General features: G+C 49.3%; 722 protein-coding genes, 19 tRNA genes, 8 rRNA genes, 2 pseudogenes and 2 CRISPR repeat arrays (2 of these 753 only partly in view). Of the genes and pseudogenes, 391 read left to right on the top strand and 360 right to left on the bottom strand.

Annotated features, from left to right (window positions below; translation table 11 throughout):
• Positions 1-990: the 3' portion of a glycosyltransferase family 2 protein gene (locus EL633_RS12615; protein WP_126627517.1), read on the top strand. Its footprint begins 222 nt before the window's first position; 990 of the gene's 1,212 nt are visible here — the last part of the coding sequence; its start codon lies beyond the left edge, outside the window; its stop codon occupies positions 988-990.
• Between the two features lie 44 nt (positions 991-1,034).
• Here EL633_RS12615 and EL633_RS12610 read toward each other — a convergent pair whose 3' ends face one another.
• Genes EL633_RS12610 through EL633_RS12600 form a run of 3 tightly spaced genes read right to left on the bottom strand, consistent with a single transcriptional unit; the run spans position 1,035 to position 4,108 of the window.
• On the bottom strand, positions 1,035-1,892 hold the full coding sequence (locus EL633_RS12610) for a carotenoid biosynthesis protein (protein WP_126627516.1): 858 nt from the start codon (positions 1,890-1,892) through the stop codon (positions 1,035-1,037).
• Between the two features lie 9 nt (positions 1,893-1,901).
• Positions 1,902-3,230 (bottom strand): hypothetical protein, encoded by a 1,329-nt coding sequence (locus EL633_RS12605; RefSeq protein ID WP_126627515.1) that lies wholly within the window; start codon positions 3,228-3,230, stop codon positions 1,902-1,904.
• Between the two features lie 56 nt (positions 3,231-3,286).
• On the bottom strand, positions 3,287-4,108 hold the full coding sequence (locus EL633_RS12600) for an alpha/beta hydrolase (protein ID WP_126627514.1): 822 nt from the start codon (positions 4,106-4,108) through the stop codon (positions 3,287-3,289).
• Positions 4,109-4,502: 394 nt separating this feature from the next.
• Here EL633_RS12600 and EL633_RS12595 point away from each other — a divergent pair, with 394 nt between their 5' ends.
• The 4 genes from EL633_RS12595 to rnhB all read left to right on the top strand — a co-directional run bounded on the left by EL633_RS12595 (position 4,503) and on the right by rnhB (position 7,370).
• Positions 4,503-5,690 carry a cystathionine gamma-synthase gene (locus EL633_RS12595; RefSeq protein ID WP_126627513.1) on the top strand — a complete coding sequence of 396 codons (1,188 nt, stop codon included), beginning with the start codon at positions 4,503-4,505 and terminating at the stop codon, positions 5,688-5,690.
• Positions 5,691-5,939: 249 nt separating this feature from the next.
• Positions 5,940-6,209, top strand: a complete 270-nt coding sequence (gene rpsT / locus EL633_RS12590) for a 30S ribosomal protein S20 (protein WP_126627512.1) — start codon at positions 5,940-5,942, stop codon at positions 6,207-6,209.
• A 68-nt stretch (positions 6,210-6,277) separates the two neighbouring features.
• Positions 6,278-6,724, top strand: coding sequence for a 50S ribosomal protein L19 (gene rplS / locus EL633_RS12585; protein WP_126627511.1), 447 nt, complete (start codon positions 6,278-6,280; stop codon positions 6,722-6,724).
• On the top strand, positions 6,711-7,370 hold the full coding sequence (gene rnhB, locus EL633_RS12580) for a ribonuclease HII (RefSeq protein WP_126627510.1): 660 nt from the start codon (positions 6,711-6,713) through the stop codon (positions 7,368-7,370). The genes rplS and rnhB overlap by 14 nt, the downstream gene beginning before the upstream one ends.
• Before the next feature lie 66 nt (positions 7,371-7,436).
• Here the strand turns inward: rnhB and EL633_RS12575 are convergent, their stop codons facing one another.
• Positions 7,437-8,156 (bottom strand): phytanoyl-CoA dioxygenase family protein, encoded by a 720-nt coding sequence (locus EL633_RS12575; RefSeq protein ID WP_161982110.1) that lies wholly within the window; start codon positions 8,154-8,156, stop codon positions 7,437-7,439.
• An 87-nt stretch (positions 8,157-8,243) separates the two neighbouring features.
• A complete protein-coding gene (locus EL633_RS12570; protein ID WP_126627508.1) occupies positions 8,244-9,086 on the bottom strand; it encodes a helix-turn-helix domain-containing protein in 843 nt (280 codons plus the stop codon).
• A gap of 167 nt (positions 9,087-9,253) precedes the next feature.
• Between EL633_RS12570 and EL633_RS12565 the strand changes: the two genes are divergently transcribed.
• Positions 9,254-9,339 (top strand) — tRNA-Ser (locus EL633_RS12565).
• Between the two features lie 10 nt (positions 9,340-9,349).
• Positions 9,350-9,434 (top strand) — tRNA-Ser (locus EL633_RS12560).
• Positions 9,435-9,534: 100 nt separating this feature from the next.
• Here the strand turns inward: EL633_RS12560 and EL633_RS12555 are convergent.
• From EL633_RS12555 to EL633_RS12540, 4 genes are all read right to left on the bottom strand, one after another.
• Positions 9,535-10,194 (bottom strand): hypothetical protein, encoded by a 660-nt coding sequence (locus EL633_RS12555; RefSeq protein ID WP_126627507.1) that lies wholly within the window; start codon positions 10,192-10,194, stop codon positions 9,535-9,537.
• Positions 10,195-10,229: 35 nt separating this feature from the next.
• Positions 10,230-11,282, bottom strand: a complete 1,053-nt coding sequence (locus EL633_RS12550) for a hypothetical protein (protein ID WP_126627506.1) — start codon at positions 11,280-11,282, stop codon at positions 10,230-10,232.
• A 127-nt stretch (positions 11,283-11,409) separates the two neighbouring features.
• Positions 11,410-13,833, bottom strand: coding sequence for a DUF4129 domain-containing transglutaminase family protein (locus EL633_RS12545; RefSeq protein ID WP_126627505.1), 2,424 nt, complete (start codon positions 13,831-13,833; stop codon positions 11,410-11,412).
• 193 nt (positions 13,834-14,026) lie between these two features.
• Positions 14,027-14,686, bottom strand: coding sequence for a histidine phosphatase family protein (locus tag EL633_RS12540; protein ID WP_126627504.1), 660 nt, complete (start codon positions 14,684-14,686; stop codon positions 14,027-14,029).
• A gap of 266 nt (positions 14,687-14,952) precedes the next feature.
• Between EL633_RS12540 and EL633_RS12535 the strand changes: the two genes are divergently transcribed.
• Complete coding sequence (locus EL633_RS12535; protein ID WP_126627503.1) at positions 14,953-15,453, top strand: hypothetical protein; 501 nt, start codon at positions 14,953-14,955, stop codon at positions 15,451-15,453.
• Positions 15,454-15,540: 87 nt separating this feature from the next.
• On the opposite strand, the gene EL633_RS12530 is transcribed toward EL633_RS12535, so the two are convergent.
• A complete protein-coding gene (locus tag EL633_RS12530; protein WP_126627502.1) occupies positions 15,541-16,890 on the bottom strand; it encodes an MFS transporter in 1,350 nt (449 codons plus the stop codon).
• A 657-nt stretch (positions 16,891-17,547) separates the two neighbouring features.
• On the opposite strand from EL633_RS12530, the gene EL633_RS12525 reads away from it, so the two are divergent.
• From EL633_RS12525 to EL633_RS12505, 5 genes are all read left to right on the top strand, one after another.
• Complete coding sequence (locus tag EL633_RS12525) at positions 17,548-18,840, top strand: efflux RND transporter periplasmic adaptor subunit (protein WP_126627501.1); 1,293 nt, start codon at positions 17,548-17,550, stop codon at positions 18,838-18,840.
• Positions 18,837-19,607 carry an ABC transporter ATP-binding protein gene (locus EL633_RS12520; RefSeq protein WP_281275879.1) on the top strand — a complete coding sequence of 257 codons (771 nt, stop codon included), beginning with the start codon at positions 18,837-18,839 and terminating at the stop codon, positions 19,605-19,607. The genes EL633_RS12525 and EL633_RS12520 overlap by 4 nt, the downstream gene beginning before the upstream one ends.
• Entirely contained in the window at positions 19,604-20,911 is a 1,308-nt protein-coding gene (locus EL633_RS12515; protein ID WP_126627500.1) for an ABC transporter permease, read from the top strand. Before EL633_RS12520 ends, EL633_RS12515 begins: the two co-directional genes overlap by 4 nt.
• 256 nt (positions 20,912-21,167) lie before the next feature.
• A complete protein-coding gene (locus EL633_RS12510; RefSeq protein WP_126627499.1) occupies positions 21,168-21,467 on the top strand; it encodes a GlsB/YeaQ/YmgE family stress response membrane protein in 300 nt (99 codons plus the stop codon).
• Between the two features lie 455 nt (positions 21,468-21,922).
• Positions 21,923-22,213, top strand: coding sequence for a Dabb family protein (locus tag EL633_RS12505; RefSeq protein WP_126627498.1), 291 nt, complete (start codon positions 21,923-21,925; stop codon positions 22,211-22,213).
• Positions 22,214-22,269: 56 nt separating this feature from the next.
• Here the strand turns inward: EL633_RS12505 and EL633_RS12500 are convergent, their stop codons facing one another.
• Positions 22,270-23,097, bottom strand: a complete 828-nt coding sequence (locus tag EL633_RS12500) for a hypothetical protein (RefSeq protein WP_126627497.1) — start codon at positions 23,095-23,097, stop codon at positions 22,270-22,272.
• 140 nt (positions 23,098-23,237) lie between these two features.
• Positions 23,238-23,936 carry a sigma-70 RNA polymerase sigma factor region 4 domain-containing protein gene (locus tag EL633_RS12495; protein ID WP_126627496.1) on the bottom strand — a complete coding sequence of 233 codons (699 nt, stop codon included), beginning with the start codon at positions 23,934-23,936 and terminating at the stop codon, positions 23,238-23,240.
• 504 nt (positions 23,937-24,440) lie between these two features.
• Between EL633_RS12495 and EL633_RS12490 the strand changes: the two genes are divergently transcribed.
• Positions 24,441-25,163, top strand: coding sequence for a universal stress protein (locus EL633_RS12490; RefSeq protein ID WP_126627495.1), 723 nt, complete (start codon positions 24,441-24,443; stop codon positions 25,161-25,163).
• A gap of 21 nt (positions 25,164-25,184) precedes the next feature.
• Here EL633_RS12490 and EL633_RS12485 read toward each other — a convergent pair whose 3' ends face one another.
• Positions 25,185-27,311 carry a thioredoxin domain-containing protein gene (locus tag EL633_RS12485; protein ID WP_126627494.1) on the bottom strand — a complete coding sequence of 709 codons (2,127 nt, stop codon included), beginning with the start codon at positions 27,309-27,311 and terminating at the stop codon, positions 25,185-25,187.
• A gap of 242 nt (positions 27,312-27,553) precedes the next feature.
• Between EL633_RS12485 and EL633_RS12480 the strand changes: the two genes are divergently transcribed.
• The 4 genes from EL633_RS12480 (at position 27,554) to EL633_RS12465 (ending at position 31,400) form a co-directional block, all read left to right on the top strand.
• Complete coding sequence (locus EL633_RS12480; protein ID WP_126627493.1) at positions 27,554-28,213, top strand: DNA-3-methyladenine glycosylase family protein; 660 nt, start codon at positions 27,554-27,556, stop codon at positions 28,211-28,213.
• Between the two features lie 294 nt (positions 28,214-28,507).
• Positions 28,508-29,893 (top strand): J domain-containing protein, encoded by a 1,386-nt coding sequence (locus EL633_RS12475; RefSeq protein ID WP_218027476.1) that lies wholly within the window; start codon positions 28,508-28,510, stop codon positions 29,891-29,893.
• A 335-nt stretch (positions 29,894-30,228) separates the two neighbouring features.
• Complete coding sequence (locus EL633_RS12470) at positions 30,229-30,483, top strand: hypothetical protein (protein WP_126627492.1); 255 nt, start codon at positions 30,229-30,231, stop codon at positions 30,481-30,483.
• Between the two features lie 17 nt (positions 30,484-30,500).
• Positions 30,501-31,400 (top strand): hypothetical protein, encoded by a 900-nt coding sequence (locus tag EL633_RS12465; RefSeq protein WP_126627491.1) that lies wholly within the window; start codon positions 30,501-30,503, stop codon positions 31,398-31,400.
• Between the two features lie 263 nt (positions 31,401-31,663).
• Here the strand turns inward: EL633_RS12465 and groL (EL633_RS12460) are convergent, their stop codons facing one another.
• The 3 genes from groL (EL633_RS12460) to EL633_RS12450 form a co-directional block, all read right to left on the bottom strand.
• Positions 31,664-33,289, bottom strand: a complete 1,626-nt coding sequence (gene groL, locus EL633_RS12460; RefSeq protein WP_126627490.1) for a chaperonin GroEL — start codon at positions 33,287-33,289, stop codon at positions 31,664-31,666.
• 89 nt (positions 33,290-33,378) lie between these two features.
• Positions 33,379-33,669 (bottom strand): co-chaperone GroES, encoded by a 291-nt coding sequence (gene groES / locus EL633_RS12455; RefSeq protein WP_126627489.1) that lies wholly within the window; start codon positions 33,667-33,669, stop codon positions 33,379-33,381.
• A gap of 31 nt (positions 33,670-33,700) precedes the next feature.
• The gene (locus EL633_RS12450) at positions 33,701-33,991 is read right to left on the bottom strand and encodes a hypothetical protein (protein WP_126627488.1); all 291 of its coding nucleotides are present in this window, start codon (positions 33,989-33,991) and stop codon (positions 33,701-33,703) included.
• Between the two features lie 326 nt (positions 33,992-34,317).
• Between EL633_RS12450 and EL633_RS37280 the strand changes: the two genes are divergently transcribed.
• From EL633_RS37280 to EL633_RS12430, 4 genes are all read left to right on the top strand, one after another.
• Positions 34,318-34,902 carry an acyl-CoA carboxylase biotin carboxyl carrier protein subunit gene (locus tag EL633_RS37280; RefSeq protein ID WP_218027474.1) on the top strand — a complete coding sequence of 195 codons (585 nt, stop codon included), beginning with the start codon at positions 34,318-34,320 and terminating at the stop codon, positions 34,900-34,902.
• Between the two features lie 59 nt (positions 34,903-34,961).
• Entirely contained in the window at positions 34,962-36,629 is a 1,668-nt protein-coding gene (locus tag EL633_RS12440; protein ID WP_126627487.1) for an acyl-CoA mutase large subunit family protein, read from the top strand.
• A 70-nt stretch (positions 36,630-36,699) separates the two neighbouring features.
• Complete coding sequence (murI, locus tag EL633_RS12435; protein ID WP_161982109.1) at positions 36,700-37,602, top strand: glutamate racemase; 903 nt, start codon at positions 36,700-36,702, stop codon at positions 37,600-37,602.
• 86 nt (positions 37,603-37,688) lie between these two features.
• Positions 37,689-38,321 carry a phosphatase PAP2 family protein gene (locus EL633_RS12430; RefSeq protein WP_161982108.1) on the top strand — a complete coding sequence of 211 codons (633 nt, stop codon included), beginning with the start codon at positions 37,689-37,691 and terminating at the stop codon, positions 38,319-38,321.
• 79 nt (positions 38,322-38,400) lie between these two features.
• Here the strand turns inward: EL633_RS12430 and EL633_RS12425 are convergent, their stop codons facing one another.
• The 11 genes from EL633_RS12425 to hisD all read right to left on the bottom strand — a co-directional run bounded on the left by EL633_RS12425 (position 38,401) and on the right by hisD (position 53,645).
• On the bottom strand, positions 38,401-40,200 hold the full coding sequence (locus EL633_RS12425; protein ID WP_126627484.1) for an ABC transporter ATP-binding protein: 1,800 nt from the start codon (positions 40,198-40,200) through the stop codon (positions 38,401-38,403).
• Positions 40,197-41,945, bottom strand: a complete 1,749-nt coding sequence (locus tag EL633_RS12420) for an ABC transporter ATP-binding protein (RefSeq protein WP_126627483.1) — start codon at positions 41,943-41,945, stop codon at positions 40,197-40,199. Before EL633_RS12420 ends, EL633_RS12425 begins: the two co-directional genes overlap by 4 nt.
• 241 nt (positions 41,946-42,186) lie before the next feature.
• Positions 42,187-42,714: a flavoprotein gene (locus EL633_RS12415; protein WP_126627482.1), complete on the bottom strand. Its 528-nt coding sequence runs from the start codon at positions 42,712-42,714 to the stop codon at positions 42,187-42,189.
• 315 nt (positions 42,715-43,029) lie between these two features.
• Positions 43,030-44,442: a complex I subunit 1/NuoH family protein gene (locus tag EL633_RS12410; protein WP_218027473.1), complete on the bottom strand. Its 1,413-nt coding sequence runs from the start codon at positions 44,440-44,442 to the stop codon at positions 43,030-43,032.
• Positions 44,443-44,521: 79 nt separating this feature from the next.
• A complete protein-coding gene (locus tag EL633_RS12405; RefSeq protein WP_126627481.1) occupies positions 44,522-45,676 on the bottom strand; it encodes an NADH-quinone oxidoreductase subunit D in 1,155 nt (384 codons plus the stop codon).
• A gap of 9 nt (positions 45,677-45,685) precedes the next feature.
• Entirely contained in the window at positions 45,686-45,988 is a 303-nt protein-coding gene (locus EL633_RS12400) for a hypothetical protein (RefSeq protein ID WP_126627480.1), read from the bottom strand.
• Positions 45,989-46,021: 33 nt separating this feature from the next.
• The gene (locus tag EL633_RS12395) at positions 46,022-46,771 is read right to left on the bottom strand and encodes an NADH-quinone oxidoreductase subunit C (RefSeq protein ID WP_126627479.1); all 750 of its coding nucleotides are present in this window, start codon (positions 46,769-46,771) and stop codon (positions 46,022-46,024) included.
• The gene (locus tag EL633_RS12390) at positions 46,762-47,130 is read right to left on the bottom strand and encodes an NADH-quinone oxidoreductase subunit A (protein ID WP_126627478.1); all 369 of its coding nucleotides are present in this window, start codon (positions 47,128-47,130) and stop codon (positions 46,762-46,764) included. The genes EL633_RS12395 and EL633_RS12390 overlap by 10 nt, the downstream gene beginning before the upstream one ends.
• A gap of 94 nt (positions 47,131-47,224) precedes the next feature.
• A complete protein-coding gene (locus EL633_RS12385; protein ID WP_161982107.1) occupies positions 47,225-49,750 on the bottom strand; it encodes a protein phosphatase 2C domain-containing protein in 2,526 nt (841 codons plus the stop codon).
• Positions 49,751-49,849: 99 nt separating this feature from the next.
• Positions 49,850-51,679 (bottom strand): serine/threonine-protein kinase, encoded by a 1,830-nt coding sequence (locus EL633_RS12380; RefSeq protein ID WP_126627476.1) that lies wholly within the window; start codon positions 51,677-51,679, stop codon positions 49,850-49,852.
• A 649-nt stretch (positions 51,680-52,328) separates the two neighbouring features.
• Positions 52,329-53,645 carry a histidinol dehydrogenase gene (gene hisD / locus EL633_RS12375; RefSeq protein ID WP_126627475.1) on the bottom strand — a complete coding sequence of 439 codons (1,317 nt, stop codon included), beginning with the start codon at positions 53,643-53,645 and terminating at the stop codon, positions 52,329-52,331.
• Positions 53,646-53,830: 185 nt separating this feature from the next.
• Here hisD and EL633_RS12370 point away from each other — a divergent pair, with 185 nt between their 5' ends.
• The gene (locus EL633_RS12370; RefSeq protein ID WP_126627474.1) at positions 53,831-54,382 is read left to right on the top strand and encodes a hypothetical protein; all 552 of its coding nucleotides are present in this window, start codon (positions 53,831-53,833) and stop codon (positions 54,380-54,382) included.
• Here EL633_RS12370 and recO read toward each other — a convergent pair.
• The 5 genes from recO to EL633_RS12345 form a co-directional block, all read right to left on the bottom strand.
• Positions 54,379-55,191 carry a DNA repair protein RecO gene (gene recO, locus EL633_RS12365; RefSeq protein ID WP_126627473.1) on the bottom strand — a complete coding sequence of 271 codons (813 nt, stop codon included), beginning with the start codon at positions 55,189-55,191 and terminating at the stop codon, positions 54,379-54,381. The two genes, EL633_RS12370 and recO, sit on opposite strands and share 4 nt — an antisense overlap.
• Before the next feature lie 63 nt (positions 55,192-55,254).
• A tRNA-Cys gene (locus EL633_RS12360) sits at positions 55,255-55,328 on the bottom strand.
• Positions 55,329-55,342: 14 nt separating this feature from the next.
• Positions 55,343-55,414 (bottom strand) — tRNA-Gly (locus EL633_RS12355).
• A 612-nt stretch (positions 55,415-56,026) separates the two neighbouring features.
• Positions 56,027-58,426, bottom strand: coding sequence for a helicase-associated domain-containing protein (locus tag EL633_RS12350; protein ID WP_161982106.1), 2,400 nt, complete (start codon positions 58,424-58,426; stop codon positions 56,027-56,029).
• Entirely contained in the window at positions 58,413-60,839 is a 2,427-nt protein-coding gene (locus tag EL633_RS12345) for a helicase-associated domain-containing protein (protein ID WP_126627471.1), read from the bottom strand. The genes EL633_RS12350 and EL633_RS12345 overlap by 14 nt, the downstream gene beginning before the upstream one ends.
• A 201-nt stretch (positions 60,840-61,040) precedes the next feature.
• Between EL633_RS12345 and prmA the strand changes: the two genes are divergently transcribed.
• Both prmA and EL633_RS12335 read left to right on the top strand, forming a co-directional pair.
• Positions 61,041-61,961 carry a 50S ribosomal protein L11 methyltransferase gene (gene prmA / locus EL633_RS12340; protein ID WP_126627470.1) on the top strand — a complete coding sequence of 307 codons (921 nt, stop codon included), beginning with the start codon at positions 61,041-61,043 and terminating at the stop codon, positions 61,959-61,961.
• Positions 61,962-61,964: 3 nt separating this feature from the next.
• The gene (locus EL633_RS12335) at positions 61,965-62,744 is read left to right on the top strand and encodes a 16S rRNA (uracil(1498)-N(3))-methyltransferase (RefSeq protein ID WP_126627469.1); all 780 of its coding nucleotides are present in this window, start codon (positions 61,965-61,967) and stop codon (positions 62,742-62,744) included.
• An 81-nt stretch (positions 62,745-62,825) separates the two neighbouring features.
• Here the strand turns inward: EL633_RS12335 and EL633_RS12330 are convergent, their stop codons facing one another.
• The 7 genes from EL633_RS12330 to EL633_RS12300 all read right to left on the bottom strand — a co-directional run bounded on the left by EL633_RS12330 (position 62,826) and on the right by EL633_RS12300 (position 70,357).
• Positions 62,826-63,074, bottom strand: coding sequence for a hypothetical protein (locus EL633_RS12330; RefSeq protein ID WP_126627468.1), 249 nt, complete (start codon positions 63,072-63,074; stop codon positions 62,826-62,828).
• Positions 63,075-63,208: 134 nt separating this feature from the next.
• Positions 63,209-64,108, bottom strand: a complete 900-nt coding sequence (locus tag EL633_RS12325) for a GNAT family N-acetyltransferase (protein WP_126627467.1) — start codon at positions 64,106-64,108, stop codon at positions 63,209-63,211.
• Positions 64,109-64,205: 97 nt separating this feature from the next.
• Positions 64,206-65,936, bottom strand: coding sequence for an acyl-CoA mutase large subunit family protein (locus tag EL633_RS12320; protein ID WP_126627466.1), 1,731 nt, complete (start codon positions 65,934-65,936; stop codon positions 64,206-64,208).
• A 34-nt stretch (positions 65,937-65,970) separates the two neighbouring features.
• Positions 65,971-67,155: an acetyl-CoA C-acetyltransferase gene (locus tag EL633_RS12315; RefSeq protein ID WP_126627465.1), complete on the bottom strand. Its 1,185-nt coding sequence runs from the start codon at positions 67,153-67,155 to the stop codon at positions 65,971-65,973.
• Positions 67,156-67,422: 267 nt separating this feature from the next.
• Positions 67,423-68,448, bottom strand: a complete 1,026-nt coding sequence (locus EL633_RS12310; RefSeq protein WP_126627464.1) for an anti-sigma factor family protein — start codon at positions 68,446-68,448, stop codon at positions 67,423-67,425.
• 2 nt (positions 68,449-68,450) lie between these two features.
• Positions 68,451-69,158 carry an RNA polymerase sigma factor gene (locus EL633_RS12305; protein ID WP_126627463.1) on the bottom strand — a complete coding sequence of 236 codons (708 nt, stop codon included), beginning with the start codon at positions 69,156-69,158 and terminating at the stop codon, positions 68,451-68,453.
• A 173-nt stretch (positions 69,159-69,331) separates the two neighbouring features.
• Positions 69,332-70,357, bottom strand: a complete 1,026-nt coding sequence (locus EL633_RS12300; protein WP_126627462.1) for a hypothetical protein — start codon at positions 70,355-70,357, stop codon at positions 69,332-69,334.
• Positions 70,358-70,758: 401 nt separating this feature from the next.
• Between EL633_RS12300 and EL633_RS12295 the strand changes: the two genes are divergently transcribed.
• The 3 genes from EL633_RS12295 (at position 70,759) to EL633_RS12285 (ending at position 75,166) form a co-directional block, all read left to right on the top strand.
• Complete coding sequence (locus EL633_RS12295) at positions 70,759-71,325, top strand: HEPN domain-containing protein (protein ID WP_126627461.1); 567 nt, start codon at positions 70,759-70,761, stop codon at positions 71,323-71,325.
• A 79-nt stretch (positions 71,326-71,404) separates the two neighbouring features.
• Positions 71,405-74,185: a pyruvate, phosphate dikinase gene (ppdK, locus tag EL633_RS12290; RefSeq protein ID WP_126627460.1), complete on the top strand. Its 2,781-nt coding sequence runs from the start codon at positions 71,405-71,407 to the stop codon at positions 74,183-74,185.
• Between the two features lie 402 nt (positions 74,186-74,587).
• Complete coding sequence (locus EL633_RS12285; RefSeq protein WP_126627459.1) at positions 74,588-75,166, top strand: HdeD family acid-resistance protein; 579 nt, start codon at positions 74,588-74,590, stop codon at positions 75,164-75,166.
• Between the two features lie 75 nt (positions 75,167-75,241).
• On the opposite strand, the gene EL633_RS12280 is transcribed toward EL633_RS12285, so the two are convergent.
• Positions 75,242-76,252 carry a DUF4097 family beta strand repeat-containing protein gene (locus EL633_RS12280; protein WP_126627458.1) on the bottom strand — a complete coding sequence of 337 codons (1,011 nt, stop codon included), beginning with the start codon at positions 76,250-76,252 and terminating at the stop codon, positions 75,242-75,244.
• Between the two features lie 317 nt (positions 76,253-76,569).
• Between EL633_RS12280 and EL633_RS12275 the strand changes: the two genes are divergently transcribed.
• Together EL633_RS12275 and nfi are read left to right on the top strand one after the other, a co-directional pair.
• On the top strand, positions 76,570-77,331 hold the full coding sequence (locus EL633_RS12275) for a class I SAM-dependent methyltransferase (RefSeq protein WP_126627457.1): 762 nt from the start codon (positions 76,570-76,572) through the stop codon (positions 77,329-77,331).
• A gap of 214 nt (positions 77,332-77,545) precedes the next feature.
• The gene (gene nfi / locus EL633_RS12270) at positions 77,546-78,265 is read left to right on the top strand and encodes a deoxyribonuclease V (RefSeq protein WP_126627456.1); all 720 of its coding nucleotides are present in this window, start codon (positions 77,546-77,548) and stop codon (positions 78,263-78,265) included.
• Between the two features lie 25 nt (positions 78,266-78,290).
• Here the strand turns inward: nfi and EL633_RS12265 are convergent, their stop codons facing one another.
• From EL633_RS12265 to mnmG, 3 genes are all read right to left on the bottom strand, one after another.
• On the bottom strand, positions 78,291-79,457 hold the full coding sequence (locus EL633_RS12265; protein WP_161982105.1) for a PAS domain-containing sensor histidine kinase: 1,167 nt from the start codon (positions 79,455-79,457) through the stop codon (positions 78,291-78,293).
• A gap of 67 nt (positions 79,458-79,524) precedes the next feature.
• A complete protein-coding gene (locus tag EL633_RS12260; RefSeq protein ID WP_126627454.1) occupies positions 79,525-80,208 on the bottom strand; it encodes a response regulator transcription factor in 684 nt (227 codons plus the stop codon).
• A 284-nt stretch (positions 80,209-80,492) separates the two neighbouring features.
• The gene (gene mnmG, locus EL633_RS12255; RefSeq protein WP_246039123.1) at positions 80,493-82,532 is read right to left on the bottom strand and encodes a tRNA uridine-5-carboxymethylaminomethyl(34) synthesis enzyme MnmG; all 2,040 of its coding nucleotides are present in this window, start codon (positions 82,530-82,532) and stop codon (positions 80,493-80,495) included.
• Positions 82,533-82,860: 328 nt separating this feature from the next.
• On the opposite strand from mnmG, the gene EL633_RS12250 reads away from it, so the two are divergent.
• A tRNA-Leu gene (locus EL633_RS12250) sits at positions 82,861-82,943 on the top strand.
• 179 nt (positions 82,944-83,122) lie between these two features.
• On the opposite strand, the gene EL633_RS12245 is transcribed toward EL633_RS12250, so the two are convergent.
• From EL633_RS12245 to EL633_RS12195, 13 genes are all read right to left on the bottom strand, one after another.
• Positions 83,123-84,109 (bottom strand): tyrosine-type recombinase/integrase, encoded by a 987-nt coding sequence (locus EL633_RS12245; protein ID WP_161982104.1) that lies wholly within the window; start codon positions 84,107-84,109, stop codon positions 83,123-83,125.
• Between the two features lie 12 nt (positions 84,110-84,121).
• Positions 84,122-85,651: a rolling circle replication-associated protein gene (locus tag EL633_RS12240; protein WP_126627451.1), complete on the bottom strand. Its 1,530-nt coding sequence runs from the start codon at positions 85,649-85,651 to the stop codon at positions 84,122-84,124.
• 38 nt (positions 85,652-85,689) lie between these two features.
• Complete coding sequence (locus EL633_RS12235; protein ID WP_126627450.1) at positions 85,690-85,947, bottom strand: hypothetical protein; 258 nt, start codon at positions 85,945-85,947, stop codon at positions 85,690-85,692.
• A 60-nt stretch (positions 85,948-86,007) separates the two neighbouring features.
• Positions 86,008-86,232, bottom strand: a complete 225-nt coding sequence (locus tag EL633_RS12230) for a hypothetical protein (protein WP_126627449.1) — start codon at positions 86,230-86,232, stop codon at positions 86,008-86,010.
• Positions 86,225-86,578 carry a hypothetical protein gene (locus EL633_RS12225; RefSeq protein ID WP_126627448.1) on the bottom strand — a complete coding sequence of 118 codons (354 nt, stop codon included), beginning with the start codon at positions 86,576-86,578 and terminating at the stop codon, positions 86,225-86,227. Before EL633_RS12225 ends, EL633_RS12230 begins: the two co-directional genes overlap by 8 nt.
• Before the next feature lie 4 nt (positions 86,579-86,582).
• Complete coding sequence (locus EL633_RS12220; protein ID WP_126627447.1) at positions 86,583-87,905, bottom strand: CCDC90 family protein; 1,323 nt, start codon at positions 87,903-87,905, stop codon at positions 86,583-86,585.
• Positions 87,906-87,994: 89 nt separating this feature from the next.
• Positions 87,995-88,147 carry a hypothetical protein gene (locus EL633_RS36530; protein WP_161982103.1) on the bottom strand — a complete coding sequence of 51 codons (153 nt, stop codon included), beginning with the start codon at positions 88,145-88,147 and terminating at the stop codon, positions 87,995-87,997.
• Between the two features lie 2 nt (positions 88,148-88,149).
• Entirely contained in the window at positions 88,150-88,854 is a 705-nt protein-coding gene (locus tag EL633_RS12215; protein WP_126627446.1) for a hypothetical protein, read from the bottom strand.
• A gap of 13 nt (positions 88,855-88,867) precedes the next feature.
• Positions 88,868-89,215: a hypothetical protein gene (locus EL633_RS12210; protein ID WP_126627445.1), complete on the bottom strand. Its 348-nt coding sequence runs from the start codon at positions 89,213-89,215 to the stop codon at positions 88,868-88,870.
• Positions 89,216-89,384: 169 nt separating this feature from the next.
• The gene (locus EL633_RS12205; protein WP_126627444.1) at positions 89,385-89,630 is read right to left on the bottom strand and encodes a hypothetical protein; all 246 of its coding nucleotides are present in this window, start codon (positions 89,628-89,630) and stop codon (positions 89,385-89,387) included.
• Between the two features lie 9 nt (positions 89,631-89,639).
• Positions 89,640-89,792, bottom strand: coding sequence for a hypothetical protein (locus EL633_RS36525; protein ID WP_161982102.1), 153 nt, complete (start codon positions 89,790-89,792; stop codon positions 89,640-89,642).
• A 261-nt stretch (positions 89,793-90,053) separates the two neighbouring features.
• Positions 90,054-90,317: a hypothetical protein gene (locus EL633_RS12200; protein WP_126627443.1), complete on the bottom strand. Its 264-nt coding sequence runs from the start codon at positions 90,315-90,317 to the stop codon at positions 90,054-90,056.
• Positions 90,317-90,517, bottom strand: coding sequence for a hypothetical protein (locus EL633_RS12195; RefSeq protein ID WP_126627442.1), 201 nt, complete (start codon positions 90,515-90,517; stop codon positions 90,317-90,319). The genes EL633_RS12200 and EL633_RS12195 overlap by 1 nt, the downstream gene beginning before the upstream one ends.
• A 266-nt stretch (positions 90,518-90,783) precedes the next feature.
• Between EL633_RS12195 and EL633_RS12190 the strand changes: the two genes are divergently transcribed.
• The 8 genes from EL633_RS12190 (at position 90,784) to rlmD (ending at position 100,374) form a co-directional block, all read left to right on the top strand.
• Positions 90,784-91,536, top strand: coding sequence for a creatininase family protein (locus EL633_RS12190; protein ID WP_126627441.1), 753 nt, complete (start codon positions 90,784-90,786; stop codon positions 91,534-91,536).
• A 2-nt stretch (positions 91,537-91,538) separates the two neighbouring features.
• Complete coding sequence (locus EL633_RS12185; RefSeq protein WP_126627440.1) at positions 91,539-92,381, top strand: GntR family transcriptional regulator; 843 nt, start codon at positions 91,539-91,541, stop codon at positions 92,379-92,381.
• A gap of 263 nt (positions 92,382-92,644) precedes the next feature.
• A complete protein-coding gene (locus tag EL633_RS12180) occupies positions 92,645-94,558 on the top strand; it encodes a toll/interleukin-1 receptor domain-containing protein (protein WP_126627439.1) in 1,914 nt (637 codons plus the stop codon).
• A gap of 706 nt (positions 94,559-95,264) precedes the next feature.
• A complete protein-coding gene (locus EL633_RS12175) occupies positions 95,265-95,633 on the top strand; it encodes a hypothetical protein (RefSeq protein ID WP_126627438.1) in 369 nt (122 codons plus the stop codon).
• 800 nt (positions 95,634-96,433) lie between these two features.
• Positions 96,434-97,198 (top strand): RNA polymerase sigma factor, encoded by a 765-nt coding sequence (locus EL633_RS12170; RefSeq protein WP_218027471.1) that lies wholly within the window; start codon positions 96,434-96,436, stop codon positions 97,196-97,198.
• Positions 97,179-97,775 (top strand): zf-HC2 domain-containing protein, encoded by a 597-nt coding sequence (locus tag EL633_RS12165; protein ID WP_161982101.1) that lies wholly within the window; start codon positions 97,179-97,181, stop codon positions 97,773-97,775. Before EL633_RS12170 ends, EL633_RS12165 begins: the two co-directional genes overlap by 20 nt.
• 46 nt (positions 97,776-97,821) lie before the next feature.
• Positions 97,822-98,820, top strand: coding sequence for a DUF8173 domain-containing protein (locus tag EL633_RS12160; RefSeq protein WP_126627436.1), 999 nt, complete (start codon positions 97,822-97,824; stop codon positions 98,818-98,820).
• A 192-nt stretch (positions 98,821-99,012) separates the two neighbouring features.
• Positions 99,013-100,374, top strand: a complete 1,362-nt coding sequence (gene rlmD / locus EL633_RS12155; protein ID WP_126627435.1) for a 23S rRNA (uracil(1939)-C(5))-methyltransferase RlmD — start codon at positions 99,013-99,015, stop codon at positions 100,372-100,374.
• Between the two features lie 407 nt (positions 100,375-100,781).
• On the opposite strand, the gene EL633_RS12150 is transcribed toward rlmD, so the two are convergent.
• The gene (locus tag EL633_RS12150; protein ID WP_126627434.1) at positions 100,782-102,389 is read right to left on the bottom strand and encodes a PH domain-containing protein; all 1,608 of its coding nucleotides are present in this window, start codon (positions 102,387-102,389) and stop codon (positions 100,782-100,784) included.
• Positions 102,390-102,503: 114 nt separating this feature from the next.
• Positions 102,504-103,061, bottom strand: a complete 558-nt coding sequence (locus tag EL633_RS12145; RefSeq protein WP_126627433.1) for a hypothetical protein — start codon at positions 103,059-103,061, stop codon at positions 102,504-102,506.
• 366 nt (positions 103,062-103,427) lie between these two features.
• On the opposite strand from EL633_RS12145, the gene gyrA reads away from it, so the two are divergent.
• Positions 103,428-106,052, top strand: a complete 2,625-nt coding sequence (gene gyrA / locus EL633_RS12140; RefSeq protein WP_126627432.1) for a DNA gyrase subunit A — start codon at positions 103,428-103,430, stop codon at positions 106,050-106,052.
• A gap of 100 nt (positions 106,053-106,152) precedes the next feature.
• On the opposite strand, the gene EL633_RS12135 is transcribed toward gyrA, so the two are convergent.
• The 3 genes from EL633_RS12135 to EL633_RS12125 all read right to left on the bottom strand — a co-directional run bounded on the left by EL633_RS12135 (position 106,153) and on the right by EL633_RS12125 (position 110,263).
• A complete protein-coding gene (locus EL633_RS12135) occupies positions 106,153-107,883 on the bottom strand; it encodes an MptA/MptB family glycosyltransferase (RefSeq protein WP_126627431.1) in 1,731 nt (576 codons plus the stop codon).
• Positions 107,884-107,940: 57 nt separating this feature from the next.
• A complete protein-coding gene (locus EL633_RS12130; RefSeq protein WP_126627430.1) occupies positions 107,941-108,318 on the bottom strand; it encodes a hypothetical protein in 378 nt (125 codons plus the stop codon).
• Between the two features lie 277 nt (positions 108,319-108,595).
• Complete coding sequence (locus tag EL633_RS12125; RefSeq protein WP_126627429.1) at positions 108,596-110,263, bottom strand: glycosyltransferase family 39 protein; 1,668 nt, start codon at positions 110,261-110,263, stop codon at positions 108,596-108,598.
• A gap of 413 nt (positions 110,264-110,676) precedes the next feature.
• Between EL633_RS12125 and hisS the strand changes: the two genes are divergently transcribed.
• Complete coding sequence (gene hisS, locus EL633_RS12120) at positions 110,677-111,981, top strand: histidine--tRNA ligase (RefSeq protein WP_161982100.1); 1,305 nt, start codon at positions 110,677-110,679, stop codon at positions 111,979-111,981.
• Positions 111,982-112,112: 131 nt separating this feature from the next.
• On the opposite strand, the gene EL633_RS12115 is transcribed toward hisS, so the two are convergent.
• Complete coding sequence (locus EL633_RS12115; RefSeq protein WP_126627427.1) at positions 112,113-113,663, bottom strand: hypothetical protein; 1,551 nt, start codon at positions 113,661-113,663, stop codon at positions 112,113-112,115.
• Between the two features lie 188 nt (positions 113,664-113,851).
• Positions 113,852-115,039, bottom strand: coding sequence for a M24 family metallopeptidase (locus tag EL633_RS12110; protein WP_126627426.1), 1,188 nt, complete (start codon positions 115,037-115,039; stop codon positions 113,852-113,854).
• A 160-nt stretch (positions 115,040-115,199) separates the two neighbouring features.
• Between EL633_RS12110 and pgeF the strand changes: the two genes are divergently transcribed.
• Complete coding sequence (gene pgeF, locus EL633_RS12105; protein ID WP_161982099.1) at positions 115,200-116,132, top strand: peptidoglycan editing factor PgeF; 933 nt, start codon at positions 115,200-115,202, stop codon at positions 116,130-116,132.
• Between the two features lie 190 nt (positions 116,133-116,322).
• Here pgeF and EL633_RS12100 read toward each other — a convergent pair whose 3' ends face one another.
• The 6 genes from EL633_RS12100 to EL633_RS12075 all read right to left on the bottom strand — a co-directional run bounded on the left by EL633_RS12100 (position 116,323) and on the right by EL633_RS12075 (position 123,513).
• A complete protein-coding gene (locus EL633_RS12100; RefSeq protein WP_126627424.1) occupies positions 116,323-117,915 on the bottom strand; it encodes an acyl-CoA carboxylase subunit beta in 1,593 nt (530 codons plus the stop codon).
• 347 nt (positions 117,916-118,262) lie between these two features.
• The gene (locus EL633_RS12095) at positions 118,263-118,715 is read right to left on the bottom strand and encodes a hypothetical protein (RefSeq protein ID WP_126627423.1); all 453 of its coding nucleotides are present in this window, start codon (positions 118,713-118,715) and stop codon (positions 118,263-118,265) included.
• Positions 118,716-118,730: 15 nt separating this feature from the next.
• On the bottom strand, positions 118,731-118,970 hold the full coding sequence (locus tag EL633_RS12090) for a hypothetical protein (protein WP_246039214.1): 240 nt from the start codon (positions 118,968-118,970) through the stop codon (positions 118,731-118,733).
• A 210-nt stretch (positions 118,971-119,180) separates the two neighbouring features.
• Positions 119,181-120,827 carry a GAF domain-containing sensor histidine kinase gene (locus tag EL633_RS12085; RefSeq protein WP_126627421.1) on the bottom strand — a complete coding sequence of 549 codons (1,647 nt, stop codon included), beginning with the start codon at positions 120,825-120,827 and terminating at the stop codon, positions 119,181-119,183.
• A 271-nt stretch (positions 120,828-121,098) separates the two neighbouring features.
• Positions 121,099-122,754: a sensor histidine kinase gene (locus tag EL633_RS12080; RefSeq protein ID WP_126627420.1), complete on the bottom strand. Its 1,656-nt coding sequence runs from the start codon at positions 122,752-122,754 to the stop codon at positions 121,099-121,101.
• A gap of 12 nt (positions 122,755-122,766) precedes the next feature.
• A complete protein-coding gene (locus EL633_RS12075) occupies positions 122,767-123,513 on the bottom strand; it encodes a response regulator transcription factor (RefSeq protein WP_126627419.1) in 747 nt (248 codons plus the stop codon).
• Between the two features lie 251 nt (positions 123,514-123,764).
• On the opposite strand from EL633_RS12075, the gene EL633_RS12070 reads away from it, so the two are divergent.
• On the top strand, positions 123,765-124,460 hold the full coding sequence (locus EL633_RS12070; protein WP_126627418.1) for a hypothetical protein: 696 nt from the start codon (positions 123,765-123,767) through the stop codon (positions 124,458-124,460).
• A 249-nt stretch (positions 124,461-124,709) separates the two neighbouring features.
• Positions 124,710-126,101, top strand: a complete 1,392-nt coding sequence (locus EL633_RS12065; protein WP_161982098.1) for a hemolysin family protein — start codon at positions 124,710-124,712, stop codon at positions 126,099-126,101.
• A 74-nt stretch (positions 126,102-126,175) separates the two neighbouring features.
• On the opposite strand, the gene EL633_RS12060 is transcribed toward EL633_RS12065, so the two are convergent.
• Positions 126,176-127,291 (bottom strand): lysylphosphatidylglycerol synthase transmembrane domain-containing protein, encoded by a 1,116-nt coding sequence (locus EL633_RS12060; RefSeq protein ID WP_126627416.1) that lies wholly within the window; start codon positions 127,289-127,291, stop codon positions 126,176-126,178.
• A 1,117-nt stretch (positions 127,292-128,408) separates the two neighbouring features.
• Between EL633_RS12060 and EL633_RS12055 the strand changes: the two genes are divergently transcribed.
• From EL633_RS12055 to EL633_RS12030, 6 genes are all read left to right on the top strand, one after another.
• Complete coding sequence (locus tag EL633_RS12055) at positions 128,409-130,841, top strand: FtsK/SpoIIIE domain-containing protein (protein WP_126627415.1); 2,433 nt, start codon at positions 128,409-128,411, stop codon at positions 130,839-130,841.
• Between the two features lie 3 nt (positions 130,842-130,844).
• On the top strand, positions 130,845-131,966 hold the full coding sequence (locus tag EL633_RS12050) for an FtsK/SpoIIIE domain-containing protein (RefSeq protein WP_126627414.1): 1,122 nt from the start codon (positions 130,845-130,847) through the stop codon (positions 131,964-131,966).
• A 79-nt stretch (positions 131,967-132,045) separates the two neighbouring features.
• Positions 132,046-132,801, top strand: coding sequence for a 2-phosphosulfolactate phosphatase (locus tag EL633_RS12045; protein WP_126627413.1), 756 nt, complete (start codon positions 132,046-132,048; stop codon positions 132,799-132,801).
• Between the two features lie 159 nt (positions 132,802-132,960).
• Entirely contained in the window at positions 132,961-133,776 is an 816-nt protein-coding gene (locus EL633_RS12040) for a hypothetical protein (protein WP_126627412.1), read from the top strand.
• A gap of 309 nt (positions 133,777-134,085) precedes the next feature.
• Complete coding sequence (locus tag EL633_RS12035) at positions 134,086-134,820, top strand: hypothetical protein (RefSeq protein WP_126627411.1); 735 nt, start codon at positions 134,086-134,088, stop codon at positions 134,818-134,820.
• A gap of 69 nt (positions 134,821-134,889) precedes the next feature.
• Positions 134,890-135,426 carry a hypothetical protein gene (locus EL633_RS12030; protein WP_126627410.1) on the top strand — a complete coding sequence of 179 codons (537 nt, stop codon included), beginning with the start codon at positions 134,890-134,892 and terminating at the stop codon, positions 135,424-135,426.
• Positions 135,427-135,917: 491 nt separating this feature from the next.
• Here EL633_RS12030 and EL633_RS12025 read toward each other — a convergent pair whose 3' ends face one another.
• The 4 genes from EL633_RS12025 to EL633_RS12010 all read right to left on the bottom strand — a co-directional run bounded on the left by EL633_RS12025 (position 135,918) and on the right by EL633_RS12010 (position 138,468).
• Positions 135,918-136,898 carry an NAD(P)H-quinone oxidoreductase gene (locus EL633_RS12025; RefSeq protein WP_126627409.1) on the bottom strand — a complete coding sequence of 327 codons (981 nt, stop codon included), beginning with the start codon at positions 136,896-136,898 and terminating at the stop codon, positions 135,918-135,920.
• 170 nt (positions 136,899-137,068) lie between these two features.
• On the bottom strand, positions 137,069-137,593 hold the full coding sequence (locus EL633_RS12020; protein ID WP_126627408.1) for a YceI family protein: 525 nt from the start codon (positions 137,591-137,593) through the stop codon (positions 137,069-137,071).
• Between the two features lie 321 nt (positions 137,594-137,914).
• On the bottom strand, positions 137,915-138,100 hold the full coding sequence (gene rpsU, locus EL633_RS12015) for a 30S ribosomal protein S21 (RefSeq protein WP_126551285.1): 186 nt from the start codon (positions 138,098-138,100) through the stop codon (positions 137,915-137,917).
• 5 nt (positions 138,101-138,105) lie between these two features.
• Positions 138,106-138,468 (bottom strand): zinc-ribbon domain containing protein, encoded by a 363-nt coding sequence (locus tag EL633_RS12010; protein WP_126627407.1) that lies wholly within the window; start codon positions 138,466-138,468, stop codon positions 138,106-138,108.
• A 448-nt stretch (positions 138,469-138,916) separates the two neighbouring features.
• Here EL633_RS12010 and EL633_RS12005 point away from each other — a divergent pair, with 448 nt between their 5' ends.
• The 6 genes from EL633_RS12005 to EL633_RS11980 all read left to right on the top strand — a co-directional run bounded on the left by EL633_RS12005 (position 138,917) and on the right by EL633_RS11980 (position 149,936).
• A complete protein-coding gene (locus EL633_RS12005) occupies positions 138,917-140,344 on the top strand; it encodes a UDP-N-acetylmuramoyl-tripeptide--D-alanyl-D-alanine ligase (RefSeq protein WP_126627406.1) in 1,428 nt (475 codons plus the stop codon).
• A 28-nt stretch (positions 140,345-140,372) separates the two neighbouring features.
• Positions 140,373-141,494 (top strand): D-alanine--D-alanine ligase, encoded by a 1,122-nt coding sequence (locus EL633_RS12000; protein ID WP_126627405.1) that lies wholly within the window; start codon positions 140,373-140,375, stop codon positions 141,492-141,494.
• A 21-nt stretch (positions 141,495-141,515) separates the two neighbouring features.
• On the top strand, positions 141,516-142,589 hold the full coding sequence (locus EL633_RS11995; RefSeq protein WP_126627404.1) for a dipeptide epimerase: 1,074 nt from the start codon (positions 141,516-141,518) through the stop codon (positions 142,587-142,589).
• 228 nt (positions 142,590-142,817) lie between these two features.
• Positions 142,818-143,660: a sulfurtransferase gene (locus EL633_RS11990; protein WP_126627403.1), complete on the top strand. Its 843-nt coding sequence runs from the start codon at positions 142,818-142,820 to the stop codon at positions 143,658-143,660.
• A gap of 654 nt (positions 143,661-144,314) precedes the next feature.
• Positions 144,315-146,996 (top strand): bifunctional serine/threonine-protein kinase/ABC transporter substrate-binding protein, encoded by a 2,682-nt coding sequence (locus tag EL633_RS11985; RefSeq protein ID WP_161982097.1) that lies wholly within the window; start codon positions 144,315-144,317, stop codon positions 146,994-146,996.
• 63 nt (positions 146,997-147,059) lie between these two features.
• Positions 147,060-149,936, top strand: coding sequence for a protein kinase domain-containing protein (locus EL633_RS11980; RefSeq protein WP_126627401.1), 2,877 nt, complete (start codon positions 147,060-147,062; stop codon positions 149,934-149,936).
• 73 nt (positions 149,937-150,009) lie between these two features.
• Here the strand turns inward: EL633_RS11980 and EL633_RS11975 are convergent, their stop codons facing one another.
• From EL633_RS11975 to EL633_RS11950, 6 genes are all read right to left on the bottom strand, one after another.
• Positions 150,010-150,267, bottom strand: a complete 258-nt coding sequence (locus EL633_RS11975) for a DUF167 domain-containing protein (protein WP_126627400.1) — start codon at positions 150,265-150,267, stop codon at positions 150,010-150,012.
• 3 nt (positions 150,268-150,270) lie between these two features.
• Positions 150,271-150,558, bottom strand: coding sequence for a YggT family protein (locus EL633_RS11970; RefSeq protein ID WP_126627399.1), 288 nt, complete (start codon positions 150,556-150,558; stop codon positions 150,271-150,273).
• Between the two features lie 2 nt (positions 150,559-150,560).
• Positions 150,561-151,055 (bottom strand): DUF6391 domain-containing protein, encoded by a 495-nt coding sequence (locus tag EL633_RS11965; protein WP_126627398.1) that lies wholly within the window; start codon positions 151,053-151,055, stop codon positions 150,561-150,563.
• A 78-nt stretch (positions 151,056-151,133) separates the two neighbouring features.
• Entirely contained in the window at positions 151,134-151,871 is a 738-nt protein-coding gene (locus tag EL633_RS11960) for a YggS family pyridoxal phosphate-dependent enzyme (RefSeq protein ID WP_218027470.1), read from the bottom strand.
• 211 nt (positions 151,872-152,082) lie between these two features.
• Positions 152,083-152,493, bottom strand: coding sequence for a methylmalonyl-CoA epimerase (mce, locus tag EL633_RS11955; RefSeq protein ID WP_126627397.1), 411 nt, complete (start codon positions 152,491-152,493; stop codon positions 152,083-152,085).
• A gap of 41 nt (positions 152,494-152,534) precedes the next feature.
• Positions 152,535-153,101: a ribonuclease FAU-1 family protein gene (locus tag EL633_RS11950; protein ID WP_161982096.1), complete on the bottom strand. Its 567-nt coding sequence runs from the start codon at positions 153,099-153,101 to the stop codon at positions 152,535-152,537.
• 467 nt (positions 153,102-153,568) lie between these two features.
• Between EL633_RS11950 and EL633_RS38130 the strand changes: the two are divergent.
• A pseudogene (locus EL633_RS38130) lies at positions 153,569-153,706 on the top strand (zinc-ribbon domain-containing protein); the annotation flags it as partial.
• Between the two features lie 75 nt (positions 153,707-153,781).
• Positions 153,782-157,639 carry an ATP-binding protein gene (locus EL633_RS11945; RefSeq protein WP_246039122.1) on the top strand — a complete coding sequence of 1,286 codons (3,858 nt, stop codon included), beginning with the start codon at positions 153,782-153,784 and terminating at the stop codon, positions 157,637-157,639.
• Between the two features lie 50 nt (positions 157,640-157,689).
• Here EL633_RS11945 and EL633_RS11940 read toward each other — a convergent pair whose 3' ends face one another.
• The 8 genes from EL633_RS11940 to EL633_RS11905 all read right to left on the bottom strand — a co-directional run bounded on the left by EL633_RS11940 (position 157,690) and on the right by EL633_RS11905 (position 169,201).
• The gene (locus EL633_RS11940) at positions 157,690-158,652 is read right to left on the bottom strand and encodes an MBL fold metallo-hydrolase (protein WP_126627394.1); all 963 of its coding nucleotides are present in this window, start codon (positions 158,650-158,652) and stop codon (positions 157,690-157,692) included.
• 45 nt (positions 158,653-158,697) lie between these two features.
• Positions 158,698-159,573 (bottom strand): amidohydrolase family protein, encoded by an 876-nt coding sequence (locus EL633_RS11935; RefSeq protein WP_126627393.1) that lies wholly within the window; start codon positions 159,571-159,573, stop codon positions 158,698-158,700.
• 181 nt (positions 159,574-159,754) lie between these two features.
• Positions 159,755-162,715 (bottom strand): 23S ribosomal RNA (locus EL633_RS11930).
• A gap of 314 nt (positions 162,716-163,029) precedes the next feature.
• Positions 163,030-164,508, bottom strand: a 16S ribosomal RNA gene (locus EL633_RS11925).
• A 765-nt stretch (positions 164,509-165,273) separates the two neighbouring features.
• A complete protein-coding gene (locus EL633_RS11920) occupies positions 165,274-166,521 on the bottom strand; it encodes a hypothetical protein (protein WP_126627392.1) in 1,248 nt (415 codons plus the stop codon).
• 35 nt (positions 166,522-166,556) lie between these two features.
• Positions 166,557-167,984 carry a tRNA uridine-5-carboxymethylaminomethyl(34) synthesis GTPase MnmE gene (mnmE, locus tag EL633_RS11915; RefSeq protein WP_126627391.1) on the bottom strand — a complete coding sequence of 476 codons (1,428 nt, stop codon included), beginning with the start codon at positions 167,982-167,984 and terminating at the stop codon, positions 166,557-166,559.
• 84 nt (positions 167,985-168,068) lie between these two features.
• Complete coding sequence (fdhD, locus tag EL633_RS11910) at positions 168,069-168,935, bottom strand: formate dehydrogenase accessory sulfurtransferase FdhD (RefSeq protein ID WP_218027469.1); 867 nt, start codon at positions 168,933-168,935, stop codon at positions 168,069-168,071.
• A complete protein-coding gene (locus tag EL633_RS11905; RefSeq protein WP_126627390.1) occupies positions 168,932-169,201 on the bottom strand; it encodes a hypothetical protein in 270 nt (89 codons plus the stop codon). The genes fdhD and EL633_RS11905 overlap by 4 nt, the downstream gene beginning before the upstream one ends.
• 392 nt (positions 169,202-169,593) lie before the next feature.
• Between EL633_RS11905 and EL633_RS11900 the strand changes: the two genes are divergently transcribed.
• Positions 169,594-170,058: a Fur family transcriptional regulator gene (locus EL633_RS11900; protein ID WP_161982095.1), complete on the top strand. Its 465-nt coding sequence runs from the start codon at positions 169,594-169,596 to the stop codon at positions 170,056-170,058.
• Between the two features lie 50 nt (positions 170,059-170,108).
• On the opposite strand, the gene EL633_RS11895 is transcribed toward EL633_RS11900, so the two are convergent.
• Positions 170,109-171,746, bottom strand: a complete 1,638-nt coding sequence (locus EL633_RS11895) for a penicillin-binding transpeptidase domain-containing protein (protein ID WP_126627388.1) — start codon at positions 171,744-171,746, stop codon at positions 170,109-170,111.
• 108 nt (positions 171,747-171,854) lie between these two features.
• The gene (gene aroC, locus EL633_RS11890; RefSeq protein ID WP_126627387.1) at positions 171,855-173,015 is read right to left on the bottom strand and encodes a chorismate synthase; all 1,161 of its coding nucleotides are present in this window, start codon (positions 173,013-173,015) and stop codon (positions 171,855-171,857) included.
• A gap of 1,091 nt (positions 173,016-174,106) precedes the next feature.
• Here aroC and EL633_RS11885 point away from each other — a divergent pair.
• Positions 174,107-175,456, top strand: a complete 1,350-nt coding sequence (locus EL633_RS11885) for a helix-turn-helix domain-containing protein (protein ID WP_126627386.1) — start codon at positions 174,107-174,109, stop codon at positions 175,454-175,456.
• Between the two features lie 173 nt (positions 175,457-175,629).
• A complete protein-coding gene (gene moaC / locus EL633_RS11880) occupies positions 175,630-176,145 on the top strand; it encodes a cyclic pyranopterin monophosphate synthase MoaC (protein WP_126627385.1) in 516 nt (171 codons plus the stop codon).
• On the opposite strand, the gene EL633_RS11875 is transcribed toward moaC, so the two are convergent.
• The 3 genes from EL633_RS11875 to EL633_RS11865 form a co-directional block, all read right to left on the bottom strand.
• Positions 176,142-177,182, bottom strand: coding sequence for a hypothetical protein (locus EL633_RS11875; protein ID WP_126627384.1), 1,041 nt, complete (start codon positions 177,180-177,182; stop codon positions 176,142-176,144). The two genes, moaC and EL633_RS11875, sit on opposite strands and share 4 nt — an antisense overlap.
• A gap of 35 nt (positions 177,183-177,217) precedes the next feature.
• A complete protein-coding gene (locus tag EL633_RS11870; RefSeq protein WP_126627383.1) occupies positions 177,218-178,120 on the bottom strand; it encodes a hypothetical protein in 903 nt (300 codons plus the stop codon).
• A gap of 261 nt (positions 178,121-178,381) precedes the next feature.
• Positions 178,382-179,764, bottom strand: a complete 1,383-nt coding sequence (locus tag EL633_RS11865) for a helix-turn-helix domain-containing protein (RefSeq protein ID WP_126627382.1) — start codon at positions 179,762-179,764, stop codon at positions 178,382-178,384.
• Positions 179,765-180,462: 698 nt separating this feature from the next.
• Between EL633_RS11865 and EL633_RS11860 the strand changes: the two genes are divergently transcribed.
• Positions 180,463-182,022, top strand: a complete 1,560-nt coding sequence (locus EL633_RS11860) for an AMP-dependent synthetase/ligase (protein ID WP_161982094.1) — start codon at positions 180,463-180,465, stop codon at positions 182,020-182,022.
• Between the two features lie 45 nt (positions 182,023-182,067).
• Entirely contained in the window at positions 182,068-182,796 is a 729-nt protein-coding gene (gene rsmI / locus EL633_RS11855; RefSeq protein ID WP_126627380.1) for a 16S rRNA (cytidine(1402)-2'-O)-methyltransferase, read from the top strand.
• A gap of 64 nt (positions 182,797-182,860) precedes the next feature.
• On the opposite strand, the gene mdh is transcribed toward rsmI, so the two are convergent.
• Positions 182,861-183,787 (bottom strand): malate dehydrogenase, encoded by a 927-nt coding sequence (gene mdh, locus EL633_RS11850; RefSeq protein WP_126627379.1) that lies wholly within the window; start codon positions 183,785-183,787, stop codon positions 182,861-182,863.
• A 404-nt stretch (positions 183,788-184,191) separates the two neighbouring features.
• Here mdh and EL633_RS11845 point away from each other — a divergent pair.
• The 7 genes from EL633_RS11845 (at position 184,192) to EL633_RS11815 (ending at position 190,967) form a co-directional block, all read left to right on the top strand.
• A tRNA-Gln gene (locus EL633_RS11845) sits at positions 184,192-184,265 on the top strand.
• 360 nt (positions 184,266-184,625) lie between these two features.
• Positions 184,626-185,360 carry an RNA polymerase sigma factor gene (locus EL633_RS11840; protein WP_161982093.1) on the top strand — a complete coding sequence of 245 codons (735 nt, stop codon included), beginning with the start codon at positions 184,626-184,628 and terminating at the stop codon, positions 185,358-185,360.
• Positions 185,361-185,619: 259 nt separating this feature from the next.
• Complete coding sequence (locus tag EL633_RS11835; RefSeq protein WP_126627377.1) at positions 185,620-185,916, top strand: hypothetical protein; 297 nt, start codon at positions 185,620-185,622, stop codon at positions 185,914-185,916.
• A gap of 65 nt (positions 185,917-185,981) precedes the next feature.
• On the top strand, positions 185,982-187,337 hold the full coding sequence (locus tag EL633_RS11830; RefSeq protein WP_126627376.1) for a lipopolysaccharide biosynthesis protein: 1,356 nt from the start codon (positions 185,982-185,984) through the stop codon (positions 187,335-187,337).
• Between the two features lie 17 nt (positions 187,338-187,354).
• Positions 187,355-189,565, top strand: a complete 2,211-nt coding sequence (locus EL633_RS11825; RefSeq protein ID WP_161982092.1) for a glycosyltransferase — start codon at positions 187,355-187,357, stop codon at positions 189,563-189,565.
• A gap of 246 nt (positions 189,566-189,811) precedes the next feature.
• Positions 189,812-190,360 carry a signal peptidase I gene (lepB, locus tag EL633_RS11820; protein ID WP_218027467.1) on the top strand — a complete coding sequence of 183 codons (549 nt, stop codon included), beginning with the start codon at positions 189,812-189,814 and terminating at the stop codon, positions 190,358-190,360.
• A 16-nt stretch (positions 190,361-190,376) separates the two neighbouring features.
• Positions 190,377-190,967 carry a hypothetical protein gene (locus EL633_RS11815; protein ID WP_126627374.1) on the top strand — a complete coding sequence of 197 codons (591 nt, stop codon included), beginning with the start codon at positions 190,377-190,379 and terminating at the stop codon, positions 190,965-190,967.
• Between the two features lie 110 nt (positions 190,968-191,077).
• Here the strand turns inward: EL633_RS11815 and EL633_RS11810 are convergent, their stop codons facing one another.
• The 3 genes from EL633_RS11810 to EL633_RS11800 all read right to left on the bottom strand — a co-directional run bounded on the left by EL633_RS11810 (position 191,078) and on the right by EL633_RS11800 (position 193,359).
• Complete coding sequence (locus EL633_RS11810; RefSeq protein WP_126627373.1) at positions 191,078-191,587, bottom strand: nuclear transport factor 2 family protein; 510 nt, start codon at positions 191,585-191,587, stop codon at positions 191,078-191,080.
• An 82-nt stretch (positions 191,588-191,669) separates the two neighbouring features.
• Entirely contained in the window at positions 191,670-192,182 is a 513-nt protein-coding gene (locus tag EL633_RS11805; RefSeq protein WP_126627372.1) for a peptidylprolyl isomerase, read from the bottom strand.
• A 253-nt stretch (positions 192,183-192,435) separates the two neighbouring features.
• Entirely contained in the window at positions 192,436-193,359 is a 924-nt protein-coding gene (locus tag EL633_RS11800; protein WP_126627371.1) for a peptidylprolyl isomerase, read from the bottom strand.
• Positions 193,360-194,203: 844 nt separating this feature from the next.
• Here EL633_RS11800 and dnaB point away from each other — a divergent pair.
• Genes dnaB through EL633_RS37275 form a run of 3 tightly spaced genes read left to right on the top strand, consistent with a single transcriptional unit; the run spans position 194,204 to position 197,891 of the window.
• On the top strand, positions 194,204-195,538 hold the full coding sequence (gene dnaB / locus EL633_RS11795) for a replicative DNA helicase (RefSeq protein ID WP_126627370.1): 1,335 nt from the start codon (positions 194,204-194,206) through the stop codon (positions 195,536-195,538).
• A gap of 17 nt (positions 195,539-195,555) precedes the next feature.
• Positions 195,556-196,302, top strand: a complete 747-nt coding sequence (locus EL633_RS11790) for a DnaD domain-containing protein (protein WP_126627369.1) — start codon at positions 195,556-195,558, stop codon at positions 196,300-196,302.
• Positions 196,248-197,891: an ATP-binding protein gene (locus EL633_RS37275; protein WP_218027466.1), complete on the top strand. Its 1,644-nt coding sequence runs from the start codon at positions 196,248-196,250 to the stop codon at positions 197,889-197,891. The genes EL633_RS11790 and EL633_RS37275 overlap by 55 nt, the downstream gene beginning before the upstream one ends.
• A gap of 136 nt (positions 197,892-198,027) precedes the next feature.
• Here EL633_RS37275 and EL633_RS11780 read toward each other — a convergent pair whose 3' ends face one another.
• A complete protein-coding gene (locus EL633_RS11780; RefSeq protein WP_126627368.1) occupies positions 198,028-198,945 on the bottom strand; it encodes an MmyB family transcriptional regulator in 918 nt (305 codons plus the stop codon).
• Between the two features lie 209 nt (positions 198,946-199,154).
• On the opposite strand from EL633_RS11780, the gene EL633_RS11775 reads away from it, so the two are divergent.
• The 5 genes from EL633_RS11775 to EL633_RS11755 all read left to right on the top strand — a co-directional run bounded on the left by EL633_RS11775 (position 199,155) and on the right by EL633_RS11755 (position 204,496).
• Complete coding sequence (locus tag EL633_RS11775; RefSeq protein ID WP_126627367.1) at positions 199,155-199,898, top strand: SDR family NAD(P)-dependent oxidoreductase; 744 nt, start codon at positions 199,155-199,157, stop codon at positions 199,896-199,898.
• Positions 199,899-200,203: 305 nt separating this feature from the next.
• Complete coding sequence (locus EL633_RS11770) at positions 200,204-200,854, top strand: ClpP family protease (protein WP_126627366.1); 651 nt, start codon at positions 200,204-200,206, stop codon at positions 200,852-200,854.
• A gap of 214 nt (positions 200,855-201,068) precedes the next feature.
• Complete coding sequence (locus EL633_RS11765) at positions 201,069-201,794, top strand: class I SAM-dependent methyltransferase (protein WP_126627365.1); 726 nt, start codon at positions 201,069-201,071, stop codon at positions 201,792-201,794.
• 71 nt (positions 201,795-201,865) lie between these two features.
• A complete protein-coding gene (locus tag EL633_RS11760) occupies positions 201,866-202,684 on the top strand; it encodes an alpha/beta fold hydrolase (RefSeq protein WP_126627364.1) in 819 nt (272 codons plus the stop codon).
• A gap of 3 nt (positions 202,685-202,687) precedes the next feature.
• Positions 202,688-204,496 carry an NAD(P)/FAD-dependent oxidoreductase gene (locus EL633_RS11755; RefSeq protein ID WP_126627363.1) on the top strand — a complete coding sequence of 603 codons (1,809 nt, stop codon included), beginning with the start codon at positions 202,688-202,690 and terminating at the stop codon, positions 204,494-204,496.
• Between the two features lie 1,497 nt (positions 204,497-205,993).
• Here EL633_RS11755 and EL633_RS11750 read toward each other — a convergent pair.
• Positions 205,994-207,454 (bottom strand): IS4 family transposase, encoded by a 1,461-nt coding sequence (locus EL633_RS11750; RefSeq protein WP_161982015.1) that lies wholly within the window; start codon positions 207,452-207,454, stop codon positions 205,994-205,996.
• 1,096 nt (positions 207,455-208,550) lie between these two features.
• On the opposite strand from EL633_RS11750, the gene ftsH (EL633_RS11745) reads away from it, so the two are divergent.
• Positions 208,551-210,578: an ATP-dependent zinc metalloprotease FtsH gene (gene ftsH / locus EL633_RS11745; protein ID WP_126627361.1), complete on the top strand. Its 2,028-nt coding sequence runs from the start codon at positions 208,551-208,553 to the stop codon at positions 210,576-210,578.
• Between the two features lie 79 nt (positions 210,579-210,657).
• Here the strand turns inward: ftsH (EL633_RS11745) and EL633_RS11740 are convergent, their stop codons facing one another.
• From EL633_RS11740 to EL633_RS11730, 3 genes are all read right to left on the bottom strand, one after another.
• The gene (locus EL633_RS11740; RefSeq protein WP_126627360.1) at positions 210,658-212,610 is read right to left on the bottom strand and encodes an FtsX-like permease family protein; all 1,953 of its coding nucleotides are present in this window, start codon (positions 212,608-212,610) and stop codon (positions 210,658-210,660) included.
• On the bottom strand, positions 212,597-213,418 hold the full coding sequence (locus EL633_RS11735) for an ABC transporter ATP-binding protein (RefSeq protein ID WP_281275877.1): 822 nt from the start codon (positions 213,416-213,418) through the stop codon (positions 212,597-212,599). The genes EL633_RS11740 and EL633_RS11735 overlap by 14 nt, the downstream gene beginning before the upstream one ends.
• A gap of 185 nt (positions 213,419-213,603) precedes the next feature.
• Positions 213,604-214,086 (bottom strand): PaaI family thioesterase, encoded by a 483-nt coding sequence (locus EL633_RS11730; RefSeq protein ID WP_126627359.1) that lies wholly within the window; start codon positions 214,084-214,086, stop codon positions 213,604-213,606.
• A gap of 409 nt (positions 214,087-214,495) precedes the next feature.
• Between EL633_RS11730 and EL633_RS11725 the strand changes: the two genes are divergently transcribed.
• A complete protein-coding gene (locus EL633_RS11725) occupies positions 214,496-215,533 on the top strand; it encodes a prefoldin domain-containing protein (RefSeq protein WP_126627358.1) in 1,038 nt (345 codons plus the stop codon).
• A gap of 64 nt (positions 215,534-215,597) precedes the next feature.
• On the opposite strand, the gene EL633_RS11720 is transcribed toward EL633_RS11725, so the two are convergent.
• Positions 215,598-216,455, bottom strand: a complete 858-nt coding sequence (locus EL633_RS11720; protein ID WP_126627357.1) for a phosphatase PAP2 family protein — start codon at positions 216,453-216,455, stop codon at positions 215,598-215,600.
• Between the two features lie 459 nt (positions 216,456-216,914).
• On the opposite strand from EL633_RS11720, the gene EL633_RS11715 reads away from it, so the two are divergent.
• Positions 216,915-217,799: a GNAT family N-acetyltransferase gene (locus EL633_RS11715; RefSeq protein ID WP_161982091.1), complete on the top strand. Its 885-nt coding sequence runs from the start codon at positions 216,915-216,917 to the stop codon at positions 217,797-217,799.
• A 150-nt stretch (positions 217,800-217,949) separates the two neighbouring features.
• Here the strand turns inward: EL633_RS11715 and EL633_RS11710 are convergent, their stop codons facing one another.
• Both EL633_RS11710 and EL633_RS11705 read right to left on the bottom strand, forming a co-directional pair.
• Positions 217,950-219,197, bottom strand: a complete 1,248-nt coding sequence (locus EL633_RS11710; RefSeq protein ID WP_126627355.1) for a 3-oxoacyl-ACP synthase III family protein — start codon at positions 219,195-219,197, stop codon at positions 217,950-217,952.
• A gap of 173 nt (positions 219,198-219,370) precedes the next feature.
• Positions 219,371-219,778 carry a zinc-ribbon domain containing protein gene (locus tag EL633_RS11705; protein WP_246039121.1) on the bottom strand — a complete coding sequence of 136 codons (408 nt, stop codon included), beginning with the start codon at positions 219,776-219,778 and terminating at the stop codon, positions 219,371-219,373.
• Between the two features lie 317 nt (positions 219,779-220,095).
• Between EL633_RS11705 and EL633_RS11700 the strand changes: the two genes are divergently transcribed.
• Entirely contained in the window at positions 220,096-220,836 is a 741-nt protein-coding gene (locus EL633_RS11700; RefSeq protein ID WP_161982090.1) for an MBL fold metallo-hydrolase, read from the top strand.
• Positions 220,837-220,938: 102 nt separating this feature from the next.
• Here the strand turns inward: EL633_RS11700 and EL633_RS11695 are convergent, their stop codons facing one another.
• A complete protein-coding gene (locus EL633_RS11695; protein ID WP_126627353.1) occupies positions 220,939-222,258 on the bottom strand; it encodes an FHA domain-containing protein in 1,320 nt (439 codons plus the stop codon).
• Positions 222,259-222,592: 334 nt separating this feature from the next.
• Here EL633_RS11695 and EL633_RS11690 point away from each other — a divergent pair, with 334 nt between their 5' ends.
• The gene (locus tag EL633_RS11690) at positions 222,593-222,856 is read left to right on the top strand and encodes a PLDc N-terminal domain-containing protein (RefSeq protein WP_218027465.1); all 264 of its coding nucleotides are present in this window, start codon (positions 222,593-222,595) and stop codon (positions 222,854-222,856) included.
• Positions 222,857-222,950: 94 nt separating this feature from the next.
• On the opposite strand, the gene EL633_RS11685 is transcribed toward EL633_RS11690, so the two are convergent.
• On the bottom strand, positions 222,951-223,766 hold the full coding sequence (locus EL633_RS11685) for a hypothetical protein (protein WP_126627351.1): 816 nt from the start codon (positions 223,764-223,766) through the stop codon (positions 222,951-222,953).
• Positions 223,767-223,950: 184 nt separating this feature from the next.
• Between EL633_RS11685 and EL633_RS11680 the strand changes: the two genes are divergently transcribed.
• Entirely contained in the window at positions 223,951-224,568 is a 618-nt protein-coding gene (locus EL633_RS11680; RefSeq protein WP_126627350.1) for a PadR family transcriptional regulator, read from the top strand.
• Between the two features lie 2 nt (positions 224,569-224,570).
• Here EL633_RS11680 and EL633_RS11675 read toward each other — a convergent pair whose 3' ends face one another.
• On the bottom strand, positions 224,571-225,374 hold the full coding sequence (locus tag EL633_RS11675) for an MmyB family transcriptional regulator (RefSeq protein ID WP_126627349.1): 804 nt from the start codon (positions 225,372-225,374) through the stop codon (positions 224,571-224,573).
• Between the two features lie 192 nt (positions 225,375-225,566).
• Between EL633_RS11675 and EL633_RS11670 the strand changes: the two genes are divergently transcribed.
• The 5 genes from EL633_RS11670 to EL633_RS11650 all read left to right on the top strand — a co-directional run bounded on the left by EL633_RS11670 (position 225,567) and on the right by EL633_RS11650 (position 233,533).
• A complete protein-coding gene (locus EL633_RS11670; RefSeq protein WP_126627348.1) occupies positions 225,567-227,330 on the top strand; it encodes a long-chain-fatty-acid--CoA ligase in 1,764 nt (587 codons plus the stop codon).
• 60 nt (positions 227,331-227,390) lie between these two features.
• A complete protein-coding gene (locus EL633_RS11665) occupies positions 227,391-229,184 on the top strand; it encodes an acyl-CoA dehydrogenase FadE (RefSeq protein ID WP_126627347.1) in 1,794 nt (597 codons plus the stop codon).
• A gap of 167 nt (positions 229,185-229,351) precedes the next feature.
• Entirely contained in the window at positions 229,352-229,750 is a 399-nt protein-coding gene (locus tag EL633_RS11660) for an FAS1-like dehydratase domain-containing protein (protein ID WP_126627346.1), read from the top strand.
• Positions 229,751-229,925: 175 nt separating this feature from the next.
• Positions 229,926-231,134, top strand: a complete 1,209-nt coding sequence (locus EL633_RS11655) for a thiolase family protein (protein ID WP_126627345.1) — start codon at positions 229,926-229,928, stop codon at positions 231,132-231,134.
• A gap of 2 nt (positions 231,135-231,136) precedes the next feature.
• Complete coding sequence (locus EL633_RS11650) at positions 231,137-233,533, top strand: 3-hydroxyacyl-CoA dehydrogenase/enoyl-CoA hydratase family protein (RefSeq protein WP_126627344.1); 2,397 nt, start codon at positions 231,137-231,139, stop codon at positions 233,531-233,533.
• 424 nt (positions 233,534-233,957) lie between these two features.
• Here EL633_RS11650 and EL633_RS11645 read toward each other — a convergent pair whose 3' ends face one another.
• Complete coding sequence (locus EL633_RS11645) at positions 233,958-235,070, bottom strand: ABC transporter ATP-binding protein (protein WP_126627343.1); 1,113 nt, start codon at positions 235,068-235,070, stop codon at positions 233,958-233,960.
• A gap of 1,076 nt (positions 235,071-236,146) precedes the next feature.
• Here EL633_RS11645 and EL633_RS11640 point away from each other — a divergent pair.
• Entirely contained in the window at positions 236,147-236,380 is a 234-nt protein-coding gene (locus tag EL633_RS11640; RefSeq protein ID WP_126627342.1) for a hypothetical protein, read from the top strand.
• Between the two features lie 261 nt (positions 236,381-236,641).
• Here EL633_RS11640 and EL633_RS11635 read toward each other — a convergent pair whose 3' ends face one another.
• On the bottom strand, positions 236,642-237,580 hold the full coding sequence (locus EL633_RS11635) for a methyltransferase domain-containing protein (RefSeq protein WP_161982089.1): 939 nt from the start codon (positions 237,578-237,580) through the stop codon (positions 236,642-236,644).
• 469 nt (positions 237,581-238,049) lie between these two features.
• Here EL633_RS11635 and EL633_RS11630 point away from each other — a divergent pair, with 469 nt between their 5' ends.
• Together EL633_RS11630 and EL633_RS37105 are read left to right on the top strand one after the other, a co-directional pair.
• Positions 238,050-239,255, top strand: a complete 1,206-nt coding sequence (locus EL633_RS11630; protein WP_126627340.1) for a GAF domain-containing protein — start codon at positions 238,050-238,052, stop codon at positions 239,253-239,255.
• A gap of 27 nt (positions 239,256-239,282) precedes the next feature.
• Positions 239,283-240,230, top strand: coding sequence for a hypothetical protein (locus EL633_RS37105; protein ID WP_174845164.1), 948 nt, complete (start codon positions 239,283-239,285; stop codon positions 240,228-240,230).
• A gap of 149 nt (positions 240,231-240,379) precedes the next feature.
• Here EL633_RS37105 and EL633_RS11620 read toward each other — a convergent pair whose 3' ends face one another.
• From EL633_RS11620 to EL633_RS11610, 3 genes are all read right to left on the bottom strand, one after another.
• Positions 240,380-240,595 carry a helix-turn-helix domain-containing protein gene (locus EL633_RS11620; RefSeq protein WP_218027464.1) on the bottom strand — a complete coding sequence of 72 codons (216 nt, stop codon included), beginning with the start codon at positions 240,593-240,595 and terminating at the stop codon, positions 240,380-240,382.
• Between the two features lie 330 nt (positions 240,596-240,925).
• Positions 240,926-241,936, bottom strand: coding sequence for a GspE/PulE/PilB domain-containing protein (locus EL633_RS11615; RefSeq protein WP_161982088.1), 1,011 nt, complete (start codon positions 241,934-241,936; stop codon positions 240,926-240,928).
• 722 nt (positions 241,937-242,658) lie between these two features.
• Positions 242,659-243,348 carry a response regulator transcription factor gene (locus tag EL633_RS11610; protein ID WP_246039212.1) on the bottom strand — a complete coding sequence of 230 codons (690 nt, stop codon included), beginning with the start codon at positions 243,346-243,348 and terminating at the stop codon, positions 242,659-242,661.
• A gap of 416 nt (positions 243,349-243,764) precedes the next feature.
• Here EL633_RS11610 and EL633_RS11605 point away from each other — a divergent pair, with 416 nt between their 5' ends.
• Both EL633_RS11605 and EL633_RS11600 read left to right on the top strand, forming a co-directional pair.
• Entirely contained in the window at positions 243,765-244,151 is a 387-nt protein-coding gene (locus EL633_RS11605; RefSeq protein WP_174845163.1) for a cytidine deaminase, read from the top strand.
• A 323-nt stretch (positions 244,152-244,474) separates the two neighbouring features.
• Positions 244,475-245,608, top strand: a complete 1,134-nt coding sequence (locus EL633_RS11600; protein WP_126627336.1) for a carboxylate-amine ligase — start codon at positions 244,475-244,477, stop codon at positions 245,606-245,608.
• A 126-nt stretch (positions 245,609-245,734) separates the two neighbouring features.
• Here the strand turns inward: EL633_RS11600 and EL633_RS11595 are convergent, their stop codons facing one another.
• From EL633_RS11595 to EL633_RS11575, 5 genes are all read right to left on the bottom strand, one after another.
• A complete protein-coding gene (locus tag EL633_RS11595) occupies positions 245,735-247,204 on the bottom strand; it encodes an acyltransferase family protein (protein WP_246039211.1) in 1,470 nt (489 codons plus the stop codon).
• A 402-nt stretch (positions 247,205-247,606) separates the two neighbouring features.
• Positions 247,607-248,569 carry an aldo/keto reductase family protein gene (locus EL633_RS11590; protein ID WP_126627334.1) on the bottom strand — a complete coding sequence of 321 codons (963 nt, stop codon included), beginning with the start codon at positions 248,567-248,569 and terminating at the stop codon, positions 247,607-247,609.
• Positions 248,570-248,817: 248 nt separating this feature from the next.
• Positions 248,818-249,825, bottom strand: coding sequence for a sigma-70 family RNA polymerase sigma factor (locus tag EL633_RS11585; RefSeq protein ID WP_126627333.1), 1,008 nt, complete (start codon positions 249,823-249,825; stop codon positions 248,818-248,820).
• A 401-nt stretch (positions 249,826-250,226) separates the two neighbouring features.
• Positions 250,227-250,955, bottom strand: a complete 729-nt coding sequence (locus EL633_RS11580; RefSeq protein ID WP_126627332.1) for a hypothetical protein — start codon at positions 250,953-250,955, stop codon at positions 250,227-250,229.
• Positions 250,956-251,200: 245 nt separating this feature from the next.
• Positions 251,201-251,980: a TspO-related membrane protein gene (locus EL633_RS11575; protein ID WP_126627331.1), complete on the bottom strand. Its 780-nt coding sequence runs from the start codon at positions 251,978-251,980 to the stop codon at positions 251,201-251,203.
• 454 nt (positions 251,981-252,434) lie between these two features.
• Here EL633_RS11575 and EL633_RS11570 point away from each other — a divergent pair, with 454 nt between their 5' ends.
• Both EL633_RS11570 and EL633_RS11565 read left to right on the top strand, forming a co-directional pair.
• The gene (locus EL633_RS11570) at positions 252,435-253,022 is read left to right on the top strand and encodes a DUF6585 family protein (RefSeq protein WP_126627330.1); all 588 of its coding nucleotides are present in this window, start codon (positions 252,435-252,437) and stop codon (positions 253,020-253,022) included.
• Between the two features lie 111 nt (positions 253,023-253,133).
• Complete coding sequence (locus EL633_RS11565) at positions 253,134-253,793, top strand: hypothetical protein (protein WP_126627329.1); 660 nt, start codon at positions 253,134-253,136, stop codon at positions 253,791-253,793.
• A 496-nt stretch (positions 253,794-254,289) separates the two neighbouring features.
• Here the strand turns inward: EL633_RS11565 and EL633_RS11560 are convergent, their stop codons facing one another.
• The 6 genes from EL633_RS11560 to EL633_RS11535 all read right to left on the bottom strand — a co-directional run bounded on the left by EL633_RS11560 (position 254,290) and on the right by EL633_RS11535 (position 263,080).
• Positions 254,290-255,279 carry a hypothetical protein gene (locus EL633_RS11560; protein WP_126627328.1) on the bottom strand — a complete coding sequence of 330 codons (990 nt, stop codon included), beginning with the start codon at positions 255,277-255,279 and terminating at the stop codon, positions 254,290-254,292.
• A 237-nt stretch (positions 255,280-255,516) separates the two neighbouring features.
• Positions 255,517-255,936 (bottom strand): NUDIX hydrolase, encoded by a 420-nt coding sequence (locus EL633_RS11555; protein WP_161982087.1) that lies wholly within the window; start codon positions 255,934-255,936, stop codon positions 255,517-255,519.
• 715 nt (positions 255,937-256,651) lie between these two features.
• The gene (locus tag EL633_RS11550; RefSeq protein ID WP_246039120.1) at positions 256,652-259,387 is read right to left on the bottom strand and encodes a valine--tRNA ligase; all 2,736 of its coding nucleotides are present in this window, start codon (positions 259,385-259,387) and stop codon (positions 256,652-256,654) included.
• A gap of 526 nt (positions 259,388-259,913) precedes the next feature.
• Complete coding sequence (locus EL633_RS11545; RefSeq protein ID WP_126627326.1) at positions 259,914-260,324, bottom strand: hypothetical protein; 411 nt, start codon at positions 260,322-260,324, stop codon at positions 259,914-259,916.
• A gap of 230 nt (positions 260,325-260,554) precedes the next feature.
• The gene (locus tag EL633_RS11540) at positions 260,555-262,264 is read right to left on the bottom strand and encodes a double zinc ribbon and FHA domain-containing protein (protein WP_126627325.1); all 1,710 of its coding nucleotides are present in this window, start codon (positions 262,262-262,264) and stop codon (positions 260,555-260,557) included.
• A 372-nt stretch (positions 262,265-262,636) separates the two neighbouring features.
• Positions 262,637-263,080 (bottom strand): hypothetical protein, encoded by a 444-nt coding sequence (locus EL633_RS11535; protein WP_126627324.1) that lies wholly within the window; start codon positions 263,078-263,080, stop codon positions 262,637-262,639.
• Positions 263,081-264,053: 973 nt separating this feature from the next.
• Here EL633_RS11535 and EL633_RS11530 point away from each other — a divergent pair.
• Positions 264,054-265,253, top strand: coding sequence for a WD40/YVTN/BNR-like repeat-containing protein (locus tag EL633_RS11530; RefSeq protein ID WP_126627323.1), 1,200 nt, complete (start codon positions 264,054-264,056; stop codon positions 265,251-265,253).
• Between the two features lie 343 nt (positions 265,254-265,596).
• On the opposite strand, the gene EL633_RS37830 is transcribed toward EL633_RS11530, so the two are convergent.
• Positions 265,597-267,615 carry an ABC transporter ATP-binding protein gene (locus tag EL633_RS37830; RefSeq protein WP_126627322.1) on the bottom strand — a complete coding sequence of 673 codons (2,019 nt, stop codon included), beginning with the start codon at positions 267,613-267,615 and terminating at the stop codon, positions 265,597-265,599.
• A gap of 601 nt (positions 267,616-268,216) precedes the next feature.
• Between EL633_RS37830 and glmS the strand changes: the two genes are divergently transcribed.
• Complete coding sequence (glmS, locus tag EL633_RS11520) at positions 268,217-270,085, top strand: glutamine--fructose-6-phosphate transaminase (isomerizing) (RefSeq protein ID WP_126627321.1); 1,869 nt, start codon at positions 268,217-268,219, stop codon at positions 270,083-270,085.
• 286 nt (positions 270,086-270,371) lie between these two features.
• On the opposite strand, the gene EL633_RS11515 is transcribed toward glmS, so the two are convergent.
• Both EL633_RS11515 and EL633_RS11510 read right to left on the bottom strand, forming a co-directional pair.
• Positions 270,372-271,280 (bottom strand): DUF5996 family protein, encoded by a 909-nt coding sequence (locus EL633_RS11515; protein ID WP_126627320.1) that lies wholly within the window; start codon positions 271,278-271,280, stop codon positions 270,372-270,374.
• Between the two features lie 248 nt (positions 271,281-271,528).
• Entirely contained in the window at positions 271,529-274,021 is a 2,493-nt protein-coding gene (locus tag EL633_RS11510; RefSeq protein WP_126627319.1) for a beta-sandwich domain-containing protein, read from the bottom strand.
• A gap of 661 nt (positions 274,022-274,682) precedes the next feature.
• Here EL633_RS11510 and EL633_RS11505 point away from each other — a divergent pair.
• From EL633_RS11505 to EL633_RS11495, 3 genes are all read left to right on the top strand, one after another.
• On the top strand, positions 274,683-275,798 hold the full coding sequence (locus EL633_RS11505; protein WP_174845162.1) for a carboxylate-amine ligase: 1,116 nt from the start codon (positions 274,683-274,685) through the stop codon (positions 275,796-275,798).
• 787 nt (positions 275,799-276,585) lie between these two features.
• A complete protein-coding gene (locus tag EL633_RS11500) occupies positions 276,586-277,428 on the top strand; it encodes a DUF4397 domain-containing protein (RefSeq protein ID WP_126627317.1) in 843 nt (280 codons plus the stop codon).
• Between the two features lie 94 nt (positions 277,429-277,522).
• Positions 277,523-278,170: a class F sortase gene (locus tag EL633_RS11495; protein ID WP_126627316.1), complete on the top strand. Its 648-nt coding sequence runs from the start codon at positions 277,523-277,525 to the stop codon at positions 278,168-278,170.
• An 83-nt stretch (positions 278,171-278,253) separates the two neighbouring features.
• Here EL633_RS11495 and EL633_RS11490 read toward each other — a convergent pair whose 3' ends face one another.
• The 7 genes from EL633_RS11490 to nagA all read right to left on the bottom strand — a co-directional run bounded on the left by EL633_RS11490 (position 278,254) and on the right by nagA (position 287,403).
• On the bottom strand, positions 278,254-279,330 hold the full coding sequence (locus tag EL633_RS11490; protein WP_126627315.1) for an ABC transporter ATP-binding protein: 1,077 nt from the start codon (positions 279,328-279,330) through the stop codon (positions 278,254-278,256).
• Positions 279,327-280,460 carry an ABC transporter ATP-binding protein gene (locus EL633_RS11485; RefSeq protein ID WP_126627314.1) on the bottom strand — a complete coding sequence of 378 codons (1,134 nt, stop codon included), beginning with the start codon at positions 280,458-280,460 and terminating at the stop codon, positions 279,327-279,329. The genes EL633_RS11490 and EL633_RS11485 overlap by 4 nt, the downstream gene beginning before the upstream one ends.
• The gene (locus EL633_RS11480) at positions 280,460-281,467 is read right to left on the bottom strand and encodes an ABC transporter permease (RefSeq protein ID WP_126627313.1); all 1,008 of its coding nucleotides are present in this window, start codon (positions 281,465-281,467) and stop codon (positions 280,460-280,462) included. Before EL633_RS11480 ends, EL633_RS11485 begins: the two co-directional genes overlap by 1 nt.
• A 5-nt stretch (positions 281,468-281,472) precedes the next feature.
• Positions 281,473-282,468, bottom strand: a complete 996-nt coding sequence (locus EL633_RS11475) for an ABC transporter permease (protein WP_126627312.1) — start codon at positions 282,466-282,468, stop codon at positions 281,473-281,475.
• A 75-nt stretch (positions 282,469-282,543) separates the two neighbouring features.
• The gene (locus EL633_RS11470; protein WP_126627311.1) at positions 282,544-284,229 is read right to left on the bottom strand and encodes an ABC transporter substrate-binding protein; all 1,686 of its coding nucleotides are present in this window, start codon (positions 284,227-284,229) and stop codon (positions 282,544-282,546) included.
• A gap of 685 nt (positions 284,230-284,914) precedes the next feature.
• A complete protein-coding gene (locus tag EL633_RS11465) occupies positions 284,915-286,111 on the bottom strand; it encodes a glycoside hydrolase family 10-like protein (protein WP_218027460.1) in 1,197 nt (398 codons plus the stop codon).
• A gap of 92 nt (positions 286,112-286,203) precedes the next feature.
• Positions 286,204-287,403: an N-acetylglucosamine-6-phosphate deacetylase gene (gene nagA / locus EL633_RS11460; RefSeq protein ID WP_126627310.1), complete on the bottom strand. Its 1,200-nt coding sequence runs from the start codon at positions 287,401-287,403 to the stop codon at positions 286,204-286,206.
• A 573-nt stretch (positions 287,404-287,976) separates the two neighbouring features.
• Here nagA and EL633_RS11455 point away from each other — a divergent pair.
• Genes EL633_RS11455 through EL633_RS11435 form a run of 5 tightly spaced genes read left to right on the top strand, consistent with a single transcriptional unit; the run spans position 287,977 to position 293,280 of the window.
• A complete protein-coding gene (locus EL633_RS11455; protein WP_126627309.1) occupies positions 287,977-288,723 on the top strand; it encodes a GntR family transcriptional regulator in 747 nt (248 codons plus the stop codon).
• Positions 288,724-288,773: 50 nt separating this feature from the next.
• A complete protein-coding gene (gene murQ / locus EL633_RS11450; protein WP_126627308.1) occupies positions 288,774-289,706 on the top strand; it encodes an N-acetylmuramic acid 6-phosphate etherase in 933 nt (310 codons plus the stop codon).
• Entirely contained in the window at positions 289,703-290,647 is a 945-nt protein-coding gene (locus tag EL633_RS11445; RefSeq protein ID WP_126627307.1) for a BadF/BadG/BcrA/BcrD ATPase family protein, read from the top strand. Before murQ ends, EL633_RS11445 begins: the two co-directional genes overlap by 4 nt.
• Positions 290,648-290,666: 19 nt before the next feature.
• Positions 290,667-292,289 (top strand): beta-N-acetylhexosaminidase, encoded by a 1,623-nt coding sequence (gene nagZ, locus EL633_RS11440; protein ID WP_126627306.1) that lies wholly within the window; start codon positions 290,667-290,669, stop codon positions 292,287-292,289.
• Positions 292,290-292,329: 40 nt separating this feature from the next.
• On the top strand, positions 292,330-293,280 hold the full coding sequence (locus EL633_RS11435; protein WP_126627305.1) for a GNAT family N-acetyltransferase: 951 nt from the start codon (positions 292,330-292,332) through the stop codon (positions 293,278-293,280).
• A 98-nt stretch (positions 293,281-293,378) separates the two neighbouring features.
• Here the strand turns inward: EL633_RS11435 and EL633_RS11430 are convergent, their stop codons facing one another.
• Positions 293,379-294,362: an NAD-dependent epimerase/dehydratase family protein gene (locus EL633_RS11430; RefSeq protein WP_126627304.1), complete on the bottom strand. Its 984-nt coding sequence runs from the start codon at positions 294,360-294,362 to the stop codon at positions 293,379-293,381.
• Positions 294,359-295,054, bottom strand: coding sequence for a TetR/AcrR family transcriptional regulator (locus EL633_RS11425; RefSeq protein ID WP_126627303.1), 696 nt, complete (start codon positions 295,052-295,054; stop codon positions 294,359-294,361). Before EL633_RS11425 ends, EL633_RS11430 begins: the two co-directional genes overlap by 4 nt.
• Positions 295,055-295,612: 558 nt before the next feature.
• Between EL633_RS11425 and EL633_RS11420 the strand changes: the two genes are divergently transcribed.
• From EL633_RS11420 to EL633_RS11410, 3 genes are all read left to right on the top strand, one after another.
• Positions 295,613-295,987: a hypothetical protein gene (locus EL633_RS11420; RefSeq protein ID WP_126627302.1), complete on the top strand. Its 375-nt coding sequence runs from the start codon at positions 295,613-295,615 to the stop codon at positions 295,985-295,987.
• Positions 295,988-296,021: 34 nt separating this feature from the next.
• On the top strand, positions 296,022-296,864 hold the full coding sequence (locus tag EL633_RS11415) for a hypothetical protein (protein WP_126627301.1): 843 nt from the start codon (positions 296,022-296,024) through the stop codon (positions 296,862-296,864).
• 82 nt (positions 296,865-296,946) lie between these two features.
• The gene (locus EL633_RS11410) at positions 296,947-297,210 is read left to right on the top strand and encodes a hypothetical protein (protein WP_126627300.1); all 264 of its coding nucleotides are present in this window, start codon (positions 296,947-296,949) and stop codon (positions 297,208-297,210) included.
• 51 nt (positions 297,211-297,261) lie between these two features.
• On the opposite strand, the gene EL633_RS11405 is transcribed toward EL633_RS11410, so the two are convergent.
• From EL633_RS11405 to EL633_RS11390, 4 genes are all read right to left on the bottom strand, one after another.
• A complete protein-coding gene (locus EL633_RS11405) occupies positions 297,262-298,287 on the bottom strand; it encodes an alpha/beta hydrolase (protein ID WP_126627299.1) in 1,026 nt (341 codons plus the stop codon).
• A gap of 153 nt (positions 298,288-298,440) precedes the next feature.
• The gene (locus EL633_RS11400) at positions 298,441-299,979 is read right to left on the bottom strand and encodes a phospholipase C (protein ID WP_161982086.1); all 1,539 of its coding nucleotides are present in this window, start codon (positions 299,977-299,979) and stop codon (positions 298,441-298,443) included.
• 257 nt (positions 299,980-300,236) lie between these two features.
• Positions 300,237-301,511, bottom strand: coding sequence for a nickel-dependent lactate racemase (gene larA, locus EL633_RS11395; protein WP_126627298.1), 1,275 nt, complete (start codon positions 301,509-301,511; stop codon positions 300,237-300,239).
• Between the two features lie 68 nt (positions 301,512-301,579).
• Positions 301,580-302,209, bottom strand: coding sequence for a bifunctional 4-hydroxy-2-oxoglutarate aldolase/2-dehydro-3-deoxy-phosphogluconate aldolase (locus EL633_RS11390; protein WP_126627297.1), 630 nt, complete (start codon positions 302,207-302,209; stop codon positions 301,580-301,582).
• Positions 302,210-302,490: 281 nt separating this feature from the next.
• On the opposite strand from EL633_RS11390, the gene EL633_RS11385 reads away from it, so the two are divergent.
• Entirely contained in the window at positions 302,491-303,489 is a 999-nt protein-coding gene (locus tag EL633_RS11385; protein ID WP_126627296.1) for a sugar kinase, read from the top strand.
• Positions 303,490-303,580: 91 nt separating this feature from the next.
• Here the strand turns inward: EL633_RS11385 and EL633_RS11380 are convergent, their stop codons facing one another.
• Positions 303,581-304,330, bottom strand: a complete 750-nt coding sequence (locus tag EL633_RS11380) for an SDR family NAD(P)-dependent oxidoreductase (protein ID WP_126627295.1) — start codon at positions 304,328-304,330, stop codon at positions 303,581-303,583.
• Positions 304,331-304,528: 198 nt separating this feature from the next.
• Between EL633_RS11380 and EL633_RS11375 the strand changes: the two genes are divergently transcribed.
• The 5 genes from EL633_RS11375 (at position 304,529) to otsB (ending at position 310,658) form a co-directional block, all read left to right on the top strand.
• Positions 304,529-305,311: a HipA family kinase gene (locus EL633_RS11375; protein ID WP_126627294.1), complete on the top strand. Its 783-nt coding sequence runs from the start codon at positions 304,529-304,531 to the stop codon at positions 305,309-305,311.
• Positions 305,289-305,672 carry a DUF3037 domain-containing protein gene (locus EL633_RS11370; RefSeq protein WP_126627293.1) on the top strand — a complete coding sequence of 128 codons (384 nt, stop codon included), beginning with the start codon at positions 305,289-305,291 and terminating at the stop codon, positions 305,670-305,672. Before EL633_RS11375 ends, EL633_RS11370 begins: the two co-directional genes overlap by 23 nt.
• Positions 305,673-305,935: 263 nt before the next feature.
• Positions 305,936-306,925, top strand: coding sequence for an aldo/keto reductase (locus tag EL633_RS11365; protein WP_126627292.1), 990 nt, complete (start codon positions 305,936-305,938; stop codon positions 306,923-306,925).
• 571 nt (positions 306,926-307,496) lie between these two features.
• Positions 307,497-309,671: an amylo-alpha-1,6-glucosidase gene (locus EL633_RS11360; RefSeq protein WP_126627291.1), complete on the top strand. Its 2,175-nt coding sequence runs from the start codon at positions 307,497-307,499 to the stop codon at positions 309,669-309,671.
• Positions 309,672-309,848: 177 nt separating this feature from the next.
• Positions 309,849-310,658 (top strand): trehalose-phosphatase, encoded by an 810-nt coding sequence (otsB, locus tag EL633_RS11355; protein WP_161982085.1) that lies wholly within the window; start codon positions 309,849-309,851, stop codon positions 310,656-310,658.
• 146 nt (positions 310,659-310,804) lie between these two features.
• Here the strand turns inward: otsB and EL633_RS11350 are convergent, their stop codons facing one another.
• Positions 310,805-312,403, bottom strand: a complete 1,599-nt coding sequence (locus tag EL633_RS11350) for an alpha,alpha-trehalose-phosphate synthase (UDP-forming) (RefSeq protein WP_126627289.1) — start codon at positions 312,401-312,403, stop codon at positions 310,805-310,807.
• Between the two features lie 780 nt (positions 312,404-313,183).
• Here EL633_RS11350 and EL633_RS11345 point away from each other — a divergent pair.
• The 3 genes from EL633_RS11345 to eno all read left to right on the top strand — a co-directional run bounded on the left by EL633_RS11345 (position 313,184) and on the right by eno (position 316,981).
• A complete protein-coding gene (locus tag EL633_RS11345) occupies positions 313,184-314,344 on the top strand; it encodes a hypothetical protein (RefSeq protein ID WP_126627288.1) in 1,161 nt (386 codons plus the stop codon).
• An 8-nt stretch (positions 314,345-314,352) separates the two neighbouring features.
• Entirely contained in the window at positions 314,353-315,468 is a 1,116-nt protein-coding gene (hisC, locus tag EL633_RS11340) for a histidinol-phosphate transaminase (RefSeq protein ID WP_126627287.1), read from the top strand.
• A gap of 187 nt (positions 315,469-315,655) precedes the next feature.
• On the top strand, positions 315,656-316,981 hold the full coding sequence (eno, locus tag EL633_RS11335) for a phosphopyruvate hydratase (protein ID WP_126627286.1): 1,326 nt from the start codon (positions 315,656-315,658) through the stop codon (positions 316,979-316,981).
• 128 nt (positions 316,982-317,109) lie between these two features.
• On the opposite strand, the gene EL633_RS11330 is transcribed toward eno, so the two are convergent.
• Entirely contained in the window at positions 317,110-318,897 is a 1,788-nt protein-coding gene (locus tag EL633_RS11330) for a hypothetical protein (RefSeq protein WP_126627285.1), read from the bottom strand.
• A gap of 532 nt (positions 318,898-319,429) precedes the next feature.
• On the opposite strand from EL633_RS11330, the gene EL633_RS11325 reads away from it, so the two are divergent.
• From EL633_RS11325 to EL633_RS11305, 5 genes are all read left to right on the top strand, one after another.
• On the top strand, positions 319,430-320,308 hold the full coding sequence (locus EL633_RS11325; protein ID WP_126627284.1) for an alpha/beta fold hydrolase: 879 nt from the start codon (positions 319,430-319,432) through the stop codon (positions 320,306-320,308).
• 591 nt (positions 320,309-320,899) lie between these two features.
• Positions 320,900-321,484, top strand: a complete 585-nt coding sequence (locus tag EL633_RS11320; protein ID WP_126627283.1) for a hypothetical protein — start codon at positions 320,900-320,902, stop codon at positions 321,482-321,484.
• Between the two features lie 408 nt (positions 321,485-321,892).
• Positions 321,893-322,885, top strand: a complete 993-nt coding sequence (locus EL633_RS11315; protein WP_126627282.1) for an AAA family ATPase — start codon at positions 321,893-321,895, stop codon at positions 322,883-322,885.
• A 6-nt stretch (positions 322,886-322,891) separates the two neighbouring features.
• Positions 322,892-324,316, top strand: coding sequence for a DUF58 domain-containing protein (locus EL633_RS11310; RefSeq protein WP_126627281.1), 1,425 nt, complete (start codon positions 322,892-322,894; stop codon positions 324,314-324,316).
• The gene (locus tag EL633_RS11305) at positions 324,240-325,811 is read left to right on the top strand and encodes a DUF4129 domain-containing protein (RefSeq protein ID WP_126627280.1); all 1,572 of its coding nucleotides are present in this window, start codon (positions 324,240-324,242) and stop codon (positions 325,809-325,811) included. Before EL633_RS11310 ends, EL633_RS11305 begins: the two co-directional genes overlap by 77 nt.
• Before the next feature lie 42 nt (positions 325,812-325,853).
• On the opposite strand, the gene EL633_RS11300 is transcribed toward EL633_RS11305, so the two are convergent.
• Positions 325,854-326,057, bottom strand: a complete 204-nt coding sequence (locus EL633_RS11300) for a hypothetical protein (RefSeq protein ID WP_126627279.1) — start codon at positions 326,055-326,057, stop codon at positions 325,854-325,856.
• Positions 326,058-326,142: 85 nt separating this feature from the next.
• Positions 326,143-326,964, bottom strand: a complete 822-nt coding sequence (locus EL633_RS11295; RefSeq protein WP_126627278.1) for a hypothetical protein — start codon at positions 326,962-326,964, stop codon at positions 326,143-326,145.
• Between the two features lie 556 nt (positions 326,965-327,520).
• Between EL633_RS11295 and EL633_RS11290 the strand changes: the two genes are divergently transcribed.
• From EL633_RS11290 to EL633_RS11280, 3 genes are all read left to right on the top strand, one after another.
• Positions 327,521-328,612 carry a M4 family metallopeptidase gene (locus tag EL633_RS11290; RefSeq protein ID WP_126627277.1) on the top strand — a complete coding sequence of 364 codons (1,092 nt, stop codon included), beginning with the start codon at positions 327,521-327,523 and terminating at the stop codon, positions 328,610-328,612.
• A gap of 1 nt (position 328,613) precedes the next feature.
• Complete coding sequence (locus EL633_RS11285; RefSeq protein ID WP_126627276.1) at positions 328,614-328,922, top strand: protealysin inhibitor emfourin; 309 nt, start codon at positions 328,614-328,616, stop codon at positions 328,920-328,922.
• A 226-nt stretch (positions 328,923-329,148) separates the two neighbouring features.
• Positions 329,149-329,970, top strand: coding sequence for an XdhC family protein (locus EL633_RS11280; protein WP_126627275.1), 822 nt, complete (start codon positions 329,149-329,151; stop codon positions 329,968-329,970).
• A 38-nt stretch (positions 329,971-330,008) separates the two neighbouring features.
• On the opposite strand, the gene EL633_RS11275 is transcribed toward EL633_RS11280, so the two are convergent.
• Positions 330,009-331,529 (bottom strand): MFS transporter, encoded by a 1,521-nt coding sequence (locus EL633_RS11275; RefSeq protein WP_161982083.1) that lies wholly within the window; start codon positions 331,527-331,529, stop codon positions 330,009-330,011.
• Between the two features lie 347 nt (positions 331,530-331,876).
• Between EL633_RS11275 and lgt the strand changes: the two genes are divergently transcribed.
• The 13 genes from lgt (at position 331,877) to EL633_RS11210 (ending at position 346,250) form a co-directional block, all read left to right on the top strand.
• Positions 331,877-333,100, top strand: coding sequence for a prolipoprotein diacylglyceryl transferase (gene lgt, locus EL633_RS11270; RefSeq protein ID WP_126627273.1), 1,224 nt, complete (start codon positions 331,877-331,879; stop codon positions 333,098-333,100).
• A gap of 240 nt (positions 333,101-333,340) precedes the next feature.
• Positions 333,341-336,595: an AAA family ATPase gene (locus tag EL633_RS11265; RefSeq protein WP_126627272.1), complete on the top strand. Its 3,255-nt coding sequence runs from the start codon at positions 333,341-333,343 to the stop codon at positions 336,593-336,595.
• A 15-nt stretch (positions 336,596-336,610) separates the two neighbouring features.
• Entirely contained in the window at positions 336,611-337,879 is a 1,269-nt protein-coding gene (locus tag EL633_RS11260; RefSeq protein WP_126627271.1) for a DNA double-strand break repair nuclease NurA, read from the top strand.
• Positions 337,880-338,351: 472 nt separating this feature from the next.
• The gene (locus EL633_RS11255; protein ID WP_126627270.1) at positions 338,352-339,017 is read left to right on the top strand and encodes a CpXC domain-containing protein; all 666 of its coding nucleotides are present in this window, start codon (positions 338,352-338,354) and stop codon (positions 339,015-339,017) included.
• Between the two features lie 3 nt (positions 339,018-339,020).
• Positions 339,021-339,506 carry a molybdopterin adenylyltransferase gene (gene mog / locus EL633_RS11250; protein WP_126627269.1) on the top strand — a complete coding sequence of 162 codons (486 nt, stop codon included), beginning with the start codon at positions 339,021-339,023 and terminating at the stop codon, positions 339,504-339,506.
• 16 nt (positions 339,507-339,522) lie between these two features.
• Entirely contained in the window at positions 339,523-340,443 is a 921-nt protein-coding gene (locus EL633_RS11245; protein ID WP_126627268.1) for a WD40 repeat domain-containing protein, read from the top strand.
• Positions 340,444-340,617: 174 nt separating this feature from the next.
• Positions 340,618-341,067: a hypothetical protein gene (locus EL633_RS11240; protein WP_126627267.1), complete on the top strand. Its 450-nt coding sequence runs from the start codon at positions 340,618-340,620 to the stop codon at positions 341,065-341,067.
• A gap of 260 nt (positions 341,068-341,327) precedes the next feature.
• Positions 341,328-342,254: a phosphate ABC transporter substrate-binding protein gene (locus EL633_RS11235; RefSeq protein WP_126627266.1), complete on the top strand. Its 927-nt coding sequence runs from the start codon at positions 341,328-341,330 to the stop codon at positions 342,252-342,254.
• Positions 342,255-342,344: 90 nt separating this feature from the next.
• Positions 342,345-343,310: a phosphate ABC transporter permease subunit PstC gene (gene pstC, locus EL633_RS11230; protein WP_161982082.1), complete on the top strand. Its 966-nt coding sequence runs from the start codon at positions 342,345-342,347 to the stop codon at positions 343,308-343,310.
• Positions 343,307-344,239 carry a phosphate ABC transporter permease PstA gene (gene pstA, locus EL633_RS11225; protein ID WP_126627264.1) on the top strand — a complete coding sequence of 311 codons (933 nt, stop codon included), beginning with the start codon at positions 343,307-343,309 and terminating at the stop codon, positions 344,237-344,239. Before pstC ends, pstA begins: the two co-directional genes overlap by 4 nt.
• A 58-nt stretch (positions 344,240-344,297) precedes the next feature.
• Positions 344,298-344,519, top strand: a complete 222-nt coding sequence (locus EL633_RS11220) for a hypothetical protein (RefSeq protein WP_126627263.1) — start codon at positions 344,298-344,300, stop codon at positions 344,517-344,519.
• Between the two features lie 159 nt (positions 344,520-344,678).
• Entirely contained in the window at positions 344,679-345,470 is a 792-nt protein-coding gene (pstB, locus tag EL633_RS11215; RefSeq protein ID WP_126629402.1) for a phosphate ABC transporter ATP-binding protein PstB, read from the top strand.
• A 27-nt stretch (positions 345,471-345,497) separates the two neighbouring features.
• Positions 345,498-346,250, top strand: coding sequence for a response regulator (locus tag EL633_RS11210; RefSeq protein WP_126627262.1), 753 nt, complete (start codon positions 345,498-345,500; stop codon positions 346,248-346,250).
• A 109-nt stretch (positions 346,251-346,359) separates the two neighbouring features.
• Here EL633_RS11210 and EL633_RS11205 read toward each other — a convergent pair whose 3' ends face one another.
• On the bottom strand, positions 346,360-346,854 hold the full coding sequence (locus EL633_RS11205) for an HIT family protein (protein WP_126627261.1): 495 nt from the start codon (positions 346,852-346,854) through the stop codon (positions 346,360-346,362).
• Positions 346,855-346,856: 2 nt separating this feature from the next.
• On the bottom strand, positions 346,857-347,237 hold the full coding sequence (locus EL633_RS11200; RefSeq protein ID WP_126627260.1) for a winged helix-turn-helix transcriptional regulator: 381 nt from the start codon (positions 347,235-347,237) through the stop codon (positions 346,857-346,859).
• 508 nt (positions 347,238-347,745) lie between these two features.
• Here EL633_RS11200 and EL633_RS11195 point away from each other — a divergent pair.
• Complete coding sequence (locus tag EL633_RS11195) at positions 347,746-348,891, top strand: ABC transporter ATP-binding protein (protein WP_126627259.1); 1,146 nt, start codon at positions 347,746-347,748, stop codon at positions 348,889-348,891.
• A 247-nt stretch (positions 348,892-349,138) separates the two neighbouring features.
• On the opposite strand, the gene EL633_RS11190 is transcribed toward EL633_RS11195, so the two are convergent.
• The 3 genes from EL633_RS11190 to EL633_RS11180 all read right to left on the bottom strand — a co-directional run bounded on the left by EL633_RS11190 (position 349,139) and on the right by EL633_RS11180 (position 351,946).
• Positions 349,139-349,651: a hypothetical protein gene (locus EL633_RS11190; RefSeq protein ID WP_126627258.1), complete on the bottom strand. Its 513-nt coding sequence runs from the start codon at positions 349,649-349,651 to the stop codon at positions 349,139-349,141.
• Positions 349,652-349,812: 161 nt separating this feature from the next.
• Positions 349,813-351,084: a transcription termination factor Rho gene (gene rho, locus EL633_RS11185; RefSeq protein ID WP_126627257.1), complete on the bottom strand. Its 1,272-nt coding sequence runs from the start codon at positions 351,082-351,084 to the stop codon at positions 349,813-349,815.
• Positions 351,085-351,448: 364 nt separating this feature from the next.
• Positions 351,449-351,946, bottom strand: coding sequence for a hypothetical protein (locus EL633_RS11180; RefSeq protein WP_126627256.1), 498 nt, complete (start codon positions 351,944-351,946; stop codon positions 351,449-351,451).
• Between the two features lie 573 nt (positions 351,947-352,519).
• On the opposite strand from EL633_RS11180, the gene EL633_RS11175 reads away from it, so the two are divergent.
• From EL633_RS11175 to EL633_RS11165, 3 genes are all read left to right on the top strand, one after another.
• Positions 352,520-352,948: a hypothetical protein gene (locus tag EL633_RS11175; protein WP_126627255.1), complete on the top strand. Its 429-nt coding sequence runs from the start codon at positions 352,520-352,522 to the stop codon at positions 352,946-352,948.
• Between the two features lie 267 nt (positions 352,949-353,215).
• On the top strand, positions 353,216-353,689 hold the full coding sequence (locus EL633_RS11170) for an FtsB family cell division protein (protein WP_126627254.1): 474 nt from the start codon (positions 353,216-353,218) through the stop codon (positions 353,687-353,689).
• A gap of 657 nt (positions 353,690-354,346) precedes the next feature.
• A complete protein-coding gene (locus tag EL633_RS11165) occupies positions 354,347-355,555 on the top strand; it encodes a M20 family metallopeptidase (protein ID WP_126627253.1) in 1,209 nt (402 codons plus the stop codon).
• 81 nt (positions 355,556-355,636) lie between these two features.
• Here the strand turns inward: EL633_RS11165 and EL633_RS11160 are convergent, their stop codons facing one another.
• Positions 355,637-358,300, bottom strand: a complete 2,664-nt coding sequence (locus tag EL633_RS11160) for an NYN domain-containing protein (RefSeq protein WP_126627252.1) — start codon at positions 358,298-358,300, stop codon at positions 355,637-355,639.
• Between the two features lie 818 nt (positions 358,301-359,118).
• Here EL633_RS11160 and EL633_RS11155 point away from each other — a divergent pair.
• Positions 359,119-359,310: a hypothetical protein gene (locus EL633_RS11155; protein WP_126627251.1), complete on the top strand. Its 192-nt coding sequence runs from the start codon at positions 359,119-359,121 to the stop codon at positions 359,308-359,310.
• A 423-nt stretch (positions 359,311-359,733) separates the two neighbouring features.
• On the opposite strand, the gene EL633_RS11150 is transcribed toward EL633_RS11155, so the two are convergent.
• From EL633_RS11150 to EL633_RS11140, 3 genes are all read right to left on the bottom strand, one after another.
• Positions 359,734-360,558, bottom strand: coding sequence for a PHP-associated domain-containing protein (locus EL633_RS11150; protein ID WP_161982081.1), 825 nt, complete (start codon positions 360,556-360,558; stop codon positions 359,734-359,736).
• A 541-nt stretch (positions 360,559-361,099) separates the two neighbouring features.
• A tRNA-Lys gene (locus EL633_RS11145) sits at positions 361,100-361,174 on the bottom strand.
• Positions 361,175-361,261: 87 nt separating this feature from the next.
• Entirely contained in the window at positions 361,262-362,242 is a 981-nt protein-coding gene (locus EL633_RS11140; protein WP_161982080.1) for an AraC family transcriptional regulator, read from the bottom strand.
• 124 nt (positions 362,243-362,366) lie between these two features.
• Here EL633_RS11140 and EL633_RS11135 point away from each other — a divergent pair, with 124 nt between their 5' ends.
• The gene (locus EL633_RS11135; RefSeq protein WP_126627248.1) at positions 362,367-363,179 is read left to right on the top strand and encodes a phytanoyl-CoA dioxygenase family protein; all 813 of its coding nucleotides are present in this window, start codon (positions 362,367-362,369) and stop codon (positions 363,177-363,179) included.
• Between the two features lie 295 nt (positions 363,180-363,474).
• On the opposite strand, the gene EL633_RS11130 is transcribed toward EL633_RS11135, so the two are convergent.
• Positions 363,475-364,794: a hypothetical protein gene (locus tag EL633_RS11130; RefSeq protein ID WP_126627247.1), complete on the bottom strand. Its 1,320-nt coding sequence runs from the start codon at positions 364,792-364,794 to the stop codon at positions 363,475-363,477.
• A 529-nt stretch (positions 364,795-365,323) separates the two neighbouring features.
• On the opposite strand from EL633_RS11130, the gene EL633_RS11125 reads away from it, so the two are divergent.
• From EL633_RS11125 to EL633_RS11105, 5 genes are all read left to right on the top strand, one after another.
• A complete protein-coding gene (locus tag EL633_RS11125; RefSeq protein ID WP_126627246.1) occupies positions 365,324-365,989 on the top strand; it encodes an MBL fold metallo-hydrolase in 666 nt (221 codons plus the stop codon).
• 4 nt (positions 365,990-365,993) lie between these two features.
• Complete coding sequence (locus tag EL633_RS11120) at positions 365,994-367,409, top strand: UDP-glucose dehydrogenase family protein (RefSeq protein ID WP_126627245.1); 1,416 nt, start codon at positions 365,994-365,996, stop codon at positions 367,407-367,409.
• A 20-nt stretch (positions 367,410-367,429) separates the two neighbouring features.
• The gene (acpS, locus tag EL633_RS11115) at positions 367,430-367,987 is read left to right on the top strand and encodes a holo-ACP synthase (RefSeq protein WP_126627244.1); all 558 of its coding nucleotides are present in this window, start codon (positions 367,430-367,432) and stop codon (positions 367,985-367,987) included.
• Positions 367,984-368,436, top strand: a complete 453-nt coding sequence (dtd, locus tag EL633_RS11110; RefSeq protein ID WP_126627243.1) for a D-aminoacyl-tRNA deacylase — start codon at positions 367,984-367,986, stop codon at positions 368,434-368,436. The genes acpS and dtd overlap by 4 nt, the downstream gene beginning before the upstream one ends.
• Positions 368,437-368,609: 173 nt before the next feature.
• Positions 368,610-369,323, top strand: a complete 714-nt coding sequence (locus EL633_RS11105) for a YIP1 family protein (protein ID WP_126627242.1) — start codon at positions 368,610-368,612, stop codon at positions 369,321-369,323.
• A gap of 921 nt (positions 369,324-370,244) precedes the next feature.
• Here EL633_RS11105 and EL633_RS36970 read toward each other — a convergent pair.
• Positions 370,245-370,613, bottom strand: coding sequence for a hypothetical protein (locus EL633_RS36970; RefSeq protein WP_126627241.1), 369 nt, complete (start codon positions 370,611-370,613; stop codon positions 370,245-370,247).
• A gap of 328 nt (positions 370,614-370,941) precedes the next feature.
• On the opposite strand from EL633_RS36970, the gene EL633_RS11095 reads away from it, so the two are divergent.
• From EL633_RS11095 to EL633_RS11075, 5 genes are all read left to right on the top strand, one after another.
• The gene (locus EL633_RS11095) at positions 370,942-372,012 is read left to right on the top strand and encodes an ROK family protein (RefSeq protein ID WP_126627240.1); all 1,071 of its coding nucleotides are present in this window, start codon (positions 370,942-370,944) and stop codon (positions 372,010-372,012) included.
• Between the two features lie 30 nt (positions 372,013-372,042).
• The gene (locus tag EL633_RS11090) at positions 372,043-372,825 is read left to right on the top strand and encodes a TlyA family RNA methyltransferase (RefSeq protein WP_126627239.1); all 783 of its coding nucleotides are present in this window, start codon (positions 372,043-372,045) and stop codon (positions 372,823-372,825) included.
• Positions 372,826-373,099: 274 nt separating this feature from the next.
• Positions 373,100-373,684 carry an NUDIX hydrolase gene (locus tag EL633_RS11085; RefSeq protein ID WP_161982079.1) on the top strand — a complete coding sequence of 195 codons (585 nt, stop codon included), beginning with the start codon at positions 373,100-373,102 and terminating at the stop codon, positions 373,682-373,684.
• Between the two features lie 70 nt (positions 373,685-373,754).
• On the top strand, positions 373,755-374,516 hold the full coding sequence (locus EL633_RS11080; protein ID WP_126627237.1) for a response regulator: 762 nt from the start codon (positions 373,755-373,757) through the stop codon (positions 374,514-374,516).
• A 29-nt stretch (positions 374,517-374,545) separates the two neighbouring features.
• Complete coding sequence (locus EL633_RS11075) at positions 374,546-376,123, top strand: sensor histidine kinase (RefSeq protein WP_126627236.1); 1,578 nt, start codon at positions 374,546-374,548, stop codon at positions 376,121-376,123.
• On the opposite strand, the gene EL633_RS11070 is transcribed toward EL633_RS11075, so the two are convergent.
• The gene (locus tag EL633_RS11070) at positions 376,107-377,021 is read right to left on the bottom strand and encodes a serine/threonine protein kinase (RefSeq protein ID WP_126627235.1); all 915 of its coding nucleotides are present in this window, start codon (positions 377,019-377,021) and stop codon (positions 376,107-376,109) included. The two genes, EL633_RS11075 and EL633_RS11070, sit on opposite strands and share 17 nt — an antisense overlap.
• 395 nt (positions 377,022-377,416) lie before the next feature.
• Here EL633_RS11070 and EL633_RS11065 point away from each other — a divergent pair, with 395 nt between their 5' ends.
• On the top strand, positions 377,417-380,191 hold the full coding sequence (locus EL633_RS11065; protein WP_126627234.1) for a winged helix-turn-helix domain-containing protein: 2,775 nt from the start codon (positions 377,417-377,419) through the stop codon (positions 380,189-380,191).
• Positions 380,192-380,592: 401 nt separating this feature from the next.
• Here the strand turns inward: EL633_RS11065 and EL633_RS11060 are convergent, their stop codons facing one another.
• The gene (locus tag EL633_RS11060) at positions 380,593-383,316 is read right to left on the bottom strand and encodes a winged helix-turn-helix domain-containing protein (protein WP_126627233.1); all 2,724 of its coding nucleotides are present in this window, start codon (positions 383,314-383,316) and stop codon (positions 380,593-380,595) included.
• A 1,239-nt stretch (positions 383,317-384,555) separates the two neighbouring features.
• On the opposite strand from EL633_RS11060, the gene EL633_RS11055 reads away from it, so the two are divergent.
• Entirely contained in the window at positions 384,556-384,753 is a 198-nt protein-coding gene (locus EL633_RS11055) for a helix-turn-helix domain-containing protein (RefSeq protein ID WP_126596251.1), read from the top strand.
• A 96-nt stretch (positions 384,754-384,849) separates the two neighbouring features.
• Here EL633_RS11055 and EL633_RS11050 read toward each other — a convergent pair whose 3' ends face one another.
• Both EL633_RS11050 and EL633_RS11045 read right to left on the bottom strand, forming a co-directional pair.
• Entirely contained in the window at positions 384,850-385,917 is a 1,068-nt protein-coding gene (locus EL633_RS11050) for an ABC transporter ATP-binding protein (RefSeq protein WP_126627232.1), read from the bottom strand.
• A gap of 125 nt (positions 385,918-386,042) precedes the next feature.
• Positions 386,043-386,651, bottom strand: coding sequence for an RNA polymerase sigma factor (locus EL633_RS11045; RefSeq protein ID WP_126627231.1), 609 nt, complete (start codon positions 386,649-386,651; stop codon positions 386,043-386,045).
• 815 nt (positions 386,652-387,466) lie between these two features.
• Between EL633_RS11045 and EL633_RS11040 the strand changes: the two genes are divergently transcribed.
• Positions 387,467-387,655: a helix-turn-helix domain-containing protein gene (locus EL633_RS11040; protein ID WP_126627230.1), complete on the top strand. Its 189-nt coding sequence runs from the start codon at positions 387,467-387,469 to the stop codon at positions 387,653-387,655.
• A gap of 399 nt (positions 387,656-388,054) precedes the next feature.
• Here the strand turns inward: EL633_RS11040 and EL633_RS37825 are convergent, their stop codons facing one another.
• A complete protein-coding gene (locus tag EL633_RS37825; protein ID WP_281275874.1) occupies positions 388,055-388,186 on the bottom strand; it encodes a hypothetical protein in 132 nt (43 codons plus the stop codon).
• Positions 388,187-388,431: 245 nt separating this feature from the next.
• On the opposite strand from EL633_RS37825, the gene EL633_RS11035 reads away from it, so the two are divergent.
• Entirely contained in the window at positions 388,432-388,806 is a 375-nt protein-coding gene (locus tag EL633_RS11035) for a hypothetical protein (RefSeq protein WP_126627229.1), read from the top strand.
• Positions 388,807-388,874: 68 nt separating this feature from the next.
• Here the strand turns inward: EL633_RS11035 and def are convergent, their stop codons facing one another.
• Positions 388,875-389,381 carry a peptide deformylase gene (gene def / locus EL633_RS11030; protein WP_126627228.1) on the bottom strand — a complete coding sequence of 169 codons (507 nt, stop codon included), beginning with the start codon at positions 389,379-389,381 and terminating at the stop codon, positions 388,875-388,877.
• Positions 389,382-389,481: 100 nt separating this feature from the next.
• Between def and tilS the strand changes: the two genes are divergently transcribed.
• Together tilS and hpt are read left to right on the top strand one after the other, a co-directional pair.
• Positions 389,482-390,951, top strand: coding sequence for a tRNA lysidine(34) synthetase TilS (tilS, locus tag EL633_RS11025; protein WP_126627227.1), 1,470 nt, complete (start codon positions 389,482-389,484; stop codon positions 390,949-390,951).
• 21 nt (positions 390,952-390,972) lie between these two features.
• The gene (hpt, locus tag EL633_RS11020) at positions 390,973-391,557 is read left to right on the top strand and encodes a hypoxanthine phosphoribosyltransferase (protein WP_126627226.1); all 585 of its coding nucleotides are present in this window, start codon (positions 390,973-390,975) and stop codon (positions 391,555-391,557) included.
• Between the two features lie 65 nt (positions 391,558-391,622).
• On the opposite strand, the gene EL633_RS11015 is transcribed toward hpt, so the two are convergent.
• From EL633_RS11015 to EL633_RS10995, 5 genes are all read right to left on the bottom strand, one after another.
• A complete protein-coding gene (locus EL633_RS11015; protein WP_126627225.1) occupies positions 391,623-392,585 on the bottom strand; it encodes a sugar ABC transporter permease in 963 nt (320 codons plus the stop codon).
• Positions 392,582-393,502, bottom strand: a complete 921-nt coding sequence (locus EL633_RS11010) for a carbohydrate ABC transporter permease (protein WP_126627224.1) — start codon at positions 393,500-393,502, stop codon at positions 392,582-392,584. The genes EL633_RS11015 and EL633_RS11010 overlap by 4 nt, the downstream gene beginning before the upstream one ends.
• Positions 393,503-393,887: 385 nt before the next feature.
• Positions 393,888-395,144: a sugar ABC transporter substrate-binding protein gene (locus EL633_RS11005; RefSeq protein WP_126627223.1), complete on the bottom strand. Its 1,257-nt coding sequence runs from the start codon at positions 395,142-395,144 to the stop codon at positions 393,888-393,890.
• A 392-nt stretch (positions 395,145-395,536) separates the two neighbouring features.
• A complete protein-coding gene (locus EL633_RS11000) occupies positions 395,537-396,007 on the bottom strand; it encodes a MarR family winged helix-turn-helix transcriptional regulator (protein WP_126627222.1) in 471 nt (156 codons plus the stop codon).
• 99 nt (positions 396,008-396,106) lie between these two features.
• Positions 396,107-398,011, bottom strand: coding sequence for a glycoside hydrolase family 13 protein (locus EL633_RS10995; RefSeq protein WP_126627221.1), 1,905 nt, complete (start codon positions 398,009-398,011; stop codon positions 396,107-396,109).
• 213 nt (positions 398,012-398,224) lie between these two features.
• On the opposite strand from EL633_RS10995, the gene EL633_RS10990 reads away from it, so the two are divergent.
• The 4 genes from EL633_RS10990 (at position 398,225) to EL633_RS10975 (ending at position 401,819) form a co-directional block, all read left to right on the top strand.
• On the top strand, positions 398,225-398,929 hold the full coding sequence (locus tag EL633_RS10990) for an SDR family NAD(P)-dependent oxidoreductase (protein WP_126627220.1): 705 nt from the start codon (positions 398,225-398,227) through the stop codon (positions 398,927-398,929).
• A gap of 147 nt (positions 398,930-399,076) precedes the next feature.
• Complete coding sequence (locus EL633_RS10985; protein WP_371865540.1) at positions 399,077-400,090, top strand: NAD(P)H-dependent glycerol-3-phosphate dehydrogenase; 1,014 nt, start codon at positions 399,077-399,079, stop codon at positions 400,088-400,090.
• 24 nt (positions 400,091-400,114) lie between these two features.
• On the top strand, positions 400,115-400,765 hold the full coding sequence (locus EL633_RS10980; protein ID WP_126627218.1) for a hypothetical protein: 651 nt from the start codon (positions 400,115-400,117) through the stop codon (positions 400,763-400,765).
• 676 nt (positions 400,766-401,441) lie between these two features.
• Complete coding sequence (locus EL633_RS10975; protein WP_126627217.1) at positions 401,442-401,819, top strand: response regulator; 378 nt, start codon at positions 401,442-401,444, stop codon at positions 401,817-401,819.
• A 276-nt stretch (positions 401,820-402,095) separates the two neighbouring features.
• On the opposite strand, the gene gcvPB is transcribed toward EL633_RS10975, so the two are convergent.
• From gcvPB to EL633_RS10830, 29 genes are all read right to left on the bottom strand, one after another.
• Entirely contained in the window at positions 402,096-403,583 is a 1,488-nt protein-coding gene (gene gcvPB / locus EL633_RS10970; RefSeq protein ID WP_126627216.1) for an aminomethyl-transferring glycine dehydrogenase subunit GcvPB, read from the bottom strand.
• Positions 403,580-404,932, bottom strand: a complete 1,353-nt coding sequence (gcvPA, locus tag EL633_RS10965) for an aminomethyl-transferring glycine dehydrogenase subunit GcvPA (RefSeq protein ID WP_126627215.1) — start codon at positions 404,930-404,932, stop codon at positions 403,580-403,582. The genes gcvPB and gcvPA overlap by 4 nt, the downstream gene beginning before the upstream one ends.
• A 663-nt stretch (positions 404,933-405,595) precedes the next feature.
• Entirely contained in the window at positions 405,596-405,991 is a 396-nt protein-coding gene (gcvH, locus tag EL633_RS10960) for a glycine cleavage system protein GcvH (protein ID WP_307720618.1), read from the bottom strand.
• Positions 405,992-406,041: 50 nt separating this feature from the next.
• Positions 406,042-407,160, bottom strand: a complete 1,119-nt coding sequence (gene gcvT, locus EL633_RS10955; RefSeq protein ID WP_126627214.1) for a glycine cleavage system aminomethyltransferase GcvT — start codon at positions 407,158-407,160, stop codon at positions 406,042-406,044.
• A gap of 346 nt (positions 407,161-407,506) precedes the next feature.
• Positions 407,507-408,886: a S53 family peptidase gene (locus EL633_RS10950; protein ID WP_126627213.1), complete on the bottom strand. Its 1,380-nt coding sequence runs from the start codon at positions 408,884-408,886 to the stop codon at positions 407,507-407,509.
• 312 nt (positions 408,887-409,198) lie between these two features.
• On the bottom strand, positions 409,199-410,077 hold the full coding sequence (locus EL633_RS10945) for a PfkB family carbohydrate kinase (RefSeq protein ID WP_126627212.1): 879 nt from the start codon (positions 410,075-410,077) through the stop codon (positions 409,199-409,201).
• Between the two features lie 186 nt (positions 410,078-410,263).
• The gene (gene jag / locus EL633_RS10940; protein WP_126627211.1) at positions 410,264-411,208 is read right to left on the bottom strand and encodes an RNA-binding cell elongation regulator Jag/EloR; all 945 of its coding nucleotides are present in this window, start codon (positions 411,206-411,208) and stop codon (positions 410,264-410,266) included.
• Positions 411,209-411,297: 89 nt separating this feature from the next.
• Positions 411,298-412,371, bottom strand: a complete 1,074-nt coding sequence (locus EL633_RS10935) for a YidC/Oxa1 family membrane protein insertase (protein ID WP_161982078.1) — start codon at positions 412,369-412,371, stop codon at positions 411,298-411,300.
• Between the two features lie 24 nt (positions 412,372-412,395).
• Positions 412,396-412,623 carry a membrane protein insertion efficiency factor YidD gene (yidD, locus tag EL633_RS10930; RefSeq protein ID WP_126627209.1) on the bottom strand — a complete coding sequence of 76 codons (228 nt, stop codon included), beginning with the start codon at positions 412,621-412,623 and terminating at the stop codon, positions 412,396-412,398.
• Positions 412,620-413,024, bottom strand: a complete 405-nt coding sequence (rnpA, locus tag EL633_RS38125; protein ID WP_126627208.1) for a ribonuclease P protein component — start codon at positions 413,022-413,024, stop codon at positions 412,620-412,622. Before rnpA ends, yidD begins: the two co-directional genes overlap by 4 nt.
• Before the next feature lie 17 nt (positions 413,025-413,041).
• Positions 413,042-413,176 carry a 50S ribosomal protein L34 gene (gene rpmH, locus EL633_RS10920; RefSeq protein ID WP_126627207.1) on the bottom strand — a complete coding sequence of 45 codons (135 nt, stop codon included), beginning with the start codon at positions 413,174-413,176 and terminating at the stop codon, positions 413,042-413,044.
• Between the two features lie 264 nt (positions 413,177-413,440).
• The gene (locus EL633_RS10915) at positions 413,441-414,142 is read right to left on the bottom strand and encodes a double zinc ribbon and FHA domain-containing protein (RefSeq protein ID WP_126627206.1); all 702 of its coding nucleotides are present in this window, start codon (positions 414,140-414,142) and stop codon (positions 413,441-413,443) included.
• Between the two features lie 290 nt (positions 414,143-414,432).
• The gene (locus EL633_RS10910; protein ID WP_126627205.1) at positions 414,433-415,671 is read right to left on the bottom strand and encodes a vWA domain-containing protein; all 1,239 of its coding nucleotides are present in this window, start codon (positions 415,669-415,671) and stop codon (positions 414,433-414,435) included.
• 119 nt (positions 415,672-415,790) lie between these two features.
• Positions 415,791-417,827, bottom strand: a complete 2,037-nt coding sequence (locus tag EL633_RS10905) for a protein phosphatase 2C domain-containing protein (RefSeq protein WP_161982077.1) — start codon at positions 417,825-417,827, stop codon at positions 415,791-415,793.
• Positions 417,828-417,840: 13 nt separating this feature from the next.
• The gene (locus tag EL633_RS10900; protein WP_126627203.1) at positions 417,841-419,907 is read right to left on the bottom strand and encodes a protein kinase domain-containing protein; all 2,067 of its coding nucleotides are present in this window, start codon (positions 419,905-419,907) and stop codon (positions 417,841-417,843) included.
• A 32-nt stretch (positions 419,908-419,939) separates the two neighbouring features.
• A complete protein-coding gene (locus EL633_RS10895) occupies positions 419,940-420,824 on the bottom strand; it encodes a PP2C family protein-serine/threonine phosphatase (protein ID WP_126627202.1) in 885 nt (294 codons plus the stop codon).
• Positions 420,825-421,405: 581 nt separating this feature from the next.
• Positions 421,406-422,827, bottom strand: a complete 1,422-nt coding sequence (der, locus tag EL633_RS10890) for a ribosome biogenesis GTPase Der (RefSeq protein ID WP_126627201.1) — start codon at positions 422,825-422,827, stop codon at positions 421,406-421,408.
• Between the two features lie 361 nt (positions 422,828-423,188).
• Positions 423,189-424,190: a ribose-phosphate diphosphokinase gene (locus EL633_RS10885; RefSeq protein ID WP_126627200.1), complete on the bottom strand. Its 1,002-nt coding sequence runs from the start codon at positions 424,188-424,190 to the stop codon at positions 423,189-423,191.
• 45 nt (positions 424,191-424,235) lie between these two features.
• Positions 424,236-425,960, bottom strand: a complete 1,725-nt coding sequence (locus tag EL633_RS10880; protein ID WP_161982076.1) for an N-acetylmuramoyl-L-alanine amidase — start codon at positions 425,958-425,960, stop codon at positions 424,236-424,238.
• Positions 425,961-426,309: 349 nt separating this feature from the next.
• A complete protein-coding gene (locus EL633_RS10875) occupies positions 426,310-426,804 on the bottom strand; it encodes a YggT family protein (RefSeq protein ID WP_126627198.1) in 495 nt (164 codons plus the stop codon).
• A 127-nt stretch (positions 426,805-426,931) separates the two neighbouring features.
• Positions 426,932-428,695 (bottom strand): DUF2079 domain-containing protein, encoded by a 1,764-nt coding sequence (locus tag EL633_RS10870; RefSeq protein WP_161982075.1) that lies wholly within the window; start codon positions 428,693-428,695, stop codon positions 426,932-426,934.
• A gap of 114 nt (positions 428,696-428,809) precedes the next feature.
• Positions 428,810-429,409 (bottom strand): metal-dependent hydrolase, encoded by a 600-nt coding sequence (locus tag EL633_RS10865; protein ID WP_126627196.1) that lies wholly within the window; start codon positions 429,407-429,409, stop codon positions 428,810-428,812.
• 447 nt (positions 429,410-429,856) lie between these two features.
• The gene (locus EL633_RS10860) at positions 429,857-430,183 is read right to left on the bottom strand and encodes a Rieske (2Fe-2S) protein (RefSeq protein WP_126627195.1); all 327 of its coding nucleotides are present in this window, start codon (positions 430,181-430,183) and stop codon (positions 429,857-429,859) included.
• Between the two features lie 19 nt (positions 430,184-430,202).
• On the bottom strand, positions 430,203-430,601 hold the full coding sequence (gene sufU / locus EL633_RS10855) for a Fe-S cluster assembly sulfur transfer protein SufU (protein WP_126627194.1): 399 nt from the start codon (positions 430,599-430,601) through the stop codon (positions 430,203-430,205).
• Positions 430,602-430,633: 32 nt separating this feature from the next.
• Positions 430,634-431,914 (bottom strand): cysteine desulfurase, encoded by a 1,281-nt coding sequence (locus EL633_RS10850; protein WP_126627193.1) that lies wholly within the window; start codon positions 431,912-431,914, stop codon positions 430,634-430,636.
• A gap of 172 nt (positions 431,915-432,086) precedes the next feature.
• On the bottom strand, positions 432,087-433,541 hold the full coding sequence (sufD, locus tag EL633_RS10845; protein WP_126627192.1) for a Fe-S cluster assembly protein SufD: 1,455 nt from the start codon (positions 433,539-433,541) through the stop codon (positions 432,087-432,089).
• Positions 433,534-434,358: a Fe-S cluster assembly ATPase SufC gene (gene sufC, locus EL633_RS10840; RefSeq protein ID WP_126627191.1), complete on the bottom strand. Its 825-nt coding sequence runs from the start codon at positions 434,356-434,358 to the stop codon at positions 433,534-433,536. Before sufC ends, sufD begins: the two co-directional genes overlap by 8 nt.
• A gap of 20 nt (positions 434,359-434,378) precedes the next feature.
• A complete protein-coding gene (locus EL633_RS10835; RefSeq protein ID WP_126627190.1) occupies positions 434,379-434,924 on the bottom strand; it encodes an RrF2 family transcriptional regulator in 546 nt (181 codons plus the stop codon).
• A gap of 255 nt (positions 434,925-435,179) precedes the next feature.
• Entirely contained in the window at positions 435,180-435,992 is an 813-nt protein-coding gene (locus EL633_RS10830) for a class I SAM-dependent methyltransferase (protein ID WP_126627189.1), read from the bottom strand.
• 486 nt (positions 435,993-436,478) lie between these two features.
• Between EL633_RS10830 and EL633_RS10825 the strand changes: the two genes are divergently transcribed.
• The 5 genes from EL633_RS10825 (at position 436,479) to EL633_RS10805 (ending at position 444,706) form a co-directional block, all read left to right on the top strand.
• On the top strand, positions 436,479-436,910 hold the full coding sequence (locus tag EL633_RS10825) for a hypothetical protein (protein WP_126627188.1): 432 nt from the start codon (positions 436,479-436,481) through the stop codon (positions 436,908-436,910).
• 139 nt (positions 436,911-437,049) lie between these two features.
• Entirely contained in the window at positions 437,050-437,934 is an 885-nt protein-coding gene (locus EL633_RS10820) for a 4-hydroxy-3-methylbut-2-enyl diphosphate reductase (RefSeq protein WP_126627187.1), read from the top strand.
• 10 nt (positions 437,935-437,944) lie between these two features.
• Positions 437,945-439,297 (top strand): helicase-associated domain-containing protein, encoded by a 1,353-nt coding sequence (locus EL633_RS10815; RefSeq protein WP_126627186.1) that lies wholly within the window; start codon positions 437,945-437,947, stop codon positions 439,295-439,297.
• A 690-nt stretch (positions 439,298-439,987) separates the two neighbouring features.
• Entirely contained in the window at positions 439,988-440,479 is a 492-nt protein-coding gene (locus EL633_RS10810) for a YajQ family cyclic di-GMP-binding protein (RefSeq protein WP_126627185.1), read from the top strand.
• Between the two features lie 234 nt (positions 440,480-440,713).
• Positions 440,714-444,706, top strand: coding sequence for a tetratricopeptide repeat protein (locus EL633_RS10805; RefSeq protein ID WP_126627184.1), 3,993 nt, complete (start codon positions 440,714-440,716; stop codon positions 444,704-444,706).
• Positions 444,707-444,885: 179 nt separating this feature from the next.
• Here the strand turns inward: EL633_RS10805 and EL633_RS10800 are convergent, their stop codons facing one another.
• The 5 genes from EL633_RS10800 to EL633_RS10780 form a co-directional block, all read right to left on the bottom strand.
• A complete protein-coding gene (locus EL633_RS10800; protein WP_126627183.1) occupies positions 444,886-445,734 on the bottom strand; it encodes an alpha/beta fold hydrolase in 849 nt (282 codons plus the stop codon).
• Between the two features lie 788 nt (positions 445,735-446,522).
• Entirely contained in the window at positions 446,523-447,659 is a 1,137-nt protein-coding gene (locus EL633_RS10795; protein ID WP_126627182.1) for a lipid II:glycine glycyltransferase FemX, read from the bottom strand.
• Between the two features lie 56 nt (positions 447,660-447,715).
• Positions 447,716-448,837 carry a lipid II:glycine glycyltransferase FemX gene (locus EL633_RS10790; RefSeq protein ID WP_126627181.1) on the bottom strand — a complete coding sequence of 374 codons (1,122 nt, stop codon included), beginning with the start codon at positions 448,835-448,837 and terminating at the stop codon, positions 447,716-447,718.
• A 6-nt stretch (positions 448,838-448,843) separates the two neighbouring features.
• Positions 448,844-449,407: a GNAT family N-acetyltransferase gene (locus tag EL633_RS10785; RefSeq protein ID WP_126627180.1), complete on the bottom strand. Its 564-nt coding sequence runs from the start codon at positions 449,405-449,407 to the stop codon at positions 448,844-448,846.
• A 376-nt stretch (positions 449,408-449,783) separates the two neighbouring features.
• Entirely contained in the window at positions 449,784-450,557 is a 774-nt protein-coding gene (locus tag EL633_RS10780) for a hypothetical protein (protein ID WP_246039118.1), read from the bottom strand.
• A 197-nt stretch (positions 450,558-450,754) separates the two neighbouring features.
• Between EL633_RS10780 and EL633_RS10775 the strand changes: the two genes are divergently transcribed.
• Positions 450,755-451,369 (top strand): DUF4291 domain-containing protein, encoded by a 615-nt coding sequence (locus tag EL633_RS10775; protein WP_126627179.1) that lies wholly within the window; start codon positions 450,755-450,757, stop codon positions 451,367-451,369.
• Positions 451,370-451,405: 36 nt separating this feature from the next.
• Here EL633_RS10775 and EL633_RS10770 read toward each other — a convergent pair whose 3' ends face one another.
• The 6 genes from EL633_RS10770 to EL633_RS10745 all read right to left on the bottom strand — a co-directional run bounded on the left by EL633_RS10770 (position 451,406) and on the right by EL633_RS10745 (position 458,108).
• On the bottom strand, positions 451,406-452,917 hold the full coding sequence (locus EL633_RS10770; RefSeq protein ID WP_126627178.1) for a hypothetical protein: 1,512 nt from the start codon (positions 452,915-452,917) through the stop codon (positions 451,406-451,408).
• On the bottom strand, positions 452,914-454,284 hold the full coding sequence (locus EL633_RS37270) for an ABC transporter ATP-binding protein (protein ID WP_218027459.1): 1,371 nt from the start codon (positions 454,282-454,284) through the stop codon (positions 452,914-452,916). The genes EL633_RS10770 and EL633_RS37270 overlap by 4 nt, the downstream gene beginning before the upstream one ends.
• Positions 454,285-454,320: 36 nt before the next feature.
• Entirely contained in the window at positions 454,321-455,136 is an 816-nt protein-coding gene (locus tag EL633_RS10760) for a helix-turn-helix domain-containing protein (protein ID WP_161982074.1), read from the bottom strand.
• A gap of 219 nt (positions 455,137-455,355) precedes the next feature.
• On the bottom strand, positions 455,356-456,108 hold the full coding sequence (locus EL633_RS10755; protein WP_126627176.1) for a cytidylate kinase-like family protein: 753 nt from the start codon (positions 456,106-456,108) through the stop codon (positions 455,356-455,358).
• Between the two features lie 120 nt (positions 456,109-456,228).
• Complete coding sequence (locus tag EL633_RS10750) at positions 456,229-456,978, bottom strand: polysaccharide deacetylase family protein (protein WP_126627175.1); 750 nt, start codon at positions 456,976-456,978, stop codon at positions 456,229-456,231.
• 344 nt (positions 456,979-457,322) lie between these two features.
• Positions 457,323-458,108, bottom strand: a complete 786-nt coding sequence (locus EL633_RS10745) for a polysaccharide deacetylase family protein (RefSeq protein ID WP_126627174.1) — start codon at positions 458,106-458,108, stop codon at positions 457,323-457,325.
• 715 nt (positions 458,109-458,823) lie between these two features.
• Between EL633_RS10745 and EL633_RS10740 the strand changes: the two genes are divergently transcribed.
• On the top strand, positions 458,824-459,549 hold the full coding sequence (locus EL633_RS10740) for a DUF4388 domain-containing protein (RefSeq protein WP_126627173.1): 726 nt from the start codon (positions 458,824-458,826) through the stop codon (positions 459,547-459,549).
• Positions 459,550-459,665: 116 nt separating this feature from the next.
• Here EL633_RS10740 and EL633_RS10735 read toward each other — a convergent pair whose 3' ends face one another.
• Positions 459,666-460,400 (bottom strand): hypothetical protein, encoded by a 735-nt coding sequence (locus EL633_RS10735; protein WP_126627172.1) that lies wholly within the window; start codon positions 460,398-460,400, stop codon positions 459,666-459,668.
• A gap of 49 nt (positions 460,401-460,449) precedes the next feature.
• Entirely contained in the window at positions 460,450-460,785 is a 336-nt protein-coding gene (locus EL633_RS10730) for a hypothetical protein (protein ID WP_126627171.1), read from the bottom strand.
• Positions 460,786-461,174: 389 nt separating this feature from the next.
• On the opposite strand from EL633_RS10730, the gene EL633_RS10725 reads away from it, so the two are divergent.
• Complete coding sequence (locus EL633_RS10725) at positions 461,175-462,608, top strand: vanadium-dependent haloperoxidase (RefSeq protein WP_161982073.1); 1,434 nt, start codon at positions 461,175-461,177, stop codon at positions 462,606-462,608.
• A gap of 56 nt (positions 462,609-462,664) precedes the next feature.
• Here the strand turns inward: EL633_RS10725 and EL633_RS10720 are convergent, their stop codons facing one another.
• The 3 genes from EL633_RS10720 to EL633_RS10710 all read right to left on the bottom strand — a co-directional run bounded on the left by EL633_RS10720 (position 462,665) and on the right by EL633_RS10710 (position 466,618).
• On the bottom strand, positions 462,665-463,660 hold the full coding sequence (locus EL633_RS10720; protein ID WP_126627169.1) for a glycosyltransferase family 2 protein: 996 nt from the start codon (positions 463,658-463,660) through the stop codon (positions 462,665-462,667).
• On the bottom strand, positions 463,660-464,214 hold the full coding sequence (locus EL633_RS10715; RefSeq protein WP_246039210.1) for a GtrA family protein: 555 nt from the start codon (positions 464,212-464,214) through the stop codon (positions 463,660-463,662). The genes EL633_RS10720 and EL633_RS10715 overlap by 1 nt, the downstream gene beginning before the upstream one ends.
• A 139-nt stretch (positions 464,215-464,353) precedes the next feature.
• Positions 464,354-466,618 carry a glycosyltransferase family 39 protein gene (locus EL633_RS10710; protein WP_126627167.1) on the bottom strand — a complete coding sequence of 755 codons (2,265 nt, stop codon included), beginning with the start codon at positions 466,616-466,618 and terminating at the stop codon, positions 464,354-464,356.
• Positions 466,619-467,226: 608 nt separating this feature from the next.
• Here EL633_RS10710 and EL633_RS10705 point away from each other — a divergent pair.
• Both EL633_RS10705 and EL633_RS10700 read left to right on the top strand, forming a co-directional pair.
• Positions 467,227-469,677 carry a sensor histidine kinase gene (locus EL633_RS10705; protein ID WP_126627166.1) on the top strand — a complete coding sequence of 817 codons (2,451 nt, stop codon included), beginning with the start codon at positions 467,227-467,229 and terminating at the stop codon, positions 469,675-469,677.
• Positions 469,674-470,327, top strand: coding sequence for a response regulator (locus EL633_RS10700; protein ID WP_126627165.1), 654 nt, complete (start codon positions 469,674-469,676; stop codon positions 470,325-470,327). The genes EL633_RS10705 and EL633_RS10700 overlap by 4 nt, the downstream gene beginning before the upstream one ends.
• A gap of 21 nt (positions 470,328-470,348) precedes the next feature.
• Here the strand turns inward: EL633_RS10700 and EL633_RS10695 are convergent, their stop codons facing one another.
• Positions 470,349-472,073, bottom strand: coding sequence for a VCBS domain-containing protein (locus EL633_RS10695; RefSeq protein ID WP_126627164.1), 1,725 nt, complete (start codon positions 472,071-472,073; stop codon positions 470,349-470,351).
• Between the two features lie 313 nt (positions 472,074-472,386).
• On the opposite strand from EL633_RS10695, the gene EL633_RS10690 reads away from it, so the two are divergent.
• From EL633_RS10690 to cydC, 6 genes are all read left to right on the top strand, one after another.
• Positions 472,387-473,697 carry an NF041680 family putative transposase gene (locus tag EL633_RS10690; RefSeq protein ID WP_126627163.1) on the top strand — a complete coding sequence of 437 codons (1,311 nt, stop codon included), beginning with the start codon at positions 472,387-472,389 and terminating at the stop codon, positions 473,695-473,697.
• Positions 473,698-474,023: 326 nt separating this feature from the next.
• Positions 474,024-474,518 (top strand): aminoacyl-tRNA deacylase, encoded by a 495-nt coding sequence (locus tag EL633_RS10685; protein ID WP_126627162.1) that lies wholly within the window; start codon positions 474,024-474,026, stop codon positions 474,516-474,518.
• A gap of 641 nt (positions 474,519-475,159) precedes the next feature.
• Positions 475,160-476,545, top strand: coding sequence for a cytochrome ubiquinol oxidase subunit I (locus EL633_RS10680; protein ID WP_126627161.1), 1,386 nt, complete (start codon positions 475,160-475,162; stop codon positions 476,543-476,545).
• Positions 476,546-476,560: 15 nt separating this feature from the next.
• Positions 476,561-477,580, top strand: coding sequence for a cytochrome d ubiquinol oxidase subunit II (cydB, locus tag EL633_RS10675; RefSeq protein WP_126627160.1), 1,020 nt, complete (start codon positions 476,561-476,563; stop codon positions 477,578-477,580).
• Positions 477,581-477,749: 169 nt separating this feature from the next.
• A complete protein-coding gene (cydD, locus tag EL633_RS10670) occupies positions 477,750-479,504 on the top strand; it encodes a thiol reductant ABC exporter subunit CydD (RefSeq protein ID WP_126627159.1) in 1,755 nt (584 codons plus the stop codon).
• Positions 479,501-481,270, top strand: a complete 1,770-nt coding sequence (gene cydC / locus EL633_RS10665) for a thiol reductant ABC exporter subunit CydC (protein ID WP_126627158.1) — start codon at positions 479,501-479,503, stop codon at positions 481,268-481,270. Before cydD ends, cydC begins: the two co-directional genes overlap by 4 nt.
• Before the next feature lie 129 nt (positions 481,271-481,399).
• Here the strand turns inward: cydC and EL633_RS10660 are convergent, their stop codons facing one another.
• Both EL633_RS10660 and EL633_RS10655 read right to left on the bottom strand, forming a co-directional pair.
• Positions 481,400-481,672, bottom strand: a complete 273-nt coding sequence (locus EL633_RS10660; protein ID WP_126627157.1) for a hypothetical protein — start codon at positions 481,670-481,672, stop codon at positions 481,400-481,402.
• Between the two features lie 180 nt (positions 481,673-481,852).
• Positions 481,853-483,160: a serine/threonine protein kinase gene (locus EL633_RS10655; protein WP_126627156.1), complete on the bottom strand. Its 1,308-nt coding sequence runs from the start codon at positions 483,158-483,160 to the stop codon at positions 481,853-481,855.
• A gap of 305 nt (positions 483,161-483,465) precedes the next feature.
• On the opposite strand from EL633_RS10655, the gene EL633_RS10650 reads away from it, so the two are divergent.
• The 5 genes from EL633_RS10650 to EL633_RS10630 all read left to right on the top strand — a co-directional run bounded on the left by EL633_RS10650 (position 483,466) and on the right by EL633_RS10630 (position 489,440).
• Positions 483,466-484,236, top strand: coding sequence for a pentapeptide repeat-containing protein (locus tag EL633_RS10650; RefSeq protein ID WP_126627155.1), 771 nt, complete (start codon positions 483,466-483,468; stop codon positions 484,234-484,236).
• 194 nt (positions 484,237-484,430) lie between these two features.
• A complete protein-coding gene (locus EL633_RS10645) occupies positions 484,431-485,108 on the top strand; it encodes a response regulator (RefSeq protein ID WP_126627154.1) in 678 nt (225 codons plus the stop codon).
• On the top strand, positions 485,105-486,637 hold the full coding sequence (locus EL633_RS10640; RefSeq protein WP_126627153.1) for a sensor histidine kinase: 1,533 nt from the start codon (positions 485,105-485,107) through the stop codon (positions 486,635-486,637). The genes EL633_RS10645 and EL633_RS10640 overlap by 4 nt, the downstream gene beginning before the upstream one ends.
• Before the next feature lie 309 nt (positions 486,638-486,946).
• The gene (locus EL633_RS10635; protein WP_126627152.1) at positions 486,947-488,374 is read left to right on the top strand and encodes an amidase; all 1,428 of its coding nucleotides are present in this window, start codon (positions 486,947-486,949) and stop codon (positions 488,372-488,374) included.
• A 205-nt stretch (positions 488,375-488,579) separates the two neighbouring features.
• A complete protein-coding gene (locus EL633_RS10630) occupies positions 488,580-489,440 on the top strand; it encodes a DUF2785 domain-containing protein (protein ID WP_126627151.1) in 861 nt (286 codons plus the stop codon).
• Positions 489,441-489,528: 88 nt separating this feature from the next.
• Here EL633_RS10630 and EL633_RS10625 read toward each other — a convergent pair whose 3' ends face one another.
• Entirely contained in the window at positions 489,529-489,894 is a 366-nt protein-coding gene (locus EL633_RS10625; RefSeq protein ID WP_246039117.1) for a response regulator, read from the bottom strand.
• Between the two features lie 374 nt (positions 489,895-490,268).
• On the opposite strand from EL633_RS10625, the gene EL633_RS10620 reads away from it, so the two are divergent.
• Positions 490,269-490,340: transfer RNA gene (locus tag EL633_RS10620), tRNA-Thr, on the top strand.
• Positions 490,341-490,445: 105 nt separating this feature from the next.
• Here EL633_RS10620 and EL633_RS10615 read toward each other — a convergent pair.
• On the bottom strand, positions 490,446-491,669 hold the full coding sequence (locus EL633_RS10615) for a sialate O-acetylesterase (protein ID WP_246039116.1): 1,224 nt from the start codon (positions 491,667-491,669) through the stop codon (positions 490,446-490,448).
• Positions 491,670-492,002: 333 nt separating this feature from the next.
• Between EL633_RS10615 and EL633_RS10610 the strand changes: the two genes are divergently transcribed.
• A complete protein-coding gene (locus tag EL633_RS10610) occupies positions 492,003-492,806 on the top strand; it encodes a hypothetical protein (RefSeq protein WP_126627149.1) in 804 nt (267 codons plus the stop codon).
• A 523-nt stretch (positions 492,807-493,329) separates the two neighbouring features.
• The gene (locus tag EL633_RS10605; RefSeq protein WP_126627148.1) at positions 493,330-493,554 is read left to right on the top strand and encodes a hypothetical protein; all 225 of its coding nucleotides are present in this window, start codon (positions 493,330-493,332) and stop codon (positions 493,552-493,554) included.
• Here EL633_RS10605 and EL633_RS10600 read toward each other — a convergent pair.
• Positions 493,551-495,869 (bottom strand): GH92 family glycosyl hydrolase, encoded by a 2,319-nt coding sequence (locus EL633_RS10600; RefSeq protein WP_161982072.1) that lies wholly within the window; start codon positions 495,867-495,869, stop codon positions 493,551-493,553. The two genes, EL633_RS10605 and EL633_RS10600, sit on opposite strands and share 4 nt — an antisense overlap.
• A 437-nt stretch (positions 495,870-496,306) precedes the next feature.
• Here EL633_RS10600 and EL633_RS10595 point away from each other — a divergent pair, with 437 nt between their 5' ends.
• The 8 genes from EL633_RS10595 to EL633_RS10560 all read left to right on the top strand — a co-directional run bounded on the left by EL633_RS10595 (position 496,307) and on the right by EL633_RS10560 (position 505,720).
• Entirely contained in the window at positions 496,307-497,566 is a 1,260-nt protein-coding gene (locus EL633_RS10595; protein WP_126627146.1) for a hypothetical protein, read from the top strand.
• A 2-nt stretch (positions 497,567-497,568) separates the two neighbouring features.
• Positions 497,569-498,885 (top strand): MFS transporter, encoded by a 1,317-nt coding sequence (locus EL633_RS10590; RefSeq protein WP_126627145.1) that lies wholly within the window; start codon positions 497,569-497,571, stop codon positions 498,883-498,885.
• Between the two features lie 38 nt (positions 498,886-498,923).
• A complete protein-coding gene (locus EL633_RS10585) occupies positions 498,924-499,712 on the top strand; it encodes a DUF1838 family protein (protein ID WP_126627144.1) in 789 nt (262 codons plus the stop codon).
• 370 nt (positions 499,713-500,082) lie between these two features.
• Positions 500,083-501,798, top strand: coding sequence for a peptide ABC transporter substrate-binding protein (locus EL633_RS10580; RefSeq protein WP_126627143.1), 1,716 nt, complete (start codon positions 500,083-500,085; stop codon positions 501,796-501,798).
• Between the two features lie 124 nt (positions 501,799-501,922).
• Positions 501,923-502,879: an ABC transporter permease gene (locus EL633_RS10575; protein ID WP_126627142.1), complete on the top strand. Its 957-nt coding sequence runs from the start codon at positions 501,923-501,925 to the stop codon at positions 502,877-502,879.
• Between the two features lie 47 nt (positions 502,880-502,926).
• Positions 502,927-504,126, top strand: a complete 1,200-nt coding sequence (locus tag EL633_RS10570; protein WP_126627141.1) for an ABC transporter permease — start codon at positions 502,927-502,929, stop codon at positions 504,124-504,126.
• A 191-nt stretch (positions 504,127-504,317) separates the two neighbouring features.
• Positions 504,318-504,986 (top strand): SOS response-associated peptidase, encoded by a 669-nt coding sequence (locus EL633_RS10565; RefSeq protein ID WP_126627140.1) that lies wholly within the window; start codon positions 504,318-504,320, stop codon positions 504,984-504,986.
• Between the two features lie 113 nt (positions 504,987-505,099).
• Positions 505,100-505,720 (top strand): biotin transporter BioY, encoded by a 621-nt coding sequence (locus EL633_RS10560; protein ID WP_126627139.1) that lies wholly within the window; start codon positions 505,100-505,102, stop codon positions 505,718-505,720.
• A 62-nt stretch (positions 505,721-505,782) separates the two neighbouring features.
• Here the strand turns inward: EL633_RS10560 and EL633_RS10555 are convergent, their stop codons facing one another.
• Positions 505,783-505,998 carry a hypothetical protein gene (locus EL633_RS10555; protein ID WP_126627138.1) on the bottom strand — a complete coding sequence of 72 codons (216 nt, stop codon included), beginning with the start codon at positions 505,996-505,998 and terminating at the stop codon, positions 505,783-505,785.
• A 220-nt stretch (positions 505,999-506,218) separates the two neighbouring features.
• The gene (locus tag EL633_RS10550; protein ID WP_126627137.1) at positions 506,219-507,637 is read right to left on the bottom strand and encodes a DUF512 domain-containing protein; all 1,419 of its coding nucleotides are present in this window, start codon (positions 507,635-507,637) and stop codon (positions 506,219-506,221) included.
• 568 nt (positions 507,638-508,205) lie between these two features.
• Here EL633_RS10550 and EL633_RS10545 point away from each other — a divergent pair.
• The 5 genes from EL633_RS10545 to EL633_RS10525 all read left to right on the top strand — a co-directional run bounded on the left by EL633_RS10545 (position 508,206) and on the right by EL633_RS10525 (position 517,887).
• Positions 508,206-508,697: a hypothetical protein gene (locus EL633_RS10545; RefSeq protein ID WP_126627136.1), complete on the top strand. Its 492-nt coding sequence runs from the start codon at positions 508,206-508,208 to the stop codon at positions 508,695-508,697.
• Between the two features lie 696 nt (positions 508,698-509,393).
• A complete protein-coding gene (locus EL633_RS10540; RefSeq protein WP_126627135.1) occupies positions 509,394-511,499 on the top strand; it encodes a serine/threonine-protein kinase in 2,106 nt (701 codons plus the stop codon).
• Positions 511,500-512,374: 875 nt separating this feature from the next.
• Positions 512,375-514,168, top strand: coding sequence for an ABC transporter ATP-binding protein (locus EL633_RS10535; RefSeq protein WP_126627134.1), 1,794 nt, complete (start codon positions 512,375-512,377; stop codon positions 514,166-514,168).
• 21 nt (positions 514,169-514,189) lie between these two features.
• Entirely contained in the window at positions 514,190-516,010 is a 1,821-nt protein-coding gene (locus EL633_RS10530; protein ID WP_126627133.1) for an ABC transporter ATP-binding protein, read from the top strand.
• Positions 516,011-516,213: 203 nt separating this feature from the next.
• Positions 516,214-517,887, top strand: a complete 1,674-nt coding sequence (locus EL633_RS10525) for a molybdopterin-dependent oxidoreductase (RefSeq protein WP_126627132.1) — start codon at positions 516,214-516,216, stop codon at positions 517,885-517,887.
• 406 nt (positions 517,888-518,293) lie between these two features.
• Here the strand turns inward: EL633_RS10525 and EL633_RS10520 are convergent, their stop codons facing one another.
• Positions 518,294-518,728: a FixH family protein gene (locus EL633_RS10520; RefSeq protein ID WP_126627131.1), complete on the bottom strand. Its 435-nt coding sequence runs from the start codon at positions 518,726-518,728 to the stop codon at positions 518,294-518,296.
• A 461-nt stretch (positions 518,729-519,189) separates the two neighbouring features.
• Between EL633_RS10520 and sdhC the strand changes: the two genes are divergently transcribed.
• The 6 genes from sdhC to EL633_RS10490 all read left to right on the top strand — a co-directional run bounded on the left by sdhC (position 519,190) and on the right by EL633_RS10490 (position 525,658).
• Positions 519,190-519,576 (top strand): succinate dehydrogenase, cytochrome b556 subunit, encoded by a 387-nt coding sequence (gene sdhC, locus EL633_RS10515; RefSeq protein ID WP_126627130.1) that lies wholly within the window; start codon positions 519,190-519,192, stop codon positions 519,574-519,576.
• A 71-nt stretch (positions 519,577-519,647) separates the two neighbouring features.
• Positions 519,648-520,064: a succinate dehydrogenase hydrophobic membrane anchor subunit gene (locus EL633_RS10510; RefSeq protein ID WP_126627129.1), complete on the top strand. Its 417-nt coding sequence runs from the start codon at positions 519,648-519,650 to the stop codon at positions 520,062-520,064.
• Between the two features lie 11 nt (positions 520,065-520,075).
• Positions 520,076-521,815 carry a succinate dehydrogenase flavoprotein subunit gene (sdhA, locus tag EL633_RS10505; protein ID WP_126627128.1) on the top strand — a complete coding sequence of 580 codons (1,740 nt, stop codon included), beginning with the start codon at positions 520,076-520,078 and terminating at the stop codon, positions 521,813-521,815.
• 34 nt (positions 521,816-521,849) lie between these two features.
• A complete protein-coding gene (locus EL633_RS10500) occupies positions 521,850-522,557 on the top strand; it encodes a succinate dehydrogenase iron-sulfur subunit (protein ID WP_126627127.1) in 708 nt (235 codons plus the stop codon).
• A gap of 232 nt (positions 522,558-522,789) precedes the next feature.
• Positions 522,790-523,677 (top strand): alpha/beta fold hydrolase, encoded by an 888-nt coding sequence (locus tag EL633_RS10495; protein WP_126627126.1) that lies wholly within the window; start codon positions 522,790-522,792, stop codon positions 523,675-523,677.
• A gap of 439 nt (positions 523,678-524,116) precedes the next feature.
• Positions 524,117-525,658: a tetratricopeptide repeat protein gene (locus EL633_RS10490; RefSeq protein WP_126627125.1), complete on the top strand. Its 1,542-nt coding sequence runs from the start codon at positions 524,117-524,119 to the stop codon at positions 525,656-525,658.
• Positions 525,659-525,742: 84 nt separating this feature from the next.
• Here the strand turns inward: EL633_RS10490 and EL633_RS10485 are convergent, their stop codons facing one another.
• Positions 525,743-526,066, bottom strand: a complete 324-nt coding sequence (locus EL633_RS10485; protein ID WP_126627124.1) for a hypothetical protein — start codon at positions 526,064-526,066, stop codon at positions 525,743-525,745.
• Between the two features lie 521 nt (positions 526,067-526,587).
• Here EL633_RS10485 and EL633_RS10480 point away from each other — a divergent pair.
• On the top strand, positions 526,588-527,781 hold the full coding sequence (locus EL633_RS10480) for a LolA family protein (protein ID WP_126627123.1): 1,194 nt from the start codon (positions 526,588-526,590) through the stop codon (positions 527,779-527,781).
• 161 nt (positions 527,782-527,942) lie between these two features.
• Here the strand turns inward: EL633_RS10480 and hemH are convergent, their stop codons facing one another.
• The 4 genes from hemH to EL633_RS10460 all read right to left on the bottom strand — a co-directional run bounded on the left by hemH (position 527,943) and on the right by EL633_RS10460 (position 533,773).
• Positions 527,943-528,881 (bottom strand): ferrochelatase, encoded by a 939-nt coding sequence (gene hemH / locus EL633_RS10475; RefSeq protein ID WP_126627122.1) that lies wholly within the window; start codon positions 528,879-528,881, stop codon positions 527,943-527,945.
• 13 nt (positions 528,882-528,894) lie between these two features.
• Positions 528,895-529,962, bottom strand: coding sequence for a uroporphyrinogen decarboxylase (gene hemE / locus EL633_RS10470; protein WP_126627121.1), 1,068 nt, complete (start codon positions 529,960-529,962; stop codon positions 528,895-528,897).
• Positions 529,963-530,130: 168 nt separating this feature from the next.
• Entirely contained in the window at positions 530,131-531,990 is a 1,860-nt protein-coding gene (locus EL633_RS10465) for a serine/threonine protein kinase (RefSeq protein WP_126627120.1), read from the bottom strand.
• A 445-nt stretch (positions 531,991-532,435) separates the two neighbouring features.
• Complete coding sequence (locus tag EL633_RS10460) at positions 532,436-533,773, bottom strand: serine/threonine protein kinase (protein ID WP_161982071.1); 1,338 nt, start codon at positions 533,771-533,773, stop codon at positions 532,436-532,438.
• A gap of 285 nt (positions 533,774-534,058) precedes the next feature.
• Between EL633_RS10460 and EL633_RS10455 the strand changes: the two genes are divergently transcribed.
• The 16 genes from EL633_RS10455 to EL633_RS10380 all read left to right on the top strand — a co-directional run bounded on the left by EL633_RS10455 (position 534,059) and on the right by EL633_RS10380 (position 555,834).
• On the top strand, positions 534,059-534,415 hold the full coding sequence (locus EL633_RS10455; RefSeq protein WP_126627118.1) for a translation initiation factor Sui1: 357 nt from the start codon (positions 534,059-534,061) through the stop codon (positions 534,413-534,415).
• 356 nt (positions 534,416-534,771) lie between these two features.
• Complete coding sequence (locus tag EL633_RS10450; RefSeq protein ID WP_126627117.1) at positions 534,772-535,245, top strand: hypothetical protein; 474 nt, start codon at positions 534,772-534,774, stop codon at positions 535,243-535,245.
• 348 nt (positions 535,246-535,593) lie between these two features.
• Positions 535,594-536,247, top strand: a complete 654-nt coding sequence (locus EL633_RS10445) for a translin family protein (protein ID WP_126627116.1) — start codon at positions 535,594-535,596, stop codon at positions 536,245-536,247.
• A gap of 312 nt (positions 536,248-536,559) precedes the next feature.
• A complete protein-coding gene (menA, locus tag EL633_RS10440) occupies positions 536,560-537,936 on the top strand; it encodes a 1,4-dihydroxy-2-naphthoate octaprenyltransferase (RefSeq protein ID WP_161982070.1) in 1,377 nt (458 codons plus the stop codon).
• Between the two features lie 316 nt (positions 537,937-538,252).
• Positions 538,253-538,786 (top strand): MOSC domain-containing protein, encoded by a 534-nt coding sequence (locus EL633_RS10435; protein WP_126627114.1) that lies wholly within the window; start codon positions 538,253-538,255, stop codon positions 538,784-538,786.
• 458 nt (positions 538,787-539,244) lie between these two features.
• Complete coding sequence (locus EL633_RS10430) at positions 539,245-539,661, top strand: hypothetical protein (protein ID WP_126627113.1); 417 nt, start codon at positions 539,245-539,247, stop codon at positions 539,659-539,661.
• Positions 539,662-539,875: 214 nt separating this feature from the next.
• Entirely contained in the window at positions 539,876-540,652 is a 777-nt protein-coding gene (locus tag EL633_RS10425; RefSeq protein ID WP_126627112.1) for a TatD family hydrolase, read from the top strand.
• A complete protein-coding gene (gene cysS / locus EL633_RS10420; protein ID WP_126627111.1) occupies positions 540,649-541,833 on the top strand; it encodes a cysteine--tRNA ligase in 1,185 nt (394 codons plus the stop codon). Before EL633_RS10425 ends, cysS begins: the two co-directional genes overlap by 4 nt.
• A gap of 156 nt (positions 541,834-541,989) precedes the next feature.
• On the top strand, positions 541,990-543,990 hold the full coding sequence (locus EL633_RS10415) for an ATP-binding protein (protein WP_126627110.1): 2,001 nt from the start codon (positions 541,990-541,992) through the stop codon (positions 543,988-543,990).
• A 218-nt stretch (positions 543,991-544,208) separates the two neighbouring features.
• Entirely contained in the window at positions 544,209-546,629 is a 2,421-nt protein-coding gene (locus EL633_RS10410) for an MGH1-like glycoside hydrolase domain-containing protein (protein WP_126627109.1), read from the top strand.
• 100 nt (positions 546,630-546,729) lie between these two features.
• On the top strand, positions 546,730-548,109 hold the full coding sequence (locus EL633_RS10405) for an ABC transporter substrate-binding protein (RefSeq protein WP_126627108.1): 1,380 nt from the start codon (positions 546,730-546,732) through the stop codon (positions 548,107-548,109).
• Between the two features lie 117 nt (positions 548,110-548,226).
• Entirely contained in the window at positions 548,227-549,192 is a 966-nt protein-coding gene (locus EL633_RS10400; RefSeq protein ID WP_161982069.1) for a carbohydrate ABC transporter permease, read from the top strand.
• Positions 549,193-549,214: 22 nt separating this feature from the next.
• Complete coding sequence (locus tag EL633_RS10395; RefSeq protein WP_126627106.1) at positions 549,215-550,099, top strand: carbohydrate ABC transporter permease; 885 nt, start codon at positions 549,215-549,217, stop codon at positions 550,097-550,099.
• 149 nt (positions 550,100-550,248) lie between these two features.
• Positions 550,249-551,589, top strand: a complete 1,341-nt coding sequence (locus tag EL633_RS10390; protein ID WP_161982068.1) for an amylo-alpha-1,6-glucosidase — start codon at positions 550,249-550,251, stop codon at positions 551,587-551,589.
• Between the two features lie 573 nt (positions 551,590-552,162).
• Positions 552,163-554,640, top strand: coding sequence for an MFS transporter (locus tag EL633_RS10385; protein WP_161982067.1), 2,478 nt, complete (start codon positions 552,163-552,165; stop codon positions 554,638-554,640).
• Positions 554,641-554,661: 21 nt separating this feature from the next.
• Positions 554,662-555,834, top strand: a complete 1,173-nt coding sequence (locus tag EL633_RS10380; RefSeq protein WP_126627103.1) for a hypothetical protein — start codon at positions 554,662-554,664, stop codon at positions 555,832-555,834.
• Positions 555,835-555,940: 106 nt separating this feature from the next.
• On the opposite strand, the gene EL633_RS10375 is transcribed toward EL633_RS10380, so the two are convergent.
• The 5 genes from EL633_RS10375 to EL633_RS10355 all read right to left on the bottom strand — a co-directional run bounded on the left by EL633_RS10375 (position 555,941) and on the right by EL633_RS10355 (position 563,459).
• The gene (locus EL633_RS10375) at positions 555,941-558,544 is read right to left on the bottom strand and encodes a right-handed parallel beta-helix repeat-containing protein (RefSeq protein ID WP_126627102.1); all 2,604 of its coding nucleotides are present in this window, start codon (positions 558,542-558,544) and stop codon (positions 555,941-555,943) included.
• A 348-nt stretch (positions 558,545-558,892) separates the two neighbouring features.
• Positions 558,893-559,714 (bottom strand): right-handed parallel beta-helix repeat-containing protein, encoded by an 822-nt coding sequence (locus EL633_RS10370; RefSeq protein ID WP_126627101.1) that lies wholly within the window; start codon positions 559,712-559,714, stop codon positions 558,893-558,895.
• A 208-nt stretch (positions 559,715-559,922) separates the two neighbouring features.
• Positions 559,923-560,480 carry a hypothetical protein gene (locus EL633_RS10365; RefSeq protein ID WP_126627100.1) on the bottom strand — a complete coding sequence of 186 codons (558 nt, stop codon included), beginning with the start codon at positions 560,478-560,480 and terminating at the stop codon, positions 559,923-559,925.
• A gap of 539 nt (positions 560,481-561,019) precedes the next feature.
• Complete coding sequence (locus EL633_RS10360) at positions 561,020-562,453, bottom strand: APC family permease (RefSeq protein WP_126627099.1); 1,434 nt, start codon at positions 562,451-562,453, stop codon at positions 561,020-561,022.
• 40 nt (positions 562,454-562,493) lie between these two features.
• Complete coding sequence (locus EL633_RS10355; RefSeq protein ID WP_126627098.1) at positions 562,494-563,459, bottom strand: acetamidase/formamidase family protein; 966 nt, start codon at positions 563,457-563,459, stop codon at positions 562,494-562,496.
• Between the two features lie 216 nt (positions 563,460-563,675).
• On the opposite strand from EL633_RS10355, the gene radC reads away from it, so the two are divergent.
• Entirely contained in the window at positions 563,676-564,458 is a 783-nt protein-coding gene (radC, locus tag EL633_RS10350) for a RadC family protein (RefSeq protein ID WP_246039115.1), read from the top strand.
• A gap of 77 nt (positions 564,459-564,535) precedes the next feature.
• Here radC and lon read toward each other — a convergent pair whose 3' ends face one another.
• Positions 564,536-567,397, bottom strand: coding sequence for an endopeptidase La (gene lon / locus EL633_RS10345; RefSeq protein WP_246039114.1), 2,862 nt, complete (start codon positions 567,395-567,397; stop codon positions 564,536-564,538).
• A gap of 10 nt (positions 567,398-567,407) precedes the next feature.
• A complete protein-coding gene (locus EL633_RS10340) occupies positions 567,408-567,902 on the bottom strand; it encodes an Hsp20/alpha crystallin family protein (RefSeq protein ID WP_126627097.1) in 495 nt (164 codons plus the stop codon).
• A 727-nt stretch (positions 567,903-568,629) separates the two neighbouring features.
• On the opposite strand from EL633_RS10340, the gene EL633_RS10335 reads away from it, so the two are divergent.
• The gene (locus EL633_RS10335; protein WP_126627096.1) at positions 568,630-569,112 is read left to right on the top strand and encodes a hypothetical protein; all 483 of its coding nucleotides are present in this window, start codon (positions 568,630-568,632) and stop codon (positions 569,110-569,112) included.
• Positions 569,113-569,340: 228 nt separating this feature from the next.
• Here the strand turns inward: EL633_RS10335 and EL633_RS10330 are convergent, their stop codons facing one another.
• Both EL633_RS10330 and EL633_RS10325 read right to left on the bottom strand, forming a co-directional pair.
• The gene (locus EL633_RS10330; protein WP_126627095.1) at positions 569,341-570,345 is read right to left on the bottom strand and encodes a hypothetical protein; all 1,005 of its coding nucleotides are present in this window, start codon (positions 570,343-570,345) and stop codon (positions 569,341-569,343) included.
• 426 nt (positions 570,346-570,771) lie between these two features.
• Positions 570,772-571,221 (bottom strand): hypothetical protein, encoded by a 450-nt coding sequence (locus EL633_RS10325; protein WP_126627094.1) that lies wholly within the window; start codon positions 571,219-571,221, stop codon positions 570,772-570,774.
• A gap of 723 nt (positions 571,222-571,944) precedes the next feature.
• Here EL633_RS10325 and EL633_RS10320 point away from each other — a divergent pair.
• Complete coding sequence (locus tag EL633_RS10320; RefSeq protein ID WP_126627093.1) at positions 571,945-572,655, top strand: TetR/AcrR family transcriptional regulator; 711 nt, start codon at positions 571,945-571,947, stop codon at positions 572,653-572,655.
• Positions 572,656-572,741: 86 nt separating this feature from the next.
• Here EL633_RS10320 and EL633_RS10315 read toward each other — a convergent pair whose 3' ends face one another.
• From EL633_RS10315 to EL633_RS10295, 5 genes are all read right to left on the bottom strand, one after another.
• Complete coding sequence (locus EL633_RS10315; RefSeq protein ID WP_126627092.1) at positions 572,742-573,068, bottom strand: hypothetical protein; 327 nt, start codon at positions 573,066-573,068, stop codon at positions 572,742-572,744.
• A gap of 479 nt (positions 573,069-573,547) precedes the next feature.
• Complete coding sequence (locus EL633_RS10310; RefSeq protein WP_126627091.1) at positions 573,548-573,889, bottom strand: hypothetical protein; 342 nt, start codon at positions 573,887-573,889, stop codon at positions 573,548-573,550.
• Between the two features lie 377 nt (positions 573,890-574,266).
• Entirely contained in the window at positions 574,267-577,011 is a 2,745-nt protein-coding gene (locus tag EL633_RS10305; protein ID WP_126627090.1) for an MGH1-like glycoside hydrolase domain-containing protein, read from the bottom strand.
• Between the two features lie 276 nt (positions 577,012-577,287).
• Positions 577,288-577,360 (bottom strand) — tRNA-Met (locus EL633_RS10300).
• Between the two features lie 156 nt (positions 577,361-577,516).
• A complete protein-coding gene (locus EL633_RS10295; RefSeq protein ID WP_126627089.1) occupies positions 577,517-577,741 on the bottom strand; it encodes a hypothetical protein in 225 nt (74 codons plus the stop codon).
• A 159-nt stretch (positions 577,742-577,900) separates the two neighbouring features.
• Here EL633_RS10295 and EL633_RS10290 point away from each other — a divergent pair, with 159 nt between their 5' ends.
• Entirely contained in the window at positions 577,901-579,025 is a 1,125-nt protein-coding gene (locus tag EL633_RS10290; RefSeq protein WP_126627088.1) for a helix-turn-helix domain-containing protein, read from the top strand.
• Positions 579,026-579,090: 65 nt separating this feature from the next.
• Here EL633_RS10290 and EL633_RS10285 read toward each other — a convergent pair.
• The 4 genes from EL633_RS10285 to EL633_RS10270 form a co-directional block, all read right to left on the bottom strand.
• Positions 579,091-579,166, bottom strand: a tRNA-Met gene (locus tag EL633_RS10285).
• 35 nt (positions 579,167-579,201) lie between these two features.
• A tRNA-Met gene (locus EL633_RS10280) sits at positions 579,202-579,274 on the bottom strand.
• Positions 579,275-579,303: 29 nt separating this feature from the next.
• Positions 579,304-579,376 (bottom strand) — tRNA-Met (locus tag EL633_RS10275).
• 44 nt (positions 579,377-579,420) lie between these two features.
• Positions 579,421-579,493: transfer RNA gene (locus tag EL633_RS10270), tRNA-Met, on the bottom strand.
• A 413-nt stretch (positions 579,494-579,906) separates the two neighbouring features.
• On the opposite strand from EL633_RS10270, the gene rsgA reads away from it, so the two are divergent.
• Complete coding sequence (gene rsgA / locus EL633_RS10265) at positions 579,907-580,959, top strand: ribosome small subunit-dependent GTPase A (RefSeq protein WP_126627087.1); 1,053 nt, start codon at positions 579,907-579,909, stop codon at positions 580,957-580,959.
• 66 nt (positions 580,960-581,025) lie between these two features.
• Here rsgA and selA read toward each other — a convergent pair whose 3' ends face one another.
• From selA to EL633_RS10250, 3 genes are read right to left on the bottom strand one after another with little or no spacing between them, the layout of a single operon-like run.
• Positions 581,026-582,411, bottom strand: a complete 1,386-nt coding sequence (selA, locus tag EL633_RS10260) for an L-seryl-tRNA(Sec) selenium transferase (RefSeq protein WP_126627086.1) — start codon at positions 582,409-582,411, stop codon at positions 581,026-581,028.
• A gap of 21 nt (positions 582,412-582,432) precedes the next feature.
• Complete coding sequence (locus tag EL633_RS10255) at positions 582,433-582,864, bottom strand: type II toxin-antitoxin system PemK/MazF family toxin (RefSeq protein WP_126550598.1); 432 nt, start codon at positions 582,862-582,864, stop codon at positions 582,433-582,435.
• Positions 582,865-582,893: 29 nt separating this feature from the next.
• Positions 582,894-583,118: a hypothetical protein gene (locus EL633_RS10250; RefSeq protein ID WP_126627085.1), complete on the bottom strand. Its 225-nt coding sequence runs from the start codon at positions 583,116-583,118 to the stop codon at positions 582,894-582,896.
• Between the two features lie 366 nt (positions 583,119-583,484).
• On the opposite strand from EL633_RS10250, the gene EL633_RS10245 reads away from it, so the two are divergent.
• From EL633_RS10245 to EL633_RS10185, 13 genes are all read left to right on the top strand, one after another.
• A tRNA-Tyr gene (locus EL633_RS10245) sits at positions 583,485-583,568 on the top strand.
• Between the two features lie 30 nt (positions 583,569-583,598).
• Positions 583,599-583,670, top strand: a tRNA-Thr gene (locus EL633_RS10240).
• Positions 583,671-583,925: 255 nt separating this feature from the next.
• A complete protein-coding gene (tuf, locus tag EL633_RS10235) occupies positions 583,926-585,131 on the top strand; it encodes an elongation factor Tu (RefSeq protein ID WP_126626684.1) in 1,206 nt (401 codons plus the stop codon).
• A 102-nt stretch (positions 585,132-585,233) separates the two neighbouring features.
• The gene (rpmG, locus tag EL633_RS10230) at positions 585,234-585,401 is read left to right on the top strand and encodes a 50S ribosomal protein L33 (RefSeq protein WP_126627084.1); all 168 of its coding nucleotides are present in this window, start codon (positions 585,234-585,236) and stop codon (positions 585,399-585,401) included.
• Positions 585,402-585,503: 102 nt separating this feature from the next.
• Positions 585,504-585,875 carry a preprotein translocase subunit SecE gene (gene secE, locus EL633_RS37265; protein ID WP_218027455.1) on the top strand — a complete coding sequence of 124 codons (372 nt, stop codon included), beginning with the start codon at positions 585,504-585,506 and terminating at the stop codon, positions 585,873-585,875.
• Between the two features lie 32 nt (positions 585,876-585,907).
• Positions 585,908-586,477 carry a transcription termination/antitermination protein NusG gene (nusG, locus tag EL633_RS10220; protein WP_126627083.1) on the top strand — a complete coding sequence of 190 codons (570 nt, stop codon included), beginning with the start codon at positions 585,908-585,910 and terminating at the stop codon, positions 586,475-586,477.
• A 44-nt stretch (positions 586,478-586,521) separates the two neighbouring features.
• Complete coding sequence (gene rplK, locus EL633_RS10215) at positions 586,522-586,944, top strand: 50S ribosomal protein L11 (protein ID WP_126627082.1); 423 nt, start codon at positions 586,522-586,524, stop codon at positions 586,942-586,944.
• 52 nt (positions 586,945-586,996) lie between these two features.
• The gene (gene rplA, locus EL633_RS10210; RefSeq protein ID WP_126627081.1) at positions 586,997-587,713 is read left to right on the top strand and encodes a 50S ribosomal protein L1; all 717 of its coding nucleotides are present in this window, start codon (positions 586,997-586,999) and stop codon (positions 587,711-587,713) included.
• Positions 587,714-588,311: 598 nt separating this feature from the next.
• Positions 588,312-588,854 carry a 50S ribosomal protein L10 gene (gene rplJ / locus EL633_RS10205; RefSeq protein WP_126627080.1) on the top strand — a complete coding sequence of 181 codons (543 nt, stop codon included), beginning with the start codon at positions 588,312-588,314 and terminating at the stop codon, positions 588,852-588,854.
• 21 nt (positions 588,855-588,875) lie between these two features.
• On the top strand, positions 588,876-589,253 hold the full coding sequence (rplL, locus tag EL633_RS10200; RefSeq protein WP_126627079.1) for a 50S ribosomal protein L7/L12: 378 nt from the start codon (positions 588,876-588,878) through the stop codon (positions 589,251-589,253).
• Positions 589,254-589,514: 261 nt separating this feature from the next.
• Complete coding sequence (gene rpsO, locus EL633_RS10195) at positions 589,515-589,802, top strand: 30S ribosomal protein S15 (RefSeq protein ID WP_126627078.1); 288 nt, start codon at positions 589,515-589,517, stop codon at positions 589,800-589,802.
• Between the two features lie 423 nt (positions 589,803-590,225).
• Positions 590,226-592,700, top strand: coding sequence for a polyribonucleotide nucleotidyltransferase (locus EL633_RS10190; protein WP_126627077.1), 2,475 nt, complete (start codon positions 590,226-590,228; stop codon positions 592,698-592,700).
• Between the two features lie 103 nt (positions 592,701-592,803).
• Positions 592,804-593,448 (top strand): uracil-DNA glycosylase, encoded by a 645-nt coding sequence (locus EL633_RS10185; protein WP_126629394.1) that lies wholly within the window; start codon positions 592,804-592,806, stop codon positions 593,446-593,448.
• 276 nt (positions 593,449-593,724) lie between these two features.
• Here EL633_RS10185 and EL633_RS10180 read toward each other — a convergent pair whose 3' ends face one another.
• Positions 593,725-594,339 carry a GtrA family protein gene (locus tag EL633_RS10180; RefSeq protein WP_126627076.1) on the bottom strand — a complete coding sequence of 205 codons (615 nt, stop codon included), beginning with the start codon at positions 594,337-594,339 and terminating at the stop codon, positions 593,725-593,727.
• Positions 594,340-594,768: 429 nt separating this feature from the next.
• Between EL633_RS10180 and EL633_RS10175 the strand changes: the two genes are divergently transcribed.
• The gene (locus tag EL633_RS10175; RefSeq protein WP_126627075.1) at positions 594,769-595,560 is read left to right on the top strand and encodes a L,D-transpeptidase family protein; all 792 of its coding nucleotides are present in this window, start codon (positions 594,769-594,771) and stop codon (positions 595,558-595,560) included.
• A gap of 215 nt (positions 595,561-595,775) precedes the next feature.
• Here EL633_RS10175 and EL633_RS10170 read toward each other — a convergent pair whose 3' ends face one another.
• Together EL633_RS10170 and EL633_RS10165 are read right to left on the bottom strand one after the other, a co-directional pair.
• Complete coding sequence (locus tag EL633_RS10170; protein WP_126627074.1) at positions 595,776-596,279, bottom strand: GvpU-like protein; 504 nt, start codon at positions 596,277-596,279, stop codon at positions 595,776-595,778.
• 181 nt (positions 596,280-596,460) lie between these two features.
• Positions 596,461-599,298: a transglycosylase domain-containing protein gene (locus EL633_RS10165; RefSeq protein WP_126627073.1), complete on the bottom strand. Its 2,838-nt coding sequence runs from the start codon at positions 599,296-599,298 to the stop codon at positions 596,461-596,463.
• A gap of 511 nt (positions 599,299-599,809) precedes the next feature.
• Between EL633_RS10165 and EL633_RS10160 the strand changes: the two genes are divergently transcribed.
• The 3 genes from EL633_RS10160 to EL633_RS10150 all read left to right on the top strand — a co-directional run bounded on the left by EL633_RS10160 (position 599,810) and on the right by EL633_RS10150 (position 603,749).
• The gene (locus EL633_RS10160; protein WP_126627072.1) at positions 599,810-600,388 is read left to right on the top strand and encodes a hypothetical protein; all 579 of its coding nucleotides are present in this window, start codon (positions 599,810-599,812) and stop codon (positions 600,386-600,388) included.
• A gap of 84 nt (positions 600,389-600,472) precedes the next feature.
• On the top strand, positions 600,473-601,393 hold the full coding sequence (gene rsmA, locus EL633_RS10155) for a 16S rRNA (adenine(1518)-N(6)/adenine(1519)-N(6))-dimethyltransferase RsmA (protein ID WP_126627071.1): 921 nt from the start codon (positions 600,473-600,475) through the stop codon (positions 601,391-601,393).
• Positions 601,394-601,535: 142 nt separating this feature from the next.
• Positions 601,536-603,749 (top strand): tetratricopeptide repeat protein, encoded by a 2,214-nt coding sequence (locus EL633_RS10150; RefSeq protein ID WP_126627070.1) that lies wholly within the window; start codon positions 601,536-601,538, stop codon positions 603,747-603,749.
• A 66-nt stretch (positions 603,750-603,815) separates the two neighbouring features.
• Here the strand turns inward: EL633_RS10150 and EL633_RS10145 are convergent, their stop codons facing one another.
• A complete protein-coding gene (locus EL633_RS10145; RefSeq protein WP_126627069.1) occupies positions 603,816-604,304 on the bottom strand; it encodes a PRC-barrel domain-containing protein in 489 nt (162 codons plus the stop codon).
• A gap of 276 nt (positions 604,305-604,580) precedes the next feature.
• Between EL633_RS10145 and EL633_RS10140 the strand changes: the two genes are divergently transcribed.
• Complete coding sequence (locus EL633_RS10140; RefSeq protein ID WP_126627068.1) at positions 604,581-605,951, top strand: cytochrome P450; 1,371 nt, start codon at positions 604,581-604,583, stop codon at positions 605,949-605,951.
• 95 nt (positions 605,952-606,046) lie between these two features.
• On the opposite strand, the gene EL633_RS10135 is transcribed toward EL633_RS10140, so the two are convergent.
• The 4 genes from EL633_RS10135 to EL633_RS10120 form a co-directional block, all read right to left on the bottom strand.
• Positions 606,047-606,703, bottom strand: coding sequence for a tryptophan-rich sensory protein (locus EL633_RS10135; RefSeq protein ID WP_126627067.1), 657 nt, complete (start codon positions 606,701-606,703; stop codon positions 606,047-606,049).
• Between the two features lie 514 nt (positions 606,704-607,217).
• Positions 607,218-609,263, bottom strand: a complete 2,046-nt coding sequence (locus tag EL633_RS10130) for a prolyl oligopeptidase family serine peptidase (RefSeq protein WP_126627066.1) — start codon at positions 609,261-609,263, stop codon at positions 607,218-607,220.
• Positions 609,264-609,286: 23 nt separating this feature from the next.
• A complete protein-coding gene (locus EL633_RS10125; RefSeq protein WP_126627065.1) occupies positions 609,287-609,952 on the bottom strand; it encodes an alpha/beta hydrolase in 666 nt (221 codons plus the stop codon).
• Between the two features lie 119 nt (positions 609,953-610,071).
• Entirely contained in the window at positions 610,072-610,446 is a 375-nt protein-coding gene (locus EL633_RS10120; RefSeq protein WP_126627064.1) for a hypothetical protein, read from the bottom strand.
• A gap of 286 nt (positions 610,447-610,732) precedes the next feature.
• Here EL633_RS10120 and EL633_RS10115 point away from each other — a divergent pair, with 286 nt between their 5' ends.
• The 8 genes from EL633_RS10115 to EL633_RS10080 all read left to right on the top strand — a co-directional run bounded on the left by EL633_RS10115 (position 610,733) and on the right by EL633_RS10080 (position 620,046).
• A complete protein-coding gene (locus EL633_RS10115) occupies positions 610,733-611,488 on the top strand; it encodes a dTMP kinase (RefSeq protein WP_126627063.1) in 756 nt (251 codons plus the stop codon).
• Positions 611,485-612,219 (top strand): dTMP kinase, encoded by a 735-nt coding sequence (locus EL633_RS10110; protein WP_126627062.1) that lies wholly within the window; start codon positions 611,485-611,487, stop codon positions 612,217-612,219. The genes EL633_RS10115 and EL633_RS10110 overlap by 4 nt, the downstream gene beginning before the upstream one ends.
• Positions 612,220-612,987: 768 nt before the next feature.
• Entirely contained in the window at positions 612,988-614,928 is a 1,941-nt protein-coding gene (gene mgtE / locus EL633_RS10105) for a magnesium transporter (RefSeq protein WP_126627061.1), read from the top strand.
• Positions 614,929-615,004: 76 nt separating this feature from the next.
• Positions 615,005-615,076 (top strand) — tRNA-Asn (locus tag EL633_RS10100).
• A gap of 113 nt (positions 615,077-615,189) precedes the next feature.
• The gene (locus EL633_RS10095; protein ID WP_126627060.1) at positions 615,190-616,341 is read left to right on the top strand and encodes an ATP-binding protein; all 1,152 of its coding nucleotides are present in this window, start codon (positions 615,190-615,192) and stop codon (positions 616,339-616,341) included.
• A 285-nt stretch (positions 616,342-616,626) separates the two neighbouring features.
• Positions 616,627-617,016 carry a response regulator gene (locus EL633_RS10090; RefSeq protein ID WP_126627059.1) on the top strand — a complete coding sequence of 130 codons (390 nt, stop codon included), beginning with the start codon at positions 616,627-616,629 and terminating at the stop codon, positions 617,014-617,016.
• A 20-nt stretch (positions 617,017-617,036) separates the two neighbouring features.
• Positions 617,037-617,618 (top strand): chemotaxis protein CheW, encoded by a 582-nt coding sequence (locus tag EL633_RS10085; protein ID WP_126627058.1) that lies wholly within the window; start codon positions 617,037-617,039, stop codon positions 617,616-617,618.
• Complete coding sequence (locus EL633_RS10080; RefSeq protein ID WP_126627057.1) at positions 617,611-620,046, top strand: ATP-binding response regulator; 2,436 nt, start codon at positions 617,611-617,613, stop codon at positions 620,044-620,046. The genes EL633_RS10085 and EL633_RS10080 overlap by 8 nt, the downstream gene beginning before the upstream one ends.
• A gap of 81 nt (positions 620,047-620,127) precedes the next feature.
• Here EL633_RS10080 and ftsH (EL633_RS10075) read toward each other — a convergent pair whose 3' ends face one another.
• Positions 620,128-622,179 (bottom strand): ATP-dependent zinc metalloprotease FtsH, encoded by a 2,052-nt coding sequence (ftsH, locus tag EL633_RS10075; RefSeq protein WP_246039113.1) that lies wholly within the window; start codon positions 622,177-622,179, stop codon positions 620,128-620,130.
• Between the two features lie 694 nt (positions 622,180-622,873).
• Complete coding sequence (locus tag EL633_RS10070; RefSeq protein WP_126627056.1) at positions 622,874-623,587, bottom strand: zinc ribbon domain-containing protein; 714 nt, start codon at positions 623,585-623,587, stop codon at positions 622,874-622,876.
• A gap of 465 nt (positions 623,588-624,052) precedes the next feature.
• Between EL633_RS10070 and EL633_RS10065 the strand changes: the two genes are divergently transcribed.
• From EL633_RS10065 to EL633_RS10015, 11 genes are all read left to right on the top strand, one after another.
• Entirely contained in the window at positions 624,053-624,421 is a 369-nt protein-coding gene (locus EL633_RS10065; protein ID WP_126627055.1) for a cupin domain-containing protein, read from the top strand.
• A gap of 306 nt (positions 624,422-624,727) precedes the next feature.
• On the top strand, positions 624,728-626,374 hold the full coding sequence (gene guaA, locus EL633_RS10060) for a glutamine-hydrolyzing GMP synthase (RefSeq protein ID WP_126627054.1): 1,647 nt from the start codon (positions 624,728-624,730) through the stop codon (positions 626,372-626,374).
• 21 nt (positions 626,375-626,395) lie between these two features.
• On the top strand, positions 626,396-627,226 hold the full coding sequence (locus tag EL633_RS10055) for an NUDIX hydrolase (protein WP_126627053.1): 831 nt from the start codon (positions 626,396-626,398) through the stop codon (positions 627,224-627,226).
• 238 nt (positions 627,227-627,464) lie between these two features.
• Positions 627,465-630,416 carry a phosphoribosylformylglycinamidine synthase subunit PurL gene (gene purL / locus EL633_RS10050; RefSeq protein WP_126627052.1) on the top strand — a complete coding sequence of 984 codons (2,952 nt, stop codon included), beginning with the start codon at positions 627,465-627,467 and terminating at the stop codon, positions 630,414-630,416.
• Entirely contained in the window at positions 630,416-632,269 is a 1,854-nt protein-coding gene (gene purM / locus EL633_RS37260) for a phosphoribosylformylglycinamidine cyclo-ligase (protein ID WP_126627051.1), read from the top strand. Before purL ends, purM begins: the two co-directional genes overlap by 1 nt.
• Positions 632,270-632,299: 30 nt before the next feature.
• On the top strand, positions 632,300-633,067 hold the full coding sequence (locus EL633_RS10040) for a phosphoribosylaminoimidazolesuccinocarboxamide synthase (protein WP_126627050.1): 768 nt from the start codon (positions 632,300-632,302) through the stop codon (positions 633,065-633,067).
• Between the two features lie 63 nt (positions 633,068-633,130).
• A complete protein-coding gene (gene purF, locus EL633_RS10035) occupies positions 633,131-634,627 on the top strand; it encodes an amidophosphoribosyltransferase (protein WP_126627049.1) in 1,497 nt (498 codons plus the stop codon).
• A 146-nt stretch (positions 634,628-634,773) separates the two neighbouring features.
• A complete protein-coding gene (gene purD, locus EL633_RS10030) occupies positions 634,774-636,054 on the top strand; it encodes a phosphoribosylamine--glycine ligase (protein ID WP_126627048.1) in 1,281 nt (426 codons plus the stop codon).
• A gap of 29 nt (positions 636,055-636,083) precedes the next feature.
• Positions 636,084-636,749, top strand: coding sequence for a phosphoribosylglycinamide formyltransferase (purN, locus tag EL633_RS10025; RefSeq protein WP_126627047.1), 666 nt, complete (start codon positions 636,084-636,086; stop codon positions 636,747-636,749).
• Positions 636,750-637,279: 530 nt separating this feature from the next.
• Positions 637,280-638,299: a DUF2382 domain-containing protein gene (locus EL633_RS10020; RefSeq protein WP_126627046.1), complete on the top strand. Its 1,020-nt coding sequence runs from the start codon at positions 637,280-637,282 to the stop codon at positions 638,297-638,299.
• Positions 638,300-638,717: 418 nt separating this feature from the next.
• Positions 638,718-639,611 carry a hypothetical protein gene (locus EL633_RS10015; protein ID WP_126627045.1) on the top strand — a complete coding sequence of 298 codons (894 nt, stop codon included), beginning with the start codon at positions 638,718-638,720 and terminating at the stop codon, positions 639,609-639,611.
• Between the two features lie 88 nt (positions 639,612-639,699).
• On the opposite strand, the gene EL633_RS10010 is transcribed toward EL633_RS10015, so the two are convergent.
• The 3 genes from EL633_RS10010 to EL633_RS10000 form a co-directional block, all read right to left on the bottom strand.
• Positions 639,700-640,578: a PHP domain-containing protein gene (locus tag EL633_RS10010; protein ID WP_246039112.1), complete on the bottom strand. Its 879-nt coding sequence runs from the start codon at positions 640,576-640,578 to the stop codon at positions 639,700-639,702.
• Between the two features lie 129 nt (positions 640,579-640,707).
• Positions 640,708-641,451: a DUF554 domain-containing protein gene (locus EL633_RS10005; protein WP_126627044.1), complete on the bottom strand. Its 744-nt coding sequence runs from the start codon at positions 641,449-641,451 to the stop codon at positions 640,708-640,710.
• A 68-nt stretch (positions 641,452-641,519) separates the two neighbouring features.
• On the bottom strand, positions 641,520-642,680 hold the full coding sequence (locus tag EL633_RS10000; protein ID WP_126627043.1) for a M48 family metallopeptidase: 1,161 nt from the start codon (positions 642,678-642,680) through the stop codon (positions 641,520-641,522).
• Positions 642,681-642,957: 277 nt separating this feature from the next.
• On the opposite strand from EL633_RS10000, the gene EL633_RS09995 reads away from it, so the two are divergent.
• The 8 genes from EL633_RS09995 (at position 642,958) to EL633_RS09960 (ending at position 651,725) form a co-directional block, all read left to right on the top strand.
• The gene (locus EL633_RS09995) at positions 642,958-645,384 is read left to right on the top strand and encodes an ATP-dependent helicase (protein ID WP_161982066.1); all 2,427 of its coding nucleotides are present in this window, start codon (positions 642,958-642,960) and stop codon (positions 645,382-645,384) included.
• Between the two features lie 40 nt (positions 645,385-645,424).
• Positions 645,425-646,624 carry a GAF domain-containing sensor histidine kinase gene (locus EL633_RS09990; protein ID WP_126627041.1) on the top strand — a complete coding sequence of 400 codons (1,200 nt, stop codon included), beginning with the start codon at positions 645,425-645,427 and terminating at the stop codon, positions 646,622-646,624.
• Between the two features lie 43 nt (positions 646,625-646,667).
• Positions 646,668-647,336, top strand: coding sequence for a response regulator (locus EL633_RS09985; RefSeq protein ID WP_126627040.1), 669 nt, complete (start codon positions 646,668-646,670; stop codon positions 647,334-647,336).
• Between the two features lie 302 nt (positions 647,337-647,638).
• Complete coding sequence (locus EL633_RS09980) at positions 647,639-647,968, top strand: hypothetical protein (protein ID WP_126627039.1); 330 nt, start codon at positions 647,639-647,641, stop codon at positions 647,966-647,968.
• A 73-nt stretch (positions 647,969-648,041) separates the two neighbouring features.
• Positions 648,042-649,865 carry an NAD(P)/FAD-dependent oxidoreductase gene (locus EL633_RS09975; RefSeq protein ID WP_126627038.1) on the top strand — a complete coding sequence of 608 codons (1,824 nt, stop codon included), beginning with the start codon at positions 648,042-648,044 and terminating at the stop codon, positions 649,863-649,865.
• 24 nt (positions 649,866-649,889) lie between these two features.
• Positions 649,890-650,198, top strand: a complete 309-nt coding sequence (locus EL633_RS09970; protein WP_126627037.1) for a 4Fe-4S dicluster domain-containing protein — start codon at positions 649,890-649,892, stop codon at positions 650,196-650,198.
• A 44-nt stretch (positions 650,199-650,242) separates the two neighbouring features.
• Complete coding sequence (locus tag EL633_RS09965) at positions 650,243-651,202, top strand: hypothetical protein (protein WP_126627036.1); 960 nt, start codon at positions 650,243-650,245, stop codon at positions 651,200-651,202.
• A gap of 133 nt (positions 651,203-651,335) precedes the next feature.
• Positions 651,336-651,725 (top strand): hypothetical protein, encoded by a 390-nt coding sequence (locus EL633_RS09960; protein WP_126627035.1) that lies wholly within the window; start codon positions 651,336-651,338, stop codon positions 651,723-651,725.
• A 306-nt stretch (positions 651,726-652,031) separates the two neighbouring features.
• Here EL633_RS09960 and EL633_RS09955 read toward each other — a convergent pair whose 3' ends face one another.
• Positions 652,032-652,937, bottom strand: a complete 906-nt coding sequence (locus EL633_RS09955; protein WP_126627034.1) for a hypothetical protein — start codon at positions 652,935-652,937, stop codon at positions 652,032-652,034.
• A gap of 431 nt (positions 652,938-653,368) precedes the next feature.
• Here EL633_RS09955 and EL633_RS09950 point away from each other — a divergent pair, with 431 nt between their 5' ends.
• Positions 653,369-654,784 carry a helix-turn-helix transcriptional regulator gene (locus tag EL633_RS09950; RefSeq protein ID WP_126627033.1) on the top strand — a complete coding sequence of 472 codons (1,416 nt, stop codon included), beginning with the start codon at positions 653,369-653,371 and terminating at the stop codon, positions 654,782-654,784.
• 27 nt (positions 654,785-654,811) lie between these two features.
• On the opposite strand, the gene EL633_RS09945 is transcribed toward EL633_RS09950, so the two are convergent.
• The 6 genes from EL633_RS09945 to EL633_RS38115 all read right to left on the bottom strand — a co-directional run bounded on the left by EL633_RS09945 (position 654,812) and on the right by EL633_RS38115 (position 659,262).
• The gene (locus EL633_RS09945; protein WP_218027453.1) at positions 654,812-655,627 is read right to left on the bottom strand and encodes a response regulator; all 816 of its coding nucleotides are present in this window, start codon (positions 655,625-655,627) and stop codon (positions 654,812-654,814) included.
• A gap of 261 nt (positions 655,628-655,888) precedes the next feature.
• Positions 655,889-656,371, bottom strand: a complete 483-nt coding sequence (locus tag EL633_RS09940; protein WP_126627032.1) for a DinB family protein — start codon at positions 656,369-656,371, stop codon at positions 655,889-655,891.
• 25 nt (positions 656,372-656,396) lie between these two features.
• On the bottom strand, positions 656,397-657,392 hold the full coding sequence (locus EL633_RS09935; RefSeq protein WP_126627031.1) for a ParB/RepB/Spo0J family partition protein: 996 nt from the start codon (positions 657,390-657,392) through the stop codon (positions 656,397-656,399).
• The gene (locus EL633_RS09930; protein WP_126627030.1) at positions 657,385-658,155 is read right to left on the bottom strand and encodes a ParA family protein; all 771 of its coding nucleotides are present in this window, start codon (positions 658,153-658,155) and stop codon (positions 657,385-657,387) included. Before EL633_RS09930 ends, EL633_RS09935 begins: the two co-directional genes overlap by 8 nt.
• 290 nt (positions 658,156-658,445) lie before the next feature.
• On the bottom strand, positions 658,446-658,958 hold the full coding sequence (locus tag EL633_RS09925) for a hypothetical protein (protein ID WP_126627029.1): 513 nt from the start codon (positions 658,956-658,958) through the stop codon (positions 658,446-658,448).
• A gap of 73 nt (positions 658,959-659,031) precedes the next feature.
• The gene (locus EL633_RS38115; RefSeq protein WP_126627028.1) at positions 659,032-659,262 is read right to left on the bottom strand and encodes an FmdB family zinc ribbon protein; all 231 of its coding nucleotides are present in this window, start codon (positions 659,260-659,262) and stop codon (positions 659,032-659,034) included.
• Between the two features lie 293 nt (positions 659,263-659,555).
• Here EL633_RS38115 and ychF point away from each other — a divergent pair, with 293 nt between their 5' ends.
• Entirely contained in the window at positions 659,556-660,731 is a 1,176-nt protein-coding gene (gene ychF / locus EL633_RS09915; RefSeq protein ID WP_126627027.1) for a redox-regulated ATPase YchF, read from the top strand.
• 168 nt (positions 660,732-660,899) lie between these two features.
• On the opposite strand, the gene EL633_RS09910 is transcribed toward ychF, so the two are convergent.
• Genes EL633_RS09910 through EL633_RS09900 form a run of 3 tightly spaced genes read right to left on the bottom strand, consistent with a single transcriptional unit; the run spans position 660,900 to position 661,707 of the window.
• Positions 660,900-661,139 carry a hypothetical protein gene (locus EL633_RS09910; RefSeq protein WP_126627026.1) on the bottom strand — a complete coding sequence of 80 codons (240 nt, stop codon included), beginning with the start codon at positions 661,137-661,139 and terminating at the stop codon, positions 660,900-660,902.
• Between the two features lie 40 nt (positions 661,140-661,179).
• Complete coding sequence (locus EL633_RS09905) at positions 661,180-661,467, bottom strand: carboxymuconolactone decarboxylase family protein (protein ID WP_126627025.1); 288 nt, start codon at positions 661,465-661,467, stop codon at positions 661,180-661,182.
• Positions 661,468-661,485: 18 nt separating this feature from the next.
• Positions 661,486-661,707, bottom strand: coding sequence for a carboxymuconolactone decarboxylase family protein (locus tag EL633_RS09900; protein ID WP_126627024.1), 222 nt, complete (start codon positions 661,705-661,707; stop codon positions 661,486-661,488).
• A 177-nt stretch (positions 661,708-661,884) separates the two neighbouring features.
• Here EL633_RS09900 and purK point away from each other — a divergent pair, with 177 nt between their 5' ends.
• The 7 genes from purK (at position 661,885) to EL633_RS09865 (ending at position 669,072) form a co-directional block, all read left to right on the top strand.
• The gene (purK, locus tag EL633_RS09895; protein ID WP_218027452.1) at positions 661,885-663,054 is read left to right on the top strand and encodes a 5-(carboxyamino)imidazole ribonucleotide synthase; all 1,170 of its coding nucleotides are present in this window, start codon (positions 661,885-661,887) and stop codon (positions 663,052-663,054) included.
• Between the two features lie 8 nt (positions 663,055-663,062).
• Positions 663,063-663,668, top strand: coding sequence for a 5-(carboxyamino)imidazole ribonucleotide mutase (locus tag EL633_RS09890; RefSeq protein WP_126627022.1), 606 nt, complete (start codon positions 663,063-663,065; stop codon positions 663,666-663,668).
• A gap of 186 nt (positions 663,669-663,854) precedes the next feature.
• Positions 663,855-664,886 (top strand): Holliday junction branch migration DNA helicase RuvB, encoded by a 1,032-nt coding sequence (gene ruvB / locus EL633_RS09885; protein ID WP_126627021.1) that lies wholly within the window; start codon positions 663,855-663,857, stop codon positions 664,884-664,886.
• Positions 664,871-665,971 carry a tRNA preQ1(34) S-adenosylmethionine ribosyltransferase-isomerase QueA gene (queA, locus tag EL633_RS09880; protein WP_246039111.1) on the top strand — a complete coding sequence of 367 codons (1,101 nt, stop codon included), beginning with the start codon at positions 664,871-664,873 and terminating at the stop codon, positions 665,969-665,971. Before ruvB ends, queA begins: the two co-directional genes overlap by 16 nt.
• 226 nt (positions 665,972-666,197) lie before the next feature.
• The gene (locus tag EL633_RS09875; RefSeq protein WP_126627020.1) at positions 666,198-667,142 is read left to right on the top strand and encodes a ribose-phosphate diphosphokinase; all 945 of its coding nucleotides are present in this window, start codon (positions 666,198-666,200) and stop codon (positions 667,140-667,142) included.
• Positions 667,143-667,691: 549 nt separating this feature from the next.
• Positions 667,692-668,441, top strand: a complete 750-nt coding sequence (locus tag EL633_RS09870; RefSeq protein ID WP_126627019.1) for an RNA polymerase sigma factor — start codon at positions 667,692-667,694, stop codon at positions 668,439-668,441.
• Between the two features lie 40 nt (positions 668,442-668,481).
• On the top strand, positions 668,482-669,072 hold the full coding sequence (locus EL633_RS09865) for a helix-turn-helix domain-containing protein (RefSeq protein ID WP_126627018.1): 591 nt from the start codon (positions 668,482-668,484) through the stop codon (positions 669,070-669,072).
• A gap of 18 nt (positions 669,073-669,090) precedes the next feature.
• Here the strand turns inward: EL633_RS09865 and ubiG are convergent, their stop codons facing one another.
• The gene (ubiG, locus tag EL633_RS09860; protein ID WP_126627017.1) at positions 669,091-669,834 is read right to left on the bottom strand and encodes a bifunctional 2-polyprenyl-6-hydroxyphenol methylase/3-demethylubiquinol 3-O-methyltransferase UbiG; all 744 of its coding nucleotides are present in this window, start codon (positions 669,832-669,834) and stop codon (positions 669,091-669,093) included.
• 152 nt (positions 669,835-669,986) lie between these two features.
• Here ubiG and EL633_RS09855 point away from each other — a divergent pair, with 152 nt between their 5' ends.
• Positions 669,987-672,401, top strand: coding sequence for an FtsK/SpoIIIE domain-containing protein (locus tag EL633_RS09855; protein WP_161982065.1), 2,415 nt, complete (start codon positions 669,987-669,989; stop codon positions 672,399-672,401).
• Between the two features lie 20 nt (positions 672,402-672,421).
• Positions 672,422-673,543: an FtsK/SpoIIIE domain-containing protein gene (locus tag EL633_RS09850; protein ID WP_126627015.1), complete on the top strand. Its 1,122-nt coding sequence runs from the start codon at positions 672,422-672,424 to the stop codon at positions 673,541-673,543.
• A gap of 88 nt (positions 673,544-673,631) precedes the next feature.
• On the opposite strand, the gene EL633_RS09845 is transcribed toward EL633_RS09850, so the two are convergent.
• A complete protein-coding gene (locus EL633_RS09845; RefSeq protein WP_126627014.1) occupies positions 673,632-673,949 on the bottom strand; it encodes a hypothetical protein in 318 nt (105 codons plus the stop codon).
• Between the two features lie 445 nt (positions 673,950-674,394).
• Between EL633_RS09845 and scpB the strand changes: the two genes are divergently transcribed.
• Together scpB and EL633_RS09835 are read left to right on the top strand one after the other, a co-directional pair.
• Positions 674,395-674,982 carry an SMC-Scp complex subunit ScpB gene (gene scpB / locus EL633_RS09840; protein ID WP_218027451.1) on the top strand — a complete coding sequence of 196 codons (588 nt, stop codon included), beginning with the start codon at positions 674,395-674,397 and terminating at the stop codon, positions 674,980-674,982.
• A 27-nt stretch (positions 674,983-675,009) separates the two neighbouring features.
• Positions 675,010-675,882, top strand: coding sequence for a deoxyribonuclease IV (locus EL633_RS09835; RefSeq protein WP_126627013.1), 873 nt, complete (start codon positions 675,010-675,012; stop codon positions 675,880-675,882).
• Here the strand turns inward: EL633_RS09835 and EL633_RS09830 are convergent.
• A complete protein-coding gene (locus EL633_RS09830) occupies positions 675,870-679,658 on the bottom strand; it encodes a BACON domain-containing protein (protein WP_246039209.1) in 3,789 nt (1,262 codons plus the stop codon). The genes EL633_RS09835 and EL633_RS09830 overlap by 13 nt on opposite strands.
• A gap of 460 nt (positions 679,659-680,118) precedes the next feature.
• Between EL633_RS09830 and EL633_RS09825 the strand changes: the two genes are divergently transcribed.
• Positions 680,119-682,572 (top strand): serine/threonine protein kinase, encoded by a 2,454-nt coding sequence (locus tag EL633_RS09825; protein ID WP_126627011.1) that lies wholly within the window; start codon positions 680,119-680,121, stop codon positions 682,570-682,572.
• A gap of 406 nt (positions 682,573-682,978) precedes the next feature.
• Here EL633_RS09825 and EL633_RS09820 read toward each other — a convergent pair whose 3' ends face one another.
• Both EL633_RS09820 and EL633_RS09815 read right to left on the bottom strand, forming a co-directional pair.
• On the bottom strand, positions 682,979-683,623 hold the full coding sequence (locus EL633_RS09820) for an alpha/beta hydrolase (protein ID WP_126627010.1): 645 nt from the start codon (positions 683,621-683,623) through the stop codon (positions 682,979-682,981).
• A 41-nt stretch (positions 683,624-683,664) separates the two neighbouring features.
• Entirely contained in the window at positions 683,665-684,624 is a 960-nt protein-coding gene (locus tag EL633_RS09815) for a ring-cleaving dioxygenase (RefSeq protein ID WP_218027449.1), read from the bottom strand.
• 208 nt (positions 684,625-684,832) lie between these two features.
• Between EL633_RS09815 and EL633_RS09810 the strand changes: the two genes are divergently transcribed.
• Positions 684,833-686,113, top strand: coding sequence for a hypothetical protein (locus EL633_RS09810; protein WP_126627008.1), 1,281 nt, complete (start codon positions 684,833-684,835; stop codon positions 686,111-686,113).
• 286 nt (positions 686,114-686,399) lie between these two features.
• On the opposite strand, the gene EL633_RS09805 is transcribed toward EL633_RS09810, so the two are convergent.
• Positions 686,400-688,337, bottom strand: coding sequence for a S9 family peptidase (locus EL633_RS09805; protein ID WP_126627007.1), 1,938 nt, complete (start codon positions 688,335-688,337; stop codon positions 686,400-686,402).
• Positions 688,338-688,693: 356 nt separating this feature from the next.
• Here EL633_RS09805 and EL633_RS09800 point away from each other — a divergent pair, with 356 nt between their 5' ends.
• Both EL633_RS09800 and EL633_RS09795 read left to right on the top strand, forming a co-directional pair.
• The gene (locus EL633_RS09800) at positions 688,694-689,722 is read left to right on the top strand and encodes an alpha-hydroxy acid oxidase (RefSeq protein ID WP_126627006.1); all 1,029 of its coding nucleotides are present in this window, start codon (positions 688,694-688,696) and stop codon (positions 689,720-689,722) included.
• 29 nt (positions 689,723-689,751) lie between these two features.
• Positions 689,752-690,561, top strand: a complete 810-nt coding sequence (locus tag EL633_RS09795; protein WP_126627005.1) for a GNAT family N-acetyltransferase — start codon at positions 689,752-689,754, stop codon at positions 690,559-690,561.
• A gap of 331 nt (positions 690,562-690,892) precedes the next feature.
• Here EL633_RS09795 and EL633_RS09790 read toward each other — a convergent pair whose 3' ends face one another.
• The 15 genes from EL633_RS09790 to EL633_RS09720 all read right to left on the bottom strand — a co-directional run bounded on the left by EL633_RS09790 (position 690,893) and on the right by EL633_RS09720 (position 707,403).
• Positions 690,893-692,593 carry an NADH-quinone oxidoreductase subunit N gene (locus EL633_RS09790; protein WP_126627004.1) on the bottom strand — a complete coding sequence of 567 codons (1,701 nt, stop codon included), beginning with the start codon at positions 692,591-692,593 and terminating at the stop codon, positions 690,893-690,895.
• 12 nt (positions 692,594-692,605) lie between these two features.
• Positions 692,606-694,150: a complex I subunit 4 family protein gene (locus EL633_RS09785; protein WP_126627003.1), complete on the bottom strand. Its 1,545-nt coding sequence runs from the start codon at positions 694,148-694,150 to the stop codon at positions 692,606-692,608.
• A 5-nt stretch (positions 694,151-694,155) separates the two neighbouring features.
• Positions 694,156-696,138 carry an NADH-quinone oxidoreductase subunit L gene (nuoL, locus tag EL633_RS09780; RefSeq protein ID WP_126627002.1) on the bottom strand — a complete coding sequence of 661 codons (1,983 nt, stop codon included), beginning with the start codon at positions 696,136-696,138 and terminating at the stop codon, positions 694,156-694,158.
• Positions 696,139-696,142: 4 nt separating this feature from the next.
• The gene (gene nuoK, locus EL633_RS09775; RefSeq protein ID WP_126627001.1) at positions 696,143-696,442 is read right to left on the bottom strand and encodes an NADH-quinone oxidoreductase subunit NuoK; all 300 of its coding nucleotides are present in this window, start codon (positions 696,440-696,442) and stop codon (positions 696,143-696,145) included.
• Between the two features lie 189 nt (positions 696,443-696,631).
• Positions 696,632-697,165: an NADH-quinone oxidoreductase subunit J family protein gene (locus EL633_RS09770; protein WP_126627000.1), complete on the bottom strand. Its 534-nt coding sequence runs from the start codon at positions 697,163-697,165 to the stop codon at positions 696,632-696,634.
• A 71-nt stretch (positions 697,166-697,236) separates the two neighbouring features.
• Complete coding sequence (gene nuoI, locus EL633_RS09765) at positions 697,237-697,851, bottom strand: NADH-quinone oxidoreductase subunit NuoI (protein WP_126626999.1); 615 nt, start codon at positions 697,849-697,851, stop codon at positions 697,237-697,239.
• Between the two features lie 12 nt (positions 697,852-697,863).
• Positions 697,864-699,141, bottom strand: a complete 1,278-nt coding sequence (nuoH, locus tag EL633_RS09760) for an NADH-quinone oxidoreductase subunit NuoH (RefSeq protein WP_126626998.1) — start codon at positions 699,139-699,141, stop codon at positions 697,864-697,866.
• Positions 699,134-701,302 carry an NADH-quinone oxidoreductase subunit NuoG gene (nuoG, locus tag EL633_RS09755; protein WP_126626997.1) on the bottom strand — a complete coding sequence of 723 codons (2,169 nt, stop codon included), beginning with the start codon at positions 701,300-701,302 and terminating at the stop codon, positions 699,134-699,136. The genes nuoH and nuoG overlap by 8 nt, the downstream gene beginning before the upstream one ends.
• Positions 701,303-701,320: 18 nt before the next feature.
• Positions 701,321-702,646: an NADH-quinone oxidoreductase subunit NuoF gene (gene nuoF, locus EL633_RS09750; protein WP_126626996.1), complete on the bottom strand. Its 1,326-nt coding sequence runs from the start codon at positions 702,644-702,646 to the stop codon at positions 701,321-701,323.
• A gap of 102 nt (positions 702,647-702,748) precedes the next feature.
• Positions 702,749-703,240, bottom strand: coding sequence for an NADH-quinone oxidoreductase subunit NuoE (gene nuoE, locus EL633_RS09745; RefSeq protein WP_126626995.1), 492 nt, complete (start codon positions 703,238-703,240; stop codon positions 702,749-702,751).
• Entirely contained in the window at positions 703,237-704,397 is a 1,161-nt protein-coding gene (gene nuoD / locus EL633_RS09740) for an NADH dehydrogenase (quinone) subunit D (protein WP_371865557.1), read from the bottom strand. The genes nuoE and nuoD overlap by 4 nt, the downstream gene beginning before the upstream one ends.
• A gap of 84 nt (positions 704,398-704,481) precedes the next feature.
• Positions 704,482-705,171, bottom strand: coding sequence for an NADH-quinone oxidoreductase subunit C (locus EL633_RS09735; RefSeq protein WP_126626993.1), 690 nt, complete (start codon positions 705,169-705,171; stop codon positions 704,482-704,484).
• A 316-nt stretch (positions 705,172-705,487) separates the two neighbouring features.
• Entirely contained in the window at positions 705,488-706,033 is a 546-nt protein-coding gene (locus EL633_RS09730) for an NADH-quinone oxidoreductase subunit B (RefSeq protein ID WP_371865556.1), read from the bottom strand.
• Positions 706,034-706,083: 50 nt separating this feature from the next.
• Entirely contained in the window at positions 706,084-706,437 is a 354-nt protein-coding gene (locus EL633_RS09725) for an NADH-quinone oxidoreductase subunit A (RefSeq protein WP_126626991.1), read from the bottom strand.
• Positions 706,438-706,767: 330 nt separating this feature from the next.
• The gene (locus EL633_RS09720; protein ID WP_174845161.1) at positions 706,768-707,403 is read right to left on the bottom strand and encodes a DUF4389 domain-containing protein; all 636 of its coding nucleotides are present in this window, start codon (positions 707,401-707,403) and stop codon (positions 706,768-706,770) included.
• A 336-nt stretch (positions 707,404-707,739) separates the two neighbouring features.
• On the opposite strand from EL633_RS09720, the gene EL633_RS09715 reads away from it, so the two are divergent.
• The gene (locus EL633_RS09715; RefSeq protein WP_126626990.1) at positions 707,740-708,642 is read left to right on the top strand and encodes a manganese catalase family protein; all 903 of its coding nucleotides are present in this window, start codon (positions 707,740-707,742) and stop codon (positions 708,640-708,642) included.
• Between the two features lie 83 nt (positions 708,643-708,725).
• Here EL633_RS09715 and EL633_RS09710 read toward each other — a convergent pair whose 3' ends face one another.
• From EL633_RS09710 to groES (EL633_RS09700), 3 genes are all read right to left on the bottom strand, one after another.
• Positions 708,726-709,481, bottom strand: coding sequence for a class I SAM-dependent methyltransferase (locus EL633_RS09710; RefSeq protein ID WP_281275909.1), 756 nt, complete (start codon positions 709,479-709,481; stop codon positions 708,726-708,728).
• Positions 709,482-709,863: 382 nt separating this feature from the next.
• Complete coding sequence (groL, locus tag EL633_RS09705) at positions 709,864-711,516, bottom strand: chaperonin GroEL (protein WP_126626988.1); 1,653 nt, start codon at positions 711,514-711,516, stop codon at positions 709,864-709,866.
• A 41-nt stretch (positions 711,517-711,557) separates the two neighbouring features.
• A complete protein-coding gene (groES, locus tag EL633_RS09700) occupies positions 711,558-711,854 on the bottom strand; it encodes a co-chaperone GroES (RefSeq protein ID WP_126626987.1) in 297 nt (98 codons plus the stop codon).
• A gap of 841 nt (positions 711,855-712,695) precedes the next feature.
• On the opposite strand from groES (EL633_RS09700), the gene EL633_RS09695 reads away from it, so the two are divergent.
• Positions 712,696-715,095, top strand: a complete 2,400-nt coding sequence (locus EL633_RS09695) for a serine/threonine protein kinase (protein ID WP_126626986.1) — start codon at positions 712,696-712,698, stop codon at positions 715,093-715,095.
• A 59-nt stretch (positions 715,096-715,154) separates the two neighbouring features.
• On the opposite strand, the gene EL633_RS09690 is transcribed toward EL633_RS09695, so the two are convergent.
• From EL633_RS09690 to EL633_RS09675, 4 genes are all read right to left on the bottom strand, one after another.
• Positions 715,155-715,835, bottom strand: a complete 681-nt coding sequence (locus EL633_RS09690) for a regulatory protein RecX (RefSeq protein WP_126626985.1) — start codon at positions 715,833-715,835, stop codon at positions 715,155-715,157.
• A 664-nt stretch (positions 715,836-716,499) separates the two neighbouring features.
• Positions 716,500-716,928 carry an aspartate 1-decarboxylase gene (gene panD, locus EL633_RS09685; RefSeq protein ID WP_126626984.1) on the bottom strand — a complete coding sequence of 143 codons (429 nt, stop codon included), beginning with the start codon at positions 716,926-716,928 and terminating at the stop codon, positions 716,500-716,502.
• A 198-nt stretch (positions 716,929-717,126) separates the two neighbouring features.
• Positions 717,127-717,399 carry a hypothetical protein gene (locus EL633_RS09680; RefSeq protein WP_126626983.1) on the bottom strand — a complete coding sequence of 91 codons (273 nt, stop codon included), beginning with the start codon at positions 717,397-717,399 and terminating at the stop codon, positions 717,127-717,129.
• A gap of 184 nt (positions 717,400-717,583) precedes the next feature.
• Positions 717,584-721,120 (bottom strand): beta-sandwich domain-containing protein, encoded by a 3,537-nt coding sequence (locus EL633_RS09675; protein ID WP_126626982.1) that lies wholly within the window; start codon positions 721,118-721,120, stop codon positions 717,584-717,586.
• Positions 721,121-721,537: 417 nt separating this feature from the next.
• Between EL633_RS09675 and EL633_RS09670 the strand changes: the two genes are divergently transcribed.
• Positions 721,538-722,008: a hypothetical protein gene (locus EL633_RS09670; RefSeq protein WP_126626981.1), complete on the top strand. Its 471-nt coding sequence runs from the start codon at positions 721,538-721,540 to the stop codon at positions 722,006-722,008.
• An 89-nt stretch (positions 722,009-722,097) separates the two neighbouring features.
• Here the strand turns inward: EL633_RS09670 and EL633_RS09665 are convergent, their stop codons facing one another.
• Complete coding sequence (locus EL633_RS09665; protein ID WP_126626980.1) at positions 722,098-722,658, bottom strand: ribonuclease FAU-1 family protein; 561 nt, start codon at positions 722,656-722,658, stop codon at positions 722,098-722,100.
• 318 nt (positions 722,659-722,976) lie between these two features.
• Here EL633_RS09665 and EL633_RS09660 point away from each other — a divergent pair, with 318 nt between their 5' ends.
• The 3 genes from EL633_RS09660 to EL633_RS09650 all read left to right on the top strand — a co-directional run bounded on the left by EL633_RS09660 (position 722,977) and on the right by EL633_RS09650 (position 725,913).
• Entirely contained in the window at positions 722,977-723,978 is a 1,002-nt protein-coding gene (locus EL633_RS09660) for a TIGR03557 family F420-dependent LLM class oxidoreductase (protein WP_126626979.1), read from the top strand.
• A gap of 300 nt (positions 723,979-724,278) precedes the next feature.
• Positions 724,279-725,700 carry a class II fumarate hydratase gene (locus EL633_RS09655; RefSeq protein WP_126626978.1) on the top strand — a complete coding sequence of 474 codons (1,422 nt, stop codon included), beginning with the start codon at positions 724,279-724,281 and terminating at the stop codon, positions 725,698-725,700.
• A gap of 137 nt (positions 725,701-725,837) precedes the next feature.
• Positions 725,838-725,913 (top strand) — tRNA-Ala (locus EL633_RS09650).
• Positions 725,914-726,032: 119 nt separating this feature from the next.
• Here EL633_RS09650 and aspS read toward each other — a convergent pair.
• From aspS to EL633_RS09640, 3 genes are all read right to left on the bottom strand, one after another.
• Positions 726,033-727,340 (bottom strand): aspartate--tRNA(Asn) ligase, encoded by a 1,308-nt coding sequence (gene aspS / locus EL633_RS09645; protein WP_126626977.1) that lies wholly within the window; start codon positions 727,338-727,340, stop codon positions 726,033-726,035.
• Positions 727,341-728,093: 753 nt separating this feature from the next.
• Positions 728,094-728,228 carry a hypothetical protein gene (locus EL633_RS37820; RefSeq protein WP_281275869.1) on the bottom strand — a complete coding sequence of 45 codons (135 nt, stop codon included), beginning with the start codon at positions 728,226-728,228 and terminating at the stop codon, positions 728,094-728,096.
• 404 nt (positions 728,229-728,632) lie between these two features.
• Positions 728,633-729,538, bottom strand: coding sequence for a LysR family transcriptional regulator (locus tag EL633_RS09640; protein ID WP_281275868.1), 906 nt, complete (start codon positions 729,536-729,538; stop codon positions 728,633-728,635).
• 118 nt (positions 729,539-729,656) lie between these two features.
• Between EL633_RS09640 and EL633_RS38395 the strand changes: the two genes are divergently transcribed.
• The 3 genes from EL633_RS38395 to EL633_RS09620 are packed head-to-tail and all read left to right on the top strand — an operon-like array spanning position 729,657 to position 731,782.
• On the top strand, positions 729,657-730,214 hold the full coding sequence (locus tag EL633_RS38395; protein WP_463674500.1) for a YciW-related (seleno)protein: 558 nt from the start codon (positions 729,657-729,659) through the stop codon (positions 730,212-730,214).
• The gene (locus tag EL633_RS09625; RefSeq protein WP_161982062.1) at positions 730,211-731,410 is read left to right on the top strand and encodes a cytochrome P450; all 1,200 of its coding nucleotides are present in this window, start codon (positions 730,211-730,213) and stop codon (positions 731,408-731,410) included. Before EL633_RS38395 ends, EL633_RS09625 begins: the two co-directional genes overlap by 4 nt.
• Positions 731,411-731,437: 27 nt before the next feature.
• Positions 731,438-731,782 carry an antibiotic biosynthesis monooxygenase family protein gene (locus EL633_RS09620; protein ID WP_126626972.1) on the top strand — a complete coding sequence of 115 codons (345 nt, stop codon included), beginning with the start codon at positions 731,438-731,440 and terminating at the stop codon, positions 731,780-731,782.
• A gap of 126 nt (positions 731,783-731,908) precedes the next feature.
• On the opposite strand, the gene EL633_RS09615 is transcribed toward EL633_RS09620, so the two are convergent.
• The 3 genes from EL633_RS09615 to dnaE all read right to left on the bottom strand — a co-directional run bounded on the left by EL633_RS09615 (position 731,909) and on the right by dnaE (position 739,294).
• The gene (locus EL633_RS09615; protein WP_126626971.1) at positions 731,909-733,183 is read right to left on the bottom strand and encodes an MFS transporter; all 1,275 of its coding nucleotides are present in this window, start codon (positions 733,181-733,183) and stop codon (positions 731,909-731,911) included.
• A gap of 566 nt (positions 733,184-733,749) precedes the next feature.
• Positions 733,750-735,564, bottom strand: coding sequence for a PrsW family glutamic-type intramembrane protease (locus EL633_RS09610; protein ID WP_126626970.1), 1,815 nt, complete (start codon positions 735,562-735,564; stop codon positions 733,750-733,752).
• A 232-nt stretch (positions 735,565-735,796) separates the two neighbouring features.
• Positions 735,797-739,294 (bottom strand): DNA polymerase III subunit alpha, encoded by a 3,498-nt coding sequence (gene dnaE, locus EL633_RS09605; protein WP_126626969.1) that lies wholly within the window; start codon positions 739,292-739,294, stop codon positions 735,797-735,799.
• Positions 739,295-740,153: 859 nt separating this feature from the next.
• On the opposite strand from dnaE, the gene EL633_RS09600 reads away from it, so the two are divergent.
• The 6 genes from EL633_RS09600 to EL633_RS09575 all read left to right on the top strand — a co-directional run bounded on the left by EL633_RS09600 (position 740,154) and on the right by EL633_RS09575 (position 750,459).
• Positions 740,154-742,580 carry an FAD-dependent oxidoreductase gene (locus tag EL633_RS09600; protein ID WP_126626968.1) on the top strand — a complete coding sequence of 809 codons (2,427 nt, stop codon included), beginning with the start codon at positions 740,154-740,156 and terminating at the stop codon, positions 742,578-742,580.
• A gap of 49 nt (positions 742,581-742,629) precedes the next feature.
• A complete protein-coding gene (locus tag EL633_RS09595) occupies positions 742,630-744,570 on the top strand; it encodes a cyclic nucleotide-binding domain-containing protein (protein WP_246039110.1) in 1,941 nt (646 codons plus the stop codon).
• A 45-nt stretch (positions 744,571-744,615) separates the two neighbouring features.
• Positions 744,616-745,509, top strand: a complete 894-nt coding sequence (locus EL633_RS09590) for a hypothetical protein (RefSeq protein ID WP_126626966.1) — start codon at positions 744,616-744,618, stop codon at positions 745,507-745,509.
• 199 nt (positions 745,510-745,708) lie between these two features.
• On the top strand, positions 745,709-747,064 hold the full coding sequence (locus tag EL633_RS09585; RefSeq protein ID WP_126626965.1) for a zinc ribbon domain-containing protein: 1,356 nt from the start codon (positions 745,709-745,711) through the stop codon (positions 747,062-747,064).
• Positions 747,065-747,533: 469 nt separating this feature from the next.
• The gene (locus tag EL633_RS09580) at positions 747,534-748,370 is read left to right on the top strand and encodes a TRM11 family SAM-dependent methyltransferase (RefSeq protein ID WP_161982061.1); all 837 of its coding nucleotides are present in this window, start codon (positions 747,534-747,536) and stop codon (positions 748,368-748,370) included.
• A gap of 112 nt (positions 748,371-748,482) precedes the next feature.
• A complete protein-coding gene (locus EL633_RS09575; RefSeq protein ID WP_174845160.1) occupies positions 748,483-750,459 on the top strand; it encodes a DUF6909 family protein in 1,977 nt (658 codons plus the stop codon).
• Positions 750,460-750,885: 426 nt separating this feature from the next.
• On the opposite strand, the gene EL633_RS09570 is transcribed toward EL633_RS09575, so the two are convergent.
• From EL633_RS09570 to ffh, 3 genes are all read right to left on the bottom strand, one after another.
• Positions 750,886-751,980: a DUF6585 family protein gene (locus tag EL633_RS09570; protein WP_126626963.1), complete on the bottom strand. Its 1,095-nt coding sequence runs from the start codon at positions 751,978-751,980 to the stop codon at positions 750,886-750,888.
• A gap of 333 nt (positions 751,981-752,313) precedes the next feature.
• On the bottom strand, positions 752,314-754,023 hold the full coding sequence (locus EL633_RS09565) for a L,D-transpeptidase (RefSeq protein WP_126626962.1): 1,710 nt from the start codon (positions 754,021-754,023) through the stop codon (positions 752,314-752,316).
• A gap of 4 nt (positions 754,024-754,027) precedes the next feature.
• Positions 754,028-755,515, bottom strand: coding sequence for a signal recognition particle protein (ffh, locus tag EL633_RS09560; RefSeq protein ID WP_126629387.1), 1,488 nt, complete (start codon positions 755,513-755,515; stop codon positions 754,028-754,030).
• Between the two features lie 299 nt (positions 755,516-755,814).
• Between ffh and clpB the strand changes: the two genes are divergently transcribed.
• Both clpB and rbp read left to right on the top strand, forming a co-directional pair.
• A complete protein-coding gene (gene clpB, locus EL633_RS09555; protein ID WP_126626961.1) occupies positions 755,815-758,409 on the top strand; it encodes an ATP-dependent chaperone ClpB in 2,595 nt (864 codons plus the stop codon).
• A gap of 216 nt (positions 758,410-758,625) precedes the next feature.
• Positions 758,626-758,961 (top strand): RNA-binding regulator, encoded by a 336-nt coding sequence (rbp, locus tag EL633_RS09550; protein ID WP_126626960.1) that lies wholly within the window; start codon positions 758,626-758,628, stop codon positions 758,959-758,961.
• A gap of 93 nt (positions 758,962-759,054) precedes the next feature.
• Here rbp and EL633_RS09545 read toward each other — a convergent pair whose 3' ends face one another.
• On the bottom strand, positions 759,055-760,785 hold the full coding sequence (locus EL633_RS09545) for a hypothetical protein (protein ID WP_126626959.1): 1,731 nt from the start codon (positions 760,783-760,785) through the stop codon (positions 759,055-759,057).
• 210 nt (positions 760,786-760,995) lie between these two features.
• Here EL633_RS09545 and EL633_RS09540 point away from each other — a divergent pair, with 210 nt between their 5' ends.
• The 3 genes from EL633_RS09540 (at position 760,996) to EL633_RS09530 (ending at position 767,205) form a co-directional block, all read left to right on the top strand.
• Positions 760,996-763,587, top strand: coding sequence for a metallophosphoesterase family protein (locus EL633_RS09540; RefSeq protein ID WP_126626958.1), 2,592 nt, complete (start codon positions 760,996-760,998; stop codon positions 763,585-763,587).
• Positions 763,588-764,085: 498 nt separating this feature from the next.
• Entirely contained in the window at positions 764,086-765,000 is a 915-nt protein-coding gene (locus tag EL633_RS09535) for an AfsR/SARP family transcriptional regulator (RefSeq protein WP_126626957.1), read from the top strand.
• Between the two features lie 39 nt (positions 765,001-765,039).
• On the top strand, positions 765,040-767,205 hold the full coding sequence (locus tag EL633_RS09530; RefSeq protein ID WP_126626956.1) for a hypothetical protein: 2,166 nt from the start codon (positions 765,040-765,042) through the stop codon (positions 767,203-767,205).
• 162 nt (positions 767,206-767,367) lie between these two features.
• Here the strand turns inward: EL633_RS09530 and EL633_RS09525 are convergent, their stop codons facing one another.
• Positions 767,368-768,654 (bottom strand): serine/threonine-protein kinase, encoded by a 1,287-nt coding sequence (locus tag EL633_RS09525; RefSeq protein ID WP_126626955.1) that lies wholly within the window; start codon positions 768,652-768,654, stop codon positions 767,368-767,370.
• A 78-nt stretch (positions 768,655-768,732) separates the two neighbouring features.
• A complete protein-coding gene (locus EL633_RS09520) occupies positions 768,733-769,029 on the bottom strand; it encodes a hypothetical protein (protein WP_126626954.1) in 297 nt (98 codons plus the stop codon).
• A gap of 767 nt (positions 769,030-769,796) precedes the next feature.
• Between EL633_RS09520 and EL633_RS09515 the strand changes: the two genes are divergently transcribed.
• Positions 769,797-771,041 (top strand): adenosine deaminase family protein, encoded by a 1,245-nt coding sequence (locus tag EL633_RS09515; protein WP_126626953.1) that lies wholly within the window; start codon positions 769,797-769,799, stop codon positions 771,039-771,041.
• A gap of 34 nt (positions 771,042-771,075) precedes the next feature.
• Positions 771,076-774,582 (top strand): WD40 domain-containing protein, encoded by a 3,507-nt coding sequence (locus tag EL633_RS09510; protein ID WP_126626952.1) that lies wholly within the window; start codon positions 771,076-771,078, stop codon positions 774,580-774,582.
• 86 nt (positions 774,583-774,668) lie between these two features.
• Here EL633_RS09510 and gyrB read toward each other — a convergent pair whose 3' ends face one another.
• Both gyrB and EL633_RS09500 read right to left on the bottom strand, forming a co-directional pair.
• A complete protein-coding gene (gene gyrB / locus EL633_RS09505) occupies positions 774,669-776,666 on the bottom strand; it encodes a DNA topoisomerase (ATP-hydrolyzing) subunit B (protein WP_126626951.1) in 1,998 nt (665 codons plus the stop codon).
• Between the two features lie 671 nt (positions 776,667-777,337).
• Positions 777,338-777,928: a zinc ribbon domain-containing protein gene (locus EL633_RS09500; protein WP_126626950.1), complete on the bottom strand. Its 591-nt coding sequence runs from the start codon at positions 777,926-777,928 to the stop codon at positions 777,338-777,340.
• Between the two features lie 683 nt (positions 777,929-778,611).
• On the opposite strand from EL633_RS09500, the gene EL633_RS09495 reads away from it, so the two are divergent.
• Positions 778,612-779,760 carry a glucosaminidase domain-containing protein gene (locus EL633_RS09495; RefSeq protein ID WP_161982060.1) on the top strand — a complete coding sequence of 383 codons (1,149 nt, stop codon included), beginning with the start codon at positions 778,612-778,614 and terminating at the stop codon, positions 779,758-779,760.
• Between the two features lie 322 nt (positions 779,761-780,082).
• On the opposite strand, the gene EL633_RS09490 is transcribed toward EL633_RS09495, so the two are convergent.
• Positions 780,083-781,483: a helix-turn-helix transcriptional regulator gene (locus EL633_RS09490; RefSeq protein ID WP_126626948.1), complete on the bottom strand. Its 1,401-nt coding sequence runs from the start codon at positions 781,481-781,483 to the stop codon at positions 780,083-780,085.
• A 206-nt stretch (positions 781,484-781,689) separates the two neighbouring features.
• Between EL633_RS09490 and EL633_RS09485 the strand changes: the two genes are divergently transcribed.
• Entirely contained in the window at positions 781,690-782,244 is a 555-nt protein-coding gene (locus EL633_RS09485) for a PadR family transcriptional regulator (protein ID WP_126626947.1), read from the top strand.
• Between the two features lie 29 nt (positions 782,245-782,273).
• Here the strand turns inward: EL633_RS09485 and EL633_RS09480 are convergent, their stop codons facing one another.
• Positions 782,274-782,975, bottom strand: a complete 702-nt coding sequence (locus EL633_RS09480; protein WP_126626946.1) for a SprT family zinc-dependent metalloprotease — start codon at positions 782,973-782,975, stop codon at positions 782,274-782,276.
• Between the two features lie 318 nt (positions 782,976-783,293).
• Between EL633_RS09480 and EL633_RS09475 the strand changes: the two genes are divergently transcribed.
• Both EL633_RS09475 and murJ read left to right on the top strand, forming a co-directional pair.
• Positions 783,294-783,779: a hypothetical protein gene (locus EL633_RS09475; protein ID WP_126626945.1), complete on the top strand. Its 486-nt coding sequence runs from the start codon at positions 783,294-783,296 to the stop codon at positions 783,777-783,779.
• A 194-nt stretch (positions 783,780-783,973) separates the two neighbouring features.
• A complete protein-coding gene (gene murJ / locus EL633_RS09470; protein WP_126626944.1) occupies positions 783,974-786,199 on the top strand; it encodes a murein biosynthesis integral membrane protein MurJ in 2,226 nt (741 codons plus the stop codon).
• A 53-nt stretch (positions 786,200-786,252) separates the two neighbouring features.
• Here the strand turns inward: murJ and EL633_RS09465 are convergent, their stop codons facing one another.
• Both EL633_RS09465 and EL633_RS09460 read right to left on the bottom strand, forming a co-directional pair.
• Positions 786,253-790,170 (bottom strand): AAA family ATPase, encoded by a 3,918-nt coding sequence (locus EL633_RS09465; protein WP_126626943.1) that lies wholly within the window; start codon positions 790,168-790,170, stop codon positions 786,253-786,255.
• Between the two features lie 47 nt (positions 790,171-790,217).
• The gene (locus EL633_RS09460) at positions 790,218-791,510 is read right to left on the bottom strand and encodes a metallophosphoesterase family protein (RefSeq protein ID WP_161982059.1); all 1,293 of its coding nucleotides are present in this window, start codon (positions 791,508-791,510) and stop codon (positions 790,218-790,220) included.
• Positions 791,511-791,992: 482 nt separating this feature from the next.
• Between EL633_RS09460 and EL633_RS09455 the strand changes: the two genes are divergently transcribed.
• Positions 791,993-792,613 carry an HD-GYP domain-containing protein gene (locus EL633_RS09455; RefSeq protein ID WP_161982058.1) on the top strand — a complete coding sequence of 207 codons (621 nt, stop codon included), beginning with the start codon at positions 791,993-791,995 and terminating at the stop codon, positions 792,611-792,613.
• 99 nt (positions 792,614-792,712) lie between these two features.
• Here the strand turns inward: EL633_RS09455 and EL633_RS09450 are convergent, their stop codons facing one another.
• Entirely contained in the window at positions 792,713-793,621 is a 909-nt protein-coding gene (locus tag EL633_RS09450) for an ABC transporter substrate-binding protein (RefSeq protein ID WP_126626940.1), read from the bottom strand.
• Between the two features lie 347 nt (positions 793,622-793,968).
• Here EL633_RS09450 and EL633_RS09445 point away from each other — a divergent pair, with 347 nt between their 5' ends.
• The 3 genes from EL633_RS09445 (at position 793,969) to rpoD (ending at position 801,806) form a co-directional block, all read left to right on the top strand.
• The gene (locus EL633_RS09445; RefSeq protein WP_126626939.1) at positions 793,969-796,407 is read left to right on the top strand and encodes an amylo-alpha-1,6-glucosidase; all 2,439 of its coding nucleotides are present in this window, start codon (positions 793,969-793,971) and stop codon (positions 796,405-796,407) included.
• A 1,842-nt stretch (positions 796,408-798,249) separates the two neighbouring features.
• The gene (dnaG, locus tag EL633_RS09440; protein WP_126626938.1) at positions 798,250-800,352 is read left to right on the top strand and encodes a DNA primase; all 2,103 of its coding nucleotides are present in this window, start codon (positions 798,250-798,252) and stop codon (positions 800,350-800,352) included.
• Positions 800,353-800,507: 155 nt separating this feature from the next.
• Positions 800,508-801,806, top strand: a complete 1,299-nt coding sequence (rpoD, locus tag EL633_RS09435) for an RNA polymerase sigma factor RpoD (protein ID WP_126626937.1) — start codon at positions 800,508-800,510, stop codon at positions 801,804-801,806.
• Between the two features lie 617 nt (positions 801,807-802,423).
• Here the strand turns inward: rpoD and tpiA are convergent.
• From tpiA to EL633_RS09415, 4 genes are all read right to left on the bottom strand, one after another.
• Complete coding sequence (tpiA, locus tag EL633_RS09430) at positions 802,424-803,209, bottom strand: triose-phosphate isomerase (RefSeq protein ID WP_126629386.1); 786 nt, start codon at positions 803,207-803,209, stop codon at positions 802,424-802,426.
• A gap of 148 nt (positions 803,210-803,357) precedes the next feature.
• Positions 803,358-804,551, bottom strand: coding sequence for a phosphoglycerate kinase (locus EL633_RS09425; RefSeq protein WP_126626936.1), 1,194 nt, complete (start codon positions 804,549-804,551; stop codon positions 803,358-803,360).
• 106 nt (positions 804,552-804,657) lie between these two features.
• Positions 804,658-805,671, bottom strand: coding sequence for a type I glyceraldehyde-3-phosphate dehydrogenase (gap, locus tag EL633_RS09420; RefSeq protein ID WP_126626935.1), 1,014 nt, complete (start codon positions 805,669-805,671; stop codon positions 804,658-804,660).
• Between the two features lie 761 nt (positions 805,672-806,432).
• The gene (locus EL633_RS09415) at positions 806,433-807,893 is read right to left on the bottom strand and encodes a pyridoxal phosphate-dependent aminotransferase (protein ID WP_161982057.1); all 1,461 of its coding nucleotides are present in this window, start codon (positions 807,891-807,893) and stop codon (positions 806,433-806,435) included.
• Positions 807,894-808,107: 214 nt separating this feature from the next.
• On the opposite strand from EL633_RS09415, the gene EL633_RS09410 reads away from it, so the two are divergent.
• Both EL633_RS09410 and EL633_RS09405 read left to right on the top strand, forming a co-directional pair.
• Positions 808,108-808,854, top strand: a complete 747-nt coding sequence (locus EL633_RS09410; protein WP_126626933.1) for an SDR family NAD(P)-dependent oxidoreductase — start codon at positions 808,108-808,110, stop codon at positions 808,852-808,854.
• Positions 808,855-809,050: 196 nt separating this feature from the next.
• On the top strand, positions 809,051-810,187 hold the full coding sequence (locus tag EL633_RS09405; protein ID WP_126626932.1) for an outer membrane protein assembly factor BamB family protein: 1,137 nt from the start codon (positions 809,051-809,053) through the stop codon (positions 810,185-810,187).
• Between the two features lie 612 nt (positions 810,188-810,799).
• Here EL633_RS09405 and EL633_RS09400 read toward each other — a convergent pair.
• Positions 810,800-811,915 (bottom strand): aminotransferase class I/II-fold pyridoxal phosphate-dependent enzyme, encoded by a 1,116-nt coding sequence (locus EL633_RS09400; protein WP_126626931.1) that lies wholly within the window; start codon positions 811,913-811,915, stop codon positions 810,800-810,802.
• A gap of 276 nt (positions 811,916-812,191) precedes the next feature.
• On the opposite strand from EL633_RS09400, the gene EL633_RS09395 reads away from it, so the two are divergent.
• The 6 genes from EL633_RS09395 (at position 812,192) to curA (ending at position 815,746) form a co-directional block, all read left to right on the top strand.
• The gene (locus tag EL633_RS09395; RefSeq protein ID WP_126626930.1) at positions 812,192-812,449 is read left to right on the top strand and encodes a hypothetical protein; all 258 of its coding nucleotides are present in this window, start codon (positions 812,192-812,194) and stop codon (positions 812,447-812,449) included.
• Positions 812,439-812,792 carry a rhodanese-like domain-containing protein gene (locus tag EL633_RS09390; protein WP_126626929.1) on the top strand — a complete coding sequence of 118 codons (354 nt, stop codon included), beginning with the start codon at positions 812,439-812,441 and terminating at the stop codon, positions 812,790-812,792. The genes EL633_RS09395 and EL633_RS09390 overlap by 11 nt, the downstream gene beginning before the upstream one ends.
• An 83-nt stretch (positions 812,793-812,875) precedes the next feature.
• Positions 812,876-813,646, top strand: a complete 771-nt coding sequence (locus EL633_RS09385; protein ID WP_126626928.1) for an enoyl-ACP reductase FabI — start codon at positions 812,876-812,878, stop codon at positions 813,644-813,646.
• A 114-nt stretch (positions 813,647-813,760) separates the two neighbouring features.
• Positions 813,761-814,147, top strand: coding sequence for a MerR family transcriptional regulator (locus EL633_RS09380; RefSeq protein ID WP_126626927.1), 387 nt, complete (start codon positions 813,761-813,763; stop codon positions 814,145-814,147).
• Positions 814,131-814,514 (top strand): carboxymuconolactone decarboxylase family protein, encoded by a 384-nt coding sequence (locus EL633_RS09375; RefSeq protein ID WP_126626926.1) that lies wholly within the window; start codon positions 814,131-814,133, stop codon positions 814,512-814,514. The genes EL633_RS09380 and EL633_RS09375 overlap by 17 nt, the downstream gene beginning before the upstream one ends.
• 227 nt (positions 814,515-814,741) lie before the next feature.
• A complete protein-coding gene (gene curA, locus EL633_RS09370; RefSeq protein ID WP_126626925.1) occupies positions 814,742-815,746 on the top strand; it encodes an NADPH-dependent curcumin/dihydrocurcumin reductase in 1,005 nt (334 codons plus the stop codon).
• A 114-nt stretch (positions 815,747-815,860) separates the two neighbouring features.
• Here the strand turns inward: curA and EL633_RS09365 are convergent, their stop codons facing one another.
• Positions 815,861-817,477 carry a serine protease gene (locus EL633_RS09365; protein WP_161982056.1) on the bottom strand — a complete coding sequence of 539 codons (1,617 nt, stop codon included), beginning with the start codon at positions 817,475-817,477 and terminating at the stop codon, positions 815,861-815,863.
• A gap of 130 nt (positions 817,478-817,607) precedes the next feature.
• Positions 817,608-818,177 carry a GNAT family N-acetyltransferase gene (locus tag EL633_RS09360; protein ID WP_126626923.1) on the bottom strand — a complete coding sequence of 190 codons (570 nt, stop codon included), beginning with the start codon at positions 818,175-818,177 and terminating at the stop codon, positions 817,608-817,610.
• A gap of 235 nt (positions 818,178-818,412) precedes the next feature.
• Between EL633_RS09360 and EL633_RS09355 the strand changes: the two genes are divergently transcribed.
• From EL633_RS09355 to EL633_RS09345, 3 genes are all read left to right on the top strand, one after another.
• Positions 818,413-819,351 (top strand): LolA-like protein, encoded by a 939-nt coding sequence (locus EL633_RS09355; RefSeq protein WP_126626922.1) that lies wholly within the window; start codon positions 818,413-818,415, stop codon positions 819,349-819,351.
• 373 nt (positions 819,352-819,724) lie between these two features.
• On the top strand, positions 819,725-820,507 hold the full coding sequence (locus EL633_RS09350) for a DUF6585 family protein (protein WP_126626921.1): 783 nt from the start codon (positions 819,725-819,727) through the stop codon (positions 820,505-820,507).
• A 734-nt stretch (positions 820,508-821,241) separates the two neighbouring features.
• Positions 821,242-822,728, top strand: a 16S ribosomal RNA gene (locus EL633_RS09345).
• Here EL633_RS09345 and EL633_RS09340 read toward each other — a convergent pair.
• Positions 822,729-822,908 (bottom strand): hypothetical protein, encoded by a 180-nt coding sequence (locus EL633_RS09340; RefSeq protein WP_126626920.1) that lies wholly within the window; start codon positions 822,906-822,908, stop codon positions 822,729-822,731.
• 130 nt (positions 822,909-823,038) lie between these two features.
• On the opposite strand from EL633_RS09340, the gene EL633_RS09335 reads away from it, so the two are divergent.
• Together EL633_RS09335 and EL633_RS09330 are read left to right on the top strand one after the other, a co-directional pair.
• Positions 823,039-825,999: ribosomal RNA gene (locus EL633_RS09335) — 23S ribosomal RNA — on the top strand.
• A gap of 271 nt (positions 826,000-826,270) precedes the next feature.
• Positions 826,271-827,212 carry a methyltransferase domain-containing protein gene (locus EL633_RS09330; protein ID WP_126626919.1) on the top strand — a complete coding sequence of 314 codons (942 nt, stop codon included), beginning with the start codon at positions 826,271-826,273 and terminating at the stop codon, positions 827,210-827,212.
• Positions 827,213-827,328: 116 nt separating this feature from the next.
• Here EL633_RS09330 and EL633_RS09325 read toward each other — a convergent pair whose 3' ends face one another.
• Positions 827,329-828,738 carry an ATP-binding protein gene (locus EL633_RS09325; RefSeq protein WP_161982055.1) on the bottom strand — a complete coding sequence of 470 codons (1,410 nt, stop codon included), beginning with the start codon at positions 828,736-828,738 and terminating at the stop codon, positions 827,329-827,331.
• 563 nt (positions 828,739-829,301) lie between these two features.
• Between EL633_RS09325 and EL633_RS09320 the strand changes: the two genes are divergently transcribed.
• A complete protein-coding gene (locus EL633_RS09320) occupies positions 829,302-830,924 on the top strand; it encodes a hypothetical protein (RefSeq protein WP_126626917.1) in 1,623 nt (540 codons plus the stop codon).
• A 186-nt stretch (positions 830,925-831,110) separates the two neighbouring features.
• Here EL633_RS09320 and EL633_RS09315 read toward each other — a convergent pair whose 3' ends face one another.
• On the bottom strand, positions 831,111-832,052 hold the full coding sequence (locus tag EL633_RS09315) for a CHAP domain-containing protein (protein ID WP_126626916.1): 942 nt from the start codon (positions 832,050-832,052) through the stop codon (positions 831,111-831,113).
• A gap of 305 nt (positions 832,053-832,357) precedes the next feature.
• On the opposite strand from EL633_RS09315, the gene EL633_RS09310 reads away from it, so the two are divergent.
• Both EL633_RS09310 and EL633_RS09305 read left to right on the top strand, forming a co-directional pair.
• Positions 832,358-833,368: a hypothetical protein gene (locus EL633_RS09310; protein ID WP_126626915.1), complete on the top strand. Its 1,011-nt coding sequence runs from the start codon at positions 832,358-832,360 to the stop codon at positions 833,366-833,368.
• Between the two features lie 179 nt (positions 833,369-833,547).
• Positions 833,548-833,982, top strand: coding sequence for an OsmC family protein (locus EL633_RS09305; RefSeq protein ID WP_126626914.1), 435 nt, complete (start codon positions 833,548-833,550; stop codon positions 833,980-833,982).
• 108 nt (positions 833,983-834,090) lie between these two features.
• Here the strand turns inward: EL633_RS09305 and rrf (EL633_RS09300) are convergent.
• Positions 834,091-834,207: ribosomal RNA gene (rrf, locus tag EL633_RS09300) — 5S ribosomal RNA — on the bottom strand.
• 719 nt (positions 834,208-834,926) lie between these two features.
• Here rrf (EL633_RS09300) and EL633_RS09295 point away from each other — a divergent pair.
• From EL633_RS09295 to EL633_RS09280, 4 genes are all read left to right on the top strand, one after another.
• Positions 834,927-836,413, top strand: a 16S ribosomal RNA gene (locus tag EL633_RS09295).
• A 32-nt stretch (positions 836,414-836,445) separates the two neighbouring features.
• Positions 836,446-836,712 carry a hypothetical protein gene (locus EL633_RS09290; protein WP_126626913.1) on the top strand — a complete coding sequence of 89 codons (267 nt, stop codon included), beginning with the start codon at positions 836,446-836,448 and terminating at the stop codon, positions 836,710-836,712.
• A gap of 11 nt (positions 836,713-836,723) precedes the next feature.
• A 23S ribosomal RNA gene (locus tag EL633_RS09285) occupies positions 836,724-839,684 on the top strand.
• A gap of 542 nt (positions 839,685-840,226) precedes the next feature.
• Entirely contained in the window at positions 840,227-840,631 is a 405-nt protein-coding gene (locus EL633_RS09280) for a hypothetical protein (RefSeq protein ID WP_126626912.1), read from the top strand.
• Positions 840,632-840,779: 148 nt separating this feature from the next.
• On the opposite strand, the gene rrf (EL633_RS09275) is transcribed toward EL633_RS09280, so the two are convergent.
• The 4 genes from rrf (EL633_RS09275) to EL633_RS09260 all read right to left on the bottom strand — a co-directional run bounded on the left by rrf (EL633_RS09275) (position 840,780) and on the right by EL633_RS09260 (position 844,076).
• Positions 840,780-840,896, bottom strand: a 5S ribosomal RNA gene (gene rrf / locus EL633_RS09275).
• Positions 840,897-841,106: 210 nt separating this feature from the next.
• Positions 841,107-841,670 carry an HNH endonuclease gene (locus EL633_RS09270; RefSeq protein ID WP_126626911.1) on the bottom strand — a complete coding sequence of 188 codons (564 nt, stop codon included), beginning with the start codon at positions 841,668-841,670 and terminating at the stop codon, positions 841,107-841,109.
• Positions 841,671-842,085: 415 nt separating this feature from the next.
• Positions 842,086-842,162: transfer RNA gene (locus EL633_RS09265), tRNA-Pro, on the bottom strand.
• A 654-nt stretch (positions 842,163-842,816) separates the two neighbouring features.
• Positions 842,817-844,076 carry an NAD(P)/FAD-dependent oxidoreductase gene (locus EL633_RS09260; RefSeq protein ID WP_126626910.1) on the bottom strand — a complete coding sequence of 420 codons (1,260 nt, stop codon included), beginning with the start codon at positions 844,074-844,076 and terminating at the stop codon, positions 842,817-842,819.
• Positions 844,077-844,509: 433 nt separating this feature from the next.
• On the opposite strand from EL633_RS09260, the gene EL633_RS09255 reads away from it, so the two are divergent.
• Together EL633_RS09255 and EL633_RS09250 are read left to right on the top strand one after the other, a co-directional pair.
• Entirely contained in the window at positions 844,510-845,358 is an 849-nt protein-coding gene (locus EL633_RS09255; RefSeq protein ID WP_126626909.1) for a putative RNA methyltransferase, read from the top strand.
• 22 nt (positions 845,359-845,380) lie between these two features.
• Entirely contained in the window at positions 845,381-846,562 is a 1,182-nt protein-coding gene (locus tag EL633_RS09250; RefSeq protein WP_161982054.1) for a pentapeptide repeat-containing protein, read from the top strand.
• 191 nt (positions 846,563-846,753) lie between these two features.
• Here the strand turns inward: EL633_RS09250 and EL633_RS09245 are convergent, their stop codons facing one another.
• The gene (locus tag EL633_RS09245; RefSeq protein ID WP_126626907.1) at positions 846,754-847,854 is read right to left on the bottom strand and encodes an aminopeptidase; all 1,101 of its coding nucleotides are present in this window, start codon (positions 847,852-847,854) and stop codon (positions 846,754-846,756) included.
• Positions 847,855-848,355: 501 nt separating this feature from the next.
• Here EL633_RS09245 and EL633_RS09240 point away from each other — a divergent pair.
• Positions 848,356-849,423 carry an ROK family protein gene (locus tag EL633_RS09240; RefSeq protein ID WP_161982053.1) on the top strand — a complete coding sequence of 356 codons (1,068 nt, stop codon included), beginning with the start codon at positions 848,356-848,358 and terminating at the stop codon, positions 849,421-849,423.
• A gap of 71 nt (positions 849,424-849,494) precedes the next feature.
• Positions 849,495-850,700, top strand: coding sequence for a protein kinase domain-containing protein (locus EL633_RS09235; protein ID WP_126626905.1), 1,206 nt, complete (start codon positions 849,495-849,497; stop codon positions 850,698-850,700).
• A 207-nt stretch (positions 850,701-850,907) separates the two neighbouring features.
• Here EL633_RS09235 and EL633_RS09230 read toward each other — a convergent pair whose 3' ends face one another.
• Entirely contained in the window at positions 850,908-851,813 is a 906-nt protein-coding gene (locus EL633_RS09230) for an isoaspartyl peptidase/L-asparaginase family protein (RefSeq protein ID WP_126626904.1), read from the bottom strand.
• A 203-nt stretch (positions 851,814-852,016) separates the two neighbouring features.
• Here EL633_RS09230 and EL633_RS09225 point away from each other — a divergent pair, with 203 nt between their 5' ends.
• The 3 genes from EL633_RS09225 (at position 852,017) to EL633_RS09215 (ending at position 855,147) form a co-directional block, all read left to right on the top strand.
• Complete coding sequence (locus tag EL633_RS09225; protein WP_126626903.1) at positions 852,017-853,210, top strand: M20 family metallopeptidase; 1,194 nt, start codon at positions 852,017-852,019, stop codon at positions 853,208-853,210.
• Entirely contained in the window at positions 853,207-854,409 is a 1,203-nt protein-coding gene (locus EL633_RS09220) for a pyridoxal phosphate-dependent aminotransferase (protein WP_161982052.1), read from the top strand. Before EL633_RS09225 ends, EL633_RS09220 begins: the two co-directional genes overlap by 4 nt.
• Before the next feature lie 84 nt (positions 854,410-854,493).
• Positions 854,494-855,147, top strand: coding sequence for a hypothetical protein (locus EL633_RS09215; protein ID WP_126626901.1), 654 nt, complete (start codon positions 854,494-854,496; stop codon positions 855,145-855,147).
• 33 nt (positions 855,148-855,180) lie between these two features.
• Here the strand turns inward: EL633_RS09215 and EL633_RS09210 are convergent, their stop codons facing one another.
• Positions 855,181-856,452, bottom strand: a complete 1,272-nt coding sequence (locus tag EL633_RS09210) for a M16 family metallopeptidase (RefSeq protein ID WP_126626900.1) — start codon at positions 856,450-856,452, stop codon at positions 855,181-855,183.
• 399 nt (positions 856,453-856,851) lie between these two features.
• Between EL633_RS09210 and EL633_RS09205 the strand changes: the two genes are divergently transcribed.
• From EL633_RS09205 to EL633_RS09175, 7 genes are all read left to right on the top strand, one after another.
• Complete coding sequence (locus EL633_RS09205; RefSeq protein WP_126626899.1) at positions 856,852-859,575, top strand: GAF domain-containing sensor histidine kinase; 2,724 nt, start codon at positions 856,852-856,854, stop codon at positions 859,573-859,575.
• 9 nt (positions 859,576-859,584) lie between these two features.
• The gene (locus tag EL633_RS09200; RefSeq protein ID WP_126626898.1) at positions 859,585-859,980 is read left to right on the top strand and encodes a response regulator; all 396 of its coding nucleotides are present in this window, start codon (positions 859,585-859,587) and stop codon (positions 859,978-859,980) included.
• A 134-nt stretch (positions 859,981-860,114) separates the two neighbouring features.
• Positions 860,115-860,513 carry a hypothetical protein gene (locus tag EL633_RS09195; protein ID WP_126626897.1) on the top strand — a complete coding sequence of 133 codons (399 nt, stop codon included), beginning with the start codon at positions 860,115-860,117 and terminating at the stop codon, positions 860,511-860,513.
• 114 nt (positions 860,514-860,627) lie between these two features.
• On the top strand, positions 860,628-861,956 hold the full coding sequence (locus tag EL633_RS09190; RefSeq protein ID WP_126626896.1) for a metallophosphoesterase family protein: 1,329 nt from the start codon (positions 860,628-860,630) through the stop codon (positions 861,954-861,956).
• A 250-nt stretch (positions 861,957-862,206) separates the two neighbouring features.
• A complete protein-coding gene (locus tag EL633_RS09185; RefSeq protein ID WP_126626895.1) occupies positions 862,207-862,722 on the top strand; it encodes a thioredoxin family protein in 516 nt (171 codons plus the stop codon).
• Positions 862,723-863,021: 299 nt separating this feature from the next.
• Positions 863,022-863,909 carry a metallophosphoesterase gene (locus EL633_RS09180; RefSeq protein WP_126626894.1) on the top strand — a complete coding sequence of 296 codons (888 nt, stop codon included), beginning with the start codon at positions 863,022-863,024 and terminating at the stop codon, positions 863,907-863,909.
• 147 nt (positions 863,910-864,056) lie between these two features.
• Positions 864,057-864,755, top strand: coding sequence for a bifunctional DNA primase/polymerase (locus EL633_RS09175; RefSeq protein WP_126626893.1), 699 nt, complete (start codon positions 864,057-864,059; stop codon positions 864,753-864,755).
• Between the two features lie 313 nt (positions 864,756-865,068).
• On the opposite strand, the gene EL633_RS09170 is transcribed toward EL633_RS09175, so the two are convergent.
• From EL633_RS09170 to EL633_RS09160, 3 genes are all read right to left on the bottom strand, one after another.
• Positions 865,069-865,281, bottom strand: coding sequence for a DUF2795 domain-containing protein (locus tag EL633_RS09170; RefSeq protein ID WP_126626892.1), 213 nt, complete (start codon positions 865,279-865,281; stop codon positions 865,069-865,071).
• 163 nt (positions 865,282-865,444) lie between these two features.
• Positions 865,445-865,945: an anthrone oxygenase family protein gene (locus tag EL633_RS09165; protein ID WP_126626891.1), complete on the bottom strand. Its 501-nt coding sequence runs from the start codon at positions 865,943-865,945 to the stop codon at positions 865,445-865,447.
• 38 nt (positions 865,946-865,983) lie between these two features.
• Complete coding sequence (locus EL633_RS09160) at positions 865,984-866,817, bottom strand: MerR family transcriptional regulator (RefSeq protein WP_126626890.1); 834 nt, start codon at positions 866,815-866,817, stop codon at positions 865,984-865,986.
• A 415-nt stretch (positions 866,818-867,232) separates the two neighbouring features.
• Between EL633_RS09160 and EL633_RS09155 the strand changes: the two genes are divergently transcribed.
• Positions 867,233-868,345 (top strand): WD40 repeat domain-containing protein, encoded by a 1,113-nt coding sequence (locus EL633_RS09155; protein ID WP_126626889.1) that lies wholly within the window; start codon positions 867,233-867,235, stop codon positions 868,343-868,345.
• A gap of 288 nt (positions 868,346-868,633) precedes the next feature.
• The gene (locus tag EL633_RS09150; RefSeq protein WP_126626888.1) at positions 868,634-869,434 is read left to right on the top strand and encodes an exonuclease domain-containing protein; all 801 of its coding nucleotides are present in this window, start codon (positions 868,634-868,636) and stop codon (positions 869,432-869,434) included.
• Positions 869,435-869,498: 64 nt separating this feature from the next.
• On the opposite strand, the gene EL633_RS09145 is transcribed toward EL633_RS09150, so the two are convergent.
• The 5 genes from EL633_RS09145 to EL633_RS09125 form a co-directional block, all read right to left on the bottom strand.
• Complete coding sequence (locus EL633_RS09145) at positions 869,499-870,101, bottom strand: GNAT family N-acetyltransferase (RefSeq protein WP_126626887.1); 603 nt, start codon at positions 870,099-870,101, stop codon at positions 869,499-869,501.
• A 149-nt stretch (positions 870,102-870,250) separates the two neighbouring features.
• Positions 870,251-871,474, bottom strand: coding sequence for a sensor histidine kinase (locus tag EL633_RS09140; RefSeq protein ID WP_126626886.1), 1,224 nt, complete (start codon positions 871,472-871,474; stop codon positions 870,251-870,253).
• Positions 871,475-871,639: 165 nt separating this feature from the next.
• A complete protein-coding gene (locus EL633_RS09135; protein WP_126626885.1) occupies positions 871,640-872,296 on the bottom strand; it encodes a YukJ family protein in 657 nt (218 codons plus the stop codon).
• 153 nt (positions 872,297-872,449) lie between these two features.
• A complete protein-coding gene (locus tag EL633_RS09130; RefSeq protein ID WP_126626884.1) occupies positions 872,450-873,994 on the bottom strand; it encodes a WD40/YVTN/BNR-like repeat-containing protein in 1,545 nt (514 codons plus the stop codon).
• Entirely contained in the window at positions 873,994-874,545 is a 552-nt protein-coding gene (locus EL633_RS09125) for an RNA polymerase sigma factor (protein ID WP_126626883.1), read from the bottom strand. The genes EL633_RS09130 and EL633_RS09125 overlap by 1 nt, the downstream gene beginning before the upstream one ends.
• Positions 874,546-874,707: 162 nt before the next feature.
• Here EL633_RS09125 and EL633_RS09120 point away from each other — a divergent pair, with 162 nt between their 5' ends.
• Both EL633_RS09120 and EL633_RS09115 read left to right on the top strand, forming a co-directional pair.
• A complete protein-coding gene (locus EL633_RS09120) occupies positions 874,708-875,397 on the top strand; it encodes a helix-turn-helix domain-containing protein (protein ID WP_161982051.1) in 690 nt (229 codons plus the stop codon).
• A 210-nt stretch (positions 875,398-875,607) separates the two neighbouring features.
• Entirely contained in the window at positions 875,608-875,988 is a 381-nt protein-coding gene (locus tag EL633_RS09115) for a VOC family protein (protein WP_126626881.1), read from the top strand.
• A gap of 204 nt (positions 875,989-876,192) precedes the next feature.
• Here the strand turns inward: EL633_RS09115 and EL633_RS09110 are convergent, their stop codons facing one another.
• Positions 876,193-876,846, bottom strand: a complete 654-nt coding sequence (locus EL633_RS09110; protein WP_126626880.1) for a class I SAM-dependent methyltransferase — start codon at positions 876,844-876,846, stop codon at positions 876,193-876,195.
• A gap of 475 nt (positions 876,847-877,321) precedes the next feature.
• Between EL633_RS09110 and EL633_RS09105 the strand changes: the two genes are divergently transcribed.
• Positions 877,322-879,283: a right-handed parallel beta-helix repeat-containing protein gene (locus tag EL633_RS09105; RefSeq protein ID WP_161982050.1), complete on the top strand. Its 1,962-nt coding sequence runs from the start codon at positions 877,322-877,324 to the stop codon at positions 879,281-879,283.
• 243 nt (positions 879,284-879,526) lie between these two features.
• On the opposite strand, the gene EL633_RS09100 is transcribed toward EL633_RS09105, so the two are convergent.
• The gene (locus EL633_RS09100) at positions 879,527-880,054 is read right to left on the bottom strand and encodes a YceI family protein (RefSeq protein ID WP_126626878.1); all 528 of its coding nucleotides are present in this window, start codon (positions 880,052-880,054) and stop codon (positions 879,527-879,529) included.
• A 1,204-nt stretch (positions 880,055-881,258) separates the two neighbouring features.
• Here EL633_RS09100 and EL633_RS38110 point away from each other — a divergent pair.
• Positions 881,259-881,495 (top strand): annotated as a pseudogene (locus EL633_RS38110) (hypothetical protein); the annotation flags it as partial.
• Here EL633_RS38110 and EL633_RS09090 read toward each other — a convergent pair.
• On the bottom strand, positions 881,480-881,908 hold the full coding sequence (locus tag EL633_RS09090) for a GlcG/HbpS family heme-binding protein (protein WP_126626877.1): 429 nt from the start codon (positions 881,906-881,908) through the stop codon (positions 881,480-881,482). The pseudogene EL633_RS38110 and the gene EL633_RS09090 sit on opposite strands and share 16 nt — an antisense overlap.
• Positions 881,909-882,757: 849 nt before the next feature.
• On the opposite strand from EL633_RS09090, the gene EL633_RS09085 reads away from it, so the two are divergent.
• The 4 genes from EL633_RS09085 (at position 882,758) to EL633_RS09070 (ending at position 887,730) form a co-directional block, all read left to right on the top strand.
• Entirely contained in the window at positions 882,758-883,384 is a 627-nt protein-coding gene (locus tag EL633_RS09085) for a hypothetical protein (protein ID WP_126626876.1), read from the top strand.
• Between the two features lie 104 nt (positions 883,385-883,488).
• On the top strand, positions 883,489-884,244 hold the full coding sequence (locus tag EL633_RS09080; RefSeq protein WP_126626875.1) for a hypothetical protein: 756 nt from the start codon (positions 883,489-883,491) through the stop codon (positions 884,242-884,244).
• 466 nt (positions 884,245-884,710) lie between these two features.
• Positions 884,711-885,705: direct repeats of the CRISPR family, unit length 37 nt; unit sequence CTTACAGTATCCTCGAGCGGATCGTAGCCATTGCAAC.
• A gap of 501 nt (positions 885,706-886,206) precedes the next feature.
• On the top strand, positions 886,207-886,491 hold the full coding sequence (locus EL633_RS09075; protein ID WP_126626874.1) for a hypothetical protein: 285 nt from the start codon (positions 886,207-886,209) through the stop codon (positions 886,489-886,491).
• A gap of 414 nt (positions 886,492-886,905) precedes the next feature.
• Positions 886,906-887,730 (top strand): site-specific integrase, encoded by an 825-nt coding sequence (locus tag EL633_RS09070; protein WP_126626873.1) that lies wholly within the window; start codon positions 886,906-886,908, stop codon positions 887,728-887,730.
• A 390-nt stretch (positions 887,731-888,120) separates the two neighbouring features.
• Positions 888,121-888,598: a CRISPR direct-repeat array (repeat unit 37 nt; unit sequence GGCTGAAAGGCCAAAGCATCTCGTTAGAGATTGAAAC).
• Here the strand turns inward: EL633_RS09070 and EL633_RS09065 are convergent.
• The 4 genes from EL633_RS09065 to EL633_RS09050 form a co-directional block, all read right to left on the bottom strand.
• Positions 888,599-889,927, bottom strand: coding sequence for a transposase (locus tag EL633_RS09065; protein WP_126626872.1), 1,329 nt, complete (start codon positions 889,925-889,927; stop codon positions 888,599-888,601).
• A gap of 592 nt (positions 889,928-890,519) precedes the next feature.
• Positions 890,520-891,077, bottom strand: a complete 558-nt coding sequence (locus EL633_RS09060) for an HD domain-containing protein (RefSeq protein WP_126626871.1) — start codon at positions 891,075-891,077, stop codon at positions 890,520-890,522.
• 1 nt (position 891,078) lies between these two features.
• A complete protein-coding gene (locus EL633_RS09055; RefSeq protein ID WP_126626870.1) occupies positions 891,079-891,630 on the bottom strand; it encodes a 2-C-methyl-D-erythritol 2,4-cyclodiphosphate synthase in 552 nt (183 codons plus the stop codon).
• Positions 891,627-892,412: a GntR family transcriptional regulator gene (locus EL633_RS09050; RefSeq protein ID WP_126626869.1), complete on the bottom strand. Its 786-nt coding sequence runs from the start codon at positions 892,410-892,412 to the stop codon at positions 891,627-891,629. Before EL633_RS09050 ends, EL633_RS09055 begins: the two co-directional genes overlap by 4 nt.
• Positions 892,413-893,006: 594 nt before the next feature.
• Between EL633_RS09050 and EL633_RS09045 the strand changes: the two genes are divergently transcribed.
• From EL633_RS09045 to EL633_RS09025, 5 genes are all read left to right on the top strand, one after another.
• On the top strand, positions 893,007-893,303 hold the full coding sequence (locus tag EL633_RS09045) for a hypothetical protein (RefSeq protein ID WP_126626868.1): 297 nt from the start codon (positions 893,007-893,009) through the stop codon (positions 893,301-893,303).
• 220 nt (positions 893,304-893,523) lie between these two features.
• Positions 893,524-894,543, top strand: a complete 1,020-nt coding sequence (locus EL633_RS09040; RefSeq protein WP_126626867.1) for a hypothetical protein — start codon at positions 893,524-893,526, stop codon at positions 894,541-894,543.
• A gap of 18 nt (positions 894,544-894,561) precedes the next feature.
• Complete coding sequence (locus EL633_RS09035) at positions 894,562-895,059, top strand: hypothetical protein (RefSeq protein ID WP_126626866.1); 498 nt, start codon at positions 894,562-894,564, stop codon at positions 895,057-895,059.
• Positions 895,060-895,120: 61 nt separating this feature from the next.
• Positions 895,121-895,336 carry a hypothetical protein gene (locus tag EL633_RS09030; protein WP_126626865.1) on the top strand — a complete coding sequence of 72 codons (216 nt, stop codon included), beginning with the start codon at positions 895,121-895,123 and terminating at the stop codon, positions 895,334-895,336.
• Between the two features lie 133 nt (positions 895,337-895,469).
• A complete protein-coding gene (locus EL633_RS09025) occupies positions 895,470-896,054 on the top strand; it encodes a glucosaminidase domain-containing protein (protein WP_161982049.1) in 585 nt (194 codons plus the stop codon).
• 41 nt (positions 896,055-896,095) lie between these two features.
• On the opposite strand, the gene EL633_RS09020 is transcribed toward EL633_RS09025, so the two are convergent.
• Positions 896,096-896,464 carry a hypothetical protein gene (locus tag EL633_RS09020; protein ID WP_126626863.1) on the bottom strand — a complete coding sequence of 123 codons (369 nt, stop codon included), beginning with the start codon at positions 896,462-896,464 and terminating at the stop codon, positions 896,096-896,098.
• A 92-nt stretch (positions 896,465-896,556) separates the two neighbouring features.
• Between EL633_RS09020 and EL633_RS09015 the strand changes: the two genes are divergently transcribed.
• From EL633_RS09015 to EL633_RS08985, 8 genes are all read left to right on the top strand, one after another.
• A complete protein-coding gene (locus EL633_RS09015; RefSeq protein WP_126626862.1) occupies positions 896,557-897,363 on the top strand; it encodes a 3'-5' exonuclease in 807 nt (268 codons plus the stop codon).
• Between the two features lie 87 nt (positions 897,364-897,450).
• The gene (locus EL633_RS09010; RefSeq protein ID WP_126626861.1) at positions 897,451-897,813 is read left to right on the top strand and encodes a hypothetical protein; all 363 of its coding nucleotides are present in this window, start codon (positions 897,451-897,453) and stop codon (positions 897,811-897,813) included.
• A gap of 143 nt (positions 897,814-897,956) precedes the next feature.
• Positions 897,957-898,505: a hypothetical protein gene (locus EL633_RS09005; RefSeq protein WP_126626860.1), complete on the top strand. Its 549-nt coding sequence runs from the start codon at positions 897,957-897,959 to the stop codon at positions 898,503-898,505.
• 246 nt (positions 898,506-898,751) lie between these two features.
• Complete coding sequence (locus EL633_RS09000; RefSeq protein WP_126626859.1) at positions 898,752-899,579, top strand: adenine nucleotide alpha hydrolase family protein; 828 nt, start codon at positions 898,752-898,754, stop codon at positions 899,577-899,579.
• Between the two features lie 263 nt (positions 899,580-899,842).
• The gene (locus tag EL633_RS08995) at positions 899,843-900,736 is read left to right on the top strand and encodes a hypothetical protein (RefSeq protein ID WP_126626858.1); all 894 of its coding nucleotides are present in this window, start codon (positions 899,843-899,845) and stop codon (positions 900,734-900,736) included.
• A 673-nt stretch (positions 900,737-901,409) separates the two neighbouring features.
• Entirely contained in the window at positions 901,410-901,544 is a 135-nt protein-coding gene (locus EL633_RS37810; protein ID WP_281275865.1) for a hypothetical protein, read from the top strand.
• Positions 901,541-902,020 carry a DUF488 family protein gene (locus EL633_RS08990; RefSeq protein ID WP_126626857.1) on the top strand — a complete coding sequence of 160 codons (480 nt, stop codon included), beginning with the start codon at positions 901,541-901,543 and terminating at the stop codon, positions 902,018-902,020. The genes EL633_RS37810 and EL633_RS08990 overlap by 4 nt, the downstream gene beginning before the upstream one ends.
• 63 nt (positions 902,021-902,083) lie before the next feature.
• Positions 902,084-903,667 (top strand): hypothetical protein, encoded by a 1,584-nt coding sequence (locus EL633_RS08985; protein ID WP_126626856.1) that lies wholly within the window; start codon positions 902,084-902,086, stop codon positions 903,665-903,667.
• Between the two features lie 31 nt (positions 903,668-903,698).
• On the opposite strand, the gene EL633_RS08980 is transcribed toward EL633_RS08985, so the two are convergent.
• On the bottom strand, positions 903,699-904,838 hold the full coding sequence (locus EL633_RS08980; protein ID WP_126626855.1) for a pentapeptide repeat-containing protein: 1,140 nt from the start codon (positions 904,836-904,838) through the stop codon (positions 903,699-903,701).
• A gap of 376 nt (positions 904,839-905,214) precedes the next feature.
• Between EL633_RS08980 and EL633_RS08975 the strand changes: the two genes are divergently transcribed.
• From EL633_RS08975 to EL633_RS08955, 5 genes are all read left to right on the top strand, one after another.
• Entirely contained in the window at positions 905,215-905,925 is a 711-nt protein-coding gene (locus tag EL633_RS08975; RefSeq protein ID WP_126626854.1) for a DUF5131 family protein, read from the top strand.
• A gap of 12 nt (positions 905,926-905,937) precedes the next feature.
• On the top strand, positions 905,938-906,885 hold the full coding sequence (locus EL633_RS08970; RefSeq protein WP_126626853.1) for a TOTE conflict system archaeo-eukaryotic primase domain-containing protein: 948 nt from the start codon (positions 905,938-905,940) through the stop codon (positions 906,883-906,885).
• Positions 906,886-906,917: 32 nt separating this feature from the next.
• On the top strand, positions 906,918-907,388 hold the full coding sequence (locus EL633_RS08965; RefSeq protein ID WP_126626852.1) for a tyrosine-type recombinase/integrase: 471 nt from the start codon (positions 906,918-906,920) through the stop codon (positions 907,386-907,388).
• A 166-nt stretch (positions 907,389-907,554) separates the two neighbouring features.
• Complete coding sequence (locus tag EL633_RS08960) at positions 907,555-907,755, top strand: helix-turn-helix domain-containing protein (RefSeq protein ID WP_126626851.1); 201 nt, start codon at positions 907,555-907,557, stop codon at positions 907,753-907,755.
• Between the two features lie 69 nt (positions 907,756-907,824).
• Positions 907,825-909,000, top strand: a complete 1,176-nt coding sequence (locus EL633_RS08955) for a tyrosine-type recombinase/integrase (RefSeq protein WP_161982048.1) — start codon at positions 907,825-907,827, stop codon at positions 908,998-909,000.
• A 119-nt stretch (positions 909,001-909,119) separates the two neighbouring features.
• On the opposite strand, the gene EL633_RS08950 is transcribed toward EL633_RS08955, so the two are convergent.
• Positions 909,120-909,192 (bottom strand) — tRNA-Phe (locus tag EL633_RS08950).
• A 411-nt stretch (positions 909,193-909,603) separates the two neighbouring features.
• On the opposite strand from EL633_RS08950, the gene EL633_RS08945 reads away from it, so the two are divergent.
• The 3 genes from EL633_RS08945 (at position 909,604) to EL633_RS08935 (ending at position 912,685) form a co-directional block, all read left to right on the top strand.
• Positions 909,604-910,209: a CHAP domain-containing protein gene (locus tag EL633_RS08945; protein WP_126626849.1), complete on the top strand. Its 606-nt coding sequence runs from the start codon at positions 909,604-909,606 to the stop codon at positions 910,207-910,209.
• Between the two features lie 246 nt (positions 910,210-910,455).
• Positions 910,456-911,202, top strand: coding sequence for a COG3942 and LysM peptidoglycan-binding domain-containing protein (locus EL633_RS08940; protein ID WP_126626848.1), 747 nt, complete (start codon positions 910,456-910,458; stop codon positions 911,200-911,202).
• 766 nt (positions 911,203-911,968) lie between these two features.
• Positions 911,969-912,685: a hypothetical protein gene (locus EL633_RS08935; RefSeq protein ID WP_126626847.1), complete on the top strand. Its 717-nt coding sequence runs from the start codon at positions 911,969-911,971 to the stop codon at positions 912,683-912,685.
• Positions 912,686-912,736: 51 nt separating this feature from the next.
• Here EL633_RS08935 and ada read toward each other — a convergent pair whose 3' ends face one another.
• A complete protein-coding gene (gene ada / locus EL633_RS08930) occupies positions 912,737-913,801 on the bottom strand; it encodes a bifunctional DNA-binding transcriptional regulator/O6-methylguanine-DNA methyltransferase Ada (protein ID WP_126626846.1) in 1,065 nt (354 codons plus the stop codon).
• A gap of 226 nt (positions 913,802-914,027) precedes the next feature.
• Between ada and EL633_RS08925 the strand changes: the two genes are divergently transcribed.
• From EL633_RS08925 to EL633_RS08915, 3 genes are all read left to right on the top strand, one after another.
• Positions 914,028-915,221 (top strand): M20 metallopeptidase family protein, encoded by a 1,194-nt coding sequence (locus EL633_RS08925; protein ID WP_126626845.1) that lies wholly within the window; start codon positions 914,028-914,030, stop codon positions 915,219-915,221.
• A gap of 241 nt (positions 915,222-915,462) precedes the next feature.
• The gene (locus tag EL633_RS08920; protein ID WP_126626844.1) at positions 915,463-916,956 is read left to right on the top strand and encodes an MGH1-like glycoside hydrolase domain-containing protein; all 1,494 of its coding nucleotides are present in this window, start codon (positions 915,463-915,465) and stop codon (positions 916,954-916,956) included.
• A 523-nt stretch (positions 916,957-917,479) separates the two neighbouring features.
• The gene (locus EL633_RS08915; protein WP_126626843.1) at positions 917,480-918,649 is read left to right on the top strand and encodes a hypothetical protein; all 1,170 of its coding nucleotides are present in this window, start codon (positions 917,480-917,482) and stop codon (positions 918,647-918,649) included.
• Positions 918,650-918,863: 214 nt separating this feature from the next.
• Here EL633_RS08915 and galU read toward each other — a convergent pair whose 3' ends face one another.
• The 4 genes from galU to EL633_RS08895 all read right to left on the bottom strand — a co-directional run bounded on the left by galU (position 918,864) and on the right by EL633_RS08895 (position 921,968).
• On the bottom strand, positions 918,864-919,739 hold the full coding sequence (gene galU / locus EL633_RS08910; RefSeq protein WP_126626842.1) for a UTP--glucose-1-phosphate uridylyltransferase GalU: 876 nt from the start codon (positions 919,737-919,739) through the stop codon (positions 918,864-918,866).
• A gap of 442 nt (positions 919,740-920,181) precedes the next feature.
• Positions 920,182-920,688 (bottom strand): DUF1440 domain-containing protein, encoded by a 507-nt coding sequence (locus EL633_RS08905; protein WP_126626841.1) that lies wholly within the window; start codon positions 920,686-920,688, stop codon positions 920,182-920,184.
• Positions 920,689-920,861: 173 nt separating this feature from the next.
• Entirely contained in the window at positions 920,862-921,446 is a 585-nt protein-coding gene (locus EL633_RS08900; RefSeq protein ID WP_126626840.1) for a VIT1/CCC1 transporter family protein, read from the bottom strand.
• A 105-nt stretch (positions 921,447-921,551) separates the two neighbouring features.
• Positions 921,552-921,968, bottom strand: coding sequence for a Fur family transcriptional regulator (locus tag EL633_RS08895; protein ID WP_126626839.1), 417 nt, complete (start codon positions 921,966-921,968; stop codon positions 921,552-921,554).
• A 625-nt stretch (positions 921,969-922,593) separates the two neighbouring features.
• On the opposite strand from EL633_RS08895, the gene EL633_RS08890 reads away from it, so the two are divergent.
• Positions 922,594-922,746 carry the beginning of a DUF11 domain-containing protein gene (locus tag EL633_RS08890; RefSeq protein WP_126626838.1) on the top strand. The gene runs 2,502 nt beyond the window's last position, so the window shows 153 of its 2,655 coding nt (coding positions 1-153); it begins with the start codon at positions 922,594-922,596; its stop codon lies off the right edge, out of view.

Genomic DNA, 922,746 nt, shown 5'->3' with positions numbered 1-922,746 from the left:
ATACGTTCGCTCCTTCAGCAGCAGTATGGAAATCTGGAAATTATTGTCCTGGACGATCAAAGTAGCGACCAGACCGCAGCGATTGTCAAACACCTGATCACTAAATTACCTGATCAACAGTCACCGATTCTGCGTTTAATACAGGGAAAACCACTGCCCGAGGACTGGATCGGCAAAAATTTTGCCTGTCAGCAACTGGCAAAGCAAGCAGGTGGCAAATATATTCTTTTCACTGATGCTGATACCATCCATCAACCCGGCATGGTCAGGGCTATGATTCAGCACATGCAAAAACTACAGGTACAGCTACTTTCGGCCCAACCTGAACAGATTCAGAGGAGCCTGGGCGAACAACTGATTGTACCCCTGCTCAACTTTACAATCCTCACGCTGCTTCCAATCCCCTTGATTCGTTTACGCCGTGAGCCAAGTCTGGCAACCGGTAATGGACAACTCCTCTGCTTTGAGCGGTCTGCCTATCAAGCGATTGGAGGACATAGTACTGTCAAAGGCAAGATTCTAGAGGATGTGTTACTGGCACGGACAATGAAAGCGGCAGGCTATCGCATGGCATATGCCGACGCTTTTGAGTTAACGCAATGCCGTATGTATCACTCATTCGCAGAGGTCTGGTCCGGCTTCTCAAAAAACCTTTTCGCTTTCTACAATTACTCGCTACCCTTTGCGCTGGTCGCGCTCGTGCTCAACCTGCTGCTCTTTGTAGTGCCTCCCTTCTTACTGCTGGCTTGCGCTGTGCACGGCAGCTCAGCAGGAACCATCTTGCCAGTCTTAACGATCACGCTACTTCCCTTAATCATGCGTATGCTGCTGGCGCTCCGCTTCACACGCAGCAACAAAGGATGGGTAGTGATACTTGGCTTACTGCATCCAATCTCTATTATACTGGAATGCGTGATCCTGCTAAACTCGATCCGCTGGCACTACCGCAAAAGTGGCGCGGTATGGAAGGGGCGTTATTATCCTGCTTGAAGCAATGAAGACACATCTGGTAGATTCGTGGGCAAGCCACGAATCTACCAGATGCGCCGCCTTGCGATCAGAGGTTTTGTCAGGATGATGATTACAGCGCAAAGGGCACAGATAGCGCCCCAGTAATAGCCATGGGTAAGATCGACGAGGCCAAACATAAAGAGGCTACAGAGGAAAAGGATACCGGGGACAAGCATTGCCAGTCGTTCTACTTTTCCCATCTGCTGCACGTTCTTCCAAACCACCTGTTCGCGCTGAGAAACCTCTGCTGCATTTCTCTCTCGCTGCAATACCACATATACCAGGCCCAATAGCACGAATGCGACCACAAACCATGCCACAAAATTCATCCAGGGCACCCCGTAGTAGTCCAATGCTCCCTGATCTAACCACTTCCAATAAAACACGACATGAGCCGCTACAGGTTCAATTGCCAGATCCAAGAGGGTCGCAAGTATTGCGCCTAACAATGCTGTCCCTACAATTACACCACGCTTAGCAGACGGCCGACGTTTCACTATGCCATAACTGCCAAATACGACCAGCACCCAGGCAAACATGACGGCCAGGGGTACGCCTCCTGGTAAGCGAGGAAAGAGGACCGGGGTGTAATGATAGAGGCCAAAGGGAAAGCCGGTGTTAGCGCCCAGGGTCTCAACCAGGTAAGAGAGGATAATCACACATGCTCCCGCACAAAGTACACGTACAGGAGCATAGAAGAACATAGCGGCAAGTAACAAGATGGAGCCTTCAAGGAAAAGCAGAAAGCTGCCCGCCCAATCCAGGGAAAAAGGCGGTTTGACATCGAAGGCAACACCAATCACGGCAAAGGGATAACAAAAACAAAACAGGCCTGACAGCGCCAGGAACAGGATACGTAGATAGCTAGCAGTACGGTTCACAAGATCCTCTTATTCTATGACAGCAAAAACATGGGCATACGCGCCTGTATTCGCGACCCGCGCGATGGTATGGTTTTGAAGGTCCAGGGCGTAAAGCGCATTATCGGCATAGAAGGTAATGGTCTGCTTGTCCAGCCAGCTACCAAGTTCCATATAGTGGGCGGTAGAAGTCGCCAGCAATTGCGGTTTGGCGGCGGTTGAGGAGCCTTGCAGATCAGCCGTATAGAGAGCGTACTGACGAGGAAAATGCTTCTGGCTATTCACTGAAAATCCAACGTAGGCCAGTTGCTGTCCATCGGAACTCAACTGTGGCGTTGACACCCAGTTGTAGGCTGCGGCATTCTCTAGATCTCCCTGCTCGGGTAGGATTGTCTGTGCCTTCTCAGACCGTATTTGCGCTCCATCTAGAGACGCCAACGATAGACTATTCGCATAACTCAGAGACGAAATATCTAGTGGCGCGTTCTCCTCTTGCATAGGAACATAGCCTTGAAAGGTAGAGTAGAGTAGTTTGTTATCCTGCTGTGAAAGGGCCAGCGGACCCTGCTGGGCCGCATCACTCAGAATGGATTGGGGCGGTGCCTGCTTTCCCTGACTGAGATCCAGCGTCCAGAGTCCATAATGAGCGCTCCGATGATCACCACGATCGTTGGTGAGTAAGAGTGTACTGGTACTTTTATCTGCAAAAGCAAACGCCCGATAACAGGGACACTTTGTGGCCGGCTGCTGATAAATAAGACTGGTCTGCTCCAGTGTACCAGCATAGAGGCTGATAGATCCCTTGCCATTCTTTGGAGCACTACTCCAGGCCAGCGTTGTCCCGTCGGAGCTGACTACGAGGGATGTAATCACCTGATCATCAGGAATAGAGGCGAGCTGTTTCGCTGATCCACCGGTCAAATTCATACGCCAGATGCCAGTCCCACTATAGATCAGCTCTTTATTGGATGTCACCACAGCGGGCACCGCACGGTTATAGCGATAGCCTGGGGTTTGTAAGGTAGAGATAGCTGAATTGGCACTGGTAAACGCAGAGATATGGTCCGACTGCTCATACAATAAAGTACGGCCGGCCGGCAGTTGGAATGACGAAAATGGACTGCCATCGGGCATTTGCATTGGAAACTGATTTGCTGCTTTCGAGGGCGTTGATCCCACTGAAGATGATGTGGAAGGCCAGGCACGCCAGATCTGGCGCGCACCCACAGCGAGCAGCAGGCAGATGATAAGCAGGAAAAGGATGACGCCAGTCTGCGAGATAGACGTCAGTTGCCACCTGCTGCGTTTCTGTTTGAACTCTGGTTCATCGGATGGCTGATTACTAACTTGCTGTTTCAAGATACTCTATAGCTCCAATATACTATACAGGTATACCAATGAGTAGAAAGGGGGAATCACCTCTCAGTTGGGAGATGCTGCTGAATAAACGCCAGTGTGCGGGCAAACACCTCATCCCGATCGTGATCCTTCATAATGACATGGTATGACCGGTGAAGCGTTACCAGTTGTTTTTCCTGCGAGCCAATCAAGCGATAGATCATTCGACCATCTCGTGCTGGCACCACATGGTCATGAATAGCTGTCATAATCAGAATTGGCGCGGTCACAGATGGTAATTCAGCCCGTAACAACGGTAAGTATTGTAACATACTTTCAACGGGTGCCATAGGTGTATGGCGATAAACTCCCTGCGTATAACGGCGGCGGGCCGTTGGATCGCGTACATCTTCGCGCAAGGTGGGCAGCCAGGGCGTGAAACGCTTGACAATGCGTACCCCGGTCAACATGCCAGGAAACATAGAGATTGGGGCACACATGGTAACCAATCCGGCCACCTGCTCAGAGGCAGCCACATGCAGACACAGGGCACCACCCAGCGAATGACCAATTAAAAAAACCTGCTCACAGCGCTCCTGCAAAGCATGCACGGCCTCTCTAACTGCCTGAGCCCAATCGGGCCAGCCGATCGGCAACATGTCACGCACCTCGGTCCCATGGCCGGGCAGTAACATAAGCTTGGTAGTAAGTCCCTGTTCCTGCAGCAGGCTATTCAACTCGGCCATATCGTTCTTGCCCCCGTTCAATCCATGCACCAGTAAAACGCCGACTGAACCAGGACGCGTCTGTATTTTAGTCATACCATGTGTATAAGAAGCAGAAGAGATCTCCCCGCCTTGCTGACCCTGACTACGCCGAGAAAACGTAAATATATCCATAATGCTCTATCCCTGCATAGTAACGATTCACGCTAGTGGAATCATAGAATTTCTCTACCAATAGGACGAATTTACCGAGAACTGGGTTGCAAGGAATAATTTCTCGTGCTTATCTGTAATCATTAGTAGATACCCGACGTGAGAGTATGGTCGGGTACATTCTTTTGGACTTCAAGCCCATCCACATTACAATAAAAGCAGGTCGGTTTGTTCTATGATTTATTACCTATGTCAATTGTGCTTTCAAAGCATTGATGATATAGTTGATCAAGAAAATCGCGGCGATCCCACATATTATGCCAACCAGCCTGCTTCGCAGCTAGCTAAAGGTGCGATATCGCTGATCGCTTTATGCGGCAATATGTATGAGGGGAGGCTGTTTGGGGAGTAAATTATGAAGTTTTCAACCAAAGCTATTCATGCGGGGCAAGAGCCAGATCCATCTACAGGCGCGATTATGACCCCGATCTTTCAGACATCAACCTATGCACAAACCGGCCTGGGTGGACATAAAGGTTACGAGTACTCGCGATCAGGTAATCCTACCCGTACCGCGCTTGAGGATTGTATCGCGGCGCTGGAAAATGGCGCTTATGGCATGGCCTTTGCATCTGGCCTGGCCGCCGAACAAGCTATTCTGAGTTTGCTCAAGACTGGCGACCATATGGTCTCCTGCGACGATCTTTATGGTGGGACGTATCGCCTCTTTGAGCGTGTCCTCAGTCGTTACCAGATCGAGACCAGCTATGTGTCGGCCTCAACGGTAGAGGATTACGAGAAAGCTATTCGTCCTAATACAAAGCTGATCTGGCTTGAGACGCCAACCAATCCACTGCTGCGTCTGGCCGATATCAGAGCTGTTGCAGAGATTGCTCATCGCCATAACCTTCTGCTCGTGGTAGATAATACCTTTTCCAGTCCGTACTTCCAGCAACCATTGGAACTGGGCGCAGACATCGTCGTGCATAGTACCACCAAATATATCAATGGACATAGCGACGTGGTTGGTGGTGCCGTGGTTGTTAAAGATCAAACAGTATACGAGGCCATCAAATTCTATCAGAACGCAGCCGGTGGCGTACCGGGTCCCTTTGATTCCTGGTTAACCTTGCGCGGCATCAAGACGCTGGCTGTACGTATGAAACAGCATGAAGAAAATGCTTTTGCAGTCGCCAGATTCCTGTCTGCACATCCGCGTGTCGAGAAAGTATATTATCCAGGCCTCGCCTCACATCCAGATCATGAACTGGCCAAACGTCAGATGAAGGGCTTTGGCGGCATGGTCTCATTCACATTCAAAGGCTCACTAGAGGATGTGGACCAAATTGTGCGGCGGCTAAAAGTCATTACTTTCGCGGAAAGCCTGGGCGGCATCGAGTCACTCATCTGCCATCCTGCCAGCATGACCCATGGCTCAATTCCTCGTGAGATCCGCGAAGCACGTGGTGTCGATGATACCTTGCTGCGCCTCTCGGTTGGAATTGAAGATATCGAAGATATCCTCAGCGACCTGGAACAGGCATTGGAAGAGCAACCTGATGGCTCACAGATCACACCAGACAAGCAACTAAGCTTCAAATAACACATGTCACCACCATGGGATTATCCATTCCCCATGGTGGTGATTACGTATTTCTAACCAGCGATCCCCTTTCCACGGCCCGCTAAGACGGCTGGTACTGTATCAGGGGAGGCGCACTTTTATTGTTTGACATATCAAAGATACTTCTGCTATAATCTACGGGCACTCAGTCCGACAAATATATGTCGGAATTTTTATAGTGAGAAGCCCGCGCGAAGGGGCAGATGTTTCGGGGAGGATTGATTCTACATGCCCAATAATGCAGCTGCAGAAAAGCGCATGCGTCAGGAACAGAGACGCCGTGCATTCAATCGCAGCACAAAATCGATTGTAAGAACACAGGTTACCAAAGCTCGTCAGGCGATCACCACCACAGATGAGAATTCAGTAGAGGCAGTACGCCTGGCCGTCAGCGAGTTGGATAAGGCCGCCAAAAAAGGGGTCATCCACAGGAATAATGCGGCCCGCCGCAAATCACGCTTGATGAAACAGCTCAATGCCATTAACGCAGAAAAGTAAATGAAAGTGCCCAATGCTCTGCCACCCATATATTCATGTCGAGCACTGGCGCATAGGAGGTTTTAGGGATGGCTGACAAACAAGTCGTAACAAAGCCAGCAGGGCGGGCGTTACTTACCGCTGTCGAAAGTGCTCAGTTACGGAAAGATATACCTGAACTGAAGTCGGGCGACACTGTCCGCTTGCAGGTCAAAGTTGTTGAAGGAAATCGCGAACGCTTACAGCCGTTCGAAGGCGTAGTAATGCGCCTGCGCGGTAGCAGCGTCAATCGCAATTTTACTGTACGTCGTATCACCAACGGTGTTGGTGTGGAACGTACATTTCTGGTCAATTCTCCTCGTATCGAGAAGATTGAAGTGCTTCGTCACGCTCGTGTACGCCGCAAACAGCTCTACTACCTACGCGGTCTGACCGGTAAAGCTGCTCGCTTAAAAGAGATTCGCCCTCTGAGTGCCAAGCAAGTTGCAGCAAAAGAAGCCGCCAAAGAAGCTGCCAAGAACAATGCAAACGCATAAAAAATATACCCCTACGCTTGCGGAAGAAATGGCCCTGTTTGAACAGGGCTATTCCTTTATCGCCGGACTCGATGAGGCGGGCCGAGGTTGCCTGGCGGGTCCGGTGGTCGCTGGCGCCGTTATCCTCCCTCGTTCGGAAGATACTATGCAACTCTTTGCGGGCGTCAATGACTCCAAGCAGTTGTCAGCCGCCGCCCGTGAGCGTTACTATGAGCACATTATGCAACACGCCCTGACTGTTGGTGTGGGCATTGGCTCGGTTGAAGTTATCGATACACGCAATATTTTACAGGCCACGAAATATGCCATGGAACTGGCTCTCAAACAACTATCCCCTGCTCCTGATGCACTGCTACTAGATGCACTCTATCTACCCAGAGTCAGCCTGCCACAACGCTCTATTATCAAAGGTGACTCACGTAGCCTCTCAATTGCTGCCGCCTCAATCATCGCTAAAGTTACCCGTGACCGTTTGATGGTTGAACTGCACCAGCAACATCCAGAATATGGCTTTGAGCAGCATAAAGGCTATGGTACGCCCGCCCACCTCACCGCACTCCGTACCCATGGCGCAACGCCCCACCATCGCCGCAGTTTCTCTCCCGTCAGTGAACTCTATGGATTGTTCGCGACAACCGACAACTAGCATTAACGATAAAAGGTGAAGCAAAGCCTCTTGTCTATGCATGCCCTGCTCCACCTCTGCTGAAATTTAAGCCAATGCTGCCTGTCCATTACGAGCAATGACTATACGATTGAAAGGCTCACCGCTCACACCATGGCGCGCAGAGGACACCGAATATTGGATCACATAGCCCTTCCGCACAGTATTGCTAATATTGGGTCCACTACGATGAAAGAGTAAAGAACTAAAGGCCACCATCCCCCCCTTCTTCAACGGTACGGGTATCCCCGGCTCAGTCCCAAAGTAACACTGTTTGCCAATCTCTGTATCAGTGTGCTCAATCGCTCCCTGCTTATGGCTACCAGGGATGACCCAGATACAGCCATTATCCAGAGTCGTCTCATCAAGGGCCAGCCAGCAGGTGACGTACTCGGCAGGATCAGTCAGGGTGTAACCTGTATCCTGATGCCAGGGAAAATCACGCTTCGCCTCAGGCTTTTTATAAACCGCTTGATCCCAGTATAGCGAAATGTCATCCTTGAGCAGATCTGAAGTAAGCTGGACAAACTTTTCCTGGGTTACGAATTGCATAATGGCAGGATCATGTGCAGCCAGGTTAAAGGTAAAAGAAATCTCATTGGGTCGGCTAATCCCTTCTTTACCACGTTCCTGTAATTGCTGCTCGTGTTTCGCAGCGAAATGATCGATATGTGCCCGCAAGGCATCTATTTCACCGGCAGGAAAAGCCTGGGGCAAAATAAAAAAACCTTGTTCATTAAATTGCTGCTGTTGCTCTGTGGTAAGCATATTAAAAATACCTCCTTGCATATGCGACTGTAACAATAGAGATAGCACAAATGGTCTGTGCAAAGTGTAGCGACAAATACCCATCAGCTACAATGGACGCAAATAACTTTCCTTTGCATTTTTTGCACTTTCTCGATAGTTACCAGGAGTCCGACCATAGCGCTGGCGAAAAACGCGACTAAAATAGCCCGCCTCACTGAGTCCACATTGCAAGGCGATCGATGCTAAGGATGCATCCGTTGTCTCTAACAAATGTTGTGCCTGTTGCAGACGCAGTTCTCGCAACATTTGCATCGGTGAGAGCTTATAGATACTGCGGAACGCACGATCAAAGTAACCCGGATGTAAGTGGACCAGGGCCGCCAGCTCATCCCGCGATAACTTGCGCTCCAGGTGAGTTGTCATATAACGAATCACATTGATAAAGCGATCAGGAGGGGTCTGGAGGGCCTCAGAACGCTGCACACTACCACACGCCTGCCAGCGCTCTAGAATGAGGCTACATAGCTGTAGTGAGTAGGCGGAGACCTGTATGGAGCGAAACGCCGAGCGAGAATCCAGCCAGATCTGCAATAAGTGTTCAAAGATAGAGGAAAAAGGGCTGGACGGCATGAGCGATACAACTGGTGTGACCGGATACAGTCGAAAAAGATCAATCTGATGGGCGATTGTGGCATCAAATAAAAACCAATGATGCTGGCCTGGCCCTACCGCCTGTTCCGAAAACGGGAGATATGGTGGATGCACCATGACATCTCCTGCATGCGCCATCCATGACTCGCCACATGAACTACTCTTAACCTCACCACAGGCCACATAGCTCGCCACCCAATGGGGATAAACCTGATCGATAATATTTAAAGAACGATATGAGGCTGTTTCAACCATATAGAGAGAGAGCTGAAACTGCTCATGGATAGTCTCTGCCATCTGCGCTGGCCTCCACACGTTGTATGTATGCACTGCTTAAAAGCATAGCGTATCACATCTTCTTATCCTCCAAGACCGGCAACAAATTTTACTGCATCCACAAAAATCCGTGAAAAACACGAAAATAGCTCTTGCCACAACCACAGACATGTGTTATATTAGTCCGCGGAGAGATGTCAGAGTGGTCGAATGTGCCGCTCTCGAAAAGCGGTAGGGTTAATAGCCCTCGAGGGTTCGAATCCCTCTCTCTCCGCTGTTCTTATGGAGGAGTCTCATAGTGGTCTAGTGAGCACGACTGGAAATCGTGTAAGGTGCAAGCCTTCGTGGGTTCAAATCCCACCTCCTCCGCCCCAAACCTATCAACAACATTTAAAGCCCATGTGGGCTTTTTTTGTGTGCAAAAAGAGGAGATTGTAGTACAACTACAACCTCCTCTTTTTGCTAATGATTATGGCAATAATGTATCTGAAATGGTGAGAGCAGGATCTGGAGTAGCCGGAACTGTACTGGTAGAGGTAGGAGATGGCTTTATGTCTGGAAGCGCTGTCCCTGTTGGGGCTGGCTCTGGCACTGGTGTAGGGTTCGTGGTGGGTGTAACTACCTTAGGGGTGGGTACAGGAGCCACACTGGGCGTAATGATTGGTTCTGGCGCTTTGACAACCACTCTGGTGGGTGCCGACATAATATGCAGCGGCCTTCTAGGATAGCCCCAACGAGGACGCAGCTTTATAGCGACGCGCGGAGTGGGATGTGGTGGAATCACAGAGGTTGGTGATAGGATAATGGGCACCGGTATCTGGTCCTGAGATGGAGGAACCATCGTCATCACCGGCGTTGGAACAGATGTTGGCGTTGGCGAGGCCAGCACTGGTGGTGTGACTTTTGATTTAGGGTGTGGTTCGACCACGATCGCATCACTACCACCATCCACATTGGGTACCAATGGCAGATGCTGAGAGATGTTGGCTGAACGCGAAAAGGCGGGTAACCCCACTACACCCAGAATACAGAGAATACCAAGTCCGACAAAGATACAGGTGACAAATGTTTTGGTAAGCTTATACCCACATATTCTATTCCATAAAACCATAAGGGTATCTATAAGCATAACTACTCCTTTTTTCAACTTCACAAGGCACACTACTACTGCGAGACGTGATATTCTACGAGCGATTTTTGTGGCAGCGATGGTTGATCAGCCATCCTTGATGATGAGGCAGATTGAACGCTATTGCGCCATAATATCTGTTCTAGATACATGGCACATTCAAGCGAACGGCGCATGCTAAAACATTGTGGCCTGCTCCAATAGTCCGCGGATATTAACACGGCATCGGGTATGTGTGAGGCTTGCAGTACACGCTCATACTCCAACACAATTTGCCGTTTACGACCAAGATAGATGAGTCGGCGATTGGTAAGGATCAGGGTCCCCTGATCCTTCACCTTGAATTTAGTGCGTTTCCCCCCTGTGAGCGGCTCAGTACAGAGTCTGGCAGAAGTACAATAGTGGGCAATCTCGTCCACAAGGAGCCGTGCAGGCACACGCAACTGAGGGAGAGGTTCATCGCGTAAACGTTGCATGAGCGTCTCTCTATCAAAGCCATAGAGACGCTTCTCACGCTCCGCTTGCAAACGTTGTAAGCGTTGCTTATGTTGCAGATGCCGTTCATCGGTCCAGGGCCATGCGGGAACCGCTTCAAGCGTAATGGCAAACTGGGAGGCTGTAACATCAGTAGACTGCCCGCTAGTCTGCGTCATATCCACAACGGCATCTAGAGGTCCCACCGTTGTCGGTTGATCATTGGCATCATATTCCCAAAAACTTTCCTGACTACTATCAGAAAGGACCAGCGGTCTAGGAGTATATCCAATAGAGGATGGTGATGGCAGTTCAGGGATAGATGATAACTCCTCTACCTTAATGCCAATCGTAACCGCGCTCCAGGTATTAAGATAGGCAATGACCCTCAAAGCCAGAGGAATATCCGCGATACCACGTAGAATAACCGCCCCGGTGGAAAACTGTAAATCAAGTCGCATCGAGGCCACACCCATAATGCGACGATATACAGGCCTGAAGTTTAGCAGGTCATGAAGTTCGTATGACACACCTTCTATGTCCACATGATCGGGATAGAGCCGTAGTACCTGCCCCCATCCATACACACATTCCACAATTGGCTCAGCAAACATCGCGCCCCCATTTTCCCCCAACAACCCAACAAGAACATTCTATCCATTCATAAATAGAAAACGAGAGGCGCTAAATGTCAGTAACGATCATTGATGCATCCGTGGATAGTTATCTATCTTTCTGATTTTATTTTCGTTTACCAGAGAAAAACAAGCGTAGCAGCATAGAGCGTAAAGAGGGCCATGACTGCTCAATCATAGATGTGTCCTGCTCACGAGAAACGTGGTTTGGCGCGCCCCAACGTTCACGGACAAAAAGTTCTGTTAAATGCCAGAGAGCAGGATCTCTGCGCTCTAGATGCTGGCTCAACATAGCAGTATATTCGTAAGGAGTCTGCCAGGACTTTGGTCCTAATCCAGCCCAACCAGCTACACGGCAGGCACGCCAGAAAAAGTTGGAGACGCTGGTTTCAGACTGTCGCTGTCGCTTAATCACAAGGGCTACCAGGAAGAAGATTATTGAACATAACAAGATGGCCAGTGCGATCCAGAGGGGCCACGAAGTTGCCATCTCAGTATGACCATTAGCTGACGATGACTGTGGTTTCTGAGGCGTCGGCTGAACAGCCTTGGTAGGTTGGGCCTTTACTGTAGGCGTCACCTTAACAGCTGTGGTCGGAGAAGGCGTTACATTAGTAGCCTTCGCCGGTGCCTGCGATTGCGTAGAAAAACCGGGCGTAGGATCAAAATCTATCCAGCCATAACCAGGAAAATATGCCTGTACCCAGCTGTGCGCGTCACTACCAGTGACAGACCAGACCTTACGCGCAGGATCATATTTGCCAGAACTAAAACCAGTCACTAAACGCGTTGGGATATTTAAGCTACGGCCCATCACCGCCATCGCGCTGGCATAATATGTACAATAACCCGTATGTGTATCTAATAATACATCAACGACATTTTTATTGGCCGGAATAGGAGCATTATCCACCGAGTAGGTAAAGACACGCGAGTCATTCAAATGAGACTCAATACGCTTGAGAGCATCATAGGCATTGGTAGCGCCATGGGTCCAGGCATTGACGGTGGCTTTAACTTTTGGCGAGATATTCTGTGGTGTCTCCAGATATAATGTTTTGAGCCAATAATTGTAACGGCTAGAATCCCAAAAGTTACTATCATTTTGCGGCAACGGAACATTCGTAATGGCATCCTGAGGGGTCAGGACCGATGTAACACGATAGGTTGCTTTTGCCTCTAAGGGCTGTAGCTGCGTCCAGGCAGTTGTCGTACTGACTCCACTACCACCACTACTATAGATCTGGGTGGGCATATTAAACCGTAGCGGTTGAGCAGGAGCAAACACATAATGCTTTGAACCATTGATAGCTTGGGTCATAGTCACAACAGTATCGACAGCACCATCCACATTCTGATCAATATCCTGAGGCACGTCCTCATTGGCCGGATATAATGTGGGTGAAAAACCATCAGATGAATTGGTCCAGGTATTATCAGTGAAATGATTGAAGGCAATACTCTCAAGATAGTGTGATTTCTTATCTGAACTCACGTAATACAGTACTTCACCATCGGGCAGATGGACACTATTGGAGATGGTCAATTGATTACCAAAATAATTGGTCATCTCCCCATTTGAGTTCGCGATAGAACGTAATGTCTGCCAGTTAAGATTGCCTCCGGCGGCTGCATTCCATGTTGCATTAATGCGATCCCATAACACCTTGCCACTGGTTGGCTGATCCTGAACCGGCAAAAGCCAACCCAGAGGTAGCGCCAGAAGCATAATCAGACAGGCAATCTGCATACAACGCCCGGTAATTTTACGCAACCAGGCACGATCGGTATAAAGTCCCTCACTGGTCCATTGTAACAAACGCGCGGCTAGCTCTGTACGAGCAATCAAGAGTAATAACGCACCCAGCATAATGAGAAGAAAATAATTATATTCACTCTTCACATAATTTAGATTGACCAGCATGATAGCGCAATATACTAATCCCACCAACCAGGGCAAACGTGCCCGATAGATCAGCCAGCTACCAAAGTAGCCCAGGAAGAAACAGAGGAAGGACAGGTAAAAGAAAAACACAATCTCACTGAGTTGTGCGGACTCCTCAGCCATATGGCCACTAAAAGCGGCTCGTAGTCCTTCCAGAACCACGGATGGTGGCACATGAAAGGCATAAGCACTGGTAATCCAGACCGCCAGCACATGGCCCAGGACACAGGCTAGAAGATGAAGCAAGGCCTGTGGCATATAAGGAAGCTTGGCAACCAACAAACCTATACATAGACCAATAATAGGGGAGATATATAGGAAGGTACTAAAATGCACCCACTCCGCGTTGACAATAACAGCGACAACACTATAAAGTGCAATGGACAGGAGAACAATGGCCAGCCACCCTTCCTGTGGTGTGCAGAGTCGGACAGCCGCCATAAAAGCGGAGTCTTTATGACGAGGAGGGTGAAACGCGCTCGATGGCTGTGGCGGTGGACTACCTGGAAATTGGTTCCGTGGATCCTGTTGCCGGTTTGCTTGTTGAGACGGAACACGCTGGCTATCAATAAGGCTGGAATGCATTCAATACTCCTCTATACGACGACAGACCCCATGCATATAGCTACACTAAGTTCTCATTATACCTTGAGTATCGTACAAAAACAGTATCCTATCACATTTCTAGGACCAAATATTCATATATATGCGCATAAATCAATGAATATCTACAATAAGAGAGATATGCCTTTCTCTATTTCAATACGTTTCAATCTGCTCAAAGGGTGCCAATTTGTAACCAGCGTGCTTCTTCCCATCCGGGATGAGCATGGCTATTTACTAAACGCACCAGAGGCTCTTTTTTCCAATCGATGACGCTAATGGTCGCTGGATCTAGAAAAATACGGAAAAGTGTGGTGAGTGGGGACTGTAAGGCATAGCAAAGCAAGACTTTAATCGGGCCTACATGTGAGACCAGAACCAACGTTTGGCCTGGATGTTTTTGCACCAGACGAACAATCTCGGCAACCACCCGCTGCTGAACATGCATAAAGCTCTCACCATCAGGAGGAGCCTGGGTAGGATCCTGTTCCCACGCCTGCAACTGTCGCGCATCCTCCGCGCTACGTGCCAGCACCTCGGCTCTGCTGAGTCCTTCCCAGTTACCAAAGTTACCTTCACGCAAACCATCCAGGTGCTGCACAGTGAGCTGTTGTTGAGCAGCGATCGCCTGCGCCGTCTGAGAGGCTCGCCGCAGAGGACTACTATACACCGCACCGATAGATAATGGCGCCAACGTTTGAGCCAGACGCTGCGCCTGCATCACCCCACGTTCAGATAAAGTATCGTCACGCGTACCAATATAACGAAACTCACGATTTGCCAGAGTCTCACCATGCCGCACCAATAATAAACGCGTAGGAGCAACATTCACCATATTTGCTACACTTCCCTTTCCGTCTACTATGCTTATCTAGAAACACATATATAGTGTACATCTTTCCAATACAATCTAACAAATGGATGGTGCCCTACAGAAGGGCTTTTAAATGTTCACCCTGAGATCACTAGCAAGTGATGAGGGAGGAAAAAAAGCGAGTTGAATCTATAGAAATTAATACATCGTATTTTATACGTAGTTACTTAATAAAAATAGGATCTAACTCAGATGCAAATGAAATATAATTTTTGGGGGAAGATAAAATGAACATGCAAAAGTGGAGTCTGACCAGAAAACTAGGATTTATACTCGGGTCTGTAAGTACTATATCATCAATTGTATTAAACGTTACCTTTAGTGATCTACATATCTTTATCAAGGCGGGAGATATGTCATTTTTTGCCGCCTGCTTCATAGGTGGTATATTAGCGGCACAACAAATAGGTAGAGCTAAAGCAGGAGGAAATGCAGGGCTATGGGCATCATTATACTATCTCCTCTTCACCAGCATATATACGGCAATAGTGGCTCTTTTGCAATTTGTTGTGTTCCACCAAATTCCGGCTATCTTTAAGCAAATAGACTTAAGCGGTCCCGCTACCTTTCTAGACATCATTGTGACACTTACAATAGCTGCAGTTGCATTAATAAGCGTTGTAGGTTTCGCAATCGCAGTCAATGCAGTCATTGGCTGGTGTGTTGGGGCTCTTGGAGGGCTGGTTGGCAAATCTCAGTATCACAAAAAAGTTATCTCTCAATACTAAGACATAGCTGCATAGAGCATGCGTCTTATGACCTCCATACGCCCTGGTAGGTTGTAACCAGGTATATGGGGTCGTTTGCAGACCTTACTATGCTGCGCTCGTCTGCGGAGTGGCTTTCTTACCAAAGAAGATGAGTAAGAGCGTTGGTGCGATCAACAGACAAATACCACCAAAGACAAAGGACATGGTCAGATTGACATTGGTCTGGAGCCAGCCGGCAATCGAAGGACCAAAGCTAAAGCCCAGGCTCCAGGTGACTGAGTAGAAACCGGCCAGAGTGCCGCGTAGTTTGGGGGAGACCTGCTCCATTTCAAAGGCGGCATACACAGGCTCGATCAGGGTCCGCAAAAACGAACGGGTATATTCGCCAGCAATTGCCAGCGGCAAATTTGGTGCCAGTCCGATCAGGACCATCAAAGGGGCACTGATATATTGTACCGAGGTAATGATTCTTAATTTTCCCCAGCGATTGACAAACACAGGAGCCATGAGCGAGAAAACCCCACCCACCAGTCCTGAAATGGTAAAGATAATCCCCAATGGACCTGGCAGGAGGCTAAAACGCAACACAAAGTAGACCTGAATCAAGGCCACTACCGCGCCTTCTCCCATAGTAAAAATAAGATCTGGTAGCAATAGTTTGGCAAATAAAGCCACTGGAATTGGCTCTTTAGTTTTTACAGGTTTTACTTTTTTCACAGCCAGGGCGGTCTCCACATCACTGCCCTCGCTATCGATGAGCTGTGCGCCGGTCTCAGTAGACTGGGCGACTTTAGCTTTCTGCAGGAACCAGAGCGGTAAACCAAAGACAAAGGTGAATAGCGAGGCGCTAAAAACACCCCAGCGTAGTGGCACAGTACTGGCAGCAGATACATGGAGGAGTCCTGCTACAAACTCTGGAATGGAGCCACCAAGCAGATTGCCAAGTGAGCCAATCCCAAGGATCAAAAAGCTATTCAGGGCCAGCACCCCTATACGCTGTCTCTCCGTTGTGCTTTCGGAGAGCAGGGGCAGATTCGTCACCCAGTAAGCACTAGAAACCAATCCCTGGATCAAATTCAGGATAATCAGCCAGGGCGCAGATGTTGCCAGAGCAATCAAAGAGAGGGAGAGAGGAGAAAGGAAAGCAGTTAAGAGGAGCACAGGTTTACGTCCCCAGCGATCGGCGAGCATACCTGAAGGGACGGATCCAATCAACGCTCCAATCGCGGACATCGCACTAAAAAGACCAATAAAATCTGGCTTAAAACCAAGGCTGTGTACATATAAATTCAAAGTGAGATTAGCGATGCTCAGCTGGAATCCCTTACCTAACGTAAAGGTCAGCAAAATATACACATTTCTTGGTAATGGGAAAAAGCTTGAGGTTTCCTTCTGCTTCTTTAGATTATTCTGGTCTGCATCAGAGGGCAGCGAGGGCTCAGTAACCGAGGACATAAAAAACCAACTCCTAAATTAGCTACTAGAGGACTAAGGTCAAGGTCAGCAGATTGTAGATATTTTTCCGGGCAACACAAAAAAAGCTTGAGGTTCTTCTGCTACTTTATGTATGTTTCTGTTCAGTGAGGGATTAGTAACCGGGGACATCAATGCCAATTCCTAATCAACTATTACCAGTCTATCATACCTTTTTATTCGTGACAATGCACAAAAGGACAGGTTTCAATAATGCACCAAAGGACAGGTCCGAGTATTTTTTATAAAATATTTCATACATTTTTTACATTTAGCCACCTCATTTCTTTACAATTTTTACGATTTTTCTTGAGTTATAAATGCTAATATAGCGTTATATCAATACTCATGCATAGTTTTAGGGCGTGTCAGATTCCATCTTCATTAGGGAATGTACCATCAGCCGCACGCGGGCGCTGAAGCGCCCATGCTTCTTTTAACTGTGCTGTGAAATTGTGCGCTTTGCGCATAATTTCACAGCACAGTTAAAGCCCTTGGAGCGCTAAAGGCGCGAAAACAACAATAAGCGGATGACAGATTTCATGGGAATCAGATACGCTCCTAAAAAAATCAAGAAATCCTTGTATTTTATCAACGGAAACAAGCAATGTTATCATTCAAGTGAAGTAAGGAAGAACAATGGCCGAAGACGTAGAGATTCAACCTCATTCGCTCCTCGAAGAGGATGAAGAGGAGAGTAATTTTACTTTCACAGAAGCGCAACAACGTGCCAGGCGCAAGAAGCCTAAAACGTTGTGGATTGTGCTGACAATTCTGGTCATTATAGCGCTGGCCGCAGGTAGTTTTTTCTACTGGCGTTCTAACCAGAAGGAGACGATAAGCTATACACAGGCAACGGTGACAACAGGCACTATTTCTCAGCAAATTTCCGCCACCGGCCCGGTACAGGCCAAAGCTACCTATAATTTAAATTTCACGACCAGCGGCCAGGTAAGCGAGATCAATGTTAAAGTTGGAGATCAGGTCAAGGCCGGTCAGCAACTGGCGAAAATTACTCCAACTAGTACCCAACCTAACAACAATACACCTACAACGTTGACGGCGCCAGCCGCAGCTACAGTCGCAGCCATCAACGGTTATGTTGGCACGGCCGTCGGTTCTGGCAACAACAATAGTAGCAGCGCTAGCAGCAGTGGAACATCCAATGCATTGATAGTGCTAACCGATGTCAGCTCCTTGCAAATTAACGCACAGGTCAATGAATCCGATATCGGCAACGTCAAAACTGGTCAGACCGCGCAGTTCACTGTGGCGGCCTATCCCAACAATACCTTTCAGGCCACCGTTGCATCCATGAGTATCCTTGGACAATCCAGCTCTGGGGTGGTCACCTATCCAGTCACACTCAATGTCACTATGAGTTCGCTGAATAACATTCATCTTTTGCCCAATATGACCGCCACAGCAAATATCATCACAGCCCAGCAGAACAACGTCTTGCGCATTCCAGCGGCCGCACTAACCTTTCCAACCACTGCATTGCAGAATGGCTATATCAGTCGTGCAGCCATGGTGCAAGTGCTACGCGGAAATCGAGGAGGAGGAAACCAGCAGGGGGGTACCGGTAGCACCGCACCTTCATCCAGCACAGGAAAACAAGGTGTTGTACTGGAATTACAAAATGGCGTGCTAACTCCTGTCACCGTCACCACAGGACTGAGCAATGGGCAGTTCACGCAGATCCTCTCAGGCTTGAATGAAGGTGATCAAGTGGTTACCAACGCAACTGGTGGCAGTACACAAACTGGGACCACTACAGGCCAGCAACGTGGAGGCGGTCTCTTTGGTGGTAACGGTGGTTTCGGTGGCGGTAATGGTGGCTTCGGTGGTGGACGCAACGGCGGTGGCGGTGGAGGCAATGGCGGCGGCAATGGTGCTGGAGGCAATGGTGCTGGAGGCAGAGGTCAATGATCACCCCTCAATCACAGGAGAACATGCCGCGTATTCAGATACGCGGCATGGATAAATACTACACGATGGGCTCAAACGTAGTGCCAGCATTGCATGGCATCAATCTGACGATCAAGCATGGAGAATTTGTCGCGATCATGGGTCCGTCTGGCTCGGGTAAATCTACCTTTATGAACATTCTAGGTTGCCTGGATAAGCCCAGTGGTGGCGAATATGTGCTGGATGGGGTCTCGGTTGGTCAGATGAGCAATACCGAACTGGCCGATGTACGTAACCAGAAGATTGGCTTCATCTTCCAGAGCTTTAATCTCTTACGCTGGATGACGGCTCAGGCTAATGTAGAGTTGCCTCTGGTTTACGCGGGTATCTCAAAAGAAGAGCGGGAAGAACGAGCGCAACGCGCGCTGGCCCTGGTAAATCTGACACAGCGTGCCGAGCATCGACCAATGGAACTATCAGGCGGCCAACAGCAGCGCGTCGCCATTGCACGTGCCCTGGTAACCTCCCCATCATTGATCCTGGCCGACGAGCCAACCGGAAATCTGGATTCGCGGACGAGCCAGGAGATCATGCGCATCATGCAGGAACTTAATGCGCGTGGCATGACTGTGGTGCTGGTGACGCATGAACAGGAAATCGCCGACCACTGCAAACGCAAAGTTCTCTTTCGTGATGGCCGAATCGTAGATGATCAGCTCAACACGCAACCATTGAGTGCCCGGGCACAGCTCTCAGCCAACACACGTGCAGAACAGGTGCAGCCATGAGCATATCAGAACAGCAAAGTCAGCAGGAGCATGCTCCAAAATTTCAATCGTTGATGCCACCGATAGCACCAGAGCAACGCAAGAGGGGGCGGGGCAGTTACGCCATCGCTCAGAGCCTGGTCAGTGCGATTGAAGCACTGCGTGCCAATAAACTCCGTTCGCTCCTGACCTCGCTTGGCATTATTATTGGTGTGGCGGCAGTTATTATGATGGTCGCCACCAGTGAGGGGAACGCCGCAACCATCAATGGTCGCCTCTCCACCCTCAATCCTAATCAGTTAAATATCCGTGGTGGCAGTGCCAGTACAGGCGGCGTACGCCAGGGAGCAGGCACCCAGCAGATTCTGACCCAAAGTGACGCCGATCAGCTCGCGACCCAGGTTCCCGGCATTGCTGCGGTCAGCCCGACCGTCAATGTCAATGGGCAGGTTATTTATCAAAACCAGAACTGGTCGACCAGCGTTCAGGGGGTCTATCCCAACTATCAACAAGTTGGTAGCTGGCAATTACAGGAAGGAAACTTCTTTACCAGCGCGGACGAACAAAGCAATGCCTCAGTCGCAGTCCTGGGCCAGACGGTGGTAGATAATTTGTTTACGGCGCAAGGCATTGATCCACTGGGACGGCAGATCCGCATTGGGAGTTCCACCTTTACGGTTGTAGGCGTGCTGGCAACAAAAGGCGCCAATGGAGCCACCAATGCGGATGACACCATTTTCATTCCATTCAGCACGGCCAATAATCGACTGGGGGGTAGTCAACGCGCCCTCGCCATTACAGTGCTGGTTGCGCAGGGACAAAATGTCACCGATGTGCAGGCCAATATTCAGCAATTCTTGCAGGGCCGCCATGATCCTACGGAATTCACCATCCAGAATCAAGGACAACTCTTGCAGACGGTACAAACTGCCTCGCAGTCTCTGACCATTCTATTAATCAGTGTGGCCGCCATCTCACTGATTGTCGGAGGTATCGGCATTATGAATATTATGCTTGTCTCTGTAACTGAGCGCACACGCGAAATCGGCATTAGAATCGCCCTGGGAGCCTATCCACGCGATGTCATGGCTCAGTTTCTGATTGAGGCCCTGATTCTAAGTGCACTGGGAGGCATCGTGGGCATCCTGCTAGGGATACTGGGAGCATTCATTAGTGCTAGCCTCACCAGCCAGCCACTGGTGATTGATCCGTTAGCGATTGTGCTTTCCTTCACCTTTGCGGCCCTGGTAGGCATCATCTTTGGCTTCTATCCAGCCCAACGCGCGGCCCGCATGGATCCAATTAACGCATTACGTACAGAATAACATCTTCAACGTAGCCGGAGAGCGTCCGCTTCGATTTTTCTGCTGGAAAAGCGGAGAAGGTGCTCTCCACTCATCACAACCGAGCCTCCACCTCAAGCATTCATGTAACTCTGATCTTGTTCCCACGTATAAAACACAGATGAGCTCACGGACCACATTTTTTCCGCTGTTTATCTTTTAGCTAGCTCTCATCTTTCTGTTTTTAGCAACGTCGCTTGTGAATAGCATTGCATATGCTGTTGGAGGAAACAAAATAATGAACATTACTATTCATGCTATACGCATTACAGAGATCTTACAGCCAGGAAATCTGATTGCCTGGCTGCTGGTAGGTTTAATTGCAGGGGCCCTGGCTGGCACAGTCGTGCGTGGTAGAGGCTTTGGTTGTATTGGCAATATTATCGTTGGCCTGGTAGGATCCGTCATTGGTAGCATCCTGGCAAGTGCGTTGGACCTGGGTACCTTTCATTTTTGTGGCAGCATCTTCATTTCCTTTATCGGGGCCGCCATCTTTGTCGCCATACTACAACTACTCTCAGGTGGTCGAAGCAGTTAAGCATAGGCGTGAGTTCTACACACTTCAAGATCTTTTATATAACGCCATGTGCAAGTTTTCCACATACTTACTCGCTTGAGGAGGAACATAGTGAGGCGGTCGCGACCGCCTCACTATGTTCCTCCTCAAGAACAAGCGAGCGCTGTAAGCGCGAGGTGTGAGGTGTGAGGTGTGAGGGATAAAATTTGCACCTGGCGTTATATAGATGCTTTCGCGCCGACGGCGCTCAAAAAATGAGAGGATATGGTCACAATGGGCCCAGCCCATTGTGACCATATCCTCTCATTTTTATCAGCAGTGTGCTAGCACGCGAGTATGAGCATAGGCAACAAAAAATTTCAGAGATACGCCAGGATTAATACAAAATCTGGCGTATCTCTTTGTCTAAAAGTATGGACACTCAAACGTGATAACAAAGAACCCAAACACTAATCAGTAAATGGAGGATGATATAAATGGTTACACACGTTGTATTGGTACAGCCTAAGGCCGAAACTACGAAGGAACAGATTGAGACAGTCCTCAAGCAAGCCCAGGCACTCAAAGATATTATTCCTGGTATTCAGGATGCCCATGGTGGAAAAAATCTCTCCCAGCATACACAGGGATATCAATATGGATTGGTTATGCATTTTGATAGCATGCAACATTTGCAGGAATATCTTCCTCATCCCGCCCATCTCATAGTCGCAAAAGAGATTGTGAGCCTGTCAGATAATTTAATTGAGTTCAATCTGGCCCAATAGCCATATACAACTGGAATAGCGGATGCAGGCATCTTTAGCACATGCGTTAAAATCTGCTATTCCAGGTAGCTCCTGGCAATCGTTAGCTTCTCAATGACCATGGCAAGCTCAGGCAGGTAGACGATCATCAGGTACTCACCCATCGGAACTGAAGGCAAGATAATGCAACCTTCCGCATCAACCTGAGCTGACAGGATTGGTTTGTTAAAGTAGTCAGGGATGCGCTCAATACAGACCGCCAGTTCGCTATGCTCTTCCTCCGGAGCCAGAACTGGTTGAAAATTATAGAGCTCTATCCTGGTACCCTCTAACAGAAGCGGCTCTTCGGTATCAGGTAGAGAGGAAAAGATCAGGCGCAGAAGAATATTCTCGTGATCATGATCATCTGGTCTGGCCTGCATGGAGAGTGATACTGTATTGGCTTGATAATAGGAGGGACGAACATATACTGTTCGCTCTTGCTTGACCCCTATTGTAAATGCAGATTGGCAATACTTTACCTCTATATGATCGGAGGCTGGATCATAAAAAGGAGAGATAAGCATTTGATTCAGGAAGTTGGGCTGTGGCATCAAAAATTGACGTGCTTCATCCACATCAGAGGCACATAACGGACAAAGCTTGAGGTGTAATTCAATCTGGGCGTGTTCATATTCAGTCAATAGTCCAAGACAAAACTCGCCTAAGCGCGTTAAGTTCGGACATTGATAACGATAAAGTTGCCCAATAAGAAAACTATTGGCCTCAGTATAGATTGTAAGTCGCTGTTGGCAAATATCACAATCGTTGAGATGATCTTCTGCTACTGCTGGCAACGCCTCCCCATCAAGAGCATAACGTAATAATTCTTCGTCCTTAGGAGCAACTAAGCAAGGACATTCCATGTTTCCCGGTCCTTCATATAAGATTTTTCATTTAATTAGCTTTTTTCAAACAATTTGTTCTTTCACTGTATGAACGTCTGTAACTCTATTTTTTTGACAATAACTTTTCTGCTATATCCCAAAAAAGGAGCATGCCGCCGTTAAGCTGGCACGCTCCCATCCAATTTCCAGCGGATCTTATCGGCGTTGCGCAGTATACGTTCCATAATGTTACGCTTGAGGCGATAGATCTCTTCCTCATTCTGAAATTCACCAGGGCAATAACGAATGATTTCACGTGGTTTCAAATTACAGTGAAAGTGTAAATAGGCTACACGCTGTTCGCGCTCGCCAGGTAGCACGCTTTTGATGGTTTCCCAGAGGTCATTCTCGTGATAACGGTCCTCTACCTGGGGCTCATCTGGATGGCCATAATCGGGCATGCGCTCTACATTTGCGCGCGCGAATGCCCGCAAGGTGTCCATAATAGCGCAATGTAAGCAAAGCCTTAAATAACTTAAGGCGCTGGCAATGGTTGAGAATGACAGCGATTGGTCACTCACCGCTTGCCAGAAACGACGGAAGGCATCATCTATATATGTCTGTTCAGCTTCATAGCGCAGGGCTAATTCGCGATGAGAATGTCCACCCAGCCATAGGCGTACATTATCACTAAACTGCCGTTGTAAGAGAATCCAGGCATTATTATCGCCAAGTTTGACCGCCCGGCGAAAAATCTCCAGGCAATAGCTATCATCACATGGTTCTTTACGACGATACTTACTCATTTCCCGTATGGAGCATTCGGCCAGGACATCCAGAGTCATTTCTTCGAGCGGCTTTTCTGTCTTTACACTCATTGTGCTATCCTATCCCCCATCCAGCATTAATTATTTTACGATACGTCTTTTGTTTTATCGCTATCTTAGTAGACGCGAATTGCTGAACTTTATCAAATGCTAATCTATGCTTGTATGAATTACCTCTTTTTATGTCTAACCAAAAGATAATTCTTTTTTAACAGCCAGGGTACGATATTTTATCAGATGTATAGCCATAAAGATTTCTTCCACATCTTTACGGGTCTACATGTTTAAATATTGTCTGGTGTAGCAAGAAATACCAGTGAAAAAAACCGTTACCCAGCACATCCATACCAGCTGTCGAATTACTTCTTCTATATCAGTCAGTATAGACAACTTTCGAGGTAAGGACAGTATGTCATTTGTCCCATTTCTTGCCACTTTTTTCGAAAACAGGTATAATGAATACATACTTAAGAGTACAGTTAAAGCGCGCTTGATACAATGTAGTACTCAACAGTAAAAAAGTGAACCGTCACACAAAAAGGTGGTGGCGTTGCGATGAACAAGCGCATTTTGCTAGGAATCGATGCCAGTTATGCACCTACGACCCAGCGTGCTATAAACGCGATCTGTGATCTGTTTGAGCACGATCCTACTGCGTTCTCTTTATTCCTCGTCCATGCTATCGCGAATACACATATAATTACAGAATATCCAGGCCATTTTACTGAGCATTATGCTTTTATTCCTCCAACCACAGATCAGCGTAAACAGGCGGAGGACGTTTTGAATAGAGCCTGCGAGGTTCTGCAAGAGCGGGGATTTGACCTCAAGCAGATCGAGCTGATTACACGCGTTGGTTCACCAGCAGAGGAACTGGTCAAAGTGGCCCATGAACGCCACGTCAATTTAATTGTGGTGGGAAGTAGAGGAGAAGGTTGGAAGCAACGTGTACGCCGCATGTTAGTGGGAAGTATCTCGCACCGCATACTACAGCTCACCACCTGTCCAGTGATGATTGTTAATCCATCTCCCCCATTGGTAGATAAAGAACTTGTTTCCTGGTATGAACAAACCATCAAGCAATATTTGAGCCAGCAGGACCACTCCCTTACTGTCCTGACCGTCAGTGAAGTGACGACGCTTTTTCCGCTTCCCCAGAAACGCGCAATCGGTTCCAGGGAACAACAAGCGGCCGCCAGAGCCCTGGACCAATTGGCGAACAAAGGAGTACTCTGTCGCCGTGAAATCCAGGGTGAGGCGCGCTACATCAATGACTAGTGCGCGCCAATCTAACTTTAACTATAGTAGCGCTTCCAGGGCAGCAGGAGTAGTTACCGGCGCCTGGCAGACAAAGTTCTGACAGACATAAGCGGTCGCATGTTGATCTTTAAGCGGGCGATCCGCCAGCAATGCGATGCTTTGACTGGCCTGTGTATCCTCAGCGCGCGCATAGGCCAGCACACTATTGGGCAGATAGCGCGCATTGATACTATCTAGCAATCCCTGCGTTTCAGCCTGCTCGGAGGAGCCTATAATTGCCAGCTCTTTCACCGGCGAGAGCGCGAAATCTGCCGCGCATAATACACGACCAAAGGCCAATGGATGCTGTACCATAATATCGAGCTGAGGAATAATATAGTCATCAGCCCGCTGGCGATAGGTTGCCTCGCCAGTCAAGGCGGCCAGGCGTAAGAGTACCTCCATGGCCACGCTATTTCCAGCCGGAGTCGCATTGTCCATAATATCTTTTGGCCGGCTAATCAAGGCTTCGTGATCACTCCCCGTATCAAAAAAGCCTCCCTGCTCGTCAGCGAATAAAGCAATCGCTTGATCAGTCAAAGCGCGCGCCTGCTCAAACCAGCGTAGCTCAAAGCTGGCCTCATACAGCGCCAGGAGTCCATCGGCAAGAAATGCATAGTCCTCTAAATAACCACGTAATCTGGCCCGACCATCTTTAAAGGTGCGCAGGAGCCGATTATCCTGCCACAAAGTATCCAATAAAAATGCGGCATTTTTTTGCGCCACCTGTAGATAATCCGCGCGTTTAAGATAACGGGCAGCCTCAGCAAAGCTACGCAGCATTAGACCATTCCAGGAGGTCAATATCTTTTCGTCTCGGGCTGGCTTTACACGCTGTTCGCGCAAACGAAAGAGCGTGCGACGGCTACGCTGTAGCAGTTCATGCAGAGCAGGAACACTAAGACCAGCCTTCTGCGCCGCCACTTGATCATCTTGCACACGATTCAAGATGGTTTTGCCTTCAAAATTGCCATGGCGGGTCACACCATAATAAGCCATAAAGACCGCACTATCCTGCGGATCTAAGGCACGCTCAACCTCAGCCTGGGTCCAGAGAAAGAACTTTCCCTCTTCCCCTTCACTATCAGCATCCTGTGTGGAATAAAAACCACCCTCCGGCGAGGTCATCTCACGGACGACATAATCCAGTGTCTCCTCGACCACACGGCGATACAGCTCGTTTCCGGTCACCAGATAGGCATGTAGATAGACCTGACTGAGCAAGGCATTATCATAGAGCATCTTCTCAAAATGCGGTACCAGCCACTTCTCATCGACCGAGTAGCGATGGAAACCGCCACCCAGTTGATCATAAATACCACCCGCAGCCATACGTTGCAGTGAAGTTTCCACTACCTCTAAGGCAGCGGGCTCCGACGGATCCACAGCAACATTTTCAGCCTGTGCTTGAGCATGAAGATGCATACGCAAAAGAAACTCGAGCGCCATCGTATTTGGAAACTTCGGGGCCGCCCCAAATCCACCATAGCGCGGATCAAAATCTTCAATGATACGCTTTTCGGCCGCCAGCAAAACCTCCTGGGCTGGAGGCGTAGTTACGCGCTTGTCCGCTTGCGCCAGCATACCGCTACGCTGCTTCAGATGGTTGGCAACCTGGGTCGATTGCTCCTCTAATTCCGCCCGCTGATGACTAAAAGCGTCCGCGATACTCATCAACACGCGTGGGAAGCCTGGCATAACCTGCTGTCCATAGCGCCGATCCTGGGGAGGAAAATACGTACCACCATAAAATGGTCGTCCATCTGGCATCAAAAACATCGTCATTGGCCAGCCACCCTGACCGGTCATAGCCTGAACCGCCTGCATATAAATAGCATCAATGTCAGGACGTTCTTCGCGATCAACTTTAATCGACACAAAATGCATATTCATCAATGTCGCAATTTGCTCGTTCTCAAAAGACTCGCGCTCCATCACATGGCACCAATGGCAAGCCGAATAGCCCACACTTAATAGCACCGGTTTATCCTCCAGCCGCGCCTTCTCAAAGGCCTCCTCGCCCCATGGATACCAGTCAACAGGATTATGCGCATGCTGTAACAGATATGGACTCGTCTCGTGGATGAGACGGTTGGTATGCTTATTAGACTCTTGACTCTCACTCATAAAATACACTCCTGTGGAATCAAACATAATTGCACCATAGTTCATTGTACGACACTCACTATGGAATGCGAAACGCTGCAACACATTGACACGCATAAGCCTTGATTGTTATTTTTTCCACAGTCACACTACACAGTGCCAGCAAACTCGCCGCTCTATACTGGACAAATGTTCTTATCGTCTTCTATACTACAGGCACAGATAAATGTACGGCCCAAAAGATAGAAAGAATTGTAAGCCGAATGCAAAGCTCATACACTGATGTCATTTCAACAGCTACAGCTTATTTAAGCTCGATCGATCCAATTATGAAAGAGGTTATTGAACGTGTTGGACCATGCACATTACAGCCTGATCCAGATATCTTCAATGCTCTGGTTGATGCGATCATTTCACAACAAATTTCGGTCAAAGCTGCTGATGCGATTATGGCTCGCGTCCGCGCCGCACTGCCCGACGGAAAAGTCACCCCTGAAAATCTTCTTCCGTTTGACTTCGATCGGTTGCGCACCCTGGGCTTATCCACTCCAAAAGCTCGCTATATTCTTAACCTGGTTGAACATGTTTCCAGTGGCAAGCTCCAGTTAGAGACACTTTTTAAGCTTGATGATGAAGAGATCATCCAGCAACTCACAGAAGTCAAAGGCATAGGCCGCTGGACCGCTGAAATGTGTCTGATATTTGTGCTCATGCGGCCCGATGTGTTGCCGGTAGACGATCTAGGTTTTCTAGAGGGTATCCGCTTTGCCTATCAACTTCCCGAGCGTCCAACCAAAAAAGAGGCACTTGAACGTGGTGAACTATGGCGGCCTTATCGCACCTTTGCGACCTGGTATATGTGGGGCATCCGCCGCGTCGCCGTCAAGAACGAGCGCCCTCGTACACGCATCGTCTCACTCTAGCGCGCGGAACGCTGTAAAGTCAGACTTATCGTGTCCTGCCAGGAGCGGAATGTGATAAAATCGGAGGAAGTACAATAGAGTATGCCTGTTACATGATAAGATAAAACAACTTTTGAACATAGCCTCATATAGATCACGGTGGTTCATGGATCAGCTCACACTAAACCAGGCGCACCCTATTTTTTTCCATAAACACATACAAAATTGAGAAGAAACAGACAGATTGTTGGTGCTAGCAAGGTCTACTCCACAAAGAAGAACTGCTGGCCTATTACACTATGATGATGCAATAAAATGATGGATACACCAGAAAACTATTATGCCATCCTGGGTGTGCCCGCGAATGCGGACCTGGATACAATCAAACGCGCCTATCGTCAACTTGCTCGCCGCTTCCATCCCGATCTCGCTGGCCCTGAGGGGGCGGTAGAGATGAAGCGCATCAATCGAGCCTATGCAGTCATTGGCGATCCCGAGAAGCGCGAACAGTACGATACGATCCTGGGTGGTGTGCTCGATGTACGCCGCAGGTTTACCCGCCCACGCGCACAACCCCATACACCCGAAAATCCGGAGGATGTAGAGTTTTCAGGACTGCATACCTTCAGTACACGCGGCCCGCTCCACGCCGGAATGATGCTTAAAACGGACCATGGAGTCACTTCATCACTATCCGCCCAGCGCACTGTACAAGGACTCAAGGTGGCTGCAGGTTCATTTGATGGACAGGGTACGATCTGGCAGGTCACGGCGGACAAGGCCGAAGAGACTGCCCACTTTGTTAGCGACCCCAAACTAACGGTTGAAGCACTACGTGAGCTACGCTTCTCACAGGCAGGCTCACTCCTGGCAGGCTGGAACCGCCTGGGTATGCATATGTGGGATGCCTATACAGGTGATCTGCTCTGGAGCTATCCTTTAATGGAGCGTGCGGTCTCAAATCACTATTCATTGGATGTCAGTCTACAGGTCACGCCTGATAACAAACGCCTTGCGCGCATGGCCTTACCCCATCTACCCGAAGATATACGCGCTCCCCGCTCCTGGGGAGTACGTAGCACCGACATCCTCAGCCATGAAATGAGCGCGCCAGCCACCGCTTTAACTGATCTTATCGTATGTACCGAAGAGAGCTCGGAGAGACGTAACTTCTGGGCCATCCGTGCCCGTGCACTCTCACAGGACGCGCAAACCCTGGTCACGCTCTCATGCGGCCAGATTCCGCATGAGCAAGAACAGATGGCGATTATTCGCCGCTGGAACCTGCATCCCAAAGCACGCCTGGGAAGTCGCGCCGCCCAGATTGAAGCATCAATCTTAATGGGACGCTGTGAAGACTGTGCAGGACCCTATGTCGCGACCCTGGATGTCTCGTTACTGGCTTTTGTCTATAACCGTGATAAGATTCGGATCTGTGACACCCAGAACGGCACCTATAGCGAATTCGCCAGCGGAACCATGGGCAGCAGTGCGCGCATGGCCATCTCGGCCACCGCCCAATGGCTGGCCGTAGCCCGCGAAGACAGCGAAGTCAATGAAGGTGTCATCGACCTGTGGTCCATCACCACCGGCCAGATCGTGCAAAAACTCTATCATCCATGGCAGATCAGCGCCATGACCTTTGCCGACGAACAACTCATTGTCGCCCTTACCGACGGTACAATTCAACTCTGGCTATAAAGCCAATCCCATACCCGCGCCTGGGAGGATAAATCGAGCGCAAGGCCCGAACCGACACCTTGCTTTTCTTTTTGCGGTGCCGATAGCATATCATGTACCCTCTTTACAAACACAAAAGAAAAAAGCTACTGCCGCAAAAAAACATCTGCAGTTTACTGAAAACATCTGCTAAAAAGCGACGTGTAGTATATAGTTGCAAATTATCCCATTCTATTCGATAATTACAGATACAGAGGTTGACAATTAGCTTACGGTTACTAATACTAGTAAGTACACCTCTATTTTTTTCATCTATGCGCCTACCGGGCACTAACAGTTCTAGAGGAGTATAAAACGTGATTCGGGAAGGGACATTGGTCACAAAAGAGCCAGGGCTCCATACGATTTTTCAAGGTGAAGAACATAACTATGTACGCTGCGTCATCGCAGATCTGGTTGATCCTGAGCGGCACTTTGAATGTCGTGTACTGGACGAGACAGATATAGCCATCGGCATTGGAGAGCACATTAAATTAGAAGTACTAAAAGTTGTAACCGAACGCCATAGTGGAGTTGTACGCTTTGATTGTCATCTGATACACACAGAATAATAACAGGGAGCGTGACTATGAAATGTTCTCAGTGCTCAACTGAACTTCCCGCAACCACTACGTCCTGCCCACAATGTGGAAGCAGTACCTCTGCACGCCCAACATCGACATTTTCATATCTACCACCGGATACGCCACCCTGGCCGAGCAGTGTGCCAGCCAGACCTCCTCATCTGGTAGAGTCGATGGCATCTTCACCGGACGCTTCCCTGCCACCACAGAAAACGCGTACAAAGGCTAATCGGCGTGGTCGTAGCATTGTCAGCAGTATCGCGGTACTGGTACTGGTGCCAGTCATCGGTGCGCTGATCACGTTTGCCTCGCTCTATAGCAATGGTCAGTTGAACATGAACGCGCTTGGGGCCAGTCCGGTCAGCAAGAGCATTAAACCCACAGCAACCGCCACGGCTCAGCCTAAAAATAAGCCCCTCCCTGCTCCAACCTCTTTTAAAACCGCCAAAGACAATAATGTCAATGTATCATTGCAGTATCCAGCAGACTGGAGTGCCGGTGCGCCTCAGCAATCCGCAAGTTCTACCTCTCTCTCAATTACGCAACAGGAGATTGGCATCGCCTTCTCGGTTAACCATCTATCAACAACCGTTACGGGGCAGATCACCAGTGTAGAAGAGTTAAATCAGTCGAATGTTCAACAATTGAGTCAGGTGCAAGATTTCCATCAGATTGAAGAGGTGAATAGCACTGAAGCCAAACAAAGCATTGCTGGCGATCAGTGGGCCAAAAAAGAGGCGACGGTTCTCGATGGTCAAAACAACAAGTTGCACTTTACCACCATCGCAGATAAACATAATAAGAACTACTATGTTATTTACTTTATTGTGCCTGATAACATCTATCAGGAGGCACTGAACAAGTACCTTACCCCGATGCTGAAATCAATCAAGTTCCTGTCGTAATCATTGCGATGAAGAGTCACAACGACAACAACATTGTGGTTGCTAACTGACACCATGTGCACGTTTTATCCCTCACGCCTACGGCTCTCGCTTGTTTTGAGGAGGAACATGGCGAGGCGGTCGCAACCGCCTCGCCATGTTCCTCCTCAAAACAAACAGGTATGTGGAAACGTGCACATGGCGTTAACTGAGAACAAAAAACGAGCCTCCCATGCATTGCATGGGAGGCTTTTTATGGATGTGCTCATCGCTTCAGGTCTGGCTTAGTACTCAGGAACTGCTGGTGCAGCAGACTGATTCTTCTCAGGCAGATCTGTGATCAAGGCCTCGGTGGTCAGGATCATAGCAGCGATACTGGCCGCATTCTGCAGGGCAGAACGGGTTACTTTAGCAGGATCTGCGATACCGAATTCGAACATGTCGCCATAGGTATCGGTCAGAACATTGTAACCAATGTGCTTGTTGTTCTGCTCTTTCTGAGCACGGCGAATGCCTTCGACGATTACGGAACCATCACGGCCACCGTTCTCGGCCAGCTGGCGAATGGGCTCCTCAAGTGCGCGGCGCAAAATGCTCACACCAGTTGCGGAGTCACCCTGAAGACCCAGGTTGTCCAGAGCCTCGACAGCGGTCAAGAGAGCAACACCACCACCAGGGACCATGCCCTCTTCAACACCGGCGCGGGTCGCTGACAGAGCGTCCTCAACACGGGTCTGGCGGTATTTCAGCTCAACCTCGGTACCAGCACCAACTTTGATCACAGCAACACCACCGGACAGCTTGGCCAGGCGCTCCTGGAGCTTCTCACGGTCGTAATCGCTGGTGGTCTCGTCGATCTGGGCTTTGATCTGGCGTACGCGAGCCTGAATATCTTCAGCCTGACCGCGACCCTCGATAATGATGGTGTCCTCTTTATGGGAGGTTACCACACGAGCGGTACCAAGATCTTCCAGAGTGGCGCTATCCAGGCGGCGGCCCATCTCTTCGCTGATAACTTCACCACCGGTGAGGGTTGCGATGTCGCGCAGCATCTCTTTGCGGCGATCACCAAAGCCAGGAGCTTTCACAGCCAGGACGTTGAGGATACCACGCAGTTTGTTGACAACCAGGGTTGCCAGAGCCTCACCATCGACATCCTCAGCAATGATGACCATCTCACGGCGACCCTGCTGGACGACTTTCTCGACCACTGGCAGGATATCCTGGATGGCGCTGATCTTCTTGTCGGTGATCAGGATGTAAGGATTCTCAAGGGTGGCTTCCATTTTCTCCGAATTGGTAACGAAATAAGGAGAGATGTAGCCTTTGTCGATCTGCATACCTTCGACATACTCGGTCTCGAAGTTGATGCCACGGGACTCTTCGACGGTGATGACGCCATCTTTACCGACGCGGTCCATGACTTCAGCAATCAGTTCACCGATCTGCTCGTCAGCAGCAGAGATCGAGGCGATCTGGGCAATTTCTTTCTTACCTTCGACTGGTACGGCCAGTTCGCGAATGTAAGAAACAATAGCCTCGGTACCTTTATCAATACCCAGTTTCAGCTGCATTGGATTGGCACCGGCGGCCAGGTTTTTCAGGCCCTCGTTAACAATCGACTGCGCCAGAACCGTGGCGGTGGTGGTACCATCACCAGCAACATCATTGGTCTTGGTGGCAGCTTCTTTAAGGAGCTGGGCACCCATGTTCTCAAATGGATCCTCAAGCTGGATCTCTTTAGCCACGGTGACACCATCATGGGTCACATTAGGAGCACCAAATTTTTTATCCAGTGCAACGTTGCGGCCCTTAGGACCCAGTGTGGTCTTTACAGCGCCAGCAAGGATGTCAATACCGCGTTTAAGCGATCGACGAGCCTCTTCGTCAAATACGAGCTGTTTTGCCATGATTGTACTTTCTCCTACACTATCTCATACATCCATCTGCGCCAACAGAACAAATGCTTCTGCCCGCATCATCAGGATGCCAAGGATGACTAGCCAACAATCGCAAGAATATCGTTCTCTTTAAGAACCAGATACTCTTCACCATCCAGCTTGAACTCTGTACCGCCATATTTAGCGAACAGAACACGGTCACCCTCGTGAATATCTATAGCAGCACGGTCGCCATTATCCAACAAACGACCATTACCAACTGCGATTACAACCCCTTCCTGGGGCTTCTCTTTGGCTGTGTCAGGGATAACGATACCGCTTTTTGTTACTTCTTCTTTGGCCGCAGGTTTTACAACCACGCGATCACCAATAGGACGAATATTAGCCACGGTTTACACTTCCTTTCAACAATGAAGCTTATCAGTCAGAAGACTTTTTAAGTGCCTCTTCGTCTGGACCATAATGGATCACACCCGAGATATTAACCGAGCGATACTGCGAATAGTCACAACAGCATGGACCACCATTTGCACAACCGGTGCAGCAATAGGTCTGCCCACGTATCACCACCGGAGTCCAGAGGATATCAATCTCACAGTTCGCACAGCGTGGCGGCTTCTGCCCATTGTCAGAAACCTCATGAGCGTTGTCGCTCTGTCTGTAATCACTGTCTCTATTATAGGCGTCGATGAAACCCTCTTGTCTCGTCATGGTTATACCTTCGTTGTAGCTCAGCAGAAGTCTTCGCGCAATGGAATGTGCCAGCGCTCAGTAAGGCTGGTACCTGAGACTTCTTCAACCATACAACTCTTCGCAAGCGCACCTTCAGTATCTCAGATGCTGCGCTTTTTCTTTTCTCTGTGTATCAGTATGCCATAGTAAGTGTTAGATCCACATAGGAAAAGTGTTAGAAGAGTGTTAGAAATTATCTGAGATGGCCCGAAATATCTGTGTCTCGCCTCACTCCAACAGACATGATACAATGATCGCGTGCGCATCTGTTAAGAGATGACTTTCAAAGCAGAAGGTAAATCGCTATGTCAAATAGTACAAAGTATACTGCAACCATTAAAAATCAAGAATATGCCTTAACAACACAGAAGCAAGGCAACCAGACCATCGTGACCGTGGACGGCATAGAGCAAACTCCCGATTGGCACCGGATCGCCTCCCTGGCCAGCCATACCAGCGAACAACGTACCGAAGGTGGACGTTACAGCTTGCTACTGAACGGCCAATCCTATGAAGTGTTTGCCAGGAGGATGGTACAACCTGATGAAGGAAGTGGCCAGACCTACGAGATTCAGTTGGCGGGGCAGTACTTTATGGTGACCATCGAAGATGAGCGCATCCGTTTACTCGAAGGTAGTGCCCGAAAGAATGCCCAGAGTAATGCAGCCAGGATTCAAGCACCGATGCCGGGTCTGGTGGTCAATACATTGGTACAGCCTGGTGATACTGTCAATGCCGGCCAAACGGTCGTCGTACTTGAAGCGATGAAGATGGAAAACGACCTGCCCTCACCTATCTCAGGCACCGTAAAAGAGCTGAAAGTCAATACCGGCCAGACCGTTGAACAGGGTCAATTATTGGTACTGATTGAAGCAACACAGCCAGCCTGAGCAAACGCTTATGAGTATGTTATAATTGCCCTGGCATTCATAGGAGGAGCATGGCGTCCATGGATATACATGTTAGTAAAAATGCCGAAGAATGGCGTAAGACGACAGCACGCAAGGTTGCAGATAAAACCGCAGCGCGTAAAGCAACATTTGAGACGAGCTCGAACATCGAAGTTCCTGATCTGGTCAGCGCCGAAGACCTCGCTGACTGGGATGCACAGACACAACTTGGTTATCCCGGAGAATTCCCTTTCACGCGTGGCATTCGCCCGGGCATGTATCGCTCACGACTCTGGACAATGCGCCAGTACGCTGGCTTTGCCACGGCCGAAGAGTCGAATCGCCGTTACCACTACCTCTTATCTCAAGGGACTACTGGACTCTCCGTTGCCTTTGATCTTCCAACTCAGATGGGCTACGACGCGGACCATCCTTTTTCAGAAGGCGAAGTTGGCCGGGTTGGTGTCTCGATCTCAAGCCTGGAAGATATGCAGGTATTGCTACACGGTCTGCCACTTGAGCGTATCAGTACGTCAATGACTATTAATGCCACCGCGAGCATCCTGTTAGCTCTTTATATCGCTGTAGCTAAAAAGCAGGGCACAGACATCAAAAAGCTCTCAGGCACCATCCAGAACGATCTGCTAAAAGAGTATATCGCGCGCGGAACCTATATTTATCCTCCACAGCATTCAATGCGTATCATCACCGATATATTTAGCTACTGTTCAGAACATCTTCCCCAGTGGAATACGATCAGTATCAGTGGCTATCATATCCGCGAAGCCGGTGCTACGGCCGCGCAAGAGATTGCTTTTACCCTGGCCAACGCCATTGCGTATGTTGAGGCTGCGCTGGCCGCTGGACTTGATGTGGACACGTTTGCGGGCCAGCTTTCCTTTTTCTTTAACAGTCATAATAATCTGTTTGAAGAGGTTGCCAAGTTCAGGGCCGCACGGCGGATGTGGGCTCAGATTATGCGCGAACGCTTTCACGCCAAAGATCCGCGCTCGCTGATGCTGCGTTTCCATACACAGACGGCTGGCTCAACGCTGACTGCCCAGCAACCAGATAATAATATTGTGCGCACAGCCTATCAGGCTCTGGCGGCAGTGCTGGGCGGCACACAATCCCTGCATACCAATAGTAAGGATGAAGCACTCTCCCTTCCTACAGAAGAGACTGCTCGGCTGGCACTACGCACCCAACAGGTTCTGGGTTATGAGACAGGCGTCGCCGATGTGGTAGATCCCCTGGCGGGCTCATATTATGTCGAGACCCTCACGAATAAGCTTGAGCAGAGCGCCTGGGAGTATATTCAACAGATCGATGCTCTGGGTGGTAGTGTGCGTGCAATTGAACATGGCTATATGCAGGCTCAAATTGAAGAGGCGGCTTATACCTATCAACTTGCACTGGAGAAGGAACAAAATATTGTCGTTGGTGTCAATCGCTTCAAACAAGCGGAACGTGAACACCTGGAGGCACACGCTATTGATCCTGCGATTGAGGCTCGGCAGGCCCAAAAGCTAGCCGATTTAAGACAACGCCGTGACAATACGCTGGTTGCCCAGAAGTTACAGGCACTGGAGCAGACAGCCCAGGGCACTGGTAACCTGATGCCCGCCATTGTTGAAGCGGTTGAGGCCTATGCGACACTTGGAGAGGTCAGCGATACCATGCGCCGCATCTTTGGTGAACAACAAGAATTTCGTAGTATAGAGTAGTAATTGTAGAGTATAATAAGAATAAATGATGAAAACTAGTAGTTTAGAAAGTGCAGCAGGAGAACATATAGTGCATCCTGCACGCGACGCCGAGCGGAGTGAGCATATATTTTACGATTATCGCAAGAATGATCCACGCAACTTCCAGCAAGGTCAGGATCAAGCAAAAATTCAGCAGGTATCGCTGGCTCCAATAGGTGTCTTTGACTCAGGGGCGGGCGGCCTGACAATTTTAACAGCATTACGTAAACTACTCCCCAGTGAAAATTTCATTTACATTGGCGATACGGCTCACTGCCCCTATGGTACACGTAGCGAAGATGAGATTATCGAGTTGTCACTGCAAGCATGCCGCTTCCTGGTTGAGCAGGGAGTCAAAATGATTGTTGTGGCCTGTAATACGGCATCTCAAGCTGCATTAAGCGTACTACGCTCTACCTATTCCATCCCTTTTATTGGCGTTGTGCCTGCCGTAAAACCGGCGGCCCGCGCCACCCGTCGTGGAAGGATCGGGATCGCGGCCACCAATCAGGCGGTCAAGGCCTCATATCTCCGTCATCTTATTGATGATTTTGCTTCAGATATCCAGGTCTATGCGGTCGGCTGTCCCGAGCTAGTCACGTTAGTAGAACATGGTGAACTCGAAAGTCCGCTGGTTGATGCAACGTTGCAGCAAGCCTTACAACCATTAATTGACAAAGACGTCGATGTTATTGTCCTGGGCTGCACCCATTTTCCTGCCTTACGACCAGCCATCGAACGTCTGGTTGGGAAAAATGTGCAAGTAATTGATAGCGGCGCGGCCATTGCCCGACGCACGCAAGCAATACTGGATACAGAAAGGCTGGCACGGCCCCTTGAGGGTCCTGGCGGGGACATGCAGATCTGGTGTAGCGGAGACGCTCAAGATTTTAGCAGGGTCGCGAGTGCCGTACTTGGATACAGTGTGCAGGCTTGCCAGTCACTACTTTAAGTATGTTCAGGTGCGGAAACATGTTTTGCTGTTTCTGCACACCCATCGTTTGTTTCTGTCAAGGAATGTATAGGAGAAAAACTATAATGTTTGAGAATATGGCTATCCATGAGAGTGATGACACCCCTGCCATATCAAAACCGTTGCATATTCAATTCGCGCGCTTTATTTCGACCATTTTATCGCCCGCTGTTGTCGCCTTACCTTTTATTATTTTGATGGGTCGTTCCTCCAACGATCAAAATGTTTTCCTTTCTGTTATCATCACGATCTTCTTTCTTTGTGTTGGCCCCATGTCCTATATCAGCTTTGGTGTGATCACCGGTAAATTTACCGATGTCGATGTAAGTGTGCGCTCACAGCGCGTGGGACCATTCTTGTTTGGCATTGCCTCAAGCTTGCTTGGTTTCCTGGTCTTGCATCTGACCAAAGGCCAAAAAAATCTGGAGAGTGTGCTGCTACTGGTCTCGATCAGCGGTATCATGATGATGGTAATTACCCTGTGGTGGAAGATCAGCATGCATGCGTCAGCCCTCTCAGCGGCTGTTACGGCCCTGAGCATGGTGTATGGCAATGTGATCCTGCCAGCCTTTCTGCTGGTCATCCTGGTTAGCTGGTCACGTGTCCAGTTGCGCCGCCATACACTGGCTCAGGTGATTGCAGGCTCAATCGTGGGCATCGTTCTATCCTGGATCTTGCTCAAGACGCAGGGCTTCTAAGCTATACAGATACAGCAGCGACACTAATTTGCGCCATCAGCTCGATCGAGCCGATGGCGCAAATTAGTGTCGCTGCTATTTAAATGTTATCCCGCATTTTTTCGGCTGTTTCGGCCCCGATGAGCGCTGGCTCGCCATGCCAGAGTCGCTGCATCTCTTCGCTGTTCGCCAGCACATGGTCCAGTGTTCCCTCGATCTCAATGCGGCCATCCTTCAGCACGATGATATGGTCTGCCTCACGCAGGGTGGCACGGCGATGTGAGACGGCCAGTCGGGTGACATCGGGTGAGAAACGTGACCAGAGTAGCTGCTCAGTCTCTACATCCAGGGCACTGGATAGATCGTCAACAACCAGAAGGTCAGCATTGCGCACAAACATACGCGCGGCCGCTGTACGTTGGATCTGTCCACCAGAAAGCTTGACCCCACGTGGCCCCACAGTTGTCTCTAATTGCTCCTCTAACTCCCCTATATCATTCTCTAATACGGCAGCATGCAAGGCGCCAGCTATATCTACTTGATCCTCTGGTAGACCTAGCAGGATATTCTCTTTTAATGTTAAGCTGAACAAACGTGGAACCTGCGGGGTATAACTACAACGTGGTGGCACAAAAAAGGTGTCAGGCTCTGTAATGCGCTGATCATTCCAGCGTACTTCGCCCTGGTCCGCCGGAAGCAATCCCAGCAATGTCCGTAGCAGCGTTGTCTTCCCTGAACCGACACGCCCGGTAATTACCGTGAAAGAGCCTTTACGCAGGTGCAACTGAATATCCTCAATGCCCCGCTTACTACCCGGATAACGATAGCTCAGGCGCTCAACCTGCAATTCTTGCAGACGATGCTGCGCCTCCTTAGATGTAAAGGGCAACGCCGGCAGTTTTCCATTCAGATATAAAGGACGATGCGCCACCAGATCCTGTTTGGGGCCTTCCTGCAATAAAGTAAAGAGACGATCCAGAGAAACATTGGCCTGGCTGTAGCGCGTAATAAAACCACCAGACATGCGAATAACCTGGGTTAGCCAGGCAAGATAGGAGACAAAGAGGGCCAGGTCGCCAGCACTCAAGCTTTGATCGCGTATGGATTGCGCCGCTATCAACAATACGATGCCGGTTCCGATATCAGCGGCATTACCAGAAAAAGCGTCAATGATCTGGCTTAGCAACGTATCCTTCAGCGTAGCTTTGCGGCGCTCCTCGCCTAGCTTGCGAAAGTGTTCCACGATCGGCTTTTCGGCCCGCGAAACTTTGATCGTCTGTACCGCCCCAAAGACATCTCCCAGTAATCCTGTCACATCGCCAATCGACTCTTGCGTAGCTTTACGATAGAGCTGAATACGGCGTCGAAAGGAATTGACCAGCAATAAAACCAGAATCAAAGGCACAAATACGGCCAGAGTGATCAAGGGTGAGACACGAATTAAAATTACCAGGGCAACAATCATCACCAGAATCTGGCCAACTGGATCAAAAAGCCAGCAGATAAAAGCCCCTACCTCCTCGGCATCGTTGCGCAAGCGGCTGATGGCTTCTCCGGTTGAAGATGGTAGGGCCTGCGCGCCTGGTCGCTGTAAGATCTGTGCGAACAGATTATGCCGTAACAGGGCTTCCATAGTCTGCCCAAGCGTAATCTCACTGAGGATCGCAACCAGGATTATAGCGGTACGGGCCAGCACGCTTCCAATCAGTAAGGCGATCAGCCACCAGAGTAGCGAAGGATTCAAAGTACGGTGGGTCAGCCCGTCCAGGATCGCTTGCGCGACCAGACCTGGTACCAACGGAAACAGGTACCAGATCACGCCATTGGCCAGTCCGCTGCCAATATACAACAGCGGACGATAACGCGCCAGGCGCCAGATATACCAGAGCTTCTGCTTCATGCCAGCACCTCCTCTAAACCAATGCGCAACAATTGCGCAAAGCGCGATGTAGCATCATGGGCAAGATCCTGACGAGATCCATATTCAGCGCACTTGCCATGTTCTAAAATCATAATCGTATCGGCTCGCTGTACCGTTGCCAGACGGTGCGCGATAATGATACCAGTGCGTCCCTCAAGTAAGCGATCAATTGCATGCTCAAGTAAGCGTTCAGTAGCGGGATCCAGCCGTGAGGAGGCTTCGTCCAAAATCACCAGACCCGGATCGCGTAAAAAGACACGCGCAAACGCGATTAATTGAGCCTCGCCAGCGGATAAACCACTACCACCTGGTGCCAGTACCGTATCCAGTCCATCGGCCTGTGAACGATACCAGGGCTCCAATCCCAACAAATCTAGCGCCTCCAGGATCTGTGCATCTGTAATGCAGGCATCAAAGAGCGTCAGGTTATTGCGTATGGTCGTATGCAGAATATGTACATCTTGCGTCACCATGCCGATATGCTCATGGAGGTCATCCAGCGTAAGCATACGAATATCGGTGCCGTTCAAACGCACTACACCCGCAGTAGGATCATAGAGGCGCTCAAGCAATCTGGTCAACGTACTCTTACCGCTGCCAGTGCGGCCCAGCAGTCCCATAATGCTGCCAGGTGCCAGTTGTAATTGGATATGCTCCAGTACTGGTACATCCTCGTTATAGTGAAAAGAAACATCCTCAAAAGCTACTTCGAGTGCACCAGGAGCCAGTGGTGTAGCGCCCTGGCCATCCACAATGGTAAGTTTCGTATTGAGCAGAGTTACAACACGCTCAATGCTACCAGCTGACTGCTGTAATTCTCGTAGCTGGTTGACGATCTGCTCGATCGGCGTGGTTAGGGTTGTAGTATAGAGGAAAAGCAATAACACGGTACCGCTACTCATGGTACCAGCCCAATAGAAATAGCTACCCATTACCAGCGCGATGGCCATGCCGAGGGCATTCACCAGGGTGATTGTTCCCCAGGTTGAAAAATTAACCCCCATAGCTTTACGCAGCTTGCGCAAGCGATTACGCGAATGGACAGATAAGCCTTGCAGCATATACTGCGTGGCCCCGCTTGAGCGCACATCTTCCGTCCCCGACAGCCGTTCCTCCAGAAAACCAAACAGATCCGCACTGGCCTGCCTTTCAGCCTCCCAATACGGTGTTGCCAGACCCCGTAAGCGATTGACAAGCAAGAAAGCCAGGACCGTAAAAACCGATAGCACTCCCCCAACGCGCCAATCAACCAGAAACAACAGGACCAATACTCCGATCAACAAACAGATATTGCCAAAGAGGGCAATTACCAGGCGCGAGAAAAAGGTACTCAGCGAGCTTACATCACCATCAATACGTTCAATCAATTCTCCCGGGGAATGCGTAGTATGAAAGGTGGCATCTAACTGCAAACAATGCAACATCAGATCGGCCCGCAAGGCATTGGTCGCGGTTAGAGAGACATTCGCAGCTACATAGGCCTCAATTACAGTAATAATTTGACGCGCGATTGAAAGTAAAAGAAAGATCAACGCAATGAATAGCAGGCCCCATAATGTTCCTTTAGCACTGGCACTATCGATAAAAGTACGCACAATTTGTGGGTTGATCAGGGCGATACTAATAGAGCTAGCCAGCAGCAAACAGAGCCATAATACACGAACCCATTGGGGCTTGAGATAAGTGATAAGCAGGTCTCGATACGTTTTAGCTGAAAGCTTCATCAAAACATTCCTCTCTATACATGTGAGAGTGACGAAGATGCATATAATGCAAAAAATCATACATGAGCTATCTAAAAACAGGGGCGTAGTGAAGACGGGTAGAAAAGAGTAGATGAGTGTGGAAAATATCTAAAATTAGCTGCGCAGCCGCTTCATGAAGCAAGACCTTTCTAATGTACCATCACACAATTACAAGTGTACATTATCAGCAATTGTTTTGTAAAGTCCCATCCGAATTATTTTACCCATTATGGGCAGAAGCGTTGCGCAATTTTATCAGGATACTGGACCAGGGGATATTATTATTGGGAGGATACTGATCAGGATGGTAGTAAATCTGCACTCCCTGTTGCTCCAACCGGGACAGACTGGGCGCGAACGCTGGATCCTGGGCCAGTTCGGCACTGGCGCGCGGAAAAACGAGGATGGGGAGGTATGCCTGGCGTGTCCAGATTCTAAGTAGGGTGAGTGCATAGGTGTCCTCAATGCCCTGAGCCCACTTCTTAAGGGTATTAAATGTGGCTGGTACAACTACCACAGCGTCAAAGGAGGGGAGTGGAGAGAGTGGTGCTGTCATTGTAACAGGGTGGCCTGTGAGGCGTCTGAGCAAGGGCTCATTGATAAAGTCGCTGGCTTTGGGTGTGGCGATAATCCAGACATCCCATTGATCTTGCTGAACTAAGTGTACAAAGTCTTGGATCTGGCTGGCCGATAGGGCGGCACAGACAACTATAGCCAGTTTTTTTATGCAAACATGCTCTTGTCTCATATATCGTGCTCACATTTGATAAGGTCATAAGATATGGCCGCACTCGGGCACTAAAGTGCCCTTACTTATTTTATTATGGTGGGGTAAATGGGGCGCCCTGCGCCCCATTTACCCCACCATAATAAAATGGTTTTTGACAACTCTAAACGATTTAGTCTGGTATTTGATGAAGCAGTACTTCAGTATTATGCCAAATACCCCGGTCTCAAGATGCTGGGCTTCCTAGGCCGATTATGTGAAAAGCAGGTGGGATACCATCTTTGGTGGTCCCACCTGCTTTTTGCAATGAGTCTGTTTGTATTACCGGCAGTCTGGTTACTTGTTGCCGCCAGCGGGCAAGGCAACACGAGCAGGTACGCCATCACGTAGGACTGGTGTTGGCGTTGCGGGTTTGGCTCGTAGCTGGGCGCGAATAGCCGGAGCTTGCGCACGCCGTGTGCTGGCTGTGGTGACACGTCCAACCAGCCAGATGAAGCCAAAGACACTGGCCCAGTTGATCGCAGCCAGAACTGTCAGGAAGACCCAGGTAGGCAGGCTTTTGGTCAAGAAGTAGACCAGGCCAGTCACCAGGATGTTGGCCAATGTGACAGGCATCAACACCAACCAGGCAAACTGCATGAGCTGGTCAGCACGTAGACGTGGCAGGGTTGCGCGGATCCAGATGAAGACAAAGCACAGGGCATAAATCTTAATAACGAAGTATCCCAGGGCCAGGATGTTACCAACGAAGCCCCAGAGCAGTGAACCCTGAGCCGTCAACCAGGAAACACCAGGGCCAGCGAAGCCACCCAGGAAGAGGTAGGAAGCCACAGCCGAAGCGATGGTCATATTACCATACTCACCCAGGAAGAACATAGCCCAGCGCATACCACTATATTCTGTCATATAACCAGCGACCAGCTCTGACTCTGCTTCTGGCAGGTCGAATGGTGCGCGGTTCGTCTCAGCCAGACCACAGGTGTAGTAGATGATTAACATCAATGGCTGGAAGAGGAAGAACCAGGACCAGGGGGTGAAGCCCTGGAAAATGAAGTCCAGAACAGGAATGCCAGTATTATGCCAGGCAGAATTCTGGAAAAGCATAATCTGATATGGGGCGATCGAGCCAACGCCTAATTGTCCGTAGTTTGGGAAGCCAGGCATGCCTGCCAGTACACTTGTCAGCATGATTACACCAACAAAGGCCAGTACCAGAGGCAATTCGTATGAGATCATCTGGGCCGCGGAACGCAGGCCACCAATCAGAGAATACTTATTGTTTGAACCCCAGCCAGCCATGATCACACCGATAACATCGATTGAGCTCATAGCCACCAGGAAAACCAGTCCAGTGGTTAATGCACCACCGGGCAACTGTACATACGGTGAAAATGGTAACACCGCAAAAGCTGCGATCACGGGCGCCATAAAGACAGCCGGCGAAAGCAAGAACATCAACTTATCCGCGTGCTTAACATGGATGTCTTCTTTAAGTAACAACTTGGCAACATCCGCTACCGTCTGCAAAAGGCCATAGGGACCAGTGTGGAGAGGCCCTTCACGGTCCTGCATCCAGGCCAGGACTTTGCGTTCGGCAAGCACCAGGATTGTCGCGCTGGTTAGAATAAAGCCGAAAATAGTCAGAAAAGCCACGACAAACTGCAGGAAGCTCCAATTGGCGATGCCACTCCACAGATCTGTCGCCCACTGATACCAGGGGGCTGTTTCGGCTACAATCATTGCAAACATATGATAACTCCAGAGGTAAAGGAGCAAACAAGAGGGATAAAACTATCGGGCTTGTCTGCTACTCTACAAAGAAAGATACTTACCGGTCGACCTCGCCAAGCACGATATCAGTACTACCCAGGATGGCAATGGCGTCGCTCATTTTGTGACCACGCATCAGTTCAGGTATGATCTGCAGGTTGACAAACGAGGGTCCACGGAGCTTGGCACGCCATGGATATTCGCTACCATCACTGATCATATACACACCCAGCTCGCCTTTACTGCTTTCCACAGCAAAGTATGTCTCACCACGTGGAGGACGCAGCGCGATAGGAGTACGGGTACTGATGGCTCCACCAGGCATTTTATCGATGGCGACCCGGCAGAGACGAATGCTCTCAGTAATCTCTTGCAAGCGTACATAATAACGAGCGTAGCAGTCGCCTTCCTGCCGTACATAGGTATTGACAGGGACTTCACGATACGCCATATATGGGCGGTTCACACGCAGATCCCAGTTGACGCCACTGGCACGCAACATTGGGCCGGTCAAACCATAGGCCAGAGCCTGTTGAGGATCAATGTAGCCAACGCCCTGTGTACGAGACATAAAGATCTCGTTACCACTCAGAAGGCTATCCATCTCCTTCATATTCTCTTCCAGGGTGTCCAGGAAGGCTTCACACTCTTTGAGCCAGTCCTTGGGGAAGTCGTGCAATACACCGCCAACGCGCATATAGTTGACGTTGAAGCGACTGCCACCCAGGGCCTCAAATAAAGAAAGAATACCTTCACGATCACGGAACGCCCAGAGAACTGGAGTTGACGCACCAAGGTCCAGACCATAGGTACCGATACCTACCAGGTGGCTGGCAATACGCTGCAACTCATTGGTCAGCAAGCGAATATATTGTGCACGTCGGGGTGCTTCAATCCCCATCAATTGCTCAACTGCACCGACATAAGCCGTCTCATTCAACATAGGAGACAGATAGTCAGAATTATCCATATAACGGATACCAGCCATAATAGTGCGGTTTTCCAGAATTTTTTCCAGGCCGCGGTGCAGATAGCCGATCACAGGGGTACATCCCGTGATAGTTTCGCCCTCCAGGGTCATAATCAAACGCAACACCCCATGGGTACTTGGATGTTGTGGGCCCAGGTTGAGCAACATTTCCTGTGTCTTCAGGCCCTCTGCCGAATCTGTTGTCGTCAGGTCTTGAAGATCAGTGTCTTGATTCGTAGCCATAAGCTTCCTCTAATTTTGTCTTCTTTGTTGCCACTTCCGTAAACGAACGCCGAAGCTAATCGACCACATTAACGCTATCAGTGCCATCATACCTGCAAAGAGATAACGATTAGGACTCTCTTGCAAAGTGAAGGTATACGCAAATCCCCAGCATCCCAGAGCTATGATTGCTCCAGATACCAATCCCGTCAATCCACTACTACTATTATTACGCCGTGCAGCCAGCCTTCGCTGATAATTTGTAGCTGGCGGCACAGGTTGCTGTATATTATCAGCTTTGCTGGTCACTTTTCGCTGTTTCGACTTTGGCATGATATTCACTCACGTCCTGGTCGCGCTTCCTTACTACTTATCGTCGGTCGTCGAGTTGCTATCGCGGGTTGACTGGCCAGACTCAGTTGACTCGTGTACGTTCGCATCTCTCTGAGCAGCTTCATTAGCATGCCCAAAGGTCGGAGTACCCGGATGCAGCCGCTCTTCCTGACCCTGACCCAATTTCTTTTGCACCACACGCTCAATATTCTGCTGCTGGAATTGGCCAGAAACAGCCATATTTGGATCAACCTGGGTGGTGGCACGTGGCTTTACCGTCATTGGGACCTGATGGAAATTTTTGAGCAGGGGATGTCCTTCAAAATCATCATCAAGCAACATACGACGGAGATCGGGATGGCCCGAAAAATGAATGCCATACATGTCATATGTTTCGCGCTCAAGCCAGTTGGCTGTGGGCCAGACAGAAACAACGCTATCAATTTCAGGAGCTTCCGAAGAAAGTCGCACCTTCAATTGGAGCAGTTGTGAACGCGTTGTAGAGCGTATATGGTAGACCGATTCCAGATGATCTAGCATATCCACACCTGAAATGCTGCTGAGCAAATCAAAACCTAATTGATCACGCAGAAAGCGGCAGACAGCAACCAGATTTTCGCGCGCCACCTCAAATCCAAGGTAATCACCTTTTTGCAGTTGAGTTACCAGAGGGGCACCAGTAATCTGAGCAAGAGGCGCCAGATCACGAGCCAGCGCAGCATTCTCGTCGCGATATCCAGTAGTAGCACTGGGAATATTTTTTGAACGTGGTACTAGATCCATCGAGCCACTCCCTTACGCCATGCATAGACCAAACCAAGTGCAAGAACGATGATAAAGAACACGATCTCACAAAAACCAAAAATGTCTAATTGTTTAAAGATTACAGCCCAGGAAATGATGAAAACGATATCTACATCAAAGGCCACAAACAATAAAGCAAAGATATAAAACCCTAATGGATATTGGACCCAGGCAGAGCCGATGGGAGTTTCACCAGACTCATACGTTTGCAGTTTTTCTTCAGTATTTTTATGTGGAGCAAGCAGGTTTGCGAGGCCAGTAGCAACTAACACGAACACAAAGCCTGCCGCCAGCAAAATACCTGCATATAAATATCCAATATTAGCTGATGTTGACACGAGCTTTTCCTCCCAATAAATACCTCCGCTATTAAGAGCGGAGGTCAAGAAAATGCTGTCTAGATTATAGCACAGGGAAGAAAGTGCGACAATTTTATGGTAACTGGGGCATTTCTACTGAGTCGGGCTTGGCAACAAGCTGCAACCGGGGCATACCGCTTGTTTCAACTGGCTCAGTTACTTGCACGATAACCACACTGACGTTATCTTCACCGCCACCCTCAAGAGCAGCTTTAATCAAGGCCTCGCCAGTCATGGCAGGATCAGGATCAGGATTTTTGACGACCGCTTCAATTTTTGGGTCGCGCACCATGTCCCATAAGCCATCTGAGCAAAGCACTATTTTATCTCCAGGTTGTAACGCTTCCTTGAAAGAATCGATCTCAATAGCTGGCTTTTCACCCAGACTACGATAGATCTGATTACGTTTTGGATGGGTATAGATATCATCGGGTTTGATGATACCAGCCTCAACCAGGCTAGCGACAACCGAATGGTCTAATGTGACCTTCCGTAAACCGGCGGCGGGCCGATACAGATAGGTTCGACTATCTCCTACATTCACAATATAAGCCATACCATCAACAACCAGCGTCGCAGTAATGGTTGTACCCATATCAGCATTCTTCTGCAGATTATTTTGATGAACAGCCAGATTTGCTTCCTGCACACCATCTATAAGCAGTTTCTCATAAGCATTGCTCTGGCGCAATGCCTGTCCACTGATTTTTGGTAGCATATAATTAACGATGGTTTGAATAGCCAGACGGCTGGCATCTTCTCCATTCGCATGTCCACCCATACCATCCGCAACCACAAACAGGCCAAACAGCGGCGCTTTAGACGCTCCGTTGACCAGGCCTTGCGCAGCAAAAAGACTATCCTCATTTGGTTTATACTTACGTTTAATACCAGGATCAGATTTAGCCCCAACCATTAATCCTAATTGGCGGCCACTTAACTGACGCATCGAATAGGGAACGGTCTTTTCTGGATCCAATTCTTGCGTTGCTGCACTGCTATCTGGTATATCCACGGTCGGTTGCTCTGAGATAGAACGACCCGGGACAACCGTCGGCTGTTCCGCGATAGCACTGGCTGGCACAATCGTTGTCTGATCCGCGATGGAACGAACCGGTGGAGTTGAGGAGCGCACGGCATGGTTTCCAGCGGTAGAGGCTGGTAAGGGAGACCTGCCATACTGCTGCTGGACCTTATTGTCAGCAGGAGCAAGTTGCTGCTGACAACTGGCGCAGAAGTTATCATCCACTGACACAATCTCTCCACAACGTGGACAACGTAACATGGGATTGCCCAACGGACCTGTTGCTACCATTGGTGGTTGGACCGTGGCCAGGGAGCCAGACTGACTCATATTACGCTTTTTTTGCGCCGCCTCTTTTTCAGCCAGCCGAATACGCTGAGCTTCGATGGTCGCACGCTGTTCTGCATCAGCCAATTCATCCTCCAAGACGCGCTGGTGCTTATGCACGCGTACACGCCAGAGTAAGAAAAGGATCAAAACAACCAGCAGGACCACTACGGCTGCCGCGACTGCCAGCTGCCAGTAAGGAATGTGCAGCCCAAAGAGGGTCACACCATTAGCTGGTGCCGGGCTCGGAGCCGCAGCTTTAGCGGTTTCAGTAGCAGTTTGCCCGCTCATAGACTGAAAAAGTTGGGCCGCCTGAAAATTATTGTTGGCAGTAAACGCCTTTTGAAAATTCAGGTGTGCGCTAGCGGCCTTTTGTTGATAATAAGCATCCATGCCGTTTTTCCAATTATCATGTACTGGACTAACAACAGAAGAAGGTGTGATCTCTGGCAAGGTTACATTGAGGAAAGACTGGATCTCATTTAATGCATGTAGCGGAACATTCTTGCCACCATGCATGCCAACCAATTCTCCAACACTATTGACGATCGGAGTACCAATCTCCAATGTCTGGTCTGTTAACGACCGGGTCACCGGCAGACGATACGCTTCCAGTTGCTTCGTGTACCCATCTAAAGTTGCGGACCCTTCCATCGAAGGATGCAATCCAACGAGGGTTTTATCATTTTTCAGCAGCGAAAGCGCATGATCTTGTTGTCCACTGGCAGTAACAGTGGCCAGATCGATAAAAGGCTGTGGCTCCGACGCGCTAGAGTTAAAGCGCAAGAGGGCCGCACTATCAACACATGGGTTCGAGCCGGAAGGACAATGAACAGAAATTTCAGCAGCTTTTCTGTCAAATTTAATAATTTGCTGCGTATTATAGCTACTACTCGTATAAATAGAAATACCAGACAGCTCTGCCCCGGTCCCTGACGACAAACAGGGAGCCTTTTTCTCATTATTTACCAGTGATCCATCGGTCAGTACCCAGTTTTCGTAGTGATCAGTGATACGCTGACTGCGTACCAGCACGCCCAATCCAGTACACATACTGGTAGAACTGGCGCCCCCCTGCGTAGAATCTGTACTCATATATGACAAGATCAAGCGCACAACCGAAACACCAGCACGCGTAACATCTTGCGCCGGCAGTGGCGCTAAAGGCTGCGGCGTAGCAGCAGCAAAGGCAGTGGAGGAAAGCCCCACTTGCAGGGCGATCATGAGCCAAAAGAGTACTATAACCATAGGCAGTCGGAAGCTCCTACGTTTCCTAGAGCTGAGACGATGCGTACTCATTGACACGTTCCCTTCATGCCAGATAGACAGTGCATAAAAGATTGCCTCTTACCGTCCTAAACGATTTTTCAAACTATAGAAAAGTTGCTGAACAGCAGGTGTGTTTCCCATTGGTCCATTAATAACATAGCCACACTCGCGCAATGCGTCATCCAGTTTTCCTTCACGCTCATATACCTGGCTAAGCAGAAAGCGTGCCTGTGAATCAGCGGCATTTAAAATAAGTACCTGCACAAAAGCATGTTCAGCAAGCGACCATTGATTTGTGCGCATGGCTAATTGGCCCAGAGAAAAGTATAACCGCAAACGTAAAATTTCTGGCTGGGCGGGTGCCAATTTTAGCGCCTCTTGATATTCACGGATCGCAGGCTCAATTTGTTGTGTTTTTTCAAAACACTGGCCCAATCGATCATGTGCTTCAAAATCCTGAGCGTTCAGGCGCAAGGATTGGCTATAAGCGGGAATCGCCTGTTGTGGCGATTGACGCAAATAAAACCAGACATCCCCGATCAATTTATGGATCTCAGGGTCAGCAGGATTGATTTGCAGCGAACGATTGTACGCCTGCAGAGCAAGATCAGGTTGGGGTGGCGTGCGACGAGCAAACACCTGTCCAAAGATTTTATGTACAATCGCGTTCTGTGGCTCTAATGAGTGCGCCCACTTGACCGCATCATGCGCCGCTTCAACGCGTGAGGCTGATAAATGTCCCAATGCCGTCGTGATATGCGTTGCCGCGGGACCCGTCATCGAAGATGAAGACGGTCGAACCGGAGTCGCATATGGCGATAAGTTAGCACCGGAGCCACCAGATATCGCCTGTCCAGATCCACTCGCAGCATCTTTCCCCTGGCCCATAGCATTTAGCAGTGGGGGCGCAACGGTCACTGGTGGCAGATTGATCAAAGCCCGTTCCAATTCAGCTGCATTAGACCAGCGCAGATGGAGTTGTGGAGCCAGACACTTCATAACAATCTGATCAAAGGCTGGCGAGATATCTGGACGCAACATGCGCAAAGAAGGAAAATCAAAAGGCCCTGGTTTATTGTTAGCCGGATCATGGCGCGTCAACAGACGATGCATTGTAGCACCCAGAGCATAAATATCGCTACGCGGCTCTGGCATACCATGCAACTGTTCAGGAGGCGCATAGCCTAAGGTCATAATTACCGTGGCCTGACGCTGTGACTGGAAAGTACGGGCAATACCGAAATCGATCAATTTAATTTCATCTCGACCCGTCACCATAATATTAGACGGCTTCAAGTCACGAAAAATAATTGGCGGTGATTGAGAATGGAGATAGCTCAGCACACTACTCACCTGGCGCATCCAACTCCTGGCACGAGCCTCAGTCACGCCGCGAGCACCATTGATACCAACCACATTCCCTTCCAGATCCAGAGCTTCTGCCAGGGTATGGCCATCAATAAAGTCCATTACCAGATAATGCCGACCGCTTTCAGCAAAGAAATCGCGCACACGTGGAATGCAGGGATGATTCAATTCCAGTAGTAATGTAGCCTCACGCGAGAACCATTCCACCGCTTGAGTTCGTTCACTCTCATTATGGAACTCATCCAGCATTTCTTTTACCGCACAGGGGCGATTAAAGCGTGTATCAATTGAGCGATATACCGCACCCATGCCGCCAGATGCAATGAGTTTATCAAGTTTATAACGTCCACCTGAGAGTAACGTACCAGGCGCCAACCTTCGTGGCGGTGAAGAGTTGCCTTCAGTTTCAGGCAAGTTAGCGCTAGAGGGTAGCGGTGTGTGTGCATTCTCTGGCACGTTACTTTTTGGCCCTGGCTGTCCAGGTTGTGAGCTACTCACCGGTAATACATGCTCTGAATCAGACGAAAAGTTATTTGACATACTTTTTTTACACCGCAAAAACTATTTGAATTTCCTCATCAACACAATAAAAAACTGGCTAACTATGGAGCCCAAGAATATATGCTCTCCACATTGCAGATTTAAACTTTTATAGGGGGCATTATAACACATCTTTCTCCGTTGTGAGCAGTATTAAATCCAGAGTCCTAGAGCGGCACTACCACAAATCGCCATCTTTGCTATTTTTATACATATTATTGATTATCATAGCTCAAATCCCTCCGTCATAACAGATGTAGATCCAGGACCATTATCTGCACAAACTTCGCAGGCACACCCATTTCTGCTCATGTTGGGGAACCCGGCAATGAACGGGAGCGACCAGGTCACATTGCTTTAACCATACTAAGTAAACGCGTGTTCAACCTATTTTTACTCGTACGATATAGAATCTCCCCTCCTTTCGCGCCTCCTGCGGCGGCGCGGGAGAAGAAGAGAAACAAGGGGGCATCCCTCGAACCCCGGCATGGAGCTGGCTGCCCCTTGCAACCCCGGTCCTCATATACATTGAGGAGGATTGAACGCCAGCCAGTTCTTCACATTCGGGAGAACTTATGATGCGAAAAAAGATATGGGCACGTCAGCATCCACGTGGGGTAAGGGATCCAACCGCGTTGAACGGAAAGGATCAGTGCCGGGACTCGGGACGATCAGTAACAGCCAGAGCATGGGAAGGAAAACCTTCAAACTCGGCCAATCGGCGCGTGGTCTCGCTCAATTGAGCATAACCTTCACGCGTAACATATCCCAGTCCTGTTCGCTTCAAAAAGTCAAAAACGGAGGTACAGGAGAAGGTATGGGCAAAACCACCAGTCGGCAGAATCGCATTGGTACCCAGGCTATAGTTGCCTAAGGGGGTCGGCGTATTGGCACCAAGCAAAATCTCGCCCGCATTTTTTAGTTCCGCTAGGATCGCAAAGGGCTCTCGCACATGTACTTCTAAATGCTCAGGAGCATATTCATTGGTGAAGGCAATGGCCTCAGCCATATCATTGGTCAGAATCAGACCACCGGTCCCCTTCTCGCTCTCAAAGCCGGTACGACAGAAGGTTTGTCGTGGTTCGGGCAGGGCCGCGATTTTGGCTGGCAACAACTCCTGAACCGCCTCAATTAACGCAAGGCTATCAGTGACCAGCAGACTGGAAGACTCTGGACCATGTTCCGCCTCTACTAACAGGTCTCGCGCCACCAGTTCTGGATCCGCGCTAGCATCCGCCAACAGAATCGACTCACTGGGACCTGCCGGCAGGCCAACGTCCAGCGTACCATATAACAAGCGTTTGGCGGCTGAGACATAAGGATTACCAGGTCCAGTAACTTTACGTACAGGCTCAATCGTCTCTGTACCATAAGCCAGGGCTGCAATTGCCTGGGCGCCACCAATACGATAAATCTCATGCACGCCACACAGGTCCGCCGCCACCAGAGAAGCAGGATCCACATCTCCATTAGGAGCGGGAGGAGTACAGACCACGATGCGCGGCACACCAGCGATACTGGCCGGTGTAGCCAGCATATACATCACGGAAGGAAATGCACCTTTTCCACGCGGCACATACAGGCCCACGCTGGTAATTGGTGTAATCTTCTCACCGGCCATAACACCGGGAGCTATCTGCGCAAACCACTGCTCATGAGGCATCTGGCGCTCATGGAACCTGCGTACATTCTTAATGGCCTGCTCAATCGCCTGATGGACCTCTTTATCGAGTAACGTATGGGCACGCTCAATCTCTTCCTGGCTCACCCTTAGCTGATCTGGCGAGAGTTGCACATGATCAAAGCGCTCCATATATTCGAGTAACGCAGCATCACCGCGATCACGAACTCCGCGTACAATTGGGCGTACATAGTCAAGCAGGTCATCAATCGCGACCTCGGCACGGCGCAGTAAGCGGGCACGCTGCGCTTTATCTAAACTGGCCAATTCATAAAAATGGACCATGATCTCTATTTTATCCTTTCATCTATGCATCATCTACTATCATGATACGCGAATGATAGGAATATTGTCTATGCCCAACCGGGGCAACCCATATGTCGATAAACACCCACTACACAGCTATATTTTCCGTTGAAAACTATGATATGATTGCCAAAACCAATTGCCTAGCGAGGATGAGGTTATTTATGGCACATCAAGATCCCAAACAGGAGATCATAAATCGGCTAACACGTTTACTGGTCTCGCGCACCGACAAGATTCCAGCTGGAAATCTGAACGAGAGTGTACAAGAAACAAAAAACAAAACACTGCAATTTCTGAAAGAGCGTTCTCTACCCGGGCGTAAAGCCTATATTGTTGTTTTTGAGAATGAGCAAGGGCACGAAATTTACTTTACCTGCTATGTGGAGCAGGATGCACAGGAACTCTGGCAATTCCGTGGAGCCGCGGGAGATGGCAGCATGGGCAGCACTCCAGGTCCTGTGATGGAACAGGCATGGGTCAACCTGGGCGGTGGCGGTATGCCGGATCATTTCTATGCTGGCGGTCTGGTCGCCGACCATGATCGGCATGTCGCACGCGTACGCCTGGTTGCAAAAAATGGCACCATTATCGAAGATCAAGTGGAGAATGGCCTGGTCCTCTTTATAAGTGAGCAGCCCATCAACCTGCCAATCCTGGCTGAACTTTATGATGATACGGGCGCGCTTATCTACAGCCATAAGGTGCTTAGTTAGCGTGGTGCGTTAAGCGTCTCAAGGAAACTCCAGGACTTCAGGTCACGCTCCAGGTGGAAACGGATCAGCCCATGTGTGGCGGCTTCGATTTCTGCCTGGAGACGAAGATCCAGGTGCAGATTGGGAACCTTTGCCCATTCGGTCCGTTGCAAGAGGCGTAACACTTTGAGCGCATTCATGGAAAGTGCCTGGGACCAGAGATGGGAGCAATTAGGGCACAGGGCGCCCCCAAGTGCGGGTGTAAAGCCATTTTCTTCAGGCTTGAGTTCCGCGCCACAATGCGCACATTGCCTGAGTACCGGCTCATAACCAATATATGAAAGTAGATAGATTTCGAAATAGCGCAGTAGCAGACGTGAACGATCCTGATCCTTTGGTGAGGGTGCTTCACCTGCCGCGCGCCGCCGCTGTACCTCGGTGGCATCCACGTCTAAAACGCGTAAAGCTGTCAGCAATAGATTATAGACATCGTGCTGCTGCGCGTTCTCCTCAACAAAGCGATCCACGAGCTCGGCCAGATAGAAGCCACACGTCATATACCAGAGATCGGTGCGCAAATGGAAGTAGTTTTCTTTGGCCTGCGCCTGTGTCACAATATCTAGATTTCTGCCCACAGCAAGCTGCAACTGGCTATAACAGAGTATTTCCAGATGCCCGGCTTTTTTACTACCCGGCCGGCGTGATCCTTTAGCCAGAGCACGAATCTTGCCTTTATAAGGAGTAAGCAGCGTCAGTATCCGATCGGCTTCGCCCAGATCGGTGTGTTTTAGAATAATTGCTTCGGTGGGATAACTACGTTGTTCACGCATAGGTGGATTTCCAGATGGTTGCTAAAAAAAAGAGACGTGGTAGTTAGTTTACCACGTCTCACCTGGAGGCGACGAGCGGACTCGAACCGCTGGTGCAGCTTTTGCAGAGCCGTGCCTTACCACTTGGCTACGTCGCCTGAATAAAAGGGGGAGCGGGAGACGGGATTCGAACCCGCGACATCTTCCTTGGCAAGGAAGTGCTCTACCACTGAGCCACTCCCGCAATTGCATTTTGTAATGAATGCATCACGTTTGTAGGGATAAGATATCATATCTCTTATTGTTTGTCAACCGTTTTGCTTATGAGTTTTTTGGGGGTGGTGGCGGTGGCCGGACTCGGGCGCCTGAAGCGCCCGGCCTTTTTAATATTGATGAGGTCAGAGTATGGGCGAAGCCTATACTCTGACCTCATCAATACTGGGCGCACTTCATTTTTTTGCAAGCTCAGACATAAGAAGGAAAACCATTCCCTAGCGATCCTTCCCCTCATCACGACCACGTTCCCGTAGTTACGGCCCTCAGCGGCCGTTTGCCACCCGCCGCAGCGTGGTGGCCCGGTTTCCCGCGATCCTGTTCCTTCCAGGCTGAATCGTTGCCTCACGTGGTGCCCAAAAGGAACGTCCGCCTGAGCGTATCGCAGGGGTCCCCTCTCTAGTCGAGGTGACAACGGTGAGGCAGCCAAACCGGCCGGATACCAGGCCACCACGCTGCGGCGGGTGGCAAGCGACCGCTGAGGGTCGCAGCTACGTTGCATTCCTCGGGGAGAGACTCCTATTGGGCACGTGCTGCTACAAAAAAATGCATGCCACCCATGGATGCTATAAAGGGTGAGGATTTATGCTTCAGTAGTTGGGGGAAAGCCACGTTGCTGTAATATTGAGAGTAGCTGGGCGAGGTTGTCTGTGGAGACGTGGACAAGGCGTTGTCCATCTATGATTTCGGAACCTAGTAATGGGGCGACTTCGCTATCGGACTGGAGGTCTTTGAGGATGTCGGCGGAGAGTCGCAATAATGGGGTTTGCTCAACATAGATGTGTGGCGTATCGGCATAACCACCTCCCCATAACTTTAACTTGATCAGAAAAGCACCGGGAATACCATCATAACAATAGTGCTGTAGGAAACGAATGATCTGCTCCAACGCTATTCCTTGCTGAAGTGCTCTCTGAAGAGATGCGGCGGTCACGCGTAGACCTCCACTCGTGGGATCTTGTTCACAGAACAGGATGGCTTCTGTCAGTATGTAGAAATCTAGTACAGTGTAGACAGCTTCTAACGTGCCGTCCGGCTGTAATGTCCATTGAGGATCATGGGCGGTTAATGGCTGCTCGGAGATAAGGGCGTGCTCGGGGGCCATTGATAGGGCGGGCAAATAATCCTGTTGCCAGAGCAGTTGCTGGACAGTGGTTAACTGAGAGGGTATAACTTCCGCCAGATTTGGGGTCAGGCGACGCCGAAAAAGTGGACGCAAATGACTATCGGCAAAGAAGCAGTCCAGTAAAGAGCTGTCCGCTACTTCAATCAAGGTTGCATCAGGCCAGATCTCGATGCGCCGCGCCTGCCGTTCCCATTCCTCAAGTGAATAGCGCACGTTTTGTGGAATATCGCCTTCCACCGCGCTTTCCAGGGTTTGCAGGATCAGGTCCGCATGGGCACCATGCTGAATAGCGCGTGTCACGCTGGCTTTGGAGAGCCGATATTGCGCAATATGCTCCAGACTGATTCTGTCAGCGAAACGGTCCAATGTAACTAACAGGCCTTCAGAGGCTGGCGCCAGCACCAGTAGATCAAAATTCGGCTGTACAATCAGGCGATTAGCTGGCCGGATTGGTTCGTGTATGGGCAGGCCACGGAGCAGTATGATAGACACGAGCGAAAACTGAAAAGCCAGTTGTTCTTGATTATCCTGTAATAATCCCATCCAGGTTAGTGGTCCGGTCAGCATAGCACGAATAAAACCACCTTCCACCATATGCCAACCCTCACGATGGGTCAGCCAGCCACGCCGCAAGCGGAAATCCCAGCCATATGGATTACATCCCTGCGAATAGCGCTCAGCACGTGGTCCATAATGGCGCGGAAACAGGATATAGGGTACATGCAACCTGGCACGCGCAATAAAGGTCGCCATATCATGCCATTTCTCCGGCTCCTCTACCAGGATACGCTCAAGGACTTGCTGGCGTGCCAGTACAACTTCTTCATGAGCAGGTGTTAAAGGATCAGGGATGGGGCGCACATTGATGTCTGCCAGATAGATCAACTCGTTCCAGAACCGGGTCTCCATATAGATTCGATAACAACGTGACGCACGCTCAATGATCGTGAGCATAAAAAATTCTTCAGCCGGGCGTGCAATCAGTTGATTTTTCCTCACCTCAAGTAAGCCCAGTTGCATAAGCAAAAGGCGAATGAAAAAGAGGCGCGGCTGATCGTTCTCTGAGCGCAACACTTCACCATCGGCAGACACCCCCATATGTTCGGCAAGCTGCCGCAAACCTGTGCGTGCCAGCAAGCCATTATTTACTAATGCCAGATGGCCATGGGCCTGCACAAATGACCAGTAGAGATACAAACTACGCTGAAAAGCATGGAGATGTTCATCCGGCTCGATGCTATCAGGCAAAGCAACACCTGGCTCCATGCGCCAGCGCCGCCGAACCACGTTCATAATTATTTGTGGCACGATCAGCACGCCATCATGGATGCCACTGGTATAATCACGTCCCACAAAATGGGTCTGCTTCCCCCAGAAGACAAATCCTGATAAGAGCAGATGGCGAACCGCTTGCTCAAACAAACCATGAGGATGAGCAGGAGGATACTGTGGATGCTGTAGAGAAGATCCAACAGGAACGATAGTCGCTGATCCCCAGGCAGCCTCGCGCCTGGATCCAGTCGATGCGTCCTTCTTCTCACTCTCAATGAAGCCGGCAATTTGCACATACAATGCCAAATCCCGACTATTGGCCCGCCCCCCACAGGAGATAAGTTCTTTCAAGAGCAGGATTTCTAAATCGCTCAATTCAGCTAGAAAATCTGTAATCGAGGTGGCATCGAAGAGATAGTGGGCCACTTCTAACACAACAGGAGTAGGAACCGTCGCAGTTGAATCAGTTGAGGAGCTAAGTCCATGGAACACATGAGGAGCAACCGTGATATGGCGAGTATTGACCATCGCCTGTAGATGATACAAAGGTAACTTCTGCAACAACTCAAGATCATTCTGGTCCATAAACTTCCTCATCGTGTATCAGTGGAGAGTGATCGCGCCGCTTTAGCTCTTCACTCAGACGCTCATTGGCAGCTTTCTTCAATACCAGCAAGGTGGGATGAATGGGACGAATAATCTGTTCATCCAGAGAAGTTGTTGCCGATAACTCACGCATAACAGCTAGATCCGCAGTCTCCAACATGGTGACGCCGGTATAAAGGCGAATATGTCCATAGCTGGCAAGCCATTGCTCTATCCGCGCCAGTAACTGGCCGCCCGGCTCCCCAGGGGACGGATCAAGATAAATACGTAACATTTCTAATAAACGTGTGGCGCGCTGTCCTTTGCTTAAAGCCTGACTTAAAATTTGTGGCGTAAAGCGGTAACAGAGACGCCCTTCTCGCACGCCAACGGATTCAGCAAACTGCTCTAAAAGCTGAATATTGGGCCAGTTATAGGCTGTGCTGGCCAGCAAGATCTGACCATCCTCTTGCACACTCAGCGCTGCTACCGTAGACTCTTCGCTGTGCACTGGCTGCTCAACGCTGAGCGGCAATCTTTCATGCAGCAACCAGGCGGAGAGATCGGTCAGCCGAAAGGCCAGCAGGCGTCCTTGCGTGGACAAGGCCACATCGCAGAGTCCCCACCAATACAAAGGCCCCTTAAGCAAATGCTCGATATACAGCAATTCGGCCCGCTGCCAATCACCCAACAAAGTAGGTTTCAATGGCTTGCCTCCGTCTGTTTCCAGCCACCAATGTGGTGTAGGCAAGAGTCGTTGGCGCCTCTGCAAGAAGAGTGGATTTAAGCGCGAAACGAAGCGACCAAAGGCGGCGAATTGCATCCACTGTTGTGCGGGCGCCTGCGCCAGCAAGGCCAGCAGAATTTGACGCGCCTCAGTATTCTCTTCAGCTAATTCACCTGCCCGTAAAACTGGCACATTCAATGGAGTCATCCGACACAGGATACGCAGGCCCTCATCTCGCAATGTTGATAACTCGCCCATCGAGGAGGATTGCAACCAGAGCTTAAAAAGATCTTGTAGCACGTTGGCATGTACTGAGCCCAGCAAAAGTTGGGCCGCATCGGGTAGGACGCGCAGGTGCAAATCCTGGCGCTGAGGCTTCTGCAGAAGGCCGGCCAGCAGCAGTACCTGTACAGCAAAATTCAAGAAATGTCGGGTAAAGGGTAATGTTTGCTGCAGAGTTTCTACCAGTGTCTCCGAAGGCAGATCAGGAGGCAACGGTGCCAGTCCTACATGTTCACCTGACGGCAGGGTACCAGTCGTAATAGCGGTTGGCAGATCGGGAGGATGAAGTGGAGACCAGGGATCGGCTGGCTCAATCTTCAAGCCATCTAAAGCCCGGGCGACGAGCAGCAGATTGGAGAGTACTTGATATGGCCAAGCAAACTGAACCTGGGGCAGGCCAGACCGCTCATCGTCCTTTGATACGTCAAAGGCGGTAGTGGGAATAGAGACACGTAACGCGCTGCGTATCTCCGTTGGCACAAACCAACCAATATCCAACAAGGTATTATTGCCAGTCGGACGTGTCCCAATATCTGCTGGAGATGCGTTAACACGGAATAATAATGCCTTCCCCTGTAAAGCCAGCAAGGCTCGTTGCAATTGGGGGGGCTTGCCTAAGGAGAAGCGATCAAACAGGCCTCTAAGCTCATCATCGCTGACCATACCACCGGTCAATGCCAGCGCGGCCAACAATTGGCGCTGTGCTTTCTCTAAAGTAGAGGCAACCCGGCGCACAACCTCAGGCTGCCGCATCGCCTCCACCACCGCCTCCGCCAGTTGCTGCCGGGAAAGGCCATTCGTAACCAATTCATACTCGCGGGCCACACCACGCAATTCCCCCAGACTAATCTGTGCAAGGATCGTGCTAAGGTCCGCACTATAACGCACCACAACATTAGCAGACTGCTCAGAATTGGGAGCCACAGGAATTTTCGCAGCCTTACCATTAGACGGAACAGGTGTCGGAACACGAAGCGGACGAATCTCGGAAGCAGTGGGAGGTGTGGTTGGATCTGCCAGCGACTCAAATACTTGCGGCTGCGCCAACCAACGATACAACAAGGCCGCTCCATGGGCACAAAGCAACGCGCCCTGTCCCCCACAGGAACAGGAACTTCTCCAGGAAGTGGAGTTTGTCAGCTCAACTTCAATCTCATAGGAACGTAAACTTGTTGCAGCAGGTTCTTGCGTGCTCGCTTCATCTTCATCAAAGGCAAGCACCAGAGTATCCGCCCCCTGAGGAAGTTCCACAACACCGCGCAATAGTGCCCCCTGGCGTTGTGTGCCCCGGATTGTACTGGTACGATTATACTCTTGCCCTAATGAAGCCGCGGCTAAACCTGCCATACGAATAATATCGGCAGGACGGAGACGCTGCAAAACACCTGGTACTATATTTTCCATCAATGGCTACTACTCGTAACGCCTATTTTGACCCAACTATATTCGGCTATGATAGCACGAAGTATCTGCTCAGGTCAATCTGAATCAAAACGTTTCCTCAACTGCCCCCTTGTGATATGCTAGAAGGCGCCGAAGACAGTTATGCTGCGAAAATATGGCTGTCATCAGACATATCAGCGCGAAAGGTAGAAAGTTGTTGTCATGCAGTGGTTGGAATTAACCGTACAGACACATCCAGAAGCGGTCGAATCAGTCAGTGAATTATTAAGTGGCTATTCCCGCGATGGTGTAGTAATTGAAGAGCCCTATGAACTCAGCGACGATGGGCAAGAATACCGTATTCTGGTCAATCAGCCTGTTCAGGTACACGCCTATCTTCCCATAGATGGTACTGAAGAGGAAAAGAAACAGGAGATCGCACGCGGACTCTGGCATTTTACCAGCATGGGCGCCCATTTTGTGGGAGAGTTGCATTCCCGTGTGGTCGATGAAGAAGATTGGGCGAACGCATGGAAAGACTATTATCACGTTACCCATATTGGACAGCGACTGGTGATCCGCCCATCCTGGCGCGAATATACACCAAAGGACAATGAGGTTGTCCTCACACTGGATCCTGGCATGGCCTTTGGTACTGGTGTACATCCTACGACTCGTATGTGCCTGGAACGGGTTGAGCAACTGGTACAGCCCGGCATGCGCATCATGGATGTAGGCACCGGCTCGGGTATCCTGGCACTGGCCGCGGCAAAATTAGGCGCAGCCCATATCGACGCCATCGACAATAGTAGCGTTGCCGTTGAGAGCACGCGAGCTAACACCGAGATGAATGATCTACAGGAGCAGATTGATGTGGTCCTGGGGGTATTGGACGAAACTGAAGCTAAAAAGAAGGCCGATCACTATGATCTGGTCTTTGCGAATATCATCGCCCATATCATCGGTTCAATCGCGCCAGAACTGGCCCAGGTTGTCGCACCACACGGCCTACTGGTCGTCAGTGGTATCATCGAAGCCCGACGTCCCGATGCTGAAGGTCCGTTATTAGCGGCCGGCCTGGAACTGGTCGAAGAAACCAGGATCGACGACTGGCTCGCCCTTACCTACCGAAAGCGAGCATAAACCATGCACCGCTTTTTCATTGGAAAGTCTGACCTGCCAGCGATCATAGCCGGAGAAAGCATCGCCTTACCCGACAAGATAGCTCATCAGGTACGCGATGTGCTCCACCTCATGGTAGATGAACAACTGCTTCTCTTCGACAATAGCGGCACCGAATACCTCTGCAGTGTCACACAGAGTAGTCGCACAGGCGTTGAGGTTCAGGTGCTAGAACAGCGCGACGGCCACACAGAAGCAGCGGTGCATATTATCCTCTGTCAGGGCTTACTAAAATCGGCACGCTTTGAATTCATTCTGGAGAAGGGAACTGAGCTTGGCGTGACCACATTTGTGCCAACCCTGTGCCACCGTTCAATCGCAGGACTGGAAGAGGCTGGCCCTAAAAAGCTACAGCGCTGGGAACGTATCATTCAAGAAGCAACCGAACAATGTGGCCGAACGCAAGTACCGGAGCTACAACGCATCCGACCACTCATCCATACACTAACAGATATTCCACCCGGGGCGCTGGCAATTATGCCCTGGGAAGAAGAACACGGGAAAAGTCTCCATGAGGTTCTGCAAGAGGAGCAGCAGGTCTGGTCAGCGAGGCAGGACAAACAGGAGCCACGAACAGTCGTCATCTTTATCGGTCCAGAAGGGGGCCTGACCCCCGATGAGGTCGAACTGGCAAAGCGCCATGGCGTCACAATCGTCACCCTGGGAAAACGCATTCTACGCGCCGAAACCGCCGCACTGGCGACCGTCGCCAATGTCATGTACGAACTGGAAGCCTCAATCTAAACGCTATTTTTAGTAACCGCCAACCAAAAAGCCTGCAGGACATGCCCGATCACTGCTGATCAAAGGATGTCCTGCTTCTATTTAACGATTCTCACCATCAAGTCCATAACCATTAAGCACTGCATGGACATAATCAGCTACATAATGGCGCTCATCGACACCATCAATAATCATACACTCTGCCACTGAAACAATCTGTGGCGCAACCTCATGCAGGACGCTAACAATCGCCCGCTCATTACGATTATCGGCATTAGGGTCCGTAATAAAGCCAAACAACTCATCAGTAAACTTATCTTCTTCTTGAAAAAGGCGAAACACATTAGTCATGATCAGACAAACCTTTCACAGGCATTGTGCCTGGAACTTTCTTCGCTACTTTTCTACAAAGACAGACGCTCATTCATCGTATAACAGTAATATATGAAAGAAAAGACTTACATGTCAAGGTCCAAATCAACCGACTATACAAATGTGTCGAGGACGTAATAATCGTACGTGGTGCGGATGACAAAGCCACAGGATTGATACAGGTTGATGGCGCGCGTATTTTCAACGTCTACTTCGATCATGATGCTTTTCTGGCTGCGCGCATGCAGTACTGCGATGGCTTCCTCTAAGAGTTGGCGGCCATAGCCTCTGCCCTGATAAGCTGGACGTATGCCAAAAGCATAAATACCATCAGCATCCTCTCCACGGTCTAAGCGGAAGCTACCAACCGGTTCACGGCAACCCAGTTCCTCATCACCAAAGACGGCCAGATAATAGGGACGCTCAGGATTTTGCAAACAATTCAAAATACGCTGACGCGTGACATCGATTGGATCTTGAAAGCTTTCAGCCTGGACCAGGCTCAAGCTCTCAATTTCACTACGATCCGCTTTATGTACCTGCAGGCGTTCATCAAAGCCTTTGCGCTGAACATTACGCACCAGAAACATCTCGTGCTCTGATTCGCTGAGTCTGGCGTGCTGCGCCCGCAAAAAGGCCTGACCAGATTGTGATTTGTGCTCACAAACTACAATCATGGCAAGATTCCCTTGCTGGCGGCGCTGCTCGACAGCCTCGGATACTAAGCGGCTAAAAATCCCTTGTCGACGGTAATCTGGATGTACCATGCCTACAAGCTCACTCTGTGAAGCTCCTTGATTATCCAACAACAAATAACCAGCCAGAGTGCCATCCACATAATATAAATAATCACTGACAATCGCACCTGAGCGCTGTGGCAATAGTTCCCATTCGATACGCATGTGTAGCTGCTCATGGCGTTCACAAATCCTGGCCAACTGCCGAATCTGCTTTTGCTCTTCACCGGTCAAAATATACTTCTTGACCAGACCTTGTAATGGTTCGCCTGGCATTTAAGCTCCCTCCATATCCTACACTTGAAAAGAAAAGAGGAGCAGGGTCCTCCTGAAAAGAGAGACCCTACTTTTGGTATGACATAAGCCAGGATGATTAGAAAACGGCTGGTTCCAGATATTCGCCAAAGGCCGCCCGAAATACGTCAGTGATTTCACCCAGTGTAGCATAAGCACGTACCGCATCCAGCAGGGCTGGCATGGTATTGATATGCTGATCACAGGCTGCATGTAAGGCATCCAGCGCACGTTGTACCTCGGACTGATCGCGCTCACGTCGTACGCGCTCCAGGCGTTCCAGGTGACGTTTCTGCCCTTCATAGTCCACATACAAAGTTGGCACCTTCACCTCTTCATCCAACAGATATGAGTTTACACCGACGATCTTGCGTTGCTGGCGATCAACCTCCTGCTGGTAGCGATAAGCTGATTCCGCAATTTCATGCTGGAAAAAGCCATTCTCGATACAGGCCAGAACGCCACCTAACTGCTCAATCCGGTCCAGATAATTCTGGGCCGCCTGCTCGGTCTGGTTGGTCAGAGCCTCAATGGCATAAGAGCCAGCCAGCGGATCGATGGTATTGGTGACCCCGCTCTCATTGGCGATAATCTGCTGGGTACGCAGAGCGATCAGCGCCGCTTTTTCAGTCGGCAGCGCCAGCGCTTCATCTAATGAGTTGGTATGCAGTGAATTAGTGCCACCCAATACGGCCGCCAGAGCCTGAATAGTGGTACGTACAATATTATTCTCCGGCTGCTGGGCCGAGAGCGAAACGCCCGCGGTCTGCGCGTGGCAGCGCATCATCCAGGAGCGTGGATCTTTGGCACCATATTTTTCGCGCATCAGTTTAGCCCAGAGTCGGCGGCCAGCCCGGAATTTAGCGACTTCTTCTAGAAAATCATTGTGGACATCAAAGAAGAAGGAGAGGCGTGGAGCAAACTCATCAATGCTCAAACCACGCGCCAACGTGGCATCCACATAGGCCAGGCCGTCCGCAATGGTAAAGGCCAGTTCCTGTACCGCGGTCGCTCCAGCTTCACGGATATGATAGCCACTGATACTAACAGTATTCCAACGCGGCATATGGCGCGAACCAAATTCGATGGTATCAATAACCAGGCGCAAAGAAGGCTCAGGTGGAAAGAGGTATTCTTTCTGCGCAATATACTCTTTGAGGATATCGTTTTGCAACGTTCCGCCTAATTTCTCCATCGGATAGCCACGCTTCTCAGCATTGACGATATACATGGCCCAGATCACAGCCGCCGGACTATTAATCGTCATCGAGGTGGTAATCTTGTCCAGGGGCAGATCAGCAAAGAGTACTTCCATGTCGGCCAACGATGAGATGGCGACACCACACTTCCCAAACTCGCCTGCGGCCATAGGATGGTCGGTATCATACCCATAAAGCGTAGCCATATCAAAGGCAGTCGAGAGTCCTGTCTGTCCCTGCTGCAAGAGATATTTGAAGCGCTGATTGGTATCTTCAGCCGTACCAAAGCCGGCAAACATCCGCATTGTCCAGGGCTTGGCACGATACATGGTTGGCTGTACGCCACGCGTAAAAGGATACTCGCCCGGCAGGCCAATATCACGCAGGTAGTTCTGACCCGCGATATCCTGGGGCATATATAATCGCTCAATCGGCACACCAGAGGTAGTCTCAAGGTTCTCACGCTCCGGAATACGCCGGACAGATGCCTGAATGCTATTCGTCTCCCAATCACTGCGGGCCGTCTCCAGACGAGCCAGTTCCGCAGGATCAAAAAGTGTCCCTTGTCGCAGATCAGGCGGGGTAGTCTCGCTTATCTTTTGCTCATTCATCGCTCGGTATCGCTCTCCTCACTAGCTATGGACATTAAACTTCGACCGAAAGCGCGACGGCACCACCACCACCCAGACAGAGGGTAGCCAGGCCTCGTCCGCCGCCCCGGCGACGTAACGCATAAATCAGTGTTGTGAGCACACGAGAACCACTGGAACCAATCGGATGACCCAGCGCAATCGCTCCACCATTGACATTGACACGTGACCAATCCCAATCCATTTCTTTGCCATTGGCCAGAGCCTGGGCCGCAAAAGCTTCGTTGACCTCAATCAGATCGAAATCAGAGATCTGCTGACCGGTACGATCAAGCAAACGCTTTACCGCAAGTGGGGGGGCCGCAAAAATGTAGCGTGGTGTAATTGCCGCCGAAGCATAACCAGTGATACGCGCCATCACTTCAAGTCCGCGCTCACTGGCAAAGTTCTGCGCAACAACCACAGTCGCCGAAGCGCCATCACTCAGACCTGGAGCATTGCCGGCCGTAACTGTGCCACCAGCCTGAAAGGCGGGCATCAGTCTGGCCAGCGCATCCATCGAGGAATCGCCACGGATCGGCTCGTCTGTCTCTATCAGAAGCGTGCCTTTCTTCTGCTTGACCTCCACGGGAACAATCTCGTCCTTAAAATAGCCTGCTGCCGTGGCCGCAGCCGCGCGTTGATGGCTCTGCAAGGAAAACTGATCCTGCTCTTCACGCGTAACGCCAAACTTTTCAGCGATAATCTCAGCCTCATTACCCATATGGATATTTTCAAAGGCACACCAGAGGCCATCATGCACAACGCTATCAACAATTTTACCATCACCCATGCGATAGCCTGTACGAGCATTTGGCAGGAGATATGGGGCATTACTCATGCTCTCCATGCCGCCCGCAACAAAAGCCTGGGCATCACCAGCCCGAATAGCCTGGGCCGCCAGCATAACCGCTTTCAGTCCTGAGCCGCACACTTTATTGATGGTAAAGGCAGGAATATCCACAGGCAGATCGGCGTGTAAGGCTGCCTGACGCGCGGGAGATTGGCCTACTCCAGCCGAGACAACATTTCCCATGATGACTTCATCAATGGCCGTGGTCTCGATACCAGAGCGCCGTACCGCCTCTTTTATTGCAAGGGAACCCAGTTGGGGTGCCGTAAAACTGGCAAGAGAGCTTAGAAATTTTCCGGTCGGCGTCCTCGCCGCTCCGACAATAACAGGGATATGATCGGACATCATTTTTCTCCTCTTAATACTTTCACAACGCTGTGAATCAAAAACTGGGGAAAGGCCTGATAGACGAAAAACAATCGTCTCTCTTATTGTACCCCAGAATGGGGATGAAATATCAGTGGGGGTTGTTTGCTATCGCGACTGTGCTTATGTCGAGTAGCCACACTCGTTCCCGGACGGGAACTTACTAGTTTTAGTATATGTGGCAAAAAATGTGCGGTGCACATTTTTTGCCACATATACTAAAACTAGTAGTATGAAGAAGATTATAATTCAGGGATGGCGGGGCAAATGTCCCATGCGAAAATCGGCTGGGACTTGCATATTCCACATTGAGTCGGGCACTTTTGATGGTTGTAACCATTGGATGCTTGCATACATAGGAGCATGATCATCCTCATGGGGCGGCACAACGTTGACTGGCATGTAGTCCATATCCAGGAGAAGTATATGGCCATCGGCATAACGAATGCGATAGACGTCTTTGCCCTGGAATTGATCTTTGCCTAGATAGACGGCACTACCAGTACTAAGATCATGGCGTAAACGGGTCAGATCAAAGTACGTTGAGTCATCTACCCAGGATTGTGCGTCCCACTGAGCAACATGATGCATCATATCGAGCCCGAGGGCCTTCTGCTGATCTTTGACGACCACAACATCCAACTTCCCATCCATCATGGTCTCTACATTGATCACATTTTCTTGCATCTGATGATAGGCGACGACTTTATAATGTTCTCCTTTTGCATTGGTCAGGTTCTGTGTGGAGAGGAGTACATAGCTATTCCAGGATAGGTCTGCAGGCAATGCAAACGCCTGCAAGCGCTGATTCATAAACATGGAGGCCGAAATTACCAGCGCCACAATCACGATGGCGGCCGCAGCCAACCCTCCGATCAGGCCTAAAGGCCGCCGCGTGCGACTTTTTGCCCTACGTGCTGGGAAAGCCGTTAATCCAGGCCTGTTTGCAGTCTGGCTGCGCGCTCGAATGGTTGCCAGAATCGCCTGATCCAACTGCGCTGATGGCTCTGAGGCAGGCAAACTTTGTACCATCTGGGTGGAACGCTGTAAGACACGCAGTTCGTCCTGACACTGTGCGCAGGACTGCACGTGACGGTAGACAACCTGCCTTTGCGCCGAGGGCAGATCATGCCAGACAGCCAGATATAAACGCACAATGGCACAAACCTCAGGTCCCGTGGCACCGATAGGTGGCAAAGGCGGCAGATCCTGGGACCGCGACCGGTCTGAGATACTATTATTTGATATGTTATTTCTATCGTTGGTGTTGCTCATATCTATTTACTGCTCCGTTTGCCAACACCATCTTTACTAATACGTTGATACTGTTTTGCAAACATTTTTTTAGCACGTGAAATACGAGTAGCGGCCGCATTTGGCGAGATACCCACAATTGTTGCAATCTCCTGATATGGTACGCCCTGAGCAGCGCTTAATATCAGCACGGCAGCATATTCTTCGGGCAGGTTTGATAGGGTTTGACGAATCAACTCACGCTCAGCAATCTCAGGAATACCGCCATTATCAGCCAGAAAAAAAGTAAAATCCTCCTGTGAGGCATTATCGCTATAAGGATCATCCTGCCGTGAACGCGTCCCTAACGACCACCAGGATATACGTTTACGCTTGCGCAAGATATCAACGCATAAATTGGTGGCAATGCGATAGAGCCATGCAGAGAGATTGTCCCGTTCGTACAGACCATTCCAGGAAGTGAAGACGCGCATAAATACCTCTTGCGTTACATCATCGGCATCTTCTTGACTTCCTAGCAAACGATAAATATAAGAGTGAATAGGCCGGCGAAACTGTTCATACAATTGTATTAAAGCAGCCTCATCACTTGTGTTGCCGGGCTGTGACTGGTTAACCGATTTTTCCACTGTCATGCCTGGATATACTTTCTCTCGCGCGCGAATATTTTTTGAACTGATATCCACATTTGGTATGAGTAGTATACCAGCAATAACCAGTAAATTGAACATATCGGCCACATTCTCCCTGAAAATAGCGCATAACGATCAGCTTTTTCTCTATTCATATTCCACGTAAGAGTAGCTCAATATTTTCATTCGTACACACTATGTTTATAAAGAAGAGACAAAAACACCTCTCGCGCAAAACGAGAGGTGTTTTTGTCTCTTCTTCTGTATACAGATTAGCGATTGTTGTTATAAGGATCTGTCGTGTAATCTTCTGTTGGCTGACGCTGTGCGGCATATGTGTCGGGAGTATTGGTAAAAGCTGAACGCGCGGGCGCAGGCACAGGACCATATACATCTGGCGCGGTGGTCGCGGTACGAGCGTCTGCGGTTGCTGTTTGTGGACGACGGGCTGCGGGCATAACGACGGTGTCGTCATTCTCAGGATCGGCGTAAGGATCCGAGGCTTGCTGCGTAGAATCGCTACGCTGTTCTTCAGCCAGGCGGCGATTTTCTGCGCGCAGTTCACTAAGATTCTGTTTGGTAGTGGTGACTTCCTCAGGGCTATAAACAGGCTCGTCTAATGAACGACCACTCAGTTCATTGGTGCTGGCCACAGGGGCAACCGGAAAGGCAGCGGCAGGAGGCAGACCTGGATTGATCGTGCCGTCAGGACCACTGATGCCAGCCAGACCCGCAGGATAGACCACTGGTTCGCTGGTAGCAGCGTTATTATCAGCCACATAGGTGTCAGTATCGGGGGCATCGTTGCGTACTTCAGCATCATAGGCACCAGTCTGACGCAGAATGCTCAAGGCCTCTTCATAACGTCCGGGGGCATTAACTGTGATAATTGAACGGCCAGAGTTCAACTGATCCTCATAATAGCGGGCCTCGTGCTCAGGAACGCCAAGATGCATCAATGATCCAGCCAGTCCACCAGCCAGGGCACCAAGAGCAATGCCACCAAGTGTGGTTACAAGAATACCGGTGGCAATTACTGGTCCAATACCTGGAATCAATAGCGAGGTAACAGCCCCAAGAATACCACCAATCACACCGCCACTGACAGCGCCAGTCGCTGCGGATGCGCCTGCGGTACCACTATCATCAGCCATTGCGCCATCACTCTGCGGCGACCGCACAATAAAACCAATCTGCTCATCTGTAAAACCAGCCCTCTGGAGCTGGGACATGGCCTGTTCTGCTAACGCTTGTTCAGAAAAAACGCCAACCGCTGTTGTTCGTTCCACCGGTGTCATATTTATCTCCTTAAGTGTACTCATCTTACTATTTTTATTTTAATTAGATCTTCATCTTGAAATGACGTAAAGCATGTTATCTACATATTTCAGCCAAATACAGCTTTAGTGTTCCTTTTTTACACGTATCAGGTTACAGAATGGATGCAGCAGCCAGCTCCATGCATGCCCGGCTCAATCGCGGTGAGAAGCCGGCCTGGAGAGCATTTAATAGAACAAATTTTAGGTACGTGTTGACTAAATATCAGAGAGGAACAGGAAAGGATAGACAATCTACACATTGCAAAAGCATTGACACGACCCTGCACTTAGGAATACTATGTGCAGGATAGCTGATTAGTGCTAAGCAGTATGCAGCGCATAGACCCATCTTACCAGTCGCGTAAAAGGATCACACCATCATGTCACAAATGCAGGATAACAACCATGGCACGTCAGATGAATACAATGAAGATGATATAGAGCAGCAGCTTTTATATGGTCTCACATTGCAACCCTCGTCTGTAAATAATTCCGATTCCTATGAGGCAATATCCCAAGTAGAACCAGATGAAGCAGAATCCTCCAATCACCTGGGTAGCGATATTCAGGGTGCATTAGGGCTTTTTGCAGAAGGTGCTCAGGATATGGCTACAGCTGCAGTTGAATTAGGTCTGGGACGACACTTTGCCTGCGTGGATTTTTGCAATCAGGCAGCAGAAAAGGCAACACAAGCGGTCAGCTTGCTGCGTTTTGGGCGTCGCACAACCTATGATCATGATTTGCGTGCCCTTGGATCGCACGTTGGCGCTCCTGACGAGATTTTAAGCGAGTTAGAACGCCTGACACCCTTTCATCCGGAAGATTTTTACATGGATACCCCTCCGGAGGAGGCCGATGAGGTCATTAATGCGGAGCAGGCTAGTGGCTATGTGCAAAGCGCTCGTAAAGTCCTACGCTGGGCCCGATCAATTGTGCTCAACGTATAAGCATTATTTCTTCCTGTAACGGCGAAGGATGGACCTTTACGCGTTCGTTACCCCACAACATGAGTCGGAGGAAGTTTACATGACACAGCAGATTACCCATTCAGAGTTGGATGAAGCAGTCAAACGTTCTCCTCGCAAATGGGTTTACCTCTTTAGTGAAGGCAACGCAAGCATGCGCGAATTGCTAGGTGGCAAAGGCGCAGGTGTGGCAGAGATGACCAACGCCGGACTTCCAGTACCCCCCGGGTTTACCATTACGACAGAAGCATGTAACGGTTACTACGATAATAATCAGCAATTCCCTGATGGCGTATGGGAACAGGCAAAGGCGGCCCTGGCCATCGTTGAAAAGCAAACAGGCAAAGGCTTCGGCTCAAAGGAGAATCCCCTCCTCGTCTCCGTTCGTTCCGGAGCAAAGTTTTCTATGCCTGGCATGATGGACACCGTCCTAAATCTGGGTATCAATGATGAGACCGTGCTGGGTTTGGTGAAGTTGACCGGCGATGAGCGCTTTGCTTATGACGCCTACCGGCGCTTTATCCAGATGTTCAGCAAAATTGTGCTCGATACCAATCCTCAGGATTTTGAAGCGGTCCTTGAACGCTACAAAGAAGAAGCTGGCGTCAAGACCGATGCGGAAATTCCTGCCGCCAATCTGAAGCAGCTGGTGACCGAGTTCAAAGCTATCGCCGAGCGTGCCTCTGGTCAACCTTTCCCCACCGATGTCTATCAACAGTTGCACAAAGCTATCGAGGCCGTGTTCTCTTCCTGGAACAATAAGCGCGCCATTGACTACCGTAATTTCAATAAGATCCCCCACACACTTGGTACGGGCGTCAATGTTCAAAGCATGGTATTCGGTAATATGGGTGAGAATAGCGGCACAGGTGTTGCCTTCACCCGTAATCCTGCTACCGGCGAAAAGAAGCTGTATGGTGAATATCTCCTCAATGCCCAGGGAGAAGATGTGGTTGCGGGTATCCGCACACCATCACCGATCAGTAAGCTGGAACAGGACCTGCCAGAGGTGTATCAGCAGTTCCAAGAGATTGCGCAGCGGCTTGAGAAGCATTATCGCGATATGCAGGATCTTGAGTTTACTGTTGAGCAGGGCAAACTCTATATGTTGCAGACCCGTTCGGGTAAACGCAATGCTGGTGCCGCCGTAAAGGTTGCGGTCGATATGGTTGAAGAAGGCTTGATTAGTTCCGAAGAGGCGGTCAAGCGTGTCGAGCCCTCCCAGGTCTATCAGCTATTGCTACCTCGCTTCGATGATTCGGAGAAGAGACGGGCAGAGCAAGAGGGTCGCCTACTGGCTAAAGGCCTGAATGCCTCTCCTGGAGCCGCCTACGGTAAAGCCATCTTTGACGCTACCCGCGCCGAAGCGTTAGGCAAAGCTGGCACACCAGTCGTACTGGTACGCCCAGAGACCAGTCCTGATGATGTTCACGGTATGCTGGTCGCTAAAGGTATCCTGACCGCCCGTGGTGGTGCCACCAGTCATGCTGCCGTGGTTGCGCGTGGTCTGGGACTCCCCTGCGTCGCTGGTTGTGAAGGTATTCGTGTCAGCGAAGAGCAGCATCTCTTCCGAGTGATTGGCTCTGATCTGGTAATTAAAGAAGGTGATGACATCTCAATCGATGGTGCGACCGGTGAAGTTTTCGCAGGTATCATCAAGACCATGGATGCCGACTTCGATAAAGAGACCGATCTTAAGAAGCTGCTGAGTTGGGCTGATGGATTCCGTAAACTGGGTGTGTGGGCCAATGCCGACTATCCTCGTGATGCGAAACGTGCCATCACCTTTGGTGCTGAAGGTATCGGCCTCTGCCGAACCGAGCATATGTTCATGGAGCAGGAGCGCCTACCAATCGTTCAAAAGATGATTCTGGCCAAGTCCAAAGAAGAGCGCCAGACCGCGCTCGATCAACTACTGCCATTCCAGCAGAGCGACTTCAAGGGTATCTTCGAAGCCATGGTTGATCCAGAGAACAACGAGGGCTATCCAGTTGTAATCCGTCTGATCGATCCCCCTTTGCACGAGTTCCTGCCTTCATACGAAGAACTGCTGGTCGATGTAACCCGCCTGGAGACTCAGGGCGGCCATGACGCTGAACTGGCCGAGAAACGCCAGTTGTTAGAGGCCGTTGGCTCCATGCGCGAGATGAATCCAATGCTTGGTCTGCGTGGTTGCCGACTGGGCTTGCTCTTCCCTGAGATCAACGTCATGCAGACACGTGCCATTTTAGGTGCGGCCGCCGAATTGGAGAAAGCCGGCAAGAAACTGCATCCGAAGATCATGATTCCGCTCGTTGGACACGTCAACGAATTAAAAGAAGTACGTCGTCAGTTAGAAAGCGTCGCCAAAGAGATCGCTCAAGAAGCCGGACGACCAATTGATTATAAGTTCGGCACCATGATCGAGCTGCCCCGCGCCGCCCTGACCGCCGACCAGATCGCTCCGGTTGCAGACTTCTTTAGTTTCGGCACCAATGACCTGACACAGACCACCTTCGGCTATAGCCGTGACGACGCCGAAGGCAAATTCCTGCTCAAATACGTCGAAGGTCTGGAAGAGCCTGGCTTGAAGGACAAAGTAAAAATCTTGCCCCTCAATCCATTCCAAACCCTGGACCGTGATGGTGTTGGTCAGTTGGTCGCCATGGCCGTAGAGAAAGGCCGCAAGGCTAATCCCGACATCGAACTGGGCATCTGCGGTGAACATGGTGGAGATCCCGATAGCATTGAGTTCTGTAACCAGGTTGGACTCGATTATGTCAGCTGCTCGCCATTCCGCGTACCTGTGGCACGGCTGGCCGCCGCACAGGCTGCGCTAACACATACAGAGAAAGACCGCTAACACAGCCATTAATGTATGTGGTGTGGTTGCCTGACGTCTGTTGGGCAACCGCACTATTTACAGGTAGACGTAAGCTAACCACGAAAAAAACTTCCACCAAAAGGTCGAGATACATCACACCCATCCACTATGCTCTCCCCTGGTACAATTGCAGGCATCATCTCTATCTACCAGAATAATTCCTCCTCTAGCATCCGCCTTTTGGACGACCCTGATAGAGAGATTTATCACTATGCTTTATGTAGATCACTTTAAGTAGCGCGAAAAAGCATCAAGAGCTAAGTGCTAGCCGTGATATTTCGTAATCCTGAAGTGGTAAAGTTTTTCAATCATAGTCGTCATCATACGTTCATCCGGCGCGATAAGCCTGATAGATCCGCACTGAAACAAGGAGAACGCGACATGGAATCCCAATTTTCGAGCGTCCCCAGAAGCTTTACGGCTGTTCCATGGTGGACAGTCATGATAGAAGGCATCGCCTTGTTCATCGTAGGTCTACTTCTTCTATTCGCACCAGCCACCACCACGATTTTACTGGTACAGATCCTCGGGTGGTTCTGGCTCGTAAGCGGTATTATGGCATTCGTAAGTATGTTTATTGATCGCCATCAGTGGGGATGGAAAGCCGTTACCGGTGTTCTTGGAATACTGGCCGGACTGGCAGTCATCCGCCACCCGCTATGGAGCGCTCTGATGATACCAGCCTTCATCGTTGTGTTTCTGGCGATCCAGGCTCTGATCACAGGTCTCATTGAATTGTTTCAGGGTTTCAAAGGCGGCGGCCTTGGCGTGATAGTATTGGGGATTATCAATGTCATCTTTGGTATCATCCTCCTCTTAGCGCCAATCACAGCAGCCGTGGTCCTGCCATTGGTTCTCGGTGTCTTCGCCGTGATCGCAGGTGTTGCTGCATTTGTCAGCTCGTTCCGCCTGCAGGATTACGAGCAACGAGCAAGAGTGCCCGAGCCTTCAGTTATCTAAGCTGATAGACTCACAGCACAAAGGACCCGTGTACCTTCACTAACCAAAGGGCACGGGTCCTTTATGTTTGAGAAATTAGTCGCCTTTATTAAGGTTAAGCGAGCCACTTACAATGTTAACGGTAATCTGAGCGCGTGGCATACGACCTACCTGCTCACCGCCAAATTCGTTATTTATAGACCCTACATTGATATTGGGATGGAGCTCAAAGGCAGCATTTTCAGGTAAGGTCAGATCAATATCGCCGCTCTGAGTTTCCAATTGATAGCTGCCGCTAGCAGCCATAGAGCCGCTGAAACTGACGGAACCGCTCATTGTTTCCAGAATGGATTGTCCATTTAATACGGCATCACCGGCGACGACATCACCACTCGTGGTCGTGGCCTTGAGCGATCCATGTACATCATCGGCACGAATCGAGCCACTACTCCCCTCCATCGTCATCGCGCCCACGATATGCTTCGCGGTAATATCTCCACTGTCGGTACGGACATTTACTGGACCATGGATATCATCCAGGGCCAGACTTCCGCTGCCAGCATCAATCGCGATAGCGGCAATACCTCTGACGCTGATCGTGCCAGCATCCACCGTAACCTCTGCCTCGGTTGTGGCGGGCACACTAATATCATAATCAATCTCCTTAGAGGCCAGCTCGCTAGAAACGGTAATGTGCTTGCGCCCCTGAGCATCCGTCGCTTGATCATACAGTACACGGACAACCTTTGGATCAGGGGCCTGGTGGGTACCGTGCTTATAAACAGCCACGTTGATGGTACCTGCACTCCCCGCATGCACATTGATATCACCTTTATGTCCTTTAACGGTCAGCACAGGATGAGCACCAACCTGAAATTGTTGACTCGCGGGACCAGAAGGATTATGGGTTGTATTCTGTACAGTGGCGTTAGCTGGCACGGTGGTCACACTGGCATTGGCAGGTACAGAAGGCGTAGTTTTAGCGCTACCGACGAGGCCATTAGACGGCGTAATATAATACAGATAGACCCCTATACCCACGATTACGATAACAACTGACAGGCCAGCTACGGCCATCGCTACTAAGACTTTGATATTAGGTATCATATCCACTCATGATCATCCAACGCATCCACGCTGGCAGACCATTCTCCTCTCTGCTCCTCTATGCCAGGCTTCCTGCACTCAAAACACTCAGAGCACTATACATGTAGCACGTTCTTCCTGAAAAGGACGATGCACAGCAGATAACGATTATATCTTTTACTACTTCTACTTAAAAAGCTGCTTCTGCGTTTGCTATTTATAGTTTACAGAGCTATACTAAGAGATCGCCGGGCGGCGCATTGTCCCTGTCTGGTGGTATGATGAAGGACAATAGGCGCTGGATTGGATAGGCGCGACATAAAGATAGAGTAGAAGCTATGAATCCTGAATATGATCTGATTGCTCCGTTTTATGACATTGAGCATGCGCATTTTGATGAAGATCTGGATATGTATAACAACTTCGCCGAGCTGTGCGGAGGAAAAATATTGGAGCTGGCCTGTGGTAGTGGTCGCGTGATGCTCTCACTGGCTGAACAGGGCTATGAGGTGACAGGGGTAGACAACTCCAGTCAGATGCTAGAACTGGCCCGTGAGGCGCTACAAGAGGCCAGCGTGGCGGCCCGCTGTACACTGGTAGAGCAGGATATCACTCAGCTCCAGTTGTCGCAGAAGTTCCGGATGGCGATCATTGCACTGGGCTCATTTGCGCATATCACCACCCGTAAGGATCAGCAAAAGGTGCTGGCCGCTGTCCGCGCCCACATGAGTACTGGTGGTACCTTTATCGTAGATATCAGCAACGCCGATGCCCGCTATATGGAAGAACTGACTGGCCAGGTCCTCCATCAAGGCACCTGGCAGGACGAGGATGGGACCTATTTCACCCACTTTGTGAGTCCTGCTTCAGCTACGCGCACACATCAACTCGAGCTAACCCACTTTTATGATCGACATAGCCAGGGTGGCACAGTACAGCGCACGGTCGTCAATACCCATCTCTATCTGTTTGAGCGCAGCGAAATGGAGCTCCTGCTCGAGCAGGCCGGCTTTGTCGTCAAAGATGTCTATGGCGATCACGAATTAGGCACTTTCCATTTGGAAAGCCCACGCATGATCTTCGTAGCCGAAGCCAGATAACATCAATATAATCTTTCTACTAACAGGCAAAACAATAATTATCGCCCATTCATGGCATAATTATCGCCCACCTTTATGTGATGCAATCATTGTTACCTTGCGCAGGACGCAAATCTACAAAAAGCAAGCAAGCGCTGCAAACGCGAAGCGTGAGATAATAAGGAAGACCGTCATATTGATGGGAACGGTGAGATGAAGAAAAGGAAATTGGAAAATGTCACGTACCCCTTTACATGAATGGAACCTGAAAACCGAAGAAGCCATTGCATTACAGAATGAACTGGCACAACATATTGTGCTCGAAGATCATATCGGCGAGGTCCATTTTGTGGCTGGTGTTGACATGGCGATAAATGAAGAGCATAACGCAGCACGCGCCGCAGTTGTACTGATGAGTTATCCAGAGCTAGAAATCGTAGAGCGACACGTCTACGAAGAGCCAATTCGTATGCCCTATGTGCCAGGCTTACTCTCGTTTCGGGAAGCACCAAGCGTCATTGGAGCCTTTGAACAACTACGCCAGAAGCCAGACCTGATCATGGTAGATGGCCAGGGCATTGCTCATCCCAGACGCCTGGGCATTGGCGCCCACCTGGGACTCTGGTTAGAGATTCCCACGATCGGCTGTGCGAAATCGCTACTGACAGGCAAGTATGATAAAGAGAAACTTGGCGAAGAGGCTGGCTCATGGGTACCTTTAATCCACCGTAAAGAGACCATCGGGGCAGTTGTCCGCACTCGCACACGTGTCAATCCCATGTTTATCTCGCCTGGTCACCTGATCAGCCTGGAGACAAGCATTCGTTATGTGCTGGCCTGTGGCAAGGGCTATCGCCTGCCAGAGCCAACACGCCAGGCTGACAAGTTGTCGAAAGATAATTCTTGGACCGAGCCAACTGAAGAACAGGAACAACAGTTAAACCTGTGGTCATAATCCATTCTATCTGGAAGTTGCACCCCTATACTTCACAGCGATCATCATATAAAGGTAAAGTAAAGTAAAAGGTGGTACCTTTATTGACCACGGTATCAAAGCCAATGGTGCCGCCATGTTGTTCTACGATTAACCTGGCAATAGACAGACCCAGACCATAGCCACCCATTTTTGATTGCTGGCTATGGTTTGACTGGTAGAAACGCTCAAAAACATGCTGACCATCTTCAGTCGGAATACCATAGCCAGTATCTGACACAGAAATCATTGCGAAGTGCTCATCGTGCTGACTCGCACTTACCGTAACGGTTCCACCTGGAGGAGTAAACTTGATGGCGTTTGCGACCAGATTATTCAAGACCTGCTTGATACGCTGAGGATCAATAAAGAGTGCCGGCCCATTGGCTGTCATATCCAGGCACAACTCAACTTCAGCTTTGATGGCCTGTGGCTGCAAACTGAGCACAACCTGACGAACCAGGCCCAATAGATGAACTTCCTGCTGCTTCACCTCAAACTGTCCCAGATCTGAACGTGACATAAACAGGATATCTTCGACAATTGAGATCAGTTGCTGCACGCCTTCCTGGGTATAGCCCAAATACATACGCTGCTCATCATTCATCTCACCCATGTGTCCCTGGAGCAACAGATCGATAAAACCATGGACCGAGTTGAGGGGGGTGCGTAACTCATGAGAGACCATGGAGACAAAGTTTGAGCGCACACGATTCGCGACTTTTAAGGCGGACATGTCGCGTGCAGTAAAGATGGCGTAGGAGAAATCGTCCTCCACCAGATGGATAGGATTCACACTGGCCGATGCCTCAAATCTGCGCAGGGGATCGGTGCCTAAAATCAGTTCTTCATTGGGCAGAGAAGTCTGTTTTTCCAGTGCCTGCGTCAATGGACAGCTAGAGGTCCCACACAAAAGCATACGATTCAGGTTTTGACAACCTAATAGCTCGGTACAGCTTTTACCTACAGCATCTTGCCTGGCGATGCCAAGCTTGGTTGCCGCAGCAGGATTAAGATACGTGAGCTGAAAATCTTGCCTGATAGCAATAATAGCATCAGAAGTATTGACAATGGCTGCATCGATAGCATGCCGCCGTTTAACGCTCGTATTTTCAATGGTTGCATTCACAGTCTCCTCTAGAGAGGACGACTCGGCTACAACTGGTACTGACACATCGGTCATGTCTTCGATTTGAGTTTGTTTTTGAATACGCTTCCGCAACCTGGCCCCAACCTTTCCCCTACTTTACAACAAACTTATACCCAATACCTCGAACCGATACGATATGCTGCGGACGATCAGGATCTATCTCCAGTTTCATACGCAGACGACGAATATATACATCGACAATGTTACTATTATTTTCGTTGTCATTCCATACATCAGCTAATAAATGGTCCCGATTGACAACCTGGCCGGAACTATTCATCAGGACGCGTAGAACTTGCATCTCCGTTGGAGTTAAAGTAATTGGTGAACGATTTCCAACCACCACTTTAAGTTCAGCTGGAAAAAGTTCGATCTGCCCTCCTCTGATACTTTGATTGCCAACTTTTCCATTCTTTTTAATGCGCCTCATCACAGCCTGGACGCGTGCCACAAGTTCCTGATGATTATATGGCTTACAGATATAGTCATCTGCACCAATATTAAATCCCTGTAACTTGGCCTCAATCGTATCCTGAGCCGTCATAAAAATAAGTGGAATTTCATAGCCTTCCGAGCGCAACTTTGCTGAAAACTCGAACCCACTAATATAAGGCATGGTGACATCAAGGATTAACAGATCCGGTTCCCGCTTCTGGATCATTTGCATGGCCCCACGTGGATTATCGGCTGTTTCGACCTCATAGCCCTCTTTACTGAGAACGAATTGCACCAGCGTGTTCGCAAACCGATCGTCATCAACGACAAGAATGTACACTGTTTTCCCCTCTTCTTGATATCTCAGTTTGCCGCGCACCCCCTGCAGGATGCTCGCTAGACAGGTTGGCGAGCATCAGTACGTACAACCATAGCGAGAACCTACAAGCATCGAGGTAACCCCCGATATGATGGTACCTGCAAAGGCACCTGGATCAAATCATTTACGTGTATGCAAGAACCATTAATGTATATAGGGGGGAAACACACATCGTTGGTTCTATTGCATATTGATATATTATTGATGAGTAATATGTGTATGGTACACGCATTCAGCATGTAGTGTCAAGACGAAGCTCGTAATGCACGTAGTTTTTCCAACTGGATCATCAGGATGGCAACATCCGCTGGTGTCACCCCTTCAACGCGCGAAGCCTGTCCAACGGTTCGAGGTAATGTACGCATCAGCTTCTGGCGGGCCTCTGTGCGCAGATGGGGGATAACCTGATAATCGAGGGTTTCAGGGATGCGCATCTCTTCCAGCCGTTGGGTACGCCGCACCAGTTGTTCCTGCTTACGAATATAATTTTCATATTTAACCTGTAAATCCACCTCCTCAGCCGCCTCATCTTCTAGCATTGGCAATTGTGGGGTTCCGGTCAATGCTGAAGGATCCTCCGCCAGAGCGGCACGCTCATGCTCAACCCGCTGGGCCAGTTGCGCCACCTGCTGATAACGCACATCGGGTCGCCGCAACAACTCACGTCCGGTCATCATCTGTCCAAGTTGCGCGATACCAACCTCCTGAGCACAGGTCTCAACCAGGCGTGAAGAGGTAAACGTCACACCATCAAGATGCGTAAGTGCTCCCTCGATTGCCGCGCGCTTCTGCAGCACCTGGAAGTAACGCTCCTCATCGATCAAGCCCAGTCGATAAGCATGATCACTCAAACGCAGATCCGCGCTATCAGGTCGTAGGAGCAGGCGGTGCTCGGCCCGTGAAGTATGCAGACGATACGGTTCGCTCATCGGACGTGTGACCAGATCATCGATCAACACACCAATGTAAGCCTCATGCCGTCCAAGCACAAAGGCCTCTTCACCACGTGCAGCCAGAGCTGCGTTAATACCCGCCATAATGCCCTGCGCCGCCGCCTCTTCATAGCCCGAAGTACCATTGATTTGTCCGGCCAAAAACAGACCTACAACCGGCTTGGTCTGCATGGTTGGTAGCAATTGCTCCGGTAACACATAATCATATTCCACCGCATAGCCTACCCGCATCATCTCGGCATGCTCCAGGCCAGGAATCGAATGCAGCATATCCAGCTGCACATCCTCCGGCAGACTGGTATTGAGTCCCTGGACATAGATCTCACCGGTACGCCATCCTTCTGGCTCCAAAAAGATCTGGTGTGAAACCTTATCGGCGAAACGCACAATCTTATCCTCAATCGAAGGACAATAACGTGGACCGATACCTTCAATGACACCTGTATAAAGAGGGGAGCGATGCAGATTATCCCGAATTACCTGATGGGTCCGCTCAGTCGTACGTACGAGATAGCAGGGCAACTGGGCACGCCAGCCATGCAGGTCCTCGTCTGTCACAGGATAAATTGGATTTGGCCGTCCGCCGGGTAGCTGGACATCCTCGCGCGCCTCGCGATCACGTGAGAAATAGAGCGGCACACGGCTACCGGGCTGTGGCTCAGTCTTGCTATAATCAACGCTACGCGCATCAATACGCGGAGGTGTACCGGTCTTAAAGCGGCGCATTTCCAGACCAAGGGCGCGCAGCGAATCAGAGATACCCAACGCTGGCCCCTCGCCAGCACGACCACCGGGCTGCGTCTTCTCACCTACCACCAGGCGACCATTAATAAAAGTACCGGTCGTCATAATGATAGAAGGAGCCTCATAGCGCCAGCCATTATTGGTCACCACGCCACTCATTACTGGACGTCCATCGCTACCAGTATAGCTGAGCAATTGTGAAATGGTTGCCTGCTTCAACTCAAGATTAGGCTGGCTCTCCAGCACAAACTTCATTGATAGACGATATGCCTGCTTATCACATTGGGCACGTAGAGCTTGAACAGCCGGACCCTTACTGGTATTTAGCATGCGTATCTGGATAAATGTGCGATCAGTATTACGACCAATCTCACCACCTAACGCATCAATTTCTTTGATTAAATGACCTTTAGCTGGACCACCCATTGAAGGATTACAGGGCATTAACGCCACGCTATCCAGATTCATGGTCAGGAGCAGTGTCTTGCGTCCCATGCGAGCACTGGCTAACGCCGCCTCACAGCCCGCGTGACCCGCCCCCACCACAATAACATCATAGCTGCCCCTCAACAACTGATCCGGGGACATGTTCATACTCTTTGTGCCATCACTCATGATTTTTTACCTGGTTAATTCCCTATATATGAACGATTTTTCACTCCTGCACGGTTCGTATTATGCCTTAGATAGCGGCCTCCGTCAATATTGGATGCAGGAAACTAGTATTTTCTGCTAAAGAAACGAAAGATAAGAAGACATGCTTTAGCTACCCTGGCACAAGCTAAAATGCAACAACACATTGGAACCAGACAAGCACTAAGAAAAAGAGAGAAAATCGCCACCACAACCAAAAATTAGCACCAAAAGTGATTGACGTGCAGCCTGAAGCATGATAGTATCAGTACTACAAATATCCGGGGCGATGGCGGAATGGTAGACGCCGGAGACTTAAAATCTCCTGTCCGCAAGGACGTGAGGGTTCGACTCCCTCTCGCCCCACTCTTCTCTCAAGCCACTTCACAAGCTGGTTTAATCACTCACAGCAACCCAACAATAACTCCGAAGACTTTATTTTTTTGCTGATTTTTATAAAGTCTCCTGACTCAGAAAAACAAAAATAGGTCAGGAGACTTGTAAATCTCCCAACCTAGACATGCTTATTCTGGTCACAATAATTGCTAAGAGTCGGTATCCTTATTCTTATCCCGCTTCTTTTTATTCTTGGAAAACACAATTTCACCGATTGGCGAGTAAGATGTATGTTCTTTGCGAGCTTCAGAACTCCTGTAATCTTTTAAGTACAGTTCAGTGACCTGGACAGTACTATGTCCCATTTCACGAGAAAGTTTAAACACCTCACCACCTCTTTCAAGATAAAACTTAGCAAACGTATGCCGGAATGTGTGTGCAGATACACGTACCCCCTCGACTCCACTGACATCTTTAACTTTCTTTAAAAAGGTCTTAATACCACCATACTGCAAAGCCTCACCATGACGCCCCAGGAAAAGCGCGGTTACTTCAGGGTCTTTGGGCCTACGATATTTATGAATATATCGCCATAGCAGTTTACCTACTTCTGGATGCAATCCAATTTCCCGCTCTTTACGACCCTTACCAAACACTTTTACATAGCGATCATAAACATCCGTCACTTGCAGGCCACATAACTCTGAAACACGCATGCCCGTATCAAGCATAGTTAATAGCAAGACGTAATTTCTAAAACCTTCATTAGTAGTTTGGTCACAGCAAGCTAGCATCTTTTCAATGTGGTCAACAGTAAAGGTGGGAATCAAGTATTCAGGCGCTTTAGGTTGAACCAGCCTGGCTGAAGGATCAGAAGCAATCAGTTCCTCATCAACACACCAGCTAAAAAAAACCTTCAAAGCTCTTACATACCCACGTACAGTGAATGCCGATAGTGGCTTATCCTGCGTAGGCGTTCTAGGATTATTTTCACCTGCCTTATTCCCCATCAGATGCAAGATAAGCTGACGCAGGTGGAAAATCTTTACCTGCTCAAGTTCTGTAATATTTGAAACTTCAGCCAGCTTTCTCGCAATTAAACGTAACTTCTTGCGATACCAACCAATTGTTTGGGTAGTCAAGCCACGTATCTCACAATCAGAAAGAAAATGGTTTATAACCTCATTTAGATCCATAGGCATACCTCCTTATGCTACTTGCCAATCAGTAGACCGCAGTTCACTACGCTGATAGGCCCACACATGAATCACCCGTCTGGATAACTGTTTCCTGTTTTCGCGCACATCTTCCAATACATCTAGAAGCGCCTTCCGTTTGCGCTTTTTGTATTCCTTGAGATCGTTGGTAAACTCATAGCGCTCAACCAAATGCCAAGGAGAACGCACAGGAACCTCTTCCACCACCTCACTCTCCTCCTCATCTTGCTCTAATGGCTTGCCATTATCCACTTCACTCACCGCCTCAACGCCCTCTACAGGCTGTTCCATCGATTCTTCCATACCCTCAAACAATTTCGCCCGCATTGCGGCCACACGCTCGGGGAAAAACTGACGAGAGTAGCGGACCCGATGTGCTTTACTGGTAGCTTGCTCTACAACCACTTCTGTCACATATTCACTATGTCCCTGCTCATCTTGTGCCAGAACTCTACGCTCACGCTCAACTTGTCGTGTCCCCTTCTCACCTGTGGTCAGAGACTTGGTGAGATACTTGGTCACATATCCAATAGCGCGAGGGTTACGAATACGCTCAATGTGCCCAATCTCAGCGACCCCATGCCGGGCAGAGCGCCAAAGCGGCTGAATCACCTCTTTGTATGGAATACTGTCAACGCCCTTGATTAACAGGTGCCAGTGAAAGCCGTTTTCCTCAAAGTTGGAATGCCGTTCCATCACTGCAAAGTACTCAACAGGATAGGCCGGACGAGCCCCGACATGTCCCTTCCCTCGTCCCTTTGACCCACGGCGTAAGGCTTGCATAAAGGTGGTGAGCGCCCTGGCCGCCTCTTCAACCGTCTGCCCTGCTTTCGTCAGCGTGAGAAACAAGACGGGTTCAGATGCTTTTACCAGTTGTCGCCAGAGATCGACTTTCCGAGGACCGCAGTGTAAGCAACTCCAACGATTGCAGCGTGCTCGCACCTCTTCACCCGTCTCATGATTGATAAAGCGGTGACGTACTGCCCAGGGATCACGGCAGTAGAGGAGCGTGTCTAGCCCATAGTCCTCGACTAAATCCGCTTGCTGCTCAATTGGAGGCAGTTCCCAGCGTCTTTTTTCTGCTTTGATGGTGATTGCTTTCCCCATAGACAGCACCTCTACTTTCTGGTGTTTTGCGCTACACTTCTTACTTGTGTGATATATGCTTATAAGGGTCAAGGGAAGGCCCAGGAGGCTTGTACGTCGTTCGGCGGGGCCCCTACCCCACCGCCGCGTACAAGCCAGCCCCCAGGAACGGGCCAGCCGATCAGAACCCGACGCGGTGCGGCTAGCGCCAAAGCCAGCATGCTCGTAGCCGGGTAGCGGGGCGATGCCGCCCATAGACCGCGCGGTGAGCCCTACGGGCCGAGAGTGACCGGGTACTGCATTGGAACGTGTCAGTAGCCGGTCACTCTCGCTCTGCGAGTCTACCACCCGGTCCATGGGTCGGGCCTGGCGGCATCGCTTATTCCCGCTACCCGCCATGTGCAGGCCGAACAGCCTGCCGACGTTATGCCTCAAGCTCCCAAGGATGCTTGGTCGGCTACGCCGCTTGGCCGTCAGGTGAGATCATCGGCGTACTTGAGTTGGTGGCGTGCAGATTGCCGAGCCGACTTCTTTGGAGCACGATGCTTCTGGCGATTCCCCTGGCGAGACTGATTTTCTTGAAACATCTGCCGATACGAAAATTTTCCACCTTCAATCCCATAGGGCTGTAAGTGGTGCGGTTCAAAATCCCCCTCGTTAAGACGCCGTGATATCCGTTGCGCGCTGTAACCTTCGCGAAGATGACGTTCTGTAATGAAGCGATTTCCCATGCTATTCCTCCTCATCATCTTTAATGGCTTGCCATTTAAAAGGACGGGACACATTCATCCCTACCCCCTGGCTTGATCCACCGCAATCACAAGCTGCCAGACCTCTTCATACACGCCCCACTGTTCCTCAACTAATGCAGCCGTAAGTTGTTCACACGTCCATTCAGGATGTCGTGTCCACACATCCATCACCTCACCAAACAGGAAAGCGTAGAGCTCTTCTTGCGTAAACTGGACGGTATGTCCATACACCGTGATATCAATCTCTTGAGAATAGTCACCCATACGCACCTCCCTCAGTCCAATCATCTGACCTGTCCCCCTGGTAGGCTTCGACGCTCAGACGATGACGATACACTTCTAACTCAAGCCAGCGTTGGCGTTCCTGCCAGGAGTAGTCATAGCGACCATGACAGGAAGGGCACAACGCCGCTAATCGTGGTTCCGGGTTCCAGGGATCATGATCCAGGTGAGCTGCTGCAAGATACACTGTGTAGACCACGCCCGTCCGTTCCGACACCGCCAGCTCCCCATGCGCAATCCCACAGTGTTCGCAGCACCACCCGGCACGTTCCTTGCAGTCCCAGGCCAATTCCTCCCAGTTGGCCGGGTACAGATGCCGGTTCTTCATGCAGCTAAGAGCGGCCCTGGAACTGCTTATACGCCTCAATCTGCTCCACATACATGCGCTCAGAGTTGTAGAGCCCATCACCCAATTCCACCGCCTCTTCTGGACCAGGGGCCGGATATTGGTCCACTAAATCCCGATCGCGCTCAAGTTCAAGCCGGATATCGTGCCAGACCCCGCGCAATCGGCCGCTGAAGTCGCCCAGGCGTTGCTCGACATCGACCTGGATGCTTTCATACTCATCCCGAAACGCCTGGATGAGATCCTCATAGCCCCGGATCACCCACTCCCATTGCGTACTGAGTTGCTGCTCAAGCGCCCGCTGCTGCTGCTTAACTCGCTCGGCCAGAGAAACATCATAGTACTGTTCAATATGTTCGGAGAGAATCGCCGTCAGCGCCCCAGGATAGAGCGCTTCCAAGGCGTCCAGTTCTACGGCCCCTTCCCCATGCCGAGCTTCAAAGCCACCACGCCGCCGTTCCGTCTCTTTAATTGGTGTCCGAGGGAGCCCGTAGTGCTGGACTTGCTCCAATGTCAACACCACCGGGAAGACGCGGATATCCAGAGCCAGCCCGAAGCGCCGCACAAAGTACTCAATTTTGCGCGACATCGCCACCGGCATCGACTGACCAGCCGGATCAAAATCCGAGACGTAGAGAATACGCGCCGGTTTATTGGCTTGCTGTAAACGATGGACCAGGGCCAGAGTCGCCGTGATACTCATCTCCCCCATACCAGTCTGTAGGTTCGCGTTATATCGTTCACACAACGGGCCAAGCACATCATTCATGGTGGACTTTTCACACCAGACTTCCAGGTGATAAGCCTGTTCAGGATAATAACCATACACCGAATAGTCTGGCAATTCAGGAAACGGCGGCAGCGTAATACCCGCACGCGAGAGGTAGCCATTCACGGCCACATATGGTTCTGCTTTGCGATCCGTCGCATAGATCATCGTCTCAGGTGTGCGGCGATCATTAAAGGCCCCAGGATCAACCAGTTCCAGGTATCGAGCCGCCTTAGAAGCAGCGTTGAGCGCGTCCCAACATTCTACGGTGTTTTCATATGGCTTGCCATTAGACAGTTTCGCCGTCCCCTGCGACACCAACCAGTAATGGACCCGTCGGATATGCATCCGTTCATCTCCAATATGGTGCCAGAGCTCGGCGAACCACTGACCAGAGGCCACATCCGTCGGCGTCCCAGTATAAAAAGGATCGTTTTGCGGAGCCAGGACAATTAAGTCATTGACGGACACGCCCTGCTGTTTCGCCATTTGTTTGATCCATCCATAATCGATGCGTTGTTCTTCAAAGGTGTAGCTCATAGGCTCCCTCCAATCTGTCAAAAGGCGCGGTTTCGGCCGTCTGCACAGCCTCCACACGCGCCCAGGTCACTCTCAACATATCTGCCAACCTACAAGGATCGAACCTGAAAATGTCGCCACTGGTGCCGATTCGCAAACTGTACATCCTGCCCATCGGCCAACGCTTGCCGAACCATCTCGGCCTCTTCACGTGATAACCGCCGCCCACCGGCCACCAGCAAGGCACCAGTAACCGGGTCCACACTTAGGAGGTCGCTCCCACTGGCTGGGGCTGTGGACGGACCCCCGGAGAAGGGTTGAGCGCACCTCGTTGTGGGGGTGTTCCAGGAGCAACCTGTGGACGTGGTGCGCCCTGTACCGGCCCCTGTGGCTGTGGTCGTGGTGCCGGGACTTGTGGCTGTGGACGCCGTGGTGCAGCACTGGCACCTTGACCAACCACATTCACTTGAGCTTGAGCACCGGGGACTTTTTGCTTATTGCGTTCCAGGTCCATATCAACCACTGCCAGGAAGACCGACGCCAGCGGAATAATCGAGAGCACAATATAGGTCGCGACGATCAACACCCCTTGTTGTCCTTCCGGTGCTGAATGTATCCAGGCCGCATGCTGGATCACGTCCGCCGCTTGCGCATAATTCGCAAAGATTTCGACCAGTTCCACCACCAGACAAATCGGGATATAGGCCCAAAATGGTTCTTTTTTCATCAGGCGATAGGCGAGGCCACGACTGACAAAGTAGCCCAGGATACCAAAGCCCGCCGCCGCAGCCCAGGTCACATAGGGCTGAAGCATATCAGCCCCGGTTGTGGTATCCAGTGGAGAAAAAATCCAACGGATCGCATGTGCAGAGACCACCGAGAACACAAACGACACCATGCGCAAGACCACGTGTTCTGCACCCCGTATCCAGGCTTCTTGCTGCCCTCTGGCCTGTTGCCATAATTTCATAGGCACCTCCTACTTAAACCGCAGCCACTTGCGCAAAACGGCAGACGAGCGTCAAAAACGACCCTTTACCCTTGACCTTGACCACATCAAAATTCAAGGTGGTCATAGTGGTGGGCAGATTCGCACGCAACCGATTGACGACCTCATCACACTGCTCAGGCGTCGCATTGACCTGACGCAACTGCTTCAACTCATCCAGTTCAGGAAACCCACCAGAGAACTGGCATTCATATTTTTCATAGGTATCGGCATCAATGACGGTCAGTTTAACCGAATGGCCTTGACGCGGTGCACCCGTCACCTGATCATAAAAAGTGCTCTCAAGCACGTCAGCATTTAACACAATCGCATTCATATTCATGGGCAACCTCCAATCAGTCATCACATCGACTGCAATTCATCATGTTGTCTAGACGTAAAAATGTGCGTATGTACAGAGCTCAGGCCACCATCCCCACCACACTCTGTTCCTACGCACCCCAACCATCCACCTGCCCCGTCATGTATCCGGCCTGCCAACCAGGAATCATTTATCCAACCGCCTCATCAATCATCCGCTGAAATCGCTGTTCCCACGCACGAACCACATCCCCTGTCGGATCATCCCACCACATCTGCAACCCCTGCCCACACCCAGGACAACACGACACAATCAAACCCGGCTCATCCCTCACCCCATCCCGATAGTTGACCATCACCTTGCCACTAAGCACCGTCTGCACATACGACCACAAGCGATAGCCGCACGTATGCCGCATCCACTTCCCACGATTCATAGCCACCCCCTACGGAATATGGAGATGACCTAACCACACATACGCACACGCCAGAGCAACAACCGTCAGCAGACCAATTCCAACCATACGCAGACGTTCCACACCAAAGGCAAACAAAATGCCGAGCACCAACAGAATGGCAAAAATGTAGACAATATTCATAGGCTGACTCCTTCCCGCCTGCTTCCAGGCGTCACAACAACACCAACACATCCTAATGGCTTGCCGTATACACCACGACACCACATTCACTGACTTCAGACTGTTGCCAACACGTCACACACCGACGACCGCGCAAGACAAAATGGTGATCCTTGTGCAGCTCCACGCCACATTCCACGCACTGAACCGTTCGAGACAAATGATACTCATGAGAGTATTGATTAACGGGTTGACCAAAACGACGACGCATAGGCCACCTCCTCACGCTCCTAACGACCGCTTCACAGGAAAGTCATACGAAATGCCACACTCAGACACAGAAACATCATGTAACCACATCTCATGATCACTGGATCGAACATAGACCACACCAGCCGATGTAATGTCATGACGGACCATCACCGCACGAACCGCCGCACTCACAGAAATTGCTGCTGCTTCTTCCGAGACATCTGGCTCGACGTCCAGAAGTGAGTCAGAGATGAATATATGAACATACAATGGCTGTGCCCGTAAAATCCCCATTAACCCACCACCACATCAGTAACAACACCAACATGCAGAGATGACCAACAGCGACGACACCGGCCACCATACCGATTAATCACAGCTTTGGAATGGATATGCACGCCGCAGTCCTGGCACCCGTTAACATGGAATGAGACGCTCGCATGCTTAGGACGTTTTACATACTCAGTATCCTGGTAGTTTTTTCTGTTATACATAAGCACCTCCCTATCTCTAAAACCTCAATGGCCTAATGGCTTGCCATAAATCGCCGTCCGTTAGCAAAACCATTTAAGCTTTTCAAAATCTGATATTGAATATCACCACACTCGAATTATACACTGCCACGCCATCAAAAGTCAACACTTTCAAAGGCTGATATTGAATATCAGATCAAAGTACTGTTATGATATACTTAATAAAGGAAATAGGAGTTAGATAACCTCATACAAAGAGGGCGTGTGAAAGGAAATGGAGGATTGATATGAATACTGATGTGGCAATAACCGGTGTCTTCACAGATAGAAGAAGGATATTTATTCTTCCAATAGGGAGCTTAGAACAACACGGCCCATATCTGCCTATAGATACTGATCTTAGAATTGCTCAATTACTTGCTCAAAATTTAGCATCTTTATTTAATGGCACTGAAGCATTGTTACTTCCTGCAATCCCTTTTAGTTCCTCCTGGGAGCATAAGGGACCAGGTACAATTGCGTTAAATGTAAGTACTCTATCTGCTATATTGCATGATGTTGCATACAGCCTTGAGGCATGGAAAACGCATAGCTTACTCATTCTTGTAAACTGGCATGGAGGCAACAGCATTCTTGGATCTTTAGCGACAGAAATTACTGCAAGAGAAAACATACCCACAGCAGTTATACCTTCTCCATCTGAAGTAGGACAAATATGGAGAACCAACAATGCCACAACAGTTAGTGATGTTCATGCAGGAGCAATCGAAACATCTGTTATTCAAGCATACTGGCCTAATCTAATTCATCATCCTATACAGGCAAATGACCATTATGAACCGGATATACAGCCAGCCAAGACGCAAGCGGTACTACAATCTATAGGTATTCGTACAGTCAGTAAAACAGGTATATGGGGAGCTCCAGAACAAGCCAATGCAACCAAAGGCAGAGAACTTATTGAAAAGCTTACTGATAGTATGTTTAAGCAAACAAATAAAATTTTACAACTACTAAACCAGTGTGAGGAGGAGAAATAAATATGAGAGGACCATCATCACAAGACATCTTAAACACGCCACCACCAGAGCTGCGGATGGGAGCAAAAGCAACGAAGGCATACTTAGATATGCGTAAGAAAATCCTGGCCGGAGAATATCAGGTAGACCAGCAGCTCATTCCCAAAGAGATCGAAGAGACATACCAGATCAACAATAACAGCACCCAACTGCTTATACTCAGACTGGCAATGGAAGGGCTTATAAAGGTACTACCCATCAAAGAGAGAGCCTGGCCGAACAATGCCGCTATCAATGAATACAGAATAGCCGATATGAACATCAGGCACCGCATACTCTCTAATAGGCAGGGAGGCTTTACCCTCGACATCTCTCAAGGAATACAGCAACCAGCAATCAAAGAAGTAAAAACATTGAAGGTCGAATACGCTGATGAAGAAGTTGCGAACTTACTAGATATAGAGCCAGGAGACAAGGTAGTTTTTTACCGCACACTGCAAAAACTCGATAAAGACACAGTGATTGCAATCAGCGACACATACATACCATTCTGGATTGTAGATGCACTGCCAGAGCTAGAGAAGCCAACAACAAGCCTCTATCAAACCATGCGCCAGCTTGGGAAAAAGCCCACATGGTGTACAGAGACAGTTGATATTGTCCAAGCCAGCAGCCTGGAACGCGTTGAGTTCCGACTATCGCCCGACGATCCATCAGCATTAATCAAGATAGTAAGAAGAGTCTTCAACGACGATGGACAACCACTCAGCGTAGATTTTCTAACCGATCGAGGAGACTTATACAGACTAAAATACTCATTCCCTCTTTATGCAGATAGTATACCAGAGATAATGAGAGGTAGATAAACATAAATAAACATGCTTGGATCTTGTATTCAGGTATATTTATTATGACAAATCCATCTTAGATGTACCGACTATAAAACATTATATTCGTGTTTTATAGTCGAAGGACTAATTAACAAGCTTGATGACTTGAAACGGAAAATGTCAAGGCAGCGTCACTTGACTTGTTGGACAATGTAATATAAGTATTTATAAGTGCAAATGCTTGTGTTATCATATGTTGGGAGTTCTTCAATAATTATAAACAGTAGGAAAGTAAAAATATGGCAATTGAAGACTATAAGCCGCTAAAACTTTTTTATTGCTATGCTCGCGAAGATAAGCAATACCGCAACAAGCTTGATGACCATCTCAGTAATTTAAAACGACTTCATCAAATTAACAGTTGGTCAGACCTTGAGATCATCCCAGGAGTAGATTGGAAAAAGGCTATCGACCAACAACTCAATACAGCTCATATTATTCTCCTCCTCATAAGTGCCAGCTTCATGGCATCCGATTATTGCTATAGTATCGAAATGAAGCGTGCTTTAGAAAGACATGAAACAGGAGATGCTTACGTCATACCTATCATACTACGTCCCGTAGATATGGAAGACGCCCCTTTTAGTAAATTACACGTTCTTCCAGTTGAAGCAAAACCTATCAGCCTCTGGCAGAATCGCGATGAAGCTTTCCGGAATATTGCAATAAACCTTCGTAATATTATCAAAGAACTACAAACTTCAATAGCTATCAAAAAGAAGTTTTTTTTAGATAAAGCTGCTGATTATAATAATAATGCACAATACGAAGATGCCATTGCAGCTTATGACCAAGCAATCAAACTTGATCCGGATGATGACGTTATCTATTATAACAAAGGAGAGACTCTTAGTTTTCTTGAACGAAATGAAGATGCCCTTGCGGCATATGACCAAGCAATCAAATTAAACCCGAAAGATGTAAGTAGTTATTTGAACAAAGGCGCTATACTTATTACGCTTGGAAGAAATGAAGATGCCATTATAGCTTATGATAAGGCAATCGAACTTGATCCATATGACTCTGATCTATATTATATCAAGGCGACAGGACTTAACGAGATAGGAAGATATGAAGAAGCTATTGAGGCTTATGACCAAGGCATCAAACTTGCACCCAACAATGCATGCATCTATGCAGATAAGGGAAGTACACTTAATCACCTTGAACTATATGAAGAAGCCGTTGCGGTTTATGACCAGGCAATCAAACTTTCTCCAAAGAACTCCTCTCTCTATGCAGATAAAGCAAGTGCACTTATAAATCTCAAAAGGTATGAAGAAGCTATTGAAGCTTACAATCAAGCGATTAAACTTGAGCCAGATGAAGATACTAACTATTTTAACAAGGCTCATGCGCTTAATAATCTTAAAAGGCATGAAGAAGCTATTGAAGCTTATGACCAAGTCATCAAATTTGATCCGATTAATTCATCTGCCTATATTAATAAAGGACTTGCATTGAGTAATCTAGCAAGGTACGAAGAAGCTGTTGAAGCTTACGATCAAGCGATTAACCTTGAGCCAGATGAAGGTTTTAATTATTTTAACAAGGCCTATGCGCTTAATGAGCTCAAAAGGTATGAAGAAGCTGTTGAAGCTTACGATCAAGCCATTGAAATCGATCCAATTAATTCATCTGCCTACAATAATAAAGGACTTGCATTGAGTAATCTAGCAAGGTACGAAGAAGCTATTGAAGCTTACGATCAAGCTATCGAAATAGATGGTTACAGTTCTACTGAGTATCATAATAAAGGCTTTGCGCTTTATAATCTCAAAAGATACGAAGAAGCTGTTGCGTTTTATGACCAAGCCATAGAGCTTAATCCTGGCTTTGCAGCCACCCACTACTATAGAGATGATGCATTGAGAGATCGTGAAATATATTGTAAAGCTGTCGCAATGTGTGAAGATGCCATTAAACTTAACCCTAATAATGCAGTCGCCTACTTTAACAAAGGTAATATACTTAAAGATCTTGGATGTTATGAGGAAGCCATTATAGCTTATGATCAAGCTATCGAAATAGATCTGACTTTTATAGAAGCTCACTACAATAAAGGCTATGTTCTTAACAAATTAAAGAGGAGAGGAGAAGCGCAGATTTCATTTGATAATAGTAGGATATTAAAGAAGTATGGTGTGATTTAGCGAACACGTTTGGAAACAAAGAATTAATAAAATGCGATGTTTTCTCTAAAAAAGATGTCTGCTTGTCACGCAGAGTGCGTTGGAGATAATCTGATACCCATTAGTTCCGTGTACAATCCTCAAACACTTAAAGTCCCAGAGTAAAACACCATCAACAAATTGGGGACAGAAACGCTCAACGCAGGTTATTAAGCCTCGATCTATTTAGACAAATTTAATAAGCTAATCCACTTGAGAGGTAGATCGAGGCAAGTGGCAAACCATTTAGAAAACCTCACATTGCAGACTTCAACTCTCCCCACTGCTAGTCCACAAAACATATTCCTAATATCTCCTGACTTAAACGTGCCATTCGCTTTGTGGGTTGGCTTGTAGAGCCAATAGAAGTACAGAGGGGACTTAAAATCTCCTGTCCGCAAGGACGTGAGGGTTCGACTCCCTCTCGCCCCACTCTTCTTTTAAAGACACTTCCAGAGCTACTTCACAGCAAAGCATTTTCCAGAGCAACACACCCAAAAGGCGGCCTTTTGCGTCATTTTTTCTAAAGCTAACTGACATGATCGTTACGTCTGCAAACTTTCCATTTTTACAAGTTCAAGCCTTAAAAATGAACTTTTGCTCATTTATTATAATGAAAATGTATGACCTAACAGAATCATTCATTTGGAATGAGCAAACACAATACGTGACTTTCAAGGAGGTTTACGTGGCTAAAATTTTTGTGCGATTGCTTGTGGTTATAATAAGTAGTGCTTTTATCGTGACATCTGGAGTAGCCTCCGCGCATACTGAGCATTGGCAACCACCTGCCGCTGCAATTATTGTGCAAACGACGACACAAATGATTCCTACCAATGCTGCTGCAGATCTGGCGGCCACCTGCCCAGCTGGCAGGGTCGCGACTGGAGGTGGAGGGGCTATTGGGGCCGGAGGAATCGCCGGGGCAGCAATTACAACCACGGGTCCATTTCCACCAACAACAGTAAATAATCCCACTGCCTGGCACGTTATTGCTGCCAATGCCTCAGGGGTTGCGCAACCTCTCACTGTATGGGTTTTGTGTGCCCGCACTTAAAAAAATATATTGAAGATCACAATAAATAAATGCTGCAGCCATTCATTATATGGTTGCAGCATTTATTATATGGATAAACGGGATATGGTAACTATTCAAGACCCCGGTGAGCTAAAATGCCCCTGCTCTGCTTCGCAGAGCAAATTTTTATTATGTCGTTGCCTACGGCATCGACCGGTCCTGAATGGTTACGGGATATGTTTTGATTAGGACTCGTAGAAATGAAGCGTCCAAAGGCTTCCTATCTGCTTTGATGCACCTGGCACTGCTGGATGATCAGATCTTTATAAACCTTAGCCGTTAGACGATTGCAATAGGGATGCATTTTTTTTTGTTATCATATTTGATAGTAGTAAAATTTATACGTTTGTATCTGTAGGATACAAATTATCGTCAACAAACGGTACAGATTGTAGAGAATGAGCAGCGCAACAAGTTTGTAGTCTTTATGGCGGGAGAACATACAGGTGGATCTTTACAGACCACACTCCTACCAGACACCATAGTCAACCATTTATGCCAGTGAACCCCATGATTAATGAATAAAATTTCATTAAAAAGAGAAGACATCACCATAAATGGCGCTATAGCCCGTTGAGTCGTGAAATAATAGTCATAAAAACGGGAAATTTGGCCATGTGAAGGCAGTTTCCCTCTTGTCACTGGGCTACACTCGTGTTACACTTCAACAAAAGATTACAACTTTTTTTAGCCGCTACTCGTACATGACTAGAGATGACGCGGTATACCGTCCTCTTATGATCTGAATCGAGTTATAAAGAATAAATGAGCGGTGACAAATGCTAGAATCAACTGTAAACGCTTCAAATATGCTGGGTGGGGTAGGTTCCGGATCGCTGAAAAAGCGTAAAACACTTCCTGATCAGAAGAGTGGAACTTTGACAGGTGCAGCGGGTGTACAGGGTATTGCTAATACGACCGTGGCCAATAATAGGATGAAGACGGGAACCATTGTGGAATCGATGAGCGATGCAGCGCTGGTCGAACTGGTACTCGGTGGCGAACAGGATATCTTCGCAACGCTCGTTGAGCGCTATAAAGATGCTGTACAAAATCTCGCGTATCGCATGCTTGGAAATATTACAGAAGCTGAAGATGTAACTCAGGAGACCTTTGTACGAGCTTTTACACAGCTTGTGACCTATAAACCTGCACATAAGTTTAGCACCTGGTTACTTTCGATCGCTTCTCACCTGGCAATTGACCAGCTGCGCCGCAGGCGCTTCCTGGCCTTACCACTTGAGGATGTTCCATTTCTGGAATGGATCGTCGATGTTGGCGTCAGTCCTGAGCAGTCAGCCTTACATGGTGAGCAACAGGACGAGATACAGATGTATCTACAGCGCCTACCCAGTAAATACCGCGCGGTGATTGTCTTGCGTTACTGGTACGATTTCTCATATGAAGAGATCGCCAATGCACTCAAGCTGACACCAGCACTGGTCAAAGCGCGTTTACATCGTGCTCGCGAATTGCTGGCTCGCTATATGCAACAAAAGACTTCCAATGAGGAGGGACCAGTCGATGCGCTGTCGCGACGCTAAAGAATGGCTGAGCGCTGAGCAAGATGGCGAACTTGATCCATCAGATGCTACAGCTCTCCAGGAGCACCTACTGCATTGTGCTTCTTGCCGTACTTTTGCGCAAGAACAGCGACACTTCGACGCTATGCTTGGTTCACTGAAACTGAATAAGCGAGTTACCACAACGCCTGTAACTCCATTGGTACGTCCAGCCAGCATTTCAACCGATCAGATCATGCGGGCAATTCAGCAAAAAAAACAGATTACCAATCAGCTCGAAGATCTTCGTCAGCAGCAACAGTCGCGTGTGGCACGTATGCGCACAGCCGGTGCTGTCAGCGCTGCATTAGGTCTCCTTACATTAAGCAGCATTCCACTTTTGTTTTTAATTGTGGCGATTATTCAAACTGATCTCGCACTAAAAACTCTCGCACTATTTAATGGTGTGATTGATGAAGGTATTGTGCTGGGCAGTTATGTTCAGACCGGGCTCACCCTTGTCACTCGCGATAACTTGCTGCTATCCGGGCTGGCATTCGCGGTGGTCGTCATGATGGGGATGTGGCTTCGCTTAATGCGTGCTCCACAAGAGGCGTAAAAGCGAGGGTCATGGTCATACTCTGACCATGATAGGGAGTTCTAGTATGCAAAAGGTCTCTCGAAGACAACGATTCATGCTCTCGCTGCCGGGACTTGTACTCTTAGCAGCGTTCTTAATAGGCGGTGGGGTTGAGGCATTTACAACTGGCATTCCAACAGCTTCGGCGAAGCAAGCAAGTGGTCAACTGGACACCAGAGGCACGCAAGCCAACGCCGATTGTAATGGCGGACGAAGCAAAACCAGTCTCAGGGATGCCGTGGTGGTGAGCAGAGGTGAAACAATGTGTGGGGATTTGACTTCCTTCTGGGGTAATGTAACTATTCAGGGTGAAGTCAAAGGGGACGTTGTGGTCATTGGTGGAAATGTGGTTATCGATGGTGGGGTCGACGGGAACGTGACCCTCTACGGCGGCAATCTCAGATCTTCTCCTGGCGCACACGTCAATGGGGACATTCATGTTTGTGGAGGTCAACGATCCAAAGACGCAGACTTATTGCTTCATGGTAGCTATTATGGCTGCCCAACTGGCGTGGTTGACATGCTGGGAAGTGACGCGGGGATTCAATTTCGTTTCTGGTATATTGTGACATGGGTCTTGTTGGGGATGTTATTAACCACCTTATTGCCAGAGCATGTCATGATGGTTAGGACAACCGTTAAAAGTAAATTGCGACGCAGCCTCGCCCTGGGGCTATTAAGTATTCTGCTGGCACCAACTATCTTTGCTGTGCTGCTTGCACTGATTATTCCCATTCCGTTGGCAATTTTGGTTGCAGTAGGACTTTTCGCAGCCTGGGCACTGGGCACTGTCTCGATCGGCTGGATTATCGGTGATTGGATCACAAAACGTATTCTTCCGCAACACGATACCCGTCTGGTGCAGGTAGGCATCGGTCTGGCTGTGCTGGCTTTGTTTGGATCACTCCCATACATCGGCTGGCTAATAAATATTGGGATTGGGATTTTGGGGATCGGGGCGGTTTTCTTGAGCCGCTTTGGCACACGGCTCTATGGCCCTCCCAAACAACCACTTTCCTGGTAAAACCTGCCATGAATATGAGAGAGAGTGCTTACACTTGTTGTATATAACAGGCCGGGCATTGTCAATGTCCTTCAACATGCAAGACTCCATTGTTGGGGCTATGTAGTAGTAAGAATTGAAAGATACAAAAAGCTGGAAGGATGGGACGGACATCAACGATTTTTTTTGTCGTCAGATGCCGCCGAGGTGAACATGAGCATTGATGTTGAACTGACAGACCTTGCCTACGGAGGAGACGCCGTAGGTCGCTATGAAGGACGCGTCTTGTTTGTACCGGGGGGAATTCCGGGTGAACGTGTACGCGTAGAGATTGTCGAGGAACGCCGCGGTCATGCCCGTGCAGAACTCTTAGAAATTCTTCGTCCCGCGCCTGAGCGGGTCGAACCAGCCTATCCACAACTGATTGATAGTGGATGCCAATGGCAACATATCTCTTATCCAGCCCAGTTAACCTGGAAGGCGCATATTGTACGCCAGTTGCTGGTACGCATTGGCAAACAGCCAGATGCACTTGTCCATCCCACAATTGGTATGCCGACAAACATTCCCCCCTGGCACTATCGCAACTATGCCGTATTTACTGTGGGTGCCGCCGGAGAAATAGGCTTCAAGTTTACCGAGAGCCACGATGTCCAGGATCTGGAGGAGTGTGGTCTGCTGCATCCCGCTCTGGATCAAGTTTATCAACTTGTACGCAGAAAACTGATCGATTATTTTGGTGATACTCTCGGTCAGATGCTGCAAAGTGTCACTATCCGTGGAGCAATCGGGGCCGTGAGTAATGCGGCAACAGGGATCGCCCCGAATGCGGTTAAAGCGGTACCAACCCTGCTGACCCTGAATGCACGTCCAGGCTCAATGATGGAAAATCCCCATCAACTGGCACAAGAATTGATGACGATTGCTCCAGGTATCGTTGGCGTGATCATCGAGCGTGTTGGCGGTCGCTATGGTCGTGTCTTTGTTGGACAAGAGTTTTTGACAGATGCTGTACTGGGAAGACGTTTCCGTATCTCAGCTGATTCATTCTTCCAGGTCAATCCAATTCAAACATCGGTCCTGGTTGAACGTGCGATGGCCGCCCTTGATCCACAACGCCATGAAATCGTGCTGGACGGATATAGTGGGGTCGGACTATTTTCGACCTTCCTGGCATCGCAGTCCTCGCGCGTCATAGCCGTTGAATCACAACCCAGCGCAGTTATGGATGCACGCGCAGGCTGTGCACTGAATAATCAGAATAATATTACTGCCCTGGAAGGTACCCTTGAACGGGTCCTTAATCAACTACACTATCGCCGTGAGCGTATTGATGTCGCACTGGTCGATCCACCACGGACCGGCTGTCATCCTAAAGCCCTACAGGCCCTACAGACTATGGCTCCGCGAGCTATCTGCTACGTCTCATGCGATCCAAGCACCCTCGCCCGCGATATCGCGACCCTCTGCTCAGGAGGACGCTATCGCCTGGTCTCAGCACAGCCAGTCGATATGTTCCCCCAGACATACCACATCGAAAGCGTAGCCCTACTGGTACGCGTCGGTAAATGGTAAATCCCAGACTCATCTAACAGCGCCCCAAAAGCGCTGTCATACATACAAAATGGCCAATCTTTCAATGAAAGATTGGCCATTTTGTATAAACAAGTGTTTTGATTCCCATAAAATCCATGCCATAGTTTTTGATTCCCATAAAATTCATGCCATAGTTTTTGATTCCCATAAAATCCATGCCATAGTGTTTTGATTCCCATGAAATTCATGTCCCGTTATCGTTTTTTTCGCGCCTTTGGCACTCCAACGATTTTACGTGTGAGGTCAAAAAATGAGCTTTGCTCATTTTTTGACCTCACACGTAAAAGAAGCAAGGGCCCTTCAGGGCCCGAGTGCGGTTGGCTGCACGCTCGCCGATGAGAGTGGGAACCAAACCCTCTCAAAATCTCACACCAACAAGACAAATTTTATATCGAATCAACCAGCGTTGGACGCTTACTCAAAGTAATCTCAATCTGGCTCCCCTTCTCCATCACGGTACCAGGAGGAGGACTCTGCTGAATTACCAGACCAGGCTGAATATGCGGACTATCTACCGCCTCACCACTCACCATCACATCCAGGCCATATTCTTTGGCACAGCCCATCGCATCAAAAAGGTCCAGATTCTTCAGATTAGGCGCACCCACCCGACGATCCGTATCTTCAATTTTAGAGACAACCGTGCCAAACCAGGTGTACAGATTCTTTTTTTCGTCATTTTCGCGCTTCGCAGCATCCGCCTTATCTTTGTGCGACTTAATTCCCAGGATCTCGTCTTGCAAGGTAAAGGGATGATCCACATATGATAGGATCACATCGGGATTACTACCAGGAGTTTCGATATACACATCACCAACGTCAAAGAAGCGGGCAATAATGCCTGGTACTTTCACTCTGATATCGCGAATACTTTTATATTCAACCTCTAGACGCGTCTCAAAGAAAAAACCAAAATGGCGTTCAATATCAATGATACGTCTATTCGTAAGAATATAAACATCATCCACAAAATTGGTGTAGATCAAGAAGATGGTTGCCAGCAAACCTAGAATGACCAATCCCATAAAGATCCACCAATATCCCCAGATAGAATAAGGCACGGCACCTGTCCCAGGAGCGAAAAGGGTAACGGGCGCCAGAATGACCAGCAAGACTACCGGAAGAGCAATGTTGCGCCAGAGCTTATAGGCCGAGCGCTGAATATACATCACCGTATACTCACCCGAGACATACCGCACATCACAGGGTATGCGCAAGATACCACCAAAGGTACGACGCGGCCCCAGATAGCGGCCATTTTCTCCGCGTACAGGCGGCAAATTCTCATCTGCATTGGGCAGTGTAGGAATATCTTTACCTTTGGCAAGGGACTGCAATACCGCCGCCAATTCCGGATCTCTGGGTAGGACCGGATCCTTGGGCTTGGGCTTCTTCGCTTTAACTTCGGTTGAGATACCCTGAATGGCATCACGTACCGCCTTAGGATTTGGCACATTGCGAATATAAAAGTCACCACCAGCCAGATAAACGTGCACCGTACCAAAGTTGAGGAGGAGGCCGGGGATGGTATCCACTCCGATCCCTACCTGCTCAACCTTCTCAATGGGAGTCTGCTGACGTGTTGGCTCAAATAGACCACTCGCATTAATGATGCGTTTATCGGTAATGATATATGTTTCATACCACCAGGCGATCAGACGTTTATAGATAAACCAGACACCAGTGCCTAGCATAGCCAGGATTGCTACAATCTCCATGACAATCCAGAGCGAGTTCAGCGCCGGGTAAGCCACAGCGACAGTGGTCACAATGATGATTGCCAGGACAGACAACAAGAGTGGCCACGCCGGAATGATCAGGAACCACCAGTGTCGGCGCACAACCTTCAATACATGCTCGTCTGGTTGCTGGCCCGGAAATTGCCAGGTATGATTGGATCCACGCCTCAACGGCGACACACTAAAGCGGCTACGCGCCGAAGTCAAAAGTCTGTTTGGAAGCCTGCTCGAAGTTTGTTTGGGTTTCTCGGCCATTCAGTCACCTCAACGGTCAGCAAAAGATAGCAATAGCATGCATGCGATTAAAAAGCAATCGTGAACGCCGCTCAAACAAATGAGCGGTGTGAATCACGATGCGAACAACATGCCTTATTTCTTGGCAGCTTTTCTACGCGATGCAATCACGGCCACGGTAATTGCAATGATCGCAATCAAGAAAATAATTGCCACATAATTCAACGGATCTGGTGATTGGACATCTACAGAGACGGTTGAACGACCGGCCGTGGTTCTAAAGTAATTACTTAGATATCCAAGCACAAAGGCACCCGCAATCACGGCGGGTACAATACCTATAAAACGTTCCTGGGGGGTAAATGGTCGAGGGAATGCTTTATTACCTACATAATAGCCCAGAGCAACCAGGGCTGCAAAGATAATCAAGGACCAGAAGGGACCGCCAAGAAAACCGGTCGCCAGGCTGGTCTGTGGCTGCTGACTGGCACCGGCAGCATAGCCAATCACCGCTGGAAGGCGATTAATAAAAGAACCAACAGCATTACTTGTGTCTTGATGGACAAGGAACGATGCTAACAAAATAAACACTAAAGAAACAAGCTCACGTCGCCACCCACGCTGGAAACCAACGACAACAAAAACCAGGATGGCCACGAAAAAGCACTGTTGTTCCGTGAAAGGTAATGACATATGTCTGAATCTCCCCAATGTCACCAGAATCACCAGGCACTACATAACCTGAAAAAAGCAGCAGCACAGAAAATTTCCCCGTAATTTCCATTCCTGCATTTAATCATACCACAGGTTATTTACAAAACCTAGAGTCTTTGGAGGCAAAATTCTGTCTTTCTTCTCTCTAGTATCTATGATAATACGGGGGCTAAATAACTCAGCAGAAACTACCCGATGGTCAAAAAAATTCGTCAATCGAGGCCAAATGTGCTATAATAATGCAGGTAGGATCAAATTTTCTAGACCCCTCCAGGCAGCTTGTAGCAATGCTTCAACCCGATATCGCCTTCAGGCTATGTCTTACTTTTTGGTGAGGATGTTTTTATGGAACCGGGCAATGTAAAGCCAGTCAATATCGTTACAGAAATGACAGGAGCCTATCTCGACTACTCAATGAGTGTCATTGTGAGCCGCGCGCTCCCAGACGTTCGAGACGGCCTGAAACCTGTTCATCGTCGTGTACTCTATGCTATGGACCAGATGGGTCTACAATCAACAAAAACGTTTCGCAAATGTGCAGGTACCGTTGGCGAGGTGTTGAAGAGTTATCACCCCCATGGCGATGCGTCCGTGTATGACGCCCTCGTACGTATGGCTCAACCGTGGTCAATGCGCTATCCGCTTGTACTTGGCCAGGGTAACTTCGGCTCACAGGATGATGATCCACCGGCCGCGATGCGTTATACTGAGGCCAAAATGGCCGCCATCGCTGATGAGTTATTGAGTGATATCGAGAAGGATACCGTCGATTTCCGTCCGAACTATGATAATCAAGCCATGGAACCTGTCGTTTTTCCAGCACGGTTACCGAATCTGCTACTCAATGGTTCGACAGGTATCGCCGTTGGTATGGCGACCAATATTCCACCACACAACTTGAATGAAGTCTGTGATGGCATTATGTATCTGATCGACAATCCAGAGGCCACAACCGAGGAACTGTCACGTATCATTCGTGGTCCAGACTTCCCAACCGGTGGTATTATCAAGGGTCGCGAAGGTATTCGCAATATGTATGCGAATGGCCGTGGTCGCGTGGTTGTTCGCGCCAAAACCCAGGCCGAAGAGACCGAACGTGGACGCATCAGTATCATTGTGACCGAGCTGCCCTATCAGGTCAATAAAGCCGATCTGGTCAAAAAGATCGCTGAACTGGCCCGTGACAAAAAGATTGATGGCATCTCCGAGGTCCGTGATGAGTCCGATCGCCAGGGTATGCGTATGGTTATCGATCTCAAACGTGATTCCAATATGGAGAGTGTGCTCAACTCGCTCTACAAATATACCGCGATGCAGACAGCCTTCAATGCCAACATGCTGGCACTGGTTGATCAGCAACCACAAACGCTGGCCTTGAAGAAATTCCTGTATCACTATATTCGCCATCGTGAAGTCGTCCTGACACGCCGAACCAGGTTTGAACTGGCCAAGGCTCGCGCCCGCGCCCATATCCTGGAAGGTCTGAAGATCGCCCTGGATAACCTGGATGCCGTGATCAGCATCATTCGTACTTCACGTTCCGCATATGAGGATGGTCTGACCAAACTTCGGGAACAATTTGGCTTATCCGACGAGCAAGGCCGAGCTATCCTGGATATGCGTTTGGCCCGTCTGGCTTCGATGGAACGCCAGAAGATCGAAGAGGAACTAGCAGAGGTTCTCAAACGCATCGATTACTACAACATGCTGTTGAGTGACATCCAGGAGATCCGCAAACTGATTACCGCTGATCTCAAAGAACTGAAAGAGAAATATGGTAATCCACGCCGCACCGAAATTGAAGAAGCCGAGATTGGAGACTTCAAATACGAGGATCTGATCCCGAATGAAGAGGCCGTGGTGACGCTGACAGCGAAGGGCTATATTAAACGCCTGCCCTCTAACACCTATCGCGCACAGCGCCGTGGTGGACGTGGAGTAACCGGCATGGCAACCCGTGAGGACGATACAGTACGCCACTTACTGGTCACCCATACCCACGATAACTTACTCTTCTTCACTGATCGCGGTCGCGTCTTCCAGTTAAAGACCTATGAATTGCCCGATGTCAGTCGAACCGCTAAAGGCGAACATCTCATCAACATGATTGCCATTGAGCAGCGTGAACGCATTACCGCCATCGTCTCAGTGCCAAAGGATGCCATAGGGGATGTCTTGATTGTTGCCACCAAGAAGGGTGAAGTCAAGAAGACCAGAATGAGTGAGTTCGAGGTTGTCCGTCGCCAGGGTCTGATCGCGATGAACCTGGAGGACGACGACGAGCTGATCGGCGCCAAAATGGCCAATAACAAAGATGATGTCCTGCTCATCTCGGCTAAGGGTCAGGCCATTCGCTTCTGTGTGGATGATCTGCGCCTGGCATCCAGAACCAGTGGCGGTGTCCGTGGTCTCCGTCTGAACGACAATGATACGGTGGTCTCGCTCAATCTGGTAAAAGCTGATAGCCATCTGCTGATCGTCACCGAATACGGCTATGGTAAACGTACACCCGTTGAGGAATATCCGCGCCATAACCGTGGCGGTAGTGGTGTTATCACATCCAGGGTCTCCGACAAAACTGGTTCAGTCGCCACCGCCCGTGTGGTAACTGACGAGGATAGTGATCTGATGATCATCTCAGCCAGCGGCGTGGTAATCCGTACCGATGTCAATGCCATCAAAGTAAGCGGACGTGCTACCCAGGGCGTAATCCTGATGCAGGTCAGCAAAAACGACGCCATCGTTGCCGTGGCCACAACTAACGGCAAAAAGTCCTCAGAGCTTGAAGATGATGAGGAAGAAGGAGTCGAGATAATACTTGACGAAGCAGGAATGCCAGCCGTACTTGACGAAACAGGGGCGCCAGTCGCTGTTGCGGTCAGCAGTGACAGCAATGAAGAAGTAGATGACGAGGATGGCGAGTCCCCGGTCATTGCCAGCGAAGAAGTAGTTCCAGAAGACCAGGAGTAATAAAGACCATTCCTGTCATACTACTGGAGAACAGCAAGCTCCCCGTAAAGCCTGGCTTTACGGGGAGCTTGCTGTTCTCTCATATCACAAGCGCTGCTTATTAGGCCTTCACGTCTGAAGGTACAACACCTGCGACAGCTGGCGCTGCAGATACATCACGCCTGACTGGCCAGAACTTCAGGAAAAGAAGAAAGGCGACAATGGGTACCAATAACATGGCCGCATTCTGCCAACCTGACCATGCCAGTTGAGGCGGCTTAAATCCCAGCAGTCTCCAACCAACCATCGTCGTAAAGTAGGCAAAGAAAGCGGTGGCCGAGAAGGTAAGTCCAAATACCATGGTAGCCCGGCTCAAGCGTCCCATTCTCACGTCTGACAAACAGAATGGTACCAATCCAACTAACCAGATCAGATACCAGGAAAAGAACCAGGGGGCGGTCAACAGAAATCCTGTCAATGAGGCCAATGTCACCAATGCAATCGTGCGTGTATTTGGCGCACGCCACAGGTAGATACAGCCCAACGCAATAGGCACCAGCATCGCCAGCACATTGACAATATTCCACAACTTCCGGCTCTTCAAAAACATCAGGCTTGCCGGTAAGGCATGGGCATTATTCATGTACGAGAACGTGGCAAGCACAGAACTGATCGACTGCGCATTTGAGGGTAGCGAGGTAAAACCGTGGATAATCTCAGATGGACTATGGCCAATCCAGAAAGGTCCGTAAAATACCAGCGACATTATCAGGAAAACACAACTGGCAATGATTGCCGAGCGCAAAGCTGGTAACCAGGTCAACTTGCCATTTTTGCTATCAGCTTTAATGGTCGCAAAGAAGAGTGCCAGCACAAATACTGCCAGTACAGGTGCGGCACTAAATTTGACCAGGAATGCAGCGGTAAAGGCCAGGATAGCTGGAATATAGCCGCGCCACTGCAAGAATGTTCCAGCGCGTTCAGCACGTGCGCTCAGATAGAATCCAAGCAACATAAATGTCACCATAAAGACATCGTTGTGCGCACCCAGACCAGCCTCAAGCAACACCAATGGATTCCAGGCATAGAGCAGGGCACCTAACAACACAATATGTGGCGAACGGCGCATAGTGCGTAAACAGGCGATGATCAGGACAATATTGGCGAAATGGCACAGTAAGGCAAAAGAACGGAAGACCAGGATGATGGTCATCTGCGTCGAACTGCCAACCAGCGCTAAGCCGGCGCTGACCAATGTCCAGATTGGTCCATAAATAGAGACCGTTGATTTCCAGTACAGCCACTGATAGGTCACATCATGTGGAAAGGCAGAAGGTGGTACAAAATACGGGTTGGACGAATACAGGGTCAGTAAGCGTCCATAACTGGCATAAGCGTAGACATCTGTGGTAAGGATACCAGGCGTGAATAGAAAGATCGCGCCACCAACCACGGCACCAATCCAGATCAACGTGAGCATATATGTATAGAGGCTGGAATTTTTCTGTCGATAGATAAAAAACGCAGCCAGAGCATAAACCACGAACAGTATAGCCAGTAAGGCCATCATTTCAATAAAGCTTGTGCGATGGATAGATAGATAGCGGTCGTCTGAAGCGTTACGCAGTGCTTGCGTGGGGATCCAGTGTCCTAACCACTTCAGACTTAAACTTAGCCAGAGATTTGTCTTAATACCTGCAACAGTATAAAGGACAGAAACCATCATTAAAAGAGTTAAAAGATACACGCCGGTATAGCACAGCAGAGGCCAGAGAGAAAGCTTCCTCTGCTTTTCAGCTGCTGGACCCGTCATAGAAGGCGTGCGCGCAGTTTTCATAGCGTTTTCTAGCAAGAATTACTAACTCCTACAAAGCAATCGGGCGCAAGTGCTCGGCTGCATGGGCCGAATTTACGGGGTCATTGTGAGCGATTTGGCTCCTCGGCGTATTCGCCTGCCTTGACGCACCTGTTGGGCCGACATACGATCTTTCTGTGCTTCTAGCTTGACCAGTGGGAAAGGACGATTGAACTGCTCGGTAAAAGAATCGGCTTTCTCATCTGTGAGTTCTGCACGCCGTTCGTACGAACGAGCAAGAATATCGCGCTTCATCTCATCTGGTGCTTCTGTGAGGAGGAGATGTGCCAGGGCAAAATCAGGTTTTCCTTGATCAGCATAAGCCTCTGCCACTGACAGTCCATCAACTCCTTGCTCTAATTGCTGTTGCGCTCGTGTGAGAAAAACAGCATTGAGCATATTACTATACAATTCATTGAATGAATTGGGCATTTTCGGCTCCCCGATAATAGCTAAGCTGAAAATTTCTTTCAGTAGCTAGCTAGCTAAGGTATTAAAATGGACATATCTTTAATAGTATCATAGATTCTTTGATCGGGTATAAAACAAGTACTTAGGCGTATCTTGTTGTTGGTCGATGCCTGCGGCATCGACCAGATATTTATGATGCCGTTGCCGAAATTTGACGGCACAGCCGCCAAATTTCGGCAACGGCATCATAAATATGCTAACGATACCAGACCTATGCTAACGATACCAGGAATACCTTTTAGGGGGTGTGAGTTGTATAGAGGCGGACGGTGACTGTTTTTGTGATGATCTGGTCGGTAAAGTGATAATGTTGGTCGAGCCAGCGTTGGGTTTCTTTGACACGGGTGGCGTCTTTCTGGTTAGCGATACGTCCGGTTATCATGAAGATGCGGGGGTGTTTGCTGGCAAATGTTGAGAGCGCGGCTGGCTGTAATGCCAGGGTTGGATCATTTTGAGGCTGAGCTGTACTGAATTTGTCCCATGAGAATGCGCCGGGAGCGTCGGCAGTAAAGTGTGCGCCATTAGGATAGGCATGCAGGTAATATTCTGTGGCAATCTGACATCCCTGGGTGGTTGTGTTGTCATAACAGACCAGACCGTCGCCGGGCTGATAACGATCCAGGACCCAGTGGATTGCGCTGTTCCATTCCTCGACCTGGGCATTTTGATAATAATGGGGCACGACCAGTAATGCGGAACCGATGAGGGCACAGATTATGATGGCCTGCACCAGGCGCCAGCGCCAGACGATTATTCCAAGAATGGTGAGCAGACAAAATGGGGGAACAACAACGACCAGATAACGCGTCGAAAAGAGGCGCAATGAGCCCTGTGAAACGATATAGCTAATGATAATTGGCAAGAGGAACCAGCAAAGCAATATCCAGGCAAATGGCACGAACTTCTGCAATTGATCGTTGTCTTGCAATACTTTCCAGAAAAGCTGCTTTCGTTCTTCAGGACGGCCAATAAATCTGGCTACTATATTGATAGCAAGCACCAGTAATCCAACCAGAATACACAGTCCTACTATCAGTAAATAACGGGGGTTGCTACCACTTATAATAGTGAAGAGTGATAAAAGTTCTTGCAGGCGAGGAATAAATAACCAACCTGTCTTTGAACCTTGCAGGCTGACCAGAAACATCGGTATGCTCAGGATGGCAATGGCGACCAGACTGGCGATAAAGATGCCTGTATGCTGGCGTAGCCGCGAGCGCCATGCGCTGGATACGACAAACAGACCTGCCAGGGCTACGAATTGGGCGAAAAGGATAAAGATACTAAACAGGTGGGTGTAGATGGACAATGCGGCCGTCAGGATATAGAGCAGCCACCAGCGTTTCTCTAAGCTCTCGGATTGTACGGCTACGAGTAAAGCCCACCAGGATAGGCAGATCAGGAGTAGTTGTAAGGCGTAGGCACGCGTCTGCTGAGCATAAATCAGTTGCAGGTAATTGGTGGCATAAAGCAATGCACCAAGCGCCGCACCGATGGTTCCTAAATAACGGCGGGCCAGGAGAAATACGACACCGGTACTCAGGGCTGCGCAGATGGCTGAAGGGAGGCGCACGACCCACTCAACGGGGGCAATCCCCAGCAAGCTGGTAGCTCGTAGCCAGAAATGGAGCAATAGATAGTAAAGTTCCATATTTGGCTCGGTACCAAAGATTGTACGCCAGAGCAAAGGTAATGGTTGGCGGGCCAACTCTACCGAAAAAGCCTCGTCAAACCAGATGCCCGGTCGTCCCAGATAGATCAGGTTCAGTGCCAGTGCCAGTATAATCAATATGGTACATAGCAACCATGGACGTTCAGGAGAGAAGATCGAGTTTTGTATGCACGCTATGATAGAATGATCATGACTGATCGTTACTGCATCTCCATCAGATTGTATATCAGTCATGACAGGCTACCCTTCTGCTTGAATGCATGATTACACATATAAAATATCCTACATCATCTATAATAAAGTACCTTTTTTTTGTGATACCTATAGAAAAAAGATAACGCATCCTCACAGGTAACACAACTCCTGTGACTAATATGGAGATCCAGCCAGAGCTTTTTCATGTTCCTTTTTGGCGCCTGCGGCGCCGGATTGGGGGTGTGGAGTGTGTGCGGTGCGCGGCTGCAGCCGCGCACCGCACACACTCCACACATGAAATAATATGCATCTGATCGCTTACTAGTGATCTCCCTGCGATCTCTGGGCGAACATGAAAAAGCTCTGGGGTCCAGCAAAAATGCTGTTAGCGTTAAGCTCGATCTGTTATAATAGCTGGAACTTGTATGTGCGTGGAGGATAAGGATTACATTATGCCAGAACAATACAGAGCCTTACAAGGCTTTAAAGACATTTTACCAGAAGATCAGCCGTACTGGCGCTTTATTGAAAATACAGCGGCCGAGGTGGCGCGCCTCTACGGTTATCAGCGTATTGAGACGCCTATACTCGAGGATACCGCTGTCTTTCGCCGTACCTCGGGTGAGGCAACAGATATCGTTGAACACGAGATGTATAGCTTTAATGATCGCGCCGATAAAGAGGGCCGCAGTCAGAATATCTCGTTACGCCCGGAAGGGACGGCCGGTGTGATGCGCGCCTATCTGGAACATGGCATGTTTAAGTTGGCTCAGCCAGTCAAGCTGTACTATCTGAGTATGCCGATGTTTCGTCGTGAACGTCCCCAGGCTGGACGTTTACGTGAACATCATCAGTTTGGCTGCGAGGCACTGGGCGAGGCTGATCCAGCCATCGATGCTGAAGTTATCGGCATGCTCTATCAAATCTATGCGCGCCTGGGCCTGCAAAATATTCGTGTGCGCTTAAATAGTATCGGGGATCAGAACTGCCGCCCACAATATATTGAGAAGCTCAAAGCATATTATGAGCCATTGCTGGATGATTGCTGTAACGATTGCCAGGTACGTTTCCATAAAAATCCTTTACGCCTACTGGACTGTAAAAATCCACAGGACCAGAAGAAGATCGCCGATGCACCGCGCATCACGAATAATCTATGTGGTCCCTGTCAGGAACACTTTGATACGGTGCAGCGCCTGCTGAAATTCTATGATGTACCCTTTGAGATCGACATGCTGATCGTGCGTGGCCTCGATTACTATACACGCACCGTCTTTGAGTTCACCTCCACTATCGATAATGTTGCCCTCAATGGTGGTGGTCGTTACGACGGCATGGCTGAAATCTTTGGTGGTCCACACACACCCGGCATCGGCTTTGGCGTAGGTATTGAACGCGTGATCCTGGAAATGAAACGCCAGGGGATCGAGCCGCCGGCTGAAGCTAAACCTGCCGCCTTTGTGGTCTACTTTGGTAAGAGTCAGGAGCTAAGGGATACGGCCGCCAAAATTACGGCAGAACTGCGACGAGCAGGACTCAAGGTATTGATGACGTATGGCGAGCGTAGCACCAAAGCTCAGATGAAGCAGGCCAATACATCAGGCTCCTCATTCTCGATTATTATTGGGGAAGACGAATTAGCAAATGGTACAGCCACCGTCAAAAATATGCAGAGTGGCGCTGAGAGCAACGAGAACAAGCAAGTTCAGGTCAAGCAGTCTGAACTACTATCCTATCTCCAAGAGTACCAGCAGTAAGGTCTCAGGGGTCTAACAGATAGATTTTAAAGAGCAAGCCTGCACTCAGGACTGAAGAAACACCGGTTTCAAAGATTCAGTCTTGAGTGCAGGCTTGTTTTTATATGAGCCTGCCAGATGAGCTAATCGCGTTAGCGACTCGTGGGTGGACGAGGATCGGTTTGATCGTCCTCTTCTTCTGTCACGTTATATGGCGGCACCTCAATAGGCACACGATAACCACCACTATAGCTATTGGGCTGCTGTGAAGCATTAGATTGCTCGCGCTGGTCTAGCTGTACTGGCGCACGCAGATCAGTCGTAATCGCCTTCACCAGACGCTCTACACGATCCCAACGGGCCGGGAAACGATCTGAATAGAACTTTTCATTGCCCTCGGTATCATAGATGTAAAGCACATACTCCTGATCAGAGAAACGATAACGTACCGTCGTATATGGTATCCGTACTAACTCAGCTACTTGCAAAGTTGGACGTGGGAACGACTGTGGATCGAGGCCGGGCTTATCAACGGTTTTACGCTCAGATTCAACCAGTTCAACGGTCGCACGCCAGACATCAGTTGGTACGAGATCGGGTGGTGCATCCATATGCAGCGTTTCGTTAATTTCAGCGCTATAGACCAGATCACCCTCGGCTTTTGTCAGGTACTGGGCAGGAATGACGGTATCGCCAATAAAACGGGTCTGGGAGCGTAGATCAAAGCGACGGTTAATCTCACGATGGCGCACAACTTTGCCGGTTCCAGCACAGTTGGAGCACAGAGACATCTTGGCACCCTGACAGGTCGTGCAGACACGTTTACCATTGCCACAGGAACAGTTGACCTCGCCGTTCACACAATCTGGACAAGGGACGGTAGGTCCTTTACTGGCGGGATCGGTGTCCACTGGATTAGGAATGGGCACACCCTGCTGGCGAATGTTGTCGAAGACATCTGAGAATTTGTTAGTGACACTGCTGGCCACATTGTCTGCCTGCTTTTTGAAGAATGGCTTCTTCTCGCCAGGAGTCCAATCAGACACATAGCCACGGCCACGGCAGGTGGTGCAGCGCTTCTTGGTACGTCCCTTACATTCAGGACAAACAATCCAACCACGCCCATTACAGCCCGAACATAATACATGTCCTGTACTGTTACAAGAGGTACAGGAAACAACTTCATTCATTTCATCCAGGCGCGTCCGTGTGGTTGGGGCCTTCAGGCCGGTTACCTCGGGAAGTTCATAATCCCAGACTGGCAGTAGCGGTCGAGGACGATTAGCAGTGCGGCCGGTATATGGCTCACTAATAATTTCCATTGCCCGCGTCTCCCAACGCGTCTCTAATGAGATCTCCCAGACCTCATCGACACGGGTCGAGAGAATATCCATATATGTGCCGAGATCGCGAGCGACACGCCAATTTTCGTTGCTCCAGGCATTAATTAACTGGCGCAGACGCTGCTCTTCGACATTAGATGGCTGGTTCGGGGACGCTGGCGGAGCCTGTACTTGCTGCCAGTAATCGCCCGCCTTGTCAACCACGCGCTTAATACGTACCTGGGCCTCATTAGCTCCCTGGGTAACCACACGTCGCAGCTCTTTCAACTGCCGATCTATTTCATCCTGACTCGGTCGACTGGTATTATTATTGGTGTTGTTATTATTTATATTTGGATCTTGATCCCATTGATCACCCATGTGATACTACCTCCCTCGTGCTCAAGAATACCGTACAATGAAGAAGAGGTCCTGCACCATTACAAGGCCATCATCAATGATTATTTCACTATTATGTACGTGAAACGAATATGAGAGTTGTAAGAGCTGCGTATATTCCACCAACAAGGAGGCTCTTTGAGCTACAGGTAGCCCAAAGAGTCTTCAACTTAGAGCAGGGGAAAGATCTCTTCCTGGATTGGCACACCGGTTACTTCAGCATCGTCCTCAAGGATCAAAAGATTGACTTCACTACGAATACCAAATTCCGGTAGGTAGATACCTGGTTCAATTGAGTTACAGGTATAGGGGAGCAGGATACGCTCATCCTGGCTCTCAAAATTGTCGATATTTGCACTATTACCGTGCAGTACAGTACCAATACTATGGCCGGTACGATGTACAAAATAGTCGCCATAGCCAGCCTTCACGATAACGTTACGCGTCACATCATCTATCTCTCGTCCCTCAACCGTATGACCAGCCGCCAGACGTTCACGGGCATAGGCAATGCCACTATCACGCGCATTCCGTACTACCTCAAACACCTCGCGCTGACGAGCAGGAATCTCATCACGCGTGCCCGCGAATGCTACCCAGGTATAATCTCCAAAGACTGCATCTGGGCGGGGAAGTTTGGCCCAAAAGTCGAAGAGCACCAGGTCGCCACGCTTGATCAGACTATGTTGCAGGGCCGTGGGCTCGTAGTGAGGATTACCACTATTGGCATTGACAGCGACAATCGGTAATTCATCTTCCGGCAATTCCAGTCCGGCCTGCTCAATCAGGGCCACAAAACGTTGTTGTACATCAAACTCATTCAACTCTTTACCGGCACGCAGATCATCACCTAATTGGGCGAAAAGAATGTCTTTGGCCGCCATCAAAAGACGTCCAGCTTCACGCTGCGTATAAATCTGCTCCTGGGTAAGCTGAGCGATAAAACGCTGAGCCATATTGGCTGAAGAAACAACCTCGACACCAAAGGAACGAAGCAACTCAACGGTTCCGGCATCCACCCGTGAAACATAAGGGATCGCGTTCATCGGCGAGTATTCCATAGCCACGCGGGCCTGAACTGGTAGAGTTTTCCGCAGCAGTGTGTGCATCTCTTGCCAGGTTCTAAATAGTAAACGCTCACCTGGCAGTGAACTCAAAATATGCGGTTCGACCGCGCTAATCAGAGCGGTCGGCGCACCCTGCGCAGGCACATAATAGAACCAGCGGCGCGTATACATAGCGTCCGTCGGCAATTGTAAAATCTGATAGGCAATAGGATTGGATTTCCGAAAATCATAGAACAGCCAGCCAGTCAGTTGTGCTTCTTGCAACGCTTGCTGGATACCTTCAATATTCATCAGACGACCTCCCGACAAAATACATTTCAATGCATATACACTATCACTATATCACCACATCCAAACAACCTGGGATAATCGAAAAGTGGCTTCTATAGTCGTGTCGAAAACTGCTGTGATACAATAGACACAGCATTGCTAACAGTAAAAAGGAGCCATTTTGATCGAGCACCAGTATGAAAATGTTCGCTATCTCCAATTTAGTCACTATCGCCCTTTTTCAGAGCTCCAACACGGAGTCTTTACACGCCTCGGTGGCTTTAGCGAAGCCCCCTATCACAGCTTAAATACTTCCGCTCCTCCAAGAGGTGGTGGTGATACATTCCCCAATGTGGTTCGTAACCGGCAACTGGCATTACAAAGCCTGCAATTGTCTGATCTACCCAGCGCAACCCTCTGGCAGGTGCATGGGGCCGATGTGCTTACGTTAGATCTTGAGCAGTCATGGCGCACAGACTGGGCAAATATGTCCTATTATGAGCAGGCCTGGACACCCGCGACGATTCGGCAGGGGGATGCCATGATCAGCCAGGAGCGTGGGGTGGCAATGGCACTATCGTTCGCCGACTGTGTGCCGATTACGTTCTATGATCCGGTTGCACATGTCATGGGAATTGCCCATGGTGGCTGGCGCGGCACTGCACGAGGTATTGTGATGGCTACGGTTGCAGCTATGCAAAACAGGTTTGGCAGTCAGCCACAAAATATCTATGCCGGTATCGCACCTGCGATCGGCCCTTGCTGCTATGAGGTCTCGCAAGAAGTACAGGACCTTTTCATGGGCAAACAAGAGTTTACTGAAAAGCCAACCGAGGAAGTGTATCGCGAACGCGTCAAAGCCTCGGCGGCCTTCTCCAGCGTTGAGCAGAGCAGTGGGCCCAGCCTGCGCCTGGATCTACAGGAGACAAATCGCCAGCAACTACTTCTGGCCGGGATCAGTTCTGAACATATTGAAGTCATGCGTATCTGTACCGGTTGCCATACCGATCTTTTTTTCTCGCATCGCAAAGAGCATGGTAAGACAGGACGCTTTGTGGTCATTATGGCGTTAAACGATGTATTGACATCGGGCACATTTGCAGAAAAAAACTAGCAAGAAGGTCACGATCCTTGCTAGCAAACTATGATGGGTATTATGGGTATAAGTGGTCCTGATTACATAATACCTACCCAGCAAAATAAGCACATCGATATAATCGGCCCGTAAAAAATCCATGCGATCAGAAACAGCCCGGCATTGCTGCCGGGCTGTTTCTTGTTTACTAGCAGAGTCTTACGGTTTACTAAAGAGGAATATTACCGTGCTTTTTGGGAGGATTGGTGTCGCGTTTATTTTTCAGCATCTCTAAAGCACTGATCAGTTTAATACGTGTATAGCGAGGCTCGATTACCTCATCAACATAACCACGGCTGGCTGCGATATAGGGATTTGCAAACCTGGCATTATACTCGGCGATTAATTCTTTACGGCGCTGCTCAGGATCGGCAGCTTTATCAAGTTCATCTTTAAAGAGAATATTTACGGCACCATCGGCTCCCATGACCGCAATCTCGGCGGTCGGCCAGGCATAATTGATGTCGCCACGAATATGCTTGCTACTCATCACATCATAAGCACCACCATAAGCTTTACGCGTAATCACTGTAATCTTGGGCACGGTGGCTTCGCAGTAGGCATAGAGCAATTTTGCACCATGGCGAATAATTCCGTTATGCTCCTGACCCACACCTGGTAAGAAACCTGGTACGTCCTCCAAGGTGATGATCGGAATATTGAAACAATCACAGAAACGCACAAAGCGCGCCGCTTTATCCGATGCATTGATGTCCAGCACACCGGCCAGCACACGTGGCTGCTGAGCAATAATACCGATCGAGCGGCCATTTAGACGCGCAAAACCAACCAGAATATTCTGCGCAAATAGCTCCTGCACCTCAAAGAAATCTCCATCATCAACAATATGATGAATAACCTCTTTCATATCATAGGGCTTACCTGGATGGTCGGGAATAATCTGATTGAGCTCATCAATCACACGGTCGGGCGTATCTTTAGGCGCATACCTTGGAGGATCATCAACGTTGTTGGAAGGAAGATAGCTGATGAGTCGCCGAATCATACCCAGGCATTCGGGTTCACCAGGACTTGAGAAGTGGGCGACGCCGCTGGTGCTATTGTGTACACGGGCTCCTCCCAGGTCTTCAAAGTTGACATCTTCATGTGTCACCGCTTTTAAGACGTTGGGGCCGGTCACAAACATATAGCTGCTCTCTTCAACCATAAAAATAAAGTCTGTAATGGCCGGAGAGTAGACGGCACCACCGGCACAGGGTCCCATTACGGCAGAGATCTGTGGCACTACGCCAGAGGCCAGGGTGTTGCGCAAGAAAATATCAGCGTAGGCACCCAGGCTCACGACACCCTCTTGAATGCGGGCACCACCGGAATCATTTAATCCAATGACTGGAGCACCGTTGCGGATCGCCAGATCCATGACTTTACAGATCTTTTCGGCGTGTGCTTCTGAGAGTGAGCCGCCAAAGACGGTGAAGTCCTGAGAAAAGACGTAGACGAGGCGGCCGTCAACCTTGCCGTAGCCGGTTACGACGCCATCGCCCGGTATCTTTTGGTCTTCAAGGCCAAAGTCGTTGGTGCGATGGGTTACGAACATGTCTAGTTCGTTGAAGCTGCCTGGATCTAGCAGGAGGTCGAGGCGCTCGCGTGCGGTGAGTTTGCCTTTTTTGTGTTGCGCGGCGATGCGCTTTTCACCTCCTCCGAGCATGGCGCCTTCTTGTAGGGTTTGTAGTTCTGTGATTTTTTCCTGGGTGCTTTTGAGTATGGATGTTTCTTGGGAACTGCGCTCTCCAGTAGTCATTGTTAACATATCTCCATTGATTGTGTGTAAATGGTCAACCGTTTGATTTCCCGCCTGCGGCGGGAAAGGGGGAGAGGGGGATTGGCGGGGGACACCCCCGCGCCCCGGCAGAAGGGCCTCGCCGGCCCTCCTGCACCTCCCAGCTCTTTGGGGGATTTTACTCCCTGCCCCATATTGTGTATGTTTTGTGGCAATAAAGCAAGGTGTCATTATTAGAACGAGGGAGGGGTGAATCTTGAACAAGAAATATGATAGGCCGCACGAGGTAGTGATTGGGACTTCGACCTCGTGCGACCCATATAGTTGTATGCAGTTTGTTTGAACGGTAGGTTATGCATAAGTGGACGCTAAAGATGCTGGCAACGCAAAGAAATTATGCCGGGCGCGAAGTGGTTCGCCTTCTGCAGATACTCTTGTTCATTTGCCTCGATCATCAACTTATGCATGACCACAACATCACCATCTGGTAGCGGTTCAGCCGGCTGTAAGCATAACTCCATCACAGCACAGCCACGTTCGTATACCTTTACCAGACCTCCGCCACCAGGAATCCGATACACCCGGTTATCAATTGTGGGGCTCGACACTTCAAGGTAACCAAACTTGATTAGTTGCTGGTACTGATTCTCAGAGAGCATCTCGCGCATAAGTGCTTTTGCCCGACTCTCGGCTGAGAGGTGCTCGCTCACCGACTCACGTAAACGGCCTACGCTCCCATCAGGGGACTGTGAGAGGTAGTAAATCGCAAGCAGGAGAAACAACAACCAGATACCGAGGAATAAACTTAGCGTCTCCAACATAGCGAATTACACTCCTCACCCACCCACAACTCGAGGTACAAGGACAATTTGCTCGGCGGTACGATCAAATTTGTCAATACGCTCTACAGTTTTACCCGACTCTACCTTGAAGGCAGTGGCTCCCTTTTTACGCTCATCAGTAAAGATGCGCTCAGCTTCTTGAATGGCCGCCACAGCTTCTGGATCCTGGGCTTCTACTTGTTGGGTATTCCAGATAATTCGATCGTCGCCACGGCGGGACATGACTCGTAGCATACCCACAGTCTGTCTCCTTTTTATGTACAAAAGCCTACACATTACCGAGCCGTATTCCTGGCTTCTCAGCAGCAAGGAACATATTGGAATAATTTGAGCATAGCACGCAATCATAAACGCGTCAAGGGCAAAGCATTAAGGAGACATAAATATGGTTGAGTAAACGTAGGGCTCTATGAACATAGAGTAGACGGTACCAGGTGTCTTTTCTTAATTTAACAGGCAAGGTAAAAGACAGGTGAATGTGCTTCCTTGACCTGGCGTACTTTCAATAGTTACAGTGCCATGATGCAGTTCAATGAGCATTTTTACAATCGCCAGACCTAATCCTTGTCCTCCAGCTTGCCTGATACGATCATTGGGGGCCTGGAAGAAGCGTTCAAAAATACGTTGGTGGAATTCGGGGTCAATACCACATCCTGTATCTTTCACCTGTAGTTGTAGCATTGCCTGCGGTTCATCGTCCGCTTCAAGAGAGGTAGCGGACACACTATGTCCAACCTCAGCCCGCTTGGCGGAAATCAAGACACTACCACCAGCAGGCGTAAATTGCAGAGCATTATTAATGAGATTACGCAATACCTGCTGTAAACGCACAGCATCGGCATATAAACGTGGTAGGTCAGGAGCAATATCGATATGCATCTGTATACCATTATCCGCCGCCGTTAATTCTAATTCCTCAGCTGCATTCTCAATCACGTCCGGTAAACGAATCAGCTCTCGATTCAGCCGCATCTGTCCCGAGTCCGCGCGTGAGATCAATAGTAGATCTTCAAGGAGCGCATATAAGTTTTCACTACCAGCCCGCGCTCGTTGGACAAACTCGTGGTGATCGGGGGTTAGCTCACCACCCACACCACTCAGTAGGAGATCCAGATAGCCATTGATGGCATTCAAAGGTGAACGTAGTTCATGCGTGATCATCGATAAGAATTTGGCCTTACCGCGTTCAGCATCCCGCACAGCTGTCATATCGCGTGCAACCACCAGACAAACAGGTGCATTTTTTAACGCCACTGGCGTCACACTGATACCCAGCAAGCGATTAGAGCCAGCGGTGTGAATATCAACTTCTGTGTAGTCCAGGGCTTCTTCATGAGATAATGCGTGCTCAATCATACAGCCGTGATGGCAACACATTGGTTTTGGCTCATTGTGGCAGCCAAAGATATCAGCACAGGTACGATCCACCAGTTGCTCTGACGGCAAGTTAAACATCTGGCCAAAAGCAGGATTGACCTCAATGAAACGCTGCTGATCATTGATCATCGCAATACCATCGGAACTTGCAGCCAGAATCGTACGCAAGTAGTGCTGATCTCGCTCTAGCTGTGCGCCCATCTGCTGCATCGTGCGCAGATGTTGCACATTCCAGATGGCTGGTACAGCCTGATTAGCGAAGGTTGAAATAATATGTCGCGTTTGCTCGGAAAATACAACGGGCATTTCACTGGTAATCGTCAATGCACCAATACAAATATCCTGATAGATCAGTGGAACCGAGAACAAAGCAGCTTCATCCACCAGAGCGAAATCCTGTGTCCACTTATCGGAACTATCATCAGGCAACGCGAGTGCTGTACGCTGTTCTATCACCCATCCCTCCACACTGGAATCTGGCTGAAAAGGGATAGAGAGCAGCTTATCTGTAGTGGCCTGACTGCTGGAATACAGCATCAAGGAAGTAGCGGAAGGGTCTAATAGCGCCACAGTACATTGGATATCTGGAAAAAGGCTACTCACATTGAGAGTAGTGGTGCGCAAGATATGGAGTAAGTCCTGACTGTCCGCATCAAAGGAGGGCACATGATGCAAAAATTTGCGATCATATATAGAAGGTTTGTGTGATGTCATCAACGCTCTCTTTTTACTTCTTTGTTTTTAAAGCAGGAAACAGGTATTGTTGTATAAATCCACCGCCCCCACTACCCTGGCTATTCGAGGTCAACGCACTCTTATACTTTGCAGAATTGAGTGCTGTACGTCAAAGTATACCACGGCAATGCGAGCATTTATAGATCTGCGTTACTAACTTCCGGGCAAGCAATCCGGGTTCTTCCATTTGAAGGCCCACACTAGCAGCTCTTATATACAACACAAAATAAACTATTGACACGTCAACAGCTTATTTCTGAGTTTGCAGTAATGGCTGTGTAAGTGCATGCTGAGCGCCAGTATGCTGGAGGGGTAGCGTAAATGAGATACGGGCTCCACCGTCAGGTGTGTTTTCAGCCCAGACACTACCACCATGAACGGCAACGATGGCTTGTACAATGGCTAGACCAAGTCCACTGCCACCTGTTTTGGATTGGCGAGCATTGTCGGCACGATAAAAACGATCAAAGATGCGTGGTAGGGCCTCTTCAGGAATACCACTACCCGTATCCGTCACCGACACAACGGCCATATTCCCCTGCTGCGTGGCGTCAATGGTGATCATGCCTCCGCTGGGAGTATAATTTAAGGCATTATTACATAAGTTCGCAAAGACGCGGGTCAACATATCAGGATCAACTTCTAAAGCAGGAAAGCTATAAGAAATCGCATTGACTGGTTCAACCTGTTGTCGCTCAAACTCGGTAACCAGGACCGCCAGAATTTCATCGACGAGGACCGCCAGGCGTAGTGGCTTTGGTTTTGGCTGTAGCGCGCCCGCCTCGACCTTAGCCATCACATGCAGATCCTGTACCAGCCGCCGCAGGCGCAACGTCTCACGAACAATAATACGGCCTGTCGCCTCATACTCCTCATGACTCTGATTAATACCATCTACCAGGGCCTCTCCCAGACCTGCAATCGCGGTCAATGGTGTGGCCAGATCATGGGTAATATTCATAATCAATTCGCGACGCCAGACCTCTTGCCGTCGCAATTCATCTACGTCTTTTTTCAGTTGAATTGCCATATCATTGAAGGTATGAGCCAGTTCTCCCAGTTCTCCAGGACCATCCACACTCACACGAGCATCATAATCACCCGAGGCCAGAACACGCGAGGCGGTAGTCAATTTCGCCAGGGGACGTGTAATTGTACGTGAATAAAAGATGGCAACAGCCGCCACCAGGATGGCAATAATGGGCGTCGCCACCAGAACGGCGATCCCAACCGTCACCACAAAACCTGGTATCGCATTGGAGAATGGCGTCACAATCACTGCTCCAATTACCGTAGGTGGAGTGCCAGATTCATGTTCATTCGCAAAGATCGGCGCGACATAAAAAGGCATCGAGGCATCCACTGGTGTCTGATGACCAAAGACACCACCTTCTCCATGACCATGTAAAGCACTAGTAATCGCGACTTTCAGTCTGGCTTGATCGGCATTGGGATGCGTAGGATCTTGTACATTCAAAAATGATTGGATGACGTTAAAGGCATTGCCACGCGTCATTCCTGATGGATAAACAAGCTTGCCCTGAGCATTCAAGAAAAGATAAAGGTGTTCTGAACCTGCATTATTTTGTGTGAAGGCATTCTTTGAAACGGCTCTAATCGAGAGGACCAGCAGGGTTGTCTGATTTGTCAACACCTTTTTTAAGCGGGCCTGTGCAGTATCAGAGGCATTGCCATCCAAGATACTTTTATTATGGTCATACACAAGCCCAACGCTTTGTGCCCGATCAGTGGCCAATGAGCTGATGCGCGACTGCTGATCCACATTATAGTAATAGCCAATAACCAGGATGGCTGTGAGAGCCAGGAGACTTGATGAGAGCAATGCTACAATTACCGAGCCTAAAGCCAGGCGCCAGCGAATATTCTGCCACCAACGTAGACGCATACCTTTTTTCCTCTATGAACTGGCAACCGCACGAGCTTTAGCCTCAAAACGATAGCCGACACGCCAGACGGTCTTAATATAGCGCTGCTGTGGATCTACTTCTATTTTTTTACGTAATGAGCTGATATGTACATCAATAGTGTGTCCATCACCCAGATAATCGTAGCCCCAGATCTTATTCATCAGCACTTCACGCGTAAAAACGCGGTCCGGTGAGCGGGCCAACAGAGCCAACAAGTCAAATTCGGTTGGTGTCAGGGCTACTTCCTGTCCTTGTACCATGACCCGACGAGCCAGTAGATCAACGGTCAGACCTGGAAAAGAGAGGGCCGACTCACTTTCACGTTTAGCTGCGAGCGGCTCTCTGGTGGATTTCACATCGGCCACGTCTTGCGCTCCCACCCGACGTAAAATAGCCCGCACCCGGCTCACCAATTCGCGAGGACTAAATGGCTTGACCAGATAATCGTCAGCACCGATCTCCAGACCAGCGATCCGATCGTCTTCATCACCACGGGCGGTCAGCATCAAGATTGGCGTTTTGGACCAGGAGCGGATCCTGCGGCAAACTTCAAAGCCATCAATCGCCGGCAACATAATATCTAAAATCACCAGATCAGGATGTTCACGGGCATGCAAGGCCAGTCCATCAGCTCCATCTCTGGCCACCACAATATCATAGCCGGCATCTTTTAAATATAAATTGATAAGATGAACAATACCTTCTTCATCTTCAATCAACAAAATTTTCTGGGACATCAATCACACTCCTGAAAAATCTGGCTCATCCTTATGTTCATAGTAGCATATCCAGGGGCGAAAAACAGGATCTTTTGTGATAGCCGACAAATCTTGAGCAATTCTTGAATATTCATAGATGTATCTCGAAGATTTCAACGCTATGATAGAAGCGTACCAATAGCGATGGCACAAAGATAGTTTTAAGAGTTGAAAGCATACATCATATATGCTACATAAAGAAGTGTATACATATAAAAGGAGCCTTCTGAATGAAAAATCTTACTAAAAGAAAATTAGTAATGTTAGCTGGTGCTGCTGGCGCGTTGATCATGCTGGCAGTAATGGCTGGAGCTTTCTTCCTGATGCCAATGATGGCCTCAGCAAACAGTAATGCGGCAACGCCCACGGCGACAGCCACAAATACAAAAAAAGGTGCAGCATACTGTCAACAATTCGAGCAAGATCTGGCCAAGCGCCTCAATATCTCGGTTGATACCCTCCAGCAGGCTCGTAAAGGCGCCTCAAGCGATGTTATCGACCAGATGGTGAAGGATGGCAAGCTGAAACAGGCACAGGCCACAAAGATCAAACAACGCATCGCCAATAGCAAAGGACAGTCCTGTCCCAACCTGGGTAAAGCCAAGGCCTCACCTGCTGCTAAAATATTCAAAAAGTATCATACCGATGCTCTCCAGCAACTGGCACAGGGACTACATTTGAGCAGCGATCAGCTAACAGCCCAGTTGAAGAGTGGCAAGAACCTGACAGCTATCGCGACAGCCCAGCATGTCTCCAGCAACGATCTGAAGACCCTGGTACAAAATACCATTAACAGTGTCTTGAAAAAGGCTGTTAGCGCTGGTGATCTGACACAGAAACGTGCTGATGCGATCACCGCCGCCATCCAGAAACATCCACAGTTTGTAGAGAAGATGCTGAAGCACACAGGTAAAAAACAAGCCTAAATTTTTCAGCCGCTCAATCAAAGTTAATAAAAAGCCATTCATCTCATCTGATGAATGGCTTTTTTTGCGTAGTAATATACTGATCCAAATTCATTTTTCTAGCTTGTTGGTCGTGTTTAAATTGTGTAGTATATATGACAAATTGTTTGCTCAGTCGTATAAATGAGTAAATGCCATGGAACAAGTTCGCTCTGGCATATCTCATCTATGCACTTACTTGTTTTTGAGTGGGGAAAGGGAAATTATTCAGTGGATGTCAGTTCACTCTTAGGTCTGGTTGCCGTTTTTGCTCTGGTTGCTGCGAATGGATTTTTTGTGGCTGGAGAATTCGCCCTGGTAAAAGTTCGTTCAACACGGATCACACAGCTTGTTGATGAAGGAAATGTTACAGCCAAAGTCGTCCAACAGCAAGTTCAGCATCTTGATACCTTTATCGCAGCCACCCAGTTAGGTATTACGCTGGCCAGTCTGGCATTGGGCTGGATCGGTGAACCTTCATTGGCCCATCTGATTGAGCCGTTATTCGCAGGCATCGGTGGGCAAGATGCGGAAACCATCAGCCATACCGTGGCAGTAGTAATCAGCTTCACTATAATCACGGCTTTCCATATTATTCTGGGGGAACTGGTCCCAAAATCTATTGCGCTACAACGCAGCGAGAGTACCGCATTATTTGTGGCTCGACCACTCTACATCTTCTCGCGTATCTTTAATCCTTTTATTTCTGCCATGAATGGCGTCGGTAACTTTGCCGTGCGTTTATTGGGACTACAAGCCGGGGGCGAGCATGCCGCAGTCCATTCGGTTGAAGAACTGGAGATGCTGGTAACTCAAAGTCGCGAAGCGGGCCTTTTAGAGCGTCAGGAAGAAGTACTGCTGCAGCACGTATTTGACTTCAGCGATAAAACGGCACAGCAAGTTATGGTGCCACGCACAGAGGTCATTGGGGTACCCGATACAATATCCCGTGAAGAACTGGCACAAACATTCGCACGCGAAAACTATACGCGCCTTCCAGTATATGAAGAGTCTTTAGATAATATTATTGGATTGGCTCATATTAAAGACGTCTTTCAATCCCAGTCTAATCAGACCAACCATAATTTTGTCCTGCGCAACATGCTACGCCCGGTACTCTATGTGACCGAAATGTCTTCATTAGATGTCATACTATCCCAGATGCGCACCCGGCGTATCCACATGGCTGTGGTCATCAATGAGTATGGCTCAACCGCAGGTATTATTACTCTGGAAGATATCATCGAGGAACTGGTCGGTGAAGTACAGGATGAATTTGATACCAATGATCGTGGGGTACGCCATGAGATTGAGAACCTGCCAGACGGCTCAATCTCTGTCGATGGTCTGATGTCCCTCTCCAGCTTCTCAGATCAATTCGGTAGTAAAGAAGAGAAGACTGATGAAATGCATGCCAATACTCTGGCAGGCTATATCTTTGAAAAGCTAGATCGCCTACCTGCGCTGGGTGATACAGTTCCTTTTGGCGGCTATAAATTGCGCGTCGACGAGATGGACGGATTACGGATCTCACGTGTCAAAGTAATACCAGCCAGAGTCACAGAGTCACATCTCACCCTGGTCAAGGACCAAAAAAATCAAAAAAAAGATCAGAGGTCTTAAATTAAATGTGGTGTGAAATCGCTTGCTTTGCACACGATTTCACACCACATTTAAAAGAAGCATTCAAACACAATCTAAGAAGTTCTGACTGATATGGGAGCATGAATATCTTTTTTATTGCCACCTGAACAGAGATAAATTACGCCTCCAATAATGCCAAAGAGAAGAACCTGGGCATCCATTAAGAGGATCAGCAACATAGCTGTGGGCATTGGCACATGAACTGAGGAAAAAATGATGACAAAGGCTCCCTCACGAAGTCCAAAGCCATTGATCGAAAAGGGTACAAAGGCAACCAGAGAGACAAAGGGGATGGCAAGCAGGTAGAAGGACAGCGGAACATGCACATTAAGCAGGCGACCATACAGATAGAAGTTTAAGGCATAACCGAAATGGTATAACAAGCCATAGAATGTTGCATTCACCATTATACGTGGACGTGCGATACTGTGGCGCAATGTGGTACCAATCGCTAGCAAGGATTGAACCATGCGCTTCTGTAGCCAGGATGGTTGCAGCCAGTGCGGAATATACTTGACGCCCAGAAAGGCTAGTGCCAGAGCAACCAGTAAAGCCAGACAAATCAAGCTATAACTGATGCCTATCTGTCGCGTCAGGAGCGTATGCCAGATAATCAAGGTTGGTAACGAAATCAGAACCATCGCAAAAAAACCACTGATGCGTGTCATCACGACCGCACTGGCCGAGCCGACCGTATTTTTGCCTTCTTTACCAATATAGTAAGCCTTCACCACATCTCCCCCCATACCGGTTGGAAGAAAATGATTAAAGGCAATCCCCACCTGATACAAATTAATTAAGTGCCTGAGATCAATGTGAATCTGTTCAGCCGCCAGTAAACACTGCCATTGGTAGGAACTAATAATCACACCATAGAAACCCAATCCGACCCCGATAAGAAGCACACCACTATCCAGATGTGGCAACTGCTGCCAGAGCTCGGGCCATGAAATCGACTTTAGTAGTACAACGACCAGACTGATACTACAAAAGAGACGAAGCAGAAACTTCACGTGACCCTTGAACCATGCTTTTTGCTTACCCCTACCGCTATCCTTATCTTGATGTAATGGCGACACTGCTTGCGTTAATTTCTCTGTTGAACCAACAACTTCAGAATTTTCCATATCGGGTGATAGAACATTTGGAGGGGATTGATCATTCAGCACGAGGCACCTCTTATTCTCATCCAAACCGTTCAGTAAGTGTGTCCTAAAGACGACATACTTATCATGCAAGGAATCTCATCGGCGCTTATTGATATAGTAGGTCGTCATGAAGATTACTTTTATCTTCAAAATCTATGATCGACAGATGAGAAGAGAAACTAAAGCGCTGTTGAGCTTATTTTATTCTTGTATGGCGTTTTATGGGTGTTCTTAGGCTTACGCCTCGCGCCTACGGCGCTCGCTTACAATAGGTGTGAGGGAGGGTGTGTGGGCGGCCGCGGCCGCCCACACACCCTCCCTCACACCTATTGAATTTTTACGTGTGCTGCCAATCCCTCACACCTATTGAATTTTTACGTGTGCTGCCAATCCCTCACACCTATTGAATTTTTACGTGTGCTGCCAATCCCTCACACCTATTGAATTTTTACGTGTGCTGCCAATCCCTCACACCTATTGAATTTTTACGTGTGCTGCCAATCCCTCACACCTATTGAATTTTTACGTGTGCTGCCAATCCCTCACACCTATTGAATTTTTACGTGTGCTGCCAATCCCTCACACCTATTGAATTTTTACGTGTGCTGCCAATCCCTCACACCTATTGAATTTTTACGTGTGCTGCCAATCCCTCACACCTATTGAATTTTTACGTGTGCTGCCAATCCCTCACACCTATTGAATTTTTACGTGTGCTGCCAATCCCTCACACCTATTGAATTTTTACGTGTGCTGCCAATCCCTCACACCTATTGAATTTTTACGTGTGCTGCCAATCCCTCACACCTATTGAATTTTTACGTGTGCTGCCAAAAAAATGAGCTTTGCTCATTTTTTTTGGCAGCACACGTAAAAGAAGGCTGGGCCCTTCAGGGCCCGCGTGTGGCTAGTGAGAGGTTCCTCAGTAAGCATAGGAAAAGTAAAAGATCATTAAGCACAAGTTACCCAGAACCAGAACATAGACACAGCAAATAAGACAAAATCACTATTATATTTGCTACAGACATTGTTGTATGTTAGGATAATGTAAGCTGTTTAAATCCGCAAAAAATTGGAGATTACTCCAAAAATTGGATGCATTTGCACATGGGAATGGATAAGTTGAGAAGGGGTCGCAATGTCTTACCAACAGCCATCTTCAATCATTACGCGAAAAGCCCGGGTATGGCCTGAAATTTCAGAGGAAACAATCCTCCTACCCACAACACCGGTACTCCTAAATTCGCAATCATCTTCTATCTTGACCTTTATCTTTTTAAGTCTGGTTGGACTGGCTATCTATGGATATATGTTCACGCACTTCAATGCAACAGGTGAAGTCAGAATGTTTCTGCTACCCTGTCTTGCCACGGGTGGCCTGATCGCGCTGGCACTGTTCAGCATATCTCTAGTAAAAACTATCCGTATATTACTGCGTAACCGATTGTTACTACAGCAATATTTGCAGCAATTACAGGAGGTTGAAAATCAATTAAAAGCATGCCATTGGCAAGAGCGGCAGGCCTACATGAACCTGGATCCACCTTTGTCGCGCTATGATTTCAAGTCCGCCATCTATGAGCATTTAGAGATTATACCGCTATTACAAAATACGTATAATGAGCAAAATAGTAGCCTGTGGGCTCGCCAACCAGCGGATCGCGACTTTATGAAAGTTCGTATTGGTCTGCAGGAGCGTCCAGCAACCTATAAGATCTGGACTCCACAGGAACAAGGCCAGATAATCACAAGTCGTCGTCTACAGGTTTACAAGGACTATGCACAGGCGCTGTTAGAAAAATATTCAACGGTACATGTACCATTACAGATAGATCTGCAAAACCAGAGTCCAATAACCATCTATGGACCGGGTACAAAACTCTTTATAGCCAGGGAATTGCTGCACGCGATCCTGAGTCAGCTAGTTTATCATCACTCACCGGAAGATGTGCGCATTATTATCCTTGCACCCCGTTCACAGGAGAGAACCTGGCAATGGGCGGAAATCCTGCCACATACGGTTCGCTATGACGCCAGACATTCCAGTGCGCAAATGGAAGAGGCATTTCAAGCTCATACCTGTGCAATTGGCACAACGGCCATTATGGATCAGTTGCCGCTTATCTCACGCGAACTCCGACGGCGTGAAGTGCTCATTAACGATATGCAACCATTACAAAAAACTGCCCTACACCCACATTTGTTAATCGTGATTGATGATTTTGAGACGGCAGGAGATCTGGATCAATCAGTAGCGGCCCTACCAAATATGGTCATTCCACCTTCACATCCAACCCAATACCGCCGCTCACACTTATCCGTTTCACCGCTACGGCGGCCAGAATTGGCACTGGCCCTTAATCACGGAGCTCAATTGGGGGTGTCCGTCCTTTGTGTCTGCACCAAACAATCCCATTTTCCACAGAACAGTCAATTGCTCATCGATCTACAGCAGGAAGATCCTCCAAAGCTCTTGCTGAACAAAACATCGTTACTACCTCAACATAAAATAAAAACGAAACGGCAGAAAAAGGCAGAGTCAACGGAAACCATGCCACAAGTAAACATACAGGCCAGGATACGCCAGTTGACCCAACCACAGCGACCAACCCAACAGTGTATGCAACTCGACGGGATTGGCTTAGATGATTTACGCTCACTGGCTCTGCGCTTACAATCTCTTCAATCCAGTACCAACCAGCAGTTGGAACTTCGAACACAGGTGGATATCCGCAGCATCCTGGATACACCGATAGAGATCCAGACGTATGATCCGTTCGTACTCTGGAGTGATCCACTTTTCCGCACGCCACAGCCACTTTTGCGTATTCCGATCGGGCTCACCTTTGGCGATGAAGTACAATACCTGGACCTCCTAAGAGATGGTCCCCATGGACTCCTGATCGGTCAAACAGGTTCTGGCAAAAGTGAATTGCTACAAACCATGCTCTTATCGCTAGCCTTCCTTTACAAGCCGACCGAGGTCAACTTTTTGCTGCTCGATCATAAAGTTGGCCTGGCCTTAAAACCCTTTGGCCAGTTGCCCCATACCCTTGGCTTACTCACACAAATGTCGTCGGCAGCGGGCTGGCAACGCTTTACAGCCATGCTGCGCGCTGAAATCAGTAAACGTAAAACCTTCCTTAATGAAGGCCGATCTATTCCACATCTCGTTATTATCATCGATGGTTTCACCGAAATCGTTCGCTACGCCGAAGCTGTACTGGATGAGTTACTCATGATTATGGGCATGGAACCTGAACTTGGCCTGCATCTATTGTTGGCTGCACAGCGACCCGAAGGAATCATCTATAACAATATCCGTGACGCCGTCCAATACCGTATCTGTCTGCGCTGCGCAACGCCTCAGGAAAGCAGGGAAGTGCTACGGCGTACAGATGCAGCCGACCTGCCGGCCAGTATTCCAGGTCGCGCATATCTTCTACATGGGGATAATCAGCTTGATCTGTTTCAGGCGGCCCGTGTCACCACACCCATCTATGAGGATCGTATAGCCGCCGGCCAATCGCGCTTAAACTCGCTATTATCGTTACCATTTAAGGGGAAGTAAGAGATGGTGCAAACACCTATAGTTCCACATACACAACCAACGGTTATGAGCAAACCGCAACCCTTCTTCGAAGCCGCCATTGAGCGTATCTGCTCCGTCTATACGCAAGATAGTGCTCGCAAAGACGGCATCTACTATTGGCCTGAACCGCTCCCAACACCAGATCAGCAGCAACCAGACCCACTGGTACTTTTTTATCCTGAACAATCGTTAACCACTCACACTGGAATGGAGCAACAGGAATGTGAGGCGGTTATTCCAATGACGCGCCGAGAAGTATTGGAGCGCCGTAGCCGTGACAATATCAGGCCCTCGATGCAGATACCACTGGGACTGACCGATAAGCCTGCAGAACAACAGCGCGAGACACTCCTGATAAATCTGCATGGAACTGGCGGAGATGAAACAGGTGGACCATTGTTGATCGCAGGTGCACAACATAGTGGTAAAGCAACTACCTTACAGACCATTTTATTCTGGCTCACCACGCGTTTCCTGCCCGAACAACTCCATTGCGCGATCCTGGATCCATTCGCCGAGCTTACTCATTTCCAGTCCTTACCCCATCTTTATAACTCAAATGGGGACGCTTGCTGGAGTACCGGACATGCAGACGAACAATTACGGCACTTCGCAGAGAGCGTGCAGGCCGAAATTCAGCAGCGGCGCACTACTTTTTCCCAGCAACATGCGCAGACACTGGCACAACTATGGTCACAGGGCATGATCCTGCCACAGATTTTAGTCGTCATCAGTAATTATCAGTTCTTCGCAGAACGTACTGCTACTGCCATGCCATTAAAAAAGTTGGTCCAATCAGTGATAGAGGCCCGCACATTGGGTATCTACCTAGTCATCACAAGCACCGAGACGAATCAACGCTATATTCCTCAGGAAATTATCAACCAATGCAGCACAAAAATTGGACTAAACTTGAAAGATCAGCAGCGCCGTGAACTGTTTGGCAGCACCCTCCTGTCGACAGAAGCCGTGCCTGGACGTGGCTGGATACAGACACCAGAGCGTAGGATACAGGAGATTCAACTGGCCTTGCCGATCAATGGCACAAATGAAAGCTTGCGTGACGTAGAACTCAAGCGAGAACTGCTCCAACCCACATTATGATAAGCACACATTCCTCAAGGATGATAAAATAGCCTGAAGATGCGTCAGGAATTTTATCAGCATAATTGAGGGCGTGAGCGTGAAATTAACAATTCATATGAGCCCGGCAGATGTCCATGCAGCCGGGCCAGCGATCGAAGATGTCTATATTGTGATTGATCTGATCAGAGCGACCACGGCTATCACTACTATCTTTGAGCGGGGAGCACTACGTATACTGGCCACCAATACGGTTGAGCAGGCTCGTAAGGCGGCGCAGTTGGTGCCTGGTCGTCTGTTATGTGGAGAACGCAACGCACAGCCACTACCCGGCTTTGACTATGGGAATTCACCAGCACAATTCTCGCGGGCTGATCTCAGCAAGCGAGAATTAATTTTGACTACAACCAACGGTACCCGGGCCTTTTACGCCTGTCCCCCACAGAGTATATGCCTGGCAGGCTGTTTTTATAATGCCCACGCTGTCACGGCCTATGCACTGGCCTGCGCGCAGCGCCAACAGAGCAATATCGCCATTGTCTGTGCCGCTGAAAACGGCTATTTTGCGCTGGATGATACGGTATGTGCTGGCTATCTCGCACAAGAAATACAGCATCAACGACCAGATATCATCTGTCATGAAAGTGTTACGGCAGCCAGTAGCCTGTATCAACTCTATCCACCCCCTCAACTGGCAAAGTATTGTCATTCAATCCAACAGGTCATCAATAGTGGACTTGGCGAAGATATCAACTTCTGCCTCCAACAAAACGTCAGTTCTACAATAGCGCGTGTGACAGGACAAGAGCAACAAACAGGGCTCCTTATACTAGAGCCTGTCTCAACGCATTCATAGCCCTTTGCTCGACAAGGCGAAATCCATCAACATTTTTTATCCTTCGGAGTAACCATTCATTTCAATCCACCGTGTTATACTTTGGTGTCATAAAGTTTCTTCTAAAGCACAAGACCAGCAGCAGGAATATGCCTCTTCTGAGGCATAGGAGTTTGATGCATGAAGATACAGGATGAACAAAAAATAGAACAGTGCGCATTCGCCAATACAGATATCGCTACTGCTCTGGCAGTAGCAGGGACTCTATGCGCCTACGGCGGCTCAAGTCGAATACGTACAGGTGTCAACCTGATGATAGATGCAACGATTGCGACACAGATCGGACAAGCTTATACGGCCTTGATGCAGGAATTTCCTCAGGAAGATATCTATAATGTTTCCATCACGGAACCAGTCCACCTGCAATTAACCAACGCAGAGGGAGATTTTGATATTATCCTTCAGGATTTTACCAGACATCTGTTGTATCTCTACTCGGCACTACACAATCTGCATCTCTCCTATGCTCGCTATCAAGCAGCAAAAAACACACTTGATGACACCTATCATAATCCAGCACAGAGTGAGGTCTTCCAAGATGCACGAACCTTCGCTACCTTACAACGTCAAGCCATCTGGCGCCACTTGATGCTGTGTAGTCATCTCCATACAGACGTACTTATGAGTGCATCACGTGTAAACCTACTCTGGCATAAATTTAAGCAACAACTTCCCAATCAGAGTATTTTCACCAGCCATGAAGTCAGCGAAGTCGTCACCATGATCTGGCATGATAATGCGCAAGAGATCGCCGAGTATAATCTGGCCGCATTCGGGATCCAGTCCCCTCCAGAAATACTGAATCTACTCAGGAATCAACCGACACTACAACGTCCAATACTCCTACTGGATAACCAGTGGCATAAGTACATGTCACAACTAGAACAATCCTACCAGCAAACACTGGACACATTCTACAATGATGAGGATAAGTAAATAAGCTTATCTTCATCTCTTCTCTAGCTCACCACACACACCTCTTCGATCTACACTCCAATCTATTCTACAAACGCAAAAATACATGCATATGCAATGATTTGACAAATAGAATTCAAAATGTTATAAACTAGACAATATACTGTATAATCGTTTTCATCAAGTAATAATCTGAAAATGTACATCCAGGTCATGAGTCTTTTTCTGGGATGGGGTGCTCTGCATAGAAGAAAATGCTGTAGGTTGGAAGAATAGCCCGCTAGCAGAGCAACGTGGACATAGTGGAGGAATAAGAAAGGGAATGAACAAATGACCATCCATCCATATCATACTACTCAACCATCAATCAATGCCAAGACACATTCAACTACTCAACACACAATTGCACGGAAAGCTATTTTAAATGATATTGCCCGCAATGCGGTCGTAGATGATGAAATTATTGCACCATTGGAACTCAAGATAGAGGTCGATGAGACGGGTACCGTCATTGTCAAAGCGCTAGAAGAGGATCTTAACGCCGGAATCACAGGTCATCATCGACGTGTCATACATGTTCCATTGGAAAAAGCCTATCAACGTATCGTAGATGCCTCCCAACGAAAAACAGGCTTACTCGAAAGGCTCTATACCGAGCGCCAGCAGGAAGCCAACCAATGGTTTAGCCGTAGTTTCCTGACCGCAACCATCGGAGCCTGTATTCTTATACTATCGGTTTTCCTACCTGTCCTTTTATATTTACTTCAACTTAATACACATATTCTTCCCATCATCTGCTTTATCATTACCATAAATATCATGAATGCCAGCATCACTACCTGGCTCTTTCACCAAACGCAACAAGCCAATGAGCAGGTAGATCTTTATCTCAAAGGACTCAATGAGGTACGTAATTTTTCAATGATTACCCAATTTATCGCCCAACTCACAATAGATGATACCCACAAACATCTGCTGCAAAAATTATTAATAGCTAACTCACTAGGGCTTCCAAAGCAGCAGACCAATCTGGAAGCCGAAGCCTCTTATAAAGGGGACGGATAAATTCTCATCACTATCACACAATGAGGATCGCAGATGTCCAGGATGGGCTAGGAGGGGTATGGCAATACAATGGATAAAAATAGGAACGCCGAACCACCATTTTCTCGACGTCTACAAGGGGCATACCTGCCAGACGAAGGTATGGCTCTTGAGCAAATGTACCAGCAGAGCCGCTTTGAGGCTCAATGCTGGTTTTTTACTAGTCTTATTATTGCCATCACTGGTACTGTGTTCATTTTAGGAACAATCTTACTTTTTCTCCTCTATTCTAGCAGTCTATTTGTGAATAATAGTGAAAAGTGGGCTATTACCATCGCAAATATCGTCACTGGCGTCACCCAACAGCTGATCATTTCACAGGCGCGCGCAGCAAACAAACGCGCTGATCACTATGCTAAAGAACTACGGCGAGAAGCCAATGAGCTCAATGTCTATGAAATTATCCGTGTTATCTCATCTTCGTTACCAGAAGGGGAGGAACGCACTAATTTGATTGTGCATACGATTACAGATGCATTAATGCATAAGCCAGCAGAGGTGCAGGTACCGCTCTCAATGCCTGGCATGTCTTATCGGAAAACCGGCTCCAGGCGGTCGAATATATAGAGAAAATAAACTCTCTCCCCCTCAATAAACTATCGATACTTAATAGGCCTCATCAACTTCTTCGTGAGCTTGATGAGGCTTATTCGTTTCCTTGCGTAATGTTTATATCGGCGAGAGTAAAACCAGCCACACTCGGGCGCCTTTGGCGCTCCAGGGGTTTTAAGAGTGATGTCAAAAAGTGTTCGGAGAACACTTTTTGACATCACTCTTAAAAGAAGTATGGGCGATTCAGCGCCCGAGTGCGACTGGTTGTATATTCCCCGATGAGAATGGGAATCAAGCACTGTCTTGGCTCGTGCTTGATTCGTATGAAATCCATGACCTGCTTATCGTTTTTTCGCGCCTTTGGCGCTCCAACGGTTTTACGTGTGGTGTCAAAAAGTGTTCTCCGAACACTTTTTGACACCACACGTAAAAGAAGCATGGGCGCTTTAGCGCCCGAGTGCGACTGGTTGCACGCTTCCCGCTAAGTTTGTGAGGCTGACATTATATTAGTCGTCGATGCGCATAATTAATTTACCAAAATTGCGATTTTCAGCCATTACGCTATGGGCCCGACCAATCTCATGTAGCGGAAAAACCTCCTCTACAATGGGGAAAACAGTACCATTGGCGAGGAGAGGTACAACCTGGGTAGCGAAAAGCCGTGTTAACGTCAACTTCTCCTCTAATGTGCGCGAGCGTAAGGTACAACCACGAATCTGTAGGCGCTTCGCCATCACCATTCCCAGATTTACGTCCGCCTGACTTCCTCCTAGAGTCGCCAAAAACACCAGGCGCCCCCAATTTGCCAACGAGGCAAGATTCTGTTCCATATAACCGCCACCTACAAAATCCAGCACCACATGTACCCCTTCATCATTTGTCAGTTGCTTGATCTCAGTCGCAAAATTCTGATCGGATAAACCAACTTCCAGTCCCAATGGTTTGGCACGCTCCAATTTAGAAGGCGTACGAGAAGTACCATAGACCGTGGCGCCAGCAGCATGGGCCAGTTGGACCGCCGCTGTTCCAACACCACTACCCACTGCATGCACCAGCAAACGCTCACCCATACGCAAGCCCGCCTGAGTGAACAACGCATCATGCGCCGTCATAAAGACTTCAGGAATGGCCGCAGCCTGCACAAAATCCAGATTCTCAGGAATTTCAATGAGCATACCTTCATGGGACAATATATATTCCGCCTGAGCACCACCACCGGCAATTCCCATCACGCGCTGACCTGGTTTCCAACGCGTAACCAGGGATCCGACCGCATCCACCTCACCAGCAAACTCCATACCCGGAATATCTGACGGCGATCCCGGAGGAGCAGGATAAAATCCGGCCCGCTGCGCAAGATCCGCCCGGTTCAGTCCAGCCGCACGCACCCGTACGCGCACCCAATCACCAAAGGGTTCAGGCGTCTCGACTGACTGCACATCTAATACCTCAGGACCACCAGGCCTGGTGATAATAATAGCTCGCATAATATTTATACTCCTTATTGCTTTGCTAGATTTGCGCCATAGTGAACGTATCGTCTCAGTGCTATTGTATGCTATTGAAAAACTATCATGCATATAAAAAAGTCAGGAGTCGGGCCAACTCGTAGCTACGAGTTGGCCCGACTCCTGACTTTTTTGAGAAATCAAAAGAGTTATGCAGGCTGCTGTGTGGCCTCAAACTCCAGATTGATTTTTACTTCGTCGCTAACAACAGCGCCGCCAGCTTCCAATACTGGACCCCAGGTCAGGCCGAAATCTTTGCGGTTAATTTTTGTCTGAGCAGAGAAACCAGCACGATCCAGACCATAAGGATCACGAACAAAACCGGAGTACTCAACGGCAAAGGTTACAGGTTTTGTTACACCATGAATGGTGAGATCGCCAGTAACTTTGTAATCGCCACTGTCGTTCTCAACGTTGGTGCTTTTGAAAGTTATTTTTGGAAACTTCTCAACATCAAAGAAATCAGCAGAGCGCAGGTGACCATCACGGTTGGCATCATGGGTATCGATGCTAGCAGCATCGGCCTCAGCCTCAACCCAGGAAGCGGCAAGATTTGCCTCATCCAGATTCAATGTACCACGAACAGCATTGAACTGTCCACGAACGGTGCTCACTACCATGTGGCGAACTGCGAAACCAATATGCGAATGCGAAGCATCAATTGTCCAAGTCATAATTAAGATAAACCTCCATGTGCTAACTAATTGTTAGCGACTACATTAACGTTAGTAGAAGAGTAACACATACACTTCCCTTTGTCAAGTGACTAATATTTAATTAGCAAAGGTAGAAAACACCGTCTACAAGCAAATAAGCGGAGAAGATTTTCTATTCACGCTTTATCACGTGGCACAATCTGTTAAGGTTACAAGTAAGAAGGGGAGGAAAAGGAGAAGGGGCAAAATAAAAAGCGCACACCATAGACTTTTTCTATGGGCGCGCCTTCTATTGACGTTGTGTTACGTTGATTGCAAAGATTACACGTTTACAAGAATTTAGAAGCGAGAACGACGCTGTTTGCGACGAGCGGCCTCTGCTTTCCTTTTACGACGAGACTGTGGGCTTTCATAGTAACGGCGGCGGCGGGCCTCAGCAAGGATACCCGCGTTCTGCACTTTACGGTTGAATCGTTTCAGCGCAAGTTCAAACGACTCACCGGCTTGAATAACAATTTCGCTCATATGGCTTACCAGCGCGATCGGCGATCACCACCGCGGCTATCACCACCGCGGCTTGCGGTGCGAGGCTGGTAGCAATCGCTGCAATAAACGGGGCGATCTTCACGGGGCTGGAATGGCACCTGGGCTTCGTTACCACAACTTGCGCAAATCGCGGTATACATTTGACGTGGCTCACGATAGCCACCGTCGTTACCACGTGATGAGCGGGAACGATCACCCATGCTGCTCTTACGAGCGGCCCGGCATGATGGGCAACGTGATGGGTTGTTTGTTAGCCCTCGACTAGCGTAAAATTCTTGCTCGCCAGCGGTAAAGGTGAATTCCTGATTACAATCTCGGCAAACCAACGTCTGATCTGTGAATGACATAAATGCTTCTCAATTCTTGGGTCTAAAATCCCATTAAAGGTCTATCTTCTGTAACGCACAGCTTTCACGGATCAGCCATTGAAAGCAACTAAGTGCTATACAGTATCTTGGGATTATACCATACCTTATTTCGAAATACTACGTTTTTGTGAACTTTTTTTAGAAATCTCAAAAATTTCATTCATCTGAAATGTGCCTGGTGCACAGTTCGTGCGTTCTTAAATAACGCCATGTGCAAGTTTTATCCCTCACCCCTCGCGCCTACGGCTCTCGCTTGTTTTGAGGAGGAAGATGGCGAGGCGGTCGCGACCGCCTCGCCATCTTCCTCCTCAAAAGAGTGGGTATGTAGAAAACTTGCACATGGCACTAAATATTTGACAGAGACGCTATTAGCCAGCCATGATATAATCAGCTCAAAGTACAGTAGAATTGCAAAGGATACAACAGCATGTTCACCCTCAATGACATACTGCAAGGTACTGATGGAAAGGCTCTTATAGTTAGCCGTACAGCTCCCGATCCACATCTCGTTTTTCACTCAGCTCACCATGATAATCGTCAAATTACACCCGGAGATCTTTTTATTGCGATCAAAGGGAAACGAGTAGATGGTCATCGCTTTATTTCAGCCGCCGCCAGGGCTGGCGCGATTGGCGCGCTCTGTAGTGAAGAGTCTACAGATGTGCCAGCGAATTTTATCCAGATTGTTGTTCCTGATGTTGTTGAGGCTCTGCATGCGACTGCTCGCGTCAGAACGCAACGTCAGCCGGAAACCACCTATATCGGGATCACCGGTAGCAATGGTAAAACAAGCACAAAAGAGGCGGTAGCAACCGTATTAGAACGCTTAGCTCCCACGCTCAAAACGCTAGCCTCTTATAATACAGAGATTGGTTTTCCCCTGACACTGCTACGCCTGGAGGAACAACATCGTTATGCTGTTCTGGAAATGGGCGCCCAGTGGGTGGGCGAACTGGCCTGGCTCTGCACTATTACCAGGCCAGACTGGTCACTGATCACCAATGTAGGCACCTCTCACCTGGAATTTTTTGGTAGCCAGGAAAATATCGCCCAGGCCAAGAGTGAGTTAGTCCAGGCTCTAACGCCCGATGGTATTGCGATCCTGAATTATGATGATTTCAGGGTACGGGCAATGAGCAATAAGACCCAGGCACGCATCCTCTCTTATGGTACCGCTGAAGATGCACTGGTACGCGCCAGTGATATCAGTGGCGATACCCTACGCGGTCGCGCCTTTACATTAACGTATCAAGGGGCTCAAACCCACGTTCAGTTACACATTCCAGGCGAACATGGCATTACCATTGCCCTGGCTGCCGCTGCGGTCGGTCTGGCGGCCGGCATCTCATTAGAAGACATTGCGGCGGCGCTTGGAGATCTACGGGCCTTTAAACGGCGAGGAGAAATCAAAGCAGGTCCGAATGGAAGTACTCTGATTGATGATAGCTACAACGCCAATCGCCAATCGATCGTAGCGATCGCAAAGTCCATGCATGAAGCACAGATAGATGAGGGCGGAAAACGTTGGGCCATTCTAGGAGATATCTTAGAATTAGGTTCTTATGCCCGCGAGGAACACTATGAGACGGGTAGAGAGCTGGCTGGACAAATTGATTACCTTGTCGCGATTGGCGAGCAGGCACGCTTCTTTGTAGAAGGTGCGCTTGCAGCTGGCATGCCCGAAAACAATGCCTACTATTACTCCGCCCGCTTAGAAAATCCAGCGGAATTAGAGGCAGCCAAACGAGCTGTGGCAGACCTTTTAAAAGAGCAAGTTAAAAGCAGCGACCTGGTATTGCTCAAAGCTTCACTGGGTCTGGGCATGGATACGTTGCTGGCCTTACTACAGCCATAACGATCCATCCAGATAGAAAGGATGAGACATGTCACAAAAAAAGATCCGTGTGGGAGTTATATTTGGAGGTCGCTCTGGAGAACACGAGGTGTCATTGTCCTCGGCTAAAGCGATCATGGATAATCTTAATCCTGAAAAATATGAAGTTGTGCCAATTGGTATTACCAGGATAGGTCAGTGGCTCCTGGGCGCCGAGCCGGCTCAGTTGCTGGCAGCCGGACAAGCGGTGCAAACAGACACCCAGAATAGCAACCTCACCAGCGTCACTTTTACCGGCGATCCAACCATCGGACATCTGATCCCGCTTAAACAAGGAACCACGCTGGACAAAGAGGGAAAACTGGATGTCGTCTTCCCAGTCGTACATGGAACCTATGGTGAAGATGGCACTCTGCAAGGTCTGCTGGAGATGGCCAATGTACCTTATGTTGGTTGTGGCGTACTGGGCGCAGCCGTTGGTATGGATAAAGAGAAGATGAAAATGATCTTCGAGACGGCGCACTTGCCCAATGTGAAATATCTGGTCTACCGCCGTAACCAATGGGAACGTTCACCTGAAGAGATCATGGATGCCATTGAAGCACAGCTTGGCTATCCTAATTTTGTGAAACCAGCCAATCTGGGTTCTAGCGTAGGTATCAATAAGGCCCATGATCGCCTGGAGTTGGAGCACGCTATGCGTGTAGCGGCGGAATATGATCGCAAGATCATCGTCGAGCAAAACATCAATTGCCGCGAGTTAGAGTGTGCCGTATTGGGTAATGATGAGCCTCTAGCCTCAGTAGTCGGAGAGATTGTGGCGAGCAATGCTTTTTATGATTATAAAGCCAAGTATATAGACAATAAATCCACCGTCGTCATTCCCGCCGATATTCCTCAGCAAACAGCCGAAGAGATCCGCCGCTACGCAGTACAAGCCTTCCAGGCCCTGGATCTGAGTGGACTTTCACGCGTAGACTTTTTCATTGATAAAGAGACAGAAAAGGTCTATATTAACGAGGTCAACACATTTCCTGGCTTTACTGAAATCAGTATGTATCCCAAATTATGGAATGCCAGTGGTCTACCTTATCCCGAACTCTTAGATCGCTTGATTGAGTTGGCCCTGGAACGTTTTGACGATCGTCAGAGGAACCGCACAAGTTTTTAGCCTGCAACAAAAGGAGCGAGTATGGCCCGTACCACTATTCGTTCAATGACGGTTGAACCATTAAATATGCCGTTACTTGAGCCGTTTGCCATTGCAACTGGCAGCATCTCAGAGGCACGCAACGTCCTGATCACGCTCACATTACAAGATGGAAGCGTGGGTTATGGTGAGTGCGCCCCATTTCCACCCAGTACTGGAGAATCACAAGAAACGGCACTGGCAGCCGCGCGCGGCTGCATTGATCTTTTGCTGGGCCAGGATGTCGCCCACTGGCGCATGCTAGCAAAATTAGTACGCAGCCTGTATTTCAGTCAGACCACTGTCTGCGCCGGCATCGAGATGGCGATATTGGATGCCCTTACACGTTCATATGGAATGCCTCTCTACGCGTTTTTTGGCGGAGCAAGCTCACAGGTCGAGACTGATATGAGTATTCCTATCGTCTCTGCTGAGCGTGGCTATCAACTGGCGGAAGAGACGGTCAGGCTAGGCATTAACACCATTAAGGTGAAAGTTGGTAGCGACCTGCGTGAGGATGTCAATCGGGTTGAGTCTATTCGTAGTGGAGCGCCTCATCTTGGCATCACCCTGGATGCTAATCAGGGCTATACACCAAATGAAGCCTTGCTCTGCCTGGAAGCGTTGGACGATCGGGACATTCGCCCGCTCTTGTTAGAGCAACCTGTACATAAGGATGATCTGGCAGGTATGCGCTATATTATGCAACATACCAGTGTTCCTATCGCCGCAGACGAGAGCGCCGGCAGTCTGGGTGAGGTCTCACATATCATCAATAGCGCGGCCGCAAATGTCATCAATATCAAATTGATGAAAACAGGTATTGTGGAAGCATTAGATATCGCAGCCCTGTGTCGAGCCGCCCATATGCAACTGATGATTGGTGCCATGATTGAGTCCCGCCTGGCTATCAGTGCCGCAGCCCACTTTGCCGCAGGCCTTGGAGGGTTTCGTTTCATAGATCTGGATACACCAATGCTCCTGGCCGAAGATCCATTTCTCAGTGGTTATGAGCAAAGGGGAGGCATCTATGATCTCTCCAACATCAAAAGTGGCCTGGGAATAATCCTGAAATAGTGCAACAATAGCCACTTATTTATTTCATGCCATTACACAAAAATGCGTACTGCACATTTTTGTGTAATGGCATACATTTTCGAACAGTCAGGAAATCCATAGAAAAGGTCAAAAACTGTACAGTTTTCCCTTGACAGTAACCATGCACAGCTTCTATACTACAGTAGAAGTTTTGAATGTTGATCCACTAAGTCAACAATAAAAGGTGATTACAAGGAGGCCAGACATATGTCTGAGTATGCACATCCCGAAGCGCTCGTCGATACCAGTTGGGTTGCAGACCATTTAAATGATTCCAATGTACGCTTGATTGAAGCCGATGAAGACGTACTGCTGTACGAAGTCGGCCACATCCCTGGAGCGGTCAAACTTGACTGGCATGTCGATGTTCAGAATCCCCTGAGTCGCGACTTTGTTGACCAGGAAGGACTTGAGAAGCTTTTCAGCAAATGGGGAATTACAAACGACACAACCATTGTGCTCTATGGTGATCGCAACAACTGGTATGCGGCTTATTCATACTGGCTATTTACCCAATACGGTCATAAAAACTTGAAGCTCATCAATGGTGGTCGTACAAAGTGGGAAGCCGAGGGCCGCCCATACACTAAAGAGGTTCCTCATTATGAGGCAACTACTTACCATGCACAGCCTGCAGATGAGAGCATTCGTGCCTTCCGTGACCAGGTTCTAGCCGGCTTGAACGACAGCAATGTACGCCTCATCGATGTACGTTCCCCACAGGAATATAGCGGTGAACTGCTCCACATGGTCAACTATCCACAAGAAGGCGCACAGCGTGCTGGTCACATCCCTGGCGCGAAAAACATTCCCTGGGCAGTGACAGCTAATGCAGACGGCACATTTAAATCGGCCGAAGAGCTAAGCGAAATCTACAAAAATAAAGACATCACGCCAGATAAGAATATCGTTTCTTATTGCCGTATTGGCGAGCGCTCAGCACACACCTGGTTTGTATTGACCCGCTTGCTGGGCTTCGAAAATGTCCGCAACTACGACGGTTCCTGGACAGAGTGGGGCAGCCTTGTCCGCTCACCAATCGAACGCTAAATACTTTTTTAGGGATAGTATATTTGTCCCTGGTACTTTTGACCCTGCTAACGACATTGTTCGGGCAGGGTTTTTTTTGTGCTCATCTCCTATTTTAACTTTTCACATAAGATTACGTATGTAATAAGAGTATGTCTATTTTCGCGTTACTACGCTCGACTTCTATCCAGAAACCTAGTATAATTTTTCTACCTATGCATAGAAGAGACTACACTATTAAAAATTGATGAATGCTTGTTTCAATACAAGAAAATCCTGAAATCAGATCTAGAGATGGCAGTACACAACTGTCCATTCGAGGTAATTATTTTTGTCTTAATTTGCGAGAGGTCTTTTTTAGCGTCATTTATAAATGTCAGATGCATCCAATTCCATAGAGCAATTGGAAAGATAAAAAAAAGATCATCATATACGTGTAACACGCCTAAATAAGTATTACCATACGAGACAGGCAATATTTTGCTCATGTCTTAGAAGGCAGGCAGAAAGATGAAATGTCCTTACTGCAGCGCAGAAACACGTGATAACGTGCGCTTTTGCGGAAATTGTGGTAAAAATCTGAGTGCTCCCTTGACGAATAATACACCTTCAAATAGTGGAATTACCGTTTCGAGTTCTTTAAGCTCGGGTTCACGTCTTCAAGGTGGTCGCTATGTGGTAAAAAAGATCCTTGGACAGGGAGGAATGGGAGCAGCGTTGCTCGCCACAGATATTCGCCTGGATGGCAAACTTGTAGTTATTAAAGAGTTGATCTCTGACAACGTGGATCAAGATAGCCGCTTAGAAGATGTACGTAATTTCAAGCGTGAAGTATCTACGCTGGCACATATTGATCATCCACTGGTACCCAACGTCACCGATCATTTTCAAGAAGGCACCCGCTACTTTATGGTGCAGGAATATGTGGATGGTGAAAATCTAGAAGAGCACCTGAATCATCTTCAGCGCCCTATGACAGAGCGTGAGACGCTCATCTGTGGCTCTGAAGTACTCGATATCCTGGATTATCTATCACAACTCATGCCACCAATTGTGCATCGAGATATCAAACCCGCAAATATTATTATTGGCACAAAAGATCGCCGGGCACATCTGGTAGATTTTGGTATTGCGCGCGCCGATGAGATAAAAAACGCACAACGTAAGCAGACTTCAGCATTGGGAACTCCAGGCTATGCTCCACCAGAGCAATATCAGGGAAATGCCGATCCACGCTCTGATCTCTATGCCCTGGCGGCCACACTGCATCATGTCTTAACCAATCGTGACCCTCGTAATTATCCGCCTTTTTATTATGCGGCCGCACGCTCACTCAATGCTCAACTCTCACCAGAAATTGAGGGCATCCTGATCAAAGCGCTTAATAATGATATCAATCAGCGTTTCCAAAGCGCCGCGTCTATGAAGCAAGAGATTGACCTGCTCCTGCGGCAACGCTTTGGCCTTTCAGGCAACATCGATACCTATACCCTGGGCACTTCAGGTAACCTGGGTGCAACACAAGCAAGTACGGCCCAGACCCAGACATCTGGTCCTAATTACCCACCAACACAAGTTGCTGGACCAACACCAATACCTTCGACACCGTTACCAGTTCAACCAACACCAACACCAACACCGCCGCCACCACCACCACATACACCGATCCCGAGCCATTCAGGAGCATCATTAACACCAGTCCAGCCCTTGCCAAACTTTGGCCCTACATCTGGATCAAACTATACCTATCCAATACAACCACCACAAGCGTCCCATATGGTAGTACAGCCCCCACCTTATTTGGTACAGCCACCACCAGCTAAGAAAAAACGGAGAGGCGGACTAATCTTCCTGATCTTGTTATTGGTGATCTTGCTCATAGCAAGCGGTATATTCGTGACCAACTATTACTTTGTAGGCGCCAATAAACCAAAACCGGTTGAAGCACCCGCCATTGGGGTCACCATGATTAATGGCGAGCCCATCGGTATCAGCGATGGTACGGTCGCCCTGGATACAACGCTGGCGGATGGCTCGCTAAAAACACAAGCAGCCCAACAATTCAAATTGCATAAAGACGATACGAATGAAGCCACTTCTCTCCTTAATGAGGCCATAACTAAAAACTCTAACGATGCCGAGGCACTCATCTATAAAGAGAATATTCGCGTCATCAATTCGGGAACCCCCTATGTGACCCTGGTAGTTGCAACAATGATTAGTGGTGATCAGCTCGATACTGGACGAGACGATCTACAGGGAGCTTATGTAGCCCAGAAAGAATTCAATGATTCAGGTAGACTCTCTAATGGTACACTGGTACGCCTGTTAATCGCCAATTCTGGTAGCAAAACAGATAATGTGGTCAAAGTCGCCCAACAAATCGTTCGTCTGCAGAAAACAGATCCTACCTTTGTAGGAGTAATGGGCTGGCCGTATAGTGGACGTACCCTGGCAGCCATCCAGACCTTAAGTAAGAGCCAGATTCCTATGCTTTCCCAGACCGCGTCCAGCGATGGGCTTACTAACGCATCACCATATTTCTTCCGTGTAGCGCCCGCCAATAAGCAACAGGGTATACAGGGAGCGATATATGCCGAGAAGAATCTACACGCCAAAACAACGGCTCTTTTCTATGATCCCAAGGATAGCTATAGCCAGAGCCTGGCACAAGATTTTCGTCAGCAGTTTGAAGGTACCGACAAAAACACGATCATCAACGAGCAATACACCATTGGCAACCAGGGGAGTATTAACAAGGCAATTCAAGATGCATCAACGAAAAATATTGACCTCATCTACTTCTCAGGTTATGCAACCGATGTCAGTACCGTACTCTCTAATCTGCCTCCAGGCAAATTGCCAGTGATGGGTGGAGATGCACTTTATCAATTGGGAGGCTACCAGAGTAGCGCGAAGGCTAACTTCAGTCGCTTACATTTCACCGCTTTTGCCTATCCTGATGAATGGGATGTCTTTAAATACAGCGCGCAAAAGCCAGCCTTCTTCTCTGAATACTCAGCGGCATTCAACCCTGATGGACAACAGGGAGGTGGTAAATATGGCTTTACGCGTGCGGCCAATGATGTTATTCTCTCCTATGATGCAACCATAACCCTGCTTACTGCGTACAATATGGCATTGAATGCAGGAAAGAAACAGCCGACCCCTAAGGATATGCGGGACTACCTGCTGAAAATCAATGGGGCAAATACTATTCAAGGAGTGAGTGGTCAAATTTCTCTTGGTCCCAATGGCGATCCGATAGAAAAGTCGATCCTGGTCCTCTACGTCGATGAAATAGGACGCATTCACATGGAACCGGCAGCGTTGGGCCGCTTCTTGAAACAGAAATAGACATTGTATAATATCATCACAACATTTTTTATAGCTACGAGATTGGAATAATAAGGCACGACTATGAAATGTCCTTTTTGCGGCACGGATAATCCGGCAGATGAAACCTTTTGTGCCAATTGTGGTGGTTATCTGGATCCAACATCTGGTGGCCAAACGATAGTTGGACAAGTACAACAAAATAACCAGCAAACGGTCACGCCAACTCAGGTTACCAGCAATGGTAGCGGGAGGGTTGGTGCCAGAGCAACGGGAGGAGGCCAGGGTGTATCCAGCACCCTGACTCCTAACGCAAAGTTACAGCAGGGCCGTTATGTGGTCGAAAAAGTGCTGGGTCAAGGTGGCATGGGGGCAGCCGTCCTGGCGCGCGACTCACGTGTCTCCAATAAACGTGTGGTCATTAAGGAGCTGATTTCAGACGAGAATGATCCTGAGCAGCGCAAGGAAGATGAACGTAACTTCGAGCGCGAGGTAGATACACTCGCAAGCCTGGATCATCCCCTCATTCCAACCGTGACAGATAGTTTTCAGGAAGGCTCACGCTACTATATGGTGCAGGAATATGCGCCCGGTGAGAATCTTGAAGACTATATGGAACGGACAAATAAGCCCATGCCCGAGCAAGAGGCTCTGACATATATGTCTCAGGTACTTGATATCCTGGAGTATCTGGGTGAACAGAAGCCGGCCATTGTGCATCGCGATATTAAGCCAGCTAACATTATTATCAGTGACAGAGATAAACGGGCACGTCTGGTGGACTTTGGCATTGCGCGCGCCGACGAGGCCAAGCATGCCAAACGCAAACAGACAACGGCGTTAGGTACTCCTGGCTACGCCCCCCCAGAACAATATCAGGGTAATGCCGATCCACGCTCCGATCTCTATGCCCTGGCGGCCACTATTCATCACCTGGTCACCAATCGTGACCCACGTAACTATCCACCGTTCAATTATCCACGGGCGCGCACATTGAATCCACAGGTCTCTGCTGAGCTAGAGAATATTCTCGCACGGGCATTGACTATTGATGTCACTAAACGCTATCAAAATGCGGGCGCAATGAGGCAAGAGGTAGATGACCTGTTGCAACGGCGCTTCCATACGAGTGGTAATACCAGTTCTTATGTACTGGGATCATCACGACCACTGAATAACTCTACACCTCCAGCAGCGGCCAGTTCGTCGGCAGCTAGCGCTGGCTCAGCATACGCCTCAGGCTATAACACGGCCCAGCAACAGCCAGCCAATAGAGCAGGCACACGGTCTCCCTATAACAATCAAGCACAACAACCCAGGCCCCTACGGCCACAACAACAGCAACAGCAGATGGGAGGGATGTACCCGCCAACCCAGGCTCCAGCCAGGAAAGACAACAACTATCTGCTGTGGAGTTTCCTGCTACTCATTATAGTAGTTATCATTATTGGCGCGCTGATCTTTGTCCTTCCAAACCTTGGCAACCCTGTCCCGCCTGGAGGTGGAGCCAGACCTATTGGCAATACCAGCCAGACCGGGGCAAAGGATACTCAAAAACCCAGTAATCCAATCAGTGTCACCACAATCAAGGGCGAAGCTATTGGGTTAAGTGATGGTAGTTATGCTTTTGACACTCAGCGTACCAATGCAGAAGCTAAGGCAAGTGCAATCAAAGCACTGGCACAAGGCAACAAAAGCCAGGCCAATACATACTGGAATAGCGCGATTAGTAGCGACTCAAGCGATGCCGAAGCCCATATCTACCAGGAGAATCTGCGTGTACTCTCTTCTGGCAGCCCTTATGTCACTTATGTAGTAGGCACCATCTTAACTGGCCCCAATGCCGGCGTTGGCCATGATAATCTGCAAGGTGCATATGTGGCGCAACATGAGTGGAATACCCAAAACACGCTCGGCACCGTCAAAGTACGCTTGATTATCGCGAACACTGGCAGCGACTCGGGTAACGCCACCACCGTTGCCAACCAGATAGTCCAGGCCGCAGCCAAGGATCCGACTATTGTAGGTGTGATGGGCTGGTCCTTTAGCTCACACGCTGAAAATGCAGCGGACGTCCTGACACTAAATCATATTCCGATGGTCTCGGCTACCGCCTCCAGTGATAGCTTAAGCGGTCGCTCACCTTACTTCTTCCGTGTATCACCATCCAACCTCACCGAGGCGAGTGTGGCGGCAACCTATGCGAAAGATAAGCTTAAACAGCTAAAGGCAGTCGTCTTCCAGGATGATGCAGACTCATACAGCCAGAGCCTGGGAAGTGATTTCCAGAACGCTTTCACAGCAGCGAATATCGGCGGCCAGGTAACACAGGTAATCAAGTATAAGAAAGATGATAAAGCCTCCATCATTGCTGGAATGCAAAAAATCACAGCAGATCCAGGTCTGATCTATTTTGCTGGCTATTCAAATGACGTGGGCAATTTGCTGACGGATATTCCTAATCATCCTCAACTGGAGAAGACACAGATTATCGGGGGTGATGCGCTTTATGAACTTGGTGGCTATCCTGAGAGCGCACGTAAGAACCTGTATCGCATGCATTTCACTGCCTTTGCCTATCCCGATGAATGGGATGTACTAAAGCAGAGCAATAAAAAGCCTGCTTTCTTTCAGGATTATGCCAGCGCCTATAGAGGTAACGGTTCCAAGGGAGGCTATGGCTATGATCGTCCGAGCAATAACGTCATACTCTCATATGATGCTATGCTGGCTTTACTAACCAGTACCAAACAGGCCCTCAATGGCGAAACAACGCTGAAATCTACTGCACTACAGCAATCTCTGGCAACCCTCAAGGGATTACAGGGTGTCAGTGGACAAATCAGCTTTGGCTCAAATGGGGACCCTACGGACAAAGCCATGCTTATCCTCTACTTTGATGAAATAGGACGCATTCACATGGAAGACAATCTAGGTGCAGGCACCTTCCTGGTCAAATAAAGGTTATTCTGCAACAAACAGGCGGGCTCAACCTCTATCAGGTTGAGCCCGCCTGTTTGTTGCAGAATGGCTATTACTTCTTCGGCAACTTCAGCTCTATATCTGCTTGCGTCAGTTGTTCAATAGCCACCACCTTTTGCCGACTTGTGGTCCCACGCACAATCGTGATTGCCCGCTTCGGAATTGCTAATTGGCTGGCGAGCAGGGCAATCAATGCTTGATTAGCGGCTCCATCAACAGGAGGAGCGGTCAAACGCGCCTTCAAGCCCTCCCCATCCCATTCCAATACATTTTTCCCACTACGGGGTACCACTCGAATCGAGATTAACAATTTTTACCACCCGGCTGGCATGGCCTGCAACAGTAGGGCTTGTATCAGTGTCAGCATGAACCAGGTGATAAAAAATGAGAGATCCAGCACCCCAAGCTGCCCAATGATGCGACGTGCAGGCTCGATGAAGGGATCAGTCAGACGCGCCAGAAAACGAATAAAGGCATTACGCTCGTCCACACGAAACATCATGGCAATGGCACGAACCAGCATTGCCAGGATCAGGAAGCTAATGCCATAGCGGATCAGCAACGAGAAGATGGGGAAAGGCAAAGGTGGTGGCGTATACATGGTTACTCCTGAATAGTACGTACTTCAATAAAGGTAAAGCCAAACAATTTTCGACGTGCGATATTCGTCACACGTACACCGGCAAGGTCAGGTAAGGTCGTAAAGTGCTTCTGCACATATTCACCCAGCGGTCGTGCAGCCATCCAACCAGCAACTGAAGAGGCCGTAGCGGAAGCGACACGGGTGCGATTGTTGCTGGAGGCCATGCCCAACAATGTACCAATAGTGACCATGGAAACGCCAACAGCCAGATTGGTACCACAATTGGGATGGATAGCCAGTTCAGCCTCACCAGCCTTTAAGCGTTCCAGAGCCTCATCTAGAGCTCGTCTCAATAGACCAAGGTCCACATCGCCAAAGATGATAAAGCCATCTGAATTTGAACGAGCACTAGCACTTAAGGAAGGATCCATATTTCCCATGATGGTAAAAGTGGCATGCTCAAGCGCATGATTTTGTCGGGTTCTACGGCTAAACAAGATGTCATCAATTTTCATGCCGATACTCCTTTTTATGCCATCGGTTGTTAACGGCTTTGCGGCCAGACTCAGGGCTTACCGATATGCGCCTGGCTATTATTTGACCCGTTCACCAAAGATCGCACGCCCAACGCGCACAATAGTTGCCCCCTCCTCAATCGCGATAGGATAGTCGTCAGTCATACCCATCGAAAGCTGGTCCCAGGAGTACTCTGGCACTTCCTGACGAAGCTTATCACGCAACTGACGCAACGCTTGAAACACTGGACGCACCTGCTCTTGATCGTCTACAAGGGGCGCAACAGTCATCAATCCCTGCACCTTTAGATGTGATAACGACCGTAACTGACGAGCAATGGCTGGTGTCTCCTCAGGAGTCATGCCTTCCTTACGCGCTTCCCCTGAAATGTTGACCTGCAATAATACTGGTTGTACTACAGCCGTTTCCTCAGCGTGGCTCTTCTTTTCAGCGGCGCGCTGGAGGGACAGAGCAAGATGCAGGCTATCAACGCTATGAATATACGCAAAAGAGCCACAAACCTTATTAGCCTTATTGGTCTGTACATGCCCGATCATATGCCAGCGAAGATCTGGTGGAGAAAATGTAGCCTGTTTTTCCAGAACTTCCTGAACACGATTCTCACCGAAATCTCTTATTCCTAAATTATACGCCACTTTTATAGCTTCAAGCGGCTTTGTTTTAGAAACAGCGACAAGCGTCACTGATTCTGGCCTGCGTTCAGCACGTAGGGCCGCTTCGGCTATCTGTGCATGTACGCGGGCAAGATTGGCGGCAATCATCGCTTCCTGACCTATAGGAGGCTGGTTTATCACAATTATCTCTCTACTGATTACTTTCCGTTAATTTGATGCTATTATATCAATATTGTATAGTGGATACGACTGAGAATAGACAGGTTATGCCCATGCTCTCTTATCTTCAACAATACATGATCGGCACAAACGCCTTTCATACTATATTAGTACGTCTATATACCTGGCTGCGTTGTGTCATGATCACAATTGAACCAGAGAGGGGCTATGCCTACTCGACTTTTTCCAATAATTCTAGCAGAACACCATTGGAACTTTTTGGGTGCAGGAAGATGGCTCGTCCTTCGGCCGCCATGCGAGGCTGCTCATCCAAAACGGCGGCCCCTTTGGCTTTTAGATCGTTCAGGGCACTATCTATATCATCAACTTGCAGACAGAGGTGATGGAGACCTTCGCCGCGCTTCGTTAAGAACTTTGTCAGACTGGCATTAGAGGGAGTCGGCTCGATAAGTTCTAGCTGGCTTCCTTCAGGACCTCCCATAGGAAGAAAGGCGATACGCACCTGCTCGGTTGGCACTTCTTTAATCTCACTGGGAGTAATACCCAACGTGTCGCGATAAAAGGTCAGGGCTTGTTCAAGATTATGTACAATAATGGCTACATGATCGATGCGTCTGGGCATGGTCTTCGTTCCTTCTCTTCATTGAAAATGAGTACAGGCAGTTATGATTGGTTGCAGGCAGTATGTAACTGGTTAAGATTCAAATGATGTGGCACGACTGAAAAGAGGCCAATGCTACGCTGAATAGTACTGGTAATCGTTTGTAATGCCATCAGTGAGCTGATGCGCGTCTGCTCATCATAATGCAAAGTAATCGCCATATGATCGAATTCGGCCTGGGTTAATACTTCATAACTCATATCAGGTTTGACGAGTGTACTTAAATCCAGATCTATATAAGAAAGCTGATCCAACACGATCTGAGCGGGTTGAATAATATTCGCATAGGTATGGATTAAGGTATCTTCATTGTAAAAAGCGCTCAACATATACCAGCGATCAGGCCAGAAAAATTGCAGACAATTATTACGCAACTTACGTGTACCAGATGACCAGTTCATTGGAGTGCCAGCAGGCAACCAGAGCCTGATACAAGCATCATCACGTCCATCAGTAATCTGTTGTCCACCATTCGCCAATTGGAGATCGCTATTTAACCGGTATGCGCGCCACGTCCCACGTAGTAATTTATCGTAACTACGACTCTCTACGAAAAAATCTCGCTCCATAATGCATCTCCCTTCATCAACATCCATAGTACGGAACAAAAATAAAAACGTCAAGTAGAAAGTGTGTAAGCTTTCATCCATATAAAGCCATAGACTATAGCACTTCAATTGTAAAAGGTGCATCGTTGCCAGACAGTTGATCAGATCATACAAGCATATTATAAGCTACTTCATAACATCCATAACTCATAAACCTGCTGAATTACGCTAGCAGGGCTATTTAATTTTCCCTTGCGGCGCCGGGTTGTGAGTGTGGAGTGTGTGTGGGGCGGCCGCAGCCGCCCCACACACACTCCACACATGAGATAGGGTGTAGCTGGTCACTTGCGATTCAGCCTTTTTCGTGAACATTAAAAAGCCCTGTTACGCCAGGCAAAAGTTTTCATTACGACCAGAGGTGTTGTACAATGGAGAATGATATAGTAGAACAATTCATAGCAAAGAAATAACAGAAAAACTGGATTTGTATGCGCTGCCCTAATTGCCAAACCCTTAATCCTATCAATGCCAAATTTTGTCTGGAATGTGGAACTCGCCTACTTGGTTGTCCCAATTGCGGGACCATTAATCCTCCTGGTGCTAAATTTTGCATCGAATGCGGAATTTCTCTCTTAAGTAACCAGAGACCCACAATATCAGCTGAACCGGAACCAATCGTCGATGCGAATGAGACACAGCCGATGCTAGAAGCAATATCAGCACCGGCAAGTTCCTCATTACTCACTTCGTCAGAAGAGAGACGTATAGTTACCGTGATGTTCGCCGATATCACCGGATCAACTCCTCTCGCAGACCGCCTGGATCCAGAGGATATGCGCGCTATCCTGACTGGTTATTTTAATTTGATGACGGCACAGATTCGAAAACATGATGGCACGGTAGAAAAATATATTGGGGATGCCGTAATGGCGGTCTTTGGCACACCTATCACCCACGAGGATGATCCCGATCGCGCGATCCGCGCCGCCCTGGATATGCAGGCCGCGCTCACCGTTTTTAATGAGCAGCGCCTGGAACGTGATCCAGATGCGACACGCCTGCAAATGCGCATTGGCATCAATACCGGTGAAGTGGCAGCCACTGGCTCGACGGCGACACAACACCAGGACTTCCTGATCACGGGGGATGCAGTCAATATCGCGGCCCGGCTGCAACAGATGGCGACACCAGATACTATATTGGTAGGAGAACGCACCTATCATTCAAGCCGTGAAGTTTTTGACTTTAAAGCGATTGCTCCACTTCATCTCAAAGGCAAATCTGAGCCTATCTCAGGTTATGTCGTACAAGGCCTGCGGCAATCAACACCCATCATCACCCAGCATCCAAGGGGCCTGACAGGAGGGAATACACGGCTGGTGGGTCGAGACCTGGAGTTGACCCTGATGCATGCCAGCTATGCCCGTGTTCAAACTGAACGCAGACCACACTTAATCACCATCCTGGGAACTCCAGGCATTGGTAAATCCCGCCTGGTGCGCGAGTTTATTAAGCGCGAACAAGAACTTGTCAAAAGTGCATCTTCTATGGGTGAATTACGACCACCGCTGGTTCTCAAGGGCCGCTGCCCTCCTTATGGAGAAGGTTTAACCTACTGGCCCTTAATTGAGATCCTGCGTACCATTCTAAAGGTGCAGGATGGCGATACGAATGAGATTGTTCAGCAACGCTTTGTGGAATTTCTGCGTGTGACCTTTGCTAAGGCCAAACGTAACGAGTCACCTGAAGAGATTGCTGAGACATTATTACGCCGGATTGGCCGTGGACTTCTGAATAAGGAGAGTTCTGCTGATGAGCCGGACTATAACGAACGCCCAAAGCCTGAAGTACAGACAGCGATGCGCACCGCCACGATCAAACAGAGTGGAGCCCAGGGTGCATTGCTACGGGCCTGGCGTGTTTTATTAGAGGCGCTCGGTGAACTACAACCATTGATTGTGGTGGTCGATGATTTACAGTGGGCGGATGAAGCGCTACTGGACTTGTTTGAATACCTGACGGATCGTATCACATCTGTACCTCTACTCTTCATCTGTCCCGCACGACCTGATTTTCTGGAACATCGTCGCGATTGGGGTGGCGGTCATCGCAATTTTACGACCATCGAGCTAGACGCGCTTAATTGGGAGGAGAGCAGCGATCTGATCGATGCCCTACTCAATACCAGCGAATTGCCAGAAGCCTTGCGCTATACCATCCTGGCTCGTTCTGAGGGCAATCCCTTCTTCGTTGAAGAGATCATACGTATGTTCATCGATCAAGGCATTCTTGTACGTGGAGAGAACCAGGCACGGGGACAAAGGTATTGGCATGTAGAATATCCTAAACACGGCACACTTGGTGAGCTAGGACAACCGGTACAAAGCGTCGCCAATGAAACGCTAGAAGATGGGCTGCTCAATAATCCTTATCTCATCCCGCTTCCCCATGTTCCTGATACCATTCAAGGAGTGCTGGCGGCCCGCGTTGACCTGCTTAATCCCACGGAGAAGTTGATACTCCAGCATAGTTCTATCATTGGACGCACCTTCTGGCTATCTACACTATTAGAATTGGCCCAGGGCTTCCGGCCTGAAGAGGTGGTAGAGGCACTGGTAGCTTTGATACGTCGAGACTTTATCGCAGAGATCAGCATCAAAGCGGCCACACCTGCCAGGATTGATCGGGCATTTATCTTTAAGCATATCTTGATTCGCGATGTGGTTTATAATAATGTGCCACGTCAGCGACGCTCACGCGAACATGCACGGCTTGCGCTCTGGCTCGATGAGCAAACAAGCGATCAGCAAGCAAATTTCGTTGAACTTATCGCTTACCACTATCAACGAGCCCTGGCTACCTGGTCACCTAATGCGGCTATCGATTATATCGAAATATACAATCAACAACAACCAACCGCGAGTCCAGTCCGTCTGACGCGCCAGGACTTACGCGATCGAGCGGTCAAGTACTTAACGCTGACTGGTGATCAAGCCATGGACAGTTATTATGGGCTACGGGCCTTGCAGGCTTATAACGATGCCTTTGAGCTATTAAATGATGAACACGCGGATGCTCTAGACAAAAGCAAGTTGCTGGCGAAGGTAGGCGAGGCACATGCCCAACGGGGCAACCTTGATGAGGCCTGGCTGCAATTACGGCGCTCATTACAATTGGCGACCGATAATGGTGTCATATCTGACAAAAAGCATTTACTCAGGCTCTATGAACAATTGTCATTACTCGCGACACGTTGGCTGGCCCGCTTCGTTACGCTCCCCGATCCCAGGGAGGTGCGCAGATATATCAATGCGGGCTTGAAAATTCTTGAGGGAACACCAACCAGTCGCGAATATATCGCTTTTCTGACCTATCAAGCCTTCTGGTATATTCGCCAGTTGGATAAAGCACCAGGTGACCAGAAACACAAACTGGCGGAGCAAGCCTTGCAGAGTGGACACAAGGCTCTGCATATGGCTGAAGAATTAAATAGCCCACGCACACTCTCGCTGACACTGGATGCAATGGGCTTTATCTACTTTGAGTATCATCGCTACACTAAAGCCATCGAACTTCAGGAACGCCGACTCAAACTTGAACATCTGATTACCGATCGTGAAGAACTCTACGACCTCCATTACTCGCTCGGCATCGCCTACGAGCAGGTGGCTGAGTATGCCACTGCCCTGAATTACTATGGACAGGCCTGGAGTAACGCCCTGACAATGGAGAGTCCTGGCATGGTACTGACAAGCATGGTTGGTCGCATGCGCGTATGGCAGCGTTGGAACCGCTGGAATGATGCTGAGAAGGTGGCACTGGAGATTCTGCAATTCATTGAAAAATATCAGCAAGATGAAAAACGCCAATTATGGGCATTAGAGACACTTTCCACCATCGCTTACCACCATGGAAAACTGGAAGAAGGCGATAAATATGCGCAGCAATATAAGCGCTTATTATCCCAACAAAGTGAGCGGACAAGCCTGGAAGATAGTACGTCAATTGACACGAAAATGCATGCGATCCATCTGGCTCAGGAAGATTGGACCCGGGCCCTGGCAGATTATCATGATAAATTCATCAATAGCGAACCATTTCCAGATCCAGCTATCATGTCGACACTGGTAGAGTTACTGGTGACAACCAACACACTTGATGGCCTGGCAGAACTGCTTGAACGTACGATAAAGCTGTGTACGGACTCAGGATCGCGTAAAAGTCTGGCCGTTGCGTTACGCGCACGTGGGCGCATGTATATGCTTCAAAGACAATTAGCATTAGCCGAGACGGATCTGCGCCTTTCGAATGACTATTGTGAAAAACTGGATATTCCCTGGGAGCGCGCCCACACGTTATATCATTTAGGTTTACTCTATCAACATCGAGCAGCAATGCGGACCAACTTAGAGGAACGCGATAGCGATATCGGGCTGGAACACTACTACCTGGAACAGGCGCTCGGTTTCTATGAGTCGCTGGATGCCAGACCTGCTATTGAACGCATACATCTGGCATTGAGGACTAACGAGCCGTACGCTAACAACGCTATGCGTTAGCAAAGCCATCGTGAACACGGTTCACATGTCTGTTTTTCAATGGCATAACATTACTGCCACAACTGCGTTGAATCCCAGATCTGGCCTAAGGTTGGTGGAAGGGCAACTATTTTGATATAAGCCAGATTGACATGGGCGGCCCGTAGATACAGGCGCATACTTTCCAAGGCAAGGCCTGGAGTATTATTCGTACGACTTAAATGGGCCAGCCAGAGCCAGCGCATACCACGTTCACGCCATATTTTCAACACCGCCTCTCCAGCCTGATCATTAGAAAGGTGACCAGTTGCACTGATAATCCGGTGTTTTAAATGCCAGGGATATGGCCCGCGCCAGAGGCGTTCGCGATCATGGTTTGATTCAAGAATCAAGAGATCCGCATGCTGCATATGTTCCAGCATAGTTGGCGTGACCTCACCGCTATCTGTCACCAGGCACACACGACAACCACCAGCCTGTAAAAGGAAACCACATGGGGCAGTAGCATCATGCGAGATAGCGAAAGAAGTAATCTCAATATCACCAATCTTAAGACGGGATCCAGCGGGCAACTCTTGATGTGGTAGCTTGATAGCAGTGGATGTCTCTGGAGTAACTACGCTTATATCTCCCTCTTCAAGTAGCATGGTAGTGCCTACTATTTCAGTCGTCTGCATAGTAGCGAGTACAGCAGACTCATCTTGAAACTTTGCCCGCACGACTCTACCAGAATCCGTGCGCCATACACCGGTCCTCACGCCCTCTTGAATAGCTTTAAGGGTACGCATATCAGCGATAACTGGCATACGCTGCGATTTGAGGAGAGTAGGAATGCCCTGGACATGATCGCTATGTTCATGGGTCACCAGGATACCCTGAATTTGGGCCAGAGAGACGCCTACGGAAGCCAGACGGGTTGTTAGCATGCGAGTACTTAGTCCAGCATCTAGTAGCAGCTTTGTGCGTCCTTGAGGGCCTGCCTCAACAAGGAAAGCATTACCACTACTGCCGCTACCAAGAGAAACCACACGCATAACAAAAGTACCTCGTCTGAAATAAGTAATAACAAGAAATTCAGATTATGATTGGGAAGATTTGCCGTGTAAGGCAGGGTTATACAAACTTAACAGCTCCTGGGCATTGCGCCCAAGTACCATATCTAGTGCTGCGGCATCCAGACCAGATTGTTGGATATGCTTGATCACACGTTGCTGACTGAGTAGGCCGTAATCGCTAGCAAAAAGAATACGGTCAGCGCCCACCAGACGCGCAACCGTTGGAAAAATCTTTGCCCGATACAAATATGGTGTTGCAGCTGTATCATACCACACATGCGAGGCGATACGCTGGATCTCTGGCATCAGAGTATAAAAGGGCAGGCCTCCACCCCAATGGGCCGCAATAAAACGTACTTCGGGAAAGGCGGTCAGGAAAGTGACAATATCCTGTACAGAAACATTGCCTTTCCCGGGATAGATATGGCCAACTGGCTCACTACAATGTGAAAGAACGAGCAACTGATAGTGGCGAACAATATCTATGATGGGAGTTAACAAAGGAATGTCGCCTAAAGAGTAGCCCTGGCCATGGGGCATCAATTCACCAAGCCCAATCATACCCGCTTGGGCGCAACGTTCTAACTCGTTAAGTGCACGTTTACCAGCTGTTGGCTGCAAAACAGCCATGCCATAGATACGGCCTGGATAGCGATGCATAGCATCAAGAACATAGCTATTAGCTTCCTCAATAAGAGCAGGATCAGTCCAGCCAAAGGAAAAAGTGACGGCAGCATCTACACCAGAGCTATCCATTTCGGCGATCAGATCTTCCGCAGAGGCCAGTCTGGCACGAGGATTAGTATAGAGGGCACTAAACCAGGGATCGCGCTGACAATAACGCTCTCGATGCATACAAACATCTGGAGAAAATATATGTGTATGAAAATCGATGAGCATGGCGCTGCTCCTTATAAATAAAAAGAAAACACAAAAAAAGGATTTGCTTGCTAGCAAACCCCCAAATTGTCACCTTTATAAACAACCACAATACGGTATATCCTCAATTTTGCCGAGTCACTGGTCAGCCATGATTGAAGCTGAGAAGCACTCACGCGAGGTCCACGATGAAGATACTATGTGAAACAAGCCGTACGATCATTAGGGCGACTTCGCTGCGCCTGTTACCAGGTGTCCACGTGTCGTCTATCTACCAGGTCGTCTTCCTGGGATCTTGACTTTCCGAAGAAAGTGGGAAAACTCGTCTTGGGTGCGGCTTCGCGCTTAGATGCTTTCAGCGCTTATCCCTTCTCGACATAGCTATCCAGCTCTGGCCCGGGCGGGCCAACTGGCGCACCAGCGGTCGAGCCATCTCGGTCCTCTCGTACTGGAGATGACGCCCCTCAATTTTCCTACGCCCACGACGGATAGAGACCGAACTGTCTCGCGACGTTCTGAACCCAGCTCGCGTGCCGCTTTCATGGGCGAACAGCCCAACCCTTGGGACCTACTCCAGCCCCAGGATGCGACGAGCCGACATCGAGGTGCCAAACCTTGCCGTCGATGTGAACTCTTGGGCAAGATAAGCCTGTTATCCCCGGGGTAGCTTTTATCCGTTGAGCCACACTCCTTCCACTCGGGAATGTGGGATCACTAAGCCCGACTTTCGTCCCTGCTCGACCTGTCCGTCTTGCAGTCAAGCTCCCTTCTGCCTTTGCACTCTTACGGGTGATGTCCATCCACCCTGAGGGAACCTTTGGGCGCCTCCGTTACTCTTTGGGAGGCGACCGCCCCAGTCAAACTACCCGCCTGATCTTGTCTACGTCCCGGCTCACGGTGACGTATGAGAAACAAACCGCAACGAGAGTGGTATTTCACTGTTGTCTCCCCCTCCCCCAAAGGGAAAGGTTCTCCGACTCCCACCTATGCTACGCACGCTTCAACTCGTTTCCAGGTCAAGGTGTAGTAAAGCTCCACGGGGTCTTTTTGTCCTGTCGTGGGTAACCCGTATCTTCACGGGTACTTCAATTTCGCCGAGTCCTCTGTCGAGACAGCGCTCAACTCGTTACTCCTTTCGTGCGGGTCGGAACTTACCCGACAAGGAATTTCGCTACCTTAGGACCGTTATAGTTACGGCCGCCGTTCACCGGGGCTTAGATTCGCAGCTACGTACACCGCTCCTCGTAACCTTCCGGCACTGGGCAGGAGTCAGCCCCTATACTTCCGCTTTCGCGTTCGCAGAGACCTGTGTTTTTGGTAAACAGTCGGTTGAGCCAATTTCTTGCAACCCCCTCACGCTCCTGCAAGCAGGCTCGCTACTAGGGCACCCCTTCTTCCGAAGGTACGGGGTCAATTTGCCGAGTTCCTTAACAGAGGGTCGCTCGATCACCTGGGGAGATTTCCCCCTGCCTACCAGTGTCGGTTTGCGGTACGGGCGGAGAAGATTCTGGCGAGAGGCTTTTCTCGGCGGCGTAGGGGCCAATGACTTCCGCAGACTTGCGTCCGCTCGCTGCACGTGTCATGCACAGGAAACCGGGATTTTCCTCGGTTTCGCACTTCGCCGTACAGACCCATCCTGTCCAATCGATGGGCTCACCTTCCTTACCGCGTCCCCCCATTGCTCATCACAAATTTCTCCGGTGCAGGAATGTCCAACCTGCTTGCCATCGCCTACGACTATAACGTCCTCGGCTTAGGACCCGACTCACCCTGGGACGATTGACGGTGCCCAGGAACCCTCAGGCATTCGGTGTGTCTGGTTATCACAGACATGACGCTACTCATTCCGGCATTCTCACTTCTGATCGCTCCACCAGTCCTCACGGTCTGGCTTCTCTGCTCCAGAACGCTCCCCTACCAATCCTGCAAAACAGGATTCCATGGCTTCGGTACCTCTCTTAAGCCTCGATACGTTGTCGGTGCCACGACACTCGACCAGTGAGCTATTACGCACTCTTTAAATGGTGGCTGCTTCTAAGCCAACATCCTGGCTGTTTGGGCGTTGTGACCCCCTTTGACACTGAGAAAGGATTTGGAGACCTTAGCCGATGGTCTGGGCTGTTTCCCTTTTGACGACGAAGCTTAGCCCCCGCCGTCTCACTTGCATGCATGCTGTCCTGGCATTCGGAGTTTGGTTGAGTTTGGTAACCAGCACTTGGCCCCTAGCTCATTCAGTGCTCTACCTCCAGGATAGTGTTTCATACAGCTGTACCTCAATACATTTCGGGGAGAACCAGCTATCTCCGTGTTCGATTGGAATTTCTCCCCTATCCACAAGTCATCCCCCAGTTTTGCAACACTGGTGGGTTCGAGCCTCGACGGACTGTCACATCCGCTTCACTCTGCTCATGGATAGCTCACACGGTTTCGGGTCGCATCGCCGCAACATATGCCTTGTTCAGACTCGGTTGCCCTGGGGCTCCCCAGCTTTAACGCTGGTTAACCAGGCTACGACGATGCACTCGCCGGATCATTCTACAAAAGGCACGCCATCAGCCCTTAGTTCCGCAACGGAACAGTGGCCTCTGACTGCTGGTGAGTACGTGGTTTCAGGGTCTGTTTCATCCCCCTCTCGGGGTGCTTTTCACCTTTCCCTCACGGTACTTGTTCGCTATCGGTCGCTAAAGATGTGTAGCCTTGGAGGGTGGTCCCCCCAGCTTCCCACAAGGTTTCACGTGCCTCGTGGTACTCAGGATACCGATCCACGTTAACAAACCGTCCTCTACGGGACTCTCACCCGCTCTGGTCGCGCTTTCCAACGCGTTCAAGTAGTTCGTCATTGCTTGTTATCGGTCCTACAACCCCGACCATCTCGAAAGATGATTGGTTTGGGCTCCTCCCGGTTCGCTCGCCACTACTACGGGAATCTCGGTTGATTTCTTTTCGTCGAGTTACTGAGATGTTTCAGTTCACCCGCTGCCCCCCGTCACTGCCTATGTGTTCAGCAGGCGGTCTCCAGACATCACTCTGGAGGAGTTGCCTCATTCGGAATCTTGGGGTTCATGGCTTGTATGCAGCTCCCCCCAAACGTTTCGCCGGTCTCCGCGTCCTTCTTCGGTCTTTAGCGCCAAGGCATCCACCTCGTACTCTGTGTAGCTTGTTCTCTTCTCTTCATCATGTTTGTTCTGTGAATGCTTGTTTACCGTTCCCTCTCTTGCGAGAAAGAACAGCGATCCTCTGCTTCAACTCTGGCTGACCTATCATGGCTCAGCAAAATTGAAGATATACGGTATTTGGTTGTCAAGGTGCGATGCTGGCAGGTACAACGCCGTAGCGTGGCCCTGTTGACCCCAACATCTGGAGAGTGGAAACCAGCCCAACTGCTGGATGAATACTTTCGTCGTCCTGTTCGACCTGGAAGTGTGATGAGCATAAACGTCTTTCTTTGAAAGAAAGACACCCACCAAAGCTCCCTAGAAAGGAGGTGATCCAGCCGCACCTTCCGGTACGGCTACCTTGTTACGACTTCACCCCAATCACTGACCCCACCCTCGACGCTTGCCCCTCTTGCGAGTTAGCCCAGCGGCTTCAAGTGTTGCCAACTTTCGTGGTGTGACGGGCGGTGTGTACAAGACCCGGGAACGTATTCACCGTAGTGTGCTGACCTACGGTTACTAGCAACTCCAACTTCATGGAGGCGGGTTGCAGCCTCCAATCTGAACTGAGGCCAGGTTTGACGAGATTGGCTCCCTCTCGCGAGTTCGCAACTCTTTGTCCTGACCATTGTAGCGTGTGTGTCGCCCAAAGCGTAAGGGCCGTGCTGACTTGACGTCATCCCCGCCTTCCTCCATTTTAAAATGGCAGTTTCGCTAGAGAAATTCAACTAACGACAGGGGTTGCGCTCGTTGCGGGACTTAACCCAACATCTCACGACACGAGCTGACGACAGCCATGCAGCACCTGTGGATCCGCCCCGAAGGGACAACCAGTTACGGCTGGTGCAAATCCATGTCAAGCCTTGGTAAGGTTCTTCGCGTTGCATCGAATTAAACCACACGCTCCGCTGCTTGTGCGGGTCCCCGTCAATTCCTTTGAGTTTTAATCTTGCGACCGTACTCCCCAGGCGGACCACTTACTGTGTTAACTGCGACACTGAAGGGGTCGATACCCCCAACGTCTAGTGGTCATCGTTTACGGCTAGGACTACCAGGGTATCTAATCCTGTTCGCTCCCCTAGCTTTCGCACCTGAGCGTCAGGTACTTCCCAGGACACTGCCTTCGCCATCGGTGTTCCTCCGGATATCTACGCATTTCACCACTCCACCCGGAATTCCGTGTCCCTCTGAAGCCCTCAAGTCAGACAGTATCCGAAGTACTTCGTCGGTTGAGCCGACGACTGTCACCCCAGACTGATCTGACCGCCTGCGTGCGCTTTACGCCCAATAAATCCGGACAACGCTTGCCCCCTACGTATTACCGCGGCTGCTGGCACGTAGTTAGCCGGGGCTGATTCCTCTGGTACCGTCCGTTCTCGTCCCAGAGAAAAGCAGTTTACGATCCGAAAACCTTCATCCTGCACGCGGCGTTGCTCGTTCAGGGTTGCCCCCATTGACGAAAATTCCTCACTGCTGCCCCCCGTAGGAGTCTGGGCCGTTCTCAATCCCAGTGTGGCTGATCGTCCTCTCAGACCAGCTATCGATCGCAGTCTTGGTAAGCCATTACCTCACCAACAAACTAATCGAGCGCAGGCTCATCCTCAGGCGCCCTTGCGAGCTTTGCTCTTGCGAGCATATGCGGTATTGTCGGCGATTTCTCGCCGGTATTCCTCACCTGATGGTAGATTGCCCACGTGTTACTCACCCGTCCGCCACTCCCTGCTTGCGCAGGGCGTTCGACTTGCATGTGTTAGGCACGCCGCCAGCGTTTATCCTGAGCCAGGATCAAACTCGCCATCCAATTTTATGATTCATTCATCCTCAACGAGGGTGAAGAAATTGCATGAGAATTGCGATCAAGGCCAAGTCTTACAACATTGGCTGTAATTTGTTCGCAGATTATTGTGTGATCACCGAACGCGAACGTCCGGGATCGAATTGACAGGAACGTGAAACCTATTCATGTGTTCCAGTTGCTGTTCTGCTTTCCACTCTTCAGTTGTCAAGGTACTTCGCGATCTTTTTTTAAGTTCGCTTCAGCTTCAGCAGTATCGCATATCTGTAGTTCTTTGTCAAGTACTTTCTTAACGAGATTTCCTTGCCTCATTTTTTCTCTTTCCGACGCTTTGTTCAAATGCTCAACAAAAAAAGACTTGTAGACTTTACATTGAACATTTTCACTGCGGGGAATTTGAATCCCTGAGGGTATCTTTTTGTAGAGATACTAACTTCAAAATGCTTTCTGCGGCAGCCAAAATAATATAACATTTAAAATCAGCTTTGTCAAGGCTTTTTGCTGGATCTTTTTTTTGATCTGGCAAATTTTACAGCCTCTTAAAGTGTAAGGAGGCTGTTTTTGGGTTTGGCTGTGTGACGTGGGTTATTATGCCATGCGGCATTAGCGCTGTCAATGTTTTCTATAGAATAGTATAAAAAGCCCCTCCCGCCTGACGGCGGGAGGGGAAAAGGAGATATTCGGGGACACCCCGAACCCCGGCGAGGCAGGCCTCGCCGGGGTTCGGGGCGTCCCAGCATGATGGTTGCATATCCCTGCACATGGAGTTAGTTAACTGCTCAGTATGTTGATGTAGTTATCGGGTAATGCACAGCCACTATAGAGTCTGGATAATAGTTGTAGTTGATCGGAAACGTTCACGGTCTTATTGCCACAGGTGAGATTGAGTGTACGTGCCTGTGGAGCTAAGTCTTGACGAATAGCCTTAGGGCGGCCTTGTAGATCCAGAATACCAATTGGCCAGACAAGACCCTGGTCCTTAAAGTCTCTTCCGCTAAAGTAAAAGAAGGGTACTTTATATTGCCTTGCAACATTAACATCAGAAATTAAGGTCAATATATGCGATACGGCCAACTCATATGCACTATCAGTATTAATACCACAGCCTTTAAAACAACCTGTGCCTTCAATTACCCATAGGTGATTACCCAATTGCCCTTTATCGAGCTGAAATTGTTGGGACCAGAAATCAAAAAGGCCATTCAGATTATCTGCCCCTGCCCAACCATTATGCCAGCTATCAATCAGGCCAATGATCTGGTTACGCCAGTTCCAGTTTCCCCCTGGATGCACGCTGCTATTCATTGCCGCCTGCATCTGGTCTAAATAGCTGGCTTGATTCACGAGGAGTTGATAATCAGCACCCGCAACATGGGGATCCAGCGAACCGAGAATAACAGGTGTTGATGGCCGGACTTTATGAATTGCACGCTCACAGAGATCATAGAATTTAGCAAATTTATCCGGGGGCACATATAAAAATGAGACTGATGCGTCTTGCTTCATCTGCTCATTACCACACTGCACAGCGTCTGGATAAGCGCTGGCCGCATCGTCAAATTTTGCCGTATCATATAAGCTGGCGCTATTGGATTGGCAAATAGAGAAGAGTATGCGCACACCTTTATGGTGATAATCCTGGATGGTTTTCTTCAATACATTACCACGCAGGTTGCCCCAACCACAGCTTGGATGACTCAAGCGTATCCAAGGAATACTGGCATAGTTGGTTCCTGGCTCACCAGCGATGCCAAGGATTTTGGATCTATCCTGGCCTGGTAGAATAAGTGGCGTTGGCGTTGGCTTGACGTTTACCTTGGTCGGCGTTGCCAGGGTTGGTGTAGGGGTAGGAACAACTTTAGCTGTTGGCGTTACCTCGGCTCTTAATTGTTGCTCGGGTGAGGCACTCACCAGATGGTAAGACAGTGTCGCCAGGACTACACAGATCACGGCAGCTATAGTTATAGTTGCGTTGCGGGGCTGTTTTAAGGTGGCTAAGATATTCTTAAGAATATTCACGTCTACATTTACCTCTATTTTTCTCCAAGACAGGCTTATTTGCCGATACAGAACTCGCTGAAGATTTTGTCTAGCAAGTCTTCGCTGGCCGTTTCGCCGGTAACTTCACCTAATGAGTCATAGGCGGCCCGTAGATCAATGGAAACAAAATCCAGTGGTAGCTGCTGTTCCAGTGAGCTATATGAAGCCTCAAGATGCTCATTGGCTCGCCTCAAAGCTTCCTGATGGCGTGTACTGGTGATGAGCACACTTTCGCTATACAGTTTTCGGCCTGCCAGTACATGCTCGGCCAGTATATTCTCCAGGTGCTGAAGTCCTGCATCAGAAAGGGTAGAGGTGTTAATAAATACTCCCTCTGGCCAGAGCTGTTTTAGTTCAGCGATTTCAAGCTTTTGCTCTAGATCTGACTTATTCAGGACTATCACAACTGGACGTTTGCGGGCGGTTGCTTCTTCATCAGGAGTCTGGACTTTAAACCCCATGGCCTGAACTTCTGCCGATACCAGCCGATCCTGTTCTGTTAATGGTTCAGAAGCGTCAAAGACCAATAGTACAACATCTGCACTTTCGGCCGCTGTCCTGCTTCTCTGGACGCCAATGCGCTCAACAGGATCGTCTGTTGGCGTTATGCCTGCGGTATCAATCAGGTGGAGCGGAATGCCGCGCAAATTTGCAACTTCTTCGACAGTATCGCGGGTGGTGCCTGCAATCGGCGTAACAATAGCGCGCTCAGTGCGTAAAAAAGCATTTAAGAGACTGGACTTTCCAACGTTTGGACGACCAATGATGGCGGTACGCAATCCCTGGCGATAGAGCTTTCCCTGATCCGCGCCGGATAACAAGAGCAAAACTTGCTTCTGCGCATCTGCGATTAATGGACTGAGCTCTTGAGCCTGTGGCGTTGGAATATCGTCTTCAGGAAAATCAATGCTCGCTTCAATACGGGCAATCACACCAAGTATTGTATGGCGCGCCTGCTGTACCTGCTCTGACACACGCCCTTGCAATTGTTGCAGGGCTAAACGCTGTCCAGCTTCAGTTTCAGATTCAATCAGGTCCATGACCGCTTCAGCCTGAGCAAGATCCAGGCGTCCATTCAAAAAGGCGCGCATGGTGAACTCACCGGGATTAGCCATTCGTGCACCCTGCGCCAGGACTGCGCGCAGAATGCGTCGTAAGATCAGTGGGCCACCATGTCCTTGAATTTCAACGACGTGTTCACGGGTATAGGTGTGTGGAGCATGCATAAATGCCACCAGGACTTCATCCAATACTTCCTGGCTTTGTGGATCTATGATATGCCCAAATGTTAATTTATGTGAGGGCGGAAGGGCGGTTGCGCCACCGGGGCGCTTAAAGAGCGGTAATACGGTCTCAAACGCATCACTTCCACTCACTCGTATGACACCAACTCCACCTACACCGGGAGGAGTGGCGATAGCAGCAATTGTATCGTTATGCATAGGCCGAATTATATCTTATATCCTGGGGTACTCACAAGAGCATGCGGAGTCTTGCTCATCAGCACGCTGGCTTATTTTAAAATGCTACCGTGCGACAATGCGCTCAGGATGTGTATAGACATTCATGGAACGATTACGCAAAAATCCTATCAGGGTAATGCCTCCTTTTTCTGCCAGTTCAACGGCCATGCTTGACGGCGCAGAAATCGCAGCCACACAAGGAATACGCGCCAGTAAGGCTTTTTGAATGATCTCAAAGGATGTTCGACCACTTACCATAAGTATGTGTTCGTTATAGGGGAATAATGTATTTGATAAACCATAGCCAATTACCTTGTCTACAGCATTATGACGACCAATATCTTCACGTAATGTCAGCAGTTCTCCTTGAGAGGTAAAAAGACCGGCCGCATGCAATCCACCAGTATGGTGAAAAACCGCTTGCTGGGCATTGAGTTGATCGGCCAAACCATAACAGGTTTCAGCTGAGATTTGTAGCTGGTCGGGCTCTAAAGCAGGAACGGTGAGCATAAGGTCTGCGATGCTATTCTTGCCACATAAGCCACAACTTGCGGATACCGCAAAGTGACGTTCAAAGGTCGCTGGATGAGCCTGCATAGCGGCTTGCTGCGTGGCATGTCGCAAGGTAACATTTACGACATTGGCCAGTGGCAACCCATCTTCATCCTGATCATTCTGGACCGAAAGGATGTCCTCGGCACTTTGAATAATGCCCTCCGTCAATAGAAAGCCTAGTGCCAGTTCTATATCATGTCCAGGTGTGCGCATAATCACAGCCAGACTTTGATGTCCAAGGCGCACCTCGAATGGTTCTTCGACTGTCAAATGCTCATCACAGGATGCCGCGTCTTCATCTTGCCAGCGCACCACATCCATCTCCATTACACGTTGTGGATCTAATGCGGAACGCCAGGAATCAGAAAGTGTCATAAATGCCTGCTTCTTCGTCTTTCATCAATAACTGGATGGGGGGTTGTGACTGGTGCTGGTCTGGCAAAGGAGGGACTTTGCCGCTTGAAGTAATACTTACAAGCACCCGGACGTACTGGATCAGGCGGCTCAATTGCCACCAATCCCCAGCCTTCACTTTCCAACCAGCGCCATGCCTCATACTCTTCATCAAAATCACGGATCACGTTGCCGACAACGGAGAAAACCATTGTGCCCAGCAGATACCGATGTTCCCAGTGTACCATATCTTTACCTTCTATAAATTTGCAGAGTATTTTTATAAGAAATAAACGCCAGGCCAGTCTTTTCTTGCACTTGAAAAGCTATCATTTTCTAACTATCCAGCTTTATAAGTAACGCCATGTGCAAGTTTTCCACATATTCTTCAACCTTGTTCACATATTCACCCTTGTTCACATATTCACCCTTATTGAGGAGGAACATGGTGAGGCGGTCGCGACCGCCTCACCATGTTCCTCCTCAATAACAAGCGAGCGATGTAAGCGCGAGGTGTGAGGGATAAAATTTGCACATGGCGTTAAATCAGCATCGAGAAGGTACGTTGACGGCCACCATTGTGCATGCTAGGATACGTGTACTACACTATATTTAGTACATAGCACCGATGGGAAACTGTATGCAACCTTTTATTCAAGCCAGCAATGCCATATTGCGCCAACATGGATATCGCTTAACACCACAGCGCCATATGATTTTATGTGTCATACAGGAAGCCGGAGGTCATTTAAGTATCGACCAGATTTTGGAGAGGGTCCAACAACAAAATCCATATGTGAGTCTTTCCACTATCTATCGCACAATCGATCTACTCAAAAGTGTTGATCTGATCCATGAGAGCCATCTACCCGGTGAGCAACCTATGTACGAGACGATTGAAGGTCATGCTCATCACCATCTGATTTGCCGCCGCTGCCGCGCTACCATTCATCTGGATCAGGAATTGCTTGGCAACTTAAATGAACAGTTACAAAAGCAATATCAGTTTCATGGCATCTCTCTTGGTCTGGTCGCTGCCGGTTACTGCAATAATTGCTGGACTATTCTGCAACAAGAGCAGAACTCAAATCTCGAACAAGAGTAGCCTGTATACATAATCACCATCTATATCCCTTTTACACGTCCGAAATTCTATCAGGTGCGTAGCTGCCATAAGCCTTGACTGGGACAATATATGTAAGGATTATTCCTGGGCGGTAGGGCTGCTTTGATATAGCCCTGACGAAAAATTTCGCGATACATTTGCCAGATCGCAGGACCAACAGCATAGGCTCCTTCCCCTGCGTTCTCGCGCATAGCCACAATACTCAAAGCGGGCATCTGCTCCGGATCATCCGACCAGAAAGGAGCCTGAGTTATCATCCAACTGTGCGCAGCTCTTCCTCCTCCTACCTCGGCCGTTCCGGTTTTGCCAATGATCGCGTCTGAAGAACTAAAGAGCGAATTAATACGCCAGCCACTACCGCAGGTTGTTACCCCATTCATCGCCTGACGAATCTGGTAAGCAGTCTCTTTACTTACCACCGTATTCAAACTTTGCGGATTAAAGATTTTTACTGGATTCCCGTTTTTATCCATAATTTTCGCGATGACCATTGGGCGCATCAAAATACCATTATTAGCAACGGTATTGTTTACCAGCGACATCTGCAGAGGGGTTACATTATCTACACCTTGTCCAAACGCATTACTGGCCAATTGTAAGATTGATAATGGTTTTTTATCGGCATTTTGCACACTACTATGTGTAACTGGCAGATCGAAGGCAAGTTCCTGATCAATATAGAGCCGTCGCGTATACTCCAGCCAGGTTTCCCTTCCAGTACGCACCCCTAATTGTGCAAAAACAATATTATCCGAGTTTGAATAGGCATATGCCGTTGTGATGGGAAAATGAAAAGTATAAAGTCCATAGCCTAGATTATCTCCCAGAATACGCCTGCCCTCATAAGAGAGAGGGCCCATGGCCTCGCGTTGCGACCAGGGATGGTCCAATGAGGTTATCCCACTATCTAGAGCCGCCATCAAAGTTACCGTCTTAAAAGTGGAACCGGGAGCATAGCGCGCTTTGAGTGGGCGCATCAAGAACGGCTGATCCGGATCTCGATTGATTTTATTAAAATAGGAAAGGTCGCTACGGGAGAGGGTTTGGACCATTAGATTAGGATCATAACCTGGCGCACTAACGATAGCTAGAATCTCTCCACTATGAGGATTAGATACAATGGCTGCACCACGTCTGGAGGGATAAACCATATTTTTGAAGTGGGGATCTCGATAGAATGGGTCGGTTGCGGGCTGATAATGGGTAAAGATGCGGTTGATGCTGCGTTGGATGCGTACATCAATGGTGAGATAAATATCATTCCCAATAAAATGGCGATGCAACGTCTGATTGATTAACTCATCAAGGGGCAAATGATCTTCTTCACCGTTTAAAATTTTGCTGTATTGCTTCTCGATACCATCGATCAAACCATACTCAGGCACATAATAGCCAATCAAGCCAGCCAGGGATGGTTCACTATAATGACGTACATAACCACATAGTGCATTTTTGTCGGGTAGCGATTCAGCCAGCACAATGCCATTACGATCCAGAATTTTACCGCGTACCGGTGCATTCTGCAGCATGCAATGACGCCTGTTATGGACATTAGCGGTCACAGATGGCGCGACGATAACCTGCCAGTAAACTAACCCTCCACTCAACATCAGAAAGAGCAAGACAAACATATAAGCCAGCCTGCGAATACTCACAGTAATGAGCATAGCACCCCTCCCCCTATCTACATCATCAAATTTCCGAGAACATTGTTAGTGCTTACACATTATACGCCCGAAGAGCGTATAATGTGTAAGCACTAACAATGGAGCTTATTATTGCAAATAACCACGATAATTACGTAGCGTCTCCTCAATGCTATCGCCACCAAATTTTTCGAGTACGGCCTCTGTCAGCACAATAGCCATCATCGCCTCTCCCACGACACCTGCCGCTGGTACGACACAGACATCGCTACGCTCATAACGGCTTTGATCAATATTCTCGCCCGTCGCCAGATCTACCGAAGGCAAAGGATGCGCCAGCGTAGGAATAGGCTTTACACCAACACGAACCACAATCGGCTCCCCATTCGAAATGCCACCCTCGATCCCACCAGCATTATTCGTGAGGTGTGACCAGTTACCATTTTCCCCATGACGAAGGACATCGTGAACATGTGAACCAGTCGTGCGCGTTGTTTCAAAACCAGCGCCAATCTCCATGGCCTTTACCGAAGGAATGCTCATCATAGCCATGCCAACACGGGTACTTAGCCGACGATCCCACTGACTAAACGTTCCAAGTCCAATGGGTACGCCAAAAGCTACCACCTCAAATACACCGCCACAGGTATCACCATCTCGCTTGGCCTCAAGGATGCGTGCAATCATTTTTTCGGTCAGGGTAGCATCAGCAGTACGCATGGGAGATTCCTCGACGGCACTCCACATCTCGTCTGGATAGGCCTCCCTGGTCATGGCACGAGGAGTCTCATAACCTACACCAGCGACAGAAAGAACATGGCTGTGAACTTCAATACCAAATTGGGCGAGAAATTGACGGCACAACCCACCTACAGCCACACGCGAAGCCGTTTCGCGTGAACTGGAGCGCTCAATCACATTTCTTACATCATCATGACCATATTTGATCGATCCAGTAAAGTCCGCATGCCCTGGACGTACCCGTGTCACCGGCTCCATCTCTGCCTCTACCGGCTCCGCATTCATACGTTCTTCCCAATTCACCCAATCAAGGTTTTCTACCTGCAATGTAATAGGTGAACCTAACGTCTTACCATGACGTACACCTGAAAGGAAGCGTACTGCATCCTTTTCAATCTTCATACGTCCGCCACGTCCATAACCACCTTGCCTTCTACGCAAGTCAGCATCCACAACCTCTTTCTCCACCGTCAATCCAGCCGGCAAACCTTCCACAATCATCGTCAAGCAGGGTCCATGCGACTCTCCCGCCGTCAAGAAACGAAACATAGCGCGCACTCCTCAAAATACCAGATTTTACACATCCTATAAAACAACATCCAATTGATGGAAAAGGCAACCAGCCCTTTGACTGGAGGATCGAGAGTTGTGCCCCCGATATCTCCCCTATACCAGGTCACTAGTCTCTCAGATATCATTTGATGGAATAGCGGGGATGCAAGGGGCGGCCAGCCCCTTGACTGGGGGCGCGGGGGCTGTGCCCCCGGCTCCCCCCTCCCTCCTCGACCGCGTAGCGGGCGAGCAACCCATCAAGCGAAGTTTGACAAAGTAATAGTACTTTTATACACCCCAGACAGAGCCATTTTTCAGCCAGCCAACTTTACCATAAGCGCCACACTCATACACCTATTTTATAGCTGATTATACAATTAACAGGCAATATCCCAGCCATATGCCAGACAACATTTATTTATCCCAAATTGCTAACATGTTAACAATTTTCTCTCACATAAAGCTAACAATATTGTTAAAAAACATGACATTTCTGTCAACAAAGATGACATTCACATTCCCATCTACACTAAAATTGTTCCGATAAAACCAGCAATTTCAGTCCTTCACTCTATATATAACATGTGCCTGGTCGCTACCTTCTATTACCTACATTCTGGCGCGTTAGCGAATAAATGTAGAAAAATCAAGCTCAACATACGTATAACTTGTGTAAAATAGCAGTTTATTTTAATCGAAAGCATCTACACTATTTCTTATGCTATTTTTACTACAAGGTTGCTATGTGAGCAACCATTGGACTTTTTCTGAGCATCAATTGTAGCAAAAGCAAGCAGTAAAAGTGTAGCTACAAAGAACTGCTAGCATGATAGCTTGAATATGTAGTACTATCATTTTAAGGATTTCATCATTCTCAAGGTCGAAGCATGCACTGATTAAATCTTCATTAAAGGCGTAACTTAATAAATTTACGTGTAACACAAGCTAGCATTTAACAGTATGTTTTGAATGCAGATTGCACTAACATATTGACATTATACATAAGTGTATTTTACAATACATTTGACCAGGATTTTGTGTATTTATTGACTCTCTAATAAAAAAAACTTTGCATTTAGGAGGTCAACATGTCCCCTGAGCAACCATCAAGTAAGATTGGCAAATCAGTAGGGGAAAAATTACGGGCGGCAAGAATAACCCAACATTACACTCAGAGCCAGCTTGCAGCTCCTGATTTCTCAGTTAGTTACATCTCAGCCATAGAACGGGGTCAGATTCACCCCTCACTTCGCGCTTTAGAAATTCTTGCTGCGCGCCTAGGTCTGAGCTCGACTCAACTCCTTCCAAATAAATCTCAGCAAGAAGAACGAACCAGCGCGGCTACAGCTTTAAGTGAACGGGAGGAAGATGAGGTCGAGTTAAGCTTACTCGATGCCCACATTCTAATTATACAAGAAGACGTTACATCTGCAGTCACACTACTCGAACATATCTCAACCCGGCGCTTGAAACGCTCTCATCAATTACAGCAACGCTTTCTAGTGGGTTGGGCTTATTACAAGGCAGCAAAATATCAAGAGAGTGAATATGTACTCTCTGAAGCGATTCAAATTGCGAAGGAGTTGAATGCTCAATATCTACATTTGCGCATTCTTCATCAGTTAGCATTGACTTATGCTGCCATGCGTAACTACGCTCAGGCTTTGTTGGCTCATCAACGCTGCCTGAATCAGTTGGAAGAGAGTGGACTTCAGGATCCTTTCTTTGTGGCGCAAATTTATATTCAGATGGGACAACACTATACGCGCCTCGGAGACTTTGAGGATGCGCTCGAAGTGTTTCATAAAGCTCTCACTATTACTGAAGAATTTACTACCTCAAAAAGTATTCAAGCTACTTACACCAATCTTTGTCAGTATTATGCTTCATTAAAAGATACTGAATTAGCGACGTTGTATGCTTATAAAAGTACTCAGTTGCGTAACCTTGATATGATGAAGCACTTACGCAGTAAGCTTTATCATTACCTGGGTCACGCTATTATACAAAATGATAGTACACGATTACAGGCTTATCTGGATCAAGCATGGGACACGCCGGGAGTTAAGCAGGATATGTTGACGCAAGCGAGCTTGCTATCTCACCGGGCGGCATGGCATTTCATGCAAGATGATCTGGCGACGGCCAAGAAACTGGCTCTGGAAGCTCTTGAACGTGCACAGCCTTTCGCTGATACGCTTATTATGGCTGATACATTGATTGTTCTCGGTCGAATTGGCTATGCCAGCAATAAGTATGATGAGGGCGGCAAACATTTTGTGTCCGGATTGGATATGCTGGAGCGACTTGAGAGCCATGAAGAGTTGGCTAATGAATCAGTACTCTATGCACAATTATTGGAGGAGATCGGTCAGGAACGTGAGGCGTTTACTCATATCAGGCGTGCTTATCAAAGTCGTCTGAAAATGGGCAAGTAGGCAATGTAGCCTGTTAGCAACCTGGTAGATAGCGGAGTGTGGTGTACTTTGATTCTGATGCCTACCCGGTTGCCGATATTCAGCTCAAGAGATTCCACAGCGATCCAATCAGGCATTTGGGCTCACCCGATTGAACGGCATGCTATACTGTGCTCGGAAAGGGGACACAGTTTATGTCAATACAATCTGATGATCAACCTGAAAAATCTACCCACTTAACTCACCTGGATGACCATGGCAATATTCACATGGTAGATGTAACCGACCGTCCGGAGACGGTTCGTGAGGCGATTGCCCATGGACGCGTTCGCATGCAAGCAGCTACACTAAAATTAATTGAAAATAATCAAATTGCGAAGGGAAGTGTGTTGGAGGTGGCTAAAATTGCTGGTATTATGGCTGCTAAGCAAACACCCCAGATTATTCCACTCTGCCATCCTCTGCCAATGACACATATCGATTTACAGTTTACGATTGATAGTGCGGCTGGCTTGATTTTCATTGAGGGGCGCACTCGTACCAATTATAAGACCGGAGTCGATGTTGAAGCACTAACCGCCGTGACGGTGGCGGCATTAACTATCTATGATATGTGCAAGGGTGTAGATACAACTATCACCCTTGAACAAGCATATATTGCAGAGAAAAGTGGTGGTAAGAGTGGAACGGTAAGGTTCCACCCCAACTAACTAATTTTGCGCACTTCAAGCAACATTAACATGGCTTCAAGCAGGTTCCGCTCTTCGATCTGGTTCAGACGCAGCTCTGTTTGTCCAATGGGGGTGATCAAGGTACCTTTCTCATCGACAGGTCCTTCGCTGCGAATTGCATGCGGATTGCCCCCGGTCCAACGAACTGGCTCTAGCAGAGATCCCAGGAAGATTGAGATATGTACATGTTGACCCCGTAGCGATTTGTCCAGATCCTGCAGGTGCAGGATGAGGGTATCTCCTTGCTGTACAACGCTTCCTTCAAGTCCATGCGATTGTAAGTGAATGATGCCGTTATCAGCAGGATTTATGCGCAAGTTGTTTTCAGTACGGGCGATCGTTTTACCTCGACGTACTCCGCTTGTGCTGGCCATGACTGGTGTGTAGGCGTGGGTATCGGCTTGCGGTGAAACCGGACCTCCGAACAGCGTGGCGACACGGACCAGGTCTTTCAGGGCCTGACGACGTAAACTACTCTGGGTGATATGCGCGCTGACGCGCAGGGCAAGTTGTAGTAATGCGCGGGCAGCTTCATCATTATCACTATGCGTACGATGCGCCTGGCGCAGGATGGCTTCTGCCTGGCTGATCAGCGATTGGCACAAATGGCTGAGCATACGGTGGGGAGTAGCTGAAAGAGTTCGCGTTCCCTGGCCAAGTAAAGGACGCGCACCCCGCGGCTGTACAGCAAAACGCATGGCATCATACAGATCGAGGTAAGCATAATGGCATTCCCGACAGCCGGCAAGATGGAAGAGTAAAGGAGCATAATGCACTGCCGCTTCGGCATCGTTATTAAGAAGAGCCATGATGAAATCTGGGAGCTGCTGGTAAAAAGAGATATGGTAGTCGCTGCTAAATTGTAATTCTAGTTGACCATTACTCTCGTCAACTGCTGTTGCGTCTGCATTTATCTGCGACTCGGGTGCTTGCAGAACCTGCTGCAACCATTGCCCCAGTTTGCTGTAATTCCCACGAAGCTCGGAAGCTCCCCCGAAATTTGTCTCGTCAGTCATAAGATTTTTTCTCCTTCAGAGTCGGATACCTGGCTCTACTCTTCTTTATAGAAACGTGATAGACGCTTCAATTGGGCAGAGGTCAGCTGTATTGTTTCCTCGTCATGCCAATCGAGAAGACCTTCGGTGACCAATTCGCTTAAGCCCTTACGCACATCATCCCTGTTGAGATCTTCTTGTGCGAGTGTCTGAATGTCTACCTCGTATATATTCTTTTCTGTAGAATGTTTTGTTGTATACATGGTTAAACGCAAAGCAACGGTAACGGTCAAATTTGAACTTTGCTGCTGGAGACAATGTCGTAGCTTTTTGTGGGCGTGATCTTTATGCTGACTCAGGTGAGGATTTGGGGTGGACGCAAAGGAGAAATCCAGTTCCTCTGCTAACAGATCTACCAGGTCATCGGCCCCTACTTCTTGTAATTCTTGCATCACGGCCTGGAGCTGGTTGGGGGCCGCGCTTAATACGGTAATACAATGCTTTAATATATTGCGCAACTCACGCTGGGAAGCGATATGTACCGTAATGGCTTCAGGCGTAGAGAAGGGCATTTCACCCCATAATGACTCGACCGCGTCATTGAGGGGATTTGTATCGCCCTCCTCATCGTCAGATCCTTCAAGTTCAGCGGTAGAGTTGATCTGCAATCGACGTTTGCGCAGGCGGTCGATGGCTTTGTTGCGTACACTACGACTTAGAAAGGCGTAAAATTGAGCATCCGTGAGCTGATCTAAGGCAGTCATGGGCGTGCGGTCTTCTCCACCAAGTATTCCCAGGCGCACCAGCTGCTCTACAACATGCCCAATAACAGTGTCAACTTCGAAGGCGTCATACTTTAAGGCACCTAGAAAGCGTTGCGCGTTTCGATGCAGATAGGCATAGAGTAATGGATAGCTTTGCTCAGCTTTATATCTGAGGTCATTTGCGGTAAATGGCATTGCAGAATCTTCCTCCGAAGTGCCGTTCCTATAAATTCAATGTATATATCTTCCTCTGTATATGACAGAGATGAATCGATGTATGGACCAGCAAACGCTTTAAATAAAGGTTCGGGTTCACGTTTTCTCGTACATTGTATATTGAAGATGTGCAAGACGCAATAAACGGCGCTCCTCTGAAGGGCTGCTATTATGTGTCTCCCTTCAGAGGAGCGCCGTTTATTACAGGAATAAAAGAAATTTAGCTTGCGCTCTTTTTCTCTATTCGATGTCTCCACGCTTGCCGAGACGCTGGTGCTCATAGGCCTTTTTAATCACGTTCAGGCTACGCTTAACGTCTCCTCGCTCCTCCAATAAATTGGCATAGCGGAAGTAAGCGTCAGCTGCAATCTCATGTGCGTTAGAGGCATCCAGCAACTCAAGTGCCTGGGTGAAGTATTTGTCAGCAGCATCATAGTCTTCAAGCTGATGGCGGATCTGGGCCAGCACAATCAGGGCCTGCCCCTGGGTCTGAGCATCGCTACCAGATTCTGCATACTTCAAAGCTTCCTGAGCTTCTTTTTCAGCTTCCTGGGACTTTCCACGCTTGAGCAAGAGCTCGGCCAGGCCAGTATGACAGACGGAGGCGGAGATCTCATCGTTCAGGTCGCGCTCGATAGCGATGGCCTGACGATATTCCTCTTCAGCACCATCTAAATCTTGCTGCTTCTCCAAGGCTTTACCCAGACGTTGATGGGTCATACCTACCAGACGCTGCTCGTCGCGCATCTCGTAGATTGCCAGACTCTGCATCGCATATTCACGGGCCATCGCCAGTTTACCCACTGTTTTATAGTGCTGGCTGATATCCATGTACTTCTTTGCAAAGCTTTTACTATCGCGATTCATTGCATCCAGGGTTTCAATGGCGCGATGATAATAGGTGATCGCTTTCTCCAGATCTCCTAACCGGAAATAATCATTTGCCAGGTTGCTGAAGACTTCTAAAGAAAAGATGGGATCTGTAATCTGACCGTTTTCAATTGCTACGTAACAACGTTGATGATTTTCGACGGCCAGAGTATAGTTATAGAGGAAAAAGTAGGCCTTGCCTAACAGGTTACGAGCCCGTTCGATGTACTCGCTATCGTTGAGTGCCTCGCCTTGCGCGACAGCTGTACGCAGATCTACCACTGCATCCTGATATTCGTTTTCCCCTAAATGCACCTGTCCCCGCAATAGATACAGACGATACACTTGATCTGTCGTGACACGTTCGGGTTGAATTGGCTGCAAAAGCGCCTGGGCCAGGTGATAATCACCCTGTTGTACCAGAACATTAGCTTGCAGCAGTTCAAGATCTACGCGTTGATCAGGACCTGTATCAGCAGGTGAGTAACCAACTGCGCGCGCCTCGGCAGCGCCAGAGGGGGAACCCTCAAGGAGAAAAGTTAGTGGAACATCCAGGCGGCGAGCGAGGATTGAGAGGGCTTTTAAAGAGGGACGTATTTTGCCGCGCTCTATGGCCGATATGTATGAGATGGAAAATTCTGGGGCGGCCAGTTGAGCTTGAGTCATGCCCAATTTCGTACGAACCTCGCGAATATTCGTACCGACTCTTGCGGCAACAGCCTTCCCTACGTTTGCAGTTTCAAGGGATGGCATGAACTGTTCCTTTCAATTAATAGTATGTGAAACGCTCTCGTTTTGAAGCTTCAATATTGTCAATGGAAATCAGCTACTTTCCCTGAAAATTCATATGCACACTTGCTACTTTCACACTCTTGATACCTCATGTGTAACTCTCAAAAAATAGAGAGTCTTTTAAGTATTCTGAGTGTTACAACAAGAAAAATAGCTAGATGTTATTTCATATTTCGTAGTCTATCATAGACTACGATTACAGTCAACCCATATTGTACTTTTTTCCTCGCTTTATTATATAATCTGTGACAGCAATGAAGCAGAGACTGATTAAATATCGTTTGAATATACAACTCATTTATTGCGAATCAATTTTAGTTTACTTGCATGCTTCCTACACTGAATTGGATGTTATATTGAATCATATCAATGCATGAGATCACATTTTAAAATGAAAGCAAGCAATCTATAAATGCGACAATAGGTCAGCCCATAAAAAACTATAAGAATAAAACATGCTGGTAGCAAACAAAAAAATTCTCTATCTTGTCTATCAATTCCCCGCTGGACACTGGTCAAAAGGCCTGAACTACTCTATAATGCACTATTATTAGAGCATCTGCTGGATGATGCGATTCGGCTACAACAATGCAGATGTTTGCTTACAACGATGTATTACTATTTACTGCTGCCTCCATGAAAGGATGTACAAGATCAACATGAGTACTATTCCGCTTTTATTTATGCGCTCTGCTGATCGTTTCGGCACACAGCCTGCTCTTACTGAACCTGTTGCAGATAATCAAACAGTCACCTTAACTTACCAGGAGCTACGCGAGCAGGTTCAACAGTTTGCCGGTTATCTACAACAACAGAATGTGCAGAAGGGGCAACGCATAATGATCTGGTCTCCCAGTTGCTCTAATTGGTTAGTCGCCTATTTTGGATCATTGCTAGTTGGATTGGTTGTCGTTCCACTTGATGTAAATACCAGGCAAGATTTTCTGCAGCGATTGATAGAAATTACGGAGGCAAAATTTCTTATTACGTCACATAAAAACTACACAAGTCTCCAGTCTCAGTCTCTCCCATTCATCGATATTGATGCTCTACCAATGGCCTCTTTAAATACAGCTCAACTACCAACAATTGAGGAAAATGATCTAGCTGAGCTGGTCTTTACCTCTGGTACCACAGGTCAACCTAAAGGAGTTATGCTCTCTCACCAAAACATCGTTTCGAATGCGATTGCCTCTGTTGAAGCTGTAAAAATTACGTCCAGGGATCGACTTCTTTCTATTTTGCCGCTCTCTCATATGTTCGAGATGACTATTGAGATTGCTCTTCTTTATGCAGGTGCCAGCGTGGTCTATGCTCGCTCGCTTTCTCCTGATACACTGTTCAAGTTACTTTCAACTCAAGCGATCACTTGTATGGTGCTGGTACCTCAGGCTTTGCAGCTATTTATGAATGGCGTTGAGCGTGAGGTGCGCCGTAAGAAGATTGAGAAACAGTGGGCTTTGTTGCATAAAGTAGCTGCACGACTGCCTTTCTCTTTACGCCACTATCTCTTTTCTACTGTCCATAAACGCTTTGGTGGCCATTTCAGTTTCTTTGTGAGTGGCGGGGCGTATCTACCTCCTTCTTTAGGAGAGGCATGGGAGCGCATGGGATTTCGTATCCTTCAAGGTTATGGGACCACTGAGTGCTCGCCGGTTATTTCTGTGACTCCTCGCCATGATCATAATATCGCGTCTGTAGGACAGGCTTTGCCGGGGGTGGAGGTGCGCATAGGAGATGATAATGAGGTTGAGGTGCGTGGCCCGAATGTGGCGCTTGGCTATTGGAATAATCCTGAGGCAACGGCGGCCGCGTTCCGCAATGGTTGGTATGTGACGGGTGATCTGGGCTATCTTGACAAGCAGCATAATCTGTACCTGAAAGGTCGCAAGAAGAATTTGATTGTGCTTGCGAATGGTATGAATGTCTATCCTGAGGATATTGAGAACGTTTTACAGCAGCAGTCGCAGGTCAAGGATGCGGTGGTTCTGGGTCTCAGCGATAAGGATCAAGGGGCGGTGGTGCATGCTGTACTCTCACTTGAGAATGCCAATCAGGCAAAGGCAGCTGTTCAGGCTGCCAATAGAATTCTGGCATCCCATCAGCAGATTAAGGGCTTTACGGTCTGGCCCGATGAAGATTTTCCTCGGACACATACACTAAAGGTGAAGCGCCAGGATGTACAAAAAACATTGTTAGAGTTGCAGGCCAGCAACTAAAAACATACTCACAATCTAAAGGATAGGGAGAAGAGAAAAACATATATGCTCTATTTGGTCGCTACCCCTATTGGGAATCTTAAAGATATTACGCTGCGAGCACTGGAGATTCTACGCTCAGTTGATATTGTGGCCAGTGAGGATACCCGTAAGACGGGTATGTTGCTGAAGCATTTTGATATTCAGAAGCCACAGATGGCATTTCATGAGCATAATGAGCAGCGGGCAGGACAACGTATTGAGGATCTACTGAAACAGGGACAATCGGTAGCGGTGGTGACGGATGCTGGTACTCCTGGTATTTCAGATCCAGGCTTTACTCTGGTTCGTCGGGCGATTCAGGCTGAGGTAGATTTCACCATGATTCCTGGTCCCACGGCTTTCGTGATGGCGCTTGTGCTTTCAGGTCTCCCTGTCCATAGTTTTACTTTTCGGGGCTTTCCTCCTCGTAAAGCGGTTGGTCGCCGCAAGTTTTTTGAGGTAGATCGCGAAGCACCTCACACCCTGATCTATTATGAGAGTCCTTATCGCCTGGATGGCTTTCTAAAGGATGCGCTGGAGGTGTTTGGAGATCGTCCTGCGGCCCTGGCTAATGATCTCACTAAAATGTTTGAAAAGGTTGAACGAGGTACGCTGTCAACGTTACTGGCTTCTCTTCCTCAACAAACAAAATTGAAGGGTGAGTATATTGTGGTCATTGAAGGTGCGGGCAAAGATGCTAAAGGCAAACCTGAGCCCGAACCTGAAGATGAAGATGAAGAGGAGGAAGTATAAAGGCCTGAATATGTCAGTTCTTTATACTTCCTCTCTCCAACTGGCAAATGGGAACTGGTAGTTGTTAGATTCCCAGTACTGCTATCAGTTCTTTAACTGCGTCTGCCGATTTGTGGAGCTGGGTCTGTTCCTGTTCTTGCAGTTCAACTTCAAGCACTTGCTCCAGACCTTTTGCACCTAGCTTGGCTGGTACTCCAACGAAGAGGTCGCGAATACCATACTCTCCTTGCAGGTAGATGGCGCACGGCATAATCATCTTCTTGTCGAGAATGATTGAATCGATCATCTGCAAAGCCGATGCCGATGGAGCGAAATAGGCGCTACCATTGCCCAGCAGTTTCACAATCTCGGCCCCACCATCTCGCGTGCGCTGCACAATCTGCTCAATGCGCTCAGCGGGCAGAAGTTCAGTGATCGGCACACCCGCGACAGTACACAGCCGAGAGAGCGGTACCATGGTATCGCCATGACCACCCAATACATAAGCCTGCACGTCTTTTACCGAGACATTGAGCTCCTGCGCAATAAAGGTGCGGAAACGCGATGTATCCAGCACACCAGCCATACCTAACACCCGCTCACGAGGGAAACCACTCACCTTTAAAGCAACCTGCGCCATCGCATCCAATGGATTGGTAACGACGATCAAAATTGTATTTGGTGAGTATTTCACCACTTGTTCGGTTACCTGTCCCACAATCTCTTGATTCTTCTTCAAAAGATCGTCACGACTCATGCCCGGCTTACGAGGGAATCCTGAGGTAATCACCACAATATCTGAATCCGCCGTATCCGCATAATCGTTGGTTCCAGTAATCAACGTATCATAACCAAGCACAGGACCGGCCTGGAGCATATCGAGAGCCTTACCCTGGGGCATATTGGGAACAATGTCAAACATTACGACATCTGCATAATCTCGTTCTGCAATACGCTGAACCAGCGTGCTCCCAACAAAACCGGCTCCAACTACGGTGATCTTACTCCGCATTGACGTATCCTTTCATCTATTCACATCACATATGTCCACAATCAATATATGATTGCTCAGAAATATATAGACGCCATATCTATCAGCGTTCACCGCTATTGTATGCCCAAAAAGGCCCCAATGGCAATTATTTTTATGCCATGCCATACATATCTTCTCCCTAACCCTCTAAATAGCTCTCTCATCAACCTTCTAGATAGATGGATCATGGTGGGGCGGCTGCAGCCGCCCCACCATGATCCATCTATCTAGAAGCGAGCCCGCAGGCGCGAGCCCTCTCATCAAAGACAATAGATGAATTTTTTTAATCTTTTCACAAAACCCAAAAAAGCTCTTGACATACATCAATGGATGGAGTATTATACCTATGCGATCGAGAGAGAGCAAGAAAACAAAAAAAATATTGGGGTATCGTTCAACGGTAGGACAGCTGATTCTGGATCAGTCAATTGGGGTTCGAATCCCTGTACCCCAGCCAAGAGAGGTAGATAACTACCTCTCTTTTTTTGTACATACTTTCACCCCTTAAAACTCTTCAATTTGTACATACTTTGCACAATCTTTTTAATATCTTTGCCATGCCACTCTACCTCGACTATTACCATTTTTTTCTTTTTACCTCGACCACAAAAAATATGTGACCCGTTCCTCTATCTTCTCCCGACTATCACTTATCCCGAGGGGCTGGCATTGTTCTTCTCCTGCGTTCGTTTGGCGCTTGTCACAAACCATACAGATGCACAAATTCATGAGCGGGCACACCTTGTTCACATGTATACCGTATGTTATATTTCTGTATATAGTTTGTACAGTAATCTCTAGCAGGAGGAGAAATCTCATGGTCACAGCCACAGCCCAAGCTCAAGAGACCATCTTAGTACCGGATGAAAGTGTAGAACTGCCAGATAATATACATGCTGAGATCGAGTCACAGGAACAGGAAATTGATGAGGCAGAGGATAAGCCTGAGTTTTTGGAACAGGAGCTATTGGTGACGCGCGCCATTCAGGGCGATCAGGCCGCATTTGGGGAGATTGTTGATCAATATAGTACTCTCATGTTGCGCACTGCATCGATGATTGTCGGTGACCGTGATATTGCTGAGGATGTGGTTCAGGATGCCCTTATTCAGGCCTGGCACCATCTAGGTGATCTGCGCAAAGCCGGTGCTCTGCGTCCATGGTTGATGCGTATTGTGGTTAATCAGTGCATCAGCTTTAAGCGGCGTCTGGCCCGTACAACTGCCTTTATGCGTCAGGCTTTGTCAGAGCAAGAAACAGATCTTATGGCTCAGGCGGCCGATGATTATAAAGGACGTATGGAACGGGATTGGGACCTGGCTCGGGCGATTGAGAGTCTGCCACTGAAACAACGTGTGGTGATTGTTTTGCATTATTATAATAGCATGACATTACCGGAAATGGCCCAGACGTTACAGACTTCCGAGAATACATTGAAAAAACGTATTCAGGCTGCCCTGACAAATCTTAGACGCATCTTACGCTCTCCTGCAATGGAAGATGAAGAGACTCCAGGCGGGGTGATCGCTGGCCTTGTGCCTTCGGCCGCATAATGACAAAGGTACATTCATGTATAAAGAGATGAGTGGCAGTGAGCATTGCATACCCGTTATTTCTTTTCTGCACGCGATGCTTTTACACTGCCACTTATCTCTTTTTTTGATTTCTTAACAACATTCCTCTGATATTAATGCGTTTACAACCAATCTAGTACTCCTGAACCCGGTTTTTTAACTGTATACTGTGATACAGTATGGTACAATTATGGTTGTACCTGATGGTGAAAGTAGAAGAGGTGGAGGTGTGGTACACATGTACTGTACAATTGATTGGCTGGCTTCTTTAACTCCTGAAATGACGATGGTTCCTGCAGATACTGTCTTCCTGCACAACCAGCAGCAGCGCTCGCTAACTGCTATCTATCCTCATATACCGGGACTCCTTTTCTCTTCTCCTGATACGTTAGTTGATCTGGCGATACGTGTGCTTTCGTTATCGGCCGACCAGGAAACAGTGGCGCAGCATACACAATCTTCTCCTGAGATCAATGCGGTTGAAGCTGATGTGTCAACGCTTGATACAGACTTTGCACTATTTCTTGATGCTTAGAGCACGTTCAATTGAGAAGCTAGATTATAGTGGTGTGCTACGTGTGGTGAGGAGTAAAAAATACTATGGTGGGTGGAAGGGATATGGCGGCGGCACAGTCCTATGCAATCCGTGACAAACATTCAGCTCCGACGAAGCGCAATCATACGCGCATCTGGAAAAATAGTGTCCTGACTGGCTCTATGCTTATTAATGTAAGCATTTACATTCTCATTGCCCGCTCTCTTGGGCCACATGTGTTTGGTAGTTATTTATTTGCTCAATGGCTGGCTTCGGTGACAATTCCAATGCTGGGTACAGGGATGTCGACACTGGCCAGTCGCCAGATTGCTGAGACGCAGAGCCGCGAGTCACCACGTTTAATGGCGGGTATCTTCTATTTTTTGTGGTATCGTCAACATCGCAGTATCCTCTGGTATTGCCTGGCCTACCTGCTGCTCTCTTTTGTCCTGACACATATTTTTCATGATTTCTCTCCAGGACTCCTGCTCCTTTCCTGCCTGGCAACGCTGCCTTTGCTTTTGAGTAGCGTTGCGGGTATTACACTGCGTAGTCTGCGGCGCTCTGATTTGCTGATTATGCTTAACCTGTTTGGACATCTGCTGACGCTGCTCTTTATTCTTATTTCAACTCAGATCAATGAAGAGCCGGTTGAGTCGTTCATCCTGGCCTTTACATTATCACATACGATTACACTTGTACTGGCGGTGATCTGTGTCGTAAGCCTGCTGCCACTGGAGCAGGCCCTGGCTCCGGGAATTTTTCTTAAGGAACGCCTGATCCATAATATGCACCTCTCACGGCTGCATTTTGCGCTTGATGCGATTGTCTGGCAACGTAGTGAGTTATTGTTACTGGCATTCTGGCATAATTCTGAGGTTCTTGGCTTTTATGCCCTGAGTGCGATTATCAGCACCAGGATTATTGGCTTAGCGCCGGCGCTCTTTTCACAGTGGATTTTCCCTCTAGTTATACGTTATCTCCCCCGCCATCGTTACTTGAACCAGTATGATGCCTTTGTCAAAACCTCTTGCTACATTATTTTTCTGGCGGTCCCTATCTGTACGGTGATGATCCTGCTCTGCCCACATATTCTAGCGCTTTTCTTCGGCTCGGCTTATCTTCCAATGGTAAAACCATTACGCATCCTGCTCATTGCGGCTGTCTTTGGCAGTATCGCCACGGTCGGACTTACCCATATGGCCAGCCAGGAACAGCATGATATGCAACATATTCAGCGCATTCAGCAGGAGTTTAATCTTGGCGTGGCCTGCCTGAAGATTGTGCTGGCGCTTCCTCTTGTTCTCCTATGGGGTATGGTTGGAGCCGCTATTGCCAGTACGCTGGCTCAGATTTTTTCGGCTGTCATCTCTATTCTGTTGTGCAAAAAGCTCCTTATGCGACACGAGAAATTGCTTTAAATGGAAGAGGAGAAATTATGAGTATCCGCGATTCGTCTACGCATACCGCTGCTATTTCTATCCGTACAAGATCAACTGGTGCCTTTCGCACTACCGCTAAAACACAATATGAGACCTTTCAGCAGACCCGACCAACCTTTCGCTTTAGCGTAGTTATCTGTACATATAATCGCCGGAATATGGTCCTAGCAACCCTGGCGAGTCTACGCCGCCAGTCTCTTCCGTTCAAGTTTTTTGAGGTAATTGTAGTTGATAATGGCTCTGCTGATGGCACATTTAATGCAATCCAGACCTACCTGAGCGCTAATACTATGTATCAACGTGCGCATGAGGAACAATGGAGTGTACGTTGTTTATTGGAAGAACGCAATGGATTGGCCTATGCACGCAATACCGGGGTTTTATCGGCCTCGGGCGAGATCCTGGTCTTTTTAGATGATGATGTGCTGGTCGATCAGCATTTTCTGGAGCAGCTCCTGGCAACGTATGAGGAGACGCCCGCTGATGCTGTTGGCGGCTCTGTCAATCTCCATTGGGAATCCTATAAGCCTTACTGGCTCACTAGCGATATGCTGGATACCTTTGGTTATTATATGCCGTTCCATTCACGTACGCAATTACCTGATGATTTGAATTTTAGTAATAGTTGTTTTTCGATTCGCCGCCAGGTACTGCAACAGCTTGGCGGCTTCTCTCCTTTTCTGACCAGGCGCTTACATACGCCGCTCAATGTGGAGGCGTTGGATCTCTGTCGCCGCTTGCGGCAACAACGTTATAAGCTCTGGTATGAGCCTGCGGCTCAGGTCTCGCATCGTGTTGCCGCTGCGCGTCTGGCGCGTCCTTTTCTGGTTGGGCGTGCCTACTGGCAGGGGCGCTCAGAGATACTGGCTGAGTATGCCCATATTGGACGTTATCAAGATGTAACTGGTGGCTCTGTGTCGCAGACGGTGCGCTCACTTCTTTCTGAACTGCGAGTGTTGCTGCCAATCATCTTTATTGAACGCTTATTGCTCTCACTGGCACATAGACCTAGCAGCGAACGACTCCTGGCGGCAATGGGACAGGCACATAGTTGGGGCCGTATCCGCCAACTGTTGCTATTGAGTAATCATGCACCCAAGCTGGTGCAGACTCCCTTTGTGCTGATGATTCAGGCTCAGAAACACGATGCGGATGGCCTTGTGCAGGCTTTGCTAAAGCAAGGCGTTTATTGTACAACCAGTATCGCGAACATCCCTTTTTCCTGGATCTGGCGCCATCGAGCTTACAAGGAGGCGGCAATAGGGATTGTGCATTTCTATCGGCCCGGTGCGTTTGAGTTGAATCACTGGCAGCGTCAACAGCTCTTGTTTAAGCTCTGGCTGGCCCAAAAATTGGGACTGGCAGTGGTCAGTACTGATGTCGGTGGCTGGTGGCATAATGTACGCTCGCTACAACATGCTGGTAGACGCGCCTTTGAACGTAGGATTTTTGCTTGCAGCCATATGGTGTATACCTCTACCCGCCTGCCAGAACAGTTTTATCAACAATATTCATGGAGGAAACGCTCGCGCTTTCTAGCATATCCAGGACTACGTGCAACCTTGCCTTCTACTATTAATCGTCTACTAGCATACACACAACTTGGTATCCCCTCTGACAGCGATTATGTTTTTCTCTGCCTGATGCATATGCATACGGAACGCGAGGTACTTCAATGTATTGAGGCCTTTTCAGAAATGCGTACCCAGTTGTTAAGGTCTGCGTCTACGGCACCTCTGGCTCCCCAACTGCTTCTCGTTGGAATGCCACGGGACAAAAAAGGGGTAGCCAATATTGTGAAGCGCGCAGCTTTAAATTCCTCCCTGCATATCTTTTTAGAATATCGGCCCGAAGACCTTGCGCTCTATGTGGCGGCCTGCGATGCGTTAGTCATGCCTTATTGTAAAGTAAAGTCCGCGGGCGAGCCTGATATCGCCATGCTTTTTTACTCTTATGAACGCGTCGTTATTTCTCCCAATTTACCGCGCTTCCATGGCCTGATACCCCAGCATGCAGGCATCCTCTATACGCCCGATAACCATTCCTCCCTGGTACAGGCTTTCTTGTTGGCTCCAAAACGATCATTTAAGCATACAGAAAAAGAGGCGGCTGTCCTTGACTATCATCATAGCTGGCGCAACTACGCATTAATTTTATTGGATAGCTATCAATCACTGCTGAATACCTTAAAAAAGAAAAAATCGTGATAGCTGAACGTTTACTTTTAACAGCCGCCACCATATAAGCTATAATGGTGGCGGCTGTTTTTGGCTCTCTGCTCTTGAGTAGATCACAGTATCCTTATTTCATTTCAGCAAAAGTGGCTATACAGGTTGTGAAAGCCGGGCAGTAATCAGTTATAATAGGAGACAGTAAAAAAAGAGGATCCGCACAGGGTAACCTATGATTGATCCTGTTATGTAATTTCTTCAGAAATTAAGAAAGTTTTTGCGTTGAAACGTTCACAGTTGATCCGTGAGCTTGTCGAGATAATCGCGCTCGCCCTGGTGATCTTTCTGGTTGTACGCTTTGTGGTTCAGAGCTATCGCGTTGATGGGCCGAGTATGCAACCTGGACTTGTCACAAATGAGTTTGTGATGGTCAATAAGCTCTCTTATGTATTTCAGAAACCTGAACGAGGTGATGTGATTGTTTTCCATTACCCAAAGGATGTGAAACAAGATTTTATTAAGCGCATTATTGGCCTGCCTGGAGATACCATTACGACTGATCGCGAACATGTGATGGTTAATGGTAAACTTCTTAAGGAACCTTATATCAGCCTGGCTTACAATTCAGAAGGTAAAAGCTGGCAGGTTCCAGCTGACCAGTATTTTGTCATGGGAGATAATCGACCAGTCAGTTCTGATTCTCGTTTCTGGGGGTATGTGCCAAAGGATTATATTGTTGGCAAGGCCGCAATAACCTTCTGGCCACTGAATACTATCAGGGCAATCGACACCTATTCGGATGTCTATAAGGACATCCCCAAACAAAAATAAGAGGGACCATACCACGATGTCAAACTCGGACAATTATTCTCCAGCTTCACGCCCGGAGTCAGGTCAGTATGCTGATGATCGCGAATTTTTTGAGTCGCTGACTCTACCACCTCATGGACTGGCTCTGGCTCTGGGTATTGGATGCCTGGGAGGCATACTGGCTGCCGTTCTTTCTATCGCGATCAGGTTTGCGAATTCTTCGGTATTCCAGGAAGTCGCACGCCAGGGTGATAAGATTTCATACAATACCGCCTTATATATTACAGGTCTGGGCTGCCTGAGCTATATCATAGGTCTCGTCCTGTCGTTCGTGGCTGGTTTTCTGGTTGGAAAACGTGCAGTACGTCGTCTGTATGGTTTTTATGCCGGGGCTCTTGCTGGAGGTATTTCTTATCTTGTCCCCGCTTTGATCAGTATGCTACCCGGTTTTGCTAATGGCATGAGTAGTACGGCTCCGACTACCTCTAACTTCATACTTGGCATAGTTATCTGGACCTTGATCTGGGCTTTAAGTGGCGCCCTGCTTGGTCTCTGGGGTACATTCACTGCGACAAAGAAGCATCCCTATTATCTGGCGAAGAAGGCCGCTGCGGCTGCCGCTGAGTAGCATTTTCATATTCACAGGGACGGTGTTGGTTGTGCCGCTTAACCGTCCCTATACCAGTAATAATACCGATAGGTACCAATGGGTCTATCGTACATTCCCCCATCAAATGCTTAACCTGCCGTTGCGTCATCGTCTCTCGTACCGGTTCCAGAAAACTCATCATTGATGAGTGGAAGTTCGGAGCCTATTTGCTGCAGCAAGCCTGAAAAGTCTCCACCTGTAACATTTTCAAATGCTAATTTCTTGACGCGACCATCCTCTACCTCATAGGTGACACGAGTCTGTGGTAGGGTCACACTTACACCACTGGCAGGAATGTTCTCAAGGCCCAGCATGGGGAGTGAGAGTGTATCTGTGTGGGTTCCTGTAATGATTGTGCTCGCGGTGACTGTATTGGCTCCCTGCTCGCTACGTGCCACATCGGCCAGTCCGTAAGAAAAATCTGGCATGGCCACCAGTAACGCATCCTGCAAGCTTAAAAATTGCTCTTTACTTAAGGTTTTTGGCAGAAAACCCGCCATAGTAAATGCATCATCGAGTGTGCTGGCCGCGAGCTCGCTATCTCCCGCTTGCAGGGCCGCCATCAATGTCTTCACCGTCTCAACCCTATTTGTACTCATGCAGTTAGCTCCTTGTAGCTCAAAAATATGCTTCCCCCGGTCCAGTGTATGGGCCGGGGGAAGTACAGCAGATACAGCGTGCTTAATTTTCGACAATCTCGATAAAGTGCAGTGTATCGCCAGGGCGACGGTCGCGCATTGGATCACGCTCGCGCAGGGAGCGGAGTACATCCAGTCCCTTGGAGATTTTTCCAAAAACGCCATGTTTACCATTCAAGTGTGGCGTAGAATCATACGTCAGGAAGAACTGGGAACCATTGGTGTTAGGACCAGCATTCGCCATCGACAGGATACCAGGACCCTCGTGTTTGAGGGCTAAGGCGCCTTTCTCATCGTCAAAACGATAGCCTGGGCCACCACGACCAGAACCTTCGGGATCTCCACCCTGTGCCATAAAGCCACCAATGACACGATGGAATGTGGTGTTGTTGTAGAAACCATCACGGGCAAGGAAAACAAAGTTGTTTACGGTCTGAGGGGCCTCAGCCGCGAACAGGTCGACGGTGATGTCGCCTTTGTCGGTATGGAAAATTGCCGTGTATTTCTTGCTCGGATCAATCTGCATTGCTGGTGGAGCACTATATTGCTTTGCCAAGAATATTTCTCCTTCCAATTACGTAAAAACGGTTTCCGTAGACACCGCCTTTACAGGTTAAGGGCCTCCTACACTTATAGGAAGCCCTTAACATTTTATGGTATCCTGTCAAGTTTAGCGAGTGATAGGAAAGTGGGGATGCAAGGGGCGGCCAGCCCCTTGACTGGGAGTTCGGGGGCTGTGCTCCCGGCTCCTCCCCTCCTCTCGCTCGCGTAGCGGGCGCATCACCCATCAAACGAAGTTTGGCAAAATACTATTTGGAAACTGCTTTGACGACAACATAATTCATGACATCAGCTTTACCATTCCCGTTTTCAACGAGATTCAGTTGCTTAGCCACATTTAAACCCTGAACAACATGTCCAAACAGGTTGTATTGCTTGCCAAGTTTGCTGGAGTTGTCCGCAATGTCGATAAAGAACTGGCTACCATTGGTATTAGGACCTGAGTTAGCCATGGCGACGGTACCTTCTGTATATGATCCCTGAACTGGCTCATCGGCGAACTGATAGCCTGGGCCACCATTGCCACTTCCATCGGGATCTCCACCCTGAGCGACGAAATCTTTGACGACGCGGTGGAAGGTCAAACCATCATAAAAGTGCTTCTGGGCCAGGAAGACAAAATTATTGACGGTCTTCGGGGCAAGTTTGGGATCCAATTCAAGTACGATTAAACCACGGTTGGTATTGATACCGGCACAGTAGATTTTGTTATTATCGATGACGTTCTCGGACCCTTTGTATTTGTGGGTAATCTTCTTGACTTGATCAGCGGTCAGGGGCGCATCTTTCTTTGTGACGGCGCTGACGACGTCTTTAGCTGCACAGACAGAGGCTGCATCAGTTACACTGCTAACGGCGGTTGTCGGCGTTGCAGCGGGCGTCGCGGCGGTTGTTGCAGCGGCTTTGGGTGTCGCGGTTGGAGCGACTTTGGCCTGCGCAAACGGTGGATAATGATTGACGTACAGGGCAGCGAAAATACCGGCTACGATCAGGCATAAAATAATTACGGATGCCCAGGGATAGCGAGCAATTCCACGGGCAGGGGCCTTGTAACCGGGAGCATTTCGTCGCTCGCCTGAGTTTCTGGCCTCTAAATCTGGCAGTTGGGTGGAATGTGCCCGGGCAATCTTGGCGGCCCGTCTGGCTTCGGCGCGTTTGGTTGTCTTTGGCATGAGGTGTGTTTTGATGCTCCTTCTTGATTACATGACCGACACAAGCTTGTGTGTTTATTGGTCTATAATAACCTTACTACATTTTATGGTCAAGACCTGTTTGATCCAGGTTCTTTATCGGCTGACTTATGGATCTAGCATCCTCTTCGCCTGACACTCTTTTATTATAGCAGGCAAGCAATCGCCATAAAAAAATAGCCTAGCCCATGATTCCCCCCTCCCTGTTTTAAATGGCATCAGGTTATCCACATATTCAGGCAATTTTGGTGGATAACCCGGTGGATAACTATGTGGATAAATGGGGAAAACTATCTTCTTGCTGTGGATAACGTGAAAAAACATCTCTATGTGCCGCTTTTATTATGTATTACTGGTCAGTAGATGCCTGCTTATCCACATAAAACCTCAATATTCTCGATTTGATTTCAGACAAAATATTCTGTACACTTTGAGAACACATGAGAATTGTCGATGGCTACTCGTCCCTTTTTTTCTGGCCTGTTTTGCCTGCTTATGGTTGTGTTATACACCTGGTTGGAAAATGGCTCGACTTCTCATTCAAGGGAAAAAACCGGAAGTTTATTTATGCGATCAAATGTTCGAGGATATGCTATAATGCTTGTTACTGCCGAACAAATATCCTGACCCATAGACACGGGATGCATAGCTAAAAAACCACGAGCTGCAGACAAGCTTTTACCTGATTTTGCTGAATTTTCTGCCCTTCTCACATGGGAAGGGATAGCTGACGCCAAAAACACAGCAATTTATGCTCGTTCGCTTGCAAATGGCGTAAAATAATAGAAGTACATAACATAAGTAAGTAGATGCTGGAGTCGAAGAAGTGGAAAAACTGTTACCGCAAAATGTAGAGGCCGAGTCTGGAGTCCTCGGTAGTATTATTATCGACCCGGAGGCGATTGTCCAGGTCGCTGATTTTTTGATGGCCGAGGATTTTTATCGCGATGCACACCGGACCATCTATGAGACGATTATCCAGCTTTATGAGCAGCGTGAGGCAGCTGACTTTATTACGATTTGTGATGAGCTTGAGCGCAAAAGCAAGCTTGAAGAGGTGGGGGGCGCGAGCTATATTACGTCCCTGATTAATCAGGTACCGACGAGTGGTAATATTGAGTACTATGGCCGTATCGTTGAGCGTACCGCGATTCTGCGGCGCTTGATTCATGCGGCCGGTGAGATCGCGGCTACGGCTTATGAAGAGGGTGATGCGAGTATCGCTCTGGATAAAGCTGAGAAGCTGATCTTTGGCATTAGCCAGCGTCATGCGCGGGCAGACTTTTCTTCTCTGAGCGAACTGCTGGGCGACTATATGACGAAACTGGATCAGTTGCATGAGCGTCGCGGTACTGTGGTTGGTGTTCCTACTGGCTTTAGCGATCTGGATCGTTTGACGGGTGGTCTACAAAAATCGGACCTGATTATTCTGGCGGCCCGCCCTGCTGTAGGTAAGACCAGTCTTTGCTTGAGTCTGGCCCATAATGCGGCGGTCAAATACAAAAAATCTATTGCGATCTTCAGCCTGGAAATGAGTAAAGAACAGTTGGTCCAACGTTTGCTTTCTATGGATGCCGCGATCGATCAGCAGCGTCTCCGTACAGGTTGGATTGAGGATGACGAGTGGGAGCGGATTGTCTTTGCGATGGGCACGCTGGCCGAAGCGAATATCTGGCTGGATGATACCGCTGGTATTTCAACCATGGAGATGCGCAGTAAGGCCCGCAGGTTACAGGCTGAACATGGTATCGACATGATTATTGTTGACTATCTCCAGCTCATGCAGTCTTCGGCTGGCAAACGCAATGATAACCGTGTACAAGAAATCTCAGAGATCAGCCGGAACCTCAAAGGTCTGGCTCGTGAACTGGATGTTCCTGTTATGGCCCTTGCCCAGCTCTCGCGTGCCGTAGAAAGCCGTCAATCTAAAGTTCCACAACTCTCAGACTTGCGCGAGTCTGGATCAATTGAGCAAGATGCGGATTTAGTTATGTTTATTTATAGAGATGATGTATATAATCCCGATTCTGAACGTAAAAATATTGCCGATATTATTGTTGCTAAACACCGTAATGGACCGGTCGGCGAAGTAAGTCTTTATTTTCAAGCGAACCAGACACGTTTTAGCGATCTGGAAGTCTCACCACCAGCAGACGAATAATTTGGGGGTGACTTGTGATGTCAACTTTTAGTGGCCCGTCCGGGTTCACAGGCTTCCCTACCGGGAAAAATCCTTTTGTGCCTATTCCAGAGGTCTTTTTTACACAACTACTGCCAGAGATCGAAGATAGCGCGGAACTGAAAGTCACGTTGCATATCTTTTATCTGCTGGCCAAACAACGAGGAAATCCTCGCTGCGTTAGTGAACACGAATTATTACATGATCAATTATTGCTGCGTAGCTTGAAACGCCGGGGCGATCCACGACCGTCAGAAGAGCGCTTACGCCTGGGACTGGAACAAGCGGTCGCCAGGGGCACACTTTTGAAAGTACATTTGCATCTGGCAGGTGAAGGCGATGTGGATCTGGTTGGTTGGTTTTTCTTTAATACCGCGCGTAGTCGCAAAGTTGTCGCAGAATTACAGGGAGGTGAAATGATTCCAGCACATCTGCTTACACGCGATGAACAACCTGCTGACGAAAATGAGGTTGCCGTTGCAGCAGGTGTGTATGCTAGTTCTATAGGCTACAATAGCATTCGCCCTATGCACATTGAGGTAGAACGTCCAAATATTTTTGTATTATATGAGCAAAATATTGGCTTATTATCACCAATGATAGCGGATGAATTAAAAGACGCAGCCGATCACTATCCACAGGATTGGATTGAAGCAGCTTTTCGTGAAGCTGTTGAGCAGAATAAACGTAAATGGAGTTATATTCGCGCCATTCTCAGGCGCTGGGAAACGGAAGGCAGGCAGTAATGGAGCGCCTCAATGAAATATTCGATCGAACCGGGCGGCGTCACCCTCTTTCCGAGCAACGAGCACATACACGCACGCCACAATCACAAGGATCTGCCAACCGTCGCTTTGTAGCGGATCCGCAGTCTCGTCCTGCCCAAAAATATCAGCCGGGTGCATCGTCTCCATCTTATCCACAAAGTCCTTATCCATCTTCTCGTGCACCACGCCATTATTCACAGTTTCAGCAGGAGGCAGGCCATACCGAGGGCCGTTCCTATTCTGAACCGGTCTCTCGCACCGATCATGCGACCTATCCCTCGTCGTATCCTCGCCGCACTGGCGTCGATAATGGCTCACCATATCCGGTTCCTTCTCAGCCGCATCATGATCAGCAACATATCCAGCCTTTACAGCCGCGTCCAACCAGCGATTATCATTCTCTACATACGTCCGATGCCTATGCTCCCAGTTCGCGCGCCGATGTGGTGGAGAATTGGGATGATAATGGGATGGGATATGGGGATTGGGAAAAAGATGGCGGCGATTATATCTATGAAGATGAGGAGGAGGAGGTTTATGAAGAGGTTCCCATCAATACCTATCAACCTCCGACGTATCGTTCACGTCCGAATGCGGATTTAGAGCCTCCTTCGCGTGGTACACGCAATAATCTGCATGATACACGTCTGGCTTCGGCGATTGCTAATCAGCAGGCTCGCTCGCAAGAGTTGCCATCGTATCAACGTATTACCCAACCTTTGCATCCACATGCGGTACAGGACATTGGTCGGGAGAGGGAACGGGGTCCGATAACACGTCCAGGACAGACTTCGTCCTCTCGCTATCTGAGGCCGGTGCGTCAGGAGATTGTGCCACCTGGACCACAGGAGATGATGCCGTCCCCTCCGATTATGGATAAAGGGGTCTGCCCCAGGTGCAGGGGCGCTGGCTATCTGCGGGCGGATGTGCCTTTTGGTCATCCCAACTTTGGGAAACCAATTGCTTGCGAGTGTAAAGAGTCTGAGCGTAAAGAGAAGCGTCGCCAGCAGTTACGCGATATGTCAAATATGGATGCTTTCCGCAACCAGAGCTTTCGCTCGTTCAGCATGCATACTCCTGGTGTCGAGGAGGCGTATAAGGCCGCCACGGCCTTCGCGCAGAATCCCAGTGGCTGGCTGGTCCTGGTAGGCCCCAACGGCTGCGGGAAAACACACCTGGCCGCAGCCATCGCGAACTTAAGTCTTGATAGTGGGGCGGTCGTGCTATTTGAAGCTGTTCCAGATTTACTGGATCATCTGAGGGCGGCCTTTGCGCCTACAGCGACCGAGATTTATGATCAGCTCTTCTCTAAGATGCGCGAGGCAGAGTTACTCGTACTCGATGATCTGGGTGCCCAACAAAGCTCTCCCTGGGCCAATGAGAAGCTGTTCCAGTTGCTCAACTATCGCTACAATCTGGCGATGCCAACGGTCATCACGGCTAATCTAAAAGGCTTACAGGCCGTCGATGAACGCATCCGTTCACGCTTAAACGATCGTAGCCTGGTAAACCATATCAGCATGGATCGCGCCCGTGATTTTCGACCACAAAATGTCCGTAAGCGCTAATCCGCGTGACGTTTATGTACAGGCAAATTGATACTGGCAGGTTGTTCTTTGTTATTGATATTATATGCCGCAAAGAACAATCTGCTACTTTTTTGAGAAAAAAAAACCATCAGCGCAAGTCACTACCCACGACAGGCTACAAGCTTACACAGCCCACCGAGGTATATACCGCACGTGCCGCCTCATCAACCGGTAAAAATGCCGAGACCGCCGGATAGATTTTGCTGCTGACAGAGACCAGCATTTGTCGTACACGTATGGAGAGCACCTCGCCAGTGGGCGCCATGCGAGCAAGCATTATCTTTGTCGGCGCGTCCTCCTGCCGGGTTGCTTCTCGCGCCTTTTCCCAGTACTCTTGAAAGTCTGGGAACTCCTCGCACCACTGCTGAACGATCTGCTGATACCAGGCATCGTGCTGAGAGTACACGTTCTGCTGTTGGAAGAGTTGAAGAGCATACATCACGTGTTTTTGCCACAGGGCATGTGCTTCTGCATTGATCATAGGGTTTGCTTGCCTGCATACCTTCGGGTGAAAGAGGAAATATATGGTGTTGCGCTGATGCGCTGGAAGCGTCTCCAGAGGCGGCAATCCCAGGAGGCGCAGAAAGAACGTGTTGGCGGCCTGGACCTGTAGCGTGTGCGTGACTACGATGGCTGGATAGGGCAATGCCTCCATAAGGATTTGCGCCTGCTCCAAGGCTTGCCGCAACTCCTCGCCTTCCAACAGTGGCTGTTCCGGAAGGTAGTGTGCTGCCAGTAATAAATCGTTGCGCTCACGCAGGCTGCATTCCAGATAATCGGCAATCTGCATCAGCAGGGAACTACTCGGCAACCGCTGGGAGCGTCCTCGTAGCCAGTTTTTATAGGTCGGACAGGCTTCGTCAGTGAGTTCTTCTTGCGTAAAACGCTTCAACTGCGGATGACGCTTCTCGCGATAGTCCTCCTGGCGTCTGATCCGCACCGCTTCAATGACTTCCAGCAGCTGATGTAACACACGCGCTTGCTCTTTGGAGGGCGCACGCTCCTCGCTCATCATAGATTGGTGTAATGGCATCTTTCTCTCACCTCCTTCAATCCGCTCTCGATCCGAGACATAAGAGCCGGGGGTCGAAAAGTCAAGTGTATTTTTACACTTGGTACAACAACGGCTTCCTTCTATACTATTCCCACGTCCTGCTTCGCTTGACAACGCAGAAACGCTGGTCAAGCGAAGCATGGAAGCTCGTAACACATATCAATAGAAAAGAAAGAGGTATCTCTCCGATGGGAAAACTTGATGGAAAAGTGGCCGTTATTACTGGCTCGAGTAGTGGAATTGGTCTGGCTACGGCAAAGCTCTTTGTCGCAGAGGGCGCATTTGTCTATCTCACTGGTCGCCGACAAGAGGAACTCGATGCAGCAGTCAACCAGCTTGGTAAGCAAGTGACAGCCGTTCAAGGTGACATTGCCAATCTCGAAGATCTTGATCGTTTATATGCGATAGTGAAACAACGCCATGGCAAAATAGACATTCTTTTTGCCAATGCAGGCGTCAATGGGGAATTCCATCCTTTAGGAATGATCAACGAAGCCCAATTTGACAAAGTCTCCGACGTGAACGTGAAAGGAACCCTCTTTAGCGTCCAAAAAGCACTCCCTTTGTTGCAGGAGGGCGGAGCCATTGTGCTGACCGCATCGTTTGCTGCCTCTGCGGGCATGACCAACATGAGTGTATATAGTGCAACGAAAGCAGCTATACGGTCATTTTCCCGCACCTGGGCAGTTGAACTAAAAGAGCGCAAGATTCGCGTTAATGTGGTCAGTCCCGGTGCTATTCAAACGCCAAGCATGGATACTGTGATGAGCGATGACGTGAAGGAAGCTCTTGCCGCTTCTCTTCCCATTAACAGAGTCGGTCAAGCAGATGAAGTAGCCAGAGCCGTTTTGTTCCTGGCTTCAGATGAGAGTAGTTATATTACCGGCACTGAGTTGCAAGTTGATGGTGGTGTGTCTGTACCTGGACATTAATGTCCCTCACACCATAAAATGGCAGGGCAATCGCATCTCATTTTTAGCACAGCCTGTAGAGTGCGCCTACAGGTTGAGTTTTAAAAAGCCTCATCCTTGTGATGAGGCTTGCCACTTTCACCCGTGAATTTCGATGTGATTATCCTGGCACTTACCCGCACTTTCTTGCACTCGCATCCTGTAAGTGCTATCATAATGTTAAACGTCCCCCATTTGTGGGTTTCCTCTGCACATTCATTTTTTGCCAACGGCTGATTTCCTAATTGGGAAAATCGGTGACCGTTCATAGATAAAAAGGAGCGCACATGACCAAGTTCGATCCGCGCGATCCAAAATGGATCCAGGGCACTCGTGACATTTTGGAGCCACGAGGTATTATTCCAAATGTTATCGAAACCACACCTCGTGGCACCTACGGTTCGGATCTTTTCTCGCGCCTGTTAAAAGAACGTATCGTATTCATTGGTACACCAATCGATGATATGGTTGCCAACAGTGTTGTCGGACAGTTGCTCTATCTACAAAGCGAAGATGCAACTAAAGATATCAATATGTATATTAATTCCCCAGGCGGCAGCATTTATGCCGGTCTGGCTATCTATGACACTATGCAGTGGTTGCGCCCGGATGTCTCGACTGTCTGCATGGGTATGGCGATGAGCATGGGTGCGGTTCTTCTGGCCGGTGGTGCCAAAGATAAGCGCTACTGCTTGCCAAACTCGACCATGCTGATTCACCAGCCTCTCGGTGGTGCTGAAGGTCAGGCTGCCGATATTGAAATCACTGCTCGTGAGATCTTGCGCTTACGCCGTAGCCTGTATGAGATTCTTTCTCATCATACCGGCCAGACAACCGAGCGCATTCTCCAGGACTCCGACCGTAACTATTATCTGACTGCACAGCAGGCAGTTGAGTATGGTCTGGTTGATGATATCCTCTCTTCTACCAAAGAGTAAGAGAAATTCATCTCCTCGAGCTAGATCTTTCTAGCATCACTCTATAAAAGATAGAGATGTAAAAAAGATGAAGAGGGCCAGGTACTTTGCAGTTGTGTTCCTTTAGAACACTCAGAAAACAAAGCTACCTGGCCCTCTTTCTATCACCTGTGGCGCTCGCTTATGTCATGTATTATAGAGAACTATTAGCTATTTTCACAGGGGCGAAGCTTTTATGACACCACATCTCCGTAAATGGCTGTTTGAAACGCTTTACAAAAATCGCTATCTGTATCGCTTTGCCAGTACGGTCCCTTTTGCGGGACAATGGCGCGTCTGGCAGGGTCTGGTGCTGCCACGTATTCATGGACAGGATATTCTGGAACTGGGCTGTGGCCTGGGAGACCTGCTGGCGGATATGCTGGAGGCTGGCTATATGTGCCGGGCGGTTGAGCATTCTCCTCAGATGGTTGAGGCGGCACGTGCCACATTGCGCCGCCGCCATGTGGGTATCGATGCCTGGATAATCCAGGGATCAGCCCAGCATTTGCCTTTCTCAGATCATTCCTTTGATACTGTGGTCAGCACGTTCCCTTCTGAATATATCTATGATCCCGATACGATTTCTGAGATTGAGCGTGTTTTGCGTCCCGGCGGCCGCCTGGTTGTAATTGAGGGTGCTCACCTTGAACAGGTTGGGTATTTTCAACCGGTGCTCCTACTATTTCACCTGCTGGTCTATGGCTCACGCGCCTTTTCTGCCACAAAGCGCCAGCCGATTGATGGCGATGAACATGACGATGGAGCTTTTACCACTGAAGAGTTACCCGGTATCCCTTTTGGAGCCCTCATTCCTTTAGAGCAGTCCGGTTTGCAGCGTCGCTCGCAACGCGTTCGCAGTCGTCGCTGGCAGGTATTTATTACCATGGGTGAAAAAGCGGTGACGAAAGGGACACCATAAAGTCAGCAGAACTATGTCTCTATAGCTTATACTGACAGTATATTTCTTTTCTATAAGGAGACGATACATATATGTCACAATGGTCTGATGGTGAAATCCTGGCGCATGGTGTCAATTTGCACTACTATCGCACGGGCGGCGCGCATCCTCCGGTCCTGCTACTCCATGGTTTTACTGATAGCGGTTTATGCTGGACGCCTGTCGCGCAGGCATTAGCCAGCGATTATGATGTTATTATGTTTGATGCTCGCGGCCATGGTCGTTCAGGTGCGGCCGCAAATGGTTTCACAACTGAATTGCTGGTCGCGGATGCGCTGGCAGTGATTCAGGAACTCAAGCTTGAACAGGTAGCGCTGCTAGGACACTCAATGGGAGCGCATACGGCGGCCCATGTTACAAAAAAACATCCTGAACTGGTGCGTGCTTTATTGCTGGAGGATCCACCATGGCGTGGTACCCAACTTCCTGAGTTAACGCAGGATGATATAAACGGCTTAAAGCAATGGGAAAGCCATCTACGCATAGTTCAGCAGCAGTCGCTGGCTGAGCGTATTGAGGATGCAAGCGAGTATAATCCTCGCTGGTCTCAAGCAGAGATTCAGCCCTGGGCTGAGGCTCAAGGTCAGTTCCGGCTTGAGGTGTTTTCTCAGGGTCTGGCCCGGGTCACTCAGGAGTGGCAGGTGCTGATGCCTCAGTTGTCCAATCCAACCTTATTAATTACAGGTGATCCAGACCGTGGCGCGATTGTAACGTCCGAGATCGCACAACAGGCACTCGCGACCTGGGATAATGGTACACTGGCCCACATTGATGGTGCCGGCCATAGCATTCGCCGTGATCAGTATGAGCCTTTTATTACTGCTGTTCGTCAGTTCTTAAAAGAAAAGTAACTTATGCAAACAACTATTGAGCAACTCGCCAGCCAGTATCCGCATCTGGCTCAGGCTTTTACTACTATTCCACAGGGAGACCTCCATCTGAAACGCTTGCAAAATCTCAATGACAGCTGGCAAAATTTGCTACAGTCGGGTGAGAGGCGCAGCTATGCGGAAGTGGTTGTCACTGAGGAGCGGCCCTTTGTGCCTGCCAGCGACACGTTTGACATCATCTATGCTGGTGGTGGTTTAAACCTCCTGAACGCGGCGGTGATGACGCGTCGCTACGGCTTTCGCGTCCTGGTCTTTGATCGGTTTACAGTTGGTGCGGTACACCGTGAATGGAATATTTCGCGGGAAGAACTTCAGGAGTTGCTCGATAGTGGTCTGTTGACGTCCGCTGAATTAGAATCGGTGATCCAGCGCGAATATCGCGATGGTTTGATCCGCTTCCACGCGGGCCAGATCAAGGTAGCGCCAGCCGAGCTACATTTAAAGGATGTGTTGAATATCGCCATTGATGCGGAAAAGTTGACGGCCCTCTGTGTGCAAAAGATTCAAGAGCACCAGCCGCGTATGGGTGGCTCAAACATGATTCTGCACAACACCAACTTTGTGCGTTGCGCGGTCCAGCCCTCACGCAGCGTGACCGTGGATGTAGAGCATACATCTGGGGCGCCCCACAGCTATCGGGCACGTCTATTGATTGATGGTATGGGCTCGACATCTCCTATCGCCTGCCAGCTTAACTGTGGCCGCCCCTTCTCGCTGGTCTGCCCAACCGTAGGCACCGTCGCGCGTGGCTATAAACAGGGATCAGAGGCCAACGCGATAGATCCCGAGATCGGCGAGGTCTTGGTTTCAACCGAGGATAGCCGCAATGGTCGCCAGCTCATCTGGGAAGCATTTCCTGGTAAAGGAGATCAGGTCGCCATCTACCTATTTTATTATGCCGAATCTGGTAGCCATGTTGATCTGCTAGAACTTTTTGACGATTTCTTTGCGCTCTTACCAGATTATAAAGATACCAGCGCGGTTGAGATCATCAAACCCGTCTATGGCTTCATTCCCGCCGGCTACAACATCTCGCTCCCCTGGGAGCCTGAAGCTAAGACGCTGGCCTATGATCGCGTCCTCTCGCTGGGTGATGCGGCGGCCTTCCAATCGCCATTAACCTTCTGTGGTTTTGGTTCTTATGTGCGCAACTTGCAGCGCATTACCACACTCCTGTCGCTGGCCCTCAACACCAACAGCTTAAGCGCTGAACAACTCAATCGTATTCGTGCCTCTGAAGCTGTGCCGGCCGTAGCCCGAGCGTTCAGCAAATTCATGATCGCCAAACCGGATAGCGTCGAACCAATCTGGCAAGTTAACGAGACGCTGAACGTCTTTTGCCATGTCCTGCAACAACTCGGACCAAAAATCACCAATGACTTCTTCAAGGACCGTGTAAGCTGGTTAGATTATACCCGCGTTATATTAGGCACACCTGGCTACTATCCAGGCATATACGCCCTGACCCTCAAAACCCTCAGCCCAACCGAAATCATTGGCTGGATTACCGCCTGGCTACAACTGGGTCGTCAATCCCTTTCCTATCAATACTACCGCCTGCTCGCTCCCTGGCTCAACGCAACACCGGGCCGCTTGATCCAGCGCAACCTCAATCGCCTCAATCCCTCATTGGGCCTGCGCAACGCCATCTGGCAAGAAAGCATGGCCCAGATCCAAAGGACACGCCAGGAAAGCAAACCCGGGCGAACTCAACCCTACACCAACACCACTTCCTGGTTCTCCCACCTCATACCCAGATGGCCCGCCGGCTAACCACCGGCCGCCAGAACACAAAATGGTCCCCTCTCATTGCGAGAGGGGACCATTTTGTATAACGTCATAGGACAAGCCCCACGTAGCTGTGACCCTCAGCGGTCACTTGCCACCCGCCGCAGCGTGGTGGCCCAATATCCGGCCTGTTCGGCTCCCCCATCGTTATCACCTCGCCCAGAGAGAGGTCCCCCACGATACGCTCAGGGGAAGGTCCCTTTTGGGCACCGCGTAGGGGCAACGAGCCAGACAGAAGGAAGCGGGTCGATAGGAGACTGGGCCACCACGCTGCGGCGGGTGGCAAACGGCCGCTGAGGGCCGTAACTACGGGGACGTGGTCGTGGTGCCGCAAGGGGATTGCCCTACATCTTTCGTTTTTTCTTGTTGCGTGTTTGAAGATGGAATAAACCTTCATGCTTGAAATAGAGAAAAAGTACCTGGGAGTGACTATTGTAGGGCAATCCCCTTGCGGGTTGCCGTCTCCTCGGCTTACGTCAAGGTTCCTGAGCATGATTATGTCGGGCTTCTATATCGCTAGGTGAGCTGTGTTGGGCCTTGCGTGTGGCGCCCACTCCACGTACGAGACACTCACCAGCCACGTCAAACCAATGCACAAAATCATGAATTCCACAACAGACCCTAAGACACATTACAATCAATTTTTAAAGCTTTTATGACACCAACCACTAATTCATCGTTATGCTAACCAGAAGAACTCCTATAGGCCTTAGAATCGCGAATAGCGGCATTATACGTTTCACCACAAAAATATACTCCTGTCAGAGCATCATGGTTCCCTCACAGCATCAGCAGAATCTCACAGCATCTTCAGACCATGCTCTCTCACGTGGTCCGACATGCCTGGATAGTTGTCGTTCTGGCTTTTCACAGCGACTGATGCTCCCTCTTTTTCCGCCCGTCACCAGGATCTGATCTCAGCAACTTAAGACATTTAAGAACTTAGACGCTAGAGACATGTGCAAAAATGTCTTAAGTTGCTGGTTAAACCCTGTTTTTAGCTCGCAACTTAAGACATTTAAGAACTTAGACGCTAGAGACATTGGCAGAAATGTCTTAACATTGCAAAAGTATGGTATGAAAGCGTTTCATTTTCTTTTTATGGGAAAATTATCTTTTTTCTATTTTAATTAATTTATTATAATAACATACATACGTAAGTGTAACGTGGAATGAAGAATATAAATGTCCAAGACAGTCCACCTCATTCTTGCACAGCCTGATTTACGAAAATGACATGTCTCCTCATAACTTAAGACATTTTTGCCAATGTCTCTAGTGTCTAAGTTCTTAAATGTCTTAAGTTGCGAGCTAAAACACCTTTTTACCAACAAATTACGCATGAGCGCACGATATCTCGACGTGAGATAAGCTCTCCGTCTCTTGGGGGAGAACCATCCATGCACGAAAGCAGGTGATGGTCATGGAGACGCGCTCAATGGGAGCAACGTAACGGCAGGGCTTGTCCCCAATACTTTCAACTTAAGCACTTTTTGTGTCCGGGAGAGATGCGTCCTGCGTTCCCATCTCCCGGACATGAATGACAACAAAAGAGAGATAGGTGTCCGTTTTTTCGAAGGGAGCTGGCGCTGGCTTCCCTCGTTTTTTTGGCTTGTGTTTGTTATAGACCTGTTTGATTTCTCTTCGATTGTTCCGCAATATGGGGTCAGGCAAGACATGCGTACTCATCTCTTGTATCATTCGATCGAGGAGCGGTTCGCGATGCTGCTGACTCCATGTTGCGACCCGCTCGACCCGCAGGCGCAACTCCTCTAATGCGTGCTTACAACTCAACCTGCAGGGATCAATGCCTGCCTGCTCCCCCGCTTTGACCATCCAAAATCGCAGATTGTAATGAGCCAGCAGCAGAGCATACACTTCTTGCTTGACCCCGTCGGGCTTTTTCGCACGCAGCACTTTGACCTGCTCATGCAACACACTTTTGAGTTCTCGGATCATGAGCTCCACCTCCCAGCGTTGCTGATAGAGCTCGATGAGCTCATGAGATGGAGACGCTTTCTCATCTAACAACGTGGTGACCAGCCGATAGAGGCGTCCTGGCTTCCCGAGGCGCTCATCGGTGAGGGTGTATTCGATCACTCGCACGGTCTGTTTCTCTGTGGCGCGATACGTGGCTTTGCGATTGGGGTTGAGGATCGCCAGGTAGCTTCCATCAGAAAGCTCGGTATGCCGATGGCGTAAGCTCGTACGGGAAAGCCCACAGAGCACATGCGCATTCTTTTCTCTGGCCTCTTGTGCTAACATCCCACTGAAGATGCCACAATCGCCGAGCACGAGCATCCCTTGCACCACCGATCGCATGACCTCACGCACTCCATGCGCTTCAGCCCAATGGTAACCTCCTAATGCAGCAGCGATGACGGCATGACTGGCACATTCCATGAGCATCACGGCACGCACCTGAGGATAGGCTCCTTTGCCGTATTGGTTGCTTGATCGACCGAAGGCCGCATCATTGGCTGGGGTATCAGCAACATTGAAGAGCGTGCCATCAATGGCCATCACCCGTAATCCCTGGTAAAAGGCGCTCGGGGTTGTGAGGGCATCACCCAGCGGGCGGCAAGCACGCTCCAGCAATTGGCGAAAGGGATCAGATCCTAAGCGTGCACGTTGTGCGGCTAAGGCTTGAGCCGACATATGGTGCTCACGCATGGTGGGATGCAGATCCATCAGCCCATCGACAAGCTTTTTCCAGACCTGTTGCTGGCAAGAGCGACGCCAGTAAGAACAACAACATTGGAAGAGGATGATGCTCAGGCGCGTACACTGACGCACACGCCGAGGTCGACGCTTGGTCTGCTGGTGGGAAGGCACGCCAAAGATATCAGCAATGAGCGTGGCAGGGAAACAGGCCTCGAAAACATTCATATCAATCAAGGCGCAGATCTTGTCATTGGGGCCCACATGGCGTAAGCTAGGCATGAAGAAGTTCCTTTCATCAAAAAACAGGACGTAGATTCTTCTGTCTATGACGAAGTGAGAACTTCTTTTTCTCATCAATCCCTCTTTTTTCTCATGCTTAAGTTGAAAGTATTGGGGCTTGTCCCTGCTCCAGTTCACGTACGACGCGTCCCCGAGACACGTGATCATCGTGAGGCGAGCCTGACGAAACAGATGGACTTGTGCCCAATACATCTCACGTAGGGATTTATAACCTGGACAGGATCATGTTGAAGCGACCAAACCGTGTGGCGAGGAGACGGCCTACGTCAAGGTTCCTGATCATGATTATGTCGGGCTTCTATATCGCTAAGTGAGATGTATTGGGTCTTGCGTGTGGCGCCCCTCCACGTACGACACACTCGCCAGCTACGTCGAAGCTACGCGCAAAAAAGATGAATTTCACAATAGGCTCCAAACGGCGCCAGGATCAATTCATGAGGCTTTTAAAATATATTCACTATATCTACCATATTATCAATATAAATGCCTCATAATGGCATTAAAATAGCAAATAATAGCACTGTATGATTACACATAAAATCATTATGGTAAGAGCGTTATCATTCTCCAACATAGCGGAATCTCTTGCCCCTAATGCATGTTTACGCATTAAACATCCTTAAACAGGTGTTCGTGCTGAGGTTGGCGTGTGCGGGTGCCTCGAGCCTCTTACGTGTTCGTGGTCGTACGTGGTACTGGACGCAGGGACGAGCCCTGCCGCTACTTGCTTTTATACGAATGAGTACTACTCACCCAAATTCTGCAACAGATAAAACGAAACTACGTATAAAAATCAGGACAATTCCAAGTGCAAATTGTCTCCGAAAAATCAATGTAAGACGTCTAATACCATAGTAAGGAAATGCAGACACCAACCTTTCCCATATCCGGTCCACCACAACAGTCAGAGCAAGACTTACAAAAATCCTTGCAAAGAATGACCCTGAGTGATGCATTTCCACTATCAGTGAGATATAATATGGGATGTTACCATAAGAGGCCAATAATATCTTCCGTATGCATTCAAAAAAGTGTGATAATGCATGTCAAGGGCCAAGAAAGCAGGTAATTTGCAATGGAACAAACGCCGGAAAATGTATACTGGCTACAAAACGGCAACGATAGACAGTCACCGCGTCCTGGCCCTACAGGTAGACCTAACGGGCAAACGCCACAGCAACGACCATCGAACAACCTCACAAAATGGCTGCTCGTCATTATTGGGGTTATGCTGGTTTTGTACATAATCAATATCTTCAATAATAACTTTGGCAATGCGGGCAATGCCAACCGTACAGATCTGTCTTACACAAATTTCCTGGAACAGATTAACCACGGCAATGTGAAAGATGTGAACATTATTGGTACGTCTGACATTACTGGCACGCTTAACCAGCCCGTTAATAATCAGAAGCAATTTCATACGTACCAATTGCCAAATGGTGATCCGCAGTTGTCACAGTTGCTCTATAGCCACAATGTGACCTTCAGGTATCAGCCACCACCAGACAATTCGATCTGGCTGAATCTGGCACTCAATATTGTGCCCTGGCTTTTCTTAATCGGTCTCTTTTTCTTCTTTACACGCCGATCATCCCAGGGACAACAGGGCATCTTCAGTTTTGGCAAGAGCCGCGCGAAGTTGATCCTGGAAGATCGTCCAAGTACGACGTTCGCGGACGTTGCTGGTGTGGATGAGTCGAAATATGAGCTGCAAGAAGTTGTAGAGTTCCTGAAGACTCCTGCCAAGTTCCAACGCCTGGGTGGTAAGATTCCTCGCGGTGTCTTGCTCGTAGGCCCTCCGGGAACTGGTAAGACGCTACTGGCCCGTGCCGTGGCCGGTGAGGCAGGTGTGCCGTTCTTCTCTATGTCCGGTTCTGAGTTCGTTGAGGTACTGGTTGGTGTGGGTGCGAGCCGTGTTCGAGATCTATTTGAGCAGGCGAAAAAGACTTCTCCCAGTATTATCTTCATCGATGAAATTGATGCCGTTGGTCGCCAACGTGGCTCCAGTATTAATACAAACGATGAGCGTGAACAGACGTTGAACCAGTTGCTGGTTGAGATGGATGGCTTTGATAATCGTCAGGCTGTGGTGGTTATCGCCGCAACCAACCGACCAGATGGATTGGACCAGGCTCTACTGCGTCCCGGCCGTTTCGATCGCCGTGTGACGGTGGATCGTCCGGACTGGAATGGCCGTCTGGCTATCCTGAAGATCCATTCGCGCAAGGTGCCTCTGGCCAGCGATGTCAATCTGGTTGCGGTAGCTCGTTCTACAACTGGTATGGTTGGTGCTGACCTGGCAAACCTGGTCAATGAGGCCGCTTTGCTAGCTGCGCGCCGTAACCGCGACAATGTAGATCAACGCTGCTTCGATGAGGCCCTGGACAAGATCCTGCTTGGCGCTGAGCGGCCTCTGGTCCTCAGTGATAATGATCTGAATGTCACCGCCTATCACGAAGGCGGACACGCCCTCACTGGCCTGCTGCTCGAGGGCACGGATCCTGTTACCAAGGTTACGATTGTACCACGCGGTCAGGCATTGGGTGTCACCATGTATACGCCTCTAGACGATCGCTATAACTACTCGAAAGAGTATTTATTGACCCGCATCGTAACGGCTCTGGGTGGACGGGCCGCTGAAAAGGTCGTGTTTAACCGTATCACAACCGGTGCTGAAAACGACCTGCAACGTGTCACACAGATCGCCCGGCAGATGGTGACGCGCTGGGGTATGAGCGAGCGCCTGGGTACCGTTTCGTTTAGTGAACGCGAAAATCCCTTCTCCGGCGGTGGTGATACCGGGGCGCCCACGGATTATAGTGAAGAGACAGCTGAACTGATCGATGACGAAGTCAATCGTATCGTTGGTGAAGCCTATCAAGAGGCACTACGCTTGCTCTCAACCTACCGACCAACCCTGGATCGTATCGCACAGGATCTGCGTCGCTATGAGACCATCGATCAAAAACAATTGCATGCCATCATGGAAGAGACTGGCGCTCCTGTTGCGCCTTCACAATTCCATGTAGGACAGCAAGCTGTTACCGCACTGGCTCCTCCTCCCCCAACAGAGCCCGTTGCTCCAACAGAGACACAATAGTAGTAATACAAACAAAGAACGGGGCCGCTCATCTATCACAGGTGAGCGGCCCCGTTCCTGTTTGTGTCGCTGGCGCTAGCTATGCCATACTCAGACGAAGACGACGCAGGTAGTTGATGAGTGCTGCCAGGTAGTAGATACCAAAGCAGCCTGCGTAGATAAGGCTGGTGATACCAAGCGCGGACCAGATGATCGGGATAATGGGTACCGGGACTTTCATCAGGAATAGCAGATCTATGGTAGCCACCGAACTATGCAGAACTGCGACCAGGACCGGTAAGAAGAAGAGGATAAGGAATTCGCTACCAATAATGCGTAGCGCTTCACGTTTACGTAAGCCGACTCTCCCCAGGGCTGCAAACTGGAGCTTATCTTCATCCTGCTGGGTGAAAATCTTGAAGTAGAGGGCGCTGCCAGCCGCAAACAAGAAGAGCAATGACACAAAGCCGCCCGCGAATAATAATGCTGACAATAACTGTAGCACAAAGATTGATCTCTCTACCGCCGCCAGTGAAAGATTATTACGATCATGAAAGGTTTGCTGCAGCGTTGTCACAGCCAGGCTTTTCTGTTGATTATCTGGAAAGAATAAGCCTTGCAAGGTCCATTGCTCTTTAGCAGTAGCATTTTTTTGTATTTCCTGAAACAGTTGATTGTTCACAATCAATACACGTGCGGTCACCGCTAGATTTCCATTGATCACGCGCGCTCCCCCACGCTCAATGGTCAGGGACCACTTGTGGTTGCCACTCTGTACTTGCAGTTGATGATCCCGACCAATGGAAAGGGGCGCCAGCGATTCCGCAAAGTATTGCAATGTCTGCGGCTCCTGAAGGTATCCCTGTGAACCTTGCAGGGCTGGAATCTCTGGCAGGTCACTGGCATACTCTGGATGCACATGCAAGATGGTTGTACGCATGCTTTCAAAACTTGAGCGGGAAATAACCGTGACAGGCACATCCTTTATCTGGCAAGCAACCAGCTCAACTTGAAATTCGCCTTTCATGGTTATATGTTGCGCCACCAGCGCTTGGTGGATTTGCTGCGGGTTGGCAACCAACGGCTGTGACTTATGGTCTTGCAACAACATATCTACCGGATTCACCTGATGGTTGCCATTCTCCAGGATTTGTAAGAAGCCATAGATCGCGCCCATAGCGATCAGCACGGAAGCATTTAAAATGGTGACCACGGCCAGCATGCGCGCATAATCTTTGATGCGGTAAGAAAGGCGCGAAACGATGAGCACGTTGATGCCATGCAGTGGCAACTTTCTCACATACGTCAAAAGCATCACCATAATCTGCCCAAACAATAAAAAAGTACCCAGCATAGCTAACAGGACAATGGGGATGGCATTGAGAAGAAACATACTACTAAATTGGATCGCCATGTCGTACGCGCCACCCAGACACAGTAGTCCCAGCACCACCATAAGCCATGAGGGACGCGGCGGCGTTTGTTGCACACGTGCCCCTAAGATCAACGTCCGTGGTGTACGTCTGGCGACGCGCCAGGAGATAAGACCGGCCTCCAACAAAAAGACCAGACCAAAGAAGATCGCGGTAATAATCAATGCCACCATTGGCAACTCAAAAGGGATCGCATCTGGTAAGCCAAGCACAGCTTGCATGGCCCAGAAAAATGGCTGCGTGCCCAACACGCCCAATGCCATCCCCAGGATAAGAGCCACACTACCAATACAGATACTTTCTAGAAATATCAGCCGCCCAATCTGTCCCGGCGTCATTCCTAATGTCATCAGCAGGCCGAATTCTTTGTTGCGTACCCGTATCAATGAAGCATGAAAGAAAAAGATGAAGAAGATGGCAAAGCAGGCAATAATAAAGATACAAATGACCATCACGACTGCGACCATTTGTAGCGCTGAAAGTGAACCTATGTGTGAATTAAACACGAAAATGAAGAACATGCTGAATACCATCACCGATAACGTACTGGACAATAGATAGCTAAGGTAACGGCGCATATTATGCCAGATGTTCTTTAAGGCCAGGCTATTCCAATCCATTGTTGCCCTCCAATTGCGCCAGCAAGTTTAGAATATGCTGAAAGAAGCGTTGCTGATCACCTGTACGTTGCAGACTCTGGAAGACGACTCCATCTTTAATGCAAACGACACGTTGACTATAACTGGCTGCCAGGGGATCATGGGTGACCATGAGAATTGTGGCCTGCAAATCGCGATTCAGACGCTGGAATAGCGCGAGTAAAGCACGCGCAGAAGCGGAGTCCAGGTTTCCGGTTGGCTCGTCCGCCAGTATCAGGGCGGGACGATGGACGATGGCGCGGGCAACGGCGGCCCGCTGTTGTTGTCCACCAGAAACTTCATAGGGATAGCGCTTGATATACGCTTCGATACCCAGTAGTCGCATTACTTCTTCAACGCGCTGCGTAATAGTATTCCCCTTCATACCATCCAGACTGAGGGGTAGGGCGATATTCTCACCCAGCGTGAGGGTATCTAATAGATTAAAGTCCTGAAAGACAAAACCGAGCTGCCGCCGTCGAAACAGAGCCAGACGGTCAGCGGTCATCTGCGTGATGTCCTGGCCCTGTAGAAACAGTGATCCAGCAGAAGGACGATCCAGTCCAGCCAGCAAATTTAGCAATGTACTCTTACCACTGCCTGAAGGTCCCATAATACTGACAAACTCGCCAGCATGGATATGCAGATCCAGACCATTAAGAGCGGTGGCAGCTACTTTATTGCGCGTATTGCTATAAACTTTTGTCAGACCATGGGCGCTTAGAATATCAATCGCAGGCATACTACCCGCAACCGGAGGTACTTGCTGTGAATTTTGCATAAATTGCATAAACATCTTCCTCTCTGTCAAGCAAATTCATCAATATTATCTGTCCATGAATAAGCTTACAGAGAAGTTGTCACATGTGTATCATGCAGATGTCGCAATTATGTCGCAATCATAGTAGCAGAAAAGATCAGCAGAGGTGGCTGGAGAGACATAAGTATGAGGCGCGATTTCTCTCCAGCTCACAATTAATTTTCTTCGCTCTCAAAAAAGGCTCGCATACCAGGATACTCTTGCATCATGGTATCCAGAAGCTCTGGCGTCAGGGCCATAAAGGTTCCCTGAGCTTCGGCCAGGACCACGCTTTCGTCTTCTGCCAGCGTGAGTTTTCCACTGGCCTGGACCATACGGCCGCGCCTGGAGACTAATGAGGCGCGCACACGCAGCAAAGGACCATAGGGAACATAACGGCGATAGCGAATATCCAACCGTCCAGTCATAGTCCAGGTAGGTTTATCGGCCAGCACTGAAGCGCGATTAAGACCTTCGTCTAACGCCGTAGCAATGATGCCACCATGAATGACGCCAGGAAAGCCCTGGTGCTCTTCTCGGGGTCGAAAATCAGATACAACTGTATTCTCTTCCGTACGGAAAGTCATTTTCAAACTAGAGGGATTGTGCTGACCGCAGGCAAAACAACGTTGGTAATCGGTTGTGTCATTGAGATCCATGAAGAAATTTGTCCTCCTTAAGACATGGGCATTTCCTTGAGTTTATCACACAATACCGCGCACCGCCCCCATAACGTGAATGTGTTCTCTGCTCATCACGAACCATCCCCCGTAGTTACGACCCTGAGCGGTCGTTTGCCACCACGCTGCGGCGGGTGGCAAACGACCGCTCAGGATCGCAGCTACTTATTCTCTATTTGTGGTAAATGTTATATACTATGAATTACACCTATTTTCCAGGACCGGCATCACTCTACATTCTCACCTCTGATCTCTGAGGAATAGAGACCTACGTCCAGAGATAGGAAGAGGGATGAGACGGAACAAAGATAGTGTTCGTGTCATATCAAAGGCATGGAGCATATCTTCTATTGCGGTTTGAGCATCGTAGTTAGATAAGGATAAGATCATGGCCAAGACTATAACGAAGGACCAAAAAGTATCATCCCAGGATGATGTGCTGAAGAAGCGCAAAAAAGATGCCAAAAAAGAAGCGAAAATGATGCTTCAAGTTGAGCAAGCCAAAAAAGATGTGCAAAGAGTTGAGCGCAAAATTCAAAAGGCTCAGGATACCTTAAAGGTTCATACGGACCGTCTTCATGAGTTGGAAGGTGCCCTTAAACAGCTCCAAGTATCGACCCCGGCACCAATAGCAGATGATGCACCTAAAGCTAAAAACAAGAATAAGTCAGCTACCGAATCCAAGAACAAGCCAACCGCCGAAGCTAAAGGTGAGTCCAAAGCTGACGCTAAAAGTGATAAGAAGAAAAAGAAAAAATCAGCCACCGAAGAGGCCCCAGCCTATGAAGGTCAACCTTTAGATCCTGGTGATTCTTATCAGAATAGCGCAAACGTTGAAGCCTTGCATTTATCATCACCAGAACCGGCCGAGGGCAGAACTGATTTAAGCGATAACACAATTTCTGCCTCTGAAATATCCACACAAAAGGATGTGCAGGCGGTCTGGTCGGAACAGTCAGCGACCAATGATACAGCCAGCGCTGAAAAGTCCACCACCAGCACACCGATTGAGGCTATTCCGACAGCGCAACCGGCTGCATCCAATACTGCTGAAATACATGGAAACTTGTCGATTAGCCCGGCGCCCGATGAAGTAAAAATCACCTCTAACCAGAGTAGTATGCCTATCGAGACCAGTGATGTGCATGCATGGCCGCCACCTGCGGTACGTGAAGAGCTAGCCGAGTCGGTCACGACAGAGCCAACCAATGGCGAGACCGCGTCAAAATCGTCTACTGATACTGATGCGGATAAGACTGATGCGGATAAGGCAGAGGCACATGATGGTGAGGATTCCGGTACACATCGTACTCCCCGCCATCGTAACACACGTATAGCAGCAGCACATAAGCACGATCAGCAGAATGGCAATGGCTCCCAGGAACATGCTCCCGCCTCTGAAGAACAGAGCAGCGATAAAGCATAAATAAATCCTTCAAAAATGTGGTGTGAAATCGTGTGCAAAGCACACAATTTCACACCACATTTTTTTACGCATGCTTATCTATAGCATGTTGAGGTTGTTGGCGCTGGGACTGAGGCTTTGGATCCAGCAGATGCTCCTCTGGCTTCTGGAAGCGCGGTGTCATTACTCCCCGGTTCTTCAAGTACATGTAGAGCCACAGTGCTAAACCTAAGAGTAGTCCACCAAACATATAACCACCGATTACATCACTGGCCCAGTGGTCGCCCAGATAGATTCTGGATGGTCCAACCATCACGACAAAGAAGGCGGGAATAATTAGCAAGGCATAGTGCCACCAGCGATCTCGTTTGAATAAGATCAAACCCAGTGAAAAGATTAATCCCCAGAACGCGACATAGGACATCACATGCCCGCTTGGAAAACTCTGGCCGCTTGCACGCTGAAGAACATCGACCAGATTTGCGGTAGGCCGTGGCCGACTGACAACATATTTCAAAAGGATATTAATTGGAGTCGAGACGGCAGATAACCCGATCACAAAGAGGGCTTCGAGCCGTAATCGTACCAACCAGAACGCCAGAGCGGCCAGAATGATCAGGCCAATGGAAAGGATTGGCTGGTTGCCAGGATAACTTACAGCGGCCATCAAGTTATGCAGAAACGGATTCTGATTTTCCTGGAATTCCTGTGTGATGAAGACATCTACCGGCAAAATTGGATTTACATGCACAAACCAGGCCAGACCAGCAAAGGCGACGAAAAGGACCAGATACGTAATAATTAAGAAGCGTACGCGCCTCGACACACGATACCAGGGTTCACGACCACTCGCTACCTCTTCCTGAGCTTTTTCGACAGTTTCCTGCATATTTTCTTGCATACTATCTTTGTTTTTATTATCTATTGGGTCTTGCTGCTTCATCTCTTCGACCTCTCAAAGTTTGAAAACTATTGTATTAAATGATATAAATTCTTATCCCCACGGATAGAAATAGCTAAGATACTAGGATTACGTGCGCTTTAACCAAAAGGTTTCTTGTCTAAAGTGCTGGCTAGCACTTTGTCAAACTTCGTTTGCGGGGTGGTTCGCCCGCTACGCAGGCGGGAGGGGGGAGAGTTGCCGGGGGCACAGCCCCCGAGCCCCCAGTCAAGGGGCTCGCCGCCCCTTGCATCCCCGCTTTTCCAGCAAATGGAAGATGACAAGGACACAGCCCCTGATCCCCCAGTCAGGGGGCTCGCCACCCCTTGCATCCCCGCTTTTCCAGCAAAGGGTGGCTGGCACACTACTAGTTAGCGGGGATGTTGGATGGTGTTAAGGCATGTTATTATGAGTAGGGATGATCATACTATATATAAACTTAACGACTATCGAGGAATATCAATGTCACATATAGAAATTCGGCCAGCACAGCCGGAGGATCGGGCAGCGGTGCTGGCTTTTTGTACTCACACATGGGATTGGGGGGATTATATTGAGCAGGTATGGGATGATTGGCTGGTGAATCCTGCTGGACAACTACTGGTAGCAACACTTGATCAGCAGCCTGCTGGTATTGTGCATATACAGATGCTGAATGAGGCTGAATCATGGTTGGAGGGTCTGAGGGTAAATCCTGACTATCAACGTCAGGGTCTCGGACAGGCGCTGAATGAGGCGGCGATGGTTGAGTCGATGCGCCGTGGCGCAATCACCATCCGCCTGGCGGTCGATTCACGCAACACGGCCTCGATCCGACTCTCTGAACGCTTGCATATGCGTCGGGTCGGTGAGTTCTCGCTGTATATGGCACCTCCCTTTGCATCTCTCCCTAAATCCTCCAGCCAGCAGGCGTTACAATTAGCGACACCAGAGGATCTGGACGTTATTATTGATTATCTAAATGCTTCAAATATTTTCCCTCTGGTTGGAGGCGTCTATTATGCGCAATTCAAGGCGCTACCGATTACAGGGGAGTTACTGACGCAAAAGATAGACGCGCAACAGGTCTATCTCTTGAAGCGCTGGGAGCGCCTGGATGGTCTGGCACTGACTGAAATCCGTGAGGAGAATCAGGAGCAACGTCTTTCAGTAGGCTATCTGGATGGCACGGCCATTGAGGCGATCAGCATAATTGCCTATGAATTGCGCCGCCACGTGACCGAGCTAGAATTAGATCGTGTACGCGTCTACGCGCCACAAACGCTTCTTATGCATGATGCCTTTGATGGCGTGGAGTACGAGGCAAATCCAGCCATTTTCTATACCTACGAGCGTGGCCTGATCTAGCAGTATGTCAGCCATCATTTCATGGGAAAGCGGGGTTGCAAGGGGCGGACAGCCCCTTGACTGGGGGCTCGGGGGCTGTGCCCCCGGCAACTCCCCCCTTATCGCCCGCATAGCGGGCGAACTACCCCGCAAATGAAGTTTGACCAAGTATCAGGCTGGATTTAAAGCGGCCTCTGGATTCTTCAAGCCATTGTAACGTAAAAGCCAGCAGCCATAGTTCAGGCCACCGCCAACGGCTGGTAGGGCCAACCATTGTCCTGCCTCCAGACGGCCTTGCCGTAATAGTTCAACCAGAGCCAGGGCGATACTGGCATTAGACATGTTTCCGTAATAGCGGAAGTTGTCAACCAGTTTATTCATGGTCTCTTCAGGCCAACCAAAGTCGTGAATTAAGAGTTCTCCCATGCGTCGCGTAATGCGCGAATTGGCCTGGTGGGGCACGATATGGGCCAGCTCTTCAGGTTTCAAGCCTGCGTGACGGCAAAGGGCATCGACACACTCAGCCATGGCTCGTGGTGCCTCACGGTAGACCTCTTTACCATTCATCTTGGTATAGCCCACCATATATTGGGAGAGCAATTTGCTCAACTCTTCGCCACGACCCTCGTTATAAAGCTGGCGAATCTTCATGTCTACCTCCGCCATCTCAACGGCGTCTTTACGCAGTGGTGTTTGATAAAGAAGGGCTTGCGCCTGCCTGGCATCCGAACCGTTAATCACATAGGTATCTTCATCACCGCGCTCAATCACAAATGCGGCCGCACCTTCCCCAAATAACGAACTCGTCTTCCAGTCCAAAATATGCATGATGTTGGGGAGGAGCGCTTCGCTAGCAACCAGCAGGACGCGTTTAGCGGTGCTGGCCATCAAAATCTCACTGGCGACCTGGAAGCCTTCAGCCTGACAGGCACAGGCCCCCTTGAGCATCGTTGAACGCAATGGACCCAGTCCCAGGCGATGCGTAACCAGTCCGGCGATCGTCGGGAAGGCATCATTATCAGAAGAGGAGATGCCGACAACGGTATCAATATCGCTGGCTTGTAGACCAGCGCTGGCCAGCGCGCGTTCAGCGGCGATAACCGCCATATCTACCATCGATTCTTCCTGGGGTGCGGCTGGATCTTCAATCAAACCCGGGGCATCGGCTCCGGCCATGGCCCGGCAAAGTTCAAGCGTACTGCTACGCACATGTCGTGTCTCTAATCCAGTTACGCGCTCCAGATCTTCTGCGCGGCGAGGACTACCAAGGCGGGTGGAAATATGGGCAAAAAATTCATTGGTAATCACACCTGCAGGCACATATGCGCCGAGACCAACCAGTCGAACTTTGGCTTGCGTAAAAATATGGGGAATAACATACGAGTAGTTTGGCCACTGGCCAGCATCGGTAACTGTCATTGAATGCAAGACCTCCAGTAGTGAGGATAATAAGAGCGCGTAATTTCTTATTAGTATATCATAAAGCGCTCTTATCAGCCGAAAAAACAGACAAAAAGGGGGTCAGGTGCCGCACCCCCAGGCGCGGAGCCACCTGACCCCTTTACTATTTTCTTAAGGAAATACGCTACACTTTACCAGCGATCCCGTCGGTCCCGACGATCATTGCGGTCGCGGCCACCACCACTGTAGCTATCACCACTATTGCTGTAGCTGCGGAAGTCATCACGGCGCGGCTGTGATGCACGCTGACTCTGGAAACAATCACTGCAATACACTGGACGATCTTCGCGTGGAATAAATGGAACGGTCGTTGCGCGTCCACAGGATGCACAAACGGCCTCGTGCTGCTCACGTGGGGCCCGTGGAGCACTGGATTGCTGGCCGCCTCGTCGTGCTGCGCGGCAGCTTGGGCATCGGGATGGGGAATTGGTTAGACCTTTGCTAGCATAAAATTCCTGTTCTCCGGCTGTAAATGTAAATTCCTGGTTACAATCTCGGCAAACAAGCACTCGATCCCGGTAGCCCTCGTTAAACATCATGGGTGGATTTTCCCCTTCTTAAATTACAGATGTTCCATCTTACTTATACGACTCTTATTACAGTGGTGATCGAAAAGAGGAGCGCTCATCTTTACTGATAGGTTGAAAAATGATATACCTCTCCTGGTGGTTATCAGGCTGTGACTGCTATGCGACCGGAGGACGGAACGAAGCCGGGGCTAGACTTTACATACCAAATGGGATTTTTCCCTAACCACTACTCTCATTGTAACATATTGATTGCCAAAATGCAGTATATCCTTGACCCTAATGCTAGGATATACTTATATTTCTATTGTGATTGCTGGAGGGACACCTTGGGTTCTGACTATATATATCAGTCACAAGATGATGAGCGGCTCCTTCATTTTCGCCAGGTACATACGATTACTGATCGTTTTTCTATGGCGAATACGTATCTCATCAATGATGAGCGCATGATTGTTGTTGATCCTGGCACAGAACTAAATGTCCGCCAACTACAATCTTATCTCGACCATTTTTTGCATCGAACACTGGATCAGATTGATTTGATTGTCCTGACCCATCTCCATCCTGATCATACCTCAGGAGTTGAGGCACTCCGTAAGATTTGTGCTGCACCTGTGGCTGCGTCCGCAGTGGTACATCATCTGCTAGAGGGTACACGACACAATTCATCTTCAATGGCGCATCTGGCTGAACATCTGCTCACAGGCCCCTTACAATATTTCGATCTATTTCCACCTGTCTATGAGCGTCAATATAAACAGGTTGATATCTGGCTTGAGGATGTGGTGGGACTCCCGGGCCATCCCGATTGGCGCGTCATTGCCAGTCCAGGCCATACACCTGAAAGTCTCTGTCTCTATAATCCTTTTACGCAAGAACTTTTGTGTGGAGATACGGTGATTACAATTCAGGGTGGGGCTCCCCTCTTACGGGGAAGCACGAATCGCCAACAACTAGGGGAGACCTTGCGCGTACTGCGTAGCCTGCAGGTCCATTATCTTTATCCAGGCCATGGACGCCCGATCCTGGCTCTCCATCCCCTCACAAATGTCGACGTCGAATGGTGAGCCATGCCATCGTAACGGCAGGGCTTGCCCCTGCGACCTGTTCACGTCTGCTATGCCGCTCAAGACCGAAGCGCGTCCAACCTCGGGCTTGTGCCTGGTCGTTTAGTGTGGCTTGCTGCGGCTGGGTAGTCGCAAGGGGACCGGTCCACTCATGGATTTTGTAACCGGAATCGGCGGCATGGTGGTATTACTTAAACGTGACACCTTGCCGTATCCCAGGCGAATATCACCTACACGGATGATGTCTCCAGGTTTGATTGGACCAGGAGCGGTAATCAGTTGGTCATTGATAAATGTTGTGTTGTGATCGGCCATATCCTGTAGATATACATGTCCGGCATGCTTGATGATACGGGCGTGCAGTGGGGCAACAGAAAGGTCATTCAGCATGATGGTGCATTCAACTCCACGACCAATCGTATTAATTGGACCTTCCAGGGTGATGCGCTCACCCGCACGTTCGCCGCTATTAATTACAAGATAATCGGCGTCCGGATGCATGGTACCCTGTGGAAATAAGTCATCGGCATCTGCCTCAACTGGCTTGCCTTTATCCAACTGCATGGCAGCCGGTAGCGGACCACTGGTATCGGGATCTGCTTGCAGGTCAGCGCTTGAGCGCCAGGTGTGATTGACCAGTGGATCATACTGGTCGGCGAGGATTTCTTTCTGTTCCGCGAGGATAAAGCTGAAGCGCTGATCCCCAATCTCGATGATATCGTTGGAGGAGATCAGGACCGTCCCCTGTACACGCTCCCCGTTCAACTGGACTCCATTGAGGCTACCGCAATCGGTGAGGCAGATCTGGGCATTGTGCCAGGCCAGTTCCGCATGATGGCGGGAGGCCTGCTCATCATCCAACCAGATATCACAATCCTCGTCCCGACCAATGGTGGCGATTGCACGCTTCAAGGCCAGGCGCTGCCCCTGGAAATTGCCATTCTTGTATTCCAACCACCCCCACGGGGTATCTTCGCGAAAGACATATGGTGCCAGACTGCCCGGCTGATAGCGTGGTGGCTGAAGTGTCGTAACCGGCTGCTGATCTGTGATAGGCTGACCACTCTGCGGCTCAGTTGGAATCTGCGACTTACTGGACGTGGAGGCTACAAGCCAATGCATGATGGCTGCGCTTAGAGGTAACAAACAGCCACACAGAAAAATATAGGTCAGGACACCCCAGCTCTCCAACCCCGGTACCTGAGCCTTCGGATCAAGGACACGCAGGCGATACCAGAGGAAGACCGGCACGAGCAAGAGCAAGGCCACAATACAGGCCAGGATCGCGACCAACATATGTGAGTTTTTGCCGCGTTGACGCACTGTCTTTATCCATGCGCTCACCGCGATGGACACGATACAACAGGCCAGGCTGCTATAGCCAAGTGAGGAAACGAGTGAAGAAAATTGCAAAGTGCTCATGGTTAGTTTCCTCCCAGTTTGACTGAGTATTGATATGAATATCTCTTCAGAGAGCGTACTGAAAGGAATGCGCACACTGTCAACATACGAAGTACTGACCTCTGTTAGTTATGCATTTGAAACCCCGACACCTTACCATCACAACAAAAAGGGCCCCCACATCTGGGAAGCGACTTTCGCTGCAATCATATCATCTTGTATCACAACGGGCAAATAAATGGGACTTGTGGGGGAGATTAATTTTGATACTTTCTGCTTTATGACGTCCATTATTATGTGAGAAAGATTTCATAAATCTCTGTAATGATCTCTATAAAAAAAGGATTTGATGGATATGACTACAGTGAATGGTGGCGCTCCAATTTTTGGTTTGATATTCTTTGGCTTTTATTGCATTTTTGGAATTGTGGGTATACTGAGTACCGTTTTTTGGATCTGGATGCTGGTGGATTGTTTGAGGAATGAACCGGCGAATAGCAATGATAAGGTGATCTGGGTGGTGGTGATCGCGGTAACGCATGTGGTGGGTTCAATCATTTACTTTTTCATGCGCCGTCAACCACGTATCCGCCAGGCTCGTCAGGGTAATATACTTTGACGCTTTCCAGTGTGTATAGACAGAAGCGGGTGAGTCGTCAGGACGATTCACCCGCTTCTGTCTATACACAAAGTTTTTCGTATGGAATTAACGTCTAGTGAACATGTACGTCCAGGGCTCCGTGCTCACGAAGGATCTTGATGGCTTCTTCACGACGGGCATTATCCTGAATGGTGATAATGGTGTGACCAGATTTGATGTCTTCGGCGTATTGGCGGGCATGTTCGTGTGGAATCCCCATCTCGGTCAGGGTACCAAGAAAACTACCTGCGACACTCCCGACTGCGCCTCCGCCTAGCGCAGCGGCAACAATACCTCCGGCGACTATTGGTCCAATACCTGGTAGAAATAATGCGGCTGCGGCTGCTCCCAGTGCTCCACCCACAACTCCACCTGTAATAATGCTGGCGCGCTCATCTTGCTGATGTTCACGCTCACTCTCAGCACTTTCAGCACTTTCAGGCACTTCGGTTGAGGTTGAGGTTGCGGGCAACGGTTCGGCCACGCTCTCCCCTGCTACGGTCCCATCTGTTCGTAAGGCATCGTCTGGCCGTTTGACGGGCTGATTATCTTCTTTGGAACCAGGATAGGGCAGGTGATCCAATGCTTCTTCAGTGATTGGCATGACGGTTGCGAAGACGTTTGAGGCATCGGCAGGACCAATGAAAGGCACTAATAGGATATCGGCGGCCCCGATCAGGCCTCCGATGATACCACGGGCAACTGCTTTTGGTCCGTGTCCATGCTGTACATGTTGCCTGGCCTGTTCCGCGTGTTCATCAGGTGTACGGGCAATAAAGCCCAGTTGATTTTCATCAAAGCCGGCCTTAATCAAGGCATCCATGGTACCAACTACCGCTCGGCGGTCCTCGAAAATACCGACTATAACATTCTTTTCAGCTTCGGGCATAATGGCTACATCCCCTCTGTATTTAATTCTCTCTATCATATACGTACTGACGGCGCCAACCATATATACAATACAACATGACTATTAATTCTAGATCAAGGCTCAGGCTAGATGCATCCATACAAAGATAGTGTTATAATAGCCACCAACGATTTCAAGGTGAACCAGATGAGAGAAGTAGTCCATGCGTGAACAACTAGAGAGCTTTATTGAAGGTAATGAAAACGGGGAGAGCCTTTCCCGTAACACGTTACGCTATATTATGCTTGGCCTGCTCTGGGCTCGCCCAATGAGCGGCTATGATATTAAACAGACATTTGAACGGGCCATTGCCAGTTATTGGAATGCGGGCAATAGCCAGATCTATACAACCCTCAAGAATTTGCATCAGGCGGGCTTGATCGACGCTGAGGTGATTGTGCAGACCAGTCGACCGAACCGTAAGGTCTACCGTCTGACCGAGACTGGTCAGGAGGAGTTGTCGCACTGGTTGCAGGAGGGTGTACCCGAACGCTTTACAAAGGATGAGTTTCTGGCCAAGCTTTTCTTTTGTGGCGAGACAACGGATGACGTGGCGCTGGTACACCTGCGCGATCACCGCGAAAGCTTGCTCACACAACTGGCCCATATGGAATGGGCTCGCCGTGAGTATGGCTCCCGCACGGCTCGCCGCCCCCATCTGCTGGAGTATCAGTTGCTGGTCCGTGAATATAAAGAAGCGGTCCTTAAAGCCGGCCTGGAAGTGACTGAAAACGCCATTACGCGCATCGAGAAACGGCTGGGTCCTACTCCAGCAGAGTAGGACTAATCAGGCTGCCAGCCATGGGTGCGATAAATATCCAGCGTCTGCTGATCTCCCGGTACATAGCTGACCATCGAGTAACTTGAGAGGTTGGTGAAGACGGTCGTGGCAGTCCGCAGGGTGATCCGTCCCAGTTCGCTATGCTGGATCTGAAAGACAAATGAGGGAGCGGGCTTGCTGCGCGTGTAGACGGAAGAGGCAATACGCCGATATTCTGGATAGTCCCGTAGCACCTTGACCAAAGCTTTGTATTCGGCCAGATGCGTGGATGTGCGCGTGTTATACATAAAATCAGCCACCAGTCGGCGCGCAAGGTTCTCCCAGCCATGAAAGCGCTTACGCATCTCTGGATCAAAGACCAGGCTCAACAGGTGGATATGCTGGTTGCGGTTCATCATGGCTTGCGTCTCAAATAATTGGATCGCCGCATCGTTCCAGGAATGTAAGAACCACAGATGGTCCAATGAATGGGCTGGATACGAGGTGTTATTGACCAGTAAGCGGGCCAGTTCTCCTAGATCTAATAGTGTGCTCTCTAATTGATCGGCATCCACAAATTGGCCGGTTTGTAGGCGATAGGCTTCAAAAAATTGAATGCGGTCCTCGGTCGAGAGCTCCAGTACACGCGCGATATTCTGCACAACCGGAGGCGAAGGATTCGCACGCTGCCCCGTTTCTAAGTGGTAGACATAGGTGCGCGATAATTTTGTGGCCTGGGCGAGTTGTCCTTGCGAAATGCCTCGCCTCTGACGATATTGAGTGACCAGTCTGGCAAATGTTGAATGTTGTTGTGAGTTGTCAATCATCCCTTATCCTCAACGCTGACGTTCCGTTAGCTACCTGCTCATTATGACGCAAAAATTGTTAGCTGGCAACATGTTCATCTTCTCTTGAGCAACATATAATTGTAAATAGTGGGTTGTTGCTTGTAGGTAGCGACAGAGTTGTCGCCCAGGTATCCAATAGCGGATGCCCCTATGGAGAGGAGCTATTACCGAATGTCTGACCCGTCGTTAATACCCAACACACAGGCAGAACAGCACTCCAACGAACAAGCGTTTGAAGCGTCTTCTTATCCCTGGTTCCAACATTATGATCATGGTGTTCCTGCACACCTTACTATACCTGAGCGACCACTCACATCCCTATTGGATACGGCTGCTAAACGGTATCCCAATCAGGCCGCTTTTGTATATTATGGCACGAAGGTTACCTATGCTCAGTTTTCGCACCAGGCGAACCGCTTTGCGATTGAGCTACAACGCTTAGGAGTGCAAAAAGGGGACCGTGTCGCTATCGCTCTCCCCAATATTCCTCAATTTCCCATCGCTTTCTACGGCGCGCTAAGGGCTGGCGCGGTCGTGGTGCCGACAAATCCTTTGTATACTGAACGCGAGATGCAACATCAACTGGCGGATTCAGGTGCGAAGGTTCTGGTTGTATTGGATATGTATTATCCTATTATACGCAATATTCGCAACCAGACGGCATTGGAACATGTCATTGTGACGAATCCAGCAGATTTTCTTCCACCGGTTCTGCAGATGCTTTATCCTTTGAGTCAAAAACGCTCTAAATTACCGCAGCCTGCGTTGACGAAAAAGGAGTTGGAGGAAGATGCAATTCTGCATGCTATGCAGCCTATTCTCAAGTCACGTGCCAGGGTAGGCATTGAGTTGTTTAACCTGCCCGTTCCTATTGCCAGCGACGATCTGGCGGTGCTGCAATATACCGGTGGCACAACTGGCCTGTCAAAAGGTGCGATGCTCACCCATCGCAATCTCCTGGCAAATGCGATGCAGACACGCTATTGGGTGCCAAAAGCACAGGATGGCAAAGAGATAGCATTATGCGTCGCACCTTTCTTCCATGCGTATGGCTTGAGCGTCGGAATGAATTTATCCATTCTGGCGGCTTCAACGATGATTCTCTTGCCACAATTTAAAGCGAAAGATGTTCTGGATGCCATTCATCGCTATCATCCAACGATGTTTCCAGGCATTCCCACTATGTATGTTGCCATTATGAGAGAGGCAAGTAAGCATCCTGAATATCTGGAATCGGTCAAGTATTGTATTAGCGGTGCGTCCCCACTGCCCGCTAAGGTGCAGTCGGACTTTGAGACGATTACCAAAGGCAAGCTGGTCGAGGGCTATGGCCTGAGCGAGGCTTCACCCGTCACACACTGTAATCCTCTCTCTGAGAAATCACGCAATGGCAGTATTGGCCTGCCTTTACCCGAGGTTGAGTCGGCGATTATTGATGGCACAACCGGTGAACTACTTCCCATCGGCGAGGTGGGAGAGGTAGTGGTTAAGGGTCCAAACATTATGCAGGGCTACTGGAAGCGTGACGAGGAGACACAGAATATCTTTATCAATGGCTGGATGCGTACTGGCGATATCGGCAAGATGGATACGGATGGCTATTTTTATATTGTAGAGCGCGCCAAGGATATGATTATTGCCAGTGGTTTTAATGTGTATCCTCGCGAGATCGAAGAAGTTCTCTATCATCATCCTGCCATCGCTGAGGTAGCGGTGGCCGGCGTTCCTGATACCTATCGTGGCGAGACCGTGGTGGCCTTTATTGTGTTGAAGGATGGCAACCAGCCCTCGGAAACGCTGGAAAAGGACATCGTGGCCTTCTGTAAACAACGCCTGGCCGCTTATAAGGTTCCCAAACGCCTGGTCTTCCGCCCTGATTTGCCCAAAACGCTGGTGGGTAAAGTCTTACGTAGAGAGTTACGCAAACTTTTATAGCGCACTATAGTTTATAATTGCTTCTATGGCATGCGTATAATTCAAAGGAGAAAAGTGATCATGTCCACATCAATCAAGCCTACTGAGTCCGGCACAGCTTTCCTGACCAATTCGGTCGCTGATTCGGCATCCAGGATATTTACACTGGAGGAGCGCGATGATGAGCAGCGCTGGATTGAAGAGTCGGCGCATACGTTTGTGACGCGCGAGGTACAACCAAAAGTAGAGGCAATCGATCGCCAGGAGCCTGGTGTGATGCCAGGACTGGTGAAGCAGGCCGGTGAACAGGGTCTGCTGATGGTCGATATTCCTGAACAATATGGTGGCGCGGAACTGGGTTTGCTGACCAGCGCTCTGGTGGCGTCCCAGTTAAATGAAGCTTCGTTTAGCGTGGCCTTTGGCGCCCATACCACGATTGGTACGCTGCCGATTGTCTATTATGGTACCGAGGAGCAGAAAGAGTTTTATCTACCAAAACTTGCTTCCGGCGAATGGATCTCCGCTTATGCACTGACCGAGCCAGGGGTTGGTTCCGACGCGATGGGCTTAACGACGCGGGCGGCACTTTCAGAGGATGGCGAACATTATATTCTCAATGGTACCAAACAGTGGATCTCGAATGCAGGCTTCGCTGATCTCTTTGTGGTCTTTGCACGCATTGGGGATGAGCGCCCTTCGGCCTTTATTGTTGAGGCCACCTGGGAAGGTGTCTCGACGGGTCCTGAAGAAAATAAGATGGGCATTAAAGGCTCGTCGACCCGTCAGGTTATCCTGGAAGATGTGAAGGTGCCGGTCAAAAATCTCCTCGGCGAGATCCACAAAGGCTATAAAATCGCTTTCAATATTCTGAATATTGGTCGCTTGAAACTGGGCGCCGGTAGCGTTGGTGGCTCCCGTTCAGCGCTGAAACTGGCTGCAACCTATACAGCTGAGCGTAAAGCTTTTGGCAAGTTCTTGCACGAATTTGGCATGATCAAAAAGAAACTGGCTCGTATGGCTGCCGAGACATATGCCGCTGAAAGCGAAGTGTTCCGCACGGCCAGCAATATCGCGCAGGCACAGAAGAGTGCGGGCGCGGATACTGAGACGGTCTTTAAGTCGATTGAAGAATATGCCATTGAGGCCTCGATCGCCAAGGTACATGGTAGTGAAGTGCTGGCCATGGTGGTGGATGAAGGCGTGCAGATCTTTGGTGGCTACGGCTTCATGCATGAGTATCCTATCGAGAAGGCTTATCGGGATGCACGTATCCAGCGTATCTTTGAGGGTACCAACGAGATTAACCGTATAGTCGCGGTCACAACACTGTTCCGCCGTGCCCTGGCCGGAAAGGTCGATCTCATGACCCGCTATGGCGAGGTTGAGGCCCGCATGAAGGCCGAGCAACTCCCCGCTGGTGTGGCCGAAGAGGTTCCCGCTGAACTACGTGACGCGGTGAATACACTTGAGCGCGCGAAAGATGCCACGATCTACGCGACCATGCAGATTGCCCTCAAGTATATGCAAAATCCTCAGGCACTGGCCGAGGAGCAGGAATTTATCGAGTATCTGGCCAACCTGATGATCGATCTCTATGCCTCTGATAGCGCTCTGGCACGGGCGATCAAGGTAACGACTCAGGGTGATGAGAATAGCGCAACCCATATCAAACTGGCCCAACTGGCAACCTGGTCGGCCCTGACACGTATCCGCGGTAACCTGGATCAATTGATCCAGACTTATGTGGATGAGAAGCGGGCGGAAAAGGTACTTGGCCGTGTACGTACCTACGTGGGCGACTATATGCTCAATGGCGTTCAGGTGCAACGTGAGCTTGCCGCACTGGTTGTTGAGAAACAGGGTTACCCATTGTAATCCGTTCTTGCTTGCTCTGACCTCCCGGAGCATTGAAAGCTCAGGCTTGTAGGATTTGTCTTTCTAGCTTTCTTTCTCGTTTGGTCGTAAGCCTTTGCGGCAACCAGCCCACGACTGGCTCGTAAAGGCTTACCCGACTTAGCCATACGTTGATGAGGAGAAGAACGATGCAAGTTGGTGATACACAAAATTGGGAACGGACATTTACTGATGATGATGTACGCCTCTTCGGACTAGTGTCCCGCGATATGGGAGCTCATCATATTCTCCCGGATCAACAGGGACGTGTGATGGTTCATGGCTTATTGACTGCTACCCTGCCAACTAAAATTGGTGGCGATCTCAATTTTATTGCACACGATATGTCGTTTGAGTTTGTTCGACCGGTCTTTGTGGGCGATACCGTGCGCTGCGAGGTCACGATCACCCAGCTTGAGCAGCAGGAGAAACGCACGAAGATGTGTGCAACGGTCTTTTGCCGTAATCAGCAAGGAAAAGTTGTTTTGACCGGCTATACGACCGGCATTATCGCTGAACCTGAACCGCTATCCGTGGGCCTACTTTAATTAAAAATAAAAAAGTCTCACTAGCGATCCTGGATGGGTAACGCTTAGTTTACTGATCCGGATTGCTACTGCGTGTGTATTTTACCCTGAATAATGAAAATATTTTCATACAGCATAGAGAGAAGGGATTGGCTCTTCTGCACTGTATGTTTCTTATGCGAAGGAGCAAATAGTCATGGCTGAAGCCGTTATTGTCAGTGCCGTACGTACACCGATCGGACGTGCACATAAAGGTGTGTTAAAAGATGTGCGTGCCGATGACCTGGCCGCGGTCGCGGTAAGAGCTGCGGTCGAGCGGGTACCACAGTTAGATCGATCGTTAATTGAGGATGTGATCCTGGGTTGTGCTTTTCCTGAGGGTGAGCAGGGTATGAATCTGGCCCGCCTGGTTGGCGCGCTGGCCGGACTGCCTGAGACCGCGGGCGGCGTTACGGTGAATCGTTTTTGTGCTTCAAGCTTACAGGCCGTGAATATGGCGGCCCAGAATATCATGCTAGGACTGGGTGAGGTAGTGATTGCCGGCGGCGTTGAGAGTATGTCGCGTGTCCCGATGGGTGGATTTAATCCTAGTTATAATCCTCGCTTGATCAAGTCTTTACAGGAAAAAGATAACGAGAAGGTCGCCAATTCAGTCTATCCTCCCTGCGAGCTGGAATATGGCTATTCCAGTTATATCCCCATGGGTATGACCGCTGAGAATGTGGCGCGTGAATATGGCATTAGCCGCCAGGATCAGGATGCGTTTGCTTTACGCAGCCATCAGCGTGCTATCGCGGCCACGGATCAGGGCATTTTCCGCCGCGAGATTGTGCCGGTGCCGCTACCCAATGGTCAGACGCTTGAGATCGATGAGGGACCACGGCGCGATACTTCATTGGAGCGCCTGGCGAGCCTGGAGCCAGTCTTTATCAAGGGTGGTAGTGTCACCGCTGGTAACTCCAGTCCCTTAAATGACGGCGCATCTGCTGTTGTGCTGATGTCGGAGGAACGTGCCCGTGCTCTGGGCATTACACCCCTGGCCCGTATCCGCACCATGGCTGTGGCCGGTGTCCGTCCTGATGTAATGGGCATTGGACCTATTCCAGCGGTGCGCAAACTACTTTCACGTGCCCATCTTGAGCTTGGCGATATCGATATTATCGAGTTAAATGAGGCCTTTGCCGCCCAGAGTCTGGCGGTGGCCCGTACCCTCGGCATCGATGAGGACAAACTGAATCCACATGGTGGCGCGATCGCCCTGGGACATCCTCTGGGCAGTAGCGGTGCCCGCTTGATCGCGACCCTGCTCAACGATTTACAGACAAAGGATAAGACTTTGGGAATCGCCACGCTGTGTGTCGGTGGTGGCCAGGGTCTGGCTACCTTGATTGAGAGGATGTCGTAGTTATGCCATATGCTATACGTAAGGCTGCTGTCATTGGCGCTGGTGTGATGGGCGCGGCTATTGCCGCCCATCTGGCCAATGTTGGCATTCCTAGCCTGCTGCTTGATATCGTGCCGGCCGATGCTAAAGATCGCGATATCATTGCACGCACGGGCCTACAAAAAACATTGAAGAGTAAGCCCGCCTCGTTTTATAGCAAACGCGGCGCGCAACTGGTCTCCATCGGCAATATCGAGGATGATCTGGAGAAGCTGGCTGAGGTAGATTGGATCATCGAGGCGGTAATCGAGCGGGCGGATATCAAGCAGTCGCTCTACAACAAGATCGAACAGGTGGCCCGACCCGATGCGATTATCACATCGAACACCTCGGGTCTGCCAGCCCATCTACTGGTCGAGGGACGCTCAGAAAATTTTCGCCGTCACTTCATGATCACGCACTTCTTTAATCCTGTCCGTTATATGCGCCTGCTGGAACTGGTGCCAACCGCCGATACGGATCCCGAACTGCTGCCATTTATGCGCCAGTTTGGCACGGAGGTCCTGGGCAAAGGTATCGTGATCTGTAAGGATACGCCTAACTTCATTGCGAACCGCATTGGTGTCTATGGCTTCCTCTCCACCATCCATCATGCACTGGCCGAAGGCTACACGATCAGCGAGGTCGATACGATTCTGGGAACCAACATGGGCCGCCCTAAATCGGCGGTCTTCCGCACGGCGGACCTCTCAGGACTTGATACGCTGATGCATGTGGCCAATAATCTGTATCAGAATGCACCAGAGGATGAGCAGCGTGAGACGTTCAAGATTCCCGAGGTGGTGCAACAGGTCATCGACCGTGGCTGGCTGGGTGAGAAGAGTAGCCAGGGCTTCTATAAGCGTACGAAAGGTGCTGATGGTGCTTCAACAATCCTTGAGCTGAATTTCAAGACGCTGGACTATGATCCTCAGCCCAAACATCGCTTTGATTCCATCGGCAAGGCCCGTAACCTGGAGACGCCTGAACAGAAGATCAGTACGGTGCTCAATGGCGACGATCGGGCCAGCCATCTGGCCCGTGAGACAACGGCTGATGCCTTGATCTACGCGGCTAATCGAGCTCCAGAGATTGCTGAAACGATCGTGGATGTCGATAATGCCATGCGCTGGGGCTTTAACTTTGATCTGGGCAGCTTTGAGCTATGGGATGTCTTACTCAAGGACCCTGCTCTGCTGGACAAAGTCTTTGCGCGACGTGATCTGCCTGAACTGGTACAGCGTGTCCGCGCACAGGGAGAGGGAACCTTCTATCGTACAACCGCCGGCGAGAAGCAGTACTTTGATTTCCATACCAATAGCTATCAGCCAGTACCCGGTGCCCGTGGCGTCATTTCTCTCGATGCGTTGAAATCAGCTACCGGCAAGTCAGCAGTGGTACGGGACAATGGCTCGGCCTCCCTGATTGATCTGGGAGATGGCGTTGCCTGTCTGGAATTCCATACCAAGATGAACTCGATCGATGAGGGCATCGTTGAGATGATGCGCTATGCGGTCGAGGAGGGCTCAAAGCAGTTCCGAGCCCTGGTCATCGGCAATGAAGCTCCAGATTTCTCTGCTGGCGCCAATCTCTTCCTGGTCCTGATGGGTGCGCGTCAAGGAGCCTGGGATATGCTGGAGGCCGCGATCTCAGGACTACAGCAGGTGCATCAGCTCTTGAAGTTTAGTCCTTTGCCCATTGTATCAGCACCAACAGGCCGTGCGCTGGGTGGGGGTTGTGAGATGATCTTACACACCCATCATACACGCGCCCTGGCAGAGTCCTATATTGGCTTAGTTGAAGTAGGCGTTGGACTAATCCCCGCCGGCGGCGGCTGTAAAGAATACCTGCTTCGTCAGGGAGCCAGCGTGGAAAGCCAGAAATCGGCTAAGTCCAATGGACCATTCACACCCGCGCGCCGTGCCTTTGAGACGATTGCTGTCGCGACCGTCTCTACCAGTGCTACAGAGGCCCAGGAACTCCGCTTCTTACGCAAAACGGACAAGATCACGGTCAACCGTGAGATCCTGTTACGGGATGCTAAAGCTGACGCCATCAAGTTGGCTGAAGCCAAAGAAACTGGCACCTGGCAGCCAGTGCAGCCGCAAATGCTCCTACTACCCGGTGCCGGTGCACGCCTGGTACTTGAACAACAGGTTGAGGGCATGCTCCTGACTGGAAAGATCAGTGAACACGATTCCATCATCGCCAGCCACCTGGCGCGTGTGCTCACAGGAGGCGATTGCTCACCCGTGACACCAGTCACAGAGCAATACGTCCTCGACCTGGAGCGTGAAGCCTTCCTGAGTCTCTGCGGCATGGAGAAGACCCAGGATCGCATGCAATCGATCCTGCAGGCCGGCAAACCACTCCGTAACTAACCCCATCAGTACCCACACCCCCATGGGAGTGTGGGTACTTTCACTATCCTGCAAACCATACAATTCAGAACAAAAATCATCCCCCCTATTTTATTCATCCACACCAAAAATCATCCCCTATTTTATTCGCGCACACCAAAAATCATCCCCTATTTTATTCGCGCACACCAAAAATCATCCCCTATTTTATTATCTATGACAAAAAATGTGTGTAACACATTTTTTGTCATAGATAATAAAATAGGCAAGTCCCCTTCAGGGGACGAGTGCGGGAGCACCACATAATCCCATCAAGGATGGTAATCACATACCCTCTATCTCAACCCATAAAAAAAGCACCAGTGCCAATTATTAAATTAATGGCACTGATGCATCCGAAACATCTCAGTGGTGTTACTCCTCACCCCATAGAGACAAATGTTTCTTAGAAAATGGATTCACCGGTATCGGAGTCAAACAGATGAATCTGATCGCTATCAACGTACAGGCGGATCTTGTTACCAGCTACGACACGAGCACGTGGATCAAGAGTAGCAACGATATTTTTGCCACCAGTTGTCAGATAAACCTGGAGCTCGTTACCAAGATTTTCTACCACATCAACAGAAGCGTCAAGGGATGACTGCACTTCACCATTCTCCCCACCTACCAGAGCGGCATCTTCCAGGTGAACCGGGCGAATACCAAAGGTGAGGTTACGACCAGCAGCAGCACGGGCACGCTCAGTGTAGATAGCAGGAATAGTCACACGGCCAATGCCTTCGAGAACAACAGCGGTATTGCTGCCTTCAGTGTTGACTTTAGCCTCAGGAATGAAGTTCATGGCAGGTGAACCAATGAAGCCAGCGACAAACATATTCGCAGGATGATCATAGAGCTCTTGTGGAGAACCCAGCTGCTGGATAACACCACCATTAAGAACTGCAATGCGATCACCCATCGTCATGGCCTCAACCTGGTCGTGGGTTACATAGATAAAGGTTGTCTGGATACGCTGGTGCAGTTTGATGATCTCAGCACGGGTAGCAACACGCAATTTCGCATCCAGGTTAGAAAGGGGCTCGTCCATCAGGAAGACCTGTGCTTCACGGACGATTGCACGACCCAGAGCAACACGCTGACGTTGACCACCGGAAAGTTCTTTTGGTTTACGTTTGAGCAGCTGCTGCAGACCAAGGATCTCAGCGGCATCTTCTACACGCTTTTTGATCTGATCTTTGGGGAAATGGCGCAACTTCAAACCGAAGGCCATGTTATCGAATACGGTCATATGGGGATACAACGCGTAGTTCTGGAAGACCATTGCGATATCGCGGTCTTTAGGGTCAACACCATTGACGATACGGTCGCCGATGTAAATTTCTCCGTCTGTGGGCTCTTCCAGGCCAGCGATCATACGCAGGCAGGTACTTTTACCACAACCAGAAGGTCCGACCAATACGAGAAATTCTTTGTCTTCGATATCAAGACTAATGTCGTGCACAACTTCAACTTTGTTGAAAGTTTTGTATACGTGATTAAAACGCACTTGTGCCATGAAGGACTACTCCTTTTCGCTTCCGTAGCAGGTCCATTCCTGCTACCCCTCACATTTTGTAGAGAAGCTTTCGCTTGATGCCAACATTGCAACTGATATCATATTCAGCTGGGAGCCAATGTGGCCTCTTAACGTCAATACATTGCGTTAACGAGCTCCGAAGCTCTTGCTTTGTAGACGTTAAACCAGAGTATACCATAAATTCTGTTAAAAGTGAAGTGCATCGATATAAAATACAAAAATGCCGACAGCCACATTAAATTTCAAACAATTATTTATTTGAACGCCATGTGCAAGCTTTATCCCTCACACCTCGCGCCTATGGCTCTCGCTTCTTTTGAGGAGGGAAATGGCGAGGTGGTCGCGACCACCTCGCCATTTCCCTCCTCAAAAGAGTGGGTATGTGGAAAACTTGCACATGGCGTTATCTTAAGTGGTTCTGCCAAAAGTGCGCTATCCCTCCAGGCTTTTTTCTTATCTTGTATGCTGCCAAAATCGCGCTGTGCGCGATTTTGGCAGCATACAAGATTCCTTTTTGCGCGCCGAAGGCGCGGGATATCATAGAAAAATAAAAATTACTACCAAATTTTTTTAAGCATTTGCATAATAGCAGTCTATATACTTATATAGCGTATAAAGAAAATATTAAAATACACCATTTTAAACATAAGATTATCATTAAGGTAATGGCAGCCAGAATCCCATAGCCATATGCTAAAAGTACTAAGCACTATTTAACATTATTCTACATTCGGATTCACAACGAGAAATTTATATGTTGGATTGTTAGTCAAGATGTAATAAGCTTGTCGGTCTTTATAGCATATATCATTCATACAAACATATATATTTAGCTTATAAAGATTGCGTGAAGATATCCATATTTTATGCATTACTCGGCATCTTAACACTAGACAAGGACGTACATCGTCGTGCATACTATGAATGTGCATTGTTAATGTTGTTCTTACAAACGATGTACAATGTATTTACATCGCGCGTGAGTCTGTTGTATGTAGCAGAATATCAAAAAACCAGTCGCCCAAGGGTTCAGGGTCAGGAAGGAATGGGATACCATGCTTGGAGCACACGAACAACGCAGTGAAGTTGCCCGTTTATTATCGCAGATCAGTTCCGAATATGAAGCTGCACAACGAGGCCTCGTGGGTCTATCTTATGGTATGTCACAACATGATTTTATTACGGCTCGCATGGAAAACATGGGGCAGCTACATACGGAATTACAATCAATTGTTGGTGATGTAGCCATCGCTATGATCGCCGATCGTTTAAATACAATTCATTCTTAACAGAGTTTCACAACTGCATCAGCGATGCATACCAAACTCATGCTTGAGATACTGGGAATTATCTATTGGTGCGCTTAAATATCAAGCTCAAAGTATGCAGCACAATAACTATCAATACTCACCTCTCGATTAATTTATGTGCTCAACCCACAGAAGGCACCTGGAAACAGGTGCTTTTTTTTCTTACTACCACTATCTCAATAAAAAAGCGATCCTGCCAGTCATAACAGGATCGCTTTTTTGTACTTTTTCAGATCAAACTTATAGGGCATCATTTGTTAATAAAATTGGCTCTCCATGGGGGGATTCTACATGCATATCTGCGTAAAAACATGGTTTTGTACTACTATCCCACACACCTGAAACGACAAACTCAGTTTCTTCACTTCTGAAATTTTCATGGTCCAGGGCATTGTTTGTCTTATCTGTAAAACATTGTAACCAATGTGTTCGATCATTATGAGAGAGATAAGGGGCTCCTTCACAGACGAACCATTCAGCTATCCCTTCCAGATAAAAACGGAAATCAGCTGGCAGTGGTGCCTCCCTGACAATTTTGTAGGCTCTCTCTTCAACATCTTTGAAACCTGCATCACGGAGGTAGCCTGCTAATTTTGAGCCAACCCAGCTATCTTCATGGGCATAACCATTGGCCACACGCTCCATCTCCCAGCGCTCACGTGCCTGTAAAACCCGTGCCTGCAACATGGGATCAATGCCGTGAAATTTCATAGTGCCAAAATCGATATCTTTAATGACCAGCTGTCCTCCACGCTTGAGATAAGGACCCATCGCCGCAAAGGTCACAGCAGGTTCAGGTAGGTATTGGCTGACATTGGCGCTGAAAATCAGGTCAGCTGACCCATGCTCTATGGGTAATTGCTCTAGCATGGCACGTTTATATTGGACCAGGTGCCGATACCAGGTATTGTTGCTTATCCTTTGGGCTGAGATAAGTGCTTCCGTGGAAATGTCAATCCCAAGTATGCTCCCCTCCAGCCCAATAGCATCCGCCAGGAATGGAGTCCACAAACCAGGTCCACACCCCGCATCTACAACAAAACTTCCTCTTTCTAAACGCAAGTCGCGAATCATTTGTCCGCGTTCTTTAAGTTTACTCTGGTGATGTTTTACCAGCCATTCTATCGCGTTTAGTGGAAGACCACATTCATTGACATGTACAACATTGTTGACCACCATCTTCTGACTTATCCTTCCAGCCATCAAATGTAATTATATCTTATTAATCACTATTCGTGATTGTCATTAATATACATGCTGGATTATAAAAAAGCAATATATTGTTTGACATTGTAGCACTTCCGTTTAAACATTGTAATGTACAAGCTTTTGAGCTTGGAAAAATTAAAAATTATTAATATTAATAGAGGCTACAAATTTGTCATTTTATAGCATCTTATGCGTAGACTGTTTGGATTGAAGAGATAAGGTACGCCTGCTTTATACCTGCTCTGCAACACACATAGCGCTCAGATCTATTTTTGTATACACATTGATTGGCAAATTTACACTTTAAATGTGTTTAAACTGTTAAGAACCCGTAAATTTTTTTGTGATTTTTGTAACATTCCTTGCCTCATCTATGCTATAATAGTAACTGTACAGCTAACTCATTGAGGTTGTACTATGTTTAGATGAGAGATGAATCATGGGTAATGAATCTTTTCCCAATGAACAACAGAAGAAGAAGCGTGGGCGCCCTGTGGGGTCGCATAGCATGAGTTCGGGAACGGCTTCTCAACAAAAAAAGCTATCTGGCAAGAGGCTGCCCGCGCGATCATCCTCAGCTCCAACCAAAGCAACGGTCATTCCTTCATCTACTACTGAAGAGGATGATCTTAGTGCCACGCCTTTTTGTGCTTTTCTTCGTAGCATCATGCAACATGATCGGGCCGAGTTGGCACGGGTGGCGCGCGAACTTTCGGTCGCCGAGAATACAGTGTATCGTTGGATGAATGGGACATCAGAGCCGCGTGCCGGACATTTGAAGAAGTTGCCCGCCGCTATTCCAACGTATAGTACTCAATTGACTGCGGTCATTAATCAGACTTTCGGAGATATTCTAAGCGCATCAGTGGTTAGTGTGCATGAAGTACGCAAAGAGGTCTATCAAAACGTATTAGAAATAGGGGCGAGTAGTCAGGATGATGATACGCGCTTCTGGCATGTTACTGAATGTATTTTTGAGGAGGCGCTACGACAATTAGATAGCGAGCGCCATGGTTTAGCCATCACGTATGCCAGGCTGATGTCAACACATGAAGATGGCATTCATTCTCTACGCGAGGTGCGCATGCGTGGGCATACTCCCTGGGCCGATTCTATGGAGAGTAGAGTGTTCCTGGGTGTTACTTCCATGGTGGGCTCAGCCGCTATCTCGCAACGCATTCAAATATGGAATAATAAAGATGGTGATCGGACTCTGGTCGAGATCGATGAACATGAACATAGTGCCTGTGCCGTTCCTGTCCGTCGTGGTAACTTGTTGGCGGGCGTACTTGTTGTCTCCAGTACACAGTCAGATTTCTTTAAAGATTCCACAACTTGCCAGATAGTTGCAGAATATGCCTTACTGATGGGAGTGGCATTATGCGATCGTGATTTTCATCCTTCTGCCCTCTTGCATCTCAGGCCGATGCCTCCTTTAGGTTGGCAAAGGAAGAAAATTAATCACAGCTATCTTAATCGTATTATTACTTATGCTCGTACACATCAAATGTCACGTCGAGATGCAGAGTTTTGGATTGAACGTGAGATGGAGTTAGAATTTGAGGAGGAGGCCCATCGCCTTTTAGTTTTAAGAGGGCAGGATCAGCCGCTTTCTATAGTATCTAATACGCCATCCGATCATTGATTATTCTTTGGATAGAGTAAAATAATTATGCATACTTCCGATCAATCACCAGAAGAAAATCAGTTGCCGGTACCACAATCTCCTGATCCGTATGCTCAGCGACCAGCATCGGAGGACGATACAATACGTCCCGCCGATCAGGCTGAGCCAGAAACCCGGGAGGATACAATTTCAAAGACGGTTCCCTCTTCCTCTAAGGATGAGGAGACTACCCGTCAGGATCCGGCTTATCCACCAAAGCCTTCTTTTTATGAGCAGGCGCTGGCTGAATCTGGAGTTTCCAGGACACCAGAACCTCCTGTGGTTGGATCAGTTCCTACACCGCCACCAGCTCGTCCGGCGGCGACATCTTATGAGACACCTGTACGGCAGGCAGACGCTGGCAACATACTCAACGCGCCTGCATCTGGCTATCAACAGCCACCTGCAGGTTATATGCCCCCTCCTGGCTATCCTGCGTATCCACAGGGTGGTTACTATCCCGGTATCCAGCCACCACCATTTATGCCAGCACCACCACCGGCTAAGAAATCACGGACCTGGCTCTGGATCCTTATCGCGGCCCTGGTGGTGATTATAGTGGCAAGTTGTGGTTTATGTGCCTGGGTCGGGTATTCTTCCTTTGGGGGCATTTATAAACAGGCATATAGTGCGGTAGTGGATGGAAATCAATTGGTGAATGATTATTATGATTCCGTCCAGAATAAACGCTATTCCCAGGCCTACACCTATCTGAGCAATGGTCAGTCAAATGATGCTTTTATTGCTCAAGCGACAAAACAGGATAATTTATATGGACCTGTTTTGCGCTATACGGTTGGGCAACCACAATCAATCACGTCTAGTAGTGGCGGCACAATCGATAGCTTCTCAATTGTGGTAGATGTGGCACGCCAGAAGAAATCGTATAAAGCAAATTTACAAGTGAAACGTATCAATAATCAGTGGAAAATCGTGAGCTTCGATCAAATTTAAGTAGCTTACAATCTACAAAAATAAGAGGAACAGCCTGTATAGGTTGTTCCTCTTTTTATGATTTCGCTTTTGTACGTTCTTACAAGTTCTCTATGTACGAGATAGGTATGTATTCTGATCTTATAATTTATAAATGGAGAGATAAATAACTAGCTAGCAGAATTTGATACCGTCGTCATAGGAACCTCACGCCCGACACAGGCTCGCAGATCCTCGCGATAAAAACGCCATGTACTCCCAACTTTATGTCCGGTTAGTTGTCCCGACCACATGAGTCGGTAAAGAGTTGAGCGGCTTACACGCAGGTAGCCCATTGCTTCTTTGAACGTCAGCAGAACATCTTCCTGAAGCATCTGTACGACCATGGATTCTCTCCTTGAAAAATAATAACTAATAAATAAGTGCACTTGACACTAACGATGTAGCGCTGAGAGCTTTACGATTCATACTATCATTGTCTCATTGCATGTTATAGTAACCAATGTTGATACGCTTTCATGTTAAGGAACAGTTGCGATCTGGTTAATTTTACTCGTGGCATGGTTTGATCTTCACTACCAACATATCTATAAGACCCATGCGAGATCTGTTATAGCTGTTTATCAAATGATTACAGTAAACTTCTTAACGTTTCATTTTGTCTTACTCTGGCGGCATGGACTTTATATAGCTAACTTTATAGCGTTAAGATTTATTTACCAGGAATTAACTAATAAAGTATGAAGTTTACTTTCTTCACAGGCGACTGGAAAAATTGTGTATCCGGTCAACATGTGGAGACGTGCAATGGCATGACTATTGGTTGGTTCTTGCATGGCAACAGTCAGACAGTGCTGTTCATATCCAACCGGAACACATTTGAGTTCACAGGCAATATGATACGGAATCAGCTGCTTTAAGCGTCCCGGCAGGATCCTGGGAAGTTCCATAAAAGGTGTACGTGCCACCTGTGGGTCACTTTCCTGGTTATCTCTAAATAGAGGCGAGAACGATATCGTGGGTATAGGTTTGACACCATGGAGCTGAGTGGTAATAGCTGGTCGCAGAGTAAGGTGATGTACAGCTTGACCCGCTTGCTGCGCGAACTGCTCATATGAGGCGGCTGGCCGCGGATATGTCGCGATACCCAACGCAATGGTCGTTTCTCGCTTCAATGGCGGAATTATGGTTTCAGCCTGCAACAAACAGATGCTGTCAAAGACGCGCTCTGCGATTTTCTGGATACCAACCTGATCTACATCCACAAAGATAATCGCCACACCAGAAGCATCAAAAATGAACATTTTGTCATCTAACCGCAACACTCGCCGAACATTTGTCAGGACCTGATCCAGGACCTTTGTCGGAGCATGATAACGTTTGCGCTGATAGGAACTGACGGATTGGGATGTCAGCTGATGGGATTCTCTTTGGACGAGATGGAGCAAGAGCATGCTGACCGACTTTTGCATGGGCAAAATTTCGTTGAGGAGTTCACTCACCCTGCGATCCAGGTCTTGCGAAATTGGTACCCTCTGCCCATCATCCCATTCGGTTGCTTGTTCTACTGCATCTTCGGTACCGGCTGGCTCAAAGACGTTACAGCGACAGGGTTCACAGCTTCCAGGTGCTACAATCAAATGCCTGGCTAAGCTGGCTGAAAATTGAGCGATCTGTGCTGCCTGAAGCGCTGAAACTTCTTTCTGTTGCCTGGTTCTACTTCCCACAACGTGGCCCTTCCTGGTATAACCCCTGAGTGTTGCTCTACAATACCTTTGCATCCATAAACACAAATGCAAAGATGCCCATTCCTAGCGGCATCCTGGCTAATTATTTATACATATTGACCTGCCGTAGCCTGAGACCACTAAAGGAGCTTCACTTTGAAGTATACTTGCATTACCACGCCAAAGATGTAGTTAGACTGTTACAGTCTGGTTAAAATGCTCACATTAAGGTTAAGTTATAATCAACGAAGGTTGCTTGCTATCCGCACTCGTCCCCTGACGGGGACATACTTCTTAATTTTATGCTGGTTTGTGAAAAATGTGCTGTGGCACATTTTTCACAAACCAGCATAAAATTAATGAACACCCCTGTGACAATCCGGGAACACTTTGCCACTCTAGAATCAGCATAAAATTAATGAACACCCCCAATTCAAGAACGCTTTGCCACTCTAACAGTTTAAGCATGGTTCAAATCATTATGACACTTTGAACAGTGGTGCCAGGCCATAAAAAAGGTTTTTGAGCCTGATAAGGATGATCTTTGACTTTCCAAACTGTCACATCCTTTCAAGCTCACTCTGAACCATGCCTTTAGTTTTAAATGTGCTATAAAATTGTGCGTAAAGCGCACAATTTTATAGCACATTTAAAACTAAAGTATAGGTGCGCTTTAGCGCCCGAGTGCGGCAGGCAACACGCTCCCTCAATCAAACACTCTCTTATGGCTCAATAGTAATAGGAGCAGAAAAAGTATAACCCACACCAGGTACAGTCGTAATATAACGAGGTGTATTCGGATCAGGCTCAACCTTCTGCCTGATATGGCGGATATGCGTCTTCACCAACCCTGAATCACCGGCCTCATCATAGCCCCAGACGCGCTCAATAATCATATCCGTAGTTAAAACCTGACCTGTATGCGAGATCAAGAGATGAAGCAAACGACTTTCAGTTGGAGTCAGGCGCACCTTAATGCCGTCTCTGGTAACCTCATGTCGCATGGCATCCACCGTCATCGGTCCTACGGTGACGGCAGAAGAATGGGTCAAACCACGTGTATTGGAGGCACGTCGCATCACCGCCTTAATACGTGCCAATAGTTGCCTGGGACTAAATGGTTTGCGCAAATAATCATCCGCCCCCAATTCAAGTCCCCTCACCTCATCATCTTCTCGATCATGTGCTGTCAATATCATCACCATGGAATTGGTTTCCGTGCGCATTTGACGGCACACTTCAAAGCCATCTAGTTTTGGCATCTGAATATCTAAAATTACCAGATCTGGTAATGTTTCACGCCAACGTTTGATGGCTTGTTCTCCATCGAATGCCCGAACAACATCGTAACCATGGCCTTTGAGCCAGTAGCTCAACATGTCTACCATGTCGCGGTCATCATCCGCCACCATGATCTTCAATTCTAGCCTCCTGCCTGTCCTACATTACAATACTAGGATGTACCAATGTTCTGCAAAAAATATAAGTTCTAGATTTGCTTTCGTTTGTAGTAACGCGAGTATAGAAAGCAGAGTAACATCATGATACAAAATGGGCTATCGATGCACAATTTTATTCCTTATCTTCGTCAATAGACTTTAAGGGATTGGAAGATTTTTAACCGCCGACACTTTTTTATTTTAGTGTGTGGTGATACATTATGCACCACACACTAAAACGCAAGGGAAGCGCGCTTCCCTTGCGTTTGTACTGATCGGCTTGACGAAGATGACTAAAAGAGTTAGATTGTAGCAACGCACAATGCCGCATGTGGAGGTGTTGCTCTTGTGGTTATTGGTGGTAAATATTACTTGAAGGATGTTTGGTGATGGAACGAGAAACTTTGCTGGCCCTTGCACGCGAGACAGCTCAACGTGCACATTGTCCCTATTCTCATTTTCGCGTTGGTGCGGCATTGGTGGCCGGCGAACAGGTGTTTGTGGGGGTGAATATTGAAATATCAAGCTATGGTCTGACACTCTGCGCGGAACGCTCGGCACTTTCAGCGGCGGTAACCGCTCAGGCCGCACCAATTACACAGATCGCGATCGCTTGCATTGATGCTCCAAAGGATGCACCTGAATATGAGCGTATGCCCTGTGGTGCCTGTCGTCAGTGGATCGCCGATCTTGCTCCTGATGCGACTGTGTATATAGATGGTAGCCAGCGAGATTTCCAGGTCTCTGATCTGCTGCCATTCGCATTCAAATTATAATCTTTTTGTCATGGCTTACCCCTTGACAGATCTATCGCCCTTGTGTACGCTATAAGTCCCAGTACTTTAACGGCTTAGTGTTACATTCTAGTGCAACCCATGCTTGAAAGGCATTTATCCAGAGGTGCTTATATGCAGGGCTGGTGCAATCGAGCACGATGGCCGTTACAACTATATGTGCTCCTCCCGGCGGGATTGGCCCTTCTTCTTTCCGCCTCACTACGATCCTTCCATTTTTTGATAGGTTCTTTCTCTCCTGTAGGCCAAATTACGTATACTATCTTGATACCTGCAACGCGGATATTACCCAGAAGGAGAAAGCGATGTTACCTCGTTTTACTCTCGGTGTCGAAGAAGAATTCCAAATGGTCGATAGCAATACAGGACAATTAATATCCCATGTCCATAACGTGTTGAACAAAGGGATGCCTGTTTTCGGTGAGTTGATTAAAGCCGAAATGTTGCAATCTATGGTGGAAATTATTACTCCTGTCTGTAACAATATTCAGGATCTACGACAGGATCTTGCGGAGCGGCGCAGGCTGCTGGCTCGCATACTTGAGGAAGACAATATTTCCTTGATCAGTGCCGGTACCCATCCTAACGCGCACTGGCGAGATCAAGCACGGACCCTGAATGCTCGCTATGAGGAACTGGAGGAGGAGTTTCAGGATGTGGGGCGCTCGATTCTAATTTGTGGTTTGCATGTTCATGTCGGAATCGATCCTCATGAAATTGCGGTTCCTCTGATGAATCAACTCCGCACCTGGATTCCTCATCTGTTGGCCCTCTCTTCTAATTCTCCTTTCTGGGTAAACCGCTATACCGGTCTTAAGTCTTATCGCGCAATTGTGTGGCGGCGCTTTCCGCGCTCGGGTATTCCGCCTACGTTCAGCTCGATGATGGAGTTCGATGGCTATGTGGCCGACCTGATGCGCAACGGCTGTATCGATAATGCCAAGAAGATCTGGTGGGATATTCGCCCGCATCCATTTTATCCTACGGTCGAGTTTCGTATCTGCGATATGCCAGCGACCCTCGATGATACGATAGCGATTGCGGCTCTCTGCCAGGCTCTAGTCTGTAAGCTGACATGGCTCCATAAACACAACATGTCTGTATCTGTAATTCCAACTCATTACATCGAAGAAAATAAATGGAAGGCGGCACGCTATGGTCTGGATGCGGTGATTGTGGATTTTCCGCAAAACCGTTGCTTATCTATGCGTGAGTCGCTCCATGAATTGCTGGATTTTATTGAAGATGTCGTAGATGAACTGGGGATTCGCCGCGAGGTGCTGTATTTGCGCACGCTGCTGGATGATCCTACTGGTACCGGAGCGGATCGGCAGATCGCGGTTTATCAAGAGACTCAAAGCATTCAGGCTGTTACAAATTATCTGGTGCAACGTACTCTACAGACTTCAAATTCTGCTTCAACGCTTGCGACTTCCTGATCTTTATGTATCTTGCTTTCATTGTTGGTGTATGAATATAAGATAAATTGAGAGTCTGCTGGCTACTATACACTAACAGAAGACCGCAACGACGCGGTCTTCCTGATTTATGTTCTACACATGTGTTTATGGATTCTCGCCCGTTTCAGGTGGATTTTGTAGGACCGCTACGGCTGCCGTAACTGGCTCTTCTTTTAGTTGTATCTGACGGCCCCGATGCTTTCGACGTTGTTCCAAACGTTGACAGAGCTTTTCTCCCATTTGTATGCCTGGTACTTCGATTAATTTGTAGAGCGCAATTGATAATGGAAATGCGGTCAATAAAATCCATAGCCAGTAAACGAGATATTGGGCTGGTTGGCTCCAGTGCTGAAGCTGAAATTTAGGCAGGAACATGCTCAGGAATAATAAAATAATGGGATAGTGCCACATATATAAGCTATATGAGATCAATCCCACCCAGCGTAAAGGATTCCATTCAAATGGACGTTTAAGCCAGCTCGTTCCATGGCGCAGGGCCAGTATGCATAGACCATAACTGATCGCATATACCAGTGGCTGAAACATATAGCTATAGTTTGTGAGAAAGGCTTGATAAGGATCGAGGAAGTTGAGGGTCTGACCGGGAAAGAGCTGGTAAAAGTGCCAGAGGGTAATGAAACCAAGCAAGCCAAGCCCACCCATAAAAATCACTGGACTACCCTGGCGCATATATCTGACGAATTGTGTGTGCAGGGCTATCTGCTTACCATAACTATAGATGGCAGCGATCAGCATGCCTATCGCGAAGACCTCAAGATATTTACCAGTAGCTCCATAGACATAAGGTCGAAATATGTCTATGACGGTCGATGGTACTATTCCGCTTAAAAAACCATCACCACCATCGCGCATGGATGCTCCCCAGAAACGGGTCCAGACGCCCCAGACTACTATCAGTATTAAGCACAGGATCATTTTGATGAGCCGCCAGTGCGCTGCGCCCCGCCGCACCAGCAATGCCATGCCCCAGGCCAATAGGGGGAGAAGTATATAGTATTGGAATTCCAGGGCCAGGGTCCAGAATGGCCCGTTGACCCTCTGAAAGGTGAGAGGGAAATCCATGCGAAAGGTCAGAAAGAGCCACAGGTCGGGTGAGTGATCGGACTTAAAATATTCAGGGGCGAGAAAGATGAGCATCAAGAAGAGGGCGACATAATAACCAGGCACGATACGGAAAACGCGGCGTATATAGAAACGCGGAACGGATGGCCATGGGCTATCAGACAACATTGATCGCACAAAGGGAAGAAACAATAAGAAACCGGATAAGACAAAAAAGAGGATGACGCCTGACTCACCAAAGAGGGCCACGGCACTGAAAAATGCTCCAATCCCTTGCAGGGGCGGATTCCATATACCCGAGAAACGGGCTAACAAGTTCATGTGAAAGATGATGATTGCCAGACAGGCAACAGCTCGTACACCGTCAAGGACGGCAATAGAATTTTTCTTTTTGCCATCATCTAAAAAATTGCTGATTATCTGGCCCCGCTGGGCCAGGTGCCGATAGAGTCCTGTACAAACAAACTGTAAAGAGCGGCCACGACTTTCCATATCCACATCATCTCATTCCTGTTATAGCACTTTTTGTGCTTTTTCCATCATTATAAGCCGCTCAAGAATTGCAACATCTACACAGTTATATACATAATCACAGCTCTGTCTTTAGCGTGTGTCTGACTCTCACTCTCTTGGGGAAGCATACAGCCAGCAGCACTCGGGCCCTAAAGGGCCCATGCTTCTTTTGCGTGTGTTGTCAAAAAATGTCCGAATAACATTTTTTGACAACACACGCAAAACCCTTGGAGCACCAAAGGCGCGAAAACAACGCTTAGCGGTCCATGGATTTCATGGGAGTCAGACATATTCTTACCTGTTACCAAACTCTCAATAACAAAAGAGACCAGGAGCTATTCCCGGTCTCTTCTTTTCTAGGACTTGTTTATGCGTATAACACTAATAGCGCACAACACCTTCAAGGATAGAATCGATACGCTCTAAATCGCTATCGCTCAATTTAATGTCGGCAGCTTTGACATTTTCTTCAACCTGCTCAGGACTTGAGGCTCCAATAATAGTGGAGCTGATGTTCTTCTGCCGTAAAATCCAGGCCAGTGCGAGCTGGCTGAGTTTGTAGCCACCCTCATTGGCAAACTTCTGCAGTTCCTGAACGGCGCTCAGGGTCTTGTCATCCAGCAGATCCTTCATGAAGTTGTTGATCTTGTTGTTAGCGGCACGAGTATTTGATTCTGGTTGCTGGCCGGGCTTGTATTTACCGGTCAGGACACCCTGTGCTAGTGGCGAGAAGACAACCTGACCAATACCTTCGCGCTCAGATAGAGGTATGATGTCCTTTTCGATGTAGCGATTGAGCATGTTGTAAATTGGCTGATTTGAGACGATCTTGTCAAGATTCAGTTCGCGGGCAGTGTAAACTGCGTCAGCGATATTGGTGACAGACCATTCAGAGACGCCTGCATACAGGATTTTTCCTTGTGTGATCAGGTCGTCAAGGGCGCGTAACACCTCGTCGATTGGGGTCTCGGGATCATAGCGATGGCACTGATAAAGATCAATATAATCGGTACCCAGACGTTTTAAGCTGGCATTACATTGCTCCATAATGTGCTTGCGGGAAAGTCCACGGTCATTGGGACCTTCTCCCATTGGAAAAAAGACTTTGGTGGCCAGCACATATGAATCACGTTTATAATCGCTTAAGGCTCGTCCTACTACTTGCTCAGCCTGCCCACGATTGTAGGCGTTGGCGGTATCGAAGAAGTTGATGCCACTTTCGTAGGCACGGTGAATACAATCGCTGGCGATTTTTTCTTCGGTTGACTCACCATATGTCAACCAGCTACCCAGTGAAATAGTACTGACTTTGACGCCAGCACGTCCTAAATGACGATATTCCATGTGAAAATATCCTTCCGTTGTTTCGCCCGCTGTGGGCTTGCGAAGTCACACAGATATATATTTTCCATGTGGCCTATGTGAATGAATACGATGAGGTTCTATTAGTGTAATTATTACACGGTAAAAAGGCATAATTGGATGCGTTTGTTAACCTGCTCGGTCATAAAAAACGCCTCGCAATATTGTTTGCGAGGCATTTTTATAAGTTTATTTCCAGGGGGGCAAAGGAAATTTTTACAGTATAGACATCAAGCCCGCGCCAGTTCCCGTACGCCTTCGTAGCGCTCTGGATACCGCAGTTTACGCAGAGCTTTGACTTCAATCTGTCGGATGCGTTCACGGGTCAAACGAAATATAGTGCCAACTTCGTCTAATGAGAGGGAATGGCCTTCTTTGAGTCCATAACGCATTTCGATAATGGTACGTTCACGTGGACTCAGCACGACCATGGCTTGTTCGATCTGGGCCTGAAGCATCTGGTTTGCGGTCTGGTCTACCGGGGCGGCATTATTGGTGTTCTCAATGGCGTCGGCAAGATGATACTCTTCATCATCTGCCATCGGGGCGTCCAGGGAGATTGGCTGCTCTGCTGCGTTCAATAATTCTACAATACGTTCACGGGGAAGTCCCATTTCAGCGGCGATCTGTTCGGGGAGGGGTTCGATGCCTTGTTCCTGATACATACGACGGGCGATGCGCTTGATTTTATAAATAAGTTCTACCACGTGCACTGGAATATGAATGCTGCGCGAGTGCTCGGCGATGGCCCGACTGATCGCCTGGCGTATCCACCAGGTCGCATAGGTACTGAAGCGAAAACCACGTTGATAATCAAACTTTTGCGTGGCACGCATCAAACCAATATTGCCTTCCTGAATCAAGTCCAGCAGCGGCAGGCCTTGATTGGAATAACGCTTGGCAATACTTACCACAAGCCGCAAATTTGCCTCAATTAAGTGTTGGCGAGCCCGCAGGTCACCACGAGAGACACGTTCAGCCAGTTGTAATTCTTGCTCCGAGTTCAGCAATGGATACATACCGATTTCTTTTAAATATTGTTTAACGGCATCATCGACTGCCATACGCTGGTCTTCTTCTAAATCCTGTGTGTCTTCCTCACAATCATAGAAGAAATCTTTTTCATCTTCTAAGGGAGCCTCATCAAAGACAACTTCTTTGGTCCGTCGTTTCCTGCCTACATTTTCTGAAACCTGGGACTCTCTCTGCTCTGTTGCTTTGACTGTTTTTGCCACCATACCACCTGACTCCTTCTTCTTATACGTACGCCATGCCCCGGTTTTCCTGGGGCTGGTGCATGCTAAAACTCCAAAGAAAACGTTTCGGCTAAAAGCTTAATACCGGTGTTCTTTCCTAAATACTCTCTCACTATGTGTTATTTGCAAGAAGCGTGCCAAAGAGGACAGTACAGGGGGAGTTCAGGCGTATTCATTATAATTTGATAGCTATGCGGGCGTGTTCTCTACATTACAGCATGAAAAAACACCACAAATAACGTTTGTGGTGAATGATATTTCTATCAAAAAATCGCAAGGCGATTACTGTAAAGCTGAAGATATTTCAAGTAGTGTGGATTTTTACGCAGAAGCACTTCTGAATGTGCTTCTGCGTGGAAATTATTTTAGACCTGGACTTGACCTTAGATAAAAGCGATCACCGTAACCACAAGTCCATACACACACAGTGGAATACCCAGATAGTAGTTCTGCATAGCTTGCTCAACCTTATCAGGATGGTGTTGAGCCATGAGAAGGCTTTCAGAAATAAGTAAGGCAAAAAATTCGAGCACAGTAGCCGTAAGTGTCCAGACAACACGCCAACCACTTTTGAGTCGCGCCTGCTTATAAAGTATAAGTAACAGAAAAAGGACCACCAGTCCAAACAATAATCCACCAAATATGATCAGGCCTACCATACCCTCGTTGAGGCCCGCTGAGAAGGTGCCGAAGAAGCCCATAAGAGCCCACAGCATGCCCCAGATATATAAAATACTACTCAGCACACTTCCACCTACAGTGCGTTTCCGCGATGATGCAGCTACTGTAGGGGGCAGATAGCTTCCAGGCGCATAGTGCTGCTGTGCAGGCCTATCTGATTGATATTCGGAAGGCACATAATAGCTTGCTGGCCCATCTGGCCGATATTCGCCAGCTCCTGGAGGTGAATAGTAGCTATTATTGACACCACTACCATATCCAGCAGGTGTAATTGGAGGCGGTGGTGGTGGTATTTCTTCACCAACGGTACTATATATTGATTGAGGAGCAATAGTATATTCAATCGAATTAGAGTCCAGTAGGAAACCACACCTTTCACAGTGGATGCTGGTCGCTACATTTTCATAATTACAGGATCGGCAACGCTTCATGCATTTCTCCTAGAAATATTTTGCACATAGGTAAAATTTCCGGAAACATGGAGATCAAGTAAACTGTACGTGCTAGATAGAAAAATAAGAGAGATTGAATAGTATTATACACTTTATTCAACGTAGCCATAAGTAGGTTTATCAAATACAAATGATGCCTGGAGCCAGCAGACAGGGGCATACCGTCTGCTGGCTCCAGGCACTTTATTCAAAGCTTTAAATGGACATAAAGAGCTATCATATTGCTATGAGTAGGCTGGCTCTCCAATGCGGCGTAGGATGTTTGGTCTGCGTAGCGCAATGATTACAATCGTAATCAAGGCAATCGCGATCGTGATCGCGGCAGTAATCGTAATCGCGGGCGTGCCACTATTTTTGATCAGGATCGCCGTAAAAGCCCACACAATTACAGCCAGATAGGCCATATCCACATTGCTCAGACCCACATAGACAGCGATCGCGATTCCCACCAGCAGGAGAATCACGGTCCAGATGGTTGGACTGATACCAAAGCCATTCCAGCCCACATTTGCCAGTACAACGGCCACATTCACAATACTGGCGACAGTAATCCATCCCAGATAGATCCCAAAAGGTGCGTTCACACACCAGCTCTCCACAATTGAGCCGCTTTCCCTATTAATATTGGCGCGAATATAAAGCACGAGCAGCGCGATCAGGATGATAGCCATCATCAGAATGCTTAGGTTAATCTGTTCATTCAGCCAGACCGCTTCCCAGGCAACGTTACCAACACAGCTCAACGCATACCAATACCCAATGCGCCGCAAGCGTGGATTACTACGCTGCGAAGGCAGTGCCTGATAGATAGCAAAGGCAATCAGCCCCACATAAATCAGCCCCCAGATCGCAAACGCATAGCCCGCCGGCGTAACAGGCACAGGATGCTTTTGCGAGATCTCGCCGACACTTTTGCCAAAGATATTACTACTAAACACATTCAAGAATACAGTAACAATCGTCGCGATAACATTTACTGCCTGCCGAACAACATCTTTTGTCATATGCTTGCTCCTTCAACTAGATCCAGAGAAAAAACTGATCCGGCTCCACTCCCAATACATCAACCCGGAGAAGCCTGGTACAACAAATTCCTTCTCGCCTACATTCTTGATGCCATAAAGCGCCAGATCGTATATCTTTTCCCAAAAGAATACGCATTTCTCAGGAGTTCCCAACTCACTTTCTCCGCCCGCCGCCGCAGGTGGCGAATCATACCCACACTGTGGCACAATCGCCGGGAGGTGCAGGAGGGCCGGCCAGGCCCTCCTGCCGGGGTGCGGGATGTCCCCACCCATTCCCCTCCTCGCCGCCGCAGGCGGCGAATCATACCCACACTGTGGTACTATGAAACCACGGAGATATATTGTTCGTTCTATTCATAGAAATATTCTCCACCCATAAACTAGCGTAATTCATCCTGTCTCACACATAATATTGAGGGAGGTTACACATCATATGTCAGATGATGTAATGACTGAGGGCGAGCGACTGGGCAAACAGCATAAACTAGATCAACTCGTAGTAACCTTGAAAGTTGATTACAGATCCTCAGATCTTTTTTATGCACTCTATTTAAGTATTGTGACTCCTTGTATACTCGTGCTACTCGCAATCGGCTTCATCTTTTCGATGAGTTTCCAGTTAACCACCACAACATATTATGCACTGGTTAGTGTGATCGCCTTCCTCTATCTCTCAATTTTGTCGGTTAGCTGGTTACGCGATTATCGACCATTGCTCCCACCTTATCGCAAAAATATGCATGTCCATATCTATAAAGAAGGCTTTGTACGCGTGACCAATCAACGTACAGATGTTGTGCGCTGGGATGATATGCAGAGAGTTCGTTACAAGCGCTCGACCTCTATGGGTGGGGATGATTATAATTCGGTGGTCAAGATATGGCGCAACGGTGGCAGAAAGCTTGTCTTTAATAGCACGCTCAAAAATGTTGATCTCCTCGGTCGACTGGCCGAGCGTGAATATCAGAGCCGACACGTACATACCCCAACCATCGCTACAAATAACATAGAGTTTTTATAAAATTCCAGCCAACTGGTTATACTACTGAGCAGCATGACTGCTGGTCGATTATTGTATACTATTGAAATATGTGCCATGTAGCTGCGAAGTATAAAGGAGCCCCTGGTAGTTATGAGAAATGAGCAAAGTTCCTCTCACCGTCTGAATTTTTCCAGTGTGATCCCTAGCAGTATTTTACAAACCATTGCGATTGACGTGGTCTTTCCCTATATGCTCTATCAGTTTCTGAGTGCCCGTCTGAATGCTCTGCTGGTACTGGCACTGGTCGCGCTGCTGCCAGTTGGACATATCATCTGGCAATATATGCAGCAACGCATACTAGATTTAATCGGTATCCTTACACTCTATGTGCTGCTTTGGGCCTTTGTTGGCGAGCTCTTTCGGGATGGTAATGCTTTATTACTACTCGGACTCCATGCGATTATCCCTATTGCGTTACTGGGTATCATAACGTTGCTCTCACGCTTACGGCCGCTGCCTTTGTTCTTCTCTATTGATCGCTATAGCCATGCTCAGACGGCCGAGCATATGGCGGATTACACCGACTACTGGCATGAAAGTTCTAATTATCGGCAGATGATCTGGCGTATGAATAATGTTTGGGGATTCGGCCAGCTTATCTTTGCCCTACTCCTACTCGCGTTCGCCCTCCTTATGCCCACTTTTGTGTCTTCTTTGCTCGTTCTGGTGGCAGTCACAGTCTTCTATATCGCGCTCACCATCTGGACCATCCAATACGAAAATAGCCATAACGAGATCACTGAAGCATAAGCAGGATTTTTTATTACTCTTATGCTTTTTGATGGCTTACATCATGAAATAATCTTCATGCAAAGGGATCTTCCCAATGAATGATCCCTCACACTATTTTCGTACATTGATATATGTTGTGGTATAATACGCAAAAATGATTATCCATGAAACATATTTAGCTATATTGATGATCATTACAACCTATAAATATTCAAAAACTTAAGCTTAATTAAATACGGAAAAGATAGATTTTTGATGATAGCACATGTTATACTTCCGACAGGGTTGGGGAAGAAGCAGTCACCACTTGTCACTACTTGTTCAAATCATCGTCTCCATTGCTCTTTGCTCATCCCACTTTTTAGAAAATCAGCTGTTAAGGTGCCGCAGATCGTGGATAGTGAGATGTAAATGTAGCCAGCGCACCAAATTGTGATTATAATCAGGCACACAGCATCTGATGCTGTGTGCCTGACGGTATTTTTGGGTGGAATTCTCTACACTAGAGTTGCAGTTAATTATTTTCAATATGAGGTGGTTCACAGCGTAATAGCTCTTCTTCGAGCTCTTGCCAGGCAATTTTCTCCGCCTGTATACGCGTCATAATACGGTTTTCGTGAGCGGCTCGCACAATCTGCTCCATTACACGTCTCTGAAAACTGACCAGGTAGGGCATCTGGTCACTACGCGAGGGCATTACACCCAGGGCAATCTCACTCAAAGGATAAAATTCATCTTTTTCAAAGGCCAGACACAATACTTCCACATACTTTTGGATAAGGGTGCAGATGGAGGATGAAAAATATGCCTCTCTAGTACTGGCAATATAGATTCCTCCAACTGTTTGATCGGCAAGGACGATTGGCGCGGCTACGGCGCTCTCTATCACTTCAAGTTGATCAACAGGAAAGGTGTTTAGGATTTCGACCCTGCTTTGCAATGCTGTCAGGTGTCCGGCTGAGACGGCATAGCCGACCAGAGATTCAGCTCCCGAAAATTGCTGATGATAATCCAGATAGGGATTTAAAGGTTCTGTTCCTCGACTTGAGACGATGCGCAGGCTGCGTATTTTTTGTCCGGCAATAGGTGGTACACATTGCGCAATAAAGACAAGTATACCTTCCTGATGCATATCAAGTTGCTTCAAAAGCTGCTGCAAAATGAGCTCACTCATTGTAGATGAGCGCAAATGTTGTGAGACATTAACATAAGAGCTCATTAACTGCTCATAAAATGTAATCGGAATACAAAGGTTCAGCTCTTCTTTAAAATTATCGTCTCCAGTTATAAAGGGAAATTCCAATGCCAACAATTCCAGTAGTTGCTTGTGTGCATTTGGTAGCGCATTCAACAATAAACGTAAATTTTGTGGACGTGGGTTGGTCTCACCTGTAATCCAGCGGCGCAATGTCATTGCATTAATATTTAATGCTTCGATAATTCTTTGTTGCTCATGAGGATCACTGACGAGTTGGCCTAGAAGGTGACGCCATGTTGTTTCCATTTGCTATACCACCAGAAAAATATAATGTTATACATTTCAATAATTAAAGATATACTAGCACACCTTGGCGCATATCTTCTACTATATTGTGCATCAATAATATTTTGCTGGCGCTTTTGGCCTGGATCGTGATACCGGCATTATTCCCCCCAAACTCTAGAATGCGCTTTAGAGAGCATGATGTGTTACCGCTTACACATCTTAATAAGCGCATACCATTTATCTACTCATCACTCATCAGGCTGCGTGGGTGTTTTTTTTTCGCTCACGATACTCCTGATAGTCTTCAAAAATACCTAATGTATATGCATCCAGACGTTGTCGTAGTTCGGTCTCTGTAACCCAGCGAGGATTCCCCTCCATGTTTTTGCGGAGCTGGCCACCAGTGATTCTGGCTTCAAAAACAAAGCTTAGATTGCTCATGTTCCACCAGGCCGTGCTGGGGCAGGAGTAAAATCCAACCAGATTCTCTGCTTTCACGGTAAGCCCGGTCTCTTCTTTGCCTTCACGCTCGGCCGCTTGTTGTGGATTCTCGCGCCAGTTCATAAAGCCACCTGGAAATGCCAGACGTTTACGTGGCAGTTCTATTACGAGATAGCGTCCATCATCTTCAACAATGACTGCGGCGCTTCCAAAGGGTGGTAATCTTCCACCCATGCATATGTTTATCAGGTTGAAGCAAAAGCTTACACATATTTTGAGCATGTCGTATAACATCAACCAATTCCTCCTCATTCGACATATAGCTAAGTCGGCTTTAAACCATTTATCCAGCCACGGTCACTATATGCTAATCCATGCCTCTGTTACGTCCATACTCGTAATACAGATGCATGTGAAGGCTTAAATGGGTAAAGCAGTAAAAATCTGCCACATCTACTCTGTGATCTTTGGACGATATGAATCAGGATAGCAGAAAGGTCAATTGGGGGCAATTTTTTGAAAGTTGATTTAGTTTGTCAATTTTGTCAAGAAAAACCTTGACATATGAGGGGGAGTAGATTATGCTCTTGATAGAGGAAAATAATGGTTCTGTCTTTTAGGTGACTCGCCACCTGCGGGGGTGGGGGAGAGGAAACCAGGGCGCAGCCCCGGACCCCAGGTTAAGGGCACAATTCCGCTTTCTGGCTAGCTCGGAGTTGATGGCTTTTATGGCAGAGGTGTGAGTTAAGGTTTTGGTGATCTTTAACGATCCTGTTTGGGGATGGAGTTGAGATCGGCATTTGAGCTGGATTTTGTAGATTACTTCGGTTCGTGCTTGTGTCTCCTCTGTTCGTGCTTGTGTCTGATGGAAACGGTCAGGATGGCTGCAATTGGAGGCTGCCATTCTGACCGTTTCTTTCTGGTTGGTTATGCGCTACTTACGACGCTGTTACATATTGGCGAGTTCGGCACGGCGAGTTTGTAGTTTGCTGATACGCTCTTCTTGCGCGGTCAGTTTCTCGCGTTCTTTCTCGACAACTTCGGGTTTGGCACGGGTGACAAAGTTCTGGTTGGAGAGCTTGCCTTGCAGGCGCGCGGCCTCCTGGGTGGATTGGGCGATCTCTTTGTCTAGCCGCTCCAGTTCTTTACCGATATCTAGCAGTCCTGCGAGTGGCAGGTAGATTTCAACGCCTCCGGCTAGCAGGCTCATGGACTGCTCTGGCTTTTGGGCCAGGGCTGGATGCAGTTGTGGCTTCTCGGTACGGGCCAGGAATTCGATCAATGGCGATTGCTCGTCGAACATTGAGACGTTTTCTCCCACGGCCATGATTGCTGGTATGCGGCGCGCTGGCTCGACGTTCATCTGGTTGCGGGCGTCACGGATTAAGGTGATGACCTGCTGCACCAGGCTGAAGTGCTGCTCGGCCTCTTCGTCTACCAGAGCCTCGTTGTGCTGGGGCCAGGGTGCGACGATCAGGGCGGTAGCAGGCCAGGCGGCTTTGTTGGGCTCGCTGAACTGATACAGGTATTGCCAGACCTCTTCGGTGACGAAGGGCATAAATGGATGTAGCAAGCGCAGGCTCTGGTCGAGGACGGCACGCAGAATGGCGGCGGTACTCTGACGAGCTTCCTCGTCTCCTTGCATCTGCACTTTGGCGATCTCAACATACCAGTCACAATAGTCGGACCAGAAGAAGTCGTTGATCTGGCGACCAGCTTCACCAAACTGGAATTCTTCGATCAGGCGTGTGGCGTTTTTGGTCAGGCGCTCAAAGCGATGGATGATCCAGCGATCAGCCAGGGTGCGCGGCTTCAGGTCCTCAATGGCGGGCACGCCACCTTTGATCTCGTTGGTGGTCAGCAGTACGAAACGCGAGGCATTCCAAATCTTGTTGGCAAAGTTACGGTTGCCAATAATGCGCTCGTCGATCAGTTTCATGTCATTACCGGGCGTGCTACTGGTAGCCAGGGTGAAACGTAAGGCATCGGTGCCAAATTTGTCCATGACTTCCAGAGGATCAACGACGTTGCCCTTGGACTTACTCATCTTCTCGCCCTTGGGATCACGTACCAGGCCGTGCAAGTAGATGGTGGAGAATGGCGCGTTCCCCATAAAATGAATGCCCGACATGACCATTCTGGCAACCCAGAAGAAAATGATATCATAGCCGGTCTCCATGACGGTGGTTGGATAGTAGCGCTGCAGGTCTGGCGTGTTGTCAGGCCAGCCCAGGGTGCTGAATGGCCAGAGCCATGAGCTAAACCAGGTGTCCAGCACATCCTCGTCCTGCCGTAGCTCGCTACCCTCACAATGGGGACAGGTAGTAATATCTTCACGGCTAACAATCATTTCTCCACAGGAGTCACAATACCAGACGGGAATACGATGGCCCCACCAGAGTTGACGTGAGATACACCAGTCGTGGATGTTCTCCAGCCAGTCAAAGTAGGTTTTGTTGAAACGCTCAGGAATGATCTTGATCTGTCCATATTTGACGGCGTTGAGGGCCGGTGTGGCCAATGGCATCATCTTGATAAACCACTGCTTGGAGATCAAGGGCTCAATTACGGTATCTGTACGCTGACAGCGGCCCAGTGGCACCGTGTAGTCCTCGATCTTAATGATCAGTCCCTGCTTCTCCAGGTCGGCAACCAGATTCTTACGAGCCTCATAGCGATCCTGTCCCACATAAGGACCGGCCTCGGTCGTCATTTTGGCATCAAAGCCAATGACCTGGACACGTGGCAGATCGTGGCGCATACCGATCTCGAAGTCCACTGGATCATGCGCGGGCGTGACTTTGACCGCACCGGTACCAAAACTGGTCTCTACGGCATCATCCCCCACAATCGGGATCTCGCGGTGCACTATCGGCACAATAGCGGTGCGCCCAATGATATCTTTATAGCGTGGATCGGCAGGATTGACCGCGATTGCTGTATCTCCCAGGATCGTCTCGGGACGTGTGGTGGCAACGTTAATGTATTCGGTCTGTCCACCGCTCTGCCCCTCAAGTGGCTTCAGGGGATAGCGCACATAGGTTAGCTGACCCGGTGTGTTGACGTGATAGACTTCCAGATCCGAGATCGCACTCATACAGACAGGACACCAGTTGATGATGCGCTCACCACGATAAATCAGTCCCTCATCATATAAGCGTACAAAGACTTCACGGACCGCTTTAGTCAGTCCTTCGTCTAGCGTGAAGCGTTCACGTGACCAATCACAGGAAGCGCCCAGGCGGCGATGCTGATCCTGGATACGGCTCTTATATTGGGCAACCCACTGCCAGACTCGCTCAATAAAAGCTTCGCGTCCTATGTGATGGCGGTCAATGCCCTCTTTCGCCAGCAAACGCTCAACCACGGTCTGCGTAGCGATACCTGCATGGTCCTCACCAGGAACCCATAGCGTCTCATCACCCTGCATACGGTGATAGCGGATCATAATATCTTCAATTGTCGCCGTAATCGCATGGCCCAGGTGTAGCGCACCAGTAACATTTGGCGGCGGCATACTAATCACAAACGGCTTACGTGCAGGATTGGGACGGGGCTTAAAGTAATCCCCCTCCTCCCAAAAGCGATACCACCTGGCCTCCACAGCCTGTGGCTCATAAGCCTTGGGCAAAGCTGCAACATCCGTGATCGGCGTCATCTCTGTATTCTTCTCTTGCTCGATCATATCCACCTCATATATAAACACATAAAAAAAGCCCTTCCCGTCAAGGACGAGAAAGGACGTGACTCGTGGTACCACCTTGTTTCAATCAACCGTATCGCGCGCGCAGAACCCTGCCAGCCAATATGATTAATCCTTGGCAATGCTATATCGGGCATACCCGTGGAAATTGCGTCACGCGCTGGTTTCCAGACTCACAGGCGACCTTCAACACTCCCAACCCGAGGAAGACTCTCAGCCCCTGATCTTCCATCTCTTACGGGAGTCGCATCTACTCCTCCTGATCTCCGCCAGTATAAATTGTAGCTCACATCAGTCTATCCACTCACCACCAAAATGTCAAGTATCTTCTCTCCATAGAGTGTCATTCAAATTTTTGCCAAGGTATGCCGCCCATGAAAAAGACCACGTAGCTGCGACCCTCAGCGGTCGTAACTACATGGACGTGATTGTGGTGAGGTGGCGAGATCGCGGAGGATCATGTCGGCTTGCGTGCAAAAAATGAATGACACCCCTCTCCATATCCTTCTTATATGGTGGGAGAGAGCAGGCTTTCTTCGTAGTTGGTTTTGGCATGTAAGAATCTTATGGTGGTATAGCCGCCTGCGATGAGGCCCAGGCAGGCTCCAATGTTAATGAGGGTGGTAACAGGGATAGTAATCTGGGCCAGGAGGGCGCCAAGGTAGATTGCGCCCACGATTGGCAGACTGGCAATAATGGCGGTTCCAATGAAGACAAGGAAGGCGTAGAGGAGATAATCTCCAAATAGGCGCAAAGGATGATAGCTCTGTTCCTGGTCAGGACGCTTTTCGGCAAGGAGGCGTATTTTGCGTATGCGTTGTGCGGCAAAATAGATGGTCAGTAGGAGTGGAATGAGTATGAGGGCGGCACCAACATAATAAGATAATAGCCGTACCTGCGGGTCTGTGAAAGCGTCCATGGTTGTATGCGTCCTTTTGCTGATATGTGATTGATGATGATGGCGATGGCGGTTGAATAAATAATAAACTATCGCTAACATAATACCGTACAATCAAGCAGACGACACAATTCTATGACTTCTGTCCCCTATGTATTCAATGTTCCATATAGAGAAAGAAGAGAGTCCAGCCTCTTTTTTAAAAAGTGACTGGACTCTCGCTATTTGTCTATTTACGCTGATCTGGCCTGCTAGCCTTTTTTGTTGAAGGTAGAGGTAATTTTGCCAAATTGTAAACTGTCACCATCGTTGATTGGCGTCGGAGTATCTGGCTCCAGGCGCTTACCGTTAACGCGGGTGGAGTTGGTGCTGTTGAGGTCGGTAAGCGTGTAGCTGTCACCCGTATGCTCAAAGGTGGCGTGGACACGCGAGACGGTGTCTGCGGCCTCGAACTTACTGAGATCAACGGCTGGCTGGACTCCTCCCAGGTCATGGTCATACCGACCTACAACGGCCTCTTCACCGCTTAAATCGATTTGCTGGCCATTACTGCTAAAGGTGAGGGTTCCCCATACGCCTGTAGCTTGATTGGCAGTCTGCTCATTGGCTGAACGAGCAGGCTGGGCCGGCATAGTTGGCTGGCCGGCGATAGCCTGTGAGGCTGAACTTGGCAGGGTAGCCTGATTATCCACGTCCTGCTGGGCTTTGAGCGCATCAGGATTTGATGGGATGTAGTATTGTTTTTGTGGCCGGGCCTTCTGTGGCGGTGGTGGCTCCTGACGTTGTGTGCCAGGCATCATCGTAACTTTGGGCTGCGGCTTAATGGTTGGCTCCTGCGTCTCTGGAGGCACATAATATTGCTCCGGTGGCTGCTGGGGCGTTGGCGCTGGCGCGGTCTGCTGCTGGCTCGATGGCGTGTAGTAGATCTGTGGCTGTGGAGCCTGAGCAGGCGTCTGTGGCGTTGGCGGTGTATAGGTCGGCACAGGCGGCGGCGTATAGACCGGCGTCGGTGGACTCGCAGGCGGAGTGTAGGTTGGTTTGGCTGGCGCGGCAGGCGGTGGCGTATAAGTCGGCGTCGGGGGCTGATAGGCCGGTGGCGTCGGAGGCTGATACACAGGCGACTGCTGCTGTGGTGCGGGCGGCGTGTAGCGCGGCGGTTGTGGCGCTGGACCCGGCTTTGGAATGGCTGATGACTGCGCTCCCGAGACGGTCGAGAAGGTTGAGGCTCCACACTTCGGACAGAAGGAGGTACCTGCCTTTAACTCGGAGTTGCAGTTGGGACAGTAGAGTTTTGGCGCGGTCAGGGCGCGTCCACAGCCTGAACAGAAGGTATCTCCTGGTTCGTAGGGTGTGTTACAGTGGGCACAACGCAGGCCGCTCGCTGCTGGAGCAGGGGCCGGCATGGGCGCGGGCATCGGTAACAGCGCTGGCTGTTGTGGTGCTTCCTCGACAACCGAGTTAGAAGGAATATAATAAGGAATCTGCTGCTGCTGCGGTTGATTGGGTGCTCCCCATTGCTGCTGAACCTGCGGTAAGAGATATGAGGGCAAAGGACCAGCTTGAATGCCTGGTCTCTGCTGGCGCACGAGGCCATCAACAATATTCAGCGCTTGATTTCCCAGACTGGCCTGACGCCATGCGCCCGCGCCTGCGGTTAAAGCCAGTGGCCAGAGAACAGGAAAGGCAACCAGACCTACAGCGCCGACCGCTGCTTTATCTACCCAGCGCTGACGACCGATCATAGCTAAGACGCCACCCGCTGTACGCTGAATGGTTAGCGAGATTGCCGCCTGCATGCCAATGATTGCCTCGAAATCGCCGCCCTTCTTTAATTGGATCAGCATCTGATCTCGATTGCCAAAATGTTGTGCCTGATAGCCCTGTGCAATATAAACATTCGCAATGTCACTAGCAAGTCGCTCAATGTCTATATCATCTGAATTGTAAAAGCGGGCATCCATCCGTTATCCTCCAACGTAGCTTTCACTTGTTTTTTTTGTTCTGCATCTACCTGACATAAGTCATTCATCATCGCTCCAGAAATATCACCCTGGAGCGCCTCTGCATGTGTTTTCAAGGGTATACTGCTACGACTATTCAGGTCGTTCATCGTATCTACGTATAGGCTTGCTGAGAGTTGGGGAGTTACTGTGCTCCGTTCTCGATAAAGTATACCATACACCCGCCCGCTACCTTGACGGGGATAAAAACTATATGAAGCAGGTACATGTCTGTTTGACATACACCTGCTTACACCTTTTGATTTTGTTCATGTTTATGTAAACGCTCTACTCTGGCATATATCAAAGATCTTCGGGATCGCTGAGTTAATCCTAGAAGGTTGCGCCGGATCCCTGAGCGGTAGGATTGATTTCTACTTCTGGATACTGCTGACGTACCATGCCATCAAGCATTGAGAAGATCTGGCCAGCCAGATTAAACTGGCGGAAGAGTCCGAAGCCAGCGGTCAATAGCAATGGGGCTAGCACTGGTATAAAGACGCTGGCGGCACCAACGGCTACTTTATCAACCCACTTCTGCTGTCCGATGGTCGCCATAATACCACCTGAGGTACGCTGCAAGGAGAGTGAGAGGGCGGCTTGCAGGCCAATGAAGGCCTCGATATCTCCACCTTTTTTGAATTGGATCATTACCTGATCCTGGTTGCCAATATATTGTGCCTGATAGCCCTGAGCCTGATATGCGTTTACGAGATTGTTAGCGATGCTTTCAATATTGATATCCTGATTGCGAAGATTATAGAAACGTGCGTCCATGAGTGGATCCTCCTCTATTTCATTTCGTTTTATATAAAGTATAGAAAAAGCAGGCTATGTAAATTTTGTTCTGTAATTATGTACGCATTCTTTACGAGAAAGTTGGATATCTATTATCTTCCTCTTCGTTATCTGGGACCTCGCGCCTGCGGCGCTCGCTTTTTTTTGGGTGTGAGGTTGGGAGCGTGCTGGACGCACGCTCCCAACCTCACACGCTAATGAATTGGAGTACAGGTAACTCCTCTGTCTTTTCAGGTGTTTGGTGGCTGGAGGCGGTCGCGACCAACCTCACACGCTAATGAATTGGAGTACAGGTAACTCCTCTGTCTTTTCAGGTGTTTGGTGGCTGGAGGCGGTCGCAACCAACCTCATGCACTAATGAATTGAGGGCTGGTAGCTCCTCTGTCTCTTCAGGTGTTTGGTGGCTGGAGGCGGTCGCGACCAACCTCACACGCTAATGAATTGGAGTACAGGTAACTCCTCTGTCTCTTCAGGTGTTTGGTGGCTGGAGGCGGTCGCGACCAACCTCACACGCTAATGAATTGGAGTACAGGTAACTCCTCTGTCTTTTCAGGTGTTTGGTGGCTGGAGGCGGTCGCAACCAACCTCATGCACTAATGAATTGAGGGCTGGTAGCTCCTCTGTCTCTTCAGGTGTTTGGTGGCTGGAGGCGGTCGCGACCAACCTCACACGCTAATGAATTGGAGTACAGGTAACTACTCTGTCTCTTCAGGTGTTTGGTGGCTGGAGGCGGTCGCAACCGCCTCCAGCCACCAAACACCCAAAAAGCGAGCGCCGCAGGCGCGAGGTCCCATACATAGATAAAGCAACACGCCAAATAAAGGAGATAATGAGATAGCATATGGCAAATTACGCTTTGATTGGATTGTAATTATGTTGTACGAAACATACAATACAGGGAAGCACCTATAATTTGCTGATCATATTTCTTGTTTTTTAAAGGAATTGCTGTATGCATAAGCGTAAACTTTGGAGATCCATGATTGGTGGGGGCCAGCACTCACTGCTGCTTCCTGCTTTGCTTATACTTTGTGTGCTGGGATTAGTGGGCTGCGGGACAACTGATACGACGAGTGATAATGCATCAACTTTGACTCCGTTGCCGACCCCTACGGCGGGTCCCAGTCAGCCGGCGACGCTAAAGGTGATCCATATGGTGGATGCTAAGACGGGCTGGGCATTGACGCAGGATGGTCATGTACTACATACGACAAATGGGACAGATCAGTGGCGCGATAGTAGTCCTACTGTTCGGGAGCCGGTTCCGGTGTTTGGAGTGGCGACTTTTCTGGATGCTGAAAATGCCTGGATCGCTGGTCGCGTCAATGATAAGGTCTCGATCTGGCGTACTTATACGGGTGGTGAAGTCTGGCTAGAGTCGCCGCTACCTATCAATGGACAGGATGTGGTCAATATCAATTTTATTGATCCACAAAATGGCTGGCTTCTACTTAAAGCCACGAATAGCACAGATACAAATAATCCAGTGATGGTCTTCTCTACACTGGATGGCGGTCAGGATTGGAATCAGATTAATAACGCAGATCAGCAGGATAAAACGAGCGCGAATATGCTGCCGACGAGCGGTGATAAGACCGGTCTGAGCTTTAATAATAGCAATCAGGGCTGGATCACTGGTACTACTCCCGGTAGTAAGGCGCCTCTCTTTTATCAAAGTAAGGATGGCGGCAATACCTGGAATTCACAGGCGTTGACGGCCCCCAATGATAGTACTATCCGTACCTTTCCACCAATCTTCTTTAATCAAAAGGATGGGGTGATGGCTGCAGAACTTACTGATAACAGTCATGCCGCGATCATCTACACGACCCACGATGGCGGTACGAGCTGGAGCAATAATGGGTCGACCTCAAGTATTACTTCAGTGGTCAGCTTTATCAATGCCAATCAAGGCTGGGCCACTGGTAGCGATAATAAAGGCGGCACCATTTACAGCACCAGAGATAGCGGTAAAACCTGGGATCGGCTCTCACAATTAGGTAGCAATGTGGTCAATATTACTACCCTCCAATTCATTTCCGCCACCAACGGCTGGGCAATCGGCAACACCAAAGCCGATACCACCCAACTCTACCAGACCACCGATGGCGGCAAGTCCTGGTCCCCCATAACCACAACCTCCCACTCCTGATCGCAGGCGTAGGATCAGTGCATAAAAAACATAACAAGCAGTAGCGGCAGCCCTCGTGGCTGCGAACCTCCCGCCACGAGCGTAGCAGCCAGCGCCATGAGGGCACGTACCAACCAGCTTCGCTCCGTGACAACCGCCGTCCATGTTCCCCTGCGATCTTATGTCTAACTCATAGATGCAGGGGAACATGGACGGAGGCTATTATAGAGCGAGGCTCGGGGCAAGACAATAATACAGTGCTTGCGGCTACGCTCGTGGCGGGAGGTTCGCAGCCATTAAGGCTGCCGCTACTGCGTTTATTTCTTTTTACATTATGCATTGGGTGTATGGCTCGAACCTGGGCCTAAGAAATGGCTTCGGGTTCGGGCAGGATGGCCTGGCTGAATTGTTCGTTGTAGAGGCGGGCATAAACACCGTTTTGGGCGATCAGCTCGCTATGGGTGCCACGCTCGACGATGCGGCCTTTGTCTACGACGAGGATCACGTCCGCCGAGAGGATGGTTGAGAGTCGGTGGGCGATGGCCAGGGTGGTGCGCCCCTTCATCAGTGGTTCAAGGGCGGCCTGGATAAGCCGCTCGGAATGGGTGTCAAGGGCGCTGGTGGCTTCGTCAAGGATCAGGATACGCGGATTCTTGAGGATGACACGGGCGATGGCGATACGTTGCTTTTCTCCCCCGGAGAGCCGGTAGCCGCGCTCACCAACGATGGTGTCGTAGCCATCGGTGAGTTCCATGATGCGATCATGAATGGCGGCGGCTTTGGCGGCGGCGATCATCTCTTCTTCTGTGGCGTCGGCCCTGGCATAGAGTAGGTTGTCGCGTACCGAGGAGTGCAGTAGATAAGTCTCCTGCGTGACAACTCCAATCAGTTCGCCAAGTGAGGCCAGCGCGATATCTTTAACGTTATGGCCATCAATCTCTACAGATCCGCTATCAACGTCATAGAGGCGCGGCACCATATAGGTCATGGTGGTCTTACCAGCTCCGCTGGGTCCGACGAGCGCGGCTAGCTGGCCAGGCTGGATCTCAAAGGAGACATCCTGGAGCGTCATACGCGGTTCTTCCTCTGCGTGCTCTCCATTATGACCATTCTGTCCATCTTTGATGGAGGCTGGCAGTGGGTCGGCATCCACCGGCAGACGACGGCCGAACATGCCGCGCTTACCATTGCTGCCATTCTTATTGGTGGCATCAACTTCTGGCAAGGAGACCAGCACATCTGGCAGATCCTTTTTGTAGGTAAAGGCCACATCATTGAAGGTCACACGACCACGGGACTTTTCGGCGTTCAACTTGAGGGCGTCTGGCTTATCTTTAATCTCGATTGGAATGTCCAGATACTCAAATATACGGTCAAAGAGGGCCAGTGAGCCCTGGACTTCAACCTGAATGGAGAGGAGCTGGGCTATCGGGAAGAAGATGCGGCTTTGCAGCGTGGTGAAGGCTACGATCGTACCAAAGGTCATGAAGGGATCGCTGTGGGTGATGATCTGCGCGCCCGCGACCAGATAGACGACGGCCGGAATGATTGAGAAGAAGATGTTGATGGACATGAAGAACCAGCGGCCAATCATTTGCTGGCGTACTTCAAGATCGGTGAGTTTCTGGTTCTCGTTCTCAAACAGATCCTGGGCGTATTTCTGGCGACCAAAGGTTTTCATTAAGAGGATACCACTCACAGATAGGGTCTCTTGCATCATCGCGGTCAGGGAGGCCAGGGTCTGCTGGGTCTCTTTACTGGTGGTGCGCCGGATGTTACCAACCTTTACGGTGATCCATAGGAAAAGTGGTAGCAGTCCTAATGAGATCAGGGTGAGCAGAGGACTGAGCAGCAACATGACAATGATGGTGCTGGCAACGGTGGCAATATTTGAGACGATGCTGGTAGCGGTGTTGGTGACGACCGATTGCACACCATTCACATCGTTTGAGAGCCGCGACTGGATCTCTCCGGTGCGCGTGGCCGTAAAGAAGCGCAGGGACATGCTCTGGAGATGCTGAAAGAGCCGGTTGCGGAAGTCTCGCATCACGCGCTGCCCGATAATATTATTCAGATAAGATTGCCAGACGCCGATCAGCCCAGAGACAATCGGGGTAACAATCATGATGATCACGTAAAAGATCAGCAGCGACATATTGTTTTTGCGAATAGCATCATCAAAGATACGCTGAATCAAGAGTGGATTGATCAGCCCTAGCCCGGTGGTCAGCAGGATAGCAATAACTACCATTACTACCTGCCATTTATATGGCTTAAACGATTGTGCAATGCGCCTGATGGTCCTGGAGTCTGTCTTGCGGCCGCGACGCTTCTGCTCCTCTAAATAGGAGGACATCCCACCTCCCATACGATGAAAACCCATACCTGTTCTTCTCCCAGAAAACTATTTTCTTGATTTCGTAAACGGCTTTGCGCACAAAGCCTGCAGTCTGACAATTTTATTTCTTCTATAAGAGAGTATAGTTGATTTTTGGATTGACTGCACTGTACAAGAAGCCGGTTTTTGATCCTGGCTATTTTGACAGGATGCCTCTTGTTGTTGATCCACAATTTCTGCAAACCGGGTAGAGAAATTAACACCAACATACAGACTAGAGGTTAAGTCGGACTCAACTACTATTACCAGACGCGTGCTGCTCGGGAAGAGGATACTGAACCATTTTTCCTAACAAGTAGGATCTTAACCAGGCAAACACCAAATCTCCACCCAAGACATGATATACTTCAATATGTGATTATATGTTGTCGTTTTGAGTAGCGCATGGACCGGGCTAGCGGAGGTAGCCACGGTTGACGAGGAGGAGGCCGTTCGGAATTGTCAGCGGGGAGCCTCCAGGGTTGATCACGATCCTGAGAAGAGAACACACAACGCCTGCCGGTAACGACCAGGACAAACCGTTCTCAGTGATGTAGTAAAACCTGTGTTGTTTTATTACTACAATCAAAGAAAGGTACCCAACTCCATGTGCGGTATCATTGGCTACGTCGGCTCCGTTGAGACCGATGTTACTTCCATATTGCTTGATGGCCTCTCCAAACTGGAATATCGCGGCTATGATTCGGCTGGTATTGCGGTTTTAAATTCTACTGGTACGATTGACCTCCATCGCCAGGCGGGCAAGATCGCTAATCTGGTGGCTACGGTTGATAATGAGACTCGTCCCACGGATAGCCGGCTCGGTATCGGTCATACACGCTGGGCCACCCATGGTCGCCCAAATGATATTAATGCCCATCCCCATCCCGATTGCACTGGCAGCCTGACGGTTGTGCATAATGGCATCATTGAGAATTATGCTGAACTGCGCCGCGAGCTACAACAGGATGGACATACCTTCCAGTCTGAGACGGATAGTGAAGTGCTGGCCCACCTGATTGAGCGCGAGTACTTTGGGAGCGCTAACCATGATCTGGTGCTGGCCGTACGTACAGCCCTGCAGCGCGTGACCGGCTCCTATTCTATCGGAGTCGTCAGCCGTGAACATCCTGATCTCCTGGTCGGTGCCCGCTGCGCCGGTCCATTGATTGTCGGACTCAGCGAGAACCAGCAGTTCCTGGCCTCGGATATTCCCGCTATCCTCAAACATACACGCCGCATCCTGATCCTGGAAGAAGGCGAAGTGGCTGAACTACGCCCGGAGGGCGTTAGATTGACCACCCTCTATGGCACACCAATTGAGCGTGAGCCAATGATCGTCGACTGGGACATTGAGGCAGCCGAGAAGGGCGGTTATCCGCACTTTGTCATCAAAGAGATTAATGAGCAGCCAGAAGCTCTACAGCGAGCGCTGACGGGCCGTATCCGCGATGGTCAGCTCCACCTACCTGAACTGGAGCGTATGGAGCATGCCGGACTTCTCAACAATATCCAGCGCATCATTGTGGTAGCCTGCGGTACCTCATATCACGCGGGCATGATCGCCAAATATGCCATCGAGAAGTGGGCACGCATCCCTGTAGAGACCGTGACCGCCGCCGAGTTCCGCTACAGTGATCCGATTGTTGGACCCGATACGCTATGTATCGCCGTCACGCAATCCGGTGAGACCGCCGATACACTGGTCGGCATTCGCCAGGCCCGCGAACATGGAGCGCCTGTGATTGCCGTCACCAATATCGTCTCCAGCGCCATCACTCGCCTGGCGGACGCGGTGCTCTACCTGCAAGCCGGACCCGAGATCGGCGTCGTCGCCACCAAAACCTTTGTTAGCTCGGTCTCTGTCCTCTACCTGCTCGGCCTCTACCTGGGCCAGAGCCGTGGCCGTATCCAGGATGAACAGATGCGCGAATTCCTGACCGCCATGGAGAAGCTCCCGGATCAGATCCGCCATATTCTCCAGCAGGCCAATAGCGCGGACGACGTGATTGAACCCCTGGCCAAACGCATGGCGCACACCAGCAGCATCATGTTCATCGGACGTGGTGTCGGCTATCCCACCGCCCTCGAAGGCGCACTCAAACTCAAAGAGATCTCCTATATCCACGCCGAAGGCTTCCCAGCAGGAGAACTCAAGCACGGCTCCATCGCCCTGCTCGATCCCGAGACGCCCCTGGTCGGTATCGCCACCGCCTCCCATGTCTATGAGAAAGTTGTCAGCAACATCCAGGAAGTACGTGCCCGCGACGCCCATATCATCGTCGTTGCCACCGAAGGAGACGAAAACATTCGCCAGCACGCCGACGACATCATGTATGTCCCGGCCACCCTCGAAGTCTTCAGTCCCCTCCTGGCCTCCGTACCCCTGCAACTCTTCGCCTACCACGTAGCCGTAGCCCGCGACTGCAATGTAGACCAGCCCCGCAACCTCGCCAAATCCGTAACCGTGGAATAGCAAAAAAAAGGATATCCGTGGACATCAGCGCATGTTCACGGATATCCCCAACCAACCACCACACACAATCACCACCAAAGCGTACCATATACCGTAGATTTGCCCCTCAGCAGGCAATTCGTCCCGCCCTCAAGGTGGGACCCAGTATCCCAGCCGCCCCAGGCTCACTCATACCAAACAAGCCCGGCACATGCAGTCCCCCGCTTTTTCTCTCCCTAATACATTTTGTTATAAATCAGCACTTCCACTCATACACAGACCATTTATCATAACCTGAGAGATCAATCTACGCCTCTCGTTCCAGGGCGGCGCGGTCCCAATGGGCGAGGTCGGCGGCCGCTGCGTAGGTGCTTTGCAGGAAATCCAGCAGGGCTTGCTCGGGTTCGGCTTCCTGGCGCATATCATCGTAGAGGTAGAAGAATTCGGCCAGATCGGCGTTATGAAAGGCTTTAGCGGGCTTGATGGCGGCACTGCCCAGGCCCGCTGGCTCTGGTGCGGCATAGGTGTAGAAGGCGGGCTGGGGGAAGTCAGCATTGCCGGGCCAGAAGCCGCAACTGATAACTTCATGTGAGTAGGCTTCACGCGTGATCAGGTCGGCCCCCGGGCGTTCAGGCGCTTTCTGACCGGAGAAGCGTGTCACGGCCAGGTCAAAACTCCCCCAGAAGAAGTGGACCGGACTACTTTTGCCGATGAAGCGTCCACGGAACTCTTTGAAGATGGTGTCTGTTTGCAGCAGGATACGCCAGAAGCGCTCGACCATCACTGGATCATAGGCGGCATGGATCTCATCCTGATCAAAGGGGATGGGATCCTTGATTTCATTGGGGAGGGGATTGATGCGTACAGGGATATGCAACTCTTTGAGCGCGTCCATCACCTCGCGATAAAATGTTGCCACGGAACGTGGTGCCAGGGGCAGGATCTTGCGCTCTCCCTGGCTGGTCTCAATGAGCAGCTTATGCCCGATAAAATCAAAACTGATCTCAAAGATACCACCAGGATATGGAATCGGGGATGTCGTCAGGCCACGAGCCGACAAATAAAGGGTGGACTGCCACCAGTGGTTGGTCGGGGGACAGAGCCCCAGTCGCACTTTACCAACGATCTGGGTCCACAGATGAAGCGTCTCACAAGTATCCTGCCAGGACGTAAATGGTAACGCCGGCCATTTTTCTAGCGTAATCGTTTCTTGCATCTCTTCTTACCTCACTCATATACACTAAAGCTCATCCCTATGCAAGTATATTCACCCAACAGACGCTATACTTGCGCCGTCTCTCCTTTTACATAGTATCATACCCACATACCCAACATTTACAGGCCTTACCACCACGCATCGCTTTAATACAGCATATTGTATTGAGTATGGTTGTCGGGACCATGGCCGCACAAAGAGGGACCACCCTGGTGTCAGGATGGTCCTCGGTGCTTTGCGCAACAGGTTTATTTGAATGCGATCGAGAAGATGTGCAGTTGACCCTGATCTGGCAGAGTAATCGATACCACACGTTTGCTGGCATTGAGCGAGAAACTACTGTGGTAGAGATAATTTGTCAGGCTCTGCTGACCACCAACTGCGTTACGATACGCCATGGTAGCCGCCACCGAGACATTGTATTTGCTGATCGTCGAACTATCACACCAGTCCGCCGAACCTAAAGTAATGTCCTGGGTCGTGCCATCGTCATAGGTCAGGGTCGCGGTACCAGATGCGCCCCCGCCAATCGAGGATAGGATAAAGCCTATGTTTGATGCCGACTGTGGGGTCAGCAAAATGGTCTGACCGGTGGCCTTAAAATTGTCTGCATTCCCTGCAAGGATCGCTGGCTCACTGATCTTGTTACTGAATGAGAAGGAATATCCATTCAACGCAAAAGGAGTTGTGGCATTAATTCTGCTGAGATTCAAAGCCTGCATAGAATAGCTATAGCCACCACCGTCCAGGTTACCCGTTTTCGGAGCATTGACGCTACTAATGCCAGTATTATTATAGATACCGGTACGCTCACCAACGGCGAAGATATGCATCTGACCGCCAGTAGTAACAGGTAGCTGTAAATGGGCAATGGTCTTGCCTCGTTGCAGATTGACATCCGCATAATACAGACGGTTCTGTACATTCTGCTTGCCGGATGCACTGTTAAGATATGGCATTTTTGCCACTACACTATTGCCATACTGAGTAGTAGAAGCCCACCAGTCGGTAAAGCTCAAAGTATATTCCTGGGTCGTACCATCCGTATAGGTGATCAATCCTTTACCTGTTGAGCCTCCATTAGTGGCCGCGCCAACAAAGCCCAGGCCGGTCGCCCCGGATTTAAGCGGATCCACAGCAATCTCCTGACCATCGGCAATCCAGTTATCAGGATTCATCTCGTATTGACTATAAAAATCAATACCATTCACTCTAAACGGATTCAACGAGCCGTATTCACTGTAGGTTATACCTGCACTCTTCAAAGCCTCGTCTGAGTAACTACGATTTGCACCGTCAAAATTGCCATTGGCAGCACTATAGCTATCGGTCGTACCAACATTATCATAATAGCCAGACACAGCAGTCGCAATCGTGAACACATGAATCTGTCCCTGGTTGGTTGATGCAGGTAACGTAACACCTGTCATCGTCTTGCCCGCTTGCAGATTCAGATCGCTATAAAACTTGAAAGCCCTGGCTGTTTTCTGGCCGCTGCTGGTATTGTAATAGGTCGCATCCCCAGAGTAGATATAGGAGGTATTACCAAAGGAAGGCACCTGGGTTGAACTATTAAGGGTCCAGTCACTAAAACCCATGGTAAACTGCTGCCGTGTGCCATCACTATAGTTGATATAAGCGGTTCCATAAGAAGGACCACCGGTGGCGGCTCCCACAAAACCTATTTTAGCCGCATTGGCTACTGGTGTCACCGGAATCGTCTGCCCATTGGCTTGATAGTTGTCCGGCGCGCCTGGTGGGACATCTGGCCAGGAGAATTCCATTGCTGGCTTGAAAGCTTTGGTCTCATCAGTACTAAAAACATAACTGTAACCAGTAGTCGCGCCCGGTACCACTGAATATGTGCTGGAATAGCTATTACCGAGACCATCGAAGTTACCAGCAGTAGTATAGGCATCGTCACTGATACTTACATTGTTATAACCATAATCAGGTGCCGTCGTATTCGAGTAGGCGAAGACATGAAGCTTTGATGTACCATTCAATGTTGGTAGCGTGACACTGACGGGCGTTTTATTTGCATCAAGCTGGATCGATACATAAAACAGGTAGGTTTTACGTGTCTGCTCCCCACTTTTCGTGTTACGTATCGGCTGAGCCGAGAAAATCTTGTTATTATACGCCGGAACCTGACTACCAGCGCCCAGGGTCCAGTCGCTGAAACCAAGGGCCAGACTCTGGGTTGAATTATCACTGTACGCGACAACTGCATTACCAGAAATCGCGCCACCCGTGGCCGCTCCAATAAAACCAACCTTATGCGCGCCCGTCGCTGACAGAGGCAGGGTCTGTCCATTAGCCTGCCAGTTATCAGATGTCGAAGGTGCGGTATCATGCTTAACATCAGGCCAGGTAAGCTGGAGTCCATCATAGGCAAAGGAATTACCAGCTACCAATTTTACAGATTTCAACGCATCGTAAGAATAGCTATAACCGCCCCCATCCAGATTAGCGGCTGTGAAATTCGGCTTTGCGCCAATACCAACATTATTGAAGGCCGGTGCAGTCACTGCTGTTGCCAATGTATTGGTCGTTGCTAAAACGTTCTGACTGGCTGCCTTAGCAGTTGCAGGTGGTACGAGCAGTGTATTGACAGACAGCACCGCACCTGTCAGCACAAACAGAGTCATAAGAGTGGAAAAAAAGGATTTGCCACGTCGCCATGGAGTCGTTGGGCGTGGCTCTGGTACAACACTTCCTTGAGTATAGCCAGATTTCATGTTCATTTTTCACCTGGTTCTGTAAACCATCAATTCCTCAGTGAGGTCATAACAAATAAGTATAGAAACGCTTTTGTAGATACTCAGTTACAAAATTGTATCTACCCAAAAGAGGATACACATACAGCGTGCCTTCCATCATCACAGTTCGTATTTCATTTAAACAATATACATATAAATAGCGATATTTCCGACACATATATGCTTAATCTACTATAAAATAGAAGAATACTGTGTGTCAACAGATATTTTTAATTAAAAGACTTTTGGATTATTATCGTAATAGAACTATAGTATTGAAGAAGGTATCTTTTATCTAGCCTCACATACAATTACAGCAGACATATCGATAAAGATACACACTCTCCCTTATCACGGGCGGGGTGCAGGAGCGGCTAGCCCCGAACTCGGATTTGGGGCTGTGACCCAATTCCTCTCTCTCCCCCTCGCTGCCGCAGGCGGCAAAATTAACATACCATGTTGTTGAGGTAAAATTTGGCTTATTCTATTAATCAAAAATGATTGTTAAATTGGGTGTAGACTTAAGTGAGAACCCAAATAGCACTATTGTTCAGATCTCTATACTGTATACTTATAGCGCGGGGCGGCGTATTGTATGTAACAAGTTCCAACTCTTAGCAGTTGCAAGGAGGCGTTGTCTATGTCCCTGCAAGACCATAGCTTTACTATTGGTGTTGAAGAAGAGTATCAAGTAGTTGATCCCCGTACGCGTGAATTGAGTCAGTCCACTCATCTGCTCCTGCCGGAGGCGGAGAAAATGTTGGGCAATAATGTCCAGCATGAGATGATTCTGTCTCAAATTGAGATCGCCACCCCTATCTGCCATTCGCTGGCGGAGGTACAAGGAGAGTTAATCCGCTTACGTGGTGGGATTATTACTGCCGCCGACCACTTACATAAACAGATTGCGGCCTCCGGGACGCATCCGTTTTCGAAGTGGAGCGAGCAAGAGGTAACGCCTAAAGAGCGCTATATCACGCTGGTAGATACCTATCAGCAGATGATTCGCGAACAGGTGATTTTTGGTTGCCACGTCCATATTGGTATCCCTGATCCTGAGATTGCGACTCAGATCCTTAATCATGCCCGTGTCTGGCTATCGCCCATTATTGCCCTGACGGCAAATTCTCCGTTCTGGCTAGGTGCGGACACTGGCTATGAGGATTATCGTACTGGACTCTGGTGGACGGTGCCGCTGGCTGGTCCTCCGCCGGCATTTACTTCTTATGAGGATTATCGCCATACGATCGATGATTTGATTGAGACGGAGAGTATTGATGATGCGACGAAAATCTATTGGGATTTACGTCTCTCTGAACGCTTTCCTACTATTGAATTTCGTGTAATGGATATCTCTATGACGCTTGATGAGGCGGTCATGGTCACGGGCCTGATTCGCGCTCTGGTGCAAACCTGCTATGAGCAAGTGATGCGCAAGGCTCCCTGTCCCTCATATACCACCGATCAGCTTCGTGCGATGCATTGGCGCGCCGCACGCTACGGTCTGAATGATCGGCTGATCGATATTCCAACCAGGCATAGTGTGCCTGCCAGACTCTGTATCGACCACATGCTTGAATTTGTGCGGGCCGCCCTTGAGCGTGAAGGAGATTGGCAGCGTGTCTCACAGGGCGTACAACGTATCTTGACGGAGGGAAATGGCGCGCAACGTCAGCGCAAGGTCTATCAAAGTAGCGGGGATTTCCGCGCTGTGGTAGATTATATTGTTGCTGAAACCCGCAATTTCTCATGCTAAACTAGCATTCTAGCTCAACCGTCAAACAATCACTGCCAGACAAAAGTTTCCGCCCCTCTGCTCCTGTAGCAACGTCGCACGGAGCATTTTTCAATTCTGCTTCATTCTACTTCACAAAGATCGGCATGTAATTGCCATCCCCCACACACGTTCCCTGACGGGAACCTACATTTAAAATACTAGTGCTGGTGCCAGAAAGGTGCCGCGGCACCTTTCTGGCACCAGCACTAGTATTTTAAATGGAAAGCGGGGTTGCAAGGGGCGGCGAGCTCCTCGACCGGAGATCGGAGGCTGTGCCCCCAGCACCTCTCCCTCCATTCCGCCTGAGAAGCGGGGTTGCAAGGAGCGGCGAGCCCCTTGACTGGGGGATCGGGGGCTGTGCCCCCGGCATCTCTCTCCCCATTCCGCCCGCGCAGCGGGCGAACAACCCATCAAACGAACTTTGACCAAATACCAGAAAAAGCACCAGATTTATCAATTTTTATGAGTTTTCTAAAAAAGGTTACATAATTTTCCAGAATATGGGATAGAGTGTCGTCAATAGTATGTTCACACAAAATGCACATATACATTGTGAATAATAACTAACCTGGATACACACCATTCAACACAATGTCGCATTTCGTGAAACGATACAATACCCTTTTATGTAAATCTTATCTGAAGATTTAAATTCCCGGCATTAATCTGATGCCAATGTGACAGAGTTAGCCAGGTACATTCAACATCCTGGCCTGTCATCCTTATGTCTTACTTTTTTTAATGTAAGAAAGCGAGAAAAAACCAGATGAAGTCATTGAAGCACAATGTTGCGGTCCTGAGTAGCCGGATCGCCATGATGGTTGGTATGTTGGCCATCTTCCTTCTTCCTACCGCTAGCGCCTTTGCCGCGCCTGCGGACAATGCGTTTGTACGTGTTGTACACGCTTCACCGGCCGCCGGTACCGTTGACGTATTTGTCGATGGGAACAAGTTGCTGCCAAACTTCACTTTCGGAACCGTCACCGATTATGTATCGGTACCCGCTGGCGCGCACAAAATCCAGGTTGCTCCTGCAGGTAAGGGTGCCGATGCCGCTGTAATCAACGAGACCGTCTCGGTCAATGCGGGTGTTCCTTATACTGTTGCCGCCATCGGCACCAAGGACACAGGTTTTGGCTTACAGGCCTTCGCCGATGACAACCTGTTGTCGGGTGGTATGTCCAAGGTTCGTGTCTATCATCTGTCCCCAAATGCTGGTCCAGTGAATGTTGCCACAGGTGGTAATACTGTAATCACCGGCCTGACCTACAAAAATGCCAGTGACTACCTGACCGTTCCACCTGCAGCCTATACCTTCAATGTTACCGCCACCGACGTTAATGCCACTGTACCGGTTAGCGCTACGCTGAAAGACAACACCGTCAATAGCGTCTTCGCCATCGGTCTCTACAAAGGTGTTCCCGCACTGAAATTTGTGGTTGGTACCGTTCCAGGCGTACCAGGCATGCCACAGACAGGTAGCAATCCTGCTGTAGCCGCTGCTACCTCCGGTAATTCTGCCCTGCCATGGTTCTTCATTGGTGCTGTATCCCTGATCATCGCTGGTGCTGCCGGCTATGTGGTCCGCTTTAGCCGCACAAAACGCTAAACATCTGCTAAAATGAAGTGGCACGCATCGATATATACGATTGGTGCGTGTCACTTCATAGCGGTGTTAATTTATCAGAAAGGTGCTACAGACAGTGCGTACCAGTCGTTTGTATATTGTACTCATGAGCATCAGCCTGCTCTTTATTTTAAGTGCGTGCGGGGAAAGCAGCACATCGCAAGCCAAAGTGGTTGCTGTGGCATCTCCCACAGCCACAAAGGCAACAAAACCAACTCCAACCCCAACCTCTACACCTACACCGGCCCCGACACCCAAACCGATCATGAATGTTACCGATCCTGTCCATATCCGCATACCCGCCATTAACGTTGATACCGATATCGAGCCCGTGGGAGTCCTGCCCACCGGTAATATGGACACCCCTCAGAATAATCCATGGGATGGCACCGGTTGGTACAGTAGCGGTACCAAACCCGGCGAGAAGGGGAGCGCCGTCATTGATGGACACGTCGATCGACCCGGAGGAGGACCCGCTATATTCTGGAATTTACGCAATATGAAGCCGGGCGATAAAGTCATCATTACAACCAAAAGTGGTCAGCAATTGACGTTCAGTACCACCAAACGCGAGGCCATTCCACCCAAGCAAGACTTCCTGCAGGGTATCTTTGGCGATAGCAGCGGCAGCTACCTTAACCTCATCACCTGTGCCGGCGTCTGGATCCCCAGCGAAAACCAGACCTCACTGCGCATGGTCGTTTATACCAAACTCGACTCATAGCTTCACATCGCACCCATACATAATAATGCCCGTCCCACCATCATACACATGCCAGGACGGGCGTTTTCATGCCAGCATCACTTCTACCGCATTGGCACGGACATTCTCCTGGCGGTTATGCCATTATAGAGGAAACAGTTGGTCCAGTGTCCATTCCCCAGTTCGGTACGTGGAGGAAATTTTTGTCGGCAGATATCCATGGCGTGTGGGCAACGCGGATGGAAACGGCATCCCGTTGGCGGATCAATCAGGCTGGGTATCTCGCCACGCGCCGGGATGGTCGAGAGTCCTATTTCCTGGTCCTTGATACGATCAGGATCAGGGGCGGCGGCCAGCAGGAGCTGTGTATAGGGATGCCTGGGTGTCTGGATGACTTCTTCGCTGGGTCCACCTTCGACCATCTGTCCAGCATACATCACCAGGGTGTTTTCGGCGAAGTAGCGGGCACTGGCAATATCATGGGTGATAAAGAGGAGCGCGAGTCGCTCTTCGTCTTTGAGCCTTAATAAGAGATTAAGTATATCCAGGCGTATCGATACGTCAAGCATGGAGACCGGCTCGTCGGCCAATATGATCTCGGGGCGGACGGCCAGGGCTCTGGCAATGGCGATTCTCTGTCTTTGTCCTCCACTGAGTTGGTGCGGATATTTCTGGATGAACTGTTCGGCAGGACTCAAGCTGACGCGCCTGAGTAGCGCTAGCACCTGTTCGTTGACTTCGTCCTGATTCCGGGCATGGCCAAAGAGTTTGATTGGCCGGCTCAGATGATAGCGGACATCGTGTAGTGGGTTGAGTGAGCCAAATGGATCCTGGAAGATCAACTGTATGTGTCGTCGATACTCACGTAAGGCGGCAGCGCCCCCTTTGAGTTTGACTGGCGCTCCACGGAAACGGATCGTGCCGGAGGTTGGATCATACAGCCGTGCCAGTATACGCGCGATCGTGGTTTTGCCACTCCCACTCTCTCCCACGAGAGCGGTAGCCTGTCCAGGATAGAGCGCGAATGATGCGTCTTCAACGGCATGGACAACTTTTTTTGCTCCAAATGGATTAGTTCCGTTGATGGGAAATTCTTTACGCAGGTGCTCGGCCTCCAAAACTGGTCGACTGGCATTGTTGAAGTTGGGGAGGCGGTGATTGGGCTGATCGGCGGTGTTCATTCCAAATTTCCTTCCAGGCTGAGTGTAGCCAGTTTTTCATAACCAGCCGCCAGGTCTGCTATAGTTGGAACTTCTTTGGTGATCTTCTCATCATAGAGATGACAGGCGGCCAGTTGCTCTGGTTGTTCGGGGTTTGTGGTTATCAGGGCTGGTGTGACCTGGCGGCAGTGTTCAAAGACAAAGGGACAGCGCTCCTGAAATGTACATCCCTGGGGCAGCATACGCAGGTCGGGCGGCGAGCCAGGAATACCGGCCATAATTTTATGTGGTCCGTGCAGAGTTGGAAAAGAGTTGAGTAGTCCATAGCTATAAGGATGGCGAGGATGAAGATAAAGATCTTTACTCTGCGCCTTCTCAATCATGGTACCGGCATACATAATCGCGATCTTGTCGGCCAGCTCGATTAACAGTGAAAGGTCATGTGTGATAAAAATCATGGCCGTCGAGAACTCTTTACACAGATTGCTGATCAGCTGTAGAATCTCACGTTGCACCACTACATCCAGGGCTGTGGTTGGCTCATCCATGATGATCAACTCCGGTTGCAGGGCCAGCGCGATCGCGATCACGGCCCGTTGACGCATACCGCCACTGAGTTCATGGGGATAACCTCTCAGGCGGTCCGGGGAGATCCCTACCATCTCAAACAGTTCGGCAGCCCGCTTCCTGCGTTGCTCCGCATTCATATCCGGTCGGTGTGTTATCAGGACATCCATGATCTGATCACCGACGCGCATGACTGGATTCAGGGCGTTCATAGCGCTCTGAAAGACGATTGAGAGCTCATTCCAGCGAAATCTGTGTAAATCCCTTGGACTCAGGCGCAGGATGTCTATGGCTCCTTCAGGATCGGTCTTGCGCCCTTTCTTTGGGAGTCGCATGGTGATCATTTCTTCGTGCTGACCTGGATAATAGAGGATCTCGCCACCCGTGATATAGGCTGGCGGTCGCAGGAGTCGTGCGATCGCATAGGCTAGCGTCGATTTTCCACAGCCACTCTCACCCGCCAGTCCCAGGATCTCTCCACGCTGTAGCGCAAAATTCACCTTCCGGACCGCGTGGACCGCGCCGTTGGTGGCCAGGTAATCTACACTCAGGTCGCGTACATCTAGTAACGTCTCTGTTGCCATTACGCCATCACCTTCTTCCCTTTGACCAGCCGTGGCGTCTTCTCCCTGCGCAAACGTGGATCAGCGATCTCATCAATCCCAAAGTTGATCAGTGACAGGCCAGCACCCAGGATCGCGATGCAGAGTCCAGGCGGGATAAACCACCACCAGAGTCCTGAGATCAGGGCATTATCTTTCTGTGCCCAGTAGAACATGCTACCCCAGCTCACATTGTTGGCATCGCCAAGTCCCAAAAATTCCAGTGACGCCGAGGCTAAAATGACATACAGGGTCGTGCTGACAAAGTTGGCGGCTACAATTGAGATCTCATTGGGAAAGATCTCAAAGAAGATTAACCGCCAGGTCGTCTCGCCATTGGCGCGGGCCGCCGTAACAAACTCACGGCTCCGCATCGAGAGTGTCTGTGAACGCAGGACTCGCGCTCCCCAGGACCAACTGGTAAAGATGATTACCAGCGCCACCGTGGCGGGTCCACGTGGGAAGTAGGAGGCCATCACGATCGCCAGCGGCAAGGCAGGCAGCACCAGAAAGACATTCGTTAACAGGGATAAAACCTCGTCAATAATACCACCAAAGTAGCCGCTAATCAAGCCCACCGCAATCGAGAGGAGCGTCACCGCAATCCCGGTCAGGAAGCCCCAGAAGATCGAGGAGCGCGTCCCCACCACTAACTGGCTAAAAATATCCTGTCCGACCGCCGTGGTTCCTAACCAATGGGCCGCGGAAGGGGCCGCCTGCGCGTCACTGGATAACCGATTGGGATCTGTATGGATGAAGAGGGGACCAAAGATCGCGACAAGGATAAAGAAGAGGACGATCAGCAGGCCAATGGCAACTTTCTTGTTCTTAGCAGATTGGGACCAGACATACTGGAGTCCACGTCCCAGTCGCTCATACCAGGGGTGATGCAACGCCCGCAGCGTCTCGGCATCTGGCATACGCGATTCTGGTTTACGCCTGGTCTGATTGGTCGTCGAGCCACTGAATTGGGATGAAGATGTACCCATAAACGTTAAGCGCTCCTCTCCTGCCGTACACGTGGATCCAACGCAATATAGACCAGATCAGCAATAAAGTTGGCCATCAGCACCGCCAGGGCAATAATCAAGAAGATGCCTTGTAGCAGTGGATAGTCCTGTCCCTGTACTGCCTGTAGCAGTGAGAAACCAATACCAGGATAAGAGAAGACGATCTCGGTAAGCAGTTGTCCACCTACAATCGAGCCGATCGCCAGCGCAAAACCGGTCACATTCGGTAGAATAGCGTTACGGGCCGCATACAAAAACATCACCCGCCAGCGTGCCAGTCCTTTGGCATCGGCCATCAAGACATAATCCTCTGACAGGGTGGTAATCATCGAGTTACGCATCACCAACATCCAACCAGCAATCGAGGAGAGCACAATTGTTAGCGCGGGTAGAATCGCATGATAGAGTGCACTCAAGATAAAATCTGTGTTCCAGCCCATATCCAGCGTCGTATCATAGCCATCCGCAAACGGAAACCAGTTCAAGGTAAAGCCAAAGAAATAAAGAATAATCAAGGCCAGCCAGAAGTAGGGAATCGCGGAAAGAAAGGTCATCGCTGGCGAGAGAAAGCTATCCAGAAATGAGCCACGCTTCCAGGCCATCACAATCCCAAACAGACAGCCCAGTAGAAAACTGATCACGACCGCGACCGCCCCTAACAATATTGTCCAGACGATATTCTGCGCGATAATCGAGGTTACAGGCACAGGATATTGCACATATGAGATGCCAAAATCTCCATGCAGCATGTTATTCAAATACTTAAAATATTGGATCCAGATAGAATCACTGGTATTCACCCCGAAGGCGGCCTCCAGTGCTCGTTGCGTTGAGGGGCTGATCGGGCCGCGCCTCTCCAGGCGCGTCAACATGGCCTGCGCGGGATTTCCTGGTGCCAATCGAGGAATGAAAAAGTTGAGGGTAATCGATATCCAGATTGCCACCAGATAGAAAAACATGCGGCGGAACAAATGGCGCATCCCAGTTACTCCTTCTCCAAACAGAGCTCACGATAATGTGAGCTCTGTTGAAAAGACGTGCCAGACGAATAAACTTTATGCGACCGGCTTCAAGTTCAGTATCACCATCAAATTATCGGGAGTTGAGTAGGCCGCACCAACGGCATAGGGAGAGTCTTTACTGGGCCAACCGGTGAAGTTTTTGGTGCTATATTCATACCAGGAGGCCGCATTTACCAGGGGAATATTTGGCAACTTATCTGCGTAAATTTTCTCCAGGCCCATAATCGCCTGCTTCTGTTTGGCGGGATCAACGGTTGAAGAATATTCTTGCAGGAACTTGTCGGTCTGACTGTCCTTCCATTTACCCCAGTTAAAACCCTTTGGCGAGAGGTTGACGCTATTCAGATGGGTATCATATAGGTAGAATGGTGTCGGACCACCAAAGAGACCACCGATCAGGGCATCATAGTTACCATTGTTACGAGCATCAAAGTAGGCGCTATCTTGAATCGTATCCACCGATGCATCGATGCCAGCGTCCTTCAAATTCTGCTTGATTACCGCAGCCATGGTCTCCCAGTCGGTCCAGCCACTTACTACCTTGATTGAGAAAGAGAGTTTCTTACCATTCTTAGCATAGATGCCGTCACCACCTTTGGCATAGCCCGCGCTCTGCAAGAATTGTCCGGCTTTGGCCACGTCAGCGGTGGAAGGGACATTCTGGTAAGCCGGATCAAGATAATCTTTCGCATTTGGCAGGATCAAGCCGGTGGGACTGGCTGGCGCCACATAGCCGCTCTCGGCTTGCTTGGAAAGTTGACCACGATCAATGGCAGCACTGATTGCCTGCCGCACATTCACATCGTTAAACGGAGCTTTAGTCAGATTGACATAGAGCGTAAACATATCGGTCGGGGCCATCCAGTAATGATTATGCTGCGTATCCTTCTGCACATAGGTCTTATCCAGGTCCGGTGCGAAGAAGCTACCCCAGTCGATCTCGCCCTTCATCAACTTCAACTGTAATGTCTGATTATCCTTCACCGCCGGATAGTGGAGCTCATCGACCTGTACCTTATCGGCCTGCCAGTAGCCAGGATTCCTGGTATAGGTCAACAATTGTGGAGAGAACTTCGCGAACTTGAAGGGACCTGTTCCGACTGGATTTGCGTTATCAAACTTTGTGGGATCCACACCCTTAAAGATTTGCTCCGGCACAATAAAGGTTTGTCCACCAATATACCAGAGGAGTGGAGGATTAGGATTCTTGAAGGTGAGCACTACCGTCTTAGCATCCGAGGCCGTCACTGTGCTGAGATAGCTCCATAGGCCCTTGGAGTCGGCGGCTGGATACTGCTTGAGCATATTGAATGTAAACGCCACATCCGCTGCACTAAAATCCTTACCATCCGACCATTTCACATTTTCACGCGTCGTAAACGTTAGCTGCTTCTGGTCTGAACTCCATTTGTAATCGGTCGCCAGCAGATTTTGTACTTGGCCATCATTACGATTAAAGAAGAGAAGGGTCTCATACACCATACCCTGAATGCCCTCATTGACTAGAGTTGGATTGTATGGGCTCAAAGATTTGGTGTAGTCGCCACCAACGTGAGCACCAATCGTCAGGATGTGCTTCTTGTTGGTGGAAGTCGGGGAGCCATTGCCGCTATTTCCGCAAGCGGCGAGGATTAAGACCAGGATAATGAGGAGTGAAAACAAAGCCGTCCCGCTTTTGCTTTTATTCTCCTTGAGCGATGAAACGAGAGTTGGAGCCACGCTAAACCTCCTTGAAGGTTATAAAAAACAGCGCGTTAAAAATAGAAAGCCATTATGTAGTCTAGATTACTAGACCACAGAGATAGCTACAAAAAAGCTATTCCAACAGACATATACCGTACATCGATCTTAATCATGCAATACACACACACCGGCATAACATTGATCCATCATATCTGCCTTACGTCTCTATAGCAGCACCTCCAAATTTGGTAATAAGTATGCTTACCTATCATCTATCCATATAGATAATGTTAGATGAAAAGCATACGAAATTTATGCGATCAGATAATGAATGATATCAATAGTGCGTCTATGAAAAACATACACGGAATTATGCGTATTGTCAAGACATCTAGACCACTAGACCAAAATTCATCAGAAAGCGGTATCTCTTGAAGATTAATTGGTAATATATAAAAACGCAATACACAAAAGTACTTTTTTGTGTATTGCGTTTTATTTTATGCTAATTAACGCCATGTGCAAGTTTTCCACATACCCACTCTTTTGAGGAGGAACATGGCGAGGCGGTCGCGACCGCCTCGCCATGTTCCTCCTCAAAACAAGCGAGAGCCGTAGGCACGAGGTGTGAGGGATACAACTTGCACATGGCGTTAATTAATATCATACGCAGCTTTTTTCACTGCTATCTGGCGCAGTATTGAAAAAATTGCGTATGCCGCTATTTGGATGGCACAACAATGGGATGACGTAACAGATCTTTCAAGCTGAAGAAGATACTGCCACGTACCTGGGGATAGCGTTGATTGATGCGCAGTTGCGCCTGCAATTGATTGGGATCATGCCATTCATCGACCCGATAGGCGGCCTGCCCGATATAGAGTTTGACCCGGCTACCATCAACTTCATGTGCCCACCAGCGCACAAGCGTCTCATAATCGGCCTTCTTAAAGCCAATCTTCCAATAGATCTGCGGCACAATATAATCCAGCCAGCCCTGCTGAATCCAATGGCGGGTGTCGGCATAAAGATCATCATAATTTGTGACGCCGGCCTGCGTCTGTGAGCCAGTTGGATCTTGCGCTTTATTGCGCCATACCCCAAAGGGACTGATACCAAACTCCACACTCGACTTTACCTGTTTGATACGCTGCGACAACTCACCCACGAAGCGATTGATATTGTCCCGCCGCCAATTCCCTTTATCGGCAAACGTCTGCGCTCCATAGCGCTTGTATTGCGCCTGATCGGGAAACTCCATGCCCGGCACACGATAGGGATAAAAGTAATCATCCAGGTGGACTGCATCAATCGGATAGGACTGGACAACTTCCAGAATACTATTAATGACAAATTCTCTGGCCTCGGGTATGCCCGGATTATAATAGAGTTTTCCACCATAGTGTACCAGCCAATCTGGATGTACACGCGCGGGATGATTCGGGGCCAGTGATTTTACGTCCTCATTCATTGCCACCCTGAATGGATTAAACCAGGCGTGAAATGACAGCCCACGCTGATGGGCTTCCGTCACCATAAATGCTAGCGGATTATAGCCAGGATCTTTCCCCTGTACACCTGTCAAATAGCGTGACCATGGTGCATACTTTGAGGGATAAAGAGCGTCTGCCTCGGGTTTTACCTGCACTACCACGGTATTGAGATGCATCGCCTGCACCTTATCCAGCTGTTTGCGAAACTCTGATCGCTGTGCGTCAGCGGTCAGACCCGCACGAGAAGGCCAATCAATATTTTTTACCGTCGCTATCCACACTCCCATCAGCGGACGCTCCTCGTGCGCCGCTACCCCCTTCACCTCTATTGAACTCACACTCGCCGTATGAGTAGCACAGGACATCACCAGCGTTGCAGCTACCACACACAGCCCAAAGCGAGCCCATACCCATAATATCCACATAAACCAACCTCCGTATGGTCAGGTCACGCGCCCGATCAGGCTACCCCGTATGTCCGGGCAATCGGGCGCAGGACCCACACATACGGTTATTATTATTGCTTGTTGAGCCGTTGACGCCATTCGTCAGTGGCATAACCAATCTGTCCATTACAGATTGTAGCTTGCAGTTCAAGGGATTTGTTATAAATAACCAGATCCGCGTCATAGCCGGCTTTGAGCAGGCCTTTCCGCTCCGCAACATGGGCTGAACGGGCAGGATTATAAGAAAGCATGCCGGATACCTCGGATAAGGTGACATGGGTAATATCAAGCATGTTGCGCATAGCTTGATCCATGGTCAGCACGCTGCCAGTGAGGGTGCCGTCAGAGAGGCGGGCGGCCCCACAAATAACGCGCGCTTGCTGTCCCGCGAACTCAAAGGTGGCATCAGGAATACCGGCACCGGCCAGTGCATCGGTGACAACAATGGTACGCTGCGGTCCAAGTAGTCTGACCAGTATATCCATCATCGCTGGATGTACATGGATACCATCACCAATGATTTCGCCCAACACCTGGTCCGCCTGCACAATCGCGGCCAGGGGTCCCGGTTCGCGATGCTTGAGTTGGCGCATCGCATTAAAACAGTGTGTCGCATGGGTAATGCCCAGTTTGATCGCCTCGCGTGCCTGATCATAATCAGTATCAGTATGCCCGATACTCACAGTCACGCCAGCCTCAACCAGGGTACGAATCATATCATGGGCACCCGGCAACTCAGGAGCAATCGTAATCAATTGCAGATGGCCGCGTGTCAGATCCATAATAAACTCGGTCTCCTCCTCATCAGGCTTACGCAGCCAGACTGGAGGATGGGCGCCCCGCTTCTCTAAACTGATATAAGGACCTTCCAGATGGATTCCCATTGGCTCCGCACCCGGCTCCTGTGGATTTTTTCTGGCCTGCTCAATCGCTTCCACCGCCGTATTTAATTGCTGCTCAGGCAACGCACCCGGCGTCCCAACGACCGCCACCAGAAAAGAGGTAACCCCCGTAACTGGAATCCAGCGCTGATACGAGCGAATCTCTTCAACATCGGTTGTATGTAGATTGAAGCCACCACCGCCATGAGTATGGACCTCTATGAATCCTGGCAGGATAATACTATCCGTGGCATCAACCACCTGCGCACCATCTTCCGGGCCAGCACTCTGCTCAACAGACTGGATCTGTCTACCATCAACAACGAGATCTCCTCGTTCAACATCCATCGTTGCATCTACAAGGTGAGCACCATGTAATGTAAACCGCATTGAGTTTCCCTCTCTCACAGACTTACTTTTTCTCTAGCTTCACAGTAACCACATTCCGACCGCAAAGACACAGTGGTCTATACAATATACCAATTATACCACCACTCATGATCTAGCCAAACCCATAACATCACAAAAAGTTGGCTCCCGGCCGTATTTCATCAGCTATATATAATACGGAAAAATCACAAACTCAGCACCACAAAGCTTGACGTACAACGAATTATCTGTGATTATTTAATAGAGAGACCTGGTATAGACGATATACCAATTATACCAGTTGCGGCAGGGCTTGTCCCTGCTCCAGTTCACGTACGACACGTCCCTGAGACACGTGGTCGTCGTGAGGTAAGCATGGCGAAACATGTCAGCCTCGGGCTTGCGCCTGGTAGTACGTAAACTGGAGCAGGGACAAGCCCTGCCGTTACGACTCCGGAGAAGTGAGCCAATGGGGCAAGAGGCAGAATATTGGTTATAATAAGGTAACATGCGATGCGATCGCAGATGGGACATTCATTATTCGTTTCCCATAACTACTATTGTTCGTGCAGGAGCAACAAAGGATTGTAAGACATGAGCACAGTGTTTCGTAAAGGACCCCTGCCGCGCTACTATCAATTGAAGGAGATTATGCGCGAAAAGATCCGGTCTGGTGAATGGAAGCCGGGTGATCTCATTCCCTCTGAGCGTGAACTCGGTGAACAATATGGTATTAGTCGTATGACGGCCCGCCAGGCAATCACTGAACTGGTCAACGAAGGGCTCTTCTACCGTGAGCAGGGTAAAGGGACATTCGTAAGTCGGCATAAGATTACACAGCAATTGATTCACCTGACCGGCTTTACCGAGGATATTCGCGCCCGTGGCCAGCGTCCCGGCACCAGGGTCTTAAATGCCCACATGATGCCTGCTGATGAGACGACGGCCGAACGTCTACGCATCAAACCAGGCCAGCCTATCTTTTATCTACAACGCCTACGCCTCGCCGATGGGGTGCCTCTGGCCGTCGAAATCTCACATTTGAGTTTTATGGGTTGCGAGAAATTGCTTGAAGAGGATCTAGAGAATAACTCGCTCTATCGCTTGCTGGAAACAAAATATGGCCTGCCATTAATGGAGGCCGAGCAAGAGATTGAGGCCGGCCTCTTCGACGAAGAGGCCGCCCAGTTGCTGAAGGTTCCAGTAAATAGTGCCGCCCTCTTTACGCGCCGTATCACCTACACCGAGCGCGATCAGCCAATTGAATACGCCAAAGCCATGTATTGCGGCAACAAATATACCTACTATACCAATTTGAAGCGCGAACAATTAATGCCATAGTAGGCGCGGACTCTACGACTTTTTTTCTTTATGTAAGAAGGAGCGAGCATATGTCGGATCTACCTCAGCAGAATGAAGCTCAGACGATCTCTGCCCTGGCAACCGAGACCATCAATCCGGCCACGACCAACATTGATCAGTTGAGTCCATTGGAAATCGTGCAGGCGCTCAATGCCGAGGACGCGAAGGTGGCTCGGGCAGTTGAACAGGTTCTACCGGCGATCTCGCAAGCTATTAGCGCGATCGCCACGCGTATGCGCCAGGGTGGACGCCTGCTCTATATTGGAGCCGGCACATCGGGCCGCCTGGGTATCCTCGATGCCTCAGAGTGCCCTCCAACCTTTGGTACGTCGCCAGATCAGATTGTTGGCCTGATCGCCGGTGGTCCGATCGCTACCGCCAACGCGGTTGAGGATGCCGAGGATAGTCCCAGGGCTGGACAGGCTGAGTTAGAGCGCCTGCAACTGACGCCTGCGGATACGGTTGTCGGCATCGCGGCCAGCGGTCGTACGCCCTATGTGCTTGGTGCGCTGGCCTATGCCCGTACACAACAGGCCCTGACCATCGCCGTGGTCTGTAATCCAGCCTCTCCTTTGGAAAAACTGGCTGATATTACTATCTCCCCAATTGTCGGACCCGAAGCGATTACCGGTTCAACGCGCCTGAAGGCCGGGACCGCCCAGAAGATGGTGCTGAACATGTTGAGTACAGGTACCATGATCCTCCTCGGTAAGACCTATGGCAATTTAATGGTAGATGTGGTGGCCACCAATTATAAATTGGAGCAACGGGCCAGTAAGATTGTACAGAGCGTGACCGGACTTGACGCTGAGCATGCGCTGGCCCTCTTACAGCAGTCCAATGGCGAAACCAAAACGGCGATTGTGGTCGCCAAAAACCATGTGACTCCAGATGAGGCCCGCGCAAAGTTGGCGGCCCATGATAATATTTTACGTACAACCTTAGAGGCAATGGCAGAATGAATAATTCACAGACTGAGACATTTTATCTGGGAGTTGATGGCGGCGGCAGTAAGACACTGGCGGTAATTGTGAATGCGCGCGGCGAAGAGGTTGGACGCGGCCAGGCCGGTAGCTCGAATTATACCAGTGTTGGCCTGGAGCAGGCGATCAGCAATATTTATGCCGCCGTTGAGCAGGCCCGGCTTCCACTTGGAACTGAGTTCAGTATCGAAAAAGCCTGGCTTGGACTCGCTGCCGTTGATCGTCCCGCTGATTATGCCGCGCTGGCTCCTAAAGTTGAGCATCTGGCAGGCACGGTGTTTCTGACGAACGATGCTGAACTGGCATTAAGTGCGTTACCCGGCACGGTCGGTGTGGTGCTGATCGCGGGTACTGGCTCGATCTCGCTGGGCCGTAATGCTCAGGGCATAACCACACGTGCCGGCGGCTGGGGGAATCTCCTCGGCGATGAGGGTAGCGGCTATGCTCTGGGTAGCCAGGCTTTACAGGCCGCCGTACGGGCCGCTGATGGTCGGGGCCCACACACCATCTTGCTGGAACGTATCCTGGCCTTCTGGCAGCTTGAGCGGGCCGAACAATTGATCGGCGAGGTCTATTTTCAAGCGGATAAAGCCAGAATTGCGCGCCTCTCGACCTGTGTACTACAGGCCGAACGCGAAGGAGATCCGCTCGCGCAAGAGTTGGTCCAGCACGCGATCAATGAATTGGTGCTGGCCGCCAGGACGGTCGCTCGCAAGCTTGGCATGAATCCCGAGCAACCACTTCCCCTTGCACTTGGTGGAGGATTATTGATCAACGAGCTGAGCTTTCAAGCACGCTTCTTAGAGCTTCTTGCCAGTACGCACAAACTGGCACAGCCAGTCCTGGTGGAGCAGCCAGCCTTAAGCGCAGCCCGTGCGGTCATCGAGATCGTCGACTTTAACCAATGGATTCGTGTATAAAACGAGAAAAGAGAACGCAATGCAGCAGCTTTCAGATGATATGAGCCTCGAAGAACAGATTGGTCAGTTATTTGTAGTAGGCTTCCCCGGTACAAAGGTGACGCCTGAAATCGTTGAGTTGATCCAGAAATATCATGTGGGCGGCATCATTCTGTTTGCCCGCAACTTGCAGGATCCTCAACAGATCCAGGAACTGACACAGTCCCTGCAAAAAGTAGCGCGTGAGGCCGGTCATCGTTATCCCCTGCTGATCTGTATCGATCAGGAAAATGGCATGGTCCGGCGTTTCGGTGATAGCACGACCTTCTTCCCTGGCAATATGGCCCTGGGCGCGGTTGCTTCTCCTGAACTGACACGTGAGATCGCCCAGGCAACTGGTCGCGAGCTCAAGGCACTGGGCATCAACATGAATCTTGCACCAGTAGCGGATGTTAATAATAATCCAGCCAATCCGGTAATCGGTATTCGCTCATTTGGTGAAGATCCACAGCAGGTCGCCCGCCATGTGGTGGCCATGGTTGAAGGCTATCGGGACACTGGCGTGGTCACCTGTCTGAAGCACTTCCCCGGTCATGGCGATACCGCCGTGGACTCGCATCTGGCCCTGCCGAGTATCCCTCATGATCTTGAGCGCATGGAGTCTGTAGAGTTGATTCCTTTCCGTGAAGGTCTTGCCGCTGGGGCCGATAGCGTGATGATCGGTCACCTCTATCTGCCAGCCTTGATGGCTGCTAACGAGATGGTGCCGGCCACGGTTTCACGGACCGTCATCCATGATCTGTTACGCGAGAAACTGGGCTATAATGGTGTGGTAACCACCGATTGTCTGGAGATGGATGCGGTCGCTAAAACGCTGGGTGTTGAGCAAGGTGCCGTGATGGCCCTGCAAGCTGGTAGCGATCTAGCTATGATTTCGCATCGTTATGATCGTCAGAAAGGCGGCATCGAAAAAACCTATCAGGCCGTAGCCGACCACACATTGAGCCCGCAGACCATCCAGGCATCCTGTGAGCGCGTCCTTAATTTGAAGGCACGCATGCTGTCCTGGGAACAGTTGCCAACACCAGAACAGCTCCATGTGATCAGATCTGAGGAGCAGCAAAAGCTACGCGATCAATCCTATGAGCGTTCAACCACGGTCGTACGCGACCAACAACACCTGCTACCGCTGCATTTACAGCCTGAGCAGCGCATCCTTATCGCTATCCTCCAGCCAGCCGCCTACACCCTGGCATCCGATAAATCGCAGGCTGCCGATACCTTTGTGGAGCAGGTACGCCAGCGCCATGCGCATGTAGAAACCATAACCATCACAGTACAAGATGCCACGCGGATGCGCCAGAAGATTGGCGAGGTGGTTAAGGATTTTGCTATGATTATAGTATTGACAGTGAATGCAAATCTGGATCACTATCAAGGGGATGTTGTACGACACTTCCTGCAAACGGGAAAACCTGTGATCGGACTGGCAGTATATAGTCCATATGATTTATTGGCGATACCGCAACTGGAAACATATCTGGTTACCTACGAATATACACCGCCAGCCCTGCAAGCAGCGGCACGCGTGCTCTTTGGCGAGGTAATCGCTCAGGGAAAACTCCCTGTGAGCCTGCCAGGCTTGTATCCACTCAGCCGGTAAAGTTTACCACTGGTCATCACTAGATAGGACACTTTATATAATGCAAGTTACTACTGAACATATTCAACCTTATGACGAAAATAATGATCTCGCGGATGTTCATGCTCTCTGGCAGGCATCCCTCTCATCTGTCTGGCCAATAAATCAGGAACGCATGCAAAAGGTGCTTGCAGGACCTGAGCCACAGCATTTTGTGGTGCGCATGAATGGTCATGTCGTTGGTTTTGTTGCGACGTCCAAGCATTCTAAAGCTTCAGAAAAGATTGGACAGCTGGTCGCTTTGGTCGTAGATCCAACGCTGCAGCGGCAAGGAATCGGTACCGCGTTGCTGGATACGGCCCTCAACCATTTCCGTGAGCAGGACATCAAATCGGTGCGCCTGGGAAGTGTGAGCCCACGCTTCTGGTGTGGTATGCCTGAGAATCTGCCAGCTGCCCAGGCATTCTTTCAGAACAAGGGCTGGGACCTATCAGCAACCGTCTATGATCTGGTACAGGATCTCAGTGATTATAAGACACCTGAGCGCATCCTTGAACGCATTGAAAAGGAAAAGATTACCATCAGTAGTGCTCAACAACAGAACATCACTGATGTGCTGGCCTTTGAGGCTCGCCATTTCGCCAACTGGCTCCCCCAGTATGAGCGTTGCGCCGACCTCGGTGATTTCCGCGACCTGCTGGTAGCCCACGATGAGTCGGGTGAGATCATTGGTACGCTGATCATGTATTCAGAACAGTCTCACCCTGAGCGCACCGACGTAATCTGGCAGGATCTTCTCGGCGAGACAACTGGTGCGATGGCCGCGGTTGGGGTCGCGGAAAGTGAGCGTGGTCGTGGTATTGGCATCGCCCTGGTAGCCGGTGCCTCAGAGCTCCTGAAAGAGCGTGGCGTCGGCAACTGCTTTATCGACTGGGTCGAGCTGACCGACTTCTACGCTAAAGTTGGCTACGAAAAATGGCGCGCCTACCATCCCTGTGTAAGCAGCATCTAAGTTGTATTCCCAATACGCAAATGGACCTGCCATCGCAGGTTCATTTGCGTATCCTTCGCTTATAACAAACATATTCTCTCCCGGGAAAGAGTCTAAGCTTATTTCATCTTCAACAGCTTCATCTCATAATCCAATGTCTGGCGTAATCCATCCTCAAGTGAACGAGAACGATAGCCAAGTTCGCGCTCGGCTTTAGCGCTACTTCCAAGATAGGTGGCCTGGGCAATCTCATTGAGATATTCAGCGCTATAAGAGGGAGGTAGAGCCACGACCTTCTCAGCAACTCCCGCCATACGTGACAACGCGCGCATTCCCATCGGTGGCATCTGTACGCGTGGACCAGGAATGCCGGTAATCTTTTCCGCGATCTTCAGTGCTTCTACAACAGTATATGAAGAGCCAGTAATGATATAGCTTTCACCAATGCGGCCCTTCTCCATGGCCAGGATATGCCCACGTGCCATATCCTCAACGTGGCCCCATGATTGCGCGGCCTTCGCTGGCACCAGTGGCAGTTTCCTCTGGAGATACTGCACAAGCGTCGGACGTACATTGCTGTTATCCCCAGGACCATAAATCAAACCGGGCTGCACAATTACCAGCGGTAGTCCTGCAGCGATCATATTTTCGGCCACAGCATAGTGCGCGATCCATTTGGTACGATCATACTCACTCAAATGAGGACCATAGTAGTTATAAGTCTCGTCTACGATCTTCCCATGTGTATCCGAGTTCAGCGCGATCGTACTGGTATACACACCCTTGGGAATCTCTAGCTCACGCATCAATTCCAGTACATTCTTAGTACCATATATATTAATCTTCTCGCCACCACTTTTATCGCGTGCTCCTACCTTATACCAACCCGCGATATGAAACACGCCATCTACGCCACGCATGGGAGCGCGCATACTCTCTTTATCCGTCACATCTCCCTGATGGATCTCCACCCCCAGTTGCGCCAGATCGCTGGCCGCAGCCGGCTTACGCACGACCGCCACCACCTCATGTCCAGCCTCAACCAACTGGCGTACCACATAGCCGCCAACAAAGCCGGTTGCCCCGGTCACAAAATACTTCATCGCTTCTCATCTCCTTCGGCCCGCTGCTGAGCCATATGCTCCAGGCCATATAACAAAGCCTGCAGCGCTATCGTAAACTCGCTACCAAACTGCACATCAAACGCCGCCAGCTCAGGATGTTCCGCTAACACATGCCTGACCACTGGCGCTGGATCTGCGATCTGCCAGCATCCCAGCACCAGGACATACGCCTGTAAGAGTACATGCATACCCTGACCAGCCCGTAAAAATGGCAACTGCTGCTCTAACAGAGCACCGGTAGTAGCAAAATGACCTTGCAGCAACTGCTTAAAATGCAGCGCCACCTCATCAGGAATGTGCTGCTCCAAAATGGTATGCACAATTGCCAGCAAACGTGTCAAGCCTGGATGCTCGGTCAGTACCGCGCAAAGTATCTCACTCACAGCTGGAATAGGCGCATCCTTCACAGGAACCGCCAGCTGAGCATCCAACTGCGCAAAAAAGACCTTCAGCTGCTGCTCCACCAGCGCCAGGAACAGAGCCTCCTTCGTCTTAAAATACAAAAAGAGCGTCCCCTTCGCCAGCCCCACCTCCCCCGCAATCTCCGCCATCGTCAACGCCTCATAACCCCTGACCAGAAACAGCCCCCAGGCTCCATCCAGGATAGCCTGCCGCCGCTCACCCTTCTGCTCATCATGAACAGCCCGCCGCCGTCCCGCTAATCCACCCATCAAACCCTCCTACTCTCTCCCTAGAATAACCAACAAATGACCAACAGTCACCTATAATATAAATGACTGACGGTCACTTGTCAAGCCATCAGAACTACTTACCTCCAACAAGATGCATGCCAATCATCACAGCACAAATAAACGAGCAGTAGCGGCAGGGCTTGCCCCTGCAACCCGTTAACGTAATAAATATCCCTTAAACATGTATTAATATTTAGAGTAGCAATCAAAGCAAATACAGGCTAGAGACTGGACCTGATCGTACGTTGGAGAGGTTGCAGGGGCAAGCCCTGCCGCTACTGCTCGTTTATTTGCATTATGCATATCTACAAATGAAACATATGGGACTTCAGATTACTCACGACATTTCCTTACATTCCTACACTTGTTATCGACCGATGAAGACATATATTATAATTGCATCTTTTTATCCCGCTAACTATGTATATAGAATGATAGATGTATTTATCCTTCTATATCTATCAGGTAATAACATCCTGATCTGGGTGTACTTCTAAATTTAATTTTAATGCATTTTTGTTTTAAAGAGGATACATCATGGTAGAGCCAGATATAGAAACGCTCAAGAGACAGGCAACCCTGGCTTATGGTTTCTGGTTTGCGGCAATAATTGAATATGTGATTTTTGGTCATGCATCATCTGAACCTTCCATCAATAATGGATTGATAGTTATATGCATCGTCATGGCTCTTATAGGTGGCGTTCGTATGGTGCGAAAAAATTCACGAATACGAGACCATAAACGAAAAGTAAATGTGACGCTCTCAGATATCTTGATCACCTTGCTTTTACTCGCCTTAGTCTATCTCATACCCAATTTTCTTGGGCTGGTAAAAGCGGGCATCATTCTCGTAATAGCAGCAATATATATCCGGCAGTACCTACGATCATTAGAAAAACTAAGGCTCTAGTTGGTGCACTATTCAAAAATTTGGAGTGACAATCATGCGTAAAAATGATCCTATGCGTCGCTACTATATCTTCTTCTTCGCCATGGAAGGTTTTATAATTCTAAATCTTCTTTTTAATACTGCCACCTCCCTGGCTTTTGGCCGTCCTAATTACTTTTTGATAGGAGAAACACTTTCCTTAAGTTTATTACTTATCCTTGCTTTCTTTGTCTTCAAACGGCGTCATCAGCGTACCGAGTTGCGACGGCGGCAGGCAATCTCTGGAAATAGCGCATTTCTGGCTCAGCCACAACCACAACCAGATGCCAATGCGCTAACACTACCAGTCAGAATTGCTCTCCGTCTGGATCTCAAAAAACTCTTTATCTTTACTACGTCTTTCCTTCTGCTGACCCTGATCATCATGGCTACGGTCCTGTTTGTCATCGTGTCACCACAAAACATCAGCTTTATAGCTATCTTCGTTGGTATCATGTTTGTCATGCTACTTTTTATGTCCCTAATCATATTCGCGATCTTCGCACTATTCTTGCGCAAGTTCCTGGGTCAAGAAATCATTGTTGACGAGTATGGCATTGCCACCAAGATATACAGCAAGCCAACATTTATCGCCTGGCAAGATATACAAAGCTTTGCGATGTGGGGCAACGCCAAACGTTTCGCCACGATTCAGTTTGAGGTTACCAGTGAAAATGGCGTTGTACGCTGGTTCCAATTAGGACCGCAACGTTCGTTGTTGACCCAATTATCCATGCTTAAGCCGGATATGCCCTTTGATCAATACCAAGATATTACTGCCCGCCTGCAACAGGTGATCATCGCACACTCAGGAAAACCACTCTACGATCTACGCGATGAAAAAATCTTTGTGTGGTAAACACAATATAAAAACTAATACCAATCAGGTAAAATGAGATTGAACTCGTCTGATATAGACATAAAGCTAAGGAGAAATAGCATTGGATAACAGTGCAGCAGAGAAACCTTTTCCAATCAAGCTATTTGCAGCAATAGCATCAATCTCATCATTCCTGGTTGGTATACTCAGCATGCTTGCGCCATTTGTGCTGCATCAACAAAACTTTTTTACTTTATTTATGATCTTGATATTTGGCCCATCCTTTATTCTGCTGGGTCTGATTATGCTGGTTCTTTCTGTGCTTTTCAGAAAGCGCGAGCAGCGAGATAAAGCTATGGTTCAACTTGAGAACGTAAGAAGGTAAAAGCTTAAGACACAGGTGGGCGCCGCTGTAGTGGCGCCCACCTGTGTCTTTTTAGGAGGCGAGGCGTTCAGCCAGGTATTTGAGGCTGATAGGATAGCGGTACTCGATGGCGGAATGAGTACCATCAAAGAGTTCAAAATGGACGTCGTTGACGCCCAATTGCTTGAGGGTCTTGTAGAAGGCTTTGGCGCCCAGATCAAGGAAGTATTGGTCACGGTTACCGGCATCGATATAAATGGCCTTCATGCTGCGCAGGCTCTCGGCATGTTTAGGGGCCATACGCACAGGATCCCAGGCCAGCCAGCGTTCCCAGATCTCGGGGATCAGGGCGCCGGTCTCGAGATCATAGGGCAGACGTACGGTACCATCTGGCTCTGCTGAGTAGCAGGCGGCCATACACCAGTCGTTCATAGGACCTTCATCCCCGCTCTGGGTAAAGGCAACCCGGCTCTGGAAGCTCTGCCAGAATTTTTCATAGGAGCCCTCATAGCGGTCCTGTATGGTGCGGATCGAGTTGCGGAAATCTGGTAGGTAGCAGGTCTCAAACAGGGCATCGCCCGCATGTGTGGCCAGTCCACCCCAGAGATCTGGACGCAGCATCGGCGTAATCATCGCGCCATAGCCACCACTCGACTTACCAGCAATTCCACGGTGATCACGTTCCGCTAGCGTGCGATAATGCGCATCGATCCAGGGGACAATTTCGTCGCAGAGATAGGTATGATACTTACCTGTAGCCGGCGAATCCACAAACTGGCTGCCACCATAGGAGGTCCAGCAGTCCACCCAGACAATAATACACGGCGGCGCCTCTTTTTTCGCAAATAGCTCATCGGCCAGTTCAGGAAAATTCTTACGGAAAGCCGAGCGGTTGCGCCACATATCCAATTGGCCAGTCAATCCTTGAATCATATAGACGGCTGGATAGCGCCGCGCAGGCTCATCATCATAGCCAGGCGGGAGATAGATCCATAACGGACGCTGATAGGGATCGTGCAGGGGATTATCTTTAAGCACCGTACTTTCGAATACAACTTCGTCAAAGCGCCCACTCAATGGCGCGGACCATGGTTGCATAAAACTTCTCCTCTTCTAGTCCATTCAAAGTCACTAATAAGAATAACACCTCCAGAAACGAAAAAAAAGGCATGCCAGTATAACAAAAAGAGCATGCCGACATCCTTTGCAGGAATATGGCATGCTCTTTTGATAGAGCGTTTTTAGTGGCTTTTAGCGCCGTGTGGGCTGTCCTGTAACAGGATCCAGGATGATCTTGTCATCATGATCTCCGTGATGGGAGAAGTCAAACATGCTGTTCAAGCTACCAGCGATCGCGTCGAAGGACTGATCTCCGATACGGCCCAGCTGCCAGTTGTCTTCGACAAACTTCAGGATCGAAGACTGGTCCGTGATGGAATGGTCAACGAAGTTCTGCTTGGAGTATGGTGAGATGACCAGCAAGGGCAGACGTGGACCATAACCGCAGCGACCCTGGTAGGCACCAGCTTTAGCTGTTCCACACTGTCCAGCGCCTGTCAGAGCATCGTTAGGATCATTGGACTGACTGACGATTGGGCTCATCACATGATCATACCAGCCATCGGAGTCATCATAAGAGATGACGACGGCGGTATCTTTCCAGGAGGAGAGCTTCTGCAAGTGGTTGATGGTATCGACCACAAAGTGCTGCTCATCCAATGGATCAGAATAGCCAGCATGACCATCCTGGTAAGAAGCAGCCTTCAGGAAACTCACTGCAGGCATACGGCCACCGTCAGCGGCAGTCCAGAAGTCTTTCAGGTCATACTGGTGATTAGCCTGGTCGCTTTTACCAATCATCGCCGCCGATGTTGGAGGCAAGTGATGTGGATTGGATGTGGATTGGTAGTACTGGAATGGCTCGTGGTGCGCGCTATAGTCCTTTACGGATGCACCGCCAATATTATTGTGGGTTGTGCCACAAGTTGCCTGTCCATTGGTGGTTGCAGATGGTGCGAAACCGCCCTGGAACCAACCCCAGGTCAGGTTTTTCTTGTTGAGCAGATCGCCCACGTTAGGACCAGACATAGCAACGGTCGTACCCTTGGCGGAACAATCATCATAGGTCGGATCGCCATCGTTCAACAGGGTACCATTGGAGGTTACGGGGTAGCCAGGATAGCCAAAGTTTGCAGGTGCTGCACCATGTGTCTGACCAGAAATCAGGTTCAGAGCACCTGGGGTCGAAGGACCAAAGGTAGTGCCATAGGAATTGTCGCTCATCGCGAAATGCTGGGCGTAATTCCACATGCCGGTAACGGTATTGCCATCATAGTAATCCATGACGATGGATTTGTCTTGACAGCTGCCACCGCTCGCTGACTCGACAAATTTATCCATCAAGCCATGATCAAAGGCCTTCTGCTCATCAGTATATGCATGGTCCTGGTCGCAGGTTAGAGCCTGTGAGCGATCCAGACGCTGTGGATTGGCCGCATTAGGATTATTGGTCAGCAGTGGACCAGTCAATCCATTGACCGAAGGCGTATTCTTCGCTGCCTTAAAGGTTGGTGAGCCAGCCGGATTGGTCGCATTGGGATAGGTGCCAAAGTAATGATCAAAAGAAACATTTTCCTGGAAGAGGACAACTACATGCTTAATAGGTGTTGTTGTCTTACTGGCAGGACTATTATCGGCAGGAGTAGCTGCCGCATTAGAAACCGCCACACCGCTGATCAATACTGTTCCTAACGCAAGAACAGAAGCAGCAGTACGTAACATTTTAAACATTAAACCTTATTCCCCTTTAATTAAATATAACGGGTACACTTTATATACTATAGGGGCTCTACCATCACTAGCTTAACACTAAATTATTAAGAGAAAGTAAATACACGTTAAATCGTCCTCAAAATTCCTACTATCAATTATTGAATATCACAAAACCATTCCACAAACACAGGAATGCACGTAAAAAGGGCCCACGCAAACCCAGCAGTAAGGTCTTGCGTGTGGCGCCCACTCCACGTACGATCGATCTGCTTTTTTTAAATAGGTGCTTCCCGGGCCACATATGGTACCATTACGGGTCCTTCGGGCAGGATGGCAATGCTGGGCTGAGGACCATATTGCTGGAGAAGCTTGTCGACGGTGGCTTGCAGATCGGATGCTGGTAACAGTTGCGCGGCCCGGACGACGTCGTCGGACAGGCTTGAATGCAGGTAAACATCGGATTGGATCTGTACCAGGGCCTGCTTCTGGACCTGCCATTGGTCGTGCATCTGGAAGTCTGGCTGATTGATCAGTTCCAGTAGCGCGGCCGGACTTTCGCGCATCTGTAGTAGTGCTTTAAAGTTTCCATGCTTGGGCAGTCCATCGCGACATTCGGCGACCGCGATGATGGCTCCGCCCGGCCGGACGATCTGGGCGGCTGCGGTCATGCCTTTGACGCTCTGATAGAGGTTCTGGTCCAGGGGATAGCCGTTGTTGCTGGTAATCACAATATCAAATGGCTGGTCTACCGCCTGGGTGGCGTTACGCGCCACAGCGGTACAGCCGGCGTAGTGGGCACGGATATAATCGCCGGCAAAGACATCAGTAATATGGCGCTCTTGATCCAGTGTTACGTTGACCAGAAACTCTGGTGGACATAACCTGACGGCCGCCTGGATGCCTTCATGAATAGGATTGCCTTCGAGCAGGGCCCAGGTAGAATGCTGGTCACCAATCAATGGAGCACTATGCAGGGCCTGGATGGTCTCGATGCCTGCCAGAGCAGGAATAATACCTTTAGGCCCACCAGAAAAGCCAGCGAAGAAATGGGGCTCGATAAATCCTGTCACAATCCGGAAATCAACATCTAGATAACGACGATTGACCAGGACCGGCACATCACCGGTACTCTTTCCCAGCGCTACCAGTTCGTCTGGTGCAAAGGCGTTGTGGTTCACGATCTCTACTGTATCCACAACGTCCTGGCCCAGCATCTGGATCAGTTCTTCGCGAGTATTGGCCCGATGCGAACCCGTCCCATTCAGGATCACGATCTGGGAGCGTGGGATAAAGGAGAGTTCTTCTAACAACCAGGGCACGATACGTTCATTAGGGGTTGGACGCGTGATATCCGAGATCACAATAGCCACACGATTATCAGGACTCAACCTTTCTATCAGTGGTACACTCCCAATCGGATTACGCAAAGCTGCCAGAAATACTTCTCGCTCATTTTCTAGCGCAGGAGTGCTATGTGAAGAAAGCACAACCGCTTGATCTGGTACAGTTATAGTACGGGCCGTACTCCCATAAGGAATCTGAACACGCATGGATGGTTTCCTTTATAGCTATGTAAATATACATACGAAGCGATCATCTTCGGACCCGATCCAATGATTTATCGACATGCCTCAAGATATTGATTGGCCAGCGCAGCCAGAGCTTTCCAGTCTTTCTGACGCACAATATCTTTACTGACCAGTTGGCTCCCAACGGCGACGGTATACGCGCCGGCGGCCAGGAATGCTCCACAGGTATCTAGATTCACGCCACCGGTTGGCACCAGTTGCAGTTGAGGGAGTGGAGCCAGAATATCTTTGAAATAACATGGGCCTAACTGACTGGCAGGAAAAACCTTGACCAGTTCCGCGCCGGCTTTCCATGCAGTCCAGATCTCGGTAGGGGTATAGGCACCACAGACAACAGGAATGTCCCGTTCCTTGCTCTTCTCAATCACATCCAATGCAAGGATGGGGGTCACCAGAAACTGGGCGCCAGCATCCATTGAATCCTGGGCCATCATGCCATCCAGCACGGTACCGGCCCCCACGGTCAGACGCTCACCAAATTTCTGGCGTACCCTGCTAATTACTTCGTTGGCTCTGGAATTGGTCAAAGTAAACTCAATGGTAGTGATGCCGCCCTCTAAAAGGGCCCCGCTGATCTCAAGCGCGTTATCCAGATTGTCCAGCCGTACAATTGCGATCGGCATCCGTGGCTGAAGAACCTTGCTGCTTTTTTGTGGCATAATGTGTATCCCTTTAATCGATAGTTGTCTTATGCAGTTATCTCATTATATCATGTATAAAAGTGCGTTCCGGCCTACCTTTCAATCGTGTGAGTGAAGTCGCCTGACAGGCTGAAACGCTTCGTCAGAAAAGTTCAGGCTTCCATGCTTGAGCTGTGGCGACTTCACTAGCCGCGAGTGAGCGGCGTTCACGATTGCTTTTTAAGCGCAATCTACATGGCGCTTATTCATCCCGATTGGCGTTATGAATATATGCTTGTAGCGAAAGAAAGCGAAAACTTATGCCAGTAGATGTTATTAGTTTTGGGGAAACCATGTTTCGTCTGACCACGCCAGTGGGTAATCGGCTGGAGAGTACTCCCAGTCTGGATATCCATGTGGGTGGTAGCGAGTCGAATACCTTGGCCAGCCTGGCCCGTCTGAACTATCGCGTCTCATGGCTCTCCTGCCTGCCAGACAATCCTTTGGGGAGGCATGTAGAGAGGGTATTACGTAGCCATGGGATTGATGTAAGCCAGATTGTCTGGGCTGCGCCTACTGCCCGTCTGGGTACATTTTATGTTGAGGAGGCTCCCCGACCCATCGGTCTTCAGGTCTACTATGATCGCGCCAACTCGGCCTGCGCCCTGATCGATCCCGATGCCGTCAATTATCAACTGGTAGATAATGCCCGCCTGCTCCACCTGACCGGTATCACGCCCGCCCTCAGCACCCAGGCCCGCACGGTCTTCCAGCGTCTCCTGGACCGTGCCCGTGCCCAACAGGTGCCGCTCTCATTTGATGTCAATTACCGTGCCAAACTCTGGTCGGCCAGCGAGGCCGCGACACAGCTCGAAGCGGCCTGCCAGCAAGCCAGTATCCTCTTCTGCTCCTATGCCGACGCCACCGAGATCTGGAATTTCCAGGGCGATCCTCAGACCGTCCTGCATCAGATGGCAAACCGTTTTGGTAGCGATAAAGCTCTGGTACTGACCCTCGGTAGTGAAGGATCAGCCCATCTTGATCATGGAAAATATACTCATGTCTCCGTCTTTGACACCGGTGGACATGCCCGCTTTGGTTCGGGAGATGCCTTTGATGCCGGCTACCTCTATGCACACTTGAAAGGCCCACTCTATCAAGAACTGGCCGAACAGCAAACGGGTCCCCATCTCACACCGCTCACATTTGGTAATGCCCTGGCCGCCTTCAAACGTTGCATACCAGGCGACATCGCCATAATTCGTCCTGAGGATGTCAAAACATTGCTACAAAGAGAAACCAACAAACGTTTCCGCTAATCTCGCTAACATTTGTTGGTTCGCTTCTAGTATATACGAAAAAAACCTGACAGTCCTGGCTGGCAGGACATATTAAGCTTTAGAAAAATGCCTAGCGGTCTTGACCGGTAGGACGAATTAAGATTTCATTCACATTAACGCGTTCGGGCTGGGTAACTGCATAGACGATTGCGGCGGCAATATCTTCGCTCTCCAGGGGTGTCAGACCTTGTAACCATTCACCCTGCTTCTGTTTGGCGGCCTCATCGGTAATATGATCGGTCAATTCTGTGGCGACCGCACCCGGCTCGATGACCGTTACACGAATATTATTTTTATATGATTCCTGTCGCAGTGCCTCTGAGAAGGCCACCACGCCCCATTTGGTGACATTGTAGACACCACTACCGGCACGCGCTACGCGGCCCGCCACCGATGAGATATTCACGATGTGGCCGCGATTCTGCTCTTTCATAATCGGCAATACCGCATGTGTAGTATACATGAGACCCATCACATTAATCGCCACCATGCGCCGCCAATCCTCGGTATTGGCGCCATCAATCTGGCCAAGCAGCATCACACCTGCATTATTCACCAGAATATCGATACGTCCCAATGTATTTTTGACATGCTTCACCATCTCGGCCACTTCCTGCTCATCCGCCACATCCGCCACAATCGGCAAAGCCTGACCACCATTTTTTTGGATCTGGCGTACCAGGTCCTGTAAACGCTCACCACGTCGTGCCACCACTGCCACATGTGCTCCTTCAGCAGCTAGCGACAAAGCTGAAGCTGCACCAATACCCGACGAAGCACCAGTAATCAGAGCAACTTTACCCTGTAATGTATTTGCCATATATTTCTGTAAACCTCTTCCAATTATTGTATATTCTCTCTACTATCCAAATAGCATATAGCTATATCACGTCAAAAGCTAGCAAAAGTTAACTATGACAGCCAAATTAACTACAACAATACAAGCACGCATCCGCGTTCACGTCCGACCAACTTTTCCCCATGTCCATATCAGGTTGAGTTATGTTAAAATGAAGCTATGTTGAGAACAATAACCGCCACACGTTATGTGACCCCATTGCGAGAAGGAGGGTCGCTACCAGCCATCGTAGAAGCCGACGACGATGGCTTATATGTGCTGAAATTTCGCGGCGCGGGTCAGGGCTTAAAGGCGCTGATCGCGGAACTGGTTGCCGGAGAGATTGCCCGCAGCCTGGGACTACCCGTCCCCGAGATTGTCTTTATGGAGTTGGACCCGGTCCTCGGTCGTATGGAACCGGATTTTGAGATTCAGGAATTGCTTAAAGCAAGCGCGGGACTCAATCTGGCCCTGGATTTCCTACCGGGCGCGCTGACCTTTGATGCCCTGGATGCCCGTGAGCTTGATCCTTTGCTGGCCTCAGCTATTCTCTGGTTTGACGCCTTTGTGACCAATGTCGATCGCACCCCACGCAACACAAACATGCTCTGGTGGCATCAACGTCTGATGCTTATCGACCATGGAGCGTCCCTCTATTTCCATCATGTCAACTCGGACTACATGGCGCGTAGCCGCATACCTTTTACCTCAATTAAAAGCCATGTCTTGCTACCAGTTGCCAGTATGTTGCCAGAGGCTGACCAGCGCCTGCGGGCCCGGTTGACGACCGAAGACATGACAAACATCATCAATGCTATCCCGGAATCCTGGCTAGAACAGGATACAACCTTCGCAACGCCGGCGTTGCATCGACAAGCGTATCTGGATTACTTGCTGGATCGCCTGGCGCATTCGTCTATCTTTGTAGAGGAGGCTCTGCGTGCCCGCGACCAGCTCATATGATTATGCCATTATTCGTGTTGTACCGCGTGTAGACCGTGGCGAGTGTATCAACGTTGGAGTCATTCTCTATTGCCGTACACGCCGTTTCCTGGGTGCGCTCATCCATGTCGATGAAGCCCGCCTCCAGGCTTTTGCGCCCACATTAGATCTGGCAGCGCTACAGATACAACTCCATCACTTTCTCCAGGTATGCGAAGGTAAAGCTGAAAGTGGCCCGGTTGGACAACTGTCCCAATCCGAACGCTTCCAATGGCTCGTAGCGCCCCGCAGCGCCACGATACAACTCTCACCCGTACACTCAGGCCTCTGCCAGCATCCCGAACAAACCCTGCACACACTCATGCAGAAACTCGTCCTGTGATAAACACACACACGTATATTCGGCCCTCACACCCAATGATTCGCTCTCCCCGTGTAACGGCAGGTCTTGCACCTGCCACCTGTTCACGTAAGATATGTCCCCCAAACACGTCGTAGTCTAATGTTCCCCGCAATTTCGACCAGGATGCGCTTAAGTTGCATGCACAGATTTGTGGCTTGATTTTACAAGCGAGCGTTATTTGGGATAAGCTATACAGGAACCAAATATATATACATTGTAATTCGTCGAAAGGAAATGCAGATATGCAGTATCGTACACTTGGACGTACTGGCTGGAAACCTTCGGAGATCGGTTTTGGTTCCTGGGGTATCGGTGGCGATGCCTGGGGACAAAAGGATGATTCGGCAGGACTTGCGGCCCTCAATAAAGCTATTGATGAAGGTGTGAATTTCATTGATACTGCTGATGTGTATGGCGATGGACACTCCGAACGCCTGGTGGCTCAAGTGCGTAAAGAGCGCAGTGAGCCGCTTTTTATCGCGACTAAGGCTGGTCGTCGGCTCTCTCCACATGTCGCAGCAGGTTATAAAGATACACAACAGTTAACCAGTTTTGTTGAGCGTAGCTTGCGCAATCTGGATGTCGAGGCACTGGACTTGCTCCAGTTGCATTGTCCTCCCACTGAAGTCTACTCGATGCCAGAAGTCTTCGCGCATCTGGATACACTGGTCCAGCAGGGAAAGCTACGTAACTATGGTGTCAGTGTGGAGAAGGTTGAGGAGGCGCTAAAGGCTATTGAGTATCCTAATCTCAAGACCGTTCAGATTATCTTCAATATGTTTCGCTTGAAGCCAGCAGAAGCGTTCTTCGCGGCCGCCCGTGAGCGTAATGTGGGCATCATTGTCCGTGTTCCTCTGGCCAGCGGCCTGCTCACCGGCAAATTTAAAGCGAATACACAGTTTGATGCGAATGATCACCGCAATTTTAACCGCCATGGTGAGTCCTTCGATCAAGGTGAGACCTTCTCTGGCGTGGATTATGAGACCGGCCTGCAAGCTGTAGAAGAGCTACGTGCCCTGGTACCCGAGGGCACAACCCTGGCACAGTTCGCCCTACGCTGGATCCTGATGTTCCCGGAAGTTTCCACTATTATTCCAGGTGCGAAAAATCCAGCTCAGGCAGTTGATAATACTTCCGCCTCCAAACTGGCAGCGTTAAGCGATGATACAATGCGTCGCATCCAGGAAATCTATGATACCCGTATTCGAGCACAAGTTCAATCTCGCTGGTAAATAGTTTTTTCTTTAGATCGAATCCTATATAGTATAGGATTCGATCTAAAGAAAAAACATCCATGCCACGCCAAACATAGCTCTCGCCTGCTTTAAAACCTCCATAGCCTTTCACTTTTTCATAGGAATATTTACTCTATATATGTATCTATCCACTATGGTTAACCATGATAATCCAGAACGTATCACTATCCTTCAACGTACTGATAGACGAATAGTACTACACAAAAAGGATAAATGTCCTAAGCGTCAGGACTAGAATTCCCTTTTTGATGTATAGTTGTAGGAGCCTGAGGTACGATAAATATCAAAGGGTACTGAAACATCGAGGTAGAAGTACGCCCACAACGGTCATGCAAATAACCGTTCCGGGGAGGCAGCGACGCCCCTGGATGTATGTGCACACAATATTTTTGCAGACACAACATCCATTTTTATAGCCTTCCCCATTTGTGGCCAACCTCCCAGTGTAGCAAGCCAACGTGCCACTGTTACCCCCATTATTGCATTTCACCCACGCTTTATAACGTGGGCATTTAGTTTTTTATAATTTAGGGTAGGACATAACTACATGATAGATGACAAAATGCATATGGCCATGCAGGCTTCTCAGGAAAGCCAGCAGGTACAACCAGAGGCGATTAAGCTCATTGAGGAAAAAGAACAGGTTAATGCAACATCGATTACGCTGAAAAGTGGCGATAGTTTTCTACTGCTCGATGTATGTGGAGATCTCCTGGCATCACGGCAAGAAATGGGCCTTTTTCGCCGTGGAACGCGTTTTCTACGCACCAACAATCTGTTTTTAGAAGGCAAGAAACTCGTTGCTCTTTCTCATCAGACATCACGTATGAGTGATGCCTGCCATATCGATCTTACTAATTTACCATTACAATTAAGCGCCGATACACTGCTTGAACAGGGTGTCGTCCATATTGATCGCTTTATAACATTAGAACAAGACTACCTTAAACAAACTTTTACGGTGACAAGCTTTCATACTGTGGATTTACCGTTGACTTTGAGTTTGAGGGTGGGTGCGGATTATAGCGATATGTTTGAGGTCCGTGGTATGGTCCGTGAGCAACGCGGTAAACAATTGCTGCCAGAGGTTAATGAGACGGGCATCAAACTTACCTATCAGGGCATCGATCAGGTCGAGCGCTGGACAAGCTTTGAGGCGACTCCAACGCCAGACCTGATGCAATCAGATCGCATGGACTGGAAATTGCATCTTCAGCGGGGCGTGCCGATAGAGATTACGGTTATGACCCACATGGATGAGTCCACTTCTGAGAAATTAAAGATCGATCAGGCCTTATCGCTCTGGAACGAGACCAACCTGCCAACTATGGTCACCGATAACGCTTTCTTTAATCGTCTGCTGGAACGTAGCACACGAGATCTCATGATGTTAAGCACCATGACTCCCTATGGCTATTATCCTTATGCTGGTATTCCATGGTTTAACTGTCCCTTTGGTCGTGACGGGCTGATTGCGGCCCTGGAATTTCTTCCCCTTTATCCACAGGTAGCTCGTGGAACCCTGGCGTTCCTGGCGGCCTATCAGGGCACAAAGGTCGATTCATTCACCGATGAGGAGCCTGGTAAGATCCTGCATGAGTTCCGCGAAGGTGAAATGGCAGCTATGCGTGAGATTCCTTATATTCCTTATTATGGGACAGCTGATGCGACTCCGCTCTTTTTGATCTTATTTGAGGCTTATATGCGTTGGACCAATGATGAAGATTTTCTGGAACAGCATTGGTCAAATGTTGAGGCAGCAGTCAAATGGATGCTCGAGTATGGTGATCGGGACGGGGATTCCTTCATAGAGTATCAGCGTGGTGAGTCTACTGGTCTGGGTAATCACTGCTGGAAAGATTCCTGGGATAGTATCTCGCATAGCGATGGACGCCTGGCCCACGCTCCTCTGGCTCTGAGTGAGATTCAAGGCTATACCTATGCAGCTTATCGCGGTGCCAGCTATCTGGCTCTCAAAACTGGTCGCAAGGCCCATAGTCAGAACTGGGATCGTAAAGCTGAGATCATTCAGGAGCAGTTCTTGCAGCACTACTGGTGGGATGAGGAGCAGACCGTTTATCTGGCTCTGGCTGAGCATGGGGAGCCATGTGATGTGGTGAGTTCTAATGCTGGCCAGTGTCTCTGGAGTGGTATTCTACCAGATGATAAAGCGCGCCTGATCATTGACCGTCTGATGCGCAAGGATATGTTTAGTGGCTGGGGTATTCGTACCCTTTCAACCGAGGCCGCGCGCTATAATCCTTTAAGCTATCATAATGGCTCAGTCTGGCCACACGATACCGCCTTGATTGGCGCGGGCTTCGCGCTCTATGGTGGTAAGCAAGAGGCAGGACAACTGCTCAAAAGCCTTTTTGATGCCAGCGATCACTTTGCCGATGCACGCCTGCCAGAGTTATATTGTGGCTTTGAGCGCCGCGAAGGCTATGGTCCAACCCGCTATCCAGTCTCTTGCTCACCACAGGCCTGGGCCTCCGGTGCGCCGGTCATGTTACTCATGTCCTTGTTAGGATTACATCCTAATGCGGCAGAGAAGCGTCTGACGCTGCACCAGCCAGCCCTGCCAGAGTGGTTAGGGAACCTGGAGATTGATGGCCTCTATGTAGGATCACAACGCGTCCATCTGCATTTCACACGCGAAGATGATCATACGCAAGTCACCATTGGTCGCAACAATGAAATGGATGTACGTATTCTTTACTAAAAGCTCAAACCAAAAAAAGATATCAGAGGGACCTGGTTGCCTCCTCTGGTATCTTTTTTTAGCCGCACCCAGCCATCAAGCTCATTGACAAACTTGAGCCTGATCAGACATAGTAAGGGCAAATATCCAATGGCATCAAGGTTATAACACTAGCTATAGAATATGGAGAAATCGCATATGGTATCAGAGGATATCACAAAGGTACTTACTCAACGCCCCCTGGGGTTGGTATTTGATATAGATGGTACATTGAGTCCAATCGCTCAGACACCCGATGAGGCAAAACTGTATCCAGGCGCGGCAGGATATTTGCAAAGGGCCAGTAAATTCGCCCATGTTGGTGTCCTGACCGGACGTGCGGTAGCCGATGGGGCCCGTATTGTGAATCTTGAGGGACTGACCTATATCGGCACGCATGGACTTGAATGGTGCGATGGTCTGCCCACCACCCATCCTGTCCAGTTGCTGCCAGAGGCGGTCCCCTTTTTAGAGCCTGGCAAAGAGTTGCTGGACCTGGCCGAGAAAGAGTTAAAGCCAAAAATACCTGGACTGGTCATTCAGCGCAAAAATATTGGTGGCACGATCCATTATCGTCTCGCCGATGATCCAGAAGCGGCCCGTCAGTTGATCCTGAATACCCTCAAAGAACCAGCCGCCAGACTTAACATGCATATCGATGAAGGCAAACGTGCAGTTGAGATCCTTGCCCCCCTCACAATCAATAAAGGTAAAGCATTACGCCGCTTTGTCGAGCATTTCAATTTAAAAGGCGTCATCTTCGCCGGTGACGATCGTACGGATCTGCATGGCATACTGGAGATTGAGCGCCTGCGACAGGATGGCTACGCTGCCCATGCTATCGCGGTCCAACATGCGGATACGCCCCCCGCAGTCCTCGAACATGCAGACACCATTGTTCAGGGCGTTGAGGAGATGGTGAAACTTCTTGAGCAGATAACCATCGATGTCAGTAGGACAAATGCTTAGCACAAGCCAGGCGCGCTATCCAAAGGGATGGGTACGAGAACCTTAGTCGTCATGGAAGCAATCGTAGGGGTACCGGCAAGGTACCTCTACAGTTGCATCGCTATGACATCAGTTCAAGCAAGCACTGCTACTGTTCACGACACACACTATGCCATATTGGCTACGATGGATGTGTCTGGAAGGGGTTCACTATTAGATGGAACACTGTTAGGAGGTGTTGTATTAGAGAATACACGCTCCAGTAACTCATTGACATCGGAAATCTGACGGGCCATCCATACGGTTAAATCACTGCGCTCAACAGCCTGACGTGCCAGAGCGGATTTCTGGCGGCGCTCTTCAGGAGACATGGTCAATGCTTTATAAAGAGCCTGTGAGGTTTCAAAGACATCAGTTGGTGACGTAGGAATAGAGCCTTTTGCCAGTTGCTGGAATGCTCCGGCGGTTCGCGATAAAACAATTACTCCATCAGTCTGATTGACGGCAGGACCTTCCTTGGCCACAAGATTCATTCCATCAATAATTGGATTGACGAGCAAAACATCATAATATTGCATAGCGGCCAGCGCACGAACACGATCATTGCCGAAGAAGGCCTGAATGGGTGTCCAGTCGTCGGTTCCGTATTTGCTATTGATCTCTTCAATTAATGCACGCAGATCTCCGTCGAAACGGCGATACATTGGGAGACTCTGGCGCGACGGCACCAGGAATGCCAGAAATGTGACTTTCCCGTGGAGTTCGGGATGCGCTTCCAGCACTTCTTCGTAGGCCTGAAAGCCGCGGATAATATTTTTGGTTGGCTCAACGCGATCCACACGCATAATAGTGTACTCGCGGAGCAGTTTTTTCATCTCTTCGGCCGCTCGCCGTCCTGCGGCACTGTTAACGACACGACGCTCCTCAGTAACTGAGATGGAAATGGGATACGATCTTGTCTGGGTACGGTGACCTTGCCACCAGATGGCACCTTCTTCAAAGTCGACGACCGCCCCATCCAACAGGGTTCGCGCGCCTTCTAAGAAGTTACGAGCATCACGCTCGGTCTGGAAACCAATAATGTCGTTACCGACTAACCCGCTATAGATCGCCTGAGCGATATTGCTTGGAAGAAAATGCCAGCAGCGTACATCGGGCCAGGGGATATGGATAAACTGCTGCATGATAATCGTTGGATGTCGCTCACGAATCATCAAGGGCACCAGATACAGATGATAGTCTTGCAACATCACCACTGGTACACTATCTTTGCTCTCAATCTCAGTGCAGACCGCGTCAGCGATCGCCTGATTAGCAACCTTGTATCCATTCTCCCAGGCATCCTGTAATTGGGCTGCCGAGGTAGAATCCTGGGTAGGATCATACATATAGTGTTGCAGGAACCAGAGCAGTTCATTGCTGATCTTTTCATAGTGTTTACGATAGGCATCCTTGGAAACGGACACATAACGTAGTTGCATTTTTTGACCTGGAATAGGTGATTGCAGAATGCCGTTGTTCTCTTCCTGAGCTTTTTTAACTGCCAGGCGATCACCATCGGTCATGGTCATTGCAACCCACGAAACCTCCATACGGTTTCCGGCATCAATGAGTGCCGTCACCATACCGCCAGCACCGCGCCTCGCTTTAAGTGTCTTATCCTGCTTTAACTGAAATTCTACTGGACCACGATTGGAAGCAATGATCAGACGCTGAGCATGCGATAACTGCGGAGGAGGGGCCTTTGTCGTCTTCCGCGTGGGCATGGGTATATCCTTTCTAACAGGTGCTTATAGTTCTCGTTTGTGGTACCGTGTATGCTTGAGTCGAGTGCAAGACAAATATATTTAGCACCTTTTCTTGAACTCTGTACCTCTGATACGGTTTGACCTACAAACAAACCTAATCATGCATAACGGAGCTATGCAAGTCCCCAAATGTAATGTTACCATACAATGAAGCAGTATGCCTAGGCTCCTGCTTATCAAGGCCGTTTATACCATTCCTGGGGCCCCATCTGTCGTCATTTCCATCTTTATATCCACCACTATAATGTCTATTCATTCTAGCAGTAGATGAGTAAGCATTTATACTTCACACGTATCACAGGCCATTTCTCGACTCATTCCAGGTTGCTAATGAGAATAAGTCTACACTCTCCATATATAGACGTACAAATAGCCAAAAAATCTGTTCGACACGGTTAATCTCAATAAAACACTATGAGACAATGGTCCCATCAAGAGCAAGACATAGCCTAATACTCGTTTTGATTAATGAAGAACAGTCAAGGCACTCGTTTGCTTCATGCGATGAAGCCGAAAAAATTTTTCGAAACACAAAAAAACCAGACATACCTTAATCATATTGTATATAATTGTTTACTAGTATCTCTTTATTAGATACCATAGAGATATAACCCATAACTACTACCCATTAAGTAAAACTTTGCGGTTGTATAGAGCATCATGCTAGAATTGCCCTGCTAGAAGCAGAGAGAAATATGTGTTTTTATCTGACCCATGCCACTATGAGAGGAGCGCAAATTGGAAGAGACGACCGGTAGGAAATGGATCTGGCGTATACTGGATTTTATTAATCCGCTGCGCGACCCCAGCCTGACTGTCGCAGCCGTACTGACTTTTATTGAGGAGGCGGGACAGCATAACCCATGGTATATCATCCTTGTTATTGCGCTCGTCAACTGGTTAGCGGTGCGTGGTATAGTCTGGCTGGTGGTAAATTTTACCTTTGCTGCCGTCTTTATTGGCCGCCGTGTCTGGTGGTCCATTAAACATCCTCATCTGGCCTGGCGCATCCTGGATGCAGTTGGGCATGAAGAGATTGTGATTGGCGGCAATTCGGGCCTTAGTGATAGTATTATGTTACAGGATGGGACGACCATTATGAGTCCCTTACTGGGTGCTAATGGCATCCACGTCATTGGCGAGCTACCAGCTGGTACTGAATTGCCAATGCTTGGTATGCCCGGCGGACAACTACCATCCGAAGGCATGCAACAATATAATAATGGTTCTGGCTTCTTTCCTGGAGCACATGATTTCTCTCCAAATGGATTTTCAGGTCAGCCGGCTATGAACTACCAGCCAGCGGGCAACAATACATATAACAACGAATTCGTGAGCCCCCAGAGTACCGACGGCTTGCAACAGAACTTCTCGCAACGGCCTTCACAAGAAGAAGAACAGCTGCGTCAACAAGTTGCTGCTTTCAACCGTTTATTAGAAGACTGGATTCAGTTCACCGAAGAGAAATGGCGGACGATTAGTGATAGCCAGCTAGGCTGGAAGCCGCTGCGAGGCCGCTGGGGTAACTGGGATGATATTTTCCAGGATGCCTATGCAGCTAAAACCTCTGATCCAATGGCGGAGGCAGCCCAATCGGCTGGTGAAGCTACCGCCCGTCGCTATGAAACATCAAAGGAAAAAGGCTCGGCAGCCTCGGCTGTTGCTTGCTTTATGCGTGATATGATGACTTTACGTCGTGGTTTAGATATGGTTCAGCAGACAATAGAGCAGCGTCCAAATACCCAACAGGGACAATCTACCGTTCCGCCTGCCAAGCAGTTCGGTAGCACAACGAGTGGCTCTCTCTTTAATAATGGCTCTACTGGCAATACCGCAGCGCGCAGCACGCTGATTCGGCGACCCGCACAAATTTTTGTGGACGCCGACTCTAAAAAATAGGACAAACCATGTATACGTATTCCCCTCGTCCTGTTCACGTGCGCCCAGAATTGGACCGAATGGCTGAATATATACCTGGTGAGTCTCAGGAAGCATTCAGTGCACGTACAGGAATCCCAGTCGATCAGCTGATCAAGCTGAACGCAAATGAAAGCCCTTATGGACCAGCACCGCAAGTGGTGGCCGCTTTAGGTAACCACTTTGCTTACAATAATTATCCCGATACAGACTCTCGGGCCTTGAAAAAAGCTCTGGCTGAGTATACGGGTGTGGATAGCCACCATATTGTGGTCAGCCATGGCAGTAATGAGCTGATCAATCTACTCTGGCATATCTTCCTTTCCGTTGGTGATAACGTTATTTGTTGTCCACCAACGTTCTCGCTCTATACGTTTATCACCACATTCTGTGGGGCGTATGTGCTGGAAGTGCCACGAGCAGAGGACTATGAGATCGATGTCGATGCAATCACCAAGGCTTTGACACCAGAGACAAAAATGATTGTGTTGTGCTCCCCCAATAATCCTACTGGCAATCCTGTGAGCGAACAGGATATTCTGGCACTACTGGACACTGGCCGCATCGTAATGGTCGATGAGGCTTACACAGAGTTTTCAGATAAACCCCAGGGCCTGGCTCACCTGGTGCCTCAACATCGCAATCTGATTGTTATGCGTACATTCAGTAAATGGGCCGGTCTGGCCGGTCTACGCATTGGCTACGGCATTTTCCCGGAGTGGATTGTCTCGTATATGCGACGCGCACAATGCCCCTTCGAAGTAAACATGGCTGGCCATATTGCAGCCATCGAAACATTGAAGAATCTGGATTATACGCTGAACAATGTGCGCTTATTGAAAGAGGAACGCGAACGCATGTTTAAGATGCTAGCCAGCCGCTCCTATTTCTGTCCGATACCTTCCCAGGGCAATTTTATTCTGGCCGAGGTAGATACCGAAGAAGTGAAAATTGAGCGTATCAAACAGGCCGTTGAGCAACGTGGCGTCATGCTACGCTACTTTAACCATCCGTATCTGAGCAATTTTATGCGCCTGACGGTTGGTCGGCCCGAGCATACCGACATTATCGCCGATGCATTGGACAGCCTCGATAAAGAACGCTAGTAACATAGAAAGCCCCACCCCGGGGCTTTCTCCCCTTGCCCAATTCCTCCCCTACGATGTACAATAGCCCCGCAAGGATGTGCAAAACAGACTGGACCAATACGTCCCATAAACACGGAGCCGCCAGAATTTTCTGTCATGCTCTCATATCGTGCACATATATGGTTTTGTGGAGGAACTTCTATTTATGCCATACAATACAGATGATCTTACAACCATTGAAGCTGTTACTGCCCGCGAAATATTGGATTCTCGCGGCAATCCAACGATCCAGGTTGAGGTGCTTTTGATGGGTGGCGCGCAGGGAACTGCGTCTGTGCCTTCCGGCGCATCCACCGGCGCTCACGAGGCAGTTGAGCTACGCGATGGCGATAAGAGTCGCTATGGCGGCAAAGGTGTCCTTAGGGCTGTAGCTAACGTCCAGGATGTCATTGAGGATGCACTGGTAGGATTGGATGCAACCGATCAGGCGATGATCGACGAAGTTATGATCGCGCTGGATAATACCCCGAATAAAGCAACTCTGGGCGCCAATGCGATCCTTGGTGCTTCACTCGCAGTCGCCAGAGCTGCCGCTCTGGCTCAGCAGCAACCACTCTATCGCTATCTCGGTGGCGTCTCTGCTCGCACATTGCCTGTTCCGATGATGAACATCCTCAATGGTGGCAAACACGCTGACAATTCTACCGACTTCCAGGAGTACATGGTACTTCCAGTTGGGGCAAATTCATTCCGAGATGCCCTACGCATGGGTGCTGAAGTCTATCAAGCTCTGAAAAAAGTTCTGCACGACAAAAAACTTAATACGAATGTCGGTGACGAAGGTGGTTTTGCCCCATCCCTTAGCGATAACCGCGCCGCCTTAGAGGTCCTGGTGGCCGCCATTGAGACCGCCGGCTACAAACCCGGTAAAGATATTTATTTAGGCATGGATGCGGCCGCCACCGAACTCTACCAGAATGGCAAATACGAACTTGCACGTGAAGGCCGCACCCTGTCATCCAAAGAACTGGTCGATCTCTACGAAAAATGGATCCATGAGTATCCACTGATCAGTATCGAAGATGGCCTCTCCGAAGATGACTGGGAAGGCTGGTCCTCATTCCGCAAGCGCGTCGGCAATAACATCCAGATCGTTGGCGATGATCTCTTTGTTACCAACACCGAGCGCCTGAAACGCGGCATCAAAGAGCAGTCAGCCAACTCTATCCTGATCAAACTCAACCAGATTGGTAGCTTATCCGAAACTATGGAAGCCATTGAGATGGCCAAACGTGCCCAATTCACCGCCGTCATCTCACATCGTTCCGGCGAAACGGAAGATACCACCATCGCCGACCTCGTGGTAGCCACCAATGCCGGCCAGATCAAAACAGGCGCACCCGCCCGCAGTGAGCGCGTCGCCAAATATAACCGCCTCCTCGTCATCGAGGACGAACTAGGAGCCGAAACCGCCCGCTATGCCGGCTACAGCGCCTTCTACAACGTACCCAGCCTCTATGACAAAGCCTAGATAGCTAAATAAAGCGAGGCAGCAAAAAAGCCACAGACCACTCTATCATCAGAGCGATCTGTGGCCTTTTCTTGCGCACCCTGCCATTGTGAGCGGCATTTACGCTTACAATGGCAGGCGCGAAACAATTAAGCTCTATCCCCTGCCAGATTGTGCTTCAAGGTAAAGTTGGTACCATTCGGCATTTGAAAGACGGCGTATTCTTTCAGAGGCTGCAGCACAACATTATCCACGACCAGCGATGCGCTGGCTCCCGCTTTAAGCGTTACTGACAACGTATGTTTGCCACTGGTTAATGCGAATGCTTGATCCGGTGAGATAAGGGTTAGATAATCCTTGTCAGGTGAGCGCTGGACCTGGATCGTGCTGACATGATGACCATCAATACCTATCTCCAACGCCAGTTTACCTGTTACTATATGCGGTTTGACCAGCGCGGCAGAAAGCATATACTTACCACTGTGTGTAATCTGTAGCTCTTGCTGCAACTGATCATTGTTAGACATCTTGACCATTTTTCCGCTATATTGAGCCTCACCAGTCCAATTACTGTCTGGTGTAATAATTTGTGGATTTCCAGCGGCAATTTTAGCGGACTCAGCTTCATAGATGCTAGCAGTATGGCGCTCAATAGTTTTCACATTCACCATGTTCAGTGCGCTAGGATTTTGATTGACGACCTGGAGTGCCATCAAAGCTTCGATAGTTGATTCAGCACCTGAATTCAAGCTAACTTTCCCAGTGGTTCCATCCAGGCCATCGTATCCACGCCCGTTGGCTGGATCATACATGGCAAAATGCGCGTCATTGTTTCCTGTAAACCAGGAGGCGGCGATGCCAGCATAGCGAGCATAGCGAGGATCATGGGTGGCCTGATGAACAGCCATAAAGCCCTGGACCAGCATGTCGACGCCGTAAGCTATCTGTCCGTTTTTATCAGGTGTCGGTGCCATCTGATTAATCATGCCTGTAACCAGCAGGTGGCTGAATAATTGGTCTGCCTCTTGCTTTGCGGATGCAATCCATGTATTTTGATGCAGGAGCATTCCAGCTCTGGCCAGAGCAAAAGTTTGTCCACTACCATAGGCGTGCCAGAGACTCACTGATCCATTCCAGTCCAGATGAGCCCCAAACGGGAACTGCGTATTGGAACCATATTGATACTCAGCAAGTCCACGGCCAACTTTGAGCATAGAATCCTTAACAGTATTCAATGGCTGCGCCTGGTAAAATTCTGTCAGTCCTAGCAATGCATTCGACATAGAATCAAATCCGTCGATCCAGGCAGGTATTTTATAGCCATGCAGATGTATGTATGAGCCATAGCTACCATTGATTTTTCGCTGCAAGGCGGTGTTCGACAGTAAAAAGCTACTCTGTAACTTCCCGGCAAAGGCTGGATCTATATTTTTGAACACATTGTAGCCATAACCAAGAGACCACATGGCGCGCGTCGCCCACCAGTCAAAAGACTTTTTGCTTGTGACTCCATCTGTATTAATTGAGAGGTCGGACTTAATAAAATTATAGAACTCGCCATCATTTGCCTGCATGTGCATGACAAATTTCAGTAGGTCTCGCGCTTTATTTAGTGATTGCTCATTATGCGTTTGTTTGTAATCATTTAAATACACTATTACTGCACGGGCGGCATCATCAATACAAGCAATGCCTTCACCAGCTGCATCGACCCACTTATAATCGGGATACTCCGAATAAACATGTATGATCAACATCTGCTGACCAGCTATGTTTACCTGTTGGCTTAAACCATCAAGATGGGCCAGATTAATCGAAGTGGACTGCGCTGTTGTTGCGACTGGCTGTGTTGACTTTGCAAAAGCTGGCGCTGCAACTGGCAATGTAAATAAGATAGCCAGCAATGCCAGCACTACTTTTAGAGGAAAGGACCTCATACAAATCTCCTTGGGTTTCATAGGGTTTTTACTTACTAAGCTCTTCCTTAAATGAAGAAGTTGTGAAAATGCTTACAATGAGTATAACATAAATAAAGATACAAATATCAATATTTTGTGTGGCGCGCATTGAAGTGTAATTAATTTATAGAGTAAAATCCTTGTACCTACCGCAGGCGCTAAAGACTATCCATAGCTAATGCCATTGGCAAGTTTTCCCCCCGTACTCCCTTTTGAAGAGAGAACTGGAGAGGCGGTCGCGACCGCCTCTCCAGTTCTCTCTTCAAAACAAGCGAGCGTTGCAAACGCGAGGTGTCACGCTAAAAATCGCACCTGGCGTTAGCGAAGAAAAACAAAATAAAGTCAATGAAACTCTGTACGCTACGCCCCAGATGCGTTATAGTATGAGAAGACACTCGGATAACCACAGGTGGACGAGGGTAACTAAAAATCCATAACCATGGACAACCACCTATCTATCCTCGCCCGTTTGTGATTACCAATCCATACATCGTAACTAAAGAGAGGGTTTATGGCAAGCAACACATCTGACGTCCTGGCTGCACGCGAAAGACGCACAGGACGTTCTGTTCACTATAATATCAGCTACCTCGTTCAGGGCGCAGAATATGGCACCGATGGCGCGATCGTGCTACTGCATGACATCCCTGCGGGGGCTTTCAGTTGGGAAGGCATTATGGGACAGCTTGGCGGCTTTAATCGCGCTGTCTATGCCTTCGACATGCTGGGATTCGGCCAGTCAGAATATCCCTGGCCCGCCGATACTTCTGTGTGGGGACAGGCGGACGTCCTATCTTATCTGATCAAGGATCTTCAGCTCACTAATATCGTTCTGGTTGGACACGGCCTTGGTGGCGGTGTGGCTCAGGTACTGGCTACCCGCTTACTGCGTCCACAGACCGCTGCACTGGTCCTGGTAAACTCCATCTGCTATCTACATACGTTTGCCGCTAACTGGCCATTGACCGATATGGAGAGACGCCGCGATTTCGATGCGCCACATAATACTGAATTGGCTGCCTTGATCGACGACCTGCGCCAGACGTTGCCCTCCGCCACCACCAATCCTAAAGATTTTGCCAATGTTCTCAACAGTTACGTTGAGCCCTGGAACAACGAACTCGGCAAAGAGATCCTTTTCCAGCATATACGCAACCTTGTGCCTTACTACCTCAACTCCGTCTCTAGCGATCTGCGCACACTCAATCGACCAACCCTGATTATCTGGGGCGAAAAAGATGAGCAGATTCCATTGACATACGCCGAGCGTCTCCATCGTGAGATTCCACAGTCAGAGCTTGTGACCCTGCCGGACGCAGGCCACCTCTCACTGTTTGATGCACCCGACGCCATCGCCGGCGCCCTCAAAAACTTCATTACCAATCTCTAAATCAACAACATCTAAAGAAAGAGGCAATCAAGATGATTATTTCCTGATTGCCTCTTTCTTTTTCAATATATTTATACACATAAATGTGACATAAGTCATAAAAGCATATTCCAAAACCATATACCCCCATAAGTATATTCTTGTATCATAATACTTGCATTGTCCATTTCTCACCAGTATAATGAGATAGGAAATAAGAGTGTGTCTGACTCCCATCACAATGGGAGTGGTGAGTTTTAGCTAGCCTGGGGAGCGCAGGCGCCCCCACTCATGTTTTAGTGGTTGGTGCAGAAATGGCGCGAATGCGCCATTTCTGCACCAACGAGGAAAGAGAATGTGAGCTGCTACGCTGCTGAAGCACAACGAGAGAAAAGACGGCCATCATGGGCCGCTAAGCGTTGTTTTCGCGCCTTTGGCGCTCCAATGGTTGTAAGTGTGCTGTCAAAAAGTGTTCACCGAACACTTTTTGACAGCACACTTACAAGAAGTATGGGCGCTTTAGGGCCCGCGTGCGGTTGCCTGTATGCTTCCCTAAGAGAGCAGGAGCCAGACACACTCTAAAGAACCATGGATGGAATGTGGAAGGGATTTATGGAAAATATGGCTCGCCTCAAAAAAATATTATTAATTAACCCAAACATGCATCAAGCCCCTGAACAACAACAACTAACACCTATCAGGACTGATGATCTCCCCGCAGATTTGTTGCCGGTTACCGATGAATTTTTTATCCAGCCCGGAGATTGGGATACTGGACTTTTTCAATCGATCCCTGCGGCTCAGGCCCGGACGCAGGAATTATCTTTACCAACTCCGCAGAAACATACCTCACGACTCATAGAGGCACTGATCTTTCTGGCTAAACATCTCGTGTTCGCCCTCGATGCCTGCGTGCTAGCAACACTAAGCTATGTATGCTTGAAGAATCAACGTCCCTATCTTTTTCTATGCTGGTATGCCATCGCCATCTTCTGGGGCTTTCTGGCAATCCCACCTTTTCGTCACCTCTTACAGCGAGGTACATACTCCCTCTTACAGCTATTCACTCCGGCACAAGAGAGGGAAGCGAAAGCATTAAGCAATCATGATCGCGACGTCCATATGCGCAAATTGCAAAACGATACAGCCGCTTATATGCAAGCCCTGAAACGCCTGCACCGTACCGGCCGCCACTAGCTGGCTGCAGGGCTTTTTCATTTTCAGCCGGGAGTAACTGTCAGGCAAATCATATACAGAGTATTTCTGGTGTGGTGTGTGTTCTGTGGGCGGCTGCGGCCGCCCACAGAACACACACCACACCAGACTCCGGCGCCATAGGCGCCAGGAAGAGGAAAATTAAAAAGCCCTGAGCTGGCTGTGTCATTCTGGACCATGGTGACGTTTTCGTGTTAAACTGAGATAACAACATGTTATCTCACTATTATTCTCTGAAGAGTCTAGCCATTAAGATTGCAAAGAATGCTCAAAGCTTCTTGCCATGCCGCCCGCCCACGCTTGCAACTCGATAGGCATGGGCGGTGTTATTCATAAGCGGGACAGGGAGTTTTTTTGGCGTAACATACTGCTTGTAGAGAGGCACAAAAAATGGAAAATGATGCCATGGTCCCAGCGTTGTCCGCTGTTCAGCAATATACAGAGCAGATTCGTGCCAATGTCGCACGGGTAATTATCGGTAAACTTGATGTTATCGATCTGCTACTGGTGGCGCTTTTAAGTGATGGACATGTCTTGTTGGAAGATGTGCCCGGTATGGGTAAGACGGTGCTGGCAAAAGCGTTGGCGCGCTCATTGGGGGCAACGTTCCAGCGCGTCCAGGGGACTCCCGATCTATTACCAACCGATATTATTGGGGTCAGTTATTATGATCAGAAGCAGAATGATTTTGTCTTTCGCAATGGTCCACTCTTCGCGCAGATACTACTGGTTGATGAGATCAACCGCACCACTCCTCGTACCCAATCAGCACTACTTGAAGCCATGGCTGAACGTCAGGTAACAGTGGAACGTGAAAGTAGACAGTTACCCCGCCCCTTCCTGGTCATGGCCACCCAAAATCCTGTCGAACTTGAGGGTACCTTCCCTCTACCAGAGGCACAACTGGACCGCTTCTTGCTCAAGGTGCAGATGGGCTATCCAGAGGAAGCAGATGAGCAAGAGATCCTGCATCGCTTTAAACAAGCGGAACCATTGGATACGCTAGAGCCAGTGGTGAGTGCGAGCGATTTTATCGGTTTGCAGCGAGCGATCCGCACGGTACAATGGCAGCCAGAGGTCGAGCGCTATCTTTTAAAGATTGTGCGCGCTACCCGGCAACATGATACCATCCAGATGGGGGTGAGTCCCCGCGGTACACTGGCACTCTATCGGGCCTGCGAGGCATACGCCGCTATCCAGGGCCGGGATTTTGTACAGCCGGATGATATTAAGTATCTGGCTCCTTTTGTGCTGGCCCACCGTATCCTGACAACCAATCGCAATCGTATGCGCGGTCGCAGGAGCAATGAGATTATTACGGAGATCGTTCAGGGTATCGAGGTTCCAGTTGAGACCATCGCTTCACCTCCAGTAGCAAGGTAAAACACTATGAGCATGGAAGAAGATAGTCGTCTTCAAGCGCTCGATACGCCGGATCCGGTGCTCAAAAAACGGCGTCCCTGGTATTATCTGGCGCTGGCACTGGTCATACTTAGCGTAGTGACGCGACAGCCACTGATGATACTGGCCGCCATCTTCACCTTTCTGGTGGGCTTTGTGCCTGAGATCTGGTATCGCTATGCTTTACAACACCTGCTGGTCCGGCAGAAAGTGGATCGTCCACATCTCTTCTTTGGGGAACAGGTGACTCTATCGGTGACGATCGAGAATCGTAAATTTCTGCCACTTCCCTGGCTGCGCTTCGAAAATTCAATCTCGCCTCCGCTGACAATAACGGGAGGTCGCGCCAGCCACCTGCAAACAGTCAAACGCGACACCTTGATCAGTACCTGGTTGCTCTGGTCGTATCAACGGGTCACACGCCGCTATCGCATGCGCTGTCAGGCCCGTGGCTTCCACCTGTTTGGTCCGATACAGATACAGTGTAGTGATCCTTTTGGTTGGTTGGATCGCGAGATCGTCCTGCCTGCTAATGAGACACTGCTGGTCTATCCATTGCTAGCACCTATCGAGGAACTGGGACTCCCTTCAATCTTTCCTATGGGTGAGCACGTTGGGACACGGCAATTGCTTGAGGATCCGCTCTGGTTCGCGGGCAATCGTGAATACCAGTTGGGAGATGATCCACGCAGGATTGATTGGAAGGCTACGGCCCGTATGGGCGAGTTGCGCAGTAAAATCTATGAATCCACGACCGAGCGCCGCCTGCTTATTCTGCTGGATACCTGGACCTACTCTCAGGAACAAAAAGGCATGGATACGGAGCTCCAGGAATATTGCATCTCTGCTGCGGCCTCACTGGCAGCCTGGGGATTGGATGAGGGCTATATGGTTGGCGTGTTGACGAATAGTGCGATGGTGACGGCTACCCACGCCATAAGCGCGGAGGTCAATACCGATCAGGCACAGGATCAGCAGGCGGCCCGCAAATCGAATGCCATCAGCATATCACCATCTGGCATCAGTATTCCGTTTGCCAGTGATTACACCCAATATGAGCAGATCCTGACCACGCTGGCACGCCTGGTTCCTGGCTATAATACACCGATCGAACGCATGATTGAATTGGAAGATGATATGTTCAGGCAGGGCACCACTATCCTGCTGATCAGTCCAGTCAATACGTTGAGCGAGAATACGTTGCTCTATTTACAGGAACGACGGAAATATGGCGCGGCGGTCAACATTATTCTGGCTGGCGATCTAGAGACAGGAACCGAGTTACCTGACACGAACGATCTGACCACCTATCATATTGGAGGAAAGGAGCAGTGGCATGGGCTTATTCAAGCCATCAGCGACGGACAGAACGGAGCCATCGGTACCAGCACGCGTAGCCTCCAATTGGATTGAGTTGCTGGCGGTTCCGATCGCGTCAGCATTAATGGAGGCCCAGCCGATCTATCTGGTCCTACAATTGCTGTTCCGACGCATCACTCTGGCATACAACTATTTAGACGTGGGCAGCATCACCCTGCTCTTACTGGGACTCCATTGGTGGGCTATCTGGAACTTTTATCGGCGTGAACGCCAGGGAGTGGCCCTGGATTACACGGTAGGTATGCATGTGACGCGGTTGGATATACTTGCTATCGTGAGCGCCCTGCTCATTCTCGGCTTGACCCACTGGTATGCTCTTGATGATCCATTGACGATTGCCGCCATAATCGTGCTGGTTGGCTGGGGTTGGAAACGGGGAGTTGATCGCGCCCGCTCAGGTTTTAGCGAAGATCAATTGATCCTGGCTTTTAAAATAGGCCTGGGAGCCCTGTTAGTAGTAATGGGCTTCTCAATACTTGGAGATGCTGCATCAGACTATAGTATTAATAACGATCTACTGCGCGATCTGCCGCTCTTTTTCCTCTCCGGTTTTATCGCTCTCTCCTTTACGCGCATTGGAGCGGTACGTAAAGAACAGGCCAGACAAACCCATAATGCGACCAGAGAAGGCACGAACAGGTGGATCACCACATTGACCGTTACCTGGGTAGCATTGATTGTGCTGAGTATCGCTCTTGAGATCCTGCCAGAAGATGTGCTTATCATGCTGATCAGCCCGCTCTGGTGGCTCATCGGACTACTGGCACAGGTGCTGTTTTTTGTGATCAACGTGATCGTCTACGTGTTTTCCCTCGCGATCAACTGGCTGCTTAGTTTATTGCCTCATTTTAATGGTAATCTGCCTCCCACACCCAGGACACCGACCCATCCCTCCAATTTAACGACAACGCTACAAAAACTTGCTCAGCAACAGCATGGCTCAGCAACAACTATGCTAATACTACGCCTGCTAGTGATGGTTGGAGCAATCGCGCTGCTGATAGCTATGGTCTACTTTGTCCGGAGAAGACAGAAAAACAGTGAAGAAAATACCTTACCAGAAGAGGAGGAGTTGCGTGAAGGTCTGAATGCACAACAGATTCGCAAGGAGCGCCGGCAGGAACACCGTCAGCGTCAGCAGGATATGCTTGATGCTGATGGGCTGGCCCCTGATTCTGTACGCTACCGCTACCGCTCATTACTGCAAGCCATGGCTGAGAAAGGTGGAGAATTCGCACGCCAGCAGCAAGAGACTCCTCTTGAATACCAGAAACGCTTGCTCTTACTGGCTACCCCTAAATTACCCGCCGGGGAGGGTGAGCAACCAACGGATCCAGCTATTCTGGCAGAGCTAACACAAGCTTATGCTCGGGAACGCTATGGTGGTAAAAAACTGGAGGATGAGCGCCAGAACTATCTGCGCCAATGGGTTCCACAGTTGCTCGCACGGCTAACTACCTATCTGACCACAGTACCCCAACCAACCAAAAAACGTCCATATCAGCCCTCACGCTGGGGTGAAGATTAATCGCGTGTAGCATAAAAGAATCCCGGTCCAGCCGGGATTCTTTTATGCTACACCAGGAAATCTGCGCTTCCGTGGTTTGTCCTGGTAGGCTGCGGAACGACGGTTATAATCATCCACCGCACGCAAATATTTTTCATATTTGCGCTCTAGATCCTGTACCGAAGCTCCTTGTTGCTCAGCCTGTACTAACTCATACCACTTCTGTTCGATAGATTGATGAGCGCGTTCTAGCTCAGCTGGGGTCATGGGATTATCTTTCTTAGTGCGCTATCCTTTAAAACTACCCATACATGGCAGCTTCTAGGATATGCGCACTACTAAAAGGGGCTTATCAAGAAGCTTTATTATTTTGCTTGGACTCCCTGTATTCAGCTGTCAATTGCTGAAGCATCTTCTTGGCTCCCAGGAAGCTCATGGTCGAGGTATCTTCTGGAGCTGGTTTGCCCAGGTGTTCGCATAACTTACGAATACTTGAGAGCTGCTGATCGGTCGCGCTGGCCGGAGCATCATTATCCGCTGGACGATTGCTACCATTGGCGGCAGGCGCACTATGCCCATTGCCGTTGGCGCCATTATTCGCGCTACCATTTGGCCGTACAGTCACCAGTGAGGATTGTTGTCCATTCTGACTGGTTCCATTCGCGCTTGCGGCACTTGTGACCGGTTGACGATCAACAGGGCTATCAACAATGCGATGGGCCTCTTCCCACTCATCGCCGGTGAACTGGGTGCCATACCCTAACGCGGCCAGGGCGCGACCGATAGCACCAGTCTCAGCCTTTTCAATGAAGTCCCCAAAGCTGGCCGCCTTCTCTGACTTGGTGCCGGTAGCAATACCGCCAACCCCGTCGCGCACGGTCGCACGGAAGACGCAGAAACCCTTCGCCTGCTTGATCACCTTCTCACTGCGCCGCCGCTCCGCGTTCCAGGCGAAGGCCTCTTCCTCTGTCTCGCGGTCCATGTCTAGATGGAGCATCTCAGTCTCGATCACGCCATGGGGAAAGGCAGAACGGAACCATACAAGCCTCCATTGGACGGGCAAATAGTCCTTGGATGTTTGACCAGATCGTATTTGCATCAAGTGTTCATTGGGATTGAAGACGCGAGAGGTTGTCTGCTCTTCCTGTACTTTCCCATTGCTTTGATCGCTCATTCGTCGCTCCTTTTTAGAAATTTTGTTCTATTATTCTAGAACACGTGCTCTTTATTGTCAAGTGTCAGAACGTATCTTTGAGTTCCAGCTACCCATAGTTATTCTTTTTGGAAGGTTTAAAAATGGTAGTAAAAAAAGAGAGTTCTTTTTATGCATAGCTGTGCTCAATTTTAGGAATACTGTTTACGCAAGAATGGAGATTAGGGATTTTTGTCTCCTATTTATAATGGCAATGAGACAGATTTTTTATTGCATCACAGTTATACTTGTAGTAGAAGCATATGTAGGCGGACTTGATAGCAGGTTACATATCATCACTCAATGGAGTTCAAGAAGTACTTGAGTGCCTTGAGGGGTGCCAGAGCTTCTCGTACTGTATGCATTCCATCTAAAGCGGACCGCTATATGTCAACACAGGATTTCATCGGGCGTGCTTAAACAAGATATAATGCCTGACCATGTGTGATATTTGTGTCCACAAAATTTTTACAGTACACATAGTGTTAACTCGCGGATGCCTGGTAGAAGATGTTGTGAGATAAAAGGAGACACTATTATGAGACATTCGACATCTCATGGATCAGTTTTTTATATCCTTCCACCGCACATGTTGACCTCTCTGGCACAACATGGTACTCAAGAGCAGCGTACAATGGCGCTGCAAATGCTGGGCCACGATCATTCGATCCGTACAGTTCGTATGGCTCAGGGACTGCTCAGCAGCAAACATGGTGGCGCACGGGCCTCACTGACCGAGGAAAAAGCGCTTTATCGTACGATCTATAATGTTCATGGACAGACGACTCTGCCTGGCGATCAAGTACGTGGCGAGGGCCAGACGCCGATTCAAGACGTCGCCGTAAACGAAGCATACGATGGCCTGGGCTGGACCCATGCCTTGTATCTCCAGGTTTATAGCCGCAATTCAATCGATGATGCTGGCATGCGCCTCGATGCTTCGGTCCATTATGGGACGCTCTATAATAATGCGTTCTGGAATGGGGAGTGTATGATCTTCGGCGATGGTGATGGTCAACTGTTCAATCGCTTCACCTGCGCCCTTGATGTCATTGGTCACGAACTAACACATGGCGTCACCGAAGATGAATGCAAACTGGCATACGTCGGACAGTCCGGTGCGCTTAATGAGTCCATCTCGGATGTCTTTGGCTCTCTGGTCAAACAATATGCCAATCATCAGACAGCGGATCAGGCCGATTGGCTGATTGGTCATGGACTGTTCACATCAAAGGTCCATGGTCAGGCCCTACGCTCGATGCGTGCTCCTGGTGAGGCATACGATGATCAGCTCCTGGGCCGCGATCCACAGCCCTCCCACATGAACAACTATGTACAAACCGTTGAAGATAATGGCGGCGTCCATATCAACTCTGGTATTCCCAACCATGCCTTCTACCTTGTAGCGACAGCCATTGGCGGCTTTGCCTGGGAGAAAGCGGGACGCATCTGGTACGAGACCTTGCGCGATCCACGGCTACGCTCCACGGCTACCTTCCGCATGTTTGCCCGCCTGACCCTCACCAATGCCGAGCGCATCTATGGTGCCAGCAGCACTGAGTGGTCAGCCGTCCATGATGCCTGGTCCCAGGTTGGAGTACAGGTGCCAGCCATGATCACGGAGCACTAAAATGCTGATACAGATGCAAATCGAGGGGGGCTTTGCCAACATTCCAGCCTTAGCCAGTCCCAGATGCCTGGATAGCGTGACGCTGTCAGCCCAGGATGCTGAAGAACTCCAATACCTGATCAAGGCATCCAATTTCTTTGCCCTGCCTGCGGTACCAGCCATACCGCCGCGCGGTGCAGACTATCGTACTTATCACATTACCGTCAAAGATAATGGCCGACACCACACCATCCAGTTCAGCGATCCCATCAAAGATCCTCAACTCCAGGCCCTGGTGTCATTCCTAGAACAACATGTCTACCAGGCATAAGCATCTACGACCTCAATCAAGGCCCGCTTCTACTATGAATGGTAGGAGCGGGCCTTGATTACGTTGGCGGTTGATTTTAGTCTTGAAGAAAAAACAGCCTCAGATCTACACATAAATTTGCTATAAACGTAGAGATATGCACAAATGCTCTCCAATGTCATATAATTGAGTCTATAGCGCCATACTCAATGAGTGAATATTCACCTGTACGCAAAGGGGGCAAACAATGGGCAGCATCACAATTTATAATGAAATCCAAAATGCTTTATCACACGGCGAAAAAGTAGTTATCGCCACCGTAATCAAAACCATGGGGGCCGCCCCTTGCCCTCTGGGTAGTAAAGCGTTGATTCGTATGGATGGCTCGGTCTATGGTAGCTTCGCAGGCCCACAAACCGATGCAAAAGTAGCCCAGGAAGCGTTAAAGGTATTGCGCGAAGGGCATCCAGCCTCGGCCCATATACATCTGGACGCGGATAAAGGGGAGGCCGTCGGAAGTTGCGGCGCTACGCTGGAAGTTTTCTTTGAAATTCTTAGACCTGAACCACGCCTGATTATTGCTGGAGCCGGTTATGTGGCTCAGGCCTTGTCTCGGCTAACGTCCAAACTGGATTTCCGCATTATCGTTGTCGATGATCGCCGCGATCTCACGGACTCACAGAACTTTGATTCTCAGGCCAGCATTAGTTTTGGGGATATTCCCACCACCATCCGCAAACTTGAGCCCGACGAAGCTACCTGGATCGTCATCGTGACTCGTGGCCATAATCTCGATAAAGAAGCCCTACACGCCGCGCTGGACACACATGCCGCCTATATTGGCATGATTGGTAGTCCCAGTAAGGTCAAACGGATCTTCCGTGAGCTCCTTGATGATGGCGTTAGCCGTGAACGCCTCGAACAGGTACATGCCCCCATCGGACTCGATCTAGGCGCTGAAACACCGGATGAAATCGCCCTGAGTATTGCCGCCGAAATCATCATGCTACGCAAAAATGCCAGCGGCGTGCCTCTTAACACCCTCCACAATCTTCTCTCTTCAGAGTAGCAGGCACGCCACTCGCGACCAGCGGCCAGCTCGTAGCCCTAACGTTTGACACCTCGAATATAGCGGATAGTGACCGTGCCAAGGATACAATAGATGATGGCCATGACAAACAAGATTTGATAGCCCTGCACAGGATGTCCGCTACGAGCGAAACTATCAATGAGCGGTCCACCCAGGACTGGAGCAATGATCTGTGGCACCGCCAGCGAGATATTCCAGACTCCCATATCACGAGCAAAGTTTTGTTTGGATGGCAGGGTATCCGCTACCAGGGCCCAGTCGACGCTTTGATAGGCCCCATAACCCAGCCCAAAGACAGCGCCGGCAATCATCACGATGAGCAGCGAATGCGTCACCACAAACACCAATCCTACGACTGCCATAAAGCTGCCAGAGAGATAGACCATCGGCTTACGGCCATAGTGATCGGATAGCCAGCCTGCGGCAAGGGCACTGACCAGACTGGTCAAGGCAACCACTATCGCGAAGTTACTGGTCTGCTGCTCAGGATTCGGGGCCTGTACTACGTCGCGCATATAAAATTGTAGAAAGGTCTGGATAGTATAGATGCCCATCATCATCAGGAAGCGCGTGAATAAGACCCAGGCAAAATCAGGATTTCTGCGTGGATTAAAATCGAACAGGCGCAGGATACCAGCGGTAGCGACCATTTCTAGTAGGACTTGCAGCACATCGTTATTGATCTGTAGACCAGCGGGACGCAGTAAGTTCCAGATGATAACTAATCCCCATACCAGCAAGGTTGCTAGCAACGTACCAACGATCGTCATCAAGCGTGAATTTGTTAACCAGCCGGGCCGCCAGTTTCTATCTGCCCTCTCAGAACGTATTTCTTCAACTGGTGGATTCTCAATGGTATTACTGCGCTCATGTACTACCAGAATAGTGACCAGCATAAACACAATCAGCACCACAATAATAATTGCGTAGGTCAACCAGAGACTTTGCTGGTATTGTGCCAGGGGCTTTGAAGCATTCACAAACATACCAGCTACGATCACACCACCGATATTACCAATCAGTAATAAAAATCCCATAATCCCTGAGGCTATGCCACGTTGATTGGTGGGCACAATATCTGGTAGCAACGCATGGAAAGGTGCCTGGGCCATATTGCTAGAAAACTGTACCAGCATATATGCCAGTGCCAGCGAAGGAATATTCGGTGCCAGCGCCATCCAGACCAGTCCAGCTACATTGATCAGGGTTCCGATCAAGATATATGGCCGCCTTCTCCCCCAGCGCGCCAGCCAACCACGGGTATAATCACTGGCTACTCCCCATAGCGGATTCGTAATCAGGGCAATAAAAGCGCCCGGCACCAGAATATACGCCAGTGCTTCTCCTTGATGCAGTTGTCCGACCAGCTTAAACACCTGGCTTGGCAAGATAATTGTGCCAATCGCCGCCCAGTGAAAATTAAGGGCAAACCAGAAAATGCTAATCGCGACAATCTGTCCCCAGTACAATTTTTTCGGTGCAAGCCCAACAATTTCTGAAGGAGAACCGATCTCCCCACCTTGATCCATTACACTCATACTACAATTGTCCCTTCTCTGAGTACAATCACGCAGATATCCAGACAAAAATAACATGCATATATCCCTCAACAACAGTGTCATTTGCACTATTATTGTTCTCCCATCCAACCTTTCAACATAAAATAAAAGTAACGATTCAGGTCTGCCGATGCCTACGGCATCGGCCAAAATATTGGTGTGGGGTTGCAGAAAAGTGTCGGCTGAGCCGACACTTTTCTGCAACCCCACACCAATATTTTATGAGAGGGCCCTCTCATTTATAAATTGCCCCCTTGCATGTATACGCGATGCATACTATCATACAGACTAAGCGCTAAAGAAGTGTTTTTTTACTGGAGTTAAACATGATTACTCTCCCATTAGCTTATCTTTTAAGCGGAGGCTGGCTACATATCGGCCCGCCATATATCTACATCGATATTGATCCTGTACTCTTACACCTGGGTCCTCTGGCGATACGTTGGTATGGTCTGATGTATGTGGTCGCGATCCTGGTCGGACTATGGGTCATCAAAGGCTATACGACCCGCAAGGGGATTGACCAGGATATGGTTTATCGCATCCTCTGGTGGTGTATCGCAGCCGGTCTTATCGGTGGACGCCTCTATTTCGTTATTCAACAACCAAATCTTGTTGATGGCTACCTCATGCAGCCGCAACGTATCCTGGCGACGTGGGAGGGTGGTATGGCCTTCTATGGCGCTATTTTCCTGGTGATTCCCACACTGATCTGGCGTGCCAGGGTCGAACGCATCAATCCTCTGGTACTGATCGATGCTGGCGTACTCTTCGGGGCCGCCGGCCAGATTTTTGGACGTATCGGTAACCTGATCAATGGTGATATCATTGGCTACCCCAGCACACTTCCCTGGTCAACCGTGTATCAGAATCCCAATAGCTGGGCCTGCTTTGATCCCTCGACCTGTAATGTACCGGTACAACCGGCGGCCGGCTATGAACTGCTCGTCAATCTGGTGGTGCTGGGTCTCATGCTCTATCTGGCACATAGAGTACGGCGTCCAGGTATCTTGATGCTCGTTTACCTGTTCAGCTACACCATTTCACAGTTCTTGATCTTCTTTACGCGTGCCAACGATATTGTTAGCTTCCTGGGCATTAATGCTGGCCTGAAACAGGCCCAATGGACTTCACTGGTTGTCTTCATCTTCCTGCTCCCTCTCACCTATTGGGTTTTACGTCACTCCAAACCTGTACCAGATGGTGAGGTTGCCGCGACATATGGTATTCCACAAAAACCTAAAGCTGCACTGGAAACCAGGGTCTTGACCGAAGATACCAGCAAGGTACCTGCCGAAGCGGAAGAGTCAACAGATGATGCCCTGACAAAGCGCGCAGATACAGCTGCGGATGAACCATCATCAACCTTCTCTTCAGAGATTGCTGAAGATCCTGCCACCGGCGAGAAACCTGTAAATCCTGAACAGATGACCGCTGCCGAGAGTCCAACCGCAACAGAAGGAGAATCCTCGACTGAAGCGGACAAAAATGAGGCTATCAACGACCTACCTGCCGTTCCGCAGAATAAAAGAAACCAGGAGAAAGTCTGAGGAGACCTGATCCCAAAAGGCCTGATGGATACTTGTGTTCCATCAGGCCTTTTGGCTTTTTTACCGACGTTCATCTGCTTAACGCGCTAATCCTCTGGATAAACATGGCACACAAAGATATGCCGCACCTTACGATGCTTCACAGTCGTGTTATAATGCGCCTGAATGTTTCCGCTTTTACTACTAAAAAACGGAATGGTCAAATGAGAGAAATAGCTTGATTGTATAGTGCATCTGCTATTGAAAAGCAATCGTGAACGCTGCTCATTCGCGGCTACGACAAGCACCGCTCACACGATTGAATGGCATGCTATTGCTGGGAAGGCTGGCCGTTGTCCAATGCTCATTACACGTATTGAGTTAGAAAATATAAAAAGTTATCGCCAGGTTACGGTAGATTTTCGCCGTGGTACGACGGCTATCAGTGGTGCGAATGGCGCTGGCAAGACCACGCTGGTTGAGGCGATTGGCTTCGCGCTCTTTGGCTATTTGCCGTACAACCAGGAACAGTTTGTGCGTGAAGGTGAGAAGGTGGGCAAGGTCATTATCCACTTGATCGGTGGCGATGATCGGCCCTATACCGTCGAACGTCGCTGCGGTACGGGTGCCCGCTGGCAGATCTATGATGAAGAAGCGGATATGCGCCTGGAGCAACGCGCGGATGTACAGGATAAGCTACATGAGCTGTTTGGTATCGATCGCGAGCGCTCATTGGATGCTTTATTTCGTGACGCCCTTGGCGTTCCACAGGGAACATTCACTTCTATCTTCCTGGAAACAGGTGCCAGACGCAAACAGACCTTTGATGCTTTGCTGCAGATCGAGGATTATCAAGCTGCCGCGAAATATTTACTTGGTTCACAGAACTACTATAAAGAACAACTCCAGACCCAGCGTTCAACTATCGAACGCCTGCAATATGAGACACGTGAGCTGGAGGATTGGCGTGGACAGCTGCATGCCAAACGCCAGGCAGATAATACCAATAAAGAGAGAAGTATCCAGCTCAGTGAGCTTCTGACCACCCATGAGCAACGTAAAGAGCTCCTTGATCAACAGGCTAAACGTGTCCAGGAACTGGACTCACGGCAGAGACAGGCGAATGAGACCTATAATCACGCCAACGATCGCCTGCAGGATTTTCAGCAGCGCTTTCAGAGCGCCCGTGAGGCCCAGCAGATCGTCACGGACAATCAGGATGCTTATGAGCAGCATCAGCAAGCCACAATCGCGCTGCGTGATCTACGGCAACAGGCGGCTGCCCGCGATACATTACGCCAGCAACAGGCTCGAACAAACAGCAGTGAGATCCAGATTACTGAGCGTATCGCGAATCAGCAGAATCGCCTGCAAGAAGTGGAACGCGCACGGCAACGCGTCCAGGAACTGAATCCTCTGGTCGAAAAACAGATCGAACTGGAGGGTCAGCGCGATGCGGCCCGTCAGCAACGCCAGCGCTATCTGGATGTACGTAGTGCCGGTCAGCAGCGTAAAGAAAAATACGATGAGGCTTACCAGGAACAAGAACAATGCCAGCAAAAAATTCAGGCCATTGAGCCTCTGGTGCCGGTCGCTCAACTCCTTGAAAATCGGCGCGAGGCCCATACCCAGTTGCTGCTCCAGACCAGCAAGCGCAGTGAGAAACAGCGCCAGCTGCAACAAAAGCAGGCAGCCTTACACGACAGGCAGGGCGAGCTCGAAACAGCCATGGATCTGCTACGGCGCGCGGAAAATAATGTACGCTTGATCGAAGAACATCGCCAGGAAGCCGAGGAGATGCCCAAACTCGAGCAGGAAATTCAGGTCCTTGATGCCCAGCGCAACCGCCTGGAAGGCAATATAGAAGGCTATGCCCGCTCACGTGCCCAGTCCGCCGGTGGACAGTGTCCTTTGCTGAACGAGAGTTGCCTGAACATTCGTCAGAAAGGCATCGTGAGCCTGGAGTCATATTTCGAGGGCCTCTTAATCGAGGAACAGGACAAGATCGAGACCATTACGGTCCAACAGCGTACCCTGACACGGCGCAAAAGTCAGATTCAGAAATTTGCTGATGCACTGCCACGGTTAGCTGAATATTTAGAGCGACGCGATGAACGGGCCGAGAACATCCAGCGTATCCAGCGTGAAATTGCCAAACTGGAACAGGAACTTACGACCCTGACCCAGGAACTGGCGGACATCGATCAGGTGGAGCAGCAACTCAAGCAGGCTGAAGCAGATTTACGGGCCAGCAAACAGGCTGACGCTGAAGTGCGGGCCCTGGATGGCCTTAATCGCCAGTTTGAGCAGTTGCAAAAGCAACTGTCACAACTAGACACTGAGATAAATACCCTGCGTCAGGAGGCGGCTCAGCTTCAAGGTAGTGGCACCCGCCTTAAACAGCTAGAGACCGAGCTGGCAGACCTGAATGATCCACGTTCTGAGCGCCGGTCTAAGCAGGACATCCTGGCGAAAGAAGCACAATATCAACAACAGCTCCAGCAGGAAGAGCAGAGGCTACAGGAGATTCAGCAGCAACTCAAAAAACTGGATCAAGAGTTGTCTGGCTATGCGTCACTAGATAGCGAGATCGCACAACAGGAAGTCCGGGTCCAGCAGAATCAGCCTGGTTATCATCGCTATCTACAACACCAGAACGAGGCCCGAACCTTACCAGAACGGGAGCAGATCTTCCAGCAGCAACAGACAACGACCACCGCAGCCTGGCAGAAACTACAGGTTATTCAGCAGGAGTTCGCGCAAGCCCAGGCGGCCTTTAATCCACAGGATCTTACTGATCTGCGCACCACTATCGAACAGGTTAAACATGAGCAGGTTCAACTGATCGAGCAGATGAAGACGCTGCAAACTGAGATTCAGCGCCTTGAGCAGCAAATTACGGCTGCTGAGGCCTTGCTGGTTGAGCTAGAGGCCGCCCAGCAAGAATATCAGACACTGGATGACCTGCATAAAATGATGGGACAGTTCCGTGATCTGATCAAGGATGCGGCCCCACACGTCTTGAAGGCCATGCTATCCGATATTTCAGCTGAAGCCAATAGAATCTTTGGTGAAGTCATGGGTGATCGTCGCGCCCAGCTCTCATGGCGCAATGACTATGAGATCATCCTGCGTCAACAGGGCGTGGATCGCAGCTTTGCTCAATTGAGTGGAGGTGAACAGATGAGCGCTGCCCTCGCGGTACGTCTGGCGCTGTTAAAGAAGCTCTCCTCTCTCAATATCGCCTTCTTCGATGAACCAACCCAGAATATGGACGAATTACGCCGTATGAATCTGGCCGAGCAGATCCGCCGGGTACGTGGCTTTGATCAGTTGATTGTAATTAGCCATGATGACACCTTCGAACAAGGACTGGATAGCCTGGTGCGCCTGAATAAAGTCAATGGCGAGACACGGCTACTGGATGAGGATGATGACAGTTTGCCACAGACCAACTTTGGACAAAACTGGCCCGGTACTGGAACAAATGAGACGCTGCTGCAACCAACCAATTAGTCAGAGGGGAAGAATATGCTGCACAAAGGTAAATTACAGGCGGCCCTCAATGCCAAGAAAGGCCAATTCTCGCTCTTCGATGGCACCTTCAATGAGCAACTGGGCATGTACCAGGCCGCCCTTGAATCATTGTACGAACGCTATCCATCCAGTTCTCAGATGGAAAACATGCTCCCCCCGGATGATATCGGCATGCCTTCAGCCGGGGCTCGTCCGACGATGGAACTGGATCGCTGGCTGGTCAATGCCGCCAATCAGCCATATCATGGTCCAATCTTCCCTTTCGGCCGTGAGTTCACCAGTCACGAACAATCCCGCCTATGGGCCGAGTGCATTGAGGGCGTGACCACGATTGCCGTTGATGGCAGTCAACTGATGCCCTGGCGCGACGCCTCAATTCCGGTTGGACTGGTCCAGGTTGGTTTCTTTGTCAATCCCCATGCCCGTGGACGCACCTATACGAAAGATGTACGCATGGAAGTCCTGGCCCCAGAAGAGCTGATGGAGGAGACCAACAACGACTCGGAAGATCCCGATAGTTATCCGTACTCCGAGATGCAGGTAACGCAGCGCCGCTATCTACTGGAGGTCGAAACCTTATGTACGCTCATGCAGCAACATGCCGCCGCCAGACGCGAAGAAGATCCTGCTTACAGCCCTGTTGTCTTTTTTGATGGCTCACTGGTCGTCTCGTTCGCACTAACTATGCCGAATCCTTATCGCCAGCGCTATATCGATGCAGCCATCTCCCTGTTGCGCACCTCAGAAGAATTGCGCGTCCCGTTGATCGGTTATATCGATACCAGCTATGCTCGCGATATGATCACCATGCTACGCCGTCTGGACTCAACGCTGACGCGGCCAGTTTTGCGAGACACTAAAAAGATTCATGATGCCCTGCTCTGGCGCGGCCACCTGCGCTGGGGAGATCGAACGCCAGCCATGCTCTGTGCCCGCAATGACGTACTGGAAAGCTATGGTCCCTACCATAACAGCGTTGCCTTCTGCTACCTACAAACCAGTTCCGCCCGGCCGCCCACTCGCCTCGAGTTTCCACGCTGGATGCTCGACGACGGCATCCTGGAACCGGTAATGGACGTAGTACGCGCCGAAATCATCGCTGGCAACGGCTATCCCTACGCGATTGAGACCGCTGATGCCGTCTCAGTCATCACCATGCAGGATCGCAATGAGTTCTACGGCCACTTCCAGGCCTTCCTGGAGCGCCAGAACGTCAAATTTAACTACTCAACCAAATCCCTGAGCAAAAACCGGCGCCGCTAAAGCCATCACACACGATTATCACAGCTAGTAGTCTATCAAACATCATGTGATGGCAAAGCGGGGATGCAAGGGGCGGCAAACCCCTTGGCCAGGGTATAGGAGGAATCTCCTTGCTTAATGGAAAGCGGGGATGCAAGGGGCGGCAAGCCCCTTGACTGGGGGATCGGGGGCTGTGCCCCCGGCAATTCCCCCCTCCCGCCCGCGTAGCGGGCGAACACCCGATCAAACGAAGTTTGACAAAGTACTAGTTATGACGTTGGTGTGATTTCAACAGGCAGGCAGATATAAGCAAACAATATGTTATACTTGTTAAAAGTTAAGATCCAATTTTCGTTTCGAGGGTTTTAACACCCATACCTTTTTGACATTGTCAGTATTCGGTAAAGCAGGACAGAAGAGTTATCATCATTATATCTCTGCTTAGTCCCGCTCATGGAATATTGTATTAGAAGTTACAGCGAAGAATTTGTCTATGTCACGTTCGACTACACACACATTTACTTGTCCTTGTGGACAGGTCTTTACTGGCCAGGCTTATGAGTACGTCAATGTCGCAGATGATGCACATTTGCGCTACGTGGTCCTGGCGGGGCTGATCAATGTTTCGACATGCCCCAATTGCGGGAGAAGAGCCGCGATCTCGATACCTTTTGTGTATTCAGATCCAGCTTATCAGCTCCTGGCGTACGTCCATCCACGTGCCGATGCACCAGAAAATGCTCGACTCATGATTCTGGAAAAGTTGCGCGATGTGTATATGGATGCGTCCAAGCTCCATGACCAACCTACCGCGACGGATAATGAGTCCGGCAGCAATAATGGTGGTCGGGTAGTTTCTCTATCGGCCTCAGAGGCCAGGGATATGCCACCGCTAAAGGTGGTCTTTGGACTGGAGCAGTTAGGCGAGTTGATTGCAGCCGAGTTGAGTCCCGAGGATCGCCTGGGACGACTGGCTTTGAGTACCCAGAGCCGTAGCGAGGCAGAGCGCGGCCAATTTCATGATATTACGCGCAAACTGGCCTCGGAGATGGGCTGCTGCATCGAGGTCGAGGATCTCCCCGATGAATACACCGTCTGGCTGTATGGATCACGCCGCCAGGTTGGAGCATTGATGCGTGAACTGGCCACACGAGGTTAAAACATGATCACAGTAGGTATACTTACTATCAGCGATGGCGCCGCAAAGGGTGAGCGTGAGGATTTAAGTGGCGCCCGCGCCCGTGAGATCGTCACAAGGCTGTCTGAAACAACTATCCAGGCACAGGACATTGTCCCTGATGAACAGGCTCAGATTTCGTCTGTATTGCGCTCCTGGTGTGATGAGCAGAAGTTGAATCTTATCATTACTACCGGTGGCACCGGACTGGCACCGCGCGATGTGACGCCAGAGGCAACGAAAGCCGTTATCGAACGCGACGCTCCGGGTATCGCAGAGGCATTAAGGAGTATCAGCCTGAAATATACGCCAATGGCGATGCTCTCACGCGGAGTCGCCGGCGTCCGTGGCCGTACCCTGATTATTAATCTTCCAGGTAGTCCAAAAGCCGTTCAGCAGTGTCTGGAATATGCCCTATCAGTCCTGCCACATGCGATAAACCTGATCATTGAGGGCCCCAAGGAACACTAAGGAACACTAAATTAGCATGCTCATACAGCACAGTACCGCCAGGGAGCCAATAACCTACACAGGACATACTGACAATGTCTTTGCGGTTGCCTGGTCTCCTGACGGAAACCGTGTGGCCTCTGGTGGCCGGGACAACACGGTACAGATCTGGGATCCCATCTCTGGCCGGCATCTTCTGACGTTCCGTGGTCATCCTGGCTGTGTGCTGGCGATCGCCTGGTCACCCAATGGACATTATCTGGCGACCAGTTGTACGGATGGATTTGTCCAGGTCTGGGAAGCAGAGACAGGCAACCTGCGCACAACGTATCGCGGCCACAGGCGCTTTGTACGCAGCGTCTCCTGGTCACCCGATGGCAGTATGATTGCTTCAGGTGGCGATTTTGGCGATAACTCGGTTCAGGTCTGGCGGGCCTTTGATGGACAAAGCATCTATACACACGGCGATCAATATCGTATCTTCTCCGCTCCCTGGTCGCCAACGGCAACATACATCGCCTCCGGTAGTTTCGATGAACGTGTCCAGATCTGGCATGCACAAAGCGGCGCGCCATTGCTGGAATATAACGAACACAAGGGACCCGTCTATGCCGTCTGCTGGTCTCCTGATGGCACCCGCGTGGCCTCAGCCGGACACGATCGGCAGGCACGGATCTGGGATGCCAGCAGCGGACAGACGCACCATATCTATCGGGAACATACGCATATCATCAAAACTCTGGCCTGGTCACCCAATGGCGAATATATTTGTTCAGCAGGCAATGATACACACCTGCACATCTGGTCCGCCCAAACCGGCCATAGTACAGCCATGCAAACAAACCAGCACACCCACTGGATCCGCGCCATTGCCTGGTCGCCCGACAATAAACTTATCGCCTCCACCAGCCAGAAAAGCGTCCACCTCTGGTCCTGGCAAAAAAGCACAAAAAACTAACGATCCCCAAAATAGGGCACCTTTGCATCTATTCCTCAACAATATGCGTACTAAAAAAGTGCTAAAAGTCTAAGCAATAACAGGGATAGGGAGGACATACCTCTGTGAGATAAACACATACATAGGAAGTCATCATCTACCATATCTCAAGAGGACAGTACGAAAGGAATTCATATGACAACATATCAGACAACACTTGTCGTAGGTATTTTTGAAAATGAGATACAAGCCAAGAATGCAGTTGACACCCTGCGTACCGCCGGACTTCATTATGATCAGGTTGGTGTGGCTATGAGTAGCTCGACCAATGCCACCCCTGACTTACAAGCCGATCTCATCAAGCTGGGTATTCCAGAGGAACAGGCAAAGTATTACGATAATGCATACTGGTCTGGCAAAATAGTTGTCTCCGTCCGTCCCGATGGCCAGGAGAATGAGACAAGCGATATTTTAAGTAGCAATGGCGCTCAAAGTTATGAGCCACAGGACAGTGTTGAAAACGCTCCAGTCGCCGAAAGTTCCACACCTGAACATGCCGCTACACCTGAAACATTTGAGGACAACCTTGATCAGGGCACTCATGATGAAGTCACCCCTTCTTCAACACAGACAGAAGACCAGTAAGCCAATACACGGCCTTATCATCAAAGTTCTATTCTCCCTATCACCAGCGGAGGAGCAGTATGCTGCTCCTCCTTTTTCTTTAAGCTAAACCTATCCCCAGGGATTTATTAACATTCACTTAACATATCCATAAAGCATGGTTAATCAGCAGGTGATATTTTTTAGACTGTATCAACAAGCCAGCACATACGATTTTCCTACAGCTCGACCGATGTAGCAAAAATAGATAGTATCGCCTTACAGAGGTGTCAGGAGTTGGGATGCTAAAGAAAATATGGTGTGTGGTCACTATGCTCGTAGTATCGATGGTAATGAGTATAGTGATCTGTGCCTGCGGTAATACAGATGCCAGCCAGTCCATTGCCGCTTCTAGTAATGGCACAACAAAATCTGGCTCACTGACCTGCTTCTCTGGTAATTTGCAGGTCACTGGCTCAACCGCTTTGCAGCCTCTGGCTAAAAATGTGGCGGCTGCTTATCAGCAGCAATGTAGTGGCGCGAATATTACAGTGGGCGGTGGCGGCAGTAGTACGGGTCTGAAGAATGCTCAGGATGGTAGCTCACAGATCGGGAATTCCGATATCTTTGCCAATAAGAGCCGCTATCCTGATCTGGTTGATCATCAGGTGGCGGCGGTGGCATTCTCAGTAATCATTAATGAGAATGTTACCAATGTGCGTAACCTGACCAGCCAACAATTAAAACGCATCTACTCGGGCCAGGCCACAAATTGGAAAGAGTTTGGTGGCCCTGATCTGCCAATTGTGGCGGTGAGCCGGCCAGCCGGATCGGGAACACGCGTGACGTTTGAAGAATATGTGTTGGGACAGCGGGAGAAGATTACCGGCAATCCTATTGCCAACGCGTCAGGTGAAGTTGCAACCACGGTCAATCAGACCGCTGGCGCGATTTCTTACATCGCATCGGATTATGCACGCAAGAATAATTTGAACGTGGTTACGCTTGATAATGTGGATGAAACAGCTGCGAACATTGAGAATAATAGCTACAAGTTCTGGAACATCGAGCACATGTATACGAAAGGGGCTGCCAGCGGTCTGGCTAAAGCCTATATTGATTATACGAAAAGCCCTGACACAGCGCCGTTACGCCGAAAACAAGGTTTCCTGGATATCTCAAAAATAAGTCAGGCAGCGCTCAAAGCCAAAACTCCCAAAAATATATAGTGCAAAGTATCATCTGGTCCATCGTTATCGTTTCTCAAGATAAAGAAACGATAGTAGATCAAGTTCAGCAAGAAAAAAAAGGACGGTTTTGTGGCAGATACACCATTTGTTGCCCAACAACTACAACAAAGCGGCAATGCCAGAACAAAGAAGAGCCGGCTCATCGATCGTAGTGCACGTGGCATCTTCCTGGTCTGTGCGGCATTGATCGTCGCCATTATTATTGGCGTATTCTTTTTTATCGGGCTGAATGCCGTGCGCATGTTTAGTGCGGATCCCCACTCGCTGAATTTCCTTTCCACTGTAACCTGGGATCCAGACGGAAATCTGGGTGCTCCTAGCTATGGGATGCTGGGCTTTATCCTGGGTTCGCTAGTAACCACGCTCCTGGCGGTCATCGTTGCGACTCCCCTGGCCTTTGGGATGGCACTCTTTATGACTGAGCTCTGCCCAGGCTGGCTAGAAAATCTGCTACGACCACTATTAGAGATTTTTACTGGTATGCCATCTGTGGTTATTGGCTTCCTGGCCTTGATCGCCATGGTACCTGTCATTCGCACCCTGGCCGGACCAATCACGCCGATTCCTGCTCTGGCGGGCTATGGCTGGGCCGCCGCAAGCATTGTATTGATCTTGATGATTCTGCCAACCATTATCAGTATCTCTATTGATGCCTTACGTGCCGTACCATTTAACTTACGCGAAGCCAGCTTATCCCTGGGCTCCACACGCTGGCAGATGATGAAAAACGCAATCCTGCCTGCGGCGACAACTGGACTGGCAACGGCGGTCATTCTCGGTATGTCACGTGCCATTGGTGAGGCATTGGCGGTAAGCCTGGTGCTTAAAGGTCAGACCTTGCCAGCCAACATCTTGACGCCTGCGATCTTCTTCCAGCCAAATGTTAATATGACCCAACCCATTGTGATCAATTTTGCCGAGGCGGTAGGAGCTGAACGCGATGCATACTTTATACTGGGCTTTCTACTCTTGATCATTTCGTTCCTCTTTATCTGTCTGAGCCGCTATATTGCCAGTAGGAGTGTCTACAAATGAGTGCACAGCAACATGTTTCTCAGCTACAGCCAGAGGATATCTATGCACAAAAAGTAGCTGCGCTTCAGCAGTTGACAAGGCGCTTACACAGCAATAATCGCTGGGCACTGGCAGTATTGTGGATAGTAGCAACTATTGTCACGCTGATTTTTATCTGGATCATCCTGCGATTATTGCTGCAAGGTTTTCCAGCCTTATCCAATCCTGGTTTCTATGCTCCTACCGGTGATGCATCCGTAGGGGCACAGATCTTTAATACATTTTATATCTTGATCCTGGCAGAGTTGATCCTGGTCCCGGTCTCTCTGGCGGCTGCCGTTTTCTTGATTGAATATGCACCGCAAGGTCGCCTGGTCACGGCAATCCATTTTGCCGCGGAAACGCTCTCAGGTGTTCCTTCCATTGTACTGGGACTGTTCGGCTATGCCTTCTTTTGCACCTTCCTGGGCTTTGGACTTAGCCGGATTGCGGGTGCGCTTACATTACTCTGCCTGAATTTTCCGAACACGCTACGCCTGTTTGAGAATGCTCTGGATGGGGTATCGCGTGAGCTACGTGAAGGTGGGCTGGCCCTGGGTGCGAGTAGATGGCGTGTCGTCCATACAGTCGTTTTTCCTTCTGCCATGGCTGGTATTATTACGGGCATTGTCCTTTCAGCCGGCAAAATCATTGGAGAGGCGGCGGCACTTATCTTTACGATGGGTGCCAGCAATCCGGCTAACGTCTTTACCCTTAATCCTTTTATCGGGAGCGATAATTTGACAATTAACATTTACAACATTCAGAGCACTGGTGGCGGCCTCACAAAGGCGGTGGCCGACACGGTCACGTCAGGCTCGGCCGCGCTACTCATCGTCATCTTACTGCTCATTAATTTAGTGGCGCGCTACGTTGGCAAGATCTTACAACGCTCAGTGACCATCACCTGATATTTATTGGACCCACACCCGTACACGTACGGGTTGCTATGACAAGAGGTAAGAGCTCATGGATCGTTCGTTGCATGTTGCGGCAAGGCCCCTCCTTTTTCCAGAGGGTGCCAGCATCTACTCACGCAAAGTGGCAAGAAGCGGACACATCTCATATGATGGGCGTCCATACTTTGTTAGTAAAGCATTAGCAGGCCAATACATTCACTTTGTAGTCAGCCATGATCGCTTAATTGTTGATGCAGCGATCCCATTACATAAAGAATACTCATTAGTTTAAGTCATCATACGATATGACACGATGTTTTAAGGAGTTATGATGGAACCATATCATTCACAGGATACAGAGGCCGGCTCACAAGCCAGTATATCTGCGACAAACAAAGAACGCCTACCTTTTCAGGAAAGTCATGAAGAGATCGAAAAAGAAGCCGCACATATGGGAAATTTCGATCCGACCCAGACGTTGAACAAACAAGCTGCGGTAAAGATCGATATCAAAGATACCAACTTTTTCTATGGCTCAAAACAGGCACTCTATGATGTATCCTTACCGATTCTGGATCGTCAGGTGACAGCATTGATTGGCCCTTCAGGCTGTGGTAAATCAACCTTTTTGCGCACCTTAAATCGTATGAATGATCTAATCCCTCGCACGCGCATCGAAGGCCGGGCTGATTTCGATAATTTCAATATCTACGAAAAGAAGACCGATGTTGTGCTGCTACGCCAACGCATCGGCATGGTGTTCCAGCGCCCTAATCCATTTCCTAAATCTATCTTTGAAAATGTGGCGTATGGTTTACGTGTACAAGGTAAATCCAAAAAAGTTATTCAGGAGCGCGTAGAAGCAAGTCTGCAAGGTGCGGCCCTATGGGATGAGGTGAAGGATCGCCTGAATACTTCGGCCCTGGGACTCTCTGGTGGTCAGCAACAGCGTCTGTGTATCGCTCGTGCACTGGCAGTTGAACCTGAAATTTTGTTGATGGACGAACCCTGTTCCGCGCTGGATCCAATTGCGACCCTGAAGATTGAAGAGCTGATTACAGAGCTTGTTAAGGAGTATACTATTGTAATAGTGACTCACAACATGCAGCAAGCTGCCCGTGTCTCACACTTTACTGGTTTCTTCCTGTCCGGCAAGTTAATCGAGTATGCACCGACAGTTCAGCTCTTTGAACGGCCACAGCAGAAAGCAACAGAAGACTATATCAGCGGCCGTTTCGGCTAAGCTATAAAAAGTACAGGGGATTTTCCTGTGGCACAAAAGATATTGGTTGTCGATGATGAAACAGTTTTATTGGATACGATCTCATATAATTTAGAACAGGCGGGCTATCAAGTCATCAGGGCGTCCGACGGCTTAATTGCTCTTGAGGCTGCCCGCAAAAATTCTCCCGATCTGGTGATATTGGATATCATGTTACCCGGCATCGACGGACTTGAGGTCTGTCGCCAGCTGCGCCGTGAACGCACAACGGCGACGGTTCCAATTATTATGTTGACCGCTAAAGCCGACGAGATCGATAAAGTGGTAGGATTGGAAGTAGGCGCGGACGATTATCTGACCAAGCCCTTCGGCCGCCGTGAGTTGCTAGCCCGTATACGTGCCCTGCTACGGCGAGCCGATTATCCAATCGCAAGGGAACGAGATAAAAAGCTAGCACAGGAAGCAGCAGCATTTGACGACGAGCAAACAGTCCCCAAAAGTAAAAATCTTATCTCTGGCGGTTTGTTGATCGATCAAGCAGGCCACCGGGTCAATAATCGGGGACAAAATATTGAGTTACAACCAAAACAATTTGATCTATTAACCTATCTGGTCCGCAATCGCGGCACTGTGTTGACGCGAGATCAGCTCTTACACAATGTCTGGGGCTATGATTACGCCGGCGATACCCGTACCGTTGATGTACATATTCGCTGGTTACGCGAGAAGCTCGAAGAAGATCCAGCCAGTCCAAAAATGATTCAAACGGTACGTGGGGTAGGCTATGTCTTTCGCGGATAAAATCTCCGCTCTGCTTCGCAGGACAAAAAAATGCTTGTGCGTTGTGGAAAAGTGTCGGTAGTACCGACACTTTTCCACAACGCACAAGCAAAAACTGAGCGCGCTACTATTATATTTTTGTTTCTGCCAGGGCCTGCAACAGCTTCTCATAAACAACATCCAGATGTTCAGGCATCACTTTAATATCCCCGATCACCGGCATGAAGTTTGTATCGCCATTCCAACGTGGCACAATATGATAATGGATATGCTCTGCAAATCCAGCCCCGGCGACTTTCCCCATGTTGATTCCCATGTTAAAGCCATCTGGTTTCATAGCCAGTTTGATGGCGCGAATGGCCCATTGCGCCTGATACATCATATCAGCCAGGGTCTCCGCACTTAGTTGATCAAAGGCACCAATGTGCTCATAAGGAGCCACCATCAGATGTCCATTATTGTAAGGATAAAGGTTGAGCATAATATAACAATGCTCACCCCGATGCAGAATATGATACTTCTTATCCTGCTGCGCGGCTGGCTGTGTACAAAAGATACAACCTGGCGCGGGCGCCTCTTTAGGTTCAATGAACGCCATACGCCAGGGTGCCCATAAGTTATCCATAGTTATTTTTTTTCGTCTGTCTCTGCTAACAAGGCAGGATCAATCCACCCTTCAGCCCAACTGTGAATTGCATCAGTAACTGGTTTCAGCGCATAGCCTTTATCAGTCAATTGATATTCAACTCGCACTGGAATCTGTGGATATACCACCCGTTTGACAATGCCCTCTGTCTCCAATTCCCGGAGTCGGTCACTCAAGACACGGTCGGATAGACCTTCCACCAGCGAAGTCAATTCACCAAACCGCCGAGGACCTTCCATCAGAGCATCTAATAACAATCCTGTCCAACGCTTACATATTACCTGTACAGCATGCTCATACCGTGGACACATGCTTGTCATAGCTGCTGCTGAGATCGTTTGTTCTGTGGTCTTCGTCGCCATAAGTACTTTGCCTACCATTTCCTATTCTCTTACTCTGGCGAGAGGAGGAATAGACCTATTGAATGTCAGTATACTCTCACGTATTTTGATGTGTTTCTTAGTATACCACGCTTTTGGCTCTAAGGCAAGTAACGTTACAGATAAAAAGTAAGCTCTAAATTGCCACCATTCAGCCCAGGTTAATGCCTGCGGCATCAACCTGAATGTATATGCGGGTTCAGGAAATCATCGGCTGCGCCGACGATTTCCTGAACCCGCATATACAGATGATCTTGTGGCATCCATCAGGATATATGTTCTAAAATCTTGCTTCTGGGCCATGATTCTACATCTCTTTTATAGTGTTGTGTCAAATTTTGCGCAGTGCGCAAAATTTGACACAACACTATAAAAATTAGTGAGGGCACTTTAGTGCCCGCGTACGGATGGACACTAACTATTGCTAAAACGAACATCCAGAGGCTAGTATAAAGAAAGGCATAAACAGGCAAGATTGGAGAATATCAGCATGCTCGATGTGGCACTCTCAGCCAGCTTTAATTCCTTCTCACTGGAAGTCGCATTTAAGGCTCAGGAGGGGCAAACAACGGTTCTACTTGGCGAAAGCGGAGCAGGAAAAAGCACAATTCTACGGCTCCTGGCCGGCTTACAACTGCCACAAAATGGTCATATACAACTGCATGATATAACCTATTACGATCATATCCAACACATTATGATCCCACCACAACGCCGACCCTTTGGGTATGTCTTTCAGGATTATGTGCTGTTTCCACATCTTACGGTCTTTGAAAATGTAGCCTTCGGCTTACGGGCCCAACGGCTCCCACGCGCCACCATCAGGTCCAGTGTGGCGGAAGCCCTTGAACGTGTACGCCTTCCAGATCTGGCACAGCGGCTACCCACGGAGCTCTCAGGTGGTCAGCAGCAGCGCGTCGCGCTTGCTCGTGTACTGGCTTTACGCCCCCAACTGCTGCTCCTGGATGAGCCTCTGGCCGCACTGGATGTACAGACCAGGCGTGAAGTACGACAGGAACTCCGCACGCTCCTACGCGAAATCTCGCTTACAACCTTACTGGTAACCCACCATTATCTGGATGGCCTGCTCTTCGGCGACCAGCTACTGGTACTGGATCATGGACGGCTGGTGCAGCAGGGAGACCAGCAGGAACTTCGTGAGTATCCTCGTTCTTCATATGTAGCGGAACTGGTAGGCGTCAACTTTTTCCGCGGCCAGCTGGTGCGCTGTGAGAACCAGACGACCTGTATCATTCACCTCGTGAACGAAACGGAATCCCATACCTCCACTGAGATAGTAGCCATGCTTAAAGAACAGGCCAGTCCTGAATCTGCGCCTCCTCTTCCAGCTCAAGAAGTATTTGTGGTAATCGATCCGCGCAGCATTACCCTCCATCATAACCAGCCTGAAGGCTCGGCGCGTAATGTCTTTTATGGCACAATTATGCATATAATCCAACTCGGCAGCCATGCCAGCGGACACGATGGTAAGGTACGTATCAGTATTACCATCGACCAGACCCGCTCGCCGCTTACAGCAGAAGTTACCGCCAGTTCAGCTGAACGGATGGGATTTCGCGAGGGTGAAGCCGTGTATGCAACCTTTAAGGCGACTGAGGCCAGTGCCTATCTATAATATTATTTGCTTCTGCTTCAGAGTCGGTTGGAGAAAGTTTAAGAAAAAGGAGTAGAAACACTGTTGTACCCATACTCGGTTTTTTCTTAAATAACGCCATGTGCAAGTTTTATCCCTCACACCTCGCACCTACGGCGCTCGCTTGTTTTGAGGAGGAAGATGGCGAGGCGGTCGCGACCGCCTCGCCATCTTCCTCCTCAAAACAGTGGGTATGTGGAAAACTTGCACATGGCGTCATTTAATATGCTTATTCGTGTACGGTCTCGCTTTGCCAGTTAGTGGAGTCTGGCATGGCCTGTTTCAAGGCTTCAGCCAGTCCATCAATGTCTGTGACATCATCCCGGTACACGGCCCAGGCTTTCGCTTTCTGGCCCGGCTCCGTCACTTTGCGATAGGCCGTCACACCAATTCTTTTACCATTAGGAAAAAACTCTTCTTTGATGCGCGCAATATTTTCCCAGGGTAGATCAATGACCTCACCACGTCGGCTGCGCTTGACAACAGATTGTGGGCTGACCGTGATCGTAAATGGTACTGGCGCGATCAAACGTAAATAATAGACGAAACCGGCCACAAAAAGCACGGCGGCAATACTGCTACCGATCACTGACGCATCGTTACGGCTGCTATGCTGATAGACCGCAATCCATAGGATCAGTGCCGTCACACCAATAATGCCGATAATGGTAACGAGACGTTTAAACAGGCTCAATCCTGGCCCGATAAATACTTGCTCATGTTCAAGTGAAGATGATGCCATATGAAGCTCTCCAAAAAATGTTCCCTATTTCCATAGCGTATTGTAGCAAGCAGGATCGGATCCTGCAATGGATACTACAAAAATACTCCACCTACATCGGTATAATCCAATACGGACACCGCTGATGCAGGTGGAATACAGTGAGTTGAATTTGTGGGAAATTACCAGATGTTTTTATTGAGCGTGGCTAAAAACTCTGTGTTGTTGTTTGTCTTGGCCATATGTTGGAGCAATGCTTCCGTTGCCTCTAAACTGCTCTTTCCGCTCTGCTGATCAGCCAGGGTTGAGAACATGCGACGCATAACCACAATTGAACGGAGAGTTTTGTCATCGAGGAGCAATTCTTCGCGGCGAGTACTGGAGCGTGCGATATCAATGGCGGGGAAAACACGACGCTCAGCCAACTTACGATCCAGCAACAGTTCCATGTTACCAGTACCTTTAAACTCTTCATAGATCACGTCGTCCATACGGCTACCTGTGTCTACCAGGGCTGTAGCAATGATTGTTAAGCTACCACCTTCTTCGATCTTACGGGCTGCGCCAAAGAAACGCTTGGGCGGAATCAAAGCACTAGGATCAAGACCACCAGACAGAGTACGGCCACTTGGCTGGACGGCCAGGTTATAGGCGCGGCTCAGACGTGTAATACTATCCAGCAGGACCACCACATCGCGTCCACCTTCTACCAGACGTTTCGCTCGCTCAAGCACCATCTCGGCCACACGTGTATGCGCTTCAGTTGGCTCATCAAAAGTGGAACTGATCACTTCGGCCTTCACTGAACGCTTCATGTCAGTCACTTCTTCTGGTCGCTCACCGATCAACGCAATCATCAAGTGGGTGTCGCTATAGTTTTCTGTGATGGAGTTTGCAATGGATTTCAGGAGGAGGGTTTTGCCGGCTTTAGGGGGAGAAACAATCAATCCACGTTGCCCACGTCCGATCGGGGCTACTAGATTGACCAGTCGTCCCGATATATTCGATGGGCCGGTCTCTAAATTGAACATTTCACGTGGGAAGATTGGCGTCAGATTATCAAAGTGGGGACGCCGTTTCGCAATCTCTGGATCAACACCGTTGATAGCCTCAACACGCAGGAGTCCGTAGTACTTCTCGTTGTCCTTTGGAGGTCGCACCTGACCGGATACCATGTCGCCTGTACGCAAGCCAAATCGACGGATCTGGGATTGCGAAACATAGACATCCATATTACCAGGCAGGAAGCGCTCCTGGCGAAGAAAACCAAAACCATCCTCCACGATCTCTAATACGCCAGCGCTAAAGATATTTCCTTGTTGCTCGGTATTGGCCTGGAGTAGTCTGAAGACGAGGTCTTGTTTCTTGAGGGTGCTGTAACCTGAGAGTTCGAGGTCGCGAGCGATGTCGCGTAACTCCGTAAGGGTTTTCGTTTCTAACTCAGCTATGTTCACGTTGTGTAAGGGCGCAGCAGATTCTTGAGGAAAACGCCCTTTCTCCTTTCTGCGGTTGAACCAGGATAGTTAATGGTGGGAAATTTACATATCGGGTCATGTTGAAATATTTACCCTGCTTGAAAGACTTGGATACAGGTGGCTTTGATGGTTGTTTTATAGAGGGCCAGCCATATGCCAAAGATTTGTATCAGGCGCCTTGCCACAAGCGGGAACCTGTGGACAATCTGCTCGGCACTATACGTATCTCTGAAGCTAGCTAGAATATACCACAGGCACTAAGGGATGTCAAGTGTGTCACCTGCATACTCCTGCGTCTATCAAAGTCAGGGAGAAGACTGGTAGTCGTGGCGCTGCCATTACTTTAACTATAGGGAGAGGTACCTGTCTCTTGAATACCTACCCAACCAGCAGCCCGTTGCATATCATAGAATGAATACCAGTACTTGTCAATCCATTCGTTACAACAACGTAGAGCAGCGCCAAGGTTGCGTTGCTCAAGCTCCCGATCAACTACTTTATTGGCGTGAGGATGTTTGTAACGCCTCGGCAATGGCGACCCGAAGCCGTGAATATAGTGTACTAATTCGTGTGCAATTGTCGTAATAAGCACATATTCTGGCACCTGCTGCATTTGCAATAACGTGTTTATACCAATAAACGTCACGGTTGCATCCAGTGACATCTTAATCAAGCCTAATCTACCCTTCCAGGGATAACTGTATGCGATAGTAATCTCGTTAAGTATGGGACTATCTGAGAAATAGCATTGCCATATCCATTGCAAATAATCGGTTAATTGATATCTGTCATCCGGTTGTGCGTATGAGGGATATGTGCTCATCATGATCGAAGCCACCATCTAAGGAACTCCTTCATATAAAAAATACCTATTAAGAGCATAGTACTTTGTCAAACTTCGTTTGATAGGGTGTTCGCCCGCTACGCGGGCGAGGAGGGGGGAGAGGTCGGGGGCACAGCCCCCGAGCCCCCAGTCAAGGGGCTCGCCGCCCCTTGCATCCCCGCTTTCCCATCCTATGATGTCTGACAGGCTAATAGGTATTGGAATTTTTGACTCGTAAATTTAGTATACCAGCGCAACCAGCAGGCTCTAATACATGACCATTTCCAAATATGTGCTCATTGTTAGCACTTTTCCATGCTAATTTTATTTCTGCGACAATGGACCGATAGTAAAGAGCAACATATGCAGTCTATGGTTACAATGGGTATTAAGCCAGAAAACGGGCCGAATAGCGTCAGCTATACGTCCTAAGCAGATTCTCAGAGTATTAAATCCTGCTTGAAGGATGATTAGATTTACCTTAAAACCCAACAGCATGAGCTCAAAAACATGTCATCTGACCCATGCTTTTTTGTACTCCTTCCGATATAATTCAACGTGTAGAGAATATATTAATAAGGAGGTATGCTCATGAACGCAACAGTTTGTAGAATAACTGATCTTGAATTAGATGTCTGTAACCATGCTGCTACAATCGATGACGATTATGGCACAGCTCCCATGATTACCGTATTACCGAAGCAACAACCTATCGATGAGGAAGAGCTTCTGCATTCATGCTTTGAAGAGGCTCTCAATGATCGCATTACGGGATCACATAATAACTGGCATCACTTGAGTGATGGTAGCCTGAATAGCATTCAGCGCGTTCCCGTTAATTACGCAACAGATGAAATCGTGGCGGTCACACCTGGCACTAAGCCACTCACCATGACCGATTCTTCTGACACAGTCCTGATATCAGGTCGGCACCACAATCTTATCTTCGTTTGCCTGGCCCTGACACTGATACTGATAGGTTTTGACATCATGGGACTTCTCGTTCTGTCCATGCGCTAGTAGCGAACCGTCAATATTCATCTCATAACTATTGCGGTCTCTCTATTAGCGCAATCATTTTACTGAGCATATCTCAGCTCCACCCCCTGAAGCCACATTACAGCCTCACCACTACTCCATCAACCTGCTTCTATCCTGCCACAATTCAGATGAAAAGGTCCTATCTTCTTATCTCATAAAACCATCTTCTAGCCAGATCAATGCTAAAATAAGAGGGAGTGATACTTATAGAGTGTTTAATACGTATATTACTTCAAAGGGGGTTATGTGCAAAGTCGTCCTAGAAAACCACAATTCGCTTCTCGTCCTGAGGGTAGTAATGCCAATGTAACATCGGCAATTGGCATGGAAGAAACCTTTGGTCGCTCACGAGCACGGCGTACGTCGCTTTTCACACGCACAATTATGTGGATCACTGGATTTGTTTGCGCCGCCCTTCTGCTTGGAACCTTTGCCCAGGCCTGGTCTAACAATACCTTAATCGCTGAAGTGCAGAAAGAACAAACAACACTCAACCAGGTTCGTAGCGACCATTCCAGGCTCCAGCAGAATGCCCAGCATTATCAGGATCCTGCCGTCATCGAAAATGAGGCCCGTCAACAAATGGGCTACATTCGTCCCGGTGAACAAGCAGTTGTTGTCATAGACGCAAATAATAAAGGACAAAAGAAAATTCAAGCACCCAAAAACACGGATTCTTCTCAGGGACACTGGCAAGACTGGTGGAAGATTTTCTTTTAAGCAAACCCATAATTTCAACTTTAGATTGAAAAACCCAACCACAAAGGACACCTGACGCCTCTTCTCAAGAGGGAGAAGAAAGTCATACCACCGTTTGAATTCCTTGACAGCATATGTATGATAAAAGTATAACGTAAGTATACTTTACGTTATACAAATTATACTTTTTGGAAGAGAAATGAACTCGAAACGTGTATACAAAGTAATAGCTCTTTATATTATTCAGCTCCAGTTTTGGCTGGAGCCACTTGAGCTTTTATTAAAAAAGACGCGTTTCGCACAGTAAGCCTAATACTATTACAAGCGGAACGCAACCAGCGTTCCGCTTTTTCTTTTTTTAAGGCAGGATTGTATGGCATTGGCTTTGGCTTTAGTTATAGGAGCATGATCTTCTTACCCTCTGACGAGAGTAGTTGTTCTCCACTCGCGTGGTATCGATGGTGATCCACCATTTATGGCGTGGCCGGAATGATACCAGCCACGCAAAACCAAGCCAGACCAGTGGTTATGTAGGGGATGGGATAAGGTTGGTAGCACTTGCCAGTAATAGAGGGGCAGCGGCGACAAGATCTAACCGGGATCACAGTGTACCATCCATGAGCTCGGCACGCTCCAGTAAGGGGACGGCCGAAGATATCATTATGAGTAGGAGTTATTATGAGTACGCAATCTTTGGTGTCGGGAGAAATTTCTCTAGCTGATCAATCACCTGTACATCGGGTGGCGACCTATGTACAGGAACACTTAACGCGCTATGTTCATGAGCTAACGGACCTGTGTGCAATAGATTCTGGCACAATGAATAAACCTGGGGTGGATGAAGTGGCTCTCTATCTTGCAGGACGCATGCGCGGATTAGATATGGATGTTACAATTTTTGAAAATGAAAAATGGGGTAACGATGTCTATGGCGTCTTACAGGGCACGGGTAAGGGTATAATAGTTCTACTTGGGCATATGGATACTGTCTATCCTTTGGGGACTGCGGCCGCTCGGCCGGTACGTGTTGAAGAGGATATTATCTATGGTCCTGGTACGATTGATATGAAGGGCTGTATTCTCTCCGCCATCTACGCAATAGAAGCCTTACAAAGTATTCATTATCATGATTATGCTGAAATTCGTTTTCTCTGTGTCTCGGATGAAGAAATCAGTGATCGTCATAGTAAAGACACAATTCAACAGGTCTGCACCGGCTGTCATGCAGCCCTTGTATTAGAGGCGGCACGCGAAAATGGTGATCTGGTTAGTGCACGCAAAGGTGGTGCATGGTATAAATTACGGGCTCATGGTCATGCCGCCCACGCTGGTGTCGAACCAGAAAAAGGCTCAAACGCGATCCTGGAATTATCTCATCAAATTGTCCAGATTCAACGCTTAAATGGCTGGCGCGAAGGACTGACCATCAATACTGGTCGCATTCAGGGTGGTATCGCGGCTAACGTTGTGCCTGACTATGCGGAAGCCTGTATCGATGTACGCTTTGCGAGAACCGAGGATCGGGTCGCATTGGAGCAACACTGGCAGGAACTACTACAAAATACCCTGGTACCAAATGTTCGCGTGGAACTTGAGATTGATCCCGATGGTCGCGACCCTATGGAATGCACACCTGAAAATCTAGATGTGGCACGACGAGCCCAGGAGATTGCCCATGAACTCGGCTTTGAGGTCCATCATGCGCCAACCGGTGGTATTTCAGACGCCAACTATGCCTCCGGCTTTGGTTATCCGGCCCTCGATGGTCTGGGGCCTGTGGGAGGTCTGGATCATAGTCCTAATGAATATATGGAAAAGGATAGTATCGCGCCACGCGCAGCGCTGCTGGCAGGCTTGATTGCTTCAATTGGTTCAACCGGGCATTAATTCTTTTTTTTAAGAAGAGAGGGATAGGATGTGCGCTTGCACATCCTATCCCTCTCTTCTTTTAGCAATTGTTAGTACGGATCAGACACGAATCTCTTCAAGCATTGACAGGTTAATGAAGAGGTCGCAACTCTGACGCAAGGTCGCAGACATAGCTTCGTCAAATGCGGCGACTTCCACACGCACACCGTGGTCGGAGCAGTAGTCGAGCATTGGCATAAAGTCGCTATCTCCACTAACCAGGACGATGCAGTCAACGGCTCCTCCGTCAACCAGGCGTACAACATCCATACACAGATCCAGGTCCAGGTCGGCTTTCTTGGCGCCACTGGAGAAGGTCTTGTAGTTCTTAGTGGTAATACGATAGCCGAGTCCTTTTACGGCCTGCAAGAACATCTGCTCATCACCAGCCTGAGGACTGGTTGGGCAGTAGGCATGCGCACGGATCAGGCGGCGATTACCGCGCAGGAAGTCGAGCAGTTTGCCAAAATCTACTCCCATACGTAGGGTACGGGCAGAATAGAGCAGGTTCGCCACATCGACAAAGACGCCTACACGCTCAGTGGAGGGGAAAGGCGGCAAGGTCACCGACACATTGGTTGGAGCCTGGCTGATACGGCGGAACTCGGTAACCATGCGATCGGTCTGCGTTTGCAGGGCCTGGGAAACGACATTGGCAAATTGATTGATAGCGGCAGTAGACAAACCATTGTCCGCTGCACGCGCTGATGGATACAACGAAGGGGTTGGGGTTGGACGAGCTTCCGCACGCGTGTTGCGACCATCGCGTGTCATTACACTACCACGCGCAGGCGAGGGCTCGGGTCCCATGAATGGTCCAGTCACATCATTTCCTTGATTCATCTGACTAACAGTATAGCCAGAAACAATGGTATAAGTTTGATTGTCAATATCGGTATTATGATTATCCGCTGCCGCGGCGGGTGTGCGTGCGGGAGCGGTCGGCATCGGAGCAGGTGGTACGATCGGTGCCGGTGGTACATTGATTTCCTCAGGCGCATGGGTACTACTCTGGGTAGTATGAGTTCCTGCATTGCTGGATCCCGAGCGATGGCGACGACGGCGACGTGAACTCGCTTTCTGGAGTTCTGAGTATTCCAATGGTGGCAAGTCCTCTGGCGCCACATCTGCTTTGCTATCACTGGGCTGCTCAACCGCTGGCGCAACACTCTCTACCACGGGCTCTTGCGCGGCAGCCGGCTGTTCTTTCTGGCTGTGGCGACGGCGTCCGTGCGATTCCGTTGGCTGGCTGGCTGGACTACTCTCAGCTTCCTGAGTCGCATTATGATTATTAGTATGCTTCTTATGATTGCTGGTCTGTGGCTCAGGAGTTTGGACCGCGTTCGCTGGCTGCTCGGCAGTCTGGCGCACTTCTTCCGTACGCTGGTTATTGGCAGCTGGCTTCTCTTCAGCTTTTGGCTGATTTGGTGTCGGCGTACTCTGCGCGGCACGAGATGGTGACTGGACGTTGCTAGCGGCTACGCTGGCCGCTGGACGGTCAAAGCGATAGCGACGAGCTGGCCGTGGGGCTGGTGCCTCAGGAGCCGCTTCAGCGGGCGCATCTGATTGCGCAACCGGGGCCGGACTCTCTTCAACGGCTGGGGTCTGCTGCTGCTCTTCACGTATATGGCGTCCAAAGCTATGACGTGGTAAACGCAAACGTGATGCTGGACGCAAGAGTGGTGAAACGGGTCGTGTCACAGGTTTTGGTTCTTCTTCACTTTTCACTGCTTCAGACTTCTCCTCTGACTCCACTGCTAACTCCTGGTTGACTTCGGAAGTCTGTTCAGACTGGGAAGCAGCAGTGGGAGCTTCAACAGTTGAGGATTCTGGGGTCGTGCTCGCTTCTTCCTGACTTCCACCCTGTATAAGGTCGGAGGCAGCTGAGCTTAAAATGGATAAAGCCTCAACCTGAGTATCGCGCAATGTGGCTTGTAAGGCCGCTTCGGCCTGTCTGAATTCTGCGATAAAATCGGTAAATGGTCGTACTTCTTCAGCCTTTGCCGCATCTATAATTCCAGAACCTTCTACATAGGGGAAGGTGGTATCGGCAATTGGAAGTTCCTGTGAGCTCGTCTTCTCTTCTACAAGGGCTGCTTCTGGTAATACTTCCTGCACTGGTTGGGCTTCTTCTTTGGCTTCGGGCTGAACTGACTCATCAGTCGCATCCTTAGTGGCCTGGATCTCGGGCGTGCTTTCAGAAACATCCTTATTCTGTTCTGGCACAGATTCGTTTGTTTCAGAGGTCGAAACGACAGGCTCGGAAGCCTGCTCATCGTCAGCATTACCTGACACTTCGGCCGGGGCACTATCCGTTACAGTTGGGGATTCTGGTTCTGACGGAACTTCACTAGTTGACTCTTCTTGCTCGCTAGCAGCAGCTTCCTCTACTGGCGAATTGTCAGAATTGTCAGTGGACTCCAAAATTGATATAGGTGCATCGCTAACCTCTATATGCTCTGAAGGATCAGAAGCAGCCGGTACATCTATTGTTGTCTCTTGCTCAGATGCACTGGTTGTTTCAGTTACAGGCTCATCATGCTTAGCAGCAGAATCTGCCTGCTCCTCCGAAGAGGATCTTGCTTCGACATCAGTCTCAACAGATGTGTCAGCGGCTTCAGATGCGGCGGAGGCAGCTATCGTCTCATTTTCGGAGGCAGACGGATGCTCCACGACGGATGCATCAACGTCGCTATGTTCATGATGCGAATGTTGCGTTGTCACTAAGATCTCCAGTCTCAGTCGCTACGAACCGGAGCGCAGGTTACTTCCGTAGAATATTATCGACTGAAGACAGTTGGGGCGAATAGGTGTTTCTATTCAAACCTTTAACCAACTTGAGGTCAATGCACTTTTCTCATGGGCGGTACAACAGAACTCTTGTCCCGGCGAATTTTACAATTCCGCCCCGTCATTATCCTCGGCTGTCTTTTCACGCTGCGCACTTCTACACAATCCCGGTTCGGTATTGCTGTTGTCAATGCCGTTTTTGTTTTTAAGTCTGGCTGTACACCACCATCGAACGGCGCAACGCCGGTGGGCACAGGACGAACGTCGGAAGCGTTTACCGCGTTCGACATGAACGCTGTTGGCACATGACGATTGTCTATACTGGCCGCTTGCTGACAATATCTTTAATTGCGCACTTTTAGCGGTCGGCGTGTAGCAACACGCAATAGCAATAATGCATTTCACAGCGATCACATTGGCAAGGACCGCCGGCAAGGCAAATGCCCAGATGCTCATATAAGATAATAGTCTGATAGCCAGTACAATGACATGTTCTGGGCGAGCCTGTAAACCCTTTTTTTACACTCAATTCCTCATCCCGCAGCACAAGTTTTGGTATCGCTGACCATGAGAGAACCAGCAAAATGGCCTGGTAAATGAAAACGACCATCCAGGTTTGCTCATGCGGAGCAGGCCAAAGTGTATCTTGAAGGCCTGGATGCTGCAACGCATATATAAGCAGCCCAAACAGGATGATGCTCTCAGCTTAACGGTCAGGCGTCAAATTGTAAAATGCGCCAAGGGTTGTGGCAGTGTCAGGGTTACAAGCCAACACTCCGTTGAATATGTCCACGATGTCCGCAAATAGTACAGGTAATATTCCCACAAATATATATCTGGATCATCAACAGGACTACCACAATGCTCTGCACCAGTCCACTACCAGTCAATATGCAGGAAGTTACATCAAGCCGAGCCAGCATCTGGATCATCAATGCGACTAATTATCCGGCTCCTTGCTGTACATGTCTGCTAAACATACTCCTATTGTACCACACTTAGGGTTGATGGGACTAGTAGTTTGTCACTATAGATTTGCAATGGATGACTATGATCATGTATTATTGCGCAGAAACCTTCTTGCCACAAAAAGTCCTCCCCACGTTTCAGATCTCCCTATGCCCTATGCAGGCACCAGTTCTCAATCACGCCTAGTTCGCGCCCTCACCCATGTCCCCTGACGGGGACATGCTTATGTATGTAGTGTGTTTTTGCAATAACGCGCGAAACGCGCGTTATTGCAAAAACACACTACATACATAAAGTAAGGGCACTTTAGTGCCCGAGTGCGCCCTCGAATACAAACAAGAAAAAAAGGGTGTAGATAGAGCTCTATCTACACCCTTTTTAATTTTTAAAGCTAAAAATTAAGCAATGGCTGGACGACGAGCTTCGCGCAACTCCTTATCCTTCATAATATAGCGAACCCAGTGATAATAGGCTTGCATATCCCACATCTTGCCACCTGGTGCGCTGGCCGCCTGCTCAATAGCAGCACGAACCTCAAGGGCCGTCTTACCCTCAAACCAGGTAACGCCACTACCAATAGCACTCAAGGTATGAGCATCACTATTACCCAGTTCTGGCAAGCGATATACCTCACGATTCGTGCCCATAGCAATATAGTTAGCATAGATACCACAGAAACTGGCGTTCCAGGTCTCGACACCATCCAACCAGACATCCTTAGATGCATGGATGCGATCCATAACGGGACGCTGACAGCTATGACGGAAGAAGCGATGCAACGGATGCGCCACAACAGCCAATCCACCTTGATCATGGATCATATCAATGCTGCGCTCCATACTGAAGCCATCAGGAACTTTCTTCTCCAGAAATAATCCCAGCAGATGGCCTTCAGTGGTGGTGACTTCTTCACCTACTACAAAATCAAAGCGATACGAGCCCTTGGACCAGATATCCCGCGCCCTGAGCGCCCCCTCAATAACATCGTGATCAGTTAGAGCAATCACATCCAGGTCAGTATTATTTTGCACATGCTCAAGAATTTCTTCGATAGTTGCGCAACCATCACTATAAGTACTATGCATATGCAAATCCGCCTTGCCATGCTTGCCACTATATAGCGCCTGCTCGCTCGTCATCTTACGGCGTTTTTTCAGCATCGCAGTACCATGGCTTACATTCTCAGGATCAATCTTCCCTTGATCGCGTTTGCTTGTCAACATGTCTTTCCTTTTCTGCTTCGGCCTGTGTTGGCTGAGTACTCTTGCGTACGCTTCATCCTTGCCTGACACTGATAGACACATCTTTTTATCAAAGCCTTTCGATCCACGGCTCCGATTATTCCTCTTCCTCATCACTTTTAGAGGCTTACAGGCCCGCTATCAGTATACAGGTTCTATTCACACACTACCACAGGTACGTTAAACTTTCGAATTAAAAATTTGTAATTTTCTGTTAAATTTATGTGTACCCACAACACTGCTCTTACACCTACGTTCAGGGAATAGTCTGCATACATAATAATCTGATCGAAGAGAGGAGCAGGGGCAGCAGTTTTTCGTATCAGGTATTTCGCTGATTCCACATTGCCTTTAATCAATATAGAACCTTGTAGTGGTTAAAGAGAGCCTGGAAATCATGTCCCATAACTCTAAGAAGCAACATATAAAGATGTCTTTATATTGTATGTTTGGTTTCAGATCGTGTCAAGAAGATAGGAAAAGCGGCTAAAAAAAAGCTTCCTTTGTGTTCAAAGGAAGCTCATGGTGGGTGACCAGGGACTCGAACCCTGAACCTAGCGATTAAGAGTCGCTTGCTCTACCATTGAGCTAGTCACCCGTGTCTTTCGTGAGGCAAAATGATAATAGCATATTGTCCGGTTCTCGTCAAGAGGTTAAGTTGGTCTATTTTGCGGGCTTGCAGCGGTCATTCTGGTTGGGCTTGAAAGCTACGGCGATAGGCGGTAGGCGTAGAGTGAAAGGTTGAGCGAAATACCCGTGCTAGCTGCGCACTATCCCGATAACCAACCTGATGAGCGATCTTTGTCGTAGTGAGTGTGCTGGTCCTTAACAGGGTCTGGACGCGCTCTAGCCGCAACTGCTTGATGTAGGCTGCGGGCGACATACCGACTTCCTGAGAGAAGATTTCGCTGAAACGGCTGGGTGAAAGAAACATCTGTGCCGCCAGTTGTGGTACTGTCAGGGACTCGTGGAAGTGTTCTTCGCAAAAGTGCACGACACCTGCTAGCCCCATTTTTTGCTGCAGATCTATGTCTGACGCTTCTGCCGGTTCGCTTTGCCAATTGTCACTTCCCTGCTCACCCTGCCAGCGAGCCACGTGAATAAGCATGCGCAAAAATTGGTTCTGCGTTAACAGGGTTCCGTCAAGAGTATCAGTGGAGAATTCACGGCAGATTTCATTGATCTCTTGCTCTATCTCGCGATGCTGTTCTGGCGATAAATGTAGATGATGATCGATTCTGGTTTCACACGTTGCCGCCTGCTCATCAGGCAGGACAAAAAGTTGCCAGAAACCGGAGAGAGCTCGTAAAGCTGCCTGTTCGGTCATGGAAAATAAGTGTGGCTGAAAGTAAAAGGCGTGAATGATTAACTGGGAGTACTGCCGATAGGCATGAGTGGTGCCTGGAGGAAGGACATAGACGTTTCCTCGGGTAATGGCATACGGCTGGTTGTTGATAAGGTGCACACCACGACCACCCTGCACCACATAAAACGCATAGAAATCTTCATGTTTATGCAGTCCAGTATCCGTCCCTTGCCCATAAAATTCTTGTCGCGCACACAGCGGCAGTTGTGGATGCATGGCCAAACTGGAGAATAAACAAGACTGTAAATCTTGCTGGGATGAGACAGGATGTTTATAGTGCAATCGGACCGACGCATGCATTGATTTCACTCCTATCGGCGAAAATGCCAAAACCATTCTTCAAAATGCCAAGCAAATCAGGCGCTTTTTCCTTATCATTACAGCTATGAGTGTAGTATACCCTATCAGATCGGAGGATCCGTCGATGAATCAAATCGAAACAACTGCTACAGAGTACGTCCCATTTATAGAGTCTGTATCCAATGAAGATGCGGAGACTTTAAAGGCTCGCATGCAGGAATATGGCTATCTTTTCTTTCGCCAGCTCATTCCTGCTGAAGTGGTTCTGGAGGTTCGACGTGATGTGTTGAACTTGATCAAGGCTGCTGGCTGGCTCGATCCTGCCCACGATATGATGGAGGCGGTGGTTTTGCCGGGCACTGAGACAAAATCAGAGGGACAACGCGAATATATGGATGTCTATCGTCAGGTTTTACGGCTGCCGTCATTCCACAACTTTCCTACTCATCCTGCACTGATGGCTATCGCAACCAGACTATTAGAGGGCGAGGTGCTGGTCCATCCACGACGTATCGGTCGTATTACGTTTCCAGGATCAGTGAAATATACCACGCCGGCCCATCAGGATTTCTTTTATATTCGTGGTTCGGTCGAGACTTACTCCTGCTGGACGCCTCTGGGGGATTGTCCCATGGAATTAGGAGGACTGGCGGTCTGGCCCGGTTCGCACCGCCAGGGCTTTATTGAGCATTCCGTCCAACATCCAGGCGCGGTTGGCGGTAAGGGGGTTCCGGTTGATGAGTCCCAGGCGATCTGGCATAGTGGCAACTTTGGGTGTGGAGATGCACTTTTCTTCCGCTCCTATACCATCCACAAAGCCTTGCCGAATCTCACACCTGATCGCTTGCGACTATCCACGGATAATCGCTATCAACTGAATGAGGACAGCATTGATCCTGCGGCACTCCGCCCACATTTTGACGATAGCAACACATAAACAGTTTCAGCACACCAATATAGAAGGACTATCCCACAGTGGGATAGTCCTTTTTTTAGATAATGCTTGATTCCCATGAAATCCATGCCTCATTATCGTCTTTTTCGCGCCTTTGGCGCTCCAACGGTTTTAAGTGTGGTGTCAAAAAGTGTTCGGAGAACACTTTTTGACACCACACTTAAAAGAAGCATGGGCCCTTTAGGGCCCGCGTGCGGTTGGCTGCACGCTCCACGATGAGAGTGGGAAACAAACACTATCTTATTATCTGTTTGATCCTGTTTTATTGTATGGCTATTTAACGAGCCGGCTTCGTCGGCTGTGCCGCTGGCGTAGGGGTTGCGTTTGCAGGTTGATTGAGTTTGGCTTTCTCATCGTTCACTTTCCGCTGGAGCGCACGCAGGTATGCCTGAGCACCATCCAGATCGGATTGCGTGATAGAGTCCAATTGCTTGGGTAGCGTACCAACTTGCGTGACCCAGGTTTCAAGTACTTTCTGGATCGCGATCAGGGTAGCATTATCCTGATAAATGCCTGCCAGCAGCCCCCGTGCGGTTTTAAAGGCCTTAAGCATACCCGCTAATACATCTCCGGTAATGTTCGCCCCAAACTTGATGATTGGTGAGACAAAAACATCATAAGCGACACGAGTCAGGCGGGCCGCGGTAATCGCCCCTTCCAGTGTAAAACCTTCCAGACTGTCCATTGAGCCAACAAAATCTTTGCGTGCCTGATCTATACCATGGGCTACACCTTTATTAAAGGCATCCTGTATCTGATGCTCAATGTTTGCAGCAACATTGCTGGTGGCCTGAGGTACTGTAGGTATATATTGTGACGCCACTGCACCAGCTCCAATCAGTGCTGCCGCCCCACCACCAAGCAATAAGCCTCGACGCGACAATTTTTTCTTACTCTTGCTTTTTACGCGCCGTATTGATGGCCGATCAGTTTCATCTTCATATTCATAATCATAGCGATCATCCTCATCAGGATACACGCTTTCAGAATCGATTGGCTCCAAGCGCCGGGTTGGTCTAGCCTGAGGTACAGCACGAGCGGATGAACGAGATGGAGCTACTTCCTCATAGTCGTCATCATAATCATCAACATAGCGTACACGCTGATTTAACGGCTCTTCAATACCCAGGTCAGGATCAACATCGGCCAGATCCCGCCACTCATCCTCTGGCAAGTATAGCGCACTGGTGGGAGGCAAATCTATAGAACGGGACGGCTCATCTTGTATACTGCGGTAGCGTCTCCGGGACGATGACAGATATGCCTCAGGTAACTCATGGCGCACAGGATGTCGCCGGCTGGGACGCGCCTCATAGAGATCGTCCTCGCTGTTATCATAAGCCTGATCGCTAAATTCTATCTGTTCCGTCTCTTCTTCATTGGGACGCTTACTTGCAATAATACTTTGACGCATGAGCTGTCGAGTTCGCCGCGGGTCGGGACGTTGCGCGAGCAGCATACCAGAGCGGCTCGCGGTCTCGCCTTTTTGTGACCTGCTACCACTTCCACTCCGACTACTTAGCGGATCATATTCATAGCCATACTGGCGTCCAGGGCTTTTACGGTATAATCGTCGTTCCAGGTGATCCTTCGACATGCTTTCTTCTACTCCTCCTGAGCATACAGCTGCCAATTGGGCGCTCATGCGGCACCAGAACACAGGATAATGAAGTAAGTTCCTTATAGTACACATTCTACCCCATATATTCCATTTCGTCCACATTCTCCCCCTTCAATGCCCCTCATAGTTCTATTCTTTTAAGCGCCAGTAAAAAAGGAGAACTCATAGCAACCTACCCTTTATGAGTTCTCGGTCCATCTTGTCCCATAGTAATAAACTACTAGCCTTTACTATTTTTTGTATAACCAGTCGTTGAAACCTACAGACACAAAGTAATTCTGGCGATGAAGTGACGATAAGGAAGGATAGAAGTACCAGGCTGGCAAAAATCTGCTTTTTGTGTGCATAAAAGCAGATCTTCGCAAGCTCAAGGTCATCGAAACTATTGCTACACATAGCAATCTAAGCTATCCAGCACACCTATACTATCCTGATTGATAAGGAGCTATGCTATAATGTCTCTCAGTGCTATTCGCCTGAGGGCTAGGAGGAACAAACGCACAGCATGCCTGAAAACGCAAATAACTCAGAAAAAACGCCTATTGTGAAATGTGTCACAGTTGGTATGCTTGAAGAAAATTGCTACCTGTACGCTTGCCCTGAAACGCGCGAAGCGGTCATCATTGATCCAGGGGATGAGCCAGAGAAAATTCTCATGGCCATTCAAGAACTGCATCTTATCCCCAGGTATATCATCAATACTCATGGGCATATAGATCATATTTGCGCTATTGATGCCATTAGTGAGCATTACCCGGTACCACTCGCTATCCACCCGGCCGATGTTCCTCTTTATACAGATGAACAGACCGCGCAGGAATATGGGCTGACCGCGCCATTGGTTAAACGTACACCTGATATTTTACTCCAGGAGGGAGATTCCATATCCTTTGGAACGCTCAGCCTGGACGTGATACACACACCCGGTCATACACCTGGGGGCATTTGCTTGATCAGTCAACCTTATTGTGTCTTTAGTGGGGATACCCTCTTCTATCGGAGCATTGGACGCACCGATTTTGCAGGGGGAAACTATGTACAGATTGAACAATCAATCCGAAATAAGTTGTATACCCTTGAAGATGATCTGGTCGTTTTTCCGGGTCACGGGCAGCCAACCACTATTATAGAAGAAAAGTATGAAAATCCATTCGTAGCTGCAGAGGAGTAATATTGTGTCAGTTATCTGTGTAATTGGTACAGGCTATGTAGGCCTGGTAACGGGCACGTGCCTGGCCGATCTGGGCAATACGGTTACCTGTGTCGATATTGTACAAGAAAAAATTGAGCGCTTAAAAAAAGGGATTCTGCCAATTTATGAGCCTGGCCTTGAGGAGATGGTGGAGCGTAATGTGCAGGCTGGTCGCTTGCATTTCACAACGAGCTATCCTGAAGGACTTGAAAATAGCGAATTTATCTTTATTGCGGTTAATACGCCTACCGGCAATAATCAGGGTGGCGCGGATATGCGCTATGTTGAGAGTGCGGCACGTAGTATTGCTGAAAACCTTGATCACTATGCAATTGTTATTAATAAGAGTACTGTACCGGTCGGTAGCGGTGATGTGGTCTCACGTGTGATCAGCCATAACTTAAAGTCGGCCAATGCGAGCTTCTCAGTGGTCTCGAATCCTGAGTTCTTGCGTGAAGGCGCCGCCTTGCAGGACTTCCAGAATCCTGATCGTATTGTGTTGGGTTCGTCTGAGCCTGAGGCAGCCCACAAAGTTGCTCGCCTGTATTTACAGTTGCGTGCTCCTTTCGTGGTGACCGATCTTTATACCGCTGAGATGATCAAATATGCTTCTAATGCGTTCCTGGCGACGAAGATCTCTTTCATTAATGAGATGGCTCAGATCTGTGAGCGACTGGGAGCCGATGTGAAGCAGGTTGCTCTGGGTATGGGTTATGATAAACGTATCGGTCATGCCTTCCTGGATGCTGGTCTGGGTTATGGCGGTAGCTGTTTCCCGAAAGATGTACGCGCTCTGGCACATATGGCTGATGAGGCTGGCTTACATCCCCAGATGCTGCGTGCTGTAATGGACATCAATCATGATCAGCGCCGCCTGGTGGTTTCAAAACTGAATAATATGCTGGGATCATTGCGTGGTACCAAAATTGGTATCCTGGGTCTGGCCTTCAAGCCTAATACCGATGATATGCGCGAGGCTCCTGCGGTTGATATTATTCACTGGGTTACCAGCCAGGGTGCAACGGTTCGTGTCTATGATCCGGTCGCCACCGAGACTGGTCGCGAGGCCCTGGAGCGTGAACACGTTAACCTGAACGACGTGACTTTCTGCAAAACACCTTACGAGGTTGCTGAGCAGGTAGACGCGCTGATTGTAGTGACAGATTGGAATGAATTCAAATCACTCAACATGCAGAAAATTCATGGTGCCATGCGCCGTCCAATCTTGATCGATGGACGTAACATCTACGAGCCAGCTGAAATGAATCGCTATGGCTTCATTTACCGTGGTATGGGTCGGGCAACCACTCCTGCACCATCAGTACTGGCCGCTGAGGATACAACCAGTGAGATTCCTGGCGACATGGTTCAGGAAACATTAATCACAAGCGAAAGCTAAACTAACGGAGTTTTACTATCATGGATGAAGATCAGTCATTGCTGTTTACACCACTCGTACGCCAGGCGGGCATGCCTATGCCGGATTGGCTTTTCGGGCCGGAAGGGGTGGCTGGTCTTCCTGCTTCTCTCCACCCTACTCAGGGTGTGAATGTGGCGGTCGGGATCGATATTATTGAGGTGGCGCGTATCCGTAAGGTGTATGAACATCATGGTGAACGCTTCCTGAAACGTGTCTTTACCGATCTTGAGATTGTCCAGAGCCGCGGAAAGATGGCCCGCCTGGCGGGCCGTTTCGCGGTTAAAGAGGCGATCTGTAAGGCTCTTGGCACCGGCATGCGTGGTGTGGGCTGGCGTGAGATGGAGGTAGTACACTTGCGCAGTGGTCGCCCTTCTGTGCGCTTACACGGCAACGCGAAAAAGCGTGCCGAGTATCTAGGTCTGAATGCCTTTGATGTCAGTATGGCCGATCTGGCGCAATTCTCGATCGCTATCGCTGTTGGTATTCAGGTTTCACCTGAAGCGGCGGCGCGCATGGCGGGCCAGACAGAAACACAGGCGGGACAAACTGAAGAGTGAGAGCAGTTGTACAGCGTGTCAGTCGTGCCAGCGTCACCGTGGATGATCAGGTCGTCGGATCAATCGGACACGGCTTGCTGGTCTTACTTGGCATTGGTCCCGAGGATGGCGATGCTCAGATCAGGCAGTTGACCGATAAACTGGTCTATCTCCGCATCTTCGAGGATAGCGAAGGCAAGATGAATCTTTCAGTACTCGATATCCAGGGAGCAGTCCTGGTCGTTTCTCAATTTACGCTCTATGCGGATATTCGCAAAGGCCGTCGTCCCAGTTTCACAGCCGCTGCTCCTCCTGCGCTAGCTGAAACTCTCGTTGAACGCTTCAAAAACAGTATCTCATCCCATGGACTCCAGGTCAGTGGTGGCGTTTTTGGTGCCCATATGCAAGTCTCGCTGGTCAATGATGGTCCTGTCACGATCCTGGTGGATAGTGATCAGCTCTCCCGTTAAACTCTTCCATCACTTCATTATCTCTACGACTAAAAAAATTACACTCATCCTCTTTTGCCTCTCATCATGAGCTTTCCATCCATTGCACATTCAATTAGAGTTGGGTATGATAGTACCGTTAGCTTGCTTAGTAGATCTACGCTCTGCACTATGCATGAGAATGAGGTGAAACTATGCGTTGGAATTCTGAACAGACTCACGTGGCTGCGGCCGGATCACCCGGCAGAGTACCACATCATCCCTTACGAACATTGCCGTTTTTCTATGCGAAAGTGCTTGCCTGGCCCTCACCGACCACCTTTGCCAGAGCCGCCGAATACGCCCGCTGGAACCTCGTCTGGCTTCAACTGGGCATTCTCATACTGATCCCTGTAGTTCTTGGATTGATAAAAAGCCTGGTCAGAGACACCTCATCAGGAATCGATTCCCGCGCCAATCCAATTTTCAGTCTCTTAGGAACCATTACCGTTGGTGCAACCATTGGCGCATTTATACTCAAAATCATCCTTATCCCCCTCCTATTCCTGCTAGAATCAGGTCTACAATATCTGCTAGCCCGTGCATTCAGAGGAAACGGACACTTCGTACAGCACGCCTTTGATATGTTGCTCTATCTCGTCCCCTTAAGCTTCATAGGTGGCCTCATCATTACAGTCTTTGTCTACTTCCACATATCCACCCTCTTCTTCGCGCCACTTATCAGCCTCGTCGTCTTTTGTTATGGCGTCTTCCTCAACATCTTCGTTGTCCAGGGGGTCCACAACCTCAACCGTGACAAAGCCATCGCCACTGTAGCCATCCCCTATATCCTCGGCCTCCTCATCGTCTGTGGATCTCTACTATCCCTCGCCCACTACCTCAGCACCACCATCTCCAACCTCCACTAAAGCCGAACAAAACAAGTATCAACACCCCCCGGCAGGCCTCCTGCCGGGGGGTGTTGATATTCCCCAACTCCACCTCCTTCACCATCCCGCCGCATGACTATCAAATTATGCAAGTTGGCATACAGCCGGGAGGTGCAAGAGGGGCGGCTCGCCGCTCCTGCCGGGGGTATTGGTGTTCCCCAACTCCACCTCCTTCACCATCCCGCCGCATGACTATCAAATTATGCAAGTTGGCATACAGCCGGGAGGTGCAAGAGGGGCGGCTCGCCGCTCCTGCCGGGGGTATTGGTGTTCCCCAACTCCACCTCCTTCACCATCCCGCCGCATGACTATCAAATTATGCAAGTTGGCATACAGCCGGGGAGGTGCAGGAGGGGCGGCGAGCCCCTCCTGCCGGGGTTTGGGGTGTCCCCAACAATTCCCCCCCACCTCCCGCCGCAGGCGGGAAGGAAATGTAACAGAAATAAACCTTTTTTACTGGACCATACGTATTACAGCTACAGCAAAAAAGTGAAATACTTCATTTGTATATCTACATTATTGGTTTATAACCAGAGAAAGCCTTGAAGAAGTGAGATATATCTCTCCAGCTAGTATTTATGAAAGGCAGCGCAATGGGCAAAAAAATCAGCCTGCTTCTTTTAAGCGCCATAATTACACTATTTTTTCTGCTACTCAGCGGCTATGAGCTAACCCGCTACTTCAGAGAAACAGTTAATGGAGATGAACTGATCGCGTCAGAAATATCAGGCTGCATAACAGCAATCCTTTTTATACTGGGACTAAGCTGCATCATCCTCATCTTCAAAAGCAATAACACCGATCTCTAACTTCCATACCTCTCACCTGCCACAAACACCAAAAAGGAGAAAAGCCAGTGCAGGCTTCTCTCCCTTTTTTATACCCGTCGCATGCGCGAACTTAATAGCGTGGATACTGTGGGCCATCTGGCTGATAATTAGGGTTTGAAGGCATTTGTGGCCCCCCTTGTTGATTGAATGGTGGAAACTGCTGCCCTTGCTGACCACGAACCTGGTTACGTAACATTTCCAACTCGCGCAATGCTGGCCATTCGCCAAAGGCAAGAATACAAAGCACGATGAGGGAACCAACACCAGGCACAAGTGCCAACAGGCTCATTGCCCCGTTGAAACCAGCTTTAGAAAAAATCCTCCAATAAACAACGAGCGAAAAGATAATCGCAATTAAAAAGATAATTCCAAGTATCGCGAAATAGGCGGCCAGGATATTGCTTATTGCTTGAGTACTGCTACCACTATCAGATGGCATGATCTGCTCCTTTTGGCTACAACTTAAACAACCGAACACGAGTATCTAATATTCAACTATGGCTCTCTTACCAAGTGAACGCCTGAGATTATAGTTATTGGGACAGCAAATTTATAAATATAAATACTGCCATTCAACTCAGCCGTTTCCCCTTCTACGCTGTATAACGTATAAGCCAGTATTCTATATCTGTAAAAAGGTGCTATTTGCCTATCGATTTTGAGGAGGTGCTGGCTATAATTTGCTATGACTTTTTTTCCGCTCACTTGTTCAGTTGGTAGAAATGCAGTATCATCTAAAATAAGAAACTCACCTGGAGCTAAATTTCATGAACAGTGAACATATCGAGCGGATCCAAGCTTCTAAATGGAGCTCTTCTGAGGATCTCCCTCTAGTTATTGGCCTGGATCTTGGAGGTACACAGATTCGTACAGCGGTCCTGCAAGGCTCAAAGCTGCTGTCTCGCGTAGGCTTGTTGACAGGCGAAAATCCGTCCCCTGAACGGGTTATTCCACGTATGTATGATTCTATTTATCAGGCGTTGCAGGAAGCGCATGTAACTTTGGATGAGATTACGGGCATTGGTATTGGTGCTCCAGGTCCTCTCAATAGTCGTACAGGTGTGGTCTTCGCTCCCCCCAATTTGTCCGGTTGGATCAATGTCCCTCTACTCGATATCTTCGTTGAGAAGTTTCAACTACCAGTTTATGTGGAGAATGATGCGAACGCGGCCGCGCTCGGCGAGTTTATGTTTGGGGCGGGCCAGGGTAGCAATGAAGTGGTCTATATCACGATCAGTACCGGTATCGGTGGTGGTGTTATCGCAGATGGTCGTATCCTTGAGGGTATTTCTGGTACCGCGGCCGAACTGGGCCATATGACGATCGATTGGCGCGGCCCACGCTGTAATTGTGGTAATATTGGCTGCTGGGAGAGTATCTCGTCTGGAACGGCCATTGCTCGTCGGGCACATGAGTTGATCGCTCTAGGGCGTGGTGAGGGGCTACTCAATTTTGCGCTGGCCCACCAGGAGCCGATTAGTGGCGATGATACGCCTTCAGACGTGTCACGGGCCCAAAGAAATGAGATTCATATCAATGCACGTATGGTGGCACAGGCGGCACAGGCGGGTGTAACCGAGGCACGCGACATTATCAATACGGCGGCCGAAGGTATTGGCGTTGGACTGATTAATGTGGTACATATATTTAATCCTGAACGTATCGTGCTGGGTGGTGGCGTTGTGCAGATAGGCGAGCCGCTGCTGGGACCGGCCAGACGCATCTTACAGGAACGTGCGATGAAGGTTCCTGCTCAGTCGGCAAAAATTGTCATGGCCGAACTGGGATCAGATGTCGGATTGGTTGGTGCGGGCGCGCTGACTTATTATAATCATTAGTTTTTGCGGCGAGGGGAAATCAAAAGAAAGATGGCAGCCAAAAAAGAGCGCCTGGATGCGGCGTTGGTCCGCCAGGGGGTTGCTCCTGGGATTGAGCGGGCTCGCGCTATGATTATGGCCGGGCAGGTTTATGTGGGGGATCGGTTAGTGGATAAGCCTGGAACACTGGTGCCGCTCGATGCGTATTGCCATGTGGCTGCAACCTCTCCTGAAGATAAATATGTGAGCCGTGGCGGTTTGAAGCTGGAAAAAGCGCTGGATTCATTCCAACTCGATCCTGCTCATGCTGTAGCCATCGATGTCGGCTCCTCAACGGGTGGCTTTACCGAATGTCTGCTTGACCACGGTGCCACCCGTGTCTACGCCATTGATGTCGGCCATGGTCAGCTTGCCTGGAAACTACGCAATGATCCGCGTGTAGTCGTGATGGAACGGACAAATATCCGTCACTTGACCAGCCTACCAGAGCCAATGCAATGCGCCGTCATCGACGTCTCGTTTATCTCACTACGCCCGGTTCTGCCTCATTTGATACCCTTGCTAGCGCAATCGCCAGACACCTGGATAGTTGCATTGGTCAAACCACAATTTGAAGCCGACAAATTAGAGGTTGACCGTGGTAGTGGTGTGATCAAAGATCCCGAGGTGCATCAACGTATCCTGCAAGAGTTACGTGTCTGGATTACGGAGCAGACCCCCTTACAGGTAGATGGCGAGATTAGCTCTCCCATTCTGGGGCGCGATGGCAATCGTGAATTCCTTTTCTTGCTCCGCTTCAAACCTTCATTCCTGAGAACTACTCTCCCATCGTAACGGCAGGGCTTGTCCCTGCTACCGGTTCACGTACGATATGTCCCTCAAACACGTAGTCATCTTGAGGCAAGCACAGCAAAACGCGTCCAACGTATAGATTGTGCCTGATCGGACGTCATACAGTCGCAGGGACAAGCCCTGCCGTTACTCGAAAATATTGGGCGCTCGCTTATGTATGATGGACAGACAGGGCAAAAAACATCGGGATACCATCCTTCGGCATTGTGTCGTACAATTTGAAGAGATAATGCCATTAAGAAGGAGCGTAAGAACATTGACTGAACATCAATCCTGGAAAGTTTTATCACAACGCCAGGTTATCGATACTCCGTATCTGCGGATTCGCAGCGAACAAGTCGCAGTCCCCAACGGACCAATCCTGGATGAGTATTTTATTATTGAAAACTTTGGCTGGGTAGGTGTGGTTCCGGTTACAAACGATGGACGTTTCCTGCTAAATCGGCAATATAAACATGGCATCGGGCTGGAGGTAATTGAATTTCCTGCCGGCGGCATTGATCCCCATGAGACTGAGGATCCGATCCAGGCGGCCCATCGCGAGTTGATGGAAGAGAGCGGATATAGCGTCGCACTAGACAAGATAGAGCTTCTAGCGCATATGTATGCCAATCCAACCGGTGCCCGCACGCGTATCTGGTGGTATCTGGCCCGCGACATTCAACAAACGGGTCAACAAAAGGTTGATCCAGTTGAGGTGATTGAAAATATGCTCGTTACGCCACAGGAACTCCTGCAACTAATCCATACAGGCCAGTTCGCGGTTCAAGGACAGATTGCGGCTGCGTATATGGCCTTAGAAAAACTGGGCTATTTGAAACCTACATTTCTAGAGGGATAGCGTCAATAACTATACAAAAACCTTACAAATTTCTAGTATTTATTTGATCAGTGATGGGTAGAATAGAGATATGAAGATTCTGGTCATTGAGGATGAAGCAAATATCACACAGGTTATCCGGCTCTATTTAGAACAAGCCGGCTATACGGTTCTGTCCGCGGCCGATGGTATCGCGGGCATCGAGCTACATGCCCGCGAACATCCAGATCTGGTGGTACTGGATTTAATGTTACCAATGTTGGATGGCATGGAGGTCTGTCGCCGGATTCGCACCTGGGCGGATACGCCGATTCTGATGTTGACGGCGCGTCAGGGTGAGGATGATCGCATCGCTGGCCTGGAGGCTGGCGCGGACGATTATCTAATCAAGCCATTTAGTCCGCGCGAACTGGTCAGCCGGGTCAAAGCGATCCTGCGCCGCAGTAGTAGCACCAGCAGTAATAGCCATCCATCAGAGACCAGTGAGACCGCGAAGGAAGAGATTGCAGCCTCCCATGATTCAAAGGAAGAATTCCGTTTCGGAGGCTTATTGATCAGCCTCCCATCGCGACGCGTGATGGCCAATGGCAAGCAGATCACCCTGACTGTCAAAGAATTTGATCTTCTGGTTGCCCTGGCTTCGGCCCCTGATCGCGTCTTTACGCGTGAGTCCTTGTTGAATCAGGTCTGGGGCTATAGCTATCTTGGAGATGGCCGTACGGTTGATGTCCATATTGGCACTTTGCGTAAAAAACTAGAGGCGGCCCCCGGCATGCCGCATCACATTCAGACCGTCTGGGGCGTTGGCTATAAATTTGTTCCTGCCCCCACTACATCCTCACAACACGCCTGAGCGAATAGGATCAAACAGGGAGATTTCGTATGCGTACCACAATTCCAAAGGTTTCTACCTTCAGCCTGAAATCAAAATTAGTGCTGAGCTATCTCCTTGTTATTTTAGGCACGGTCCTTATTCTTAGCTTTGCCGTCTCGGTCGCGGTCCAAAATTACTTTCATGGCCTGCAAATTGATGACCTGAAGCAAACAGCAACATATAGCGCCTGGGAATTTACAAACTATTATCAGCACTATGGTCAGAGTTGGGATAGCGTGCCCCGTGCAAGCGTAGCTTCTGCAGAGCCGTGGCTCTTAATACTGGTAGATGAAAAAGGCACGCAAAAGCTCTGTACGCATTCAAGTCAGTTCTCCGATAGCAATTGTACGAATGCCGAGATTACTCAAACCTTAAAAACAACACTACAGAACACAAATCTCCAGAGTACCAATCCATCAGGTACGAATCTACAGCACCCGAATATCAGATCAGGAGACATTTCATTAGATACTGGTAGGGGGAGCGTCTCTTCAGTCTATGCAGCGATTCCATTGCATTATGGAGATAGCACTATTGGCGCGTTGTTTATTTCACGGCCGCGTTCTTCTAATGAATATGATGTGATGCGGCAGATTAATCAATCCATCGTCCTGGCTAGCCTGGCCGTCGCGGTCGTTGCGGCACTGAGTAGCTATCTGTTTGTACGCCGCTTCGTACGCCCGCTGGAGTTTCTAACGGCTGCGGCGGAACAGATGAAGATGGGGCGCTATACCCAACGTGTCACACAATCTATTCCACAGGATGAAGTGGGGCAACTGGCTCAGACATTTAATGAGATGGCCGATACAATTGAGGCTGATGTGAATGAGCTACGGCGACAGGATCAGATGCGCCGGGAGTTGGTGGCCAATATCGCTCATGATCTGGCGACTCCTCTCACAGCGATCCAGGGTCTGAGCGAGGCGCTGGCGGATGATGTTATCTCCGATAGCGAGGCACGTCAGGAGACAGCACAACGGATCGGACGTGAGGTCCAACGCTTACGTCGCCTGGTGGCGGATGTGCGGCAAATGACGATGCTTGAGGCCAGACAAATCCCTCTGGATCTGGCTCCGCTGGAGTTACATGCATTGGCCGACGAGACCGTGGCAGTAATCACACCTGAATGTGAGGAGCTTGGTATTACGGTCCAGAATACGATCACAGAGGATATTCCACCGGTTGAGGCGGATAGTGATCGTATTACTCAGGTGCTCTTGAATTTGCTAGATAATGCCCGCCGGCATACTAATCAGGGTGGCACCATTAAGATCGAAGCCAGATTACAAGGGGATTGGGTCCAGGTATCGGTTGATGATACCGGCGTAGGCATTGATGCCAGGGATCTTCCACATATCTTTGAACGCTTCTATCGCGCGGATCGCTCCCGGGCGGCGAAGACGGGCGGTAGCGGACTGGGCCTCTCAATTGTTAATGCTATTATTACTGCACATGGCGGCAAGGTCTGGGTCGAAAGTGCGCCTGGCAAGGGCACGCAAGTTCTATTCACCTTGCCACTGGCCAGGCAACCGCAGATAGCCAACGCCCACACGAACGAAGTTCCTGCCGCTAACTATAAGGGATAATCTCTGGTTGGACAGCGTTGGCGGCCCCCAGCATAGGTAGAGCAGGATCAGTGTAGTAGCCCTCATCCATACGCATAAGCGTCTGCGCGAAATCCTGTACATTGGCGAAACGTTGATAGGGATCTTTCGCCAGGGCTTTAAGGACAGCTTTTTCGATGTACTCAGGGATAGATGGCACAATATCCCGCAATGGCAGTGGCTCTTGATAGAGGTGTTGTTTGCACAGTTGCACAGAGCTACCCATGAATGGCGTCTGACCGCACAACCAGGTATAAACCAGCACCGCCAACGAATACTGATCACTCATCTTTAATGGACGCCCCTCAATCTGCTCCGGCGCGGCATACAGGGCGGTGCCAACTGAATCCTGTGGTATCGTATGGCTATTCCACGGCTGCAAAGCAAGGGCAATCCCAAAATCACTTAGCCAGACCTCGTTGTTCAGATTAAGCAAAATATTCTGTGGTTTAATATCTCGATGGATGATATTGTGGTTATGTATATGTTGCAAAGCATTAGCAATATTCTCTACAAATGGCAGGATATCCGCCAATGACAGCGCCACACCCGGCTTAAAATAGTCCTGTAATGTGCCATGGGCCGCATAATCCATGACCATAAAAGGAATGTTACCCTTCACACCAAAATCAAGGATACGGACAATATTTTTATGGTGTATGCTGGCATGGAGTCGTGCCTCCGCGCAAAACCTGCGGGTCTGTTCTTGCGAAGCCATCCAATTATTCAACACTTTCACCACCACCTTATAACCCAGATGGCTATGTTCACCCAGATAGATCGTCGCTACCGCACCTCGTCTCAGGATACGAAATAAACTGTAGTTGCCAAACTGGAATCCACAGTCCTTTTTGGCTGATATTTTGCTTGGAATGGTCATAAATGATGCATCCTTATAAATCCAGCTATCCTCATAACCAACGCCAGAGGTAGTATCTCTGTGATGTTACTGAGTGTACTGTCTCTCTAAAGGACTGTCATCAACCAGAAGGAGGATTCATAGTGCTTTTTGTTACTCAGCCTCTCACCCAAAAGGCTGACCTTCTCTCTCGTCTCTCATCTGACATGTAACAGCTTGCTATGATATACTATGGCAAGCAATGAAGCAGTATTTAGAGCAAAGGAATCCTCAGATGTAGCGGATAGGCAGCATGTTTGCTGTGTATTATTCTATACGCCGTATCCCGCCGATAATGAAGAAGGTGGGAGAGCATATTGTTCCCTGGAAGATCGCATTGCACATTCCTGAACCGGCATGAGGAAAAGGAGTCTCTGATGGAACGAGGAAATCACGATCCTCAGTTGATTACGACCAAGCTAGCTATTCCACCGCTCTATCTGAAAAAGACCATTTCTCGTACCCATGTTTATGCTGCTATGGATGCGGGTTTGCAACGACCTCTTACCCTGATTAATGCTCCGGCAGGCTTCGGCAAAACGACACTTGTGAGTGAATGGATACGTCAACGCCATCTAGCGGCCGCCTGGGTTACGCTGGAAGCTGCCGATAACAGCGTGCTACGCTTCTGGTGCTATATTCTAACGGCCCTGGGACAGTTTGATCCCACATTACAGGAGCTGAGTATCCACTGGCAAAAAGCGCAGGAACCGCTAGATACTGAGGGGACGCTAACCCAACTCATTAATATTGCCATGACGTTCGCCCAGGATACTGTGCTGGTCCTGGATGATTACCACACTATCTCGCTTCCCGAGATTCAACACACCCTGACGTTCCTGTTGAAGCATCTCCCTCCTTGCCTCCACATCATTCTGATTACACGACGTGAGCCACCACTCCCCCTGGCCCGTTTTCGCGTCCAGGGCAAACTGACCGAACTCCGTACCAATGATCTACGCTTCACGGAGGATGAGACTGGTTTATTTCTGCTGCAAACGATGAATCTGGCTCTAAGTCCTGATGATGTGCTTGAACTGTGGAAGCGTACCGAAGGCTGGATTGCTGGACTACAGCTGGCCGCTCTTTCACTCCAGGAGCGTGGTAGTTATGCTTCGATCACACAATTTATCAAGACATTCTCGGGACTGAATCGCAATGTCTTGAATTATCTTACCGATGAGGTCCTGCAGCATTTGCCTGAAAAAGTACAGGAATTCCTGCTCCAGACCTCGATTCTCGAACGCCTCAATACCTCACTCTGTAATGCTGTGACTGCTACGACCGATAGCGAAGCTATGCTTGAGTGGTTGGAACAGAATAATCTTTTTTTGAATGCATTAGATAATCAGCAGTGCTGGTATCGTTATGATCAGCTCTTCCTGGATCTATTGCGCTACCGCTTGAAACAAAAACATGAGGAGCTATTACCAGAACTACATCATCGCGCGGGATGCTGGTATGAGCAGCATGGTATGGATATCGATGTTATTAAACATGCTCTTCTGGCTGAAGATATGGAATGGGCTGCCCAGTTGATTGAACGCCATGCCTGGAACTTTATTCAGAGTGGCGAAGAGTTCCAGGTACATTCCTGGCTTAGCCATTTGCCAGAATATACATTATCCTCACGTCCAATGCTTGCATTCTTACATGCCTATACATCATTCTTACAGGTTGAAATGGATGCATATGAGCAATGGCTGACACAGGCCGAACAGCTCTGGCAACAGGAACAGAATACACGTCAGTTAAGCGGGGTATGCGATCTACGTGTCCGTGTGGCTCTCTCCTGTGGTAATGGTCAGCTAGCCCTGAAATTCGCGCAGCAGGCGCTTGACCTGCTTGAAGGCGATACCGCATCTCCATTTTATTGTAGCAGCCTGGTCCATCTAGGTGCTGGCTCACTCTTCCAGGGGGATTTAGCGCAAGCCAGCCACTATCTCACCGAAGGTCATCGCCTGAGCCTGAAGCATGGCTATATTCCGATTGCTTTAACTGCATCTATCTATCATGGCATCTTGCAAAAACAGCAAGGAAATTTACGTGGGGCGCTGCAAACGTTTCAACAAGTCTATGCTGAACCTGATACCAGCATCCTCTGGTCGACAGAGGCCGCCCACATTTACCTGGCGGACCTGCACCGAGAATGGAATGACCTCCCAACGGCACTTGAACATATACAGCAAGCCCAAAGACTCAGTACACAACTACCCGCTAAAGATTTCAAGGCAGCCGATCGCTATCTGGTACAGGCTCAACTCGCCTGGCTGCAGGAAGAACGTGAACAAGCCCTGACATGGTTGGACCAGGCTGAACATAGCTCACAATGCTTTGGGGTTAATTCCGCGTTTCTAGCCCGCGTAGCTGAGCTACGCCTGCGCTTCTTATTACATCAAGGTGACCGTAACGTAGCACGACAATGGCAAACACAGTATGCTCCCTTGTCCACCACGACAATGTCGAGCTATGAAAAAGAGTACTGGGCCATGGCTCAGGCACGGCTCCTGTTAGCTCAAAATCAAAGCCGGGCTGCCCTACAAATATTAGAAGAGCCCTATCAGAATAGCGTCAGACAAGGACGTGTCAAAAGCCAGATCTCACTGTTAATCCTGCTTACACGCGGTTATCACATGGAAGGGAATACCCAGGCCACCATGCAAAAACTTGAGCAGGTATTACTGCTCGCGGAACCCGGTGGCTATGTGCGCTCATTCATCGACGAGGGCCAGATTATGGCTGCCCTCTTAACCGAGCTTTACAGCCGTTATCAACGCCATGCAACGACCGACACGGCTAGCATCTCACTTGGCTACCTCTACACGCTGCTCTCCGCCTTCGGCACCGAAACCCAGCCACCACGCTGGCTCATCGCACAGGATAACGATGACGACCTCATCGATAAACTCAGCGAGCGCGAATACATGGTCCTTGGCCTGATCGCTGAAGGTCTTTCCAACCAGGAAATCGCCCAAAAACTCGTCGTAACCGTTAGTACTATCAAAACCCATCTCAACAACATCTACGCCAAACTTCACGTCCACACCAGATTACAAGCCGTCACCCGCGCCTACGACATCGGCGTCCTCCGCCGCAGCGAAGTCGACACCGAACCCCTGGCCCAACCCCATACAACCCAAAAACTCTCATAAAAAAAACACCATTTCGCTATACCGGACATTGATCGCCTTACAGGTATAATTTTTTTTCAGAGGCATAGCCTCTTGAACCCGCCTGTGCCGCCTGACGGCGGCATGAAGGAAGGAGGGAGAAGAAAATCAGGGGACACCCCTGAAACCCCGCCATGGGCTGCCGCCCCTGGACCCCGCTTTCCAAAAACCTATACTGTGGGACACATTGATCACACCCACTTACCACCCATCCTTATATACTGTGGGATCACACCCACTTACCACTCATCCTTATATACTGTGGGATTACACCTACATTCAACCCATCCTTATATATTGTGGGGACACATTGAGGGCGGCCGCAGCCGCCCTCAATGTGTCCCCACAATATATAAAAAAAGCGAGCGCCGTAGGCGCTCGCATCAAACATCCAGCAAACCAACCGCATGCGCCTTAGTCAACGCCTGCAAACGCGAATTCACATTCAACTTACTATAAATATTATTAAGATGCGTCTTAATCGTACTCTCAGCCACCACAAGAGAACGCGCAATCTCCTGATTCGAATACCCTTGAGCAATCAACTTCAACACCTCAAATTCCCGCTCACTCAACTGCTCTAACGAAGCCTGAGCACGCTGGGCACGCTTCTGCCAGGAACACCAATCGCGTGGCTCTATGTCGCAGCCAAAATCCAGCAGTAAAGCATGAATATAACTCAAGACATGTGGCGGCAACTCCCCCGAATAACGTTTCTGCTGGCGCTGATAAACATCGGCCAGCAATGCCATCACAACCGGTCCCTCATCCAGGAACAGGCGTCGATAGCCACCTGGCTCCGCATGTAACAGAAGTTGTTCCAATGTCAATTTAGTATGACGGGTATCACCAAGTAAAGCATAGGCCTGCACTAACAACATCTGCACCTGAAGCTCATTAGCCAGTCGATCCTGCGCCCGTATAGCTGGTAAAAGCTCCACGAGCATTTTTATGGCCTCATCGGGACGCTTCCGGGCCAATAACAGGCGCGCCCGCACCAGACACCAGCATTCTTGTTCTAACAGGCTCCTGGTAGACAGATCGGCGGGACAGTTCTGCTCACTCCACTGCTCAGCAAAGTCATTACTGTTTTGCATAAGCCAATAGTGGATCCGTACGACGGCAATGGAGGCCCTTTCACAGCGCTGACCATCAGACTGATGGGCACGACTCTCTGCCTGATCGAGCAATAGCAGGGCTTGTTCTGGCTTATTTTGGATCCAGGCCAGTCGGGCAGCCAGTATATGGGACTCAATTAAAGTCAGCGCATCTTCTCCCAGCCGCTGGCTCAGAACAATAGCTTTGCCAAGATGCTCCTCAGCCTGTAAGAGTTCATTCCATTCCAGATAGAGTTGTCCTAACTGTAGGTGGGCCTGTATATTTAACCAGACCATCCCATCCCCACAACTACTGATACACTGCTGATAAAGCTCCCTGGCATCACCGAGGTGCCCCTGCAACAACTTGATATGTCCTTGATAAAAGAGCGCGCTCGTCACTACCAGCATCCGATTGACCTGTATACCTGCACGCCATCCTAATATTAATTGGAGTTGGGCCTGCTGAAGGTCTCCACATTGGAGTTGGGCCGCCCCATGCAGGACATGTGTGAGACTGCCAAGGAGCGGATTGTTCTGACAGATCTCCAACGCCTGCTGCGTATATTGCAATGCCCGGCTACTATCTCCCTGACAGATCGCGTGGTAAGCCTGTAAGTCCAGAATATCGGCCTGTAACTCCGCGCAATGGGTCTCCTGCCAGTTGCGCTGCACAATCTTTAATGCCCGCTCATATAATTCACATTTTCCAGTATGCAGATACATAAAAGCAAAAAAGTAAGCGATCACGGGCCGCTGCTCCAGGTCTATGTGACCTTGAATTTGTGTGAGCCAATCCAGTAACAAAGGCATCTGCCCACGTGTCCATAAAGGCCAGGAGTGCATCTCCAACAGATCTGCGGCCAGTTCAAAGGCCTGGCCTGCCAGCGCATGCTCAATCGCTTCATGCAACATATTTTCCTGCGTATACCAGTCGCTTGCGTGCAGGTGTAATGCGTTGATCCGTTCAGGAAACTTTTTGCTTAGCCCCTGGCGCAATAATTCTGCCAGAGGCTGGTGATAACGATGCCAGATCCCGTCTTCGCCTACAGGAGAAATAAATAGATTAGCCTGTTCCAACCAGTCCAACATCTGCTGGCCATTGTTCTGTCCAGTGACGGCATTACAGAGATCAACCTGTAAACTCGTGAGAATGGAGGTCAAAAACAAGAAGTCCTGCACATCCTCAGGGACGGTTGTCAGAACCTCTTCCGTCAAATAATGGGAGACATAGCGATTGATCCCGATTGAGGGAGCAAGACCGTTGCTTTTAGTGATACTCAATGGCCGATTACTTTGTAAGGAAAGTGCAGTCAGCTGTATACCAGCGATCCAGCCCTCAGTATCCTGCATCAGGGTTGTTAATTCAGCTGGCTGCAATTGCAACTGCATCCCATGGATGAGAAATTCCCTGCTCTCTTCTAAAGTAAAACGTAAGTCGGCCGAGCGTATCTCTGACAGTTGGCCCCGTACACGCAAACGGACCAGGGGCAGGGGTGGATCAACACGGGCACTGATGAATAAATGAGCATGGGCTGGCAGATGTTCGACGAGAAAGGTAACTGAGCGATGGATAGCAGGCAGTTGCAGCGCTTGATAGTCATCTAATATCAACAATAACTCCTGGTCATAACTTACCAGAGCATTAATCAGGGCCGCCAGTACAACTTCGATGGCGGTAGCTGCATTTAGTAAGGACTGTGCTTCCTCTACCAGTTGACTATCTACCTGCGCGAATGCCGCCAGACAATAGCACCAGAAACGCGTCAGATCATCATCTTCCTTGCTTAAAGAGAGCCATGCGACATTGGTAGGGTATGCTTGCAGCCAGGCATTTAACAACGTTGTCTTGCCGAATCCAGCCGGGGCCGAAATCAATGTAAGAGGATGATGGATGCCACGCTCTAACTTATGGTAAAGACGTGTGCGAGGGATGATCAGTGACGCATAATTATGTGGTATGGTCAGTTTCGTGGCTAGCAGCAGTTGCTTACTAAACTCAATCTCCATCTCCATCCTCCTTCATCCAACCTGCATCCCTGCTAACAAGTACCCGGTCTGATTCAAATATTCAACTACTATTATACAATAAACTCATTGAATATATATATGTAAATATATATATAATATCATTCATCTTTTTGCCAGCGCAGCCATGAGAAGAAACCCCATACCCCAGCGATCCCTCCCCTCATCACGACCCCGTTCCCGTAGTTACGGCCCTCAGCGGCCGTTTGCCACCTGCCGCAGCGTGGTGGCCCGGTCACCCCGCGATCCAGGTCCCTCTCGCCAGTCGCGTTGCCTCACGCGGTGCCCAAACGGGACCTTCCTTGAGCGCACCATGCAGAACCACCTGGCGCTATCACAGGGGTTCCCTCTCTGAGCAAGGTTGACAACGATGAGGGGGTCGAACCGGCCGGAGACCGGGCCACCTCGCTGCGGTCGCTGAGGGTCGCAGCTACGTGGTCTTTTCCATGGGACGCATACCTTGGTAAAAAAATGAATGATACCCATATGAATAGCGATGGTGTATGCGTATCTCTGTCCTTTTGGGGAGGGAGATGGGAATGAGGTGCGAGGATACCTCGCGCTATGGCATGGGCTGCTGCCTCTGCACCCCACTTTCTTCTTCCAGGATGGGGAAAGACGTATGCAGTATTACAAGCAGCTTCAGATCAATGCTTCACTATTTTTTATATCATTATAATAACAATACAGGAGGGAAATGCTTTAGTATGTGATTTTGAGGAGGCATCGTATCCATATTTTATTGAAAACATATGCAAAAAATGCCGGCTCAAAAGGTGAAGCCTTGATATACCCTGGGTCATACAACTGTCACATGAAGTATGCCACCCCACTGGATCGGATAATGAGGCAACTACTCTCTACTACCATACAGACGTACATGTGTGAATCCTACCTTTTTCTCCACCTGACGGGGGAAGACACACTATCACGTTCTTACTATACTAATGCTGTAACAACATTGTACGCTAGCTGAGTATAACGAGAGAGACTATTTGCGCACGTGCCGTAAGAGAAAGGGGCAGACAGATTTATCAAGAACTTCTCAGCCGAAAAGATCTTTCATCATAGATGGCATGTCTTCCTGTCATACTGGTTAGCTTAGAGCTGGCTAGATTTAGTGGATCCTATATGGGTGAGGAGTAGCATTGGATTATTCCATGAATAATCTGGTCCAGTTATATTCTACAATACGATGATAGTTAGAGAGGGAATACACCTATGGAACAAACTGATGAGTTGTTGACTGTTCGCGAGGTCGCACGTCGCTTACGTGTGGATGATACAACTGTACGCCGTTGGATTAAGCATGGCACATTAGAGGCGGTTTCATTGCCTCACGTTGGCAAACGTCAGGCTTACCGTGTGCGCCGTAGCACGATTGATACACTACTCAATCAGCCGGCATTACCGGTATAACCCAATCTATGCACAGCCAGCGAGACGATGCCTGATATAGGTACCTTGCCGGCTGTGCATCCGTGATGCGGATGAGCAACGTATTTGTGCATGTAGTTATGAGGACTGGCTGGATGATGGTGTCACATGTGGAGGTAGACCAGTAAGCTCTAGAAAATATTGTTCCAGACTCGTGTTACGCCGCCGTATCTCAGCGGCATAGATACCGCGCGCTCCCAAAAAAGCATTGACGATGGCCGCCTGCTCCATCGTGGTTTCAAGCTCTAATACCTTCCCTCCAGGCGGTATCCAATTGGCGTCTGGCTCTACCTCGATAGTCCGCGCATTCCTCATCCATAATGTTCCCTCCTGAGGCTGCGTGTGGAGAATCAGTTCAGCCCGTTCAAGTGTGGCAGGATCAGGAAAACTCATGGTAATACATTGTTTTTCTGACAAGAGATCCTGTACCGAGCCCTGCACAAGTAGTTTCCCTCTTTTAATAATGGCCACCCGCGAACAAATCTGCTGGATCTCATGCAACTGGTGACTGGAGAGAAGAATCGAGATACCCTGTTGTGCTAAGTGGGTAATCAGCTCCCTTACCTCAACCACTCCAGCTGGGTCCAGGCCATTGGTAGGCTCATCTAAAATGATGACCTGAGGATAGTGTAGTAAGGTAGCGGCCAGGGCCAGACGTTGCTTCATACCAAGCGAGTATTTGTGATAGGCAAGTCTGGCATACGTTGCCAGATCCACCAGTTCTAATACTTCTTCAATACGCTCGTTTGTGGTTACATTATCAGGCATACACGCAAAAGTAGCCACGCCACGCAGATTCTCACGTCCAGTTAAAAAAGGATAAAATACCGGTTCTTCAACGATCGCGCCAACATGCCATAAGGCCTGATAACGCTGTCTCCTATCATTGATGCTATGCCGGAGTACGGTCACTTGTCCCGACGTTGGATGGATCAAGCCTAAGAGCATGCGAATCGTCGTCGTCTTGCCAGATCCATTTGGTCCCAGCAGTCCATAGACATCACCCCGATACATCTCAATACTGAGATGATCGACAGCGGTAAATGTGTCAAAACACTTGGTCAGGTCTTCAGTTTGCAGGACAATTTCAGCGTGCTCGGATGGACGCTTATCATGGCTAGAGATCTTCTTTGGTGGATCATCCATTTTCAGATCCTTTTTCAGGCGATAAATACGCGTATTTCAATGAAGTTTGCGCGCTCCCCTCCCTTCTACACATTCTCTGTAGTTCAAAAGCAGAGAATGTAAAGAAAGGGATCGCCTGAACAACTTTAACGGGACTGTAAAGATGCGCGTAGCTTGGTACAGGCTCGATAATAATAGGTTTTGGCGGTTGTCATCGGCATTTCTAATACCTGACCAATCTCGGAAAAACTACATTGGTAGAGGTAACGTAACAAAACAACCGAACGGAACTTGATGGGGAGCGCCTGGATCGCTTGCTGTAATGCGTGTTGCAGATCGTGGTATTCGGCAATCTCTTCAGGTAATGGATGCGTATCTGGAATCGCCGCTAATGGAGGCATCTCTTCTTCTTCTGACTGCCACTCTAAGGCCGAGAAGAGGGTCACACGTCTTCTTCGTCGCTTGCGCAGTTCGTCGCGGCAACAGTTCTGCGCCACGCGAAATAACCACGGCTTTAATTGCTCACCAGTTGGTAATGTTGGTAAAGCAATATACAATTTCAAAAATACCTGCTGGAGCACATCGCATGCTTGATCATATTCACCCAGGTGATGGTAAATAAAGCGATAGAGCATTGTGTGGTAGCGTTCAACGAGCGCCTCAAAGGCGATTTGATTCCCTGCTAAAACCTCATGTACCAGGACTCCATCAGAAGACTCTAACCATTTGGAAGGAACATATTCTCGCTTTTGCATGGGGAGATCCTTTCTATCACACGTGGCTCTTTCCAATTTACCAACCCCTATAACCGGAGGACCGGATGAGCATATCTATACATTAACCTGTTTTGATATACTCATGTTTTCTTCCCCAGAGTTGCTTTATAATTTCGTGTGTCTGTTCAGAAGTGTAGAGGATTGTTGAGGAAATTGTCATCCTCCAAAAGGACGATTCATCAACACCCCATCTCATCCACCCACCAGGGGAAACGGCTAGACCGCGATTTTAGAGCTTATGGCAATTGTTCTAATGTAATATGCTCTGACCACCGCCCACAAGCCGTTTGCGTAGCTATTTGCGGAGCTTAAAACAGGCTGTCGCTTACTCTTCCCTGCGCACTTTACCACCATGAAGTCAAGCTAGAAACCGATTTATTATGTAGTTTTTCTATAAAATGTGTGAAAACACACGCTATCCGTCTGGTTATGCCAGATAAAAAATTGTAGGCATAAGTTTTTTCTTCAGCCTATGCCTTACAAATCAATCCATAATAGCGCGACTAGCACCAATAAACCAAATAACAAACAAGCACATTAAAGTTAACGAATGTCACATTTAAATGTAGCATTCGACTAACCTTTTTTTTAGCTATGCATCTAAACATAATGTGCAAGCTAAAAATATAATATCAATTTAGCAAATCATCCAAAATCTCTTTTTATAAAGCTTTACAAGTCTTCATCAATATTATACAATCTTTATATGAAGTACTGGCACGAAGATTCTCATACATCTTTTTTCGGTAAGAACACCGGCTATAAAGTTTATATCAAAGCAGGAGGAACCCATCATGAGCAATCTGTTAACCGTCTCTGAGGTCGCGCGTATCCTTCGCGTAGACGACGCGACCGTACGTCGTTGGGTCAAACAAGGTGTCCTGGAAGCTGTAGTTTTACCACATGTCCATTCACGTCAGGTTTATCGTATCAAACGCGAAACGTTAGATCGGGTGCTCGGAGATAACGCCAATATTGAGTAATGCATCTATACAAATGTAGTATGACCGACATAGGTCAGTATTCAGGAGCGCCAGCTGTTATGGCGCTATAAGGCTCAACTGTGACTGACGCCTTATGATCTTCTAAATCCTACCATCTATTCATGGTCTATGCCCGCCAACCCCTCAGCGAGCATCACACCCATTTCCCCTCTTAACGGCATGCCTTTTGGCTGCCGCTTGCTTCTAGAAGATAGTGTTTGTTTCCCACTGTCATCGTGGAGTGTGTAGCCAACCACACTCGGGCCCTAAAGGGCCCATGCTTCTTTTAAGTGTGCTGTCAAAAAATGAGCTGTGCTCATTTTTTGACAGCACACTTAAATCCTTGCTGCGCCAAAGATTCAAATACAGCAAATCCTTGCAGTACCAAAATGTGAACACTTAAAATCCTTGCTGCGCCAAAGATTCGAATACAGCAAATCCTTGCAGTACCAAAAATGCAAACACAGCAAATCCTTGCAGTACCAAAAATGCAAACACAGCAAATCCTTGCAGTACCAAAAATGCAAACACTTAAAATCCTTGCTGCGCCAAAGATTCGAATACAGCAAATCCTTGCAGTACCAAAAATGCAAACACAGTTTAAATGTGCTGTGAAATTGTGCGCAAAGCGCACAATTTCACAGCACATTTAAAAGAAGCATGGGCGCTTTAGCGCCCGAGTGCGTCTGGCTGATAACTTGCTTTGCCTGACACCTAAAGGTATAATTACTGAAGTATTAATCCATTGCAATTGCGTTGGGTGGGAGATTTTTGCCTTGAGCAATAACTATACAACAAATGAATCCGAAGGTGGAGCAGCGAACAATGGTAGTTCAGCCATCAGCCGTCGTGAAGCGCGTGCAAATAGTATCACCGGTGCCTTACCAGCGCTGGGAACACTAGGTATTGAACGTAACGTCCAATCAGGCACCTTTGATTTTGAGCAAATGGTGCAATCTTTAAAAGAACTTTTTGCCAACGATCGCCAGATTGCCAGTCAATCAGATGCGACACGCTGCGGCATTTGCTACCTTCACTTCCACGGAAACGAACTTCATTACCGTGAAGAAGGCTTTTATGTCTGTTCTAATTGCGAACACAATCTGGGACAGCAACATTTATCAATGCTGCGAAAGCAACAAAAATTGTAGGCTTACGATACATAAAAGCAGCCGGGAGCGAACGTTCGCTCCCGGCTGCTTTTATGTATCGTAAGTGCTTATTCGATCAGTGCTGGTTCCTCTTCTTCAAGGTCACCTTCGCGCACTTCATGTAAATCTTCAGGACTATCCAGACGATCCACAAACAGGATACCGTCCAGGTGATCAATCTCGTGCTGAAGAATACGTGCAAACCAGCCTTCGGCATTGACCCGAATGGCTTTTCCCTTCACATCCTGGCCCTTAACCACCACTTTAGTAGCACGGCGAATATTCTCGCCAATATAACCAGGAATACTCAAGCAACCCTCAGGGCCAGTCTCTTCACCTTCAGCTTTTACGATCTCAGGATTAAAGACGGCAACTTTTCGATCTTCAAATTCCGCGACGAAGACACGAATCGATTGTGCAATTTGTGGCCCTGCCAGTCCTACTCCATTGGCTTCACGCATCGTCTCAAACATATCTTCCACAAGTCTTTGCAATGAAGGATCAAAACGATGTACCTTTTTTGCCTTTTGACGTAGAATTGGATTCTCAGTAGTTATAATTTTCCGAATGGCCATAATTTTCTCAGTGCCCCTACACAACACACTAGCTGACGTTCAATACATAAGTGTTATAATTGCCACTAATCGTATCATAAAAGAGGGGTAAAACGCAAACATGTTGGAGGCCATCGCAGCTCTTATTGAGAGGCATTCTTTGTTGTCCACAGCGGGAGTAGTGGTTGTAGCTGTCTCCGGAGGGGCTGACTCTCTCTGCCTACTCCATGTACTTTACCAGCTTTGCGGAACGGGTAAGCGCTATCCACAAATACAGCTACATGTGGCCCATCTCAATCATCAATTACGGGCGGCGGCCAGCGATCAGGACGCGGCGGCAGTGGCCAGGATAGCACAGGACTGGCGGCTTCCCTATACTATCGGCAGCTTTGATGTGCAAAGTATGGCCACACAACAGCATCTTTCACTTGAGGAGGCGGCCCGCATCGCTCGCTATCGCTTCTTACGTGAGGTGGCGCAGGGGCAACCTATCGCGGTAGCTCATCATAAGGATGATCAGGCAGAAACCCTGGTGCTACACTGGCTCCGTGGCGGCGGGATCGCCAGTCAGATTGGACTACAACCACGCCATCAGGACATCATACGCCCCCTTCTCAGTGTACATCGCGCCGATATTCTGCACTACTGTACCCTGCACCAACTCATCCCCTGCGAAGATGCCAGTAATAGCGACCTCCGCTTCCTGAGGAACCGTATTCGTCACGAACTCCTCCCACTTCTGGAATCCATGAAGCCAGGTTTTCGTGAAACGCTCCTGCGCAATGCTGAAGTTATGCAGGTCGACTTTGCATGGATCCAGGAACAGGTTCTAGCTTGCTGGCCTCAAGTGGTTTTACAGGAAGAGATAGATAGTATTAAGCTGGCAATTCCATCATTATGTTCACAGGCGCTCAGCATTCAACGCCACCTGTTACGTCAGGTTACGGCCCGCCTCTGCCACGGACAATCACCATTGGAGTTACGCCACTATCAATTATTGGATCAGCTCTTACAACGGCCCACAAGCACAGAAATTGTGACATTACATCTTCCACAACATCTCCACGCACTACGCGAGGGTGATATACTAGTCTTCAAATATATATCAGAGCAAGCAAGCGAAAATAAAGGGCAGCCACCAGTTACTTCTATACTCCCCCTACCGGGCAGCATAGAAGTAACTGGCACACCCTGGACAGCCACGGCAGAATGGGTACCTGAAGAAGTAACGCAGCGTGTACAAAACGCGCTACAACAACAGGACTGGGCAACCGTCTGGAGGCTCTTACCCACCACGCCACACGCTGTATATATAGATGCAGAAACCCTGGACAGTAGCAACCAACCACTCGCGTTCCACATCCGGACACGTAGAGACGGCGATCGTATGCAACCATTAGGAATGGAACACGAAAAGAAGATCAAAGATATCTTGATTGATAAGCATATTCCATATGCCCAACGCTCTCAAATCCCACTCTTCTTTTCCAATTCACACTGTATCTGGCTAGGAGGCATTCACCTGGATCAACGTGTCCGTCTCACCAGACAGACACACAAAATCATCCGCTTGTCGATCGTTCATCATTAGTCATTTCAATATGAGGAGTATATGCACCAGGACATTGAAGAAATTCTTATTTCAGAGGATCAACTACAGGCAAAAATTAAACATCTGGGTGAGCAGATCACCCAGGATTATGACGGCAAAAACCTGCTACTACTGGGCACGCTTAAAGGGGCCGTCCCCTTCATTGCCGACCTGGCCCGCGCCATTCACTTGCCACTAGAGCTTGACTATATGGCGGTAGCCAGCTACGGCAACAGCACACAATCCAGCGGCATTGTGCGTATTGTCAAGGATATGGAAGGCCCGATCGAGCAGAAACATGTCCTGATCATCGAAGATATTATCGACAGCGGACGAACCTTACACTATTTAACCGATCTACTCAGGCGGCGTAATCCACTCAGCCTGAAAGTCTGCTCGCTCCTGAATAAAGAGCATACACGCGTTCAAAATGTGCCCGTCGATTACTATGGCTTTACCATTCCCGACAAATTTGTCGTTGGCTATGGCCTCGACTACGCTCAGCTTTATCGCAACCTGCCTTACATTGGCATCTTAAAGCCCTCGGTCTATGCCGATGATAGCAAACCCCAGAATCAGCATCAGAGCATGGCCGAGAATCAATAGGCCAGACAAAAAGAGGGTCAGCGGAAATTTCCACTGACCCTCTTTTTTATTTGACGTATGTTAGTTTAACCTTTGACACTACCAACGGTCAGACCAGATTTAAAGAAGCGCTGCGCGAAGAGAAAGACAGCGACTAGCGGGACCGAAATAATCACTGAAGTAGCAGCGAAATAGCCCCATGGGGTGCGGAAATCGCCCTGCAAACGATAGAGACCAAGGATAAAGGTCAGGTTTGAACCATTATCGTTAGCATTTAGGACATAGTTGGCAATCGCGAACTCACTCCAGGCACCAACAAAAATCAACAGGGCAGAAGCGGCCAGTGCAGGTGCGGCTAACGGCAACACTACACGCCAGAAGGTCTGCCACTGACTGGCTCCATCAATCATCGCCGCCTGATCCAGTTCAATTGGCAGGGTATCAAAATACCCCTTGATATTCCAACAGCTAAACACGATCGAGCTTGCCATATAAATCAAAGCCAATCCCAGTAAAGGTGCACTATCCAGCAAATTCAGGTACTGCAAGAGATAGTAATAGGCGCTGATTGCCAGCAGTCCTGGAAAGGCTTGTAAGACCAATAACAGATTAAGTGAGAGTTTGCGACCCTTGAAACGGAAACGCGAAAGAGCATAGGCGCCCGTCATAGAACAGAAGAGTCCAAGCAATGTCGAAAAGCCACAGACAAACAGGGTGTTGCCCAACCATTCAAGCAAGGGCTCCTGCGTGAAGGCATAGATGTAGTTATCAATGCTTGGATTAGCGGGTAACAGGTGCAGATCTGTTGTGTACAGATTCTGGCCACCCGCGAACGATGCCTGAATGACAAAGTAGATCGGGAACAAAGCAAAAATAGTCATCACGGTCAAAAAGACATAGACTAAACCAAGCTGAAGCCTGGTCACAAGCTTGCGGCGCCGAATTCTGCTTTCGATCCTGGCACGATATTTTTTATATTCAAGTTCATCAACTGTTAATACGCTGGGAACAGACGGTTCAAGCTCTGCTTGTGCGGTATGGTTGCTCATGCCATCGCCTCCTTGGATGAGGATCCGAGGGTACGGGTCAAGAAGGTTACCGAGCCCAGGATGATAAAGATCAGGACCGCAAAGGCTGCGATCTGAGCGTAGTGGATGTTGCCCGCGTTCTCTCCCAGAACCTTATTGTAAATATAAACCATCACAAACGAGGTGGCTCCGGGCTTGTCGGCGCTGGTAATGGGTCCACCCTGTGTGATCAGGTAGACGACGCCAAACATCTGGAAGGTCGTAATTGAACTCAAGATGGTTGCCGGGGTGATGGCAGGTATCAACAATGGCAAGGTTACTGAACGGAAGCGCTGCCAGGCATTGGCACCATCAACATTTGCAGCCTCACCTAACTCTCTTGGCACACTCTGTAATGCACCCAGAATAACCACCGTGAAGAAAGGATAGGAGAGCCAGACGTTAACGATCACAACGGCAATAAATGCCCAGATTGGATCAGTCAACCAGGGAATACCAAACTGCGAGCCCATGAACACGCGGCCAATCTGGTTGAGCGGTCCAAAATCGTAGTTGAAGAGGAATTTCCAGATCAGTGAAGTAATAGCGTAAGGCGTGGCCCAGGGAACAAGCAGGGCGACGCGCCAGAAAGGCAATCCTTTGACTTTCTCATTATTCAATGCCAACGCTGTCGCCAGACCCACCAGCAGGAAAAACGCAATACAGATCACCACATACAACAATGTAATGCCTATCACATAGGTCAGGTCACTATTGGCTGCATTAAACCAATAGCTATAGTTATTCATGCCAGCAAAGTTGTATTCATTGTTGAATAACGTATTGTTGGTGAATGACAGGTAAAGGGTATATGCAATAGGAGAGAGGTTGATGACTGCAATGGTAAGCAACATCGGCAGTAAATAGAGAAAAATCTGTGAACGTTTAACTCTTATCATCGCTACTCGCCCCTTCTTAGAACGTCAGGTACACTTGGCATAAGAGCAGGGCCTTCCTGTATCTATCTTCGTTCAGATACATCGTACGCAATAGAAGTGGAGACATTACTGTTTTCATTCAAATACTAAGAGTTTGTGTCTGACTCACAATTTCATTGGGAAGTGTGCAGCCAGCCGCACGCGGGCGCTAAAGCGCCCATGCTTCTTTTAACTGTGTTGTGAAATTGTGCGCAAAGCGCACAATTTCACAACACAGTTAAAACTCTTGGAGCGCCAAAGGCGCGAAAACAACGATCGGCGAACCACGGATTTCATGTGAAGCAAACACTCTCGAACTAAGTGCTTGATCCTTTGATAGATCAAGCACTTAGTTTGGTTAAGGAAGCTAGGAGTTGATACTTTTTACGCCTTGCTCGGCAGCTTTCTGGGCCGCATTAAAGGCGTTGTCCACTGACTGGCTACCGGACCAGCTAGCGGTCAGGGCATCTTTTACAGGTTTCCAGACTGCCGACATGAATGGGGTGTTTGGCAGTGGGTTGCCAACTTTGGCCTGCTCAGAGTAGGAGGCGATAGCAACATTCTCTGTTACAGCTTTGTCTGAAGCAGCGGCAGCGTTGGCTGGAATTTCACCAGTGGTTTTGATCATGCTGATCTGATTGTCTTTGCTGGTGTAGAACTTCATGATGTCGGCGATGGTAGCAGGATCCTTGGCGATCTTGGTCATCCACATGGACTTCACACCGACAAATGGAGCGGCTGGTGCGTTGTTGTTAGCAGTAACTTTTGGCAGGGGCGCAAAACCAATGTCCATTTTTGATTTGGTGGCGTAGTCAGAATATGACCAGGGACCATTGATGATTGCGGCAGCCTTGCCTTCAGTGAAGAGGGAGGAAGCAACATCGTAGCTGATCTGCTTTGGCAGATAAGGGCGGAACGAATTGATGAATTTGCCAGCCTCAAGGGATTTAGCGGAATTCAGACCAACTTTGCCGTCCTCGGTCACATACACACCACCGAAGCCATAGAACCAGGGAGCATTGAAGTAAGCATCCGTTGTATCCCAGACCACACCATATTTGCCAGGATTTTTCTCTTTGAAGGTCTTGCTGAAGTTCAAGAGCTCATCGGTGGTCTTTGGCATATCCGAGCTTTGTACCAACTTTTTGTTGTACATGATCGTGATAGCTTCTGTGGTCTCGGGCACACCGTAAATCTTGCCATTGTAGGTCACAGCCTTGGCAGCAGCTGGTGTGAAGGTAGAATTGATGTAGTCGCTGCTCAGGTATTTATCCATCGGTACGACCATACGGCTGGCGGCCAGCTGTCCCAGGGAGTCATCAGCCCAGGCAATCACATCTGGACCCTTGCCACCTTTTAAGGCGGTGATTGATTTGTCTACCAGCTGATCCTGCTGGACCAGTTTGATGGTGATGTTTGGATGCTGTTTGTGATAGGCATCAAAGATGGCCTTCTTGGCATTCAAATAATCACCCTGCCAGTTGTGCCAGAGAGTAATGGTTTCTGGCTGATTCGATGGGCCAGCATTCGTTGTGCTGCTACTGCTACCGCCACAGGCCGACATCAAGAGGGCACAGAGAACGGTTAGCGCCAGCAAACTTGTGATCACGCGCTTTGTTAACATGAACCGAAATCCTCCAAATAAAAATCTAAAAACGTTTGTGCATACACGTTTATGTACACACCACACCTCATGTCCAGATAACCTTATGCCCAAACAAGGTACAAGAAATCTATACAAACTGCTTGTTCAGCTTGCGAAAAAGCGACAGGGTCCAGTGTATAGCAGTTTACGGGTAGCTTATAAATATAGGCATCGATGTAGCACTGTAATAGGAAAGCAGGATATAATGAGGTTCTGCCTTGTATATTTCACAAGCAGTATTGCGAGGAAAAAGATAATTTGATGGCTAAGGTGGTCACCTTTTGAGCATAAAATTGACCCCTTAATCAACGTCTCCGAAATCACCGCAACATTGCTGTAATAATAACCAGAAGAACAGGAACCGTTACCCCTTATTGACCAGTTTCGACCTGCATCAATTCTTTTTCTATACTCTGGCTTACCGACGTTAAATATTCGTAAAGCATCTGAAGCTGAGAAGTATTTAATACCTTCATAACCTCGAAAATTCGCAGGCCATGTTGCTCATCAACCTTCTCACGCAGATGACTCCCTTCAGTTGTTAGCATAATTAAGGTCACGCGACGGTCATGTGTAGAAGGAACACGCTTAACCAGCTTCAAATGCTCTAAGCGATCGATAATTCCTGTCACATTACTCTTGTCGGTAAACAATAACCGACTTAAGTCCACCATCGAGCGGCCATTCACTTCATCTAAATGTTGCAAGGCCCAGAATTGCCGTGTGCTTAACCCGTACTCGGCAAAAAAGCGCGTATCGCTATCATCTAATAAGATGAATGTTTTAGATAGCAACTGATAGATCTCAAGTTCGATGCCAGCACCTTTGCTAACGAGACTCATGAATATCACCTCTCCCTTTTTTAGGGATGCTCCGGTAATCTTCTAAGGAAAAGTATACTGATAAATAGTTGACCTGTCAACTGTTTATCAGCAAATTTTCTATATATCTAACCTTTTTTCAGAAAGATATATTTCCGCACTCAATGCTGGTACCGTCACTTCCACACATCCATCCTCTAACGAGAGATCAGATAGCTTAGATGAAGAAAACACTGAACGCAAACTCCCAGTTTGATAATTACCGGTCCCACCAATCTTCTGTAATACATTATGTAACTTAATACGAACTTGCACAGGCTGTTCGTTGTTATTTAGGATAACAAGCATATATGTATCGTTTATATAACGAATATATGCACCAATTTGCTCAACGTTTCCAGTGCTCTCAACGCTCAAGTTCATGCGCTTACCTGTGCGTAAGACAGCGTGTTGGCGGCGTAGGGCAATCAGCTGACGATAATAGGTCAGCAATGCTTGATTCTGCTGCTCGCCCCAGGGCATAGGACCACGACAGTAGGCGTTTTCCTTTATAGCATCATCGGTCTGGGAGAGTCCGACTTCGGTGCCATAATAGACGATGGGGGTTCCTTCTAAGGTCATCTGGAAGGCGGTGGCCAGCTTCAGACGCTCTATATTCCCCTCGGCAAACCAGAGGAAGCGATGCATATCATGATTATCCAGCACGGCGGCAAAGCACATACTTTCAGGAATGTTGCTGACATGCTGATCCAGGAACTGCAGGAGTTCTTCCAGGCTCTTACTACGCCGGGCGAAGGTCTGACGCATTATGGCGGCCAGTGGAAAATCCATAAAACCATCCATGCGACCCGCATAGTCGAGAATCTCGGGCATAGGAGAAGTTACTTCACCAATAGTTAAGGCCTGGGGATGGGCTGATTTGACGGCCTGCTGAAATGAGGTCCAAAAAGCATGTGAAGGACCCGGCACATAATCCAGGCGCAATCCATCGGCCCCATAGTGCTCTAACCAGTAACGGGCAGCGCCATAAAGATATTCGCGTACCGCTGGTTCTTCAGTACTTAACTCGGGCATTGAGGAGACCTGCGCATAGCTTCGATAGGTCTGTGGCGCCTCAATTTCCTTGAAATCATACCAGTTAGCATAAGGACTATCTGGATTTTCGCGTGCATCGACAAAAGCAAAGTGCTCATCTGAAGTATGGTTGGCGACAAAATCTAACAATACCCGTATGCCACGTCGATGGGCAGCCTCGATCAACTGGACCAGTGCTTCATCCGAGCCATAGCGACGGGCGACATGGTGGTAGTCCGAAGGATTGTACCCATGGTGGCTGGGACTCTCAAAGATAGGAGATAGCCAGATACAATTGATGCCTAATGACTGGATGTAGTCCAGTTTCTCTAGAATACCATTTAAGGTGCCTCCAAAGAATTCGGTGATGCCATGTGTCTCTTCACTATGCAATGCGGGCTCATTGTGGGCTGAACTAAAACGATCCACAAAGATCTGATAGACAACTGCATCTTGCCACCATGCTGGAGCCTCCCAACGGTCCACATGATAGGCAAAAGAGCGGCCCTTTTTCTGCGAGATCGTCACAGGATCAACACGGTCCGCGTACCAGTGTTGTCCAGCTTCCTGTACGCTCCAACCATCAATGCGATAACGCACCAGGGTCCCATCTTCCTGAGCAGGAATGGTTACTTGCCAGGTTCGGATCTCAGTGGAGGCATCGACACCAACGGACACCTGCGGCAAGAGTTCAGCAAAGAGTACCGTTCCCTGCGTGGCTATTCCATACTCTCCTAGTGGCTCGGTGCCATCGGTTGTGTAGGAGAGAGCCACGCGCTCAATGGCCTTATGCGCATTGGAAAATATGGAAATCGTTACAGCCTGACCAGGCAGAGGATCACGAGGAGTGATCTGGCTGCCATGCGCCAATCCATCCTCGATAGCAACCTTCATCCGTCGATGCTGGGCCGACGCATAAGGGGCGAAAAAAAAGTCTACGAATTGAGTCATTCCGGTACGCAACCTCTTCTTTAGGTGTGCTTACAACACCATACAGGATGGTTTTAAAAAAGATAGTTGACAAGTCAACTATAGCTAAGTCTAATGTTTTTTAGCCGTTTGTCAAGCAGCTTTTCGTACCCAATGGCATCTGAGATGGCGTCATTGCACTAGTGATAGATTTTTAGCTCACAAAATCAGATCGGAGAATGGAGAAAATGCAGTATGTTGCAGGATAAGGTAGTGGTCGTGACTGGTGCCAGCCGGGGCATAGGTAAAGCTATCGCTCAGGCATTTTGTGCACAGCAGGCCAGGGTAGTGCTGGTAGCTCGCTCGATCGGGGAACTTGAGGAACTTGAGGATAGTTTACTGGCCAGCGGTGCGGATGTGCTGGCGGTCCCAACCGATATTTCTCAACCAACGGCAATCCAGGAGCTACAACGCGAGATCAGGCGGCATTATGGGACGATCGATATACTGATCAATAATGCTGCTGTGGCTGTCCTGAAGCCGCTGGTGGAAAGCTCTACTACCGAGCGGGCGATGATGATAGATGTGAACCTACACGCAATGTTTGATCTGACCCAGACCTTTCTACCTGAGATGATTGAGCGCCACTCAGGAATTATAATAAATATCTCAGCGGCGGTGGCTCGCAATGGCTATCCTAATCTGGCCGTCTATAGCGCCACCAAGGCAGCGATTATTACTTTTGGCGAAGCATTGTCAAAAGAGGTCAGGCGCTATGGTGTGCAGGTCTATACTATCTGCCCCCATGGTGTCGATACGACGTTGTATCGTAATTTATTCGGGGCAACCGGACAAGACAAGTTGCTAACCCCTGAGGCTATTGCGCAGACGGTACTGAAAGTCGTCGCAGGTGAAGGAGGCATTCGTAGTGGGCAGATGCTAGAGGTCGCGTTGTCCTGATCAGCATTGTTTACTCATGAAAATAGCGGAAAAAAGCAGAGCATTCAGCACATTCTCAACTATGTTACAATGGCTTTGTTCTAACATACAAGGACCTGGACAAGCAATAGTTTGTCGCGTGTAAATTTGTAATAAAGAGGAGAGAATGTGATGGTAGCTGTTGGTGTCATAGGCAGTGGTGCCTGGGGTACGACACTGGCACTCTTGCTGGCCCGAAAAGGTATCTCGACTACCATATGGGATCATCGAGTTGAGCGTGCTCTTGAAATGCAACGTACACGAGAAAACAGTGTGTTTCTCCCAAATATACGTTTTCCAGATAATTTATCTATCACTTCTGATATTGCTGAAGCGGTACAGGCTAAGGATCTTTTGTTGCTGGTCACGCCTTCGCAAAAGTTGCGTGAGAATTTGCGGCTGTTAGCTCCTTATCTTGCGCCAGAGACGCTACTGGTGAGTGCCAGTAAGGGTATTGAAATCACGAGTTTGCAACGCATGACAGAGGTGATAGCGGAAGAGTTACCAGACTGGCGCGAGCGGATCGCGGCGCTTAGTGGTCCTAATCTCTCCCGCGAAGTGGCTGAAGGCAAGCCAACCGCTGCGGTGGTTGCTTCCGATGTACCCGAAGTAGCTATCCAGGCGCGCACAATTATCACGTGTAGCACCTTTCGTGTCTATACTTCAAATGATGTGATCGGTGTCGAACTTGGCGGGGCTCTGAAAAATATTATCGCGATTGCAGCAGGCTTTAATGTTGGTCTGGGCTATGGCGAAAATGCCAAGGCCGCCATTATTACCCGAGGGCTGGCTGAAATTTCGCGCCTGGGGGTAGCAGCAGGCGCCAATGCCCTGACCTTCGCAGGCCTGGCCGGCATTGGGGATCTTATCGCCACCTGCGCCAGTCCTCTGAGCCGTAACCAACAACTTGGTCGCCGTCTAGCCGAAGGCGAGAAACTAAATGATATACTACAATCCACCCATAGCGTCGCTGAAGGTGTTTCAACCACACAGGCGGCCCTCAAACTAGCGGCACGCTACCAGGTAGAAATGCCTATCGCCAGACAGCTCAGCCTGATCCTTTTTGAAGGACTCGATCCTCATAAGGCGGTGCCTGAACTGATGATGCGCGACCCCAAAGGAGAATTAGAAGGCTTCGCTTGAGCCGAAGGAGAAAAAATAAGCACTATGTCACAGGCACAAATACAAACGTATGCTTCATGCAACCAGGAAACGTTTCTGGCTACACTACAACGCTATCGACAAGCACTTGAACTATTGGGCTGCAAAGATCAAAATGTATTGGATTGGATTAACGCTATTTCCTGGCCGGAAAACGACGATGATCCCTTTGGCGATATTTATGCCGCTCCAGTACTTTTAACTCCACCAGGAGCGCCAGCATTGGAATGCTCTGGTATCGAGATCTCACTCTACACCCAGCCAGCCGTCCCCAGCCTTGAGGATCTACCACCCTGGATCGGCTTTAATCTGCTGGTTGAGACTGAACAATTACATGAGGACGAAAATAATATTGAGCCTTATTCCTCTGAAGTAGGACAGAGCATCTGGCAGATTTTGCAGGTGCTGGCACACGAATTTACTGAGGTCGGCGCTTACTTTACCGATGAATGGCAGGAAAATCAGTCCTGGCGCGTTATTATTGAGAATGCGGGTGATCCATGGATCTTCTATCTGGGTATTTTCCCTCGTCGGTTAGCAGAACACTTTGAACGCATCCCCTCAGGATATCTTGGTACCCTCGTGGATGCAGGCTTTGGGTTCGCGCAAATTAATCGCTGGCAGACCATTCCATGGGAAACCACAGCACCAGCATAAAAGCTTGCTAGCATTGAGCGCGGCGTTCCTCTCATAAGTAACCTGTTTTGCGACCAATAATCTAGCTTAGAGATGAACATTAGTACCAATCAGGCAGCTTTATTATGCTATACTAGAGTATAATATTTCTGGCTTTTAAAACAAAAATATCGTATGCTGGTTGCTTGTAGTAGCAAGAAATTGAATATATACTGTTCTTATATATAGTGCTTTTCTATTCAGCTCATCCAATAAAAGCAAAGTTGAAGAGAAAATCTCTACACGCTCAGGCACCTTATAGTGAACAAAAATGTTGTCTTCTCATTGGTTTATATATAGCAGAAACCAGATCTAAATTAAGCACACAGGCAGCAGATACCATCACTCGTTGGCTTTTCGACCGGGGCTGATACTATCTATCAATTATTCTTTACCAATAAACTCTGGCGTTAATCGGTGTCTCGATGAGAAAACAGGTATTTTTGTTGTATGAAAGCCGTAGTCTCTCTACTTTTGCTCGTTTTCCTCCAAGCGTAAAGCGAGCCACGTGACGACACACAATTCAATCGTGGTACAATTGTAAGTAGATAATCAGGTTAGAAAATATAGAAGGCTTTGGGGAAAACCTTCTCCTTTTCACTACCGCCACCAACTCATGTATAGCCAAAGTCATGAGAACTTCAAAGGAGATAAACACATGGGACATCACATCCTTGTTGTTGACGATGATGAGGGGATCGTCGAAGTCATTCAAATTGTCTTAGAAGGCGAAGGGTATATAGTACGCACAGCGACAAATAAGAATGATCTACTGGATCTGGCAAGCAATCTTCCAGATCTCATTTTATTGGATGTGCTTTTATCAGGTGACGATGGTAGGGATATCTGCAAATCCCTGAAGAGCGATCAGGCCACCAGACATATTCCGGTGATTATGCTTTCCGCGCATTCGGATGCGAGCAAGGTTGCCGATGCGGGTGGGGCTGACGATTTTCTTGAAAAACCTTTTGATGTTGATGCGTTGATCGATACGGTTGCCAGGCATCTTTCGCCATCTCAACGCGTCCATATTTAAAGTATCAGCCATAAAGCCAGCCTGCTCTTCACTGGGGAAAGAGCAGGCTGGCTTTTTTTATGAGAGACCTGATACCGCCAAGAGTATGTTACTGATCCTCATGATCTTCACGCCTGAGTTTGCGCGCCTTCGGCGCGCAAGAAAGAATTCTTATGTGGTGTCAAAAGTGCACTTTGCGCACTTTTGACACCACATAAGAAAAAAAGCGTGGCAAGCCGCTGGCGTACATCTGCTCAAGAGCGGCAAGCTTCCCATACTGATGGGAGTCAGACACATTTAGGAGTGTGTGACTTCCTGGCCAGGATTCCAGCGTAGATTGGGTTTACGGGCTGCCAGAGCTTGATCCAGACGACCGATTACGGTTGTATGGGGAGCCGTTTTGACAAGCTCGGGATTCGTGCGGGACTCCTCGGCAATGGTCTTCATCACATGGATAAAGTCGTCCAACGACTCACGTGTCTCAGTCTCAGTTGGCTCAATCATCATAGCTTCTGGCACAATGAGAGGGAAGTAGACGGTTGGCGCATACATGCCATAATCAAGCAAGCGCTTGGCAATGTCAGTCGCGGTCACTCCATGCTCTTCCTTCTGCTTACGTGCCGTGGCCACAAATTCGTGCTGACACATGTGTGGATACGCAATCTCATAATCCGCTGAGAGTCCATGTCTGAGGTAATTAGCGTTCAGAATAGCGCTCTCAGACACATGGCGTAATCCATCAGGACCATTGAAGCGGATGTAGGTGTAGGCACGAACCAGGACGCCAAAGTTGCCCAGGTTGGCACGTACTTTACCAATCGATTGTGGGCCCGCATCTTCCCAGTAATAGCCCTCAGCATTCTTAGCTGGCAAAGGACCTGGCAAGAAGGGCACCAGGTGCGCCTTAACTCCAATTGGACCGGCACCAGGACCTCCACCACCATGTGGGGTGCTACAGGTCTTGTGGAGGTTAAAGTGCACAACGTCGAAGCCCATATCTCCTGGTCGGGTGATACCGAGCACGGCATTGGCATTGGCACCATCATAGTAAAGCTGTCCACCAATCGCGTGGATCTGCCGACCAATCTCAGCGATATTGGCATCAAAGAGACCTAATGTATTGGGATTGGTCAACATAATGGCGGCAACTTGATCTCCATGGCTCTCCAGCAGGGTCTTAAGATGCTCCATGTCGATACCACCGGTATTGTCATCACTCTTGACCTCAACGGCCTTATAATCAGCCAGAGTTGCGCTGGCAGGATTGGTGCCATGGGCGTTATCTGGAATTAAGACCAGGTTGCGATGTCCCTGTCCTTTGCTCTGATGATAGGCTTTGATCAACATCAAACCGGTTAATTCACCGTGCGCACCCGCCGATGGCTGTAAGGTGACGCGTGTCATGCTAGAGATCTCGGCTAGATAGCGCTCCAATTCATACATTAACTGGATCGCACCTTGCGCATCCTTGACCGGCTGTAGCGGATGAATATGGGCAAAACCGGGTAGCGCAGCCATGTCTTCGTTGAGCTTTGGATTATACTTCATGGTGCAGGAACCAAGCGGATAAAAACCAGTGTCCACACCAAAGTTGCGCTGCGAGAGATGGGTATAGTGACGTACTACCTCAATCTCACTAACCTCAGGTAGGGCCGCCGGTTCTTCACGCAATAAACTACCAGGAATCAAATCCTCCAGCGGCTCAACAGGTACATCCATAGCTGGCATGGTCGCGGCACGCCGTCCGGGTGCTCCTTTTTCAAAAATCAATGATTCTACGCTCATGCCTGCACCTCTTTCAACACGCTCACCAGGGTATCAATATCTTCTTTTGTTCTCGTCTCTGTCACACAGAAGAGCATATGATTATCCATACCGGGATAGCTTTCAGCCAGTGGATAACCACCGATGATATCGGCCTGCTCAAACAGTTGCTCCAATTTCTTGTTAGAGACAGGACACTTGATCACAAACTCGTCAAAAAAGGGTCCGGTAAAGGCGGCTTCGAAGCCTGGAATAGCGGTAATCTGCCGGAAGGCATAATGGGCCTTCTGTAAACAGAGCTCTCCCATCTCACGGAAACCTTGTTTCCCAACGGCCGCCAGGAAAATGGTGGCTCCAACGGCGAGCAAAGATTGATTGGTACAGATATTGGAGGTCGCACGCTCACGACGGATGTGCTGCTCGCGTGTCTGCAAAGTCAGGACATAGCCGGTCTGCTTCTTGCCACCCTCTTCAATAGTCTGACCAACCAGACGACCTGGTAAGAGGCGCATAAATTTCTGTTTGGTTGCCATAAAACCAAGGGCCGGTGCCCCATAGCTCATGCTATTGCCCAGGCTCATCATTTCGCCCACCGCGATATCGGCGTTATAGGCTCCAGGAGGGGCAATTACACCCAGAGAAGCTGGTTCAGTAATCACGGAAACAAATAACGTTTTACCTTGATGCGCAATCGGCTCAATGGCCCGCACATCTTCAATATTGCCCAAGAAATTAGGTTGTTGGATTAGTACAGCGGCCGTACTCTTACTGATCGCAGCCTGCAAATCTTTCTGGGAGGTTACACCATTCTCCAGGCCCACTTCCTTGATGGTAAAACCACGCGCAAAAGAGTAGGTTTGCAGGACACGGCGATACTGTGGATCGACACCAGCCGAAATAACGACCTCACCACGACCACCAGGACCCAGCGCCATCAGGACAGCTTCGACAAGGGCGGTTGAGCCATCATAGAGCGAGGCATTGGCAATATCCATGCCGGTCACCTGACAGACCATCGTCTGAAACTCGTAGATCGCCTGCAACATACCCTGGCTGACTTCTGGCTGATAAGGGGTATACGAGGTAACGAATTCAGAGCGTTTCTGCAAATGGGGTACAACACTGGGAATGGCGCGGTCATACGTCCCGGCGCCGAGAAAAGAGATCGTGGTATCCAGGCTTTTATTTTTGGCCGCCATCCGCGTCATCAGGCGCTTGAGGTCTGGTTCGGATAGGGCGGGTGGCAAGTCTAAAGCATCATTTAGACGCACCTCGGCGGGCACGGGCGTCAATAGGTCTTCCAGCGAAGAGAGTCCTAGACTCTCCAGCATCGCCTGCTGCTCTTCTTGCGTATTTGGCACATAGCTCATTCAGTCAACTCTCCCTTGGGGTCTAGAAACTCCTGCGCATTTATTCGGCTTCTTCCAGATCAATGCCCAGGCGAGCCACTACAATATAACCAAAGTAGCATAATCATGGTGCGCTACATTCGTTTACTACGATGGAATTTTTGAGTACCTCTTGCGGTATACCTGTTGACCAAAATCTTGAGGAAGACAACACAAGCGAGCGGATTATCCATGTCTCGGCTGTTACAGAGAGCTGGTTTTCCACACATGGCATCACGACACATCAATAGCCCCGAGAACGCAGCACACAATCATGCTTTCTATTGTTCTTTCATGGTTGCTACTATTATAGCGCATAGACAAGCTACATATCCAAATCATCCATCCGGATAGGTATATTATGCACACTACTAGCTAATAATCTCGCGTCTGAGAAGTTCAAAACCGGGGTGCAGGGGCGGAGCGCCCTGTCGGGGGGCGGGGGTGTCCCCCAAAAACCCTTTTTTCCTTTTTTGCGTGCCGCCGTAGGCGGCGCGCAGGAGAAGAAGAGAAACGAAGGGACACCCCTCGAACCCTGGCAAGGGGCTGGCTGCCCCTTGCAACCCCGCTTCTCAGGCGCATTGAGGAAGATCGAACGCCAGTTCTTCAAATTCGGGGTAACTCATGAAACAGTTACAGGATCTTTTAGCGACCCTGCAAATATTCTAAATATTGGTCAGCATTCAACAATGCATCAAGCTGGCTGGGATCTGAAAGCTTCATCCTTACCATCCAACCCTTTTCATAGGGATAATCATTAATATATTCAGGATGTTCTTTAAGCTCTTCATTGGCACTGACAACATCACCACTTAAAGGCGACATCAACTCTGAAGTAGCTTTGACCGATTCGATATCGCCAAATTTGCCTTCCAGAGCAATATTTTCCCCACTCGCCCAGGGCAACTCCACATAGACAATATCTCCAAGTTGATCCTGCGCATAATCGGTGATGCCGATTATGGCTTCGTCACCTTCAACACGCACCCACTCATCGGTTTTGCTATACTTCAAGTCGCCAGGATGATTCAGGCTAGCCATCGTTCATTTCTCCCTTCATAAGGACGCTTAATTGGTTGCTATTAAAGCTTTTATTTCCGCTTGTAAAAAGGTAAGGCCACGATTTCAGCGGGCACTTGTTTACCACGAATCTCAACCGAGATGTGGTTACCAACCACTGCATGGCTGGCTTCAACATATCCCATGCCAATATTCTGCTGGACGGTAGGACCAGGTGCGCCACTGGTTAAGCTGCCGATCTGCTGATTGTCTGCATATAACGGATAGCCACCACGTGGCACACCGCGTTCTAACAATTGAATACCTACAAGTAGACGTTTGGGTCCCTGCTCTTTCACCTGCTTGAGCGCTTCACTACCAATAAAAGGACCCTTCTTGAACTTGATGGTCCAACCCAGACGAGCTTCCAGGGGATTGGTCTGCTCATCTAATTCATGATCATAGAGACACAGACCAGCCTCCAGGCGCAGGGTATCTCGTGCCCCAAGTCCTGCGGGCAAAAGTCCCTGCGGTTTGCCAGCCGCCAGGATCTCGTCCCAGAGCCGGGCCACATCAGGGGAGGCACAATAAAGCTCGAAGCCATCTTCGCCAGTATAGCCGGTGCGTGAAATAAGACAATGAATACCGACCACTTCTCCAGGCTCAAAATGGTAATACTTGATACCTTCTACATCAACCGCGGTCAACGGCTGTAGAATCGTGGCTGCCAGTGGACCTTGTAGCGCAATCAGTGCAGTGGTATCAGACTGATTGATAATCGAAACGTCCTGGAAACGCTGCGCTTGCTCCTGTACCCAGGCGAAATCCTTATCAATATTGGCTGCATTTACCACCAACATATAATGATTTTCCGCCAGATGATAGATCAAAAGGTCGTCGATGACATTGCCATCGGGCAGACACAATTGGGTGTACAGTGCCTGCTGGATAGCGAGGCGGGACACATCGTTAGGGACAAGATATTGCAGGAAGGGCAGGGAGCCCTTTCCTTCAACTTTAAACTCGCCCATATGAGAGACATCGAAGAGTCCAGCTCGGGTGCGAACCGCCTGATGCTCACTTAAGATCCCGCTATACTGTACTGGCATTTCCCAACCGCCGAACTCGACCAGGCGCGCGCCCAGGGCACGATGTTGCTCATAAAGAGGAGTTCGCTTTAGAGGTGAGACAGCGCTGTCGTTTATTGTCATTCCAAAATTACTCCAGTGCATTTCAACAGACATGGCTGCTCCAGCCACCATCGCCAGACGGCGCAGGTTGTGGGGGCAGCAAAATAAACTTGTACCCGTTCACTATATCAGATTTTTTTGGTGATCACAATCAAGGGGTGGCACACGTCTGGTGTGTTGGACTGTGGTCTGTGTCGGGTTTGTGTGGCACTCCCGCACTCGTTCCCTGACGGGAACCTGCAGTATTTGCTGCGCTGGTACCAAAAGTGTGCTGCACACACTTTTGGTACCAGCGCAGCAAATACAACGAAACTTATTAATTTACTGTCGTAAGCCATGCTTATTGATTCGCTGTCGTAAGCCGTGCTTATTGGGCTTTAGCTAATTGTACAAGCCGGGGTATAAGGTTCGCAACGTCCGGGGATCCCCAGCCTGTCGCGGCATCCCAGCCGGGTCTGGCTTCATAGCCTTTAAATGTCTGGATACCGCTACCTGGAGTGCCTATATCGAGTGTATTGTTGCCTGAGACAATATCATGGAAAGCGATCTTATACCAATCAGGTTTTTTGCCAATCGTATACAACATTGGATTAAGAGCACCAATGCGTTTGTTGGCAGCCTGGCAGGCCAGGGCAATGATGCCTGCCCACTGTGGAGCACCCGCGCTGGTTCCCCCAAAGAGATAAAGGCCGTGGGGTCCCGCCGGTCCATCTGACCATACACTGAGCACCGCACGATTCATAGAACTATTATAAGCAACATCGGGTAAACCACGTCCGACATCTGGGAGGACCGCATCAAGCTGGTAAGGGGGTCGTGAAACAGCTGTGCTAAAGCCTCCGCCGCTGGCAGATTGGGTCGTGGGTTCGTTCCAGACAGTCTCGCCACGGTATGCTCCAGTTACGACATCAGCATCCAGGATTGTGCCGCCAACGCTAGTAACCAGAGTATCTGAGGCAGGCGTGGATACCGTCTTCTGCCAGGATTTGTCATCACAACCTTGCTGGGCACCCCCATTATCACCGGAGGCGGCAATCAACGTCATATTCTTTTTGGTGGCGGCCACAAGAGCTGCATGCCAGGCACTAAACCAGTTGCCTTTGGGGCAATTTTCGCCCTCACCAAAACTCATCGAGACGATATCACCCAGGTCTTTGTCCACAATATACTGTAAAGCCGGGACCAGATCTTCATCATTTTCGCTCTTGGCCTCCACGACAGTGATCGCCGCATCGGGTGCGATAGCGTGGGCCCACTCTACATCCAGCGTGATTTCAGCTGACCAGGCCTGTTGGGTTTTACTATTGCTATCCCAGTCTGGTACACCATAAGGAGATACGACGGTTAATGCAGGGGTGGGCAGATCAAAGAGTTTATTAAAGGCTGCCAGGTCATTGGCCAGATGAGGAGATTGATAGGCATCCAGCAGGACGATAGTTCGGCCTTTGCCTGTAATATTATGCGCTAAGAGAGGAGCGATATCATAGGCATGCTGCATCTGCTTGACTCCATAACAGCGCTTGGGGGCCATTTTTTGTTGACAGAGCTCGATTAGATCATATGGGTGTCCCTGGCCCAGAGAGCGATACAGAACACCGGGAACGGCTTTGTGTTGATAATAAGTAGCACTACTGCTGTGTGCGAACACTTCCAGGCCCGAACTGGCACTTATAGTTATTATCAGTGAGAACAGCAGGATCAAAGGGAGGGGGGATTGGCGGGAAGGTTTTTTGGGTTCCAGTATCAAGGCCTGACTCCTAACATTATTATTCGTCTTTATTTTTTTCCACTATACATATTCAGGTCTGGTCGCTGCCTACGGCAGCGCCCAGGTTTGTAGTGTGATGATGCGGAATATTGTCGGCTCAGCCGACAATATTCCGCATCATCACACTACAGTTCTTTACTAAGCAAAGTAGAAAACTACAGTTTCTTACTAAGCAAAGTAGAAAACTACAATTCTTTACTAAGAAAAGTAGAGATGCGTTTTACTCTTTATATAGTATAAAAACAGCGCAAAAACTCTATAAATAGCGGCAAAGCTGGTAGGGGGGAGAGTTTATCGGCCCTGACGGCGGTGTTCGACCTGGGCGAGGGTGGGTATACCTGTGATGCCTTTCTGCTCAATAGAGAAGGCTGCCACACAGTTAGCGAAATCGACTGCCTCAGCGGGCTCACGGTGGCGGTAGAGGTGTGTAAGAAAAGCTGCGGCGAATACATCGCCTGCTCCGGTTGGATCTATCTCATTGGCGCTATAAGCCGCAAAGCGGCGGGCAACACCATGCTCGAAGAGGGTTGCACCATGGCGTCCATCGGTGGCCACCAGTAGAGGCACAAAGCGACTCCAATGAGCCGATAATAAATCGGCCTCTTCACGATTATCATCGGCAAAGGGCAGTAGATCATCATGACTCAATATAAGCACGTCCAGACCGGGTAAGACCTGTTCAGCATCCTGCCAGGGCGTCGGCCAGACGCGACCGGTTTCATCCCAGCGTCTGAGCCAGCCCTGGGGGGTCGCGGCCAGCAAGGTGTTGGAACGACGAGGAAAATGCGTAATCATGGCCGGACTCATTTCTTGAGCGAGAGGACCAAAGAGCACAATGCCAGCATGATCACGCCAGGCAACAGGAATGTCCTGCTCGACAATATCCGCGCCACGTGCATATAAATACTGTGTACGAAAACCATCGTGATATTGATTGGCAAAGGTAGTAGTGTGGGGAGAAGGGCAAACATGGAGAGAAATACCGGGCAGAGCAGTCGGTAAAAGCGCCGCCACCTCAGCGTCCGCACGTGTCACTACGCCCGCGGCTAATCCCAAATGATAGGCGGTCAGGGCGGCAAACGTTACCGTACCACCAAGCGCAAATGAACCATCCGCTTGCACATCACGTGCAATGTGACCAAGGGTCAAGAATTCAGGATGTAAAGACACAGCGACTCGTCCTTTATAGGTTCGTCATTGGCAAATCCTTTGCCATCTGCATCAGCGTATAGCTAAGCGTGCTGATGTCAGGCCAGGCCACCATTTCGCTTGATTGGCGGACCTTCCCGACATCATCGACAAGGCAAAATACTGAAGGTGCGCAGTGGGCAAGCAGGAATAAAAAAACAGGATCTCTTAACGGGCAGGGCGCTTTAACGAAATCACCACGCGGCGCTCCTCACCCTCACCAATACTCTCTGTACTAATATCATTGCTCTCTGATAGGGCAATATGTACAATGCGTCGCTCGTGAGGGGGCATAGCCTCTAAAGCAATGGAGCGACGATAGTTTCGCACCTGCTGGGCCACACGCATCGCCAGAGAACGCAGATTCTCCTCGCGCCGTTCGCGATAGTTTTCAGCATCCACGATAATCCGCATGCGATGCTTGGTCCTATGGCTCACAATCAAATTGACCAGCAGTTGTAAGGCGGCCAGCGTCTCACCCCGGCGGCCAATCAGGAGACCCAGATTTTCATTGATGCCACGAATATTGAGGGTTAAAGGATTGGTCGAACGAACCTGAACCGTGGCATGGATATTCATGTAGCGTAAAATATGCTGCAAAACATCTACAGTGATCTCGACATCCTCACGTGAGGGATGCTCAACATCCTGCAATTTATCGCCGGCCCCGGCGGCCACAGCCTGCTCAACCAGCGGTTTAAGGACTGCCTCGGAAGAAGCAATAAAAGGCAGCGTCTCATCTTCTTCGTCTTCTTCTTCCTCGTCCTCATACTCCTCGTCCTCATCACCTTCCTCTTCCAGGAACTCCTCGTCTTCTTCTTCTGCTTCCTCGTAGAGGTTCTCTTCTTCGGGTAAAGGGACTTCAATATCGCCCGTGCCCAGAATAGCGTCAGCTAATTCAGGAGTAATAATAGCGCTAGGAACTTTGGAACTGGCGCCGCCAGAACGAACGGTGACGCGTACGCGAGCATCCTTGCTCCCCAGGCCAAATGCACCCCGACTGGGCTCCTGTAGAACAGCGATATCCACCTCTTCACGGCGCTTACCCAGCCGCACTAACGCCTGTGCAATCGCCTCATCAACACTTTTGCCACTAGCCTCTATGCTTTCCACTATTCTGTGCCTCCCTGTAAAATTTATCTATATCCACGATCACTCCATAACCAGACGGAGTGATCGGATCCACCTTTGCTGCACGTGTATTAGCGGGCTTTTTGTGAGCCACTACGCCTGCGGGCAGATGCACTACCTCCACCACGCTGCCGGCGCGTATACTGGGAAGGTCCATTACCATTACCATTGACCTTAGGCACTGTGCGCATCTCAGAGCTTATCGCGCCCTCACGATTAGGAGTTGTCTCCTTGCGGCTCTCAACCACGGTTGTTTTTGGGGTACGAGTGGCCGTTGAAGTAATTTTACCATTCGAACTTGCATCACTGCTGGCAACTGCTGGAGCGACAACTTCTTTCTTCAGGGATGGTGTGGTCAACAATGCTCCCCAACCAGTTACGAAGTACTGCTGGACCGCCTGGAAGATCGAAGAGATTGTCCAGTAAAGAGCCAGACCAGAGGCAAAATTCCAACCGATAAACACGGTAAAGAATGGCATGATGTACGGCATCATCTTCATGGACTGCTGGGTCGGATCTGGCGCAACTGGTTTACCGTCCGCCGCCACAACTTGTTTTGGCTGTGCCATACGCAGCGAGATAAAGGTGGCCAGACCAGCCAGAATTGGTAGGATGTGCGAAGGATCTGGCGCGTTCAGCATTAATGTCCAGCTCCAGTCCAGATGCAGAATGGGATTCAAGAATGAAAGCCATGAAAACCAGTCCAGACTGAGATTAGGAAATTTTGTGAAATGAGGTACAAAGGGATAGAGATGTGCGTTGATGTCACTAAGCTTATTTGTATGCAAACCATTATTCAGGGCGTAATACAAACCATAGAGCACTGGCAATTGTACTAACAAGGGGAGACAACCAGCCAGTGGATTGACACCATACTCTTTATACAGGGTCTGCATTGCTGCGGCCTTTGCCTGCTGATCATTGGCGTGTTTTTTGTTGATCTCTTGCATCAGCGGCTGCAACTGTTGAGTGGCTTTAGTGGATTTAAGCTGCTGCAACGTTAACGGGAAGAGGATCAATTTGATGATCAGGGTAAGTACAACAATTGAGAGACCAAAATCACCGAACAGGTGATAGAGAAGTATAAGACCATTAAAAATGGGAAATGTAAAAATTAAATTAAATAGATTAGCTATCTCGCCCACAAGAACTCTCCTGCCTTCCTTGATCTAGTTACCCAGACGTTCTGGAACTGGATCATAGAGGTCACCGTGATAAAAAGGTTGGCATCGGCCAATACGTTTGACTGTCATCCAGCCGCCACGGAAAAAGCCAAACCGGTCAATGGCTTCATATCCGTAGTGGGAACATGAAGGGGTGAACCGACACGATGAGGGCAGGACTACCGACAGCGTGCGCTGATAGACACGGATTAAAATTAGCGCTATATATTTCACAATGAAAGACCCTTGCGTGTATTCAACTCTTTTTTCTCCGCATTTGTGCTTGAGGAGCTTTCTAAAAGTCGCGCTCGACGTAACAATGTAGATACATCCTGTAATATTACAGGTAAACTTACGCCAACGATCTGGTTTCTTGCACTAAAAACTATATCCCATCCTGGCGGAATATCCTTGATCAGGGTCCGAACCGCCTCTGAGAGTAATCGCTTAATATAATTTCGCTGAACTGCGCGCTTTGAAATGCGTTTACTTACGACAAAACCAACACGCAGTGTTGCTTGATCATTGGGCTTCCAAGCGAGGATAAGCAGCCGGGATGACATACTGCCTCCCTGCTGCCTTACTCGCTGGAATTCGCTATTCTTACGTAAGCGTAACGCACGGTTGAGTGCCATTCTTTTGTCAGATACTACTAGACAGTCAGGCTCCAGCGCCCTTTGGCGCGGCGAGCTTTGAGCACACGACGTCCATTGCGGGTGGACATACGTTTCATAAAACCGTGTTCACGTAAACGCGGAATGCGTTTGGGTTGCCAGGTACGTTTCATAAGACCTTTCTTAGCCTCCACTAAAGATATCCCGTAGATTATAGCGAGTATCAGTCGTACTGTCAATTCTACGGCAGGATTTACTTCAGGACTTTTCTAAAATCTTTACCTGGCTGTGAGGCTCTTCACTCCCTACGAACCATTGAAAAAACGCTGTGACCGATGCTGTAGAGGCGCGGTAGACAATCCTAAATTTGTAGGAAAATCTACTGGACGCCTCTGCATGCACTGCAAACCGAAAAGTCCTGTCTTGATAAAAGTTTCTTACGGGGTTTTGAACCGTAAGAGGACACGACCAAGTCTTACTTCGTCGTTGTCATTTAATGGTGTTGGTGTCTTACCGGCCAGACGTTGACGATTCAAGAACGTGAAGTTCGTGCTGTTTTCGTCCTCTAGCAGATATTGCCCATTCTCGAACAGGATGCGCGCATGTAAACGCGAGACACCGCCATCTTCACCGCCATGAGGGGTCAGATCTACGTCAGGATAAATGTCGCTGACGGGATCTTCACGACCAATGGTGATGACTTCTTTCCCGCTCAGGTCAAATTCCTGGTTGTCTGCCTCGACGACGAGACGAGCCTGTAATGCGGCCGGGGCCGAGGCTGCTGGCTGCTGCTGCTGGTCCTGCGGTGCAGCTTGCTGTGGTGCAGCGGCTGGTGCTGGTGCAGTGGCATCAACGCCCGCTGGAGCTGCTACTGGTGCTGGTGCACCCAGGAGGCTTACGCCGCAGTTAGAGCAGAATGCTTCGCCAGCAGGGTTAACTGCTCCGCAGGATGGGCATGTCTGGGTTCCTTCTGATGCTGCTGGCGCGGCTGCTGGCGCGGCGGCTGGTGCGGCGGCTGGTGCGGCGGCTGGTGCCTGTGCGTTGGCATCAGGGGCTTCATTATTCAGTGGTTCGCCGCATTCGTCGCAGAATGCTGATCCATCTGGATTTTCATGACCTAAAGAACATCGTACCGACATAAGAATTATCCTTCCTCTGCCTTATTTTCTATTCTACTTAATGTAGTTTGCGTCGTTATATGGCATGCGTCTCTTAATGAGTCATCCCGAACTTTTGAAAAAGTTCTTAAAACCGGGGGTGCAGGGTCCTCCCTGCCGGGGTGCGGGGTGTCCCCGCTCATTTTTTCTCCCTCTCGCGCCGCCTGCGGCGGCGCGCAAAAAGAGGTTTTTGCGGGGACACCCCGCACCCCGGCAGAAGGGCTATCCGCCCTCCTGCACCTCCCTACCCATGCCAATTGGTAACATATATATTACGGAAGCAGATCGTCTAATCGTTGAGTGAGTTTGCGTGTCTTATTGCCAATTGATTTAACTTGTTCTTGAGAAATTTGCTGACCCTGGTTGATCTGTTCGATCGCTGAGAGTGTTTCAGCATCCAACACACGTGTCACATTGGGTGCGATTTTGGTGGTCGCTTTACCGGTGCGTTTGTATTCGTCCAGGATGCGGGTCACCAGGCGTTGGGCGTTGGATTTTTCAGCGAAGTTCATGACCATAGCGTTGACCTGCGCGGTCTGGTTGGCGTCGTTGCTAAATGTCACTTTAATATCTTCGCGAATCTTCTCATTGGTTAAGCCAACTACTGGTACGTCGTATGTTAGTTCAGCCTGGGCAATACGGAAGAGTCCTGCTGGGCGAGGATCAATCATGAGCTCGACCAGGACCGATTGCGCGGTCTCCTTCTCGAGATCTCCAAGGCTGATGACAACCTGGCGATCCGATAGGGAAGAGCCCTCAACCTCACGAATCAATGGTAAAACTTTCACAGCTTTACGCGGTGTTACACCGGCAGGTAAACGTAGGGTGACGGTAGCGTTACGGACCGCAACGGCCACAGCACTCTGGACCTGCTGCTCAAACAGAGCCATGGCGTCAGCAGGAGTTCGAATAAACTCGGCCGGCACGCCACCACTCAACTGACCCACATCATCCAGCAATCCTTCATCCCAGTCGGAGCCGATGCCCAAAGGATAAATCGAAATGCCAGAGGCGGCGGCATCCCGCGCCAGCTGACGACAACGATCAGTATCACCATAGGTGACACCGTCCGTCAAGAGGATCATACGATTAACCGCATTGGGAATATTCCAGCGGCGCAGTTCGCCTAATCCCTGGATCATACCAAGAGACATGGTGGTACCACCAGCGTCCTGAATACGATCGATTGCTGCTTTCATACCTGGTTTGTCATTGGCAGGCATAGATGGGATAATCACTTGTGCGGAATCGTCAAAAATGACCACTGAGATGTAGTCGGTAGGCTCAAGACGGTCGATTACCATCTTTACCGCTTCACGTACGTTTCTCAGTTTCGCACCCTTCATCGAGCCTGAATGGTCAATCACCAGGGCAAAATTCAATGGCATTCTTACCTGTGCCATTAAAGCCGTCGGCTTGGCTTCTAATAACAGATATGCGAGCTGGCTACCACCAGTCACTGGCATATAATCTTTACCAAGCTGATAGGCCAGGGTTACCTCTCCGGGCATATTACATCTGCTCCTTTCGCATTCGGCTGGTCCCTAGTATATCATAAATCCCTTGACCAACATGGCAGGACGCATCAGGCCCCAATCCATGTTGGCTAACAGGACATATAATGCAGCAGTTAGCGTATAAAAACGACAACGGCGCTGATATTGTCTTCTCCACCGTTAGCGTTGGCGGTCTCAATCAGTTGCGCGCAGGCAGCCTGTGGATCTGGCGCTTGATTAAGAATACTGGCAATCTGCGGATCGCGGATCATCTCCCACAATCCATCCGAGCAACTTAACAGGATATCACCTGGATGAACCTGCTGCGTAAACAGATCAACCTGCACATTTTGTTTATCACCAATGCTACGGAAAATCTGGTTGCGCTGCGGATGGGTATAAACGTCATCCGGTTCGATGATTCCTCCTGCCACCAACTGACCGACCAGCGAGTGATCGTTCGTCAACTGATAGAGTTTTTCGTCACGTAACATATACGTACGACTGTCCCCTACGTTGAAGATATACGCATGATCCCCGACAACCATAAAACCTGTCAGGGTTGAACCCATATCAGATTTCTCTTTCTGGTTGATCTGACAAAGGCTGGTATTGGCATCTTCAACCGCGCCACGCAGGATTTCTTTGTAGGTTTCATCATCTACTTTGGGCTTTGCTTCTCCAGCCTTCTCGGCCTGTAAAGGAGCCAGCAAGAGCTCACGGGTGACGCGTTCGGAGATCAAGGCGATGGTGGTACGGCTCGCGCCCTGACCATTCGCATGACCACCCATACCATCGGCGACCACAAAGAGTCCTGCCGGTGAGGCAATCGATTCGTGTACACGCTCAAAGACCAGGGTCATGGTGCTGTCTTCATTAGCCTCACTACGGCGTACAGCACCCGCATCTGAGTCGCAGGCTGCTACCAGGTGTACGCCATTAGGGAACTCAGCCTGAGCCGTCTGTGGCTGCTCTACGACGTAGGTAACGCCATCCTCTACAAAGGTGTTAACGATAGATCCTTGTAACACCTGTGCTTCATTGGTCTGCGCACCTGTCGCCGGATATTCATGGAGAATATACGAAGCATTGAGCAGTTCAGCGCCACAGTCCAGACAGAACTCATCACCTTCAGTATTTTCTTCAGAACCGCAGTTCCAACAATGCAGGTAACCCTGTCGATCTGTGACAATATAGGTCTGTTCAGCCTCGGCCGTATTAAGAACCTGCATGACCTCATAGCGGCCACCAACGGTTTTACCCACTTCTAAAGTTGGTAAGGCGGTTGGATTTGCCTCGGCAGAAACTTCTGCATTCGGGGTCTGCTCAGGTGTATTGGCTTCTATTTCGCCTTCATTTGTGGTTGGCTCCACATTTTCCTCCTTTGTGGGTCCGGTCACGCCTTCTACTGGCGTAGCGGTACCCTGGTATGTCTCTTCTTGCTCCACCTGCTGATCACCAACTGGTACAGAAGATGTTGCATCTGTCTGGACCGCTGGTGGAGGTGCAGGTGCCTGCGCATCTGTCGCGGCGGCGTGCCCATTAACCAGTGCTTCAGGAACACTGCCCGCTACCAATGTATCGGGCTCCGTGGACGCTTCAGCTATGTTGGCAGCAGAAGAGGGTGAGGCCATGGAAGCCCTATCCGGCTCAACGGGAGCGGCTGGAATACTTGCTGACTGCGTTGGTGCTTGATCAGGTGTCGCGCCGGGTCTCATCAGTATGGTGGGAGCGTCAGCGATATCACTATAAGCGGCTTCACTTTGATGCCCACGCTCGGCTTCCTGTTGCCAGCGTTTGGCATGAAAGGCCAGCATCTGCTGCTGCGTCAGGATCTGCGTGGGGGCCTGGCTCACATCCTCTTCACTGGTCCCATCTTGTTCAGCGCTGCTCTGCTCCTTCTCAGCACTATCCTGTTGCTGGACAGGGGCCTCAGAAGCAGCGGTCGGAGCCGCGGCTCTAGCCTGCGCATTCTCCTCATCAGCCTGGACAGCATTGTCAGGAGCGGAGGAGGGCGGCGGTGTTCCCTGTGTCTGATCCTGATCGGCTATTGTTGGCTGTTCTGCTACTTCTGGCTGTTCAGCCACTACTTCAACCGCCAATGGCTGACCACAACCTTTGCAGAACCTGGCATTATCACGATTTTGTGTATGACACAACGGACAGAGCATTCCTGCCCTCCTTCTAAAGTTGTTTTTGTAAACGGATAGCTTCGGCATTCTTTGGATCACGCAGTAGCGCCTCGTTCACCATTTGCCTGGCATCCGATTTCTTTTTCAAATTGGAAAAACATGTTGCCATCGCGCTATAGATGGAAGCGGAACGTGGATTTACTTGCTGCGCCCGACGAAGAGCGCTTAAAGCATAGTTCCATTCCTTTTCCCTCATATGGGCACGCCCTAGCTCATACCAGGCTTCCCATAAAGCGGGATCAATCTGTGTGGCATTCCGCAAAGAGGTGATCGCCGCCGGTAGCTGGTTTTTCATATCCATATAGATACGCCCCAGCGCTACCAGGATTAACGCATGATCCGGGTTGATCTCCAATCCTCGTTTGAAGTAGCCTACAGCCTCGCTGGTCAGGCCTTGTTCCGAGGTGACTAATCCCAGTTGATAATACACGGCAGGATCATCCGGGGCAGTTGCCTGCGCCTTTTTGAAGGCTGCCAGTGCTAAAGGATACAGAGCCAGGTCTCGATAACACATACCTAATTGGAAACGAGCATCCATAGCATCAGATTTTATACGCAAGGCTTCCTCAAAATATTCAGCGGCATGCTTCATATTTTCAGTAAAGAGCGTTTGATTGGTTTCACGTACTGATTGCCCATATTGTCGGTAAGCGCGTCCTAGATTGTAGAGAGAGTCATAAGCGGACGCACCCTGACTTTGCGATAGTTTGAATTGACGAATAGCTTCCACATAGTTTTTTTGGGCCAGCGCCTGTAGACCAGCACGATAAGCAACCATAGGATCGGTGGCCGCTGGCGTGGTGACCGGACGCGCCCGAATCGGCTGGACGGTCCTGGCTGGCACGCTGCCATTCGATTGCACCGGTCGCGCTTTAATTGGTTGCGATTGTACCGGTCGCGCTTTAATTGATGGCGATTGTACCGGTCGTGCCTGAATACCCGAGCGCACAGGTTGCGCACGAATCTGCGGGGGCGCGATCGTGGCACCCTGCACTAATGGCTGACCATCACGCTTACAAAATTTTGCCCCCGGCCGATTTTGAAAGCCGCACTTGGGACAAATGATTCCTCCGCCTCCTACACCAATGGCGGTTGGCACAATAATGGTTGAATTCGGTGAAAGTGCGGGAATCTGAACCGTTGAGGGTGCGGCAACTTGCGGCAAACATTGTATTAATGCGACCCGCATTGCCTCAGCACTTTGAAAACGCTGTGCAGGATCCTGTTGCATCGCCTTAATAATGACCTGTTCTACAGGACATATGACTTTATTTCCCAATTGAACCGTTTTTAGACGGGGATTTTTCGCCAGCACACTGCCCTGCGGTGGGGTCTGAATAGGATCAGGTTCGTAGTTAGTCAATAAGTGATACATAGTTGCACCCAGAGAATATATATCTGAGCGTGCATCTGTCTGAACTAACTTCCCCGGATTCTGAGCTGAGCGACGCTGACCTGGCATCGTAATCGATCCTAAATGCTCGGGTGAGGCATATGAGATGGTCCCGAGATTTTCGGTATTCGTGCGCTTATTCGGATCGAAACGGCGTGCTATACCGAAATCGATCAACTGCACCTCGTCATCTTGCGCAACCATGATGTTTCCCGGCTTTAAGTCGCGCAAAATGATGGGTGGATTCCGTGTATGAATATAGGTCAGAGCTTCACAGACCTGGACCATCCATCTAATTACCTGTTCCTCTGGCAATGGGCCTCGACTCGTCTCTAGAATTTTCTCCAGACTACGACCAGGCACAAACTCCATGACAAAGTAGTAATTGCCTCGCTCCTGAAAGGGAAGCATTAAGGCGGCAATACGTGGATGTTTCAATCCCCGTAACAGGGCAATTTCTTTATTGAAGCGGTCAATGGCCGCTTTGCGATCTTCTTCGCTTGTGTTGGGACTAATGAGCAGTTCTTTGACGGCATAATAATAGGGAGGAGTACCTGGCGGGGTTCCAATCTGTTCAACTTTATAGACGGTGCCCATACCACCTTCGCCAAGAATCTGCACAATTTTAAATTTTCCGTCAAGGACAGTACCTATTGGGAGAGCCATACAAACATTTTCTCCAAAAGCGCTCAGGATACTTAGAGGGCACTTACATGCACAACAATCGCGGAGATGTTGTCTTCTCCTCCGTTGGCATTTGCCAGGTCGATTAGTGTGTCGCAAATAACTTGCGGACTATTCTGCTCTCCAAGCGCTTTGAGCAGATCCTGGTGCCGTATCATTTCCCATAATCCATCAGAACACAAGAGTAACTTGTCTCCAGGTTGAAGCACTTCATGGAATATATCTACTTCTACGTGTTTATGGCCCGCTCCTAGCGAGCGATAAATCAAGTTGCGTTGCGGGTGGGTGTAGACATCTTCTGCTTCGATTTGCTTTGATTCGACTAAACGCGCAACCAGCGAATGGTCTCTGGTGACAGGAGTTAAATTGTTTCCTCGTAATAGATACGTACGACTGTCTCCAACGTTGGCGATATACGCCTGATTATTTTGAATTAATGCTGCCGTGACGGTACTACCCAGACCTCGGGCCGATGACTTTTTATCACCATAATCAACAATAGCTTTGTTGGCTTGCTGAATAGCTGCCTCTAGTTGATCTCCGATTAAAGAGACCGCTTGCGTTTCAGGCAATTTCTGGGTCTTTTGCTTAGCGGATACATTTTCGGGAGTAGAATTCATTTTAGCTGTATTTTTGGGATCAAGGGCTGATTTTTCTAGTTTGATGGTGGGTTGGTCATGTACAGGTTTGAAGAAAAAGTCTAACGCTTTACTGATTGTCTCCACGGCCAATCTGCTCGCCACCTCTCCTGCCTTATAGCCTCCCATGCCGTCAGCCACAACAAATAAGCCGCGATCACCATCTTCTGAGGATTCTACACGTTTATAAGCATAGTCCTCATTCTGTTCACGTTGTTTCCCAACATCAGTTTTATCAGCAGCAGTCAGTTTTAAATGCATATTAAATTACCTCACCCAAGCAGGAGACTCCTCTGTCCGTTACATGTCCACTATAGCATATAGGAGTATTCGTGACAATTGCAGCATGCCGAATAACATAGTTCTATATTTATTGCATGAATATGTTGTTCACTTTAGAAGTGTACATCAATAATACGCAATAAAAAGCCCTACGGTTGTAGTGGCATTTTTTTTTGCTCTGGTGAAGGGATAGGAGGTGGTTTTTTGTGCTCGGCACACTCGTCCCCTGACGGGGACTTGCATATTATAAGTAGATCGTGCAAAAAGGTGCTGAGCACCTTTTTGCACGATCTACTTATAATATGTTTTTAAGCGATGTGATCATACTATCAAGAGCACCATCAGGGATACCAATCTGTTTATAATGTGGGGCGAAAAAGGTGCTCAGCACCTTTTTGCACGATCTACTTATAATATGTTTTTAAGCGATGTGATCATACTATCAAGAGCACCATCAGGGACACTCAATCTGTTCATAATGTGGGGCGAAAAAGGTGCTCAGCACCTTTTCGCCCCACATTATGAACATGCAAGTTCCCGCCAGGGAACGAGTGCGGGTTTTAGCGTCGTTCGTCGAGCTCTTTTTTGGAGCGTGGCCTGAATTGCAGGCGGATAGCCGTTCCTCGGAAGCTGAATGCTTCGCGCAGCCGATTCTCCAGGTAGCGCTCGTATGAGAAGTGGACAGCTTCGGTGTCATTCACAAAAAAGACAAAGGTTGGCGGATTGACACGTGCCTGAGTAGCGTAGAAGATCTTTAAAGGCTTGTGCTTGAGCACAGTGGGACTATGGCGGCGTGTGGCTTCCTGGACGATTTCGTTGAGGCGGGCCGTTGGCACACGCAGATAGCGCATCTCGGCGATTTTGACGGCCGCTTCCAGAATTGATTTGACATGATAGCCGGTTTTAGCGGAGGCAAACAGGATTGGCGCGTAAGGAATAAACTTGAGTCCTTCGGCCAGGATATCGCGATACTCGTCAGCACTGTTGATTTCATCATCAGGATGGGCGTAGACACCTTCACGCTCGGCTTTGCGCTGCTCCTGGGCCAAGTCCCATTTATTGACGACAACAATCACGCCCTTGCTATTCTCGTGGATAGCTCCAGCAATGTGGGTATCCTGAGCGGCCAGGCCTTCGGTGGCATCGAGCATCAGGATCGCCACATCACTACGCTCAAGCGCACGCTCAGAGCGCAGGACGCTATACTTTTCGACTCCAACTCCGATACGGCCACGGCGACGAATACCAGCGGTATCAACCAGCCGGATCTTCTTGCCCTCAAACTCAAAGTTGGTATCGATCGCGTCACGAGTTGTGCCTGGAACATTGCTGACAATCGAGCGATTCGAGCCCGTAATAGCGTTCAGCAACGAGGATTTTCCGACGTTTGGGCGACCAACGATCGAGATACGGATAATATCCTCATCTGACTCATCATCCGACTCATCAGCGGGTGGCAACTCTTCCACAATACGGTCCAGCAGATCACCGGTACCCACACCCTGAATAGAAGAGATCACAATTGGCTCACCCAGTCCCAGGGTGTAGAACTCAACCGCGTCCATACGACGATCTTTATTATCGGCTTTATTGGCGGCGATAATCACAGGTTTCTCGGTATGACGCAACTTCTGGGCCACATCTTCATCTGCGGCCGTGATACCAGAGCGAGCATCCACCATAAACACAATCACATCAGCCTCATCAATGGCCAATTGCGCCTGAGACATCACGTGATCCATCAGATCGCCCGGCTGGCCATTCAGTCCCACATGACCAACAGGAAGACCAGAACTCAATTCCAGACCGCCGGTATCGATCAGCGTAAACTCACGTCCATTCCAATCAGTATCACCATACAAACGATCACGGGTGGTACCTGGCATGTCTTCAACAATAGCGAGGCGCTCGCCAATCATACGATTAAAAAATGTGGATTTGCCGACGTTTGGTCGGCCAACAATAGCAACTAGCGGCTTCATAAATGCCCCTCCACCCTTTCCTGGTGCAAGAAAATTCAATGTATTTCAATCGTGTGAGCATAGGTAGCCGCAATCAAGCGGCCTTCACGATTGGCTTTTTTAGACTTGGCCATGCGAGCTCACTGTAAGCTGACGCTGCGCGTGGCTATTATAACATGTATCACCTGCGCAATCCCAGGTGTCTCAAGGGTGCAGGATTCTCCCTGCCGAGGGCATTACAGCAATTATCCCTTGCACTATGTGTTCACGTGATCCCAAGGCTAGATAGGAGCGGTCTGGGACAGCATGAACCAGCGATATACATCATCCGGAAGAGGAAAAAAATAGCGTTCCTTACGAATATACAGCTACCTTAGCACTACTACCAGAACAATTCAGAGACTGAACGGCCATCGTGGATACGGCTAATGGTGCCAGCAATGAGCTCGGCCACAGAAAGCACGGTAAGATTAGCCAGTTCATCCGGTTTTGGAGATGGAATGGAATCGGTGATCACGATCTCTTTGATCGGTGCCTTGTTCAGGCGTTCAATAGCCGATCCTGAGAAAATGCCATGGGTTGCACAGCAATAGATATCGAGTGCCCCATTCTCACGCACTACACGTACCGCCTGACTTAAGGAGCCCGCGGTATCAATCTCATCGTCGACGATCAGGGCATTCCGACCTTCAACATTACCAATAATACCCATCGCTTCTGTCTGACCATTGTTTCCCAGACGACGCTTCTCTACAATTGCCAGGGGAGCATCCAAGCGATCAGCCAGTTTACGAGCTTTTTTGGCAAAGCCTTCGTCCGCTGAGACGACAATGAAATTTTGCAGATTTTTATCGGCAAAATAGCGTGCCTGGGTTATCTGGGCCGTCAACTCATCGACAGGTATATTAAAAAAGCCCTGGATCTGTCCGGCATGCATATCCATAGTCAGGACCCGATCCGCGCCAGCAACAGTAATACAATCTGCGATCAAGCGAGCCGTAATCGGAACACGCGGCTGATCTTTCTTGTCTGTACGTCCATACGCATAGTATGGAATGACTGCCGTAATGCGTGCCGCCGAAGCACGCTTCAAAGCGTCCAGCATGATCAATAATTCCATAATAGAACGATTGACGGGCGTACTGAATGGCTGAATGACAAAAACATCGCGACCGCGTACGTTCTCATTAATCTTGACGAAAATGTTTTCGTTGCTAAATTGAAACACATCTGCATCACCAAGTGGAATGCGCAGATGTCGACATATAGCTGCCGCTAGCGGACGGTTTGCGTTCCCGCTGAAGATACTCAAGTCGTCCAAAATGCACCTCCTGGTAGCAAAAAGTATATCACATTGCCAGCGGGTGTGATAGATTAAGTTCATTTTTATGGCTACGTTCAGACACAGTGCGTCCGCATACGGTCCTACTTAAACATCAACATTTGATGCTGGTATCCAGGCCTGACGATGATTATAATTGATTTCATACCAATCATCATCCTCACCTTGAACTTTGAGGCCTGCCACGAAGGTGGCTCCATCAGGCGCATCCCCAAGCTGATATTTTTTGTCACTGTCTGGTTTACTATAGACTTTACTATCATCATTAAGTGCGACCACTATGCCATTGCCACCATTATTGAGCGAGTCAGGTGGGACCGCCAACCAGACCTGCCGGGCAGTAGCAAGATGACTGGATTTCCTGTCACGTAGATGGGTTTCCAGGCCATACCAGATCTGGTACATGCCATATCCCGTACCCGCCTTGTCAAAAGTGAAATTTGTATACGCATAGCTTATGCCTGTTCCAACATTGTTTACTTCATCAGTACCAGTGTGATCTCCCGGCGGGGCCGCAAGAGCAGAACGCGTACTGGGACCACTATAGACGGAGAAAAAATTGTGATTGTCGCTCGTCTCGCGGCCATTCAGGCCCGTGAGGAAACGATCTGAAGGTGGGCTGATTGTAATAATATTGGTAGCGCGCGCCCATTTGTTGGGATACGGGACGCCCGCGGCATTGATCAATTTGAAGTAGTAGCCCCAGAGCCAGTAAGGGCCGGGATCAACATGATTGGGTGCCACGGAGAGCATTGGAGCAGGAACATCTCCATGTCCAATGACGTGTGATCGATCCAATGGAATATGGTATTTCTTCAGGAGATAGGCCGTTAGTTTTGCCGAGGCCAGATACTGGGTTGCATTATACCAACGGTAGCCTGTCGCAGCATAACCAGAATGTTCAATACCAATCGAGTGTTGGTTATACCAATAATTTCCTAGATGATAAGCAATATCAGTCTCATGAACGACCTGATAGACAGTACCATTACTATCCACAATATAGTGCACACTGACCTCGCTTTTTACGTTGTGCATGATTTTGAGCGCGCTGATGGCAGGCCCTTCAATATCATGGATAGCGACAAATGGAAGTGAATATTTTTCTGGTCGTTTGGCGCTTTCATACGTGCATGGAGCTTTATCGGGTACCTTGCTACACTCAAATGTTTTGGCATTCACAATACAATTGATGGCACCAGGATAATCCGTTTGCCCATTCCGTTTACATCCCCCAGGGAGCGCCTCCTCCTGAAATGGTTGCACCAGCGGCTGGGAACCTGCATATTTGTGCTCAATCTGCGTCAGATGCATCGGGCGCGGCTGCACTGCTTGTGGGGATAAAGTAACCCGATCGCCAGCTTCCGCGGTTGCCACGAATCCTTCTTGTATGATTTTGTAGACGGCATCCGCGTACATCTGCTCCACATCAGGGGCGGAGGCTCCACTATAAGCACCCAGTACGGTAGACCAGGAGTCAAGTCCGCTGGAAACAGAAGCGGATCCAGAGAGGAGGCGTTTATAATCCCGCAAAACGGCGGCTCCCCCACGAATATTGGTGGCTAGATCGGTCTTAAGCACTGCCTTGTCGACGTTTAAATCCTGCGCGGCCTGAGCCAGCGTGGTATGCTCAGCGTTCTCTGTCAGATGCATACAACCATAACCGTTATCAGCGCTGGCGATGCCATTATGATTGCTTAAACCACCTTCCAGATAACATACTGCCTTCAGGATTGGGACCGGTACATCAAACTCAGAGAAGGCCTGCTCGAAAATCTGGTTGATAGGACTCATTGCGTGTACTGATGGCACAGAACCACGCCATAAGCTGTTGCCAACGCTGCCAATAGAAATAAAGGCAACTAATGTTAGCACAAGAGAAGAACGGTACATGTTAAATTGATGGTGTATGGACATACGGAGGTACTTTCTCTGCGACTGCACAACATCACTACTGCACAACATTACTACTGGAGGAGATCACAACTACACAACCACACACTACTGGAAAAATAAATGCTGCTAGCACTACTATTATGATTGTATCAAAAAAACTAGCCGATCAGAAAGCAAGGCAGAAGAAATTAGGGGTATGGAGTATGGTCGCTACCAACCATACTCCATACCCCCAAGATCTAAAAAACAAAGAAAAGTCCATTATTTAGCTTGTAGGCTCTTCCGGGCTGGAAATGAGAATACTCAAGAAGCGGCGTACCGCCCAGAAGATAAGCCAATAAATGAGCATCGCGATCAAAGTTGACCACTCAAATTCCTGGGCCTGACTAATCTTGAGTGGATTGACAATGGTGGCAAATGGAAACATCGCGATATCGGTTAATGAATATAAAAACCCGACAAAGAGATTCGTCTGAAGGGCTCCGATCAATTTTAAGAAAAAACGAATGACCAGGGTCACTTCTAGTACCACGAGAAACCATTGGAGGAAATCGTTGAGTTTTCCAATGGCATAACGAACCGTGCGAGCTTCTTCCTGGCGTGTCTCTGCATTCTCTACTTCCTGCACCGTTTCTTGTGTCGATGCAGGCAACGGCGCTGGCACAGCTCTCGGCGGTAGATCTGCCATGCGCTCACGCTGCGGTAACACGTCAGTCGGTGGGACACGATTTGGTTCGTCTGGATATGGATTATTGCGCATCCTGCAATCCTCTCATAACACGTCATTTTATTATGTGAACACAGCCAGAAAAGCTAGCAGCGTTCACGTTTGCTTTCTATAGCACACCGATCTTGTCAGAATTATAACATTCTTTTTTACCGCTGCGCTATGGTTTCTCTCTTACTAAGAGTATAACTCCATCGGCCTGCGCAACAGGCTTAAATTCTCCCGTGCGCTGTATCTGATTTAATACATCCAAAAAGTTATCTGAATAACTTTTGTTTTCTGGAGAAGCATTGTCTAAATCGACGATTACATAATCTACCATTTTATCCTGACCACGCGTAAGGGTTGCGACAGTAAGTTCAGGAAACACTGTCACATAGCGTCTCTCGGTCAGGTGTGGATTGATATTGCCTCCCGCCGAAACGACAGCATCCGCCGGGATCATGTCCAGGAGTTGCTGAATATGTTGCTCACGTGGACCAGGACGATGGTCAGCGAGAAAGCTGTTCAGTAATGGCCAGATCACAACAATATTTAACACGATCATACATACAAACCAGATGGAGAGGACTCCTTGCAATCCTGATGCTGAAAGCCAGCGTGCCAGATTTTTCATGCGCTCTTGCAGGAGTTGGCGTCGATGCTGCCAGCCGACTCGCACACGAGCCAGTTGTAAGCGCGTTGACAGGATCTTCCAGCCGTGTCTGAACCAGTTTAGCAGGCGAACGGCGCTTGAACGCAGAAAATTGAAGAGTGCAACACTACCGGGAAGCGGCTTGCCGTCAGCATAGGTTGTGCGGCCCAGTACCGCGTCTTCACGATAAAGCTCTTGTTCAGTGCTCTCTTCGCGTAAACCATACCAGTAGAAATAGAGTCGTCGCGTACCATGAATGGCCGCGATAATAACAAATGGGATGATTGCGGCATGATAATGATAAACACCGTTATGTTGGAACGATTCTGAGGCTAACAGGTTGATCGCCAGGGATGGAAGGGTGGGGATCAGCCACTCGGGTGCCAGCAAGGCCAGGAAGCCAGTACTGCGCAATAAGCCGGCCAGATAATAGACACGGTCCAGCGTCACCAGGACGCCAAAGATAATCCATGGATGGCTTAAAATATTGACGACTGCCGCCGCTGGTGTTGGTCCCAGGGCTTCATAGCGATACCAGTAATTGTCCTGCTGCGCTCCTACGTTGAAGTGGGGTTTGATCACCAGAAAGGCCAGCAGGGTCCAGACCAGACCACCAATAAAAACGGCCGTGCCCAGACGCGGAATGCGATACTTCCAGATAGCCAGCAAGGCCAGCAAGGCGACTACCGCGCCCATATCCTCTTTACAGCTCGCAACCAATATACAGAGGATGACGAACCAGACATGGCGCCGATAGGTCAGGGCCAGTACAGCATAGAGGAGGAGCGGAGTGACAAGTGTAAGTGGATGAAAGTCAAAGATATTTTCACCCAGCACCGCTGGCGCTAATAGATAGCCAAGCGCCATCAAAGGAGCTAACAGCGGGAGTGTTGGTAGCGATTTACGGGTCAATAAGAAGACCGGTAGCGCACCGGCCGCCAGCATCAGGGTCTGAAAGATCAGCAGGATACGTGGATCAGAGCCAAGCGCATACAGACCAGCCAGCAACAAAAAGATCGGCTCAACATGCTGGGCCAGCCGAATTGGCGCGCCATACCAGTTATCAGAGCGATTGGTAAATTCAAACAGATGGCCATGCAGCGTATTCCAGGTCGCCTGATCCATATTTCCCAGGTCAAAACCCGTAGCCTTAAAGACATCATAGCGCAAAATTGATTGATCACCCAATATCAAGATATAGGCAATTACCATCAATAGCAGCAATAACCAGGCAAGACGTTTTTGTGACAGGAATGAAAAGTATGAACTAGAACTAAAACGTTTTATCATCTTCATCTCATATATACGCAGACATGCCTCAATCTGAATTATTTGGGACCTCAACCAACGTGTCCTTATGGCCCAAATGGTTCAGCGTGATATATGCCTTCACCGATGCTAGCGCTAAATCGCTATCACCGCATTATAGACACCTACAGCAACAAGAATCATAATCACCCACACAATCACGAACTCCGGCCAGCTTCCAGTCCGAAAACGCCAATGGGAATTGGGTGGAAAACCGTAGCGTTGTTTGTAAGGCCAGAGCAACGGCACACCACCTAACGTCAGGGCATCCGCCGCTATATGGAAGATACAACCAAACAGCACCCCAAAGAAGAAGGTATGTGAGCCAGTGATAAATTGTGCTGGAAATTGATAGCCTCGTAACTCTAGGAGGTAGCTTACCACTCGTTCCAGACCAATGGCAAGCAATGATCCAAAAGCCAGTCCTAATAAGCTATGGAAAAAAGTTCGATGTCCCGCGAGCTTCTGGATACCTTTACTAATCACGCCCAGCTTTTGTCCTAAGGTACTACGTGCGTTATCAATATCTGGTAGCAGTGCTCCCAGACCCACCGCGAAATAATAGACGCCTTTATCGATCAGAAGATTTAATGAAACATCGTGTGAGCCTGTTAGAGGTGGGCCACTAAGATGGAATATACTGTCTATGACTACGCCTGCGGCGAGGCCAACTAAAAGATGAGAGCGACCTTGCATGTAGCATCCTTTCAATGACGAGAAAATCGATACTTCAGGCAAATTGTATGGTGCTCTACCATAACTGTCAACTCCCCATTTTACCAGATAAGCATCTCGTCTCTGTTCGTTTTTCACTCTAACGAGGAAACATAGTACTTAGCCATACGCGGGTGCTAAAGCACCCACCAGGGTTTTATATTGTGTGTCGAAATTTGTGCTGCGCACAAATTTCGACACACAATATAAAACCTTTTGAAGTCTGGCAAAACCCTTTGAAGTCTGGCAAAACCCTTTGAAGTCTGGCAAACCTTTTAAAGTTTGGTAGAAGATGCAAATTAACGTCGCGTGTGATGAATTTCTTTGCAGCATTATGAGCGGCATGGGTGTCACCATTCTGAGACAAGCGACGTAGTTACGGGGTCGTTTGTGTGGTAAGGATCCTCTCCTCATGGTTGCGCTTGCCTTTTATTCGTCGAGGGGGGGCAAGCCGATGAAGACTGAGTCGCCGTCAACTTTTACTGTATAGGTATAGAGGTCCTGGCGCGCTGGACCACGGAGGACTTTGCCGCTGCGTACATCAAAGCGGGCCAGATGCCAGGGACAGGTGATGGCGCAACCATCAAATTCTCCCTGGTTCAGTGGTCCGCTGATATGGGTGCAGTTGTCGGTAAAGGCGTAAATACCATCTTCAAGTTTTACCAGGCAGATGGGTTCACCATCAACTTCGATTGGATACAGTTTGCCCTGGATCAGTTCGCTAACTTCGGCAACTTTATAAAACTCTTCGGACATAACTCGCTTCTTCTAGCCTCTACTCATCTTCATCTTCTTGTGGTTGCTCCAGACCCGCTATGGCCAGGCCACGATGCAGGACACGCAGACCTAAAAAGGCACATTTGGTGCGCGCAGGACTAATAGGAATGCCCAGCGCTTCCAGTACATCTTCTTTTCCCAGGGCAATTACTTCTTCGAGTGTTTTGCCTTCGATCATTTCAGATAACATGGATGCGGATGCCTGACTGATGGCACAACCACGTCCCTGGAAACGTACTTCAGTGACCCGATCGTCCTCTATCAGTAGATCCATGCCCAGTTGATCGCCACAGAGAGGATTGGAATCCTCGCAGTGCACATCGGGATGCTCCAGTTTTCCATAGTTACGTGGATCTCGATAATGGTCCAATATATATTCACGATAGTCCATCGACATAGATAACTGCCCCCTTTTTTTCTCTCTCATCTTTAAAAGTGAAAGATTTGTTGCGCTTTTTGCAATCCTTGTACTAATATATCAACTTCTTGTGTGGATGTGTAGATATAAAAACTGGCTCGTGCGGTGGCGGCCAGATTATAGCGTTCCATCAATGGCTGGGCACAGTGATGGCCGGCCCGAATCGCCACGCCAACTTCCTGGTCCAGGATCGAGGCCAGATCATGGGGATGAATATCGCCCAGCGTAAAGGAGATGACACCACCGCGCTGATCCGCATCTGGTCCGTAGATAGTCAGGTCGGGTACGGCTTTGAGTGCTTGCAGGGCATAGCTGGTGATTTCGCGTTCATGTTGGCGCACATTCTCCATAACCAGCGCGCTCAAGTAATCGATGGCGGCCCCAAAGCCAATCGCCTCAGCGATAGCGGGTGTGCCAGCCTCAAATTTCCAGGGCAGGTCGTTCCAGGTGGATTCGCGCAACTTAACGGTACGGATCATATCACCACCACCCATAAATGGAGGCATGGCTTCCAGGAGTGCCTTCTTGCCATAGAGCACGCCGATACCGGTTGGTCCGAGCATCTTATGCGCGCTAAAACATAGGAAGTCTACATCCAATGCCTGTACATCCACGGGCAGATGTGGCACGCTCTGCGCGGCATCTACCAGCGTAATCGCGCCGACAGCATGCGCCTGAGCGATCATGTCATGAATAGGATTAATCGTACCCAGCACATTGGACATGTGGGTAAAGGCCACCAGTTTCGGCTGTTGCTGTAACAGGTCGGCATAGACATCCAGTTGCAGTAAGCCATCATCGGTCACAGGCACGAACTCTAAACGGGCACCGCTACGCTGGGCTAGCAGTTGCCAGGGGACCAGATTACTGTGGTGCTCCATTTCCGTTAAAATAATCAGATCGCCTGTAGAGATGTTGGCACTGCCCCAGGTATGGGCAACTAGATTGATGCTTTCGGTGGTATTACGGGTAAAAATAATTTGTTTGCTCTGGCGGGCATTGATAAAGCGAGCGATCTTCACGCGGGCCTTCTCCATGCCTGCGGTCGCCTCTTCACTGACCAGATAGACACCACGATGCACATTGGCATTGCTCATCCGATAATACTCATCCATCGACGCGAGCACCGAAGCGGGCTTCTGCGAACTGGCTGTACTATCAAGATAAACAAATGGCTTACCATGGACCTGGCGGGCAAGAATGGGGAAGTCCTGTCGAATTTCTGCAAGGGTTCGAGCAGGTAAAGTAGCATTGGTTGTGTTAGCAGGAGTAGTATTATTGGATGTAACCATAGAGTTATCGCCCCTATTGCTTCTCTTTATATGAGGAGGGCAAGAAACAAGGCAGGGGTGACGCTGCCGGGCAATCACACCGGGTTAGCGATCATATGGGATCGCCTTCCCGGTATAGTTACTTACAACGCCAACTTGTGATCGCCCTCAACAGGTATACACAGACATTGCATTAGTATTCTGCAAGTTGAATTTCATCATCGGCGGGATTGCCATCCAGACTAACTGCATGTTCATCAACGCCTTCGATCTCCCAGCGCTCTTGCGCGTCGACCCAGGTATCGGCCTCGGTCTCGTAGGCACCGCTCATACGACTGATGATGCTACGACGCAAGCGTACACGCAGATTTTCCACTGGAATACGTTGCAAAACAGGCTCAAAGAAGCCTTGAACGATGATACGCTCGGCTTCCGGTTGGGAAATACCACGAACCATCAGGTAGAAGAGTTGCTCCTCATCAATCTGGCCGGTGGTAGCACCATGGCTGGCACTCACCTCATTAGCGGCGATCTCCAGACCTGGAATGAACTCACCACGCGCCTTCTTGCTCAACAAGAGACCGTGCGCGGACAAGAAGGAGGCGGTCTGTTGTGCGTTTGGGCGCACACGGATCATGCCGTCAAACTCGACACGGGAGCTATCGGTGAGTACACCTTTAACCAGTGTCTCGGCATTGGTTGATAGACCAATGTGATCTGACAGGGTCTTGATTGTAAAGCGCTGGTCATGGTCGGTGAAGAAGACACCTACCAGTTCACCCGCGCTACCGTTGCCCTGCAAGCCAGCTCCAATTGTCTCCAGGTTGACTTTCGCACCCAGATCGGCCAGGACAAATGTGACACTGGCATCGTTTTCATAGGTTGCATTCTTATTAGAAATGTTCCAGATATTCCGGCCCAGATCCTGTAGATTGCTGAACTCGACACGTGCCTCACGTTTGGCGATAACCTCAACGACATCACTGAGAAGAGAAGGTATATCACCCTCAACCTTGGAGTTATATTCCTGTACGAAACGTACACTACTCTGTTCTTCCGCAATGATCAATGAATGCGAGAAGACAGCAGACTGTGGCTGGTTTACCCACAACTGCGCCAGTAAAGGCTGCTCGATCTCTACACCTTTAGGAATATAGAGGAAGAAGCCGCCGGTCCAGAATGCGGCATGCAGGGCGGTATACTTGCTGCTAGCAACTGGCACGCAGTGCGTCATAAAATGTTCGCGTACCAGATCAGCATGCTCACGCACCGCTGTCTCTAGGTCGGTCAGGATCACACCCTGCTGCTGCAGTTCTGCACTCAACTCGGTATGTACTACCGTTGAGTCCAGTTGAACGATCAGGCCCGAGCGCTCATTGACTAAAGAGGCCTGCAGAGAACTCTGGATAGCCTCAGGCAGGATCGCATCTTTCTCCGTTGGAGTAAATGGCTGCAACTGCTGGAAATTAAAGCCAGCAATGGTCCTGAGCGTTCCCAGGTCACCACGGCGACCCAGGGGGGCTGGTGTATTTTCGTAGGTTTCCCATGCCTGTAGACGCAACTGTAGCATCCACTCAGGCTCCCCCTTGTAACGCGACAGCTCTTCTATCGCCGCACGGGAAAACCCTGGAGCTAACGTGTTAAGCATCAACAGTCTCCTCGCTTACTTCCTCAACAGGGCGCAGCCACTCATAGCCTTTTTCCTCAAGCTCTAGAGCCAGCTCACGACCACCCGACTTGACGATCCGGCCATTAAACATGACATGGACATAGTCAGGTTTGATGTAGTTCAGCATACGCTGATAGTGCGTGATCAACAGGATACCCAGGTTCGGTCCGGTTAAAGCATTGACGCTCTCAGAAACGATGCGCAGAGCATCGATATCCAGACCTGAGTCTGTCTCGTCCATCAGGGCGATCTCAGGCTCTAGCAGGGCCATCTGTAAGATTTCAGCGCGCTTCTTCTCACCGCCGGAGAAGCCATCATTGATGGAGCGGTTGATAAAGCTGTTATCGACACGCAACAGTTTCATTTTCGCCTGCAGCAGTTTGCGGAACTCACCTGGTGGAACCGCGCGACGTTTACCCATTTTACCGGTAGGATTGTCGCCTTCATCCAGAGGCTTATTGCCTTCACGTACAGCTTCCAATGAGCGGCGCAAAAAGTTAGCCACACTCACACCTGGAATCGACATTGGATACTGGAATGCCAGGAAGAGACGCATACGCGCACGACGATCTGGAGAATACTCCAGGATGTTCTCACCTTTAAACCAGACTTCACCTTCAGTTACTTCGTATTTTGGATTGCCCATAATAACATTGGACAAGGTGCTTTTACCGGATCCGTTAGGACCCATCAATGCGTGTATCTCACCCTGTCGAACTGTAAGGTTCACGCCACGCAAAATCGGTTTGCCTTCAATATTGGCATGGAGATTTTTAATTACTAGTTCAGATGCCATATACCTTAAAAAACCTTCCTTTATGGTAAGGGACGAACTTTAGTTTCGCCATCCTTAGCAGGTAGACAGAGTTCATCGGATGAACCCAGACCTACATGAATGTCAGAGAGTGCAATAAATTGTGCGGCAGTACCCTGGTCATGCATAGAGACTGCTGCAAGTTCCGCTAAAGTCATGGAATCTAGCGTCTGCGCAACTGCGTCTCGCACTTTTGTCCATAGATATTTCGTTTTACAGGCCTCAATGAAATTACAAACCTGCGTCATTTCTCCTTCTGTCGCACAAATCATTGGAGCAATAGGCCCTTCCAGAACACGTACCACTTCACCCATTGTTATCTCTGCGGGGTCGCGACTAAGTTTATAGCCGCCGTGTGCACCACGTGTACTTACCACAAGAGGGGGGTCCGCTTCTCGTAGCAACTTCACCAGTTGTTCAAGATAAGCTAACGGTAACGTTTCGGCCTGAGAAATATCGGTCAGAGAACGAGGACGACCACCGTAGTAACGGGCAAGGTCAACCATGATTCGTACACCATACTCACCCTTCGTAGACACACGTAACATGATGGTCTCTCCCTTCTCGCGTATCGCTTGATCATATCATTAATTAATCCGACCTGTTCACTAGGATATATTCTAGCACTTGAACAGGGAGAGCGTCAACTACTGGATATATCTATGAGCATTACAAGCTCATAAATAAGTATTATGGAATGTGGCGGGATAGGCGACCGCAGTCGCCTATCCCGCCACATTCCATAATACTTATTCTTTTCGAGCGCCGAAGGCGCGAGGTGTTATAAAAAGGACAGATATCCCTTAAGCATCTTTGGGTTTGCGGCCAATGACAATCTGGCGCGTCCCTTTGCCAAACGGCTTCCATAAATAGTCGCCATAAATGGCCTCAACTTTAAAGCCAGTCGTAATAAACAGCATCTGCAACTCACGCGGAAAGAAGAGATGCATATCCAACTTCGAAAGATAGCGCTCATTCTCACCATTGGTAAAAAACTTCTCGTGGGTCCAGGTAATATGCTGCAACTGCTCATACGCATCATATTTACGGGTCGTGTAGAGCAACATGGTAAAATCACCATCCGATGACTCTATCTCATCTTCAAGATACACTGTGGAGGGACGATTGAGGGCATCACTGAGATAATCTATATCAGGTAGAAAGGTATCAACAACAAAATGACCGCCGGGGGCCAGATGTTCATATGTAGTGCGAAAGGCATCTAACTGTTGTTCTATCTCATAGAGATGGCAGATAGAATTAAAAGGGAGGATAATCAGGTCAAACTGGCCTTTGTGTTCCAGCTCATAGTCGCTCATATCTCCATGATGGAGCAGGACACGCTGCTGGATGTCCTCGGGTTCACGGGAAAGCTTGCGTTGATAAGAGTCAAGCATTCCCTGCTCTATATCCAGGCCTTCAAGATAAAATTTACCGGGACTATGTAAAAGATCGAGGCCAATACGGCCACTCCCACAAGCCAGCTCAAGTACACGTTCAGGTGTGTAACGCATGACCAATTCGCGCCAGAAAGGCAGATCTTGCTCTGACTGACTCTGATACTCCAGGTCATAATCGCTGACCCGCTCATAATATTCACCCATCTCGTAGGGCATAGTTGTTTTATCCTTGTTAGTTTGACCTGCATAACAGTTTTAGACGCTTAATACACATATATCTATCCAAAACGGCCATGCACAATTTCTGTGTAACTTTCAATGAATAGCCATCTGAGACTATCCCAGTAGAGCTTAGCATATACGACTCAGCGCTGCAAGATACACGTAGTTCGCGCTTGCAGCGCTCGCTCAGTGAATATTCTGTGGGTTTTGCGGGCCGAGCCCGCAAAACCCACAGAATATTCACACTTTGCTGAATTTCCTTACCATTAGCTGTGTTACACCGTAGAAGAAAATAGGGCGCGCACCCGATGTCAACTCGACGTAGTTTGCTATAGTATGTATAGAAGGAACAATATAGCAGGACACTGCTACTTAGGAAAAGGTCACGGTGAAGGCTACTCCATCGCGGTTAGCTTCGCTCATAGGATTAAAGCGCGGACTCATAAAATGCAGTATTTACACGCCAGAGGAGAAAAATCAGTGCAAGACATAGCACCAGAGGTGGTGTCTATTGCCGAAGCTTGCCTTGGTGGATTACAAGGTCGCTCAGCATTATTAATCGGTTCCGACGAGCAGCGCTACCCATACCTCAAGCTATTACGGCAAGAGCATATGAAGTATGTGTATCAAGAAGATACCGCGGAGCGTGTATCGACCATTCTTCCATATGTACAATTGCTCATCTATACACCTACCATCTCCAGGTTTGAGGGTGGAGGGACAGTCATTCCCTATCTAAGTGCCGCGAATATCGCCAAAGGTTGTGCGGGTAGACGTACTCCACTACTGATCTTCGACCTTGCGCCAAGTACTTCAGTTGAAGAACTGGCAGGACTGCTGCCTGCGGTCTGCCTCTATACGCCAGCGGATCTACAGCGTATTCTTTGTAAGACTGAGATGAAGGCCTCTTGATCCATCAATTCTACTTAGGACATCTGGCATGCGAGTTCATTCACTCACCATATACGTGTATAATAGAACATTAGAATGGCCCTCTTAGTGAGTGAGGGCCTATTAACTCGATCTATAGCAGTTTGGAAGTAAACACAAAATGGAAGTTATTAAAATTTCTCCTCGCGGTTATTGCTATGGCGTGGTAGATGCGCTGACGATGGCGCGCAACGCCGCTAAAGATACAACCTTGCCTCGTCCGATTCATATTATTGGTCAGATTATCCATAATCGGCACGCCATTGAAGAATTAAGCACTCAAGGGGTCGTGACATTGGATGGTCCGAACCGCGTGGAAATTTTGGAGCAGGTGACAGAAGGAACGGTCATCTTTACCGCCCATGGTGTCGCGCCAGATGTCAAGCGCCGCGCACAGGCGCGGGGCTTAACCTGCATCGACGCGACCTGTCCCGATGTGACCAAGACCCATGATCTGGTCAAGGACCTGGTTGCGCGCGGCTATTATATTCTCTACGTCGGCAAAAAAGGCCATCCCGAGCCAGAAGGTGTGATGGGCGAGATTCCCGGTCATGCCAGTCTGATCGAAGTTGAGGCCGATGTTGATGCCCTGCAACTTACTCCCGAACAAGAGCAAAAGATCGCTATCTCAACCCAGACCACCCTTTCCCAGTGGGATACACGACGCGTCATTGAGTATATGAAAGCGCGCTATCCCAATGCCGAGGTGCATATCGACATTTGTGCCGCGACACAGACACGTCAGGAAGCAGTAGCCGCGCAGGCTAAAGGGGCCGACCTGACCGTCGTCGTGGGAGATCCCCGCAGTAATAATACCAATCGTCTGGTCCAGGTTTCGGAAGAATTAGCTGGTGTACCTGCGGTCCGTATTGAGGATCTCTCCCAGCTAGATCCTGCATGGCTCAAAGGCAAAAAACGTATCGCCGTTACCGCCGGAGCCTCAACCCCCAGCCAATTGACGCGGGAAGTAATTCGCTACCTGGAACAGTATCCGGTAGAAGCGTAGGAGGATCCTATTGCAGGATATATTAGCTGCGGCACCCGAGGTGATCGTCCCATCGGAAACTGCGGTCCTTTATGATGTGGCGACGCTGATCAATGCGATTTATCAGATCACCATTGAGCCCACAAAAAATAGGAATATCCCTAAGCGGATCGTCAAAAAGCTACGCCCTTTACTCAAGGGCCAGGAACGGCTTGCCTATGATGACGAGGATATCTATATAGATATGCTGCTGTATATCATGAAAACACTTAAACTGTACAGATATACACAGCTACCCTTTGAGAACGTCAAGCCCTATTTGACTCCTGGCCCTTACCTCAAAGAGTGGAGCCAGCTGGATGCAGTAGAGCAGACGCGGGTCCTGCTTGAGATATGGCAATACAACTATACCTGGACCGAAGTCAACCGCTTTATGGCCGACGATTATTCCTGGGGCTATGCCTATGGCTCTCATACACTAAAAATGCGTCAGGTGCTGCTTGAACACCTATCCAGACGCACTGCCGGCGAATGGTATTCAGTGGAATATCTCCTCAAAGAGATCTGGGATGAAAATCCAGCGTTCGCCCTCCATAAGTTACGGCCTACGTATGAACGTGGTGGCTCACGTAAGACTCAGACCTATGATGAATGGCTTGTCGATCATGCCTCTATTTTCCTGAATATGTTTTTTTCCACCATCGTGGAAATGGGGATCGCTGATTTTGGTCATCAACCCATGAAAGAGCCAAACTTGTTGGTCTTTAAACAGACAGGATACCGCATTACCGAGCTGGGTCAGCAGGCGCTCACAAAAGCGAAAACGAAAACGAAGGTGCCCAAAGAAAGAGCGGCCGCCACGAACAAAGCTGTCATAGTCCAGCCCAACTATGAGATTCTCCTGCTAGAAGCAGATTTTCCTACACTCTACAAGTTTCTGCCATTCACCCAGATCAAGCAGCTCCAGATGGCGAGTACCCTCGTATTGACCCAGGGTGCGTTGCTAAAAGCCATGCAGAACGGCCTGAGCATCGACGAGATCATGAAGACCCTCGCCGAAGCCAACCATAAAGAGCTGCCGCAGAATATCACCTACACCCTGCGTGACTGGGCCAAACAATATAAACAGGCCACCGTAACCCAGGTTGTGCTCCTGGAGCTACCCAACGAAGAAGTAACTACCAGCCTGAGCAAAAACAGCACCCTGATGAGTATGCAAGTCAGCAAGATTGGACCCAAAACGCTGATCATCCCCTTCGATACCGCCAGCAAAATCAACTACCAAACGATCCGTCAGGTCCTCCAAAAAGAAAATATCAACGCCAACTTTCTCGTCCCCGAATCACACACGAGCAGCCGCTACGACCACTTTGAAGACTATTGATCATCTCACACAGCGAGATGTATTGGCTTGAAGAGTAGTTCGCTGGGAGTGAGCGCATCAGTGTGAAGCGGACCGAGCGTACGTCGAGTGAGCGCCACACGCGAGGCCGGCATGCGGTTTGCTCAAAGGCGATACGTGCTAAGAGAGCATCGCATGCCTGTGGCGCCTACACCAACCATGTTTCGTGATCCTGTTCGTCCGGGAACGGGGATAATTGAGCGTTCCCTCACACACGTTCCAAGATAATGCGGCACCAATAAGCATGATTCGTGTAGGCGCCACAGCACTGCGCCTCTTTCTAGCACGTTGACTCACGTAAACTCAGCAGTGCGGCCTCGCGTGTGGCGCTCACTCGACGTACGCTCGGCCCGCTGGTCACGTTTTTCCATCCAAAACTGGATCACCAACCATGACCATGTAGGGTCTGAAATAGCTTCAGGTGAGATGTGTCGGGAATAAGGCTCGGGGCTATGTGTTGTATTCCCCGGCAATTTCATTGTACTATAGCATGGTTATATACCCGTGGCTCAAACCATCAGGAGCGTGCCACTTGGGGGATAAAGTGGAAACAAGAGGCGAAATGCGCTACAATGCCTGAGAAGGTAGAGACTAAGTCCGATCAATAAAAGGCGTAGCGCATTCCTCTGCTAGCCATTTTGTACCAATTTGCAAGTTAAAGAGAGGATTTTTATGGCGGGTGACAGTTCATTCGATATAGTGTCGCAATTTGATGAGCAAGAATTGCTCAATGCAATTGATCAAACACGGCGGGATGTCCAGAATCGCTTTGATCTCAAGGATACCAAGACGGACATCGTGCAGGCAAAAGACACTATCACTATTACGACGGATAGCGAGATCTCACTGAAAAGTGTACGCGATATCCTTGAGTCCAAAGCAATACGCCGTAAGTTATCTCTGAAGATCTTTAAACCAGGTAAAGAGGAGAGTGCGGCTGGCGGTCGTGTACGTCAGGTGATAGAGTTACAGCAAGGTATCACGCAGGAACAAGCGAAGGAAATTAGTAAGCTGATTCGTGATGCACATCCGAAGATACGCACACAGATACAAGGCGATGCGGTGCGTGTTACGGCCAAGAGTCGCGATGAGCTGCAGGCAGTCATTTCCTTGCTGAGACAGACAGACTACCCGATTCCTTTGGATTTCATTAACTACCGCTAATAGCTAGCGGGCATGGGCACAAATAAAGGTGATAGAGTAGGCACCACTGTACACAAAGATACAGGAATGCACAGTACTTTAGTCCCAAAATGCGTGTCCATGCCAGCGAAGTGTTGTACCCTAGTTTTGACTAGACCAAATCTGTCAGGCACCATCTGTAGTGCACGCCTTGCATTGATGTGAGCATTAGGAGCGTCGCTGCCTTGTACGCTCAATCGAGAAAGTGAACCTTTCATGTCAGGGAACAGACAAGACTTTAGTGCAGCCATTAATGCGGCCGATCATCATCGTTGGGATAGTCACTGGGCCGAAGCAATGCAAGAATACCAGAAAGCACTTGCCGAGTTCCCAGAAGATGCAACAGCACGTAGTGGTCTAGGGTTTTGCCATATGCAAATGAAGCAATGGCAACAGGCGCTCCGCGAATATGAACATATTTTACAGCGCGACCCCAGCAACGTCATTGCTCTGAGCAAGACCGCCGAATTGTACGGCATTTTGAACAGGCGTGATGATGCCTACCAGGCTTATTTACACCTGGCGGACCTCTACTCACAGGCCGGTCAGGGCGCACGGGCGGAAGCAGCCTGGCAGAAAGCAGTTCAGTTATCGCCAGGTAATCCAGAACCACATGAGCGGCTCGCAAGCTATTATTTCGAGAAGAAGGATATCTCCTTGATGTTGCAGGAGCGCTTAGCGGCGGCCCAGGGATATCTGCTCAGAAATGAAACTGACCCTGCACGTATGCATTGTGAAGAAGTTTTACGTGCCGATGCATCAAATATTCAGGCACAGCAGTTGCTCTCTCAAATATTGTCAGGGGGCGCTCGCTCACTGGCATCTTATGAGAGTGCCGGAGCAACAATTTCATCAATTCGTTCAGAAACTGGTACTGATCATCCTGCGAATGCACAATCAAGGACAAACGATCCTGCGGCATTCAACGGATCTGTACCATCGGGAAATACAAGCGGAGGGAATACTGGCATCATGGGTAACATGGGTAGCGCGGGCAATTATGGTGGGGGAAACAATCCAGGTCCACAGGCAGCAATGGCCGGTGGGAATGGAATGAATTCGGCCCCTCGCAACAGAATTAACGCCAACCAGGTCACAGGGGCATTGCAGCAGGCGCAAACATTTCAAAACCAGGGCCGGTTCAATGATGCTATTGACCTCTGTGAGCAGATCCTGGAAAGTGGCTTTGATCGACCAGATGCCCGCTATTTTTTAGGTTGGCTTTACCAGGAACAGCAGCGCTGGGATGAGGCAATTCAGCAGTTTCAGCATCTTCTGAATGATCCTGATTATGCGTTGTCTTGCTATTATGCATTAGGACAGTGTTATCGGGCCCGTGGCGATCTACGTACCGCCACCGTCCATTTTGATGAGGCGGTCGATCGGGTAAATCTGGATGCGTTGACGGCCGAGGAATCGGATCAGCTGGTCCAGCTCTGTCAGGAGGCCGCAGAGGCACATCGTCTATTGGGTGAGCAGGAGCAGGCGCTGACAGTATATAATGCGCTGCTCGGTTTCTTACGTAGCCGTGGTTGGAACGATAAAGTTGCACAGGTTGAATATATGTTGCAGCAGGCCCAGGGGGCATCGGCACCAACCAGGACTTCGACTCCTCCACCTGCGGGTATGACGCAAGCTCCGCAGACCAATCAGCCTTCATTCCCTGACTCACAGGTGCCGGAAGCTCCTACGATGGAAATCAGTGCCAATAGCATTGCCGGAGCTGCCAATAATAATACTGTCGCGCCTAATCAGAATAGCTCAGTTGGCGAATTACCAGACTGGCTGACAGGTATCTTGAATGATTCTGAGAAGTCGCAGGCGGCTAAACCTGCCGCGCCGCAACAGCCAGTTCCTCCCGCACCCGCACCACAGGCGAATCCTGAGACGCTAGCGCCCAATCCTCAGCAACCTGCGGCTGAAACTTCAGCCCCTTCCTGGTTAACTGATGAGGCGAAGCCGAATTCGACACGTGTGCTGTCACAGGAATTAGAGGATCTGATAGCTCCCAAGCCACAGCAGTCTCAACCATTGCCTCCTCCGGTTCCACAGCCGGTACAGCAACCACCTGTGCAACAGCCACCACGGCAGTCCCAACCACTGCCTCCTCCGACCGCACAGCCTGAGCCATATATTGCGCCAGTGCCATCACAGCCACTGGATCTAGCCGCACCTCCCGCCCAGCCAATGGTGCCGCCAACACCCGCGCCAGTGCCGCAAGCCTTGCCGCCGGTACCACAGGCAGCACCAGTCTTTGAAGAGCCACAGTTGATGGTCCCAGCTGCACCAGCGCGTGCCCAGCAGGAACAGCGACCAGCCTTTGAGGATCTCCTCAACCAGATGGCTGGTACCCGTAACGGCGGAATGGGACAGGTCGCGGATGCTGTGCTGGCAAGTACGGCGAACCTGCCTGAAAACATTCGCTTGCAGGTTGTCCGTTCGATGCAGGACATCCAAAAGTATATCAATCATGGCTTGCTCACACCAGCCACGGAAGAATGTCTGCGTGTTATCGATATCGCGCCCCAATATCTGGATGTACACCAGGTACTATGTGAAATCTATGTTCGTCAGGGCAAGATTGAGCAGGCTATCACCAAATACGCTATCCTGGTTGATACCTATATCGTGAATGGCCGCATCGATGATGCGATCGCTACCTATCGACGTATTCTACAGCTTGAGCCAAACAATATTACTTATCGCACGCGCCTGATCACCATGCTCTCGAATCAGGGACATAAAGAAGATCTCTTGCGCGAGCGCACGCTGGCCGCGGAATCCTATCTACGCCTTGGCTACATGGATCGGGCCATGACCGAACTGGAGCAGGCGCTTCAGGAGAGTCCAACCAGTGTTCCTACCCGCCTGAACTATGCGCTGGCCTTACAAAAACTTGGCCGGAGCCAGCAGGCGGTCGCTGAATACCAGCGTGTACTACAAATTGATCCTCGTAATTTGACAGCCCTTGTGCGCTGGCATGTGGCGATGATCACCAGTATGGGAACCCCACGCGGGACATCACTTGAAGTTCTGTCGCGTATCCGCTGGCAGTTGCGTGGTGAAGGTCAGAAACAGGCGCAGGGTGTAGTGCGCGAGTATGCCCAGAGCGCCGAGATCTATCCAAATAACGCCGATGTCCATTTCTCACTGGGACAGATCTATCAGCAGTGTGGATATTATGATCGCGCGGTCGAAGAATATAATCAGGCGACCCGCGATAGCCATGTTGAGACCTTTGCCAGGGTTAGTTCGGCCCAGGCGCTACTCTCTCAAGGCAAACCAGAGGCCGCCATCCAGCAATTGGAGAAAGCGCTTCAGGCAGTGCGTCAAGCTCCACAATCCCTGGATCCCGCAACCTGGGCGGCTCGACCCCGAGAAGAGGGTGAAGAGCATCGCGCTCCAGAGGTAGAGATTTCTACCCAGCTAGCCAAAGCCTATGGACGCACAGGACAACAGGAGCAAATGCAGGCTATTCTGCGTCAGTTACAGCGTGTCAAACCAGCCCAGGATGAAGTAGCTTCAAGCATGGCCGAGATCTCTGCCCGCCAGGGTGATATCCCAGGTGCCCTGCAAGAGTATCAGGACATGGTTAAGCATTATCGCAATAATCGTCAGACCGATAATGCGATCAATGTCCTCAAAGAAATGGTGCGCCTGGCTCCCCAGGATCCACGTGCCCACGATGAGCTCGCTGATATCTATGTCAGTCGTGGATTACTGGATGAAGGTATGGCGGAACTACGCCTGCTCGCTGACATCTATCTACGGCAGGGTAAACTAGAGCAAGCCGGCGAATCGGTCCAGCGCATCGGTAATATCTATGCCGAAATGGGAGACACCGAAGAGGCCCTTACCAGCCTGTTCCGGGCCGCTGAACTCAGTCCTGACTCAATGGATCTCTTGCGCGAAGTGGTTGGCTTCTGTCTGCAGCTAGGACGCAATCAGGATGCTGCCAAATACCAGGGCCAGATTGCCCGCCACTACTTCGAAACCCAGCAGGTCAAAGAAGCGGTCGCAGCGCTACAGCAGTTGATCACCATTGATCGCTCAAACTTCGACGCCTACGACATGCTCGGTCAGACCTATCAATCGGTCGGTGAATACGAGCAGGCCAGCCGCGTCTACCGCAACCTGGCCAAAGTCAGTCCTGGTAGCTCCATCGCTCGCGAACGCCTGGCCACCCTCCAGGAATTACGCACACGCTAACTACCAGCCGCCAGAACACAAAGAGGTCCCCTCTCATTGCGAGAGGGGACCTCTTTTTATCGTACGAACACAACGTAAAGGATATTATTTTTTCGCACTTGTAAAGGTTTTTGTTATAGTAGAAATGGATTATTCTTTGATGAAGAAGACTACTATTCTTATTAGAATAGAAGAGATGTTCACAAAAGGGCTTCAGCTAAAAAAGTCAAAACAACATTGGCAAAACCTTGAGGGTTTTCAAGATGAAGCATAACGTGACTGTTTGGAACGATTCTCTTTTGAAGTTGAGGAATTTCTTGTTCAAAGATGCTTGCTGTTTTTTGTATCGTTGGTGTAGGAAATTCTCCTTCTAGAAGGAGTGTAGGAATGCGAATGTCTTTCAACCATTGTTTTTGTTTGGTCAATTTTTCAGGATTCTTTATACCTTTCTCTTGTGGGTCCATCAGCAAATGAATATGTGCATGTACCATATCAAACATCCATTGATATACTTCTGGAGATACAGTTGATGGAGTTATCACCATTTTTTCAAGGCACAATTCACACCCTCTTTTGATATCGCCTTTTTTCAATTCTTTGACAATCGGTACAACATCATTAAGTAATGCTGGTAGCTTTGCCATTGCTTCCACAAATGATTTGTACATTCCAACCTCTGGTGAGATAAGCACCAGTGATGCAACAGAATCGGGATACGCATGAATAAAATCAAGGGCTGGTCTTGCACTTAGATCAATAATAGTCACCGGGAGCATATGTAGTTGCTGTAAGAGTAAAAAAAGATCTTTTGAACGGCTAAATGCTGTTGCTGAAGCTTGCGATTTTCCGCATCCGCGCGGGTCAAAACGGAGTACCTGGTAGGATTGGGCGAAGTGTTGAAATGGTCCATCCCAAATGCGGTAATCTAATAGTTGGCTATCATACAAAAACACGATTGGCTGCCCTTTGCCTACCACCTCATAATATATTTTTGTGTCATCTAGAGTGATAAAGGATGGCGTAGGCGCATCAATACCTTTTTCTTCCATCTCATTGATCTCCTATTACATCTATGATACTTTTATTACACGTATAGATATAGAGGATAGCTCCGATGGAATTTAAGCACAGAACCTGAATAGTACATAAGTTATTCAAATCTGAAGAATCGACTTCTAATAGAATTGTATTTAAAGATTTAGAAGAATAGAAAATAAAATATTTCTAGTCGAGTGACGCCCACTCCACGTACGACACGCTCGCCGGACACGTCGGACCAACGCGTAAAAAGATGAATTTCACAACAGGCTTCAAACAGCACTAAAATCAATTTCTGGGACTTCTATAGTAGAAGCATCTAATTATTCCTCATATTAATCAAAGAGCCGATATATAACCTTAAAATCTCAAATAATAGCATTGCGCATTTTAATATAAAAGCTACCATCGTCTTCAGACCATGTTCCCCAAAGTAGCGGCAGGGCTTGCCCCTGCTACCTGTTAACGTATTAAATGTCCCTTAAACACGTGTTCGTGCTGAGGCTAGCCAATCCGAGTGCGTCCAGCGTCTAACGCGTTCCTGGTCGTACGTGGTACTGGTCGCAGGGACGAGCCCTGCCGTTACTTTGAGGAAGTGTGCTCGAATGTGTAGGGGCAACTGCGGCTAGCTCTTTTACCATTTCTGGCTCCACTTCATTGTTGGCTTGTTAGCGCTTATTCTGGCAATCATCTGTATTTTCATGATCGTAAAAATTTCAAGAAGAAACTATGTGCATAAAAGGCCTATGACGCACAGCCGGGACCATGGCGTCATAGGCCTTTTATGGATGGTTAAGGGCTATTTTTTACTTTGCTCGAGCTTTTTTTCTGGCTGTCCGGGATCGGGCTTTTTCTGTTCTTCTGGTTTGGATGGATGACTGCTCTGCCTGGCTTGCCGTAGTTCGCGGCGGGCATCCATTTTGTGTTTGACGTCTAGCATCATGCGATAGAGTTGATAGGTGACGGGTCGATATACCAGGTCATGGGTGGCAAGGGAGAGCATGGGATAGCCGCCAAAGCCGCGCTTGAACAGGTACACGCCCCACATTTCTTGTCCTTCTTCGAGGATGGTGGGGATGCCACGGAAATTATAGTAGTGGCAGCCATGCTCCTTGGCCCACTGGATGCCGGTCCATTGTAATAAATGGTTGGGCATCTTCTCGCGGTGCTCGTTGGAGGAGGCTCCATACATATAATATGCCCATGGACCTGCCAGGAGCATGATGATACCGGAGATGGGCTGGCCCTCATATTCAGCCAGGAAGAGTGCCGCCCGGTCATTTTCTCCCAGGACCTGTAGGATATCGGCGTACAGGGATTTGTCGTTGATAAAGAACTTGTCGCGCTCACTGGTGGTCTCATACAGGCGATAAAAGGCGTCGATATCGGCCTGCCCATAGCCACGACGGATCTTGACACCTTTGCGACCTGCCAGGCGGATATTATAGCGCCATTTGTCTTTCATGCCGGCCAACAGTGTTTTCTCATCCGGACTGATATCCAGGACCCATTCGTTGCGGATATGCACATGATGGGGATTGATGACGAAGCCACGCCGCTTCAAGGCGGTCAGCCATTTAAAGTCATCAGCCATGACACTCGGCTCGACCTTAAGCATAAAGGCGTTCCGCTTCCGTGCTTCAACCTTCACGTAGTTGAGGAGCACAGTCATGGCGGGAGAAGCAGGATCATCGATGATCGGTCCCCGAGGTGCATAGAAATAGATTTGTCGCAGTCCTGGCGCGCGTGAGACGATCAGGAGGATGGTTGCACACAATTGACCTGCATCATTCAGCACCCCAATACGCAGCGTCTCCTCTGCTCCAAGATAGGATCCAAACTCCGCCCATTCATAGGTTTGCGTCACATTACAACAAACGGACGACATGACAAAATCATTCCATTGTTGGCGATCTTTGATTATCTGAGCTTCCATACGCCCTCTTCCACTACCGATAGTACAATTTTTTTTATATAGAGTCTCTACGCTGCTTAATCGGCATCTAATAATACTTCTGGTATGCCAGATGGTAATTGCTTTTCTAGCTCTGCCCACTGTCGCTCTTTGTGCCTCTGCTCACGGCCTAATTCAACCACTTTACGCCATGGTTTATAGATCAGCGGCTGATAAACGTAGTCCTGTGTTGGCATGGTGAGACGAGAAAAGCCAGAAAAACCTTTTTTATATTCATAGGCCTCCCACTGATCTTCACCTGGCACCAGTACATCAGGAATCGAACGGAAATCAAAGAAGCGCGCGCCCCGCAACCGGGCCCATTGTAAGGCATGATACTGTAAAAGTTGTACAGGCGAGGGCATCTGCTCGATCTCCTCAACTCCTGTAAACATATCCCAACACCAATCACCAAACCTGAGAATCATTTTGGCCGCCAGCGGTCGCCCCTGGTGTTCCGCTAACAGGATGGCAGCATCATCGTTGGCGCTAAAGGCCTGCCATGTCTTCCAGTGATAGTCGCTGCTATGTAGAAAGACACCATCGCGCTCACTGGTGCTTCTCAATAACTCATAATAGGTATCAAAATCACTCGTCCCATAGCAGGTACGAATCACAATGTCATGTTGCAGCGCAAGGTCGATAGAGCGCTGCCAGGCAGGCATAAAAGCAGAGTAAAGCTGATCAGCCGAAGGTTGAATATCAAGTACCCAGGAACGCCGTCCATGGATCGAGTTAGGGTTGCTAAAGAAGCCTGCTTTATGATAGATGGCGAGCCATGCATCAAGATCAGGATCGTCGTCAGCGATATTTGGTTCCACACGTAAAGTTATTGCCCGCTCTTGCTGTGCGATTAGCTCCACCTGCTTGAGCAGTAAAGCCAGTAGCGACACATCCTGACGAGCCAGCACCGGCCCGCGAGCGCAATAGAGCCAGGTCGGGCGTAATTTAGGTAATGGCAATGGAACATTAGAGACGGTAAACTGCATGCCACCTACCAGGCGTCCATTCTCCAGGACACCTAAGCGATAGACCCGTTCTCCAAGCTCACGGCTAAGCTCACCCCATTCATAGGATTGCAGAAAATGTCCATGAGGCTGACTACACAAAAAAGCATTCCATTGCTCTCGATCATGAATTTCCTGGATCGTGATACTCATGTAAGTCTACAACGTTTCTAAGTACTCACTTTTCAACAGGCTATAGACGCGAACATCGTGGTATTTGCCAAAGCGAAGAATAAGCTCGCGCAGAGTTCCCTCATGTTTGAAGCCAGCCTTCTCATCGGCACGCCAGCCACCAATATTCTCTTCCATATCCTGAGTCTGAATACGGTTAAGATTCAACTCTAAAAAGCCATAGCGCAGCATCAAGCGGGTCGCCTCGGTACCAAAACCTTTGCCATGCAGGTTGCGATCACCAATAATGACATAGAATTCGGCCGTCTGGTTCAGCACATTGATATCTTTCAGTCCGACCAGACCAACCAGGCGATTATCCTCTTTAAGAGCTACACCAAATAAAATATGTCGCGTATCTTTATACAGATTATCTAAACGCTCTCGTCCCCGTGTATCACTGGTTGGATACACAGAAAAGTAGCGACGAATCTCTTCATCATTCATCCATGTGGAATACAGATGATTATCTTGTGCCGGCTCCAATGGCCGTAAATATAAGCGTTCCCCTACAATAAAGGGATTCTGGAAATTTGCTGTATCCTGGGTCATATGTCTACGTTTCCCTTCTTCCGAGTTTCTAGTAGTTACCCACATGATTCCATGGGCAGTATAGCATAGCGAAAAAAACGAGGCAATTTTACTACCTGCCAGGTAGGTCATTTGTTGGATTATTGCTACTAGTACTTTGGCAAACGGAGTTTGACAGGTTGTTCGCCTGCTACCCGGGCGGGCGCGGGAGGAGGATACGGGGGTACAATATATCTCACATAGCACTATGCCATCCCCCAACATGATCGTCAACAGTGACATTGCCGTCTCCTCGCTCTATGTGAAGGTTCCTGAGCATGATCTAGAGACAAAAAAACGGGATTCCTCCCTACCTATAGGTGGGAGGAATCCCGCTCTTTAAAAAAGGCTTATTGATCTAATGTGAATAAAGTGGCCTATAGTTGCCGCCATGTCTTGAACAGGATCCGCTGACACCACCTGAATGGGAAAAAGTCATATCGGCACATTCCTCGACAAAACCATTTGTCGAGGTCCAGAAAGAGGCGATACAGGCGAAGTACGAACAAAAATTTGCTGGTGGACTATAAATGACATTGCCAGGATTAAAATCATATCCCCAGGGATTCCCGTTGACGCCCGTAACAACCGGAGGCTGTGTCGGTGCTGGCGGCGGCGCTTGCGTTGGTGCCGGCGGAGGCGGGGGTGCCTGTGTCGGAGCCGGTTTAGGGGTCGGTGTTGGTGTTGGCGCAGGAGTCGGCGTCGGTTTAGGGGTCGGTGTTGCGGTGGGCTTCGGGGTCGGCGTCGCCGTTGGTTTTACTGTTGGAGTAGTTATCAGCGTCACGTTCGCCTGCTTAGGCGTAGGAGTAGCTGTAGCTACTGCTGTTGCAGTATGAGAGGATTGGCTGGCACCTGGTAGTGCCGCCAGACCCATACAGGAACATAACAGGAGCAAGAGCATTACTCCACAACCAACACCCATCTTGGTGGCTTTCTTCTGCTGCTTATACCAGTTCCACGGCCCCTTCGCAGGTGCCGCTGGCGCTAATGGAGTGGCTGGATTAAACTGACCCGGGTGAGGCGGAGGTGGGGGCGGCGGGATATTTGGTTGACCTGACATAGTGCCTTGATTATAGAGGGTATTTTGATTATAAAATTCTGGCTGTGGACTATTAGTAGGGTCATTATGCATATTTCTGCCCACTTTCTTCACACATCATAATTAAAAAATGTAAACACATGCATTGATAATGACGTGCAAGTCTATATTTAGTAACAATAGACAACTAGACTTTTATGAGGGACAGCATATACAATAAGAACTGCTACCAATCCAGCTGTCATAGCTAAATATAGTCGTATTTATACTGTGAAGAAAAACTATAGATAATGAAACTTGAAATAGTATCGTATCTTGAGCAAAAGCAACATTGGCCAGAGCGGGGGCAGCATATTATGGCGCAATTCGATAATGCGTCGATTATTGTGTATCAGGCGTACAAGCCTACAATCGGCCACTTTGCGGCCCGCAACGGCTACTTTGGGGGTAACCGTTTTTCCTTTGAGCGTATGTCATGGATCAAGCCAAATTTTCTATGGATGATGTATCGCAATGGGTGGGGGAAAAAAGAGAACCAGGAAGTGACCCTGGCCATTCGCTTGCAGCGGGCAGCCTTTGATAGCCTGCTCGAACAGGCTGTGCCCTCCAGTTATTGGCCCGACGTCTATCCATCTGAGGCAGCCTGGAAACAGGCACTAGAAGCATCCTCGGTACGCCTGCAATGGGATCCAGATCATGGACCGGCTGGACAAAAGTTGGAGCGACGCGCCATACAACTGGGCCTGCGTGGCCCTGTTCTGGAAAAATTTGCGCGCGAATGGATTATTGACATTGAAGATATCTCCGAATTTGTCCGGCAGCAACACCAGCATGTCCTCATCGGAGATTACACCCACCTGCTCACGCCACGCGAGACCGTTTATCCCTTTTCCTCCCCCATATAAATTCTGTCTACATTGGAGGACGGCTTGATGGATGCCTTAGCCTATACGGAGCAAGCGTTGGAGTTGGGCTTTGCTGAACACATACATGCTCCAGCAGACGATGCTCGCTGTCAGGATCAATATGACCAGGGCGAGTAATGTCGGTAGCCACCAGATGAGGAGGAGAATGGCTAGCAGAAAAACGATGCTGACATTTAATAGGACCATGCGACGTGGGGTGAATGGCCCTTCTTCCAGCATCATGGTGTCGATTCTACCTTCTACGCTACCCTGCAAATCCAGATCCCAGGCACCACTCCAGACGAGCAGGCAGGTGCATTGAAAGATGGAACTGGCGATAATCAGTAAGGTCCAGCCTGTCTGCGATAAAGAGAGGTGTTGCCAGATGGCTAGCAGGCTGCCCATAAGCAGACCTTCGAGCAGAACCGGGATGAGACAGAGTCGCAACTTGCTCCATAAGATATGAGATAAGGAGAAGGGCGCGGTCAGATATAAGGTCAGGCGATTGGCTTCACCGCTGATGACGGCTGGTCCGGTTTCGAGGATATGTCCCACCGCCAGGACGATGGCATAGCCTGCCACCAGGACACTATCATTAATACCGTAGCGATTGCCCACTCCACGCACAAACGGAAACAGGCAGAACAATCCCCATAACAGCACAAGGCGTAACCAGAATAACCAGTTGCGGCTCTGGTTCAGAAACGCACGCACATAGAGGGCCGCAGTCAAATTACGCCAGCGCCTGAGTAATGAAATGGGAAAACGCATACCGGGAAAGGTAAAGGTGCTACGCCCACGATCCTGTCCCTGTAACCAGTAAAATCTGGCGGCATATACCTTGCCAAATCTGGATGCACCTGGTCCCAGGGCCAGCCATAATAGGACCAGCATGATTAACAGTATGGGCTCCGGCCGGATCCAGTTTAGCCACGAGCCACCTTGTAGCCGGGGCCAGCACACATAGCAAATGCTACTGATAACCAGAGCAATCACAATCCCCGCTGCCAGTAGTAGCCGTTTCAAGCGCTGTCCATAATAGAGAATATATAGGGCCAACACCAGGGTACAGAGTATGGTCATGCCTACACCAATTTCGAGCAGGGACCACCAGAGCAAGGCGCGCCAGCCCAATGTAGTGGTGAGGACATAGCCACAAACAAGCGCCTGTAGCAGAGGCCAGATGCCGAGATATTTGAGCACAAAAGAACCATAGAACGTACGAAAGTGGGTCGCTGGCGACACAGGCAGTGTGAAACGCAGGATAATTTCGTCGTTACGCAACGTACCAGGCATACTGGCGGCCGTCATCACAGCGATACCAAGCCAGGTGGATACACAGAGGGTCCAGAGTCCCTGATCCAGCCTGATTGGCCCCCGAGCCTGCCAGTTAACTAGTTGCACCTGCAATTGCTGGATACTCCAGAAACCAAGTAGAAGGCTACCTATCAGCGAGATCACAATGGCTATCTGCATCCGAGCATCGTGGCGCCCCGCGTTATGGACCGAGCGTAATTGAGCACGCCAGATCGTTAGCGGGATATTCATACACCCACCTCTTCTTTCTGCTCACTGGTCAGCTGTAGAAAAACCGTTTCTAAATCTGGCGCTTCAGCGAGCTGGCGTAGTTCGACCGCGCTACCTTCGGCCATCAGGCGTCCTTTGTGGAAGATACCAACACGATCACAGATGGCCTCGGCTGTAGCCAGATCATGGGTTGAGAGCAGAATGGTGGTTCCCTGACGCGCCAGGACCAGTAACAGATCTTTCAAATGGCGGGCGCTACGCGGATCCAGGCCGTTGAACGGCTCATCCAGGATCAAAATCGCTGGCTCATGCAACAGGGCACCCGCCAGCGCCAGTTTGCGCTTCATGCCAAATGAGTATGAGCCACACAGTCGCTGCGCATACTCGGTTAAGTCCAGGACAGCTAATAACTGCTCGATCTTCTGGTCGGCGACATTTTTGGCCAGCCCGCGTACCTGGGCCAGAAAAGCCAGAAACTCGCGTCCGGTCAGGCGATCGTACAGCAGGGCACGATCAGCTACATAGCCCAGTAAGCGTTTAGCCGCCACGGACTCGCTCCAGACATCGTGTCCGGCCAGCCTGATATAGCCATCATGAGGCTCAAGTAATCCTACCAGCATCTTAATCGTAGTCGTTTTACCGGCTCCATTCGAGCCCAGAAAACCATAGATCTCGCCGCGTCCGATCGTCATATTTAACTTATCCACAGCAACAAAATCCGCAAACCTACGCGTCAGATTCTCAATTACAATAACTAGCTGGCCACTTTGACTTTGCGCTTGAACGGAGCGCACCAGGGCATCCTCAGATCTCCTGGTGTGAGGTGGCATAATTTCAGCTACAGCCTCCATAAGATCCTGCAGGTATGGGGTGAGCGTGGTCAGAAAGAGCTCAGGCTGATCGACATTAAACAGGATGCTGCTAACAAGGTGTTCTTTATGGCCGATTTTCAATAGCTGTGCGGTATGCAGGCGTAGCAAGAGTTGTCCCTGATCTGAAAAACAGGCCACAAGCTCTTGCTTTTTACTATCATAACGAGCAGTGAGTGGCTGTAATCCAGCCTGCACATCACGCACAGGCTGGACATCTCTGATGGCGACATAGGGAAGTTGCACATGCAGCGTCCGACCATAGTTCAATTGTAGTCCACCAGGGGTGATGCGATGTCTGGTAGATAGTACAGACACCATGGCAATCGCAATGAAGATACATAAGCCAAGATGGACAAGATTAATGCTTATACGTAACCAGGGATTAGTAATCAAGAGGTTGGCCACTAAAGCGACGCCACCGCTCTCCATCAATAATAAGAAGCCAAAGGAGCAAACGATCGTGAGATAGGTTGTCCGACGCGCAGTATAGGGAAAATTTCGCGGTAATTCATCCATGAAGCTATTTCCTCTCAGCAAGCTGTGCTATTCCATCTAACTAGCATTGATTGGCAAACGTGCATGCAATTCGGTAAAGAAACGTTGTTGGGCTGGCGTTAATGCGGTATTCATCAGATCACCAAATACGGCTGAAAATGGCACATCCAGATTGATGCTGTGCTTTACCAGTGGGACAATCTGCTCAATAAATGCTGCGAAATCCTTGTCCTGCGCACATTCATCGGCCAGTTGGGTGATCTCAATGGCATCTACAGGTAGGCTATCAAGGGCCGTGATGCGGTCTGCGAATTTCATCAAAGGTTCCAGTATTTGTGTTTGTTGACTCCATTGAGCGGCTATTGCTTCTAGATCAGGAGTAAAACCAGCTGGCCACCGAAAGTTTTGAATTGTGCCCCATATTTTTGCTTCTAATTGCAATGCGCCTGGACTTAATTTGTCGGTATATGGACCTAATTGCTCTTTCATCCAGGCTACCGTTGCGCCGGTATCTGGCTGTTCAAGCTGAACAGCAATTTCTCCTGCTAATAATTCCTGTATGCGCTTACGCCTCTGTGTGAGATCTGAGATCTGACCAGCCAGTTCCTGATCCAACGCCAGCAGGATCTCACGCCACGAATGTTTTTCGGTGGGCTCTCCCAGCATCGTTCTGATCAATTTAAGTGGTAAACCAAAGGACTGTAGCTGGCGAATTTGCCGCAGGCGTAAAAGGTCCTGGGCGCTATAGAGCCGATAGCCCGCAGGCGTGCGCTCAGGCTCCTGTAGCAGACCGATTTTATGATAATGGCGTAACGTTTTTGTCGTTACACCCAGCAATTGCGCAACTTCCCCTATTTTCAGTAACGTTCTCATTAGATACCTCCATACATGTACAGCCATACTATACAACCTTGCCCTAAGGTCAAGGTCAAGGCTTATCTAAGGCGGAGATGTTACCTGGACAGTTGCGCTATATTTGGGGAGAGATGGTGGTTAGTTTGATATGTATTCTGCGTGAGGAGAATACCCGCAGCGTGGATTGAAAATATCAGGCACGCTTGCGGGTATTACTTATAGATATTGTTGCGCAGTTTATTTTGTAGGCTCAACTGGCGGTACAGAAAAATCGGCGACACGACCAGGATATCTGGCTGAACCGCTGCCGGGTCCCAGTTCTTGGTCAGGAACTAAGAGGCGCGTGGCTTTACGTTCCAGGGCTTGATAGATAATATCTGTGGCGCTATTAAGGTCAATTACGCCCGTGTTCAGTACAAGATCATAGAGATGTGGCTCACTACTACTCTGATGATAGTGCGTCTGTAAGTAGCGATCACGATGGCGATCTTTATCCATGATACGGGTACGGGCCGCCTCGTGGTCCAGACCTTCGCGTTGCACCACATAGGTAATCCGTTTCTCCAGGGGAGCAATAATACGCACATGCAGGACATCGCGTCGCGACGCTAAAATCTTCTGGCTACCACGTCCGACGATAACTGCGTGCCCCTCATCCGCGACCGCTTCAACCACACGTACCAGCGCCTGATGGTACCCTTCTTCGGTTGCACTTCCGTTTATATCTGTATCTACCAGCAAGCTCGGATCCACTGAACGCATGCTGGATAAGATACGGGCTAGCGTACCCTGCGCATACTCATCGTGTAACTCAACTTCCCGTTCACTCACACCGAGCATATGCGCAATACGAACGACAAATTCATGGTCAATCAATTGCCATTGCAATTTTTGCGCTAACTGGCGGCCGATTTCGCCACCACCGCTGCCATATTCGCGCGAGATAGTGATAGCGCGCATCTGTGCGCTTTGTGCTTGTTGAGGTGCCATTTCGCACAATCCTCCTAATCATCAAACAGCTATCATGAACTCTTCCATTTCGGTAACATCCAAGAGTTCCTATTATCTATCACGTATTTGACGCGGATGAGGTATATGGCAATGAACAATTTATGCGCTTGCATGCATATCTTGTAATAGCTGGGGCACGGTCACCAACTGGTAGCCCCGTTGCTGTAACGTGGTAATAATTTCTGGCAACGCCTGGATGGTCTGAGCACGGTCACCACCGCCATCGTGCATCAGAATAATGGCTCCATTATGTGCATTGTGGACAGCGTTATTAACGATCGCATCCTTACCCGGCAACTTCCAGTCCTCAGTATCTACATTCCAGATAATGATGGTCTCATGTTCTGTAGCAGCTTCAGTTCTCAAACTAGCATTAATTGAGCCATATGGTGGGCGCAGTAGGGTTGGCTTTGCACCGGTCACTTGCTGCATCGCATTGGCCCCCTGCTCGATCTCTTTCGCCTGCAACTCAGGACTCAATTTCGTCAAGTCTGTATGATCCCAGGTATGATTACCCAGTGCATTACCGGAAGCGGTAATTTGATGGATCAAAGCAGGATTCTGCTGGGCATTCTGACCAAGGGTAAAAAAGGTGGCATGGGCGCGATGCTGCGCCAGAATCGATAGAATCTGCGGTGTATTTCTTGGATCAGGACCATCATCAAAGGTTAAGGCTATCTTCGGCAGGTCATTTCTACCAAAGCCTATTACCTGAGCCTGTATATTGGAAGGATTGGCTTCACGCGTGGCCGCCCTGGCGGGTAGTGATGGTATAGTGCTAACGACTAAAACAAACAAACTCACAACAAACACAATCAGAGTACGAACGTGCACATATTTAGCATACATAGAAAATAAACCTCAGAATATTAGCTAACGGAATGTGAAAATTTTTTCGTCTCCAAGTCTTATTTGAGGTAGACGGGCCGGGGTCACAACACAACAAATAGGCGAGGCTGCGGGCGCGAGGCTTCAGGCAAAGAAATTACACATAGAGCTATCTATAGAACACACATCCATGCTACTGCACAAAAACTACGCTCATCCTGATACTCTTTCAATTGTAGAAGAGATAAAGCATTATTTATCTATACTCTTCTATATATCATTATAACACAACATGCGAGGACGGCTGACTTGAGCCAGCCATCCTCGCATGGTATTGGGTTGGAGTAGTAATCATTACATTAGTACTACGCATTCATAAGTTGTGGGATGGTAACCAGGTTGAAGCCTTTCTGCTGCAAACCTTCAATAATTTGTGGCAGGGCCGCGATAGTCTGGGTACGATCACCGCCACCATCATGCATCAAAACAACATCGCCATTCCCCGCATGGTCCAATACCGCATTGACGATCGACCTGGTACCCGGCATACTCCAGTCCTGGGTATCAATATCCCACAACACTGGCTGTAAATGCTGCTGAGCGGCCTGCTGCTTCACCGCTGCATCGATTGCGCCATAGGGTGGTCGAAAAAGTGTTGGCGTTGTACCGGTGGCACTTTTGAGCTCGCTATTGGTATCCATCAATTGTTTCTGTACTTCAGTAACCGAAGCTTTAGTCAGATCCGGGTGATTCCAGGTATGATTACCAACAATATTACCATCCGCCTGCTCTTGCGCCACCAATGCTGGATAGCTCTGCACATTTTCACCGATACAAAAGAAGGTTGCATGCACATGATAGCGTTTTAGAATATCCAACACCTGCTGAGTCGCGGCTGGATTAGGACCATCATCAAAAGTCAGGGCAATTTCTGGCTTATCGCTATTCCCCTGCGAAAACACCTGTCCGACTACTTCAGGAGCGGGTGTAGCCAGTTTATCATTAATAATTTTGACCGTTGGTGTCACCTGTACTGTTGGGGTGGCAAGCAACGCAACTGGATGAGCTTCACTTGCATAAACCACAATCACAGAACCCCAACCAGCCAGACAAGCAATAAGGACAGCTAATAATAAGATAATTTTTTTCATTGCGGCCCCCTAAATCCATTCAGGTCCTGGAATAAATTTTCATATGCATTCAAAATTGTTTATGGTAGATAGAGTGTTTATTAAAATTTCTATACTAAGCATAAACTCAAAATGGCTGAAGTTAAATGTGCCAACTCACAGTCCAAACATGAACTATTCCACGAATTTTATGTGCATTTTTTCCCCTCTCTCCCTCCCTCCAGATACAAAGCGGGGTGCAGCGGCCACAGCCCATGCCAGAGCAACCTTCCCTCCCTCCAGATACAAAGCGGGGTGCAGCGGCCACAGCCCATGCCGGAGCAACCTTCCCTCCCTCCAAATACAAAGCGGGGTGCAGGGGCGGCAGCCCATGCCGGAGCGCGAGGTGTCCTCGCAACCCCTCCTCCCCCTCTCCGTCCTTCCGGAGGAAGGATGGAGAGCCTTTTTCCCCTCCATGAAACCTTGATAAAAGAAATTTCAAATCATGAGAAGTTATACAGCGCAGTTATGCCACAATAAAACAAACTACCAGTAAATAAACACTGAAAAACATCCTATTTCTTCTTGACAAAAACAAGAACTTATCTTATCCTTTACTGTGCGATAAGTACATTCAAATTCGAATCTATTTCTTCGCGTTTGTACAAAGATGTATAACCATACACCTTCCCAATCAAGACCCGTGCTACCCACACTGATGTCTCAAAGAAGGACTTTGTGAAAGGGGACTCTGCGCATGTCAGACCAATTTGGAACTGTCACTGACCGCCTGGCCGATGTGATGCGGGTCATCACCTTCTCACGCCAGACGGGAACGCTGAGTGCGGAACGCAGCGGCCAACAAGGACAGGAAACTATCTATATTCGCTATTTAAGAGGAAAGGTTATTGATACACAGGTGCATCCTTACTATCAAGGATCTGACCCGGTCGGATGGTTACAAAGTTGGGGCTCTTGCCGCTATAAATTTGAGCATACAACCAATGAGAAGGTAAAGACTGAGACCCCACAGGCACCAGCAAACCCTCCTCAAACACAGCCAACGCCACCTACGCGCACAATTACGCCTATACCCAGGACCGCAATCACGCCTACACCCAGAATTGCCGGGAATACCGATCCTTTACACCCCATTACGTGGCCTGGTTATCCTCCTCAATCCGATTATTTACGTTTAACTCAGGTCTCACCGCAACAAACGGATCCCTATCAGACGCCACTGCCACAGATGCCGATGCAGAAGGTACCAATGCAGAGGGTGCCGAAAAGGCGTTTCATTAATGATGAGAATAGTATGCGCCTCCTGAGGCAACAGGGATTATCACGCAGTCATCGTCAGATTTTTCTCTTAATCGATAATCAGCGCTCGGCTCAAGAGATTGCCCGCCTGACATCCAAACGTCTGGACGAGATCTATACGATCCTTCTCGATCTGGAAAATATCGGCTTAATCTCCCTCTAGCAGGCTGCGAAAGTTCATCAGACAGGTAGGGACGTAGACAAAAAAAGTCGGAGAGGTTTATATAATCTCTCCGACTAATGATAAGTTATTGAAAAGCAAGCGTGAATGCCGCTTTTTTAGCCACGCAAGCTATCGATTGGTGCATCACTGTCAGCAAAGTCGTTGCTATATACAGTGGGGCGTGGTCGACGTAACAGAGCTATACCACCTGTCAGCAGACCAAGAAGACCAGCCACGGTACCAGCGATGCCCATAGTACGGGCAGAGTTAGCGGTATCTTCCACGTCCTTTACCTGACTTTGTAGAGAAGCTATGTTGATGGCGTTAGTCGCACTCTCCTTCGACTGAGCAGCACTAGAGGCTTGCTGAGGAGGATATTGATTAATCGACTGGACGTCACCGAAGGTATTTGGGGAACTACTGAATTTCTCATCAATCTTCTGGTTGTCTATGTTACCAAAAATGTGAAAGGTATAGGCACCGGTCGTCGATGGCAAGAAATATGAGGTATACTTGCCCGGATTGGACTCGTGGGACTCAATTGGCAGCGTGAGAGGGGACGTATTGCCGGTTGTGACCTCTGCCTTTAAGTTTTTTTCGGCACCCTCTACTGGATTAGACAGGACACTCGATCCATCTTTCACGGTATATTTGCACTCAGTGCCATCGCAGATGGTCAGGCTCAAGCCATTCTTGGCATCTTTATAGGCTGGTACTTCCATAAATCCTACCAAAAAGGTGTATTTTCCCACAGTACGCTTTTCATAACCCTGTGCGGCAAGGGCTGTAAATGAGACACATAGCAGCGCGCATAGTAGCACGATGCTTCCACAAACAAGTTTCTTCTTCATATGTCCTTTTCCATTATCGCTTCACACTATGGGGTGCATGGAAGTCTGCTTATCTGCTATCACGCACCACAAAATAGTAAAATTTGCCGATATCACAAAAAATGGATATCTTGACCAGTATTCTTTTCCAGGAATAATAGCCACGTGGATAGGATAATGGATCTTTTGGCGTACGACTATTGGTAATAGTCCTTACTTCTTCGTTGCTTTTCTCAAAGATATTATGACCAAAAGGGTAATTGGCACCATGTGCAATTTTTGAGGCTGACACCTCGCGCCTTCGGCGCTCGCTTGTTTGTGAGGGAGAGAGAATGGCGAGGCGGTTGCGACCGCCTCGCCATTCTCTCTCCCTCACATGAGTTGGTGGTGATTGTCCCTTCGCCATTCTCTCTCCCTCACATGAGTTGGTGGTGATTGTCCCTTCGCCATTCTCTCTCCCTCACATGAGTTGGTGGTGATTGTCCCTTCGCCATTCTCTCTCCCTCACATGAGTTGGTGTTGATTGTCCCTCCACCATTTTCTCTCCCTCACATGAGTTGGTGTTGATTGTCCCTTCGCCATTTTCTCTCCCTCACATGAGTTGGTGGTGATTGTCCCTCCGCCATTTTCTCTCCCTCACATGAGTTGGTGTTGATTGTCCCTCCGCCATTTTCCCCTCAATGCTTTTCGGTTCACGATATGCTGACGCTGAGCGCGTTGTTTCAACTGCTGGTATAGTGTAGATAGGATAAAGCTATAGTATATGTGGCGTGGATCTGGATGGGTGAGGTGGAGATGGAACGTAAGGGTATGTTGGCTGCCAGTCGGACTGTGCTGGGTGGCGTTACCTTTTTGCCAGCGTTTCGTACGTTCCAGACGGCCAGGGTGGCACTGATCTGGATTGATGCACTGCTCCAAATAATCCGTACGACCAATCCAGCCGTAACGATTGTGGCACGCGCACTGGCAGTGGTGGCTACTTGTATGTATGATGCCTGGTCGGCCTATGATCCGGTGGCGAGTAGTACCTGTTGTGGGAAACGCCTCACTCGTCCTGTCAGCGAACATACGCAGGCACATAAAGAGGAGGCAATCAGCTATGCCGCCTATCGCGCCCTCAAGGATCTTTTTCCAGATCAGGAGTTGCAGTTCCGCATTGTGATGGGACAACTGGGATATTCTACTTTGAACCAGAGCGAGAAGACGAATACCCCGGCTGGAATTGGTAATATGATGGCTCGCCTGGTACTGGATTTTCGGCACAATGATGGCTCTAATCAGTTAGGTACAATGCACGCCGGTGCTTATGCGGACTATACCAATTACCAGCCTATCAATACCACGGATACTCTTTATGATCCCAACAAATGGCAACCTTTAGGGATTCCACATGATGATCATAGCTTTGTGGTACAGCGTTTCGTGACACCGCATTGGGGACATGTGAAGCCATTCGCGCTCTTCAATGGTTCCCAGTTTCGGCCCGCCGTTCCACCTGCCACAGTATATAGCTCACGCTATGGTATGCAGGCCAATCAATTGTTGGATATCAGCGCCAATCTCACGGATCAGCAGAAGGTGATCGCTGAATACTGGCAGGATGGTCCTGATTCCGAACAGGCGCCCGGACATTGGTTTTTGATCGCGCAATATGTGGTGCGCCGCGATATGTACAATCTGGATGCCGCGATCAAGCTATTCTTTGTGCTGGGCAACGCGTTGCTGGACGCCAGCATTGTCTGCTGGGACTGCAAACGAGCATATAATTCTGTGCGCCCGATCACGGCGATCCATTCTTTATATGCGGAGCGCCAGGTGCTGGCCTGGGCGGGCCCTGATCAAGGCACTAAACTGCTGCGCGGAGCGGACTGGCGGCCCTATCAAACGAAAAAGCTTGTCACACCAGCCTCCCCAGAATATTGTTCGGGACATAGCACCTTCAGTGCTGCCAGCGCAACCATTCTGGCACTCTTCACCGGCAGTGATTACTTTGGAGGATCCTATACCCGATCTGCGGGCAGTTCATTGATCGAGCCTGGCACCACGCCAAAGAAAGATGTGACGCTGGCCTGGAAAACTTTTAGTGCCGCCGCCATCGAAGCCGGTATCTCACGACTCTATGCAGGGGTCCATTTTGAGCAAGGAAACTTCACTGGCCGGGCACTCGGACATATGGTTGCACAGATTGTATGGGCGCAGGCTCAAAAGTATCTGTGTGGCACCATCTAAACAATTCCCATGACGGCAAAGAGATATATCCCTTACCGTCATGACGACCATAGCACTTAAACAGATGTCTTCTCTTGATCCTTTTCTGAGAAGCCAAGCGCATGATGCACAATATAGAGGGGCCGTGCGCGTACCTCATCGTAGATACGGCCCAGATATTCACCAATGATGCCGAGGAAAATAAGTTGGATACCACCCAGGAACAACACCAGGATCAGGGTTGAGGCCTGTCCTTGAATCGCGTGGGTTGTCAGACGTAGGATCGCCGCCACAATAATACCTAACAGGCTGATACCGGCCAGGATAAAACCGCAAGTCGTGGCTAACTGCAAGGGAAGATGGCTAAAACTGGTAATCGCGTCCATCGAAAAGCTCACCATTTTCATTAAAGGATATTTAGATGAGCCCGCATAACGTTCATGACGATTATATAAGACAGCCTCCTGACGAAAACCAACCCAGGCTGAGAGCCCACGCATAAAGCGGTGGTGCTCGCGCATCTGAATCAAAGAATCCACTACATTACGATCCATCAAACGGAAATCTCCAACGTTACGTGGAATCTGGATCGCCGTGATACGATCAATCAAACGGTAGAACAGGGAAGCGGTCAGCAGTTTGAATTTAGTTTCGCCAACTCGGGTCGCTCGCTGCGCATAGACGACTTCCGCGCCCTCTTTCCAGCGCGCAATCAGTGAAGGAATGACCTCTGGTGGATCCTGTAGATCAGAATCAATCACCACCACCGCCTTACCTTTTGCATAATCAAGGCCAGCCGAGATTGCGATTTGATGCCCAAAGTTACGCGAGAAATCAATAATGCGTACACGTGGATCAGCCTCATGCAAATCCTGCATAACGCGATAAGACGTATCCTTACTACCATCATTAATTAAGATGAGTTCAAATGGTTCATTCAACTCATCCATGACCTGGATCATACGTGCGTAAAATTGTGGAAGAGTTTCTTCCTCATTAAAGACTGGAGCCACAATAGAATATGTAGGCTGTGCGAGAGCCTGGGATATCCTATCTTGCTGTGGAGCAATCATTACACGTTCTCCTCTTTAAGCTGTTTCTCATTAGCCACCATCAGTTCCTGCTTATCGCCAGCCACATCAAGCGACTGTCTTGATACAACATCCTGGTTTTGCTTTTTACGAAAAACCAGTGTATTCATTGTAAAGAAGTTTACCAGAGAAGCAACACAAATGCCTAGTGCTGAGGCGAACAAAGTTGGAATAAATGCGCGAGTTGCGATAAAAACAAGCTGATTGAGTAAGGCAGTAAACAGGATTGAGCTATGGAAGCTGAGCCAGCGCGAGAGTAGCAAATGCTTTGCCGCCGTATCCGTTGCCGGTTGGCGATCTCGCCAGGTAAAAAAGAAGCTCATCACAAAGTTAAACTGGGCCGCAATCAGAAAAGCCACCACATTAGCCCAGGCCGACTCCCAGCCATACTTCACCAAAAGATTTAATATCGTCAACTGGATTACAGCGGCCAGCCCCCCGGTACAAATGAAGCGCACAGGCCGGGCCGCACGAGAAAAAAGGAGATCATTGAGACGCTGTAATTGCTGCTGTATATTACGACCAGTATGTAACATCCAGACCACCAACCATTTCTTTTATAGAATTCCACATAAACCGGGGCGAATAACTTTTTTTATTGGATGTACTCGGATCAACATGCTTATGTTGATCCGAGAAAGTCATAGAGGAAGGAAGAGGCCGCCATGGCCGTAGCTACGCTGCTTTACAATCATAGAGTTGATTGTTCATTCCCATTCCACCACCTGGTATCCCACCCTGGGCGTTGTCGCTTTGCTGTGTATTCGTTTTCCATTGATCGGTTGGAACCACTTTACAGCTGCTCTGGACCCAGGATATAATTTTGCCGTTACTACCCGCCATGCCAGCCGCCATGTTACCAGGATTACCACCACCCATTTTCTCGATCATTTCTTTTATCGAGGCAGGCAGATTCTTGAATGTATCATTGCTCGTAGCAGCTGGAAACATAAAGTAACGTACTTCGCCTGATGCGACTTTTTGTTGCAGTTGCTGGAGTGTCAGGATAGGATCACTGCCAACAAAGCCACCCAGCGCCATTACGGGTTCGCCAGTCGCAATGATCAACTGTTCTCCAGCCATGGCACTCTGAACCGCCACCAGATAGCGAGCATTACCTTTATTAGCCTGCAAAAACTGGATCGTCCTGGTATCAGCTTTTTCACCACCGAGAAAATTACCCATGCCACCTGAACCACCTGGAAAACCAGCGCTTCCTCTCGGAGTCCCTGTACCAGCACCGGGCAAGCCGCCACCAGGAAAGCCAGCGCCAGGCAAGCCGGCACCGCCACCAGGGACAGCCGTACCATTGGCACTTTGCAGCTCTTTAATCATCGCGCTCATACCACCATCACCATTGACCAACATCGGACCTGCGGTAGGCAGGACGGAATTGGAGGGCATTGCCAGAGCCATGGCGGACCAGATCAACGGCGTGAGCATCAATCCAACCACGCTCACAATCACAGCGGGACGCTGCAGCCGCATAGTCCTGGCAGTAATTTTGACCTGCATCTTGCTGATGATCAGCGCTACAATACCTAGCGCACTCAGGACCGCGACCACCGGAGTCAGGATGGTTGACCAGGGAGAACCGTAAACGGACAATAAGTAGACCTGTTCAGCTACGGTTAAGAGCAGGGCAACCGGCAAGGCCCAGGTACGCCAATCGCCGCGATCACGCTTACGATAGTCGTTCCATAAGGTGACCAGTCCAATTCCTACCAGGGCACAGAGCGCTGGCGCAATGATTACCAGATAGTAAGAGTGGAAGAAACCGGCAACACTAAAAAAGGTAGCCGCCGTTAAAAACCAGACTCCCCAGAGTACCACCGCCTGATGCCAGCGATTGAGTGGTAAGCGTAACCGGGCCTGCCAGGCCATAGCGATCAAACCCAGCACGGCCAGCGGCAAGAGCCAGCTTACCTGTCCGCCTAAATCAGCCTTCAAGAGACGCAAGGCACTGGGGTCTCCACCTTCATTCATCATGCCAGCACCAAAAGCGGGAGTAGCGGATGAGCCTGTCTGTGAACTGGTGCCTGGGGCTCGATTGCCACTTCCCATACCCGTGATACGCTGCAAGCCGTTATAACCAAAGGTCAACTCAAGCTCAGAGTTTGTCTGGCTGGAACCCACATAGGGACGCTGAGAAGCGGGCACCATATCGACGGCCACGATCCATGCGAATGAAACAACCAGCAACAGTGCCAGGGCGATTAGCAGATGGATCATGCGTTTGCCCCAACCATGACGTGTGCTCAAGAGATAGAACAGGCCAAAGGCCGGCACAACTAAATAAGCTTCCAGGGTCTTGATATTAAAACCCAGGCCCACCAGTAAGGCGCAGAGCAGCAGCCAGCGCAACTTGCCTGTGTCGACCGCCAGCAGCAGGCACCAGGTTGCCAGTAAGAGGGTCAGTACCAGCAGTGAATCCAGATTATTATCTCGATTCATCACCACGGCAATAGGTGTCAGCGCCAGCGCCAGCGCCGCAATCAGACCCGGTACAGGACCAAATCCACGCCGCACCAGGCAATAAATGATATATACCGAAAGCGTGCCGGCAATAGCCTGTGGCAGCAGCACACTTATACCAGTAAAGCCAAAACCAAGGAGCTCAAAAATCTTCGCGCTTAACGCCTGAATCCACAAGCCCAGCGGCGGCTTATCTACCGTCACAAAGCCACCAGGATCAAACGAGACAAAGAAAAAGTTATGCCAGCTCATCAGCATACTTTTTACGGCCGCGGTATAATATGCATTGCCATAGCCGTTTTGTTGAATAAGAAACACGTTCAGAAAGGCAGAGAATGCGACGATGACAGCCAGTGTAATGCGCTGCCAGCGTTGGGTTGGCTGTGATTCTGCTATTGTCTGTGTTTCACTCTGCTTGTCCGGCAAAGCAGGATTGGTTACAGTTGAAACATCATCAGTCTGCATGTAATTTAACCTCTATACTTTTTATGATTTATGCATCAGAACTACCCAAAGCTTACCTTGCGACATCGCGCTTGTCTTCGGGGAAATCCCTGATGTGACATTTGCACATCAAAACACAACATAAGCATTCAAGAGGAGTCAGGGAAAACCCTGATGTTGTTTCAGTCTAGCCTGAGCTACAATAAGAGTACATATCTATAGATAGTCAGGGATTATGTGACACCTCGCGCCTGCGGCGCTCGCTTATTTATATATGTATGGTGTGGTGGGCGGCCGCCCACCACACCATACATATATAAAGTTTGAGGACGAAACGGGGTCATTGACACCTGTGGCAACCTCTTCATTTTTCATTTGTGGTGACGGTGTGTGAAGGCGGGCGACCACCACACCACACCACACATATATAAAGTTTGAGGACGAAACGGGGTCATTAACACCTGTGGCAACCTCTTCATTTTTCATTTGTGGTGACGGTGTGTGAAGGCCGCCGCGGCGGCCTTCACACACCGTCACCACAAACCTGGGCGAGCGCCGCAGGCGCGAGGTGTCACATAAGGCCAGACGGGGATTTCATTCTGGTAGGAAGGGGAGGATAAGAGTAATATATGAAAGAGAGACTCTTGCGACAGCAGCCTCAACGCAGCAATACGGCGGTCAGACGCTGGATTGTGGTAATTATTAGCTTGCTTGTGCAGGCAGCGATACTGTTGCTCATCATAAATACACAGCAATCTCAGCATCCCGAGGTGACACTGACACCTGTTGCGGGCCAGACAGGTACATGTCAGGTGGTAAATGTTGCACCTTTTAGCGAGGCATGGGCCAATAATGTGCGCGTCGGGTCCGTGATCCAGCTACTGAAACCTCCATTTAGTCCTGAACAGGCGCAAAATTGTCAGCTCACAGGCAATGTACTGGCCACCAACGGGACTGGAGGCCCTCCCTTTACCCTCCATGCGGCCCCCCAGGCATTGAACTCTCTTGATACCTTTATTGCTACATTCATGGCGCTACTCTTTGCGCTGGCCGGAATCGCCATCTTCTTTCGCTCGCAGGATCGTCCGACCGCGCGTATCGCGTATATTCTGTTTTATGTGGTCTCATTGATGTGTACGTTATTTGGTACCTTCAACTTAAATGTCCCATGGACCAATCAGCTTTTTTTAAATCTACTCATTTTGACAACCGGATTATCTACCACCTTTGTCTGCCTCTTTCCTCATCCCCAGGTTAACCATAGGACCAGACAGAGATACACATGGCTACCTTATCTGCCTCTGGCGATTGGGATATTTTTGCTGGTCGCGGGACTTGCATTCACAGGAACCAATAATGGGTTGCGCGGGCCGTTCCAGCTTTTGATGTTTGCCTATAACATTATCTGTGTCTGTATCGTCATCGGCATCCTGATCTGGGGCTTACGCAACATGGGACGCTCAGAACAGCAATTGGCACGCATGGTGATGATCGGCGTGATCTTCCTGCTGATTATTTCCAGTTTAAGCATCGGCATTATTCCACCTATGCCCTTCTTCCATCGCAGCCTGCTGCATCTGGTACCAGTGCCTCTGGTGATCCTGCCGATCATCTGCGATTATGCGATCTTCCGTCATCAATTACTGGGCACAACCAGCCTGTTGAGCCGTAAGGTGATGCGTGTCTTTTTATGGATCTTGCTGGCCTGCGCCTTTATTTTTCCCGCTATTATTCTTCTGCGCTCATTTACTGGGGGCGATAGTACGGTCCAGCTAGAGTGGCGCGACTATCTGTATGCGGGCTTGATGGCGGTCAGCCTCTGGCTCTTCCCCTTTGTCTGGCATAAGGTGCGCGATACCGGCGATCATGTCTTCTATCATGATTTCTATCAGTATAACTATGAGCTACGTCAGTTGAGTACAGCGCTAACAGGGTTGCGCGGCATCGACCAGATCAGCGCATTTGTTCTGCCTCAACTTGAACGGTTGCTGAATGCCAATGAGGTGGCCCTATTCATTCGCGCCACCTCACAGGATGAGATGCGCTACATGGCGGAGCACAGCCATGATACCAGCGACTGGCATATCTATCGCTATTCGCTCAAACAGCCTGCCTATACCAATAGTCAGTTACGTTCAACGGCCGATCTAGCCCTCTTCCACTTTCGCCAGCGCTCATTTGAGCCGGTGCTACTGGACAATCTATTACTCTTCTCACTCTATGATGGAGAGTTGATCACCGGCTTTCTCTGTCTGGGTCCGAAAAAAAATGAGGAGCCGTATAGTCGGCAGGACAAAAGCTTTCTGGCCTCATTGGTCGCCCAATTGTCGGTACTGGAGGTCAATAATCGCTATCTGGCACAGGCCCAATCCGATGCGCAGAAGTTGATGGCCTTAAATCACCGCGTCATTCTGGCGCAAGAGGACGAACGCCGCCATCTGGCCCTTGATCTGCATGACGATGTGTTGCAGAAGGCGATGTTACTGGTACGTGAGCTTGGGGATGCAGACAAGATGCAGGATATCACAGAGGTTCTGCCATTGGCACGCCTGGTCGTCACCAATCTACGCCGCACCTGTCTGGCACTACGGCCATCGCTCCTTGAAGAACTGGGATTGGCGGAAGCGCTACGCTGGCTGGCTCGCGAGACGGAACAGATGGGTGGAAAAGGCTTGCATGTTATCGCCTATAACCTTGGACAAGGTCCCGAGCGAGAGACAGAAAAGGCCAGCACCATTGACCTGGCATTTTACCGGGTCGCCCAGGAGGCACTGGCAAATATCACTAAACACGCCCACGCCAGTAGAGTAGTTGTTCGTCTACGCTATGGCCCTCAAGGAGAGATCTCATTAGTGATCGCAGACAATGGCTGCGGTTTCCGGTTAGGAGATCCTCGCCTGGAAAGTCTGGGTATTGTCGGGATGCATGAGCGCATGGCGGGCATCGGTGGTACGATAGCGGTGCGCAGCCAACCAGGCCGGGGCACGGCTGTACGCGCGACCTATACACCACCGCCCTCTACATCAATACAGCACAAGGACATCCTATCCATCCACAAACTGGAGGAACCTGCACGATGAAAAGTAGCCGCCCTGTGACGATTCTGCTGGCCGATGATCACGCCATGATGCGTGAGGGGACGCGCAAATTACTAGAAGAGGATCCATTACTGAACGTGATCGGTGAAGCCCAGGACGGAACCGAGGTCCTGGCCTTCTGCCAGCACACGCGGCCCGATGTAGTGGTGCTGGACATCTCAATGAAAGGCATGAATGGCTTTGGCGCGGCCCAGGCCCTGCTGGCAAAACCGGGACAGGCACCAGCCATTCTAGTCCTGACCGCATACGACCAGATTGCCTATGTACAGGCCATGCTTAAATTTGGCGTCAAGGGCTACTGGATTAAAAGCGCCAGTGGAAGCGAGATCCGTCAGGCCATCCATGATGTAGCACTGGGTAGACGCAGTCTTGCCCCCGAGATACGCCAGCTTCTCGAAGAGGATCGCGAAACACTGGCTGGCCCTATCGAGCCCCTGACCAGCCGTGAGCAGGACGTGTTACGACTCATCGTACAAGGTCTACGCAATACCGAGATCAGTAAGCGCCTTAACATCTCAGTCAAAACCATCGAAACTCATCTCACCAGCCTCTATGGCAAGCTAGGTGTACAATCCCGTGCCGAAGCTATCGCCCTCGCCCAGCGCCAGGGACTGCTCCTCGAGGAACGCTAACCGGTTGAGGATCGGTGGTATTTAGACTGTTGAGCCAGCTTGTAGTCCTGTAACTTTGTTGATGATTATTTTTATATCTTTAGCGGCAGTGGGAACGGCACTACCAATACCACCGGCCGTCGTCAGCGTTACTTTCTGCATATCCTTGCGCTCATTCAAGAGCACTAAGGCATCCTGGTTCTTTTTTCCGGCAATCAGATGCTTGATGGCCTCCAGGCGATCAGGCGTATATTGATAGGTCCAGATCCCTTTTACGCTCATCATGAACACGCCACTCTGGCTGGTAGTTGGTTGACTAACAATCATATCTCCCGCGACCCCATAATCACTGCCGAAGCGCTCGCTACCATGGCTTTGATAGACTTTGACCGCCTGATCATGCAGCATCTTTTCGGTGTAGACCAGTGTTTTACAAGTAATGCTGAGCTTCACAGTTAGATTTGCGACTTCATCATCAACTTTATGGTTTGAAGATGAGGTTGGTGTGCATTGAGGAGCCTGAACGGACTTTTCAGCCTTGCCGATACTCTTCTTAACACGATCCATAGTGCCCGCCAGCAATTGATTGTTCAGCGCTTTCGTAGCATTATCAATGTCGGCTTGTTTCACATAGGTATAATTTATCGCATCATGCCCACCATTAAAGCCTTGACCATTAGAGAGATAACCAGTTCCGATTGGCACCTGGGTAATTGCATCAACAATATCGATCGGACCATCGATATCATGGGCCGGAATATTGCTAATGTCGCCGGCTGGTTCAGCATGGGCATTAATCGAGACCGAGCCACCATTCGTAATTTTAACTTCCTCATCGGTCACGATGCTTCTGCCTGCTGGATCCCTGACAGAGGAAATGGCCAGGTAATTTCCAGTAGGACTAATTTTAGTCAGCTGTATTTGCGATAAGCTGATTACACCGGTCGCTCTGGTGGCCTGATGCACGCCTTTTCCCGTGGCGTTGACGGTCTGGGTACGTTGCTGTGACGTAACAACAATCGACCGACCCACAACGAACATCAGATCGCTTTGTGTATTCTCAACTACAGTAATCGGATAGTTCTCATCCAGGCTCATTTGGACCGGCGTCACCTTCACCGTGGCGCTGGCGGCCGGAATAAATGTATAGAGTAATGCGCCTGATCCTATCAATAGGACGAGCAGGAGCGCAATGATGATGCCTTGTTGCCAGCGCTTAAGTTTCCGTGGAGCACGGGCAGGCCGAGAACCGGCTAAAGTAGGACCCATATTTACGTGTGGGCCGTTGCGAGCACCATGACTTAAGGTATTTGGTGCCAGTATCGGCTCTGTACGCTCATCAGGGGTTGGCGGTATTATCTTTGTATTGCGATCCGCGATTGGCACAAGGATGCCCATCAACGCTGAAAAACGAGCACGATTGTCTGCGGGCCGCTGCCCCCGTACCGTGTGTAGTGCCTGACTGATCGCCTTGACATAGTCAAGCAAAACCCTTTGGGTCTCATCGGTATATGCCGCAGCAAAATAGGGATGGTTGGAGGCAATCCCTAACTTCTGTAATGGAATGGTGGTACCATTGTGCTGCAGGCTACGAGGCGCCTTCTGCAAGAATTCATCCTTTTCTGCTTGTGTTTCGATTGTCACTCCAGGAAAAAAAACTAATAATAGTGGAGTGTTCTGCTCAGCTACAAGGAGTTCACAAAAAGGATCTTGAAAAGGGAGTGCGATGACTCTATATGTGCTGATGAATTCGCCTATGAGTGTCATAACAGAATTTCACTCCTTGCATGCACAATCATAATTTTTCTGTTTATGTACGATCAAGACACAAGTGGCACCGTGTTCGTGTAGCATCGATATATTTAATAATAAGATACTCTACTATAATGTATAAATCAATAGTTAGCTTGATTTATTATTGTAAATCATATGAGATGTTTCTGAAGTATTTTATTTATCTACTGCATCTTTGCCATTGACGTTTAAACTAATTTAGACAAAAGGCCCCCAACCTTGCGGAGGGCGGCCTGATCAAGTAAAGTTTCGATACTAAATCAAACAAAAACGGAGCTTTACTTGTATGAACCTTAACACATTGAGACGCTTTCGTCACGAGATCTATGATTGTTGTGAGCGAGCCAAAGATGCGCTCTTTACGACCATGGATGCCCTGATCACCCAAACCCAGGCTCGTTCGTTGCCCGAATTGTCGCAAGATCCTCGCTTCCAACGGCATTGGTCGAGTGTCTACGAAGCCTTTGAAGATGGGCGCATTGATCGCAAGCGGTTGCAAGAGGTTTTTGTGCGCTATCTGCCCGCGCCCCCGCAGGGCCGTCGACTCTGGATTGGGATTGATGCCAGCAGTATCGCTCGACCAGCGGCTCGTACCTCGGCGGATCGGACGGCCCAACCGGTGCACAATCTGCCCAAGAGCAAGCAAGCGATCACCTACGGTTGGCAGTTCTCGACGGTGGTAGCCTTGCCTGAGCAACCCAGCAGCTGGACCTACCTGCTGGACCAGCAACGCATCGCTTCCTCGACCACTGCCATTGAACTGGCATTCACGCAACTTTCGGAATTGGCGCCGCAATTGCCAGTTCACAGTATCGCGGCGCTGGATCGTGGATATGATTCGACTTGGCTGTGGTGCCGCTGTAGCACTTTGCCAGTCGGTGTGCTGGGCCGTCTGAAGTGCAATCGTCGCTTCTATCGACCGGCGCCCCCACCAACGGGAAAGCGAGGAGCGCCGTGCAAAGATGGGGCGATCTTGCAACCCAAAGATGAAGCGACCCATGGCGAGCCAGATGGAAAGGCGGAATGCACCGATCTGAAAGGTCGTCCTGTTGAGATCAGCTGGTGGAAGCATCTGCATGTCAAGGAGGCACGGTGGCTGGAACTGAGTGTGATGCGTGTGCTGCGACCACATGCTACCAACCAGGAGCGCGATCCGCGCATCAGCTGGTTTGTCTGGATTGGCGATCCCAATGCAGATCTCGCCGACATCGCGTTGGGCTATGCACGGCGCTTTGGTCAGGAACACGGCTATCGCTTTGACAAACAGGCATTGTTGTGGGAGAAACCGCGTTTGCGTACTCCCGAGCAATTTGAACGCTGGAGCCAGGTGGTCGCGATGGCGCATAACCATGTGGTGGTGGGTCGAGATTTGGTGCAAGCGCATCTGCACCCATGGGAAAACAAGCAGCGCCCACCCACGCCACAACAAGTGCGACGCGGGTTTTCCAAATTGTTGGTATGTTTGGGTACCCCTGCCAGATCGCCACAAGCACGCGGAAAAGCGAAAGGCCGGATCAAAGGAGCCACGATACGCAAGGCGAAGCGGTATGCACCAGTTCGCAAGACGCCGAAAGTGCCTCAACTTGTTCCATCCTGATGCAGATGTGCGCACCAACATCGATCATCTTTCTTTGAACGGAACTTCTCTTGAAGTTCTGGTAGGACGGATTAGTTTAAACGTCAATTGCCAGCTCTCCTGTTTTTTTACACCGCATCTTCGAGTGTCATGCATTTTTTGCCAACGCAACCATAAGCATGTGAAGAGGACACGTCCCTGGACGGTGACTTCCGTGGTGTGTAAGTCGTTGCAAAAAATGAATGGCAACATGGTTGCGCATGCGTTTTTCTGCGTAAGAGTGTGTTATAGTGGTTTTGTTGTTTTTTGCGTTTCTGATTTTTTCCTGGTAAAGGATTGTTGATGCTATGGCGAAAAGAGTACGTACGCAGGCGATGAGGGCTCTGGATGCTCATAAGGTGACGTATAAAGTGCATATATTTCCGGATACGATTCATAATGCTGAGGAGGTGGCGGGTCAGATTGGATTGCCACCGGAGCAGGTGTTTAAGACGCTGGTGGTATTACGTGAGAATGAACCAAATGCTCATGCGCTACTGGTGATGGTTCCGGCAAATCATGAGTTGGATCTGCGCCACTTTGCGCAACAGATCGCTGTGAAGTCAGTACGCATGGCGGGCCATGATCAGGCGGAAAAACTTACTGGCTTGAAGGTGGGTGGTATATCGGCACTGGCTTTACTCAATCGTCCATTTGATGTGTATCTTGATGATAGCGCTACGCACTTTGATGAGATTGCGATCAGTGCGGGCCAGCGCGGCGTTAATCTACAACTGAAAGTCAGTTCTATCATTGAGCTGACTGGTGCTCAGGTGGTCAGCGTAACGACAGCAAAGAAGTAGGCGCTAACCACTTTTTATCGGTCAGGTCTCCCTCCCTGCACGATTCCACGAATTGCTTTTTCCTTGGAGCACCTTAGAGAATAGCTAAAGCTGAGCATTATAACTGACGGGACCAACCCTCGGGTACCACAATATCTATACATGTGTGCTGGTGTCAGGTTACATGTTGCATCAGATGCAGCATGTAACCTGACACCAGCACAAAAAACAACCTCCACAGTACCCTACCGTGCTCTCCAATTTCTCTCTACTCATCCGAGGCATTCAGGTTATCGTAATAAATACACTAAGGTGTTATAGATCGCCTTCCTATGCCCCTTTATTGAGCCATAAGACTACACTTTATCATCCACATTACCGCTCTAGCTTCTATAATTGCCTGCTACCTGCGTGAAAATGCAGCTGAAAATAGGCTGAAATCTGATGACCATCACCGCTCTAGCCGCTTATATAGGAGATGCATTTCAAAGAGAGCAGAAACAATCAGGTCAATAATCGGGTGAAGTTCTGATGTCGAGGGAGGTCAGCCAGTGGCATACTATGCATGTAAAGAAAAGTAGAAAACAAGCAATGAAGCAAATTTGGACACTGAGAAATAGATCCACGAAAGATTGTTACGATAAACACTAAGGAGCGCATCAGTGGATGCATTAACACTCTCAAGATTACAATTCGGTAGCACGATTATATATCATTTCCTGTTTGTTCCTCTGACGATAGGTCTGGCTTTAATCATCGCCATTATGGAAACAATCTATGTACGTTCGGGAAATGATACTTATAAGCGCATGGCCCAATTCTGGGGCAAACTTTTCCTGATTAACTTCGCGCTTGGCGTTGTGACTGGTATCGTGCAAGAGTTCCAGTTCGGTATGAACTGGTCTACCTATTCCCGCTTCATCGGAGATGTCTTTGGAGCTCCTCTGGCGATTGAGGCTTTGTTAGCCTTCTTCCTGGAGTCGACGTTCCTGGGCGTCTGGATCTTTGGTTGGGAAAAACTGTCAAAGAAAGTACACCTCTTAGCCATCTGGCTGGTAGTGCTGGCCTCAAATCTGTCGGCGTTCTGGATTCTGATCGCGAATTCTTTTATGCAGCAGCCGGTCGGTTATGCGATGCATAATGGTCGCGCCGAGATGACAAACTTTTTTGCTCTACTCACAAATCCAACTTTGTGGGAGCAGTTTCCACACGTCTTCTTTGGAGCTGTATGTACCGGTGCTTTCTTTGTGGTGGGTATCAGTGCCTATCACTTTATTAAAAAGTCAAAGGATCAGGATTTCTTCCGCAAATCAATGCACATTGGTCTGGTTATCGCCCTGATCGGTAGTATCGCGGTTTCAGTATTTGGCCACCTGGGTGGTCAACATGTGGTACAGCAACAGCCAATGAAGATGGCCGCCGCTGAAGCGCTATGGGACAGTGAGAGTCCAGCTTCGTTCTCGCTCTTCACCATTGGTGATCCCAAGAATATGAAAGATGTCTTTGCGATTAAAGTACCCTATGCCTTAAGCTTCCTGTCCTATAACAATTTTTCGGGTGAAGTAAAGGGTATTAAAGAGTTACAGGCCCAGGCTGTGAAAGAATATGGTCCTGGCAACTATGTACCTCCGGTCGTGGTGATCTATTGGAGCTTCCGTGTAATGCTGGGTATGGGTGCCGTAATGGCCCTGCTGGCGATGGGTGGTCTGTTCTTACTGTGGAAGAAACGCCTGGAGCAGATGAGCTGGTTCCTGTGGCTCCTGGTTGGCGGTATCGCGCTTCCATATCTAGGAAATACAGCTGGCTGGATGATGGCGGAGATCGGACGACAGCCATGGCTGGTGAATGGTCTGCTGAAGACGGCTGATGGCGTTTCGCCCAATGTGAGCGCCGGCGTTATCCTCTTCTCACTGATCACGTTTATTGTTCTGTATGGCGTCCTGGCAGCTATCGATGGTATCCTGATCTTCAAGTTTGCTCGTAAGGGTGTGGAGCCTGTGGAAGAGCATACTGAGAGTAAGGAAAAAGAGCTGGTTGCTTCCTTCTAAGAGAAGAGGAAAAAAATGGATCTACAAATACTCTGGATTGTGCTTATCATTATCCTCTTCACCGGATTCTTCGTGTTGGAAGGTTTTGATTACGGAGTTGGTATCCTCTTACCCTTTCTGGGTAAGAGCGATAACGAGCGGCGCATGATTATCAACTCGATTGGTCCATTCTGGGATGGTAATGAAGTCTGGCTGATTGCGGCTGGCGGCGCGATGTTTGCCGCGTTTCCAAATTGGTATGCCACTATGTTTAGTGGTTTCTATCTGGAAATGTTTCTGATCCTGCTGGCCTTGATCCTGCGTGGCGCGGCCATTGAGTTCCGTAGCTTACAAGAGCATACACGCTGGCGCTCGACCTGGGATGGCATGTTTTTCATCGGTAGCTTGCTCCCAGGATTTATCTGGGGTGTGATCGTGGCAAATCTGATCAGTGGTATGCCAATAAATGCGAAGATGGACTATGTAGGTGGTCTACTGACACCTTTTACACCGTTTAGCATACTCTTTGGTCTGGCAGTGGTCATGCTTTTCGCCCTGCATGGTGCGATCTTCCTGAGCCTGCGTATCGAGGGTCCTTTGATGCAGCGCGCCGAACGGGCCGCGCTACGCGTCTGGTTTCCGACCATCGCCCTGTTACTGCTTATCGCTGGCCTGGGCTTTAGCAACTCGCCGGTCATTCAGCACCTGCTCCTCGATGTCAGATTGATGCCATTAGATTATATCCTGTTGGCGGTCTTGATCTCGATTCCGTTCTTGCTGAAACGCCATCATAGCGGCTGGGCCTTTATCATGACTATCGTCACCATCATCCTGGCGGCCGTAGCCCTTGGTTTTAGCGCCTTCCCGAACATCATGGTCTCCACCCTCAATCCAGCCTGGAGCCTGACCATCAGGAACGCCTCGTCCAGTCCTTATACACTGACCGTGATGAGCTGGCTGGCACTTACTATCGTGCCGATCGTGCTCCTCTATCAGGGATGGAACTACTGGGTCTTTAAGCAACGCATACAGGCCCATAAAATTGGCCACTACTAATAACCAATGTAACCTGTATCCCTGGTATAATGAATAAGATATTCGTTCTATCAGGGATATATTTTGTCTGTCCTCACTCCTGGCAAACAAGCCGTGCCAGCCATATATCTGAGGAACCTCAAACGAAGCTAACCGCAAAAGTTTGTCGAAGCGATCAGGAGCGGTTCTCATGCAAATAAATAAACGCCTGTTACAATATGTCAAAACCATGCGCATCTACGTGGTGATCGTGGGTGCACTTAGCTTTCTGACTGCCATTTTTATTATCTTCCAATCACGCTATATAGCCTCGATCATCAATGCCGTTTTCCTCCAGAAGCAGTCACTGACCCAGGTGATGACCGCCCTGATCATTCTACTGTGTATTCTACTGGGTCGGGCCGCCGTGATCTGGGGCAACGAGATCGCGACCAATGTTGTATCTGGCGTGGTCAAGAGTGAGCTACGTTTACGGCTCTTTCGCCAGTTACTTAAACTCGGCCCCATGTATGTACGAGGTGAGCGCAGTGGCGAGATTGCCAATACCAGTACAGAAGCCGTGGAGTCGCTGGACGCCTACTTTAATCTGTTCTTTCCACAGGTATGCGCGACCCTGATCATTCCTCTGGCGATCCTGATCGTGGTCTTCTCGACCGATCTCATATCTGGCATTGTACTCCTGGTAACCTGGCCGATTCTACCAGTATTCATGATCCTGATTGGACTACAAGCCAACGCTATGACTGAGAGCCGCTGGCGGCAGATGAGCTATCTTAGTGCCCATTTTCTGGATGTCCTGCAAGGCATGACCACGCTCAAACTCTTTGGCCGCAATAAGGCCCAGTTGGAGACGATCCGCGCTATCAGTAAGCGCTATGGCGATACCACGATGGCCGTGCTACGGGTAGCCTTTCTATCATCCTTTGTGATGGAGATGGGTTCGACGATCAGTAATGCGATTATCGCGGTAGAGATTGGACTACGATTGCTCTATGGCAATATTCCTTTTGAGCAGGCTTTCTTTGTACTGTTGTTGACACCAGAATTTTATCAGCCGCTGCGTAATCTGGGCACACAGTTCCATGCCAGTATGAATAGCTCGGCGGGCGCGCAACGTATCTTTGATATTCTAGAGGTACCGGTCAAGGAGCCTGAGCTACCTGCTGGCAGCATAGCAAAGCCGGCACAGCTTGAGCAAACAATATCCCTTGAGGATATCCATTATGCGTATCCTTCCAGCGAGGAGTCACGTCAGGAGGCGTTAAAAGGAGTTTCGCTGACGATACAGCGGGGACAAAAGGTAGCGCTGGTAGGGAAGAGTGGCGCCGGTAAAAGTACCCTGGCAAATCTACTGTTACGCTTTATTGAGCCGGACCAGGGCAGTATCAAGGCCGACGACAATGATATCCGCAGCTTTACCGCCACGGCATGGCGAGAACTGGTGGCCTGGCAGCCACAACGTCCTTATCTCTTCAACACAACAGTCGCCGATAATATCCGCTTAGGTCGGCCGGAAGCGGATATGACCAAGGTGGTTGAGGCCGCCCGTAGCGCCAACTTGCACGATTTTATTGAGACACTACCACAGGGCTATGAAACATCGATTGGTGAGCGCGGCACACGCCTGAGTGGCGGACAGCTACAGCGCTTAAGTCTGGCCCGCGCCCTGCTGAAAAAGAGTCCTTTCCTGTTACTGGATGAAGCAACTTCGACGCTAGATGCTGAGAGCGAGGCACAGGTTTTGCAGACGATTGATCGGCTGGCACCCGAACACTTTGTCCTGATTATCGCGCATCGCTTGCATACGATTAGTAGCGCTGATCGCATTGTGGTACTGGATCAGGGACGAGTAATTGCCAGTGGCACCCATCAGGAACTGCTGGGACAATCGCCTGCCTATCAAGAGCTGATCAAGGCATATGAAGAAGAGGAGGCCATCGTATGAGCTCATCGCTACAACGCTTACTAAAACTGGCCTGGCCGATTCGCAACTGGATGCTGCTGGCGGCGTTGCTGGGTGCCTTCACGGTGATAAGCGGCATCGGACTCCTGACCACCTCAGCCTATCTGATCTCGATGGCGGCGTTGCATCCCGATGTGTCGGCGTTGAGCATCGCCATCGTGGGAGTGCGCTTCTTTGGCATTGCCCGTGGTAGTTTCCGCTATCTGGAACGCCTGATCTCGCACAGCGCCACCTTTCGGCTGCTCGCCAATCTCCGTGTCTGGTTTTATAGTGCCCTGGAACCGTTAATTCCGGCGCGCCTGATGGTGCAGAAAGATGGTCAACAGTACGAATTGCGTAGCGGTGATCTGCTACGCCGTGCCGTCTCGGATATTGATATCCTGCAAAACTTTTATATCCGTGTGCTGGCCCCACCGCTGGTCGCGTTGATCATCGGTGTCCTGATGTGGATCTTCTTTGGTGCTTTTGGTGCCACCTTTGGACTGATCTTTATCGCCTTCTATCTGGTATCTGGCGTAGGTATTCCCTGGCTGGCCCATCGGCTGGGACGACGTGTGGGCCGTGAAATGGTCAGCACGCAGGCCGAACTGGAATCCCAGATGGTGGATAGTGTACAGGGCATCGCCGACCTGATCGCTTTTGGTCAGCAGGAGCGTCAGGCGCGCTCGATCGAACAAATGAATAAGAAGCTACAGAAGCTACAAATGACCTCTGCCTATGTCAGCGGCATGCAGGGAACCCTGACCAATCTGCTTATGAATTTGAGCGCCTGGACCATGCTGCTGGTGGCAATCCCATATGTCTATCGCGGCGAGCTAAGTGGCGTCATCCTGGCGATACTGGTCCTGGGAGCACTGGCCAGTTTTGAAAGTATCTTACCGCTGCCAACCTCATTCCAACAGCTCGGCGGGAGCCTGGAATCTGGCCGCCGTCTGTTCGAGATTGTGGATGCCAAACCGGCCGTACAAAATCCAAGCACGCCCTCTCCAACGGCGCTCAATCACACTATTCAGGTGGAAGATCTGAGCTTCCGCTATGAAGAGAATGAGCCATACGTGTTGCGCAATGTCAGCTTTAGCGTGCCACAGGGCCAATGCCTGATGATTGTAGGACCCAGCGGCTCTGGTAAATCCACCCTGACCAACCTTTTGTTACGCTTCTGGGACTATCATGAGGGCAAGATCACGCTGGGTGGACATCCGTTACAGACGTATCAGCAGGATGATCTTTATCAGCAGATGAGTGTGGTGGAACAGGATACACATTTGTTCAATACCACGATTCGCGAGAATCTTTTGCTTGCCCGTAAGGATGCCAGCGAAGAAGAGATGATTGAGGCGGCCCGTAAAGCGCAACTGCATGAGTTCGTACTCAGTTTGCCCGAAGGCTATGATACCTCAGTAGGAGAACAGGGACTACGCTTGAGCGGTGGAGAGCGGCAGCGTGTGGCGATCGCCCGTGCGTTCCTGAAGGATACGCCTATCCTGATCCTGGATGAACCCACGGTCAATCTGGATGCGATTGCTGAACGCGCGGTACTTGATGCCATCAAAGATCTGCGTCAGGAGCGCACCACAATTATGGTCACCCACCGCCTCGCCGAAATGGAGATGGCCGACGAGATACTCGTCCTTCACCATGGTCAGGTTGTAGAGCGCGGAACACACGCGTCCTTGCTGCAAAGCGAAGGCCTCTACTGGCGTATGTGGCAACAGCAACGTGCCAGAGCCAGCGTGTCAGTCGAATAACATGTAAAGTGTCACACCAGAGTGGGCGAGCTCGCAAGCAAGAAAGCAAATATATCCTTGCTTCGGGCCCGCTATGGTATTGACGCAACTAGCTTACATGGCTAATGAGATACACAAATATGAGCGCAACTAGCGCGCATTGGGAGCATCAAGGATCAGGTGACGAGCATGCGAAACCAGTTCATCACGTCTGGAGAGCACATCTGCCGTCACTACCTGTCCAACTTCTAGCCGCGATAAAAAGTCGACCTCTTCATAACATATCTGTACTAATTGATTATACAAATCCTCTGTGTACGATTGCAGCTCTGCCTGCATAACTACCGATGTTGATAGTTCGGATAAGGGCTTGAGCTGCCGTTGAATCTCCGTAACTAACTGCCTAACGGTTTTTTCCTCCATCACATGCCTCCAGGTTATGGTACTAATCGTCCTTCACTCGTTAAACGTGTACTTCTACTATAATACAAACATCGCGCAGGCTATTCTAAGAAAGCTAGAGTAGTTATATTCGCATAATAACATATAACCAGATGCCTTGCGACGATGTTTTGACATAACGTCTTTTTTTTTATGCTGTTTTTACAATGAATAGTTCACTGGTCCTCCTCTCGTTGCAGTGAAATGTAGTGGGATTTGTTTGCCGTATTTGTCAATTGGCCATAGGTTGTTGGGATGGATGTTTTGGGGGTTGACGGATGGCGTGCCTATGGCTGGTGTCGGATGTATAGGGGGTCCACTGTGTCCTGATGTTAACAGGGGCCAGATCCAGAGGATCATTAGTGGGATAAGTGCCAGGAGCAGTAGGAAAAAGATGCCTGAAACGATGCGCCCAGATGCTGGACGGGCTTCGGGTTGTGCTCCTGAGTAACGTGCAATTGTCGCGGGCAATACGGCGGTACTTAATTGTGATTGTTTGAGTCGAGGGGAAATAGCGGGTTTGGGCATCCCCCCAGCGCTCCGTACTGGTTTAGGAGCGGCGGACAGGATCTCTTTGGCTGTACCTTTAGCGGACTCAGTTTGTCCTTGACCATCTTTGTCCCGTACGATTGCTTGCATTAATGCATAGAGAAAATCAATCGGACGCTGGTAGCGCTGTCCCGCATCTTTTTCTAGCGCACGCAGGACAACCGCTTCAAGGGCAGCAGAAACGTCAGGGTGTTGCTGACATAATGGATCTGGCTGCTCATAGAGATGCATTGTCATTACACCAATGGCCGTATCAGCCACAAAAGGCACATGGCCCGTCAATAGCTCGTACAGCACAATTCCCATGCTATAGATATCGCTGGCCGGTACCGCCTTACCCTGGATCTGTTCAGGTGACATATATTGGGGGGTGCCCATAATACTATTGGTATGTGACTCAAAGGCGGAAAATGCATCGCCGTCCCCTTCGTCTGGTAGCACTTTAACCAGGCCAAAATCTGATAGGACCAGCGATTGATCGGCTTTAAATAACATATTATCCGGCTTGATATCGCGATGGATCAAGCCACGATCATGAGCATATTGCAGGGCACGTAAAATAGGCGCCAATAGATCCAGCGCATGCGGGGGGGAAAGCGGCTGTTGCGAGCGTAAATAATTACGTAATGAGCCAGCCGAAAGATATGGCATTGCGAAATAGGCCATCCCATTATAGCGTCCATATTCATAGACCGTTAAAATATTGGGATGCTCAAGCTGAGCCACAATCTGTGCCTCACGCTCAAAGCGCCGCAGAAAAGTATCCTGGACATCGTCTCTAGCCTTGAAAACCTTGAGCGCGACCTCACGATTCAGATAGCTGTCCAGCGCCAGAAAGACCGTTGCCATGCCACCACGACCAATAAGCCTTGTAATCCGATAATGCCCCAGACTCTGTCCGACCATTTCACCTGACCCCATGCAATCCACTCCGTTCTATGATCGAGCATAACCCATTCCAACATCACTTCCCCAGTCCTTCAGAGATGGCAAGTCGACATAAGGTAACTGCACCACACACGTACCTGTCACAGCATAATAAATGTACAGAGTAGTTCTTCCCTTTAAATAGTAGCATGACTTTCAAGGACAAGCAATATTTTATAGGAGCAGAGTCCAGATGTAGCTAAATATAGAGGTAGCGTCTACCTTTTTTTACGCTAATTTTACTATTCACTGGTAATGGTTTAGTATTCTTATCTATGATATAGAGGGAGGAGCCAATTATGAAAGATATGTCTTCGGATGAGATTGATGAGGAACAGCGACTGAAAGATGCGCAAGTGCTAGCTCCTGAGCCGCAATCCAGGGAGGGATGGTGGAACAGGATATGGCTACCTTTGCTGCTGCTACTGCTGGTGTGTGCGGGCTTTTTGCTGATCACATGGGCACAGGCTCAGAACGCACAGATGATCAGCCAGCAAACGCAAAATACCCTCTTGCATGTAGCTGGTGAGCAGCAGCAGGAGAGCATCGTGCTGAATTACATTAATAAGATCTCTGATCTGCTGGTACATGATCAATTGTTGAATAAGCGCAATCATGCTGATCCACAGAAAATAGCCGCAGATGCTTTGACACGGGATGCCTTTAGTCACCTGGATTCTGAACATAAAGGGAGGATGATGCGCTTTATCTATACGACAAAGCTGATCAACAACGATAGTGTGGTGCTGGATATGCAGAGCGTAGATGTGAGTAAGGCTCAAATGGATACGATCGATCTGCGGGACACACATCTGGTCGGGGCGAATATCAGTGGATCGGATCTTCATGGGGCTAATCTGAGTGATGCGATCCTGACATTTACTGATCTCTCACATACCAATTTGGTAAAAGCCGATTTACACGCCTGCGATATGCATAATACCAATCTCACAGGTGCCAATCTGGCAGGCGCAAATTTACGGGATGTGGTCGGATTATCCCAGACACAACTTGCCTCGGTCAAATCGCTGGCAGGTGCAACCATGCCAGATGGCAGTGTCCATAAATAAATGATCCGAAAGGACTGGTTGTTAGAAAACTTCATCGTTAACTCATATTTCTCTGATATTATAGTAGATATCATCACAAAGAAGAGAGGAAGAAACGCCGTTCCTGTGCCGCAACAAAGCACGCATGGTGCTGGTTCAGCATCCTGTCAGGCGCGTTCGCCCATGTCATCATCAGCTCTATGAAGGAGTCTCGCGTGCGTATCTTAGTTGTCGAAGATCATCCTACACTGGGGACTGATCTTAAACGGGGTTTAGAGAACAGTCACTATAGCGTTGACCTTGTGACTACAGGTATCGAAGCCCTGAATATTGGCAGTACAAATGCATACAATCTCTTTATCCTGGATGTCTTATTACCCGGCCTCAATGGCTGGGAACTGTGTCAGCAATTACGCGAGCGCGACATCACAGCCCCGATTCTTTTCCTCACGGCGTTAAATAAAGTAGACCAGCGTATCAAGGGTTTGGATATGGGTGCGGATGACTACCTGACTAAACCCTTTGCCTTTCAGGAACTTGAGGCACGTGTCCGTGCGTTATTACGGCGGGATAATGCTCCTCAGGCTCCTATCCTGCGCTTTATGGATATCTCAATAGATACACGCACACACGAAGTCAAGCGCGGTGAGCGTAGCCTGACCTTATCCAGTAAAGAATATGCGCTACTAGACTTTTTGCTACGCCATCCGCGCCATGTATTAAGTCGCACCATGATCGCCGAACATGTCTGGGATTATGATGCCGACCATCTCTCCAATGTGATCGATGTGTATATCCGCTATTTGCGTACAAAGCTGTGTGCGGAAGGAGAACCAGATGTCATTCATACTATCCGTGGCGCTGGTTATCAGTTAAAGGAGCCAGTAAAATGAATGTATTGAAACGGCCATTCTGGCCCCTCGGGATCCGCTTACAACTCACGCTCTGGTTTACCTGCATCTTCGGACTACTCCTCTTGAGCGCCAGTGTATTCCTGTATAAACATCTACAAACATCAATGGCGGGTAGCCTGGATAGCGCCCTGCAAAGTCGCGCCGAACAGATCGCCGGCGAGATCTATCTGGAGGATGGCAGGATACAGATGCATGAGTCAGTTGGCGATCTACCCGGCTTTGATCACGAGGTTGATAAAGGTCCTATCCCATATGACCACGTGAATGATAATATTCTGGTTCGTATTTTTGATGCCCATGGCAAACCGTATCGCACAACGCCAGCGTTTCGCACGCTAAGTGTACCAAAAAATAGTATCAACCAGACCTTAACGGGCGAACCATGGCAGGGTACGGTTAAAAGTAATGATGGCAAACAAGATGCACGTATTTATAGTCGTACCATCACAAAAGATGGTCAATTGATCGCGGTAGTACAGGTCGGCCAATTTCTAGGTGAACTACAAGATACATTGCATCATATCGCGAAAGAATTACTGGCGATGGGTGTAATCGTGCTCCTTTTTAGCGCGCTCGGTAGCTACTGGCTGGCATCACGCGCCTTTGCTCCCATCCATAACTTGATTCGCACCGCCCGGTCCATTAAAGAGGGAGATCTCCATCAACGCGTACCGGTCCCCAAAGCGCGCGATGAGGTGCACTTCCTGGCCGTCACCCTCAACGAAATGATCGAGAGTCTAGAAGCGGTCTTTTCACGCCAGCGCCGCTTCGTGGCCGATGCCTCGCATGAACTGCGTACGCCTGTGGCCGTCATTCGCAGCACAACCGATGTCGCCTTACTCCATGCCAGCACCCAGGAAGAATATGTCAGCGTCCTACGCAATGTCAACATGGAATCAGAGCGCCTGGGGCGCCTGATCAATGACCTGCTGGCCCTGGCCCGTGGTGATGAGGGGAAAACCAAACTGGAGCGCGAACCCGTACGCCTGGATCAGATGGCGGATATGGTCGCGGCCAACGCCGAGATGCTGGCCGAAGAACGCAATATTACGATTTATCGCGGCCAGTTACGGCCGACGGTCGTCATGGGTGACGAAACACGACTCATCCAGATGGTCATGAATTTATTGGATAATGCTATCGCCTACACGAATGCCGGTGGCTCAGTTACGTTGAGCGTAACCAACGACAGCAGACAGGCCATTATTACCATCAAAGATACAGGCATCGGCATTGGACCCGAACATCTACCACACATCTTTGAACGCTTCTACCGCGCCGATCCAGCCCGTATCCGCGATGGTGGTAGTAGTAGCGGAATTGGCCTGGCCATTGTAGAATGGACGGTCCAGGCCCATCAAGGCACCATAACCGTGGATAGTCAGCCCGGTCAGGGGAGTACCTTCACTATCGCGTTACCTACGACCCCTGACATCCAGCCGCAAAAAAGCCTGGTCGCCGCCGGGAAATCCAGCCACAGCATAAGCTCGGCCAAACATAGTATATAGCTTCTCATAGCGCATAGGGGCTTTACAAACTGATACAATAGAGCATACAAAATATATTGTATCAACTAACTGAGTGTATATGGCTTCCATCCCAATGGGAGTGGTGAGTTTTCTGCCAGCCTGGGGAGCGCAGGCGCCCCCCAGGCATGTTTCATGATGTGGTGCAGAAATAGCGCGAATGCGCTATTTCTGCACCACATCATGAAACATGCAGGTTCCCGTCAGGGAACGAGTGTGGGATAGGATTCATACACACACTAAGCATTGCATAAGCACACGATAAATTAAGCGAAAAGAGAGTGAAGCGCTATGCCCTATACATCCATACGTGAAGCGGCCGATGAGATTCATTCAGGTCTGATTACGCCAGTGGAGCTTGTGTTAGAGACACTAGAACAGATTGACGCGGTAGACGATGAGATTCAGGCCTATGTGACTGTATTGCGTGAGCAGGCCCTCAAGGATGCCGATCAGGCTGAGCGCGAGCTTCGTACCGGCCTGTATCGCGGTCCACTCCATGGCATACCAATCGCAATTAAAGATTTGATCGCAGTCAAAGGCTTTCCTACTACAGCCAGTTCCAAAGTGTTGGAGCACAATATTTCAACCGAGGATGCAATGGTGGTGGAACAATTGCGCAAAGCGGGCGCAATTATCATTGGAAAAACAAATACCTTTGAGTTTGCTTATGGACCATATGCGCCGCCAACTCGCAATCCCTGGAATCATACACGGACCACTGGAGGATCCAGTGGCGGTTCAGCGGCTGCGGTTGCGACCGGCATGAGCCTGGGTGCCATCGGCACAGATACAGGTGGCTCGATCCGTATTCCGGCAGCCTGCTGTGGTATGACTGGCCTGAAGCCAACCTATGGCCGTGTCAGTTGCTATGGGGTTGTTCCACTTAGCTGGTCGTTGGACCACGTGGGTCCGATTGGACGTAGCGCCGAGGACTGCGCCATCATCTTTGATGCCATTGTGAAATATGATCCACGTGATCCCAATAGTGTTTCAGGACCACCAACCTCACCAAATCGCTCGACCAGTACGTTAATTGAGGGTGTCGAGGGTCGTGGACCATTGTCTCTACAGGGGCTGCGCCTGGGTATTCCTCAGGACGCCTTTGTGGATCCACTTGATCCAGAGGTACGCATGGCCTGGCGGGCCGCCTGCCGGGTCCTGGAAGAGGAGGGAGCCGAGATCGTGAATGTGGAGTTGCCACGGCCAACCATGGAACTCTATCGCACGATCCAGAAGCCTGAGGCGACCCTGGCCCATACCCAGAAGGGCTGGTATCCCGCTAAAAGTGAGCTGTATACTGACCTGGTACGCACCCGACTCCAGGAAGGTGAGCAGATCTCGGCTGTGGCCTATCTGGATGCCCAGCAGGAACGGCGCGTCCTCTCTAGCCGACTGCGCAGTATTATGCAACGTGTCGATGCTTTTATACTGCCAACCATCCCGATACCAGCGATTCCGCTGGAGCAAGCGGGCAAAACGGTCGAGATAGATGGCATCACAGAAGAAGCGGCCGGCGCCTACTTGCGTCTCACCATGCCATTCAGCTTATCTGGCCTGCCTGCGGTCTCTTTTCCCGCCGGATTTAATCACCAGCAACTCCCTATCGGCCTACAGGTAGTTGGTAAAGCCTTTGAAGAAGCGACGGTCCTACGTATCGCCCATGCCTATCAGCAGCTAACCGACTGGCATCAACGCGAACTACCAGCTCAGGCTTAAAACATACCAGCAAAGGAGAGGATGGCATGGGCCATTCCTCTCCTTATTCATACTGATAGAAAATATACTTATTCCCCATAGACCAACCGATAATAACCGTAGCATGTCTCTCCATCCTGTTTCTCCAAATAGTAACAATTCTGTCACCATCCGCCGTTCCTGGCCCGTATGTAATGTGGGAGCGTGGTATTAATAAGGAGCCTTCATGCAAGACATACAACAAGCACAGGATAAAGAATTTTTACAGGCGATTGCGAACAACGATTATGAGCTACCAGAGGAGACCGATGCCTTCGCCTTTGCGCAAGCCCTCTTGCCTAATTTTGCCTCGGCAGATCCAGAATTACGCGACGAACTGAGCTATACGATTCTAGCTCGGGGTCTGATTGTAACCCAGAAACTTACTACGGAACAGTTACAATCACTACTTACAATCACGACCGATAACGAGCACTTATTCTATAATATCGGCGAACGCGGGACGGACAGCGTTTTTATGCGCAGCTTTTCGTGCCTGATCATCGCCTCTATACTCTTTAATGACGCACTCAATCCACAATTTCCGGCCTCGACCATCGTCAACGCTAAAGAAAAACTCATGCATTATGCGCAACAAGAGAAGGATTGGCGTGGATATGTCGATAATAAAGGCTGGGCACACGCCATGGCCCATCTCGCCGATGCCCTGGATGAGTGCGCGCAACATCCACACATGTCTACGCAAGATCGTCAGGAGATCCTGATTGCTACGAGCAAACTTGCGACCCTGCCCGCACCACTCTACCACGAAGAAGATATCCGGCTCGCAAAAATTCCACATCACATCATTCTGGGCCATCAAGTGGAGGATAGCTTTATCGAAAAATGGTTAGAGATGTGCGCCGTCTCACGCGAACTCGACGTTGTTAGCTGGACACGCATCACCAATTCTAAGAACGTTCTGCGTAGCCTCTACTTCTTATTACACTGGGACAACGTGGCGCCACTGGTCTCTGAGCGCATTTCAGCGACGCTCTACAAATTAGATGAGATCTACCTGGAAAAGAAAGCCGACGACGAACAGTAAAGCCAACCAGATAAAATACATACAAAAAAAGGATGTCCAATCATTGACATCCTTTTTCAGCTTGATAACATAATTATCATCTTATCCATTATGCAGAACGTTCTAGCAAATCTTCTACTGTATCCAATAATTCATCCAACTCAAAAGGTTTCGCCAGACCGATCAGATCGCGCTTACCCACCTCTTTTTCCGGCATATCCGCGCTCATCAAAATAGTGGGCACATTAGCCATAGCAGCCATAGCATGGACACGATCGAAAAGCTCGATGCCATCCATATATGGCAAGAGATAGTCAGTAATCACCAGACAGGGTTTAAGCGTACACATAACCCTTAGCGCCTGTAAGCCGTCGGTCACCAGAATGGTAGTATAAGCGGTTTCTTGTGATAGAGCATCAACAAGTAAAGAGCCAATACTATCATCGTCTTCGACAACTAGAATTGTTTTAGACATTATATTTTCATCCATCTGGAGTGATTCTTGTAATTTTTGCATGACAGGCCTCCCCCCAACACTGTAAACTATACTAATTTTTCTTCCAATAGAATAGAATACGGCCAGAAAGAAGGCATAGTTTCGTGAAAGGGGCCTATTTATATTAATTTTGACTTAGGAATAAATCACCGAATCTTAGTAACAAATAAATCAAGCTCATCACAACCATATATGGCATACTCTAAAATGACGAGATTAAAAAAGGGACACAAATAGGTAGCACAGTAGAAAAACCACAGAATTAGATTGTCAAAAATTGCTCAGAAAAAAGTGTTGACAACTCATACATGAGGGTGTATACTGCTTTCTGTGGTCGAGAGACTACAACACCAGCCGAAGTAGCTCAGTGGTAGAGCAACGGTTTTGTAAACCGTCGGTCGTCAGTTCAATCCTGACCTTCGGCTCTTTTTTTTGCCCTTTTTTAGCTTGCTTGATAGACAGAAAAAGGAGACCTTGCGTTGATGAACGTAAGGTCTCTTTGTTTTTTAATGGTATAGTGCTTATTTTCTCTAGAGTTTCCAGGGGCCGGAGGCTGGAATGGCAGCGTCCGCGCCATCGGTGATGTTGCAGTATGGATTGTGGCCCCAGCCATACCAGAGAGAGGTTTCCGCTGGCAGTTCAGTTACGATCAGGTGCAAGGTTGCGGTGTCGCCTTCTACGGTGATTTTATGGATCAAGGGCAGTTCTTCCCCGTTGCTATTGCGTAGGGTAAAGCCGCTTGGACGCCCGATTGCATGCAGGCCACCACGTACCGGTCGATAGGTGATGTGAATGCGCGATTGCTCAAGCTCTGGCGTTATTGTCAGGATATCGGGTGTGCGCTGACCATCGACAAGATCGGCCAGACGGCGGCCGAGGCGCTTGAGTCCCTGGGTCCCGACATGAATCAGATCATCCAGTTCGAGGTCAATGGCCGATACCATGGCGATACCAGGTTGCGCGTTTTGCAGGATACGCTGGGACTCACGGATACTATTCCAGTTGTGTGGCGTGCCCTCACAAATAAAACGACCAAGCTGCACATAATAAAATGGCAGTGTAGCTGAATCGAGATCGCTTCTCAAGGACTGAATCAGGGTGTGCATACGCTGTTGATAGAGCTCCCTAGCTGTCGGGTCGCAGTCGCTCTCGCCCTGATACCAGAGTACGCCGGCAACTCTTCCACCGACTGCTTTGACGCGCTCGCACAATGCTCCGTAGAGTGAAGCACTACCTTGATCACGCAGTTGTGGGTCCCATTGTTCCATAGATGTACCACCATGGGCAGATGGGATCAGGCCAACGGGTACACCTGTACGCGCATAACGCTCTTTCGCAAAGGTCAATCCCAGTCCGGAGCCTTTGGCTCGCTGGGGGTCACGCTGAAGCGACTGCTCCACACGATCACGTCCCCACAGCTTATGATGGACAAGACGGGGCGACTCTTCCAACCAGTGAAGCGGCTCTTCTGCTTGCGCCCACTGCTCTCGTGATTGAAATGAATGCACATATGGCGATGGCTTCTCTACATCGACCAGATCGCCGATTCCCTCCATATTACTCTGTCCGGCCAGCACCCAGATATCGCCTACCAGGACATCATGGGCATCGCCAATGGTATAAGGACCACCTACAGCCAGTTCCAGCACTTCATCGTTTGCCGTCTGGATACGCGCCTTATTATCAGCATCGCGCTGTAACACTTGATAGCTCTGCACGCTAGTATACATTGTTCCCTCAATATCATGTGTCATCAAATAAAAAATACCATCTCAACAAAGAGATATCAGTATTTTACTGCAATAAAATAAAGATAACATATCGAATCGAGGCTATACATAAAATTTGGATGTATATAAAGTCTATTAATTGGATACTTCACATGTAACTTTGCTGCATGTCTTATGTTCTTACTCTTATGTTAGCAATCTTATCTTCCACCTATGGGTGTGCTGGCAAAAATGCATGTCTCTCAATCAAATGCTATAGCTAGACAAAAATACGCATAATATATTATACTGCCACAGTAATTGAAATTTTGTTCTACTTGAAACATGTACACGTTATCATAACGGAGAAGAAATACCATGGATCAAGACAAGTTGTATACATTGGCTTTACGTTTAGCATTTCATTCATTTATGCCAGATACAAAGGAGCCCCAATTGCTTGTGGGAAGCCTGCCTGACCCACTACCGGTTCCTCTACCTCTTCTTGAAGCGTCTACTATCGTAGGGTCAGTGGTTAACAGTCCTAACTTGATGCAAATTCTACTGGATGTGCTACGTTCCCCTGAAGAGGTCCGTGATTTTTATCAACGTGAATTACCTGTGGCAGGCTGGTCCATACCAGAAGAGCTCTCTGGAGGACAAGGTGGTTTTACTCACGGTGGTCGTGGCTCCAATTATTTGAATTACAACTACCATCAATGGAGTCTTAACATCCTGATGTCACTCACTTCATCCAATAATACAGATGTACGTCTCCGACTCGATAAAGATAAGAACGCTCATAGACAACGGCTAATGCACAGGCGTGTGCCAGACCTGTTCTCTATCTTTCCTGTCCTCACCCCACCAGCGGGCGCTTCCCAGGAAAATGGTGGCGGCGGTAGTAGTAATGGCGTTAGTGTGTCTACCAATGCAACATTAAAGCTTCAACAAGAGATGGGTATTGATAGTGTAGACAATCATTACGCAGATCAATTACGACAAGCAGGCTGGCAGAAAATCAGCGATGAGCAGGCTACGCATTCAGCATGGAGTAGCTGGCAGTTTCAAGATAAAGATGGCGAGCAGTGGAGTGCAATATTTTACCTTTTTCAACTGGCTGAGCAGCCCCTCAACTATCAACTCCATCTAAGGGCCGATATAAAAGATATAGACGAATAAGAACTATACATACGATCTAACACCCACCTGAGATATTAAATGCCAGCGTATGTTATACGCCATCTCAGGCGGGTGTTGCCGGCTAACCAGTATCATGATATCGCCAGAAGAAATTTTATATTCTCTTACGTAGAAAATAATGATAGAACAAAGCTACGACTATAAATACTGGTAGATACAATAGCATATGTAACAAGTCATTAAAGACTTGTGCCTGAGTCTTGCCTGTTCCTATGGCGATACCAAAATACAGTAATATGCAGACGATTATTAAAATCACACCATATTTGGTAGGCAACTTTTGGGCAAGCAAATTCCTGGACTGTTTGTCATCTTGATCCTGGTTTAACATGAATTTTATCCTTCCCATGATTATTTAATGCAAACATACATCAAAAATCATCTTAGCATCGATATTCATGTTAGATCACGATACATGCTCCTGGCTGGATTCAGCCAATCTCTTTAATATTTGCGGGAGAGCATTAAAAAGATCGTGGCCACCCCGATAAGGATTCCTCCGATGATTATTGAGACGATGTTTGTCCAGCCGGGAGCGACAACAAAGCCCCAGATGCCAGTGCCGATACTTATGCATCCGAGTGAGAGAATGATGATGCCAGTGTTTCTTCGTGTTTTCTGTGAAGCCAATGTGATTACCCCTATCGTTCAAAGTTTGTATTCAGGTCCCTTTACTTTGCCAGAAATCAATTGGTTTGTCACCTTTTGTGCTCTGCGTCAGGGTTAGGCAGGCAAGAAGACCGGCGGAGCATCGCTGAGGCGGCTTCCCCAATTATTAGGGTGTTGTCCCAGGCTGAAGGTAAGGGTGGCTCCATTTTTAACTTTGCTCCAGGGGAGCCATAGCTGGCTGCTGGCAATATTGTTGATTTTCAGGCTCTGGATATAGAAGTTGCTGGCGCTGGCTTCAGGTGCGTTGATGGTCAGTGTGTGTCCATTTGCCAGTTGGATGGTGGCGGATGGGAAAGCTGGACTGCCAACGACAAAGCCGCTGACACCCGGTACCTCGGGATATATGCCCAGGGCGGAGAAGACGTACCAGGATGAGGTGGCTCCGCCATCGTCGTTGCCAGGGAGGCCATTAGGGGTGCTATTGAAAAGTTGACGTTGAATACGACGCACAATGGCCTGGGTATGGGATGGCGCTTGCGCGAAATCATATTCCCAGGGCGTTCCCAGGCCGGGTTCATTGCCCATAAAGCTATAGGGACTCTGGGGGCCGATGTTGATGTATTTGAAGAATGTATCCAGGCGTTGCACGACGGTGGCATTACCTCCCATTCTTTGAAACAGTTGTGGCAGATCAAAGGGCTCCATCCAACTATACTGCGCGGAATTGCCTTCGGTAAAGCCTGCGATGCGAGCCGGATCAAAATCAGGCTTCCAACTACCATTGCGTTCACGAACCTGGATGTAGCCACTACTGCTATTGAAGAGCAAACGCCAGTTTTGTGCGCGTTTTAGTGCTGTCCTGGCAATATCTTGCTTCCCCAGGGATTGCGCGAAACGTCCGATGGCGAAGTCGGCGTTGGTGTATTCCTGCGTGGTCGAGGCGGCATCATTTTTCATAGCGGCGGGAATGTAGCCCAGAGATATATAGTCTGCGTAACTTTCACGCAGTTGCGGCTGTCCATTGATCATGGCCTGCAAGGCTGCCTGCGTATCAAAATGTGTGTTCCCATAGGCATAAGCATCGGCAATCATAATCGAACCACCATCACCATTCATGCCATGGGAATCTACGTTGGCTTGCTCCCAGCGTGGAATATGGCCATCTCCCTGGACAGCATCATCAACTAATGATTGCGCGATATCACTGGCATCATGAGGAGAAATAATCGAGAGAAGGGGCATCAGTGAACGATAGGCATCCCAGCCTGGAATGTTCTCAAAATGGATGTGCCCGCTCGGGACGGTGTGAATCTTGCCGTCAAAGCCTAGATATTCCCCATTTGCATCATTGAAACGGTTGGGATGAAAGAAGCTATGGTAGAGCGCGGTATAGAAGGTGGTCTTTTGCGCGGCTGTGCCGCCTGTGACTTTAATCGTGTTGAGTCGCTGGTTCCAGGCGGCGGCAGCACTGGTCTGCATGGCATTGAAATCGAAGCCAGGTCGACGAGCAAGCAGGTTGCCGCGCGCATTAGCCAGACTCACATATGAGATACCAACGCGCACATGTACAACTGGAACATGATTTGTGCCAAAGGTCACAAAGGCTCCGGTCCGACGACCATGCGTGCCAGTCGATTTCTGCTGGACAGTCGCTCCATTCCAGGTTCCCCATCTGGTGAAGGTATGATCAAACTGGGCCACAAAATAAATAGTATAGGAAGACTTACCACAACCAATTATGCTGGTGGCTGAACCACTGACTTCATTATTCGTGGGATCAAGCGCGACCATAGCTGCACTATTACCAAGAGCACTTCCACCTGCATTGATAAGTACGGTAGATAAAGAGGAAGCGGGATACGTGAAGCGTCCCATTCCGGTTAAAGCAGCGACGGTCAGTTCCACCCTGACCTCGGGCTTATCCAGTTGGACGGAATAGTAGCCGGGATGGGCACTTTCTGTACTATGAGAAAAAGTAGATTGATACAATGAAGCATTTGTCGCGGGCGATGCGGTGACATTGCCAATATACGGCATAAAAGGAAAATCCTGCTCGGACCGACAGCCACGTCCACTGAAATGGGTCAGGCTAAAGCCTTTCATGCTGGAATCAGGATAAAAATAGCCTCCTGGAACAGGCGAAGGTGTATCCGGACTCCACTGCATCATGCCAGTTGGATATGCAGCCCCCGGAATGGTATCTCCATTATCTCCTACTACACCAAAATGAGCTCCCCCAGGTTTCGTACCGATAAAAGGATTTACATATGCGGCTGGACCAGAGGTCGAAACCTGAGCCCGATTGAGTTGGAGAGGCCCGGACTGAAGCATAACGGGGGCGGGGATAATTATACATTGGCTCACGAGAAGGACAAGCATAAGCAAAAATATATTTGTCCTTCTCCGGCGCTGAAGCAAGCTAGTTTTCATCATAGATACTTCTTTTTGGCTGCTCATATAAAAACGATAGCGATTTAGTATTTCATTATTAGTTCAGTGCGACACAAGCGCCATATGGGCAAGAGCTACACCCCATTAAGCGTAGCATTTTTTTATGCCATTTGCCATGTAAACGGATAAAAGGATGGATGGCTTATAAATGAGCATCACTCTTTTATGATCACAAATTTAATATTTTTACATATGAACATTAAATTTGAATAAATTTCAGCAATTAGAAGTATATTTTTATGGGAAAAAGGCGTACTTGCTCCTTGACATTTTATTGATATTTGCCTATTCTATACGCGATGATATAGATATTAGCTAATGTAAAAATCAAATAGAATCCTGAAAAGTAAAGGAGCAGATATAGAGTTACTCATTATATATATCATCCTGGATTCTATTTTAGAGAGAAGATTTGTAGTATGTCAAAAAGATCTGCCCAGGTTGAGATGAAAAGTGTCACTCAACTTATGGATGCACGCTCAGGATTTTGGGGATGGTGGCTTAATCTAGCGGCTCCCCCACGCAATGAGCAGACGATGGCGGGTCCGCTGTTACGCGAGAAGATGCGTAAAGCAGAGCTAACAGCCTATTTTCTCTTCGTCGTGGCTTGTTTCGTCGTCTTTGACTTGATCCTTGCCCTGGTCTCAAGCCATTTTATGAGTGTGATCTTTGTGCTGATTTTCGCGCTATTTCTGGGGCTACTGACATTTTTGAATCGAGCGGGTCGTACGCAAGTGTCTGCGATCCTGCTGGTTTCTGCGATGTTGCTCTCAATCATATTTGTGATCGCCTTTACTCCTTCTACAACCTCGGCAATTGATCTTTTTCCGACCTATGATTTCTTTGTGTATCCGATTGCTCTAGGTAGCCTCTTTATTCCTAGAAAATTTATTTTTCCCTTTACGATAGTTGCGATTGCTTTTATCGTTTTCAACCTGCTTTTCCAACATCATGGTGCTGATATCGAGCGCGTTAAGGGTACCAGCGGTGTGGCTATCTGGTTGATTCGTCCTGCGGCGGTTTTGCTGGTTATTGCGATCGTGAACTGGTTGGGGATGCGTAGCATAGAAAAGGCAATTTTACGTGCTGACCGTGCTGAAGAACTTGTAACGGCCCAAAATCAGGTGACAATTCAGGCACGTGAGATTTCCCAACAAAAGGAGCAGTTAGAGTCTGAAATCACACAGATCCTCCTGGTACACCGCGAGGCGGCGAACGGTAACTATGCGGTTCGGGCCCCTGTACGTGCCAATGATGCAATCTGGCAGATTGGTCGCTCGCTGAATAATTTGCTGGCACGCTATGAGCAGTTCGCGCATGACCAGCGAGAGTTATCGGCGCAACAAGAGGATATCGAGAAGGTTGCCATCTATATTGAGAATATACGTCGAGGACAGAGAATCGCGCCACCACTCTGTCATTCATTGGCTGGAAAACGCATGTTAACCGCGCTTGGCGCAACGGTACTCCCTGCCGAACAACGACCTTTTTCTCCTTCTAGTCCTGATCAAAGACCTTTCCCAGGTTCTAGTGTTGAACAACAACCATTCCCGACGTCCACACGCTATCAATGGAACGATGGTGGACCCCAACAGGGCCGACCCGCCTCTGATAGATTACCTCATGTGCGACCGCATAATACAGGAAATATTAGTCCCAATCAAGAAAGGACGTATTAATCATGTCTGATGTTAAAAACATCAGTGATGCTACTGCTTCATCGGAGGCGACTGCGAATACGGCACTTCCTGACTCCGGAGTAGAGGAACAGACCAGCAAGGCCGGCGCCACTTTTCAAATGGTATATTTTCTGGCTAATCTGGCCACAAATGCGATCCTGCTCCCAATTATTATTTACTTGATTCCACATCAAATTCAAGCGCTGGATCCGGTTAACCATGTGACCAGTCTGGGTATTGTTGAATCTATTGGCGGTATTTTTTATCTTATTTCGGCCCCTCTGGCCGGTGCGCTCAGTGATCGCTCAACGTCACGTCTGGGTCGCAGGCGCTTCTGGATGCTGATTCATATGCTGTGCGCCTCGGCTGTCATTGTACTGCTGGCTAATGCTCCAACCGTCTGGTTAATCGTTGTCGGCTGGTCATTATTACAATTCTTCGGTGCCGCATTGTTGACGGTCATCCAGGCAATTATTCCGGATCAGGTGCCGGTTCGTAGACGTGGCATGATTTCAGCATACGCCGGTCTGGCTATTCCGCTGGCCGCGGTGCTGGGTGGTGTGGTGGTGGCGGTCATATTTAAGAACACGCCGGTTACTTCTTACTATGTCTTCATAGTGCTCCTTATCGTTGCAGTATTGCTGCTCTTTGCTATTTTGCAGGACCGCGTCCTACCGAAAGAGGCACAGGCTCCCTTTCAGTTTGGACAGTTCTTGAGACGCTTCTGGGTTGATCCCCGTGAGCATCCCGATTTTGCCTGGGGACTGGTAACACGCCTGCTGCTATTCCTGGGATACTATGCCGTCTCGGCCTATTTACAATACTACATCCAGGATGGCCTCCACTATGCCCGACTCTTCCCCGGTAAAGAGGCGCTGCAAGGAACGCTGCAAGTACAAAGCATCATGACGATCATGATCCTGATCTTTTCTTTTACGGCCGGCATTGTTTCAGATAGGATCGGACGCCGTAAGCCGGTGGTTATCGCGTCGGCATTGTTGATCGCGGTCGCCCTGTTTGTTCCTGCCATCTCACCAACATGGCCGGCTATGCAGGTCTTCGCGGTCCTGCTGGGTGCGGGCTATGGCGGCTATCTGGCCGTTGATACCGCACTCATCACCCAGGTACTCCCATCAGCCAATGATCGCGCCCGAGACCTGGGCATCATTAATCTGGCCCTATCAATTCCGCTGATCGTCTCACCAATCCTGGCCGCCACACTGGTCAATAGCCTGGGCTATCCAGCACTCTTCGCAGTAGCAGGCGTTCTGGCGGCACTGGGCGGTATTCTGGTGTTGCGCATCAAGAGCGTGCGTTAGTTCTCGCTATACAATAGCTAGAAAGATAGAAATACTCAATGTTAGATCTCACTCAATCAGAGAATCTGTTACAGACATTTGTCAAAGTACGTGCATCGCTCAAGCCAGATGAGATTATCTTTATGTGGAGCGGCAACATTTATAGTGTTATCCCTGGAGAGCGAAACCGCCTGCTCTTCAGCATCGATGGCTATAATGTCGGTCGCTGTATGGAGATAGAGGGTGGCTATCAGCACCTGATGCGCGAAGTGACCTTCTATAAAGATCCTGCCGCTGGCACCATTCTTGAGCGCTGGCAGAATCCTTTTACGCAACAGGAAGTTGAGGTGGTGCATGTCTGGAATGATCCGGTAAACCAGCAATATCTCCTGGATGGTCCCTATGGGAAGTTCAAATTACCGATCGCGCAACTAGGCCAGGATCGTCTGTGCGCGAGCATGGATATCATGCTGGCCTATCCATCACCCCTGCCCCGATCATTGTACCCACAATATTCGCAGAACGATCTCTACCAGGGAGCAGAACTATTCCAGTTTTTCTTTAGCCAGCAGGATGCCGAGAATCCCGATCTCTTCTCAATCCCCTGCGACATCTCATGGACCCGTCTGGGACCATGGCTCCCCTGGATGGAGATGGCTGATCGACCAGGCTCTTTGCTCTATCAGTGCAGCGGCTATAAGCTGACCGCCGGCTATCAGGAACTGCCAGTCCAGGTTCGCACCTATGTTGAGCAGCGCGATCCCAAATATATGCATGCCCCAGACGAGTTCACCCGCCCTAATGAAACCTCCTGGACCTATTTCAAAAAACACCTCGCACATAAATAAATATGATCGCCGGGGAGCCTGGTAGCAGGTTCTCCGGCCCGCTCCCACAGCATATAATTAAACCTGGATTCAAAACACAGGTATACTGACACCATGTAACCTCTTTGAAGGTGATGTCGTGTTATATCGTGGCAACACATTGACAAGGTTAAAGATATACTTCATAATACAAACACATTGTTGACTTTGTTGATCAATAAAGTCGCTAAGGCGATTCTATTCGATCATTAAGGGAATTCTTTAAAATTCCTTTTAAGGGAGATTTAAGTTCTCTTTAAAAGAGAGACAAATCTTTGAGAGAAAGTCATCAAAAGACACGTATAATTATTGTGAGCATTTGTTTATTCTATTTTTCAGCGAAGGAGGCGTCATGCGCCATATCCGTAAGAAATCTGGATTACTAAGCATTGCAAGTATTTTGGGTGCTCTGGTCATGCTGCTGTCCGCATGTGGGGGCGGATCAACTGCGAATGACAAAGGTGGAAGCACACAGATCCCCATGGCAGCGAAGCAAGTCTTACGCATACCAGCCATTGGCGGCGATTTTGACACACTTGATCCAGCATTGACAGCCGGCGGTCTGGGAGAACCTTACAACCTTCTTTTTTTGGGTCTGGTTGGTGCCGATGACAAGGGTAATATCCATGATGTGCTGGCCGCATCCCACCAGGTTTCCAGCGATGGTCTGACCTATACTTTTAAACTGAGAAGCGGTCTGAAGTTCAGCAATGGCGACAAACTGGATGCCAATGATGTGGCTTACAGTCTGAATCGTGTCATTGATCCAGCGACCAAGTCACAGGTGAGTAATTATTTAGGCTTGCTCAAAGATTATGACAAATTTTCAGCCGGCAAAGTGAAAACCTTGATCGGCGATAGCATCGTTGTCAAAGATGCGAACACCATTGATCTGATCATCAGTAAGCCAGCGTCCTATTTCTTACAGGCGCTAAACTATTCAACCGGAGATGTGGTAAACCAGAAGCTGGTAACGAAATATGGGGCCAGTTGGACTGACCACTTACAAGAAGGTGCCGGCAATGGTCCTTTCAAAGTGAAGAGCTATAGCCACACCACCGGACTGGTTATAGTGCCAAACGAGAGCTACTATGGGAAAAAGCCAAAATTGCAGGAGATCCAGTATACAATCACTGGCGACCGCGATAGTACCTTCAAATCGATGAAGGCCGGACAGTTCGATCTCGCGCCGGTTCCTCCCGCACTGGACAATGCGAACCGTAACTTGCCTGGCTATCAGGAATCCCCGGCTCTGGCAACACGTTATATCGCGATGAATTATCTGGTCAAACCCCTGGACAACATCAAGATCCGTCAGGCGCTTTCGCTGGCCCTGAACAAAGATCTGATCGTTGGCAGCATCATCGGTAAAACGGTGACCCCAAGCTACCATATCATCCCGGATGGTATTCCTGGCTATAACAAAGATCTGAAAGGTCCTGGTGGTGTCACCACTAACGCAGGTGATGCAGCCAAAGCCAAAACATTGTTCCAGGAAGGCTTGAAGGAAGAGGGCTATAAGAGCGCTGCCGATGTGCCACAGTTGAAACTGGCTTACTCGCAGAGCTATAAAGCCGGTGCCGACACCATGGCGGCCGTCGCGAACGAGTGGAAGCAGGTACTGGGCTTCAACGTCAAACTGGTGGCGGTAGAAGGCAATGACCTGATTAGCCAGCAGTTCGCCACCACCGGTAAGGATGGTCCTTTACAGTTGTGGTACGCCAGTTGGGGTGCCGACTATCTGGACCCACAGGACTGGACCTCGCTCTTCTTTGAGAAGGGTGCCAATTATAACAACTTCAACTATGGCCAGAACAAGTCTGCTACCGCTACGGATCAGCAAGCGGTCCAGGATCTCCTGGCTAAAGCGGATGTGACGCCTGATCAGGCTACACGCCTGAAGATGTACCAGGATGCCGAACAGAAAATCGTGAATGATGTCCCCTACATCACGACTTATCAGTCTTCCTACAGTTACCTGGTTAATACCAAGCTGAAAGGCTGGAAACTGCAGCCGCTGGGTAGTCAGTCCACGGAAGATTGGCTGGATATCTACTTCGCCAAATAGTAGCGTTCAGCACTTAGACTCTTTCAACTCCTGATATAATGCTCACAAGAAATGGGCCGGGTACTCGTCCCCGGCCCGCCCCCCGGCTGAGTAGCATCATGTACATCATAAAAGGAATAGCATTATGACTCGCTTCCTACTCAAACGCCTGGTAGGATTGATCTTTATTTTACTGGGCGTCACATTTATCACCTTTATCCTGGGCTATCTGGCACCAGGAGATCCGATTAAAGAATCTATGGGGGATCACTTTAATCCGGTGCTCTGGCAAAACTTGCGCCATGCGTACGGCTTTGATCTGCCATGGTATGAGCAGTATTTGAATTATCTGGTCAGGCTGGCACATTTTGATCTAGGGACCTCCTTCCATCCTCAACAGCGTCCTGTGTGGGATATTCTGAAGGATGGCGTTCCCATCTCCGTTGAGCTGTCTTTGTGGGGCTCGATCGTCACCCTCTTAATGGGCGTTCCGATAGGGATTGTGGCGGCCCTGAAGGCCAATACCTGGCTCGATACACTCAATATGGGTGTGGCCCTGGTCCTCTATTCCCTGCCTTCATTTATCCTGGCTGTCTTCGTCCAACTGCTGATCCTGTGGATCGACAAAACGGGCGTCGGCTGGCCGGTATCCGGCTGGGGCGATTCCTGGCAATATACCTGGGGCGATATCCAGTATAAACTGGTGCCGATCCTGACCTATGGGGCTGCGGGCTATGCGTATTACGCGCGCCTGACACGGACCACCATGCTGGAAGTGTTGCGTCAGGACTTTGTACGTACCGCGCGAGCCAAGGGTCTGCGTGAACGGGCCGTGGTGTTCCGCCATGCGTTACGGAACGCGATCATCCCTTTAATTACCGCCATTGGACTGCTCCTTGGACTGCTGGTGACCGGATCCTTCTTTATTGAAAATATTTTTAGCATCCCCGGTATCGCTAACATCACCGTGGCGGCTGTCTCGCAACGCAACTATCCAGTGATACAGGCCACAACCATCATGGTCGCTATCGGTGTCGTGTTCGGCAACTTACTCTCAGATATCCTGTATGGCATCGTCGATCCACGCATTCAATCCGAGTAAACGCAACAGCTATGACGAAAAAAAGAGAAAATGGAGAAAGACGGACGATGGATAAACATGAGAAGGAGTTTGTAGAAACGCCAACAGACGTTTCCAATACGGCCACCGACACCAACGTGCAAGCAGAAGAGACACACACGACCACAGATCTCGCACCCGCTCCCGAGGTGCTGGGACAGGATACACTGGATGGGCCGGCATTAGCCGAAGAGGATCCTCTGGCTGAAGTGGCTACCATACCCGCTGAATTACCGCCTGAAGTCCAAAAAGAGGAACGCAAAAAACATCCCAGCCCATTCCGTGAGTCGCTCCAGCATTTTCGCCGTGATAAACGCGCCATGGTCAGCCTGGGCTTTGTCGTATTTCTGATCCTGCTGGCCCTGCTCGGCCCCCCTATTTATCAACATATTGGTGGCGTCTATAGTAGCGACCTGCAAGGAAAAATCGGGCCGGAAGTCTACCATAGCTATGATCATCAGGAATTGAGTAAAATCAATCAAGGACCGTCAGCACAATACTGGATGGGAACCGATGCACTTGGACAGGATATGCTGGCACGCCTGATGCAGGGACTGCTGATCTCCTTGACCGTAGCCTTCCTGGTTGAGGTCGTAGATGTGGGCCTGGGCGTCACGGTCGGCGTACTGGCCGGCTACTATGGAGGCTGGGTCGATCTATTGCTGGCTCGTTTTACCGACCTGATCTTCGCCTTTCCAGGCTTACTCTTCGCCATCCTGCTCACCGGTATTTTTGGGCAAACCGCCAACGACTATTTCGGCAAACTACCACTGGTCGGCCCCTTCCTTAGCAACGGCAATGCCTCCCTGGTCATCGTCTCGCTGGCACTCGCCCTGGTCTCCTGGCCATTAATGGCACGCTATGTCCGTGGCCTCACCCTACAGATCAGGCAACAACAATTCATCGAAGCGGCCCTGACATCCGGAACCCCCGATACCCGCATCATGTTCCGCCATATCGTGCCCAACCTGTTCAACATCGTCATCGTCACCTCAACCATCAACGTCGCCGGAACCATCATCGGAGAAGCCGGACTCAGCCTGCTCGGCCTTGGCGTCACCCACCCGGGCTCCAGCCTGGGGCTCATGATCTCTGACGGTCTCAACTACCTTGAGGTCTATCCCTGGGACACCATCTTCCCAACCCTCATCCTGGCCGGAATTGTGCTCTCCATCTCCTTCATCGGCGATGGCTTGCGCGATGCCTTCGATCCTCGCGCTACTGGCTAACCCACATCTCTGGGCACACAATAACAACAACACCGTTTCAGGTGATACCAGAACAGAGGAGAATCCAGCCATGGCCGGATTCTCCAGGTTTGGGGTTTGGGGACGTCTGGATGACCGCTTCTAGCGTATTAAAGAAGAATATCTTTAGGCACTATATATGCTTATTGAGAAAGGTCTAAGGAGGAAACGCCATGTGTGGTCGCTTTACGTTGTTCCATAATCTTGAAAGTATCGGGCAGGCATTTCATGTTGCCGTTCCCAAATCTATGCAGCAAACGCCACGCTATAACGTGGCTCCGACACAAGATATTGTGACGATCATGAATGATGGGACAGATCCCCATCTGGAGTTGTTGCGCTGGGGCTTGATTCCATCGTGGGCCAAAGATGAGAGTATGGGGAGCAAGATGATCAATGCGCGTGCCGAGACGCTGGCTGAGAAGCCGAGCTTTAAGCGCCTGCTGCATAGTCGCCGCTGCCTGATTGTGGCGGATGGCTTTTATGAGTGGATGCAGGAGCCAGGTTCAAAGCTGAAGACGCCGATGTATATCACGCTGAAAGATCACGAGCCCTTCGCATTCGCCGGACTCTGGGATAGCTGGAAGAATCCTGCCGGTGAGCAGATACGTACCTGCACGATCATTACGACCAGTCCGAATGCTGTTGTATCCCCGATCCATAATCGTATGCCCGCGATCCTGTTACCAGAGGCACGCGAGGAATGGCTGGACCCAAAACAAAAGGATGATCATTTCTTGCAAGAACTGCTCAAAGCCTATCCAGCTCAGGAGATGGAGGCTCGCCCGGTCTCGCGGCGCGTCAATGATACGCGCTATGATCATGCGGATTTAATTGCCTGATCCGGCCTGACGGGTAAGATAAGATAAGAAAGCCACCACCAGAGGGAATTTTTGATAGTATAATACTCCTAAGTACATAAATCTTTGTTGATTTAAGAAGGAGCATCTATTCTATGGCAATTGCCCCCGGAACAACCCTTATCGATCATATCAGTCCGTCACCTTCATCACGGAGTCAGGCGTTATTGAAAGATGGAGCTCTGGTGATCGGGACCAGCCTGTTGATGGCGTTGGCCGCTCGCGTGAGCATCCATCTCCCCTTTACGCCTATTCCCCTCACCCTCCAGACCCTGGTGGTAATGCTGGCAGGCGCAACCCTTGGTAGCCGACGTGGCGCACTGGCCATGCTACTCTATTTAGCTGAAGGTGCCGCCGGACTCCCAGTCTTCGCCAGCGGCGGTGGATTCCTGTATCTCCTGGTCTCTCCGAGCGCCGGTTATCTCTGGTCTTATCCTATCGCCGCCTTTGTGGTTGGCTATTTGTGTGAGCGTGGACTGGACCGCAGTTTCCTGACATCGGTCCTGGCTATGTTGCCCGGCACCGCCATTATTTATGCCCTTGGCGTCTCCTGGCTAGCCGTGGTCGCTCATATGAGCTTTACCCACGCCCTGGTCGCGGGTATGCTCCCCTTTATTCCAGGTGACCTGATAAAGATCATCATCGCTGCCATCCTGATGCCAACCGCCTGGCTCATCGTTGGCCGCGTAAAGCCCGAAACCCGTACCAGAGACTAAGTCTCATCTTCGCTATATCACAAGAAGAAGCGCCCCATGTCGGGCGCTTCTTTCTTTTATCGCTATGGATGTTTTTTTCTTTTATAGCGCACGTAAAGCATATGCATGAGAAAGAGAAGAAAACCCAGGGTCAGCAAGGCCGCACTGGCGAGCAGGATGATTACTTTCGTGGAATTCGCAAAACTCTGGGCAATCAGTAAGCCGATCACACCAGCTTGAATAAGCATTAAGTAGCATATGGAAAAGTTTGATAGCTGATTTGAACGATACCCTGGCATGCTTATGCACCTTTATCTATGAGCGCTAAATAACTCCAAACACATAATAGAAAAAATCAGCGCAAGAAGACAGTGTCAAACGCCCCATTTTCTCGTGTGATGAGGGAAGTCAGTAGTCATACTGTGGAAAGAACAGAACAGAACAGGACCCACAAGCTTTCCCGCTGGAAAATGCATTGTGGGTCCTGAAGAGGTTTTGTGGTCGTCCAGTCACACGGAATTATAAGCGCGATTGGACCCGTACGAGCTTGCGTCCGCCACCCTGGGAGATGCCAGCCAGCGAGCGCAGGGCGTCGATAGTTTCTGGCGCGTTGCGTACAAATTCTACGCGGGCCGGTGCCAGTTTCTCTTTGAATTCTTCGACGGTCATGTCATCCAGGAAACGCACTCCGTCGTTATCCAGCATGACGCGTGGCAACAGGATCAAGTCAGGCAATGGACCATTCTCCAGTAACGCCTCTAGCACATCCTGGCCACAGAGCAGGCCCGCGACGGTGATGCCATCACCAAAGAATTTATTGACCACAGGCAGGACCTGGGTATCCAGATTCTCGATCTTCTTGATGTCTTCTGCCAGGCCTTCGATGACCGGAGTAGCCATGGTACTGGTAACGATGGTCACGCGGCGATGCTCAGGCATCAGCATTGGTAAGCGGCGTTTGCTACGGCCCCACTGATCAATTAAGAAGCGGGTCATACCCACGCCGTTCTCGATCTGCGCATACAGTCCATAGTGGCGGGCAGGCGGGAACTCGCGGCCCGTGATGAAGTACCACTCATCCGACAGGTATAAAAATGGATTGCCATCGGGATCGGCGGCCTCAAACTCACGTTGATAGGCCTCGACCTGATCAACGATCACCTCGGCCTCCTCACGTGTATAACGGCGCAACGTCGGCAGATCACCCATCTTCAGCATATTATTATACTTGGTCAGACCCACCGGTACCGCCGAAATCGACTCCACAACCGGGCGTAAAGCAATCAGATCACGGATACTACGATCCAGCAACTCGCCATCATTAAAGCCTGGACACAGCACCATCTGCGTATGGCAGGTAATACCCATCGAGCCAAGGCGCTGAATATGTTCCAGAATCTCACCGGCCCGTGGACCATCCACCATCCTACGGCGCGCATCCGGATCCGTCACGTGAACCGACACATACATCGGTGTCAGCTTCTGCTCATCCAGGCGCTTCCAATCCTGTTCTTTAAGATTGGTCAGCGTAATAAAGTTTCCGAACAGAAACGAATAGCGGTAATCATCGTCCTTAATATAGAGGGAAGAACGCATACCATGTTCCATGCCCGGTTGGGGAGCGAAACGCTCGGGCAAACCCTTAATAAAGCAGAAGACACACTTATTCGCGCACTGGCGAATAAAGGGGGTTGGCTCCTCACCAAACAACACGCCCAGGTTCTCATCAATGCCTTTTGTGACACGTACTTCATGTTGCTCTTGTTGACGATCATAGCCAATCACCAGTTCCGATTCAGCAACATAGAAGCGATAATCGACCAGATCGCGAATCATGTTTCCATTGATAGAGCGTACAAGGTCGCCTGGTTGTAATCCCGCACGATCGGCAGGACTCTCGGGCACTACCTCACGCACCCATCCATACATTTTTGGCATTGGTTTATATCCTTAAAAAAAGCGGGGAAAAACAGGGATGGCGGTAATCTGCATACATCCCCATGATAAACTGATAGCTATCAAGGCATTATAACCCCTCCGCTCCTACTCGTCAAATTTTCTCTTCTCCTCCACCACCCTTCACCCATCTATCTCCAATAGGAATAACAGGGGCCTTTCGATTCACAACCAATAGCAAACACCAATTTATTCCAGCATAGTCCCTCTCCCCAACACAACCACAAAGCAGCCCCCCATTCCCCACAGTAGCGGCAGGGCTTGTCCCTGCGCCTGTTCACGTACGACACGTCCCTAAGATACATGCTCGTCTTGAGGCGAGCATGGCCAATCATGTCAGCCTTGGGCTGGTGCCTGGTCGTACGTGACCTGGCGCAGGGGCAAGCCCTGCCGTTACGAGGGAAACGTCTCAGACGAGATAGGGTGAGGATGTGTGCTTATTTCATACTCAAATTGAGGAATAGCACATTGTTGCAGATGACCGGGTTAAGTACACTCTTAGTAAGCGACAATAGTTAAAAAATGTTTCGCAAGAAGGGTATACATAAATATGAAAAAGATGTCTTTCATGCAATTACTCCTGGCCATAACAAGTATGTGCTTATTATTCTTGTTGACAGCCTGTACCACGGCAGCCGATACGAATAATCCAGGCGTTCCATCCGCCACGACACCAAAGGCCACACCAACGTCAGAAACCACGACACCAAAGGCCACACCAACATCAGAAACCACGACACCAAAGCCTACACCAACCTCGGCAGCACCAGCACTTAAGACCATTGAAGCCGACTCGTTCACGGTCGGCTATCCTAAAGCATGGACAGCCCAGCAGGGTCAAGGAGATACAGTAATCATCAGTTATCCAGCCTCTAAAGCTAATTTTATCGCCGGCAGCCTTCCAGCTACTGTTCCACCGGTGGGAGATACAGTATCACAGCACCTCGATACCCTGCTGCTGGCACTCCACGCTGGCTACAGTAACTTTAAAACATATCCCGACCGACACGCCACCATCGGGGGCAGGACTGGACATTCGTAGTCTGGTCAGGTACCAACAAGAATAGTGGCAATGACTTTAAAGGCAACATTGGCGCAACCGACTACTACGGCAAGCGCTACGTCATCGATGCATCATCCTTCATAAACGACTTCGACAATGACTATAACGGCGGCTTCAAATTAATGGAAGACTCATTCAAATTCACCAGCTAATACGCCACATCCGGCAACAACGACGTTGCTCACGAGTCAAGAAATGTAACAAAAAAGAGATTTTTAAGAAATCAGGAAATTATCCATAGATTGACATCAATTACCCTTGACTATACAAACAAACCGATGTATTATATCAACATACGAAAGGAGGTGGTGTGCATGTATGAACAAAGTCGCTGCACAGGCAGCGTTGAATTCCACACCTTCCAGACGAGAGGGGTGAGACGCTAACGCGTCTTATCACACCTGGCTTGGAGCCTGGTGCGGATTTTAAACCGACGTATTGGCCGGTAGTGCATTCTACCTGCCTGTGCAGTAATATCGGAGCACTGACAGAAAGACTAATTTGTCAGTGCTCCGGTTTTTTTTGTCCATTTTTCAACCACAATTCTTATTCACATCAATAAGAAATTACAGGAGAGATGGAATTACTTGACTTTATGTTGATGGTGATCTACATTATAGAAAACACGATAGAAAACACGCATTTGTAAGAGAACGTTTTAAAGAGGAGCAGGGAGTGCTTTCGGCTGAGCTTTTTTGCGCGAACTGTGGGGCGGCCAATCAGTCCCAGGATACCTATTGTTTTGCCTGCCATCAACCACTACAACATACCACTACTACTACTACTACGACCACACCCGCACAGACCACGCACCTACTACGCCAGCGCTATCAGCTACTGGAACGTCTGGGACAGGGCGGAATGGGCTCGGTATATAAGGCTGAGGATATTGAATTAGGCAATCGGCCAGTGGCAATTAAAGAACTAAGCCAGAAGGGTCTGAACCAGCAGGAATCCCAGGAGGCCGAGGAGTCTTTTAAGCATGAGGCCCTGTTACTGGCTGGCTTGATGCATCCCAATCTTCCACGTATCTATGAGAACTTTAGTGAAGCCGGTCGCTGGTATCTGGTGATGGATTTTATTGAAGGCGAGACGCTGGAAGACTATCTGGCCAGACGCGGTGGCCAGCTCCCCTGGTCCGAGATCTACGAGATCTGTATCCAGCTCTGCTCCGTTCTACAATATCTACATACACGTCCAACGCCGATCGTTTTTCGTGATCTGAAGCCGTTGAACGTGATGTTGACGCCGAATCGCCAGGTCTATTTGATCGATTTTGGTATCGCCCGCCTCTTCAAACCCGGACAGGCACATGATACGATCGCCTTTGGCTCTCCCGGTTATGCCGCGCCAGAACAATATGGCAAGGCCCAGACCCGACCCAATGCCGATATCTATAGTCTGGGAGCCATGTTACATCAAATGCTCAGCGGTATCGATCCAGCCACCAACCCATTTGCCTTTAGCAAAATACCTGGTATTCCGGCTTCGCTGCAAGCATTGCTGGATAAGATGCTGGACATGAATGCCGGTCAGCGCATCGCCTATGTGGAGATGGTGCAGGAGCAGCTACGAAGGATCAATACACAAAACTCTTCGCTCCTATCACCTTCCATACAAACACCCGCTCCAACGATCAAGCGGCCAGCCCCAACGCCTGCGCCTGCGAGCAATAGAGCTTCAAGCAGATCGGTCATCTATCCACCGGCTCCACTCCCTACACCATCTACACCACCTCAAGCGGCCCCTGTATCGCCTGTATCGACGCCGATATATATTCCAGGCGCATCCAAACAGCCATCGGTCATCTATCCGCCGGCTCCAGCTCCAGTGAGCATACCACAGCTGCCCGTAGACACGTCCTATAGAGGGAAACTTATTTGTCATTACCAGGGCCATATGGGGGTAGTAACCTCAATCGCCTGGTCACCTGATAGTAAACAGATCGCCTCAGCCGGTTATGATAAAACTGTCCAGATCTGGGATATCAAGGATGGACAGTTGCGAGCGCTCTATGCAGGAAACCAGGCCAACAAGAAAACCAGATGCATCGAAGCGGTCGTCTGGTCGCCAAACGGTAAGTTGCTCGCGTGCGTCAGCAATGATGGCATAGTTCAGGTCTGGGATAGCCAGAGCTTACAGACAAAAACCACCTACAAGCTGCACAAAACTGGCGTACACGCTCTGGTCTGGTCGCCCGATGGTAGCGCGCTCGCCTCAGCCAGCGACGATAAGCTTTCTATCTGGAATCCCACTAATGGCACAACCATCCTCGAACGCGAGGCCACATACAGGCAGATACAGACAGTAAGCTGGTCGTCCGACAACAGTTATCTCGCCATCGGCTATCAGGAACCCACCATCGAGATCATCCGCATATCCCTCAAGGACAAACTTCAGCAGCTCGAAACCATCTACACCGGCAATAAAAGCGGCGTCACCAGCATAGCCTGGTCGCCCGATGGTAAATATATTGCCTCAGGTGGCAGCGATAAAACCGTCCAGGTCTGGGAGTTCGCCACCAGGAAACACATCAGCACGTACGCAGGCCACAGCGGAGCCATCTACGCCCTCTCCTGGTCGCCGGACAGCCAATCCATCGTATCCAGTAGCGCCGACGGTAAGATCCAAATCTGGGACCCTTCAAACGGAAAGACTCTCTTCACCCATCCATCCGCTAACCCCACCATCTACGCCCTCTCCTGGTCTCCTGACGGCAAAGACATCGCCTCAGCCGCCCATAGTAGCGTCATCGTCTGGGAAGCTCCTGATACCCCTTGATATACTTTATCGCGATGCCGGCGAACAGTGGCACGTCTCCCAACGTAACGGCTGGGCTTGCCCCTGCCCCAGGTCACGTACGACCAGGCACCAGCCCTCTGGCTCAAGACATCTCACGTAGCAATATGCCATCCCCAACATGATCGTAAACAGAAACCTTGACGTAGAGCGAGGAGACGGCAAAGTCCCCGATAATGACCATGTTGGATATGAAAAGTCGCTACGTGAGATGTCTTGAGCCAGAGGCTGCCATGTTTCGCCATGCTTGCTTCAAGACGACCACGTGTCTCAGGGACGTGTCGTACGTGACCTGGGGCAGGGGCAAGCCCAGCCGTTACGTTGAGAGACGCGATCAATGGGAGCGAGCGTATCGGCCGCCAATCGTTCTCTACGTTGAAAGTATTGGGCGCCTGCACTCCTCAGGCTGGCATAAAACTCACCATACATTTGCAATTTGGCCAAAAGACGTTACCGTTATCTCTTCCTTGAAAAAGAAGTTTATGGTATGCTGTAGCTATAAAAGGTTGAATAACAAATTAAGGCAAGGCATTTCATGACTCTATAAACAACATCATCACACTACATACTTGCCCCCAGTTGCAGCATTCAGGTGTATACGCTGCGCTCGCCGTGGCCGTGCGTGAGCGGCATTCACGGTTGCTTATTAAGAACATAAGAATAAGACAATAGATGTCAACAATCATGCCCTATACTGTACTGGTCAGGGCTCTAGAACACGTATTCAATTACACCTCAGCAACCGTCTATCTAATTGTGTTTGCAAAGAACTCAACGCAGTTTTGCAATAAACGTGGGTAAAGTTTGCCCTTTCTGTGTTTCGTAGTGCATCCCGAAACTCCAGGTGGAGGTACCTCTTGTTAGCTAAACGCGAGTTTACAGTTGTCGATGAATATCACTACAACTGGTCCAGTCCTGTGCGCTGGATTACATCTCATCTTTTGCGCTATAAAAAATATCTCTTTGGCTTTATGCTTCTGTGTATTGCTACTAATGCGCTCTATTCTTCAATTTCATTCCTCACTGGAAATGCTTTTAACGCCATTCAGCATAAAGATACAGCGCTGGAACAACTACTGGTGATAGCGCTCTCTCTGGTGGGGGTTATCCTTGTTCAAGGCATATGCGATCTTGGTGCTCGCGTGTGCGCGGAGATATTGAGCAAGCGCTTTGCCCGTAATGCGCGCGAGGAGCTCTATACCAGTCTGTTAGGAAAGAGCCAGACCTTTCATAATCGCCAGCAGGTCGGTGATGTGATGGCCCGCGCCTCCAATGATATGACCCAGTTGAGCGATATGGTCTCGCCGGCCTTCGACGTTATTTTCGACTCTTTTAGCAGTCTGGTCATCAACATAGCCTTTATCGGCCTGCTCAGTCCTCAGCTACTGCTGGTACCAGTGTTATACATGGTCGTTTTCTTTGTTGCTTTGCGCTACTACTCGCGCCAGTTGAGTCCTGTCTCTAACCAGATGCGTGAAGAGTTCGGTCAGACGAACGCGGTCCTCAATGAGGCCGTAGCCGGCATCGAAGTGGTCAAGGCGACCGCGCAAGAAAAGCAAGAGATCCACAAGTTTACCACACGAGCCAGCCGCTATCGCGACTTTTACGTTAAGAACGGTAAGATTCAGGGTTTCTATCTACCAACCCTGTTCCTGGGTGTTGCTCTGGCACTGGCCTTCTTACATGGCCTCTACCTGCTCTCCCACCAGCAGATCTCATTGGGAGCCCTGATCACCTTTATGGGCTTAATGACCAACCTGCGTTTTGTGACCTTCATGTCTACCTGGAGCTTCAGTCTGGTCCAACTTGGGATCGCGGGTGCCAGACGTATCCTGAGCTTGATGAAGGAAGAGACGGAACTGGATGAGAACGCGGGCGGCTATCATGAGCAGATGCGTGGCGATATCGTCTTTGATCATGTGACATTCAGCTATGGTAATACCCCCATTCTGAAAGATATTTCGTTCCGCGCCAAACCCGGACAAACGATCGCTATTGTGGGTCAGACCGGTGCCGGTAAAAGTACGCTGACCAAACTGGTCAACCGTATTTATGATGTTGATTCCGGTACGGTAAGTATCGATGGTGTGGATGTACGCCAGTGGGATATGGATAGTCTGCGCTCGCAGATCTCGACGATTGAGCAGGATATCTTCCTCTTTTCACGGACGATTGCTGAGAATATCGGCTATGGCCTGGGACCAAAGGCGGATCGCGCCACGATTGAGACGGCGGCACACGATGCCCAGGCCCATGAGTTTATTCAGAGCTTTGCCCAGGGCTATGAGACCGAGATTGGTGAACGCGGTGTCACCCTCTCAGGCGGTCAGCGCCAGCGTCTGGCGATTGCGCGTGCCCTGCTTACCGATCCACGCATCTTGATCCTGGATGACTCGACCAGCGCCATCGATAGCGCCACCGAGGACGAGATCCAGAAAGCTATTCGGCGCATCCTTGAGGGACGTACCACCCTCTTAATCACGCATCGCCTCTCGCAGATCCGCTGGGCCGACAGTATCCTGGTGCTGCGTAAAGGCGAACTGATTGATCAAGGTACACACGAAGAACTACTGGCACGCTGCGAGATCTATCGCCGTATCTTCTCGCACTATGACTCAGCCATTCCAACTACCGTCAATAGTGGGGATTAAGGGAAGAGAGGAGTTTTCCATATGGGCTTTATCATGGCTGGTCTTGATGCCGAGTCATATGATCGTAATTATACCGATCGACAACTTATCAAGCGCATCACTCAGTACTTCAGGCCACACCTGCCCTTGATGATTACGATCATCGTACTGGTGGTCTTTAACGCCGGACTGGATACCGCGTTTCCGCTGCTGATCTCTAACAGTATCGATACGCTGGTCAGTACCCAGGCTCTCCAGGCCGCCATTGGACTGGTGATCTTTATTCTGTGTTCAGCCGCGCTCTCATGGGCCTGTAATATGTTCCGTCAGCGTTTCACGGCCCGCTCTGTTGGCGATGTGGTCCTGAAACTGCGCACCGATGCCTTCACAGCCGTCATGTCACGCGACATGTCGTTCTTCGACGAATTCTCGTCCGGTAAGATCGTGAGCCGTGTTACATCGGATACCGAGAACTTCGCGACCGTGGTGACGCTAACCCTGAACCTGCTTAGCCAGGTGCTACTCTATATCTTGATTGTGATCATACTCTTCTTCCGCAATGCCCAACTGGCACTGCTGACCCTGAGTATTATGCCCTTGATCATCGGAGTCGCCCTGGGCTTCCGGGTATTAGCCAGAAAGTATACGCGCCGCTCACAGCGCTCGCTGGCTCGGGTGAACGCCAACGTGCAGGAAATTGTCAGTGGCATCACCATCGCCAAAAACTTCCGCCAGGAACAAAACATGTACGATGAGTTCAAAGAGATCAATACTCAATCGTACCATGTCAATGTACGTTCAGGCTTTTTGTATAATGGTATCTTTCCCGTCCTGGTCTTTATCGCTAATATCGGTACCATCTTGATCGTCTATTTTGGTGGACGTAGCGTTGTCAGCGGCAACACGTCGCCTGGAGATTGGTTCCTGTTCATTCAAAGCCTGGGCCTGCTCTGGCAGCCACTGACCAGTATCGCTTCATTCTGGAGCCAGTTCCAGCTAGGATTAGCCGCCAGTGAGCGCGTCTTTGCCTTGCTGGATGCCGAGCCACGCGTGCACCAGATTGAGGAGAAGCCGGTACAAGATATTCAGGGCAAGATCACCTTCAAGAATGTCTTCTTCAGCTACGATGATCGTCAGACCGTCCTCAAGGATTTCAGCCTGACCATCAAGGCCGGAGAGACCATCGCCTTTGTTGGCCACACCGGCGCTGGCAAATCCAGTATCGGGAAGCTGATCTCGCGCTTCTATGAATTTCAAGGTGGACAGATCTTGATCGACGATCAGGATATCCGCACTTTTGATCTCCATGATTATCATCAGCGTCTTGGTATCGTGCCACAGTCGCCCTTCCTCTTCTCGGGTAGCGTCACCGACAATATTCGCTACGCCCGGCCCGAGGCCACCGATGCTGAAGTCGCGGCCGTCGCCCAGAAGATTGGTGGAGGAGACTGGATCGAAGCCCTGCCTGAAGGACTGGATACCCTTGTCGGCGAAACTGGTCGTGCCCTCTCCATGGGACAGCGCCAATTGGTCGCCCTGGCTCGTGTGCTGTTACAGAATCCAGCCATCATCATCATGGACGAAGCCACCGCCAGCGTTGATCCATTAACCGAAGCTCAGATCCAGGAAGGATTGGACATCATTCTGGAACACCGTACCGCTATCGTGATCGCCCATCGGCTCTCGACCATCAAGCATGCCGACCGCATCATCGTCCTTGACGACGGACGTATCGCCGAAGAAGGCAGTCACGAAGAACTCATGCAGCGCGGAGGTCACTACTCCGAACTCTACAACACCTACTTCCGCCACCAATCGCCAGACTACAAACCCGGCGGAGGCTTCGTGCCCACCCACCGGTAACGGCAGCCCTCGCGGCTGCAACCAGTACCCGTACGAAAACACCGCCGGATGATCTTCGGCGGCGTTTTCATATCTATTGAAATCCTCTAATCATGCTACACCATAGTAAAAATGGGGTATAGTGTACGTGATATACAACAGACTACTTATCAAATTATCGTCTTATTGACGTTATCGATTTTTTTACGAGCACGAGGACTTTCATGGAACCTTCACCGACTATACAAAAAGAGCGCTTTACGCGTGGTAGCCTGGCTGGCCTGTTAGCGGGCATCCTGGCGACCCTGATTATGCTGCTCCTGAGCCTGACCATCGGCGGCGTATCGCTGCCAGAAGCCTTAGGATCAGCCATCGCACAGGCGCTCCCTTTACCACTCTTCGACTATCTCCACCAGACGCTTGGCGGCGATGCCAAGCATTATCTTTTTTATATTGTTCTCGTCGGGCAATGCCTGGTATTTGCACTCTTTGGCGGCCTCTGTAATCTGCTGGTAGATCGGCTGAACTTTGGACAGTGGCGCGACCAGCAAGGCGATCTTGATTATAGCGTTGGACTGCTACTGGCCTTTATCCTCTGGTTATTTACCGGACTGATCTTTTTACCTCTCACCGGCTCAGGCGTCTTTGGCTCACAATTATCAACAGGTGTCATGAGCACCATGTTGAGTCTGGCCATCACCGGAGTCGTCTATGGTGTCCTCTTTATCTTTATGCACAACTGGCTACTCTGGCGCACGCTTAAAGCCGTAGCCAACCCGGACATGGATGCGGAACTGCTCACCAAACAGGCTCAGCGTCGGGCATTCCTCCGTAACGGCGTGGTATTTGTGGGACTGAGCGCCTTAGGTGTGGCCGCCTGGCGCTTCATTGTGGGTAACGCCGGTAGCGGAGCCGTCGCTAATCCACAAATACAGAATAGCCTGCTCGATAAATATCAAGCAAAGATCACACCACCCCCTGTCCCAAACTATGGAGAGTTACACACCGTTAAAGGACTCTCACCTGAAATAACCAGTAACAGTAGCTTTTATGGTGTCTCTAAAAACCTGTCCTCCGATCCTACCGTCGATGGCACTAGCTGGAAGCTCACTATCGATGGTCAGGTGGAGCACCCCTTTACCATGTCCTATAAAGAGCTGACCGCCATTCCTACCCATCAGCAATATGAAACACTGATGTGTATCAGTAATGAAGTTGGCGGCGAATATATGAGCAATGCACTCTGGGAAGGCATCACGCTCAAAGACTTGTTACAAAAAGCCGGAGCCATCAAACCGGGCGCCACCAAAGTCGTCCTGTATGCCGCCGACAACTATAGCGACAGCATCCATCTCTCCAAGGCCCTCGAACCCACCACGATGGTCGCGGTAAAAATGAACGGCGAGACCCTACCCAGCGCCCATGGCTATCCGGCCCGCCTACTCGTACCAGGCATCTACGGCATGAAACACGTCAAATGGATCAATCGCATCGAGGTCGTCAACACCGACTATAAAGGCTACTGGCAGCAAAACGGCTGGAGCGATCCCGCCCCCGTCAAAATGACCTCACGCATCGACACACCCATCTTTGGCGCCAAACTAAGCGCCAACAAACCCACCTATATCGCCGGCGTCGCCTTCTCCGGCAACAAAGGTATCGGCCAGGTAGATGTCAGTACCGACGGCGGCAAAAACTGGCAGAAAGCCACCTTAAAGCGTCCACTATCAGCCATCACCTGGGTCCTCTGGGAAATCCCCTGGCAGCCCCAGGCCGGCAACCACGACATCCTGGTCCGAGCCATCGACCTCCAGGGCAACGTCCAGACACCCCAACTGGCCGCCCCCCTACCCGACGGCTCATCCGGCTACCACACCATCACCGTAACCGCCAACTAATAAAGACACCTTTATATGGATGGCTACGCACGATGAGGAACGTGCGTAGCCACCAGGCCCAATATCCTTCACATAAGCAAAAGAAACAATAAGTGCAATAGCGGTAGCGGCTGCCCTCGTGGCTGCGCACCTCCCTTTACGAGTAAAGCCCACTTTATAAGTCCACCTCCTGCCACGCCTCGCTCCGTGATCATCTCAGTCCACCTCCCCCTGTGACCTTAGGCCCCAGACCCATTGACGCAAGGAAACGTGGCCGCACGCTATCTTCAAGGAACGCTGGCCGGCACGGATTTTCGAAGGGTTTGCTGGCTCGTGAAGGCACGTGCGCAGCCACGAGGGCAGCCGCTACATCTTTTGCTTCTATTGTTGCCTTTAATTTTATTGATGAATATGGAGGAGCATGACGTTATTGGGTGGTAATGTCGAAGTTGGTAGTAGCTGCCGGACTACCGGGCACGGTAATTTGTACGTGGAGTTGCCAGGAGCCGCCCATGGAGAGATGCGCCTGGGCCTGATAGAGGCCAGGTGATTGGGAACGGGCAACGATCTCTTCGGTCCCCATATCCATGCTCTGCATCGAACTTGCCAGAATCACACGCGCATTGCTCACCAGCTGGCCGCTCGCCTTCTTAACGATCTGTAGCGAGAGATTGGCCGGCTGGTTGATTGACGGTGGATTCGGGCTGACCTGCAAGGTCACCTGATAGGGACCAGCCTGAGCCACCTGGACCGGGGCCGTAGGCTTACGCGGGATCAATGCCTCCAGCGAGGTACCAAGAAAAGTTACCACGATCAGGAAGCCAATCCCTAATATCACAATTAAAAGTTGTCGTCTCTTCATATAATCTGTATAGAGGGTGTATTTTTACTGTTGTTCGCCACACATAAAAAGGTAGATCATGTTTACATACCCCTACCCATAGGATCAAAGTATTTTGCAGGACAGGGGCGAAACACAATCCACCTTAAAACATTCTATTTGAGGAACGTAGATTCAATTAAAATTTGTGCTTTCGTTTTTATTATATCCGATAAACAAAGGCATTGCCAACATAAAAAGGACTAAATAGCTGCTTTCGACTCTATCGAAACATAAAAATGGGCCTTTAACCGTTGGCGCAGTCCGGTTTACTGAAGTATAATAACAGTAACACCGTCAACTCCCAGAAAGGTACAAAGAGGTGCTAGAGAAAAAGACAGTGATGGGCAGGGTTCAAAGGCATAGCAGTTCGATGAAAATGTACTGTTCATTTTGTTCCACATCCTCACGCCCCCTCTCCCGCCTCAAGAATCGAGGAAGAAATGTACAAAGGTCAATCTGGCATGTGGTCCTGGCTGTTTCACCGCATATCAGGACTCGGTATTCTACTTTTTCTATTTATACATATCGTCGATATCTCAATGCTGAGCTTCGGTCCCGATGTGTATAATCAGAGCGTTCTCTTATTCGACCATTGGGTTGTACGCCTGCTATCACTGGCACTGGTGGTTGCTGTACTTTACCATAGCTTCAATGGTATCAGGATTATGGCGATCGACTTCTGGCGCAAAGGATCACGCTATCAACGGCTCATGTTTGGCATTGTCCTGGCAGCAACAATCATCGTCTTCATCCCTATGGCCTATTATATTATGGGGCCAGCCTTCCAGTGGTTGACGCAAGCACCACATCCAACGGCAAGTCGCTAAACGACCCCTACCCATTGAGAGTACACTCTGGGTACGTTGAAGCATAACTCAATGTAAGGAGAAGAATCTTTATGCTGCGTATTTCGAGCGGACGTGGACCTCGACCAATGAGTGGCGGGTTCGAAACATTTTCCTGGTATTATTTTCGCATTTCAGGTGCGGCACTGGTCTTCCTGGTAATTGCGCATTTAATTATTATGCACGTCACTACTGATGTCGCCTGTACAACCTATGCTTTTGTCGCAGCCCGCTATGGCAATATCTTCTGGCGTGTCTTCGACTGGCTCTTATTAACCCTGGCACTTACCCATGGTATGAATGGCTTGCGTATAACCATCGATGATTATGTGCGTTCAGCCGGAGCCCGTATGTGGTTAATGTCTATTTCGGCTATCTTACTGGTCATTTTCTTTATGCTGGGAACGATTACATTAATAACCTTCCAGCCGGTCGCCAGCGCGATTGGACCACACTGTGTGATCAAGTAGAATGAGGATAAATTATGTATCATAAGTTTGATGTGGTGATTGTTGGTTCTGGCGGTGCCGGCTTGATGGCCGCGATGCAGTTGCCCAATGCGAGTGTAGCTGTTCTGACCAAGGTTTACCCAACCCGTTCACATACCGGTGCCGCTCAAGGAGGCGTTGCCGCCGCCCTTGGAAACCAGGAAGAAGATCACTGGAAATGGCATATGTACGATACCGTCAAAGGCGGTGACTATCTGGTCGATCAGCCCGCGGCGGAGGTTCTGACCCGTGAGGCGATCGATGCTGTCTATGAATTAGAGCATCGTGGCCTCCCATTCAATCGCACAGACGATGGCCGTATCGACCAGCGCCGCTTTGGTGGCCACACGCGCAACTACGGTGAAGGTCCGGTACGCCGTTCCTGCTACGCCGCCGACCGCACCGGCCATATGATCCTGCAAACCATGTATCAGAGCGCGATCAAGAATGAAGTACGCTTCTTCAACGAATTCCTGGTACTGGACCTGCTGGTCAATGATGGTCAGGCCTGCGGCGTGGTCGCCCTGGAGATCAAGACCGGCGAGATTCATACCTTCCATGGCAAGGCAATTCTGTTTGCGACCGGTGGTTATGGTCGCGCCTGGCGTGTGACCAGTAACGCCTTTGCGTGTATGGGTGATGGTATGTCAATTGCTTATCGCCGTGGTGTGCCCTTGCAGGATATGGAGATGTACCAGTTCCATCCGACCGGCATCTATAAAGTCGGCGTCCTGCTCAGTGAGGCCGCCCGTGGTGAGGGTGGTAAGCTTCTCAATGGCAAGGGCGAATACTTCATGGAGCGCTATATGCCTACCCTGAAGGATCTGGCCCCACGCGATATCGTCTCGCGCTGTATTGTGCAGGAAATTAAAGACGGCAACGGTATCGATGGCAAGGATTATGTATATCTGGATGTACGCCATCTGGGCGCGCAAAAGATCGCCGAGAAACTGCCGGATATCACCGATTTCGCCCGTAACTATCTGGGTGTCGAGCCAATCACCGAGCCGGTTCCCATTCAGCCAACGGCCCACTATGCCATGGGTGGCATCCCCACCGATATCGATGCACGCGTCGTAATTGATCCACAATGGACACCAATGCCGGGCTTCTATGCCGCTGGTGAGGTTGCCTGTGTCTCTGTCCACGGCGCCAATCGCCTCGGTACCAATTCACTGGTCGACCTGATCGTCTTTGGTCGCCGGGCCGGTAAACATATGGCAACATTCATTGCAGAGAATAGCCATGTACCCCTGCCAGACAATCACGAAGAATACTCACGCGAATACATTGACCACCTCTATAGCTCCACTGGCGGCGAGTCTGCGGCCCATATCCGCTCAGAGCTACAGAACGAGATGATCGATAACGTGTTTGTGGAACGTACCGATGCAGGACTACGCCATGCACTGGACCAGATTGCTGGCCTGCAAGAAGCCTACAAGGGTGTACAGCTACAGGATAAGGGAAAACGCTTCAATACCGAACTGATGGAGGCCGTTGAGTTAGGTTTCTTACTCGATTGCTCAGAAGCAACGATCCATGGAGCTCTGGCCCGTACGGAAAGCCGTGGAGCCCACTTCCGGCTGGATTACGAAAAACGTGATGACGTCAACTGGCTCAAACACACACTCGCCTATCGCGGCACCAAAGCACACGATGTGCGCCTGGACTACAAAGATGTGATCCTCATCGATGATCCAATCTTCAAGCCCAAGGAACGCAAATACTAACAACGGGAACGCAACATATTAGAGGGAGTTGGGAATGAAAATACTGGTACGTATTAAGCGTTATGATCCAGAACGGGACAATAAACCCTACTGGGATGAATTTCGGGTCGATGCTGATCCTATTGACCGCCTGTTGGACACGCTGAACACGATCAAATGGACCATGGATGGAACTCTGACATATCGTCGTTCCTGTGCCCACGGTGTCTGTGGATCGGATGCGATGCGCATCAATGGTCGCAATCGCCTGGCCTGTAAAGTTCTGATGCGTGATGTTGGCAACAAAGTTACCATCGAGCCTATGCTGGGTTATTCCGTGATTAAAGATCTGGTAGTAGATATGGATCGCTTCTTTGACAAGTATCGCTCCATCAAGCCTTTCTTGATCACGTATGACAATGAGCCAGGCACCGAGCGCCTGCAATCACCAGCGCAACGCGAAGTCTATGACGAAGGCACCAAGTGTATCCTCTGTGGAGCCTGCACCGGTTCCTGCCCATCCATCTGGGGCAATCCAGATTGGGTTGGACCAGCCTCAATCGTCAATGCGCACCGCTTCATCTTTGATAGCCGTGACCAGGGAGCCGCCGAGCGCCTACAACTGCTAAGCCGCAAAGATGGCGTCTGGCGTTGCCGCACCATCTTCAACTGCGCCGATGCCTGTCCGCGTGGCATTCCAGTCACCGACCTGATCGAACAGGTCAAACGCGCCATCGTCTACGGTGGACCCGAAGAAGCTTAACGCAGACAACTCTATAGAAACCATCCCTATGAGGATGGTAAGCTTCACGCCTACCTGGGGGCGTGGACACCCCCAGGTAGTAGTTTATAATTATAGTGCATAAAGTGCGCACTGCGCACTTTATGCACTATAATTATAAACTAGCAAGTTCCCGTCAGGGAACGAGTGTGGGTGCGCACCATAAACACATTTTGAATGAACGCAAATAGATGCTAAAGGAAAATAAAACATCATGGTAGGAACAGCAGAGACCTGGCAGCACCAGGATATCATGACCAACACCATTCGCATGCACTACGTCATCGAAGGCACAGGTCCACTCATCGTCTTGCTGCATGGCTTCCCAGAATACTGGTATTCATGGCGGTTCCAGATTCCATTCCTGGCCAACCTTGGCTACACCGTCGTCGCACCAGACTTACGTGGCTATAATGATACCGACAAACCTAACCGTGGCTACGATATCCCCACCCTGTTACGCGATATTGTCGGACTCATCAAAGGCCTGGGCCATGAAAAAGCCATTATCATCGGACACGACTGGGGTGGTGTACTGGCCTGGAACTTCGCCATGGACTATCCACAGATGACCGAACGCCTGGTGGTCTTAAATGCACCGCATCCAGGAGCCTACCTGCGCGAATTACGCAATCCACAACAATTGCGAAAAAGCTGGTATGTCTTCGCCTTCCAGATCCCATGGCTCCCCGAATTTATGCTGAGCCGCAACAATGCCGCAGCCATTGGTCGCCTCATACAACAGAGCGCCGCCCACAAAGAAGCTTTCCCACCCGAAGTGCTGGCCCACTACCAGGAAGCCATGAGCAAGCCACACGCCCTCACCGCCAGCATCAACTATTACCGCGCCCTGTTCAACCGGCCCTTCAGCTTCTTAAACAAACAGGCCAAAAAAGTCATTAATGTACCCACCCTCATCATCTGGGGAGAACAGGATGTCGCCCTCGATAGCGCACTCACCGAAGGACTGGACCAATGGATCACCAATTTGAAAATCAAACGCATCCCCGATAGCGGCCATTGGGTCCAACAAGAAAGGCCTGAACTCGTCAACCAGTTTCTCGCCGAATTCCTCCAACCCACCAGCCCCAACCTCCTGTAACGGCAGGTCTTGCACCTGCGACCTGCCAGACGTACGACCGGGCACAAACCAGAGGCTGGAAGAGCGGCTCGATGGGAGTGGGCACATCGGCCGCCAGCCGTTGCTTACGTTGAAAATATTGGTCCTTGCGTGTGGCACCCGCTCCACGTATGTCACACCACGCCATGGAGTTGGGTTACATATGGTAAATTCATCTTTTTATTGCAATTGTAGAGGTTTATCCTGTACAATAGATATGTATATATTTAACCAATATATGACTTTCAATTGCTCCTGTCAGTATTTCTATCTTATACAAACTACATCTATTATTATACCGAAAATGCCTTACCATGATAGAAGCATGGACAGGTTCACAGCTTTGGTGTTCTTTTTATTTTAGGGTCCAAATGTATAGTAAAGGCCCAACAGAGAGGCCAGCTATCTCTGCAAAAAATGGATGAATACAATATCATCATCATCACAGTCAGAAGAGTCATTAACACCGCAACCACCAGTGGATGATCTAGTCGAGGCTCCAACTCAGAAGGTTCCAGCTATTTCCGCCCCCCAAGATGTTGCGGTCATGCCCCTCACCATTGCGAATCTAGTTAATGGAATAGTACCTGCACCTGCTAGCGTCCAGGCCAACCTACCTGTGGGGACATATGCTTCCATGCCAACAGGTACACCTCTACCAGCCAGTTCATCAAAAGGGATCACCAGACCACTACCACTCTGGGCCTTTATTCTCGGTATCATTGCTATCATTGGAGGAATAATCACGGCCTTCGCAACTGGTAGCGATTGGGCCGCAGGCGATCTGACTGCGGCCATCGTAGCAGCCAGTATCGCGGTCGTGCTCACACTGGTACTGATAGTACGTTCCATCGCCGGAATGGCCGCCCGCAGCAATCCACACCGTCTCAGACAGTATATTAGCGCAGGCCTGATCATCCTGGTCCTTTTCGCCAGTTCAGGTACCGGCCTCCTCATCCAAAATTCCATGCATAGTGTACAGGCCCATTACATGGAAGGTCAGAAACAGTGGGAAGGTGCTATTAAGCAGTATGAACTTGGTGGGGAAAAGGCCCCAAGCAGTAGCGATCTCGCTCGCACCTACAACGAATGGGGAGAAGATTTAAGCCAGAAGGGCATTTATGGTATAGCGATTAGCAGGTTTGATATTGTCATCAACGAATATGCCAGTCAGCAAACCCAGGTTGATCATGCGCAACAAAGCGAAAGCCATGCGTATATTGAGTGGGGAAAACACGATCTAAAGCAACACGATTATATGGCCGCTGCCAGTCACTTAGATATGGCCCTGAACCAGACATATTGTTCAGCCGAATGCAGAGGAGAGGCGACACCCCTAACTTCAACCGCCTATTATAATAAAGCCAAATTTTTGTTGGGCCTGAAAGAATATCAGGAATCAGTCAAAGCTTTTGAGGTGGTACAGTCCCGCTTCCCGCAGTCTCCAGAAGCGCAACAACAACATCCTGATATGAGTACGGCACTGCTTGGAGAAGGCAAACAGGCTAAAGATATTGTCTGTTCAGACGCCGTTCCGATATATCAAGAGTTGGCCGAGAAGTTTGCAGACACACCAGAAGGCCGCGAAGCCAAAATGGCCTTGAGCGCTCCACAACCAGTAGTAGGACACTTTATCCCGGATATCCCTAAAGCCAGTGATGGCTATCTTGATGTTCAGGCGGCATTGATACCAGACCAATCCTCTGATATCAGCGACACTGAATTTTATGCGCAACTTGATAATGCACCAACGGCCCTTGTTGATAGTAATGGGGATTTTACGTTCAAACCCTTAAAACAGGGCACCTATGATCTCGTATGGGGCTTTAGCCGGCCCGATGGCTCACGAACCTATACCTCCACGAGCATAAAAAATACAAACCAGTACCTTTATGTCGCCCAGATTGGACCTCTCTGTAGCTTTAATTTTGGTGAGATCAATGAGAAGTTTCTAACTAGCTAAAACTGCTTAATCTATGCCACCCACTGGAAGCGAGAAACGGGATCCACCTGATATGATGGCTCCCGTTTTCTTTATCAGTCGGTATTATTTGATACGTATCATATTTAATCGACGCAATCCTGGCTTCGGTTTTCCCTCAGGTAGTTGACCTTGTAGTTGTAACACCATCTGTGTAATTGGCTCGGGGCGCTCAACCACCGGACGGTCAGTATCATTTGACGTATCATCATCATGTCCCTTGAGGGTATCTTGAGAACCCTCAGACTCAATAACCTGCTCCAGCCATTGCATACCACAGACCCCACATATCCCATGGCTTGCTTCATAGAGCTTAGGGAGCGGTAGAGGCGATAGGCGCTCCCCATCATTATCAATCAAACGCAAGCACCAGGCACACTGACGCACCATACATCCACATCCTTTCTCAGCAGGCGTCTCCTCACATCACAGAACCAACATTGGCAGCGCAAAATGTCTAAAGGCGGAGCCCTGGCAAAACCAGGCCTTTACACAAACATTTATGCGTTTATATATATAAATTTAATTTGTGCAGAAAACGATTCACGTAGGAGAAAACCCCGTCCACATTTACATCTCTGCCCAAAAAAACGACCATACACAAATATTTCGCAGAAAACCAGGATTTTGTAGTATAACCACATCTATTGCAACCTCCCCTTCATCAAAGTTGGTGAATTCCTCAATTTATTGATATATTACAACTGGAATCTAGATAATCCTAAATATCTATATACATTTTACCTGATATAATTCAATAAATCTTCAAAAATAGGGTGAGTTTTTTCTTAAAAACAACGATACAAAGAAATTTTAATGTAGAAAATGATATACTTTTAGCAAGTACTGTATGTGTCAGGCAAAAAAGATTTGAACAAATTTCCTTGTTCATCTGGATAAAGGAGTTTTCTATGTACCCCTCTCGCTGGAGGTCTAGTACGCTCTCTGTATATATATTATTATTAAGCCTGCTATTAGTGGCAGGTTGTGGCAGCAGTGGGGGCAATGATAAGCAGGCATCCGTCACTCCAACGGCACCACCTCTACCCTCACCAACAGCCATCAGTGGACCTGGACAGCAGACACTGGATACGATGGCACAAAAGCTGAATAACGCCAAAACACTCCATGGCATCTTCAAGCTGACAAGTTCCAGTCAGGCATTCAATGGCAACGTTGAGACCGAACTCTGGAAGACAGCTCCTGATAAAAGTCGTAGTGAAGTCAAGCAATCCACGTTTTCACAGGTAAGTACAGGTTCAGTGTCGGTGAGCGATGGGCAACAGATATGGCAATATGATCCAGCTAAAAAGATCGTCTATACAGGCAAAGTTTCCCATGATGCCAATACACCTGATCAACAGAACCAGGGCATCGCTGGATCAGGGGGAGGCCAGAATCAAAGTCTACTGAATATCATCCAGAGCATCTTTGATAATAGTATCGGCACACTCCGCTCTTCATCTGTAACGGTTGATGGCCACAACACCTCAGATGTGCATGTGGTCCCCAGGAGCAACGGTGACAGTGGGACAGCCTCAAATTTCAATTACAAGGGCGAAATCTACATTGATAATCAGACCCAGCTACCTGTAAAAGTGGATCTGGACATTAGCAGTCTGGGGAAAATCACCGTTACCATTCCAAAACTAGATGTGAATCCTGCTATCGATAATAAGCTCTATACCTTTACTCCTCCCGCCGGCACAAAAACTCGGCCCTTGGAAGAGGCAAGTGGCAACCAGAATACAGGTAAACTTACACTGGCCCAGGCCCAGAAGCAGGCCGGCTATCACTTACTCAGTATTCCTGGCCAGGAAGGCGAGTATACCTTACAGGGAGTCGCAGCCCTGGGTACTCCTGGCTTACAAACTTATACGCTAAATTATATGAAGGGCAATACCGCCTTCACCATCGCGGAAGGTAAGCCACTGGCTGATCTGCCTGCCCGTGGTAATCAGACATCCCTCCGGGGCACCAACGGCACCAGCAGCAGCAATAATGGCCAGACCACTCTATCCTGGACCGAAAAAGGTGTTGGCTATCGCATCACTGGCGCCATCACCGCCGACCAGGCTTTAGAGATCGCGAAGCTCCTGAGCTAATATCATTTGTAGAATGTGTTGGCTTCCCGAGAAGGGTGCAGTCAACCACACTCGGGCGCTAAAGCGCCCATACTTCTTTTATAAAAGAGCTGTGAAGTTGCGCGCAGTGCGTGCAATTTCACAGCTCTTTTATAAATTTTGGAGCACTCCAAGTAAACGGCCTATTGCGCCAGAGTATCCTTTACAACGGCGGCCAGGGCTTTGATGAAGAGAGGACTGGTGTTAAGCGACTCGATACGAGCAAACTGAATACCATGCTCCTCAGCCTGTTCGCGAGCACCCACCTCGATGTCGTACAGGATCTCAAGATGGTCGGCCAGAAACTGGACAGGCGCGATTAATACCTGCTGTTTACCGGCCTCTTTTAATTCTGGCATCACATCCGCAAAATCTGGTTTGAGCCACTCTTCAGGAGTATGACCGGCACTCTGGTAACAGAACATCCAGCGATCAGAGGCCAGGTCTGCACGCTTGGCGATCTCAGCGGCGGTCTCTTTAAGATGATTAATATAATCTGGCTCATTCTCAATGACGCGTTTAGGCATACTATGGGCGGTCAGCAGGACCGGTACTTCAGCACGCTGGTCGGCGGGAAAGCGCTCCAGTGCCTGTTTGACCCGCTCAGCTACAGCATCCAGGAAGAAAGGCTGTAGATGCCAGTCGGTCGAGATCTTTAGCTCCAGACCATCCTGATGCAGATGCTCATAGGCCTGTGTCAGTGTCTTGATATAGCCGCTCATAATAATCGGCGAATACTGTGGCGACATAATAATGCCAACCAGAGACTGCGCACCCGCGGCCGTCTCCGGCACCATGTCCGCAACAAAGGGAGGAGAGAAGCGCATGCCAGCGGTCACATGATAAGTTGTGCCATCAGTACTGCTGGCATTCAGTTCCTCTTCTAAAGCCTGGGCCTGATCGCGTGTAATGCGAATCAGCGGCGAACCGCCAATCAAGTCATAGCGGCGGCGAAACTCGGTCAATACCTCTTCAGAAGGCTCGCGACCACCATACACATTTGTAATATAAGCAGGAATATCATCCAGGGTAGCAGGCGAGCCATACGTCATCAACATGACGCCAACATGTTTATTCGTCATCAATTTATTCCCTTTATCTTCTAGTCGTTTCATGCACAGCATCCACCAGGTGACGCAGCATATCCGGCTCAGTCGCCATCGGAATACCATGTCCCAGATTAAAAATATGGCCAGGACGATTGGCCGCACGACGCAATACATCCTGCATGCCTGCCTCTAACACAGGCCAGGAAGTCAGTAGCAAGGTCGGATCCAGATTGCCCTGAATCCCACGATCCAGTCCAATGCGCTCCCAGGCCGTATCCAGGTCCACCCGCCAATCCACGCTAATCACATCACCACCAGCCTCCACCATCAGTTCTAGTAAGGCCGCCGCCCCGGTCCCGAAGTGGATAGCGGGCGTGCCTGTCTGCTTAATGGCGGCAAAGATACGCTGTGTATATGGCAACACAAAGCGGCGATAAGCGCTGGGACCTAGCGTCCCGATCCAACTCTCAAAGATCTGGATCACGTTAGCGCCGGCCGCAATCTCAGCCAGTAGATAGTGTGTAACCACTGTCGTGACCTTCTCCATCAAAGCATCCCAGACGGCAGGCTGACTATACATCAACGCTTTGGCCGTCGCATAATCACGGGATGGCTTGCCCTCAATCATATAGCAGGCCAGCGTAAAAGGACCCCCAGAGACACCGATCACGGCCTGTTTGCCCTCTAATTCCCGTCTCACCAACCGGATCGCATCAAGGATATATGGCACCGACTCCTCAATATCCATGATGCGCAATGCCTCTACATCGTGTACAGAGCGCACAGGATTATGGATAACTGGCCCCTCGGTACGTAATTCAAAATCGATTCCCATGCCCTCAAGGGGCAACATAATATCCGCATAAAGTACCGCACCATCCACCCCAAAACTTTGTACCGGCATGAGAGTCATTTGAGCACATAATTCAGGCGTCTTTGTCAGAGTCAGAACATCATATTTCTCACGTAGCGCTTGATATCCTTTTGAGCTACGGCCAGCCTGACGCATAAACCAGATCGGCGTCGCATCAGGTTGCTCGTGCCGACACGCGGCAAGAAAACGCGCAACCCCGCTCGACTGTCCTGTAGCAGCAGATCCTCTCTCTTGTTGCATATATGTTCCTTTAAGAGTTTTGCGCATCCAGCTATCAGCCTGGAATGCCTTCACATATCATAGCGCGGGCAACCTTACATTGACAACTACAAATCTACAAAAATCTTTAATGAAACAGAAGTCAGCTACAGATTTTACAGATTTTTTGTCGGACAGGAATAAAAAGGATTACACGCGGGAGAGTTTCAGGTGGGTAAAGCTAGCGGTGGCGATATCGGTGGCGGAGATGGTATTGGTGGTAAAAGCCAGTTGGCCGCTCTGGTATGTCGTATCATGGACCTTATTCAGGAAGATGCCATTCACATAGAGATTGAAATCAGCGCCATTGGCAATCACCAGCAGCGTATTTTTGCCGCTTCCCGGTACAATCGCGCTATTCGCCGTTGATTTCAGTAGCGTCACATACTGATTACTGCCAGCATTAACGTCGTGGCGCAGGAAAGAATATTGTCCCACGCTATTAATTTCAAATTTGTAGAATTGATCACCATGTAGCCGCAGCAACATACCAGCGGAATTACCAGATAACAGCGATACATCTACCTGGATAGCCGCATCATCAACCAGTGGTGAGATCAAGGCACAAGGTATAGCAGGCGCATCCGCACTTTTTATCGCTCGATACGAACCATAAGCAAATACACAATTACCTGGCGCCTCAGACCAGCGTCCACTTTTATTATCCGCCAGATCATCCTGTAGGATCAGGGCGCCGGGAACAACGGTATTAGTATTAGCGACAGTTGCCGTAGCCCTGGGTTGTGCGATGGTAGGCTGGGGAGTTAACGCCACAGTCGTTTGCGGATGGGTGGCATAGAGATAATAAATGTAGCTTCCCGGCAGAATAACAAAGAAAAATAGGCCGGCTGTCACAATACTAAAAGTCATTGTATTTCTACTACGCCTGATCCTGCGTACTGCTGAGCCTGACTTAGCACTGGGACGCGACACTTGCTGCGCAATGGAAACATCATAGGCTGGCGAGACCAGCGGATCGGATTCTGACCGCCTCCTGTTGCGACCTTTAAATAAAGGGCGAGGCGTACTGACATGTCTGGCACCAGAAACAGGATAACGGCGACGCAAAACACGCTTATTTGAGACCGGGGCCTCCTCACTGACCAGCACCTGTTCCGGCAAACTCATACTATCAGCCAGAACCACTTGCTCCAGGTCCATATCTTGCGCCGCAGCATAGGTATCTAAAGGATCATCCTCTATCAGCACGGCCTGATGAAAAGCCTCATACAATTCCGCCGCCGAGGCATAACGTTGTTGAGGATCTTTAGCCAATGCTTTCAATGCCACATTATCGATGGCACGTGTCAGGGTACGATTATAGACCGAAGGTGGTTGTGGATCATCGCGCAACTGCTTCCAGAATACCGACACCGGCGTCTCACCCTCAAAAGGCACGCGTCTCGTTAACATCTGATAGAGCAACACACCCAGCGAATACACATCACTACTCACCGTAGCCGGACCATCCGCCAGATCAGGCGCCATATATTCAGGCGTACCCATCAGTGAACCGGTACGTGTAAGCTCATGACTGGCATCCATGATTTTAGCCAGTCCAAAATCTGCCAGATAAACATGCTTAAGATTACGCAATAGGATGTTAGAAGGCTTAATATCGCGATGCAAGACACCATGATCATGGGCATGTTGAACCGCGCTGGCAATCTGCGACAAAAATAAATCCACCTCTTCAAGTGTTAGAGGGCCATCATCCAGCAGATCACGCAAGGTACCACCAGGAGCATATTCCATCATCAGATAATGCCAGGGCTCAATCTCCTCATAATCCAATGCCGGCAAAATATGTTCATGTTGCAATTTATCGATCGCCTCGGCCTCACGACGGAACCGCTCAAGATAATCCGTTGAATAACCGGTCATCACCTTGATGGCAACATGCTGCTGCGCGACCTCATCATATGCCAGATAAACCTCCGACATACCGCCGCTTCCGAGCAGATTTTTGATTGTATATTGTTTAACAACCGTTCCTTCGAGACCAGGCATAATAATTTTGCATTCCTTACAATGGCAATAATATCTTTTTGAATAATGTAGGATAGGATCACAAAGGGGAACATATTTATAATACGTGGCAGCAAACGCTAAAGATGTGTCTGACTATCATCCCAAGGGGAGATTATGTAGCGGACGCCAGCCTGGGGAGCGCAGGCGCTCCCATTCATTATTTGGTTGGTTGGTGTAAAAAGTGCGCGTGCGCGCACTTTTTACACCAACCAACCAAATAATGAATGTGTATTGCACCTGCGCTCCCCTCAATCCCTCTTTTATTCTCTGGGACAAATACATGGGACACTCACCTGGGCTACCCTCAATCCCTCTTTACTCTCTGGGACAAATACATGGGCTGTTGCCCATGTATTTGTCCCAGAGAGTAAAAAAAAAGCAGGTTCCCGTCAGGGAACGAGTGTGGTCAAGACAACAGTAACAACTAATGACCCTTCCCTTTAGAAGGACCTTTGGGCTGTGGCGTCTTACCACCATCCTTTGGCTTTGGCGTCTTATCAGCATCTTTTGGCTGTGGTGCTTTACCACCATCCTTTGGCTGTGACGCATCATTAGTAACAACCGGCGGCTGTGTATTATGTGGAGCCACTGGATTAGGCTGAGCTTTAACCGGCGCCTTCGTTGCCTTCGCTGCAGGCACCTTCGTAGGGGTTGGTGTAACTTTTATCTGCAGCTTATCATTTTGAATCGTAGGTTTAGAGATAAGCTGTTGTGGATGCGAGGAAGCCGCATCGGCCCCCTGCACACCCACTTTTATGCCTTGTAGCCCGACACTGGCATGGAGCAGGGCGGGCATCATCACCAACAACAAAGGAACAATGAGCAGAGTAAACAGGAAACGCCCGCGCCACATACGATGCTTCTGCCGTACAATGGTTACACGTGGTTTCTCTAATGCAAAGCCTGACACCTGGGTAGACATAGTCGCAATATCACGATCCGGAACAATGCTTTGTTGTACCGCCTGACTGAACGCCTGGTGAAATTCCAGTGCCGACTGAAAACGTCGACGCGGATCCTTCTCCAGGGCTCGCATAATAACCGCCTCGACAGGAGCAGGAATAGCCGGATTAAAAGTTGAAGGCAACTCGGGGTTATCACGAATATGGCACAGGTAGATGCCAATGGGAGTACTCGCCTTAAAAGGAACACGTCCGCACAGCATCTGATACATCAGGATGCCCAACGCATACACATCACTGGAAGGGGCGGCCTCATGTTCGGCCAGTTCTGGAGCCATATATTCGGGAGTGCCAATCAAATAGCCAGTCAACGTCAGTCCATTCTCATCCCCAACACGTTTCACCAATCCAAAATCAGCCAGGTAAGCATGGGTACCATCCCGCATCAGCACGTTTGAGGGTTTAATATCCCGATGAACAATTCCCCTATCATGGGCATATTGGAGCGCCTGAGAAAGTTGTCCCAGCACTTGATCGGCTTCAGAGAGCGAGAGCGGTCCTTGCTGAAGACGTTCATTCAAAGTTCCATGTTCAATATACGGGGTGATCAGGTAGCACCACGAATCGAATTCGCCATAGTCCAGAACGGGTAAGATGTGTTCGTGGTTTAAAGCGGCTTGCGCTTTCACTTCAGCCTTGAAACGCTCATAATAGTCACCGGCACCTGTATTCACAAGTTTTACGGCAACAACCTGATCATTCGTAGTATCATTCGCGAGATAAATCTCAGCCATGCCACCACGTGCCAGGCGCTTCAAGATCTGATAGTGGCCAAGAGTGACCTGTTCTAGCTGTTGCATTACAATCCCCATGCTAAAATATACAAGCTGTTCCATCACACAACCACACATATACGTACACGGCTATATACCACCATTAGTCTCAGGCTGTGATTAAATAGCGATCTCTCTATAAAACGTTAAAGCGTACTTGTCTATAACATTCTTGCCTGGATCGTATTCATCTGAATCTCTATATGTGTCATACTCTATCATCGCATCTCAAACAAAATGATTCCCGTGCTGAAAGAAGACAAAAAGTATATAATAGAGGACAGAAAAAAGTACTAATTGGGAGGAATTTGTATGTCTGACCGCATTGTGTATTCAACTGAAAGTGGTAGGATCTCAACATGTCCTGATTGTGGCCGGCCCTATAAAGATTGCCGTTGTGAGCAAACAAGCACGCAAAAAAAGAAGAGCGACGGCATTGTACGCATCATGAGAGATCGCAAGCAACGCGGTGGCAAAACGGTAACGGTCATTACCGGAGTACCCGCCAGCGGCAGTGAACTGACGGCGCTGGCCCAGCAACTCAAGAAGCTCTGCGGCACCGGCGGTACCGTTAAAGATGGCAACATAGAGATCCAGGGAGACCACTGCGATAAAATTCAGGACAAGCTCACCAGCCTTGGCTATAAAGTCAAACGCGCCGGAGGCTAACTAACGCCATGCGCAATTTTTATCCCTCACACCTCGCGCCTACGGCTCTCGCTTGTTTTGAGGAGGAAAATGGCGAGGCGGTCGCGACCGCCTCGCCATTTTCCTCCTCAAAACAAGTGGGTATGTGGAAAAATTGCACATGGCGTTAACTAAAATGTTTTAAAAAATGTAGGGTGACAATGCGAAAAATCGGCGGGTTAGCTGCCGATTTTTCGCATTGTCACCCTACATTTTTTTTACCTGATTACTGAAAGTGAGGCCAGATTTCCAGTTTTTGAGATCACAAATAGAATAATAAAGTAAGAAAGGTTGCTGGTAACACAATCAAAAGGGAGTATCAACGGAGAGGATAAACTATGAATATCGACGAGCAATTTGAACATTTTCTGGCCGGGTTAGGAGTAGAAATGGAAAGTCCAGATGATCGACCATATAACGGTGACTCCATTCCAGAGATCTCCATCTTCCAGGCATCACGTGATCACTATGGGGTCTTCTATCGCTTAGATATCATTGACCAGATTCCAGAACTACGCATCATGGTCCCGGTGAATAAAGGCGACGCCAAAATGGATATCTACCTTGTACGCTTGAGCGAGCAAACACCACTCAACAATTTCTTCAGCAAAATGTCTATTTATGAGGGTAGCGCCGCCTATGAGCAGGGACGAGAAGCCGCTTTACAACATCTACTCTACGGGGCAGCCGAAATGATGAAACAACTCTTCTGGTCTGGCGATCTTACACGTCTGACCTTCCCACACGAAATCGAAGTCTACCCCATTCTCATACAAAGTGAACGCCAGACAGGACGCAAAAAGGCCCGCTAAACAGCAACCAGACAGGCATCGCGAAATGCGATGCCTCCCTCCTCTATGCTCCCCTCCATAAAGATATACAATCAACACTCTGCACAAAAATGAGCCGCCAGACGGTATCATTGGTCATTTTTGCAAGCGAAAGAGTCGTATCATAATCCTGTGCCGTTACATTAAGTAGTAAGGGGTGATTTTTTGGTTGCTTCTCCTATTGAATCGTTCGACTGAATCCGAGTACAATTGGATCAAACAATGGTAAAACTGGATAGGGAAAAATATACGCCTCTGCGCCAGGGCGTTTATCACCATAAAGTCAACTTGCATGATACCCTCAAGGTATCCTAGAAAGGAACCATATGTATGCCCGAGCACATCGATACCATCGGCCGCGAAGCAATTGATTATTTTGCTTTAAAGCATGCCGCCCGCGAACGAGCGTTGCCGAAGTCCCGTACAGCCATCCGGCATTGTGCTAATAGTATTCGAGCCACCCATCGCCATGAGACGGAAAAAGCAGAGGCGCTACTAAGTCAGGCCGCCTCACTCCTGGCTGAAATGGAGAAGGACCTGCAAGATCACAGGGACATCTATTTTGCAGGCTTTGTGCAGGATGCGCAAAAAGAATACGCCGAGGCACGTACCTTCGCGGCCCTCACCCAGCATTATCCATTACCCACGCCAAAAGAACTCTCCATCGGCCATGCAGCGTATCTGAATGGTATCGCGGAAGCCATCGGTGAACTGCGGCGCTATGTGCTCGATCAACTCCGGCGCAGCAATGTGGAAAGTAGCGAAGTATTCCTTAATTACATGGATGATATTTATTCTGTCCTTATCTCAGTCGATTTCCCGGATGCTATTACCAGCGGCCTACGCCGTACCACCGACTCAGCACGTGGCATCCTGGAGAAAACTCGAGGAGACCTGACGGCAGCAGCCATCCAGTTACAGCTACAAAAATCCATGCGCGAACTCCAGGAGGGTTTACAACAACATCTATCAGCCGATAAATAAAGGATAGGAATCATAAGTAGAAAAAAGTCCGCTTCCTTGACTTTGAATACAAACAACAGTAAGCTGACAGATGATTAACATAAGCGATTATACACGCAACCATGGCACTCACAACATATGTTCTCCCAACGAGAGCCTTGCTGCGTACGATTGCAGACGCGGCGCATGTGAACGACGTTTGCGATTGCTTCTTTTAAAGCACATTGATGGATAGAAGCACTCATACAATAAATGCATAGAAGCACTCATCATAAAACATCTTAGTTGCTCACTACGCCAGGAGGGGGGCGTATGCCACACAAAGAGAAAAAAATGACTGATCAAGATATTATTGAAGAGATGGAGACACCAGAAGAAGCCCCAACCCAAAAGACGCCACCGGGCATCCAGGTTGTCGATGCAGACCCTGAACAGCAGCACGAATCAACAGGCAAACAGGAACAGGTTGAAGCTGAACAGGAACAGACACAGGATGAACCAGCGGTTGGCAACTCCAGCTCTACCGTTGAACCAAAGACAAAAAAAGAGCAGCCAAGAAGACAGCAGGCCGCTCAAGTTGTCACAGCTGATGCTGTACAAGCCGAAGAAGTACCCACCATTCCAATTGGATCACTGCAAACTCTCAGCACGCTCGAACCAGAAGTTTCGGTACATTCCGTTGCTTCAATGCGTGCAATCGGGATGCCGGCTCCACTGGTGGTACAGCCCTCGGAATACCGCCATGGCATGAATGAATGGCTGGACATCTGGCGTGAAGGTGTGCGCCTCAACTATGTGCGCCTATCGGTCATGCCAGTTATCCTGGGTAGTGCTCTGGCCTGGACGCAGAGTATCACAAACGCCACACCACTAGGACACTTTGACATCGTCCACTTTATTCTCGCGCTTATTGCCGTCATTATCCTACAGATCGGTGCCCATTTAATCAATGATTATTATGATCATCAGCGTGGCATTGACACCAGTAACGCACTCGGCCCCGGCGGCTTAATTCAACAAGGACTTATTAAACCAACACGTGTACTCATGATTGGATTGGTTTTACTGGGTATAGGTGCGCTCGTTGGACTGATTACAGCCCTGGCCGGAGGACCGCTAGTCTGTCTGTTTGGTCTACTCGTTGTACTGGCAGCTTATTTCTTTAGTGCCACCAAACAAGCGCTCTCCTCTCTGGGATTGGGAGAACTTGTAGGCTTTCTGGTCTTTGGCTTACTACCAGTCATGGGCGCTTATATGATCCAGACGGGTGGAAAGTTTAATGCCGCTGCATTCCAATATAGCGTACCACTGGGTTTCCTGGCAGCAAGCGTCATCTACGCCAACAACATGCGCGATATCGAGGGTGATAGCCATGTAGGCAAGAAAACACTCGCCACCCTGATCGGACTGCGCTGGAGTCGCATTGCATACATTGTGCTGATGCTTATCCCGTACCTGATTATCACACTTATCGGTTTCCCACATGGACACCCACACTTTATCTTACTTGCTCTGTGGACACTCCCAACCCTTGTGGTAGCCATTACAGGTGTGCTGCGCACAGAAACTTCCGCTGGCTTTAACGACGTCATGCGCCAGAGCTTGAAGATCTTTACTATGTTCACCACCTTCCTGATCATTGGACTGATCATCTCAGCCCTCGTCCCAGTATTGCCAGCACTACCCGCACACATTATTCCACTCAAATAACGCACAACATAAATTCACATCTCAACAAACAATAGAGAGGTGGCTGTTCAAACAGCCACCTCTCTATCACATCAACACTACCCTTCCCTTCTCCTCTTATCACAGACATAGGGTTACAAAAATAATACTCGTGCATAGTGTAGTTAATAAAGTAACCTTTAGAACGTTATATATAGCATAGAATATTTTTGTGCATAAAGGTATATATACCTTATTATATACATAAATTTCAATTGCAATTAAATAGGTTGTTGCCTATTATATGCACAAATGTAAAATTTGTATGTAGTCTTAATAGACAAAGGAAAATAATACGATGTGGAAAGGCTCCGTTATTTCACTTCAGATTGCTCCTGGTGAAGGTCAACCCCTGGTGTCAATCGATCAGGCACATGCAGTTCCTGGCCGTGGCATCGAAGGTGATCGCTACTATATCGGTAACGGCCACTTCTCCAAAATGGGCAAAGCCAGCTATGAAATAACCCTCATCGAAAGCGAAGCACTTGAAGCGCTCAAGCGCGACTATGGTTATGAACTCACCGCACTCACCGCGCGGCGCAATATAGTAACCGTAGGAGTACCACTTAATCATCTCGTCTGGAAGGAATTCAAAGTTGGTGAAGTCAGCCTTTTAGGTCGCCGACTCTGTGAACCCTGCTTCCACCTGGTTCAGCTCACCCACCATAGCGCCCTCAGCGGACTCATTCACCGTGGAGGACTACGCGCCCAGATTCTTAGCGAAGGCATTATCCGGCCCGGTGATGGCATCCAACTCGCAGATGATCAGGAACGCGCCAAACACTTCAAATACGAGCAATCAGCTAAAGAATCCCTGGAACCTGCAATTTAATAAGCTCAAGATCGCCCCAACTCTTAGTACTTTTTATTATTAAATAACCCAATATAGCGTAAAGCAGCCTTCTGTGAATATGTACCCATAGAAGGCTGCTTTGTTTCTCTACAATCTAATACAAAAAAATATTTCCGGGTTAAAACAAAATGAAGGAATATCTTAAAATGGCAGCCATTAATAAAGCGCCAGATCACATAGCAGGGCTTTTTAATTTTCGGCCGGGAGTCACTGTCAGGCAAATCATATACAGAGTATTTATGATGTAGTGTGTGTTGTGTGGGCGGCCGCGGCCGCCCACACAACACACACTACATCATACTCCAGCGCCATAGGCGCCAGGAAGAGGAAAATTAAAAAGCCCTGGACACAAATATCCTATTATGGTTAAGTGATCCAATATAATGTATACTAAAGATTAATTGGTGGTTGGGTATTGAGGGAAAGGTGGCAAGCCAATGCAAACACAAGAAGAACGAATTATCGACTTAGAAAAGGCGGTAGCATTATTGGAAAAAAAATTCAGTGAAGCAGATATTCAAAATGTTAACCACAACACAACCATGCTCCTTGGTCTCGTCTACAAACAGCAAATAGATATCAGTGTAATGAAATCTAACCTCACAATCATCAATCAACAGATAGGCGAAATCAAGCAAGATGTGAAAAACTTGCAGATAAAATCAGATCAACATACCTCCATTCTTGACGAGCATACCGCAGTACTCAACGAGCATACTTCCATTCTCAACGAGCATACTTCCATTCTCAACGAGCATACGGCCCTACACAAAGAACATACCACAGCACTTAACGAAAACACAAAATTACTTACACAGATACTCGCGCTACTGACTAAACACATAAGTGAATAAGGCCACAAAAAAGTAGTGAAATGGGATAGTCCATGTCCCTGAGATGTCCTCCAGAGCCATTCTACGTGACATGAGACTATGTCCTGAATATAGCAGCTTAAATGAGAAAGTGCTATACTAATAAGTAATAAAGTAACCTGGGAGAGAGCTAAGCCAGTTTTCGCTTTGACTCTCCCTTTCTTATGCCTGCTTGCTGTTAGAAAGGATCTGTGGAGTGCTTATCGACAGCCATACACATGTAGATACTGAGCGCTTTGAGGATGATCGAGAAGCTGTTATCCAGTCCGCGGTTGCGGGTGGGGTGACACGTATGATTGATCCGGGCTGCGATTTGGCCTCCAGTCAGGCGGCTCTTGCCCTGGCGAAAGCTCATCCAGGTGTTGTTTTTGCAGGAGTAGGGGTGCATCCACATGAGGCCACGACCTATACGCCTGAAGTAGAGGCACAATTGCGTGAAATGGTACGCGAGCCCGAGGTGGTGGCTATCGGTGAATTTGGACTCGACTATTTTCGGATGCTCTCGCCTCGTGATATTCAAAGAGAAGTCTTCCGCGCACATTTAGCACTTGCGCGCGAATATAATTTACCCTGTATCATCCATGTACGGGACGCCCATGATGATGTTATGGAACTCCTGCGTACCCATGGTCAGGGCTTACGCGGTGTTTTCCACTGCTTCTCAGGTGATGTCGCTCAGGCAGAAGAATGCCTGACCTTCGAAGGTTTTATGCTCTCATTTGCTGGCCCGCTTACAAAGCAAGGCAACGCTCTTCCAGAGGTAGCCCGCATGGCCCCGCTTGATCGCATCATGGTCGAAACGGATAGCCCCTATCTGGTTCCAAAACCCCTAAAAGTCAGGCGTAATGAACCACTCTTTGTCAGACATACCGCGGAAAAACTGGCAGAGATACGTGGCATGACCCTTGAAGAGATTGCCCGGGTCACTACAGCAAATACCGTTCGTCTGTTCGGTCTAGGAGAAAAAGCATGAAACTATTTAATACACTTACCCAATCTTTACAGGAATTCAAACCTGCCAATGATACAGTCACTATTTATGTATGTGGCGTTACTCCATACGATACAACCCATCTCGGCCATGCCTTTACATATATCACCTTTGACACATTGATTCGCTATTTAGAATATAAAGGCCATAGCGTTAAATATGTACAGAATGTGACCGATATCGATGACGACGTGCTACGCAAGTCCCGCGAACTGGGGATGAAATGGGATGAGCTGGGGAACCGCGAGATCGAACGCTTCCTGGGTGAGATGGACTCCTTGAACTGGCGCCGGCCAGATGTATATGCGCGAGCGACAGATGAGATTGAGCGCATCATTCAGGTCAACCAGGGTTTGATTGAGCGAGGATTGGCCTATGTGAGTGAGGGCTGTGTCTTCTATGAAGTCAAAAAAGATGCAGAGTTTGGCAAACTGGCCCAGGCCGTTGGACTTAATGATTACCAGTCTATGTTGACTATCGCCAATGAGCGCGGCAATTTTCCTGATGATAAACGCAAACGCGATCCATTGGACTTCGTTCTGTGGCAGGCTCAGGCTCCGGGCGAACCTGCCTGGGAAAGCCCCTGGGGACCTGGCCGACCTGGCTGGCACATTGAGTGTAGCAGTATGTCTATGCATTATCTGGGTCAACAGGTTGATATCCATGGTGGTGGCGCGGACCTGGTCTTCCCCCACCACACGTGCGAGATCGCTCAGTCCGAGCATTATAGCGGCAAAGCACCATTTGTACGCAACTGGATGCACGTCGGCATGGTCTACCAGGAAGGCGAGAAGATGAGTAAGTCTCTTGGCAATCTCACCCTGGTCAGAAACCTGCTCAAAGAATATAGCGCGAACGCGATCCGCCTCGTCCTGCAGAGTCATCATTATCGCTACCAATGGGAATGCTTCCCAGAGGAGCTTAAAATTGCTGCCGAGACAGATAAACTCTTCACCCGCGTTCGTGAAATGGTTGGACCGGAGGAGCATGGCGAAGATAGTATGCTGCATAATCGCTTCATCGCCGCCATGGAGAATGATCTCAATACACCAGAGGCAACCTTGCTACTCAAGCACGCAGCCCAGCAAGCACTAGAAGAAAACAACAGCAACCTCGGTTCCGAAGTACTCCGCCTGGCTAAAGTCCTTGGCTTGACCGTATAAGCGGTGGCTTAAAGTTCCAGTTTCAAATCCACATAGAGGGGATGCATCTGCATCTCCTCTCCTCGCAGAACCGTGACATTGTCAGAGGTTGTATTCCTTTGCAGTCACACCTCTCAGGATAAAGTACCCCGAACATAGCTAGTTGTCAGGACATGTATGCAACAGGTTTTTTTTCGCCTTCTGGGACCACCAGAAATTTATTATAACGATCAGCCAATTAGAATTCCACGCCGTCGCTCTCGCGCCTTGCTCTACTATATGGTCTCGACCCATACACCACAACCCCGCGAACGCCTGATGAACTTGCTCTGTGGAGATATGGACGATGAGAGCGCACGCCGAGCATTTAAGACGATGCTAGCCGAGGTGCGCTCACAATTACGCAACATTGATCCATCTATCGAATGGATTACCAACGACGAGGATCGATTAACATTCAATCCACTCGCACCGATCTGGCTGGATACAGAAATATTTGAAAAGGCTACGGCGAACAGACAAAGCAACCTGAGTCTGGCAATCAAACTTTACCGCAACAACTTTCTGGATGGGTTCTTTCTGAAAGGATCTCCTGATTTTGATGCCTGGGCACAGAGTACACGAGATCACTTTCAACGCCTCTATATGTTAGCCTTGCAAAACATGGCCGAGGTGTACGAAACCAATCATCAATTGGAAGAAGCCATCACCTGCATACATATGTTACTTACAGCCGATCCTCTGTCCGAAGATGCGCATGCTCATTTAATGCGCCTCTACTGGCAAACGGGCGATCGTACACAGGCGCTACGGCAATATGAGCGACTGGGGAAGGTGCTGGCGGAAGAATTTTCAGTACAGCCACTGGCAACAACACAGGAACTTTATCGGCAGATTGCCAGTAATGCAAACACCCTGACTCAGCCTGCTACACCTCTAGACCGGACTGTTCATCCACCTGATCCACCACTACAGGCCACGGCAGAAACCCCAGTAGTAGAAGTAAGGCTACCGTACGTGGGTCGGGTGCGGGAATTAAATTGGCTAAAGGATCAGCTCCTGGGTCATGAGCACGAGCGCTCAATGCTGATGTTACGGGGCGAGATAGGTATAGGGAAGACACGCTTGCTACAGGAAATGATCGAAGGGTATTGCACTGACTGGCGTATTTTGCATGCCACATGCCAGGAGGCGGAGAGTAAGAACCACTATCATCCCCTGACCGAAGCCTTACGCTCCGAGCTGAATCGACAAGATATTGGCCGCCTGGAACTATACCCGGTGTGGCGTGCGCAACTGGAACGATTGGTGCCAGACCTATTTTATACAGGCGCTACTGATAATACCGTTGATGCACATCATAATTATACTGGCTTTGAACATATCAGTGATAGCTCAGCAACATTGCTGGCTGACGCTCTGGTGGCGCTACTGAACCAGCTGGCAACCCCTCAACATCCAATACTCCTCCTACTGGATGATGTGCAATGGTGTGATAAAGGCACCCTGGGGTTACTGGCACATCTGGCTCGTTATGTACACCGCCGAGAGGTCTTTATCCTGCTTATGTATAGTCCAGGCAGTGGGGAACAGCGTCTGGCGGCCCTGCGCAATAATGCAACTCGGCTGGGAATACTGGCCGAAGTTGAACTTGAGCCACTCTCCAGAGCAGATATACATGAACTGGTCACGCTTTTTAGCCAGCTAAATAAACCAGGAGACAGACGACTGCACACAATAGATAGACATATATCAGGCGATTGGTGTTATCAGCAAAGTGAAGGCAATCCCTTCTATGCACTGGCCTGGCTTGAGACTGTTTGGGATCAGCCAGAAACATTTGTACCGGCACGCATTCAGGAACAGGTTACTATACAATTGGGTCAATTGAGTCAAAACGCACGGCATCTACTACAGTTAGCGGCCTGCCAGCAGGATAGCTTCGATCTGGCACAGCTAGGGTCACAACTCGGTTTTACTCTTGCGACAACCCTGGATGCCTGCACCGAACTGATCACACAACGGCTAGTTGTTGCAGATCCTGTAACGACAACGTCTCTCTATACCTTCACACATAAAACGGCCCGCACATACATTACAGGTTCAATGAACAGGATAGAACGTCATATGCTAACACAGACAGCGTCGCGCATAGCGGATCCCGAGGCTATCAGCTAACCGCTGATAGCTTTTGCACATCGTCAACGTTCTACCATATTCCATCTTTTTTGCAACTTGCTTGTAACTTTTTTGTAACCGCTACCGTGTATGCTTGACACATGATCACAACGAAAGAGCTCTATAGGTATAGTGCTCAGGTGAATCAGGAGGCCGAATAGCGTTATTCTGGCCAGGTCGCGCAAACACGGCTATTTTCACGAGGGAGTTTCGACACTGTGGTCCATTCAGCCCAACAACGTCAGCCCTTTGCTGGCGTTACGATTCAACGTTGGCCCTGGTCTATTGAACGAGACCATGACCTGGAGAATCCATATGTGACCGCGGGGAACCGCGTATATAGCGTAGCGACCCAGAATGGTGAATTTCCAGAGATTGGCTGGCGTCAACCCAACGAGATGTCCGGTGTCTGGGATCATCCAATTAAACTGTTAGACGGCTTCTGGTTTGGCGTCTCCTATGGTTCTGCCACCCTCATCGATCCAACCCGCAAAATTCACTGGCTCACCAGTGCCAGCCACTGGCGCATGACGCCCGGCGAGGTCGAGATTACCTATCAACTACCTGGACTGGATATAATCCGTCAGGAATATGGCATCGATGATCATGAAGGATTATTGGTACGCCTACGCCTGGTGAACTCCGGCCAAAAAGCGTTGGACCTGCAACTGCACTTCCTGGCTCATACTGATCTACGTGCAGCCTGGCTGGGTGAAAATCGCTTGATCTGGCGTGATGGAAAAGACGAGGCACTTTACCTGGACGAACAAGCCTGTATCGCAGCCTACAACACAATCAATCCTGCCTATGTATTCTTTGGCGCGGACAAACGTCCTGCCACAGTCGCGATCGGCAATGACCTCTCAATCATGAAGCAAGAACCGGGTCAGGGGACCTCTGCCCATTTGAGCTATACTCTGCACCTGCCGCTTGCCGGTAGTGAGGAGATGCGCTATATCATCGCCGGCTCAACGCATTCCAGTAATGATGCCAGGACGACCTTTACACAGCTCAAGAATTCCTTTGAGGAACTGGCTCGGCAACAACAGCATCGCTATAAAAGCATCATTGAGCGCTGCGCACTGCATAGTAATGATGAACTCATTGAGACCGCCTTTGGCTGGGCCAAACTCAATTTACAGATGCTTGAACGCGTCGTTCCCGCCATCGGACAGGGTATTAGCGGTGGACTACCGGACTTTCCCTGGTGGTTTGGAAAGGACACTACCTTTACCGCGCTGGCACTGGTGGCTAGTGGACAATTTGAACTGGCACTGAGTTCTCTGCGCAATCTGGCACACCATAGTCAGATCGTCAACAACAATGGCAGTGTGGTGCATGAAATTCTGACCCTGGGACGCATTCATGATAGTGGACACCTTGTCGAAGTTCCATTGTTTGTACGCGCCTGCTACCATGTTTTCCAGTGGACTGGCGATCAACAATTTCTGCGCGATATCTATGACTTCTGTGTGCGTGGCCTGATGCAACACGTTCTGGGCTCTACTGATCTAGATGATGGGCTATGCGCCACGGGAAAAGGGATGATCGAATCACGCGAGTTACAGAGCGGGAAAGGTTTCAAAACGCTGGATATCGCCGCCTATACGTATCAGGCATTACTCTACCTGGCCGAACTGGCCGCCGCCATCGGTGACAACGAACGTGTTCCCGAACTGCGTGACCACGCCCGGCGTATACGTGAAGTCGTCAATAACGACTGGTGGCTGCCAGAAGAGAACCTGTTTGGAGATATCTACGCCCATGCGCAGGATATTACCACCGCTCACGCGTCTTTACGCACCGAGGGACCATTGTGGCCCGGCGACCTTAAAGAACTAGAAAATACTGCTGCCCTGCTTGAGCGTTTCACAGCACAACATGGGAGCGACGAAAGTATATTACAACAGGCCCGCCCATGGTTACTCAAACACATGATCGCCGCTATCCCGATGGAGACCGGGCTGGCCTCAAAGGAACACGCAGCCCAGGCCCTCGCGCGTCTGGAATCCGACGAGTTCACTGGGCCGTGGGGATTATATCTCAATCCTGAGCGCCAGGCGGTCACCATGACATTGCCTAATGGCATCATGGCGGCCGCTGAAGCACAATATCAGCGTATGGATCAGGCACTAACCTATAGCCATCATATCGCTCGCACACTGGATCAACGTATGCCCGGCGCTTTTAGCGAGATCTCGCCCGACGGCGGCTGCTTCATCCAGGGCTGGTCAAGCTATGGCATTATCTGGCCCGTGGTCCACGCCTTCTTTGGTTTTCAACCCAATGTCGCCCAACAGCACGTGCGTTTTATCCCTCATTTCCCAACTAGCTGGCATACTGCGCGGCTCCACAGCATGCGCGTTGGTAGCACCAGCATGGATCTTGAGGTCACAAAATCTTCTCAAGGCGCGCGGATAGTTCTGGAGACACAAGATCTCTCGTACGAAGTCACGTTAGGGTATAGCTGGCTCGGGACAACCGTACCCGACCGCGTTACCTTGAATGGAGAGGACGTCACTTTTCATACCGAAGTATTTCATCAGGGAAGAGAAGATGACGAGACAACACAAGGATGCACACTGCAGATTCCCACGACGAGAGGTTTGCAGCGCTATGAATTACATCTCGTCTGGTAAACTATGTACCGTCCCGGTGCATTCTACCTGGGGTAGCAATCATAGAGCATCTCATTTTTAAGATGATAGCTCACAGCTGAGCTATGTTCAGGAGGATCTTATGAAACGAAGGTTCGCAACCTTTACTCCGTTTTTTTTCGTCTTCATGCTGCTCATGGCCGCATGCGGAGAAACAGGCGGAAGTGGAAATGCCCCCGCTAATAATGGCAATAATGGCGTTAGCCAGCAGGGTATTACCGCTGGTAACCATTACATTAATTGTCCCAGCAACCAGACAACAACAGCTGCAGATCCCGAAAAGGATCAAGTGACCCTGACCGTTTCGGGTTGGACATCAACACCAGCGGAAGACGCGCTGGTACAAAAAAATTTACAAAACTTTGAAGCGTCGCATCCCAATATCAAAATCAAATGGTCTCCCATCACCGGCGACTATCCAACCAAGATGCGCGCGAACGTCGCCAGTAACACGGTCGCGGATGTATTCTACTTGCAGCCTTCAATGTCAAGTTCTTACATCAGCACCGGCAAATTGCTCAATCTTTCACCATACATGGCTAAAAGTGGTGTGAAGGCCGAAGACTACTATCCAGCACTCGTCAATCCATTTACCTGCACAAGCGGACAAGTTTATGGCCTGCCAAAGGACTGGAATAGCCTGGGTGTCTTCTACAACAAACAATTGTTTAAAGATGCTGGCCTCACCGCTCCCGCTGCTGGCTGGACATGGGATGATTTGCAAAAGGATGCCCAGAAGCTGACCAAAAATGCCGGCCAGAATAATGCCACTTATGGTATTTCTCTGTCTGCAGACGCTTCACGCTGGGGTCCTTTCTTGCTGGCCAATGGTGGAACTGTACTGAGCAAAGATGGCTCAAAGGCCACCTTCAACGATGCAGCTGGTGTCAAAGCCCTGGATTATTACAACAGCTTTTTCAAGAATAAAACTGGTGTTCTGCCAACTACCGTTGGTGCCTCCTATAGCGGTGATGCCTTTGGTAAGTCACGAGCTGCTATGGTCATTGAGGGCGGCTGGCTGATCCCATATCTACAATCAACCTATGCAAAAACCCAGTATGGTATCGCCCCAATGCCAACCGCTCCAAATGGCAAACAGGCGAATCTCACCTTCACCAATGCCTGGTCGGCATCTGCCTCCACCAAGCATCCAGAAGCTAGCTGGGAACTGATCAAGTACATGGCTGGATCAACCGTTCAGGAGAGTCAGTTAAACGCTGGCTTCGCATTGCCAGCATTGAAGAGCCTGGCCAACGCGCCATACTTCACCTCTCATCCAGAGTTCAAAGTACTCTTCGATGCAGCTCCATATAGCTATGCAGACTACTATGGTCCACAGGATGCCACGATCCACACCGATCTATCCAACGCGATCGATGCGGTCGTGCTCAACAAACAGAGTTCACAGGCAGCTCTGGATGATGCCGCAACCAGGATCAATAACCAGTTGCAAAACGGGTAATTATAATCAGTTACACGTTTGCACTTATCCACACACATCTCGCCAGCTATGCCTGGCGAGATGTGCCGCAAGTATAGCTTCATCGACCGGACACATCTAGTAAAAAGGAGCATGTCAATGGCCACCCAACCAGTAGGCCCTTTGAGCACACTGACGGAGCAACCGGGCCCTCGGCTGCAGCCAGGCCACAAAGCAAAGAGGAAAAATTACTCGGAGACTATTGCGGCCTATCTCTTCCTGGCCCCCTATTTATTCGTCTTGCTTGTATTTTCACTCATCGTCTCGATCTATGGCATTGGACTGAGCTTTTTCCGTATCGACCTTGGTTTTAGCGGAGCGACTTTTGTTGGCTTCAAGAATTATGCCCAGCTCTTCAATCAGCTTGCCAATCCTGGCCTGAGCGATTTCTGGACCTCGATGGGAAATATCCTCAAGTTCACAGTCTTCGTCGTGATCTTACAGACGATACTCGCACTATTGCTGGCGCTGCTGCTGCATAACGTCAAACGAGGCCGGAGTGGGTTCCGCACAATGTTCTATGTGCCAGCGGTAACCTCTTCGGTCGCGACCTCGCTAATCTTTCTCTGGCTCTACAACTCGGAAGGGGTTATCAACTTCCTGTTATCACTGGTTGGGATTCATGGACCGGACTGGTTGAACGATGTCTTCTGGGCATTGCCCGCACTGATGCTACTCAATGTCTGGAGTACGGCAGCAATGTTTATGATCTACTTCCTGGCGGCACTTCAGGATCTTCCTAAAGATGTACTGGAAGCCGCAGAAGTTGATGGGGCGAGCAGATTCCAGTCCTTCTGGTTTATCACGCTGCCTCTACTACGCCCGACGGTGTTCCTGGTCGTCGCGCTCGGTACCATCGGTGCCTTCCAGATGTTTGATCAGGCAAAATTCATGACCAATGGGCAACCGCTGAACTCGACCCTGACACCCATGTTGGAAATCTATAACGAAGCATTCCTCAATGGTGGCTTCGGACAGGCAGCGGCGATGTCGGTAGTGTTATTCACGCTCATTTTTATTGTCACAATTCTTCAGCGTCGTTTTATCGATACTGGCTCACGGTAGTCATTATGTGGAGGAGAAGTTTATGGCACAGATAACATCAGATTCGATACAAGCGCCGCCACAGGAACAACCAAAACAAGTGAAACGACCAATTTCCTGGGTGCAAATCGTAATTTATGCACTCCTGATCGTTTTCCTGTTTACTTCGGTCGGCCCATTAGTCTTTACGTTGATCTCATCTTTTAAAACTGCGGGAGACGTACTGGCCTTCCCACCAACACTGATTCCGCAACCCTTTGTGTTGAGTAATTATCAGGTTGTCTTTGGCAATCCATTATTCTTGCGCTGGATGTTCAATTCCGTAGTATATGCTGGCGCGGTAACATTGCTCAACATGCTCTTTTCAGCCATGGCGGGATACGCACTTGGCCGTATGAACTTTGCAGGCAAGAACCTGGTCTTTACCTTTACACTGGCCGTCATGATGATTCCGGCCGCAATCACACTGATTCCTAAATTCCTGATCATCAACAACTTTCACCTGGCCAACACCTACTGGGCATTGATCCTGCCAGCTATGGCGCAACCATTCTCAGTCTTTATCATGGTACAGTTCATGAAGATTTTGCCCAAGGAACTGGAAGAATCAGCCCGCATCGACGGCGCCTCGCGCTGGCGCACATTCTATCAGATCATTCTACCGCAGGTAAAACCCGCCCTGACTGCGGTCGTCATTCTAACCTTCCAAGGTGCCTGGAACGACTTCCAATGGCCATTGGTGGCCCTGGGCACGCAGAATATGTACACGTTGCCGCTGGGACTCTTCTTTTTCAAGAGCACCTACTATACACAATATAACCTGCTACTGGCCGGTTCTATGTTCAATACAATTCCAATCTTAATTCTCTTCTTCATTTTCCAACGCTACTTCATCGAAGGAGCAGTGGCTTCAGGCGTAAAGGGCTAGTCCCACAAGCCGGGCGAGAGATGGATATTCTCGCCCGGTCTGACGCATGAGATTAATCAATGAAAGGAAGCATGCTACTACCTGATTTACAGATAATGATCTTTTGTCGAAAATCATTATGTGCGCAGGAAGCAAGCATATATATACCCATGAAGGAAATTTCAGAGCAAGGCGTATCGACCGCTCCTTCTTTTGAGCGTAATGTATTAATTAATTTCTGGCAAAAAGCTTTAGCCGCATTACAAGAATTGCAGAATCCCTTAGGCCTGATGGCGAGCGGGCAGGGTGATCACTTTCATGCTATCTTTGGTCGTGACTCACTATGGACGGTACAACTTGCGCTCAAGGCCATCCGCCACTTGCCTGAAAGCGAGCGGCAAGAGGGAGGGGTGTACGCCTCATACCATAACTGGCTGCATGGTCTGGCCAGCAACGTCCTGCTCGGACTGGGACAGTTGCAAGGGCAGGAGGTCAATGATGCCAATGAGGAGCAACCAGGCCGCATCGTGCATGAATACTGGGAGCCAGTACCACCCAATATGGTAGAGGCACACTGGCCAGTTGTAGATGGCAATGGACGCTACTATGGAGCCTTCGACGCCACGTTTCTCTATATCTCAACGATAGCACAGATCGATGACTACTTTAATGATCGAGACCTGCTTGAGAAGCTATGGCCCCATGTCCATGCAGCCCTGCTCTGGATGTTAAACTGGTCAGATTTAGACCAGGACGGTCTGGTTGAGTATGCCCGGCGCAATCCAGGAGGCTATGGATTACCAAATCAGATTTGGAAGGATAGTAGCGACTCAGTCTTATCACCTGATGACCTGTCATTGAATCATCCGTTAGCCTGGATCGAAGTGCAGGGCTACGCACTTGATGCGTATAATGCCTATATCACTTTGGCCACAAAACTGGAACGCATGGATGCCGACTTACTCCCACAAATTGAGCAACGCATAGATGGCTTACGCCAAGGGCTGGCTTCGTTCTGGCTGGAACAAGAAAATATACACGCAATGGCAATCGATGGACAGAAGAAGCAGATTCCCCTGGTAGCGTCGAATCCCGGTCACCTGCTCTGGAGCCAGGCTGTTGACGAACAGCAGGCAAGACAGATCAGTGAGCGCCTGCTTAAAGCCGATATGATGACCCCCTGGGGACTGCGTACACTCTCAGACCAGGCATATTGCTATGATCCTTTTAATTATCATCGTGGAACCATCTGGCCTTTCGATAACGCCATCATCGCCGCCGGCATGGAAAGCTACGGCTTCGACACCCAGGCACGCACCGTAGCACATTCCGTATTACAGGCTTTGTCCACCATCGACAATCCAGTCGAACTCTACATGGTACTCCCCTCTCAGGTCATCCGAGCCCCCCAGATCCAACAATTATGGGCCCTCGTCGATTACCGCCAGGCATGTAACGTACAGGCATGGACCGCCGCCGCCACCCTCTATATGGTTTCACTATTCCTCTAATAACCCATAACATGGCAGGGCCTTTTTGACCCTGCCATGCCTCCTAAGGGCACCGATAGGTCTTGCAACTGCAACTTGCTAGATGTACGAGCAGGCCCAGGCCCCAATACGTTTCGGTTAGGCATTAGTTGGCGAATAATGCAACGTAGCGGCAGGTCTTGCACCTGCGACCTGTTCGCGTATGAAATGTTCTTCGAACACATGATCGTGTACCGGCGAATAGATCAGGTACGTGCTGCGTACTGCTTGTGCATGGTTATACGTGAACAGGTCGCAGGTGCAAGACCTGCCGCTACTCGCTTTTATTTCAAAATGGATGTGCTTAACCGAAACGCATTGGGGACAAGCCCATCCTTTACGAGAGGAGAGTGGCTCGGTGGGGGTGTTCTTTTCTGATGCCCGAAACGTGCTCGGAAAAGCGTTTATTATGAGACAGTAAATAGCCATCAAATCTATCTCCAAATTGCTAAATAGATCGACTGATATGGGTTCATACTTTATACTAGAGGAATGTAGTGATCCGGTCGTTTTAATGAATTAATGGATAGATGTCTCATTCCGTATGGGGGAAGAATGTATACATTTGAAGACGACAATGAAACATCCTCACGATATAAGCGCGCAATGTACAATTCCTCAGATCAAACTGAGCAAAATATACCTCCTACCACAGTTGAAATGAGCCGCAAAACGAATGTTCTGCCGGATAATCGACGGACCAGAATATTGCCTGATGATCTAACACTGGATGACCTACCTACGTTGCCGGACCATACGCCAACACAGCCAGCACCAATAGCGAGGCGCGCCGCGAATGCGGCGCTGATTGTGGCTTGTATCGGCGTCTTCCTGACGGCTCTGGATCAAACCGTGGTTGTGACGGCCTTACCACAGGTAATCACGGATTTGCAGATTCCATTGACACAATTGGATCATGCAGCCTGGATTATCAGTGCTTATCTATTGGGTTTCGTGGTGGCGATGCCATTAATGGGACGAGTCTCTGATATTTATGGGCGTCGGCGCATCTTTTTGCTCTGCCTGCTGATCTTTGGGGTGGGCTCTATTTTTTGTGGCATAGCACCATTACTAGGGAAAAATGTTCCACTACAATTTCTGGCTGCATTACATATCGATATCTCATCACCAGGACTTATCTGGCTGATTATGGCCCGCGTGATCCAGGCAATTGGTGGTGGCGCACTGGTGCCGGTGGCGATGGCGATTGCCAGTGATGTATATACCTCGAAAAAGCGGGCACTGGCCCTGGGTATTATTGGAGCGGTCACCGAGGCTGGCGGCGCCATTGGTCCTCTGTATGGCGCGTTAATCGTGGAGCGCCTGGGATGGCAATATATCTTCTATCTGAATGTCCCTCTGGTTCTGGCTCTATTGATAGCCGCCTGGATCTTTATTCCAGGTGGCACAAAACTCCAGGAGAGTATTGATTGGCTGGGAGCAATCTTTATCGCGCTTGCCCTGACCTGCTTAAGCCTGGGATTGGCCCAACAAGGTACTTCACTAGGACCCGCCGCCGCCAATGCGACCACGCCACAAAATAATCCGCTGGCCCTGGTTTTAGCCCTGGTCTTTCTACTCGCCTTTATCCTGGTTGAGCGCAAAGTACGCTGGCCCGTAGTGGATCTCCAGCTTTTTAAGCACTTCCAATTTAGTGCCGCCGCCCTGGTAAGTCTGCTGGTTGGAGCAGCCCTGATCATCGCGATGGCGAATATTCCCATCTTTGTGGATACCGTCTTACAGAGTTCTGTCCTGGATAGTGGTCTGGCCCTGTTGCGCCTGACCGTCATGATCCCCATTGGAGCCCTGCTGGGTGGCTGGCTGAGCCATCGTATCACCTGCCGCGTCACCGCCGTTATTGGACTACTCTTTACTGCCGCTGGATTTTATCTGATGAGTCGCTGGCCGATTCAGGCTGATTGGAATCTGATGACACAGGCCACGATTACAGCGGGCTTTGGGTTTGGTCTGGTGATCGCACCGATCGGAACCACCGCCATTAACGCGGTCCGTACAACCCAGGTTGGAATGAGTTCCTCGATCGTGACGGCACTGCGCATGGTTGGCATGATTTTTGGTCTGGCGGCCCTGACCTCGTGGGCCCTGGCCTATTTCCGGCAGATCTCACTGGCATATCCCACCTCACCACAGGCAACCACAGGTAATCCTTTAACCGGCTATGCCAACTATCTGATCGGAGCCGCCCACACCGTCTACTGTACCGTCTTCTTTATCTCGGCTATTCTCTGTCTGCTCGCCATCATCCCCGCGCTCTTCCTCTGGGGTCGTGCTATGCCGGTCAGTGCACGGGAAGCAGCCATTGATCAAGTACTAACCGCTCCAATTTCTAAGCCTGTCCAACCACTTTCTGGACAGGCCACAGCAGCGAAACGGAGTCGTGTCAACCTATTACTGGTTATCCTGTTAGTGCTCAGCAGTAGTCTGGCAACGTATCTGATCATTAGTAGCGCCAGCACAAAAACAGGCGTAGGCAATCAGGCTAACGCGCCACGCAAAATTGATCTATCACTCAACCAGACGGCACTCACTTCAATTTTTGCCAGTCAACTCGGCAAACAACAAAAATTCCTTAAGGATCTGACGGTGAAGCCGATGGAAAATGATAAACTGGTGATCGCGTTTAACCTCGGCATTGATTTAAATGGCATCCAGCGTACCATGCCTGTTGAGCTTGATAGCACTATGTATTTGGACAAAAAGCAGAATATGCAACTGGCGATACAGCATGTAAAGCGAGATAGCATCGACGCTGGACCCGCGGTCGCGCAGGGGATGCAGACAGCGCTCAATCAAATGCTCATAGCCGATGTGATGCCAGCCATTCACCAACAACTTAAAGACGTTAAAATCCTGTCGATACATACCAGTAAAAACATTGTTTGTAGCAAAGGTGCAATAACGTTCGTCTTACAAATAGAAGCGACAACTATCCAGGGTATTTCAGCTCAATCGCTGCCATCGCCGATCTGTTTTAATACCACCCTTGATTTCAAAAATTTATTACATAGATAGAGCCAGAGGATAAGAGGGACGATGAAACGACGTTACACACGCGCCATACAGCTTTGCTGGGTATTTCTCCTGGCGCTGCTGCTGATTGGCATGGCGGCACCTGTCAATGCAACTCCCACAGAAGTACGGCAACCACAGGCAGGCGGTATGCTGGAGACAAAAGTGTATCTTACCCAGGATGTTTTGCGTCAACGCTTCCAGGATAGTATCAATCAGCAAGTACCCGGAATCACAGCGAACACCGTTAACAATATTCTAAATGGCTCACCAGCCGGAGATCAAGGCTGGATAAAATCAATAGCCAACACGCTCATCAGCCCTACCGTCACGCTCACCGGGCTCAAAGCGCAGTCCAATGGTTTTGACGCTGGCCTGACCCTCAGTCTCTATTCAGGGGATCCCAAACCAACCACATCCCATATGCTCGTCACGTTTAACGTGCTCAATGCTTCAACCATCCAGGTCAATGGAAGCTCGCTACCGGGCAGCCAGGCATTGATGACAGGACAACTAACCACAATTCAGGTACCGATCGGAAAATTAACCAGTGTGCGCAGTATTACTAATTGTGGGGCAGCCAGCCTGGAAATGGGCCTACAGCTTCCCATGGACGCTAATAGCAAATCCCAGGGCAGTGTTCCTGCGCCATATCAATTAGCAACAACGAACTTTGTCCAATCACCCACCAACGTCGGTTCATCACCCACGCGAATGCTGGCCCTAAGTAGTCAGACAGTAGTCGCGCAGGCAGTACCAGTCTATGTTGAAGTCCCTTTTAGCTCACTCTCCGCGATCGCCTCTGGTGTGGGTGAACTACCCATCAACAACAGTATGACGGCAAAAAACATCAAGCTCAGCATGCAGAACGGCAAACTAGTGGTAACCGCCGATATTATCAGCCTGGTCTTTGGCACACCCCTACTCAAGCTGGGCACAGCCACCACCATCCTCGAACCCCAGGCAGCAAACGGCAAACTGCGGTTACATGTCGACCAGACCAGATTGAGCGTCCTGATCTTCACCTTCAATGCGGATAGCTATAATCAACAGATCGAGCAATCACTCAACAATCAGATCGGCAATGCCATTAACAGCGGACTCACCATCAACGGTGCTAGTATGGGAGCCAATAACCAGATAACCTGCGCCGCCCCTGATAGCATGCTCTTGACTGGCAGTACTTCCATCAACTAGTAGCTATTTAACAGCAGGTGCTAACAAGAAAAAGGGAGAGGTAGTCGTAAACACCTCTCCCTTTTTTCACTTGCTAACAGTAATAATGAATAACTTGTAACAGACATTATTTGCCGTATGGATCACTGCCAGTATTCGGGAGAGCAGGATAACCGTGTGCCGAAGCAGACTTTGACCACTCTTCATCATGAAAAGAAGGAGCGTGGTCAAAATGATCCTGATTATCATGATGAAGAGTGGTCAAATGAAGATCATCATCGTCCCAATGATGATTCCCGTTATCCCGATGCTGATCTTCATCATTCCGGTGAAGATCTTCATTATTCCCTTCATGGCAGTTATCACAACCAGTCTCATTACCCTGATTAGTGGAGGACGATTGTTCAACGGGCGTAACCATTACCGGTGTCATTGCTGCTGACAGGGTTGGTTCCGACGTTGCCGTCAGGGGAACAGCCGTTACCAGCAGAGTATCATAGCCGGTATCATTAAGCTTATTCGTATCTCCGGGTGCGCTCACAGTCGCGGATAATAATAGCTGTGGCATCGCATCACTGGTGAATTGTCCCTGTAACACAATTCCTGGCAGATGACCACCCAGAAGGATTGGATATGATCCCTGATAGACCGCTGTAAGCAACGCTGGACTGGTCGTGGATGAGAGTGTGATCTGCCAGTCCTGTCCTGTCGCATGCAAGTCACGGAAACCTATGGGGATTGTCGAGGTCACCTGGATCGAGTTGGCTGTTGTCAGCAGACCAGCACTATCACCATTCTGCGTATCTATATGATACATGATCCTATCTCCCACAAGGAAATGGGGTTGATCTTCATGGCTTAATTTAAGAGATAGATCTGGTGGCAGCGGCGTTGGCGAAGCTGTTACTACAGCCGTTGGCGACACTACTATCGTCGCAGGTAGCGATACTGTTGCTGTCGCGGTTGGCGAGGCTACTGCCGTCACGGTTGGTATTACTGCTACCGACACAGTCGGGGTTGGCGAGGCTGGCGGCACCATAGTCGGGGTCGGCGATGAGACGGGCGTTGCCTGGTTGTTGATCGTTATCGGAAAGCTGCCAGTTGTGGTAGCACCGGCAGGATTGGTCGCGCTACAATGTACTGTATTATCCCCAACAGGGAACATGCTACCTGATGGCAGCTGACAAGCAATTGTTAATTGATCTGAGGGATAACTTGGATCTGTTGCCGTCACCTTATAGTTGATGGTAGATCCCTGATCACTGGTCGCATCCTGAGTAATATCAGGTGGCAGGTGCAGGGTTGGAGCGCTTGTAGTCACGACGACCTGGAAGCTACCGCTGGTCACATCAGGAATGGTAGCACTATCACTGGCAGTACACTGCACCGTGGTTGTCCCAGCCGGAAATGTACTGTCAGAGGCGGGTGTACATTTCACGATGGCCGGATTATTCGGATCATCAGGTAGACTGCCCGTCACCGTATACTTGACCACGGCACCCTGGGGACTGGTGGCAGCGACAGTAATGGGGTTACTCGGTAACGTCAGGATGGGGGCGCGAAACTCGAATGCGCCTATTTCACAACCAGGACCTTGAGGGCGGCTCATCCCACGCTGATCAGCCGCGACCACGCAGAGATTGGGTGGAATCCTGTTGATCGCCGGACTATTATTCTGTAAAGCCAGCGTTTGTGTTGGTCCGCCATTATTGGCCAGGGCGGAGACGAGTTTGGGGTCGGTCTTTTGCAAATCGGTGGGGGCCGTGAAACCGCAACTTGTGCCATTTTCCAGATTATAGCCACCATCGGTGACGGCACCAAAACAGTTGGTCTGGTTTGACAGGATCGTGGCCCCAATTGTCATTGTGCCAAAGTTAGTAATGACGCCTGCCCCGTCTCCATTGTTATTCGCCAGGGTGCTATACGTAAGCTTTACCGTGCCAGTCGCCAGATTATAAATGACACCACTGGATGATTTGTTATTGGAAAAGGTGCTGTTGGTGATATTCAGCTCTCTGTCATTATCAAGGGCGGCCGCGCGGAATGACGCACTATTATTCACAAAGGTGCTGGCGCTAATATTCATCGTCTCACTATTCGCGACGGCCCCTGCGTTAGACGCCTGATTATTGTCAAAGGTGCTGGTTGTAATGTTGATGGTGCCAGTACGATCGGTAGAAGCGACAGCGCCACCGATGCTTGCCACGTTGTTGATCAGCGTACTACTGGCAATACTTAACGTGCCATTGCCATTATGGAAGATTGCTCCACCCTCGCTATCGGCAACATTATTCGTGAAGGTAGCATTTTTAATATCTACAGTACCATCGTCATAAATGCCACCACCATAGAGTGAGGCATGCCCATGCGCAATGGTGATGGCATTGAGCGTAAAATGCACCCCGCTACTGACAGATAGCACGGTGACAGCATTGTTACCATCCAGCGTAACATTTTGTCCACTGCCATTGAGGGTCAGATTCTTGCTAATCGTCAAAGTACTGGTCAAAATAATCGTTCCACTACATTGAAACGTAATCGTATCGTCAGCCACGGCAGTGGTGATAGCGGTCTGTAAGTGTGCCTGATCACAGATTGTTACCGGAATGGCCGCATGCCAATGAGCATAGCTTATACTGTGTCCTTTGGTGATCCCGAGCAGCCCCAGGAACATCATAAACAAAAGATACAGGTGCATCATCCTGCATCTCGACCAGAGATGTCTGTTCATAGTAGTTTTCTTCCTCTATTATTTTGTCAGTGTGAAATAGGTGCATCGCTCTACTCGATGCAGTAGTTCCCTTCCACTCTCATCTCTGGTGCAAGCCGCTTTATACTCTAAAATTGCACACGGGATAGTGGGCTGGCGTATCATTGCTGATCCTATTCCAGCAGGCAAGGATACCTTTTTTCACTATAGTCAGGCGATTAAATTATCTCTATCAATCACCAGGTAGCTATACAGGAGCCTCACAGGCTTGTTAAGGATCAGAAGAAAGCCAGGTATAACAAAATAAGCCCTCCCAGACGCACTAGCTACGTCGAAGAGGGCACTTGCTCTAGTAGTCGATAAAGTTCATTATGGATTCACTATAGCTGTAGCTGTTGGTGATACGTCTGGCTCATCAGAGACATCGCTATCAGTATCACTATCCCTGGAATTGTGGTCACTAAATGTGTTACTATCACTGGTATTCACTGTCCCACCATTGTTGAGAAGACCATCGCTAGCAGATTGGGTAGGCCCACTGGTAATCGCACTATTCGTGAGACTCACTGTCCCGCCATCGTTATAGATACCACTACCATAAGTAGCTGAATTATCAGTGAAGCTACTATTATTGATATCTACCATGTTAGCGTTCCAGATCCCACCTCCATATTTGGCAGAATTGTTGATAAAGACGCTATTATTAATTTGCACCACCCCGTAGTTCACCAGACCGCCACCATTTAGTGCAGCATGCCCATGTGCAATGGTGAACGTATTAAGAACCACATGCGCCTTATCACCAATAGATAATACCTGGACCTTATTATTACCATCCAGCGTAACATTTTGCCCATTAGCATCCAGGGTCAGATTCTTGTTAATCACAAGCGTACCGGTCAGGACGATGGTCCCACTACACTGAAATACAATGGTATCGCCAGCAGAAAGATCATTAACGACTGTTGGCGTCTTCCCTGGAACACTGGTAGCGACAACCGGGGGGAGTCCGGCGGCACTATTAATGGCAGTTTGCAGATGTACCTGATCACATATCGTCACCGGGATAATGGTCTGCTGTTGAGCATGGCTTATATTACTCCCACCAAAAGCCAGCAGAAAGCTCAGCAGCGCTACAAATAATACATACAAGTGAAACGTCTTGCTTTTCAGCCAGAGATATTTAATCATGCTGATTTCCCTTCCGTTTTCTATCCCGGGTGCATGGCATACACACGGGGGAGAAGTCGTTTAGCGTGTTCATTGCTGATCACATTTTGCCAGGTAATCATGCTTCGTTTTCACTATAGGCCCCCGGCAAAACGACCTCTATCAATTCCCCATCAATCGATATGCTCAATGGTAGCAATACTACGGGAAGGGCAATCAGCAATCATTGCTAACGTAGATCATAAAGGGGCAGCTTCGTCCTGGTAGCAACAATCGATAGCAAGGTTTGCATCTGCTGCTCATAGACCTTATAACCCATTACGGGCTGTAAAAGTGTTATCTCATACCAGCGCGCAGGCCGTAACCAGCGCCATTGAAGCATCTCCATGTCACTCGACAGCTCAAAAATCATAGGTGCACGCGTATAGCTCAACTGGAAGTTCCTGATGGCGTCCTTATCGCCCTCAACCGCATCAATAGCAAACAGGTGCACTTCGTTCCAGGGCATAAACTGCTCTTTACTAGCAGTACGTTTAATCAAGCCTGTATCGGAAACAATCAATTGTGTTCTGGCATACGACCTGATTGAAATTGCATATAAGCCAAACAGGAGCACGGCTCCGGCGCAATACATTATAAGACTGATAGTATTAAAAGCAAATTTACCCCACACACTGTACTCGATTATGGCAACAATAACCAGGCTAGAGATCAAGAGCAGGACAATTAATAAACCAAGTTTAGCGTAACCAACCCAGTTGGCTTTTTGATCAATAAAAATGGGCACACGATATAATTTCTCATCTACTTGTGGTTGAAAAGATGAAACTACCGTCGAACTTCCTGCAGCCGCTTTTTTCCGCCTTCTATCCTGACGTAGCAGCAAAAAGAAATACCTGCATAGTGGAATCAAAAAAACCAAAAACATACATGCAAGTGAAATATTAGGGAACAAAGCGAGCGTAATAGTATCAAAATCACTTGATTTTCTGCTCAGGTATATGGATGCATTGGATATATACATAGTCAACAGAAAAAACCAGCAAAGCATCATCCATGCAAGAGAAGTGATAGCAGGACTTCTAACCACAGCAGTAGAAGGTAAGGGTGGTTGAAGTGTATTCGGAGATTTCGAAAACATATAGCACCTATCATAAACTCAATTTATCTATAGTCAAACGGTAATAGATTCCTTTTATAATACGGAGATATAAATATTAAAGATACAGAGATGTTAGTATTTATTGGCATAAATGCATCAAGGTCTTTATCATCAAAAAGATAAAGACCTTGATAGAATACATAACGATGCTTCAGCTGATGCGCTTAGACTTCGGCATCTTCAATATAGGCTTTGCCGCTGGCCTTTAGCGCATCACCGGAACGCCGGCTAAGGATGGTGATGATGATGATACCAATCAGCAACCAGACGCCAACAATGGGTCCCGCCAGATTCAGTGGGGCCGCCGGTAGCGGGGAGAATTGGAAGTAAAGTACAAATAACAGGATCACAAATGGGATCAATGGCACGATAATATGGCGTAGCACGCTGAACTCTGAACGATATCTACGCAGGTAGAAGAAGGGGACAGAGATACAAGTCACCATATATACCAGAATGATAGGTAAGGTGAGCACGGTTCCCAGGAACGCAAAGCCGGTCGAGGGTCCATAAGCGATACCGGGCAAGAGTGAAAAGATGACGGCGATAATCATGGCAAAAATGATCGCGACATCAGGTACACTCGAACGATTCAAATGGGCCAGGATAGGTGGTAGGGAGCGCGTACGACCCATGGCATACATCATACGTGAAGCTGCGTTGACGCCCGCATTGGCATTACCAAGCGCGCTATTCAAAATCGCCAGGATCACAATAATGTGGAAGGGGCCCCAGACGCGCGTAGCCATGGTTCCCCATGGATCAGGATCGGCACTATATGCGCTAATTCTGGCAGGACCCCAACCTATAACTCCGGCATAGGAGCAGAAAACATAAAAAATGCCAATGCCCAGGGCCGCAAAAAAGATCGCACGCGGAACCGTCTGGCGTGGATTTTTCGCTTCTTCCGCTAGCGGTGCTGAAGATTCAAAGCCAGCAAAGGCCAGCAGCACAAAGACCATCCCAAACAGTACACCCTGCCAGCCTCCTAATCTCGGCTGCAAACTTGAAGCTGGATTGAAGACAGCCAATGTATTATTGTTAGAAGTAGCAATCAACCAGATTGATAGCAGCGTAAACACCACAATCTCGATCACTCCCAGCACAATACCTGTATCGGCAGAGATCTTAATACCGAAAAAGGTCAGCGCAAAAACAATAACCGCAAAGATCATCGCCCAGACGCCCCAACCTAGCTGCACGTGAAAGATACTACTCACGAACGAATCCGCAACAGGTCCCAGGACTAGAAGCTGAAAAGGCACTATCAACAAATAGGCCAGATCAAACATCCATCCAGTTAACCAGCCAATATGAAAATTGAGCGACTCACTCACATAGGTAAAATAGCCGCCGGCCGAGGGCAAATGTCTGGCTAAAGCACCAATACTTAACGCAATAAAACAACACACGATAAGGGCAATAATAACAGCCAGAGGTAACGCGCTACCAGTAAATGGAATGGCCGCGCCAAGGCTAAATGAAACAGCCGATGCAGGTGCCATCGTAGTAATGGATTGAAACAAAACGCCGGGCAGACCAATGGTATTTGCACGTAGCTGGCCCGGTTCAGGTGAAGATGGAAATTTGTCAGACATACAATACACACCCCTTCCTACAAAACGCTAGTCTCCTGATCTACGAATTTTTGCTAAAAATGCTAAGTGGTAGGAAAGCGCCGACAAGCCAGTTAGGCATATCTACAACTTCACAGAGCTTCAAATCAACGGCCACACTACAAAGCATATAGGCCTGCTCGCGGGAGAGTTGATAGTTACTCTGAAGATGTGCAATCATATGGCGCACCGCATTACGTGTCGCCTCGACCATATCGGGTCCAATACCGTCCGTGGCATAATAAGGAGCCGTATTAGTACGGGATGTCAGGGGGCCAGCAGTCAGGAATTGAGGTTCCTGTATCTGGAGATCCTTACGAACAGTCAGGCGTACTGTAGCATGCATAGGAGCTTCAATAGCGGTCCCACAGACCTCGCCATCACCTTGCGCCGCATGCCCATCACCCATTGAATAGAGGGCGCCAGGAGCCTCTACAGGTAGATACAACCGGGCACCTTTTGTCAGATGTTTGGTATCCATGTTGCCACCATGGCGATAAGGAGGAATAGTTGAAAGCGCGCCAGCAGCCCCCGGAGCCAGCCCAATCTCACCACAGAAAGGAGCCATTGGAATACGAATACCAGGCGCGAACTCGGCCCAGCCATCCGCGCCCCCCTCAATCTTCCAGATCTTAAGGGCCGGCTCAGAAAACTCGTCGGCCAGCAGACCAAAGCCAGGAATAACAGCGGTCCAACCCCAATCCGCCGGCTGAAGATCTACGATCTCCACCTCAAGCGTATCGCCCGGCTCCGCCCCCTCAACATAGATCGGACCATTCACCTGATCAACACGAGAAAAATCAAGATGCGTGATCGCATCTACCGTACTATCAGGCCCAATCTGACCTCCGGCAGAATCCAGCAGATCAAATTCAACGATCTCACCAGACTGGATCCTACCAATGGGAGCGATACTATTATCCCAGGCCAGATGCCACTGGTTGCGATGAACGTGGATTGTCCTACCAGACTTATGTGTATCAGTCATGTTTTTATCCTTTCGGTGTCTTGCATACACTTAGAAGGGCCTACGTCTACTGCTTGCTTGAAAGCGTACCCAATTCTCATCGAAAAGGCAAGATCAATACAGCTAAATAGAGGTCGCTTCCTATTTTGCCTATTTACACCTGCTGGCAGCCCACGGTATTGTGACAGGGTAAGATTCGTGATGGTATCTCGCTAAAATGAAGGAGCAGAAGCCGCTATGATGATAAATGTATCTGCTTTAAAAGATGATGTGGATGATGTATTACCTGAGCAACCAACACCCCCGATAGAACCCTCCCCCGAACCTGTCAAGCCAGAATATCATGCCTCTGTACACGATATACCGGCCAGTGATCGCCCCCGTGAACGTTTGCAAAAGAATGGTGCGGAGATGCTCAGCACAGCTGATCTACTGGCCATCATCCTACGCACCGGCACGCAACGTGAGAATGTTATCGAGCTAGCATCCAAGCTACTCACAAAATATGGCGGCCTCTCTGGCTTAATGAGCGCTGATTTTCATGAATTAAGCACAGAGCACGGTATTGGGGCCGCAAAAACATCTCAGTTGAAGGCCGCACTGGAAATGGGAAAACGCCTGAGCGTGCTACCAACCGAGAAACGCTATCAAATAAAATCAGCCGATGACGCCGCACGCCTGGTACGTTTAGAGCTCATGTACCTGGACCATGAAGAGATGCATATTCTCTTGTTGGATACCAAAAATCAAGTCGTCGAATGCGTCAAGCGCTATAAAGGCACCGTCAATAGCTCGGTTCTGCGTATCGCCGAAATCATGCGTCCAGCTATCACCCGCAACTGTCCCCGTCTCATCGTCACCCATAATCATCCCAGCGGAGATCCCTCCCCTTCACGTGAAGACATAGACGTTACTAACCAGCTAGTCGAAGCCGGCAAAATACTCGACATCGAGCTGCTCGACCACATTATCATTGGTAATCCCCGCTACCTAAGCCTGAAAGAACATTTGCACTGGTAGATACACAAAAAAAGAGAATGCATGGGTATGCATTCTCTTTTCAAGCTCTGATTTATTACTACAGTGGCATAATATGTTTAGGCTTTAGCGGTTGCTTTTTCGCCTTTTTCGCCTTTTTCACCTTTGCGTTTGCGATGACGTCCATCGCCATTGGCTTCGGCTTTCTCATGGTGCTCATCTTCAGGCTCCAGAGCCGTATCCAGGACCTGGCGAATATCGGTGGCAAATGTGAAGTGCATTTGATCACGTAATTCGTTAGGAATGTCTTCCATGAACTCGGCTTCATTCTTGGCGGGAAGGATAACGGTACGGATACCTGAGCGATAGGCGGCCAGGACCTTCTCTTTGACGCCACCAATTGGCATGACTTTACCACGCAAGGTCATCTCACCGGTCATCGCCAGATCTGAACGTACTTTGCGTCCACTTGCCAGTGAAACCAGGACCGTGACCATGGTTACGCCGGCCGATGGTCCATCTTTGGGGATGGCTCCAGCTGGTACGTGAATATGAACGTTTTGGCCCTCGAAGACATTTTTCGGCAAACCAAGGGCCACCGCGTTAGAGCGTACATAACTGAGACCAGCGATGGCTGACTCTTTCATTACATCGCCTAATTGTCCTGTCAGGATCAAGCGTTCTTCTTTGCCGGGCATGGTGGCGGCTTCGATAAACATAATCTCACCACCGACGGGTGTCCAGGCCATACCAGTCGCGATACCGGGACGATCAATGCGCTCAACCGCCTCATCAAAGAAACGCTGACGACCCAGGTATTCCGTGACCTTCTCGGCATTCACATGGATCGGCGTCTCTAAGCCTTCAGAGACCTGGCGAGCGACTTTACGGGACAGAGAACCAATCTGGCGCTCAAGATTACGTACACCCGCCTCACGTGTATAATCACGTGTCAGACGGCGCAGTGCATCATCGTCAAGCGTCAATTCATCTTCCTTCAGTCCATTTGCCTCTAACTGCTTAGGGAGCAGATAGTTACGGGCAATATGCAGCTTCTGCTCTTCCGTATAACCGGACAGCTCAAGGATCTCCATGCGGTCACGCAGAGGAGCTGGAATTGGCTCCAGGGAATTGGCCGTGGCGATAAACATTACCTTGGAAAGATCAAAAGGTAGATCCAGGTAGTTATCACGGAAATTGTAGTTCTGTTCCGGGTCCAATACCTCAAGCAAAGCGGACGAAGGATCTCCACGCCAGTCGGCACCTACTTTATCTACCTCGTCAAGCATGATAACTGGATCATTGGCCTCGACGCGGCGTAAGGTCTGGATGATACGACCAGGCATAGCTCCGATATAGGTTCGGCGATGACCGCGAATCTCAGCCTCATCGCGAATACCACCCAGAGACATACGCGCAAACTTACGACCCAGAGCGCGGGCGATCGACTGACCAAGTGAGGTCTTACCAACACCAGGAGGGCCCACAAAACACAGAATAGGCTCCCGGTTCAACGGGCGAGCCGCCTCCTGCTCCTTGAGGGGTTGGGTAGGAGTAATATTCTCCACCTCCACATCATCCTCAATCTGCACATCCTCACGCTCACGTGCCAGTTTGTCAGAGAGACGATCCTCTTTTAAGCGCCGTACCGCCAGATATTCCAGGATACGTTCTTTGATCTTCTGTAGATCATAGTGATCCTCATCCAGGACTTCACGCGCATGAGGAACATCAATCTGGGTAGCCGTACCCTTATTCCAGGGTAGAGAGACCAGCAGCTCAACGTAGGTACGGATAATGCTATATTCAGGAGAGACCGTGGGCAACTTCTCCAGACGTGCAAGCTCGCGATTAGCCTCTTTATAGGCCTCTTCGGGCATTTTTGCCTCATCAAGCTTACGCCGCAGTTCATTGACCGTAGCCTGCTCCTCGCTCTCCTCACCCAGCTCGCGTTGAATCGCCTTCAACTGTTCGCGCAACAGATATTCCCGTTGCACCTTACCCATCTCTTCCTGGGCACTATTTTGAATCTTCTTGCCAAGTTCAAGAATTTCCAACTCATGTGACAAGAAATTACTGATCTGATTCAACTTCTCATGGACAGAATCAATCTCAAGCAACTTCTGGCGCAGCTCCAGCTCCATCTGTACAAAGGTAGCAATCACATAGACAACCTGGCGAGGCTCCTCAAGATTCAAGGTTGCCGCCGCCACGCCTTCAGGCACATTTTGCACCAGTGCCACCAGACGTTGGAAGTAAGAGATCACATTACGCTTAATCGCCTCAGTCTCAGTGTCCGCTTCCTGAATATCAGGTTTAGCCGTCACGCGCGCCTGGAGATAAGGCTCCTCCTGCGTAAACTCATCAATCGTCACGCGCTCCAGGCCCTGGACCGCAATCTGGACCGTTCCATCGGGCATGCGGAACATACGCCCGACACGGGACACAGTACCGACACGATAGATATCATCAGGACCCGCATGATCAATATCCGGCGACTTCTGAGCCACCAGCACAACCAGACGATTCCCACGCATCACATCATCAATCAAACGAATATAGCGTTCCTGCCCTACCGCAAAAGGCTGCACAGAAAAAGGATAAATCACCGTATCCTTTAAAGGCAAAATAGGCAGGATCTCAGGAATATTCAGACGTTCCTCATCCTCATGATGCTCCTGGGCATGATCAGCCGCATCTGCAGTGGAAGGTTTCTCAGCGCTAGCGGACTCATCAGCCACAGGAGTTTCCTCGGTTGGCTCCTGGGAAACAGATTCCTTTTCATCGGAGGAGGTATCCTCTGATGTATGATCATCTGAAACAGGATGTTGTTCCGAATCAGCCTGAGTATCATCAGGAAGATCCTCGGCAGGCTCATCCTGGTCAATAGGCAGATTCTCCAGAAGCTCATCTTTTGCTTCAGTGTGGGGCTCTTGCGCCTCTTGAGGATCTACCTTATGATGATTTGTAATTTTTTCCATAAAATCTTCTCTACGTATTTCGAATAATTTTACTTTTATTTTCAACACCCTGAATATGCACTTGCTCAACTTTTTTGGTGGGCAACTTTGGTAAGTCTACAGAGAGCATGCCATTTTCATAGCGGGCCGTAACAGCATCGCAATCAACGGGCTTCGGAATAAAGACCTCAACCCGGAAGGGGCCATAGCGTATCTGCGCCTCTTGATAGCTTAATCCTTCTTGAGATTCATGAAGATCAAGGCGCTCGCCACTAACGACCAACGCATCCTCGTAAAGGGTAACATCAATCTCTTCTTCTTGCATACCAGCCAGCTCAATCTTCACCCTGATCATCTCAGCCGACTCAAGGATATCGGCTAATGGACGCCACGTCGTCGATTGATGCAGGATCGATTGCTGGCTCTGGCGAAGTGCGTCATCCAAAAGCTGACGATAATGCTGCTCTAGCTGCCTTTGTGAACCTTCACGATAGCGATAGGTCACATATCGATAGCGCATGCGCATAGCTTATACCCCTATCATAAATCTAAAGGGATGGCACACGGCCTCTACTACCTTTATATATATACGAAGAACTTGCTTATAAAGCTTATCACGACAAGCACAATGAATGGAAGGAGGAGTCGTACATAATAGAAAAAGGCAAAAGGAAGCAAGCATATTCCATGCGTACAATGAAGAATGCCCGTTGCCTTTTGCCTTAATTGGCACGACATAAAAAGATGTTATGCTTTACCCGAGAGGAAGGTCCTTCTCTCCTGAGGCAAGAGCTTTCTGGCATTCCGGGCAGATATATTCATACTCGGAATTACCCTCTGAAAGTACATCAGTTTCAATCACACGAGCATAGCGAAGGCGCGTAGCCTTACCACACCGAGCACAAGTGACATACGTTTCCGTGACGGCAGTTCGTCGGGTTCCAAGAACGTCTTCCTGCATGGCCGACACCTGTCTTTCTATACTATTTCAGAAAAGGCTACATCATAAAACGTTCCATATCCATACGTATGGAACTTTGCCAGAGAACACATCAAAAGGCCTTTCTACAAGGCCTGATACCCTTGATTATGGCACGCCGTATATAAAATTGCAAGTATGTTTGACGAGTCCATATTGATATGCTACTATGTCATTATATACCTCTTGTACCAGCGGGTGTCTCTGTAGCGCGACCTCACAATCTTTGTTACAAAGTAGCTGTTATCCCTACAATGAAGAGGGCAAAAAGACGATGATCACGCAAACGCTCAAACGTTGGCTGACCTCTCTGTTCGCGTGGTGGCCCTGGAAAACATCAACCATTGCGCGTGATTCTGATCCAGCCAGTAATATGAGTTGGAAAATCACAGCCGAGTCGGCCCGGCCCTCGACTGCTAATGGTACCCAACCTGCGACTCCGATGATGGGCAACACATCTATAGCCATCGAACAAACCAGCTTCAACACCCCAACGCCAAACACTGAAATCCCACAAGATCTATCTGATCAACTGCAAGCAGAGCATAACGATAACGTACCCACCACGCCGACTATTTTTTCAAACAAAAAGACACGCAAGCTGGAGGCATCATCTTCAACTTCTAATGAAAATGAAGAGCCTTCCCTCGCCGAACGCCAACTTTTATTCCTAAACTATCTCGTCCAAAGTGGCGTCTTTAATGAGGGTTTCCAGAAAGGGCAAACACCAGCACAATATAAAGGCAAAAAGCCTTAAAACCGGGGTGCAGGGTCCTCCCTGCCGGGGTGCGGGGTGTCCCCGCAAAACCCCTTTTTTTCTTTTTGCGCGCCGCCTGCGGCGGCGCGAAAGGGAGAAAGAATGAGCGGGGACACCCCGCACCCCGGCAGGAGGGCTCGCCGCCCTCCTGCACCTCCCGCGTTGGAAGAGCGGAACCCTTTTTCAGATTTTTCAAAAATCTGGGGGGCTCATTCCAGAGACTAAATGTCATCTGGCAGCGGCCGAAAAGCCCTGTTCCTGTGCCTCTTGTTCTGAAGAAAAGTAAATGACATCAACTGGCTTGCCATCAACCTCTGACAACTGATCAAGGGGTGTTTCAACAGGATAATACTGCTTTGTGCTAGCCAATCCAACAAAAGAAGCATCCGTAGGAGTAACCTGCTCGTTCTCAACCAATTCATTGGCAGACTGTGGCGATTGCCCATTGTCATTATTTTTCACAGCCACAACACCATCAAATGGCTGCGACTCCTGTACTTTACCACCCGCAGACATTGAATAGATCGCCCCTGGACGTTGGGTGGAAGTAGCAGCGGTACGAAGAGCATCATCAGGGAGCTGGATTACTTCTTCCTCAACAATATCGACGTGCTGTAAGCGACGGCGAATCAAGAAAAAGGTCACAATGCTGGCAGCGGTTAAGCCAACGCCAAAACCTAGCGCAATCCAAAGGCTACGATCCTGTTCCGCAATATTCTTCTGGGCCAGACGACTGCGCTTAGCGATATTCTTCTGAGCTTGCCGACTACTCTTAGCAATATTCTTCTGGGCCCGGCGACTACGCTTAGCGAGTTCATTCGAAACCTCACCGCTACGCCTGGCAAACTCATTAGATACTTCACCACTGCGCTCAGCAACCACCTGCGAAAACTTGCTGCTGCGCTTCTTTAACTCCTCAGTCAACTCATTGCCACGCTTCAACAAATCTGGATTGGTCGAGTGGTCACGTAATTCAGCCAGCACATCGGAGAGGGACCCCCCAATAGACTGCAAGCGATCTTGTAAATCGGACTGCACATCATTGGCAAATGCAGTCACTTTCTCCTTGCGGTCAGCGTTTCGAATATCGGCCACAGCCTGTTCAGCCTGCTGCTGAGCGCGGATACGTTCGACCACAGACCCAACCACAGGAGCCAGGGCACTCGCCGATAACACGCCAACACGAACCCAACGGCTCGTCGTCTGTAATATATTTTTTTGATTAGAATTCATAGAACCTCCTCATTCAGAGCAATGCTACTTATGTAGAGGACACGATTCATTGCGCACTCCCGATGTAGAAAAAGGTAACATTGGCAAACCGGGGCGCTAAAATACCTTTTCAATCCCATCAATCCACGCAACAAAATCTCATTATAGGACTCAAGCATAAGTATGTCAGCTTATATCGAAATATGTCAAGAAAAGGACATATTTCTGGTGGTGCTGGATATAAAACGCACAGGTATATACTATATATTCAATTAATGCAGGATACACATAGTAAATCCATCCATTAATGAATTTATCGGAAATATGAAGAAGAAAAACAAGAAGAAAAACAAGAGGGAATCGACAAGGATGATAAGGACTGTCCCGCCGTAATCTAAAGATTCGGGATTATAGGGTAGCACTGCCAGACGATAAGCAGGAGAAAATTCAGGAAAAATCTTCCTCGGTAGAAAATTCGCTTAGTTGCAAAACCAGGCGACAGAAATGCAGCATAGCTGACGCTGATTCTAAATATGCCTCATCACTCGTCGCTAACTGCTGATTGACTGGAATGCGGCGGCGTAAAGCTCGTAAGACCACCATCACATCTTCTTTGAGAGCGGAATCCAGATCACCACGTTGCATCAATAGCACTACCTGGCTAATAATCGAATCAACTTCCTGGCGCATCATGTCCAGATCATCAATCCAGGGGTCGCCATCATCTTCCAAAGACTCGTCGCCGTTGCCCCACAATAGTGCATCCGCGAATTGTTCTCGCCGTTTAACATCGCTATGCATGGGCTTACGTCCAGGTCGTAAATGGGTTTGTGGCTCTTCTTGTTTTACACCCAACTCACTCAACAACACAGACAATTCATCTTCCCAGCCAGCCATAGAGCACCTCCTTGTGAGACACCGCAAACAGTGATCGAAACAGGAATCTCAAGACTGCAAGGTTTCGTATACACAAAAAAATTATGGTTTTTATGTAGACGGCACTAATCCTATGAGCCTGAAACCTTAACGGAAGTGTAACACAGCGTTCTAGCATTGTAAATAACCCAAATGGTTATAAGAGATGCTACCGGAGATAGGACTTTTGCGCCCCTGGAATGAAGCAAAATACAATAGCCACATGAACAGTGCAATAGATTTTTCCATTAATAAAAAAAAGACATAATGTTTAACTTGGAAATAATATGGATTTAATATAGAACTGCTAGACTACTATTGTCAGCAAAAAGCACACAGAACTTGAGTGAGTCAGGTCTGAGTATGCATGCGAGGAAAAACAAACTTTCTCTCTATTACCCTCGACAGCACCTCCCTGGCACCTCACAAAGACATGGTGGAGATTGATTTTCAATCCTCATCATGCCCCATGTGACGACGTTTTAGTACGCTCGTCGGCCGGGCGGGAAGTAGCCCCCGAACTTTCCGCCCATGGGACTAAGCAATCCCTGCACTGATCTACAAACCACTCTTCCCCCTAAAGAAACCATTATCCGCGCAAAAGCACGTGAAACACGGCATATATGTGCTTGACAGGAGATAATTTTACACTCTATACTTATCACGCGATAAGTATATGCTTGAGTAGTGTCAGGAGTGAGCCACATGCCACGTGGGCCAAAGAAAATAGCTGCACGAGAGGATAGTGAAGAGACACGCCATACTATCTTGCGGACGGCTGAACAATTATTTATGGAGTATGGCTATCGCGCCGTCTCAACGCGACAAATTGCCGATGCCTGTGGCCTGACCCAACCAGCTCTCTATCACTATTTCGCGGATAAACAGATGCTTTATGTTGAGGTGATTAAGGAGAATACCACCAAGACACAGACTGCATTGGAGCGCATTGTCCGGCGGAACGAAGGGGTTGCAGAACGCCTGAGCCTGGTTGTGCGCTATCTGCACAGCACTACCCAGCATGACATCGGCTTGATGCTCCACGACATTCAACACGAACTTAGTCCTCAGATGCAAGAATTACTCAATGATTTATTCAATACCTGTTTAATCGCACCCATTGCCTCGGTGTTCGAGGACGGTATTCGACAAGGCTTGTTACGCCATCCTCAACAAGGAGGATTAGATGCCATCAATTCAGCTTATCTCCTGATGACCATGCTGCCAAAATTCATTGACCGTCCCCAGAGTCAGGAAGGCTCTGCACTACATAGTAATCGCTATGGGGCAACCATAGAACAGGCCGAAATGGTGGTACAGGTTTTGCTGTATGGATTAGTCAGGGAACAAACCAGAGAGCAACAGATTATTACGTTAAGTGCTGATAAAAAGACCATTCCTGATAGAAATGGATAAGACAAACACATATCCCTTCCTGATATGTAGACGCTATGTCACAGTATAAGGAAGGGGTAAATATCAGAGGCACTAAAGTTGGGCGACTACTCATCCTCCAATGTACTTAGAATGGGATCTGTTTCCTCTGGAGTGCGATCTTTGCGCCGTCTGCGCAAATCAGCCGGGGTCATTGGATTGATGAAACCAATCGCAACGCGCATCAGGCCAATAAAGATCACAATTGCGCCGATGCCAATCAACAATCCTTCAGCAGAGTAGGCTCCTGAGTTTAGAAGGAGGCCTATCACAATCAGAAGACAACCGATGCCAATAATGATTAGTCCGCTCCAGGTATACTTATTCCATTTGCGCCAGACTGCCCGATCCAGAATCTCGGTTTCGGTCACAATATTAGACTGTGGATCTGTCATAGCAGAACCTCTTTTCTCATTATAAAGCTAATGAAAGCTCTATAATGCTTACTTTTTTATGCCTATGTGATCTTTAAGGTCTTGCTGTGGTATAAACAGTTTATGGTTCCCGCCTACGGCGTAGGGGGAGAGGATATTAGCGGGGGACACCCCCACGCCCCCGGCAGGAGGGCCTCGCCGGCCCTCCTGCACCTCCCGGCTTCCACCAGCCTATTTGAGATGGGGCAGATCCCTCTCACCACAGGTTGGCGAGACTTCTGCACCGCTCGATTTATACCAGCTTTAGTCGTTAAAAATCTATAGGGCATAGCGAGGACTGGATGAATAAAATGTTGTAGCTGGATAATAAGTCCTCTTGTGTCTTATACGGAACGGAAGAGAAGATAGCTACAACAGGAGATACGTTATTAGTATCCCGGTATGAATACAGGAAAATCAGTTGAATTGTTTGTCATTATACCAGAGATGCCATTACAGGTTTAATGCTGAATATTTGAGGGGGTCATCTGCAAAAAAGGGGTGAAGAGGCCGATTAATACGCCGTCTTCTTTGATAACAGTAATGCCAGATCCCTGTTTGCAATAGATGCCTTCGCCAATATCGCGGCGATTAAAGTGGCAGCGTACTCGAAAAGTGCTACCATTAGACACCAGTTCTACACAAGCCAGGCATTCACGCAAGGTAAACATTCTTCTCCATGGGGCGGTTGCATCATCTAACCAGATTTCAAGCATGAATTCTTTGGAGGATAAGTTTACATCGCTGGCATACAAAGTGTTTAGAGCTGTCCCAGGGACGAAATAGGAATAATCTTTCATCATCGTCACTTTTCTTTCATCAATTGGTAGAGAGACAATCTCATAATGTGCTCAGGCCGGACAAAAAGGCACGACTATAAAGATATCGGGATTTTTTTCGTGAGTGTTGTTTACATAGTATAAAGAAGTGTGTGCAGAATAGGGCCACCAATGGGTTTTGAGATGGCTTACGCTGCATCCTGGTTAGAGTTGTTCTAAGTTTTCTTAGTAATTTCTAAGTTAGAATATACCATACATGTATGGAAAAGTACATAGTTATTTTTAGGATTTTGTGTGCGTTGGAGTCCTCATTTTTGGCCCCTCTGTCCTTCTGATGGAAGGACAGAGGGGAAGGCAGGGTGCAGCTGCCTCCGCCGCTGCACCCTGCCGAAATAGACCCGCTATTTTTTGGCGCGTGCGGCATGCTCGCTTTGTTGTTGGATAAGCTTGGCCACCAGACCTGTCCAACCGGTCTGGTGGCTGGCACCGAGTCCGGCTCCGTTGTCCCCATGGAAGTATTCATAAAAGAGAAGCAGCTCTTTCCAATCCGGATCTTGTTGGAATGTGGTTGTATTGCCATACACGGGGCGATCGCCGGTGGCGTCCAGCTGAAAAATACTGATCAGGCGAGCGGAAAGCTCAGAGGCAACATCCCAGAGTGTCATAAACTGGCCTGAACCGGTAGGACATTCTACTTTGAAATCTTCACCCAGATATTGGTGAAATTTCTGTAGCGCTTCGATTAATAAGAAATTGATAGGAAACCAGACCGGCCCACGCCAGTTAGAGTTTCCGCCAAAATCACTGGTACGGGACTCAGCCGGAACATATTGGACTTTATATGGTTGGCCATTATTCATGGACAGATCTGGGAGAACGTAAGGATGTTGCTCATGATATTTTGAGAGCGAGCGAATACCATGAGGGCTTAGAAACTCGTTTTCGTCGAGTAATCTGGCCAGGATCCGTTTGAGGCGCTCAGGCTTCACCAGGGCCAGCATAATACCCTGCATGAAACCACTATCCATATCATCTTTGATCTCTACATCGGCATGGCTGGTCAGTTCGGTGCCCGCATGTAAAAGACTCTCAAAGCGCTGACGAAAATCCGCCAGTTTGGGTGATTGCAAAAACGCGATATCGATACCCTCAATTGCCAGCAGTGGTACCAGGCCAACCACCGAACGTAATTTCATCGAGATGAATTTCTCGCCACCAATCTCAATACCATCGGCAAGATGCAACACATCATAATAAAATCCATCCGTATCATCCCACAAACTCTCGCCATTCTCAGCACATTCATTGATAGCGCGAGCAATAAACAGAAAATGGAGCAAAAATTGGATTGCCATCTGCTCATAGCTCTCATCCTGGCTGGCCAGTTCGACGGCGATGCGCAACATACTCAGACTAAACATCCCCATCCAGCCTGTGGCATCCGATTGATCCAGATAACCACTAATACCGGTAGGAATATTGCTACGATCAAACGGACCAACATTATCCAATCCCAGGAAACCACCCTGAAAGATATCATTGCCATCAATATCCTTGCGATTCAACCACCAGGTAAAGTAGAGCGATAATTTCTGGAAGGCCTGCTCTAAAAAGAGGCGATTGCCGGTACCATACAATTTGGCTTCAATTTTATAGATACGCCAGACGGCCCAGGCCTGTACCGGTGGATTCAAGTCATTAAACGACCACTCATAAGCAGGAATCTGTCCATTTGGATGCATGCTCCACGGCTGCATAAGGGCCAGCATCTGCTGTTGGGCAAAGGCAGGATCGATCATTACCAGAGGAATAGCATGAAACGCCAGGTCCCAGGCCGCGAACCAGGGATATTCCCAGTTATCCGGCATCGAAATGATATCCTTCATAAACAGGTGTGTCCAGCTAGCATTGCGGCCAGCCTTACGTTGTGGGGGAGGAGGATAAACCGCATCACCCTTCAACCAATCTGTTACCACATAAGAATAGAACTGCTTATTCCACAACATACCGACAAAAGCCTGACGCTGAATATTACGCAGATCATCAGATAATGGAAAAGGGGTCACAGCCTGATAAAATGCGTCGGCCTCCTGCCGCCGTGTCTGTAACAAAGCCGAAAACGGCTGTTGCGCAAAAGGATTTTCTAGCGTGGCTGTATTACTCAGACGCAGACGAAGTACCCGTGTCTCACCCGCAGGAATATTCAAGCGATACAATGGAGCCGCCTTCGTACCTATCTCCAGCGGATTCACAGCGTCTTGCTGTCCATGGACAAGATAGCGCTCAAAGCCATCTTTGACATAAGCCGATGCATTGGCCCCCCAGCCAAAATGGACATTATCGGTTTCATTCTCAGTAAACAGTACACGCTCAGCCCCCTCACAATACAGACACATCATTTCCATATTCTGATCCATACCCCGGGCCTCAATAATAGCCAGATCAGACTGAGTCGCCGGCTTGAGACTCAATGTAGGTTTGGGCCGATCCGGTGACCAGGACCAGGTATTGCGAAACCAGAGCGTTGGAAGCAGACACAATGGGGCCGCCTCTGGGCCGCGATTAGTAATACTCACCTGAATCAGAATGTCCTCTGGCGTATGCTTGGCATATTCCACCAGCACATTAAAATAGCGATTTTCCGCAAAGACACCTGTATCCAGCAACTCATACTCAAAATTAGCGGGATCAGCCTTACGGCGATTATTTTCCGCGCGCAAATCATCATAAGGAAATTTCGCCTGGGGATATTTATAGAGGCACTTCATATACGCATGGCTTGGCACATTATCCAGATAGAAATAATATTCTTTAACATCCTCCCCATGATTGCCCTCATTGTTTGTCAGACCAAATAGCCGCTCCTTCAAGCGATCATCTTGTCCATTCCAGAATGTCACCGCAAAGCACAAATACTGATCGGCATCACAGAGGCCCGCGATACCATCCTCTCCCCAACGATACGCTCGGAAGCGAGCATCATCATGCGTCAAATACGTCCACGGCTGACCATCCCCGCTATAATCCTCCCGTACCGTCCCCCACTGCCGATCACTCAAATAAGGACCCCAATGCTTCCAATCGGCTATTCCCTGCTGAGTCAACGCCAACCGGCGTCCCTCCTCAGTGTCCTGAATCTGTCCCATAGTATCCTTCCTACACAATAGCAATACACAAATTCGGCGACCAGGTAATATAATCATAACACGAGCAGAGGAAACAAGAGCAGCAGCGTGCCGTTAAGAGCAGGAAGATCGCTAGCAAGTATTGCAGGTGTAGAGAGTGTGTGGGTGCGCGGCCGCGCACCCACACACTCTCTACACCTGCAACCTGGCGCCTGCGGCGCCAAAAGAAAGTGGCATAAACTTCAGCTTTTTTCACACAAAAAAAAGAGAAGCTTTTTGAGCTTCTCTTTTTATAGGTAGCGGCGACAGGAATCGAACCTGTGACACAAGGCTTATGAGTCCTTTGCTCTACCAACTGAGCTACGCCGCCAGAAAAGGCAGATCTTTGCGTTAGCAGAGATTTATCTGTCGTTTTTGGTACGGGACTATAATATCACGACTATCAATAGGATGCAAGTGGTTATAGCATGAATTTTCCTTTTTTTGAGAAAATTCATCAAGCAAGCTGCGTATGAGTGAGCTTTTTTCAGCGTACAACGCGATTATAGGTTTCAATCACAATATCAAGCGCCTGTTCTTCACCTATGAGAGTCTCTAATTTATCCTGATAAGAGCCTAAGGTATTGTATTTACGATTAATAATATCATGTCTGGCAGTAATAGCATAGCCAGACATCATTTGATGCATAGCAGTACAGACGGTTTCGATCTGCTCCCTGAGCCTCGCCACTTCGCTTCGGCTTTCAATCATGATCCTACACCCTTTCTTCCTATTAGTATTGTCAATTTCTCAATAAACTTGCTATACTAGCTAAGCCTTCAATATACAGTATTGGTCTAAAAACCTTCGTTTTACAGGACATCTATCGCTTTTGGTGTGGATAGGTAGGAATTAGGAAGAGGACATGCGATGTCAGTACATACACATAAAAGACGTAACCATTCTCCATTATCTCAAGTTGTGCGCGAATATCGCGATAAACATACCCTGACACAAGAACAATTGGCCAGTGATCTATCGGTCGATGTACGTACGTTACGGCGCTGGGAGAGTGGATCTACACTCCTCAATGATGTACGTGAGCTCCGGCGTGTGGCAACACTATTGGGTGCGGACCCCGAACGTCTGGGAATTGCCAGAAACGCATATACAGCCTTAACATTGGATCAGATAGACCTTGCCATGAACCATATATGGGATCTCACAAATCTGGCTCGAAGCTATGAAGCTAACGCACTGGTTGAACGTTTAGTACAGGACCTCAATGCACAGCTGGTCAGTGAGAATGATCTTTTTTTAGAGAAGCTGGCTCAATCTCTCCATCTCGCTGGCTATGTTAAATCAGTGATTACCCGCTCACATGACTCACAATATGCACTCAATCATTACCGAGACATGGAACGTGTGGCGCGTCTCCTGCATAATGATACATTGTTAAATATAGCTTTAACTTATGAAGGTGATATGCTCTGTCGGGGAGGTGACATTTATCAGGGCATTGAATACCTTGAAGCGGCACGCGATAAAACACCCGATGCCGATATAGCAGCACGTGGTAATGGCATTCAGTTATTAGGACGGGCCTATCTGCGCGCCAATCGCCTCAAGGAATTTGAACGGGCCATGGCGGTGGCCGAAGAACTTTCCAGCCAGATCAATCCTTTGGAAAGCAGTACCTGTGGTCAATACAGCCTGGGGACCGTCTATGAAGAATATGGTCGCAGCTATACCCATCTGGGACAAACAAAGCAAGCCATGGACTATCTGGATAAAGCCGAACAGAATCTAGAACCAACCAAACACTGGGAGATTCTCCTCAAGACGGCCCGCGCAATGGCCCTGGTACGTGGAGGTGAAATACAGGCTGGCGTAGCCCTGGCAATTGAATCTATTCAACAATGCCGGGAACATGGCACGATCCGTTTAATGGAGCGTATCTATGGCATTCAACATTACCTGGATCGCCTGACACGCGAAATCGGTAACGCGGGAGCCCCGCTACGAGAAGCCCTTGACGGTCCAATTGAATACTAACTAATACGAGCTGAAGGCAAGACATAAAAAAAGCGTCCCTTCCATATATCCTATGGAAGGGACGCTGGTAGCGGGAACAGGATTCGAACCTATGACCTCCGGGTTATGAGCCCGACGAGCTAACCACTGCTCTATCCCGCGTCAAGAAATGTCTGGTGTTATCGTAAGAACACCGATAGCGGGAACAGGATTCGAACCTGTGACCTCCGGGTTATGAGCCCGACGAGCTAACCACTGCTCTATCCCGCGTCAAAAAGGGAAGGTGTATAAAACACCGGTAGCGGGAACAGGATTCGAACCTGTGACCTCCGGGTTATGAGCCCGACGAGCTAACCACTGCTCTATCCCGCGTCAAAAATTGGTACGTAAAAATGAGTAAGTATATAAGAAACGAATAGCGGGAACAGGATTCGAACCTATGACCTCCGGGTTATGAGCCCGACGAGCTAACCACTGCTCTATCCCGCGACAACTCCAATAGGATACACCAAACACCTCGTGATGTCAAGTAGTTATTAGGGATTGCTTCATGAGGGCCGCGAAGAGCAAATCTTATCACATTTGCTCATTGACAAACGTATAGAAATTCTAGTATGCTCTAGAAAGAATACTGTTTTTTCAAATTCTGGCTCGTCCAGTCAAGGAGGTGCAGTTTTATGGCCAAGCACACTTATTCAACAACTGTGCCTATATGCACCTTGTCTACCCAATCTGGGGGTCACGGGCGAAAACCACACGGCCAGGTTCACGGTATCATCCAGCGATGCGGAGAGCCTGACTAGCGCAAACACACGACGCATGGTTCTACGCTCCACTCCCTCCACACGGTAGACAGCTCTGTTAACACCGTGTTTTTTTATGGTCCTGGAGGGAATATAGCATTGATTAACAATCCGGCACAACTGACCGGCATGGTCCTCAATGGCGCACATGGCATTTATGATGTTCATACCGATGATGGCATTTTACGTTGTACATTACGAGGCAAACTGAAAAAAGCATTCGCAGAAGCCAATACGGCTAAACCCGTAGGGAAGATTCGTCAGGTTCAGCAACGCAACAACAAAATTGGTAATCAAACAGCAATTGAACGCGTTGAGCGTATAGAGAAGCGCGATAGTACGGAAAACGCCCCTCCCACCCGTCTTTCCGTTGGCGATTATGTCAAAATACGTAAGTTAGACGAGACCACAGGCTTAATTGAAGAGATTCTCCCTCGTAAAAGCGAGCTTTCACGTATGGATGCAGGCTCAACCTCAAAAAAACTTGTTCAGCAAACCTTGCTTGCCAATCTCAATCAGGTCGTCATCGTCTTTGCGACCACGCAGCCAGAGCCACATTTTGGCCTGCTAGATCGCTACCTGACTATCTGTGAATCGGCCCAACTGCCCTCAATCATTTGTATTAATAAAGCCGATCTACCCCATAGCGAGCAGGTGGAAGAGGGAGCGCGCTTATATAGTCAACTTGGCTATCGCGTAATCTTTACCAGTATTCAGATCGAGCAAGGTATTGATGAGCTGAGAAACCTGCTTAAAGAACATACCACGCTGTTTACTGGACCATCGGGTGTAGGTAAATCTTCGTTGGTAAATGCTATTGAGCCAGGTATGGCCGTGCGCACAGGACTGGTAAGCGATGTGACGGGTAAAGGTAAACATACCACGACGGGCTCACAGCTCTATCCTTTGTCCATTGGAGGCTGGTTGGCCGACTCCGCTGGTATCCGAGCGCTGGCCGCCTGGAATATTCCACCTGAAGAGCTGGCGTGGTGCTTTGTCGAGTTTCGTCCTTATCTGGGCGAGTGTCTTTATGCGGATTGTATCCATTTAGATGAAGATGGCTGCGCGATTCGGCAGGCGGTAGACGATGGCTTGATCAATGAGCGTCGCTATCGTAGCTATACACGTATGTATACCGGCGAAGAACGCTAAGCTTACGGCGCCCAATCAAGCAAAGCAAAAAGAGTTGGAATCATATAAGGGTCCTGACTCTTTTTTTTATGCCAGTAAACTGATCAGCGCTGCCACAACCTCAGTATCCTGTTCCTCCAGGACTGTCCGTGGATCGAGTAGCAGGGTATCACGGAAGATACGCGCGACAATAGGAGTCGTATGGGAGCGCAGACGTTGGGAAAGGATATCCAATGGATAAGGGACCACACTGGCATCCAGGGCCAGGAGAGTCGTGGGCAATGTTTCCCCCGGCAATGAGCCACCACCGATAGTAGACTCACCCGTTTGTGTGCGCGCGGAGATTCCATGAGTTGACAGTTGCTGTATCCATGCTGTAACGCGCTGCATCAACGTTTCCATGGTCATAGAAATCATCCGCCAGACTGGAATCTTTCTCTCAGCCTCACCGCGCTGATAATGCCGCAACGTGGTCTCAAGCGCGGCCAGCGTCATCTTATCGATCCTTACTGCACGCATCAAAGGATGTTTAGCCAGACGCGCGATCACCGCAGCCTTACCTACCAGAATACCCGCCTGCGGCCCACCCAGCAACTTATCACCAGAGAAACAGACCACATCAGCGCCTGCCGCCAGGCTCTCCTGGGGAGTTGGCTCATGAGCCAGGCCATACCTCTCACAATCCAACAAACAGCCACTACCCAGATCATCCATAACCAGCAGGCCACGCTCATGCGCCAGAGCTGCCAATTCAGTGATTGCAGTAGATTCAGTAAAACCAGTAATCAAAAAATTGCTTGGATGGACAGATAAAAGTACTGCCGTGCGTTCAGTAATTGCAGCCGCATAGTCAGCGATCCTGGTACGATTCGTTGTACCCACCTCAACCAGCTGGCAACCACTCTGGCGCATCACATCAGGCACGCGAAAGCCCCCACCAATCTCTACCAATTGACCACGCGAAATCACCACCTCATGGCCCAGAGCCAGCGCGCTTAAGCCTAACAGCACCGCGGCAGCATTATTATTTGTTACCAGAGCCGCCTCAGCCCCTGTTAAATCCTTCAAGATCTGCGCCACATGCACATGGCGTGATCCTCGCGTGCCCTGCTCCAGATCATATTCCAGGTTAGCATAGCCAGTAGAGATGTTTTGTACAGCCTGCAACGCCTCCTGGCTCAAGGGAGCCCGCCCAAGATTCGTATTAATAATCACGCCAGTCGCATTGATCACCGGGCGCAAATGGGGGAGAAAGCGTTGTTGTAACTGAAGTTCGGCCGCAGCCAGTAAAGATTCCGAGGAAGGACAGAGGCCCCCGGCACGGATTTTGTCGCGGGCCTCAGCCAGACTAAGGCGCAAAGCACTGGTAGCCAGTGCATGCGAAAAGCTAGCAGACAAAGTCTGGCCCTGAGTTGTATGTAACAACTCATCAACAGAGGGGAGTAAGCGAAATTGATTAGCATCAAAAGTCATAAGTAAGCGACCATAGCAACACTAATGTAAAGAATAAAACATCGTAATCGCCAGGCTATTAGCCACCTTACCCATGACAGCTCGTAGATCGGCATCATTCAAACGGCAGATGGCATACTGATCGGCCAGCAATGAACGCAAAATGGGATACATAAGCTCAGTCTTCACAAGGCTATCGGTATCAAGTAAGGGATAATCACGCTTCAGGAGTAGATGGTGATAAGGGCGAAGTTTTCCACGGTAAGAAGTCAGCGCAACCACATTTACAGCCCCTGCATGACGACAAAAGGGCTCACCTGACACCACCAGAGCCGGGTGCCAGTCCAGAATACGCTTTTCCTCTATCCCAGGAGGGAGAGTAGGATAACCGAAATTCACCCAGTACACCATGCCAAACTGCACAGGCGTGAGATAGGTGAGAGCTTCCGGTGCAATTTCAGGAGGATGAGGCATGGTTAAACTAACATATCTTCACTATAGAACTACGGACGAGCAAGAGCAACCGGAGAATAGGATGGAACGTCACTGGTCTCAAGCTGTGAATGGAAGCAAGCTGTTGTCAAAGCCCAAGACTGAGCGACGAGGCCGAGACGCTCTTCACGTTCATCCCGACTTTCTTCTTGTAACGCAACAGCTATGAGTTCCATTTCACGCTGATATTGCTCACTAAGCAAGGAAGAACGGCTGAAGTCACAATTCGTCGCCATAAAGCTACCTCTTATTCCTAAATCCAAACAGATTACTCATACATTGGGTAGCGGAAAAACCGCAAGTTACAATTAAGCAACTGTGAACACCATCCAAGTGTGGGTAAGCACCGCTCGCACATTTGGTGGCATGAGGTGTGATGAATTTCTCCAACGTTGGAGATTATACCAGCAATTTAGGCAAGACGCAATGCTTTTGGTAATGACTTTCATCCATAACGCCAGACGAGGTCAATTTATCAATTTAACAACCAATTTAAAAAATGGGGGTAAAAGGTGTTGACACATCTGATCGAGTCGGCTATAATGTGCTCGTTGATCACTCAGAGCGATCACTCAGACGAATTGGAGTGTTTGACAATATAGGGGCAGTTACCAAAGTGGACAAATGGGACTGACTGTAAATCAGTTGCGCAAGCTTCGAAGGTTCGAATCCTCCACTGCCCACCACTATCAATGACTCCAGGTATTGGTAGTTAGGCCCGTGTGGCGCAGAGGTAGCGCACATTCTTGGTAAGAATGAGGTCATGGGTTCAATTCCCATCACGGGCTTCCGTGGTTTGAAGTTGGAGAGTGGGCCAGACGTTCTTCACGTCAAAGCCCACCTTCATGAATTCCGCGTGTAGATTATAATAAAAAGATCTTGCTGCCGTCTTCTGATTGATCGTCTCCCTCCCGTTCGTTTTACGTCGGAAGGTTTATTCATTGTTGGACGATCAGATACCAGGGGACGGCTGCTGCATGTCTAATACCCATTGCTATCTGATCTGATCGTAAGCAGGATTGCAGAAGGAGCCACAGTAGGAAATGGCGAAGAAAAAGTTCGAGCGTACAAAGCCGCATGTGAACATTGGAACCATTGGACACATTGACCATGGTAAGACAACGCTGACGGCAGCAATCACAAAAGTGCTCTCCGCAGCGCAGCTTGCCAAATATACGGCTTTTGACCAGATCGACAAAGCTCCGGAAGAGCGCGAGCGTGGTATCACCATCTCGATTGCCCACCTGGAGTATGAGACTGAGAAGCGCCACTACGCGCACGTTGACTGCCCAGGTCACGCTGACTATATTAAGAACATGATCACCGGTGCCGCTCAGATGGACGGTGCTATCCTCGTAGTAAGTGCCCCTGATGGCCCTATGCCTCAGACCCGTGAGCACGTACTGCTGGCCCGCCAGGTTGAAGTACCTGCGATGGTGGTCTTTTTGAACAAGGTTGACATGATGGAAGACGAAGAGCTCTTAGAGCTGGTTGAGTTGGAAGTTCGTGAACTTCTCTCCAAATACCAGTTCCCTGGCGATGATGTCCCCGTCATTCGTGGTTCAGCCTTGAATGTACTCGAGGGTAAAGGCGACATGTCTCGCAATGATCCTGCCGCCAAGTGCATCTGGGAGCTGATGGATCAGGTTGACGAATACATCCCAACCCCTCCACGTGCTACCGATCAGCCATTCTTGATGCCTGTTGAGGATGTCTTCGGTATTAAAGGTCGTGGTACTGTTGCTACCGGTCGTATCGAGCGTGGTATCGTCAAAGTTGGCGATAACATCGAGATCGTCGGTATTCAGGATGTAACTCGCTCAGTGGTTGTAACTGGCGTTGAAATGTTCCAGAAAACTCTGGATTCCGGTATGGCCGGTGACAACGTTGGTTGTTTGCTGCGTGGTGTTGAGCGTGCCGACATCGAGCGCGGTCAGGTATTGGCCAAGCCCGGTTCGATCAAGCCGCACAAAAACTTCCTGGCTCAGGTGTACGTCCTCTCGAAAGAAGAGGGTGGCCGTCACACACCATTCTTTAACGGCTATCGCCCACAGTTCTACGTGCGGACAACCGACGTAACTGGCTCGATCAAGCTGCCAGAAGGTGTTGAAATGGTTATGCCTGGCGACAACATCGAAATGACTGTTGAACTTATCCAGCCGGTCGCTATGGAAGAAGGCGTGAAATTCGCCATCCGCGAAGGTGGCCGCACCGTTGGTGCTGGCATCTGCACAAAGGTGCTTAACTAAGGTTATATAAAACAGGTGGGCGCAAGTATCTTGCGCCCACAACTGTCCTTAAAAGATAACCCTCAGCAGCAAGCCAACCCCAAACCGTAAACGGAGAAATTAATGGCTAAGAGCAAAGAGAATCGAATTGTGGTAACATTGGCTTGCACAGTCTGCAAAAGCCGCAATTATTCCACATCAAAAAACAAAAAGAACAATCCTGAGCGCATGGAGCTGAGAAAGTTCTGTAACACGTGTCGAGAGCCTGCACCACACCGCGAGACCAAGTAGGCATCAGAGTATCTGGCGAGTCCAATACGGTAAGCCAGATATGATCGCTACTGATCAGAAAGGTTGAACGTGGCAAAGAACATGACTGACAGAAGAAAAAATGTGAGTCGGAGCCAGGCCTCTGAAGTGAAACCACGCGAGCGTGCAGAAACAACAGAAAAAGCCGTCAAAGCTTCGACCCGCGAGGAACGCCGTGAGTCTGCCACCGTGAAGTCAGCAAACACAAGCAAAACAGCAGCTCGCCGCAATTCTCAAGGATCTTCTTTTGCGACGCGTATGCGTAATAACAAAGCGGGCCGCTTTGTTTATGATGCGTACTATGAGCTTCGTTATAAGGTGACCTGGCCAACTTTCGAGGAAGCCAGAAACATGACCGTCCTGGTTGTGATCATTTCAGCTGTGCTTGGCGCACTGTTATCTCTGGTCGATTTCGGACTTTATCATCTCTTCATTCTTGTTATCGGTGGTAAGTAGCTTCGTCACCTGCACACATAAGGGGAAATGCCGTGGTTACTGAACGTACCAGCGAAAAAGAAAAGCCTGAGGAGAAGCGTGCCTGGTATGCTATTCATACATATTCAGGTTACGAAAACAAAGTAAGAAGTCACCTTGAGGCGCGCATTGCTTCGATGGATATGCGAAATAAGATTTTTCGTATCATCGTCCCGATGGAAGAAGAAGTAGAAATCAAACAGGGTCAGCGACGCACAGTACAACGCAAGGTCTTTCCCGGCTATGTACTTGTTGAGATGATTATGAGCGACGAAGCATGGTATGTCGTCCGTAACACACCTGGAGTCACAAGCTTTGTAGGTTCCGGGACGCGCCCCGTTCCTTTGCAGGAACATGAGATCCGTACCATTCTGAAACAGGCAACACAAGAGACTGATAAGCCAAAGGCAAAGGTAAACTTTACCAAAGGCCAGAGTGTACGGGTAATCGATGGCCCATTTACCGAGTTTATTGGCACCGTCAACGATATTAATATGGATCGTAATAAAGTGACTGTGCTGGTATCATTTTTTGGTCGCGAGACCCCGGTGGTGCTAGATTTCTTGCAAGTTGAGAAAATCTAGGTCTATCACCAATCTAGACCCACTTTTGAGGAGTTTGAACGAACATGGCAAAACGTATTAAAGCTGTAGTCAAGCTGCAAATTCCAGCCGGCAAAGCAACTCCGGCCCCCCCAATTGGTACTGCGCTTGGACCTCACGGCATCAACTTGATGATGTTCTGTAAGGAATATAATGCACGCACAGCTGATCAGGCTGGCATGGTTATTCCTGCTGAGATTACCATCTTTGAAGATCGCTCATTCACATTTATCACCAAAACACCTCCAGTGCCCGACCTGTTGAAGTCGGCTGCAGGTATCCCATCGGGTTCCGCTACCCCAAACAAAACCAAAGTCGGAACCATCAATCGCGCCAAACTGCGTGAGATCGCTGAACTGAAAATGAAAGATCTCAATGTGAACAGCATTGAGGCAGCAGAGAAGACTATCGAAGGTACTGCACGCAGCATGGGTGTCACCATCGAGTAATTCCTGCCCGAAAGTCACTGCGGTAATTGCCACAAGGAGGGCAAAAAAAACAATGGCAACAACAACACACGGAAAAAAATACCTGGAAGCGGTCAAACAGATCGATTCCGAGAAGCTGTATCAGCCAGAAGAAGCTGTTTCACTCCTCAAAAAGATTAGCTATACCAAATTCGATCCTACGGTCGAAGTTCACATGAAGCTTGGTGTCGATCCACGCCACGCTGACCAGATGGTTCGCGGCGTAGCTATGCTACCTGCTGGAACCGGTAAAGAAGTTAAAGTTCTGGTTTTCGCACAAGGCGAGAAAGTGGCCGAAGCTGAGGCTGCAGGCGCTGATGTCGTCGGTCTTGATGATCTGATCAAACAGATTGAAGCCGACTGGCTGGGCTTTGATGTAGCCATCGCCACACCTGATGTAATGGGTAAGGTTGGTCGTCTCGGTAAAAAGCTGGGACCCCGAGGCCTGATGCCAAGTCCAAAGGCTGGCACCATCACCTTTGATCTTGCCAAGACGATCCGCGACGTAAAAGCTGGCCGTGTCGAATTCAAAGTCGACCGCACTGCCCTGCTGCACATTCCAGCTGGCAAGCTTTCCTTCAGCGAAGAGGCTTTGATGCAGAATATCTCTTCAATCCTCGACTCTGTGGTTCGTGCACGTCCTTCTGGTGCCAAAGGTACCTACGTGAAGAGCGTAGTCCTCTCATCCACTATGTCACCCAGCATTCGCCTGGATGTCGCCGCCGCGACCGCCCTGAAACCACAAGCATAATACAAAGCGAAAAGAAAAAAGCTCTTGCTGCGATCGCAGCAAGAGCTTTTTTCTTTTCGCTTTATTGCCCCTATAAAGCGGTGATGGCAAGAGCCGCGCTCCTCCTGGGCGGGGTTGCAAGGGGCGGCGAGCCCCTTGACTGGGGGTTTGGGGGCTGTGCCCCCAACCTTTCCCCTTCCCCCCTTTTCTGCCACCGCAGGTGGCAAAGAGATAAAAAAATAAAATTCCCACCCCAAAAAGGGTTTACAAAATAACACCACTATGCTAATATAGGGAAGTTGTGTTTAAACACACAACATACAGATGATTTTATTCATCGCCGAAGACAGCAAGCATGCTGCAAAGCATCTAAGCGGTCTCAAAAGACCGACTTGCCGAGGGGATAACTATTCGCTAGCTCCATACGAAACCGTATATAACGGCAACGAACGTATTTATTTACGAGCGAGTCGCAAAAGAATAGAGGTTCTCTCCAGGCCTTCGGTGGTTTATCGAAGGCATTTTTGTTGCCTTTTACATCCTTACTGACCAACCAATGGCTGCACAAACAGCCGGTTGATCGGGCCGGAACTATTCCAGGAAAGGAGGAGAGCACCTTATGCCAACACAGGCAAAAGCAGGGAAGATTGAAGAGTTAACAGATAAACTCGGCCGTTCATCCATTGCGATCCTGGTGCAAACCCAGGGTTTAACCGTAAAGGACATGAACGAACTGCGCAAAAAGATGCGCGACGCAAAGGTGGAGTTCCTGATTGCGAAAAACACCCTTCTGCGTATCGCTTCTGAGCGCAACAACATGGCTAATGTAGATCACAAGATCTTCAACGGCCAGACCGCAATCGCCTTCGGTTACGAAGACGAGGTCGCTGCCGCTAAAGCTGTAACTGATTATATCGGTACCTCAAAGGTAGCAGTTCTCAAATCTGCCATTCTTGGTGGTCGTTCACTGACGGCTGAGCAAGTTGAAGGCATTGGCAAAATCAAAGGTGGTAAAGACCAGTCAAAAGCAGAAGTCGTTGGTACACTCCAGGGACCACTTGCCAGCACGTACGGTCTATTCACCGCACCATTACGCGATCTGTGCTATGTGCTGCAAGCACGTGCAGAACAACAGAACAGTGGCACACCCGCCGCTGAATAATTACATCAGGAGGAACCAACCATGGCTGTAAGCGATATCATTAGCGAAATTGAAAAATTGAACGTCCTCGAGCTCGTCGAGTTGACAAAAACCCTGCAGGAAAAATGGGGAGTAAGCGCTGCTCCAGTTGCTGCCGCTGCCGCTGCTCCAGTTGAGGCTGCTGCCGCTGCTCCAGTTGCTGAAGAGAAGACCGAGTTTGATGCCATTCTGACCGAAGTCGGTTCAAACAAAATCAACGTCATCAAAATCGTTCGTGAGCTGACAGGTCTGGGCCTGAAAGAGGCGAAGGCTGTCGTTGACGAGGCTCCAAAGGCCGTCAAAGAAGGCGTCTCCCGTGAAGAGGCCGACAAAATTGCTGCCAAACTGTCCGAGGTTGGCGCTAAAGTCACCGTTAAGTAAGATTTCTGATGGTCAGGCACCTCACCACCTGTGCTCAAACATGCTGGTGAGGTGCCTTTCCTTGCGTATTTCATTGTATGCATGAGAAACTGCATAGGCGATCTTTCATTGCGCCCTTGAGGTATCCATGTTATAATGCGAACGTATACAACAACTTCCGAACCATTCAGCGCATAACGCATTGCTGCTCAAGCGGCAAGCTGGTTGCCAGGAAGCATGTTTTTTCCTTTCCCAAAAATACATTGGAGGTGATTTAGAAACGTGGCATTGACTGTTGAAGAAAAAACAGAGATCATTGCGGATGCACGTGTCCATGAGACCGACACCGGTTCTCCTGAAGTCCAGATCTCAATTTTAACAAACCGCATTAATCAGCTCACAGAGCACTTAAAAATCCATAAGCACGACCTCCATTCACGTCGGGGCCTGCTCATGTTAGTTGGTCAGCGCCGACGCTTGCTTACATATCTCAGTAAGAAAAGTCCGGAGCGCTATCGCGCATTGGTGTCCCGCCTGGGTATTCGCGTCAAACTTGGCCCACGCCGGTAATTTCAAGGTTGCTGTGGATGCGGTCGGCGCAGCATGGCGAGCGCCGTACGTTATGCCCGACCGCTGCTCCATTTTTCTCCGCTTTATCCATTCCGACAGTTGTAGAGAGAAACGAAACGAGACGAACGAGAGATAAGCTAGGATCAAGGGTATCCCCCACAGAGAAGTAAGTGATAGAGTAATAGGGATCAAACCACAAGAAGACTGATATGTCCGTGCGATTGCACGTAGAGTTGTACCCTTATAAGTAAAGAGTTACTGCACCCATTTTACGTAGCATGTTCTTGAAAAGCAATCATGAACGCCGCTCAGCCGCGGCTAGCTGCGCTCACACGATTGAAAGGCATGGGATGTGAAAGGCTCTCACCAAGGATTCCAAGATAGAGATAGAGATAGAATAGGGTGCCGTTTATCGGAGGAAATATGATTCACCGTCAAGAAGCTGTTATCGGCGGTCGGGTAATGAGCATAGAGACCGGCCGGGTAGCAGAGCAGAGTAGTGGCGCAGTGTTGTTGCGCTACGGAGATACCATAATACTGGCAACGGTTGTAGGCAGTGACGAGCCTCGTGAAGGTATTGACTTTTTCCCATTAACTGTCGATGTAGAAGAGCGTATGTACGCAGCTGGTAAGATCCCTGGTGGTTTTATTAAACGAGAAGGCCGAGCAACAGAACATGCCATCCTCTCATGTCGGCTCGCCGATCGCCCACTTCGCCCCCTCTTCCCCAAAGGTTACCGCAACGATGTTCAAATTGTAATCACTGTACTCTCTTCCGATCAGGAAAATGACTATGATATTCTCGGTATTGTTGGCGCGTCCGCCGCTCTGAGCATATCCGATATTCCTTTTTCAGGTCCTGTTGGTGCCGTTCGTGTTGGTTACATTGATGATCAGTTTGTGATCAATCCACTGGAATCGCAGATGTCTGAGAGTAAACTGGATCTGACGATTGCCGGTACAGCTGACGCTGTAATGATGGTTGAAGCTGGCGCTAAAGAGCTGCCAGAAGAGTTGATGCTCGAGGCTGTGCGCTTCGGTCATGAGAGCCTGCAAGATATTATTAAAATGCAGGATAAGCTGGTCCAGGTCGCTGGTAAGTCCAAACGTCCTTTCACTCCTGCTCCTGCAGATGCTGAGTTGCAGAATAGTGTGGCGGAGTTTGTACGTCCTCGCTTCGAGGCCGCGGTCCATAATACGGACAAGTCTGCCCGTTCCGCTGCATTGGGCCTGGTACAGGATGCACTGGTTACCGAGCTCGGAGAGAAATATCCTGAGCGCTTGAAAGAGATCATTGGTTTCTACGAAAAAGAGCTTAAAGCCTATGTCCGTAATAATATTCTGGACAATGGTGTGCGCCCCGATGGTCGTGATCTGAAGACGATTCGCGCGATTAACTGCGAAGTTGGCTTGCTACCTCGTACCCATGGTTCAGCCATTTTCACCCGTGGGCAGACGCAGGTGTTGAGCGTCATTACTCTTGGCTCTCCTGGTGATGAGCAGATCCTTGATGGTCTGGTCGCTAATGAGAACAAGCGCTTTATGCACCACTATAATTTCCCACCATATTCAACTGGTGAGAGCAAGCCCTTGCGTGGACCTGGTCGTCGTGAGATTGGACATGGTGCTCTGGCTGAGCGCGCTATCTCCGCGGTCATTCCTGCGCAGAATGAGTTCCCTTATACCATTCGCGCCGTGTCAGATGTTCTTTCGTCTAATGGTTCGACCTCAATGGGTTCTGTCTGCGGTACAACGCTGGCACTGATGGAGGCCGGTGTGCCGATCCATGCTCCTGTTGCCGGTGTAGCCATGGGCCTGATCACAGGCGATGGTGAGCGCGAAGGCAAATGGGCCGTGCTCTCAGACATTCAGGGTATCGAAGATGCTCTGGGTGATATGGACTTCAAGGTGGCTGGTACAGCCGATGGTGTTACCGCTCTCCAGATGGACATTAAAGTGAAGGGTATCACCTACGAGATTATGTCCAAGGCTCTTGAGCAGGCACGCGAAGGCCGTATGTTTATCATGGAGAAGATGCTCGACGCAATCGACGCTCCCCGTGAGGAACTCTCACAGTACGCGCCACGTATCCAGACCCTTAAGATCAATCCAGATAAGATTGGTGCCGTTATCGGACCAGGCGGAAAAACGATTCGCAAGATCCAGGAAGAGAGTGGCGCTAAACTGGATATCGAGGATGATGGCTCAGTGAATATCTCTGCCGTCTCTGGTGAGTCGATGCAGCATGCGATGGATGCTGTTCGTGCCCTGACCGAAGAGGTCGAGGTTGGACACATCTACACTGGTACGGTACGCCGTATCGTGGACTTTGGCTGCTTCGTCGAGATCCTGCCCGGCAAAGAAGGTCTGGTGCGTACATCTCAGCTTGCTGATTATCAGGTCATGCGTCCTGAGGATGTCGTTTCCGTTGGCGATGAGATCACTGTCATGGTGATTGAAGTCGATGGTCAGGGCCGTATCAATCTGTCCCGTCGTTCAGCGTTAAGTGGAGAAATGCCTACAGCCGCAGAGATGGAACAGGATCGTGGTAGCCGTGGTGGCCCTGGTCGCGGTGGCCCTGGTCGCGGTGGCCCTGGCGGCGGTTACGGTATGCGCGGCGGTGATCGCGATGGCGGCAACCGTGGTGGTTATAATGACCGTGGCGGTTATGGCGGCGGCGGCGGCGGCATGGGCGGCGGTCGTGACCGTGGTGGTTACGATCGTGGCGGCATGGGCGGCGGCCGTGATCGCGGTGGCTATGATCGCGACAACAACAGCGGTGGCGGTGGCGGTGGCTTCGGCCAGCGCCGACCCATGGGAGGTCCGGGAACCAACCGCAACACTAGTGGACCTCGTCGTGACAACAACTTTGGCCAGCGTTCTGACCGCCGCTGGTAATTTCATAGCAGCCAAAAAGCATAAAGATAAGGCGACCTCTTCTGGTCGCCTTATCTTGTAATCATCTCGGCATAAAAAACTTTGGAAAAGGGGAATAGATGTGATGTCCTCAGAGGAGATTCTGCAAGAGATTGCCCTGGAAGTCTCTACTTGTGCCAGTTGTAAACTCTGTAAAGGTCGGACAAAGGCTGTGCCTGGCGAAGGCAATGCACATGCCAGGATTTTATTTATCGGTGAAGGACCCGGCTATCACGAGGATAAACAAGCGCGCCCATTTGTTGGACCCGCGGGACAGTTTTTGGATGAACTGTTAGCCAGCATCAACCTCAAACGTTCAGATGTTTTTATTACCAATGTTGTTAAATGTCGTCCCCCTAACAATCGTGATCCAGAACCTGATGAAATGGCCGCCTGCAATGATTATCTGGATCGGCAGATCGCCGCGCTACAACCCCAGGTTATTGTGACCCTCGGCCGCTTCTCCATGACTAAATTCTTTGGTTCTGAGAGGATCAGTTCTATCCATGGTCGCGCACGCAAAAAGGATGGGCGTATTTGCATCGCTATGTATCATCCTGCTGCTGGACTCCATAGGGCTGAACTAAAAGATACGATTCGTCAGGATTTTAAGAAGATTCCTTTAATTATTGCTGAAGCTGAACGCCTGGCGGCCGAACAACCCCCTAAAGTTGTGGTTCAGAAGAAAAAGGAAGAGGAGCCGCCTCCACAACAGCTATCGCTGTTCTAGGATAGTGGCTTTATTTCCATCCTTAGCGGGGAGCGTGCAGCCAGCCGCACTCGGGCGCTAAAGCGCCCTTGCTTCTTTTAAATGTGCTGTAAAATTGCGCGCAAAGCGCGCAATTTTACAGCACATTTAAAAGAAGCACCAGAGGCGCATCTTTGGAGCACCAGAGGCGCGAAAATAATAATAGGCGGGCCATGCATTTCATGGGAAGCTGGTACGCTCTAACACAACAAAAAAATTGAGCCGTGGTCGTAACCACGGCTCAATTTTTTTGTTGTGTTAGACGGCATTAGTATCTTTGAGGCGGCGGTAGGTGAAGAATTGGTGGAAGAAGAAGTTGTAGAACAGTACGATGACTACCGCGATAGCCTGACCAACTAAGGGATTCATATGCAGCAATGTGATCAGTAACGTCTGGATACCAATGGTTAGCAATATGCCGATAACTGCGGTGGCATGGAAACGGCTAAGACGTGCAAACCAGGAGCGCTCATGGCCAGGGGAGTGGCGAAAAGTAAAGCGATCATTGAGAGCAAAATTGGCAAGCAAGGAAAGTTCACTACCTGAGGCGGAACCAATTAAATTATGGAAAAAAGCCAGGTTGGATGGGAAAGAAATAACATTTAAGATAACATAAAGGATAGCCAGATTGACGATAGTAGTGCTACCACCAATAAACAGAAAGGTTCCAAATTGTATGAGTGAACCAGCACGACCACCAGTTACAGTATCAACGCGGTCCAGCAGGTGATTGACCTCACCCCAGGGCGTAGGGCGGTAACTGGGAACAATTTCGGCCGGGGCTACCTGATCCATAATTTCGGCAAGCTCTTCCACAACCTCAAGCGAAGGGTCCATAATTTCGTCTACATTACTCTGAACAAAACGATCCATATTTTTTAAAATGCTCCATTTTCGATAATAGTATAGTGCAGTCACATCGACCTACATGTTTCTCAGACGAACCCGACACAAAGAATGTAACGATGGGTCACAAAAGTAGTCATTAGTACTTTTCCAGTACTTTGTCAAACTTCGTCTGGTAAGTTGTGCGCCCGCGTAGCGGGCGAAGAGCGTAGGATATAAACCACGAGCATCCCACATTCATCTACCAGAGCAGAGGCCAGCAAATTGGCACAACATGACACACATCTACATTATTTGTGTTATAAACATACAATAATCCATTCAAATACGTTCTATTCATGGGCCAAACATATTACGGTCCTTTTTTCAAATTGTGAAATATTTCACTTGCCTATATCGATAAGCTTATATATACTTATAACAGAACGACAATATACATCTAAAAAAGAGGTCAATATGCCAAAAAAATTAAAAAAATCCATTGCTATTGGATTTCTGGCACTACTACTTGCAACCATATTTGCTGCGATCCCATTAAATACGCCAACATCTCATGCGGCAACTTCGGCTGTAGCGGCTATACGCTCAGGTTCGACAACCGGTTATGCAAATGTCCGTACCGGTGCAACCACTGGATCACAAGCTGTTGCTACCTATGCTCCCTACACGCGTGTAACCATTTATTCTCAAGTAAATGGGCAGGCGGTCTGGGGCGGCAATCCCGTCTGGTATCGTATTTCGGCCAATAATGCAGCCCCACGCTTCGTGTATAGTGGACTGGTCACTATCGGCGGCAGCAGTAATGGTGGCGGAAACACTAATGTTGGTTCAGGCAAAGTGATTGTTATCAACCGCACAGCACAGTGGGCCTATTTCTATGAGAACGGCCGTCTGGTCCGCAATTCAGCTGCCACAACTGGTCAACCTGGACTTGAGACACCACTGGGCGTTTATCATGTCTTTGTTAAACTGAGTCCAACCACCTTCTATTCACCATGGCCTAAAGGATCCCCATACTGGTATGCTCCCACCCATATCAACTTTGCGCTTGAATTCAAAGAGGGCGGCTTCTTCCTCCACGATGCCTGGTGGCGCAGCGTCTATGGTCCTGGCACTAACGTTTACCACTATGATCCAGTTGATGGCTGGATGACTGGCACACACGGTTGTGTCACAATGCCTTATAGCACCGTGCAGTGGCTCTATAGCTGGGCCCCTATGGGCACCACCGTCAAAATCGTCGCCTGATTGGGACACTACAACTCATCACAAAAAAGCAGGGATACTTTAAAAGTATCCCTGCTTTTTTGTGATGAGTTGCCTATATGGCGTTCTACAAAGCTACGCAAATGGCCTCACGTGATCAGGATGTATAACTTTTAGCAGTCAAAAAGCTATCCCCTTTTAAAGGCTTCTCTTGCGCATATAAGCCAAATCAATATGGCAATTGATGGATATAGAAACTACTCGCCAGCTGAGGCGCCTACAACAAACGCATCCACCTGATTCAGCTTCCCACGCCAATAAGGAAGTTTGATTTTGTGGCCGGAACTCATAATGGTTACGTCGCGCAAATGGGCATAGCGAAACATGACTGGCAGCCCTTCAGGACCAATCTCGGGCTGATCATCGGGGGGCACGAGTGCGGCATAGTATTCATGCAGAAAATCTGCGGTATCAGGTGCTTCCTGTCGATACATATTCTCGTGTAGATCCACGTAAAATTGCGCATAGGCTCGTGTGCTTACCATCGTACCAAAGATGAGCAGGCCTTGCATCTGTAGCATAATATCAATTTCCAGGCCCTGTTGCTCTACCACCCGGGCCCAGGACTGTAAGGCGATATCCTGTTGCTGGTAATCGTGCAACCAGATATTGCGACGCTCTGACTTATTGAGTGGGCGAAATCCTGATTGTGCCAGGGTTTGTTGTAAATTTTCCTTTTCGTTATCTGGCAGGTCGGCCATATTATATATTCTCCTTCAACTATATCTAACGCTGATCTATGTAGCGTTAGATATCATTTATCAAATAGAACAGGGAACCCCCTGGATTGTCATCCTATAACAATATCTTGCTCAAGGAGACAATTCCAGGGGGTCTAAGGCTAGACACAAGGTTGCTAGTTGCAACACTTGCACCGGGCAATTAGTTATTTCCAGACCCGGGATCGTTACCCGGGTTGGGGTCTTTCTTGCCTGGTTTTGTATTCTTGGGTGGTGCCGGGGGTACATACATTCCCTGGATTGTTGGCACGGTACCATCGATAAACCAGTCTGTCACTGTTTGTTCACCCAGATGTGGCAGGAGACCAGTATAGGCTGAGACAGTGGCCTGGTGCACATTCGCGGGAGGCGTAAAGCCATCTCGGGGGAAGTGATATTTATCGTTGGCATATTGAAAGACATCTTGCCAGATTGGACCTGCACCAGTGATACCGATCACATCTTGCATCGGTGTATTGTCACTATTACCGGCCCAGACCCCAACAGCCAGGTGAGGAGTAAATCCCATGGTCCAGTTGTCCGCGAAGTTATCGGTTGTACCGGTTTTCGCCGCCACTGGCCGACCATCTAATTCCAAAGGATTGGGCGAGGGAAACTCTTCATTGCGGGCTGCTTTATCCGAAATGATGCTACTAACCAGGAAGGCAATGTCCTCACCAATGACTCGATCACCCTTTGGATGCTGCGCATCAAATTTATAGACTGGTTTACCCTGGTTGTTATTGATCTGCAAGACGGTGGTTTGCGGCATGCGTACACCTTTGTTGGCAAAGGTGGCATATGCAGTCGTCATATTCAGCAGTGTCTCTTCACTTACACCCAGGGCCATGGCGGCCCCCTGACGGCCAGGATCCGTTTTCTCTACATGTGAGAGACCCAGGCGACCAGCCATATTCATTACGTTCTGGACACCGGCATATTCGATGGCATCGACCGCAGGTATGTTATACGAGTTAGATACACCACGCCGAATTGTCATGTTATCCCCGTGGAACCTATGATCATAGTTCGGTGGATTATACGGCTTCTCACCATCTGGATAATACGTATTGTGATCCGGTACATTCATGGCCGGATACCAACCCATCTGGAAGGCGGTAGCATAGACAATCGGTTTAAATGATGAACCGGGAGGACGCAGGGTATTGGCCGCGTTATATTGGCCCGCCATACGTGGATCGGTACCTTGATCATTGTAGTTGGCACTGCCATTCATAGCTAGAATTTCGCCAGTCTTGGGATCTGTAACAACCACAGCAGCATTATGCAGGTTGTGGGCTGTACTCAGATTGCTGTACCCATAAATATCCGATTGATTACTATTAATACGATTATAGACAATCTTCTCAACCTGACGCTCCAGGTCCAGATCAATGGTCGTATAAATAGAGTAACCACCATTGCGCAGATTGTAAGCTCCAAAGAGAGGAATCAACACATTATCGATCACGTAATCCACAAAGTGCGGCGCGTTTTTCACATAAGCTGGACGCTTAAAAGCATAGTTCTGCGTCTCTTTTTGGGCCTGGATCATTTGCTGGGTCGTGATCATCTTGAGCGAGACCATGTTCTTCAAAACATGCTGCTGTCGATCCAGGGCGGCACTCTTATTTAAGAATGGCATATACCCGGTCGGACTCTGTGGCAGACCAGCTAAGAGTGAGGCCTGTCCCAGGGTGAGCTGGGTTACCGCAGGTTTACAGATATTTTTCTTACAGATGGGCTTCAGATTAAAGAAGTCCTGCGCGGCTGCTTCAATACCGTAGTTGGAATCGCCATAGAAAACGGTATTGAGGTACATCTCCATGATTTCAGCTTTAGAGTAGCGCTGCGTCAGGCCAGTGGCCAGAATAGCTTCTTCGCCTTTAACCTGCAGGTTTCGGTCCTGGTTTAAAAAGAATTGATTCTTAATTAACTGCTGGGTGACCGTACTACCACCTTCCTGCACACTACCATGCTGGAAATTGGTCACAACCGCGCGCACAATACCGGTGTAGTCCACACCACTATTTTGCCAGAAGGAATGGTCTTCAGCCGCGATGGTCGCATTTACCAGTTCATTAGGAATATCTTCAAAGTTTACATAAGTACGGCGACCACCTGAATTACTGTGGTCATAGAGCTGGTAGAGCAACTTGCCGTTGCGATCATAAATATTGGTGGTCTGGGCTAGCGAGTGCTGGGCAATTCCATCGAGCAAAGGTAATTGGGCCTGATAATAGGCGTAAGCAACACCACCTGCTCCGGAGGAAAAGATCACCATAAGCGCAAGCAACACAAGAACAACCGCAGCCAATTTTGGCAAAAGGTTGCTATAAAAACGGCTATGGCGACGTTTCTGCATCAGGACCCGGTTGACGCGCTTGCGCCGCTGAATCCTGCTTTCATAAGAGCGCCGGGCATAAGGAAGTTCAGCGACAGCTACACCTGATAGCGAAGCACGCGATCTCCTTCTATATTCACCCGTTTGCGTCTGTAATGAGCGGGGCAAATAACCAAAATCTGTGCCTGAAGATTGCAATCCCCTCGCGACTTCAGGTGAGACAGGATCCGGCTGATGGGTAGGCACTGGGGACACATCATCTGCCGCGGCTGCAGACTCCTTCACCTCATCCTTTGCGATCAGTTGGGTTGATTCTTCAGAAATATCTTTTTGAGCATCAGGAGAAGGGAAAGCAACTGGATCAATGTTACTGGCAGTCGGTGTAACAGCTTCCTGGTCTAAACTTTCCTTTTGCAATAGAGGATTAGCATAAGGATTTTCCTGCTTTAATACAGAAGCTGGATCATTCTTGGCAGTTGGGCGTTTGGGTATGACGCGCTTTGAACGCTCAGCGGGTTTATTAGCAGTCTCGATATTTTCTTCGCCCGCTGCATTTTGCTCATTATTGCTATTTATAGAATCGTTATTACTTTTTTCGTTTTGATTTTCCGCATGGGACTTCTCTTTATCTTCATCATGCGAATCATTTATAGGCATGTTACTTCCTTCCCAAGAAATCTCGCTTTATCTGTCTCACCTCTCAGCATTCACTACCAACCCTCACCTATCATTACACACAAACATTCTATTAGAGTACTTTTTTTTCAATAATACCATAATCTTCCAACTTTAACGCTCATCCTACCCTATCTGGTGAGTGGCATCTACTCATTGTGTGTTTACAAGATTTCTAGCTGCTAACCAGGGATGGAGAGACTAATATTCATTGGCAGTATGGAATAAACAACATTGTTCATTATAACGTACTATCTATAGCGATCGTTACGGTCCTATTACCTTCAGGGTGAAAATGACTACTTATTATATATTGCTAGTGTACGCCCCAGGCAATTTTTTGGTTTGAGATTTCACAAGGACATCATTCTCTGCTACCTGCATACTATGATGAAAGACTTGCAGTTAAAAGGTCTTGGAATGCAACCTACATCGCTGGCTGACGTAGAAATTAGTGTCGGGTTTTTTCTATACCTATTGAGGTTACGCTATAATGAGTCAACAGGAATTTATGCCAGAGTCCCAGCGGCAACGCGAGGCAGCACAACAAAACGAAGAAACACATGGCCCATCATACAGCCAGTATCGAACGAGCGATATGCCTAAACGGGACCACCCTGCTGACTTTGATGCCAGGATTCCTCCACGCAGTTATCAGGCACAGGAGTATCCACGCAATAATGAGCATGAGGCCACTACCAGGTCTGGTGATACGCGACAACAACAAACTGGTCGAGGACAACCAAACGTATTTACCAGAACCAGAAAGATTGGCGATTCATTCCAACAGGGTTATCGCTTTTATCGCCGACAACGCCAGCGCTGGCAAATGTCGTCAACGCAAGCAATGGGTCAACAGCAGGCACAACGTGTGGGTCCACCCCGCCTGTGGGTCATACTATTACTCGGCATAGGATTTCTGTGCGCTCTACCAGTCTTGCTTAAACTCTTACTGATTCTCTTTGCTACTCTGATAGTATTAGGAATCATGTCACTACTACTCATCGCCGGTGCTTTGATCATCTATCAGGTATACTTCAAAAAATATTGGCGACGCACTCGCTGGTGGTAGCTGACGGGTTTGACAGCAGACAGGTGGTTTGTTAGAGTTAGCAACAACACCCGCATAGAAAAAGTAAGACAAGAGAGCCAAACATTGACGGAAGATAACACACAAAACACACAAAAGCCATTGCATGTAATAGATATGGTCGACCTCACAAACGTGCGAGAGCTGCGCAGTCTGCTTTCAGCACATGGTATGAAACCCAACAAAGCCTTTGGACAGAACTTTCTCATCGATCGTTCAGTCCTGCAACAGATTGTGCAGGCCGCCGAAATAACAGCCGAGGATGAGATATTGGAGGTTGGAGCCGGTACCGGCGTACTTACACGTGAACTGGCCCAGGAAGCAAAGCGCGTCGTGGCCGTAGAACTTGAGCGCGATATGCTCACCTTATTGGCGGACACCACACGCCAATATGCAAACGTTGAGCTGATCGCCCGCAACCTGCTCTTCCTGGATCCCGCTGAAGTGTTCGGGCAAGTGCCTTATAAGCTGGTCGCGAACCTGCCATACTATATTACGGCACCCACATTTCGCCATTTTCTAGAAAATGCTAACCCTCCGCGTATCCTGGTCGTAATGGTACAGTGGGAGGTTGCACAACGTATTGTGGCGGAACCTGGCGACCTTAGTTTATTGGCTATCAGTGTGCAGTTTTATGGGCAGCCAAAAATTATTAGTCGTGTGCCCGCCCAGGCCTTTTATCCAGCACCCAAAGTGGACTCAGCCATTCTGCGTATCGATGTTCACAAAGAGGCTCCATTATCACATGAGGAGCGGGATCGCTTCTTTAAAGTGGTACAGGCCGGTTTCTCAGAGAAGCGTAAGCAGGTACATAATTCCCTTACACATGGGTTACATTATAAAAATGAACTCGTGCGCGGCTGGTTAAGCCAGGCTAACATCGAAAGCAGTCGTAGAGCTGAGACACTCAGTATCGAAGAGTGGATTTGCCTCTGGCGCGTTATTGATCAGGCCAAACAAGGCGATCCAAACACCCAGGCAACATAAAGTTCAGGCATATCGATCTGTCAACCGGGTTCCCATGTTTAAAAAGCATGCTATGATATTAACAGCAAATCAAATGAAGTGTGTCGATGCACATCGTAATGTAAACAGGAACAAAATTTTCACATAGGAAAATGTAATTTTTATGGAAACGCAGGACCAGTTCTGTGATACATGCGGGGCGGCAAATCCGTCTACGGCACGCTTTTGTCAAAACTGTGCCGCGCCACTCCCTTTTAAACATACAACAGGAGCACTACCGGAGCAGACCTTGCTCAATGGCCGCTATCAGTTGGAGTCCCGTATCGGCCAGGGTGGCATGGGAGCAGTCTATAAAGCGGTAGATACACGTTTTAATAATCGTCCCATGGCAATCAAAGAGATGAGCCGCTCGGGCCTCTCTCCAACCACTATTGCTGAGGCCGAAGCCGCCTTTGAGCGTGAATCGCACTTGCTTGCCGACCTGCTGCATCCAAATCTTCCGCGTATCTACGATCATTTTACGGAAGAAGAGCGCTCCTATCTGGTAATGGATTTTATCGAGGGCCAGACTGTCGAGGAATATCTGGAGCAGCGGGGCGGTGGTCCCTTGCCTCTAGAGCAAGTATTGACCTGGGGCGAACAGCTATGTGATGTGCTTAGCTATCTGCATAACCATCAGCCCCCGATCATTTTCCGCGACCTCAAGCCTTCCAATGTGATGATGAGCGACACCAAGCATATCTATTTAATTGATTTTGGTATCGCGCGCGTCTTCAAGCCAGGCCAATCCCATGATACGGTTGCCCTTGGTTCACCCGGCTATGCGGCACCAGAACAATATGGTAAAGCTCAGAGTACTCCCCGCTCAGACATTTATAGTCTGGGAGCACTCCTGCATTGTCTCCTGACAGGTGTCGACCCCAGTGAACAACCATTTTTCTTCCGACCAGCCAATCAGCTTAATCCTGATGTGCCAATAGAACTTGAAGATCTTCTACTGGAAATGCTAGAGATGACGGCCGATAAGCGTCCCGCCAGCGCTCAGGAGGTCGCCAACCGTTTGCGTCGAATAGACCAGCAACGCATCAGTGGCACTCTAGTCCAGACACGGCCTCATGGCATTACGCCACCAGCTACGCCAGCGCCGGCGGGCAACCAGTATTTGAAAGATGCCTATCGACTCTATACCCAACGCAAACTCAACGAGGCTCTGGTCCAATATGATCGGGCGCTTAAAGTGGATGATCGGAATGCCCTTGCCTGGCAGGGTCGTGGACTCACACAAGCGTTGAATGGACAGCATCGTGAAGCCCTGGCCTCATTTGAGCAGGCCCTGAAGATCGAGCCCTATCTGGTCACGGCCCTCAATGGCAAAGGGACCGCGCTCAATATGCTACATCGTAACCAGGAGGCCCTGGATGCGTTTGATCGGGCAATTCTACAGGAAAAAGATAATGTTATCGCCTGGAATGGGAAAGGCGCGGTCCTTAGCGCGCTCGGACAGCCCGAGGCTGCGTTAAACGCCTTTGATGTAGCGCTACACTATGATCCTCAAATGGCACAGGCATGGGGCAATAAAGGACTTGTCTTACGGCAGATCAGAAACTATCCCGAGGCCTTGCGCTCCTTTGAGAAGGCTTTGAGTCTGGATCGCAATTCTATTGTCTATTGGAACGGCAAAGGACTCGTCCTCAGCGAGATGGGACGCTATCCAGAGGCGATGCAGGCGTATCGTGAGGTGCTGGATCGCGATCCACGTTATGCTCCAACCAAGTGTGGCATTGGGGATATCCTGTACGCGCAGCGTAAATTACGTGGCGCCCTGGATCACTATGAGCAGGCACTCGCCAGCGATCCCCATTTTGTTAAAGCCCTGGAGAGACGAGCCATTGTCCTGGCGGATATGGGTAATTTTAATAAAGCCCTGGACTCATATGACAAGGCACTGCAACTGGATCAACACTATGCACCAGCCTGGAATGGCAAAGCCAGTGCGCTCTGCCAGCTTGGACGCTATGATCAGGCTTTGGACGCTTATAACCGGGCATTGATCATTCATCCAAATGCGCCGCAGGCCTGGAATGGCAAAGGCAACGCTTATTATCACCTGGGAAATTATCCACTGGCACTGGATGCCTATGAGCGCGCCTTGCGCCTCAATCCTCGTATGGCGACCGCCCAGCACAATAAATCCCTGGTCCTTAAACAGTTGCAACGCTATGAAGAGGCCCTACAGGCAGCGGACGAAGCCATTCGCCTGGTTCCAACCGATCCAGATAACTGGCTGCGGAAAGCCGAGGCGTTAAAAAAACTACATCGCCGACGCGAAGCGCGCTCTGCTGAGGCAGAGGTAGCGCGCCTGCGTGGCGATGCATGAAATATATAACACACACTCCACCAATGCATGCTGCATTGGTGGCCTGCGAACAGGGACAATAAGCACTTAGCGTAAGCTTTTGGCAGACTGCTCATAGATAAGAATGCTGTTGTCCTCATCGTCATAACCCGACACAATTTCTGAGCTAAAGCGATGGGAAGAGGAACCGCGCAGCATCTCAAAGCCAACGATACGCATGGTTGTTGGAGGCTCAACGGACAGTAGCACATCTTTAATCGTGCCCGCTTCATTCGCCTTATTACCAATTACCTTACGGGAAAGTAGCCGCTGACCACGTGCGAGGGGAGGAATAGCTCGTGCCAACATCTGAGCACTGCGAATCGTGACACGTTCCTTCTCAACAGCGATAATGCCAGTCACCGGCAAAGACAGGTCGCCGTGCAGACGGGTGCGTACGCATAAAGAGTAAATGGAGTTTGAGCCCTCGTGGAAAAAGAAATCCTCGATCTTACCCACTGATTTACCCTCGGCAGGAACGAACACGTCCATTTTATACAGCTCTGACCATTTACGTATGGCCTGAATATTATCCATGCAAAGCTCCTCAGAATTTAGATCTTAATAGAACACTACTATGTCAGCGCCCACCAACGTGGCCCTGCTTATACACACATACGTGCCAACCAATTACGATGGGCGGATCCAGACAGCATTTATTCCAATAGTATCACTTTTCCTGCTAGCACAAAAGGTCCAGATTACCCCGCTATACCCAATTGTCTTCACCTATTGCGTCCATCATGTACTCTTTTGATAGTGCCATTATAGACAGAAAAAACAATTTGCCCGCATGTAAGGAGGCAATCTACATTGTCAGATGCATCTCGTATAAAAACCGCGCTCGTCAAAAATAGCATCCCTGAGCTACGCTCGATGAGCCGCCTGCGAGAATTACAGCATAATCCGCTGCAATTTCTCTCAACATTGACGCAGGAATATGGCGATATCGTCCAAATCAAACTATTTTTCTGGCCCGTGGTGATTATTAATCATCCAGATTATATCAAACATGTACTGCAGGAAAACTATAAAAATTACGACAAAAATGTGCCTATTTTTAATTTGTTCCGACCAATCCTGGGCAATGGATTGGTCACGAATTATGGTGGTGAAAGTTGGCTACGCCAGAGACGCCTGATGCAGCCCGCCTTTCATCGCCAACGCCTTACCACCCTGGGCCAGTTGATTAGTACGGCCACGCTCCAGCAAGTCCAGCACTGGGAAAGTAAGGCCAGAGAGCAGCAACCAGTTGATGTGGCGGAAGAAATGATGCAGCTCACATTAAATATTGTAGGACAATCTTTATTTAGCCTCGATATTACCAGCAAAACTACTACTTTTGGTACAGCATTCTCGCAGGCAAATGCCTTTCTCCTTGAATATTTTAACAGACCATTCCCACCACTGAGTGTACCAACACGGCGCAATCGCAACTTCCAGAAGGATATCAAGTCCTTGAATAAAGTTGTCTATGAGATCGTGCAGCAACGGCGCAACAACCAGAGTCAGGAAGAAGATCTGCTCTCAATGCTCATCGAGGCCCGCGACGAAGAAACGGGAGAAGGGATGAGCGATCAGCAACTACGTGATGAAGTCATGACCCTGCTCATTGCCGGCCACGAAACGGTCGCCAACGCCTTAGCCTGGTCCTGGTATCTCCTCTCACAACATCCAGAAGTTGAACAACGCCTGCACAACGAACTGGATCAGGTGCTGGCAGGACGAACACCCACCCTGGAAGATCTCCCACAACTGCCCTATACCCGCATGGTCTTTGAAGAGTCCATGCGCCTCTATCCACCAGTCTGGATTATCATGCGTAAATCTCTCGGTGAAGATACCATCGGCGATTACTCTATACCAGCTAACACCTACGTCGCCTGGAGCACCTACGCCATGCACCGCCATCCCGATTTCTGGGAGCAACCCGAAAATTTTTATCCCGAACACTTCACGGCCGAGCAAGTCGCTAAACGTCCTCGGCATGCCTATATTCCCTTTAGCCATGGACCGCGTATCTGTATCGGCAACAACTTCGCCATGATCGAGGCCCAACTGGTCCTGGCCACCATCGCCCAACGCTACCACATGAAGATCGTTCCCGGCCATCCCGTTGAACCTAATCCACTCATGACGCTCAGCCCCCGACACGGCGTCTTGATGAATCTTTATCCCCGATAAAGATCTTTTTCTGGGGCTGGTGGTGTGGAGCGGCCGCGGCCGCTCCACACCACCAGCCCCAGAAAAATCAACGAGTACAACATATCAGATAAAAACTAATTCACACGCTCTTTAAGAAACTTCGGGTCAGGCTCTGCAAAAGGACCGACCTGATAAAAATCATCTTTGTTCCACAACATCTGGGTCGTAGCAGCCGTCGTAGCCACAATCAACCAGATAAAAAGCGTGCCTAGTGACAAAGCCACCTTCGTATCCTTCAAACGAAAAATCGCCACAAAACCACTGGCAAGCGTAAACAAGAAGAACAGGACCGTCAACACAAAGGCATTAATCGGTGAACGCAAACTAAAGTAAGCCGCATTAAAGGCCACAAAATTCAGCCATGTCGCCGCCTGTAAAGCCAGAAACTCAGTACGTCCACGCGTATCTTTGGGCATGTTCAGCACACGCAACGTACCATAGATTACGGATAGATTATTCACCGTCCAGGCAGGCGCAAAAAACCAGGAAGGTGGGGTAATCTTGACTTGTTTTAACTGTTTGAAGTAAGAGGTATCACCAAAGACTGTCTCACGAAAATTATCGCCTTTATTGCCTGAGGCGATACTAACCAGAGCCGAAGTACTGAATGTCAGGACCTGGATGATCAGATAGAAGGAGAGTCCATGATACCAGCGCCACTGCGGTTTTTTGCCGGTCATGGTGGCAACTCTATCTGCGATATCTTTGCCTGGATTAAATTTCACTGACATATGTCGCTCCTTTTCATCACATGATAAATATTCACCATCTTTTATTAGACACGTTTGAGTAGGCTCTGCTATCTCTAAATGTGACGCTTTTCATGACCCCCCTAGATAAGGTCATGTACAAATACTTTGCCTGACGCCTCGCGCCTGCGGCGCTCGTTTGAATTATTATTGAGAGGCGGGAATGGGCATGCGCCGCATGCCCATTCCCGCCTCTCAATAATAGAAAGAGGGTCGTATCTTGGCTTGTATTTTTTGACTGGGATGCGTGTTTGCCGGTCAAAGAAAAATGTCTTTAGTTAGTGCGTGAAAAGATATTTGAGCTCACAGACTAAAGAACTAAAGAATATAGAAGCTAGAGGTATTTACGTAAAGGTCTTTAGTTATAAAGCGGCTATTTTACCATGTTGTGGTGAGTGTGGTGGGCGTGCTGGCGCGAGGCGTCAGGCCAATAGTGCGCATGGCATAAAAAAAGGTTCATGTACAATTTTGTACATGAACCTTTTTTTATGCCGGTTTATTTCATGCCGAAGGTTTTGAAGAGGAATGCGAGGATATCGGCTTCTTCTTCAATGATTTTGGCGGTCGGCTTACCCATACCGTGGCCGGCCTTCATTTCGACGCGGAGGAGGATGGGGGCAGGACCAGTCTGGGCCGCCTGGAGGGTGGCCGCAAACTTGCGGGCGTGGGCAGGGACGACACGGTCATCGGTGTCGGCGGTCATAATCAGGGTTGGTGGATAATGGATATCCGGGCGCACATTATGGAGGGGCGAGTAGGCATACATGAAGGCAAACTGGTCGGGATTGTGTTCGGCATCGCCATATTCGCCGATCCAATAGCGTCCAACGGTGAAGCGATGGTAGCGCAACATGTCGATGACAGGTACGCGGCAGATTACGGCGCCATAGAGATCGGGGCGCTGCACCAGGCAGGCGGCCACCAGTAAGCCCCCATTGCTGCCCCCCATAATAGCCACACGTGAAGCCTGCGTATATTTCTGTTCAATCAACCATTCGGCGGCCGCTATAAAATCATCAAAGACATTCTGCTTCTTCTCCAGCATGCCCGCTTCATGCCAGGCCTCACCATACTCATTACCACCGCGCAGATTGGCGACCGCATAAATTCCTCCATGCTCAATCCATAGCAGCGGCGAAATACCAAAGCCTGGCGTCATGCTGATATCAAAGCCACCATAACCATAGATAAGAACAGGATTATTAGCATCCAGGACCAGACCCTTCTTGTGCGTCAGGAACATCGGGATACGCGTGCCGTCCTTTGAAGGGTAGAAGACCTGGGTCGTCTCATAAGCACTCGGATCAAACTGGACCTGCGAGGGTCGCAGTGGTTGCAAGGTGTTGCTGGCAAACTCATAGCGGAACACGGTCGAGGGATAGAGATATGAGGTGAAGGTGATAAATAATTCATCACCATCTGGCTCACCTGAAAGATCGATCACCGAACCTAGTGTTGGCAGGACCAATTCTTGCAGCAGGGTGCCTTTTTTAGCATAAAGCTTGATCTGATGATGGGCATCATGCAGATAAGTAATCACAAATTGTTGATGCACAATCTGAGCAAAGGCGATCACATCGTCTTGTTCCGCGATCAACTCACGCCAGTTTTCCCGTTCCGGATGCGCACTATCAATAGCAATGATACGGCCCTTAGGAGCGTTCAGATTGGTCTGAAGATAAAAGATGGGTCCATCATTGCCAATCAGTTCGTAACTGGCATCAGCCTCATCTAGCAAGCGTACGAAGGGAGTTGTACTCTCTACCTCTCGGTAATAAAGACGATTGTTAGGATCGGTCCCATTCCAGACGGTCAAAAACAGGTACTTACCATCATCTGTAATAAAGGGCGTAAAACTTAGCTCCTTCGCCTCTGGCCGTTCGAATATCAGTTCATCCTCGGATTGAGGAGTATTAAGCAGGTGCCAGTAGACTTTGCTGAACTTGCTTTGATCTTCTTCAGGCACCGTACCCGGATCAGGCAAGCGATTATAGAAGAAGCCAGAATTATCATGATGCCAGGCAATTCCACTAAACTTACACCAGTGGATCACCTCATCATAATCTTTACCTGTATCCACCTGACGAATATGGATATCCTGCCAGTCACTACCGCTCTGAGAAGTGCCATAGGCCATCAAGGTACCATCATGGCTAAAGGCTTGGTTGGTCAGGGAGATCGTACCATCCGGACTCAATGTATTAGGATCCAATACTAACCGGGCCTCACCATCAAAGGTAGATTGCTTATACACTACCGCCTGATTTTGGAGTCCGGAATTTTTGGAGAAATAATAACGATCCCCATATTTATGTGGAGCCGAAAACTTCGGATAATTATAGAGCTCGGTATAGCGCTCTTTGAGAGCTGACAGGGCTGGCAATTGATCTAAATAAGCTCGGGCAACAGCGTGCTGACCTTCAACCCAGGCCTGCGTCTCAGTGGACTTCTCGTCTTCGAGCCAGCGATATGGATCTGCAACTGGTGTACCATGATAATTTTCAACAGTGCTATCGCGACGTGTAGGTGGTAAAGCTACCATAAAAACTCCATTTCAAGTTATAATCAGGACTCAATAGATTGCGGCAACGTCAATGAGCGCGCAAAATCTGCGACAAGGGTCTGTATTTCAGGCAGATAGTCTTTGAAAAAGTGGTCCGCTCCTTGCAGGGTAATTAAACGCTTGGGAGCAGAAACATGCTCAAACCACTCGGTCGCCAGGTTATATGGAGCCAGTTCGTCGGCGGTACCATGCACAAAAAGCTTGGGTTTGTGGCATTGGGCCAGCGTTTCACCACTATTAAACATACGCGCAGGCACGCCAAGTCCGATCATTGCATGCACGCGATCATCCGCACAAGCCACGCGCAAACCAACATAGGATCCAAAGGAGAAGCCCGCGATAATGGCGGGTACGCCAGGATAGCGGTGACTCATAAAGTCTAATGCATAGCGCACGTCATCCATCTCGCCACGTCCCTCGTCATATGAACCAGAGCTATGTCCTACGCCACGGAAATTGAAGCGCAGCGCCGGCACATCTACCATTTGTAAAGCCTGGGCAACCTTAAACACAACCTTGTTATGCATCGTCCCACCGCCAAGTGGATGAGGATGGCAAATCACACTCACAAAATCCGGCACAACGCCTTCCGCCTCCGGCTTAAGAATTCCTTCTAGATGTCCTGTCGGTGTAGGTACATTCACATGCAATAGTTGATTACTTGCCATTTTACTTCCTATTCTTAAATTGTGTCTGTACTTTTATTTACGTTTTTATCCAGCGCCATGGGTAAAAAGAATTGTACCTGAAAACTCACGCCTGGAGTTTTTGTGTGCTATGACTGTGTTTATTCCTGGCTCTTTCTAAGCGTCGATGTCAGGTCACGCGAGGTTTGTAGCGCGGAAGTGACACAGCGAATCACCAGAAAAACGCTGATTAGCAAAAGTAACGCGATCAGGGCAATAATAATATATCTTACACCTGGACTCGCTAATATGACCAGTAGCGTAATTAAAATCAGCATGGCTGCAAAAACGATATTGTTCAGACCAAATAGGATCAGGACCTGTTTATGCCATACAACTGTCCGACCCTCGCTACGTAATCGATCTAGAGCCTTGCGGCCAGAACGTATATTGATTACTCCAACCGCTAGCAATAATATGGCACAAATGGCCGCAAAAATAATTCCAGCCAGAACAGGTACACTAAGTTCAATCATAGAGGCCTCCCCAAAAGCGATGAGCGCTATTTGTAATAGTATCTTTCGACCTTGTTTCCATACTATAGCATGCATTAAAAGTGCCGGCACAATGACAGCTAAACCAGTGGGGGGTTCAAGTTTACGCTCAATTGGCCGATAGCATATTAGGTAAAAAGATGACGCTAAATAAAAATAGCCAGCCATTCAATCCTGTGAACAATGTTCACAATCGCTTTTCAATAGCCAATTACTTAAAGATTCTTGTGACGCTTCCACCGTTGGAGTAGTTAAAAGGACGAAGGTTATGGAGACATATGGCCTACATCATTATCCTGGCCGGCTTTTTGTGGTAGAAGGCGTTGATGGTTCAGGAAAAAGTACACAGATCGCGTTGCTTCGTCATTGGTTGGTAAGTGAAGGATATACAGTCTTTTTTAGTGAATGGAATTCCTCTCTGCTGGTAAAAAAAACCACCAGCCGGGGCAAGAGAAAACAGTTGCTAACGCCCACAACGTTTAGCTTGATTCACGCCACAGATTTCGCTGATCGTACGGAACACGATATCATTCCGCCCCTTAAAGCCGGCGCGATTGTACTGGCGGACCGCTATATCTATACTGCCTTTGCGCGCGATGTGGCACGTAACGTGGATCAAGCATGGGTACGGGAACTATATCAATTCGCCGTCCAACCAACGCGGGCTTTCTATTTCAGGGTTCCTTTAGAGGTTTCCCTGAGACGCATCCTGACAGGTCGCAGTGAATTAAAATATTATGAAGCCGGTATGGACCTGGGTTTGAGCAATGATCCTCGCCAAAGCTTTATCATGTTCCAGCAACGTATTGTGGATGAATATGAAGCAATGGTTAGCGAATTTGATCTTACTATCATGGATGCGACCCTGCCAATTCCAGAACAACAACGCCAGATGCGTAAACTTGTCCTTCCACATCTGGCAGGATTACGGCGCCAGCGTCCTCCCCTACCTGCAAAAGAGCTTGAAAACATTGCTTATGGTATAGAGACCCCTCAGGGTACGAACAGGTTGGGATTGAAATGATCGATGTACAACCACCAGTAGAGGATGAAAAGACAATGACCGCACTAGATTTCTATGGAATAGATGCCATTGGCTTACAAGCCAAAGAAGAGATTCTACCCGGCCGCTTGATTGTCCTTGAGGGCACCGATGGGGTGGGGCGCAGCACCCAGCTACAGTTGTTGCGCCCATGGCTTGAAAGTAGTGGTTACGCAGTGGTGGATAGCGAACTGACCCGTTCAGAGCTAGCAGGTAATGGTCTGAAAGAGGCCAAGGAAGGCAATACCCTGGGGCCGATTACCATGAATCTATTTTATGCAGCCGATTTTATAGATCGTTTCGAAAACCAGATTCTACCAGCCTTACGCGCAGGATTTGTGGTTCTCACTGATCGCTACATCTATTCACTGATGGCTCGGGCACTGGTCCGGGGAGCGGATGCTAGCTGGCTGCGCTCAATCTATGGCCTCGCCCTTAAACCAGATATCACTTTCTACCTGAGGATCGGACTAGAGGACCTGGTACCACGGGTCCTGCAAGGACATGGCTTCGACTATTGGGAATCCGGTATGGATATGCGACTGGGCAACGATCTTTTTGAGAGCTTTGTACGCTATCAAAAACTCATGCTGGACGAATATGACAAAATGGCCCTGGAGTATCATTTTCAAGTTATCGATGCCTCACAACCGGTAGAAACTATTGTTGCTCAACTTAAACGAAAGATCTTTCCACTCCTCCCACATGGATAACACGAAGCCAGGACATAGCCCGGAAATTTAGTCAGGCGCTTGCCACACTCAGCATACCCTGCTTCTTTCCTGAATGTTGATAGCATGTCAGAATAGTGAAATATAAATACATAACCATACTAGTGTTATATAAACGCTCAATAGGACTTATAGACAAAATGTACGTGCGAACCCTTGCCGAAAGTCCCTCGTAAGTGTTATACTGACAAAGGAAAAATTTTTGTTAAACCCACAGATGAATTGTGCTCCACTTGTGTCAGGTAAGATAGCATTCCTGGCAACCAGCAAAGTGAGAGCGTGGCATCTGTCCGGGCAAAGGAGGTGAGGGACATGGACGCTGGCCCTAGTCATAGTAGGTATGCCACGAAGAAGATATGCGCATGCCTGCTTTCAGGAATGTTCTTCTCCTCATTGAGTAAAGTGACCGGCTCCCTTCGTTTTTAGTCCTCAAGGGTAATGCACCGCCCTCCTTACTCGATGAGCGCACATCGCCCCCATTGATGTGACTGATGTCGAGTAAGAACACTCCATTTTTGCCAGTGAGTCCTTTACGCTGCCTAGCAGCGTCCCCAGCATGTTACAGAGCATAAGTCGGAATGCATCACTACACGTTCTAATTGTCGTATCACCGTGCATTTCGTAGCTGCCTGTATGCCATGTCACGTAAATACATGGAATGGATGGATTATGCCCGCATAATCGTGTGCGTATGGCACAGAGACATTATGCGACTTGACTCTGTTTACTCGCAAGAAGGTGGTGATACCCATGATTTTTTTAAGTGCATTGCTCCATAAAAGCATTTACGATATCGACCATCGTCGTATCGGCTCACTACGCGACATCTGCGTAGCCTTAAATGAAACGTTTCCTGTTGTAACAGCCCTGATCGTGAGTCCTGTAACTGGCAATGATAAACTGATTATTCCATGGTCTCAGGTGCAGAATATTGAAGAGGCTCCCTTACAGCTAGCCGTCGCTCAAACCCAGCTACAACAGTACGAGCCACACACTGAAGAGATCCTGTTAAAGAGAGATATCCTGGATAAACAGATTGTTGATACTCAGGGCTTTCGTGTGGTAAAGGTCAATGATTTAAAACTGGCACAAATCAAAAGAACGGCCCGTCTAGTCGGAGTTGATATCGGCTTAAGTGGACTCCTGCGCCGCATGGGTTGGCAGGGGGCCATGGACATGATTGGCCGCGTGACGCCTCTGCAGCTAGCCGAACGGACAGTCACCTGGAATTATGTCGAGCCCATCCAGATGGTGAGCTCAAATACCAGTCAACTGGCTGCGGTAGGCGCGGGCGCCGTTAACGTCGGAGCCGTGGGAGTAGTCCCAAAGGTACAGTTGAATGTCAGCCACAATAAACTATCTGAACTACATCCAGCCGATATCGCTGATATCCTGGAACAACTGGACATCGAGGACGCCGAAGCTGTCTTTGAGCGCCTGGATGATGAGACTGCGGCCGATACGCTGAACGAAATTGAATATCCATTACAGTCCGAGCTCTTAACAGAACTGGGTCCCGAACGTGCCTCTGATCTGCTTGAGCGCCTGGCTCCCGATGACGCGGCCGATATTCTGGCAGACATGAATATCCTGGAAGCTGAACGTTTGCTCAACCTGATGCCTGCCAATGAGTCGCAACCGATCCGTGACTTGCTACGCTATGGCGCAGAGACAGCCGGCGGCTTGATGACCACCGAGGTACTGGCTCAACCACAAGATGCCAGTATCGAAGACGTACTGGTCTATCTACGCCAGCACTCCTCACACCTGGATATGGTGTACTATCTGTATATCGTTGATGAGGAACAGCATCTGATAGGCGTAGTCTCACTGCGTCAGATTGTGACCGCCGAACCCAACACCAGGATGCACAATCTAATGGATCGAGACGTCATCAAAGTCCAGATCGATACAGACCAGGAAGAGGTTGCACGCGTCATTGCCAAGTATGACCTGCTTGGCGTGCCTGTTGTGGATGCGGATAATCATCTCAAGGGTATGGTTACCGTTGATGATGTCATCGACGTTATCCATGAGGAACAGGCCGAAGATGTTTCAGAAATTACGGGTACCGATGTCGAAGAATTAGAGATGGGTGAGGAGTCCTGGCGCAAGAGTGCTTTGAGCCGTTCCTCATGGTTAAGTATCAACGTGGTTGTAGGCTTCTTTATCGCCATAATCCTATCCAGCGCCTTCCAGCCGGTGCTGGGAACAGCCAGCGCATTGACTATGCTCAGTGGCACGCCCCCAGGACTTAGTGTGCGTATCGCGCTCGGTAGCTTGATTTGCCTGGTCCCGATGCTGCTATTAGCCGCAGGTGCCTCTGGTTCTCAGTCACTGGGTGTGGCTGGCTGGGAATTGCGTAGCCAGAGAGGGCAAGACCTCTGGCGTAATCTCTGGCGGGAATTACTCCATGGTACTGTCGGGGGGATCTGGATCAGCGTTCTGGCCACCCTGCTTTCATGGGTACTTTATCGCTCAATTCTACTCAGTATCGCGGTTGGCATAAGCTTTGGATTGACCCTGCTTATCGCCGCTCTCTGTGGATTAGCGTTACCCAATATTCTGCAGCGTTTACGCCTGCGTGGTAGCTTAATATCAGGCCCATTACTCAATCCTGTTATCGCCCTTGTTAGTGTGTCTGTCTTTCTAGCGGCCAGTCTGACACTTATCAATCAATTTCTCCGATAAGACAAATTTCGTCAGGAAAACTCTTGACGAAACAGGACAAATGAGATATATTAACAGTGTTCCAAGTGAACAACCTTCCTCGATAGCTCAATGGTAGAGCAATCGGCTGTTAACCGATCGGTTATAGGTTCGAGTCCTATTCGGGGAGTCACTCAAGGCCACCAAGCGGTGGCCTTTTTTGTGTAGTAGAATAGTCTTTTCTACTACACCCGGAGTCAAACAAACATAAGTGGGACCAGATCATCAGGAGGCTGATAGACCTTGAGCTCAGATATCACCATGATTGACTTTAACGAGCTATTTAAAAGTTTAATGGAAGCGACACCCCTGCCAGCATTTGTCATCGATCGCACGGGTACCATCTTACATTGTAATCAACGCGGCCTGCAGCTCTATGAGCCCACTCAATGGGTTCCCAACATGCGACTAGGGCAGCTGATTCGCAATCCAGCTATTATGAGCCTGGTCCAGAGCAGCATCAACACCAATAGCCAGCAAAAAGGCCAGTATGAGCAGGGCAATTCGGATATCGCCTGGAAAGTCACCGTCTCACCTCTCACCCATCATACGCAAGCTCCAACCAACGAATTCCAGTACTTTGCAGTCATCATTGAGGATATGACCGAGGCCCGCCATATTGAACGCATTCAACGTGACTTTATCGCCAACATTTCACATGAACTGCGTACGCCGCTGACCTCCGTGCGGCTACTCGCGGAAACCCTGGAAGATACCATCGACACCCATCCAGATAAAGCCCAGGAGTTCGTCGAAAAAATCGAGAATGAGGTTCAGTATCTCAGTGAACTCGTCGCCGAACTACTAGAGCTCTCCCGCATCGAATCAGGACAGACCCTGATGACCATCGAACCCATTGGAGCGGAACGCCTGGTACGCGAAGTCATGGCCCGCATGCTTCCCCTGGCCCAGCGCCATCGTGTGCTGCTGGTCACAGATGTTCGTAATGGCGAAACGCTGGTCGCCGCTGATAGTAAACAGATCACCCGCGTACTCGTTAATCTGGTACATAACGCCATCAAATTTACACCCTCAGGTGGACAGATCGTTATCGGCACCATCCTGCAACCAGATCAACGCGCCCAGCGCTTCTTCGTCAAAGATACTGGCGTAGGCATCCGCGCCGAAGAGCTCTCTCGTATTTTCGAACGCTTCTATAAAACCGACCGCGCCAGAGCCAAAGCTGGCTTTATTGGTCCTGGTGGTGGCGGCACTGGCCTGGGATTAGCCATAGCCCGCCATGTGGTCGAGACCCATAGCGGGCGCATTACGGCTCAAAGTACGGTTGGAGAAGGCAGCACCTTTACCTTTACCTTACCCGTTGCCATCCGTAGCCAGCAGCACGATTATGATCCTACAGATGCACCCCAGGACCCTTATATACCATCCAATTAAAGAACAAAACATGCATTTGTTTCAATGCATGGATAAAAATCTTAAGACAATCTTTACGGCATATTGTTGCAAGTTATCTCAACTGTATGGTAACATGGCCTGACATAAAGCAGTCGCCTGAAAAAATATTCACGGCACGCTAATAGAGGATAGAGCCACAAGTTAGCTACAGCAGCAAAAGAATGTCATGGGTAACAGTAGACCATGATAGTATTTGCTCTTGTGTATTGACATAATGTCAGGTACAATGGGATGGTAGTGGGACGAGAGAGAGAGGACATAGGTATGAGCAAACTCGTAATGGTTATCGATGACTCTGCGACAGTCCGCAAGATTGTAGAAACCTGCCTGAAACGCGAAGGTTTTGAGGTCAAGAGTTTTCCTGATGGCGTTGAAGCCATGCGCTGGCTAACCGAGCCGCAGGCGCGTATTCCTGATCTGGTCATTCTTGATATTGGGCTCCCTAAAATGGATGGGTATGAGGTCGCCAGACGCTTAAAAACCAAGCCCCAATTCAGTAATACCGTGATCGTAATGCTCTCACGCCGTGATGGTATGATTGACAAACTTAAAGGTCGCCTGGCTGGAGCCAAAGATTATTTAACCAAACCATTTAAAACCCAGGATATCATCGCAGTCATCGAGTCACATCTGGGTGCACCCACACCAAATTAGACAAAGAATATATAAACACTATGAGTCAACATCCGGTTCTGCCAACAACCGTATTGAGTCATTCCCATGCCGATTACCTTGAGCGGCTAAGCGATCAAGAATTCTGGCAACACGCTGTACAACTGGCAAAGACACCCCTTGAACCTACAATTAAAACAAAAGAATATTTAGAGTGTGAGTTGAATAATGGCTCAGCTATGATTCAACTTGACGTTTTACGTGAGGTCTTACCAAGCACACGCGCCTTTGCCCAATTACCACAATCCCCACCATGGATGCTTGGCGTTACGGCCTGGCGCGGCGAGATGATTGCAGTCATCGATCTGGCCGCATATCTAACCCAACAACAAGTGTACATTCATGAGAACCGCATTTTATTTATTGTGCAGACAGCTGATATCACACTTGGGCTGGCCGTAACCATCAAAGATACCCGCACCACTATTCCTATCGAATTCATCCAATCCATGAGTCCAGTTCATGACGAAGAATGCGCGACACCAGAAGGCACCATTCAAGGTACATATGCAGGAGTGCCTATTTTGAATATTCCTATGATAGTAACCAATGTAGTACAGCAACTTTCAAGATGCCATGAATGAGATAAATCCCCCCTTTGATGAGAATGAACTAACAAATGAAGATCAGGCCATCCTAAATGCCTTCGACGCGATAGATAGCTGGCCCGCTTACAATGGCGCTGCTAGCACATCTGCCGATGAAAACAGCAATCAAGATCAGACGCAAGCAGATGATGAGTTAGACGAAGATGCTGAAATGTTGATGGTGTTCCTTGAGGAAGCGGGCGAAGATATCAACAAGATGCAAGTGGCGCTGAGACAGATGGCACAGGCCAGCGCACTTTCCCCTGTACGCTTTACCGTCTTTCAGCGCGCAGGCCATAAGCTTCGTGGGACTGCTGGCGCGGTTGGCTATATCATGATCTCAATCATCGCAGAGCATATTGAGACGATCGCGGAGCAGGTGCTACAACAAATCATAGAACCTACCATTGGACAACAGGCACTTACCCAGGCAGTGGCAGCCCTCGAACATTGCCATAGCTATCTGCTAGAAGAGGGACAAGAACCGGACGATCCCAACTTGTTGACAGCGCTGGAGTCAACCTATCATCAACTGGGCATTAACATGGCGGCAGATATCACTTCGGACACAGCCAATCAGAGCAGGTTTACCATTCCTCTTGAAGATCCTACAGTCGATCAAAGTGAGGCCATCAATGCCTCAACAGATACAGACACCTCCCATCACGAATCCAGTGCGGCCAATAGATCAGCCCCTTTGCTGATGCGCATTGAAACGCATCGATTCGAGAGTTTGCGCAATCATAGCGAACAATTGATTGAACTACATGCTACATTGGAAAGCGCCCAGCGAGAGGTCAAAACGGCGCTACAGGCTCAGCAGGCAGCCCAGAGCCGTCTCCATCAACTGGAACAATCGTTATCGACTGCGCTACTCACCAGACAAACAAGACAGTTGGGGCAGGATCATACGTCTTCATCGTTGATTGCCCGCATTCTTAACAACGCCCAGCAAGATACATCCCACTTCCACAAACACCGCAAGCGCCCCCAACTACACTTACAACCAGACGAGAATGGTTGGGATGAGTTGGATCTTGAGCAGTATTCTGAGCAAGATTTACTGCTCCATTCTTTACGAGAGGCTATCAGCCAGATGGCTATCTGTGCCGCACGGGTTAATGCCGCATATACGGCCCTGCAACTTGTACAGCAAGAATATATGGCACGCGTTAGCGTTGTACGTAGCGATACTCAGATGTTACGTCTCGCACCCCTGAGTACACTGATCCCAACATTACAAAAGGTCATTAGCAGCAGTGCCCTGGCACAACAATACAAACTAGAATTTTCCGCCACAGGCGATGCCCTCGAAATTGATCAGGAAATTCTAGCCGCTCTGGCAACTCCATTACAACAAATGCTATCCATGTGTATCTCAGACACCTCGGTAATCCAGGCTGAACAGGAAGAGGTATATCATATCTGGTTCCGTGCGCATAGTTATGGCAATGATGTTACCATTGAGATCGGCTTCTCTATGCCTGTATTAGGCGGCACACTGGAGATACTACAAAAACCCTTGCAAGCCCTCAATGGAAACATTACCTTCCAGCGTAATAGCTTAGGAGGGGTTAGCTTTCATCTCTCTATCCCGCGTTCACAAGGAACAGTTTTATGCTTGCTGATACGCAATGAAGAACAACAATTCATAGTACCAATTACCCAGTTACAACGTGTCAGTTCTCTCTCACAGGAACATTTAGATTACATATACCGCCTCAAAGACTTGTTAGGCTTCCCCAACCTCTCTACCACGGAAACAACAAACCAGGCAATCCAACCAGTTCTGATACTACAATCGGGCACACATAAAACTACTGGCATTCTGGTGGATGAAATTCTATCTGAACGTGAGCTCATGCTGAAGAACCTGCCCGCCTATTTACAGCGACCAGGTATTATAGAAGGCGGGATTGATGGACATGGCAATGTACTTTTAATGCTTGACCTTTATGAGCTTATCAGGAACTATAAACAACAAACAGTCATCCCCAATCCTTCTACCGATGAGGACATAGCCAGGCAGCAGCGGCTGAACAATTATGCACCCAAAATTCTGGTTGCGGATGACTCGGCTTATCTACGGCAAGCGGTATTGCAGACCTTGCAGAGAGATCGATATGAAGTTATCGAAGCCAGGGACGGTATGGAGGCTATCGAGCAGCTATTAGAGAACACGCCGGACATTTTTCTGCTGGATATTGAGATGCCCAATCTCAATGGTTACGATGTGCTGAATATGATCCGCGAGTATCCAGAATTAGCGCATGTCAAAACAGTTATGTTAACGTCTCGTACTTCGGATAAACATCGACAGCGCGCACGTGAGCTAGGTGCGCAGGCCTATCTGGTCAAACCATGCGCCCAGGACACCCTACTCACAACGATTCAAGATCTGCTTAAAGCAGAGGTCCGTAAGTAATAGAAGTTCGGCCAAACTTTTTTTCAACAATAAAAATCGACCTGCTCTCATGAGAGCAGGTCGATTTTTATTGGAGCCTGATTAGCGGTAAGAGGCGGGGGCAGCCTCGATAGCGCCTGTCTCAATCATAATTTCACGCAATTGTTTAGCATCAATGACTTCGTTGGTACGCAATGCTTGCGCAATACGATCCAGCGTCGCCTTGTGATCGGTCAGCAATTTGACAGCCTGTTCATAGGCATGCTTCACAATACGATTTACCTCTTCATCAATCAAGGTAGCAGTCTTTTCGCTATACTCACGCGAATTACTGGCCAATGAGGTACCCGCAAAAGGATCTTCACGCTCACTGAACGAGATTGTTCCCATGCGTTCACTCATACCCCACTTGGTAACCATCTGGCGAGCAATGGCTGTTACGCGTTGCAGATCATTTTCAGCGCCAGTTGTGATATGTCCGATCGCCACCTGTTCAGCGGCGCGACCACCAAGGGCCGTAATCAGCTGCGCCTCCAGATATTCCTGACCGTAGTTATAACGATCATCCAGCGGCGTATACTGGGTCACACCAAGGGCCTGACCACGTGGAACGATCGTAACTTTCGTCACAGGATCCACATACTCTGTCAGCAAGCCAGTCAGAGCATGACCACCTTCGTGGTAAGCGATGACATTCAGATCTTCATCGCTCAAGATCAACGGACGCTCAGCACCGATCTGAATCTTGTCCAGAGACTCAAGGAAACAGCTCTGGGTAACATAATCCAGGTTGCGCCGTGCAGCCAGCAGGGCCGCTTCATTGACCAGGTTTGCCAGGTCGGCACCAACCATACCAGGGGTCGAACGAGCAATCGCTACCAGGTCGACATCTTTACCCAGAGGCACGGTACGTGTATGAATCTTCAGGATCGAGAGACGACCATTCCAATCGGGTCGATCTACCGTCACACGACGATCAAAACGTCCAGGTCGCAACAGAGCTTTATCCAGTCCATCAGGACGGTTGGTAGCGGCAAGCACGACCACAGCCTGACGAGCATCAAAGCCATCCATCTCAACCAGCAACTGGTTCAGCGTCTGTTCACGCTCATCATTGCTATTAATACTTGATCCACGCTGACGACCAACGGCATCAATTTCATCAATAAAGATGATACTGGGAGAAGCCTTTTTCGCCTGATCAAACAGATCGCGTACACGACTGGCACCAACACCAACCAGTACTTCGACAAATTCAGAACCACTCATCGAGAAGAATGGGACACCCGCCTCACCGGCTACCGCACGAGCAAGCAGCGTCTTACCTGTTCCAGGAGGGCCCACCAGCAAGACACCACGAGGAATCAAGCCACCCAGGCGCTGGAACTTCTGAGGGGTTTTCAAGTACTCAACAACTTCAACCAGATCACTCTTGGCCTCATCAACACCAGCCACATCGCCAAATGTGGTCGAAGGACGATCCTCAAGAATTAATTTGGCACGACTCTTACCAAAGCTAAAGATATTTTGTTGGCTCTGCGTGGCTCGACGCATAATCACAAAGAAAATGCCAATGACCAGCAACCATGGTAAGAAATTAAGTAAAATGTACAGCAGATTATTGTCAGGAACAGGCTTGGCCTGATAGACAACATTATACTGTTGTAACAACTTAGTTAACGTTGGATCACCATCGGGCAACGTCAGAAAATGGAACTTATTCCCTGTTTTCTGATTGACCGTAATAGCATTTTTAAAGGTACCGGTTGCATCCTGACCCTGGAACGTAACCGACTCCACATTGCCATTTCTAATCTGCTGATAAAATGTGCTATATGGTACTTCAATTGCATCGGAACCGGCAGTATTGCCACCCTGAGTAAATAGCTGATAAAGGTAAAAGCCTACAATCAGCACCACGGCAAAAACGATGATGCGGAAGAGCATGGACGAACCATTCCCACCTTCACGCGGACCACCTGGATTATTACCATTTCCACCATTGTCGGGTCGCCTGGGGCCCCGAGAACCCTGATCATTAGGGTTCTGATACATATTATATGTAGCCTGAGCATCCATCGGTTCAGACCTGCTTTCTGCATCTTTAGAACCACTCTGGGAGAGTGATCCTAATAGAGTCCGGGTATTGAACACGTTATAATTGTCTCCATATTACACGCATAACGATCTTTCGTCTACTACTATTGACCAGATCTGGCGGTTACTATCGCCTTTAAATAAAGCAGTATAGCATATCCGTCATACGCAATAGGAGAACGAAATTTTGAGAGATACGCAATAAATACGTTTCAAAATACTAGCAGGTTACACGGCCAGCCCAACGATTTTTTTACCACCATCCCCCCGCTCATCGCCAGCAACGTCACTCCTACAACACGACAAATCCATCAATATCGCATTACCACACCAATATTGTATTGCATCATCACAACAATATTACATTACTACACCAATATCGCATTGATCCACCAATACCGCATCACCACGTCAATATCGCATTATCCCACCAACATTGTATTGCAATATCACCCTATTATTATGTTGTGACAAATACTGCGCTAGCGCAGTATTTGTCACAACATAATAATAGGGTGAGCACTTTAGTGCTCGCGTGCGCCAGGTGCAATGATCCCGCATAACCTAAACTTCAGACACCCTCAAAAAACATACGCTATAGAATTCGACGCAAATAAAGAAGACTTCGTATACATTCACAAATACAAAATATATATCCATGACCGACCAGGATAATCATAATAAAGAATACCCAGCCAGACATGGACAGAAGCAACCATAAAAACATAAAAAAACGCCAGCCACAAATGCGCTAGCGTTCATAATAGAGGATACGTCCACAATTAGTGCACGTCTGCAACTCAGGACTAATACGCACCTGCTGTAACTCACTGGGCGTCAAAATCACACGGCACCACTGACATGAATTCTGATCCACTTTAGAGACCGCGCGCCCCTGCTTGGTACGCCGCATCGTCTCATAACGCTTTAATAAGTTTTCCCCAAGTGTAACAGCAATACCCTGCCGCTTCGTATTCAACTCTTGCCAACGCGCATCCACCTGCTCACGGCGGAGCTGCAAAGCTTGAACCTCCTGGTTCCAATGCTCCTCAGCCTCCTGCAAAGCTACAGCCTTACGCTGAGCCACCTCAGTCGCAGCCTCGGTCGAATCCATAGCCTCCAGTAAGCGCTCCTCCTGACGACTCTGCTGGGCGCGCACAGTTTGAATTTCCTGTTGTAAAGCCTGAAGTTCTTTACCATTTTGAATCAAACCACCATACAAACGTCGCTCCTGATTAGCCAGGCGCTGCTTTACTTCTTCAAGCGACCACTCGGCATCTTGTTGGGCCTGTTGATTAGAAAGCATATGTTGTCGTGCAGTGTCATACTCCGCGCGTGCCTTACGGAGCGTGGCACTACCCTGCAAGGAGGTAGATAATGATTGTTTTTCAGCCACAACGCGATCCAGTTCCAGATCAACAAGTTGCAACTGATACAGTACCGCTGTCACCTGTGTCGTGCTCATAGGTAATGAGGTCCTCCTTATCAAAGCATCCAATAGCCAAGGGAATATTCTTTCCATTGTACTGTTTTCCTGAGCCAACTTCAATAGTTAACGTGTACACAAGCAATATTTTATTAACATACTTTTTGCGATTATTTCACATAATGTTCATAGAGCTTCGCTATACTAAATTCAAATTTCAACTCATCGTAACAGATCGAAGAGGAGACAGCACGTACGGCAGAGATTGTCCTTACTACATTTCGGTCAGGCATTGGTCGGAGGATAATGCAACGTAACGGCAGGGCTTGCCCCTGCTCCAGCTCACGTCCGACCAGACACAAGCAGTACACAGCACACGCATGGCGATGTTCGCCATCACACAATTACATGTTTGAAGGACGTTACGTACGTGAACTGGAGCAGGGGCAAGCCCTGCCGCTACTGAGAGATCTGATCTTAAGCATAAAGAACAAGGAGTCTGGAATGCAGATAATTCGCTGGCACGGTCAAGCCCCACCCCAGGAACGAGAACTCTGTAGAAAAATGCAATCTCAGGGTTTACAGCCATACTCATGGTCCAATGCTCCTGGTGATACCTATTCTCCGCATACGCATAGTTATGAAAAAGTATTATATTGTGTGCGCGGCTCAATTCGCTTTATTCTACCAGACCAGTTGGATGAAGCGGGTCTGGCACTCTATGTTGATCTGGAGCCTGGGGACTGCATGTTACTTCCAGCAGGCGTCCGTCATAGTGCTCAAGTCAGTAGCATGGGAGTCACCTGTCTGGAAGCGGCCAGACAAGCAAATAAGATTGTGGCTCAACCTGCTCAACCGAGCGTGTCAGCATAGTCTAATCACAGGTGGGCGGCCTTCACAATAATTTCTCGGCTGGCGAGTAATGATGCAGAGATCACTGTGTGATATACTCTAAAATCAATATCGCACGCAATAACCTGAAGCAATGAGGATCTGTGGGCAGTGGACGTATGGTAACACCCATTTATGCATCATCAAACATCCAAGGAGTGTTAGAACACGTACCACTTTATACCCACGGGTTCCCATTGCCTGGAATAAGTCGGGGCGTCCATCCCTAAGAGGCCGCCTCCAGGGCACTGCTTTCTTTGATGTGTTCTGTTTTTAGGAAGGGAACCCATGCACACACCAGAGCGCCGCGAGGCCATCATCGTTCTCGACTACGGCTCCCAATATAGCCGTCTGATTACACGCCGCATTCGCGAATGCCATGTTTATAGCGAACTTGTCCCCGCCACCACCACGCTAGCCGAACTACAGAAGAATGAACATCTCGATATCAAAGGCTTTATCTTTTCCGGTGGACCATCCAGTGTCTATGATGCCGATGCGCCTTCATGTGATCCAGCCATCCTTGATAGTGGGCTACCTATCTTAGGTATCTGCTATGGTATGCAGCTATTAGCCACAAGCCTGGGTGGACACGTTGCCCTCTCGCATGGACTACGCGAATATGGTCCAGCCACCATCGAAGTTCTACCGGACGCCAGTAAAGATCCTGCCAGTTTCCGTATTTTTGAGGGTATCTCAGCTTCACCACAACAAACAGAGAATCTAGAGACACCTGAGAACCATACTCTACGTCTGCCTGTCTGGATGAGCCATGGCGATAGCGTAGATCAGCTCCCCAAAGGATTCCGTGTGCTGGCCAGCACTGAAAGTAATCCCGTGGCTGCGATTGGTAGTCCAAAGGGCTACATCGGACTCCAATTCCATCCTGAAGTGACACATACGCCACAGGGCAAAGAGATTATTCGTAACTTCCTGTTCCGCATCTGCGGCTGCGAGCCAAGCTGGACGCCCGGCCACGTTATTGATGAGGCGGTCGATTTAATTCGCCAGCGGGTTGGTCAAGAACGCGTTATCTGCGGCCTCTCCGGCGGAGTCGACTCTGCGGTAGCGGCACTATTAATCCATAAAGCAATTGGAGATCAACTAACCTGCATTTTTGTCGACACAGGACTCCTCCGAGCGGGCGAGCGTGAGCAGGTGGTGGATACCTTTGGCAATCATATGCATATTCCACTGGTAGTGGTAGATGCCCGCAAACGCTTCCTGGATCGGCTGGCTAATGTGGTTGATCCTGAGCAGAAACGCAAGATCATCGGCGAAGAGTTTATTCGCGTCTTCGAGGATGAATCAGTGCGCCTGTCCGAAGAGCATGGTGATATAGCCTTCCTGGCCCAGGGCACTCTCTATCCAGATGTCATTGAGAGCACCAGCCATGATACCGCGGCAACGGCCAAGAGCATTAAATCCCACCATAATGTGGGCGGACTACCCAAGGAAATGAAACTGAAACTGGTAGAGCCGTTACGAATGCTCTTTAAAGACGAAGTGCGCGAGATTGGAGCCACCCTGGGACTTCCAGAGGACTGGGTCTGGCGACATCCATTCCCAGGACCCGGCCTGGCAATTCGCATTATCGGTGCGATTGATGAGCAACGGCTAGAGGTGCTGCGTGCCGCCGATAAAATTGTGATTGAGGAGATCCAGAAGGCTGGTATCTATCGCCAGTTGGGACAGGCCTTTGCGGTCCTGACACCGATTCAAAGCGTTGGTGTGATGGGTGATTATCGCACCTATGCAAATCTGGTGGCTATTCGCGCGGTTACCAGTGGCGACTTCATGACTGCCGACTGGGCCAGACTCTCGCCCGAGTTGCTTGGTCGTATCTCTAATCGTCTGGTTAATGAGATCGCTGAAATTAATCGCGTGGTCTACGATATTACCTCCAAGCCTCCCGCAACCATCGAATGGGAATAAGCAAAAAATTCAGGGAAGTATATGTTTGAATTTGAGATCCTTGCCCGTGGCGTCTATCGGCCAGAGGACTTACAGATCACATATCAATCCAGCCAGCGCCTGTTGTTTCACGTGGAACAACAGGCGTCGATGGATGAGCTCTGGCAGCAGAAACTCCAACAGGCCCAACAACAACAACGCTTACTTTTTGATGCACCCCTCTATCGTTTTATCGACGCACAATCAGGAGCAAGCAATACGCTGGCTTTGATGCTGGGAGATACCAGCTACAAAGAATATGTGCTCACCCGCGAAACCAGTTTTACGCAAGGCCGTAGCCGTGGCGAATTGGGAAATCCACTCTCCGTCTGCTCCGTCGTTGAGACCAGTGATGGCTTTATTTTGCTGGAGCAGCGCCAGGGAGTTGATGTCTATGTGGGCCGCTATCATGTCATCGGCGGCTTTTTTGAGCGCGGCCTGGACACCACAGAGCACCAACTGCCAGATCCATTCGCGGCCATGCAACGTGAGATCCTTGAAGAGACGGGCATTCAGGCCACTGACATCCGTGAACAGATCTGCCTGGGACTCGTCTATGACCTGGCAACGCCACATGCGGAGCTCTGCTTTCTAACGCGTCTGCACATTCCACTAACGATGGTCCTGCAAAGAAAACCCGAGGATCACGAGATAAAAAACCTCCAAACACTTCATGTGAGCGCGACCAGCCTGCAACAATTTCTGCTGGAAAAGCATGGCAATATCTCCGCTACAGGCGAACCAAATCTGCTTTTCTATGGTGCCCTAAAGTTCGGTGAATCCTGGCTTGAGACGGTTATCTCAGCAATAAGTAATTTGCCATCTGTTAAATAAAAATGCTACAATGAGCTTGTCCCCTTGGATCAGACCAGCACGGACATTCTATTTACTAGCAGTCACCTGATGTCAAATTATTGACATTGAGGCAGCCAGCCAGGATCAGAGGAACGTGACACTACACCAAATAGAAGTGCGAGCAGTCGCGGATCGTCATGACGTTCACGCGCATCAACTCGCTCACGAAATATTACTTTTACCAAAAAAAAACCTTCCATCCCTAGCGGATTTATCCGTGGACTCCACACAACCCAATATCCGTACAGCACAAATCTACCATATCACGGGCGACCTCAGTGCTGAAGAACTGGATCAATTAACGCAGCAACTCCTGGTTGATCCGGTGGTACAAGAGGCATTAGTTACAACAGAATTAGAGCAACAACAGGACACAGAGACAGGTCATATTGTCGATGTGTTTTTTCATTCTGGCGTCACTGATACGCTCGCTGAAAGCGTTATTGCCGGGGCGGAAATGATAGGGATCAAAGGTCTGGCACATGTCGAGACCGGTCGGCGCTATCTTTTAGATCATCATCTTAGTGAGGCCGATGCTCACAACATCGCCAGAGCGTTATTATTTAATCCTGTTATTCAACACTATACTTTATATCCCTATAAAGGGGTCCAGGCCACGCAGGCGGCACATACTTTACCTGAAGTCAGTGCTGCACAAGCGGACGGCCAGACAACCGATACTTCCAGCACAGACCACGCCAGGCAGGCGGCTCGTACCATCTTTATTTCAACTATGACGGACGAGCAGCTCCTTGAAGTCAGCCGTGCTGGCTTGCTCTCCCTGAATCTGGAAGAGATGCGTACAATCCAACAACACTATCGGGAGCAGCGACGTGAACCAACCGATGTCGAGCTAGAGACCCTGGCGCAGACGTGGTCGGAACATTGTTCGCATAAAACCTTCAAAGCGAACGTGAACTATCGGGAAATCGATAGCCATGGCAATACCATTGAAAGCGAGACTATTCAGGGTCTACTCAAGCGCTATATTGTTAGCGCCACCGACAAAGTCAAACAGGACTGGTTGGTGTCGGCTTTCAGTGATAATGCGGGTATTATTCGCCTGACCGAGACGCAGGATATTGCCTTTAAGGCCGAGACACATAATCATCCATCGGCAATCGAGCCTTTTGGTGGGGCCAATACCGGCGTAGGTGGTGTTATTCGTGACGTAGTGGGTGTCTCTGCACAACCAATTGCCTGTACCGATATTCTCTGCTTTGGGCCACTGGACACGCCTGCTGAAGAACTGCCCACGGGCATCCTGACCCCCAGACGCATAGCCACGGGAGTCGTCAACGGCATTCGTGATTATGGCAATAAGATGGGTATCCCCACCGTCAATGGCGCCATCCTTTACCATCCAGGTTATACCTACAATCCACTCGTCTTTTGCGGCTGTCTGGGTATCCTGCCGCACGGTAGCCATCCCCGCAATGTTCAACCCGGCGATTTAATCGTCTCCCTGGGTGGACGTACCGGTCGCGATGGAGTGCATGGTGCCACCTTCTCATCAGGCGAGATGAGCCTGGAGATCAATACCCAGGCTGGAACCGCGGTACAGATCGGCGCGCCAATCACCGAGAAAAAGGTCACCGATGTGATTATCCAGGCCCGTGATCGCAAGCTTTATAACGCGATCACAGACTGTGGAGCCGGCGGCTTTTCTTCCGCGATCGGTGAAATGGGAGCCGAGACCGGAGCCCGCGTCGAGTTGATGAAAGCGCCACTCAAATATCAAGGTCTGGCTCCCTGGGAAATCTGGCTCTCGGAAGCTCAGGAACGCATGATCCTGGCAGTGCCACCGGCCCACATTGATGAGCTACTGGCCATCTGCGAGATTGAAGAGGTTGAGGCCAGTATTCTAGGTACCTTTACCGACGATCATCGCCTTACCCTGACCTATGGTGGACAGGTGGTGGCCGATATGGATATGGAATTCCTGCACGATGGCCTGCCACGCAAGACACTGGAAGCCGTATGGATCAGGGACGAGACGAAGAAAGCCAGAGTTGCTGCCGCGACCAGCACAGTGCAGAGTGTCAAAAGTTCGCTGGCCCCCACACTCCTCGCACTCTTGCGTCATCCTTCCATCGCCTCTAAAGAAGATGTTGTGCGTCGCTACGACCATGAGGTCCAGGGAGGCACGGTACGCAAGCCAATGGTAGGCCGGGCAGGCAATGGACCGGGAGATGCAGCGGTCCTGCAACCGCTGATCGAAGAGGATCCTCATTCAAAAGCGGGTGTAGTGATTTCAAATGGCGTCAATCCGCTCTATGGCAAAATTGATACCTATCACATGGCCCTCAATGCCGTCGATGAGGCGCTACGCAACCTGACCGCCGTCGGTGGCGATGTAAACCGGACCGCTATTCTGGATAACTTCTGCTGGGGTAATCCCACGGATCCTGAGCAACTGGGCTTGCTGGTACGGGCCGTTAAAGGCTGTCATGACGCTGCCGTAGGCTTTGGCACGCCATTTATCTCTGGTAAAGATAGCCTGAACAACGAATATCGCGCCGATGGAAAACGCTTTCCGGTGATCCCAACCCTGGTGATCTCAGCGGTCAGCGTGATTGAGGATGTCACAGCAACCGTGGATATGGCCCTCAAGACACCCGGCAACCTGCTCTATCTGGTTGGCGCAACCAGCAACGAACTGGCCGGTTCACACTATGCGGAGGTCATCGATCCCGATTCCTTTGCCAACCTCTTCCCACAGACCAGCGTACCCCAGGTACGTGTGAGCCATGCATTACAGACCATGGACGTGTTGGGACAAGCCATTCGGCAGGGTCTGGTGCGCAGTTGCCATGATCTTTCAGAAGGTGGACTGGCCCTGGCGGCGGCTGAGATGTCCCTGGCCGGATTACGCGGTGCCACCTTGAATATCAACCGCTTCGGCATCAAAGATGCGGATATACTTACACCGGACGCGATTACGGTCGCCCGGCTCTTCAGTGAATCCGCCAGCCGTTTTCTGGTTGAAGTCACACCTGAGCAACTGGGAACATTTGAGAAACATATGCAAGCGAACGGAGTTGATGAACTTTATCGTATTGGTAGTGTCTCCAACAGCTCGCGTTTCATTATCCAGAATGGGGATGAGGAGTTGATGAACGTTGGTGTGGATGAACTGCAAGCATCCTGGAAGGGAGGACAGGCATAATGGGCGCATTACGTGCATTGGTTTTACGTGCGCCAGGCATTAACTGTGACCGCGAAACGGCACAGGCCTGTCGGTTGGTCGGCTTTGAGACCGAGTTGGTCCATATCAATCAACTTCTTAAAGCACCCGAAAAACTACTGGACTATCACTTTCTGGCGATTCCGGGCGGCTTCTCTTATGGAGATGATCTGGGTGCTGGTACCTTGCTGGCAAAGAAGTTAAAGCTTCACCTGGGTACACAGCTGGCGCGATTCGTGGCAGAGGGACGTCCTGTACTAGGCATCTGTAATGGCTTCCAGGTACTGGTGCGCCTGGGACTTCTTCCGGGTGAGCAACAGGATGCCTCGTTGAAGGCGACACTGACCGAGAACGAATCGGCCCAATTTGAATGTCGCTGGGTCACCATGACAGCCCGACAAAGTTCCTGTATCTTCACCCGAGGTCTGGAGCGCGCCGTCGAGATGCCTGTTGCACATGGTGAAGGACAATTTGTCTTCGAGGGCGATATCGCCAGCCTGCAAGCTAATGGTCAGATTCCCCTGGTCTATAGCCGCATAAACGGCGAGAACGGTGAGCCCGTCAGCTATCCTGACAATCCAAATGGATCGCTGGGTGCAATCGCTGGCGTCTGTAATATCCAGGGTAATGTCTTTGGCCTGATGCCTCATCCCGAGCGCTATGTTAATGCCTTACAGCATCCGCAGCGCCGTGGTTATGGTCAGGATCTGGGTGATGGGCTCCTGATTTTCCAGAACGCTTACGATTATGCTCAATCACTCCTGCAATCTAGCGCGACGAGCGAACAGCAAGTACGAGCAAGCTCGGCAGCCACGATCTCCTATGCGGATAGTGGAGTTGACATCGAGGCAGGCGAAAAAGCGGTGCGCTTGATGAAAGAGGCGGTCCGTGCTGCTCAAGGTCCGAATGTGCTGGCCGGCGTCGGAGCCTTTGCTGGCGTGTTCAGTGCTAGAGACTTGCGCAAGATGCATAAGCCCGCCCTGGTCGCCTCAACCGATGGCGTTGGCACCAAAACCTTGCTAGCCTCGCAGGCTGGTCGCTATAATACCATCGGCTATGATATTGTTAATCACTCCATCAACGATCTGTTAGCACAAGGCGCCAGACCACTATTCTTTATGGACTACCTGGCCGTTAACAAGCTTGATCCTATCCAGGCAGCAACCATTGTCCGGGGCGTGGCTAACGCCTGTCAGGAAGCCAATTGCGCTCTCCTGGGGGGTGAGACAGCTGAGATGCCCGATGTCTATGCTGAGGGTGCATTTGATCTGGCAGGCACGATTGTAGGAGTTGTTGAAGAGGAAGAGGCCCATAATGGTAGCACCATTGAAGAAGGAGACCTGATTCTAGGGCTCCCATCCAATGGCCTGCATACCAACGGTTACTCACTGGCCCGACGCATTTTCGCGAGCTATGCCTTGGAGACTGTCTTGCCTGAGCTTGGCGAGTCATTGGCGGATGCCTTGTTACGTCCACATCGTAGCTACTTACGCGAAATCAGCCTGCTCCGTGAGTATCTGGCCGATCGCAACCGTTATCTCAAGGGGATTGCCCATATCACGGGTGGTGGTTTCAAAGGCAATATCTCGCGTATCCTGCCGGCTGGAACTCAAGCCAACATTGATACCCAATCCTGGACCGTTCCTCCACTGTTCCAATTGATGGCGCGCCTGGGAAACATCGAAAATGAAGAGCTGTATCGCACCTTTAACATGGGAATTGGCATGGTAATTGTGCTGGCCCCTAAAGCGGCGTTAGAGGCTCGTAGTTGCTTACCCGAGTTGCGAACCATCGGCAATATCAGCAAGGGCACAGGTGTCCAGTTAACATGGTAGGTTGGGGTTTCGAGAAAGGATGTCCCTGCAATGACCAATAACAATACCATCTTTGGTCCACTTCTCGTCGAAGGTAAGACCAAGACAATTTATGCTGATCCAAACGACGAATCCCTGGTCTATATGGTGGGTAAAGATCAGATCACTGCGGGCGATGGGGCACGCAAGAATGAAATAGCCGGAAAGTCGCGCCTGAGCACGATTACCACGGCAAATGTCTTTCGCTTGCTCAATGAAGGCAAGGTTACCACGCATTTTGTCAAGAAGATTGACGATACCACACTCTTAGTCAAACGCTGCAGCATGCTTCCAATCGAGCAAGTACAGCGCCGCATCGCGACAGGATCATACCTTAAGCGCAATCCAGAGATCAGTGAAGGTACACGTTTTGAACCTGTACTGATCGAAACATTTTTAAAGGATGATGCACGCCACGATCCACAAATCTGGCCCAAAGACATTATCGAACTGGGACTGGCCAGCGAGGCAGAGATCGAGTGGATGGCACAGGAAGGTCGCCGCGTCTTTGAGGTCCTGGAACGTGCCTGGAGCAGTGTGGATGTCACACTCGTCGATCTGAAAATTGAGTTTGGTCGTGATCCTCAGGGCCACCTGATGGTTGCCGACGTGATAGATAACGATAGCTGGCGTCTCTGGCCCGGCGGAGATAAATCACGTATGCTTGATAAACAAGTGTATCGCAATCTCCAGGAAGTCACGCCCGCGGCATTACAAGATATCGCGGACCGCTATGCACTGGTGGCAGACCTGACCGGAAAGCTACAGGTCAACTCATAAGCATCATAAATCGTTAATGAAAAGGCTACATATCTTGCAAAAGCAGAATACGAGGAACCGAGTATGGAGCGACTACACGACGCTTGCGGAATAGTAGGGATCTATGTGCCAAAGGGCGACGATAGTCTCGACGTGCGCCGTTATATTACCCTGGCATTGACCGCTTTACAGCATCGAGGACAAGAGAGCGCGGGCATGGCCGTTTATGATAGCAATGGCCAGGTTGCCCACCGTGTTGGCATGGGCAAAGTACGCGAAGTCTTTCGAGATTCAGGCACGAGCCTACCGGAAACCCATTGTGGTATCGGCCATGTGCGCTATTCAACCACCGGCTCGAGCTGCGTGGAGAATGCGGGTCCTTTCGTGGTGGGTGAGCGCACAAGCCAATACGAGACCATCGCGCTGGCACACAATGGTAATATCGTCAATGGTGAGACACTACGCGAGCTCTTCCCCAATGAGAACTTAAGATCAACCACCGAGAGCGAAATTATTGCGCTCATGTTACTCTATGCACAGGGAAAAACCCTGCGTGAGCGCATGATCGAAACGTTTCCAGCTCTTCGTGGCTCCTACAGCCTGGTCATGCTCGCGGAAGACAAACTCTACGCTATGCGTGATCCCTGGGGTATGCGCCCACTCTGTATTGGCCGTATCGGCAATAGCTGGATCGCCGCCTCAGAGTCCTGTGCCTTGGATCGCATGGGTGCCACGTATGTACGTGAAGTTGAGCCAGGCGAATTCATCACCTTTGATGAAAATGGTATGCATTCTGAATTATTGGTCAAAGCCCAGAAAGCCTCACTCTGTGTCTTTGAACATATCTACTTTTCCGAAGCGACCAGCCGCCTCAATGATGCCTATATTTACAATGTGCGCGAGTCGCTGGGCCGAGAACTGGCTAAAGAGCATCCAGTCGATGCTGATCTGGTGGTACCGGTCCCCGACTCATCTATCCCGGCCGCCCTGGGTTATGCCGCAGCCTCGGGAATTCCGTACAGTCAGGCTATCATTAAGAATCGTTATAGTGATCGTACATTTATCCAACCAGACCAGCGTTTACGGCTATTGGAAGTTGATCTGAAATTCAATTTTGTACAGCCAAAAGTTGAGGGCGCCCGCCTGGTAATTGTAGATGACTCGATCGTACGTGGTAATACCATGAAACGCCTGGTCTCAGCCCTGCGTAACCGTGGCGTCAAAGAGATCCACTTGCGCTCCAGCGCGCCACCGCTGCGTCATCCTTGCTACTTCGGTATCGATATACCCCAGGAAGATGAGTTGATCGCCGCTGGACGAAGCGTGCAGGAAGTCGCAGACTACATTGGCGTCGATAGCCTGGGATATGTCAGTATGGCTGGCCTGGGCCGCGCGATCCAGACGGCGGAACACCCCAACCAGCAGACCAATGATGAGAGCGCGCTACAATTCTTAAACAAAGAATTCTGCTATGGCTGCATGGAAAAACAGGGCTGGCCATTTGATCCAATCAAAGAAGCCAAACACCGCGCCAAGCAGATGACATTTTTCCCCCGCGATACAGCAGTAAAGGGACAATAACAAGTCAACGATCTAAACTAAAACGCCAGGGAACAGATGCACATAGCCCCTTCAGCAGAAACGCAATCCGCTGAAGGGGAATCCCATGTGTTCCCTGGCCTTGCTAAGCAGATTACCCGCAATCCATTACATTGGAGGTTTTATTTATGCGCGTACTCGTTATTGGATCTGGCGCACGTGAGCATGCATTGGTCTGGAAGCTAGCGCAAAGCCCACGTGTCAACAAGATCTATGCGGCCCCCGGAAATCCAGGTATGACTCCTGATGCGGAACGCGTTCCATTGGGAGTAAATCAATTACACGAGCTGGCCGAATTTGCTGAAAAAAATCAGATTGACCTGACCATCGTGGGGCCTGAAGCTCCGCTCATTGAGGGTATCGTAGATCTCTTCCGGCGCCGTGGCCTGCCAGTGTTTGGTCCAGTCAAGGCCGGGGCTGCTCTGGAAGGTAGTAAGGCCTTTGCGAAAGAGCTGATGACCAGCGCCGCGATTCCGACCGCCCAACATCGTACATTTAACGATTACAAGCTGGCCAAAACCTATCTGGAGCAACATGGTGCGCCCATTGTCGTTAAGGCCGATGGCAATGCCGCTGGCAAAGGTGCCATCGTCGCCATGGATATGGAGACCGCGCAAGATGCCCTGCAACAAATGATGGTCGAGCGCATCTTCGGGGCGGCCGGTGATGTAGTGGTACTTGAGGATTATTTACAGGGTGACGAGATCGGTGCGACCGCCATCTGCAACGGCACCAGTTTCTTGCCCCTCGCCCTGTCACAGGACCACAAACGGGCATTGGACAACGATCAGGGCCTGAATACAGGCGGGATGGGTGTCTTTACGCCGTTGCCATTTGTAGATGCGGCACACAGCGAGCAGATCTTCAAACAGATTATCGACGCAACCCTGCATGCTATGAAAGATGGCGGCATCGACTTCACAGGAGTCCTCTACTCCAATATCATGCTTACCGCCAAAGGACCCATGGTCATTGAGCATAATACACGTTTCGGTGATCCAGAGACCCAGGCCTTTATGCTCCTGCTAAAAGAGGATATTTTGGACATCCTTGAGTTTAGTAGTGATAAGCTGATTGATTCTCAAACCCTCTGGCATCCAGGCTCAGCGGTCAGCCTGACCCTGGCTTCTGGTGGATATCCCGGCACCTATAATTCGGGCATTCCAATCACAGGTGTTGAAGAGGCCAATAAACTCGAAAACGTCCATGTCTTCCATGCCGGAACAGCCATGAAAGATAATCAACTCGTCACAGGCGGTGGCCGTGTACTCAGCGTCGTCGCACGTGGCAACACGCTACAGGAAGCGGTGGACCGCGTCTATGATGCAGCTAGATATATCTCTTTCGAGGGTATGCACTATCGCAAGGATATTGCGCACCGTGGACTAGAAGCCAGCAACAAGCATTAATTTCCAGGAGACAAAGAGGATAACAAAGGATGAGCGGTATCGAACATAGTACAAATCAGCAGCCACTAGAGTCAAGGACGAGCAAGCCATTACGCGTCGCGGTACTCATCTCAGGTAGCGGGAGCAATCTGCAGGCGCTGATAGACGCCATTGAAAGCCAGCAGTTACCAGGGGTAGAAATTGTGCTGGTGATCAGCAACAAAGCCAACGCCTATGGACTGCAAAGAGCACTCAAACACAAGCTCCCAGCCATCTATATCCCCTGGAAAAAACGCGAAGAGGTCGAGGAGCGTATCAGTTCCCTGATCCGGATTTTCCAGGCCGACCTGATTATACTGGCCGGCTGGATGCGCATCTTGAGCGCCAACTTTACCGCTCAATTTCCACAGCGTATGATCAATCTTCATCCCGCGCTCCTACCAGATGACGGTGGAAGCAGCTACACAACCAGCGATGGCAGCGTGATCCCCGCCTTACGCGGTCTGCATGTAATTGAGCAGGCGCTGGAAGCTGGCCTGAAAGTAACGGGTAGCACCGTCCATTACGTCATACCCGAAGTCGATGCGGGACCAGTAATTGGCCGTTCGGAAGTCCTAATTGAACCCGGAGACACAGCCGAAACACTCCAGGAAAAACTCAAACTCCAGGAACACCACCTGATCGTCGAAGCTGTGCGCGCATACAGCCAACAATAATCCCCTTTAAAAAGACAGTGGCAACCATCGGGATTGCCACTATCTTTGTTCATCTTCCTCAACTCCTTCGCAAAAGATTGACAACCGAAGCGCTCACTCCCATTGAGCCACTCTCCCACGACAGCAGGGCTTGTCCCTGCTACCGCCTCACGTAACGGCAGGGCTTGTCCCTGCTATCGCTTCACGTAAGAAATGTCCCTCAAACAGAATCATCTCCATCCGTTCCACACGAAAAATACTTATGCGGGCCGTCTTGTACTCAAAGTGTTCGCGCTCAAATTATAATCAGCTTTAAGTGCACTATAATCACAGCAACTATACACATTATTAATTTATTACACCTGAGTTTATTAATGCATATTTCTACTATAGATGCGTTTATCAGTAACACACTGGTGAAGATGTTCGTGTAACAATCACAAGGGAAGGAAAAGATAGTAGTAGTAGTTCCAATTAAAGTCAAGGCTAGCAGCTTGCTGCGTAGAGATCCAAAAAAAATTGTTGGGCTGACATGTAGAAAGGAAAAAGCAGTGACAACTAACTATAATCGGCTGGTTATCGGTGTCTTTAGTCGAGATACAGATGCCAAAGGCGCGTTAGATGAAATCCTGCAACTAGGATTGGCCAAGGATCAACTGGGGTTTGCTTTACGTGACAGTAATGCAGCTACTTCTAGCTTACGCAAAGACCTGATGAATCTGGGTGTACCAGTTGATGCGGCTACTTACTATGAAAACCAGTATAATGCTGGTTGCCCTATTGTATCTGTGGACGCACGAGAACGGGAAATAGATGTCATAAGTATATTGCATCGCTATGGTGCAATAGATGAGAAGAACACTATGGCTGGGACCGCCAGTCAGGCAGGTGCTTACAACGCCGGGGCAACCGGTGGCCAGGCAGGTGCTTATACTGCGGGTGCTGCTGGCGGTCAGACGGGTACCTACAATGCTGAAGCTGCTGGCGGTCAAACAGGTGGCTATGACTCTGGCGCCATGCGTGAGCCTCAAAAGCCCTTTGACACTGGTCAGGCTAAATCTTACGATGCTGACGCTGTTCGCGAACCCCAGAAACCTTTTGACACTGGTCAGGCTAAAGGCTTTGATGCTGGCACTGTGCGCGACAAAACCAGCAGCACTTATGGGGCAGCCAAAGAATCTATAACAGAGACCTTTGGTATGCGTGGACAGGAGAAACCCGCGATGGGGCAGCAACCAATGCAAGGTGGGCAGGCTCAAAACATGGCAGCGGGTGAAAGTAAAGCGATGAATGTTCCTTTTAGCGAACAACAGGTCGATATCTCCAGAGATACTAAAATTGTTGGAGATATGGATGTGAACAAACGCTCCGTTCAGGGGGGTCAGAGCGTTGGTGGCGAGGTTAAACGTGAAGAGATGCGCATGAGCAGTGAAGGTGAGATCCTTCCTGATACACGCGGCGAGAAGCGGCCTGATGCTAAAAGTGCTCTTGATCGTGCTAAGGATTACATTGACGATAAACTTCACCTCGATGACAATCGTCCTACTGAAGGTCCTCCGATGAATCCTTAACCTGAACCTTCTCTCCTTCCTTGGAAAACAATAACGCTCCCCATTTCGATATTAAGCGAAATGGGGAGCGTTACTTTATGGTGTCCTGGAGCAAGCCAGTAAGTAACCTCTAAATGTAGTCTGGACTTGCCGTCAACCCCTTAATACAACTGGCATTATTAAAGCCAAATAGCAGAGAAATTCCTTATAGCTGCGTTTATACTGACACTATTCAGCTTGATAGATCGTACCAACAGTATATACAGAGCATGCTTTAAAGAAAAAGCATGGAATTCCAGAGCTGGACTCAAAAATTCGATGCGCATACATTGAGTTTATCTGTCAATAAAACACACATTTAATATATTAGCTAGACAAAGCAGGGTTCCAGCAGCCTTGTAGGTGATATAGACACAACAAGAAAGAAGGAACAAAAGCTATGAATACACCTCAAAATCCGCTCGTAGTAGGAGTGTTTCAGGACGAGGAAGAGGCTAAACGAGCCATTTCAGATTTACATAATGCAGGCTTTGCCCGTGAGCAATTAGGTTTTGCCAATAATGGTGGTCAGACTGCCGACACCAATCTGCATGAAGAGTTGGTCAAACTTGGTGTAGCACAGGAGCATGCGGGCTACTATAACAACGCCTTTCAGTCAGGACAGCATGTAGTTTCGGTTCGCGCCGATGGCCGCGATCAAGAAGCAGCACGTATCCTCAGCTCGCATGGCGCCACAGGTATTAACGCTGATCCAAATGTAAGCACCACAGCTAACGCTAATACTAGTTATAATGCTGACCAGCAAGCTTATGCTAATACCAATAATTATAACGCCGATCAGCAACAGTATAACAATGCCAACCAGCAGCCATATGCTAACGCTGACCAACAACAACGGTACAACAACGCTGACCAGCAGCAGTACAATGCCGCTAATCAGCAGTACAACAATGCTGACCAGCAGCAGTATAACAATGCCGCTAATCAGCAACCATACGCTAACGCCGATCAGCAGCAGCAGTATAACACTACCGCTAACCAGCAGCCATACGCTAACGCCGATCAGCAGCAGCAGTATAACACTACCGCTAACCAGCAGCCATACGCTAACGCTGACCAACAGCAACAGTATAACAATGCTAATGCCAATCAGCAGCCTTATAATAATGATCAGAATGCTGGTATAAGGCAGGATCAAAATCCTAACGCGAATACCTCTAACGATGAGGGAAACAATGTGGATCGTTTACATGAGCTTGCCGAGGAACATCGCCGCAATCGTGAGCGCTCGGGAGGAAACGATTCTGAGGTTTATAGTCGCGACGAGCAATAATAGTCACGACAGTTAAAGACAGGTTCCGCGGTAGCCAGAATGTTGTTTATCCTCTCTCAACATTCTGGCTATCGCATTTTATTGGCCATTATTCAACATGCACACCGACACGCTCGAGGAAACGGCGGCTGATCTCCGCACGATACTTCATGGGCATACGTCCCGGAATACAATGGGAATCGGATCCGGTGGTGCCTAACAGGTCATTTTTTTCTACATATTCCAGATAAATTTTGACCATTTCCTGACTATGATAAGGATGATATGTTTCGATACCATCGATTAATATTTCAGCACGCAATTGATCCAATAGCGCCGTATCATAGAAGGTAAAGCCGTTCTCGCGCCTGCCTGGATGGGCGATGACACAGACTCCACCACTGCGATGTACCGCATCTACGGTCTCGGCCATATCCGCACGTACAGAATAAAAACCAGATTGCTTCATCATCTGGATACCCGCCTGCCAGCTTGGCACATGGCCATGTTCACGCAATAGCATGGCATTATCAACGGGAAAGCGCAGTTTGCCACCGTTCGCCGCCAGTAATTCTTCCTGGCGTGGAAAATCATAACCTTTACGGCGTAGATTCTCATTAACTTCGTGGGTATTCTCTAATTGTAGGCGAGCGATTTTTTCAGCGAGCGGGGCTAACGCATTATCCTCAGGATCAAAACCGTAACAGAGCATATCGCCCATGCGACCATCACCGATAGGTCCGTTCCACTGGGTGCTCATCTCCACACCGGATAAGACGGGTAGCCGTTGAGCATCACCGAGTGCCTGGATTTCAGCAACTTTATCTACACGATCATGGTCAGTTACAGCAATCAGATCGAATTTTTCTTTTGCCAGAAAATCAATCACCTGTTGAGCCGGCCAGCGTCCATCACTATAAGTTGTATGCATATGAAGATCGATAGAAGAATCGGGATGTAATGTTACATTGGTAGTTAGACGAGCCAAGGTACACTCCTTTGAGAGAAAAATTGATACGATAAGAGAAACCACTCTTCTTGTCTATCATCGTACCACAAGATATCCCTTATGCGATCCAATAAATAATCGATGCATACCAGAGAATGGCGCGTCATATTAGCCCAGGCCGAAATTGATGGGGATACCAAAGATATTGAGTAATGCCACAATCAGGGGAGCCACTAACAACGCCGGCAACATATTGGCGACTTTGATCCGCTTGATATCCAGAATATTCAAGGCCAACCCAACCAGAATTACCCCACCTACAGCCGCCAATTCAACTACCCGTGGCTGCTGCGCCATACTCAAATGAGGATCAGAGACCAGCAGCGGCTTCACCAGTCCAGCCATCAGTGAGATACCACCCTGGACCAGTAAAATGGTTGCCCCGGCAAAGAGGGTTCCAACCCCAAAGCTGCTAGCAAAAATAATCGCGGAGAAGCCATCCAGCACCGCTTTGATCGCCAATAAACGATAGTCACCCGTCAAGCCGTCATTGATAGAACCCAGGATCGTCAGGGGTCCAACGCAAAACTGCAAACTGGCAATAACAAAGGCCGTCGTAAAATTTTGTGGACTATCAGCACGACTAAAGCGCTTCTTCAGCCACTCTCCCAGCCAGTTGATACCCTTATCGATATTAATCAATTCCCCAATCACCGAGCCAATTACCAGGGCCAGCAATGGAATCAAGGCATTTTTGGTCGCTATGCCAGAAGAGATACCCATCACTACCGTAATCAAACCGATCGCCGCAATCACAATTACTTTAATCCGTTCAGGCAAACGCTCGCCAATTAATAGTCCCAGCACCCCTCCAACCATTACCGTCGCAAAATTAATCAGGGTTCCAGTCATAAAAAAAAAGACCTCCAGAGAGATGTGTTATATTAAGCTATCAATAGTAAGGCTCCAGCAACATATAATTACACACCGCGAGCCGCGAACTCATCCGCATGTTGGATACGACTCACAATAGAAGGATGACTTGAGTAGCTATCATCATGAGCCAGGAGCGTATTGATATTGGCCAACTTAACCATGGTAGTTTTAAACGCCTGATACTTACCAGTCCTGCTTAGTGCAAATTCATCGGCACGATATTCAGTGTAGCGACTATATCTATTCATGATTATACGTGTTAGCAACCAGGATAACACAAAAAAGCTTAAAAGAAACGGCATTGTGGCACTATCAGTCGTGCCACTAAAAAAATAGATAGGCACATTTACCAGATCCACCAGCAACATAGATAACAAGAAATACAGCATGGTCCGCACACCTGTCCTGACCAGGAAGTGTCGCCAGATATCAGCATGGATATGATGAGACAGTTCATGAGCCATGATCACCTCAATCTCATCCAGGGAAAAGCGTTCCAGGGTCGTATGCGCAATACAGATGGTGCGCGTCCAGCCCCAGCCTATGACAAAAGCGGTGGGTGCCATCTTTGTGCCGGGCCGGGTCACAATATAAATACCTTTGACAGAGGTCGAGAGCCGCTGCATCAACAGGTGCAGACGCTGCGCCAACTCACCATCCACCAGGCGCGTCAGAGTATAGGTGCGAGCCATAGCGGCCGGCTGGCGTTGGGCGACAAAAATATCCAGCAAGAGCTGTAAGCCAGCAAAAGCACAGAACCACCATTCCTGCAAGCATGCTTCCAATAGATAAATAACCTGAACCAGTAGCGCCCATTTCACTACCAGCCGGCTTTGATTCCGGCAATGCCGCAGCACACAGGTCCATAGAGAAGAGGTTGGTAGACGGTGGTAACGCTTCAGATCATAATCAAGATAGAAATAGAGCGGCAGATAGAGCAACTCGAAGCAACACATACAGAGCAAATAACTGCATAGTAGCGGCAACGGATGCCAGGAGAAGAAAGATGGCCAGAGGAATGGTGCCATCAAGCGGTGCCATAGAGCATTGGTCAGGCCAATCAAGCTCCAGGAGTGTTGCGGATAGATACAAAAGAGGCTACCTAGCAGGAATAAAAAGGGGATAGCTAAAAGGCGCACGAGGACGCGCCTGGCATTGCGGTAAGCGAGCAGGCGTCGTTGGCGCTCCTCATTTATCTGTTGCACACCGAAACCTTTCAACAATGAATGTCATGTGCTATCAGCAGAAAGACATATATATGACAATAATATAACACACTCGCCCCTGCGGCGCGCGCCTATTTTTTATGTGCAAACACGGGCTAGAAATACAGGTACTTGTTTGGCGATGGGAAGTGGTTATCTGTGGTACAATAGCCTCGTTCTACTGACAACTACAGCCACATGGGTCATTCCAATACTATTCTATAGCAGCATTATATTATTATTCAGGCATTTCTGTTCATTCGTGATATGGAGGGTGATGATGTTGGAACAACAAGATTTATTAGCAGGCCTTAATCAGCCACAGCAGGAGGCTGTAACCACCACAGAGGGACCGGTATTGATTCTGGCGGGACCTGGTAGCGGCAAGACACGCGTTATCACCCATCGTATGGCGTATCTCGTACAGCATGAGCAGGTTTCTCCATGGCACGTTCTGGCGGTGACTTTTACCAACAAAGCGGCACGTGAGATGCGTGAGCGGATGGAAAATCTGGTTGGTGTCAATGAGTCCAAGGAGATGATGATCGGTACCTTCCATGCCATCTGCGCTCGTGTCTTGCGCATGGAAGCGGATCATCTGGCACCTCTTGGTCTTTCACGCTCTTTCGTTATTTTGGATACCGATGATCAAAATACTTTACTCAAGCAAGCAATTAAAGAACTAAATCTGGATGAGAAGCAATATCGGCCCGCAACTATTCAAGCCTTAATCTCACGTGCAAAAAACGATATGCATGGTCCTGATCAGATGGCGGAACTGGCCACCAAATATATTGAAGAGGTGGCGGCCCGCGTTTTTAAAGTCTACCAGAAGATGATGCGCAAAAATAACGGCGTGGATTTTGATGATCTGATTATGTTGACCGAGCAGTTGTGGAGGCGCGAACCAGAGGTGTTGAAGCGCTACCAACGACGCTGGCAATATCTGCATGTGGATGAGTTCCAGGATTGTAATCTGCCACAATACAAATTGATCCGCTTACTGGGCTATGGCACCGATAGCGAGCATACGGGCGTGGGCAATGTCTGTGTGGTTGGCGACGATGATCAGATGATCTATACCTGGCGTGGCGCCAGCGCGGAGAATGTGCTGCGCTTCGAGCGAGACTTCCCCCAGACCAGAATTATCCTGCTGGAACAGAATTATCGCTCCACCCAGACGATCCTGGATGCGGCACAAGGGATCGTTAAACGCAATAGTCTGCGTAAAGATAAGAAGCTCTGGACCTCCCAGGGGACCGGCGAAAAGATTATTATGCATGAGGCCTATAACGAGGAACAGGAAGGTCTCTATGCGGCACAGGAAATTGTGCGTCTGTTAGCGCGTGGGGATATTAATAAGCGCAGCGATGTAGCGGTAATGTATCGCACCAACGCTCAATCCCGTGCGCTTGAAGAACAATTTCTGCGTATGAATATCCCCTATAAGGTTATCGGTAGCCGTAAATTCTATGATCGCAAAGAAATCAAAGATATGCTGGCCTATATGCGCCTGCTGGCCAATCCTAATGATGATCTGAGCCTGCTACGGGTGATTAATGTACCTAGCCGCAAAATTGGTGCCAGGACCGTTGGAGAGCTGCAACAATGGGCCGCACAACACAATAGCTCACTCTATGCAGCTCTGGACAACATCCAGACGCATCCAACACTGGGCAAAGCCACAAAAAATGCACTGGAAAGCTTTCACAAGCTGATCAATGATCTACGTGGAGCACTTGACGAACTCCACCTACCAGAACTCCTTGACCGCATTGCTGAACGCAGTGGCTATGGTCCTGAGCTACGAGCCGCCTCAGAGGGGGAAGAACTGGATCGCTGGGGGAACGTGCTGGAATTGCGCCGTGTGGCTGAAGATTACTCTGAGATTGAGACGCATAGCGCATTGGAACTGTTTCTAGAGAATGTCGCCCTGGTTGGAGGTGCGGACACCGTGCAGTCCGGCGAGGATGGCTCATTGATCCGTGAAGAAACCACCGATGCAGTAACCTTGATTACCCTGCATGCCGCCAAGGGCCTGGAATATCCCGTCGTCTTTATCGTCGGCATGGACGAAGGCTCACTGCCACACTCCCGTTCAATCGACAAGCCAGAGCAGGTGGAAGAAGAGCGCCGTCTGGCCTATGTGGGCTTTACACGGGCCATGAATCGACTCTACCTGGTACGCGCCCGTCGCCGCTCAGTCTTTGGAGAGACCCAATACACCGAACCATCCCGTTTCCTGGATGATATTCCCACAAAACTGCTCGCTAAACGAGGAGGGGCCGTAGCCCAGAGTCAGGCCAGTCCCAGCCGTACAGGCAACCAAAATAGATCCACACAGCGCCAATACAACTGGGAAGACGACTTCAATCAAGATCCTTATGGAGACAGTGGACGTGTCTTTGGTCGTGGTAGCAGCGGAAAGCCTACACCACCAGCGCGCAACTACTCGTCACTCCCCGCCGCACCTAAGAGCCAGGGTAGTTTTCCTGCAGCGAACAACTTTAAAAGTCCTGAGCCAGCCAAACCGAAAGCGCAACGCTTCAAACCAGGTGATCGCGTACGCCATAATATCTTTGGGGATGGCATTATTCTTAAAAGTGAGATGGAGCAGGGCACCGAGTTCGTAGAAGTACAATTTCCAGGTAAACATGGCAAGAAGCGGCTCAGCCTTGACTTTGCCCGTCTAGAAAAGCTCTAAGCAGTATAGACAGGAGTAATAACGGGAAGGCGCAGAAGATATGCAGCAACCACCACAGGACAAGCCAGAGACACCTTCACTACTCGATGGTAACCGAGAACTGGCGGTCCTCTATACAATTGCCAGTTATCTTAATCGGCAGATCGATGTACACGATGCGCTGCAAGAAGTACTGACCCATGTCACGCAGCTACTGGGTCTGCGCACAGGTTGGGTCTGGGTCATTGATGAAAAAGGCGAGCCCGTGGTGGCCGCCTCTCAATCCTTGCCTCCCTATCTCGCGGACCATGATGAACGTATGTGTGGCAGCTGCGTCTGCCTGGACACCTTCATGGGAGATACTATGGAGGAAGCCTCTAATATCAATGTCCTGCGCTGTAGCCGACTCAAAAACGCCGAGCGGGACAGTGATCCCAGTGCCCTGGGACTACGCTTTCACTCAAGTGTGCCTATCTACGCAGGCTCAACCCTGCTGGCCGTGTTAAACGTGGCCAGCGAGGATTGGCGTGAGCTACGTCCCGATGAATTGCAATTGCTGCATATCATCAGCGATCAGATTGGCCTGGCAATGCAACGGGCACGCCTCTCTGCAGAACATACGCGGGCGGCCGCACGATTAGCGACAACAGAGGAGCGTAACCGTCTGGCTCGTGAGATCCATGACACCATGGCCCAGGGACTCGCCGCCATCACATTGCAATTGGAGACTGCCGACGCCGTCATCGATTCGCGGCCCGAACGAGCCCACGAATCCATTCAGCGTGCATTGAACCTGGCCCGCCATAATCTGGAAGAGGCCCGGCGCTCCGTTATGGATCTGCGAGCCGCCCCCCTACAAGGACATACACTACCAGAAGCACTGGCTTCTATGGCTGCAGCAGAACCTCAACCTGTTGTACAATATAGCTATGCTCCTATAACTGGATTTCCAGCCCTACCCGCGCGCATTGAAGCTGGCCTCTACCGCATCGCACAGGAAGCGCTGACCAATGCTCGCAAGCATGCTCATGCTGAACATATTGAGATGCGTTTGCTCGCTGAGGAGAGCTGGATCAATCTGAGCATTCAAGATGATGGCATCGGCTTCGATGCAGACAATCTTCCACAGCATGGTGGCCCAAACTCAGGACATTTTGGACTTACCGGTATGGGGGAACGTGTCCGCATCCTTGAAGGCCACATGTGCATCTCAAGCGAAGCTGGTAGTGGAACATGCATCGAGGTGTCCGTGCCCTACTAACTGACGATCACGGCTCATAATTTCTATTGGAAAGGTGCACACCATGATCCGTATCATACTGGCGGACGATCATCCGATTGTTCGCGAAGGTCTTCATACATTACTAGAAACCCAGCCAGACTTTGAAGTAATCGCTGAATGCAAAAATGGGGAAGAAGCATTACGCGCTACTGCACAGTTACAACCAGATATGCTCTTGCTGGACCTGGAAATGCCGGTAAAAGATGGTGTAGAGACTATGCGCCTGCTCTCTCAACGACCCCAACGGCCACGTGTCATTATCTTTACTGCCTTTGACGATGATGAAAGAATCATCCATGCACTTCAGGCTGGCGCGGACGGCTATCTTCTCAAAGAGGCACCGCGCGAAGAGATCTTTAATTCCATCCGCATCACCATGAATGGTGGTTCCATGCTACAGCCAATTGTGGCTTCAAAACTCCTACGCCATGTTGGGCAGCAAAAAAACACTCCGGCACGTCCTGCTAATACCTTGCCGCCGGTAGAAGATCTGACCGAACGTGAACTAGAAGTACTACTCCTGCTCGCACAGGGCATGCCCAATAAAGAGATCGCATCCCATCTCATCATCAGTGAACGTACCGCCAAATTCCATGTCAGTTCCATCATGAGCAAACTTGGTGCCACTAATCGCACAGAAGCAGTCGCCATGGCCGCGCAGCGTGGTCTGATTAACCTCGGCGATTCATAATATGGCTTACTTTCCGTAAACGCGTTATGCTCATGATATTTACCAGATCTGTAAAGTCTCGGAACAATTTATGTGCAATGATCAAATAGAACACGTATCCCCTCACGCCAATACATTAACCGGACAATAAGAAATATAGGCTAATTTCAGCCTGAAAACCAGAAAACAGAAACAGCCTGATATACAATACATCATAGTATCAAGCCTTTAGGCCTATAAAATTTTTTGTTCTTCATTAATAGAATATTGGAACATCTCCATAATTAACTCTATCCATGAAGAGCACGCTAGGACGATTACAGATGAAATATCCGCGCTCAACAGCCCTTATCTCTGTACTCTTGCTTATTGGCATCCTTTCACTGGTAATAATAGGAATTGCCAGAGGCATCGGAACAGCAATAACGCATGGTCCCAGCATGGCACAAACATCGGGAGTTATTGTAAACATGGCTCCAGATAAAAGCTTTACCATTAAAAAAGCTAATGGTTCCCTTGTGCATTTCCAATGCAGTGAACGCTGCCAGAATTCAACGCCGCATATGGAGCGTCACTTAAAAGAACGTGCTAATACTGATATTTATTATATGCAAGCCGCCAATGGAATCTTCATAGCTGTAGATGTCGATTAGAGGATTACATTGGCGTATTTCTACTTTTTATCGCTAAGCGAAGAGTAGAAGCTGGCACAGGCGTTTTCTTCATATGTCGTCAGGATGTGAGATTGTGATCAACGAGTCGGATAAAAAAATCGTACCCATTAACCATAGTAGTCAACCGGCGATTGACCAGGCGGATATTGTCGTTATCGGCAATGGCATAGCAGGACTTACCGCAGCGGTCGAAGCACGCCGTCTCGCTCCCGAAAAGCGTATTGTGATCGTGACTGATCAGATTCATCCAACCATCAATACGCCTGCCCTCAAGCAATTTGCGATTGGCAAACTGACAAGAGAGCAGTTACTGGCATATCCAGCGGGAACCGAACGGGCCGAACGTATTCATGTTGTTAATGCACGCGTATCAGAGATCCACGCCCAGAGCAAGTATGTTATGCTCAATAACAAGCGCGGCTTTGGCTATGACTCGCTCTTAATCGCCACAGGTAGTACCCCACAGGGACTCCCCGAGAACACTCCCGGCCGGAATTTTGATGGTGTACTTACCCTGCATCGCTTACAGGATTTTCTGGATTTACGCCGTCGTCTGGCGGAAGTGAATGAAGCAGTCGTCATTGGTGGAGGTGTCCATGCCATTGAAACGGTAATGGGCCTTCTCTACTGGGGCATCCGTGTTCACTGGCTGATTCGCGGCAAAACATTTATGGGCCGTATGCTGGACGAAACGGCCTCAGAAATGGTACTGAACAATATTCGCCGCACCGGTGTACTTGTGCATCTGGAAACCGAGGTGGCCGGCATTATTGGACGTGTAGGGGCCGTAGCCGGTGTAATCACCAATCAACAGGAAATGATTCCTTGTCAGATGGTTTTAAGTTGTACTGGTACCCAGGCCGCGACATCGCTGGCAAAGAACTGCACAGTGCCGATGATGCATAAAAATGGGATCCTGGTCGATGACAAGTTACGCACCAGTGTACGCGATATCTATGCCGCAGGCGACGTTGCCGCCTTGAAAAATCCTCAAACGGGCAACTACGAGCCACGAGCTCAGTGGTATGCGGCCGTTGCTCAAGGCCGGATCGCCGGATCCATGATGGTTGGCAACAAAGAGCTAGCCATGCAACCATTTGGAGTACCATGGCACGCCACCCACCTGGGAGAGCTCTCCATGCTCACAGCAGGCGAACCGCTCACGAAAGATCCTCGTACAACCGTCTTAACCGATAACAGTCAGAATGGCTATCGCCGTGTCTGCATATTGGATGATCGTCTGGTCGGCTATCTTTCCATGGGGCATAGTCAGCCTGACAGTCTGGCTATTAAACGCCTGATTGACGAGGGTATTCCGATCAAAAATGTTACGAAAGCACTGTTAAAGGGACAGTTCGACTCACGCTCGTATCTTTCGCACCAGCGTTCGCATGCCGCCAGGAATATGCTGTCTCAGAAACTACCACCGCTCCTCAAACCAGAGGAGTCGGCGCCACCACGACGTACACCAAATACAGACGAGCTGCTACAGTTGGCCCAACAAAGACAGTTGGAAGTGCAGTCAGCCAGGCCACAGCAGATGCGGCCCCAGGTACAGTCAACAGCCAGACCACAGCAGGTACACAGAGCCGAACCGGTCGCACCCATGGCGATCATTCCTTTTGACGATGATGAGATCAATCCATTTACCGGCAACCTGCCCTCCGTCGCGCTGCCTGAGCCAGCAAAACCTGGACGTTATATACAAGAAAATAATTATCAGCCACGACTGGAACCGATCACACCAGTGAATGCTCAAGTGTTTGCCAGGGCAAGCGACAATAGAGTAAATTACCCTGCCAGCCCCGAAAAAAAGGATTTGCGCTACAAGTTATGGGCCTACGTTAATCCGGACGCTGACAGCGATAATGTATAGATTCATGAAGGAGAAAAATACAAAATGCTAAGAATGCTAAAGCCAAATTCCATTATCCTTCATAAGACGAGGCCCCAGGTAGGGCAAGAGATTCAAGCATGCATCGGTTGCAATGAATGTATTCTGGCCTGTCCAGCGGTGGCGGAACCAATCACCATCGATATGCTCAATCGTGAAACGCTGTCTGGTCCCATCTCAGAGCCGGTTGCACGTTTTGCACGTGCCTGCTACCAATGTGGTGCCTGCGTCTCCCCATGTCCGGTGGGATTACATCGTGATTCCATGATGCTCTGGCTAAAGGTTCGCCTCCTCAGCATCGGATCCGGGGAATAAAGGATGAGCGTCAAACAGAAGCAGCAGAAGAGAGGCAGGAACAGATGAATAAATTGAGCGATGAGAAAGGCTACCCCTGGCTTTTTCTGGATACCACACGACCATGGTTTAGAACCTGGACGATCACCCTGGGGATTATCCTTGTATGTATTCTCAGTCTCTTCGTCTATTCACGCTTCAGCACAGATATGTCTCCAGATAGTCTGGCCGGTTATATTTATGCTATTGTTGGTAGCACCTTTATGTTGCTGGCAACGTTTCTTTACACACGTGTACGACGTACCCATCGGCGTAAAATAGGCCAGTTGAATCAGGCGCTCAACTGGCACATCTGCTTCGGTGTCGTTGCCATCTTTTTGCTTGTACTGCATTCCTTCGGTAACTTTAATCCCCGCAGCGGAACCTACGCCCTCTATGGCATGATTGGTCTGGTACTGAGCGGCTTCATCGGACGGATGATCGATCGGTTGGTGCCACGTCAGATTACGAAAGAAGTCAAAAAAGCCTTAACAGAACAAGGCGAGGACCGCATAGAGTATATTTCCAACACAGTTGAACAAATTGTGACCCATAATGCTCAGGACCTTGGTGCCTTCCAGTCCAGGACACCTGCCACCAAACCCACTCGTCCCCTGCCATCAACCGTAGCCGCCGCAGATCCCATCAGTATGGGAGGAACATCGTTACCGGGTTCATGGGATATTGCCTATATCTCACTTGAAGAAACACCGCAGGAGATCAGTCGCAACAATCAGCAATACCGCTTTGTGCCCGACAAGAAAAGTGCATTGGCAGCCCCAGGTGCTCTGATTCCAGGCTATAATCAACAGATTGAGCAGCTACAGGACATTCAAAAGGCATTGCAGCGAGAACAATTCTATCGCGCCCTCATTCGCTACTGGCGTATCTTCCACGTCTTGCTGGTTTTAGTTACCTTTGGGCTCACCATCTGGCACCTGGTCTACGCAGGACAACTGCTGATCCCGACCTTTTTCCGTCATTGAGCAGCTAAAAAAGAAGAGTCTCATAGAGGTTAAATGTCCATAATTAAAAGTTGCGTCACTTTGAAACATAATACACAACCGGGACACGCTCTTGCTCGTATTACATACATGGCGTTCAGCAGGAGGAAAAAATATGTTACAGCAATCAGCCAAAAACCACTATGACAATAGGGGTAGCCAGCTCCCAAGAGAGCTTGCACGTCCTAAACGGCTGCAAATTTTCTTACACGGTTTTAAAACACTTAAATTAGTTAAAGCGTTAATGGTAGATAGGCGAGTACCCGTCTTCAAAAAAGGACTCTTTGTTGCTTCGATAGCTGGCATTATAGCAATTTTGCTTTTTCCGGACGCCATCAACGAGACCATTTTGAGTACAGTATTGCCGTTGGTAGGAACGGTGATAGGAGTGCCATTGGATGCAGGCTTTGACTGGATCGCATTATCACTGGTAGCGGTCAATCTTTTACGCTACTTCCCAGCCGAGGTTGTTTCGGAGCATTATGGGCACATTTTTGATAAATAAACACTGATACAAAAATAGAGTAAGAACTTTATCCCCCAGCTTCATTGACCGGCTCACAAGTAGGACTAACGGTCAAAAGTCGATGGGGGATTTTTTTATCTTTCTATATCTCCACCAGCGTGCTATAAACAAACAGGATTTCTCAACAACAAACCATCCCACCATTTTTATATATAGATATAAATCTATATTACCCTCAATTGATCTTTAGATCAGGAGAGAGTGGGAAATGAAAGTTGCATTTATCAACAGAGACAGGTCGAGCCTGCTAGCAATAGAATGCTAAACCGTCAGGATTTTGAATATTCAGTTAATGGGTGCCGTTAGCTTATCATTGGATGTTGCAGGTCGAAACTTCTTACCATCATTGATAAAGACAGAGACCTGATCCTGATTAGACAAGTGAACATGTACAATCATATCCGGCTTTTTATCACCATTCAGATCTTTAAAATCCAGGGTAACTGGTGCCAGATCGTCATTATCACTGCTAATTAAATTCACCACATAACTAATAGATTTACCAGCTCCTGTATCACCGCCCATCATTTCAAAAATCACAGCTTGATGATTGTAATTTATGGCCATAAAATGACTTTTATGCAGCTCGCTATCACCATGACCCACAACAGCATCCGTGTGAAATGTACGGGGATACCCATACTTAAAATCGTTGTAGCGGGTAACACCCCAGGCTAGAACCGTGCTACCCAGGACCCACAAGACCAGCATAGCTACCATACCAACGCCGGCCGGCAAGAGCCAGTGTACACGCCGCTGCGGCTTCTCAGTAACAGGTGGCTTGGATGGTCGCGTCGTTTTCGTTGTTGACGATGTGGTATATGAGGGAGGAGGCTGCACAGGTAGACGTGGTTGCCGTCCCGTATGGCCGGTCTGGCGCATCTGTGGCGGTAAATCTCTTGTCATACCCTGGCCCTGACGTCTGGTTGGTACAGCAGCATTAACAGGTTGTGAACCAGAATAACGCGGTGCTTGAGTATTTGTAAAACGGACAACGCTCGAACTTGAACGAGGCGGATCTATCATCCCTTCGTCAAAACGATATCCATCGGTATGTGGCGATGCATCGGCTCTGCCCATCGGTCTTTCTCGACTTGTTGGTCTTTGATACACCGAGGTATGAGGATCTTGACTACCTGTCATTCCTCTTCCGCGTCGTCTCGACGCTGACTGTTCACCATCGGCCGCCATGAGTAATCCTTTCTCTTGCTGTATGGCTTACCTGCCAATAATACAGGAAGATATCACAGTTTAGCATTAAAACTGTATCGAAAGCTATCATACTATCAAACTGAAAGCTGTGTCAAATGGTTGTTTCACTATGTACCAGGATTTTTCTTTTTGTTCCAGGTTATAGAGAATTTATTTTGCTGTGCGCTCTATTATCCTCTTCAGGTTTTTCGCCGCCTTCGGCGGCGAAGGGAGAGAGGGGAGATTGTGGGGGACACCCCCACTCCCCCGGCAGGCGGACTGACCGTCCTCCTGCACCTCCTGCTTCTCCCAGTTGCTACTATTCTTACGTATGAGTAACACATCGGGTTGACAAATGCCTTTCTTTGCTGGCGGAGTATGATGAGAAGAGAAAGGCCGATCTTGATTCCAGCTTACTGGAGAGATAAATAATGGGAACAGCAGATAAAGCCACAGGTTCTTCCTCATCAGCAACTCACTCAGATATGTTGCCAGAGGTTATGTATAGTCTGGATAGTCTGACGGATCTGTATGAAATGGGATTTGTGTTGGGTATGAGGATGGAAATCCACGAGTTACGCCAGCATATTCTTACGCATATGCGACGCCCTATTCAAGCCACGGGTGCCTGCCTGTTACTGTATCATGCAGCACAGCAGCATTTTATTCCGGTAAGTAATCAAGGAGAGAAGTTACCCTGGGGCCTGCTTTCCACTAGCCTTAATGGGCACAAGATTGAGCAACTTTCTTCACGCGGACCCGGCGCGACTCTCGATACGATAGAGATTAATAATAGAGCTATGTTACTGGTAACGCTCAATTGCCACAAAGCGTTAATTGGCCTGGTTGCTCTGGCGCCAGTGGATAATACTATCCTGCTAGATGCCAGAGGGCTCCTCCTGACCTATATGGGAAATGTGGCGGGTCAGATTCTCTATACTCACCAGCAATGGGATAATGAGCGTCATGCTGTGGTTGAACGTGAGCGCCAGCGTATGGCACGCGATATCCATGATAGTGTTGTTCAGCAGATTACCTTTACCTTTTATAAATTAGAGCTGATTCAGCGCTTGCTAGAACGGCAACAGGTACAGGATGCCATGCAGGAAGCTGTACGAGCACGCACAATTCTTGAGGAGAGCATTCAAGGGTTACGCGCCAGTATCAATGCCTTACCGCCACCACAACTGGAGGAACAGACAATCTTCGCAGCTATCACCCAATTGCTTGAACAGTACAGTATGCATAATCCCAGGACCACTATTCAACGCAATATCACTGCTCTCCAGCAGGTGCCAGAGCGCCTGGAAGTACCTATTCTGCGTTTGCTGCAAGAAGCGCTGGCAAATATTCGCAAACATGCACATGCCACAGAAATATGGGTGAATATCTATATCCAAAGCAATCTGCTGATTATCATCATCAAAGATAATGGTCGTGGGATTATTATCCCGCCATCTCAACAAACAGACAGAGCATCAGAGGTAGTAGAACACCAGGATCAATGGCAAAAGAATCAGGAGATCGCAACAGCGCATATGGGATTGCAGACTATGCGCGAGCGTGTGCAGGAGGCTGGGGGGACCTGGCAGTTGCGTAGCCAGCCTGACAAGGGAACCAGCATTAAAGTGTGTTTTCCCCTTGCCCATCCTATCGTAGAGCTAACCACAAGGGAACGCGAGATTTTGCGCCTGATGGTTGAAGGCTTAACCAACCGGGCAATAGCGCAGAAACTTGCTATCAGCCACGATACGGTAAAAACACATGTACACCATATCATGCAGAAGCTTCAGGTTAAAGATCGAGCGCAAGCCGCGCTGGTTGCCGCAGCCCAGGGCTGGCTCTAAAATGGCCAGATAGGCACGGCAAGCGGCTTAGAGCTCTTCATCGGGTAAGAGACCCTGGCGCAAAGCAAAAATAGCTACCTGGGTGCGATCGCGCAAATGCAATTTTTGGAAGATAATAGACAGATAATTCTTAACCGTCTTCTCTGAATAAGCCAGACGTTCAGCAATCTCTTTATTGCTCATACCGGCCGCCAGGTAGCGGATTATCTCGACCTCTTTTTCTGAGAGTTGGGCAACATGCTGACCGGCAGGCGATGTGGATTCTGGTTGACGCCGTAACTCATTGACCAGCACACCAGTCAAAGAAGGTGAGATCGCCACGCCACCCGCATGAACCGTACGAATAGCCTGGGCCACATCACGAGCAGAGGCATTCTTAAGGAGATAGCCCCTGGCACCGTTGCGCATAGCTTCAACAATCTGTTGATTCTGGCGATGCATCGTCAACATAATCACCGCCACACCCGGAAATTGCTGGGTCACCTGGCGCGTAATGGCAATACCATCCACCACCGGCAAATTAATATCCATCAGCACCACATCAGGATGCAACTGCCGAATCTGCTCCAATGCCGTAAAGCCATCTACCGCCTCTCCCACCACTTCAATATCATCCTCTAAAGAAAAAAGCTGGCTCAAGCCTTCACGGATCAAGGCATGGTCATCCACAATCAGGACACGTACCTGACTCGTAGGTGGCATACCCATATTATTCCAACCATCACCGGCACCGGTAGCCAGAGATTGTCCATCATTTCCCATAAAAACCGGAGAAGGAAGAGTCACAGACTCTGTTGCCACCGTTGTATGTAAGCGATGATCCTCAGTATCAGGATAGCGCATAAAAAGACTCCTTCCAACCTGAACAGAATAGTAATTTATCAATGGCACCACCTGCTGCCGCCAGATTTACTTGCTTCATACACTGCCATATTCTCAGTATAGCCTGTGAACAAATGGGGGAATCAGCTCATACTTAGAAAAGGCACCAGAAGAGGCTAGAAGGGTCGTACCAGGTTACATAACAAACCAGTACCCGCAATGCCTACAATATGGATTGTCAGGCGGCTGATGGCCATGGAAAGGTGGTAATAGCTGATGGACTTAGGGTAAGGTGGAAAGCATGGTAATTAACTGCCGGCTATGTTGCCGATCGTGCAAAGGCAGCATATTTACGAGCTGATAAAATTTGCGTGGTCCCCATGAAGAAAAGATAAAGGGACGCTCCCAGACTTCAGGCGACACCTGAGCTAAATACGCGAAAAGTTCTTTACGGCACACAGCCATCTCTTCGAGAACTCCATCCAGCGTAAGAGGAGGCTCAACCGTTTTAACGTTGACTGGCAATAATTGGATCAACGTATCCAATTGAGGATTATCTTGCGTCTGAATATCCTGCAGTTGCTTGAGCGCAATGCCTTCGATTGTGGAAAGATGATGGGCGATCAATAAAGGTGACTCGCCTGCGGTTGTGAGGGGGCGGGCAAAATCCTCATGTTTAAAAGCAGCCAGATGACCCATAAACTCGATACGAGCCATGACCAATTTACGCCGTACCTTCACAAAAGGACTCTCAATCCCCGCCATGTCACCTCCCCAGATGGTCTTAAGACTAGTCTTCTCGCGGTGGAACTAATCGATTATACAAACCATCTAATTCATCTTGATTATTGAAATGCAGGACCAGCGTACCTTTACCTTTAGGATTACATTTCAGGTCAACCTTGACCATCAAGGCGTCACGGAAATGAGATTCCAAACTGCTCAGTTCAGGTGAGCGTACAGGTGGCTGTGACAACTGGGCCGCGGCGGCTTCAACGTTCTCTGAGCCTTTAATGCGAGCGGCCAATTCTTCAGCCTGACGCACATTCAAGCGTAAGGCAATGATCTGCTCCATGGCCTTCACCTGATCGTCTTCATTGGTAATACTGATCAAGGCACGCGCATGTCCAGCCGTGAAATTATCGACCTGGCTCACCAGCATATCACGTACACGCACCGGCAATTGTAGCAGGCGTAACGAATTTGTCACTGTCGCCCGATCCTTACCAACCTGTGTAGCCACCATCTCCTGGGTCAGACCAAATTCCTGTACCAGCGCCTGATATGCCAGAGCCTCCTCAATAGGGTTCAAGTCAGCGCGCTGAATATTTTCGATCAGGGCTAACTCCAGCATTTGCAGTGGGGTCACATCCTTAATCACTACCGGCACCTTTGTCAGGCCAGCCAGACGGGAAGCACGCCAGCGCCGCTCACCGGCGATAATCTGAAACTGCACCACCTCTACCACAGCAGATGGTTCGGGAGAACCAAACCAATCATTAGCCGTCTGCGTAGATTGAGCCTTATCCGCCCCATCCAAACGCGTCACCACAATCGGCTGAATCAAACCATGCTCTTTAATCGAGTCCCGCAACTCAAGTAATTTAGGATCATCCTCACGAAAGATGCGCCGTGGCTGGCGAGGATTAGGAATAATACTTTCAATAGGCACAAACGGCAGCGAATCAGTTGAAACATTTACTGGTTGTTGGGCAGACATCACATCGGACGCGCCTGGCAAAAGCGCATTCAGTCCACGCCCCAATCCGGATTTCGGTTTAGCCACGAGCTAACACCTCCTCGGCAAGCGCACGATATGCCAGACCCCCAGGAGAAGTAGGATCATAATCCAGGATCGACTGACCAAAACTGGGAGCCTCACTGAGACGGACATTTCGATTAATAATGGTGTGAAAAATCTCTTCCGGGAAGTGGGAACGAACTTCACGCACAATATCTGCCGCCAGGCGTGTACGCGAGTCAAACATCGTCATTACCACACCAACAATATACAATTCAGCGTTCAACTTGGACTTCACAATATTGACTGTATTCAACAACTGGCTCAAACCTTCCAGTGCCAGATATTCACACTGGATCGGAATCACAATGCCATCGGACGCTACCAGGGCATTAATGGTCAACAGGCCGAGAGAAGGCGGACAATCAATAATTACATAATCACAGCGCTCGCGAATAGGCTCAAGAATCTGACGTAGGCGATGCTCACGAGCCATTGCTCCCACCAACTCAATCTCGGCGGCGGCCAGATCCACAGTACACGGAGCTACCACCAGTTCACGGCGTGAAGTTGGCACAATTACATCAAATATAGAAATTTCATCATTCTCTTGTATCAGTAAATCGTAAATCGTGTGCGTACGTTTGTTTTTTAAGACGCCGATCCCGCTTGATGCATTGGCCTGAGGGTCCATATCAACCAGCAGTACCCTGCGCCCGGCAGCAGCTAAATAGGTTGCCAGGTTGATAGCTGTCGTGGTTTTTCCCACTCCGCCCTTCTGGTTAGTAATTGCATATACTTTTGACACAGGATCCTACCATGCCTTTCCTCTTCCATGCTGAAGACCATAAAGCTCCGCTTCACCGACATTGTAACAAATGTATCAAATAGAAGCAACATGAGTTATCGTTATGGTGCAAATTTGTCTATTTGAGCACATGACAGACCGGGTACGTAATGGATACATCAACACAGCCAGTCATGGATAGAAGTTAATGAAAACCGATAAAAGCAGCTAAAAGATAAAAATAATGTGCAGACCACATAACAAAGAGGGTTCATCATACATAGCATGAACCCTGATGGCGGTAAACTGGACTATAATGTGACGCGATTACCACCTGCCGGCATGGTAAAACGTAGGAAGCCTCCACCAGCCAGGCGGGTACACAGTACAGCGATAGTATAGAACACAAACAAAAAGACTGCTGTGCGCAATTCATATAAACCATAACCGAGCCAGCTTAAATGACTGGCCGCATCAGTGGTGGCCAGACGCAACAAAACAGGACCCTTCTGCACTTCAAACATTGTCAAGGGTAAGCCAAGACACAGGCTTATCACGATATCAAAAGCCAGACAAATGGCCGCTATTCTGGGTCCCAGCAGCCAGAAACGCCTGCTAAGACGCTCCCGCTTTGTAGAGGTCATACGGCGCGCAGCCCACACTGGTGGTAGAATGTATTGAAAGACTAAGAACAGCAGGGGTATTGCCACAAATGTCCAATCGGGAAAGAACGCTGGAGTGATTAATGCTCCGAGCCGACCGAGGACATAAATGATAACCCCTTCAATAATACCGCGGCGATAGCTCACTTTATTGAATAGCATAAAGACAAACCTGATTTCGGCTTATGAATAGAAAACTGTTAGAAAAAACATGTACATGTTGTAAGTATAAGGACTAGTTGCAACCACAGGAACCGCCACCGCAACCGCAACTTCCACCGGCATCGGGCAGACCATCAAAAGATAAATCTTCGCCATTGCCTCTGGGAGACGCAAATACGGAGAGGAGGCGGCGAACTTTTTCGCTATGACATTTCATACAAACAACATCATCAGCATGTTTATGGCTGACCAGAAGCTCAAACTTCGCTTTGCAGTCTGAGCAATAGTACTCGAACAACGGCATAAAAAGTTACCTCCATTCTATAAGAAACGCTCTATATCAAAGGATATTGTAGTGTCTGGCTGTGACTGCGTCAAGTCAGCTATAATAGGGGTCGGCCTTTTTTGTGATCCTTTTTGTCAACTGCGACATGAGAGAGAGACGGTAGTTCCGCACCGTGATCTTCTTTTGATCGCAACCAGATACAACTTTAGGGCAGGATTAAAAGACATCCTTGTGGTCCTACTTATAACGATTGCTACTTGAGGTACAATATGTGCCAGCTATAGATACTTAAGGAGAAGGAAGAACAGCACATGGCTTTAACAATAGGAATTATCGGTTTGCCGCAGAGTGGCAAGACGAGTCTGTTTAATGCTTTAACCCAGGCGGGTGCGCCGATTGGTGGCTATGCGACCAGTACCGTTCAGGCGAACGTGGGTGTGGTTCAGGTGCCCGATGCGCGTTTACAACCACTGGCCGATATCTTTCAGCCCAAAAAGATAACTCCAACCACCGTAGAGTTTGTGGATGTCGCAGGTATGGGTCAGGCCTCACAGGCCGCCAAAGAGAAAAAAGAAGGACTAAGCGCTGAATTTCTGGGGCACATTCGTAATGCCGATGCGCTGGCAATCGTACTCCGTACCTTTGCCAACGACAATGTAACCCATATCAACGAGAGCATTGATCCTTATCGTGACCTGGAGAGTCTAAATGCCGAACTCATGATTACCGATCTCTCCTCGGTTGAGCGCCGTCTTGAGCGTACATCGCGTGCCGCCAAGTCCGGCGATAAAAAATATCAACAAGAGGTTGAGATCCTCAAGCGCTTCAAGGACGCACTGGAAGAATTCAAGCTGGTCAAAGAACTTGAGCTTGGACAACCTGAACACACTCTGCTCAAAGAGCTCTTCCTCTTAACCATGAAGCCACGTATGTATGTCCTCAATGTAAGCGAAAGTATCTTAGGTGAGGCCAACGATCTGCTGGACAAAATCTCAGCCGGCGAAAACGTCGACGAAGATACGCTGTCCGCAGAGCTAAAAGGTATCGTCAAAGTAGCCAGACGCGCCAAAGAAGAAGGATCAGAGGTCGCGGCGGTCTCAGCCAGCCTTGAGGCAGAACTCTCAGAGCTACCCGAAGAGGACGCCCAGGAGTATCTGGAATCACTAGGATTGCCAAAGCTCGGTGCGGACCGCGTTATCCAGGTTGGCTACCGCCTGCTCAACCTCATCACCTTCCTGACCGCCGGTGAAGATGAAGTACGAGCCTGGACAGTCACCCAGGGAGCCAAAGCCCCCGAAGCCGCCGGCAAAATCCACTCAGACATCGAACGCGGCTTCATTCGCGCCGAAGTCGTCCATTTCAACGACTTCATCGAATGCGGCTCATTTGCGGCTGCCACCAAAAAAGGCGTCCTACGCCTCGAAGGCAAAGAATACGTCGTCAAAGACGGCGACATCGCCCACTTCCGCTTCAACGTCGGCAAATAAAATTATACCTCTCTCAATATATGGCGCGCCGGAAATCCGGCGCGCCATATATTGAGGTGATTTGCCTGCCCGGGAGGTGCAGGAGGGCCGGCGAGGCCCTCCTGCCGGGGGCGCGGGGGTGTCCCCTGCTACTCCCCCTCCCCTTCCCGCCGTAGGCGGGAAGCCCCCCTACTCGTATTGCTTAATTAATTTATCAACTAAATTCCCAATCTCATGCCACAAATGGTGTTGATAATCCAGCATACGAGACTGACTCAAATCAAACTCACGATTCGAAGAATCCTTCTTCGAATTTTCAGCAAACTGCTGAGAAAGAGCATGCGTCTTCTCACCACGCCCATGTAAATACACACCTAACTCATTCAAATCATGCAAGAGTGCATGATACTTCTCTTCATTCGTTGGCATCGCCTAAACTCCTGATTAGCCACATACACTGCACCACAAATCAATGTCCTGGTGCACGCCCCTGGCCTTCATCTAATCTCAAAGCATCCGCAAAGCGGTTAAAGAAATTAAAGATTCCAATTACAGTAGTAAGTTCAACAATTTCGCCATCATCGAAATACGACTGAAGTTCATCCCACAATTCCTCATCAACATCGCGAGCGCTCGTCGTTACAATCTCCGCATAACGCAAGGCGACCAGCTCGCGCTCAGTAAACAAGTGTCGATTTTGATCGATATGATAAAGAGCGTCAAGCAGCGCCTCATCCAATCCCATCTGCCTTGCCAAGGCAGTGTGAGCGTTCTCTCAATAGAAGCAAGAGTTCACCTGAGAGACGCGAATAGCGAGCAATTCTTTTAACTGTGACTCAACCGTACCACCCCGCATAGCAGCTTCAACCAGTTGCATCGAGCTCTGCATAATATCCGGACGATGTGCCATCGTCTGAAAAAGCGTTGTCATCGTAGAACTGCCAGCACCAGCAAAGGTAGGTAATTGGACCGAGTCATCAGGTTGGATGCGCGGCATCGACAACCTCCTCACAAAAGTAAAGATATATAATCCTTATCTATTCTATGAAACATATCGACCGTGCGCAAGCAGTAGCGAAATGAAGAGAGGCACAAGAGGGAAAGCTGTGGATGGATTGACACTATTCAGCACTGATGTTTACAATAAATGAGCGATGCAAAGGAGAACCGACGAGTGAACATAGCACAACCTAATCAAGATCAAGAAGCAAATTTTATTGCCCGAACCCGAATTGGGATTATCGGCGGTGGTCAGTTGGGATTGATGATCAGTGAAGCAGCACGTAAGCTGGGCTTTGCTTCGGTCGTCGTTCTCGATCCGACCCCGGCCAGTCCAGCCTCCGCAGTAGCTGAACAAATCGTGGGTAGCCTGAAAGATCCTGTTGCCCTACGTCAATTGGCCGATCGTGCGGATATCCTGACTTATGAAATAGAACATATCAATACCCAGGCCCTACAAGACTTACAGGCCGAGGGTGTAAAGATTTATCCTTCGCCAGAATTACTGGCCGTCATCCAGAATAAATTTGAGCAAAAGGAATTTCTGGCGCGCCATGGTATTCCTGTTGCCCCCTATCGTGCTGTCTCATCGACTACAGATATCGAGCAGGCGGCCCAGGAATGGGGTTATCCACTGGTCCTGAAGGCGAAAAAAGATGCCTACGACGGACGCGGCAATGCCCGCATCAAGGGTCCTGAGGACATTGAAGGTGCGCGCGCGAAATTAGGTGACCGTGAGCTTTACGTGGAAAAGTACATCGACCTGGATAAAGAACTAGGCATCATGATCGCGCGCAATGAGCGCGGCGAGAGCTCTTCTTTTCCTGTGGTCGAGATGCTACACGAACGCGACATCTGCCTCACCGTAATGGCACCCGCCCCAATCTCATCTGAATTGCAAGCCGAGGCACAAAAGATGGCCAGCGAGACCATCGATAAACTGCAAGGTATCGGTATCTTCGGAGTCGAGATGTTTCTGGATAAAGAGGGGAAAATCTGGTTGAACGAGATCGCTCCCCGGCCACATAATTCCGGTCACTATAGCATCGAGGCCTGCCAGACCTCACAGTTTGAGCAGCATCTACGTGCCATCACCAATCTTGCCCTGACGCCCACGACTATATTGTATCCAGCCGCCGTCATGGAAAATATTCTCGGTGAGCGCAATGGGCCAGCGGAAGTGCATTGGAACCAGGACTATGATCATGAGCGTGTGTTCCCACATATCTATGGCAAACGCGAGACTAAAATTGATCGTAAAATGGGCCATATCACGGTAGTGGGAGATGATCTAGACCAGGTTTACCGACAAGCAAAGGAGGCGAGGGCAGCGCTCTCGATATAAAGCAGCATATGTCAGAGGATCAAAAAGCGGTACTCGCAGCAATCAGCCAGGAACATGGCGTCCTGGTTTCTCCTGAGGGCGTGGGAGCCAGCGCCAAAGGTGAGCCCAAAGTTCTGATTACGATGGGGAGCGACTCAGATTTGCCCTTGATGATGAAGGCGGTAGACACGTTGCGCTACGAGTTTGGCATTCCTTGCCTGGTACAAATCAATTCAGTCCACCGTGATCTGCGCACCGTTGTACAACATATCGACAACCTGCCAGACTCGGTACAGGTTGTGATCGCCTGTGCCGGTGGGGCCGCCCATCTACCCGGCAATATCGCCGACCTGCGCGCCGATCTACCAGTCATTGGCGTGCCGCGAGACCTGGGTGCCCTGAAAGGGGTCGATGCCCTGCTCTCTATGGTACAGATGCCCGAAGGTGCGCCAGTCGCAGTCATGGCCATCGGGGATGCCGGAGCCGTCAATGCCGCCATCCATGCTGCCAAAGAACTGGCCATTGGCGAGCCCGCCATTAAACAGCGTCTCCACGCCTACGCCGAAAAACGCAAACAACGCGTCGCCACCCAGAATCAAACCCTGGAAAGCCGACTCAGCACGTATAGCAAGTAACTCATGATTAGCTTCATACGTCTCACATCGCGGCTGGAATCCAACCGCGATGTGAGACATATTGGTTATGAGCCTTCAAACAAAAGAAGCATCGAGCTATGCTCATCTTTACTCGACTTCAAATGCAAACTCTGATATAATGGCAGTCGCACGTTGTAGAACACTAGTTTCATATCGGAGAGAGATATGGGGGACCGCCTCGTTTCACCAAATATCAGCGCAGAGGAACAACTGATCGAAGGAAGCTTGCGTCCTCGCCATCTAGCAGAATACGTTGGTCAAGAAAAAATCAAAGACAACCTGAGTATTTTGTTGGAAGCCGCACGTCGCCGTAACGAGTCGGTTGATCACGTGCTGCTCTATGGTCCACCAGGACTGGGAAAAACGACCCTTTGTAATATTATCGCCGCCGAGATGGGCGTGAACCTGCGTACCACCTCGGGTCCAGCCATTGAGCATGCCGGTGATCTGGCCTCTATTCTAACCTCACTGCAACCCGGAGAAATCCTGTTTATCGATGAGATCCATCGTCTGGCACGCGCCGTTGAAGAACGTCTCTATTCCGCGATGGAAGATTTCGCCCTGGATGTGATGATCGGTAAGGGTCCAAGCGCTCGATCACTGCGGCTCTCCCTGCCACCTTTTACGGTGGTCGGAGCTACGACCAGGGTCGGTTCGTTGACCGCCCCTTTACGTGATCGTTTTGGCGCCATTTATCGTATGGAATATTATGATATAGATGCATTGAGACTGATCGTGGCCCGTTCAGCGCGAATCCTGAAGGTGGAAGCGAAAGCCGAGGGCATTGAAGAGATCGCTGGTCGTGCACGAGGTACCCCGCGTATCGTTAACCGCTTGCTCAAACGTGTCCGTGACTATGCGCAGGTCAGAGGCGATGGCATTATTACTGGTGAGATCGCCAAAGCAGCGCTGGACGCCATGGAGGTCGACGAGATCGGACTCGATCAGACTGACCGCAACATGTTGCTGACCATTATTCAAAAGTTTAATGGTGGTCCGGTTGGATTGGACACGCTGGCCGCCAGTACCAGTGAGGACTCAGAGACGATTGAAGACGTGTATGAGCCCTATCTATTACAATTAGGTTTTATTGCGCGCACCCCGCGTGGCCGTATCGCCATGCGTGCCGCATATCAGCATCTAGGCATTACGCCACCAGGTGGAGAAGGTGGATTAAGTCCGTGGACAACACCCTGAAAATAAGTGATTTTGATTATGATTTACCGTTAGAACTGATTGCACAGACACCCATCGAGCCGCGAGACTCCTCGCGGCTCCTGGTGGTTCAGCGGCAAACAGAAACAATGGAACACCGCCATTTTCGCGATCTAGGCGATTATCTTAAACCTGGTGATCTTTTAATCGCGAACCAGAGCCGGGTTATTCCTGCGCGTCTGCTGGGATACCGGGCTGAGACCCGAGGCGCCGCCGAGGTCCTGCTCCTCGCTGAACGCAGTGAGCTGGGTCCAGACCATTGGGAGACACTGGTCAGACCAGGACGCCGACTACGTGAAGGGGCGCGCATCTACTTTGGCGCCCCAGATCAAGAGCCGAGGCTCATTGGAGAAATCCTGCAACGTACCGAAGCCGGTGGACGCATCGTCCATTTCCAGGTACCTGATCAGGAAACCAGCAATCCTGGCGATCCTTATAACGTCCTCACTGTACGCCAGCGTATCGACGAAATCGGGCGTATGCCGCTTCCCCCGTATATCCATGAGACCCTGGAGGATCAGGAACGCTATCAGACGGTCTATGCACGTATTCAAGGTTCGGCGGCCGCGCCAACTGCTGGCCTGCATTTTACACCTGAGCTGTTAGAGCGATTGCGTCAACAGGGTGTGCGTACTGGCTTCGTCACCTTGCACGTCGGACTCGATACGTTCCGGCCGGTTGAGCATGAGAATGTCAGTGAACATAAAATGCACAGCGAGGAGATTGAGCTCGATAGCGCGACTGCGGAGCTGATTAACGAGACAAAGAAGGCTGGCGGGCGCGTCGTCGCTGTTGGCACCACCTCGGTTCGGGTGCTGGAGAGCGTGGCCAGTTTCTATGATGGCAAGATCGCCGCGTATAAAGGCAATACAAACTTGTTTATCACGCCCGGAACAAAATTCCAGGTTGTTGACGCCATGATCACCAACTTCCATCTACCCCGCTCAACCCTGCTGCTGCTGGTTAGCGCATTTATGGGCAAAGAACTGATGGAGCGCGCTTATCAAGAAGCCATCCGCGAACGCTATCGCTTCTTCAGCTTTGGCGATGCTATGTTGCTGCTTTAAACTTCAGAAGCAGCAACATAGCAAAAATACGGTATTAGCGCAGGCTAAGAGAGGACTTTACGGCACCTCATCTTGACGCTACAACAATACAGGTGTCACAATAGCAAAGGTAAGTTCCACCGATCGCAAAAGAAAAGAAAAGAATCCGCAGGGATGCTTTGCTTCTGTATTCTGTGCCTTATTGACTTCATTGCATATCTTGAGTAAGAGTATAAGGATAAATGCTATGCGTGACATTACTATTTTTAGCGGCAATGCTCATCCAGATTTAGCCCGGGAGATCAGTGCATATCTGAATCTTCAACTTTCACCGACCCATATTCAACATTTCAGCAACGACTGCCTCTATGTTCAGATGAACGAGAACTGCCGTGAAAGTGATGTCTATCTGGTACAGCCACTGGTCACTCCGGTACAAGAGAATCTGATGGAGCTGTTATTTATGCTAGATGCGGCTCGTGGAGCTTCTGCGGCGCGTCTGACGGCTGTCATACCATATTATGCCTATGCCCGCTCGGATAAGAAAGATGCTCCGCGTATCTCGATTGCTGGCAGATTGGTGGCTGATCTTCTCCAGACGGCGGGAGCGAACCGCGTGATTACCGTGGCCCTCCATGCTCCCCAGGTCCATGGCTTCTTCAGTGTTCCAACTGACCATCTTAACGCCCTCAATGTGCTGGCGCAGCATTTCCGCCAGTATAATTTAACCAATGGCATTGTCGTTTCACCGGATCTGGGTAACGCCAAGTCAGCCACCTACTTCTCCCGCTTGCTGAATCTACCGGTTGCCGCTGGTAGCAAAAAACGTGTGAGCGATGATAAGGTGATCATTGATAGTATCGTTGGTGATGTCAGTAATAAAGATGTGATTATTATCGATGATGAGATCGCTAATGGTGGTACTATCGTTGAGATCCTGCAACATGTACGCCAGCGTAATGTCGGTCGTATCTTTATTGCCTGTACGCATGGATTATTTACGGGTAAGGCGATTGATCGTCTGAAGAGCCAGCCTGATATTGAGGAAATTGTGACCACGAATACGGTGCCGATACCTGCTGAGAAGCGTTTGCCGAATATGAAGGTGCTTTCGATGGCGCCTCTTATTGCTGAGACTATTCGTCGTAATCACAATGGTGAGTCGGTGAGCAGTTTGTTTGATACTGTTTAGCAACATTGTTGGCTATTCTTTGACACCTCGCGCCTGCGGCGCTCGCTTGGTAATAAAGAGGAGTGAGCTTTGGAGGCGGCTGCGGCCGCCTCCAAAGCTCACTCCTCTTTATTAAGATGGGGATGGGATATGAGTTGCTTCACATGCTCACTCCTCTTTATTAGGATGGGGATGGGATATGAGTTGCTTCATATGCTTAGCTTACTCTTCTTTTCTTTGTTGGGATGGGATATGGGTTGTGGGTCTAAAAATATTTGAGCGCTAAGGGTGCGAGAAGTAGTTAGAAGAGATAGGTGAGTCCTGGTGCTTTTCACATTTTAGGATTTCTGTTATTCTAGTTACAGTATCCTCGAAGCGGATCGGGGGAGCATGCCTGTCATAGGTTATCATCCTCTTGTTCCAAGGATACATGCCATGCCAGTCAGGTTTGGTGAAAAGCACCAGGGATAAGATAGATCTATAAAGATTTCCGCTTTTTGCGTGACGAGAAGAATAGAGTTGGTAGGAGCACGAAAGCGAACCAGCGTAGTACTACTTTTGGGGGACTGAATGATCGACCTGAGTGATCCTGCGTTTCATGAGCGCTTACACCGTCGGACAGCAGAGGGACGCTATGAGATTGGTGAAATTGAGCTTGTTAAAAGTATTCGCGCACTGAAGGCTGCGAATAATATAGCCGGAGTTCGTTATCTCTGTGAGGTGCTGTTGCGACGGTGCGCACCAGCGTTTCAACGGCATACGCAGGGCTTACACCATAGACCAGAATTACGGGAAGAGGCAATCGCGAACATGGGTGAGCACCTGTTACGCGAAGCTCAAGATCCCAGCGAAATATTTATCACACAGAATTTTATCCATTACTTGCGCTGCCTCTGTGTCGATGAATTTAACCGGGTCCTACGTCAAGAAGGACTGGGCTATCGACGCGATGCAGAGGGCCGTCCCGCGGGACGACCACAGCATGTGCCACGTTCACTGGTTGAGACCTTGCGACCCGCTGCCGCGGATGATGAAAATCAACCGACTTCGGATGTCGCAGATCCACGAGATCAGTTTGAAGAAATGCATGCCGAAGATGAAAGCCAGCGTATCCTGACGTATCTACGCGATCCTCTGGATCGCCAGATTATGATCTTACGGGCTATTGAAGGACTCAAGTGGGATGATATCGCGGGCCTTTGTAAAAAGACTGAGCGAACGGTACGACTGCGGTATGAGCGCGCCCGTGGCTACCTGCGCGAATGTGTGATAAGAGAAGGTTATAATCCATATTCATCAACATTGTCACAGCAATCATAATGCCAAGCAAATCACAAAAGGAACGGAAAGGAGTACTCAAGTGAACACTCCCAAATTACTACAATTAAAAATGGCCTGGCTCGCCGCTAAAGAAGCAGGCGATACCCAGGCCCAGATGCGACTACTCCAGGAGCATCCATCACAACAGGATGAGCTGATCGATTTTATCGCTGGCTATCAGGCCACAGGCGGCAATGAGCGTATTGATCCACAGGCAAGTTTGCTACCATTGACGGAACGTGCGCTTGGCAACGCCCTGAATCGCGTTTTCGTGACGGAACAGGCCTTCGCGACCCTCACCGAGTTACGCAAAAGTCGTAGCCTCAGTAAAGTCGAGGCCGCCAGAGGACTGCGCCTCAGCGTTGACGTCTGGAACAAATTTGAAAGCGGCGCCATTGAACTGGTCAGTCTGAGCCAACGCCAATTAGAACGCCTGGCCCAATTCTTCCAGGTCAGCATCGAGCAATTTAGTGGCTCGCTCACAGAAAGTCAGCCAGCCGTTACCTTAAATCGCCGTCAGACCCGTGAGGCCGCACGCAATGCCCAGCAAGGTCCACACAAGCAAAGCTTTGCCGACGCCATCGCACGCAGTACCATGTCCAAAGAGGACCAGCAATTCTGGCTAGAATAGAATAATGGCAGTAATTGCTTAAGAGTTTCTCTGTTCCGCCCTTCCTTTTGTGGCATAACCAATATAAGAAACGCCCTTAAACCAACCCGGAGCAAGGGTCAAGCGTCCCTCAACCAACTTTGGCATAAAGCCAGTCAGTTCTTGAATCTGTAGCGCATCCTGTGTCATCAGAGTCCGGAGTTCGCCTGGCTTAATAAAAGAGGCATACTGATGAAGTCCCGGCACCAGACCTTGTTTCTGGAAGAAGCGCTCACCAATCCAGATCAATACCAGTTGTGCCAGGAAGGTCCGATTGATGGTATCAAAAATAAAAATCCCGCCCGGAGCCAGCACGCGCGCAATCTCATGAATGGTTAATGGCAGATTCTGAACATGCTCTAAAACATCAAGGCAGACGATGGCGGAAAAACTGCCATCCGCGTAGGGCAAAGCTTCGGCGGACCCCAGATCAAAGGCCACATTATGGCCAAGATGTCCTTGCTGTACATAGCGACGCGCACCAGTTAAGGACGATGCCGAAGGATCCAGTCCGGTCATAAGCGCGCCACGGCGGGCGAGTTCACGGCAGAGCAAGCCGCCACCGCAGCCAACTTCTAAGATTTCCTGCTGCGCCAGAGCCGAGCGACCAAAGACACGCTCGATACGCGACTCAATATAATTACAGCGATCAGCGGTCAGCCGATTAAGAAGATTACCTTTGTCATACCAGCCATAGTCGGTAAAGATCTCGGTTTGAGGGGGCATTTGCGTCCGTTGCACCATATGTAACCTACTTTCATGTCATCAGTACAATATACAAACAGTGAGAGATAGCTCCATGATAATTTGCCGGGACGAATATTTTTTGCTAAGATAACACAATACAATAGTATAATTAAAGAATGTTGCAGGGTTATGTTGAGGAGGGGACCGGATTGTCCAAACAACCACTATCCACTATTACACGTAAAGCACGCATCTGGCCAGAAATCAGCAAGGCTGGCGTCGAATTACCCAATCCACCAGGCCATCAAAACAATGCAAATCCGCTTACATTGATCACCATGCTGTGTAGTATGGCCGGGATGTTTGCCTATATCGTGATCATGCCACGCTTTGGTGGAAATAGCTTTTTCATTGTAGGCATCTTTATTATGAGTAGCTGCGTCATGATCGGTGCACTCCTGAACTTCTTGTTTCAATGGATACCGGCGCGGCGTCAAAAACGGCGATTACAACACAGTTACACACAAAAAATAACATCCGTCAAAAAACAGCTCCGCTTGCTAAGTTTGCAGGAACGGCAAGGACGGCTGGAATTAGATCCTCCGCTGATTATACCCACGCCAGTACCAGAGCATATCTATCAACAACTCACATACACACCCATCTTACAAAGAAGCTTCAATAATCAAGATATACAGCTCTGGTCACGCAAACCCGATGATCCAGATTTTCTCGCCGTACGTATCGGGATGGGAGAGCGCCCGCCAACCTTTCAGATCAAACGCGTATCCGCTCCATCTACTGGCACCACTACATCGATACAGGCAAGACAATGGAATGAGCTTGAAACATTAGCACATGATTATACATCGCTGATCGTACCCATCAGCATTTCATTGGCGGAACAAGGGACAATGGCAATTCTGGATGTAGATACAGAGCCCTCACAAGCTCGTCAGCAGGCCATGCTGATGGTGGCTAACCTTGCATACCATCACTCGCCCGATGACGTCCGTATCATGATCCTGGCGCCAGAAAGCCAGCGTGAAGTATGGGAGTGGGCGGAAGAGTTACCGCATACACAACTTTATGATCCCCGGCTGACCAGTGAGGAAATTGATAACACACAACAAGAGCACGCCGTCGCCATTGGCAACGAGGCGGTCCTCAATCTACTGCCACTCATTTCACGCGAGGTAAGTCGCCGAGAACTGTTGCTAGGAGATATTCAGCCACACCTTCAAGATAAGGCCAGAGCCATTCTGCCGCGCCTGATTATCGTGGTGGACCACTTTGATCCGGTTAAGGATCTGAATCAGCCACCTTCGTTTCTGCCACTGGCCCGCATACCATCACGACCAACGGCGTCAGGTACGATTCATCGATCGCGGCTGACCAGTGCGCCACTGCAACGGCCAGAGATGACACTGGCCCTCAATGCCGCCAGAGCCCTTGGGGTCTCGGTAATTACCATCTGTAGCGAGCACAGCGCTATGCCGCCAAACACCAGCATATTACTAGAACTACGTAACACCGTGGATCAACAACAAGAGACAGCCAGCGTCCAGGCTCAGATCCGTTATCTGGCGGCGGATGCGCCACCAGCAATACAATGCCAATGGTTAGATCAGGGCTCACAGGAGGCATTCCATTACCTGGCCCGTAAGCTCCAACCATTGCGCCCAACCACACCTAAGCGGCTGGAGCTACGGATACAGGTTGATCTGTGCAGCCTCTTCGAGCCACACCTGGATCTGGCAAAATATGATCCCTCATTATACTGGCAGGATCCGGCGCTACGACTACCAGATGGAACGCCAACGCTGCGCCTGCCAATTGGCCTTAAAATGGCAGACGAGATCCAATATCTGGACCTGCTCAAGGATGGTCCACATGGACTACTTATCGGCCAGACGGGCTCGGGCAAGAGCGAGCTACTGCAAACGATCATTTCAGCCCTGGCCATAGCGTATCCACCAGCCGAAGTCAATTTTCTGCTGATCGACTATAAGGCAGGACTGGCATTAGAACCGTTCAGTCATCTCCCCCATACCATCGGTTTTCTATCGAATGTTTCGTCAGAAGCGCTGATACAGCGTTTTATTCTGATGCTCAAAGCTGAAGCCACAAGACGCGAGATACGCTTGCGAGAAGGGCGGGCCACTCCGCGACTGATCATCATCATCGACGAGTTCGCTGAGATGGTTAAGCGTACCGACAGTGTGCTTGAAGAGCTGTTTACGATTACGCGCGTCGGTCGTGAGATTGGGATGCACCTTTTACTGGCAGCCCAACGACCAGAGGGGATTATCGGAAGTAAGCTGCGTGACTATGTGCAATATCGTCTGTGCCTGCGCTGTGCCTCACCGGAGGATAGCCGCGAAGTCTTACGCCGTATCGACGCAGCAACCCTACCCGCCAGTATTCCAGGTCGTGGCTATCTACTCCATGGCGACAACCAGCTGGATCTCTTTCAAGCGGCACGTATCTCTATGCCAACTACGCCGTTTGTTCAGAATCTCTATACCACCAACAAGCAAAAGAGCATCCAGCTTACCAACAAACAGAAAAGCATCCAGCTCACCAATAAACAGAAAAGCGTCCAGTTCACCAATCAAGAATAGGGAAGGGATGGGAAAAAACCATGGATATACATATCGAGCCAACCCCACGTCTGCCAATGTATCCACAACAGAAAACATTGAAGGCATCAGATATCTTAATCGAACAGATCTGCCAGGCTTATACGCCGGACGATGCCAGACGCGACAGCATCTATTACTGGCCCCAGCCGCTACCTACGCCAGAGGCGCATATCTTGCCAGATCCACTGGTCCTTTTTCAGGGTGAGCCAAAAGCTAGCGGCAAAGCACGCCAGACATTGATCCCATTAACGATCCAGGAAATACTGCATCGCGCTCCACATGAGAGCCAGAAACCATCGATGCAAATACCACTGGGATTAATTGATAAGCCAGAAAGCCAGCAACAGGAGACACTGGTAGTTGATCTCCATGGGAGCAGGGGAGCATTGACCGGCGGCCCATTATTATTATTGGGAGCCCTGAATAGCGGCAAAGGTACAGCACTACAAACGTTACTATTATGGCTCACAGCGCGCTACCGTCCATCTCAACTTATCTGTGCCGTTATTGATCCCAACCATGATCTTGAGCTTTTTCGTGGACTGCCACAGTTAGCGCACACGGGCAAAAGTCTGTGGACTGACGGGGCTACCGATGACGAGGTTATACAGCTGTCGAATTACTGTCTGGAGCTCATTGCCCAACGCCGCAAGCGCTATAACAGCCAGCGCTGGAACGATGATACCTTTCATCAGCTCTGGAACACGAACGAAGGACTGCCAATATTCCTGCTGATCGTAAGCCAGTACCAACGTTTTACCGAGCGACCCATGGCCAGTCAGGCGCTCAAGAAGCTTATCTTTAGCTGCGCCGAAGCCCGCGCCCTGGGAGCATATACCGTCATCACGGCCGCCGAGGTTGGTATGCGCCATTTATCCGCCGATCTGTTAAACAAAATCAGCACGCGTATCAGCCTTTTCATTAACGAACAGCAACGCGCAGAATTCTTTGGACGCATCTATCCCATGGATCCGATACCTGGACGTGGCCTGCTCGTCACCCAGGATCGACAGGCACACCATATCCAACTGGCGCTACCCGTTATGGGAGCGAATGAGACTGAGCGCTATGAGCAGCTAAAATACGCCCTGAAGCAGATCCACTGGAGTCAGCAACGCTAATCATAGGCGCGCAAAAAAGGAGAAAAATCGCCTTTTTATGCACTATACATAAAAGCATTTTTCTCCCAAGGTATGATAAAAGCGAACCCTAGTAGCCCAGTGTATTATCAACTGCAGCCACAATGGGATTGAGGTAGTTGAACAGAGCCTGCATATCGCTGGAAACACTGGTGACCGCGTGCAGCCATGTGGAATAGTTATTGATATATGCATTTACGGTCGTGCCGTTTACTGAAGCGGTGAGCGCATTATTCAACATAGGCAAGTCATGGTCAATCAACGATTGCAGTTCGCCCTGGATACGGAGCAACTGATTTAACGAATAATGAAGTCCGCCGAGATCGGTAATATTGATTGAACCGCCAGCTGCAGTCGCAGTTACAGGCGTATTTGATGCTGAGGACATATTTTCCCCTCCCTAATCCAACACTACAACATATCTGCGTCTATCCTGCGTTTCTTGGGGCAAGAAAACGCAGATCGAAAAAACTTTTCACGGATGACTATAGCATTTCATAGTATATTAGTCAATATGAATCACTCCATATTACTTTATAATTAATTTATTGTCATTTTGTGCAATACTATTATTTATGCATACAAATGTATTAAGCATACACTTATGCGAACCACCGTTCATGGGGTTATTACTTGTGAGGGGAGGGCTCGAATGAGCATTTGACAATGCTCATTCGAGAGAGGGATTTAGACCTGGATGCGACCGGCATGCCAGGCATCGACGGCTTTTTTGACTTCACGGATGTAGTTGCCGACTTCACCTTGAGAGGGAGTCCTTGCGATAGCGCGGGGTGGTTCTGCATGGTATACTTTCCCTTACTATGGAACAGCAGATGCGGGATGAGGATAAGCAGATAGAAGAGATGTGTAAAGAGTTGGCGACCGCGATTGAGAGTTTGTTGTTTGTAGCGGGACGGCCATTGGAGCGGGGGGAGCTACGGAAGTTATTGGCGGTGAATGAGGAGGTGCTGGGTGACGCGCTACGGTGGTTGGAACAGGATCTTGCACAGCAACTACGCGGCATACGCCTGCAACAATTAGGGGAGCAGGTTCAGCTGGTGACGGCTCCAGAGAATGCACGCTATGTGGCGGCTTTGTTGGGACTCCCAATGTCCGCGCGACTGACTTCCGCGGCGTTAGAGACACTCTCAGTTATCGCCTATCGCCAGCCAATTACGCGGAGCCAGATTGAAGGGATTCGTGGCGTCAATAGCGATCGCGCGCTGCTTAGTTTACTTCAACATGGTCTGGTTGAAGAGGTTGGTCGCGCCCCTACGGTTGGGCGTCCCGCGCTCTTTGCGACGACGGCCGAGTTTTTACAGCAGTTTGGTCTGACATCTTTGCGCGAGCTACCAGGAGTACATATAACTGAGACTGCGACCGATTCCATGGCGGTTGCGCCGGATGATAATGGGCAGTAAATTTTAGAGAATGGGGAATAGATATCCATGCGCATTGGCCGCCATATGCCGACAAATTCTAAGATGGTTAAGGCTGCACAGCTAGCTCAACAGATTGGCTGTGAAGCTATTCAGATTTTTGCCAGTAATCCTACCGGTTGGAAACCACCAGCCGATGATCCAAAGTTGTGCTTAGCCTTCGCGGAGGCCGCACGTGTCCATCAGCTTGATCCGGTGGTATTGCATGCTCCTTATTTGATCAATCTGGCGACAACCGATGATGTGATCTGGGAGAAGTCGATTGCGCTGCTAACGTGGACACTACAGCGTGGAGCTTTGCTGGGTGCCAGGTATGTGGTCTTCCATACGGGAAGCCATCGGGGGGCCGGTATTGAGGTTGGATTGGCCCGTATCATTCAGGCAATTGAGCGCATCTTACCGGAGACGCCTGAAGAGGTGATGTTACTACTGGAAAATGATGTGGGCGCGGGCAATTCGTTAGGGAGTAAATTTGAGCATCTGAATACGGTGCTGGCTGCGCTACCACAGTATCGAGAACGGCTAGGCGTGTGCCTGGATACGGCGCATCTATGGGGTGGAGGACATGATATTTCCACGCCTGCGGCCTCAATGCATGTGTTGCAACAGTGTGACGACACATTTGGCTTAGAAAGACTTCAGGTGATCCATCTTAACGATACGGAAAAAGCGCTGGGCAGTCATCGAGATGTACATGCACGGCTGGGCGAAGGAATCATTGGACAGACAGGCCTCATGACACTCCTACAAGATCCCCGGTTGGCTCATGTCGCGGTCCTGATGGAGACTCCGATTAAACAGGATGAACAGGGTAAAGAAGATTGGGTGCATGATAGCGGAGAAGTCGCCAAAGCTAAGGTATTGGCAGGCTACCGCGAATGATGCAGAATTGATCGGATAATCTCTACCGGCTGTCCGCTTGAATCTATATGTACCGCTTCTCTAGTCGCTGTTGTCGGCTGAACTACTTGCGCTGGTTGCTGTATTTTTTGCGCTATTTGCACGTGTGAAGGTATCGATACAGGAGTCCTGACGATGCTAGTTGGTGATGAGTTCACAGCAGGCGTCGTAGAGACGACCAGCGTAGGAGTCTCCTGTGCGGTTGGCGTTATCTGCACTTGAGGAGTTGAGGCTGGCTGAGTCGTCGGTGTAGGTGTTGGAGCCGGAGCACTCAGCGTCAAATTGACAGCGATCAACACAGGATTACCAGCCGATGGCGTAATCGTAACGGTCGACACATAAGGCTGGGCGCTCGCACTCAATCCACTCGTATTTACTTTAAAGACCAGTTTTGAGGTCGTGCTGGCATTAGCAAGTCCAGTGTTAGAACCTAGCCTCAACCAGGGTTGATCAGGCGCAGAAGCCGTCCAGATGATCGTTCCCCCACCAATATTACTGATCGTGATGAACTGATCGGCAGGAGTATCCCCTTCGAGCGCACTAAAATTGAGGCTGGTTTTATCTACGGCCATTGTGGGTGGCATCACAACAGTGATCGTCACAGGAATTCTGACGCTACCCACATCTTCTCCAGTTAAACTATTGGTCGCGCTGACCAGCACATTCGCCACATAACTACCAGGTGCCGCATTGGTTGTATCCATTAAGAGTGCCACGCTGGTAGTTCCACCGGCCGCCAGATGCTTACCAGCTGAAGCTGAGAGCGAAAAATATGGCGCCGTACCAGCCTGTAAGGAGGCGGTCCAATCCAGGGCAGCATCGCCAACATTGTTAATAGCGATCGGCTGTGAAGTCTTGCCAGGAGTGACATTGGTGTTTAAGCCTGTAGGGCCTGCCGTCAGCTTTGGTGTACCACCAAGGCTCATAGTAACAGGAAGAGATTGCGGACTACCGACGATCGCGATGCCTGCATCTAGAGCGGCGAAGGAAACGGATCCGGTATATTGTTGGCCAGTGGCTAAACCAGCGCTATTTACGGTCACGGTAAAGGTGGCGCTGCCACCGCTTTTAATGACGGCATTGGTTGGTGAGACCGTCAACCAGGATTTTGTCAGCGAGGAGGCGGTTGTCGGTACAATCGAGATATTCCCAGCGGAACAAGTGCCAATGACCCCGATTTTAATGCTTTGTGAAGCAGAGCCAGCGGCAGCCAGTTTGGAGAAATCCAGGCTGGCTAGTGAAGGAGCCTGTAAGGTACAAGGCGGCTGCACATTCAAGTAGATATCCAGCGTCTGGATATTTATTACTTTGTTCTGATTAGCGCTATCCGTGGCGGTTATCTGTAGCTTGCCCGCATAATTGCCAGCCTTCAGACCAGTGAGGTTTGCACTCACCTGGGTCGATGCCGATTTATTGGGGGCCAGCGTGCCGCTAGCAGGCGCGGTATGCAGCCAGTTGCCACCGCTAGTGGTCGTGACACTGGCCCGCCAGTTCAATGGTGATTTACATGAAGTACTGGCCGTCATAGTCACCGCCTGACCCGTCCTGGAATTGTTCAGGCCAGTCGCTATGGTCTGTCCCGTATAACCATAGAAAGTCAACGGTTGTGAAGGAACCTGCAATGAACAGGCCGCCCCGACAACAAAGGTGATAGGTATGTTCTGTGGACTCTTGACGAGCGCATGGCCGGTCTCATCTACAGCTGAGACACGGATCAAGCCAGTATAGGTATTGGCGGTCAGAGTATTAAGCAAGGCTGCCCGCACGTTTATGGTCGTCGATTGGTGGGCATTCAGTTGTCCATGGGCTTTATCCAGAGAGAGCCAGTTACCGCCAGAAAGAACAACCCCGGTGGCGGACCAGGAAAGCATTTTGCCGCCGGTATTTGATAGGGTTAGCTGCTGGGCAGGCGGACTACTACCACCGGCATTTGTGCTGAAAGAGAGTGTAGAGAGTCCCAGACTTAATGCCGGTGAATTATTGGGTAGCACACTCAAACTTACCAACAATACCTGGCTACCATGGCCGGAGGTAAATGTGATCGAACCATTGTATGTGCCAGGATTCAAGCCAGCCACACTGGCCGTGATAGATGGTGTTGAAGAGGTTGTCCCCTGCTTCTGATCAATGTTCAGCCAGGAAGTATTACTCTGGGCAGTCCAGGCGACCGAGCCGGAACAACTCGCAGTCTGACCCAGAGAGATGGTTTTCGAGACCTGTCCCTGCTGCTGAGTGCTGGTCAGATTCAAGAGTCCAGGTGAGATCAGCAAGCCACAATTAGGCGTAATCGTGACACTTACATACACACTCTGAGGACTATGCAGTGCAGCATTGGGTCCGGTTCCACTAAAGGTCAGGTGGGCACTATGTGTACCTGGTAACAATGAACTGGTATCGACACTCACCTTTGCCGCTGAGCTCATAGAAGGTTGGACACGATTATTTTGTGGCGCCACCTTCAACCAGGATGCATCCGAAGTCGCCTGCCAATCCAAGGGGAGCGAACCTGGATTGCTTACGGTAATTACCTGTGGATCGGGATCCTTGCCGCCATCCGCGCCAGTGAATGAGAGGACGGCCGGAGATAACTGTAGGACAGGCTGGTGGCCAGCTTCCAATGGTAGGACTTGCATATTAACTGGCAGACGAATATCGCCGGCGGTGGATGAGAAGACAACCTGGGCGGTGTAATCTCCAGGCTGTAAATTGGCACGGTTGGCGGCCACCATGACATCCGTTGGTGGCATATTGCTCGATAGCAAACCCGTTTGTGGGCTCAACATCAGCCATGGCTGCGTTGTAGTAGCTTGCCAGGAAATCTGGCCGGCACCACTATTGGATAAAGATATTTTCTTTAAAGTGTTTGTGGCCTGATCGCCAGCCATGAAATCGAGCGCAGCAACAGATATTTTGAAATGGGCGGGCCGCAGTGGTCCTATATTACCGGTTACTTCGAGAGGCGTAGAGATATAGCGATGGGTACGCGCATCCTCTAGCATGATGGTATGCGGGCCACCACCCCAATCCTGGGCGATAAGAACCGTATCATTGATGGCACCATCATTATCCGCGAAAATCGCCGACGCATTATTGGTATCCATAATAGGGATAGCATTATCCCGGAAAAGACCAATCTGGGCACGAGGCGACAGGCCAACGCCACTTAAAGATAAAATTGTGCCAATATCAGCGCTCGAAGGGTTCACCTGTAAGGCTGGTCCGGCTGGACGTTGATCGGCGGCCGAAGTGCTTTTTAAGGCCTCAACCATTCCCAGCGTACCACCGCCAATTAAGAGGATTATCAGGGCCAGCGAGAACCAAAATATTAATCTGGGTCCAAAGAGCAGACGCGGAACGGCAAACCAGCCATACGGAATATGCCGTAAGACCGGCAACGACTGAGGTGGAAGCGGCGGACGTGGTGGATAGGTAGCTATTGGCCGCCGAGGCGTTTCCACTACTTTTTGCCAGGTAAGTTGACGCTGAGACTCCTCACTCTTCCCACGTGACACACCACGTGAAGATGAGCCAGGAGTCGTGGAGGTTTTCTGCTTGATTGTACGCTCGTCATCATCCGGGCCAACCGAAGATCCCATAGAAGTGTAGAGGGCCGGGGCGGAACTCAAGTGCCTGGTAGGAATATCAGTAACATCCAAAGTATCAGCAAAATCTAAGGCAGGCAAAAATGCCTCGCCGCAGAGAGCACAATATTCAGATGTTTTTCTTGGCAATGGCGCAGAACAATGTGGACAATGCATTCTATTCAAAAAATGTCGCCCCCTTACCTTACGCTAAAAGGCACTCACTCCTACATAAGAAGTGTACGGAAGATGACGAAGACTGTCAACTCTACTTTATCAGATAATCTTGGCTCTATCATCATAACGTTACATATGTGTAAAAATTGCATATCATCTATTTGGGTAGGACACCATCTGGCTAATGAGTCATTCCAGATTTTTGAAAAATCTGAAAAATGGGTACCTCTCATCCAATGCGAGAGGTGCAGGAGGGCGGCCAGCCCTCCTGCCGGGGTGCGGGGTGTCCCCGCAGCAACCTCTTTCTCCCTAAAGAACTGGGAGGTACACATTTTGGGTATTTTGAGGTCAATAGCCTTTACGTACTGCATAACAACTGGTAAGCTACTCCCTGTTGGTGCATTCGTTTTATAGTAGGATGAGATGACAATCATATGCCGACGCGCCGAAGGAGTGAAGTATGGAAGACCGTATTGGTCAGCAATTAGGGAATTACAAATTACTACGCCTGATTGGGCAAGGAGGCTTCGCCGATGTATATCTGGGCGAACATATCCACTTGCGCACTCAGGCTGCAATCAAAATTTTACAGGTTCGCCTGGGTGAAAGTAACATACAAAACTTTCTCAATGAGGCCCGTACCATTGCCCACCTGGTCCATCCTTCTATCATTCGCGTGCTAGACTTCGGCGTCCAGGATAATACTCCTTTCCTGGTTATGGATTATGCTCCACGTGGAACATTTCGGCAGCGCTTTTTGCAAGGTAAACCCATGCCAGCCGCACAACTTGTCCCGTATATAAAACAAACGGCTGCGGCGCTCCAATATGGCCATGATAAAAAACTCATCCACCGAGACGTTAAACCCGAAAATATGCTTTTAAGCAACAACGATGAAGTCTTGCTAGGCGATTTTGGTCTGGCCTTAATTGCATACAGTACCATCTCCCACTCACCAACTGAGACTGCTGGTACGGCCGCTTATATGGCTCCTGAACAGCTACAAGGGAAGCCTCGTCCGGCCAGCGATCAATATGCGCTTGGCGTGATTGCCTATGAATGGCTCACCGGTAAGTGTCCGTTTGAAGGCTCTTTCTTCGAGGTTGCCAGCCAGCAAGTCCTCTCACCTGCACCACAGATACGCGAAAAGGCGCCACAGGTATCGAAAGAAGTGGAAGCCGTCGTGATGCGCGCACTCGAAAAAGATCCACAGAAGCGCTTTCCCAATGTACGAGATTTTGCCCAGGCCCTCGAAGAGGCCTGTGGGCTCGGTCAGCAGCGTCCCTCAGATACAGTTACCAACGAGAAGGGGACCAGTACATCCATAAATACAAAAACATTGCAGGAGCGGTTTGATACAGCACGCTCACAATCACAGCGTTTAACGCCTTCAGCCATAGCGGCCGAAAAAACGCCACGCCCAATCACACATCGCTTTCCAGAAGAGGAGCGTTCAGCTTATCAATCGGTTAAGCAAGAACCATTGAAGCCACAGGCGACACCCCCTGTCCCTACCTCTGCGAGCAGATCCGCCAGGACGATACCGATTGGTAGCACATCAATGAACAATATGCCACCATTTCCCCCTCTCAATCCCAGTACTCCAGTCGAGGCATCTGGCAATTTGCGTTCAGATATACGGATTATCACACCAGAGCCTGACTCCAAGGATGATATGCCGATCTATCCAAACAAGACCCCAACCGATACGCCTGATATGCCAACAAGGCCAAATGCATCGCAGGCCGATATGCCATCTATGCCAACGTCGACCTCAATGCCAAGAGGTGCACGCCCGCTACCACTTGGAAGTTATATGACGCCTGCAGGCAACCGGCCTGCGGTCTCAAAGGCCATGCATCCCACAGACGATGAACGAAATGGGAGCGATCCCAATCATACGAGCTTTACCGGAAAGTCTTTTCAACCGGCCAGCGGACAACTGGTTGGCTCCACGATTTCCAGGTTCAGGCCATCTGCTTTCAGTGATAGCATCAAGACACCTGCGGCACCATTTCAAAGGGCAACAAAGTCCTATTTAAATACACGTAACTTGATAATTGTGGCCGTTGTATTACTCCTTATTATCGGCAGTGCTATCACAATCTCTATGGTATCAATGAATAATGCTTCAAATGCCTCACAACAAGCGGCACTGGACCAGAAGAATGCCACGGCGACCAGTATAGTTTCACACGCCAACACAACGGCAAAAGCTACGCAGGTTGTAAAGGCAACGCAGACCGCGCAAGTTAAATTAGAGACAAGCAATAGCTATCTTCCAGATGGTGCCAGCACGCTCGTCCTGAACGATGCATTGACCAGTAATCGCAATGGTTGGCAAGAGGGGGTTGATCCAACTGGTATCACAGGCGGACAATGCACATTTACGCCACAGGGCTATCAGGTCAGGGCACCAGCGCTGGCACCTATGTCCTGCTTCCAAAATAACCATCCACATAGCGACTTCACCTATCAGGTCAATGTTAGCTTCACTAACATCGGACAAAGCTTCAGTGGGGCCGGTATTGTCTTTCGTGGTACTGGTGCAACCGGGCAATATTACTTTTTTGAGATCTTTGATAGTGGCAATTATTCGCTACAGAAATGTTATAACTGGGTCTGCACCAACTATATGGATGGCTACAAAAATGCTAAGCCACCGCTGACCTCATTCAAGCATGGACTCAATGTCAACAACACGCTGGCGGTAACGATGCAAGGCACGACGATCGCGCTGTACCTGAATAAAGAAAAGGTGAGTGAGGTCACTGATACCATTAATGCTCCATTTGAAACCGGCGATGTAGGTGTGATGGCGACCGGTGGCAATGATACCGGGGTGGATTCACCAAATAATACCATTACGACCGCCATCTTTAGCCAGGCCAAAATCTGGGATATAAAAAAGTAAACAGGAACCTCGACGTGGAGCGAGGAGACGGCCCACGGCCGCAAGGGGATTACCCTACACGAGTCATTTACAGGTTACTTTACCGTAGATTTACAACATACATATTCATTCCAGCTTAAAACAAAAGAACAAGAAAAACGACAGATGTAGGGCAATCCCCTTGCGGGTTACCGTTACGTTGGCCCACGCAAAATTACCCGACCATGATCATGATCGGGTATGAAACATCGTTACGTTGAATGTATTGGGTCTTGCACCTGCGACCTGTACGATATACGATCGGGGACAAGCCAGAGGCTAGATGTGCTTCGTTGTGCTTGCCTCAACACAGTTACGTGTTTGAGGAACATTTCGTACGTGAACGGGTCGCAGGTGCAAGACCTGCTGCTACGTTGGAGAGCGGCGGTTATGGTAACTGGTTGAGCCAGGCTTTGGCGGTGCGGACATCTTCGTGGCTCAGGCCGTGGCCTCCGTTGAGCCAGTGGGTTGTGACGGTGGCACCAGATTGCTGCAGGACCTGGACGAGTTGTTCGGTCTGGGCGGTCGGCACGATTGGATCGAAACGGCCGGCGCTGATGAAGACGGATGTCTTCGATAGGTCGGGCAATTTCTCCAATGCGAATGGGACCATCGGGCGTAGCAGGATGGCTCCGCGCAATATGTCGGGCCGCAGGAGCAGCATGCTGGCCGCGATATTGGCTCCATTGGAGTAACCAACGGCGATCACATTGGTGGGATCGAAATGATACACCTCGCTAGCCGACTGCACAAAGTCAGCCAGTTCATGGGTACGCTGCTTCAAGTCCTCAACATCAAAGACCCCTTCGGCCAGACGGCGAAAAAAGCGGGGCATGCCATTTTCCAACACCTTTCCACGTGGACTCAAGAAGGCTGCGCCTGGGAGGAGCATCTGTCCCAGGTCGAGCAGATCTTCTTCATTTCCACCCGTTCCGTGTAGTAGCAGTAAGGTGGGTGTAGTCCCCTCTTGTGACTGTGCAGGTACAAAACGGTGTACGAAATCGGTAAATGTAGGTACATTCTTTGAATTCATGTGTCTATATTCCTTACCTTTTCAGGTTCTTGCTTGCTTACTTACTTGTTTTGTTCGGATGTTGGAATGGTGATTGGTGGTAGTACACGCTCAAGCTCAGCGCGTCGAGACTCAAACCATTCGGGCAACTTCAGGTGCGTGCCCAGTTCGGCAGGATCTTCATCAACGGCGAAACCTGGCTGGTCGGTCGCGATCTCAAACAAGACACCACTGGGCTCACGGAAGTAGATCGAATGGAAGTAGTTACGATCCAGAATCTCGGTAACACGCAAGCCAACTTCAGCGATACGCTCACGCCAGGCGACTTGATTTTCATCGGTCGCAGTACGCCAGGCGACATGGTGAACGGAGCCAACGGCCTCCTGACCACGGCGCTCATTGGGCAGATCCAACACATCAACCAGGGTGGCGGGACCAGACTCCCCAACCTGGTAACGGCGGCGATTACCCAGTTGTCCAACTTCGTGGAAACCCAGTACATTGGTCAATACTTTGGTGGTCGTCTCAGCATAAGCCACCGAAAGGGTGACACTATGGAAGCCACGCGTAGCATATTCGACAGGAATTGGACCTTCAGCCCAGGGAGTGCCAGCCTCACCATCACGATGGGCAATTAACTCCAGCGACAAACCATCAGGATCCTGGAAAAGCAGCACTTGATCATCGAAGCGCGGAATGGGTCCCTCAACCGAGACACCGTTGCGCGATAAGCGATCCTGCCAGTATGCCAGCGCAGACTCAGGAATCGAGAAAGCGATGGCGGATACCTGACCTGTACCACGGCGACCCTTAGGATAGCCAGGCCATGAAAAGAAGGTCAGGATGGTGCCAGGGCGTCCAAGTTCATCCCCATAATAGAAATGATAGGTATCAGGGGCATCAAAGTTTACGGTCCTCTTCACGAAGCGCAAGCCTAAAATTCCTGCATAAAAATCGACGTTTCGCTGCGGCTCATCGGTGATAGCAGTCACGTGATGAATACCAAGAACTTGATTTTCCAATGTTTTTCTCCTCAGGGCAAGCGCCCCCATCTCGAATGGTTCCGTCTCTGTTTATATCTTCACTATCATCATAATAGTTACTTTTATTTTGTTAGTGATAATTTATCACATACAGAATGCTCTGTCAAGGCAAGCGTGCATGGCTGAACTCGTAGCGATCAGGGAGGACGCGAAAAAATATACCTCTTTGTGATAAAATACGCACAAGATGGAACTATGGACACACCCGGATGAATATAATGGCACACAAACAGGCGCAGTGGAGAATGGGCAGGTCGCTGCAACACGCAGCATACGCCGCCTTACCGACCGCGCCATTTTGTCGTTGCTGCGTCACTGGCTCTTAGATGCATATGTGGCGGACTATTGCCGGTCGCTAGGTGCGATGCGTATCTTTCGGCGCTGCTATTGGATCGACGCCTTAGGCGGCTATACACCTAAAAGCCTGCATGTTCCATCCATGCCAACCGAAACGGATAGTACCAAAGGCAAGAAACGCCAGAAGAGCGCGACAGCGGCGGTACCTGCTGCCTTACAGCCAATCACTGCACTGGCCCAGTCCCTCGCCCAGGAGAGCCGTCCTATCGCGTTACAGAGCCTGTTATTAACGGCCGGAAGTGGTCCACGACGTGCAGTGAAAGAAGCCAAGAAGGCCAGCGAGCAAGCATTATCCTGGCCAAAAGAAGGCGGCATTCTGGCGAGTAGCTGGCTTGAAAGTGCTCCCACATTATTAACAGAGCTAGAGCAAGCACCGGCCATCTTCCTCTTGGATCCACTCGGTGCGGCGATCTTCAGCTATGAAGACCTGTTACCACTCTATAAGCGGACCGCGCCAACCGAACTCTTCTTTTTAATCGCCCATAAGCAGATCGAGCTACGCCTCCAGGAAGCCCATAGTAAAGTCGGACAGGCGCAGGCACTGACCGCCCTGCTACGTAGTGATCGCTGGAAAACACTGGCCTCCAAGCAAGGGGACGAGGTCAATAAAGGCTTTTTGAAACTATTTATCACCTCAATGAGGAGACACTTCCTCTGGTCCCCACAGGCCATCGATCTGCCGGTCCAGAGTGGTCCGGCCAGCATTACATCCCTGCCCTACACCCTTATCTATGCCACCAGGCGACCAGAAAGCCTGTTGATTATGAATGATGCCCTCTGTCATTACAGGCGCAACACCTATCAGCAAAGCTATCAAGGCGTACTCAGTGAAGAATGGTTTGCGCAACAGGAGCAGAAGCATCGAGATGAAGATCTACTGCAACTGAGTCGGGAGATACCACAGCAAGGCATAGCACTACGGATCCGCCGCTGGCCCGATCTACGCCAGCAACTATTGCTCAATAACTTTGGACACTTTACGCAACAAGAATACGATCAATGTATGCTGCAACTAATCGCCCGGCAAGAAGTTCGGTGCGCCTGGAGACAGGCCAATGGAGACAATGGGACACGTGTACCCGGTAACGAAGATACACTTATCTGGCGATAACACGAGTGGCGTAGGCTTCTTATGATCTTATGCTTACGTTATCGATGCAAAAAACGCAAAAAGACAAATATTCACAGTAGCGGCAGGGCTTGTCCCTGCGCCCCGTCCAACGTACGACCATGTCCAATCCAGAGGCTGGATGTACTTGAATCTATCAGCGTCAGGATACGTGTTTGAGCAGCATATCATACGTGTACCGGTAGCAGGGACAAGCCCTGCCGATACGAATCGTGATGCGAGGTGAACCACCCCCCAACAAATCCCGTTGGGGGGGTGGTTTTTGTGATTAGAGATTTTCGATCAGGACTGGTTCGATGGTGTCGGCGGGTTGGAAGCCGAAGATTTTGGAGTAGAAGTAGAGTTCGGCTTCGAGGGCGCGTTTGATGTTTTCAGCGCGACGGAAGCCGTGCTGTTCGCCTTCAAATGCGAGGTAGGCTACGGGCAGTTTTTTGGCTCGTAGGGCTTCAACCATGAGTTCGGCCTGACTAGGCGGTACGATTTTGTCTTCCAGGCCCTGGAAGAAGATGACTGGACATGAGAGTTGATCGGTGTGGTTGATGGCTGAGCGAGCGTCGTAGAGGTCTTTGCGCTCAGGGTAGGGTCCGATCAGGCCATAGAGGTAGCGAGACTCAAATTTGTGGGTGTCGTAGGCGAAGATGTTGAGGTCGCTGACTCCGAAATGGCTGGCTCCGGCTTTGAAGGTGTCGCGGAAGGTGAGGGCACATAAGGTGGTGTAGCCACCAGCGCTGCCTCCCTGGATGGTTAGACGCTCGCCGTCTACGAGGCCGCGCTCGACGAGGTATTTGGCGGCGTTGACACAGTCATCGACGTCGACGATACCCCACTGGCCTTTGAGACGATCACGATAGGCACGGCCATAACCACTACTGCCGCCATAATTTACGTCTACCACGGCGAAACCACGGCTGGTCCAGAATTGGATGCTGAGATCTAGCTTGCTTGAGGCCGCGCTGGTAGGACCACCATGGCTGATGACGAGCAGTGGCGGTAGCTCGTCCTGGGGGGCGGAGAAATCAATGTTTTTCGGCGCATAATAATAGGCATAAGCGGTTACATCATGTTCCGTGGGGAACTCAATCAACTCGGCATCTGAGATATAGCCGGTATCGATGACCGCGTTCTGGCTGCGACGCAGAATCTCGACCTGACCCGAGGGAAGATCCAGGCGTACCAGTGAACCAGAAGAGGTTGGAGAGGTCGCCAGGAATAAGATCTGGCGCTCATTGGCTTGAATACTGGTCGCCGAAGAAAATGGAATAGAGATCGGCGTCAGGGTATTGGTCCTGGTATCGATATAGGCCAGACCAGACTCAGAGGGACCTGCATACCAGCAAATGATGCGCTCGGCTGAGACAAAGGAGTAGGTGGACATCCCAAAGACCCACTGAGGTAGTCCAAACTCGGCCTCTTTGGGGCATACAGCCTCAACCTGATTATCCACCAGACGATAGAGATTCCACCAGTTGGTGCGATCAGAGACGAAATATAAGGTGCCATCAGGAGACCAGGAAGGCTGGAAGATAGACTCCTCAGGACCCCCGGCTACACGCTGGGCGCTACCGATGAAGCCCGATTCATCCAGGTCGGCAACCCAGAGCTCACAGCCATCCCAGGGCATATTGGGATGATTCCAGGTAAGCCAGCATAGGCGCGAACCATCAGGATTCAAGCGTGGCGTCGAATAAAAATCATTGCCGGCCTGCAAGATCTGCACGCCTTCGTTGACATCCCCATCGAGAGGAATACTTACCAGCAGATTGACCGCCTCACGATCGACATTGGTATGATCTTCACACACACAAATCAAGCGCTGACGCTGCTGATCCACGATCATGTCCGCGTAACGACGATCAACGGCGGGAGTCATAGCCACAGGATCCGAGCCAGGAACCAGACGATAGAGACGCTGATCCGCAAAGTTTGAGAAATAGACCGTGCCCTGGTTGACAGCATAGTCACCACCGCCATATTCATGGACCCGTGTACGAGCATTAAATGGCTGAGGATTCATGTCTGTTAAAGTACCGTCAGCTGAACGGCGCACAATCACATTCCGACCACCTTCCGATGGACGTCCCTCAATCCAATAAATATCATCCCCATCGATCGCGGTCAGACCAAAGCGAATCGTCTCCGCGACGATCAGATCGGTCGTCACAGGCGACTTCCATGAACCATACGGAGCTGTTGTTACGTTTGACATAGCCTTCCTTTCATCCACAAAAATGTATCAGGAGTCCCCCAACTGTCTTTATGGATCCAGACGCACTGTATAGCATTGAAATTACTCAAAGAGAGCAAACAAAAAAAGATACCATGCACTGATTATGTACACGGAAAATTGATTGGAATTCAGATGTATGGAACTACTGCTGGCACCTTGCACATCTAAATGTCTTTCATTATATCACTGTCACCTATGATGGGGCATGATACTTCACGTTCAGGGCACCAATTAAGGAATGCAACCCAAAAGGTGGAGCCTGTTTGTTGGTGGTAATATGTTAGACTTTATGCATCATTCTACAACTAAAATTTGTACTGGAGGATAAAGGCGGGATGGATCCAATCAACGTTTTTGAATATGAGGCGCTGGCAAAGCAATTAATGGATCCGGTTTACTGGGATTATTACGCCGGTGGTAGTGATGATGAGGTCACGCTACAAGTCAATCGAACCGATTTCAATCGTATCCGTCTACGGCCAAGGATGTTAGTTGATGTCAGCCACTGTGATACGCGTACTACTGTGCTGGGACAGCTGATAGAGATGCCTATTATGGTTGCCCCTACAGCATTGCATGGCCTGGGTCATACCGAAGGTGAATACGCAACAGCCCAGGGTGCTGGTGCCGCTGGCACCCTGATGACTGCTAGTACCGAATCCACACGCACCCTTGAAGAGATTGCCCAGGCGGCCAGTGGTCCGCTCTGGTTTCAACTGTATATCTTCCATTCGCTTAAATTGGCCGCTGAATTAGTACGCAGGGCGGAAGCAGCAGGCTATCAGGCCATTGTGGTAACGGTAGATCTACCCATTCTCGGTAATCGAGAACGGAGTAAGCGACACACTATTAGCATTCCACTATCAGCTCTAAAAGAGATGGTTACTGGCGTCGAAGAGGAAGAATTGAGACGGGAACCCATGACCTGGGAAACCATCGATTGGCTACGCTCGATTACGCACTTACCGATCCTGCTTAAAGGTATCCTGACGGCCGAAGATGCCGTGCTGGCACTTGAACATGGGGTTGATGGGATTATCGTTTCCAATCATGGTGGCCGACAGCTAGATGGAGCGGTATCAAGTATTGAAGCATTGCCAGAAATTGTCGAGGCCGTGGGTGGGCGCTGCGAAGTATATATGGATGGCGGCATACGCCGTGGCACTGACGTGCTCAAGGCTTTAGCCCTGGGTGCGCGCGCTGTACTGGTAGGTCGTCCCATTCTCTGGGGCCTGGCCGTCGATGGTTCCAAGGGAGTTCAGCAGGTCTTGAAGATCCTACAGACAGAATTAGAACGAGCCATGAAACTGGCTGGCTGTCCTACAGTTGCCAGCATTAATCGCGCTCTGGTGAAATGGACATAAGTGGTGCAACACATAAGAAGGAGGACGCTATGCTTCAGCCATTCCACGACCTTGAGGATTCATCCATTATTCAAGCCATCGAGGCGAATACCTGCGAGTTTTTGCTGACATTGGGTAGGCTGGGCGGCGGCGAAGAACGCTCTGACGAGGAGGTTCAATGGACGATTGGTGGCGCTCCTATCGGCTATCATAATTGTGTGGTGCGGGCACGGTTGACGGCGGAGACGGCGGATGAGGCAATTGTGGCTTCGGCGCGGCGGTTCCAGGCATATAATGTACCAGGCACATGGCATGTTGGGCCATCGATGCAGCCAGAGGATCTAGGTACACGGTTGCTGGCGCATGGTTTCAGCGACGGTGGTGAAGAACCCGGCATGGCCGCCGATCTATTGAATATCAATGAACAGATTTCTTTTCCTGCTGAATTGGCTATCACACGGGTTGGCAACGAAGAGGAGCTACAGGTCTGGACACAGACACTGGCAGCGGGATTTGGAGAGGGTGAGATTGAGACAAATTGGGTCGGGGCGATGTATGGGAAGATTGGCTTTGATGAGCAGGGGGCATGGCATCATTATCTAGGGCAGTTAAATGGCAAGCCGGTCGCGACAACGTCTATGTTCCTGGCTGCGGGCGTGGCCGGAATTTATTTTGTCTTCACGCTACCACAGGCACGCCGAAAAGGTGTTGGGGCGGCGATCACATTGGCGGCACTGCAAGATGCTCGTAATCGGGGATATCGCGTAGGGGTACTGGGAGCCTCTATGATGGGATATGCGGTCTATCAGCGTCTGGGCTTCCAAGAATATTGCCGCTTCCACTTATACGAATGGGAGTAGGAAGGATAGAGTACCCCATCATACTGCATACCTGGAATAGAGGGGTGTATTCGTTACCAAATAACACAAAAAAGGCACATACAAGCGGTAGCGGCAGGGCTCGTCCCTGCGACCAGTCCAACGTACGACCATGTACAAGCCAGCATCCGGACGCTCATTGCTACGCTCGCTTCATTGCGAACGCGTGTTTAAGGGACATCTCTTACGTGTACTGGTAGCAGGGACGAGCCCTGCCGTTACGGCGGTGGTGGTGGGGACGAGCCCTGCCGGTACGATGGGAGGGGAGGGGGCAACCGGCGTTGTGCTGGTTGCCCCTGTTTCTTTGGGGTGGTTATTTGAGCAGGCTTTGGGCGGCTTGTTGGAGTTGGGGGAGCCAGAAGGGTAGGATGACTCCGATGAGTAGGGTGCCGAGGCCTGCGATGGTGAGGGCTAGCCAGGACCAGCCTTCGAGTTCGTGGGTGTTTTCATTTTCCAGGACGCTGGCGGCAGGTACGGGTAGGGTGGCTACTTTGGTGTTCGCTGGCTTTTCTGCGACGGCTGTTCCACCGCGAGCGGATGGAAGGGGCCGAGAGAGGCTGCCGGTGCTTCTGGTGGCGGAGCGGGGCGTGGTTGGTATTCTAGGTGCCGGGACGGTGCCGATGCTGCTGCTGGTGGTCTCACGACCTTCCATGAACATGACAGCAATGAAGCGCAGGTAGTAGTAGATACCAAGGACGCTAGCCAGGATGCCGATGACCAGGAGTTCGGGATGGCCTCCGACGAGGGCGGCATAGAACAGGTAGTATTTGCCGGCAAAGCCTGCCATTGGCGGGAAGCCGGCGAGCGCTAAGAGGAAGAAGGCGAGCGCACCAGATAGGACCGGGCGGCGATACCAGAGGCCACGCAAGTCTGCCAGTTCGTAACCTGAGTTGTCGCTGCGCTCTAACATGGAAATGACGCCAAAGGCTCCAATGTTCATGAAGAGGTAGCAGCTCAGGTAGAAGAGGATGGCGGACGCACCGATGTGGTTCTGTTGGGCCTGGCCGCTGATGACAATTCCTATTAGCAGGTAACCACCGTGGGCGACACTGGAGTAGGCGAGCATACGTTTGAGGTTGCTCTGGCTGATGGCCATGATGTTACCGGCTACGACGGTCAGGACCGCGATGGTCCAGATGACGGGTAGCCAGTCGTTCTGGACTGAGGAGAGTACAAAGCCAAAGACACGTACAAATGCGAGTAGCGCGGCTACTTTGGTGCCGATCGACATGAATGCTGTTACTGGCGCGGGCGCACCCTGATAGACATCAGGGGTCCAGGTCTGGAAGGGTACTGCCGAAACTTTAAAGGCAAAACCAACGGTGAGCAAGCCAAGTCCGATTAAGATCAGGATGGGGGCATGTCCACCTTGTTTGAGGATGAATTGCTGCACATCCACAAAGTTGGTTCGACCACTGGCGGCGTAGATCATGGCGATACCGTAGAGCAGGAACGCGGAAGCAAATGAGCTGAGCAAGAAATATTTCATGCCCGACTCCTGGGACATCTGGCGCTGCTCGATAAAGCTACATAGAATGTAGAGGGCCAGCGAGAACATTTCAAGGCCAACAAAGACGATCAAGAAGCTTAAGGCACTCGCCATCAGCATCATGCCGGTCATGGCCAGCAGCATCAGGGCATAATATTCGCCCTGATGAACCAGTCGTAAACGCTTCAAGTAAGCGGGCGAGAGCAAGATGCCCAGGCCGCCCGCAACCAGTACCAGGAGATCAGCATACAGGGTGCCAGCATCCGCACCGATCATGTTGTTGAAGATGGCGGTGCGATGCTGTACAAAGAATAAGGTAATCGCCGCAGCCATCGCTCCGAGGATTCCCAGGAGCGTTACCGCTGGAAGTACCGTAAAATTAGCGGGACCGGTGTGCTTGGAGCGTGGTCCCGCGTGTGGCAGGACCAGATCAACCAGCATCACAACCAGCGCCATGACAACGAGAACCACAATAGGCGCAATTCCCAGCCAATCTTCGGGAATGACAGAATATGTAAATGTCATAGCAATGTCCCTCTATTTGACAAAAGCACTGCTAAGCACCTGCATCGTACTCATAACCGAGGGATCGATGATCCCGGTCAGGAAGGCAGGCTGCACGCCAATGTAAAAGATTAAGATAAGTAGCGGTATCACGACGCCGAACTCGCCGAGGCTTAGATCGCGCAATGTTCCTTTACGCAACATGCTACCGACCGCACCTTCGCCGGCGGGCGTCCCCCACATCAGGCCGATGAAGAAGCGTAACATATACCAGGCCGCCGGAACTACGACCAGCGTGCCCAAGATGCCCAGGGTTACATTTGAACGGAACGCTCCAAGTAGGGATAAGAACTCACCCGTAAAGCTGTTCAGGCCGGGTAGTCCCAGTGAGGAGAGGGCCGCAATAAACATGACGACCGCAAGCCATGGGATACGCGAGGCCAGTCCACCATAATCCCGCAGGCGGCGTGAGCCTGTACGGGCCTCAAGGAAGCCAGCGATCAGGAAGAGTACACCGGTGGTGATACCATGGTTTACCATCTGCAACACCGAGCCAGTGACACCCTGGGCCGTAAAAGAGAATAAGCCCAGCATAATTACGCCAAGGTGACTGATACTGGAATAACCAAGGAGGCGCTTCAGGTCTGTCTGGACTAATGCCAGGACCGCACAATACAGGATACCGACAACCGCCAGGACGTTGATATATGGGGCCAGCGTCTGAATCGCCTGGGGGAACAGGGGGATACAGAGGCGTAAGAAGCCATAGACACCGGTCTTGGACATGGCACCGGCTAGCAGTGCGGTCACAGGTGCAGGCGCTTCGCTATAGGCATCTGGCAACCAGCTATGGAAAGGGATCAGCGGCACTTTGACCGCGAAGGCAGCCGAGAAGGCCAATAACAACCACAACTGGGTAGTGCCATCCAACACCCCACTACATGACTGGCTGGTGTTTAATAACTGCGAAAGCTCCAGGGTATATGTACAGCTACCACCGGCCGCCAGTTGATGATAATAGCCGATGGCGATAATACCGACAAGCATCAAGAAGCTACCGACCGAGGTATAGATGACAAACTTGAAGGCGGCATAGATGCGGCGCTCACCACCCCAGGTTCCTAAGAGGAAATATGCCGGGATCAGCATGACTTCCCAGAAGATGTAGAACAGGAACAGGTTTGAGGCCAGGAACACACCCAGCATGCCGCTCTCCAATAGGAGCATAAAGGCCATGTAGTTCTTGACTTTGCGATCAATGCGGAAGGAGGCTCCAATACAGATCGCCGTCAACAGCGCGGTCAGGCTAACCAGCACCAGACTGATACCATCCATGCCCAGACTATAATTGATACCGAGCTCCGGGAACCAGTTCCAACTCTCATGTAAGAACGACGAGCTAAATAAGCTCACAGTATTCTGGAGATAGGCCAGATCCAGCGCTAAGACCAGCAACAACTCAACCAGAGCCAGGCCGAGTGCGGTCAAGCGGATCGCCCTCACCTGTTCACGTGGGAAGAAGAGCAGCGCCAGTCCTCCCAATAGGGGAAAAAGAATGACAGCCGAGAGAAAAAACATAACTGCTACCCCCTCACCGCGTAGTACACAATAATGACAACAACACCAATAAGAATGCCGAGCGCATAGTTGCGCATATAGCCGGTCTGCACACGCCGGAACACTGTACTGGTTCCACGGAAGATGGTTGAGATACCACGACTACCGCCATCCAGTACATCGCCTTCGAGGTAGTGAGAGACGGCCCGACCAAGGGCGAGGACGGGCCTGATCAATACAGCGTTGAGGGCCTCATCCACATAATATTTATTGAAGGCCAGCCGATAGAGCGGACTTGTATTCTCTTTGAAGGCAAAACCTTTGCCATAGAAGCGCCAGGCAACACCGATACCCAGTAGAGCGGCCAGCAGGCTTAGTCCGGTGGAGATCCACTCCAGGGTCAGGGAACCTTCGGCGGCCCTGGCATGCAAGCCAACAGGTAGGAAGTTCGCCAACGGTGACCAATCCGGTAGGCCGAAGAGGGCCAGGGAACCGATAAAGCCACCAATGACGGAAAGGATGGCCAGGATGATCAAGGGAACCGACATCACCGGGGCGACATCATGGATCGAGTTGTAGCGGACGACACCTGTATGATGATGACCGGCGGCCTCGGCCTCTTCCTCTTCGACATCACCGTTAGCATCGTAGCCGGCCGCCACGGTAGCGCCGCGATAAGCGCCAGAGAAGATGCCAAAGAAGAGGCGGAACATATAGAAGGCGGTCAGGCCAGCGGTAAGGATACCAATACCCCACAGGATGTAGTACCAGATGATACCGGTCTTATATCCATAGGCCAGGACCGAGCCAAGAATCTCATCTTTACTCCAGAAGCCAGCGAAAGGAATAATACCGCTGATAGCGAGAGCCGCAATCAGGAAGGTGAGTCCGGTAACGCGCAGGCGGCCCCAGAGTCCACCCATCTTACGCATATCCTGCTCACCGGCCAGCGCATGAATGACGGCACCAGCGCCAAGGAAGAGCAGGGCTTTAAAGAAGGCATGGGTCACCAGATGGAAGATTCCAGCGGAATAATTGTGGACCCCTTCGGCCATAAACATGTAGCCTAACTGGCTGATAGTTGAGTAGGCCAGCACACGCTTGATATCCAGTTGGAAGAGCGCGATTGTCGCCGCGAAAAGAGCGGTCGCACCGCCAATACCGGCGACGACACCCAGGGCAGTTGGAGACTGCTCGAAGAGTGGATAGGCGCGCGCAACCAGGTAGACACCGGCCGTTACCATGGTGGCGGCGTGGATCAGCGCACTGACCGGGGTCGGGCCTTCCATGGCGTCCGGTAACCACATGTAGAGTGGCAACTGAGCTGACTTGGCGGCACAGGCCACGAATAATAACAGGGTGATGGCGGTAGCGGTAGGACCTGCGAATGTATGCGTCAGCGCACCGGCATAATCCAGACGACCGGCATTCTGGAAGATCAGGAAGATCGCCAGCATCAGGCCAAAGTCGCCGATAACATTGATCACAAAGGCCTTCTGGGCGGCGGCCACCGCGGAACGACGCTGATACCAGAATCCGATCAGTAAATATGATGCCAGTCCAACCAATCCCCAGCCAACCAGGAGGAAGAGGAAGTTGTTGGCAATGACGAGCATTACCATGGCGAATATAAAGAAGTTCAGGTAGGCGAAGAAGCGCCAGAAACCTGGATCGTCCGCCATGTAGCCCGCCGAATAGATATGGATCAGCAGGCCAACTCCGGTGACGACCAGCAACATGGTCATCGAGAGCGGATCCAGCAGCAGACCGAAGTCCAGCGAGAAGGTGCCTGCACTCATCCAGTGATAGACGACCTGATCGCTGGTACGCTGGGCGGCTGGCGTTGAGAGCATACTAAAGAAGTTGATGGCGGCCAATAGGAAGGCCAGTCCACATGCTCCCCAGCCGACTGTCAGGATGGCTGTACGCTGCATATACCTGCCCGCCAGCCCCAGAATAATAAATCCTAGGAGGGGGAACAGGAGTACCCATAGACTGAGATTTGTCATACAACTAGCCTCGCATTATGTTCATCTCGTCAACATCGATGTTGTGGCGTCTGCGGTAGATGGAGACGATTAAGGCCAGTCCGACCACGACTTCTGCGGCGGCGACCGTGAGCACTAAGAAAACGAACATTTGTCCATCGGCTGAATCCAGGAAGTGGGATAGGGCCACAAATGATAGGTTGACGGCGTTGAGCATGAGTTCGATTGACATAAAGATGATGAGTGGGTTTCTTCTTATGAGTACGCCGATTACTCCGATGGTGAACAATAGTGCGCTCATTATCAAATAAGCAGATAATGGCATTGTTCTCTCCTTATTCCAGTACCGTTTCGGGTACAAAGTATATTTTTTATTGCGGCAGGGAGACCCTGCACCCCTTTTGGTGCCATGCAGAAAAAAGAAGGTACCGGGGATACTTCAGATCCCTGGTATGGATGACTCTGCCTCTCTTTTTTGGGCTCTATGGCTTCTTATGTTCTTATGCTTATGTTGTTAATTTGTGCGGCGACCAAATACGAGGGCGCCGAGAATGGCTACGACGATGAGCAGGCTGGTGATCTCGAAGGGAAACAGGAAGCCATGGAAGAGGGCCATGCCGAAGGCCTGGGTGTCTCCATGGTAGGCTGTTACGGCTTGCGAGAGGCTGTCGCCTGCGGCGGCTTTGGGGCCGTTGACCTGGGCTCCGGTGAAGAGCAGGTAGCTCAGGGAGCCGACAAGGACAAGGCCCAGGAGGCCGCCGACGATGCGCTGCCAGGGTAGGGCATCTTTGATGTCGCTTTCGTTCTGGTCGGGGGCGAGCATGGTGACTACAAATAGGAAGAGTACCATGATGGCTCCAGCATAAATAAGTATCTGCACGACTGCGATAAACATGGCTTGCAGTTGCAAGTAGAATAGGGCCAGAAACAGTAGCGTGAGGATAAGACTCAAGGCACTGTGCACGGCATTCTTGAAGGCGATAACGCCTATGGCGGTGGCGGTTGTGGCGACCGCAAGCACAATAAACGATACGATATCAAAGGTCATATCATTTTCCTCTTTTGGTCCTTTCAGGCCTGGCTAACAGTGAGTTTGCCGGGCCTGAAAGGGCTATCCTTCTACTGCTTTCTTCTGTCTTCGTCCTGGTCTTCGTTGAGGACAAGGTTGTCACGTTCAGTTTGGATGTTGCCGAGTCCGACGGCGGCGGCACTGGCTCGTGAGCCATCGAAGACGTGCGATTCCTGCGGAACGGGCTGGATGGCGTCTTCAGGCGCTGGCTCGGCCCAGACGTTGTTGGAGCCAATGGTGGATTCGCCTTTGGCCTCCAATAACTGCTCTTTGTGGTAGACCAGATCTTCAGGATAATAGGAGGCTAGCTTGAATTCTTTTTCGAGCGTGATGGCTCCGGTCGGGCAGGCGGCCTGACAATATCCACAGAAGATGCAGCGTAACATGTTGACGTCAAAGACTTTGGCGTAGCGTTCGCCCGGTGAGACACGGTTTTCGTCGGTGTTCTCTTCGGCCTCAATGTAGATGGCGTCCGCAGGACAGGCGCCCGCACATAGATAACAGCCAACACAGCGCTCCAGGCTATTGTCATAGCGGTGGAGGACGTGACGACCACGGAAGCGAGCGGGCAGGTCACGCTCTTCCTCCGGGAATGAGACGGTTGTAGGCTTGCGACCAATATTCTTAAGCGTGGTGGCCATGCCCTTAACGATATCAAAAGACATTCAGTTAACTCCTTACACCCGTACCGCGTTAGAATCCTGTGCTTCAGGCTCTTTGGCTGTATCGGTAGCTGTAGCAGCAGGAACGGTTGTTTTTTCAAAAGTAGCCAGGCGTACCGATGTGGGTAGCGGGGCATTGCCATGATCCTTAGCTGGATCGGTGAAGCGTGTGCCTTCCTGGATGCCTTTGCGGCGCATGACGAATAACATCACCACGATGACGATTAAACCACCAAGGCCACTGACAACCCAACTCCAGTGGAGCGCGACCGCGAAGGCGGTGATGACGATGTTGAGTACTGAGAGCGGGAGCAGCGCTTGCCAGCCGAAACGCATCAGGCGATCATAGCGGATACGTGGTAGGGTGGCACGCAACCAGATGAATAAGAACAGGAAGAGCGCGACTTTGATGGCGAAGACGACAATAGAGAGTACGGGAATACCATCCGTGAGGCCAAAAAAGCTCCAGCCGCCAAGGAAGAGGGTGGAGGCAATAGCACTGACGGTGATCATATTGATGTACTCAGCCATCTGATACAGGCTCCAGCGCAGTCCACTGTATTCGGTGAGGTAGCCTGCGGTGAGTTCCTGCTCGGCTTCTGGTAGGTCAAAGGGAGCGCGGTTCACTTCGGCGACAGCGGCGATCAGGTAGATGACGAAGCCGAGAGGCTGGGCGAGGATAAACCAGATGCCCATGTCCAACTGGCTATTGACGATATCTACCATACTCAGGGAGCCGGCCCACATCAGGACGCCGCTGAGGGCGAGTCCCAGGCTGGTTTCATAGGAAACCATCTGGGCGGCACTGCGCAGCGCTCCCAGGAGCGAGTAACGGTTGCCGGAGGACCAGCCTCCAAGGACGATACCATAGACGGCCAGCGATGAGATGGCGAGGATCCAGAGCAGGCCAACGTTGATGTTGCCAATCATGGGATCCCAGACGCTATGGACGTTGCGGTTACCACTCCAGTTGTTGCCGATCGGTACGACGGCAAAGGCACAGAGCGCAACGACTACAGAGATCACTGGAGCAACCAGGTAGATGGCTTTCTTCGCTTGAGTTGGGACGATCTGCTCTTTAAAGGCCATCTTCAAGGCGTCGGCGACCGGTTGCAACAGGCCAAGCGGGCCAGCGCGATTAGGTCCCAGGCGGCCCTGCATCTTCGCGACCACACGGCGCTCAATCAACGTCATGTAGGCAAAGGCGGTCAGCAGGACCACGATCAGGACCGCACCCTTAACGATCGTGGCCACGATCAGGGCTACGGTAGGATCATTCATAAAATCAAACATGAGCCGCCTCCTGCTCCTGCACAATGCGAATGCCTTGAGCGCCAAGGTCTTCCCAGGCCAGGCCCACATAGAAAGGATTCTGTTCGGCAATCTCTAAGAGGACATCACGCGGGCTGGCATAGGTCCAGGTTTCGCCTAGATATTGGGCCAGCGCGACCAGGATCTCCCAGTCGGCTTTCGCGCCTGGTAGCGGTCGTAGCGCCCGGCGGATGGCCTGAACGTGATGATCCACGTTGGTCATGCTGCCCTCTTTTTCCGCGAAGGAGACTGCCGGTAGCACGACATCGGCCTGCTGCGCGGTCTCAGTCAGGAGCAGTTCTTGAACCACCACAAATTCTAGCGACGCTGGAAGCTGTCCATCGGGCAAGTGGCGGGCGGGATTGGCTCCCATGACCAGGAGGGCCTTAACCTGAGAATCACGTAGGATCTGGTCATAGGCCAGTCCGGGCTCGTCGATGACCTGATAGCCGGGTAGGGCATCTGGTAGGAGTCCCATGTCGCGGGCACCGAGCGAATTAGCATCCTCGAATAAGGGTCCGGCTCCCGCTCCGGGCTTGTCAATGTTGCCGGTCAGGACTGCCAGCGCCTGTACGTCTGCCGCCAGATCTTCGTTGCCGTTATCCAATGTTGCCATTTCATCATAAAGGATGACTGCACCCTTTGCGTCCAGTAGGGTATCAGCCAGGAGTTGTAGCTGAGAGGTGAGCTTCGCGCCAAAGCTGTCTTCGCCAGCGCGAATGGCTTGATCTTCACGTTGGATGATCGCACGCACATCCTCATAGCCATGAACATCCGTAGCAGTGTTTTTGCTCAACAGGTGCTTGAGCATGACTTTGACGGAGACACCCTCGGAACCAGCGGGCACCTGTAGCTTGTAGGTCGCCAGGCGATCCAGCTCGGTGTCGGCGGAATTGATGATGAAGATTTGCGCACCCTTGCTCAGAGCCTTTTTCATGCGCAGATTCAGGATCGGCTGGCGCTGATAAGGATCAGAGGCGATCAGGACGATATGGGAGGCACGCTCGATATCGACAATACTATTAGTCATCATCCAGGGCTTACCGGTGAGCTGGTCACGGGCACCGGGGAAGAAGCCATGGTGGTGATCGACATGGGTGGTCCCGATCACCTGACGCAATACCTTCTGGAAGAGATAGGCTTCCTCGTTGGTGGTACGCGTCGAGCCGATGCCAGCGATGGCCTGGGCTCCATGCTGTCCCTTGATATCTTTGAGGCGGGTCGCAATATACGAGAGGGCCTCATCCCAGCTGGCGCGGGTCAGTTGACCGTTGCGGCGGATCAGCGGGGTGCGCAGGCGTTGGGGACTATTCACATAATCAAATTCCCAGCGACCACGATTACAGAGCCAGCCATCATCGACGGCATCATTGTTACGGGACATCAAGCGCGTCACGCGATCCACACGCGTATCGACACGCGCATTACAGCCAACGCTACAGTTATTACAGACACTGGCCGTATGCTTGAGTTCCCAGGGACGCGCTTTAAAGCGATAGGTCGAAGCCGTCAAAGCTCCAACGGGACAGATCTCGGTGGTGTTGCCAGAGAAGATCGAGTCAAAGGCATGACCGGGTGCCGTGCCAACCTCCATTTTATAGCCGCGCGAAATCATCACCAGACCATTATCCATCGAGATCTCAGAGCTGAAACGCGTACAACGCTGACATAAGATACAGCGCTCACGGTCCAGCATGACATCATCGCTGACAGGGACCGGCTTCTCATAATGGCGTTTATGCAGGTCGAAGCGCGTATTGCCAGGACCATGGCGGAGCGTGAAGTCCTGGAGATCGCATTCGCCGGCTTTATCACAGATCGGACAATCCAGCGGATGGTTCAGCAAGAGGAACTCCAGCGTACCACGGCGCGCCTTGAGGACCTTCTCGGTTTTGGTGTGGACGACCATACCTTCAGCCACAGGGGTGGTACACGAGGTTTGCGGAGGCTTGGGCATCTTCTCAATCTCCACAAAACACATACGGCACGCACCCAGCGGTGGCATCTTCGGATGATAACAATAAATAGGAATCTCAATGCCAGCCTGTTTAGCCGCCGCCCACACCAGCGTTCCTGGAGGAACTTCCACAGGCATGCCATCGATGGTTAGATGTATCAGTTCGTCTTTTTTCTCTTCAGGCATATCAGAACGTCCTCTATTCTAGCGTGTTGCCGCAGGCGCTACGGCTGTCTCGTGCTGATGATCCTGCTTACTACCAGAACCAACCATACAGCAGCCAAACTTCGCATGATACTCAAACTCTTCGCGGAAGAAGCGGATACCACTGGTAATCGAGCTGGTGGCGGCATCACCCAGGGGACAAAACGATTTACCGGCGAGGTTATCGCAAATGTCCAGCAGCAGATCCACATCCTTTAGATAGCCGTGACCATGTTCAAGGCGCTCAAGGATCTCGGTCATCCAGAAGGTACCTTCGCGACAGGGGGTACATTTGCCACAGGACTCGTCGCGATAGAACTCGGTCATGCGCAGGATCGCACCCACGATACAGGTGGCATCGGAGATCACGATCACGCCGCCAGAGCCGAGCATTGAACCGGCCGCCGCGATAGACTCATAATCCATTGGAGTATCGATCTTATCTGGCGTGAGAATAAAGGTGGAAGAACCGCCGGGAATGATGGCCTTTAACTCACGATCATCGAGGATACCACCGCCATATTGTGGATCATAAATCAGCGTACGCATTGGAACTCCGAGTGGAAGTTCATAGGTACCTGGATTCTTGACCTGTCCACTTAAACTGAAGATGCGCGTGCCCTTACTTTTCTCGGTACCAAAGGAGGCATACCACTCGCCACCACCGGCGACGATGGCGGGTACGGTGGCCAGCGTCTCACAGTTGTTAATGACCGTAGGACCGCCATAGAGGCCAACGACAGCCGGGAAGGGGGGCTTGAGGCGTGGGTAGCCACGGCGACCCTCTAGCGACTCCATCAGCGCGCTCTCTTCACCACAGATGTAGGCGCCAGCGCCACGATGGACGATGACATCCAGGCTGAAATCGCTATCCAGAATATTCTTGCCGAGAAGTCCGGCGGCATAAGCCTCTTCTACCGCACGTTCAACCTGACGGCCAGCCTTGGCCAGCTCTCCGCGAACATAGATAAAGGCGGTATGGACTTTACAGGCATAACTGGTAATAATGATACCCTCGATCAGACGATGAGGGATCTGCTCCATCAGGACGCGATCTTTACAGGTGCCGGGCTCGCTCTCATCGGCGTTGCAGCACAGGTAGCGCGGCATATCATTCTTGGCCAGGAAGCTCCACTTCATACCGGTTGGGAAGCCCGCGCCCCCACGGCCACGGAGTCCCGACGTCTTCATCAGGTCAATAATGGCATCGGGCGCATAGTCACGCAGCGCCTTCGCCAGCGCTTCATAGCCGCCATGTTCGCGATAGACATCCAGTGTATCTATACCAGGTACATCAAGATCTTTTGTGATTATCATTTCTGGCATATTGCATAACATCCTTTTGCAGGTCTGGTGTACCTGCATATGCAGCGGATTGGAGATACCTGCCCGCATCAACGACGCGGAGACAGGTGTAGTCTGCTTGTTTTACACGCGCCGCTCGACTCCAAGTTCGCGATCTAACTGGTCGATCAGGGCATCGACACTTTCCTGGGTAAGATTCTCATAGAACTCCCCATTAACTTGTAGAGCTGGAGCTGAGCTACAGGACGCGATGCACTCAACGGTATTTAAGGTATAGTTGCCATCTGCCGTAGTCTCGCCACGCTTGATGCCAAGACGATCCTCCAGGTGTGAGACCAGGGGATCACAGTTGCGCAAATAACACGAGATACTGGTACATACATTGATGATCTTCTTGCCCTGTGGCCGCTGATAATACATGGTATAGAAAGTGGCGACACTCTCCACATCATCGACCGTCAGGTTAATCGCTTCCGCGACTGCGCGCAAGCCTTCAGGCGTGATATAGCCCTCCTCCTGCTGTGCGATATGGAGCGAAGGCATCACCGCCGAACGTGCCATGGGATAGCGGGAGGCCAGTTCCCGCATGCGTTGTTTGGCCTGCTCAGAAATCATCGGTCAACTTCTCCTAGCACGATATCGATACTGCCAATGCCCGCCACCACATCCGCCAGGTAGCCGCCCTCAATCATGCGCGGTAGGACCTGTAGATTGGCGAAGGATGCGCCACGTACATGCATGCGATACGGCTTGGGGCCGCCATCGCTGACAAGGTAGAAGGCCAGTTCACCCTTGGGAGATTCGGTGCGTACACAGACCTCACCCTTCGGTGGTCGATAGCCTTCGGTGAAGAGTTTGAAGTGATGGATCAGCGACTCCATACTGCCGGTGATCTGCCACTTGGGCGGCGGTACAATCTTAGGTCCACCCACGCGATAGGCACCTTGCTGCAAGCCACTCAACGCCTGCTCAATGATCTTCAGACTCTGATCCATTTCCAGCATACGCACCATGTAGCGATCATAGACATCGCCATTGGCACCAACGGGAATATCAAAATCAAACTCCTCATAACCGGAATAGGGGAAGGCCTTACGGATATCCCAGACCACACCGCTACCACGGAGCACCGGGCCACTCGCGCCATAGGCCAGCGCATCTTCCTGACTCAAAATACTGATATTTTTGGTGCGTTCAAGCCAGAGCTGGTTATTGGAGAGGAGATCATGGTATTCCTGTAAGCGGGCGGGAAAGGTCGAAGTGAAGGCACGTACCGTCTTCTCAAACGCGGGCGGGAGTTCTGCCTGTAAGCCACCGGGACAAATATAGCTGGTCATCATACGCACGCCCGAGATCAGCTCGAACACATCCAGAATCAGCTCACGTTCCCGGAAACAGTAGAGAAACATACTCATCGCGCCCAGGTCGAGCGCATGCGTGCCAAGCCAGACCAGATGGCTGGAGATACGCTGCAATTCAGCCAGAATGACGCGCGTATACTTGATCTTGGCGTTGATCTGATCCTCAATACCCAACAAACGCTCAACCGAGAGCGAATAGGCCAGGTTATTGTTGAGGGGAGCCAGATAATCCAGGCGATCGGTCAGGACCAGGGCCTGGTGATAGCTTTTCGACTCGGCCGTCTTCTCAATACCGGTATGTAAAAAGCCGATATCGGGGATCGCCTTCAACACGATCTCGCCTTCAATCGTTAGAAGCAGGCGCAACACACCATGGGTACTCGGATGTTGAGGACCCATGTTAATCGTCATCGTATCCGCACGTTGATCGCCAGCAAGAGGCTGGCTCTCATCAATCGTATAGGTATTCTTCTCAATCTCTTGCTGCTGCATAGATCATCCTTTACGCTTATCAGCCCGGCTCGTCTGTCCGTCAGCTGAAGGTGAAGCATCGGCAGCTGTCGGAGAGAACGTACCGGGCTCCTGAGAAGGATTCAGCTGCACGCGACTCTCATTCAGGCTGCGACCCTCAGAAGTACGAAGCGTCTGCTGATAATATTCGCCTACTCCAGGATCAGTATCATAAGGAACCTGGCCGCCCCAGTGAGGTTCGGGCAGCTCAAAGCCAGAGAGAGGATAATCCTTCCGGAGAGGAAACGTAGTCCAATCGGGAGGCATAAGCAAACGACGTAAATCAGGATGATTGGTAAAGGTGATCCCAAAGAGATCAAAGACCTCACGCTCATACCAGTTGGCTCCAGGCCAGATATCGCTGACAGAAGGGAGCGCGGGCCGATCTTCGCGGCGCTGTCCCACCTGTACCTTCAGGCGCATAAAGCACTGATTGGGTAAAGAAAGAAGATGATAGACGACATCAAAACGAGGCACACGTTCCGGCCAGTCAATCGCCGTCACAGTTTCCAGGAAATTATAGGCTAGATCCTTTTGAAGATAAGCACATACTGCTACCAGCGACTCTGGCTTCAGTATAATGGTCTGCTCATCTCGAAACTCGACTACTTCCACGATTGCCTGTGGGAATCTCGTCTGCACCATCTCGACCGTCGATGCTGCTGTTATGACCATACTATTAAGCATTCCTTCAATGTGTTAGACACCAGTTATGCCGACACCACTGTCGTTTAATCGTAATAAGTCCTAAGAGAGTATCTGACTCCCATTCTCATGGGAGCTATAAGTCTCAAGCCAGCCTGAGAAGCGGGGTTGCAAGGGGCGGCCAGCCCCTTGCCGGGGTTCGAGGGGTGTCCCCTCGTTTCTCTTCTTCTCCCATGCGCCGCCTGCGGCGGCGCGCGAAAAGGAAGGAAAGAGGTTTTTCGGGGGACACCCCCGTCCCCCCGGCAGGGCGCTCCGCCCCTGCACCCCGGTTTTTGTGAATGTTTGTTTATGCCTCATCCTGGATAGGGCCGGTCAGCTTCATGCCGCTATCCTTCAACGGATCAGGAGGATTGGGAATACCTTCGCGAATCTTGCGCTGCAATTCATTAAAACCAAAGAGCAACATGTCTGGCGTCGGCGGACACCCAGGGACAAACACATCGACCGGCACAATCTTATCGACACCCTGAACAATGGCATAATTATTAAATACACCACCGCACGAGGCGCACGCGCCCATCGAGATGACCCATTTCGGCTCAGGCATCTGATCATAAATCTGCCGTAACACCGGTGCCATCTTAATCGAGCAGCGGCCCGCGACAATCATCAGATCCGCCTGACGAGGTGACGCGCGAAAGACTTCCGCGCCAAAGCGAGACATATCAAAACGACTACCCTGCGCAGACATCATCTCAATCGCGCAACAAGCCAGGCCAAAGGTCACTGGCCAGAGCGAAGAACTTCGCCCCCAGCCCAACACCTTACTCACCTGGGTCGTCAAAATACCAAAGCCACCATCCTTCTCATGCACCGGCAAATCACGGCGCATGCGAGGCGTTTGTGTATTTGAGTATGTCTGTACAGGCTCCCAGGGATTTTTTACTCCCATGTAAATGCTCCCTTCCGCCAAACATAGACATAACCCACCATCAGAACAGCTAAAAAGACAAGTAATTCGATTAAGCCGAATAATTGCAACTTATTGAGCAAGATGGCGAGAGGATAAAAAGAAACAATCTCAATATCGAATGCGATAAAGAGCATACCAGTGAGAAGATACTTTACCGGAAACCGCCGCTTCGGCGCGGTGATCTCTTGAATACCACATTCATAGGGGGCTAATTTCTCCGGCGAGGGCTTTTTTGGCCCAAGGATAGCGGTGACCGCCATTACCAGGAGGCCGAAGAGGACAGCTAACGCTACATAAATGAAAATGGGGAGTGCTGTACCCATAGATGCGGACCCCTTCATCTCTAAAAAATATACACGTATAGACACACATTACGAGGTGTCCAAAGTACACTTCCTCATTTTGTATCGTAGCATAGAGGAGGTGATAAAGTCAAACACTAAGGGCATTCAAAGACACTTTATAAAGAATAAGTGGCAATCTTCACTATAGTAAATGGCACTCTGTTGTTATGTTTAAACAGGATAATAAGCAAGCAAACGTAGCAGCTACGAGACACGCCGGAGATTCATAGATTGCCCACACATTCCCCTCTGTAAGATAACGCAAAAAAAACCACGATCCCGGAGAATCGTGGTCGAGCGATGCCGCTATTATGGATTAAACCGAAACGGTGGATATTCGTCGGTCACTAAGACCAATGCGTAGCCGACAACGCGATTGTGCCAGCGGAACACGCCCTCAACAAAATTGAAGAGGCTCCTGGGGTAGTGTCCGGTAAACAGGATGGCGAACCAGGCGATGATCACCACCACGAAGGCCGCGATTTCCAGGAAGAACAACACGATATAATGGGGGATGGCCAGGAACCATTTCACCAGCGGGAGCCAGCGGTTCAGATCATTGGCAACATCCGGGTATGGGTAATCCAGGCTCAGAGACTGCTGATCGGTGGTCGATGGATAGCGATCATCCATCAGGGCCAGATAGATACTGACACGGTTACTAAAACGCTGGAGCTCCAGGTTCCAGTCGAACCACCAGCGCGGATATTTCTGACGGAACAGGATCATCAACAAAGGACCCAGGAATAGCACGCCGCCGGCTCCAAAAGCAATGACCGTGGTTTTGGCGTCCGAAGTAGACTGCGCGGTTTGTGCCGCCACCGTGGATACCACGATCAAGATCGGGATAGCAACAAAGAGGCGGAAGAAGGTGGTCAATCGATTGAGTGGTCGATCCGGGTACTCAACCGAGAATTGAACGGGGTAGGTAGTCGGTCTCATCATGAGACTCCTTTTCTGGTTCCATATGCATACGTGCAATTGATAAGGACTCTACGCAATGATCCCAATAATAATAGTCAGGATAAAGCCAGAATTATGCGTTTCTGTCTCTACCTAAATGTTAAACCATAGATATCACATAGTGATCACAAAATAGCAAAATACCCTCAAAATTTATCCATATCTATGCAACAGCCACATAATTACGTGAAACGTATTGGGGGCAAAGGCTACATAATTTGCGGCTCATGACGAATTATAGATATGGAATAACTACGCTCAGATAGATCCAATTTCGCTGAGAATGTACCCACAATTGCTGATAAAGGAGTACTCCCGATGTTTTTTCATGTACAGAAGCTTATCAACCCGATCGTTGCAGACGAGCCCGATCCAGAGGCGGCGAATGCGCTGCAAGAGGGCCTGGGTGGTCAGTTTGGTGAAATGCGCACGATGATGCAATATCTCTTTCAGAGCTTTAATTTCCGTGGGAATGCCAAGCCATACTTTGATCTGATTCAAGGCATTGGTGTTGAGGAGATCGGACATGTTGAGCTTATTGCGACCACGATTAATCGTCTGCTCGATGGCTCGCCACGCTATCAGGGAAAAAATGGCACGACCCCCGGTGATCGTGGCGCGACCCCGCTCAATATGGCGCTGACCCATGGCAATATCCAGCATTTTCTTGTTGGTGCGCAGGGAGCCATGCCCGTTGATTCCACCGGCAACCCATGGTCCGGTTCGTATGTCTATAATAGTGGCAACCTGGTCCTGGACCTGCTCAATAATCTGGTGTTAGAATCGACGGGCCGTTTGCAGAAGTGTCGCATGTATGAGATGACCAAGAATAAAACGGCGCGCTCCACGATCTCATACCTGATTGTGCGTGATCAGGCCCATGAGAATGCGTATGCGAAGGCCTTGGAGACATTGGGAGTGAATTGGGGCAAGATCTTGCCGATCCCCAAATTTGACGCGACCAAACTGCCTGAGGTGAAAGTATTGATGGATAAAGGAGTGCATCTTGAGCAGCATCATTGGCGCTTAGATGGTTCCGAGATGGAGAAAGTCTTCCGTGGCGCATCCCCGTCTGGTCCTGGGGAGCTACGTACAACGCAGAGAGCTCCTGAGGGTGTTGCAGTAACTTTAGGTGCGATCCGGCCAGAGGAGTTTGCCCCCGGTCTACCCCCTGAACTGCTTGAATTGACCGAGCAGGCCGCGAAGATGGCCTTAAACTAGCTGCGACGATACACGGAAACGAGCCATTACCATGGCCCCAGGTCCCGTTCGTCAGAAAAAAAGCTTCTGACGAGCGAGGCCTGTTAGCGCATAGCACTCCAGATCGTCCAGCGATCTTGCTCCACAATAGCCTGATGATCCCCATCCAGTTGACGATGAATATAGTCATTCAGGTCGCGCAACTCTTCGTCTGTTAACTCATGCAGGATCGAGCGGCCAGCACGGGCGTTGAGGTCTTGTTCCAGGGCGGCAAAGTTCATATGGATCTGTCGCGTCTCCCAGAGCTGCCGCTTCTGTACCACACGGAATCCCGTCTGATGCAATTCACCCATCACGGTCGCGTTATCGTAACGGCGAGCGACCTCCTGTTTTGCCAGCTTGGGATAGCGGGCAAAGAAGTAGCCGCGAATATTGGTCTGGCTACCGGCCAGCAAGCAATCCTCAGGAGTGCGATCCTGGATGATCAGCATACCACCGGGTCGGAGGATGCGGAAGGCCTCGGTAAAGCAGGCACCGAGCTCTTCACGTGAAATGTGATGGATCAACGCGCGTTGCAGCACGATATCAAATTGCTGTGCATCCAGACCGGTCTGAATAGCCTCGGCCTTGACATAGGAAACATTGCGCTGTGCCTTCAGTTTGCTCTGAGCATCTTCAAGCATGACTTCAGATGAATCGACGCAGGTAATCTGGGCGGCTCCCATATCGATAAGGGCTTTGGCATAGATACCTCCACCAACGCCGATATCGGCGATCGTGCGGCCCTGAACATCCACAATCTGATTAATCAAAGCTTTCCAGGTACCTGTCGCCTGGCGTGTTGCATATGTTTGACGAATTTCTTCGGCATGAAAGTTGACTGTCGTAACCGTTCTCCTTTCAATCCCACACCAACGGTGGGCCTCATCTCTATGTTAAAACAGGACTCTTTGACCCGTATTTCTATGAATGATGAGTATGTCTATCCAAGGGCTCATTTTACCACAGCACCATCTGCACTTTTTATCCTTTTTACCATTTTTGATGATGCCTGAAAGCCCTTGTAGCCTGACTGTAGCTGTGGTTCGCATCCTAAAAATAGGACGCTGGAATGAAAAGTATCGGAGAAAGATTGGCTATTGGAGATTGAGAAAAAAGGCCCATGCTTCACAAACTCGTTGGAAGCATGAGCCTTTATTATGTATGGGTTCAGCTAAATGGGGATAACACTCGGATGAGTGCTTACATCATGCCCATTCCGCCCATTCCTGGCATGCCGCCCATTCCTGGAGCGCCGCCGCCCGCTGGGGCTGCGTTCTCTTCTGGAATGTCGCTGATCAGGGTGTCGGTCGAGAGGACCATGCTGGCGATGCTGACGGCGTTCTGCAATGCGGAACGGGTCACCTTTACAGGATCGATGATACCAGCTTTGACCATGTCGACATATTCGTTGGTCAGGGCGTTGAAGCCATAGCCGCGTGGGCTATTGAGTACGCCTGCAACGATGACGGCGCCGTCTTTACCGGCGTTCTGTGCGATCTGGCGCAGTGGCTCTTCGAGGGCGCGGCGCAGGATGTTGACACCGGTCTGCTCGTCGCCAGCGTTAGCCTTCACGCTATCGAGGGCTGGGATCGCTGAGACCAGAACCGAGCCGCCGCCTGGGACGATACCTTCTTCGATGGCAGCGCGGGTCGCGGAGAGGGCATCCTCAACACGATGCTTCTTCTCTTTCATCTCAACTTCGGTGGCGGCACCGACGCGGATAACACCAACACCACCGGCCAGTTTGGCCAGGCGCTCCTGGAGCTTCTCACGATCGTAGTCGCTGGTGGTCTCGTTGATCAACATGCGGATCTGGTTCACACGAGCCTGGATGCCCTGATGGTCGCCGGATCCCTCAACGATGGTGGTGGTATCTTTATTCGATGTCACTGTGCGGGCAGTACCCAGATCTTCCAGAGTAGCATTCTCCAGCTTCAGGCCGGTCTTCTCTGTGATCACGGTCGCGCCGGTCAGGGTCGCGATATCTTCCAGCATAGCGTCGCGGCGATCACCAAAGCCTGGGGCTTTAATACCCAGAACATTGAAGGCACCACGCATCTTATTGACAACCAGGGTTGCCAGAGCCTCACCGTCAACGTCCTCAGCGATGATTACCAGATCTTTGCGACCAGTCTGCAGGACAGCCTCAAGAATTGGCAGGATGTCAGCGATGGCGCTGATCTTCTTGTCCGTGATAAGGATATAAGCATCGCTCAACTCAGCAACGGTATGCTCAGGATTGGTGGCCATGTATGGTGAGATGTAGCCACGATCGAACTGCATGCCCTCGGTATATTCTTTCTCAGTTGTGATACCGCGACCCTCTTCAACCGTGATGACGCCGTCTTTTCCGACTTTCTCCATCACTTCAGCGATCAGGTTACCGATCTCGGCATCGCCAGCTGAAATAGAGGCGACCTGCGCGATCTCTTCGCGGGTCTCGACGGGCTTGGCCAGAGATTTGATCTCAGTGATAACGGCCTCAACGCCCTTCTCCAGACCACGGCGCAAGATCATTGGATTGGCGCCTGCGGCCAGATTCTTCAGACCCTCGTTCACAACGGCATGGGCCAGAACGGTCGCGGTCGTCGTACCATCACCTGCGACGTCATTGGTCTTCGTCGCAGCTTCCTTCAGCAACTGGGCACCCATGTTCTCAAATGCATCAGGTAGCTCAATTTCGCGAGCGATGCTGACGCCATCGTTCGTGATTGTAGGTGCGCCGAACTTCTTGTCCAGCACAACGTTGCGTCCCTTAGGTCCAATTGTTACGCGGACCGCATTAGCTACCGTATCCATTCCCTTTTTAAGGGAGTGACGTGCTTGCTCATCAAACTGTACTCGTTTTGCCACGAAATTTACTCCTCTGATACAACCTAACTAATTTATAAACCTTATTCCACGATTCCCATGATATCGCTCTCACGGAGGATCAAATACTCCTGGCCATCGATTTTGATTTCGGTACCAGCATATTTCGCGAATAAGACACGCTGCCCCACTGTTACTTCCAGTACTGAGCGCTTGCCGTTATCCAGAACTTTACCCGGACCTACTGCCAGAATCTCGCCCTCCTGGGGCTTTTCTTTGGTCGCTGTATCTGGCAAGACAATGCCACTGCGCGTAACGGTCTCACGCGCCAGGCCTTTTACCACCACACGATCGCCTAGTGGTTGAAGTTTGGCTGACATACTCCATTCCTCCCTGTTCAATCTTATATATGTTCAAGAAGGTAAGGTAGTCCTCACCCTCCACTGTTTTAGCACTCTAATTCAGAGAGTGCGAACCGGCTATATAATACAACATAGGCTCCCAATTCGCAAGGGGAAGACCGTGTAATTATGCACAAACCTCCCTATTTTTATAAAAACTTCAGCAACATAGAATCAGGGTTAGTAGACATCCCCCCACACCCCGCCTTACGGCGTGGGTAAGGGGAAGAAAAAAAGATTTTGTGGGGACGTCATGCCCCCAGCATGCCTGCCCCACTCCCCGGCAGGAAGGGCCTCGCCGGCCCTCCTGCACCACCCGCCCACTCCAGCAACACCATCATGGGCCAGTGATTTATGGCTCTCGTCGCCACCCTCCACAACTACAGCAGGGGCAGGGAAATATAAGAGATTTTGTGGGGAGTGTCCCCACCCCGGCAGGATAGGCCTCACCGTCTTCCCTGCACCACCCGCTTACTCCAGCAACTTCCCCGACTAGAAGCAGGAGGTGCAGGAGGACGGCCAGTCCTCTTGCCGGGGTGCGGGGTGTCCCCGCAAAACTCCCCCTCCCCCCTCCGGGCCGCCGCAGGCGGCGCGAGAGGGGAGAATCCCCCACATGACCATATTGCTTGACCCTTCACTTCTGACCACGCAAGTGCTATACTGCACATAGCATGTAAATTATGCAAACCCTTTCCAATGTCTTGACACTATTCACATTCCAATTTTCTGCGTGTAAGACGTCTTTCAATTGTATAATGGTGCGTAGCGCAACGGGCTATTGTGGAACATTTACAGGTAGGACGATAGCAGAAGCAGGCACATGAACGAACAAAATGGTTTCATTTCGGAGCGCAAGCGTCCTGAGTTAGAAAAGGGGCTTGACCTGCAACACTTTGCTAATTATGATCTGGTACGGCGCATTGATGTGGGTGGCATGGGTGAGGTCTATCTGGCGCGTCAACGTACCGCCTTTGGCCGGGAGGTCGCGGTAAAAATTATCCGGCCCGATCTGGTCAATGATGCGACGGCCCGGCAGCGCTTCTTGCGCGAGGCCGAAGTCGCCTCTTACCTTAAGCATGATCATATTCTGCCCTTACTCGAATTTGGTGAGGAGCAGGGCCGCTTGTTTATTGTGACTCCTTATATTAAGGATGGCGATCTCGCCCAACGTCTGGCGCTTGGCTCTTTACCGATCTCTGAGGTCTATGAGCTGTTTAGCGCGCTTTGTCGTGCAGTTTCGTATCTCCATAGGCGCGGTATCGTGCATCGTGACCTGAAGCCCGCCAACATTCTCCTGGATAAAGAGAATGATAGTGGCCGGGCCTATGTGCGCTTAATCGATTTTGGTATTGCATCCTCACAGGGCGTCCTGACCAGTGGGCCTTTGAACTTCTCTACGAACCGTGAGTTTGGGACCGCCGACTATATGGCCCCGGAACGCCGCTTAGGTGTTGCGGCCCCCAGCAATGATATATTCTCATTAGGTGTGATTCTCCATGTGATGCTTACCGGTGAGCTACCCGGACCAGAGGCGACGCGCCGCCTACCGATTCCATTGATGAGTGTGATTGATCGTTGTCTGGAGGCGGATCCCGATGATCGTTTCCTGACGGTGGATGATCTGTTGCTGGCATTTGATCATGCCTATAAATCGTTGACCTCGTCGCAGCAAATGAATCGGGTCCAGCAAGTCTCGGCCCCGGTTGCCGCCGTGTCGCGTCCAGCCATTGAGGCCACTGAGCCACCAATCCTTGATGATGATGAGCCGACCGAGCCCGCTCCCAGGAACGCCCTGGAACAGGCGGCTCACCCTCCCACGCTCGATAATACCATGGATGAATTAGTGGCTCGCCCTATCATACGTGGCCGTGGCGCGGAAAGTACCTCGCGCCCACCTACGCGTGGTTATGGCGCTGAAAGCACCTCACGTCCGGCTACGAATAGAAGAAGTATGACTTCAGGTGAGCAGCCTGTACTGGCTTCACTGCAAAATACTGGCCGCAAGTCTGAGGGGGTAGACCAGAGAGTATCGCTGGCGGCGGCAGGCAAAAATTTCGCCCAGGCGATGCGTGCGCGAGCCGCAGGGGCGGCACCGGCACCGGCCACCAGCGGCGGCACGGTTCTTCCGCATGTCCCACACCAGGGTGACAACTTTAGTAATGTAGATTATGATGCGCCAACCACCGAGTTTGAGCCCGAAAGTGTTCCCAGGCGTAGTTCGGCGCCCGCAGTAAAACCTAAAAAGACACGAGGATCTAAGGCACCGGCCTCGCCGACCCAGATCAAGAAGCGCAGACGGCGTGGATCCGCCTTACTGGTCACCTTCATCTTAATTGGTGCGGTCATACTCCTGATCTTTGGCGTCGGATTTCTGATCTTTCAGGCGTCCGCCACCGCCAACGTCACCATCTCACCGAAGATGCAGACCGTCAACGGCGTATTTACCCTCGTCGCCAAACCTGGTGTCAAGACCGCCAATAGTTCGACCGGTGTGATTCCCGCCAATGTCTTCACCAGCTCTAAAAGTAACTCCCGTGCGGGACGACCAACCGGCGTTAGTGGCTGTGTCCTTGGCATCTTTGAATGTAAACAGACCGTTTCTCTGGGTGATGTCACCACCATCGCGGCCCAGCTACGGCCTTCACTCAAGGATCAAATTGCCAAGGATCTCCAGAAGCAGGCCAGTGGGGCCGGCGCAACCACCGTGGGCGACATCTTCTATACCGATGGCGCCATTACCGCTGATCCTCCTGTTGGCACTGTCAGCAAGACCATGACCGTCACCATGACCGAGCAGGGAAGCATTGAATACTTCAAGTCAAAGGATGTCCAGAGTCTGGCGCTCACGATGTTGAAGCACAAATTGCAGGCCAACTACACACTGGCCGATTCCATGACCCGTGTTGGTCAGCCCATCGTCCAAAACGTCAACGCCAATGGAGAGGTAAAGATCGCCATCGCGGCCGCCGGAGTCGCGCGCTATCAGATTCCTGACTCAGAAATGACCACGATCAAAAACCAGATCAAAGGTTTAAGCGTCAAGGATGCTCGTACGGCGCTGCTCAAACACACCAACCTGGAGCCCAACTCGCTCGCCGTCCGGCTCTCATACGGAGATAACGTCCCAACCAACATTCAGCAGATCAAGATCACCACCTTGAATCCCACTGATATTCCAACCATCCAGCTACCACCCATCCCCAAAGCAGCTGGAGCATAAAGAAACAGAGGCAGCTCAAAAGAGCTGCTTCTTTTTTTTAGTATCAGGAACAACCAGCGCTACTCATCAAACAAATCATCACCATCATCATCATCGCCCGCTTCACCCTGTAACTCATCCCAGAGATGTTGGACTGCATGTTTCGTCACCTCATAGCTAAAGCCGCGCCGCTGCAAAAACGGCCCCAACCGTGTACGAAACGTATTATGATCCATATCTGGTTGTCGCAGCAACGACTGCGCCTTCTTACGACCCGCCCGCAGAGCCAGCTCCTCATCCTGATCATCCGACACCACCTCATCAATCACCTCCTTCTTCACCCCCTTCATCTTCAGCTCACTCTTAATAGCCTGAGCTCCCTTAGGACGGAAACGCTCGCGAGACTCAATCCAGAACGACGCAAACGACTCATCATTAATCAGATCCAACTGATCCAGCCGTTCCAGCACCGTATCGATCAACTCGGCCGGAGTCTCCTTACGCCGCAGATAGCGCCGCACCTCCTCGCGACTCCTGGGCCGAAAAGAAAGAAAATTCATCCCCCGATCCACCGCCTTCTGTAAAGCCTCCTCCTGTTCCAACTGCTGAACCTGAGCCGGCGACAACACCTGATTGATCCGCAGCCCCATCTTCAACACAATCAGCGTACTCACCCCCATCAAAAACCGCCCATCCACAAACACACTCGTCCGCTCCGGATTATTCGCCTGCGGCTGTAAACTCGTAATTCGCATCCCCATCCCAACAAACCTCCTTTCAACCTACGCCCTCACAAAACAAAAACACCATATTCCCTACTATTCTAAATCCCCCCCACCAAACAGGAAACCCCCCACCCAAAACCCACAAAAGGCTTATAACAGCGGTAGCGGCAGGGCTCGTCCCTGCGCCAGTTCACGTACGACCAGGTACAGACCAACCTCCCAACGTTCCCCTTATCGCGACCACGTGTTTAAGAGACATTTCTTACGTGTACCGGTAGCAGGGACAAGCCCTGCCGCTACTACTTCGTACCCATCATACCGCGGAAGCACACCTGGAGCGGGGAGGTGCAGGAGGGGCGGCAGCCCTCCTGCCGGGGTTTGGGGTGCCCCCAAAACCTCCCCCTTCCCCTTTTCCCGCCGCAGGCGGGGAGTCAGATTCATCTCGAAACAACATAAAAAAGGTCCTGGTAGCGTGTGCTACCAGGACGAATAGATATATGTATCAGCATCACTTTTTTTATATCTTTTATTTCCTCTATGTATCACAAAAAAGGCATAGATATACGCGCTTAGGTGTGCATTCAGGGATGTTACAAGTAGGCTGAGGAAATGAATTATGCTAACTAACGTTCGTTAGGTGGAAGGTAAGTAGCAATTCATCCAACCCATCAGGCCGAATGAACTAGACTACTCGAAGCTCCTACGAAAAGGCAACTTCAACTTCAGGAGTCAACTGCTCATCAAATTCAGTCAACATCTCAATCAATGGCACATCTTTTTTCTCGGTTAAGCGATTCTCATCATCCACAAAAGCAATCTGTGGCACCAGGCTACGAATCTCTTGCTCGTCATACTGGGCATAGCTAATAATGATGACCTTGTCGCCCTCGGCAGTCATACGTGCGGCTGCACCATTCAAACAAATGACACCGGAACCACGAGCACCTGCGATTGTGTAGGTCTCCAAACGTGAGCCATTGTTGATGTTAACCACTTGCACCTTTTCATAAGGGTAGATGTTGGCGGCATCCAACAAATCCTGGTCAATCGTGATGCTACCGATATAGTTCAGATTGGCCTGCGTAACAGTGGCTCGATGGATCTTCCCTTTGCACATGGTACGTTGCATAAGTGTAACGGTTCCTTTCCCGTAGTAGAATAACTAAAAACTCGTGGAGATATTCTTAAAATTGCTATCCTTTTTTTCTCCACCTAATAATATTAAACGATATTGACACCGAATTGGAAACAGTATAGGAACAAGGTAACGGTATAAGAGAAATAGTACTGCTTTATTTTATTCTGTTCGCCCTGTTTCAGTATGTGTCTAATGCCTATCTTGATCTTCCACAACTGCTTCTAGTAGCGCCAGGAGGCCCATAGCATAGGCTTCAGGCACGCTCTGGGCATCATACATACTATCCTTCATCATCAAGCGGTAGTGGCATTTCCAGCGTCTTGCGGGCCATTCAGCCAGCTTGATCAGCGTATACGTTGTCGTGTGCTGCTCAAGGGCCTGGCGTAACGCAACCTCATCAAACCGCGTAATACCATAGCGTTCAAGTTGCTGCTGAAGAGTCTCCGCTAACTCATCGGCCATACAATGCTCTCTCCTCTTCCATCCTCATGATACATACGTCAGATTACATTTTTGCCCATCTGCCCATAAATGTCTACTCAAATTATACTTTCCCCATCCAGCCCTATACAAGCCTTCTCACCAGACAAAAAAGAGGTAGAGCCAATCAGATCGGCCCTACCTCTTTATACGCTCGGATGATGTACTAATGGGTTCCGATTGCAAAGACGTGAATGTGATTGTTATTCGGCAAGGTTACGCTTACCACCGGTAGGTTTTGACGTAGACCAATTTCTATATAAAACACATAGTTCTTAGTGGCTGCCTGACCACCTGGGTAGTTACGATAGGATTGAGTGGCCGCGATTGAATTACCCAGCGACGGTTGCTGAGCTCCACCACCCAATGTCCAGTCGCTAAAGTTCACAGTATCCTGCTCAGTAACACCATTAGCATACGTGATCGTGATTGTGCCACTGGTGGGTCCGCTGTGAGCGCTGGCCAGGAATGCCAGAGACGTTGCTCCGTTGAGCGCATTCACTGGAACGACCTGACCAGTAGCTGCGTAGTTGTTGTTCTGAGCAATACCACCAGGCCAGATGAAGCTCGTCGAGCTATAGGTAAAGATGTTACCAGGAGCCAGACCCGATTGTTTAAGAGCCTGGGCTGAGTAGCTGTATTTACCATCCAACGAACTCGCACCAGGATGGGCATCGTCGGTTGTACCGGCGTTATTAGGACCAGTGATCGCAAAAGGAGCACTGCTCTTCGTTGTGATCGAGAAAATGTGCATCTGTCCGCCAGTTGGATTGTTGGGCAGGGTCACGCTCTTGATAGTTTTGCCAGCAGTCAAACCAACTTCAGAGTAGAACACAAAGGTATTGAGTAGCTGCTTGCCACCCGCGTAGTTACGATATGGCATGGATACCGCGATCTGAACGCCTGGGATCAGAGCCGAGCCGCCTCCACTGAGCGTCCAGTCGTTGAAGTTCAGCGGCGCTTGTGACGATGTGCCATCATCGTAGTTAACAGTGACAGTACCTTTTGAATCTCCACTGGTGGCTGATCCCAGGAAGGCCAGGGTCTGAGCATTGCTCACTGGCGTTACCGGAATTACCTGTCCCTGAGCCAGGTAGTTATTATTCTGTCCCGCATCGGCCAATGGCCAGGTGAATGTGCCACCGTAAGCATTAACCGAGACACCCGGGATCAAACCTTGCATTTGAGATGCCTGGAATGAGTAACTGAATTTGCCGTCCATTGTGCTGGCAGCGAGATTGGTATCATCTGTGGCACCAGCGTTATTATAAGGGACACTTGGTACTGGAGTCGTTGGTACTGGACCATCCTTGGTCGCGACAGCGAAGACGTGCAGGGCACCGCCAGTGACTTTCGATGGCAATGTCACGCTCTTCACATCTTTACCAGGCTGGATAGCCACATCTGTGTAGAAGACATAATTTGTGACCAGTTGGAAACCATTCGGCGTATCACGGTATGGCAATGAAGCCAGTGTGCCGTTACCGAATGAGATCGGTGTAGTACCACCACCCAGTGTCCAGTCACTGAAGCCCAGTGTAAAGGACTGAGTAGTGCCATCGGTATAGTTAATGGTAGCTTTACCATAGCCCGCGCCACCACTCGCCGATCCCAGGAATCCCAGGATGTTAGCGTTTGGCACCGAGTCAACGCTTAACGTTTGACCATTCGCTATATAATTATCAGGCGCTCCAGATGCAACGTTTGGCCATGAAAAGACCATGCCAGTTGGATTGTAGAAGGCATTATCACCAGCATTGATACCCGCGTTACGCAGGAGATCTTCAGAATAGTTTTTGCCGCCACCATCAAAGTTGGCGTTACCAGGATTGGCGTCTGGTGCGATACCAACATTGTTAAATGCAGGCGCACTGGGATTTGGGGTTGGGGTTGGGGTTGGGGTGCCATTACTCGGCGTTGGGGTTACCTTTGGCGTTGGAGTCGGATTTGGTGAAGCAGAAATCAAGCCATAGATATCCACCGAACTCTTGGTGCCAACAAAGACCTCGCCATTGGCTACGATTGGCGTTGAGAATTTTACATATGTACCGTTCGGTCGATCCTGTGACGCATGGATTTCGCTGTTATAGATTTCATTGCCCAGGTTGGTTGCGTCATACGCACGCAGTACCGTCGTGTAGTCTGTACCATTGCTGGTTCCTGGCGAGACACTCCAGACAATACCAGTTCCGGCCTGTGTGCCATTACTTGAGATAACAGGATTACCACCAGTAAATGGTGATGTCTCGGGACTACGTGATGAGTATGGTGCGATAAGTTTCCCTGTGTTGTAGTCTAATTTGAATGACTTAAGGTATTCGCGAGCACCAGCAATGTAAACATTACCGTTCCAGTATGCTGGATTGCTATACACACCACCAGTCGTGTTGGGTGGCAATTCCTGAACAACTTTATCGATATCTGTGCGCAAGCGCTCATTTGAGTTAGAAGCACAGTTCAAATTGGGATCGCTAGTAAAACCGCCCAATGCGTTAGGATTGAGGACGTAAATACGCCCTTCTTTACCACCCTGGACCATTTCAGGGCCCTTGGCGGTTGGCACAGTTAAGAGACCACCGGAGCCAAGATCAGCGTCCGCCTGGTCCAGACATATCTGATTGAAAGGTGAGAAGTAGCTCAAAACCTTGGACATATCAGGTGACAGTTTCACGATTGCATCACCACCACCATTGCCGCCAGTGCTCAGAGTGAAGTCACCATTACCACTAACATAGTAGATATTGCCAGCAGCGTCTGTGGTCAATGGTCCACCAGAAGCCCAGATACCACCATCTTTACCGTTAGCTGTGTCGTTGTAGATATGTGTCTGAGTCAGATTCGCGCCATCATAGCTATAGGAGATGATCCAGCCATGATATGGTCGGTAGTCACAGAACGATCCAAATGAGACGTAGACCTGTCCATTCGCTAACATCAGAGCTGAACGCTGGCGCTCAAATTTAGCCTGGAAAGGCACACGACCACTAACTGAGGCTGAACCTGTTCCTGGCACCGATCCAGTAATATTTGTCGGACTACCAGGTTTCTCCTGACCAGATGCGACATCAAGCGCATGTATGCGATAAATCAGGTTGCCATTCTCATTGGTCATGGCAACCACATACATGGTATTGGTTGCTGGATCAATGACTGGTGTGCCAGAAAGGCCAACCTCTGGCTTCATGTCATTACAGCCACCAATGTCCAGATAGCTTGGTGAGACAGCCCCATTAAGCAGGAAAGATGTTTTCCAAAGGGGAGGAGTATTAGGATCCGTCTGATCTGCATCAAAAGCATAAACCGAATCATGCTCAGTTTCCACCAGTACGACATTGTGGGAAGTGCCATTGACCGAGACATTCGGCAGATATAATGGCTGGGCATAGACCTGTCCATCAACTTGATAGGACACGCGTTTGCCAAATTTTGACGTATTTACATTGCCTAAATTCAGTGTTTTTTCATTGGAAAAATTGCCGGTATGAGCATTATCGCCCTTAAAGGTTAATACTGCTGTGTTTGCATCCGCGGCGAAAGCCGATTTCAATGCCGTGAAGTTAAGCGAAACGAATGTTCCGCCGGCTATACATATCAATAATAGTACACTTACAATTGCAAATAGACGCGTCGATTTGCTACGTTTTGGACGAGAGTGAGGAGGCTGCATACTGGCATCAGGATGAGATGAATTCTGGGAAATCATCCATAATCTCCTTAATATAAAAGTTCTCTGCTACAAATTGTTATAAAAAGAATTGTTATTCGGCCCGGGTTTCGCCATAGATACCACTGTGGGATGCATTGAAAATAGGTTGAATGCAAACAACAATAGATTTGGGCATATTAGCCTTATTTTCACATTGGCATAGTATAATGTATAAATCATCCAATGAAAAATAACAATATTAGAGCCAAAAAATAGGTATGAAGTACTTATACGCGGTTTTTTTTGAATCTTCAGGTGATAAAAGTGTACAATTTCCTTAGTGAATTGCGGGTTACAGTTATGCTTAGCAACTGTCTTAGTCATTACCTAAAATGAACACAATTATATATGTACTATTGTGACTTAATTGTTTCTAAAGTAAAATGATCTTTTAAAGAGATAGGGAGATTTATTATGAAGCGGACTATTCTCTCAGGTTTGGTTATCTGTCTGCTATCTTTCATTCTGGTTGCGTGTAATAGCGGCGCGGAGCCCGCACCAATTAATCAGGTTCCTACCCCAACGCCATTGCCCACCCCAACACCACTATCGCTAACCAAGAACTCTGTTCTCAGTGTCCCTACAGTAGCGTTGTATTACACCGCCGCAAAAATGCGGGATTATGAGAAGGCCTATACGTTCCTTTCAGCCGATGCCGTTGATAGTAACGGGAAGAAAGTGACGAAGGATGTCTTTATGCAGATGGCTCAGGAAGGCGACAATTTGAATGGGGTGATCAAGAATGTCGAGCTGGCTCCTTACGGCAAGGATTCAACCCAGATAATTACGACAATTGATCGCAATTCAGGCATTCGCTATCATTCACACCTGACACTTAAACTTGAGGGGAAAGACTGGAAGATTGCTTCTTTAGATCGTGTATAGCTGACATCCTTCGGGATTGCGGCGAGAAGAGCAATATATATCTATTCATGCAAAGTTAGATCGATACATAATATATTGCTCTTAAACTACTATATTTGTTTTTGCAGCATCTTTGCTGCTTCTTCTGGCTCATACAATTCAAAGTTCGTGCCAGACAACTGGCGGGGAATGACTTCAAATGGTCCTGTCCATTGTCTGGCCTGCTCATCCAGCCAATCTAACGCTTCAAATGAACGTTTGCGTGACTGCTCTACAATCGGATACGCTCTAGCTGCTCGCTCAAATACTTCTTGATCCTTTGTATACACGCTGTAATCTTCGCGCACCACGACATCAATATAAAGATCAACATAGATAAGTTCTTCGGCTGTATTTGTATAATCTGCACGCGGCAAAACCACATCACAATAGACGCTAATACACTTTCCCTGTTCATCGTAGCCCGCATGTATGGTATACCAGGCTTCCGGCCAGAAATAGCTTAGTTGATGTTTATACGCGGTCCAGGTACCAGGTTTCCAATGCATCGGCGTGCCAATTGGCGTCCAGATCACAAAATACTGCTCACTCACCGGAATATGATAACCTTGCCAGCTGGCCCATTGATCTCCATCCACCAGCATTTTTCTGATAACGGCCTCAAGTAACATAGATACATCCTCTCTCTATACAGCCAGCCGAGTTTATACTTACGATTATAAATGAAGAGTCCACCCGGATACAAGTTAGCACCTCCGCTATATACACGCAGACCGTTCGTCTGGAGCTGCCACAAAAAATGAAGCAACTTGCTAATAGTTACGTATCGAAACTTTTCTTTTTCTTATCGCGCATACCTAAGTGAGCATGTGAATACGTATAGCACATGAATAAGGATGTGCTTTCTCTTTTGCGTGCCCTGAATCTGATCAAAAGAAAAACCACTACAATTCATAGTTATAAAGATATGCGAAGATTGGAGAAGGAAGATGGTACAACTCGGTTGGAAAGCGGGTCCAGAGCAATATCCCCCCGTTGAATTAATGGAATATGCAATTAGTGCGGATAAAGCAGGCTATGATTGGATTGACGTAAGCGATCATTTCAATCCCTGGAGCGAAGCGGGACAGTCACCCTTTACCTGGACCTGGCTAGGCGCGGTTGCTCCACAGACGAAGCAGATCAAATTGAGTACTGGTGTTACCTGTCCGATTTTACGCTATCATCCATCTGTTGTGGCTCAGGCAGCCGCCACAGTCTCTCATTTTGCGCCAAATCGTACAGGACTTGGCCTGGGCACAGGCGAGGCGCTGAATGAGTTTGCCGCCACTGGCGAGTGGCCCAGCTATGCCGAGCGCCGTGATCGTCTGGCGGAGGCCATCGATATTATCCGTGGCCTATGGAGTGGTGAGGAAGTGAATTACGAAGGTGAATATTACCAGACGCGTAAAGCGAAACTGTATACACCTCCAACCTCTCCAATTCCCATTGTCATCTCCTCCCTTGTGCCGCACAGTGCCCTGTTCGCCGGTCGTTATGGCGATGGCATCTGGTCCGTTGGTGGTAAAAAGCCAGATCTCTATAAAGGCATCATTGGCAATTTTGAAGAGGCCGCCCGTAAAGCTGGCAAAGATCCTTCCAAAATGGCACGCATCATTGAATTGAATGTCGGCTACACCCAGGACATCGACGCAGCCGTCCAGGAAATGTTAAAGTACTGGGGTGCTACGTATATTCCAGCCCTCTTCGATCAGAACATCTATACACCAACCATGTCGCAGGAAAATGGTGAAGTAGTTGGTCCTGATACCGTGAAAAGCACCGGCTGCTTCTCCTCGAATCCCGATGATCATGTACAATTCGCCCAACAATATATCGACATGGGCTTTGATTGCTTGATCTTCCATTCAGCGGGACCCGATCAAAAAGCCTTTATCGAATCCTACGCCAAAGACGTCTTGCCACGTATTCGCGCCAACAATCCTCGCTAACATACAGCGAACCTGTCCGTGTGGTGCCAATACTCATGACACCACACAGACACGTCCCAACCCCAATCCCCCCAGCAATCCCCCCATGCCAATAGTGCTCTAACCCAGCCCATAGGTGCAAAGCGGGGATGCAAGGGGCGGCCAGCCCCTTGACTGGGGGGCACGGGGGCTGTGCCCCCGCAACCTCCTTCCCCTCCCGCCCGCGTAGCGGGCGAAGAACACACCACTTGCCGACAGAAATTGCACAGTACATGGTGGTATAATACTTGCGTGATAAACCATGCTCGAAGAGGAGGTTCTATGTCGCAAACAGTTCAGGGCACCCGTGTCGAACGCGATTCTATGGGCGAGATGCAGGTACCAACTGATGCATATTATGGTGCAAGCACACAGCGCGCTGTACTCAATTTTCCGATCAGTGATCTGCGCTTCCCACGCACATTTATTCGTGCTCTGGGTCAGATCAAACAGGCAGCCGCAAAGGTAAATGGAGAACTCGGTCATATTGACAGCTCGATCGCCGAGGCCATTATCCAGGCCAGCCAGGAAGTCATTGACGGCAAACTGGATGACCATTTTGTACTCGATATTTTTCAGACAGGTTCTGGTACATCTACCAACATGAACGCCAATGAAGTCATTGCCAATCGTGCCAGTGAAATTCTAGGTGGATCACGTGGATCACGTAAGGTTCATCCCAATGATCATGTGAACTTTGGCCAGTCTTCTAACGATGTTATCCCTAGTGCAATCCATCTTTCAGCCTTGTTGAGCATCGAGCAGCAGCTTATTCCTGCCCTCCTTGAGTTGCAGCAGACCTTATCCACGAAAGCGGAAGAGTTTATGCCTGTTATCAAGACAGGTCGTACCCATCTGCAAGACGCAACTCCTATTCGCCTGGGACAAGAATTTGACGGCTACGCGGGACAGATTGAGCGGGCGATTATTCGCTTGAATCATGCCCAGAGCGAGCTGTCTGAACTGGCCCTGGGTGGAACTGCGGTTGGCACGGGCGTGAATACCGATCCGGATTTTTCATCCCGTGTCTGTGCCCGCCTATCCCAGATTAATGGTATCGATGTGACTGAGACCGGCAACCATTTCCAGGCTCAGAGTACATTGGATAGTATTGTTGAGGCCAGTGGCGTACTGAACACGATCGCGGTCGGCTTGATGAAGATCGCCAATGATGTACGCTGGCTCGGTTCCGGTCCACGTGCTGGCATTGGTGAACTTGAACTGCCTGCCGTCCAGCCAGGTAGCTCGATTATGCCTGGTAAAGTCAATCCAGTTATCGCGGAATCCGTGTGTATGGTCTGTGCCCAGGTAATCGGCAATCATGCGACTATCACTGTAGCGGGACAGTCCGGCAATTTCGAGATCAATGTAATGATGCCGGTGGCGGCATATAATATCTTGCAATCGATCAGCCTGCTAGCCGCTGTCGCCAGGAATTTCTCGCGTCAATGCATCAAGGAACTGAAAGCGACCACCCGTGGACCAGAGATGGTCGAGCGCGGACTGGCAATCTGTACCTCGCTGGCCCCAGTCATCGGCTATGATGCTGCCGCAGACATCTCCAAGCATGCCCACAAGACTGGTCGTACCGTTCGTGAAGTGGCGCGTGAGAAAACCAGTTTATCTGAAGAAGAACTAGAACGCATTCTTAATCCTGAAAGCATGACAAAACCCGGCCTGGAAGGTGGTCCAGCTGGCGGCTAAGCGTTAAATTCTGAATGACTAATTTTGATGAATTTCCAAATATCTTGGAAATTCATCAAAATTAGTCGCTAAAAGACTTGAAAAAGCTCAGTATATTGGATATACTTATATCTTGTAAGCGCAAAAAGAAAACGCATGGGCTTGTGGCACAGTTGGTAGCGCGCCTCCATGGCATGGAGGAGGTCAGGGGTTCGAATCCCCTCAGGTCCACCACAAAAACCCCCTTTCATTCACATTGATGAAAGGGGGTTTTTATGCGTATTTTTTTACATTGTAAAGGGATGATGCAATGATATTTTGCACCATCCCTTGTTTTTTCAACGTTTAGTGCTTTACGGAACCAACCTGTTCAGGTCGCGTGGAAATGTAGCAGTCAATTTAACGTTTTGCGCACCGAGCAGTTGCATAAGTAATCGTTCTGAACCTATCGCGAAGCCTCCATGTGGTGGCATGCCATACTTAAATGCCTCCAGATAATACTCAAATGGTTCAAGCGGCAACTGCGCGCGTTCCAGGGCCGCCAGGTAGTCCTGATAGCGGTGTAGACGCTGTCCTCCTGTCACCAGTTCAGTCCCCCTGAAGAGCAGGTCAAACGAGTTTGAGTACTCTGGCCGCTCGGGATCCACATGGGTATAGAATGGTCGCTTACGCATTGGATAACCAGTAACAAACAAAAAGTCGCTAGCAAATTCCTGTTTAGCCCATGCACCCAGCCAGCGCTCATCCTGTGGTGAAAGATCAGGCTCACCTCGAACATCGGTTTTATGCAGCTTCAAAATCAATTCTTGTGCGTCCGCAAAATGAATGGTCGGAACGTCCTCAGGCATACGAGGCATCTCAACTTTGAGTAGTTCCAGTTCAGAGCGATAGTCTTCATTCAGCGTTTGCAAGATATGGGCAAGCACATCCCGCAACAGGGCCATTACCGTGAAATGGTTCTCGATAAAACCAAATTCCGCATCCAGACTGACATATTCATTGAGATGGCGTGTCGTATCGTGTGGTTCCGCTCGAAAAACAGGCCCAACTTCAAAAACACGCTCAAAGACCCCTACCATGATCTGTTTATAGAACTGTGGACTCTGAGCCAGATAGGCCGGCCGACCAAAGTAGTCCAGTTGAAAGACATTAGCCCCACTCTCAGTGGCTGCAGCAACAATCTTTGGCGTCTGAATCTCAGTAAAGGCCCTGGATGTCAAGATGTCCCGAAAACCGGCCATAATGCCCGCGGAAAGACGCAAGGTAGCGCGGCGTAATGGATGGCGGTTGGTCACTGCCGCATGGTCAAGCAATGTATTGAGCTGCGCATTGAGCTTGCGTTTGTTGAGCGAAATCGGAGGAATTTCGGATACCGGATTCAGCAGCTCGATTTTCAGCTCGTGCAGCTCTACGCCACCGGGCGCCTGGGGCTCGCTCTTGACCAGCCCTTCAACAACAATAATACTCTCCACACCCACATTTTCAGGTTGCAAAACGGCGATCTCCTCTTCCGTTTCAGCTACCGCCTGGATCAGTCCCCAGCCATCGCGAATAAGCAGAAAATTGATGCCACCCATACGGCGTAACGAATGTAGCCAGCCAGCGACACGAATACGCTCGCCAACGTGGGACATAACTTCGGTTGTACGCATGCGTTCCATAGCAAAAGACTCCTTCACAATCTGTAATAGCGGCAGGCTTGCCAATACACGTGCTTCACATGAGGAAGGACACCTGGCAAGCCTGCTTGAACATTACAGATGCTCAGTGCCTTCCTCGCGATCATTATCGTCTCCGTCGTTATCCATGCCCCTCGGACCTTTCATCCAGTTGTCTTGTGCGGCTATCATAGTGTCGATGATACGTAAAAAAGACAACAAAAAACCCTCATCCTATCAGGAGGACGAGGGCGACTTCATGCGCCTATCGTGGTACCACCACCGTTTATCCCATAGCGGGACCTTGGGCCGGTCTCACTTTTCTATTAGCAGGAAAGTTGAAACCGCTGCGCTATAACGGGCGCTATCCCGAAAGCCGGCTACTGCAAAATGGTTCACCGCTTAGCTCATAGGTGTCATTGGCGCAGCACTAATCGCAATGCTTTCAGCCTGGACATCGCTCTCTGGCTATTAGCTTATCTACCCAACATGCCCTATTCAAAGCCGCTAACTTTTTTTACTTATAACACCACTATAACACACCCACACAAACAGAGTCAAGCAACCATTGATGATAGGCAGGGCTTTTTAATTTTCCTCTTCCTGGCGCCTACGGCGCCGGAGTCTGGTGTGGTGTGTGTTCTGTGGGCGGCCGCGGCCGCCCACAGAACACACACCACACCAGAAATACTCTGTATATGATTTGCCTGACAGTTATTCCCGGCTGAAAATTAAAAAGCCCTGGATGATAGGCATTCAAATTTTTGCAAAGGTATGCGTCCCATGGAAAAGACCACGTAGCTGCGACCCTGAGCGGTCGCTTGCCACCCGCCGCAGCGTGGTGGCCCGGTATCCGGCCGGCTCGGCCCCCTCATCGTTGTCACCTCGCACAGAGAGAGTTCCCCTGCGACACCTCAGGGTGATACCATCCATGGGAAGGTTCCTTTTGGGCACCGCGTGAGGGCGCACAAGTCAGTCTGGAAGGAACAGGATCGCGGGGGTACTGGGCCACCACGCTGCGGCTGGTGGCAAACGACCGCTCAGGGTCGTAACTACGGGAACGGGTTCGTGATGAGGGGAGGGATCGCTGGGGTAGAGATTTTCTTCTCATGGCTACGCGTGCAAAAACATGAATGACACCCTCGATGATAAATACACCTACACCCCATCGAGCTACTCCCCCACCAACGCTTGCCCCTGCAACTGGTACACGTATGATATACCACTCAAGCACGTAATCTTGCGGCGGTAAGATCCAGGCAGTTGGGAACCTTATCTTGGGGCGAGTCTTGCCTTTACTGTGGATGTGATGTGGTGGTGAGCATGGTTAGCAACAGGCGACTGGCTCGGCTAAGGTAGGCTTGACGACGATATATGGCCATGACGGGGACACTTGTTTGCAGGCCGGCGATTGGCAAGATACGTACGGTACCAAGGCGCAGTTCTTCTTCGATGCTGCTTGCAGGTAGTAATCCAATCCCAAAATCGGCTTCAATCAGGCGCTTCTGAGCGCTCAGGCTGTCGATGACCAGCCTTTCGGCGTTATCCAGTTCATAGCGCGTCAATTGGCGTTCAAGCAGGCGTGCGAATGGTTCGCCAGATGATCTGGTGTGAATAGGAAATGTCACCCATGGTATGTAAGATAGGGCGGCTGGATCGCCTGGTGTCTCTGTAAAAAAGCGCGATTGGGCTGCGCTGATGACCAGTAATGGCTCATTGAGCACCAGCTGTGATTGAATGTCTGGATGCGGATCAGCAAAATAGCGCAAGCCCAGGTGGGCATCACCTTGCTGTACCAGGGTACTTACCTCGTCGCTACGAGCGGTATGCAGTTTTAACTGCACATGTGGATAGGTCTTGTGAAATGTTTGCAGGTGGGTTGTCAGTTGCGTACTGGCGAGTGTTCCAACCAGTGCCAGCGTAATGGTACCGCGCTCATCTTCTTCAAGCGCACGAACAGCGGCTATGCCATCCTCCATAGCGGCTGCTACTCGCTGAGCATAAGGCAAAAACGCCTGACCAGCCTCGGTCAGGCGAATTCCAGCGGGGAGACGCTCAAACAAAGGCGTAGCCAGTTCACGCTCTAATAGCTCGATGCGCCGACTGACCGCTGGTTGTGACACATGTAAGAGTTCAGCAGCTCGTGTAAAGCTACCCTCACGATTGATCATAATAAATGCTTCGATTTCACTCAGTTCCATAGCCATCAGTATAACTGATAGACCGGATAAATTCTATCTATTAGACACATCAATATGTGCCCCCTTATACTTGAGGTGTGAATCGTTGTGAAGAAAGAACAAGGAGTATAGCTCGCTCATGGCAAGAATAGACGGAGTCAATCCGGAAGAGGTTGAAACATATATCCGTAAGGTGTTTGAGTCACAGGAAAAAATCTGGGGCTCGCCTTTGCTCAATCATCTGGTGTATGCGCGCCGCCCTTCGATCTTTCGCGGAGCACGCGCGATGTGGACCGGTATCAGCACTTCTGGCTTGATTGATGAGAAGTTACAGTGCTTGCTCAATCGGCGTGTCGCCATGCTGAATAAATGTGAGTTCTGACAGGACATTAATGCTGCCGTGGGTAGCAAACTGGGTATCGCGGATGAGAAAATTCTCACGCTGGCGGATTATGCCACCAGTCCTCTCTACAACGAGCTAGAGCGTGTGACGCTGGCATATGCTGATAATATGACGATTACAGGACAAGAGGTAAGCGATAATGATTTCGCCCGCCTGCGCGAATTTTATACTGATGATGAACTGGTCGAATTAACGGAGATCATTGCCTGGGAAAATGCCTCCAGCAAATTTAATCGAGCGCTACGCATACCCTCCCAGGGCCTATGGAAGCAGAAGGAGTTGAAACAAGGATGACATTTCCGCAGGACGCGATTGCAGCTGTGACGCATCATAACCCTTATCCTTACTATGCGGATCTGGTTGCGCACAAACCACTCTATTATGATCAGATAAAAGGATATTGGATCGCTTCAAGTGCAGCCGCTGTCCGCGCTGTTCTGACGAGCGATCTCTGCCGTGTGCGACCACTAACGGAGCCGGTTCCCAAAGCCTTACTCGGCTCATCTGCCGCTGATATTTTTCAGCATCTCGTTCGTATGAATGATGGCATCAAACATTGTCCGTTCAAACGTGCGATCACTACTACCCTAACGTCAATTGATACAGCTCAAATCACAGAGCTGAGCCGCGAATGTGCTCAATCTCTCTTTAATGAGATTGAGCACGAGCCTATCTCTACCCGTTATGTTACCTTTGCCTTTCACCTGTCGGTCTATGTGCTTGCCAGTCTAATCGGTGTGCCACGAGATCAGCTACGCCAGACGGCATTATGGATAAGTGATTTTGTTTTCTGCATCGCGCCTGCCAGTAGCCCGGAACAGATCGAACGCGGCAAAGATGCTGCAACCCGGTTGCTTGATCTATTTCGCGCTCTAGTGCGTTCTCAGGAAGTAGGAATAAAAAGCTCACATAGTTTGCTGGCAACACTCGCTGGAGGGGCACGACAAATGGGTAGCGAAGATCCAGCTGTGATCGTCGCTAACGGCATTGGTTTTTTGTCACAGGCCTATGAAGCCACTGCTGGCTTGATTGGCAATACTATGCTTGCACTTACCTCGCATCCGCAAGTATATGAGCAGGTAAGGGCTGATCCTGATCTTCTGCGATCAGTGATTGCAGAGGTACTGCGCTACGACCCCCCCATCCAGAATACGCGCCGTTTTCTTGCCCATGCTGGCTCTATTGCAGAGCAAGAAATGAAAAAGGGTGACGTTATATTGGTTCTACTGGCGGCCGCTAATCGAGATCCGCTGGCTAATCCTCATCCTGAGCAATTCGACATCTTCAGACAGGATCGGCAGATATTTACCTTTGGCACAGGCCCTCACGCTTGTCCAGGTGAAGCGTTTGCTGAATTAATTGCTCTAGCTGGCCTTGAAAAGCTCATCAACGCTGGCCTTGATCTTGAATCATTAGCCAGATTCGCCACTTATCGTCCTTCTGCCAATGCGCGAATTGCGATCCTCACTACCAAAGGGATCGATCAATAAAAGAGATCGCTGAAGGAGGCTATACCTGTGATTGCTGTAATCTTCGAAGTTCAACCGAAGCATGAGCAGAAACAAACCTATCTTGACATTGCCGCCCGCTTGCGACCGCAACTTGATGAAATTGATGGTTTCATCTCGATAGAACGCTTTCAGAGCCTTTCGACTCCAGGCAAAATCCTATCCCTCTCATTCTGGCGTGATGAGCAAGCAATTAAGACCTGGCGGCAGAGGGAAGAACATCGTGAGGCACAAGTCCAGGGGCGAACGGCTATTTTCACAGACTATCGCCTGCGGATCGCTGGTGTGATCAGGGATTATGGTATGTGGGCGCGTGAGGAAGCACCGCTTGATAGCCAGGACGTTCATGGTTAGCTAGCTGCCTAGACTTTTTCAGGCGCTAATGTGCCTCTTAGCATGATCATCTGACAAATTTCTGTATCAGGGGTACACGCCCGCATCCTAAAATGTGAGTGTGTACCCTTGATTGCTGAATATACTTTAGACTTTCACCGTTTCTACTTCGACTTCGTCCGGGTAGACCTGGACTTGCTTGCTGAGTCCGAGGGCGCGAATGAAGAAGAAGATGTTAGGAGCGAGGATGGCGCTGGTGGTGAGCAGGGCCGCTCGCAATGAAACGATGGTGCCGATATAACCAACAGCAGGTCCACCAGCAATCTGGCCAATAGCATCGACCTGTCCAAACATTGAGATAACCGTAGCTCGCATACGCGGCTCACTATTCTGGGTTATCCAGTTCATATAGAACGGGGCCGCTGTACTGCGTCCAATGCTGGCACACCAGAAGGTGATTAAGGCCAGGTAGAAGTTTCCAGAGAGCGCAAAGGCGATGATACCTCCAATTAAGAGGAGCTGGCAGGCAAACATCACTCTGACCATCTGCGTATGCTGATCTGGCTTCACACGCCGCCGTACAAGCTCGGTGACGGTCAGACAAAGGATGCTTGTTCCCATGTTGATAATCCCAAACCAGACCAGATGGCTCAGATGCCATAGCTGTGGAAAGGTGAAGTCTTTAATAAAGTGGTCGGTCTGCAGACGATCAAAGCCCTCGCTGGACATTGCGGAGAAAGCAGTAATACAGAGGATCACCAGCAGCATACGATTCCGTGTAACGGCCTTCCCTCCGTCAACCATCATTTTACCCATAGCATGCCAGGAACTACGCTCCTCCCGTGGCGCAGGATGAAAGTTCTTCTCGGGCATCCAGATACCCAGAAAACATCCTAGCAACAGCAGTAATATTGCGCCCAGAATGATAGGAAAATTGATACGATAGATGGCCAGGCCGATACCCAGAGGAATAGCAAGCAGCGACGCAATCTGTCCGATCTGTGAACCACGGATAAATGCGTTACCAACCGCGGCCTCGCCGATCTCATCAGCGCACCAGGCTTCTTCAGCCCCGCTGACAAAGGTTGAGCCACATCCCCATAGGAGTTGCGCGCCCAATACGGCCCCAAAGCTAGGTATCAAGCCCTCTAACAGAAAGCCGACACCCATCAGTGTATAACCGAGTACCACCGCCATACGACGACTATACATGTCCGCCAGCACACCCGTCGGAACCTGACTGACAAAACAGGCAACCTCTAACGTCGTACCAACAAGTACCAGTTGTAGTGGATTCAACTTAACGGTCTCAATCTGATAGACCATATTAATGGAGAAAATGAGATTGGTCGCAAACGATCCGATGCCAGTAATCAACAGATAGATTGCGAACGGGTTAAGTTTATGTAGCTTAAAATGCATAAAGTGTCACTCCTCAAGGCCACAAAGAACCATGGCCAGGCGATAAGGGGGGATCGCGGGAAGAGTGCATACTTCTGAAGTCCTGGTTTGTGTATTAGCGTACACATACAACCAAGGACCATTGTTTGCTCATACTATGATCTTTTGAGCAACATTGTATAGGATAGGAATTTGCCTAGAAGGTGCACTCAACCCCAATAAAACTGCTGGAGAAACAAGCAGTTGTCATTGAAAAGGTGGTGACTATAACTAACATTGATGTTAACTCCTTCTCGCTTGCGCAAAAAACATATGTAGAGGTTACTCAGGTCAAGAATACCATGTAGATCTGCAGAAATCAAGCTCAATTCTTGAGACGAGTGTCATGCATTATTTCGCAAGAGCAACCATGAGAAGAAAAACCATACATACCCCAGCGATCCCTCCCCTCATCACGAGCAAGCCCACGTAGCTACCTTGTTTGTCTCTGGGTGATGAATCCCACGGTCCACATCTCGTTGCAAATTAATGAAAGGAGAGAAGAGATTGAGGCGGGTTGCGCCTCAATCTCTCTGTGGGTAACGCGTTTAGCGCACAGGTTGGGGTTGCTGATTGGTTGGGTAGATGTTAGCTGCTGGAATGTTGGCTCGGACATCATCCGAGGGTTTAGGAGTGTTTACGGGTCCTTGATTGATACGGTTGCGTCCAAGTTTGCCTGTGACAAACAGGAAGAAGAGTACCATGAGCAGGGTCCAGACACCATAGATGATCATGATGGATGGCAATGGATAGCTGCCAATCATAATGGTGCCTTTATCGAAGTAGGGTCCGATTGGAGCTGGCAGGATCTGGAAGACAAAGGAGCCGTTCCAGATAGCATGCTGTAAGACCGCATAGAGTCCACAGCCAAGTCCGATCAAGATACGCTTATTTTTAAGCGAGTTAGAATGGGTCAGATAGTACCAACCGAGAGCGGTCATGCCGGCACCAAAGCTATGCAGTAGGCCAGCAGAACTGCGCTGGATAGCGATATCAACCCAGTTACTATAGCCCATGCCGATATAGCCAGCGGTCTCAACCAGATCAAAACCAATACCACAGGCCATGCCTAAGATAAACGCTTCTTTGGCACTGCTGATGCGTCCAATGAAGGTTACCACTGCCAGTGGCTTGACACCTTCCTCTACCACTGGGGCAACAACAGCAACAACCAGGAACAGGTAGATGATGGCGCGCATATTGTTGGGGATTGGCATATTTGGATCATCTAGATTCAGGCTGTTAATACGTAGTCCAGCCTGAAGGACCAATCCCAGGATTAACTCTAAGATCAGGGCGAACAAGATGGCCGAGGTGGCGCCACTGGTCATAGCAACCGCAACGCGTCTCCAGGTAGTGGTCCAGTGTTCGTCGTTTTTGTTATGGACACGCCAGGCTCCCAGGGCGAAGATGGTCAGGGCAGGCAACAGGCCAGCCAGACCAATCAGCAAGACGGTCAGCCAGGTGTTGGCCGCAATCTGCTCGTTGCCGCGAATAAGTAAGCCAATGATCAGCATGACCACATAAAGCGCCAGCCAGAGAGCAAACCACGGAAGCTTGAAATGGCCAAGGCGAATAGATGTGACCTTGAATTCCCACGATTTCTTGCGCATCAATGCTCGTATGCTATGGTAGAGACTGAATGAGCCACCACCCAGGCCCGCCAGCGTCAGGGCGGTCAACATAGTGACGCCGCTAAACAATTGCTCAGGCTTGCTTGTATTCGCAGCGCTATAAGGCAGCGAAATCACAGTCACCAGGAGCAATAAAGAACAGATAGCGCCTGTAATAAGTACCAGACCGGAACAAACAGTGGCAATAATAGCAATGACAAATTGATAGGTATCGCGTTTAGGTTTAGCAGGCTGCCAGCTATAGGGTGGATAACCATAGGGGGCATAACCATAAGGTGGATAACCATAGGGGGCATAGCCATTGTATTGTGGCTGGTAACCTCCTTGTGGTGCATAAGGATAATGAGGTTGAGCTGGATAGGGCTGTCCCCAACCATTGGCCGCTGGTTGCTGATTATAGGGTGCATGACCATTCTGGCCAGGTTGTTGATAAGGCGGCTGACCATATCCTGGCTGCTGATAAAGCGGTTGCGGCTGAACTGGATGATGTGATGGTGGCGTCTGCGCTGGAGGTTGAGCTGCACGCAAGGGCACATCTGAATATCTCAGGGGTCCCGAGACGTGTTCGCGATATTGTGGTTCCTCGTAGCGCTCTAATTCTTCCGCAGACCGGCCTTCAGGCAACCTTGCCGGATATCCGGCATCTCTATGCTCGGATGGGTTTGCATTGGGATAGGGCTTGTTTTGTTTATTGGGGTCCGGTGCAGAACCCTTGTAGTCGAAACCCACAATCTTATAACCTTTTCTGCTTTAATTAATTGTATCAATCAATGTATATGTTAGTGAATATACGAGTGAGGTAATGCTTAGGTTTCTTCTCAGTATAACGAGTATTGCGCGCAACTGTCAAAAGAGCCGGGCGGTTCTGACAGTTGTAGAGATTGAAATGAGGAAAGATAGCGCATATAAACTGTGCGCTATCTTTCCCGGGTCTGAAGTGATGTGTATAGGACTAAAAGGTTTAGGCGAGCACTTTGGCTTCGATCATGCCACTGCCAAGCTCGTTTTCAAGCTTGCTACGTAGCTCATCGCTATAGAATATGGTGTTGTCCTGCGGCGTGAGGCGCATCTCCCATTCGCCATTGGCGACCAGAATCTCATAATGGTCTCTGCCCGGCTTCTCACTCAGGTAGCGTTTAATGTTTTGTACCTTCATGATATCGTTGGAGATTGAGAGTTCGTCATTGCCAGTTAACTGCAATTTTACCCAGACCATATATTGTTTGCGGTTCATCTCTTCATCGACGGCATGGAAGGCGCTGACACCATTACAGAGGATACCGGGCTCATCACGCCTGACCTGTACTTCACCGCGTACGATAACCACCGTATCTTCAACCCACTTGTCGGCGGTCTCTTCATAGGTACGTGGAAAGACAGTTACGCCGATGGTGCCAAACATATCTTCCAATTGCACGATACACATGGTATCGCCTTTTTTGGTGGTGATACGGCGGGCCTCTTTAATCGTGCCGCAGATCACCACTTTCTGTTTGTCGAGTTCTTCAGTGATATCCGCAGTCGTATGCGAAGCTTTATCTTTAATCAGATCGCTGATATAGGACAAAGGATGCTTGGAGATATAGATACCAATCAGTTCTTTTTCCCAGGCCAGAAGCTGCTTACGGGGAACCTCATCCACGTTCTGGTTAAGCGCAAAGCTTAACGAACTACTGATCTCCTCCATATCTCCGAAGAGGCTGAGCATGCCACTCTCTTTGGCGTTACGCTCACTTTTGCCGAATTGCATAGCGCGTTCAACCGAGGCCAGCATCTGGTGGCGTTTGCCCTCACCCTCGATGGAATCCAGGGCACCGGCTTTAATCAGGGTTTCAATGGCGCCCTTGCCGACCGCTTTAGGATCTACACGGGTACAGAAGTCGGCCAGGGATTTGAAGGGGCCACTCTGTGTGCGCACACGAACGATCTCATTGATCGGACCATCTCCGATACCCTTGATAGCCAGCATGCCAAAGCGTACACCGTCGTTTTCGATGGTGAAACCACGATCAGAGGCATTCACATCTGGACCCAAAACATCGACATCCATACGCTTACATTCGGCGACCGCATTAGCGATCTTGACAGCGTCCGCGGCTTCAGCAGTCATGGTAGCCGCCATGAATTCGGCGGTATAGTTAGCTTTAAGATAAGCGGTATAGAACGCGACCACCGCATAACTGGCGGCGTGGGCCTTGTTGAATCCATAACCACCGAATGGAAGGATCAAAGTAAAGAGCTGATCGGCAACTTCAGGCGCCACCCCATTTTTGATACAGCCCTGGAGAAAGTCGTTTTTATAGCCCTCAACCTCATGCATGATCTTTTTACTGAGCGCTTTACGGAACTTATTAACCTTACCCCAGGAGAAGCCAGCCAGGTTTACAGCGATCAACAACACCTGGTCCTGATAAACGATAACGCCATAGGATTCCGCCAGCCATTGTTCCAGCCGGGGGTCCAGATATTTGATTTTCTTACGGCCATGTTTGGCGTCAACGAAGTCCGGAATACTATCCATCGGACCAGGACGATACAGAGCAACCATGGCGGTCACGTCTTCGATACAGGTTGGCTGGAGCATTTTGATGTATTCACGCATCTTCGCACCTTCCAACTGGAAGACGCCGGTGGTCTCTCCCGCCGCCAGTAGCTTAAAGGCTTTTTCGCGCTTAGCGTTCTGTTCCTCTGCCCCCTCAACTGGATCCAGCGGCAGCTTTTCCAGGTTGATATCTTCGCCACGCGCTTCCTTGATAAACTTCAAGGCATTATCAATGATCGTCAGGTTGGAGAGACCCAGAATATCATATTTGATCAGCCCCAGTTCTTCGAGATGGGAATGCTCATATTGAGTGGAATAGCGGCCTTCACGGATCTGTAGGGGCACAAAATTGTAGAGCGCCTCGTTCGCCACCAGCACACCAGCGGCATGGACACCAGTACCACGTACCGAGCCTTCCAGTTGCAACGCCAGATCCAATAGTTCTTTCGCTTCAGGATCCTGGCTTTGCAGGTCACTAAGCTCTTTCACAGACTCCAGAGAGCCCTTCAAGGTCACCTTTGGTCCAGTAGGAAGCAGACGGGCGATACGGTCGCCTAGCGTCTGTTTCTCAAGCACACGGGCCACGTCGCGTACAGCACCTTTGGCCGCCATGGTCATAAAGGTCGCCATCTGGGCCACACATTCATGGCCGTATTTATTGGCCAGATAATTGATGACTTCCTCACGACGATCATCCGGGAAGTCCATATCGATATCGGGCATATCGTCGCGCTCTGGATTGAGGAAGCGTTCAAATAGCAACTGATAGCGCAATGGATCAACGTTGGTAATACCCAGCGAGTAAGCTACCACACTTCCGGCCGCTGATCCTCTGGCCAGACAGCGAATGCCGTGGTCACGGGCCCAACCGACATAGTCGGCAACCACCAGGAAGTAGGGAACGAAACCCTTCTGGATGATAATACTCAACTCATAATCCAACTGGCGCTTAATTGGCTCGGTCATCTCACCATAGCGATAGGCAATACCCTCCTCACAAAGTGCATAGAGGTAATCCTGGTCCGTACGGTACTGAGATGGGATATCCACCGCCGGTAACTGAGCTTTGTAGGCAAAAGGATCGACCTCGCAGCGCTCCGCCAGTCGGACGGTATTCAACAGGGCATCGCCCAGTTCTGGGAAGAGCTGTTGCATCTGCTCTGGACTACGCAAGAAGAACTCGTTGCTTTCAAATTTGAAGCGTTTGGGATTGGAGAGGCTGCTCGCCGTCTGGACGCACAGGAGAACTTCGTGGGCGTGGGCGTCATCGTGAGCAACATAGTGCAGGTCATTGGTGGCGAGGAGAGGCATCTGGAGCTCTTTTGCCATCTTGAAGAGGTGCTGATTGACACCAGCTTGATCCGGGTAGCCATCGTGATCCTGGATCTCTAAATAGAAGTTGTTGGGTCCCAGGGTATCACGAAACCAGCGGGCAGTGCTATAGGCATCGTCGATTTTGCCTTCCATCAACAACTGTGGAATTTCGCCACCGAGACAAGAGGACGTAGCGATGATACCTTCACCGTATTGTTCAAGCAGTTTCCTGTCAATACGTGCCCGGTTGGCATGCATGCCGTCTGTGTTGGCGTGCGTCATCATTTTCATCAGATTGCGATAGCCGGTATTGCTTTCCGCCAATAGGAGCAGGTGGTAGTAGCGTTTATCACCTTGTTTAAACTTGGGTTTATCTTTATGGTCAGGAACAAGATAGCTTTCCACACCCAGAATAGGGTGTACTCCACCTTTGCGGCACTCCTTGTAGAATTCCAGGGCCCCATACATGGCTCCATGATCGGTAATTGCCAGATGGTTCATGCCCAGATCTTTTGATTGCTTTACCAGCTTCTTGATCCGGCTAAAACCGTCCAGAAGCGAATATTCTGTATGAACATGTAGATGCGCGAAGTCCGCCCCCATTTAAAATATCCTCCGTCCAAAAAAACTCAATAAGTTGGTGCCGATATGATAGATCAGTTTTATATATTGCGTTAACCTTATAAGTATGCCTGGGTTTACGCGAGAAGGCAATATTTATCTGGAACACTTGTTTTTTGTCCTAGCCTTTTTGGTGGCTTTTTCCGCCGTCTGGGCGGTGTTTGTGTGATTGTGGGTGATTTTCACTTTTTAAAAAGGGGGAATGCCTTCTCCCTCCTGCACCTCCCCGCTGTTTAGCGTTTGTTTGGGTGTGAGGGGAGTTCAGCAAACAGCGGGGAGTCTCTCAGTGTAGCGGCAGGTCTTGCACCTGCGCCCTGCTCACGTACGAAAGGCTCCTCAAACACGTGGTCGTGTGAAGGCAAACATAGCCAGGTGGGTACTGCATGTTGCTTGTGCTTGATCGGACGTCTACAGGTTGCAGGTGCAAGACCTGCCGCTACGTTGTGTTATGCGCCGACTAATGCTTAACCGAAATGTATTGATCTCTGGGCGCTTCCTTGCTTTTTGGGGCTGGTCTAGTTTGAAGGGGTTGTAAATGCCTAAAAAAATGCTTCGCTCTAGGAAATGGGTAATGGTACTTGTTGCCAGATGCTTACTTTTCTCGCTTTCTCTGGTAAGATGAAGGTTGAATAGTAGATACAGCGTGTTTCAAGAAATATATCGAGATATGTGTCTGTAGCTATGTCAGCGTGTCCAATGCTGATAGCGGGAGGTTGTATGTGGTTGCGTGGGCTGCATGACTTGCATGGATCTGTCTCTCTCCAGGTTTGTGGCGAGGTGCTCTGGCTGCCCGTATTAAGTTGTTTGCTTCGCAGAGATTTCATGGATCCTGAGGATAGGCATGGCTGATCAGATTTCGTTTTTGATTATCGGAAATGGTATTGCAGGCTTGACTGCCGCGGAGACACTGCGTAAGGAAGCTCCGCAGGCGTCTATTGGGGTGATTGCGTCTGACGCGCAAACGGCTTATTTCCGGCCCGCTTTGAAGGATTATCTGGCGGGACGCGTGGCCGAGGAAAAGTTGTGGGCGCGTCCGATCCGCTATTATCAATCTCAGCGTATCCATTTTCTGCCTGAGCGGGTGGTTAACATTCAAACGGCCCAGAAGGTGGTGCAACTGCAAAGTGGTGGTCAGGTTAAGTATGATAAACTCTTGCTGGCCAGCGGCGCGCAGGCCGCGCACTTGCGGTGTCCTGGTACGGATCTGGCGGGCGTGTTTACGTTGCGAACGATCGAGGACTACCAGGGAGTACTGGAGCGTCTGCCTAATGCGCGGCGGGTGGTGGTCTGTGGTAGTGGCACACTGGCATTAGAGACGGTGGAGACGTTACGGCATCGTGGCATACAGATCACCCATCTGATCCGTAAACGCACGCTCTGGTCTGAAGTATTGGATGCCACAGCCTCGGATCTGGTGATACAGGAGGAACGGCGGGCCGGCATTGATGTCCAGCTTGAGACAGAGATCGAAGAGATCGTTGGATCACGGGGCACGGTCTCGGCGGTGAAGACCAATGCAGGCGAACGTATTGCCTGTGATCTGGTGCTGATCGCGATCGGTATTGAGCCAAATGTGGATTATATCCGGGCCAGCGGTATCGCCTGCCGCCGGGGCATCCTGGTTGATGAGTATATGCGCACGAATGCTCCTGATGTCTATGCCGCCGGTGACGCGGTAGAGACGCAAGTCGCAACAACTGGACGTGGTAGGGTAATTGGACAGTGGTATCCGGCGATTCAGCAGGCACGAGCAGCCGCATATAGTATGCTGGACATCCTGGATACAAGTCGGAGCTTCCATGCCGAGACATTTTATAATGCGACATTTCTTTATGGCTTGCCTTTTGCTTCGGTTGGTGCGACCAACGCCAAAGGCTATCGCCAGATCGTGGCCGATCCAAAGCCACGTTCTTATCGTAAAGTATTATTATGTGATGGCATTCCAGTTGGAATGCTAGCCCTGGGCGATCGTAAACATACGCTGGCTTTCAAACGCGCCATTGATCATCAGGTAAATCTAGAGACGGTAGCGTCTCGCTTGCTACAAGAAGACTTTGATCTTGCCGCATACCTGGATCAGCAAGGCGTTCCACCATTACTACTTGGTGTACAACGTGTGGGTGAAGCGGGGGCGAGTGGAAATATAGCTGTTTCAGATCAGAGATCGGTGGAGGGTTCTATGTTAGATGAGTTATCCGCTTCTAAACATACTGAGGCGTTATTAGTGCATGTGGCCGATCCAAGGACACCATTGCATATCGCCGAAACTCCTTTGAGCCGTGATCAAAGTCTGACAGTTGGGCGGCAGCCAGGTGTGAATCTGGTCATCAATGAAGGTTCTATCTCGCGTCAGCATGCGCTGCTCACTTATCGCGATGGGCAGTATGTAATTCGGGATCTGGAGAGTCTGAATGGCACATTCTTAAATGAACGTCGCCTGGAGGCTGGACGGGAATATCCACTAGCCATTAATGATACCCTGCGCTTTGGGAATGTGGTCTCGTTTAACTTTTTCTTGCGCCCATTGGACTTTAATAATCTGACCTCAACACCAACAAAGAGTAGCAATCCAGCTCGCAGCAATCCGGCTGGACGAGAGTTAGATGAAAATTTATTGCCAGCAGGTGCCGCACGGCCACTGCCGCCGGCGGTGATCAATGCCCTGAAGGTAACGCCCGCGCTGATCGTCCTGCCCGCCGGTATCAAAGGTGCGCGTAAGCAGCCACCACAAGTCCATCTGCTACAGGATGTAACACCGGTGACGATTGGCCGTGACGCCAGCAATGATATCACGCTTAATGATATGGTTGTCTCACGCCGTCATGCCCAGGTTTTTCCGGCTCCCGATGGCTTTTATATTCAGGACCTTGGGAGTAGCAACGGCATTGTGGTCAACCAGGCCCGCATCCAGGAAACATGTCGCTTATCTCACGGTGACCATATCACTATGGGCAGTACACTGATTTTCTTTGTGGATGTGCAATCGGGGCAGGAAAAGACCTCCAAGCTGCAATCCCTGAAGGTCGCCTCGCCACCGGCGCCAGCACGTAACGGAAACGGGAACGGGAGAGCGAATAACCCTATGTTTGTTCAACCGCCACAGACAGGCACAGAGACACGTGTCCAGGTGCCGGCGATGCCCTCCTCTGGGCAAACGAGAAGCGGGAAGCAACCACCAAAAGTCATAACCTGTCCTAAATGTGGAGTCGTTAATATGCCTATCGCACGCTTCTGTGCCGGTTGCAGTTCAGTACTCAGCATATCCTGATCTCCAGGATATGCTCCTTGTTTTATGTAAGGGGAAGAAGAGAAGTACTATGCAGATGGAAACAACCCAAAAACTCTTTAAGGTTGGTATGACTCATCGTACTGACATGCAAACACTCACACCCGAACAGGTCAACTTTGAAATCGATATGTGCGTTGGCTGCGATCGCTGTATGCGTGCTTGCCCCGTCCCTTTATCTTCCCAGGTAAACATCGCCGATCTGAATCGCGCCACGATCTCAAATGAGGTCGCCCCACACGTGGCTCGCTTTACCGATGAATGCGTGATGTGTGGCTCCTGTGTTCCAGTATGTCCGGTTGATAATCACCGGGATCTCTTGATGCTCTCACTGAAGCAGCGCCTGGGTATCCCCTGGGATGGTCAGGTGGATCTCTCCAGGGTGGCCAGCAATATTCCTCAGGGATGGAGCTTACCCTTACTGATGCGCAATATCCGTGAGCAATCTTTATTTCAAAATACCCAATTGGTGCCAGATAACTATCTCCTGCATTTTGTGGCCACGTCGCAGGTACAAATCTTACAGGCCGGCGAAGAATTGATACGCGAAGGCGAATTTGGACGCGACATATTTTTTATTTTAGATGGTCAATGCGAGGTCTTTTCATCCGGCACAGATCAGGCTGATCTGCCAATGGCGATTTTACGCCATGGTGAATATGTGGGTGAACAAGGAATGTTGACGGGACAGCCACGTAATATCACGGTGCGTGCCCAGGGGCAGGTGGCTGTTCTGCGGGTCCCTGAACAGGTCATGCAGCGCTTGATTGAGGTCGTACCAGCGGTAGAGGATTTCTTTGTACAGTTAAGTAATGCGCGCGCAGTTGAACGCATTTTGTCGGAACTGGAGCTATTTGAAGGTGTGACTGCAGAGGATCTACACCTGTTAGCAAAACAGGCGGAGATGCGGCGCTATGAGCGTGATGGACAGCTATTTAGTGAGGATCAAAAAGGGCGGCCGGTACGTGAGTCGTTCCATCTTTTACTGGATGGCTTTGTGAAGGTGGCGCGTAAAACTGGCCGCCAGGAACAGCCTGAACGCGTGATTGCCTATCGGCAACGTGGCGATTATTTTGTGGGTGGCCTGGATATGCTTGGCGATCAGCGGGCGGTTACCGTGTCAGCGATCACCCGTGTTACCGTGGCGGAATTTTCACGCGCGCAACTCAAAAATCTGTTAGTGAAATATCCAGTTTTCAAGCAACGTCTACAGCAACGTTTGACGCTCTATCAGGCGGCCAAAACGGCGGCGCATAGTGCGGTATTTGAGCCATTGGATCAAGTAGAATTAAAGCAAATGGCCGCCAATCTGCATTCCGAGGTAGAAGCCAGAGCTGGACTGCATGCGCTGGTCAGTGATGGCGTCGTTGAAGGAACCGATGTCCTGGTAATTGACCTTGATAAATGCATCCATTGTAACGAATGTGAAGAGGCATGTGAGCGCCGCCATGGACGTTCAAGGATGAATCGCGAAGGCATGGTCGTCGGTAATATGAGTATTGTTACCGCGTGCCGCCAATGCCAGGATCCTGTGTGCATGCTCTGTAGTCGAGCCGGAATTGCCCGTAAGCCGAGTGGCGAGGTGTATATTACCGAAAGCTGTATCGGCTGTGGCATCTGCGCCGAACGCTGCCCTTATGATAATATTTCCATCGTCTCACTGGATGATGATAATGAGGCACAGCCACAAAGCTGGCAGCGCTTTAGCCGCATCTTCAGCAAAGGATTTGGCAAGGAACGCGGCAAACAGCGGCAGCCATTACCGATGGCCCAGGTCGCAACTTCAGGACCCTTGCAGTTTGATGATCCAATTGAGGATATCCGCAAAAAGATCGCCATCAAGTGTGATCTATGTGCCGGCTATAACAATCAAGCCTGTGTCCAGGCATGTCCGACTGGCGCGGCGATCCGTGTCAATCCTGTCAGTTTCTTTGGCTCGACAGAAGATATTTTGAGCCTGCGTGGCAAATAAAGCGCCGGTTCTACCTGAGTCTGTAGCAGTAAAGGAAAAATATTTATGTCAGTGACGACTAAACAGCCACAAGTCTCACAGCCACGTGGCTGGCGGCGTTTATGGAAGTCTCCGACTTCACGCGCACGCTGGTTCTGGCTAACGATCAGTATCTTAGCTTATGGCGGTTTACTTGGCTGGTACTACTACGCCCTGCGCACCCAGGACGATCCTGAGCCATTCGCTGATCCGCTACGCCTGTTTGGTATCATAGCGTATATATTGGTCCTGTTTACGGCCTCCTATTCGCTACGACGGCGCTTTATACGTGGTCTACCCGGTAAGGTACAAAGCTGGCTATGGATGCATACCTGGCTGGGTGTCATCACTATTTTGATCGCGTTACTCCACGATAATTATGCCCGTGTGACGCATGATTTCTGTAACAACTTTAGTTGTCTGACGGAAACCTACTGGGCGACGAGCGCACTCTTTGCCTTGATCTTTCTGGTGGTAAGTGGCATCTCTGGACGTCTGTTAGATAGATGGCAAACCAGAGTAATCGCACGCGAAGCCAGTTCCAATGGAGTAGGTATCGAGCGCTCACTCGAGGAACGCCTACGCACACTGGCATACACCGTTGAGCGCTATAGCGCCGGCAAGTCCGATGAATTTAAGATCGCCTGCTCCGATATGATGGAGTCCCGTGGACGCAGCAAACATTCGGAGGATGAAATAGCCGCCCATGAACGCGCGGACTGGAAACGGGTCCAACCAACCTTGCAGGATCATGCGCGGCTGGCACATTCTCTTCAGCGTCAGCGACGAGCGCGGAATATCATGCAGGTCTGGCGCTCACTCCATATGGTGCTGGCAACCCTGGCACTCATCATAATTTCCTACCACGGTATCATGGAACTGCTGACGAACGTACTGCATATAATAGCTTCTCCCGAGTAGGACCTGTGTTAATCGTCTAAATAAACAGAATAGCTATGTGGCAAGTTGTGTGGTTGTGCTGTCCCTCAAAGTAGGACAAGTGTAGCCTGAACTATAGCTGGGTGGGGTCGGATTTCGTTGTTGCGTATATATTTGACTTTGGATGCTCGCTTGTCTGGAGTTTATAAAAAATGATGTTCTATAAAAGAGGAAAATACTAATGCTTTGTCCAAGTTGTAAGGCACCGATCGATGCTGATGCCGTATTTTGTGGCCATTGCGGCGCCCCACTTCCTCCTGTCCATTTACGGACATCAGGGGCGGATGAGGGTGTTCAGGTCAAACAACTGGATCATACTAGTGATGATGCCATAAATGATATCTCTGAGGAGAATACCTATAAATTTTCGCCTTCTCCGGCCTATCCATTGACGCCATCGCCTGTGAGCAGGCCACCATCTCCAGCCCCTTCGACGCTGTCGCTTTCCCAGCCACGGCCAGGCCATACGCATTCAACGGGGCGCAACCTGGCCTTTATTGCGGTTATCCTGGCGATCCTGGGCATTGCCATCGCAGCGGTTGTCTTTGCATTATGGCAAAACAGGCACATTACCTCCACAAACACCACGGCACTCCCACAAAAAACGACCGGTGGCCTGGTAATGTTTCGTGATAATTCGCAGGCGCAAAAAGGTCCTGATAGCGTTTCACTCATGGTAAATGGACTCGATAAGCCAACGGCAGCGCAACATTATGCAGCCTGGTTGGTGGATGAGAATGAGGCGCATATCCAGCCTCTAGGAACCCTGACGCAAACAGGCAACGACTATGAGCTGAAATTCACAGGACAGGATAACAATCTGCTGGCAATGGGAAGTATCGTGCAGGTGACGCTAGAGACGACACAGGCCGCCTTACCAACCGGACGTGTTGTTTTGAGAGCACAATTTCCTCCACTAGCTCTGGTACATATCAAGCATTTACTGGTAAGCTATCCCAGCACACCCAACCAAACAGCATTATTGACCGGCCTGCTGGATCAGACACGGCAAGTTTCCTTCCAGGCTCAACTACTGCGATCGAGCAATAATAAAACGGTAATACGCTGCGCGGCACAAAATATCATGACATTGGTGGATGGTCATCCACTGGCAAAAACGCTCGTCAAACCAAAAGAGTGCGCGGCGGCCCACGTTCCACAGGTTACAAGTGAGTTTGGTCTGCTCGGGAACGATAACAATGGCTATGTCAGTACGGTTGGTGCCCATGCCTCGCTGGCAGCTACACAGCCTGATAGTACCGATACCATTAGAACATATGCGAAGCAAATCATCTTTTCCAGCGAGAATCTAAAAAACTGGTTCACAACCCTGCGGCAAGATACCCAGGAAATACTGGAACATCCTGAAGATGCAGGCACGATCAAAAAGATTGCCTCCCTTGCTGATGATGCTCTCAATGGCGTCGATAATAACAATAATGGCACAATCGAACCTATCCAGGGAGAAGCAGGGGCTTTACAGGCATATAACTATGGGCAATCAATGGCGACATTGAAGCTGACCGCAGCAAAATAAGCTCGCGCTACCTGCATAACCGACTGGCAACGTCTACAATCGGCAATACAAATAAGCAAACGTTTCCCGTTACCATCCCTCACACTATCTACATTTGGTATGATATATACAATTTATAGTATCGTCTGTAGTTATTTATATGTACGATATATTTTCTGATCGAGAGGATTTAAAAATCACCTTTCAGGGGATCATGATGCTCATGTGTACGCAAAAGCTAAAGGCGCGAAAATCCATGTGGTAAAGGTCTCAAGGTGGAGGCATTACCAGGGGGAAATGCCCGGCATGGGGACACCAGGCATTTTGGTAATACCTCCTATCAATAGTGTACGCTAGAATAGCCGATTTTGGTGCCATTGTTTTTATTGCAACTACTGACAAGGAATCGTGAGTGCTGTTCTGGTGCCGCTCACACGATTAGATGGCATATTATCCGCTGCTATTCATAGCTTTAGCTGGGAGTGGTATTGTGGAACATGACGATATTTCGGTGCGAAATACGCTCAATGAATTAACGGGGGCCGAGTGGCTCTATTTTACGAAGAGCATCCTCACAACCGCGTATCCATCTGCATATGGGCATAAGTTGAGGAAGGCCCACGGCGCGAATAAACCACCTCAACTGATGTGCCAATTAATCGAGTTTTTTACCAAGCCGAATGGTAAGGTGCTGGACCCTTTTGCGGGTGTCGGGGGGACATTGATCGGGGCATCTATCTGTAAGAAACCACGGCAGGCTGTGGGCATTGAGATTAATCCAAAATGGCTGGCGATTTATCAGCAGATTGTAGCCGAGAGTAATGGCTCGATCCTTCCCCAGGAATGCGTGCTTGGCGACTGCTTACAGATATTACCAACACTGGAGTCTGCTTCATTTGACTTTATCGCGACCGATCCCCCATACAATATTCATCTGGAAAAGACTATGGTAACTGGTCGCTATGCCACCACATACAGCAATCGGCGCACCGATTATGACATGCATTCAACTGATCCTGCCGATCTAGCCAACCTTTCCAATTACGATGCCTACCTGGACGCGATGGAACGGGTATTTGCCCTCTGCTCCACGTTGCTCAAGCCCAATAAATACATGGTAGTGATTGTACGCGATGCCTATCAGCATGGAGAATATATGTTTACGCATGTAGATCTTGCGCGCCGGGCCAAACTTCATGGCTTTATTCCCAAAGGAGAAATCATCTGGTACCAGGCCGGAACCCGCCTGCGCCCCTATGGTTACCCCTTTGCCTACATTCCCAATATCGCCCATCAATATATTATCGTATTACAAAAACCCAGATAACCCACAAAATAGACACTAAAAATCTCGCCAATTTGTTGGTGGACGCGCTATAATAGATGGAAAATATTGATGAAAAAATAACCATCCAGCCTCAGAGCAGAGGGGTACACTTATGCCACAAAAACAGAAACAAGACGATCCACACAACAACGGTATGAATCATTTTAAGCACATTCCTCAAGATGGATCGGCGCCAGTCGCGCAATCTGAGGACGAAATGCTAGATAAGTATGATCATCAACCCACCTCTCTAGCTCCCAGTTTAGAGCATGGCGAGAAGTATCATATCGCAGGGAAACGCGATGTTGAATTATATATCCGAACCTACAACACGCTACTACGTAGCTCGGGTGAGATTAGTCTGAAGGCCCTGGTCCAGGCGCACTATAATATTGACTCAAGCCTACATCCCGATGCGCGTAAAGCATATCCAGATATGTCAGCCTTCATCTACAGTGTGCTGCGCCTGCCAGATGCGATTAATCAATGCGAACTTGTCCTATTGGGGCAATCCGAAGAAGTTTTCTTGCAGCAAGGATTTCATGTCAATAAATGGCAGGCGGTAACGGCCCCTGCACGCCGTCGCAAGTGGTTTTATAATGGGAAGAAGACCCTGGCCGCTTATGTCGCGAGTGTCAGCGATACCGACGATATTGTTCCCGTTCTGGTAGCGTTCCAGATCGAGTGGAATAAAATGTATTATCTGCTGAATGCAGATCCTACGACAATGCAGTTATTAGAGACGCAGGTTGATCCAAGCTCACCAGTCTTTGACGAGATCAGTAAAGTATTACGCCAGCGCCTGCATATCGCGGCAGACGATTGGCAGCGTCTCCAGGTAATCTGGGGCGAAAACTTATGGGATAAGTTGCATCAGATTGGCTCACACCGTAAGAGCTTTAATCTGCGTATGCTAGGAGGCTCACATGTGGGATACGTCAAGGCGACGCGCCAATGGTGGGCTCCTGTACGTAATCTGCTGGATACATTAGGCCTACCCGATCGACCAGTCTACTTTGTCTCTAGCAACACACACAGCCTGATCAACGTACTTTCCGGCTTTGCGCTACGCCACGAAAAGGCCCTGACAGATTTTGCGCGTAGCGGCATTGACCCCTATCTTTCCGAGGAATGCCAGAAGATCCAGGATGGCGAGGTACCGGGCAACTGGCAAAATTTTCTGTACTTTGCCAGTCGTGAATGGGGCCAGACACCAGAAGGGAAAGAGGCGAACCGCACACGGCTACAGGAGTCGCAGGATCGTGGCATCTGGCACTTGGGTGCCCGCCATGGCCTGGAGATTGATGCTCAGGTCTTTGAGCTTTCCAAATTGGTCTCCTCTGAGATAGATCCCCGCTGCCGCATGCCCCATATGGAAACCATGGCCAGAAGCGACGCCGTCATCCTTAACATTGACTATCCACTGGGCATGGCCGCCTATCGCATGATGCGTGAGATCATGGAGAACCTCTCCCAGATCTGTGGCATCTATGTACTGGGTAAGGCCGCAACCCTCAATGGCAGCATTGGGGATGTGATGATCTCAAACGTAGTCCTGGATGAGCATAGTCAGAACACCTACTGGTTTGACAACAAGTTCCGTGTCGGCGAGGTGCAGCCCTATCTGACATATGGATCGGTACTGGATAACCAGAAGGCTGTCTCAGTTAAAGGCACCTACTTGCAGAATCGCCAATATCTGGACTTCTACTATCAATCCAACTATACCGTCGTCGAGATGGAGAGCGGCCCGTATCTAAACGCAATCTATGAAGATCAATATCTGACACGCTACCCAACGGAAGAGAATCTCAACCTGCTAAGCCTGCCATACGATCTTGGTATCCTGCATTACGCATCAGATACACCCTACACACGCGGTAAGAACCTGGGTGCCGGTAGTTTGTCATACTTTGGCATGGACTCAACCTACGCAAGTAGCGTAGCCATTATACGTCGTATCTTTGCCAATGAGATTGCCACCATCCAGCGACGTATAACCCATCCACTCGACGAGTCCACCACGCCCATCCCCGATGAAGGCACCCACGTACCAGAAACACGCGCCAAAAAAGCCAAAGCCGTATAGACAATCCTGACTTGCCTGCATCTATATAAAATGCAGGCAAGCCACACTCTCTGTTAATCAGATCTTTGAACCAGCGTTACCAGAAAAGTAACGCAACAAGAAAAACAAGCGGTAGCGGCTGCCCTCGTGGCTGCGCACGTCCCTTTACGAGCGAAGCTAGCAAGCACCATGAGCTCACCTTCCTCCCCGTCTCGCTCAATGACAACCAGCGCCCACCTACCCCTGTGACCTTATGCCATCTTTATAGACGCAGGGGTAGGTGGGCGCCAGGAATCGTAAGGGGAGGCTGGAGGGTCCGTGAGCTCATGGTGCTTGCTAGCTTCGCTCGTAAAGGGACGTGCGCAGCCACGAGGGCAGCCGCTACCGCTTGTTTTTCTTGTTGCGTTACTTTTGGGTATTTTCTTTTATCAATGTGGTTTATGGGGTTCAGGATATGAAGTAGTGTTGAAACAGGGCGTAGTCGACAAGTTGTGATAGGGCGGCTGGATCGGTGATGGACCAGGTGGGGAGGACATACCATTCCTGGGAGTCGATGAGTTTGATGATGATCTCTTGTTCGCCGACACCGAAGCTGGCAATCTCTTCCCAGGGCATGGGCCGGCTGTGGCTTTTGAGGATGACTCCTTCACGGCTGATGGTGAGGGCACCAAATGGGATAGAGATGCCGGCGTCGTAAAGGTCGTATTGGGCTGGTCGGGATGGTGCAGCGACAGCGGGTACAGGTAGGGGGCGACGGGCACTTTTGGTGATATGCTCGATCAGCCCTTTACAGACCCAGACGTTGGGGAAGCCAGAGACACTCAAGGTCTGCCATGCCCAGTCTTCATTACGACTGTACAGGCTGAATGAGGTCTCATCCAGACTGAGGCGCTCAAACTCGGACCAGGGCAAGAGGCGCCGCGACGATGGCAGGTAGATTCCTCGGGCGGTAACTTCCAGGGATGAGAAGGAGACGGTGGCGCCGGTGTCGTATTTAGCGATGACCTGGGGTAGAAGGTGACGTACAATCTCGCGCTCCATAAAGCCACCAAGGCGATCCAGGTGTGGAAGATCCTTCTCCAGGACAACGCGAAAGCCGTCCAGGCGCAAGAGGATATAGCGGGCAAGCAGAGAAGCTTTTTGATCTATCTGCAATTCTTTGGTTAGCTGCACAATGTCATCCCAGCGCACGACTTCACAGCGATAACGTACGTAGATCAAACCACGTGGGCACAGAAAGACACGTGGTGAGGGAGAGATCAAAGGAGGTAGCAACATCCATAATCCGATCAAGAACCAGGACAGGCCAATACCAGGCACCAGCCATGCTTGCCAGAGGGGCCACCAGCTAAAGATGCGATCATACAAAGAAGAATAGGCTACGATAATCGACGCACTGACAACAAAAGCCAGAGGGCTCAACGCCAGGGTGAGGCGCGACGTGTTTTTTGACTGATAGACAATACGCGGCACACCAAGTTGATGCGCATGTGCGCATGTCTGGATTCTGTGCGGTATCTGCTTTTCGGATGTCAGGCGCATGAGCGGGCTCCGTTATCTTCGTACTAGCGGCGCTTCCATACATGCCAACGTTACATATTTGAACGAGCAGTAGTGGCGATTATAATACGTTGATCATAACGGCTCTCTAATAATATTTAATCATAATTATATATCAAAAGGCGGCACTTCCTCCCTGTTTCGTGGGCCAGATTTTACGGGCAGGCAATAATTCATAGAAATTGGTGGATCGGGCTGAGCTCTAAAAGCGCGCGAACAATGTAGAACCATACACGCGATTGATAGAGCTAAACGATCCTATACTATCTATAATCGTTCAGGTCAGAGGAATCAATAGAGGCAGAGCTCTATTAATCAATAGACAACGATGGTGGTATTCCAGCCCGTATGGTTGTAGATCCAGGCCGCCTCGTCCGGAGGAAGATTGACACAGCCATGGCTGCCATTGCCGGCGGAGCGTTGATTTCCACTGGCATCATAGTGTGGGAACTCGGTACCCGGACCATAATTGTAGCGCCACCAGCTATCGTGGATGAAGTAGCCACCATCGCGAAAGAGGATGGCGGTCTGGATAGTAGTATCAGGATACCAATAAGGAGATGAAGGAGGATCACTCGACTTGAACTCGGTTGGCGATAGACGATTAATAATTGTCCAGACTCCCGGAGGTGAGGGACGCTCAGGACGGCCGGTCGTGACCAGAAAGGCGCGCACCAGTTTCCCATCCTGATACAGGCGCAACGCCTGCTTACTTAAGGAGATAATAATTACCTGGCCTTTCTGTAAATGGTAGTGCTGCAATGCCAGCTGGTCAGCCCGGTGAACCTGGTCGTAAGGAGTCGTATCCACGGCATCCAATTCCATGAGTTGGTGGTTGAAAAGCAGGATCTTCGAGGTATCAATCGCACTCCGTAAACCATTCAGGCTGGTAGCATCCTCTAGCTGCGTTTCAGCATCCAGGCCGAAATTCTGATTGAGATAGCTGGTATCAATAGCATAGTTAGTGCCATCATACTGATCATAATACAGGTGGCGGCCACTCCAACCATCTACATCTTTATGGAAGGCACGGAACGCCAGCTGAGCATTCTCGCGTAAAGTATCCGATCTAATGGCAAGAATATCGCCATCGATGTGGCGGAGAAACTGGCGGAATTCGGCGACATTCATGGAAGTTGCAGCCTGCTTTTTATAGGTCGCCAGATTTGTCTGATACGTCGATGCATCCAGATGGACCGCCGGAAGCTGCTGCACACCTTCAGTCAGGTCATGCAGGCGTGAGTCAGTGATCGTAGGGATCGCCAGTTGGAGGGTCGCCTCACCCTGCTGCTGCTGAGCCGCGATGCGACCATCCAACGTCTGCAAACTGGCGATACTGGCGGCATGTCGAAAGCGCTGCTGATTCTCCTGGTCAGAAGATTGTAAGGAGAGCACTGAAGTCTGCAGGCCAGAAAGCTGAGTGAGAACTACCAGGTCCTGTAAAGCTTGCAAATGTGTCGAAGTTGAGCGCAGCATCTGCAAAGCCAGAGCCACATCTTGTAAGCCCATACGCACATGAGCGATCGCCTCAAAGCCCTGTCCTGCATCCAGGGAGCGCTGCAACTGATCTAATTGGGGAGAAAAATTGCCAGCCGGCAAGCCATCCTTACGCTCCTGATCCACAGTAGAACGCAGGGAGAGCAGTTGGTGGGCCGTATTTGAGCGTAAGCTTTGTGTATTGCTATCCATCAAACCACGCAACTGCAAAAACAAAAGAGTATAACGTTGGGACAGCCCCCGATAATAGACATCAATAGGCTGATTACTGAAGAGACTAAAGGGAGGTTGAGTCGCACGCAACAAGGCATCTTGCTGGAGAATTGGCTGCAGAAGAACCGGCGTAAAGCCAAGCTGCTCCGCGCTATGGAGGAGCTGCCAGAAGCGCTGCTCACTCTCCATAGCCTGTTGTCGTACCTGTGCATCGCCCTCGCAGGCGCTTGTTGAAAGGAGAACCACTAACAACATAAGAACAACTATCAACCGCACCAACCGCGAGTGTCCAAACACAGGATACGACTGAGCCATCGACTCACCTCTTTCCGCCGCGCGACTTCGATTTCTGCTGCTTGCGCTTCTCCTTACGGACGGCTTTACCAGTTTTCTTACCGCCGCCACCGGAGCGACCAGCGCCAGGGAGAGCAGGCATACTCGGCATTCCTGGGATACCAGCGCCGCCACCAAACTGGCGAGCCATCTGTGCCCAGGGACCCTTACCGGTACTCATCTGGCGCATCATCGTACGCATTTCATTAAATTGATCTAACAGCTGGTTCACTTCCTGGACCGTCGTGCCGCTACCGCGAGCGATACGCTTACGGCGGCTACCATTCATGATATCAGGATTCCGCCGCTCCTCTTTCGTCATCGAAAGGATCATCGCCTCAACATACTTCAGTTGATCGCCTTCCAACGCCTCTTCCATTTCCGGCATAGCGGCCAGTTTATTAAAGCCAGGTAACATCTCCATTACGTTACGCAATGGTCCCATACGCTTCAACTGACGCATAGAATTCAGGAAGTCCTCAAGATCAAACTTACCCTGCTGTAATTTCTGTTGAGCCTTGAGTGCCTCTTCCTCATCGATACTTTCCTGAGCTCGCTCGATCAGTGAAAGAACGTCGCCCATTCCCAGTATACGAGAGGCCAGTCGATCGGGATAAAACGGCTCTAACGCGTCGGTTTTCTCACCAACGCCCATAAACTTCACCGGCACACCAGTTACGGTCCGAATCGACAGAGCCGCACCACCACGGGCATCACCATCCATTTTCGTCAGGATCATACCAGTAAGCGAAACAGCCTTATTAAAGTCATCGGCAACTCGCACCGCTTCTTGACCCGTCATGGCATCCGCGACCAACAACACCTCACGCGGCTGTAAGCGCTGACGAATATTGATCACCTCATTCATCATACGCTCATCGATATTCAAGCGGCCCGCGGTATCCAGAATCACCACCGAGCAAGCCTGTTCACGCGCATAGGCCAGTGAATTCACGCAGATATCCACAGGATCCGCGCCTGTCGGCTCAGAATAGACAGGGATCGTCAACTGGCGCCCCAGTGCCTTCAACTGATTTACAGCAGCGGGACGATACATATCGGCCGCCACAAGCAAAGGTCGCTGCCCCTGTTTACGCAAATAATTCGCCAGTTTGGCGGCGGACGTTGTTTTACCAGAGCCCTGCAACCCGACCAACATAATAACCTGCGGAGGAGTGCCACCCAGATCTAATCTATTTTTTCCCTCTGCGCCACCCAGAACCTCAACCAGTTCCTCATTCACAATCGAGAGCACCTGCTGAGCCGGCGAGAGGCTACCCATCACATTAGCGCCAATAGCCTTTTCCTTGACACGCTCGACAAATTGACGTGCCACCTTCAGATTAACATCAGCTTCAATCAGCGCCAACCTGACCTCACGCAGTGCCGCATTAACATCATCCTCGGTCAGCTTACCCTGTCCACCGAGATTATTAAATATACCTTCAAGACGTTTAGATAAGTTCTCAAACATTGCCATAATGGTGCTCTTTTCCTCTTTCCGCCAGACGAAAACGTGCCAATTTGGCACCTATTATATCACTTTGTGTTATGGGATGAAATCAGATGCGCGAATGTTCTGCCTTTTGTTCCTTAAATTTACCAGGCCAGTCACCATTCTAACATAAATCCTATCATTAAACTTGATATACAAACGCTAAAGTCGTAGCAGCTCATGCTCATCGAGCGGATTCATAATAGCGAACGACTAAGTGGTATAGTGTAAATAGTAAAAGCGACAAACCTCAAGCGAACAAGCCATGGAGTTGCACAATGAAGATTGAACGTTTTACAGATAAAGCCAGGGAAGCCATACAGGAAGCTCTAGAAAAAGCAAAAGAGCACAACAATAGTCAGGTTGAACCAGCCCATCTGCTCGACGCACTCCTCGCGCAAGAAGGTGGAGTCGTTCAACAGATTATGCAGAAAGCTGGTGGCAACATCCAGACCGCCAGAACAATGGTTGAAAACGACATTGAGCGCATGCCACGCGCCTATGGCGGTAGTGAACCCGGCCTCTCGCCCCAGCTACGGAAAGTACTGGATGAAGCATGGAGCGAGATGAGTACCTTTAAAGATGAATATCTTAGTGTTGAACACCTCTTACTGGCACTCCTCAATACAGATCCCACAGCCCAGAGAATACTCAAGGCCGCAGGACTGAGCCGTGAACAGGTGATGCAGTCACTGACCTCCATACGAGGCTCTCAACGCGTTACAGATCAGAATCCAGAGGGGAAATACCAGGCGCTGGAAAAATATGGCCGTAACCTGACGGAACTGGCCCGGCAAGGCAAGCTGGATCCCGTTATTGGCCGTGACGAGGAGATCCGGCGCGTCATTCAGGTGCTGAGCCGCCGAACCAAAAATAATCCGGTCCTCATCGGTGAGCCCGGCGTCGGTAAGACCGCCATCGTCGAAGGACTGGCCCAACGCATCGTACGCGGCGACGTGCCCAAAGGTCTGGTCAACAAACAGGTCGTAACCCTGGACCTCGGAGCCCTGGTCGCAGGCGCCAAATTCAGAGGAGAATTTGAGGAGCGCCTCAAGGCAGTCCTGAAAGAAGTAACCAGCGCCGCCGGCAACATTATCCTCTTCATCGATGAGCTCCATACGCTCGTTGGAGCCGGGGCCGCCGAGGGTTCAATGGATGCCTCAAATATGCTTAAACCAATGCTGGCCCGTGGCGAGCTCCATTGTATCGGTGCCACCACACTCAATGAATATCGCAAATATATCGAGAAGGATGCCGCCCTGGAACGGCGCTTCCAGCCAGTAATGGTTGAGCCGCCCAGCGTCGAAGATACGATCAGTATTCTACGTGGCCTGAAACCACGCTACGAGCTGCACCACGGTGTGCGCATCCAGGATAGCGCCCTGGTAGCCGCCGCCGTCCTCTCCGATCGCTATATTACCGACCGTTTCCTACCGGACAAAGCCATCGACCTGGTAGACGAGGCCGCCAGTCATCGCCGCGTCGAACTTGATAGTACGCCCAGTGAAATGGATGCACTGAAGCGGCGTATTCAGCAGCTACAAGTAGAGCAGGAGGCCCTCAAAAAGGAGAGCGATGAGGCCAGTAAAGAGCGACGGCAAAAAGTAGAGCAGGAGATCGCCAATCTGAGCGAGCAGCTACGCGTCATGCAACTCGCCCTGGATACACAGCGCCAGCCGGTAGAGGAGCTACGTAAGCTCAAGCAGCAACTGGACGAAGCACAGATCGCCTATGATAAAGCCGAGCGCGACTATAACTATGAGGAGATGGCCCGGCTCCGCTACGAAAAGCTACAGGTACTAGAGCAACGCATCTGGGAACAGGAAGCTAAACTGGCAGAACTTAAAGCCGCCCGCATGTTTAAAGAAGAGGTAGACGCCGAAGATATCGCCGAAATCGTCTCCAAATGGACCCACATTCCGGTCTCGCGTATGATGGAAGGCGAGATCCAGAAGTTACTACACATGGAGGAGCGCCTGCGCCTGCGGGTCGTCGGACAAGAACCCGCACTGATCACCGTAGCCGACGCCGTACGCCGCTCCCGAGCCGGACTCCAGGATCCCAATCGGCCCCTGGCCAGTTTCCTTTTCCTGGGTCCTACCGGTGTCGGTAAAACCGAACTGGCCCGCGCCCTGGCCGAATTTCTCTTTGATGATGAGCATGCCATGATTCGCATTGACATGTCAGAGTACATGGAGAAGCACAGCGTCGCCCGCCTGATCGGAGCCCCTCCCGGATATGTAGGATATGAGGAAGGCGGACAACTGACTGAAGCCGTGCGCAGGCGGCCCTATAGCGTCATCCTCCTTGATGAAATCGAGAAGGCCGCCCCCGAAGTCTTCAATATCCTGCTACAAGTACTGGACGATGGGCGCCTCACCGACGGACAGGGCAGGACCGTAGACTTCAGAAACACCGTGATCATTATGACCAGCAATATTGGCGACCGCTGGCTACACACCTATGCCAACCTGGACGAAGATAGCATCCAACGCGACATCCGCCAGAAGCTCAAAGAAGAAGGGCTCAGACCGGAATTCATCAACCGCATCGACGAGATCATTATCTTCCATCCTATCAGCAAGGACAACGTCAAAGAGATCATTGAGATCCAGTTGAACCGCATCCGGCCACGGATAGCGGATCGGCATGCCACCATCACACTCACGGATGCCGCCCGCGACTACCTCGCTGAGGAAGGCTATGATCCACAGTTCGGCGCACGACCATTAAAACGCGTCATCCAGAAAGAGATCGAGAACCGCATAGCGCAAGCAATACTACAAGGCAACGTCAAGGACGGATCAGACATCAACTTTGACGTCTCCAATGGCAAACTCGAGATGAAAAGCAAGGAAGGCGCGGCAGTCTAGTCCAACAGGAGTTGATAAAATGCGTCTTTGTAGATAATATGTAAAAAGAACAGTTTATTTACAAAGACTCATCAACATAAAATTTGCACACCGTACCATAGTATGGTGTATATTGATAGAACAGAAAGCGACGACACGTATCGCGGTTTCAAGTTTGTGAAAATACTAGTTCACGGACCGAGATAGGCTTGATGGCGTCGATTGGAGAACAGATAAGTGAAACTCTATGTAGGCAAATTGCCCTACCGGACAACCGACCAGGATCTCAATGATCTATTTGGTCAGTTTGGTCAGGTGCTTTCAGCAACGATCATCATGGATCGCGAGACTGGACGCAGCAAAGGATTTGGCTTTGTAGAAATGAGCAATGATGAAGACGCTCAAAGCGCGATGAATCAACTTAACAATTCTAGCCTGGAAGGTCGTACCATTATTGTAAATGAAGCGCAGGAGAAACGCGATAATCGTGGCGGTGGTGGCGGCGGTTTCCAACGCCGTGACTCACGCGGTGGTGGCGGTGGCGGTGGCGGTTATCGTGATCGTCGCTATTAAGTTAACCTCGTCGTTCAACATTCTCAATAAAGAGGGAGGTGGAAGTATAATCTTCCACTTCCCTCTTTTTACCACAACCTTAGACTCGAGCCTCTAGCTGCGATCAAAAAACTCTTCGCGGTTCGCGGGATCCGGTTGGTGTTCCAATTGTAGAGCCGATAGATAGGGATCTGATGCCGCCAGCAGTTGATTAGCTTCATAGGCCAGGGCGCGATAATTAATATGGCCGCCCGGTCGGACACGCTGGACTGTCAGGTAAAGGGCCTGCTTGGGATCGCCATGCATCCAGAGATCTACCTGGTGAGCCAGAGGCAATAGATTGAGCATAAAAGCATAATCAATTGCTTCCCCATATTGTGTGGCAACCTGATCCAGGAACGCCTGCAGGCGCTGATAATAATCCAAGAGATCGCGTTCAAACGCCACGCGCAGTTCCGCGAACTCCGCAATCTCAGACAGGTAGAGCGGCAGGCCAAAGCCACGCGCTAAAATCTGCTGGATGGTATCACGGCTCACCCGTTCCCCAAATACCAGCGGTAAAGGAAAGAAACGCCCCCAGGCACGATGGCGATTAAAGTCCCGCAACTCACCCAGAAAACTCTCAATGGCCAGCGTCATCGATGTCGTACGCGCAAAGCCAGGCAACTCACGATAATTATTATGTTCCGCAAACAGCAACCGACTCAGTGCCTGCTTTGTCTCCACAGACTGCCCATGGATCCAGACCAGCAGCGCATGACGCTCCAGACCAGGCCAGAGCAATAACGCATATTCAGCCAGCAGACGATCGCCAGGAGTCCATTCAGCATCCAGCAGGCGCACGCGCTGCTCTATCCGACCGGGAAATTCACGCTGGATCGGGACCACTTTCAGCAGATCGGTCTCGCTTAGCAGAAACTCACGCAGTGCCTGAAGATTCTGATTGACTGTGGCAATAGGATGCGTATGGCGCACCAGACCAGGAGCCTCAGCCTTATAAGCCAGGGCCGTCTCTTCCTCCGCCGTAGGGGCCAGCAAACGCTCAATCTGGGCCGCCACCCGATGATAATACGCCACAGGAGCCGCCTTCAACTCCGCGATAATACGCGACCAATCGCGGGCCGAAGTCTCAAATGACATTCCACTCCACTGACCAAACAGCAAAAACGAGCGCACACAATCCAGCACCCGCGAAGTCAAAGCACTCTTCTGGTCCCGTTGGCTCATATCGGCCTGATAATACTGTGTAAAGGCCGTCATCAACTTCTCGCGGTGCTGAGCAAACAAGGATAGAGACAGAGCGCCAAACGCCTGATACTGCTCCTCCAAAGCCACTAGATCCGCCTCAGGGAAATCCGCAGGCAGATAATTACGCACCTGATGCAAAACCGCCTTCCCAAAGCGCGGCTGATAGCGCGTCGACTTCTCCTGACCAGAATTCAGCGATCCCTCATTAAACAGAGCCAGGCACAGATGCATCGGAATCTTCCCCATATCCACACTCAAGCGAGCCATATCCCCTACAGAAGCATGGCCATAGCCCCGAAACGTCTCCTCGATCTTCTGGTCTGGATCGACCCCCTTCTCCCCCATCTCACTCAAAATATCCCACGGCATACCAGCGGCCCGCGACTGACGTGCACCCGCCCATGCCTTATGGGCCGCCGTCCGCCTGTCAGGATTCGCCACCGTCGTCGTCACCACCGTACCCGTAGTCAGATCCTCCAAGCAGATCAAGCGCAGCCCCGTCACATCCGGAGCATACGTAAACCAGCGATACTCGCCAGAAATATATTCCTTCTCAATTGGCAGAGCCATCTTTTCATTTTTTTGAGCTTGCGTCATAACTTCCTACCCGCGAAGAAACCTGCTTCGCCATTATTTTTAATATGATAATGCAAGCCATGTTACCACTTTCAGGCACATCACGAAAAGAGGGAGAGAAAATAGTCAGACTGCGACCAAACCTGATGATTAACCGTATAACTAATGAATGTTTGAGCTTATTTATAGTAGCGCAACAGAGCAGCAAATACGCACGGAGAAATATTTCTTATGTCCTGGACCCCACTGGCCGAGCGCATCGAGCAGCTCCCCTTGATCTTATCTGGCCCGATTGTAAGAAGGGTTGAACCACACAGCGTTACCGTCTGGCTTGCACTTAAAGAGTCACGTCATGTCACCCTTAGCGTTTATAGCAGCAACGAAGCGAACAACCTGCATGAAGAATGTAGTGGCAGCCAACGGACTGTTCGCCTGGGTGATAATCTGCATATCATAGCGATCACCGCCAGCGTCGATGATGAGAAAGAGCCTCTCCAATGGGGTCAACGCTACTACTACAACCTGACCTTCAGCAAAAATCAGGCCCATCAGCACACAGAACAGGCCGAATCCAGCGAGCAGTTAGCCACTCCAGGAGTGCTCAGCACAGATCCCAACGAGGCCGAACCAATCAAGTGTATTACCTATCCTGGCCATCCATTACCGAGCTTTGTGCTACCGGCTCAGCATATTCATCAGCTACGCGTCATCCATGGCTCATGCCGCAAAACCCATGGCATCGGCAAAGAAACCCTCTCCGGTGTCGATACCATCATCGCCCGAGCCGAAGAAAACGGCGGTCAGGATCGTCCACAGCAACTTTATATGACTGGAGATCAGATCTACGCCGACGATGTAGCCACCCCCCTTCTCCATGCGCTTATAGATGCAGGAGAAACCTTACTGGCAGGTAACCAGACAGAGATCTTACCTCATCTCCATCTACCAGCCAATAAATTACTACCAGGAACCCGTAAAAACGTCATCCTCAATCAAGCTGGCTTCACCACCACCAAACCCGATAATCATCTGATCTCACTCAGCGAATATATCGCTATGTATTTATTTAGCTGGTCGGATACCCTCTGGCCCAAAGAGTTGCTCAGCGTCAAAGATTTTTGGGCCTGGCTATATCCAGGTGTGCATGCCGAAAGCGTCACCCAGGCCAAAGAACAGGCACATTATCAAGAAGAGATAGAGAGACTCAACAGCTTTCGCAACACCCTCCCCCAGGTAAGGAGAGCCCTGGCCAACATAGCCACCTACATGATCTGCGACGACCACGACATTACCGACGACTGGTTTCTCGATGGAGCATGGTGCAATAAAGTCTTGAAAAGGCCTCTGGGACGGCGTATCATCCGCAACGGACTCATCGCCTACGCCCTCTTCCAGGCCTGGGGGAACACGCCCAAACAATTCAGCGAGCCACACGGAAAAGCCTTGCTCCTGGCCCTGGACAACTGGGATGGCGACGAAAAAACGCGACCGGCTGCTACTATTACCAGAGCGGTTGGACTGCCAGAATTCTTTAGTGGCAAAGGTAGCTTGCAACGCTCTTCAGAAGCCTTACGCTGGCACTACAGCTACGAAGGACCAAACTATCAGATCATCGTCATGGACACCCGTACCCAGCGCCACTATCAACATCCAAGAGACTTCCCAGGACTCCTATCGCCCGAGGCCATGAAAACCCAGATTGATGACATCGAGTGCGAAGATGCCGAAGTCACCCTGATAATATCGGCCGCCCCCGTCATTGGAGTAGACTTTGTCGAAACCGTCCAATTCTGGAGTCGCTGGCGTGTCAAAGACAACTATCGCTTTGACCGTGAAGCCTGGGCGCTGGAGTGGAGTACCTTCCAAAGATTCCTGCGCACCCTGAGCGACCTTAAACGCGTCATCTTTCTATCCGGCGACGTTCATTACGCCTTTGGTTCAAGCCTGGAATACTGGGACACCAGAACCAAACAAAGCGCGAAATTCATCAACTTCACCTCCAGTCCTTACTGTAATGAAGGTTCAGGCGCACAGATATCGGTTCTGGCCATCGGCTATCCACGGCTGCGTAACTTTCTCGAAGGAGGCAAACAGCCCAAACTCGACTTTTTCGCCTGGGACGTGCACGGACACGATAGCCATACACTTGACTACCTTCTCACAACTATCCGTAAAAGACTCTTCCGCTTCTGGTGGGCCATACCACGCCTGATTGCCGCCCATCGTTCACCCAATGAAATCATCATGCCAGCCTGGGGATGGTTCACAGGAGCCTTTGACAAATTTCCTCCCAGCCGCAGCTATCGTATACGTTACCTGACCAACTCCCTCAACCAGAGTGTGGATAAAGAACATAAGCCCCACACCCATCTGGCACGTTTCAGTGTACGACCACTACGGTCCGTCCTGAAGAGCATCAATATCCTACAAATACTCACGCGCAGACTGGAAGGTACATTGCGCAAGCAGACCAGAGACATCTCGATAGATAGCGCAATCGGGAAGAAAAGTACGCGCGAGAATCTTTTGGAAGAAGCCATCGAGCGCACCGAAAAAATCGAGCAAAAACTGGATGCGCCCAGAACTGGCATTGTGAATACCGTCATGAACTACGACCACTGGCTGAGCCGTTGGAAAGCCGGCAACCTGATCGTCGGCTATAACAACTTTGGAGAAATCAATTTTTGTTGGGATCACGAGAAGAAGGAAGTCACCCAGAGACTGTGGTGGTATGACGCCGACCACCCCGACCAACTGCAATCAACCGATTATACCGACACCCTCGAACTACCACGTGCCGAGGACGAGCCACCATTACCTTAGAATGCGTCCCCTATAAGAGTAATAAATCTCACGCCAACCTGGGGGCGCTGACGCCCCCAATTTTTTTTATTAGATGGGAGTGCATCAGGAGCGCAATGCGCTCCTGATGCACTCCCATCTAATAAAAGTAGTTCCCGCCAGGGAACGAGTGTGCGCACGCAATATAAGCGCTGTGAAGATAGACGTCTATATTTGTTGAGGTAAACAATTTAAAATTCAGGTATGGTTGAATACATTTCGCAGGATGTTTGAGACACCCCCCTTCCGCCTTCCCTGGATAATAGGGCATTAAGTGATTGAGAGGTTTTTCAGGTTTTTTTTAATCCCAAAAAACCACTCCAAAACCTCCCCGAATCCTCACAGAGAGGTGAGAGCACTTATGGTATGCTTTAGATGCATCTGCTTTATGAGGTGTCGGAAACAGTCGAATTGATGCGGATTTGGAGCTGTAAATAGTGGTTAGTGAAGGAAGTTGTATGGATGTGAGGGGGGAAGAAAATGATCTTACCAGAGGGTGTGGTTGAGGAGCGAGATAAGCCACGTTATCCTCTTATGCGGATTACCGTGTTAGGGGAATTTACAGTGGCGCATGTGGTATCTACATCTGGTGATCGTCCGCGTTATCGTTTGATGACGGAGAGTGAATTAGGTGGTCGTAAAGCGGCGCTACTCATGCTTAAAATATTGATCTGTAGTCCACGGCGGCGCGCCACTAAAACACAGTTAATCAAGCTACTCTGGCCGATGCGTGAAAGTGAGCAAGCCAATCATGCGCTGGATACGGTGTCCTCAATATTGCGCCGACACATTCTCTCTGCGTCAACCCACGATAGCCTACTCCAGACCCAGCGCTTAAATGGTGAGACCTATTTTATGCTAGCTGGACAATCCTCGCTCTGGGTTGATGCGGATGCGCTGGTCAATCTGGCCAATACCGCCGTGCGTTATGAACAGCAAGCAAAAGATCCTTTGCCATATCTAGAGGCTGCATACGCCCTGATCAAAGGTGAATTCCTGGAAGATGAGGCCCACTGTTTATGGATACAGGGCCGTAAACAAACCATAGAAGGAGCCAAACGGCGCATCCTCTATCATTTAGTTGCGCTCTACATCAAAAATGACCGTATCCGGCGTGCGGAAGAGCTCCTTTTTTCATTTTTGCAATACCATCCAGAAGATGAAGATGCACTCTGCCATCTGATGCATTTATTAGTCGAGCAAGGAAGACGGCAGGAAGCACTCACTATTTATCATTACTCGGCCCAGGTGTTGCAAGAATTGGAACGAGAGCCGGCCTATTATACGCAAGGGTTGGCACGCCAGTTAAAGAGCAGCCTCAAGCTACATGAAAAAAGCCCCACATATAGAACAGCAGTGCCCCGGCATATATACATAATGATTGCAGTCGCATAGGGAAGTCAGTGACTGAACAGTGAAAGGTGGTAAGGTAGTATGCGCGTAGAAATGTATAAAATTTCCTATGGAAACTATAAATTCACAGCCGAGATCGACACAGGAGCCGAAGTAGGGGACAACCAGATCACGCTCTGGTATTGTGAAAAGATCCCGATGGACGCCCTCTCATTAGCTCAAATCAACACGCAATTATTGCTCAAGGCCCTAAAGGAGCCTCATAAATCCTTACTCATGCCTTATCTGGATGAGATCAAGCAAAATCACAAGCAGACCCTTGAGCAAGAAATGTCCGCCATCATCAAGCCATACTCCAGTCAAAAACTGCCTGGTGAGATCAAAAGAAAGATCAGACGGATGCGCGAAAAAATACGCGTCACCCTTGAGCAGCTAGAGACACAATTTATGCAACAAGAAATATTAACCCTGGAGCGTACCTGTTTTGATCTAGACGCCATTGAAAAGGACTACCAGATTTACGGAGAATGGAAGTTTCTGCGCGATTTCTTATTTGAAGAAGCCACCTATGAAAATATCCGCAACTTCTGTCACGACTTTGCCAGCAATCCGAGCACGCGCTCAATTGTCGAGTCCCGTGAGGGCCGTTGGATCAAGCGTAACGCCCTCTACACACGTAACCTGCTTTCAGTGGTAGGAGAGCAAGCCTTGCTCGCTAATGACGGGAGCTATATGCGCCTGGCCCGTGAATTTTTCCGCTGGCTGGACCTGCACCTTGAAGAAATATTGAACCATCCAGAATACCAACACCTGAACAAACTGGACAGCATCGACAAAACCAGCACCCATGAAAGCGACACCTACATCAGACCCGCCATCGAACTCTTCAAAACCCTACCCGGAATAGCCATACGCTATTCATGTCAGGGTGTAAGCGGAAAAGTCAACATGAACCCATACGAGATCCTGACCATCACGCCACACGAGGAGTTTGCCTCCATCACATTTAGCGGCATCAGTTACCTGATCCACGATGCCATCAGCGCACGCCTCAGCCAGTTCGCCTCCATCACCACCCAACGCATTCCCTGTAACTTCACCGCAGGACTCATCCTACGTTCCACGGGAAACAATCTACGCTTCCGCGAAGAACTCTATTTACTGGCCCGCCAGCTGCACTATATGCTGGACACAGAACAGCGCGAGCTGAGTCCAACTACTCCAGTGAAAATCATCCAGGCCTGGGAAAACGCCAACCATCCAGAATACCCGCCACAAATAGAGCATAATGGAGGAATATTAGCGGGCCGGCTGACATGGCTCTGTCAACCCGAAAACATCGAGTACACCTTATCCAGACTCAACCACTTCAACCACTGGGCCAAAGCGCGCGACCTACTCTATTACGAAGACCGGCAAAGCCTCTACAACATCAAAGCCCTGCTCATCAAAGAAGCCTATCAAAGTGGGACCATCCAACTCAGTGGCTATATAGATGGTAGTCCCACCTTTCCATTCCACCTGATGATTAATCATGCCTGTTACATGGCCGGAGAATTATTACTCGAAACTCTCAAAGATAGCCAGAGTAGTAACCATGAAGAAACGGCGCGCCACCTCTTCCAGCGCCTCACTGGCCAGCCATTCCAGGCGCCAGAAAACGTGGAACAACTTGACCAGAAAAAAATCGAAGGTCTCATCCAGAACGAACTAGAAGAACTCATCCAGCAGGCCCTCCAGAGGCGACAGCCCATTCCATATCAGCAGCTAGAAGCGCTCCTGATCTATCCCATGGACCTGCTCAACACCACCAGCCGCTATCTCTACGACTGGGACACCCTCAACGCCGGAGACCTACGCAAACTCGATCCAGAAGGGCTCAGTCTGCTCAGCTTCCACTATGAAAGCGACACAGCCAGTTACATATTCCATCTCCCATACCGCACCGGGGAAGAATTCCTGCCCGCAAAACACATCCAGCAGATCAAAGGAAAAGCCAGCCAGGAACGCCAGGAATACGGCACATTCTATGGCCGAGCCATCACCGAAGAAGAAAGCATCAATCATCCAATCGAAGAGATCCTCTACAGCCTCGGCATCTACATAGGACGCAACTTCCCACGCCGCCTGGAGCGCAAAAAAGAGCAATTCCAACCACTCCACAACTGGAACCTTCAAGACTTCGAGGATGAGGAATATCCACACGACACTAAACAATTACAACGCAAAAAAAACCAGCAGGCTTAAAAAAAGTAGGTCTCATGTTGCATCGTAAACATGAGACCTGACTTATCACTGAGTAGTGGATAATGAATCTTGTAAAGTTGTCTGATATACGCAACAACAGAAGTTGTTTGGACCTCATCTCTCATTACTGTACCCATCTAGAAAGTTTGTAGCGAACAAAGTTCATACTTTATTTACGCTTACAGTGAACGTCATCAAGAAACACAGGATCAGTAGAACCATGTAAGACACAGGAAACACCAGAAAAAGATGTGCGATCAAAGCAAGTAATGCGGGCACTATCCCTAAAATCAGAACCAGGAAAAACAAGAAGCGATTTTTTGTTATCCAGGCCCACGCAACGGGGAAAGCCAACATACATACAGACATGACCGGCACCAAAGTCCGTGCATCAAGCCCTGCCAATAAACCTACACAGATGATCACCAGGACGACCAGCATAGTTGCACCAAAGCAAGAAGTAACTGTATGCCAGTTATTACGCTTTTTCTTTGCATAAGGTGCAGCACGCAATGGCTGAGAAAAGGTACGTGGCATGACACTCGTCCCAGGATGCAAAGTAGACACAGTGATCGTTGGTAAAGAAGCATCTTCAACATCCCATAAGCGCTGTGTCGCATTCACAGCCGATCGAAAAGCATCAGCGAAATCCTGCACACTTGCAAAGCGCTGTTGAGGATTTTTAGCAAGTGCTTTAAAGACTACTTTCTCCACAGCCAGTGGAACATCTAACACATCTGCGTATTGAGAAAGAGGTGAAGCAAAAAGTTGCTGCGAAAAAACTTCATCAACAGAACCAGTAAAAGGAGGTGCGCCATATAGCCACTCATAGACCATTATAGCCAGAGCATACTGATCGCTGGCCGGGCCAGGTAGCGCCTCCAGCCCAAGAAGTTCAGGAGCCATATAGTCAATAGTACCCATACAGACCTGTCCATTTATCACAATAGCCTGCGTAGATATCGCGATACTAAAATCACTAAGTAGCAATTCATTGTCAGCACCCAGCAACACATTCTCCGGCTTAATATCACGATGGATATAACCCATATCATGGATATATTGAATTGCGCTGGCCAACTGCTCAAGATACTCAAGGATTTTTGCCGGTGACAGTCGTGATTCAGGTGGATGGAGTTGACGCATAGTACCACCAGGAGCATAGGCCATAACCAGATATGGAGTATGATTTTCTAAACCGAAATCCAGCACCTGTACAATATGAGGATGACGCAAACGTGCCAGAATTCGGGCCTCATCTAAAAAGGCCTCCTCATCCATAAACGTCAATTCTGTGCGCAAAACTTTGATGGCAGCCAGAGTATGAAGAAAAACATGCTCACCCAGGTGAACATCAGCAAAACCGCCTCGTCCTAATATATACAGAGAGTGATAATTTCCAAATTGCTTCTGCGGCCCTGCAACAGAAGAAGCTTGAATGTCATTCATCGTGCGCTCCTTTACAGTGTGAGACACTCTATTCCACTATGAAAACAATATTGGATCTTAGTGGCACAATTCAGGCAGTTAAAAATGTCGTCCTCGGCTTGCGCGTTGAGGACGACGACCAGCAAGGTGATTCCCATGTCTGATCCTATCCAATTTCAATTCACGCACTGCTCGTTGCAGGTCAATACGATGCTTGAAATCATTCAATTTAATGATCTCTTTAACAAGTAGCAGATGAAAAGCCAGCAGTACAAGCATGCCCAAAGAGATCAAAAAGAGCTCAAACAAAGTTGCCTCGGGCAATAACCAACAAAAAACGACAGGTGCGCTAATCACTGGAAGAGCTAGTAAAAAAAGCCTGGTTGCGCCAATCATAGAAACCTCCTGCTGTTCTCCAAAGTCATTTGTCACTATCAATTTCCCCATTAAACATGGATAGTAAGCGTACTTTTGGCTCATCAATAACAGGCTACAGGGGGCAACATAAGCATTTTGGTGTACGGCGACCGTCTAATGATATTCACGCACCATTTTTTATACTATGCTGACAAAGAGGAAGGTCATTGACCTTAAAAGGTGGAGTTTAGCTGTACCGCGTTCACATTAAGGGACGACATGTGCGACACTCTATCTTTACGTTAACGTTATTAATATTTCATTAAAGTTACTGGAAACCACCAGTAAATATTAAATTAACTAACGGTAACTATTGACAAGCATACCAGACTACTATAAAATTTTCAAGAGTTACCAGAAGTATTTTTTTTAAGGAGTGCTATACTTTATTTAAAGACAAGAAGTGCTTTCCTTAGCGGCAGCTTGCCTATTTGCCAGTATGTAGTTGTGGTAGCAATGAGGGTATTTCTGCAGAATTAACTAGTAAACAGAAGATCATTGTAGAGCACACGAAATATTATCACCAAATAAGCAGAAGATAAGCCTAACCGAATGCATTTCTAGAGCCATTTGTGTTGGAGGGATGCAGCTTCATCTACGGCGCTGGGCAAATCTTCTCGTATCAAGGGTTATTGGAATCTTACTACTTTTTTTATCTCACTCTTGCTTCAGCTCTCCGAAAGAAGGCATGATCAACCAACCAAACATTTGTGGGCAAGTGCCAACAGAGATGGAGAGTAGCGCATATGTCTACTTTAGTAACATCCGACTATGAGGTATCCGCAAGACAAAATGAACTCATCCAAATGTTGCCAAAGGCAGAACTACACGTACATTTGGAAGGATCAATTCGCCGCAAAACAGTAAAAGATTTAGTTGAGCAACATGTAACCAATCAGAATTTAGCCCAGCGGATCAATATATTAGCATTGCCAGGGATTCATAACCAGATCGAATTTGAAAGAGTTTACGAACAGACCGAATTTAAAAACTTAAAAGATTTCATGGGCCGTCTGGATGTAAATGTAGCAGTCCTACGTAGGCCGGAAGATTTTACCCGTGTGGTAAGAGAACTAGTATATGATGCGAGCGTACAAAATATACGTTACATGGAAGTTACCTTCTCAGCCGGGCTGCATATCAACGATAAAACAAAACAGATTAGTTCATTCAAGCAACTCATGAATGCTCTCGATGAGGGAGTTATGCAAGCCAACAATGAGATAGTTCACGAATCGTCAGATAAGCATCAGGTAGAAGTGCGCTTTATCATTGATCATGATCGTAATTTCTTAAACTATGAAGGTCCCGATCAAAGACAAAGGTCTTATAACGAGTACCAACAAATCTTAGAGTGGTGTCGAGAAGAACGAGATAATAAACACCAGGAAAGTAGTATTGTAGGCGTAGGACTTGGAGGTGAGGAAGCGGAAGACAACATGTTATCGGCTTTCTCTTCGATCGTAGCACAGGCCAAAAAGTATAATATTCCCTTTATCCCCCACGCAGGCGAAATAAAGTTAGCTGGCAACTCAGAAGATACAATAAGCATAGTACGTGATTATCAGATAAAGCGAATTGGACACGGTGTATACATGACAGAGGTCATCGATGACCTGCTGAACGAGCAAATCGTGCTTGAAATATGTCCAAGCAGCAACTTGCTAACAAATAGTAGTCCAAGTATAGAAGAGCATCCGTTGAGAATATTATGGGATGCCGGGGTATTGATTACCATTAATACCGATGACCCCGGGATATTCCAAAAGAATCTCGTAGATGAATACAAGCTCGCGATGAAACGTTTTCAGCTCACCATTGGAGATCTCGCCAGAGCAAGTTTAACAGCATTGCGTGCTTCATTTCTACAAGAAGACAAGCGTAGAGCCATGGAGGCGTCCTTCTTGGAGGAATTTGAGAAATTGGGCATACAAATAACAGATGAGATAATCCCGCTCAATCGACGCTTATTGATCCCAATAGCAAAATAAAACAACAATCTTCATAGAATTTTGGCAGGGAAAAATGGAAAAACAGTTTCATGAGTTATTGGAAGAACTGCGCATAAAGCAACACATCAGCAAAAAGATGTTAGCAGAACGGGCAAGAGTTACCCCTGGCTATATCAGTTTGTTGAGTCGTGGTGAGCGGAGTGGACCCTCAAAAGAAACCGTTGAAGCCCTGGCAAACGCACTGGGTCTCAACGGAGAGACTAGAGTACACTTTTTTAGCACAGCAGGATATACACAATCCTCAACCCTTTCACTCCAGCCCGAGGAGTCTAACACCAGATTAGACTGGAGTACAGCGCCTGATGCATCCATTTTTCTCGGAAGAAAGGATGAGTTAGCACAACTAGAAGAGTTCATCACGCAACGCCAATGCAAAATAATTAATATCCTTGGTCTGGGAGGCATAGGTAAAACCTCATTAGCAGCCATGTTAGGAGAAGAGATCCAGTCAAAGTTTCAATATGCCTTCTGGCGTTCGCTGCGTGATGGTCAACCACTCAGAAAAATCCTGGAAGAGTGTATCCACTTCTTATCTGATGACGAGCACTTAAACATACCACTAGACGACGAGACCGCTCAACCATTTCTCATCAACCGCCTGCTAGAGTTGTTAAGTAGCAAACCTTGTCTGATTGTCTTTGATAATTTTGAGACAGTAATGCAGAGCGGAGAGAGAGCAGGCGAATACAAGAAAGAACACGAAGGATATGGAATCCTGCTGAGAAGTCTGGGAGAAGCATATCACCGGAGTTGTATCATTCTGACGAGCAGAGAGAAGCCAAAAGAAATTGTGCTCATGGAAGGTGAAACAACTCCTGTAAAATCGCTCCTTTTAGGAGGATTGCAGCTAGACGAAATCCAGCAATTACTGACCAATCGTGAACTATCTGGATCTAAAAAAGTATGGGAAGCCCTACTTCACTTCTATGGTGGTAATCCACTGGCATTAAAATTGATTGCGGAACCCATCCAACAGATGTTTGATGGAGACATTGAGCAATTCTTACAAACAGGTGCAGGCATCTTTGGAGACATTCAAAGCATCTTACACGAACAATTCGAACGCCTGACAAATTTAGAGCGCAGCATTATGTATTGGCTAGCAATCGAGAGAGAGTCCGTCAGCTTCAATGAATTACAAAAGAAATTAGACCAGATTCCCGGCTACTCCCGCATGCTAGGAGCAATCAGCTCATTACAGCGCCGTTCCCTGATTGAAGCCGAAGGAGTCGCACGGGTCACATTACAGCCAGTAATTATGGGTTACGTCACAGATCGCTTTGTTGAGAAAATCTGCAATGAGCTAAAAACAGGTGACTTCACAGTCTTCTGCGGTCACGCACTCCTACTCGCACAGGCCAAAGATTATATTAGAGAAGCTCAAAAATCCCTGATTCTGGCCCCGATTCTTAGTTGGCTACTTGCTCAATTCAGCTATAAGGGGAGCGAAGAGTTCCTCAAAGAATTACTCAAAAAGCTCCCACACACCCGCAACTACGCCGTAGGAAACACCATTAATCTATTGATACAACTGGACTCAAATTTACGAGCAGCTGATTTTTCACATCTCATGGTTCGAGAAGCTTTTTTACAAGGCATTAACCTTCCACAAGTCAACTTTTCCCAGGCTGACCTCACAGACTCAGTCTTTACCGACTCTATTGGTAGCATTCTCAGCATTACAATCAGTCCTGATGCCAAATACATGGCCGCCGGAACTGATAATGGGGATATTCGGCTATGGGATTTCGAGAGTAGCCAGCCACTACACAACTTCACAAACCATACCGACTGGGTCCACACCATAGAATTTAGTCCCGATGGAAAACAACTAGTCAGTGGTAGTGAAGATGAAACAGTACGCATCTGGGATGTTGAAACGGGTAATGAGCTCAAGAAACTAGACCATGAAAGTGCTGTCTATTCGGTGGCCTTTAGTCCCGATGGAAAGCAGCTAGCCAGTGGCAGTGACAGTGGAATTTTATGGATATGGGACCTTACAGCAGATACCGTGAAACAATTTGAAGGGCATAAAGAATGGATACGCTCAGTTGCATTTAGTCCTGATGGCACATTGTTAGCCAGTGGTAGCGCAGACTGCACAGTGCGTTTATGGAACGTCGCATCAGGTCAATCAGCTGTTTTAGAGGGACACGATGGTTGGGTATATGCTGTAGCATTTAGTCCTGACGGTACATTACTAGCCAGTGGTAGCGCAGATAATACAGTACGTGTATGGGATATTAAGACGAAAGTATGCCGCCATGTATTGCGCGAGCACACTAATTGGATACGCACAGTTGCCTTTAGCAAAGAAGGTATCATAGCCAGTGGCTGCACAGACCAGAAAATAATCCTCTGGAACGCCGAAACAGGGCAGCGTATCAGGACCCTGGAGGGGCTTACCGGGCGTGTCTGGTCCATCGCGTTTAGTCCCAATGGCAGGACACTGGTAAGTGGTACCGACGATCAGACTATCCGCCTCTGGGAAGTCGCTACTGGAAAAAGCGTCAAGACACTCCAGGGTCATACAGCCTGGATCCGATCAATTAGCTTCAGTCCAAATGGTAAATGGCTCGCGGGAGGAGGGGCTGATCAAGCTGTACATATATGGGACATGGATAAAACGACAACAGATACACCAAGCATCAACTTACAAGGACACAAACACTGGATCTGGTCCGTCGCATTTAGTCCTGATAGTAGACTATTAGCCAGCAGTAGTGACGACGTCACCGTGCGCATCTGGGACATCCAGAAGAATGATCAACAGCCCAAAGTATGGCGAGAACACTCAAGCTGGGTTGGAGCCGTCGCCTTCAGTCCTGATGGTCTGTTATTAGCCAGCGGCAGCCAGGATCAATCAATCCGCCTCTGGGATGTTCCTACCGGTAAAACCATCCGAAAATTCGAGGCACATACCCATTGGGTAGGCTCAGTTGCATTCAGTCCCGATGGCACCTGGCTCGCAAGTGGCAGCGATGATACAGACATTCGGATATGGGATATCGCCACTGATAGTTGTATCCACCGCCTTACAGGACATCACAATGGGGTAAGCGCAGTCGTATTCAGTCCTGATGGAGCACTGCTAGCCAGTGCCAGTCAGGACCAGACTGTCAAGATCTGGAACGTACGAACAGGAGAAGAGCTACACACATTCACAGATCATAAAGACAAAGTATTCTCGGTAGCCTTCAGTCCTGATGGCAAGATGCTGGCCAGTGCGGGGGCAGACTTAACGATACGTTTGTGGAATGTAGCAGATGGCCGCTGTGTAAGAGTCCTCACCGGCCACAACCACTGGATTTATGCAGTCGCTTTTCATCCCGATGGAAAAATACTGGCCAGTAGCGACCATGAAGGCATTATTCATCTCTGGGATATCGAACGAGGAGCACGTATACGTGCGTTGAGAAATGAGAGGCCCTATGAAGATATGAATATCACCGGAGCCACGGGTCTGACCAGTGCCCAGCGCGCAGCCCTTAAATCCCTGGGTGCCGTAGACAACCAGTAAAGAAAGAGGTCTTGAGCAGTCACCCGATGTATATCAGATATTTGCTCAAGACCTCTTTTACAAGACTTTAGTGGTTAGATCAAGCTTTATACGTCGAGATTAGCACTCTTCGCATGGCTTTCGATGAAGCGCTTGCGGGGCATGACTTCACTACCCATCAGCATGCTAAAGACTTTATCAGCCTCAACCGCCTCATCAATGTTTACCCTCAGAATGGTACGCTTCTCAGGATCCATGGTGGTATCCCATAGGGTCTCAGGGTTCATTTCACCAAGACCTTTAAAGCGGCCAACCTCAGGCTCCTTGCCATTATGGGAGGCTTTGTAATCAGCGATCAGGGTATCGCGCTCCTCTTCGGTGTAGACATAATGGACCGTCTTGCCCATTTTGACGAGGAAGAGCGGTGGTTGGGCGATAAACAAATGGCCATCGCTAATCAACTGCTGCATATGACGGTAGAAGAAGGTTAGCAGCAAGGTACGGATATGGGCACCATCAACGTCAGCGTCGCACATAATGACGACGCGGCCATAGCGCAAGCGGGCCATGTTGAAGTGCTCATCGATACCTACACCGATCGCCGTAATAATATTCTTAATTTCCTCGCTTTTGAGGACGGTATCCAGGCCGACCCGCTCAACGTTCAGGATCTTACCACGTAATGGCAGGATAGCCTGGAAGTGACGATCACGGCCCTGTTTCGCGGAACCACCGGCAGAGTCACCCTCAACCAGATAGAGTTCACAGCGATCAGCCCGACGCTCACTACAGTCTGCCAGTTTGCCCGGCAGCGTATTATCCAGCGCATTCTTACGCTGAATAAGATCACGGGCCGCCCTGGCCGCCTCCCGAGCCCTGGCCGACATCAGACATTTATCGATGATCGACTTGGCCTCACTGGGAGTTGTCTCCAGATACTGATTCAGTACCTCAGCGGTCACCGTCTCAACAGCCGGCCGGACCTCTGCATTGTTCAGTTTCGACTTGGTCTGGGCCTCAAACTGAGGATTAGGAATCTTCACACTAATGACAGCGGTCAGGCCCTGACGCACATCATCACCGGTCAGATTGCCGTCCTTCTCCTTCAGCAAATTAGCCTTACGCGCATAGTCATTCAAAGTACGCGTCAAAGCGCTGCGGAAACCAGTGATATGCATACCACCGTCCACAGTGTTAATACCATTCGCAAAGGAATACTCAGTTGGAGACCAACTATCATTATACTGTAAAGCCACCTCGACCTTAATATTATCAATATCACGGAGAATACTCACCGGCCGAGATAAAGTATTACGGTTCTTATTCAGGTAGCGCACAAAAGAAGCCAGACCACCCTCAAAGTAGAAAGTCGCCTCGCGATCGGTCCGCTCATCAATCAGAGCAATCGTCAGACCACGGTTCAGATACGCCATCTCACGAAAACGCTGGGCCAGGATATCAAAACTATAATCCCGCGTCTCCATCACCGACAGATCAGCCATAAACGTCGTAATCGTGCCAGTGCCATCCGTTTTCCCCAATTTTTCCAGAGGAGTAACCGGAACACCCTTCTCATAACGTTGTCGATAGATATAACCATCATGTTTCACATCTACCTGACACCACTCGGACAGAGCATTCACCACCGACACACCAACACCATGCAGGCCGCTACTAATCTGATAGCCACCGCCACCAAATTTACCGCCAGCATGCAACACAGTCATCACAACCTCAAGGGTAGACATACCGGGACGCTGATGATGCTCATCGACAGGAATACCACGTCCATTGTCTTCGATGGTCACAGATTCATCGGCGTGGATGACAACCTTCACAGTATCAGCATAGCCGGCCATCACCTCATCAACGCTATTATCAACGACCTCCTGAATGAGATGATGGAGTCCACGCTGATCGGTTGCGCCGATGTACATACCTGGACGTACACGGACGGCCTCTAAGCCTTCGAGAATCTGAATATTCTGTCCGCTATAACTATTACCATTACCGTTGTCGTTCACTTTCCCCTCACCATTCCCACTTGAATTTGCCTGTTCAGTGAGTCGAGCAGCATCAAAGTCATCAGGGAGTTGCTCTGACATTATAGATTCTCTCGTCTTTGCCATCAAAAACACTCCAATTAAGGAACCCTGCCAAAGAGGCCCGGGCCACACAACATCAAGGATAATTATCCTTGTTATACGTAACCGTTGCATCAACGGGTGCTGTTGCAGAGAGCACGATCTAGTAGAGGCCTTCAGTTAAGAGAAAACGTATTATCTGAACGCAAAGACAAAAGATCGGCTAGCTCCTGGACGCAAATCCTCTTACAGGAACACAACCAGTCCGCCACAAAGCAGCTTCAATGGGGTATACGACAAACACTGTACATGCTTTCAAAGGCAGATACAGGCGTATTGCGAAGCAATTTTTTGTGGAGACATGTTTACTACTTATATGAAAAGCATTCTGACAGAATAGTCAAAATGCGGTAACGAACGCCACATTTCGTCACATCATTATATCACATTTTGACCAACAAACAAAGCAGATAGGATGAACGTACAAGCCTGATAAAACAGCGATTCAAGCCATTTTACATCCCTAATTACATCCCTATGTAAAAGTTCCAAACGAGGAGTGAAAAAGTGGAAAAAAACAGAAGCATAACTGGAATCCTCAGCAGGGAGGCTCTCATTCCTGACATCATAAACATATTCACAGAGGAAGAGAGCCTGGACCCACCTGAAGTCGCACAATCGAGCTCATCCTTTTAGTAGCGATTACCGCTAACAGGCATACCAGGATTTCCCTGTAAAGAAGAACTAGGGGGAACACCCTGCATCGAAATGCCCGGCATATTTCCTGGCATAGGAGCGCTACCAACATTATTCGCACAGTAAGGGCAATATGTCCAGCGCAGTTCAAGCAGACGCTCACATTTGGGGCAAGAGCGTTTCAGCTTCTGACCGCAAGAAGGGCAAACCTGGAAATCCGACTCGACGCGAGCATGACAATTGGTACATGTCTGCCGTTCAGTCATCTCAGCCAGCAGAGACTCTTCCTCTAATTGGCGCTCATAGATTTCCGCCAGGGTCTGGCGAGGACGCAGGATCAGATAGATAAATAAACCACCCACATTAAAGAGAGCAACAAGGACAGTAGCCAGAATTTGAGACACGAAATCTTGCGTACGCGCACGAATATCGCGGAATGTCCAGATAATCAAACTCAGTGAAAAGATCACCAAGAACATCACCAGACAACCGATAATAGGTCCGAGAAGACCCTGAATAGTTCCCATTATATCTGGCGACGACGATACCTTAGGGTTGGTCGCCAGCAGCACCAATGAAAAATTCACAGGACAAACGCCCCTTTCAGAATAGAAAATTCATTACTTACTCATTTTAAGCACAAGGTATTGCGCCAACTTTGTTTTTTTAATCACATACACTGCAATGTACAACGTTTAGCGATGTCCTCGGATGACAGCCTAGGACTATGTGTCATAGAAGGCGGCACATATTTCTCAGCCAGTTTGCCATGATTCGCTTTAGCATGCAACCCTGTAGGGATATTTGTCATGTTAAGGATGACCTTTAACGGCACGAAATCTTTGCCCTTAAGCACCATAGTTACCATCCAGGCAACATATGAGAGCTCATCTGCATCCTAATATACATAATACATCCAGCCCCGACAAAAAGTGACATGTCCGCAGCCTTCATCTTTTACCATCGACATTAATAAGAATAAATGGAGGGGCCAACAAAATTCATTTATTTTTGTAGTTCTTAAAAGAGCAGTAGTATTTTCAATACGTTAAAAATAAATATTTGCTTTCTATAGTAAAGGAAATTCTAATCTAGTTCTCGTGAACAGGACTTTTTTCTTATTCTTTAGCCGCTTTTGGGGTGATATGATAGTTTGTAGCTAGCTGTATTTCTATGCGTCAAGGTGCATAAAAAGCCGCCTGGCAGGGAGTATTGGAGATGTGTGCTATAATTAGAACAAAAGTTCGAATCCATTAAGGAGGTCATGTTCATGGCGAGTGGCAACTACGCCAAAAAATCGGTGTCCCCGACAACCACACAAACGCGCTCGGCCATTCCCGCTCGTGCTACCCGGGATTTGTCCGCGGCGCCCGATGGTGAGGGGAACGAACCACTTACCGAAGAAACATTCACCTTCACCCGAGAAAGTGCTTCTGTTAGACCACCCACTCGAACAGAAAATGTCTCCAATCGGACAGGTAAAACAGCGACCACAAGAATTACAAACGGCGGTAAAGCTGGCACAACCAGAATGCTCTCAACCGATAAGCGTGCGGCTGAAGCGACCAGGGTACTTACCCGAGATTTACGAGAAACTAACAGCACACAGGTCCTTGAAAATTTAAGAACAGATCACAATACCAGGGTACTTCCCAATACAAAATTAGCCAGGGCGGTAGATATCGATCGGGCCTTGATGCACGATACGCCTGCGATTAAGCAGCTAGAAAAGCATAAATCCTGGTTGCATCCATGGTTGATCTGCTTTACGTTCGCGATCATCTCACTACTGGTCCTGGTCACAGCCGGCATCTTACAGCGTGAAAACACCGTCAACTTCAACTTCGGAGTAGGCCAGACCTACAGCATCCAGGTAGGTGGTAGCCAGGCCAAAGACTGGCAAAAAACCCAGCCCGAACCGATCAAAAAAACCATCAAGCCAGCTACTGGCCCTTACGCTGTGATGGGCAAACCCACAGTAAGCGCAGACTTCATTAACAAAGTCCTATCAAATGCGGGATCACCGGCTGCAGGAAAAGGGCAAGTGTTCTACGACCTGGGCGTTCAATATGGCATTGATCCAGTTTTTGCACTAGCTTTTTTTCAACATGAAAGCACCTTTGGTACGAGGGGAGAAGCCAGAAAAACCCTTTCAATTGGTAACTTGCGCTGTATACAAAATCATGAGTGCGTAGATAAAAATGCCAGCGGAGATGGTTACGCCCAGATGGATAGTTGGGATGACGGTATCAAAACCTGGTATTCCCTCATTCGCAACTTCTATGTTATTGACATGCACAAAGATACAATTGAAAAAATCATTCCTACTTACGCACCGAGTTCAGATAACAATAACGAAGCGGCATATATAAGCTCCTTGAAATACTCAATCGATAGATGGCGAGCAGGAGTAATATAAATCGAACAACCATATCATGGTAAGTAAAAAAGTATGGTAACTCCAGCATGCCAGGGCTACCATACTTTTTTTGTAGGATACTAAAACAATAACCTGAATATAATGATCCTCTATCCTATAACAGCTACTTAACCAACGCCATGTGCAAGTTTTATCCCTCACACCTCGCGCCTACGGCGCTCGCTTGTTTTGAGGAGGAACATGGCGAGGCGGTCGCGACCGCCTCGCCATGTTCCTCCTCAAAAGAGTGGGTATGTGGCAAACTTGCAAAGAGTGGGTATGTGGCAAACTTGCACATAGCGTTAACCAGTAAAATATTATTTTATGACGTACTGACAAGGCCTTGATCCAGGGCTTTACTTAATGCCTCGGTGCGCCCTGAGACGCCTAGTTTCTGATAGATATTGGCCAGATGAAAATTCACTGTTCGCTCACTGACAAACAGGCGGGCGGCAATCTCTTTATTACGCAGGCCACGTGCCAGCAAGCGTAATACCTCCAACTCACGTGTAGTCAACGTCTCATAGGGCGCATTCCCACGGCCCTGACGGCCAAAACGAGAGAGCAGGCGTCCAGCTAACTGAGGCTGAACCAGTACCTCACCACGAGCCACCATATGCACAGCCTGAGCCAGATCATCTGGAGCAATATCCTTCAACACATAGCCATCCGCCCCCATGCGCAACGACTCATACAGATACTCCTCACGATCCTGAGTGGCCAATAGCAAAACCCTGGTATTGAGATTCAACTGCTTGATCTGCCGCAAAGCCTCCAGACTCTGACCATTTGGCAACTGGGTATCCATCAAAACCACTTGTGGACCCAATTCAAGCGTCTCACTGACCGCCTGTACACCGTCTACCGCCTCTCCAATCACCGACAGACCAGGATAAGCCTCAAGCAAGCGATGTAGACCGGCACGTGTCACCGCCAGCGCATCCACCAGTAAAATCGTCACCTTCTGATCAGTCGCATCGGTAGCAGCATCAGAGACCGCTACAGACGCAACAGGAGAAGACACAGAGGGCAGTAAAGAAGAATGATAAGGGAGAAGCGCACGTATGCGTACACCCCGCTCCTCCAGCAACGTGATCTCAAGAGAGCCACCCAGATGTTCCAGGCGAGAACGCAAATCTCTTAGCACAGGAGTCAAAGTTGTATCAGCTGGAGCCGGCACAAAATCAAAAGGAGGAGCCGGCGTATCGGTAGCAGCATCCTGTTCAGAACGACCATCAAGAATACCATCGTCCTCCAGGCTCATCTGCACATCATCCTGGCGATAATTAAAGGTAAAGCGCAACCTTCGAGCATCCTTATGCTGTGACACTTGATAAAGCGCTTCACGCGCCAATAGATAGAGCAACCGTTCAGCCTCAGGCGACAGAGTACGATCAGGGCTACGCGGCTCCTCATCATCACCAGAGAAAGAAATACGGCTCGCCAGTTTCAACTGCTCAGCCGTCTCCTCTACCGCGCGAGAAAGAGCCTCAGACAGCGATACACCATCCAACTCAGGAATAGGCACCTCCTCAAGGGCCGCCCGAGAAATCGTCAAAGCCTCAAAGGCCAATGCTTCCACATCAGAAATACTTGAGCGCACAGCCGCAAGATCAAGCACATCATCTTGCTTATCAGAATGGACCAATAATTGAAGAGCGTGTAACTCAATAAGTAAAGCGCTCAATGTATGTACAAGTTGTTCATGAGGATAGGTACTCATGCAGCAGCCTCTCTTTACAAAACACAAGGTCAGTGCACCAGCGCAGGTAAATCTATAGTATATCTATCTACGTCAGCGTTATTATACCTTCATAAACTGTATCTAGGTGAAATATATTTCCTGAAACGGGATGGTTAAGATTGCTTGAATAGGATTGGTGCTCTATAATGGTGATGTTTTAAACGGCTAATTAAGGGAATGGATATATGCAAATCAGCGAACCGGCAGAATATGTAATTTTAGGACTTCTCAATACGCAGCCAATGCATGGGTATGAGATGTTTCAGTTAATTGAGAGTGGAACATTAGGGCAGATTATCCATCTTGAGATGAGCCAGATGTATGCTTTCCTGAAGAAATTAGAACGACTCAACTACATTGAGGCGAAGATCGAGCCACAGGGAACCCGTCCGCCACGTAAAATTTTTCAGCTGACCCCCCAGGGACACGACATCTTCTTACAATGGGCCGTGGAACCGGTTGAGAAGCCAAGGGATATACGCATACTTTTCTTGATTAAACTCTATTTTGTGCAGCGCCTACAACCTGCAAAAATGGGTCCACTACTAGAACAACAGATTACTGCCTGTATGCAATTTTTACAACACCTGAAAAGCAAGCAGCAAATCCCCATCCTTCACAGTGCTGACGCCCAATTCTTCGATAACATAGTCCTGAGCAGCCGTATCCACCAGACACAGGCGCTACTGGAATGGTTACACGAATTACAGCTTGAGGTAAAAGGCACTCCATCAAACTAATTCAGGTCAGGAAGCCAGCAAGTAACGCATCAAGATTTTGCCGCAGAACCACCAGACATAGAAATCAACGACAAACTAAAGCGTGGATTATAGACCTTATCGCAACTACTACAGGAGACCGCCTGAGAATAGCGGCGGGTACGAGGATATTCTTTACCACAACCGGGACACTGATACACATAGCGAATCGGCCGGCGCTCCCGACGTACAGCCTCACGTTTAACACTCTCCTCATGCAACAAAGCCCGTAAATCCTCTACAGCATAACCAGTGATAGCCGCCTCATCGGTCGCGATAGAATCGTACCCATGATGACGATGACGGCGAGGATTACCCTGGATCCGATCCGACAAGTGAATCAATTCATGTGCAACCGTCACCTCTATCGATTTAGCCTGCAACGCAGCATCAATAAAAATAAGATGGCGATGGTGCGCAGAGCCATCTACAAAGGGCTGTCGACGAGACTGCGCCAGAGAAGCAGGAATATAACAATAACAGCCCAGAGCCATCGTATTCAGCCGCTTCCCCGTCCAACGTTTATACTCCTGCCGATCCTGAGTAAGCGCCAGAAGTGACAACTCAGGCAAAGGCAATTCCAACCTGGACCAATAATGCAACAACCAATGCTCAAGTACAACTTGATCACCATGAATAACAGGTCCATCCTGAATCGAAGGAGGAGCCGGAAAGGCTGCATGAGAACGGGAAGAACGACGCGTTATAGCCATAAGAGCCCTACTTACTCCTAACAAAAAAAAATTATCTAGCGAGCAGCGCAGATACGAGTCCGCTCGATAAAGCAAAAAAATTGGTAATTATGCAGCAAGGGGTGCCGCAACACATATGAGCAACGAAGCTCATCCCAGACAAGTCGCACTAACAGTATATCAAGCAAAAAACGTGAATGCAAGTGAAGGGAAAATAGAGCCAAACTCTAAAAAAATCCTTTCAATTGCAATCATATGGCTTGACACCTCTACTCAACAGGGGTAAGATGAGAACTAGATTTTTACACAAACCTCCCGTACCCGCAAGGAGGGGTCTATATGTCATCGCAGATCTGCATAAAGACAGACAAATCACTACAACAACTGGCGACGGAGATACGCGACCTCTTATCGCTACCCCCATTCACGCTTGATTCTTTTACCGAAGAGCCCTACTGTCAATTTGAAATGCTTGGCATGCTAGTACTCATTCGAAAATCTGCCGAAGAAGATCGAGATCCGGAAGTTAGAGACTACGAATATGGCTTTGATATACAAATGTCATTTACAGAACATGAATTAGACACAGACACAATTGAATACAATTTACAGCCATACTATGCCCAATTGCTTGCCTTTCGACTTGGTATAGAAACTGCTTGTTATGAAAAAAAGAAAATTGGACAACACTGGCAAATACGTTATTGTTATTACAGCAAAAACGAGAAATGGGATGGCACCCGATTATTTGGAGAACCAGGCTGGACCGCCGCGGTAGCCACCGGCACACCGAGTGCCTGGCGTTCAATCCATTCAAACTTCTAACCATTCAACCAAACCCAATACTTTTAAAAGTCCAATAGGGCTATAGTAAAGGAATATACTAGCAGGAAGCTCATAGATATGCTATGCTTACCGACAGGCGTTTCTACGAAACCAACGATACACCTATGATATTTCATATTAATAGCGTCTAGAGCTTTCCATGCATTGCTAAAGACATAGAAGCAGAAGAATAAATGGAAAACGAACGACAGCCTGCTTCATTGCCTGCCAATGGAGACACCAGTCAGGAAAAAAACGCTGGCTGGTCGCAAGTGCAAAGAACAAAACCAGAGTTCCCACACAACGAAAACTCACCACCCAAGCAGCCAGTAACCACTCCATCCAATGAACCAGAAGACCCGGTAACCCAAAACCAGGGTTCCATGCCATCCACTTATCAGGAATCCATTCAAGACATGGGAACCTCATTAGGCTATGGGCAAGGGATGGAATACCAGTATTCCGATGTGCCACAACCATCGCAACCAATGGCCCAATTGCGCATGGAAAAATTCCAGCGGCAACGATATCAGCAGACGCGCAACCAACTACAAAGCAAGACAGAGATCACACATTCATTCAAAAAACCCAACATTCCCCGCACAACCACGCCGCTATACTCATTGATGCCTGTGCAAGAAGCCATCTCTCATACCTCACTGGCCGAAGAAAGCGTAGACCTCGCAGAGATCAAGCCAGATACGGGGGTAATGAGAAGAATTCGCGTCGGGCAGGCGACATTTATTCTCAGTGGCTCATTTATCGCCAGCCGCGTACTCGGATTAGTAAAGACCAGCCTGACCGCCTATATACTGGGGGCGACCATCTTCTCAGACGCCTTCTACCAGGCCTTTACCATACCCGACACCATCTTCAACATTGTAGCGGGAGGAGCCCTCAGTTCAGCCTTTATTCCCGTCTTCACCCACTACATGAACAAAAACAAAGATGAGAAGACCGCCTGGCATGTAGCCAATGCATCGCTAACATTAGCAACCATGGTGATGGTCATCATAGCCATCTTTGCCGCCATCTTTGCCGATAAAATCGTCCCACTCTATAATCCGCCCACCACACCCGAGAGAGCCGCTACCATCCCAGTTATCGTCACCCTGGTACGTATAATGCTCCTACAATCAATCATCCTGGGGGCGGGCTCAATCACCAACGCGGTACTTAATGCCCGGCAAAATTTTTTCCTTCCGGCCATCGGCACAGTGCTCTATAACGCAGGATCAATCATTGGACTCATACCAGGACTTATTCTTAAGGCCACCGGACATGGAAATCCAGAATTTGCCGTCTACTCTGCCAGCGTCGGAATTATCGTAGGAGCACTTATTCAGGTGGGTATCCAGGTGCCAGGCTTAGCTAAAGTAGGCATGCACTTCAAGCCCACAGCCGACTGGAGGCACCCGGCCGTTATCCAGATAGGCCGACAGATGCTACCACGCATCTTTAACGCCGCCATGCTCTCCTCATCGGTCTTTGTTGACGGTTTCTTGATTGGCCAACTGGGATTAGCCACCACTGACAACGAGCTGATCAACGGACTAAAAACCGAATCCTTCCAGGCAATGCAGCTTATGCAATTACCATTAGGGGTATTCGGCATGGCCCTGGCCACAGCCACCTTCCCAACCCTGGCCGAATACGTCACCCGGGGAAGAATGGATAAAGTGCGAGGCCTGATCCTGGAAACGCTACGCGGCATCCTTTTCCTATCAATTCCCTCTTGCCTGGGCCTAATGCTACTGGGATTACCCATTGTACAATCGCTCCTGGCCCATGGAAGCTACATCACCGACAACCTGGGACACTTTACCCTGGCGAAAGCCGACGCCACCGTCCTGGCCCTGAACATGTTCGCCATCGGCCTACCAGCCTTTGCAACCATCGAGATTCTGACACGCTCATTCTATGCCATGAGAGACAGCAAGACACCTGTCATCATCAGTGTAGGACAATTCATCCTCAAGATAGCCCTGAGTATTATCCTTATCACCCCATTTACCAACTTTGGAGGGGTCGTATGGGGTATGAGTTCACTGGCCTTATCGACAACTATCGCCAGCATACTGGAAGCCATAGCTCTATTCATCCTGCTACATCGCAGGGTTAAAGGACTCACCGAGAAATCCCTGAGCATCTTTACCATGCGGGTACTGGCCGCAACCGCAGGCATGAGTGTAGCAGTCTTCGTGGTACGTGCCTTGCTGGATACAGCCCTGAACACAACCGATACCCAACGCTTTATCTTCATGGGCACCGCTGGAATCGGCCTGGCAATTCTCAAATTGGGCATTGAACTTATTAGCGGATCAATCATCTACCTGCGCCTGGCCCGCCTCTTCGGTATAGAAGAGATGGGACCGATCAGACGCCTGCTTGATCGCTTCAAATTATCCTGGATCCTCTAAAAAAAAAGTCCTCCTACAAAGTGGTAGGAGGACCCGCGAAACAAAACGATAGATTATTTCTTTTGTGGTGGTAGCTTAATCGCAGCGATAGCAACCGTTGCCCCATTCTCATCATCATCGTCATCAAAAGCCTCATCATCAAAATCCTCTGAATCAGCAGGCGTCAACTCAGGGGCAGGGGTAGAAGGCACCGAATCAGAAGCAAGGCCCGGAACCACAGACTCCGCCGCCACAATCGGCAAATTACTCTCAACCATCAGCCCATTATCCATATACAGATGATAAGGGAACATCGCAGGATCAAAAGCGCTACTGTGGGAGAGGAGAATAATCTGCTCAAAGTGCTGGCTCAGGATATCGCCAGTAACCACATCAACCAGGGCCTGGGCACGGCCACGATCAAAGGAGCTAAGAGGCTCATCCAGCAGTACAAATCCCGGGGCAGCATTTAAGTCAGCAGGTAATGTCGCAATCGCAAAAGCCAGCCTTAGAGCGAGCGAGAGCAGATCCGAAGCGCCGCCCGATAGCACCGACGTAGGCACATACGCACCAGCCGCTGAATCCCAGACCTGAATCTGGAAAGCGCCGCCATCATCCAGATCAGTACTTAAATGTACATCTTGATAGCGCCCACCAGTCAACAAAGGCAAAATCTGCTGCATATAATACTGGGTACGGGGCTCAATCTTGCCCAGCAGGCGTTGCTCAACCTCCTCAAGCAAGCGATGGCCATGCTTCTTAATCTGATAAGAACGCTCCTCCTGCTCCATCTGTGAACGAGTCTGTTCCAGATCAAGGGTCGTCCCAACCACATCCAGTTTCTGAGCAAGATTCTGCTCCTGCTGTAGAAGATCCTGTAACTCCTGTTCATGAAGCCCCGCCTCATTTTCGAGACGATCACGATCCTCAACCGCATATTCTGAGAGCAATGGCCAGAGATCAATTAGAGTGGAGCGAGCATAGGTAGCTGGCGTCTCAAAATCGTGTGCCGCCAACAGATTCGCAATAGAAGCCTGATCGCCACGAATCTCCTGCTGACAAAGCTGAATCTTCGCCTGAGACGCATTCTCCTGATCGCGTAGAGACTCCAACTCCTGCAAGATCCCCTCTTCATTCGCCTCATGCAACTCCTTCTGACAGCGCGTACGCAAAGCCACCAGAGCCTCAGCAAAAGGATTCAGAGGAACAATCCAGCTACCCAGAGTATTACTAAACTTGGCCAGTTGCTTATAATGTTCAGATAAGGAGGCCTGCCGCTCATGAAGTAGCTCGGTATAATGAGCGTGGCGCTCCTGGAGCATAATCTTATTACCAAGAGTGATATGCAATTCTTCCAGAGCCTTGCGGGCCGAGGTCTCAGCCGAGCCAACAGCCGACTGTCCAAACGCTACCCCCAGCGGCTTTACACGCTGGCGCAAAGAATCCTGCAACGACTGAAGGGCGCTACGCAAAGCCAGTTGCTGCTCACGCGCACGTTCGATCAGTTGAGAGGGATCATTTTGCTGATAGCGCGCATTGCGCTCCTCAAGTTGGCGCCGCCGGTCAGCCAACGCATCCAGAGCATCCTGATGAATCTTTGACTGTTTAGCAAGCTCATTCACCATATCCAGCTTACCATCGAGAGAGACGATCTCATGTTCAGTAGCTTTGATGGTGCTATCAACCAGCATTTCAAGCTCAGGAACACCTGTAGTATCTTCTTCTAACGACACAGGACTCAAAGGACCGGAAAGGAAGGATGGCTGAGAAGGAGGCACAGAACTCTTTTGGATACGAGCATTGATGCTCGCCATCGGCAGATTCTCCTGAGCAGCCAGCAGGGTAAGCTCCTGATGCATCAGTTCAACAGCAACCTGATCGTTCTGTAGATTTTCCTCAATATTATCCCACTGCTCTTGAGCACGCAGTGCCTCTAAACGTGCCCGCTCCTGACGTAAAGCCTTCACAGCCTCCTGTGCCTTCTGGGTACGACTACGAGCCGCATGTACCTCATTCGCACTGCCTTGCATCTTCTGCTGAGCATCATTCAAATCACCCTGATCGCGTGTACGATCCAGGAACAACTGAGCCTCCTCAAGAGAGGGAGGAACAGAGCCACCCAGAGAGACAATCTCATTCTCTACCGCATGCAATGCGTCCTCACTACCAGCCCTGCGGAAAGCAGCCTCGCGCGCCGTGATCATCGTGCCGACGCGACTAATGGCCTCATGTTCTTGAGTCCTTAAAGTATGTTCCTGCGCCCGATATTGGCGGAAGCGCTGAAAACACAGATAGGCAGGAATAGCTGTCAGCAAAGCAAGGATCAGAACAATCACACCCAGGAGAACATTGCTACCAAACAGTAAAAGAGCAATAAATAGCAGGACAATACCAGCGGCGATGCTACCCGCCATTAACACCATAAACTTGTTGGCAGTATTACGTGCCTGGATAGCCTGTTGCGTCACTGTCCCCTGTTGCTGGCGAGCCTGATACACATGCTGCTCGGCTTGAGCCAGACCCTGAGCTAATCCTTTTAAGCGGTGCCACTCTTCTACCTGACGACGAATCTGCAACTGTCGCCAGGAATATTCCTGGCCATCGGCCTGCTGCTGTAAACGCTTCTCTTCTTGCTCGATCAGCTCGTATTCCTGCTCGGCATCATTCAAGTCCTGAATAGCCTTGCGCAGTTGCAGGGTATTCTCCTCAGCCAGAGATTGGCCAGAGACACGACGCGTATAATTATCTTCAAGTTGTCCAAGGTGGGCCAGGCGTTCGGCCAGGAACTGCATACGCTGCAGACGGTCCTCCAGTTGAGGACGTATCGAGCGGCGGCGTTCCTCCAATTCCTGCCAACTTTGCTGCGTATTAGCCAGACGGGAACGTGTTTGAGAGATCTGCTCATCCAAAGCCCGCAGATCTTGCTGCAGCTCAGTATGGATTTTCAAATCCTGCTCTAGATCCTTAATAGAATCTACCGCCGTCAGCAAATCGTTCGACATCCGCTGTAATGTGCCAAAGGAGCGCGTCAATTCAGCCAGATCGCTCACACGCTTCTCAGCCTTAGGAAGTTCCTCACGCTCGCGGCCCTCCAGATCAGCAATGCGTTGATCTAACAGAGGTAACTCACGACGAGCCTCAGCAATATCATCATAAGAACTAATAATTTCCGAAAGGGTCGCATCAGCTTTCTTTAACTGCGAAACACGTCCCTGTCGGCTCTTCAGTTCAATGCGTTGAGCATCAATGCGATCAAGAGCCTGTTCAAGTTCATTAATATCCTGCTCTTGTTGATCGATATCAGCCAGATACTCATTGGTCTGAACCGCATCAAGAGCCACATCAAGCTGCGAAAGCTGTGAGCGAAGCTGTGGAATACGAGCCTGGACCTCTGCCAGAGAGAGACGCTCAGAATAGTTATTGAGGCGCTCCTCATCCTCAGGCCGCACCTGGAATTGTTCAGAAAGGGTGGTCAATGTATCCAGGCCCAGCAGATTGCGAACCGTGTTCTCGCGGGCAGAACCAGAAATCGACTCCAGACGCGTCAATCCCTTCTGCTCAATCAAGCCTGAATCGCGTAACGTCTCACCATGTAGATTACCTAATTCGCGAATGATACGCGCATTCGCCTCATCCAGATCAGTGACAAGCTCTTCATCAGACATGCCGAGAGAACGAATTGACAGAACCACAGACTGACCATGGCCACGCTCAATTGTGCGGACAATGGTCAACTCGGTCGCGCCAGCCGAAACGATCAGGGTAACCACAGCACTTGTGGAACCATAAAGGATCAGATCATCCAAAGAGCGCTGGCCACGGCGAGAAGCAAGGGGTTCGCCATACAATGCAAAATAAATACTTTCGATGAGTGCCGACTTCCCAGCTTCGTTTGGACCTTGAATCAAAATACTACCACGCTGCGGGAAGTGCAGGTTCATAGAGCGCAAGAGCCTGAATCGCTCAATTGTTAAATGCTTTAGAATTATCATGGATCTACTCCGTTCGCCAGTGCCAGACTAGCGGGCTCAAATCGCAGCTACTGCCGACTTTTCATCTCATCTAGCGCCAACAATAATTCCTCTTTCGTGAAGTGCAACGCATTCTGCTCAGACTCATCATGCGCGGACGCAATCCATTCATCGGCCAGAGCGCTCAACTCATCGCGAAGAGAAAGGCGTTCATCCGCTCCTGTAGAGCCAGAAACATCCTCATTCAAGACAGAAAGGGCGCTATCATCGATAGCCAGGGCAAAACAATGCTCCTCACCATAGCGGCGTATTTGATTTAAATCCAACTGATGATAAGCGCTACGCGTCAACTCACCCTGGAGACGCAAGAGAATCATAGCATCATCACGACAAAGAGGACGCAAACGCTCCAATATAATCTCAGTTGGAGATGAAGCCAGATCCTCAGACCAGAGTTCTGATGTGGAAATCACCAGATGATGCATAGAAAGTGAATCCACACTAATATGATTACACCAACGCACGCCGTCTGCGGCCAGTCCCAGAAAAACAAAACCGGGTGCATGATCAGGAGCACTAAAATCGATATATTGGGTAGCGCCAGCCACCACAACCTCAGTCTGGTCGATATGCAACTGGCTATAGCTATGATGATAGCCGGCCAACACATAAGGGAAGATCGTCTGTTTACGCAGACTATTCTGCGTCACCACAGCGCGTGTATCCAAAAGGGACGTGCCGGTGGTAAGCCCTTCAATAGGAGCATGGAGGACCAGAAGAGGAATCGCAGCCCGCTCAATCTCCAGTTGGACCCGTAAATCAGCCAGTGGATCACCAACCTGACCAGGCAATACTCCCAGGCCACAGACCCCCACAGTCGTACCGCGAACATCAACCATCACCGGCTCAAGCTGCTGCGACTCATCGCGCCGGGTTGGAGAAAGATAATTAAGAGCTCCCAGCCGGGCATAGCTCATCTGAGGAGCTGGAGTCGTATCACCCAGCAAAGATTGGGCCGCCGTGGGAGTATCATGTACCCCACCAAGCGCAAAAGACTGAACACCAGCCTGTTTCAACTGAGCCAGGCGTTCCGCCACAAAACTGCGGTCCCGCTCATCTGGCATCGTTGTATCAAAAAGGTCGCCCGCCTGAATAAATAAATCGACCCCCTGGACAATCGCAAAATCTGTAGCTTGTTGAAAGGCATGGCGTAACCGCTGCTGCCGCTCCTCACGTTTACGAGGATGCTGGCCAAAGCCAGTATAGCCGAGATGATTATCAGCAGTCAGCACCACCGTAACGACACCCTCGCGTTGCTGATGAGAGTCAGGGGTTGCAACCGGTTCCTGGTCATGTTTCAAAATAATATCTCCCGAGCAATGGCTTCCGTCTCTATAAACGAACGCTTATTGATGCTAATACTCTTTTCTCAAGGTGAGTCTATCACAAAAGCAGGTGATTAAAAACGAATCATGATAGTAAGAGGGACTATTTGGGGAATAAAGGGACACATACAAAGTAATACAAAAGTACTTATTATCCCCATGACATGGACAGTATCAAAAATGAAATATTAATATGATAGCAACCCACCCGAACAGACAGAAAAAAAAGGAATAAAATAAGGCAATCATCAAAACACGTTTAACGACCCGGACGTCGCTGAATGATAGCCAATTGGTATTATTATCCTTTCCATTAGAGCCATTTATTCGTATTTGTTAGTGGTAGTAAAAAAAGTTCCTACCATATTGCAACAGACATGTGGGAGAGCAGAGTGGTGGCAGTAAAATATTTGACACATTTAGAGAGAGACAAAGAAACAAGAAAAGTGCTCCTCTCATTGGCGCAAAGCATTCAAGAGCGCGACATCGTCACCTACGAACACTCGCGTCGAGTAGCTGTGTATGCTCAGAGACTGGCCCGTTACCTCGGCTGGAGCCGTAGAGAAGCCAGAGACCTGGCGTTAGCAGCCCTCGTACACGATTTAGGGAAAACCTGGATAGGAAACGACATCCTGAACAAATCAGCGGCCCTATCTACCGAAGAACGACGAAAAATGGAGCGCCATCCAGTTACAGGAGCGCGAATCTTAATCGGCTATGAAGTACACCCTTTTTATGTAGAAGCGGTGCTCTATCATCATGAGTCCTGGAACGGACAAGGTTATCCCGCAAAACTTAAAGGTGAAGAGATTCCACTCAGTGCCAGAATCTTAACGGTTGCAGACGTCTATGACGTACTAACCTCACAGCGTCCATATAAAGCGCCGCTGAGCATAAATGAAGCCAAGGAGCGGCTCATGGCAGGAGCAGGAACTAATTTTGATCCTACTATCGTGCAGGCCTTTGTGCACCTGATAGATGTCACACCAGATTTTACCTTATCGCAACACGTCTGTGGAATTACCCTCAAAGATATCCAGCAGCCAACATTTTATAATATGTTTATCACCGGCTCTTAAGCGCACAGGTATCGGGCCGATAACCTCCAATAACAAACAAAGACTGGTCTTTTTTCTATCAGACCAGCCTTTGTCATGCTGTACATATTCTCTCGCGATTTAATTTGATGGGACATTAGAATTAGCAGGAACCATCACATCGCCGCTATATAGCCCCCACTTCTTAATCAGCGCATGATAGGTCCCATCCTTCTCCAGGGACTGCAAGGCCTGCTGGACAGCAGATAACATAACAGCATCATCTTTACGCACCACAATCCCCTCCATTGTAGGGCCAATCATATCGCCAGCCAGTTCTAAAGCGGTGGGATGAAGCTTGATCGCATAATCAGCCACCGAGGCATCTTCATAGGCCGCAACCACCTGCTTGTTTTGCAGCAACTGGACAGCAGCCGAATACTGTTTAACCACCTGTACTTTAATAGCTGGCTTACCATCACGGTGGCAAGCATCGGTCATACTCAGGAGCTCATGCCACTCAAACGTCATATCCTTCACCGCCGCCGACAAACCACAGAGATCATGAAGTGTATGAATATGCGAAGGATTACCCTGGGCCACCAGTAAAGTCTTCCCCCCCCGAAAATACGGAACAAAATCTGCCTTACGCTGCGCCTCAGGGGTAATACCCACCGCAGAAATAACCACATCAAAATGCCTGGCAGTCAGGCCATCGATCAGTGACTGAAAATCATAAGAGACCACATGAACCTGGAGATGCATCTTCTGAGCAACCGCAGTAATCAAATCAACATCAAAGCCCACTGGCTGCTGGGTATAAGGATCTAAAAATTCCTGAGGAGCATAATTCGTATAACTCCCAACAGTCAGTACCTGTGAAGTCATAACATGTGGTGCCTCAGCTTGAGAAGGTGATGGCGTAGAAGCCAGCCGCTGAGATCCCATACCTCCATCACATCCCGCCAAAAAAATCAGGCACAGCCAGCCAGAGAGGAAGACATACAGCCACCGATAGCGCCGACCGCCCCCCCAAAAAGGAAATACCATGAGAAATAAAAACTCCTCTCACTACACACACAAGTGTGGCAACCACAATATTCTCATCCTTTATACAACCCTACCAGATGCGCACCAAACGATGCCTACGTCTATTCTGTAATTACGTTATACGAACGCTTCATATCACACCGACAGGAGTTTATGTACAGAAGGTAGCAGGAATTTTTCGCTTACTAATAAAATACCGGAAAAATGCCTTGTCTGATACTGTTTCTCAGAGGGTGGTATGATACACTATTAAGTGACTGGATATAAACCCACAACCAAAAAACACGACAATACCGCTGTCCATTCGTAGTCGCGAAATTTACATTGAGGGGCCTGGAGGGTCTAGCATGACCATCAGCTTTGATCGCAGCACCTGTTGTGATCTCAACGAAACCATCTCTCGTGAATGGCTCGTCACAAATGGTCTGGGAGGATATGCAGCAGGGACAGTTGCAGGGGTGCTTACACGTATACAGCATGGACTGCTGGTAGCAATACCGCCACGTGCCACAAAACCCCAACTTTTGCTGGCAAAAATTGACGAAGAAGTCACATTTGATCAGCGTACATATTACCTGGGCACCAACGAATACAGGGATGGAACCTTCAATCCATCTGGATTTGTCCATATTGAGGCCTTCCGACTAGAAAATGGCTTCCCTGTCTTCACCTATCGGCTAGGTGGTATAGATGGAATGATCCTGGAGAAGCGCATCTGGATGGCACAAAATTACAACACAACCTACATCCAGTACCGTGTCATAAAACCAGACAGACTCACCCAATCAGCTCACAAAGTAAATTCCAGCGTAAGGTCCTCCACAAATAATAATGGACGCTCAAGCTCTATAGCTGAACAGGCCAGACCAGAGCCAATGATCCTGACCCTCTTACCACTGGCAACCTATCGTCCTTTTGATCTTCCACAGCGCGGCAACACCAGTCCACCCTTCCATATTCAAGTTCATGGAACAGAAAACCAGGCATCTGGGAATGAAAAAGACAGCCAGCTCAAACTACCCGCAGGCATAGCTGGTAGCAGCATCTTCATAGAAAACAACCCCAGTCCCTATCATCTCCTGGCCATCGGACAACCAGAGATGCAAGCTACATTCATACCAACAGGCGTCTGGTACTGGAATTTTTTGAGGCGCTGTGACACAGTAGCAGGACAGCCAGATACCGATGACCTTTACCTACCAGGAGTCATACGTGCCGCACTTTATCCAGACAGCGACGCCGTCCTTACAATAGTAGTTAGCGCAGAAGAACTAAGCAGTCAGCTCTATCAGCAAGAAACAATTTCCCTCCTCTATAAGAAGGAAATAGAACGACGGCAAAGCAATCTAGAAAGAGCACTGAAACCACAACAAGCCATTATAGGACAATCCGATAGTGAGCAGGATCAACAGTTGCATCTACTGCCACTTACAACCACATCAGATCCATACGCAGGAGGACAAAACTACCTCCAGCAGCTACTTAATGCCAGTGAATACTTTGTTGCCCATTATAGCCAGTCCACAGAGACGAAAGAACCAGGAAGAGAAAATCGTCCAACCTTTCGTAACAGCATTCCCAGGCCGAAAGCACCTGATAAATTACAGCTGATCGCCAACTACTTCGCATTGGAAAACAAGACACGAGACGCGCTGATCGCCATGCCAGGAGTGCTACTTGTTACCGAACGTTATCAGGAGGCCCAGAATTACCTTCAGGACCTGGCCAACTACTTTATAGGTGGCATTCTCCCCGACCGACTCCCAACCGCCCACCAGCCACTGACTGATCATGATTATAGTAGCGCAGATATCACCCTCTGGTATTTCTACGCGCTGGATCACTATATAAAAGTGACACAGCACTATGAATTTCTCGAAGAGCTGTTTCCGCGTCTAGCAGAAAGCATCAACTGCTACATACAAGGAACACACAACGGGATCCAGTTAGATACCGCAGACGGACTCTTAAGAGCCGAAAAGACAGGAAAAGCCCTGACCTGGATGAACGAATACCATAATGGAAAGCCAGTCACGCCGCGATCTGGCAAACCGGTAGAACTCAACGCCCTCTGGTATTACGCACTCGTGCTCATGCAAGGCTGGTCCGAACGGCTGGGTTACATTGGACACATTGGTTATAGCGCCAGCATCTATCAACAACATGCCAATCGCTGTAAACACAACTTCCAGCAACGCTATTGGAATCCTGACCACTACCACCTTTACGACGTCATAGACGGTCCAGAAGGAGACGACGCCAGTTTACGCGTCAACCAGCTTTTCGCCATTGCACTCCCACACGCCGTTCTGGAACAGCCCTATCGTCAACACGTCTTTGAAGCCATCACCCAGCATCTGGTAACTCCCTATGGGCTACGCACCCTCGCTCCAAAGGAAGCAGGCTATCAAGGTCACCTGGAAATAGACATCAAACAACCTGCAAAGCAGCACCAATCCTTACACCAGGGGAGTAGTTGGGTCTGGCTCATAGGACCATATATAGACGCAATGCTCTCCCAATGGGGAGAGCCAGGAAATGAGCAAGATAGCCAGGTCTTCAAGGAATATCTGTGGCGTAAAGGCATGCAATTGTTAGAACCACTACAGGATCGATTTACAGTAGGTTTATTAGGAACCTGTGAAAATGTCTTTGATGGAGACTCCCCCCAACATCCAAGTCCTCAAGCAGCAGGCCTGCTCAGCTCAGCAGAATTACTACGTAGCTACAACAAGCTTGTACAGATGCGCATAGAACACACAGAAAGACTACTACTGAGCCAATAAAAGACACAGCAGGGAAAGTTCTACACATTTCCAGAAAGTTATCCACACCAGATGTGGATAACTTTCTGGAAATCACTAGCAAAAACTGTAGCAATGACTGGCAACACATTTCAGTACCAGACATGAATAACAGATCATTTCAGATACCTTTTTCTGACAAAAATGTCAATTTTGAAAAAATTTCCACATGATTTTCCTATAAACATGCTTTATCAACAGAAGATGTGGATAACCTTGCAAAACCTCCCCGAATCCTCACAAATGTATATAGCTGGTTATATAGCTAGTTATATACATTTCACATGATTTTCACACCCTAAAAGTTATCCACAAAAATTGTGGAAAACTTATCCACAGTATCCACACTCGTTAATGTAATTTGATAAGCCTCCTATCACTCCATATAACCAGCTATATTGCCAGAATTGGGTACCTCCCCGAATCCTCACAAATTTTCAGTTATCCACATTTGCTGTGGATAACTTATCCACATTATCCACATTTTATATAGCGTGCTATATAGCCAGTTATGAAGCTATATAGCACGCTATATAACACCTCCCCGAATCCTCACAAATTTTGACTTATCCACATTTGCTGTGGATAACTTATCCACATTATCCACAAATTTTATCGCAGGCTATATAACTAGCTATAAGCCTCCCGCAATCCTCACAGAATCCTCCCCGAATCCTCACAAATTTTGACTTATCCACATTTGCTGTGGATAACTTATCCACAGTGCATCAATAGTATCAAATGCACCATATAACTGGGGTGTTTATCCACAATTACTGTGGAAAACTTATCCACATTTGCCAACATGTACGAACAAGACATGCGAAAAAATTTCAAAGTTATCCACATTTGCTGTGGATAACTTTTCATCCGGAAAAAAGGGTTGTTGTCATCATAAGCAAACAAGCTGAATAAAAAGTGAAAATTAGTAGCAAGCGATCAAAATTAATAGAAAAAAAGACACAGATTATGGTCCAAAAATGTATAAATCGTCAGAAAGTGGGGAATTATCCACAGGCAACCTTCAATTGCGGCAAAGGAAAAAAGAACAGTGGACAGCCTGTGGATAACCTGTGGATAACTATGGATAACCTGTGGATAACCTGTGGATAAGTATGCTCTGTTTCTGAACAGTTATTCATAGGAAGAAAAGTTATCCCGAGGTTATCCACAGGCTGTCCACATGAATTTGACCGTCTGGATGCCTGTGTGGATAAGTTTTTGTAAGTGGTCCCATCCCTCTCCTGGAGCGGCTTCGTAAAAAATCATAAATATCAATATAGGGTGTCAAAAAAAAAGTTATCCACTTATCCACATCCCCTACTACTACTAACTTATATATTTTTTTTAAAATATATATATTCTTAGTATTATAGTGCTGTGGATAACTTTTTTTTCGGGATCAAAAAAACAAAAGCGGAGAACGTCTGCGCTAGAACGCAAAAAGTGGTCACCAGCGAATCCAAAGGTCGTGGAGATTTACGAAAAAGGGTTTAAAGACATTAGTAAATGAAGGTGTTTGAGTTATACAATAAGCTATGGAACAAAAACTTGGAAGAATAAGCCAGGTGAAGTCGGAAAGCGTACAGGCAAGCCCAGATGTCCTATCTGCACGATCCTCATCCAATCCTTATCGTTACAAGTAGTACAATAGGTATAACACCTTCAGTAGTTTCGTATATTTGTGCATATACTTTTAATCCGACCCTTGTGATGTAAGTCCACAGTATGGAGTACAAATGTGGATCGGAATAGCTATACACGCGACTTTTAGCAAATTCTAGCAGGAACAATGTTCCTTTACGTACGCGCAAAGATCAGGCAATGACAGCAGTAATTGACACAATCAAAGCAAAAATAGATGTGGTAGATGAAGTTAGTGCGGTCGTGACTTTACAGAAATCAGGAAAGTCCATGAAAGGGCTTTGTCCCTTCCACAATGAACGCACACCATCATTCTACGTATTCAGAGAGTCACAGACCTGGCACTGTTTTGGATGTAACGAAGGAGGTGACGTATTCTCTTTCGTACAGAAACAGCAAGGGCTTGACTTTCATGAAGCGCTGCTCTATTTGGCTGAGAAAGCTGGAGTAGCTGTTGAAGAGCATAATGGAAGTAACCCGGAAGAAGAGAGAGAAGCAAGTGCATCCAGGGAGCGCCTACGCAAACTCAACGAAGACGCCTTACTCTGGTTTCATCAGATGCTTCTCCGATCCAAAGAAGCCGAAGGAGCCAGAGCGTATGTTGAGAGTCGGGGTATCTCAGCAGAGAGTGTACTTTCATTCGGTCTGGGCTATGCAAGTGAGCAGTGGGATGGATTATCCCGTTACTTTTTGAGCCATGGATACACGGAGCAAGAGCTAGTAACTGGAGGCCTGGCGCGCTGGCGAGAAAACGATAACTTTGGAGGTGAACGCAATGGCATCTATGATTACTTTCGCAACCGACTGATTTTTCCTATTCGAGATGATCGTGGTCGTGTGATTGGATTTGGAGGACGCGCGCTTGGTGATAGCAAGCCAAAGTATCTTAATTCACCACAAACAGTTTTATTTGAGAAAAATACTGTTTTGTACGCTATAGATATGGCGAAAGATGCAATAAAGCAAATTGGGCAGGTTGTTATAGTAGAAGGGTACGTAGATGCTGTTATCGCCCATCAATACGGGACCAAACAGACCGTCGCCTGTATTGGTAGCGCAATCACCGAGAAGCACATTCAAAAACTAAAGAAACTCACCAAACAAGTTACACTGGCCCTTGATCCAGACGCCGCTGGTAGTGCAGCGACCGAACAAGGCATCAAAGAAGCGCTCAAAGGCTTTGATCGCACCATGGTACCAGTGCCACTTGCAGGTGGGAGTAACAACAAAGCCGCACGTCAGCCGAGTCAAAAAGGCCAGCAAAAGTTCAACAAGCAACCGCAGACGCGTGGCATAATCCGTCTTGAAGAGCAAGTAGACGCGGAGATCAACGTTCTCCAACTTCCACCAGGTGAAGATCCTGATGAAGTCATCAGACGTGATTTCTCAACCTGGTTTTATGCGGTTAATCATCCATTGTCGCTGATTGATTACTACTTTACAGTAAAGACAGTAGACCTCAACATGCGGGAGCCAGAAGGGAAAACAGAAGCAGCCAGAAGACTCCTGCCCGTAGTGGGAATGATCAGTAACCGCATCAAGCGTGACGCCTATATACGCAAACTGGCTGGTATGATCAGTATTGATGAGCGCAGCTTATACGATGAGTTGCAGCGAATTATGCGGGGTCAACAGACTGTAGGGATCACGGCAGACTTTAGCGGAAAAGGCATCCAGGCGAATCGGCCGCAACAAGGTGTAAAAGAAAGATCAATCCTTGATGGCGAAGAAGAGCCAGGGGCGGAAGTAGAACAGAAGGGGAAAACAGACAAAAAAAGCAACACAGCTCATGCAAGGATTGGGCTTGACAGAACAGAGCAGAGTACGCTAAAATGGGAAGACTACCTTATTGGGCTACTCGTGCAAAATCCAGGCCTATGTCCGCATGTTTGTGTTATAATTAACGAAGGTGACTTCGCCGGGACAGACACGCGGGAGTTGTACCACTTACTCAACTCTGTGTATCAACGTGAATCTTCCCCTTCATATCAATCCTTAGAACAGTTTGTGCCTTCGGCACTGATGCCTGCAGTAACTAGAGTTCTTGAGAGTGTTAAGGTGATGTCTCCGCGAGACGCAGATGCGCTGATAAAAGAAGCAATCCAATGCGCTACACGTCTCAAGAAAAAGAGCTTACAACAATTAAATACAGAACTACAATTTCTCTTACAAGAGGCCGCTGCAGCTGGGGATAAAAACGCAGTCAGACAATTCCAGCAGCAATCTGTAGCAATTCAGCGACAACTATTGACCCTGAATACTGCTACGCGGCTCCAAGGATAATCCAAACTGTCGAGTATAACGAAAAGACACATAACCCGCCGCAATCTAGTAGAGCGGCAATAAAAAATCATTTTTACCAAATCGGACCAGAGAGCAGGAATTGTTATCATTTATCGTTTATCTATTAGGCCTGTTTTCTGAAGGGGGATGCCAGAATGGTTAATCGGGACCAAGAAGTAATGGATCGAGTACAAAATGACCGTGGTAACGTCAGTACCATCAGTACAGGGCCATTAAATAATGTTTTTGAACTTGAACATTTTGATATGGATCAATCCATGTTAAATGATACGGCAGATGTCTTTAATATTGACACCGTCGGTCATCATGCTCATGTTCCAGCGGCAAACCCATCGGCACCCGTTGGAGACAGCGAGGAATTTGACCTGTTTAAATTGCAGGACGAAGAACCTATGGACGCCCTGGATCCAACTAAAGAGCCACCAGCAGATTGGGAGCCTGGTCCTGAGGAGGTTGCAGCAGTGGATGCCGAGATCCTGGCAGACCCCAAATGGGATGAACTTGGAGAGGGCATGGGAATTGTCGTAGCTGACCTTGAGAGCAGCCTGGATGATCCTGTGCGCATGTACTTGCGTGAGATTGGTCGCGTTCCCTTGTTAAACGCTGAAGAAGAAGTACGTCTGGCTCACCTGATGGAGCGTGGTAAGCAAGAACGTCTTCGTGCAGAGCGCCTCAAGGTTAAACCAAATCGCAAATATATTGAAGACGGCGAAGAGGCCCAACGCCGCTTGACCGAGGCCAATTTGCGCCTGGTTGTTAGCGTAGCAAAAAAATATATTGGTCGTGGAATGAACTTGCTGGACCTGATCCAGGAAGGAAATATTGGTCTGATTCGCGCAGTCGAGAAATTTGATTACACCAAAGGCTTCAAGTTTAGCACCTATGCAACCTGGTGGATTCGTCAGGCAATCACACGCGCTATCGCCGATCAAGCTCGTACGATTCGTATCCCGGTACATATGGTTGAAACCATCAACCGCCTGATCCGTATCAGCCGCCGCCTTCTGCAAGATCTTGGACGTGAACCTACATCGGAAGAAATAGCCGAGCAGATGGAGATCAGTGCCGAAAAAGTACGTGAGATCATCAAGGTTAGCCAGGAACCAGTCAGTCTGGAGACACCAATTGGTGAAGAAGACGACAGCCATCTTGGTGACTTCCTGGAAGATCAGACAGCTCTGGCACCTGCTGAAGCGGCCAGCCATCAATTGCTCAAAGAGCAAGTAGAAGATGTGCTGGATAGCTTGACTGAGCGTGAAAGAAAAGTACTGCAACTGCGTTTTGGATTGGACGATGGCCGAAGTCGTACCCTGGAAGAAGTGGGCAAAGAATTTCATGTTACGCGTGAGCGTATTCGTCAGATCGAAGCCAAAGCATTGCGCAAACTACGACATCCAAGTCGCAGCCGCAAGTTAAAAGATTATCTAGACTAAATTGTTATCCACATGTGCATAAGTCTGTGCATATGTGGATAACTTTGTGTATAACTTCAAACGTGAGCCAGTGTATAGTTGGCTCATGTTTTTTTATGGGCAGTGCGAGAAGCGCTTTCTTCTTGTATAAAAAGAGTAATTAATAATAAAAACAGTAAACATATCACAAAATTTTAAAAAACGCTAGACTGAATGTGGATAAACCTCATTTTGTGGATAAGTTATCCACAAATCTAACAATCAGAAAAATGCTAAGAAATGTGGAAAAGTTATCCACACTGTGGAAAGCTAGCGGCCCACAATCCGTTCTCCAATCCTTTCGGGACCCTTATTAACAATAGAGATATGAAACCATCCTAAACGCATTCTAAGAGGATTGAAAAGGCTCTGCTATTGTCACTAATATATTGAGTAGTTAAACTTCACCAAGGGCATTTCTAGCGCCTCTCAAACGCTTTTATTATTGTGCATACTACATTTATTTGTCGTTTGCACCGGAATTTATGCTTATTCTGAATTCACTAAAGAATTAACTATAAAATCTGTGAAAGATAAAAATTATAACGAGAAAGCCTGATTATGCTTTCTCGTTATAAAGGTTGTTTATGGATACAAAACTATTTTTTTACTATTTCAGCAGATTTGCGCACTATCTCCACGAAATCTGGTTTAATGCTCGCTCCACCAATTAAGCCACCATCAATATCTGGATAAGCGAGGAACTCGCCAATGTTAGCAGATGTTACGCTGCCACCATATAAAATGCGAATTGCCTGAGCAGCATCTGCCCCATATATCTCTGAGTAAACGTAGCGAATATAATGGATAACCATGTTAGCTTCAGAAGCCGTCGCTGCTTTGCCGGTGCCAATCGCCCAGATAGGTTCATAAGCGATTACAATCTGGCTGGCTTGTTCAGCATCCAGGCCAGCCAGACTTCGATGAATCTGATCCCGAATTACGGATTGTGTCTCGCCCAACTCATATTGTTCAGTATTTTCACCGATACACACAATTGGCAGCAAGCCATAGTGTAAAGCAGCATGCACCTTTTTATTTACCAGTTCATCGGTCTCATGGAAATAATTGCGTCGCTCAGAGTGGCCCAGGATAACGGCCGAGCATAGTTCCTTCACCATTTCAGGAGCAGTTTCTCCGGTGAAGGCGCCCTTGTCCTCGAAGTACATATTTTGAGCGCCCAATTCAATACCATGAGTAGGAATCGACTGCATGACTTGATGGACAGCAGACAATGAAATTGAAGGAGGACAAAGAATACTCAGCATGCTGGGATGTTGCCGAATAATTTTATCCAGTTCTGGAAGAATTTCGGCGGTAAAGCGAGAAGCTTGTTGTGGTCCAAAATTCATTTTCCAGTTGCCTGCAATAATAGTAGTGCGCATAGTCGCCATACATTGCTCCTTTACCAATGAGGATCATCAGAGATCCGTTATCAGGTAATATATCGAACTGAAGGAGCGACCAGGCTGGCCGCTCCCGACAAAATTTTGCTACAAATAAGGATGATATATTATTGTATCATCTTTAGCTTTAAGCATCCTGCAAGGCTGCTACTCCGGGGAGTACGCGACCCTCCAGAAACTCAAGAGAAGCCCCACCGCCAGTTGAGACATGCGTCATCTGTTTGGCTGCGCCAGCCTGCTCAACGGCCGCAGCAGAGTCACCGCCACCAATAATGGTTGTCGCTCCCTGTTTCGTCAGATCTGCCAGGATCTTAACTACTGCATTGGTGCCTTTGGCGAAAGCGGGCATTTCTGCGACACCCAGCGTACCATTCCAAATGATCGTCTGAGCATTAGCCAGAGCCTGATGAAATTCCTCAACCGCAGCTGGCCCGATATCCAGGATGCGCCAGCCCTGTGGGACATTCTCGGCCAGAACCACCTGATGGTTCGCATCAGCGGCAAAGCGATCAGCAATCACCACATCGCGGGGCAATAAAAACTTTTTTCCTTGTTGCTGAGCCTGGGCAAGTAAGTTTTTGGCCACATCCACCTTTGCTTCCTCATATAAAGAATCGCCAATCTCTAATCCCTGAGCTTTCAGGAATGTATTAGCCATACCGCCACCAATTAAAATCGTATCCGAGATACCGATCAAGCGTTCCAGTACAGCGATTTTATCGGATACCTTTGCTCCTCCCACCAGGGCCGCAAAAGGACGTTTCGGATTTTCCAGTGTCTTACCCAGGAAATTCAGTTCTTTCTCCATCAGGAAGCCGGAGACACCTGGAAGATAATGGGTGACACCCTCCGTTGACGCGTGTGCACGATGCGCGGTACCGAAGGCATCATTGACATACACATCTCCCAGTGATGCCAGTTGCTGAGCGAAATCAGGATCATTCTTTTCTTCTTCTTTATGGAAGCGCAAGTTTTCAAGCAACAAAACCTGTCCAGGTTGTAATGCCTTCGCTTTAGCTTCAGTCTCGGAACCGATCGCATCTGTGGTGGTTTGGACTGGTAACTGCAGCAAAGTCGCCAGGCGTTCCGCGACAGGTTTTAAACGCATCTCTTCAACCACCTGGCCTTTAGGCCGGCCCAGATGGGACATAAGAATAACGGCGGCCCCATTCTTCAACAGATATTCAATAGTTGGCAGGGCCGCCGCAATACGCGTATCATCGGTAATGTGCTGATTGGCATCCAGGGGAACATTAAAATCAACTCGGACCAGCACATGTTTACCAGTCACATCAATGTCCCGCACGGTTTTTTTATGCATAGCTTTGTCCTAGCTCTGGTTCAGGCATAGATGAATATGCCCGGACACATAAAATGGCGTAGTTTCACGTGAAACATGAAACATACGCCATCGAGAACTGCGCAAATTAGAAGCCTTTTTCAGCAACGAAGGCTGCCAGGTCAGAGATGCGGTTTGAATAACCCCACTCATTATCGTACCAGGCCAGAACCTTAATCATATTGCCACCAAGGACCATTGTGGAGAGGCCATCAACGATAGAAGAACGAGGATCGCCGCGGAAATCGGTAGAGACCAGAGGCTCGTCTGTAAAGCCCAGGATCCCTTTCAGTGAGCCAGCAGCAGCCTCTTTGAAGGCATCATTCACCGCTTCAATCGAGGCTTCCTTACGGGTTGTAATCACGAAATCAACCACCGAAACGGTCACAGTAGGAACGCGTAAGGACATACCATCGAAGCGACCCTTCAACTCAGGAATAACCAGAGCCAGAGCACGGGCCGCACCGGTAGTAGTTGGGATAATGTTGCTACCAGCGGTACGAGCACGGCGCAAATCTTTATGCACCTGATCAAGGATACGCTGATCATTGGTGTAAGAGTGGATGGTATTCATCAGACCACGCTCAATACCAAAGGTATCATTCAGGACCTTAGCGGTAGGCGCCAGACAGTTAGTGGTACAGGAAGCATTGGAAATAATATTGTGTTTGGCTGGATCATACATGTCCTGGTTGACACCCAGCACAATTGTCAGATCCTCGCCCTTAGCAGGTGCAGAGATAATAACTTTTTTAGCACCGCCCTTTAAATGCGCAGAAGCTTTGTCAGCATCCGTAAAAAGACCGGTTGATTCGATAACAAGATCTACACCCAGATCACCCCAGGGAATTTGAGCCGGATCTCTTTGAGCGATAACTTTGATCTCATGACCATCTACAATTAAGGTTTCTGCTGTGGCTTCAACTTCGCCGGGGAAACGTCCATAGGTGGAATCATACTTGAGAAGGTGAGCATTTGTCTTGGTATCAGTGAGATCGTTAACAGCGACAACCTCTAGTTCGCTGGAGTGGTTTTCAAGGATTGCTTTGAGCGATTGACGTCCAATACGTCCGAAGCCATTAATGCCTACGCGGGTTGCCATGCGTTTTCTCCTTATGATGTTGTTGTAACCCTGTGTAAAATTTGCCCAGGAAAGCAGGATATTATCCTGCATCCGATAATCAATTCATCTCGTTATAACATAAAATTCAGGTCTGTCACAAATTAATGACGGTTACAGCACTGGAACACGCACTGTGCCATGAACTGGTCACAATTCAACTGAGCCGATATGTATATATCGGCCACCGCGATTTGTTCAGACTTCATAGAGACGAATTGCTGGCGCATTTCGGCCTTGAAATACTTCAATGATGGTTTACCGGTACTCTTACAGTCCACGTGGGGATCCACCCAAATAGTCCCGTCACCTTCATTTCTCTATCTACAAGATTATCACTTGCAGACGAAACTAGCAATATGTCTAAGTGGATAGTTTAGTAGGCAAGACGAATAGTAGTATTTCATGTGTGGTGTGTAAAGTATCTATAGAGATTGGTGGTTAACTGTAGGTGCAAGTTTTATGCCTTACGCTCGCGCCTACGGCGCTCGCTTTTTTTGAGAGGGAAATGGTGGGGCGGTCGCGACCGCCCCACCATTTCCCTCTCAAAAGAGTTGGAGGGTGGAACCCTTACATACGGAGTAGCCATTTTCCTCTCAAAAGAGTTGGAGGGTGGAACCCTCACATACGGAGTAGCCATTTCTCCCTCAAAAGAGTTGAGGGTGGAACCCTCATGTGCGAGTAGCCATTTCTCCCTCAAACATGTTGGTGGGTGGAAGATGTGTTCTTCTGGTTCCTATTTTTTATAGAGGATCTTTGAGGATGATGGGGATCACGCCGATGGAAAAACGGATATAGGCATCATCGTAGCCAAAGCCGCTGCCGGGTACGCCAGCGATACCAGTTTTTTCAAAGAGCGAAAATGCATCTACCCCTTCTTTGAGTTTGCTCCAGTTGTAGACTGTTGCATCATCATCGATATAAATTTGGTCAAAGAGCTGGAATTGTTCATCGATAGCACGCAATTGGGCGATTAGTTGTGTGCGCCTTAAGCGATAGAAGCGACGCAGTTTTTCGCCAAGCTGCGGACGTTCCTGGAAGAGACGATAGTAGGCCATGAAGCGCAATTGCCACTCACCAGGAAGTGCGGCCAGGCCATTGGACCAACTTACGGAAATGCCAACTGCAATATCGGGATCGCCACAGGTAACCCAGCCCAGACGCTCGCCTGTCAGGGTATGAGTTTTAGAGAAACTACTGACAAAGATCGTATGTTTAAGTACATCAGACTCGATAAATGTAGCCATACGCGCCTGATCTTCTTCCGGCTTACCGGTCCCGATATAGGCAAGGTCAGCAAGAATGAAGACTTGGCGGCCACTTTCTCGATAGCGTCGGAGTACCGCGTGAAGATCATTAAGTTCCTCAGGTGTATAGGCAAAAGCCGTAGGATTATTCGTAATAGTCAGATAGAGCACAGAAATAGCTGGATTTTCAGCCAGGACCTGATCCAGTTGCTCTCCTGTTAATTTAAAGTGGTTTTCAGCTGATGTACTATAGCGATGAATCTGATAGCCATAACTCATTGCCTGCCACTCAGGAACACCGAAGCCCGGTTCAGGGAAAAGTATGGCAATCTGTTCTTTTTTTTGTGTACGAGCGATGTGGGCAAGACCACGTAAAACGTTATCAATACCATCCATTGCACCCAGACTAAGATGGACATTGCGATGAGTAACTTCAATGCCCCAGCGGCCCATTTCTGCGGCCAGCCAGCCACGCAGGACTGGATTACCGATACCATAAATATCATAAACACGTGGATCAAAGCCCTGTTTGAGCAAGAGTCGCTCACATGCTAACATTTGCTCACGTAACCAGAGATAGGTTTCGCCGGTAGCTGTATAATTATGTAGTTGCTCGCCGGGCAGGGCAATACCCAATTCATCGGCCAGGATGCGATAATCAAGAGGACCTCCTGGCTCGCCTTCGCATTCAACTACCTGACGCAAGTCGATATCACCGATGGTTCGATTTACAATCTCAGAACGAATAAGGTCATCCGATATAGCATGCGCGTGGCAGGTTTGTTCCAATTCAGCCACAATACGTGCCATAACTCGAATGGGTCCCGAACCTTCTTGAAGATGAGGGCGATATGCCGTAAGAATATCGCTACGCAGACGGCGTAACAGGGCGCGCTGTTCATCCAGGGACAAGATAGATGGTGTTGATGAATCCGCTGAAGAAGTAGATTGACTCACGGGTAGTATAACTCCTTTCATGTTGTGCATCGCTGCACTCCACACATGGCATCTTCTCGCATAAAGGTCACTGCTCGACATTGGGCAGTTTGACCCTATTAGTGTAACACTTATGGTTATTGACGAAAAGCTTTCTGTGGCTGTGCCAGCTATGCAGTGTATGTTGTTTAATGTAGCCATGGAGTATCGCTAATCATAATAAGGAAGGTATAAGATGTTTGCTGGAAAAACCGTTGTGGTAACAGGAGCAGGACGCAGCATTGGTCGCAGATTAGCACTTGGCTTTGCAGAACAAGGCGCGACTGTGCTGGTGCACTATGCCCATTCCAGTCGTGGTGCTGAAGAAGTCATCCAGCTGATTGAAGCACAGGGAGGAAAAGCATTTCTCGCCCAGGCTGATCTATGTGATCCTACGGAAGTTGCTCGACTGGTGAAAAATGCCTATGAGTTGTTGGGTCCGATTGATGTATGGATTAATAATGCTGGTGCCAGTGCCAACACGGACGAAATCAAAGGCATGACTGAAATCGAGGTCTTTGAGCGCATGATTGGCGTCGACGTAATGGGGACCTGGCGCTGTTGCCGTGAAGTGCAGCCGTACATGCGTGAGGGAGGATGCATCTTAACTACGGGCTGGGATCGGGCTCTGGATGGAGCGCCGGGCTTACCAAACCAGATGTATGCCATCAGCAAAGGAGCCATCATGTCCTTAACACGTTGTCTGGCCAGCGAGTTTGCTCCCCGTGTAAGAGTAAATTGCATTGCTCCTGGACGCATAGAAAACGAATGGTCCCAGACACTCTCCGAGACATCACGCCAGAAAGCCGTCGCAGAGATTCCCATGAAACGTTGGGGAACCGCCGACGATATTTTGCAGACAGCCCTGTTTCTAGCCTCGCCATCAGCCTCATTTATGACAGGACAAACCTTGCTTGTCAACGGCGGAGAAATTATGCGTTAGCCTTTATTTGTTTGCTACCTGGGGAAACGTCTATCCGTAAAGAAGGATAGATATTCTTTATTACTGACATAAATAAACTTGCGCAGAGCTTTCCTGATCATTAGAGATAGAAGAAGACAGCAGACAGTTTGTCCTGTCCGCGAGAAAAACATCACATAGTTGTCAGGAAAAGGCAAGAGACGGGTAAATATATTGGATGAAAACGCCATTTGCGAACAATAACACATCGACAGATCGTGGCATGTATATTGCCCAGGGCTCACATATCTATAAAGCCAGCATAGATGAGCAAGCTATTATCTGGCGCAGAGATATCGCAGGCTTAGGTTCCAGCTTGATCGTTGCAAACGGAATGGTGTATGTATACGCCTCGCAGAATGAAAGTATGGTGTACGCACTACACGTTAGCACTGGTCGGGAAATCTGGTCTACCAGCGTTTCACCCTATCTTGTAGAAGCAGGGATACAAGTCAGCGAACTGATGGCGATGGCCCTGATTGATACAATTCTCTATGTACTATCTTTTCAAGGTACCATTACCGCCTTGAATGCGACCACCGGCATCCTCATCGCAACGTATGAAATTCCGCCTCTTCAACAAGATATACATCTGGGAGCAATTGAACTGATCATAGCGAATAGCATTTTATATTATAGTAGCCAGAATAATCTCTATGCCCTGGAACTACAGAACTTCAGACAGCGCTGGCGCTCAACCCTACAGGCACCTCAAAATTTTCTAGCCCATAGCCTGGATCATACATCAATCTACGCCATCGCTGATTTAGATCCCGAGGGCAGTTATGTCTATGCATTTTCAGCCGAAAGCGGCCGCCAGAACTGGTGCTCAAACTTATTACCAGATCCTATTTTTGATGCCCCTGTGTGTACGGACGATACGCTTTATTGCATGGGAGCAACAACCATCTATGCGCTGAACGCGCGCAGCGGTGAAATACAATGGGAACATTTTGTTGGCAAGACCGCCGGACTAAAGCCGTGTATTGAAAATGATATGCTTTATCTTTGTTTGGCGGGAACATATCAACAGGAAAGCTTTGCGCAAGAAAATCCTCTGACCGAGCAAAGTGCGCTACTCGCCCTCGATCGTCACACTGGATCCTTGCACTGGTATCGGAACCTCAATTTGCACGCAACAATGTTTCACGTGAAACAAGGAATATTTTATCTTTATTGTTCTACAACTAATAAGATCTATGCGTTTAATGGCAAAGATGGTTCAGCGCAAGGGTGGCTGAACAGTCCTGTGAACCAATCAGCTACGAATAGCGAAGCTTTCGGATTTGGATCTTCGCTGATTGTAGTTCCTTGAATGCTGATAATAACGACTCACGTCATGAGTATGTTTCACGTGAAACATACTCATGACGTGAAACATCAGGCAGCGGCGCCATCATTTTTTTCAGCACAAACATGAACAGAGAACGCCTCCCTCAGCGATTCCTCGCCTCACCACGACCCCGTCCCCGTAGCTACGACCCTCAGCGGTCGCTTGCCACCCGCCGCAGCGTGGTGGCCCGGTATCTGGTCTGTTCTGCTCCCCATCGTCATCACCTCGCCCAGAGAGAGTTCCCCCGCGATACTCCTGGATAAGTCCCGCATGGTGTACCTAGTGGAAGGTCTCATTTGGGCACTGCGTGAGGAAACGCGCCAAATGAGGGGGACAGGATCGCTGGGATACCGGGCCACCACGCTGCGGCGGGTGGCAAGCGACCGTTGAAGGTCGCATCTACGAGTGCTATTTTGGGGTTGCTTTTATCAGGATGATAACTTACTTTGTCATGTACATGCCTCTGCAAAAATGAATAGCACTCTTGCTGGCTGTTTAGTTTGCTGACATACTCTATGTTTCACGTGAAACATACAAAGAATGATGTTCAGACTGATAGGATTGTGCTTTTGCTCATCGTTCTGTTTCTTTGCATTACTTGCGATGTAGATAATTTTCAAGGCGGGAAAGAGACTCGGTCATATTTTTTCGTCCGAAGCCGATTCTAAAATGGTTACCGGGATGATCATAAACGGAACCGGGTAAAAGCATTACGCCTTCTTGTTGAACCAGATCAAGCACGAAATCGTTGATGGGTTGTGGGAGCAGGAGACGTGGAAAGGCAATACTACCAGCCTGGGGTCGTTGCCAGGAAAATACTTCTGACCAGCGAGCGAAAAATTGATCCAATTCTACAAGATTAGTCTGAATAATGTCCAGGCTACGCTGGATGATTTGTGGTTGGGCACGTAGTGCGATCAAGGCCAGAATTTCGCTGGGAGCACTATTGCAGATTGAGAGATAATCTTTAAAGGCGGCGACGCGCTGGAGAAGAGCAAGATCATGGGTAGCCAGCCAGCCGATTCTGAGTCCTGCCAGAGCAAAGGATTTTGACATGACCCCTAATGAGATATTTTTGGTGCCCAGATCTGCGGCTCCTGGTAGTGATTGCTCGGGTGAATATTCCAGAAAACGGTAGGACTCGTCGGAGAATAGATATGCATTGGCTTCATTGGCAATATCAGTGATTTCCTCGAAAGTTTGCCTATCCAGATGTGCGCCAGTAGGATTATGTGGGAAATTGATGACGATCAAACGTGTGTTTGGACGGATAGTCTGGCGCAGTTTTGCAGTATCCAGTTTCCATCCTTGCTCTTCCTGTAATTCTAGTAACGAGACATCAGCTCCAACTGATTGGGCAACCGTATAAAGTGATTGATAGCCAGGCCAGGTGACAATAGCATGATCACCGGAGTGCAGAAGGACATTCATCAGAATAAAAATTGCTTCTTCGCCACCAGCGAAAGTCAGTATCTCTTCTGGTGAAATATGTTGATAAAGACTGGCAATCTGTTGCCGTAAAAGAGGATGTCCCGCACTCTCCGTATAACCTAATGATAAATTTTTCCATAGCATCTGACATTCTTGATCTGCCAGTCCTAATAGTTCATTCATCTGATAACCATCGACATCGGAACTGGAAAGTAGATGAGGAGCTACAAACTCCCACTGTGCAAAGTATCGTTCAAGTTTAAAATTGGGAATATGCATAGCTTTCTTTCTTCGCTTTCTTTTTTCACAAGAGGATGTTTCACGTGAAACATCAAACCGACTGGAAGATTTTATCTGCTGGTTGCGGTAGTATGGATCCTTCACTATGACTATACAATAAAGATGATTGCTTTTGATGTTTCACGTGAAACATCAAGTTCCAGAAGATACAATCATGCAGGAGCTTATATCTGCTCTTGCTGTCTACTGTCGAATTTGCTACACTGTGAGAGGCATTGAAGCGAACAGCAAAGTAGGATGAAAAGAGGTAAGTATATGCGAGCCGTAGACGATAGTAGGCCCAAATATGCTGCCATTATGCGTGTGTTGCTGGCCTGGAAACAGTTACCTGAAAGTGACGTTTCGCGTATGCTACATAACTATTTCCTCATAACTGACGATTTTCGCGAGATGGAAGATCAAGGATACATCACCATGGCTTTTAGTGGCGATGAGTATATGATCGTTCCTACCTTGTTAGGCCGTCTATGGCTAGAGCAATACGAAACAGGAGAAGCTAGCAATGGCAAATAATTTTGATGATGAAGTGCTGCCATATACAACCATCGGGACCGATGATGCTAAACGCATGATCGAGGCAGGCACACGAATCGTAGATGTACGCATGCCTGATGAATGGAATTATGGGCATATCGCTGAAGCAACCCTGGTTCCGATTCAGGGTATTTATACCTTTGGTAAGGCCCTACAAGAGCAGAATTTACCCCTCGATGAGGAGGTAATTTTTGTATGTGCTGCAGGACAGCGCAGTGCTATGGCCTCTGAAATTGCATCTTTGATGGGCTTTAAGAAAGTATATAATCTCGCGCGCGGCATGAACGGATGGGCCAATCGTGGCTATTCAATGGAGCGCTAAGTATCTCAATGCAGAAAAAATTCTGTATTGTAAATAGTTGCGAAGAGCAACCAGTGTAATGTATTTCGAGAGGAGATATGGATATGCCCTTATTAGAAGGCAAAAAGGCTCTTATTTTTGGTGTTGCCAACCATCGCTCGATTGCCTGGGCGATCGCGCAGGCGCTGGCTCGTGAAGGGGCTCAACTCGTACTGACATATCAGGAGCGCATGGAAAAATATGTTCGCGACCTGGCCGCTAAAATTCCTGGCACAGAACTTATTGCATGCGATGTGCAAAACGACGCTGAATTGGATGCCGCCTTTGTAAAAGCCGGCGAAATCATGGGTGGTAGACTCGATATCCTTGTCCACTGCGTAGCTTTTGCTCCCGCCAGCGAATTGGAGAATCCTTTTATTCAGACTACACGTGAGGGTTTCCATACTGCTCTCGATATCAGCGCCTACTCATTAGTTGCTCTGGCCAAACGTGCCGAGCCTCTAATGAAAGAGCATGGCGGTAGCGTACTGGCTCTGACCTATATGGCCAGTGAGCGTGTGATGCCAAAGTATAATGTGATGGCTGTAGCCAAGGCTGCCCTGGAATGCAGTGTTCGCTATCTGGCCTATGAGATGGGTGAACATAATATCCGCGTGAATGCCATCTCTGCTGGACCTTTGAACACCCTTGCCGCACGTGGTGTCTCCGGCCTTACCGGGTTCCGCGAGCAGGTTGCCCATGTCTCACCATTGCGCCGCAATATTGAGCAGAGCGAAGTTGGTGATGCCGCTCTCTTCTTGAGCAGTGATCTTGCCCGCGCCATAACCGGCGAGATTATGTTTGTGGATGCTGGCTATAACATTATGGGTGCATAAATAAATCGGATAGCTACCTGGGTGGACATTCCTTGTTGGATGTCCACTTTTTTTGTATGCAACTTTCTTTTTTCCTCTTGACTTTGAGTGCGCTCAAAGTTTTACACTGTGTTCATGAACAGTGAATTACTTACCATTGAGCAGGTCGTAGCACGTACAGGTTTGAGCGCCCACACTTTGCGTTACTACGAACGAATTGGATTACTTGATTCGGTCTCTCGTGCAACGAGTGGTCATCGTCGCTATGATGCAAAGGATCTTGATTGGATCGCGTTTCTGACACGCTTGCGTAAGACGGGGATGCCGATTCGGCATATGCAGAAGTTCGCTGAGCTACGACGGCAAGGCGATGCAACCATCACCGAACGACGTATCCTGTTAGAAGCGCACCAACAGGCTGTTCAAACTCATATTGCTGAACTCCAGCATAATCTGGATGCTATTACTGTGAAAATACAAGTCTATTCTCAAATGAAGGGAGATCATGACAACACCCACTGAAACTACACGTTACGAACGTGGTCTTGCTAAACTTGCAGAAGTTGATGGAAATGCCGGTCAACGCGTTGTTGACAACCTTGGAGACCTGGGTCGCTATATTGTCGAATTCGCGTTTGGGGACATTTATTCTCGCCCTGGCCTGTCACTTCGCGAACGAGAGATCGCTACCGTCGCAATCCTAACTGCATTAGGAGGCAGAGAACCGCAACTTCGCGTTCATATGGAAGCAGCCCTGAATGTTGGCATTAGCTTGCAAGAACTTGAAGAAATCATTTTACAAACCGTACCCTATGCGGGATTTCCAACAGCGATCAATGCTACGAACGTGCTTACTCGTCTCAAGAGCGAAATGCCTTCACAAGTATAAATAAACGAGTACTATTCCTCGCTGGAAAAAAATCATGTTGATGTTTCACGTGAAACATCAACATGATTTTTTTCCTTTCAATAAATTACCATTGGATTAGCATCTAGCAGGCAAGCTAGCAGTTAATTTCGAGCTTGCTGTCAACAAAATGAAATAAACTACGTGCTACGTAGTGTTATGAAAATACGGCATCTAAAAATGCCTTAATTTGAAAGGAAATATAGATAATGGCAACAAAAAATAAACAAGTGCTTCTCGCTAACCGTCCACAGGGGTGGGTGCAAGAGAGCGATTTTCAACTGGTAGAGACAGATGTGGCCGCCTTAAGGGATGGCGAAGTATTGGTAAAGAATCTTTATCTATCTCTCGATCCTTATATGCGTGGACGCATGAACGAAGGCAAATCCTATGCCGCCAGTTCTAAGTTGCAGGAAGTCATGGTGGGTGGAACGGTCGGCGTGATCGTCGAGTCCAAAAATCCCAATTTCCAGGTTGATGAGCATGTGTTGGGCTACTTTGGCTGGCAGGAATATGGTATTTCTGATGGCAAAGGTTTGCAGAAGGTATCAGTGTCACAGCAACTTCCTGCCTCTGCTTATCTAGGTGTGTTGGGTATGCCTGGACTGACTGCCTGGGTAGGCTTGATGAGTATCGGTCAGCCAAAAGCTGGTGAGACTGTAGTAGTTTCGGCCGCTTCAGGTGCTGTTGGTAGTGTAGTGGGACAGCTGGCAAAAGCTCATGGCTGTCATGTAGTGGGTATCGCTGGCGGTAAAGCGAAATGCGATTATGTCGTTAATGAACTTGGCTTTGATGCCTGCGTTGATTATAAAGCAGGAAAATTGGTTGAGGATCTGGCAGCGGCAACACCTGATGGCATCGACGTCTATTTTGAAAATGTCGGTGGCGAGATTCTTGAGGCTGTGTTGGATCGTTTAAATGCGCACGCACGTATTCCTCTTTGCGGTTTTGTTTCTCAATATAATGAGACCACACCACATGCTGTGCGTAACTTTGGCGCATTGTTAATCAATCGTGTGAAACTACAGGGCTTTATCGTAGGCGAGCATGCTGAACTTTTCCCTCAGGCTATCAAAGAATTGAGCGAACTGGTGGCCAGCGGAAAAATCAAATATCGTGAGACGGTCGCCGAGGGTATCGAGAGCTCGCCAAAAGCTTTCATCGGTATGCTAAAGGGCGAAAACTTTGGTAAGCAGCTGGTAAAACTGGCATAGCTTTTTAGCTAGCCAGCCAGGATTGTCGCAGAAACTTCCGTTTATAAAGTAAAGAGAGAGCCGGGTCGATACAAGTACTGTGCATCGACCCGGCTCTCTCTTTACTTCTCGTGTTCAGGCTCCATCTGGAGATGATGGAGCCGGCTCACCACAAATACTACAGAAACGTGCGCTTTGACGATTCATATGGCCACATGGCCAAACCTTTAGGGATAGCGTATTTTGTCCTACTTGTGATGGTTTTGGTATTGGTAGATTGGCCGGTTGCGGAGTTGACGTTACACCCTTAGTTAGATCTGGTTGGGCTTTATCAGGCGCGGATGCTGCAGCGGCCATTGGTTGCTGAGCAGCGGGTTGTTGTTGTTTTGTTTTACGGCGTGCGCGCAACGCGGATCCAAAGACAGCTCCGACCAGCAGGAGCAATACTACGATTGAAGCAATGGTCAAGGCAATTGCCTGCCAGCTTGTAGCTGACCGGGGGGCCGGCTGAGACGACGGCTTATTCTGCTGCGGGGCAGGAGTCGTTACGCTATTTCCAGTTTGTTTGCTGGCATAATCTTGAAATTGCTGGCTTGCCTTAAAGAGAGGATAGCTCTTCTGGAGATTCGCGAAATTCTGTTGAGCCTGGCTCCAATGTCCACTATCAGTTCCTGCATACGCATTGAATGCCTGGTTCCAAAGTGTCTGTTGTTTGCCAGCTTTTGTATCCAGGTTTAATGATTTCACCATCGCCTGAGCGCTACTACTGGCCTGCAAGAAACTGGTACCATTTGGACCAGCGGCATTATCGCCGACTCCAAAACTGACAACTCCAACAATATTTCCTTGATCATCCAGTGCTGGTCCACCACTATCCCCATGTTCTACATTACCGCCGACCTGAATAAGAGGAGCGCCGGAATCACTGGTTTTGAGTGAGCTTACATAAATTTGATTCAGCGATGAAGTCAGCAAACTATCGGGAGATTTACCAACATCCGCATTGCCAGGAAAGCCCACGATCGTCAATTTATCCTGTGGATGAACGTTTGTTGAGTCTCCAATGGGCACACTCAGCGTATCCTTCATTGGCACATGGATAATCGCCGTATCCTGTTGATCAACAGGACTTTCTTTCTTGATCTGATCTACATTAGCTCCAACGCCAGCAGGTAAGTTTTTAAAATCGCTAGCATTTGTCAGGCCCGTGTAAGAAGTACTTAAAAAGACGGAGCTACTGGCTTTCTGAAATGTTGCTGTTGACTTTAACTGACCACTTGTAAGTTGCTGAGTTACCTGATCGGGTGTTATCGTCGCGTTTTTCTGATCATGCTGATGCATATAATCGGCAATATCCTGAGCCGCTTTCCCATATAGTGCGCCATTCAATTGTTGATCTTTGGGAGGATTAACAACATGGTCGGCCGTCAAAATATCACCGTTGGATGTAATGAAGGCTCCCGTACCCGAAAGCGTTATTTCGTAGGTATCAGCATCTTGTTGTGGAAAGGTCACATCGGTTGACGGCGGAAAGTGCACCGACAATTTTCCAGGGACTACTGTGATGATACGTACCACCGCCGGCTGTGCCAGATCCACCGCTTTGACCGTTGGATCTTTCACATTTCCTCCCGGCATGCTATCGGCCAGAGCTGGTTGACTGGTCGTGATAAAGGCGCAGAAGATCCCTGTTATTATCAGTAGATAAAACCATATACGATTATTCATGAATGTGTTATTTTTCTGATTCATATCTTTGTCTTCCATCCCTATTTGTAGAGATAGAAAACGTGCTGCTGGCACACTATCTCTCTACAGCAAAAATACGTTTTGAGTGTAACAGGGTTGCATCGTCCTATATAGGAGCGTTTGCTCACCTGATTTAAGCATTTCGTTGCTGGTTCATCCACTCGCTTTTTAGTAATCCATAGAGGCGTAAATCAACATAGTGATCATAGAGCCATTCGGCCTGGCGGATCGTGCCCTCTTCTACAAATCCCATGCGTTGCGGTATCGCGCAACTGCGTATATTTCCAGTAGCACAACGAATTTCGACTTTATTTAGCTTCAAATTCTCAAAAGCATATCTTACCATTGCCTGGCAGGCGACCGTCATCAAACCCTTACCTTGAAATTGTGCACCCAACCAGTAACCAATTTCAACCTTGCGATTTTGCCAGTCAATTGGATGATAACTAATCGTACCTGCGATCGAGCCATGATAAATAATTAAACAAGTGATACTCTGATTTTCCTGATATTGTGCAGCCACACTGCGAATATATGCCAACTCATCTTCCACTGTTCGTGTATAGTCGATCCAGGGAAGCCATTGACGTAAATATAGACGATTGCTATCAATCAATTGAAACATAGGTCTGGCATCGCGTTCAGTAATTGATTTTAATTCTGTTGTTTCATTAATTTTTATGTAAAAAGGTTTCCTTGCCATTTGAAAAGTCCTTTAGCATAAGTTTAGGTGCTTTAAAGAGAAAAAGTGGGTGTTCTCCATTATGTTACCACGATGCGGACCAATCAGGGGTGATTTCTATTAGTTTTTGCTTAGTTTTTATGCTGGTTACCTATTTTAGAAACTTTAGGGTAGTCCACATGCGTATCTAATAAGTAGCAATAACATGCACGCAATTTTAAATACAATCTATTATTATGCAAAAGGGAGCGCGATCGTGAAAGCAAGAAAAAATTTTTCTTTCATGTTTCTATTCATGACTGTTCTCGTTTTACTGGTGAGTGCCTGTGGTAATCAGTCAACGCCAGGGACCGGATCACAGCCAAAGCCAAAGCCAAGTGACCTGACTGTACAGCAGGTGCTGCAAAAAAGTGCGGACGCAATGAAAAATCTTAAGTCCTCACATATCGAATTGAAATCAAACTCAAGCACACAGGCCGCCCAGGTTAGTACCAAACCTTCGGATAAAGCCACTCCTGTCGCTACCAATGTTAATATATCTATGACTGGATCAGGTGATCAGCAGGGCACAGATCAGCAGCAACTCAACCTGACAATTAATTCTGCCCAGCAGAATACCAAATTGGGTGAAATTGTTAAGGGTGATAAAGTCTACATTCAGAACGCGCAGGGCAAATGGTATGTTCTGAACAAAAGCCAGTTGACAGGCTCAACTACCAATCTGTTTTCAGGTGCCACATTTGACCAGAATAGCCTGTTGGGTCTGATTCAGAGTGTCAAATTGGTTGATCATGGTGCTGACAATCTGAATGGTGAGAGCCTGCGTCACCTGACTGCCTCCCTGGATAAAGATGCTTTAAAGCAGATCCTAAAACAGAATCCTAATTTTAAAGGTTCTCTGGGTCAGCAAAACATTGACACCGCACTGAGTAGCGCCAAAACATTCCTCACCGTTGTTGATGTATGGATCGACGAAAGTAAGTTCTATGTACATCGCACCCAGGTGAAAACTGATATCGTGTTGGATACAAGCGCCACTGCAACAAAAGGTACTACTCCTGGAGTGGTAAACTCTGCGAGCACATCAGTAATAGACTTGAGCAAATTTGATCAGCCCGTAACGATCAATGTTCCCGCCAATGCTACCCCAACAGATAATCCTGCCACAGCTTTTGGTCTGCCTCAACAGCCCTAATAAAAGCTATGTGCAAGTTTTAATTAAAAAAAATCGAGAGGCAGTGCAAACCGCCTCTCGATTTTTTTTAATTAAAAACAAGTAAGCCTCAGGACAAAAATACATATTGTCTTCCATAAATAACAAAGAAATTAGCAATACTCACTAATAAGTACCATCACCTCTTTATTTCAAGTTATACACTTGTTTTCCTCCAATGGCCTTGTTATAATATCTGAGATTTTGGTCGACCTCAACAGAACATATAATGCAAAAAAACTAACAAGATAAAATTTACCAATTACTTCCTTATTAATAAGAATACATACTCAGAATATATCAGATCCCTTTTTCATAATAAATAATTTTATTGGTCACACAGAAAGGAATCATTATGGCTCAAGTATCTTATGCCCCCCCACAAGGATCCCTACCTGCTAACGTAATGCAGCAAGCCGCACAATATCAATTAGGTACTTTCCACAAAGAATATAGCCCATCCATCTCTAATCCATTCGTCATCGCAGGTATCCTGGTTGGATCGATCATTTTGGATATTGCGGTCCTGATAGGTCTGCTAATGGCGACAGGTTATATTTCTTTTTATCTCTTAATCGTACCTGTACTTGTCCTGATATGGGCGATAAGAGCGTTCCAACATGCGGGCTGGCACATCTACGTCTTTTCTGACGGCTACATTCATGTACGTGGTAGCCAGATTGATGTATTTCGCTGGGATCTAATCCAGGCTGTCTATGTACATCTTGCGCATAGTCGTTCTGGCGTCAAAGTGACACTTCAGGTGCGTCGTGGCGACGGCGTACTATTGAAATATGGTAGCGCTATTCGTGGAGTCAATGAACTATGTACCACCATTCAGGAATCTGTTACACGTGCCCAACTTCCCAGAGTCATCGATGCTTTTAATAGTGGAGCTCAAATTCCCTTTGGGCGGCTCAACATTAGTCAACAGGGAATCAACGATGGTCGGCAAGTCATTCCCTGGGAACAGATCAATGGGATTGAGGTTCAGCAGGATCGGGTGGCTATTCGTCAAAATGGACGCATACAGAAGCTCAAATCGATTAAGGCTGCAGAGCTACCCAACTTTAATCTTTTGATGTCCCTGGTGAACTATGTAGTAAATAGACGCTACCCACAAAACTATCGGCAGTAGCGCTCTACACTTATATGGAGCGGTGGGATATCATCCCAATCCCACCGCTCCATATAAGTGTAAGCAAACGTCCTAGTCCGATTGAACACCTGATTCCCCATTATTTTATTGCTCCCTCCGCCAATTTTTCCTCATTCTTATTTTTGGTTCTAAAAGGGGTTGACAGGATTGTCTTCCTATGACATAATCATCGAGCTGCAGAAAACAAGACAACCACCGAGCTCTCTGAGTATTGGTGCTCCTGTCCTTTCGCGTCAGTTGTGCCACGTTAATGTGGCTCCTCCGAGATCTTCGATCTCCTTGTGTTTTTCTCAACAAATGTTGCGTGAACGGGCTTTTTTGCCTCGAAACAAGGATGCTCGCCTGGCTTATCATCAGGAAAAACGAGATTTCGCAGGCAAGCAAAATTTCCTCGGAAAAACGCTTGACAAATCACAACAGATCTGCGATACTACAGCTACACGAGACAGAGACACGAAAACAGATGATCTGCTCGTAAACACAGACGAACTCCGGTTCGTCGGCACCTTGACAACTGAAGAGTGGAAAGCAGAACAGCAACTGGAACACATGAATAGGTTTCACGTTCCTGTCAATTCGATCCCGAGCGTTCGCGTTCGGTGATCACACAATAATCTGCGAACAAATTACAGCCAATGTTGGAAGACTTGGCCTTGATCGCAACTTCACATGCAATTGAGTGTTACTCGTTGAGTAACTCTTTTATAAAACATTGGATGGCGAGTTTGATCCTGGCTCAGGATAAACGCTGGCGGCGTGCCTAACACATGCAAGTCGAACGCTCTGCGCAAGCAGAGAGTGGCGGACGGGTGAGTAACACGTGGGCAATCTACCATCAGGTGAGGAATACCGGCGAGAAATCGCCGACAATACCGCATACGCTCTTTCGCGAGGAAGAGCAAAGCTCGTAAGGGCGCCTGAGGATGAGCCTGCGCTCGATTAGTTAGTTGGTGAGGTAATGGCTTACCAAGACGACGATCGATAGCTGGTCTGAGAGGACGATCAGCCACACTGGGATTGAGAACGGCCCAGACTCCTACGGGGGGCAGCAGTGAGGAATTTTCGTCAATGGGGGCAACCCTGAACGAGCAACGCCGCGTGCAGGATGAAGGTTTTCGGATCGTAAACTGCTTTTCTCTGGGACGAGAACGGACGGTACCAGAGGAATCAGCCCCGGCTAACTACGTGCCAGCAGCCGCGGTAATACGTAGGGGGCAAGCGTTGTCCGGATTTATTGGGCGTAAAGCGCACGCAGGCGGTCAGATCAGTCTGGGGTGACAGTCGTCGGCTCAACCGACGAAGTACTTCGGATACTGTCTGACTTGAGGGCTTCAGAGGGACACGGAATTCCGGGTGGAGTGGTGAAATGCGTAGATATCCGGAGGAACACCGATGGCGAAGGCAGTGTCCTGGGAAGTACCTGACGCTCAGGTGCGAAAGCTAGGGGAGCGAACAGGATTAGATACCCTGGTAGTCCTAGCCGTAAACGATGACCACTAGACGTTGGGGGTATCGACCCCTTCAGTGTCGCAGTTAACACACTAAGTGGTCCGCCTGGGGAGTACGGTCGCAAGATTAAAACTCAAAGGAATTGACGGGGACCCGCACAAGCAGCGGAGCGTGTGGTTTAATTCGATGCAACGCGAAGAACCTTACCAAGGCTTGACATGGATTTGCACCAGCCGTAATTGGCTGTCCCTTCGGGGCGGATCCACAGGTGCTGCATGGCTGTCGTCAGCTCGTGTCGTGAGATGTTGGGTTAAGTCCCGCAACGAGCGCAACCCCTGTCGTTAGTTGAATTTCTCTAGCGAAACTGCCATTTTAAAATGGAGGAAGGCGGGGATGACGTCAAGTCAGCACGGCCCTTACGCTTTGGGCGACACACACGCTACAATGGTCAGGACAAAGAGTTGCGAACTCGCGAGAGGGAGCCAATCTCGTCAAACCTGGCCTCAGTTCAGATTGGAGGCTGCAACCCGCCTCCATGAAGTTGGAGTTGCTAGTAACCGTAGGTCAGCACACTACGGTGAATACGTTCCCGGGTCTTGTACACACCGCCCGTCACACCACGAAAGTTGGCAACACTTGAAGCCGCTGGGCTAACTCGCAAGAGGGGCAAGCGTCGAGGGTGGGGTCAGTGATTGGGGTGAAGTCGTAACAAGGTAGCCGTACCGGAAGGTGCGGCTGGATCACCTCCTTTCTAGGGAGCTTTGACATCGGTCATGCGTGAGTATGGCCAGTAAGATGTCACACTTCCAGGTCGAACAGGACGACGAAAGTATTCATCCAGCAGTTGGGCTGGTTTCCACTCTTCAGATGTTGGGGTCAACAGACGCGCACTACGGTGTGCGGCCTGCCAGCATCGCACCTTGACAACCAAATACCGTATATCTTCAATTTTGCTGAGCCATGATAGGTCAGCCAGAGTTGAAGCAGAGGATCGCTGTTCTTTCTCGCAAGAGAGAGGATGGCAAACAAGCATTCACAGATCAAACATGATGAAGAGAAGAGAACAAGCTACACAGAGTACGAGGTGGATGCCTTGGCGCTAAAGACCGAAGAAGGACGCGGAGACCGGCGAAACGTTTGGGGGGAGCTGCATACAAGCCATGAACCCCAAGATTCCGAATGAGGCAACTCCTCCAGAGTGATGTCTGGAGACCGCCTGCTGAACACATAGGCAGTGACGGGGGGCAGCGGGTGAACTGAAACATCTCAGTAACTCGACGAAAAGAAATCAACCGAGATTCCCGTAGTAGTGGCGAGCGAACCGGGAGGAGCCCAAACCAATCATCTTTCGAGATGGTCGGGGTTGTAGGACCGATAACAAACAATTTTTGCTTACTTGAACACGTTGGAAAGCGTGACCAGAGCGGGTGACAGTCCCGTAGAGGACGAGTGAGAAACGTGGATCGGTATCCTGAGTACCACGAGGCACGTGAAACCTTGTGGGAAGCTGGGGGGACCACCCTCCAAGGCTACACATCTTTAGCGACCGATAGCGAACAAGTACCGTGAGGGAAAGGTGAAAAGCACCCCGAGAGGGGGATGAAACAGACCCTGAAACCACGTACTCACCAGCAGTCAGAGGCCACTGTTCCGTTGCGGAACCAAGGGCTGATGGCGTGCCTTTTGTAGAATGATCCGGCGAGTGCATCGTCGTAGCGTGGTTAACCAGCGCTAAAGCTGGGGAGCCCCAGGGCAACCGAGTCTGAATAAGGCGGATGTTGCGGCGATGCGACCCGAAACCGTGTGAGCTATCCATGAGCAGAGTGAAGCGGATGTGACAGTCCGTCGAGGCTCGAACCCACCAGTGTTGCAAAACTGGGGGATGACTTGTGGATAGGGGAGAAATTCCAATCGAACACGGAGATAGCTGGTTCTCCCCGAAATGTATTGAGGTACAGCTGTATGAAACACTATCCTGGAGGTAGAGCACTGAATGAGCTAGGGGCCACGTGCTGGTTACCAAACTCAACCAAACTCCGAATGCCAGGACAGCATGCATGCAAGTGAGACGGCGGGGGCTAAGCTTCGTCGTCAAAAGGGAAACAGCCCAGACCATCGGCTAAGGTCTCAAAATCCTTTCTCAGTGTCAAAGGGGGTCACAACGCCCAAACAGCCAGGATGTTGGCTTAGAAGCAGCCACCATTTAAAGAGTGCGTAATAGCTCACTGGTCGAGTGTCGTGGCACCGACAACGTATCGAGGCTTAAGAGAGGTACCGAAGCCATGGAATCCTGTTTTGCAGGATTGGTAGGGGAGCGTTCTGGAGCAGAGAAGCCAGACCGTGAGGACTGGTGGAGCGATCAGAAGTGAGAATGCCGGAATGAGTAGCGTCATGTCTGTGATAACCAGACACACCGAATGCCTGAGGGTTCCTGGGCACCGTCAATCGTCCCAGGGTGAGTCGGGTCCTAAGCCGAGGACGTCATAGTCGTAGGCGATGGCAAGCAGGTTGGACATTCCTGCACCGGAGAAATTTGTGATGAGCAATGGGGGGACGCGGTAAGGAAGGTGAGCCCATCGATTGGACAGGATGGGTCTGTACGGCGAAGTGCGAAACCGAGGAAAATCCCGGTTTCCTGTGCATGACACGTGCAGCGAGCGGACGCAAGTCTGCGGAAGTCATTGGCCCCTACGCCGCCGAGAAAAGCCTCTCGCCAGAATCTTCTCCGCCCGTACCGCAAACCGACACTGGTAGGCAGGGGGAAATCTCCCCAGGTGATCGAGCGACCCTCTGTTAAGGAACTCGGCAAATTGACCCCGTACCTTCGGAAGAAGGGGTGCCCTAGTAGCGAGCCTGCTTGCAGGAGCGTGAGGGGGTTGCAAGAAATTGGCTCAACCGACTGTTTACCAAAAACACAGGTCTCTGCGAACGCGAAAGCGGAAGTATAGGGGCTGACTCCTGCCCAGTGCCGGAAGGTTACGAGGAGCGGTGTACGTAGCTGCGAATCTAAGCCCCGGTGAACGGCGGCCGTAACTATAACGGTCCTAAGGTAGCGAAATTCCTTGTCGGGTAAGTTCCGACCCGCACGAAAGGAGTAACGAGTTGAGCGCTGTCTCGACAGAGGACTCGGCGAAATTGAAGTACCCGTGAAGATACGGGTTACCCACGACAGGACAAAAAGACCCCGTGGAGCTTTACTACACCTTGACCTGGAAACGAGTTGAAGCGTGCGTAGCATAGGTGGGAGTCGGAGAACCTTTCCCTTTGGGGGAGGGGGAGACAGCAGTGAAATACCACTCTCGTTGCGGTTTGTTTCTCATACGTCACCGTGAGCCGGGACGTAGACAAGATCAGGCGGGTAGTTTGACTGGGGCGGTCGCCTCCCAAAGAGTAACGGAGGCGCCCAAAGGTTCCCTCAGGGTGGATGGACATCACCCGTAAGAGTGCAAAGGCAGAAGGGAGCTTGACTGCAAGACGGACAGGTCGAGCAGGGACGAAAGTCGGGCTTAGTGATCCCACATTCCCGAGTGGAAGGAGTGTGGCTCAACGGATAAAAGCTACCCCGGGGATAACAGGCTTATCTTGCCCAAGAGTTCACATCGACGGCAAGGTTTGGCACCTCGATGTCGGCTCGTCGCATCCTGGGGCTGGAGTAGGTCCCAAGGGTTGGGCTGTTCGCCCATGAAAGCGGCACGCGAGCTGGGTTCAGAACGTCGCGAGACAGTTCGGTCTCTATCCGTCGTGGGCGTAGGAAAATTGAGGGGCGTCATCTCCAGTACGAGAGGACCGAGATGGCTCGACCGCTGGTGCGCCAGTTGGCCCGCCCGGGCCAGAGCTGGATAGCTATGTCGAGAAGGGATAAGCGCTGAAAGCATCTAAGCGCGAAGCCGCACCCAAGACGAGTTTTCCCACTTTCTTCGGAAAGTCAAGATCCCAGGAAGACGACCTGGTAGATAGACGACACGTGGACACCTGGTAACAGGCGCAGCGAAGTCGCCCTAATGATCGTACGGCTTGTTTCACATAGTATCTTCATCGTGGACCTCGCGTGAGTGCTTCTCAGCTTCAAAGCTGGCTGACCAGTGACTCGGCAAAATTGAGGATATACCGTATTGTGGTTGATCAAGCGTAAAAAAGACCTCACTCGTATTGAGTGAGGTCTTTTTTGTTTTGTTTATAGTACTCCTGAATATCACTGAGTTTGTATGTTTTTCTATAACGAAGCTTGACGCATCTGTGTTTATGAATATAAAATAAATAAAAGCAGATGGAAACTATTGAGGTATAAAATTCATGGATCGCTCAGCTAGGATGCCCAACAATTTACCCGACTCAGCAAGTTTTGTAGGAATCGACGATGCCAGTGATATGGAAGGAAATGATCCAATGAGAAATGGGGAACCCGATTTTCGTTGGGATGATGGGCGCAGGCATGTGACCAATGTGCCATATATGTTGCCTAAAGATCTTGAGGAAGGGCAGCGGCTAGACTTCCAACATTATATGTTGCGTTACGTATTTAAAGGAAATTATCTTGCACCTATTAAGAACCCAAATAACATTTTAGATGTGGCTTGTGGTACAGGCCGCTGGATGTTTGAGGTGGCCAGGATTTTTCCGCAGGCGAACTTTTATGGTCTTGATCTGGTATTGCCTAACCAGGGAAATTCAACATTGCGCTTTCCTCTGAATTGTATTTTTAAAGCCGGCGATGTTGCCGATGGCTTGCCTTTTGTCGATAAATCTTTTGATTATGTGCATCAACGCTTGTTAGTCTCAGGCATTAAAGCTCAAATCTGGCCGGGGTTGCTCTACGAAATAATCCGTGTTACCCGTCCGGGCGGATGGGTTGAAATTGTTGATACTAATTTAACCTGTCAGCGTCTGGGGCCGGAAACAACAAGATTGGCGCAGTGGGTACAAGAATTATCAATTAGTAGAGGAATGGATCCATCCCTCCAACAGAATCTTGATCGTCACTTAAAGAGAGCTGGTCTAGTCAATGTGACTGCGCACCGTGTGTCTATTCCTGTTGGCCTCTGGGGTGGACGTATCGGTAGTATGTTACTGCAAGATATCCTTGCGCTTACCAGAGCTACACGTTCTATTGTGACGAAATATGCTGGCATCACCCTCAGTGATTATGATTATATTACGACGAAATCTATGCAGGAATACGAAGAATACCGTAGCTATTCTGATTTTTACGTTGTATACGGGCAAAAGCCAGAATAAAGTTGCTTAAGGAGACGTGATTATTATCATCATCACGCTGGCAGTACTATTTATCGTTGGCCCGCCAGCATGATTGTATGGCTTCTAGGGCACGCAAATTGTCATTGAATCTTCTACTAGGAAGCGCTGATATATGTTGACTGTTCAGACTTTGTCTCAGCCTCAATATCATCGATAAATTGTCGTGCACTGCGTCCAGAGCGACTGCTGTTTTGGCGTTCCCAGGCCAATGCCCGTGCAGATAATATCTCTTCAGGAATCATTAGTCCACGCTGCTGAGCAAGTTGGTTTACAATATGCAAATATTGTTTCTGGTCAGGTGCTAAGTAGCTGACGCGCAGACCAAAGCGATGGACCAGTGATTGTTTTTCATCCATGGTATCGCGCCAATGGACATCTTCATTTGGCTTACCACGCTCTTGAAAATTTTCTCTCACTAGATTCATCCGATTTGAGGTTGCACAGACCAGGATATTCGCTGGCCGTGCTTCAGCTGTACCTTCTAATAGTACTTTCAATCTTTTGTAGGAAGTTTCATGTTCCTCAAAGGAGAGGTCATCAATAAAGAGCAGATAATGAGGCGCACGACCACGCAGGGTTGCCACAACCTGTGGCAGATCATTAATATGTTCCTTCTCAACTTCCACCAGGCAGAGACCATGTTGGGCATAGGTATTGGCAATGGCTTTAACGGTCGAAGATTTACCCGTTCCAGGAGGGCCATACAGCAGCATATCGTGGGCTGGCAAGCCTTCAAGGAAGCGTTCCACATTGGCAGTGATACGAGGTTGCTGCCGCTCATGGCCAATTAATCTTGTTAGCTCAACCTTATCAGGATGATCAATGCCATAGAGTTGCTGTATTTCACTTTGCCATCGTAACACATGATAACGGGCCAGGGGACCAGTTCCATAGCGAGACCAGTAACGTTCGAGCGGAATTGCTAAATCCTGCCAATCAGTGCATGCTGCTATTGTTTGTATCAACTCCAGACGCGCAGGATGCTGACTCTCTTCATGCTGTAACTGTAAGCCTGTCCAGGGAGCCCAGGCCTGGCTCAGGATCGGCATTGTCGGCGTGACGATCGAGCAGGTCTCTTCCCAGATCAATTGCGCATCTAGCGCAAATAAATGCTGCAATGTCCGCAACTCACGTTGAGCCTGGTTCCGCAGAGCAGGTGAGATATGACCTCCTCCTCTTTGTTCTACCTGTGTGCTCCATATATTCTGAGTATCAATCAAACGGTCAATCAGATAAGCCTGCCAGGCATCAACGATCGGAGATGCAGGAGCATCAGAAATCGCCTCAGCCAATTGATAGAAAGCCGCGCTATACGCCTCTGCAGTCTTAACTGGATCTGGTTGTGGATGTACCAATGTCCTGAGTAAACCTAGCACCGCTTGTCCTGCATCCTGTGTGAGCAAGTCACGCAGTAGAGCCAGACCATACACACTATGCAGTGCAGCAGTAATTTTTTCCGCATCCTGATTTTGCTGATGTTCTTTATTTTGAATTGATATCGTCATGAAATAGTGCTCGTCCTTTACCATATGCTTCAAGTGCTAGCGACAATGGGCATATTTCCATCTGACTCGCTAGCAAGAAAAGAGTAGCAGTAAAAATATTGCAGAAGGAGGAAAAGAAAAACCTGCCTCAATGACTCACAACTGCCACTGCATCCATCAGGGAACCAACCTATACCGGTACTGTCTTTTTTAAAGAGATGCATTGCTTATCTGGGCAGTATAGCACATGGATCGTAACCCTTCTTTTCAGCAGCCTTGAGCTCATATTTGTACGTAACAGGCTCAATGAGCGTCCATGAATAGAGGTATTTTTAATATAGCACGAGAATCTGGTCAAAAAGGAAAGGTTTTCAATCAAGATATATTGTAATATATTTATGTGTATATTACGGCATGATCCTATGCCTGGAACATATTACGTAAACATGCGTATTTGATAGTAGGACTACAATTTTGGATGTGAGGAAGGTAGGGAGATATTTATGTACATATATACAATTTTTGGGTCTACATAATGAAGGTTGTAACTATACAAAGAAAATATTTGTATCAGGGGGGACGTAATGGATTTAAAGTCAAAGAACGCAGCGGATAATCCGGCTGAAGAAAATGAACAACCGACACAGCGTTTAACGGTACCTGATAGGCAACTCAGACCAATTGATGAGGAACAAGTAGTCGAAGGTGATCAGCTCAGCAATGCCATTCCCGATTCAGAGACAACTGAGATCATGAATGTTGCTCACTTGCGTAAGGTTGTTAAGGATATTCCTGCATATACTGACGTTGAAGCAGACCAACAGTTTATTGTGCCGCTTCCTGTGGCTGCTCGTAAGATGCACTTTATAAACTATAAGTACAAGGAACCAAAATCCCCACAGCAAAAATCTTCCACATTTGTCGCACAGCGACAGTGGGCTATTCCAGCTGGTCGCCGTAGACATAATCGATCCAAAAAGGTGGCCTTACCCCTGGCCTCAGCTATCATTTTACTTTTAGGTGGTGGCATAGGATTTTATTATATAGGCATAAGTATGACTCATGCTAATGGGAACAAGCCAGCGATTGTTGCGCAAGTTTCGACTCCTACTATTGCTTCTGTGCAAACATTGCCCGTCAAAAATGGAGCAATTACATCAGCTCCATGGTCACAAGACGATTCTATTGAAACTGCCTATATTGATGCCACCGGCCATATCCAACAACTCAAGTCAATAGACGGACTGAACTGGCATCAATTGGATATTACCCAAACTACCGGCGCTGCTGTGGCTAATGGCAATGTGCTGGCCAGTTATAGCTGGGACAAAGGTTCCAGCCAGCAAATTGCCTATATTGATGTGCTCGGCCATATTCACTTATTGTGGATTGGAGAGGATGGACATTGGCAGGTGGTGGATATAACGCAGCGGGCAAATGCTCCGCTTGCTAATGGTAAGAGTCTGGTGGGCTATCAGTGGCTGGTAGACGATTCGCAACACGTTGTCTATATCGATCAGCAGAAGCACATTCAGGAGATTGTGAGTACCGATGGAGTGGAGTGGCAAGCAATAGATCTTACGAAGTTAACGAATACTGCAACACCAGCCAGCGATGCCATCTCAGCATTCACCTGGTCTAAAGATCAAAGTCGCCATGTGGCCTATGTTGCTGCCAATAAACATGTGATGGAATTGAACTATGTGTCAGGTGGATCCTGGCAAGGACACGATCTGACCCGACTGTATGGAGCACCACTTTCTAATGGAAACACGATTGTTGGTTCCGAATGGCGCACAACGGGTACATTATTGATTGATTATATCGATGAGAATAAGCATATCCAGGAATTGTTGAGTACTACATCCAATGTATGGAATTTACGAGACCTGACCACATTGGCTAGCCGGCCATTAGCCAGCGGCAACTCTTTGGCTGCCTATGATTGGCCACAAGGGAATCTGCGTATTGTTGTCTATGTTGATGAGAATAAGCATATTCAGGAACTGTCCTTGCCGCCTTATGATCGCTGGCAAGGCACGGACATCACCCAATCGGCCGGGGCCTCCCTGGCCAGTGATACTGGCGTGATTGGTTATGATTGGTTCGCAAGAGGAAGTAAAACCGTGGTATTCGTGGATAGCAATAATCAAGTACAGTCTATTATTGGATTGGTAGGTGGAAAATGGAAAATGGTGAACTGGTAATAACCTGTGTATACCGATTGTGCTAATGTTTGCTCTCTCTATGCGAATATTAGCGCTTAGTATATTGAGATAAAAATATTTCAGGCTCATTTTGTCTCAATATACTAAGAACATTTGTTGTGCAGTTCATCTGTCTCTATCATTCGGCATGTTGATTGGTACTGTATTGGATTGTGCTCTCAATGATTAAGAATGCCAGACAAAGCTTACACCAGGAGTGATATGATAGGTCATATAGGTGAGGATACCAGGACCGACAACATTCCAGGCACTGGTATAGAGCGTTCCATCTGGATTGATGCGCTCAACGATCGCGACGTGCCCAAATTGCAAACCTGCTCCCTGTGTACCTGGTTGCAAGACAATAATTGATGGCACTTTAGGAGTAGGAGAGACCACCCAGCCCGGACTCTGAGAAGCGCCATAAGCCCATCCCTTGGCATCGTACATCCAGGGTATCGCATACCCCGTTAACTGGTGGTAGCGAAAATCAGCCCAATAAGTACATTGTCCCATGAGGTAGTTGTTCACAAAACTTGCATCTGGCACAAAATCTTTAGAAGCTGCTGGCGGTTGTATATCCACTGAAATTGGCTGTCCAAAACCATCCTGCATAACTGCGGTCGCAGTAGCAGCCTGCGCGGAGATAAGGGCCGTCTCATTTTTTTTGGTGACCTTCATACCCACACCTGGCTGAAATATGCTTAAGCCTGTACTTTTTCCATTGCTATCAACGCTTTGCATAAAAGCTAAGAGTGTACCCGTGATCATTGCGATGATCAGTACTCCAATAGAGACATGAACAAGGGGACCTTTCTTCTGGCGTGGGCGAAGCGCAGGCATGTTTTTTGTGCCATTGCCTGGGATCACAATAGGTAGTCTATTTGTGGTATGACCATCCTTCGGTGATGGGGTTGAAAGAAGTGCAAGTTGTATTTCCCCTGTCTGGATGTCAGACGCGCCCGGACTAGCGATTTTCGCTGCTGATGGTGGCACTGCCTGTATGGGAGAAGTATCCGGGGATGTTGGATGCTGTATAGCAGGCTGCTGGCTAAATATGTCTCCTACTCTGGCCTCATTTTCCTGCGCATTAAAACGGACAAACTTATGACGCTTCTGCAATGACATATGTTACTAACCTTTACTGCTCGCTCCAACCTTCAAAACAAAGTTTATTTATCTGAATCTTTACTTGATACTCTATCGTACCTAAATGCATCTATATGGTCAAATAAACTGGCCTACCATAGGAAATTACGCCTATTTTGTGTAGTACTACTATAAGCTCAGTAAATCTGCTCTTCTGGCTGTTTTTTCAGGAGGAGTGAAACATAATAGATATGTAAACCTATCCTTTTTTGATCTTGTGAGAAACATATGTTGGGATGCATAATTTAGGGAGAAATGCACTACTACTTTTGAGGAATGTAGGTATGAAATATCGAGCCCATCGTATTGAGCAAGATCCATTAAACTACTTTTTGCAGCATGATAATGGAGGCCCTTTTTTACAGGTTGCTGATGTCATGTTGCGCAAAAATAAGGATCCCAAAGAAGTATTTGCCCATTTAATTCGCATGGCTACAGATAGTGAATGGAGCCATTCTGCGATCCTCTATCTTATTAGTGATCCACATCAAGGTTTTAATAATACTTTTCTTGTTGAGGCCAAAACTAAAGGTATCCAGCTTGCCAGCTGGCGCAATGAGGTAATTCCCTTTGACCAGTTTACCGTAGGCATCAAGCGCCCATGTCTGGATTGGTATATGGAGAATCCTTACGAACAATCTCGCCATAGTCCTCATGATCCAGAAGATACCCACGGTATTGGTTATTTACGTCATGTGCGCGGTGTCGCGATTGATCAAATTAATGGCTTATATGATCATAAAACTGTTTATGAACTGGCCGCGCTCTACGCTGAACGGGTCGCCAAGCGCCATTTGAGCGCGGTTCCAGCCATCGCTACAGCCGCAGCCAGCATCGCCAACATTTTCAAATCCTGGGATGAAAAGGATGTATCTGCTGAGCAGGTGCTCCGTTTTATTTGTAGTGGCCTGGTTCAATATAGTTTCTTTGAAGCGCTCCGGCGGCGCATTATGAATGATCTTGCTATACCAGAACATCGAGAAGCTGGCTTAAGCAATTTGAGTAACTTGCATCGGGTAATTTACCGCGAAGATCTTGAAGGAATTATTTCTAGATATATTGAGCAGTTACAGAAACAGGTTATTGATATTCATGATCCTGTGCCCGATGATGTATTGGATCTATTAAAGACAGCCACGCCAGCCGATTTTAATAACAGCCCATATCTTGAATGGCGTTACGTTGTGTTAAAAGGTTCTGTATGGCGTATTGAACGTGCCACTGTTGATCATACACCCACTGATAAAGATGAAGCAGAAGTATTAAAGATGGTCACGTCTGAACATCATCCCTGATCCAGGCAAACACCAGACAAAATTTCTCGCTTGCTTGTTCCTCAATCTATTATGGTTGTATAGTGTAGAGGTACATGAGTGTACGTAAACGATGCGCACACCTATAAAAGAAGCTTTGCTATAAATAAAAAGTAGTAAAGCGACACTTTTTATTGTGACTTTAAGAAGGAGAAATTCTTATGGCAATTCGTAAAGCAGATGCTGAATGGAGCGGTGATCTTAAACAAGGTCAGGGAAAAGTGAGTCTGGGAAGTGGTTCTTTTGAAGGCCAATATTCTTTCCGCTCACGTATGGGTGATGGTTCGGGCGGAACCAATCCAGAGGAGCTTATCGCGGCTGCGCATGCTGGCTGCTATTCAATGGCTTTATCCGCTAGCCTGTCTGGTGCAGGACATGTTCCAACGCGTGTCCATACAACAGCGAATGTGCATTTTAATCCAGTCGAAGGTGGCTTTGCCATTAATCCTATCGAGCTGGTAACTGAAGCCGTTGTGCCAGGTATCGATGATGCCACATTCCAACGTTTCGCACAAGAAGCCAAAAAGAATTGTCCTGTTTCCAAAGCTCTGGCTGCTACAGATATCCAACTAAAAGCTACTTTACTTAATCAATAATACAGCGAGGTTTTACCTGCAGGAGGGCGTGGTCATATCTATGATCGCGCCCTCGTTGTGCATATTGGAGAGTAGAGCGTATAAAAAAACCACCCATATAGGCGGGTGAGACGGCGACTTCCTATTTTCCCACGCAGTTGCCCACGTAGTATCATCGGGGAGGAAGAGCTTAACTACCGTGTTCGGGATGGGAACGGGTGTACCCTCTTCGCTAAAGTCACCAGCTCACCTGCATATGCAAGTGGTTTCTTTACTTGCGGTATAGTACTACAATGCAATGGCTCTGTCAATACCCTGGCCGTATTTCTTTGAATTTCGCTGGATGCGTTAAAACTGCTTGGAAATTGCTTAAAAAAGGGGTTGACAGGATTGTCTTCCTATGACATAATCATCGAGCTGCAGAAAACAAGACAATCACTGAGCTCTCTGAGTATTGGTGCTCCTGTCCTTTCGCATCCGTTGTGCCACGCTAAGGTGGCTCCCCCGAGATCACCGATCTCCTGTGTATTTCCCAACCAATGTGGTGAGAAAGAAGGAGGCTTTGGCCTTTTTTGCAGGTGATGATGTGGATACTCGCTCTTAGAAGCGAGAGACACGAGATCTTGGGCGTCGGCGAAAATTCCTCGGAAAAACGCTTGACAAAGCGCAACAGATCTGCGATACTACAGCTACACGAGACAGAGACACGAAAACAGATGATCTGCTCGTAAACACAGACGAACTCCGGTTCGTCGGCACCTTGACAACTGAAGAGTGGAAAGCAGAACAGCAACTGGAACACATGAATAGGTTTCACGTTCCTGTCAATTCGATCCCGGACGTTCGCGTTCGGTGATCACACAATAATCTGCGAACAAATTACAGCCAATGTTGGAAGACTTGGCCTTGATCGCAATTCTCATGCAATTTCTTCACCCTCGTTGAGGATGAATGAATCATAAAATTGGATGGCGAGTTTGATCCTGGCTCAGGATAAACGCTGGCGGCGTGCCTAACACATGCAAGTCGAACGCTCTGCGCAAGCAGGGAGTGGCGGACGGGTGAGTAACACGTGGGCAATCTACCATCAGGTGAGGAATACCGGCGAGAAATCGCCGACAATACCGCATAGGCTCTTTCGCGAGGAAGAGCAAAGCTCGTAAGGGCGCCTGAGGATGAGCCTGCGCTCGATTAGTTAGTTGGTGAGGTAATGGCTTACCAAGACGACGATCGATAGCTGGTCTGAGAGGACGATCAGCCACACTGGGATTGAGAACGGCCCAGACTCCTACGGGGGGCAGCAGTGAGGAATTTTCGTCAATGGGGGCAACCCTGAACGAGCAACGCCGCGTGCAGGATGAAGGTTTTCGGATCGTAAACTGCTTTTCTCTGGGACGAGAACGGACGGTACCAGAGGAATCAGCCCCGGCTAACTACGTGCCAGCAGCCGCGGTAATACGTAGGGGGCAAGCGTTGTCCGGATTTATTGGGCGTAAAGCGCACGCAGGCGGTCAGATCAGTCTGGGGTGACAGTCGTCGGCTCAACCGACGAAGTACTTCGGATACTGTCTGACTTGAGGGCTTCAGAGGGACACGGAATTCCGGGTGGAGTGGTGAAATGCGTAGATATCCGGAGGAACACCGATGGCGAAGGCAGTGTCCTGGGAAGTACCTGACGCTCAGGTGCGAAAGCTAGGGGAGCGAACAGGATTAGATACCCTGGTAGTCCTAGCCGTAAACGATGACCACTAGACGTTGGGGGTATCGACCCCCTCAGTGTCGCAGTTAACACACTAAGTGGTCCGCCTGGGGAGTACGGTCGCAAGATTAAAACTCAAAGGAATTGACGGGGACCCGCACAAGCAGCGGAGCGTGTGGTTTAATTCGATGCAACGCGAAGAACCTTACCAAGGCTTGACATGGATTTGCACCAGCCGTAACGGGCTGTCCCTTCGGGGCGGATCCACAGGTGCTGCATGGCTGTCGTCAGCTCGTGTCGTGAGATGTTGGGTTAAGTCCCGCAACGAGCGCAACCCCTGTCGTTAGTTGAATTTCTCTAGCGAAACTGCCATTTTAAAATGGAGGAAGGCGGGGATGACGTCAAGTCAGCACGGCCCTTACGCTTTGGGCGACACACACGCTACAATGGTCAGGACAAAGAGTCGCGAACTCGCGAGAGGGAGCCAATCTCGTCAAACCTGGCCTCAGTTCAGATTGGAGGCTGCAACCCGCCTCCATGAAGTTGGAGTTGCTAGTAACCGTAGGTCAGCACACTACGGTGAATACGTTCCCGGGTCTTGTACACACCGCCCGTCACACCACGAAAGTTGGCAACACTTGAAGCCGCTGGGCTAACTCGCAAGAGGGGCAAGCGTCGAGGGTGGGGTCAGTGATTGGGGTGAAGTCGTAACAAGGTAGCCGTACCGGAAGGTGCGGCTGGATCACCTCCTTTCTAGGGAGCTTTGGCATCGGTCATGAGTGATTGTGACCACCATGATGCCACACTTCCAGGTCGAACAGGACGACGAAAGTATTCATCCAGCAGTTGGGCTGGTTTCCACTCTCCAGATGTTGGGGTTTCGCCCCGATGAGCACGTCTTATCGGAGTGCCAGCATCGCACCTTGACAACCAAATACGGTATATCTTCAATTTTGCTGAGCCATGTAGGTCAGCCAGAGTTGAAGCAGAGGATCGCTATTCTTTCTCGCAAGAGAGAGGATGGCAAACAAGCATTCACAGATCAAACATGATGAAGAGAAGAGAACAAGCTACACAGAGTACGAGGTGGATGCCTTGGCGCTAAAGACCGAAGAAGGACGCGGAGACCGGCGAAACGTTTGGGGGGAGCTGCATACAAGCTATGAACCCCAAGATTCCGAATGAGGCAACTCCTCCAGAGTGATGTCTGGAGACCGCCTGCTGAACACATAGGCAGTGACGGGGGGCAGCGGGTGAACTGAAACATCTCAGTAACTCGACGAAAAGAAATCAACCGAGATTCCCGTAGTAGTGGCGAGCGAACCGGGAGGAGCCCAAACCAATCATCTTTCGAGATGGTCGGGGTTGTAGGACTGGCAACACAGGAGAGCATTTTACTTGAACACGTTGGAAAGCGCGACCAGAGCGGGTGAGAGTCCCGTAAAGGACGGAAAGCTCAAATCGGCCAGGATCCTGAGTACCACGAGGCACGTGAAACCTTGTGGGAAGCTGGGGGGACCACCCTCCAAGGCTACACATCTTTAGCGACCGATAGCGAACAAGTACCGTGAGGGAAAGGTGAAAAGCACCCCGAGAGGGGGATGAAACAGACCCTGAAACCACGTACTCACTAGCAGTCAGAGGCCACTGTTCCGTTGCGGAACCAAGGGCTGATGGCGTGCCTTTTGTAGAATGATCCGGCGAGTGCATCGTCGTAGCCTGGTTAACCAGCGCTAAAGCTGGGGAGCCCCAGGGCAACCGAGTCTGAACAAGGCGGATGTTGCGGCGATGCGACCCGAAACCGTGTGAGCTATCCATGAGCAGAGTGAAGCGGATGTGACAGTCCGTCGAGGCTCGAACCCACCAGTGTTGCAAAACTGGGGGATGACTTGTGGATAGGGGAGAAATTCCAATCGAACACGGAGATAGCTGGTTCTCCCCGAAATGTATTGAGGTACAGCTGTATGAAACACTATCCTGGAGGTAGAGCACTGAATGAGCTAGGGGCCACGTGCTGGTTACCAAACTCAACCAAACTCCGAATGCCAGGACAGCATGCATGCAAGTGAGACGGCGGGGGCTAAGCTTCGTCGTCAAAAGGGAAACAGCCCAGACCATCGGCTAAGGTCTCAAAATCCTTTCTCAGTGTCAAAGGGGGTCACAACGCCCAAACAGCCAGGATGTTGGCTTAGAAGCAGCCACCATTTAAAGAGTGCGTAATAGCTCACTGGTCGAGTGTCGTGGCACCGACAACGTATCGAGGCTTAAGAGAGGTACCGAAGCCATGGAATCCTGTTTTGCAGGATTGGTAGGGGAGCGTTCTGGAGCAGAGAAGCCAGACCGTGAGGACTGGTGGAGCGATCAGAAGTGAGAATGCCGGAATGAGTAGCGTCATGTCTGTGATAACCAGACACACCGAATGCCTGAGGGTTCCTGGGCACCGTCAATCGTCCCAGGGTGAGTCGGGTCCTAAGCCGAGGACGTCATAGTCGTAGGCGATGGCAAGCAGGTTGGACATTCCTGCACCGGAGAAATTTGTGATGAGCAATGGGGGGACGCGGTAAGGAAGGTGAGCCCATCGATTGGACAGGATGGGTCTGTACGGCGAAGTGCGAAACCGAGGAAAATCCCGGTTTCCTGTGCATGACACGTGCAGCGAGCGGACGCAAGTCTGCGGAAGTCATTGGCCCCTACGCCGCCGAGAAAAGCCTCTCGCCAGAATCTTCTCCGCCCGTACCGCAAACCGACACTGGTAGGCAGGGGGAAATCTCCCCAGGTGATCGAGCGACCCTCTGTTAAGGAACTCGGCAAATTGACCCCGTACCTTCGGAAGAAGGGGTGCCCTAGTAGCGAGCCTGCTTGCAGGAGCGTGAGGGGGTTGCAAGAAATTGGCTCAACCGACTGTTTACCAAAAACACAGGTCTCTGCGAACGCGAAAGCGGAAGTATAGGGGCTGACTCCTGCCCAGTGCCGGAAGGTTACGAGGAGCGGTGCACGTAGCTGCGAATCTAAGCCCCGGTGAACGGCGGCCGTAACTATAACGGTCCTAAGGTAGCGAAATTCCTTGTCGGGTAAGTTCCGACCCGCACGAAAGGAGTAACGAGTTGAGCGCTGTCTCGACAGAGGACTCGGCGAAATTGAAGTACCCGTGAAGATACGGGTTACCCACGACAGGACAAAAAGACCCCGTGGAGCTTTACTACACCTTGACCTGGAAACGAGTTGAAGCGTGCGTAGCATAGGTGGGAGTCGGAGAACCCTTCCCTTTGGGGGAGGGGGAGACAGCAGTGAAATACCACTCTCGTTGCGGTTTGTTTCTCATACGTCACCGTGAGCCGGGACGTAGACAAGATCAGGCGGGTAGTTTGACTGGGGCGGTCGCCTCCCAAAGAGTAACGGAGGCGCCCAAAGGTTCCCTCAGGGTGGATGGACATCACCCGTAAGAGTGCAAAGGCAGAAGGGAGCTTGACTGCAAGACGGACAGGTCGAGCAGGGACGAAAGTCGGGCTTAGTGATCCCACATTCCCGAGTGGAAGGAGTGTGGCTCAACGGATAAAAGCTACCCCGGGGATAACAGGCTTATCTTGCCCAAGAGTTCACATCGACGGCAAGGTTTGGCACCTCGATGTCGGCTCGTCGCATCCTGGGGCTGGAGTAGGTCCCAAGGGTTGGGCTGTTCGCCCATGAAAGCGGCACGCGAGCTGGGTTCAGAACGTCGCGAGACAGTTCGGTCTCTATCCGTCGTGGGCGTAGGAAAATTGAGGGGCGTCATCTCCAGTACGAGAGGACCGAGATGGCTCGACCGCTGGTGCGCCAGTTGGCCCGCCCGGGCCAGAGCTGGATAGCTATGTCGAGAAGGGATAAGCGCTGAAAGCATCTAAGCGCGAAGCCGCACCCAAGACGAGTTTTCCCATCACATTCGTGTGATCAAGATCCCAGGAAGACGACCTGGTAAATAGACGACACGTGGACACCTGGTAACAGGCGCAGCGAAGTCGCCCTAATGATCGTACGGCTTGTTTCAGTGAGTATCTTCATCGTGGACCTCGCGTGAGTGCTTCTCAGCTTCAAAGCTGGCTGACCAGTGACTCGGCAAAATTGAGGATATACCGTATTGTGGTTGATCAAGCGTAAAAAAGACCTCACTCAATACGAGTGAGGTCTTTTTTGTTTGTCTCTCGCTTTTCTTAACTCGACTTTGTACATTTTTCGTTCTTTGAGCTGAGAAAGGTCCTGGATTGTCTCATTCTGCGAGTTCATGTCTCGACTTTTGTACAAAGTCGAGCTTAAATAGTGTTTGATTTCTATGAAATTCAGAGTACACTTAGCATTGTTTTCGCGCCTTTGGCGCTCCAACGGTTTTAAATGTGGTGTCAAAAAGTGTTCGGAGAACACTTTTTGACACCACATTTAAAAGAATGGTGGGCCCTTCAGGGCCTGCGTGCGGCTGGTTGTACCCGCGCTACTGAAGGTGGGAATCAAGCACTTATTTAAAAAGTGATACTATCCGGACGTAGACGTAGTTCGCTCTCATTATTCCACCAACACCTTGTGGATACTATGCGGATGTTGGTTGAGCAGTATCATTCCTATAATACAGGCATCAAAGAACTGCTTCCAGCTATCTCTGCTGAGGCTCTGCGTCTGCCAGAGCCCTCAGAATCGTCATTAATTATGGTGGATATGGATCCTACTCAGTTCCTTGTCAGGAATAGCTCTGTGGCGGCACTGGTGGATACAGAGGCATATGCGCTTGGATCACGAGCGTTCGATTTTATCGCGCTAGAATATATACTTGATCAACGGAAGGCTAGCGCGCTGGCAAGGGGATACAGCCGTATTCTGTCTGTGCCTGATCTTACGCTTGTGCGGCCCGTCTATCGCTATTTTTATCGCCTGCTAGAGATTCAAGAAAAATCAGAGATAGCCATCTGGCAGGCGCAGCCGCTACTTTTTGAGCCTTCTCCTTAACAGGAATATAGATTATGTGATTTTACCTGTGATACCTCGTCACCTTAACTATTCTGATCAGAAATGCTTGTAGTGTTATCGTGAACGCCGCTCTTCGCAGTTAAGTGTCCTCATGAAGTAATGCAAAAAACACCCGTGTGGGCGGGTGAGACGGCGACTTCCTATTTTCCCACGCAGTTGCCCACGTAGTATCATCGGGGAGGAAGAGCTTAACTACCGTGTTCGGGATGGGAACGGGTGTACCCTCTTCGCTAAAGTCACCAGCTCACCTGCACATACAGGTGTTCTTGACACTTGCTATAATACAACAGCTTTGCGCTATTGTCAACCCCTTTTTAGGCATCTGTAGTAATAACTCTGGAGATACATAAAAGTTGGGCGTGAGTGGCCTGTGGATCACCTGTAGGCTACCACTGACCGTCACGCCCATATAAAATGAATAATTACTGTGACAATTATATGTTATATATCGTTATCAGGCACTGACGCCACGATTGGTATGCATATGTGGCATTGGGGTTCCCATTGCGCTTAACAGGAACTGCTCGTAGGCCTCGCGTAGTTTGGGATAGCGAAGCAGGAAGAAGCCAGCATATTCCTGCGTCAGCGCGCGTGGCTGCCGTAAGAGATGCATGTTTACCTCCTTCAAGAGACGGTTCCCTTTTTTTCCATTACAATGTTTGCAGCAGGCGACCAGATTTTCCCATGTGCTTTGCCCACCACGTGAGCGTGGAATGATGTGGTCTAGCGTTAAGTCACGGCTACGCTTGCCGCAATACTGACATGTTTCATCATCGCGTAACAGTATATTGGTACGTGTCGGTTGTAGGGCTACCCGTGGTACGCGTACATTAGCCAGTAGTTGTACGATCACGGGACGCTCTGATTCAAGCCGACGAAGCTGAATACTCTCTTCGATTAATTCGCGAACATTATCGTCTACAAATGTCACTTTCTGTTTTGAAAGTAAGACAATGAGACGCCGTTCCGGTATAACCGAGAGAGGTTGTAATGAGGAATTCAACACAAGAACAGGCATGAATGGCTTTCCTTCCTCTCTGTCAGAGTCGATGGATGACACACACAGACAGCGAGGTGAATACTGAGGAGATGGATTCGAATCGAAAAGCCAGCCCTTCAGCTCCTAACGCCGCCTGCAACGACTAGGTGGATAAAGGTGGGAACGCATTGCATGTCCAGGAGAAGCAGGCACACCAGGGTCCCTCCTGCACACCACCGGTTGGGTACTTTCCGTACGTGCGATGGCGCGCAGGTTTATCAGATGACAGCAGCGTACGCTGACTGTGGTGTATATCTGATATCCCTGCATTCTATGATCTCCTTTGTGCCTGAGAAAAAAATTATGACACATACTTCTGTCTGTATGCACTAACGATCCTGATTGGATTGTGATGCTCCTGACTCCCGCTAAAGGGGAGAAGTATGTGTCATCCTGGTCGGGGTGAGAGGACTTGAACCTCCGACCTCAGCGTCCCGAACGCTGCGCGCTAGCCGACTGCGCTACACCCCGGTGACATTCATGCAATAGATTGCCGAACTTATCCGTGAGCTGAGTTTGTTCATAGTTGACAAATCGCACATTCATGCTTATACCAACTATGAGCCTTTGCTCGGCTCAGGGATATTATAACACATCCCGCAAACTTTTGCTACGCTTTCTTACGGTTTTTCAGCGTGTTTTTCAAAAAAAAATCATATTTTTGTTTTTCTTGATGCTAAAGATAGGAATGTTAGCTTTTGTTGCTGTGCTTTTTTAGCCAGGCTATGCCACCTTACCGCACTCGAGCACTAAAGTGCTCATACCTAAATTATTATGTGGCTGTATTTATCGCGCCGTGGCGCGATAAATACAGCCACATAATGATGACAGCGCCACATAATGATGACAGCGCCACATAATGATGACAGCGCCACATAATGATGACAGCGCCACATAATAATGGCAGTGCCACATAATGATGACAGCGCCACATAATAATGGCAGTGCCACATAATGATGACAGCGCCACATAATAATGGCAGCGCCATATAAGTTTCCGTGCATCAACCTTTTGAGGTAGAAAATGGCGAGGGGAGGCGGTTGCAACCGCCTCCCCTCGCCATTTTCTACCTCAAAAATAAGTAAGCGCCGCAGGCGCGAAATCCTGGCGGGCCGATTAAGCTATTAAAGTATTTGCTGGACCAGTTTTTCAGCCAGCTCTAGCGAGTAATTTTGTCCACGGTCATGCGGATAAATCTGGAACATGTTAGCGATCCACAAATCAGGTAGTGGAGGATGTAAACTGGGAATATGCTCCCGATAATCGGTCGTCACAATTGGTTGCGCATAAGGTGCCGCGAAAATCCAACTATCCTGGATCCAATCCTGGCTAAAATCAGGCGATAGTTTCTGAATGGCAGGAGTGAATTCTTGTATCAGCTCTTCTTTACTTTTTTTGAAAATGGGATCATCCATTGGCCGATAGTTGCCGAAATAGACCAGGTGCTGCCCACCATATTCTTTGGGATCTCTGAAATTAGTATGCTCAAAAATACCGGTAAAAGGGTAACCATGGTCACACAGATTAATCCAATAGCTATCGGTGAGCTTACGATCCAGTGAGAGTATCAGGCAGTGTGCGCCATAAGCCTGGCCCCAATCGTATTTCTGACGATATTCTTCGGGCAGTCCCACGATAAGTTTACAGCTGAGCCGCGTCGGTAAGGTGGAGATGACGCGATCAAAGTTCCAGCTTCCCTGGTCTGTTTTGACGCTCCAGCCAACTTCATTTTGTTCTACCGACTCTACGGTGGTATTGAAGAGTACTTTGCCTTTTTCCTGTGTGATACGCTCCACCAGGCGCTCATAGACCAGCTGGAAGCCACCACGTACATAGCCTAGCTGCGTGGTACGATCATGGATACGTGCCCAGAACCATGGTAGCGCTATCTGATCATAGAGTTTGCCAAACTTGCCCATGAACAGCGTCTCAAAGATCATTTTGTATGGCCGTAGACCCATCCAGCGCCGTAGCCACGCATCGGCGGTCTTGCCCTCCAACCATTCGGGATTGGCCACCTTCAAGAAGGCCAGGGTTGCTCCCACACGTAAACGTTCAAAAATATTTAAAGGAGCAAATTTGAGCAATGAAATAGGATCATCCAGCTGGTGGTTTTCTCCTCCGACCAGACTCACAGTGCGTGGATGTTGCCATTCCAGGCGATCCCCCAGGCCTAATTCTTCAATGACGCGAATAACAGTCTTATCAGAGCGAAAAATATGATGATAAAATTTCTCTAACCAGTTATCCCCAACTTGAAATCCTGACGCCAGGCCACCGGCCATTCCTTCACGCTCAAAGACCATTACCGAATGACCAGCCTGGGTCAAGCGATAAGCAGCCATTAATCCAAGAGCACCCCCACCGAGCACTGCGTATTCCATGCTTTTTTATCCTCGTTACGCTTTTTTCTTTTTCTTTATGTGAAAAATGCTATAAACCGTATAGACTCACATTGTGAGCAGAATGATGTTCTGTTATCATTCTATCATAACCTCTTAATCAGGTGGATATAAATATGACTATTTGAGTAAGTCCACCTCCCTGTCATATGATGTTGATGGCTATGCCATAATTCTCGCGCCTGCGGCGCTCGCTTAATTTTGCTGTGTTCCAATCGAGGGGCAGGCCTGCCCCTCGATTGGAACACAGCAAAATTAGTTTGGTTTTTATAAACTTGCATGTAGCTTCATATGCCTTAATGTATGTATGTGCTGTCAGGGCGGCTGCAGCCGCCCTGACAGCACATACATACATTAAGCGAGCGCCGTAGGCGCGAGGTGTCAGCGTAAAAAGAAAAGTTGAGTCAATGATATAATGGTTTCTACCGCCGTAACAGAAATATTGCTTTGTCCTGTGTGCAGGCGTCCCCTCTCATTACAGAATGGCATATGGAGTTGTGAGCAGGCCCACGCCTTCGATATGGCTAAAGAGGGCTACGTCAATCTTTTGCGTAAGAAGTTGCCAGGAGATACCAAAGAGATGTTGCAGGCACGCCGTGCCTTCTTTGATAAAGCATATTATGAGCCGCTATCCAATACGCTGAATGAGCTGATGCTGGCACATCTGGCGCCGACTCAGGCAGGTCCTGTGCGCATCCTGGACGCTGGCTGTGGCGAGGGCTATTATCTGGGACAGATGCAGCAGGCACTGGCACCACGCTTTGAACACATACAGGGACTGGGCATCGATATCTCTAAAGATGCGATTCGGATGGCGGCCAGGCGTTATCCTACCGCGTTTTTTATGGTGGCTAACCTTAATGAGCCATTGCCGCTCGCCGATCAGGCGCTGGCGGGCATGCTCAACATCTTCGCGCCACGGAATGTGGCTGAATATACTCGTGTGCTTGCTCCGGGTGCGCCATTAATCATTGTTATTCCGGGCGCTCATCATTTACAAGAGTTGCGTCAGACTTTACAATTGCTCAATATCGAGGAAAATAAACAGCAACATGTGGCTGACCAATTTTCGGACTCTTTCACATTCGTAACAACGCGCGCATTGAGTTATGAGCTGGCATTACAGCAGCCCGAGATTGAGCAGATTGTGATGATGACGCCTAATTACTGGCACTTATCCGAGGAGATTCGTGCTCGCATGACGGCGTTACGTTCTATATCTACCACGGTAGATTTTAAGTGTCTGGTCTTCCAGCGTTCGTGAGTGGAGGTGCATGGAACCTATTATGTTATTACCTGAATCACATATGACTTTAGATTGGCTTGTATACTGGCGGCAACACCATCAATCCTGGCGTCGTGAACCTCTGATCACGCAGGAACGCCAGCAGGTTCTCTTAAATTCCCTGGCTGTACCACCTGCTATCGCTATGGGCCGCTATCCTTTTTGTGAGCAAACCTTGATGCGGGCGGATATTGAATGGTTACTGGCTAATCATGAGGATGGTCGAGGTCCAGTTAACTGGCAGGACGCTACACAGCGAGAGCGCATTGGCCTGGATCTGCGTGGAGCACTCTTGCAGGATGTCGACCTGCGTGATTTGCCTCTGGCCCGTGTGTATTTTGGTCTTCCCTGGACCGAATGGTTGCCTGCGAGTGTCGAGGAGCGGGACATGGCCCGGGCACACCTCGAAGGTGCGCAACTGGATGGTGCATATTTGCAGGGTGCCGCATTAAATGGAACCTATCTGAATGGGGCTAGCTTGAATGGAGCCGCCCTGGAACATGCCGAGGTTGGTGGTGCCATGCTTGAGGGTGCAAGTTTTAAACAGGCGCGACTCCATGAGACCAATCTTATTGGTAGCCATATGAATGCCACCTGCTTTAGTGGTGCCGACCTGACCGGCGCTTATCTGATCGGAGCCCACTTACGTGGTGCTGATCTCAGCCACGCAACAGTTTCGGCGGCAGATTTTAGCTACGTACATTTTGAATATGCTGATCTGAGCGCACTCTATGCAGCCGAGACAAACTTTGGGGGGGCCTATCTACAGTGCGCAGACCTCTCAGGAGCAATCCTGACCGGCAGTGATATGGGTGGTGTCCATCTCGAGGGAGCCAGCTTAATTCGTGCCCATTTAGAACTGGTCTCATTAACTGGCCGCTATCCCGCCCACCTTGAAGGAGCCGACCTGCGGGGAGCCCATCTCGAAGGCGCCAACCTCTCCAATGTCCAACTGCTAGGAGCCGATCTACGTGGCACCCATTTAGAACTGGCAGACCTGCGTAGCGCATCCCTTGCTGGCGTTAACCTCTACGGAGCCCACCTCGAAGGAACTCAGCTAGCCCACACCCACTTCGGCGCACTAGAAATAGATGAAGACCAGCTAGCCCAGATCCAACGCTGGCTCCCCGAATTTCCCCCGCACCTACCAAACGCCATCCTCGAACGAACCATCCTGGCCTGAAAACCCTGGAACTATCTTTTAATCACACAGCCAGGAGAATGCCCGCCCCCCCAAATCATACGACACGGCGTAAACCACCCTTTTTTTTACTATGGTGCGGTGGGCGGCGTTAGCCGTCCCACCGCACCATAGTAAAAAAAAGGGCTCGCGCCGCAGGCGCGAGCCCTCATACAACGCATCAGTACCAGCTATTAAATGATGAACTTCCCATTTTCATAGCAAAGCTCACCATCCGCAAACACCTTACCCTCATGCAAATCACAGACCATATCCCAGTGCAGGCCAGACTCATTAGAGGAACCAGTCTCAGGAAAACCCGCACCCAGCGCCATATGCATAGTGCCACCAATTTTCTCATCAAAAAGAATTTCTTTGGTGAAACGTTTGACATTATAGTTCAGTCCAAATGCTACCTCGCCAAGGAAGCGCGACCCCGCATCCATGTCAAGCATCGCATTCAGGAAATCCTCACCGCGATCGGCGCTACTCTCAACAACTTTGCCATCCTTGAAGACCAGGCGTACATTCTCTACTTCATTGCCGTTATATACGGCTGGATAACTGAAGTTGACGTAGCCATTAGCTGAATCCTCGATCGGACCTGTGAAGACTTCTCCATCAGGGAAGTTTTTGTCGCCGGCGCAGTTGATCCATTTGCGACCACCAACACGGTAGGTGAGGTCGGTACCGGGAGCTACGATATGGATCTCGTTGTGCTTATCCAGGTAATCGGCGATGTGTTGTTGTTCTTCCTGAACTTTTTTCCAGGCGGCCACGGGATCATCCTGATCAAGGAGGCCTGCATCAAACACGAAATTTTCATAATCGCTCAAGGACATACCAGCGTCCATTGCATGGGCTTGCGTGGGATACAGGGTGAGCGACCAGCGGAGCTCGTTGCTGGCAGCGCGTTCGATAAAGCGTTTTGAGATGTTAGCCTGGGCCGCACTATGCAGGGCCTGTTTCTGTGGATCAGTGTTACTGAGTGCCCTGGTGTTTTCGTCCGCGATAATGATAAGTTGGGTATCATAATGATTGATCTGAAATTCATTGAAAGGCGAGACATATTGGAGCTGTTCTTCACTGGCCTCGTTGAAGAAAATTTCATTCATCCCTTCAATTGAAATAAGCGTACTCACGTGGGCACCAGCACGAAGCGCTTCACGATAAATCTCTTTGATCAGTGGGGCCGCGATTGCGGGTCCTTTCAGTATGAATCTTTCTCCAGGCTGGATGGCAAGTGAATAGTTTACCAGTACTTTTGCCAGCTTCTGTAAACGTGGATCTGCCATGCTTGTTCCTTTCTGTCCCCATGTGACATTCTATGCGTAAATTCTACCGATAGTGTGTGTGATGAAGTATTTTGAGGTAGGATGAAATACGGCAAGTCACCAATGAGTAGTAGAGAATAACGGCAATTCTATATTTGAGCGAACCTGAGGCATATCGGCATTGTTCGCTACCTCATCGCAAACTATATGCTATAGATAAGAGAATGTAAATACTCATCCTTAATAAAAGACGCTCGTATTGGTAAAAACTGGGACTAGCATCCTAGCGAACTTTGCGTTACTAATTCTGTATGATATACTAAACCCGTTGTCCCAGTAATGCTCAATCCTGATTATAGGATTATCTACATTCTGATTATCCAGGCCGGGGATCCCTGCATCTAGCTGATCGTTTGATTGGCCAGCTTCATTGGGGTCGCGATCTTATTTTCTTGTCTGGATGGCAGCAAACCTAGATTCCTGCCATACTTCTCTGGTACAGAATTGAAGGGAGAGCGAGCCGTGACTACACAGCCCACTTCAGGATTACCCACGGGAAATGAAGGAACTTCAAGTCGGCTTAATGTGCAACGGAATAGCGGCAATTTGCTGGCTACACAGGGATATGTGGTTGGCATCGAGATCAGCGGTAGTGGCGCACGCCAGTCGGTGGCCCTGGCCGATCTAAATGGTACGATTTTACATCGTGTTCGTCGTCCTCTGGAGTACGTGCCTGATACTAAATCTGTTCTGGATTTGCTCGATGTGATGATTGCTGAAGTGGCTCAACCAGATCGGATGCGTAAAGGCCGGATCTTGCGGGTCGGGGTGGCGGTAGGTGGTCTGGTTGACGCGAAGTCCGGTATTGTGAAGCGCCTCCATCATGCTCATGGCTGGGATAATTTTCCGTTACAGGATTATTTCTCGGAAAAGTTAGGTGTGCCGTGTATTATTGATAATAATGCGAATGCGGCTGCTCTGGGTGAAGTTGTCCATGGGGTGGCTAAAGGGGAGCGTGTCGCGTTATATGTCGGCCTGGGACGTGGCATCGGTGGTGGATTGGCTGTGAATGGGCGTGTCTATCATGGCACAACTGGTACTGCGGGCGAAATTGGACACTTCTTTGTTAAAGAGGCTGGACCACGCTGCTCCTGTGGCGGATATGGACATTTAGAAGCGATTGCATCCGCGCAGGCAATTGTTCGCACGATGATTGGCCTCTCTGTAGAATATCCTGAGACTGAGGCGGCCATCCGGCGAGTAACTGATGGGCGGGCCGAACGCATTACAGTCGAACAGATCTTTCGTTTAGCCGCGGATGGTGATCAAATTGCTCAGCGTGTTGTACAGGATGTACAATTATATCTGGGGAATGCCCTGGCTAATATTGTGCATCTGGTGAATCCTGGTATGATTATTCTAGGTGGACCCGGTGCCAGTGCTGGTGAACTGTTGATCGCCCCTTTGCGGGAACGTATTCAGGAACTGTGTCTTCCTGAGGCAAGGCAGTCTTTACGTGTCGTCCAGAGCAGCCTTGGTTCGGAGGCTAATCTTGTCGGCGCAGTTACATTAGCGTTACAAGACCTATAATGCTGATCACATTCAGAGGGGCGACGGTGTGCTTCGTGCTTGAGCACTCATCTGGATGCAAGGAAGTATAAGTGCGTAATCTTGAGAGGCTTACAGTGGAAACAGGCCGGGTCATTCAACGACGCTACCTGCTACAACGTCTGGTACAGCAGGGGCAAACCTGTGCTATTTACCAGGGATTCGACCAGGTATTGCAACGTACTGTTGCGTTAAAAGTGGCAACAGTTGAGCACATTCCAGCATATCGCGCTGCAATTCGTGCTACTGCTCAATTTGCACATCCTAATATTATTGGCATCTATGATCTCATTGTGGAAGCGGATGCTTTATTTATTGTGCAGGAATATGTGGATGGCGATGATTTTGGCACGTTGCTGCAGTCGCAACTCTCCCCTTACCATGTGGTTGATTTAGGTGTTCAGATCTGCCAGGCTTTGATGTATGCTGGCACTCCGTCCCGCAAAATATCTCATGGTGATTTGGCTCCCTCTTCGATTATTCGTGATCGACGTGGTCTGGTTCGCATTAATAATTTTGCGCTACCTGGAGATGTTGCGTATTTTTCTGCCTGGAGTGTTATGGGGGCTGCCGGTGGACCGATTTTTGCTGACGCTGATTTGCCGGTTGGTCAGATGAGTGATGGTCGCCGCGCCGATGATACACGTGCGGTTGGGCTCTTGCTGTATCAGTTGTTGGCGGGTCGTACTCCTGACGCTCGCACGGTGGAGCCGACGCCAGATGGTCGCTTGCGCTTTATGCGTAATGCTCCCCCAGAGGTTTGTGAGCTTGTGGCTCGTACCGTTATTCGTCAGCATCCACAACATATCGCCAGTCCTGAAGCTTTGCATGCTGAACTTAAAACGCTGGCTGAGGCCTTAGAGCCCCCTCCTCCTATTTCTGGTCAATTGGCTCCGGCCCCGGCATATCAAGCTGTAGAAGAGCCGGTCGGACGTGTGGCGCAAGCCCAGTTTGCTCCGGCACGGTCAGGTGGTTTATCAAGCCAGCCACTAGGATCTAATTCGCGTTTATTGGATGGAGAGTATGCGACACGCACGGATACGGGCGGCCGCATGATGACTTTAGATTCGAGCAATGCCTCAACTGCCTTTGATGCTTCGATGAGTGCTAAATTGGCGGCTGCTCGCCAGGCGGCTTATGCTGCTCCTGATGTTCCTGTTAAACGTGTGAATATGCCTCTGGTGATTTTATTTGGCTTAGTCCTTTTTGCCTTATTCTTTGGACTTGGCTATTATCTCTCGACTATCTTGATCCATTAATATCTACACAAATACTTTCCTCGTGAGGAAGTTCTCCTCACGAGGATTTTTTATACCTGTCCGCTTGGGACTGGCTAATACAATATACCAGATCTTTGAGAGGAAAGAAAATGGCGAGGCGGTCGCGACCGCCTCGCCATTTTCTTTCCTCTCAAACAAGTGCGTGCCGTAGGCACGAGGTGTGGGGGATTCACCTTGCCTATGGCGTTAGCCAATATCCGCGACTGGCTCCGCTAGCTCTTCGTTGATATAGGCATGCGCGAGATGGGCGCTATTTTTGGCTTTGCCGATGTTTCCGTTGCGATCAATGATAATTAAGCCTCCATCTCCTTCGGCGTGCTCGGCGAGGAATTGTATGGCGGCATCGGCGGCTTCCTGGGCACTATGTCCCTCGGCTACGCTGCTGGCGGCCCGCCGGGCGATCATCAGGCGAATAAAGTCTTCACCATAGCCAGTACATGAGATGGCGGCGTGTTCATCGGCATAGAAGCCACAGCCTATCAGGGGCGAATCGCCTACGCGACCAGGATATTTGTTGAGAATACCGCCGGTTGAGGTGGCGCAGGCCAGGTGTCCCTGACTGTCGATGGCTATGGCCCCGACGGTGCCGTGTTTCTCGCTTTTTTCGCCGGGCCCTTTTGCCTCATAGGTCAATGAGGTGCTATCGTGTTTTTTCCAGGCGTTATACTGCCGTTCAGTCAGTAGATCTTCATATGTGCAAAACTCGATGCCCTGTTCTTTCGCGAAAAATTCTGCGCCCGCCCCGATCAAAAAGGCATGCTCACTTTCCTGGACGCGTCTGGCCAGAGTGATTGGATGACGAATGAGCTGCACACCGGCGATGGCTCCTACTGTCAGGTTACTACCATCCATAATGCTGGCATCCATCTCAATCTTGCCATCCTTATTCAGGCATGAGCCACGACCGGCGTTGAATTCAGGATTATCTTCAAGGGAGCGTACCGCTGCCTCTACGGCGTCCAGTGCGCTACCACCATTTTGTAGCATCTGCCAGCCAATACTGGCGGCTGCTTTACAGCCAGCCTGAGCAGCATCGGCGCGTTCAGGGCTGATGTTGCCAGCTCCACCATGAACTATAAGAGCAATTGACATAAGATCGTTTTCCCTTTGCTTTTTTTGTGCAATCTGTTGCATGCACTTTTCTATACTATATCATCCAAATCTTGTAGCAAGTTGTTCCATTGACAAGGTTTGCTTGTGACTGCTACCCTAAAGTAAGCATGTTACGCTATCCAACGTATCTTTGACTCGAGTGGATAATTGTGCCATTTTATGAAAGATGAAGGGATCTTTTCATGCCGAAAAACATTTTTGTGGAGCGGGCTGAGGAGCTGATGGCGTCTTTTTTTGCGGATTTGCAAACGGTTGTGAATATTGATTCGGGGACGTATCTGAGGTCTGGTGTGAATCAGGTTGGCCAATACTTGCAGCAACGTTTTCAACAAATGGGCTTGCAGACGTGCTTTGATAAGCAGGCTAAAGAATATGGCGATCATCTTGTGGCGGTACATACGGGCACAAATCCACAGGGACCGCGCTTGTTGCTGGTTGGACATATGGATACTGTCTTTCCAGATGGCGAGGCACTACGGCGTCCATTTTCGCGCTCTTATTTGAAGGGGGTCGAGATTGCTAAGGGGCCTGGTGTGTTGGATATGAAATCGGGTCTGCTGATGGGCATATATGCCTTGCGCTTGCTGATTGAGGCTCAAGCGGTGGATTATCAGACGCTGACATTTGTCTGCAATAGTGATGAGGAGATTGGCTCTCCGTCCAGTCGTGCTTTGATTGGCAGGCTGGCTCAGGAATCAGATGCAGTACTGGTACTGGAACCGGGCCGGGTGCTTAATCGGATCGTTTCGGCTCGCAAAGGAATTGCGAATTATCGCGTTGCGGTTCAGGGCCTTTCTTCGCATGCAGGTGTGGAACCTGATAAGGGGCGCAATGCGATCGTTGAGCTGGCCCATCAGGTGGTAGCTTTGCAGGCTATTAATGGGACGATTCCGGGTGCGACTTTGAATGTTGGTATTATTCGTGGTGGTGAGCGTACAAACATTGTACCCGATTATGCTTACTGTGATATCGATGTTCGTGTGCGTGATCGCGCTGGCTTAGAGGCGATTGAGGCTGCGATGCAGCGGGTGACCGTGCATCCTATGCTCGATGGTACGGTGATTACACTTTCAAGTGGTGTTAAGAACGCTCCGTTTGAGCGCACTGCGGCCAGCCAGCAGTTGGTGCAACTGGTCCGCGAAGTTGGGACAACACTAGGACTTGAGATAGAGGATGTTTCCAGTGGTGGGGCCTCGGATGCCAATACCACCGCTGGCCTGGGTGTTCCTACTATTGATGGCCTGGGAGCCACTGGCGGCCTGGCCCATAATCCCGATGAATATATAGAGGTCGAGCATTTACCAATGCGTATCGCGCTTATCTGTGGCTTGATACAACATGTATGTACATATTATCGAAGTGGACAGCGTTTATGAAATACGGAAAACCAGAACTACATGAACTTCCAGTACCGGATATTGTCTCGTTAGGAGCATATGCAGACCAGTTGCAGCTTGAGGCGGAGGCACGTGGCGAGGTGCTGCCGCCTCCTATCCGGCTCCAGATTGGTGAGCCAGATTTCCGCACTCCTGAGCATATTCGCCAGGCGGCGATCGAGAGTATTACCAATGAAGTACAGACCTATGGTCCGGCGGGTGGCTGGCCCTGGCTACGTGAGCGGTTAGCTGAGAAGGTTCGCCAGATCAATGGCTATCAGGTTGACGCTAGCAATATCGCGGTTTCTATGGGTGGAACCGGTGGACTACTCTCTACGCTCCTGGCCACATTGAATCCTGGTGATGAGGTCCTCATTCCTGACCCTTGCTGGCCGATCTATCTACCACAGCTCCAGATCGCGGGAGCGATTGCTGTGCGCTATCCATTGGATCCTGCTAATGACTGGCTACCGGATCTCTCTCGACTGGACGAGCAGGTTACGCCGCGTACCCGTATGCTGCTGATCAATACACCTGGTAATCCTACCGGAGCAGTCTTTCCACGCACTGTGATTGCTGAACTACTGGAGTTCGCGCGTCGTCATGATCTCTATCTGCTATCGGATGAATGCTATGATCAGCTGGTCTTTGAGGGCGAACATATCAGTCCTGCCACTCTGCTCTCGCGTCAGGAGTTGGAGGAGGGTCGCTTTATTGGCATCTATACCTTCTCTAAGGCCTATGCTATGACCGGCTGGCGTATTGGCTATGTGGTAGCGGGTACACGGCTCATAAAAACGCTTGTGGATGTTCTGAACGCAAATCTCACGAATATCAGCACCCCTATTCAGCGAGCTGCCCTGGCCGCGCTTACAGGACCACAGGATTGCATTGAGGTGATGCGTGAGAGTTATCGCCGCCGCAGAGATCTGGTGGTAGCGCAGCTTAAAGCAGCCGGTCGCTATAGCTATACACCACATGGTGCTTTTTATACACTCATTGATGTCTCCAGCCGCCATGGAGAGCCGCGTGGGGGCCGTCAGTTTTCCCTTGACCTTATCGGGGTCAGCAACGTTACCGTTACTCCAGGTCAGGGTTTTGGAGCTATCTCAGATGAATATGTCCGTATCTCCCTTGCCGCATCCGAGCAAGCTCTCCTCCTTGGCGTCCAGGCTATCTGCCGGCTTGCAGACCGTTAAAGAGCGATGCATCTAGAGCATCTACCTGATGAGTATAAGTAATTGAGGACTGCACATGACATTATTTGTGAAAGGATGCTCTTTATGCTGAATCCGGCAGCCATACTCGAACAGGCCTTCCAACAGCCTTTACCCGAGCGATGGCATATATTTTATGGGAAAGGCAGGCCCATTGGACTGTCTGTTATCTCTTGCCTGCTCGCATTTATCTTTATTGGCATACTACAGCTTGCTCTCCTTTTCTTCCTTGGACCTTTTAGCATTTTAAGCTGGTTGGTTGATGCTCCGCCAAATATACCAAGTGGGATTAAGCCTGCTATTGAATCCAGTAATTTCTATAATTTTGTGCCTTCGCTATTGCATTTGAGCATCTACTTCTGGATCTTACCGATTCTGGTGGCTGTGCTGGTGGCTGTGGTTGCATATAGTAATGGCACGCGCCTGCGCAATTCTTTGCTGGTTCTGACTCCTGATGGTGTGGTGGAGTGTCGCAACTATACTTCGGAGCGTCGTAAGTTTAAGGTCCTGGATTTCGCGGCAGTCAAGAGTCTGGCCTTACAACTGCACGCGAATGATGATTCCAATCAGGCACGTGTCTGGTTAGATATCCAGAAAGTGGATGGGGACAGCGATCGCTGGCCGATCGATTCTCGTTATGGTGCTGTTGAGGCGATTGTGCAGTATATTATTGAGGATCATGCCTTGTTTGTGGTGCGTGGAGAGCAGCAGACTATCTAAATTAGTCTGCTGCTTGCGGTTGGTCTTGCTTCTTTAGGCGAAGAGCTCTGCTTCACTTAAAGGTCCGAGACTGGTGATAATCTGTTTGTCACGCATCGGAAAGTATTTGAGGGCGCGCATCACATCTTCTGGTGTGATCTTCTCAATACGTTCAATCTCTTCTTCAACACTGACGAGGCGCCCTTCGGTGACCCAGTCGCTGGCCAGGGAACGCATGCGTGAGAAGGTGGATTCGCTGCTGAGCACGATGCCGCTGATCCACTTGTCTTTGGCTCGGCGTAGCTCGTCTTCAAAGACTCCATCAGTGAGCAGGCTATCCAGTTCTTGATTGAGCATCTTGAGGACACGGGGCGCATCTTCCGGTGTGGAGTTCGCTTCCATCAGCATGATGCCGGTCCCCTCCATTGCCCAGAGGCCGGCGCTGGCGGATTCCGCGAGGCCGCGCTGGTAGATATTCCAGTAGAGACGTGAGCCATCGCTATCACCCAGAATGCTGCCACCCAGGACGGCCGCATAGTAGTCTGGATGCTTGATATCTATGGCTGGCATGGCGATGATCATGATCTGCTGCTTCAAGTTTTTGTCGACCATGATATGTTTGGCCGAACTGGCTGGCTCGTAATGGGACACATCACGTCCACTATCACCGGTACGCCAATCTTTGCAGTGCTGCTCGGCTAGCTCAACAATATGATCCCAATCAAAGTTGCCGGCGACGGCCAGGATCAGATTATTGGCGGCATAGCGACGCTTCCAGTAGTCGCGCATCTGCTCGACTTTCAGGTCGCGGATACTCTCACGGGTTCCTAATACATCATGACCCAGGGGATGGTTGGCGAAATAGTCTTGCATCATACGCCGATAGGTCAGATTATAAGGCTGATCTTCTGAACGTGCGATCTCATTGATGATGACTTCTTTCTCCATAGTAAAATCAGTCTCATCCAAACGTGGATACATCATATCGCTGAGTAATTCAAAGGCACGATCAAGATATTCACCCAGGACACGGGCATAGTAGACTGTCGATTCATGTGAGGTATAGGCATTGAGTTCGGCACCAATCTGGTTGAATGCTAGCGTGATCTCTTGCCAATCCAGGGTCTTTGTGCCCTTGAAGACCATGTGTTCCAGGAAGTGAGAGACGCCTGCAATATTGGGATCATACTCGTCGCGTGAGCCTGTACGTACATAGTAGGATACAGCCACCGATTCAAAATCTGGCATTGGCTGGCCTACGATCTGCAGGCCGTTACTGAGCGTGTGGGTTCGAAACACAGTTTCATTTGCTGTGGTTTCTGACATAACTTGCTCCTCCAGTGTGCAAGGCGTTGTCTGCCTGCCTACTGTACTGTAGCAGGCATGTTATTTATCTTTACAGGCGTAGCGTTTAGGTTCCTTAATAATAGCATCATAGCCCCACGGTGGATAGCTTGTCAAATCTCATGATATGATCAAGAATATACTTCGGCGTATGACGAAATAGGGTTAAAAAAGCATCATTCATGGCATGTATTGATGTGCGCTGGTATTATGCATGAACTTTCTAGTCATACAGCCGTTCTGCCTGTCATGTTGAATATGGCTAATGTGTGTGATATGCTACGCTGTAGAAAATTTACTGTAGCATCTGCCCGCGGTTAGCTAGACAACTTTTCCCTGCACTTCTTAAATGAGTGCTTTTGGCTAGAAGAGGAGTTGTGGATGTCTGCCTCTAATTGGGGAGGACCAAATTCGAGTGCCGAAGAGAATTATCCCTTGCCTTTGCTTCGCTTGCTTTTAAAAGAAATGATTGGCCAATTTGGAGCTCAGGGCGCCTGCATGGCGCTCCATGATAAGACGAATGGCCAGATGAAAGTACAGGTGCACATGCGTTTAGCAAGTGTGCAACCTCCTACTGAAGTCGCTTTGCTTGATCTGGACCAGGCTTCTCAGCGGCAAGATACTCCCAATCGACGTAAGACCGTGCAGTTGGATGCAGAAGAGCAAGAAACCCAACATATGGCTTCGGTCAATGCCTCTTTGCGTGCTCGCCCCCAGAATTTACCTGATGATAGGATAATAGATGTCACTGCCGACCAGTGCGGGCTGTTTATGGTCGGTTCGACATATGCTCCTGGCCAGGATTTAATTGGCCGGACGTGGCATAAAAATGAGGTGTATGCGATGCGCCATGAGGATTATATGGCGTTGATTCGTAATAATAAAGCTTCCGTTCCACATATGGATGTGTCTCCTGCGTATTATATGTCTGTCCCTTTGCGGGAATCGACATTGATGGATGAGTTGCAGGGCCATCCACATCCCCCGGCTGTTCTGGGTGTGGTTGTATTGTACTTTATGGCCAGTTCCACGCTTAATCTGCAGCGTTTGCGGGTTGAGGTTCTTCCGTATGCTGAGCGTATGGTGCTACATCTGCGTAATGAGACGTTACGCATTCAGAATGAGAGCTTACGCCTCAAGCAGCGTCGTACCAGTGATTATTTACAGCTTCTCCAGGGTATCAGTTCTGTTTTTCCCACTTCAGTCCAGTTGTCCGATCTGGTGGAACATATCTATCAGTTTGCGGCGCGCGTCGTGGATGTCTCTGGTATGTTGTTGACGCTCTATGATCGTGATCTGGACCGCTTGTATGATGTCTTTGCTCTGCAAGCCGGGCAGCGTGTTGAGGGTCTTGTGGAGAAACCGGTGGTGCGCCTGAAGTCTGAACGCCCGGTCTGGTGGCATGAGGCGCAACATGAAAAACGCGCCCTGCTGTTTTCTCCCGCGCAGGACCGCGAGAAGATGCAGCAATATCAGGAACTCTTGACGGGTAGTTGGGGTGATCAGCGCGAGGCGCTGAGCTTCTTGTTGTTGCCGATGAAGATGTTTAATCGTGTGGTTGGAACTATCTGCCTGACGAGTATGGAGCCCGATGCTTATCCCCCTGAGGAGATTCAGGTGCTGGAGACTATGGCGCAGATTGTGACTGTGAGCATTGAGAATACCAAACTATATGAACGCGATCGGGCGATTCTGAATGATGCTCGTCAACGTGAGGCGCAGTTGGCGGCTATTAATAGCGCGCTACAGTCGATTAGTTCTGTGCTGAATGTGACCGAACTGTTGAATAATCTGGTTGAGTCGGTGGCCCTGATCGCGAAAGTTGATATGTGTGTCTTTTTTGAGCCTTCTGCCGCCAATGAAGAATTGGTGGCGCACGCGCTTTACGCTCCTTCAAGTGTCAAGATGGTGGATGATGGTAGTGGAATGCCTGTGATTATTCCTCCTAATAAGGGAGAACAGGATAAAATCATTAGCATGATACGGCTGCCCTTTAAGGGTACTTTTCTAGAGCATATGGTTGATGAGGGTTTTTTCTACCTTGATGCTCCCAAATTAGAAGAACTGGCGCATGAGAGTAATGAGGGGGGCGTGATTTTCTTGCGGGAGACCGGGGTTGAGAATATGCTGATGGTGCCGGTGTCGTATCAGGCGGTATTTATTGGCTTCCTGGCTGTTCCTACTCCTAATGGGAATCGTTCTTTTCGGCCTAAGGATGTTGGCACGGTGCTGGCGATCTGCGCCCAGGCGACCAGTGCGATTCGTAATGCCCATCTTTTTGAGCAACGTGAAGAGGCATATGCACGCCTGGAGCGGATGGATAAGCTAAAAGATGAGTTTCTGGTCACGGCTTCGCATGAGTTGCGCACACCGCTGACGGCGATCAGTGGCTATGCCAGCCAGTTGAAGCGCCAGAGTGCGCGAGCCACGCCTCAGACTGTGTTGCGCTTTGCGACCAGGATCTCTGTGGCGGCTCAACAATTGAGTGATCTGGTGGCTAATATTACCGAGGCAGCCCAGATTGGACCAGGAGATCGTAAAATGGATCTCCATATGGAGGCGATACAGGTTCTGGCGGCGACTGAGATGGCGCTGAATATGATTAGCCATCATTCTGAACATATGATTTCCCTGGATATTGATCGCGATATCTGGATTAACGGGGATGCGCCACGGGTGCGTCAGGTGCTGACGAATTTGATTGAAAATGCCACCAAGTATTCTCCACCCGGGACCCAGGTTCAGGTTACGACTACGTCGATGCTCCTCTCGGATGTCGAGGCTCTGCTGACTGAAGATCAGGTTGATCCCACGTTATTGATTGATCATGAAGATATTCCTGTGGTCGTGGTGCGTGTTAAGGACCAGGGTGAGGGTATTCTGCCACAGGACCAGCAGAAGATTTTTGAGAAATTTGTGCGTGCTCCTCGCTCGTTGACTACTCCTGTTCGCGGATCTGGCTTGGGTTTGTATATTTGTCGCCGCTTTGTTGAGGCGATGGGGGGCAAACTCTGGCTGGAACAAAGCGTTGCGAATGAGGGCTCGATCTTTAGTTTTTATTTGCCACAGGTAGCTTCCCCTGTCGAGGCTGTGGATTATAGGTAGAAGGAAACGATGCATACAAATAATCCTGCGCATAATCAACCACCGCAAAATATTCTGGTTGTGGATGATGAGGCGGTTATCCGCGATATGATGGTCGATATTCTCGATCTTGAAGGCTATCCTATCCAGGTTGCCCGTAATGGACAGGAGGCGCTTGCTGTGTTGTCTGCTGATCCCCAGGCAGGTTTCTTGATCTTCCTTGATCTGATGATGCCCGTAATGGATGGCTACGAATTTTGTCGCATCCTCAACGCGGATCCTGTTCATCGGCAACGCCATACTATTGTACTCATGTCGGCCCTCGACCAACTGGCTCGGGCTCAATCCTTGCAGATCAACGAAACTATGCCTAAGCCCTTTGTCGTTGATGATATTATGCGCATCATCCAGACCTATATGTCATAAAAAAAAGTACATAAATTACATTGTCATTCAAGGACTTACACGCTATAGTAAGGCCAGGGGATTCCAACTTCTCCACTACAAAAAAAGAATGGCTTGATAAGGCAGACAACCTTATCACCTGAAGGGGCAGCACCGTGGTCGACTTTATTCTTACATTGCATAGATATAATCTGTATCTCGTCCTTTTATCTTCGTTAGTCGCTGGCATCTGGGGACTTATCCTTTATTTTCGCAAGAGCGACAATTTAAAATCCTGGCGTATCGCGCTACTTGTATCCTTTGCCTTTGGCGTTTTGCAGGGTCTATTTGGATTAATCATGGTGGCCCTTGGACTCAAGCCGGGCGGTGGCGTCAATCTTTATTATTTGCATTATGTCTATGGCGGTATCGTTGCCCTTGGCATTCCGCTGGTCTGGCTCAGCTTTACTACCAATGGCAAAGATAAACGTAAAGATCTTTTAATCTATAGTCTGGCCGCCCTGGTTATCGCCATCGTCGCCGTACGCGCCTGGATGACCGGTCCCGCCGCATAACGATCCAGGCCGGGAAGTGCAACAGGGCCGACGAGTCCATGCACTACAAGACGTGTTTCTTCTATCGGCAACAACAGTGTAAACACAATCATTCGTCAGAAATCAGGAATAGATATGCGAGCTTCTTTTATTCATGTGGCTGATACCCACCTGGGATATGAACAGTATGGCGTACGTGAGCGCTTCAATGATTTTAGCCGGGCCTTCTGGGACGTCATCGACGAGGCCATTAATCGCCGCGTTGACTTCCTGGTTATCGCAGGTGACCTTTTTAACAAGCGAGCAATCGATGCTTTGACACTTATTCATGCCATTGAAGGATTAAAGAAGCTACATGATCTAAACATTCCCGTGATTGCTATTGAAGGCAATCATGACCGTAGCTATTATCGGGATGGTGTCTCCTGGTTACAATTTTTATGCTATCAAGGCTATATTAAACTGCTGGCACCAATCATGCAGAATGGAGTGCCTCAACTTACAGCCTGGGATCAAAATACCATGCTGGGAAGTTATATTGACCTGTTGGATGGGCAATTGCGCGTCTATGGGTTACCGTGGCAGGGCGCGGCCACCTCGCGTTCTCTGGAGGGCATGACCCAGGCGCTCAAAGAGGCCCGACCGGAGGAGCAAGGGCAGGGTGTGGCCTACCGCCTGTTAATGATGCATACAGGTGTCGATGGTATCGTTCCACGTGTCCATGGTTTGCCAACAATGGCCCAGTTCCAGGGCCTGTCCGACCAGATCAATTATCTTGCCCTGGGTCATGTTCACAAGCCTTACGAATTCGATGGCTGGATGTATAATCCTGGTTCGACTGAAACTTGTGGCGCTGAAGAAGCGCAATGGGAAGACCGTGGTTATTATTACGTTGAGATCGACACCGATGCGCCTGAACGCATCATCGATCCTGAACGTAAAGAACGTTTTCATCATGCGGTCCGTTTAGTGAGTCGAAGGCGCCCCTTCGTGCGTTATGATTTACGAGTGGATGGTCTGGTGGAACCAGAGGCATTGTATAAACGCCTTGAAGACTATTGCCGCCGTGAGGGGCCCGCTTATCAGGGAGTTCAACCGGTGGTACAGATCCATCTAACAGGTACGCTGGCTTTTGATGCCGGCTCACTGGATCAGCAACGTATGGAAGAATTGGTACGCAGGGCTTTTGAGCCATTGTTTGTACGTATCGATAATGCTACGAATGATCAGGATTACGTGCCTGATGATGGCGATATTGATGGTCGTGATCGTTCAATGTGGCATGAGTTAGAACGGCGTATCTTTGAAGAACTTGTCGGCCTGGATAGTCGCTATCTACCTGCTAAAGAGCAGTGGAGTACAGTTTTGAGCAATCTTAAAGCTTCCGCACTCCGTAAGGATGATGCAGAGCAGATCGCCCAGTTCTTACGCGAAAAGCGTGCGACTTTACTTCCGCCAGTGTAAGTTGCTACTTGTAGTGGTATTCGTTATGTTAGTAGAAGGAATAAACCTGTACAATCCTGTGTTCTCCGTGGTAAAGTGTAGTTAATTATGATTGTCTCGCTTGTTCCTGTTTTCCGCATCTCATGCTTCTTATGACCATTGAATAAGACAGATAAACTGGTTTCAGGTTTTATTAAGGACCAATAGTTCCAGGGATGGTTATCTTTATTCGCCATGAGGACGGAATTGTTCGGCGGGGAGTGTGATTGATATGTCTGATCTGGTTTTAAAATTGTCTGTTGTGGTACTGATTGTCGTCTTTCTTGTGGTCTTTCTTTTTGCTGCTCGCTCTTTTTTGGCCGAGTATCGCAGGCATACGCGCGTTCAGGCTCCTGTTAAGGACCTTCGTTCTCACCCAGGCATTGAAGTATCTGCAGATGAAGATGTAGAACAGCCAGGGCGCACGCCCGTGGTGGTGACGAATGCCAGAGTACGTATCCTCGCGTTTGGCAGTGAGGAAGATCGTCAGTGTCGTGTGTTGCAGGCACCAGTCCTGAGACGTGTGGTTGAGGCGAAAGGTGATGTTGTCTCTGTCGTCAATATTGATGTTCCTAGTTCTCCTGAACTGGCTGAACGCTATCATGTATTGACTGTGCCGACTACGGTCATGCTGGATACACATGGTAAGACATATGCAGTCAATTATGGCTTTACCAATGCCCAAAGCTTGATTAAGCAGGTTGATGAAATCCTGGCTATGGATGGTGTACAGGAAGCCCTTTCCTGATGCTGGTGTCAGCATACGTTTGGATCAGGTTTCCCAGATATATTTACCTTATCTATCCGTAGCTCTACCCGCTTTGTGCCTTGTTTTACTCGCTCTATACTAGATATATGCTCTTTGATCTGTATGTTACGCCAGCTCATAGGACATATTTGTGCCTTCTCCTACCCGCTTGCCCCTCTTTATTACTCCTCATATGTCCGATAAGAATAGGTATCAAATACGTATGTATATATGTAGGATTCCTCTAAGATTGTATATTTCGAATCTGAGATGCATAAGTAGAAAGTTGTGGGTATTTGATGAGGAGGCGGATATTTCTGCGTAATACGCTGGCTACGCTAGCCGCCACGGTGGCTGTTGGTGGGGGAACTGTGATTTATGCTGGCTCTCTAGAGCCGGCATGGTTGGATATTCATTATCAACCTGTTGTGTTACCCCGTCTGCATCCTGTCTTTGATGGTTATCGTGTTGCGCATATCACTGATCTACATACAGATGAGACTTTTATGACTGCGGAGCGCCTGTCTGAAGTGGTGCAGGTTGTAAATGCTCAGGATGCTGATTTGATCCTGATTACCGGCGATTTTGTGACACATTTTCTGGCAAGCTCGGCCACGACGCTGGCCGAGTTGCGCCATCTGCATGCCCGTGATGGTGTATTTGCGGTACTTGGTAACCATGATCACTGGGCTAACCCGGAGCAGATACGGGCCATTCTGTGTGCTAACCATATCCATGAGCTGAATGATGCCTGGCATACCATTGATCGTGGTGGCGGAAATGCGGTCCTGCAACTGGTGGGCATGGATGATCTCTGGTCTGATGAAGGTGTGGGTATGACTGCCTGGACCCATGAGAGCCGTTTTATGCGTTTGCTGAAGGCTGTCCCTGGACGGGGGGCGGCCCTGTTGATGGTTCATGAACCAGACTTTGCCGATGTGACGGCTACGCATGAGCGTATTGATCTACAGTTGTCTGGTCACTCTCATGGCGGACAGGTACGGCTCCCTTTTTTCGGTTCTTTACAGTTGCCTCCATTAGCCCACAGATATCCTGCGGGCATGTATCAAATTGGTCATTTGCAGCATTATACTAATCGAGGAATTGGTATGGTGCCACCGCAGTTTCGTTTGAATTGCCGTCCTGAAGTTGCTGTGTTCGAGCTCAGGGCTCCTGCCAGGCATTAAGCGAATATTGTCGCGGGGCTAAAATTTGCCAGCCATTTGGTGCGCTGATCTATAATAAATGCAAGTATGGGCTCTTTCCTATACGGCTTACTTGTACGGGTGGACTTCGGAGTATCTTCTCTCAGAATTTTGAAAAGGAGAGAATAAATGCGACAGACAGTGCGTCTCATACACCCACAACAACATACCACTTATCCACCGGTATGTCGCTTACAGGATGCTGCATGGAACTACGTGTATAGTGGTTGGCGTATCCTCCCTCTTTATGGCTTGATGGCCTCAGGTTCTTGTATGTGCGGCAAAGTACGATGTGCGCGCCCAGGACAACATATTCGTTATCAAGAAAATGTTCAACTGGCAATCAGTAATCTCACTACTGTTCAACGTTGGTGGGAGGAGGATGAACACGATAATATTGGGATTGTGACCGGGGATGGATTGCTAGTCATTGAGATTGATCCTTTACGTGGTGGCTCTCTTGAGCATTTTAGACAGCTTTATGCGGTTCCTGAGACCGCTATGGCTCGAACAGAACATGGTCGCTGGCATCTTTACTTCACCTATACCAGGACGCTAACTCTCTGTACCACACATGATAAACTGGGACCAGGTATTGGCACCTATGGCGAAGGTAGCTATGTAGTAGCCCCTCCCAGTATCCTACCAGGTGGTATGACCCGCTGGCATGATAATACCCCTCCTGTGCGCTTACCAGCCGTCCTGTTGCCTTTTCTCCTTAGTTCCCAATTAAAGAGCCCTTCCTGGTCCCTCCAGGAACAGCATACCTCGTCTGCTATTCGCACCCTCCTTACCAACCCTCACCTCTGGCAAGCCGAAAGTAGCTAACGCCAGGTGCAAGTTTTCACATACCCACTCTTTGGAGGAGGAAAATGGCGAGGTGTGAGGGATAAAACCTGCACCTGGCGTTAGCTAAAGAAATAAGTCTATTGTTGTAAATTTTGCGCTAAGCGCAAAATTTACAACAATAGACTAAAAAAAGGAGGAGCGAAAGGGGTTTTTCGCTCCTCCTACGACGGAAGGTTAAGTAGCCTGAACATGGAAGGTGTTGAGTGTTGCCGGGCTACACTACTCTTTATCGGACCCACCGTCACAAAACTTTAGCTTTTTTTGCTGCCATTTTCAGTAGCAGTAGCAAAAACTAGAGCTTGAATCCACCCAGATTGCCAATGCCGCTCACGGAATTTTTGATATCGTCAGCGGAATTAAATGTTTTGTCGGGCAACTTTTCCAACATGCTAATCATCTGATCATTGACGCCACGCTGACGAGCCATGTCAATCAGATTCTGCTTACTAATGGGATAGGGAAGGGCATTAAGGATCTGGTCTATCTGTCCTGGATTGATATTCATCGTGCTTGCCTTCTTTCTACGTTGTATGTATTTACACACATCGTTTACAGTTTTTTGTCATCCATGACCTAAAAAATCCTATCACCATGAGTATACAGATCGGATCCAAAGTTAGTTTCAAACTAAAATTCTATAGAAATCTCCTTTATATATGTATATGGGATTATTCAGCGACATCTCTGGATAGGCATGCGATAAAGATCAGAGCGGTTGCGGTGGTTGCGGCCAGCGTACGCATATCGTGGAAGCGCATCCAGGCTGAGCCCGGCCCCTGGAAGTCGTTTCGAATCTGCTCGGCTTCTGACTCAGAGAGCTGGTTCACCTCAAATTTTGCCAGTTTATCGTTCAATGGAACGTTTTTCGTAGCTGTTACGCCAATGACTCCAACGATATAGATAATGCTGGCCGCCAGTAGCAAGCCAAATTGGGATTTACCACGCTGGAGAAATGTAGCCAGCGGCAACAGGATGGCTGGTCCCATAAAGCTCAGTAAGAAGAGCGGATTGAGAATTTTAACATTGATAGATTGCATAATTGTGATATGCTGTGTCGCCTTCAGGCTACGCAATGCCGGCACGACGGCGATACTGAAGGCATAGAATAGCCCGGCAATCAAACTGGTACATATGCCTCCAGCCACGAGGACGATATTGTCTGGTTTCATTGTCTTTCATGTTCCTTTCAGCTTGTGAAGTTCCTATCTCAGGTGTGGGTAATTGGTTCAACAGGAAACTGGATTTCAGTGATCAGGTCACTGCCATCGGCCGCCTGTGGAGCTTGCAGCGTGATCTCGCGGGGGATACCCGCAAAGCGATAGTTATTGGCTTCAGTCCATGTGCCGATTTCGGTGTAGCCAGCATGTATGTTCTCCAGCGAACCTTTCACGACAAATGTCGCCATAGCTGGCACCGCAGGTAGTTCGTGGAAATTGAGTTGTAGCTCGTCTGTTATGGGTACAGGTGCATGGGATTTTGCCTCAATCAGGTAGCCCATTTCCAGATCTATATCGCGTTCGACGATACCGTCACTATGGCAGATGCAGAAACGCAGACCATAAATGTTTTTCTCTGGTAGGGCTGTTACTATTTGATTGAAGATATCCAGGCCCGCTTCAAAGGACTCAATGATGGTTCGCACACTTAACACCGCTTGCGCGGGCATCTGTTTGAGGACCACGTTCAGGGGCTTGTTCGCTTCCGTGTTGCGAATGGCCTGTAGCCTGGATTCGATGTTGCGAATACGTTGGAGTTCTCCCTGTAATTGCTGCTCGATTTCAGCTTTCTTCAGGAGTAACATGCCTTGTATCGCTTCTGTCGATACATTATCTCTCAGTATTCTTTGAATCTGATCAAGGGAGAGGCCCAGGTCCTTCAGTGCCAGAATACGATTCAGGTATGACATCTGTTCTGCACTATAATAGCGGTATCCTGTGAAGCGATCGGTATGGTTGGGCTTTAATAAACCGATCTCGTCATAGTAACGCAGTAAACGCTTAGAAACCTGTGCCAGTCGTGAAAATTCGCCTACTGTGAACATAATTGTCACCTTCCTTTCCAGTGCTAGTTCTATTGTAAACGTTCACGTAACGTGAAGCTCAAGCCTTTTTAAAGCACAAAAATTACTGTAAGGAGGAAGAGCAGGCAAGGTGGTCGCGACCGCCTTGCCTGCTCTTCCTCCTTACAAAACTAGCGAGCGCCATAAGCGTGAGGCGGGAGGCATAAAGCCTGTACATGGTGCTAAATATATTCCATACAGCGTCATCTATGCTATTCTGGCTCAATTAAAAATATATGTCCATTTTTGTTAACTATTTCACAGTTTATTTTAGCGATAAACTATACAATTCTATTGTGATTAAGATCACAATCGATATTCAATAAACACCTATCCTCGACTTGTTTAGAAATACCGTTGTTATTCTTGAAAAATACTATATGTAAAGGATTACAAAATGTTAAATTCGGAAAAAGCGGTCAATAGGATGTCTCGTCGAGCCGCCATGCTGACGATAGCCGGAGTAGCAGGAACGGCAGGACTTTTACTGTTTGGGTATGATAAGAATTCAGCAAGTGCCAGTGGTGGCCCACCTCCAACTCCGATTGTGCCGACACCAACCCCTAATCTTACACTCCTTACATATCGGGGCCATACTTCAGGTATTGTTTCGGTCGTCTGGTCTCCTGGTAGTCAACGGGTGGCGTCCAGTGATCAGAATGGCTCTATTCAGGTCTGGAATGCCAGCACCGGCAAGCTAAATTTTGTCTGTGCCAATGCGCCGGCTGGTCCAACGCGCCTGGCCTGGTCTGCCAATGGTAAATATATTGCAGGTGCCAATGGATCCAATGTGTACATCTGGAATGGTAACACTGGTGCCCTCTTGAAGCACTTTAAGGTACAGTCAACCGGTGTAACCTCCCTGGCCTTTTCTCCAGGTGGCCAGCGTATCGCTACCGGTTCGTATGATCGAACGGTGCAGATCTGGCAGGTTACGACCGGGGCTCACCTGTTAACCTATAACGGACATAATGTGGCAGGTGGCGCACCGGTCGTCTCGCTCTCCTGGTCGCCGAATGGCACCCAAATCGTATCCAGTTCCAGTTTGCTCGGTGGATCTGGTGAAAGCAGCACCAGTGTCAAAGTCTGGAATACGACTACGGGTAAAGATGTCTTCGTCTATGATGCCAGCCATCCTTCTAATGCGGTAGCCTGGTCTCCATCCGGTAGCTTGATTGCTTCAGAGAAATATGTCAATGGTAGTGAGACGATCCAGCTCTGGTCGCCAAAAAATAGTAGTGGCTATGGCTTGATTATCTCAGATCCTCTCTCTGTCCAGAAAATTGCCTGGGCGCCGAGTAGCCAGTACGTTGCCTTTGTCCTCAGTAGCTACCAGGGTGTGGACCCACGCTCCCGTGTGGAAATCCTCTCGGCTGCGGGTAAATCCTTTATGCTGGACTATACTGGTCACCAGCCAAATGTACGCGACGTGGCCTGGTCGCCTGATGGTTCACGTCTGGCCTCTGGTGCTGATGACAAGACCGTGCAGATCTGGCAGGCGCCCACCTGATTACTGTTATGCACTGAGATTGTGATTTCTCTGCGTGTAGCTTTGTCGATGGGGGATTTCTTCTCCCATCGATATTCATTGCGATCCTATGTTTCTGGCTCAAACCTCTTCAGGCCTGTTCATATTATTTAAACTGAGCCTCAACATGCCGTCTGCTTTAAGGCCTGCTTCAACGTGAACGTCAAGTGAGAGAGAATGTAATCAAGAATTGCTGTTTATGGATTATCGTGGTCTTGCAAATCTCACTGTAGTGTGTGAAGCAGATTTCTCACGTGAGGTGAAAGGCAGATGACTATCTCTTCCGTTGTCCAGTCTTTGTCGGAACTGTTAAAGCAGGAGCAGGCTCCAGGAGTTGTTCAGGGTCTTGATGAGATCCAGGCTCATCAGCAACGTCGTCGTATGATCAATGGCCAGTTTCAGCAACTGGAGGAGGAGGTGCGGCGATTACGCACCCAGATCCGTAATCTGCCGGCGTTACCGCCGCTGAAGATTGTCCAGTGGGCACAATCGGTACGGGCCATGCCCAATGTGGTGTTTTTAGAGGTTGATACAACGGGATTGCACGAGCAGGCTGAAATTATTCGCCTGGTGGTATTGAATATTCAAGGCCAGGTTCTGCTCGATTGCCTGGTCAAGCCATCCCAACCATTGTCCCAGACCATTACCATGTTTTCTGGCCTGACCAATGATGATATGAAAGGCTCGAAGACCAGCATTGTTGATGCTCTGACCCGGCTAAGGCAAGTCGTAAAAGGTGCGTATGTCCTCTCTTATAACATGGACTTTGATCTTGGCAAGCTCAAGGAGGCGTCACACCGCCATCATTTGAGCGAGATCACCATCATCGGCGAAGATTTGATGACCCAGGCCATGGGTTACTTTCATCAGACCGCTTACCCAAAACTCGAAGTGCTCTGCAAGCAAATAGGACAACCCCTGCCACTACAACCATGTCAGACTGCCCTGGATCGCGCCAAAGGTCAGATTGCCCTATTAAATGCGATCGCCGATGCCGTTCCTGTTCAAATCGACCACACGATATCTCGCAAGGAGTCATTTGATGAAGTGATGGATGATTATCCTGTTTAGTTGCGGCACAACATAAAGACCAGGAGCGCCCGCAGGCGTCTGCCTGGTCTTTTGCCTCCTCTCCTTAAGAGAGGTCAGGTGCGATTTCGATGCAATAAAGGGCCAGCCTCACGTTTGATCGCTTGAAATCCTCGCTGACCAACTTGCCGTCCACGTCCTTCACACGCACTCCGAGAGGATCCTCGACTATCCGTGATAGCGTGCCCCCATTCTTTTGGATCACACGCACTGAAGCAGGATTTTCATCCTCAACGGTCAGTGTGACGAAGGGAAGATGTAGTTTTCTGGCCTCTTCCAGTAATAGTGCGAGCTGTCGAGTCGCATACCCCTGCCCTCGCTGTGATGGACGAATATTATAGGCGATATGCCCAGAAAATTTTTCATAAGGTGGCGTCAGGTTCGATCGGAAGCGTATCTCGCCCATCACCATCTGCCTATCTTTGACTAAGAAGTAGGTCTGCTGTGCTGGAAAACCCTCTGGAAGCCCAATACCCTGAGCCTCCTCCTCCAATTCCCGCACAAACGCAGCAAAGTCCTCACGTGCAAGATCAATATTGTTGTAGCCGTATCCTTCACCTGCTTCAACATGCTCAGCAACCATCGCAAGATATTGAGGGCCATATGCAATGGAAGGTTTTATGAGTTCAAGTGTCTCTAGTGCATCCAAGCGTATTTGCCTCCTTATATATCTGTCTATTATTAGAAAAGTTCACATCATAATAACGGTTATATAAGAGCAAATTTCGCCGCCTGTATAAGTGAGCAACTTATCATCGGAAAGGAACTCTTCCCCTTCCAATGATAAGGGCCACTGGCTTACATCCCTTTTTCCTGATCGGATTGGATGGGCAGGCTTACAAAAAAAGTTGTCCCTGTTCCTTCTGCTGATTCTACCCACATATGTCCACCATGGCGTTCAACGATCTCTTTACTGATGGCAAGGCCCAGACCCCAGCCCCGTGTTGTGGAGGATCGAGCCCCGGGTGTGCGGTAAAAAGGTTCAAAGATCTCTGCTTGTTGTTCTTGAGGGATGCCAGGTCCGAGGTTATGCACCTGGAGGAGCAAATTGGCTTGTTCCTGGCGCGCGTTCACCTGGATCTCCGTTCCTTCTGGTGAATATTTGATGGCATTGGTGATTAGATTGGCCATTACTTGAGCGATGCGCTCACCATCCATATACAGGGTTAGAGGAGATGTTGGTAGGTTTAGCTTGATGTGTCGACCGGTCAGTGCGGCCTGGTCTTCCACTACATTATGACAAAGCTGGCCAATATCACAGGAGGATCTTCGCAATGGTATAGATCCAGAATGGAGACTACTGAGGTCAAGGAGATCGTCAAGTAATGCGTGGAGGCGGCGGGTCTGCTTCTCTACTTTGTCTAATTGAGTTGGCAGAGCCGCTAAACTATCTGGCAACTCCTTTTGCTTGGAGAGCTGACGTGAGGCAACCTGTACCTGGCCGCGTATAGTGGTAATGGGCGTCTTCAGCTCATGTGATGCCTGTGCGATAAAGCGATCCTTGAGTTGATCTAACTGTGCCAGCTTGGCATTACTTTCTGCCAGCGCCTGATTACTCGCCGCTAATTCTTCAACGCGCGTGCGCGCATCCTGTTCTGCTACCTGGAGATGTTGGCGCATACGCTCGCGTAGCACAATTAAAGAGACAACAACCAGTTGTGCCAGCAGAAAGGGGATAAACGAGAGCTCATCTCTCCAATTAAACACTGTCAATGAGTTAGTGGGGGGAATAATAAAATATTGTAAGGCAAAGATACCCAGTAGCACGGAGAACAAGGCTGGTCCCAAACCCCAAAACAGGCCAATAAACGCTGTCACGATGAAAAACTGGGCCCCGATAAAATAGTTTTTTATCCCCAGGCTTGCTTCAAGAAACGGGATAAACATAGCCACTCCAACCAGAAGCGGGGCCAGCAGATAACCAAATATAGGAAGATGCCACCAGAGCTGAGAGAGACGCGCGTGCTGGCCCCTCTGTCTCTCTGGCTCATCTGGCCCCCGAATATGTGCGTTGTTTTGCATCAGCGCATGACCTCGAAAAAGAAAGCATTTGGGATGACAACTCTTGGATGAAGAAGCTTAAACCTGGATTCTCCTATCCAAAATCTTCCACTTTCCATTGTAACTCAGTCTCTGTGCCAATGCAAAAAGAACTTTAATGTTGCTGGTTAAAGGATGAGCGAGCGTTTAGAGCGCGTGGCCGGTGGTGTCATCGGTCTGGGATGCCTGTGATTGGAATTTTAAGAATACTGCCATCCATTGATTTTTCGTGGGAAGATAGATGAGCAGCGCGCCATCCTGCCAGACGCCATCCTCCTGCTCATGCTCGGGATCGTTGCCCTGGTTCATATGAATGTTATGCATACCATTGCCCGGTGTGAAGTCAAAGTATTGGTCTGGTATGTTCTCCTCGGGTCCCCAGCGCTCTCCAAATGCGCAGATAAAGGCGTTGGGGTCGGCAATGGCTTCCTGCACCTGTGTATCCAGGATGTCGTTGAGTTGTGTTTCAGAGCCAACTTCTGTAAAGCGTAGCGGCTGCATATGGGCAGGATCGACGATATCGCTGCGCAGAAAATCTATTGCCAGTCCGTTCGGCTGGCTGGGAACATGCGTGAAGCCGCTGGCTAACTGGAGGAGTGTGGCCGTGGTTGGATAGGTGAAGTTGTTAATAACCTGGTAGAGCAGGTTATAAGGTCGGACCTGGGAGAGCACATTGATTGCTACCCGATAATCAGTGCTATTTTGCTGGTCTACCACATGGATCTGGTAGTGTGGCGAGTGCGGCGTGCCACTCTTGCCTTCCACAGGATGCCCCTTCAGGACGCCGTAATCTTTTAATGGCATGTTTTTTCCCCTTTTTTATCTTGCAGACTATTATATAGTAGGTGATATGTAAAAATATCATCTACTATATAATACGCTTGATCATAGTGTTTTGGGAGTGATAAACATAATTACCATAGGCTCTCCGTCATGGGCGACACATGTCCATCCTTTTTATCCTCCCTGTATCGGTACGGGTGGCGTTGTGACGTTCTGCATAACCTGGTACCAGGTCTTTCCGGCGTCGCTGCTTGTATACAGGGTACTGATAATCTGCTTTCCAGTTGGCTGTCTGGCATAGATCCAGACAAGTTGGGCATTGACAGCAGAAAAGGCCTCTACCCCGGCTATATTTGAGCTATGTTGCTGTTGCCATTGATTGTTGATGAGTGTATAGGGCGTGATTGTTTTCGTTTTCATATCCATCAACAGAAGATGTGTTGTATCAATGATAAGAGGATAGCTTTGTGCCTGGCTTGTTATTTCTATATTTGATCCTGATTGCACCCAGCTCTGTCCTCCATCGCTGGTGGTATACAGATAGATCTTACGCGAGCTTTGCGTACTTGCCTGAGATGTAATGCTCAATACCCCTTGTTGCGGGGCGAAAAATCGTGGGGAACTCATGATGGCAAAGCCACCATCCAGCATCTCTTCTTGCCCAATGCCAGGAATGGGGCCAGAAGCTGGTTGAGGTAGTGTTTGTAGCTCCCATGTTGTCCCACCATCCTGTGTCTGGTAGAGGAATGTGTGCGTAGGGCCAGTAACAGAGCTAAGGATAGCCCAACCATGGTGAGAGGTCACAAAAATCAGGCGAAGACTATCGTAGAGTGGTAGCGGGCCAGGTGTCGGATCCCCGATGGTACGCGTGGTGCTCATGATGCTAAAGCTGTTCCAGGTTACGCCACCGTCAACGGTTCTATACAGTGTACGCGATCCTTGTATGTGTGGGGCCGGAGTAAGGTCCCAGGCCCAACCATGCTGCCGATCAAGAAAGGTAATATTTACTGTCGATGGTGGCAATTGGAAAGGTTGCCAGTGCTGGCCGCCATCAGTTGTGCGCATTGCATTCACATTGGTATGAGGGTCCATACCTGCACCCAGGATAACCCAGGCGCTCTGATCGTCTAAGAAAAAGCTGCCCATCAGGCCCGCCGCTTGACCATGGAAATCAAAGGTATGCCAGCTTTTTCCACCATCAGTTGTGTGTGCGACCGTGCTGAGCTGTTTGTTCGTTATTACCCTTGCCCATCCTGCCATGGCGCTCGTCATTTTGATTTCGACGATTACGTCGAATTGAGGAGGTTGTTGTGGAACGGCCGTTGGTGTCGCATGAGGTTTAATAGGCTGTCCCGTTGGGGAAGGAAATTGCTTCAAGGCATACCACAGACCACCGAGTATGGCTGTACATAATACAGCTACCAATGCTACTCGATACCACATAAACGCTGTTTTCCTTCGTGGCCTGATGGGTTGAGCCATCGGTGGCTGCTGAAATTGCCCCGCTGGCGGGCGCTCCAACTCTTCGTCCAGCACCTCCTGCGTCCCTTCCGCATATACCGCGGTTGTAATCTGTTTTGTGCGTTGTTCAAGCAAACGTGTTCGAATACGCAGCAAGGATTGTTGATCGGCCTGCGAGCGAGGGTAACTTTGCTGTAATTGCTGCGTCTGAGCTGGATACTCCAGTTCATCTTGAATAAGATCTTCCGGACTGAACATTAGTAGCCCCCTTTCTGTTCCTGTCTGAAATAGTTGTCACGCAGGAGCTTTCGGATACGAAAGAGTTGCTGGCGCACCATGACTTCACTCTTGTTCAGCAAGGCGCCGATCTCTGCGGCGCTCAGGTTATGGGAATAGCGAAGATATAAGAGTTGCTGTTGCAGTGGAGGTAGTTGCTGAATGAGTTGATGTAGTTGCTGATCACTTTCTCGTTGGAGCACAATTTTTTCAGGTTCTTCATGGTCATAGAGCGTCTCAGCAAATATATCGATGTTCACACTGCGACGATAGCGCATCTTTCGATAGGTATCGATCAATTTATTATGGGTGACCTTTTTCAGCCAGGCCAATTGTTTCTCGGGCGGGAGCTGGCTGAGCGCCTTTTGCTCCAGGGCAGCGGCAAAGACCTCTACCGTCAGATCCTCGGCATCCTCACGTGAATGGAGATGTTTAAGGATAGATGCAAAGATAATAGGCCCATAGCGATCAAACAAGGCGGCATCGTCCGAGGGATATTCCTGACTCTCCTGTTGAGGAGAACTCTGTTGCATATCTGTACTGTTCCTCTCTTGAGATTTTCATCCCTAATATCGTACAGTAAGCAGAAACGTGACATAAACACAATAGTAATGTTTGAGTCATGTGGTCTGGCAATTGCCACTGGACCACATATATAGCCTGAGTGTCCAGCCAGAGACATGAGGAGCAAAAGTATGAGCATTATTGCTGAGGAAAGAATGTCGGACTCGCCTTACATCGAAACCATTACGCATGGTCGAACTGTGAGCGATGGTTCTCCTATGCGTCCCGCTGAGATCCATTGGCACATGGTCCTGGTAAGACACCATGGCAATGTCCAACTCCTGGTGGTTGGACCGTGGACCAGCGCTGGGGTGATCTCTTATCCAGAAGGCGCTGAGATTCTGTGGATCAGGTTGAAACTTGGCACCTTTATGCCCCATTTGCCCACAAGGAACTTCCTGGATGTGGAGACGATTCTGCCTGCAGCGGCGAGCCAATCATTCTGGCTGCATGGGTCAGCGTGGCAATTTCCTGACCATGAAAATGCGGATACGTTTGTAGACCGGCTTGTGCGTAATGATGTGTTGGTATGTGATCCAGTTGTGAATGCTGTGTTACAAGGCGATCCGCAAGAGATGTCATCCCGTACGGTGCGGCATCGTTTCTTGCAAGCGACTGGCTTGAGTGCCAGCCACATTCGGCAAATAAAACGTGCCCAGCATGCACAGGCCCTCTTACAGCAAGGAGTTTCGATCCTCGACACCGTTGATGAGGCTGGCTATTTTGATCAACCGCATCTGACTAGATCGCTTAAGCAATTTATCGGGCATACACCTACTCAAATCATCCGCTTGAGTCAGCCCTCGTTATTTGCCATTTGATGCAAGACGCCTCCTTGTGCTTGAGGTAGTATAGAGATGTTCTCATGATAATCCTGATAACCCACATCAAAGGGGGGGATGTATATGGGAAAAGGCTCTACAGGTTTCTCGATGTTGCTGGAGGGGGTTGAGGCTTTCAGGCGGAGTCAATCATCGTCTTTTTTTATTATGAATATGCCATTAGATGAGCACAAAGGAGCAAGAATACAGATGGATATGAAACTTGAACTGGTGCCGGTTCCGGTCTCTGATGTTGACCGTGCTAAGGTATTTTATGTTGAAAAGGTTGGATTTCACGCCGACCATGATGTCCAGCCTGGAAACGGCATGAGAGTGGTCCAACTCACACCACCTGGATCCGCCTGTTCGATTGTCATTGGGACCGGCATGGGAGACATTTCTGCCATGCATCCTGGGACGGTCAAGGGTCTGCATCTGGTTGTAGCGGACATCCACAAGGCCCGCGAAGCGCTCGCGGGCCGGGGTGTTGAAGTGAGTGGGGTTGACGATATGGGGGGCATAAAGTATGCCCATTTTAGTGACCCTGATGGCAATACGTGGTCATTACAGGAAATATCAGCGCATCAGTAACAAAGGTTTTCTGGTTGCCGAAACCAGACAGGCCCCCAACGTGTAAAAGCAAACATTCTCAAGGTGGAATGTCTCTGATCGGCTATACAAACAATTTCTGCTGGCCTCATCATGAGTTGATTAAATCGACATATGCAGGTATACCATGTGTGCCTGCTATGGCCAGCAGATTGACCAACTGTATCTGGAGCATGTCTGAATTGTTTATGTACAAGCTTGTTCCTGCTGTTTGGTTCCGAATACGGTGAGGTGTTTGAACTGACGAGAGGTAGGACCTGATAGAGATGATATTGCTGTAAAGCCAATGTTTTTCATGAGCGGAAAGACCTGTTCTTCGAGGAATGTTTGATCGTAGTAGTCTCTCTCCTCTCCTACTTTCCCATGCGAAAACGTGAAAAGAAGCGTACCGCCTGGTTTGAGGACCCGAAACATTTCTGTGAGTACTCTGTGCGGATCTTCTGACCACAAATAAAAGGTGTGAATACTGATCACCTTGTCAAAATACTGCTCTTCAAAAGGAAGCTGCGTGGCCTCCCCTTGCTGTAATATGACTCTTCCAGTCCTGACGGCGTGTGCATTGCGTTCTCTGGCACGCTTGACCATCGTAGCAGAGAGATCAATTCCATATACAAAGCCACGCGTTGTTTTTTGCGCTAACAGTTGGATCGCTTTTCCTGCGCCAAAGCCAATCTCTAACACACGATCGGCTGCTTGTATATCTGCCAGCGAGACCGTCCAGGCTGTCTCTCTCGCATGCTGCCGCACCATCAACTCACCCACAAAGCGTCCTATTATCCCTTTTGGACACCCATAGTGTGGGTCCAGGACATTCTCGAAGGCACGAGTAATTTGCATCATACACTCTTCCTCTCTCTTTGTGATATTCCTCTTATCAGAATACCAATCCCTTTGTTGCAAAACAAGCACGTAAAGGCTATACCCATGATTAAGATTTTTTATAAGAGAGGCGTTTATTGCTGTTTTGGATCTTTCCTTAAGACTTACTCCATATGTGCATGATCAGCCTCGTAGAAGTAACCTCATAATAGACTGGAAAATCCCCCCGCACTTTCAGCCGACGATAGAGAGCGATCATTTAAGTGCAGCACTATAGTGAAAAAGGAAGATATTTGCCTGAAGTAACAGGCCCAGAAATAATACGACGAACCACTCTCCTGTGTGCATAGCGTTGCTGCTGGAATCTATACTATGGTCTGAATAAGTCAGGGCGAATGAAAAATGGACGCCGTCTACCACATCGGACCTCATGATATGCTTATACGTTTGGAACACTAAGAGGCTCGCACCAGAGAGGGTAGAGGAAAAGAAAACTATGCGTATGGCATGGAATATGTTGTCTGTGCATGCCAATACATGGGAGGGGAAGAGGACCAACATGATCAAACATCTCTGGCCACGAAGCAAAGTGTTTCACTTATATCTCTTACTTGTGATATTCCTAAGCCTTTTCGGGGCGCTCAATGGAACCAGCATCAGCTATGCCCGGCGGCATGCCGTAATTCCGGTAACCATCTGTGATCAGACGCACCTGCAGTCAGCTATTACTGTTGCCACGGCAGGTGATACCATTACGTTTACCTGTAGCGGAACCATCCTTCTCTCCAGCATCCTGACGATCCCCAAGAATTTGACGTTTGATGGGAGCGGGCAAAATGTTATCCTGGATGGTAACAATGCTGTTGAGGTGTTGCTCATAAACAGCGGAGTATATTTTACCCTCAATGCACTTACAATTGCACACGGAACTGCCGCCTTAGGAGGTGGCATCTATAGCAATGGTGGTATCGTGACCATCAGCCAGAGTACCATTCAGAACAATGTTGGAGGTGGTATCTATAGCAATGGTGGCACGATAAATATTAGTAACGGTACCATTTCTAACAACTCAGCCAACGCTGGTGGCGGCATCTATAATAGAGGTGGTGTGTTAACTGTTAGCAATAGCACCTTTGCCAATAATACAGCTACTACTGATGGTGGGGGTCTCGTGAATAGCGGCGGCTCATTGACTATGAGTAATAGCACCTTTACCAACAATACTGCTACTAATGGTGGGGGTCTCGTGAATAATGGAGGCTCATTGACTATTAGCGGCAGCACCTTTGCCAATAATACAGCTACTACTGATGGTGGAGGGCTTGTGAGCAATGAAGGCTCATTGACTATGAGTAATAGCACCTTTGCCAACAATTCGGCTTATACCGGAGGTGGTATTAATGTTAGTAAGTCGTCAGTAACTATTAATGATAGCACCTTTGCTGCTAACACTGCTGCTAATGGTGGCGGTGGTATCGCGGATGATAATGGCACAACAATAAAAATTGCCCAAAGTATCGTAGCGAATAATTCAGCAACCAGTGGCAATAATAATTGTGATTTACTTTCTACCATCGTCGATCAAGGCTATAACCTGGAAAGTGGTACAGATTGCGGTTTTACTGCCAGCACTGATCTGCAGAATACCAATCCTCAACTGGACCCCGCTGGATTGCATAATAATGGAGGACCGACGCAGACGATTGCGCTCCTGCCAACTAGCCCGGCCATCGATCGTATCCCGCCTGCGGTCTGTCTGGTTCCGACCGATCAGCGTGGAGTGTCCCGTCCACAAGGTCCTAAGTGTGACATAGGTGCCTTTGAACTCGTACAAACACCAACACCGACGCCAAGTCCGACGCCGACGCCAAGTCCAACACCGACGCTACTGCCAGATGTGAGTATAACACTAACGCATACTGGTGGCCCAGATTTTATTCCTGGCCAAACGGTGACGGAAACCTTGAGCGTCTCGGCCTCCGCGCAATCGGGCCCCATGTCCAACATATCTTTAATTAAGGTCGTCGAAGTGATTCCGCTTGGCTTCACGAATGTCGCAGGGGTGGGCACCAACTGGTCTATTATTATGACCGGAAGCACCAGTCCGCTGCTCCTATCCGCTACCTATATGGGACCGCCACCACTGCTACCGGGCTCTACATTGCCACCAATTACCATTACCGGGACTGTGAATGGGACGGGGGGATCGATCCTGATTCAGGCTGCGGTGGCGGGTATCACTGGAGATCAAAATCCCAACAACAACCTGGCTACCGATACTATCTCGATTGTCCCCGGACCATTGACCGCTGGTAAGATGAGTCCAGCGCAAGTGGGGAGTATGCTGCCACGTCCCGTAAGCCTAACGCTACCAGCGAACTTGCCAACTTGTGCCTGTGTTATTGCCCGGCCAGGCAACAATATAGTCGGCGAGGTTAATTTTACAGTGCCCTGGTAAAGCTGGCTCTTGATTGCAAGTTCTAACTATTTATGCACAACTGCTATCAGGGCTTCTCTTTCCTTCTATCCTGTCAACTTATCGTGAATTAGCAGAAATAGAAGGAAGGGAAATCGTTAGCTTTTTGAAGGTATAATGAAACTGGTCCAATACATCAGATGCGGATGAAGAAAGATTTGTCTCTGGATGATATCGTTTATGGCATCCAGAGACAAATCTTTTATTGGTAGGCAGCGCAAATTTTTAACCTGTCCAGATGGCTTCTACACCCAGTTCTATCTGTATCTCAGTACCTGCTAAAGCCATACCTGCATTATTCGTTACTTTGTATGTCATACCATAATCGCGACGATCGATCTTGGTAATGGCACGCAGACCGAAGCGCCAGGCATTCGTTAAATGGTCCTGCGCGGCGCCATTATAAATCGTACGCAATTGCACCTGGCGTGTCACCCCATGTAGCGACAGGTCGCCTGCGATGATAAAGCGATTTGTATCTACATGCCTTATCTGGGTACTGTTAAATGTAATAGTTGGATATTTGACCACTTCAAAGAAATCGGCAGTACGTAAATGAGCGTCCCGTTGAGGGGCGCTGGTATCAATACTGTTGACGGCGATCTGCGCTCTTACTGAAGAGCGCTCTGGATCGTGTGGATCCATTTCGATTGTGCCAGAGACGTCGGTAAATTTCCCCCTGACCGTGGCAATACCTAGATGCTGAACAGCAAATTCAGCCACAGAATGGAAACGATCAATTTCCCATGACATAAAAATTACCTTCTTATTGCTACAAATAGACTTGTTGGCAAATTTTAAATCGATTATAGCAGAATTTTATGCGATACAGCAATAATGGAGTATCATGCTACTAAAAGCGATTTATAGATGAGGTACCTGATGATTTTGAACGTTTAGGTGTGTTGTTTTTGATAAAATTAAAACACATCATGTTTAAGTAATTATTTATTTTGTATTAAATTTACATCACATGGTAGTGCACGCAGCAAAAAATGAGAATAATGAAGATGAGCGCAGATAAAAGAATAATTGAAGGTATAATGCTATAAAAATCAATGTCAGAAGCAATTTCAACCGTGGTCGTTTCATTATGCGATATACCCTGATCGGCTCGCCCAGCGCGTATTGTGCCGCCAATTGATTGGCTTCGTTCGGTGAATGCATCAATCTCATCAACCTGAAATCTGTCAGAAAGGTGGGCAGCAATATTGCTTCCCTCTGTACATACGTATAATGTACGTTTCTTTCCGCTTTAGAGATGTATTCTGTTTTCTTTGTTTTGTCATGAAACTGTTCGTTGGTATGAGTCTCAGGTATGAAGTGCTTCTCAGAAAGAGACGTTTTTTGGAAGGAGAAAACGATGCACTATTCAACTCGTGAGTTACTCTGGCTCGCATGTCTGTGGTTTGCCGTAGGAGCCATCTGCTGTTTTCTGTTCCTGAGTTTTGTCTTTCATTTTTATTTCTAATAGTCATAGGCATGTGTTCTTGATATATCGTTGCTCCTATGGCTGATGCTCTAGGAGCTTTTGTTTGTGAGGTAGGTATGTTCAGAAAAAATGTCTGCGCAGTAAAGTCGTTTCATCTGCCCAGAGTCCTGGAGCTATTGTCGTCGCTGCTTTGGTATCCTTATTGCTAATGCGAAGCAGCGTTAAAATATTCTTCCCTGTCAAACATAGGAAAATAATGTAAGTGACCCACAAATAGAAGAGTACCAAGAAGCGTTAATGCTATTGCTTAGGCTTGTGAAGGAGGTTGACGCATACTATGCATTGTCCACTTTTCGGGGTGAAGGGTGATCAATTCAACTATTGACGGGGAAAAAACCGCTTGAGAGTCGGGGCGCCTTAGACCGTTTCTGTAAATTCGCGTGCGAATTTACACTCTAACTATGATACTCCTTTGCTGAGGTAACTCTAAGGTCCTTGCAGAAAATGCCGCGTGCTGCTGGTCGCATCGATACCGTCAACATTGACGACACTAGCGGTAACGTGTGCCCTGTCCACACCACCCTGATAGGCGCGGAAGTCCTGATCGTCGAGCACCTCTGCAATCTGGACCAGTTACCCGACTAAGGCTTCCGCTGCAGCGCGCTGCCGCCCAAATTCAAGGGCGACGGCACCTTTCCGGTGCGCGCCTGGCCCGCATTGGTGAAAGGTCGTTTTCTATTATGCCGCTATTCAGAAAGGTAGGTTGCCAAGGCCTGCTCGCCAGCTTGCGCGATGATGCTATCTTGGTTGGAGCGCACACCGCTCACGCCGATGGCTCCAACCACATGTTCACCGACACGCAATGGGATTCCACCTTCGAGCGGGAGCATTCCTGGCATGCCAAGGATGACCATATTCCCTTTGTCCAGGAGGTCCTCATGGAAGCTGGTCGGTCGGCGAAAATGGGCCGCGTGTACGGCCTTGGCGATCGCTACTTCGACGCTCGAATTGGCGTTCTGATCCATGCGTTGGAAATAGAGCAGGCGGCCACTATCATCCACGATAGCGATGGCTACCGACCACTCATTTTTGACTGCAACATCTTCAGCGGCAGCCGCTATCACTTTGGCCGCCGCCAGTGTAAGAACGGGTCTGGTGGGAAGTTTTTGCGTCATACAATATCCATTCCTTTTCTATTCATATCTGAACTAGAGCGGTAGCCCAATCAATCGATCGGACCAAGGCTACGTCCTTGCTAGTATGGGGAATCTCTACTGTAGCAGGATACCCGATTGTTGTCTCGACAGCAAGTCACAGTTTCTGTTCACAATCCAAGCAAGTTTTGCTTATGAATTTACACCGCTTAAAGCGATGAACGTGCTTCCAGAGCCAAATTTCCAGAAAGAAAAGCTGAGTTGCTCACTCTTCGCGCCGATTGGTCATGCTCTTCGCGCCGAAACCTGATCACTCTTGGCCCATTTGAGATCGGCTACGATGAATATAGAAAGGTGTCTCGACTCATGGCTCGTAAAAAAAGACACAGGTCATCGTGGACATGGTGAAGGCTCTATCACCCAGTGTAAAGATGGACGTTTCCAGATTATGATCACTTTAGAAAGTGGACAGCGTAAGTATTACTATGCTGACAGCAAAAAAGAAGCTATGAGAAGCTAAAGCAGGCTCAGATGGAGCAAAATTAAGGAACGCTTGTAAATGGACCTCAACAAACTTTAGAGCAGTATCTCAAAGAGTGGTTAGTGCAATTGCTGAGAGCCGTTAAATGGGCAGATTTTTGATAATCCGCCCATTCAACGGCTCTCCTATATTTAGCGTGAATCAAGGATGTGATAAAATAAGAAAAGAAACGTATTTACTGGAACTCCCTCCTTTACCACATCGCATAGCAACAACTTTTGCCAGACCTGCCAGGCTTTTCCATTGAATAAACTACCATTGCGCATTGAGTGATCACTGTGCTGATGCACCGTTTGGGCTTGGAGTTAAAGTAACGAAAGGGAAAAGAGATGCAAGAAGAGCAAAGTACCCCGCTCTCGCTTTCTGGACCATTTGACGCTAATCCTTACCTCTACGATTACCTTCATCGCTTGCGTTTTTCTCCATCGGGGGGTGTTGAAATGCTTGATGGAGCCGGTCAGTGCCTCAACACTCGTGTGAAAGGTCGTTTTGCCGTACAAGCAAGAGACCACGGCTCTGCTCTGGTCCAGTTCTCTGATCTCGTTGAATTGAAACTGAAACCGCCACTACTAGCCCAGACCATCGATCAAGGCCCCTTCTCATCTGACTACTCGAATCTGGTTTTTGTCGAAAATCCAGATTATCAGAACGAGGAACCCATCCGCACTCTGGCTCCGATTAGTGTATTGGTCACTCGTGAAGAAGGCTTGTTCCCTTTCGCACAGCAAGTCATGTGGAAAATCGGCAGCGCAGAGGAATCGCCTTGTCTGCTCTATCGTGTCCGCTACATTTTTGAGACTGATCCTTTAGAGCATGTGCGCGATCGCCGAGCTGGGAGACCATATTACCAGCAGATAGGGTGGGAAGAGCCAAATATCCGATACTATTACTGTCGAGATGATGAACAAACACTCACCGCTCTGGAACTTGCTCAAATGGGAATCTCACTTCCGTAAGAGGTTCTGTTTTATATGTTAGGAGTCGAGTTCTTTGCACGAAGCTCTGCATTATATATTTCGTTAGTAAGTCTCATTAACCTGGTGGAAGGTGAACACTCCATATGTCACATCAAAATTACTGTGTCACGTGTAGTAAACCACTCAAAAAAGATGAAGAGCTCTTTCGTGTTGTGGCAACGCGCCGTGGCGGAGATAAATTAGAAACATTGTCTGTTTGTGGACAATGTGCACCACGCTTTGAAACAATCGCTTATCTTTATGAATTCTTAGGAGGTCCGACCTATACAGATGTAGATGCGCCGTCATGGTGGGATAGCTGCCAAACCATTGTACACTATAAAAAAACTATAATAACTTACTCTGATCGTCGTTTTTTACAGAGCTCAGAGAGTAGAGAGCGCTTTAGCCAGGAACAGGCTGAGCAAATCTTCGCAGAGTGTGCCATTGACATGAGCCAATTGCCTCCCCTTACTGACTTTCCCTTGATTGAAGATTTTGATATTGTGCTCATGAGGCTTAAAATTACGAATATACGAGATGATCCATTTAGCCACTATGATCTTAGATTTTTTAGTCCCTCACGTGGTTACCTCGCCAATACTCTGTACTCACCAGTCAAATCAACCTATAGTATCAGTTTTGACGGTGCATTTGGCACCTTGCAACTTCCATACTATGATTTCGATCAAGGCTATAAGCTTCTGGTCTTTGAAGACGATCTGTTTGTCTATGTGTTACAGGGTGGTGATTGGGGGAATGATGAATATCATACATGGTTTAAAGTAGACAAGCCCCGCTATTATGAGCGCTGGAAAAATATTGTTCAACTAGCAGAGGATGTTCCTGCTGAAGACTAAACTTAAGACAAGATGAACAGTATTTTTTGATGTCAGTCATACCTGGAGAGCCATAATTTGTTGTTTTGATGTCAGTTTTGATGTCAAACCCTACTTTTGGCCAAAAAGAGAAGCGCGTCGATCAGCCGCTGGAGCCGATTGACGCGCTTCTTTGAGATTCACTTATGCCAAGAGACGGATTTGATGAGGTTTGTTTATCGCGTCTCTTGTGGTTGTGTTTCGTGCTGGTTTGCTTTCTTTAGTGTTTATATGTTCACTTTAAAAAATTTGATAGATCGCTGATTTCGGCGTCAGTTTTGGCGCATGCGCCAAAATGATTGAGGCTGACAGAAGCCTGAAACGATCGAGAGCATTGCAACACTAAGCGAGATCTACAATGAAATGTCAAGTACATCTTACAGAAGCCTGAAACGGATCGAGAGCATTGTAACAAGCTGTGTGAACACCTTGGCCAGTGTGTTCCTGACTTACAGTATCCTCGGGCGGATCGTAGCCATTGCAACTCGCCTATGCGGCTAAAACACATCCAACGGAGCATCACTTACAGTACCCTCGAGCGGATCGTAGCCATTGCAACTCTCTCCAGACACAAGCCCCGCTGGTGGATCTGTACCTTACAGTATCCTCGAGCGGATCGTAGCCATTGCAACCTGGCAGGTGGACATGATCAAGATGCCCTGCATATGCGCTTACAGTATCCTCGAGCGGATCGTAGCCATTGCAACAAGTAATGCCTTATTCATCTATGCCCTCACAATTCCTTACAGTATCCTCGAGCGGATCGTAGCCATTGCAACCTAGATCGTTTAGGAACATGACTAACTTTATCATTACTTACAGTATCCTCGAGCGGATCGTAGCCATTGCAACGTGAGTCTGTGAAATGCTTCATTTTTGACGAGCTATTCTTACAGTATCCTCGAGCGGATCGTAGCCATTGCAACCTTAATCTTCTCTATCATCCATCCGGCCTTCTGGCCCTTACAGTATCCTCGAGCGGATCGTAGCCATTGCAACCGAACAATGGACTTCATTGAAAGACCTCGCCGCCCATCTTACAGTATCCTCGAGCGGATCGTAGCCATTGCAACACGGGTTAATGGCACCTGATGGCACCTACTACCCATGTCTTACAGTATCCTCGAGCGGATCGTAGCCATTGCAACAGGTGAGGATGCCTATATCAACCTTCTAGATGAGTGGCTTACAGTATCCTCGAGCGGATCGTAGCCATTGCAACGGTTTGCCAGTGTACTCGTTGTTTCTGCTCTCATCTCTTACAGTATCCTCGAGCGGATCGTAGCCATTGCAACATTGTAAAGTCAACAAACAAGCGGCGTGATGAGGATGACTTACAGTATCCTCGAGCGGATCGTAGCCATTGCAACTCATCCGTCTCAAATGAGTCTCCAATGGTGACATAACTTACAGTATCCTCGAGCGGATCGTAGCCATTGCAACCGACTGGTGCGTTACATCTATCATACCCGATAATTTTCAAATTTTCTAGTGGAGGCCGTTTCTCGGCCCTCTCAATGCCACGTTTTTTTCTTTACTGACATTTTTTGTGGCGGATTGAAAGGTGTTTTCGAAAATCGATTTTTGCCCAAAAAGCCTGGGGATTTTCGAACAGCAAAAGTGAATTATGTAATTATTAACGGCGATACGCGAGGATATTAGGATACTAGCAGCCCTGATTAACCAGTTTGAGAAAAAATACACGACGATTTTCGAATGAGTGCCATAGATAAGGCAAATTGGGTTGCTCATACGTCTGCATAGAATAAAAAGAACCTGGATATCTATTGCCGAGTGCTTTTTACTGTCGCTTCGCACATAGCTTAACATGCTCCAATGATCTTTATGATTATATAAAGCTATCAAGCATTATTGACAGATATCAATAATGTTGTGTATGATGAGATCTGTTGATGGTGTAACTTCCCCTTATGGAGTTGTAGTTTGAGCGCTACTACAAATGCTCACTCTATCGCTGGGATGGATGTACAGCGAGTCTTCGATCATTGTGGCCTGACAGTGATACCGGGTGTCGTTCGCCTGGCCAGTGGTTTTGAGGCGCTATGTGTACACATAGAACTCTCCCTGCCTCGGTGGGGATCTGAACGAGGACCATCCGACATCGGATTGGTACTCACCACAACGCAACGGGCTGGCCTTCAGTATCCTCTTGCACGAGGGAAAAGGAGGGGAGTGGCTCACCTGACGAGCGCGGCCTGGTCCTCCTGAATGGACTGGTTTGCATCCCACCTGGGGATGCCTGGATACCTCAGCAGTCCTGAGATGTTGGTCCGATCGATCTATTGGTTTGTGAATGCACGCTCATTGGAGCGATGCCTGCCAGCGGTGAGAGTCTGACTGGCAGGATGGATAGCGTTTCTGGTAGGTTGGCCTGTCCCACTTCCTCTGTGAGGTGTTTCCTGTGTCGTCAGAACGTGGCATATGGGCCTCGTTTCGGTACGGATAAACAGGAAAGTAGGGAAATAGGGATCGCGGAGTGTCGTTGATCTCTACGGACATCAGTGAAAGCTTCGGAAAATTCTCACCTCGATACTGTCTTTCTAGCAGACTCTTTAACAGGAGGGCATCACGGGTAAACGACCAGGAGCCAAATATGCAGCGGTTCAGCGTTTTAATGCGTTGATGGCCGATGGGCAAAAGCGTTCGGAAGCGAAAGCCCAGGCCAAAGCACGCGGGGAGTCGCTGTTCGCTTTTTCCGATGGCAAAATTCATGCTTTTGAGTCGCGGAACAATTACCAGAAGATCGTGATGCGTTTTATTGACTGGGTGCGAGAAAAGCACAATGTCCGTGATCTCGAAAAAATTGATGACCAGGCTGATGAACTGGCGTGCCTCTATTTACTGAAGCACATGGCAGAGGAGAAAAGTGCCTGGACGTTATCGACCTATCGGTGTGCCTTGCGCATGTTTTTCCAGGATCGGAACCTGGCGGATAGTGTCGAGCTCCCCAAACGCCGGAGGGAAGATATCAAACGGTCACGCCAACCAGCTGTGCGCGATCGCCATATTAACCTGGCGAACTGGCAGCATGTCATTCAATTCTGTCTGGCCTGTGGGTTACGTCGTGAGGAGCTGCGCGATCTGCATGTGAAGGATGTGTATGTGCGGCCATCGGATCAGCGGCTGATGGTGATTGTACGCAATGGTAAAGGCGGCAAGCGTCGTGAAGTGCCGGTCTTTCCCGGCCGGGAGTCGGCGGTGCTCTCGCAAATTGCTGGCAAACCAGCTGATGCTCCTGTGTTCAAACGCGTCTCTAGCCTGCTGGATATCCATAGTTACCGACGGCAATTCGCACAGGATCTCTATGAAAGGCTCTCGGGCCGACCTCTTCCACCACTCAATGGTCGCCTACTCTCCCCCATGTTGGATAGTAACGCTGCCCTGGCCGTTTCTCACTGCCTGGGCCATAACCGAATTGATATTATCTTCGGCCATTATATTCGATAGCTTTCATCAGTTTCTTCTTATGATCTTATGAGTTCAAGCAACGTTTTGTGCTGGGCTAACGTGCATTTTGCTCATCCTTAAAGAAGATATATAGGTGGTAGTAAGTGCTAAGACCGAGCAGGTTTTGAGGTGACGAGTGAGATGTAGCGCGAAGCGTGACCAGTAGTGGTCAGTTGTTCAAAGGTGCTGATTTTATAAACTTGCCAGCGTTCTGCGAGGCACGCATTGACCATTTCTCTGAGCACGATGCCTCGCGTAGCTCCAAAAGCGGCGTGAGCGCAAAATACATCTTCATTGACCTCTTGTTGATGCAAAAAATACGCCCAAAAAACGCGTGCCTCGCAAATGCTTGTTTCGCATGGCTTCCCATGCTATACTATGAGCATAGCAGGCTGAAAGGCCAAAGCATCTCGTTAGAGATTGAAACATGACGTTGCTCCCTGCGTTGACTTTTGTGGTGGCAGAGGCTGAAAGGCCAAAGCATCTCGTTAGAGATTGAAACGATCCGCCACATTATGAACCTCGTCCAGCAAGAAGGGCTGAAAGGCCAAAGCATCTCGTTAGAGATTGAAACAACATAAATTCTGTTTGCGAAACATAACATCTCCTCCCGGCTGAAAGGCCAAAGCATCTCGTTAGAGATTGAAACGGCTACACTGCTGCTGTGGTTGCCTCTTGTCCCGAAGGCTGAAAGGCCAAAGCATCTCGTTAGAGATTGAAACGGCTACACTGCTGCTGTGGTTGCCTCTTGTCCCGAAGGCTGAAAGGCCAAAGCATCTCGTTAGAGATTGAAACGGAAATTTTGGACGATCGAGGTTCTTCATTTTCGATGGCTGAAAGGCCAAAGCATCTCGTTAGAGGGGTGCAACTAATTCATTTGTAGAAGTCCTCTGTTGATCGAAATGGCTCGACTGAGAGCACGTACATTAATAATCACATAGATTAATGTGTTGAGATTGGCAACGGAGCGGCCATTGTGCACTCTAGGATGCTCGATTCCAAGCTCCTTCGCCTGGCTATTGATACGTTCACAACTCGTGCGTTGCGTGTAGATGCTCTTGAAAAGAGGGCTCGTGCGATCAAGTGAGATGCGCATTCTTGCTCCTTGTTCCCAGTTGACATCCTTGACACAGCCTTTGCCCTTGGCAAATTGTGCGTGATCACAGGGAGTTCCCGTTGGTTGAGGGAACAGTAGAGGGCAACGGAAGCGTTGCGATCGATAGCCATAAGTATGATTGAATTGAGTAGTTGGATGCATCCTCAGCTTTTTCGGGCACAGTGGGACCCCATCTGAGGCACGTTCATAGATGAGATGCCCATGCTGATTGAGCGGAACTGCGGCGATACCACCATGGATGGTGGCACGTTGATACACATACCAAGCATCAAAAGCAGCATCAGCTGTGATATGGGTTGGAAATTGGTGAAGTGCCAGGGCACACTGCTGGTAGAGTGGGAGAAAATAGGTCACATCTGCTTCATTGAAGGGCTGCGTATATTCGGCAAGGACCACATCTCCATAGTCGGATGTGGTGGCCGCCGCCACTCCAGATCCATAGCCCCAGAGCAGCTCTTTCTTTTCTTTGGTGGAACCATCCGGTTGTTCTTGATTGGTGCTGCGCTTGACGCCGAGCTTACAATCAGGATCTCCAGCCAGGACCTGATCTTTGTTGAAGCGCTCGGAGACGTAGGCACGCATGTTGTTTTCTTTCACCCAGGCATACAAGTGCTTCACATCGAAGGCCACGGTCTCGCCGAGTCCAGGAATCTCGGCTTGGAGTGCAGAGACGGTGGCGTGCAACACATCTTGGAGAAGCGCTGGATCCAGTGTACGAAGCTTTTCTCCAAACCAGTAGCGGCAAGGAAGCGTCTTTTCGGCGTCGAAACCATAGGGAGCGCAAGGATCGTAGACGAGCTCAAAGTTGAAATCAATGATGAGAAGCGGATGTTTGAGCAAAAAAGACCGGAGTTGCGTTGAATAGATCAATCCTTCTCGCAGACGGAGAAGGAACGCTTTGAGATAGGCACTCGTTGGATGGGTGAGTGGTCGCCCGCGAGATGATCGTTGCTGTTCCCACGTGTCGACGAGAGACCAATCGAGCAAAGAAAAAAAGGCACGATAGTCCTGGACAACGGGATCCTGTTCGATGAGAGTGATCATGGTAGACTGGTCAAAAAGAGAAGATGAAGGTATCATAACGGAGAACTCCTTTTCTGGGTGGAATTGTGTTATGAATACTCTGCAAAAGGAGCTTCCCTTCAGTCAAGCAACAGAGACTTTTGGGTAGAAAAGGAGGAAGGGTTCGACAAATGAATTACTTGCTCTTGTTTTTATCGAAGTGAACGACGATTGTATATCGATTGTTTTCGAAAAATCGACAAATGAATTACTTGCTCTCGTTTTTTGAGAATCTGATCCGATCTTTGATCGAGGAAAAGAACGTTTTCAATAAATGAATTACTTGCACCCCTCCTCGTTAGAGATTGAAACAATCTGGTACTCGCGGTACCACTGGGAGGCCATTTCTTGGCTGAAAGGCCAAAGCATCTCGTTAGAGATTGAAACTACAATAAGAGCACCCTCTACAGCATCTGCTGTCGTGGCTGAAAGGCCGAAGCATCTCGTTGGAGATTGAAGGAAGATTCTTACGAATCACCACACCAGCAATTCATTGACAAAACGGTGTGTTGCTTCATTTGAGGTTAAAAAGACAAAAAAGAGGTGAATTGATTTTCTCAATTCACCTCTTTTTTGTCTTTGGCTTATTGGGAAGGGATACCCTTCTTACTTAAATTTTTATGATAAGCCCTTTTTGGTTAAGAGCTTGCTCTGTGTGTTCAACGTCTGATCTTAATGCTGGAGTGGCAGCTGTGATGGCTTTATAGACAATGTCATCACTATCGTAGCGGCTAAATATATCTTCCAATCTCTCGGAAAAAGATACCTGGGTGCCGTCTCCCCTTGTTGTCATATCACAATAAGTCAAAGCTTCTGCAATGAGAGAGTGTTCACGAGGGATTTTTTCCAGCTCTGGTAAAAGCCCTCTAAGTTCTGCTTCAAATGTTGACTCAGAGTGATAAGCAACTAAAGATGCTAACCTGTCCTGGTTGCAAGAATATAAATACCAGGCTCCATCCAGTGGGTGGAAGCTTGTCTTTTGGAGCTGTGGTGCATAGCCAATATCATGTAAATACGCAGCCGCTATCAAGAGCTTTTTGTCTTCTTCGTGAAAAATCTCACCCACCCACTTTGCCCTTTCAACAACCCCTTGAACATGGAGCCAGCGGTTCCCCAATGGTGGCAGTAGTGATTCTGCTAGCTCTTTTGCCCAATTTTGAATGTCCATTCTAAAGCCCTTCCCAAAGGCTGACGATTACTCGCGCCTCGATCCCCTTTAGCTGTGCTACTTCGTCATTTCCATCCATGCTGCTAACTTTTACATGCACCAGGTCAGTACTTATGCCCAGACCTTCAGCTATGTTACGCTGCATTTCTGCTATTCGCTTTTTCATTCGTGGCTGTTCGCCGCACAATATGGTGACATCGACATTGCTCACAATGAGCTTTTTGGCTTCAATCAATCGTTGTCTAATCTCAGGTAGATATTCGATTGACCTGACTCCTGTCTCTCCTTGATCTGGAAACCAGTCATCAATATCACCTGTATTCGTAGCACCCGCCAGAGCCATGACCAGAGCATGAGCAACTACGTCGCCATCACTTCTTTTCGTGTTTGGCCCTTTAGAAAAGTTCTCAAATGATACACCAGCCAGTACCAGTTGACGACCCTCAGTAAATGCATGAAAGTCTGATGCAAATGAGAGGCGTTGTTTTTTTGCCAGTAGTAAGGCAACTTCATGTGCTATTTGGTTTTTCGTTGCTTCATCAATGGTAGTCATCGACTGGCCTCCTCTTCAATGTCATATGAATAGGTATATTCGTGGAGCGCTGCATTTGCAATGATATGGCTATATTCAAATAAAGTTCCATCACTAGCCCATACCCAGCGATCCATGTCAGTTACTGGTTGAGATCTCGGAATATTAAGAAGGTTTGCTTCCTCAGCAGAGGGCTGACGCAGTTCTAATTTTTCAAAGGCTTTGACTGGCGTCAGGCCTGTGTGTTCGCGCAACCATTTGAACAATGGTATGTAACCTTCATCTTTTCCTAGTAAATCACCCAATAGAGAGGCTAAATAGTAGCTATCTAGAATACGATATGGCACTTTATCTACAATGTGAACCCTGTAGCGCCGTAGCACTTTTGTATCTGGTGTGGTTTGCATTTTTTCACCAAGTTCATCACCAGCTGGTATGATAGATGACGGTTCAATGAAACGCACCAGTGTTTGACGTCCTTGTGCTTCCATCGCTCGTATGAAAGATCCAGCTCTCTTTAATTCAAGTGCAGGAGCTTTGATTGAGAATGGTGAATTTGGGCCTATAACAACTTTTGCGCTCGGTGTACGTATAAAAACCCCACCTCTTGGTACAATATCAATCGCATTTTCTGCCTGGAGCCTTGAGAGGGCACCTCTTATTGTTGCCCTGCTTACATTTAATTCTTCAGTAAGCTCTCGCTCAGATGGAAGACGCTGGCCAGCAGTGTATATCCCTCGCTCAATACGACTTAGTAGTTCTGCTACCACCTCATCAATCTTTGTATCTTTTTCCTTTGGCATCTCTAAATGACACTCCTCCGTTTATCGTGGTAAGTACCACAGATTAGTCACAGTTTAACACACCTTTTCTCAAATCACCATTAAAATGGCTTGTTTTGGTACGTACCAGTGTTGACTTTTGCTGAATTTCAGGGTATTATTGGACCGTACCAGTGATATTTCACTGGACAGTACATTAACAAGAGGATCAAGCGGGTATGTTCCGCTCCCCATATAGCTAAGGGTGCCCTGGTCCGCTCTTTAAGGAAATGTTCTTGAAGAGTTGCCTTGAAAGTATGGGAAGGGTCAAACTTCCACCAGATATGAAAGGAGGTGTGTCTTTTTGGTGGTAAGTGGCAGAAACCATACAGCTAGTCGAGCAGTTGCTCGGTCGATGGATATGCGGTGAGTAACAGGGATATGTATGAAGCCATGTGACAGATGGTGGATTGCAAAAGAAGCGATGAGACGGAACGTCACTCCACCCTTCTTCGGTATTTCTCAATTGCGACCTGTGAAGGTTGATCCTGCCAATTTCATCCTGGAATTGGCAGCATTGAGCCTTAGCACTTGCGCTTTGGTTTGTATCTTCATCAAAAGGAGACCCTTTCTACGATGGCTGATGAATTGTCTGCGAAAAATGCCGCTCAACTGGCGACATTTGTACGTGAAGAAGACCTGGAAGACCTGGAGCAGCTGAGTAAACAGCTGGAAGATTATGCGCATAAAGCTCGCCAGGATGGTCGTATTTATCTGCTCCAGCAGTACACCATGTTGATGGCAACCGTCGATCCCGAAATTGATCGGATCAAGAAACGTTTCAAGCGTGAGAATCTTGCCTACCTGCGCAAAGAAGAAAAGCGCTTAAAGAAGGAGGCCAAAGGGAAACAAGGGACGACACCCGAACCCTAATTCATGGTGAACAAAGCATAAATCGCGTGGGGGGCCCACGATCGCGTGGGCCAGTCGTGGACATTCGTGGGCCAGTCATGGGCCAGTCATGGGCCGTGTGAGCGAGATTTATGCTTTTTCTTTGCCTTGTTTTGATGATTAATGGGCAATTGATCATTAATCGTTTGATATGACCACGAAATGATAAAGGAGGCCCACGAAATGAAAGTGAGGAATATCTATGCCATTGAATGAATACGAAGGATCGCTTATTCCACCTCCACCTGATCCTAATCTCTACGGCGCATATGAGAACCAGGAAGCAGCTTCAGAGCCAACTACCGGACCAATACCATCAGCTGGCCAGGTCTCGCTGCAGCCTGAACCTCGTGATAATTTTCTGCGTAGATTTGTACATTCCTTTGAAGGATTTGCCTTTGGGTATGGCAGGCCTGGCAGAACGTCCCAGATGCCTCCACCACCGCGTCAGCCTTATGATGGTGGCGAGAAGATCAAGCCAGATGAGCGCAGTACCATCGAGAAGATGCGCGATAAAGTGGCTGAATTTGACGAAGATTATAAGGATGTTGGCGAGCGGGTGTTGGGTGGGTTTACTCAGATCATCGGCTACATGGGGCCGTTCCTGCTCATGGCCTGGATTGGCTCTGATCTCGGCAAGTTCTTTACTCCAACGATGGACGCCGTACCTGCGTACGGCCTGGCCTTTACGATTGAAGGTGTGATTGCAGCCTGTACCGTAGCGATGGGCCGGGCCTTCGCTGAGATGGCCAGTGGGAAACCGAACTTTGGCCGCATGGCAATGGTGATCCTGATCTGGCTGGTGCTCAACTCTTCATCAGCATTCGGCCTGTATCTGGTGATCACCCATAATAACCAGATTGCTCAGGGCTCGATTGAGCAACTGAGTATGGTGATTCGGGTGATTGCCGTGGCTCTTGCCGATCTGGGCTGTAGTGCCGTCCTGATGTTTAAAGGCCGCTCACTCCAGAAGCATATTGAGAGTGTGCGCAAGCGCGCTGCTATGATCGGCGAGCTTGCTGACGCGGAGCGATCAGCGAAGGAAGCTGATAAAAACGCAGAACTGCGCGAGCAGATGATGAAATCAACGCTCAAGATTCAGGAAGACCTTTCCAAGCAGATTGGTGAGGCCGTGGGCATGGTGATGAGTTCCATTCTGGAAAAGATGGAAAAATCTTTGAAGGAAGAAGATAAGAACGAGCGGGGCTTTGGCCGCCGCTAGGAAGGAGGAAACACGGCCATGATGATGACGGAAAAGGATGTCCTGCGAATGGCTCTGGCCAGGCGGGAAAATTACGCGATCACTTCTCACATTACCCATCTGAAAGGTCGTGTGTATGCTCTTGATATGGATGGCGTGCACTACAACGCCGTGGTGCTCATTACCTCATTCCAGTTCTATGAAAAGCGCTATCATGTCGCTAAAAAGGTTCCCTCGCTGGTCATCTGTTATGACCATGATACGGTGCTGCCGGTGGCGGTGCTCTCCCTGCGAGCGGGGAACTTTGCCAAGCCCTATGAGCTGCCGGCAGAAATCACCGATATCGAGGAGCAACGCCGCACGAAGACCGGTAGCCAGGTGCTCTTAGGGATGTATATGTGTGGCGTCAAGTCCGCGCAAACCTTGATCAATCAGCATCTTCCACGCACGACCCGCAAGCGTTATCGGGCACGAGCCAGAGCCCTGGCGACCCATACCCGTGGCAAACCGGTCGGACATGTTCCGGCTACCACCTGACGACATTTTGTTCAATTGTTTGTAGGGTACACGCAGGAAAGACCTGCGGAAAGGATCAAGAATGTCTCCTCTTTTGTTGGGTGCGATCAGCATCATCATTATCGTCGCTGTGTTTTTGATCATTGGCAATAAAAAGGACATCATCAGCTGGTTGATGGTATTCCTGGGGATTGTCGGTATTGGCCTGGTTGTGCTTCATTTTAGTGAACTCAATCACCTGGTAGTGACCTGGCTGGTTGCACATCCCTTCTTTTATGCCTTGTTGCCAAAAAAATAAAAGCGCGGTTCTCTGTCCAATTTTGCCAAAAGTTAGAGAAACCGCGGTGCGTTCGTTCAAAAAAACTCACATGCTTATCGAGAGTATACCATACTTTCCGCATGTGGGTTTTCTTGTGGAAATGGAGGTCCACATGCGTTCATTTGGTTCGACTCTCTTGTTTCTTGGTCTGGTGGCGATCGTTGGATACCTCGTATTAGGTTCCATGCAGTCATCAAAAGCCGTGACATCGGCTCCTCTTCTCACCCAGACGACTTCTCTCACCTCTGATCGTATTCTTGGCCGTCCCAGTGTGTCCGCTGCTTTTATGGATAAGGTGCTTGATCAAGCAGGCTCACCAGCAAAGGGGTTAGGTGCAAGCCTTTATGAGCTTGGGATAGAGACGGGCATCGATCCGGTGTATGCGCTGGCCTTCTTCCATCATGAAAGCTCGTTTGGACTTCGTGGTGTGGCGGCGACCACGCATAGCCTGGGCAATATTCGCTGTACCGCCGGCTGGACCTGCGATCCGAGCGGCGGTTATCGCGCGTATGCGAGCTGGATCCTGGGGGCTGAAGATTGGTTCAATTTGATCAAACATGTTTACGTTGATGATGGTCGGGACACCGTGACCACCATTATTCCCAAATACGCTCCATCTGGCGACAATAATGATGAGCAAGCCTATATTCAAGCCGTCTGTGATGACGTGGCCCGTTGGCGGGCCGGGAGGGTGTAACAATGAAACAACTGTCTCTCACCCAGCAAGCATCCCATCCCTCATGTTTCCTCTGTCACCCACCACATGAAGATGATTCGGTTGATCTGTGTCCGTTCCATCGCCTGGTCTTTACCATCCGGCTCTTTGGCTTTCTGCTCCGGACTCGTCAGTTGGGGAGGTGGCCGCGATGATGGATCTGGTGATCTTCGCGTGGGTGATGCTGTTTGTTCTGGTGGTTGCTGGTCAGTGCGCGTTGCTGGTGTGGTATGCCTGGCCAGGCTGGTGCCGTACGCTCCATTGTCCCTGGTGCTGGCAAGACTTTCATGTGATGCACCACTATCCTGCCCGTTGGTCTTCCACCATTTGTGCTCATCATGAGCAGCGTATTCGTCAGCAGTCTGCCGCTCGACGAGCACAACGGTGTGCACGCGCACACCTTCAATTGTAAAGATGCAGCTTTTCCTTTCAAGGAGGGCTTTTTTGAATGTCTTCATTCACCATACGTGTGAGGTAACGAGATATGACTACTCTTCCTATTCGTATCCAAACAGTGCTTAAAGATTTGAATCAAGAGAAGCTCCTGGGCCCGGTTCAGGGAATAGATGATCTTCTGGCTCGCCAGCAACGGCGTCAGCACCTTCTGAACCAGATACAACATCTGGAGCAAGAAGCGCAATCACTCCGTACCCAGGTCCGTAACCTTCCCGCGTTACCATCCCTTAAGAGTATTCAGTGGGCGCAATCAGTACGAGCGATGCCCAACCTGCTGTTTTTAGAGGTGGATACAACGGGCCTGCATGAGGATGCGGAAATCATTCGCCTGGTCCTGCTGAACAGACATGGGCAGACTCTTCTGGATTGTCTGGCCAGTCCGTCACAACCATTGTCCAGATCCATTGTGACGATTACGGGGCTGACAAATGCGGATGTACAAACTGCTGGGATCCCCATTGTGGAGGCATTGGACAAATTCCGCCAGGTGGTACAAGGTGCCTATGTCCTTTCCTATAATCTGAATTTTGATCTTGGGAAGATACGGGAAGCAACGCAGCGCCACCAACTGAGCGAGATCACCCTTATCGGTGAAGATTTGATGACGCAAGCCATGAGCTACTTTCACCAGTCCTCGTATCCCAAGCTTGAAGGACTCTGTCAGCACATAGGACAGTCGCTCCCATCACAACCCCAGCAAACAGCGCTGGACCGGGCAAGAGGGCAAATCGCTTTGCTGAACGCAATTGCTGATCTGTTTGTGCTATCGCCACCCGCCCCGGCGCCACAAGAAACTCCTGCTGAGGATGAAGATACCGATGATCATCCCTTTTGATTGCTATCATAACCAGTCTGGAAGCGCTCATGTCCCTCCTGGTCATGAGCGCTTTTGTTTCAAGAAAGAAGAAAGAGGGGGAGAGCAATGACCCAGACACAAACCCTTGAAGGGTATAGCCTCACATGTCCTGATCCTCAAGAGGTGACCGCCCTGCTCCAGCCGCTGGCCTTTACCTTGCATTTTCAGATCGCGGCAAAGAGCTTTCAGTATTCTGCTGCCCTTCCTGCCCAGTATCACTTTCGGGATGAGCACGGGACCGAAGTCATTTACCTGGCGGGAAAGGACACACCTGAAGACCGGATACCCTTACCCGCGCACCAGTCCCGCTGGTGGATCTACATGGGGGCGAGCGAGGAAGCCTTTCACCAGGTCAGTCGCGTCATTGCTGCTCGCTGGTTTATTGCCTGGCTTGGTGGCCAGCCGGCCACACACCATTCCGTTGCGTAGGATGGCGAAAGGAGATCGCGTGATGAACCGTTGCCAGAGCTGTGCCCAGATCAAACCATGTTTTTGTTTCCGACGCTTTCGAAAAGGAACCGTCATTTTTGTTGTTCTCTGTCGTTCCTGTGCTACCAAGAGAGGAGCCGTTCATGCGTAAACGTGAAATCTTGCCTCATGACTACCATATGACTATCGCTGAAATCAACCAGCGCTTCTATCCGATTCATAGATTCACAACGGATGACCATCAGGAGCTTGATGGGTTGCTTGGACTCTTCTGGTCGAATGAAGACAGCTATGGCATTCCCATGGCAGTAGGGCCGCGCCACACCACTGGCCTGGTGTCTTTTCCTACCTACGCCGCTGCGATCAATTACTGTCATCGCCGCTGGGAGGACGACGAACTGCTCTATGACTGGAAAAAGAACGCGGCTCGTTGTGAACTCTATCCCGAACGGAATGTTTGGTATACACAGGAGCTCCAGCAGTTGACAGGTAACACTCCCCTTTGGTTTCTCTCTCTCTCTGAGGTCCATGCATGGGTCGCCTTGTATGATGGCACCGTGTACAGCGTGGATGCAGGCACGATTGATGAGGCTATGTGTCAACTGTACGAAGAAGTGGCTGAACGGATTGCGCTGGCACAGACAGAAGAGCACCCAACCCTACTGATCGAGCAGGAGTATGCATCCAAGTAAAGGAGTGATTACATGACCTTTCAATTCATGTTTTGTCGGGTGTTATCCGTGCTCGTTCCATCGATGCTGTGCGGTTGCGGCTACTACACCTGTAGCTATTGTGGGAACTGTCACAATCCACTCTGCACGTCCCATTCCTCTTGTACGCACGATTAAACCTCTCTCCCTTGCATCTCCTTGCTATTTGATGAGTACCGGGCCTCTTAGCGCCAAATAAGAGGCCTTCATTTTATATGAGGTTGAAGAATGGATACGAGTGGTGTATCTGGCTATGAGGTGTATCACCTTAACCAGACGAATAATCGTGAGTCTGCCATCCATCTAGAAGCAATGCATGCCGTCTCACTTTCTGGTGGCCTGGCTAGTGCTGTAGCAGCTGAACGGGTGATCCAACGCTATGGCAGAGAAAAGACGCTCCTATGGTTTGCCGACACGCTTTATGAGGATGAAGACCTCTATCGTTTTCTGCATGACTGTATGCAGCGCTGGAAGGGAGTGCTGTACTGGTATACCGATGGGCGCACACCGCTGGAAGTGGCCGCGCAAAAGAAGCTGATACCGTGTAACCTGGCGGCTCCTTGTAGCTATGAACTCAAGGTCAAACCGTTTCGCCAGTTCATCCAGGCCATGCCTGCGTTACCAGTAGTGTACATTGGATTGGATCGCTGGGAAAAGCGCCGCCTGGTCAGCGTCAAACAGTCCTATGCACAGGCGATCCACGCGGTGGTCGTGGATTATCCCTTATTGTGGGAACCCTACGAAGTGAGACCATTTGTTGATGTCTGTCGCCAGGACTGGGGGATTGAGCCACCACGGCTCTATGCTCTTGGTTTCTCTCACAATAATTGTGGCGGCCGCTGTGTACGCCAGGGAATTCGTGAATGGGTTCGTCTCGGAACGCATTTTCCTGACCGCTATCAAGTTTGTGAGGAATGGGAACAAGAGCAGCGTGCCCAGGGCGGCGCCCGTGCAAAGAGAAGCTTCTGCGCTGTCCAGCGCAATAAGATAAAACTTCCACTGCCGCTAGTTGATATCAGAGCCAACTACTTTGACCATCAGGAGACGCTTTTCTAATATGTGCCTGTGGCGAAGGGGCAAAAATGTATAGATCAACAGCAGCTAGGACTGTGGGAACTAGAGGATCCAGACCCGAAAGCAGAAGTCGAAGAACGATCACGTTGTACGATGTATGTTATTCATAATTGATTGTCGAGACTTTTCATCAATGAAATCTTTCGTTCACTGAGAAAGAATCATCCGTTTTCTACAGCCTCTTACCGTAAAATGTGCACTGCTTGAGAATGAGCACATAAGAAACAGAGAAAGAAGGGTTGCATATGGGCTATAATACAACGTTCAATGGACACTTTTCGCTCAATAGATATTTGAAGCCTGAACACAAAGCATATTTGCGACGATTTGCCGAGATCCGACATCTCGCTCTTAATGAAGAAAAACTGCAAAATTACCCTGACCCCCTTCGTGAAGCTGTGGGATTATCCATTGGGAAGTATGGAATGTACTTTACTGGCCTCATCGATCCAGAAGGAGTTGGCGATGATCTCTTACTTGGTTACTCCTTCGGTATCGACAAAATGGATACTATCTCAACATTGGAGATACATCATGAAGGGGCTTTTTGGGCGCCTTCTACTTTTTGCCAGTGGATACCAACTGATAACGGCAACGGGATAGTAGCAGAGGGTGAGAAATTTTACGGGTATGTCACATGGCTCCGTTTCCTCCTGGACCACTTTCTTCTTCCTTGGGGATACGAGCTTTCCGGTGAGATTTCCTATCAAGGAGAGCAAGGAGAACATGGAAGGATTATTGTCGCACACCAGGAGATACAAACCGTCATTGATGGAGATTCTTTGCTTTCCCGCTCAAAAGAAAGCGCTGAGTTGGATGAAATGAGAAAAATCCACTGGATGACCGTTGGTTCTCTCTCAGATGCCGCACGACAGGCCCTTCTCGATGTAGATGCAGTCGTTTTGAACGTACACAATGAGCCTCCGGTTGTGCTTGTAGGTATTCCTTACGACTGCAACTACTACAAGCGATTTGGGTATGATGATCTTGCCATTTGGACATCAGAGGGGATTCAGCTCCATTCGAAAAATCTTCGTTTACAGTGGGGCCATAACAACTTCCCAGGAAAACTTTGGGGGGGCTTCCCAAGAGAGCGGCTGATCCTTCCTGATGAGGCATATGAGCATCTTTTCCCTTGACAAGGAACGAGGAAAAGATGCAGCTCCAGCTAGCGAGAGGCGCTTTCATAAGCAATAAGCTCGGCTAGTGGTATATCGGCTTCCTTCCTCTCTTTGTTTTTCTGTTGAAGCATTTGAGGAACGAGCTGTTTCTGAGCACGATGTACTGTCGCTGTCAGGCCAATCTCATCATATTCCAGAACAGATCGTTCTTCTGGACGCAACTCAATTACTTAGGGCATTCTCCTCACGCTTTTTCGTGCGGCCACGACTCTGGCTACGTCCATAGAAACGTGGAACTGGCATTTCTTGCAAGCCATCCGCACAGGACACGTTGCCCATTCTGGGTTACTGCATAATCCACCATCATCGAGCACAGTATAGACCTTTGGCTGATTGTTGCTTCCTCCTTCGAGATCAACCAGGGTGCTTACGAGAATACTGTTTTCCTCAGCCTTGGTATAAGCAACTGCCAAACGATTGTGGGTGGGGGAAATCATGTGTCCAGACTTCTGAAGTTATTGCCGTCGCTGCCTCGGTACTCTCATTACCAATGTAAACCATCACAAAAAAACCGGCTCGAGTGTGTCACCACCTGAACCAGTTCTGTACCTCTTACATATCTTTGCTATTCCGTTTGTATTGTGTCTCTTGTCGCCACACAAGGAGCACGTTTGAGAGGAGTTCTCTTTCTATGATAACACAGCCACGACATGACAAACATGCCTTTACCATACCTCCACGATCACCCATCAAATATCAACGGCTCTTCTGTGGGTGGTCACAACAAGATGGGGCCTTCTACCAGCGAAAGGGGGCAACCTCATGAACGGTTTCCCCTATACCCACGAGACGCCTTTTCACACGCTCTATACCATTGGCTACCGTGCACCAGGGGCCATGGACAAGATCAATGAGTACGTCTCAGCTGGTGCGCTGCTTCTGGATATTCGTTTTTTACCAGCCTCTCGCTTTGCACCTGAGTGGAGCCGCAAACAATTGCTGGCCCGTTTTGGTCGGCAGAATTATGAACATCTCAAGGATCTTGGCAACGTCAACTATCGCGATCGCACCCGTCCGATGCAGCTTGTGAACAGTGATCACGGTTTGCCCTGGGTCTATGTTCACTTACAAAAACGGGATGTGTTGCTACTCTGTGGATGCCCCGAACCGGCGACCTGCCACCGTTCGCTCGTCTGTCAGCATATCCACGCCCTGACACCGCAGGTACAGATTGTTCATCTGGTCTGTAAGCCACGAATCACACCACACTGGAAGGAGCAACGAGAAGGGAAATGTCTATGAACCTGCTCGTGTTTTGTGTATTTGTAGTGCGGATCTGTATCACGTATGATGGAGGATATGCCCATGGATGAGAATCATGATGTGGTGTTGGCCAAGATGTTGCAGGCAGATGGACTGCCAGGGGTGCTGGTCTCCAATCGCCCCTGGCGGGAATTATCTGCCGATGCCATTACGTGCCTGGTCAACACCCAAACCGCGATCTATGTGCGAGATAGCCAGCTGGTACGTATTCAGCGCAAAGAAGATGGCAGCCCATTTCTGGAAACCTTAACCGAAACAACCTTAAAGGGTATCCTGGCCCGGCGCATGAACTTTGTCAGAACGGGGGTGAAAGGGCCAACCCATTGCGCACCACCTGATGCCATTGTGAAAGATATTCTGGCCCTGGGAAATTGGCCTTTCCCACCACTCGATAGCATCATTGAATTCCCGGTGGTGCGGCCAGATGGAACGCTGATCACCACACCAGGGTATGATCCTGCAACGCGGTTGTACTATGCGTCAATTTCTTCATTGCAAGTACCTCCCATTCCAGAGCATCCCACAGACGAAGAGATCATGAATGCTCAAGGGCTGATCTATGAAATGATTGGCCAGTTCCCGTATGAGAATACAGCCAGTTATGCCAATACGATCGCGTTGCTTTTGACGCCACTTATGCGCCAGGCCATTGCTGGACATGTCCCGTTAGCCCTCATTGATGCCACACGACCGGGCACTGGGAAAAGCCTGATAGCGGAGACCGTCGCCTTAATTGCCACCGGCCGCAAAGCGACCATGATGACGGCTCCCTATGATGATGATGAATGGCGCAAGCGCATTTTATCCACCCTGGCTGAAGGGGCGACCATTATCACCATTGATAATATCAAAGCGAAGCTTCAGGCTGCCAGTCTCGACTCCGCTCTCACAGCCCATGTGTTTTCTGATCGGATCCTTGGAGCCAGCCGCAACGGAGCCTATCCACAACGCGCCACCTGGATGGCCACCGGCAATAACCTTCAAGTTGGTGGAGATCTCCCTCGGCGGTGTTACTGGATCCGTATGGATGCTCGCACTGCCAAACCATGGACGCGTTCTGGCTTTAAGCATGACCTGGAAACGTGGGTGCCCACCCATCGAGGGGAACTCATTGCGGCGCTACTCACCCTCATTCGTGGCTGGTATGACGCCGGGAAACCCGCCATGAAAGTGCCAATCAAGATGGGTAGTTTCCAATCCTGGGTCGATACGATTGGCGGGATCCTGGAGCATTGCTATGTCGAGGACTTCCTAGGGAACATGCAGACCCTACAGGAACAGGATGAGGACGCATTACAGTGGGCTGCTTTCCTGCACGCCTGGCGTGCCCACTATAAGGATGATCAGATCCTTTCCTCCATCCTGGCCAGAGATATCAAAGCTGGATCCACCAAAGATGACGACAGCGACATGACCAAGGCCGGACTCTATAATGCCCTCCCCGATGATCTCACTGACATCCACAAAGGCGACTTTAAGCGCCGCTTAGGAAAGGCTCTCTCCTATCGCGTGGGTACGCGCTTTGATGATAGTGGGTTGTACCTGGTTAAAGGGGAACCAGATAAACGGAGCGGGGCCGTTTTCTGGTCTGTTGCGGCTCCAGAACAAGAGGCAGAATACCTATAATAAATCTACATAGTGCTTCTCATATAAGCATTTAGGACTGTGTCCTATTCGCTCTCGTTTGGGACAATTGAGCTTGCGTAATACCAAGAGCTTGATCAATTTTGACCCCACTAATGTTAGCCTCGCTGAGGTCAGCTCCACTGAGGTTAGCCTCGCTGAGATCAGCTCCACTGAGGTTAGCCTCGCTGAGATCAGCTCCACTGAGGTTAACTTTATAAAATTCAGTCATACAGAGGTTGGCTTCTCTGAGGTTGATTCCACTGAGGTTGATTCCACTGAGGTTGGCTTCTTGCAGCTTGATACTGTCGAGGTTAGCTCCTTGAAGCTTGGTTTCATGAAGAATGACTTTCCTGAGATTGGCGCTCCTGAGGTTGGCTCTACTAAGGTTAGCGTGTATAAGGACAGCTTCTATGAAGACAGCTTCTCGGAGATTGGCTTCGCTAAGGTTGGTGTTGGTAAGGATAGCTTTGCTAAGATTGGCTCCGCTAAGGTTAGCTCCGCTAAGGTTGGCTCCGCTAAGGTTGGCTCCGCTAAGGTTAGCTCCGCTAAGGTTGGCTCCGCTGAGGTCAATGTCTGAAAAATTCACACCTTGGAAATTGGCGCTGGACAGCACCGTGTTATGCAACGTCACTATACTTTTTTCTGGATCTGCCACAGCAAGCTTTGCTTCTCTTAAAAAAGAAAGCACCACATTTTGTCGTGTGGTGTTCAGTTGCCCAATAACAGTCAATGTTCGTACTCGTGCGACATTTCGAACTTCGGCATCCTCTTTTGAGGTTCGCAGATCCTTTTCCAAAAGTAATTCCGCCATACGATCCAAATAACTTTGGAGTAAGTCCTCTCTCTGCTTATCAAGAGCTATCTTTTGATCAGCTTCGTAGCGCTTTGCAGCTATCTTTTGATCAGATCGGCTTGTTGTTATATTAAGTAAAAATCCTCCAATAGCCAACACTACTGGAATGATAAGTAATTGCAACCAATCCCATAACGTTTTTGCAGGTTGATCTTGTTGTCCAGAGGAAATGTTTTCAACATGCCTATTAAACCCTGTCCAATCGACCTGATATCCCAAAGAGATAAGGAGGAGAAGAGAGATAATCGAAACTAAAATAGCAAGAATCACTACGAAAAGACGGAAGGATTTATTTTTCCAGAACCAGAACTTGCTCATTTAATCCCCTTTTTTGCTAGTAGCCCTTTTTTAGCTACTTTGTACAACGTAATCAGATAAGTTTTTTTCAATATAACTAGTGTTAGAGGAAAGAAAGGTAGGTGCAATGCACGGTTTCGAGAAGAGGAAAACGATGTGTGTGTGTGCGCAACACCAATCGTTTTCCTTTCCAAAAGAGAAAATCCGCAGGTTTGCAGGTTTCGCAGGTTCCTATCCCCCAAAAGAAGCAAAAAGAGAAGGTAACCCTCTATAAAAGCGCTTGGGAAGGGCATGGAGCGCACATTTGATCATTTTTCTCATGTCCAGATCGAAGTAAAACAAACCTGCAAACCTGCAAACCTGCACTGCAAAAATCTTCCTATGGAGGTAACCAGAAATGACCAATACATCCATTGAATGGACCAATAAAACATGGAATCCTATCACAGGTTGCACAGAAGTCTCACCAGGATGCGACCACTGCTATGCACGCACATTAGCCGAACGATTCCGAGGCGTCAAAGGCAATCACTTTGAACAAGGGTTTGACTTGAAACTCTGGCCTGACCGCCTGCAGCTCCCATTGCGCTGGAAGAAGCCACAAATGATCTTTGTCAATTCAATGTCAGACCTCTTTCACAAAGATGTTCCAGATGACTACATCATTCAGGTATTTGAGACCATGCGTCTGGCCAAACAGCATACGTTTCAGGTGCTCACGAAACGACCAAGTAGAGCGGTCCTCCTCGCGCACAAACTCGACTGGGCCCCAAACATCTGGTTTGGCACCTCTATCGAAAATAACGACTACGTGTGGAGAGCCGATAAGATCAGGCAGGTGCCTGCGGTCATACGGTTCATCAGTGCAGAGCCTCTGCTGGGTGAACTGACTGACCTCCACCTTGCGGGGATTCACTGGCTTATTGCAGGGGCTGAGAGTGGCCATGGTGCCCGGCCAATGAACGTGGATTGGGCGCGTTTCTTGCGCGATCTCTGCCAGGAGCATGGCACCGCATTCTTTTACAAGCAAAATGCTCTTCGTGGCCGCAAACAGCCGTTGCCATTGCTTGATGGTCGTCAGTGGATGGAATATCCGCATACAGCATAGAGAGGAGTGCTTATGGCAATCACCCAGTATCTTTCCAGCTATCACAGCTTGTTTGTGGGCCGCCAGGATGACTACGCGATCCAACTGCAAAACGGCCGGTATCGGCGTGCCGGAAAAGCCCTGACGGCCGCAGATCTCTATAATCATCTGGCTGGAAGACGAACCTATGGGACCTACATTATGGATGCGCAGGGCCGGTGTCGCTTTGCCGTCATCGATGCCGATACGGAAGACGGTCTTGATCGACTTTGGAGGATCCAGGAGCAGCTAGCAGAGCACCACATTGCATCCTATGTTGAGCGCTCCCGGCGAGGTGGACACCTGTGGATCTTCTTCACGACTCCCGCCCCAGCATCATGGGTGCGCGCCTGGCTCTTATCCTATTGCCCGTCGGATATGGAGTTCTACCCAAAGCAGGATGAGGGACAAGGCTACGGCTCGCTCATTCGGCTACCCTTAGGTGTGCATCGTAAGAGTGGCCAGCGCTATCACTTCATGGAACGTCAACCAGGTGGCTTGGTCACCCTCACCCAAACTGATGAACAGCGCATAGCTTGGTTCGCTTCCATCACCCGGATGCAGGTTCCCCAGCTGGTGAAGGAGCAGAAACCAACGCCAGCACGACCCACACATCAATCGTTTTCCTCTCCTCGGCAGCGCGCCACGAACGGACCATCGCCGATCCGGCAATGGAACGCGGAACAGGATCCGGTCCAGGTGATTGGTCGCTATGTTGATCTGAATGCCAATGGTGTTGGAAAATGCCCACTCGGTGATCACCACGCGAGCGGGCAAGATAGCCGGGCATCCTTCAAGGTCTACGAGCCTGGCGCTCCTGGTGGCTATTGTTGGTACTGCTACACCTGGCAAAAAGGTGGCTCACTCTTTGATTTTCTGCGCTACTACTATCACCTGGATGCACAGGAACTCTGGCAGCGCATTCAGGAAAACGCCATTTAGTATTCAATTGAAGTATAAAAAAGGAGTTACTTATGTCAACCCCATATAAATCTCATGTTTTCATCTTCACATGGGAACAGATCCAGCAACTGTTTGCAGCCTGTGATGTGACAACGGCCCAAGGTCAGAGAGACCATACTATGGTGCTGATCTTGTTACATACCGGCATGCGTGTTTCTGAACTTTGCCAGTTACGCATTCAAGATATCCAGGGATCTCTCATTCATATCATTGGGAAAGCGCATATCAGCCGTGATTTCCGGGTTACCAATGATGTCAGTCAGCAGCTGGCCGCATATCTGAACGGTTATCGCAGAGCAGTGGATAGCAATGTATCCTCGGCTTTCATAGATGATGAAGGCCAACCTTTTACTCCTGATGCTGTTAGTCGCTGGTTCTCAGCGCTCAAAGGGCGGGCAGGTATAGAAGGCAATGGGTTATCTCTCCACGCATTCCGCAATACCTGTGCATCTCACCTGTTCCATTCTCACACGTCATCGTAGCAACATCTTTTGATTGTGTTTCAACCAACTATAAAGAAAAAAAGGGCAGTTTGCAGGTTTCGTTGCAGGTTTGCCCTCTCTGTGAAGCCGCCTGTAGAGCGGCTCGCAGGTTTGCAGGTTTTAACCCCGACGATCCGAGGAAAAAAATCACAGGAGTAAAAAATCTATGCAGCAAGCTCAGAAACACACCGTACAGCCGATGCTCATGAATGTTACTCAGGTTGCCCAGGCATTAGGTGTTAGTCGAGGAACTGTTTATCAACTCATACTCACGGCTAACCTTCCTGTTGTTCTGTTTGGCCGAAAGAGGATGGTTCGACCTGATGCACTGAAAGCCTGGCTTCAGGCACGTGAACAACAGTTATAGTTTTTGATGTGATAACCCGCTGCACTAATTATTTAGTGCAGCTTTTTTCTTATAGGAAGGATGAATGCAATGGTTGAGAAAAAAAGTGGAGGCCACCGCGGCCATGGAGAGGGCTCCATCTCTCTACGCAAGGATGGCAGATATGAAATTAGAATAACCCTCGAAGACGGCACTAGAAAACGTACCTATGCAAAAAATAAAAAGGAAGCAAATGAAAAACTAAGGCAGCTCCAGCAAGAGCTTCACCAGGGAACTGTTATCAGTGGAAAGCAACAAACTTTAGAGCAGTACTTAAAAGAGTGGTTAGAGACTCACAAGCAAACTATTCGACCTCGTAGTTGGGAACGTTATGAAGCGATCGTTCGCTTGCACCTGGTACCTACATTAGGCAAACTTACGCTGCAAAAGCTTACTCCTCAACATCTGGATCGTTTGTATCTACAAAAATTAGAAGGAGGATTAAAGCCAAAGTCTGTTGCTGCTATCCATGGCATGCTTCACACGGCTCTGGATAAGGCGGTTCGTTTAGGTCTGGTGTCACGAAATGTTTGTAAAATGGTTTCTCCTCCACGAACTGTACGCAAAGAAATAACTCCTCTGTCAGCTGCACAGGCTCGTAAATTGCTAGAAGCTGCTAAGGGCCATCCTCAGGAAGCGCTTTTCCTCTTGGCACTTTCAACAGGCATGAGACGTGGTGAGTTGCTAGGATTAATGTGGAAAGATGTTAATTTAGTGCGCGGCGTCTTACAGATCCGCCATGCTTTAGTTCGCATGCCTACTGGACAAGGATATCAACTTGCTGAAACGAAAACGTCAAAGAGTCGCCGCAGTCTAGTCTTGACGGTTCCGGCTATAGAGGCTCTGAAGAAGCATAAAGAAGTACAGCAGCAGTGGAAAGAAGCAGCTGGCCCCTTCTGGCATGATAATGACTTTGTCTTCTGCAAACCGATGGGTGAGCACCTGGATCCAGGCTATGATGTCCTGGTTCAATTAAAAATGCTACTCAAAAAAGCAGGCTTGCCGGATATTCGTTTCCATGACCTGCGTCATAGTACAGCTACGCTCTTGCTAGAACAAGGCACCAACCCGAAGATCGTGCAAGAGATCCTGGGTCACAGTCAAATCAGCATGACGATGGATATCTATTCTCATGTTTTACCTACTATGCAGATTGATGCTATGAGCAAGTTGGGGGATATCCTAGAAGATGCTGATGAGGTGAGCGAAGAAGAAGAGGAGGACTAAAAGAAGAGATTTTTTTGTTTTGGCGTCAATTTCGGCGCAAAATGCCATTTTTTGCCAAAAACGAACCCGCGTCCATCAGCCTATGGAGCCGATGGACGCGGGTTTCAAAAGTATGAAGGTGCCAAGAGACGGAATCGAACCGACGACACTAGCATTTTCAGTGCTATGCTCTACCGACTGAGCTATCTTGGCGTGGCAATAATATAACACGTTCTCGAATTTACGTCAACCCCTGCGGGGCGCTTTTTTTGGTGCCTCAGAAAATTGATTGGTACCTCCCGGTACTTTTTGTTTGACTTTTTTTCAGGGGTTGACAACACCTGGCCTTTCTTTCTTTTTGAGTGGCAAAATGAATTGCTATATTTACTGTGAATTACTTTAAATACTTTTTGTGTATAGATTGTGAGTGCAACTATTGTGACCTTTTACGGAGATGTCCAGGCTCAAAATCGATTCTGAGTAGCTAATTGGTACCATGTTTCATGGTGTTTCATAGTGTTTCAGTTGAGGATGCGTTAATATAAAGACAACCAATCGGTACATTTTAAATAACCGTGGTGGTGATTGAGAATGTACATATCTACCTAAGGAGATTCACTATCTATGCCGAAAACACACAGCATCTCGCAGTTCGGATCCCAACATCGAGTCGTCAGCATGGTCGCCGGACAGGTTGTCATAATGGCTGCTCTTGCTCTTATGTTGCTTGGCACTGGTATGGTTACTGCACAGTCTGCTTCCGCTAAGGCGAACACAAATATGGCTACACAGGTTGCGACTACGGCAAATGTTCATACTACTTCCGCTCAAGTTACTCCTGTGACTTTGCATACCCCGTCTACCGCTGTTCGTGGTCGTGGCAATTACTTCCCATGGGGTCAGTGTACCTATTATGCAAATATGCGCTACTATCAATTGCATGGTATCTATGTTCCCTGGACAATTAATTCAAATGCATATCAATGGGTTGCTCGCGCTTATGATTATGGTTGGCATGTCTCTGCTACTCCTACTGTTGGTTCTATTATGGTTCTGGGCACATGGACTCAGGGTACCGGTAGCTATGGTCATGTAGCAATTGTTAATCAGGTTTTGAGTAATGGACGTGTGCTTGTCAGTCAGATGAACTGGGCTGGCCTGGGTGTCATTTCACAGTCGCAGTTCCGTTATGGTCCTGGTTCGGGTGTCTCTTTCATCACCGACAAATAGTCTTTTTTCCCTAAAAAAGAGGCCAGATAATATCTGACCTCTTTTTTTTTGTGCTTTTTGGCTTGTATTAAAAGCGTATAAAAATAATTGAAGGGATCTTAACCTTATATCAACCTTTTTTCCTATGTTTCACTGTATTTCATGATGACTGGCTTATGATGCGCTAATATATACATCGATATCCATTAATTATAAGTAGCAGGTATCTCTGCCTGTGTTGTTTTGCAGAGTCGAGGAGAAGTAGATTTGTTGTCAACTGAAAAGAGTCGACGTATCTGGATGTACTTACGGCAGCATCGTGTGATGAGTATTGTGGTTGGTCATGTTATTGTGTTGACGGTGCTCGGATTGGGCTGGTTGGGTAGCGCCTTTACGCCGGCTCTATTTGGCGCTCTAGCTCAGGCTCCTTGTGCGCAGGGTGATCAGACGTATGTGGTGCGTAGCGGTGATACCCTGGGATCGATTGCGGCCAGTCATGGGACGACGTGGCAAAAATTGTCTTCCTATAATCATCTGGCTAATCCCAATATGATTTTTGTAAGTCAACATATCTGTATGCAAAATTCAGGCACTAATGGTATCGCTAAAGCGGCGCCTGTGAGTAATCGTCCTGTTCAGCTACCCGTGGTGGGTGCGATCCATGGGAAGGGCAATCCTTTTCCCTATGGGGTGTGTACATGGTGGGCCAGCCAGCGTTACTTTCAGGTGCATGGCTTCTTTGTTCCCTGGTCCATGAATGCGAATGCCTGGCAGTGGCAGGATCGGGCGCGTGAGTTTCACTGGCATGTGTCTGCAACTCCTGTAGTTGGTTCGATTATCAATCTACAACCGGGAGTTCAAGGGGCCTCTGGCCTGGGCCATGTGGCCCTGGTGGAGTCTGTGAAGAGTAACGGGCATGTGATTGCCAGTAATATGAACTGGGGTCCCAATTATACCCAGGTCACAAATGTCGAGTTTGCTCCAGGCCCCGGTGTCTCCTTTCTCTTTGCCTGAGCAGCGGAGTTGTAAAGGGTAGTCAATCCGCTTCCGGAAGTTAGAGAGGTATCCCCTGGTATGACTCATGTCGCACGAGCCCGCCTGAGCAGCGGGGTTGCAAGGGGCTAAGCCGCCCCTTGCCAGGGTCAGAGGGATGAGCCCTCGTGTTTCTATTCTTTACCCGCACCGCCTGAAAAGCGGGGTTGCAAGGGGCGGCTTAGCCCCTTGCCGGGGTTCGAGGGGTGTCTCCCTCGTATCTTCCCTTCTCTCGCGTGCCGCCACAGTCGGCGAAAAGAAAGGAAAGATACCTTTGAACTGAATATCAATGGCTGATACATAAAAGATCTACATTTATTTTGTTGATTTCTAACCAGTGCTACACTAAAAAAAGAGATGCTCCTTGTTTCTCTTCTAGTAGGGAAAACGGCTTTGCGAGGATAATAAAGATAGTGGATCCATCATGGAGCATCTTCCCCCTTGCACCCACCTCACTTTATGCAAATTGAGATTCCATAGTAATTGTTACCATTATTTACTACAAAACATGGACTTATTGGTGATATATTTGCATCTTTTATGCATTTGGACTATTATTAAATCCTGCCCCAGGCAGGCAGGATAGTCCTCATCTGGGTTCATATATGATATCTACCGCATATATCTGCTCTATCAGGTTCACTCAAGAGTAGCCAATCCCAACACTTGACGAGTACTTCTATTCTGTTATACTACTTATCAATAAGAACAAATGTTCTAAAAAATCTATCTAGAAGGAGGAATCGTAATGGGAACGACTTATACCCGCCGGCAGCCTGCCTATTACGATGTTGAGGATCGTGATGATCTTTATGTCACGCGTATGCCGAGTAGCACACGTCGCTACAAGCCATATGAGACCGTAGATGATCCTCTGGTTTTGCAAAATCAGAATACATCTTCTATTCAACGTCGTCGTTCAAGTGGAAATACTACTAAGACTCAAAGCGTGTATCCCACTCGACAACCAGGTGGTGCTGCTTACAGCGCTGGTCGACCGTCCAAAACGGTAGATGTGCGTCGCAATGAACTGGCTCCCAAACAGGGTCCGGCCAAAAAACGTTTTTATCCAATGTTAATCGTTGGCATGATCGTGGCGATGTTGCTTTTGCTCGGTTTGACCTGGCTGTTTTCGTGGTGGCAGGGCTTTCAACAAGATATGACCTATGGTTATCCCCGTACCGCTCATGTTGATGCTGTGGTCGGACATAATGATAGTACTGAACATCCTACCCACTTTGTCTTTATTAATCTTCACGGACATATTCAAGTTTATGAAATTCCGGGTGGCGATACTTCAAAAATGCGTATCTTTAATGGCCCTACTCTAGATGGTTCTGGCCAGGACCTCATTCCCATCACCGGGAGTGTTGTCAACCAGCAAGGGAAAATCAATTTGATTGTCCATGTCGGTGACCGGGATTTCCTCTTCATCAATGATGGGAAGACTTTCCACCCGCGCTGATTTCTGTATTACTACTATATATTACGGATATGCATCACTGATATATATTGTCTAGGAATCGGTTTTCTCCTGCGTGAGGAGACGGCGTTTACGCTCGATACCCCAGCGGTATCCTCCTGTTTCTCCGTCTCCTCTTACTACGCGGTGACAGGGGATGATCAGGGCGACTGGATTGTTGGCACAAGCTTGCGCGACTGCGCGGGCTTTCTTTTTGTCTCCTAGACTTTGTGCGATTTCTCCGTATGAGCGGGTCTCTCCTACTGGTATGCTGCGTAGCATTTCCCAGACACGCCATTGAAATGCGGTGGCCTGGACATCTATCGGCACGTTAAGCTGGTTCCAGCTGCGTTCTCCCTCCAGATAGTCCAATATGTTGTTGACCCATGTTTGGAGCTGACTACCATCCTGGTAAATCTGGGCGGCTGCATATTCTTGTTGTAGTCCTGCCTCTAGTTCTTCTTGGTTATCTCCCAGACTGACCGCACAGATCCCTTTGCTGGTGGCGGCCACCAGTAGCTGGCCCAATGGACTGGTGACGATGGTGTAAGCTATCTGCATGTCCTGACCTCCCTGACGATAACTATTGGGGGTCATGCCTAGATGGGTGGGGACGCGCTCGTAGAGGCGACTGGTTGAACCATAACCGGCGTCATAAACCGCCGCTGTTATCGCTTCCCCCTCGCGCAGACGCGCCTTGAATTGTTCCATGCGCCGGGCGTCAACGTATTGACGCGGCGTGATACCGGTATTATGTTTAAAGATGCGTTGCAGATGGTAAGGACTCATATGTACCTCTTCTCCCAATTGTGCCAGTGTAAGGCGTTCCTCTAAGTGCTCATTTATATACGTACATACCTGTTGGACAATGGCTTCGGCGGCCGCGTTATAGGATTGCTGGAGCTGTGGCTGGCAGCGGCGACAGGCTCGATAGCCCTCGCTTTCGGCGCTCTCGGCGTCATTGAAGAAACTGACCTGCTTCCTATTCGGCTTACGTGAAGGGCACGAGGGCTTGCAATAGATGCCAGTTGAGTGGACCGCGTACACAAAATCTCCATCACTATTGCTGTCTCGCTCAACTACGGCCAGCCAGCGCTGTTCGTCATGCAAAATTTTCATAGCTTCTCCTGACAAGTGCGACTATTGCCCCTTCAAGGCTTTTTAATGTTCGCCCAGAGGTTGCAGGGCGATCACTCGTAAGCGCTGAGATAGACAGTATGCTAGAAACGCGTCAATTCATATGTTACGATGATAATATAAAATCTACTAAGAATCTATCCGATTCTTGCTTTTGATATGCCAGGATCTTATATCGTTCAAGTATTTTGAGAGGAAGAGGGTCTGCATGCAAGTATTTCAGTCTGATAGTTTGAAGAGCGAGATTGATGAGCGGGTGCCGGATCTGGTGGCGATGCGCCGTGATCTCCATGAACATCCAGAGACGGCTTTTGAAGAGGTGCGTACCGCTGGCATTGTTGAGCAGCGCTTGCGTGCATTGGGCTTTGAGGTCCAGACTGGTATTGCGAAAACTGGTGTGGTGGGTCTATTGCGTGGCGAGGGCGCAGGTGCTGATGCGAAGACGCTAGCTATTCGCGCTGATATGGATGCTTTGCCGATCCTGGAACAGACGACAGTCGATTATCGTTCGCAGACTGATGGTAAGATGCACGCCTGCGGCCATGACGGCCATACCTCAATCGGCCTCACAGTCGCGGATATCTTAAGTAAAAAGCGTTCTGAGTTGAAAGGTAATATCAAGTTTATTTTTCAGCCAGCAGAAGAAGTAATCGGGGGAGCGCAGCCTATGGTTGAAGCCGGTACGGTGAAGGATGTGGATGGAGTGATCGGCCTGCATTTGATCAGTAACTATCCCGTTGGTCGCGTTGGTGTGAAGGCCGGCACTGTTTTTGCCAGTGCCGATAAGCTGAAATTGACAGTGCATGGAAGTGGTGGACATGGAGCGATGCCTCAGGACGCCGTTGATCCTATCGTAATTGCAGCCCATGTGATCACTACCCTGCAGACCCTGATCAGCCGTGAAACCTCCCCTTTTAGTCCTGCCGTAATCACCATCGGAACCATCAACGCTGGCACGGCCTTTAACATTATTCCAGAGACGGCCGAACTGGGTGGTACCATGCGTGCCTTTTCGGCCGAACATCGTGCTTATCTGGCCCGGCGTATCCAGGAAGTTGCCAATGGCGTGGCCGTGGCCCTGGGCGGCTCCTGTGATGTTGAGGTATACGATGGCTGTCCCCCTTGCGTCAATGACGCCACCATGACCGAACTGGTATATAGCGCCGCAGTCGCAAGCGTAGGCGAGTCCGCAGTCGATACCGGCGAAGAGATCCCCACTACTGGTGCAGACGACATGGCCTATTTCCTGGATGCTGTACCAGGCTGCTACTTTATTGTCGGCGCACAAAACCCAGAAAAAGGAGCCAGTTATCCCCACCATCATCCTCGCTTTAACATCGATGAAGATGCCCTACCAATCGGCGTCGAAGTCCTGATACGCTCAGCACTCAACTTTTTCTAAGCATATGGCTCCCAGGAAAGTGGGAGCCACAGCGTCTCCATTTTTTATTATATGGAGGCAAGGAATGTGCCCCATTTTTTATTTATGGATGTCGGAATTGCGCATTGCGCAATTCCGACATCCATAAATAAAAAATGCAAGTTCCCGTCAGGGAACGAGTGCGGCCGCACCCCATAAACAACGCGAAAACACAAAACCAACACATATATTTAATCCATCAGAAAGTAGATAGTAAAATACAATGACAACTTTTTCAAGCAAAAAAAACACCCAACACCTGCAGCCAATCTCATTGCCTGCAACCACCTTCCATTCTGGTAATGCTCTGCTGGACGATGCGTTTCGTATTGCTATCGGCGATATCGTTGGGAATATCGTTCCTTTTAAAGATGGTTTATTAGAGCAACCAGCGCAAGCATTAATGGCAGGACTCGGCTATGCAACGCCGTGGACGCGCGATACGGCGCTTAATGTCTGGAATGGCGCGGGCCTACTCTTTCCTCAAGTGGCACTGCAGACTTTGCTGGCGGTGCTTACACGCAAGGATGACAAGGTTCAGATCGGTGGACAGTATTGGGATGCCATCTCCTGGACACTTGGTGCCTGGTCCTATTATCTTTGGACAGGAGATAAGGCTTTTCTCTCCCTGGCCTTTGAGGCGATCAATAATTCACTGCTCTATTTTGAGGTCAACGAGTTTGATGAGCAGTTACAACTATTCCGGGGCCCGGCCTGCTATGGAGATGGTGTGGCGGCCTATCCTGATCGTTATGCACGCACCAATGGATCAAGTAGTATTCTGGACTGGGTTAAGGCTAATCCACAGGAGGCAGCGCATCCTGGTTTTGGTTTGCCAATGTGTGCGCTCTCGACAAATTGTTTGTATTATGCGGCCTATCGCTTATTGGACAATATGGCGCTGGAATTGGATCATCCTGTTGATCCGCTCTGGTTGCAAAAGGCTATGGTTCTAAAGGAGGCGATTAATCGGCATTTATGGAATGCTGAGAGCGGTTTGTATCGCTATTTTATGGATGCACATGGAGGTAGTGAGGAACAAGAAGGTATGGGTCATGCCTTTGCCTTGCTATTTGGTATCGCCGATGAAGAGCAGGCAACCTCGATTTTACTACAGCAGCACATTACCGAGCATGGCATCCCCTGCGTCTGGCCTCCATTTTCGCGGTATAGTAGTCCCGATGGTATGCGCTTTGGCCGCCATTGTGGGGTCGTCTGGCCACACATCCAATCCTTCTGGGCCGAAGCCGCGGCAAAATCTGGCCGCTTTGATCTTTTTGAGCACGAATTGCGTACGCTGGCTGGTAGAGCCCGGCGAGATAGTCAGTTTGCTGAAATCTATCATCCTCTTACCGGAGCTATCTATGGTGGTGTGCAAGAGGGACATCCTGATCAATCCACGTCTGAGCAGCTAAGTGAATGGCAATCCTATCCCCGCCAGACATGGAGCGCGACTGGCTATCTTCGTATGCTCTTTCGGGTGATCCTTGGTATGCAATTCAATACGGACGGCATAACGTTTACGCCATATCTCCCCACTGATATGCAGAGGATCAAGCTTTCCCAGCTCCCATATCGCTCAATGGTCCTGGATATTGAGATTCAAGGTTCCGGCTCGAGTGTACAGGAATTTCTCCTCAATGGCGAGCCCAGTTCCTTCTATCAAGTACCAGTTAACGCCATCGGCCACCAACAGGTTTTCATTCATTTAGCCTGATTGGGGTCTGATCGAAAGAGACCATAAATCTAATTTTAAAGTATTAACAGTTTTTTAGTAATAGAATTATTAAGCCAAAAGACGGGTGATGTGCTAGCTACACTCGTCTTTTTTTGCTGCCTTATAAGGTATGAACTGTAAGCAGAAGTGGAGGCGTTAAGAAAGAGGTGCTTACCTCACAGGAGATGATATGGTTTACCTGTTCATTGAGCGAAAAATATATTTAAAGTATCAAACTATGTTTTTTTATAATTTGAGGATACTATATATATTTTTAAATTTTGAATATGAAAATTGTTAAATGAAATTATATAGTAAAATATTTATAAAAGATAACTTTTTCTATATTAGTATCAAAAAATGATAAAAGTATTAAGTTATAGGCAAAAGTGGCGAAAAGTATATTATGGAATACATATTTATGGCAGAAGTGAGCCTGTATATGTATCTTGCAGCAGTCTACGCATTTGAACTATAGAAAAGGAGAGTCGCTGCAACTGTTATTAGGGAAGGATTATCTAACATGTTTTTGATGAGAAAGTTGTTTTTGCTGCCTTTGCTGGCATGTCTCTTCAGCTTTGGTGTATTAAGTGGGCATACTGTCCACGCCAGTTCTCCCCAGCTCACTACTGTGCGGGTGACAGCCCTCTGTAACGCCACGCCCCCTGTTCCTCCCACTCTGATAGCTCAACTCGCACCGGGCCAGGAAATCAATGGTAATATCTTTGTCGTAGGGCCAGCAGAGGGTACAATACCACCCTCACAAATCATTCTTACCGATTCGGCCAGTGACACCATTATTACTGTTAAAGAAGGCGATCCCCCGCAGTCGTTTGAATTCAATCCTATCACGTTTGATAAAATCACTGCCTGTGTTACTGATACTGCCAATACTGGCTATGTAGACTACAACATCCAAGACCGATGCTGCTTCAAAGGATGTGATTGCCGTGAAGGTTGTTGTAATAATAAAATTTCTGTTTCCGTTAACAACAGCTATACGGTCAATGGTAACGCAACCAATTCACCAACCATCACGAATACTATGCCGAACACAAGTTCGCCAAACTACACAAATACGAACTCTGGTGGTACCGCGTCGAATACCAACGCGCCAATGAATAACCCAAATAATACATTTTCACCATCTAACACCAATTCGCCAACGAATACGCCAACAATTAATAGCCAGTTTGCACCAACGGATACCAACTCATCAACTGCTACCAACTCGGCCAACCCGATTAACACCAATACGCCTAGTGGTAACAATACGGCCAATCCGACTAATACGGCTAATCCAAGCAACACCAATACGCCGAGCAACACATCAAATGGTACCAACAACAATAGCAATACGCCAAGCAACAACAACGCACCAAGCAACCCATCAAATGGTACCAACAGTAATAACAACATGCCAAGTAATAACAACACGGCCAATCCAAACAACACCAATACCAGCACCCCATCCAATTTAAATAAGAACCTGACTAAGAACATCAATCGTAACAAGAATTGGCCGTGGCTTATGAACTTTAACCGTAATAGTTATAAGTTCAAAGGCCATGGCCATAAGTTTGGAGGAGGCTACAAATTCAGATATTGCGGTAATTATGCTCATCACCATGGATTTGTAGGCGGCTACAAACTTGGTCTTTCCTATAACAACCGTCATAGTTTGAGATTCTAGGATTAGCAAAAGTTTATGCTAATGTGACCACGTGTTAAACTTGCGTGTGAAAGCCCTGGATGGATGGTCTACGACATAGTAGCATTCAATCCAGGGCTTTCAGTATTTTCACCGTGTGTGCAGGCCTATGGCATCATCAATGCCCCACTATCTCTAAAGATCTCTATTGTGGGGGGCCCAATTAGCCGTCATGGCTGAATTTATGCGTAATAATTCAATGGCTGTTTTCTTGCAATACCTGTTGCATATAATCACGTAATGCGGGAGCGATATCTGGATTACGTAATGCCCAGGCGATCGAAGTGGTTAGCAGTCCAAGTGGCGTACCCATATCGTAGCGCAAGCCTGTGAAATGCAGTCCATGACATTTGCCGGCGCGAGCCTGTTCGAGCAGGGCATCTGTGAATTGGATTTCGCCGCCGCGACCAGGTTGAGTTTTTTCAAGGATTGGGAAGATGTCCGGTGTGACGAGATAGCGGCCGGCCACAGCGAAATCGGAAGGTGCATCTTCTGGCGCTGGTTTCTCTACCAGGTCATTGACTTGATAGATGTATGGCTCCTTCTCCTGCACCGAAGCGATACCATAGGATGAAATAAGCTCACGTGGAGTCGAGAAAAGTGAGAGCACCGAGGTCTGATATTGATCATAGATCTCGATCAGTCTGGAAAGGCAAGGTGTCTCAGGCGCGAAAATTTCATCACCAAGCATAACAATGAATGGCTCATCGCCCACCGCCTCGCGTGCGCAGAGGATAGCGTGTCCGAGCCCCAGTGGTTCGGCCTGACGGATCGAAACATATTTCGCCATCTCCTGAACGCGGCGCACAGCGTCCAACTCTTTCTTTTTGCCCTTACGCTCCAGCATCATTTCCAATTCCGGGAAGGTATCGAAATGATCCTCGATGGCTCGTTTGTTACGATTCGTAATAAAAATAATTTCTTCAATGCCGGCCTCGACGGCCTCTTCCACAATATATTGAAGTGTCGGTTTATCGACAATTGGCAGCAGTTCTTTGGGCACCACCTTGGTAGCCGGGAGCACACGTGTTCCCAAACCTGCCACTGGTAGTACCGCTTTACGAATACGCATTGGTCCTCCTTCTAGTTAAAAACAGACACTCACATAATCATGCCTGTTGTCTGCAACATTCATGTCTATTCCGTATTGTATTTTATCGCACTGTTGAGGTCAATCTGAACAACGCCCAAAAAATATAGCGCTGGAAAAAAATTACCTACAGGTAATCCCTTTTTTCCGCGCTATACAATTGATATTCATGTACCCCGGCTCATCTTCTTCGCAGAAGTGAGAGCACCACAATAATGACAATAATAATAATCAAGTAAGGCAGCTCAATACTGAGATAGAGGGTGTTGTTGGCCACGTTTAAATTCATAGCACTCGCACTCTTTCCTTTGATTTTTAGCAATAGTTGCCTATAACATTGCCCTTCTCATATAGCACGTCTTACTCTGTAGAAGAGTTTTATCGTATGCAAATTTGTGTATATTTGATGATAGCGAGAATAGATCTATTTATTTGCATCCAGCTGCTTCGCCAGTAGATCGGCCACGACGCCAGTGACTCCTCCCCAGATAAGATGAGCTATAATCATAAGACTATTACGCTCTGATGTCTCGTTAGTTCCGGCGGCCAAAAATTTGCCCGCAGGTAACCATCCCATATAACTTGCTGCCCAGACCCCTAAACCGAACAAGCTCCCTTTTAGGAGTGGTGGCAGCTTCAACTTGCCCGCAAATGTACTATAGAGCGATCCCATGCTGGCACCATAGCCTAAATGCGCGGTCAGGGTAGCCCCAAGTAACTCTGGTTTGTTTAAATCCATATTTGTGCGGTCGGCCACTTCACCAGTAATTTTTTCAGGTGGCAACGCATCCTTTTGCCAGGCAGGTAGAAACCTGTGCGCGGCCAGCATAAAGATAGTCATTGGAATAGTCGCTATTCCTCCTGCGACCGCGCCAATTATCGAAGGAAACGTAAAGGACGGGACTGGTAGTGGGCCTTGTTCGTGTGCCATAGAAGTGCTCCTTGGTGTTTAGGAATTTCGCGTGGCGTCTTTGCCATGTTTTATGTAACACGTAACTGGTACTACAAGCAGTTTCGTTGGGATGGTCATAAAAAAACAGGGATGTAAACACATCCCTATTTATATGCTACCATATTCTAGCACTTTCTGGCATATTACGCTGGTCAGGCATTACCAAAGATCATAGCTGCTATAAAGACCAGAATGCCGCTACCGACGACCTGGATCATGGATTTGACCCACTGAGTTTTGAAGTAGCGATGGCGTATGGCAGCGATCACCACTAACTCAACGGCAACCACCACATAGGCCAGTAGGAGCGCGATTTGAATATTGCTTACAAGGAAGGGGAGGGTGTGCAGTGCTCCACCAATGAAGGTCATGATACCAGTAATTGCGCCGCGTACCACCGGACTTCCCCGGCCGGTGAGGGTTCCGTCATCTGATAGTCCCTCTGAAAACGCCATGCTGATGCCGGCGCCTGTGGCTGATGCCATTCCGACCAGAAAGGCGGTGAAAGGATTATGCGTGGCAAAGGCCGTGGCGAAAATAGGGGCGAGGGTAGACACGGATCCATCCATCAGACCAGCCAGCCCTGGCTGGACCACGCGCAGCAGAAAGTCATGGGAGGTATCATCATTATTGCGGAGGGCGCTGATAATCGCATCAATCTCTGCGCGCACAGTCACTTTTTCGGCTTGCTCTACCTGTACCTCTGGCCGATCTACATTATTTCTCTCTTGTACCATGAGACAGTCTCCTTGTACACCTGACTGGTCTTTCGCGGCACTAATCTCTGGTTGATTATTCCGCTTTCCTTCAAGTGGGAAAAATAGAAATTAACTACCTATAATCTACACGTGTTCGTGCTGTAATTGGGTGTGCTTTTGACTGCATGCTGGACAACGTCCGTAGAGTCGTAACTCATGTGAAGTTAGCTCGATGCCTGTTGCCCGGGCGGCATTCTCAAGCATCTCCTGTGTCAAGGGAATATTGATCGGCACATCTAAGAGCGCCCCACAATCAGTGCAAATAGCGTGATCATGCCGCGATATATGTCCATCATAGCGACAGGTATCGTCGCTATGTCTCAGTTCCTTTATATACTCTTGCTCAACCAGACTATGGAGAATACGATACACACTGGCCAGCCCGATCTGTGGCCGCACCACCTTCACTGCATCATATACCTCGGAAGCCGTTGGATGATTAGTAGCAGCCCGTACCATCTCCAGTACCGCCTGCGCATTCGCATTCAACTTCTCCTTCATAGCCTTGCCTCCTCTATATTAGGTTGTCCTAATAATGATAATCATTATCACTTTTTCTGACATCGGAACTATACCATCTGGATCACTTTGTGTCAAGCTATCTTTAAATCTTGAATATTATTCATTTTTGTGCTTATACCTCTGCAAAAAATAAGAACTGTATAGAAATATATACTATGTGTGGATTGTACTCTAAATAAATCTTTTTTGGAGACCGTCTGTATACTTGATTTGAACCTAGCATGATGGGTAGCTGCTTTATGGGTATAAATGGCAGTGTAATTGGGTATATGGGACTTCGTGCTAGTCATCACTTTCTTTGGTAATCGTATAGTGGAAGAAGGGTTTCTTAGTGATGCATCAAAATCCTTGTGTTAGAAAACATCTAACCATAAACTCGTTTATGCGAGCATTTCTTTTTTGCTTACTACTTGTAGGTAGTCAGCTTTCAGTATTTGCTGGCTTGTTTGCCACTGCCCAGGCCGTTGGCTATTCTCATGGTAGAGGCATGATTCATTCATTACCACAGCCTCAATTGAGTAGAACACACACCCAATTGAGTAGAACACACACCCAATTGAGTAAAACACACACCCAATTGAGTAAAACACAAACTAAAGCGGGCATGACAAGATCTCAGGCTGGCAAGAAAAAAGTTGTTCCAGCTATTCGTGCTCAGGAATCGCCAACTGTCACAGTTGGTTCGGTAACTCCAAGTCCCGTTCCTGCTGGACTTGATATGAGTATCAGTAAAGTTGCGTCGGGTTCTACTTTTGCC

Source organism: Dictyobacter alpinus (assembly GCF_003967575.1).
Lineage (GTDB): Bacteria > Chloroflexota > Ktedonobacteria > Ktedonobacterales > Ktedonobacteraceae > Dictyobacter > Dictyobacter alpinus.
Note: the sequence above shows the minus strand (reverse complement) of the source record. Positions and strands in the feature narration are given on the sequence as shown.

What these genes read in the sequence shown, in the direction of transcription:
- tuf (WP_126626684.1), top strand. Translation starts at nt 583,926, where the DNA reads ATGGCGAAGAAAAAGTTCGAGCGTACAAAGCCGCATGTGAACATTGGA.
- EL633_RS12005 (WP_126627406.1), top strand. Translation starts at nt 138,917, where the DNA reads ATGTTCACCCTCAATGACATACTGCAAGGTACTGATGGAAAGGCTCTT.
- EL633_RS11315 (WP_126627282.1), top strand. Translation starts at nt 321,893, where the DNA reads ATGGAAAATGATGCCATGGTCCCAGCGTTGTCCGCTGTTCAGCAATAT.
- clpB (WP_126626961.1), top strand. Translation starts at nt 755,815, where the DNA reads ATGAAGATTGAACGTTTTACAGATAAAGCCAGGGAAGCCATACAGGAA.
- EL633_RS09515 (WP_126626953.1), top strand. Translation starts at nt 769,797, where the DNA reads ATGTCTACTTTAGTAACATCCGACTATGAGGTATCCGCAAGACAAAAT.
- EL633_RS09385 (WP_126626928.1), top strand. Translation starts at nt 812,876, where the DNA reads ATGCCCTTATTAGAAGGCAAAAAGGCTCTTATTTTTGGTGTTGCCAAC.
- EL633_RS09960 (WP_126627035.1), top strand. Translation starts at nt 651,336, where the DNA reads ATGTTACAGCAATCAGCCAAAAACCACTATGACAATAGGGGTAGCCAG.
- EL633_RS10785 (WP_126627180.1), bottom strand. Translation starts at nt 449,407, where the DNA reads ATGACCCAGGATACAGCAAATTTCCAGAATCCCTTTATTGTAGGGGAA.
- EL633_RS11485 (WP_126627314.1), bottom strand. Translation starts at nt 280,460, where the DNA reads ATGGCAACAGAGACGTTACTAGATGTACGCGACCTGAGTGTAGATTAC.
- EL633_RS11130 (WP_126627247.1), bottom strand. Translation starts at nt 364,794, where the DNA reads ATGTCGAAGGATCACCTGGAACGACGATTATACCGTAAAAGCCCTGGA.
- EL633_RS08955 (WP_161982048.1), top strand. Translation starts at nt 907,825, where the DNA reads ATGGTTGAGAAAAAAAGTGGAGGCCACCGCGGCCATGGAGAGGGCTCC.
- EL633_RS09530 (WP_126626956.1), top strand. Translation starts at nt 765,040, where the DNA reads ATGCGCGTAGAAATGTATAAAATTTCCTATGGAAACTATAAATTCACA.
- EL633_RS11080 (WP_126627237.1), top strand. Translation starts at nt 373,755, where the DNA reads ATGAAGATTCTGGTCATTGAGGATGAAGCAAATATCACACAGGTTATC.
- nuoG (WP_126626997.1), bottom strand. Translation starts at nt 701,302, where the DNA reads ATGCCTGAAGAGAAAAAAGACGAACTGATACATCTAACCATCGATGGC.
- EL633_RS12515 (WP_126627500.1), top strand. Translation starts at nt 19,604, where the DNA reads ATGAGCATATCAGAACAGCAAAGTCAGCAGGAGCATGCTCCAAAATTT.
- EL633_RS12495 (WP_126627496.1), bottom strand. Translation starts at nt 23,936, where the DNA reads ATGAGTGTAAAGACAGAAAAGCCGCTCGAAGAAATGACTCTGGATGTC.
- EL633_RS10795 (WP_126627182.1), bottom strand. Translation starts at nt 447,659, where the DNA reads ATGGAAGCTCAGATAATCAAAGATCGCCAACAATGGAATGATTTTGTC.
- EL633_RS10145 (WP_126627069.1), bottom strand. Translation starts at nt 604,304, where the DNA reads ATGGATAATATTCAGGCCATACGTAAATGGTCAGAGCTGTATAAAATG.
- sufD (WP_126627192.1), bottom strand. Translation starts at nt 433,541, where the DNA reads ATGCTTAACACGTTAGCTCCAGGGTTTTCCCGTGCGGCGATAGAAGAG.
- EL633_RS09365 (WP_161982056.1), bottom strand. Translation starts at nt 817,477, where the DNA reads ATGAATCAGAAAAATAACACATTCATGAATAATCGTATATGGTTTTAT.
- EL633_RS09790 (WP_126627004.1), bottom strand. Translation starts at nt 692,593, where the DNA reads ATGACATTTACATATTCTGTCATTCCCGAAGATTGGCTGGGAATTGCG.
- EL633_RS10525 (WP_126627132.1), top strand. Translation starts at nt 516,214, where the DNA reads ATGGAACCTTCACCGACTATACAAAAAGAGCGCTTTACGCGTGGTAGC.
- EL633_RS10360 (WP_126627099.1), bottom strand. Translation starts at nt 562,453, where the DNA reads ATGTCTGACAAATTTCCATCTTCACCTGAACCGGGCCAGCTACGTGCA.
- EL633_RS09870 (WP_126627019.1), top strand. Translation starts at nt 667,692, where the DNA reads ATGATCGACCTGAGTGATCCTGCGTTTCATGAGCGCTTACACCGTCGG.
- EL633_RS11190 (WP_126627258.1), bottom strand. Translation starts at nt 349,651, where the DNA reads ATGGCATCATCTTCACTTGAACATGAGCAAGTATTTATCGGGCCAGGA.
- EL633_RS09825 (WP_126627011.1), top strand. Translation starts at nt 680,119, where the DNA reads ATGGAAGACCGTATTGGTCAGCAATTAGGGAATTACAAATTACTACGC.
- EL633_RS09390 (WP_126626929.1), top strand. Translation starts at nt 812,439, where the DNA reads ATGGCAAATAATTTTGATGATGAAGTGCTGCCATATACAACCATCGGG.
- selA (WP_126627086.1), bottom strand. Translation starts at nt 582,411, where the DNA reads ATGACTTTTGATGCTAATCAATTTCGCTTACTCCCCTCTGTTGATGAG.
- rpsU (WP_126551285.1), bottom strand. Translation starts at nt 138,100, where the DNA reads ATGAGCGAAATTGTTATTCAAGCCGGTGAGTCGTTTGAACTTGCGCTG.
- EL633_RS10305 (WP_126627090.1), bottom strand. Translation starts at nt 577,011, where the DNA reads ATGGGACAGATTCAGGACACTGAGGAGGGACGCCGGTTGGCGTTGACT.
- EL633_RS11090 (WP_126627239.1), top strand. Translation starts at nt 372,043, where the DNA reads ATGGCAGCCAAAAAAGAGCGCCTGGATGCGGCGTTGGTCCGCCAGGGG.
- EL633_RS09115 (WP_126626881.1), top strand. Translation starts at nt 875,608, where the DNA reads ATGGATATGAAACTTGAACTGGTGCCGGTTCCGGTCTCTGATGTTGAC.
- EL633_RS10295 (WP_126627089.1), bottom strand. Translation starts at nt 577,741, where the DNA reads ATGATTGAAAGCCGAAGCGAAGTGGCGAGGCTCAGGGAGCAGATCGAA.
- EL633_RS10695 (WP_126627164.1), bottom strand. Translation starts at nt 472,073, where the DNA reads ATGACACTCATAGGCGAATTCATCAGCACATATAGAGTCATCGCACTC.
- gyrB (WP_126626951.1), bottom strand. Translation starts at nt 776,666, where the DNA reads ATGTCAGAGCAACTCCCTGATGACTTTGATGCTGCTCGACTCACTGAA.
- rsmI (WP_126627380.1), top strand. Translation starts at nt 182,068, where the DNA reads ATGCTCTATTTGGTCGCTACCCCTATTGGGAATCTTAAAGATATTACG.
- EL633_RS10595 (WP_126627146.1), top strand. Translation starts at nt 496,307, where the DNA reads ATGTCAAAAAGATCTGCCCAGGTTGAGATGAAAAGTGTCACTCAACTT.
- EL633_RS10805 (WP_126627184.1), top strand. Translation starts at nt 440,714, where the DNA reads ATGTCAGGGAACAGACAAGACTTTAGTGCAGCCATTAATGCGGCCGAT.
- EL633_RS11200 (WP_126627260.1), bottom strand. Translation starts at nt 347,237, where the DNA reads ATGGCGACGAAGACCACAGAACAAACGATCTCAGCAGCAGCTATGACA.
- ruvB (WP_126627021.1), top strand. Translation starts at nt 663,855, where the DNA reads ATGGGGGACCGCCTCGTTTCACCAAATATCAGCGCAGAGGAACAACTG.
- EL633_RS09800 (WP_126627006.1), top strand. Translation starts at nt 688,694, where the DNA reads ATGGATCCAATCAACGTTTTTGAATATGAGGCGCTGGCAAAGCAATTA.
- EL633_RS11240 (WP_126627267.1), top strand. Translation starts at nt 340,618, where the DNA reads ATGACAACATATCAGACAACACTTGTCGTAGGTATTTTTGAAAATGAG.
- EL633_RS12320 (WP_126627466.1), bottom strand. Translation starts at nt 65,936, where the DNA reads ATGAATGAGCAAAAGATAAGCGAGACTACCCCGCCTGATCTGCGACAA.
- EL633_RS10455 (WP_126627118.1), top strand. Translation starts at nt 534,059, where the DNA reads ATGTCTGACCGCATTGTGTATTCAACTGAAAGTGGTAGGATCTCAACA.
- EL633_RS09525 (WP_126626955.1), bottom strand. Translation starts at nt 768,654, where the DNA reads ATGAATGACATTCAAGCTTCTTCTGTTGCAGGGCCGCAGAAGCAATTT.
- pstB (WP_126629402.1), top strand. Translation starts at nt 344,679, where the DNA reads ATGGGAAATTTCGATCCGACCCAGACGTTGAACAAACAAGCTGCGGTA.
- EL633_RS10570 (WP_126627141.1), top strand. Translation starts at nt 502,927, where the DNA reads ATGGATAAACATGAGAAGGAGTTTGTAGAAACGCCAACAGACGTTTCC.
- EL633_RS10895 (WP_126627202.1), bottom strand. Translation starts at nt 420,824, where the DNA reads ATGCATTTAAAACTGACTGCTGCTGATAAAACTGATGTTGGGAAACAA.
- EL633_RS10875 (WP_126627198.1), bottom strand. Translation starts at nt 426,804, where the DNA reads ATGCGCAATAATCCATATCCAGACGAACCAAATCGTGTCCCACCGACT.
- EL633_RS11830 (WP_126627376.1), top strand. Translation starts at nt 185,982, where the DNA reads ATGGTGGGTGGAAGGGATATGGCGGCGGCACAGTCCTATGCAATCCGT.
- EL633_RS10905 (WP_161982077.1), bottom strand. Translation starts at nt 417,827, where the DNA reads ATGCTCTGTCCGTTGTGTCATACACAAAATCGTGATAATGCCAGGTTC.
- EL633_RS38115 (WP_126627028.1), bottom strand. Translation starts at nt 659,262, where the DNA reads ATGCCGTTGTTCGAGTACTATTGCTCAGACTGCAAAGCGAAGTTTGAG.
- EL633_RS10520 (WP_126627131.1), bottom strand. Translation starts at nt 518,728, where the DNA reads ATGAAGAGACGACAACTTTTAATTGTGATATTAGGGATTGGCTTCCTG.
- EL633_RS09595 (WP_246039110.1), top strand. Translation starts at nt 742,630, where the DNA reads ATGCAGATGGAAACAACCCAAAAACTCTTTAAGGTTGGTATGACTCAT.
- EL633_RS11245 (WP_126627268.1), top strand. Translation starts at nt 339,523, where the DNA reads ATGCTCATACAGCACAGTACCGCCAGGGAGCCAATAACCTACACAGGA.
- ada (WP_126626846.1), bottom strand. Translation starts at nt 913,801, where the DNA reads ATGAAAATTTTGCATGACGAACAGCGCTGGCTGGCCGTAGTTGAGCGA.
- EL633_RS10370 (WP_126627101.1), bottom strand. Translation starts at nt 559,714, where the DNA reads ATGATTAAATATCTCTGGCTGAAAAGCAAGACGTTTCACTTGTATGTA.
- EL633_RS08935 (WP_126626847.1), top strand. Translation starts at nt 911,969, where the DNA reads ATGGGAACGACTTATACCCGCCGGCAGCCTGCCTATTACGATGTTGAG.
- EL633_RS11680 (WP_126627350.1), top strand. Translation starts at nt 223,951, where the DNA reads ATGCGTGAACAACTAGAGAGCTTTATTGAAGGTAATGAAAACGGGGAG.
- mce (WP_126627397.1), bottom strand. Translation starts at nt 152,493, where the DNA reads ATGCCCAGACGCATCGATCATGTAGCCATTATTGTACATAATCTTGAA.
- EL633_RS12210 (WP_126627445.1), bottom strand. Translation starts at nt 89,215, where the DNA reads ATGAATATGAATGCGATTGTGTTAAATGCTGACGTGCTTGAGAGCACT.
- EL633_RS11580 (WP_126627332.1), bottom strand. Translation starts at nt 250,955, where the DNA reads ATGAAGCGTTGCCGATCCTGTAATTATGAAAATGTAGCGACCAGCATC.
- EL633_RS12245 (WP_161982104.1), bottom strand. Translation starts at nt 84,109, where the DNA reads ATGGATCTAAATGAGGTTATAAACCATTTTCTTTCTGATTGTGAGATA.
- EL633_RS11595 (WP_246039211.1), bottom strand. Translation starts at nt 247,204, where the DNA reads ATGGAAAGTCGTGGCCGCTCTTTACAGTTTGTTTGTACAGGACTCTAT.
- EL633_RS11715 (WP_161982091.1), top strand. Translation starts at nt 216,915, where the DNA reads ATGTCACATATAGAAATTCGGCCAGCACAGCCGGAGGATCGGGCAGCG.
- EL633_RS11800 (WP_126627371.1), bottom strand. Translation starts at nt 193,359, where the DNA reads ATGCCAAAGACAACCAAACGCGCCGAAGCCAGACGGGCCGCCAAGATT.
- EL633_RS09495 (WP_161982060.1), top strand. Translation starts at nt 778,612, where the DNA reads ATGGCGAGTGGCAACTACGCCAAAAAATCGGTGTCCCCGACAACCACA.
- purD (WP_126627048.1), top strand. Translation starts at nt 634,774, where the DNA reads ATGCGCGTACTCGTTATTGGATCTGGCGCACGTGAGCATGCATTGGTC.
- EL633_RS09305 (WP_126626914.1), top strand. Translation starts at nt 833,548, where the DNA reads ATGGCAATTCGTAAAGCAGATGCTGAATGGAGCGGTGATCTTAAACAA.
- EL633_RS10725 (WP_161982073.1), top strand. Translation starts at nt 461,175, where the DNA reads ATGGAACGTAAGGGTATGTTGGCTGCCAGTCGGACTGTGCTGGGTGGC.
- EL633_RS10885 (WP_126627200.1), bottom strand. Translation starts at nt 424,190, where the DNA reads ATGAACTTAATCTATCACACCCGCTGGCAATGTGATATACTTTTTGCT.
- EL633_RS10835 (WP_126627190.1), bottom strand. Translation starts at nt 434,924, where the DNA reads ATGTTACGTGTGTCTACGAAGGGTGAGTATGGTGTACGAATCATGGTT.
- EL633_RS11635 (WP_161982089.1), bottom strand. Translation starts at nt 237,580, where the DNA reads ATGGTGGTCAACAATGTTGTACATGTCAATGAATGTGGTCTTCCACTA.
- EL633_RS10080 (WP_126627057.1), top strand. Translation starts at nt 617,611, where the DNA reads ATGAATGAGATAAATCCCCCCTTTGATGAGAATGAACTAACAAATGAA.
- EL633_RS08990 (WP_126626857.1), top strand. Translation starts at nt 901,541, where the DNA reads ATGAACGGTTTCCCCTATACCCACGAGACGCCTTTTCACACGCTCTAT.
- EL633_RS11050 (WP_126627232.1), bottom strand. Translation starts at nt 385,917, where the DNA reads ATGGATGATCCACCAAAGAAGATCTCTAGCCATGATAAGCGTCCATCC.
- EL633_RS09850 (WP_126627015.1), top strand. Translation starts at nt 672,422, where the DNA reads ATGGATATACATATCGAGCCAACCCCACGTCTGCCAATGTATCCACAA.
- EL633_RS11405 (WP_126627299.1), bottom strand. Translation starts at nt 298,287, where the DNA reads ATGCAACCATGGTCCGCGCCATTGAGTGGGCGCTTTGACGAAGTTGTA.
- EL633_RS11860 (WP_161982094.1), top strand. Translation starts at nt 180,463, where the DNA reads ATGAGTACTATTCCGCTTTTATTTATGCGCTCTGCTGATCGTTTCGGC.
- EL633_RS11515 (WP_126627320.1), bottom strand. Translation starts at nt 271,280, where the DNA reads ATGCAAGAAACGATTACGCTAGAAAAATGGCCGGCGTTACCATTTACG.
- EL633_RS10395 (WP_126627106.1), top strand. Translation starts at nt 549,215, where the DNA reads ATGGCACAGATAACATCAGATTCGATACAAGCGCCGCCACAGGAACAA.
- EL633_RS09000 (WP_126626859.1), top strand. Translation starts at nt 898,752, where the DNA reads ATGGATACGAGTGGTGTATCTGGCTATGAGGTGTATCACCTTAACCAG.
- EL633_RS09080 (WP_126626875.1), top strand. Translation starts at nt 883,489, where the DNA reads ATGTCACATCAAAATTACTGTGTCACGTGTAGTAAACCACTCAAAAAA.
- rlmD (WP_126627435.1), top strand. Translation starts at nt 99,013, where the DNA reads ATGAGCATTGATGTTGAACTGACAGACCTTGCCTACGGAGGAGACGCC.
- EL633_RS11825 (WP_161982092.1), top strand. Translation starts at nt 187,355, where the DNA reads ATGAGTATCCGCGATTCGTCTACGCATACCGCTGCTATTTCTATCCGT.
- cydB (WP_126627160.1), top strand. Translation starts at nt 476,561, where the DNA reads ATGGATCTACAAATACTCTGGATTGTGCTTATCATTATCCTCTTCACC.
- EL633_RS12330 (WP_126627468.1), bottom strand. Translation starts at nt 63,074, where the DNA reads ATGACTAATGTGTTTCGCCTTTTTCAAGAAGAAGATAAGTTTACTGAT.
- EL633_RS11670 (WP_126627348.1), top strand. Translation starts at nt 225,567, where the DNA reads ATGTCTGACCCGTCGTTAATACCCAACACACAGGCAGAACAGCACTCC.
- EL633_RS09375 (WP_126626926.1), top strand. Translation starts at nt 814,131, where the DNA reads ATGACAACACCCACTGAAACTACACGTTACGAACGTGGTCTTGCTAAA.
- EL633_RS10325 (WP_126627094.1), bottom strand. Translation starts at nt 571,221, where the DNA reads ATGGCTGGCTGGGAAGATGAATTGTCTGTGTTGTTGAGTGAGTTGGGT.
- EL633_RS09005 (WP_126626860.1), top strand. Translation starts at nt 897,957, where the DNA reads ATGCGTAAACGTGAAATCTTGCCTCATGACTACCATATGACTATCGCT.
- EL633_RS12410 (WP_218027473.1), bottom strand. Translation starts at nt 44,442, where the DNA reads ATGTTTGCAATGATTGTAGCCGAAACAGCCCCCTGGTATCAGTGGGCG.
- EL633_RS11420 (WP_126627302.1), top strand. Translation starts at nt 295,613, where the DNA reads ATGGTAGAGCCAGATATAGAAACGCTCAAGAGACAGGCAACCCTGGCT.
- EL633_RS10655 (WP_126627156.1), bottom strand. Translation starts at nt 483,160, where the DNA reads ATGGGGTCAGGTGAAATGGTCGGACAGAGTCTGGGGCATTATCGGATT.
- EL633_RS11980 (WP_126627401.1), top strand. Translation starts at nt 147,060, where the DNA reads ATGAAATGTCCTTTTTGCGGCACGGATAATCCGGCAGATGAAACCTTT.
- EL633_RS12505 (WP_126627498.1), top strand. Translation starts at nt 21,923, where the DNA reads ATGGTTACACACGTTGTATTGGTACAGCCTAAGGCCGAAACTACGAAG.
- EL633_RS12535 (WP_126627503.1), top strand. Translation starts at nt 14,953, where the DNA reads ATGAACATGCAAAAGTGGAGTCTGACCAGAAAACTAGGATTTATACTC.
- EL633_RS11300 (WP_126627279.1), bottom strand. Translation starts at nt 326,057, where the DNA reads ATGACCCCAGCTGAGCTAGAACGCGCTCATCAATCTATCGAACAGAAG.
- EL633_RS12545 (WP_126627505.1), bottom strand. Translation starts at nt 13,833, where the DNA reads ATGCATTCCAGCCTTATTGATAGCCAGCGTGTTCCGTCTCAACAAGCA.
- EL633_RS12405 (WP_126627481.1), bottom strand. Translation starts at nt 45,676, where the DNA reads ATGGCTACGAATCAAGACACTGATCTTCAAGACCTGACGACAACAGAT.
- EL633_RS11995 (WP_126627404.1), top strand. Translation starts at nt 141,516, where the DNA reads ATGGCCCGTACCACTATTCGTTCAATGACGGTTGAACCATTAAATATG.
- EL633_RS09060 (WP_126626871.1), bottom strand. Translation starts at nt 891,077, where the DNA reads ATGGACATTCAAAATTGGGCAAAAGAGCTAGCAGAATCACTACTGCCA.
- EL633_RS12510 (WP_126627499.1), top strand. Translation starts at nt 21,168, where the DNA reads ATGAACATTACTATTCATGCTATACGCATTACAGAGATCTTACAGCCA.
- EL633_RS09950 (WP_126627033.1), top strand. Translation starts at nt 653,369, where the DNA reads ATGGGAACAGCAGATAAAGCCACAGGTTCTTCCTCATCAGCAACTCAC.
- EL633_RS09785 (WP_126627003.1), bottom strand. Translation starts at nt 694,150, where the DNA reads ATGTTTTTTCTCTCGGCTGTCATTCTTTTTCCCCTATTGGGAGGACTG.
- EL633_RS10555 (WP_126627138.1), bottom strand. Translation starts at nt 505,998, where the DNA reads ATGCCAGGGTATCGTTCAAATCAGCTATCAAACTTTTCCATATGCTAC.
- EL633_RS12440 (WP_126627487.1), top strand. Translation starts at nt 34,962, where the DNA reads ATGGATATACATGTTAGTAAAAATGCCGAAGAATGGCGTAAGACGACA.
- EL633_RS08925 (WP_126626845.1), top strand. Translation starts at nt 914,028, where the DNA reads ATGCAAGTATTTCAGTCTGATAGTTTGAAGAGCGAGATTGATGAGCGG.
- EL633_RS09835 (WP_126627013.1), top strand. Translation starts at nt 675,010, where the DNA reads ATGCGCATTGGCCGCCATATGCCGACAAATTCTAAGATGGTTAAGGCT.
- EL633_RS12570 (WP_126627508.1), bottom strand. Translation starts at nt 9,086, where the DNA reads ATGGCAGAGACTATCCATGAGCAGTTTCAGCTCTCTCTCTATATGGTT.
- EL633_RS09230 (WP_126626904.1), bottom strand. Translation starts at nt 851,813, where the DNA reads ATGTCAATTGCTCTTATAGTTCATGGTGGAGCTGGCAACATCAGCCCT.
- EL633_RS09245 (WP_126626907.1), bottom strand. Translation starts at nt 847,854, where the DNA reads ATGGCAGATCCACGTTTACAGAAGCTGGCAAAAGTACTGGTAAACTAT.
- EL633_RS12430 (WP_161982108.1), top strand. Translation starts at nt 37,689, where the DNA reads ATGTTTGAGAATATGGCTATCCATGAGAGTGATGACACCCCTGCCATA.
- EL633_RS11005 (WP_126627223.1), bottom strand. Translation starts at nt 395,144, where the DNA reads ATGTTAACAAAGCGCGTGATCACAAGTTTGCTGGCGCTAACCGTTCTC.
- EL633_RS09680 (WP_126626983.1), bottom strand. Translation starts at nt 717,399, where the DNA reads ATGGCCGATGAGTTAGCGGAGACTCTTCAGCAGCAACTTGAACGCTAT.
- EL633_RS10730 (WP_126627171.1), bottom strand. Translation starts at nt 460,785, where the DNA reads ATGGCGAAGGGACAATCACCACCAACTCATGTGAGGGAGAGAGAATGG.
- aspS (WP_126626977.1), bottom strand. Translation starts at nt 727,340, where the DNA reads ATGGAACGCATGCGTACAACCGAAGTTATGTCCCACGTTGGCGAGCGT.
- lgt (WP_126627273.1), top strand. Translation starts at nt 331,877, where the DNA reads ATGATTACTCTCCCATTAGCTTATCTTTTAAGCGGAGGCTGGCTACAT.
- EL633_RS11255 (WP_126627270.1), top strand. Translation starts at nt 338,352, where the DNA reads ATGTCACGTTCGACTACACACACATTTACTTGTCCTTGTGGACAGGTC.
- EL633_RS12200 (WP_126627443.1), bottom strand. Translation starts at nt 90,317, where the DNA reads ATGGGGATTTTACGGGCACAGCCATTGTATGTTCATATATTCATCTCT.
- EL633_RS10190 (WP_126627077.1), top strand. Translation starts at nt 590,226, where the DNA reads ATGATTCACCGTCAAGAAGCTGTTATCGGCGGTCGGGTAATGAGCATA.
- eno (WP_126627286.1), top strand. Translation starts at nt 315,656, where the DNA reads ATGCCATACAATACAGATGATCTTACAACCATTGAAGCTGTTACTGCC.
- EL633_RS10320 (WP_126627093.1), top strand. Translation starts at nt 571,945, where the DNA reads ATGCCACGTGGGCCAAAGAAAATAGCTGCACGAGAGGATAGTGAAGAG.
- EL633_RS12500 (WP_126627497.1), bottom strand. Translation starts at nt 23,097, where the DNA reads ATGGAATGTCCTTGCTTAGTTGCTCCTAAGGACGAAGAATTATTACGT.
- guaA (WP_126627054.1), top strand. Translation starts at nt 624,728, where the DNA reads ATGCACACACCAGAGCGCCGCGAGGCCATCATCGTTCTCGACTACGGC.
- EL633_RS10160 (WP_126627072.1), top strand. Translation starts at nt 599,810, where the DNA reads ATGAGTCAACAGGAATTTATGCCAGAGTCCCAGCGGCAACGCGAGGCA.
- EL633_RS09965 (WP_126627036.1), top strand. Translation starts at nt 650,243, where the DNA reads ATGAATAAATTGAGCGATGAGAAAGGCTACCCCTGGCTTTTTCTGGAT.
- EL633_RS09695 (WP_126626986.1), top strand. Translation starts at nt 712,696, where the DNA reads ATGAACGAACAAAATGGTTTCATTTCGGAGCGCAAGCGTCCTGAGTTA.
- EL633_RS09280 (WP_126626912.1), top strand. Translation starts at nt 840,227, where the DNA reads ATGTTGGTTGAGCAGTATCATTCCTATAATACAGGCATCAAAGAACTG.
- murQ (WP_126627308.1), top strand. Translation starts at nt 288,774, where the DNA reads ATGTCGGATCTACCTCAGCAGAATGAAGCTCAGACGATCTCTGCCCTG.
- mgtE (WP_126627061.1), top strand. Translation starts at nt 612,988, where the DNA reads ATGATTTTTTTAAGTGCATTGCTCCATAAAAGCATTTACGATATCGAC.
- larA (WP_126627298.1), bottom strand. Translation starts at nt 301,511, where the DNA reads ATGCGTGTTCAGATTCCTTATGGGAGTACGGCCCGTACTATAACTGTA.
- EL633_RS12075 (WP_126627419.1), bottom strand. Translation starts at nt 123,513, where the DNA reads ATGTCCCAGAAAATTTTGTTGATTGAAGATGAAGAAGGTATTGTTCAT.
- EL633_RS10995 (WP_126627221.1), bottom strand. Translation starts at nt 398,011, where the DNA reads ATGACTCAATTCGTAGACTTTTTTTTCGCCCCTTATGCGTCGGCCCAG.
- EL633_RS11505 (WP_174845162.1), top strand. Translation starts at nt 274,683, where the DNA reads ATGTCCCTGCAAGACCATAGCTTTACTATTGGTGTTGAAGAAGAGTAT.
- EL633_RS10135 (WP_126627067.1), bottom strand. Translation starts at nt 606,703, where the DNA reads ATGTCAGTGAAATTTAATCCAGGCAAAGATATCGCAGATAGAGTTGCC.
- EL633_RS11540 (WP_126627325.1), bottom strand. Translation starts at nt 262,264, where the DNA reads ATGGATGCCCGCTTTTACAATTCAGATGATATAGACATTGAGCGACTT.
- EL633_RS11720 (WP_126627357.1), bottom strand. Translation starts at nt 216,455, where the DNA reads ATGAAGCAGCAAGACCCAATAGATAATAAAAACAAAGATAGTATGCAA.
- EL633_RS09985 (WP_126627040.1), top strand. Translation starts at nt 646,668, where the DNA reads ATGATCCGTATCATACTGGCGGACGATCATCCGATTGTTCGCGAAGGT.
- EL633_RS11070 (WP_126627235.1), bottom strand. Translation starts at nt 377,021, where the DNA reads ATGACCATTCCAAGCAAAATATCAGCCAAAAAGGACTGTGGATTCCAG.
- EL633_RS10130 (WP_126627066.1), bottom strand. Translation starts at nt 609,263, where the DNA reads ATGGTAGCTTTACCACCTACACGTCGCGATAGCACTGTTGAAAATTAT.
- curA (WP_126626925.1), top strand. Translation starts at nt 814,742, where the DNA reads ATGGCAACAAAAAATAAACAAGTGCTTCTCGCTAACCGTCCACAGGGG.
- EL633_RS11835 (WP_126627377.1), top strand. Translation starts at nt 185,620, where the DNA reads ATGTACTGTACAATTGATTGGCTGGCTTCTTTAACTCCTGAAATGACG.
- EL633_RS10910 (WP_126627205.1), bottom strand. Translation starts at nt 415,671, where the DNA reads ATGCCCGGAGAGGTAACCCTGGCCTATCAGCTTGGTAAAGATTATATG.
- EL633_RS11735 (WP_281275877.1), bottom strand. Translation starts at nt 213,418, where the DNA reads ATGCAATTTATGCAAAATTCACAGCAAGTACCTCCGGTTGCGGGTAGT.
- EL633_RS09990 (WP_126627041.1), top strand. Translation starts at nt 645,425, where the DNA reads ATGCAGCAACCACCACAGGACAAGCCAGAGACACCTTCACTACTCGAT.
- EL633_RS12555 (WP_126627507.1), bottom strand. Translation starts at nt 10,194, where the DNA reads ATGCTTATAGATACCCTTATGGTTTTATGGAATAGAATATGTGGGTAT.
- EL633_RS12235 (WP_126627450.1), bottom strand. Translation starts at nt 85,947, where the DNA reads ATGGGAAATCGCTTCATTACAGAACGTCATCTTCGCGAAGGTTACAGC.
- EL633_RS10685 (WP_126627162.1), top strand. Translation starts at nt 474,024, where the DNA reads ATGGCGAAAAGAGTACGTACGCAGGCGATGAGGGCTCTGGATGCTCAT.
- EL633_RS09670 (WP_126626981.1), top strand. Translation starts at nt 721,538, where the DNA reads ATGAAGCGGACTATTCTCTCAGGTTTGGTTATCTGTCTGCTATCTTTC.
- EL633_RS10400 (WP_161982069.1), top strand. Translation starts at nt 548,227, where the DNA reads ATGGCCACCCAACCAGTAGGCCCTTTGAGCACACTGACGGAGCAACCG.
- rpsT (WP_126627512.1), top strand. Translation starts at nt 5,940, where the DNA reads ATGCCCAATAATGCAGCTGCAGAAAAGCGCATGCGTCAGGAACAGAGA.
- EL633_RS10575 (WP_126627142.1), top strand. Translation starts at nt 501,923, where the DNA reads ATGACTCGCTTCCTACTCAAACGCCTGGTAGGATTGATCTTTATTTTA.
- EL633_RS09640 (WP_281275868.1), bottom strand. Translation starts at nt 729,538, where the DNA reads ATGGAACTGAGTGAAATCGAAGCATTTATTATGATCAATCGTGAGGGT.
- EL633_RS12530 (WP_126627502.1), bottom strand. Translation starts at nt 16,890, where the DNA reads ATGTCCTCGGTTACTGAGCCCTCGCTGCCCTCTGATGCAGACCAGAAT.
- EL633_RS08980 (WP_126626855.1), bottom strand. Translation starts at nt 904,838, where the DNA reads ATGAGCAAGTTCTGGTTCTGGAAAAATAAATCCTTCCGTCTTTTCGTA.
- menA (WP_161982070.1), top strand. Translation starts at nt 536,560, where the DNA reads ATGACTGATCAAGATATTATTGAAGAGATGGAGACACCAGAAGAAGCC.
- EL633_RS11730 (WP_126627359.1), bottom strand. Translation starts at nt 214,086, where the DNA reads ATGGATCTCAATGACACAACCGATTACCAACGTTGTTTTGCCTGCGGT.
- EL633_RS11105 (WP_126627242.1), top strand. Translation starts at nt 368,610, where the DNA reads ATGCGTTGGAATTCTGAACAGACTCACGTGGCTGCGGCCGGATCACCC.
- EL633_RS11415 (WP_126627301.1), top strand. Translation starts at nt 296,022, where the DNA reads ATGCGTAAAAATGATCCTATGCGTCGCTACTATATCTTCTTCTTCGCC.
- EL633_RS11065 (WP_126627234.1), top strand. Translation starts at nt 377,417, where the DNA reads ATGGAACGAGGAAATCACGATCCTCAGTTGATTACGACCAAGCTAGCT.
- EL633_RS10090 (WP_126627059.1), top strand. Translation starts at nt 616,627, where the DNA reads ATGAGCAAACTCGTAATGGTTATCGATGACTCTGCGACAGTCCGCAAG.
- EL633_RS11140 (WP_161982080.1), bottom strand. Translation starts at nt 362,242, where the DNA reads ATGCATGCGTCGGTCCGATTGCACTATAAACATCCTGTCTCATCCCAG.
- fdhD (WP_218027469.1), bottom strand. Translation starts at nt 168,935, where the DNA reads ATGACACTTTCTGATTCCTGGCGTTCCGCATTAGATCCACAACGTGTA.
- acpS (WP_126627244.1), top strand. Translation starts at nt 367,430, where the DNA reads ATGGATGAAGATCAGTCATTGCTGTTTACACCACTCGTACGCCAGGCG.
- EL633_RS10705 (WP_126627166.1), top strand. Translation starts at nt 467,227, where the DNA reads ATGAAAGAGAGACTCTTGCGACAGCAGCCTCAACGCAGCAATACGGCG.
- EL633_RS09110 (WP_126626880.1), bottom strand. Translation starts at nt 876,846, where the DNA reads ATGATGCAAATTACTCGTGCCTTCGAGAATGTCCTGGACCCACACTAT.
- EL633_RS12025 (WP_126627409.1), bottom strand. Translation starts at nt 136,898, where the DNA reads ATGCGAGCTATTATTATCACCAGGCCTGGTGGTCCTGAGGTATTAGAT.
- EL633_RS09590 (WP_126626966.1), top strand. Translation starts at nt 744,616, where the DNA reads ATGTCAGTGACGACTAAACAGCCACAAGTCTCACAGCCACGTGGCTGG.
- EL633_RS09090 (WP_126626877.1), bottom strand. Translation starts at nt 881,908, where the DNA reads ATGACGCAAAAACTTCCCACCAGACCCGTTCTTACACTGGCGGCGGCC.
- EL633_RS10750 (WP_126627175.1), bottom strand. Translation starts at nt 456,978, where the DNA reads ATGTATGCTAAATATGTGCACGTTCGTACTCTGATTGTGTTTGTTGTG.
- EL633_RS11750 (WP_161982015.1), bottom strand. Translation starts at nt 207,454, where the DNA reads ATGCCTAGCTTACGCCATGTGGGCCCCAATGACAAGATCTGCGCCTTG.
- hpt (WP_126627226.1), top strand. Translation starts at nt 390,973, where the DNA reads ATGCACCAGGACATTGAAGAAATTCTTATTTCAGAGGATCAACTACAG.
- ppdK (WP_126627460.1), top strand. Translation starts at nt 71,405, where the DNA reads ATGACACAGCAGATTACCCATTCAGAGTTGGATGAAGCAGTCAAACGT.
- EL633_RS11045 (WP_126627231.1), bottom strand. Translation starts at nt 386,651, where the DNA reads ATGCAAAAGCGAGAATATGTTCCTTCCAAATGGTTAGAGTCTTCTGAT.
- EL633_RS11475 (WP_126627312.1), bottom strand. Translation starts at nt 282,468, where the DNA reads ATGCGCCATTTGTTCCGCCGCATGTTTTTCTATCTGGTGGCAATCTGG.
- EL633_RS10185 (WP_126629394.1), top strand. Translation starts at nt 592,804, where the DNA reads ATGTCCTCAGAGGAGATTCTGCAAGAGATTGCCCTGGAAGTCTCTACT.
- EL633_RS09720 (WP_174845161.1), bottom strand. Translation starts at nt 707,403, where the DNA reads ATGATGAGACCGACTACCTACCCCGTTCAATTCTCGGTTGAGTACCCG.
- EL633_RS10755 (WP_126627176.1), bottom strand. Translation starts at nt 456,108, where the DNA reads ATGGCACCTCAACAAGCACAAAGCGCACAGATGCGCGCTATCACTATC.
- EL633_RS10580 (WP_126627143.1), top strand. Translation starts at nt 500,083, where the DNA reads ATGCGCCATATCCGTAAGAAATCTGGATTACTAAGCATTGCAAGTATT.
- EL633_RS10800 (WP_126627183.1), bottom strand. Translation starts at nt 445,734, where the DNA reads ATGGAAGAAAAAGGTATTGATGCGCCTACGCCATCCTTTATCACTCTA.
- EL633_RS09810 (WP_126627008.1), top strand. Translation starts at nt 684,833, where the DNA reads ATGGAACTATGGACACACCCGGATGAATATAATGGCACACAAACAGGC.
- prmA (WP_126627470.1), top strand. Translation starts at nt 61,041, where the DNA reads ATGCAGTGGTTGGAATTAACCGTACAGACACATCCAGAAGCGGTCGAA.
- EL633_RS11375 (WP_126627294.1), top strand. Translation starts at nt 304,529, where the DNA reads ATGTTGAGAACAATAACCGCCACACGTTATGTGACCCCATTGCGAGAA.
- EL633_RS10390 (WP_161982068.1), top strand. Translation starts at nt 550,249, where the DNA reads ATGAAGGAAATTTCAGAGCAAGGCGTATCGACCGCTCCTTCTTTTGAG.
- gcvT (WP_126627214.1), bottom strand. Translation starts at nt 407,160, where the DNA reads ATGACAATAAACGACAGCGCTGTCTCACCTCTAAAGCGAACTCCTCTT.
- EL633_RS11490 (WP_126627315.1), bottom strand. Translation starts at nt 279,330, where the DNA reads ATGAACACCGCCGATCAGCCCAATCACCGCCTCCCCAACTTCAACAAT.
- EL633_RS10510 (WP_126627129.1), top strand. Translation starts at nt 519,648, where the DNA reads ATGCTGCGTATTTCGAGCGGACGTGGACCTCGACCAATGAGTGGCGGG.
- EL633_RS12070 (WP_126627418.1), top strand. Translation starts at nt 123,765, where the DNA reads ATGAAAAATCTTACTAAAAGAAAATTAGTAATGTTAGCTGGTGCTGCT.
- EL633_RS10340 (WP_126627097.1), bottom strand. Translation starts at nt 567,902, where the DNA reads ATGCGCATGCGCTATCGATATGTGACCTATCGCTATCGTGAAGGTTCA.
- EL633_RS11665 (WP_126627347.1), top strand. Translation starts at nt 227,391, where the DNA reads ATGTCCACATCAATCAAGCCTACTGAGTCCGGCACAGCTTTCCTGACC.
- EL633_RS11570 (WP_126627330.1), top strand. Translation starts at nt 252,435, where the DNA reads ATGTCAGATGATGTAATGACTGAGGGCGAGCGACTGGGCAAACAGCAT.
- EL633_RS09940 (WP_126627032.1), bottom strand. Translation starts at nt 656,371, where the DNA reads ATGGCGGGGATTGAGAGTCCTTTTGTGAAGGTACGGCGTAAATTGGTC.
- EL633_RS10660 (WP_126627157.1), bottom strand. Translation starts at nt 481,672, where the DNA reads ATGGAGGAAAAAACCGTTAGGCAGTTAGTTACGGAGATTCAACGGCAG.
- EL633_RS09910 (WP_126627026.1), bottom strand. Translation starts at nt 661,139, where the DNA reads ATGCCAACGAATGAAGAGAAGTATCATGCACTCTTGCATGATTTGAAT.
- rpmH (WP_126627207.1), bottom strand. Translation starts at nt 413,176, where the DNA reads ATGAAACGTACCTGGCAACCCAAACGCATTCCGCGTTTACGTGAACAC.
- hisD (WP_126627475.1), bottom strand. Translation starts at nt 53,645, where the DNA reads ATGGTCCATTTTTATGAATTGGCCAGTTTAGATAAAGCGCAGCGTGCC.
- rnhB (WP_126627510.1), top strand. Translation starts at nt 6,711, where the DNA reads ATGCAAACGCATAAAAAATATACCCCTACGCTTGCGGAAGAAATGGCC.
- EL633_RS10055 (WP_126627053.1), top strand. Translation starts at nt 626,396, where the DNA reads ATGTTTGAATTTGAGATCCTTGCCCGTGGCGTCTATCGGCCAGAGGAC.
- scpB (WP_218027451.1), top strand. Translation starts at nt 674,395, where the DNA reads ATGCGGGATGAGGATAAGCAGATAGAAGAGATGTGTAAAGAGTTGGCG.
- EL633_RS09105 (WP_161982050.1), top strand. Translation starts at nt 877,322, where the DNA reads ATGCGTATGGCATGGAATATGTTGTCTGTGCATGCCAATACATGGGAG.
- EL633_RS12130 (WP_126627430.1), bottom strand. Translation starts at nt 108,318, where the DNA reads ATGCCCAATTCATTCAATGAATTGTATAGTAATATGCTCAATGCTGTT.
- EL633_RS11675 (WP_126627349.1), bottom strand. Translation starts at nt 225,374, where the DNA reads ATGATTGACAACTCACAACAACATTCAACATTTGCCAGACTGGTCACT.
- EL633_RS11765 (WP_126627365.1), top strand. Translation starts at nt 201,069, where the DNA reads ATGACACCACATCTCCGTAAATGGCTGTTTGAAACGCTTTACAAAAAT.
- EL633_RS09320 (WP_126626917.1), top strand. Translation starts at nt 829,302, where the DNA reads ATGGATTTAAAGTCAAAGAACGCAGCGGATAATCCGGCTGAAGAAAAT.
- EL633_RS09015 (WP_126626862.1), top strand. Translation starts at nt 896,557, where the DNA reads ATGACTACTCTTCCTATTCGTATCCAAACAGTGCTTAAAGATTTGAAT.
- EL633_RS11055 (WP_126596251.1), top strand. Translation starts at nt 384,556, where the DNA reads ATGGAACAAACTGATGAGTTGTTGACTGTTCGCGAGGTCGCACGTCGC.
- EL633_RS10860 (WP_126627195.1), bottom strand. Translation starts at nt 430,183, where the DNA reads ATGTCCGAAGAGTTTTATAAAGTTGCCGAAGTTAGCGAACTGATCCAG.
- groES (WP_126626987.1), bottom strand. Translation starts at nt 711,854, where the DNA reads ATGTCAGCCAAACTTCAACCACTAGGCGATCGTGTGGTGGTAAAAGGC.
- recO (WP_126627473.1), bottom strand. Translation starts at nt 55,191, where the DNA reads ATGCGTGAACAACGTAGTTATCCCACCGAAGCAATTATTCTAAAACAC.
- EL633_RS10385 (WP_161982067.1), top strand. Translation starts at nt 552,163, where the DNA reads ATGTATACATTTGAAGACGACAATGAAACATCCTCACGATATAAGCGC.
- EL633_RS10330 (WP_126627095.1), bottom strand. Translation starts at nt 570,345, where the DNA reads ATGAATTCTAATCAAAAAAATATATTACAGACGACGAGCCGTTGGGTT.
- EL633_RS09100 (WP_126626878.1), bottom strand. Translation starts at nt 880,054, where the DNA reads ATGTCATGGGAAATTGATCGTTTCCATTCTGTGGCTGAATTTGCTGTT.
- EL633_RS12275 (WP_126627457.1), top strand. Translation starts at nt 76,570, where the DNA reads ATGAATCCTGAATATGATCTGATTGCTCCGTTTTATGACATTGAGCAT.
- EL633_RS11865 (WP_126627382.1), bottom strand. Translation starts at nt 179,764, where the DNA reads ATGCCATCCCTTGAAACTGCAAACGTAGGGAAGGCTGTTGCCGCAAGA.
- nuoF (WP_126626996.1), bottom strand. Translation starts at nt 702,646, where the DNA reads ATGCCAGAAATGATAATCACAAAAGATCTTGATGTACCTGGTATAGAT.
- EL633_RS11430 (WP_126627304.1), bottom strand. Translation starts at nt 294,362, where the DNA reads ATGAAGTATTTTGTGACCGGGGCAACCGGCTTTGTTGGCGGCTATGTG.
- EL633_RS11390 (WP_126627297.1), bottom strand. Translation starts at nt 302,209, where the DNA reads ATGCCACAAAAAAGCAGCAAGGTTCTTCAGCCACGGATGCCGATCGCA.
- EL633_RS12185 (WP_126627440.1), top strand. Translation starts at nt 91,539, where the DNA reads ATGAGAGGACCATCATCACAAGACATCTTAAACACGCCACCACCAGAG.
- EL633_RS10735 (WP_126627172.1), bottom strand. Translation starts at nt 460,400, where the DNA reads ATGAAGAAGAAACTTGTTTGTGGAAGCATCGTGCTACTATGCGCGCTG.
- EL633_RS11350 (WP_126627289.1), bottom strand. Translation starts at nt 312,403, where the DNA reads ATGCCCACGCGGAAGACGACAAAGGCCCCTCCTCCGCAGTTATCGCAT.
- EL633_RS09205 (WP_126626899.1), top strand. Translation starts at nt 856,852, where the DNA reads ATGTCTGCCTCTAATTGGGGAGGACCAAATTCGAGTGCCGAAGAGAAT.
- rplS (WP_126627511.1), top strand. Translation starts at nt 6,278, where the DNA reads ATGGCTGACAAACAAGTCGTAACAAAGCCAGCAGGGCGGGCGTTACTT.
- ftsH (WP_126627361.1), top strand. Translation starts at nt 208,551, where the DNA reads ATGGAACAAACGCCGGAAAATGTATACTGGCTACAAAACGGCAACGAT.
- EL633_RS10255 (WP_126550598.1), bottom strand. Translation starts at nt 582,864, where the DNA reads ATGCCTCATCCTCCTGAAATTGCACCGGAAGCTCTCACCTATCTCACG.
- EL633_RS09310 (WP_126626915.1), top strand. Translation starts at nt 832,358, where the DNA reads ATGAAATATCGAGCCCATCGTATTGAGCAAGATCCATTAAACTACTTT.
- EL633_RS11695 (WP_126627353.1), bottom strand. Translation starts at nt 222,258, where the DNA reads ATGAGCACTTTGCAATTTTCTTCACTCGTTTCCTCACTTGGCTATAGC.
- EL633_RS09070 (WP_126626873.1), top strand. Translation starts at nt 886,906, where the DNA reads ATGGCCGATGGGCAAAAGCGTTCGGAAGCGAAAGCCCAGGCCAAAGCA.
- EL633_RS10315 (WP_126627092.1), bottom strand. Translation starts at nt 573,068, where the DNA reads ATGACAGATCCACAGTCTAATATTGTGACCGAAACCGAGATTCTGGAT.
- hisC (WP_126627287.1), top strand. Translation starts at nt 314,353, where the DNA reads ATGTATACGTATTCCCCTCGTCCTGTTCACGTGCGCCCAGAATTGGAC.
- EL633_RS11775 (WP_126627367.1), top strand. Translation starts at nt 199,155, where the DNA reads ATGGGAAAACTTGATGGAAAAGTGGCCGTTATTACTGGCTCGAGTAGT.
- EL633_RS10605 (WP_126627148.1), top strand. Translation starts at nt 493,330, where the DNA reads ATGATTATTGAGACGATGTTTGTCCAGCCGGGAGCGACAACAAAGCCC.
- EL633_RS10165 (WP_126627073.1), bottom strand. Translation starts at nt 599,298, where the DNA reads ATGCCTATAAATGATTCGCATGATGAAGATAAAGAGAAGTCCCATGCG.
- EL633_RS10850 (WP_126627193.1), bottom strand. Translation starts at nt 431,914, where the DNA reads ATGGTTACATCCAATAATACTACTCCTGCTAACACAACCAATGCTACT.
- EL633_RS12540 (WP_126627504.1), bottom strand. Translation starts at nt 14,686, where the DNA reads ATGGTGAATGTTGCTCCTACGCGTTTATTATTGGTGCGGCATGGTGAG.
- EL633_RS12280 (WP_126627458.1), bottom strand. Translation starts at nt 76,252, where the DNA reads ATGATACCTAATATCAAAGTCTTAGTAGCGATGGCCGTAGCTGGCCTG.
- EL633_RS10830 (WP_126627189.1), bottom strand. Translation starts at nt 435,992, where the DNA reads ATGCCCTACGAGATGGGTGAATATTATGAGCGGGTCAGCGATTATGAC.
- EL633_RS08900 (WP_126626840.1), bottom strand. Translation starts at nt 921,446, where the DNA reads ATGGTACAAGAGAGAAATAATGTAGATCGGCCAGAGGTACAGGTAGAG.
- EL633_RS10915 (WP_126627206.1), bottom strand. Translation starts at nt 414,142, where the DNA reads ATGTCGGTACGATGTTCTTTAGGTCATGAAAATCCAGATGGATCAGCA.
- EL633_RS09570 (WP_126626963.1), bottom strand. Translation starts at nt 751,980, where the DNA reads ATGCGCCTGACATCCGAAAAGCAGATACCGCACAGAATCCAGACATGC.
- EL633_RS10740 (WP_126627173.1), top strand. Translation starts at nt 458,824, where the DNA reads ATGTCAGACCAATTTGGAACTGTCACTGACCGCCTGGCCGATGTGATG.
- EL633_RS12090 (WP_246039214.1), bottom strand. Translation starts at nt 118,970, where the DNA reads ATGCTACGAGTCATGTCCCGCCGTGGCGACGATCGAATTATCTGGAAT.
- EL633_RS11895 (WP_126627388.1), bottom strand. Translation starts at nt 171,746, where the DNA reads ATGCTCATTACTGTGAGTATTCGCAGGCTGGCTTATATGTTTGTCTTG.
- EL633_RS12315 (WP_126627465.1), bottom strand. Translation starts at nt 67,155, where the DNA reads ATGATGTCCGATCATATCCCTGTTATTGTCGGAGCGGCGAGGACGCCG.
- EL633_RS12425 (WP_126627484.1), bottom strand. Translation starts at nt 40,200, where the DNA reads ATGAAGCAGAAGCTCTGGTATATCTGGCGCCTGGCGCGTTATCGTCCG.
- EL633_RS10760 (WP_161982074.1), bottom strand. Translation starts at nt 455,136, where the DNA reads ATGAGAACGTTACTGAAAATAGGGGAAGTTGCGCAATTGCTGGGTGTA.
- EL633_RS12180 (WP_126627439.1), top strand. Translation starts at nt 92,645, where the DNA reads ATGGCAATTGAAGACTATAAGCCGCTAAAACTTTTTTATTGCTATGCT.
- EL633_RS09175 (WP_126626893.1), top strand. Translation starts at nt 864,057, where the DNA reads ATGCGACAGACAGTGCGTCTCATACACCCACAACAACATACCACTTAT.
- EL633_RS11195 (WP_126627259.1), top strand. Translation starts at nt 347,746, where the DNA reads ATGCTCGATGTGGCACTCTCAGCCAGCTTTAATTCCTTCTCACTGGAA.
- EL633_RS10040 (WP_126627050.1), top strand. Translation starts at nt 632,300, where the DNA reads ATGACCAATAACAATACCATCTTTGGTCCACTTCTCGTCGAAGGTAAG.
- EL633_RS11305 (WP_126627280.1), top strand. Translation starts at nt 324,240, where the DNA reads ATGGGCTTATTCAAGCCATCAGCGACGGACAGAACGGAGCCATCGGTA.
- EL633_RS37810 (WP_281275865.1), top strand. Translation starts at nt 901,410, where the DNA reads ATGATAACACAGCCACGACATGACAAACATGCCTTTACCATACCTCCA.
- EL633_RS12080 (WP_126627420.1), bottom strand. Translation starts at nt 122,754, where the DNA reads ATGCGTCTACGTTGGTGGCAGAATATTCGCTGGCGCCTGGCTTTAGGC.
- EL633_RS11740 (WP_126627360.1), bottom strand. Translation starts at nt 212,610, where the DNA reads ATGGATTGGAATAGCCTGGCCTTAAAGAACATCTGGCATAATATGCGC.
- EL633_RS12420 (WP_126627483.1), bottom strand. Translation starts at nt 41,945, where the DNA reads ATGAAGCTTTCAGCTAAAACGTATCGAGACCTGCTTATCACTTATCTC.
- EL633_RS11655 (WP_126627345.1), top strand. Translation starts at nt 229,926, where the DNA reads ATGGCTGAAGCCGTTATTGTCAGTGCCGTACGTACACCGATCGGACGT.
- EL633_RS10865 (WP_126627196.1), bottom strand. Translation starts at nt 429,409, where the DNA reads ATGCAAGGTCGCTCTCATCTTTTAGTTGGCCTCGCCGCAGGCGTAGTC.
- EL633_RS11220 (WP_126627263.1), top strand. Translation starts at nt 344,298, where the DNA reads ATGGATCGTTCGTTGCATGTTGCGGCAAGGCCCCTCCTTTTTCCAGAG.
- EL633_RS10405 (WP_126627108.1), top strand. Translation starts at nt 546,730, where the DNA reads ATGAAACGAAGGTTCGCAACCTTTACTCCGTTTTTTTTCGTCTTCATG.
- cydC (WP_126627158.1), top strand. Translation starts at nt 479,501, where the DNA reads ATGAGCTCATCGCTACAACGCTTACTAAAACTGGCCTGGCCGATTCGC.
- EL633_RS11840 (WP_161982093.1), top strand. Translation starts at nt 184,626, where the DNA reads ATGGTCACAGCCACAGCCCAAGCTCAAGAGACCATCTTAGTACCGGAT.
- EL633_RS10115 (WP_126627063.1), top strand. Translation starts at nt 610,733, where the DNA reads ATGGAGACATATGGCCTACATCATTATCCTGGCCGGCTTTTTGTGGTA.
- EL633_RS09875 (WP_126627020.1), top strand. Translation starts at nt 666,198, where the DNA reads ATGCGTGACATTACTATTTTTAGCGGCAATGCTCATCCAGATTTAGCC.
- EL633_RS09130 (WP_126626884.1), bottom strand. Translation starts at nt 873,994, where the DNA reads ATGTTCAGTCCGGAAGATCTTATTCAAGATGAACTGGAGTATCCAGCT.
- EL633_RS12100 (WP_126627424.1), bottom strand. Translation starts at nt 117,915, where the DNA reads ATGACTACTGGAGAGCGCAGTTCCCAAGAAACATCCATACTCAAAAGC.
- rnpA (WP_126627208.1), bottom strand. Translation starts at nt 413,024, where the DNA reads ATGGCACTCAACCGTGCGTTACGCTTACGTAAGAATAGCGAATTCCAG.
- EL633_RS09830 (WP_246039209.1), bottom strand. Translation starts at nt 679,658, where the DNA reads ATGCATTGTCCACATTGTTCTGCGCCATTGCCAAGAAAAACATCTGAA.
- EL633_RS09395 (WP_126626930.1), top strand. Translation starts at nt 812,192, where the DNA reads ATGCGAGCCGTAGACGATAGTAGGCCCAAATATGCTGCCATTATGCGT.
- EL633_RS12095 (WP_126627423.1), bottom strand. Translation starts at nt 118,715, where the DNA reads ATGTTGGAGACGCTAAGTTTATTCCTCGGTATCTGGTTGTTGTTTCTC.
- EL633_RS10590 (WP_126627145.1), top strand. Translation starts at nt 497,569, where the DNA reads ATGTCTGATGTTAAAAACATCAGTGATGCTACTGCTTCATCGGAGGCG.
- EL633_RS12050 (WP_126627414.1), top strand. Translation starts at nt 130,845, where the DNA reads ATGGTGCAAACACCTATAGTTCCACATACACAACCAACGGTTATGAGC.
- EL633_RS11940 (WP_126627394.1), bottom strand. Translation starts at nt 158,652, where the DNA reads ATGCGTGTGGTTTCTCTTGGTAGCGGCAGTAGTGGTAATGCTTTCCTT.
- EL633_RS10250 (WP_126627085.1), bottom strand. Translation starts at nt 583,118, where the DNA reads ATGGCGACGAATTGTGACTTCAGCCGTTCTTCCTTGCTTAGTGAGCAA.
- EL633_RS09255 (WP_126626909.1), top strand. Translation starts at nt 844,510, where the DNA reads ATGGTTTCTACCGCCGTAACAGAAATATTGCTTTGTCCTGTGTGCAGG.
- EL633_RS10975 (WP_126627217.1), top strand. Translation starts at nt 401,442, where the DNA reads ATGGGACATCACATCCTTGTTGTTGACGATGATGAGGGGATCGTCGAA.
- EL633_RS09405 (WP_126626932.1), top strand. Translation starts at nt 809,051, where the DNA reads ATGAAAACGCCATTTGCGAACAATAACACATCGACAGATCGTGGCATG.
- EL633_RS09065 (WP_126626872.1), bottom strand. Translation starts at nt 889,927, where the DNA reads ATGATACCTTCATCTTCTCTTTTTGACCAGTCTACCATGATCACTCTC.
- EL633_RS12345 (WP_126627471.1), bottom strand. Translation starts at nt 60,839, where the DNA reads ATGGAAAATATAGTACCAGGTGTTTTGCAGCGTCTCCGTCCTGCCGAT.
- EL633_RS09600 (WP_126626968.1), top strand. Translation starts at nt 740,154, where the DNA reads ATGGCTGATCAGATTTCGTTTTTGATTATCGGAAATGGTATTGCAGGC.
- EL633_RS11585 (WP_126627333.1), bottom strand. Translation starts at nt 249,825, where the DNA reads ATGGTGGCAAAAACAGTCAAAGCAACAGAGCAGAGAGAGTCCCAGGTT.
- EL633_RS12595 (WP_126627513.1), top strand. Translation starts at nt 4,503, where the DNA reads ATGAAGTTTTCAACCAAAGCTATTCATGCGGGGCAAGAGCCAGATCCA.
- EL633_RS09025 (WP_161982049.1), top strand. Translation starts at nt 895,470, where the DNA reads ATGCGTTCATTTGGTTCGACTCTCTTGTTTCTTGGTCTGGTGGCGATC.
- EL633_RS12205 (WP_126627444.1), bottom strand. Translation starts at nt 89,630, where the DNA reads ATGAATCGTGGGAAGTGGATGCGGCATACGTGCGGCTATCGCTTGTGG.
- EL633_RS10650 (WP_126627155.1), top strand. Translation starts at nt 483,466, where the DNA reads ATGAAAGATATGTCTTCGGATGAGATTGATGAGGAACAGCGACTGAAA.
- EL633_RS10170 (WP_126627074.1), bottom strand. Translation starts at nt 596,279, where the DNA reads ATGGCCGACCTGCCAGATAACGAAAAGGAAAATTTACAACAAACCCTG.
- tilS (WP_126627227.1), top strand. Translation starts at nt 389,482, where the DNA reads ATGTTGGAGGCCATCGCAGCTCTTATTGAGAGGCATTCTTTGTTGTCC.
- EL633_RS11990 (WP_126627403.1), top strand. Translation starts at nt 142,818, where the DNA reads ATGTCTGAGTATGCACATCCCGAAGCGCTCGTCGATACCAGTTGGGTT.
- EL633_RS36970 (WP_126627241.1), bottom strand. Translation starts at nt 370,613, where the DNA reads ATGCCATCTGATAGTGGTAGCAGTACTCAAGCAATAAGCAATATCCTG.
- EL633_RS10445 (WP_126627116.1), top strand. Translation starts at nt 535,594, where the DNA reads ATGCCCGAGCACATCGATACCATCGGCCGCGAAGCAATTGATTATTTT.
- gcvH (WP_307720618.1), bottom strand. Translation starts at nt 405,991, where the DNA reads ATGGCTAGCCTGAATCATCCTGGCGACTTGAAGTATAGCAAAACCGAT.
- galU (WP_126626842.1), bottom strand. Translation starts at nt 919,739, where the DNA reads ATGCGTATTCGTAAAGCGGTACTACCAGTGGCAGGTTTGGGAACACGT.
- EL633_RS11660 (WP_126627346.1), top strand. Translation starts at nt 229,352, where the DNA reads ATGCAAGTTGGTGATACACAAAATTGGGAACGGACATTTACTGATGAT.
- EL633_RS11610 (WP_246039212.1), bottom strand. Translation starts at nt 243,348, where the DNA reads ATGGTGGCGGATGATGACCGCGACATGGTAGACATGTTGAGCTACTGG.
- EL633_RS11015 (WP_126627225.1), bottom strand. Translation starts at nt 392,585, where the DNA reads ATGAGCAACCATACCGCACAAGCAGAGCTTGAACCGTCTGTTCCCAGC.
- EL633_RS08960 (WP_126626851.1), top strand. Translation starts at nt 907,555, where the DNA reads ATGCAGCAAGCTCAGAAACACACCGTACAGCCGATGCTCATGAATGTT.
- nfi (WP_126627456.1), top strand. Translation starts at nt 77,546, where the DNA reads ATGTCACGTACCCCTTTACATGAATGGAACCTGAAAACCGAAGAAGCC.
- EL633_RS12385 (WP_161982107.1), bottom strand. Translation starts at nt 49,750, where the DNA reads ATGGTTATAGTACTCTTTTGGCTCATGATCGCCCTGCAAGTGGGGCTT.
- EL633_RS09490 (WP_126626948.1), bottom strand. Translation starts at nt 781,483, where the DNA reads ATGAGTACCTATCCTCATGAACAACTTGTACATACATTGAGCGCTTTA.
- EL633_RS09660 (WP_126626979.1), top strand. Translation starts at nt 722,977, where the DNA reads ATGGTACAACTCGGTTGGAAAGCGGGTCCAGAGCAATATCCCCCCGTT.
- EL633_RS11060 (WP_126627233.1), bottom strand. Translation starts at nt 383,316, where the DNA reads ATGGAGATTGAGTTTAGTAAGCAACTGCTGCTAGCCACGAAACTGACC.
- EL633_RS10415 (WP_126627110.1), top strand. Translation starts at nt 541,990, where the DNA reads ATGCAACAGGTTTTTTTTCGCCTTCTGGGACCACCAGAAATTTATTAT.
- EL633_RS09445 (WP_126626939.1), top strand. Translation starts at nt 793,969, where the DNA reads ATGACCATCAGCTTTGATCGCAGCACCTGTTGTGATCTCAACGAAACC.
- EL633_RS08995 (WP_126626858.1), top strand. Translation starts at nt 899,843, where the DNA reads ATGGGCTATAATACAACGTTCAATGGACACTTTTCGCTCAATAGATAT.
- EL633_RS11180 (WP_126627256.1), bottom strand. Translation starts at nt 351,946, where the DNA reads ATGGTGGCTTCGATCATGATGAGCACATATCCCTCATACGCACAACCG.
- EL633_RS09925 (WP_126627029.1), bottom strand. Translation starts at nt 658,958, where the DNA reads ATGCTATTCAATAAAGTGAGCTATCGCCGCGGTATTATTGAAGGGGTT.
- EL633_RS11950 (WP_161982096.1), bottom strand. Translation starts at nt 153,101, where the DNA reads ATGGAGCGAGATTTTTTCGTAGAGAGTCGTAGTTACGATAAATTACTA.
- EL633_RS11690 (WP_218027465.1), top strand. Translation starts at nt 222,593, where the DNA reads ATGACTACAGTGAATGGTGGCGCTCCAATTTTTGGTTTGATATTCTTT.
- EL633_RS11535 (WP_126627324.1), bottom strand. Translation starts at nt 263,080, where the DNA reads ATGGACGCACGTTTCTATAATCTTCGCAATCAGGATATCAATATTGAA.
- EL633_RS09085 (WP_126626876.1), top strand. Translation starts at nt 882,758, where the DNA reads ATGCAAGAAGAGCAAAGTACCCCGCTCTCGCTTTCTGGACCATTTGAC.
- EL633_RS09330 (WP_126626919.1), top strand. Translation starts at nt 826,271, where the DNA reads ATGGATCGCTCAGCTAGGATGCCCAACAATTTACCCGACTCAGCAAGT.
- EL633_RS10310 (WP_126627091.1), bottom strand. Translation starts at nt 573,889, where the DNA reads ATGATGAAAGATTATTCCTATTTCGTCCCTGGGACAGCTCTAAACACT.
- EL633_RS12020 (WP_126627408.1), bottom strand. Translation starts at nt 137,593, where the DNA reads ATGACTTGGACAATTGATGCTTCGCATTCGCATATTGGTTTCGCAGTT.
- EL633_RS09655 (WP_126626978.1), top strand. Translation starts at nt 724,279, where the DNA reads ATGTCGCAAACAGTTCAGGGCACCCGTGTCGAACGCGATTCTATGGGC.
- EL633_RS09730 (WP_371865556.1), bottom strand. Translation starts at nt 706,033, where the DNA reads ATGCGCCGTGATTTGCCGGTGCATGAGAAGGATGGTGGCTTTGGTATT.
- EL633_RS11480 (WP_126627313.1), bottom strand. Translation starts at nt 281,467, where the DNA reads ATGGGTACATCTTCATCCCAATTCAGTGGCTCGACGACCAATCAGACC.
- EL633_RS09575 (WP_174845160.1), top strand. Translation starts at nt 748,483, where the DNA reads ATGCCACAAAAACAGAAACAAGACGATCCACACAACAACGGTATGAAT.
- EL633_RS11380 (WP_126627295.1), bottom strand. Translation starts at nt 304,330, where the DNA reads ATGGCAAATACATTACAGGGTAAAGTTGCTCTGATTACTGGTGCTTCG.
- EL633_RS10715 (WP_246039210.1), bottom strand. Translation starts at nt 464,214, where the DNA reads ATGTTACATACTGGTCGTAATATACAGCAGCAATTACAGCGTCTCAAT.
- moaC (WP_126627385.1), top strand. Translation starts at nt 175,630, where the DNA reads ATGTCAATACAATCTGATGATCAACCTGAAAAATCTACCCACTTAACT.
- EL633_RS12215 (WP_126627446.1), bottom strand. Translation starts at nt 88,854, where the DNA reads ATGAAATTATGGCAACAGGCCAGAGGGCAGCAAGAAGCCTGGATACGG.
- EL633_RS12150 (WP_126627434.1), bottom strand. Translation starts at nt 102,389, where the DNA reads ATGGCCGAGAAACCCAAACAAACTTCGAGCAGGCTTCCAAACAGACTT.
- EL633_RS11575 (WP_126627331.1), bottom strand. Translation starts at nt 251,980, where the DNA reads ATGACAAAAGATGTTGTTCGGCAGGCAGTAAATGTTATCGCGACGATT.
- EL633_RS09465 (WP_126626943.1), bottom strand. Translation starts at nt 790,170, where the DNA reads ATGATAATTCTAAAGCATTTAACAATTGAGCGATTCAGGCTCTTGCGC.
- EL633_RS12300 (WP_126627462.1), bottom strand. Translation starts at nt 70,357, where the DNA reads ATGACACCGGTGGAACGAACAACAGCGGTTGGCGTTTTTTCTGAACAA.
- EL633_RS09150 (WP_126626888.1), top strand. Translation starts at nt 868,634, where the DNA reads ATGACTATCTCTTCCGTTGTCCAGTCTTTGTCGGAACTGTTAAAGCAG.
- EL633_RS10125 (WP_126627065.1), bottom strand. Translation starts at nt 609,952, where the DNA reads ATGGCAAGTAATCAACTATTGCATGTGAATGTACCTACACCGACAGGA.
- EL633_RS10870 (WP_161982075.1), bottom strand. Translation starts at nt 428,695, where the DNA reads ATGATAAAACGTTTTAGTTCTAGTTCATACTTTTCATTCCTGTCACAA.
- EL633_RS12465 (WP_126627491.1), top strand. Translation starts at nt 30,501, where the DNA reads ATGAAATGTTCTCAGTGCTCAACTGAACTTCCCGCAACCACTACGTCC.
- purN (WP_126627047.1), top strand. Translation starts at nt 636,084, where the DNA reads ATGAGCGGTATCGAACATAGTACAAATCAGCAGCCACTAGAGTCAAGG.
- EL633_RS12220 (WP_126627447.1), bottom strand. Translation starts at nt 87,905, where the DNA reads ATGAGCTACACCTTTGAAGAACAACGCATCGATTATGGATGGATCAAA.
- def (WP_126627228.1), bottom strand. Translation starts at nt 389,381, where the DNA reads ATGGCCATTCGGAAAATTATAACTACTGAGAATCCAATTCTACGTCAA.
- EL633_RS09010 (WP_126626861.1), top strand. Translation starts at nt 897,451, where the DNA reads ATGACCCAGACACAAACCCTTGAAGGGTATAGCCTCACATGTCCTGAT.
- EL633_RS12085 (WP_126627421.1), bottom strand. Translation starts at nt 120,827, where the DNA reads ATGACATCACACAAACCTTCTATATATGATCGCAAATTTTTGCATCAT.
- EL633_RS09510 (WP_126626952.1), top strand. Translation starts at nt 771,076, where the DNA reads ATGGAAAAACAGTTTCATGAGTTATTGGAAGAACTGCGCATAAAGCAA.
- EL633_RS09380 (WP_126626927.1), top strand. Translation starts at nt 813,761, where the DNA reads ATGAACAGTGAATTACTTACCATTGAGCAGGTCGTAGCACGTACAGGT.
- gap (WP_126626935.1), bottom strand. Translation starts at nt 805,671, where the DNA reads ATGGCAACCCGCGTAGGCATTAATGGCTTCGGACGTATTGGACGTCAA.
- EL633_RS09665 (WP_126626980.1), bottom strand. Translation starts at nt 722,658, where the DNA reads ATGTTACTTGAGGCCGTTATCAGAAAAATGCTGGTGGATGGAGATCAA.
- EL633_RS11630 (WP_126627340.1), top strand. Translation starts at nt 238,050, where the DNA reads ATGGGTAATGAATCTTTTCCCAATGAACAACAGAAGAAGAAGCGTGGG.
- EL633_RS09350 (WP_126626921.1), top strand. Translation starts at nt 819,725, where the DNA reads ATGGCTCAAGTATCTTATGCCCCCCCACAAGGATCCCTACCTGCTAAC.
- EL633_RS12485 (WP_126627494.1), bottom strand. Translation starts at nt 27,311, where the DNA reads ATGAGTGAGAGTCAAGAGTCTAATAAGCATACCAACCGTCTCATCCAC.
- EL633_RS12550 (WP_126627506.1), bottom strand. Translation starts at nt 11,282, where the DNA reads ATGTTTGCTGAGCCAATTGTGGAATGTGTGTATGGATGGGGGCAGGTA.
- tpiA (WP_126629386.1), bottom strand. Translation starts at nt 803,209, where the DNA reads ATGCGCACTACTATTATTGCAGGCAACTGGAAAATGAATTTTGGACCA.
- EL633_RS10430 (WP_126627113.1), top strand. Translation starts at nt 539,245, where the DNA reads ATGCAAACACAAGAAGAACGAATTATCGACTTAGAAAAGGCGGTAGCA.
- EL633_RS11295 (WP_126627278.1), bottom strand. Translation starts at nt 326,964, where the DNA reads ATGAGCGATCAAAGCAATGGGAAAGTACAGGAAGAGCAGACAACCTCT.
- EL633_RS09690 (WP_126626985.1), bottom strand. Translation starts at nt 715,835, where the DNA reads ATGGGGATGCGAATTACGAGTTTACAGCCGCAGGCGAATAATCCGGAG.
- EL633_RS10110 (WP_126627062.1), top strand. Translation starts at nt 611,485, where the DNA reads ATGATCGATGTACAACCACCAGTAGAGGATGAAAAGACAATGACCGCA.
- EL633_RS11755 (WP_126627363.1), top strand. Translation starts at nt 202,688, where the DNA reads ATGCAAACAACTATTGAGCAACTCGCCAGCCAGTATCCGCATCTGGCT.
- EL633_RS12295 (WP_126627461.1), top strand. Translation starts at nt 70,759, where the DNA reads ATGTCACAAATGCAGGATAACAACCATGGCACGTCAGATGAATACAAT.
- EL633_RS11235 (WP_126627266.1), top strand. Translation starts at nt 341,328, where the DNA reads ATGCTAAAGAAAATATGGTGTGTGGTCACTATGCTCGTAGTATCGATG.
- nuoH (WP_126626998.1), bottom strand. Translation starts at nt 699,141, where the DNA reads ATGTTTGATTTTATGAATGATCCTACCGTAGCCCTGATCGTGGCCACG.
- EL633_RS11605 (WP_174845163.1), top strand. Translation starts at nt 243,765, where the DNA reads ATGGAACGAGAAACTTTGCTGGCCCTTGCACGCGAGACAGCTCAACGT.
- rplA (WP_126627081.1), top strand. Translation starts at nt 586,997, where the DNA reads ATGGCAACAACAACACACGGAAAAAAATACCTGGAAGCGGTCAAACAG.
- EL633_RS12395 (WP_126627479.1), bottom strand. Translation starts at nt 46,771, where the DNA reads ATGGATCTAGTACCACGTTCAAAAAATATTCCCAGTGCTACTACTGGA.
- EL633_RS11285 (WP_126627276.1), top strand. Translation starts at nt 328,614, where the DNA reads ATGCTGATACAGATGCAAATCGAGGGGGGCTTTGCCAACATTCCAGCC.
- EL633_RS09535 (WP_126626957.1), top strand. Translation starts at nt 764,086, where the DNA reads ATGATCTTACCAGAGGGTGTGGTTGAGGAGCGAGATAAGCCACGTTAT.
- EL633_RS09795 (WP_126627005.1), top strand. Translation starts at nt 689,752, where the DNA reads ATGCTTCAGCCATTCCACGACCTTGAGGATTCATCCATTATTCAAGCC.
- EL633_RS10990 (WP_126627220.1), top strand. Translation starts at nt 398,225, where the DNA reads ATGTTGCAGGATAAGGTAGTGGTCGTGACTGGTGCCAGCCGGGGCATA.
- EL633_RS08915 (WP_126626843.1), top strand. Translation starts at nt 917,480, where the DNA reads ATGTTTTTGATGAGAAAGTTGTTTTTGCTGCCTTTGCTGGCATGTCTC.
- EL633_RS09715 (WP_126626990.1), top strand. Translation starts at nt 707,740, where the DNA reads ATGTTTTTTCATGTACAGAAGCTTATCAACCCGATCGTTGCAGACGAG.
- EL633_RS10005 (WP_126627044.1), bottom strand. Translation starts at nt 641,451, where the DNA reads ATGACTGGAACCCTGATTAATTTTGCGACGGTAATGGTTGGAGGGGTG.
- EL633_RS09725 (WP_126626991.1), bottom strand. Translation starts at nt 706,437, where the DNA reads ATGGGTACAGCACTCCCCATTTTCATTTATGTAGCGTTAGCTGTCCTC.
- EL633_RS08905 (WP_126626841.1), bottom strand. Translation starts at nt 920,688, where the DNA reads ATGGCACACGAACAAGGCCCACTACCAGTCCCGTCCTTTACGTTTCCT.
- EL633_RS09565 (WP_126626962.1), bottom strand. Translation starts at nt 754,023, where the DNA reads ATGGCTCAGTCGTATCCTGTGTTTGGACACTCGCGGTTGGTGCGGTTG.
- EL633_RS11040 (WP_126627230.1), top strand. Translation starts at nt 387,467, where the DNA reads ATGAGCAATCTGTTAACCGTCTCTGAGGTCGCGCGTATCCTTCGCGTA.
- EL633_RS12520 (WP_281275879.1), top strand. Translation starts at nt 18,837, where the DNA reads ATGATCACCCCTCAATCACAGGAGAACATGCCGCGTATTCAGATACGC.
- nuoD (WP_371865557.1), bottom strand. Translation starts at nt 704,397, where the DNA reads ATGACGATTAACATGGGTCCTCAACATCCGAGTACCCATGGTGTGTTG.
- EL633_RS11590 (WP_126627334.1), bottom strand. Translation starts at nt 248,569, where the DNA reads ATGGAATATCGTCATTTAGGACGTGCTGGCGTCAAAGTCAGTACTATT.
- EL633_RS11550 (WP_246039120.1), bottom strand. Translation starts at nt 259,387, where the DNA reads ATGATCGAGCAAGAGAAGAATACAGAGATGACGCCGATCACGGATGTT.
- EL633_RS09425 (WP_126626936.1), bottom strand. Translation starts at nt 804,551, where the DNA reads ATGCATAAAAAAACCGTGCGGGACATTGATGTGACTGGTAAACATGTG.
- gyrA (WP_126627432.1), top strand. Translation starts at nt 103,428, where the DNA reads ATGGAACCGGGCAATGTAAAGCCAGTCAATATCGTTACAGAAATGACA.
- EL633_RS09945 (WP_218027453.1), bottom strand. Translation starts at nt 655,627, where the DNA reads ATGCGCTATCCTGATACTGAGGATCATCGCTTACATACAACGGTGGCA.
- dnaE (WP_126626969.1), bottom strand. Translation starts at nt 739,294, where the DNA reads ATGGGGGCGGACTTCGCGCATCTACATGTTCATACAGAATATTCGCTT.
- EL633_RS09485 (WP_126626947.1), top strand. Translation starts at nt 781,690, where the DNA reads ATGCAAATCAGCGAACCGGCAGAATATGTAATTTTAGGACTTCTCAAT.
- EL633_RS12115 (WP_126627427.1), bottom strand. Translation starts at nt 113,663, where the DNA reads ATGGGTGATCAATGGGATCAAGATCCAAATATAAATAATAACAACACC.
- EL633_RS37270 (WP_218027459.1), bottom strand. Translation starts at nt 454,284, where the DNA reads ATGGATGAATTACCGCGAAATTTTCCCTATACTGCGCGTCGGACAACC.
- pstA (WP_126627264.1), top strand. Translation starts at nt 343,307, where the DNA reads ATGAGTGCACAGCAACATGTTTCTCAGCTACAGCCAGAGGATATCTAT.
- EL633_RS09845 (WP_126627014.1), bottom strand. Translation starts at nt 673,949, where the DNA reads ATGTCCTCAGCATCAAATACGCCTGTAACTGCGACTGCAGCTGGCGGT.
- rplJ (WP_126627080.1), top strand. Translation starts at nt 588,312, where the DNA reads ATGCCAACACAGGCAAAAGCAGGGAAGATTGAAGAGTTAACAGATAAA.
- EL633_RS09975 (WP_126627038.1), top strand. Translation starts at nt 648,042, where the DNA reads ATGTCGTCAGGATGTGAGATTGTGATCAACGAGTCGGATAAAAAAATC.
- EL633_RS36525 (WP_161982102.1), bottom strand. Translation starts at nt 89,792, where the DNA reads ATGAATATTGTCTACATTTTTGCCATTCTGTTGGTGCTCGGCATTTTG.
- EL633_RS09120 (WP_161982051.1), top strand. Translation starts at nt 874,708, where the DNA reads ATGAGCATTATTGCTGAGGAAAGAATGTCGGACTCGCCTTACATCGAA.
- EL633_RS11810 (WP_126627373.1), bottom strand. Translation starts at nt 191,587, where the DNA reads ATGAGTACAAATAGGGTTGAGACGGTGAAGACATTGATGGCGGCCCTG.
- EL633_RS12380 (WP_126627476.1), bottom strand. Translation starts at nt 51,679, where the DNA reads ATGTCAAATAACTTTTCGTCTGATTCAGAGCATGTATTACCGGTGAGT.
- EL633_RS11710 (WP_126627355.1), bottom strand. Translation starts at nt 219,197, where the DNA reads ATGACAGTTACCGATGCTGGCCAGTGGCCAAACTACTCGTATGTTATT.
- EL633_RS11770 (WP_126627366.1), top strand. Translation starts at nt 200,204, where the DNA reads ATGACCAAGTTCGATCCGCGCGATCCAAAATGGATCCAGGGCACTCGT.
- cydD (WP_126627159.1), top strand. Translation starts at nt 477,750, where the DNA reads ATGCAAATAAATAAACGCCTGTTACAATATGTCAAAACCATGCGCATC.
- EL633_RS09165 (WP_126626891.1), bottom strand. Translation starts at nt 865,945, where the DNA reads ATGAAACCAGACAATATCGTCCTCGTGGCTGGAGGCATATGTACCAGT.
- EL633_RS09475 (WP_126626945.1), top strand. Translation starts at nt 783,294, where the DNA reads ATGTCATCGCAGATCTGCATAAAGACAGACAAATCACTACAACAACTG.
- lon (WP_246039114.1), bottom strand. Translation starts at nt 567,397, where the DNA reads ATGGAAAAAATTACAAATCATCATAAGGTAGATCCTCAAGAGGCGCAA.
- EL633_RS11325 (WP_126627284.1), top strand. Translation starts at nt 319,430, where the DNA reads ATGGCAAGCAACACATCTGACGTCCTGGCTGCACGCGAAAGACGCACA.
- hemH (WP_126627122.1), bottom strand. Translation starts at nt 528,881, where the DNA reads ATGACGAATAAACATGTTGGCGTCATGTTGATGACGTATGGCTCGCCT.
- hisS (WP_161982100.1), top strand. Translation starts at nt 110,677, where the DNA reads ATGCCAGAACAATACAGAGCCTTACAAGGCTTTAAAGACATTTTACCA.
- EL633_RS09480 (WP_126626946.1), bottom strand. Translation starts at nt 782,975, where the DNA reads ATGGCTATAACGCGTCGTTCTTCCCGTTCTCATGCAGCCTTTCCGGCT.
- EL633_RS09135 (WP_126626885.1), bottom strand. Translation starts at nt 872,296, where the DNA reads ATGCCATTAAAAGATTACGGCGTCCTGAAGGGGCATCCTGTGGAAGGC.
- EL633_RS09140 (WP_126626886.1), bottom strand. Translation starts at nt 871,474, where the DNA reads ATGCAAAACAACGCACATATTCGGGGGCCAGATGAGCCAGAGAGACAG.
- EL633_RS11000 (WP_126627222.1), bottom strand. Translation starts at nt 396,007, where the DNA reads ATGAGTCTCGTTAGCAAAGGTGCTGGCATCGAACTTGAGATCTATCAG.
- EL633_RS12370 (WP_126627474.1), top strand. Translation starts at nt 53,831, where the DNA reads ATGGCACATCAAGATCCCAAACAGGAGATCATAAATCGGCTAACACGT.
- EL633_RS10780 (WP_246039118.1), bottom strand. Translation starts at nt 450,557, where the DNA reads ATGCATAATGACCCTACTAATAGTCCACAGCCAGAATTTTATAATCAA.
- EL633_RS11425 (WP_126627303.1), bottom strand. Translation starts at nt 295,054, where the DNA reads ATGGGTGGATTAGCGGGACGGCGGCGGGCTGTTCATGATGAGCAGAAG.
- EL633_RS09210 (WP_126626900.1), bottom strand. Translation starts at nt 856,452, where the DNA reads ATGTCAGAAACCACAGCAAATGAAACTGTGTTTCGAACCCACACGCTC.
- EL633_RS08945 (WP_126626849.1), top strand. Translation starts at nt 909,604, where the DNA reads ATGCCGAAAACACACAGCATCTCGCAGTTCGGATCCCAACATCGAGTC.
- EL633_RS11555 (WP_161982087.1), bottom strand. Translation starts at nt 255,936, where the DNA reads ATGGGTGGAAGATTACCACCCTTTGGAAGCGCCGCAGTCATTGTTGAA.
- EL633_RS12225 (WP_126627448.1), bottom strand. Translation starts at nt 86,578, where the DNA reads ATGAAGAACCGGCATCTGTACCCGGCCAACTGGGAGGAATTGGCCTGG.
- EL633_RS12350 (WP_161982106.1), bottom strand. Translation starts at nt 58,426, where the DNA reads ATGGACCAGAATGATCTTGAGTTGTTGCAGAAGTTACCTTTGTATCAT.
- EL633_RS11935 (WP_126627393.1), bottom strand. Translation starts at nt 159,573, where the DNA reads ATGCTCATCGATTTTCATACACATATATTTTCTCCAGATGTTTGTATG.
- ffh (WP_126629387.1), bottom strand. Translation starts at nt 755,515, where the DNA reads ATGTTTGAGAACTTATCTAAACGTCTTGAAGGTATATTTAATAATCTC.
- nuoI (WP_126626999.1), bottom strand. Translation starts at nt 697,851, where the DNA reads ATGTCTTTTGATATCGTTAAGGGCATGGCCACCACGCTTAAGAATATT.
- purM (WP_126627051.1), top strand. Translation starts at nt 630,416, where the DNA reads ATGGGCGCATTACGTGCATTGGTTTTACGTGCGCCAGGCATTAACTGT.
- EL633_RS11545 (WP_126627326.1), bottom strand. Translation starts at nt 260,324, where the DNA reads ATGGACGCTTTCACAGACCCGCAGGTACGGCTATTATCTTATTATGTT.
- EL633_RS10615 (WP_246039116.1), bottom strand. Translation starts at nt 491,669, where the DNA reads ATGACACATGATATTGAGGGAACAATGTATACTAGCGTGCAGAGCTAT.
- EL633_RS09155 (WP_126626889.1), top strand. Translation starts at nt 867,233, where the DNA reads ATGTTAAATTCGGAAAAAGCGGTCAATAGGATGTCTCGTCGAGCCGCC.
- EL633_RS11175 (WP_126627255.1), top strand. Translation starts at nt 352,520, where the DNA reads ATGAACGCAACAGTTTGTAGAATAACTGATCTTGAATTAGATGTCTGT.
- EL633_RS12030 (WP_126627410.1), top strand. Translation starts at nt 134,890, where the DNA reads ATGGATAAAAATAGGAACGCCGAACCACCATTTTCTCGACGTCTACAA.
- sufU (WP_126627194.1), bottom strand. Translation starts at nt 430,601, where the DNA reads ATGTCGATGGACTATCGTGAATATATATTGGACCATTATCGAGATCCA.
- hemE (WP_126627121.1), bottom strand. Translation starts at nt 529,962, where the DNA reads ATGCAACAAGAGAGAGGATCTGCTGCTACAGGACAGTCGAGCGGGGTT.
- EL633_RS12040 (WP_126627412.1), top strand. Translation starts at nt 132,961, where the DNA reads ATGAAGATACAGGATGAACAAAAAATAGAACAGTGCGCATTCGCCAAT.
- EL633_RS10790 (WP_126627181.1), bottom strand. Translation starts at nt 448,837, where the DNA reads ATGAGTATCACGATCCAGGAAATTCATGATCGAGAGCAATGGAATGCT.
- EL633_RS10565 (WP_126627140.1), top strand. Translation starts at nt 504,318, where the DNA reads ATGTGTGGTCGCTTTACGTTGTTCCATAATCTTGAAAGTATCGGGCAG.
- ubiG (WP_126627017.1), bottom strand. Translation starts at nt 669,834, where the DNA reads ATGGTGCAACGGACGCAAATGCCCCCTCAAACCGAGATCTTTACCGAC.
- EL633_RS09260 (WP_126626910.1), bottom strand. Translation starts at nt 844,076, where the DNA reads ATGGAATACGCAGTGCTCGGTGGGGGTGCTCTTGGATTAATGGCTGCT.
- EL633_RS37275 (WP_218027466.1), top strand. Translation starts at nt 196,248, where the DNA reads ATGGAGTTATATTCGCGCCATTCTCAGGCGCTGGGAAACGGAAGGCAG.
- EL633_RS12450 (WP_126627488.1), bottom strand. Translation starts at nt 33,991, where the DNA reads ATGACGAGACAAGAGGGTTTCATCGACGCCTATAATAGAGACAGTGAT.
- mdh (WP_126627379.1), bottom strand. Translation starts at nt 183,787, where the DNA reads ATGCGGAGTAAGATCACCGTAGTTGGAGCCGGTTTTGTTGGGAGCACG.
- EL633_RS12600 (WP_126627514.1), bottom strand. Translation starts at nt 4,108, where the DNA reads ATGGATATATTTACGTTTTCTCGGCGTAGTCAGGGTCAGCAAGGCGGG.
- EL633_RS10380 (WP_126627103.1), top strand. Translation starts at nt 554,662, where the DNA reads ATGAAACGACGTTACACACGCGCCATACAGCTTTGCTGGGTATTTCTC.
- EL633_RS11600 (WP_126627336.1), top strand. Translation starts at nt 244,475, where the DNA reads ATGTTACCTCGTTTTACTCTCGGTGTCGAAGAAGAATTCCAAATGGTC.
- dnaG (WP_126626938.1), top strand. Translation starts at nt 798,250, where the DNA reads ATGACAGCAGTAATTGACACAATCAAAGCAAAAATAGATGTGGTAGAT.
- EL633_RS08920 (WP_126626844.1), top strand. Translation starts at nt 915,463, where the DNA reads ATGACAACTTTTTCAAGCAAAAAAAACACCCAACACCTGCAGCCAATC.
- EL633_RS11275 (WP_161982083.1), bottom strand. Translation starts at nt 331,529, where the DNA reads ATGAGTGTAATGGATCAAGGTGGGGAGATCGGTTCTCCTTCAGAAATT.
- EL633_RS10175 (WP_126627075.1), top strand. Translation starts at nt 594,769, where the DNA reads ATGCCAAAAAAATTAAAAAAATCCATTGCTATTGGATTTCTGGCACTA.
- EL633_RS10640 (WP_126627153.1), top strand. Translation starts at nt 485,105, where the DNA reads ATGAATGTATTGAAACGGCCATTCTGGCCCCTCGGGATCCGCTTACAA.
- groL (WP_126627490.1), bottom strand. Translation starts at nt 33,289, where the DNA reads ATGGCAAAACAGCTCGTATTTGACGAAGAGGCTCGTCGATCGCTTAAA.
- mog (WP_126627269.1), top strand. Translation starts at nt 339,021, where the DNA reads ATGATCACAGTAGGTATACTTACTATCAGCGATGGCGCCGCAAAGGGT.
- EL633_RS10630 (WP_126627151.1), top strand. Translation starts at nt 488,580, where the DNA reads ATGCAAGACATACAACAAGCACAGGATAAAGAATTTTTACAGGCGATT.
- EL633_RS08970 (WP_126626853.1), top strand. Translation starts at nt 905,938, where the DNA reads ATGGCAATCACCCAGTATCTTTCCAGCTATCACAGCTTGTTTGTGGGC.
- EL633_RS10495 (WP_126627126.1), top strand. Translation starts at nt 522,790, where the DNA reads ATGGTAGGAACAGCAGAGACCTGGCAGCACCAGGATATCATGACCAAC.
- sufC (WP_126627191.1), bottom strand. Translation starts at nt 434,358, where the DNA reads ATGGCATCTGAACTAGTAATTAAAAATCTCCATGCCAATATTGAAGGC.
- EL633_RS12000 (WP_126627405.1), top strand. Translation starts at nt 140,373, where the DNA reads ATGTCACAAAAAAAGATCCGTGTGGGAGTTATATTTGGAGGTCGCTCT.
- EL633_RS11565 (WP_126627329.1), top strand. Translation starts at nt 253,134, where the DNA reads ATGAGAAATGAGCAAAGTTCCTCTCACCGTCTGAATTTTTCCAGTGTG.
- EL633_RS10560 (WP_126627139.1), top strand. Translation starts at nt 505,100, where the DNA reads ATGGCAATTGCCCCCGGAACAACCCTTATCGATCATATCAGTCCGTCA.
- EL633_RS09675 (WP_126626982.1), bottom strand. Translation starts at nt 721,120, where the DNA reads ATGATTTCCCAGAATTCATCTCATCCTGATGCCAGTATGCAGCCTCCT.
- EL633_RS10900 (WP_126627203.1), bottom strand. Translation starts at nt 419,907, where the DNA reads ATGGCTCTCCCAATAGGTACTGTCCTTGACGGAAAATTTAAAATTGTG.
- EL633_RS11885 (WP_126627386.1), top strand. Translation starts at nt 174,107, where the DNA reads ATGTCCCCTGAGCAACCATCAAGTAAGATTGGCAAATCAGTAGGGGAA.
- EL633_RS09180 (WP_126626894.1), top strand. Translation starts at nt 863,022, where the DNA reads ATGAGGAGGCGGATATTTCTGCGTAATACGCTGGCTACGCTAGCCGCC.
- panD (WP_126626984.1), bottom strand. Translation starts at nt 716,928, where the DNA reads ATGCAACGTACCATGTGCAAAGGGAAGATCCATCGAGCCACTGTTACG.
- EL633_RS12035 (WP_126627411.1), top strand. Translation starts at nt 134,086, where the DNA reads ATGACCATCCATCCATATCATACTACTCAACCATCAATCAATGCCAAG.
- EL633_RS12195 (WP_126627442.1), bottom strand. Translation starts at nt 90,517, where the DNA reads ATGTATAACAGAAAAAACTACCAGGATACTGAGTATGTAAAACGTCCT.
- der (WP_126627201.1), bottom strand. Translation starts at nt 422,827, where the DNA reads ATGAAGCCGCTAGTTGCTATTGTTGGCCGACCAAACGTCGGCAAATCC.
- EL633_RS09220 (WP_161982052.1), top strand. Translation starts at nt 853,207, where the DNA reads ATGAAATACGGAAAACCAGAACTACATGAACTTCCAGTACCGGATATT.
- EL633_RS37105 (WP_174845164.1), top strand. Translation starts at nt 239,283, where the DNA reads ATGCATACTTCCGATCAATCACCAGAAGAAAATCAGTTGCCGGTACCA.
- ychF (WP_126627027.1), top strand. Translation starts at nt 659,556, where the DNA reads ATGGCTTTAACAATAGGAATTATCGGTTTGCCGCAGAGTGGCAAGACG.
- EL633_RS11815 (WP_126627374.1), top strand. Translation starts at nt 190,377, where the DNA reads ATGTCAAACTCGGACAATTATTCTCCAGCTTCACGCCCGGAGTCAGGT.
- EL633_RS10690 (WP_126627163.1), top strand. Translation starts at nt 472,387, where the DNA reads ATGAACCTTAACACATTGAGACGCTTTCGTCACGAGATCTATGATTGT.
- EL633_RS09270 (WP_126626911.1), bottom strand. Translation starts at nt 841,670, where the DNA reads ATGCCTGTTCTTGTGTTGAATTCCTCATTACAACCTCTCTCGGTTATA.
- EL633_RS09030 (WP_126626865.1), top strand. Translation starts at nt 895,121, where the DNA reads ATGTCTCCTCTTTTGTTGGGTGCGATCAGCATCATCATTATCGTCGCT.
- EL633_RS11760 (WP_126627364.1), top strand. Translation starts at nt 201,866, where the DNA reads ATGTCACAATGGTCTGATGGTGAAATCCTGGCGCATGGTGTCAATTTG.
- EL633_RS09585 (WP_126626965.1), top strand. Translation starts at nt 745,709, where the DNA reads ATGCTTTGTCCAAGTTGTAAGGCACCGATCGATGCTGATGCCGTATTT.
- EL633_RS09170 (WP_126626892.1), bottom strand. Translation starts at nt 865,281, where the DNA reads ATGAATATCAATCCAGGACAGATAGACCAGATCCTTAATGCCCTTCCC.
- EL633_RS11365 (WP_126627292.1), top strand. Translation starts at nt 305,936, where the DNA reads ATGCAGTATCGTACACTTGGACGTACTGGCTGGAAACCTTCGGAGATC.
- EL633_RS11650 (WP_126627344.1), top strand. Translation starts at nt 231,137, where the DNA reads ATGCCATATGCTATACGTAAGGCTGCTGTCATTGGCGCTGGTGTGATG.
- EL633_RS09805 (WP_126627007.1), bottom strand. Translation starts at nt 688,337, where the DNA reads ATGTCAAACGTAACAACAGCTCCGTATGGTTCATGGAAGTCGCCTGTG.
- EL633_RS09995 (WP_161982066.1), top strand. Translation starts at nt 642,958, where the DNA reads ATGATGTTGGAACAACAAGATTTATTAGCAGGCCTTAATCAGCCACAG.
- EL633_RS11010 (WP_126627224.1), bottom strand. Translation starts at nt 393,502, where the DNA reads ATGATAAGAGTTAAACGTTCACAGATTTTTCTCTATTTACTGCCGATG.
- EL633_RS11095 (WP_126627240.1), top strand. Translation starts at nt 370,942, where the DNA reads ATGAACAGTGAACATATCGAGCGGATCCAAGCTTCTAAATGGAGCTCT.
- EL633_RS10700 (WP_126627165.1), top strand. Translation starts at nt 469,674, where the DNA reads ATGAAAAGTAGCCGCCCTGTGACGATTCTGCTGGCCGATGATCACGCC.
- gcvPB (WP_126627216.1), bottom strand. Translation starts at nt 403,583, where the DNA reads ATGAGCGTAGAATCATTGATTTTTGAAAAAGGAGCACCCGGACGGCGT.
- EL633_RS11510 (WP_126627319.1), bottom strand. Translation starts at nt 274,021, where the DNA reads ATGAAATCTGGCTATACTCAAGGAAGTGTTGTACCAGAGCCACGCCCA.
- EL633_RS12170 (WP_218027471.1), top strand. Translation starts at nt 96,434, where the DNA reads ATGCTAGAATCAACTGTAAACGCTTCAAATATGCTGGGTGGGGTAGGT.
- nagA (WP_126627310.1), bottom strand. Translation starts at nt 287,403, where the DNA reads ATGCGGTTTACATTACATGGTGCTCACCTTGTAGATGCAACGATGGAT.
- EL633_RS11465 (WP_218027460.1), bottom strand. Translation starts at nt 286,111, where the DNA reads ATGTGGATATTATGGGTATGGGCTCGCTTTGGGCTGTGTGTGGTAGCT.
- EL633_RS09190 (WP_126626896.1), top strand. Translation starts at nt 860,628, where the DNA reads ATGCGAGCTTCTTTTATTCATGTGGCTGATACCCACCTGGGATATGAA.
- EL633_RS09360 (WP_126626923.1), bottom strand. Translation starts at nt 818,177, where the DNA reads ATGGCAAGGAAACCTTTTTACATAAAAATTAATGAAACAACAGAATTA.
- rplK (WP_126627082.1), top strand. Translation starts at nt 586,522, where the DNA reads ATGGCAAAACGTATTAAAGCTGTAGTCAAGCTGCAAATTCCAGCCGGC.
- EL633_RS10550 (WP_126627137.1), bottom strand. Translation starts at nt 507,637, where the DNA reads ATGCCAAAAATGTATGGATGGGTGCGTGAGGTAGTGCCCGAGAGTCCT.
- sdhC (WP_126627130.1), top strand. Translation starts at nt 519,190, where the DNA reads ATGTACAAAGGTCAATCTGGCATGTGGTCCTGGCTGTTTCACCGCATA.
- aroC (WP_126627387.1), bottom strand. Translation starts at nt 173,015, where the DNA reads ATGTTTCGTTTCTTGACGGCGGGAGAGTCGCATGGACCCTGCTTGACG.
- EL633_RS09770 (WP_126627000.1), bottom strand. Translation starts at nt 697,165, where the DNA reads ATGACCTTTGATATCGTATCGTTTATTGTGCTTGCGGTCGCCACAACC.
- nagZ (WP_126627306.1), top strand. Translation starts at nt 290,667, where the DNA reads ATGCAGCAGCTTTCAGATGATATGAGCCTCGAAGAACAGATTGGTCAG.
- EL633_RS11280 (WP_126627275.1), top strand. Translation starts at nt 329,149, where the DNA reads ATGGGCAGCATCACAATTTATAATGAAATCCAAAATGCTTTATCACAC.
- EL633_RS11725 (WP_126627358.1), top strand. Translation starts at nt 214,496, where the DNA reads ATGGCCAAGACTATAACGAAGGACCAAAAAGTATCATCCCAGGATGAT.
- EL633_RS12475 (WP_218027476.1), top strand. Translation starts at nt 28,508, where the DNA reads ATGATGGATACACCAGAAAACTATTATGCCATCCTGGGTGTGCCCGCG.
- EL633_RS10980 (WP_126627218.1), top strand. Translation starts at nt 400,115, where the DNA reads ATGTCACAGGCACAAATACAAACGTATGCTTCATGCAACCAGGAAACG.
- rplL (WP_126627079.1), top strand. Translation starts at nt 588,876, where the DNA reads ATGGCTGTAAGCGATATCATTAGCGAAATTGAAAAATTGAACGTCCTC.
- EL633_RS11445 (WP_126627307.1), top strand. Translation starts at nt 289,703, where the DNA reads ATGAATAATTCACAGACTGAGACATTTTATCTGGGAGTTGATGGCGGC.
- EL633_RS11135 (WP_126627248.1), top strand. Translation starts at nt 362,367, where the DNA reads ATGAATCAAATCGAAACAACTGCTACAGAGTACGTCCCATTTATAGAG.
- EL633_RS11125 (WP_126627246.1), top strand. Translation starts at nt 365,324, where the DNA reads ATGCCTGAAAACGCAAATAACTCAGAAAAAACGCCTATTGTGAAATGT.
- EL633_RS10710 (WP_126627167.1), bottom strand. Translation starts at nt 466,618, where the DNA reads ATGCAGACTGATGATGTTTCAACTGTAACCAATCCTGCTTTGCCGGAC.
- EL633_RS08895 (WP_126626839.1), bottom strand. Translation starts at nt 921,968, where the DNA reads ATGAAGGAGAAGTTGAATGCGAATGCGCAGGCGGTACTGGAGATGGTA.
- purF (WP_126627049.1), top strand. Translation starts at nt 633,131, where the DNA reads ATGGAGCGACTACACGACGCTTGCGGAATAGTAGGGATCTATGTGCCA.
- EL633_RS08985 (WP_126626856.1), top strand. Translation starts at nt 902,084, where the DNA reads ATGGATGAGAATCATGATGTGGTGTTGGCCAAGATGTTGCAGGCAGAT.
- EL633_RS11165 (WP_126627253.1), top strand. Translation starts at nt 354,347, where the DNA reads ATGAGTACGCAATCTTTGGTGTCGGGAGAAATTTCTCTAGCTGATCAA.
- glmS (WP_126627321.1), top strand. Translation starts at nt 268,217, where the DNA reads ATGTGCGGTATCATTGGCTACGTCGGCTCCGTTGAGACCGATGTTACT.
- EL633_RS11560 (WP_126627328.1), bottom strand. Translation starts at nt 255,279, where the DNA reads ATGGAAACAACATGGCGTCACCTTCTAGGCCAACTCGTCAGTGATCCT.
- EL633_RS09225 (WP_126626903.1), top strand. Translation starts at nt 852,017, where the DNA reads ATGCCGAAAAACATTTTTGTGGAGCGGGCTGAGGAGCTGATGGCGTCT.
- EL633_RS11330 (WP_126627285.1), bottom strand. Translation starts at nt 318,897, where the DNA reads ATGAGGTCCTTTCCTCTAAAAGTAGTGCTGGCATTGCTGGCTATCTTA.
- EL633_RS09820 (WP_126627010.1), bottom strand. Translation starts at nt 683,623, where the DNA reads ATGAATTCAAAGAATGTACCTACATTTACCGATTTCGTACACCGTTTT.
- EL633_RS12285 (WP_126627459.1), top strand. Translation starts at nt 74,588, where the DNA reads ATGGAATCCCAATTTTCGAGCGTCCCCAGAAGCTTTACGGCTGTTCCA.
- EL633_RS10465 (WP_126627120.1), bottom strand. Translation starts at nt 531,990, where the DNA reads ATGCCTGGTCTCGAAGGAACGGTTGTTAAACAATATACAATCAAAAAT.
- EL633_RS11400 (WP_161982086.1), bottom strand. Translation starts at nt 299,979, where the DNA reads ATGTTTAAAATGTTACGTACTGCTGCTTCTGTTCTTGCGTTAGGAACA.
- EL633_RS10070 (WP_126627056.1), bottom strand. Translation starts at nt 623,587, where the DNA reads ATGAGCACGACACAGGTGACAGCGGTACTGTATCAGTTGCAACTTGTT.
- EL633_RS10585 (WP_126627144.1), top strand. Translation starts at nt 498,924, where the DNA reads ATGTTAGATCTCACTCAATCAGAGAATCTGTTACAGACATTTGTCAAA.
- EL633_RS12010 (WP_126627407.1), bottom strand. Translation starts at nt 138,468, where the DNA reads ATGTCATTCACAGATCAGACGTTGGTTTGCCGAGATTGTAATCAGGAA.
- EL633_RS12525 (WP_126627501.1), top strand. Translation starts at nt 17,548, where the DNA reads ATGGCCGAAGACGTAGAGATTCAACCTCATTCGCTCCTCGAAGAGGAT.
- EL633_RS10085 (WP_126627058.1), top strand. Translation starts at nt 617,037, where the DNA reads ATGAGTCAACATCCGGTTCTGCCAACAACCGTATTGAGTCATTCCCAT.
- EL633_RS11150 (WP_161982081.1), bottom strand. Translation starts at nt 360,558, where the DNA reads ATGTTGACAAGCAAACGCGATCAAGGGAAGATTGATCCTGAGAATGTA.
- EL633_RS08975 (WP_126626854.1), top strand. Translation starts at nt 905,215, where the DNA reads ATGACCAATACATCCATTGAATGGACCAATAAAACATGGAATCCTATC.
- EL633_RS11435 (WP_126627305.1), top strand. Translation starts at nt 292,330, where the DNA reads ATGCAAGTTACTACTGAACATATTCAACCTTATGACGAAAATAATGAT.
- EL633_RS11645 (WP_126627343.1), bottom strand. Translation starts at nt 235,070, where the DNA reads ATGGCACAAGTGCGTTTTAATCACGTATACAAAACTTTCAACAAAGTT.
- EL633_RS12490 (WP_126627495.1), top strand. Translation starts at nt 24,441, where the DNA reads ATGAACAAGCGCATTTTGCTAGGAATCGATGCCAGTTATGCACCTACG.
- EL633_RS09250 (WP_161982054.1), top strand. Translation starts at nt 845,381, where the DNA reads ATGTTATTACCTGAATCACATATGACTTTAGATTGGCTTGTATACTGG.
- EL633_RS10625 (WP_246039117.1), bottom strand. Translation starts at nt 489,894, where the DNA reads ATGTCTAAAACAATTCTAGTTGTCGAAGACGATGATAGTATTGGCTCT.
- EL633_RS10015 (WP_126627045.1), top strand. Translation starts at nt 638,718, where the DNA reads ATGAATACACCTCAAAATCCGCTCGTAGTAGGAGTGTTTCAGGACGAG.
- EL633_RS10375 (WP_126627102.1), bottom strand. Translation starts at nt 558,544, where the DNA reads ATGAACAGACATCTCTGGTCGAGATGCAGGATGATGCACCTGTATCTT.
- EL633_RS11900 (WP_161982095.1), top strand. Translation starts at nt 169,594, where the DNA reads ATGCAACCTTTTATTCAAGCCAGCAATGCCATATTGCGCCAACATGGA.
- EL633_RS11945 (WP_246039122.1), top strand. Translation starts at nt 153,782, where the DNA reads ATGCTAGAAGCAATATCAGCACCGGCAAGTTCCTCATTACTCACTTCG.
- EL633_RS09970 (WP_126627037.1), top strand. Translation starts at nt 649,890, where the DNA reads ATGCTAAGAATGCTAAAGCCAAATTCCATTATCCTTCATAAGACGAGG.
- EL633_RS12335 (WP_126627469.1), top strand. Translation starts at nt 61,965, where the DNA reads ATGCACCGCTTTTTCATTGGAAAGTCTGACCTGCCAGCGATCATAGCC.
- EL633_RS09055 (WP_126626870.1), bottom strand. Translation starts at nt 891,630, where the DNA reads ATGACTACCATTGATGAAGCAACGAAAAACCAAATAGCACATGAAGTT.
- EL633_RS09980 (WP_126627039.1), top strand. Translation starts at nt 647,639, where the DNA reads ATGAAATATCCGCGCTCAACAGCCCTTATCTCTGTACTCTTGCTTATT.
- EL633_RS12190 (WP_126627441.1), top strand. Translation starts at nt 90,784, where the DNA reads ATGAATACTGATGTGGCAATAACCGGTGTCTTCACAGATAGAAGAAGG.
- EL633_RS11385 (WP_126627296.1), top strand. Translation starts at nt 302,491, where the DNA reads ATGCCAGTAGATGTTATTAGTTTTGGGGAAACCATGTTTCGTCTGACC.
- nuoK (WP_126627001.1), bottom strand. Translation starts at nt 696,442, where the DNA reads ATGCCATTATCTGCTTATTTGATAATGAGCGCACTATTGTTCACCATC.
- cysS (WP_126627111.1), top strand. Translation starts at nt 540,649, where the DNA reads ATGAAACTATTTAATACACTTACCCAATCTTTACAGGAATTCAAACCT.
- EL633_RS11620 (WP_218027464.1), bottom strand. Translation starts at nt 240,595, where the DNA reads ATGGTCGTACAGATGCTTCAGGAAGATGTTCTGCTGACGTTCAAAGAA.
- EL633_RS09450 (WP_126626940.1), bottom strand. Translation starts at nt 793,621, where the DNA reads ATGGTATTTCCTTTTTGGGGGGGCGGTCGGCGCTATCGGTGGCTGTAT.
- EL633_RS10490 (WP_126627125.1), top strand. Translation starts at nt 524,117, where the DNA reads ATGAATACAATATCATCATCATCACAGTCAGAAGAGTCATTAACACCG.
- EL633_RS12575 (WP_161982110.1), bottom strand. Translation starts at nt 8,156, where the DNA reads ATGCTTACCACAGAGCAACAGCAGCAATTTAATGAACAAGGTTTTTTT.
- EL633_RS09125 (WP_126626883.1), bottom strand. Translation starts at nt 874,545, where the DNA reads ATGCAACAGAGTTCTCCTCAACAGGAGAGTCAGGAATATCCCTCGGAC.
- EL633_RS09615 (WP_126626971.1), bottom strand. Translation starts at nt 733,183, where the DNA reads ATGCATTTTAAGCTACATAAACTTAACCCGTTCGCAATCTATCTGTTG.
- nuoE (WP_126626995.1), bottom strand. Translation starts at nt 703,240, where the DNA reads ATGATTTCTGAGCAGGCCAAACAACGCATGCGGGAACTGGCCTCCCGC.
- EL633_RS09160 (WP_126626890.1), bottom strand. Translation starts at nt 866,817, where the DNA reads ATGTTCACAGTAGGCGAATTTTCACGACTGGCACAGGTTTCTAAGCGT.
- nuoL (WP_126627002.1), bottom strand. Translation starts at nt 696,138, where the DNA reads ATGACAAATCTCAGTCTATGGGTACTCCTGTTCCCCCTCCTAGGATTT.
- EL633_RS11685 (WP_126627351.1), bottom strand. Translation starts at nt 223,766, where the DNA reads ATGCCCGAAGCTGAAAAGAATGTTATAGTCGGTATTTTCGAGGACCGC.
- EL633_RS11310 (WP_126627281.1), top strand. Translation starts at nt 322,892, where the DNA reads ATGAGCATGGAAGAAGATAGTCGTCTTCAAGCGCTCGATACGCCGGAT.
- EL633_RS12325 (WP_126627467.1), bottom strand. Translation starts at nt 64,108, where the DNA reads ATGCCAGGCGAACCATTACAAGGTCTGGTCAAGAAGTATATTTTGACC.
- EL633_RS09200 (WP_126626898.1), top strand. Translation starts at nt 859,585, where the DNA reads ATGCATACAAATAATCCTGCGCATAATCAACCACCGCAAAATATTCTG.
- EL633_RS10450 (WP_126627117.1), top strand. Translation starts at nt 534,772, where the DNA reads ATGAATATCGACGAGCAATTTGAACATTTTCTGGCCGGGTTAGGAGTA.
- EL633_RS12165 (WP_161982101.1), top strand. Translation starts at nt 97,179, where the DNA reads ATGCGCTGTCGCGACGCTAAAGAATGGCTGAGCGCTGAGCAAGATGGC.
- EL633_RS10635 (WP_126627152.1), top strand. Translation starts at nt 486,947, where the DNA reads ATGCCCTATACATCCATACGTGAAGCGGCCGATGAGATTCATTCAGGT.
- EL633_RS09540 (WP_126626958.1), top strand. Translation starts at nt 760,996, where the DNA reads ATGTCCTGGACCCCACTGGCCGAGCGCATCGAGCAGCTCCCCTTGATC.
- rpoD (WP_126626937.1), top strand. Translation starts at nt 800,508, where the DNA reads ATGGTTAATCGGGACCAAGAAGTAATGGATCGAGTACAAAATGACCGT.
- EL633_RS12305 (WP_126627463.1), bottom strand. Translation starts at nt 69,158, where the DNA reads ATGTTCAATTTACTGGTTATTGCTGGTATACTACTCATACCAAATGTG.
- EL633_RS10775 (WP_126627179.1), top strand. Translation starts at nt 450,755, where the DNA reads ATGAAACTTGAAATAGTATCGTATCTTGAGCAAAAGCAACATTGGCCA.
- EL633_RS10065 (WP_126627055.1), top strand. Translation starts at nt 624,053, where the DNA reads ATGCAGATAATTCGCTGGCACGGTCAAGCCCCACCCCAGGAACGAGAA.
- EL633_RS11965 (WP_126627398.1), bottom strand. Translation starts at nt 151,055, where the DNA reads ATGAAAATTGATGACATCTTGTTTAGCCGTAGAACCCGACAAAATCAT.
- EL633_RS08965 (WP_126626852.1), top strand. Translation starts at nt 906,918, where the DNA reads ATGTCAACCCCATATAAATCTCATGTTTTCATCTTCACATGGGAACAG.
- EL633_RS12230 (WP_126627449.1), bottom strand. Translation starts at nt 86,232, where the DNA reads ATGGGTGACTATTCTCAAGAGATTGATATCACGGTGTATGGACATACC.
- EL633_RS09315 (WP_126626916.1), bottom strand. Translation starts at nt 832,052, where the DNA reads ATGTCATTGCAGAAGCGTCATAAGTTTGTCCGTTTTAATGCGCAGGAA.
- EL633_RS11530 (WP_126627323.1), top strand. Translation starts at nt 264,054, where the DNA reads ATGCATAAGCGTAAACTTTGGAGATCCATGATTGGTGGGGGCCAGCAC.
- EL633_RS11905 (WP_126627390.1), bottom strand. Translation starts at nt 169,201, where the DNA reads ATGGTACACTGGGAACATCGGTATCTGCTGGGCACAATGGTTTTCTCC.
- EL633_RS09735 (WP_126626993.1), bottom strand. Translation starts at nt 705,171, where the DNA reads ATGGTCATAACAGCAGCATCGACGGTCGAGATGGTGCAGACGAGATTC.
- EL633_RS12480 (WP_126627493.1), top strand. Translation starts at nt 27,554, where the DNA reads ATGCAAAGCTCATACACTGATGTCATTTCAACAGCTACAGCTTATTTA.
- EL633_RS12125 (WP_126627429.1), bottom strand. Translation starts at nt 110,263, where the DNA reads ATGACTGATATACAATCTGATGGAGATGCAGTAACGATCAGTCATGAT.
- EL633_RS37280 (WP_218027474.1), top strand. Translation starts at nt 34,318, where the DNA reads ATGTCAAATAGTACAAAGTATACTGCAACCATTAAAAATCAAGAATAT.
- EL633_RS11790 (WP_126627369.1), top strand. Translation starts at nt 195,556, where the DNA reads ATGTCAACTTTTAGTGGCCCGTCCGGGTTCACAGGCTTCCCTACCGGG.
- EL633_RS11870 (WP_126627383.1), bottom strand. Translation starts at nt 178,120, where the DNA reads ATGCCATTTACCGCAAATGACCTCAGATATAAAGCTGAGCAAAGCTAT.
- EL633_RS11320 (WP_126627283.1), top strand. Translation starts at nt 320,900, where the DNA reads ATGGAAAATATGGCTCGCCTCAAAAAAATATTATTAATTAACCCAAAC.
- EL633_RS10335 (WP_126627096.1), top strand. Translation starts at nt 568,630, where the DNA reads ATGATCACGCAAACGCTCAAACGTTGGCTGACCTCTCTGTTCGCGTGG.
- EL633_RS11260 (WP_126627271.1), top strand. Translation starts at nt 336,611, where the DNA reads ATGCTGCACAAAGGTAAATTACAGGCGGCCCTCAATGCCAAGAAAGGC.
- EL633_RS09545 (WP_126626959.1), bottom strand. Translation starts at nt 760,785, where the DNA reads ATGACGCAAGCTCAAAAAAATGAAAAGATGGCTCTGCCAATTGAGAAG.
- EL633_RS10600 (WP_161982072.1), bottom strand. Translation starts at nt 495,869, where the DNA reads ATGATGAAAACTAGCTTGCTTCAGCGCCGGAGAAGGACAAATATATTT.
- EL633_RS09400 (WP_126626931.1), bottom strand. Translation starts at nt 811,915, where the DNA reads ATGCATATTCCCAATTTTAAACTTGAACGATACTTTGCACAGTGGGAG.
- EL633_RS11640 (WP_126627342.1), top strand. Translation starts at nt 236,147, where the DNA reads ATGCTTGGAGCACACGAACAACGCAGTGAAGTTGCCCGTTTATTATCG.
- EL633_RS10745 (WP_126627174.1), bottom strand. Translation starts at nt 458,108, where the DNA reads ATGAAAAAAATTATCTTATTATTAGCTGTCCTTATTGCTTGTCTGGCT.
- EL633_RS10720 (WP_126627169.1), bottom strand. Translation starts at nt 463,660, where the DNA reads ATGATTGCTCCACAGCAAGATAGGATATCCCAGGCTCTCGCACAGCCT.
- EL633_RS12110 (WP_126627426.1), bottom strand. Translation starts at nt 115,039, where the DNA reads ATGAATATTGAAGGTATCCAGCAAGCGTTGCAAGAAGCACAACTGACT.
- EL633_RS12415 (WP_126627482.1), bottom strand. Translation starts at nt 42,714, where the DNA reads ATGAGACAAGAGCATGTTTGCATAAAAAAACTGGCTATAGTTGTCTGT.
- EL633_RS10530 (WP_126627133.1), top strand. Translation starts at nt 514,190, where the DNA reads ATGGGCTTTATCATGGCTGGTCTTGATGCCGAGTCATATGATCGTAAT.
- murJ (WP_126626944.1), top strand. Translation starts at nt 783,974, where the DNA reads ATGGAAAACGAACGACAGCCTGCTTCATTGCCTGCCAATGGAGACACC.
- EL633_RS09045 (WP_126626868.1), top strand. Translation starts at nt 893,007, where the DNA reads ATGGCTGATGAATTGTCTGCGAAAAATGCCGCTCAACTGGCGACATTT.
- EL633_RS10290 (WP_126627088.1), top strand. Translation starts at nt 577,901, where the DNA reads ATGTCAGTACATACACATAAAAGACGTAACCATTCTCCATTATCTCAA.
- EL633_RS10820 (WP_126627187.1), top strand. Translation starts at nt 437,050, where the DNA reads ATGGAAGTTATTAAAATTTCTCCTCGCGGTTATTGCTATGGCGTGGTA.
- EL633_RS11970 (WP_126627399.1), bottom strand. Translation starts at nt 150,558, where the DNA reads ATGTATACGCCACCACCTTTGCCTTTCCCCATCTTCTCGTTGCTGATC.
- EL633_RS11455 (WP_126627309.1), top strand. Translation starts at nt 287,977, where the DNA reads ATGAGCACAGTGTTTCGTAAAGGACCCCTGCCGCGCTACTATCAATTG.
- EL633_RS10460 (WP_161982071.1), bottom strand. Translation starts at nt 533,773, where the DNA reads ATGCAACAGCTAGAACAGGTCACTCTTGGCCACTATCAGATCTTGAAG.
- EL633_RS10150 (WP_126627070.1), top strand. Translation starts at nt 601,536, where the DNA reads ATGGAAACGCAGGACCAGTTCTGTGATACATGCGGGGCGGCAAATCCG.
- radC (WP_246039115.1), top strand. Translation starts at nt 563,676, where the DNA reads ATGATGATAAATGTATCTGCTTTAAAAGATGATGTGGATGATGTATTA.
- EL633_RS10770 (WP_126627178.1), bottom strand. Translation starts at nt 452,917, where the DNA reads ATGAATATCCCGCTAACGATCTGGCGTGCTCAATTACGCTCGGTCCAT.
- EL633_RS12145 (WP_126627433.1), bottom strand. Translation starts at nt 103,061, where the DNA reads ATGTCATTACCTTTCACGGAACAACAGTGCTTTTTCGTGGCCATCCTG.
- EL633_RS12310 (WP_126627464.1), bottom strand. Translation starts at nt 68,448, where the DNA reads ATGAGCAACACCAACGATAGAAATAACATATCAAATAATAGTATCTCA.
- EL633_RS10810 (WP_126627185.1), top strand. Translation starts at nt 439,988, where the DNA reads ATGGCGGGTGACAGTTCATTCGATATAGTGTCGCAATTTGATGAGCAA.
- EL633_RS09520 (WP_126626954.1), bottom strand. Translation starts at nt 769,029, where the DNA reads ATGATTGGCGCAACCAGGCTTTTTTTACTAGCTCTTCCAGTGATTAGC.
- EL633_RS12400 (WP_126627480.1), bottom strand. Translation starts at nt 45,988, where the DNA reads ATGCCAAAGTCGAAACAGCGAAAAGTGACCAGCAAAGCTGATAATATA.
- EL633_RS11705 (WP_246039121.1), bottom strand. Translation starts at nt 219,778, where the DNA reads ATGATGTTTAACGAGGGCTACCGGGATCGAGTGCTTGTTTGCCGAGAT.
- EL633_RS11075 (WP_126627236.1), top strand. Translation starts at nt 374,546, where the DNA reads ATGCGTACCACAATTCCAAAGGTTTCTACCTTCAGCCTGAAATCAAAA.
- EL633_RS10435 (WP_126627114.1), top strand. Translation starts at nt 538,253, where the DNA reads ATGTGGAAAGGCTCCGTTATTTCACTTCAGATTGCTCCTGGTGAAGGT.
- EL633_RS10120 (WP_126627064.1), bottom strand. Translation starts at nt 610,446, where the DNA reads ATGATTGAACTTAGTGTACCTGTTCTGGCTGGAATTATTTTTGCGGCC.
- EL633_RS10610 (WP_126627149.1), top strand. Translation starts at nt 492,003, where the DNA reads ATGGATCAAGACAAGTTGTATACATTGGCTTTACGTTTAGCATTTCAT.
- EL633_RS11290 (WP_126627277.1), top strand. Translation starts at nt 327,521, where the DNA reads ATGAGACATTCGACATCTCATGGATCAGTTTTTTATATCCTTCCACCG.
- EL633_RS09955 (WP_126627034.1), bottom strand. Translation starts at nt 652,937, where the DNA reads ATGGCGGCCGATGGTGAACAGTCAGCGTCGAGACGACGCGGAAGAGGA.
- EL633_RS10485 (WP_126627124.1), bottom strand. Translation starts at nt 526,066, where the DNA reads ATGGTGCGTCAGTGTGCCTGGTGCTTGCGTTTGATTGATAATGATGGG.
- EL633_RS09325 (WP_161982055.1), bottom strand. Translation starts at nt 828,738, where the DNA reads ATGACGATATCAATTCAAAATAAAGAACATCAGCAAAATCAGGATGCG.
- EL633_RS12160 (WP_126627436.1), top strand. Translation starts at nt 97,822, where the DNA reads ATGCAAAAGGTCTCTCGAAGACAACGATTCATGCTCTCGCTGCCGGGA.
- rpmG (WP_126627084.1), top strand. Translation starts at nt 585,234, where the DNA reads ATGGCTAAGAGCAAAGAGAATCGAATTGTGGTAACATTGGCTTGCACA.
- EL633_RS09625 (WP_161982062.1), top strand. Translation starts at nt 730,211, where the DNA reads ATGACATTTCCGCAGGACGCGATTGCAGCTGTGACGCATCATAACCCT.
- EL633_RS10545 (WP_126627136.1), top strand. Translation starts at nt 508,206, where the DNA reads ATGAAAAAGATGTCTTTCATGCAATTACTCCTGGCCATAACAAGTATG.
- EL633_RS09410 (WP_126626933.1), top strand. Translation starts at nt 808,108, where the DNA reads ATGTTTGCTGGAAAAACCGTTGTGGTAACAGGAGCAGGACGCAGCATT.
- EL633_RS11780 (WP_126627368.1), bottom strand. Translation starts at nt 198,945, where the DNA reads ATGCCATTACACCAATCTATGATGAGCGAGGAGCGTGCGCCCTCCAAA.
- EL633_RS09040 (WP_126626867.1), top strand. Translation starts at nt 893,524, where the DNA reads ATGCCATTGAATGAATACGAAGGATCGCTTATTCCACCTCCACCTGAT.
- mnmE (WP_126627391.1), bottom strand. Translation starts at nt 167,984, where the DNA reads ATGCATAACGATACAATTGCTGCTATCGCCACTCCTCCCGGTGTAGGT.
- EL633_RS10355 (WP_126627098.1), bottom strand. Translation starts at nt 563,459, where the DNA reads ATGACTGATACACATAAGTCTGGTAGGACAATCCACGTTCATCGCAAC.
- EL633_RS09185 (WP_126626895.1), top strand. Translation starts at nt 862,207, where the DNA reads ATGTCTGATCTGGTTTTAAAATTGTCTGTTGTGGTACTGATTGTCGTC.
- EL633_RS10500 (WP_126627127.1), top strand. Translation starts at nt 521,850, where the DNA reads ATGAAAATACTGGTACGTATTAAGCGTTATGATCCAGAACGGGACAAT.
- EL633_RS12055 (WP_126627415.1), top strand. Translation starts at nt 128,409, where the DNA reads ATGTCTTACCAACAGCCATCTTCAATCATTACGCGAAAAGCCCGGGTA.
- EL633_RS09890 (WP_126627022.1), top strand. Translation starts at nt 663,063, where the DNA reads ATGTCAGAGGATCAAAAAGCGGTACTCGCAGCAATCAGCCAGGAACAT.
- otsB (WP_161982085.1), top strand. Translation starts at nt 309,849, where the DNA reads ATGGTATCAGAGGATATCACAAAGGTACTTACTCAACGCCCCCTGGGG.
- mnmG (WP_246039123.1), bottom strand. Translation starts at nt 82,532, where the DNA reads ATGTCCCCGGATCAGTTGTTGAGGGGCAGCTATGATGTTATTGTGGTG.
- EL633_RS11875 (WP_126627384.1), bottom strand. Translation starts at nt 177,182, where the DNA reads ATGACTGACGAGACAAATTTCGGGGGAGCTTCCGAGCTTCGTGGGAAT.
- EL633_RS11205 (WP_126627261.1), bottom strand. Translation starts at nt 346,854, where the DNA reads ATGGATAACTTATGGGCACCCTGGCGTATGGCGTTCATTGAACCTAAA.
- EL633_RS37830 (WP_126627322.1), bottom strand. Translation starts at nt 267,615, where the DNA reads ATGGGTTTTCATCGTATGGGAGGTGGGATGTCCTCCTATTTAGAGGAG.
- EL633_RS09035 (WP_126626866.1), top strand. Translation starts at nt 894,562, where the DNA reads ATGATGATGACGGAAAAGGATGTCCTGCGAATGGCTCTGGCCAGGCGG.
- EL633_RS09050 (WP_126626869.1), bottom strand. Translation starts at nt 892,412, where the DNA reads ATGCCAAAGGAAAAAGATACAAAGATTGATGAGGTGGTAGCAGAACTA.
- EL633_RS09215 (WP_126626901.1), top strand. Translation starts at nt 854,494, where the DNA reads ATGCTGAATCCGGCAGCCATACTCGAACAGGCCTTCCAACAGCCTTTA.
- EL633_RS11360 (WP_126627291.1), top strand. Translation starts at nt 307,497, where the DNA reads ATGATAGATGACAAAATGCATATGGCCATGCAGGCTTCTCAGGAAAGC.
- EL633_RS09900 (WP_126627024.1), bottom strand. Translation starts at nt 661,707, where the DNA reads ATGCCGCGCATCCAACCTGATGACTCGGTCCAATTACCTACCTTTGCT.
- gcvPA (WP_126627215.1), bottom strand. Translation starts at nt 404,932, where the DNA reads ATGAGCTATGTGCCAAATACGCAAGAAGAGCAGCAGGCGATGCTGGAG.
- EL633_RS11500 (WP_126627317.1), top strand. Translation starts at nt 276,586, where the DNA reads ATGAAGTCATTGAAGCACAATGTTGCGGTCCTGAGTAGCCGGATCGCC.
- EL633_RS10480 (WP_126627123.1), top strand. Translation starts at nt 526,588, where the DNA reads ATGTACCCCTCTCGCTGGAGGTCTAGTACGCTCTCTGTATATATATTA.
- EL633_RS10180 (WP_126627076.1), bottom strand. Translation starts at nt 594,339, where the DNA reads ATGGATCGTTTTGTTCAGAGTAATGTAGACGAAATTATGGACCCTTCG.